The following is a 922,746-nucleotide window of genomic DNA, read 5'->3' as shown; positions in this document are numbered from 1 at the left end:
CGCCCGCTCCCGTGAAATTGAGGCGGACGCTGCCTCGGAAGTCCGGTCGTGAGGTCCGCCAGGCAGAGGGCCTCCCCCACGCCGAGGCGGTGGCCGAGTTCTGCGGCAGGTGTGCTGCCGTGAGTGCTCCGGTCAGTTCGGTTCCAGCACGGCCGCCGGTGACGAGCACGGCCGTGGCAGCCAGCTGACGGTCGAGATCGCCGGGTGCGTGTGCCAGCTGGTCCTCGCCGAGGCGGTCGATGAGTGAGGTATCGAGGTTGCCCGAGACCACCTCGTCGAGGCCCATCAGGGTGCGCAGGAAATCGATGTTCGTCACGATCCCGGGTACAGCCGAAGCCGCAAGTGCGGCATCGAGACGAGCGATCGCCGCGGCACGGTCGGGAGCATGGACGATGAGCTTGGCGATCATCGGGTCGTAGTCCGAGGCGATCGTCTGACCGGCTTCGAGTCCGGCGTCGATGCGGATGCCCTCGCCTTCCGGGAAGACGACGTCAAGTGCCCGGCCGCCGGTGGGCAGGAATCCGCGAGAGGGGTCCTCCGCGTAGATGCGGGCCTCGATCGAGTGCCCGGTCATCGTGATGTCGTCCTGGCTCAGCGGCAGTTCCTCGCCGGCGCCGACGCGCAGCTGGAGTTCGACGAGGTCGATGCCGGTGACCTCCTCGGTCACCGGGTGTTCGACCTGGAGCCGGGTGTTCATCTCCATGAAGAAGAACTCGTCGGGGCGGTCGGCGCCGACGATGAATTCGACGGTGCCGGCACCGCGGTAGCCCACGGACTTCGCGGTCTCGCAGGCGGCCTGGCCGATACGCGCCCTGGTCGCCTCATCGAGCAGCGCCGAGGGTGCTTCCTCGATGACCTTCTGGTGGCGGCGCTGCAGGGAGCACTCTCGTTCGCCGAGGTGGATGACATTTCCGTGTGCGTCGGCCATGACCTGGACCTCGATGTGACGCGGGGTCGCGACGAGGCGTTCGAGGAACAGCGTGTCGTCACCGAAGGAGCTCGCGGCCTCACGGCGGGCCGTGTCCAGAGCAGTGGCCAGCTCAGAGGGTTCGAAGACCGCGTGCATGCCCTTGCCGCCGCCACCGGCAGAGGGTTTGATGAGCACCGGGAAGCCGATGTCATCGGCCGCGGTGACCAGCGATTCGTTCGACATGGCCGCGTCCTTGGTGCCGGGTACCAAAGGCACTCCACGCTGGGAGACGGCATTCTTGGCCGTGATCTTGTCGCCCATGGTCCGGATCGCTTCGGCGCCGGGGCCGAGGAAGACGATGCCAGCTTCTTCACACGCGTCGGAGAAGTCGGCATTCTCGGACAGGAATCCGTAGCCGGGGTGGATCGCCTCGGCGCCGGTGGTCTTGGCTGCGGCGATGACCTTGTCGATGCGCAGGTAGGACTCGGAGGCTTGGGCCGGTCCCAGGTGCACGGCGGTGTCGGCGGCCTTGACGTGTGCGGCCTGGGCGTCGGCATCGGAGTAGACGGCGACTGTTCTGATGCCCAGTCGACGGCAGGTGCGGATGACGCGGAGTGCGATTTCGCCGCGATTGGCGATGAGTACTGTGTTGAACATGGATGAGCTCACATTCTGAAAACGCCGTAGCCGCTGGCATTCAGCGGGCGTTCCATCGGTCCGAAACGGGCGAGTTCGAGTGCCAGGGACAGCACCTGGCGGGTGTCGGTGGGTTCGATGATTCCGTCGTCCCAGAGCCTGGCCGTCGAGTAGTAGGGGTTGCCCTGAGCTTCGTACTGGTCGCGGACGGGCTGTTTGAAAGTGTCTTCCTCTTCGGCGCTCCAGGTCTCGCCGCGGCCTTCGATCTGGTCGCGCTTGACCGTCGAGAGGACGCTGGCTGCCTGTTCGCCGCCCATGACTGAGATGCGGGCGTTGGGCCACATCCACAGGAAGCGGGGCGAGTAGGCGCGGCCGCACATGGAGTAGTTGCCGGCGCCGAAGGAGCCGCCGATGACGACGGTGAATTTGGGAACGCGGGCGGTGGCGACGGCGTTGACCATCTTCGCTCCGTGCTTGGCGATGCCGCCTGCTTCGTAGTCGCGTCCGACCATGAAGCCGGAGATGTTCTGCAGGAAGACCAGCGGCACGCTGCGCTGGTCGCAGAGTTCGATGAAGTGGGCGCCCTTCTGCGCGGATTCGCCGAAGAGGATGCCGTTGTTCGCAACGATCCCCACCGGGTGTCCGTCGAGGTGGGCGAAGCCGGTGATGAGGCTGGTGCCGTATTCGGCCTTGAATTCGTGGAATTCCGAACCATCGACGAGGCGGGCGATGACTTCGTGGACATCGTAGGGCGTGCGTGAGTCGACGGGCACGACCGAGGTGAGTTCCTCCGGCGAGTGCAGCGGCTCCCGAGTTTCGACGACGTCCCAGTTGGGCTGGGGTTTGGGCCCGAGAGTGGAGACGATGTCGCGCATGATCTCCAGGGCATGGGAGTCATTGGCCGCGAGGTGGTCGGTGACGCCGGAGACGCGTGAGTGGAGTGCTCCACCGCCGAGATCCTCTGCGCTGACTTCCTCACCAGTAGCGGCCTTGACCAGGGGTGGGCCGCCGAGGAAGATTGTGCCCTGTTCGCTGACGATGATCGATTCGTCGGCCATTGCCGGCACGTAGGCACCGCCCGCGGTGCAGGAGCCGAGCACGGCTGCGAGCTGCGGGATGCCTGCGGCCGAGAGTGTGGCCTGGTTGTAGAAGATCCGGCCGAAGTGCTCGCGGTCGGGGAAGACGTCGTCCTGGTTGGGCAGGTTGGCGCCGCCCGAGTCAACGAGGTAGATGCAGGGAAGGCTGTTCTCCTTCGCCACTTCCTGGGCGCGCAGGTGCTTCTTGACCGTCACCGGGTAGTAGGTTCCACCCTTGGCAGTGGCGTCGTTGGCCACGATGACGCATTCGCGTCCGTTGACGCGGCCGATGCCGGTGATGATTCCTGCTCCCGGGCTGGCATCGTCGTACATATCGTTGGCGGCCAGCGGAGATAGCTCGAGGAAGGCCGTACCAGGGTCCAGGAGGTGTTCGACGCGTTCGCGTGGCAGCAGCTTGCCCCGGTCGATGTGGCGCTGCCTGGACTTCTCGGGTCCACCCAGGGCCGTGACCTGGATCCGTTCCCGGAGTTCAGCGATGAGTTCGGCATGGGCCTCGGCGTTCGCCTGCCCCGTTGCCGGACTGACCGCAGTTCCCACTGCTCTCATTCCACTCCCCATTTCAGTTAATATTGGTTAACTGACTGCTATGATACTGCTCAAAGCCCAATGTGACAATGCGCACGATGGAACGGACTTCGAGCCGGGTGCGAGCCAAGGAGATGAGGTGACGGAGATGGAGCCGAAGGCGCCTGCGCGCTCAACGACGGCTGATTCGGGAACCGCCGGGACCACCCGCGCTGCGGCGAAGGCAGCACGTCGCGAACAGCTGCTGTCGGTGGCGAAGAACCTCTATGCCCGACACGGATTCCATGGTGTTCGCCTCGATGACTTAGGCAAGGGCGCCGGGATCTCCGCACCGGCGGTCTATCGACATTTCGAGTCCAAGGAAGCCGTCCTCGAAGAGCTCCTCGTCGGAATCTCTGAGTATCTGAACTCGGGCGGGGACGCGATCATCACGCGCCACGAGGACGACAGGGCCACCTCGGCGCTCATCGAGCTCATCGACTTCCATGTCGCCTTCGCCATGAGTGAGCCCGAGCTGATTCGGATTCAGGATCGGGACCTTGCGGCACTGCCCGAGGCATCGAGGCGCACTGTGCGTCGCCTGCAGAGAAGCTATGTCAGTCACTGGGCCGAGGTCGTGGCGCAGGCCAATCCGGACTGGTCGCTGGATGCGGCGACGGTGCGTGTGCACGCGGTCTTCGGCATGATCAATTCGACCCTGTACCAGGCCAGGCACTCAAGCGCCGAGGTGGTCGGGGTCGAATTGCGTGCCGCCGCTCGGGCAGCACTGGGGATCGGCTGACGCTTCAGCCAGCCGCACGAAACATCAGGGGACGATGATGAGCTTTCCTCGTGTGTGTCCTGTTGCGCTGGTGTTGAAGGCCTCGGGCACCTCGTCGAGGCTGAAGGTGCGCGCCACCTCGACGGTGAGCTCACCTGAATCGACGAGCTCGGCCACTCGCGCGGTCTGCGAACCGTAGGGGCGCACCCAGATGTAGCGGCCACCGTGCTCGGCCACCGAAGGATCTGCGACCGAGGCATGTGTCCCGCCGTCCCCCAGCACCGCAAGAGTCGTGTCGAGCACCTCTCCGACGAAGTCGACGACGCCATCGACCGGGCCGCCCACGACCTCGAGGACGCGGTCGGCCAGTCCTTCGCCATAGGTCACAGGCTCTGCTCCAAGGCCGCGCAGGTATTCGTGGTTGGCCTCCGAGGCGGTGCCGATGACCCGGGCTCCGAAGGACTTCGCGATCTGCACCGCGAAGCTGCCCACTCCCCCGGATGCTCCGTGGACGAGTACGGTTTTGCCGTTGATGTCGCCCAGTGCCTCGAGGGTGCGCAGCGCGGTGCCACCTGCCAGAGGCAGTCCACCCGCCTGCTCCCAGCTCAGACTCTTAGGCTTCGCGGTCACCGAGTGGACGGGCACGGCCACCTTCTGCGCGAACGTGCCGGCGCCGAGGACGTCTTTGCGGGCGTAGGCGATGACCTCGTCGCCGATCTGGAATTCCGGGGCGTCCGCGCCGAGGCCGATGACGACTCCGGCCACGTCCCAGCCTGGGGTGACGGGGAACTGAACGGGCATGATCGCATCGAGGTGACCGCCCACAAGCTTCCAGTCGACCGGGTTCACTCCGGCGGCACGGACCTCGATGAGAACCGATGCCGGCGGGACCTTCGGATCGTCGACCTCGCGAACGGTGATGTCACCGAAGTCGTCGGTGTACTGGTCATAGACTGCTGCACGCATAACGGCGGCCTTCCGGTAGTCATCAGTGGATAGCTGATGAACACCGAAAGACCGCCGAGCTATTCCTGCGGGCAGGTCCTATTCGTAGGTGTTGTTCCTATTCGTAGGTGTTGTTCGACTTCGCCCGCTCAACGAGTGAGGCCGGCGGAGTGAACCGGTCACCGTAGGTTGCGGCGAGTTCCTTGGCACGTTCGACGAAGCTGGCCAGGCCGCCTTCGTACTGGTTGACGTACTGGAGCACGCCACCGGTCCACGCTGGGAAGCCGATGCCGAAGATCGATCCGATGTTGGCATCCGGCACCGAGGTGAGCACACCCTCGTCGAGGCATTTGATCGTCTCGATCGCCTCGGCGAAGAGCATCCGCTCCTGCAGGTCGGTGAAGGGCTGGGTGGCGGAGCCGGAGTTGTACTTCTCCCGCAGGCCGGGCCACAGCTTGCCGCGTTTGCCGTCCTCGTCGTATTCGTAGAATCCGGCGCCGTCCTTGCGGCCGGTGCGCTTAGCCTCCTCGACCATCCAGTCGAAGACCGCGTCGGAGGGGTGGCTCTCGCGCTGTCCTCCTGCGGCTTCGATGGCCTCTTCGGTTTCCTTCCGGATCTTCTGCGACAGAGTCAGCGTCAGCTCATCGAGCAGCTGCAGTGCACCGGTCGGGTAACCGGCCTGCAGTGCTGCCTGCTCCACGGTTGCCGGCTCCACTCCCTCGCCGACTGCGGCGACCGCCTCGGCGATGAAGGTTCCGATCACACGGGAGGTGAAGAATCCGCGGGAGTCGGTGACGACGATCGGGGTCTTCTTGATCTGCTGGACGAGGTCGAAGGTGCGCGCCAGAGTCTCATCTGAGGTGTTGTCACCACGGATGATCTCGACCAGGGGCATCTTGTCCGCGGGCGAGAAGAAGTGGACGCCGATGAAGTCGGAATCGCGCTTGACCCCGGTGGCCAGGTCGGTGATCGGCAGGGTCGAGGTGTTGGAGCCGAGCACTGCGTCGGAGTCGACGACATCCTGGATCTCCTGGAACACCTGCTGCTTCAGCGGCACCGATTCGAAGACGGCTTCGATGACGAAGTCGACTCCGGCGAAGTCATCAGCCGAAGCACTCGGGGTGATCCGGTCGAGGACGGCCTTGCTCTTCTCAGCCGTCGTCTTGCCCTTGGCCAGGGCTGATTCCTCACGCTTGCGCGCATAGGCCTTGCCCTTGGCCAGGGCTGATTCCTCACGCTTGCGCGCATAGGCCTTGCCCTTGTCCGCGGCTTCGATCTTGACGTCCTTGAGGACGACGTCGATGCCGGCTTTGGCTGCGGTGTAGGCGATCGCGGCGCCCATCATTCCGGCACCGAGGACGCCGAGCTTCTTCACCTGACGCGGTTCGATGCCATCGGGTCGCGAGCCGCCGGAGTTGATGTGTCCGAGGTCGAAGAAGAACGCCTTGATCATGTTCTTCGCCACCGGAGTGTGGGTGAGGTGGACGAAGTAGCGGGTTTCGACTGCCAGTGCTGTGTCGATGTCGACGTAGGCACCCTCGACGGCGGCAGCGATCGCCGCGCGCGGAGCGGGCATCGGTGCACCCTTGGTCTGACGACGCAGGAGCGCCGGCAGCGCGGGCAGCATCGCGCCCAGTGACGGTGAGGTGGGTGATCCGCCTGGGATCTTGAAGCCTTTGACGTCCCAGGGCTGAGTCGCCTCGGGGTTGGCCTTGATCCAGTCCTTGGCACGATCTTCGAGCTCGGCCACGGGGGCGAGTTCGTCGATGAGGCCGAGCTTGAGAGCCTCGGCTGCCTTGAACTTCGTCGACGGCAGGATGGCCTTCTGCAGTGCATTCTGGATGCCCATGAGGCGTACAGCTCTGGCGACACCGCCACCGCCGGGCAGGAGGCCCAAGGAGACTTCGGGGAATCCGACCCGCAGGCTGGAGACGTCCTCCGCTGCAATGCGGTGATGTGCGACGAGTGCAACCTCGAGGCCACCTCCGAGTGCGGCGCCGTTGATGGCTGCGACGACGGGCTTGCCCAGCGTCTCGAGGCGGCGCATGACCGCCTTTATGTGGTTGGTCAGTGCGGCTTCGGCTTCCGAGTTCTCAGGGTCGGCTGCGCGCAGCTTGTTGAGGTCTCCGCCTGCGAAGAAGGTCTTCTTCGCCGAGGTGAGCACAACGCCGGTGATGTCATCGACGTTTGCTTCGAGCCAGTCCACGATGCCTTCGAAGGCATCCTTGAAATGGTCGTTCATCGTGTTGACTTTGGAATCCGGGTCGTCGAGGACGACGGTGACGATTCCGTCCGAGTCAGTGGACTTGGAGTAAGTCGTTTCAGAGTTCGTCATGTCAGACCCTTTCGATGATCGTCGCAATACCCATTCCGCCGCCGATGCACAACGTGACGAGGCCACGCTTGAGATCGCGACGTTCGAGTTCGTCGAGGACGGTGCCGAGGATCATGGCACCGGTGGCACCCAGGGGGTGGCCCATGGCGATGGCTCCGCCGTTGACGTTGACCTTGTCATGCGGGATGTTGAGGTCCTTCATCCATTTCAGGACCACTGCACCGAAGGCTTCGTTGAGTTCGAACAGGTCGATGTCCTCGACGGTCAGTCCGGCCTTGTCCAGCGCCTTCTGCGTCGCGGGTGTGGGACCGGTGAGCATGATGGTCGGCTCGGATCCTGTGACGGCAGTGGAGACGATGCGAGCGCGCGGCTTCATATTCATCGTCTGACCCACCTCGGCGTCGCCGATGATGACGAGGCTGGCCCCGTCGACGATTCCCGAGGAGTTCGCTGCGGTGTGAACGTGGTCGATCTCCTCGACCCAGTGGTACTTCTGGAGAGCAACCTCGTCGAAGCCTGCCTGCGCTGCGACCTTGGTGAAGGCCGGGGACAGCTTCGCCAGCGACTCGACGGTCGAACCGGGACGCATGTGCTCATCGGTGTCGAGCAGGGTCACACCGTTGATGTCTTTGACGGGGACGATCGACTTCTCGAAGTAGCCGTTCTCCCAGGCGTTGGCGGCGCGCTTCTGCGACTCCTCGGCGAATTCGTCGATATCGGTGCGGCTGAATCCCTCGGTGGTCGCGATGAGATCGGCGCTGATGCCCTGGGGCACGAAGTAGGTGTCGAAGTTCGTCGTCGGGTCCTGTGCCCATGCGCCTCCGTCGGAGCCGAGGGGAACGCGCGACATCGATTCGACGCCGCCGGCCAGGACGAGGTTCTCGAATCCGCTGCCAACCTTCTGTGCGGCGATGTTGACCGCTTCGAGTCCGGAGGCGCAGAAACGGTTGACCTGAACGCCGGCGACGGATTCGTCGAGTCCGGCCACGAGGGCTGCGGTGCGGGCGATGTCGCCGCCCTGTTCGCCCACGGGTGAGACGACGCCGAGGACGAGGTCGTCGATCGCTTTGTCGTCGAGATCGGGATTGCGCTCGCGCAGGGCATCGATGAGCCCTGTCACGAGATCGATTGGCTTGACGCTGTGCAGGGCACCACCGCGGTTCTTCCCGCGCGGTGTGCGCACTGCGTCGTAGATGTACGCTTCGCTCATCTGTTCCTCACAGTCCTAGGGAGCGGCCGACGATCACCCTGGTGACCTCGGCCGTGGCTACGTCAATGACGACCGTTCAACCTCGGCGGCTGATCGATCGTTCAGTAACATTCGCACTCCCATTCAATACCAGTTGCGTGTGATGGTCAACACGGAAACACGCTGCAGTGACTGTGACGGAGCACTCACGGGGCGTGACTATTCTGTGACCTTTAAAGGCTCTTCACTATAGATCTTGTGGACTAGTTAGTCTGACTTCTCGAAGGATGTGGCGGTCTCTACCAAACGGATCGATGATGGTCTTGTGGTCGGGTCTGACTCATGGCTCTTCTGACACCCCGCTGTCTGGGGGTTGTCCTGTTTACGACGTGTCGACTGGCTCGGCTCACTGTAATAAGTGCAGCCCAGCAGGCCGTCATGTCCTGATAGGAGTCTGGCGTGTCCCCGATAGTGAACTGACTGACGCCGGCTGAGCTGCGCACCCGAGAACTCGAAAAGAAGGGGCGCAGTTCCCATGATGAACGATAAGCAGGTTAAGGTCTACGGCGGGATCGACACGCACGCGGACACACATCACCTCGCGGTGATCGACCAAGCCGGGCGCCGACTGGCTGATGCCCAAATACCGACTACCGCGACTGGGTACCAGGCAGCATTGCGGTTTTTGGGTTCCTGGCCTGGATTGGTCAGCGTGGGCATCGAGTGCACCGGCTCCTATGGAGCCGCGGTCACCCGAGCTGTGCGGGAGGCAGGCATCACAGTGTTCGAGGTGAATCGACCCAACCGGTTCGACCGGCGACTCCACGGCAAGAGCGATCCCTTCGATGCTTATTCCGCCGCTGAGGCTGTGCTGGGTGGCAGAGCCAGCGCGGCGCCCAAGGGCGGGGACGGGCTGGTGGAGTCGCTGCGAGTACTGCGGACCTCAAGGTCCTCGGCGCTGCAGGCTCGGACTGCGACGATCAATCAGATTAAGGGGATGCTGATCACAGCCCCAGAGGATCTGCGTACACGTTACAAGGGCCTGTCAACTCCCAAACTGATTGCAGCACTGGCGGCATCGCGACCAACAGCGACACCGGTCACCGCCGCCGAGGCCACGGCCTACAGCCTGCGGCTGCTGGCCAGGCGCTGGCAAGCACTGACCGGGCAGATAGAGGACTTGGCTGGGCACCTGCAGCGACTACTGGACGACCACGCTCCCGACCTGATGAGGGTCTTCGGCTGCGGCCGAGACACCGTCGCGCAACTGTTGATCACCGCCGGGGACAACCCTGATCGGCTACGTTCAGAAGCCGCGTTCGCAGCACTGGCCGGGGTCTGCCCAATCCCGGCATCGTCGGGTAAGACTAAACGCCACCGACTCAACCGCGCTGGGGACCGGCAGGCAAACTCCGCGCTTTATCACATCGTGATGGTGCGGCTGCGTTACAACCAGGAGACCCGCGACTACGTGGCGCGGCGAACTGCTGAAGGCAAGACCAAGATGGAAATCATCCGCTGCCTGAAGCGTTACCTCGTCCGCCAGCTCTATCCCCTCATCGTCGAGACTCTTCATCCCAGAAAAGAGGTGGCCGTCGCTTGACGAAACACTATAGGAGTGTCGTAATTGAGAGTGTAGATCGGTGATTCCAGAACACGGCGCGTCGCTGCCCGGATAGACGTCGAGGTCTTCCGATGATGGAAGTTCTCACACAGTCCATCCGAAAGACCTCGACATGGCCAAGCCTACTTTCTCGACCCCTGACCTCACGACATTCTGCCGACTCGACACCCTCGACCTCGCCTGCATCGGCCAGCACATCACCGGGCACAAGGCCATCCTGGAATGCCAGCCCAACACTGCTGATGACTGGTGCCGTCGGTGCGGTGGCCACGGGATCATTCGCGACACCGTCGTCCGCCAGCTGGCCCACGAACCCTTCGGCCACCGGCCGACCACGCTTCATATTCGCCTCCGCCGTTACAAATGCATCGAGTGCGGCCGCGTATGGCGTCAAGACACCACAGCTGCGGCACCACCACGAGCGAAGATCTCTCGAACCGGCCTCGACTGGGCGCTGCGTGCCCTCGTGATCGATCACGACACCGTGTCCGTGATCGCCTCCAAGCTCGCCGTGTCTTGGCACACCGCGAACTCCGCGATCCTCGCGCAGGGACATCGACTGCTGATCGACGACCCGACCCGGTTCGACGGGGTCAGCGTCATTGGTGTCGACGAACACGTATGGCGGCACACCCGGCGCGGTGACAAGTACGTCACCGTCATCATCGACCTCACTCCCATCAGCCAGGCAACAGGCCCGGCACGTTTGCTCGACATGGTGCCCGGACGTTCGAAACAGGTGTTCAAGCAATGGTTGAAAGCCCGTCCGAAGGACTGGCGTGATGGCATCGACGTCGTCGCGATGGACGGATTCTCCGGCTTCAAAACAGCCTCAGTTGAGGAACTGCCCGACGCTGTCGAAGTCATGGACCCCTTCCACGTCGTCAAACTCGCCGGTGATGCCCCCGACGAGGTACGCCGTCGCATTCAGCAGGAGACCACCGGGCATCGCGGACGAGCGACGGACCCGTTGTATCGAGCGAGGAGGACTCTCCACACCGGTGCTGATCTGCTCACGGCCAAGCAGCAGGAGAGGATCGTAGGCCTCTTCGCCGACGCCAACTTCACCGCCGTCGAAGTCACCTGGGCCGTCTATCAAGACATTGTGAGCGCCTACCGAACCAACGACGGCAACGAGGGCAAGAAGCTCTTACAATCGGTCATCGACGATCTGACGACGAATCTGCCGACAGGACTGGTCGAGCTCAAGCGGTTGGGAAGGACTCTGAAGCGTCGAGCTGCTGATGTCCTCGCGTTCTTCACCCGACCGGGAACGTCGAACGGGCCTACTGAAGCGATCAATGGCAGGCTCGAACATCTACGGGGGTCAGCGCTGGGGTTCCGCAACCTCACGCATTACATCGCGAGATGTCTGCTCGAGTCCGGTGGCTTCAGACCGGTTCTACACTCTCAATTACGATGAGCCCCTTTAAACCACGGGCGAAGTGCTTATACTAATGAAACCTAACACTCTTAGTTTCCTGGAGAACCATGACCGAGATCATTCCTGCCCGATTCACATCGGCTTCAACTGCGCCTACTTCTGCCCGTCCTGCGCGCTCGCGGATGGGATCTAAATTCCTCGCGCTGACATTGGCTGTCGGACTGCTCGCGGGCCCAATTGTGCTCGATGCCCCTCCCGCCGAGGCTGCCACGAAGAAGTGTGCGGCGAAGATGTCGATCGCGAAACCGCGGCAGTACTCAAATACCGTGATCAAGGTTTCCAAGGTTGGCGCGAAGGCCAAGGTCACCACGACCGCGCACTACAAGACGACGAAGACCAAGAAGAAGGCGACTGCTTCGAAGAAGGGTGCCGCGAACCTCAAGTACTACATTTCGGGAGCGACTCCAGGCAAAAAGGTGTCGGTGACTGTAGTGGCGAAGAAGGGCAAGACGACTTGGAAATGCTCCACCTCGTTCAAGCCCAAGAAGAAGTAGGCCGCCTGCGGGCGTAGAACAATCGCCGGTCGGTGGGAAGATGAAGCATGCGCCGATTCTTCGCAGTGACCTCGATTCTGTCCCGGGGACAGACAGGCTGGATGTATTTCTGGCCGATCATGGCCTCGCTTTGCGTGTATGTCATAGCGCTGTCCGCCCTCATTCCTCTCTTCGGCGCCATCGAACGGGCGGGGGCCGAAGAGAAGGGCCAGACGCCGGCCCCTGCTCCGACCACAGCGGAACAGCAACCAAGCTCGCCTCCGAATTTCTCGATCGCAGTCGGCACAGACGACGAACCGCGGGAGATGCCGGCGATCCAGAGCGCAATGACGGACTACCTCTCGTTCTCCGATGAGTTCTTCACCAGGCTCGAGCAGGGCGCGGTCGCTCCCGATTTCTCTACGGCTGAACGCGAGCTTTCGCCTAAGGCCGCCCGGGCTCAGGTGGAGGATGGGGCTTCGGTGCTCGCAGTTGTGCTGCCGAAGGACCTCACCCCGCAGGTCATCGATGGCATCAGAGCGTATTACCGCGGTGACATCGAGGCCCCGCGCTATACGATCACCATCCTGGCAAGTCCGCAGGCACTGAACGAAGACAAGTTCATCCTCGACCAGTACCGGGACCAGGTCATCCGCCAAGCGGAGGAGCATGTCTCCGAGCAGATTCGCATCGTCGCCCAGAAGTTCGGATGCGAGACCGGGGAGCAGGCCTGCCCACGTACTTCGAAACAGGCCCAACGCGCCTTCGAGCGCCCCTTCGACATCAAGATTGAGAAAGTCAGCGGACCACCGGCCGTCGACTACTTCAGCGAAGGATCTGATGGGGAGAGCCCTCAGCCAGGTTCGCAGTCCTCGGCGCCAGTCGCGGCAGCTTCCTCGCCTTCTGGTCCCGCCGACACGTCCTCCGACACAGATGCCACATCATCCCAATCGCACGCTCCACAGTCGTCGATCAGCGCCGGAGTCTCCGCGATCTTCGGTGCACTCATTCTCGCCGCGGTCACTTTGGCCATGCTGTCATCGGCGACCGTCAATCGGGCGGCGGGACTGCAGGTCGCGATCATCGGGCCATGGCGATCACTGTCACCTCAGAGACCATTCCCCAGAAGAACGCTGCTGAGCCAGAAATTCGGGCTGGCCGCCGCCGGGACACTCGCGCTGACAACGGCTGCCACCGTGAGTGCTGTATTGCCGGGGAGAAGCATCGTCGACAGCCTCGGCGCCTACCCGAGTCTGCGGCTGATCGCGATCATCGGGCTACTCTGTCTCGTCTGTCTGACCATGGCTATTGTCATTCTCGCCGTGACTGACACTTTGGGGGTGCTGGCCGGAGTCGTAATCGCTGTCGGCGCTGTTGTCTGGGGAACTGTCTGGAACACAGCGGCGAATCTGCTCGACCCGAGCCACCCGGGCCCGTCGTCCAGTGTCACGATATTCATCAGTGGGAACAGACACTTGGTGGGCGAACTGGTGCCGACGCTGCTGGTTCTGCTGGTCATCCTTGTCGCGGCATTGATTGGAAGCTTCGCCGTGACCAGTGCCTTCGACCGGAGATTCAGCACTCAGATCAAGCGGTCATAGATACCCCGTGGCCGAATCCAGTCGATACTCATGGCAATCTCGCCCCTACGCCGGAACCGTTCCGCGAGGCAAACTCACGCAATAGACTGACGGAATGGGTGACGAGCGCTATGTCGAGAACTGCACTGATAAAGAGCTTTTGGAAACTTTCGTGAAGCCGACGATCGAACGAATCTTCAAGCCCGGAGAAATCGACGACGCACGGCTGGTCCGCTCTGACCGAGACTTGATCTACCGGATCACCGTAGGTGGCGACGTGTTCTACCCCATCGTTCGGCCGCATGGGAATGGATTCAGTGTCGAGAGCGTCGGTCAACAGTTCTTCGATGATGTCCAGGACGATGTTGCTGAGTCCTACTTCGCGTGGGGTGAGCTGCGAGGCGAGTGACAGGAACTCGCGCCACTACAAAGTAGCGATCCCGGTGCTGTGGTTGATTTGATGCCCCCTGGAGCTTTCGATAGATGGTCGTTGCTGCGCGGGCATCCTTGGAGCCTCCGCTGTGGCGCAGACACACTCGTAGGCCGCGGACAGGGTAGTTCTTGCACTGGTCGCCGCGCTTCTTTGACGTGGCTTGGCATTTGTCGGGATCCCACCCGGTTTTGTCGACGGTGCTCATAGCCCGTTCACCGCGACAGTCTGTTCGACGTACACGGTCGCACCATTGGGGACAAGGGACTGATGCAGGGTTAGGTGACATCTGATCTGGCTTGTTCATAGGCAAGCCTGGAAGGATAGACATCATGCCACAGCCCTCCCCGAAAGAATTCCGCGACGACGTCATCCGCGTCGTCCAGACCAGGGATTCCAAGACGACGATCGGACAGATCGCCAAGGACTTCGGAGTCCACGAAGGCACCATCAACAAATGGCTCCGCCAAGCAGAAATCGATGCCGGCAACAAACCCGGCAACACCAGCGACGAGTCCGCCGAACTACGAGAGATGCGTCGGCGCAATCGTCTGCTTGAGCAGGAGAACGAGGTCCTGCGCCGTGCTGCCGCGTATTTGTCGCAGGCGAATCCTGCTGATCAATTGTGCTCTACCCGCTCGTGAGAGAGCTCGCCGTCGACGGGATCCCCGTGGCGGTGTCGTGCCGGGTCTTGAAGCTTTCCCGCCAGCCCTACTACCGGTGGCTGGCCGCACCTGTCCCTGATACCGATCTCGTTGAGGCATACCGGGCCAATGCGCTCTTCGATGCCCACCGCGATGATCCCGAGTTCGGGTACCGATACCTCGCCGACGAAGCCGAAGCGTCCGGCCAGCCCATGGCGGCACGCACTGCGTGGCGGTTGTGTTCGTCCAATGACTGGTTCTCCGCCTTCGGTAAGGGCCGGGCGAAGAACGGGAAGAAGCCGGGACCACCGGTCCACGACGATCTATGCGCGGTTGTCGATGCCGACGGGAAGACCCGGCACGAGTTTCGAGCTGATGGCCCGAACCAGCTGTGGTTGACCGACGTTTCGGAGCACCATACGAATGAGGGCAAGCTGTACCTCTGCGCGGTCAAGGACGCCTACTCCTCGCGCATCGTCGGCTATTCGATCAGTTCGAGGATGAAGGCCCGGTTGGCTGTCGATGCCCTCGAGATGGCTGTGACCAGGCGTGGTGACGTTGGCGGATGCGTGACGCACAGCGACCGCGGCAGCCAATTCAGATCGAAGAAATTCACTCGGGCTTTGGCCCGTCATGGCATCATCGGGTCGATGGGACGAGTCGGCGCGGCTGGCGATAACGCAGCGATGGAGAGCTTCTTCGCGCTGTTGCAGAAGAACGTGCTCGACCGCCACCGATGGGCGACCAGAGACCAGTTGAGGATCGCGATCGTGACGTGGATCGAGCGGACGTATCACCGCCGCCGACGACAAGCCCGGTTGGGTCGTTTGACACCGATTGAGTACGAAGCAATCATAGAGCGAGCTGCCTTGGCAGCATGACACTCACACTGACACCTCTCCTTGCATCAGTCCCCCCTGAGCGCACCGTTTCCAGCGTTTCTACATGCAAACAATCTCTTCGACAAAATCATCATTCTGAACACAAAAAGTCCCCGCCAACGCTGATACTTGGCGGGGACTCCTGCGCAATTGATCACTTAGACATTTCCAGGTGACCTTCGCGCAAGATATTTTGCTTTTCTAGATCTCTTGGTAGCCGAAAGAGCGATGGAACAAATTGCCAGTGCCAACAGGAATGGGAATGTGACAATCCAGCTGAATACGGCCCACGCTGACTTAGCTACCCATCCCTCTTCTCCGACAAGTGACCAGATTGACACTCCCAGACTATAGAGGACGAGTGCTCCCGTAACACAGAGCAGTGTTACAAAAATGACTTTCGCAGACTTAGTGTAGGGAATCAATTGTTTTTACCCTTTCCTTCATAGGTTCTCCAGCCACCCGCGCGAACTCCTGCGTAATATACATTCGCAACCTTCTTGCAGGTCTTCATGTCTTTCCGAAAACCGCACACATTGTACATCGAGGACCTGAAGTCCTTGTCGCATGTTTTACGATCTTTACTCGAATTTTTTGAATAGCATTTATCGTGGCTATTACAGACGCTCTTGAAAACTTTGTTCCACTTCTTGGCAGCCTTATCAAGTGATTTAGGAGTGGAGCATCCGTTCGGCTTGCCATATGCGACCAGGCCACCTCTGCTGTACTCGTCCGTGAGGGCCTCCTCGGAAATGTCACCTTCGACTGAATCAGGATCTACCTTTTTGAGATCCTCCAGTGCCAAATGCAGATCCTCAATTGACGCTTGATTTGGACCGCGAGCTTCAACCGCTGATGACGGTATAGCGCCCATACCGACCATCATCGACAACGCGCACAGTCCTGAGACCACGAAGGTTGATGCTCTCATTGCTGTTCTCATGCGGGATACGTCCTTCCAGGTCATAGGGTGTGCTTCAGCTCCAGTCTTACATACTCTTGACAAGCTGTCTTCATACTTATGAGGTAGATTTCAATAAAACTCACCCGCTTCACAAGGAGACAGTGGTCATGAATTAGATCGTATTTCAAGAACATAGCCTTCCCGCCTTGTCCCACTTCTCAATCAAGACTTCAGCAATATGCCCACGATCAGCAACCTTCTCACCCTGCGCTTGAAGCAATGCCCGACACTAGCCACTTGTTCAGGAGACTGGCCCGAATCTGTTGCACTATCGACATATGGCGGAGGGCGACGAACTCTGCTATCTGTGGGGAACGCTAGACCGGAAAGCCACAACACAACGGTCGAGACTCAGACTTCACCCCAGACCGCAGAAGGTACGACTGTTCAGTGAGCGAATCGAGGCGGAATCAGTTCCATCCGCACTGGTGACGCAAAGGACGCTTGTGGGACGCGAATGCATGAGATTGCGGTGTAAGGGCGACCAGGCGCCTGATGTCCTCGAGGCTAGCTGAACGTCTTTTCACCTATGAGGAGCGGTGGAAAGAACATTTCGACCCTTTAGCCCTGATCCGCCGATGATTGGGGCGGTATTGGCAACCAGATAAAATGGAAATGCCCCTTCTGACGTGGGAAAATAGTGATGTCTTAAGTCCTAAATACCCACGAGGAAGGAGCACCTCGCTGGTGCTATTCAATCACACTCCCACCGGCCTGTCCCACACCTTCGACGATGAACGCCTCATCGCCGACACTGTGCTGATCCCGTTGGTGAAACTCGCCCAAGACACAGGCCTGCCAAGGGCTGTGGCCGACCGCGTGCATATCCCCACTGACAAGGGAGCCAATCCGGGTGGGAAAGTCATGTCCCTGGTAGCCGGGATGCTCGCCGGGGCCGACAGCATCGATGATATGAACCGCAACCGCACCGGCGGTATGAAGCTGTTCATCTCCGTTGGTCTCGACGTTGAGTCTGAGTCTTCCACCATGCCGCAGGGGTGGAGCGACCAGATGAATAACAACTCGACAACGGGTTCCCATGTCGTCACACGCTTCATTGATCGAAGCGGCGAAGTCTCACCAGTTCCGCACCTGCCTCCCCGACGACACGCAGTCCTGCCGGCGTCCCTGCGCGTGCGCTGCGTTGCTCCCCTGATCGCACGTATCGTCCGCTGTCGAGTAGCCAACGTCGGTGTGCGATGCCCCACCAGTGGCGGTTCGGGCCGGGCCCGTAGCGGCGAGTGATGTAGTCGAGGACGTTCAAGTATTCATTCATGGTCGTGACTCCTCTCCGACAAGTGCTTTGATTGCGGCACGGGCGTACTTCTCGGCATGGCGGCGCTGCACGTCCGTAGTGGGCGGGAGTCGCCTGTCCTGTGCTTCTATGACTTCCGCGAAGGTGGCGAGTATCCCCTGCGCCATCCGCTCGACTGCCTCGTCGGTCCGGAGTTGATCGCGCTGCCACTTCGCACCCTCGACGAACACCTTGTGGATCCGCATGTTCTCGCCGTACCCAAGGTGCTCATAGGTGTGGTGAGCGCTGGCGTGATCTTCGGCCTTCCCGACCCAGCTCATAGCTTCTCCTCTACGACGACTTCGGCTATAGTTCGGAAAACGGTAGACACGGAGGTCACCTCATGTGGGAAATAGTCGGCATCCTTTTCGGCATTGCCCTCATATGCTGGTTGGTGGCGAAATTCCTCAAGACATCGAGTCTTCAACAGCCTGTCGACGCCGCCGCACTGGATACCTCCGATCTGACCAAAAGCAGCGCTTCGGCTACCAGCGACACGTGGCTTTCGAAAGAAGAAGCTGATTCCGAACTGGTTCATGACTCCGCTAAAACGCTCGCCTTCCGAGTTGAGCGCCGCGACGGTGAGTTCCGATTCGTGAGTGAAGAGTCCGGTAAGCAGCCCTCCCCCGGCAACCTGGCGCTGGCAAGATTGGGCATCTTGTACCTGAACGTTCGAGGGTGGAAGAACTATCCAGCCGCACGATTGAAGGTTGGCGATCGCATTCACCTTCGCAGGGAGCCCGGGAACAAGTCCGATCCCAACGCAATAGCTGTTGCTCATCCCGGCTCGAAACACATCTACGGCTACGTCAACAAAGGATTCGCCCGGCGTCTCGCGAAGCCCCTCGATGCCGGCGAAGAGTTCGTCGGGGTGGTCATGGGCAGAGAAGGAATTACAATCGCGATCCTGCCGGTCGACGTCGCTGAGGAGCTGGATCTGTAGCAACCGTCGATGCTCCGCTGCGATCGCGTTTCGCCCTCGACTATATATCTCTTTCATGGTTGTAGCTTGTCCTCACCTACGGGACTTTTCTCAGTCCTGACACGTGGTTGGTGAGGTTCCGTTTCAGCCCAAGCGTTTGGTGAGGTTGAAGCGCTGTGCGCCCGTTCTAGGCGCTTTCGGGTCGCCCATGACACCCATAATGTTATTCAAGGAGGATTGCGTGAATATTCGGCTTCTTGGGCGCCACTGCGCTCGTCTTTGAGCGCCACCTGTCTTGGGTGTCGACCGGCGTCGTGAGCGCCCCCGAATATTCGACTTCAGCGCCACCTGTTTCTAGGCTCCTTCTACTGCGTGGCCACTCACGCGGTAGAAGGAGCAAAACGAATGGTACGCAAAATCAAAGCGAAGTTGGTGCTTCGCCTCCGATCTGAAGGACTCTCTCGCCGCCAGATCGCCGCTCAGGGCATGTCGAGACATTCCGTCGACGCCGTCATCGCCGCCGCTGACGCCGTGGGGCTGTCCTACGACGAGGTAGCCGGGATGCCGGATGCCGATGTCTACGCTCGACTGTTTCCGGGCCGTGGCCAGCATGAGAGTGTCTACGCCCAACCTGATTGGAGTGAAGTCCACCGCGAACTCGCTCGCGTCGGGGTGACCTTGAAACTATTGCATAGCGAGTACCGTGACGCCTGCGCCACCACAGACTCGCCGGCGATGGGCTATGACCGGTACTGTAAAAACTACCAACGCCATGTCCTCGTTTCCGGCCTGGCCTCTCGAGTCGGACACAAGGCCGGCCAAAGCGTCGAAGTCGACTGGTCGGGCAAAACGATGACGCTTGCCGACCCGCTCGCGGGCACACAGACGAAAGTCTTTCTCTTCGTCGGTTGCCTGCCGTTCTCGCGCTACGCGTTTGTTGAACCGGCCCTGGATATGAAACAGGCCACCTGGCTGCGGGCGCATATAGCGATGTTCGACTGGTTCGGCGGCAGCGTGCCCCGAATCGTGCCCGACAATCTCAAGACCGGCGTGATCTCCCATCCTCGGGAAGGAGAGATCATCCTCAATGATGCCTATCGTGAGCTGGCTGCACACTATTCGGCAGCCGTCCTGCCGGGCCGAGTCAGGAAACCCAAGGACAAGGCCAGTGTTGAAAACACGGTCGGCAATATCGCCACCCAGGTCATCGCGGCACTGCGCGGACAGACCTTTCGAACACTGCCTCAGCTACGTGAGGCGATCTATGAACGAATGCGGGCCTATAACGCCCAGCCGTTTCAGAAACGCCCCGGATCACGAGCATCGATCTTCGACGCCGAGGAACGGCCACTGCTGCGACCGCTGCCGGCGGTTGCTTATGAGATCAGCCGCTGGATCTATGGGAGGAAAGTCCGCAAAGACGGACACGTGGTGTTCGAGAAGAACTTCTACTCCGTGCCCTATGCGCATGTCGGCTCCAGCGTCGACTTACGGATCACGGAAACGACAGTCGAGATCTTCGACGGGCACACGCGGCTTTCGAGTCACCTGCTTCCGCCGGCAGGAGTCATCAACACCCATCACACCCACGATGGCGACCTGTCCCATGGTGAGAGGTATCAACAATGGGACGGGCCTCGCGTGCGGGAATGGGCAGCTCGTATCGGACAAGACACGACGACGGTGATCAACCGGATCTTCGAGTCCGTGCCCGTTGAGGAACAGGGACTGAACGCGGCACTGGCAGTGCTGCGCCTGTCTCGCCGATTCTCTCCTAAGCGAGTCGAAGCAGCCGCTGGCATCGCGTTATCGGGTCGGATTCGATCACCACGGTATGCGCATTTGCGGCCGATTCTCGACAGTGGGCAAGACATGCCGGCCAGCAAGCGCAGACGAAGTCCTGAACCGTCCGGGCTGCCCGCTGCTGGACCAACGTCCACGGTCGGTTTCGTTCGTGGAGCAGACTACTACGCAGGAGGACAACGATGACTCGTCTCGATGACGAAACGAAACGGAAACTGCGTGAAATGGGGTCAGCAAGCCTGCTGAGCGCATTCGATGCCCAAGACGACGCTCTCACCCTGGGGATGCCATTCGAAGAGCGCATCCAGCTCGCTGTCGATGACGCTCATGCCACCTTCACCCATGCGAAAGTCGAGGGGCTCATCCGCCGGGCTGGACTGCGATATCCCGATGCGGATCTGCGTCGGATCGCGTTGATCGACCAGCGCGGCCTCGACCGTGACGTCATCGCCCAACTCGGAACCGCCTCGTTCATCACCCGGCAGCAAAATGTCGTGTTCCAGGGGTTCACCGGGTCTGGCAAGTCGTATCTGGGGTCGGCGCTGGCGAAGCAGGCCTGTCAGCATCGCTACCGTGCCTACTACATTCGCATGCCCGATCTTGAAGAATCGTGGGCCACTGCGCAGGATAAGCCGGGCGGTCGGGAAAAATGGTTGCGCAAATACTCGGCGTTCACGCTATTAGTCATCGATGAATGGTTGCTCGACGAACCCGATGACGATGTCCGTTCGATGCTGCTCGAGCTCCTTGAACGTCGTTACGATACGACATCGACGGTGTTCTGCACCCAGTATGCGAAGAAGGACTGGCATCAACTGCTCGGGTCCGGTGTCCACGCGGATGCGATCATGGATCGTATCGTTCACAACACGATCTGGATCACGACTGGGGAGATGAACATGCGCGAGCACGTCGGTTCGATCACGGGCTGACCCTGTCGGTGAGTGTCGGTGTCCGGCTGGCGCTCACCGCCACGACCCGGTGGCGCTGAAAGGCAATATCGGGTGGCGCTCAACCGCAATAGTCAGTGGCGCTCACACCATCGAATACTCAATTGCGGCCCGGACAGCGGCAGGCACGACGGCTACGGTGATGATGAGCGCAATCATGATGCTTTCCTGTTCTCCTAACGGAGTTCCGGCGGGCAGGGCACGCGCTGCGGATTCGACTCAAGCTGGGGTCGGCGTGTACCTGTGCGTCGGTCGCGGATCCTTTTTGTTTCGGCGAGGATGTCGCCGGGCCGGGCATGGGCGGCACCTTCGCCGGCATAGTGCTTGGAGATCGCTACTCTCCAGTCGTCGGCGAGGATTATGGGGATCTCGTCGACTGGGTACACCCATGCGTCGAGGTCGTCTTCGTTGAGTGTGCGGCCGTCGTGGTCGGCAATGAATCGCAGTAGGTCCATGGTTAAGCTCCGAGCTGTCTTTGCCCTGGGTCGTCTCCCCTTTTCTTCAGCTTTGATTCGTGACCGGAGTGCGAGGTTCTGGTCTCGTGCCGCAATTGGTCGAATGTGCGGGGCTCTACCCGCCCCGTTGGTCGTGCCCGATCTGATGGTGAGTCGTTGATCCACACGTCGGCGTTGACCCATATTGCCGTGTTCTTTGTGTACGTGTCTTCCCGGTTGGGCTCGTCGCGGTAGTCCTCGGCTCAAGAGCCGATGGGCTCTGGGTCTGCTCGCTTGCTCGCGGTCTCCCATGTTTCATGTTCTCGGCGTTTGTCGATGTTCTTGGGGTAGATGGTCCAGAAGGTCTCGAAGTCTTCGGGGTAGGCAGTGTGCGCATTTTTGCGCAGAGCATGGAGATGGGAGCCGGAGTTAGTAGCTGGAGTAGGCGAAGTTTGATTTGGGCCCAGTTTGAGTTCGGCGTGCAAAGTTCGGCTGGATGACGCCGAGGACGATCAGAAACACCATCGGTACGACCTTTTTCACGCCAGCCGGACTAGCGCTGGCGTCGGCCCAACTGGGACATTCGGAGGTCGGCACGACCACGAAACTATACGCGCTGCACCACAATTTCGGCACTGAGTCCGTCGTGGCATGCTCGACGAATGGTCTCAAAGCGCCTCGTAACCGCATTCCTGACCGGCTTCAGGCAAGTAAAATCCCCTCCCCCAGACCGTCAAGCCTGGCGGGAGGGGATGTGCTGAGCCGCCTGGGAGAATCGAACTCCCGACCTATTCATTACGAGTGAATCGCTCTACCGACTGAGCTAAGGCGGCAACCGACCTAACTTTAGCCAAAACCAGGACTCCTGGTCAAAAGGAGAATGACTGAGACTTCAGTACGTAACGCAACTCACATATGCTGGGCTTCTCCGCTCATTCATTTCGCACTTCAGGAGTAACATGAGCACCGCACAGATGGCCGTTCCAACGGCCGCAGAACTTCCCAGCATCGGCGCCGTGCTCGACAGCTGGCAGACCGACGACGGACCGCTCCATCTTCACACAGGCGACCTCGGCTGGTATTCGCTGAGAGACTCCGAAGCTACAGCTCAAGCAATGCGGATCTGGCGGTGCGACGACAAGGTCCTGGCAATCGGACTGCTGGACGGGGAAGACCTTCTGCGCCTGGCCGTGGACCCGGACTTCAGCCATGACGACTCTTTGGCACAACAGATCGAATCCGACATCGACCCGTCAGACAGCGCTGTCCCTCCCCTAGACAACGCCGTCTTCGGGAAAGGATCGGCAATCGTCGAGGCTCGAGGAGCAACCTGCCTCGTTGCTCGGTTGGCAGAACGCGGATGGGAGGCAGACGAGCCGTGGACGCCTCTGAATCGTGACCTGAATCTGCCAGTTGAGGAACCCGACCTCCGGGTGGAGGTTGCCGGGCCGGATAGCGCTGAGGCATGGACTGCCGTTCATTGGTCAGCATTCCGCGGTATGCCCTACACCGTGGACGACAAACAGCGATTCGTCCAACGGTGGCACACGATGATGTCTGGCCCTTTCTCCTCGTGGGCACAGAGTCTGCTGGGGTATGACGACTCAGACCAGCCGGTTGCAGTGACGACGGTGTGGTCCGCAGGTCCGAACCGGCCAGGGCTGCTCGAGCCGTTGGCTGTGCACCGTGACCACCAGGGTCACGGCTACGGGAAGGCCATGGCGATCGCTGCGGCAAGAGCCCTGCAACAGTTGGGATCTTCGTCAGCAGCGGTGGGCACGGAGAGTTCGAATGTGGCCGCTGTCGCCGCGTACTCATCCGCTGGCTTCGCTCCCCGCACCGAGGTGAGGGATCTTCGACGAAACAGGTGAAGCACCGTGCACTGACGTTTCAGGGACACCGCACCCGTTAACCTGGTGGAGACAGACATTCGAAGAGAGAAAAGGGTGACGCACGTGGTCGAGTTCGACTCGAAGGACTTCATGAGTGATTTCCAGACGCTCATCGAATGTGAGTCGTTCTCCCAGGACCCCGAATCACTGGCCCGCAGTGCTCAGCTGGTTTCGCGGATCGGCACTGGTCTTCTCGGGGCAGCTCCTCACCTCATCGAAACCGATTCTCACCCGCACGTGCTGTGGCGCTTCGGCACCAGACCTCGCAAGGTTGTGCTCATCGGTCACCATGACACCGTATGGCCGACAGGCACTCTCGCCGATTTTCCCTATTCGGTTGCGGACGGTGTCGTACGTGGACCAGGCGCTGACGACATGAAGGGCGGCCTGCTCATCGCTCTCTATGCCATGGCGCGACTACGCCAACAGCGCGGGAGTCTCGATGGCGTCAGCATCCTCATGACCGGCGACGAAGAGCTCGGCTCCCCCGGTTCACGTCAGATCATTGAGGACGAAGCCCGTGGAGCCAAGGCGGCACTGGTCTTCGAAAGCGGCGCACCCGACGGGGCAGTGAAGATCGCTCGCAAGGGCGTTGCCATCTATTCCCTCGAAGTCACCGGTCTCGCCGCCCATGCCGGGGTCGAACCGGAGAAGGGCATCAACGCCACAATCGAAGTGGCCAATCAGGTCGTCAAGATCGCTGAGCTGCATGATCCGTCCGTGGGCACATCGGTTGTACCGACCGTCATGCACAGCGGTTCGACGACGAACACTGTGCCGGCCAAGGCTGTTGTCGGCGTCGACTCCCGCGCTGCCTCGGTGGCGGAACAGGAGCGTATCGACGGCATTCTCAGCTCCCTCTCCCCTACTGTGGCCGGAGCCAAGGTCGATGTCAGAGGCGGAATCAACCGGGCCCCGCTGGAGGAGAAGATGGCACTGGGTCTCTACGCCCGAGCCCAACGGCTGAGCGCCCACTTGGGGCACCCGCCATTGCGGTCCGTTGCCGTCGGCGGTGGGTCGGACGGTAATTTCACAGCCGGTGTCGGAACTCCGACCATTGACGGACTCGGCACAGTGGGCGGCGGGTCGCACGCAAGGACAGAGCACGCCCTGCAGGTGTGGATTCCTCGCCGAGTCGAGCTCACCACCGCATTGGTCGGCGAGCTCCTCGACGAGGACTGAACCTCAGAGTGCCCCTGTGCGGTCCTCGAGCAGCCAGGGGTTCGACAGCAGCACGAACGCTGATTCGACGATGAGCACAGGCGACATGTTCGTCTGCAATCGTCGTCTCGCCTCGGTGATAGCGTCGATGCGCAGCAGAGTCGTGTCAGGTCCGTCCCTATTCGCCTGTTCGGAGATGAGGTCGCCTTCGCCAGCGTTGATCCACCCGTCGCGGATCCCCAACTGGTGCATGAGGATGTCCCGGTAGAGGCTCATGAGTTCGAGGAAGATCCGGTCGAGTTCGTCGTTGCGGGCGCGGACTGATCGGCGTTTCTGCTCTTCCTCAAGCTTCCTGATCTGGGATCTTGCCGAGGGTGGGATGGACTTCTCCGATTCGATGCCCAGAGTCGCCATCAGATCGGTTCGTTCCGTGGCATTGCGTTCCTCGACCCGAGACTTCGCGGTCTCCGCGGCTTCATCGACGATGCGTCCCGCCAAGCGGATAGTCGCCCCGACAGAGGTCAGCTTCCCTGGGATCGCGAGGATCTGTTTGCGCTCCTCACCGGCGGATTCATTGAGCGCCATGTACTTGGCCCGACCGATGTGGTTCTGCGCGACTGCGGCCGCCCACTTAGCCCTGTCCTCATCGATGTGATCACGTTCGATGAGGAGCTTGGCCACGGCATCCCGAGAGGGAATGCGCAGGCGGACGGGCCGGCACCGAGAACGGATCGTGGTGAGAACATCGATGGGGCTGGGCGCGCACAGCAGCCACACTGTGGCTGGAGGCGGTTCCTCGATGGCCTTGAGTAAGACGTTGGCCGTACGTTCGCTCATCCGATCTGCGTCTTCGATGATGACGACTCGCCACGGGGAATTGACCGGAGCAGACTGTGCTTTCGTCACCAGTTCTCGCACTTCGTCAATGGTGATCACCGATTTCTGAGTCGACATGATCGTCAGCGATTCGTGATGGCCTTTGAGTACGCGTGCGGTGACGTCATTGGGTTCTTCACCGCCTGAGATCAGTGCCGCGGCGAAGGCTCGAGCCGCATTGGAACGACCCGACCCCGGAGGGCCGGTGAACAGCCAGGCGTGGGTCATCGCGCCCGGCGAGTGCAGTGCATACTCGAGCTGGGTGATGACGTCGTCCTGGCCGACGAGCTCATTGAAGACGCTCACTCAGTGACCTTCCGGGTTGTTGAAGCGCTGGTGGTTGCGTTCGCGCTGCTTACGCAGGCGCTCACGTGCCTGACGTTCGATCTCCGCCTGGGCCTGCAGTCGCTCTCGACTCATCTGTCGGGCGGTGCGCACGGGCAGAACTGTTGTCGCGGCGTCTTCATCCCCCGCATCGGTCCCGCCTGCTGGCTGAGAATCGGTCCTCGGCGGTGTCCCGTCCTCGTTACCACGGTCGACCTGACTGACCACCCGGGTTTCTGCTTCCTCGGAATCGGGCCGTGCGATCTCATTCGTCGGCACAGCGTCCTCATCACCATCGTCATCGTCATCGTCATCGTCATCGTCATCGGCCAAGGGTGCACTCGGTGTGATTCCGCGGGCTGGCAGCACAGTAGTGGCCGCATCCTCGTCGGATTCGGTTTCGGACTCGGGTTCGGCTTCGGCTGCAACTTCGGACTCGAACCGAGGTGCGACCTCGGACTCGGGTTCGGCTTCGAACTCGGGTTTGCTTGCGTGAGCCGGAAGCACCGTCGTGGCTGCTTCGTCATCACCCTGCACATCTGGGGCTCGCAGGTCAGCGCCGAGGTCGACTCTTTCCGTTTCGACCCCGTCATTGCGTTCTTCGGATTCGCGACGGTCAGCGGCCTGCGGGAAGAACCGTTCGTTCGAGGCCGGAACGAATCGGGCTCCGGGCTCGGGCGCGACCGCCTCGTCGGCGGTAGTCGATGCTCCGTCTTCCGATTCCTCGGCCGGGCCGCCGACGGCTGCCTGGGACGGATGGCTTCCGGCCACCTCGGCGCCGGTGGACTTACCGGTGGCAGCGCCTGCCTCGGATTCGGACACACTGCTTACCTTGCGCGGCAGGCGGGTCCGGATGGCGGTGAGGATTTCGGCAGTCAGTTCGTCTTCGGACACCGAGGCGTCGAGGACGACGTAGCGAGCGGGTTCCTTGTGTGCACGGGTCAGGTAGGTCTGACGCACTCGCTGGTGGAACTGCTGGTCTTCCTCGTCGAGGTAGTTGCTCTCACCGCGTTTGCCCATCCGGGCCGCGGCAGTCTCGGGGTCGATGTCGAGGACGATCGTCAGGTGCGGGACGAGTCCCTGAGTCGCCCACTTGCTCAGCGCCAGGATTGTCTTCGGATCGAAGTTGCGACCAGCGGCCTGGTAGGCGATCGTCGAATCGATGTACCTGTCGGTGATGACGATGCTGCCGGCGTCGAGGCTCGGATCCACCAATGAGGCCACATGGTGGGCACGGTCGGCGGCGAAGAGCAGAGCCTCGGTGCGGGAGCTCGGAGGTTCGGAGTCGAAGAGCACCGAACGGATCTGTCGTCCCAGTTCTGTCCCACCTGGTTCGCGGGTCGCTTCGACATTGTGGCCCTCATCGGCCAGCGTCTGTGAAATCCGTTTGATCTGTGTGCTCTTGCCCGAACCGTCCCCGCCCTCAATGGCGATGAAGAATCCGGCTCCCAGACGTTCCGCGGAGTTTCCGATGCCGTCGTTGGCACCGTTCTCAGCGGCGCTGGGCGGACGGAATCCGTGAACGATATCGACGGACAGTCCTTGGAGACCATGGGGGTCGAAGATGAAGAGACCGATGACTCCGGCGACCAGAGTTGCCAGTCCCATGATTCCGAACGCCACGTCGCTGGGTGCCAGCATCCATTCCATGGCCGAGCCGACCGGGATGGTGACGCCGAAGTCAACAGCATTGAGGATGAGCGCGACGACAGCACCACCGACGGCTCCGATCCGGCGAGAGAAGTCATAGGGCTGTGAGCGCACGCCGATTCCGACGAGGAAGGCGATGACGGCGGTGAGGACGAACTTGCCGGAAAGCTCGTTGATGGCGCCCGTGGCGATCAAGAGGATCCCCGATACGGTCAGGGCGAACGCGGACACGCGCGGCCTCGACATTCCGGGCGCGAAGGTGGGACCCATTTCGAAGCCGATGGCCCAACCCACGAGGCAGGACGCAATCATGAGGGCGAAGCCGGCTTGGCCGAAGCTGTGTTGGACGGCGGTCGGCTGCGCCAGAATGACTGTGGTTCCCAGCACCGCGAAGAGGGCGATGCACACCCACGGCATCGCGATATTCGCGGCCGGTCTGGCCACGCGGGCCTTGATCGAAGGGAATGCGCCCGTCGTCGCCGATTCCGCGTGGAGGGCTCGCTCGGGGGTGAGGAAGATGATGACGGCACCGACAGCCATGGCGATGCCCACCAGGAGGCTCGTCCAGCCCAGCGCTTGTGTGCCTGCGGCAGAGCCGCCGATGATCTGGAAAGAGAAGGAGACGAAGACGAGGAGTGCCGCGGGAATGCCGACCCGACGCCATGGCTTCTCGTTGGTGAAGGGGTTGATGCTCATCAGCAGGCCGACGACGGCACCCAGGAACAGAGCGGTAACCCAGGTCAGCCAGGCGCTCGGGGCAAGGCTGAGGACGATGAGCAGTCCGGCCTCAACGACAGCGGCGATGCTGAGGGCGAGTTTGCGGACGGCTGGCCCTTTGCTCGCCAAGATCTTCTGCGGGATGAAGAGTCCGGCTCCGGCGAGGACGAAGACGATGAGAAGAGACAGGCTTCCCAGCTGGTTGTCGAAGCCTCCCGCAGCCAGGCTGTCGGCCATCGCGGTGAAGGCTCGCCCGCCGATCGTGGCGAAGAAACCGCTGGTGCCCGCCACGACATAGCTGATCGCCACGAGTACGATCAATGCGCCCCAGGCTGCGGTCTCGGCAACCAACCGGCCAGGGGCTCCGGGAAGTCGATGTCCTGTAGTCGTCAACATACTCACAGACCTACAATATCTGCCGCGACTGACATATCTCTTGGAACAGACCGGATCTCTTCTCACCGATGTCTGATCCTCTACTCTTGATTGCGTGCACATAACGCGAACATCGATGTCAGCAGTAGCAACGACCGGCTTGGGTCCGATCGAGGAACTTGCCTTTGCCAGGGTCCTCCTCGACTCGGTCAAGCACGGCACCCGAGGAGCAACGCTGCGGATGTACAGGCCAGCACCGACGTTGGCCTTCGGGGCCAGAGATCGGTTCCTTCCCGGGTTCCCCGCAGCAATCGAAGCGGCGAAGGATCACGGTTTCACGCCAGCTCTGCGCAGCCTCGGCGGGCGAGCTGCCGCCTATCATCGGGGATCGCTGGTCATCGATCACATCGAACCCAGTGATGCGTTCATCAAAGACACCACGGCGAGGTTCTCCGCCTTTGGGCAGGACTACGTCGAGGTTCTGCGTGGCATCGGAGTCGACGCCCGCCTCGGCGAGATTCCTGGGGAGTACTGCCCCGGTGAGCACAGCGTGAATGTGGCCGGTCGGATCAAGGCGATCGGAACCGCACAGCGAGTGGTCTCGGGCGCGTGGCTGTTCTCCTCATCCGTGATCGTCGAGGATCCCGATCCCATCCGTTCCGTCCTCACCGACGTCGAGGCGGCCCTGGGCATCGAGTGGGATCCGGCCACTGGTGGGTCGATCAGAGAAGTCCACCCCGAGGTCACGATCGACACCGTCGCCGAGGCGTTCGCCTCCTACTATGCCCACGCCGATCCGCACACGCCCGGTGAGCCCACAGCCGCCGAACTCGCAGCGCTGCCCGACAAGATCGGCACCCACGTGCTGTGACGGCACCTACTCCATGACGACCCCTGCACTGCGACCCTGTACTGCGACACCGAAGCAATTGGAGACGATGACCCGATGAATGTGCGCGAGGCGACGAAGGACGATCTGCCCGACATCCTCCGGCTGGTCCAAGCCCTGGCCGTGTATGAGAAGGAGCCCGATGCGGTCGAGGCCACCGAAGACGATTTCGCTGCGGTGATGTTTCCCGCCGATGGGCATCCGAGCACCTATGGCCTCGTCGCCGAGGTGGACGGACAGATCATCGGCATCGCGATCTGGTTCCACTCGTTCTCCACCTGGACTGGGAAGAATGGGATCTGGCTCGAAGACTTATTCGTCGATCCCGATCACCGCGGAAATGGGGCGGGCAAGGCGCTGCTGGGTCACTTGGCCCAGATCTGCCAGGAACGGGGTCTGACTCGACTCGAGTGGTGCGTTCTCAAATGGAACGAGCCCTCAATCGGCTTCTACCGTTCGCTGGGTGCAAAGGCTCAGGACGAATGGGAGACCTTCCGTCTCGATGGTGAGGCGCTGCGCTCGTTCGCAGCAGAGTCGGCGGGACAGTAGACGGTAGGCAGTCCCGACTGTGTCTGAGCCTCACGCGTCGAGGTTGAGTTCGACCTCTTCGATCCGCTCGACTGGGCGGAATCCCAGTCTCTGGTTGATCGCAAGCATGTGCTCGTTCTCTTCTGCGTTGTAGGTGATGATCGCTCGGGCCTCCAGGCCCGACTGTGAGAACTCGTGCGCGGCGGCAGCTTTGACTGCTGCCCCGAGCCGATGACCCCGATACTGGTCGCGGACAAGGGTCCCCCACTGGTAGACCATGGCTTCGACCGACGAATGGACCAGCTGCGTGTAGGCTGCGATGTCTCCGGAAGAGTCGAGAGCGATCGCTGCGAAGCTTGTCCGCCCCTGCATTGCGAAGATGGCCTCCTGTTCGCGGATGTCTGCCGCCGAGGTGGCTTCGGGTTCAACGTCGCGCACTCCCGTGGGCGCCTCAGTTTCGATGAGACCCTCCATAAGAGCCCATTGCTCGACGAACTCCTCCGGCACATCTCCGGACCAGGAGTGGAACTCGAAACCCTCGTGGAATGGTCGTGCTTCCCTGGCGATCGTGCGAACGAGGGCGGAGTCCACTGGCAGAGGACACTCACTGCGGAGGTCTCCGATGGCGAAGGTGAATCCATGGTGTTCGGCAAACGCGATCCCGGGCGCCGTGGTCTCGACATCTTCAGACCTGGAGTCTGCTTCGCTGGTCCTGAACGGTCGGAATACTTCCGAAGAGATCACCCGACGATCCAACTCCTTGGTGCGTGAACGAACGAATTCGAGCATCGCGGAGCCGACACCTCGGCGACGGGATCCGGGGTCGACGTAGAGTCCGGCGTCGACTCTGTGCCGGTTGTCGCTGAGCGGCATCGTCAGCGCGATTGCTCCGATCGCTGAATCGGCCTCCGTCGCACTGCGCACGAGGTAGAGCTCCGTCATCGACGAGGTTCGCTGCGTGCGCAGTTCGGCACTGAGCTCAGCTTCGGGCCACACCGGAGCGTCAGGTCCTCGATCGTGGGAACTCGCCGCAGCGAACACCTCGTGCCACGCATGGAACGCATCGTCGTCAGCAGGGTCGTTGAGGCGGATCGAGATCGCTGGTGCAGGTGCCATTGGGTCGGACTCCGTTGTCTGAGATCGGCTGGGTAGATTCGAGGTACCGCTTCAGTGGACGGTGTATGTGCGTCTTAGGCGGACGATTTGAGCTGAATTCACGCTCTGGCACCAGCCTAAAACGTCCACCCAGCGTGACCCGTGCCGGTAGAAGACTGAACATTGCGAGTCGAAGAAGAAAAGGGCCGATCCTCCGTAGAGGAATCGACCCAGAACTTCCGGAGCTCAGAGCACCGAAACTAACTATAGCACCGGCCTCAGGGAGTCTTCGGCTTCGCAGTCGTGGACTTCTTGGCCGCGGTTGTCGACTTAGCAGTCGTCTTCTTCGCCGTCGTCGACTTCGCAGCAGTCGACTTGGCAGCGGTCTTAGCCGGAGCCTTCGCCGTGGTCTTCTTCGCTGTGCTTGTCTTGGCTGCGGTCGACTTCTTCGCAGGAGCCTTCTTAGCCGCAGTCTTCTTAGCCGCAGTCTTCTTAGCCGGCGCCTTCTTCTTTGCCGGTCCCTTTGCACGCTTCTCCGCGAGGAGCTCGGCGGCACGGCTGATGTCCATCGACTCGACCGAATCGTCCTTGCGCAGGGTTGCGTTGAACTCGCCATCGGTGACGTAGGGGCCGAAGCGACCGTCCTTGACCACGACCGGCTTCTTCGAAATGGGGTCCTCGCCCAGTTCCTTCAGCGGTGCCGCTGCCTGACGCCCACCACGCTGCTTCGGCTGGGCGTAGATCTTCAGCGCCTCGTCGAGGGTGATGTTGAAGATCTGATCTTCCTCGGTCAGCGACCGTGAGTCGGTGCCCTTCTTCAGATACGGACCATAGCGGCCGTTCTGAGCGGTGATGTCGGTGCCCTCTTCGTCCTGGCCGACGACGCGAGGCAGGCTGAGCAGAGTCAGCGCAGTCTCGAGGTCGATCGAGTTCAGGTCCATGGACTTGAACAGGGAGCCGGTGCGTGGCTTCGGCTTCTTGGCCCCACGCTTGGGCTTCTCTTCAGGCTCAGGCAGAACCTCGGAGACGTACGGGCCGAAACGCCCGTTCTTCGCCACAATCGTGTGTCCGCTCTCAGGATCGACTCCCAGTTCACGGTCACCGTCGCCCTGGGATTCGATGAGTTCAGCGGCCTTGGCCGCAGTCAACTCGTCCGGGGCCAAGTCCTCAGGCACAGATACGCGCTTCGGGTCTGCACCCTCTTCGGAGGCCGGGACTTCGAGGTATGGACCGTAGCGGCCGACGCGCAGGTTCACGCCTTCACTGATGCGAACGGTGTTGACCTCGCGGGCATCGATGTCGCCGAGGTCATCGACGACTTCCTTGAGCCCATCGCGATCTTGAGACTTGTCGCCGAAGTAGAAGCGGGCCAGCCAGGCCTTGCGATCTTCTTCGCCCATGGCGATCCGGTCAAGTTCGGATTCCAGATCGGCGGTGAAGGCGTAGTCGACGAGACCGGTGAAGTGCTCCTCGAGGAGTCGCACGACGGAGAACGCCAACCAGCTGGGCACCAGGGCGTTGCCGCGGGAGGTGACGTAGCCGCGGTCCTGGATGACGGAGATCGTGGCAGCGTAGGTCGAAGGACGGCCGATGCCGAGCTCTTCGAGCTGCTTGACCAGGCTGGCTTCCGTGAAGCGCGGTGGTGGGGCTGTCGTGTGACCGTCGGCTTCGGCCTTGACCACCGACAGCGACTGTCCTTCGTCGACCTGCGGCAGGCGTGATTCGCCGGACTTCGTGTCGTAGCGTCCGGCGTCGGTGCCCTCTTCGTAGGCGGCGAGGAATCCGCGGAAGGTGATGACGGTGCCGCTGGCGCTGAAGCCGGCTTCGTGGCCGTCGGCGAGGTCGGCACGGACCTTGATGGTTGCGGTCTTGCCCTTGGCGTCGGCCATCTGGCTGGCGACTGTGCGCTTCCAGATCAGGTCATAGAGACGGAACTCGTCGCCGCTGAGTGACTTCGAGACCTGGGCCGGGGTGCGGAAGGAGTCACCGGAGGGACGGATCGCCTCGTGGGCCTCCTGCGCCGACTTCTGCTTGCCCGAGTAGGTGCGAGGCGACTGCGGAACGAATTCGGGACCGTAGAGTTCGGTCACCTGCTTCCGTGCCGCGGAGATCGCCTGGCCCGACAGCGCCGAGGAGTCGGTACGCATATAGGTGATGTAACCGTGTTCGTACAGCGACTGGGCAGTGCGCATGGCCTGACGCGCACTCATGCGCAGCTTACGGCCGGCTTCCTGCTGCAGGGTCGAGGTAGTGAACGGTGCCGCAGGCTTGCGCGAATAGGGCTTCGACTCGACGGCAGTGACCGTCAGCGCGTCCTTCGCGGTGCCGTTGAGCTCTGTGGCCAATGCTTCAGCCCTGGCCTGGTCGACGACGGTGGCCGATGAGTTCTTCAGCTCACCCTTGTCGTTGAAGTCACGGCCGGAGGCCACGCGAGCACCGTCAAGGGTCGCAAGGTTCGCTGCGAACGGGCTGGTGCCGTCGGGCAGCCCCAGGTCGACATCGAGGTCCCAGTAGTCGGCGGAGACGAAGGCCATGCGTTCGCGTTCGCGTTCGACGACGAGGCGGGTTGCCACAGACTGGACACGTCCGGCGGAGAGGCCGGCGCGGATCTTGCGCCACAGGACGGGCGAGATCTCGTAGCCGTAGAGGCGGTCGAGGATGCGGCGGGTCTCCTGTGCGTCGACGAGAGCGGTGTCGATCTCACGAGTGTTCTCCAGAGCCCGTTCGATGGCCTCGGGAGTGATCTCGTGGAAGACCATGCGCTTGACGGGGATCTTCGGCTTGAGAACCTCGAGAAGGTGCCAGGCGATGGCCTCACCTTCGCGGTCCTCATCTGTTGCGAGATAGAGTTCGTCGGCGTCCTTGAGGAGGCGCTTGAGTTCGGTGACCTTCTTCTTCTTGCCAGGGTCGACCCGGTAGTAGGGATCGAAGTCGTTGTCGACGTCGACGGCGAATTTGCCGTACGGTCCCTTCTTCATGTCTGCCGGGAGCTCGGACGGGGTGGGAAGGTCGCGGATGTGGCCGACCGACGCCTCAACGTCGTAACCCTCTCCGAGGTACCCAACGATCGTTCGCGCCTTCGTCGGAGACTCGACGATGACGAGACGGCGGGGCTGCTTCTCGGTTGTGGTCACGCTTTCACATTCCTCTCACGGCGCCGGTTGATCGAATAAACGGACGATCCGGCCCAATGTAACACTGATGTTCGTGCTCGACCTGCATCGGGTTGATGCAGTGAACCTCAACGGCAACGGTTTTCGATACTACCGTTATTCCAGGTTTCCACCGTTCACGGGCAGCAGCGCACCGGCGGCGACGAGCTGCCTCACCTGGGCGATGAGCTGGTCTTCGAGCGCGGTCGGATTGACGTCGAGCAGCTGGGCCAGAGCCACCGCGGTCTGCCTCAGGCTCAGGCTGCCGTCGGCGACGGAGACGAATCCTGCCAGGGCGGTGTCGAGGTCGAAGACCTGCCCGAATCCGATCCCCTGCTCCAAGGTGATCGAGCTCGGATCCGATTCTCCGGGCACATGGTGGCGGTGCTCGACGAGGTCCGGGGAACGGGTGAATACGGTGTTTGCGATCTCCTCGGCCCCGGCGGTTGCCAGCCATGACCTCAGCGCGAACGTGGTGGCGACGAACTGTCCGAGCCCGTGCGGGTTGTTCGCAATCGCCGAGGTGGTCCTGACCGTGGTCTTGAACGTTGAGGACGACGGTGAAGAGTCACCGGCACCCGCGTGGTCGGCAATCGTTGGGACATCGTTACCTGTCGCCTGCGCAGCTTCGTCGCCGTGATCGTCCTCAGCCGAGGCCGACTGCTTGTGCATGATGACATAGCCGAAGACGACCTCGCTCACATCTCGGGATGCGAAGTCGTCCATCCATGCTGCGGTCGCAGCGTTCCATTCCTCGCTGGCACGTGGGATGCCCCCATCGCGGATCCATGTCTCCGCGTAGGCGATGGGGTCAAGTCCCTCCCGTTCGATGACGAGCACCGAGGTGTCCGGGTCCGTGACCCAGGATTCTGGCCCTGCTTCCCTCGCCGAGGTGGTCTCCCAGTTCCCGAGGCATACTGAGCGTCCGCCCGGTTTGAGAGAGTCGGGAATCGCAGTGAATAGAGACCGAACGAGCCGGTCGCCGGTCATCCCTGCGTCTCTGTATTCGAAGGTGGTGACGTTCGTACGAGGGGTGATGACGAAGGGCGGGTTGGATACGAGCAGATCCACTTGTTCGTGCAGTGGTTCGAGCATGGATCCCGCCCGGAGTTCGATGTTGCCCACCCCGTTGAGTTCTGCGCTGAGCCCCGTCAGGTGCAGGGCCCGTTCCGAGATGTCGGTGGCGATGACGCGGTCGCTGTGGCGGGCCAGAAGCAGAGCCTGGATCCCGCACCCGGTGCCGATGTCGGCGGAGACACTGACCTGCTCGCGAGGTGTCAGTGATACGAGGGTGCGTCCTGCCCCACCGAGTCCGAGTACGAAGTCGCCGTCGAGGACATCGGGATTGATGAGAGTCCCGTGGTCGCTGACCAGATAGAGATTCTCGTCACCGGGGCGAAAGCCGCGCGGAACTCCGACCGGCAGATCATAGGGAGTGATCGCAAACGGCGCGGACACGGATCCTTCAGCCCCCACCTCGGCGGCGTCATATTTGCCGGCGGCGTCATTCGCGCCATCCACGAGCAGTCCCCGGTCGACGGCGACGTCGAACGCATCGTCGCCGAGAGCGGCACGGGCAGTTTCGGTGCTGACGTCACGATGGAAGTGGAAGAGCAGGGCCAGGGCCGCCAGATTCTGGTCGAATGGCTCCTGCGCCTGCGCAGAGTTGAGAATCTTCTCGCAGCAGTGGATCGCCGGTGCCGCATTGTTGCGCACCACTGCCGAGGCGATGGGCTCGCCCCACAATTGGCGCAGTCGGGGCACGGTGTATCCGGCCCGATAGAGACGGTCTGCCACGAGGGTCATGTCTAGTTCACTCACACCCAAATCCTAACGACTGCACCCCGATGACCCCGACTGCGCCATAATTGAGGCCATGGCCTCTTCTGCTCTTCTCGACATCGTCACCGGATTCGGTGCCAGGGATGAACGGATCGTCCACGTGCGCGATATTCCACAGCGCTTCGAACATGAGTCGGCCTGGCCGGACTGGATCGACGAGGAACTCAAACATGCCTGCCACGCCATCGGCGTGGATCAGCTGTGGGATCACCAGCTCGAAGCCGCACAGGCCGCGCGCGAGGGCTCCGACGTCGTCATCGCCACTCCGACCGCGTCGGGGAAGTCCCTGGGATTCTGGTTGCCGGTCCTCGAATCCATTCAGGCCACCCGGGCGAAGCTGCGCACCTCCTCGGCGATCTACATCGCGCCGACCAAGGCTTTGGCGGCAGACCAGTTGGCGAATCTGGAGAAGCTCATCGTCCAAGGCATGCGCCCGGCCACCTATGACGGGGATACTTCGCAGGAGTCGAAGGACTGGGCCAGGCGGCATGCGAACATCATCTTCACCAATCCGGACATGCTTCATCGCGGGATCCTGCCGCAGCACGAACGCTTCTCCCGGCTCTTCAAATCGCTGCGCTACATCGTCATCGACGAAGCTCATCGCTACCGCGGAGTCTTCGGATCCCACGTCGCACTGATCCTGCGCCGCCTGCTGCGCATCGCCGCCCACTATGGGGCTCATCCCGTGGTCATCGGGGCCTCCGCGACGATGGCGAACCCCGATCAGGCGTTCTCCAAACTCACCGGACGCAGCGTCCACGCGGTGAGCCAGGATTCCTCTCCGCGAGCTTCGGGCAGCTTCGCACTGTGGGAGCCTCCGGTCTCCCCCGGAGGCGAGCGCCGCAGCGGTTTGGTCGAAGCCGCTGACATCCTCACCGACGCCATGTGCGCCGGGTACCGGTCGATCGCATTCATCGCCTCCCGCCGTGGCACCGAGGCTCTGGCATCAACAGTCCGAGACCAGGTGGGCCAGGTCGATGACTCGCTGAAGGACAAGGTTGCGGCCTATCGCGGCGGCTACCTCGCCGAGGAGCGCAGGCTGCTCGAGTCCGCACTGCGCTCAGGTCGACTGTTGGCGGTGGCGTCGACGAATGCACTGGAGCTCGGGATCGACATCTCCGGCCTCGACCTCGTCATCATCTCCGGGTGGCCAGGAACCCTGGCATCGCTGTGGCAGCAGGCTGGTCGGGCCGGGCGTGCGGGACAGCGGTGGATGGCGGTATTCATCGCCCGTGACGACCCGCTGGACACCTACGTCGTCAACCATCCCGAGGTCATCTTCGATGCTCCCGTCGATGCGGGAGTCATCCATCCCGGCAATCCGCACGTGCTGAGCGGGCACCTGTGCGCCGCGGCCGCGGAAGTTCCGTTGCAGCAATCGGATCTCGTCCACTTCCCCGAGAACTCCACCGAGGTTCTCGCAGACCTGGTCGAACGCAAGCTTCTGCGAGCCCGGCCCACCGGGTGGTTCTGGGCGAAGGACTCGTCCGCGGCGGACATGTCCGATATCCGTGGCAGCGGGGGCGGTCAGTTCCGTCTCGTCGAGGCCAGCACCGGTGCACTGCTGGGAACCGTTGACGAGTCCGGGGCCTTCACCGGCGCTCACCCAGGGGCCGTCTATACACATCAGGGCGCGGACTTCACTGTCCTTGAGCTTGATCTCGAGGATCATGTTGCGCTCGTCGAGCGGACCGACGTCGACTACACGACGCAGGCCAGGTCGCAGACCGAGATCGACATTGTTGACACCGATCAGCAGCGGACTCTGTCTTCTGGGGTGACTGTGTGCAGCGGAACCGTCGACGTCAAGGACCACGTCATCGCCTACCGGATGCGAGCCAAGCGCGGTGGTGCGATCATCGCCGAGCACGAGCTCGATCTGCCCGAACGCACTCTGCAGACGAAGGCTGTGTGGTGGACGATTCCGCAGACGCTGCTGGACGAGGCTGAGATCATCCACGCCGATCTGCCCGGTGCCGTTCACGCGGCCGAGCATGCCTCGATCGGTCTCCTGCCGCTGTTCGCCGGCTGTGACCGGTGGGACATCGGCGGTGTCTCCACCGCATTGCACGCTGATACCGGCATGGCCACCGTCTTCGTCTACGACGGCCTGGCCGGTGGGGCTGGATTCGCCGAGCGCGGATATGAGGTCATCGAGGGGTGGCTGTCAGCGACCCGTGATGCGATCGCCGCGTGCGAATGTGTCGACGGCTGTCCCTCGTGCGTGCAGTCACCGAAGTGCGGCAACGGCAATGAACCCCTGGAGAAGGATGCGGCCCTGCGACTGCTGAGAGCAGTCCTGGGCTGAGGCTCTCCCTCGGAGCTGACGGCCCGTTCTACTTCCCGGCCACGGCCTTCTCCTTCACTTTCGGCAGCGGTCCTGGGATCTCAACCTCGACCTGAACATAGGCGCTCTGTTCTGACATTGATGCTCGGCAGTCGCTGACGACTGCACCATTGCGCCGAGCGACCTGCTTGGCGATGTCGCAGGGTTCGCCCGTGGCAAGTCCGCGAACCGCGTCGGCTGCCGCGAGCACCGCAAGGTCGGCCGCACTCTGCGCGGTGCTGTGGGCGGCGAAGGCTTGGCTGAGTCCGCCGATGGCGGTGACGAGGACCAGGATCATTGAACACAGGCCGACAACGATGTTCGTCACGACAGGGCTCCTGCTGCAGGCAGGCGCTGAGCCTCACTGGTGGAGGAGCGGTCTCCCTCTGTTCGCGCCGTTGCAGCCGCCTCGACCTCGTTGAGGAAGATGATCGCTGCGGGAAGTTCGATGGTCACGGTCACCGTCGAGTATCCGCCCTCGGAGCGCACCAACACCTCGGAGGCTTGCCCGGCGTGCTTCTTGGCTTCGGTGACGACCGCTGCCTGTGGTTCCCCGCGGGCGATCTCCCTGGCCGCAGATCTGGCTGCGTCGAAGGCTCTCAGCTGTGAGAAGCCGACGGCGGCTGCCCCTGCAAGCACGACGATGAGAAGCACGATGGCGGGCATGACAACGGCGAACTCTGCGGTGGCCGTTCCCGCGTCCCGGTGCCGCTTCGATCGTCGCGGTTCACAGGAGCATCCGGTCGTCATGTCAGGCTCCGAGGCCGAGGGCCGTCTGGATCACGCCGGTGACGAGTTCCTTGATCGGTTCCGACTTCAAGATGACGACCAACAGTGCGGCGAACCCGCAGGCGGCAAGCGTGGTGATCGCATACTCTGCGGTCGTCGCTCCCGCATCTGGGCCCCACTGTTCCGGAGTCCCGTCGCCGCGCAACGGTTCTTCAGCATTGCTGTCAACCGCACCAGTATCGGAATCCGAGTCGATGTCCTTGGTGTCGACGCGGCGTGCCTCACCCCATTGCGGGTAGGGCGGACCGTCGCAGTCCTTCGTCGTTGTTCCTATGCTCATAGTCTCCTCCTCATTGAAGCCCCCATTCGCGGTCTGCGAAGGGAGTTTCAGTGTTGGATGAGACGCACACCCACGTCGAGAGTCGACAATCGGGCTGTGGATAGACAGTGACCGTCCACAGCTCAAACGCACTCGAGTGGTGCCGAAATCAACAGGCTTGCGCACTCGAGTCGGCTCTCGGCTCGGCACGGCTCACGAAGCAGCCTGCTCGGCCCATGAGACCGCGAGCGTGTGGGTCAGAGCGTCAGCCTCGCCCGGCCCACTCCTCCTTGAGGATCGCCATGATGACCTCGTCGTGACGGCGGCCGTTGAAGAAGACAGCCTCACGACGGCGTCCTTCTTCGACGAATCCGGCCTTGGTGTAGGAGGCGATGCCTCGGGTGTTGAATGCCCAGGTCTGCAGCTCGATACGATTGAGTCCCAGCTGCAGGAAACCGTACTTGATGCCCAGCCTCACAGCATCGGAGCCGTAGCCGCGACCGTGGAATTCCGGGCCGAGGACGATTGCCAGGGTGGCAGACTGGTTGACCGAGCTCCGCGCGAAGAGTGTCACGTGGCCGACGAACTCCTCGGTTTCGAGCAGCTCGATGCTGAAGCCGACCGCGTCGGTGTCCTTGTTTGCGCTCCACAGTGAGAACTGTTCGGAGACGCCGCCTTCGGGACGTGGAAGGACAGTGTGATTCTGCAGGACCACGATCGAGGGGTCGAACCACCACTGTTCAAGGTAGGGAAGATCGTCTTCCTGCAGTGGACGGAGCCGTACGTGTCGACCTGTGAAGAGGTTTTCGGCGTATTCTTCGGCTTGTTCGACGTTGGACAGTTGATTGAAGGGCGTAACCGGTGCCATTCCTCGACTTTACCAAGGCCGGCTGAACGCTCAGTCAGCAAATGCCTGAGTCGACCGGAACGCAGGGCGGGATCGGTCAGAAGAACACAGTCGTCAGGTCCGACAGCAGTGATATGACCACGGGAACGACAGAGAGCAGCAGAAAGGCCGGAAGGATGCAGACTCCGAGCGGCACGACGAGTTTCACGCCCAGAGCCGCAGCCGCTTCCTGCCTGCGTCGACGGGAGGAATCCCGCAGCTCCTTCGCGACGGACTCGATGAGTGGGGCGGGCCCGACTCCGGTGTGCTCGGAGAATTCGAAGACCTCGAGGACGGGCAGGAGTCGGTCATCATCTGAGAGCTCCTGACCTCCGATCGTCATGGACCGTGCGGCCCGGCCCAGGCCCGACCGGTCCCCTGTCGCCTCTGCGGTCAACGCCAGGGCGACCGGGATCGGCAGTCCGGAGGTGAGGCAGATAGCCACAAGATCAAGGTCGAAGGCGAGCAGGTCATCAACCACCCGCGGCGAGGCGCCAGATTCTCTCTGCAGTTCCGCCTTGGACAGTTCAACACCATGTCGCCGACGCTGTCCCGGCACGTCCAACAGACGCCGCAGCCGACCATCGGATCTGCCCGACCACAGCAGAACTCCGAATGCGATGAGGACTCCCACGAGGAGTGCAACCATGCCGATCAGGCCTCCGCTCGTACCATCATCCGTCTCATCCACCAGCGTCCAAGGAGGTAGAGAACGATGCCGCCGCCGATGCTCAGCTGGCCGGGCAGTCCTGAGAACAGCTCTGCTGGTTTGACGCCTATGAGCAGACCGAGACCGACGCCGATCAGCGGCAGCCAACTGAGGACTCGGACTGTCGCCTTGGGCCCGGCCATCGCAATGTGTCTCTCCCGATCGGCGTCCAGAGCGCTGCGCTGTGCCCGCGCATAGCGCAGAATCATGTCGGCGGCGGGTGCCCCGGATCGTTCAGACACGGTCCACACGGATGACATGCCGGCGAACACCTCGGCGGCTGCGCCCGGCAGTTCGGCTCCTCTGGTGGCGATGGCTCGGCCGGGTTCCTCGCCCAGTGAGATCGCTCGCGAAATCGGTGCCAGCTGCGCGTTCTGCCTGCTCAGGGTCGCCATCACTGCCTGCGGAGTCATTCCCACCTTGAGCAGATGTGCACAGTTCTCCACCGCAGAGATGGCCCACAGCTTCTCCTGCTCAGGATCTTCCTTGGCACGCCGCCCAGCTCGGCGGGGCTCGTTGCTGGTGGTGCGGGTGCGGAGCAGATCCTGGAGTCGCGAAGCCGGGTCCAGCGGTGCGCTGAGAATGACGCTCAACGCCACGAGCACTGCGATGACGGTGACCATCAGGCGGCTTTCTGCTCGAGCACGGCTTCGAACCGACTCAAGGCCCGACGGTTGAAAGTCCCCTCGGACAGCGGAGATGGTCGACCCCACACAGGCTCCATCGTCACTCCGCTGCTGCTCTCCCGGGTGGGAATCGCCAATTCCGTGATTCCTCGGTCCGCGCCGACCCGTCGCAAGTGGATGACTAGGTCTATGGCGGTCGAGAACTGTGAGAACACGGCCTGTGGGCTCATGTTCGCCAGTGCTCCCAGCGCCGCGAGACGGCTGGGAACAGCTTCAGCGGTGTTCGCGTGGATCGTGGCGCTGCCACCCTCGTGACCGGTGTTCAGCGCCGTGAGCATGTCCCTGACCTCGGCACCTCGACACTCCCCCACGACGAGGCGGTCCGGCCGCATCCGCAGGGCGTTGCGCACGAGGTCGGTCAGTGTCACCTCGCCTCCGCCTTCGACATTGGCCTGGCGGGCGGCGAGCTGGACGACGTGGGAGTGTCCGACGATGAGTTCACGGGAGTCTTCGACGATGACGATGCGATGATCCGAATCGACAAGACCCAGAAGCGCGCCGAGGAGGACCGTCTTCCCGGTTCCTGTACCGCCGGAGATGAGGATGTTGGCACGGGATCGTACCGCTGTGCTGAGAATTTCGTGGACGTCGTCAGGGATGAACCCGCCAGTGCGCAGCTGTTCGAAGGTGAAGCCGGCGTGGCGGGGAACGCGGAAGGAGATCGTCGTGTGGTCTCCGGAGATGGGCGGCACGATCGCATTCATGCGTACTCCGTCGGGCAGTCTGACATCGACGAACGGACTCGAATCGTCGAGACGCCGACCGCCCAGTGCCGCCAGACGCACGGCCAGCGAGCGCACTTCGTCTTCCGAGCCCAGGGACAGGTCGAGCAGCCTGGGCCCTGTGCCGACGTCGGCGAAGATCTCTCGCGGACCGTTGACGAAGACGTCAGTGGTGTCAGCAACTTCGAGCACGGATTGGAGGGGTCCAGCTCCGGACAGCTGCGCGGACAACCTGTTCACGAGTTCGAGGAGGGCGCTGGAACCGAGCACCCGACCGGTACGTTGGACCGCCTCGGCGACGGCTGCCGTCGTCACGGGCCCAGGATTGTCGAGCAGAGTCTTGCGGACCTCAGCCACGAGCGAGGCGTCGAGCCATTCGCTCATTCCACCCACTCCCCCAGAAGCCGGTCGACGAGCTTGCCCAGTCGTGCCCCGCCGGGGATGCCTTCTCCTCGATCGACTGCTGCGGACAGGCCGCGATCGTCGCGGATGCTGCCAGCAAGATCGAGTCCGATGGAATCGGCAAGCAGCTCGGCGTCGAGGCCTCCGGCGCCGGTATCGCGCACGACGAGACGAACGTCGGGGTGAGATTGGGACAGACGTTTGGCGACTTGGGATGCTGCGACTGCGGAGCGGACCCGTGCCGGGGAGACGAGGAGGACGTGATGGCAGCGGCGCGTCCACTGAGGTGGGGCGTGTCGTGGCAGGTCGACGATGACGAGGTCGAAGGCCTGTCCGGCGGCGGCGAGGAAGTCGTCGAAGACATCGGGATCGAGCTCGAGGATGTCATCGCGCCCCCATGACAGGATCGCCAGGCCCTCGTGGCGAGGCAGTGCCTGGCTCAGCGTCGAGGGACGAAGTTGACCGCGTGAGGCGCTGAGATCGGCCCAGCGCGGTCCGGGAACCTGCTCGGCGCCCAACACCAGATCGAGTCCTCCGCCCAGCGGATCGGCATCGACGAGGACCGTGCTCACATCTGGTCCTGCGCGGCGAGCGAGTGCGCAGGAGAGCACCGAGGCACCGGCCCCTCCACATCCGGCGACGACTCCGACGGTGACACCGGGTGCCACCGGGGGTTCGACGGCTGCGATCATGCGGCCGCTCAGCCATTCCGCTGCGGAGGGCAGGACTGCCAACTGTTCGACGCCGAGGTGGGCCGCTCGTTTCCATGCCGAGCTGGGTTCATCCCCGTCAAGGACGACGAGAATGCGATCAGCATGGTCCGTGGCCGGAGCTTCGCGGACATCCTCGCCCAGGAGAATGAGAGACGCGTTCTGCCAGCCGCCCGAGTCGGGAGGCAGGACCTTGAGGGAGATGCCGATGCTTTCGGCGACTCGTGCGCATTCGTCGGTGATGGCGCCGAGGTCGGTGATGATTGCTACCTGCATGATGACAGCCTGGACATCCGGCCCGGGATGAGGACAGTGCCGGAGGGGAACCTGTGGACAGAATGCAAAAGGGGCGGCTCCTGTGCACTTAAGTCACAGGAGCCGCCCCTTTTCGGTCGGCGTGAGCGTCTCCCCTGTTCAAAACCCTTGCGGGCTCAGGCTGAGGGAATCAGCTCAGCTGGTCGGACGGCGTGCGCTCGGAGTGTTGTCCACAGCCCGAGCGCACGAGTCGACCGTTGTGGGTTCAGCCTCGCTGGACGCCTTCGGTGTTGCGCAGGAGTCCTTCGCGACCGTCGGAGTCGCGGACCTTGAACCACGAACCGTTGTCTTCGAGGCCGAGGAACCAGTCACCGGGGTAGATCGTGAACACCGGCATACCGGTGGTCGCGTCAACGGCTTCGCGCGGTTCGGGAACGGCGAACCAGAACGCCTGGATGACACTCTGGCCCGAGCCGCGGTCGGAGCCATCCTGACCGGAGTCGTTCTGATTCTCATCCCGGCGATCCGAACGTTCGTCCGGGCTGCCGCCCGGCTGAACCGCGCTCTGGACGACGGTCTCATCTTCATCAACCGCGGAGTCGTTCGACACAGCATTCGATGAGGCGTTGCCGCCTCCGAACTGAGGGGCCGAAGGTGCGTTCCGTGCGTTGTCTCCGCCGCGGCCTTCCGCCTGCTCAGGCGCCGAGTCCCTGTTGCCGTAGCTGGCCACAGGCACATACTGCGTCGGCTCGTCGGCTTCCGGGTGAGCAGTTCTTTCCGACCCGGACTCAGCAGCGCCTGCTGCAGCGGGACCGTTGACGACAGTGGCGTCGTCATCGGTTGCCCCGGGGCGGGAGCCATCAACGCGGGAGTCGTTTCGGCGAACGTCATCGGCATCCGAGCGTGCCTCGGACCGATCATCGTGCGCAGAGTCGGCTGGGCTGGCCGAGTTGGCCGAAACTTCGGAGTCAGCCGAGTCATCGTCAGGCTTGAGCGCAACTCCGTCAGAGGCACGAACATTGGTGTCCGAGTCATGAGCGTTGACCTTCGAGGCGAACGAGCTGGACTCTGCAGGAGTCACGGAATCGTCACCGGTCAGCGCCGAGGAGTCATCTTGGTCTGAAGTCACAGCTGCACCTGAATCGTTGTGTGCACGATCGCCACGGCCGACGGTGTCCTCACGGTCAGCATTCACCGTGCGGTCTGAGCCGCCCGCTGTTCGGTCGGCCCCGCTGGCAATCGGTCCGCCTTCCGACTCGGGGTCGGTGTCCGCGTTGGGCGCGGCGTGGCGTCCACGACGACGTTCTGAATCCGAGATCAATGCCGAATCCGATCCACGATCGGATTCCGAACCGCGATCGGTGTCGGAAACTCGGTCGGAACCTGAACCTCGGTCAGATTCCGATCCCTTGTCAGAATCCGAGTGGGCTGAGGCGACTCCGGCAGCGGCTGCCCCGATGCCGACAGCACCCGCACCAGCAACGGCTGCGGCCGTGCCTGCATTCGAAGAATCGTCATTGCCGCTCTCGACCTTCGACTCGGTGGCACTCGAGCTGTCTGCATTTGAGCTGTTGACATTTGAACTGTCTGCGCTCGCATCACTTGGGTCGCTCGAGATACGAGCATCGCTGGAGCCCGAGCTGTCAGCAGGCACAGGAGCCTGCACTGCAGTCTCACCGTCATTGCTCCACGGGGATTCTTCACGATGAGCGCCGAAGCCGAATGTCTGCGTCGGTTCACTCTGCGTATGCTTCGGGTCCTGTGAGTGCTGAGCGCCCAGGTAGGTCTGACCTGACCCGGTGCTCTGCACTGCCTGATCCGCCGATTCACCTGCACCCGGTGCGGATTCGAACGACGATCCCTGTGCCTGTTCCTCTGGTGGAGCATAAGGGCTGTTCTGCTCAGACCCGATGGGCTGGCCGAACTGGTCCTGGCCATCAGGCTGGCCATTCTGGCCGAATTCGTCGACCTGGCCCGGTCCACCGGGCTGACCTGCTCCGTCAAACTGACCGGCGCTGCCGACCTGGTTGTGCTGGTTGAACTGATCTGCTGGCCCCGAGCCTCCGGAAGCACCGAACTGTCCCGGCTGACCCTGCTGGCCTGGCTGTCCGAACTGATCCGGTCCACCTGGCTGACCGAACTGGCTCTGTCCACCGAACTGGCCCGGGCCACCTGGCTGACCTGGATGCGCAGGCGCTCCTGGCTGGCCCTGCGAACCGAAAGCCCCATTGGGCTGGCTTCCGTTGGGCTGGCTGCCATAAGGGGCGCCGAATCCGCCTGGGCCGTTGTGTCCGCCGGGCATGTTCGCCACAGGAGCGGGATGCTGTACGTGCTTGGTCACAGGGCGCGCCTTCGGGTGCGCGGCAACCTCATCACGAATCGCGAATTCCTTGTTGAAGAAGGGAAGCATCGTGAATACGCCTGCGAAGAAGGCGATCAGGGCTGCAAAGAAGGCGAGGTATGCCCCGACGTGCCAGAACTGGACCGAGGTCAACAGGTGGACGAAAGCGAAGGTGAATGCGGCGCCAGACAGGACCGAGATCGCCTGATCAAGACTCAGCGAACCCACTTTGAGTCCGCCATTGCCGAATTTGCTGACGAATACCGCCGCCACGATCAACCAGATACCGAACACGTCGAATGTCAGAGTGCCCATTGAGTCGACGGTCCAATGCCACAGCGACCACGAAAGGAATCCGTCTGACTTGAACGGCACAAAGAGGACGACCAACGAGAGAAGCCCGGCGAAGAGCAGAAACAGATCACGCAGCGTCAGCGGCCCGAGCAGTCCCGGACCGGTACGAGGACTCTTCTGTGCTGCCGGACCCGCGGAGCCGAACTGACCCGGTGCTGAACCATAGGGACCTGGGGCCCCCGAACCGTATTGTCCCGGTGCCGAGCCATAAGGTCCGGGACCCGGGGCTGAACCGTATTGTCCCGGTCCTGAGTTCTGTGGGCCGGGGCCCGAACCGTATGGTCCTGGTCCTGAGTTCTGCGGACCAGGGCCCGAACCGTAAGGTCCTGGTCCTCCCGAACCAACAGGTCCGCCACCGTACCCGCCGGGTCCGGATGAATGCTGATCAGGTCCTGCACCGAATGCGGGGCCCGATCCGTATGCCGGCCCCTGACCGAAGGGTGGTTGGTTGCTCGGCCCGGGATTCTGCGAGTGCGGATCATGCCACTGCTGTGGACCTGATCCAGTTGGGTGCTGCGGCGAACTCATCGCTTACTCCAGTCGCGTTTGGGGACAGGGTCGTCAAATTCCATGTGTCAGTCTAGTTTCCATCCTGACAGACTCCGACCCCATCCTTGCAGAACAGGACCCCCTGCGCACTCCTTCTGTGCTGCCTGTCAGATAAGAGTGAATCACCGAAAACGCCTCCCCCTGTTCTGGGTCGATGCATAGAGTGTGTTCTGTAGCACACCCGCAGAGTGATTGCTACCCCCGAACACCACCGTTCATCGAACGGACGACGGTGACCTGAGCCCCTGGCTCGGGTATACAGTGCAACTAGAATTTTCGATCCATCAAAGAAGCCGGAGGGAAAAATGACCGACAACACAGCAGAAACCGAATCCTTTGCCCCGCCTGAAGAGTTCGTTGCTGCCGCCAACGTCAAGGCCGACGAATACGACCGTGCCGATGCCGACTACCTGAGCTTCTGGGCCGAGCAGTCTCGAGACCTCGTCGACTGGAAGGAAGACTTCGGCGAAGTGCTCGACTGGACCAACCCGCCCTTCGCGAAGTGGTTCATCGGCGGCAAACTCAATGTGGCCTACAACTGCCTCGACCGCCATGTTCTCGCCGGCAATGGTGATCGCGTTGCCATCAACTTCGAAGGGGAGCCCGGCGACTCCCGGTCCTTCACCTACGCGGAGCTTCTCGCCGAGGTGTCCAAGGCAGCCAACACGCTCACCGACCTCGGAATCAAGGCCGGAGACCGTGTGGCGATCTATCTGCCCATGATCCCGGAAGCGATGATTTCGATGTTGGCCTGCGCCCGCCTCGGCGCCGCCCACTCTGTCGTCTTCGGCGGCTTCTCCGCCGATGCACTGCGCTCACGCATCATCGATGCCGACGCACGAGTGGTCATCACTGCAGATGGCAGCTACCGCCGCACCAAGGCCACCAGCCTCAAGCCCGCCGTCGACGAGGCCCTGTCGCATGGAGACACTCCCGTCGAAACCGTGCTCGTCGTCCGCCGCACCGGTCAGGACGTCGAGATGGTCGAGGGCCGTGATCAGTGGTGGCATGAGACCGTCGATAAGGCGAGCCCCGAGCACGAATGTGAATTCTTCGATTCCGAGAATCCGCTGTTCGTCCTCTACACCTCGGGAACGACAGGTAAGCCGAAGGGCATTCTGCATACCTCGGGCGGCTACCTCACCCAGGTTCTGTATTCGATGAAGGCCGTCTTCGACATCAAGCCCGAGTCCGACGTCTTCTGGTGCACCGCCGACGTCGGCTGGGTCACCGGACACTCCTACGTCACGTACGGCCCGCTGGCCGCCGGCGTCACTCAGATTGTCTATGAGGGCACGCCTGACACGCCGCACCAGGGCCGCTGGTGGGAGATCATCGAGAAGTACAAGGCCACGATCCTCTACGCCGCACCGACGGCGATCCGCACGTTCATGAAGTGGGGCGAGGAGATTCCGGCCAAATACGATCTCTCCAGCCTGCGTCTGCTCGGCAGCGTCGGCGAACCGATCAACCCCGAGGCCTGGCGCTGGTACCACCGCGTCGTCGGCGGCGAGCGCTGCCCCATCGTCGACACCTGGTGGCAGACCGAGACCGGCGCACACATGATCGCTCCGCTTCCCGGCGTCATGTCGACGAAGCCCGGCTCTTCGCAGCGTCCGATCCCCGGCATCTCCGTCGACGTCGTCGACGATGAGGGAAACAGCCCAGCGGGACCCGAAGGCGGACTCCTCGTCATTCGCCAACCATGGCCGTCCATGCTGCGCGGTATCTGGAACGATCCGGAGCGCTTCAAGGAAACGTACTGGTCACGGTTCGAGAACACCTACTTCGCAGGGGATGGTGCCAGGCGCGATGAGGATGGCGACATCTGGTTCCTCGGCCGGGTCGATGACGTGATGAACGTGTCCGGGCACCGTCTGTCGACGGCCGAGATCGAGTCGTCCTTGGTTGCCCACCCCTATGTCGCCGAGGCGGCTGTCGTCGGCGCCGCCGACGATACGTCCGGTCAGGCCGTCGTTGCGTTCGTCATCGTGGGCCACGATGTCGAAGACTCTCCTGAGACGTCTGAGCTGCTGCGTCAGCACGTCGGCAAGGACATCGGACCGATCGCGAAGCCGAAGAAGGTCCACATCGTGTCCGAACTGCCGAAGACCCGATCAGGCAAGATCATGCGTCGTCTGCTCAAGGACGTTGCTGAGCACCGCAAGGTGGGTGACTCCTCAACCCTGGCCGACGCTTCGGTCATGGACCAGATCGAGGAATCGGTGGCGAAGTCCTGATCCTGCGCTGAGACGAACCCGCCGGTGAGAACGGATGCTCCAAGTGAGCCGTTCGGGATTCATCTGGCGGGTTTTTCTCATTTTACTGACCGTATCTCTTTGGTCACCAGGCACGTTCAGACTACTCTTAAGAAAGATTGTCCAAGTTTTTGTCGATAAGGAGCACTCATGGCTGAGAGGTCGATCAGCGAACTGATCAAAGGCATCGGCGACGATTCCAAAGCGATCGCCGAGGAAGAAATTGCGCTGGCCAAGGCAGAGGCGACCGCTGGTGCGAAGAACTTGGGCATCGGTTCGGCGCTTGCCGTCGTCGCCCTGTTCTTCTTGTTCTTGTCATCGTTCATGGTGATTTTCGCCGGGGCCGCAGCATTCCACGAAGGACTGGGTTGGCCGTGGTGGGGAAGCTTCCTCATTGTCTTCGGCATCCTCGCGGTGCTTGCCATCATCCTCGTTCTGATTGCCCTGCCCCTGTTCAAGAAGGGCAACCCGGTTCCGGGCACAGCGATCGGTTCGGCCAAGTCTCTGGTCGCTTCGGTCAAGCGCGCGGTGAAGAACCCTTCAGGTCCTCGGTACTGACAGATCTCGCAACCAAGCGCAGCAGCATAGCTCCAAACTTCGGTGGCGTCGGGCTCAGCCCGGCGCCACCGGTGTATTCACCGTCAGCGCCGTTTGGCAGCCCGTTCCTTGGCCTCGCGAAGAGTCTGACGTTCGCGCTTTCGCGCCTCTGCGAGGACTTTCTGTGCCTGCTTAACCGCCTTCTGCGCGTCGCGATACTTCTTGTCGGCCATGTCAGTCGGGTCGCCGTCGGGAATATCCTCCGACCCCTCAGCCGCGACTCTCTCAGACCCCGACGCCTCACCAGCAGAGCCTGACGCCCCACCAGCAGAACCTACCGCCTCGGTGTCTTCATGAGTATCGGTCGCCTCCCCAGCGCGCTCACGCCCGACTAGCTCGATGTAGTCGGCAAGCCCGTCCAGTCCTCGCTCGAAGCCGAAGACGAATGGGTCAGATTCCGAGGTGAACACTCCAGCGTCAATAGCCCGACGTAGGAACGGGTAGCCATCTTCTGTGATGACCGTGTCGAACAGTCGAGATTCCTGCTCAGACACCTCGGCGTCGTTCAAGCCCTTCGCACGTCCCTGCTGCTGATATCCGGCAAGAATGGATCCCCTCCAGCGTGCGGCCCCGGTCACCAGCAGAGACGCGGCCATCTTCTCATCCTCGGTCAGTGACGTCGCATCCAGCGCTTCGAGACTGGCCTCGAGCCATGCGGAACTGTTGGGAGTGATCGGACTGCCGGTGATCGGCATTGTCAGCAACCATGACTTGCGGCGATAGACCTCCGTCTGTGCCTCGTAGAGTTCCTCAAGTCTGGCTCGCCATGCAGGTTCCTCAGCACTGATCTCGGGTGGCAGGCCTGTGGCCTCCTCTTGCATGAGCAGCAGCAGGTCGTCTTTAGCGCTGACATAGCGGTAGAGCGACATCGGTGTGTATCCGAGACGTTTGGCCACAGCAGACATCGAGACTGCGGTGATGCCTTCCTGGTCAGCGATCTCGATTGCAGCATCGACGATTCTCTCAACGCTCATCTCCCGCTTGGGCCCGCGCTGCGGCGTTGCTGCCACTCCCCAGGCCAAAGCGATTCCGCGCGGAAGCTGCTCAATCGGTTCTTCACTGTCCATCTCTTCATCTTATATTGTGTATGGCATATATTGCGTGTTACTGTCATATACAGTTTAAGTGCTACACAGTATGTTCTACACGTCGAAAGGCAGACCTCATGGACTCCACAGGCTCAGGATCGACCTCGGCTCCAGCTTCGACTCCGGGACTCGGATCAGTGTCCGCTGAGGCGAAGGTCGGCGGCGCAGCTGAAGCAATCACGTTCGCCGGGGTGACGAAGTCATTCGGGCACAAGACCGTTCTCCAGGAGTTCGACCTCTCCGTACACAGAGGTGAGGTCTTCGCCCTGCTCGGCGCCAATGGCGCTGGCAAAACCACGGTCATCAACATTCTCACGACGCTCGAGAACACGGATTCCGGAGCAGTGCACGTCATGGGAGTCGATGTGCGCACCGATCCCGCCGAGGCGAAGCGTCGCTTCGCCGTCACCGGGCAGTCCGCGGCTGTCGACACCTACCTTTCGACCGCAGAGAACCTCGTCCTTCTCGGTCGGCTCTCCGGTCTTTCCCGACGCGCAGCGAAGGCGCGGAGTGAAGAGCTCGCCTTAAGCCTGAGCTTGAACTCATTCATGGATCGTCGGGTGGGATCGCTCTCGGGAGGAATGCGACGCAGACTCGACCTCGCTCTCAGTCTCGTCGTGCCCGTCGACGTGCTCATCCTTGACGAGCCGACCACGGGGCTCGACACCCGCTCACGCCGTGAGCTGTGGGCCGAAATTGAACGGCTGTCTGCCGAAGGCACCACGGTGTTCCTGACAACACAGTATTTGGAAGAGGCCGATGCCTTAGCCGATCGGATCGGACTGCTCGATCGAGGGCGGCTGACGGGGCTGGGAACGCCGTCACAGCTGAAGGCACGAGTCGGAGAGGACACCGTCGCCGTTCACGACGAGGAGGGTTCGACGGTGGCAGAGGAACCGACAGACGGAACCGTACGTGGGATCGCGGCAGTGCTCACTCCGCTCCTCGACGCCTCCCCCGGGGCCTCCGTCTCACTCCGCACCCCGAGCCTCGACGACGTCTTTCTGGCCTTCACCTCAACCGATGACAATCCCAACCGCTGATTCCCGCACCCGATCACTGACTCCCCCACCCATCACAGGGCTTCACCTCCCATCGACCCACAACTGAGATTGGACCATCATGACCGACCACCGGACCATCGCTGCGAACGATGAAGCCTCTCCAGCTCCTTCTTCGGCCCCTATCCAGCCGCACCGAGTCAGAACCCGCAGCCGAGCGCCGGGGGCCAGCGCAGAAGTCGCCCTCATCGGGCGCAGCCTGCGCCACGCAGTCCGCGATGTCGAATCAATGCTCATGGCGATTGCACTGCCAGTTCTCCTGATGCTTATGTTCACGTTCGTGTTCGGTGGTGCGCTCGATCCTGGCGGTGACTACGTCAACTATGTGGTCCCCGGAATCGTACTCACCTGCGCCGGCTTCGGTGCAGCCTCGACCTCGCTGTCGGTGGCGAACGACATGACCTCTGGATTCGTCGATCGATTGCGCGCGATGCCGATGAGGGCGTCAGCGGTCATCACAGGACACGTGGTGGCGAGCCTACTGAAGAATCTGTTCGCCACAGGAGTCGTCATCGCCGTGGCGGTGCTCATCGGCTTCCGACCAACGGCAGATCTGGGTCAATGGCTGGCGACGATAGCTCTCATTGCGCTCTACATCCTGGCTATCACCTACCTCTTCGCTGCCATCGGACTGGCGTCGAAGTCCGCCGAGTCGGCCAATGGGTACGGCTTCATCCTGCTGTTCCTGCCATACGTATCCAGCGCCTTTGTGCCGGTCGAGACGATGCCGGGATGGCTGACGGTCTTTGCCGACAACCAGCCGATCACGCCGATCATCGATGCATTGCGCAGCCTGCTCATCGGCACCGAGATGGGCAACTCCGGCGTGCTCGCGGTCGGGTGGTGCGCGGTGATTCTGGGACTCGCAGCTATCTGGGCCTCACGGCTGTTCACCGCCAAGGTCGGTCGCCGTTAAACTCCCGCTACGACACATCGCGCCATGGCCCCGATAGATTCTTCGAGGCGAAGTCATTGAGCCGAATTCGTGGAGAGGAACGTGCGGAACCGCGCACCGAACAGATATTCGACGGTGCTTGCCCCGCGATCGGGTATCACCTTGCCGGTCTTTCGTCTCGGCTGCGGCGGACCATGGGCTTTGTCGATTCCTTGGAATCGCCGGCGCGGCTTCACTGCACTCTCGTCTATGGTGTCGGCGTCAGTGTGGGTTGCGGCAGCATCTTCGAATTTGCCAACACCTGCCCGGGAGTCGATCGGCTTGGTCCTCGTCTCGTAGCGGTGGCCCGTCGGGGTCTTCACGATCAGTTTCTCGGGAGACGATACGTGCTTCCAGCCGTTGAGCTCCTTGGCGAAATTGCAGGCGGCGCACAGGCCCGAGGCATTGTCCCAATCGGTGTCGCCACCAGCGGCGAAGGCCGTGGCATGGTCAGCGTGTTTGATCTGCGCATCGCACCATGGTGAGCGGCAGACGTCGTCACGGATGACGATCATGCGTCGCAGCAGTCCCGAGAACTCCCGGCGGCGGGAGTCCATGCGCACCAGCTGGCCGTCGTCCGGGCGGGTGTAGAGCCTGCGCAGGAATACACTCGCCTCGTTCTCGGCAACGAACTTCCGTGCCGCTCCGGCAGGGAGTGGTCCGACGCCGGGCAGCCACGCCGGAGTGTCTCCGGGCCCGACCAGGCTGTCATCGTTCATCACGAGGTGGATCTCCGTGGGCACCGCCTCGGCGCACTCCTGGCCTGTGGTCCGTTCGACGAGCAGGTCAGCCATGACCTGAGACTGTGTGCGTCTGCCCGATTCCCCGGTCCCGATGAGCGAAGCCGCGGATTTCTTCAGGTTCGCGTAGACGGCCACTGCCTGAGGCATGGGCAGCAACGCGCTGAGGTATGCCATGTTGCCGGGTGCCGGACGAACCGAGACTGCCCGTTCTTCGATGCATTTCTCAAGGTGTGCCACGGCCGCCTGCTGATCGACCTGCTGTGCCAGGGCGCGAACTTCGTTGCCAAGTCGACCGACCCCCACCTCGGCGAGGCGATCAGCCATGCGTTCGTCGACCTGTCGCCGCTTGTCCCTAGGAAGCCAGTCGGTTTCCTTCGCAACGGCTCGAGCCTTCTCTTCGGAGATGCTGCCGGTCCTCAACGCCGAATAGGTGTGGGGCAGATCGATGAGCAGGGAACGCGAGAATTTCAGGAGCGTGCTCCCCCGGGCCCGAGACACCTTGCGAGCCAGTGCGATCTCCGCTCCGACACCCTTGCCCTGCTTTCTGCTCGTCATGCCTTCTTCGGCTTCACGATTGCGTCGACGCATGTCGAAGGTCAGGGTTTCCCTGGCTTGGGCCGCAGCAGCGGCAGATGTCAGTTCCTCGAGCGCAGTGATCCTGTCGATGGCATCGACCTCGCTGAGGGCCGGAGGCAGATTCGACAGCACCTCGTGCCACCGATGTATCTCGGTGATCACCTCGGGAACCGACTGTGCTTTCATACCCATCAGGCTAGCTTTCGCCACTGACACGACATTCTTCGCCGGTGTTGCTCCTGGTCAGAAGTCGATGTCGATGTGTGCGTCGCGGTCCCAGTCGCCGGCCCAGCCGAGATGGTCGAGAGCGAAGTCGAGGATGCCTGCGGTGAAGCCCCAGACCTTGAGCACGCCGACGTCGAAGGCCGGTGTGGTGATCTTCAGGTCCGGTCGGGAGAACGTGCCCCGATTGGCTGGTGCCACCAGGTCAGCGACAGAAACCCGGTAGACGGAGTACGACTCCGATTTGTCCATCACCCGCACTGCCCCGGGCTGGGCCCAATAGCCGATGACCGGAGTGACCTGAAACTTGCTGACGGGGATGTAGAGCGGATCCATCTGCCCGAGTACGTCGACCGTCGCGGGCACGATCCCGGCCTCTTCCTGCGCCTCGCGCAGGGCTGCGGCGACCAGGGAGTCGTCTTCCGGGTCCCGACCGCCGCCGGGAAATGCCACTTGACCTGGGTGATTGCGCAGCGTGCTCGCCCGCTGCAGCAAGACGATGTCAACGTCGACACCGAAGTCTGCCAGGCGTGATGACTCGCCTCGACCGGCGTCTGTGCGCGGCTGGCCTCCCCTGCCGAAGAGCATGAGAACCGCAGCATCACGCACCGAATGATCGTCCGGTGCCGGCGTTCGTCGCAGCCACTCTGGTGAACCATTCGATGCCGCCAGATTCTCCAGCTGAGTCCGCAGCGTCTGGTCATGGACGACGTCACGGACGTCTGCGGCCTGAACTGTGTCCTGATCGCTCGGGTTGGGACCTACCTGCCGATGTTCACTCGCGTTGGCGCTCATGCCTGGGGCGCCATTTCGAAACGCAACATTGCCCGCGCCTTCTCCGGATCGAGTTCCCCGACCCCGAACGAGGGACACAGAGCCATCAATGGGCAGGCTCCACAGGCGGGCCTGCGCGAGTGGCAGATACGTCGTCCGTGGAAGATGACCCGGTGGGAGAGCAGAGTGAGATCCTTCTTCGGGAACAGGGCCGCGATCTCATGCTCGGCCTTGACCGGGTCGTCCTCCTCGGTCCATCCGAGTCTGCGTGCCAGGCGTCCCATGTGTGTGTCCACGGTCAGTCCTGGGGTGTCGAAGGCGTTTCCGAGCACCACGTTGGCTGTCTTGCGGCCGACTCCGGCGAGCTTGACGAGCCTGTCCAAGGAATTGGGGACCTCGCCGTCGTAGGTGTCGACGAGTTCGTTCGCGAGTTTGACGATGTTGCGGGCCTTCGCCCGGTAGAAGCCCGTCGAGTGGATGAGCTCCTCGACCTCGATGAGGTTGGCCACCGCGAGGCTGTGCGCGTCGGGGAAGACGGAGAACAGTCCCGGCGTCACCGCATTGACCCGGATGTCTGTGGTCTGTGCCGACAGGACGGTCGCGATGAGGAGCTGGAACGGGGTCTCGAAGTCGAGCTCGCACTTCGCGTTCGGATACACCTCGGCGAGGATTCGATGAATCTTCCTCGCCCGTCGGGTCTTGCCCAATGAGGTTTCCTTCGCGAACTTCCGCGCGCTCTTCTCTGCCACCGTCAACACGACTCACCATCCTAATCTGTGCCCCGGCTTTGCGCAGTTGCGTCCCTCACATCGCCGAGGTGGGGCTGCCCTTTCCCGGCGAACGGGATCGTCCATACGCAACCGTGGCCCACCTCGGCGAGGGTGGAGGAAACGCAAACAAAACCCCTTGTTTTGCACTAATGCCGCAAACTCCGGGGCCTTTGCTGGTATCAGCACCGTTGACCAGGTAGATTTATCTGTGATTACCACGACAAGGAGGACACAGTGGATATTGAAGTTGTGCGGGGCGCCACGCTCTTCGCAGGTTTGGACGATGAGGCCACAAGCGCATTGATGAAGTTCATGAACCCGCGGAGTCTCCGTCGGGGAACCGTGCTTTTCCACGAGGGCGATGCCGGTGACGAACTCTATATCGTCTCCAGCGGCAAGCTCAAGATCGGCCGCGAGTCCTCCGACGGCCGCGAAAATCTGCTCTCGGTCATCGGACCGGGCGAGATCATCGGTGAGCTCAGCCTCTTCGATCCGGGCCCACGTTCGACCTCTGTCACCGCTGTCTCTCAGTCCGAGCTGCTCAGCCTCAAGCATGAGGACCTCACGACCTGGCTCGATGAGCGCCCACGTGCGGCGATGAACCTGCTCAAGGCTCTGGCTCAGCGTCTGCGTCGGACCAATGAGACCGTTGGTGACCTCGTGTTCTCCGATGTTCCCGGTCGCGTTGCCAAGGCGCTGCTGGACCTTGCCTCTCGCTTCTCGAAGCCGGCACCGGACGGCGTCCTCGTTGCTCACGACCTGACGCAGGAAGAGCTCGCGCAGCTCGTCGGCGCCTCGCGTGAGACCGTGAACAAGGCTCTGGCCGACTTCGCAGCTCGTGGCTTCATCCGTCTCGAAGCTCGTTCCGTCGTCATCCTCGACATGGAGCGCATGCGCAACCGCGCCCGCTGATCCACTGCGCAGCGCGGCTGAGATCTGCCGCGGTCGCACAACAAGGAACTCCCCAGCTTGATGGCTGGGGAGTTCCTTGTTTCATGAGTGGACCCTCGCCGAGGTGGGCCGGCGTAGCCCTCGGCCCGGACGCGAGGATTTCGCTTCAGTCGGAGAGAAGGCGAGAGGTTGTTGCCCGCCTGAAAAGGACAATGACACTGATCAGTGCGATGATCCCGGCGACTGACAGGATCGTGAAGTCGACAGGCAGCACAGTGAATCGTTCGTCGGACCATCCCGTTTCCTTCGCACCGACGCTGCACCTGATCCCAGGCGGGAAGAAACTCGTTTCATAGCCGAAACCGTGCTCTAGAGGTATGCCCTCAGGAGTGGCGGGACACCATGGCTGGTCAGGGTTGCCGCGGTTGCGCAGCGAGTATCCGACACCCCACGTGTGGAAGAGCGTGACCATGATGGCAGGCACGCTGATCGCTAAATAGAGCCACGGGCTGAGCCAGAATCGCTGCCCTGGCCGGTGTTTCGTCCGACCGCGGCTCATTCATCCTCGGGCGTGAGCGCGCCGAGGTAGTTCAGCTGGGCCCGCACGATCTGCTCGGCGGCTCCGCGAACACTCGGGTCGACGTCGTGGTAGACGATGTCGCAGACATCGGTGGCGCTCGCAGCTCCCTGTGCCAGGGCAGCTCTGACCTGCTCGATGCGTTCGAGGCGATGGCTGCGGTAGTACTCGAGCACCTGGGCAGGGGATTCGATGCTGGGACCGTGTGCCGGCTCGATGCTGGAATAGCGTCCCTCGTCGAGCAGACGCAGCAGCCGGTCCAGTGACTCCAGATAGTCGCGCAGAGAGCCTTCCGGGTGGGTGACGATCGTCGTCCCTTCCCCCAGGACCGTGTCGCCACTGTAGAGCACGTGATCGTGGATGAGACTGATGCTGTCCATCGTGTGACCCGGCGTTGCTACGACTTCTAAGACATCGGTGGTGTCAGTGCCGAATGCGATCCTGTCACCATCGGCCACAGGAGGTGTCAGACGGCTGAATTTCTCCAGCACCGCGTACACGGGCACGTCCGGGGCCCACTGCTCCACGCTGCCCAGCATCTCGGAGTGATCGGCATGCTGATGGGTGAGGACGATTGCGGTGAGCCTGCGATCACCGATCTCGGCCAGGAAGTTGTCCCGATGCTCGGCCAATTCAGGGCCCGGATCGATGAGCACCGATGACGTGTCATCAGCCGAATTGATGACGTAAGTGTTGGTGCCCGTCAGTGTCATCGGGGACGGATTGTTCGCGCGGATCCTCATGAGTCCTCGGTCTCCTCCTCGCCGGTTTCGGCGTTGTCGTCATCGTCGCTCAGGGACAGGAACCCTGGGCTCTGGTCATTCTCGTCGTCACCGACGGCCACCGCATGGTCACGCAGGGTGCCTTTGCGGTAGAGGTCGCGTCCGGGATGGATGACGACTCGCCATTCGCCGTCGTCGTTGGTCACCTCGGGCCGCAGCGGGTGCAGGTCACGCACCTGGGCCATGGCCGCTCCGACGCTGGGCACCTCGACCAGGCTCTCCGCGATCAGCCGTGTGCTAGCGCTGATCCTGTCGGGGTCCCCGCCGGAGTAGGCGAGAATCTCCTGTGGTCGTTTCCAACCGCCGGATGTCTCGTTCGGGGACAGGAAGTCGATCTCTTGCCCAAATGGCACTGTGGCCAGGAAGAATGTGGTGTCGAAGCGGTGCAGCTGGGTCGCTGTGTTGATCCACCGCAGCCAGGGTTTGCACAGGTCCGGGCGCAGCCTGAGATCACGTTCGCGCAGGATCTGGGACCAGGAGATCTCGCTGGAGAACAGTCGTGCCCGTGTTCCGCGCCAATCCGTCTGTGGTGTGGCCACAATGTCTCGATCGACATCCTCGGCCAACAGGACGCCGGCAGCGGCGAATGAGATGCGAGCCGCGGCCGAGAAGTGGTGCAGCGCCCGTGACTTGTTGTCGATGCTCAGTGTCCGCGCACAGCGGGCCGAATTCCATCCGGCCAGAGGCAGGTTGCGCAGGTCGCCGGGACGCAGGTTGCTGACCGGGTAGGCGAGCCGGTTGCGATCCTCGATTCCCCTGGCGTCAAGCTGCCGAGTGATGAAGGTTTCCACACCTTCCAGTGAGTCCCTGATCAACACGATCGCCGAGGCGGGTCGTGGAGCTTCGGGGACCGGGAACCGCCCGTCGGACTGCCATTGGTCCAAAAGCCAACGCAGCTCCGACGAGACGGGCAGGGTGCGTCCGCTAAGCGGCATCGTCCTCAACCTCGACGACGACCTCGACCTCGACGGGCGTGCCGAGAGGAAGAGTGTTCACACCCACGGCGCTGCGCGTGTGCTGGCCGCGGTCGCCGAAGATCTCACCGTAGAGTTCGGAGACGCCATTGATGACGGCCGGCTGCTGGGTGAAGTCATCAGCGGAGTTGACGAATCCGGTGACCTTGACGACGCGCACGATCTTGTCGAGATCGCCGATGACGCCGGCGATTGCGGCGAGAGCGTTGAGCCCTGCAGTTCGCGCCAGGTCGTAGCCGGTCTCGAGATCGACATCCGAGCCGATGTGGCCCGTCGCCGGCAGCTTTCCGTCGACGACGGGCAGCTGGCCGGACGTGTAGACATAGTTGCCGGTACGCAGCGCTGGGACGTAGACGCCAGCAGGTGCGGCGACATCGGGCAGGGTGAGACCGAGTTCAGCAATGCGGTCTAAGGTCTTCGACATGTTTGTTCCTTCGACGGGGGTGTTTTCAGGTCAGTCTGATGGCCAGACTCTGGTGGTCAGACTCTGGTGCTCAGTCCGTGCTGCTTCAGGCTTTGGGGCGCTTGAGGTAGGCCACGAGGCCGTTGTTGTCGGGGCCCGGAACAACCTGGACGAGTTCGTAGCCGTCTTCGCCCCACTGGTCGAGGATCTGCTTCGTCGCGTGGACGATGAGCGGCACGGTGACGTATTCCCACTTGGTCATGATTCTCCTTGAGTCTGTGTCCGCCCGAGTCTCCCGATGCGTCATCGGAACGAGCGTCTGCATGGACCGAATGCCGATGGTTCTTTGGATGCGCGACCGGCAATCATTGTCGTTCCCAACACTAGCCGAGAACCCTCACGCCCACAGCCACCCATGCCACAGTGTGAAAGGCGTTGACCGACGAGAGCGGGGTGGGACGATCGTCATGATCGTCCCACCCCGCTGATTCTCAGGATGTCCGGTGCTCAGTTGCCGCCGAGGCCCGGAGCTTCATCTCCGCCTCCGCCGCCACCGTCGCCGCCTCCGGTACCGCCGCCGCCATTGCCGCCGCCGGTGCCTCCACCGCCGCCGTTGCCACCGCCGTTGTTACTGCCGCCGCCTCCCCCGCCGGTGCCTCCACCGCCGCCGTTCTGGCTGCCGCCACCGCCGGTGCCGCCTCCGCCACCGCCGCCGGAGCCACCGCCGCCGGAGCCTCCGGTGCTGCCGCCGCCGCCCATGTACTTGCTGCTCGGCTTGGGGAATCCGGTGTTGCCCTTCGTCTCCTTGACCGCCTGGCTCATATAGGACTGCCAGGTCTTACCGGAGATCGTGGCACCGTAGACGTGTCCGCGGACAGCGCCCTGGCTGTTGTTTCGCCAATCGCGCGTTCCAGCCGGGTCACCTGTCCAGACCGCAGTCGCCAGCGTCTTCGTGAACCCAAGCAACCAGGTGTGGCCGACGTCGAAGTTCGTCGTACCGGTCTTTGCACCTGCTGGCACACCGATCTTCAACTGGGTGGTCGTACCGCCGTTGAACGTCTGTGACAGCGCATACGCGACGCCCTTGGCCACCTCTTTGTCGAGGACTCGCTTACAGCCTTCTCCCGGCACATCGAGCTTCTTGCCTGAACGGTCCTTGATGGACAGGATCGGCTTCGGGCCGCAGAACTCGCCTTCGTTTGCGAAAGCGGCGAATGCTGCCGCCATCGCGATCGGAGTGGTCTCAGTCGTACCCAGGATCGAGGACGGGGACAGCGCCTGGATGAATCCAGCTTCGTTCTTGAAGTCCAGCTTCTCGCCGCTGCCGTAGCGAATTCCCAGGTCCATGGCTGTGTCCATGACCTTGCACATGTTGAGCTGGTTGCCCATGGCAGCGTAGCCGGTGTTCACGGACTTCTTCGTGGCTTCCAGCGCGGTCATCGAGCCTTTGCCCTCACCGTCTCCGGCGTTGTTCGGGTCCCAGTCACCGCCCATGTTGGGACAGCCCTCGTACTTCCAGGAACTTGCCGGGAAGTTGCGCTTCGTAGCGTTGACCGTGGTGTTGAGGCCGCGGCCGGATTTCAGCCACGTTGCCAGCACGAAGGGCTTCCACGTCGAACCGACCTGGAAACCGCCACCGCCGTTGTGTTTCCGGTCCACCGTGTAGTTGATGCTGGTCTTCTTGTTCTTTTCGTTCTTCTTGACCTCACCAACCGTGTATTCGCGGTTCTCAGCCATGGCGATGACCTCACCCGTGCCCGGTTCGATCGTGACCAAGGCGTGTCCGGCGCCCGAGGGGTCGCCCACAGGAACACGATTCTTGACCTCTTTGTCAGCGATCTTCTGAATGTCCGGGTTGAGGCTGGTTTTGATCGTCAGCCCGCCTCGCTGCAGGAACGCGATGCGTTCGTCGACGGTGTCGCCGAAGGTCTCGTCGTTCTTGATGACGTTCTCAACGTAGTCGCAGAAGAATTCCGCCTGGCTCTTCGCGGCGGAACAGCCGTTCGGAGTCTCATGCAGGTCGAGGTCGAGGTCGGTCTTGACCGCCTTGTCGTATTCCTTCTGGGTGATGTGGTCGTACTTGAGCATCTGCCCCAGCACAGTGTTGCGGCGCTTCTTCACCTGGTCGGGGATCCGCTGCGGGTTGAAGGCCGAAGGGTTCTGCACAATGCCGGCGAGCATCGCCGACTGCTCAATATTCAGGTCCTTGGCGTCGATGCCCCAGTATTTGTGGGCGGCCGCCTGCACTCCGTAGGCATTGGGCGAACCGGAGTAGTTGTTGATGTTCATGTAGCGGTTGAGAATGTCCTTCTTGTCGTACTTCTTCTCAACTGCCACAGCGAGTTTGGCTTCGCGCAGCTTACGCGCATAGCCGGCTGTGCCCTTCGACTCCTTGGCTGCCGACACACCCTCTTTGTCCGCTTCGGCGTGGGCGTTCTCCGCGAGCACGTTCTTCACATACTGCTGAGTCAGCGTTGATCCGCCCTGTGTCGTCGAGGACACCATGTTGTGCACCGCCGCACGCGCGATGCCCTCGATGTCGACGCCGCCGTGTTCGAAGTACCTGTAGTCCTCGACTGCGATCGTCGCGTCCTGCATGTGGTCTGAGATCTCATCGAGGGGCACCTCGACTCGGTTCTGCCAGTAGAACTCTGCGATCTCCGATCCGTCGGAGGCAAGCATCGTCGACTTCTCCCCCAGATCCTGGATCTCGAGGGTGGCGGGAAGCGAATTGAAGATCTCGACGGCACTGTTTGCGCTGGCAGTAGCGACACCGACCCCGGGGATGGCAAGACCGGCGGCGACGATTCCCGCCACCGCGCTCACGGCGACGAATTGGAGGAACGCACCCGTCTTGGTCGGATTCGGATTTGACTCAGGAGACACCATGACAACAAGTCTAGCTAATACGAGTTGTGCAAATTCTCAAAAACCGTTGAGAACGTCAGCCTCTGGGAACCAAGGTCAGGAGGCTGACCTCGGGACGGCAGGCGAAACGCACCGGTGAGAAGGGCGAGAAGCCCAACCCGGCAGAGATCTCGACAAGAGATTTTCGATACGGAAAGACACCTCTCGCGCGTGTCCGATCCAGGTCGCAGTTCGTCACCGGCGCACCCCAGAAGGGGACCCGAATCTGTCCCCCGTGGGTGTGTCCGGTCATGATGAGATCGGCCCCCGCCGAGGTGAACGCCTCCAGGGTGCGCGAATACGGCGCGTGCGTAACGCCCACTTTCACCCCAGAAGCAGGATCGAACCGTGGGTAGTCGTACGCGTTCGGACCGCTCCCCTGACCCTGGTTCAGCTGGATTCGGTCGCGGTCGATGTGGGAATCCCCGAGACCGCAGAAATCGATCCTGGTCCCCCGGATCGTCAGACTCGCCTCGGCGTTGTCGAGGAAATGCCATCCACGGGTCACGGCGGGCGTGTCTCTGGCCTCGAACCCACGGATCAGGGCCTTGACGTCGAGGTCGGGCTGCGTACGGTGCTTCACCTCTGAAGGTGAGCGCAGGTACTTCGCGGGGTTCTTCGCTGTGGGTGAGAAGAAGTCATTGGATCCAAGGACGAAGACCCCGGGAACGTCGAGGAGCCCATCGAAGACATCGAGGACGGCGGGCACGATGTCGGCAGAGAGATTGTCGCCGGTATTGACGACCACGTCGGGCTCCAACCGGGTCAGCGCCTTGACCCATGCGGCTCTGTGTTTCTGCCACGGAGCCAGATGCAGATCCGAGACGTGCAGCATTCTGATGCTCTTCGCCCCGGCGGGCAGTATCGGCAGTGTGTGGCGCCGGACCGTGAAGAGGTGCGGTTCGATGACCGCTCCCCAGATTCCGGCCGCCGCGGGGACTGCAAGGGCGCCGGCGAATAGTGCACGTTTCTTCATTCGTCCAACTCTAGTCGGCGATCCTGCCCGTTCTCCCACCGACTGCCTCCCCCAAGGACCGCCTGACGGCGCCTCAGGTGACGGTCGCGACGGGGTTCTCATGTTCGTCTGCGGCACGGGCCGTGCGGCGACGATGCAGATGCTTCATCCGCCGCCGCCCCACGAGGCGGCAGACGAGGTAGATGAGGAAGGAGATCGTGGTGACGAACGGGCTGATCGGCACCACCGGTGAGCCGAGCGCGATGAGGATGCCGCCGACTGATGATGTGACCGCGAAGATGACGCTGAGCACCGGAACCCACACCGGGGAGGCCGAGAGCTGGGTGGCAGCCGCCGCCGGAGTGATGAGCAGAGCCAACACGAGGAGCACGCCCACCACCTGCACGCTCAATGCCACGGCCAGGCCGAGGACGAGCATGAACACGATCGTCAGCCCGGACACCGGCACCCCTTTGGCGCGGGCGACCTCGGGGTCGAGGCTGGCGAACATGAGCGGGCGCCAGATCACGGCGAGCACCAGAAGCACGATCAGCGAACTCACCACCAGGGTCATGATCTGGCTCGGGGTGATGGCCACGATCTGACCGGTCAGCAGCCCGAACTTGCTGGCGGCCCGACCGTCGTAGAGGGCGAGGAACAGGATCGCCAGGCCCAGGCCGAAGGGCATGAGCACGCCGATGATGGCATTCTTCTCCGAGGCCTTGGCCCCGCCCACGCCGATGATGAGAGCGGCGATGATGGAGCCGATGATGGAACCGCCCACCACGTCGAACCCGATGAGCAGGGCGAAGGCGGCACCGGCGAACGAGAGCTCGGAGATTCCGTGGACTGCGAAGGGGATGTCGCGGGCCATGACGAAGACGCTGATGAGTCCGCCGACGACGCCGAGCAGCCCGGCCGCGATGAGCGAGTTGAACAGCAGCGCCACCAGCTCGCCGTAGTCTTCGAAGGTGAAGAGGCTGCCGAAGATCTCCTGAGCCGTCATCGGATCGCACCTCGTTCTCTGGTCATGTCACCGTCGTGGACGTGGTGGTCAACGCATTCGGCCTCGCCGCCGACGACGATGAGCCGACCGCCCACTCGCACCACTTCGACTGGGGAGCCGTAGAGCCGGGACAGCGATTCGGTGGTCATCACCTCGGCGGGGGTGCCGACGAGGAAATGACCGCCCACGATATAGAGGACACGGTCGACGTAGGGCAGGATCGGGTTGATCTCATGGGTGACGAAGAGGACTGCAGTGTTGCGTTTGACCCGCTGCTCATGGAGCAGACTGGCCACGACTTTCTGATGGTGGATGTCCAGGGACAGGAGTGGTTCGTCGCACAGCAGCACCGACGGGTCGTTGGCCAGGGCCTGGGCCACGCGCAGTCGTTGGAGCTCGCCACCGGACAGTGTCCCGGCTGGCGCATCGGCATAGTCGCGGGCGCCGACGGAGTTCAGCAGCTCGTCGACCTGATGACGACGTCGCTTCAGGAAGCGGCCCGGTCCCCAGCGGTGCCCGTCGATGCCCATCCGGACCAGATCGAGACCGCGCATCGGGGTGTGCTGGTCGATTCCTCGCTGCTGGGGGATGTAGCCGATTGCCGAGTTGCCCGCATGAACATTCCTGCCGTCGATCTGGGCTGAGCCCGTCGACAGCGAATGCTGGCCCAGCAGCACCTTGAGCAGCGATGTCTTTCCGGTTCCATTGGGTCCCAGCACCGCCACGAACTCCCCCGGTGCAACGTCGAGGTCGAGGTCATGCCAGAGCACACGTTCCCCGAAACGCAGTTCGGCGTCGCGCAGACTGATCACCGGGGTGTGGCCGGTGGCCGTGGTCTGCTCTGGAGAAACGTTGGAATCAGGGGCCATTCTCAGTGTTTGTGTCCTTCGAGCGCGGTGGAGATTTCAGTGATGTATTCGCCCATCCAATCCGCGTAGTGCGTATCGGCCGGCATCGTCTCGCCGAGGTCGACGACCGGCACATCGGACTTCTCAGCCGTGGATTTCAACTGCTCTGCCTGTGGACCTGCCGCTTGAGTATTGTACCCAAGCAGCACCGCATCACCCGACGAGATCTGTTCCTCGGCCTTCTTCAGCACCAGCGGCGGCACATCGTTGCCCTCTTCCACTGCTTCGAGGAACTCATCGGAGGTGATGTTCTTCAGCCCCATGTCCGCAAACAGCCACAGCGGTACGGGCTCAGTGGCCGCGACCTCGTCACCCTCGTGCTCAGCCTTGGCGTCATCGATCTGCGACTGCAGCTTCTCCAGCGTCTTCTTGTACTCATCGGCATTGGCCGTGAAGTCATCTTTGTGTTCGGGCTCGGCCTCGCCGAGGTGGGTCGCAACCTCGTCGACGAGCTTCGTCATCGTGGGCAACGAGTACCAGAGATGTTCGTTGAACTCCCCGTGGGCGTGCTCGTGACCGTCTTCTTCGCCGTGGTCGTGACCTTCTTCTTCGCCGTGCTCATGGACGTGGCCGCCGCCCTTGGCTTCCTCATCACCGTGATCATGGGGTTCATTGCCGAGGTCCTCGGATCCTGGCAGGCCCGAGATGGAGACCGTGTCGATGGTGTCGATGTCGACGTCGGAGGCCTCGAGCATCGTGGTCATGAACGAGTCGTAGCCGCCGCCGTTCTGGATGACCAGGTCGGCCTTCGACAGCTTCAGGCGGTCCTGTGTCGTGGCTTCATAGGAGTGCGGGTCCTGGTTGGGGTCATCGATGACCGCGCTGACCTTCGCGAAGTCTCCTGCCACCTGGGACACGATGTCGGCGTACACATTGGTCGAGGCGACGACCGAGAGCTCGGTGGATCCAGAGGCCTGTCCCCCGCACCCGCTCAGGGCCGCAACAGTGGTCACAGCGATTGCCCCGGACATGATGCCGAGTCGGGAAGAGCGCATGGTGTGCCTTTCAGAGCGTAAGAGAGGACCGGTGTGTCAACGACGTTCACCCTACTCAGCTTGAAGGCTCACCACTAATATAAATATTTATATATAGCAACTTGTTTATGTGTGGAAACAGGAGAGCCGCCCGAGACCAACGGTCTTCGGACGGCTCCCATTCAGCTCAGCTCGAGCGTGTTTGGGCTCTGTGCTCAGGCGGCCTGTGACTCGACCTTCTTCGCCAGCAGTGCCGCGATCTGCACTGTGTTCAGGGCAGCACCCTTGCGCAGGTTGTCGTTGGCCACGAACAGGACGAGACCCTTGCCCGCAGGGGCAGACTGGTCGGCACGGATGCGGCCGACGAAGCTCGCGTCCTTGCCCGCTGCCTTCAACGGTGTCGGGACGTCCTCCAGTTCGACACCCGGTGCTTCGGCGAGCACCTCGGTGGCCTTGGCTGGGGTGATCTCGGAGCCGAACTCCGCGTGGATGCTCAGGCTGTGTCCCGTGAACACGGGAACGCGAACGCAGGTTCCTGCCACGAGGAGATCGGGCTTACCGAGAATCTTGCGGCTCTCGTTGCGCAGCTTCTTCTCTTCGTCGGTCTCGAGTTCACCGTCGTCGACGATGGATCCGGCCATGGGCAGGACGTTGAACGCAATGGGCTCGACGTAGTTGTCCGGGGCGGGCAGGCTGACCGCGCTGCCATCGCGGGCCAGCTTGCGTGAGTCGGCGACACCGGCTTCGAGCTGGCTGGCGAGTTCCTCAACTCCGCTCACGCCGGAACCGGACACTGCCTGGTAGGTGCTGACGATGAGTCGCTGGAGGCCAGCGGCGGAATCGAGCGCTTTGAGGACCGGCATCGCGGCCATCGTGGTGCAGTTCGGGTTGGCGATGATGCCCTTGGGCAGTGTGTCCAGAGCCTCTGGGTTGACCTCGCTGACGACCAGGGGGACGTCAGGATCCGAGCGCCACGCCGAGGAATTGTCGACCACGATGGCTCCGGCCGCGGCGAAACGTTCTGCCTGGGCACGGGAAGTGGCCCCACCGGCGGAGAACAATGCGATATCGAGCCCGCTGGGGTCCGCCTCGGCGGCATCTTCGACGGTGATGGACTCACCGTTGAACTCGACGACCTTGCCAGCCGACCTCGCCGAGGCGAAGAGTCGCAGGCTGTTGATCTCGAATCCGGGATTGTCTGCCAGCAGGTCTAGCATGACGCCGCCCACCTGACCGGTTGCTCCGACTACTCCGATATTGACGCTCATCGTCCGGTACCTCCGTAAACCACTGCTTCGTCGTCTTCACTGTCGAGTCCGTACGCGGCATGTGCGGCACGGACGGCGTCGTCGAGGATGTCTGCTCGTGTGACGACGCTGATGCGGATCTCCGAGGTGGAGATCATGTCGATGTTGACCTGGGCGTTGCTCAGGGCCTCGAACAGGATGGCGGTCACGCCTGGGTGAGAGCGCATCCCTGCGCCCACGACCGAGAGCTTGCCGATCTGGTCGTCGTAGCGGACCTGGTCGAAGCCGATCGAGGTCTTCACCGCATCGAGGGCTTCGAGCGCCTTGGCGCCGTCATCCATCGGCAGAGTGAAGGAGATGTCGGTCTTGCCGGGTTCGCGGGTGGAGATGTTCTGGACGATCATGTCGATGTTGATCTCCGTCGCGGCCATGGTGTTGAAGATTTCGGCAGCCTTGCCGGGAACGTCGGGAACGCCGACGATCGTGACCTTGGCCTCCGAGCGATCATGGGCGACTCCGGAAATGATTGCCTGTTCCATGTTGGACTCCGTTTCTGATTCCGCTATTGCCGGGGCCTTCGATCCCTGCTTCGGCCGGAAGGCTTCAGGAATGGGTGAGTCGGTCACCCAGGTGCCTTGATTACGTGAGAATGAGGACCGCACGTGCACGGGCACGTTGTACCGGCGGGCGTACTCGACGCACCGGAGCATGAGGACCTTGGCGCCCGAGGCCGCCATCTCCATCATCTCCTCGTAGCCGATCTCATCGATCTTGTGTGCTGTCGGCACGATGCGGGGGTCGGCGGTGAAGACACCATCGACGTCGGTGTAGATCTCGCAGACATCGGCATCCAATGCCGCTGCGAGGGCAACCGCGGTCGTATCTGATCCGCCGCGCCCCAATGTGGTGATGTTCTTCGCTGTTTGGCTGACTCCCTGGAATCCGGCCACAATAGCCACATATCCCTGGTCGAGTGCCGAGCGGATGCGACCTGGCGTGACGTCGATGATGCGCGCCTTGCCGAACTGCTCGTCGGTGATCACACCGGCCTGTGAGCCGGTGAACGACTGTGCTTCCTCGCCGAGGTTGGCAATCGCCATGGCAAGAACTGCCATGGAGATGCGCTCACCTGCAGTCAGGAGCATGTCGAGTTCACGGGCTGGGGGCATCGGAGAAACCTGTTGGGCCAAGTCGATGAGATCGTCGGTGCTGTCTCCCATGGCCGACACCACGACAACTACTTCGTGACCGGCCTGACGGTTTTCGACAATTCGCTTGGCCACCCGCTTCACCGATTCCGCATCGGCTACCGAGGACCCGCCAAACTTCTGGACGACTATGCTCACTGCAGTCTCTTCCTTATCGCTGATAAGTTCCGTGCCGGGCGATCGATTCCATGGTTCCAAACATGGTGGTCTCGTGCTTGCTTCGATCAGGATTTCAGCCGTGTCGGCTCTCCGGCACCTCGACCATTATATGAGGTCAGCCATTTCACTTCACCTTCGCCCGTCATTCAGACACTGCTCAGGGACGCCGTTTTCGCGGCGACAGTCCGCCGAGATCCCCGCGCTGTTCACGATCTCGAGTACTCGAGCGACGATGTGATCTGCTTGTCTCAGACGACGCGATGTGCTCGTCTCGGTCGGGGCGATGTGCTCATCTCAGTCGGGGCGGACATTGACGGTGAACAGGTCCCCGGGCTGGCAGTCCAGAACCTGGCACAGTGCGATGAGTGTTGAGTATCTGATGGCTTTGGCGCGGTTGTTCTTCAGCACCGAGAGGTTGGCCAGGGACACATCGACGAGTTTCGAGAGTTCAGTCAGGCTCAGACCTCGCTGGGTCAGCAGAGAGTCCAGATGGCAGACGACGTGGAGTGATTCGAATTCCTCAACCATCAGACGAGGCCCTCGAGTTCTTCCGAAGCCCTCTGCCCCGAAGTGAAGCAGCGCCGCAGCAGCTCGATTCCACCGACGACACCCAGCAAGACGAACGCCTGGACCGTCGTCACGCCCGGACCTACCTCATCGGCGATGTCGAGATCACGCGAGACCATGTTGCTGCCCAGCACCATCGCGGCGAAATAGACCAGCCATCCCACGGCGATGAAGCTCTCGAGCACTCCGAGCGCCATGATCGAACGGCTGGTGAACGGGTCACCTTTGGCAATATCCCTGATGACGGGAACGATCGCGACTGCAGCGACTATGAAGGTGAGGATCAGCGCGATCTTCGCAATGAGGAGCAGGACCATCGTCGCGGTGGCCAGGTCGGTTGTGGACACCGTGATCTGAGTCAGTCCGCTCAGAGTCGCTTCTCCCCCTGGGAAGCCAAGTGTCGCCACAGCATCGGACTCGAATTCGAGCGGCAGCCTGATCTTTGCATGCACGAGGTCAGTGACCAGCTCGGTCACTGCATAGATCACGTAGAACCCAAGTGCCAGTCCCACCCAGAGTTCGTACCCCGTGCCGAACGCCTTCCGCTTGGCCGCACCGTCACCGCGCTTCACCCCACCCTTGGGCTTCCCGATGACGGCGTCGTCTGGCTCTTCGGGCAGTTCGCTCTGCCCATTCTCCTGTGCCATGATCCTGCCTTCCTGCTTCGGCGAGTCCTCCTGGGTCGTCAAAGCGTCGACCCCGAATTCATCGCCTAGATTCACCACTTCATATCGTTAGTCGATATATCGATAATCAACATACTTCACGATAATCGATATGGAGTCAAGAGGGCGGAGCGAAAGTTCACGGACATCCGCGAACACTGAGCAGAGGTGGATCAGTCCATTTCGCGACGGCCGGAAAAGGCCCGACCAAGGGTGACTTCATCGGCGTATTCGAGGTCTCCGCCGACAGGCAGTCCCGAAGCCAGCCTCGTCACAGTCACTCCCAGGGAGTTGAGCAGACGCACGAGGTAGGTGGCGGTGGCTTCACCCTCGAGGTTGGGGTCGGTGGCGATGACGCATTCCTTGACTTCGCCGTTCTGCAGGCGCGGCATCAGTTCCTTGATGCGCAGATTGTCCGGCCCGACTCCGGCCATCGGATCGATCGCACCGCCGAGCACGTGATAGAGGCCCCGGTACTCGCGAGTCCGCTCGATGGCCACGACGTCCTTGGGTTCCTCGACGACGCAGATCATCGAGCGATCGCGACGCGGGTCCTGGCACACTGTGCACTCTGCCTCTTCAGAGACGTTGCCGCAGATGTCGCAGAAGCGCACACGCTTCTTCACCTCTGTCAGGGCCTGAGCCAGTGAGCTGACGTCGGCGGATTCAGATTGGAGAATATGGAACGCCAACCGCTGCGCGGACTTCGGGCCGATGCCCGGAAGCTTGCCGAATTCCTCGACCAGGTCCTGCAGGGCACCTTCGTAAACCGCGCTCATACTTCTCTTTCATCAATGATCTCGCCGCCGAGGACCCGTGCGATCACGGCCACCCCGATCTGCGGGGCGTCCGAGATGTCGAGGTCCGTCTCCGGATCATACTCGTCCTCATCAGCCCCGGAGCTCTGAGGCCGAGCATCAGCGTGGGCATCATTCGCTGAAGTTCCGGGCATCGTGGAGTTCCCGTTCTGCGAGTACCCGTTCTCTCCGCTCTGGGCCGGTGGCTGCGGGGTGCTGCCACCATGCTTTTCAGCAAGAGCGGCGAAACGGGACTTGAACGGCTTCGCCGCTCCATGCCCCTGTGGTCGTGAGGACTGGGCAGGTGGCTGAGAGGTAGTCTCCGGCAGTCCAGTACCACCATCGGCGTAGTCACCGAGGAAATCAAGGTCGTCGTCTTCCGGCGGAGGGACGACAAGTGCTCCGACTTCCACAGCGCCCGAGCCTGCACTCGTGAACTCCTCGCCCGCAGCTGCAGGCTGGGTCTCTCCGTCTGAGGAGTCGCCGAGGTTCGGGGCCTCTTCGTCGGGTCCGTCGTGCCAGGTCGGCTCCTCCCACCGTGGCTGCACATACTCCATCGGTGCATCCTCCGGTGCCGACTGCGCCTCCGGTGCTGCGGCATGTGGCGCGGGATCCGCCCGGTGATCCACCTCCGACTGCTCAGGGGCAGTGTTGTCCGAGGGATCGCTGAAGAAGTCCTCATCGGAGAGGTCAGGTACGACAATGTCCGAGTCCGCCAGGGACTCGTCCGAGGCAGGCTGTTCGAACGTCGACTGCTCAGAGGCCTGCTGTTCGGGGCTCTGACCTGCCGACGCCGCCATTTCGGCAGGTGCCTGCTCCTCGACAGGTGCCGACTGACCGCCTGAATCCTGCGCGTCGTCCGCCGTGTTCTGGTCGGTCGGAACGTTCTCTTCCCGCGAAGCAGGTTCGTCGGTGGGGCCAGAGTGGGCGCTTGGTCCGTCTCCGGCATCGTTGGAAGCGTCTGCAGATGGTGAGTCGGAGGTGGCATCGGAATCTGGGCCAGAGTCTGAGCCGGATTGAGAATCAGTCGGTGGCTGAGGTGCTTCGTGTGACGCCGGCTGTTCCCCCTCCTCGTCGTCATCGGACCATGGGCCCTGCGGAGAGCCGCTGGTCTCCCAGAACTTCTCATGATCGACCTGCGGTTTGTCGACCTCGCGTGTGCCGACGACCGCGGCCACTTCCTGCGGACTGGGTCGTCTTTGGGCGGGTGCCGGACCCCGATTTCCTGGAGCCTCGCTCGGCGCCGGCGCCGAGGCTCCCTTGCCGCCTGTCCCGCGTCCGGCATCTGCCTGGCCCGAGTTCCCGCCGATACGACCGACATCACCGATGTCGATACGTGCCTGAATGCCGAGGACATCATTGATCGCCATCGCCAGCTTGGCCGCATGGTCTCTCTGCTGGAAGCCCTGAACGGAACCGGCATTGTTGAATCCGAGGTAGACGACTCCAGCGGAATATGACTGCGGGATCGCATTCGCCGCAATGATCGCTCTGGTCAGGCGACTGCGTTTTTCGACTGCGGCAAGGATGCTCGGCCAGGCCCGTCGAATCGCTTCGATTTCACCGCCGATGTGACCGGCGCCGGCCACGGCATCGCCCTCCGGCGCAGAGTTATCCGCCGAGGCTGAGCCCCGAGGCTGCGCACCGGCCTTCTGCTCGCTACGGACCTGGGGAACTGGGTCGGACTGGGCTGAGTCGGACTGGGCTGAGTCAGCCGGAGCGTGGTCATAATGACCTGGGCCAGCCGCATCTGAGTCAGCCGGCGCCTGAGCCTGCGAGACCTGGCCCTGCGAGGCCTGAGCCTGCGAAGCCCGGTCAGGCTGCTCCTGGGACGAAGGCATGGCGCCAGGCTGCTGAGCACGTGAGGCATCTGAGCTCGACGGTGAATCACCGTGCTGAGCATCGCGACCGGATGGCCGATCATCCGCGACGGCCTCCGCAGCCTGCGCGGAGTCTTCGGGAAGTGACGACCGATCTTCCTGTGGACTATCGGCTGGAGTCGAGGCTGGTGGCTCGTTGAGCATGGACTCGGCGGCCGCGGCCATCTCGGCGAGCTCGTCGAAATCATCTCGTGGCGCCTGGCTCGGCGGCGGTGCCTGATTCGAGGACTGCGCTGCGGGAGCCGGCGAAGGCTGCGACTGTCCCGAAGCGCCTTGTGACTGTCCCTGCGCCGGCGGTGTGGAACTCGATTGCCCGCCGTCTCCGGACGGGGCAACCGCCTCCGGCTGAGCAGGTGGAATGTTCGCGGCTGTGCCCGAGGCGGACATGCCGATGCGGCGTTCCATCCGTTCGACACGGCTGAGCACGGCGTCTCGACTGCGACCCGAGCCGGGCAGAAGAATGCGCGCACAGATCAGCTCGAGCTGCAGCCTCGGCGAGGTTGCTCCTGACATTTCGGTCAGGCCCTGGTTGAGCAGGTCCGCCGATCGAGAGAGCTCACCCTGTCCGAAGCCTCTGGCCTGCAGAGTCAGTCGCTCGAGGCGGTCCGGAGGGACTTCCGGCAAGAAGGCATGAGCCGCCTCGGGGGCAGCATTGATGACGATGAGATCGCGCATGCGCTCGAGCAGATCCTCAACGAAGCGACGCGGGTCCTGCCCCGACTCGATGACCCGCTCGACGGCACGGTAGACCCCGCCGCCATCGCCGGCGGAGAAGGCGTCGACGATGTCGCTGAGCAGGGAGTCAGGGGTGTATCCCAGGAGCGCGATGGCTCCTGCATAGTCGACGCCATCGGGACCCGAACCGGCGATGAGCTGGTCGAGCACGGACAGGGTGTCACGCACGGATCCGCCGCCGGCGCGCACGACGAGCGGAAGCACACCCTTGGCAACCTGCACACCTTCGCGGTTGCACAGGTCTTCCATGTAGTTACCCAAAGCTTCGGGCGGGACCAGGCGGAACGGGTAGTGATGGGTCCGCGAGCGGATTGTGCCGATGACCTTCTCAGGCTCGGTCGTCGCGAAGATGAACTTGATGTGAGGCGGCGGCTCCTCGACGATCTTGAGCAGCGCGTTGAAGCCCTGCGAGGTCACCATATGGGCCTCATCGAGGATGAAGACCTTGTACCGATCACGGGCCGGGGCATAGACCGCGCGCTCACGCAGGTCGCGGGCATCGTCGACGCCGTTGTGGCTGGCCGCGTCGATCTCCACGACATCGAGCGAACCCGAGCCGCCATTGGCCAGGTCCTCACAGCTCGGGCACTCACCGCAGGGCACAGGAGTCGGCCCCTTGGCACAGTTGAGACACCTCGCCAGGATCCGTGCCGAGGTGGTCTTGCCACACCCTCGGGGGCCGGAGAACAGATAGGCATGGTTGATGCGGCCACGTTCGATCGCGGCCTTGAGCGGATCGGTCACATGCTCTTGACCGATGACCTCATCGAAGGTCTCTGGGCGGTATCTTCTGTACAGTGCGGTGGACACATGCTTAGCCTAATGCCAACGGCTGACACGACACACGCACCCGCTCCTCGTCGCCATCGTGAGCTTGCGCCCACTGTCGTTGTGGACAAGCGCGTGAATCGGGCACGATAGAGATCATGAGCAACTCCTCCTCCCATTTCCCTGACGACGATCATGCCGAAAACGATCCGGCGAAGACCTACCGCATCGGGCACAAAGAGCGTGACGAAGCGATCGAAGTCCTGCGCGAAGCCGCCGGCGACGGTCGCATCACGGTGGAGGAGCTCGACGAACGCATGGAGAAGGTCCACGCTGCCCGCTTCCCGGTTGACCTCGACGAGGTCCTCTCCGACCTCACCATCCAACTGCCCTCTGATCGATTCCGTCCCGGTAGCGCTGTCGCCCGATCGACTCCTGCGGGCCGGGCCATCGACTCAGGCAAGCCGTTGGTCATCAAGGCCGGCTGGGAGAGCGACCTCCGCCGCGGGCGGTGGCAGGTCCCGCCCTACATCAGGTGCGAGCCGTCGATGTCGAACGTGGAACTGAACTTCCTCGAGGTCGAGACCGACCTTGAGGTCATCAATGTCGAAGTCGTCGCTGGAATGGGGTCGGTCATCGTCGTCGTCCCCGATGACTGGGCCGTCAACGTCGACGACCTGTCCAAGTCCTGGGGCTCGGTGAAGTCCGTGGTCAACGCTGTTCCAGAGGGCCGCAAGCCGATCATCGAAGTCACCGGCTCGATCGGCATGGGTTCCTTCCGGGCCCGCTTCGCGAATTTCCTCGACCGTCGTCGGATGGCCAAGTGATGGAGCCGGGTCTCGGCGCCGTCATCTTCCTCATCCTGACCATCATCGTGGTCTTCAGCGTGGGTGCCTTCCTCGTCTACCGGGTGATGAATCGTCCCAACGCACACATCGGCTCCCGCCTGCCCACAGAGGATCCCAACGCCGAGGTGGGACCTGAGGACGGATCGGACCCTCCCTCGAATCCTTGAAATCCGGGTCGAAGCGTGGTCGACTCAAGTCATGGTCGATGTCCAGATCGCCCGCATCGAGCCCGACGACGTCGACGGGCTCACGCAATGGCGTGCGCTCATGTGTGAGGCCTACACCGTCGGCCGCACCGCCGCCTGGTGGCAGAGCCTCGAGTCGACCCTCACCCAATTCGCACAGCCGCGCTCCGACAAGGCCGACATCGCACTCGTGGCCCACCTCGGCGAAGTACCCGTCGGCGGCGCCGAGATCAACATCGTCACCGACGCCCCTGCCGATGTCGAAATCGGGATCCTGCCCGCGCACCGACGACAGGGTTACGGCACGTCGATCGCCGGAGCCGTCGCGGATCTGCTGCGTGGACGCACGGAGCTCGTCCAGACCGAAACCTACTGCCCGGAGGGGGTGGCCTTCGCACAGGCACAGGGACTGATCATCGGCAATGAGGAACAGCGGCTGCTGCTGGACCTGCCGGCCTACCTGCGTGATGATGCCAACCGCTACAGGGACCCGGCTGTGAAGTCACGGCTGGCGATAGACCCCGATCCGAATGTGTCCATCACCTCGTGGATCGGTGGCTGCCCGGACGAAGCAGTCGAGGACTGGGCACGGCTGCGTCAGCAGATGGACGAGGACGTCCCGGTCGGTGACCTCACGCGCACGCTCAAGCATGCCGGTGCCGACGCGATCCGCACCCATGAGGAGCGGATGGCCGACCAGGGCTGGATTCTGGTCAGCTCGATCGCCCACGTCGACGACCACACCGCCGAGGTCGACGACAATGCCGCTGACGGGCCGGTTGCTGTCGGGTACACGGAGATCATGGTCTCCCGCCACGAGACGGACATCGTCGTCCAGGAGGACACCTTCGTCGAGGGAGCGTATCGCGGTCGTGGCATCGGACGCGGGCTCAAGGTCGCGAACATGCGCCAGCTCCACGAGATCCCGGAAGTCGCCCAGGCCGACTGGATCCAGACCTACACAGCCACGGGCAATGGGCCGATGCACGCGCTCAACCGGGATCTCGGCTTCTTCCCTGCGGATTCCATGACCGCGCTCGAGGGACGTTTCGACTACAGTTGAGTGTGAAAGTTCCGGCTATCTGATCGAAGCAGGCACCCGTGTCATCGAATATCCTCATCACCGTCTTGGTGTTCATCATCGTCGTTCTCATCACGGTGATCGTCATCCGCAGGCGTGCTGCCAGCCGCCGCAAGTTCGAAGAGAATGCGGCCGCACCCCGCCGACCACAGGATCCGTTCGCGCCGGAGCAGAACGCAGGCGGGGATCCGGAGACGATCAAGGCCGGTGACCTGCTCGAATTCGGCAATGAGAAGTTCTTCGTCCGCGGCACCCTGCGCATCTCAGAGGGCGGCTACGACTGGGCCGAGCACTTCTTCCAGGCCGACCAGTCCGCTACCCGCCTGTGGCTGACCGTCGAGAATGATCCCGATCTGCAGGTCTCCCGGTGGAGTGATCGCCCCGAGCTCGACATCGAGCCCAAGGCCAAGACCATCACGATCGAGGGCACCGAGTACAAACTCGTCGAGCACGGCACCGCCTCCTATCGCTCCGAGGGCACCACCGGCCTCAATGAGAAGGGCGGCGTCGACTACGTCGACTACGAGTCCGATGACCACAAGCTGCTCGCCTTCGAACGCTTCGACCACGGTCGTTGGGAAGTGAGCACCGGCGAATCGATCCCGGTCGGTTCCTTCACCATCTATTCGGGCAGCTGATGACACTCACTCCCCCATTGGCACACCCGGTGCCGGCCCAGCACCTGAGCGTCGACGTGGCCTTCGCCGATACGTCTGCCCAGGCGCTGACCTTCAGCCTCGACCATGGCCGCATCACCCCTCTGGCCTCCGACTTCATCGACCTGCCGTCGTCGAATGGGCAGGATCGTTTGCAGCTCGAGCTCCACGTCATCGGCTCCTCCCACCAAGTGATCCTGAGCGACAACAACACTGACGCGTTCATCGAAACCTTCGCCTGCCTCGGCGAGGATGAGCGTCCCGGCTGGGACACGACCCGCACCACCGCTGGAACCTGGTCGGGATTCACCCGACATCAGTTCCGCTGCGAGCTCACAGATGTTCCCGGCAGCTTCAGTGATGCCGCCGCCGAGGTGGTGGCCCGTTCGAGTGCCCACCACCGTCACCTCGTCGTTGACTTCCCCGGTGAACCAGGTGCGCTGACGGCGCTGGCCCTGACCGACTGCAGTTCCGAGCAACTCTCCTGGCGGAGCTGGCACTGCTATCCACAGCACCGACAGATCGTGCACAGCCACAGCGAACTGAGGAGGAGATCATGAGCCGCGATCCCAATGTCTCCATGGGCGGAGGCTCCTTCAACTTCGACGCCGAGAACGGGCGCGGCTCCGGCGGCGGAGACCGCGGCTCCGGACCCTCGAACAACAATTCCGGCGGCCCGAAGAAACGCTCCGGCTGCGGCACCGTCATCGCACTGGTAGTCATCGTCCTGATCCTCGGCAACATCATGAATGGCTGCACGGATGACTCGGACGGCTCGGGTGGCGGTGGCGGCGGATTCTTCTTCCTGCCCTTCTTCGGCGGCGGCTCCAGCAGCGTCGGATCGAACTACGGCGACGGCTCGGGATTCCGCGGCGGCGGACCCGGCACCGGCAAATGACAGCGTTCGCGGCAAATGACAGCACCGACAGCACTCTGAAAGGCAATCATGTTGGCAGAACTCTTCTTTGAGATCGGGATCGTCCTCTCCTACGCCGTGAGCGGCCTCGCGCTCATGCTCATCGGCTACTTCGTCGTCGACCTCCTCACCCCGGGAAAGCTGCACGTCATCCTCTGGCAGCAGAAGTCGAAGAATGCCGTGATCCTCGTCGCGTCCGACCTCCTCGGTGTGGCGATCATCGTCATCGCCGCGATCCGTGCCAGCGCGGATGACTTCGTCTTCGGCATCATCTCCACCCTGGTCTTCGGCATCGTCGGCATCATCCTCATGGCCCTGAGCTTCCTGCTCATCGACGCCTTCACCCCCGGCAAGCTCGGCGACATGATCAAACCCGATGCGTTTCACCCTGAAGTGTGGGTCAATGCCTCCGCTCATGTGGGCATCGCGGGCATCATGGCCGCAGCGCTCCTTTGAGTTCACCGACAGAATCCGCTGACGCCGATAGCACCGGCGGCAGCAAACCGATCACGCTGCCGCTGAAGCCAGGACCCGCCCGCTTCTTCGTGCTCCTGGCCGTCTTCATCTGCGCCAGCTGCGGCATGGTCTACGAGCTCGCGCTCGTCGCACTCGGCTCCTACCTCCTCGGCGACACCATCGTTCAGGCCTCGATCGTCCTTTCGGTCATGGTATTCGCGATGGGCATCGGGTCCCTGGCCACGAAGCGCCTGACCGAGTTCGCCGCAGTCGCCTTCGCCCTCATCGAGGCCGCGCTGGGCATCATCGGCGGCCTCTCGGTCATCCTGCTCTACCTCGCCTTCGCCTTCGCCGACATCTACACAGTCGCGATGGTCGCCCTCGCCTTCGTCATCGGCGCGCTCATCGGCGCGGAGATCCCCCTGCTCATGGAGCTCGTCCAACGCATCCGGGCGCAGAAGGCCTCCAGCGCCGTCGCCGATCTCTTCGCCGCGGACTACGTCGGCGGGCTGGTCGGCGGGCTCGCCTTCCCCTTCATCCTGCTCCCGATCTTCGGTCTGCCCAGAGGCGCTCTGGCGGTGGGGATCACGAATGCCGTCGTCGGCATCCTCATCGTGCTCTGGCTCTTCCGCACCGAGATCCGCACCCGCACACAGGTGATCCTGGCTGGCCTGCTCGTCCTCATCGTCGGCGGACTCACCGTGGTCTGGGTGTTCACCGACGACATCGAGATGACGACCCGGCAGCGCCTCTACCGGGATCCGATCGTCTATTCCCAGCGCACGGACTACCAGGAGATCGTGCTCACCGAGTCACAGAAGACCGGGGACACGCGGCTCTACCTCAATGGAGATCTGCAGTTCGCTTCGGCCGACGAATATCGCTATCACGAGTCCCTGGTCCATCCGCTCATGGATGGGCCCAAGCGCAATGTCCTCGTCCTCGGCGGCGGGGACGGTCTGGCTGTGCGGGAGATCCTCAAATATCCCGATGTCGAATCGGTGACACTCGTCGACCTCGACCCCCGCGTCCTCGAACTCGCCAAGACATCGGACCACTTCACTGACTTCAACGAAGACTCCCTCGATGATCCCCGAGTGAAGACCATCGCCGCCGATGCGTTCACCTGGCTGCGCGAAGCCGAGCACACCGCCTACGATGCGGTCATCGCCGATCTGCCGGATCCGGACGATGTCGCCACCTCGAAGCTCTACAGCATCGAGTTCTACGGACTGATCAAACAGGTCATGTCCCCCGAGGCCAGGCTCGTCGTCCAGGCTGGCTCCCCGTACTTCGCTCCGGAGGCCTATTGGGGCATCGGGGAGGCCGTCGCCGAGGCGGGCCTGGCCACCACGCCCTATCACGTCGATGTCCCCAGCTTCGGTGACTGGGGCTATTTCCTGGCCGATGCCTCCGAAGGCAGTGGAGCCGAGGAGCAGGGTCCGAACGTGACAATCCCCCGGGATGCTCCCGAGGGATTGAAATTCGCGACGGCTGAAGTGCTCGCGTCCTCCACCACGTTCGCGCCCGACCGTGATCGGGCTTCCGTCGGTGATGTTGAGGCCTCGACCCTGCTCCACCCTCGCGTGCTCGACCAGGAGCGCGGAGCCTGGGTCGGGTACTAGGCCCCGAGGAGTCCTGCCAGTCCGGCGAATCCTGCGATGGACAGGCCGAGCAGTCCGCCCAGCACCGCCACTGAGATGAAGACGATGCCGAGGATGAAGCCCCATTTGCCCATCTCGTTGTCGCCGAAACCCGCGCTTCGTGAGTTCTTGCGCGCCATATGGCCGGTGATGATGCCGACGATGGGGCCGAGGAAGTTGAAGCCCAGGAAGGTCGAGAGGGTCGCGACGAGGGAGATGATTCCCAGGACCTTGCCCGGATCTTCCTCTGCCCGGGCGCGGTAGGACTGCGGTGGCTGTGCGCCGGTGGTGTAGCCCTGATTCGCTTCCAGGTAGCCCTGGCCACCAGTGGTCGAGGAGTATCCGGAGTTCGAGGGGTAGTTGGTCTCTGCTGTGTAGTCGGAGTTGGGGGTGGGGGTGGGGTTCATCTTTCTGCCTCTGCTTGTGCGGCTGCTGTTGGTATCAGCTTAGGAACTTGCACTTGGCAGGGGAATGATACAAACCGTTCAGCTGTTCGGGGGTTTTCCCCCGCCTCGCCCAACGATGCGGTCCCTCACTTCACATCGACGAGGGCATGGTCCTCTCGGCCCATGAGGTAGAGCAGGATCTCCACGGGTTCACCGGTGATGGTGAGCCCCTGGGCACCGCCCTTACTCCCGCCGGATTTTCTGCCCGTGCTGTGCTGGCCGAATCCGGGGCTGACGATCGTGACGCGGCCCTCGGCCTTGGCAGCGAAGGGTAGGAGCGCGGTTCGGCACGCTGTCCACACGGCACGGTTCTCCGGCAGGGACAGCCTGCGTGGGATCCATTCGATCTCCGCGCGTCGGATGTCCTCGTGGTGGACGATGTATTCGGCGGTGTTCATCACGGATTCGACGCCGGGCCACCGACCCGGGGTCCACCTCGGCGGGGATGCCACGAGACCCAGCAGACTCGAATACGGCATCGCGGCATACACACGTTCCTGCTCCTCGCGCTTGCCTTCGAGCTTCGGCATGAAGATGCCGAGGGCGGCCACGGGGTGGCGTTCGCGGATGACGAGGTGGGTGGCAAGGTCACGTGTCGTCCAGCCCTCGCACAGCGTCGGGGCGTCTTCACCGGCCCTGTTGGCTGTATCGACGAGGCGGAGGCGTTCGGTTCGGGCAAGATTGCTCATGCCTGAAGCTTGTCATCATCGCCTTGGATTCCTCTGAGTGCCCACCCCTTGACGAAGTCGCCGACGCGGGAGATCGAGCGGTAGTCAGCAAGCTCATCTCCCCTGGTGGGACCGTCTGTGACGATGACCACCGGCTTCCCGGCCTTCGCCGCCGCCCGCACGAAACGCAGCCCCGACAACACCGCGAGCGAGGATCCGAGCACGACGATTCCACTCGCCTCAGCGCAGATGCGATTCGCCTCCTGCAGCCTCGCCGGAGGCACGGAGTCACCGAAGTACACGACATCGGGTTTGAGGATTCCACCGCAGCGGGGGCAGTCGGTGACCACGAAGTCCGCCGTCTCCTCCAGATCCACGTCACCGTCGGGGGCCGTCTCGACATCGATCGGATCGATTCCCACGAGTTTCGCGAACTCGGGGTTGAGCTCGCTCAACTGGATCTGGACCCAGTCTCGGTCGAACATGTGCCCTTCCTTGAGGCAGATGACACGATCCAGGCTGCCATGCAGATCGATGACCGGACTGCGACTGCCCTCCTCCCGTGCCGCGGCCTGGTGGAGTCCGTCGACATTCTGCGTGACGATGCCGGCGACGGGCAGCTGAGCGAGCCCCAGATGTGCCGCATTAGGCCGGGCAGAGCGCATCCGCGGCCAGCCCACCCAGGAACGCGCCCAGTAGCGGGCTCGCTGGTCGGGATGGGATAGGAAGGTCTGGATCGTCATCGGCTGGCGGGGAACGGCGTCGGGTCCCCGATAGTCGGGGACTCCCGAATCCGTGCTCATCCCGGCCCCGGTCAGCACCGCCCACCCGGAGGTGTCGATTCCCACGGCCCCGGCAGTGCCGGTGAGCACGTCGATGATCTCATCATCGCTGTGGCTGGGCTCGGGTCGTGTCCGCCCGCGGAGCGGATCAAAGATGACTGCCACGAATCCTCCCTCGTCGAAATGCTGCAGGGTTAGTCTGGTCCCATGGTCAGCATATTGCTCGTTCATCATTCCCCGTCACAGGCAACGACTGAAATCGCCGAGGCGGCCCTGTCCGGACTGCGCATGCCGGAGCTGGGTGACGTCGACGTCATAGTCCGTCCCGCCTTGGAGGCGACGGCCGAGGACGTGCTCGCCGCCGATGGGTTCGTCCTCGGCACGACGGCGAACTTCGGCTACATCTCCGGAGCCCTCAAGCACTTCTTCGACACCACGTACGACGCGGTCAGGGAGCCGACCGCCGGTCGCCCGTTCTCCTATTGGATCCACGGCGGCTACGACACGACCGGAGCGGAGACCGCGATGAAGCAGATCACGACGGGTCTGGGCTGGAGGCTCGCCTTCGACCCGCTCATCGTCACCGGCGAGGTCACCGCCGACCACCTCGGCGCGACCACCGAGCTTGCAGCCACAGTGGCTGCTGCGGCTTCTGCCTGAGCCCTGCTGCGAGAACAACTTCGCGAAAGCACTTTCCATTATGGAAAGTACTTGCTAAGCTGTAATTACTTCCATCAGGAAGTCACCGTTTCTCGGTGAAGACAGCAACGAAGGAGTTGTCATGACCACGCCCACCCCGCAGCAGGCCAAGGACCTTCTCTCGCAGGTCGAGTCGAATCAGGCCCACGCCCGATCCAGCGATGCCTGGCCGCTGGTCACGATGCTCTTCGTCTACAGTGCGGCCATCTCCGTGGGGATCCTCGCCGTCGGACTCATCGAGGACAACACGACCCAGCTGATCATCCTCGGCGCCGGCGGCGCCTGGCTGGTGCCGGCCCTCATCGTCTATTCCGTGAAGGCCCTGAGCTGGAGTCGCCGGTCAACCGTCCTGCTCTGCACCTGGCTGCCGCTGACCTTCGTCGCCCTGTTCACAGCGATCATCGTCGACTCGTTCACTCCCACGTCGTGGGTGCCGTTCGCCGCTGCCGGCTTCATCTGGGTCCTCTCCCCCATCATGGCCCTTGTCGGACTGCGCCGCTGAGAAAGGACGAGGCACGATCATGAATCCCTACATCAGCACCGACGACGAATCCGATGACACGATGGACAACCTCGGCGAGTCCTTGACTCGGATCGAATCAGATCTGAACAATCCCACTCGACTCGGCATCGTGGCGAGTCTGAAGAATCGGGACCGCGCGGAATTCAAACTCCTGCGCGACTCCCTCGGCGTCTCCGACTCCGTGCTCTCCCGCCACATCTCCGCCCTCGAGAAGGCGGGGCTGGTCGAGGTCCGAAAGGGCTATGTCGGCAAACGCCCCCGCACATGGGTCGCCATCAGCACAGACGGGAGCGCCCGACTCGACGCTCATGTCCAGGCCCTGCGGGAGCTCGCCGGGGGCGGCGCTGACCAGCAGTGACGTTCTGAGATTTCCCGGTTAGCATGGGGACAACCGATGCAAGGAGGCGTCCATGGCCAGCAGCACAACCACCTCGGCGAACAGCGGACTCGAGTTCCGTGAGCTGCACGAGGTCTCGGAACTCATCAGATCCGGGCGGCTGAGCTCCAGGGCAGCCACCGAGGCCATGTTCGACCGGATCGACGAACTCGACCCTCACCTCCTGTCCTTCGTCACCCTGATGCGCGAATCGGCCTTGGCCGCCGCCGACGACCTCGATGAACGTCTGGCGCGCGGGGACTGGCTGGGTCCGCTGCACGGTGTGCCGCTGGCGATCAAAGACCTGGCCTACACCCATGACGCGCCGACAGGTGCGGGCACCACGATCCACGCCGACTTCCAGCCCGACTTCGACGCCACCGTCGTGGCTCGCCTGCGGGCGGCCGGGGCGGTGATCCTGGGAAAGCTGCGGCTCACCGAGGGTGCGTTCACCGGACATCATCCCGACCTGCCGACCCCGGTCAACCCTTGGGAGCCCAACACCTGGTCAGGGGTCTCCTCGAGCGGTTCGGGCGTCGCGACCGCAGCCGGCCTCTGCTACGGCTCGTTGGGCTCGGACACCGGAGGTTCGATCCGACTGCCGTCCTCGGCCAATGGGGTCACCGGACTCAAATCCACCTGGGGCCGGGTCTCACGCAACGGCATCTTTCCCTTGGCGCCGAGCCTTGACCACATCGGACCGATGACGCGCAGCGCACGCGATGCCGCCATCATCCTCGAGGCCATCGCCGGCCATGACCCGAACGACCCGACGTCGGCGCTTGAACCGGTGCCCCGCTACAGCCTGCAGCTCAGGCTCGAGACCACCCCGGTCGTCGGATTCGACCGCGAACTGGCAGCCGAACATTTCGATGACGTCACCAACGAGATGCTCGAATCCACCATCGAGGTGCTCCTCGACCTCGGTTGGCGCGTCCTCGACGTGCGCACCCCCGGATTCGCCGAAGCGGCACAGGAATGGACTGCCCTGTGCGGAATCGAGACCGCGGGCGTTCACGCAGAGAACTACCCGTCGAGGTCGGCCGAGTACGGTCCCGACCTCGCCGGCCTCATCGAGATCGGGCGCGGCCTCAGCGCCATCGACTACCACGAGCTGCTCGAATCCCGGCGAGCATTCACCGGTCGCATGCGCGCTCTCATGTCCGACATCGACCTGCTGCTGCTTCCAGGCATCGGAGCCGCCTCACCGACGATTTCACAGATGGAGAATCTCGGCTCCGACGCCGAGCTGTTCGCCGGAGTCACGATTCCGACGGCACCGATCGACAACTGTGGCATGCCCTCGATCACTCTGCCCGCCGGCTTCACCGAGCGCGGCACCCCGCTGGCTGCTCAGTTCGTCGCCGGTGACTTCAAGGAGGGCCTGCTGCTGGCCGCTGGGCATACCTTCCAGCAGGCCACCGATTTCCACCGACAGCACCCTCACATCGTGGCCGTCTAGTCGAGGCTCACTGCGCCTGCCCAGGTCGGGGGCGCAGATCGCGGTCGGCTGCGCCTATCCTGGTGAGGTGCCCACGATCAGACCCTTCCGCTCCAAGACCGCACGCGTGGCGACGGCCTCCGAACGGACGCTGCCGAGCTACACCGCAGGTCAGGTGGAGATGCCGCTGCGGATCATCGGCTCCCAGGAGGCGATGGAGCACGAGACCTACTGGTCCGAACATTCGCATCCGACACATGAGCTGCTCTGGCGCGAGGCCGGGGTCGGCACGGTCACGATCGATCAGCGCACGTGGACGATCACCCCGCCCTTAGGGATGTGGATTCCCGCAGGAGTACGGCACTCCGGATGGACGCCCGCCGGCGTCGTCGTCTACGCCGCGCAGTTCAGCCTCGACAACCCGCTTGTCAGCGATCGGCCCACTGCCATCGCCATCACCCCTCTGCTCCGGCTCCTTCTCGATCGACTTCAGCACACCGATCCGGGGACTTCCTCCTACTCACTCACCGAGGCGATGATCCTCGACGTCATGACGCCAGCGGACAACGAGCTTCTGCTTCACATGCCGAGCAATCCGCTCATCGCTCCGATCGCCAACGCGATCATCGAGGGCCCGGCGGATGCCTCGAGTCTCCAGGACTGGGCGAGGAAACTGGGGATCAGCGGCCGCACCATCACCCGCGCCTTCGAGGCAGAGACGGGTCTCGGCTTCGGGCGCTGGGCGACGACGGCACGGGTCCAGCACGCGGTGAGCATGATCAGCCTCGGCGGAGAGGTCGACGAAGCGGCCGCCGGCGTCGGCTATCGCTCGGTCAGTGCATTCACGACTGCATTCAAGCGCATCACGGGCACCACACCGGGACAGTTCCGCCCCAGCGCGAACTGAGGAGCACGCGAGCTGAAGATCACTCGTGTCCGTTTCGCGAAATCATCTGTCGTAAATACTCCATTGCGCGCAGGCGATTCCTCCGATAGTTTGTTTAGGCACACCTAACTCAATCTCGCTTCTGGGGTGTGCTGAGAAGCACCTCCGAAAGGAAGAGATGTCCCGTCCGCTTCGCGCAATGACCGTTGCAGCAGCCATGTCCACCGCACTCGTGCTCACCGCCTGCTCATCTACCGAGACCCCCGCAGATGCGAAGGGCGGCGACGAGTCCTGGACACCGGTGACTATCGAGCACGCACTCGGCACCACCACGATCGAGGAGAAGCCCGAAAGGGTGGCCACCGTCAACTGGGCCAACCACGAGGTGCCGTTGGCACTGGGCGTCGTCCCGGTGGGCATGGCCAGTGCCGACTTCGGCGACGATGACGGCAACGGCGTCCTCCCCTGGGTCGAAGACAAGCTCGAGGAGCTGGATGCAGAGACTCCGGCTCTCTTCGACGAGACCGACGGCATCGACTTCGAGGCTGTCGCCGATACCCAGCCCGACGTCATCCTCGCCGGGTATTCCGGTCTCACCCAGGAGGACTACGACACCCTCAGCGAGATCGCGCCCGTCGTCGCCTACCCGGAGACCGCTTGGGGAACTCCCTGGCGAGAGATGATCGAGATCAACGGCAAGGCGATCGGTCTGGCAGAGGAAGGCGAGGAGCTCGTCAAGGACCTCGAGACCGAGATCGACTCGGCGGTCGCCGACCACCCTGCGATCAAGGACATGTCGACGATGTTCCTGACCCACGTGGATCCCTCGGACCTGTCCGAGGTGAACTTCTACACCACGCATGACACCCGCGCCATGTTCTTCGAGGACCTGGGCATGCAGGCACCCGCCAGCATCCAGAAGGCCTCCGACGAGACCGATCAATTCTCCTCGACCGTCAGCGCCGAACAGGCCGACGTCTTCGACGATGTCGACATCATCGTCACCTACGGCGGCGACGACCTGGTCACGACGCTCGAAGACGACGAGCTGCTGTCTCAGATGCCCGCGGTCAAGAACAAGTCGATCGTCAACCTGCCCGGTGATGCCCCGCTCGGCACTGCTGCGAACCCCACACCGCTGTCCATCTCCTTCGTTCTCGATGACTACCTCGACGAACTCGACAAGGCCGCCACGGCAGCGAAGTAGAAGCGGACACTTCACACGATGACGTCACAATCGACAGTCGAGTCGACCGCCGCCAAGCTGCGGCGGTCGACTCATGTCCGCCTCGCATGGATGCTGGCCGCTCTTGCAGTGGTTGCCGTCCTCATGATCCTGTCCACGATGATCGGCTCCCGCAACGTCGGCCTCGACGACGTTCTTGCCGCCTACGGCGGGTCGGCCGCGGGATTCGATCAGGCCGCGGTCGCCAAACGCATTCCGCGGACCCTGCTCGCCGTGTGCGTGGGAGCGGCTCTGGGCATCTCCGGGGCTGTGATGCAGGGCGTGACGAGGAATCCTCTGGCCGACCCAGGCATCCTCGGTGTCAACACCGGCGCGTCCCTGGCCGTGGTCATCGGCATCGCCTTCTTCGGACTGTCAACGGCCGACGGCTACATCTGGTTCGCCATCGTCGGCGCCACTCTCACCGCGGTGTTCGTCTATGCGGTCGGGTCACTCGGGAGGCAGGGTGCGACCCCGCTCAAGCTGGCCCTGGCCGGGGCGGCCACCGCCGCTGCACTGTCGTCGTTCATCAGCGCCGTGGTCCTCCCCCGCGGAGACATCGCGGATCTGGCACGCGATTGGCAGATCGGCGGGGTCGGGGGTGTGACGTTCGATTCGGTCACACTCATCCTTCCCTTCCTCATCGTCGGCTTGCTCATCAGCGTCTATTCGGCGCCTGGCCTCAATGCCCTGGCCCTCGGCGATGAGCTCGCCGCCGGGCTGGGACAGCACGTCGGCACCACCAGAATGGTCTCCGCTGCAGGTGCGGTCCTCCTCTGCGGGGCAGCCACCGCCGTCGCTGGACCGATCGGCTTCGTCGGGCTCGTCATCCCCCATGCCTGCCGTCTGCTCATCGGCATCGATCACCGCTGGCTGATCCCGTTCTCGGCAGTCACCGGAGCCGCACTGCTCACAGCCTCGGACATCCTCGGTCGCATCATCGCTCGACCGGCCGAACTCGACGTGGGCATCCTCACCGCGCTGATCGGCGCCCCGTTCTTCATCGCCATCGTCCGCAGACAGAAGGTCCGTTCGCTGTGACCCCACCGAACCCCGCGAACCCACTCCTCGCGCCGACCAGCACGGCAGAATCGACATCGACGATCGCTGCCGTGGCACAGCTGCGGAGACGACGCTCCGCCCGTTGGACCGGCTTCGTCCTCATCTTCAGCGGGCTGGTGCTGCTTACTTTCCTGCTCAGCCTCATGGTCGGTCAGACCTTCTATTCCTTCGACAAGGTCCTTCGCGTCATCGGCGGCGATCAGGTCCCCGGCGCCACCTTCACGGTCGGGCGCCTGAGACTCCCCCGAGCCGTTCTCGCGCTCCTCGTGGGTCTGAGCTTCGGCCTCGGCGGGGTGACGTTCCAGACCATGCTGCGCAATCCCCTGGCCAGCCCCGACATCATCGGGATCAGCTCCGGAGCTTCGGCCGCGGCTGTGTTCGCGATCGTGACTCTGGGCCTGGGCAGCACGGGAGTCTCGGTCATGGCCATCGTCGCCGGTCTTGCGGTGGCGTTGGTCATCTACATGTTGTCCTACCGGAATGGCGCGGCCGGTATCCGGTTGATTCTGGTGGGCATCGGCGTCTCCTCAATGCTCAATGCGCTCATCAACTGGGAGCTGACCCGGGCCGCGCAGTGGGATCTGCAGGAGGCGCTGCGGTGGCTGGCCGGAAGCCTCAACGGGGCGAGCTGGGACAAGGTCGTGCCGCTGCTGTGCGCGCTCATCGTGCTGGTTCCCATTCTCTTGGGGCAGTCGAGGAACCTCTCCATCACGCAGCTCGGGGACGAGACCGCGGAAGCGTTGGGAGTGCGTGTGTCGAGGACCAGGCTTCTCGTCATCGTCGCCGCTGTCGGCCTCATCTCCTTCGCCACCGCCGCTGCCGGACCGGTCGCCTTCGTCGCCTTCCTCTCGGGCCCGATCGCCTCTCGACTCATCGGGCCGGGACCCTCGCCGCTCATCCCCGCCGCACTCGTCGGAGCCCTGCTCGTGCTCGTCGCCGACCTCGTCGGACAGTTCGGCCTCGGCACCCGTTACCCGGTCGGAGTCGTCACGGGCATCCTCGGTGCCCCCTACCTCATCTATCTCATCATCAGGATCAATCGTTCGGGAGGTTCCCTGTGACCAAGGACCATTCGCTTGCCGCCCAGGACCTGCATCTGGCCTACGGTGACACAGAGATCATCAAGGGACTTGATCTGACCCTGCCGCCCGGCCAGATCACGGGCATCGTCGGGGCCAACGCCTGCGGCAAGTCCACGCTGCTCAAATCGATGTCCCGACTGCTGACGCCCAGATCCGGCACTGTCATCCTCGACGGCAGACAGGTACACACGATGCCGGCGAAGCAGCTCGCGCGGGCCCTGGGACTCCTCCCACAGACACCGATCGCTCCCGAGGGCATCACGGTCGCCGATCTCGTCGGACGCGGTCGCCATCCCCACCAGGGGGCCTTCTCACGATGGAATGCCCAGGACGATCTCGCTGTCGCCCAGGCTCTGGATACCACCGGAACCGCGGACCTGGCCGACCGTCCCGTCGACGAACTCTCCGGCGGCCAACGGCAACGAGTGTGGATCGCAATGGCCCTCGCCCAGCAGACCGACATCCTCCTGCTCGATGAACCGACCACCTTCCTCGACGTCAACCATCAGGTGGAGGTCCTCGATCTGCTCACCGAACTCAACCAGGGTTCAGGCGTGACTATCGTGATGGTCCTGCATGATCTCAATCTGGCCGCACGGTACTGTGATCGGCTCGTCATGATCGCCGACGGCGGGATCCATGCCTCCGGGGCTCCCGCCGAGGTGCTCACCGAAGACAATGTCCGCAACGTGTTCGGTCTCGAGAACAGGGTCATCGAGGATCCTGTCTCCGGTCAGCCGCTGATGCTCCCGATCGGCCGTCACCGCACTCTGAGCTGATTCCTGTGCGTCAGACTTCTGATCTGACTCAGGCCCCTGCTCTGCGGGCCACGATCTCCGTGATCCAGGTCGGGGCGAAGGGCGACGTGCAGTTCGGCGGGGTCGGATAGTCCTTGAGGACGCCGAGGCGGTTGCCGATGTCGATGGCCCGTGGCCGCAGGTCCTCGTTCTCGATGCCGATGTAGGACAGGGTTTCGTTCATCGCCCACTGCAGGCGCTCATCGGCGCCGAGCATCTGCGCCTCGATGGTGTCGAGGAGACCGGACAGGTCAAGGCCCTCGGGTGACTTGTTCACACGCTCGCTGGTCAGTGCCCAGCCTGCCGACGCCACGATCGGATCAGGGTCGTCCATCCAGTCCAGGCGCAGCGATTCGGCATGCTTCGACTTCTTGACGATGTAGTTGACCAGCCAGCCGTGGACCTTCGGCACACGCGCCTCGCGCAGCATGGCATCGAGATGCTGTGCGTCATAGCTGCGGGGACGCATGATGAGGATCGCGACGAGGCGCGCCGCGGTATCGCCGGTGTTCCACAGTTCGACGGCGAGCTCGTCGTTCTTCTTCAGCTCCTTGGCCACGGCCCGCAGCTTGCTCAGATTCACACCGTGATCATCACCGTGCTTCTCATTGACGGCACGAGCCTTGGGATCCTCCATCGCCGCCAATGTCTCCATGACGCTGTCCACGTTCGCTTCGACCATGCGCTCAGATTACCGCGAGTTCAGGCGAGCTGCCTGACGCATGAGGTGGTCGCGTTCGGCGAGGTTGCTCGCCTTGGCCGCGGCTTCGACGTAGAGCTTCGCCGCCGCCTCGTCTTCTCCTGCCCGTTCTCGCAGGTGGGCCTCGACGGCGAAGTAGCGCGGCAGCGTCTCATCGAGTCTGCCCAGTTCGGCCAGTCCGGCCACCGGTCCGTCGGCTTCACCGATCGCAACGGCACGGTTGAGGGACGCGATCGGGCTCTCGTTCAGCTTGAGGAGTTCGTCGTACCACTCCACGACCTGCACCCAGTCGGTGTCCTCGACCGTCTGCGCATCGGCGTGGAGTGCCGCGATGGCGGCCTGTGCCTGATACTGGCCGAGTTCGTCCCGACCAAGGGCTGCCTGCAGGATCTCGATGCCCTCGACGATGAGCCGTTGATCCCACAGGGTGCGGTCCTGATCGGCCAGCGAGATGAGGCGACCGTCGGCGCCGAAGCGGGCATCGCGGCGGGCGTGGTGGAGGAGCATGAGGGCGAGCAGTCCGTCCACCTCGGCGGAGTCGATCATCGACGCAAGCGTGCGGGTCAGTCGGATCGCCTCGGCGACGAGGTCGACCTCGCCCGAGTGCCCTTCGTTGAACACGAGGTAGAGGGTGGTGAGCACCGAGGACAGGCCGCCGGGTCGGTTGAGCCGGGACCCTGCGATCGTGGATTTGGCTCGGCTGATGCGTTGAGCCATCGTCGACTCGGGCACCATATAGGCTGCGGCGATCTGCTTCGTCGTCAGTCCGCCGACCGCCCTCAGGGTCAGGGCCACCGCCGAGGCGGGGCTGAGGTCGGGATGGGCGCAGAGGAAGTAGAGGTCGAGGGTGTCATCGGCGTTCGGGACGCCGTCCGTCCCGGGTTCGGACGAGGTTTCGGGCTCGGCGAGAGTGGCGGCCATGACCCGTTCCTCGCGTTTCATCCGCGATCCTTCAGATCGCACGATGTCGAGGAACTTCCGCCATGCCACCGTCACGAGCCAGCCCCGCCGGTCACGGGGCGGGTCGGACGGCCACGATCGCAGGGCTTCGATGAGCGCGTCCTGAACGGCATCCTCGGCGGTCGCGAAGTCTGCTCCACGACTGACGAGGATGCCGATCACGGCGGGGACGAGCTCACGCAGCTCCGCCTCGGCGAGGGGATCCCGATCGATCATCGCGAACTCCGTTCGCGTCCCTGATCATTCGTCCACGCTGGGTGCGTGGTCGAGGAAGGGGCGCAGTTCGAGCCATTCGTTGATCGGCTCTCCTCCCTTGCCCGGTGCGGCGGACAGCTCACCGGCGAGTTCGAGAGCGCGGTCGTAGTTCTCGACGTCGATGACCATCCACCCGGCGATGAGGTCCTTCGTCTCGGGGAAGGGACCGTCGGTGACCGGAGGCTTGCCCGGTCCGCCGGATCGGACGAAGGTGCCCTCGGGCGAGAGTGCCTGGGAGTCGACGAATTCGCCGGAGTCCTTGAGCCTGTCGGCGAAGGCGTTCATGTACGCCACATGCGCGTCGACCTCGTCGGGACTCCACTGATCCATCGGGGTGTAATCCATATACTGCTCCGGCATCCGATAGTGCTTGAGCATGAGGTACTTGGCCATGATGGTCTCCTTGTCTCGTGCCGCTCGCACGGGATGTGCTCGCTGACATGTCTGGGACGCAGCCGGACTCGTGTTCTCGACATCGGCGGCGAAGTTTTCTCGTTTCTCTTCGGCTCCGGTCATCGAACACAGTCCCAGAATAGGCCGATGTGTCCGTCCTGGAACATGCGTCACCGGATCCGAACACGAATCGGCCCAGGTCACGGCTCCGCGCTGAGAGGCTTGTCTTGTACGAAACACCGACCGCTTTTTGCACACGAGACCAGGAGCAGATCATGAAGGCACAGACACTTCTCAAAACCATCACCGTTGCCGGAGCTCTCGCCGCGACCCTGACACTCTCGGCCTGCGATATGAACATCACCTTCGGCCCAGAAGGCCAGGGGCAGGAACAGGGCCAGGAGCAGGACGGCCAGCAGGCGCAGCAGACCGGGGACACCGAGACGACCGCCGAAGAACCGGCATCGGATTCGGGCTCCACCTCGGACTCCGCCGGTTCGGGTTCGTCCGGCACGAGCGATAGCGGCACGACGGACAACGGCACCACCGGCAGCGGCGGATCCACCGATTCGTCCAGCGCCTCCTCGGCGAGTGGCTCCTCCACCTCGAACGGCTCGTCGTCGACCGGATCGTCGTCCTCGAGCGACTCCACCTCGAGCGGATCATCGTCGTCGAGCGGCACGACCGACAACGGCTACCAGGGCCCGCGGATCGGCGAAGACGGAGTCGAACTCGACGCCGACGGCAACGGCAAGATCCCCGCCGACGTTCTCGAGGCGGACATCAAGAACGCCTACGCCAAGCAGGGCACCACGGTCGACACCGTCGACTGCTATTCCGACCTGCGGATCTTCTCCCACAGCGGATCGCAGAACTGCACCGTCACCGCTGCCGGCAAGAATCACTACGGCACTGTGAAGATCACCTCGGCGTCGCAGTCCGGCATCGGCTACAGCCTCGAGTTCCCGAACATCTGAGCCGTCCGCCGAGCCCGCGAAACGTACCCCTCGAGCGTCTCGCATCCCCGAATCGCATTCCCCTGGTCATCCCGACCAGGGGAATCCGTTCGTCGCGATCTGGAACAACTCTGCACTTTCCGTTGTTGTGTCCAATGTGGACGTCGGCCCAGCTGCACGTCGGCCTCGAGGTTTCGGCCAGCCGAGCCCATGTCAGATTCGACAATCTCACCAATCACAACCGACAAGGAGCACCTTCATGGCACTCTCTGACAAGAAGATCGCATTCCTCCTCACCAGCGGCGTCGAGCAGGTCGAACTGACCAGCCCCCGCACAGCCCTCGACGAGGCCGGAGCGACGACCGTCATCGTCTCCCCCTCAGAGGGGACTCTGCAGGCGATGGAAGGCGATTGGGAGCACGCGAAGACCTTCGACGTCGACGTTCCCGTCGCCGAGGCCTCGGTCGATGACTTCGACGCCCTCGTCCTGCCCGGCGGCACCCTCAACGCCGACGCCCTGCGCCTGAATGAGGACGCCGTCAACCTCGTCAAAGCGTTCTTCGCCGCCGATAAGCCGGTCGCGGCCATCTGCCATGCGCCATGGATCCTCGCCGAGGCGGGTGTGGCGAAGGGACGGAAGCTGACGTCCTTCATCTCGACGAAGACCGACCTCATCAACGCCGGAGCCGACTGGGCCGACACCGAGGTGGTCGTCGACGGCAACCTCATCACCTCTCGCAACCCCGGCGACCTCGATGCCTTCAACAAGGCGATCGCCGAAAAGCTGAGCTGAGCTGGAACGATGCCTCTTTCGCCGAGGCGGAACCACCTCGGCGAAGAACTCCCCGGGGAGTTCGTCTGTTCGTCACCTGGGGTCTTGACAGCCGCGCTTGTGATCTACTCATGCCAGCTTCCCCGTCCGTCAAGGCGACGACTCCTACCCTCGCGGCACTGCTCATCGGGTTCCTTCTCGTTCTCTGCTCCACACAGCCTCCGGCACATGCCGCCTATGCGACCTCGGGTCCGATCGGGGCGATGCACAAGTCGCTCGGCGGAAATACGGGCAAGCTCGGTCCTGCGACCGGCCCCAAGCGGTGCACGCTGATCCAGAAGGGCTGCTATCAGTCGTTCAAGCACGGCAGCATCCATTGGACGAAGGCCACCGGCGCCCATGCGACTCTGGGCGCGATCCGCACAGCATGGAAGAAGTCCGGGTGGGAACGCGGTCCGCTCGGCTATCCGACGAGCAACGAATACCGCTCAGGTTCGGAGACCCGGCAGAAGTTCCAGAACGGCATGATCGTGTGGACGGCGAAATCCGGGGCGAAGGTGACGCTGACGAAGGCGCCGTCGTCGTTCACGATCAAGGGGTCGGGGTTCGGCCATGGGGTCGGGATGAGCCAGTACGGAGCGCGCGGAATGGCGACAGCCGGAAAGTCGTCGACGCAGATCCTGCAACACTACTACACGGGTGCCAAGGTCACGACGATGTCGAAGAACGCCGACGCCAGTCTCAAGGTGCAGCTGCTGACCGGTAAGAAGTCCGTGACGGTCACTCCGCGGTCCGGCCGTCTGCGGGTCAAGGTCGGGTCGAAGACCATCGAATCGGGCTCGAAGGTCACGATCGAACGGACGTCATCCGGTTCGGTCAAGGCGACCGTCGGGTCGAAGAGCTATTCGGGGTCGAAGCTCACCCTCGAATGGCAGAGCACCCGATATTGGAAGAGTTCGTCGGCGACGACGGTGTCGGTCAGCGGTGCCCAGAACGGGGCGACCGGCACCTACCGACACGGACGGCTCGAGATCGGTCAGCTGAAGAGCTCGCTCAACGTCATCAACGTGGTGGGTCTCAACAAGGAATATCTGCCGGGCATCGCCGAGATGCCGGCGTCGTGGCAGTCCGAGGTCCTGCGCAGTCAGGCCATCGCTTCGCGCACCTACGCCTACCGCAATCTCGGTGCGGTGAAGCCGGCCTGCGGGTGCAACGTCTATGACGAGGTGGCCTCGCAGCGTTTCCTCGGGTGGACTCATGAGAATGCAGGCGATTCCGGTCCATGGCGCAAGGCCGTGGCCGCGACACAGACCACGAGCGGGTCGACGGTGAGGTCGGCGCGCCTCATCACCTACAAGGGCGGGCTCATCGATGCTGTCTACTCGTCGTCGGCCGGGTCGAAGACGCATTCGGCTGCCGAGGTGTGGGGGTCGGCCGTGCCGTACCTGGTCTCGGTCGATGACTCTCCGTCGAAGTATGCCTCTGCGCAGAACCCGAACGCCTCGTGGTCGGTGACGGCCAAGCAGTCCGACATGGCACGGGCCTTCGGGCTGGCAGACGTCCGGTCTGTGGCGGTGGCGAAGACCGGCTCAGGTCTGGTGAAGACGGTGAAAGCCACCTCGGTGAAGGGGAAGACCGCGAGCCTCACCGGCGATCAGCTGCGAACGAAGCTGAAGCTCAAGTCCGCGTCATTCAGCGTGGCCTGAGGGAAACCGACTGGCTGACTCAGACTCCGGCAGGGGTGAGCAGTCCCCTGTTGACGAGTTCGGCTTCCTTCTCGCGCACGATCGGGATGACGGTCTTGCCGAACGCTTCAAGTTCCTCCTGGAAGTGGAGGAAGCCGGTGAGGATGAGGTCGACGCCGATCTTCTTGTATTCGATGATGCGGTCGGCGACCTGTTCGGGGGTTCCGATGAGCTGGGTACGGAAGCCGTCGTTGTACTGCACGAGGTCTTCGAAGCTCGAATCCGCCCACATGCCTTTCTTATCCGAGGTCGCGGCTCCGGCGGTCTGCACGGACTCGCGGAATCCTTCGACCGCCTCGGCGTCGGCGTGTGCGATGATCTCGCACAGCTGGTCGCGGGCTTCGGCTTCGGTGTCGCGGACGATCACGAACCCGTTGAGTCCGAAACGGACTTTCCGATTGTGGGCGCGGGCCACCTCCGAGTGCTGTGTGCGGGCGAGCTGTGCCAGATTACTGAGACACAGACCACACACGGCGAGCAGATTTCGCGGGCCGCCGCGCACCGTCACAATGAGGCATTCCGCCACGGGGCGTCATGCGATTTGCGCCTCGGGCAGCGGTCCTGCGCTGCGGCCCACTCAGCATCCCTCACCCTCACCGGCGCACCACCCCGTTGCACCGGTGCGTAGTGCTGCGAATGGTGAGGGATGCGGAGGCACCAGTAGGAAATGCCACGGCCAATCCGGATTGCCACGAACGGTGAGGGATGCCCGAAAGGCGACTGCGAGGCCCGCGCTCGGCTCGAAACCGGGTGAATCGACGAAGTCCCGGCCCGCAGAAACTGCGAGACCGGGACTCCCGTGGCGGAGGATAGGGGATTCGAACCCCTGAGGGCGTTAACCCAACCCGCGTTCCAGGCGAGCGCCATAGGCCACTAGGCGAATCCTCCGCGAGCCAGCCTATATGAGTCGTGTCGACAATGCGAAATCAAGATGGCCAAGTGTGAACCATCACACTAATCACAGATAGAATCCCCTTCAGTCCCCGCCGCACCGGGCCTGACTTCGGACCTCGTTTTGTGCCTCGAGGATGCTCTCGACTACACTGATCGATGGCTCCCCGTGCGGCGTCATCTTGTGAACTCCCCCAGGGCCGGAAGGCAGCAAGGGTAAGCGAGCTCTGGCGGGTGCACGGGGAGTCCTTCGTTTCTCAAGGTTACAATTCCACAACTCCCCCTCCCTTATGTCAGTCCAGGTCAGGGCCCATCTCAACGACGAGAAATGGCCTTTTCCCGAGGAATTCAGCCACTGCTTTAATACTTTCGTGATTTGGCTTCACTAGCATGGTCTGCAGCTCTCATCCCTTTGCTCGAACGAGGATCCCTGTTTTGTCACCCAAGAAGATTCACGGGGCGGTTGCTGCCCTTTCAGCACTCGCTCTACTCACGGCCTGCACCCCGGCAGACTCTGACCCCGACGCGACTCGCGATGGTGCGAAGACGGCCGAAGCCGAGGCCGCAGCCGAGCCGGTGTTCCGAATAGGGAGCGTCTCCGAAGCCGAGGCAGCCCAGGCGACGGAACAGGGCTCGTCGGCGAAGGCTTCGAACTCCACCGCCTCGGCTACGCCCACCAGCACACAGACTTCTGCTCCCCAGCAGACCGGCGAAGTGGTCGAACCCGGTGCAGAGACAACAGCTGCCCCCGGCGAGCGCATCAGCCTCAGCGTCGAGAACGCGGCGCTGAGCGACATCTCCATCACCGAATCCGACCACCCGCGCATCAAGACCGATCCCGGAGTCTTCTTCGACACCGCCGGGAGCGAACTCGAAGCAGCAGACAGCACCGAAGACGCGAAGGCGGGATCTTCGACTCCAAGCGAATCAGCCTCAGAAGACTCAGACGCGATCACCGCCCCCGACGACGCCGCGGCCTGGATGTCTGCCTACGACCTCGTCGCCGACAGCACATACGAGCTCTCGGCCACAGCCACCTCGGCGGATGGAGAGGAACACGATTTCACCTCCACGGTCACGGTTTCGGCCGGCGACGCCTCGCCGATGGCGGTGCGCACGATCCTCTCCGATGACCAGACCGTGGGCGTCGGAGCTCCGATCATCCTCACCTTCGGATCCACGGTGGCCAAGAAGTACCGTGACGACGTCGAGCACCGCTTGTCGGTCAAGGTCACGGACAACGATGGGAAGGAGCGCAAAGTCGAAGGCTCATGGGCCTGGCTGCCTGATGACCCGCAGTCGCGACTGCACTTCCGTCCCAAGGAATTCTGGCCCGCGCATTCGAAGGTCTCCGTCGACGTGCCGCTGAAGAACGTTCCCACGACCGATGACACCGTCGGCCAGAACGATCTCACACTCGATTTCGACATCGGCCGCCAGCAGGTCGTCAAGGCCGACGCCAAGACCCACCGCATGGTCGTCACGCGCGACGGCAAAGAGGTCATGAACTTCCCGGCCTCATTGGGTGCTGCGAAGTCCCCGTCCTACAACGGAACCCATGTGGTGATGTCCAAGGCCTCGGACTACACGATGACCTCCGAGCAGTGGGACTACGAAACCGATGTGCGCTGGGCCGTGCGCATCCACAACAACGGAGAGTTCATCCATGCCGCGCCCTGGTCGACCGGGGTTCAGGGGTCGGCGAATGTCTCTCATGGCTGCATCAACCTCTCGACCGCACGTGCCAAGCAGTACTACGACTCGGCGATCTTCGGCGACCCGGTCGAGATCACCGGCTCGAACGCCACCCTGTCGACTGCGGCCAGCGATATATCCGACTGGGTCTACGAGTGGGATGAGTGGCAGAAGATGAGCGCACTGCCTACTTCTTGACGTTCTCTGCGGCCTTGTCGATCATCGGTACATAGCGCTCCAGCGTCCACGGGACGGTGAGCGGGTTGATGATCGATGAGGCGGTGACGAACGGCTGGTCTTCGGGCGCGACGACCGCGCCGGACTTGATCGCCGGAATGTTTGCGTACACGCTCTGTGCCTTGATCTCCTTCTTGCTCTTCTCATCGGAGTAGAACGTGAAGATGAGGTCGGAGTCGTCGAGTTTGTCCGCGTTCTCCAGCCCGATGAGCGCGGAATCCGTACCCGGGGCGTCATAGTTCTTCTTGAGTTCGTCGACGACGGGGTCAGGAGTCAGGCCCAGTGCCGAGACCATCGCCACTCGCTGCTCATTGGGGTAGAAGACGCCGAGGGTGCCGGGTCCGTCGTTGTAGATGTAGGAGAACGTCAGTCCCTCGTATTCGGGCCGCTTGGCCTCGGAGAGCTGCGTCTTGATGTCATTGACGAGCCCCTCGGACTCCTTCTCCTGCCCCAGAGCCTTGCCGATGGTCGTGATCTGCTCATCCCATTCGATCGTCCACGGCTGTTTGGGGTAGGCGACCGTAGGGGCGATGGCGTCGAGCTGCTTGTACTGATCGGCGGTGACGCCGGACCATGGTGCGAGGATGACATCAGGTTCGAGCTCGGCGATGGCTTCGACATCGAGCTCGGTATCTCCCTGGAACTGCTTCGGCAGCTCCTCGCCCTTCTCTGTCACGGCTTCATGGATCCACGGCATATAGCCGGTGTCATCGCTGCCCCAGGCGTACTCCTCCATGCCGACAGGTGTCTTGCCCAGCGCGATGGCGGTCTCGGTCGACCCCTGCCCGAGGGTCACGACGCGCTTGGGCTCGGCCTCGATGACGGCCTTGCCCAGTGCGTGTTCGATCGTGACGGTCTGGAAGTCGTCGGAGGCTGACTTCGCAGAATCCGCCGAGTCCTGGCTGCAGGCGCTCGCGCTGAAGGCGAGTGTGACGATGGTGCCTATGGCCATGGCCCGGCGAGTGAGATGAGCTGACATTCCTGCCCTTTCGTCTGTGAGGGTCGTGGTCGACCTCTCCACTTTAACAAAGGACAGCCTAACTTAACTTCGCGGCCTGGGTGCAACTCGACCGCGCCCTGATCCCCCTCGAGCGCATGACGGGGCAGCCGGTATTCGTCTGCTCAGAGCAGAAATCCGCGTGAGCGACGGCGATTCCTCCTAGGATCGCATCATGGATGCACTTCACGTCACAGATGCGTACGCCGACCGGACTCCGGCGCTGCTGTGGCGCGAGATGCTCGGGAGGGTGCTGCGGCTGCGCCGCACCGAGCTGGGCCTGACCCTGGCTCAGGTCTCACGCCGCTCGGGAGTCTCGACCCAATACCTGTCCGAGGTCGAACGCGGCCTCAAGGATCCCTCTTCGGAGGTCATCGAGGCAATCGCCATAGTCCTCGGCCTCGCACTCCCCCAGGTACTCGTCCTCGCCGCCGGCTCAACGCCGACAGCCGCGCCCGCGACGGTGCCCGCATTCGGGCTCACCGGACGGGCGCAGCTGTCCCTCGTGGCCTAGTCACACCGGCCGGGTGCCTCAGCTTGTACCCGAATCGAGGCGATTGGCCCTGAGAACCTCGAGTCTGCCTCGGTACTCGGCCTCGTCGATGTCACCTTGGGCGAAGCGCTCGGACAGAGTCGCCTCCGCGCTCTTCGTCGACCCGAACCGGCCCTGACCATCTGCCCAGGGCGGTCCGCCGGCCTGACGCCAGCGTCGCCGGTTGAGCGTGATGATGAGAGTGACGACCAGTCCGATGATGAGCACCCAGAAGATCGGGATGAGGAAGAAGAACGGCCAGGCCGCGGGTCCGTGTTCCATGTTCATAATGCCTCCTTGTCAGGAATCCACGTCGCTCGTGGATATGACATCAATCCAACTCCTGCAGCCGCCTCGGCGAATCCCCCGCTGGGAGTCACTTCGGGTACTCGCTGAGGATGAGCTCCTACTGTTCGCGCAGCCAGCCCGGGGAGACCAGCCCGGACTCATAGGCGAGCACGACGAGGTGGACCCTGTCGCGTGCGGCGACCTTGCTCATGATGCGCGAGACATGGGTCTTCGCCGTCAGCGGTGAGAGCACCAGCTGCGCCGCGATCTCGTCGTTCGACAGTCCCTGCCCGACGAGGGCGAGCACCTCTCGTTCACGTTGTGTCAGCACGTCGAGATGCTTCGCCGGCTCCGCCCGCAGTCCCAGGGACATCCTCGACAGGAGGTATCGGGTCACCTCCGGTGAGAGCAGCGCCTCCCCCTCGGCGACGACGCGCACCGCTCGGATCAGGTCGACCGGTTCGGTGTCCTTGAGCAGGAATCCGCTGGCACCCGCCCTGACCGCGCGCACGATGTACTCGTCGAGGCCGAAGGTCGTCACCAGCACCACCCGAACGTGCCCGAGGTCGGGATCGGCTGCGATCGCCTCGGTGGCCCACAGTCCGTCACCGTCGGGCATCCGAATGTCCATGAGCACGACGTCGACCGGCGTCGCTGCCAGTTTCTCCAACAGCTCTTCCCCGCCGGAGGCCTGCACACTCACGCTGATGCCCGGTTCCGCATCCAACAGCGAAGCGAAGCCGGCGCGAACCAGCTGGTGATCATCGGCAATCGCCACCGAGATATCGTTCATGCCTGAGCCTGCCGATCTGTTCGTCCGTGTCCGCTGGTCCAGGGCAGCCGGACGCTGATGTGCGTGCCGTCCCCGCTCGCCGAGGTGATCGCGAAGGTTCCGTGGAGAAGTTTCGTCCGCTCCCGCATCCCGATGATTCCGGTGCCTTCGTCTCGCCCGTGCATCGCGTTCTCTGTTCCCTGGCCATCGTCACTGATCTCGAGGTGCAGGAACTCGCCTTCACGGAAGACTCTGACGTTCGCCTGGCTGGCGGCAGCGTGGCGGACCATATTCGTCAGCGCCTCCTGCACGATCCGGTAGGCGGCCGCATCCGCGGCACTGCCGGGATTCTCTCGAGTACCGTCGGCTCGGAGCTCGCGCCGGTCATCGAGGTGGATGGCTGGTCGCCCGGTCATTGCGGCGATGAGTGCCGGCAGCTCGTCGAGGCCCGGCACTGGGGCCAGCGGCTCGGCTGCGCCTGCGTCGGCACTGGCCGCGTCAGTGCCGGCCGCGTCGGAGTCGAGATCGCTTGGGCCGGCAGCATCCGAGCGCATCGTGTGGAGCACTGAACGGACCTCGTTGAGTCCCGTTCGACTCAGCTCCTTGATGGCGGCGAGCGCCCGTCTGGCCTGCTCGGGGTCCCGGTCGATGAGGTGTTCGCCCACACCGGCCTGCACGTTGATCTGGGACAGGGAATGGCCCAGCACATCGTGGAGGTCCCTGGCGATGCGCAGCCTTTCGGCCGCAATCACCTCCTGGTGCCGGGCCTGCGCCTCCTCGGCCGCGAGCCTCCTGCCTTCGCGCCTGCGCCGAGCGAAGGCTCCGATGCTCAGGGTCATCAGCAGACCGATCGTCGCAGAGGCCACACGCCCCACCGACCAGTCGACACCGAGGAAGGGACCGAGCAGCAGGGCACCCAACCAGACACCGGCCGCCGAGGCGATGGCCCAGATCTGATGACCGCGGACCATGGCCACGACGAGAGCGAAGAGGAACGCCGCATAGAACGGTGTCATCTCAGGTCCGGTGAGCCCCTGCGCCCACATTCCGCCCGGACCCTCCCCAGACCAGGGACGATTACTTGGACCGTGGCTCCACGCACCGGACAGGCTGGATCCCGCCAGTGCGGCCCAGACGACGAAGTCAACCAGCGTCAGCCCGGCGATGATCGCGACTCTCGGGCCCGGCCATCGTGCACAGAGTAAGAAGATCATCGGGGACAGCAGGGCCACGGCGATGCGCACGCCCCCGGCCAGGGCATCGACACCATCGTGGGTGGCCATGAACACGGCGAAGGGCAGCTGCAGGAGCAGGGCCAGGACGCTCAGGGCAACCAGGAGCAGCCGAGGTCGACGACGGACGCGACGATCAGCATCGGGATCGCTCGCCTCGGCGGCGGCACGCCAGGATCGGCTCATCCTCCGATCGTAGTCACTGACACCGGATTCAACGTCGTACCACGGGAGTATCCGACCGGACTTCCCGCGGAGTACCGCGGCCCGGGAGCAACTCAGAGGATCTGATCGACGAGGCCGAAGTCCCGGGCCGCCTGCGCATTGAGCACGAGATCCCGGTCGAGGTCGGCATGGATCTGGTCCACACTGCGCCCGGTGCCCTTCGCCAGCATCGCCTCAACATCTCGGCGCTGCCGGGCGATCTCGTCGGCGGCGACGATGAGATCGGGGATTGCCCCGCGAGCACCCTCGGCATGGGGTTGGCGCAGCACCGCTCGAGCGTGTTCGAGCATCGAACGCTGACCAGGTTCGCCAGCTGCCAGGAGCACCGCGGCATCAGCGGCCGCCTGCCCCACGCAGATGGTCGCCACGGGCGCACCGATGTGGTGCATCGCGTCGTAGATGGCGGTCATGGCCGTCAGCGATCCGCCCGGTGAGTTGATGTACAGCTGGATCGGGAGTTCTCGGCTGCTCGCCTCGAGGTGGAGCAGCTGGGCGATGATCGTATTCGCCACCCCGTCATCGATCGGCACTCCGAGGTAGATGATGCGGTTGCCCAGCAGGTGGGAATACACGTCGACGATCTTCTCCCCGCCACCCGAGCGGTCAACGACATTCGGAATCGTGTACTGGCTCATGGCGCACCGATCCCGCCGCGCAGATCGGCCGGGGACTCGACGATGCGGTCGATGAGCCCGTAGTCCAGTGCCTGTTCGACCGTGAACCACCGATCGCGCAGGGAGTCCTCGAAGACACGCTCATAGGTCTTTCCCGTCGCCTCGGCGATGCGATGCAGGACCGTGTCCCGGACGGTGCGCAGGTCCCCGGACTGCAGCTCGATGTCAGCGGCCGCTCCCCCGATGCCCGATGATCCCTGGTGCAGCAGGATCCGGGCGTGGGGCAGGGCGAGTCGTTTGCCGGGGGTGCCCATCATGAGCACGAACTGCCCCGCCGAGGCGGCCCACCCGAACGCCACCGTGACCGCATCGTTGGGCAGAGTCTCGATCACATCGGCGATCGCGTGCATCATCGGCACCGATCCGCCCGGTGAGTTGATCCACAGGTGGATGTCACTGTGGGAGTCTTCGGCGGAGAGGAGGATGAGTCGCGAGATGATCTCCATGCCGTTCTCATCGCGCAGCTCCCCGTTGAAGACCACCGAACGGTAGGCGTAGAGCATTCTCTGGGACTCGGGGATGCGGGTCGTCGTCGTGGACTCGTCACCGTCGGCGAACCTCGGCGATGGTGAGGTGGGTCGGTTGTGAGCATTCTGATGTGCGATTCGTGTGTTCATGCCTCCACACTGGAGCTGGCGGTGCCGAGTCGGAAGTCTTTTCCGCCTTGAGCAGGAGGGTGCCGCTGTGAGCGGACGGCGTGCCTGTGCGCCCGGTGTGATGGTGCTGCCGTGATAAAATCGAGCGAGAAACCCCGACTGTGTCAAGGGAAGGCCGAGACGGAATGATGCTGAATCTGTGGATGACAGTTCAGTTCATCGTGGTGCTTCTCAGCGCCGATGCCGATACGGTCATTCCTCAGTCGTCGATGCATCTGATCGTCCTCGTGCTGCTCGGTGCGGCACTGCTGTCGCCGGTCGCACCGTGGTTGGCAAGGGCTCTCTTCAGGTTCCTTCCTCAGTCTCCTCGCGGTCTTTGGGGACGGGGAGAGCGAACCGAGGTTCGCGAATTCCGCATGCCCGAGGAACCCGGCACTCCGGGCACCGCTCAAGCCAGAGCCCCCTCCTTCGTCGTCCGCTCCTTCGCCTGACCGACGACGTGATCTCCGTGCTCCTCAAGCACGGTCGCTGACGCCACTCCTGTCTGTTTCCCTAACGGATCCCGCCTGTGGTGTCGCCCTGCGTCGTTCGGTCGTTGAACGTCCATGACGACATCACCACTGCTGCTCAACGCTGCACGGCCGAATTGCCTGCATCGGCAGCGCCCAGGAGGGCCATCACCATGAACATCTACGAATTTCCACCCATCGAACTGCTCGTCAACGCCGCCTATTGGGTCGTCACCTGGCTGACGACTCTGCTCGAACCATTGGCTGGCACCGCAAGTGCTGCGCTGGCGATCGTGGTGCTCACGATCATCGTCCGCGCCGTGCTCATCCCCGTCGGGCTCTCACAGGTCAGAGCCGGCATCACTCGCAAACGCCTCGCACCGAAGATCACCGAGCTGCAGACCCGGTACAAGAAGACCCCCGAGCTTATGCAGCAGAAGATGATGGAGCTCTACAAGGAGGAAAAGGCCTCCCCGATGGCCGGCTGCCTGCCCGTGCTGGCCCAGATGCCGGTGCTCATGGCCGTCTATGGAATCTTCATCCAATCCACGATCGGCGGGCACGCCAATGACCTTCTCAACCATTCCCTGCTGGGCGTCCCCCTCAACGCCGGCTTCGTGGGTCTCCTGACCGGAGGGAACCTGAGCGTGGTCTCGGCCGCAGTCTTCGGCGTCATCGTGATCATCATCGCCGTCGTCGCTGCCCTCTCGCGGCATCTGCTCACCCCCGATATGCCGCAGACCCCGCCCGTCCGGGCGTCTGGCAGCCAGAACTCCACCACCGAGGGACCCGCCATGCCGGACCTCTCAGGCGTGACCAGGGTGCTGAGCTTCATGCCCTTCATGACCGCGGTCATCGCACTGTTTGTGCCTCTAGCTGCCACGCTCTACCTGATGACGACGACAGCCTGGACCCTGACAGAGCGCCTCGTGCTCAACCGTGTCCTCAAGGTTCACGAGCAGGAAGAGGCAGTTCCTGCCGCATGAATGAAGCGGGGCCGGACCGGAAGACATCGCTTCCGATCCGGCCCCGTGCCGTGCAGGTGATCACCCTGCACAGGCGGCTCTGCCTCAGACTGCCACAGGAACCTCGGGTGATTCCGCGACCACTCGCAGTATTCCGTCGTCAACCGTGGCGCTGACCCTTCCGCCTTCGGACACTGTCTCGTTGACGAGGAGGTCCGCAATGCGGTCATCGAGCTCACGCTGGATCACGCGGCGCAGCGGACGGGCACCGAACTCGGGTTCGTACCCGGTATCGGAAAGCCACTCCACAGCATCCTCGGACACGGTCAGGCCGATGCCCTGGTGCGCCAGACGCTCGACCGAACGCTCCAGCTGAAGACGGACGATGACGCGCAGCTGCTCACGATCGAGCCGCGAGAACATCACGGTCTCGTCGATCCGGTTGAGGAACTCGGGACGCATGAACTCCTTGAGCTTGCCCATCACCTTTGCACTCAGGTCCTTCTCGGTGACCTTCGCATCGGTGGAGCTGAAGCCCAGCGGGGTGCTGCCGGACATGAACTCGGAGCCCAGGTTGCTCGTCATGATGATGACGGTGTTCCGGAAGTCCACGGTCCGGCCCTGACCGTCGGTGAGACGACCGTCGTCGAGGACCTGGAGCAGCAGGTTGAAGGCGTCCGGGTGAGCCTTCTCGACCTCGTCGAGGAGGATCACCGAGTACGGCTTGCGCCGAACCTGTTCGGTCAGCTGTCCCGCTTCGTCGTAGCCGACGTAGCCGGGAGGCGAACCCACCAGGCGTGAGACGGTGTGGCGTTCCCCGAACTCGCTCATGTCGAATCGGATCATCGCCGACTCGTCATCGAACAGGGTCGCGGCCAGAGATTTCGCCAGCTCGGTTTTGCCCACGCCGGTGGGTCCGAGGAAGAGGAAGCTGCCAATGGGACGGTTCGGATCTCCCATTCCCATCTGGGACCGGCGCACGGCCTTCGACACTGCCGTCACCGCGTTGTCCTGACCGATGACGCGACCGTGGAGGATCTCTTCGAGCTTGGCCAGCTTGGCCTTCTGACCCTGGGTCATGCTCGCCGCCGGGATTCCGGTGGCACGGGAGACGACCTGTGCGATCTGGTCAGCATCGACGATGCTCGGCTTGGCGTCAGCCTCAGCCCGCTGCGCGCCGTCGTCCGGGTTCTCGGCTGCATGCAGCTTCTCCCCGAGACTCATGACCTCGTCGCGAAGTTCCCCGGCACGCTCATAGTTCTCTTCGCTGATCGCGGTGTTCTTCTCGGTCTCGAGTCGTTCGATCTCCGTGCGCAGGGCCTGGGTGTCGACCTTGGGCCCACGACGCAGAGACAGTCGAGCACCGGCCTGGTCGATGAGGTCGATCGCCTTGTCCGGCAGGAACCTGTCGTTGATGTAGCGATCGGAGAGCTCGACCGACGCGCGAATCGCCTCGGGCGTGTAGGTCACATTGTGGTGCTCGGCGTAGCGGTCCTTGAGTCCGTCGAGGATTGCCACGGCATCTTCGATGTTCGGCTCCCCCACGCGCACCGGCTGGAACCGACGTTCGAGGGCCGAGTCCTTCTCGATCGTGCGGTATTCCTTGAGCGTGGTTGCACCCAACAGGTGCAGATCACCACGGGCCAGCCGGGGCTTGAGGATGTTGCCGGCGTCCATCGAGTTGGATTCGCCGTTGCCGCCGGCACCGACGAGGGTGTGGAGCTCATCGATGAAGACGATCATCTCGCCGTCCTCGGCGACTTCGTCGAGGGTCCCGGTCAGGCGTTCCTCGAAGTCACCGCGGTAGCGTGTGCCTGCCAGCATGCCCGGCAGGTCGAGTGCGACGACTCGCTTACCCGAGAGCTGTGCTGGGATCTCGCCGCTGTGGATGGCCTGAGCCAGTCCCTCGGCGATCGCGGTCTTGCCGACGCCGGCCTCACCGAGCAGCACCGGGTTGTTCTTGGTGCGGCGAGCCAGGATCTCGATCGTCTCCTGGATCTCCTCGGCGCGTCCGATCACCGGGTCGAGTTCACCGTCGGCTGCCAGTGCCGTGAGGTCCGTGCCGAAACGCTCGAGCATGGTCTCCTCCGGCTGGCCCGCTCCGGGACCGCCCTGCGGGTCGCCTGCCTCGGCGGCTTCGGCTCCGGCCTGCAGCCGTTCCTGTGTCACGCCCGCCTGGGCGAGGATGCGGCCTGCTGGCATCTCGTGGTTGAGCACGAAGGCGAAGAACAGGTGCTCCGGGTCGACGTAGGTCGAACCGAACGCCCGTGCCACCTGGTAGGCGTCGAGGAGCGCGCGCTGACCGGAACCGGTAAGGGTCAGTGCCCCTTCGGGCTTGGTGTCTGAGGATGCGGGCAGACGGTCTTCGACGGCGCGGGCGACCTGCTCCGGGTCAGCTCCGGCCTGACGGATCGCCGAGACTCCGGGCTCGGTCTCTGCCATGGTGCGCAGAATGTGCAGGGCATCGACCTCCGCCTGACCGTGCTCTCTGGCATAGTCAGCGGCGTTGTCGATGACCTCGTGGCTGCGCTTGCTCAGCAGCTTGTTGATGTCGACGCTGCGCCCCTGGCGCGCGCCCTGCTGTCCCTGCAGAAAACGGGCAAGGAACTCGTCGAATGAATCTCCGCCAGAACCGGCGGATCCGAAGAACGTAGCCAATCTGATCTCCTGTCGAAAGTTGAGCCTATACGACTCAATCAACGACGAAGGAGGTGGTCTTATTCCCGAGTGCCGTCCCGATTTCCCGACTAGCCCTTCGAAGGCCAGCCGTTGGGCTCGCAGCCCTGCAGGCCTTTGGTCTGCTGCTGCATGAGCGGGGCCGTCTCGCCGGGCCCCGGGCACGATTCATGGCTGTGGCCAAGTGCGTGACCGACCTCGTGGTTGATGAGGTACTGACGGTATTGGGTGATGTCGTCGAACTCATCGGTGGCAGACACCCAGCGCTTGGCATTGAGGATGACGTTGTTGCCGTTGCGGCACGAGAGTTTGCCCAGGGTGCGCAGCGGCAGGCACATCGAGTCCACGGTGTCGGGGCTGGCGATGGAGATCATCGCATCCTCACCCTCGTCGACCATTTTGATCGACACATCGTCCAAGTCCTGCCAGCCGCGCTTGTCCTGCAGCGTCTTGATGATGAAGGCGCCCGCCTCATCGACGTCGATGGGCAGATTGTCCTCGACTCGCAGTGCGACCTTGAACGTTGAGCCCTCGTCCCGGTTCGGTCCGGTCTCCTTCTTCGGTCGGTCCCACTCGCCACTGCCCTGCATATCGATGTCGTCTTCACTGACACCGGCGGCACCGGCGGATTCCACGTCCGGCTCAGCAGACTTGCTGGGTGCCGGGGACTTCGTCGGCGACGCCGACTCACTCGGCTGGGCAGAGGCGGAACCCTCGCCGGACGCGACCGTCTCGTTCGAGGACGGTGCCGGCCTGGTCTCCTGATCCGAGTCGGTTGCGCAGGCGCTGAGTCCGATGAGCAGGGATGCAGCAACCACCGCCGAGGCTGACCTCAGCCGCTGCGAGGAGCCCAGCAACGATCGACTTGAGTGCAGTGGACCTTGTGAAATGCGAGGAGTTGGCGACACTCTGTCGAGTCTAGCGTTTCACAACCGCTCCACTGAGAACTTTCGCTCAGAACTCGAGGACACCGCCGGGACCACGCAGGCGTGCATGCAGCCGATGCTCCGTGCCTTCGACGACCTGGGTATCACCGGCACCGAGCACATCGAGGGCACGGCGGCTCTCCTCGGCGTCCGGGGATTCGATGGAGAATTCGAGGAGTTCGACCGACGGCAGGGCAGCCTCGGCGGGGTGGGTCGACTCGCCCCAGTCGATGAGGAAGGGCTGCGTTCCCTTGCTCGGCAGCGGAGACCGCGAGGTCAGACGCCATTCGAGCAGCTCCCCCTCGGCAGTTTCGCGGGACATGTCGCGGACCTCGCCGAAGTCGATTCCTTCGGTGTTCGCTCCGGCGACCTTCGCGAGGAAGGCGTGCGGGTGGATGGCCCAGGTCTGGAGGGTCAGGCCCTGCGCCAGATGGGCATCCAACGGCAGGGTGCCATCGGCTGGCGCTTCCTGCTGCGGGTCGGGACCCAGGATCTCGAGGTAAGTGTGAGCACCTTCGGGCCAGCCAGCAGGGATGAGACCTATCAGGTAGTTCGCGGTTCCTCGGCCCGGGTGTCGTCCCCCGGCCACTGCTTTGACTCCGGTGAGGCGCTCGAATTCGGCGACCCCGGCTTCGAGCTCGGGCACCGTGATGATGAGGTGGTCAAGATTGGCGGGAATCGTACTCAGATCGTCCATGATCCACCAGGACCTTTCAGTGTGGCGTGCAGGGTTTCTGTGACTCCTGCCTCAACCTCGATGGTAGCCCCCAAGGATCGCAGAACTCTGGATGTTGTGTCTACATCTGGGCTCAACGCCCAGAACCGTTCGAGGTGAACCGAGGGCATCGCCTGGCGCGCAGGATGCGGAGAGTCCTGCCAATCGATGAGGAAGGGTTGGATTCCGCCCAGCGCCAGCGGTGTCCGCCTCGTCAGCCTCCACTCCAGAAGAGTGCCCGCAGGGGTGCGGCGGGTCATGACATGAACCTCGCCGAGGTCGACGGGCGGTTCGCTCGCTCGTGCGGCTGAGGTGACGAGACCGTCGAAGTCGTCCGGGTGGATGGCCCAGCGCTGCACCGTGGGCCGGGTGATACCGGCCAGGCGAGCGACTGCCAGCTCGGGATCCTGCTCCGGGTCGGGTCCGAGGATCTCCAAATAGATGTCGCGGTGCTCATCGCCAGACTCGTCGCCGAACTCAAGGCCCAGCAGCGCATTGGCCGTCCCCAGCCCCGGATGGGCACCACCGGGAATAGGCTCCACGCCGAGAATGTTGTGATATTGCTCAACACTTTCGGCGAGATTCGGCACGGCAATGACGAGATGATCGAAATTCCAAGGCAGCAACATGACTCAATGTTAAGCGATCGAATTGACGCCCTGCATGCCGATGCGCTTAACTCAAAGCATGCAGACACAACCAGAGGGCCGAATGCTGTGGCGTCGGCTCCACATCGATCTCAAGAGGCTCACCAGCTCCAATTGTTGAGCTATATCAACAATTGGTTGAGCACCCGACCCACCCCCGATCTCGGTTTCATCTGCACAAAGGACCACATTCCATGACGGACCTCCGTCCCTCCACCTCGGCGAGCCCCGGCCGGACCTACGGCCGACGCAATTTCCTCAGCCTCGGGCTGGGACTGGGCACTCTCATCACGCTCAGCGCCTGCACGCCGAGTGATGATGCTCCGCTGCCCGAGGGCGGCGACCCGGTCCAGGGCGGGGTGCTCACGTACTTCGAGCCTCAGACGTGGACGCTGCTCTACCCGCCCTCGGTCGGGTTCTATCCCAACGGCGGCATCATGAACAACATCTCCGCCCGCCTGCTGTGGCAGGATCCGAAGACCCTCGACCTCTACCCCTGGCTGGCCACCGAACTGCCTGAGATCAACGCCGATGCCACCAAGTTCACCTTCACGATCCGCGACGGTGTCACCTACTCCGACGGTTCACCGCTGACGGCGAAGAACGTAGCGGCGAACTTCGATCTCTTCGGACGAGGCGATGAGGCTCGCACCCTGCCGGTCTCCGAGCAGATCTCGAACTACGAGCGCAGCGAAGTCCTCGACGACAAACGCGTCCGCTTCCACTTCAGCGCCCCCTCCCCCGGCTTCGCGCAGGCGACGTCGACGATGAACGCGGGTCTCCTCGCCGATTCGACATTGGCTCTGGACGCCGAGGGCTTCGGCCCCGGCGGTGCCACCGGCATCCACACCTGCGGTCCCTTCCACATCACCGACGAGACGATCGGGACGAAACTCTCCGTCCGGGTCCGTGAGGACTACGACTGGGCCCCACCACACCTGAAGCACCAGGGCCGGGCCCACCTCGACGGCATCGACTACCTGGCCAACAACGAGTATTCGGTGCGCATCGGCGCCGTGCTCTCCGGGCAGGCCGATGGCGTCCGCGACGTCCAGGCTCCCGACGAATCGCGCGTGAGCGAGCAGGGTCTGCGCCTCTATGCGAAGGCCACGAACGGCATCAACAACAGCGTCAACTTCCGGTTCCGGCACGAACTACTGGAAGATCTCAAGGTCAGGCAGGCCATCATCGCCGCCGTTGACCGGCAGGAGATCGTCGACAAGCTCTTCACCCCCAACTACCCGCTGGCCACCGGCCTGCTGGCCAAGGGCGCCATGGGCTACAAGGACCAGTCCGGGTCCTGGGTCCACGATCCCGAGGAAGCCAACCGACTCCTCGACGAGGCGGGCTGGTCCGAGCGCAACTCCGCCGGGTTCCGCACCAAGGACGGCCAGGTCCTGGCACTGAGCGTCAACATCGCCTTGCCGCAGCCACGCTCGAACGAGGTGCAGACCCTCATCCAGCAGCAGCTGCGTCACGTGGGCGTGCGTCTGTCCATCAACCCCGGTGACCAGTCCAAGCAGACCCTCGATGCCCTCGAACTCGACACGGTCCAGATCTACCATTCGATGGTCGCGCGCGCGGACTTCGACAATCTGCGTTCCAACTACTCCTCGGTCAACCGCGACGTCTTCCTCAACGGCAAGGACCGCGACGATGCGAAGGACGGAAGCATCGACCCCGAGATCGACCGCCTGCTGGATGAACTCGCCTCGGAGCCCGAGACGAAGAACCGGCAGAAGGCCGCCGAGAAAGTTCAGGACTACCTCGTCGAGAACGCCTATGTGCTGCCGTTCTTCGAAGAGCCGCAGGTCTTCGCCTTCCGCCGCCGCGTCAACGGCTTCACGACCGAACCGGTGGGCCGTCCCGACTTCTACAGCACATGGTTGGCAGGGCAGAAATGATCCTCGACATCCGCTACCTCTTCCTGCGCCTGGGCCAGGCACTGCTCGTGCTGCTGCTCGCGTTCACCGCGGCCTTCATCCTGCTCAGCCTCATTCCCGGCGACGGTGTCACCGCCAGATTCGCCGACCCTGCACTGGGTCTCTCTCCCGACCAGATCGCGCAGATCCGCACCGAGACCGGGGCCGATGAGTCGTGGATCAGCCGCTACTTCCTCAGCCTCGGAGGGTTCCTCACCGGCAACTTCGGCTTCTCCGTCCAGACCGGTGCCGCGGTGTCGACGATCATCGCCGCGGCCCTGCCCTCGACCGCGGTGCTCGCCCTGTCCGGGTTCGTCTCCGCCCTGGTCCTGGCCGTTGTCATCGCGGTGCTGGCAACCTACGGGCCCTTCGCCTGGCTGCGGAAGCTGCTCGACTCGGTGCCCAGCCTCTTCATCTCGATTCCCGTCTTCTGGTTGGGGATCCTGCTCATCCAGATCTTCTCCTTCCAGCTCGGGTTCGTCTCCGTGGTCTCACCCGGCCCCGCCGAGGCGCTCGTCCTCCCAACCCTGACCGTGGCGGTGCCGCTCTCGGCCCCCATCGCGCAGGTCCTCATCCGCTCCATCACCGACGTCAAGGCCTCCGGATTCGTCAAGGTCACCTCGGCGAAGGGTGCCGGTGAGCTGTGGATCCTCGTCCACACCGTCGCCCGCAACGCCGTCCTGCCGGGCCTGACGATCATCGGCCTCGTCTTCGGTGAACTGGTCGCCGGCGCCGTGGTCACCGAGACCGTGTTCGGGCGCAACGGAATCGGCCAGATCACCGCCCAGGCCGTGACCCACCGCGACAACCCGATCCTCCTGGCCGTCGTCGTCATCGCGACCCTGGCCTACGTGACCATCAACCTCATCGTCGACCTCCTCTACCCCGTCATCGACGTCCGGCTGCGCACACAGCCAGGGGCCGCCTCGGCGGGGAAGAAGCCTGCCGATGAACCCACTCGCCGGGCGCTGTCGACGACCGCGGCCAGCGTCGGGGTCGACCTCGACTGGGACGACAAGGACACCCAATCATGAGCCTCATCAGCAGTCTTGCCCCCACCTCGGGCACCGGCAAGCCGGGCTCGGCGGCGAAGCGACGCAGCCGCACCCGCGCGAACATCGGCCCCGCCACCATCGTCTCGGCCCTGGTCCTGCTCATCGCCATCATGTGGGCGCTCTTCCCCGGACTCTTCACCCAGCATGACCCCAACGACGGCGGCACCACTCCGGCGCTGCTTGGCCCCAGCCTCGACCACTGGTTCGGCACCGACCAGACCGGACGTGATGCCTACGCCCGCGTCGTCTACGGCGCGTCACAGTCATTGCTCGCAGCACTCGTGGCTGTCGGTGTCGGACTCATCGTGGGCACGGCCATCGGGCTCATCGCCGGCACCCGCCGCGGCTGGGTCGACGATGTGCTCATGCGCTTGATCGACGTGCTGCTCTCGATCCCGGCGATCCTGCTCAGCCTCTCGATCGTCGTCGTCTTGGGCTTCGGCACCATCAACGCGGCCATCGCCGTCGGCGTCACGGCCATCGCCCAGTTCGCACGACTGTCGAGGTCAGAGGCGGTGCGCATCAACACCAGCGACTTCGTGGCCGCGGCCTACGGTTCGGGCGGCACCTTCTTCTCCGTCCTCGTCCGCCATATCCTGCCCAACTCGATCTCGCCCGTGCTGTCCCTGGCCGTCCTCCAGATCGGATCCGCGATCCTCCAGATCTCGACGCTGGGCTTCCTGGGCTACGGGACTCCCCCGCCGACACCGGAATGGGGCCTCATCATCGCCGAGGGCCGCAACTTCGTCGCCACCGCATGGTGGCTGACCGTGCTGCCCGGCTTCGTCGTCATGGCCATCGTCCTGGCCACCCACCAAATCGGCAACACCCTGAGAAAGGTGACATCATGACCGAGTCCGCACCCCTGCTGTCCGTGCAGGATCTCAGTGTCGCCTACTCCCAGTCCTCGGCCCCGGCCGTCGACGGCGTGACCTTCGCCGTGCGCGCCGGGTCGATGACCGCGGTCGTCGGCGAGTCCGGGTCCGGCAAGTCCACGACCGCGAATGCCGCCATCGGCCTCCTCCCGGAGTCCGCGCAGATCACGAGCGGGCACATCCACTTAGGTGAAGTCGATCTCGGTGGCTTGGGAACCAGCGGCTGGCGTGGGATCCGCGGCAGTCAGATCGGCTACGTCCCCCAGGACCCCGGCAGTTCACTCAATCCGCTGCAGACCATCGGCAAATCCGTCGCCGAGGCGCTGCGGATCCACAAGCGCGCCGATCGGAAGTCTGCCCGTGCCCAGGTCATCGAACTGCTGACCAGAGTCGGCATCGATCGGCCACAGATGCGCGCCGATCAGTTCCCGCATGAGCTCTCCGGGGGAATGCGCCAGCGAGTCCTCATCGCCTCCGCGATCGCACTGCGCCCACGACTGCTCATCGCCGACGAGCCGACCTCGGCCCTCGACGTGACCGTGCAGAAGCAGGTCCTCGATCTCCTCGATGAGCTGCGCGCAGAGACCGAGATGGGCGTCCTCTTCATCACCCACGACCTCGCCGTCGCCGGTGAACGCGCCGATGAGGTCGTCGTCATGCAGTCCGGACGCGTCGTCGAGGCCGGACCGGCGGCTCAGATCTTCTCCCGGCCTGCCACCGACTACACCTCGCGGCTGCTTGCCGACGCCCCGGCGCTGAAGACGAAGACCCACCGACAGGCCACATCCACCGCCGCACTCGCCGAGGCGCAGGCCCCCTTCGTCTCGGTCGAGGGCCTGACTCAGGTCTATGCCCGCAACGATGATCAGGTCATCGGCATCGACGACGTGTCACTGCACGTCGAACGCGGCACCACCCACGGCATCGTGGGCGAATCCGGTTCAGGGAAGACGACGACGGGCAAGGCCCTGGCCGGGTTCCTCACCCCACAGTCCGGTCGCATCCGCGTCGGCAATTTCGACACCGATGACTCTTTGCGCGGTCGTGCGGAGCGGGCCCGCCTGCGCGACTTCCGCCGCACGGTCCAGCTCGTGCACCAGAACCCGTACTCGGCACTGGATCCCAAGCACACCATCGGCCAGATACTCACCGAACCGCTGCGCAACTTCCGCATCGGTTCCCGGAATTCGCGACCGACCCTCGTCGCCGAGGCCCTGGAGAGGGTTGCCCTGCCTACCGAGTTCGGCGAGCGCCGACCGGCCGAGCTCTCCGGCGGTCAGCTGCAGCGGGTGGCGATCGCGCGGGCCCTCATCGCCGGCCCTGAGCTCGTCGTCTTCGATGAGGCCGTCTCGGCCCTCGACGTGACCGTGCAGGCCCAGATTCTGACCCTCCTCGACGATCTCCAATCTGACCTGGGACTGACCTATGTCTTCATCTCCCACGATCTCGCTGTCGTGCGACAGATCGCTGATACCGTGTCGGTGATGTCGCAGGGACGACTGGTGGAGAACGGACCGACGGAGGACCTCTTCGCTCGCCCGCAGACTCAGTACACGCGCACCCTCCTCGATGCGATCCCCCGCCCCGTGATGCTCCACGGCAACGGAGACAGCGCCGCTTCGACACCCACATTGCTCACCGCAGCAGAAAGTTGAGACTGACACGATGACGAACAGTTCCACCGGTCCCCGGCTCGGATTCTTCACCCGCCTGCTCGAGGACGCCCCGGCAGCTCAGCGCTACCGGTTCGCACTCGAACAGATCCAGGCGGCCGAGGCCCACGGCTTCGACTCCGCGTGGGTGGCCCAGCACCACTTCTCTGCGACCGAGGGCGGCCTGCCCTCCCCACTCGTGTTCCTCGCCCATGCGGCAGCCCAGACCTCGCGGATCCGCTTGGGCACGGCGATCATCACCCTGCCCATGGAGAACGGCGTGCGTGTGGCCGAAGACGCTGCGGTCACCGACGTGCTCTCCGGGGGACGCCTGGAGATCGGGCTCGGTTCGGGCGGAAACCCGAAGTCCTTCCCCGCCTTCGGCACCAGCTTCGATCAACGACGTGAGGTCTTCGCCGACAACCTCGCGGCACTGAAGACTCTGCTGGCAGGTCAGTCCCTGGAGACCGGGCATGCGCTCTATCCGGAACCGACCCGGCTCTCCGAGCGCCTCTGGCAGGCCACCTTCTCCTCCGGCGGATCCGGAGCTGCCGGTGCCGCCGGTGATGGCCTCATGCTCTCGCGCACCCAACCCCGCTCCCAGGACAAGCCCGAAGCAACCCTCGACGAGGTGCAGCTGCCGGTCATCGACACCTACCTGGCGAACCTTCCCTCCGGTGTGGAGCCCCGAATCCTGGCATCGCGCACGGCCGTCGTCGCCGATGCCGCAGCGCTGCCCGAACTCCGCGCCCGGACCGAACCGGCGCTGCGGGCCGAGGCAGATCGCCTCGTCGGCTATGACACCTCGGGGCTGAGCCTGGACGAGCTGCTCATCGCCACCGACACCTACCTCGGCACCCCCGAGCAGGTCATCGAACGCCTGGCGACAGACCGTGTGCTGAACCGGGCCACCGACGTCAGCTTCCAGGTACACTCGGTGCCGGCGACGAATGAGACGACGCTGCGGTCCATCGAACTCCTGGCCACCGAGGTGGCCCCGGCCCTGGGACTGACGCTCACGACGGAACAGGCGGCCTGACATGACCGACATCATCAACACCCTCGCCGGAATCGCCGCACAGGACCCCCTCGACAAGCTGCGCGATCACCGTGCACAGGCCAAGGACAACGCCCAGCTCAGCTTCGAAGCGCTGCTCGAACCAGCTGAGACCGGTGGGTTCTCCCACCGTGACCGCTATGCCGTCGCCGCATTCACGGCCGGCCTCCTCGGCGCGCCCGCGGCCGAGGAGTTCTACCGTGACCTCCTCCGTGACGAAGACGAGGTCGCCTCCTGGGAGATCGCCGAACTCCTCGATGAGGTGCTGCTCGAACTCGACTCCCGTTCGACCGTGCGCGGCCCCTACGGAACCTTCGAATCGGCTGCCCTGGCGGCCGAGAACGTCCCGGGACCCTGGCTGAGTGTGGAGAAGAAGTCGAGCGAGGTGCTGGGCGCACAGCTGGCCGCCGGCCTCGAATTCGCCCATCTCCTAGTTCTGCATCCCCGCGACTCACGTCCCGAACACATGGCGCTGCTCCTCGACGCCGGCTGGGACGAAGACTCGATCGTCACGCTCGCGCAGCTCGTGTCATTCCTCAACTTCCAGATCCGCATCAGCACCGGACTCACTGCCCTGGTCCACGCACCGGCGACGACCCTGCCCCCGGTCTCGGACGAACCGCCCGAAGCGGGCGACGGTGACGGCGAGGCCACCTCTGCGAGGGACTCTGCCGCTTCGTCGAAGGGCAGCGAGGCTCTGGCCCGGGTCGGCGAGCGCGTCAGCACCTATCCCGGGCTCACCCGTCCGGAGCTGTTCCAGCAGTCCGGGCTGGGCTGGGTGCCCTGGATCTCCCCCGTCGCCGAGGCGGACCTGACCGATGTCCAGCGCGAGGCACTCATCGAGGCGGGGCGGGCGAAGAACCCCTACTTCCGGCTCCTGGCCAGGGATCCGGCTGCCCTGCGAGCACGAACACTGACCGACCTCGACATCTTCTTCAACACCACCGACGGGCTCGGCCGGGCCGAACGTGAGCTGGCCGCGACCGTGGCCTCACGTCTCAACGGGTGCCTGTTCTGCGCCTCGATCCACTCGGACCGGGCCACGGAGGAGTCGGGTCGCCGGGACCTGGTGCAGACGCTGCTCGACACGGGTGTGGAAACGCCGTCGAACCTCGGCGATGCTGTCTGGGACGCTGTCGTCGACGCTTCCGCGGCTCTCACGCTGACCCCGCAGGCGTTCGGTCCTGCGCATGTCAATGCACTGCGCGAGGCCGGCCTCGACGATGGCGACATCATCGACGTACTCAACTGCGCAGCCTTCTTCAACTGGGCCAACCGCCTCATGCTCTCCCTCGGCGAACCCGAGGTGCTCGCACCCGGGATTCCTCGGCGGTGACGACGGTCCAGACGACTCGATCGAGACGCTCAGTGATCGAGTCGGCAGTCGCTGAGGCTACTGCCGGCGGGTGAGAATCGCCGTGAGAGTCGCCATGGCCGTGGTGGAGGTGGCCGACGATGAGGAGTGTTCCCCCGGGTGCCACCCAATCCGCGATGCGCCCGTAGAAGTCCAGCTGAGGCATTGCCGGATGCGCGTAGTGGGTGGTGACCAGGTCGTACTGCGTCTCCGGCGCCCAGCTGGAGAGATCGGCCTGGATCCAGCGCACCCGGTCACTGACTCCGGCGACCGCAGCGCGGTCCTTCGCGTGGTCAAGTGCTGCATACGCAACGTCGGCTCCGGTGACATCCCAGCCCTGAGCTGCCAGCCAGATGGCCTCTGCTCCGGCACCGCAGCCGGCGTCGAGTGCGGTTCCGGATTCGAGTCCGCTGACCTCCTTGATCAGGTGAGGGTTCGGATCGCCTGAGCTCATCGCTGGGGCGCGTTCACCGGTCCAGGTCTGATCCCAGTAGGTCTTGTCGAATGAGTGTGTCATCAGCTTGCCTCCTGTGCCTGCTCGGTCTCGTGCTGCGCCACTGCGCGATCGAGGTCGGTGAAGATGAGGTCGGTGTTGAGGTGCTGTGCGGCGAGCGCACCGGCCGCTGCCGCACCACTGACCTGCGCTCCGATGTCGGTAGCATTGCCGGCCACCCAGACGCCGGGGACCGCGGTCTGCCCGAAGGCTTCGGTTTCGATGAAAGCCCCAGCAGGACGGGCCGTGGGCTCGAGCCCGATCCCTGCGAAGAGTTCGGTGCGGGCAACCATCGGCGTAGCGACGACTGCAGCATCCACGGCAATGACCTGTCCATCACCCAGACGCACACCCGTGAGCGTGTCATCGGTGATCTCCAGGCTGTCGATGTCCCCGTCGATGACTGGGATGTCGAGCGCGCGAAGTTTGACCTGATCTTCCTCGCTCAGCTGTTGGTCTCCGGAGAAGAGCATCACATGAGGGCTCCACTGCTTGAACAGAAAGGCCTTGTGGATGGCCATCGGACTGGTGGCGAGGATGCCGATGCGACTGTCGCGGACCTCCCATCCGTGGCAGTAGGGGCAGTGAAGGACGCCACGACCCCACTGTTCGCGCACGCCCGGGATCTCGGGCAGTTCGTCGACGAGGCCGGTCGCCATGAGCAGCCGTCTGCCGACGATCTCTTCGCCGTTGTCCACGGTGATTGTGAACCTGTCGACTTCGCCGCTGATTTCGGTGACCTGGCCGTCGATGATCTCGCCGCCGTAGCTCTGCACTTCGTCTCGGCCTCGGGTCAACAGCTCTGCGGGGCTGATGCCTTCGAGTCCGAGGAGCCCATGGACTCCGTCGGCCGGAGCATTGCGCGGGTGGCCGGCATCGATGACTGTCACCCTCCGGCGTGCGCGGGCCAGGGTCAGGCCAGCGCTGAGTCCGGCCGCACCGGCTCCGACGATCACGACGTCTCGAATCGCGCTCTGCTTCTCTGCCATGTCCTGGTCCTCTCAAAGTATGTGGAGTCGCCGCTGCGGCGCTCCGATACTTCGATGGTGACAACCCATTCGCGGTATTGCAAACAGGTTTGCCGAATGGCAAAATGAGGGGCATGGATGAACTCATGGACCGCACACTCGACGCCGTCGGGCCACGGCTGAAGCAGCTACGGCAGCGCCGCGACATCACTCTCACCGACCTGTCCGAAGAGACCGGCATCTCGATCAGCACGCTCTCGCGCCTCGAGGCCGGGCACCGCCGTCCCAGCCTCGAACAGCTCCTGCCCTTGGCACGAGCATTCGGGGCCACTCTCGACGAACTCGTCGACGCGCCCCCGACCGGGGATCCGCGCATCAATCTGCGGCCCCTGCCCACTCGCGACGGCCGGACGATCCTGCCGCTGACCCGTCGGGCAGGGGGCATCCAGGCCTATAAATTCGTGCTGCCGACAGGCTCGGATGAGGCCACGCCAGAGCTGCGCAGCCATGAGGGCTACGACTGGGTCTTCGTCCTCAACGGCAGCCTTCGCCTCGTCCTCGGCGAGCACGATCTCATCATGGAACCCGGCGAGGCAGCCGAGTTCGACACCCGCACCCCGCACTGGTTCGGCGCCACCAGTGCAGGGCCCGTCGAGTTCCTCAGCCTCGTCGGCAAGCAGGGCGAGAGAGCCCACGTCCGTGCGGCACCGAAGCGCCACCTCGGCGAGGGTTAGCGGTATCTCAGCCGACGTCCATGAGGGTGGACCGGATGATGAAGCGGTTGCCTGTCGGGGACTCGACGCTGAAGCCGCTGCCACGTCCAGGAACCACATCGATCGTGAGATGGGTGTGCTTCCAGTACTCGAACTGCTCGACCGACATCCAGAAGTCGAGGCCCGCCTTCTCTGCGTCATCGACGGGCAGTTCGAAGTGGCCGAGGAGAACGTCGGCCTCCGAGGTCAGGAAGTCGCCTTCGGGGAAGCACATCGGCGAGGACCCGTCGCAGCAGCCACCCGACTGGTGGAACATCAGTTGGCCGTGCTTGGCGACCAGATCGCCGAGGAGGTCGACAGCGGCCTGTGTCATGGCCACCCTCGACTTCTCCTCCCCGTCGATGGTCGGCGCTGATTCCAGCGCCGCGGTCTGTGTAGATTCACTCATCAGAAAAATCCTTTCGCGTTCTCCGAGTAGCTGACCAGCAGGTTCTTCGTCTGCTGGTAGTGGTCGAGCATCATCAGGTGGTTCTCTCGGCCGATTCCCGATGACTTGTATCCGCCGAAGGCAGCGTGTGCCGGATAGGCGTGGTAATTGTTGACCCAGACGCGACCGGCCTGGATGTCTCGGCCTGCCCGGTAGGCGGTGTTGCCGGTCCGGGCCCAGACGCCGGCGCCGAGTCCGTAGAGCGTGTCATTGGCCGTGGTGATGGCGTCGTCGTAGTCCTTGAACGAGGTCAGGGCGACGACGGGGCCGAAGATCTCCTCCTGGAAGATCCGCATATTGTTCGAGCCCTTGAAGATGGTGGGCTGGACGTAGAAGCCTCCGGAGAGGTCGCCCTCGAGTTCGGCCTTGTCGCCGCCGATGAGCACCTCGGCGCCTTCGTCCTTGCCGATCTGCAGGTAGGACATGATCTTCTCGTACTGATCATTCGAGGCCTGCGCGCCGACCTGGGTATCGGTGTCGAGTGGATTGCCCTGCTTGATCGCTCGCACACGCTCGACACCGGACGCGACGAAGTCATCGAAGATCGACTCCTGGACGAGAGCGCGAGACGGACAGGTGCAGACCTCACCCTGATTGAGTGCGAACATCGCGAAGCCTTCGAGCGCCTTGTCGCGGTAGCTGTCGTCGGCGGCGAGGACGTCTTCGAAGAAGATGTTCGGTGACTTGCCGCCGAGTTCCAGGGTGACCGGGATGATGTTCTGCGAGGCGTACTGCATGATGAGTCGGCCGGTCGTCGTCTCGCCGGTGAAGGCGATCTTCTTGATCCGCTTGTTCGAGGCCAGGGGCTTGCCCGCTTCGACTCCGAAGCCGTTGACGATGTTGAGCACACCGGCTGGCAGCAGATCGCCGACGAGTTCGGCGAGGATGAGGATCGATGCCGGGGTCTGCTCGGCGGGTTTGAGGACGACGCAGTTGCCTGCCGCCAGTGCCGGTGCCAGCTTCCACGTGGCCATGAGAATGGGGAAGTTCCACGGAATGATCTGTCCGACGACGCCGAGCGGCTCGTGGAAGTGATAGGCGACCGTATCGTCGTCGATCTGGGAGAGTCCGCCTTCCTGAGCCCGTATCGCCGAGGCGAAATAGCGGAAGTGGTCGATGGCCAGTGGAATGTCGGCGGCCAGTGGTTCGCGGATGCCCTTGCCGTTGTCCCAGGTCTCGGCGACCGCGATCATCTCAAGATTGGCCTCCATGCGATCAGCGATCTTGAGCAGGATGTTCGAGCGCTCGGTCACCGAGGTCTTTCCCCAGGCCGGTGCTGCTGCCCAGGCCGCGTCGAGGGCGGTTTCGATATCTTCGGCGGTGGAGCTGGGAATCTCGGTGAAGGCCTGACCTGTGACGGGAGTGATGTTGTCGAAGTAGTTGCCGTTCTTCGGCGGCACCCACTCTCCTCCGATGTAGTTCTCGTAGCGTGGCTTGAACGTGACGAGGGAACCTTCGGTACCGGGTGCTGAGTAGACTGCCATGACACTCCTTCGTGTGAGTCCATCCGCTCGCCTCGCACGCACTGTTTCGCGTGCTGCGCATGTTCGTGGTCGACTGCGCGAAGCGGATGTGTCCGTGTCCTCTCACCATAGGTCTCAGAGTGCGAGGGGACAATAGGTGTCATGGGTTCGCCGCGGTGCTCGACCCAAAGTTCAGCGGCTGTCGAGAACGTTTCGCCGCAGGAGTTCCAGGCTGAAGTCCCACCCGTCAGAGAAGAAGTCGCGTGCCTCGCCTCGGCGGTCGATGGGAATGTCCTCGAAGGTGTGCGTGATAGTCACCTTCGTGTCCCTGCCATGAGGCTCCAGAGTGATCGCAACGCGGTCGGTTGGGCCGAAGCGTCCGTTCGTCCGACGACGGATCACGAGGCCGCGCATTTCATCGACGGCAGTGATCCCACCGGTGAGCACATACTCGTAGGAGTCGTCTTCGTAGCGCTCCTCGTAGGGGCTGCCGACTCGTGGTTCGAAATCGATCTGCACCGTCGGAGGTGGACACCACCACCTGCTCAGTCGAGCCGGGTCAGCCACGTGCTCCCACACCTCGGCGATCACCGCTTTGATCACCAGCGATCTGGCGAAGCTCCAAACCAATTCCGCACGGTCAGCACTCATACCGTAACGATTCCCCTGTTGGAAGGCATCGCGCCGTTGAAGGTTATTGGCACGGCAGCCGCATTATCAATGTCGACACTGTCGATCGCTTGGACATGCACATGCGGTTCGGTGCTGTTGCCGGAGTTTCCGCACAGCCCGATTTCTTCGCCGATCTCAACGTGCTGTCCCACCCGAACCCGTGTGCTCCGACGCTGGAGGTGGCAGAGCACGACCACGCCACCATCGCACCGGATCATGACGTGGTTGCCGGCGAGCGCAAGCCAACCTGCCTCGGCCCGACGCTTCTGTGTGAGCGTGTACCCAATCGACGACATCCCGCGGTACGAGAGATGGTCACGCTCGGTGTCATGAGACGCCACGACAGTTCCAGCGACCGGAGAGAGCACCGAACGGCCGAAGCCGACGAAATTTTCCGGCGGTTCCGGGCGCAGCAAAGAACCGAAAGTGAACGGAGCCGAGCGTCCCGAATCATCGACCGGCACGAAGTCGATTGCATATGAGGTCGCGAAGAGTCTCGTGCCGTGGCTCGGCACCCGATTGGCAGGACTGTTCTGGACCAGCCATCTGCCGGTGAAGGGGTAGTCCATATCGAGCACGTCGGCCATCGTTCGTCACCCCGTGAAGTGCCCAGGCCGCACCGAAGCAAACAGGACCATGTCCCGCCGCTCACCGCCGACCTTGCGATGTCTGTCCTGGAGGCTCTCTTCACGAACATAACCGGCGCGTTCGGCGGTGCGAATCGATCCGTCATTCCAGGGTTCGATAAAGAGTTCAACGCGGCGCAGGTCGGGTACCGTCCATGCGAACTCCGTCAGGGCCGCGAGCGCCTCGGCTGCATAGCCGCGCCCACGCTCGGAGGGTGCAACCGCATAACCAGCACTCGCTCGCCCCTCGTCGAGATCCTTCAGCCAGAGACCACAATGGCCGATTGCGACATCATCTGACCGGCGCGCAATGGTGAACGAGAATCCCGCCCCTTCAGCATGCCGTTTCTGCTGTCGCCCCACCCAAGCCAAGGCCTCCTGCACAGTGGCGCCTCCCGGCAGTGAACCCGTCTGCGGCACATAAGGATCGGTCGACAGGGATTGCGCCATCGCTGCGTCTCGCGCCTCCACCGCCCGCAGCAGAACCTGCCCATGAGCCGGAGCCTCCGCAGGCCAGGGTGGCAGTGTCATCCGCCCTCGGTGATGGGAACTTCGGCAGCCTTCGGGAACAGCAGGTTATAGGTGAGTCCGGCCACGGCGGCACCAGCGAGCGGTGCGAGGAAGAACACCCACACCTGACCGAGCGCGTCTCCACCGGCGAACACCGCAACCCCGAAGGAGCGGGCCGGGTTGACGGAGGTGTTGGACACCGGGATGGCGACGAGGTGGATGAGCGTGAGTGAGAGACCGATCGCCAGAGGGGCCATTCCGACCGGGGACCTGTCATCGGTCGCCCCGAGGATCACGTAGAGGAAGATGGCGGTGAGGACGAACTCGGCGATGAGCACGCTGAGCAAGGAGAATCCGTTCGGGGAGAATTCTCCATAGCCGTTCGTCGCCAGCCCATCCTTCGCTAGCGAATAGTCCGGGTTGCCCGAGGCGATGAGGAGCACGACTCCACCGGCGACGATGCCGGCGACCAACTGCGTGATCCAGTAGGGCACGGCGTCTTTCACTGGGGTCCTGCCCGCAAGCACGCAGCCCAGTGTCACTGCTGGATTGAAGTGTCCGCCGGAGACATGTCCGACGGCGTAGGCCATGACGACGACGGTGAGGCCGAAGGCCAGTGCGACACCGAGGAATCCGATGCCCATGTTGAGGCCGTCATCACCGACGACCTTCGCGGCGAATACGGCCGCGCCGCAACCGCCGAAGACGAGGACGAAGGTGCCGAGGAATTCGGCGAAGATCTTTGAGACTAGTGTGGGTTTCTGCTGGAGAGCCATGACGAATCATCCGATCTGTGATGTGTGTCACATACCATGTCGATTCCCATACTACAGTCACGTCTCAGCAGATGAACCCAAGCTGTGCTGTCGTTTCCTCCCAGTGGGTACGACGAGGCTTCAGACCAGCGGCATGACCATGATCAGGCAGGGCGTCTGCTCATCCCAGAGGTCGGTCTCCTCGAGCGGGAGAAATCCCATCTTCTGATAGAAGTGTCGAGTCCGGTCGTAGTTGGGATCGGGGCTCGAGGCTCCCAGGGTCTTGACCTGCAACAGTGCCGCTCCCCGTGCCCTCACATCACTTGCGACCGCACGCATCATCGCCGTGCCGACTCCCGTTCCATGCACGGATCTGTCGACGACCGTGAAATGCACCTCGGCGGAGTGGTCGAAATGCCACGACACCAAGGTGACGCCGACGACCTCTCCAGCATCGTCTCGCACCGTCCACGTCTCCATGGTCCGTGCATCATCGACGAACTCAGCGTTGGATTCCGGTCTGCCGAACCACTCGGGGACGGTCAGCAGAAGACGGTCCACATCCTCGGGCACCTGGTCATCTCGGACTGCACTCCATCGTGTCTGTGTCATCCCACCCATCCTAACGACCGTCCGGAACGGTCACAGCCACCTCGGCGCTGGTCGACGGTCTTGGTACGCTGACGAACATGAGTGAAGTCGACAGCCCGGTCCTGCGCCTGATCCCGTTTCTCGCGGCATTCACGGTCGCGGTGTTCCTCGGCCTGCCCGCGATGGGCAACGGAGATCTGCTGGCGGCCGTCGTCGTCGCCGCCGTCGCCTACTTCGTGACCTACTACCTGGTCAGGTACATCATCGGACTCATCGTCCGCAACCGCCGCAACAGCACCGACGACCAGGACTAGCAGCTACCTCTCGTCCTGCGCAGGCACGACGACTTTGCGGATGATGATCATTCCCGAGGCGGCCACGGGCACAGCGACCACGGCCCCGAGGACTCCGCCCAGGGTGCCGCCGGCGATGGCCGCGATGATGACGAGCGCACCGGGCACATTGACCGCGGTCTTCATGATGCGGGGGCTGAGCAGGTACGCCTCCACCTGCATGTACACGAGGTAGTAGATGCCGACGGCGATCCCCAGCCCCGGAGAGACCATGAGGCAGGATCCGGTGATGATGATCGCACCGGTGATCGGGCCGACGAGTGGGATGAGTGAGGCGAGGAACGCGATGAACGCCAACAGCGCCGGCAGCGGGGCACCGATGATGGTGAGGAAGATCGCCGAGCACACGCCGTTGACGATGCCCAAGGACACCTGACCCAGAACGTAGCGTCCGATGGATCGGGTGACTTCCTCGGTGACGGATTCGACGGTCGGTCGGGAGCTCGCAGCGACGAGGGAGAGCATGGCCGACTTGATCGTCGGCATCGTCACGGCGAAGTAGATGGTGAGGATGACGACGATGACGACGCCGGCGAGGAAGCTGATAATGCCGGCTCCGATGGACACGACCCCGCCGCCCAGCGACACCACGTTCTTCGGGTCGGATGCCCACTCGCCGAGGTTGGCGAAGATCTTGTCGAGATCGACCGCTCCGGTGAATCTCTGTTCGAGGTCGGCGACCCACCCTGTGGCCGCCAGGCTCGCGACGATGTCCGGAAGATCACCGATGAACTGCTGGATCTGGCTGATGACGGCAGGGGCGATGAGCAGCACAGCACCCGCGACGATGGCGAGGAAGGCCAGAACGACGAGGACGACCGACAGGGACCGGGGCAGCCTGCGCTCGACCAGCCACAGCACGATCGGTTCGAGTCCGAGCGCGAGGAACAGGGCCAGACCGATGTAGATGATGACGGTCGCCACGGACTGCAGGGCCGTGATCAGCCCGAAGGCGAGTCCCACACCGAGCGTTCCGGTGAAGCCGACCCGGAATGCGCTGTTGAGAGTCAGCGATTTTCCCTGCCCTTTGCCCATGGTGACAAGTGTAACCAGCGACCATGCGCTTCAGCGTGTTCACGCGTTAGGATCGAGGGCGAGACCTGGCACAATCCTTCAACCGTGTAGAAAGTGGTACGTCGACGATGAGCTCCGATCCGAACAGCATCGATGTCTGGGAGGCCTTCCTCGACCCACAGGGCGAATTCTCACTGCCCGATTTCTCCGCGGTCACTCCGGCATCACTGATCACTGCGGTCAGGGCGGCCACCGACTTCGCGCGATCCGAGGTCGAAGACATCATCGGTGATGAGAACGAGCCGACGTTCGTGTCGACAACCGTGCGCTTCGAATCCGCGACCATTCCCATGGCCCGCATCTCGGCCGTGGTGAGCGCCGTGGAGTCGAATCATCTCCGTCCCGAATTCGCCGATGCCGTCGCCGAGGTGTGGGATCGTCTGTCCGCGGCACGGACCCGGATCTTCCTCGACGTCGATCTCTTCCACCGCATCGAACAGGTACCATCGACCGATCTCAACCCCGAGGACAAGCGTCAGCAGGAGCTCACCGTCGAGGAGTTCGTGCGTGCCGGAGCCCGCCTCGGTGCGGAAGAGCGCGACCAGATGTCCACCATCGCGGCCGAGCTCACGACCCTAGGAACCTCCTTCTCCCGTGCCCTGCAGAAGGACACCAGGGAGCTTGCCGTCCATCTCGACGATAAGGCGCAGCTGGCCGGACTCAGCGAGGACCAGGTCGCGGCCGCGGCCAATCGGGCCGCCGAGCGAGGCACCGACGGGTACCTGCTGCCGCTGAACAACTTCACCCAGCAGCTTGTCCTCGAATCCCTGGAATCGGCTGCGACCCGCAAACAAGTCTTGGACAATTCGACCTCCCGCGGTGCCCGCGGCGGTGAGGGCGACACCCGGACTCAGGTCGCCGACACCACGGCGCTGCGAGCACTGCAGGCGAAGCTGCTGGGATACCCGTCCTATTCGTCGTTTGCCATCGACAATCAGACCGCCGGTGGCCCGGATGCGGCCGCAGACATCGTGTCCTCGCTCATCGCGCCGGCCAATGCACAGTTGGCCGAGGAGCTGGCACAGGTCAAGGACCATTACGGCCTCACTGATGTCGCACCCGAGGACGTCAAGCATCGTCTGGCGCAGTACCGGGCCGAGAAATTCGACATCGACGCCGATGAGGTCGCCAAGTACTTCGAGTTCGACACCGTCCTCAATGAAGGCGTCTTCCGCGCGGCCACGGGTCTCTACGGAGTCACCTTCGCCCCACGCGAGACTGTCTCCGCCTGGCACGAGGATGTGCGGACCTTCGAGGTCACCGACGCCAATGAACGCACCCTGGGACTCATCCTCCTCGACCCCTACTCCCGGGACACGAAGCGCGGCGGCGCATGGATGGGTGAGCTGGTGACAAGTTCACGGCTGACCGGGCACCTGCCCGTGGTCACACTCTCGCTCAATCTGGCCAAGCCGGGCGAAGGTCGACCGACGCTGCTCAACCCCACCGAGCTCAACACCCTCTTCCACGAATTCGGCCACGTCCTTCACGGCCTGTTCGCGAACTCGACCTACCCGTCGACAGCCGGGACAGCTGTGCCTCGCGACTACGTGGAATTCCCGTCCCAGCTCAATGAGATGTGGCGCTTCCACCCGCAGGTCCTCCCCCACTACGCCAAGCACGTGGAGACGGGCGAGCCGATGCCCGAATCCCTGGTCACCGCTCTCATCGACAGTGAGAAGTTCGGCCAAGGCTTCGACACGACCGAGTATCTGGCCGCGGCCATGCTCGACCTCTCCTGGCATTCGCTGGAGGCCGGTGAGCACATCACCGACGTCCTGTCCTTCGAATCCGAGGTACTCGCCGCAGCCGGGTTCACCGACCTGGTTCCGCCCCGCTACCGCACCACGTACTTCGGCCACATCTTCGCCTCCGGCTATGCCGCCGGTTACTACTCCTACCTCTACTCGGAGGTCATCGCAGCCTGGGTCAGCGAATGGTTCGAGGCCCAGGGCGGACTCAACCGGGAAGCCGGCGATGCCTTCCGTGAGGCCATCCTGGCCCCCGGCTACTCGATCGACCCGATGAGTGCGATCGAACGCTTCTTCGGCACCCGCCCCGATGTCGCACCCCTGCTGCGCAGGCGCGGACTGGCCGAGCCGGTGGAAGAATCGGCGCCCGCCGAGGAACCGGCCGAAGAGCCCACCGAGGTCGATGCCGCCGAGCCGAAGGGGCACCGCAACCATGCGGCGGTCTCCCAGGTCCTCGAAGCCAATGGAATCGAACCACAGATCAGACTCTTCACCGATGCCACCCCTACCGCAGCCTCGGCGGCGGAGAAGGTCGGCGTGGAGGTCGGAGCGATTGCGAACAGCCTGATCTTCTCCGCTGAGGGCGAACCGGTGCTCATCATGACCTCCGGTCGCCACCGCGTGGACACGGACTTCGTGGCCGGACTCATCGGGCTGAGCTCCCTCGATCGGGCCGATAAGGATCTGGTGCGCACCGCGACGGGGCAGGTCATCGGCGGGGTCGCCCCATGCGGGCATCCGCAGCCGATCCCCACGTATGTCGACGTGGCGCTGAAGGACTATCCTGTTCTCTGGGCTGCGGCCGGCACACCGAACTCGATGATGCCGCTGACGTATGAGCAGCTGCTGGCGATCACCGGAGGGAAGGAAATCACTGTTGTCGAAGAAGGTGCCGAAGCCTGAGGGCTCGGACGAGCCGAGCACTGGAGGCCCGGAGGCGCTGAGCGCTGCGGGCAGATTGGCGGCCTTCGCCTCCTCCCGAGGACGCTACTATGCGGTGATTCTGGCCGTGTTCTCTGCGGTGCTCATCATCTCCAACATCTCCGCGACGAAGGTCATCGGCTTCGGACCCATCGTCACCGACGGCGGTGCATTCCTGTTTCCCATCGCCTACATCCTCGGCGATGTGATCAGCGAGGTCTACGGTTTCAAAGCCGCCCGCAAGGCCGTCATCACCGGTTTCGGACTCCAGATCCTGGCGACTCTCGTGTTCTGGCTCGTCCTCATCTCACCCCCGGGACCCGGCTATGAGAACCAGGACGCCTTCGCCGCCGTCCTCGGCTTCTACCCGCGCATCGTCGCCGCGTCCTTAGTCGGCTACTTCTTCGGCCAGCTGCTGAACTCGTATGTGCTCGTGGCTGTGAAGAAGCGCATGGGCGAACAGAAGCTGTGGGTCCGCCTGCTCACCTCTACCGGGGTCGGAGAGTTCGTCGACACTCTGCTGTTCTGCGTCATCGCCTTCGCCGGGGTCATCCCCGGACTCGATTTCATCAACTACATCGTCTTCGGCTTCGTCTACAAGGTCGCCGTCGAAGTCATCCTCATGCCCGTGACCTATCGGGTGATCAAGCTCGTGAAGAAGCACGAACCCAGCTACGAGCTGCCCGACGGCAGCACGACCGCCTAGCCGCGCTCAGGCCTTCTTGGCGTAGTAGCGGCCCAGCACCTCGGCTTCGAGTTCGGCGAAGCGACCGTCGATCATCGACTGTCGGATCTCGGCGACGAGGTTGACGACGAAGTACTCGTTGTGGACGGTGCACAGGGTGGAGAAGAGCATCTCCTTGGCCTTGTACAGGTGCCGCAGGTAGGCCCGCGAGTAGTTCTGGCACGTGTAGCAGGCACAGTCGGGATCCAGCGGCCCGAAGTCCCTGCGGTACTTCGCCCCGGTCAGGTTATAGCGGCCGTCGCGGGTGTAGATCGCGGCGTTGCGGGCCACTCGTGAGGGCGAGACGCAGTCGAAGGTGTCCGCACCGGTCTTGATCGCCTCGAACAGGTCATCGGGTTCCGAGATGCCCAGCAGGTGGCGGGGCTTGTTCTCCGGCAGCTCCTCGCACACCCAGCGGATGATGGTGCCGAGGTTCTCCTTCTCCAGGGCGCCGCCAATGCCGAAGCCGTCGAAGTCCATCCCACCCAGATCGCGTGCTGCCTTGCGCCGCAGGTCCTCGTACTGTGCACCCTGGAGCACGCCGAAGAGTGCCTGGTAGGGCCGGTGGGTGCGGGCGGCGGTCTGGCGCTGGTGCTCCTCGATGCAGCGAAGAGCCCACTGCCGGGTGCGTTCGAGCGACTCGACCTGGTAGCCGCGCGTGTTGACCAGGGTCGTCAGCTCGTCGAAGGCGAACATGATGTCCGCGCCGAGTTCGTGCTGGACCCGCATGGAGACCTCGGGGGTGAAACGATGCATGGTCCCGTCCAGGTGGGACTTGAAGGTCACCCCGTCGTCGTCGACGTTCGACATGCGTTCCTTGCCGACGGCAACGAGATCATCGTTCTGTTCGCCGGTCGACTCCATCGAGATGACCTTTTTGAACCCCGAGCCCAAGCTCATCACCTGGAATCCGCCGGAGTCCGTAAACGTTGGGCCGGGCCAGTTCATGAACTTGCCCAGTCCTCCGGCCTCGTCGATGAGGTCAGAGCCGGGCTGCAGGTAGAGGTGGTAGGCGTTGGCGAGCACCGCCTGGCCGCCGAGTTCGGCCACCTCGTCGGGGCGTACGGCCTTGACCGTGGCCTTCGTGCCGACCGGGATGAACGCGGGCGTTGCGATGTCCCCGTGCGGGGTGTGGATGACGCCGGTGCGACCCCCCTGGTCGAGGCGGGTGCCGACCTCGAACCCGAACCGGGAGCGGTCGTTGATGGGCGCTGTCTCAGATTCTGCGGAGGATTCGATTCGGGTCACGCGACCAGTTTAACTGGGAGCATGAGTCAGACCTTCATCCACCTGCTCCAGGCTGCTGTGCGCTCGGGCGACCCTCTCGTCATCGACGGCGGCCTGGGTACCGCGCTCGAGTCCCGCGGCATCGATCTGAGCCACGAGCTGTGGTCGGCGGCTCTGCTCCGGGACTCCCCCGAAACCCTCGCCGAGGTGCACGCCGACTTCATCCGCGCCGGTGCCCAGATCGTCACGACCGCCAGCTACCAGGCGACCCCCTTGGGGTTCGAGCGGGCATCGATCCCCGCCGAGGAGGGTCTGCGTCTCATCGCACGTAGCGTCGAGATCGCGGCTGGGGCCGGTGATGCCCTCGTCGCCGGGTCCGTCGGACCCTACGGCGCGGCATTGGGCAACGGCGCCGAGTACACCGGCGACTATCACCTCAGCGACGAGGAGTTCGCCGCCTTCCACCGTCCCCGAATCGAGGCTCTGGTCAACGCCGGTGCCGACCTGCTGGCCATCGAGACACAGCCTTCGTTGCCGGAGATCACAGTGCTCGCAGGCCTGGCCGATGAGTACGGGATTCCCGCGTGGCTGAGCGTGACCCTGGCTGACCAGGGGGACCTCGCCGATGGTTCTCACATGGCCGACCGGACACCCTTGAGCGACCTCGCCGAGGCGGTTGCTGACTCGAGAATGATCCGCGCCGTCGGCGTCAACTGCGTCCGGCCGTCACTCGTGGCCCCCGCGCTGGCGGCCTTGGCGAGCGCCACGGACCTCCCGCTCATCGCTTACCCGAATTCGGGTGAGACCTACGATGCGGCCACGATGGAATGGCGCGAGGACTCTGCCTTCGACACGAGCCCGTCGACCCTGGCACCGTGGGTGTCGGCCGGTGTTCGCATCATCGGCGGCTGCTGCCGGACGACACCGGCCGACATCGCCGGTCTCGCCGACTCGGTGCCGCAGCTCTGAGCATCTCAGTTCGCGATGTGCTGCGCGTAGTATTTCTCAGCGACGTTCGGGTGTGAGCGCAGACGCGACATGAACGCATTCTGCCCATAGACCGCGTGCAGCGCGTCGAGTTCATCGACAGAAACTCCACGCGCCTCGGCGGCAAGCTCCGGCGGGAGTTCAACCGGCGGCAGATGACTGCTCAGAGCAGGGTTGTAGAAGAAGGGTATCGAGATCCGGTCTTCGCCTGGTTTGGTCGGCAGCACCCGATGGACCGTCGCCTTAAGATACCCGTTCGTCGCGACCTCGAGGAGCTTGCCGATATTGACGATGAAGGCATTGTCGATCGGATCCGCATCGATATAGCCGTCATCTGTCAGCACCTGCAGGCCAGTGGTGCCCGGCTGCGGGTAGAGCAGAGTGAGAGTACCGCCGTCACGATGTTCGCCCACCCCTTGGGTCACGTCCTCGTTCTCGGCTGCCGGATAGCGGACGATCTTGATGAATGATTCCGGGTCGCGGTCGAAGGCAGCGAAGAAGTGATCGGCCTCCTGGCCCAGGCTCAGCGCCCATTGAGCCAGCAGCCTATTGCCGACCTCCGTGAGCTGGGCGTGCCAGGCGTCAGTGACCTCCCGCAGCTGCGGCAATGACTGCGGATACTGATTGGGGCCGGTGAGATTGTCATAGTCGTGTTCAGGTTCCGTCACCGGTTCGCGTTCGGGCCCGATGTCGATCTGCTCACGCCAGTCGACGCGGCCGCGTGTGCGTTCGCCACCCGTGCGCGTATAACCGCGGAAATGCGGGGAGTTGATGTTCTCTATCGCCAGCTTCTCATCCTCGGGGAGAGCGAAGAACTTCTGTGCTGTTTCGATGATTGCGCTGAAGTCCTCGTTGGGGACACCGTGGCCGACGAGGTAGAAGAATCCGATCTCATGCGTGATTCTGCGCAGGTCTGCTCGAAACGTCTCGGCGGTCGCGGGATCCTCAGACAGGCTGAGGTCGAGGATGGGGAGTTGGCGAAGCGTCATTGCTGAGTCCTTTCCTAGGTGCTCAGAACCCTAGTGCGAACTCCTGCCGCCACACCGTGACGAAGTCATCAGCGGTCACGAAGCGTCACACGCCGAACATTTTCCCCGGATTGAGGATCCCCAGCGGGTCAAGGGCGTTCTTGATCTGGGTGTGCATCAGCCTGGCTCCGGCATCGAGTTCGCGTCCGAGCCACTCGCGCTTGAGGAATCCGACACCGTGTTCCCCCGTGATCGTCCCACCCAGATCGAGGCCCAGCTGCATGATCGCAGCGAACGCCTCCTGCGCTTGGCTGACCTGAGCCTCGTCCCCGGCGTCGAAGACCACCGAAGGATGCATGTTTCCGTCACCGGCGTGACCGGCCGTGGCGACCTCGACGTCGAAGCGGGCATCGATGAGCGCCAGGCGTTCGAAGAACTCCCCGAGAGCGGAGCGCGGCACGCACACATCATCGACGAGCTCTCCCCCACCACGAGTGTGGGCGTACTTCTCCATCGCCGGGGCCACCGCTCGGCGGGCTGCGACGAGCATCTGCGAATCGGCAGGATCGTCGGAGACGAAGACCTCGGAGCCGCCGTTGGACTCCGCGACCCGGCGGAAGGCTTCGAGCTCCTCCATCGCCCCGGCGCCCTTGGCATCGGACTGCACGAGCAGCAGTGCACCGACATCGTCCGGCAGACCGAAGTCGCCGTAGGCATTGATCATCGCCACGCTGGGACCGTCGATGAACTCCAGCATCGACGGATTCGCCCCCGACCCCATGTACTCGGTGACGGTGCGTCCGGCCGATGCGGTGTCGGGGAAGATTCCCACTGCGGTGATCGGCTGCGTCAGTGCCGGTTTCAGGGCCAGAGTCACCTCGACGATGGTGCCCAAGGTGCCTTCGGACCCGACGAACAGGGCCGCCAGGTCGAGACCGGCGACACCCTTGGCAGTCGGACGGCCCAGCTTCGTCACGGTTCCGTCGGCGAGCACCACGGTCATGGCCCGCACATAGTCCTTGGTCACGCCGTACTTCACGCAGCACATGCCACCGGCGTTCGTGGCGACATTGCCGCCGATCGTCGAGATCGCCACCGACCCTGGATCGGGCGGGTAGGCCAGTCCGTGTTCGGCCAGCGCCGTCTTCAGGTCTTGGTTGATGACGCCGGGCTGGACGCGGCAGGTCTGATTCACCTCGTCGATCTCGAGGACCTGATCCATCGCTGCGACATTGAGCAGGAGGCCGCCGTCGACGGCGTTCGCGGCACCGGACAGGCCGGTCCGTGCGCCCTGGGTGACGACGGGGATGTGGTGCTGCGTGGCGAAGGACATCACTGCCACGACGTCATCGACCGTGCGTGCCCGCACCAGGGCCAGGGCCTGGCCCGCCGGGCAGAACAGGGCCTTGTCGGAGGCGTAGCTGTCGATGACGTCCCTGTCGGTGACCAGCGCGCCGGGGCTCAGCCGAGCCTCCAGGTCCTGGGTCGGAATCTCGGCTGTCACACTCATGCGGTCCGCGAGGCTGCGAACTTCGTGGCCACTTCGCGCACCCGGTCGAGAGCTTCATCGGGTCCGATGCTGATGCGCACCCCGCCGCTGAGCTTCCGCACGGCCACGGCCTGGGCTGCGCAGGCAGCTTCGAAGTCTTGTGCGTCATCGTCGGGCAGGCTGACCCACACATAGTTGCCCTGCGAGTCGGTGACGGTGAGTCCCGCATTCCGCAGATCCTGTGCGAACTGGTCACGAGTGGCCGCGACGTCCTTGGCCCGGACGAGGACCTCGTCGTTGCGCGACAGTGATTCTACGGCCGCGACCTGAGCCGTCGAGGTGACGCTGAAGGGTGCGATGACCTGGCGCAGTGCGGTCGCGATCGTCGGATCGGCGACGCCGAAGCCCACCCGCAGGCCAGCCAGGCCATGGGCCTTGGAGAAGGTGCGTGCCAACACCAGATTCGGGAACTTCCGGTAGGCGGCCATCCCATCGACCACCTCGGCGTCGGTGGCGAACTCGAAGTACGCCTCGTCGAGGACGACGATGACCTCGGCAGGGACCTCGGCCATGAAGCCGTCGAGCTCGGCCGTCGAGATCGACAGGCCGGTCGGATTGTTGGGCGAGCAGAGCAGGATGAGGCGGGTCGTTTCGTCGATGGCGGCGACGAGGCCCGGGAAGTCGTGCCGGCCGTCTTCGAGCAGCGGCACGGGGCGCTTCTCGGCACCGCGCGCCGAGGCGAGGATCGGGTACATCTCGAAGGAGGGCCAGGGGTAGACCACCGAGGTGCCTGCTTCGAGGGTGATGTTCGTCAGCGCGGAGAGGATCTCCGAGGCCCCGGCACCGGGCACGATCTCGGAGGCATCGACGTCGAGGTGGGCCGCAATATCGGCGACCAGCTTCGTCGACTTCGGATCGGGATAGTTCGCGGGCACCTGCCCGGGGTCGGTGATCGACTTGAGGACGACCGGCAGCGGTGCCAGGTGGTTCTCGTTCGAGGACAGTTTGTACGGTTTCAGACCCGGTGTGGTGGTCGGGGGTTTGCCCGGCACATACGGCGGGAATTCGGCCAGGGCATCACGAAGCAGGAAGCGATTCGACATGTGCCCATATTTGCACATCCTGTGGCGGGCGACACAAGGCGTCCACGCGCTAAACGTCCGAATGGTCGGAAAATGCGTGTGACTGCGGACGATCACCGGCTGTGAGGTTGCTCGCACGGGACTCCTGTACGCAGGGGCGGGTTACTGGTTCGCGTGTGGCGAAGAGTAGTCTGTGAGTCGAATACATGTAGTCAGTGACGAAGGATGAGAGTCGAAATGCCCTCAACGCAGGAAAAGGTTGACGTTGTCTTGATCGGCGGCGGCATCATGAGCTCCACTCTTGGTGCCATGCTGACCGAACTTCAGCCCGAATGGGATATCCGGGTCTACGAGAAGCTCGACTATGTCGCCGAGGAGAGCTCCGATCCCTGGAACAACGCAGGCACCGGCCACGCCGCCCTGTGCGAACTCAACTACACTCCTGAGGACGAGAACGGCCACGTCGATCTCGCGAAGGCCTCGCAGATCAACGAGCAGTTCCATCACTCCCGCCAGTACTGGTCGCACCTCGTCGACAACGGCGTCCTGGCAGAGCCGAAGTCCTTCATCAACCAGGTCCCTCACATCAGCTACGGCCGTGGTGAGAAGGGACGCGACTACATCAAGAACCGCTACGAGCAGATGGTGCGCAATCCGCTCTTCTCCGAGATGGAGTACACCGACGACCCGGCCACCCAGGCCGAGTGGCTGCCGCTGATGTTCGAAGGCCGCGGACCCGGTCAGGTCAACGGCATCTCGCGCACGAAGATCGGCACGGACGTCGACTTCGGTTCGCTCTCGCACCAGCTGCTCAACTACGTCGGCGACAAGGGTGCCACGATCCGCACCAGCCACCAGGTCACCGACCTGGAACGCTCCTCCGACGGCTGGGTCGTCACCGTCAAGGACCTGCTCTCCCACGAGACCCATAAGATCAATGCGAAGTTCGTCTTCAACGGCGCTGGCGGCGGTGCTCTGCCGCTGCTGCAGAAGTCGGGCATCCCCGAGGGCCGCGGCTACGGCGGATTCCCCGTCTCCGGCATCTTCCTGCGGACCTCGAACCCCGATCTCGTCGCCCGTCACCAGGCCAAGGTCTACGGCCAGGCTTCCTTCGGTGCTCCTGCCATGTCGGTGCCTCACCTCGACACCCGTGTCGTCGACGGCAAGGATTACCTGCTCTTCGGCCCTTACGCCGGCTTCTCTCCGAAGTTCCTCAAGGGCGGACGCTTCACCGATCTGCCCTTCTCGGTGCGCGGAAACAACCTGCCCACAATGCTCAACGTGGCCAAGGACAACACCGACCTCGTCACCTACCTCGTCTCCGAGCTGGCCTCGTCGAAGAAGGCCCGCTTCGAGTCGATGCACGAGTTCATCCCGAACATCGACCCCAGCGACTGGGAGTTCATCCAGGCCGGTCAGCGCGTGCAGGTGATGAAGAAGGATCCCAAGAAGGGCGGAGTGCTCAGCTTCGGCACCGAGCTCATCTCCTCGGCCGACGGCTCGATCGCTACTCTCCTCGGCGCCTCCCCCGGTGCATCGACGGCAGTGTCGATCATGCTCAACCTGCTCAAGACCTGCTTCCCCCGCCAGTACAGCAGCTGGGAGCCTGCGATCAAGGACATGGTTCCCTCGCTGGGCCGCAGCCTCGCCGATGACGAGACACTGCTCAAGGAGCTCTCCGAGTACACGGCTCGCACCCTCAAGCTGATCTGATCGGCTGACGACTGGTAGCTGACAACAGCTGGATACAGAAAGAACGGCGGACCCTGCGGTCCGCCGTTCTTCGTGTGTCAGCGTCTATGAGTGAGTCAGTGCCTCACAGCTCGACCTGGCGGTTGACGTCCTTGTAGAGCAGGTAGCGGAAGCGGCCCGGTCCGCCGGCGTAGCAGGCCTGCGGGCAGAAGGCGCGCATCGAGATGAAGTCACCTTCCTGCACCTCCACCCAGTCGCCGTTGAGACGGTAGACGGCCTTGCCTTCGAGCACGTAGAGACCATGCTCCATCTCATGGGTCTCGGCGAAGGGGATCACGGCACCGGGTTCGAAGGTCACGATGTTCACGTGCATGTCGTAGGCCAGGTTGTCCGGATCCAGGGGACGCGTCGTGCGCCACCGGTTGTCGGTGCCCGGCATCGAGGCGGGCTCGACGTCAGCTTCCTGACCGAACTTGGCCTCCGGGGTCAGCCCGGCCACGGGCTGGTAGCGCTTGCGCACCCAATGGAAACGTGCCGCCTCGGCGCCGGTGGACTTCACGCTCCACGTCGAACCGGCAGGCAGGAATCCGTAGCCGCCGGCGGTCAGGGTGTGGGCCTGGCCCTCGTGGGTGATCTCGAGCGTTCCCGCCATGAGGAAGATGAACCCCTCGACCCCGGCCTGCGGTTCTGGCTTCTCCGAGCCGCCGCCGGGAGCGACCTCGAGGATGGTCTGGGAGAACGTCACCGCTCCCCCGGCCACCGGCTTGCTCAGCACCCACGACCTGGTCCCCGTCCATTCGGGCAGATTCGAGGTCACGATGTCGCGCATGACGCCGCGCGGGATCACGGTGTACGCCTCGGTGACGATCGCGCGGTCAGTCAGAAGGTCCGTCTGCGGCGGGTGCCCGCCGGTGGGCGCGAAGTAGGTGTAGGGGTCGGTCGTCGTCATGGGTGTGGTGTCTCCTTGAGATCGGGGCTGGTCAGGTCACTCGGCCGCGCCGGTGGCGGCGATGTGGTTGAGTGTTTCGATCGACATCTTCGTCCGGCCGGTCACGAATTCCTCGGTGTGGGCGCCGCACGAGAGCCCGCGGCCCAGGTAGCGGGCCAGTGCCCGTGCCGTCGCCGGCTCGTCGAGGACGGCCGAGTCCTCCTGGAACACGTAGTTGCGCAGCCTGGTCGCCGCCCGCTCCGCGCCTTCGCGGTAGAAGCGGAAGGTGGCGAGGAAGCGGGTGGGCAGCTGATGCGGGTGCATGTCCCAACCCTGGTAGATGCCGCGCTTGAGGTGCCTGCGGACCAGTCCGGCGTGCAGGCTCCAGGCGCGATGAATCTCCTCGGGCTCGCCGAGGGGCATGATGTTCGTGGACCCGTCGGAGAGGTGGACGCCGGTGCCGGCGACCGCGAGCATCATCTGGTTCTTCGCGAAATCGGCCACGGGGTGATCCATCGCCTGGTAGGCGGCGGCGACGCCCATCGAAGCCGAGTAGTCGTAGGTGCCGTAGTGCAGGGAGGTGATGCGCCCGGCTCCCGCGTCGAGGACCGGAGCCAGCGGCACGGTGCCGTCGGCGCCGAGGATGAGCTGTGGGGTCTCGACCTGCACCTCGAAGGTGATCGAGCCCTCGGCGAGACCGTGCTGGGCCTCAAGCGCTCGGCAGGCGAGGACCATGGCGGACACCTGAGCGACAGTGCTCACCTTCGGCAGCGTGAGCACCAACTGCGTCGGCAGGGATCCGTGGGCGGCGATCACCTCGGCGAGGAAGAGGTCAAGGGTGCGCAGACCGCGCGCCCGGGTCTCGGCCTCCATGCATTTGAACCGGATGCCGAAGAACGCCGGTGCACCCGTCTCGTCCAGGCCCGCGATCACATTGCGTGCGGCCTGGCGGACGCAGTCGTCCTCGGTCGCGTCGCCCCGGTTGCCGAACCCGTCTTCGAAGTCCAGCCGCAGGTCTTCGATCGGTTCGGTGGCCAGCTTTGTGGTGACCGCCTCGGCGAGCATCTCTGCTTCCCGGGCGACCTGGTGCAGATTGGGCATTGTCTGGCTGTCGGGTGCCACCGTCTCCTTACGGGAGGCGATGATGACGCGTTCGGCCAGCTGGACCATCCCGCCGTTGGCTTCGACGCAGTCGAGCGCCTGCGCACCCCACTCACGGGGCAGCGACGGGCTCGACAGATGCCCGGGGACGTAGACGGTGTGCACGGGCTGCCGGACGTCACGGTCGCCGGGATAGCGAGTGCTCAGCAGCTCGTCAGTGTCCGCCAGGAGTGAATCGATGTCGGTCAACGTTGATTGATCCAATTTCACATTCTCTTTCGTAGCATCGTTGCGCGGGAGGACTGGTCTCTCCACATTGTCTCTCATAAAACGTCGACCGGCCTCCCGTTTCAGGAGACCGGTCCATGTTCAGGAGGAGACTGCCGCAACCGCTGCCGCCACCTTCGTCGCCACCTCTGGGTCGAAGACCGAGGGCACCACATAGCCGGGGTGGAGTTCCTCCTCCGGGATGCACGAGGCGATCGCGTCGGCTGCGGCGACCATGATGTTCTCGTCGATGTCGGTGGCCTCGGCGTCGAGGAGTCCGCGGAAGATGCCGGGGAAGGCCAGCACATTGTTGATCTGGTTCGGGTAGTCGCTACGTCCCGTGGCCACGACGGCCGCGTACTTGAGCGCCTCGGCGGGGTCGACCTCGGGATCCGGGTTGGCCATGGCGAAGACGAGGGCGTCCTTGTTCATCGCCTGGATGTCGGCGCCGTCGAGCACGTTCGGGGCCGAGACGCCGATGAACACGTCAGAGCCCGCGACGGCCTCCTTGAGCGTGCCCTCGAAGCCCTCAGGGTTCGTGTTGGCCTGCAGCCACACCTTGTGCTCGGTGTCGACGGTCGAGTTCGGTCCGATCGCACCGTTGCGTCCGCAGGCGATGATGTTCTTGGCACCGGCGACCTGGAGCAGGCGGATGATCGCGTTGCCGGCGGCACCGACGCCGGAGACGACGATGCGCTGATCCTCGAGCTTGCGGCCCACGACCTTGAGAGCGTTCTTCAGCGCGGCCAGCGTGACGATGCCGGTGCCGTGCTGATCGTCGTGGAAGACGGGAATGTCGAGCTCTTCACGGAGCCTGGCCTCGATCTCGAAGCAGCGCGGTGCCGAGATGTCCTCGAGGTTGATGCCGCCGTAGGCCGGGGCGATGGCCTTGCAGATCGAGATGATCTCCTCGGTGTCCTTCGTATCCAGGGCCACGGGCCAGGCGTCGACACCGGCGAACTGCTTGAACAGGACGGCCTTGCCTTCCATCACGGGCATCGCGGCTTCGGGGCCGATGTCGCCGAGGCCGAGGACCGCGGTGCCGTCGGTGACGACGGCGACGGTGTTGCGCTTGATCGTGAGCCTGCGGGCATCGGCCTTGTTCTCCGCGATGGCCATGCACACACGCGCCACACCCGGGGTGTAGGCGCGGGAGAGGTCGTCACGGTTGCGCAGCGGCACCTTGGGGGTGGATTCGAGCTTGCCGCCGAGGTGGAGCAGGAAGGTGCGGTCGGAGACCTTGTGGACCTCGACGCCGTCGAGCGCGCCGAGCGCGGCCGCCACCTCGTCGGAGTGGGCGACATCGCGGGTATCGGCGCTGACGTCGATCATCACCGTATGCGGGGTGGACTCGACGACGTCGAGGGCGGTGATCGCGGCACCGGTTGCAGCGGCGGAGGCCACGAGATCGGACGTCGATGTCCGACCGACTGCGGTCTCCACGCGAAGAGTGATTGAGTATCCGGGGCTTGGAACAGCCATGGGAGTTATCCTCTCTGATAAGTCTTTTCCGTATTACGGATAATATCTTCTGTATAGTGGAAAATCTAGCCAGAATGCTCTGTAGCGGAAACTTTCTTCCATTTCAGGTCTAGACTGAGTGACAGTTTCGCTGAGCGATCCCTTGCTCAGCGATCAGCGCTTTCAGCCGGCGGCACTCAGCGTCGAGCCTGTCCGGCATATCCGCGAACACGAATTTCTATGGACGAGGAAGAGGAACTGGGATGACCAGCAATGACACGAAGGCCCCTGCGATCCGCCAGACGAAGGGCGGCGTCCAATCCGTCGAGCGCGCCTTCGGACTCCTCGAATGCATCGCGAATTCCTCGGGGTCGGCAACCCTGAGCCACATCGCCGCCGAGGTCAGCCTCCCCCTGCCGACGATCCACCGCCTGCTCAACACTCTGGTCAACCTCGGCGTGGTGCGTCAGCTGCCCAACCGCGGCTATGCGCTGGGACCGGGCCTCATTCGCCTCGGCAACCTCGCCGGCGCCCAGCTGGGTGCCATCGCCCGTCCCTACCTGCGGACCCTCGTGGACGAACTCGGCGAGTCCGCGAACGTCGCGACCATCGACGGCGACATGGTCGTCTACGTCGACCAGGTGGCCTCGCAGCACCAGATGCGCATGTTCACCGAGGTGGGCCGCCGTGCCCATATGCACGACACCGGAGTGGGCAAGGCGATGCTCGCAGGCCTCGATTCCGAGCAGGTGCGTCACATCGTGACGACCGCGGGCATGCCCACCCCCACGCAGTACAGCATCGGCACCGTCGACGACCTCGAAACCGAGCTCGAGCGCATCCGCGACCGCGGCTACTCCATCGATGAGCAGGAACAGGAGCTGGGTGTGCGCTGCTTCGCAATGTCGATCCCCGAGGCGCCCGCTCCCCTGGCCATCTCCGTGTCCGGACCCATCAGCCGCGTCGACAAGGCCTTCTCAGATCGCGCCATCCCGCTGCTGCGCTCAGCCGCCGAGGCGATCTCGGACGACATGCGCCGTGGCGCCTGAGCCAGACTCTCCAGCCGCGGAATGCACTGGGCCACCCCTTCCGCCCTCGCGACAACGCCGGAGCTCCGAGCCCCCTGTGCACACACAGTCGGCTCGGAGCTCCGGCGTTGTCTCGCCTCATTCAGGCTGAGCAGCCCAGGCTGATCAGCCAACAAGTGAGCTGCTTTCTCAGGAATCGCCTCCGGCGGTTCCTGAGGTTCCTGCGTTGACCTCGTTCAGGCGGTACTTCTTCGCCGCCTCAACTGGCACCGTGCGGGCGATCTCGCCGCGGTCGGCCAGCAGCTGCAGGGTGCGCACGACCATCGAGTGGGCGTCGATCTTGAAGTGGCGCCTCGCTGCTGCACGCGTGTCGGAGAACCCGAATCCGTCAGCACCCAGGGTTGCGAAGTCCTGCTTGAGGAACGGCCGGATGAGGTCCGGCTGCGTGGAGTCGAAGTCACTCGTTGCCACAATCGGCCCGGCCTCGGAGCCCAGGCGCTCACGCACATAGGGCGTACGCGGCTCGGCCTCGAAGTTCTCGAGCTTCTCGGCCTCGCATTTCAGAGCGTCGCGGCGCAGCTCGGCCCATGAGGTGACCGACCAGACAGCCGCGTCCACTCCCCATTCCTGGGCCAGCAGACCACGGGCCTCAAGGGCCCACGGGACTGCGACTCCGGACGCGAGCAGCTGAGCTTGCGGGCGATCCCCTGCCCCAGCCTCGGCGCCGGTGCCGGCTTCTGCCACGCGATGGATCCCGCGCAGGATCCCATCGACGTCGACATCCTCCGGCTCGGCCGGCTGGAGCATCGGCTCGTTGTACACGGTCAGGTAGTACATGACGTTGCGGGCGTCGTCGCCGAGGTCGTGCTCGCCGTACATACGGTGCAGGCCATCGCGCATGATGTGCCCGATTTCGTAGCCGAAGGCCGGGTCGTAGATCCGCACAGCCGGGTTGGTCGCGGCCAGCACCGGCGAGTGGCCGTCGGCGTGCTGGAGTCCCTCACCGGTCAGCGTGGTGCGTCCGGCGGTGGCGCCGATGATGAACCCGCGGGTCATCTGGTCACCGGCGGCCCAGAAGGCATCGCCGGTGCGCTGGAAGCCGAACATCGAGTAGAAGACGTAGATCGGGATCATCGGCTCGCCGTGCGTCGAGTACGCGGTGCCGGCGGCCGTGAAGCCTGCCGCAGCACCGGCCTCGTTGATGCCGACGTGGAGCAGCTGACCCGAGGTCGCTTCCTTGTAGGACAGGAACAGCTCGCGGTCGACGGCGAGGTAGTTCTGCCCGTTCGGGTTGTAGATCTTCGCGGTCGGGAAGAACGCGTCGATACCGAAGGTGCGCGCCTCATCAGGGATGATGGGCACGATCCGATTGCCGATGCCCTTCTCCCGCATGAGGTCCTTGAGCAGGCGGACGAAGGCCATGGTGGTCGCGGCCTGCTGGTGGCCCGAGCCCTTCTTCGTCTGCGAGAAGGCCTTGTCGGAGACCGCGGGCAGGGTCTTCTTGCTGTTCTCGGGCTTCCGGTTGGGCAGGAACCCGCCCAGTGACTTCCGCTTTTCGAGCATGTACTGAATCTCTTCAGCGTCGTTGCCCGGGTGGTAGTAGGGCACCGCGTAGGGGTCTTCGTCGATGACCTTGTCGGTGATCGGGATGTCCATCCGGTCGCGGAAGGCTTTGACGTCTGCGGCGGTGAACTTCTTCATCTGGTGGGTGGCGTTGCGCGACTCGAAGGTCGTGCCCAGGCCGTAGCCCTTGACCGTCTGGACAAGGATGACGGTCGGCTTGCCGGTCGTGTTCACTGCCTGCTGGTAGGCGGCGAAGACCTTGTGGTAGTCGTGGCCGCCGCGCTTGAGGTTCCAGATGTCGTCGTCGCTCAGGTGCTCGACGAGGCCCTTCGTCTCCGGTGAACGACCGAAGAAGTTGTCGCGGATGAACCCGCCGGACTCGGCCTTGAAGGTCTGGTAGTCACCGTCGAGCGTCTCGTTCATGATCCGCACCAGCGAGCCGGTGTGGTCGGCGTCGAGCAGGGCGTCCCATTCGCGACCCCACAGCACCTTGATGACGTTCCAGCCGGCGCCGGTGAAGACCGCTTCGAGTTCCTGCACGATCTTGCCGTTGCCGCGCACGGGTCCGTCGAGGCGCTGCAGGTTGCAGTTGATGACGTAGGTGAGGTTGTCCAGGCCCTCGTTGGCGGCCAGCTGGAGTGCACCGCGTGATTCCGGTTCGTCCATCTCGCCGTCGCCGAGGAAGGCCCAGACGCGCTGGTCGGAGGTGTCCTTGATGCCGCGATTGTGCAGATAGCGGTTCATCTGCGCCTGGTAGATCGAGTTGATCGGGCCCAGCCCCATCGACACGGTCGGGAACTGCCAGAAGTCGGGCATCAGGCGTGGGTGCGGGTAGGAGCTCATGCCGTTGGGTGCCTTCGAGGCCTCCTGTCGGAAGCCGTCGAGCTGCTTGTCGCTCAGGCGGTTCTCGAGGTAGGCCCGGGCGTACATGCCGGGTGAGGCGTGGCCCTGGAAGAAGACCTGGTCGCCGCCGCCGGGGTGGTTCTGGCCGCGGAAGAAGTTGTTGAACCCGATCTCGTAGAGGGTCGCGGCACCGGCGTAGGTCGAGATGTGTCCGCCGACGGAGATCTCGGGACGCTGGGCCCGGTGGACGAGCATCGCGGCGTTCCAGCGCAGCCATTTGCGGTACTTGCGCTCGAGGCGCTCATCGCCCGGGTAGGCAGGTTCCTGATCGGCCGGGATCGTGTTCACGTAGTCCGTGGTCGTGACCTTCGGCTGGGCCACCGAGTTCGATGCGGCACGGCGGCGCAGGGCCTCCATGATCTCGGCCGCACGCAGGGTTCCACGCTGGTTGACAAGCCCCTCCCAGGACTCGAGCCACTCGTCGATCTCTTCGTCACCGGTTCCCCTCGGGATCGCCGAGGTTGTGTCCTGGGTCATAGTTCTCCCTCTCAAACACGTCAGGCCCACGGGAAGGTGCTTCCCGTGGACCCGACTATGGAAATTATCAGCAGAAGCCGGCGATCTGCGCCCAGGCGTCCTTGTTCTCCTCCACCCCGTCACGGGTGAAGGTGGCCTCGATCAACCCGTACGGGCGATCAGCGACGATGAGCACTTCGTTCGGGTTCTCCAGTCCGAAGCGCTCGATGTCGTAGAGGAAATGGTGCTTGTTCGGGCAGGAGAAACGAATCTCGTCGATCTCCGGCACAGCATCGATGACCTTCTCACCCATCTGGTACAGGGTGTGCTGCAGGGCATGCGAGTAGTGGTCGGTGAACGAGTCGAGGATGATCTCCTTGACCTTCGTGTACACGCCTTCGAAGTCGAGATCCGTGGTGTTGTAGATCCAACGGGTCGCGATGTCGGTGGCGAGGATGCGGTCGTCGGTCTCCGGCAGGGTCGTGTACTTGTCCTTCGGGTAGCCGACGAATCCTGATTCCGTGGTCTTGAGCACAGTGAGTCCGTAGAAGCCGGAGATCAGGGTGCTGGCGTCGCCGTCGCGGGTCAGGACCGCGGTGCGGGTCTCGGGCGCCGACTTGTAGAACGAGTGGTTGTGGTCGTTGATGCGCGACCAGCCGTACTCTTCGGCCGCCCAGCGTCCGCCGGTGACCCAGTCGAAGCTGGAGGTGAAGTGCTCACCGAGGCCGAGGAGGAACTGTTCGGGTGAGGTCACTCCGAGTTCCTTGGCCTTGGCGAAGACCGTGTTCTTCTGGGTGTCGGTGGCGACGACGTGTTCGTTGTTGCCCTCGGTGTGTGCGGTCTCGAAGTCGCCCCACAACTGGGAGGTGACGTTGAGGTCGCGGATCTCGTGACGTTCGGAGTCACGGTAGACCCTCATCAAACGGTTCTCCGCCTTGCCGTACTGATTCGTTGTCAGTTTCACCTTGCTCATCTTCTTGCTCCTGTTGCTATGCCAGCAACCGCGCCGGCCTCGTCACCGAGTCCGACATGGCCGCTGTGACCAATTGATTTGCGAGGTTGCCGGGCGTCGAACCCAGCGAACTTCGGCGGTTTGTTGAGGATCATGATCCTGCAGGGGGCCTGCTTCCCCTGATGTCTTATGGGTGGTGCTGCCCGCTCAGCTGCTCAGCTGCCGCGGTAGGTGCTGTACGCGAACGGACTCAGCAACAATGGTATGTGATAGTGCGCCTCGCCCGCCTTGACCGTGAAGTCGATCGTGACCTGGGGGTGGAAATGATCCTGCCTCTGAGCCTCGAAGTAGGCACCGGTACCGAATACGATCCGATAATCACCGGCGCCGAGGTGGTCCGGTCCGAATTCCGAGACACGACCGTTTCCGTCGGTGCGGGCATTGGCGAGCACCTCGGTGCCGGAGTAGAGCGTGACCTCGAGGTCGGCGGCAGGGGTGCCGAGTGTGGAGTCGAGGGCGTGGGCGGAGATGAAGCTCATGCGAGGATTCCTTCGAGTCTGAGTGCGGCGATCTGGATCAGCTGCTCGCCGACCTCGGCGAGTTCGTCGGTGTCGGTGTTGGCCATGCGGCGCTGCAGCTCGGCGAGGATCTCCTCGGGGCTGCGACCGGCTGCGCGGATGAGGAAGACGCGGTCGAAGCGCTCTTCGTAGGCGGCGTTGCCTGCAGCGAGTCGTTCCTGGACGTCACCGTCAAGGGCTCCCAGGCCCGCCTGCTCACGGGAGGAATGGGCCGCCTCGGCGGAAGAGCCTTCGGCCTTCTCGCCGATTCGGGGATGGTGGGACATGGCCTGATTGATCTCGTCATCGGTCAGCGGAGCGGCGCTGGTGCGGGCGGCCTCGAGGGCGGCTTCCACAGTGGAGAACGGACGTGCGGCGACGACCCCGTCGATCCACCGGTCGACGTCCAGGCACGGGCGCAGACTCGCGCGGGCATCGTCGGTCGACAGCTGATTGAACTCGCTTAGGTCCACATTGACCTCCTGAGAAAATCGAGATGCTCAAGCACTGAGAATGTGTTTCACATCACGGAAGATTATTTCCATTTAACTGCTTCGAGTTTGACCCCAGGTTCGCGCTAAGTCAAATTCCTGGCGTTGTCGCTGAAGGCACTTTCCTGTTGAATTTGGAAAAGTTATTCCACAAAGCGGATAATGGTGGAAGAGTCCCACGCGCAGTCCGCGTTCTGGGCACTTGGCCATCGTTTTCTCGACAATGAGGTTGAATGACGTCATGAGTATGGAAGCACCCACGATCGTCTGCGCGCCCGATTCCTTCAAGGGTTCGGCCAGCGCCCCCGCCGCGGCCGCCGCCTTGGCTCGCGGTGCCCGCCAAGTGTTCCCCGACTCGCAGATCACCGACCTGCCCTTCGCCGACGGCGGCGAGGGAACCCTCGACGCGCTGCTCGCCGTGTGGGGCACCCCGGCCCGTTCCGTCGAGGTCGTCGACGCCCTGGGCCGGCCGACGAGCGCCCTGTTCGGCATCTCCGCCGATGGAAAGACCGCGGTCATCGAGGCCGCTCAGGCCAACGGCCTCCCCCAGGTCTCCGACGTCGCCCTCGCACCCGAGCGCGCCGACACCTACGGCGTGGGCCTCATCGCCCGCCACGTCCTGGACCAGGGGGTCGAAGAGATCCTGCTGTGCATCGGGGGCTCGGCGAGCACCGATGGCGGCGTCGGCATCGCCATGGCCCTGGGCGCAGCCTTCACTGACTCCTCCGGTGCCCCCATCGCTCCCGGTGGCGGTGGGCTGTCGGCCCTGGCCGCCGTCGATGCCTCAGCGCTGGATCCGCGTGCCCTTCAGGTCCGCTGGCGCATCGCCGTCGACGTCGACAATCCGCTCACCGGCCCCCGTGGAGCTGCCGCGGTCTTCGGTCCGCAGAAGGGCGCCGATGCCGCGTCCGTTGCCGTCCTCGACTCCGGCCTGGCCCACCTCGCCGAGGTGCTCGCCGACTCGCCAGCGGAAGCGTCGTCGCTTGCGGCGACACCGGGCTTCGGTGCCGCCGGTGGCATCCCGCTGGCTCTGACGAGCCTAGTAGGCGCCGAGGTGGTGCCCGGGTCGACGATGGTCGCCGAGGCTGTGGGGCTGACCGAGGCCCTGGCCGCCGCCGATATCGTGCTCACGGGCGAAGGATCCTTCGACTCCCAGTCCCTGGGTGGGAAGGTCGTCGCGGCCGTACGCGACTATGCCCCCGCCTCGGCGAGGATCATCGTCGTCGCAGGCCGCGTCGCCCTCAGCCCCGCCGAATGCCGCGAGGCCGGCATCACCGCGGCCTTGGCGATCGCGCAGGGCCCGGCCGACCTTGCCGAGCTCTCCGGCCGCGCCGAGGAGCTCATCGAAGCCACGGCGGCTCACGCGTGCGCGCTCGTGGGCGCAGGTACGCGCGCAGGCGTCGCGGGCGCGCAACAGTACTGACCATCACCATCACAAGCAGTCATCTACGAAAGGACGCATCATCATGGCGACACAGCTCGAAGTCGGACAGACCGCACCGGATTTCTCCCTGGCCGATGCCAGCGGAAAGACCTACTCGAAGGCGGACTTCGCCGGGCAGAAGGTCATCCTCTACTTCTACCCGAAGGCCGCAACACCCGGCTGCACGACAGAGGCCTGCGACTTCCGCGACAACTTCTCGTCCCTGGCCGCTGCAGGATTCCAGGTGCTCGGGGTCTCCCCCGACGACGCTGAGGCACTGCAGGCGTTCACGGACGACCAGCAGCTGACCTTCCCACTGCTCTCTGACCCGGGTGCAGAACTCGCGCAGACCTACGGATCGTTTGGTGAGAAGACGATCAACGGCAACACCTTCGAAGGCACGCTGCGCTCTACTTTCGTCATCGCCGAAGACGGCACCCTCTCCGACGTCGAATACAACGTCGACGCCGACGGCCACGTCGCCCGCCTCCGCGAAAAGCTCGGCGCCTGACGCCAGCTCTTCTTGCACGGCTGAGCAACCTTCCCGGCGCTTGGCAACCTTTAGCGAGGTTGCTACGCGCCCGAAAGGTTGCTCAGTTCGACGAGAGCCGCGTGGCAGTTGCATTGAGGATGTGATGGAAGAGCTCTGATCGGTAGAGCTGCCTCCAGGTCAACCGGATCACCAGATAGCCCGCGGCGCTGAGGGCCGACTCCCGCAGCTTCTCCTTCTCGATCTCCTTCTTCGGATCCCCGGAGCCGAGTCCGTACTTACCCATTCCGTCGACCTCGACGATGATCTTGGCCTTCTCATGGCAGAAGTCGACTCGTCCCAACCAGTTCCGGGCAGTGTCGAAGATGTTCACCTGTGGGAGGAATCCGACAATTCCGAACTCGTAGAATCGCACAGCACAGACCGATTCGGCGACGGATTCCCGACGACCGTCGGCTAGCTCAAGAGCGTTCTCCACATTTCGCGAACCCTCTATCTCAACGCAGGCAGAGACAACCGTCCTCACATCGTCGAGATCTGCAGAGCCACAGCGCAAAGCATGGTCGAGCATCGGCACTGAGACGCTCAGCGGATAGTCACGCGCTACGTCGATGAGCGACCGCTCCAGTGAGGTCACTGCATATATGCCGATCTTGACCATCTGGGTTTGAGGTATCAAACGACGCCGGACCCGCAGATTGGTATAAGTGCGGCTGACCTTTGGCCGTACAACTTCCACCCGATGCTCGCTGAGGGAGCTCACGGGCAGTTCATGGATGAGCGCTGCGGACAGGTGGCTGAAGATTTCTCCTCCACGTGGAGTACTCCGACTGAGCAGACCCTCCTGAAGATGCTCTGCTCGAGCCCGGATAAGTACCTTGAGTCTCTCGACCTGGTCCCGGATATCCCCGAATTGGACGAACTCACTGCTGGAACCGCTCTTGATCGATTCCCAAAGCTCGCTATGAGCTGCATCAGCGCAGACGAACTCGGTGACATATCGGCCTCGCGCCACCCTGCGCAGGCAGCAGCGCAGCGCTCGCCGGATTTCCTCTCGAGAGAATCCCAAGCGAACCAGACGTGCGGCGGTGATGTGCGCATACATAACAACTAAATTGCATCATTCAACAGCAAACAGCAACATATTCCGCGATTCTGTGGATAAACCTGTGCACAGAGGTGGTCGTATCGTCAGCAACAACTTCGTACCTCAGCAACCCGAATGCTTCGCGTCATCAAACTGAGCAACCTTCCGGGCGCTGAGCAACCCCGCTAAAGGTTGCTCAGCGCCCGGAAGGTTGCTGTAACGATGAAGCCCCTTGCGAGGCGCGCCTCAGCGGGCGCGGAGGAGGTGGCCCTGGGGCTCGTCGAAGTTCACGGGGGCGCCGCGGAGGATCGTCTGCTTGACGGCGCCGCGGACGGTGCGGGCGTCGTAGGCGCTGATCTGGTTGCGGTGGTAGAGCTCGGCGGCTGCGACCGTCCACTCCTCGTCGGGAGCGAAGACTGCGAAGTCCGCGTCGTTGCCGAGTGCGATCGCGCCCTTGTTCTCCACTCCAGCGACGGAGGCGGGGGCACTGGACATCCAGGCCACCACCTCGGCAAGGTCGATGCCGCGCTTGGCGGCCTCGGTCCATACAAGGGAGAGACCCAGCTGCAGCGAGGAGATTCCGCCCCAGGCTGCCCCGAAGTCGCCGGTGTCGAGCAGTTTGAGTTCGGCCGTCGAGGGCGAATGGTCGGAGACGATGCAGTCGATCGTGCCGTCGACCAGGCCCTGCCACAGGGCCTCGCGGTTGGATTCCTCACGGATCGGCGGGCAGCACTTGTGCGTCGTCGCTCCGTCCGGGATCTCCTCGGCGGTGAACACGAGGTAGTGGGGGCAGGTCTCAACGGTGAGCTTCACGCCCTCGGCCTTGGCCGCGGCGATCTGCGGCAGCGCATCTGCCGATGACAGGTGCAGGATGTGGGCGCGGGCACCGGTCTCGCGGGCGGCCTCGATGACCCGTGCGATCGCGACGTTCTCGGCCTCGCGCGGGCGGGAGGCGAGGAAGTCGCTGAACTTGCGGCCCGAGTTCTTCGGGGCCTCGGCCATGACCGAGTGGTCCTCGGCGTGGACGATGAGCAGGCCGTCGTACTTCGCGAGCTCGGCCAGATCGGCGCGCAGCTCATCTGGCTCCAGCGGTGGGAACTCATCGACTCCCGAGTCTTCGAGGAAGCACTTGAAACCGTAGACGCCCGCGTCGAAGAGGGGCTTGAGGTCACCGGTATTGCCGGGGATCGCCCCGCCCCAGAAGCCGACATCGATGAATGCCTTGGATGCGGCTACTTCGCGCTTGATGTCGAGGGATTCGACGTTGACGGTCGGCGGCAGGGAGTTCAGCGGCATGTCGACGATCGTCGTCACCCCGCCGGCGGCTGCGGCGCGGGTGGCGCTGGCGAAGCCTTCCCATTCGCTGCGGCCCGGGTCATTGACATGCACGTGCGAATCGACGAGCCCGGGCAGGAGAACCTGCGACTCATCGACGTCGACAACCTTCGCATCCGCCGAGGCGGCACCGCTGAGCACCGCTCCCCCGGTGGCGACCTCGACGATCTTGCCCGCACGAACGCCGATCTCGGCCGCGCTCACGCCCTCGGGCAGAACTGCCCGCTGTGCCCGAATGATCAGGTCGAAGTCCTGGTCAGGACCCTGTGTACCGGCGTCATCGACGTTCATGCATCCTCCTCGTTTCACCGGCCCGCAGGCCAAGTTCTCTGCTCGGCATCGATCCCGGTCGTTTCCACGGCATCGATGCCCGATGTCTGCTGCGACGTGTCTCGCCAAGCATGTCAGACAAGTCCCGGGAGTGTCGGAACCAACCCTCCGACGCTCCCGGGACTATGGTATACCAATTGTGATGCAGCCGACATCTGGCGCGGCTACTGAACCGCGCCGCGCCGGCCGCGCCCCAACTACTTCGCCGCGGCCAGTTCACCCATCGGCGTCAGCGCGGTGGGCGCATCTGCCGGAGTCTGGGCGAGGACGTCGAACTCGTTGATCGCGTCGAGGGCGGCCCCCATCGAGATGTTCGTGACGCGCTCGAGGATGACCTCGAGTACCACTGGCACCTGGTGCTCACTCATGAGCTCTTTCGCCACCCGCAGCCCCTCGCCGATGAGCTCGGGGTCTTCGACGCGCAGCGCCTTGCAGCCCAAGCCTTGTGCGACGGCCACATGGTCGACGCCGTAGCTCGCGGCCTCACCCGAGGAGTTGATGTTCTCGAAGGCCAACGACACCTCGTAGTCCATGTCGAAGCCGCGCTGTGACTGACGGATCAGGCCTAGGTAGGAGTTGTTGACGACGACATGCAGGTACGGGATCTTGTGCTGCGCACCGACGGCGAGCTCCTCGATCATGAACTGGAAGTCGTAGTCACCGGAGAGCGCGACCACGGTCTCATCCGGCTTGGCCTTCGCCACACCCAGCGCGGCCGGTCCGGTCCAGCCCAAGGGTCCGGCCTGACCCGCGTTGATCCAGTGGCGCGGCTTGTACACGTGGAGCATCTGCGCCCCGGCGATCTGGCTCAGGCCGATCGTCGACACATAGGTCACGTCCTCATCGAAGGCAGCGTTCATCTCCTGGTAGACGCGCTGCGGCTTGATCGGCATGTCCGTGTAGTTGGTCTTGCGGTGCTCGGTGGACTTCCGATCCGTGCACTCGCCGGCCCAGCCGGTGAAGTCCGGCAGGCTCGCGCCGCCGCTGCGACCGCGTGCGGCCGTGAGCAGAGCATCGAGGGCGGCTCCGGCATCGGAGACGACACCGTAGTCGGGTGAGAACACGCGCCCGATCTGGGTCGGCTCGATGTCGATATGGACGAACTTCCGGCCCTTGCGATAGACCCTCAGGTCACCGGTGTGACGGTTGGCCCAGCGGTTGCCGATGCCGATGACCAGGTCGGATTCCAGGAACGAGGCATTGCCGTAGCGCACGTGGGTCTGGATGCCGACCATGCCTGCCTGCAGCGGGTGGTCGTCCGGAATCGCGCCCCAGCCCATCAGGGTCGGCGAGACCGGGATCGAGGTCGCCTCGGCGAATTCGACGAGCTTGTCCGCGGCATCGGCGTTGAAGATGCCGCCGCCGGCGATAATGAGCGGGTGCTTCGCCGCTGCGATGAGGTCGAGGACCTTCTCCGCCTGCGCAGAGGTTGCCGCCGGCTTCGATGGCACCAACGGTTCGTAGGTGTCGATGTCGAAATCGATCTCGGTCTGCTGGACATCGATCGGCAGGTCGATGAGCACCGGTCCGGGACGGGCCGAGCGCATCAGCTGGAAGGCCGACTGGAAGACCCCGGGGACCTGACCGGCCTCGAGCACGGTCTTGGCCATCTTGGTCACGGGCTTCGCGATGGAGGCGATGTCCACGGCCTGGAAGTCCTCCTTGTCGAGGACCGCGACGGGAGCCTGTCCGGTGATGCACAGGATGGGCTGCGAGTCCGCGGCTGCGGCGTAGAGTCCGGTGATCATGTCGGTGCCGGCCGGTCCCGAGGTGCCGAGGCAGATGCCGATGTTCCCGGCCGCTGCCCGTGTGTACCCGTCGGCCATGTGGGAGGCCCCTTCGACGTGGCGGGCCAGTGTGTGGCGATTTCCGCCGTGGGCCTTCATCGCCGAGTACAGCGGGTTGATGGCCGCGCCCGGCAGGCCGAATGTTTCCGTGGCGCCTTCCTTTTCGAGGATGAGCACCACTGCGTCAACTGCGCGCATACGTGTCATTGTTCTTCCTTCGTTTCAGTGGCCCAGTCAAGGACCGAAGTTCAGTGGACCGGCGACGACGCTGTCGCCGGTCCGGATAGTGGTGGGGATTATTTCTTGCCCGAGAGCTGCTCGACGACGGTGAACAGACCCGAGTGGTCGAGTCCCCCGTTGCCCTGCTGGACGGTCGAGGCCACAAGCTGGGCGACGGCCGATCCGAGTGGGATCGCGACGCCGGCTTCGCGGGCAGCTGCGGTGACGATGCCCATGTCCTTGTGGTGCAGGGCGAGTCGGAACCCGGGGTCGAAGGAGCGGTCGAGCATCTTCTGCCCCTTCTGCTCGAGAACCTTCGATCCGGCCAGTCCCCCGCCGAGGACCTGCAGCGCCGAGGTGGTCTCGACTCCGTAGGCCTCGAGGAAGACGACAGCCTCGGCGAGGAGTTCGATGTTTCCGGCGACGATGAGCTGGTTCGCGGCCTTCACGGTCTGGCCCGAGCCCGAGGGCCCAACGAGGACGACGGTCTTGCCGACGGCATCGAAGACATCGACCACGGCGTCGAAGTCGGCTTGGTCTCCGCCGACCATGATCGACAGCGCACCGCTGACCGCGCCAGCTTCGCCACCGGAGACCGGTGCGTCGAGAGGCTTGAGCCCCTTCTCAGCTGCCTGAGCGGAGAGGCTCTTGGCGACGTCGGGGCGGATGGTCGAGTTGTCGATCCAGTACGCGCCGGACTTGGCGTGGGCGAGGATGCCGTCCTCACGGGTGAGGACGTCTTCGACGTCGGGCGAGTCCGGGACCATGGTGATGATGACATCGGCACCGTCGACCGCCTCGGCGATGGTGCCTGCGGCCTGGCCGCCCGCTTTCGCGAGTTCAGTGGCCTTCTCGGGTGAGCGGTTGTAGCCGCGGACGGTGAAGCCGGCACTGACGAGGTTCTTGGCCATCGGCAGGCCCATGATTCCGAGTCCGATGAATGCGATTGTCTTGCTCATGTTCGTGTCCTATCTGGTGCAGAGTGCTGGAAGTGGAGGCAGATTCAGTTCGCGAGCCATTCGAATGCTGTGGCGCGGTCCTGCTTGTATTCGAGGGCGATGGAGCCGGTGTAGCCGAGTTCGTAGGAACGGTTGATCCAGTCCTGCAGGGGCAGCTCACCCGTGCCTGGTGCTCCGCGGCCGGCGGCGTCGGCGATCTGGATGTGTCCGAACTTCGCGGCGTCGGCTTCGATGACTGCGGCCACATCGTCGCCGTTGATCGACATGTGGAAGAAGTCGGCGAGGACGGCGATGTTGGCAACGCCCTGAGCACGGACCCGATCGACCACCTCGGCGGCGTCGGAGGCGCGCTTGAGCGGGTAGCCATCTGCTCCGGAGACGGGCTCGACGAGGACTGTTCCCTCGATGGCGGCCACGGCGTCGGCGGCGAGCTTGAGGTTGGCCACGGCCACCTCGTCCTGCTCTTCGGGCGTCTGGCCTTCGGTGCGCAGACCGTAGAGGGCGTTGAAGGCGCGGCAGCCGGTGCGACGGCCGATCTCGACGACGATGTCGACGTTGGCCGCGAAGTCGGCCTCGGCGCCCTTGATCGAGACCATGCCGCGGTCGCCGCCAGCCATGTTCCCGGCCCAGAAGTTCAGGCCTTTGAGTTCGACGCCCGCGTTGTTAAGCGAGGCGATGAACTCATCGACCTCCGCCGAGGTGGGCCTCGGGTTGCCGTCGAAGGGCCACCAGAACTCGACCTGGCTGAAGCCGGCATCCTTGGCCGCCTGCGCCCGCTCCATCACGGGCAGCTCGGTGAGCAGGGTGGAGCAGTTGAGGATGTAGCTGTCGGCATTGGTGAAATCGAATGTCGTCATGGGATTCTCCTTCGCGTCGCTGCGAGTGTGGATTCATGTTTTCCGTATTGTGGAAACTTATTTCCGTTTGATGAAATCAAGCATAGGCAGGCAACTGAGACGGAGTCAACCCGCCGAGGCGGATTAGTCGGAAATTCTCGACAGCTGCGGAGTGCCGACAACTTGCCCCGAATGTCGAGATCAGCTACCCGAATCCCCTATCTGACTTCGCAGAAAAAGAGGCAGAACGTAGTGGAGATCACACTTTGTGGAAGATCGAATCCACGATACGGAAGAGTAATGAGGCTTACTCCGGAAGGCTGAGATATGACCGAGAAATCGACGACGAAGTCCCTCCCGCCCGGGTCCAAGCGACCCGAAGACGCGTGGCTCCCTGTGCCCAAGCTCTTCGCATACGGGCTCCAGCATGTCCTCACGATGTACGGCGGCATCATCGCGGTGCCCCTCATCATCGGCAAGGCAGCCGGAGTCGATGGCGATCAGCTCGTCGCGCTGGTCACCGCCAGCCTCTTCGTCGGCGGCATCGCCACACTCATCCAGAGCATCGGCTTCCCCCTCGTCGGATCGAAGCTGCCGCTCATCCAGGGCGTCTCCTTTGCCGGAGTCGCGACGATGCTCGCCATTCTCACCGGCGGCGGCAGTCTCAGCGACATCTTCGGCGCGGTCATCGTCGCCAGCGTCATCGGCTTCGTCGTCGCCCCGTTCTTCGCGCGGATCATCCGCTTCTTCCCACCCGTGGTCACCGGGGTGGTCATCACTGCCATCGGACTCACGCTCATCCCGACGGCCGCCAATTGGGCCATGGGCGGCGATGAGGCCGCTGCGGACTACGGCTCAGTGCAGAACATCGCCCTGGCCTTCATCACCTTCGCCGTCATCCTGCTGCTGAGCAAGGTCGGCTCGGCCGCCATCTCGCGGCTGTCGATTCTGCTCGGTCTCATCATCGGCACGGGCATCGGTGCCGCCATGGGCATGACCGACTTCTCCGAGGTCGGGCAGGGTGCCCCCGTGGCGATCCCGGGTCTGCTGCCCTTCGGCGCACCGACCTTCGACCTCGCAGCGATCGGGTCGATGCTCATCGTCATCCTCGTCATCAAGACCGAGACCGCGGCCGATGTGCTGGCCGTCGGCGAGATCATCGGCACCCCGGTCGACAAGAAGCGGGTCGCGGCCGGCCTGCGCGCCGACATGGCCTCCTCGGTCATCGCACCCTTCTTCGGCTCCTTCACCCAATCGGCCTTCGCGCAGAACGTGGGCCTCGTGGCGCTGACAGGAGTCCGCTCCCGCTTCGTCGTCTCCGCGGGCGGCGTCATCCTCATCCTCCTGGGGCTCATGCCCGTGCTCGGTCAGGTCGTCGCTGCGGTGCCGATGCCCGTCCTCGGCGGCGCCGGCTTCATCCTCTTCGGAACCGTGTCGGGATCAGGCATCCGCAACCTCAAGGAGGTGAAGTTCGAGGGCAATATGAACCTCATCATCGTCTCCGCGTCCCTCGCCTTCGCCCTCGTCCCCGTGGTCAAGCCCGACTTCTACGAGCACTTCCCGTCCTGGGTGCAGACGATCTTCCACTCGGGAATCTCCTCGGCCGCGATCATGGCGGTGCTGCTCAACCTCCTGTTCAACGAGCTGCGCTTCGGCAACTCGACCAACGCTTCCGTCTACGCCGCGAAGCCGGCACGCTTCCTCACGCCCTCGAACCTCAAGGATCTGCGCGAGGGCGACAAATTCATCGATGGGAAGTTCGTCGACTGCGACGGCGAGGAGATCCCACTCGTCCCCGATGAGAAAGCCGAGGAGATCCAGGCCGCGATCGACTGCGGAGACATCGTCGACACCGCCAGCGTGAAACAGGTGGTCACCAGCGATTCAGACAACCACCGCTGACCCTCAGCCCTTCACGAGCCGACCGTCGACCCACACCTGGGCGATGTCGGCCGGGGTTCCCATGGCGAAGATCTTCGCCAGGGCATCGTCATCGCTGCTGGCGTGCTCAAGCCCCACGGCCAGCGGCTGGCCAGCGGTCGGCTGGATGTAGGCGGCATCGAAGCGCTTGCCCTCGGACAGGTCCCCGACCTGGTCGCTCAGTTCCAGTGCCTCGGCGCCGGCCGCAGTGGCCAGGTGCAGCAGGTGTGCCGAGCCCAGCGGCAGACCGCCGGAGGGATCGAGCTGCTGCATGAAGTAGGCCTGGACACCCTCCTTGAACAGGGAGAATCCGGTTCCCGCGCCCACGTCGGAGCCCAGTGCCACACGGACCCCGGCCTCGATATGTCGACGCAGCGGGAAGAAGCCGCTGGCCAGGTTCGAGTTCGAGGTCGGGCAGTGCGCCGAGGCGGCCCCCACTTCAGCCATCCGTGCCAGTTCGCGGTCGCTCGGGTGGACGTTGTGGGCCAGGATCGTTTGCCGATTGAGCAGGCCGGCCCGATCGTAGGTGTCGAGGTAGTCGAGTGCCTCGGGGAACTTCTCGGCGACACCGGCGATCTCGTCGCGGTTCTCGTTGAGGTGCGAGGTCACCCAGATGCCCGGGTTGTCGGCCACCAGCTGCCCGCCGGCCGCCAGCAGCTCCTGACCGGCGGAGAACGAGAAGCGCGGAGTCACCGCGTACCGAAGGTGGCCCTTCCCATGCCAACGATCGATGAGGTCCTGGCTCTCGGACACGGATCTCTCCACGCTCGTCAGCAGCGGTTCCGGGAGGATCGTGTCGCTGGTGACCAGTCCCGATGTGATCCGCAGACCCACCTCGGCGGCCTGGGTGAAGAAGGTGTCCATCGCGGTGGCGAAGTGCGAACCGAAGACCATCGCCGAGGTGGTCCCCGCCGAGGTCAGTCCGGTGAGGAACTCGCCGGCCAGGGCCGAGGCATAGTCGTGATCGCCCAGCTTCGCCTCTTCGGGCAGGGCGCAGTGGTCGAGCCAGTCGAGCAGGGGTTTGCCGAGGTAGCCGATGGCACGGATCTGCGGGTAGTGGACGTGGGTGTCGATGAGTCCGGGGATGAGGACACCAGCACGGAGGTCGACCACCTCGGCGTCGGGATGGTCCGCGGTCGCACTCGCGAAATCGGTGCGGGCGATGATCAGTCCGTCATCGACGACGAGTGCGACGTCTGACTCAGAGCGCAGGCTTCCCCCGCTGAAGGGGTCGGTCGGTGTGTCGAAGACACGGGCGCGGTAGATGAACATAGGGGTACTCCTTGAAAGGTGAAAAAGTCGGTCTGTCGAGAGGCTCAGCCCATGCGGCGCAGGAGGTCGGCGGCGACGCTGAGCGCGATCGTCGCTGGCTGCTTGCCGGGCAGGTCTGGGAGGCCGATGGGGCAGTCGATGGTGTCGACGGTCTCGGGTGTGTGGCCCTCGGCAACGAGATTCTTCCGAAAGCGCTGCCATTTGGCGCTCGACCCGATGAGGCCGATGGAGCCGAGGTCGCCGCGGGTCAGTGCGGCATCGCAGAGGTGGAGATCCTCGGCGTGGTCGTGGGTCATGATGAGCACGTGGGTGCCCGCGGGCAGCCCGACGAGCACCTCCTCGCCGACGACGGCGAACTCGCGGTGGATCTGCGCCACTGACGGCTCCAGTCGGTCGAGCTCCTCAAGGTGCTCGGGACGGGAGTCGCTGACGTGGACGTCGATGTCGTGGCGGGCCAGGATCCGGGTGAGTTCGAGTCCGATGTTGCCGGCACCGAAGATCGCCACCGAGGCGGGAACGGGCAGCGGTTCGAGCAGAACGCTGACCTCTCCCCCGCAGCACTGACGTCCGTACTTGGCCGGTGCCTTGTCGTTGAGCCGCAGCGTGAGCATCTCCGGTTCGGAGTCCGACTCGGCCGTGAGGATCTCGCGGGCTCGAGTAACGGCCGTCATCTCGAGATTGCCGCCGCCGATGGTCCCATGCAGATCATCGGCGGTGACGATCAGCTTCGCGCCGGCCTCACGCGGGGCATGCCCGCGGACCGAGGCGAGAGTGACGAGGACGGCCGGCACTCGAGCCCTGCGAAGCTCGGCTGCTGTGTCCATCCAGGTCATGACGGGACACTGATGCCTTCTGGGCTCCCCTGCGCAGCATCACCAGGCACGGAAGCATCGCTGGCGACTGGCGAGCGCACCGATTCGATGGCCCAGAACACGGATTCGGGTGTGGCCGGCGAGTTCAGCTCCACGGATCGGCCTGGCTCGCCGAAGGCGGCCACGGCATCGCGCAGTGCCTCGCGGACGGAGAAGGCGAGCATGAGCGGGGGTTCGCCCACGGCTTTCGAACCGTAGACCGCGCCCTCTTCGTGGGCCTTGTCCAGCAGCGAGACGTTAAAGACCTCGGGTGCCTCGGAGAAGCTCGGGATCTTGTACGTGCTCGCGGCCTGGGTCGCCAGGCGTCCCCGGCTGGGCTTGTCAGATTCGTCCCAGCGCAGGTCCTCCAAGGTCAGCCACCCGGCGCCCTGAACGAAGCCGCCCTCGATCTGGCCCAAGTCGATGAGCGGCGAGAGCGAGTCGCCGACATCATGGACGATGTCGACGCGGCGCAGCCGGTAGGAGCCGTCGAAGCGGTTGACCTCGACCTCGCTCGCGGCAGCGCCGTAGGCGAAGTACTTGAAGGGCTCACCGGTCATCAGCGACAGGTCCCAGTGCAGTCCCTCGGTCCGGTAGAACCCGGAGGCCGAGAGCTGGATCCGCTGGAAGTAGGCGGCGTTGATGAGCTCTTCCCAGGTCACCGTCTTCTTCGATGACAGGGCGCTGACGATGCCGCGGCTGACGCTGACCTCGTGTGCCGGAGCCCCGAGGATCCCGGCGGCGACCTGAGTCAGACGGCCCAGAATCTGCTCGCAGGCGTCCTTGACCGCACCGCCGTTGAGGTCGGTGCCGGAGCTCGCCGCCGTCGCCGAGGTGTTGGGAACCTTGTCCGTGCGCGTGGGCGCAAGCCTCACCGTGGACAGGGGCACACCGAGGGTGGTGGCCGCGACCTGCAGCATCTTCATGTGCAGGCCCTGCCCCATTTCGGTGCCGCCGTGGGTGACGAGGACGGAACCGTCCTTGTACACGAGCACGAGGGCCCCACCCTGGTTGAAGGCGGTGAGGTTGAACGAGATCCCGAACTTCACCGGGGTCAGAGCGAGCCCGCGTTTGACGTTCTCGTTCCGGGCATTGAATTCGGCGATCTCAGCTTCCCGAGTCTCCACCTCGGCGGAGGTCAGGAGCTGGTCCCAGGCGGCTTCCATCCGTTCGGGATGGCGCACGGGCTGGTAGTAGGGGGTGTCCTGGCCGGCGGAGTAGAAGTTGCGGCGGCGCAGTTCGCGGACACTGAGTCCCAGTTTCGGGGCGACTCGGCCGAGGATGTCCTCCATCACGAGCATGCCCTGGGGTCCGCCGAATCCGCGGAAGGCCGTCTGTGAAGTCTTGTTGCACTTCGCGATGCGTCCGGCCACCCGGATGTTGGGCACCCAGTAGGCGTTGTCGATATGGCACATGGCGCGGGTGAGCACGGGCTCGGACAGGTCGAGGCTCCACCCGCCGTCAGCGGTCAGCGTCGCGTCGAGGGCGAGGATCTTGCCCTCGTCGGTGAAGCCGATCTTCCACGAGGAGTGGAAGCCGTGGCGCTTGCCGGTCATGGTGATGTCGAGCGTGCGGTTGAGTCGCAGGCGCACCGGGCGACCGGTGAGCTTCGCGCCGAGGGCCGCGAGTGCGGCGTAGCCGTGGGGCTGCATTTCCTTGCCGCCGAAGCCGCCGCCCATGCGCAGGCACTGCACGGTCACTTCGTGGGCGGGAACTCCGAGGACGTGGGAGACGATGTCCTGGGTCTCGGTGGGGTGCTGCGTCGAGCACTGGACGAAGACCTGTCCGCTCTCGTCGACGTGGGCCAGTGAGGCCTGGGTCTCGAGGTAGAAGTGCTCCTGTCCGGCGAACTCGAACTCGCCTTCGAAGACGTGCGCGGCATCGGCGAAGGCGCCGTCCGCGTCACCCTTGTCGATGACGGGCTGGACACCGTGGAAGCTCTGCGCATCGATCGCCTCACGCACAGTGACCAGCGAGGGCAGTGGCTCGTAGTCCACGACCACTGTCGCGGCTCCGGCCTTCGCCGCCTCCAAGTCGGTGCCGAGGACCCAGGCGATGGGCTGGCCGAAGAACATCACTTCATCGACGGGCAGCATCGGCTCATCGTGTTTGACGCCCTGGTCGTTGACGCCGGGGACGTCTGCCGCGGTGATGACGCGGACGACTCCGGGCACCTGATAGGCCGGCTCGATGTCGACCTTGCCCAGTTTCGCGTGCGCCTGGGTGGACTGAACCGGGTAGGCGTGGAGGACTCCGGCGAGGCGTCCCACGAGGTCATCGGTGTAGAGGGCCGCTCCGGTGACGTGACCGAAGGCGCTTTCGTGGTGATGGGACTCACCGACGATGGGGTCGGTGGGTCGCTGTGAGAGCTGGCTCATCGTCCTGCCTCCTGTTCGGCATAGAAGCGTTCCAAGGAGGACCGCAGCATCGCGGTCCGATATTTCGCACTCGCCCGGTGATCATCCATCGGGGTGCCTTCGGCGGCCAGTGTCTCTGCCGCTGCATGGACGGTTTCGAGGCTCCAGGGTGCGCCTTCGAGCTGGGCCTCGGTGGCAGTGGCGCGCAGCGGGGTGGCTGCGACTCCCCCGAGTCCCAGTCTGGCCTTGGTCACGATCCCGCCTTCGACGGTGACCGCGTAGCCGATGGCGACCGAGGAGATGTCGTCGAAGCGGCGCTTCGCGATCTTCTGGAATGAGGTCATGGGTGCCAGCGGCAGCGGAATGCGGATGGCGGTGATGAGTTCACCGGCCTCGCGCACGGTCTGCCGGTAGCCGGTGAAGTACTCAGCCAGCTCCACGACCCGAGATCCCATCGCCGAGGTGAGCACGAGCTGCGCGTCCAGGGCCAGGAGTGCCGGCGGGGTGTCGCCGATGGGTGAGCCCGTGCCGAGATTGCCGCCGATGGTGGCCGCGTTGCGGATGAGGCGGGAGGCGAACTGCGGGATCAACTTGCCCAGCAGCGGGATCGAACCGGCGAGCTCGCGTTCGAGTTCACTCAGGGTGTGAGCGGCACCGAGTTCGATGTACTCGGGAGTGCGGCGGATGCCGCGCAGCTCGGGCAGACGGTCAATGGCGAGCATCGACTTCGCCCGTGCCCCCTTGATGTTGACCTCCACACCCCAGTCGGTGGCGCCGGCGACCACGAGAACCTCGGGTTCGCTCGCCAAGATATCCAGCGCCTCGGCGAGGGTCGAGGGGCGACGGAAACGTCCGGTCTCACCTGTTGCCGTGTCCGCGCGATGGATGTCGGTGCTCGCCGAGGCGGGGGCCGGATTCTGCCGACGCTGGGCGATCGTGTCCCCGGGTTCGGGCTGGCCGAGTGCGTAGGCGGCGTCGCGGATCGGGCGGTAGCCGGTGCAGCGGCAGAGGTTGCCGGACAGGGAATGGATGTCGAAGCCGTTGGGACCGCAGTGATGATCTGCGTCAGCGGTGGCCTCTGCGGCGTCGTCGGCGCGTTCGGGGCGGTAGTATTCGGCGGCCATCGAGCAGATGAAGCCGGGGGTGCAGTATCCGCATTGGGATCCGCCGCGCACGGCCATCTCTTCCTGGACGGGGTGGACGGACTCACCGTCGGCGAGGCCTTCTGCCGTGATGACTTCCTGGCCGTCGAGTGCGGCGGCAGGCAGCAGGCACGAGTTGATCGATGTCCAGCGGGTTGAGCCATCAGCATCGGGGCGGGCGACCATGATCGCGCAGGCCCCGCATTCGCCTTCGGCGCAGCCTTCTTTGGCTGCAGTGAGGCCGACTCCGCGGAGGAAGTCGAGAGCATTTGTATGTGGTGGCCCGTCGAATTCGTGAACGTCTGAGTTCACTGAAACCTGGGCGGTGGAACGTTGAGTTGCCGGAGCAGACATCGCACTTACCTCCTGCGCCTCGTCTATGCGGCGCACAGTGCATGGTTAGAACAATTGCTTCGTTCTTCGAGCTTCTGGTTATCCATGCGAACAGCAGCGAAGAACGTGGTGTCGCGGCACGGGTCTGGCACCCGCGGCCGTCGACTCAATCGTTCTCAGCACCCGTGTGCGATCTGGCCTTTCGACCAAGCTGTGATCTCAGACATATTCGTCATCCTCCCAAGATAGCCGAAATCGGTCCGCGAACGAAGTACAGCACGAATCCGGCGGAGACGACCCAGAGAAGCCAGTGCACGTCCCGGCCGCGCTTGCTCATCGCGTGGATGAGTGCCCAGGAGATGAATCCGACGCCGATTCCGTTGGCGATCGAATAGGTCAGCGGCATGGTGACCATGGTCAGGAACACCGGCAGCGAGGTCCTGAAGTCACTCATGTCGATCTCGCGGATCTGTGTGACCATCATGGCGCCGACGACGACGAGCGCCGCGGCGCCGGCCTCCATCGGAATGACGCCGATGAGCGGTGCGAAGAACATCGACACCAGGAACAGCACGCCCGTGATGCAGGCGGCGAGTCCCGTTCGGGCACCTTCGGCGATGCCGGCTGCCGCGTCGACGAACACAGTGTTCGACGAGGCGGAGGCTCCACCACCGGCGACGGCACCGATGCCTTCGACGATGAATGCACCGCGGATGCGGGGGAACATTCCGTCCTTCGTCTGCAGACCGGCGCTGCGGGCCAGACCGGTCATCGTGCCCATGGCGTCGAAGAAGTTCGTGAACACCAGGGTGAAGACGAGCATTGTGGCCGCGAGGACACCGATGCGCTCGAAGGCTCCGAACAGGTCGAAGGCTCCGACGAGGGAGAAGTCGGGCAAGGCGACGACCTGGGCGGGAATCTCAGGCGCGGCGAGGTTCCAGCCCTTCGGATCCGGACTGACCGGGTCACCCACGGTGCCCAGCTTCGCAAATGCTTGGATGATCATGGCCAGGATCGTAGCCACGATGATGCCGATGAGGATTCCGCCCGGAATGTTGCGTGCGACGAGGATGCCGATGAGGATCAGCGCCACGACGAACACCAGAGTCGGCAGCGATGCGATCGACCCGTCCTGTCCCAGCTGGACGGGGGGCCCTGCCGGGGTGCGGGTGACGAAGCCGGAGTTGACGAAGCCGATGAACGCGATGAATAGGCCGATGCCGACCGTGATCGCCACCTTCAGCGCGTGCGGCACAGCATTGAAGATCGCGGTCCGGATGCCGGTGGCCCCGAGGACGACGATGATGATGCCGTTGATGATGACGAGCCCCATGGCCTCGACCCAGGTGACTTCCTGGACCACGGAGACTGCCAGGAAGCTGTTCATGCCCAGGCCCGCGGCGAGCGCGAAGGGGAGCTTCGCGACGACGCCGAAGAGGATCGTGATGACGCCGGCGACGAGGCCGGTGACGGCGGTCAGTTGGGCGAAGTCGAGTGAGTTGCCGGCGACGTCCTGTGATCCGCCCAGGATGAGCGGGTTGAGGACGACGATGTAGGCCATGGCCACGAAGGCGACGATGCCTCCGCGGATCTCCTGTTTGATCGAGGACCCACGTGATGTGATTTCGAAGAATCTGTCGAGCAGACCGGGACTCCCGCTGCTGTTGTCAGCGGTCTTCGTGTCCCGCTGTTGGTCGTTGTCAGCCATTTTCATGGACCACCTCAAGTTGTTCGATTTGATCAGTCACCGACATCATCGTCAGCGACCATGCGCCTTGAACATGCGCAGAGAAACGGAGCCTGCTCTCACAATAGAAAATTCTTTTCGCATCATGGAAAGACACTTCCGTTCCGACTGACCAGTTAAGTCTGTTTTGCATAATGTGTCAACGATCACAATCTGATCACGGCACTCGACCGGGGACAGCTCATGCGTTTCGACCACACGCAATCATCGCAAACGACGTAGTCATTGACGTCACCGGGGTGGGAAACAGCAAAGACCCCGAACACCCTATCTGATCAGGACGTTCGGGGCCTTGCACTGTGGCGGTGGCGGTGGGATTTGAACCCACGGTAGGGGGTTACCCTACACAACATTTCGAGTGTTGCACCTTCGGCCGCTCGGACACGCCACCGCGGACAACATTACATTCGGCCCTACGTCGCGTCCAAATCGAGTGACCGTGACTTGAACCACGCCACTCGCTCGTACCCGTGGGGCTCACTTTCAACCGGGAGGGCGTTCCCGCTTCGCGGCGAAGAACTCGCTGAGCAGCTCACGGCATCTGCTCGCGGCAACTCCGGAGTAGACCTCTGGGTGGTGGAGCGCGGCGCGATCTCGCAGCAGATCCCAGACCGAACCGGCGGCTCCGGCCTTCTCATCGAAGGCCCCATAGACGACTCGCGCAATCCGCGACCCGACCACAGCCCCTGCACACATTGCACAGGGCTCGAGGGTGACGACAAGGGTGGCATCGTCGAGGCGCCACCGTCCGGTCACCTCGGCGGCATTGCGCATGGCCATGAGCTCGGCGTGCCCGAGTGGATCCTGATCGACTTCGCGACGATTGTGACCGCGCCCGATCACCGCTCCGTTGCCGTCGATGACAACGGCACCGACGGGAACGTCGTCATGCTCGCTGGCCAGGGCCGCCTCGGCGAGGGCGAGTGCCATCCACTCCTGAAATTGCAGGTGCCCGCCGAAGCCGAGCTCCGCGCCCTGCTCAGACGAAGCCTCCTCCGGTGAGCTCAGCGGGCGGCCTGGAGCTGATCGGCGAATCCCACGGTCTCACCGACGTGGGCGACGACGCGGGCAGGATCCGAACGGTACTTCTCCACCTGTTCGATGAGGTCGGCGGCAAGGACCCCGCGGTCGGCGTAGATTTCGGCGTCGCCGCCCCATTCGGCATCGGCGTCGAACTCGAGCATCTCGACTTCTTCGTCCTCGTCTTCGTCGTCGCCAGCAGGTTCCTCTTCGAGACCGAATTCCTCTTCGGGTTCGGCTTCATAGGCATCGGGCTGAGAGTCGAGGAAATCGGCGAAGATCTCCGCGAATGGGCTGAGCTCGACGGCTCGCAGGTCGGAGAGGAAGACGCGGATCTCGTTGTTCGTGCAGACTCGCACGAGGCCGAACCATTCGTCCTCGTGTTCGATGACCGCGACCGATTCGCCGTCTTCGGACCCGGCAGCCTGCATCATCTCGACAAGGCTGTCGAGGTCAGACGCATCCCGAACATCGACATCGAGCGCACGAAAACCATCGCTGGTTTCGGCAAGGATCTCAGTGAAGTAGGACATGCCTCCATTGTGACGCTTCGGGCGACCTTTCACCACAGTTCCACGCGCGAAGATGAAAAGTTCCGTACCATTTCACATATGCGCCTTCATGTAGCCGATCACCCGCTCATCGCCCACAAACTCAGCGTCCTGCGTGACCAGAACACCGACTCCGCCCGCTTCCGCCAGCTCACCGAAGAGCTCGTGATGCTCCTCGCCTACGAGGCCACCCGTTCGGTGGCGATCGAGGAGAAGGAGATCACGACGCCGGTCACAACATTCACCGGCACGCGCCTAGCCGAACCGCGCCCGGTCGTCGTCCCGATTCTGCGCGCAGGTCTGGGCATGCTCGATGGAATGCTGCGCATCCTTCCCACCGCCGAGGTGGGCTTCCTGGGAATGGTCCGCGATGAGGAGACCTTTGAGCCCAGCGCCTACGCAGATCGACTGCCCGATGACCTCAGCGGTCGGCAGATCTTCGTCGTCGATCCGATGCTGGCCACGGGCGGAACCCTGGCCATGGCCATCGACTTCCTCCTCGCCCGAGGTGCCCGGGACGTCACCGCAGTCTGCCTCGTCAGTGCACCGGAAGGTGTGGAGCGAATCGAGAAGGACTACGCACAGTCCGCGAACGTCGAGATCTACACGGCGGCGCTGGATGAGAAGCTCAACGAGAAGGGCTACATCGTCCCGGGACTCGGTGACGCCGGTGACCGGATGTACGGAATCGTCGACTGAGTCTCGTCATATTTCGTCACACTCGTCTCATTTAGTGGCGATCCTTTGCAACCGACGAGTTTTGTGACAAATAATGAAGCTATGACTTCTACGACTCACTCGACGCGAATGTGCCCCGCAGGCATGTGTATGCCCTGCGTTCGTTGTCGGTGACCGTCTCTCCGCTGTCCGGCCTCGAACGAGTACACGCAGACTCCGCAGCGGACTCATTCAGTCACAACGGCCCTTCGGGTCGAAGCAAAGGACAGCCATGTCGAATCCAGAACCAGCGTACGCACATCCACGCAGCGCAGCTGCCATCCGTCGCGCAGGAGCCCGGTTGAGTGCAGTAGATCCGCAGAACCCGCCCCACACCTTCGGTCCCGCCGGTGTCGTGCCCTCACCGAAGGCAGCGCGCGGAATCATCGTCTACATCGGTCTCGATGAATCCAAGGCAGCCGCCGATGGCACGAATCTCTCCGCCATCGCAGGTGAGCTGCAGGCCTACGCCAAGGAATTGGCCTCCCAGGCTGAGACCCAGGCGGTCATCGCGCTGGCTCCTGAAGGCCGCGGCAACGACATCGACGCCGTTCGTGCCGTAGCCAACGGCTCCCCCGCAGCCACAGGCACCCCGGCGGGAACTCACGGTCCTGTGCGCTCACGTATCCCCAACCGCGTCCATCCTCCGGCCCTGCGCCGCGAGGCTGAGTCGGGTGTCGGCGAGGCCGCACCCACTGGTGGATTCGGCTCCCGATTCGATGGGAACTTCCAGAACAGGACTGCCGAGCGCCTGCGCATCGACATCCCTCGACGCGAGGTTCGCATCGACGGCGATCTCATCGATGTCACCACCAAGGAGTTCGACCTCCTGGCGACTCTCGTCTCCCATGCCGACTCCACGCTGCCTCGCGAGGAACTCATCACAGCCGTCTGGTCGGGCGGCGAAGTTCCTGATGAGAGGACTGTCGATGTGCATATCCGACGCCTGCGCAGGCGTTTGGGTGAGTACTCCTCGGTGATTCGCACGATGCGGGGCTCCGGCTACCGCTACGACACACACCCAGATGTCACCGTGTGGTCGGCCACGGCCCACCGGTGAACGTCGTTTTCGGGTGCAAGTGAGACACGTCGCATGATGTACCCAGCATGAGAACAGACTCAGCGGTTAAGATTCTTAATCGATGAACCAGGAATATCCTCACCCCAGAAAAACGCATAGCCCGGCCAAGGGGATCACTGCGCTGATCTTCGGCGTAGCCTATGCGGCGTTTCTCCTGCTCCACCACCTGCTGCCCGCCAGGATGGGTATTGCGCTGCTCATCGAGAGCATCCTGCCGTGGACGGGAGTCTTCCTGGCCCTCGTGCTGCTCATGTTCCTCATCCGCTTCTCGGTGCTCTCAGCGATCGGCTTCCTGGTGCCGACAGTGGTCTGGGCCTCGATGTTCGGATCCGCGGTGATTCCTGCCGGAGACAGCGGCGGAGCTGATCTCACTGTCGCCACACACAATGTGGGTGCCAGACTGCCTGAACCCACAGCGGCGGCGCAGAGCCTCGTCGATGCCGACCCGGACATCGTCACGATCCAGGAGCTGGAGTCACTGTCGGGCAAGATCATCCACAAGGAACTCGATTCCTCGTTCGAGCATTCGCGGGTCGTCGACACGATCGGGGTGTGGTCGAAATGGCCGATGTCCGAGCCCGAAGAGGTGGACCTGGGACTGCAGTGGCCGCGCGCCTTCGCCACCACAGTGTCCACAGACCATGGCGACATCAGGTTCTACTCCGTGCACATGCCTTCGGTGCGCCCCGGCCATGAGGCCATGCGCAATGCGGCGATCCGCCGATTGGCCACAGAAGTCGAAACCGATGAGGCCGAGCACGTCATCGTCGCCGGTGACTTCAACACCGCCACGACGGACACCAACTTCTCGACCCTCTCTCCCCCACTGGAGGACACTCGGGTCGAAGCCGGCGGTGGATTCGGCTTCACCTGGCCTGCTCGTTTCCCCGTCACCCGGCTCGACCATGTCCTCTACCGCGGGTTCGAAACCGCCTCAGATGAAGTTCTCAGCCGCGGCTCAAGCGACCACCGTGCAGTCGTGGCCGGGCTCGACCTGAAGTAGCCGGCTCAGCCGGTGCACTGCCTCAACCGGTGCACTGGCCCGTCGGCTGCGGGGTTTGGCTCTGGGCACCCGCCTGCAGTTCATCGCTGATCTCCGCGCGGGTGAGGGCATATCCGGTCTCGTCATCGGTGGCGGACCGGGCGAAGACCATCCCGACGACGTCTCCATTGTCATCAAGCAGCGGACCGCCCGAGTTTCCTTCGCGAACGATGCCGCGGACCGAATACACCTCGCGCACCACGGAATTCGAATCGTAGATGTCGAGGCCGCGGGCGTCGATCTTCTCGCGCACTCGCGAGGGAGAAATCGTGTAGGGCCCATTCTGCGGGAAGCCGGCGACCACGGAGTCATCTCCTGGTCCCAGCGCATTGCCGAAGTCCAGGGCCGGAGCGTCGAGGTCTGGAACCCGCAGGACGGCCACGTCGGCTTCGGGATCGAATTCCACCACCTCGGCGGAGTAGGGCCGGCCCTTGCCGCCGACTTGGACGGCGAGCTCAGTCGAACCGGCCACGACGTGAGCATTGGTGGCGATGAGCCCGTCGCTGTAGACGAATCCTGAACCTTCGGATCCTGCCGGGCAGGTAGTCGCGGCGGTCGTGATCTTGACGACCGATTCCTCGACGCCGCGGCCGACGTCGACCATCGCGGAGTCGGGTTCGCCGACTCCACGGATCTGTTCCGCCTGACCGGCGAAGACCTGCGGGAACCCTGTGGCTTTGAGACCCTTGGAGATATCGCCCAGCGCGTTCTGTGAAGAGTACGGGATCGTCTGGTCGAAGGCTGCGATGACCGATGAGTCGGCAACCCACCGGTTCGGTTCGACCCACGGAGTGGTGCGGATGAAACCTGCCGCCAGCCAGATGACGAGGACATAGACAACGCCGGCGGTGACCGTGCCGCCGATCGAGTCGATGCCCTGCCCGAGTTCTGAGTCCATGGATCGTTTGATCCACGCGCCGACCCCGTTGCCGGAGAAGGCGAACAGGACGCTGAGAACGAGCGGCATCGATGCGAGAAGAATGACGACGCCCGGGTTCTCCATGGCCTGGGTGCCTTCGCTCAGGCTCTCGACCAGCGGCGAGAGCAGCCGACCGACGATCCAGCCGACCACGAAGCCGGCGGCTGTGCCGAGGCCGATGATGAACCCCTGGCGGAACCCGGAGAAGAGCGCAGCGATCCCCAGGACGATGATGATGACGTCGACGAGTGCCACGGGAGTCAGCGGACCACGCTTCTCGAGGCGGCGAGAAGACGATCGCGGGCGGAGGAGAACTTCTTCAGCTGAAAGCTCTCGATATCGCGTTCCTTCTGGCCGCCGACTCCGGCCAGAAGTCGCATCCGAGTCGTCGAGAGATCTCCAGACGTACGGATCATGGTGCGCATCTCCTCCTTGCCGCCGGGGAAGCTGTCGGCCCAGCGCTTGCCGAACTTACGACCCTTCCACGTGGCCAGCATGTCGACCTCGGAATGGGTGAGCCATCCTGTGTTCGCGTAGTCACCGAGCATGTTCTGCGTGTGCAGGCGTTCGCTGCTGCGCAGGAGCAGCCCGAGGACAATCCACAAGGTCGTGAGAATGGTGCTGAGGATGATGAGACCGACGATCGACACGATCGCAGGGAAATGGCTGAGCGCGGTCATGGTGCCGTTCCACAACGCGTGCAGAAGCATTCCGACCAACAGACCGGGAAGCCACATCAGGATGATCGCCCACCACTGCCACTTGCGGGCGGCGAAGCCGATCGTCACGCCAGCACAGGTGGAGAACGTCGTGTGCAGCAGTGGTGAGAGTACGCAACGCATGACGAATGTCTGCAGAAGATTCTCGCCGCTCTGTTCCCAGGCTCCGCCGAGGTAGAGGACGTTTTCGGTGAAGGCGAAGCCCGCGCCGATGAGGGCACCGTAGACGAGTCCGTCGAGAGGGCCTTCGAAGTGGCGGCGAGCGGCGAGAACGATGACGACGAGCAGCACAGTCTTCGTCGTCTCCTCCACGACCGGAGCCTCGACGACGGCACCGTAGGCATCGGGCAGAGCACCGACACCCGCGAATAAGAGTGCGACCTTGCCGACGACGGAGAACACGAGTGTGAGGATGACGGCAGCGACGGCACCCCAGAGGAGGCACAGGCCGAGGATGATCTTCGGCTGGGGCTTCCAGCGATCGAGCCAGAGCACGTAGGCGATGATTCCGATCAGTGGAAGCGCCGAGAGCGCGACCAAGGCGAAGAGCCTGACGCCGAAGCTCAGTCCCCCGATGAGGGCAAGGATCAAGAGACCGACGAACAGGCCGACCACCGCGAGGATGGCGATGACCAGACGGATGATGTTGGCGGTCGACCCGGGCTCTTCCTCCGGCTGAGATTGGCGCACAGCCCCGGTCCACGGAGTCTCCGAGACCACCTGCTGAGGCGCCTGCATATGTGCCCGGACGCGCATCTCCTGAGTCACGGTCGGCGCGAACCGCGCCTGCTCGTAGACGCGTCGCTGCATCGGCGGCTGGCCGTGCATCGGTGGCTGGCTCATCGGTGGCTGATTCACTGGGCCGCCGAGGTGGGGGTTGCCCTGGCCTCGGGAGGCAGGGTTCATCCCCGGCTGAGGAATCTGCCGAGGCTGCTGCTGCGGTCCGGGGCCCTGTGTTCCGGGTCCGGGCCCCTGTGTCCCTGGACCAGGCTGCTGCGGACGAGGCCGAAATCGGTCGTTGTTCGGGCGCTGTGGCGGCGGGCCCTGTTGCGGCGGAGGACCCTGCATTGGAGGACCCTGCTGCGGTGGACGCTGCTGCATCGGGGGTCCCTGCTGCATGGGAGGACGCTGCTGCGGCATCTGCCCCTGCCCCTGTGGCGGCATCTGCCCCTGCTGCGTCGGGGGCCCTTGGGGCGGCATTCCCTGCTGAGGCGAAACAGCAGGGTTCCGGGGGTCGGCGACCCGAGGCGGTTGCGCGCGCGGAGGCATGGGATTGCCCGAGTGCGCGTTCTGCTGCGAGTCGGGGCCGCTTCCGGGGCCCGCCTGATCCGACATATATCGTCCTTCTTCGTGTGGAGTACACCGCTGTGCCAAGTTTACGGTCCAATGCTGACGCCAGACCCAGAATGGTGTTGCCGTACCGCAACAGTCTCTGACTTTCGACGGCCGACTCACGTTCGCCGCCCTGTGGACGAATCACCACTCGCAGGACCACCTCGGCGAGGGACATCAGCGAGAACATCGGTCGGCACCCGATCGATCACAACGATACCTGCCGTGAACTGGGACGATGCAAACCAGCTGACTCGACTGTCTGTCCACAGCCACACTGCAGTCGACATCGACTGATGTTCGTTTCCCTGTGGACGGGCCGGGGTGAATTCACAGGCAGATTTTCTGCCCTGGTCAGGCTCGACCCCCTCGCCGTGGAATCAGGGTATGACTACTCGCAGACGCTTCACACTCCGCTCAGCTCTCCTCTTCATGGTCCTGGCTCTGGCCTCACTCATCGGATTCGGGCCGGCCATGGCTCAGGGGCCGCCCGCCTCGCTCGGCGAAGTGCCGATGCTCAAGGCCAGCGAGGCCTATGGTCCCGGCATCTGGCATCACGCGCCGCAGGGCAAGACCTGGTACGGCTCCTACCGAACGTTCAAGGGCACGCAGGCGTACTGCATCGATGCCGGCAAACAGTCGCCCCTGCCCAAATACTTCACGGGTGCAAAACCGGAGAAGATCACCACGGCGCAGACGGCATGGGCGCTGCACGAGTACTCCGGGTCCAAATCGGCCGATGTGCAAGCCGCCTTGAGTGCGCTGGCGCGACTGGATGAGACGATCCCACACGATCACAAGGTACCGCCGCAGAAGCCAGGTGATCTGGGGAAGAAGTTCAAGGGGGCAGCGAAGCAGTTCTCGAAGATCAGCGCCGAGTCGAAGAAGCTCGCGGGCCCGTATACCCTCGACGTCACCCTGACCCCAGTCCTGGACATGCCGGTGCTCGAGCCGTACGGCAAGGATGCCCCCGGCGACGGTGATTTCGCACGAGTCGACGACGACAAGGATGAGAATAAGAAGGCCCAGCTCCCCACAACTGGTGACCTCTCGCTCTCGGTGTCCCTGACCAGCGCCTCCGGCAACGCGGTGCCCGGCGTTCCCATCAAGCTCGACGTCAGCGGATCCACGGACGCACCGACAAGCCTGAACAGCGAGGCCGAACCTGTCGTCACCGTTCTCAAGCCTGAGGCACCCGGCACTGTCACAGCCAAGGCTTCGGCCAGCCTCGCACCAGAGACCGTCCTGCTCTATGAGCCCCAGAAGACCAAGCGGGTGCAGCGAGTGATCACTCCGGACGAACCAGTCGAGGTCTCTGCCAAGGCGAAGATCGATCTGGTCTCTCAGCCTCGTGTGTCCACCGAAATCTCCGATCAGACTCCCGAGCCCGGCGATTCCATCACGGACACGTTCACGGTCTCCGGCTTAGTCGGTGACCACACGGTCACCGTCGAGCACGAGCTGTGGCAGACGGGCTCGACACCCGAGCTCGGGAAGAAGAACGACGACGCCGAGGTGATCGCCGAGGTGACCTCGGAGAACGTCGGCAACGGTACGCACCATTCAGAAGCGATCACAGTCCCTGAGGACTTTCACGGGTGGATGTACTTCACCGAAACGATTGCCGGCGACAAGTCCACGAAGGAATGGAAGGGCCGTCACGGTCAGCCTCGAGAAACCGGCTTTGTCCCGTGGGCTCCCAGCGCCGAGACGGAGGCAGTCCTCGATGTCACCTCCGTCCACGACGAAGTCACGGTCAACGGTCTGCGCCCGGGTGGTGAGGCAGTGATCACGATGACGGCCTATCACACGGAGTCCGAACCCGAACAGTCGAAGGACATCAGCGGGGAAGAGATCCACTCCCAGGACATCACCGTCATCGGGGACGAGAACGGCACCGCGACAGTGACTTCAGAGACCATCGACATGCCCGTCGGCTGGGTCACCTATGTGACCACGATCCAGGGCAATGACGATCACCTGACGTGGACGAGCGAATGGGGTATTCCCGCCGAAACCGTGCACAGGCCACCCGAGGAACCTTCCACTCCCCCGGCACCGCCAGAACCGACGCCACCGGAGCAGCCCTCGACCCCACCTGAAGAGCCCACCACGCCGCCAGCGCCGCCAGCACCACCGGAGGCACCAGAGCCCCCGGTCGAACCGGTCGCTGACACACCTGCGGCCCCTGCGCCACCGGCCCAGCTGCCGCGGACAGGAACCACGGGCAACGGAATGCTCATCGGAGCCGGAATCTTCCTCATCGGCCTCGGAGCCACGGCTCTGATCATCACCGGCAGCCGTCGAAACGGAGAGTGAGGAGAGTCAGCAACTGAAAAGGATCAGCGGTGGCCCAGGTCGACCAAGTCGGCCAGGACGCTTCCGGCCCGGAACAGGGCCAGCGTCCGCCGGGCCACCGCCTCCAGCCGTTCGTCAAGAGCCGCCAGAGATCGGCTCGCATCACCGAGGTCGTGCAGTGCCCCGATCGCTTCCACGACCTCGGGTATCCGATAACCGCCTGCCCGCAGCGCCGCTGTGATCCTGGCGTCCCGTATGGCCGTTGCCCGATAGACCCGGGCAGTCTGGGATCGAGCTTCCACTCGATCGGGACTCACCAGCCCCTCCTTCTCCCAGAACCGCAGGGTCGAAGGCGGCACGCCGAGGGCCTGCGAGAGCTCGGTGATGGTCATCGACTCGCGTGCAGACGATCCTCGTTCCGCAACGGCGATCTCGGTCTCAGTCTCTTTGCGAATCGAGGTCAATACCGTCTTAGCTGCGACTACCTGTCTGCGTTCTTCTTCGAGGGAATACCCGAGTCCGCTGATGAGTGCCGCTGACTCGATGAGAGGCAGATGCTGGACCTTGGACATCACATCTCGAGCAAGCACCGGTCCCACTGCACTGGCAAGCTCACGGTAGGCGAGAAGCGCACTGAGGTGAAGTGACGAGAAGCACCGATATCCGTTGGGCAGCCGTGTGGCGGCGGGAATCACTCTGAGGCTTTCCAACTGACGGATCTGCTGCACGGAATACCCGCTGGTCTCCGCCAACTTCGAGGTTCTCATCGTCTCTCGCTCTCAATCACCTGCCCGAAGGACCACTAACCCGACATAAGCACTTCAGGTTCATACTTCAAGCATGAGTATGCATGACTATCTTGGGAGAGTCCGAGCATTCGAAGGTGTGTTGGAGTTGGATCCAGAGGAGGGCGGTCCGTTTCCAGAGATCGCTTGGGGTGACCACTTCTTCTACTACGCCCCAGATGGCCAGACTCCCCAACAAGGCCAGCCCTTCGCCACCTTTGTTACGAAGGACTACCCGGACGATGCGCTCTCCGAACTGGATCGGGCGGGTCGCTGGCGTCTGAACATCCATGTCGGCCGGCACCGATTCGTCTCACTCACCGGTGAGGAGCCGCGCCTGAGCCGCGACGTTTCGGGCACCGGCACTGCTTCCGGCAGCGTCTGGGACTTCGCTGCCACCGATACGGTGATTCCGCATCCGGTGTATCGGGCACAGGGGTGGATCGCCGTCGTCACCCCGAGTCGGGACTCACTGGCAGTTATCGTCAGCCTGCTCGAGCAAGCTCATGCAGATGCAAAACGGCGCTGGCACCGTATTAAGTAGGTGCCAGCGCCGTGCTGTTAAGCAGCAGCTCAGCCGTCGATCAGTCCTGCACCCACGTCTTCGCCCAGGCGCGGGCACCGTTCATCATCAGGCCGACGTCGGCACCGACGAGGACGAACGAGGCACCTGCGTCGAGGTACTTCCGGGCCTGGTCCGGGTCGAAGGCATTGACGCCGACGAGCTTGCCGGCAGCCTTGACCGCGTCGAAGGTCCGCAGCACCGCATCGGTGACGTCCGGGTGCGTCTGCTGCCCGAGGAGACCCATCGATGCCGCCAGGTCGGAGGGCCCGACGAAGACCGCGTCGACACCGTCGACCGCAGCGATCTCCGCTGCATTGTCGACTGCGGTGGCCGACTCGATCTGCACGGTCAGAGACACAAATTCTTCGGCCCGAGCCAGGTAGTTCGGCACTGCGTTCCACCGGGAGGCCCGTGCCAGGGCCGATCCCACCCCGCGCACACCGCGCGGTGGGTAGTAGACGGAACGCACGGCCGCCTCGGCGTCGGCAGGGGTATCGATCATCGGCACGAGCAGGTTCTGCGCGCCGAGGTCGAGGTACTGCTTGATGAGCACCTGGTCGTTGACGGGCACCCGCACGACAGGGGTCGCGGGGTATCCGTTCATCGCCTGGAGCAGGCTGGTCGTGATCTGCAGGTCGATGGGCGAATGCTCGGCGTCGATGAGCACCCACTGCATCCCCGAGGCCGCGGCGATCTCCGCGGCCACGGGCGAGCCGGAGCAGACCCACATTCCGGCCAGATATTCTCCGTCACCCAGCTCGGTCACGCGCTGGGTGAAGGTCTGCGGCAGTTCTATTCGAAACGACATGTGATGACTCCCAAATCTCCGTAGTCGGCGTGGACTGTATCGCCCGGGCTGACCCACATGGGGCGGGTGAAGGACCCAGCCAGAACGGTTTCGCCTGCCTGGAGGACATCGCCGTGTTCGGCCAGTTTGTTCGCCAGCCACACGATGCCGCGGGCCGGGTGATCGAGGACGGCGGCGGCGAGGCCGGAGTCCTCCACCGACTCATTGCGGTACAGCAGTGCGCCGACCCGGCGCAGATCAACCGCGTCGACGACCACCGGATTGCCACCGAGGACCATGGCCCCCAGCGCAGCGTTGTCCGAGATCGTATCGACGATGGTGCGGCCCTCCATCTCAATCCGTGAGGACAGCACCTCGAGTGCCGGCACCACGTACTCGGTGGCGCGCAGGACGTCGATGAGGCTGATGTCGGGCCCGCGCAGCTCGTCCTTGAGCACGAAGGCGAGTTCGACCTCGACGCGCACGCCCGAATACTGCGAGTGGTCGATGACCGAACCGGTGTCATAGACCTGATCGGCGAAGATCGCCCCGTAGTCGGGCTCGCTGATCCCCGTCGCCTGCTGCATCGGCTTCGAGGTCAGGCCGATCTTATGACCGATCAGCCTGCGACCCGATGCCTCACCTCGGCGCCGCCATTCGTTCTGCACCGCGTAGGAGTCCTCGACGGTCATATCGGGGTACTTAGCGGTGAGCAGACCGATCTTCGACCGGTTCTTCTCCGCATTCGCCAGATCGTCGGCGATGGCCGCGATCGTTGTCTCATCGAGCATGTGCACGTCTCCTCAGAGCTGGTGGCCCAGTTTGAACTCGTCTTCTCCGTCGTCAGCACCCGAATGTGCCCCGAAGTCGCTTTCGGCGTCCTCACGGCGAGTGTAGGAGAACCCGTCGGCGCCGATCGTGACGTCCATTTCGGAGTCGTCGGTGCGCTGCGTCAGCGACACCGGGTTGCCCTCGAGGTCGAGGACCGTGGAAGCGTCGGTGTACCAGGACGGAACGACCGGGTTGCCCCACCAGTCACGACGCTGGTTGTCGTGGACATCCCAGGTCACGCGTGGGTTGTCGGGGTCGCCGGTGTAGTAGTCCTGCGTGTAGATCTCGATCCGGTGACCGTCGGGGTCGCGCAGATAGAGGTAGAAGGCGTTCGAGACACCGTGGCGGCCCGGTCCGCGTTCGATCGCGTCGGAGAGGCGCAGCGCACCGAGCTTGTCGCAGATGGCGAGGATGTTGTGCTTCTCGTGCGTGGCGAAGGCGACGTGGTGCATGCGTGGTCCGTCGCCACCGGTCATCGCCGTGTCATGCACGGTGGGCTTGCGGCGCATCCACGCCGCGTAGACGGTGCCTTCGTCGTCCTGGATGTCCTCGGTGACGCGGAAGCCCAGGTTCTCCATGTAGTTCACGGCCTTCGGCACGTCCGGGGTGACCTGGTTGAAGTGGTCGATGCGCACAAGCGCGCCCGGGGAGTAGAGGTCGTAGCGCCAGGCCAGACGTTCGACATGGTCAACCTCGTAGAAGAACTCATAGGGGAAGCCGAGGGGATCCTGGACGCGCACCGAATCACCGATGCCGGCGACGAATCCCTCCTTCTTCCGCACCACCGGGCAGCCGAGCTCACGGTAGTACGCCTCGGCGGCGTCGACGTCTTCAGGGCTGCGCACGCGGTAGGAGAATGCGGCCACCGCGGCAACCGGGCCCTGGCGGAGGATCAGGTTGTGGTGGATGAACTCCTCCATCGACCGCAGGTAGACGGTGTTCTCGTCTTCCTCCGTGACCTGGAGGTCGAGCACATCAACGTAGAAGTCGCGCGACTTCTTCAGATCGGTGACGACGAGCTCCATGTAGGCGCACCGCAGAATGTCCGGGGCTGGAACTGATGGGACTGGGATTGTTTGGGACATGTGTTTTCCTCTCACTGCTTCCCGAAGACTGGGTTGTGGACCTCGCCGAGGTTGATGTGCACGGACTGCTGCTCCGTGTAAAAGTCGATCGACCGGTAGCCGCCCTCGTGACCGAGGCCCGATGCCTTGACACCGCCGAAGGGAGTGCGCAGGTCACGGACGTTGTTCGAGTTCAGCCACACCATTCCGGATTCGACGGCCTGCGAGAAGTTGTGCGCCCGCTTGAGGTCTGAGGTCCAGATGTAGGCGGCCAGACCGTACTTCGTGTTGTTGGCCAGCTGCAGCGCCTCTTCGTCTGATTTGAAGGGTGTGATCGCGACGACGGGGCCGAAGATCTCCTCCTGGAAGATCCGCGCATCCGGTGCGACGTCGGCGAAGACGGTCGGTTCCACGAAGTTGCCGGTGTCGAAGCCTTCGGGGCGGCCGCCGCCAGCGACGAGGCGAGCCTCTTCCTTGCCGATTTCGACGTAGGACATGACCTTCTCGTAGTGCTCGGGGTGAACCAGTGCGGCCACCTCGGTGCTGGGATCCGAAGGCAGACCCACCTTCACGCGCTTGGCCTGAGCGGCGTAGCGTTCGACGAACTCGTCGTAGACGGACTCTTCGACGAGGATGCGCGAACCGGCGGTGCAGCGTTCGCCGTTGAGGGAGAAGACGCCGAAGACCGTGGCGTTGATCGCCGCGTCGAGGTCGGCATCGGCGAAGACGACGGCAGGTGACTTGCCGCCGAGCTCCATCGACAGGCCCTTGAGCCAGGGTGCGGCGTTGGCGAAGATCGTCTGACCGGTCGTCGACTCACCGGTGAAGGAGATCAGCGGGACGTCGGGGTGCTTGACCAGGGAGTCTCCGGCGAAGCCCTCCTCGCCGTAGCCGTTGACCATGTTGAACACGCCCTTGGGCAGTCCGGCCTCTTCGAAGATGCCCGGCCACAGTGACGCTGAGAGCGGGGTGAACTCGGCAGGTTTGAGCACGACGGCGTTGCCGGTCGCGATCGCCGGAGCCAGCTTCCACGATTCGAGCATGAACGGGGTGTTCCACGGGGTGATGAGTCCGGCGACGCCGATGGGCTTGCGGTTGACGTAGTTGGCCTGGCGACCGGGAACCTTGAACGCGTCATCGACCTGGGCGACGATGAGGTCGGCGAAGAAGCGGAAGTTCTCCGCGGCACGGTTGGCCTGGCCCTTCGCCTGGGTGATCGGCAGACCGGAGTCGAAGGACTCCATCTCGGCCAGTTCCTGGCTGCGGGTTTCGGCGATGTCGGCGATCTTGTTGAGCACGCGGGCACGTTCACGTGGGAGCATCGTGGGCCATGGGCCTTCGTCGAAGGCCTGCTTCGCCGAGGCGACGGCGGCGTCGATGTCGGCCTTCTTACCCGAGGCGGCCTTGATGTAGGGCTCGTTGGTCACCGGGTTGATGACGTCGAACTCCTCACCGTCGATCGAATCGACGAATTCGCCGTTGATGTAGTGACGGATCTTCTCCGGCAGGTTCGCTGGAGCTGCAGTGGACTCGGTCATGACTTGTCCTCTTCTCTGTCGATGTTTCCTGTGCTTGCAGGGGTCTCGGTGGTTTTGGCTTGGGCTTCTTGGTAGCTGGCCAGCGTCGTTGAGCGGTGATTCCTCACGACCCGTTCGATCTCCTCCGCCGAGGCGCGGGCTCGGATGAGTGCGACGATCCTGGCGTGCTCGTCGACCGATCCGCGTGCCCGTTCGGGCACGAAGGAGAAGGTCGAGTTGCGCAGGTGAGCCAGTCGGTCCCATTCGACGGCGACCAAGGAGTGCAGTCGTTCGTTCGGGCACCGGCGGAACAGTGCCGCGTGGAATTCGTGGTTGAGCCGGGTGAACTCGGTGGGGTCGAAGTCGGTGAGCAGGTCACGCATGCGCTCATTGATCTCATCCGCCTCGGCGAGGTCATGCTCTCCCAGGAATTCAAGAGCCTGCGCGGTCGCGGCTCCCTCGAGGATCGCCACGGCCTCCATCGACTGCGCGTAGGAGCTCTGGTCGACCATGGCCACGCGGGCCCCGACATTGCGTTCGAAGGTCACGAGCCCGTCTGCTTCGAGGCGACGGATGGCCTCCCTGACCGGGACGACTGAGGTGTCGAGCTCGAGCGCGATCTGAGCCAACACCAGTTTGTGTCCGGGCTCGAAGGTCTGATCCGCGATGCACTTTCGGATCCAGCGGTAAGCCGTCTCCGCCTTGCTCAGCGAATTCGGCTCCATCGGTGCGTCAACTGTTCCAGCCGAGGTCATCGCGCGGCTTTCCAGGCTTCGAACTTCTCTTTCCATTCGCCCTTTGGTGGGAACAGCGACTCGATCGGGTTGCCGGCAGCGACCTGTTCGGCCACCCAGCCGTCTTCGATCTCCTTGGCCAGCGCCGCGTCGACGACTTCCTCGACGAGGTCACGTGGGATGACGATGACTCCATCGTCATCTCCGACGATCACGTCACCGGGCAGAACAGTCGCGTTTCCGCAGGCCACGGCCACGTCTGATTCCCATGGGACATGCTTGCGGCCGAGTACGGCAGGGTTCTTCGCCGTCGCGAACACGGGAAGGATGCCGGCCACCTCGGCGGAGTCGCGGACTCCCCCATCAGTGATGACGCCGGTCGCGCCCTGGGACTTGGCCCGCAGTGCGAGCACGTCGCCCAGCGTTCCCGAACCGGCTTCGCCGCGTGCTTCGATGACGACGACCTCACCGGAGCGCAGGGTGTCGAATGCCCGCTTCTGGGCGTTGTACCCGCCGCCGTGGGACTTGAACAGGTCCTCACGGTTGGGCACGAAGCGCAGTGTCTTCGCCGTGCCGACGACCTTCGAGCCGGGCACGAGGGGTGAGACGCCTTCGATGACGATGTTGTTGAGTCCGCGCCCGCGCAGCTGCGCGGAGAGACCAGCTGTCGGAGCCTCGGTGAGCTTGGCCCGCAGGTCTTCACTCAACGGGTTGGCGGCCGATTCCTCCGGTGCCAGACCGGCTTCCTCCCGCGATCCCCAGGCATCGGCCTGCAGTGCTTCGGTCACGGCCGGTGTGCTGCCCAGCTTCGGATCGAATTCGCCCGCGCCCTCGACGACGTTTGTGACGAGGCGACCCGAGCTCAGTTCTGCTCCGGTGCTCGCCGAGGTGGCGCTGACCTCGACCTCGACCGTGTCCCCGGGAGCGACGACGCTCGATCCCGCGGGGGTGCCGGTGAGGATGACATCACCGGGTTCTAGGGTCATGTGCTGGCTGAGATCGGCGACGATCTGGGTCAGGGGGAAGATCAGCTGCGCGGCACTCGTGCCGTCGTCCTGCTTGACCTCGCCGTTGACCCAGGTGCGGATGCGCAGTGACTGGGGGTCCGCCTCGGCGGCGGGGATGATGTTGGGACCCATCGGCGTGTAGCCGTCGCGGCTCTTCGAGCGCAGATTCGACCCCTTGTCGGGGGCCTTGATGTCGTAGAGGCCGAAGTCGTTGGATGCGGTCACGCCTTCGACATATGACCAGGCCTCGTCGGCGCTGACCCAGCGGGCCGCAGTGCCGATGACGATGGCGATCTCGCCTTCGAAGGCGAGCAGCGAGGTTCCGGCCGGACGCTCGATCGCATCTCCCGGTGCGGCCAGGGAACTGGTGGCCTTGAGGAAGTAGGACGGCTGGGCCGGCCGTTTGCCGCGCTGAGCAGAACGCGACTCGTAGGCCACATGGACGGCAATGATCTTGCCCGGACGGGCTGGAAGACCAGCTGGAGTCGACATCGATCTCACACCTCATTTCGATTAGCTTTCACCCAGATCGTATATGATACGGTTCCGGAGAACAAGTAGTCCGCGTCACATGATTGAGGTCACGTCAGCGTTCCTGCGCTGCGATCTCTGACCCATGTGACGACAGCACTAACGCAGCAGTCTCAATGCGACACAGGAGTCATAGTGAGTAAACAGCACACCCAAGGCAGGGTGGCATTCGCGACCGTCGTCGGCACCAGCATCGAGTGGTATGACTACTTCCTCTATGCGGCGGCCTCGGGGCTGATCTTCAACCAGCTCTTCTTCGGCCCCCTGGGTTCGACGCTGTCGACCATGGTCGCCTTCGCCACCGTGGGCATCAGCTTCCTGTTTCGCCCCCTGGGCGCTTTCCTCGCCGGCCACTACGGCGACAAGCTGGGGCGCCGAGTCGTCCTCATCATCACCCTCATCGCAATGGGCGCAGCCACAGCCCTGATCGGCTTCCTGCCGACCTACGAGTCGATCGGAATCGCAGCACCTCTCCTCCTCATCCTCCTGCGCATCATCCAGGGCATCTCGGCCGGCGGCGAATGGGGCGGAGCCGTCCTCTTAGCCGTCGAACACGCGGAGGTCAAGCACCGCGGACTGCGTGGATCCTTCCCGCAGATCGGCGTCTCCATCGGCCTCATCCTCTCCTCCGGCGTGCTCGCCCTGATGACGGCGATCGCTCCCGGCGACGCCTTCCTCGAGTGGGGCTGGCGAGTGCCGTTCTTCCTCTCGATCCTGCTCGTCGCGGTCGGATACTGGATTCGCCGCGGAGTCGAGGAGTCCCCCGTCTTCCACGAGATCGCCGAGCGCAAGGAGCAGGTTGCCAACCCGCTGGGCAAGCTCTTCAAGAGCCACTGGCTCCTCGTCATCCTGGCCTCGCTGGTCTTCGTGGGCAACAACGCCGCCGGCTACATGACCACCGGCGGCTACATCCAGAACTACGCCACGGACCCTGCCGGCCCGATCGGACTCGAGCGCGGTCCGGTGCTCTGGGCGGTCTCCGCCTCCGCGGTGTCATGGCTGATCTTCACGATCGTCGCCGGTGCGGTGTCGGACAAGATCGGGCGGAAGAATACTTACCTGCTGGGCTGGATGCTGCTGCTCATCGGCATCTTCTCCCTCTTCCCCCTGGTCAACACCGGCAGCATCTGGATGCTCTTCCTCGGCCTCGTCATTCTGACTGTCGGGCTCGGGTTCACCTACGGGCAGCAGCCGTCGATGTATGCCGAGATCTTCCCCTCCAGCGTGCGCTTCTCGGGGGTTTCGGTGTCCTACGCGATCGGGTCGATCCTCGGCGGTGCCTTCGCACCGACGATCGCGAAGGCCCTGGTGTCGGCCACCGGCACGACCACCTCGGTGGCCATCTACCTGGCGCTCGTCACCCTCGTCTCGTTGGCCGCCACACTGGCCCTGCGCGACCGTTCAGGCATCCCTCTCGGACCCGCTCACGAGGAAGAACAGTCTGTGAGCCCGATCATAGGCGTGCGGTCATGATGACCTGAGTAACACTAGATCGTATATGAACTGCTAATATTGAGAAGTCACGAAGACGTGTGATGAACCGGAGGTTGACATGCATTTTCACCAGCACGGCTATGTGTCCGCAGACCCGCGGATCGAAGCTGCAGCAGGTTATGGAATCGATCGTCCCGCTGATCTGCCCGATGAGGTCGATGTCCTCATCGTCGGCAGCGGACCGGCAGGGATGGTCGCCGCAGCTCAGCTGTCACAGTACCCAGGGGTGAACACCCGACTCATCGAGAAGCGGGACTCGCGCCTGGTCATCGGACAGGCCGATGGCATTCAGGCACGCTCGGTCGAGACGTTCCAGGCGTTCGGATTCGCCGAGGAGATCATCCGCGAGGGTTATCACATCATCGACATGTCCTTCTGGAACCCGGACCCGGAGAACCCCGAGCACATCATCCGCACGGGACGGCCGAAGGATGACGAGACCGGAATCAGCGAGTTCCCACACCTCATCGTCAACCAGGCTCGTGTCCTCGACTACTTCGCTCAGTTCGCCAAGCAGTCCCCCGGGCGCATCGAGCCCGACTACGGCATCGAGTTCGTCGATCTGAGGGTCGACGAGGACTCTGCGTCGAAGCACCCAGTCAGCGTCACCGTCCGCTATACCGCAGGAGCGCGCGCAGGCGAAGAACGCACCATCCGCGCCGGATATGTCATCGGCTGCGACGGTGCCCGTTCGGGCGTGCGCAAGTCGATCGGTCGCACGATGACCGGTGACCAGGCCAATCACGCCTGGGGCGTCATGGACGTGCTCGCAAACTCCGACTTCCCCGATATCCGCAACAAGTGTGCCATCTCCTCCAAACACGGCAACATCCTTCACATCCCCCGCGAGGGCGGGCACCTGTTCCGCATGTACGTCGACCTCGGCGAGGTACCGGAGGACGACGCACGCAAGGTGCGGCAGACGAGCGTCGACGAGATCATCGATCGCGCGAATGCCATCATCAAGCCCTACAGCATCGATGTGAAGAACGTCGCCTGGCACAGCGTCTACGAGGTCGGGCACCGCCTCACCGACGCCTTCGACGACACCGATGACACCACTCCCGGATCACCATGCCCACGCGTGTTCATCACCGGCGACGCCTGCCACACGCACTCGGCGAAGGCCGGTCAGGGCATGAACGTGTCGATGCAGGACGGGTTCAACATCTCGTGGAAGCTCGGTCAGGTGCTGTCCGGACGATCCTCGCAGGAGCTGCTGCGGACCTACTCCGCAGAGCGGCAGGTCACGGCGAAGAACCTCATCGACTTCGACAAGGAATGGTCGACGCTGATGGCCACTCCGCAGGAGGAGTTGCCGGACGAGACCTATCTGCAGGACTTCTACGTCAAGACAGCTGAGTTCCCCGCCGGGTTCATGACTGAGTACACCGAGTCGATGATCACTGCATCCACCGCACACCAGGAGCTGGCCACCGGCTTCCCCGTGGGCAAACGGTTCAAGTCGGCCAGGGTTCAGCGCAACTGCGACGCCAACTACATCCACCTCGGCCATCGGGCGCGAGCGGACGGCCGCTGGCGCGTCTATGTCTTCGCCGATGCTCCGACACCAACCGATGCCACCTCGTCAAAGGTCGCCGAACTGGCCGACTGGCTCAATGCCGATCCGGCCTCGCCGTTGGTCAAGTACCGCCGTGCAGGCGAGGACCTCGACAGTCTCCTCGAGCTCAGCGTCATCTACCAACAGGGTCACACCGAGTTCTCCTTCCCCGATGTGCCGACAGTCTTCCGCCCGCACGTCGGCGAGTTCGACCTTGAGTATGTGGAGAAGATCTACGCGACGCTGCCCGATGAAGACATCTTCGACGTGCGCGGCATCAGCCGTGACGGTGCCGTGGTCGTGGTCCGTCCCGATCAGTACGTCTCGGGCATCTTCCCCTTGGATGCCCATGACGAGATCGGCAGCTTCTTCGACGGAGTGTTCGTCTCCGAACAGTGACTCGTAGGTTCTAGTCACTGGTCTGTTCTAGTGACGAGTCGGTTCCGTTGACGCCGACGTCTCAGCAGTGTGTGAATGCCTCACCTGAAGAGACGTCGGCGTTGTCGTTGGGCGATGAGTCCACTGATGCCGGCGACGATCAGTGTGATGCTCCCCAACGCCCAAAAGCTCACTCCCGCCGCCGGGAAGCCGACGATGTTGGCGCTGATCGATTCTCCGGACGCCGTTTCGCCTCTCCACCGGACGGTCGGCGGATACGCCAGGATTCCGTACAGCATAAAGTACAGGCTCACGCCGAACGCTACGACGATTGCTGACCACCACGTTGGTGGATCCATGCTCAGCCCGACTGCCGCGCTGAGGATGACAAAAGTCCACGCAAACAGGACACCGGGGCTCATATCGACCAGGCCGGTTGTGTTGAGTCCCAAGGATGTGAGTGTGACACCCTCTTCATCCGTCGCCTGGTTGTCCATGATGGGCACCCAGATCATCACGATCCACGAAGCCAAACTCATCAGCGGCAGCAGCCGCGCAGCGCCGTCGGCCAGAGTTCGGTGCTGGCGAGCGACGAGCCGGCTGTGGGCGTCTTGGCGGAAACGATCAGGCGACTGCTGACGTTCACCGATGAGGCCGCAGATCCCCGCAACGATCAGAGCCATACTCCCGATTGCCCACAATGCAGCCCCCGCCGCGGGAGAGGCCACTTCCATTCCGCCGATCCACCTCCCGCTCTCGTCCTGACCGTCCCACATCAGCGACGGAGGCTCGGCCACCATGTTGATCAGCGACGCTAGGACAGCGATGCCGAGACAGACCGTGGCCCAGGCCCACATCAGCAAACGGTCGACGAGCCATGCCGAGATCACACAGGCGAGCAGGCAGCTCCAGATGACGACGAATTTGGGATCGAGGTCGCTGAGGTCGCGGGGAACATCACCCAACGAGGTGACGACGATCCTCGTGGACTCTTTGGTGTGCAGACTGTTGAGCGAGCTGTCGAGGACCGGTACCCAAAGCGTGACCACCCACGCGCACAACGCCAGAATCGGCAACAGCCTCGCAACGATTCGGGCCTTCCGCCCATCTGGTCGTTGGCGTGGGCGACTCTTTGCAGTCTTGCGCGCACTCACGGCTGTCGCCTCGGACGAGATCTGTCAGCAGACCATCCGGCGCTCCCCGCTGCGCCAAGCGCCAAAGCTCCCACCAAACTTATGAAGAAGCCGAAGTCAGGGAGCGCGACTTCCATGCCACCCGTCGGCATCCCATCAGGAGTCTGACCGTCCCACAACAGAGACGGCGGGTTGAGCGCGGCGAAGACGAGAACGATGATGAGGAGTGCGGCGATGACCATCGCCGCACCGGACCACCAACGCGAGATCCCGAAGAGCAGAGGCAGGATCGAGAAGACGACCACTAACAGCCAGACTGCGAAGAATCCTGGAACAGCGGTCGCCGGTTCGAACGGGTCCTCCCCCAGCGACGTGATCCTGATCCTCGGCCCGTCATTGTTGCCGCTGTCGAGGATGGGCACGAAGATCGTGATCACCCACGCGGCGACAGTGGCCAGCGGCAGGAGACTCGCGATCCGGCGCAGGTGCCTTGTTCGGTCGGAAGGTCCATGAGAGCTGCCATCGTCAACGTTCATACTCAGAATCTTGAGGCAGATCGTGGTGTCAGCCGTGTCGGATTTGTTGCAGTCTCAGCACGTCACCCGGCGTCGAGCATTCCCTCGCGCAGACCTTCCTCGACTGCGCTGCCCGTCGAAGCCGCTGGCACACGCCGTCGGCCGGAGGACAGAGATCGGCCAGGTCTACGCGACCGGGGACGGTAGCGAACACCTACCGTCGGCGGAATGAGCAGAGGATCGACCACCTCGGCGATCTCGCACTCGAGGCTCTCCCCTGCAGGCGCCGACTCGGGCTCGGCCGCCGGCTCCGCTACAGGATCTTCTTCCGGCTTCGCGTCCACGAACTTCCTGGCCTCCGATGCCGAGATCGGAAGGTACGGCAGCTCTATCTCACGGCCGTCGACGTCGCCCGATTCCGAATCGGAATCAGAATCAGAATCAGCCTCAGGTGGGTCTCTCTGCGGTTCGAGGAGCCCGGCGAGCTGCAGCCGCCAATCGTCGGCGGCGTTCGCATCCGGTGGTGCAGTACCGGGTCGCGGGTATTTCATTCGTCTGACGAACGGAGGTGTTGCCGTTTCGTAGTCGAGGCCGCTCGGCGTGGTGACCTTCAGGCCCTGGGCCGTGGCTTCGTGCGTCCACCCCGGGTGTTCCTTGGCATAGTTGCAGGCTGCGCACAGTCCCGAGCCGTTCTCCCACGAGGTCGCGCCCCCGGATGCATATCCCTCGGCGTGGTCGGCGTGCTTGATCCTGGCATCGCACCACGGCGTCCGGCACACGTCATCACGGTAGACGACCATCTGCCTGAGCCGTCCGGTAAAGGTCCGGGAGCGTGATTCCATGCCCACCAGCTGACCGTCGGTGACCTGGGTGAACATGCGGCGGATGAAGATCTCCGCCTCGTTTGCGGCGATGAAGCTGCGGGCTGTCTTGGCAGGCAGGGGGCCGAATCCGGGCAGCCATGCGGGAACCATGCCATCGGAGAACAGGGATTCCGCCTCGATGACCAGGTGGACTTCGGTCGGAACCGCCTCGGCGTCTGCCTGACCGGTGAGTCGCTCGACCAGGGTGTCGGCCATGAGCTGACTGTACCTGCGCCCCTTCGCCGTCCCGGCCGCCAGCACGGAATCCGCTGCCTCTCGCAGTCCTTCGTAGACCGCGACTGCCTGCTGGATGGGCAGAATCGCAGACACGCGTCCCACCCCGTCGTCGAGCGGGGTCATCGTCACACGCCGATTGGCCGTTGCCTTCTTCACTCGTTCGGCAGCTGCTTCGTCGTTCATCTCTTCTGCCAGGGCTCGCGCTTCGGTCCGCAGACTCCGCAGACCGGACGGCTCCAGGCTCGATTTCATTCGAGAGTCGACCTTGCGGCGGTCGGCGGTCGGCAGGCATGCGGTCTCGTCGACCATGATGCGGGCTTTGTCTTCGGAGATGTCTCCCGAGGACAGAGCCTTGAAGGTGTTGGGCAGTTCGCCGACGATTGCTCGCGAAGTGGAGAGGAACTTCCGGCCGGTTCCCGGTGAGACTTTCTTCGCCAAGGCGATCTCCTCGGCGGCGTGAGTGCCGCAGTCGCGGTCCGGGACCTGGTTGAGCGCATCGCGACGCCGGCGCGCCGCCTCGAAGGCCACAGCCTCGGTCGACTGCACGGAGGCGATCGTTGCCTTAAGGGACTCGAGGGCGCCGATGCGAGCGAGCGCAGCGGACTCGGTCACCGCAGTAGCGGTGCCGCGCAGCATGGAAGCGAAGCGGTCGATCTCGGCGATGAGATCATGATCCGCCGGTGGAGCCTCCGGAACGGGTATCGCGTCCATACCAACACACTACGAGTCGCCACTGACACGAGATTTCCCGACCACGCGGGATACTAGCCGACGTCCCTCTGAATCCGGTTGAGGACCATGTCCATGGCCACGATATTGTGCCCGCCATCAGGGATGATGATGTCTGCGTTGCGCTTCGAGGGCTCGACATAGAGTTCATGCATCGGCTTGACGGTGCCGATGTACTGGTCCTCGACCGACTGCAGCGTGCGTCCCCGCTCGACCACGTCACGCTTGATCCGTCGCAGCAGACGAACGTCGGCGTCCGTGTCGACGAAGAGCTTGATGTCGAGCAGCTCGCAGATCCGAGGTTCTGCGAAGATGAGGATACCCTCGACGATGATCACCGGTGAAGGCTCGACGAGGGTCGTGCGATCGCTGCGGTTGTGGATCGAGAAGTCGTAGACGGGACTCTCCACCGCCTGCGAAGACCGCAGAGCACTGAGGTGTTCGACGAAGAGGTCGTTGTCGAAGGCATCGAGGTCGTCGTAGTTGACCTTCTCCCGCTCCTCGTACGTCAGCTCGTCCCGGCGCCGATAGTAGTTGTCGTGGAACAGTACTGATGGCGGGCCCGCGCACTTGTCCAGCAGCGCCTGCGTCAGGGTCGTCTTTCCGCTGCCGGTGCCCCCGGCCACGCCTACAATCAAGGTCTCCACGGTTCAACTATCCCTTTCGACTCTGCGAACTCCAGCACTGACTTTCCCCAAATTTATACCAGTCACCCTCGCCGAGGTTGTCCGGCGGGTGTGTTCATCCGCTCCGTGTCAGCTGTGCCCAGAGGTCCTGGTCGAACCGGCGGCGAGCAAAGAGTCCGGCCATGTGCCTGACCGCGTTGTCGACTTTGCCCCGCCAGGCGCTCACAGCGGTGTCGGCGTCCCCCAGCGACAGCGCCTTGAAGATCGCACGGTCATCGATGAGAATACGATCGCTGGCTGGTGAGTAGTCGAGCTGCAGGACCGAGATGAACAGGCGCAGACGCAGAGTCAGGGCTTCGAAGGAGCGGGTGCTCTGCCGCAGTCCGGAGGCTCGGGCCAGTTCCTGCTGGAAGTGGAGGTCCGCGTCTTCGACGTCGATTCCGCTCTTCGTGGCCGCCGATGCCTCCACCTGCCGCAGCGCCAGCTGCACGGGCACGAAGTAGCGCTTGGGCCGCAGTGCCAGGGACCGCAGGAGCACCTCGCCCACTGCCATGCGTCCGGCGTAGAGGTCGAGGACGTCGAGGGTGGTGATCAGCGGAATCCGCGTTCCGCCACGGGAACCGTCGAGGAGTTTGTCATCGACCATGCGCCGCAGTGCGGCATCCACCGACGACCGAGGCACCTGCATCCGTCGTGACAGGAGACGCGGATTGATTCGGTCTCCAGGCTCGTATCCGGAGTCGATGATCTCCTCACGCAGGGCGATCGCCAGGTGCTCGGTGATGGATCGCGTCTCCTTCGGCAACCACGAAGAGATCTCCATTGAGTCAGAACTAATGGAACTTCTCTGAGCATCGTTGTGGCTCGCCTCCTTCCACATGACCCCCTCGAAACCGTGGCGCACTCGGGCGGCGAGCATGTCGAGCAGGGAACCGGGTACGTCGCGGCACGTAGCAAGAGCAGATTTGGCGGCGTCGAGGAATTCCGCGAAGTCGCGATGGACTGCGATGGCCGCGCTCTCTGCCGTGTCTTGACTCTCAGCCACCCCTCCGCTTGTCTCCTTGTGAGGATCGAAGACGAGGAAGCGCTCCCGCTGACCTCCAGCCTGAAGCAGCTCGAGCATCGCCGAGGCATCGGTCTGGCGGTGCTCACTGTCGAAGCGCTGCGGCCAGTGTTGAACCCCGGCCGAACGCAGGGCGGCCACGATGCCGGCGATGCGGCGCTGAACTCGTCGTGCTGAGACTGCGCTCGAGCCTCCACCCCCGTCGCCACCACTGCCAGCGCTATCATCGCCGCCTCGCTGATCGGCAGCGCGAATGCCGATGATGACCAGGGGGAATCCTCCTGCCACAACGGTGATCTCGTCGCCGCCGCGCACCTGATCCCGCGGCACCGTCATTCCCCTCATCGCGCGAGATACGATGCTCTGGCTCAGGCCGGTGGCCTCGGCCAGCGCCCGGGTCGAATAGTCCTTCCCCGAGATCCTCGCCCCTGCCGTGCTCACCAAGGCCTCGACGACCTGATCTGCCGTGCTCTGGATCTGCGGGCGGCCGCTGCGCGGGCGATCCTCGAGATCGGATCGCAACATCCACCGACGCAGACTCGACGGTGAGACGCCGAACTGCGCAGCCACCTCGGCGATGGAGGATGAGGCCGTCCCGGCGACAGCGGCACGGCGCATCTCTGAGGAATACATCACTCTATTCTATTACTTCTGACTCAACAATGTCTGCGATGAGTCGCGAACCCTTCACTCCGCATTTGCTCCGGCGCATACTGATCTCAACGATCCCGTCAAAGGTCAACGACGACGCGGGAACACTCGGCACAGAGCCCAGCCAGACTCACCCAGAGTTCGTCCAACAGAAAAGGAACGAGCAGTTGTTGCACACAGATTCTGATCTCGATCAGCTCACCAGTCGCTCCATCGACACCGTCCGCAAATGGCTGCGCGTGGCAACGAGCAAGACCACTGCGAAGAACCCTGCTGCCGAACGCCTCTCGGCGGTGCTCTCGGACCCCAACGGACTCGACTTCACCGTCGGATTCGTCGATCGGGTCGTGCGCACCGATGACGTGCACGCCGCCGCCGATGCCCTGGCCGAGGTCGGCAAACTCGCTCCCGAGACGATGTCCGCACTCGACCGTGCCCAGATCAAGGCCGGTGCGGCATTGGCCAAGATCGCGCCGCAGGTCGTCGTCCCCGCTGCTCGCACCCGCCTGCGCCAGATGGTCGGGCACATGGTCGTCGATGCCCGCGACAAGCAGTTCGGCAAGGCCGTCTCCACGTTGACCGCCGACGGGCACCGGCTCAACATCAATCTCCTCGGCGAGGCTGTCCTCGGTGATGGCGAAGCCGATCATCACCTCGAAGAGACCCACCGCCTGCTGGCGCGCGAGGACGTCGACTACGTCTCCGTCAAGGTCTCCTCCGTCGCTTCTCAGATCTCGATGTGGGCCTTCGACGACACCGTCGACTACGTCGTCGAACGCCTGCGCCCGCTCTACCAGCAGGCGGCGAAGGCACCGACCGGGTCCAAGTTCGTCAACCTCGACATGGAGGAGTACCGGGACCTCGAGCTCACGATCGCGGTCTTCACTCGCCTGCTCGCCGAACCCGAGTTCAAGAACCTCGAGGCCGGAATCGTGATCCAGGGCTACCAGCCCGATGCCCTGGGGGCCGTGCAGCGCCTGAGCGAATTCGCCAACGAACGCGTCGCCGATGGCGGGGTCGGAATCAAGGTTCGCCTCGTCAAGGGCGCGAACCTGGCGATGGAGACCGTCCACGCGGAGATCGCCGGCTGGCCCGCCACCACGTGCGACTCGAAGCAGTCCACCGACGCGAACTACAAGCGCGTCCTCCATTGGCTCTTCACGCCCGAGCGGATGAAGGGGCTGCGCATCGGCGTGGCCGGCCACAACCTCTTCGACATCGCCTTCGCCCACCACCTGTCCGTCGACCGTGAGGTCACGAACCGGGTGGAGTTCGAGATGCTGCAGGGCATGGCCTCGGAACAGGCCGCCGCAGTGACGGAGGACGTCGGAGACCTTCTCCTCTATGTCCCGGCCGTGCACCCGAAGGAATTCGACGTCGCCATCTCCTACCTCGTGCGCAGGCTCGAGGAGAATTCCTCGTCCGAGAACTTCATGTCGGGCATCTTCGACCTGGCCAACGGCAACGACGTCTTCGTCCGCGAGGCCAACCGCTTCGAGGACTCCGTCCGGCAGCTCGAAGACATTCTCGCGACAGACGGCGATTCCGCTCCCATGCCCAACCGTGGGCAGAACCGTGCGGCCGAACGCGATGTCCCGGGCACGGCACCGACCGAATTCTTCAATGAGCCCGACACCGATCCCTCGCTGCCCGCGAACCAGAAGTGGGTCAAGGCCATCATCGCCGAGGCGACCGCTCCCGGATACCTCGACGACCGCCCGAAGACGCCGAAGGTCGATTCGGCAGCGCAGCTCGATGAGATGATCGCCGGCGGTCGTAAGGCGGCGAAGGCCTGGCGCGAGCTCGGTGCTGCCGGACGTGGCGAGATCCTCCACCGTGCGGCCGAGATCTTCGCCGCACGCCGCGGTGAGTTCATCGCCGTCGAGGCCGCCGAGGTGGGCAAGATGCCCTCGCAGTCCGATCCGGAGATCTCCGAAGCCATCGACTTCATCCGCTACTACGCTCTCAACGCCGCGGAGCTGGAGACCCTCGAGGGGGCGAGCTTCGTCCCCGATGAGATGGTCGTCGTCACCCCGCCGTGGAACTTCCCCATCGCCATCCCCACCGGTGGCACCGTGGCAGCTTTGGCCGCAGGTTCGGCCGTGATCCACAAGCCCTCGAAACCCACCCAGCACTGCTCGGCACTCATCATCGACTGCCTGTGGCAAGCCGGCGTTCCGAAGGACGTGCTGCAGCTGTGCACCCCGTCCGACCGTGACCTCAGCCGTCACCTCGTCGCCCATCCGGATGTCGACCGTGTCATCCTCACGGGTGCCTCCGAGACGGCCGCTCTGTTCAAGTCCTTCCGTCCTGACCTGCACGTCAATGCCGAGACCTCCGGCAAGAACGCCCTGCTCATCACTCCTGCGGCGGACCGGGACCTGGCTGTTGCCGACCTCGTGTACTCCGCTTTCGGCCATGCCGGTCAGAAGTGCTCGGCCGCCTCGCTGGGCATCATGGTGGGCTCAACCTATGATTCGGAGCGCTACCGGCGCCAGCTCATCGATGCCGCCTCGTCGATGGTCGTCGACTGGCCTGCGAACATGTCGGCAACCATGGGACCGCTGACCGAGGATCCCGCCGACAAGCTCGAACGGGCCCTGACCTCCCTCGAACCGGGTGAGTCCTGGCTGCTCGAGCCTCAGCAGCTCGATGACACGGGTCGCCTGTGGAGTCCGGGAATCAAGGACGGCGTCAAGCCGGGGTCCTTCTTCCACCTCACCGAGGTGTTCGGACCCGTGCTCGGACTCATGCACGCCCGTGACCTCGACGAAGCCATCGAGTTCCAGAACGCGGTGGACTTCGGTCTCACCGGCGGCATCCACTCCCTCGATCCCGAAGAGGTGCGCACCTGGCTCGACGAAGTCCAGGTCGGCAACGCCTACGTCAACCGCGGCATCACCGGTGCAATCGTGCGGCGTCAGTCCTTCGGCGGCTGGAAGCAGTCCTCCGTCGGGCTCGGCTCGAAGGCCGGTGGCCCGAACTACCTCATGCTCTTCGGCCATTACACCGACGATCCCTCCACTTTGCCAGGGGCCACTGACTCGAGGCAGAGCCTCGAACTGGCGAAGGCCGATGATGAGCGGTGGCTGGCACGTGAGTTCGGCGCGGCGAAGGACCACACGGGACTTCACTCGGAGGCCAACATCTTCCGCTACCGGCCCCGTCCGGTCACACTGCGGGTGATCTCGACGACTACGGTGTTCGACCTGGAGCGCTCGCTGCATGCGGCGAAATCCGTCGGATCAACGGTGCAGCTGTCCATCGCCGAGGACGTCGCCTCCGAGGTGAAGATTGCGGCGACGAACGCCGGGGTTGCGGCTCGCACCGAGTCCGCCACGGTCTTTGCCGACATGGTCGCCCAAGGCCGCTACGACGATTCCGTCGGTGCCCGCATCCGCGTGCTCGGACCGCAGGAGCCCGAGCTGCTGGCGGCCACCGCACCACGTCCCGAGGTTGCCGTCATCGACGAGCCGGTGACCTCCTCGGCGAGGGTGGAGATGCGCTATTACGTGCAGGAGCAGGCCGTGTCGATGACTCTGCACCGCTTCGGCAACCCCAGCCGCGACTTCCACGAGCTGGCGGCCGAACTGAAGGCCTGAGCGGCTCGAGCGGCCGAGAGCCGAAGAGCGCCCCGGAACGACCTGTCACCAGGTTGTTCCGGGGCGCTTTCGACGTTTTGCGCTGCTGCCGCTGGTCCTTCCACCGGATAGGGGAAGGCAGCCTCAGAACCAGTCCTGCTCGTCGGCAGTGAGCCAGCTGATGGGATTGACATTGCGACCGTTGGACATCGCCACCGACAGAAAATTGGCGAGATAGCGGTCTTCGGAGATCTCCAGCGGGCTCCCCGCGCCATCGCGACTGCGACGCAGGTGGCGCAGCAGCGGCCGCCCCCTGGAGACCTCGAGCAGAGCCGCATCCTGCTGACTGCAGACCGTCGCGGAGAAGACGTGGTCGGCACCGGCGAAGACGATTCCGTGCTCCTGCTCAAGCCAGCGACTGACAGATGCTGCGTCGCCGGGGACCTTCTCGACCAGCTCGCCGAGCTGCTCCGGGTAGCTGGTCCGCTCGACCATGACCTTCTCACCGTCAAGCAGGCGAACACGCAGCACACGCAGCACCCGTGCACGCGGGTCGACATTGAGCGCAGCGGCATTCTCCTTGCCTGCGATGTGCCAACCCTGTTCGATGACGTGGCCGCCGGGGGTGCGCCCATGCGCGCTGGCCCACTGCGCAAAGCTGCGGAACTCCTCGGCCACGGCGGCCGGCCGCGGCGTACGCAGCACTGTCTTCCGGGCACCGCGGCGACCGCCCAAGGTGCCTTCGCTGACGAGCAGGCGCAGGGCTTCCCGCACGGTGCCGGGGGCGACTGCGTACTCAGCGGCCAGCGCCGCCTCGGATTCGAGACTCTGCCCCGCCTGCCGCACACCGCTGCGAATAGAATCGCGGATCTGCTCCGCAATCTGCTCATACCGTGCCTCGCTCACTCCTGCGATCCCCTCATGGTCGTCCTTCCAATCCAGTCTGTCCTCTCACCACCGCATACAGTCACGTGCATCTACGCTACCGCACGCAATGAAGCGCGGTTGACAGCGATCTCTCGGGCAGCAGCGGGCGTGGAGAGTCAACCACGCTTGCCAAAGAATTCACGACTTCACTAGTGAAGTTATATTCAATATTGAAACCTCACTAGTAATCTGGTTTGGCATTATCCATTCGGTTCTCTATCGTGGACGTAGCTTGAACCAATCCAAGAGCCATTGCAGAACCCATGCGCACAGATCTGCGCACAAGTCCGAAAGGCGATTACACCGATGTTCAGACATACGAAGAAGCTCACTGCCGCCCTCACACTGGGCACCCTGGCAGTCCTGTCCGGTTGCAGCGGAGCAGGGGAGTCCGAGTCATCTGCCGACTGGCGTGCAGCAACCTCGGCCGAAGACGGCGGAGGCATGGACGCCCTGATCGAAGCTGCTCAGGCCGAAGGCAGCCTCAATGTCATGGGGCTCTTCCCCGACTGGGCGAACTACGGCGGACTGCTCAAGGCGTTCTCGGACAAATACGACATCGAAGTCAACAACGACACTTCGACGGGCGCCAGCCAGGATCTCATCAACGCCGTCAAGAACAGGCAGGGGCAGGAGAGCTCGCTCGACTACCTCGACACCGGTGAGTCCTTCGCCGTCGATGCCTCAGAGCAGGGCCTGCTCGCGAAGTACCGCCCGGCCACGGCCGACGATCTTCCCGAGAACATGCAGTCCGAGGACGGCACCTGGTTCAACCACCTCGGTGGGACCATGGCCATCGGCTGCGACACCGAAGCAGTGAAGACATGCCCGACGACCTTCGGAGAGCTCCTCGATTCCGAGTACAAGGGCAAGATCGCCATTCGCGGCAATCCGACGACGGGCGAGGCCGGCTTCATGACGGTCATGGCCGCATCCCTGGCCAATGACGGTACGCTCGACGACATCCAGCCGGGAATCGACTACTTCGCACAACTCTCCGACAAGGGCAACCTCGTGCCCACGGAGGCCGAAGCCGGCACCATCGAGACCGGAGAGACCCCGATCGTCATCAACTGGGACTACCTGTTGCTGCAGTGGGCCGATGATCTGGCCGACAGCGGCGTCGATATGTCGATCGAGATCCCCTCTGACGGGACCGTCGCCTCCTACTACGCCGCATCGGTCAACGACGATGCACCGCATCCGGCCGTCGCCCGCCTCTGGCAGGAGTTCGTCTTCAGCGATGAAGGCCAGAACCTTCTGCTCGAGGGCTATGTGCTCCCCGGTCGCCTCGACAGCATGGTCGAAGACGGCACCGTCGATGAGAAGGCGCTCTCGAAGCTGCTCGACGATGCAGTGGACAACGAAGCACCTCAGCCCACACAGGAGCAGCGCGACTCGCAGGCCGAGGTTCTCGCCGACAACTGGGCGAAAGCTGTCGGATGATTTCTGCTCCAACCGATACCCGACGCAGAGCGAGCCTGTCGCCGGCGTGGGCCGCACTGGCCCCGCTGACCATCGTCCTCGCGCTCTTCTTCGTCGTCCCGATCGGCGGAATGGTCGTGACCTCCCTGCTCGTCACCGGCAGTTCACCAGGGACCTCGACCTTCAGCGCAGACAACTTCACCGCCCTGGGGTCCGGCTCCCGGTCCATGGCGCTGAAGAACAGTCTGCTCCTGTCGTTCACGGCTGCGAGCGTCGCAGCCGTGTTCGGCGGCATCTGCGCATGGGCGATCTCAACAGTGAAATCGAAGGTCGTCGACTCGTTGACGGCAGTGATCTCCAGCGTTCTGGCCAATGACGGAGGGGTCCCGCTGGCGTTCTCCTTCATCGTGGCCGTCGGCAACACCGGCTATTTCACGGCGCTGATCACCGCAGTCGATTCCACCTTCACGCTCTACAGCGTCAAGGGCCTCATCCTCATGTACCAGTACTTCCTCATCCCGACGATGATCCTGCTGACACTGCCCAGCTTCGTCGCGCTCAAACAGCAGTGGCGCGAGGCCAACACCTCGCTGGGAGGAAGCAGCTGGACCTTCTGGCGCCGGGTCGGCCTGCCCGTGATCACTCCAGCACTGCTCGGCGCCTGGCTCCTGATGTTCGGCTCGGCCTTCGGCACCCACGCCTCGGCCGCCGTCCTCATCGGCACCGGAGCCTTCCCCCTCATCCCGCTCGAAATCGCCGGCCAGCTCGCCGGCTCGGCTGCCACCGGTGGCGAGGGCGTGGCGATGGCTCTGGGCGTGACCACCGGAGTGATCGCGGTGATCGTGCTCATCGCCTTCAACGCACTGACGAAGAGGAGCGCAAAGTGGCTCAACAGCTGAACTCCGACACCCGTGAGCGTCCCGGGGTGACGAAATTCCTCGCCTGGCTGCCGATCGTCGCCTTGCTGATCTTCATCCTCACTCCGCTGCTGAGCTCGCTGACGTACTCGTTCTTCCGCTCCGACGGCAGCTTCACCACCTCGGGGCTGACCGGTCTCGCGGACTCCGGACGGATCGTCGCTCCTCTGACGCGCAGCCTCATCGTGTCCGTGCTCGCGGCCGTCGTCCTCATCGCCACGGTCGTACCCGCGGTGGTCGCGGTCCATCTCTGGGCTCCGAAGATGCGCTCCGTGCTCAGTATCCTCTGCACTCTGCCGCTCGTGGTTCCCGCGATTGCGATCGTGGCCGGGCTCTCGGCGGTGCTGCGCAACCTGGCCTCCCATGGCCGAGGCAGCCTGGGCATGGAGCTGAATGCGATTCTGCAGTCACAGGACCTCCCTCTCGTGCTCGTGGGCACATATGTCGTGTTGTGTCTGCCCTTCACCTACCGGTCGATCGACGCGGGTCTGTCAACACTGCCGCTGCGCACGCTCTACGAGTCGTCCTCCATCCTCGGCGCGCGTATGGGCACAACACTGTGGCAGGTGGTGATGCCGAACATCCGCGGTCCGATCATGTTCTCCGCGTTCTTCACGTTCGCTCTCTCGATCGCCGAATACACCGTGGCCGCGACCCTGTCGATCAATACGCTCCCGGTGTTCCTCAACACCCTCTCCAGCACGAACTTCCGTGGCTCGATCACGCTGTCCGTGCTTCTCAACCTCACGACGTGGCTGCTGCTGGCCTCAGCGACTCTGAGCGCATCGCGCTTCGGACACCGCTCCGCCGCAGAGCCCGAAGCGACCGTGGCGAACGAGCCTCGAAAGGAAGCCGAAATCTCATGAGCACAGCAGCGAAGAGTCCCCCGATCCAGGCAGCAGCCGAAAGTCGGGATGAGTCGATGTCAGTCCGCTTCGACCGGGTCAGCAAATCCTATGGCGACACCGAGGTGCTGCGTGATTTCAGCATCGACATCGCTGCAGGCAGCATGGTCAGCTTCCTCGGCCCCTCAGGCTGCGGGAAGACGACGACCCTGCGCATACTCGCCGGATTCGAGCCCGTCAACAGCGGTGACGTCATCGTTGGCGGCGATTCCGTTCTGCAGCTGCCACCGAACCAGCGCAGCATGGGAATGGTGTTCCAGAGCTACAGTCTGTTCCCCAATCTCAGCGTCTTCGACAACATCGAGTACGGGCTGCGCATTCGCAAGGTCGACGGCGGTGCCCGGCGCCGACGCTCCGAGGAGCTGCTCGAGATCTGCGGACTCACCGAGATGGGCTCGCGCTACCCGCATCAGCTCTCCGGCGGCCAGCAGCAGCGTGTGGCTCTGGCCCGTGCCCTGGCCACACAGCCGAGGGTACTCCTGCTCGATGAGCCGCTGTCAGCTCTCGACGCCTCGGTGCGCTCATCTCTGCGAGACGAGATTCGTCGAGTGCAGCAGACCCTGGGCACCACCACGGTCTTCATCACCCACGATCAGGGCGAGGCCTTGGCCATCGCCGACAGGGTGGCCGTGATGAACGCAGGCAGGATCGAACAGTACTCGGCACCGCACGAGATCTATTCCCAGCCCGCCACGGCATTCGTCGCCCGCTTCGTCGGTTCGATCAACGAATTCGCCGTACCCGCAGACTGGGCGACCGGTGACCGCCTGCCGATCGCCTCGGGCGCCGATGACGTCATCTTCGTTCGCCCCGAGAATCTCAGCATCGCTGCCAGAGACGACGGTTTCCTCCAGGTCAAGCGCCAGACCTACACCGGTGAGCGGACCATGCTCCACCTCGGCCGACCCGGCAGCGAGAGTGCCGAATGGTCCGCGTCCATCTCCTCTGCCGATGCCGGTGCCCTGCAGACGGGCACCCGGGTTGAGGCCGCAGTGACGGCCGACGCCGCGCTGCGCCTGCCTCGCCACGAAGCCGAAGGAGCCAGCGCATGATCGTCTCCGACCTCGAAGGTGCGATCTTCGACTGCGATGGAATCCTCGTTGACTCCGAACAGCCGTGGATCGATCTCATGACGTCCTACCTGCGCAACATCGGAGCCTCTCACATCCCGGCCGAACAGCTGCGCGGGCTCACCGCAGCCGAGGCAGTCACCTCGCTGGTCGAGATCCATCGCAGTCTCGGCTCCCCCGCGGATGCTGCCCCGCCTGCAGCCGCCGAGGTGGACGCCGCCTACAGCGATGCGCTCGCGGACCTGAGCGCCCCTATGCCAGGGGCGCGGGAGTTCGTCGCGTCGATGTCGGGAGCCATTCCGGTCGCGGTGGCCAGCAACGGGAGAGCCGAGGACGTTCGGGGGCTGCTCGAACGCGCCGGGATGCTCCATCTCTTCGACGTCATCGTCACCATCGACGATGTCGAGCACGGCAAGCCCGACCCCGCCCCCTACCTCCTTGCCGCACAGCGCCTCGGCCTGGCCGCCTCGGCGGTGGCTGCGTTCGAGGACTCCCCCGTCGGGTCCCAAGCCGCCGCAGACGCTGGCTGCACTGTGGTCGGCATCAACGATGATCCAGACGTCGAGCTGGCCGGGCAGGTGCGTCTGACAGACTTCGGGCAGCTGCACTTCGACCGCGCTGCACGCTCACTTCATCTGCTCCGATGAGCAGTCGACCGAAACAGGAGACCACCATGTCCACATTCACACTGCAGACCTGGAACCTCTGGTACGGGGGCCGAGAGGTCGACTTCGGCCAAGAGAAGCAGTACGCGATCGCCGCGCAGTTCCCCGCGGACGTGCTCGCACTCCAGGAATGCTGGGGAAGCGCCGCGGAGAATCTGGCTCCGAAGATCAATGCTGCCTGCGCACAGTCCGGCTTCGACAACGCCGTGCTCAGCACCGGTGAGCTCAGTGTGGTGAACACGGACACGATGCCCTACGCTCAGGCCGCCGTGATCCGCCCCGTCCCCGGCTCCGCCCCGATCCTGGTGTGGTCGGTGCACCTGGCGCCCTACCCCTATGCCGTCTACCGTGCGCTGCAGGGCGAGGGTCAGGCGGTCGCCGATGAGGAGGAAGCTCCACGAGTGAGGCAGATCGAGCAGATCCTTGCCGAGACCGACCGCATCTGCACCGAACTGGGGAACCAGGAGCTGCCCGTCGTGATCTGCGGGGACTTCAACACACCCGCCACGGGTGACTGGGCAGAACGGGCGGATCGGCCCGACATCGCATGGGGCTCACCGGATGCACTGCTGGAAGCCGGCTTCGTCGACTCCTTCCGTCAGGTCCATCCCGATCCGTCCGTTGTCCGGGCCGACACCTGGTCACCGATCGAACCCCTCACCCATGCCGGACACGCAGAGAAGCCGGAACCCGGACGCACCGACGGCGCCGAACCGCGCGATCGCCTCGACTTCATCTTCTCCCGGGGGCTGAACATCGTCGACAGTGTGATCCGCGGGTGCAGCCCCGAAGGTCTCGACGAACCCGGGTTCGTCGATGTCGGCGGCCGCTGCGAACACATTCCCAATCAGCGTCACAACCGGTTCCCCTCCGACCACCAGCTGGTCGAGACCGTCTTCGCCTGCCCGGAGGACTGAGCCGGGCCGCCGCGTCTCGACTTCGTGTCCGGACCGTGTAGTAGCCTCGAGTCCACTGGCGCACCCAGTGTTCATTCGCAGTGTTCACATCTGGTTCACATGTCTGTCATCGAAGTCGGCCTGTGGCTGAGTAGGGTGCATGCGTCTGCACCGTGGCCTCCCACGGTGCTCGAGAACCCGAAAGGCTCCTATGACAGTCTCCAAGACGGCTTCATCCTGCGCAGCACTCAGCCTCGTCGCAGCGATCGGCCTCGCCCTGCCCCCAGACCCAGCCGCTGCCGTTGCCGTTGCTGCCGAGGATCCGCAGATCAGCGAGATCGGCTACACCCTCGACACTGATTTCATCGAGATCGCCGCCGCCCCGGGACCGATGTCTCAGGGTGGACCGTCGGCTCCGTCACCCGTGGCGGCAGCGTCCATGCGGCCGAGAATACGCTGACCGTCCCGGCTGGCACCACAGTCGGCAGTTCCGGTGCGCTGGCCGTCGACGTTCCGATCACGAACTCCGTGAAGTCCGGAAGTGCCGCCGACGGCAGCTACGGGTCCTCCGCCTACCTCGTCGATGACGAGGGCGCACTCCTCGGCTTCGAGCAGATCGGCGGAGTCACCGGCGGCAGGGGCGTGATGGGATCCTCGGGGGCCTTCACACCCGAGGCAGTCGTCGGAGAGGAGGCCGCACCCACAGGTGCCACTGCCTCCGGCGGTCAGTCCATCCAACTCGTCGACGGGGTCTGGACGGCCGCACCGGCCACTCCGGATGCGCTGCCGGGAGACGACGGCGGCGATGACGGACCCGGCACGCCTGTTCCCGAGGACGTCACTCCGATCGCAGCCATCCAGGGCCCCGGTGATGAGAGTCCGATGCAGGGTGAGACCGTCAAGACCCGCGGGGTCGTCACTGCGTCCTACCCGAGCGGCGGCCTGAACGGCTACTACGTGCAGACGCCGGGCACAGGCGGCGCCGAGGATGAGACTCCCGGGGCATCGGACGGCGTCTTCGTCTATTCCCCCGGCACGGTCGCCGACATCAGCATCGGAGACCACCTCGAACTGACCGGTGTGGTATCCGAGCACTACGGGCAGACCCAGATCTCTGTCAGCACCGCGGGAGTGACATCTCTCGATGAGGCCGCCGAGGCCGTCAAACCCGTCGAGGATGTCTTCCCCGACGATGCCGCCGCCCGCGAAGCTCTCGAAGGCATGCTCCTGCAGCCGGGAGGTGAGCTGACCGTGGCTGACAACTACAGCACGAACACCTACGGCGAAGTCGTCCTGGCCACCGGCGACGGGACGCTGTCCCAGCCCACCGATGTCGCCCGTCCGGGGAGCGCGGAGGCCGGGGCGCTGGAGGCTGAGAATCTCAGGCGAGAGGTCGTCCTCGATGACGGTGCAAGCGTGAACTACCTCGAAAACGACAAAGACGTCCCTCTCCCCTACGTGTCCAACGACGCACCCGTGCGAGTCGGCGCCCAGGCCTCGATCACCTCACCAGTAGTGCTCGGCTTCGACCATGAGAAGTGGCGCTTCCAGCCCACCACCCGCCTGACCGGGGACAACGCCGAGGCGATCCAGCCTGCCAGCTTCTCTGACACTCGCACCGAGGCACCCGAGGACATCGGCGGTCAGGTCAGCCTGGCCAGTTTCAACGTCCTCAACTACTTCACCACCACCGGCGATCAGCTCTCCGGCTGCAGCTACTACGATGACCGCGACGGCAACCCCATCACGGTTCGCAGCGGCTGCCAAGCCCGAGGTGCGGCCAACGCGGAGAGCCTGGAACGCCAGGAGGCGAAGATCGTCACCGCCATCAACAAGCTCGACGCCTCAGTCGTCTCACTCATGGAGATCGAGAACTCGTCCGTCTTCGGCGAGGATCGCGATGCCGCGCTGGGAACTCTGGTCAAACGCCTCAATGGGGCCGCCGGAACACAGAAATGGGACTTCGTCTCCTCCCCCGCTGAGGTTCCCGCAGAGGAAGACGTCATCCGCACCGCGTTGATCTATCAGCCCGCCGAGGTGGCTCCGCAGGGAGATTCCACGATCCTTGGCGATCAGGACGCGTTCTCGAACGCACGTGAGCCCCTGTCGCAGGCCTTCGCGCCGAAGGACGAGTCCGGCGAGGCCGAAGCAGACAAAACCTTCGTCACGATCTCGAACCATTTCAAGTCCAAGGGCTCCGGCGACGGACCCGGCAACGTGGACAACGGTGATGGTCAGGGCAACTCGAACGCCGACCGTGTGAAGCAGGCGAAGTCCCTGGTGGAGTTCGCGGGCGAACAGCAGAAGACCGCCGACAGCGACTTCGTGTACATGCTCGGCGACTTCAACTCCTACACCCAGGAAGACCCGATGCAGGTCTTCTACGAGGCCGGGTTCAAGGACGTCGCTTCCGAGAAGACGGACAAGTCGACGTATGTCTACCAGTCCCGCACCGGCAGCCTCGACCACGTACTGGCGTTGGATGATTCTGCTTCGAATGGGGTGGACGGGGCAAGCGCCTTCGATGCCATCACCGGCGCCGATATCTGGAACATCAACTCGGTCGAGGCCTTGGCGCTCGAATACAGTCGCTTCAACTACAACGTCAGCGACCTCTACGCTCCGGATCAGTTCCGCGCCTCGGACCACGACCCCGTGGTTGTCGGCCTCTTCGAACCGGAAGATGGCGGCAGCGATGAGGCGAGCGGCTCGGATGATGCGGCAGGTTCGAACGATGCTGGTGCAAGCGCTGATGGCTCGGATTCATCCGGTGATTCGGATGGGGCAGGGGCCGGCGGCGGCGGCACGGCTGCGAGCGCCGATGGCGCGTCTTCTGCCTCGAGCGACGGCGGCACTGCCTCGAGCAACGGCGGCACCGGCAGCGATGCTGGCGGACACCTGCCACGCACCGGTGCCGATCCGACGTTGATCATGACGATCGCCGCTGGCCTCATCGCCCTCGGCGCGGCGACCGTACTCGTCGTCCGTCGTCGCCGCTTGGGCTGAGTCGGCCTGAGTCCGGCTGAGCCACCAGCGCATTAGGTGGACGTTTTGGGCTGATTTCCTTCAGGTGGATCAGTCCAAAACGTCCACTGAGCCCTCAGCGCTGCTGCGAACGAATGCGAGCCTCACCGTCCGGCGGCGGAGACGACCTTCGGCACGATCGCCATGGCTGCGAATCCGAAGACCGCGACGACGGCGAAGAGGTAGAAGCCCCACGGGTAGGCGATGCCTGCCGTGACGAGGGTGCCGGTGATGAACGGGCCCACGATGGCACCGATGCGCCCGACTGCCGAGGCCATGCCGATCGCCGTGCCTCGTGCGGTGGGTGGGTAGACCGCTGACACGAATGCGTAGACGAGGACCTGGGCGGAGAACACGAACACACCGGTGATGAAGACCGCGATGTTGAGCAGAATCTGACTCGTCATCGGGATGCTCAGCGCGGCCAGGAACACGGCGGCGAGCAGGAACCACATCAGCACGATCGGTTTGGTTCCGTGCCTGTCTGCCAGCCAGCCGGCGATGACGAGGCCGACGACTGCTCCGACATTCATCACGAACAGCATGACGAGTGAGTCTGAGACTTCGTAGCCGGCATCGGCCATGATCTTCGGCAGCCAGGTGTTGAGGCCGTAGACGAGCAGCAGGCCCATGAAGCTCGCTGCCCAGACGCCGATCGTGACCAGTTTGAACCGGCCCGCGAAGAGCCCGGCCATCCCCGTCTTCGGTACGGTTGCACCGGCATCGCGAAGGTGCCCAGTCGACGCCGGTCGGGTCTTCGCGACCTGAGCGTCGACGAATTGCTGAGACTCTGGCAGCTTCCACCACAGCAGTGGGACGAGCACGAGTCCGGCGACGCCGCCGGCGATGAAGAGCAGGTGCCAGTTGTGGGAGTAGAAGACGGCGAGCAGGGAGATCGCCACGGCACCGGCGTGGTAGCCGGTCATCGTCAGTGTCGTCGCCTTGCCGGTCTTGCCTGACTTGTTGTGCTCGCTGATGTAGGCCAGGCAGCCGGGCATCACGGCGCCCAGAGCCAATCCGGCGATGAACCGGAAGGTGGTGAACAGGGCGACGTTGGGAGAGAACGCAACGAGAATCGTGAAGATGGAGAAGAAGAGCACGCAGAAGATGATCGTGTAGCGGCGACCGAAGCGATCGGCGATCGGCCCCACTGCCGCAGCACCGAGGCCCACACCCACCAGGCTCAGAGTCGCGACAAGGGTCGCGGCCTCGGGGGTGAAGCCGATGGCGTTGGTCGCCAGGAGCTCGGGGATCACGGCCCCGAGCACGACGAGGTCGAAGCCCTCGAGGGCGACGGCCAGCCAGCACAGGATCGCGGGCCAACGAGTATCGGTCGCGCGAGCTGTGGTGGCAGCCCCAGTCGATGCGGCAGGTGTGGACATCAGTGTCTCCGGTCGTTCAGGTGTTCGAGTAGTCGGTAGGTAGAGGAATCAGAAGGGGTATGGGGCGATCTGCGAGCGCATCGTGACCCACTGGGTTTCGGTGAAGGCCTCGATATTGGCCTCTGCCCCACCGAAGCGGGATCCGTTGCCGGAGTCCTTCGTGCCGCCGAAGGGCACGTTCGCCTCATCGGAGACGGTCTGCTCATTGATGTGGACCTTGCCCGAATCGACGAGATCGGCCAATTCGATGGCCATGCCCACATCGCCGAGGATGCCCACGGACAGCCCGTATTCGCTGGCGTTGACCAGTTCCGCGGCCTCCTCGAGAGTCGAGAAGCGGCTCACGGGCGCCACCGGTCCGAAGATCTCCTGCGTCCAGGCCGGGTTCGACGGGCTCAGATCCGCGAGCACCGTCGGCGGCACGAAGGCGCCCTCGCCGGTGCCCCCGGCAACGAGTCGTGCCCCATCGGCTTGGGACTTGTCGATGATGTCGCGGATGTTCGTCCGCTGTTTGTCGTCGATGATCGGCCCCAGCGCGACCTCCTCGGTGGCGGGATTGCCCACAGGCAGGTTCCGGGCACGTTCGGCCAGCTGTTCGACGTACTCGTCGTAGATGGAATCGTGGACGAGGTGGCGGCCGGTGGTCATGCAGATCTGTCCCTGGTGCATGAAGGAACCGAATGCCCCCGCCGAGGTGGCCGGGCCGACCTCTGCCCCCGGAAGGACGACGAGTGCATTGTTTCCACCCAGTTCCAGGTGGCAGCGCTTGAGGAGGCGTCCGGCGGCTTCGCCGACCTTGCGCCCGGCGGCAGTTGATCCGGTGAAGGAGATGACGGAGACCTCGGGCGCTGCGACGACTGCTTCGCCGGCTTCCCGGCCACCGGGCAGCACCTGCAGGAGTCCCTCGGGCAGGCCAGCCTCGGCGAAGATGCGGGCCAGGCTCACACCGCCGCAGACCGCGGTGCGTGGGTCCGGCTTGAGCAGGACCGCATTGCCCAGGGCCAGCGCGGGGCGACCGAACGGATGGAGAGGATGAGGGGGAAGTTGAACGGTGCGATGACGGAGACGACTCCGGCTGGCACTCGGCGGGCGAACGACCAGCGAGGCTCGTTCGAGGTCAGGACCTGCCCCTTGGGGTGGCTGGGCAGGGCGGAGGATTCGTAGCAGATCTGCTCTGCGGAGCTGACTTCGAGACCTGCCTTGGCGGGGATGCCACCGGATTCGCGAACGATCCAGTCGGAGAGCTCCTCGGCGTGCTCGGCCCACAGCGCACCGGCCCGGCGGAGGACGGCGGCGCGTTCGGCAGGTGGCGTCTTCGCCCATTCCTTCTGCGCGGCGGCAGCACGAGTGGCGGCCGTATTCACATCTTCGGCGTTCGCAGCGCCCATGCGGCCCAGGGTCTCCCCCGTTGCCGGTTCGATGACGTCATAGGACTCGTCGGCGCCGTTCGTCCAGGTGCCGGTGAAGATCTTCTCGTGCCACTGGGTGCCGAGGAAACTGTTCTCGCTCATGTCGTTCGTCCCTGTTCCTTCGCTGGTCGGGTTGTGACTGTGGTCGTCTCGTCCCGCGCTCACCGGCCGCTGGCTGCCGCTCCCTTGAGGTCGACCGATTCGGGCACAGCTGATGCACGGCGATGTCACGCCTATCGGCCACAATAGTGATGCGGACCACGAGGAGCCATCGCGGGTCCATTCATTGAGAATTCGAGTCGCCCGGGGCTACGATTGCGGTTATGGCGAACTCTCAATCGGGCGATTCCATGATCGATCGGCTGGTCCGGGTCCTCGGCTCCTTCGACCCCGATCATCAGAGCCTGAGCACCGAGGAGCTCTCCGAGCGAGCAGCCTTGCCGAAGTCCACGGCCTACCGGCTGATCAACGACATGATGCGGCACAATCTGCTGCAGCGTGACCCCAATGGGCGGCTGCGCATCGGCGTAGGAATGTGGGAGCTGTCGAATCGCGCCTCCGACGCCGTCGACCTGGCCACCCTCGCCCGACCTCATATGATGGCCGTCCACGATTTCGTCGGCGAGAACACCCAGCTGGGGATCCTGCGCGAACGCGAGGTCCTCATCATCGAGAGGATGTCGAAGCCGACCGCCGTCGTCCACCGTTCGAAGACGGCCGGGAGACTTCCCGCCCATGCCTCCTCATGTGGGCTGGTGCTCCTCGCTCACGCTCCGAAACATGTGCGCGAGGCCTATCTGCGCGGCCCGCTGGCCGCGATCACCGAGAAGACGACGACCGATCCGGCCGTGCTGCGCAAGATACTCGCCACGATCCGGACCTACCACTACGCGGAGCTCGTCGGCCATATCGATGACGGCACCACGGGAATCGCGGTGCCCGTCTTCGACGGCACCGGACTGACGATCGCGGGCCTCGGAGTCGTCGTCGACTCCGAACACCATGTGGGTGGGCCGGCGATCATGCAGGCCCTGCGCACCGCCTCGGCGGGGATCACGAAGGACCTCGAGGCGCAGGGGAAATCAGTGATGGATTGATCGGGCCGGGCTCCTCACGTGTCAGGCTCCCCGTTCGTCAGACGGCGATGCCGATGAGCAGAGACACGACCGCCAGCAGAGGCAGCAGGCCCTGCTTGATCGCCGAGGAGGCAAGGTCGGGTGACGAAGCCACGAGCACGAGTGCCGCTGCGAGCATCGATCCGACTCCGGTGAAGACGAGCGTGAGGCCGACCGTCGGTGCACCGGCGAGGCAGACGATGATGCCGATGAAGACCGCGAGGGCGAGGAAGAGATTGTAGAAGCCCTGATTGAAAGCCATGGACTTCGTGGCAGCAGCATCCTCTTCGCTGGTTCCGAATGTCGCACGAGCACGCGGGCCCGTCCAGGCAATCGACTCCAGATAGAAGATGAAGACGTGCAGGGCCGCTGCCAGCCCGGCGAGGATGAGCCCGAGGATCGTCATGCACGGGCCTCATATCTGGCTCGTCGCTTCTCAGCCTCGACCTCACGGTTCTTCGGTGGTGCCGTGGTCACCAAGGCGTCGAGGAGATGCTGAGTCGTGTGGGCGATCTCCTCAACGGCTGCCTCGAATGCGGCGGCATTGGCTTGGGAGGGCTTCGTTGTGCCCGCGATCTTGCGCACGTACTGCAGCGCTGCGGCGTGCACTTCGTCCGAGGTCGCGAGGGGTTCGAAGTTATGAAGGGTTCTGATGTTCCTGCACATGGTCTTACGGTACGCCGAGGCACTGACACACGGTAGGGCGCGACGAGACTCATAGATAGTCCCCGCGTAGCCAAGGGTCGTGCCTCACATAAATTTCCCCGCCAGACTCTTCACCCGGGGACATAGACACGACGACGATGGGGTCATGGTCGACAAGGACGTTTCCATGAACACCAGAATCGAGATCACGAAGAAATACGCCACCGCGTATGCCAAGGCCGGCAGGCAACAAAAGTCGGCCATCCTCGATGCCGTCACCGACATCACTGGCTGGAACCGCGACCACGCTCGCCAACAGCTCATGCGTCGGACTCGCCAGCCCAAGGGCAGAGCCAACGCCACCGTGGCCGTGATCGATCGACGCAAGACTAAGGCCCGTAAGTACTCCTACGACGCGATCAAGATCCTGCAGTATGTGTGGTCAGTTGCCGGTGGAATCTGCGGCAAATACCTCGCCCAAGCTATGGTCGATCTCCTCAACTCCCTCGAAGCCCACAACCACCTCGTGCCTGGCCAGGGCCTCTACAGCACGAACGTACGCGACGAGCTGGTGTCGATGAGTCCAGCCACGATCGACCGATACCTGGCACCAGCCCGGGCTAGAGACACCCTGCGTGGGAAGTCGGCAACGAAGCCTGGCACACTGTTGCGCAACTCGATCCAGGTTCGTAAGGCCGGTGATGAAGTCGAAGCCGAACCCGGATTCTTCGAAGTCGATACCGTTGCCCACTGCGGACCGACGTTGAAGGGCGAGTTCATCCGCTCGGTCAATTACACCGATATGCACACCGGGTGGGTCTACACCCGAGCAGTCAAGAACAATGCTGCCGTACACATTGTTGCCGCGTGCACTCATTTCGTTGAAGCGGTGCCCTATCTCGTGACCGGGCTCGACTTCGACAACGGTTCAGAGTTCATCAATCACGACCTCATCGACTGGGCGGCCCAGCGGAAGATCTTCTTCACTCGCGGCAGGCCTTATACGAAGAATGACCAGGCCACGATCGAGTCAAAGAACAACCATCTCGTGCGTCGGTACGGGTTCTACTACCGCTACGACACGACAACCGAACTCGGACTCATGACGACGCTCTGGGCACTGGTCAATGACCGGTTGAACTACTTCACTCCGACGAAGAAACCCACCGGGTATTCCACTGATTCGGTGGGTCGTCGCAAACGTGTTTATGACACCCCGCGGACCCCGTTCGTGCGTCTGCTGGATTCCGGGATCCTCAACAGAAAGCAAGTCGCTGAGCTCAGGGCTTACAAGGCTGGTCTTGACCCGGTCCATATCGCGGCCGAGATCGATCGGATCCAGCAGAGGCTGATCAAGCTCGCTGCCGGGAAGACCGCGCGTATGGAACGTGAGATCGAGGCCAAGCAGGCATTGCCCGATTCCTCGGGTATTCGGGTCAGGCCGAGTCGGGTGGGGTGAGAGTTGTTCCCGGGGATAATTTGTGTGAGGCACGACCCTCATTAGCCGGGGGTATTGACATGAGGCACTCCGGGGCGAGCGCCGCGGGGACGGGCCGGGACGGGCGGGGATAAACTTGCAGGGCACCGCCCACGCCACTCACGGAGGATCATGAGCCGACACCAGCACCCCTCGAGCTTGGCGCTGTCCCCTGGCCAGGTGGCAAGCGTGCGCGCCCTGCGGCAGGATTTCTCTCAGCTGATCATGGAGCACCGCTTCGTCATCAACGAGCTGCTGACCAAGATCTCCATTCTGCGTGAGGAGTCCGAGCACGCTCACAGTTACAACCCGATCGAGCACATCACCTCACGGGTGAAGTCGCCGCGGAGTCTGCTCGAGAAGGTCAATCGGCGAGGGCTCCCGCTCGACATCGAGGTCATCCGCGCGAACATCACCGACATCGCGGGCATCCGCATCACCTGCAGCTTCATCGCAGACACCTACCAGGTCCTGGAGATGCTGACTGCGCAGGACGATGTTCGGGTCGTGGAGATCAAGGACTACATCGCCGATCCGAAGCCCAACGGATACAAGAGCCTGCACGCGATCCTCGAGGTGCCCGTCTTCCTCAGCCAGGGACGGACCCCGGTCATCTGTGAGGTTCAGATACGCACCATCGCCATGGACTTCTGGGCCAGCCTGGAACACAAGATCCACTACAAGTTCGCAGGTGAAGTTCCCGATCGGCTGGTTGATGAACTCACTCAGGCCGCCGAGGTGGCCGGCCAGCTCGATCGCAAGATGGAGCAGCTGCACGCCGAGGTCCACGACAGCGAGCCCAACACCGCCAGCGAAGACTTCGATGACGAGGCGCTGCGCATCCTCTGGGAGCTGAGCAACCAGTCCGAGTGAGCCTTATGGCGTGAGATCCTGCTGGCGGCGCGGACGAAACCTGCGGAACCAGGCACCCATGTTCGCCTCGTCAGCCTCAGCCAGCTCCCAATAGACGCGCCTGCCACCGGGCACGTCGAAGACCCTCGTGCCGTCACCGAGGAAGATGGGTGCGACGAAGACCTGCATCTCGTCGATGAGATCGACCTCGAGCGCCTGCCGACCGATGTCGGCGCTGATGATCTGGATGTCACGATCACCGGCGATGGCCCGGGCCCGATCGACCACCTCGGCGATGGAGCAGTTCACGGCAGTGATCGTCGTGTCCTCGGCGAGCTCCTCGGGGCGGTGGGTGAGGATGAACTCGGTGCCTTCCCACGCCCCGCCGTAGGCCTCGGAGGTCAGTTCGTCGCGCTCGGCTGCCTGTGCCTTCGCTGCGTCATAGCCGCGACGCCCGGAGATGATGACGGCGACCTGGGAGGCGAGATCCTCCACGGTCCCATCGGCGAGTGACCCGAGACCGGACATCCAGGACATATCGTGATTCGGGCCGGTGATGAACCCGTCGAGTGACGCTGTGAAACCCCATGTGACTCTTGCCATCGCTCCTCCTTGAGCACAAGTGATTGCGTTTGGCAATCACTTTCTACCCATTCAACCACCGGAGGACGGCAGTGACAAGGGACGGAGCAGGCGACGGTAGCTACACGGCGGTGTGAGGTTCTAACCTCGCCGTCAGCCACGATTGGAAGCGGTGGGCGAGGACGACCGGGTCGACGAGGAGCTTGGGGATATCGGCGGCATTGCCTGCCTCGATGCTCACATGCAGCAGCGTCGGCCCGGTCGTCGTCAACAGGCGATCGAACTCGCCGCGCAGCTGAGCTGCGTCCTCGGCTCGGCCGACCGTCCAGCCCGCGGCTTCGGCGAGCTTGCCCAGATCGACGCGTGAGGAATAGGTCGGCAGGCCCGCTGTCGATCCGTACACCTGATTGTCGAGGACGATGAGGAACAGTTTCTCGGCTCCCAGGAATCCTCCGGTGGGCAGCACGTTCGGGTTCATCAGCAGGGACCCGTCGCCTTCAAGCCCGATGACTTTGGGCAGGTCCGAGTCCTTGGCCGCCAGGGCGAGGCCCGTGGTGATGGAGCCGACGAGGCCCATCGAGTCGAGGACGTAGAAATGGTTGTCCCTGTTCTCCACGGACGCCAGCTCGCGGCTGGTCGCGGCACAGGTCACGACGACGGGCAGTTCTGCGGTCAGTTCGTTGAGGACGTCGAGTGCTTCGATGCGTTTCATCTCAGGCCACCTTCCCATCGGTGCTCCAGAATGAGCCGAGGACGACGACCGGCCGGTAGGTCATACGGGCGTGAACACCCGCCTCGGCGACGGTCTGCTCCCAGTCATCAGCCGAAGATCGCCGGTCGAGCTCGAGAACCTGGAGTCCTGCCGTGCGCAGAATCCTCGGCATGGGCTGGCTGATCGAGTGGATCATCGAGTTGTACTCACCCGGGCCGCCACGGGTATTGGCGAAGATGAGCAGCGGCAGGTGATAGGACATCGAGAATGTCGTCAGCGCCGTGAGGCTGTTGCCGAAGCCGTTGTCCTGCATGATGACGGCCCCGAACTTCCCTGCCAGCGGCAGCGCACCGAGGACTCCGATTGCCTCCTCTTCACGGGAGAGCGGCTTCACTCGCTCCGCGCGTCCAGCGGTCCCGCCGTCAGCGGTGACCAGATGCTCGATGACAGGAGCGATGGTGACGGAGGGAATGTAGCCGATGAGGTCGGCACCTGCGCCCCAGATCCCGTCGGCGACGGCCTGCGTATATGACTTCGTTGTCACGGTTTTCCTCATTCCCTGTCTTCGGTGACTCGGTGTTGGGTGATGTTGATGACGTTGCCGTCAGGATCGCGGACGAAGAAGCGTGTCACGCCCCATTCCTCGGTGGTGAGCGGATGGACGATGTCGAGGCCACGATCAACCGCCTCGGCGAAGGCGGCTTCGATGTCATCGACCTTGAGCGAAAGCACCGGGGTGATGGGAGCGGTGGCGTCCTTCGTGACGAGCTGGACGTGAGCTCCGGTCTCCGCCGAGGTGAACCGGGCCACCCAGCCGAGGTTGAACTCTTCGGTGCCCAGACCGAGGAAGTCCTCGTAGAACCCTCGGGCGGCGTCGATGTCGGATACCGGAATGTCGGGGATGACGTCGTGGACCTTCATTGGATCTTCCTCACCATTGGTCGTGGTCGAATACCTGGCAGAACACGCTCGTCATCGAGTCGCTGAAGAGGACGAAGACCACCTCGGCGATGGACTCCCAGCGCCCGCGTTCGCGGCCGTCGACGATGACGGCGTGGGCCGCCTCGGCAACGCCCCTGGCAGACCAGCCGTAGACTCCCCCACCAATGGCGGGGAAGGCCACCGAGGTGGCGCCGAGGTCCTCGGCTGCGTTGAGGCTGGATTCGAAACAAGACTCAAGCACCTCGGGGTCGGCCTCGCCCTGGTTCCGGTTGGGACCGACTGTGTGGATGACCCACTTGGCCTTGAGCGCACCAGCGGTCGTGGCGACGGCCTGACCTGCGGGAAGTCCGCGCGGGTGGCTGGTTCGGCGTACCTCCCGGCAGGCCTCGAGCAGTTCGGGTCCGGCGGCACTGTGGATGGCGCCGTCGACGCCGCCTCCGCCGAGCAGACTTGAGTTGGCGGCATTGACGATCGCGTCCACGGACGCCTCGGTGATGTCTCCCTCGAGTACCGTGATCTTCATGGTTGGAGTCTAGTCATAGCCCTCCTCTTCGTGCGCCGTCAGCGAATGCGTCGAGAACGCTCAGTACGCCGGGCTGCCGCCAGATGCGATTCCTTCTACGTCCGGTCGCCTCGCGCAGAATGCCACGATCGACCAACGTGTCGACCGCACGCATCGCCGTCATCTGATTGGTGCCGAGGGCAACGGCGACGAAACTGAGATTCACTGCTGGTTGCGCAATCAGCATGGGCAGCAAAGTCCATGCTGACGAGTCGCGCCTCACCCCTGCCAGCGCGTGCTCCATCTCATTGAGCACGGTGAGCAACTCGTCCATGAGCTGCCTGCCCGAATGGCTGGCGAAACGAGCGGCACGAGTGAACTGAAGAATGATGGGTCCGGCATCACCCGAGCGAAATGCACCGAGGGCGGCGAAGTACGCTCCGATGTCGGTGAGCAACCCTGCCGAAATCGGTATTACCGAGGTGGTGACAAGGCCCTTCTCCTTGAGAATTGCGTGGATCAGAGCGCGACCAGTCCTGCCGTTCCCGTCGGCGAACGGGTGTATGGTCTCGAACTGCGCGTGTGCGACGGCGGCTTGAACCAACACGGGAAGATCCTCCCGCGCGATGAATGCGACGAGATCGTCCATCGCTGGAGGAACTCGGTGGTGCGCCGGCGGTACAAAATCAGCGAGCAACGGCCCACTTCCTCCCGGCCCGATCCATACCTGCTGCTCGCGGAGCGCTCCGGCCTCGGAAGCCATCATTCGATCGCCTTCCAGCAGAGCACGGTGCATGTCGAGAATCGACTCGAGGGACATCTGACCCGACATCCCGATCGCGGTCTCCATGGCATGCACGTTGCCCAGAACTGTTGTGGCGTTGGCCTTCGCCGTCTCATCTATGGACGCCAGCGCCAACTGCAGAGCAGATGTTGTCAGCTGTTCAATCTGTGAGCTTGATGCACTCTCGGTCCGCAGCAGTATGGTCGGCATCGGACCGCCCATACGAGCGTTCGGGCCGAGTCGTCCGGACGCGAACCCGTCGACCCGAGCCAAAGCGCCGGTGGCATCGTCGACGTCAGCATGTACTTCAGCCGGCAGACGTCCCTCCCACTGCGCGATCTCCGGCACCAGGGCGGCACGATAGGCCCCCGTCTGGCGCTGAACCTCCCGACGGCTGAGCATGTCCGGATTGACCGGTGACCAGTTCAGTTCCTCACTGCCCATCGACGATATCGGTACCTTGAGATCCGTCATGACGCGAACTCCTTATTAACACTTAAACGTGTATCCGTTAATTAGAGTCTAACTCATTCACACTTGTCAGTCGATAGATCCACCGGCGTAGGCGGACACGACACAGCCGCCTCGGCGAGGCAGACGGCCTCCTGCGGAAGGAAACGACGAACCATGTGCAGACTTCTCGGCTACATCTCCCCCACTCCGGCGAGCGCAGCGGATCTCATCGGTGCCGAGGAATGTCGTCAGTGGCAGAACTTGGGCCGACTCCATGTCGATGGCTGGGGCACCGCGTGGATCTGACCGGAATCTGATTCAGCCGAATCGGCCCGTCCGCAGGGAACCACCTCGGGCACCTTCGACCCCGGCTCCGACGTGCAGGACACCGTGTCTCGGGGAGGACGTCTTGAAAGGTATCGCACCCCGCACGAGGGAGCAGACGACCCTCATCTCACGGAAGTCCTCACCGTCCGTCCGACGGTCGCGCGGATCACTCACTTGCGCATGGCCACGCACTGGACTGTCGACCTCACCGAGAATTCGCACCCGTTCCTCGCCGACAATATCGCCCTGGCGCACAACGGGTCCATCCATCCGATCGAACGCCTACGCGAATACGTCACGACTGCCGAGGCCGAGCGCATCGACGGAACTACGGACACTGCAATCATGTTCGCCCTCATTTTGCGACGCGTGGGCCAGGGCGACACCCTGTTCGACGCCACCATCGCGACCGTCCGGATGCTGCGGGCAGACTTCGACCATCCGGGGATCAATCTGCTCGTCCTCAATGCCGAGGAGATGATCGTCGTCCATGCGACTTCGGGAACACCGATTCCATATAAGAACTTCGACACTTCCGGCACCGGTGGTGAACTGTCGCTCGATCACAAGGATCACTACTACCGGATGAGCTGGCTGCGCTTCGACCACGGAGCGATGATCGTGTCGTCCTCGGGCCTTGACCATAGGGGCTGGAGCCTCGTTGAGCAGAACACGGCGATGCGGCTGACCGTGGCGGATGGTTCGGAGACTGTGGTGGGGGTTTAGGCCGTAAGGTTGCGGCAGGTGCCGCCCAGACCTGCGAGGAGTCCCGCGTTGCTGGCAACCGCAGCAGGTTGAGAACGCCAACCACTTGCGTGCTTGGCGAAGAACGCGATCTCCAGTTCGCTCCCGAGGCCCAGCAGTCCGCCGAGGAGATTGACGGGGACGTCTGTCGTATACGTCCCGCCGCCGGTGGAAGTGGTATTCCCGGTGAGACTGAACCCTGTAATCGGAGCCAGAACTGATCCCAAGCCGCTAGTGGAGGCTTCGACGACGACGTCACTGAGTTGGTAGCCCGCTGGCAGCTTCCAATAGACTTCGATCTTGGCCCCGAGACCCAGAACACCGGGGCTGTACTCGCAGGACTTCGTTAAGGTCGGAGGAGGAACCTTCGCGGCCGTAAACGACCCGTTGGCCCTCTCCGAATCGGTCCAAGCGGCCATCGTCGAACGCACACCAGACAAACCGAGGACGAGCATGACCAAGGCAAGCGCGGCGATGAGAGCTTGGACTCGGCGGTTCCGGAATAGCGATTGCCTGCGGTTGCTCACAGTCTCCTCCTGCTGCGTGTTCTGTGCACAACTGCTGAACCTGTTGCGATGAGCACCCCGGCAGCAAGGAGGATCCAGAGCCATCCTTCGATGCCGGTGCGCGGGAGGTCGCCGGGGTTGACTGGGTTGTCGGAGTCGCCGGGGTCAGGCTTGCCTGGTGGCCCGGGTTCACCCGGGTCTCCGGGGCCGAGCGAGACTTCTTCTCCTTGGCCGATGGCGGTCAGGCGCACTCCACTGCGGTGACCTGCCACCGCCTCGGCGTCGGCGTTCTTGTTCATGGTGACTGTCACCTGAACTCGGCGCTTCTCATCACTGGGCATTTCGAGCAGTCGCCGGTCATAGTCGGGCGCGGCACCGAGGTCGGTCAGTGCCACGCCGCTGACCGGCTCTGCCGCGCCGCCGGGGCACTCATCCATCGGCACGATCTGGGAACATGTGCGAACGTCAACGAGTAGTTGTGACGCGAGGGCCTCCGACAACTGGCCGGAGCCGATCTCCAGTTCCACTTTTCCAGGGTCGGGAGCATCGGCCCACACGTCGACCGTCCAATCAGCCGAATCACCGGGACTGAGGCTGAGCATTGTCGATTCGTCTCCGGTTGCCCGAATTCGCAGGTACTGTCCGTGCACCTCGGCGGGGGTAGTGGTCTCCGCACCGGAAGCAGCCGATGCCGGCTCAGGGGCTGGGATTGCGGCGAGTTCCTGCGGTAAGGGCCCGAACATTCCTGTTCCGGCGGCGACGATGGCCGCGACGGCGGGAAGCGCCACTGCATGCTTGGGTGATCGGGTTACGGCTGACTGCGGTTCGGAGTGCGTGGCCGACCTTGCGGGTGCCTCGACGACGTCAACGCGGTCGGCAGCGTCGTCCTCGTCCTCGCGTCGAGGCCAGAACGCCCAGACGACGAGCAGGGACGCTGCGATCGTGATGCCGCCAAGAGCATAGGGATTGCGCAGCTTCTGGATCGCCGGTGCGATCCCCGGGATCGAGAACATGACCTTGCGGACGGTGTCCGCAGTGTACGGCTCGGGGTCCTTCGCCTCGTTGGCGTCGCCCTTCATCTCGAACGTGACGGTGCCGGATGTGGATTCCGTCTCTAGGATCGACGTCACGCGGTGGGTCACGGGCAGGACCTTCTCACCACGGTCGGCGGTGACGATGTCTCCAACTTCCATCTCCTCGGCGGGGATCTCGTGGACGAACGCGATAGATCCAGCGGTGATCGTTGGACTCATCGACCCGGTCTTGAACATCATGATCGACACGTTGAAGACGAAGCTGAGAATGACGAGGACGATGCACACGACACCCAGTGCGGCGAGGACGTTGAGCAGTGCTCCGCCGAGCCACGATGACGAGCTCCTTCTCCGGGAACGGTCGTGAGAATGTGTCACGACGGAGTCTTCGAATTGGCAGTGAATGTCCAAGTATTCGACGCGCTCGTGCCCTGGGCAACGCTCGGAGTGTCCGTCGGAAGGGTGACCTCGAAGCAGTAGGCTCGCACCGAACTGCTGGCTTTTCCGACCAACTGCGAGCCTGCACCTTGGCGGTCTTTCTCTGACAGATTCGTCGTAGCTGAAGTGCCGCCGTAGACATAGTCCGCCGATGCTGTGAATGTCGAGGCACTGCACGTGTACCCACCTGTTGAATAGGAGGACGTCACTGCACGATAGACCAGTGCCCCGGCGATGCCGCTGGTGCTGCCAGTTCCTCCGCTCAAGATCTTCAGCTCACCGTCAATAGTCGTGTCCGGTGTAGTGCGGATGAACACCGGGGCGTAGACCTTCGATCCGGGGTACATCCCGGTGGCGTTGAAGGTCATCGTCGACGTGTTGTTCCAGTTCGAGGCGTCGACCGACAAATCAATGCTGAACGTGCCCGCTTTGAACGACCCGGTCGCTTCCTCGGTGTCGGTCCACGCCGCCAATGTCGCTGCCGCACCGATGCCGAAGACCAATCCTCCGGCGAGGACCGCCTTGATCCGGCGGTTGTACAGTCGGCGTCGGATCTGCTCACGCTCCCGTTTCCGGCGTCGACTCTCTGAGCGGGTCTCGTTCGAGACCCGCTCAGACGGGGTCGGATCGCCAGAGGCATCCGTCGGAAACTGCACGAATTCCGCTGGAGTTATTCAGCAGAAGTTGCGGTGAACTGCCACTGGGCGCTGGCAGCGTCACCCTCGGTCAGGTCGTCGCCGGCAGTGACCTGGAAGCACAGAGCGACGGGAGCGCCTGCCGTGCTGCCTGCACCTGCCGTCAAGTCAAACCCTTGGGCGCCAGTGGTCGCATCCAAGGCTGTACCGGCCGGAACGACCGTGGTGCCCGTTGCACCTTCAGTACACGACGCGGCATCGTCGACCGCGACGATCCCGTAGCTCAGGTTCGCTTCGTTAGCACCGCTGCCCGCAGCGGACTCGAGGACAACGCTAGCGTTGTATGTCGTCGCATCATCGAGACGGAGAACGAACGGAGCTGCCACGGTGTCCCCGGGAGTGAGATTATCGCCGCCGTCGAGGTCGAAGGTGAGATCCGCGGCGCCCGCTGCGCTCTCGTGATCGGTGAAGTCGGTTCCGTTGGTACTTCCCTGCACGTTGAACGAACCGGCACCGAAGGTCCCTTCGGCCCATTCGTTGTCCGTCCAGGCGGCCAGCGTCACCGCAGCTCCGACACCCAGAACGATGCCACCCGCGAGGATGGCCTTGAACTTGCGAGAACGCGTCGTGGACTGCGTCATTCTGACTCCTTGAAAAAGCACATATGTGCACAAAACACCAGAAGTGGTGACTTGACTATTATCGTATAGTTACTTTCCAATTATAGCCATTTATCACATCTGTGCTTTCCAGCACAGAAGGCAGAGACGCTGCGGCATCTGTAGGGTTAAGAGAAATCCAAACTACGCAGAAGCAGAGGCGGCCCTGCGAATTTCGCAGAGCCGCCTCGACAGTGGGGATGGTCGTGTGACCGAGAAGAGATCTGTGGCCGGTCAGGCCTTCTGCACGGTGATCGTCCAACTGGCGTCGCCGGTGCGATCGAAGTGGGTCACGGGGTAGCCTTTCTCGGCCGCCCACTGAGGAATCGCCTCGGTGGCCTGAGTGCAGTCGAAGTTGATGACGAGCTCATCTCCGTTGTCCATTCCACCGATTGCATCCTTGGCCTCAACCAAGGGGAAGGGGCAGACAAGACCGTTTGTCTCCAATACCTGTTTCATACGCTCCTGCTCTCTACGGGCTGCGCGGCACCTGTCCGCGCTCCTGATCTGATGGTGAATTTCGCGGCGACTCCAGCGCCGACGATCATGAAGAAGGTCGCGACCCAGCCCTGATATTCAAACTGTGCGGTCGAGACCATGGCGTTGCCGACGGTGCAGCCGCCGGCGATCGCGGCGCCGACGCCCATCCCGATTCCGCCGAGGATGGACTTGACCACGGTCGACTGATCGGGAACGCGAATCCGGAACTCTCCCGAGGCCTTCGCCGCGATGAACGATCCGAGGAGGATGCCGATGACGAGCATGACGCCCCAGTCGACGAGCGAGGAGTCGCCCGTGCCCAGGAATGTCGTGAGATTCGCCGAGGGGGTCGTGATTCCCAGACCCGAGTTGCGTCCGGTCGCAGCCGAGAGCGGCCAGGCGATCGTGGCGATGACGCCGATGACGACGGCCGTGACGAACGGGTTCCAGCGCTTCTCCGTGAGGATATGAGCCAGACCCTTCTTCAGTGGCGGCAGGGTCGCGACGGGCGTGGAGGTCTTCCTGTTGTGGTGCACGGTGACGGCAATGGCCACGGCGGAGATGATCGCAACGAAGACCCACGGACTCAGCCCCGTCGATGCCTGGAGCGTGCCGCTTTCGATCGTGATCGAGCGCAGCCCCTCCGTCACCGAGGCGAGCGGACCGTTCTTCATCACTGCGGAGACGAGCGCATAGAAGATCAGTGCGAACCAGCTGCCGACGAGACCTTCACCGGCCCGGTAATAGGTGCCGGTGGCACATCCGCCGGCCAGCACCATGGCGAAGCCGAAGATGAGGCCGCCGATGATCGACGCCAACCAGGGGAACGGCGAGGCCGCCAAGGTGATGACGCCAAGCGCGTTGAGCAGGAACAACCCGATCGAGTGCACGGCGATGAGGAGGATGAGCGCCGAGAACCATCGCGTGTTTCCCGTCAGCGTGAGATCGCGGAAGGCTCCGGTCACACAGAAACGTCCCCGCTGGAGGACGAACCCGAGTGCCAGGCCGACGATCAGTCCGGTGATGATCATTCATGAGCTTTCTGCTCGTCGGCAGCTGGCTGCCGTGACGATACATGCATGTGTTGAGCTATCTGCCGACGAGGCTGGCTGAGAAAAACGCTCAGACCTCACCTCGTGAACACAACGCCCTCAATTCTGCTCAACAATCTGAGCATTCGTCAACATCACAGCCCGAATCCCCGCCGATACTGGAGTCGGCACAGGTATTCTTCTCATTCATTGAAAACTTCCTCGCCTTGTGTCAGTGACTGGGCGCACACTGAGAGGACGAATAAGGCAAGGAGGCCCAGGTGCCAGAATTTCAGACCGACGTCGCGATCGTCGGAGCAGGTCCGGCCGGGCTGCTGCTCGCCCACACCCTGCACAACGCAGGAATCGATTCCGTCGTCATCGACAATCGCAGCCGCGACGACATCGCCCACACTCATCGGGCAGGCATCCTCGAAGCCGGTTCCGTGCGCATGCTCGAGGCCGAGGGCATCGAGTCCCGCGTGCATACTGCCGGCCACCGCCACGACGGCATCGACATCCGCGTCGACGGCGTCAGCCACTCCTTCGACTTCCCGAGCCTCATCGGCGAATCCGTGTGGCTCTACCCGCAGAACGAGATCTTCGTCGATCTCTCAGCGGCCCGCGAACGCACCGGACGCCCCACCTTCTACTCGGTCACCGACACCGCACTCGGCGATATCGAGACCGAGCAGCCGTGGGTGAGTGCGACGACCGAAGACGGCGAGGAACTGACGATCAATGCGCGTTACGTCATCGGCGCCGACGGCTCCCGCGGGCCCTGCCGGGCGATGATCCCAGCAGACACCAAGCAGCGCTTCTTCCACGAATACCCCTTCGCCTGGTTCGGGATCCTCTGCGAGGCACCGGCCAGCCACGAGGTCCTCATCTACTCCCGCTCCGAACGCGGCTTCGCACTGATCTCCCAGCGCAGCGAGAACGTCCAGCGCATGTACTTCCAAACCTCCCCCGACACCGAGGTGGCCGATTGGTCCGATGACCGCATCTGGTCAGAGCTGCAGGCTCGGGTCGATGGACCCGACGGTTTCGCGCTCAAGACCGGTGCGATCATCGACAAGAACATCCTGCCCTTCCGCTCGGCCGTGACCGAGCCGATGCAGCACGGCTCCCTGTTCCTCGCCGGCGACAGCGCCCACACCGTTCCCCCGACCGGGGCGAAGGGCCTCAACCTCGCGTTCGCCGACGTGTCCGTGCTGGCCCCGGCGCTGATCTCGGCACTCAAGGACTCCGACGCCGAGGCGCTGGCCGGGTATTCGCGCACCGCAACCAAACGTGTGTGGAAGGCGCAGAACTTCTCCTACCAGATGACCCGGATGCTCCACTCCGACCCCAGCCAGGATGCGTTCGAAACGAAGCGCAGCCTCGGCGAGCTCAATTCGATCCTCGAATCCGAGCACGGCAGGCGCTACCTCGCCGAGTGCTACACGGGTTGGCCCAAGGGCTGATCCGCTCACTGAACGAATCAGAAGCACCACAACGACATTGCAGCACCGAGAAGAAAGGTTCGACCATGGGTGCACAGAAACTCTCCGGCCCTGATGATGCGGCCGAGTCACAGCAGGCCCTGTCTGCCGAGATCGAGACGATCGAAAACGAACACAAGGAAGCAGTCGCGGCCGGGACACCGCCCGAGACGCAGCCGCGCCTGGACTACCGCCCGTACCGGTCATCGATCCTGCGGCACCCGACGAAGGACCCCCGCCACACGGACCCGGAGACGATCGAACTCTTCTCCCCCGCATTCGGCCACCGCGATCTGGCGAACCTCGAATCCGACCTCACCATCCAGGCCGGCGGGGAACCGATCGGCGAACGCATCAAGGTCACCGGCCGCGTCCTCGACGGCGACGGACGTCCGGTGCGCAATCAGCTCGTCGAGATCTGGCAGGCCAACTCCGCCGGACGCTACATCCACAAGCGCGATCAGCACCCGGCCCCGATCGACCCGAACTTCACCGGCGTCGGCCGCACCCTGACCGGCGACGACGGCTCCTACTCGTTCACCACGATCAAGCCGGGCCCCTACCCATGGAAGAACCACCACAACGCGTGGCGGCCGGCCCACATCCACTTCTCGCTCTTCGGCACCGAGTTCACCCAGCGCATGATCACCCAGATGTACTTCCCCAGTGATCCGCTGTTCGCCCTCGACCCGATCTACCAGTCGATCACGGACCAGAAGGCCCGCGACCGCCTCGTCGCCACCTACGATCACAACGTCACCGAGCACGAATTCCTCATGGGCTACAACTGGGACATCGTGCTCACCGGAGCCAACCGCACCTGGATGGAAGAAGAGGACGATGACTGACCAGAAGCTCACCGCAACACCCGGCCAGACCGTCGGACCCTTCTACGGCTATGCCATGCCGTGGCCCGGCGACAACGAACTCGTTCCCCCAGCCAAGGACGGAGCAGTCCAGCTCCACGGCTACGTCTACGACGGGGCAGGCGCTCCCGTACCCGATGCGATCCTCGAGATCTGGCAGCCCGATGGCAACGGCGACGTCTCCCGCAATTCGGGATCGCTGCGCCGCGACGGCTTCACCTTCACCGGCTTCGGCCGTAACGCCGTGGATCCAGAGGGACGCTTCGTCTTCTCCACGCTCAATCCTGGCCCCACGGAGGCCGGCAAGGCTCCGTTCATCAGTGTTGTCGTCTTCGCCCGCGGGCTGCTCAACAGGCTCTTCACCAGGATCTATCTCCCCGAGGACACCGCAGCGCTGACGGCCGATCCGCTGCTGTCTTCCCTCGATGAAGCCGACAGGAATCGTCTCATCGCCACCCGTGAGGCTGACGGATCGCTGCGTTTCGACATACGGTTGCAGGGTGAGGACGAGACCCCGTTCCTGCGGTTCCCCAGTCACGAAGACTGAGGAGGGTCGCACTGGCTACTCAACCGCGACCGCTGCGGCTGGAGAGGACACACAATGACTGACACCGTTGCCCATACGCGCCTCCTGTTCGCCCCGGGCGATCTGCGAGGCGCCGAGGCCATCGACGATGTCGCCCTCGTGTCCGCACTCGGCGATGTGGAGACGGCATGGATCAACGCTCAGGCTCATGCCGGGCTGATCTCCGCCGACGCCCGCGCCGAGGCGGTGGAGGCAATCGCAGCCACCACCAGGTCGCTCTTGGCTGACTCTGCCGAACTGGAGACGTTGGCCGCTGACGCCGAATCCGGCGGCAACCCGGTCATTCCCTTCCTCAAAGCCGTGCGTTCACCACTCGGTGAGGATGCATCCCGTGCCCTGCACAAGGGCCTGACCAGTCAGGACGTCATGGACTCGGCCCTCGGGCTGCTCATGGCCCGCGTCGCCCGTCAGACTCATGCACGCCTCGACGTCATCGCCGAGCTGCTCGTCGGCCTCTCCGAGGCCCATGCCGACACTGTGTGCCTGGCCCGCACCCTGACTCAGCCCGCGCTGCCGACGACTTTCGGGCTCAAAATCGCGTCCTGGGCCGCCGAAGTTCACGAGGTCCAGAGCCTGACCCCGCGCATAGACTACGTTCAGGTCGGTGGAGCTGCCGGGACCAGGGCCGCAATCCGCGAGTTCGCCGGGACTCAGACCGAGACGCTGCTCCGTGAGTTCCATGTGCAGCTGCGCGGGCCCGATGCCGCGCTGACCAGCATTCCCGTGCCCTGGCACACCGACCGCGTCCGGGTCCTCAACTGGGCCTCCCACCTCACCCAATGCGTGACGGTCGGGGCCTCGATCGCCCGCGATGTGCTCATCGGCACCCGCCCTGAGGTCGGCGAACTGGCCCTGGCCGCAACCGGCGGGTCCTCGGCGATGCCGCAGAAGCTCAACCCCACTTCGGCGGTGCTGCTCCACCGCAACGGCATGCGCGCTCCCGGGCTCATGGCCACATTGACCTCGACCGCCGCGGAGGCGATCGAGGAGCGCTCCGACGGAGCCTGGCACGCCGAATGGCCTGCCTTGTCCGAGCTCATGGGCCTGGCGGTCTCGTCTCTCATCATGCTGCAGACGATGGTCGAGGGCCTGAGCGTCAACCCCGAGGCGATGCGGAAGAACGTGGACGCAGCCAGCCCAGGCATCTTTGCCGAACGCCTCAACATCGCCTTCGGCGACCGACTGTCGAAGGCCGAGGTTCAGGAGATCATCAACCCTGGTGGTGTCCCTGTTGCCGCACTCACAGCGGCCTTGGAGAAGCACCCGACTGAGGACGAGGAGACACTCGACCTGGCTGGCTTCTTCTCTCCCGAGAACTACCTCGGCGACGCCGAGGACATTCGACAGTCCATCATCGCCACCATCAACGGACCCGAGCCCGTCTCCCCGGGCCTCCTCCCCTTCGCCTCGAGAAAGTGACCTGACGTGGAACTCACCGCAACAATCCTTGCAGCACCAACTGCACCTGCCGCCGCAAACCCGCGCGTCCTCATCGTCCTGCCCTCGCTGGGCACCTCGGTGGGTGCACTGTGGCAGTCCGCTGCCACCCACCTCGGCGAGGTGGACCCGGCGACGACGATCATCGGCATCGACCTGCCGGGCCACGGCCGTTCGGCACCGGTCGACGTCTCTGCGGGGACGTCGGAGTATCCGCAGCTGACGATGAGCGACCTCGCCGAGGCGGTCCTGGCCACCATCGACCGGGTCCTGCCCGACGTGGCCGGTTCCGCTGACGCGAGCGCCGCCAGCATCAGCGTGGCCGGTGACTCGATCGGTGGTGCGATCGCACTGCAGCTGGCCCTTGACCACGGTGATCGCTTCGACCGCGCCGCCGTGTTCTGCACCGGCGCGAAGATCGGAGAACCCCGCGGCTGGCTCGAACGCGCTGAGGTCGTCGCCACGTCGGGCACGCCCACGCAGGTCACCGGTTCGGCCCAGCGCTGGTTCGGTGAGGGCTTCATGGATCGCGAACCAGAGGCCTCGGCCGCTCTGCTGCATTCCCTGCAGGACGCGGACCGCTTCTCCTACGCCGCGCTCTGCCACGCTCTGGCCTCCTACGACGTCCGCTCTCGCCTGGCCGAGATCACCCTGCCGGTGCTCGCTGTGGCCGGGTCCGAGGATCAGCCGACTCCGCCGACCAAGCTCGCAGAGATCGCCAACGGCGTCTCCGGTGCCCTCCTCGAGGTCATCGAGGGTGCGGCCCACCTCGTGCCTGCCGAAGCACCGGCCGTCGCCGCGGGACTGCTCCACGAATTCCTGAATCCCGACGCTGCAGGGGCCACCGGCACCGGTGAGCAGAACTCGGCAACACTGCCGACGGCCTCCGGTCCCCGCGAAGCCAGCCGGGACGAGGTTCGTGAGGCGGGAATGACCGTGCGCCGTCAGGTCCTCTCCGATGCCCACGTCGATCGCGCGAATGCGAAGGTCGATGACTTCACCGCCGACTTCCAGGACCTCATCACCCGCTACGCCTGGGGTGAGATCTGGACCCGTCCGGGCCTGGAGAAGCGCATGCGATCAGCCATCACGCTCACGGCCATGATCGCCGGCGGCCACGAGGCCGAGCTCGCGATGCACGTCAAGGCAGCGGTGCGCAACGGTCTTACCCGCGACGAGATCAAGGAAGTCCTGCTCCAGTCGGCCATCTACTGCTCGGTGCCGAGTGCGAACACCGCGTTCTCCGTGGCTTCGCAGGCGCTGGCTGAGATGGACGACGAGGGCTGAAACTTCAGCGTCTGAGCTGATGCTGTTCGGAAGGTCACATTATGTCTCTGGGGCTATCGGTGGTCAGCGCTGGGCAATAGGCTTGTTCGGTTGCGGTGATTCGCTCGGTTGCGTCTGCGACCGCGCGAGCCGCAGCTGATCACACCACTCACTTCGCCCGAAGGGACTTCATGAGCGACGCCCCAGTGTCCCGCCGAGTCTACAAATTCGCCGTCTTCGCGCTTGCGATCGGCGCTTTTGCCATCGGTGTGACCGAGTTCGCCACGATGGGTCTGCTGCCCCACATCGCCCGCGAACTCGGCATCACCGTGCCCCAGGCGGGCCATGCCGTGTCGTTCTATGCCATCGGCGTCGTCGTGGGCGCACCGCTGATCACCACGATCGCCGCGCACATGGACCGCAAGCTCCTGCTGCTGTGCCTCATGGGACTCTTCGCCCTCGGCAATCTCGCCTCGATGCTCGCCCCCGACGCGACCCTGTTCAACATCGCCCGCTTCTTCAGCGGTCTCCCCCACGGCGCCTACCTGGGCGTCGGCGCCATCGTCGCGTCCTCGCTCGTGGCACCCCACCGTCGCGGCCGAGCCATGGCCCGCGTCATGCTGGGCCTGACGATCGCGAATATCGTCGGCGTGCCGATCGCCACGGCACTGGGCAACATGTTCGGCTGGCGCAGCGCCTACGCACTCGTCGCAGCGCTCGGCGTCCTCACCGTCATCATGGTCGCCGTCGCTGTGCCGAAGGTGAAGCTTGCCGGGGTGCCCTCGGCTCGCGGTGAGATGAAGGCCCTGGGCCGCCAGCAGATCATCCTCACCCTCGTCGCCGGGTCTGTCGGCTTCGGCGGCATGTTCGCCGTCTACACCTACGTCACTCCGACCATGACCGATGTCGCCGGGGTTCCCCAGGTCGCGATCCCCTGGGTCCTGGCCGTCTACGGCCTGGGTATGACCGCCGGCTCCCTCATCGCCGGCCCCCTCGTCGACAAGTCCATCGAACGCTCGGGCATCGGCGGCATGATCCTCTCCGCGATCGTGCTCGCCGCCTTCGGCGCCTTCACCCACATCGCCGCGATCGCGATCATCGCGCTCTTCCTCATCGGCATCGCCGGCTCCATGATCACCACGGCCCTGCAGATGCGCCTGCTGCGCGACTCCCACGACGCCCCGAGCCTGTCCGCGGCCATGAACCACGCCGCGTTCAACCTCGCCAACGCCCTCGGCGCCTGGCTCGGCGGCATCGTCATCACCGCGGGCCTGGGCTACCGCGCCCCGGCATGGGTGGGCGTGGGCCTGTGCCTGCTCGGACTCATCGTCCTCATCATCGCCATCGCCCTGCGCCGAGGTGACGCCTCCAACCGCTCGACCGTCGAGGTCTGAGGTCTGAGGCCTGCCCAGGTCGGGCAAACGAGTTGTGCAGATCACTCGGACATACAAGTAATCTCAGCTTCTGAAACCTGCGGGTCGCACCTGATGAGACAGGAGTAGTGTCGAGCAGTCGTCGTTCACCCCTGTGTCCGGCGACCTTCATCTGACACGAGCACCATCCGCCCGTGCCTTCGTATCTCGACAACAGCGGAGCACAAAAGAAATGTCCACCGATACCCAGCCGGGCTCCCCGAACATGCAGCCCGGACCCGAGTCCGAGTCCGATGTCATCGCGGCGACTCGGAAGAACAACACCCGAGGCAAGGTTCTCACCGCCTCGATGGTCGGCACCACGATCGAATTCTTCGACTTCTACGCCTATGCGACAGCCTCGTCACTGGTGTTCCCGGCCCTCTTCTTCCCCAACCAGACATCGACGACCCAGCTGCTGAGCTCGTTCGCGATCTTCGGCGTCGCCTTCGTCGCCCGCCCCCTGGGCTCCATCATCTTCGGCCACTTCGGCGACCGCATCGGACGCAAGAAGACACTCATCGCCTCCCTGCTCATCATGGGCATCGGCACCTTCCTCATCGGCCTCCTCCCGACTGCGAGCACTCCGGGCTGGGTCGTACTCGCCCCGCTGCTCCTCGTCCTCCTGCGCTTCTGCCAAGGCGTCGGCCTCGGCGGCGAATGGTCAGGTGCGGCACTGCTGGCCACCGAGAACGCCCCGAAGGGCAAACGCGCCATCTGGGGAACCTTCCCACAGCTGGGCGCCCCGGTCGGCTTCATCATCGCCAACCTGCTCTTCGTCGGACTCAACAAGTGGACCTCCCCCGAGGCGTTCCTCGCCTGGGGCTGGCGCATTCCGTTCCTGCTCTCGGCGCTCCTCGTCGCCGTCGGCCTCTACGTTCGCATGTCCCTGATGGAGACTCCCGCCTTCCAGCTGGTTTCCCAGAAGCAGCAGATCTCCAAGGCCCCGCTCGCCACTGTCTTCAAGACGAGCTGGAAGCCGCTGATCCTCGGCACCTTCATCATGTTCGCGACCTACGTGATCTTCTACTTCATGACCGCGTTCACCCTCACCTACGGCACCTCACCGGCGACCACGGATCAGGCGAAGACCGCCGCCGAGGCGGCCGGCACGAGCTTCGATCCCGCCGGGTTCGTCGCAGGGCTGGGGTACACGAAGAGTGAGTTCCTCACCTACCTCATCATCGGCGTCGTGTTCTTCGGCATCTTCACCGTGGTCTCCGGACCACTGGCCGAGAAGCTGGGCCGTCGAAAGATGCTCATGGGAGTTACGGTTCTCATCGCCGCCTATGGTCTCGTCGTCAATGTGCTGTTCAATGCCGGAACCCCAGGCGTCATCATCGCCCTGATCGTCGGCTTCATCCTCATGGGGCTGACCTTCGGGCCGATGGCCGCGTACCTGCCGGAGCTGTTCCCCGCCAATGTCCGCTATACGGGCTCGGCGATCTCCTACAACATGTCCAGCGTCATCGGTGCAGGTCCGGCGCCGTTCGTCATGGTGGCCCTGTGGCAGGCCGAAGGTGGAACGATCTTCTACTGCGGTCTCTACATCATCGCCGCGGCGATCGTCACGATCATCGCACTGTGGCTGGCCAAGGACACCTCTGACCTCGACATGGAGGATCAGCTCAGCTGAGCCGAACTCAGACCACCGCCCGAGGGCCCGACCAACGACTTCGCTGGTCGGGCTTCTCTGCATTCATGGCCACGATGTTGACTACGATTTCGTCACAACCGCCTCGGCGATCATCGAAGCGACATGAATGTGACTCAGTTCACGGTAGGATTCCTCTCAGACATTGCCCAGATACGGATGTCCGGGCAATCCGTTTGCGTGACGACACGGTCACCGATCCCCTGGAGGAACCATGAAACGACGCTCGAGCCTGGCCATTGTGGCCGCCGGCGCCATGCTCGCCCTGTCCGCCTGCGGCGGCGGAGGCGATTCCGAGGCGAAGAGCGACAGCGGCGTGCCGCTCGTCGAGGACGGGAAGCTCACTGTCTGCTCGGACATCCCCTACGAGCCGTTCGAGTTCGTCGACGGCGGAGAGAACGTCGGCTTCGACATGGACTTGGCGCAGGCCACCGCCGAAGACCTCAAGGTCGAGCTCAACGTCATCACCACAGCCTTCGAAGCCATCCAGTCCGGTTCCGCCCTCGATACCGCACAGTGCGATATTGCACTGTCAGGTATGTCGATCACCGACGATCGCAAGACGAAGATGGACTTCTCGGAGCCCTACCTCAAGGACAACCTCGGCCTGATGGTCACGAAGAAATCCGGAATCAAGGGAATCGACGACGTCAAGGGGCAGAAGGTCGGCGTGCAGCAGGCGACGACCGGTGAGACCTATGCCAAGGACCACGGTGCGACTCCAGTGCAATTCGAGGACTCGGGCCTCATGACGCAGGCGATCCAGACCGGCCAGGTGGATTCAGTGATTGGCAACATTTCGATCATTTCGACGGCTGTCGAGTCCGATGACAAGCTCGAGTTCGTCGAGGAGTACGACACGGGTGAGGTGCTCGGCGCCGGCGTGAAGAAGGGCAACAAGGAGTTGCTCGATGCCTTCGCATCGACTATGAAGCGCCTGTACGAAGACGGCGGCTACGACAAGTCGGTCGACAAGTGGTTCGGCGACGTTGCCGATGCCGCCCGCATCCCCGAAGCCGACCGCAGCTGATACGCGACTCCATCAGCAGATACTGATTGCATTTGCCCGCTTCCGGAGCCCCAGTGAGGGCTCCGGAACCGGGCCATAACTCTGGAGGCATCTTGGCTCTCAGCGTGCGTCAACGCCAACGTACGTCGCAAGGAATTCAATACGGAATTCTCATCGTCGCCGTTCTCGTCGCCGTGATCTTCGCGGACTGGAAGACGATCTACCTCAAATTCTTCAACCCTGATGTGATCGCCGCTCAGTTCCCTGAGATCATCACCACCGCACTCTTCAACACGATCATCTACACGGCGCTCGGCTTCGTCCTGGCGTTGTCCCTGGGCATCCTGCTGGCACTGATGAAGATCTCCTCGGTCGCCCCGTATCGATGGATTGCCACTGGTTATATTGAACTGTTCCGCGGGTTGCCGGCACTCATAGTCTTCCTCGCTTTCGGCTACGCGGTCCCTTATGCCTTCGGCATTCGGATGGACACGTATGTCACGGTCATGCTGGCCCTCGGCATCGTCGAGTCTGCCTATATCGCAGAGACCCTGCGCGCTGGCCTTCAGGCCGTGCCCAAGGGCCAGTTTGAGGCGGCACGATCATTGGGCATGTCCCATTCGCGCGCAATGATCACCATCGTCATCCCACAGGCGTTCCGTATCATCCTTCCGCCTCTGACCAACGAGATCATCCTCATGACCAAGGATTCGTCCTTGATCTACATCCTCGGCCTCACCGCCGCGCAGTATGAGCTCACGAAGTTCGGCCGCGAAGCGATTTCCAATCCGGAAGCCGGACTCACCCCACTGGTCGTCGCCGGCGTCTGCTACCTGATCATCACCATCCCTCTGGGCATGCTCGCCCGTCGGTTCGAATCCCGCACAGCCAAGATCAAGAAGTAGGTAGACATGTCGATCACATCAAGTCCTGTCGGCGAGATCCATGCCGAAGGCTGCACGATCACAGACCTCCACAAGTCCTATGGCTCGGTCGAGGTCCTCAAGGGAATCAACCTGAAGGTGGAACCAGGGAAAGTCGTCTGTCTGATCGGACCGTCCGGGTCCGGCAAGTCGACCCTGCTGCGCTGCGTCAATCTGCTCGAACAGCCGAACTCGGGCACGATCACCGTCGCAGGATACAAAGCCACGGACCCGGATGTCGAGGTCAACAGACTGCGCCGCCACGTCGGAATGGTCTTCCAGTCGTTCAATCTCTTCCCTCACCTCACGGTCGTGGACAACTGCACGATCTCACAACAGCGCGTGCTCAAACGCGACACCGCGGCAGCGCAGAAGATCGCCCTCGACCGCCTCGACCAAGTAGGGCTGGCGTCGTTCGCCGACCGTTACCCTGATCAGCTCTCCGGCGGTCAGCAGCAGCGTGTGGCGATTGCGAGGGCACTTTCGATGGACCCGAGCCTCATGCTCTTCGACGAGCCGACATCGGCACTCGACCCGGAGACCGTCGGAGACGTTCTGCAGGTCATGCGCAAGCTCGCCGAGGCGGGGATGACGATGGTCGTCGTCACCCACGAGATGGAGTTCGCCCGGCAGGTCGCTGACCGTGTAGTCTTCATGGACGGCGGAGTCGTCGTCGAGGAGGGCCCTGCCAAAGACGTCATCGGCAATCCACAGGAGCAGCGGACGAAGGACTTCCTCTTCCGCGTCCTCCATCCCGGCCAGCCAAGCTAAGACGCTGGGACCACGCATCACAAGATACCGAGTCACGAAATCTGCAGAACCTCACCGAGGTGATGAACTAGACATACTCCCGCATCAACTTGGCACGTTAAATACACTCACTGCCAACGGCGCCTGAAGGCGGGCAGAGCTTCTCGCGCGATCGGGAACTGCATATTAAAGGGGCCCGCGCCTGGAGCGCTATTGGCAGTCTTCGGTTGCCCCGAGTTCATTAGCTCACCCTTCCGGCAAAATTGCCCGGGCGACGCGTCACCCGTTCCCAACACAAAGGAATGCGATGAACTGACGTGGCGCATGCAACTTCGGAAACGATAACTGTTCAGTTCACCATAGAATCAAGCTAGAGAATGGCATCCAACAAGATCGACTTCACAGCCTCGCTCCAGACAGGAATACACATTGCTACATCCAGCAACCGAACAAGCTATCTACATAGTGAGATAGGTAAGTATATAACGCTTCACCTGCGCCGATTTCCCCTAACCGCTGGGATGGTTCACCCGCATCATGCAACTCGAATCAGCGACCGTCAGAGCATGTTCTCGGGCAGTGAAATTGGCACCAGAAGAACCGCTTGAAATTGACCGCACCCCCCTTGCATCGGCGACTGCTATCGGTTAGAGTTCCTAAACATACCGAATGTGATTGACATCACATTATCGAATCCACTAGGGTTTAAGATGAAGCGAATTGCAGTCGCCATAACCACAGCTGCGCTTGTAGCTGGCATCGGTATTGCCATACCGGCAACGCCCGCAACTGCGGCAAGCTGGCATACAAGCCATTTAATGCGCAGCAAAGCTGAGTGCGAACGGTCTCGAATTGCACATGTAAACAGGGGTGACAAAACCCGACCGTGTCGTGGGGGATACGCTGGCGTTGACCTCTGGTTCTTTCAGTACTATAGCTAAGGGCGACTCCCAGCCGGCAGGGCCTGCATATGGTATTGAGACATTGAACCTCTTCAGGAGTATAGATATTCACCAATGCTTTCAGTTGAAAGAATCTGTAGACACAACAGCAAGATGATTCAATATCTTCCTACAGAATGAGGATAGTTGGACCTTAACCGAGTGTCATCAGTTCAAATCTACCCTCCCAACAAATTCAGTTAATCGCGGGTGGGTGGGATACAGAAGTCTGTATCCCACCCACCCACATCAGCGTCTCCCCAAAATCTGAAGTCGGACCTCCCAAGAAGAGGGTCAAACCTGGTTGTCTCTCCGACAGTCAGAATCCGCGAGTCTCGATTGCTCAATCTCTGAGTTCAGTCGCGAACACCATGGTCTTCATGTACGGCGGAGTCATCGTCGAAGCCGGACCGGCCAAGGACGTCATCGGTAACCCGCAGGAACAGCGGACGAAGGACTTCCTCTCCCGCGTCCTCCACCCCGGCCAGCTGGGATAGCCGCGGGCCGCAGGCTCAGAGTGTGAAGCCGGCGGGGAACGGGTCGCTGGGGTCGAGCATGAACTGCGAGGTCGCAATCAGCCAGGCGCTGCCGGTGATCGTCGGCACCACAGCCACATGCTCGCCGACTCTCGTCTCCTCTATCAGCCGTCCGGTGAACGAGGTGCCGATGAAGCACTCGTTGACGAAATCCGTGTTCAGGCCCAGCTGTCCGCGGGCGTGCCGGACGGCCATGAGTGCGCTCGTGCCTGTGCCGCCGGGCGACCGGTCGAGCCAGCCGGGATGGTTGATGAGCACATGGCGGGCATCCGGCGCTTCGCCATCGGGTCCGGGCTCCGTCGGCGGCGTCAGGAACACGACGTGCTCGCAGCCGCGGTACCCAGTCTCCGGATGCACGGGGTCGAGCTACTCATTGACGGCAGCCATGATCTCGCGACCGGCGGCGATGAAGTCCTCAGCCCGGTCACGCTCGAAGGGGATCCCGACTTCGGCGGCGGAGACGAAGGCGTAGAAGTTCCCGCCGAAGCCGATGTCGCAGGCGATCGCCCCTCGCCCGGGCACCTCGACGGACTGGTCGAGGGCATGCGCATACGAGGGAACGTTGACGATGGTCACCGCCTCGGCGCGACCTTCCCGGACGACCACCGCGGCGGTGATGAGCCCGATCGGGGCGTCGAGACGCACGGTCGTGACGGGTTCGACGACGGGCACCATGCCCGTCTCGACGAGGATGGTCGCCACTGCGATCGTGCCGGCGCCGCACATCGGGAGCACGCCGGTGACCTCGATGAAGAGCACTCCCCAGTCCGCGTCGGCACGAGTCGGCGGCTGCAGGATCGCTCCCGAGAGCCGCCCGTGGCCGCGGGGTTCACACATGAGAAAGGTCCGCAGATCGTCGGAGTTCTCGATGAACCACTCCCGGCGTTCGGCCATGGACTCACCGGGGAATGGTCCCACTCCCCCGGTGACGACGCGGACGGGCAGCCCCTCGGTGTGGGCTTCGACGGTCTGGATGAGACGGTTGGTCTGCACGGCCGATCTCGCTCAGCTCTCCAGGACCTCTTTGAGGATCACGCGGTAACCCAGACGGGAGTCATAGCCGTGGATCTCACGGGTGTCGAGAGCCGACATGAAGTCGAGCACCTCGGCGGTGATGACCTGACCGGGCACAAGCACCGGGAACCCTGGTGGGTAGGGCGTGACGAATCCGGCCGAGACCGGCTTCTCCCCGCCTTCGACGCGACGACGCAGCTCATGTGGGAGCACATACTCGATGTTCTGCCGGCGCAGACCCGCATAGTATGCGGTGCGCAGGTCGCCATCGGGCAGCTGCTTCGACGGGTCGTCGGCAGGCACTTCGGCAGCGTAGTCGGGAGCGAAGGCGCTGAAGTCCGGCAGCGGCGGCATCACTGCCGCCGGCTCGGTCAGCGCATCCTCGTTGCGCAGCTCATGCGGGTCGTTGAACATTCCTGCGAGCTTGACGAGCACTTCGATGAGGTAGGCGACAGCCGAACGTGAGGTGCCGATGTTCGTCATGAACAGCACGGTGTTCCGGCTCGTCTTGTTCACCTGGATGCCGTACCTGTCCATGAGGTGCTCATGCTTGAACGTATCCCCGTCGACTCCCGTGCCGGAGATCTCCACGGTGATGCGGCTGGGATCGACCACGAACTCATCCCGGGCCCAGGCGTCCCACATCGTCGACAGCCCATCACGCAAGGGCATCGTCCGATCGGTGACCCGGTACTCCTCAGGGATGAGATCGGCGGCGGTGAGCACCTTGAAGGTCTTCTTCAGCAGCGGGTGCCGTGCAATCGCCGACGACAGGCTCATCGCCAGGTCGAGCTGCTTCTGCACGAGGGCGAAGCCCTCCATCTCGACCTGCCGGCGACCGAGATCCAAGGACGCGAGGATCTGGTAGTTCGGCGACGTCGAGGTGTGGGTCATGTACGCCTCGTGGAAGGCCTCCTCGGCGCCGGAGGAGAACTCCTGATCGTAGACGTGGATCATCGAACCCTGACGCAGCGCGGTCAGCGTCTTATGCGTCGACTGAGTCGCGTACACGCGGATCGTCGCATCCGGCGGCGGCAGCAGGTCCTCCTCCAGCCACACTTCATCGGGTGCCGGGGCACCGGTCTCGGGATCGTACAGGCGCTTCTGCTGTTCCCGGTACGCCGAGGCGTGGGCGTCGGTTGCCAGAGTGTCTTCGAGCCGCTCGGCTGCGACCATGGCGGTGCGTTTGCGGGTGACCGGGTGGAACCGGGCGAAGGCGAACCACGCCTCGTCCCACAGGAAGACGAGGTCGGGCTTGATCGCCAGGCACTCGGCCATGACCTTCTCCGGGTCGTAGACGATCCCGTCGAAGGTGCAGTTGGTCAGGGTGATCATCCGGACCTCGTCGAGGCGTCCAGCGGCCCGGTAGTCGAGCAGGAGCTGCTTGATCCGGTTCAGCGGCACCGCGCCGTAGAAGGCGACATCGTTGAGCGGGTAGGCCTCGAGGTAGGCGGTCCTGGCACCCGTGAGCATGAGCGCATGATGGTGCGATTTGTGGCAGTTGCGGTCGACCATGACGACCTCGTCGGGTGAGACGATGGCCTGGTGGACGATCTTGTTCGCCGTCGAGGTCCCGTTCGTCACGAAGTAGGTCCGCTTCGCACCGAAGGCCCTGGCCGCCAGGGACTGCGCCTTCTTGATCGTGCCGACCGGAGCGAGCAGGGAGTCCAGCTCACCCGAGGTGGCGCTGGTCTCTGCCAGCAGCAGGTTGAGGCCGTAGAAGTCGACGAAGTCACTGATCCACTTCGAGCCCACAACCGAGCCGCCGCGAGAGACAGGCAAGGCGTGGAAGACACCGGCCGGGCGGCGTGCGTGCTCCCGGATCGCGGTGAAGAACGGCGTGTCATAGAGGTGCTGGACACGGCGCAGCAGTGACAGGTGGAGCTCGAACTGGTCCTCACGACGGAAGACGCGGCGGAACCTGTGTGTCAGGGCTCCGGCCAGGCTCTCGATGTGGGCACCGGCCATGAGATAGAGGTCGAGCTCGGGGCGCAGACCGGCCAGAGTGTCGGCCAGACGCAGCACTCGACGGACCGAGTTGAGCGGACTCATCGGCATCGTCGGTGAGTCGGTCGTGCCCTGGTGGGCGAGTTCGACGGCGCTGCGCAGATCGCGGCTGAGCACCTGTCGGGTTCGGTCGGTGAAGCCGGGGCGGATGACGCAGGCGAGCAGGTTCGGGTTCGTCAGCGCCGCAGCCACGGCATCGTCGGCGGTGGGGACGATGACGTAGTCGTAGATGAACTGGTCGGAGGCGTGGCGGAGCTTGAGCAGGTCGGTGTGCAGCTCATCGCGGCCGCCCTCCGTGGTCTCATCGACGATGAGGACCTCGAAGCGAGGGCGCGAATCCTGGCGGTCCTTGTGCTCGGCGCGCTCATCCTCGGTGAGGTGGTCATCCTCGGTGACATCGGGGACCGTTGTCCCACGCAGGCGGTTGACGGCACGCGTGATCATGTCGTGGGCCTTGTCGAACTCACCGTTGGAGAGCAGCTCGGCGATGTCCTCGACATAGCGCTGCCCGAAGCCGCCCCAGTACAGTTCGATCGTCTTCAGCGACCGCAGCGACCGCCAGACCTCACCGTCGGCGGCGATCATCGAGAAGTCCCCGCCGCTGATGGCCAGACGCTTGATCGCGAACTTCAGGTACTCCCACGCGTCCGAGCGCAGACGCCAGGTGCTTGCAGGCATGCCCGGGTCGCGTTCGAGCTGCGACTTCTTCGGCCGAGACCGGAATCCCGTCTCCGCGGATCCCCCAGACGAGTCGGAGTCCAACCGCTTCCGGGGCGTCCCTCCGGCCGCTGCCGGTCCAGGCACGAATGATGCCTGTCCCGAGTGTTCGTCGGAGTCGATGCCGGTCATACTTGAGCCTCCTGGCGATGAAGTATCTCGATGTCGAGCGATTCCCTGCGGAATCCGTTGTGCCAAGATCATACGGCGTTGTGCGACCGAATGTTCAAGAGTCTGCCCACATGAGACAAAAGAATGATAAGCATGAAGCCATGGACAACTCCGCGCCTCTTTCCGCCGGTCATCTCCTCGTCAAGGAGCTCGAAGCCCACGGCGTCCAGCGTTCCTACCTGGTCCCCGGCGAGTCCTACCTCGATGTGCTCGATGGCCTCCACGATTCGACCATCACCCCCATCGTCTGCCGCCAAGAGGGCGGAGCCGGCTACATGGCCGTGGCCGAGGGCCGCATGACCGGCATCGCCGGGATCGCCATGGTCACCCGCGGTCCCGGTGCCTCGAACGTCATGGTCTCCGTCCACACCGCCCACCAGGACGCTACGCCGCTCGTCGTGTTCGTCGGCCTCATCCCCACCGCCCAGCGAGGTCGCGAGTCCTTCCAGGAATTCGACCTGAACGGCTGGTTCTCGACGACGACCAAGAAGGTCCTCACTCTCGATGACCCCGATAAGGCCGCCGAGGTGGTCGCCGATGCCATGCACACCGCCGTGACCGGCCGGCCGGGTCCCGTGATCGTGGGCCTGCCCGAGGAGATCCTGGTCAAGGCCAGCGCGGGGACGGTGCTGCCGCCGCGCACGCATGGTTCTGCTGCCCCCTATGCCGGTGACGTCACCGAGCTGCGAGCCCGCATCCTCCAGGCCGATCGTCCCGTCCTCATCATCGGCGGCGAGGACTGGTCCCCGGCGACCTCGCGCAGGATCGCGCAGTGGTCACGCGACCGCGGCCTCGGCGTCATCGGCACCTTCCGCGCCTACGACGGCATCGACCACGACTCCCCCAATTTCCTCGGCATGCTCGGCTTCGGTGCCTCCGCGGTCGCGAAGAGAACCTTCGCCGAGGCTGACCTGCACATCTTCCTCGGCTGTGTCCGCACCGATGTGGCAACCGATTCCTTCACCATCGGCACCGACGCCAAGACTGTCGTCATCGGCCCCGACCCCGATGCGCACGGGCATTTCGGCAGCCTCGACCAGCACATCGTCACCCCGGTCAACCGCTTCGCCCAGGCCCTGTTCACCGAAGACGGTGCCCGCGCCTACTCGGTGTCCTCCGACGGGTCAATCGATGAGCCTGCTGTCGGAGATGAGCACCTGAGCGGCAACGACGAACCGGTGCCGCTGCCCGAATGGATCCGCCAGGCTCGGGCAGAACTCGAGGAATGGCGGGTGCCGGTAGCCATCTCGGCGAGCTCTGCTTCTGCCGGCGAGGACTTCGTCGACATGGATGAGGCCTTCGTCCATGTCCGGGAGCTGTTGCCGGACAACGCGATCATCACCTACGGGGCCGGGAACTTCTCCGGCTGGGCCACCAGGTTCCTGCCCACCCACGGATTCCCCTCGGCGCTGGGACCGCGCAACGGATCGATGGGCTTCGGGCTCCCCGCCGCCGTTGCCGCCGGGCTCGTTCATCCCGAGCGTCCCGTGTTCTGCATCGCCGGCGACGGGGACTTCCTGATGAACGGCCAGGAGCTCGCCACCGCCGCACAGTACGGTGTCAACCTCACCGTGGTCGTCAACGACAACTCTGTCTACGGCACGATTCGCGGCCACCAGGATCGCGAGTATCCGGGCCGCGCAACAGGCACGTCCCTGTCCAGTCCCGATTTCGCGGCCCTGGCCACGGCCTTCGGCGGTATGGGGTTGACAGTCGAACGCACGGAGGACTTCCGGGATGCCTTCGAGAAGGCCCTGGCTCATGAGGGTCCGGCCCTCGTCCGCTGTCTCACCGACCCCGCGATCCGCGGAGCCCGGGTGTGAGCGGGCCGATGCGCTCCCTCCTACCGGCTGCACAGCCACGGACCCAACGGTTGGTGACTTCTGGTCGAAAATTCGCTTCGGATCGACCAGGAGTTACCAACTGTTGGGCGCTGGGACCGCGTTCCGTGCTCTCCGACGCCGCGGCGGCCTCGGTCGCCGCGCAATCCGCGCTCTCTCGCTGTAACTGATTCCTACGCTGTAACTGATTCTGACGCTGCAAAGGTGACTGACATGAACATCGACGCGATCTTCACCGATCTCGATGCCCACACGCTCGACCCGGCACGTCCGCGGGCGAAGAAGATCGGCGTCTTCGCCGGGCGCATCATCGGCTTCGATGAGGAGCTCGACGGCGTCACTGCGGATCGGGTCGAATCGCTGGGCGGGGCCACCGTGCTGCCGGGCTTCAACGACGTCCACTGCCACACCGCATGGTTCGGACTCACCCTGGCATCCATCGACGTCACAGCCCTGCCCGGCGGTCTGCCCGATGTCTACGCCGCCCTCGAGAAGGCAGCCGCAACAACACCTGCCGGAGAATGGATCAACGCTACCGGCTACGCCCACCGCGACTATGACGGGCAGTACCCGGAGCTCTCCCGCCTCGACGAGATCACCGGCGACCGACCTCTATTCATGCGACAGACCTCCGGGCATGCCGCCATCGTCAACACCGAGGCGATGAAGCGAGCAGGGATCCTCGACCCCGGCTTCAGCGACCCAGTCGGCGGCAAGGTCGTCACCGATGCGGCGGGCCACCCCACAGGCCTGGTCGAAGAGACCGCACAGGGCCTCGTCCAGGACCTCATCCGTCCCTACTCACTCGACACGATCGTCGAGGCCATCGACCTTGCGACCGCGTACTACGCGAAGGAAGGCATCACCTCCTTCGGTGACTGCGGCGTTGCCTACGGGTGGATCGGCCACTCCCCCATCGAGGTCTCTGCCTATTTGCGTGCCCGGGAAGAGGGCAAGCTGCGCGCCCGGGCCCAGCTGTTGCCGCAGGCCGATGGTCTCCACGAGATCGCAGCGAACTCCGCAGACGGCTTCGGAATCGGCCTCGACGCGGGAGTGCGCACCGGCCTCGGCGATGACCTCGTTTCCCTGGGACCGGTCAAGTTCTTCATGGACGGGGCGCTGAGCGGGGAGACCGCTGCTCTGCGGGAGAACTACGAGGGCAAGGACCATCCCGGCTACCTGCAGGCCGACGCCGAGGTGCTGCGCAAGCAGATCCTGGACACCTACGCCTCCGGGTGGTCCGTCGCGGTCCATGCGATCGGCGATGCGGCCGTGGATGCTGCGGTGGCCAACATCGTCGACGCCCAGGCCAAGTACGGTCGTCGAGCCGTTCCCAACCGGATCGAACACGCTGCCCTCGTCCATGATGAGCACCTGGCCACCTTGGCCGACAACGGCATCGTCGTGACCCCGCAGTCCGCGTTCGCCGAAGGCATCGGCGATGGAATGAACGCCTCGCTGGGGCCCGCGCGCCGCTCACTGATCTACCGCGCGAAGTCCTTCATCGACGCCGGTGTGCTGCTGGCCGGCAGCTCGGATCGCCCCTGCGCCGACGGCAATGCGCTGCGCGGCATCGAAGCCTTTGTGACGAGGAAGACCCGCGACGGCGACATCATGGGCTCGGCCGAGGAATGCCTGAGCACCGATGAGGCGATCGCCGCCTACACCTCGGTCGCCGCCGAGGCCTCCGGGCACGGCGCGGACAAGGGAACACTGTCACGCGGGAAGCTCGCGGACTTCGTGGCCCTCGACGCCCACCCCGCAGACGTGGCTCCTGAGCAGATCTCACAGATCCCCGTCCGCGCCACCGTCCTCGGCGGCGATTTCACCCACGACGCCCGCTAGAGCTCAGCGGGAGAAGTCGAGGTCGGTGAGGACCTTCTCGAAGACGCCCAGGCCCGTTTCGAGGTCCTCTTCGCTGATGTTGATCGGCGGGACGACGTGGAGGCGGTGATAGTTGTTGAAGGGCACCACACCGTGTTCCTTGAGTGCAGCAACCACCGAGGCGACCTCGGGTGAGCCTCCGCCGTAGGGTGCCAGCGGCTCCCGGGACTCCTTGTCCCAGACGAGTTCGATCGCCCAGAAGGCGCCGACTCCGCGGACTTCGCCGACGTGCTTCGAGTTCTCCGCGATCTGGCGCAGCCTGGGCCCGATGATCTCCTCACCGATGCGTTCGGCATGTTCGATCATGCCTTCCTCGTCCATCGCCTTGAGCGTCGCGACGACCGCGGCACAGGCCAGCGGGTGGCCGGAGTAGGTGAGCCCGCCGGGGTAGGCCTTCTGTGCGAACGAACCGTAGATCGCATCATCCATGATCACCCCGCCCAGAGGCACGTAGCCGGAGTTCACGCCCTTGGCGAAGGTGATGATGTCGGGCACCACGTCGAAGTGCTCGAAGGCGAACCATTTGCCGGCCCGCCCGAATCCGGCCATCACCTCGTCGGCGATGTAGATGATGTCGTGTTTGTCGCACAGGGCTCGCACGCCCTGCATGTACTCGCTGCCAGGCAGCATGATGCCGGCCGTGCCGGGGATGGACTCGAGGATGATCGCGGCGATCGTCGACGGACCCTCGAGTTCGATGGTGCGCTCGAGGTGGCGCAGAGTCCTCTCGGTCTCCTCCGCCTCGGTGGTGGCCGAGAATTCGGACCGGTAGAGGAAGGGCCCGAAGAAGTGGACGACACCGGAGTCGCCACGGTCATTGGACCAGCGGCGCGGGTCGCCGGTGACGTTGACGGCGGTCTCGGTGCCGCCGTGATACGAGCGGTATCGGGAGAGGATCTTGTGTTTGCCGGTGTGCAGCCGGGCCATGCGGATCGCATGCTCGTTGGCATCGGCGCCGCCGTTGGTGAAGAACACGTGGTCCAGACCGGCAGGGGTGCGTTCGGTGATGAGGCGGGCGGCTTCGGACCGGGCGGCGTTGACGTGGGCGGGACTGATCGTGCACAGCAGGTCCGCCTGGTCCTTGATGGCCTGGACGACCTTCGGATGCTGGTGGCCGATGTTGGTGTTGACGAGCTGTGAGGAGAAGTCGAGGAACGACTGTCCCTGACCGTCGACGATGGTCGACCCCTGCGCGCGGGAGACGGTCATCGGGTCGATGAGCTCCTGGGCTGACCAGGAGTGGAAGACATGCGCTCGATCGAGTTCGTAGGCTCTGGCGGATTCGTCCTTGATCGCCGAGATTTCAGCTTCGCTGAGCTGCTGCACAACGCATCACCCTTTCACCATTGTTCAGGTTCGTCCGCTCATCGTAGATCAGATTCCGGCGAAACGGTCCCGGCCCGTGCTGCCGGGATCCGCGTCAGTGGTCTTCGGTAGAGTGATCGGCATGCCCTACCGCACGATCGCCGCCCCCGTTGAGACCGAGATCGAGATCAAGAAGTCACGCTTCATCGGCTTCCTCGCGCCGGTCGCCGACGAGGCAGAGGCTCGGGAGGTCATCGCCGAGCGCCGCAGCGCCCACCCGAAGGCGCGCCATCATTGCACCGCGTTCGTCCTCGATCCCGATTCGCGCACACAGCGCTTCAGCGATGACGGGGAACCAGCAGGAACGGCCGGGGCGCCGATCCTCGACGTCGTCTCCGGCCACGGTCTGACCTTCGTCGTTGCGGTCGTGACCAGGTACTTCGGGGGTACTCTGCTGGGTGCGGGAGGACTCGTCCGCGCTTACGGCCAGGCCACCTCGGCGGCCTTGGAGACGGCACGCATCGTGACGAAGCATGAGCTGGTGCCGGTGCGAGCCGAGGTGGACTACGCCCAGGCCAATGCCCTGGATCGGGCGGCCGGGAACCGGGGCTGGACGACACGGTCACAGTACGGTGCCGCCGTGCATCTGGACATGATGGTCCCCGTCGCCGAGGTGGACGCGGCCCTGGCGATATACGCAGACGTCACCGCCGGTCAGGCAGAGCCCGCCGTCGGTGACGTCGAATGGGTGTGATCAGGTCTGGGTGTCGATCAGTGCTGAACTGATCAGTCCAGAGCTGCGATCTTCCCGACCTGTGCGTTGGTGAGCATGACGAGGTCCTCGGGACGGATCTCGATCTCGAGGCCACGGCGGCCTGCGGAGACGAAGACCGAGGAGTGCTCGAGTGCGGTGCGGTCGATGACGACCGGCACAGCATGACGCTGCCCGAACGGAGAGACTCCGCCGACCGGGTAGCCGGTGCGGCGCTCGGTCTCGGCCACGCCTGCCAGCTGAGCCTTCTTCGCTCCGCGTGCCGACGCGAGACCCTTGAGGTCGAGCTGCCCGGACACGGGGACCAGGGCGGTGACGGGTGCGCCGTCGACCTGGATCATCAGGGTCTTGAACACCTGGTCGGAGCCGACGCCGAGCTTATCGGCTGCTTCGGACCCGTAACGGCGGGTGCTGGGGTCGTGATCGAAGCTGTGCAGGGTGTATTCGATGCCTGCCAGGTTGAGTACACGGACGGCCGGGGTAGCCGCGCTTGTCGGTTTGGATGCCACTGTCATAAAGGGGTCGTGCCTCCTGCCCGTAAATCTGCGGGGACACGCGGAGCATTTCTGCCCGGGGCTTTCGCCCCTGTGTTCCCGCGTCGATACGGACGGAATGTTGTATCGAATGCTGATGGGTACCCGCCCACAATAAGCGAAGTCCAGGCTCAAGCGCCAATCAATGACGGGTGATGAAGAGTGAGAAACCACCTACGACCTGGGGTGACGCTGGACTTCACCGTCGCTTGGGGGACTGCGGAGGGGCGTCTGGGTTCAGCCCCAGCCGATCTCGTGGAGGCGTTCGTCGTCGATTCCGTAGAAGTGGGCGATCTCGTGGACGATGGTGATGACGATCTCGCTGCGCAGGTGATCGCGGTCCTCGGCAAAGGAGATGAGGTTGTCGCGGTAGAGGAAGATGTTGTCCGGCAGTTCGAGGCCGGAGATTCCCCGCTCCCCCACCGGCGTTCCGTCATAGAGGCCCAGCAGGTGCGTGTTCCCATCCTCGGGTCGGTCCTCGACGAAGAGGGCGACATTGTCGAGTTCGTCGGTCACGCCCGCGGGAAGCTGGTCGATTGCCTCATCAAGGATCGTTTCGAACTCTTCATCACTGAGGTCTTCCATGTCCCCAGCCTAATGGGAGGGTCTCCGAAGCGGCTGTGGACTGCCCTCTCGATCACCGGTTCGCTGGCGTTCGAAACAGTGTGACCGAGGACACGGGTTGCCGGTTTGCGCTCAGCAAAAAGGTTGGGATAAGCTTAACGTCGTTGCCCCGGGGGAATCCGAGGACAACCTGGGCCCCCATCGTCTAGAGGCCTAGGACACCGCCCTTTCACGGCGGCGACACGGGTTCGAATCCCGTTGGGGGTACGGTGTAGGATTGGAAAGTCCGCCACCACAACGGATACACTAGTTACACCAGTTAGGCCCTGTAGCGCAGTTGGTTAGCGCGCCGCCCTGTCACGGCGGAGGTCGCCGGTTCGAGTCCGGTCAGGGTCGCGGAGCACAAGGCTCTTCTTCGGAAGGGCCTTTGTTTCTCTCAGCATACTTCGGTATGTTGACGGCCTGGCTCTGTAGCTCAGTTGGTAGAGCGTTCGACTGAAAATCGAAAGGTCACCGGATCGACGCCGGTCGGAGCCACAAACAGGAAGCCCCGCTTCCCCTTGAAACTAAAGGGAGAGCGGGGCTTCTTCGCGTCCAGGCTTGACGAGATCACCCGGATATGCAGGTCGATCTATAGACACTTCTGCCGAAACTGATAGTCACTTTTTGGACGCTTTTCCGGAAGGCCCTACGCGGTCACTCCGGCCTCGCCAGAGCCGAGGCCAGCACCCGCCCCGCCTCCACCTTCGCGTCATCCCAGACACCCGCGTATGTGTTCAGAGTCGTCCCCGCGTCGGCGTGGCCGAGCTGAGACTGGACCGTCTTCACGTCCGTCCCCTGCCGAATCAGGTGAGACGCTGCCGTGTGGCGCATGTCATGAGGAGTCGGCTTCTTGAAATCGACATCGTCAGGTTTGAGAACCTGGAAGCCGCCGCCATCGCTAGTAGCGATGACCTTAACCGCGTGATCGAACTGTGGTTCGATCCACTCCCCCGGCGTTCGGAGAACGTCCTGCAATGACTGAGACTGGCTCCGCTCCTTCAGAGCCTTCGCAGTCTTAGGACCAAAGAAGGCGACACCCTTCTTTCGCTCCGAGACCCCCAGCTCTGACTGCAGGTCCGCGATGGCGCTGCAAGCCCTAGACGCAGCCTTCCCGAACTTCCGATCAGCCCAGTTATCCCGGTTAAGGTCACGGCCCTGCTCCGTGGTGAAGATGCGATCACGATCTCCTCGGCCCTCGACAGCCTCAGCAATGAGAGCCCGGACCCAATCGTCGATGTAGACGGAACGGTCTTCGTGAGACTTCGTGCGCGTCTCGTAGACCTTGCCGTGGTCAAGGGCGAGCGCCTTGTTCACCACGATCTCGCCGGTGTCAGGGTCGAAGTCCTCGACCCGAAGCGCGGCCACCTCGCCGAACCGAAGGCCCGTCGAGGCCATGACGAGGATGATATTCCGCGTCGTTGCGTCCGGCGCGAACGCCGCCAGCCTCCACACCTGCCGTGTGGAGAGGTAGACGTGAGGCTTCTTCTTCCGTCGCCAAGGCCACCGATGAACTGGCATCAGCCAGAGACCAGCTCGCCGGGGCACTGGCACTCATCGCAGAGCTTGACGCTCAGCTCGACAGCCCCGAGCCCTTGGCCAAAGGTCACGGTGCGAAGGTAGCCGACGCCCAGGCCCAGGCACAGCAGTTGCAGCGACTCGTCAAACGGAGAGAGGACAGTCTCACAGACGCCAGGGCGATCCTCGCCCAGGCTGAAGAAGAGGTTTGGACCGCCAAGGTCAACACCCTCGCGGAGCAGGTTGCCGCGTTCGACCACGAGCAGTTCACCGCCGAGTTTGTCGCCAAGGTCCAGCCAATCCTCGACAAGCACCTCGAACAGGTATACGAGATCAAGGCCGCCGAGACCGAACTTCGTTCCCTCGCCGGCAAGGAACGGCACCCCAGCGACCGAGTGTCGTTCACTCCCGATATGCACCGTGACCTGATCGTCGACGGGGACAAGGTTTACCCTCTGGCACCTCAGCATCTCGTCAAGGATCTCGGGTCCAAGCTCACCGATACTCGTTACGATTCCAGCGTCGCCGAAGCACTTGCAGAACAGCGAGCTGCCCAGGCAGAAGAGCGTGCGGAGCGAGAAGCCCAGTACGCCGAGAACCGTCGCCTTACGGACGCAGCGCGAGGACCAGCACCAGCAGGTGCACGCGTCAGCCGGGACCGTGAAGGCAAGGAAATCTGGATGCGCCCAGCCACCGTGCACAAGGCAGGACACGGCAACCGCTGAGTCTGACTGAGTAGCTTCACCATCAGCCCGTCAGGGCCGGGATTCGTTCCTGGTCTTGACGGGCTTTTTTCGTACCCGGAAGTCTGATCGACTTCCCCGACGTTCTGAAAATTTTGAGATGACTCATGCATGAGTCATTTGACCGGGGCCGTCCGTCAAGGCCCCCCGTCCTAGTTGCTCTTCACCATCCACCAGCAAGGACACCTTGCCCATACAGACACTGAGCAGTCCATTGCTGCATGGATATCTGAAGGTAGGCCGTGCACTCCTGCTATGACAACCGGTGCTTACACACTGGGCGGGAGGGGCCCTCCGCCCCTCTTAAGTACGGGATGCTCGGGCGCGTACTCTGCCAGCGTTTGCTCGAGTTCGGCTATCCGGGCTAGATAGCTTTGTCTCGCCATCATCTCGGCAATGTTCTCCGCGTGAGTTGTCAGTTCCAAATGATCTGGATTGAGGCACGAAGTGTTTGCGCACTTATGGTGCGCAAACAGCCCGTCAATCGGATGCCCTAGGTGGGCTTCGAGTGACAGTCTGTGTGCAAGGAACTGGCCAGCCTTGTTGAACCCAAGGCGGCCATAGCCGCGTGAGTCAATTGTGCCTTCCCATATCCAGCAGCCGGACGGATCCTTCGTCGTCCTCTTCTCAAGCTCTTCGGCTACAACAGGGTAATTGCTCTCAGTGAGAGCAATGCGCATTCGGCCCCAATTTTGCTTCTCTCGGGCGGGACAGGTGGGCGAGCAGTATTTGGTTCCGCGACTCTTCGTCGTGAAGGACTTGCCGCAAGCCGTGCAATTCCGGTTGTAGACCTTTGGGCTTCGACTCTTACGTGAAGCCTCGTTGAGTTCCAGGTGCCTAAGTCTCCGGCATTCGGAGTCATCACAAACCCAGGAATTCTTTCGCTTCGGTGTGAACCGCTTTCCGCATTGAGAACAGGACCGATCTTCGAGGACCGCACCGAGCGTCCCGCGTTTGAGCTGCGTATAGTGCCTGTCACAGAGCCCCCTTGAGACGGTCTCGCCATCGCACAACTCGACCTTGCAGGAGGGCTTGGAGATTACAGGGCGCTCCCATAGCGGGTCGCCGTGTTTGTGCCATTTGTCGTAGTGAGGGTGGCACCAGCCACGCGAATACGACTCGCGGTCGCATCCGTCGATTGAGCACGATTTGTCGGTTGCCATGCCTAGATATTACAGGTGGAGTCGGAAGCAAGAGAATGTCCAAAGAAGTACACCTACTCAGACAAGTTCAGACGGTTTCGAGAACCGCCAGAACTAGATCTGTGGAGTTGATCGGTGAATGGCGTGCTTCTGGTGGCGTTAGCTGGTGATGAGGGTGCTGGCGGCTGCTTCGATGACGTCGTCGGTGATGGTGTCGAGTTGGTTGATCTTCAGGACGCGTCCGATTTGGGGGAAGAGGCGTTCGAGGAGGCGGAAGTTGCCTCTGGTGATGCGTTCGATCGCGGCGATGGCTTGGGCGTCGGTGAAGTCGTCGGGGTCGAGGGTGCGGCCGAGGCGTTTCCAGTGGCGGGTCAGGACGAAAAGTAGTTCTTCGCGTGCGAGGGCGCGGTAGCGGTGGGAGAACCCGAGGCGACTGTAGAGCTGGGGGTAGTGGCGGAAGCGTTGGTCGATGCCGGGCATCCCGATGAACATGAGGGCGACGTGGTGGCGGTCGTGGAGGTCTCGGAGGAGTTCGAGTGAGGTCGGCGTGAGTCGTTCGGCCTCGTCGATGATGATCAGTTCGGTGAAGTCGATGGTGCGGGGAACGTCGGTGGTCGTGATCTTCCCGATCGCGCAGAGGTGCTCGTAGATCAGGACTCCGACCTTCCCGCGGTAGAACTCGATATCGCGCATGAGATCGCGGTGCTTGGCGAGGACCTCGGGGGTGTAGAACACGGTGCGGGAGCGGTGGGCGGCGGCGTAGTGCTTTAGGTCGGCCTCGCTGCGTGGCCCCCAGGCCTGGATGAAGGGTTCGAGGGTGTCCCAGTGGGCGTACCGGCGGGCGGACTGCGTCTTGCCGACGCCGGCCTCGCCGTGGCAGATGCCGATGGTGACGTCCTTGCGGATGGCGCCGGCGAACTCGGTGAAGCGGCGGTGTTCCTTGGTGACGATGAAGTCGCGGTTCATCTACTCGTCCTCTTCGTAGGTCTTCAGGCGCTTCCTGGGCCGTCGCGCGGGAGCGGGCGGCGTGGGCGCATCGTAAGGGGGGCGTGGAGTCGTGGGGATGCGGTCGTTGATGTCCTTGCGTAGCTGCCGGCGGCGGGCTCGTCGGGCGGTTTCGATGTCGTGGAGGCTGTAGCGCTGGTTGGGGTGGGCTTCGTCGATCGCTGTGCACACGAAGGTGTCGTGGTCGTGGACACGGATCTCGGACAGGTCCCGGGGGTCGTAGCGGATGGTGACCGTGCGTCCGACGAACGAGGCGAGCGTGGGCGAGAGGTAGCGCTGGCCTTGGAAGTGGATCCCGTCGCGCTGGACGGTGCGATGCTTGGAGACCCGCAGAAGCAGCCCGTCGAGCTCCTCGAGACTCTCGGGTAGTCGCGGCAGCCATCCCTCAGCGATCCAGGCCGCCTTTGGGCTCGTGCGGATCGCGGTGTGCGTGCGCTGGTTGTACTGGCCGACGAACTCCCCGACGGCCCGGTCGAGACCAGGAAGGACCAGCACCGGCACTGGATGTGGGTTTCCAGGGGTGAGGCGCCCGGGCAGGGTCGCGAGCAGTTCGGTGTTGACGGTGTGGAAGAACCGCTCGATCTTTCCTCTTCCCTGGGGGCGGGCGACCGTGGAGTGGATGATTCGGATCTTCAACGCGATCGCGGTGTACTCGAGGTGATGGCTGGTGAAGTCGCTGCCGTGGTCGACGTAGAGGACGTCTGGGATGCCGCACATCGGCCAGGCGGGGTCACTCTTGGGCCAGATCGCTTGGCGCAACGCCAGCGCGGTGTTCATCGCCGAGGGCGCGCCCTCGAAGACCATGTACCCGCAGATCGCCCGCGAGTAGTCATCCATGACCGTGGTCAGCCACGGCCTGGATGGTCTCCCGCTGGGGTCCTTGATGAGGATGTCGAGCTCGGTGTGGTCGACCTGCCACAGGGCATTGGGACGCTCAGCGCGGTGGCGGAAGACGAGCTCATGGCGGTCCCGGTAGGATGCTGGCCCCTCGAGAGCGAGCGTCACCATCCCGGGATCCAGTGCCTGCACGATCGACCGCACCGTCGCGTAGCTCGGCGTACTCACGCTTCTTCGTGCGGCCTCGGCTGCGGTCAGGCGGTGCAGTGTCGCGATGCTGGGGCGGGGCTTGGTCAGAGCCAGGTGCTCCACGAAAGCCACCAGCTCAGGCGCGGTGCGCCGCACGCCAGCATCGGCGCGCTGTGCCCGCTCAAGAGCCGAGATGCCACCAGCCCGGTAGAGGCTGTGCCAACGCGAGAGCGTTCGCTCTCCCACCCCGGCCTCCCGCGCGAGACTCGCCAGCGGGATGCCGTCTTCGACGTGGAGCCGCAGAATCTTCCACTTCTGCGACCCGTCCATGTCACGCCTGCGCGATGCTCTCGCGAGCGGCAGCGTCCCGCTGGTGGCGGTACAGCGTCGCCCGAGACCACCCCACCAGGCGCGCCGCCCCCTCAGCGGTGCAACCCTTCGCTCTCTCTTCGGCAGCGATCGCCAGTTTGCGATCCACGACCTCGGGATTCACGGGCGGCCGGCCGAACTTCGTGCCCTGAGCGCGGGCTGCTGCGATCCCCGCGTTGACACGCTCGGTGATCAGCTCGCGTTCGTACTCCGCTAGCGTTGCCAGCATACCGAGCATGAGCCGACCCGACGACGTCTCAGGATCGATCCCGTCGGAGACCGACCGGATCTTCACGCCGCGATCCCGGAGCAGGTTCACGGTGTTGAGCACATCGATGAGCGACCGGCCCAGTCGATCGATCCGCCAGACCACCACCGTGTCCTCAGGCTCCGCATAGGCCAGGAGCTTCTTCATGCCCGGACGCTCCGCCGCGCTCTTCGCCCCGGACGTTACGTCCGAGAACACATCCCGCTTCTGCACCCCTGCCGCAAGAAGAGCGTCAAGCTGCAGCGCCGGGTCCTGCCCCGCCGTCGACACCCGCGTGTACCCCAGAAGTCTCATGACGACATCATGCCTCATAAAGCACATTCACCGGAAGGTCTGAGACAGAACGCGGTGCGACGACTTTACGAGACACCATGGGCCTCCCGTCGACCCAGCTCGTGCCGGCGCCGTAGTCACCAAACGCGGCGTCGCGTAAAGCTGTAGATTCTTGAGGCGCCACCAGCTTGCCACCTTGTGGAAGGGCGGCGATTGCTTGGCGCGAAGCGCTTTCGCCTTGAACTATCCGCGTCGACGTAATCTGGGGCCGACTCTGAGCGCGACTGTGACGTAGCGGTAGAGTTGGTGCCTGCTTGCCGGGCGGCAGAACGCGGGCGCCTGCGTTCAGGCGTCATGGCGAGCAAGGGCTAGTGGAAGGGTGAAGCAGTGGGGCAAGCGCAGGAGCAAGACATGGACACGATGCAGATCGGTGAGGTCGCCGAACGCACCGGGCTGTCGATGCGCACTATCCGCCACTACGACAATGTAGGGCTGGCGCCGCCCTCGGCCCGCAGTGAGGGCGGATTTCGGCTCTACACCCAGGCCGACGTCGAGCGGCTCAACTACGTCCGGCGGATCACTCCGCTGGGATTCAGCCTGGAGGAGACCGCCGAGATCCTCGCCATTCTGGAGGCCAAGGAACCGGTCGAGGCCACTGCCGCGTACTTGGAAAGGGTCCGGGTGGCCCGGGAGAAGATGGCCCGCAAACTGCGCCAAGCCGACGAGCTCATCGACGCCCTGCAGGACCGCGTCCACGACTAAACCTGCCCCCCCCCCCGCTGGCGGAGCGAGGTGGGCCAGCAGCCAGACTCTACCCTCACGTTAGGGTAGAGTTAGTGTCGAAACTTTTCCCGGTGACTACCTGATGCCCCGCCCCTTGGGCGGCCGGGCTGCCTCGTAAGGCCGGGGTCCTTCTTGTTCACGACCTGATGGGAGACCTGCGTGTCCACCACAATCCACACCGCCCCGCCGGCGAATGCCACCCCCGAAGAACGCCAATCCGTCCTGGCGACCCTGAAGCGCCCGCGCTGGCTGAAGACCGAGGTGCTGGCCGGCCTGATCGTCGCGCTGGCGTTGATCCCTGAGGCCATCGCGTTCTCGCTGATCGCCGGGGTGGACCCGCAGGTGGGTCTGTTCGCTGCCGCCACGATGGCCATGTCCATCGCCTTCCTGGGTGGGCGGCCGGCGATGATTTCTGCGGCCACCGCGGCCACCGCTCTGGTGATCGCCCCGCTGATGGCCTCGCACGGGCTGGACTACTTCCTCGTCGCGGTCATCCTTGCCGGTGTCTTCCAGGTGATCCTCGGGGTGCTCGGGGTGGGCAAGCTGATGCGCTTCATCCCCCGGTCGGTGATGGTCGGCTTCGTCAACGCCTTGGGCATCTTGATCTTCACCTCCCAGCTACCAGACCTGATCGGCGTCCCGTGGCTGGTCTACCCGCTCACCGCCGCCGGCCTGGCGATCATCTACCTGCTGCCACGGATCACCACGGTCGTCCCAGCCCCGCTGATCTCGATCATCGTTGTCACCGCTCTGGCCCTGGTCTTCGCACTCAACGTGCCCACCGTCGGGGACAAGGGTCAGCTGCCCGACGCCCTGCCCACCCTGTTCCTGCCTGACGTGCCCTTCACCCTGGAGACCTTCCAGATCGTCGCCCCCTACGCACTGGGCATGGCCCTCGTCGGGCTGCTGGAATCCCTGATGACGGCCAAGCTGGTCGATGACATCACCGACACCCGCTCGAACAAGGTCCGCGAGTCCTGGGGCCAGGGCGCGGCGAACATCATCAGCGGCTTCTTCGGCGGAATGGGCGGCTGCGCGATGGTCGGGCAGACCATGATCAACGTCAAGGCCTCCGGGGCCCGCACCCGGATTTCCACCTTCCTGGCCGGCGTCTTAGTCCTGGTGTTGGCCGTGTCCCTCGGGGAGGTAGTGGCGCTGATCCCGATGGCCGCCCTGGTCGCGGTGATGATCTTCGTGTCGATCGCCACCTTCGACTGGCACTCCGTCCGTCCCTCAACGCTGAAAATGATGCCCAAGTCCGAGACCATCGTCATGGTAGTCACCGTCATCGCGACCGTCGCCACCCACAACCTAGCCGTCGGCGTCGGGCTCGGGGTGCTCACCGCGATGGTGCTCTTCGCCCGCAGGGTCGCGCACTTCGCCACCGTCACGCGCACCGTCAAGGGCGAGGGCGAGCAGGCCGTAGCTCGGTACACCGTGGACGGGGAACTGTTCTGGGCCTCCTCCAACGACCTCTACACCCAGTTCGAGTACGCCGAGGACCCTCAGCGCATCGTCATCGACCTGACGACCTCACACCTGTGGGATGCCTCGACCATCGCCGCACTAGATTCCGTGGAGGACAAGTACCGCCACTACGGCAAGAACGTCGAGGTCATCGGCCTCAACGAGGCCAGCCAAAACATGCGCAACCGCATGTCCGGCAAGCTCGGCGCCGGACACTAAACCACCACGCACCCTCCCCGCGCCCGAGGCTCACACGCTGGACCAGTATTCGCACGTGTCAGCGCGGGGCCCCGCTGTGGCCGGGAGTGCGCCACCGAGCGATCACAGAACGCCGCCATTCATCGCCAAACTTCACATCTCCGATTCCCGCAGGGGCGAACGGAGATAATCATGAACACCATTATGGCGACCCTCATTATTGTCTTTGGCCTCGGCACTGGGATGTCATTCGGGCTGAGCCTGTACTCATTACAGGGTGAAGCTGAGATCCCTTCCGCCTTCCCGCCGATCATGACGATCTGCCTAGTATCGCTCTTTGGTCTCAACTTCGGCATCGGGCTCGGTGGCTTCTTTGCCGGGGATCCGCACGACTACGCAAGAGCGAAGGCCTTCGAGAGTGACCCGCCTGAACCCGCAGCAGCCGCGATGGATGATTGCGCCAACCCAACACCGCTCCAATCCAGTCAGCCTTCGCCCGAGACGCACCGCGACTACTACCGCCTCTAACACCGCCACTCTGCAAGCCACGACACCAATACAACGAGTAGATTAGTCACTTATTAGACACTTTCTCTGATACTTCCCTTTGTTGGTAAGGTCATACATCGAAACTGAAAATCGAAAGGTCACCGGATCGACGCCGGTCGGAGCCACCACACAATGAAAACCCTCGCTTCGGCGAGGGTTTTCGTGTATCCGCAGCCGGCCCACAGCCGCCCAGGCTCAGTCAGCCCTCGCTGAGCGCGGGCAGGGATGCTTCGGGAACCTGCCGCCGATTGCGCGGTGGGAGGATCGTGCCGCGTCGATGAGCCATCCAGACGAAGACGGCCCCTGCGAGAATGCAGATTGCAATGGAGAGCACACTGCCCTCGGGGCCGAAGTCTCCGCCGGTCAGAAGCACCGGGCCCGACATCGTCGCATCCAGCAGCCCCTGCGGAGTATCGGCCCCGGAGACTTCGGTGCTGAAGACTCCGCCAGCAGCGATGTTCCATCCGAAATGCAGACCGATCGGAACCCACAGTCGTCTTGTCGCCATATAGGCAGCGGTGAGCATAAAGCCGGCCTCGACCGCGATGGCGATCGCACCGAAGAGTGAAGCGTTGGGGTTCAGCAGGTGCATGAGGCCGAACGCCAGTCCGGTGACCACCATGGCGATCCATGACCCGGTCCGCTCTTCGACGACTCGGAACAGGACACCCCGGAAGATCACTTCCTCGGTGACCGCGGCTGCTGCCATGAGACCGAGCAGCCCCAACAGTGCTCCCGGAGATCCGAGTCCATCAACCGTGTACCCGCCGAGGAGCGCAATGGCAGCGATCGAAAGACAGAACAGGCCGATGCCGATGAGCGCTCCGAGGCTGAGCGCCCGGAGAGCACCTGCCGATGACACCTCGACGACCGGGCGATGTTCAGTGCGCCGCACGACAGCGCGGTAGACGATGAGCGTGAGGGTGGCAGTGATCAGCCCTGCCAGGAGAGCAAACACACCGTTTCCTCCCACGATATTTGCCGCGACTCCTCCGAGCGCGGTGACTGCCACAACGGCGACAAGCTGTTTGATGAGACGCACGACATTGACTCCATTCATAGGATGACCGGAAGCGTTCGCCCCGTCCATCCGCGACGATAGGGGGCACGTGTCTGGGCCGACATCACTCTGGAGAGTGAAAAGAGAAGAGACCAACTGGTTACGAATCGGTAACTATGGCATGTATTGTGATGTCGGTAACAGCGCCCCCAATCGAACCATGCGCTGAAACTCGAGCTGCAAAGGAGCAAACATATGACCCGCGGTACCCCAATCGAAGGTGCACGAGTACTGATCACCGGCGCCGGCAGCGGCATCGGCCGTCTGATGGCACTCGACGCCGCAGCGCGTGGAGCAGCGGAAGTTCTCATCTGGGATCTCTCAACTGAGAGCGGACAGCGCGTTGCCGACGAGATCGCGGCAACCGGCACCAACGCCCGGTCCTTCACCGTCAACGTGGGCAACTCCAAACAGGTCACAGCAATCGCCGAAGACACCGGACCCGTGGACGTCCTCATCAACTGCGCCGGAATCGTCACCGGCACGAAGCTGCTCGAGGCCGATGAGGCCGCGATCCGCCGAGTCTACGATGTCAACACCCTCGCCCTGTACTGGGTCACCCGTGCCTTCCTGCCCGGAATGCTCGAGCGCGACCGGGGCACGGTGGTCACCATCTCAAGTGCTGCAGGAATGGTCGGCGTAGCCAGGCAGACCGACTACTCGGCGAGCAAGTACGCCGCGGTGGGCTTCACCGAATCACTGCGTGCCGAACTGCGCGCCGATGGTCACAACGTCAACACCCTCGTCGTCTGCCCGTTCTACATCAACACCGGCATGTTCGAAGGCGTCAAGACCAAGTTCCCACGTCTTCTGCCCATCCTCGAAGAGAACAACGTCGCCAACGACGTCCTGGACTCCGTCGAATCGGGTCGTGAGCAGCTGGTCATGCCGTCGTTGGTCCGCATCCTGCCCGGGGCGCGACTGCTGCCAACACGGGTCTTCGACAAGGTGATGGACTTCCTCGGCGTCAACAAGACCATGGATCACTTCACCGGCCGCCGCCCCGTGATCGCAGAACAGAACACTGCATCACCGGCCGCCGAGCTCAATGATGCCGACCCTGTCTCGGCACCCGCATCGCGCTGAGCAGCAACACGGCCCACTCCTCTCATTGTCCCCGCCCCTGCTGGTAGACAATGAGAGGAGTCCCGTCGGCACGAGGGTCGCCGGGATACCGAGGTCTCTGAGGAGGAGTGCGTCATGGCCGTCACCGATCTGGTCCTCGAAGGCGGGGGCGCCAAACTCCCGGGACTCGTCGGCGCGGTCAATGCGCTGAGCTCGGCGAACTATTCCTTCAACCGCATCGCGGGAACCTCGGCCGGCGCGATCGTGGGCGCTCTGACTGCCGCAGGATTCCCTCCGGAACGACTCATCGAAACGATTCTGGGCAAGGACTTCACCGACTTCGAGGACCTCAGCCCGGCCTTCCGTCTCGCGCCGTGGCTGGGGAAGATTCAGGGGCTCGTGTTCCATAAGGGGATGTATCTCGGCTCGGCCCTCTATGACTTCCTTGACGAGCTCCTCGCCGCGCAGGGCATCCGAACCTGGGGCGACCTGCGCCTGCACGATGCCAACAGTGCACTTCCGCCGGAACGCCAGTACCGCCTCGTCGTCATCGTCTCCGATGTCTCACGTGGTCGCATGCTCCGTCTGCCCTGGGACTACCGCGAGGCACTGGGCGTCGACCCGGATTCGCAATCGGTCGCCGAGGCGGTCTGTGCTTCCGCGGCAACTCCGTTCTTCTTCCGGCCCCGCTCCCTGCAGGCAGACCCGCATACCGCCGGCGGTGCCTCGGTGCTCGCGGCCGATGGTGGCCTGCTCTCGAACTTCCCCGTCGACATCTTCGATCGCAGAGACAGCCAGCCTGCACGCTGGCCCACCCTGGGGGTGATGCTCTCGGCCAAGACCACGGCCGAAGCCGAATGGCGGCCCAATGCGAACACCTACCAATATGCGCTCTCGCTGCTGTCGACGATGATCAATGCCCACGACCGGCGCCATATCGATGAGCCCTCGGTCACCGATCGCACGATCTTCGTCGACACCGGTGCACAGAGCAGCACCGACTTCGATCTGACGATGGCGGACAAGATGGAGCTCATCGGGTCAGGTGAGGCCGCGGCCGAAGAGTTCCTCAGCGCCTGGGACTGGCAGGCATGGAAGGAACGCTACGACCGCAGGTGATCGCACCACCTGCGCACCGCCCGCTGCTCGTGCAACAATGTGAGCGTCGACAGACACGACCACCACCGAAGGAGCGATCATGAGCGACAATCCCAACGATCCGACACAGTGGCAGGACGAACCCGAGATGGGTGCACCGCTGATGGATGACCCCACCCTCGACGAACCCACGGCCGATGAGCTCGATGATCCGGAGCTCAATGCCGCCGAGGCGGAAGCCGATGACGTCGATCCGGAACTCGATGTCGAACCCATCGACGCCGAACCCGGTGCCGATGGCCCCGAGGGCACAGGCATCGAAGGTGCCGATGATGCCCTGCTCGAGGACTCGGGTGAGGGCGACGAACTCGATGCCCCGGACATCTCCGGTGAGTTCTCCACGGATTCAGCCACCGCGGCCGATCTGGGGAATCGTCCCGGTGATGAGATGCTGACCGAAGACGAGGACTGAACCGAGAACTGACCTGTGGTTAGTCGCCCAGCTGCGAGACCGTCCGGTAGGTCAGCACATTCGCTGTCTGCGCCGGGCGGTCTTCTCTCAGCCCACTCAGTGACTGCGCTGCCGCCGAGATCGCGGCCCGGTAGAGCAACGAACCGGTGCTGATCCTGGCCACCCCCACCTCGGCGAACTGCCCACGTGAGTACCGCGGACTGGCGAGAACGTTGACCGGCAGCGGACTCGCGTCCACGATCGGCTTAACGACTGCCAGATCTAGGTCACCGGGAACGAAGATCCCATCTGCCCCGGCATCGACATAGCGGCGCATCCGCTCGAGGGTATCGCCGAGGCTGTCCTGACCGGTGCAGTACGTGTCGATCCGCGCGTTGACGAAGAGATCCGGGAATCCCTCCTTGATCGCGGAGACCTTGCCCACCAGGGCCAAAGGTTCGACGAGGCGCCCGCGAGCGGAATCCTCGATGTTGATTCCGTCGATCCTCAGGTCGGCGCCCTCTCCTGCGAAGGCACCTCGCAGAGTTTCAACGACTGTGGCCGGGTCGTCACCGTAGCCGTCTTCGAAATCGCAGGTGAGCAGGGCATCGGGCAGTGACCGTCTGATGTTTTCCAGCAGGTCCGCCATCGCCCTGAGCGTTTCACGATCCTCATCGGCGGCGCCGATTCCGGCGGCCACACCCAGACTGGTGGTGCCTACGGCAGGGTGACCCGCCTCGGCGAACAATCGCGCACTTGCCACATCCCAGGCACAGGGCAGGATGAACGGGTTTCCGGGTATGTGAAGGCTGTGGAAGGTCCGGTGCGGGTCGGTAGTTGTGCTGGTCATAGCTGTGTCACCTCGGTGGTGAGAATCCAGTCGAGTTCGTCCCGACCGGTCGGTGTGAGTGTGAGTGCGCGAGAGCTGCGACGGCGGACGATCCATTCCCGGTCGAGGAATTGTGCGCAGATGGCATCTCCCAGCCACCCGCCGAGGTGGGTGCGTCGTTCCGTCCAATCGAGGCAGGCACGTGTCAGCGGGCGAGAGATTGAGGCCGCGGTGGGGACATCGATTCCCCATTCTTCTGCCAGGCCAGAAATTCCCGGCTCGGTCACGGTCGCGGTGTCATCGGCCCATCCTCTCGCGGTGACTGCCGCCCAGATCTGGACTCCCAGATGTCCGGCGATGTGCCGGTAGCAGGTTCGTGCCTCAAGGAGGTGCCGGTCGCGGGTCTTGGCCGCCAGGCTCGGGGCCGATTCGATCCGCTCCCCCGCCAGCGCACCCGTGTGTTCGAGCCAGTCGGCGATGTCTCTCGAGGCCAGCTGCACATAGCGGTGCCGACCCTGCCGACGTTCGGCCAGTACGCCGCGAGCGATGAGGATGCTGACGTGTTCGGACGTCGATGACATCGGCACCTGCAGGGCACGTGAGAGCTCCGTGAGCGTCCATGCTCTGCCGTCGAGGAGGCTCGTGCAGATCATGACGCGGGTGGGGTCGGCGAGCGCCGAGGCCAACGCGGCGATGTCCGGTGCCGATTCCGGGTGGCTCCTGGTCATAGCTCGATGGTATGCCCCTGAATGTTCGGGCTCGGCCGAACTGTGTTAGAACGAGAGAGGAAAGGAGGCGCTCTTGTCGTCATCGCCCTATCCCCATCGACAGCAGTTCGACTTGCCGCATGCCGGTTCTGGTCGTCCTGTTCACCGCCTCGGCATCATCGCCACTGTTGCGACCTTCGGCGGTCTCCTCTTCGGCTATGACACCGGAGTTGTCAACGGCGCTCTTGAGCCGCTGAGCGAGGACTTCAACCTCACCGCCCTCTCCGAGGGCCTCGTCGTCGCCAGCCTCATGGTCGGTGCCGCTTTCGGTGCCGTCTTCGGCGGTCGCGTCGCCGATGCCTATGGCCGCCGGCACACGATTCTGCTGCTCGCCGGTGTCTTCATCATCGGCACGCTGGGCTGTGTGCTGGCCCCGGGCGCGGAGTTCCTCATCGGTGCTCGCTTCGTCCTGGGCATCGCCGTCGGCGGGGCCTCTGCCACCGTGCCTGTGTATCTGGGCGAGATCGCCCCCTCAGAGAAACGCGGCTCCTTCGTCACCCGCAATGAGCTGATGATCGTGGCGGGGCAGCTCGCAGCGTTCATCATCAACGCAGTGATCTTCAACGTCTGGGGCCATGTCGACTCCATCTGGCGCTGGATGCTCCTCGTCGCCCTCCTGCCCGCGATCGCCCTGCTCGTGGGCATGATCTTCCAACCCGAGAGTCCTCGCTGGCTGATCTCGAAGGGCCGCACGGAGGAGGCTCTCGAGGTGCTCAGACAGGTCCGCTCCCCCGAACGCGCCGAGGCGGAGGTCGCCGAGGTCACCCACCTCGCATCCGAGGACGCCAAGCAGGCCACCGGTGGACTCTCCGATCTCGGAACCCGTTGGGTCCTGCGCCTGGTCATCATCGGTGCGGGCCTCGGCTTCTTCCAGCAGCTCACCGGCATCAACTCGGTCATGTACTACGGCACGCAGCTGCTCACCAACGCCGGACTCGACTCCGGGGTCGCCATCATCGGCAACATCGCCAACGGCGTCTTCTCCCTGGCCGGCATCTCGGTGGGCATGTTCCTGCTCAACAGGCTGCCGCGTCGAGTCATGTTCCTCACCGGCTACGCGCTCATCGCGTTCTTCCACATCCTCATCGCGCTCACCGCGGTCGTCATTCCACCGGGACCGGCCCAAGCCTGGACAGTCCTCGTCTTCCTCGTCCTCTTCGTCTTCTCCATGCAGGGCACGGTGGGACCGCTGACCTGGCTGATGCTCTCAGAGATCTTCCCCATGAAGATCCGCAGCTTCGCCATGGGCATCTGCGTTTTCGTGCTGTGGATCATGAACGCCGTCGTCGCCCAATTCTTCCCACCGCTCATCGAGGCGATGGGCATGACCGCGACCTTCAGCATGTTCGCCGGCTGCGCCGTCATCGCCTTCATCTTCCTCTACACGCTCCTGCCCGAGACGAAGGACAAGGACCTCGCCGAGTTCGAGCGCGAGTTCAAGGCGAAGTACGGCAGAAAGTAAGGAGTCACCATGTCAGTTGCGGTTGCAGTCACCGACAGCCCCGAAGGCCGCACGGCCTTGGACAGTGCCGTCGCCGAGGCCCGAGCCCTGGATACCGGTCTGCTGCTCATCAACCTCACCCTCCACGATTTCACCGACGACGAGATCCCTGCCGATCTCGATGTCACGCTCATCAACCGCTCCGGACGCGGTGACCGTGATCCGGTCACGGCCGTCCTCGATGAGCTGTCCGACCACGCCGAGGTGGATCGACTCGTCCTCGGTGTGCGCAGTCGGTCCCGGGTGGGCAAGGTTCTGCTGGGTTCCGTCGCCCAGCGCCTCATCCTCCGCTCCCCCGTGCCCGTGCTCACCGTCCGGGTGCCGGAGGCTGCCCGGCGTTGAAGCGGAAGCTCAGCCGGCCGAGAGTGTTCGCTTGACCCCGAGGATCGTCGCGGTCGCCAGGCCGAGGATGCCGGCGAGGAAGAATGGGGCGCCGTAGCCGCCCCAGACAGAGATGGCGGTGCCGACGTAGACGATGAACAGGGCCGCCGAGACCCACACCATCATCCGTTCTGACTCCCGGAAGACGGACTGCGCGTTCTCTGCGGTCACGACGACCGGGAAGTTGAGCATCTGCGGCCGGGTGGACAACCATGAGGTTGCGGCGATGAGCACACAGAGCAGACCGACGAGGACGAACAGAGTCCAGCTCGGACCGTAGCTGTCGGCCCTGCCCGCAAGGTCGAAGTGGGTGGGAATCAGATCGGGCAGAAACGGGTAGCCGGCCAGCAGAACCGCGGAGAGCACTCCAGTGGCAAGCAGCGTCGAGCGTCGGATCCACTTGGTGAGAGTCCCGGTCACATAGTTCGTCGCGTAGTTGTCGTGCCCCACCATATGACGATCGTACCCGTCACCAGCGGGCCGCTTTGGGCCCGGCGTCTCACGGTGACATAGGCTGGACTGCGATCACCCGGGCCGCGGACGCTAAGGAGCAGTCATGACTGATATGACGGTGGAGAACTCGGCGGCCGACCGCCTCGAATCCGCGCTGTCGGGACGCATCGACCGGGCCGCGATGGACGAGATCGCCGAACTTGCCCACCAGGTTCCCCTCCCCGAGCTGACCCGCCTCGTCCACACGAGCACACCCCTGCAGTCGGCGGTCCTTTTCCGCATCCTGGATAAGGATGAAGCTCTTGCCGTCTTCGAGAACCTTCCTCCGGGTTACCAGGCGGAACTGATCCAGAGCCTGCGGGAACCGGAGGTCGCCCACATCGTCGAGGGCCTCGACCCCGACGACCGTGCCGAACTCTTCGGCGAACTTCCCGCCAACGTCGCCCGCAGGCTGATGAGCGGACTCGATGCCGAAGAACGCGAGATGACCACCGCGGTCCTCGGCTACCCGAAGAAGGCGATCGGCCGGTACATGTCACCCGAGGTGCTCAGCCTCCACGAGGACTGGACCGCCGCCGAGGCGATGGAGGTCGTCCGTGCCCGCATCGACGGTCCTGAGACCGTCTACCTCCTGCCCGTCGTCGGGGTCGGTCGTGTCCTCTTGGGCGTGGTGTCACTGCGTAACCTCATCGCCGCCGAGGCCGAGGCTCCCGTCGGGGACCTGGTGCGCGAATCCATCAGCACGCAGGCGCTGACCGACCGTGAGGTCGCCTCCCGCCAGTTCCTCTCCCACCGGCTCATTGCGATGCCGGTCGTGGACCAGGAGGACCGCCTCGTCGGGATCCTGACCATGGACGATGTCCTCGACATCGTCGACGAGGAGGATGCCGAGGACATCGCCCGCTCCAGCGGCTCCGAACCCCTCGACCGCTCCTACCTCTCGAGCACAATCTTCCGGCTGGTCAAGAGCCGCATCGTGTGGCTGCTGGTCCTCGCCGTCTCCGCAATCCTCACCGTGCAGGTCCTCGAGGTCTATGAGGATCGGCTCGACCAGGTCGTCATCCTCGCCCTCTTCATCCCGCTGCTCACCGGCACGGGCGGCAACACCGGCAACCAGGCTGCAACGACCGTGACCAGGGCGCTGGCCGTGGGCGAAGTGAGAATCCGCGACCTCGGGAAGGTCATCTGGCGCGAGCTGCGGGTCGGTGCCCTGCTGGGCGCCGTGCTCGGCACCTTGGGCTTCATCGTCGCCGGTCTGGTCTATGGGTGGCCGATCGGTCTGGTCATCGGACTGACTCTGCTGTCAGTGTGCATGATGGCCGCGACCGTGGGCGGACTGATGCCGATCATCGCGAAGCGCGTCGGGGCGGATCCGGCGGTGTTCTCCAACCCGTTCATCTCCACGTTCTGCGACGCCACCGGCCTGATCATCTACTTCACCATTGCCACGACGATTCTGGGGCTCAGCTGATCGCAGTTCGTCTCGGCCGGTGAAAGATCCAATCACCAAGTCTTGTCAAGGTTTTGTTGACACACCAGGAGTGTCAACTTAACCTTGACGCATGACTTCATTCAATTTCTTTGCAATCACCGAAGACCGCCCCTCGACCCGCTGGCAGTCACTGTTCGATGCCGTCTGGCCCGGCTACCGGGCGTGGTACCTCCGCGACGGGGATCTCGCTCGGCCCAGTCTGGCCACAGCCGAGGCCAAACTGCGCGAACACATGCCCGAACTCGTCCCCACCTGGCAGCGCCTGGTCGAACTCGCACGCGGGGACGAGACCGCGGCACGCATGCTCACCCTGTGGAACCCGCCGCGTTTCCTCCCCGGCTGTTCACAGGTTGCCTTGCAATCACCTGAGCCGGCGCTGGTGCGCAACTATGACTACGGGTTGGAGCTGTTCGAACAGGTCCACGCCTCGACTCGCTTCGGCTCACGCCGGGTGATCGGGACCTCCGACTGCCTATGGGGTCTCCTCGATGGGATGAACGAGGACGGACTCGCCGTCTCCTTGGCCTTCGGTGGGCGTCCAGGCGACGGTGACGGCTTCGCCGCTCCGCTGGTCGTGCGCTTCCTGCTGGAGGTCGCCGACTCCGTGCCGGAGGCCCTGCGCCGACTCGAGACGATACCGGTGTCCATGTTCTACAACCTGACCATGATCGATGCCGACGGCACAGCAGTGACGGCCTACGTCGGTCCCGGGATGGCCCCGGAGGTCATCGATGATCCGGTGGCGACGAACCATCGCGGTCGCCACCCGGAGTTCCCCGAACATGCACGACGATTCCGCAGCCTCGAGCGACAGGACTTGCTCACCGAGGCAGTGGAACAGGGGTGCGATGTGCAGGAGCTGGCCGAGAGAATGCTCAGCCCCGGAGTCTTCAGCGACGACTACGACAACGCCTTCGGCACCCTGTACACTGCCGTCTATCTGCCGCTGCGAGGCGAGGTCGAATATCATTGGCACGACCGCACCTGGACCCGCAGCCTGAACTCTACCGAGGAGATGATCATCGTGACCCTCGATGAAGACAGCCCCGAACCGATACCTGTCGACGGGCAGCCCGAGAACCAGCCGATCACGGACCCGGTCAGGGAATTCGCGGGCTCCGCTGTGGCCGATCTGCTCGACACAGCACGGCAGGCCGTCCACGATCTGTCCCATTCGCCGGACCCCGAGGCGTTTTCGGCTCTGCTCAGCCTCTCCGCCGAGGTCGGTGAGGCTCTGGGGACCAGTGCTCGCACGATGGCCGAGCACAATTCCTGGGCCCGGGTGGCCGAGATGGCCGACGTCAGCCGTCAGGCAGCCTGGCAGCGCTGGCGCTGAGCGTCCACGCGCCCCGGCCGCAACATCACGCCGACCACGCCGACCACAGTTGGGCGTAACGGCCACCTGCCGCGACCAACTCCTCGTGCGGGCCCTCTTCGACGACCCGTCCGTGCTCCATGACGAGAACCCGGTCAGCGGTCTCGGCCTGGCTGAGGCGGTGAGCGACAACGAGGGCACCACGTCCGGCGAGGGCGGCACGGGCAGATGCTTCGAGCACGTGAGCACCGGCGGATCCGGCCTCCGCGGTCGCCTCGTCGAGGATCGCGAAGTCGGGGTCGGCAAGCACCAGCCTGGCCAGGGCGATCGACTGGTCCTCAACGGCGCTGAGGCGTGTGCCGCCGTCACCGACCTCGGTGTCCAGCCCGTGCGGCAGTGCGGTGGCCCAGCTGGCGCCAACCGTATCCAATGCCGCGATGATCTGCTCGTCCGAGGCCTCCGGGACCGGCAGCGCCACGTTCTCACGCAGGGTCCCGGTGAACGTGTGCACCTCTTGGGCGACCATCGTGATGTGCCCGCGCAGTCTGTCGTCGGGCAGCTCGGTCAGTGACACCGACCGTTCCGTCTCCCCCGCCGAGGTGGTTGTGCCCCTGGCGAGTTCAGCTCGGCCTCGGGTGGGTGCGGAGAGTCCCGCCGCGATCCGGGCCAGCGTCGATTTTCCGGCCCCGGTGGTGCCGACGACGGCGACGACCTCGCCGGGGTTCAGGCGCAGACTCACACCCTTGAGGACATGGTTGCTCGATTCGGGATCCTCATCGTAGGAAAACCATAGGTCCTCCAGCACCAGGGACGGACGGTCGATGCTGATGTCGTTCGTCCGCCTCGGCGAACTTGCTGCTTCATCGATGACGCCGACCATGCGGGTCAGTGAGGCACCTGCGGATTGGACCTGGTCGAAGAGGCCGACCAGGGCGCCGATCGGGTTGAACAGGCGGTGGAAGACCAGGGCCGCGGTGGTCACGGCACCAGCGGTCGTCTCCCCGAAGTAGACGAGGGCGAATCCGGCGATGAGGAGCAGAGAGAGCACAACAGCCTCGGCGCGGTTATTGCGTGAGAAGGCGCGGGTGAGGAAGCTGAATACGCCGATCGAGAGGTCCCGGGCCTGCCCTGAGGCGGCGTCGATGCGGGAGAGCTCCCCGGACTCCGCACGGTAGGCACGCAGGGTTCGGGCACCGGTGAGTCCACCGAGGAGACGTCCGGCGCGACGCCCGAAGGCAGCGCGCTCCTCCTTGTAGAGCGGTTCCGACCTGGGCAGATACCAGCGCAGGGTGAGCCAGTACATCGGCAGGGCGACGAGGCCGACGATGCCCAGGCGCCAATCGATCGCGGCCAGACCGACAGCGGAGACGATGACGATGAGGAGTGATTCGACGACGAGTGGCAGCACCTGCGCTGCGGCCTCACTGATCTTGCGGGAATCGTCGGCGACCCTCGAGACCAGGTCACCCGTTCCCGTCGATTCGATGCGCTGTGCTTCGAGGGTGAGCGCGGAGTCGACGACCTGTGTGCGCAGGTCTGCGACGACAGGCATCGCGATATGGGCCAGCGCCCACGCGCCGATCCAGGTGCCCAAGGCCATGACCACGCCGGCGATGGCTACGGCGATCGCGCACGTGAAGACGACATCCGAGCCGGCTCCGGCAGGGAGTTCGTCGACGAGGCGGCCGATCGCCCACGGTCCCACGAGTCCGGCACCGGCGTTGGCGATTCCGGCGAGGATGAGGACGATGAGCCAGTTCCAGCGGGCGCGCAGCAGCGGAGCCAGATGGGCGAATGAGCGACGCCGAGAGGCGATCGCCAGTGTGGTCTGAGGAGACTGTTCACTCATCGGGTCACCGCGTTTCGGTAGGCTGCGGCGGCGAGGAGCTCGGCGTGCTTGCCCACGAGGCTGGGGCCGGTGGTGGGCACGAACACGACCGAGTCGGCGGCCGCGAGGAAGGCCGGTGAGCTGGTGAAGATGAGCGTGGCGGCACCACCGCGTGAGCTGCGCAGGTCCTGAAGGCCGGAGGCTATGCGTGCTTCGGTGACGGCGTCGACCGCGGTCGTGGGTTCGTGGAGGATAAGGACCTGCGGGTCGGCGTGCAGGGCCCTGGCCAGGGCCACCCTTTGGCGCTGACCACCGGAGAGGTTGCCGCCGAGTTCCTGGATGCGGTGGTCGAGTCCATTCTCGACGAGACCAAGGAGTTCGTCGACACCCGAGGCGGCCAGCACCTCGGCGCTCACAGGGGCCTCGCCGGCACCCGGGATCATGGTGATGTTGGAGCGGATCGTGCCCTCGAACAGGTCAACTGTGTGCGGTGAGACGAGCATCTGGCCCACCGTGGTACCGCGGGCGTGGGTGCTCAGGGCGGCGAGAAGCGCCGACTCCGGTGCGGGGTCCTCTGTGACGATGCAGGTCAGGGTGCCGAAGTTGGTGGTGACGTCGACCGTGCGCTCCTCCCCCACGGACCAATCGCGGATGCTGATCGCCTCGTCGTCGATATCGACGGTCGGTGCTGGTGCGTCCGACGGTGCTGTTATCGACTCGGAATCGTCGATGTCGGTCAGCAGCTGGGTGATCCGCTGGGCGGCTCCGTGGGATTGGGCGAAGAGGCCGACGATCTCGGCCAGCGCGCGCATCGGTTCGGTGAGGAACGCGGTCATGCCGAGGATGCCGATGAGTGCGCCGACGCTCATCTGTCCGTCAATGAGGCGCAGGCCGGCGACGATGAGGACGATGGCGAGCACGACCGACATGACGAGTGCTCCGAGGCCGGCGAGGCGGCCGGTCCTCTCACCGGTGGCGATGCCGGCGGTCGCGGCCTCGTCCGAGGTGTGACGGTAGCGGTCCACGGCCCAGGTTTCTCCGCCCATTGCCTTGATCACGCGCAGCCCGTGCATGAGGTCGGAGGCCGACCGGCCGGCTCGCGCCACGGCCTCGAGCTGTGCGTTGGCCTTGGTGGACACGGATCGTCCGGGCAGGGCAACGATGAGCAGCCCGATGGGCACTGCAATGAGGACGACGAGTCCGGTCACGGGGTCAGCGATGAGGAGGAAGACGGCGGCCGTGATCATGCCCAGCACCGAGGCGATTCCTCGTCCCAGCTGGGCGAAGGACTGGGCTGCCGTGTCCGCGTCTGCCGAGGCGATCGAGAGGACCTCACCGGAGGCGCGGTCGGGTGGAAGGTTCGCCGAGGTGAGAGCTGCGTGGGTGATTTCCACGCGCAGGGCGTGCGCCTCATGTTCGCGGGCAGAGTTGCACAATCGTGCACCGAATCTGTAGCCGAGGCTGAGCACGGTGAAGAGCAGGGCGATGCCGAGGATCGAGACGAGGAGCATCGGGAGGGAGAGCGGGATGATCGCGACGTCGACGACGATGCCGATGGCCACGGGGACGAGTGCCTCACAGACCTGCCACAGCGACATAGTGATGACGCCGGGAAGCAGGAAACCGAGCCGCCGGCGGACGGCTCTGCGGAGAAGCATCGAACCTGATGAGGGAGTCTGCGGCACGAAGGCTACCCTAACATTTTGCGAGGAGTCATGAACGTCTCACTTGGGCTTACGATGGCCTTATGGGCAATAGGCTCGATGGCAACATCGCATCAGCGGCTGACCGCACCATCGTCATCACCGGTGGCAACAGCGGAATCGGCCGAGGCACAGCGTCCATGCTTGCGGGCATGGATGCACATGTCGTGCTGGCGGTGCGCAACCTGGACAAGGGACGGGCCGCGGCGAAGTCGATGCGCGGACCTGTCGATGTGCGAGAACTCGACCTCGCCGATCTCGCTTCGGTGCGTGCCTTCGCCGAGGAATTTTCCGACCCGATCGACATCCTCATCAACAATGCGGGGATCATGGCCCCGCCCCTGGGGCGCACTGCTGACGGGTTCGAATCCCAGTTCGGCACGAACCATCTGGGCCATTTCGCCCTGACAAACCTGCTTTTTCCCCAGATCCGAGATCGGGTGGTCACCGTGTCCTCGATCGGACATCGAATGGGGACCATCGACTTCGATGACCTCAATTGGGAACGCAGGCCGTATAAGCCGATGCCGGCCTACGGGCAGTCAAAGCTGGCGAACCTCCTCTTCACCTCCGAACTCCAGCGACGGCTCACCAAGGTGGGCTCGTCCGTCATCGCGGTCGCGGCCCATCCGGGACTGGCGGCGACGAACCTCTACCGGCTGCAGGGCAACCGCCTACTCGCGTCTGTCACCGAGGCTGTGATCGGTCTGATCTCGCAAGACGAACAGCAAGGAGCTGTGCCGACACTGTGCGCAGCCACAGCAGACATCCCGGGCAACAGCTATGTCGGGCCGCGCCGTTTCAAGGAGACTTTCGGACAGCCGAAGCTCGTCGGCCGCTCTCGCGAGGCGCAAGACGCCGAGGTGGCACGGCGCCTTTGGGCTGTGTCGGAGGAGCTGACTGGGGTGGAGTTCCCCGAGCTCTGAGGCGGGCCACACCCTGATGATGAACTTGTCGCGCTCAGCCCAGCCGGCTCATGCGCTTTGCAAGATCATTCATCTGAGTAGCGATGGATCGTGCTGTTTCACTCAGATCGGTCGCATCAGCCGCACCGTTTTGCGGAAGTGAAGTCTGCTTCGGCGTCGATAAAAGTCGGCTTCCGGGGGGATCTGAAATCGCCTCAACGTCGAAGACCACACGATCAGCGCGATGCCAGGTGCAGAAGTACTCGATGGCATTGCCTTGGTCGTCACAACTGGTGCCTTCGAGCACCAGGAGCGGCGCGGCCAGCGGCACCGCGAGCGACGCGGACAATTCTGCCGACGCCGATACAGCCCGGACTTGACGATGGCCTGCTGTCACAGGGATTCCGAATCGCGCGCGCAGGGTCTCATGAAGAGACGAGTCCACCAGATCTTTCGCTTCGAGTCCTGGCACAAGGCTGAGCGGAAGCCAAGTATGAATAATGGCAATCGACTCGCCATCGACACTGCGGCGGCGGTTGAGCGCGAGCAGTTCTGAAGTGCCCAGCGCCTTTTGGGCACGTGGATCAGCTGCACGTTCGAGCGAGATGATCTCCGTCGTGACGGAATCGCCAGAGTTCGAGAATTGAGCGGAGAGGCCAGACATCTTCTGCACGGCCCGGTGGTGTTCATGCTGCGGAGCAACGACGCTGCCACGACCACGTCCGCGCTGGATGAGGTTGTCATTGGTCAATGCCGCCATCGCTTGTCGAACGACGGATCGTGAGATTCCGAACTTACCCTGGAAGTCTGCTTCCGTCGGCAGCCGCGTGCCCGGAGGAAGCGCACCTTCCGCTATGCCTTGCCGAATCACTTCGCTCAGCTGCCGGTGAAGAGGCTCGTCCTGCGAAGAATCGAGCACGCCCGAAGGTAGGCCATCGATCCACATTGTCGTTCCTCTCCATGCGCGCAGACTCAGCGTAACAACAGTCTCACATTGCTTGAGCCGCGTCCCAGACGACGCCCCATTCAGGTGCCAGAGTCGCAGCACGCTCGATCGACAGAACGAGGCTGGCCTCGCGGGCGATGCCCTCTCCGGCAATGTCGAATGCGGTGCCGTGGTCGACTGAGACTCGCACAACCGGCAGACCGACGGTGATGTTGACTCCGTCATCACCATAGACGGCTTTGAAGGGGGCGTGTCCCTGATCGTGATAGCAAACGACCACGAGATTGTAGTTGCCACGCACAGCGGCCGGGATGAGTGCGTCTCCTGGCAGCGGGCCGACGACATTGAGTCCGTGTTCCTGTGCGGCCTCGACTGCGGGAGTCAGCACATCAGCGTCCTCATCACCGAACAGGCGGTTCTCACCTGCATGCGGGTTGAGGCCCGCGAGCCCGATGCGCTCTTCGGGTGTACCCATTGACTCTGCGAAGGCACCGGCCAGCTTGAGGACGCTCAAGGTGCGGTCGAAGGTGATGTTCTCAATCGCCTGCTTCATTGAAACGTGAGTAGTGAGGTGGAAGAAATAGAGATCGCCGGCTGAAAGTACGAGCGAATAGTCTTTGACGCCGAACTCATGTGCAAGAAGTTCAGTGTGACCGGGGAAGTTATGGCCTCCTGCGTGCATGGCTGCCTTATTCAGCGGTGCGGTGACGATTCCATCGACTTCACCTTCTCTGGCGAGGCGGCAGGCCTCAACGACGAAACGGTAGGAACCGTCTCCTGCTGCTGCACTGAGTTCACCGACACCAACCTCCGCGAGAGAAGGGCCCACCTGGATAACCTCGATGGTCCCGGGAATGTTCTTCGCCTCCCCCGGGGCGCTGATCTCACGCACTGCTTCAACGTCACCGCCGACGAATGCGACACCGCGCTTGACCGAGGCGATGTCACCGATGACAACCGGAGTGCACTTTGTGCGCAGATCATCATGGCCGAGAAGTGACTTCGCGGTGATCTCCGGTCCGATGCCTGCGACATCGCCGAGTGTGATTGCCAATACGGGGAGAGTCATTGCGTTGATCCTTCGTTGTTGTGCAGAAGCTCTGCTGCGATTTCTAAGACGTCTGATCGGCGGCCAAAGCCTCCGGCTTTTGTGATGACAGTTGCGCCATGGGCCCTGCCGCCCTCAATGGCCCCGATTGGCATACCTTCGCGCACCGTTGAGTGGATGTGCAGGCTCACGGCGCCGAGGCGGTTGAGCACGGCGCGTGCTCCTTCCCCGCCCAGCAGCATAAGACTTGTGGGAACGGAATCGCGCATCAGCGTTGCGGCCGCTCCGGCAAGCAGGTCGGCGACGAGGTCCGTGGAACTCGTCCTCTCCTCCGGGGCATCGACGATGACGATAGGGGTCGATGCTGTGGATGACACGGTCTCCAGCCAAGCAGACCGAGCCGCCTCGTCAGAGAGTGCGGTCAGATCGGGAGTCAGGACTGTAACCTCGGTGGCCTGAACTTCAGGGGGCTCGACGTCGACGAGGGCCTGCACCTGTTCTCGAGTGACAGTATGGAGTGAACTGGCGACGATGATGACTCGCTCGCATGTGCGGTCTGATTCGGCCGGGGCAACGAGGCCTGTCCCCCATTTGACAGCCAACGCGGCCGCGAGACCTGCCGACCCGACGGGGACGACGTCGTCACCGAATTCGACAGCCGCCTCGGCGATGACATCAAGATCTGCCGATTCACCGGCATCGATGATGATGATCGGCGAGGATGCCCGTGCAGTTCGGATCGATGCCACCAAAGCCGCAACCGTGAACGTTTCACCGTGCGGCTTTGTCACGGTGGCAGAACCGGGGAGAAGCTCGGAAAGAGAACTCGTCGACACTGGCGTGACGGGATCACGGCCAATCACAGTGTCCTGCACCGGCGTCCCGTTGACCAGCAGCTGTCCGTCGCTGACGGTGCGCCCCATGGCAGGGTAGGCCGGACAAACGAGGGCAAATGCTCCTGGATGATCTTGTTGCCAGGCTTCGAGAGCGCCATCTATTTGCGATGAGATCGTGCCTCTCATGGTTGAGTCGATCTTCAGGTAGAGGCGAGTCGCAGCATCGTGTCCTGACAACACGGCGGCACGTGTGCGATTCTGCGCCTCGGCTCGGGTGAGAGCTCGCGCATCGGTCACCAGTGCGCTGACGGCGCCAGGTTCCCGGTGCGTCACGCTGTCCTCAGACAGCAGGAGCTGTGTCTTCCACCCAGCGTAAGCGAACTGGACGGAAGAGTCCGTGGCTCCGGTGAGGTCATCGGCCACAACCACCACAGAAGGCGCATCGGGCGACTGAGGCTTAAGTTCTTGGGTCACAGTCCTTCAGACCTCAGGGGTGACGTGTCCTCGGCTCCCGATTCGGTGTCTTGTTTCTTGATTCCTCCCTGGCGCTTGAGCACCCAGGCTGCCAGCAGTGGAGCCAGGATTGCTGAGACGAGAACGGCGGAGGCGACCTGAGCAGTGGCAACTTCCATGTAGGGCTCGAAGGCCGGATCGGCCCCGGCAATAATGGCTGGCGTTGCGATCGCGTTGCCTGCGGTCGTTGCCGAGGCGATGCCGATGCCCGACTGGTTGCCACGGCGAAGAATCCAGCGGTATCCGAAGTAGGCAAGGGTACCGGTGATGACCGTGGCGATCGCGCCGACGACGAGACCGGAGAGTCCACCGGTGACGACATTGCCGAGGTCGATTCCGGTGCCGAGCGCGAAGGCGAAGAACGGAATGACCATGTTCGGGATCGGTCGCATGATCTCGGTCCACTTCGCGTCAAGGTTTCCGACGATGATGCCGATGATCAGAGGGATGACAGCCGCGAGCAGAAGGGTGTAGGGAATGTCGGCCAGACCGGCTGCTCCCAGGAAGAGCATCGAGAAGAACGGTCCGTCATTGATCGCCGACGCCATGTAAGCGCCGCGGTCGCGTGCGTCTCCATAGCGACCGGTGAAGGCAAGCCATAGTCCACCATTGCTGTTGTCCATCATGACGATGAGCGCCAAGATTGAGACGCCCAGAATTCCCTCGATGCCGACGAACTGGCCCAACAACACGACGAGGCCAGCTGGGATGATCGACTTCGTCAACAGGATCGTGCCGGTGGTCGCAAGCACGGGGCCCGAGGTTTTCAGGGTGATCTGCATGCCCGTTGCGAAGATGAGTATGCCGATGAGAGGCAATGCACTGTCGCGGAACAGCGCCGAGGTGAAGTTTCCCAGTTCGAGGAAGCCAGGGAAGAATGTTCCGACGATGGATCCCAGGATGAGCGGAATCAGCATGATGCCGCCAGGAATTCTGTTCATCCCGTCGAAAAGCGGAACGCGACTGGTGATCTGTGATTCGGCAGCCATGACGAATCCCCTTTGTGTGAGCAGTTGTGAGCACATAGTCGTCTATGTAGGTACTTAGTGTACGTACATATTTACGAAGCGGCAAGAGTCTCCTGCCGTGGCATGAGGTGCACGAGGCGAGTTGCGTCATCTCGTCTGTGCCCCTACGCAACTGCGATTGCTATCAGAACTGCTGTCGATCAGTGGGTGCGATCGCTGATCACCCGCGCCACCTCGCGCAGTACACTGGAAGTAAGCGCGAGGGGGCGATGATCATGGTCAGCGGGTGCCAATGGAGTTCGATCCGCAGCATGGAGAGCGCACAGCTGTTCGTGGACGAGGCTCGTATGCAGACGGAGCTGCGTGACGAGCGAGCACAGCGCCGGCGTGAGGCTTTCGACTATTGGTGGTCGCGTTTCCGAAGCCTCATCTGCAGATCCGCCTGATGCGACTCTGCCGCGCGTGGAAAGCTCGCCCTACCGGAACGCCTGCTCACCCGTGATGTGACGACCCAGAATCAGAGTGTGCACCTCATCGGTTCCCTCGTAGGTGCGCACCGATTCGAGGTTGTTTGCATGCCGCAGCGGTGAGTATTCGAGGGTGATGCCGTTGCCGCCGAGCATCGTCCGGGCTTCCCGGCAGATAGCGATGGCCTCTCTGCAGTTGTTGAGTTTGCCGACCGAGATCTGGACAGGGTCGAGCGTCCCGGCGTCCTTGAGGCGACCGGTCTGCAGTGCCACAAGAATCCCCTTCTGGATCTCGAGGACCATGTTCACCAGCTTCTGCTGGGTGATCTGATAGCCGGAGAGCGGCTTGTCGAACTGCATTCTCTCCTGCGCATACTTCAGGGCCACCTCGTAGGAGTCGCGAGCGGCGCCCATTGCGCCCCACATGATTCCGTAGCGGGCCTCATTGAGGCAGGAGAACGGCCCCTTGAGTCCACGCACATCGGGCAGGACAGCCTCGGCGGGCAGTTGGACATCGGCGATGTCGATATCGCACTGGATGGAGGCGCGCATCGACAGCTTCTGTTCGATCGGGGTCGCGGTGAAGCCTGCGGTGTCGGTGGGGACGAGGAACCCGCGGATGCCTTCGTCGGTCGCGGCCCAGATGACGGCGATATCGGCGATGGAAGCCAGGCCGATCCAGCGCTTGGCTCCGTTGAGGGCCCACGAACCGTCGTCATTGCGTGTTGCTGTGGTCGCCATCGATCCCGGGTCGGATCCGGCGGTGGGCTCGGTCAGGCCGAAGCAGCCGATGATCTCGCCCTTGGCCATGCCCGGCAGGTACCGGTTCTTCTGCTCTTCGGAACCGAACTTGTGGATCGCGGACATCGCCAGCGATCCCTGGACGGAGACGAAGGTGCGTAGGCCTGAGTCACCGGCTTCGAGCTCCATGGCTGCGAGGCCGTATTCGACGGCGGATCGTCCCGGGCAGCCGTAGCCGTGCAGGTGCATGCCTAACAGCCCGAGGTCACCCATTTCGCGCACGATCTCGACGGGGAAGTGCGCGTTTTCATACCAGTCGGCGATGCTCGGACGGAAACGCTCATCGACGAAGGCTCGCACCTTGTCGCGAAGTTGGATCTCGACCTCGCTGAGGAGGCCTTCGAGGTTGAGGAGGTCGGACTTGTCGAGGTCGGCGGCGTCCTGCGCAGTGGCGGTCGTAGTCATTTCAGGCTCCTGTGGTGGCTGGGTGTGGGTGGTCGGTGGCGCCGAGGATGTCGTGAGTATCGGCTCCGAGCTCCGGTGGCGCGGAGCGCACGGGTGGGCGGACTCCGTTGAAGTTGACGGGGAATGCCACCTGCCGTATTGGTCCGGCGGAGGGATGGTCGACCGTCTGGACCATCCCGAGGGCTTCGGTCTGCGGATCGGCATAGACCTCGTCGAGGTGTTTGATCGGTGCTGCGGGGATCTCGGTGGTCGAGAACCTCTCGCACCAGTGCTCGACGGTGTTCGTGCGCAGGGTGCGGGAGAGCTCTTCGTTGAGGTATTCGCGGTTCTCGACTCGACCGCGGTTGGCCGACAGGCGTTCGTCGCCGCCGAGGTCGGGTCGCTCGATGGCGGTGCACAGGCGCTGCCACAGGGAGTCGTTGCCGATGGCGATGACGAAGTAGTCATCGGCGGCCGGATAAGCCTGGTAAGGAACGAGGTTGGGGTGCCCGGATCCCAGCGCATGTGGGCGTTTGCCGTCGGCGAAGTAGTTCGTCGCCCAGTTGACGTGCAGGGCCAGCTGTCCTTCGTAGAGCGAGGTCGTCAGGTATTGGCCCTTGCCGGTCCGGCTGCGTTCGAAGAGTGCGGAGACGACTCCGATGATTCCGAACAGTCCTGCACCCAGGTCGCCCATGGCGAACCCGGCCTTCATCGGCGGTCCCCCTGCCTCACCGGTCAGAGACATGAGCCCACCGCGAGCCTGGGCGACCATGTCATAACCGGGTTCGTCGCGCATCGGCCCGTGGTCTCCGTAGGCGGAGATGTGGAGGATGACGAGGTGCGGGAACTTCGCTGCCAGTTCCTTGTAGTCGAAGATCGTCTGCAGTGAGCTGCCGGGCCGGAAATTCTCGACGAGAACATCGGCGTCGGCCAACAGTTCGTGGACCTGGGCCTGTCCTCGTTCGGATTTGAGGTCGATCGTCACGGACTTCTTGCTGTGGTTCGCTGCGTGGAAGTACGTGGCATCGGCACCGACCATGGGTGGACCCCAGGCACGAGTCGGGTCTCCCCCGTCGGGGTGTTCGACCTTGATGACCTCGGCGCCGAGGTCGGCCAGTGACATCGTGGCATAAGGTCCGGCGAGGATCTTCGAGAGGTCGATGACGCGCACGCCGGCGAGAGGGCCTGCGAAGGACCCACCTGCCGCGGTGCTCGTATCGGGTGTGGATTCTGTTTCTGTGGTTCTCACGACTTACTCCGGTGTTCTGTGACTTCAGGCCACGGGTGCGGGTGTGGGGACGACCCCGGTTGATACAGCACTGCGGGGCACCGCCTGCCCATCAACGATGTTCTCGAAATGACTGAGTGTGTCGACCACGGCATTCTCATCGGCGGTGATGTTGCTGCCGATGAAGGTCCTGGCGACGAGCAGCTTGCGGAAGTTGTCGTCACGGCTGACCTCGGCGTCAGCCTGCTCGAGCAGCAGGGTAGCCATGATCAGCTGCGCCAGATCATCGGCATAGCCGCCGATGAGCGCCTCAGCAGCATCCGGCTCGGCGCTCAGGATCACGTCACCGCGGTCGACGATCGCCGTCCATCTGGTCAGAAGCTCACGGGTCTCAGGGCCCGCCTCGGCGAGGGTGATGGTGTTCAGTTTCTGCGTCATCGTCTCGGCCAGGAGCTGGTGCGTGTTCTGTTTGCGGATGCAGCGCAGGACGTCGAGGGCGATGACGTTGCTTGAGCCCTCCCAGATCGAGCCGAGGTGGGAGTCGCGGACGAGGCGGGCGTCGGGGAATTCTTCGATGTAGCCGCGACCGCCACGGACCTCCATCGCCTCACCGGTGACGAAGCGAGCGCGTTTGCAGATGTAATGCTTGGCCAGCGGGGTGAGGACGCGGATCTGCGCGGCAGCGGAAGCATCACCGGCATCGGCCTTCTGGAGCATGTCACCGGCGTAGAAGACGAGCCCGAGCGCTGCCTCGGCTTCGGCCTGCAGCGGCAGCAGAGTCATGCGCATCAGGGGTGCCTCGATGAGGGCCTTGCCGAAGACGACGCGCTGGCGGGCGTGGGCGAGCGCCTCGTTGATCGAGCGGCGCATGAGGGCGGTGGCGCGCATCGCGTTGGACAGTCGGGAGGTGTTGACCATCTCCGCCATCTGCCGGAATCCGCGCTCGAGCGCCCCTACCTGGACGGCATAGGCACCGTTGAGGGTGACTTCGCCGCTGGGCATGGACCGGGTGCCGAGCTTGTCCTTGAGCCGGTCGATGACATAGGAGTTCTTCGTCCCGTCCGGGCGGTGTTTGGGCAGCATGAACAGTCCGACTCCGCGTGTGGTGTCATCGCCGCCGGGGAATCTGGCGAGGGTGAGGATGATGTCGGCGTCCGGGTTCGAGGCGAACCATTTGCGCCCGGACAGTGCCCAGTTCTCACCGTCGCGTTCGGCCACCGTCGAGGTCTGGGCGATGTCGGTGCCGGCGTGGATCTCGGTCATGAACATCGCTCCGGTGAACCGATGGTCGGAATCGGTCGAGATCAATCGGTCGATCGCCTCGGCGATCTGCTCGCCGTCGCCGAACTTCCGCAGGGTCCTCGCAGCAGCATCGGTCATCGACACCGGGCAGGCCAGACCGAACTCGGCCTGGACGAAGACGTAGGAGAGGATGTACTTCACCAGGTGCGGTGGCACGTCGTCCCAGCCATGGAGTCCGCGGTGCGAGAGTGCGGAGAGTCCGTACTCCTCGTAGGCGGCCTTCTGCAGCTCCTGGTAGCTGTGGTGGTAGTCGATGGTGTCGACCCGGTCGCCTTCGCGGTTGAACTGCTCGAGCCTCGGCGGGTTTTTGTCCGCGACGTCGGACAAAGGGGCGAGGCGCTGCGCGGCGTCGGCCCCGAGCGCAGTGAGCACCGGGGCGAGCAGCTCTCGATCTGCCGATTCAAGGTAGGACTCGATCAGCGGCTGCAGGGCGGGGTCGAGGTCGACGTAGTTCATGGTTCCTTACTGTTCCACTTGTATTACGCGGTGTCCAAGACGTAATATCATGGTTATTATTTGCAATTCATTATCAATGCTTGGCTGACAGTGGATAGAGCCGGTCAACGACGAAAGCGAGCACCATGGAGCTGCGGCACTTCTCGGCGTTCCTCGCCGTCGCGCAGGAGCTGCATTTCGGGCGGGCCGCGGAGACCCTGCACATCGCCCAACCGGCATTGAGCCAGATGATCCGCTCGCTTGAGAAGGACCTCGACGTGCAGCTGTTCGAACGGACCACGCGTCGGGTGCGACTGACATCCTCGGGTGAGGCGCTGATCGAGCCCGCTCGGTCGATCCAAGCGCAGGTCGAGGGTGCACGTCGCATCGCTCGTGCTGCGAAGGAGGGTGTGGTCGGCCGGGTGCGGATCGGGTTCGGCGGCACGAGCGGCTACTCGATCCTGTCCCTGCTCGCCAGGGAGGTCGCCCACCGACAACCTGGCATCAGCCTGGAGTTGCACCCGCAAACCTACTCCGGGGAATCGGCCCTGGCCGTTCGCGACGGGACGATGGACATGGGAATCATCTCCCCGCCGGCACCTGCGGGCATCGCCGTCCACGTCATCCGGCAGGAACGGGTCATGGTCGCGGTCCCCACCAGCCATGAGCTCGCCGAGGCAGAGAGCGTGTCGATGGCGGACCTGAAGGAGCAGCCGTTCATCACATATGCGCCGTCGCACGGTTCGCAGGTGCGGGAGGCGATGATGCGTCTGGCCGATCAGGCGGGCTATCTTCCTCATATCGCGCAGGAGGCACCGGATCCCTACAGTCTGCTCGCTCTCGTGGGTGCGCAGGTCGGAATCGCGATCGTCGTCGAGTCCTCGAATCACATCCGCATCGACGGGGTCACCTATGTTCGCCTCGCCGAGGGTGGGGATGCGTTCACATTGGCGCTCGGTTGGCGCCGCAACAATCCCTCTAAGGCCCTGGCCCGGGTCGTCGAGATCGTGCAGGAGATCCTGCCCGAGGCGAGTGAGAGCTGATTTGCGCCGACGTCACTAAAACTCCCCGGCGCCACGTGAAAATAGTGACGTCGAGGAGTTTCAGGGAAATGGACCAGCTGCCGGCCTGCGAGCGGCCGTGCCGGGAGAGCAGCTGTTACCAGCTGATCACGTGGGGAACGCTGACGTGCTTGAGGCCTTCGATCCCGAACTCGAGTCCGAAGCCGGACTTCTTCACACCGCCGAAGGGGATGCGCGGATCCACGGCACCGTGCTTGTTGATCCACGTCGATCCTGCCTGCAGGCGAGCAGCGACCTTCTTGCACTCCTCGAGATCACTGCCCCAGACCGAGGAGCCCAGGCCGACCTCGAGCTCGTTGGCCCAGCCGATGGCCTGTTCGAGGTCGGTGTACTTGATGATCGGCAGGGCGGGGCCGAACTGCTCCTCGGCGACCAACGGGTTGTCGTTGTCGATGTCGGCCACCAGCGTGGTCGGGTAGAAGTAGCCCGGCTGGTCTGCAGCGGGGTCGCCGCCGGTGAGGACACGGGCGCCGGAGTCTTTGGCGGCCTGCACGAGTTTGGCGACGATGTCGTATTGCTGCTTGTTCTGCAGCGGTCCGAGTCCGTTCTCCTCTTCCAGGCCCACACCCATCGGTGACTGCTTGGCTACCTCGACGAGGGCTTCGCAGACCTGGTCGTAGAGGGATTCGGGAACGTAGAGGCGCTTCATCGCCGCACAGGTCTGACCGGTGTTGATGAACGCACCCCAGAACAGGTCGCCGGCAATGGCGGCAGGATCGGCGTTCTCGAGCACGATTCCTGCGTCGTTGCCTCCCAGCTCCAGCGTCAGCCTGGCCAGGGTGTCCGCGGCCGAGCGCATGATGGCCTGGCCGGTCTTTGTCGATCCAGTAAACATGATCTTGTCGATGTCGGCGTGGGAGGTCAGGGCCGCACCGACCTCGCCGCTGCCGGGAACGACGGTGAGCACGTCGGCGGGCAGGACCTGATTGATGACTGCGACGAGCGCCTGCACGGACAGAGGCGTGTACTCGGAGGGCTTGAGGACGACGGTGTTGCCCATCTTCAGCGAGGGCGCGAACTGCCAGACCGAGATCATCATCGGCCAGTTCCAGGGACCGACGGCACCGACGACTCCGACGGGCGCGTAGTGGAGTTCGGCGTGGGTCTCCTCATCGTCGACGAGGACCTCTGGCTCGAGTTCGAAGGCGGCGTTGGCGCGCAGCCAAGCGGCGCATGCTCCGACCTCGAAGCGGGCGTTGGGTCCGTTGAGCGGCTTGCCCTGTTCGCGTGAGAGCAGCTCGGCCAGCGCTTCGGCGGAAGCTTCGATTGCGTCGGCGGCCTTGTTCAGCAGGTCGCTGCGTTCGGCAGAGGTCCGCGCTGCCCAGTCGGACTGGACCTTGCGGGCGGCAGCGACAGCGGTGTCGATGTCGGCGGGGCTGCCTTCACGGGTACGACCGACAACCTCGCCGGTGGCGGGGTCGAGCAGTTCGCGGCCATTGGGATCATCGACGGATGACAGCAGTCCGGCGAAGGTGGTGAGGTCGGTGCTCATGATTCTCCTTTTTCGAGGGTGGATCGAGTGATTGCGGGTCGGTTGAGTCGGGGCCTCATCCCAGGCTTCCACCTGTGCCGATGCCTGCATAGACCTGTGGGCGACTCGACCGGAGGACGAGTGCCCAGATGGTCCCGATGATGCCGGGCACGAGCACGATGGCGGGCAGCAGCCAGGACAGCACCGAGGTACCTTCAAGTCCGATGAGGACGTTGAAGTTCACGACGATGGAGATGAAGAGGATGAGCAGTCCGATCGCTGAGAGACCAGGTGCGATTGCTCTGGTCCACAGCGAATATTCGTGTGAGTGAGAGCGCAGGAATCCGACGACGGCCAGCGCAGTCAGAGCCATGAGCAGCACGAGCCCGAAGGCACCCATATTCGTCAGCCAGGTGAAGAGGGTGACGACGGGAAACAGCGGGTCCTCACTGCCGGCACCGGCAATGGCGAAGACGAGGATGACGACGAGTGCCAGCCCTGACTGGGTCAGAGATCCGGCAATCGGGGCACCCGTACGACGCGAGGTCCTGGCGAGAACGCTCGGCAGCACCCGATCACGCCCGAGGGCGAAGAAGTAGCGGGCCACGATGTTGTGGAAGGCCACGAGTGCGGCCAGGAGCGAGGTGAGGAAGAGCAGGTTTGCGAGGTCGACGAACCAGACCGGGGCATGTTCGCCGAGGAAGACGAACATGAGGTCGGGGCCGAACTCCTGCGATCGCCCGACGACGTTCGAGGTTCCTTCGGCCACGGTCATCGCCCAGGCGGAGAATGCGTAGAAGACGGCGATGATGATCACCGCGATGATCGTCGCTCGCCCTGCCGTGCGCTTGGGGTCCTTGACCTCTTCGTTGTAGATCGCACCCGATTCGAAGCCCATGAACGCCGCGATCGAGAACGCCAGCGCCGCTCCGACTCCGGGGGCGAAGAGCTGGTCGGGAAGCATGCCACCAGCCGTGACGCCTTCGGGGCTGTGGCTGAGACCGATGATGTCGTAGATGATGACGACGAGGAATTCGGTGCCGACGATGATTCCGAGGACCTTTGCGGAGAAGTCGACCCGCAGGACACCCATGATCCCCACGATGACCCAGGCAATGAGCGCGCAGACCCACCAGGAGATCTGCAGGCCGAAGATGGAGTCGAGGAAGGACGAGAAGGCGAAGCCGAACATTCCGGCGATGCCGATCTGCATCGAGTTGTAGGCGACGAGCGCGGTGATGGCCGCGCCCATCCCGACCGGCTTGCCCAGGCCTTTGGAGATGTAGGCGAAGAAGGCGCCGGCGTTGTGAACGTGCCGGCTCATCGCCGCGTAGCCGATGGCGAAGAGGACGAGAATGATGCCCAAAACGACAAACGACAGTGGAATGCCCAGGAGACCGGTGACCGCGAAGTTGCTCGGGACTCCGCCGGCGACCACGGTCAGCGGCGCCGAGGCGGCAATGATCATGAAGACGAGAGAGACGGTGCCGATGCGGCGGGAGTCGAGGCCCGTGGTGGTTGGCTGGTCGGATGCGCTGTCAGGTTCGCTTCCAGTGCTGAGATTCACGCCCATGTGATCCCCCTTGCGATAGTGGCTGTATCGTCAGGTTCTCCCATCGCCCCCTGCCGCGTCTTGGCTCTGGGGGCAGGACTCTTGACTTTCGGCGCAGTCAGGTCAGCGAGCTGCGGCGGTACTGGGCCGGTGGCCGGCCGACGCCGCTGCGGAAGAGTCGCGAGAAATGGGCCGGGTCGCCCAAGCCCCAGCGGGCACCGATGGCGGCAACCGGCACCTGCACCTGTGCCGGATCGGCCAGATCCTGCCGGCAGCGAGCGATCCGGCGGCGACGAATCTCGCCCGACACTGTCTCACCGCTGCCTTCGAAGACCTGGTGGAGGGCTCGCACGGACATGAAGTGCGCGGCGGCAATCGTCGACGGTGAGAGCTGCGGATCGGCCAGGTTCGCATCGATATAGGCGGTGATCTGCACCCACAGCCGCTGCCGCTCCCCCGGTACCTCCGCCTCGGCGAGTTCATCGGCCATGACGGTGGTGAGCAGATCCACGACGTTGCCGGCCAAGCGAATGCCGATCGATCGGCTCAGCGTCGGCAGCATGGCTCCCGCTTGCGTGATGATCTGCGTGGCAACGGCGCCGAGCTGATGATCGGCGCCGATCGAGGTGGCCGTGAGCTGACCTACGGTGTCAGTGGGCAGGTTCACCCGCGACTTTGGAAACATCATCACGTAGGAGGAGAAGTCGCAGTCGAAGCTCAGCGTGTACGGCCGCGAGGTGTCATAGATTGCGAGCGAGCCCGGCGCCAGGGACACTTCCCGCCCGTCCTGAATGAGCAGTCCGTGGCCCTTGAGCTGGAGGGAGACCTTGTAGTAGTTATTGGCCGCCGCGGCAGTGCCGTCGGCCAGCCCTGCCGTCTCGCGGGAGATGAGACTCGGTGTGCGCAGCACTGCGTGGGGGTTCGCACTGATGTGGGACATGACGACGGAATCGTAGTCGCGGGCGCTGATGGTCCCTTGGAAACCGCCTCGGCGCTGGGGTTCCGTGTCCAGCGGCACGAATGAGTCCGAGACGAGGGACTTCCACCCGTCGAAATCAGACGCTGTGCTCTCTAGTAACATCTTCGTCCTCTGCAGAAACGACCGATCGTCGACCTCTGCGTCGGCGATCACTTGGCGCTCACTCTATCCCCAACTGAGCAGGGAGTCACGAGCCGGTCTGGAATTACCGACCAATTGGTCACGAGTTCGGAACATTGACCGTCATGCGGTCGATGACATAGTCGAGTTGGGTGCGGAAGCCTGCGAAATCGGTGTTCTCGGCGCCGATCATCGCGGTCGTCTGCGCACCGAGCAGATAGGCCAGGAGGACATCGGTCGCAGGCTCAAGGACCACCTCGGCGGCCAATTCTCCGTCCGCGCGAGCCTGGTCGAGCCACTCCACGATCCACGCTCGCCACTGCGTCATGGTCTTGCGCGTAGTGCGGGCATGATCGGGACTCTGGGCCACCTCGGCGAAGAAGGACAGGACGATCCTGGCCTCGTCGTGGAGTTCGGGTGTGATCGGCAGGACCTCGGAGGCGAAGGCGCGCAGTGCGGCGATGCCGCGCAGGTGCGAGGTCGAGAACTCGACGCGGCGGTTCGTGGCCTCGAAGACGAAGAGGTAGGTGGCCGCGAGCAGGTCGGATTTGGAGGCGAAATACGACTTCATCGCACCGTTGGCGAATCCCGCCTCGGTGGCGATATCGCGCATCGTCGCTCCGGCCAGCCCCTGCCTGAGGATGATCCGCAGGGTCGCCACGACGAGGTCGCGCCGACGCTGGTCGTGATCGACGATCTTGGGCATGCTTCCTCCGGTGCAACACTCTTGACTTTAATTTCTACAAGTGTAGATTATTACGTGAGTCAGCACACATATACCACGTTGCAAAGGTGCACACATGTCCTGCCATTCCACTCCCGCTGAACCATCCTCCCGGACCGAACTCACCCCGTTCTCACTGCCGAGTCAGGACGAGATCGCGAGCGTGACCTCGGTGCTGCGCGAGGCCGGGCACTTCCCCGCCGAGGCGCGCATGGCCTACGTCGGCCTGCTCGATCCCGTGCGCGGTCAGAAGCGCACCACCGCCGAGGTGGACCGTCGTTTCCGTGCCCTCGTCATCGACAAGTCCGCCGGCACATCCCGCGACATCATCGTGTCCGCAACGCATGCCCGGGTCGACTCAGTCGCGGAGGTGGACTCGACGTCCGAGGGCGAGTTCCCGGTCATGGAAGAGGAGTTCGAGATCGTCGAGGAGGTCCTCGCCGCGGACCCGACGTGGCAGTCCATCCTCGCCCGACGTGGCCTGCCCGTCGAGCAGGTCCGTGTCGCTCCCCTGTCGGCCGGCGTCTTCGAATACCCGGAGGAATCGGGCCGACGAATCCTGCGTGGCCTCGCCTTCCTTCAGCCGAACGAGACCGATTCGGCCTGGGCACACCCGATCGACGGCCTCGTTGCGTATGTCGATGTGACCAATCGGAGCGTCGATCAGATCCTCGACCTCGAGGATGTTCCGGTGCCCACCGAGCACGGAAACTACACCGATCCCGAGCTCACCGGTCCGCTGCGCACCACGCAGAAGCCGATTGAGATCACGCAGCCGGAGGGCCCGAGCTTCACGCTGACCGAGGGCAACCACATCGAGTGGGAGAAATGGTCCTTCGACGTCGGCTTCGACATGCGCGAAGGTCTCATCCTGCACAACATCGCCTTCACCGACGGCGAGACCGCCCGCACGATCCTCGACCGGGCCGCGATCGCTGAGATGGTCGTGCCCTACGGCGATCCCTCACCGGTCCGGTCATGGCAGAACTACTTCGACACGGGCGAATACCTCGTCGGCCAGTGGGCGAACTCGCTCGAGTTGGGGTGTGACTGCCTGGGCGACATCACGTACCTGTCTCCGTGGGTGGTGAACAACCTCGGCGAGCCCCGGCAGATCAAGAACGGCATCTGCATGCACGAGGAGGACGCCTCGATCCTGGCCAAGCATTCGGACCTGTGGTCGGGTGTGGACTACACCAGGCGCAACCGTCGGTTCGTCATCTCCTTCTTCACCACTGTCGGCAACTACGACTACGGGTTCTACTGGTACCTCTACCTCGACGGCACAATCGAGTTCGAGGCCAAAGCCACCGGCGTCGTCTTCACATCGGCCCTGCCGAACGGATCAACGGACTTCGCCTCCGAAATCGCACCCGGCTTGGGCGCCCCGTTCCACCAACACCTCTTCGGGGCACGTCTCGACTTCGCTCTCGACGGCGGCAAGTGCCGGGTCGAAGAGGAGGACGTCGTGCGCCTGCCGACCTCGGAGACGAACCCGCGCGGCAATGCCTTCAGCCGCAAACGCACCGTACTCGGTACTGAACTGGCAGCTCAGCGGGATGCGGACCAGTCGAAGGCCCGGACCTGGGTGGTGACGAACCCGGAGTCGACCAACCGCCTCGGAGAACCCGTCGGGTACAAGCTCCATCCCACAGGCCTGCCGACGCTGCTCGCGGCCGAGGACTCCTCGATCCACCGGCGGGCGACGTTTGCGTCGAAGGCGCTGTGGGTCTCGCAGTACCACGAGGACGAACGCTACCCGACGGGTGATTTCCCGAATCAGCATCCCGGGCATTCGGGCCTGCCCGGATGGACCGCGGCGGATCGCAATGTCGACGGCGAGGACATCGTGCTGTGGCACAGCTTCGGCCTCACTCACTTCCCCCGGATCGAGGACTGGCCGATCATGCCCGTGGACACGGTCGGCTTCAAGCTGCGACCCGAAGGATTCTTCGACCGCTCCCCCGTTCTCGATGTTCCCGCGCCGGCCTCGGGCGGACACTGCGGTGACTCCGACGGCGACTGCTGCGAGGGGTGAGTGATGAGCGATCCTGAGCAGCCATGGGCGGAGACCACGGTGCTCAAGACCTATTTCGAGGGAAATCTGGTCTACGAAGCGTGAGCACCAGCCGGGCTGCGGCAGGAGTCCTGATACAACTGGGAGCAGACTGCAATCACCCAGCCTGATCAGGAGCACTGCGATGACGCCCCTTCCCTCTGACATGCACGGACCCGCGTTGTGCTCGCATCTCAGAGCCGATAGCTGATGCCGTCCGTGGGCAGGCTGGGCAGGAGAGGTGCGTTCTGGGCCTCCGCCTCGGTGCTGGCTCTGGTGCTGTGGTCGAGTGGGGCGCCGAGCGTCCTCTACCCGATCTACGCACAGAAGTGGGGGCTGAGCTCGGCGATCGTCACGCTGGTGTTCGCCTCCTACCAGCTTGCGCTGATCGTCGTCCTCCCCCTGTTCGGCAACCTCTCCGATCAGTTCGGCCGCCGTCTTGTGATGATCTGGGGAGTGGGACTGATCGCGGCGTCGGCCATCGCCTTCGCGATCGCCCCGAACGTCTCGTTCCTATTCCTGGGACGTGTGCTCCAGGGCGCCGGTTCAGGATTGGCGATGGGTGCCGCGACAGCGTCCTTGGTCGAGAACAACACGACGGGCAATGCCAGATTCGCCAGTTCTCTGGCGACTGTCTCCACCGCGGCCGGGCTCACCGTGGCACTCGTGCTCAGTGGAGTATTCGCCCGCTTCGCGCCCATGCCTCTGTTCTGGAGCTACATTCTCCTCCTGGCGCTGACCGTCTGTGCTGTGATCGCACTCGTCCTCACCCCGGACGATCGCCCCACCCTGACGCACAAGTGGCGGCCTCGAGCGATGCGCCTTCTCCCCGAACTGCGCCTGAGCTTCTCGCTGGCGACCCTGTCGGTGTCACTGGCCTACTGTGCAGGGGCGATTTTCCTCTCGCTGGGTGCACACACGATCGGACAGTTCGCAGGCACTTCGGACACAGCACTGGTGGGAGCGCTGCTGGGATGCTCATCGGCAACGATCGGACTCACCGGACTGTTCCTCGCCCGAGTTCGACCGCACGTTGCCCTGCTGGTCGGAACACTTCTGACACTCGTCGGCCTGGCGCTGATGGCCGCGGCGGCGGCATTCGGCTCGCTCGGCATGTTCTTTGCTTGGTGCCTCGTCGGCGGAGCCGCCTACTCATTTGCCTTCACGGGCGGCCTGGGCGTGATCAACCAGGCCGCGCCGGTGCGCCATCGTGGTTCGACTCTGTCCCTGCTCTACCTCATCGCCTATATTCTGCAGGCCGCCATCGCAATCGGCATGGGCGCACTCGCCACCGCCAGCACACTGGGAACAGCGGTCGGCGCCGCCGCAGCAGCACTGGCTGGGCTGAGCATTGTCGTCCTGGTGCTCAGCTATATCGATGCGCGGGCTCGACGCCGACCTTGAGTCTGAGCCTGACTCCGAGAATTCTGCGGGAATGCAGCCTCAGAGGCAGATTCAGAGTCAGCCTCAGAGCTGGCGGAAGAAGTCGTCGGTCGTCGCGTTGGGGTGCTTGGCCAGAGGCGTGACCTTGACGTTCATGTAGGCGAACATCGGGAAGCCCTGGAAGGTCGCGTGCAGGAAGTCGAGATCGTCGACATCGTAGATCGAGATATTGGAGTACTCGCCGACGATGCGCCAGATGCCCTTCATGATTCCCCGTTCCTGGAGATCGGCGGAATAGGCCTTCTCCTTGACCTGGAACTCGGCCTTGGTCTCATCGGTCATCGATTCTGGAAATACGACATCCATGCGTGCAACGAACAGCATTTCGCCTCCTGCTCCGTCTGTGTGAGTGTTTCGATGGCCACTATAGGGCCTTGCCGGTATGGACAGTTCGGCAGTCCATTATTGTGTCCGCCTGATTGACCCTCCACGCACCGGCAGTGTCCAAACTTGTCTGTTCGTGCAGAGTTCCGCTCTTCCCCTGTTGCCGCATGAACCCGCTCACTAGCCTGGCGTCATGAACGCCACCACCGCAGACAGCGCAGTCAGCCCGACCGACCTTCCCAACGAGCACTTCGACTATGTCGTCGTCGGTGCCGGATCTGCAGGGTGTGTGATCACCCGCAGGCTCATCGACGCAGGTAAGAAGGTCTGCCTCATCGAGGCTGGCGGGGACGAGACGAACCCGAACATCGATCACCTCAACACCCTGGGCCTGATCTGGCATTCGAAGCAGGACTGGGACTATTACACGACTCCGCAGCCGGCCGCGATGAACCGCAAGATCCACCTGCCTCGCGGCAAGGTCCTCGGCGGCTCGAACGCCCTCAACGCCGTGATCTGGGTCCGCGGAGACGCCTGGGACTACGAGCAGTGGGTCGAGTCCGGCTGCCCCGGCTGGTCCTGGGACGAAGTGCTGCCCGTGTTCAAGGCCATCGAGAACTATGACGGCGAGAGCACCGAGGCCCGCGGAACCGACGGCCCCATGGACGTGCGCATCGACTATCCACGCAACCCCATCCAGGAGGACATGGTCGCCGCCGGGCAGCAGACCGGCCTGGACTACAACCAGGACTACAACTCCGGCAGCGTCGAAGGCATCTCCCGGATCCAACTCAACGTCCGCGACGGCAAACGATTGAACACCTGGCGCGCCTATCTCAAGCCCCGCCTCGGCGATGGGAATCTCACGATCCTCACCTCGACGCATGCTCGTCGGCTTCTCATCGAGGACAAGACCGTCACCGGTCTTGAGGTGGACTTCCGCGGTCGCGTGGGCACGGTCACCGCAGACGAGGTTGTCCTCACCACGGGCGCGCTGGCCTCACCGGAACTGCTCCTGCGTTCGGGCATCGGACCTGCCGAGGAGCTGCGCGAGGTCGAAGTCGATCCCATCCACGACCTGCCGGGTGTAGGCAAGAACCTCCAGGATCACTGGCTCTCCCCCGTCATCTTCACCACCGGATCCGAGCCCGTGCCGATGGGTGAGGTGGCACCCGCCGAGGTGCATCTGTTCTGGAAATCGAACCCCGATCTTCCGGTGCCCGACACCCAGCCCCTGTTCTTCTCCGTGCCGATGTATGCCCAGGATTCCGCACCGAACGTGCAGACCGGACCCGACAACGGCTTCACTCTCCAGGGCGGAATCGTTCGCCCCGAGTCCCGTGGCGAGGTCACGCTCAGCGGCCCGAATCCGCAGGACCCGACCCTGGTCAACCCGAACGTACTGTCCGAACAGGCCGACGTCGACGCCCTCGTGGCCTCGGTGAAGCAGTGCCGGGAGATCGGTCGCGCCGATGCCCTGGCATCGTGGCAGCCCACGGAGATCTTCCCCGGCGCCGAGGTGGCCGATGAGGATCTCGAAGAATATGTCCGGGGATCTGTGGTGACCTACCACCACCAGGTCGGCACCTGCCGGATGGGACAGGACGACACCGCCGTCGTCGACCCGCAGTCGTTCAAGGTCCACGGACTGACCGGCCTGCGCATCGCCGACGCCTCGATCATGCCGCAGGTGCCCACGGGCAACACGAATGCGCCGACGATCATGATCGCCGAGCGCGCGGCAGCCGTGCTCGTCGGCTCCGCCGTCGAGGGGATCACCGCACCAGGGAAATGACGCCAGCCCACCACTGGGCCGCCTGCTGGTAGTCTTCGATCTCGTCGGCCGGACTGCGAACGAGAGGGGTGTGTCAGTGACCGAGAACACCGATTCACCTGCTGCCGCCCAGGAGCTGCTGGTCACCATCGGGGCCGGGCTGCTTGCGGGTGGGATCTCCTCCGTCGACGTCGAGGACGCCCTGACCGGCCTCGCCCGCACCATGGGCATCAGAAAACTCCGCGTCGCCGCCCTCCCCCGCGGCCTGTTCCTCACCTCCGGGTCCGGGGATTCGACGAAGTTCGAACGCATCGGCCCCGACCTGCGCTTCGACCAGACGGCGAAGCTGCTCGACATTGTCGACGCCCTGCGGGCCCGGCGACTCACGATCGAGGCCGCCAAACTAAAGATCGAATTCGAGGTTAACGCGGCACCGCCGCGCTGGCCCGGGTGGCTCTCCCACCTCGGCGCCGTACCCATCGGCATCGGGCTGTGTCTGCTGCTCGAGCCCGGCCTGGTCAACCTGGCCTTCGCGGCCTTCGGCTCACTCATCGTCGCCGGTGTCCTCGCCATCAACGGCCGGTGGCCCAATCTCAATCCGCTGCTGCCGGTGAGCTCGGCGTTCATCGTCTCCGTCATCGTGCTCATCGGCTACCGGCTCGACTGGCTCGAAAGCCCTCTGCGCACGATCGTCGCAACGCTTGCGCTGCTGCTTCCGGGCAGCGCCGTGGTCACCGGGCTGACGGAGATCTCCGCCGGAGCGCTCTCGGCCGGCAGTTCACGGCTCGTCTCGGCCTCGGTGCAGCTGGCGATGTTCATCGCCGGCGTCGCCGGTGCGGCCGCGATCACCGGCACCGGCGCCGAGGCGCTGCGGAACTCCCAGCTCGCCGACTCGGCCTGGCAGCTCTCTGCCCTCGGGGTCCTCTGCGCCACGATCGGATTGATGCTCTACCTCTACACCCCGCTCGAACACACGGTGCCGATCATCGTCACCATCGCGGCCGCCGCGACGGCGCAGCTGGGCATCGGCGCCGAGTTCGGGGCCGCAGTGGGCGGTCTCGCTGGAGCACTGGCCGCCTCGCTTGTGGCCGTCATCCTCTCCCGCCTGCCGCGCGGACCGATCTGGCGAATCAGCTACGTCCCCGCCTTCCTCATCGTCGCCCCCGGTTCATTCGGCCTGCTCAACGCCTCTCAGCTCGAGTTCGGTGACGGCAGCGGAGTCGCGGGCAGCATGCTTGCGGCGGGCGCAACGTTCTTCTCGATCGCCATCGGCACGGTCATCGGCGCAGCCGTCGCCCACACCGTCGAACCCAAGGACGAGATCGTCGCCTGAGACTCCTCACCGCCGAGTTGCGGTGAACGAAGCCTCATAGTCCTGCCGCTGATTCTTGCGCGCCAGCAGCTGGTTAGGCACCATCGCCCCGAAGAGTCGGTCGCGGATCGCCAGCGGCAGCAGATTGGCCACCTTGACGGCCGGGCCGATGAAACCGGGCACGGTGATCTCGAACCGGGGTCGGAGTGCGGATTTGACTACACTGCGGGCCACCTCGGCGGGGGTGAGCAGCTTCGCCGCACCACTCGAGGTCCCTGCCGCCAGTGCCGTATCGACGACCCCGGGCATGATCGAGGTGATCCGCACGCCCTTGCCGCGCAGTTCCGCGCGAATGGCTTTGAGGTAGCCGAGCACGCCGTGCTTCGTGGCCGCATAGGTCGCCTCCCCCGGGGTGGGCAGAATGGAACCCGCCGAGGCCACGGTGATGAGGTGGCCCCCACCACGAGCGACCATGGCCGGTGCTGCGGCTTTGATCCCATTGATCACGCCGAGCAGGTTGACCTCGATCTGTGCCCGGGCCACTGCGTTCGATTCCTCGGCGAAGGGACCGACCCACATGATCCCTGCGTTGCTGACGAAGATGTCGATGGGCCCGAGCTCGTGGGTGACCTCGGTGAGGAACGCGTTGAGGCATTCCGGGTCTGAGACGTCGAGCCGGTGGGCACTCACACCCAATTGCGCGGCTGTCTCCTGGGCTGCGTCGAGGTCGATGTCGCCGATGGCCACCTTTGCCCCGGCGGCTGTGAATTCGGCGGCGATCTCCCGACCGATACCTTTGGCACCGCCGGTGATGGCCACAACCTGTCCGTTCAGGGAACGCTTCTCACTCATGCCGCCACCTTTCCTTTGCGAGGGGCGCGTTGCTGCCCCGTTCGCGTCTCACGATCAAGTTCCCGCAGATAGTGGTCGAAGTCGACCTGCATCGTATGCCGGGGCGAATCGTAGAACTGTCGCTTGTTGCGGCGATCGTCCTCATGCATCCGCCGCACCATCTCCTGCCGGTCCGGCAGCACGTATTCCCCGGTGAGCGACTTGACGGCCAGCCTGGACTGGGCTTCGGCCAGCGGCATCACGGCCCCGACGGGCTGCAGGAGACCGATGAAGAACAGGCCCGGCCGGTCGGGATGGACCATGCGTTTGAACAGCGGCAGATCGTTGCCCTCGGCAGAGATCAGGTCCGGATCGAAGAACGGAAATTTCACCCGGTAGCCGGTGGCCCAGACGATGAGATCTGCCGGAGCCTGGCTCCCGTCGGTGAACACCACCCGGTCCCCGTCGAGTCGTTCGATGCCCGGTTTCACCGTGATCGCACCGGCGCCGAGGCGGTCCCTGATGGCATCCGACTGCACCGGATGCGATTGGCCGGGTGTGTGGGGCGGAGTGGGCAGACCGTATCGGCGCAGTCCCCCGGAGAGCAGTGCGGCGATGCGCAGTCGTGCCGATGTCACCCACCACGGAGCCCAGCCGGGCAGGGCAATCTGGTCGGCGGCGAGACCGAACAGAGTCTTCTTCAGCACCCATTGGCCCCGACGGATCGAGAGGTTGACGGAGCGCGCCCGATGAGAGCCCTCGACGGCGATGTCCATCGCGGAGTTGCCGGCGCCGACGACAACAACATTGCGGCCCTCGAGCTGGTCTCCGCTGCGGTAGTCGTGGGCGTGGATCTGCTCTCCGTCGAACTGGCCCGGGTAGCCGGGGTCGGGCCAACGGGTATCCCAGTGGTGGCCGTTGGCGACCATCACGGCATCGTAATGGCGGGTCTCCGTCACTGCTGACTGGCGCCCGGCGTGGTCGTGGGACGAGCCGGTGGTGGAACGGATGTCGACATCCCAACCGCCGCGCTCACCTCGGCGGACGTGGGTCACTTCGGTGTTGAAGGTGATCGTGTGGCCGAAGCCGAAGTGGTCGACGTAGTCCCGGAAGTAGGCATAGACCTGATCGTGGCTGGCGTAGTGCGGGTATTCCGCGGGCATCGGGAAGTCTGAGAAGGCCATGCGCGGGCAGGAGGTGTTGATCTGCAGGGTCTCGTAGCAGGCGCTGACGCCGTTGGGGTTGTCAAAGAGCCAGTTGCCGCCGAATTCGCTGCCCTTCTCGAAGCAGTCTAAGGGCACACCTGCGGTGTAGAGGGCCTTGGCGGCGGCGAGGCCCGAGGCTCCGGCGCCGATGACGCAGACCCGCGGCAGTGCGGGGTCTGGTCGGATCTCCTCGGTGATCGCTGGGGCTCGATGTTTCTGTCTGGCGTTGTAAGGCATGTCACAATACTGCCATTGAAAATCAGAATTTTCACTATACTGGGGGAATGAATATTCCTGCTCCCGACAATTCCGCCGACACCGACTCGGCGGGATTGTGGCGTGGGACGTCCCGGACAGACCGCGACGGGGCCCGACGCGACAGGCTCCTCGCCGCAGCCCTCGAACTGTATGGAACACGCGGCTTTCGCGCGACGTCGATCCAGGCACTGTGCCAGGAGTCAGGGGTCTCGAGCCGCTCCTTCTACGACCTCTTCCCCGCCCGCAGATCAGACGCCGGGCAGGAGTCGCTGACGGCACAGGAATCGCTGCTCGAAGAGCTCTACATCATCCTCAACGAGGAGATCGGGCAAGCCCTGACGACGCTGACGATTCCGGCCGGGACCAGCCTCCTCGAGGCCACCATCCACATCGTCTCCACCGCCCTGATGCCGATGCTCAGCGACGAGCGCAAGGCCCGCGTCCTCGAGGTCGAGGCCGTCGGAGTCAGTGAGTCCCTCGAAGCCAGACGCAGAGCGACGATGCGCATGCTCGCCGCCGCGGTCGATTCGGCATTCGAAAGCGTGCTGTCCGTCTTCACCCTGCCCGGCTCGACGTCCTCGCTGCGACCAGACGACGGCGGCCTGACCAGTCTCATCATCGTCGGCGGGATCACCGAGGCCCTGGTCCAACGCGTACACACCCCGGTTGCTCAGCGCTCGTCGACTGATGACTTCCTCACCGGCATCGCCAAGGTGGCCATGCGCGCCCATGGGGTGTCCCCCAGCGCTGGCGCATGACACGATTGGCCTGTCAGCGATCTGGAAACGCATCGTCGCGCAGGAGAGACAATGGCTGTCGGTAAGTCGTGGGCGGGACGGGGCACAGGAGCCGCTGTCCTGGCCATCGTCGTGGCACAGTGGTTCGGCACGTCTCTGTGGTTCAGCCCCAGTGGTGCCGTCGACGGCCTCTCTGCCTGGCTCGGTTCGACACCGGCACAGTTCGGTTGGCTGATTGCGGCAACTCAGATCGGCTTCATCGCCGGAACGCTGCTGAGCGCGGCGACCGGGATTGCCGACCGCTTCCCGCCCGAACGCATCTTCATCGTCTCCAGCCTCGTCGGTGCTGCACTGAATTTCGTGTGGACGCTCGGCCCTTCGGACCTCGTTCTCGTCTGGATCTCCCGCTTCGCCGTCGGAATGAGCCTCGCAGGCATCTATCCGATGGGGATGAAGATGATCGTCAAGCGGGCCCAGGCGAAATCCGCGCAGGCTCTGGCCTGGCTCGTGGCCATGCTCACCCTGGGCACCGCGATGCCGCAGTTCCTGTCGGCAGTCGGCGCAGCCCTCCCCTGGCAGTCGATCATCTGGGGTTCATCTGCTCTGGCCGTCCTGGGAGCCGGACTCATCGCAGCGATCTCTCATCGCGGGACAGCGACCTCCGGCCGCGAGAAGAAGCCGGCGGACGCGACTGCGCCGCCACGTCCCGAGTCGACACGTCCCGCGTCGCCAGCTGTCGCCGAGGGCCCGGCCCTGCGCCGACTGTTCAGCGACCGGATGTTTCGCGCCGCCGTCTTCGGATACGTGGGCCATATGTGGGAGCTCTACGCCTTCTGGGCAGTCGCGCCCACACTTGTCATTGCGGCCCTGTCTCACCCAGGCAGCCCCACCGCCCTGGCGACGACGAGCTTCCTCGTCATCGCCTCCGGCGTCCTCGGATGCGTGGCCGGTGGAATCATCAGTCGCCGAACCGGCAGTGCCAAGGTCGCCGCAACAGCACTCGCCGGGTCCGGACTGATGTGTCTGATCTACCCGCTGCTGCCCGAAGTCGGCCCGCTCCTCATCGCGGCCCTGGCACTCTGGGGCCTCCTCGTCATCGCCGACTCTCCGCAGTTCTCGGAACTCGCCGCCCGCCATGCTCCCGCAGAACTGACGGGAACGGGGCTGACGGCGATGAATTCCCTCGGTTTCGCCGTCAGCGTCATCAGCATCGTCATTCTGCAGAGCCTCATCGCAACGATCGGAGTGAGCGCCGTATGGCTGCTGCTGCCGGGGCCGGTCCTCGGTCTGATCGCGATGCGGCCGCTGCTGATCAGGCGAAGGGCGCCGAGGACCGATCCAGACGAGTGACCTCGTCCTCGCTGAGAGTCAGCTCCGGGGCAGCCATCAGGTCATCGAGCTGTTCAGGAGTACGGGCAGATACGATCGGAGCGGTCATCCCCTTGGCCAGCAGCCAGGCGAGCGCCACAGTCGCCGGTGCCACGTCGTGGGCTTCGGCGATAGTGACCATCTCGTCGACGACAGTGAGCCCATCGGCGTTGAAGTAGCCCTGCACCATGCCGCCGCGGCTGGCACCCTCGAGATCGGTCTCGGTGCGGTACTTACCGGTGAGGAATCCTGCGGCAAGGCTGAAGTAGGTGAAGACGCCGAGGTTGTGCTCGCGTGCCAGCGGAGCCAGTTCCGTCTCGTAGTCACGACGGAAGACGAGGCTGTACTGGGGCTGAATCGCCACCGGCTTGGCCAGATTCTCTGCCTCTGCCACGGCTAGCCACTCGGCCAGACGGTCCTTCGAATAGTTGGACACGGCGATGTGTTTGGCCTTACCAGCACGCACGATCTCATCGAAGACCCGGGCCACCTCGGCGATGGGGGTCACCTCATCATCACGGTGGGCGTAGTAGAGGTCGACGTGGTCGGTCTGGAGGCGCTGCAGGGAAGCGTCGATGGCGGTGCGGATATAAGCAGGATCCTGCGTCTGGTGCTCGGGGTGGTCGCCGACCTTCGTGGCGATGACGACCTTGTCGCGGTTGCCTCGGGCAGCGAGCCAGGTGCCGATGATGGTCTCTGACTCCCGGCCGGTGTTGCCGGGCACCCACGCCGGGTAGGACTCGGCGGTGTCGAGGAAGTTGCCGCCGGCGGCGACGAACGCATCGAGGACGGCATGGGATGTGGCCTCGTCGGCGGTCCAGCCGAAGGTGTTGGTGCCCAGGTTGATGGGGAAGATGCTCAGGTCTGTGCCCGGGATCTGAATCTGCTGCGTCATGATGCTCCTGTGTCCTCGAGGTGTCGGTGGGCAATTCACGCGCTGTACCGCGCGTTCTCACTCACCTCGTGCAACGACGGCCCCGGGCGCATAAATTCCCTTGTCCGCACACTCGGTCAAGCACGGAACTGGCTATTTGAGGAGCCGGTCCATGCGGCGATCGCTGAGCTTCCTTCCGCCGGTCTGACAGCCGGGGCAGTACTGCAGCGACTTATCGGAGTAGGAGACCTCTGCGATGGTCGAACCGCACACCGGGCAGGTCTTCCCTGTGCGTCCATGAACGCGGAATCCGCGCTTCTTCGCCGCCTTGACCTTCGCCGGCGGCAGATCGATGAGAGCCTCGCGGGCGTGGCCGAGGACCTCGCGGATCGTGTCGAGAAGGCTCGGCGCATCGACGCCGTTGGCCGTGGCGAAGGGCGAGAGCTGGGCGGTGTGGAGGATCTCGTCGGAGTAGGCATTGCCGATGCCTGAGATGAGCGACTGGTCTTCGAGCACGGTCTTGATCCGTGCAGTCGATCCGGCCAGCGTCGCTGTGAACTCAGCGGCGTCGATGGACAGCGCATCGGGTCCCGCGTTCGCGATGGCCGGCACCTCGCTGCGATCGGCCACGAGGGAGGCCGCGGCGTTCTTCTTCGTGCCCGCTTCGCTGATGTCGAACCCAGCACCGGAAGCCAGGTGGAGGCGCAGAGCCAAGGGACCTTTGCCCATCCTCACCGGGCCCGTGGGCACCAATTCATGCCAGACCAGCCACCCGGCGCGGGCGAAGCGGCACACCAGCTCGAGCCCGTCGAAGGCGACGATGAGGGACTTGCCGACCCTGGAGACTCCGGTGATCTCGAGACCGTTGAGGGCCTCGAGCGGCGGATCTGCGGTCTTGAGGATGCTGAGTTCACCGATGTCGGTTCGGGTGACGAAATCACCGACGATGCGTGGGCGCAGAAATGTCACCAGTGCGTCGACCTCGGGCAGTTCCGGCATAGGACCAGTATGCGCTTCTTGGCACCGGCGGCACACTACTCTTGTCGGGCCGCAGTCCGAGGGCTAACGTGGACAGACCACGTGAGTGCGTGCACTGCCACCACCGCAAGGAGGTTGACGATGGCTGAAAATGTCGCCCAGAAGCTCATCAGTTCCCATCTGGAATCCGGGACGATGACGCCTGGAAACGAGATCGGGGTCCGTATCGATCAGACGCTGACACAGGATGCAACGGGAACTCTTGTCGCTCTCGAGCTCGAAGCCCTGGGGCTGGACCGGATCCGCACGGACACCTCTGTGCAGTACGTCGATCACAACCTGCTCCAGACCGATGAGAAGAACCCGGAGGACCACATGTTCCTCCGCTCTGCCGCGCAGCGCTTCGGCCTCTGGTTCTCCCCTGCCGGCAACGGCGTCTCCCACCCCGTGCACCAGTCACGGTTCGGCAAACCGGGTGCCACTCTCATCGGCTCCGACTCCCATACCTGCGCCGCCGGTGCCTTGGGGATGCTCGCCATCGGCGTCGGCGGGCTCGAAGTCGCCATGGCCATGGCCGGCGATCCTCTCTATATCGCGGCACCGCAGGTCATGGGCGTCGAACTCACCGGCGAGCTTCCGCCCTGGGTCTCGGCCAAGGACGTGATCTTGGAGATGCTGCGCCGCCATGGAGTCAAGGGCGGGGCCGGCAAGATCATCGAATACCACGGCGAGGGGCTGCGGGGTCTGAGTGCCATGGACCGCCATGTCATCGCCAATATGGGTGCCGAACTCGGTGCCACCGCAACCGTCTTTCCTGCCGATGACGCGGTCAGGGAGTTCCTCGAAGCCAGCGATCGAGGTGAGGACTTCACCCGCATCGTCGCCGATGAGGGCGCCGAATACGATCTCACCGACTCGATCGACCTCTCAGCGCTCGAACCCCTCATCGCAGCACCGTCCTCGCCGGGCAATGTCCGTCCCGTGCGCGAGTGCACCGATGAGGAGGTCTTCCAGGTCGTCATCGGCTCCTCGGCGAATCCGGGACTGCGTGACTTCGCCGTCGTCTCCCAGATCCTCGAGGGCCGCCAAGTCCACGGGCAGGTGTCCCTCGATGTCAACCCGACCTCGCGGGAGATCCTCGCCGATCTCATCGCCGGCGGCTGGTTGACCTCGCTCGTCGGATCCGGTGCGCGCATCCACCAGTCCGGCTGCATGGGCTGCATCGGCATGGGCCAGGCCCCGGCTGTGGGTCGCAACAGTCTGCGGACCATGCCCCGGAACTTCCCCGGACGCTCCGGCACCGACGAGGACGCGGTCTGGCTGTGCTCGCCGGAGACAGCGGCGGCTGCGGCTCTGACCGGGCGCATCACCGACCCCCGGGACCTCGACATGGACTACCCACAGGTGCGGCTGCCGGAGAAATTCTCCGCCAACAGGTCCATGCTGGTGCCGCCGCTTCCCGTCGAGGAGGCCCGCGAGGTCGAACTGGTCAAGGGTTCGAACATCTCCTCGCTGCCGGACTTCGAACCACTGCCCGAGGACATCGACCTCGAGATCCTGCTCAAAGTCGGCGACAACGTCTCCACCGACGAGATCATGCCCGCCGGCTCCCGTGTTCTGCCCTATCGCAGCAACATTCCCAAGATCTCCGAGTTCGTCTACATCCAGGTCGACGACACCTATGCCACGCGTGCCGCGGCGCACGATGGCGGTCATGCCATCGTCGGCGGTGAGAACTACGGTCAGGGATCCTCGCGTGAACATGCCGTGATCGCCCCGCGCTACCTGGGTCTGCGCATCGTCATCGCCAAGTCTCTGGCCCGTATCCACTGGCAGAACCTCGCGAACTTCGGTGTCCTGGCACTCGAGTTCGCGACCGAGGACGACTACGAGACCCTGTCCCAGGGCGATGTCCTTGAGTTCCGTGGCCTGCGCGATCAGCTCGGTGCCGGTGAGACGATCAGCGCCGAGGCGGGTGGACGGTCGTTCGAATTCCGCCATACGCTCTCACCCCGGCAGATCGACATGGTCCTCGCCGGTGGCCGCATCGCCCAACGTGCCCAACAGGAGGCAGAGCGGAAGAGCTGAGCTCGCCTCGAGGCTGCCCGTGGTCAGGGTTCGGCGAGGAAGCCGCGCAGCAGTGCGGCCGTGCCGTCGAGATGCTCGGCCATGGCGGTGCGGGCCGCGTCCGCGTCGCCGGCGAGGATCGCATTGTGGATCCGCTGATGCTGCTCGTGGGAATGGACCAGGTTGGGTTCGATCATCGGAATCCGCTCAAGCAGTTTGTTCGCCCGGGTCCGGGTCTCAACCATGGAGCGCACCAGGCTCGGCGACCCCGTGACCTGCGCCCAGGTCAGATGCAGCTGGGAGTCCAGGCGCCGGTATTCGGCCAGACTCGACTGCCGGCTCGTGTCCATCGCCGCAGCCAGCTGACCCCGCTGGGGGGCGGTGAGATCCTGCCCAGCGGCCACCTCGGCGACGCCCATCTCGATGACACGACGCCAGGTCAGGGTGTCCTCGACCTCCATTGCGGAGAATTCGGCACCGATGTTCGCACCGGCGTCGGAGGCGGAGGCAGGAGCCCAGCCGCCTGCGGGAGTGCTGGAGACGAACGTTCCGCCGCCGCGACCTCGGCGAACACTGACCCAGCCGGCGGTCTGGAGTTCCGAGATCGCCTCACGCAGGGTCGCGCGGGAGACCCGCAGCTGCTCGGCGAGTTCGCGTTCGGGTGGGAAGCGCTGACCCGGCGGGATGATCCCGAGGCGGATGATCTGGAGCAGACACTCGATCGTCTCTTCGAAGATGTTGCCCGAGCGGGCAGGAGCGATGGCACGCAGCGCCGTCACCTGGCTGCCGGAGGCCTGCGCTTCATCTGCCTGAGTCACTCGCGTTCCCGTCGTCTCATGTCAATGCTGCATCACTCGACATCATGCTATCCCTGCTCACAGCGGGGTCGTGTAGGCGTTGGTCAGCCCTCCGTCGACGGTGAACGACTGGGCGGTGACGAATGAGGCATCGTCGCTGGCCAGGAAGGCCACGGCCGAAGCCATCTCGGACGCCTCGGCGAAGCGACCCATCGGCACATGCACCAGACGCCTGGCCGCCATCTCCGGGTCCTTGGCGAAGAGTTCGCGCAGCAGCTCGGTGTTCACCGGTCCCGGGCACAGCGCGTTGACGCGGATGCCTTCCTTCGCGAATTCCACGCCGAGTTCCCGTGACATGGCCAGCACCCCGCCCTTCGACGCGGTGTAGGAGATCTGAGAGGTCGCCGAGCCCATGAGCGCGACGAACGAGGCCGTGTTGATGATCGAGCCACGGCCCTGTTTGCGCATGTGTTTGAGCGCTGCCTTCGAGCACAGGTAGACCGAGGTGAGGTTGATGTCCTGGACCTTGCGCCACACGTCGAGGCTGGTCTCCGTGATCGAGGCATCCGACGGTGGGGAGACTCCCGCATTGTTGAAGGCGACGTCCACGCTGCCGTAGGTGTCGAAGGCCGTCTGGAACAGGTTCTCCACCTGGTCCGCGTCGGTGACGTCGGTGGACACGAAGAGGCCCCCGACCGCCTCGGCGGCGGCTGTCCCTGAGTCTGCGTTGGTGTCGGCGATGACGATGTTCGCGCCTTCAGAGGCGAGGCGCTTCGCGGTGGCCAGGCCGATGCCGCTGGCGCCCCCGGTGACGACGGCGGTGCGTCCCGGGAGGCGCCGGCAGATGATCTGGCTGTCGCCGCCTGCTGTGTCGTTCATGGTGTGTCCTTTGCCTGGTGGTGGTGTTCGTGGGGAGGTTGAGACGGCTCAGTCGGTGGCGATGAAGAGGTTCTTCGTCTCCGTGAATGAGTCCATCGCGTGGGGGCCGAGTTCACGGCCGATGCCGGAGCGTTTGAACCCGCCGAACGGGGTCGAGTAGCGCACCGCGGAATGGGAGTTCAGTGACAGGGCTCCGGAGTCGACGCCCCGGGCGACCCGCAGTCCGCGGCCGACATCGCGGGTCCAGATCGAGCCCGAGAGGCCGTAGGGCGAATCGTTGGCCATGGTGATCGCCTCGGCTTCGTCACGAAAGCGTTGGACGGTCACGACGGGTCCGAACACCTCCTCGGTGACGATGCGATCATTCGGTGACTTCGGAAGCACGACCGTCGGCGCCATCCAGTAGCCGGCTCCGCTGGGGGCGCTGCCGGTGAAGGCGATGTCGACGCCGTCGAGGAAGCCGGCCACGCTCTCGTGGTGGCCGGCGGAAATGAGTGGACCCATCTCTGCCTCTTCGCGGCTGGGGTCGGTGACGACGACTCCGGAGACTGCGGGTTCGAGGAGTTCCATGAAGCGGTCGAAGACGGAGTCGTGGACGAGGATGCGCGAGCGCGCGCAGCAGTCCTGGCCGGCGTTGTCGAAGACTCCGTAGGGTGCGGTGGCTGCGGCGAGTTCGAGGTCGGCGTCGTCGAAGACGATGTTCGCGGACTTGCCGCCGAGTTCCAGTGTCGTGCGCTTCATCGTCTTGGCCGCGTCGGCCATGATCTTCTCGCCCACCGCGCTCGATCCGGTGAACACGATCTTCGCGACCCTGGAATCGTCGGTGAACGTCTGTCCGACGACCGAGCCCTTGCCGGGGATGACCTGGAAGACTCCGTCGGGGATTCCGGCCTGCAGGGCCAGTTCGCCGAGGCGGATCGCCGTCAGCGGGGTCAGCTCGGCGGGTTTGAGGACCACGGTGTTGCCCGCGGCGAGTGCCGGTGAGAACCCCCAGCCGGCGATCGGCATCGGGAAGTTCCATGGCACGATGATGCCAACGACTCCGAGTGGTTCGTTGAAGGTGACATTGACGCCCCCGGCCACTGGTATCTGATCGCCGAGGTGGCGTTCTACTCCCCCAGCGAAGTAGTTGAGGACGTCGCGGACGTTGCCGGCCTCGCCCCGGGCGTTGCCGATGGTGTGTCCGGCCTCGGCGACTTCGAGTGCCGCGAGGTTGTCGATATCGGCGTCGACAGCGCGGGCGAAGGCGCGCAGCAGTTCGGCTCGCTCGGCTGGTGCCGTGGTCCGCCACCGGGTGAAGGCGTAGGCGGCCCGGCCGATCGCATCCTTCGTCGCCTCGGCGCTGTGCGATTCGACCGAGGTGATGAGCTCCTCGGTCGCGGGGTTGATCACTTCGGTCATCGGTGGGCCTCCGCCTTCGTCTGTGGTGGTGTGGCGTTCAGTGGTGGTGCGGGTTTCGTCTTCTGTGCGCGTCGTGCCGCGGCCTCGACGAGTCCGGTGAACAGGCGCAGATCTTCGAGTGTCTCTTCAGGGTGCCACTGCACCGCGAGCATCGACCCGTCCGGGGTTTCCAGTGCTTCGATGCACCCGTCGGCGGCGTGTGCGCTGACGATCAGTCCATCGCCGAGGCGGTCGATGGCCTGGTGATGATGGCACCTGACTGTGGCACCGGTTCCGATCAGGCCGGCTACGGCGGTGTCGGGCGCAGTCGTCACGGCCACCTCGGCGAATTCGTCCTTCTTCTCTGCCTCGTGAGCGCCGAAGTCCGCAAGGTCGGGCACGTGCTGGTGCAAGGTTCCGCCGTGGACGGTGTTGACGATCTGGGCGCCGCGGCAGATCGCGAACACCGGCACCTTCGCGGTGCGGGCGTGACGGTACAGGGTGATCTCGAAGGAATCGCGACGCACATTGGGCGCCTGGGTGCGGGCATGGGCCTGAGCATCGTAGAGGGCGGGGTCGACGTCATCGCCTCCGGTGAGGATGATGCCGTCGAGTTCGGCCACCTCGGCAAGCGTCCACGGATCTTCCGGTGGCAGGAGGACGACGCGGCCACCGGCCCTGGTCACGGCGGTGACGTAGACGCTGGGCAGGAACGCCGCGTCCCTGTCCCAGACTCCGAATTGGCCGCGGCCGTAGTAGGTGGGCAGGCCGATGAGTGGGCGGTGGGGCCCCGGGTCAGCGGCTGGGTTCTGATCAGAGTCGTTCGAAGCCACGCCGGACCTCCCAATCGGTGACCGCTGCGTCGAAGGCCGCCATCTCCACTTTGCCGGCGTGGGTGTAGTGGTCCACGACCTCGTCGCCGAAGGCGCTGCGGGCGATGTCGGAGGATCCGAAGGCGGCCACGGAGTCGTGGAGGCGACGCGGAATGCTCCGCACGTCCTGTGTGTAGGCATTGCCCTCGAGGGCCTCGGGCAGTTCGAGTTTGTTCTCGATTCCGTGGATTCCGGCCGCGATGAGAGCCGCAGTCGCGATGTAGGGGTTGGCGTCGGCACCGGGGACGCGCTGTTCGAAGCGCAGTGCCGGGCCGTGGCCGACGATGCGCACGGCACAGGTGCGGTTGTCCCATCCCCAGCCGACGGCGGTGGGGGCGAAGGAGCCGTCGGCGAAGCGTTTGTAGGAGTTGATGTTCGGAGCGTAGAGGTAGGTGAAGTCGTGCTGAGTGGCGACGACGCCGGCAACGAAGTGCTTCATCGTCTCGGACATCTCGGTGCCATGGCCTGCAGGAAAGACCGGTGTTCCGTTGGTGTCGCTGAGGCTCATGTGGATGTGGCAGGAGCTGCCTTCGCGGTCGTTGGGCTTGGCCATGAAGGTCACCGACTTACCCTCCTGGTCCGCGATCTCCTTGGCGCCGAGTTTGTAGACGACGTGGTTGTCGCACGTGGTGAGCATGTCGGTGTAGCGGAAGCCGACCTCGAGCTGACCGAGGTTGCATTCGCCCTTCGCGCTTTCGGTGTAGAGGCCAGCGCCGTCCATCTCATTGCGCAGGCGTCGCAGGTAGCCTTCGACCTGGCCGGTGCCGAAGAGCGAGTAGTCGATGTTGTAGGTGCTGGCGGCTTCGAGGTTCCGGTAGTCGTTGCCCATCGCCTCGCGGTAGCCGGTGTTGTAGAGGGCGAATTCGAGTTCTGTGGCGCCGATGGGTGCGTAGCCGAGCGTCGAGAGGCGCTCCAGCTGAGCCTTGAGCACCTGTCGTGGTGAGACGCTCAGCGGTGATCCGTCGAGGAAGGCCAGGTCGCATTGGACCATCACGGTCGCCGGGTGCCAGGGGATGCGGCGCAGGGTCGAGTAGTCGGGGACGAACTTGAGGTCGCCGTAGCCGCGTTCCCAGGAGGTGAGTTCGTAGCCGTCGACGGTGTTCATCTCCACGTCGGCGGCCATGAGGTAGTTGCAGCCTTCGGTGCCGTTGTCCATCACCTCGTCGATGAAGAACCGTCCGGTGATCCTTTTGCCCTGGAGCCTGCCCTGCATGTCTGTGGCGGCGACGAGCACGGTATCGACGCGGCCGGCGGCGATCTCTGCCTGCAGCTGTTCTAAGGTCAGGTCTGATGAAGTCACGCTCATGGTTCCTCTTTTCGGTAGCACGCCCAGGTGACGCGTGCGCATCTTTGCGACGCTCTGCATTCCTGCGGTGATCACGCTTCGCTGCAGTGGTGGCTTGGGAAGACTCTCACATTTAAGGTATGCCACCGAACCATTGATACGCAATAGTCCCGGATAAATTGAGGACAGTTCTGTTTTTAGGTCTGCGCAAATACCTATTGACAAACCATTTCCGCGGTGAGAAGCTCAACGACAGAACAGAGTTGTGAACTGCGTCACGCACTAATTTCGTGACTTCCGCATGCGCCGGTTTCGGGGCCTGCGCCGACGGCGGGCCTGATCCCGACGATGCCGATCGGTCAGCGACGACCACTTCGGAACCGCGGACCGAGCCCTCTGGAAACAATCATTTCGAGAAGAACGGTGTTCTCCATGAGCAATGAAGCCGCACCACCCAATGACCCGACACCAGGTCCAGCCCTCAGCGCCGATGAGGCCAGTCTTGCCGAGCTCGGGTACAAACAGGAACTCAAGCGCGGGATGTCGGGCTTCGGCAATTTCGCCGTCTCCTTCTCCATCATCTCGATCCTCGCCGGCTGCATCACTTCCTACAGCATCGCACTGGGGTCGGGCGGACCGGCTGCGATCACGATCGGCTGGCCCTTGGTCGGCGTCTTCGTCCTCTGCGTGGCGCTGGCCATGGCCGAGGTCTGCTCGAAGTACCCAACGGCCGGTGGGCTCTATTTCTGGGCCGGTCGCTTAGCCAAACGCAACAAACGGCATTGGGCCTGGTACGTCGGATGGTTCAACTTCCTCGGCGAGGTGGCCGTCACTGCGGCCATCGACTACGGCGCGGCCACGACCATGATGGCCTTCGCGGCACTGACCTTCGGTGTCGTGCCCACAGCACTCAACACCTTCATCCTCTTCCTCGTCATCATCACTCTGCACGGTCTGCTCAACACCTTCGGGGTCAACCTGGTCAACCTGCTCTCGGGCGTCTCTGCCTGGTGGCATATCGTCGGTGTGCTCATCATCGTCGCGGCCCTGTGGATCATGCCGACGAAGCACCAGTCGTTCAGCTGGACCATGACGGCCTGGCACAACGAAACCGGGTTCACGTTCATGCCCTTCGTCTTCCTCATGGGCCTGCTGATGGCCCAATACACATACACCGGCTATGACGCTTCGGCCCACGTGGCCGAGGAGACGAAGAACGCCTCGACCGCAGCGCCTAAGGGCATCGTCATGAGCGTGCTGATCTCGATCATCGGCGGGTGGATCCTGCTGTATTCGATCACTGCCGCCATCCAAGACGGTTCCGAGGCAGGGCTGACCGCGCTCAACGCCACCGCCACGGGACTGCCGCCTGCGCAGGTGTTCCTCGATGCTCTGAACAATCCGACGATGGCGAAGTTCCTGCTCTTCATCGTCTGCGGCGCCCAGTTCTTCTGCGGCATGGCATCGGTGACGGCGAACTCGCGGATGAGCTACGCGTTCTCCCGCGATGACGCGATTCCCGGGTCCAAGTACTGGAAGAAGGTCAACCCACGCACCGGAACTCCCACGAACTCGATCTGGCTGTGCATCGTGCTGTCCTCGGTGCTGACGGTGCCTGCGCTGTTCAATGAGACCGCCTACTTGGCGGTGACGAGCGTGGCGGTGATCGGGCTCTACATCGCCTATGTTGCACCTGTGCTGCTGCGCAGACTCAAAGGCGACTCGTTCAAGCCGGGTCCGTGGAACTTAGGCCGCTGGAGCGCGGTCATCGGGTGGGTCGCAGTCGTCTGGGTGATCCTGATCTGCATCCTGTTCGTCCTGCCGCCCACGCTGCCGATCACCATCTCGACGTTCAACTACTCCCCCATCGCGGTCCTCGCGGTGCTCATCATCAGCGTTGTGCTCTGGTACGCCAGGGGCAAGAAGCACTTCATGCAGCACCTCGACAAGGAGCAGCTGGCCATCGACGAGAAGAAGCTGCTCGACGAGATCGACGACTGAGCTCGCGGGGTCAACACCCCGCCCGCACTGTGCCCACAATGTCAGCAACCCTCCGGGCGCTGAGCAACCTTAAGCGGGGTTGCTCAGCGCCCGGAGGGTTGCTGAGTTGTCAAAGAAGGGCGGGCAACGGCATCAGTGCTGGGCTGATGCCGCTGCCGCCAGCCAGATCACGTGGTTTCGCGACTCACGCGGTCTCGCGACTCACTTAGTCTCGGACTTGTACTTGTCCTCGATGGCGCGGCCGACCTCTTCATCGATGTTGCGCCAGTACTGGAAGACGTTGGAGAGCACGGGCTCTTCCACGCCGTCCTTGAGTGCACCGACGACGGTTTCGATGAGACCCTGACGCTCCTCTTCGGAGTAGACCTCGCGGATCAGTGTGTGTGCCTGACTGAAGTCGTCGTCTTCTGCGTGCAGAGTGGCGGCACTGCGGACCAGCTCACCATCGGATTCCCACCGCGCTTCGACCTGAGTCTCCTCGGCTTGGTACGGACGGCCGTAGGAGTTCGGCGCATAGTTCGGAGCATCACCTGAATGGTGGTACTCCATCTGACCTTCCTTGTCATAGGAATTGGTCTTCGTGATGGGAGCGTTGACCGGCAGCTGGTTGAAGTTGGTGCCGATGCGATTGCGCTGCGCGTCCGGGTAGGAGAAGACACGGCCCATGAGCATCTTGTCGGGCGAGATTCCGGTGCCCGGCACGGTGTTCGAGGGGCTGAATGCGGCCTGCTCGATCTGGGCGAAGTGGTTCGACGGGTTCTTGTTGAGCGTGAACTTGCCGATCTCCATGAGCGGGTAGTCCTTCTTCGACCAGGTCTTGGTGAGGTCGAAGGGGTTGAAGCGGTAGGTCTTGGCCTCTTCGTAGGGCATGATCTGGACGCTGACGGTCCAGGATGGGTAGTCGCCGCGCTCGATCGCATCGAACAGGTCGCGGCGATGGATGTCCGCGTCCTCACCGGCGAGCTTGCCGGCTTCTTCGTTGCTCATGTTCTCCACGCCCTGATCGGTGTGGAAGTGGTACTGAACCCAGAACCGTTCTCCGGCTTGATTGGCCCACATGTAGGTGTGGGAGGAGTAGCCGTTCATGTTCCGCCAGGTCTTGGGCAGACCACGCGGTCCCATCAGGTAGGTGACCTGGTGTGCCGATTCAGGCGAGAGCGACCAGAAGTCCCACTGCATGTTGTTGCTGCGCAGTCCCGAATCGGGTGTGCGCTTCTGGGAGTGGATGAAGTCGGGGAACTTCATGGGATCGCGGACGAAGAACACGGGGGTGTTGTTGCCCACCATGTCGAAGTTGCCGTCTTCGGTGTAGAACTTGAGTGCGAATCCGCGCACGTCGCGCCAGGAGTCGGGTGAGCCGAGCTCACCGGCGACGGTGGAGAATCGTGCGAGCATCGGGGTCTTCTTGCCCTTCTGCAGGAACTTCGCCCGAGTGTACTTGGAGACGTCTGCGGTGATCTCGAGTTCGCCGAAGGCGCCGGAGCCCTTGGCGTGGGGGCTGCGCTCGGGAACGCGTTCGCGGTCGAACCGTGCCAGCTTCTCGACGAGTGCAACGTCGTGGAGGAGGAGAGGGCCATCAGCTCCGACGCTCAGCGAATGCGCGTCGGACTCTCGAGGGGCACCCGATTCGGTCGTCGAGGGCTTCGTGCCGTCGAATCCTGGATGTTCATGATCAGCGTGTTTAGTCATTGCTTCTCCTTCAACCGATTGAGCGACGGGGAGTCATTCTTCCCGGTCCACTTCATCCATCATAGGACGAACATCGCTCGCCTGTATGCGATGAAGCGAAGGCCGATCACGGCTCCCCTGATATCGAGTTCCTGGCAGCGTGCAGAAGACTGGCGCAACCGACTTTCACGCTATCCAGGTTCCTTACTCGGTACAACCAAGGCCACCCTGCTCAATATTCCTGACCCTCAGCCTGCGGCAGTCGCGGCGCTTCCACCGCCTGCAGAGCTCGAGCCGGAACCGCTGCCCACACCGTCACCAGAGCCTCCGCTGGAGCTGGATCCTCCACTCGAGCTGCCGGAGCCAGAGCTTCCTGCTTCACCCTGCGAGCCGGAACTCGAGCTCCCGTCCGTCGAGGTTGCGCCCCCGCCCGAGGTGTCCGCTCCGGCACTGCTGGATCCGCTTGAATCGCTGGCGGCTCCTGCGGTGTCGTCGCCGGTGGTTGTGGATGAACTGGCATCGGTGCCCTGGTCGGTCCCCGTCTGATCTGCAGTCGAGGAGGTGGTGGAGCTGCCCTCGTTCGCCGAGGTGGACTGTCCTTCACTCGTCGACGAGCTCTCGGCTCCGCTGCCCTGATTCGGGTTCTGGCCGGGCTGGGAATCGTCCCCGGAGGAGCTGGATTCGGCAGTGCCGCCGCCGTCTTGCGATGTCTCGGAGTCATCCCCGGTGCCGGAATCTCCGGTCACTGATCGTGAGATCTGTGAGGTGCCGGGCGAGATGTCGGCGTCGGTGAATGATTCGGCCATGACTACGGCACCCAGGCCGATTCCGAATGTCGCCACCCCGATAGCCACCGGGTAGAGGACGCGTTTGCGGCGCAGCTTCTGCCACCACGTCTTCGGTTCCTCGTTGGCCGCCTCGGTGGCATCGGGTGATGGGTGCTGCGCTGACGGAACGTCGACGGTCGTGGCTGCGTCCGCCTCGTCGCTCAGGCTCCCGAAGGTGCTGGTGGCGTGGGATCGCTGAGTCTTGGCACCGAGTGACTTCGCCTTCACTGCCGGAGCGAGCTTCGTGCCGACTTCTCTGATCTTCTCTTTGCCCTTGTCGAGGCTGCTGGTGTAGAGCGTCACCGCGAGTCCGGTGATGATGCTCGCGACCCCTGCACCGACGACCGTTCCGGCCACGCCCAGCTGCCCGCCGATGACCGAGGAGGTGGCTGCTGCTGCGGCACCGGCGACGAGCTGGGTCGCCGAGACCCTGTTGGCGCTCTTCTCCTTCTTTTCCTTCTCAACGACTTCGTCCTTCGCAGTCGATTCGTCGACGGCTGTGGTGTTCTCCTGCATCATCCGAGTCGCCGACTCGGTCGACGTAGTTGGCACCGGCGCTTCTTCGCGTCGGATCGGATTCGGTGGCATCACCGGTGTGGTCACAAGCGAGGTCGCCGTCGGTGCCGACTGGGTGTTTCTGGCATGTGTGGCGGCGAGTTCTTCGGTGATCAGAGGCAGGGTCTGAGACGCCTGCGCGGCCGCTGTGCATTCTTGCTCATTCAGTCTGCCTGACTCATGCTGATTCGACACCAAAATACCTCCGATGACTGGTCTCTGAGTCCAGTATCGGCTGGCTGTTTTCGGGGTTCCTGACCCTCCTCTTCGAAGGCTGGGACAACGCTGTGAGAAGACGGCCACTCTGTGGTCGCTGACCTGCGATGATACCGACCTGTGTGACGCACAGGACAGGCGCTTTGCAGGATATTCGCAGGTCCAAAACGGGCGCCCACGACGCCCCGTTTTTCAGTGCAGAATGGCCACGCCGAGGTGGCCCGGAAGTACGTTCGTCTGCTCGAGTTCCAGCAGCTGGAATTTCGGGTATCCGGGGCCCGATTCCAAGGTGACTGCGAACAGCGCCGAACCGGTGAATTGTGTCGTCATCTGTAGGGCATTTTGTTCCGAGGTGGCCTGGTCATCCGTCTCGACCATGAGGTTGAGCGCGAAGCACGGCTCTTCCAGACTGCTGAGGGAGACGTTCTGCTCCCCACGGAATTTCACCGGCGCTGCCGGCGTCACTGAGTGCACCTGTCCATCGATCTCAAGGGCCACCTCGGCGCCGATGGGGAGGAAGGTCCGCGCCAAGCCCGGCAGCGGCGAGAACGCAGCAGGACGGTCCAATCGCGCAATACTCAGGCGCCAGCGTCGAAGGTTCGGGGTCAGAGCCTGGGACTGGATGAGTGAGACGAGCTCGGTCGCCTCCCCTGCCCCATTGGCCCACGGAACCGGTTCGAGGTCGTCGAAAGAGGTGATCACGTGCATGTGATCACTCTAGTCTCGACTCAGCTCGAGGCTGCTGGTGAGAACGTCAGTTCAGGACGAGACAGAACGGATGGCCTGCCGGGTCGAGGAAGACGCGGAAGGTGTCCCCCGGCTGGTCGACGGCTTTCCCTGCACCGAGTTCGACCACGGCAGCCTCGGCGACGTCGAGGTCATCGACGACGACATCGATGTGCATCTGCTGCGGGTGGGACTGCCCCGGCCAGCTGGGTGCGTGGTAGTCCTCAACCTGCTGGAAGCAGATCGGGGGCCAGGATTCGGATGTGATCTCTGCCCAGGTGCCATCGTCATCGACTCTGACCTGCCAGTCGAGGAGTTTTCCGTAGAATTCCGCGAGTTCACCGGCGTCGGGAGCATCGATGACGATGACGGGCTGCTTTGCGATAGCCATGGTCGTGAGTCTACGCGCCGCCGATGCTAGGCTCGAAACACCACAGGGGAGCGCCAGAAGACTGACGCTGAGAGTGCGCAAGCAGACCCTTCGAACCTGATCCGGTAAGCACCGGCGGAGGAAGTGAGGAGTGACACCGATGAGCGATGTCGACACGAAACACACGATCAGCAGCATTCGGCTGACCCCAGGAGGGCCTGTTGCGGCGCTGAGAGCGGAGGCGTCTTCCGCTTGGGAGGCCGCGGTCGGGCATAGATTCGTCACCGAACTGTTTGCCGGCACGGTCGACGACTCCGTGATGAGGAAGTACCTGATCCAGGATTACCAGTTCTTCGAATCGTTTCTCTCGATGCTCGGCGCATGCGTTGCCTATGGCGATGCCGTAGGGCCGAAGCTGCGGTTTGCCAAACAGCTCGGGTTCCTCGAAGCCGACGAGGATTCGTATTTCCTCACGGCCTTCGCCGAGGTGGGTGTCCCTGCCACCGACTACGCTGACCCCCAGCTGACTGGGCCGACTGAGGGCTTCCGTGACCTCATGTACGAAGCCGTCGACTCGGCGTCCTACGCGGACCTGCTGGTCGTGCTCGTCATCGCCGAATGGCTCTACCTCGATTGGGGCGAGCGCTCGGAACCGATGCCTGTACGCCGAGTCCATTCCGGGTGGATCGAATTGCACCGTGGTGAGGATTTCCGGGCGTGGGTGCAGTTCCTCATCGACGAACTCGAGCGAGTCTTCCCCACTGGCGAGGACGCGGAATCCGCCGCGGTGCGAGACAGGTTGTCGCGCATCTGGCACCGAGCGGTCGAATTGGAGTTGGCCTTCTTCGATGAGGCGTATGTGCAGGGGTGAGATGCCGAACACCAACGGAGACGGCACTCGCGCCGCAGTGCTCTGCCGACTGCTCTCGCAAGTGCGAGAGTCCGCTGCCGGTGGGCGCAGCCTCGTGGCCATTGACGGCCTCGATGGAGCGGACAAGAGCGTCCTCGCCGAGGAATTGGTCCAACTGGCAGCCCAGGACGGGCTTCGCCCGGTTGCGTCGCTGAGCATCGACGGATTCCACCATCCCCGCTCGGTCAGATACACCAATGGTCGTGGGCCCGATTCCTTCTACCGGGACTCTTATGACTACGAAGCCTTCATCCGATCCGTCGTCATTCCGTTCAGACAGGGAGCATCGGTGGTTCCATCGTTCTGGGATGTTGATGCCGACGTGACCGTTTTACCCGCACAGCTCGACCTGCCGCAGAACTGTGTCCTCCTCGTGGATGGGATCTTTCTCCACCGGCCCGAACTTCGCGATCTGTGGGATGCGAGCGTGTGGGTGCAGGTTCCTTTTACGGTCTCAGTACCCCGGGGAAACGAACGAATCCCCGGCACATATGATTCGGACCCCGAGTCACAGTCCAACCACCGTTATGTCGGCGGCCAGCGTCTCTATCTCGCAGAATGCTCGCCGTGGAAGTCGGCAACGTGGATTTTCGACAACGAAGATCTCGAGCTCCCCACCCTGCGGCGACTCTCTGAGGAGTCAGCGGGGAACCCAAGGACCGAGAACACAGTTGCCGAGGACTAGGAGACAGCCAACCAAAGCGTGTCAGTCCCCTCCCCTAGACTGAGCCCATGAGCAATGCTGAGGTAGATGCCGTTGTCGTCGGATCCGGGCCCAATGGCATGGCCGCCGCGGTCACCATGGCTCGGGCGGGCCTGTCCGTGCAGGTGTATGAGGCCCAGTCGACCATCGGCGGCGGCGCCCGCACCCTTGACCTGGGACTGGCCCCCGGCATCACCCATGACATCTGCTCGGCCGTGCACCCGCTGGCGATCTCGAGCCCGTTCTTCGTCGACTTCGACCTGCGCGCCCGGGGCCTCGAGTTCACCACCCCCGAGGTCTCCTACGCTCAACCGCTCGACAATCAGCCAGCCGCGCTGGCCTTCCACGATCTCGAGACCACGGTCGACCACCTCGGCGCGGCCGGTCCCGAATGGCGGCGTTTCTTCGCCCCACTGCTCGAGCGCGTCGATGATGCGATCTGGCTGTCGCTGGGCGACAAGCGCTCCATCCCGGAGACGCTGCGCGACGTTCCCGGTATCGCCAATGTGGTGAAGTTCGGGCTGCGGCTGCTGACCCAGGCCAGCCCGGCCTGGAACATTCCGCTGTCCCATGAGACGTCTCAATCCCTGTTCACCGGTGTCGCCGCCCACGCGATCGGCGGGCTGCCATCCATGGGCACAGCCGCCACGGCCACAATGCTCTCGACCATTGCCCACGCCGGCGGCTGGCCCTCCCCTGTCGGCGGTTCGCAGGCGATCATCGATGCCATGGTCGCCGACCTCGAAGCACACGGCGGTTCGGTGACGACGAATGCGCGCATCGATCACGTCTCCGATATGCCGGCGGCTCGCGCGTACCTCCTCGACACCTCGGCGCTCAATGCCGCACAGATCTTCTCCGGTCTCATCCCGGCCAAGGTCGACAGGTCGCTGCGCAGCTTCAAGCAGGGCAACGCCGCGGCCAAGGTCGACTTCGTCCTAAACGGACCCGTGCCCTGGGCCGATCCCAACATCAACCGGGCCGGCACCATCCACGTCGGTGGTACCCGGGCGCAGATGGCCGCCGCCGAGGCGGACGTGATCGCCGGACGCATGCCCGCTCACCCGGTCAGCCTGGTCTCCGATCCCACTGTGTTCGACCCATCGCGCGAGGTGGGCGGCCTGCGCCCATTGTGGACGTATGCTCATGTCCCCTTCGACTGCCCTCTCGATCCGGCCCAGTACATCATCGATCAGATCGAACGCTTCGCCCCCGGTTTCCGCGACACCATCGTCACGTACAACTCGATTCCCGCATCAGAGATGGCCGGGCACAACCAGAACTACATCGGCGGCGACATCGCCACCGGGCTCGTCTCCTTCTACCGGATGATGGCCCGCCCACGCACCAGCTGGGACAACTACGGCCTCGGCGTCCCCGGTGCCTACCTGTGTTCGGCCGCGACCCCACCCGCACCCGGCGTGCACGGCATGAACGGCTGGTTCGCGGCTCAGCGAGCGCTGAAGACGCAGTTCGGCATCACCGAGGCCCCGAGCCTGGCTCCCTGAGGATCTGCCGTCGGCGGCGCGAATGCCTCCGCCACACACCATTGGCCACAGCGACCGCCACGACGACGAGGCCGGCACCAAGTGCCTGGCCCACGGTGAGCTGCTCGCCGAGGATCAGCGCCGCGAGGACGAGGGCGAGCACGGGTTGGATGAGCAGCAGGCTCGCCGTCATCGACGGCACCAGCCGGACGCTTCCCCGATTGATGAGCAGCCAGGCCACCACCTGCCCCAGCAGGGCCAGAGCGATGAGGTACATCCACGCGCTTGGGCCGATCCCGGTGAGATGGAGGCCGCCGGTGAACTGGGCGATGACCGCCGATGTCACCGCCGCCGAGGCGGTCGCCCAGGCTAGCGGCTGAATCGTCCCCTCGGCCTTGCGCCTCGTCCCTCGTCGGGTGAGGAACATGTACACGCCGTATCCGATCCCGGCGATGAGGGCGAGAACTGTGCCGAGTACGGCGTTGTCCCCCACCTCGGCCAGGGTCACGATCCCGCCCACCAGGCCGACGCCGATGAGCATCAACGGCAGGGAGATGAGGAACCGAACACTCACACGCTCACGATCGACGAGCAGCGCGAGCAATGGCAGGACGATGACCTGGACATTGACGAGCACGGTCGAGACGCCGGCACCCACGAGGTAGATCGACGCCGTCCACGCAATGTAGTCGATGCCCAGCGCAACTCCGGCCGCAATCGCCCAGAGGATGCCCGATCGCGAAAAACCGCCGTGACGCCGACGTTCAAGAAGCGCCAACGGGATGAGTGCAATGACGGCGATCGCGCACCGCAGCACGGCGGTCGTCGCCGCATCCACGCCCGCGAGCTTGACTAGGATCGCTGAGATCGACAGGCACAGCGCACCCGCGAGCACCGCCGAAGCGGCGAGTGCTGTGGGTGCCTCCGGCGCTGGAGCGACCCTGGGTTTGACGGTCATATGCTGACCGTATGCCCGCGGCTGCGATTTGGCACTACCTCAGCCGCGTTTCGTCGGCTACCCGCGTTCGCCCCCGGTCCGGCTCGGTGACGATCGTTGATGATCTCGCTCAGATGTGCTCGCGGAGTATCCCGCCCAGCCGGGTGAGGGCATCGACCATCTCCTCGTCAGACTGACCCGAGTAACTGAACCGGGCATAGTTGCTGCGTTGTTCGGCCGGGAAGAACGATCCTCCGGGCACGTAGGCGACTCCGGCTTCGGGCAGGGCATGTTCGGCCATGAACGCCTCCGCATCGAAGCCTTCGGGGAAGGTCACCCAGGTGAAAAGCCCGCCTTCAGGAGTGGTCACAGCCACCTCGGCGGGGAAATGCTCGGCCATCGACGAGAGCATGAGATCGCGCTTGGCGCGGTAGACGGCACGGGCGCGTTCAATGTGGGCGTCGATGTCGAAGGACTCTAAGAACCTGGTCGTGGCGGTCATGTTCAGGGTCGACGACTGCGTGTCGGCAGCGAGCTTGAGCAGGCCCAGTTTGTCGAGGATCTCCGGTGCCGCGCTCACCCACCCCAGGCGCACGCCTGGGGCGAGGATCTTGGAGAAACTGCCGAGGTGGATGACCCGGTTCTCCGTGTCCAGCGAGCGCAGCGTCGGCAGCTGCTGACCTTCGAACCGGAGTTCGCGGTAGGGCGAATCCTCGAGGATGAGGACGTCGTATTCGTTGGCTAGCTCGATCAGGCGTCGGCGCCGCTCGAGGCTGAGCGTGACTCCCGTCGGATTCTGGAAGTCGGGGATGACGTAGATGAACTTGACGTTCTCCGTTGACCGCAATGTTGCTTCGAGGGCGTCGACGTCCATGCCTTCGGAGTCCATGTCGACGGCGGCGTACTCGGGCTGGCAGGGGTTAAAGGCGATGAGGGCACCGAGGAACGTCGGGTTCTCCGTGACGATGACGTCGCCGGGATTGATGAGGAGTTTCGCCACGAGGTCGAGCCCCTGCTGGGCTCCCTGCAGGACGAGCACGTCGTCGGCATCGGTTGCCGCACCCTGGTTCGACATGCGCTTGGCGATCTGCGCGCGCAGTCCAGGCAGCCCCACAGAGGCGGTGTATTGGAGAGCCGTCGCGCCTTCGTTTGCGAGGACGTCGGCGAAGACCTGCTGGAGTTCTGCGACGGGGAACAGACTCGGATCCGGGTAGCCACCGCCGAATGACGTGATCGCAGGGTCATCACCATATTTCAGCAGCTCACGGATGGCGGACGGCTGGACCCGAGCGATGCGATCGGCGAACTTCGATGACACTTCTTCTCCCTTGAGAACTGACTGCGAGCATCCGGTCGTCGTGATTGGCTCCCGCGACTCACAGGTGGTGGTGAGGTGATCGTAGCGCCGAAACATTCGCACGGTGAACGGTGTCCGTTTGGCGGTTCACCGGTCAGCACGTCCCCGCGGGGACGTCGGGGCTGGGCTCGTCGACGTCGGCCTCGTCTTCGGCGTCTGCAGGAACCACCTCGGCGAGAATCTTCGGTCCCTTCGCAGCCCGCATCCCCGCGCCGAGGACGCCGATGATGACGAGCGCCGCCCCGCACAGCTCACCGAACGACACTGTCTCGCCGAGGAAGAACCAGGCGGCACTCATGCCCACGATCGGCACCAGCATCGAGAACGGAGCAACGACTCCGGCAGGATTGCGCGACATCAACCATGACCAGATGCCGGAACCGAGGATTGTGGCGATGACAACCGTGTAGACGAGGCCAGCGATGCCCAACCAACCGGTCGGGGTCAGCAGCGTCGTCAGAGAGTGGCCGATCGTGCTCGGGCCCTCGACGAAGAGGGAGAGGATGAGCATCGGCACCGGCGGGATGACGGACATCCACATCGTGAATTTCACCGGCTCGACCGAGTGGGCCTGTCGGTTGCAGATGTTGCCGATCGCCCAGCCCAGGCCACCGGCGAGGGTGAGGAGGAACGGTAGGAAGCTCGCGCTCGAATCGAGGCGCTGCCAGCCGACGACACCCAGACCGGCCATGGCCACGATGAGGAATGCCATCTGCGATCCCCGGACCCGCTCGCGCAGGAACGTCATTCCCAGCAGCACCGTGAACGGCCCCGAGGCCTGAAGCACGAGGGAAGCAAGTCCTGCCGGCATACCCGCCGCCATCGCCCAATAGAGGAAGAGGAACTGCAGGAGGCCGAATCCGAGTCCATAGCCTACGATCCACCGGAACTTCACGTCCGGCTTCGGGATGAAGAGCAGAGCGGGTAGCGCGAGCACGGCGAAGCGCAGGGCGACGAGGAAGAAGGGCGGGAACTGATCGAGGGAGAGATCGATTGCGAGGAAATTCAGTCCCCACATGACAGCCACCGAGGCGGCGAGAAGACAGTGCTTGAACGACATGACTCCATTGTTCTGCGCACTGACAGTTAACACAATCGAATTATTCTACACAGACCTTGTAGCTGAACTTCATTCTTGTAGCATGGGCGCATGGATCCCCGGCACCTCGAGCTGCTGCGCCAACTCGACGAACGCGGAAGCGTCACGGCTGTCGCCGAAGCCACGTTTCGCACGCCTTCAGCGGTGTCCCAGCAGCTCAAGCAGGCAACCAGGGAGGTCGGACATCGTCTCGTCGAACCTGCCGGTCGCAGTCTCAAACTCACGCCTGCCGGGCGACTCCTGGCTGCCGGAGGGCAGGACGTGGCCTCGGCACTTGCCCGCGTGGAAGCGGACTGGGAGGACTACCTCGGCGAGGCCTCCGGGGAAGTCCGGATTGCCGGATTGCCCAGCGCACTGACCTACTTGGTGCCCCCTGCGCTCCGGCAGCTGCGAGAGACGAGCCCGAAGATCACCCTGCGCACCGTCGACGTGGACCTGGCCGAACACGAGTTCGCGGGCCTGACCTCCGACGTCGACATCGTCGTCGCCCACAGCCTCATCTCCGAACGACCCGCGGGGACCAACGGGCTGAGCGTCGAGTCCCTGGCGACCGAACCCATCGACGTCGCGGTCGCAGATTCCCACCCACTGGCAGGTCGGGATGAGCTCACGCCTGCTGACCTCGTCGACGTTCAGTGGATCAGTGTGCCCCACGGTTTCCCCTTCGCCACGATTCTGACGTCGATAGAACATGTCACCGGACGCGAGCTCGAGGTCACTCAGCGCATCCGGGACAACCGACTCATCGAGGCGATCATGTCCTCGAGTGACCAAGTCGCCCTGCTGCCGCGATTCACGACCCCGAAGGGCGCCGGGCTCACGCTTCTCCCGTTGAAGGGGGTAGCGACCACGCGGTGGGTTGTGGCGGTCATGGCCCCCGACACCGCCGAACGCGCAGCCGTCAAACGTGTCCTCGACGCCCTGCGGCAAGACACTTAGCGCGTCACTGGGGACCGGTCAGCGAGTCGCTGCGAACCGCTTCGGCACGAGCTTCTCCAGGGGCAGGAACGCCGCCCAGCAGATGACGGTCGGGAGGAAGTGGATGCCCAGGGCGATGTAGGTCATGAGGTGGAAGAGCATGAAGAAGATGACGGCACCGTAGAGCCACTTGCCCTTGAAGAACAGCACGATCGGCGAGAGGAACTCGAAGACGAGAGTTGCCCACTGCCCGGCGATGAGAAGACCCGGCATCTCGAGGAACGGCTTCGACCATTCGGCACCGCGGCGCATCAGCGCCCAGATGATCACAGCCCCGTTGGCCCAGTGGGTGATGTTGCCCGAGGCGATCCACTTCATCACCACCGAGTAGAAGTAGGTGAGGACGACGGAGATCTGCACGACCCGCAGTGCCCACCCTGCCTTCGCCGAGGTGGCTCCCACATCGCGGAACCGTGCGATTCCGACCGTCGGCAGCACCACGACGGCGATGACGAGTGCCATGTGGTCGTGGGCGACGTAGCCGTAGCCCTGCGTGTAGAACATCCACAGCCCGAAGGTGATCGCCACGGCCCAGCCGCTGATGCGTTGGAGGATTCCGGCGGCCGCCAGCAGTGAGAAGACGATGATCGCGGCCAACAGAATCTGTGCGCCGAGGACGCTGACGGGTGGGATGTGGAGGAATCTGGCCAGCCACAGGGGCTGATAGAGCTCGGGAGTCCAGCCGTGCGGGATGACGTCGGCGGAGATGGTGAGCACGTCGATGATGACGAAGATGTAGACGATGACGCGGAATACCGCGACCCGAGCCAGCGGGAGCTGGGGCGTGAACCAGGCGATGACACGGTTGCCGGCTTTCACCTCGGCGGTGGTGGAATTGCTCACTGCACCTCCCAGGTCGCCAGGATCTTGTGTTCGGGTTCGCCGACGCTGCGGCCGTTCTCCAGCTGAGTCACGGTGCGGCAGAGGATCATCTCCTCCGGCTTCGGCTCATTCGGGTGCAGGCGTTCAAAGGAGTCGGCCATGGTCTGCATCAGCTCGGGGTTGGCGATGACCCGGTCGAGCTGGGATTCGATGTCGCCGCGTTCGATCCCGACGGTGTCCGTGTTGAAGCCGAGCCGGCGTGGTTCGTCCTCGCCGGGGAACTGCGCTTCGATACAGGTCGAGTTCACGGTGCCGTTGAGGTCCTTGGCGGTCGCGTACTGGGTGAGTGACCCGAGCGGGAAGAAGTCGTTGGTGTTGAGGAACTGTCCGCAGGTGAGGATGATCAGGGCCACCGCGGTCGCGCCGAGGCGCCAGGTGATCGACCAGGTCGACATCGGCTTCGGCTTCGTGGCGGTCGCTGCCCTGTCTGCAGGCCCTGGCTCGCCGGCCGTGTCCGATGGCGGCTTCCTGTTCGTCAGGAGTCGACGCTTCTTCTCATCCATGCGCTGTGTGGTTCATTCTCTCGACGCCGCGGGTACGCAGACTATCGTAGCGGCCACTCACGTACCGGCGACTCAGGAGTTGAACGGCTCAGCTCAGGAGCTGCGGGCGTAGAGATTGAGCTGCTCCCACATCGCCGCATACTTCTGGAAGGAGGCGACCGCGGTTTCGGGGTCGTCATTGGACAGCGCGGTCACCCACGAATCGACGAGCTCCGGTGCCTCATTGGGCCAGAGCACATCGCTCATCCCACCAAGGTCGAGTTCGAGCACGGAGTTCATATCGAAGCCGTCGACCCACTGCGCCAAGATCGAGGTCTGTTCGACCATGTCCACGACCTTGGACTTGTCGGCCACGGTCTCCGCCGCCCATTCCATCCTCGCCGAGGCGGCCAGAATGTCCGTACGGATGAGGACTCTCAGCCCGGCATCGGTTTCGTTCGTGATGATCTGGTCTTCACTCAGAGAGAAGAACAGCCACCATGACGGCGGCACATCCCAGGCCGAAACCCGAGTGAAGACTCGGGTGTCCTTGGCATCCTGGAGCCACTCAGCGCGACGACTGGCCGCACGCCTGCGCACGGACTTCGGAGCGATGATGTCCAGCGTCGCCTTCGAGGTGTGCTCGCTCAGCGACTCGAGCGCTTCCCACCCGCGAATGTCCTCTTGAGCGGGGCAGTAGCGGTCCACTCCGTCCGAAGTCTGAGACGCCGGAAGGAAGATCGGAGTGTTGCGAAACGATTCGGCTACAGGGCTCGGCGGCAGTGAGATCAAGCGTTGATCCGCGTCGGCAGAGACCAGCTCCTCGACCCGGGCACGGTTGTCTTCCACCTGGTCGTCTTGCAATGCGGAATGAACCACGGTGGGTTCGAAGATTCGCAGAGTGACGACATAATCGCGACTGTAGGACATGCCTTCAGCCTATCCAAGGTCGGGCTTCAAAATGGAACTTCCCACTACGAACAGGTAGGATTTAAGCGCATAGCAGAGATCTAGTCCGGGGCGCTTCGCCCCACATGACGACGGAGGGGGTCACGCCAGTGGGTCGCGGCCGCGCAAAGGCAAAGCAGATCAAGGTTGCCCGGAAGCTGAAATATTACAGCCCGGACACCGACCTGAATAGACTCCAGCAGGAACTGGGTTCCGAGTCGCAGGCGTCCGGTTCGTCAGATCCGTACGACAACGAGCCGGACTATTCGGATTACGCCGACAAGTACAACGTCGACGATGACGACGAAGAAGACGACTATACACAGCGCGAATCTTGACCGATCAGCACTGATGTGATCGACGCTCAGAGAACCTGAGCATCGGATTCGCTCAAGCAAGAAGGCGGAGACTTCGGTCTCCGCCTTCTGCTTTGCCCGAACGCTTTCGTCCGCCAGCCTCAGCCGAGGATGGCGGCTCCGCCGTCGACGCCCTTGGCGCCCTGAACGTAGTCGAGTTCCGAGGCCAGTGCACCGTCGTCGACGCTGACGTCGCCGAGGACCCACGAGCCCGGGCTGGCGGCGAGCACACTGTCGACGGAGTCAGCAGAGGTCACGAGGACCATTCCGACGCCGAGGTTCCAGGTCCGCTCGCGGTCATCCTGCGGGACTCCGCCGAGATCGCCGAGGGTGGAGAAGACAGGCGGGATCTCCCACGAGGAACGCGACATCTTCGCCACGAGGCCCTTGGGCAGCACGCGCGCCACATTGGCCGAGAGTCCCCCGCCGGTGACATGCGAGACCGCGTGCACAGCATCGGGCAGAGCCGAGAACAGGGCGTTGAGCTCACCGGTGTAGACGTGTGTGGGAACGAGGAGTTCCTCACCCAGGGTGCGACCGAATTCGGGCACGTTGCGATCCAGACCCCAGCCCGCCTCGGCGATGATGTGCCTGACCAGGGAGTAGCCGTTGGAATGGATGCCCGAGGAGGGCAGTCCGATGAGCACGTCACCGGCCGAGACCTTCTCCGGCCCCAGCAGCTTGGACGCATCGACGACGCCGGTGGCGGCACCGGCGACATCGTATTCGTCGACGCCGAGCAGGCCCGGGTGCTCCGCGGTCTCTCCTCCGACGAGGGCGACATCGGCACTGGCACACGCCTCGGCGATACCCCGGACGATGTCGGCGATGCGCTCGGCCACGACCTTGCCGCAGGCGATGTAGTCGGTCATGAACAACGGTTTCGCACCGCACACGATGATGTCATCGACGACCATTCCCACCAGGTCGTATCCGATGGTGTCGTGCTTGTCGAGAGCCTGTGCGATGGCCACCTTCGTGCCCACGCCGTCGGTCGACGAGGCCAACAGCGGGCGCTCGTAGTCCTTGAGCACGGAGACGTCGAAGAGTCCGGCGAAACCACCCACCTCTCCGACGACGTTCGCGTTGTGTGTGGCCGCAACCGCGGACTTCATCATTTCGACGGCGCGGTCACCGGCCTCGACGTCGACGCCGGCGGCGGCATAGGTGGTGGACTTAGCTGGATCGGTGCTCAACTCAACATCCTTTTTCGGCGGGGGTGTTGTTGACAGGTATCGGGTATTCGCCCGAGAAGCAGGCGGTGCACAGCTGGCTGCGCTTCTGCTGGGTGGCCTCGACCATCCCGTCGAGGGAGATGTATCCCAGGGAATCGGCGCCGAGGTTGTCGCGGATCTCGTCCATGTTCAGACCGTTGGCGATGAGCTCGGCCCGGGTCGCGAAGTCGATGCCGTAGAAGCAGGGCCACTTGACCGGCGGGGAGGAGATGCGCACGTGGATCTCCTTCGCACCAGCCTCACGCAGCATCCTTACGAGCGCACGCTGGGTGTTGCCGCGCACGATCGAGTCATCGACGACGACGAGGCGTTTGCCCTCGATGTTCTCACGCAGAGGATTGAGTTTGAGGCGGATGCCGCGCTGACGCAGAGTGTCCGAGGGTTGGATGAAGGTGCGACCGACGTAGGCGTTCTTCATCAGCCCCTGCCCGAAGGGGATGCCGGACTGTTCGGCATAGCCGACGGCCGCCGGTGTTCCCGATTCCGGGGTGGCGATGACGAGGTCGGCATCGACGGGGTACTCGTCGGCCAACTGACGGCCCATCTGCGTCCGGGCCGCGTGCACGGTCTTGCCGTTGAGCACGCTGTCGGGCCGCGCCAGGTACACGTATTCGAAGACGCAGCGGGCCTGGTCCTGTTCGGCGAAGCGGAAGGAACGCAGACCGTCCTCGTCGATGGCGATGAGTTCGCCGGGTTCGACATCGCGGACGAAGGAGGCGCCGACGATGTCGAGAGCCGAGGTCTCGGAGGCAACGACCCAGCCATTCTCCATCCGACCCAGCGACAGCGGCCGCACACCGTGACGATCACGGGCGGCATAGAGGGTGTTCTCGTCCATGAAGGCCAGCGAGAACGCACCTTCGACCTTGGGCAGAAGATTGAGAGCAGCCTCGGTGAGGTTCTCACCCTCTTCGGTGGCGAAGAGCTCGGTGACCAAAGAGGTGTCATTGGAGGAGTCACGGAAGGGTCGGGTGCGGCTGACCTTCTTCGTCGCGTCCTTGACGACCTGATCGGCGTCATCACGACGACCATCGGCCATCGCCTCGAGCTCATCGAAGTTCGTCAGGTTGCCGTTGTGCGCCAATGCCACTGTCCCGAACGGGGTGGGTCCCAACGTCGGCTGTGCGTTCTCGAACGAGGGCGAGCCCGTCGTCGAGTAGCGCGTATGCCCGAGCGCGATGTGCCCCTGCAGAAGTTCGAGATCCCGCTCGTGGAAGACCTGCGAGACCAGGCCCATGTCGCGGTAGATCAGGATCTGCTTGCCGTTGCTGGCAGCTATACCCGCGGACTCCTGTCCACGGTGCTGCAGAGCGTAGAGCCCGAAGTAGGTGAGTTTGGCGATTTCCTCGCCTGGCGCCCAGACTCCGAATACTCCGCAAGCATCCTGAGGTCCGCGGTCCAGGGGGTCAATTTCGTGCGTTAGTTGCCCGTCTCCTCTTGCCACGTGAAAGATTGTCTCACATGACTGAGCCCACCTTCACAGGATGTTCAGACTCCGGTACTCGGCGACCCGTTCCGGGGCTCGTCATCGACACTGCCCTCCGCCTCGGCGACGGGATCGGGCGACGTCTCTGCGGTGGTATCGGGTGACGTCTCAGCGCCGGCCTCCGGTGCTGCCTCGGCGCCGGCATCGGGATCCTCACCGTTGGCTTCGGCGATCCGACGACGCGCGGTCTCCTTCGGGTCATCGACCATGTCGATCTGTGCGCCGACGCGGTACTTGCGTGCTTTCCGCCGGCCCGACCAGTCGAGGATCAGTGCCAGCAGTCCGCCGAGGAACAGCCCGCCGACGCCGAGGATGAGCAGCAGCAGCCCGGCTCCCTTGCCCACGGTGTAGCCGGTGGGGATCGCTTCGGGATCGACGAAGAGGGTGAGCGCACCCGCGACGAGAACGCCGAGAATCGCACCGAGTCCCATGAATACCGAATACTTGGGGCTGCGACGAACGGCGACGTCGATCTGGTCCTTCATGATCTCCTCGGGCATCGGTGTCAGTGGCGGGTCAGAGGCGCCCGCATTTCACGTCGCGGACAGTCTAGTCGAGATCACCTCCGTCGATTCCCAGGCAGTTATCCGACCGATCCCATAAGGTAGAGGCAGGCACAGTAGGACTTCTCACATAAGGGTGGACATGTCTCATACGATCATCGTCGGAGTTGACGGCTCCGCCAACAGTCAATGTGCGCTGCAGTGGGCGATCAAGCATGCACAGCTGACCTCCTCCGAGATTCGCCTCGTCGCGGCCTACACCGTTCCCGGCGTCAACATGAGCCAGGCCGACATCGTCTACCCGGCCGATTTCGACGTTGCGATCAAACGATCGGTGCAGCAGCTCGTCGACGACAGCGCCAGAACCGTCACCGATGCCTCGGTGCCGGTCTCGACCGTGGTCTCCCCCGTGGATGCCTCAGGTGCGCTGGTCGACAACTCGAAGAACGCCGACCTCGCCGTCATCGGCGCCCGCGGTCGCGGCGGTTTCGCCGGTCGCCTGCTCGGGTCCGTGGCCTTGGCGATGCCCGCCCACGCACACTGCCCCACCGTGGTCATCCCCAGCACGTGGCCAGAGCGCCCGCTGCCGGAGAGGCCGCTGCCGATCGATCTGCCCGTGCGTTCCTCCTCCGCGCAGACGTCCGCCGCCGAGTCCGGGGACAGGCGCCCGGACTTCACCGGTGAGATCGTCGCCGCGATCGACCCCTTCGAAAGCGACGGCCCTGTCCTGCGAGAGGCGGCAGTGCAGGCTCGGATCTACGGTCTGCCCCTGCACCTGATCGGCATCACCGCCGCCCATGTGCTCTCGCCGGAGTGGATGCCCAGCGAAACACACCTGGAGAAGATGTACGACGAGGCCGTGACCTCGCGTGAAGAGGCGGCGAAATCTCTGGCGGAGGAATTCCCCGAGGTTGAGGTCCGCTGGTCGATCTTCGATGCCCCCGCCACCGAGGTGCTCATCAGTGCCACCTACACCGCCGAGCTCATGATCATCGGCTCCCGGGGCCGCGGCGGCTTCGCGTCCACCATTCTCGGTTCAACCTCGCAGGCAGTCCTCTCACACTCGGCCTGCCCCACCCGAGTCGTGCGCGTGCTCCGCCGAAAGGGTGGGAGAAAGCGCTGACCCTCCACGAGGAGAACTCAGCCGAGGGCGATGAGGCCGATTCCGGCGACGACGACCACGGCACCGGTGAGCTTCATGGCGATGTTCTTCTCCCCGAAGAACCACCAGGCCAGCAGTGTGCCGACGATGATCGAGGTCTCCCGCACAGGGGCGACGAGGGACACCGGTGCCTGCTGCATGGCGAAGAGGACGAGCAGGTACGCCAGCGGGGAGAGGATGGCGACGGTGACCAAGGCTCGTTTGTGGCCGGACACGATCGACCCGAAATCCGCGCGCCGTGACGGACCGCCGGGGATCGTCACGATGCCAAGGGCCATGATGATGGCGACGCAGGCCTCGGAGACGGCGAAGTAGAGCAGCGGTGAGTCGGTGATGTGGTTGACGGAGAAGTCATCCCAGAGCGTGTACGAGGCGATGAAGGTTCCGATCAGCCCGCCCCAGGCCAGACCCCGTCCGATGCCGTGGCTGCTTGTTGCGTGACCTCCACCGATCGCATGACCTCCACCGGCTCCCTTCGGGCGCACGGTCACGACCGCGATTCCGGCGATGACGACGAAGGCGCCGATGGTCTCCGGCGGTGTGGGCCGCTCCCCCAGGAACAGCACGGCGATGATGATCGTGATGATCGGGCCTACCCCACGCGCTGTGGGGTAGACGACGCCCAGGGGTGCATGGTCATAGCCGGACTGCAGGGACACCGAGTAGGCGATGTGGAAGATCGCGCTGAGTGCGGCGGCTCCCAGCAGGCTCGGGCTGAACTCATGTGTCCCTGAGGCGAGCAGCCAGATCGCGATCGGGGCTAGGAGGATCGCTGAGAGTCCGTGATAGGCCAGCACGAAGGCGTAGCCCTTGCCGGAGACGGACTTCGCGGCGATGTTCCACAGGGCATGGGCCACCGAGGCGAAGAGCACCAGCCCGAGGACGGCAGGGGTCATCGAGGACCGTGACCAGACCGCGTCACAGTGTCAGGACCTCACAGCTTCACGACGACGGTCTTCGTCTGAGTGTACTCGTCGAAGGCTTCGATGGACTTCTCACGGCCGTAGCCGGACTTCTTGAACCCGCCGAAGGGCAGTTCGACTCCCCCGCCGGCACCATAGGTGTTGACGAAGATCTGCCCGGCCTCCACCTCGGCGGCGACCCGGTGCGCCCGGGAGATGTTCTGCGTCCACAGCGCCGAGACCAGACCGTAGTCGGTGCCGTTGGCCAGGGAGATCGCCTCTGCTTCATCGCCGAAGGTCATGGCCACGACGACGGGTCCGAAGACCTCTTCCTGTGCGATCTTCGACCCCGGGGACACATTGTCCACGATCGTCGGCCTGATGAAGGCTCCCCCGGCGAGGTCGGCGGCGAGCCCCTCGGGGCGGGTGCCGCCGGTGATGATCTGGGCGCTGCCGATGTCGGAGAGGAACCCTTCGACACGGGCCTGCTGCTTCGTCGAGATCAGGGGCCCTAGCATCGGATCATCGGAGCCGTACCCGATGGTGACCTTCTCCATGGCGGCCGCCATCTTCTCGATCACCTCGGCGTGGATGTCCTGGGCGACGATGAGCCGGGACCCGGCCGAGCAGGTCTGACCGGCGTTCTGGATGATCGAGCGCACCAACGACGGGATGGCAGCGTCGACATCGGCGTCGGAGAAGACGATGTTCGCGGACTTTCCACCGAGTTCGAGCACCGTCGGGATGACCCGATCGGCAGCGGCATGGGCGATCTGCGAACCGGTCTGGGTCGAGCCGACGAAGCCTAAGTGGGCGATGCCCGGATGCGCGGCCAACGCCGCCCCCGCCTCGGCGCCCAGGCCTGTGACCACGTTGAACGCACCGGCGGGGAAGCCCACAGAATGGATGAGTTCGGCCAGGCGGACCGTGGAGCGTGGGGTTTCGTCGGCGGGTTTGGCCACGGCGCAGTTGCCGGTGGCCAGCGAGGTCGCGGCGGCACGGCCGATGAGCTGGAGCGGATAGTTCCAGGCCACGATGTGTCCGGTCACGCCGTAGGGCTCGCGCCGGGTGTAGACGTGCATGTCCTCGGACATGGGGATCGAGTGCCCGTAGTAGGACTCGATGGTGTGACCGTAGAACTCGAAGTAGCGGGCGCAGACGTCGACGTCGGCGTAGGCCTGGGTCAGGGGTTTGCCCGTGTCCTCGGATTCGAGGCTGGCCATCTCATCGCGGTTGGCCCGGATCACTTCGGCGGTGGCGACCAGCAGCTTCGACCGCTGCTCGGTGCTCGAGCGCTTCCATTCCTGCTGTGCCCGGGCCGCGGCCTTGACCGCCCGGTCGACTTCGTCGGCTCCGCCTCGGGAGACATCGCCGAGGTGCTCCCCGGTGGCCGGGTCGATGTTGGCGTAGGTGGTCAGCGAGGGGACGTGGCGTCCACCGATGAATGAGGTGGTCTGGGTGATCTGGGCGTTCATCGCCGGCCTTCCAATTCTGCCGATGTGTACAGCGGGACGAAGTCACTGATGTCCGCGCGGGTGCCCGAGGCGTCAACGGCGCCTTCGGCCAGTGCGGCGGAGAATTCTGTCTTGCCGGTCACGATCTCCAACCACACCTGCGCCGAGGTTTCGACGACGTTGGGCGGTGTCCCGCGGGTGTGGCGGGGGCCGGGAATGCACTGGGTGACGCCGAAGGGTGGGACGCGGACCTCGACGCTGTTGCCCTCCGCCCGTGATGCGAGCTCCTCGAGTGTGAAACGCACCGCGGTGGCCAGGGTCGACCGGTCTGCCGTTGTCGCGTCGGCCTCAGAATGGGCCACCCACATCTCGAGGGCGTTGCGGCCCTCGTCGGGGTCTATTCTTCTGCGAATCGCCATCAGTGACTCTCCCTCTTACCTGATCCTCGCTATATCTTCACCCACGTTGATCTGCCCGACAACTGCCGTCCGCCCCTCGGAATCGATTCCGCCGGTGACGGACTCGGTGATCTCTGCGATGACCTCGCCGAGGAGATCGTCGCTGATGTCTGGAATCGCTCCGGCCTTGCGCAGCAGGGTCAGAGCCACGAGCCCCGTAGCCCGGGAGGACCCGTCGAGGCACTTCAGGGCCACCGAGTACCCGGATTTCGTGGACATGACGATCACGCCTTCGGCCCCGCCCTTGGCGAAGATGCCAAGGCGGTCGATGACCGTGGAATTCGGCCTGCCGTGGCCCTCGATCGCCCAAGGTTCGGCAAAGACGGCACCCATGAGGGTGCGGGCCGCGGGCGTAAAGGAGGCAAAGGGTTCCGTCGCCGAGGTGGTCCCCGGGTCTGCGTCTCCCGTCGGGTCTGCGTCTGCATCGGTGCAGCCCAGGCGCACCACGCGGCCGATCCCCCGAGCCAGGCCGGTGAGGCTGAGGGCGAAGACGGGAGCCCCACAGCCGTCGGTGCCGAGCGCGGCCGGGGTCTCGCCGGCGAAGGCCTCGACCACCTCGGCGATCCTCGCCTGCACCGGATGACCGGGCTCAAGGTAACTGGCGGTCTCGGCCCCGATGGCGGTGGCGGCCATGAGGAACGCCGCATGTTTGCCGGAACAGTTGAAGTACAGGGGCGATGTCGGGTCGCCGGTGCCGGCTTCCTGCAGGCTGCGACGGAAAGCACCGTCGGCGGGATGCGCCGACGGACAGCGGAGGTCATCCACGCTCAGGCCAGCGGATTCGAGCATCCCGGCAACCGCCTCGGCGTGGCCGGCCTCGCATTTGTGGGACGCGGTCGCCAGTGCCGCCCAGGTGCCGGTCACTTGCTCTGCGAGGCTCATCGCGGCAATCGCCTGCAGCGGTTTGAGGCTCGATCGGGTGAACACGGGCGCATCCGGTGCGCCCAGGCTGATCAGGGGCGATCCATCCGGGTCGAGGACGACGGCGGAACCGATGTGGCGGGATTCGACGAACCCGCTGCGCTCGACGAAGGCCAACTCGGCGGCGTCGGCGGAAACGAAAGTGGAACGAGTCACGCACTCAAGCCTACGACCTTATAGTCTGGTGGGGTGAAGGTTCTTGTCATCGGTTCGGGCTCCCGCGAACACGCCCTCGTCCTTGCTCTCAGTCGCGACCCTCAGGTCGACGCCGTCATCGCCGCACCCGGCAACCCGGGAATCGCAGCGATCGCGCACACCGAAGCCGTTGATATGAACGACGCCGCGGCAGTCACCGCTCTGGCGGAGACGCTTGACGTCGACCTCGTCGTCATCGGCCCCGAGGCACCACTGGTCGCCGGGGTCGCCGACGCCCTGCGTGAGTCCTCGTTCCCGGTCTTCGGACCCAGTTCCGAGGCCGCGGTCCTCGAGGGATCGAAGGCGTTTGCGAAGGAGATCATGGAGTCCGCGAACGTGCCCACAGCACGTGCCGTGGTCGCCTACACCCCTGACGAGGCGGCCGCTGCCCTCGACGAATTCGGCGCCCCCTACGTGGTCAAGGCCGATGGCCTGGCAGCGGGCAAGGGCGTCGTCGTGACCTCGGATCGCGCCGAGGCTCTGACCCACGCCAGCTCCTGCCTCGAGGTCTCCGACCGGGTCGTCATCGAGGACTACCTCGACGGTCCCGAGGTCTCCCTCTTCGTCCTCTGCGACGGCCAGCACACGCTGCCGCTGGCTCCGGCCCAGGACTTCAAACGCATCGGCGACGGTGACACCGGACCCAACACCGGCGGCATGGGCGCCTACTCACCGCTGCCGTGGATCCCGGCCGGCACCGTCGACGACATCGTCACCACCGTCGCTCAGCCTGTCGTCGATGAGATGACCCGCCGCGGCACCCCGTTCGTCGGCCTCCTCTACTGCGGACTCGCCCTGACTTCGAAGGGCATGCGAGTCGTGGAGTTCAACGTGCGCTTCGGTGACCCCGAGACCCAGTCCGTGCTCGCCCGCCTGCGCAGCCCGCTGGGACAGACCATGCTCGCCGCCGCCGAGGGTCGCCTCGACGAGGTCGGTGACCTCGACTGGGATCCGCGCACCTCGGTGACCGTGGTCATGGCCGCCGAGAACTACCCGAGCACACCCCGCACGGGCGACATCATCCGCGGCCTCAACACGGCCGACGACCTCGACGACGTGCACATCCTCCATGCCGGGACCGCCCGCGCCACCGATACCGGCGCCGGGTTCGCTCCCGAGGACACTGTCATCTCCGAAGACGTCGCCGAGACCGGAGACATCGTCACCGCAGGTGGCCGCGTGCTCTCCGTCGTCTCGCTCGGCAACGGCCTCGACGAGGCACGGTCCAAGGCCTATGCCGCCGTGGACGAGATCAAATGGGACGGCGAACAGCACCGCACCGACATCGCCGAGGTGGCCGCCCGCAGGCAGATCACCGTGGCCGATATCTACCCGGCCCCCGCAGAGCCAGTGGCAGCCCCCACAGCGACTGGACTCGACTCCCAGGCACCCGAGCTTCCGGGCTGGACGCATGTCTACTCGGGCAAGGTCCGCGACCTCTACATCCCCGATACGGCCGCCGATGCCGCCTCTGCCGAGCAGCTGCTCATGGTCGCCTCGGATCGCATCTCCGCCTATGACTGGGTCCTCGACTCAGAGATCCCCGACAAGGGCAGGGTGCTCACCGGCTTGAGCCTGTGGTGGTTCGACCAGCTCTCCGATGTCATCGGCAACCACGTCATCAGCTCCGATGTCCCCCAGGCCGTAGCCGGTCGCGGCCTCATCGTGAAGAATCTGTCGATGCTGCCCATCGAATGCGTGGCCCGTGGCTACCTCACCGGCTCCGGCATGGCCGACTACAAGGCCACCGGGTCCGTGTGCGGAATCCAGCTGCCGGCAGGTCTCATCGAGGCCGACCGTCTGGAGCCCGCGATCTTCACTCCGGCGACCAAGGCGGAACTCGGCGACCATGACGAGAACGTCAGCTTCGCTCAGATCACAGAGACCATCGGCGCCGAGGCTGCCGAGCAGGCCCGTGACCTGACGATCGAGATCTACCAGCGCGCGGAGGCCATCGCCCGCGAGCGCGGCATCATCCTCGCCGACACGAAGTTCGAGTTCGGGACCCTGCCCGACGGGACGATGGTCCTCGGCGACGAGGTGCTCACCCCGGATTCCTCACGTTTCTGGGATGCCGAGAGCTACGAGGCAGGCCAAGCGCAGGCGAGCTTCGACAAGCAGTTCGTCCGCGACTGGCTGACCAAGGAGTCCGGCTGGGACAAGTCCTCGGACACTCCCCCGCCGGCGCTGCCCGCCGAAGTGGTCGAGAAGACCCGTGCCCGCTACATCGAGGCCTTCGAGAAGCTCACCGGCCAGAAGTTCCCCGCCTGAGGCTGAGCTCAGCCAACTGGCACAGCCACAACAACGCTCATACCGACACAACGCCGCACCGCCGATACACCGCTGCCCACGCAGTGGCTTCGGCGGTGCGGCGTTGTTTCGTAGGCCGGTCTGACCCCAACTCTGCCCCCCGACCCCACTCAACGACATCGCGCGAATATCGCAGACACGACCACTGATTCAGCAGGGAAATATGCTGACTGGTCATTGTTTTCAACTCGAATCCGTCTCATACAACGGAATCGGTGGATTCACCCCACCGGCTCCGCTATTCTGTGTGACCAGGGCCACACGGCCCCACTGAGACAAACGGCCTCACACAGGCCCACACGCAGACGTGCAACACGGTTGGAAGTGACGATATGCATTATTGGAATGGCAGCTATCACGAAGGCAGCGGCAGACCCTTCACCCTCGTCAACCCCGCCACCGGTGAGACCACCGGGGAATACACGCTCGCGAACGCTGCCGACGTCAACGAAGCCGTCGCCTCGGCGAAGGCCGCCTATCCTGCGTTCAAGGCTCTGACTCCAGGCGAACGTGCGGAGCTGATGCTCGGTCTCGCCACCCAGCTCGAGGCTCGCGCGGACGAACTCGCCGAACTCGAGTCCATGCAGACGGGCAAGTCCATCCGCCTGGCCAAGGAGTTCGATGTGCCCGGCTCGATCGACAATGCGAAGTTCTTCGCCGGGGCCGCCCGTCAGCTCACCGGTCTGGCCGCCGGCACTTATTGGGAGAAGTCGACGTCGATGACCCGGCGCGAACCCCTCGGCGTCGTCGGTTCGATCGCCCCCTGGAACTACCCGCTGCAGATGGCCGCGTGGAAGATCTTCCCCGCCGTGGCTGCCGGCAACACGATCGTGCTCAAGACCTCGGAGATGACTCCCGGAACCTCACTCATCCTCGCCGAGGCCGCCACCGCGGCAGGCTTCGCCCCCGGTGTCATCAACGTCATCGCCGGTGACGGGCTCGAAGCCGGAGAAGCGCTCATCACCCACCCCGACGTCGTCATGTCCTCCTTCACCGGGTCGACGAAGGTCGGTCGGCGCATCATGGAACTCGCCGCGGCCAAGGGGTCCCGCGTCCACCTCGAACTCGGCGGCAAGGCTCCGTTCGTGGTCTTCGACGACGCCGACATCGAAGCCGCCGCACGCGGTGCCGTGGCCGGGTCGCTCATCAACTCCGGACAGGACTGCACCGCGGCCACCCGCGCCATCGTCGCCCGCGAGCACTTCACCGCCTTCACCGACCGCGTCACCGAACTCATGACCGGCGTGCGCGTGGGCAACCCGACCGACCCCGCCACCGACATGGGCTCCCTCATCTCCCTGACCCACCGCTCACGGGTCGCCGAGGTCGTCGACCGTGCCCGCGAATCCGGGGCCCGAATCCACTGCGGCGGAGCGATCCCGACGACGAACCACCTCGGCGAGGCCCTGCCCGGTAACACCGAGTCAACGGCCTACTACGCGCCCACGCTCATCAGCGGAATCGACACCGACGCCGAGGTGTGGCGTGAGGAGATCTTCGGTCCCGTCCTCGTCGCTCTCGCCTTCGACACCGACGATGAGGCCATCGAACTGGCCAACGACACCCCCTACGGCTTGGCGGCGAGCGCATGGACGACGACCACAAACCGGACGATGCGTGCCGCGGCCGACATCGAAGCCGGGTGCGTGTGGATCAACGAGCACATTCCGATCGTCTCCGACATGCCACACGGCGGGTACAAGGCCTCCGGATTCGGCAAAGATATGAGCCAGTACTCATTCGATGAGTACACGCAGGTCAAGCACGTGTTCATCGACCAGCACGAGGACCCGCACCACGAATGGCAGGACACGATCTTCACGTCCTGAGCACTGGTGCACATACAATGACAGCCAGGCGGGCGCGTACGGCGCGCCGGCCTCACCTTCGACAAGGAAGTCGGGAGGGATCATGAACCTCGACGTTCTCGACGTCAGCATCTTCGACGGGGACTCCGTCCTGCCTGCGGACCGCATCAGCATCCGCGACGGAATCATCACCGAGATCAGCACCGGAACCGCTGCGGACCCGGCCGACCACACGATCACGGCCACGGGCAAGCTCATCACCCCCGGGTTCGTCGACGCCCACGTGCACACGACCTTCGGCGGGCAGGAGTCCCTGGCCTGTGACCTCAGCGAAGCCCAGGGTCTGCAGGCCTCACTCGACGTCATCCGCAGCTACTTGGCCGCGACGGCCGAGTCTGCCGCGCCCGGCTCCTGGGTCACCGGCGGCGGATGGTCGATGTCCGACTTCCCCGGCGGGGCACCGAGTGCTGCGATCCTTGACGAGCTGAGTCCCGAGCGCCCCATCATCCTCCTCAGCGGCGACCACCATTCGGCCTGGGTGAACTCGAAGGCCATGGACCTCGCCAGACTCGACGCCTCCACTCCCACTCCGCCCGGCGGCGTCATCGAGAAGGACGAATCCGGGACCCCGACCGGGTGCCTGCACGAATCTGCCATGGACCTCGTCTCGGTCCACGTCCCCGACGCCAGCGATGCTGAGATCCGCGCCGGGCTCCTCGCCGGGCAGTCCTCCCTCCATGCCTTCGGCGTCACCGCGTGGATGGACGCCATCGTCGGCGACTACTCCGGGCACCGCTCCCCCTTCGACGCCTACCTCGAAGCAGAGGACACAGGCGAACTGACCGCCGAGGTGGTCGGGAGTCTGTGGTGGCCTCGTGACGTCGAGGACATCGACGCCCAGGTCGCAGCCCTGGTCAGGAATCGGCGAGAACAGGGACAGTTCCGCACCACCTCGGTGAAGTTCATGCTCGACGGCATCGTCGAATCTCGCACGGCCGCCATGAGCAGCGAGTACGCCTGCCCCTGCGGTGGCTTCGGCACCAGCTACTTCACCCGCGAGCACCTGCACGCATCCTTCGCCGCCCTCGACGCGGCCGGCTTCGACATCCACTGCCACGCGATCGGAGACGCGGCCAATAAGGCGGCCCTCGACGCATTCGCCGCCATCGGGACCAGCCCGGACAGCGCCGAGCCTGGGACCAGCGATCGCCGTCACCACATCGCCCATGTCCAGGTCGTCGACCCCGTCGACATTCCCCGCTTCGCCCAGCTCGGGATCACCGCGAACCTGCAGACTCTGTGGGCATGCCACGACCAGCAGCTGCTTGACCTCAATCTTCCCTACCTCGGGGCCGAACGCAGCACCTGGCTCTACCCGTTCAGGTCCTTCGCCGATGCCGGCACCCACCTGGCCATGGGCTCGGACTGGCCGGTGTCGACACCAAATCCCTGGGAGGCGATCCACGTCGCCGTGAACCGCTCGCATCCCGATGCCGGCGACCCGGCCCCGCTCCTTCCCGAGCAGGCCCTCGACTTGACCACCGCGCTGCGTGCCTACACCTCCGGGTCCGCGCACCTGCTGCGCTCGGAGGCCAACGGCCAAATCCGCACCGGCCAGATCGCGAACCTCGCATTGGCCAGCACCGACCCCTTCGACCTTGAGCCGCAGAGACTGGCCGAGGTGCACAACGAAATGACGATCGCAGGCGGCCGCATCGTCCACGACGCCACCACCGCTGAAAGGCAATCATGACCACGACAGCCACTCCCGATGCAACGGCGCCCACACAGCTTCAGCACTTGGAAGTTCAGGGGGTGAAGAAGGTCTTCGGTGACAACACCGCGATCGAACGGCTCGACCTGTCGGTGCGCAAGGGCGAGTTCCTCTCCCTGCTGGGCCCCTCGGGCTGCGGCAAGACGACCCTGCTGCGCATGATCGCCGGTTTCGAGGCTCCCACCGATGGGGCGATCCTGCTCTCGGGCAAGGACATCGTCAGCCTCCCACCGCACAAGCGCCCCGTGAACACGGTGTTCCAGTCCTACCTGCTGTTCCCGCACATGAACGTCGCCGACAACATCGCCTACGGTCTCAAACAGTCCAAGACCCCGAAGTCGGAGATCGCCGACAGGGTCCGTGAGGTTTTGGCCCTGGTGCAGATGGAGGACTTCGCCGGGCGCAAACCCGAACAGCTCTCCGGCGGTCAGCAGCAGCGCATCGCCCTGGCCCGTGCTCTGGTCAACCGTCCCCAGGTTCTCCTCCTCGACGAACCGATGTCGGCTCTGGACCGGAAGCTGCGTGAGGAGATGCAGCTCGAACTCAAACGCCTCCACACCCGCCTGGACACGACCTTCGTCTTCGTCACCCACGACCAGGACGAGGCGCTGGCGATGAGCGATCGCATCGTGGTCATGTACAACGGCGTGATCCAGCAGATCGGGACCGGTGAGGACATCTACGCCAACCCGGCCAACGGCTTCGTGGCCGGGTTCATCGGCAAGCAGAACTTCGTCCCCGCCGAGGTGACCGAGATCCACGGTTCCACCGCGACGTTGAGAACGGCGAACGCTGTCATGGAAACACCCACCCTCGACATCCGCCCCGCCTCGGCGACGGGGACTGCTTCGACGTTGAGCGTCGGGGACAAGGTGCGTGCCGCCATCCGACCCGAACGCATGCGCGTGGCTCCCGCCGGGACCGGGGACTTGGTCGCGAACTCTGCTCGCGGTCGCATCCTGTCGGTGTCCTTCCTCGGCGACGTCATCCAGTACATGCTCGTGGCCGGGGACAACGATGAGCTCCTGGCCCGGGTGCCGGCGGCCGGCAATGAGCTGCTGGCCGCCGACGCCGAGGTGGACCTGAGTTGGAATGCCGACGACGTGGCCGTCTACGACTACGAGGGCGGTGTCTGAGATGGCAGGCAGAATTCCCGACGTGCGCTTCCTGGCACCCCGGGCCGCCTCAGCGAGGCTGAGCAGGCGAGCGCTCCTGGCCGGATTCGGTGTTGTCGGTCTGGGCGCGCTGAGTGCTTGTGGCCGGAACACGACGATGGCGAAGTCACCTCCCACCGACGGCGAGCTCGAGTCGAAGCTCAACATGTACTCCTGGGGCGACTACGACAACCCGGACCTCATCGACGCGTTCAAGAACGAGCACGATGTCCTCGTGCAGGTCGACTCCTTCGGTTCGAACGAGGAGCTCATCGCGAAGCTCTCAACCTCGCGTGGAACGTCGGGCTATGACGTTGTGGTGCCGACCGGATCGAATATTCCGCAGATGCTCAAACACGATCTGCTCCAGGAGATCAACCTCGACATGATCCCCAACTTCGAGCACATGGATCCGAACTTCACGAACCAGTACTTCGATCCCGACAACAAGTACTCGATCTGCAAGGCCTGGGGCACCACCGGATTCGTCTACAACACGAAGAAGATCTCCCGGGACATGAGCAGCTGGCAGGACTTCATCGATGTCGCGCAGAAGGAAGCGGCCGGAACCACCTCGCTGCTCGAGGACCCGTGGGAAGTCTCAGCCATCGCACTCGCTGCGCAGGGCTACAGCCTCAACACCCAGGACGAGAAGGAACTCGAGAAGGCACGCACGATCATCCTCGACCAGCTGGCACCGAACACGAAGGCCTATATCGGCAACGCGGCCACGGGCATGATCCAGGGCAGCTTCTCACTGCTGCAGGCGTTCAACGGTGATGCCAGGCAGGGACTGGGCGAGGTGTCTGATCCCGAGAACTGGAAGTTCGTGTTCCCGACACCGTCTGCGAACCTGTGGACGGACTGCTGGGCCATTGCCACCGGCGCCCCACACCCCGATTCCGCACACGCGTTCATCAACCAGATGATCTCGCCGGAGACCGCGGTCGAACAGCTCGACTACATCGGCTACCCCATCGGTACGAAAGGGTTGGCCGAGCAGGCAAAGGAAGCGGACCTCGATCAGCAGGAGCTCATCTTCCCCGCCCAGAAGGTCCTCGACCGACTCGAACCCAGCAAGCAGACCCCGGCCGATCAGATCCGCACGAAGATCTACGCCGATGCGCAGGCAAGGAGCGGAGCATGAGCACGCAGGCAGCCACACCCAACGAGAAGGATTCGACCACGCAACGGCCGAGTCGAAAAACTCAACGACCGACCAAGCCGGGTGGAATGTCGGCGAAGTTCTTCGGCGCCTCGGCCCTGTCGTTCCCGACCTGGGCGTATGCGCTCTTCTTCTTCATCATTCCCGTCGCTCTCGTCATCTTCTACAGCTTCGGCTACAAACCCGACGAGTTCACGGCCGTGGCCACGGACAAGCTCTCCTTCGGCCGGTATCCCGATGCCATGTCCGCCAGCTTCGTGTCCACGTTCTTCGCGACCCTGCGGATCTCGATCGTCGGCACGATCCTGTGCCTGATCATCGCTCTGCCGTTCGCCTACTGGCTGGCCATCAAGGTCTCACCGGCCAGGCGGTCACTGGCTCTGGCCTTGGTCATGGTGCCGTTCTGGACGAACTTCCTGGTCCGCACCCTGGGGTGGCAGATCATGCTCTCCCCCGACGGTTTCCTGTCCAATTGGATGCAGGGCCTGGGGATGCTCGATGGGCCTCTAGACATTCTCTACACACGCACGGCGGTGCAGATCGGTGTCGTCTACAACTATCTGCCGCTGATGATCCTGCCGCTCTTCGTAGCCATCGACTCCGCAGGTCAGAAGCTGCGAGAAGCCAGCTACGACCTCGGCGCGGGCAAGGTCACAACGTTCCTGCGCGTGACCCTGCCGATGGCGATGCCCGGAGTCGTCTCCGGGTGCCTGCTCGTGTTCATCCCGCTCAACGGTGACTACGTCACGGCCACCGTCCTCGGCGGGGCGAGCGGGTCGATGGTCGGTCAGCTCATCGCCAACCAATTCAATACGGCCCAGAACTGGGCGGTCGGCGCGGCGATGGCGGTGATCCTCATTCTTGCCACCCTGGTGGTCGTCGGGGTCGGCTTCGGTCTGCTCAAGTTGGGGCAGGCGATCGCTGCGAAGCTGGGCAGTGTGCCGCTGAAAGATGGGAGGGCCTGAGATGTCGAAGAAGAATACGTTCGCTCGTCGCACCCCGACGGACATCGGCCTCCACGTGTGGGGAATCCTGGTCTTCGCCTACCTGTTCATCCCGATCGCGGTGATCATCGCGTACTCGTTCAACACCGGCAAGGTGCTGGCGAACTTCCGCGGCTTCGGCCTCGACGCCTACATCTCCGGGATCAACAACGACGTCATCATCTCCTCGGTCGTCACCAGCCTCCAGGCCGCGGTGGGTGCGGCGCTCGTGTCAACGATCTTCGGCACCCTCGGCGGTGTCGCTCTGGCCCGCGCCCCGAAGGGCGCATGGTGGGCCCTGGGTCTGACCGCAATCCTCGGGCTCACCCTGGTCACGCCCGAGATCGTCGACGGCATCGCGTTCCTGCCGTGGTTCGTCACCGTCGGTGTCGATTGGGGCATCACACCGTTGAACAACGGTCTGGTCAGGCTCATCATCTCCCACTCTATGTTCTCCATGGCGATCGTGACGTTCATCGTCCGGGCTCGCCTGGCGGGCATGGACACGCAGCTCGAGGATGCGGCCGCGGACCTGGGGGCCACCCCGTGGAATCGGTTCAAGGACATCACCTTGCCCATCGCTGCTCCCGGCATCCTCGCCGGTGCGCTGATGTCGTTCACCGTCAGCCTCGACAACACGATCCTCTCGAGCTTCGTGCAGCAGCCCGGCTACACCCCGTGGCCGGTCTACATCTTCTCTGCGGTGAAGGTGGCCCTGCGCCCCGAGGTCGCAGCGATCTCGACCCTGATGTTCCTCCTCACCCTTTTGGCCCTGGCCTTCGTCGGCTTCGTGCTGCGCAAGGCGGGTGGAAGTTCGACAGAGATCATCAAGACGATGGCCGGCTGATCCCCGGCACCCTCGCCGAGGTGGGGCCCGGTTCCGCACTCCGGTTCGGTTCGTCTCACTTCACCATCACCCGAATTCTGTGACACGCTCACACTGCGAAGATTGTCGCCTGGCCTGATGAACGCCGCCGGGCAGAAGGAGAAATGACATGGACGTCACCGCCGCATTGGCCGACGCATCCACCGTGCCGTTCTGGCTCGATTCCGATCAGCGTCCCGAGCCCCTCCCGCCGCTGACTCGTGACCTCGAGGCCGACCTCGTCATCGTCGGAGGTGGTTTCACCGGTCTGTGGACGGCGCTGCAGGCGAAGGAACGCGATCCCGGGCGCCACGTCGTCCTGGTGGAGGCGAATTCGATCGGGTGGGCCGCCTCGGGGCGCAATGGAGGGTTCTGCGCCGCCAGCCTCACCCACGGTTATGACAACGGTGAGTCCCATCTTCCCGCTGAGAACGAGCGTCTGGCGGAGCTGGGGTTGGACAACCTCAACGAGATCGAAGCGGCTGTGACCCGGTACGGCATGGACGTCGAGTTCGAACGCACCGGTGAGCTCGACGTCGCCACCGAGGACTACCAGGTTCCCGAGCTGCGAGAGGCTCATGATCCCGAGGCCGGCTTCATCTTCTACGATCAGCAGGAATTGGCGCAGATCGTGAAGTCGCCGACGTACAAGGGTGCACTCTGGGACTCTCGCGAGGTTGCGATGGTCAACCCGGCCAAACTGTGCTGGGAGCTGCTGCGGGTCATCCGGGAACTCGGCGTCGAGGTCTTCGAAGGCACGAAGGTCACCGATGTCAGTGACCGGAAGACGAACGTGCAGATCACAACCCTGGTGACGTCCCAGGCGCTGGAGGACTGTGCAAGCGCTCCGTGCAGCATCATCACCGCCAAGCGGGTGGCCCTGGCGACGAACGTCTTCCCCTCGCTGCTCAAACGCGTCAGCCTGCACACGGTCCCGGTCTACGACTACGCCCTGATGACCGAGCCGCTGAGCGATGAGCAGCTGACATCGATCGGCTGGGACGGCAGGCAGGGCATCGGTGACTGTGCGAACCGATTCCACTACTACCGACTGTCGGCAGACAACCGGATTCTCTTCGGCGGGTGGGACGCTGTCTACCACTACGGGCGGCAGGTGTCGTGGAAGTACGATCAGCGGGCTGAGACCTTCGAGACCTTGGCCGCGCACTTCTACGAGACGTTCCCCCAGCTTCAGTCAGTGAAGTTCACCCACAAATGGGGTGGGCCCATCGACACCTGTTCGCGGTTCTTCTCCTTCTTCACCACGGCCTACGGCAAGAAGGTCGCCATGGCCGCCGGTTTCACCGGACTCGGCGTGGGCGCCTCGCGCTTCGCGGGCACCGTCATGCTCGACCTGCTGTCTGGGCAGGACACCGAGCTGACCCAGTTGGAGATGGTGCGCAAGCTCCCTCTGCCCTTCCCACCTGAGCCGGTGGCCTGGTTGGGCATCCAGATGACGACGAATGCCCTCATCAAGGCCGACGGCAACGAGGGTCGGCGCGGTCCGCTGCTCAAGGCCCTCGACGCAGTGGGCATGGGCTTCGACTCCTGAGACTGCCTGTGGCGTCCGCGGCTCGGACCGAAGGCGGGAGTTCCCTCCGTGCTTGATAGACTTTGAACGAGCGCGGGAGGAACTCCCGAACACTTTCTTGAAGGAGCAGAACACGCATGGCACGTGTCGTCGTTGAGGTGATGCCCAAACCCGAGATTCTTGACCCTCAGGGTAAGGCGATCTCCGGTGGAATGTCCCGACTCGGCTTCACCGGTTTCGGTGAGGTACGACAGGGAAAGCGCTTCGAACTCGAAGTCGAGGGTGAGGTCACCGAGGAGGTTCTCGCACAGGCTCGAGAGGCTGCAGAGAAGCTCCTGTCGAACCCGGTCATCGAGAACGTCGTGGCCGTTCGCGCCGTCGAGGAAGCCTGATGACTGCAGTCGCCACTGACCCCACCGTCGCCGAGGCGGGTGCTGAGTCCGGAGTCTCGATCGGTGTTGTGACGTTCCCCGGGACGCTTGATGATCGTGATGCCGCACGTGCCGTTCGTCTTGCGGGTGCGAAGCCGGTCAATCTCTGGCATGCCGATTCCACGCTTGCCGGTGTCGATGGTGTCATTCTGCCTGGTGGGTTCTCCTACGGGGACTACCTGCGCTGCGGTGCGATCGCGGGCTTCGCTCCGATCATGGAGGCCGTGGTCTCGGCCGCGAACGCCGGAATGCCGGTTCTGGGCATCTGCAACGGATTCCAGATCCTGTGCGAGTCGCACCTGCTGCCTGGTGCCCTCATCCGCAACGACCACCAGCATTTCATCTGCCGTGACCAGGAGCTGGTCGTGGAGAACACGAATACCGCTTGGACCGGTGACTACACGCAGGGTCAGATCATTCGGATTCCGCTGAAGAACGGTGAAGGCGGGTTCGTCGCCACGGACGAGGTCCTCGACGAGCTCGAGGGCACCGGTCGTGTGGTTTTCCGCTACCAGGGGCTCAACCCCAATGGTTCTCTGCGCAACATCGCCGGCATCACGAATGAGGCCGGAAACGTTGTCGGGCTCATGCCTCACCCCGAACACGCTGTCGAGGCCGGTTTCGGCCCCGAAGACGGCGGCGGCATCGACGGTCAGGGATTCTTCTCCTCGGCCGTGCGCACTCTGGTCAAGGGCTGACCTCTCCGCCTGACGGCGGTGACACAAGCACGCTGACGGCACCAGGTCCCGACTCCACGGCAATATTCCGGGCGTCGGGACCTGGTGTCATTTCCATCCTGTTTCCAGCTGATGAGATCACCGCCCCTTAGTTATCGATGTACACCGTCAGCGGCACCGAGTCATCGAGGTCGCCGCATTCTGCAGTGATGACGTACTTGCCCCACAGGTCCTTGCTCGAATCCGCCACAAATCGGACTGATGCGGACTTATCCTTACCGGTAAGTTGGCTCTTTTCCCAGACCTTCGTCTGACCATTTTTGTTCTTCTTGAATGCTCGGAACCGAACGTCATCGTCGGCCGAGCAGTTGACCATGGTGAGATTGATTCCGTCAGTGCTGAGCACCGTGTCGTTCGTCTCCGGCTCCGGATCCACCAACAAAGTGCCATCATTGTATTCGCCCCGGTCACCCTCGATGATTCCGATGTCTGTCTGATATTCGTTCAGCGACTTGCCATCTCGTTCGACATTAACCAAGAAGGAGATGTTTCCCGGCGCCTCGGGTTTCTCGTCCGCCACGACCGATCCGTCGAAAGCTCCGTCTTTCTTCACCGTCACCTCCTCCCTCTCCTCAGCGTTCAGGATCGGAGTGACGACGTCCCCGGCTTTGAGTCCGTCGATTGTGTATTCGATGCCCTTTCCCTGAGTCACTTCCAGCGGTGTCATCACAGCGTATTTCAAAGCCAGAGCATGATCTGTTGATGTCGCACTACCCTCCGAATCATCATCGCCGGCGGCAGAGTGCGCGGACGTCTGGTTCGCCTCCTCGGGCGCGGTGTCAGTGGGAGTGGCTCCGAGTTCAACTGCGGTCGCCGGTCCGGCTCCGAACGCGGTCAGGCCGAGGGCGACAGTGGCTGCGAGTGCAAGCTTCTTCATTGTGATCATCCTTCGTTCGCATCGTTGGGTCAGATCAAGATGTGTTGCCGTATTCGGTTATGCCACCGACGATACGAGCGAAGGACAGGGGTTGTGGAGTTGTGTTCATTGTGGTCATGACAGGGCTGTCATGACGGATCTGTCACTCTGTGATGACAATGAGACTTGCTCATCTTCGAGCTGAGCTGAGGCTGAGTCGAGACTGAGACTGCGGAAGCTGAGCCGGCTGGCCCATGCCCCCGAATCGGAACGTCGCTCCTGCTCAGGGCGTTGCGGCAGCCATGTCTGCGAGAGGGAGCTGCGTTTCTGCGTGGCGATGTCCCTGATCTGGGCACAGGTGGTGCTCAGTTTCGGAGTCACACGCTGATGACTTCGCGCGTCGCGCGCGATCCAATCGTTATGGGCATTTTCGAGCCGCTGCTCCTCTCACGGCACAGGTCCGATGCTGCCCAGGCGGCGTGCCTGCGAGATGCTGCCGTCACAGTTTCGCTGCTTGGTTCGTGGCACGCAGTTCGGCCCCGGTACACCGACTCATCATCAGATTCGATGAGTCGGTGTACCGGGGCCGAATGCCCTTGGGTCAGAATCGATTCGCGCCGACGGGCCGGGAGCGTTCACCAACCCGCCGGGTCATCGATCACCGCCCGGACTGAGCTTTGCGGCGAGCGAAGAGGATCGTCACCGCGCCTCCCAGAATCAGAGCGGCACCCGCAGCGAGTCCGGTGATCTCAGCACCGGTGCGAGGCATCGAGCCGGCATTTCCGGGATCATCGCCTTCGCCGGAATCGCCACCGTTGCCGGCATCGCCACCCGTGCCGGTGACCACGAATTCACCGCTCAGGCCCCGGTCCATACAGTTCGCCTTCACCATGTAGGTACCGACATAGGCTGCGGGGCTGCTCTCGAGGCCGTAGACCTGAACAGAAGCCGCACCGTTCTCGTTGGCTTCGACCGTCCTGTCATAGAGCTTCTCGCTGGGTTCGAATCCCCAGACCTCGAACAGAATGTCGCTGCCGGGCTCGCACTCGGTCACGGTCATCGTCACGCCCTTATCCCGGTTGACGAAATCCTCGCCGGAGATCTCTTTCGGCTCGATGGCGAGCTTGGGGTCGACGACGCTGCCATCATCGGTCACGGTGAACGTGGTCTCCGCGCTCTCATCTCCGCAGGTGGCCATGACGAGGAAGTCGCCGACCCACCCTGTTCCGCCATCACCGTCGGGGACGAAGTTCGCGGACCCTGCGGCATCCTCACCTGCTTCCTGCGATTCTTCCCACACAGTAGTGTCAGGATCACGCTTTGTGCTCACTCGGAAGTTCACCTCGTCGTCAACATGGCAGTTGACGAACGTCAGGTGGACTCCGTTCTCGAGGAACTTCTGCAGCCCCTGAGTCTTGGGTGACACGGTGAGATCCGCGTTCGATTCATCGCCGTCGCCTTCGGTCACGGTGAAGGTCGACTCCGCGCTCTTGTCCCCGCACGAAGCCGTGACCACGAAGTCACCGACCCAGCCGTCACCGCCTGTGCCGGGGATGAAGGTGGTAAATCCGGCCGTATCTTCACCGGCCATCTGCGAGTCCTCCCAGATGGTGGTGTCGGGGTCGCCCTGGCGAGTGATGCGGAAATTGACCTCTTCATCCACCACACAGTTGACGAGGGTGATTTTGACACCATCGTTCATGAAGTCATCCAGGTTCTGAGTCTTCGGCGAGACCGTGAGGTCAGCTTCCGCATCCTCATCATCGGGTGCGACGACGGTGACGCTGCCGCTGAAGGTCTTCGACTCCTCACCGGCGCGGGCGACAGTCACTGTGACATCGAGCGTGTCGCCTGCCTTGAGCTCGGTATTGCCGAGGATCGTTCCGGTGAAGGCACCGTCACTCTCAACGGTCGTCGACGTGGCCTCACCAGGTTCGGCGGTGACAACGTCCCCAGCTTTGAGAGGATCGACGGTGTATCGGATGCCCTGGTTGGGGTCACCGATCTCTTCGGCCGTCATCTCTGTCTTCTCAAGCGAGAAGCCGGCTTCGATAGCCGCGGATTCCTCTGCGCCGTCCTTGGCGCCGTCGTCAGCTGTGCCGTCATCAGTTGCGCCGTCGTCAGCTGCGTTCGGATCGGCTGCCTCGTCCGTAGGTGGGTCGGTGGCCTCAGCGTCACCCTCCGCTTCAGTGGTACCTGTGCCCGGGTCGGCTGCGTCGGCGCCGGTATCGTCGCCTTCACCGGGATCGGCGGGGGCTTCGCTGGGAGCCTCTGCGCCTTCTTGCGCGGCCGAGGCTTGGGTTGTCGTCGTTGTGTTTGCGACCGCCGGACCGACTCCCATAGTGGAGACTGCCAGGGCGATGCTTGCTGCAAGTGCCAGCCGTTTCATGATGTTCCTTCCAGAGAACTGTGTGGCTGCCATGTTCGGTTATGGAAAGGACCATACGTACGTAGTTAGTGGGGTGCGACTTTTGGTCTTTTAGTTCATGACGGAAATGTGATTGAGATATTCCAGAATGTTTATCTCTTTGAGACCTCGCAATATTCCGGTCTGCGGTCGGCCCTGCGTCTTTCGGATCCGGCTCCCCCGCCACCATGTCTTTCACTCCCGAAACAGCGCCGGAGACTGCGCATGAGCGGAGTCGGGTCCATGTCACGGTTGTGCAGAGATGATCGTCTGGGGCCGAAAATCGTTACCTCCGAAGTAAATTGATTTCGGCCCCCACAGCCGAAGCTGCAGGGGCCGAGTCACCAGATGCGATCAATTCATCATTCGCAAAGGGCTCAGGTTTCGGTGGAGGCACCGTCACTATCACCAGTGCCATCAACCTCATCCGTGTCATCAGCATCATCAGTGTCGGTGTGATCGTCGACGACGATTCCGGTGTCGGTCTCGGCAAGCACCTCGGCAGTGAATTGCTCCTCCGCATCTTCGCCTCGGAACTGCGACATGTAGAGGCGGTAGTACGCACCCTCGGCAGCCAGCAGCTCCTCATGATTGCCGTGTTCGACGATGGCTCCGTCCTCCATCACCAGGATGGTGTGGGCGTCGCGGATCGTCGAGAGGCGGTGAGCGATGACGAACGATGTCCGGTCCGTTCGCAGCGCTGCCATGGCCTGCTGGACAAGCACCTCGGTGCGGGTGTCGACCGAGGAGGTCGCCTCATCGAGGATGAGCAGCGACGGGTCGGCGAGGAAGGCACGCGCAATGGTGATGAGCTGGCGTTCACCGGCGGAGACGCTGCCGCCGTCGGAGTCGATGACCGTGTCATAGCCCTCGGGCAGCTGCCGCACGAAGCGATCGACCATGGTGGCCTGGGCCGCGGCCATGACCTCGTCATCGGTGGCGTCGAGCCTGCCGTACCTAATGTTCTCCCGGATGGTGCCCTCGAACAGCCACGCGTCCTGGAGCACCATGCCCACATGGGAACGCAGATCTGCTCGAGTCAGATCCTGGGTATCGATGCCATCGAGGTAGATGTGACCACCGGTGATCTCATAGAAGCGCATCACCAGGTTGACCAGGGTGGTCTTACCTGCCCCTGTCGGCCCGACGATGGCCACCGTGTGACCAGGCTCGGCCGTGAACGAGACCTTCTCGATGAGTGGAGTGTCCTCGGTGTAGCGGAAGCTGACCTCGGAGAACTCGACCCGGCCCGGTGTGCGCTGCGGCAGCGTCTCCTGGGCGTCGTCGGGCTCTTCTTCCTCGGCATCAAGGAGTTCGAAGGTCCGCTCTGCCGAGGCGACGCCGGACTGCAGCATGTTCGCCACGCCTGCCATCTCGGAGATCGGCTGAGAGAACTCACGGGAGTACTGGATGAACGCGGTCGCATCACCCAATGTCATCTGCCCCGAGGCCACCTTCAGACCACCGGCGACAGCGATGAGGACGTAGCTGAGGTAGGACACGAACTGCATCGCGGGCATGATCATGCCCGAGACGAACTGCGCACCCGCCGAGGCTTGGTACAGGGACTCGTTGCGACGGTCGAACTCTTCGAGCATGATCTCGTCGCGACCGAAGGCGCGGACCACGTCAAGGCCGGAGAACGATTCTTCGACGTGTCCGTTGACTTCACCGGTGTGCTTCCACTGCGCCTTGAACATCTTCTGCGACCGGGTGCCGATGACTCCGGCGATGACCGCGGACAGCGGAAGCGCGATGAGTGCCAACAGCGCCAGCTGCCAGGACACGATGAACATCATCACGCCGATTCCCACGATGGTCAGAGCCGATTGGACGAGCTGAGAGAAGGCCTGCTGCAGGGCCTGCTGGATGTTGTCGACGTCGTTGGTCACCCGCGACATCACATCGCCGCGCTGCCTGGTGTCGAAGTATCGCAGCGGGAGCTTGTTGATGGTGCGTTCGATGTCTTCGCGCAGCCGGTAGACGACCCGCATGACGAGGGCGTTGAGGATGTAGCCCTGCGCCCACATGAGCATCGAGGCCACGAGGTACATGAGGAGGACGATGATGATGATCTGGCCCAAGGCATTGAAGTCGATGCCCTGTCCGGGAACGACCTCTGCCGTGGCGAGCATATTGGCGAAGTCGTCTCTGCCTTCGGCGCGAGCACCGGCGATGATGTCGTCGATGTCGGTTCCCGCCGGCAGCTGTGACCCGATGACACCGGAATAGACGATGTCCATGGCCTTGCCCAGCACCTTCGGAGCGATGACGGTGAGGACGACCGAGCCGATGACGAGCGCCACGACATTGATGAGACCGAGCTTCTCCGTGGCCATCAGCCCGAAGAGCCGTTTGACCGAGGGCCAGAAGTGCTTGGCCTTCCGGGCTGGGGGGTCGCTGAACATGTCCCCTTCATCGCCCTGGGGAAGGTACTCCTCTTCGCTGCTCTGCGTCGTATCGGGTTCGACTGTCGCCGCCGAGGTGGATGATGTCGTCGAGGTGGTGGTTTCGTTGTTCGCCATGTCAGTTCACCCCTTCGGTGGCCAGCTGGGATTCGACGATCTCCTGGTAGGTCTCGTTCGCGTCGACGAGTTCCTCATGCGTTCCCCGACCGACGATCTTGCCTTCATCGAGGACGATGATCTGGTCGGCGTCTCGAATCGTTGAGACGCGTTGGGCCACGACCACCACCGTCGAATCACCGGTGGTGTCGTCTAGGGCGCTGCGCAGTCGGGCGTCGGTGGCGACGTCAAGGGCAGAGAACGAGTCGTCGAAGACGAAGATCTTCGGCTTGGCCGCCAGCGCCCTGGCGATGCAGAGCCGCTGCCGCTGTCCGCCGGAGAAGTTCGTGCCGCCCTGGGCGACACCCGCCTCAAGCTGATCGGTCTTGTCGGTCACGAAGTCGTCGGCTTGGGCCGTGGTCAGTGCCTCCCACAGTTCCGAATCATCGGCGAACTCGTTTCCGAACCGGAGGTTGGAGGCGATCGTGCCAGAGAACAGATACGGCTTCTGCGGCACCAGACCGACCAGCTGTGCCAGCTGGTGACGGTTGAATGCGCTGACGGGGACACCATCGATGAGCACCTCGCCTGACTGCGGATCGAGCAGACGAGGAATGAGGTTGACGATGGTGGACTTGCCGGCACCTGTGGCACCGATGATCGCAGTCGTCGTTCCCGGCTGTGCGGTGAAGCTGAGGTTCTCGAGAACGGGAACCTCAGCCCCGGGATAACCGAAGGTGACATTGCGGAACTCGAGCTCACCTCGGCGAGGGAGTTCGTCGACGCCCTTCGGGATGATCATGGACGAGGTGGAATCGAGGACCTCGGAGATGCGCTCAGCGCAGACGACGGCGCGGGGAATCATCATCATCATGAACACACCCATCATGACGGCCACGAGGATCTGCAGGAGGTACTGCAGGAAGGCTGTGAGCGATCCGACTTCCATCTGGCCTGCGTCGACGCGGTGGCCGCCGAACCACAGCACGGCGGCGGTAGCCAAGTGGAGGATCATCATGATCGCGGGGAACATGAGCACGAAGAGGTTGCCGACCTTGACCGAGGTCAGCGTCAGTGCCCGGTTGGCGTCGGCGTAGCGGTCGGCTTCGAAGGGTTCGCGCACGAACGCACGCACGACCCTGATGCCGGTGATCTGTTCACGGAGGACTCCGTTGATGTCATCGACCTGCTCCTGCATCCGCCGGAACAGCGGCATGAGCAGATAGACGAGGATGCCGACGACGATGAACAGCGCCGGCACGGACACCCACACCAGCCAGGACAGTCCCACGTCCTCGCGCAGGGCCATGATGATTCCGCCGATGCACATGATCGGAGTGGAGACCATGAAGTTCAGGGTCATGAGCACCAGCATCTGGACCTGCTGGACGTCGTTGGTGTTGCGGGTGATGAGGGTGGCGCTGCCGAACTTGCCGACCTCCAGCGTCGAGAGTTCATCGACCTTGCTGTAGATGGCGCGGCGCAGGTCTCGCCCCACTCCCATGCCGGTGCGGGCACCGAAGAAGATGGCGGTGACGGCAGTGACGACCTGGACGAGGCAGACGATGATCATCGTCATTCCGGTCGACCAGATGAAGTCGGTATCGCCTTTGGCAACACCCTGGTCGATGATCTGTGCGTTGAGGCTCGGCAGGAACAGGGCTGCGATGGTCGCGGCCAGCTGCAGGACGACGACGAAGACGATGTAGAGCCAATAGGATCGAGCGTATTTCAGGGACAGGCGTAATAGGGCCACGATGGAAGTCCAGTGATATGAGTGGTTCGCGAAAAGGCGTTGAGAATTTCAAAAGCGCAACAGACCATCTTACATGCGCTCCCCTCCCGAGCAATAGATCTGGCCTGCTTCTTCTGTGCTGACAGTTCACCATGCGGCACTGACACGAGCGGGTGAAACCAGGTCCGACCTCACCGGTGGCTGGGCGTGCCTCCTCGCTAATCGCACGGACACCTCTAGTCTTGAAATTATGAGCACAACTTTGCAGGACCTCGTCAATCGCGCCGTCTTCTTCTCCACCGAGATGCAGACGCACTTCGGCGCCCTCATCGCCGATGCCGAATGGGAGGTCGACTTCACCTCTAATCCGCATCTGAACTTCACCTCCGCTGAGGGAACCGTCCTGCGAGGTCGCCCGCATCTGCTCGGCTCGGAGTCAAGCGCGCAGAGCACGTGGCTGTGGGGTTGGGAGAACGTCAACGAGTTCCCCGAGCCCGTCGTCAGTCTCGCCCATGAGGTGCGCAAGTTCGGTGCCGCCGAGGATGTGGCCGAGCTGATCACGGAAGAGCTCCCCCTCGACGAGGAGTTGGCGCTGCGCCTGACTCTGGCGGCGAAGGAAGCCACCGGAAAGTGGGCGCACTATCCGGCCGCAGCAGGTGCCGGCACGACGGTCTGGCTCCTCGTTGATGCTCCGGAGCTGACCTTGCCCGAGCCTCAGGTCAAGACCACTGTGCGTGCCCTCATGCAGGGCCTGACGCAGACAACGGTGACTGATCATCGCGCCGCGCTCGTGGCGTATGTCAGCAAGCGCGGCATTCCCACCGCGGAACTGCCCGAGGGCGGTCTGCGTCTGCTCTTCGCCGACGGGTCGGCCGATCTGACCTTCGACGAGGAACGCCGCATCTCCAATTGCGAGATGGGCGCACCTCTCGAAGGTGAGGCCGCGCAGCAGTACGCGCAGGCCACCGGAAAGTCCACGACAGATTCCGAGGCTGCCGGAACTCCTGTCGGGGAGCCAGCTGCACAGCCGGTTCCTGCAGAGTCGAGCCCGGTCTCTGAACCGGCTGCTGCTGACACGAGCACAGCCGCTTCCACATCGGCGGATGCCGCCTCTGCACCGGCGCCGGCGGAGTCTCCCACCGAAGCGCCTCGTGAGACTGCCCCAACCCCATCGCCTGCCGAGGCGGGTGCCGGTGACGAGCGCGACTCGGCTTCCGCTCGTCCCACACCTGACACCGAATCGGCGCAGCCGACGGCTCCCGAGTCACAGCCTGCCGCCTCCGCTGCAGACGAGGCGCAGGAAGACGATCGCCAGCCACAAGAGGCAGAGACCAAGGCTGAGGAGCCGAAAAAGAAGAAGGGTCTGTTCTCGAAGCTCTTCGGACGTTGATTCGTGGACGGTGGGTGCCCATCAACGGTTGATGGGCACTCGCGGTTCCCAGCTGAAGTCGCAAGACACCCTGTAGACACCAGCGATCTCGCTCGGCTCATCGAGTCGCCCCCAGTCACTCGTCATGCCCAGCGCGCCCCCGGAGCCAGGCAACATTGTGAATACGAGCAGAGGCCCCGTCGATGGTGTGACCGCTCTGAATAAGCAGTGGGTCGATATTCGCCGTGCCAAGGAGGAGCTCGTCGGTTTACCCACGAGGGACCGGAAGAGTCAGAGCACGTTGGGGATGAGAAGGATGCTGCCTACCAACGTCATGACGTCTGAGAGCTGCTTGACGGGCAGGTCGAAGGCCAAGTTGAGCACGAACACGACGGTCATGTCGAGAGCGGCCAGAAGGGTGCACAGCCACGCTCTGCGTCGCAACAGGGAGAAGGCAGCGGCGGCGACTCCGGCAAGGCCTACGAGGACCTGCACGTTCGGAGAGTCAGCGTAGACGGCCCGGCCCACAGGATCCGACCAGTGATCGCTCGTGCCCTCGGTCCATGCATTCGTCTGTGAATACAAGTAAGGGGCCATCCCACCGAAGTGGAATGACCCCTCACCTTAAAGAATATTGCGGCAGTCACCTACTCTCCCACAACCACCAAGTTGCAGTACCATCAGCGCGAATGGGCTTAGCTACCGGGATCGGAACGGTTAACCGGGCGTTTCCCCACCACTATCACCACCGCAAAACCAACAAACCACCACCACCCGAATCAAAAAGACTCAAGGATGTAGTAGCGGTCCAAGAACCGTACAGCGAACGCGAACACCACACATAATGTGACTCGTTAATATCTCGTAAAACCCATAGCGTGAAACACGCACACACCAACCAAACAAATGGGTTGATGAGTGATCGGCGTATTAGTACCAGTCAACTCCACACCTCACAGTGCTTCCATACCCAGCCTATCAAACCCATAATCTATAGGACACCTCACCCCAACTTAATGGGTTGGAAATCTCATCTCGAAGCAGGCTTCCCGCTTAGATGCTTTCAGCGGTTATCCTTCCCGAACGTAGCCAACCAGCCATGCACCTGGCGGTACAACTGGCACACCAGAGGTTCGTCCGTCCCGGTCCTCTCGTACTAAGGACAGGCCTCCACAAATTTCCTACGCACGCAGCGGATAGGGACCGAACTGTCTCACGACGTTCTAAACCCAGCTCGCGTACCGCTTTAATGGGCGAACAGCCCAACCCTTGGGACCGACTACAGCCCCAGGATGCGACGAGCCGACATCGAGGTGCCAAACCATGCCGTCGATATGGACTCTTGGGCAAGATCAGCCTGTTATCCCCGAGGTACCTTTTATCCGTTGAGCGACCACGCTTCCACAAGCCATGGCCGGGTCACTAGTCCCAGCTTTCGCTCCTGCTCGACACGTCCGTCTCACAGTCAAGCTCCCTTGTGCACTTACACTCGACACCTGATTGCCAACCAGGCTGAGGGAACCTTTGGGCGCCTCCGTTACTCTTTAGGAGGCAACCGCCCCAGTTAAACTACCCATCAGGCACTGTCCCTGAACCCGATCAGGGTCCGAAGTTAAGAAATCCAGAATAGTCAGAGTGGTATTTCACTTGACGACTCCACCACCACTAGCGTGATAGTTTCACAGTCTCCCACCTATCCTACACAAACCACACCGAATCCCAATACCAAACTATAGTGAAGGTCTCGGGGTCTTTCCGTCCTGCTGCGCGTAACGAGCATCTTTACTCGTAATGCAATTTCGCCGAGTTCGTGGTTGAGACAGCAGAGAAGTCGTTACGCCATTCGTGCAGGTCGGAACTTACCCGACAAGGAATTTCGCTACCTTAGGATGGTTATAGTTACCACCGCCGTTTACTGGGGCTTAAATTCTCCGCTTCACCCCTAACGGGGTTAACGAGTCCTCTTAACCTTCCAGCACCGGGCAGGCGTCAGTCCGTATACATCGACTTACATCTTCGCACGGACCTGTGTTTTTAATAAACAGTCGCTTCTCTCTGGCCTCTGCGACCACCACCAGCACATCACCAAGCACGTTGGCTTCACCGGGATGGTCCCCCTTCTCCCGAAGTTACGGGGGCATTTTGCCGAGTTCCTTAACCACGATTCTCTCGATCACCTTAGTATTCTCTACCTGACCACCTGTGTCGGTTATAGGGTACGGGCAACACACAACCTCACGCCGATGCTTTTCTCGGCAGCATAGGATCACCAGATCACCCCACCACAAGTGGGGCGCCCATCAGCTCTCACACTCAATGTGGGGACGGATTTACCTACCCCCACGTGCTACGACCTTAGACCACGACTACCATCGCGTGGCCTGGCTACCTTCCTGCGTCACACCTCGCGCTTACCGACTCCACACTCAGGTCCCACAGAATCCTTCAACCAGACACCCGAAGGCATCACGGAAGAACACCGAGGTTAGTATCGTGTGTTTTGGTATTGACGGTTATGCGTCGGTACCAGAATATCAACTGGTTGTCCATCGACTACGCCTGTCGGCCTCGCCTTAGGTCCCGACTTACCCAGGGCGGATTAGCCTAGCCCTGGAACCCTTGGTCATCCGGTGGACGGGTTTCTCACCCGTCTTTCGCTACTCATGCCTGCATTCTCACTCGTACCGGCTCCACCACTCGTTCACACGGCGACTTCACTGCCAGCACGACGCTCCCCTACCCAACACCCCACCATTACGGCTATCAGGGGTGCTGCCACAACTTCGGCGGTGTACTTAGCCCCGCTACATTATCGGCGCTCAATCACTTGACCAGTGAGCTATTACGCACTCTTTCAAGGATGGCTGCTTCTAAGCCAACCTCCTGGTTGTCTTCGCAACTGAACATCCTTTCCCACTTAGCACACGCTTAGGGGCCTTAGTTGATGGTCTGGGCTGTTTCCCTCTCGACAATGAAGCTTATCCCCCACTGTCTCACTGCCACGCTGAACCTTACCGGCATTCGGAGTTTAGTTGACGTCAGTAACCCGGTGGGGCCCATCAGCCATCCAGTAGCTCTACCTCCGGCAAGAACCACGCAACGCTGCACCTAAATGCATTTCGGGGAGAACCAGCTATCACAGAGTTTGATTGGCCTTTCACCCCTAACCACAGGTCATCCCCTCCATTTTCAACTGAAGTGGGTGCGGGCCTCCACGCGCTCTTACACACGCTTCACCCTGCCCATGGCTAGATCACTCCGCTTCGGGTCTAGGACACGCGACTCAAACGCCCTATTCGGACTCGCTTTCGCTACGACTACCCCTCTCGGGTTAACCTCGCCACGCACCGCTAACTCGCAGGCTCATTCTTCAAAAGGCACGCCATCACCCCAACAAAGGAGGCTCTGACGGATTGTAAGCACATGGTTTCAGGTACTATTTCACTCCCCTCCCGGGGTACTTTTCACCATTCCCTCACGGTACTATCCGCTATCGGTCATCAGGAAGTATTTAGCCTTACCAGGTGGTCCTGGCAGATTCACACGACATTCCACGAGTATCGTGCTACTCGGGCAAACACATATCGTCGGGGCCACATGTTTCGTCTACGGGACTCTCACCCACTCCGGTACTGTTTCCCACCAGCTTCGACTACACGCAGCACACATCAACGACTCGGTCATGCTGGACCGAACACGTATTCCCCACAACACCGCATACGCAACACCAGCACGTTTGACACGCACACGGTTTAGGCTGATCCAGTTTCGCTCGCCACTACTCCCGGAATCATGTTTTATTTTCTCTTCCTACGGGTACTGAGATGTTTCACTTCCCCGCGTTCCCTCCACACACCCTATATATTCAGATGCGGGTCACCACACTCTCATGTGGCGGGGTTTCCCCATTCGGACACCCTCGGATCACAGCCCGTTTATCGGCTCCCCGAGGCTTATCGCAGATTTCCACGTCCTTCATCGGCTCCTGATGCCAAGGCATCCACCATGCGCTCTTACACACTCATCACACCCAAAAAATTTGGTTGCAAAATGTGTGTGCGAAAATTTCACACTAAGATTTCACAAGAAAAATCACATTACATAACAACCCAAACAAAGTTCGGGCTGTTGATGCTCGCGTCCACTATACGATTCTCAAACCACTACCAAACACCACCCACACCCACACAACCGAAGGCTGCTGGTCTGGACGGGTTGGTCCTGTTGGTTGAAACCACACCCAACCATTGCTGGTTGGTTTGTGATTCCAGGACCCAATAACGTGTTCGTTCTAGCCCACCATCATCACACCGTCGACAAGGCATGTACCTTAACGACGCTGTGCGGGTTGAGCGAAAATAATGATGTTCCACCCTTGAGCTCCCAACCGGCACCACGTACGGGTGACACGTTGGGGTTCTTATGTGTGCTCCTTAGAAAGGAGGTGATCCAGCCGCACCTTCCGGTACGGCTACCTTGTTACGACTTAGTCCCAATCACCAGTCCCACCTTAGACGGCCCCCTCCACAAGGGTTGGGCCACCGGCTTCGGGTGTTACCGACTTTCGTGACTTGACGGGCGGTGTGTACAAGGCCCGGGAACGTATTCACCGCAGCGTTGCTGATCTGCGATTACTAGCGACTCCGACTTCACGTAGTCGAATTGCAGACTACGATCCGAACTGAGACTGGCTTTAAGGGATTCGCTAAAACCTCGCGGTCTCGCATCTCTCTGTACCAGCCATTGTAGCATGCGTGAAGCCCAAGACATAAAGGGCATGATGATTTGACGTCATCCCCACCTTCCTCCGAGTTGACCCCGGCAGTCTCCTATGAGTTCCCACCATCACGTGCTGGCAACATAGAACGAGGGTTGCGCTCGTTGCGGGACTTAACCCAACATCTCACGACACGAGCTGACGACAACCATGCACCACCTGTACACCAACCCCAAAGGGGAGGAACTGTTTCCAGAACGGTCTGGTGTATGTCAAGCCTTGGTAAGGTTCTTCGCGTTGCATCGAATTAATCCGCATGCTCCGCCGCTTGTGCGGGCCCCCGTCAATTCCTTTGAGTTTTAGCCTTGCGACCGTACTCCCCAGGCGGGGCACTTAATGCGTTAGCTACGGCGCGGAGAACGTGGAATGTCCCCCACACCTAGTGCCCAACGTTTACGGCATGGACTACCAGGGTATCTAATCCTGTTCGCTCCCCATGCTTTCGCTCCTCAGTGTCAGTTACAGCCCAGAGTCCCGCCTTCGCCACCGGTGTTCCTCCTGATATCTGCGCATTTCACCGCTACACCAGGAATTCCAGACTCCCCTACTGCACTCTAGTCAGCCCGTACCCACTGCACGCGCAACGTTAAGCGTTGCGTTTCCACAGCAGACGTGACCAACCACCTACGAGCTCTTTACGCCCAATAATTCCGGACAACGCTTGTACCCTACGTATTACCGCGGCTGCTGGCACGTAGTTAGCCGGTACTTCTTCTGCAGGTACCGTCACCCCGAAAGGCTTCTTCCCTGCTGAAAGCGGTTTACAACCCGAAGGCCGTCATCCCGCACGCTGCGTCGCTGCATCAGGGTTTCCCCCATTGTGCAATATTCCCCACTGCTGCCTCCCGTAGGAGTCTGGGCCGTGTCTCAGTCCCAGTGTGGCCGGTCGCCCTCTCAGGCCGGCTACCCGTCGTCGTCTTGGTGAGCCATTACCTCACCAACAAACTGATAGGCCGCGAGCCCATCCCCAACCGAAAAAACTTTCCACAACCAAAGATGCCTTCGGTCGTCATATCCGGTATTAGACCCAGTTTCCCGGGCTTATCCCGAAGTCGGGGGCAGGTTACTCACGTGTTACTCACCCGTTCGCCACTCATCCACCCCGGTGCAAGCACCAGGGCTTCAGCGTTCGACTTGCATGTGTTAAGCACGCAGCCAGCGTTCGTCCTGAGCCAGGATCAAACTCTCCATAAAAAAATTATGTTACGAATGAATCCCAGCAAGACAGCCAACCAACGATCACGGGGTGACCGAGGCTGACCAATTAATCATGTCCACACATGCTGGCGTGACCACCCGGCGAGGGGAGGCCACAAATGTGTGAACATGTGATTGTCTTACCAGAAAAATAATGTTTCTGGCATCACTATTTGTTCAAACAAACACGCTATTGGATTCTCAAACCACAAACACTCACCCATCACCACAACCCACAATTGGGGCGTGTTCACTGGGGGTGTCAGTTTCAATTGTTGGCTGCCACCAACATTTTCCGTGTGGACCAGACAAACTGTGTTTGTGCTGGTCACACCCGGTGAAAACTGTTCTCGAAGAGTTCGTTTTCTGCGGGGCAACGAGATACAACTCTAGACCAGGCCACGCGTCCCGTGCAACTCGAAACCGGAAATCTGATCGTGACGCCCACCACATGCACCTCACGACCCCCGACTGGGCCCGGCAGAACCCGCGCTATTGCTCGCGTCCGGCGGTGTTACGGTCGCTTTATGACTGCGGAAGAGACCTCCCTCCGACCCACGGCCGTCATCGCCGGCGCCTCCGGCTTCATCGGCACTTCACTCCTTGCGCCCCTTGAGTCCTGGGGCTACCAAGTTCGGACCATCGGCCGGGCTCCAACGTCGGGCGCACATGTCTCATGGGACGATCCGCAGGCGATTGCCGCCGCCATCGATGGTGCCGACCTGCTCATCAACTTCGCCGGCCGCAGCGTGGGCTGCAGGTACACCGATTCCAACCGACGCGACATCTGGGACTCCCGGGTGCTGACCACACGCACGCTCAACGATGCGGTCAGGGCCGCCTCGGCGCCACCTCGGCTGTGGATCAACTCGAGCACGGCCACGATCTACCGCCACGCCATGGACCGACCGCAGACAGAAGACGACGGTGACATCGGTGAGGGCTTCTCCGTTGATGTGGCCAAAGGGTGGGAACACGAATTCTTCCGCGGTGACCTGCCCAGCACCAGACGGGTGGCTTTGCGCATGGCGATCGTGCTCGGCGATGGTGCGGCTCTGAATATGCTCGCCACCGCAGCCAGATTCGGTGCCGGCGGCCCTCAGCTGGAGGGGCGGTGGTTCGGACATACGAGATACCGCGGCATCGGCCCGAACGCCTCAGGCCCTCGCGTGTGGCGCAGACACGAACTCAGCCATGGCAGGCAGCGGTTCAGCTGGGTGCATATCGATGATGTGGTGCGCGCCATCCGGTTCATCGACGACCATGAGGAGATGACCGGGGCACTCAACGTCTCGAGCCCAGGCATCTCGGACAACACCACACTGATGGCGGCCCTGCGACGTGCCGTACGAATGCCGATCGGCATTCCGGCACCGCGCTGGCTGTTGGAGCTGGGAATGATGGTGTTGCGCCAGGAATCGGAACTGGTGCTCAAAAGCAGGTGGGCCTACCCGAAGCGGTTGGAAGAAGCAGGGTTCGAGTTCAGGTGGACCGATATCGGGGCCGCGACGAAGAGCCTGCTGCGCTGATCACCCGACCGACTGCAGTGATCACCCGACCAACTGCACCGGCAGATCAGCCCGCGGTCACCTCGGCGGGGATGCCTGCCTGCACACAGTCGGAGCAGTAGGGCTGACGGTTCTTCTCGGTGCAGTCCTCGCAGCGCAGGTACTGCTGCCGGCAGTCCAGATTCGCGCAGTTGACGAAGTTCGGCGTCGGCTTTTCACACGCGACGCAGTGGCCGATCGATTCAGCACCGTCGCCGAATTCCACATGCATGCGCTTGTCGAAGACGTAGAGGGACCCGTCCCAGTAACCCGTGTTGCCGAAGGTCTCTCCGTAGCGGACGATTCCGCCATCGAGCTGGTAGACCTCTTCGAAGCCGCGGTTCTTCATCAGCACGGACAGGACCTCGCAGCGGATGCCGCCGGTGCAGTAGGTGACGACCGGCTTGCCCTTGAGATCGTCGTACTTGCCTGATTCGATCTCGTCGATGAAGTCTCTGGTGGTGTCCGTCTCCGGCACGATCGCGTCGCGGAACTTCCCGATCTGGGCCTCCATCGCGTTGCGTCCGTCGAAGAAGACGACCTCGTCGCCGCGTTCATCGAGGAGTTTGTGCAGCGCACCGGGTTTGAGGTGCTCACCACCGCCCTCGACTCCGGCTTCGGTCACCGTGATCTCATCATCGGTGCCGAAGGTCACGAGCTCGGGCCTCACCTTGACGCTCAGCCGTGGGAAGTCATCGCCTTCGCCGTTGGACCATTTGATGTCGGCCTTCTTGAACGGCTCGTAGGACCGTGTGGCTCGCACATACTTCTTGACGTCGAAGATGTCTCCGCCGATGGTGGCATTGATGCCGTCCTTCGACACGATCACGCGCCCCTTGAGACCGAGACTCTCGGCCAGCGTGTGCTGCCACAGCTTGACCGCTTCCGGGTCGGCAAGAGGGGTGAATACGTAGAACAGGACGATCTTGGGAGTTGCCATGGCCCATATTCTAATTGGCGAATATGTCCGCGGAGGTCGGCGGTAGGGACGGGCCGAACTCGGCGGTCACGTCCGCCTATGAGACCGGCTTCCGCTCCTCCCCCACAGCACGGCTAAGATTGATGGTGATGCCGTGTCGTATGAAAGGGCCATTAAGAGGACATGTCGAGTAACCTCAACGCTGCGAATTCCACGCAGGTCGAATCCCAGCAGGTCGAAACCGATCAGGCCAATTCCAAAAAGGTGAAGGAAACTGTCGAATTCGCTGCTGCGAATCCCGACGTGGACCAGCCCTACGCCGACCTCGGTTTGAAGGCCGACGAATACGCGCAGATCCGCGAGATCCTGGGCCGTCGCCCCACCTCGGCGGAGTTGGCGATGTACTCGGTCATGTGGTCCGAACACTGCTCCTACAAGTCCTCGAAGGTGCACCTGTCGAAGTTCGGTGACAAGGTCACCGAGGACATGAAGAAGCACCTGCTCGTGGGCATCGGCGAGAACGCCGGCGTCGTCGACATCGGCGCCGGATGGGCCGTGACCTTCAAGGTCGAGTCCCACAACCACCCCAGCTACGTCGAACCCCACCAGGGTGCGGCCACCGGTGTCGGCGGAATCGTGCGCGACATCATCTCGATGGGCGCCCGCCCCGTGGCCGTGATGGACCAGCTGCGCTTCGGTGCCATCGACCACCCCGACACCTCCCGCGTGCTCCACGGAGTCGTCTCCGGAATCAGCAACTACGGCAACTCTCTGGGCCTGCCCAACATCGGCGGCGAGACCGTCTTCGACTCCGTCTACCAGGGAAACCCCCTGGTCAACGCCCTCGCCGTCGGCGTCATGCGCCACGAAGACATCCGCCTGGCCAATGCCTCAGGCAAGGGCAACAAGGTCATCCTCTTCGGTGCCCGCACCGGTGGCGACGGCATCGGAGGAGCCTCGATCCTCGCCTCTGAGTCCTTCGACGACACTAAGCCTTCGAAGCGTCCGGCCGTCCAGGTGGGCGACCCCTTCGCAGAGAAGGTGCTCATCGAATGCTGCCTCGAACTCTTCCATGCTGGAGTCGTCGAAGGCATCCAGGACTTGGGTGCCGCCGGCATCAGCTGTGCGACCTCGGAGCTGGCCTCGAACGGTGACGGTGGCATGCACATCGCCCTCGACGACGTGCTGCTGCGCGATGAGACCCTGACCCCTGAGGAGATCCTCATGTCAGAGTCGCAGGAGCGGATGATGGCCGTGGTCACCCCAGAACGCCTCGACGACTTCCTCGCAATCGTCGGCAAATGGGACGTCGAGACCTCCGTCCTCGGCGAGGTCACCGACTCCGAACGTCTCATCATCGAATGGCACGGAGACGTCATCGTCGATGTGCCACCACGATCGGTCGCCCACGACGGCCCCGTCTACGAACGTCCGATGGTCGAGCCATCATGGACCGCCGAGGTGGCCGCGAACACCGTGGAATCCGCTGGCCTGGTCAAGCCCGAGAGCAATGAGGACCTGCGCTCCACCATGCTGCAGCTCGCCGGGGCACCGAACCTGGCCTCGAAGGGCTGGATCACCTCCCAGTACGACAAGTACGTGCAGGGCAACACCGCTCAGGCGTTCCCCGACGATGCCGGAGTCGTCCGCGTCGACGAGGAGTCCGGACTCGGTGTGGCCATCGCTACGGATGCCAACGGTCGCTACTGCTACCTCGATCCGGCCCGCGGTGCAGCCTTGGCGCTGGCCGAGGCCTACCGCAACGTCACCACTGCCGGGGCCATCCCCCGCGCGGTCACCGACTGCCTCAACTTCGGTTCCCCGGAGGATCCGGAGATCATGTGGCAGTTCGCCGCCGCTGTCGAGGGCCTCGCCGAGGCGTGCCAGGACATGGGCATTCCCGTGACCGGTGGCAACGTCTCCCTGTACAACCAGACCGGTGGCGTGGCCATCCACCCGACCCCGGTCGTCGGTGTCCTGGGCGTCTTCGACGACGTCACCCGGGCCACCCCGAGCGGCTGGAAGGAACCGGGCCAGACCATCTACCTCCTGGGCACGACCGAAGCCGAGCTCGATGGTTCGGCGTGGGCCGATGTGACTGCCGGCCACCTCGGCGGAGTGCCGCCGCAGTACAAGCCGGGCACGGAGAAGGAACTCGGTGAGATCCTCATCAACTCCTCACGTGATGGCATGATCGATGCCGCCCATGACCTGTCCGAGGGCGGTCTGTCGCAGGCACTCGTCGAATCCTGCCTGCGCTTCGGCACCGGTGCCCGCATCTGGCTCGACGAGGTGTGCGAACGCGACGGCGTCGATGTGTTCACCGCGCTGTTCTCCGAGTCCACGGCCCGTGCGATCGTGGCCGTGCCGCGGTCCGAAGAGGTCCGCTTCAAGGACATGTGCACCGCCAGGCACTTCCCGTTCATCCGCATCGGCATGACCGACACCGGCGACGAGGCACCTGTCCTCGAGGTCGTCGATCACTTCGAGGTCGGCCTGGACGAGCTGCGCGAGACACATGAGGGGACGCTGCCGAAGCACTTCGGCTGAGCAGCTCAGAGCGCTTAACGCGCGTATCACCAGTTTGAAGGGACCGCCGGTCCTCGAATCAGCCGTTTGCTCACGGCTCGTTCGAAGGCAGGTGGTCCCTTCTATCATTCACTGTCCGGGCGGAGGGGCCTGGTCGTGCGAAGATCGGCTGCTCCTGCGTGTTCGCAGGCCCTCACGTACCGGACCGAGAACTGCCCATGTGGCTGCGGTGAACACAACCACGATGAGCCAATAGATCAGCCAGAACGAATCAGACCAGCCTGCGACGCCGATGCCGACGAGCAGAAGAGCGACGGTGATAGCCGAGGCCACGAGACAGCGATACCACTCCGCCAAACTCGAGCGTTGGGGCGGCGACGGCACATGATTTCCGGGGCGTTTCGAGTATCGTCGAGCGAATCGGCGGTCAAGGCGGCGAATGATGTCGGGACCGAAGATGACCGAGAAGCCGACGTAGAAGGCCGCAAGTCCGTGACTGAAGTCTGACGAGGGATTGCCTACCAAATCGATGTAGGTAAACGCGATGATGACGACGTCAACGACAGGTGTGGCGATGAGCAGCAGTGTGGAGATGAGTCGTCCCCCGAGGAGATACCGCACTGCGAGTCCACCCAGCAAGAGCACCCAGAAGAGAACCTCACCGCCGATGATGTATGGCATCACTGCGAATCTGTCCCTCCACCTGCGGCGACTCTTTTCTTACGTCCAACTGTACCGAGCCCGTCAATCACGACAAGCTCGTCTGAGATTTCTTGTCTGTGGAGGGTCCACCTGTGGAGGCGGCGGCTGCTGCCTGTCACCGCCTCGGCGGTTGATCATGCGTCGGGTCCTGACCGCTTTGGTCTGGATGTTGAGTCATCGACCGCGACACAGTGGCCCCCACCCGGCACTCCGCCGAGCAGGTGCAGCAGACCAAGTCCGCCGAAGACCGCCGCGAGTGCGAGCAGCTGCGTGAAGACCATTGACGTCGCGAACGAGGAACCGAGCCAGTTCATCGCCCATTCGACGAAGGCGACGACGACTCCCGTGCACAGCGCATAGCCGGCGGCGACGAGGTGCGTCCACCAGGCTCTGTTACGAGCGAGGTTCCAGGCGATGAGCATTCCGGCCAGCACGACGCCGCCGTGGAAGGTCCAGATGATGCTCTGGATGGTCAGCGCCAGTTCGAAGCCGCCGAGGCTGCCGACAACACGATTCACGATGATCGGCAGCAGGTGCGGCAAGGCGAATGCGTAGATGCTGCTGAAGATGAGCAGTCCCATCCCGAACAGCCGCATCGCAATCGGGCTGCCCTTCACGATGAGCAGCGCGACAACGCCGAGGATGAGCTCGAGGACCGCGACCACGACGGTCACGGTCGGATACAGGGTGAAGAATTCGGGGCGCACTCCATCAATCATCATCGGCATCAACACGAATTCCGGCAATGAGCCGACGACTATGGCGGACCAGAACAGGATTCGCGCCGTCCACCCGGGACCGACTGCTCGTTCGTATTCTACCGAGGAAGCCTGCTGACTCATGTCATCACTGTAGGTCTGCACGGGCGAGGACCGCATTCTTTTCAGCAGGTGAAAGCCGCAAGCACGTGACCCAACATGACAGCTCCCTCGCATGCGGGACCGCTTATGTGATTGCCTGAGGGAGAACGCTACGGCTGAACTGCCGCCGAACAATCAGAGGAGTCACCTATGGCCACGATCCGCACCTCGCACGCAGGTTCCTTACCCCGCACCCCCGAACTCATCGAGGCCAACAAGGTCAAGCAGGCTCAGAACCACGCCCGCCTCGCCGGGGAAGCAGTCTCTGACGAGCAGACACGGGAGTTCGACGAGCTCCTCACCGCCAGTGTCACCGACCTCGTCAAGCGTCAGAAGGATCTGGGCATATCGATCCCCAACGACGGGGAGTACGGCCACTCGATGGCCGCAGAATTCGACTACGGCGCCTGGTGGCACTACTCCTTCGCCCGCACCGGTGGACTCGAACTCGACGACGTCGACAAGTGGGACGCCCCGGCAGTCCGCTCAGAACCGGGCAAGACGGTGCTGACCAGCTTCGGCGACCGCCGCGACCGCAACCTCTTCCCCGGTGTCTACGGCGATGCCAACGCCGGCACCGACACCGGTGACCAGCCGCAGTTCCCCAAGGCCACCAGCGCCATCAGCTACGTGGGTCATGATCAGGTCGCCAGCGACATCGCCAACCTCAAGGCCGGTCTCGCAGCCGCCGGCTACGGCGAACGCGACGGCTACATCAACGCTTTGTCACCTGGTTCGGCATCTCGCATCGCCAACGAGTTCTACAAGACTGATGAGGAGTTCATCTGGGCGTGGGCCGATGTGCTGCGCGAGGAATACCTCGCCATCACCGAGGCGGGTCTGACCGTCCAGATCGACGATCCTTCCCTGGCCGAGAATTTCGACCAGATCAACCCGGAACCGTCCTTCGCCGACTACCGGTCGTTCATCCAGGTCCGTATCGACGCACTCAACCATGCTCTGCGCGGCATCGATCCGGCCCAGGTGCGCGTCCACACCTGCTGGGGTTCCTGGCACGGACCGCACGTGACCGATCTGCCGTTCAAAGAGATCGTCGACCAGGTGCTCACGCTCAATGCCGCGGGCATCACCTTCGAAGCGGCCAACGTCCGCCACGAGCATGAATGGCGAATCTGGGAGGACACGAAGCTGCCCGAGGGCAAGTACATCATCCCCGGCATCGTCTCTCACTCCACGAATGTCGTCGAGCATCCCGAACTCGTCGCCGATCGCATCGAGCGCTTCGCGAAGCTCGTCGGCCCCGACAACGTCGTGGCCTCGACCGACTGCGGTCTGGGGGGACGCGTCCACCCAGAGATCGCCGTGGCAAAACTGCAGTCACTGACTGCTGGTGCCGAGATCGCCGGAAAGCGTCTCTGAGCTCAACTCTCGAGGCTCGCAAGCCTCACCCGAGACCTTTCGCCCACTTCACGCTCCGCTGCCGAGTTCTTCCTCGAAGCAGGCGGACAGCGTGGGGTGGGCGAACTGGTATCCGGTCTCCTCGAGCCTTTCCGGGCGCACCTTCTGATCGGCCAGAGCCAGTTCCTTGGCTCCATCGGCTCCGAGTACCAACTCGGTGACGAAGCCGGGTGTCGGGAAGCGTGCCGGTCGATGCAGGTGGGCGGCGAGCGACTCGGCGAATTCCTGTTGCGTCACCATCTCAGGGGCCACCGCGTTGACGGGTCCGCGCACATAGTCGGTGAGTACCGCGTGCACGTATGATCTGGCCAGATCGTCGAGGGAAACCCAGGCCAGGCCCTGTTCACCGCTGCCCAAACGACCTCCGGCACCGGCCAAATACAGAGGCGTCTGAAGTTTGAGGAATCCGCTCAGCGAAGTCAGTGCAATACCCGAGCGGATCGAGACCCGGCGGATGCCCAGCTCCTCAACCCGCGCTGCGGCGGCTTCCCATTCCTGGCAGACTTCGGCGAGGAATCCCTCCCCGGCCGGAGCGGTCTCGTCCACCGGCACCTCGGCGTGGGAACCATAGATTCCGACCGCGGAAGCACAGACGAAGACCTCGGGGCGTTTCGCCTCGGGCAGGGTGCGCATCGTCTCTGCCAACAGGGTCGTCGAATCGATGCGTGAGGAGCGGATCTCCTCTTTCGCCTTCTTCGTGAACCGGGTGGCGATGGTGCGCCCGCCGAGGTGGACGACCGCATCCGCCCAGGCCAGGTCGCGCGGGTTGATGATTCCCAGTTCGGGATTCCAGTGCGATTCGTATTCGACCTTCGGAGTCCGACGTACGAGCAGGCGCACGAAATGGCCCGCTGTGGAGAATAGTGCCGCGACTTGTTGGCCGACGAGTCCGCTGCCGCCGGCGATGAGAATGCGTTTGCCCTTCTTGTGCGTCATCAGGGGTGCGTGCATGCGTTCGAGGAACTCGATGTCCATGAGCATGCGCCGTTGCCTGGCTTCGAAGGTCGCCTCCAAGTTGTGGATGAGGCTGCGGTCGATCGCGTCGAAGCCTGCCGGGGCCATAGAGAACTCGATATGGTCATCGATCTTCGTTCCCCCGGCTACCGAGGAGAATTCGTGGGTGTGCTTCCACTGACTCAGTGGGCCCTTCTTGAGTTCATCGACGAACGAGAAACGGGAAGGACCTTCGGAATGCACCGAGCTGAATGGTCGCCGGACGAGACCGTAGCTGCCGGGCACGCTGGTCTTGACCTGCGCGATCGCGCCGGGTGCGATAGGAGGGTAGCTCTCCTGAACGATCTCCTGCGCCCAATGCGGGGACAGTCGGGTCAGTGCTCCGGGCTGCGCGTGCCAGTGATAGGTGGTCTCGGCAGCAAGTGGGACTTCAGATGTCCACTCGAAATTGGTCATGACATCCCTCCTATTCCAGATGATGCCACCCGAGCCTGAGAGTGTGACCTGCAACTCGCCCAATGCTGAGTGAATTATCCTCGCCGAGGTGGGCGCCGGGTCACGCTGTGCCGCGTTGAGCGCACGCCGCAACGTCGAGAGCCGACCGGAGCGTCGACCGTCCAGCGGAACGGCAAGAGCCGACCGCAGGGACTCACCCTTCGATGATGCGGTCGGCTCTCGACGACTTCGCGGCTAGCCAGCGCAGCCCGCGCCCTCAGGCGGTGGTGTCGGGGATCTTTCCGAACCTGAAAGCGGTCCAGAAGTCTCCGCGAACGTAGCCGTTCTCGGGTTCTGGATCGTAGTCCCAGTGCCGGACCGTGCCGATCTTGAGCGCATCGGCGACGAGCTGCCGACTCGACTGGCTGCCGAGCACATGCTCTTCGAGATGCTCGAGGTCATAGCGCGAGTCGAGCTCTGCGCGCATCGTGGCCACGAGTTCGGCATATGCGGCATCGCCGGCCCGATTGACCAGCTCGTCGGGATCGGATTCGAGGTCGAAGAGCAGCTCGGGATCGCCCGGGCAGATCGTGAGCTTGTACTGTCCGCGGATGAGCGTGACCTGCGGCCGGTACGTGCCTTCGGCGAAGTACTCGATGATGACGTCACGGTCAGCAGGTCCGGTCTCCCCCGCCGCCTCCTGCCGAGCGGACTCGAACAGGGAGACGCCAGTCGCAGCAGGGTCCGAGGTTCCTGCCAGCTCCAACAACGTCGGCATCAGGTCGACGAGGCTCACGGGGTTGGCATACCGACCCGGCGTGACCGCCTCGGCGGGGCCGTTGATGATGATCGGGACACGAGATGACTGCTCGTAGGGGGACATTTTGTACCACAGCCCCTTCTCCCCCAGCATGTCTCCGTGGTCGCTGGTGACGATGATGACCGTGTTGTCCTCGAGCTCGAGTTCACGCAGGCGCTGACGGATCTTGCCGATGTGATCATCGATGTAGCTCACTGCCGCATAGTAGGCCCGACGTGCCCGACGGATGTCCTCGGTGCCCGGCTCCTTCTTGTCCAGTCCGCTCATCGTGCGCAGCCGGTGGCTGTGCGGATCCTCGGCGATGTCGGGAACCTCGGGGTGGGCTGGGTCGGGGATGTCCACCTCGGCGAACCTGTCCCAGTGCTCGCGCGGCGGCTCGTACGGGTCGTGCGGGTGGATGAACGAGGTGACCATGAGGAACGGCTGGTCCTCGCCGGCGGCCTGGTTGGCCCGCACCCGTCCGTTGAGGTGACGCAGGGTCCGGAAGATCACCTCGTCGTCGAAGTCCTGCTGGACGTTGGCCTTCGCGGCACCGGCGGTGAAGACCGGATCGGCCTCGTGGTACCACTGCAGCTTCTGATCCAATGGCCGCTGCCAGTCGGGGACCATGTCGAGGTCGGCCGGGTAGACGTCGGTGGTCAGGCGCTCTTCGAAACCGTGGTGTTGATCGGGGCCGATGAAGTGCATCCGCCCGATGAGCGCGGTGTGGTAGCCGAGCTTGCGCAGACGGTGAGCGAACGTCGGCACCGAGGCGGCGAAGTCATCACCGTTGTCGAGGCAGTCGATGTCGGAGGGCATCCGGCCCGTCATCATCGACGCCCGCGAGGGTGAGCACAGCGGGGTGTTGCAGTAGGCGCGATCGAAGACCGCTCCGTCGGCTGCCAGGGCATCCATGTTCGGGGTGAGTGCTGCGGTGTCTCCGTAGGCTCCCAGTGCCTGAGCGGCCATCTGGTCGGCCTGGATCACTACGATGTTCGGCGGTTGCATATGCTGGTCACGTCCTTTCTCAAAAACGTCAGGTCTGCTCTCTGTGAAAGCATGGTCTGCGAAGTCAACTGCGGTGAAGACCTGCGCAGGTGTGAAGATGGATCAGGTTCGTACGAACCTGTTTCTCAGATGTGGATTGAAGGTGGCGTCGATGGGCTCATGCTGCGGCCCGGCACGGAACTCGCCCATCGGAGCGAGCCAAGAAGAGGCTTCGCCCGCCGAGGTGGGTGTTGAGCGAGAAGAATCCCGCACCGAGGTGCGAATGTCGGGCGGGGAATCGACCGCTGCGTCCGCTGTCCAAAGTCAGCTGCTGGCCGAGCTCGCGGCCCTGGCTCCGCAGGATCTGGCAATGATCGGCCTGTCCGGCGGCAGCTTCCTCATGGGCAGCGAGGATCCGCTGGCCTATCCCGATGGCGGGGAAGGCCCGGTCCGCGAGGTCAGCGTCGACGGCTTCGCGATCGCGGCAACGACGGTCACGGTAGCCCAATTCGCCGCGTTCGTCGCAGCGACAGATCATCGCACCGATGCCGAAACTCATGGTGACTCCTTGGTCTTCACCGGCCTGCTGGCCGAAGGTCTGGCCGAGACCACTCTCTCTGTGCAGGCTACCCCTTGGTGGCGTCCGGTAACAGGGGCCACCTGGCTCCAGCCCTCTGGCCCCGGGTTGAACGGCGTCCCCGGTGTTCCGGGATCGACGCTCGAGGGTGCGAGTCTCAACGACTGGGCCAGGCATCCGGTCACCCACGTCTCCCACGCCGACGCCGAGGCGTATGCGCAGTGGGTGGGTGCCCGGCTGCCGACTGAGACCGAATGGGAGTTCGCCTCCCGCGGCGGTCTCGAACAGCAGCCCTACCCCTGGGGTTCGGTTCGCGAACCCCAGGGTCTGGCCAGAATGAACACCTTCACCGGTGTCTTCCCCGACGCACCGACGATGCCGGTGGGCACCGTTCCCGCCGACGCGTTCGCGCCCAACGGCTTCGGCCTGCACAACACCACCGGCAACGTCTGGGAATGGACGAGCAGTCATTTCAGCGACCACGACCGGCGACCGGTGCTGCGCGGCGGATCGTACATGTGCCATGACTCGTACTGCCGGAGGTATCGAACCTCGGCACGCTCGGCCGCGACACCGGACACATCACTCGGTCACACGGGATTCCGGTTGGCCATCGACCTCTGACCTCGCCGAGGTGGCTTCGGGTTCGTCGTCCCCGTCCGCCTCGGCGTCGGTCGTCTCAGGCGTCCACCCGTCGGCCCATTCGCCGGTCTCGTAGTCATAGCCGACTGGTTCCCCGTCGGCATTCGTGCGTTGGTACCAGCCGGTGTAGTCCTCGTGTTCGGAGTCGATGCCGCCGTTGGCGCCATCACCCGGATCGGTCTGCACAACCTGGAGTGCGAAGTCGTCGCCGTAGCGATCGGCACCGGCGACCACCGCGTTGTCGACGGCATTCTGTGCGTACTCGCGCCGCAGTGCGAGCGGATCGGTGCGCAGCTCCTTGAACCACGCGACGATGATGAAGAGCATGATGATGGCGAACGGCACCGCTGTGACGATGACGAGCTGCTGCAATCCTTCCAAGGCGCTGGCGTTACCGAGGAGGAGCATGACGACGGCGATGCCCGACATCACGAGACCCCAGAAGACCACGACCCATTTCTTGGGTTCCTGGTCGCCGCGGCTTGTCAGCATACCCATCACAACCGACGCGGAGTCCGCAGAGGTGATGAAGAAGATTGCGAGGACGACGATTGCGACGAAGGGCAGCCATTCGACGAAGGGGAGGTTGTCGATGAGGGTGAAGAACACCTCGGGGGCAGCCATGCTGTCGGAGAACCCGGCCGCACCCTCCCGGTACATCCAGATCGAAGTTCCGCCCATGATGCCGTAGGCGACGAAGAGCAGGGTCGAAGGGATGAAGATCGTGCCGAGGATGAACTGGCGGATGCTGCGGCCCCGTGAGATGCGGGCGATGAACGTTCCGACGAATGGGGACCAGGAGATCCACCAGGCCCAGTAGTAGACGGTCCACACGGACTGGAATTCCTGTGTCTCAGCACCCCACGACAGGGACTTGCCCATCATGTCGAAGAGTGAGCCCAGGTACTCCATGAGCGCCGAGGGCAGCAGGTTGAGCAGGAACAGCGTCGGACCCAGGAAGAGGACGAGAGCGACGATGCCGACAGTGAGGATGATGTTGATGCTCGACAGGTAACGGATGCCCTTCGAGACACCGGAGACCGCGGAGATGATGAAGCCGACAGTGAGGACGCAGATGATGACGACGAGCATGTTGTTCGTCATCGGTCCCGCCCCGCTGACGATGCTCACGCCCGTGCCGATCTGCATCGCGGCAATACCCAAGGCGGCAGCGGTTCCGAACAGGGTTGCCACGATCGCGAAGATGTCGACGAGCTTGCCGGCGAAGCCCTCGGACTGGCGTTTGCCGAAGAGGGTCTGGAAGATCGAAGACAGCAGCAGCGAACGTCCGCGCCGGTAGGCGGCATAGGCGATCGCGCCGCCGACCAGGGCATACATCGCCCAAGCGTGGAAGCCCCAGTGGAAGTAGGTCTGAGCCATGGCCCCGTGCAGGGCCTCTGTCGATTCTGGGTCATTCGTCAGCGGTGGTGGGCTGATGAAGTACGTCAGCGGTTCGGACGGGCCGAAGAACAGCACGCCGATGCCGATTCCTGCGGCGAAGAGCATCGCCACCCAGGAGAAAGTGCTGAATTCCGCCTTCTCATCGTCCTTGCCCAGCGGGATCTTGCCATAGGAAGAGAACGCGAGGATGAGGAGGGCGACGAGGATGATGATCGCGACGACGTTGAAGAACCAGCCGACGTTCATCGTTGCCCAGTCATAGGCGGTCTGAGCCACCGAGGCGACGCTTGAGGGGCTGGTGATGCCCCAGATGACGAAGGCCACGGTGAGTGTGCCAGCGACGGCGAAGATGACCTTGTCGAGGGAGTAGCGGCGACGCTGCTCGTCGATCGCGATGCCCGGCACAAGGATCGGGTGGGTGTTGTGCGGGTACTGTGTGTTGTTCTCCGGCTCGTCTTCGCTCGGATGCCGGGGGCGACTGTAGTCGAGCTTGCCCAGGTTCTTGCCGGTCTCGCGGCTCACTCGCCTGGCGTCGGCCTTGAGCTTATCGCGTGAGGCTCGGCGTTCGGGACGCAACGACCCGGAACCGTCCGAGCCGAGAGTCGGTGCGTTGGCACCAGTATCGGAATCTGTTCCGGCGGGTTGGGATGTGTCTGGCGTGGAGTCATCGGACATTGAACGATGGCCCTTTCTCAATCGTCGAGGAAACGGAAGATCAGAAGTTGCCAGCGTGGCCTAAGGCTCTGAACCGCACCACCCGATTGCTGCGCCTTCCCATGAATCATTGGCGTAACCAGCCGTGGGATGGGGTGCTGTGCGCGTGGCAGAAAGGGTCCGGGCACAGAGGTCTGCCCTGAAAATACCCGCCTGTGCCATACTTTCGGACCCTAACAGCTTCCTGTGAGCTTCTCAAAGGAATCCTGGCACTACCCGGCGCAGAAGAGGAAGTTCAGCCGAGCTCGACGAGGATGACTCCGACGACGATGCAGCCGATCCCCAACATCATCCGTCGGGTCAGCGGATCTTTCCAGATCACGCGCCCGAGCAGGCAGACCAGGACGACGCCGATGGCCGACCACAGACCGTAGGCCACGCCGAGAGGCATCCCCGCGGCGAGGGTGAGGCTGAGGAAGAAGAACGCCAGGGCATAGCCCGCGCCCACGGGAATGAGCCACCGCTTCCGGTGCATTCCGACGCTGGCGCGCAGACTCAGGGTGGCACCGACTTCGCAGACGACGGACAGCAGCAGCCAGAACCAGCTCATGCGGTCACCTCCTCGCCCGTTTCACGAGGTTTGTCCTTGGTCGAGGTTTCGATCAGGACGACGCCGACGATGATGATCGCGATCCCGATCATGGCGCCGATGCTCAGAGTGTCACCGAAGACGACCATTCCCAGAACGGCGACGAGAGCAACACCGAAGGCGGCCCAGGTCCCGTAGACCACGCCGATCGGCAGGCCCAGGCGAAGGGTGAACCCAAGGAGAGTGAATGCCAGCGCGTAGGAGATGACGACGAGGGGAATCCAGAGGGGATTCTCGATCGTGGCTCGCAGCATCAGAGTTCCCGCGACTTCGGCGATGACGGCACCAGTCAGCAGCACCCACTTCCTCTTCATGCTTCCATCTCCTGCGCTGTCTTTTCCTGCTCTGTCTCTTCCTGTGCTGCCTCTGCGCTGTCGACGAGTGCCAGCGCGTGACCCCGGACGACTGCGAGGTCATCGGCCAGGAACACTCCGGTGGCCTCTGACATCCAGGCACCGTCGGCGCAGAATCGGGCCGTCGTCAGCAGGCCGCGAGCGCTTGCGCCGAGACCTGAGATGTCGAACCACGGGCTGAGGCAGCGATCCCACGATGCGGCAAGCGTGGGGTGATAGAGCGCATCGGAGAAGATCCAGTAGTCGGCTCGTGACACCTCGGCCGTGGTCGCGACCGAAACGTAGGCGCGATGCCGGTCGAACGCAGACAGCTCGACGGGCTCGCTGCCGGTATGGTCGTGCAGTCGCTGATGCCACTGCTGTGCGGCGTGATCGACGAGGCCGAGCATGAGCGCTTCCTTGTTCGGGAAGTGATACATCAGTCCCGGCTTCGTCAGGCCCGCGGCCTGAGCGACGGACTCGAGCGAGATGGTGACTCCTTGGATGGAGTCATTGCTCTCAGCCAGCGTCTTCGCAGCCTGCAGAATGCGCGCACGTGTGTCATTGACCATGCCTTTACTTTACCTTCCGGTTGGTAAAGTCCGCGAGGGGTGGGCAGGGTGAGACCAGTCACCGCCCGGTGCTGAGCGGCCACGCTCAGCGGGCAAGGCTCAGCCGGCCAGGTAGCGCGCCTCGATCAGCTCCACGATCTCTTCGCTGGCAGCCACAGCATCGAACTTCGGGTCTTCGACAGCCTCGGCGACTACCGCGTCGATGGCTCCGCCGATGATGAGCGCGGCGGTGCGCAGCTCGACTTCATCCGTTGCTCCGCGCGACTTTCGCGCCGCTGCCAGAAGGTCTGCCACCGGCTTCCACCGTGCCGAGCTCTCCGCCCGCTCCCCTCCGTGGATCAGTGCTTCGATGCTCACGCGGGCGTGGCTGGGATACCTGACGAAATGAGCCACCAGGGAACGCACATATGCAGCGGGACGCTCCTCCACCTCGGCGGCCTCAACCGCTCCACCGACCGATTCGACTACCGCGTCGAGCACATGCCGGTACACACTGCTGACCAGATTGGACTTGTCGGTGAAGTGGTAGAGGACGGTCGGCTTTGTCACTCCTGCGCGGTCAGCGATCTGTGACAGCGACACACCTGAATACCCATGATCAGCGAGGAGCTCGATGGTGACGTCGATGATCTGCACGCGCCGGGCACGCCGGGTGAAGGTCAACGCCGGTTCACGTGATCGTGCCTCTGCAGAGTCTTGTGTCATGCAGCGATTCTACCTTACGGTAGAAGTACTGACCGATCGTTAGAGGGGATCTGATGGACTCTGACAATGAACGACGCACCCGACCGTGGCTGCTGCGTCCTCGGGTGCTCGTGCCGATGATCGCTGCCCTGTCGATCGCGGCCCTCTGCGGATACTTCCTCCGGTCCCCATCGCCTGTCGGCCATTGGAACAACGCCGAGGGGGAGGCCGAGTTCTTCACCGCCTACGATCAGGCATTCGAAAGTATGCCGGAGCCGGCGGAGACGATGGACGTTCGCACCAGCTTCGGCGTTGTCCGCGTCTACCGGTTCGCCGGGACCGGAGACGCTTCACCGATGCTGCTGTTGCCGGGAACCGCTTCGTCGACACCGGTCTGGGCGGACAACATGCCGTCTCTGCTCAAGCTCGGCGACGTCTACACACTCGATCTCCTCGGCGAACCAGGCCGCAGCATCCAGGCATCTCCGATTTCCGATGCTGAGGACGAAGCCGAATGGCTCGCCGAGGCGATCGCTGCGCTTCCAGAGGACTCGGTGAACCTGATCGGGCTCTCGTTGGGCGGTTGGACGGCGGCCAATCTCGCCATCCGTCACCCGCAGCACGTGAAGACGCTGACCCTCATCGATCCTGTCCAGACCTTCGACGGCATACCAGTGGAGACGATCCTGCGCGCGATCCCCGCCACCGTGCCGTGGTTTCCCAAGGCCGGACGCGATGCCTTCAATTCGTATACGGCCGGAGGCATCGAGGTCGAGGATGTGCCGGTGGCAGACATGATCGAGGCCGGGATGCACCACTACTCGATGAAGAAGCCCCAACCGACTCGGATCACGGAACCGGAGCTGACCGACCTATCGATGCCCGTCCTCGCGATCATTGCGGGACGCTCGGTCATGCATGACCCGGAAACCGCCACAGCAACGGCACGGCGAGCTTTGGGCACCGAAGCAGTCCAAGTCTATGACGACGCCTCGCATGCCCTCACCGGAGAATATCCCGACGAGATCGCAGCCGACATCGGGGACTTCATCACTCGCCTCTGACTAGCGGCCCCGTCAGTTCAGCAGTGCCCGGTCCCCCAGTGTCGCGCCCTTGAGCTTGGAGAATTCACCCAGCAGAGTCTTCACCGTCAGCGACTTCTTCTCTTCAGCCGAGGCCTGATAGATGATCTCGCCCTCGTGCATCATGATGAGCCTGTTGCCCAGCGCGATCGCCTGTTCCATGTTGTGCGTGACCATGAGCGTGGTCAGCCCGTCATTGGACACGATCTTCTGCGTCAGATCCGTCACGAGTGCCGCACGCTGCGGGTCGAGTGCTGCGGTGTGCTCGTCGAGCAGCAGGATGCGCGGCTGGGTGAACCCGGCCATGAGGAGACTCAGCGCCTGGCGCTGTCCGCCGGAGAGCAGACCCACCTTGGTCTTCAACCTGTTCTCCAGGCCGAGTTCCAACGTGGCCAGCTCATCGCCGAACAGGTCCCGCCTCGCCGAGGTGGTCCCTCGCCCCAGCCCCCGTGTCTTGCCGCGCTTGAGCGCCAGAGACAGGTTCTGTTCGATCGTGAGGTCCGGAGCGGTGCCGGCCATCGGATCCTGGAATACTCGACCCAGATACTTGGCTCGCTTGTACTCGGGCATCCGGGATACCTCGGCGCCGTCGATCGTGATCGATCCGGAGTCGATGGGAAGTCGGCCCGAGATCGTGTTGAGCAGGGTCGACTTTCCCGCGCCGTTGGAGCCGATGACGGTGACGAAGTCGGACTCTTCGAGCTCGAGGGACAGGTTCTGCAGGGCCTTGCGTTCGTTGACGGTGCCGGGGAAGAAGGTCTTCGAGATGGTGTCGATCTTGAGCATGTGTCTCAGTCCTCCTTCGATTCTGAGCCGGCAGCTGTGCCTGCGGCCTTCGCAGACGTCCCCGCGGTGACGCCGGTGGTGCCTTCGGGGACATCGACCGTGCCGGCAGGAACCTGGGCGCCCGCTTCGTTGGCAGGATCGTCGGCGGCCACACCCTTCTCGGGGGCCCGATTGCCACGGGATCTCAACGAGGGTATCCGTTTGAGGAATCCCCATCTGGGCAGCAGGAGCGCAATCACGACGAGCAGCGCGGTCGTCAGCTTCATGTCGTTGGTGTCGAGTCCGGCGCGCAGGGCCAGGAAGATGATGAGACGGTAGATGACCGAACCCATGAGGGCGCCGAGGCTGGCCATGAAGATGTTGCGGCTGCCGAAGACTGCCTGGCCCAGAATGACCGAGGCGAGTCCGACGAGGATGAGGCCGATGCCCATGCTGATGTCGGAGAACCCTTGGTATTGGGCGATGAGGGCGCCGCAGAGTGCGACGAAGCCGTTGGACAGCGCCAGCGTGAGCATCGTCGTGTTGTCGGTGTTGACGCCGAGGCTGCGGATCATCTGTCGGTTGTTGCCGTTGGCCTGGATCGCCAGTCCCAGGTCGGTGGTGAGGAACCAGTCGATGGCGAACTTGAGGATGAGGGTGAAGGCGAGCAGCACGGCGATGGAGACCCAGGTGCCCAGCAGCATGTTCTCCCGCAGTGGGGTGAACACGGTGTCCTCTCGCAGGAGCGGGAGGTTCGCCTTGCCCATGATGCGCAGATTGATCGACCACAGACCGATCATCGTCAGAATTCCGGCGAGCAGTCCGTCGATTCCGCCCTTGGTGTGGAGGAGTCCGGTGATGTAGCCGGCGATGAGTCCTGCGCCGATGGCTGCCAAGGTTGCCAGGAAGGGGTTGACCCCGGCGATGATCAAGGATGCTGCGGTGGCACCACCCGTGGTGAAGCTTCCGTCGACGGTGAGGTCGGGGAAGTTGAGAACCTTGAAGGTCAGGTAGACCCCGAGCGCCATCGCTCCGTAGATGAGCCCGAGTTCCAGTGCTCCGAACATGTGTTTCCGATCAGGTGGTGATGTGAGGCGTGGGTAGGTGTCGCCGGCCGGTCACGGGACCAGGGAGGTCACGAGACTCGGCCGATCACGGAACGCGGCCGGCGACGGGGGACGATCAGTCGATGACCTTGTCGGCTTCGTCGATGATCTTCTTCGGGATCTCAACACCCTGGGCCTTGGCGGCCTTCGGGTTGACGACGAGCTCGAGGTCGGAGCTGGTCTCCACTGGCATGTCGGCTGGCTTCTCACCATCCTGGAGGATCTTCAGTGCCATCTTGCCGGTCTGTTCGCCCAGCTTCGTGTAGTCGATGCCGCGAGTGATCGCCGCACCCTGTTCCACCTGACCTGCTTCAGAACCGACGAGGAGCGCCTTGTTCTTCTCAGCTGCCTGGACCATGGTGGTGACGGCGGAGACGACGTTGTTGTCGGTCGGAACATAGTAGGCGTCGACCTTGCCGAGGGAGTCCACTGCCTGCGCCAGCTCACTGGAGTTGGCGATCGTGGCTTCCTTGATCTCGACGCCCATGTCCTTCGCGGCCTTCTTCGCGAGCTCCACCTGCACCTCCGAGTTGACCTCGCCGGAGCTGTAGACGATGCCGACACTCTTGGCATCAGGCTTGAGATCCTTGACCAGTTGGAGCTGTTCGGCGACCGGGTTGAGGTCGGAGGTGCCGGTGACGTTGGCTCCCGGTGCATCGTCGGACTTCACGAGGCCTGCTTCTTGGGCGTCGGTGACGGCGGTGAAGAGCACGGGAACGTTGGTGATAGCCTGTGCCGCTGCCTGTGCTGCAGGGGTGGCCACTGCGAGGACGAGGTCGAGGTCTTCGTTGGCAAATGTCTGCGCGATCGAGGTCGCGTTGGCCTGCTCGCCCTGAGCATTCTGTTCGTCCCATTCGACGGTGACGTCAGCATCTTCGAAGGACTTCTTGAATCCTGCGCTGGCCGCGTCGAGCGCCGGGTGCTGAACCAGCTGGGAGATGCCGATCGAGTAGGAATCGCCGCCCTCCCCGCCACCACTGGAGCCGTCTCCGCCCGAACATGCTGACACCGCAATAACCGAACTCACCGCCACAATCGCTGTGGCCAGATGCCTGAGACGCATACTTCTCCCCTTTGAAAAAACCGGTCCACCTGCGCAGAACCGGGACGAACCCTGTCATTTGTTCCCGCTCGTACCCATCGGTGGGCCGCACATGGAACGGCAGACGACCCACGCACCGACGCAGCTCAGATCATTCTGATTGCGCAGTCGGTCAGGGGTGCGACTGTGATGACAACCACTCTATTGGGCGCCGCTGACACGACCGACCAAAACAAGGTTTTGGAGACAATCGTCCCAGTATTGTTATCTGTCGCGACAAACGTCCCCTGGCGCCGCACATCCGGCACCCAAGCGTCCCGGTACGGCGTCCCCGCAGGGACGCCGTACCGGAGGATCAGGCATCGATGTCGACGTCCGATCGACCCAGCACATCAAGGATCCACGCGAAGTCGAAGGCAGTTTCCTTCCAGGAGTCATAACGTCCCGACGCGCCCCCGTGACCGGCGACCATTTCAGTCTTGAGCAGCACATCAGCTCCGACCTCACGCAGTCGGGCAACCCATTTGGCGGGTTCGACGTAGAGGACTCGGGTGTCGTTGAGAGAGGTCACGGCCAAGATCTTCGGATGGACCACCTCGGCGACGTTCTCGTAGGGAGAATAGGAGCGCATGTACTCATAGACGTCCTGGTCATGGAGCGGGTCTCCCCACTCCTCCCATTCGATGACAGTCAGCGGAAGTTCGGGCATGAGGATCGACGTCAGTGCGTCGACGAAGGGCACATGGGCGCTGACCCCGGCGAAGAGATCCGGTGCCATGTTCGTCACCGCTCCCATCAGCAGCCCTCCGGCCGATCCCCCGGTCGCGACGAGCCTGTCCGGGCTCGTCCACCCCTCGGCGACGAGGTGGCGTCCGGCGGCGATGAAGTCAGTGAAGGTGTTCTTCTTCGTCGTGGTCTTGCCCTGGTCGTACCAATGGCGGCCCATCTCGCCGCCGCCGCGCACGTGGGCGATGGCGAAGACGACCCCGCGGTCGAGCAGGGAGAGCCGGGACACGGAGAAGTACGGGTCCATGCTCATCTCATAGGAGCCGTACCCGTAGAGCACCAAAGGCGCAGGCTCGACGGGGGCTGCTTCGTGGGCGTCGGTTTCCCTCGCCGAGGTGGTGGTCGCCGAGGTGGTGGTGCCGTCGGCAAGTGCGACGAGGTCAGTGCGATAGACCATGGAGATCGGAACCTGAGTTCCGTCCTCGGCACTGGCCCAAACGAGGGATTCGCTGTAGCGGTCGAGGTCGACCGAGCCGAGGACGGGCTGGCGCTTGAGGACCGTGTCAGTGCCGTCTGCCACGCTGTGCTGATAGATCACAGCGGGTGTGGACATGGAGGTGAAGAGCAGTCGGATGCTCGTTTGTGTGAACTCGGGATTGCCGGCGAATCCCAGGGTTCCGGTCTCTCGCGAGAAAGGCAGTTCCCGCAAAGGGCCGAAGGGCGACGCGGTGTCACCGGACGTGGGCAGCTCATGCGCGCCCAACTCGATGATGCCGACTCTGGCGAATCCGCCGCGGCGATAGCTGACGACGATGAAGTCCGCGAAGGCATCGACATCTTCGATGCGCAGCCCGTCGACGTCAGCGAGCATCGGACGACCGATGGAGGTCGGATCGGCGATGGTGTCCGGTTCGTCGACGGCGTCGACGCTTTCGCGTGCTGTACCGGCTGGATCGGAGACGGGCACGTCGACGATGTCGAAGTCCTCGCGCTCCTGGTTGTGTGTGATGAGGAAGCGATCCTCACCGGCGATGATCGCGTGCTCCACGGAGTATTCGACCCCGTCGACGCGAGGCCAGACGACCTGCGGTGCCGATTCGAGGTCATCGGCTTCAAGCGACCAGAAGCCGGTGGTGGTCTTGGACCCGGTGACGATGAACATGTATTTGCCCGAGCGGGAGAATCCCGAGCCGACGAAGAAGCGCTCGTCGGGTTCGTGGAAGATGCAGACATCGTCACTGCTGTCGGTGCCGACACTGTGACGCCAGACCTTCTCCGGACGCCAAGCCTCGTCGACGGTGGTGTAGAAGACGTAGCGGCCGGTGGGGTCGATCGAGGCCCCGGCGAAAGTGCCGTCGACGGTGTCGGGCAGATCCTCGCCAGTGCTCAGGTCGCGCAGTCTCAGCGTGTACCGCTCGTCCCCGGAGTTGTCCACGCCGAAGAGCAGATACCGGCCGTCGTCGGTCAGCGAGAAGGTGCCCAGTGAGAAGAACTCCTGGCCTTCGGCGGCGACATTCGAGTCGAAGATGACTTCTTCGCCGGGAAGCGTCTCCTCGCCGACCTCGGGCGGAGTCCAGTCATCGACGTCCGCGATGGGCACGCGAACACTGATCCCGTAGTCGAGCCCGGCCTTCGTTCGGGAGAAGTACCAGTAGCTGCCGCGCCTGGTCGGCACCGACATGTCGGTTTCCTTGATGCGGGTCTTGATCTCGGTGAATATCGATTCCCGCAGTGACTCGAGGTGGGAGGTCTGGGACTGCGTCCACTCGTTCTCGGACTCGAGGTGGGCGATGACCTCCGGGGACTCCTTCTCGCGCATCCATTCATAGTCGTCGACGAAGGTGTGGCCGTGATGGGTGCGCTCATGGGGGATCTTCTTGGCCACGGGGGCGCTGGGGGCAGTGTCGTTCATGGTCCCAGCCTAGCTACCTCGATGCCGACGACGCAGTACAGGATGACGAAGCACCTGAAACACCGCTGGGACCGGATGCCCTCGCGACGCTCCAGTACCGGACCGCCGAGTGAGCAGAATGAGCAGAACGCGATCAGTGCGCACAAGCGCGTAATGTGACCTGCATCAATCTAAGCTATGACGAGCCTCACATGCAGTTCACAACAGATATGAAAGTTTGGTCAATGACGAACCAATCCGCCTCAGATCCTGGCGCAGATCCAGGGTCCGCGCCGCCCAATCCGACTCGGCGCATGTTCGGCCGAATCGCCTACGGCGCAATCGCAGTGGCAGCCATCGGGACGGCCACCACTTACTCGGTCAGAGCCGCAACAGCCAAGGGTGATCTCTCCTCCAACCTCACGCTCATCGCACCAGCCGGTGCCGGTGGCGGTTGGGACGGGTTCGCTCGGGAGACCCAGCAGGCCATGCGCGCGAACAAGCTGGCCAACAACGCCCAAGTCGTCAACATCCCCGGAGCCGGTGGCACCATCGGTCTCGGCAAGTTCTCCACCATGGGCGGGCAGGCCGACACCATTCTGGCCACAGGCACCGCGATGGTCGGCGGCATTGCACTCAACAAGTCACCCGTCGGGTTCGATGACACGACCTTGCTCGCCAGGGTCGCGGAGGACTACGACGTGCTCATCGCCGCCGCCGATTCCCCCTACGACACGATCGACGACGTCATCAGCGCCTGGAAGAAGGACCCGGAAGGGTTCGTCTGGACCGGCGGCTCCGCCGGTTCAGTCGATCACCTCACGATCGCCCAGCTGGCGCTGCTGGCCGACATCCCCGCCTCGAGCATCACCTACATTCCCAAATCCGGCGGCGGTGAAGCGATCCAGACTCTGCTCTCGGGCACCACGGACTTCGCCTCCTGTGGCTTCAACGAGGTCTCTGACCAGATCGAGGCCGGCCGCGTCAAAGCAATCGGCGTGGCCGCACCGAAGCGCATCGCCGGTTTCGACGACGTCCCCACGATGACCGAACAGGGCTACAAGGTGACGCTGACCAACTGGCGCGGCTGGCTCGGCGCCCCAGGCATCACCGAGGACGAGGCCTCACAGCTTGTCGACATTCTCAAGCAGACTCGCGACAGCGCGGAATGGGCAGATGCCCTCGACCGCAACAAATGGACGGACGTGTGGCTGACCGGTGATGAGTTCAAAGAATTCATCAAAGAGGACACCTCCCGGATCGAGAAGCTGCTGAAGGAGTTGGGACTGTGAGCGCTCAGACGTCAACGAAGAAGAGAACCAGGACGGCCCACCTCGGCGCCGGGACCTGGTGGCAGGGTCGATCAGGTCTCCTGGTCCCCCTCATCATGGCAGGGTTCTCGACCTACCTGCTCATCGGCATCATCACGATGGACATCGCCGAGGACACCGATCCGCCGGGGCCGCAGTTCTTCCCGATGATCATCATGATCGTCGGCTACGTGCTCACGATCCTGCTGACGATTGCATATATCCGCAATCCCGAACCCGTCGATGTCGATGATGATCTCCCCGCCGAGGTGGAGGAGCAGAAGGCGTTCTCGACACCTGTGACGTCCGCGGTGTCGGCCTCACGTCTCGACCCGCACGAAGAGGATGAGCCGTCCCAGGATCGCAAGGCACTCGCCGAGGCGCGGGCCGCTGATTCGCGCCACCGCACGCACAGCGACTTCGTGTCTCTGGCCTGGGGCGCCGGAGGATTCGCGGCCTTCGCCCTCATCCTCGAGTTCGCCGGGTGGATCCTCGCCGCGGCACTCCTGTTCTGGTGCGTGGCCAGGTCGATGGGCTCAAAGCGACCCCTGTTCGACCTCACTATGGCGCTGACATTCTCATCTCTGGTCTACATCGCGTTCGCGGTGCTGCTGGGGCTCAATCTTCCTTCGGGAATCCTGGGAGGTGGCTTCTGATATGGACGCTCTCATGTCCCTCTTCGAAGGTTTCACACACGCATTGACGCCGATGAACCTGCTGTGGGTCCTCGTCGGCTGCTTCCTCGGCACAGCCGTCGGCGTCCTGCCGGGCCTGGGCTCATCGATGGCCGTGGCTCTGCTGCTGCCGATGACCTTCGCCCTCGACCCGACCGGCGCGTTCATCATGTTCGCCGGCGTCTACTTCGGCGGTCTCTTCGGCGACTCCACCATGGCCATCCTCATGAACACCCCCGGCCAGGCATCGGCGATCGCCTCGACGTTCGAGGGCCACAAGATGGCCCGCAACGGGCGAGCGCCGCAGGCTCTGGCCACGGCCGCGATCGGTGCGTTCATCGGCGGGTTCATCTCCTGCTGCCTGGTCGTCTTCGTTGCGCCAGCTCTGGCAGACTTCTCGACGAACTTCGGTCCCGCCGAGTTCTTCGCACTCGCCCTCTTCGCCTTCGTGGCGACCTCCTCGGTCGTCGCGGACTCCGTGCTCAAGGGCCTCATGGCTCTGGTGCTCGGCATCGGCTTCTCGGTCATCGGCATCGATTCGGTCTCCGGCACCGAACGTTTCACAATGGGCGTTCCCGAACTCTTCGACGGAGTTTCACTGGTCACGGTGACCGTGGCGATGCTGGCTCTGGGCGAGGTCTTCTTCATCGCCTCCCGGATCCGCCGCAAGGTCAACGACAATACGATCAACTCATCGGGTCGCCCCTTCCTCTCCCGCAAGGAGTTCGGTGAGGCGCTGCCCGCGTGGCTGCGCGGCACCGCGATCGGCCTCCCATTCGGCGTGATCCCCGTCGGCGGTGCCGATGTGCCGACGTTCATGTCCTATGGCCTTGAACGCAAACTCGACTCGAAGCGCAAGGATCCGCAGTTCGGCGACAAGGGTGCCATCCGCGGCCTGGCCGGGCCCGAGTCGGCAGGTTCTGCCACGACCGGCATCGCCATGGGCGCCCTGCTGGCACTGGGGCTGCCGATTTCCGCGACGGCTGCGATCATGCTCGCCGCATTCCGTCAGTACGGTCTGCAGCCGGGACCGCTGCTCTTCGACCGGTCCCCGGAACTCGTCTGGGGTCTGCTGGCGAGCTTCTTCATCGCCATGATCGTGCTGCTGATCATCAACCTGCCCTTCGCTCCCCTGTGGGCGAAGCTGCTCAAGATCCCGGATCCCTACCTCTACGGCGGCATCGCCGTGTTCTGCGGGCTGGGCATCTATGCCACCTCGGCGTCGCAGTTCGAGCTCATGATCCTGCTGGGAATCGGCATCATCAGCTTCGTGCTCAAACGCTACGGTGTGCCGCTGGCGCCGCTGATGATCGGCATGGTCCTCGGCCCGCTGGCCGAGTCCAGCCTGCGCGATGCCCTGCTGGCGTCGGGCAACGATGTCTCCGTCCTCGTGTCCTCACCGATCACGATCGTCCTCTACGTCATCCTCATCGGTGCGCTGCTCTACACGGGCATCGGTCGTGTCCTGGCGCGCAGACGGCAGAAGAAGACCGTCGACGCGGCATCGCGCGACAGCGAATCGGTCAGCTCATGATGTGAGGCGACGTGGCGGATGTGACGCCAGACGCGTTCGGTGGCCCGGACCGAAGGAGAATCCCCTTCGGTCCGGGCCACCGGCGCATTCACTGTGGAGAGACGTTCGCATTCCGCCCCACCGGGGGCCCGACCTTCCGGCTGAGGTCTCGAGACCGGCCCGCACCCTTGAGGCCGAAGGACGTGAGGACCGCAGCGATGAGCACCAGCACGACCGCAGCTCCCGCCGCCCATTGGACGCCGAGGTCGAAGGACGCCACAGCCGCCTCGGCGAGCTGGTCACCGAGGTGACCGCCTTGAGCACCCGCGTGCTCGAGTGACGATCCGAGAGTCTCGAACTCTGGCCCACTCGCCTTGGCGCCCAGCGTGGATTGCAGGTGGGAGCCGAAGACCATCGTCGAGAGTCCGCCGAGGACAGCAGTTCCCATGACCGATCCGAATTCGTAGGCCGTCTCAGAGATCGCCGAGGCGGCTCCGGCCTTGTGCGCAGGCACTGCGGACAGGATCAGATCATTCGTGATGACCTCGGCCGTACCTATGCCGATGCCCAGGATGAGGAAGGAGATGAGCATGCCCGCGACCGAATGCTCGGGAGTGAAGGCCACGATTCCGAGGCCGAACGCATTGAGCACAAGCGCGCAGGGAACGACCACGCGCGGCTGCAAGCGCGCCATGATCGGCACCGCCGCATACCCGGAGATGATCGCGGCGATGAGGCCGGGGATGAGGACGAGCGCCGCCTCGACCGGGGACAGCCCGAGGACCAGCTGGAGCAGCTGGGTGCCGAAGTAGAGGAACCCGGCCAGACCCATGACGCTGAGCAGGTTGGACGCCACTGCCGAGGTGAAGACCTTGTTGGTGAAGAGCCTGACATCGAGCAGCGGGCGCGAGGAATACAGCTGGCGCAGGACGAACCCGGTTCCCGCGAGCACGGTCACAGTCATGGTGCCCCAGAACAGCAGGTCTGCTCCGTCTGCCATGACGTGCTTGATGGCGTAGACGAGCGGGGTCAGCATGAGCATGGACAGCACGATCGACAGAGGGTCGATTCGACCCGGGTTCGGGTCACGCGATTCCGGCAGCAACACGATGGCAGCCGGGATGAAGATCGCGATCAGCGGCAGGTTGATGAAGAAGATCGCACTCCAGTGGAAGTGCTCGAGCAGGATGCCGCCGACAATAGGACCGAGTGCGGCGCCGCCTGAGAACATGGCGGACCAGGTGGCGATAGCGACTCGGCGGTCCTTGGCGTTGAGGAAGATGTTGCGGATGAGCGAAAGCGTCGAGGGCATGAGGGTGGCTCCGAAGATTCCCAGCAATGCACGGGAGGCGATGAGCATCTCCGCCGAGGTGGAGAATGCCGCCAGCAACGAGGCCAGCCCGAAGCCGATAGCGCCGATGACGAGCAGTTTGCGGCGGCCGACCCGGTCGCCGATGCTGCCCATAGCCACGAGGAGTCCCGCGAGCATGAGTGCATAGATGTCGACGATCCAGAGGAGCTGGGTGCCGGTGGGATGGAGGCCGGTGCTGATGGCCGGTATCGCGAAACCCAAGACGGTGTTGTCGATCGAGATGAGCAGAACAGGGATCATCAGCACAGCCAGACCAGCCCATTCGCGCCGGCCGGCGCGCACTTGTGGTGCCTGTGTGGTGAACATGAAATCTACTGTACCGTCTGGACGGTACAGTGAGCAAGAAGAGCCGCACACAATGATTGGCCTGCGAGCTTCGACTAGGCTCAGCGCTATGGCACGAAACCCCTCCGACACCAAAGAGAGACTTCTCGACGCCTTCGACATCCTCCTCGACAAGCAGGGCATCTCCGGCGCAACCCTGGATGCGGTCGCGGCGAAGGCCGGCGTGTCCAAGGGAGGCCTGCTTTACCACTACGGTTCGAAGGCGGAGCTGATCAAGGGAAGCCTCGAACGACTCGACCGACTTGTCGACGAGGACGTTGCATCGATGAAGGCTGCCGGTGACCGCCTGCACATGTACTATCTCGAGACATCAGCCGAGACCGGTACGCCCCTGGACCGCAGCCTCATCGCGGCGAGCTGCCTGGCGCAGGAGAATGACGAAGCGAAGGATTCACTGCGGAAGACCAGAGAAGCATGGTTCGACGCACTCAATGAGCATCTCGGTGATCCCGATCTGGCGATGACGGTTCAGCTCATCGGCGATGGCATGTACTTCAATCAGAATTTCAGCCTCTCCCAGGACGAGGCTCTCAAACACGTCAAGAACGTGCTGGCGCGGTTGGGACTGTAGACAACAAACCGGTGCAGCAACCCTGAACCCCGTGGACAGGGGATAGCCTCGGCGAACTTCGTCCGCACATGCGGAGCCTCCACGCGCAGCCATGCGCCTTACGCAGCCATGCGCCTTAGGTGGCCATGCGCCTTAAGTGGCCATGCGCCTTAAGTGGCCATGCGCCTTAGGTGGTCGAAACGGTCAGATTCCGCAGCCCAGAACGTGTCCATTCTGACCACCTAAGGGCCACGCTGAGCAATTTCTACGGCAGCAGGGGCCACCTTCTTGACAGTCACTTGCGCGCAGATTCCTGTGGACAGCCGTTCTCTGTCCACAGGGCATAAAACAGCACTCCCCTTCCGGGCGAGAATGCTGCACGATAGCAATCATGTTCAACGACAGCAGATGGGAGATGCGCGACTATCCACGCTTGTTTGCAGCAAGTGAGGCAGAGGCTCTGGGGATCACCCGCCACTACCTGTTCAGAACACAACGCTGCCCGATCATACTTCCAGGCGTGCGCATGGACCGGGAGACTCTCGAGAGCCGCCGCACACCACGGTGGGCCGATGACCGCTGGGAATGGGACTCCTTACGCCTACGAGCGGCCCGAATGAAGTTCGATCAGGTGCTCGCCGATCATGCGACAGCGGCCCGCATCTACGGCTGGCCGATGCCGGCGAACTTCAGGACAGATCCCCGCCTCAGCCTGTGCACAGATGATTTGGCGTTGCGGGTCCGACTGCCGAACGTCACACTTCGTCGATCCGCGCAGATCACCGCTGCAAGGTGGCTCGATCTTCCTGTACTGGCTCCCGCCGACGTCTTCATCTCCATCGCGCCTGACCTGACGATCCGAGATCTGGTGAAAGTCGGGGATGCGGCTGTCGGCCGGTGGCACGGGCCGCCTCAGCTGACTGTCGACACGTTGACTGATCGAGTGGGGCAGCGCAAAAGGCTGAGGGCGCGTCGTCGCCTGCGTGATGCGATTGATCTGATCCGGCCCGGTGTCGATTCCCCGACTGAGACCGACCTGCGCCTGTGGATCGTCTCCGTCGGACTTCCCGAACCGACTGTTCACCCGAAGATCAGCAGTGACCTGGACAGAGGCGACATAGAGCCCGATCTCGGCTACGAGAATGCACGTCTCGCGCTCGAGTACGAAGGCGATCACCACAGGTCATCTCCAACCCAGTGGGCTCGAGACATCGAACGCGATGAAGCGATGAGGGACGCAGGTTGGACAGTGCTCAAGGTGACCCGCCGGACCGATTATCGCCTGCTCCAGGCCAAGATCCGCCGCCTTCTGGGCTTGACATGATTCGCATTGAGGCAGTCCAAAATGAGACGGCTCGCGATCTCACCCCTCGAGCCAGCCATCAGCAGCGCTCTCGGCCATCAGCAGCACTCTCAGCCCCCGAGTTGAAATGTCACGACAGGGCAGAACTTCTTAGGTGGTCGAAATGGGCTGATTCGGACAATCGGAATCAGCCCATTTCGACCACTTTAGGCAGGCACACAACGAGGTCAGCTCAGGTGGTGCACATCCTGCAACCCGTACACCGGGGTATCCAACCCCTCATAGCGCGCCTTGAGCTGGAGCCCCAAGTACAGCGAGTAGTGCCGTGACTGGTGGAGGTTGCCGCCCATGAACCAGAGGTTCTCCTGCTGAGTGGGTTTCCACATGTTCCGCTCCTCACCCTCCCACGGGCCAGGGTCCTTGGTGGTATCGGAGCCGAGGCCCCAGCATTTGCCCACCTTGTCCGCAGTCTCCTGATCCACGAGATCGGCCACCCAGCCATTCATCGAGCCGTATCCGGTGGCGTAGACGACAAGGTCGGCAGGCAGCTCGGTCCCATCGGCAAGCACCACCGAGCCCTCGGTCAGATGATCGACGTCTCCCTTGGCTAGCTTCACCTTGCCGTCGGCGACGAGTTCTGCCGAGCCGACGTCGATGTAGTAGCCCGAGCCGCGGCGCAGGTATTTGAGGAAGAGCCCGGACTCGTCGTCGCCGAAGTCGAGATCGAAACCGGCGTCTTCCATGCGCTGGTAGAAGTCCTTGTCGCGTTCCTTCATCTGGTCGTAGAGCGGAATCTGGAATTCGTGCATGATCCGATACGGCAAGGAGGCGAAGATGAGGTCGGCCTTCTCGGTCGTCACGCCGTTGGCCAGCGCCTTCTCCGAGTAGAGGTCGCCGAGCCCGATCTCCATGAGGGAGTCGCTTTTAACGATGTGCGTGCTCGAGCGCTGCACCATCGTGACATCGGCACCGTGTTCGTAGAGCGCTCCGCAGATGTCGAAGGCGGAGTTGTTGCTGCCGATGACGACGACGTTCTTACCGGTGTAGGCGTCTGGTCCACGGTGTTCCGAAGAGTGCTGTTGCTCGCCCTTGAAGATATCGGCACCGCGGAACGTTGGGACATTCGGCTTGCCGGACATGCCCGTGGCCATGACGAGCTGTGTCGGGTGCAGAGTGACCTTCTCACCATTGCGCTCGACCTCGACCGTCCACTGCTGCGATTCTTCGTCGTACCTCGCCGAGGTGGCTGCTGTCGAAGACCAGTACGGAATCTCCATCACCTTGGTGTAGAACTCCAACCAATCGGCGATCTTGTCTTTGGGTGCGAAAACCGGCCAGTTGTCGGGGAACTTGAGGTAGGGCAGGTGGTCGTACCAGACCGGGTCGTGCAGGCACAGTGACTTGTACCGTGAACGCCACTGGTCTCCCGGCCTCTCCCACCGGTCGATGACGAGCGCCGGGACTCCCATCTGACGCAGGCGAGCGCCGAGCGCAATGCCGCCCTGTCCCCCGCCGACGACGAGAGTGTACGGCTGTGCGGTGTCTCCCCAGGCTGCGTCCTCCTCCGCGAGTTTCTCCGACCAGCTCTTCCGCTCAGGATCGACGCCATGCTCGGCCCCCTTGACTCGTCGGTCTCCGCGAGGCTCTTCATAGCCTGTCAGTTCCTGCAACGAGGTGAGCATGGTCCATGCCTTGGCCCCGTCCTCGTCGATGAGCCGAACCAGACCCTTGCCGCGGCCGACAGAGGTGGCGAAGGTGAACCAAGCTTCGGTGACTCCGTCGGCGGTGGTGGCGGGATCGCTGAGCTCGAAATCTGATGGTGCGACCCGGTCCGCGTTCACGGTCAGCAGGTCCCTGACCCCGTCATGGTTCTCTACCGTATTGAGGTTCCACGTGAAAGACACGAGATCCCTCCAGTAGCTGGCAGTGGCGAACAGTCCCACTGCGGCTTCGACGTCACGCGCCCGCAGTGCGGACTCGAACTCGTTGAGCCATTCGGTCGCGATGTCATCGGCGGTGAGCTGCGTGCGATCAATTGTCGTTGTCATGTCACTCCTCTTCGTTGAGCTGTGTGTCCTCAAGCTATCCCGCCAAGAACAGCCGCGGAAGAGTTGCATCGAGTTGCATGGTCAGTGCCGACGACCGCACCTATACTCGTCATATGCCTCAGCCGGATCTGGCGCATCTCGCCAGAGATCTGACACGCATTCACGATGCCGTGATCACCGGCGCATCGCCGCCGGAGCAGCCGCGAGCGCTCGTTGCGCGCTCGTGGGATCGAATGCTGCGCTTGGGCCTCGACCCAGCGGGCAGTAATCGCAGAATCTTCGCCGCCGAGGCGGATGTGGAATCCCGAAGGCACCGTTCGAAGCTGCGCCTCATCGTCGAGGAGCTGAAATCCGTGTTGCTGAGGATGCCAGATGCAGGCAGCTTCATCCTTGTCGTCGCCGATGCTGAGGGCGTGATCCTGTGGCGAGATGGCGCCACCGCAGCCAGACGTCAGGCGGATTCGCTGGGATTCGTCGAGGGCGCCCACTGGTCCGAGTCCAGGGTGGGCACGAATGCCATCGGCACTGCTCTGGCCGAGGAGGCCGCGGTCCAGCTGTTCTCCGCGGAGCACTTCGAAACGTCGCAGCATCCCTGGTATTGCAGTGCGGTTCCCATCCACGATCCCATCGATGGCAGCCTGCTCGGCGTCGTCGACATCAGCGGGCCAGCACTCACCCTCCATCCTGCCGTGCAGTCTCTGGTCACAACTGCCGTCCATCTGGCGCAGGCGAGGCTCTCGCTCATCCAGCAGGAGCAGCTGAGCAGCCTGCGCAATCGCATGTCGACAGTCCTCAGCGGCAGTCACGGTCCTGCGCTGGTCGTCGACGACGATGGATGGGTCGCCTATCAGCAGGGTGTGCGCAGCCGCGATCGGATCGAAGTGCCGGCACCTGACCGCACGATCCTCATCCCCGGCGCTGGACTGTGCCTGCCGGAGAAGATCACCGGCGGCTGGCTGCTGAGACCAGCAGACACTGTCGACGATGCAAAAGTCTCGGTCACGCTGCGACAGACAAGCCAACCCGCGGTGCTCGAGATCAACTCCGGCGGTGATCCGCTCACCGTTCCGCTCACGCCACGGCGTGCGCAGATCCTCGCCGCGATCACCTCTGCGGGGCCTTCTGGAATCAGCGCTGCCGATCTCAGTCGCACGCTCTACGGCGATGCCGAGCATCTGGTCACGGTGCGTGCAGAAGTCTCCCGCCTCCGCCGCTCGATCGGCGCGCTTCTTGCGACTCAGCCTTATCGCTGGGCAGAGGGTGTGGTTGCACAGCTCGGGTGACATCGCCCTAGTGTCAACAGGTCCTACATCTGGTCGACGCCGTGCTCGGGCATCACGCCTGACCGTCGTCAGCACCCCGATACGTTCCAAAACTCCACAGCACTCCCTCGGGGTCGGTGACGCTGAAATCGCGTGAGCCGTAGTCCTGTTCGGTCAGCCCCATAACCTCGGTCGCGCCAGCTGCGATCGCACGATGATAGAGCGCTTCGACCTGGTCCGTGGCAATGTAGACCGAGCCGGTGGCGACTCCGGTCTTCGTCATCACGCCACCGTCATCGCGAGTGGAGCCGAGCATGACGCCCCCACCTTCGGGCCAACGCAGTTCGGCGTGATCGACTCGCCGCGGGTCATCGGCGTTCGTGTACTCGGCGACGACTTCGAAGCCGAAGGCGTTCTGCAGGAAGGCGATCGCCGCCTTCGCATCGCGGTAACGGAATGTAGGCCAGATATTGGCTCCGGTTGTCGGTGACATGATGTGCCCTTTCCTCGTCGTATCGGTACACACCATCGTGAACCCCGGGCCACCTCGGCGGCTTGGACATTTGGGAACTGAGGGGACAGCTGAGACTCATGGTGCGGTGACATCTATGGTCGCCGAGGTGGTCCCCCTTGGTCCGGTGGACGTCAGTCCTGGTCCTGCCGCACCACGGGATCCTCACTCAGCCACAGGGTCGGGCTGGTCCCGGTGAGCAGGCGGAAGTCGCGGTTGAGATGGGATTGGTCGGCGTAACCGCAGGTCGCGGCGATATCTGCCAACGTTCGAGTCTGCGTCGAGATCATCCTCCTCGCCCGATCGAATCGAATGACTCGTGCGGCCTCCTTAGGTCCGATGCCGAACTCTGCCCGGAACACTCCATTGAGGTGGCGCCGGCTCCAGCCGATCCGGTCGGCGATGAGCGAGACCGGAAGTCCGCCGTGGCTGCGAGCGATCTGCCTCCACGAGTCCACCACCTCGGGCCGGGGCCGGGTCCCTTCGTGGACGGCGCGCACGAGGACCTCGTCGATGGCATCGAAGCGGGCAGACCAGGTCGTGGCTTCATTGACGCGTTCGTGCAGCTCGGCGGCGATGGGGCGTGAGATTTCGGCGAGATCGTGCGTGCGATGAGCGAGTTCAACGGCAGGGGTGTCGAAGAGGATCCGCGGCGCGAATGGCGTGAAGTTGATCTGGACTCCGGCCATTGTGCCGTTGTGCCTGATGAGCGTGGGCGACAGATGCAGGCCCGCGAGCAGCACGTCGAACGACTCGGTGCGCGAAGTTGCCGCGTCGTATTGGTGCAGCGGTTCGTCGATGGAGACTATGAACGTCAGGGTGCCCGATGGCAGACCGAGATGCGTCCCCGCGGGAACGCCGGCGATGTCGTAGGCGACATAGTCACCGACGTAGGGCCTCAGGCGCGGGTGTGGCCTGCGCTGAAGATCATCCCGAGTCACCGTGGACATGACAGCAGTGTAGACCCGGTTCCTCACGTCTCGGCGGTCGCGCCCCACACCAGGTCCGTGAAATCTCTGTCGAGGTCGAGTCTGAAGTCGGTCGAAAGCACCTCGGCGAATTCCGCGGCATCGGCCAGGGTGCGTTCCTGCCGGTCGGGTCGTGCACCGCCAATCGTCCGGCGCAGTCGGCGGCCCTCAAGGGTGACCCGGCCGCCGTCGGGAAGCGGCAGGGCGAGAATGGGCGGACCGGTGAAGCGTGACCCGGGCTTCGTCGAGGTGAACCAGTTCGCCAGCTCGAGATCCATCTGCTGACGAGGGACCTCACTGAAGGCGTAGACGGTGCGAAATTCCTGGTCATCACGGGTTCGTGATTGGAGCACCCAGTCGCTGTCAGCCCGCAGCTGCGGCGTGAGAGCAGTCCTCACGGGGACCAATCGGTGCTCGCCGTGAGGCGTCATTCTCGCGGCAGCAGATTCGGAGAGTTCGAGCGCGGCTTCCGGTGTGCCCCCGCCGAAGCCTGGATCGATGAGAAGACGACGGCCGTCGAGGTCGACGATGGTCGCCTGGTGAGTCAGTGCTCCCGGGGCAGTCTGCCCATCGCCGAGGTGGACCCGAGCCAGAATCGGATGTGCGCTCAGCCCCAATTCGGTGACGACCCCGCGGATGAGTGCGGCATGTTCGTGGCAGTATCCGCCCCGGCCGTCGGTGAGCAGTTTGTCCGCGGCTCCGTCGACGTCGATCGCGACGGCCTTGAGGTCACCCCTGGCGCGAAAGGCGGTGACATCGAGATTCTCAAAGCAGATCGCGTGCGTGTGCGCGACCAGGATTTCGTCGAGTAGGTCGACAATCTGCGCATACGATCCCTGCGCGCGTCGGCGAAGCTCGGGGACGGAATCACTGAGCACGAGCCGTTTCGCATAACGGCTGAGAAGCGATGCATGAGTCATGTGTCCACCTCCATTGGGGGCTGTGTCGGCCTCACTCCTGCAACGCAGACTCCGCCTGCAGCACGGACTCCAGCAGGCCCGGGAAACGAGCATCGATATCGTCTCGGCGCAACGTCAGGCGACGGTTCCGGCCGTGCAGTTCGCTGATGATGACGCCGGCTTCGCGCAGGACCTTGACCTGATGCGAGCGCGTTGACTTCGGCACATCCGGGCCGAGAGCCGAGCAGTCGACCATGCCCAGCGGTCCGGATCGCAGCTGCTGAACCAGGGCCAGCCTGGCCTCGTCGCTGAGGGCGAAGAGCACTGAGGTCAGCTCGATGTCCTCGCGCTCCGGGTGCGGCAGTTTTCATTGGCAACCATAGTTGGATAATAGTTGAACTGTTTGAGAATGTCGTATAGCCTCCAAGAATGGTTCCAAAAGTTTCGAACACTATGGAGGAGGCTTCTGTCTCCGCAGTTCAGCTGGCACCCACCTATGCCTGGTGGTCGCGCGAGCGCTGGCGTCTGCGCCTGGTCCTGATAGCCACCTCGGCGATGATGGCCGGAGCGAGCGCTCCGTCGCCGTTCTACCCCGTCATCCAGGCCGATTTCGGCTTCGCCCCGGTGATGATCACGGTGGTCTTCGCCGCCTATGCCGTGGCATTGCTGGCAGCGCTGCTGACCGCCGGTGCCCTCTCCGACCACATCGGACGCCGCCCCGTCATCTGCGCGGCGTTCGTCGTACTCGCCATCAGCATGTTTCTGTTCTGGCATGCCGACAGCGCCGCGACACTAATTCTTTCCCGAGTGGTGCAAGGCATCGCCAGCGGAATCCTGCTGTCGACGCTGTCGGCCACGGTCGTCGATTTGGAACTGCCGCACAAACCGGGCTCGGCCTCTTCGTGGAATGCAATCTCGGCAATGGCGGGATTGGCCATCGGCGGACTCTTCGCGGGAGCGACTCTCGCTGTATTCGTCGACGGCAACGGAGCCGCAGTGGTCTTCGGAACTCTCGTAGCAACGTATCTGCTGCTGGCTGGCATCATTTGGATCCTGCCGGAGACCTCGGCCCGACGCCGAGGCGCGTGGGCATCGTTGCTGCCGCGCGCGGCTCTGCCCCGGGAGGTCCGCAAGGCGTTCTTGTTCGCTGTGCCGGCCTTCATCGCCGGCTGGGCCACGGGAGGCCTGTACCTCTCGCTCGGTGCCAACATCATCACCAGCGAGTTCCATTCGAGTTCCCACCTGGTCAGCGGTCGCATCGTCACGATGCTAGCCGGGGCCGGAGGACTGGCCGGATTCTTCATGCGCAATCGATCCGCGCGCACCGTCACCCTCTACGGCACGATCTCACTCGCCGTCGGCAGCACTCTGACTCTGGTGGCTCTGACTCTCACTTCGCCCGAACTGTACTGCCTCGCCGTCATCATCACCGGAACCGGGTTCGGCACCGCCTTCCCGGGTGCGCTGAAGACCATCCAGGCAGTCGTGAAGCCGGAGGCCAACGCCGAGGTGATGGCTGCAGTCTTCGTCGTCTGCTACCTCGCCTTCGGCCTTCCCGTCGTCATCGCCGGGGTCCTCGTCCCCGCCATCGGACTCTTCGCAACCGCGTGCTGGTACGGCGGTTTCGTGGCCCTTCTCGCTCTCTGCGCGGCACTCCTGCGCTGGTTCAGCGGCGGAGGCCGGCATTTCGCCGACACCCAGAGCGCCTAAAATCCTGCCAGAGCGCTGAAGGTCACGCCCAGGTCTGTGGCTTCAGTCCGTGCTGGCCGCGGTAGTTCGGCGACTCGGGTTCGCTCCAATTGCCGAGGAGGTTCTCCGGCAGCGCATAGACCGTGACCTTGAGCGGGTGACAGTTCTCGACCGGGTCCTCGTTGCCCTCGCCGAACATCGGAGCGGAGAGATCTCCACCCGGGCAGGCAGAGAGTGCTGCCAGCAGGTCCTGCTCGGCGAAGAACTCGAAGTAATCCCGGGCGTCGCCGGGCATGTCTTCATGAAGTATTCGTCGTTGTCGTTCAGGCCGGTGCACTGAAAGACGTTGAGCACATCGTGAACGTCGAACTCCGTCAGACCGTACGGCAAGATCGCACGCACCAGGTTCGAGTGGCAGTGGTAGTCGAAGTCGACGCCGTTGAGCATCGTGTTGACGTAGGGATCGCAACGCGTACCCAAGGTGTCATGAAGTCGACCGCCCTCGGCGTCAGTGCCGTAATCGGCCAGGGTGTCACCGACGATCGTCGCCATCGGGCGCAGGAACGGCAGCGTCGACCACAGTCGGTCGAACGTCGAGACGTGCGCGGCCTGCAGCTGACGGGTCCTCGAGGCCCAGAACCGTTCCCTGGGATCATGTCGGTTCCACAGGTTGAGGTCACCGACCTGCGGTCCCTCGACGGTCGAGATCCGGCAGACGTGGCCGGCTGGCACCTCCCAGGCCTGACCTGAACGGATCGGGATGGTGAACTCCTCGACTACGCGACGGTCTTCGACCTGCTGGCCGATGGGACCGTAGTAGTCACGGTCCGCCTCGAGCGCAGGGCCTTGGTAGGCGGCTTCGGTCAATCGCGGATTGTGCGACATGAGCGGTCCTTTCCTGGAATCGTCGGCGTCGGTCAAGCTCTCCGTATGCTCAACTGATGCGAGCCTATCGGGTCACCGACTCGTCGTCGGCATCGCTCTTCGACTTCCCTTGCAGCCGCTTACCCACCATCTGCTTCCACGGCAGTGCGGTCAGCAGAGCCAACACTGCGATGCCGAGGAACAGCAGAACGAGCGGTTGGGAGATCATCGCCCAGAAGTCACCGCCGGTCAGGCCGAGTGCCTGCTGCAGATTGCGTTCGAGCATCTCACCCAGGACGATGCCGATGACCAGTAGCGCCGGCGACATTCCACCAGGCGCATGACGTAGCCCAGTGCACCGAAGGCCAGTGCAATGTAGACGTCGGTGACTGAGTTGTGGATGCTGTAGCAGGAGATGAGGGCGAGCATGAGGATCGTCGGCGCCATGAATGGCATCGGGATGGCGAGGATCTTCGCCAGAAGAGGCGAGGCCCCAATGTTGATGATCATTCCGAAGATTGCGCTGACAAGCAGTGCGCCAATGATCGTCCAGCCAAGAACAGGATTGGCCTCGAAGAAGCCCGGACCCGGGTTGAGCCCGTACATCATGAGGTAGGCGAGCAAGACCGCAGTGGTGCCTGAACCGGGAATGCCCAGTGTCAGAAGAGGGACCATGGAGCCGGAGACCGCCGCGTTGTTCGCCGCCTCCGGCGCGACCAATCCTCTGACAGCGCCCTTGCCCATGCCCGCCGATGCCGGAGCGAGGCGTTTCTCGAGACCGTAGGAGAAGAACGCTGCGATCGTTGTCCCCGCCCCCGGCAGCACACCGGCGATGAAGCCGATGATCGAACCACGCAGCCCGGGAAGTGTGCCCTGCTTGAGCTCGGCACCGGTCGGAAAGAAGCGACCGGTCAGGCTTGAGATGGCACGGGAGTCCTTGCTCATCGTCGTGCTGGCCAGAATCTCGCCGATACCGAAGACACCGATGATTCGCGACGATCGGTTCGATGCCCTCCAACAGGGTGGACGATCCGAAGGTGAACCGCGGCAGGCCAGATTGGAGCTCGATGCCGATGGTGGACATCGCCACGCCAAGGGCGACAGCAGTCAGCCCGAGCATCGGTGCCGATCCGACCAGAGTCGCACTGAGAACGAGCGCCATGACGACGACGGAGAAGTAGACAGCCGGACCGAAAGCGAGCCCCAGCTGCGACATCGGTCCGGCAAGGAACGCCAGACCCAGGAAAGCCAGGATGCTTCCGAGGAACGAGGCCAGCGCGGAGATCGACAGGGCTGTCGCGGCCCTTGCCCTTGAGTGCCATCGGGTGGCCGTCGAGAGTCGTCATGATCGCACCCGGATCGCCGGGAATGTTCAGCAGAATCGCCGAGATCCGCCCGCCGTATTCGGCTCCCAGATAGAGCGAGACCATCAGCGGCAGTGAGAGTTCGGCCGGCAAGGTGATGGCCACTGGCAGGAGCAGAGCCGATCGAAGTGGGAAGGACCGACTCCGGGGAGCAGACCGGCTACGGTTCCCAGGACTACCCCAGGAGGATACAAGCAGCAGGATGGTGATGTTGCGATGGACCGAGCGCTCACGAACAGATCGTTGGAGGGTTTCACAGTCCCAGACCTCCGACACCAGGTACTCCAGCCAGCCGACAGGCAGGAGCACATTCAGACCAAACGTCGAAGATGAGGAACAGGATCATCCCGATGATCAATCCGAGGAAAAGCACCCACACGGCCTTGCGCAGGCTTAAGCGGACTCCGAACACAGTCATCGTCGTGAGCACGGAAAAGATCGCGGCCGCCTCGGCGAACCCGATGAGGAAGATGGAGGCGGTGAACAGAGCAAACAGGACGATGCACCACAGGACGTGGAGGAGCTCACTTCCGGTGACCGGGGCGAACGTCGGCTTTCCCGCGCAGCATCGACACGATGCCCAGCAGCGTGGTGCAGAGCAGGACGATGCCGACGACGAGGGGGAACATCTTCGGCCCGACGCCGTCGTCCCCCTGTTTGAAGCGTCGAGGCCCGCGGTGCCCGATGATCCCCCCCTTCGAACCAGCATCGCCCACTTCAGTCGGTGTCGCCGAGGTGGCTGCGCCTTTCGAGTTCATTTCACCAGGCCCACTTTCTTGAGCACTTCCGTGGATTCCTGTTCTTCGGGACGAATGATTGTATCGAGCCATTTGTCTCCGGGGACATAAGCTGGGTTGATACCCAACGCCTCGGACTGTTTGACGAACTCATCCGATTCGACGCTCTCCTTCAGCGCTCCCTGCCACCAGTCAACGGCCTCATCTGGCATGTCCGCGGGGCCGAAGACTCCGCGCCAATGGTTGATGGTGATGTTCATACCCAGGTCGTGCCAAGTGGGTACACCCCTTGCAGCACCGTCTTTCATGGTCTTGGGTGCAGACACAGCGATGATCTCAACGTCACCGCTTTCGACCAGTTCCACGGCTTCGGACATTCCTGTCGAGGCGACGTCGATGCGACCGCCGAGGAGTTCGTTGTTGAGGTCGCCTCCATCGGAGAAGGCAACCAGGTTCAGGTCGTTGAGATCCTTGACTCCGGACTGACTGGCGGGCGGAGGACATTGAGCTGGTCGTCACTCGGGACGGTGCCAATTCCGAAGTTCACTGCAGCCGGATCGTCTTTGAGGCGGTCTAGAACAGTCTTTGCGGAGTCGAACTCGGATCCGGACTTGACCAGCCACACCTCGTAGTCGGTGGTGAGCTGGGCGATCGGAGTGAAATCGTCCAGGGACATATCAGTGGTGCCAGTGATGTTGGAGAGGAAGATGCGATTGGATTCGAAGACCACTGAAGTGCCGTCGTTCTCGCGTTGCAGGACAGCGGCGCGCGGGGTTCCCACCACCTCCGCCCATGTTCTCGATAGACATGAAGGTGTCGACGCCGGCAGCATCGAGTCCGTCCTTTGTGATGCGAGTGGTGAGGTCGAGACCGCCGCCAGGCGAACCAGCAGCAATCGCAGTCACTCGTGGAGGTGGATATCCCTCACCGCGGTCGATATCCGGCATACAGGCAGTGGTCGTGACCAAGAGCGGCAGGACCATCAGCGCAGCCAGGGGCCTTTGCGGTCGCCGTCGGAGGAACGGCGGGAAGGGTGTTCGCTTCTTTCGCGAACGGCTGAAGAACATAGTTTTTGACGCTACCAGTCACGCCTTCTGTCCCTCAACAGATCTTGCGAAAATGAGATGAGCTTTCTGAGTGCTCAGTCCTCTAGACTCGCTCTTATTCGCAGGCCCTCACTCCTGGTCGGAGTTCGCCAGTTCGATGGTGTCGTCGAGCATGCCCGGAGTGAACGCGTCACCGGCGATCATGGACATCTGGCCCAGCGGCAGAGAGTTGAGCAGAGTCTCCATCGGGACACCGTCGGGCAGGATGCCGGAGAGCTCATCGGCAGCTCCGGACTGGCTCCGAAGCGCATCGCCGGTTTCGACGACGTCCCCACGATGACCGAACAGGGCTACAAGGTGACGCTGACCAACTGGCGCGGCTGGCTCGGCGCCCCAGGCATCACCGAGGACGAGGCCTCACAGCTTGTCGACATTCTCAAGCAGACTCGCGACAGCGCGGAATGGGCAGATGCCCTCGACCGCAACAAATGGACGGACGTGTGGCTGACCGGTGATGAGTTCAAAGAATTCATCAAAGAGGACACCTCCCGGATCGAGAAGCTGCTGAAGGAGTTGGGACTGTGAGCGCTCACGTCAACGAAGAAGAGAACCAGGACGGCCCACCTCGGCGCCGGGACCTGGTGGCAGGTCGATCAGGTCTCCTGGTCCCCCTCATCATGGCAGGGTTCTCGACCTACCTGCTCATCGGCATCATCACGATGGACATCGCCGAGGACACCGATCCGCCGGGGCCGCAGTTCTTCCCGATGATCATCATGATCGTCGGCTACGTGCTCACGATCCTGCTGACGATTGCATATATCCGCAATCCCGAACCCGTCGATGTCGATGATGATCTCCCCGCCGAGGTGGAGGAGCAGAAGGCGTTCTCGACACCTGTGACGTCCGCGGTGTCGGCCTCACGTCTCGACCCGCACGAAGAGGATGAGCCGTCCCAGGATCGCAAGGCACTCGCCGAGGCCGGGCCGCTGATTCGCGCCACCGCACGCACAGCGACTTCGTGTCTCTGCTGGGGCGCCGGAGGATTCGCGGCCTTCGCCCTCATCCTCGAGTTCGCCGGGTGGATCCTCGCCGCGGCACTCCTGTTCTGGTGCGTGCCAGGTCGATGGGCTCAAAGCGACCCCTGTTCGACCTCACTATGGCGCTGACATTCTCATCTCTGGTCTACATCGCGTTCGCGGTGCTGCTGGGCTCAATCTTCCTTCGGGAATCCTGGGAGGTGGCTTCTGATATGGACGCTCTCATGTCCTTTCGAAGGTTTCACACACGCATTGACGCCGATGAACCTGCTTGGGTCCTGTCGGCTGCTTCCTCGGCACAGCCGTCGGCGTCCTGCCGGGCCTGGGCTCATCGATGGCCGTGGCTCTGCTGCTGCCGATGACCTTCGCCCTCGACCCGACGGCGCGTTCATCATGTTCGCCGGCGTCTACTTCGGCGTCTCTTCGGCGACTCCACCATGGCCATCCTCATGAACACCCCGGCCAGGCATCGGCGATCGCCTCGACGTTCGAGGGCCACAAGATGGCCCGCAACGGGCGAGCGCCGCAGGCTCTGGCCACCGGCGCGATCGGTGCGTTCATCGGGGGTTCATCTCCTGCTGCCTGGTCGTCTTCGTTGCGCCAGCTCTGGCAGACTTCTCGACGAACTTCGGTCCCGCCGAGTTCTTCGCACTCGCCCTCTTCGCCTTCGTGGCGACCTCCTCGGTCGTCGGGACTCCGTGCTCAAGGCCTCATGGCTCTGGTGCTCGGCATCGGCTTCTCGGTCATCGGCATCGATTCGGTCTCCGGCACCGAACGTTTCACAATGGGCGTTCCCGAACTCTTCGACGGAGTTTCACTGGTCACGGTGACCGTGGCGATGCTGGCTCTGGGCGAGGTCTTCTTCATCGCCTCCCGATCCGCCGCAAGGTCAACGACAATACGATCAACTCATCGGGTCGCCCCTTCCTCTCCCGCAAGGAGTTCGGTGAGGCGCTGCCCGCGTGGCTGCGCGGCACCGCGATCGGCCTCCCATTCGGCGTGATCCCCGTCGGCGGTGCCGATGTGCCGACGTTCATGTCCTATGGCCTTGAACGCAAACTCGACTCGAAGCGCAAGGATCCGCAGTTCGGCGACAAGGGTGCCATCCGCGGCCTGGCCGGGCCCGAGTCGGCAGGTTCTGCCACGACCGGCATCGCCATGGGCGCCCTGCTGGCACTGGGGCTGCCGATTTCCGCGACGGCTGCGATCATGCTCGCCGCATTCCGTCAGTACGGTCTGCAGCCGGGACCGCTGCTCTTCGACCGGTCCCCGGAACTCGTCTGGGGTCTGCTGGCGAGCTTCTTCATCGCCATGATCGTGCTGCTGATCATCAACCTGCCCTTCGCTCCCCTGTGGGCGAAGCTGCTCAAGATCCCGGATCCCTACCTCTACGCGGCATCGCCGTGTTCTGCGGGCTGGGCATCTATGCCACCTCGGCGTCGCAGTTCGAGCTCATGATCCTGCTGGGAATCGGCATCATCAGCTTCGTGCTCAAACGCTACGGTGTGCCGCTGGCGCCGCTGATGATCGGCATGGTCCTCGGCCCGCTGGCCGAGTCCAGCCTGCGCGATGCCCTGCTGGCGTCGGGCAACGATGTCTCCGTCCTCGTGTCCTCACCGATCACGATCGTCCTCTACGTCATCCTCATCGGTGCGCTGCTCTACACGGGCATCGGTCGTGTCCTGGCGCGCAGACGGCAGAAGAAGACCGTCGACGCGGCATCGCGCGACAGCGAATCGGTCAGCTCATGATGTGAGGCGACGTGGCGGATGTGACGCCAGACGCGTTCGGTGGCCCGGACCGAAGGAGAATCCCTTCGGTCCGGGCCACCGGCGCATTCACTGTGGAGAGACGTTCGCATTCCGCCCCACCGGGGCCCGACCTTCCGGCTGAGGTCTCGAGACCGGCCCGCACCCTTGAGGCCGAAGGACGTGAGGACCGCAGCGATGAGCACCAGCACGACCGCAGCTCCCGCCGCCCATTGGACGCCGAGGTCGAAGGACGCCACAGCCGCCTCGGCGAGCTGGTCACCGAGGTGACCGCCTTGAGCACCCGCGTGCTCGAGTGACGATCCGAGAGTCTCGAACTCTGGCCCACTCGCCTTGGCGCCCAGCGTGGATTGCAGGTGGGAGCCGAAGACCATCGTCGAGAGTCCGCCGAGGACAGCAGTTCCCATGACCGATCCGAATTCGTAGGCCGTCTCAGAGATCGCCGAGGCGGCTCCGGCCTTGTGCGCAGGCACTGCGGACAGGATCAGATCATTCGTGATGACCTCGCCGTACCTATGCCGATGCCCAGGATGAGGAAGGAGATGAGCATGCCCGCGACCGAATGCTCGGGAGTGAAGGCCACGATTCCGAGGCCGAACGCATTGAGCACAAGCGCGCAGGGAACGACCACGCGCGGCTGCAAGCGCGCCATGATCGGCACCGCCGCATACCCGGAGATGATCGCGGCGATGAGGCCGGGGATGAGGACGAGCGCCGCCTCGACCGGGGACAGCCCGAGGACCAGCTGGAGCAGCTGGGTGCCGAAGTAGAGGAACCCGGCCAGACCCATGACGCTGAGCAGGTTGGACGCCACTGCCGAGGTGAAGACCTTGTTGGTGAAGAGCCTGACATCGAGCAGCGGGCGCGAGGAATACAGCTGGCGCAGGACGAACCCGGTTCCCGCGAGCACGGTCACAGTCATGGTGCCCCAGAACAGCAGGTCTGCTCCGTCTGCCATGACGTGCTTGATGGCGTAGACGAGCGGGGTCAGCATGAGCATGGACAGCACGATCGACAGAGGGTCGATTCGACCCGGGTTCGGGTCACGCGATTCCGGCAGCAACACGATGGCAGCCGGGATGAAGATCGCGATCAGCGGCAGGTTGATGAAGAAGATCGCACTCCAGTGGAAGTGCTCGAGCAGGATGCCGCCGACAATAGGACCGAGTGCGGCGCCGCCTGAGAACATGGCGGACCAGGTGGCGATAGCGACTCGGCGGTCCTTGGCGTTGAGGAAGATGTTGCGGATGAGCGAAAGCGTCGAGGGCATGAGGGTGGCTCCGAAGATTCCCAGCAATGCACGGGAGGCGATGAGCATCTCCGCCGAGGTGGAGAATGCCGCCAGCAACGAGGCCAGCCCGAAGCCGATAGCGCCGATGACGAGCAGTTTGCGGCGGCCGACCCGGTCGCCGATGCTGCCCATAGCCACGAGGAGTCCCGCGAGCATGAGTGCATAGATGTCGACGATCCAGAGGAGCTGGGTGCCGGTGGGATGGAGGCCGGTGCTGATGGCCGGTATCGCGAAACCCAAGACGGTGTTGTCGATCGAGATGAGCAGAACAGGGATCATCAGCACAGCCAGACCAGCCCATTCGCGCCGGCCGGCGCGCACTTGTGGTGCCTGTGTGGTGAACATGAAATCTACTGTACCGTCTGGACGGTACAGTGAGCAAGAAGAGCCGCACACAATGATTGGCCTGCGAGCTTCGACTAGGCTCAGCGCTATGGCACGAAACCCCTCCGACACCAAAGAGAGACTTCTCGACGCCTTCGACATCCTCCTCGACAAGCAGGGCATCTCCGGCGCAACCCTGGATGCGGTCGCGGCGAAGGCCGGCGTGTCCAAGGGAGGCCTGCTTTACCACTACGGTTCGAAGGCGGAGCTGATCAAGGGAAGCCTCGAACGACTCGACCGACTTGTCGACGAGGACGTTGCATCGATGAAGGCTGCCGGTGACCGCCTGCACATGTACTATCTCGAGACATCAGCCGAGACCGGTACGCCCCTGGACCGCAGCCTCATCGCGGCGAGCTGCCTGGCGCAGGAGAATGACGAAGCGAAGGATTCACTGCGGAAGACCAGAGAAGCATGGTTCGACGCACTCAATGAGCATCTCGGTGATCCCGATCTGGCGATGACGGTTCAGCTCATCGGCGATGGCATGTACTTCAATCAGAATTTCAGCCTCTCCCAGGACGAGGCTCTCAAACACGTCAAGAACGTGCTGGCGCGGTTGGGACTGTAGACAACAAACCGGTGCAGCAACCCTGAACCCCGTGGACAGGGGATAGCCTCGGCGAACTTCGTCCGCACATGCGGAGCCTCCACGCGCAGCCATGCGCCTTACGCAGCCATGCGCCTTAGGTGGCCATGCGCCTTAAGTGGCCATGCGCCTTAAGTGGCCATGCGCCTTAGGTGGTCGAAACGGTCAGATTCCGCAGCCCAGAACGTGTCCATTCTGACCACCTAAGGGCCACGCTGAGCAATTTCTACGGCAGCAGGGGCCACCTTCTTGACAGTCACTTGCGCGCAGATTCCTGTGGACAGCCGTTCTCTGTCCACAGGGCATAAAACAGCACTCCCCTTCCGGGCGAGAATGCTGCACGATAGCAATCATGTTCAACGACAGCAGATGGGAGATGCGCGACTATCCACGCTTGTTTGCAGCAAGTGAGGCAGAGGCTCTGGGGATCACCCGCCACTACCTGTTCAGAACACAACGCTGCCCGATCATACTTCCAGGCGTGCGCATGGACCGGGAGACTCTCGAGAGCCGCCGCACACCACGGTGGGCCGATGACCGCTGGGAATGGGACTCCTTACGCCTACGAGCGGCCCGAATGAAGTTCGATCAGGTGCTCGCCGATCATGCGACAGCGGCCCGCATCTACGGCTGGCCGATGCCGGCGAACTTCAGGACAGATCCCCGCCTCAGCCTGTGCACAGATGATTTGGCGTTGCGGGTCCGACTGCCGAACGTCACACTTCGTCGATCCGCGCAGATCACCGCTGCAAGGTGGCTCGATCTTCCTGTACTGGCTCCCGCCGACGTCTTCATCTCCATCGCGCCTGACCTGACGATCCGAGATCTGGTGAAAGTCGGGGATGCGGCTGTCGGCCGGTGGCACGGGCCGCCTCAGCTGACTGTCGACACGTTGACTGATCGAGTGGGGCAGCGCAAAAGGCTGAGGGCGCGTCGTCGCCTGCGTGATGCGATTGATCTGATCCGGCCCGGTGTCGATTCCCCGACTGAGACCGACCTGCGCCTGTGGATCGTCTCCGTCGGACTTCCCGAACCGACTGTTCACCCGAAGATCAGCAGTGACCTGGACAGAGGCGACATAGAGCCCGATCTCGGCTACGAGAATGCACGTCTCGCGCTCGAGTACGAAGGCGATCACCACAGGTCATCTCCAACCCAGTGGGCTCGAGACATCGAACGCGATGAAGCGATGAGGGACGCAGGTTGGACAGTGCTCAAGGTGACCCGCCGGACCGATTATCGCCTGCTCCAGGCCAAGATCCGCCGCCTTCTGGGCTTGACATGATTCGCATTGAGGCAGTCCAAAATGAGACGGCTCGCGATCTCACCCCTCGAGCCAGCCATCAGCAGCGCTCTCGGCCATCAGCAGCACTCTCAGCCCCCGAGTTGAAATGTCACGACAGGGCAGAACTTCTTAGGTGGTCGAAATGGGCTGATTCGGACAATCGGAATCAGCCCATTTCGACCACTTTAGGCAGGCACACAACGAGGTCAGCTCAGGTGGTGCACATCCTGCAACCCGTACACCGGGGTATCCAACCCCTCATAGCGCGCCTTGAGCTGGAGCCCCAAGTACAGCGAGTAGTGCCGTGACTGGTGGAGGTTGCCGCCCATGAACCAGAGGTTCTCCTGCTGAGTGGGTTTCCACATGTTCCGCTCCTCACCCTCCCACGGGCCAGGGTCCTTGGTGGTATCGGAGCCGAGGCCCAGCATTTGCCCACCTTGTCCGCAGTCTCCTGATCCACGAGATCGGCCACCCAGCCATTCATCGAGCCGTATCCGGTGGCGTAGACGACAAGGTCGGCAGGCAGCTCGGTCCCATCGGCAAGCACCACCGAGCCCTCGGTCAGATGATCGACGTCTCCCTTGGCTAGCTTCACCTTGCCGTCGGCGACGAGTTCTGCCGAGCCGACGTCGATGTAGTAGCCCGAGCCGCGGCGCAGGTATTTGAGGAAGAGCCCGGACTCGTCGTCGCCGAAGTCGAGATCGAAACCGGCGTCTTCCATGCGCTGGTAGAAGTCCTTGTCGCGTTCCTTCATCTGGTCGTAGAGCGGAATCTGGAATTCGTGCATGATCCGATACGGCAAGGAGGCGAAGATGAGGTCGGCCTTCTCGGTCGTCACGCCGTTGGCCAGCGCCTTCTCCGAGTAGAGGTCGCCGAGCCCGATCTCCATGAGGGAGTCGCTTTTAACGATGTGCGTGCTCGAGCGCTGCACCATCGTGACATCGGCACCGTGTTCGTAGAGCGCTCCGCAGATGTCGAAGGCGGAGTTGTTGCTGCCGATGACGACGACGTTCTTACCGGTGTAGGCGTCTGGTCCACGGTGTTCCGAAGAGTGCTGTTGCTCGCCCTTGAAGATATCGGCACCGCGGAACGTTGGGACATTCGGCTTGCCGGACATGCCCGTGGCCATGACGAGCTGTGTCGGGTGCAGAGTGACCTTCTCACCATTGCGCTCGACCTCGACCGTCCACTGCTGCGATTCTTCGTCGTACCTCGCCGAGGTGGCTGCTGTCGAAGACCAGTACGGAATCTCCATCACCTTGGTGTAGAACTCCAACCAATCGGCGATCTTGTCTTTGGGTGCGAAAACCGGCCAGTTGTCGGGGAACTTGAGGTAGGGCAGGTGGTCGTACCAGACCGGGTCGTGCAGGCACAGTGACTTGTACCGTGAACGCCACTGGTCTCCCGGCCTCTCCCACCGGTCGATGACGAGCGCCGGGACTCCCATCTGACGCAGGCGAGCGCCGAGCGCAATGCCGCCCTGTCCCCGCCGACGACGAGAGTGTACGGCTGTGCGGTGTCTCCCCAGGCTGCGTCCTCCTCCGCGAGTTTCTCCGACCAGCTCTTCCGCTCAGGATCGACGCCATGCTCGGCCCCCTTGACTCGTCGGTCTCCGCGAGGCTCTTCATAGCCTGTCAGTTCCTGCAACGAGGTGAGCATGGTCCATGCCTTGGCCCCGTCCTCGTCGATGAGCCGAACCAGACCCTTGCCGCGGCCGACAGAGGTGGCGAAGGTGAACCAAGCTTCGGTGACTCCGTCGGCGGTGGTGGCGGGATCGCTGAGCTCGAAATCTGATGGTGCGACCCGGTCCGCGTTCACGGTCAGCAGGTCCCTGACCCCGTCATGGTTCTCTACCGTATTGAGGTTCCACGTGAAAGACACGAGATCCCTCCAGTAGCTGGCAGTGGCGAACAGTCCCACTGCGGCTTCGACGTCACGCGCCCGCAGTGCGGACTCGAACTCGTTGAGCCATTCGGTCGCGATGTCATCGGCGGTGAGCTGCGTGCGATCAATTGTCGTTGTCATGTCACTCCTCTTCGTTGAGCTGTGTGTCCTCAAGCTATCCCGCCAAGAACAGCCGCGGAAGAGTTGCATCGAGTTGCATGGTCAGTGCCGACGACCGCACCTATACTCGTCATATGCCTCAGCCGGATCTGGCGCATCTCGCCAGAGATCTGACACGCATTCACGATGCCGTGATCACCGGCGCATCGCCGCCGGAGCAGCCGCGAGCGCTCGTTGCGCGCTCGTGGGATCGAATGCTGCGCTTGGGCCTCGACCCAGCGGGCAGTAATCGCAGAATCTTCGCCGCCGAGGCGGATGTGGAATCCCGAAGGCACCGTTCGAAGCTGCGCCTCATCGTCGAGGAGCTGAAATCCGTGTTGCTGAGGATGCCAGATGCAGGCAGCTTCATCCTTGTCGTCGCCGATGCTGAGGGCGTGATCCTGTGGCGAGATGGCGCCACCGCAGCCAGACGTCAGGCGGATTCGCTGGGATTCGTCGAGGGCGCCCACTGGTCCGAGTCCAGGGTGGGCACGAATGCCATCGGCACTGCTCTGGCCGAGGAGGCCGCGGTCCAGCTGTTCTCCGCGGAGCACTTCGAAACGTCGCAGCATCCCTGGTATTGCAGTGCGGTTCCCATCCACGATCCCATCGATGGCAGCCTGCTCGGCGTCGTCGACATCAGCGGGCCAGCACTCACCCTCCATCCTGCCGTGCAGTCTCTGGTCACAACTGCCGTCCATCTGGCGCAGGCGAGGCTCTCGCTCATCCAGCAGGAGCAGCTGAGCAGCCTGCGCAATCGCATGTCGACAGTCCTCAGCGGCAGTCACGGTCCTGCGCTGGTCGTCGACGACGATGGATGGGTCGCCTATCAGCAGGGTGTGCGCAGCCGCGATCGGATCGAAGTGCCGGCACCTGACCGCACGATCCTCATCCCCGGCGCTGGACTGTGCCTGCCGGAGAAGATCACCGGCGGCTGGCTGCTGAGACCAGCAGACACTGTCGACGATGCAAAAGTCTCGGTCACGCTGCGACAGACAAGCCAACCCGCGGTGCTCGAGATCAACTCCGGCGGTGATCCGCTCACCGTTCCGCTCACGCCACGGCGTGCGCAGATCCTCGCCGCGATCACCTCTGCGGGGCCTTCTGGAATCAGCGCTGCCGATCTCAGTCGCACGCTCTACGGCGATGCCGAGCATCTGGTCACGGTGCGTGCAGAAGTCTCCCGCCTCCGCCGCTCGATCGGCGCGCTTCTTGCGACTCAGCCTTATCGCTGGGCAGAGGGTGTGGTTGCACAGCTCGGGTGACATCGCCCTAGTGTCAACAGGTCCTACATCTGGTCGACGCCGTGCTCGGGCATCACGCCTGACCGTCGTCAGCACCCCGATACGTTCCAAAACTCCACAGCACTCCCTCGGGGTCGGTGACGCTGAAATCGCGTGAGCCGTAGTCCTGTTCGGTCAGCCCCATAACCTCGGTCGCGCCAGCTGCGATCGCACGATGATAGAGCGCTTCGACCTGGTCCGTGGCAATGTAGACCGAGCCGGTGGCGACTCCGGTCTTCGTCATCACGCCACCGTCATCGCGAGTGGAGCCGAGCATGACGCCCCCACCTTCGGGCCAACGCAGTTCGGCGTGATCGACTCGCCGCGGGTCATCGGCGTTCGTGTACTCGGCGACGACTTCGAAGCCGAAGGCGTTCTGCAGGAAGGCGATCGCCGCCTTCGCATCGCGGTAACGGAATGTAGGCCAGATATTGGCTCCGGTTGTCGGTGACATGATGTGCCCTTTCCTCGTCGTATCGGTACACACCATCGTGAACCCCGGGCCACCTCGGCGGCTTGGACATTTGGGAACTGAGGGGACAGCTGAGACTCATGGTGCGGTGACATCTATGGTCGCCGAGGTGGTCCCCCTTGGTCCGGTGGACGTCAGTCCTGGTCCTGCCGCACCACGGGATCCTCACTCAGCCACAGGGTCGGGCTGGTCCCGGTGAGCAGGCGGAAGTCGCGGTTGAGATGGGATTGGTCGGCGTAACCGCAGGTCGCGGCGATATCTGCCAACGTTCGAGTCTGCGTCGAGATCATCCTCCTCGCCCGATCGAATCGAATGACTCGTGCGGCCTCCTTAGGTCCGATGCCGAACTCTGCCCGGAACACTCCATTGAGGTGGCGCCGGCTCCAGCCGATCCGGTCGGCGATGAGCGAGACCGGAAGTCCGCCGTGGCTGCGAGCGATCTGCCTCCACGAGTCCACCACCTCGGGCCGGGGCCGGGTCCCTTCGTGGACGGCGCGCACGAGGACCTCGTCGATGGCATCGAAGCGGGCAGACCAGGTCGTGGCTTCATTGACGCGTTCGTGCAGCTCGGCGGCGATGGGGCGTGAGATTTCGGCGAGATCGTGCGTGCGATGAGCGAGTTCAACGGCAGGGGTGTCGAAGAGGATCCGCGGCGCGAATGGCGTGAAGTTGATCTGGACTCCGGCCATTGTGCCGTTGTGCCTGATGAGCGTGGGCGACAGATGCAGGCCCGCGAGCAGCACGTCGAACGACTCGGTGCGCGAAGTTGCCGCGTCGTATTGGTGCAGCGGTTCGTCGATGGAGACTATGAACGTCAGGGTGCCCGATGGCAGACCGAGATGCGTCCCCGCGGGAACGCCGGCGATGTCGTAGGCGACATAGTCACCGACGTAGGGCCTCAGGCGCGGGTGTGGCCTGCGCTGAAGATCATCCCGAGTCACCGTGGACATGACAGCAGTGTAGACCCGGTTCCTCACGTCTCGGCGGTCGCGCCCCACACCAGGTCCGTGAAATCTCTGTCGAGGTCGAGTCTGAAGTCGGTCGAAAGCACCTCGGCGAATTCCGCGGCATCGGCCAGGGTGCGTTCCTGCCGGTCGGGTCGTGCACCGCCAATCGTCCGGCGCAGTCGGCGGCCCTCAAGGGTGACCCGGCCGCCGTCGGGAAGCGGCAGGGCGAGAATGGGCGGACCGGTGAAGCGTGACCCGGGCTTCGTCGAGGTGAACCAGTTCGCCAGCTCGAGATCCATCTGCTGACGAGGGACCTCACTGAAGGCGTAGACGGTGCGAAATTCCTGGTCATCACGGGTTCGTGATTGGAGCACCCAGTCGCTGTCAGCCCGCAGCTGCGGCGTGAGAGCAGTCCTCACGGGGACCAATCGGTGCTCGCCGTGAGGCGTCATTCTCGCGGCAGCAGATTCGGAGAGTTCGAGCGCGGCTTCCGGTGTGCCCCCGCCGAAGCCTGGATCGATGAGAAGACGACGGCCGTCGAGGTCGACGATGGTCGCCTGGTGAGTCAGTGCTCCCGGGGCAGTCTGCCCATCGCCGAGGTGGACCCGAGCCAGAATCGGATGTGCGCTCAGCCCCAATTCGGTGACGACCCCGCGGATGAGTGCGGCATGTTCGTGGCAGTATCCGCCCCGGCCGTCGGTGAGCAGTTTGTCCGCGGCTCCGTCGACGTCGATCGCGACGGCCTTGAGGTCACCCCTGGCGCGAAAGGCGGTGACATCGAGATTCTCAAAGCAGATCGCGTGCGTGTGCGCGACCAGGATTTCGTCGAGTAGGTCGACAATCTGCGCATACGATCCCTGCGCGCGTCGGCGAAGCTCGGGGACGGAATCACTGAGCACGAGCCGTTTCGCATAACGGCTGAGAAGCGATGCATGAGTCATGTGTCCACCTCCATTGGGGGCTGTGTCGGCCTCACTCCTGCAACGCAGACTCCGCCTGCAGCACGGACTCCAGCAGGCCCGGGAAACGAGCATCGATATCGTCTCGGCGCAACGTCAGGCGACGGTTCCGGCCGTGCAGTTCGCTGATGATGACGCCGGCTTCGCGCAGGACCTTGACCTGATGCGAGCGCGTTGACTTCGGCACATCCGGGCCGAGAGCCGAGCAGTCGACCATGCCCAGCGGTCCGGATCGCAGCTGCTGAACCAGGGCCAGCCTGGCCTCGTCGCTGAGGGCGAAGAGCACTGAGGTCAGCTCGATGTCCTCGCGCTCCGGGTGCGGCAGTTTTTCATTGGCAACCATAGTTGGATAATAGTTGAACTGTTTGAGAATGTCGTATAGCCTCCAAGAATGGTTCCAAAAGTTTCGAACACTATGGAGGAGGCTTCTGTCTCCGCAGTTCAGCTGGCACCCACCTATGCCTGGTGGTCGCGCGAGCGCTGGCGTCTGCGCCTGGTCCTGATAGCCACCTCGGCGATGATGGCCGGAGCGAGCGCTCCGTCGCCGTTCTACCCCGTCATCCAGGCCGATTTCGGCTTCGCCCCGGTGATGATCACGGTGGTCTTCGCCGCCTATGCCGTGGCATTGCTGGCAGCGCTGCTGACCGCCGGTGCCCTCTCCGACCACATCGGACGCCGCCCCGTCATCTGCGCGGCGTTCGTCGTACTCGCCATCAGCATGTTTCTGTTCTGGCATGCCGACAGCGCCGCGACACTAATTCTTTCCCGAGTGGTGCAAGGCATCGCCAGCGGAATCCTGCTGTCGACGCTGTCGGCCACGGTCGTCGATTTGGAACTGCCGCACAAACCGGGCTCGGCCTCTTCGTGGAATGCAATCTCGGCAATGGCGGGATTGGCCATCGGCGGACTCTTCGCGGGAGCGACTCTCGCTGTATTCGTCGACGGCAACGGAGCCGCAGTGGTCTTCGGAACTCTCGTAGCAACGTATCTGCTGCTGGCTGGCATCATTTGGATCCTGCCGGAGACCTCGGCCCGACGCCGAGGCGCGTGGGCATCGTTGCTGCCGCGCGCGGCTCTGCCCCGGGAGGTCCGCAAGGCGTTCTTGTTCGCTGTGCCGGCCTTCATCGCCGGCTGGGCCACGGGAGGCCTGTACCTCTCGCTCGGTGCCAACATCATCACCAGCGAGTTCCATTCGAGTTCCCACCTGGTCAGCGGTCGCATCGTCACGATGCTAGCCGGGGCCGGAGGACTGGCCGGATTCTTCATGCGCAATCGATCCGCGCGCACCGTCACCCTCTACGGCACGATCTCACTCGCCGTCGGCAGCACTCTGACTCTGGTGGCTCTGACTCTCACTTCGCCCGAACTGTACTGCCTCGCCGTCATCATCACCGGAACCGGGTTCGGCACCGCCTTCCCGGGTGCGCTGAAGACCATCCAGGCAGTCGTGAAGCCGGAGGCCAACGCCGAGGTGATGGCTGCAGTCTTCGTCGTCTGCTACCTCGCCTTCGGCCTTCCCGTCGTCATCGCCGGGGTCCTCGTCCCCGCCATCGGACTCTTCGCAACCGCGTGCTGGTACGGCGGTTTCGTGGCCCTTCTCGCTCTCTGCGCGGCACTCCTGCGCTGGTTCAGCGGCGGAGGCCGGCATTTCGCCGACACCCAGAGCGCCTAAAATCCTGCCAGAGCGCTGAAGGTCACGCCCAGGTCTGTGGCTTCAGTCCGTGCTGGCCGCGGTAGTTCGGCGACTCGGGTTCGCTCCAATTGCCGAGGAGGTTCTCCGGCAGCGCATAGACCGTGACCTTGAGCGGGTGACAGTTCTCGACCGGGTCCTCGTTGCCCTCGCCGAACATCGGAGCGGAGAGATCTCCACCCGGGCAGGCAGAGAGTGCTGCCAGCAGGTCCTGCTCGGCGAAGAACTCGAAGTAATCCCCGGGCGTCGCCGGGCATGTCTTCATGAAGTATTCGTCGTTGTCGTTCAGGCCGGTGCACTGAAAGACGTTGAGCACATCGTGAACGTCGAACTCCGTCAGACCGTACGGCAAGATCGCACGCACCAGGTTCGAGTGGCAGTGGTAGTCGAAGTCGACGCCGTTGAGCATCGTGTTGACGTAGGGATCGCAACGCGTACCCAAGGTGTCATGAAGTCGACCGCCCTCGGCGTCAGTGCCGTAATCGGCCAGGGTGTCACCGACGATCGTCGCCATCGGGCGCAGGAACGGCAGCGTCGACCACAGTCGGTCGAACGTCGAGACGTGCGCGGCCTGCAGCTGACGGGTCCTCGAGGCCCAGAACCGTTCCCTGGGATCATGTCGGTTCCACAGGTTGAGGTCACCGACCTGCGGTCCCTCGACGGTCGAGATCCGGCAGACGTGGCCGGCTGGCACCTCCCAGGCCTGACCTGAACGGATCGGGATGGTGAACTCCTCGACTACGCGACGGTCTTCGACCTGCTGGCCGATGGGACCGTAGTAGTCACGGTCCGCCTCGAGCGCAGGGCCTTGGTAGGCGGCTTCGGTCAATCGCGGATTGTGCGACATGAGCGGTCCTTTCCTGGAATCGTCGGCGTCGGTCAAGCTCTCCGTATGCTCAACTGATGCGAGCCTATCGGGTCACCGACTCGTCGTCGGCATCGCTCTTCGACTTCCCTTGCAGCCGCTTACCCACCATCTGCTTCCACGGCAGTGCGGTCAGCAGAGCCAACACTGCGATGCCGAGGAACAGCAGAACGAGCGGTTGGGAGATCATCGCCCAGAAGTCACCGCCGGTCAGGCCGAGTGCCTGCTGCAGATTGCGTTCGAGCATCTCACCCAGGACGATGCCGATGACCAGTAGCGCCGGCGACATTCCCACCAGGCGCATGACGTAGCCCAGTGCACCGAAGGCCAGTGCAATGTAGACGTCGGTGACTGAGTTGTGGATGCTGTAGCAGGAGATGAGGGCGAGCATGAGGATCGTCGGCGCCATGAATGGCATCGGGATGGCGAGGATCTTCGCCAGAAGAGGCGAGGCCCCAATGTTGATGATCATTCCGAAGATTGCGCTGACAAGCAGTGCGCCAATGATCGTCCAGCCAAGAACAGGATTGGCCTCGAAGAAGCCCGGACCCGGGTTGAGCCCGTACATCATGAGGTAGGCGAGCAAGACCGCAGTGGTGCCTGAACCGGGAATGCCCAGTGTCAGAAGAGGGACCATGGAGCCGGAGACCGCCGCGTTGTTCGCCGCCTCCGGCGCGACCAATCCTCTGACAGCGCCCTTGCCCATGCCCGCCGATGCCGGAGCGAGGCGTTTCTCGAGACCGTAGGAGAAGAACGCTGCGATCGTTGTCCCCGCCCCCGGCAGCACACCGGCGATGAAGCCGATGATCGAACCACGCAGCCCGGGAAGTGTGCCCTGCTTGAGCTCGGCACCGGTCGGAAAGAAGCGACCGGTCAGGCTTGAGATGGCACGGGAGTCCTTGCTCATCGTCGTGCTGGCCAGAATCTCGCCGATACCGAAGACACCGATGATCGCGACGATCGGTTCGATGCCCTCCAACAGGGTGGACGATCCGAAGGTGAACCGCGGCAGGCCAGATTGGAGCTCGATGCCGATGGTGGACATCGCCACGCCAAGGGCGACAGCAGTCAGCCCGAGCATCGGTGCCGATCCGACCAGAGTCGCACTGAGAACGAGCGCCATGACGACGACGGAGAAGTAGACAGCCGGACCGAAAGCGAGCCCCAGCTGCGACATCGGTCCGGCAAGGAACGCCAGACCCAGGAAAGCCAGGATGCTTCCGAGGAACGAGGCCAGCGCGGAGATCGACAGGGCTGTCGCGGCCTTGCCCTTGAGTGCCATCGGGTGGCCGTCGAGAGTCGTCATGATCGCACCCGGATCGCCGGGAATGTTCAGCAGAATCGCCGAGATCCGCCCGCCGTATTCGGCTCCCAGATAGAGCGAGACCATCAGCGGCAGTGAGAGTTCGGCCGGCAAGGTGATGGCCACTGGCAGGAGCAGAGCGATCGAAGTGGAAGGACCGACTCCGGGGAGCAGACCGGCTACGGTTCCCAGGACTACCCCCAGGAGGATGACAAGCAGCAGGATTGGTGATGTTGCGATGGAACCGAGCGCTCCGAACAGATCGTTGAGGGTGTTCACAGTCCCAGACCTCCGAACACCAGGTACTCCAGCCAGCCGACAGGCAGGAGCACATTCAGCCAAACGTCGAAGATGAGGAACAGGATCATCCCGATGATCAATCCGAGGAAAAGCACCCACACGGCCTTGCGCAGGCTTAAGCGGACTCCGAACACAGTCATCGTCGTGAGCACGGAAAAGATCGCGGCCGCCTCGGCGAACCCGATGAGGAAGATGGAGGCGGTGAACAGAGCAAACAGGACGATGCACCACAGGACGTGGAGGAGCTCACTTCCGGTGACCGGGCGAACGTCGGCTTTCCCGCGCAGCATCGACACGATGCCCAGCAGCGTGGTGCAGAGCAGGACGATGCCGACGACGAGGGGGAACATCTTCGGCCCGACGCCGTCGTCGGTTTCGGCGTTGGGCAATAGAAGTGCGTTGACGAGGTAGAACACCGCGAGGGCTGCGAGGACGATGGTAGCCACCGTCTTCGATGCCTTGGTGGTTCCAGCATCGCCCACTTCAGTCGGTGTCGCCGAGGTGGCTGCGCCTTTCGAGTTCATTTCACCAGGCCCACTTTCTTGAGCACTTCCGTGGATTCCTGTTCTTCGGGACGAATGATTGTATCGAGCCATTTGTCTCCGGGGACATAAGCTGGGTTGATACCCAACGCCTCGGACTGTTTGACGAACTCATCCGATTCGACGCTCTCCTTCAGCGCTCCCTGCCACCAGTCAACGGCCTCATCTGGCATGTCCGCGGGGCCGAAGACTCCGCGCCAATGGTTGATGGTGATGTTCATACCCAGGTCGTGCCAAGTGGGTACACCCCTTGCAGCACCGTCTTTCATGGTCTTGGGTGCAGACACAGCGATGATCTCAACGTCACCGCTTTCGACCAGTTCCACGGCTTCGGACATTCCTGTCGAGGCGACGTCGATGCGACCGCCGAGGAGTTCGTTGTTGAGGTCGCCTCCATCGGAGAAGGCAACCAGGTTCAGGTCGTTGAGATCCTTGACTCCGGACTGACTGGCGGGGCGGAGGACATTGAGCTGGTCGTCACTCGGGACGGTGCCAATTCCGAAGTTCACTGCAGCCGGATCGTCTTTGAGGCGGTCTAGAACAGTCTTTGCGGAGTCGAACTCGGATCCGGACTTGACCAGCCACACCTCGTAGTCGGTGGTGAGCTGGGCGATCGGAGTGAAATCGTCCAGGGACATATCAGTGGTGCCAGTGATGTTGGAGAGGAAGATGCGATTGGATTCGAAGACCACTGAAGTGCCGTCGTTCTCGCGTTGCAGGACAGCGGCTCGCGCGGGGTTCCCACCACCTCCGCCCATGTTCTCGATAGACATGAAGGTGTCGACGCCGGCAGCATCGAGTCCGTCCTTTGTGATGCGAGTGGTGAGGTCGAGACCGCCGCCAGGCGAACCAGCAGCAATCGCAGTCACTCGTGGAGGTGGATATCCCTCACCGCGGTCGATATCCGGCATACAGGCAGTGGTCGTGACCAAGAGCGGCAGGACCATCAGCGCAGCCAGGGGCCTTTGCGGTCGCCGTCGGAGGAACGGCGGGAAGGGTGTTCGCTTCTTCGCGAACGGGCTGAAGAACATAGTTTTTGACGCTACCAGTCACGCCTTCTGTCCCTCAACAGATCTTGCGAAAATGAGATGAGCTTTCTGAGTGCTCAGTCCTCTAGACTCGCTCTTATTCGCAGGCCCTCACTCCTGGTCGGAGTTCGCCAGTTCGATGGTGTCGTCGAGCATGCCCGGAGTGAACGCGTCACCGGCGATCATGGACATCTGGCCCAGCGGCAGAGAGTTGAGCAGAGTCTCCATCGGGACACCGTCGGGCAGGATGCCGGAGAGCTCATCGGCAGCTCCGGACTGGCTCTCCAACTGCTCGCGCAGGACGGGTCCCGACTTGGGGTTCGCGAGCGCATCCCCCATCGTCGAGTACCGATCGATGGGCAGATGAACCTCATCCCCGTCGACCTGCACCTTCGCGCTGGTGCGCAGATCCCTGCTCGAGGCACCGACGTCGAACGTGTAGTCACCACCTTCGACGCCCCACCGGTATTCTCTGCGCTACGCACTTCCTGGCGAAACACGCTCTCCGGATAACGGAGTCATCGAGGTTCCAGTCTCCGATCCGATTCCGAAGAATGGAATCAGCGCGGCACTACCCACTGGGGTCCGAGCCTCGCACCGAAGCGAGGAAGTCATTCGCTATCTACGTCAGCACTTTGAGCATTGAAAGCACATCGGCGGTGACCTTCGCCAAGAAGATCACCGCCGATGAGACAAAGCCGTTGGAGGCCCGTCAGAAACTCAGTCCAGCAGGTCGTGCCGCACGATCGACTGCTCACGGTCGGGGCCGACGCCGATGACCGACATCCGGCAGCCCGAACGCTCTTCGAGTGCGAGCACGTACTTCTGCGCGTTCTCCGGCAGATCCTCGAACGTGCGAGCCTCGGTGATGTCCTCGGTCCAGCCATCGAAGTACTCGAAGATCGGCTTGGCGTGGTGGAAGTCGGTCTGCGACATCGGCATCTCGTCCTGGCGGACTCCGTCGACCTCGTAGGCCACGCAGACGGGGATGCTCTCAATGCCGGTGAGCACGTCGAGCTTCGTCAGCACATAGTCGGTGAACCCGTTGACGCGTGCGGCATAGCGGGCGATGACCGCGTCGTACCAACCACAGCGGCGCGGGCGTCCGGTGTTGACTCCGAACTCACCGCCGGCCTCCTGCAGGTACTCCCCCATGTCGTCGAAGAGCTCGGTGGGGAACGGTCCGGCACCCACACGTGTGGTGTAGGCCTTGACGATGCCGACGACGCGGTTGATGCGGGTGGGTCCAATGCCTGAGCCGACGCAGGATCCTCCGGCGGTCGGGTTCGAGGAGGTCACGAAAGGGTAGGTGCCGTGGTCGACGTCGAGCATCGTGGCCTGGCCGCCTTCCATGACGATGACCTCGTCACGGTCGAGCGCGTCGTTGAGCAGCTGCTCGGTCTCGGCGACGTAGGGGCGCAGGCGTTCGACGAAGGGCAGGAAGTAGTCGACGATCTCTTCGACGTCGACGGCCCGGCGGTTGTAGACCTTGACGAGGAGTTCGTTCTTCTGGCGCAGCGATCCTTCGATCTTCTGGCGCAGGATCGACTCGTCGAAGATGTCCTGGACGCGGATGCCAAGGCGTCCGATCTTGTCCATGTAGGCCGGTCCGATGCCGCGTCCGGTGGTGCCGATAGCGCGCTTGCCCAGGAACCGTTCGGTCACCTTGTCCAGGGTCTGGTGGTAGGGCGCGACGAGGTGGGCATTGGCCGAGATCCGCAGTTTCGAGGTGTCTGCACCGCGGGATTCCAGAGCCTCGATCTCTTCGAACAGGGCTTCGAGGTTGACGACGACGCCGTTGCCGATGACCGGGGTGACATTCGGGGAGAGGATGCCTGCTGGCAGGAGCTTGAGTTCGTACTTCTCACCGCCGACGACAACCGTGTGGCCTGCGTTGTTCCCACCATTGGGCTTGACCACGTAGTCGACGCTGGTGCCGAGGATATCGGTCGTTTTACCTTTACCTTCGTCGCCCCATTGAGCGCCGACGACAACGATTGCTGGCATGAGAGTTGTTCACCTCAAAGTGAAAAAAGGGGATGTCATTACCCAGATAGTCTACTGGGTCACCATGACATGGCAGCGAGCAGGTTGCACCGAACCGCAGCGGGTTCTACGCCCCAGCTCCCTGAGTCCGCTGCGCAACGACCTGTTCACGCAGGATCTCCGCATGCCCACAATGCTGTGCCAGCTCACGCAGCATGTGAAGGTAGACCCAACGCAGCGGCAGCGGTCCCGACCGGTGCCCGGTGAGCACCGTATCGAGAGTCATACCCTCCACCGCACGATGTGAGCGCTGGGCAGCCTGCCGATAGGCCTCGGTGATGCTGGCCACCGTATCCTCCTCAGCGAGGATGAAGGAATCGCTGGAGTCATTCGGCATCCCGTAGTCGGTTCGATGTCGTCCCGTCACGACCTCGCCGAACCACACGGTCTCGACGAAGATCGCGTGCTTGGCCAAGGACAGCAGAGTCGTCCGACTCGGCACCAGGGACCGCCGGGCCTCGTCCTCACTCATCCCGTCCAGGCACGCCAGGAGCTTGCCGCGATGTTCATCGACGAAGGCAGGCAGCTGCTCATCGATGGGAGCAGTCCTGATGTCACGCTCTTTGGAATCGGCCATGGCCCCAGCATAGGCCTCACCCTCGCCGAGGTGGCCCGCCGTTGACCTGCCGACTCACCCGCCCAGCCGCGCCTCTTGCCCCGCCGAGCTCGTCGTACTTATGCTGAGACCACCAGTAGTTCCGTCGTTCGGGCAAAGTGCTCCTGAACATCGCCGGTGACGTCGACGTCAGGCTTGCAGCCCCGTTGGAGGTCGTCATGTCAATCGCGAGCCAGTCAGCTTCATCCTCAGCGTCAACGCGCGCGCCCCTTCCCTTCGCCAGCCGAGCCGACAGCCTCGTCGGCTCTGTCATCGATTCCTCCGTCGCGATGCTCGCTGCCTACGACCACGACATCGTCAAGTTCGGCATGGGCTCACCCGCCCCCGATATGCTGCCGGCCGAGGATTTCGCTCGAATCGCGAACAGCGTCTTCACTCCGGAGAGCTTCACCTACGGGGAGACGCAGGGCGAGCCTGTCCTCATCGACGCGCTGCTGAACTACCTGCAGGAGACCGGGCAGATCCCTGCCGAGCACTTCGGCAACCGTGAGCGCCTGGTCATCACCACCGGCGGCATGCAGGGAATCGACCTCGGATTCAAACTCTTCGTCAGCCCCGGCGATCTCGTCCTCTGCGAGGCCCCCACGTACACGAACGGCTCGGCCACAGCACTGAGCTATGAAGCGGAGATCGCCGAGGTGCCCGTCGATGATGAGGGCATGCAGGTCGACGCGCTCGACGACATTGTGGCCCGGGCCGGTCGCGCCCCCTCGGTGATCTATACGGTCCCGACGTTCCAGAACCCGGCGGGAGTGACGATGTCCCTGGCCCGGCGCCATAAACTCCTGGAGTTCGCGCACCGCCACAATTCGGTCATCCTCGAGGACAATCCGTACGGCACTCTGCGCTTCTCCGGGGAGGACATCCCCTCACTCAGCCAGCTCAGCCCCAATGATCCGCTGATCTTCGGCGTGCGCACCTTCTCCAAGTTCGTCGCCCCCGGCCTGCGCATCGGCTGGCTCGACATCGATCCCGAGTTGCGCGGTCTCATCATCAACGCCAAGCAGACCATGGACTCGTGCACGAGCCTGCCCACCCAGCACATGGTCGCGAAATGGCTCAACGACGGCAACGCCGAGACCCACGTCGCCCACCTGCGCAGCTCCTACGGCGAGCGCAAGAATGCCATGACGTCCGGGCTGGAACGACTCTTCGGACCCGAGATCCGGTCGACTGATCCCGATGGAGGCTTCTTCCTGTGGGTGACGTTCAACGACGACACCATCAACACCGAGGACCTCATGCCCCTGGCGCTGGAAGAAGGCGTGGCCTACATTCCCGGGACCGCGTTCTCCCAGACCGGTGACTTCACGAACGCGCTGCGACTGTGCTTCGCCTCGGCGGAACCGCAGCGCATCGAAGAAGGTCTGCAGCGTCTGCGCCGTGCCGTCGACAAATACTCGTCGGCACGTTCACACGCCCGTCACTGACCCAGCCCTGACCCCTCACTCTCGCCGAGGCGGCTGATCCATTGGATGAGCAGCTGGGTCTCGGCTGTGCCGAGGATTTCCGGGTGCGCTGCCGCGCGTTCGATCACAGAGTGCCCCAAGCGCTGCCCATTTTCGCTGGCCTGCGCTGTTCCGGTGATCGCTGCGAGCACGCCCTCACGCACTCCTGCTGAGAGATCCGGATCGGCTCGGCCCTGGATGATCAGTCGCAGCGTCACTCCGATGTTCGTCGCCAGGATGTGTGCCGCAGCCTGTTCATAGCAGACCACGAGCCGCCCCTGCTCCTCGGCCCGTCGCGTCAGCGAACGAAGGATCTCGCTCGGCTTCGACTGCGCCTCCGGCGAATAACCGGGCCTGACCTTGCCGTACATGAGCGTATAGAAGCCCGGGTTCTCCAACCCGAATGACACGTGCGCATCCCAGCCCATTCGCAGGTCCTGGATCGGATCGCCACTGGATTCGGAGGCTGACTTCGCCGACAGATACATGTCGAAGCCACGTTCAATCACAGCCTCGATGAGCCCCTGCTTGTTGCCGAAGAAGTGATACAGAGTCGGCATCTTCACACCCACGGCGTCGCAGACCGCCCGCAGCGAGAAGTCCTCCCCGGGGGTCGCCGCAATGAGGTCCGCGGCCGCATTGAGCAGCCGAGTCCGTGTATCGAGCGAAGCTTCTTCTGTCATGTCGCTATATTATCGTGTATTGTCGATATAGCCAGATGTACCACCGATATAACGGAGATGCCATGACCGATCAATCACTCCAGGGCAAGCACATCCTCATCGCCGGCGGCGGCAAGAATCTGGGCGGACTCATCGCCCGGCAGGCCGCCGAGGCGGGTGCCGATATCGCCATCCACTACAACTCCGAGTCCTCCCGCGCCGAGGCCGAGGCCACGCTCGCCGCGGTCGAGTCGAGCGGGGCCAAAGGCGTACTCCTGACCGGAGACCTCACCCGGCCCGCCAACGTCGAGAAGCTGTTTGCCGATGCCACCTCGGCGCTGGGAACGATCGACATCGCAGTGAATACGACGGGCAAGGTGCTGCGTAAGCCGATCTCGGACACCACGGAGGACGAGTACGACTCAATGTTCGACATCAACTCCAAGGCCGCGTACTTCTTCATCAAGGAAGCCGGGAAGCACCTGGCGGACAACGGCAAGATCATCACCATCGTCACGGCACTGCTCGCGGCATTCACTGACGGATATTCGACCTACGCCGGCGGCAAGAGCCCTGTCGAGCACTTCACCAGGGCTGCGGCGAAGGAGTACGGAGATCGCGGAATCTCGGTCACGGCGATTGCCCCGGGGCCGATGGACACTCCGTTCTTCTATGGCCAGGAAACACCCGAACGGGTGGAGTTCCACAAGTCGCAGGGCATGGGCAACCAACTCACGAAGATCGAGGACATCGCGCCGATCGTGCGTTTCCTCGCCACCGAGGGCTGGTGGATCACCGGCCAGACGATCTTCGCCAACGGCGGCTACACCACTCGCTGAGACCAGCAGACAACCGACCAGCAAGGAGCACTCATGTCAGATCTGCAGATTCCCGAACCCATCGCCAGCTTCATCGACACCGTCAACGCTCACGACGATCAGGGCTTCCTCGACGCCTTCGCAGTCGACGGCACCGTCGACGACTGGGGCCGTGAATTCACCGGCCGCGACGCCATCAAGGCATGGAGCGACAAGGAGTTCATCGGCGCGACCGGCGTACTCTCCCCTGAAGAGGTCTCGATCGACGGCAATGAAGTCACCGTCATCGGCGACTGGCGCTCAACACATGCGAACGGTCGATCCTCGTTCACCTTCGTGAGCGCCGGCGACAAACTGAACCGGATGACGATCCGCGAGGGCTGAATCATCTCACCCGCTCACGGGCCGCCGGATGTCAGTCATCCGGCGGCCCGTTCGTCAATCTCCTGAGCGCACGCGCCTCTGTGGCACAATGAAATCGGCGTTTGGCGCGTCACGGCGGTGGGGCTCGCCGTACCCAACCTCGGTTCTCCGACAACAGTCCCTACCTCGACCGGCGTCAGCATGCCCAGAAGGTAGGAGTTCCCATGAGCAGTGCCCCCAGCGGCAACAGACCCGTCCACCTTCGCCTGCCCTACCTGGGGCTGGCGCTCATCGGCGGCACCTTCGGCACTGCGGCCCGTGAAGCGATCACACTGAACTTTCCTTCGACAGACGGCATCCCGTGGGCGATCTTCACCGTCAACGTTCTCGGCGCATTCCTGCTCGGCCTGCTGCTTGAGGCACTGGCTCGGATGGGTCCGGATGCGGGCCGCCGACGCCGGTTGCGGATCCTGCTCGGAACCGGATTCATGGGCGGATTCACCACGTACAGTGCACTGGCCACGGATACGGCGAGCCTCCTCGGCGAGGGTGATGTCGGGGCCGGGATCATCTATGGGCTGGGCACGGTTCTCATCGGCGGTTTGGCCACCTGGGCTGGCATTGTCGCAGCGACCGCCTGGAAGGGCCGCTCCCCCAACGCGCCGGTGCGGCGAACCGACGATGACGTCCGAGGCGGTGGCGGGAAATGACGCCGCTGATCTTCATCGCCCTCGCCCTGGCCGGGGGCATCGGTGCCGTAGCGAGAATGCTGCTCGACGGGATCATCAGATCCTGTGTGAGCAGCGCCATCCCGTGGGGCACGATCACGATCAACGTCTCAGGCTCGCTGGTCTTGGGGCTGCTGACCGGTCTGGCCAGCGCGGCAATCGTGCCCGAGTCCTGGCAGCTGGTCATCGGCACAGGATTCCTCGGCGGGTACACGACGTTCTCAACTGCCAGCTTCGAGACCGTCCGCCTCATCCAGGAACGCCGATGGGCGCTCAGCCTCTTCAGCGGCCTCGGCACGCTGGCGGTGGCGACCGCAGCGGCAGGATTGGGACTGTGGATCGGCGGGCTGATATGACGCCGGTGCGGGCGGAGTCAACTGCTCCGCCCGCACCGGTGCTCACAGTCTCGAACCGATCATCTAACTGATCGACCTACTTGTACGCGCGCAGGTACTGCGTCGGCTTGTAGTCGATCTCGTGACGCAGTGCGGCGGCAGCGCGAATCGGGAAGTTGGGGTCACGCAGGGATTCGCGCCCCAGGAGAACCACATCCGCTTGCCCTGTTGCGAGGATATGCTCGGCCTGGAATGGCTCGGTGATGAGCCCTACTGCGGCCGTGGGGATGTCAGCCTGTTTGCGAATTCCATCGGCGAAGCTCGTCTGGTAGCCGGGGCCAACTGGGATCTTGGCCATGACATTGCCGCCGGTGGAGACATCGACGAGGTCGACGCCGTGCTCCTTCAGCCAACCGGAGAGCTGTGCCGTGTCATCGAGGCTCAGCCCACCGTCGGTCCAGTCCGTGGCGGAGAGGCGCACGAGCACGGGAACGTCCTCGCCCACCTCGGCGCGAGTGGCATCGACGACCTCGAGGAGGAAACGGGCCCGGTTCTCCGGGGTTCCACCGTAGGAGTCGGTGCGGGTGTTGGACAGTGGGGACAGGAACTCGTGGAGCAGGTAGCCATGGGCGCCGTGGATCTCCACGAAGTCGAAGCCAGCCTCCATCGACCTGCGCGCCGAGGCCGCGAAGGCTGCGACAGTCTCGCCGATCTCTGGCTCGGTGAGCTCTCGTGGCGTGTCCAGACCGGGGAAGGGCACTGCAGAGGGCGCGAGGGTCTCCCAGCCGCCTTCACTCTCGGGGAGGCTGCCTTCATTTCCGTTCCCCAGGTCGGGGTAGGTCGAAGCCTTACGTCCGGCATGGGCGAGTTGGATTCCTGCCGCGGCTCTCTGCGAGTGCATGAAGTCAACGATCGGGGCCAGAGCATCACGCTGTTCGTCGTTCCACAACCCCAGGTCCTGCGGAGAGATCCGTGCCTCAGGAGTAACACCGGTGGCTTCGACGATAATGGCGCCCGCGCCGCCGCTGGCCAGAGATCCGTAATGGACGGAGTGCCATGGTGTAGCGACGCCGTCGAGGTTCTCCGCGGAGTACTGGCACACCGGCGGCACCCAGGCACGATTGCGGAAAGTCAGGCCGCGCAGGGTGAGGGGTTCGAACAGCAGATGAGACATAAAGTCCTTTGATCGTCAGCAGTGGGCTCGAGTCGTACGTGCTGGACTCAAGATGAAGTACGAGGTTCCTCGTACTTCGACGTTTACCGTACTACGAGGAAAGACGTACAATCAAAGGACAGCGAAGCAATGTGACACAACAATCACCGAGGCGATCAGACGAGGAGGCGGCACATGAGAACCCTTGAACACCCCGAACGGGATGAGATGCGGCTCGATACCGTGCTCGCCGCGCTTGCCGACCCGATTCGCCGACACATCGCCTGCCGCCTGAACAACACAGACCACAATCATGCCTGCGCCACATTCGAGCTGCCGGTATCGAAGTCAACGTCGACCTACCACTTCAGGACACTGCGCGAGGCCGGCGTGATCCGCCAGGAGTATCAGGGCACCTCGATCATGAACTCGCTGCGCAAGGACGACCTCGACGCCCGCTTCCCCGGTCTGCTCGACGCCGTCTTCACCGCCCAGAACATTGAGGGCGGAGCGGCGGTCGTCTCGAGCTGAGGTCGGGGGTGGCGCCGACCAAAGCCAGCCCATCGCAAAGAACCCTTCAGACAGTTTCATATTTACCCCCTCTATACAGATTCCGGATAGAGGGGGTAAACTTTATTGGTGACGAAGCCGATGAAGTACGGCAAACTCGTGAAGCTGTTGAAATCTGCAGGCTTCGTCAAGAACGAAGGCAAAGGTGACCATGAGAAGTGGACTCACCCTTCTCTTGATAGACCGGTGATCATCACGCAGTCTCGCGAGATCTCACCGGGAGTCACGAGGATTGCGCTTAAGGCAATTGATTCTGCGAAGGGATCAGAGAAATGACTAGCGTCGCCGTCACTGCGCGAAGGTGGACCCGCGGTTGGGAACTTGAGCTAGACGAAGAAAACGTCACTCAGGTTTCCTCGCTGTCTCACGCTCCGCAGCAAGTTCGAGACTACCTGGACACGATCAGGCCAGATATTTCTCACGCGGAGTGGAAGATCAATATCGTCTTCGGGGATTCGGATCTCGCCGAGGAAATCACCACGATGAAAGAGATGACGAGCAAAGCCGCCGAACTCCAAATCGAAGCTGGCAGGAAGTCGCGAGCAGTCGTGCGCGACCTGCGCTCACTTGGTCTGAGCGTTTCCGAAGTTGCCACTGCCCTTGATATTTCGAAAGGGCGAGTCTCCCAACTGGAAAAAGGGCAGAAGCTCGCCAAGTAAGAACGGGGCCACAGGCAACCGCCCGCGGCCCCGCACCGTAGTTTTAGGAACTAGAAGCTACCGCCCCTACTCCCCCGCCGCAATCGCGTCGATGGCGCCCGGGTCGGACGAGCGCAGGAACTCTTCGATCCGCGCTGCTTCTTCACCTTCGCCGATCGCACCGGCGGCACGGCCCAGAGCATTGAGTGCGCGCAGGAATCCGCGGTTGATCTCGTGCTTCCACGGGATCGGACCGGCTCCGCGCCAGCCGGCGGCACGCAGTGCATCGAGACCACGGTGGTAGCCGACGCGGGCGTAGGCGTAGGAGTCGACGAGGCGACCCTCGCTGTGTGCTTCATCGGCCAGGATCGCCCAGGCCAGGGATGAGGCAGGCAGGCCAGCGACGATGTCGATGGGCTCTTCGCCGGCGTCGATGCGCTTCTTCGCCTCCACGTCCGCATGGTCGTCGGGCAGATAGGTCGGCTGAGGGCCGAGCTGTGCGGCGTCGAGGTTACCGATGTGTGATGGGTTGCCGATGGGCTGTGTCATGTCATCTCCTGATCGTTGGTCTAGTGCGGTGTGCGAATGTCGAGTTCAGAATTTCAATTCGACTTCACTTCTGAAGGCTGGATGGAGTACGGGTTGGTGCTCAGGGCTCCGAAGATCCCCGCCTCGGCGAGTTCTTTCAGCCGCTTCTTGTCCTTGACTCCGGTGGCCCAGATGTCGAGATCCGTGCCGGTCCACTTCGAGGCATCTGCCGCATCGACAGCCATCATCGTGTACCCCACCTCGGACAACGACTGCTGCGATGCAGCAGTCGGATCACCGGTGAACATCACGGCCACCTCGGCGTCGGATGCGGCCTTGGCGACCTCGGCATTGGAGGTGCGCACGATCGTCGATTCGGCAATGTCCGCCTCGGCGATCTTCTTCAGCACCGGGTCTGCCACCTGGGGCGATTCGATCAGGGGCATGAGCACGGTGGCTCCGGCCATCTCATCGACCATCTGATCCCAGGTGATGGGCTCACCGGGTGCGGTGTTCTTGCGCGGAGGCTTGATGTCCTGGTCAAGGAACGAATCACGATCCAGCGAGGACAGGTCGTCTTCGAGCTCCATCGCCTTGGGCGCGGACTTCGGATCCGCGGCGACGATGGTGCCATCGCCGAGTTCCGACAGAGTCGGTGCGGGCAGGTAGCCGAACTTCGCGTTCTCGGTGAAGGAGAATTTGGAGTTCGCCGGGTAGACGTCGGAACCGCCGTCGAGCGCGGCGACCACGGGCTTTTCGAGCGCGTCCACAGTCAGGTGGTCCTTGCTGCTGAACATATTGAACCCGAGGACGGCGACGACAGCGATGACGACGATGATGCCGGCCCACAGCGGTGCGTTGAACTTCTTCGGGGTCGGCCGCTCGGGCACCGGAGCCCGTCCACTCTCGATCGACTCTTCGGCAGGCTGCTCGCTTCCGGCCTGTGCACGAGTGTTCTGTTCACGTTCGCTGCGGCCGTACCGACGATTCTTCTTGCTCAACGGCTGCCGTCCTTCGTCGATCCGGCACCGGTGATCAGGCCCCGCAGGAAGCCGGCTCCCCAGCACAGGTGCATGGTGGGCAGGATGAGGCCGAACCAGGCGCGTTCGCGTCGTCCGCAGTCCTTGGCCGCCGAGGCGGTCGCGAGTATTGCCGACACGTATCCCAGGCTGGGCACGTGGACTAAAGAGGTGAAGCGGCGCAGGAATTTCGGCCACGTCTTCGTCCGCCCCGTGAGCTGCAGGAGGGCTTCGATGACGCTGGCTCCCATCCCGAGGACCAGCACCGGTGGCGCGAAGTAACGCAGCGAGTTGGCCGATCCGTAGCGGCGGATGAGTTCGGCGCGCCAGATGCCGGTGGCCCAGAACTGCTGACCGATCTTCGACCAGGAGTCACGCGGCCAGTAGGTGACCTCCATGTCCGGGTTGAACCAGATGCGACCGCCTGCGGTGCGGATGCGCAGGTTCAGTTCCCAGTCCTGTCCGCGTTTGATGCCTTCGTCGAACCCGCCGAGGTGGGCGAAGACCTCACGTCGATACACGCCGAGGTAGGCCGACTCGGCCTCCCCTGCTTCGTCACCGGAATGGTAGGCAGGACCGCCGAGTCCGACCGGGGACATGTAGGCCCGGGCCACGGCCTTCTGGAAAGACGTGCGACCGCGAGCGAGCATGAGCCCGCCACAGTTCGCGGCCTTGGTCTGGCGCAGGGTGTCGATGGCCTGCTCCGTGTAGTCGGTGCGCAGCCCGGAGTGTGCGTCGACGCGAATGATCACCGGGTGATGGGTCGCAGCGATGGCGAGGTTGAGGCCGATCGGCGTAGCAGCCTGCGGATTGTCAACGGTCTGGATCCTCGGGTCCTTGGCCGCCATATCCGCAATGATGCGGTTCGTGTCATCGGTCGACGGCCCGAGAGCGAGGACGATTTCCTTGTCTCCCTCATAGTCCTGGGCCAAGATCGTGGTGATCGCTTTGGCGATGTGCTCAGCCTCATTGAGGACCGGCATGATGAAGGAGACACCGGGGCGTTCGACCAGTGGCGGCAGACCCTCCGGGGTCAGGATCTCAAGAATTTTCGACACGCCTTCAATCTTCCCACATGGCCACGGTCTCGGTCTTGAGGGGTTGCTCAGCTGGGCAGGTCCCTCCACCTCTGCGCCACCGGGTCCCATTGGAGGTGTTCCACGCGTGACGCAAGTGCCGGATCGGCGAAGGCGAAACACGAAGTCAGCAATTCACGGAAGCTCTCCGGGGTGGTGCTCTCCAACCGTTGCCGCTTTCTCCAATTTTCCCATTTGAGCTGCACCAGTTCGGGCATTGCTCCCAGCAAGGACTCAAGCGGTTCAATCTCAACATTCCGATGGCTGGCGACGGCATCAATACCTTGCCGCAGGTCCGACCCTCGAATCCTGCGGGTGCGCGCAATCGCGACAATATCCGTGAAATCGCGCCAACGAGTGTTCAGTTCACCACGTTCGATCGCAGTCACGACTTTTCAGCGAGCACCATGTGGTCTGGGTAACCAGTTAATCGCAGTGTGCCGCCGAGGAGAAGCGGCAGCTCAGTCTCTGTCGGGGCAGGCCAGATCGGGTCACCAAAGTTGATATCAACATGGAGCGCCACCTTGGCAGTTGCCAGTTGTGCAACGACCTTCACACGAACACCTGTGTAATTGGCTTCATCTCGAATCGGCTCGCCGCGCACCGAGTTCGAGTCGAATTCCAGGCCATCCACAATCGTGATCGCGGCAATTTCCCGAATCCGCTGCTCTACTTCAGGCACGTCGTTGGGAAAGCCAGATGCGGCCAGGTCTACGTCGCGTGTGGGTCTGCGAGAGGCAAAGGCCGCCATGAGCACTCCACCTTTGAGTACGAAGTCGGGTGAAAATTCAGAAGCCGCGATGCGCGCGAGGAGGCCTTCCAACGCATACAAAGTGATGTACTCAGCCGGGTCACGCTGATGCCGTTGCGCCAAATTGCGCAGATCGTTGTACGCCCGCCCCGCAGGGCTGTCTCTGGGTGGAACAGGAGGTGTCATAGCAACACGTCCAGTGCGATTCGGAGTTTCGGCAGTGCCTTCGGGAACGATGACGCAGTTTTCAGCAAGGCCGATGGAGTATTGCCACGGCGTCGCAGCCAGCGGCGAAGTGCCTCATGGGCAACATCGTTTCCCTCGATGTGCATGAGACGGAAGCAGTCGATTATGGTGCGCTCTGACGAATAGACCGAAACTGAAAGATCATTGTCGATCGTGATCTGCTCACGCCCAATACTGAAGGTCGATGAATCGAAACTGTGCCATTTCACGTTGGCAATCCCCGAAGGAGGACGGGTGCCGCGAGGCAGAGCAATGGTTGATTCGAACGGTATCGCATCGCTCAGATCGTGGTGAACGAGGGCACTGGTCAGACATAAAGTGGCGGATTCTTGCGCGACCGTCGCTGCTGCGAGGGACGTAAACGCGGGATCAATGACACCAGGGCGCATGTAGACCCCTCGCCCTACTCTCTCGATTTCGCCCTGCTCGAGCAGCGTGTACACATGGTGCTTCTGCACGCCGGCCAGGAGCGCGTCCTTGAGCGTGAAGGTGATAGGGAGTGCTGTATTCGGCATCGTTATTTCCTAACTGCTTACACATATAGCATATCTGTGCACAGTTAGTTTCACAATGAAAAATCAACACGCATGACGCCGCTCCTCCACCCGAGTCTCCCCCAAGGCTTGTGTCCGCGAACACATTCCCGTACATTCGTGACGTAGGACATCATACGTCTTATGTTTCACTCGGGATCTGCATCGACGCGATCCCGTTCGGACTCACGTGAGGATGGAGCATGGACGCTCCGGGACTCGGCGGCCTGAATTGGGCCGTGATCATCATCTATCTGCTGGCTACGCTGGGAATCGGGGTCTGGTTCACCCGCAAGGCGAGCGCCGGAACTGACTCCTTCTTCAAGGCCAACGGTCGTATCCCCGCGTGGGCGGCAGGCTTCAGCATCTATGCGACGACGCTGTCCGCCATCACCTATATGTCCACGCCCGAGCAGGCCTTCCTCACAGACTGGTCCTACGCGGCCGGCAATATCGCCATCTTCGCGATCGTCCCACTGCTCGTCCTGTTCTACATCCCCTTCTTCCGCAAGCTCGACGTCACCACTGCCTATGAGTACCTCGAGGAACGCTTCGGACCCACCATCCGTGTTCTCGGATCACTCCTGTTCGTGCTCTTCCACATCGGACGCGTGGCCATCGTCGTCTATCTGCCCACATTGGCCATCAGCTCGGTGACCAATATCAGCCCCGTGCTCGTCGCCGCCGCGGTCGGCGTTCTCTCCGTCGTCTACACCTTCCTCGGCGGCATCGAAGGCGTCATCTGGTCCGACGTGGTTCAGGGCATCATCCTCCTCGTCGGCGCAGCCGTGATCCTCGTCTTCGGCATCGCCGCTCTCGATGGGGGTCTGGCCACAGTCGCCGCCGATGCAGCAGCAGACGATAAGTTCATCTCCGCCGACAATTGGAAGTTCGGTGGAGCGGCAGCGGCCATCCCGATCGTCTTCCTCGGCTCCGTGTTCAACAACCTTCACCAGTACACCGCCAGCCAGGACGTGGTGCAGCGCTATCAGACGACCGATTCTCCGAAGAGCACGATCCGGTCCCTCATCGTCAACGGGTTCCTCGCCCTGTTGACCATTCCTCTGTTCTACGGAATCGGCACCGTCCTCTACAGCTACTACCAGCACGCCGAGGCTCTGCCTGAAGGTTTCAACACTTCGGCCCTGGTGCCCTACTTCGCCGTCACCGCGCTGCCGGCCGGCATCTCAGGTCTGCTCATCGCCGCGATCTTCGCGGCCGCACAGTCGACGATCTCGTCTAGCCTGAATTCGATCTCCGCCTGCGTCACCGTCGATATCAGGGACCGTTTCTTCCCGCCCAAGAACGGCCTGGCACGCACCGGCGTCGGCTTCTCCCGACTGGTCATCGTCATCGTCGGAGCGCTCTCGGTCGGAGTCGCCCTCTACCTTTCCGCCACCGATCAGGCCCAGACCTGGGATCTCTTCCTGTCCATCACCGGACTCTTCGGGGTTCCCCTCGCCGGTGTCTTCGCGCTCGGCATCTTCACCAAACGGGCCAATAGCGCCGGAGTGCTCAGCGGGCTCGTGCTCGGTGCCGCGGTCGCCTGGTACGTCCAGGATGTCGCGGGCCTGACACCCTTCGCAGTCTCGGCAGTGGCCTTCGTCGGCGCCGTCGTCTTCGGCTACATCATCTCCCTGTTCACCGGCTCGAAGGCCCGTCGCGCCGACCACGACGTGACCGCACTGACGATCTACGGCAAACGTGACCAGTACACACGTCGCATCCCAACCTCCCCGACGACAACCTCGGCGGGGGACAGCAACAACATCAAGCAAGGACAGACCAATGAGTGAATTCCACGGCATCATCCCCCCACTGCTGACTCCGCGCACCGACAGTGGCGAGCTGGACCGCGAGGGCATTTCGGCCCTCGTCGAACATCTCGTTAACGGCGGAGTGCACGGCATCTTCGTTCTCGGCTCCTCAGGTGAGGTCCCCTATCTCACCGCGAGCGAACGCGATCAGGTGCTGACCATCGCGCTCGAAGCCGCCGCTGGTCGGGTCCCGATTCTGGTCGGCATCAGCGAACAGACGACCGGCCGCGTCCTCGACGAGGCCAAGCGCCTGCTCGCGATCGGCGGAGACGCTGCCGTGGTCACCACCCCGTTCTATGCACTGTCCGATTCTGCCGAGATCGAACAGCACTTCCGCACGGTCGCGAAACACCTCGACGTTCCCGTCTTCGCCTACGACGTCCCCGTGCGAACCCACTCCAAACTGCCCCATGACGTCACCGTGCGCCTGGCCCGCGAGGGTGTGCTGGCCGGGGTCAAGGATTCCTCGGCCGACGACGTGTCCTTCCGTCGCCTCCTCATCGAGACGAAGGATCTGCCCGACTTCGCGGTCTTCACCGGCCACGAGGTGGTCGCCGACGGTGCGCTCCTCGGCGGTGCCGCCGGGATCGTCCCAGGCCTGGGCAACGTCGACCCAACCGGATACGTGCGCCTCTTCGACGCCGCCCGAGCCGGTGACTGGACGACGGTCGCGGCCGAGCAGGACCGCCTGGCAAGGTTGTTCCAGATCACCGCCGCACCCACCCCTGGCCGCGTCTCCCCCGGTGCCGCCGGCCTCGGAGCGTTCAAGACGGCCCTGCAGCTCATGGGCGTGATCACCTCCAACCGCATGGCCGAACCGATGCTCGCACTCGATGCAGAGGAGACCGACCGCGTCAGGGAGGTCATCGCCGCCGAGGGGCTCCTGTGACCTCACCCCCAGTCGTCGCCGTCGATGTCGGAGGCACGAAGATCCGTGCCGGTTCCGTCATCGACGGCGTCGTGGACCACCTCCGGGAGGTGCCGACGCCGGCAGCCGCAGGTGCTCGCGCCATTCTCGGCACCATCGCCGAGGTGGCTCGCGGGGTCATCCGCGACACCGAAGTGTCGACTCCAGATGCTTCCACCCCCACCTGGCGCATCGGCATCGGATCCGCCGGGGTCATCGATCCGGACACGGGAACCGTCGTCTCGGCCACAGACTCGATAACCGGTTGGGCGGGGACAGCGTTGACCGCCGAGATCACGGCGCGTCTCGGGGCCGAAACGCGAGCTGTCAACGATGTCCATGCCCATGCTCTCGGGGAGGCTCTTGCCGGTGCCGCTTGCGGAACCCAGAGCTCACTGCTCGTGGCCGCGGGTACGGGCATCGGGGGCGGATTCATCACGGAGAACCGCCTGCTCACGGGCCGCCATGCAGCGGCGGGGCACATCGGTCACCTGCCGGTCGCCGCCGCACAGGGACTGCCCTGCCCTTGTGGCGGCATGGGACATCTGGAAGCGATCGCCTCCGGGCCCGCGGTGCTCTCGGCCTACCACCGAGCAGTTGGGGACCAAGGTCCAGGTGGGCCGCGGGTGTCGACGACACGTGAGCTGGCCGAACTCGCCGACTCCGGCGAGGCACCGGCACAACGTGCGTTCGAGCAGGCAGGCCGAGCATTGGGCTCGGCCTTGGGTGGTGTGGCCAATGTGCTGTCTCCCGAGGTCGTCGTCATCGGAGGCGGACTCTCGGGAGCCGGTGAGCTGTGGTGGGTCCCGCTGCGGGAAGCGTTCGAAACCGAACTCATCCCCGCTGTTCGCGGGCTGTCTCTCCGCCCGGCACAATTGGGACAGGACGCGGCTCTCATCGGCGCGGCGAGCCTGTGGTCGAGCGGCCGGGTATCGACCGACGAGACCACTATGACCAGCAGCGGGGAGTTGCAGTGATGTTGACCAAGCAGGAGATCATCGACTCCCTTCGCGGAGGACTCGTCGTCTCGGCCCAGGCCTACCCGGGTGAACCCATGCGGGATCCTCGGACGATGGCTCAGGTCGCGGCCTCGGCTGTGCGCGGTGGTGCGGCCGCCGTGCGTATCCAAGGCATCAGTGACATCCAGGCCACTCGGTCTGCGGTGGAGACTCCGATCATCGGCCTGTGGAAGGACGGTTCCTCCGGCGTCGTCATCACGCCGACCTTCCAGCACGCACACGCCGTCGCTTCAGCCGGCGCTCATGTGGTGGCACTCGATGGCACCCGTCGGCCACGCCCGGACGGCTTGAGCCTGGCTCAGACCGTCGCGCGTCTGCATGAGGAGACGAACGCCCTGGTCATGGCCGATTGCGGCAGCCTCGAGGATGCGCGATCCGCGGCCGCCGCCGGTGCCGACTTCATCGGCACCACCCTGGCCGGATACTCCGGCGAGCGCCTGCCGACGACCGGTCCTGACCTTGAGCTTGTGCGTGAGATCCGGGAGGCGGCTCTGGGACCGATGCTTGTCGCCGAGGGACGCATCCACTCACCGGCCGACGCGGCAGCAACCATGGCCGCCGGTGCCGAAGCCGTCGTCGTGGGCACAGCGATCACCCACCCGTCGACGATCACATCCTGGTTCGTCGACGCGTGCCAGCCTGACTGACTTCCAGTCTGCAGGGCACAACGAACCCTGCGCTCAGAGCCGCTGTCCCTCGAGCTTGCTCGCGTAGATGTGACGGTAGTAGTCACCCAGCTGCAGCCTCGAGGCGGCCTCCTCGTCGACGAGGATCGTGACGTGAGGATGCATCTGCAGTACGGTCGCCGGCCACATCGAGGAGACCGGACCTTCGACCATCTGGTGCACGGCCTCGGCCTTATGACCGCCGGTGGCGATGAGCATGAGGTGACGGGCCTCGAGAATCGTTCCCAGCCCCTGGGTCAGACAGTGCTGCGGGACTGCGTCGACATCGTCGTCGAAGAAGCGAGCATTGTCGATGCGCGTCTGACGGGCCAAGGTCTTCACCCGCGTCCGTGAGGACAGGGATGATCCGGGCTCATTAAAGGCGAGGTGACCGTCGGCGCCGATACCGAGGATCTGCAGATCGACTCCCCCAGCCTCGGCGATGGCATGGTCATATTCCGCCGAGGCGGCCCTGAGGTCCTCAGCCGTCCCATCCGGGCCCTGCACCGCACCTTTCGCGAAGTCCACGCGGGAGGCGAATTCGGTGTCGATCACGTTGTGATAGGACTGCGGATGCGAGGCCGGCAGTCCCACATATTCGTCGAGCATGAAGGCGCGAACCTTCGCGAACGAGAGTCCGTCCTGTTCGTGACGCTTCGTCAGCTCATCGTAGACGCTGAGCGGGCTCGACCCGGTGGCCAGACCCAGCACGGGTGAGGGGTCCTCGCGAACGAGCCGCTCGATGGCGTCGGCGACCAGCGTCGACAGCTCGGGTTCAGGGGCGATGATGACTTCCATCAGTTCTCTTCTCTCAGTCGACGTCGCGGTCGAGGGCTCGGGCAATCGGATCATAGTGGACTGTGATCGCGGCGTGGAAGGCCTTGACATCTCCGGCCTGAGCCGCCTCGAGCATCTCTCCGTGTGCTTTTGCGGTCTGTTCCAGGTCGGCGGCCACGGCGACGTTGAGCCGGGGCAGCACTGCTGTGTGCACGTCCCAGAAGGCGGCGACGAGCTGGCCGACGAGCGAATTGTCCAGGGCCGACAGCAGCCCCGTGTGGAAGGCACGATCCTGCTGGGGAAACGATCGCCCTTCCTTGGCCATGGCGACCATGTCGTCGACAAGCGCTGAGAGTTCGGGGTTCGTTGTGCCCTGCAGACTCTTCACGATCGCCTCGGACATTCCGAAGTCGAGGGCCTGGCGGACTTCGACGACGTCGCGCAGTGCTCGCAGGTCATCGCCGGGGCTGAGGACACCGCGGAAGACCAGGGCTTCGACGAGCGCGTCGAGTGACATCTCGCCGACGTAGGTTCCGTGCCCGTGTCGGACGTCGACGATGTCGAGCGTCGACAGTTTGCGGATGGCTTCCCTGACGTTCGATCGGGAGACGCCGAGGCGGTCGCAGAGTTCCCCTTCGGTGGGCAGGAGATCTCCGGGGCGAAGTCCGTCTGAGAGGATGAGATCCTTGATCCGATCAGATGTCGTCGTTTTCGCCATCTTCGCCCTCCACAGATCGATCCGTACCTGACCTCCAGTATACGTCTGACATCAGATGTACTTCCAATGTAGAGACTGCGCCACCGGACCTGCTCAGAGAGACTGCTCAGAGCCCGCGGGAGATGAGCTCCTTCATGATCTCGTTTGTGCCGCCGTAGATTTTCTGCACACGGGCATCGGCGTACATACGCGCGATCGGGTATTCCATCATGTAGCCGTAGCCGCCGAAGACCTGCAGGCAGCGGTCGATGACATTGGTCTGCGCGTCCGTGGCCCAGTACTTGCCGGCGGAGGCCTGTTCGGTGGTGAGCTTTCCGTCGATGTGCAGTTGGGTGAGGTGGTCGACGAAGGTCCTGGTGGAGAAGACTTCGGTGGCGCACTCGGCGAGGACGAACTTGGTGTTCTGGAACTTCATGATCGGCTGTCCGAAGGCCTCACGCTCCTTCGCATAGGCCACTGCTTCGCGCACGGCAGCCTCGGCGGTCGTCGCTCCCGCCACGGCGATCGCCATGCGTTCCTGTGGCAGCTGCTGCATGAGCTGGATGAATCCGCGGCCTTCGACTCCGCCGAGGACGTTGTCGACGGGCACGCGCATGTCTTCGAAGAACAGTTCGCGGGTGTCTTGGCCGCGCTGGCCGACCTTGTCGAGTACGCGACCACGGGAGAAACCGGGAAGGTCGGCCACCTCGGCGACGATGAGGGAGACACCCTTGGCACCGGGTTCCTCGCTTGTGCGCGCAACGATGACGAGGATGTCACAGTGCGTGCCGTTGGAGATGAAGGTCTTCGAGCCGTTGACGACGTACTCGTCGCCATCGCGCACGGCCTTCGTCTTCACGCTCTGCAGGTCAGATCCGGTGCCGGGTTCTGTCATGGCGATCGCGGCGACCAGTTCGCCGGTCGCCATGCCGGGCAGCCACCGCTTCTTCTGTTCCTCGGTGCCGAAGGTGTTGATGTAGTGGGCGATGATCGTGGAGTGGACACTGTTGCCCCAGGCCGCGTCGCCGGCGAATCCCTGCTCCTGGAGGATGACTGCCTCATGGGCGAAGGTGCCGCCGCCCCCGCCGTATTCTTCGGGGATGGAGATGCACAGCAGTCCGGCATCTCCGGCTCGGTTCCACAGTTCCCGGTCGACCTGGTGGTTGTCGATGAAGGTGTCCTGGTGGGGCACGATCTCCTTGTTCATGAAGTTGCGCACGAGTTCGCGCAGGTCATCTGTTTCCTGTGTCTCCCAGGTACCGCGGTATCCGTCGAGAATCATGGGTGCTCTCCTTTGAAGTCTGTTTATCCTCGGGTAATTCAGGCGCCGGGTGTCACGGGCAGGGCTGTGCCGGCCGAAGCCGCGGTGACCGGCTCGAAGGGAAGATCGTGGGCTCGGGCCAGCTCCATCCAGTCGCTCGTGGGCTTTGCGGCGAAGGCCGCCTCGAGGCTCGCGTGATCGCTGCCGACATGCTGGGCCAGGGCTTTGGCGAAGACCGGTTCGACGCAGCCGACGGCAATAGTCCCATCAGCGGTGTCATAGGTTCGGTAGAACGGTGATCCCCCACCCAGTGGGCCACTTGGTGAGCTGAGACCGTGCCTGGCTGGTCCTGCCGCCCGGGCTGCGGCTTCATCGAGGACGACGCGGTTGACGATGCCTGTCCTCTTCCCGCCGGTCTGCGAGTCGCGCTTGTGCAGTCCGGCCAGCGCCGCCGTCGCTGCGCTTTCTCCGCCGACGATGTCAGCGACGGGAATCGTCGGGGTCATGCCCGGAACAAGGGTTCCGTGAGCGGCCTGATAGGTGAGGTCGTGTCCGGGGATGTCTTCCCGCTCCCCCGCGAATCCGACGATCTCGACGTAGACGAGCCCGTAGCTCTCGACGATGGAGGGCAGTCCAAGCGACTGTGCCGCTCGCGGCCGCATGGCGGTGATGAGCACATCGGCTTCGGCGGCGAGTTCGTGGAGCCGGGCGATCCCTTCGTCATCTTTGAGGTTGAGCGTGAGGATTTCGTGACCGGCGGTCAGCTCCCGGTAGTACTCGGGGACGATGTGGGCGACCGGGTCGCCCGTCGGGGGTTCGACCTTGATCACCCGCGCCCCGAGGCTGGACAGCCGTGCGGCCGCGTAGGGGCCCGGCAGATTGATCGCGAGATTGATGACCGTGACCCCGGCCAGAAGATCGTGCTCGCTCATTGATGGTCCTCCCGTTGAACCCTGCTGGTGATCCTGCGAAGTTTTCCTCAACTCAAGAAGTACTTCCCTCGTATTGAAAGACCGTATAAGCTATTGAAAGATTGTTCAATAGCCTGGATGCGAGAATTGTCCAGGACACAGCGTCCGCGACAGACCGTGCAGACAGATGATGACCACCGATCACACCGTGAGGAGCGCCATGGCGGAGAACGAGGGCACCGGCCTCCCAGCTGCCGGCCACGACGACCTGACAAGTCGTGCCCGGATTCGCAATGCCGCCCTGCACCAGTTCGCGGTCAAGGGCTTCGCGGGCACCCCGCTGCGCGCCATCGCCACCGAAGCCGGCGTCGCCATTGGGCTCATCGGTCACTATTTCGGGTCGAAGGAGGGCACCAGGGAAGCGGTCGAGACCTGGATCGTGGGACTCTTCGCCTCCGCCCTTGATCGTGCCGATTCCACCTCGGCGGACACGGTCGCTGATGTCACCGTCCGCGACGAGACCGTGGCACAGATGCTCGCGGACAATCCCCTCGTCGTCGACTACCTGCGGCGTCAGGTCCTGGAGATGCCTGCTGACGGCATGCTCATCTCACGTCTGGCCTCTCTGACGATGGAAAGCGTCGAGGCCATGCGCAACGCTGGGCAGGCATCGGCCAACCGTGACCGTGTCGAACAGGTTGTCACCGCCATGGTCCGCCAACTCGGCAGGCTCTTCCTGCAGCCTCTCGTCGATCAGATCGTCGATTCCTTCCCTGAAGACGAACAGCCAGCCACCCATCCGGAACTGCGTGTGGAGATCAAAACCGCACAGTAGATGGTTTCGCAGCAGTCGACCCTCGCGCCGCAGGCTCCGTGACGACTAGAGTGGGTCAGCAACAGATGTTGCAGGAAACAGCGCACCCACCCACGCTCGGAGGAGCCATGGAAATTCTCACCGGAGGCGTCATTGCCGTCGTAGTCGTCGTCCTCATCCTGGCCGTACTGTTGTTCGGCAAGTTGAGGACCAGCATGTTCTTCACGGTCAAGACGCAGGAGAACGTCATCGTCGAGCGCTTCGGCAAGTTCAAAAAGGTCGCCAAGCCGGGCCTGAACTTCAAGATGCCCCTCGTCGAAACGATCAGCAAACCGATCTCCCTGCGTGTTCAGCAGCTCGAGGTCAACATCGAGTCGAAGACGAGCGACAACGTCTTCGTCACAGTCCCCGTCGCCGTGCAGTACGTCGTCGAGGAGGAGAATGTCACCGACGCTTACTACAAGCTGGCGAACTCCGAGGAGCAGATCAGGTCCTATGTCTTCGACACCGTGCGCTCCGCACTCTCGGGCCTGACTCTGGACACGGCGTTTGAGTCGAAGGACGATATCGCTGAAAACGTCGAACGCCGGCTCTCGGAGTCGATGCGCCGCTACGGGTTCAAGATCGTAAGCACCCTGGTCACGGACATCACCCCGGATTCCAAGGTTCGCGATTCCATGAACTCGATCAATGCCGCTCAGCGTGACCGTGTGGCCGCCCAGTCCCTGGCCGAGGCCGACAAGATCAAGCGCGTCACGCAGGCGCAGGCGGAGTCCGAAGCGATGCGTCTGCACGGTGAAGGTGTCGCCGCACAGCGCAAGGCCATTGCCGAAGGCATCGCCGAACAGTACTCGAAGCTGCAGTCGGTGGGCATCGACAGGACGGCCGAACAGCTGCTGATGCTGACCCAGTACTTCGACACCATGCAGAACGTAGCCCAAGAGGGTCGCTCCAACGTGCTGTTCATGCCCTCGAACCCGGGCGGCCTGGGAGAGATGACGCAGGAGATCAGGAACACCCTGTTCGCGGCCAATGCGTCTGAGGATGCGAAGAACACTTCGGGGCTCAAGGGCGCCACCGGGCCCCGGTCCCAGAAGCAGGCCGAGTCGAAAGCAGCGCAGAGTGCACCCGCTGAGACGAAGTCAGCCATGAAGCGCGCAGTCGACGCAGTCAGGCCCCACACCAATCACCAAGATCAGACTCCCGAGGACTCCTGAGGATTCCTGAGCTTGGCTACTAGGCCTGCCCCAAGGGCTGACGCAGTCTGAGACGAACGACAGAATGGGCGCCGGTGCATCAGCACCGGCGCCCATTCATCTGTCTACAACCACCTAGTCGCAGCCAGGAGGTTCAGGAACTCCAGGGAACTTACTCCCGAGCAACACCATCTGCATCGGCGGCAGTCTCAACCGCTGTAGCCACAGCAGGAGCGACGCGTTCGTCGAGTGCGCCGGGCACGATGTAGTCCGGGCGCAGGTCGTCACCGACGAGGTCGGCGATGGCACGCGCGGCGGCGAGCTTCATCGCATCCGTGATGTCGGTGGCTCCCACGTCCAGGGCGCCGCGGAAGATTCCGGGGAACGCGAGGACGTTGTTGATCTGGTTCGGGAAGTCGCTGCGTCCGGTGGCCACGACGGTCGCGTACTTCGCTGCGATGTCGGGCAGAACCTCGGGGTTCGGGTTGGACAGGGCGAAGATGATCGCGTCATCGGCCATCTGCGACAGGTGCTCCTCGGCGATGGTGCCGCCGGAGACGCCGATGAATGCATCGGCACCGTTGAGCGCGGTGTCGATTCCACCGGCAATTCCGCGAGGATTCGTCTCGGAGGCCAGCGCCTGCTTGGTCTCGGTAAGGTCGCTGCGTCCTGCTTCGACGATGCCCTTGGAGTCGAGGACGACCACGTCGCCGACGCCGGCATCACGCAGAATCTTCACCACGGCCACACCGGCAGCACCGGCACCGGAGACGACGACGCGCAGGGACTCGAATGACTTGTCGACCACGCGCAGAGCGTTGGTCAGCGCAGCGAGGACGACGACGGCGGTGCCGTGCTGGTCATCGTGCATGACTGGGATGTCGAGGGCGGCCTTGACCCGGTCCTCGATCTCGAAGCAGCGCGGTGCGGAGATGTCCTCGAGGTTGACGGCACCGAAGGTCGGGGCCATGCGCACGATGGTCTCGACGATCTCATCGGTGTCATTGGTGTCGAGCACGATCGGAATGGCGTTGAGGCCGGAGAAGCTCTTGAACAGCGCGCACTTGCCTTCCATGACCGGAAGTGAGGCCTTGGGGCCGATGTCGCCGAGCCCCAGGACGGCCGAGCCGTCGGAGATGACGGCGACGAGGCGACCGGTCCAGGTGTGGGTGCGTGCCAGTTCCGGCTCGTCCTTGATCGCGGTGCAGACCTTGGCCACGCCTGGCGTGTAGGCGATCGAGAGATCGCGCTGAGTCTCGAGCGGGCTGGTGAGCTCGGCGGAGAGCTTTCCGCCCTCGTGAGCGGCGAAGATCTCCCCATCGGTGATGGCAGGAGCTGAGGTCTGTGCCGACGTTGCGGCGGTTTCGGTCGTAGTCGTCATGATTGATCCTTTTGGTCGTGTGACGGCCGGCGGGATACCAGTGCTGTCATCGAAGTTCGTCAATCGCCGTGCCCGCACCGTGGGGTGCTCGGAACAGCGGTCGGTCAGGACTGAAGGCCACGCGAATGGTGGTGCGGTGACGTCTGCGCTGGTGCGTACTCGAACCCCTTTGTGAAGGAATCGGCGACCATGCGCAGTGCAGAAGCGGCACGCACAAGAGCGAGCTTCGACCTTGTGGGTCGCTTCCGGCAACTTTGCCAGCATAGTCCAACACCGTCACCAGGTCACCCGAAATCGTCACCTTCGCCGAGGTTTCCCGTCATTCCAGCGGCATGTTCATCAGACCTTTGACTGTAGTTTGACCGCCGCTGCGAGTAGCCGTGTCGCCTCCGATATCGAGGGCGACCCCAATCTAGGCAAGCGATGCATAGGACGTCCTCGCCCCATTCGCAGAGCACCCACCTGATTTCACGCAGTACAACCGAAGTCCGTCAAACGCTGTGCCCCCTAGTCACTGGTTTTGACTTCTGGATAAGAACCGATCAATTCCAAAGCTCGAGGTCAGACCAGTCGTCAGGAACGCCTAGCGACGAAAGGTCAAGAATGTCAGACCGCGGAAACGAGTTGAGTAACGCGACCAAGCTGGAAGTCCAGGTCTCGCCTCCCTCGATGCACGTCAGCAGATAGGCCACCACTGCGAGAATGTTGTAGGCACCATAACCACCCTTGAGCTCGAACTCGCGCAAATGGTTGAGCACGGGGATGACATCGGGCTTGGGACGGCCTGGGGAATTCTGAAGCTTCCGGTTGAAGAGTCGAGCATGATGGGCAGCTACATTGCGCGCATAGTTGAGACTTGCCAGCCAGCTGCTCATGAGCCTCTTGGTCGGGACATTGAATGCTTGGGCGATTTCCAGTGAAGATTCGTCGTTGAGGCCCTTATAGAGGCGGGACAGTTGGCCAAGTTCAAGAATCTCTGTCAGCGCCCATATAGGCATCTGGTCGTCATATCTACTTCGAAAGTGTGTAACGAACGCTTCATCTGAACTATCGCGCCGCTCAGCAACCCGCTTCAACCAGACCGCGTGCTGAATGGGCATCTCACTATCAAGGCGGGGCTGGACAAAGTTTGGCTGGAAAGTGGTTGAGTTCAGGTGTGCAAATGGCGAAGTGCGCCCCAAGACGTATCCAACCTGGGTGAGTCCCATAGAGTGGTGGCATTCCCACCAGGGACTTCACCCCCAAAAATGTGAAGAACCATCGTGGGATCCCGCTAGTAGTTCCGCCAAGAACCTCACGAAAGGCATCCCACGATGGCTGACCCCAATTCTGCCGTGTCGACCCTGATCAACCAAGTCCTGACCGACCCTGACCTCGCCCACTCCGACGTGTTTAGGCAAATGCTCCAAGCTGGCCTCCAGGACCTCATCGAAGCCGAAGCCACCGCCACGATCGGTGCCGCCCGCTACGAACGCAGCGAAGACCGTTCAACACGCCGTAACGGGTCGCGGAAGAAGACCCTGGCAACTCCCTCGGGAGAAGTCGACCTGGCGATCCCGAAGCTACGGAAAGGCTCGTTCTTCCCGTCCCTGCTCAATCCCCGTCGGCGGGTCGATAAGGCCCTCTACGCCGTCATCTGCCAGGCCTGGATCGACGGAGTCTCGACGAGGAAGGTCGATGACCTTGTGCGTGCTTTGGGCAACGAGTCCGGGATCTCTCGGTCGACGGTGTCGCGGATCTGTGCCGACATCGACGAGGCAGTGGCCGAGTTCCTGGCCCGTCGACTCGATCACACGTGGTTTCCCTACCTCTTCGTCGACGCCACCTATGTCGATGTCCGCCACCGGGGTCGTGTCGTGTCTCAGGCCGTGGCTGTGGTCACGGGTGTCTCATCACAGGGCAGGCGGGAGATCCTGACCATGAGTGTCGGAGATGCCGAGTCCACGGACTTCTGGACACAGGTCCTGCGTGGGCTGCGTGAGCGGGGGTTGAAGGTGAGCACCGAGACTGATCCCGAAGGGGTCGCGCTGGTGATCTCTGATGCTCATTCGGGGATCAAGGCCGCGGTCAAAGCGATCCTGCCCGGTGCTGGGTGGCAGCGGTGTCGAGTCCACTTCGCTCGTAACGTCACTCAGCGCCTTGGCAGTGCGCACTCGAAGCCGGTCAACGCGTTGATCTCAACGATCTTCGCCCAGACCACAGCCGAGGCCGTCATTGCCCAGTACAAGCAAGTCGCTGAGAGTCTGCGGGCGTCGTTTCCCGACATCGCCGACATGCTCGAGTCCGCCGAGGTCGATTTGACGGCGTTCGTGTCCATGCCCAGGCAGCATTGGCAGAAGATCTGGTCGAATAACCCGATCGAGCGGTTGAACAGGGAGATCAAACGCCGTGCTGATGTCGTTCAGATCTTTCCGAACCGGGAGTCGGTGACTCGGTTGATCGGGGCCGTGTTGCAGGAACAGCACGAGGAATGGCAGTACGGTGAGAGACGCTATTTGTCGGAGATCTCGATGCGCAAACTCGTGACGGTGTTGCATGGGCAGACCGAGGTCGACCCGGTCGGGGTGGTGATGCCGCTGACCGCGTGATTCGTAGCCCGACCCCGCTGCTTAATACCAAGTTAAAGGAACTACCGAAGAACACCACGAAAAGGGACTTGACCGACGGCTAGAGCTGATACGCAAGGTTGTCGACGAAGTAATCGACAACTACCCAGGAAACGCCACTTTCACTGGGAGCGATGAACACGACTATCACATCCACTCGGCGGCACTGGCCTCGCGGGCCAACTTCGTCCTCACCGCCGACTCACCCAAGGGCATCAGTGGGAGCCCCGACCTTGAGCCCTACGAGATCATCTCACCTGATAACTTTTTCCTACTCGTAGCGGACTCCAACCCTGCCTGCATTCCTCCGATCATCAATGCGCAGATCGCCTACTGGAAGAAGTCTGAGGAACGGGTGCAACTCGATGATTACTTAGAAAAATCAGGTTGCCCAAATTTTGCCAAACTTATTCGGCTGGAACTTGAGAAAATAGGCCGAGGCGAGCTCTGACCCCTACCTCACGTTCTCAGGCAGACAAGCCGTTTCTTGTATGCCCAGCGGGTACACGGCTTAGACCCGAAACGTTCGTACAGTGCTAGGCATGGTCAAAACAGTAAGGGACAGTGGGGCTCTAGACAACGAATCAGCAGTCCGCGCAAAACTGAATTTGGTCGAGAAAAGCCTAGTTCTACTTAGCCGCAGTTCCCGACGCATCCACGCTCAAAATAGGGGCGTCGGGACCATAGCCGGCGATTAGCGCGGCGATGCGTTCTCGGTCATAGCTGTTGACTCAGTCCCGGATCTATGAGTTCGTAGCGTGCTCTTCTGGGTCTTCAGACGACGGAGGTGGAGGTGTGCTGGTTGCCTGAGCGGGTGTGCCTGGCGCGATCGGCAACGTTCTCTGCATTGGTGTCGTCTCTAAGGCGCGAGATCTTCTCGTCGACGTCGGCGTGGACGCACAACGGGAAGTCGCACTTGCGAAGGATATGCCTCTGGAGGTTCGTTTCCGGTGATGAGTAGGTAAGCGTATCGGCGGGGTGTAACCCTTTTTGACGGCCGCAGGCGATGGTTCAGTAGCGGCCGTATCCGTCGTTGCTGATGGTGCCTGTCCAGAATCAGCAATCGCCGGGTTTGTTGCCTTTGGCGACGTGTGACCAGAAGCAAGGTGCGTCGGCCACCATAGGATCGGCGGCTCTGCGAAGATGAGGATATCTCGCACCTGTGGGCGAAGCTTGGGCTATGCCTACAAGAGGGCACAGCCGCGTAAGATCCCCCGAGGCTCCCCCGCACCTTTCGGCGAAATTGGGAGCTCGACCGCAAGCACCGGGGGAAGGTACGTGTTTCCCACCTGCGGGAACTGTATCGCCCCTTTAATCGCTGCGGACTGCGTCGGCTGGGCGAATGGTTGCAGTTTTCAATGACGGGTAAATTGAGGCGATGATTCCAGTCAAAGTGCCAGCTATAGGGCCCGCGACGAGGAACCAGAACGGCACAAGAGGATTCCACCCAAGAGCCACGGTTATCCCGATCGCGAAGATGACACCGAATCCCACGCCGCATAGGCCACCTATCGAGCCCAGCAACCCGCCCTCTACAAGGAACTTCACCACGACTTGTTCACGAGAGAAGCCTATCGCGCGCCTCAGGCCGATTTCCGATGTTCTGGCCATAACTGATGACAGTGTTGCGTTGGCAACGATCAAGAGAGTGAGGATCCAAAGAACGATTCCCACGCCCATGAGAAGCCCGTCGACGTCTGTAGCAACTCCCTTACGCAGGTCCCCAAGGGATTCAGCGCCGGACGCAGCGATCTTCGATGCCTGACCTGGAGCTGCAAGGTCTGGAACAAGTGCCGCAACCGAGCTCGAGAATCCCAAATCCGTTCTCACGAGGAGTTCGCTGTGATCGTCGTAGTCCCGAAACTCCTCAGCGACTTGTGGCGGGATAAGTATCGACTGGGCGAGTTTTGGGTCTCGTTCGCTGGAGACGATTCCGATTGCGGTGAACGTTTGGATACCAAACCTGAAGGTCTGATCGTAGCTATGCGCGCCGATTCCGAGCTGCTTGGCGACGGATGCACCGACTAGTGCAATGTTATCGTCAGGTGCCTTGCTCCAGGTCTTTGCAATCGAGGCGGGAATCAGATCGACATCATTGGCTCCGAAGTAGCTTTCGTCCACACCGAGCACGCGCACGTCCTCAACTTCTGGCCCGCCCGGTAAACGAGAAATCGTTCGTTCTCCGGGGCTGATAGGCAGGTATCGTGTTGCGGAGTTGACATGAGAGATAGTTGACACAGCCTCCGCGGATCCTTCGGTAAGTAGGTCCAGACTTGAGGCGGTCGCGCCCGTATCATCCGATGCGGAGCTGTCGTGAACTTGGTAAACACGAACTTCATCTAAGGCTGTAGCCGCGAGCTGCTCATCAATTTGGTTTGCTGCCGTGACTGCGACGACTCGTGACGCAATGAGGCCGGCGATTGATAAGGTGACAACGACAACGATAATGAGGCTTTTCACGCGTCTCGCGTTTGCGTCTCTGACAACATCAAGAAGCAGGTCACGCATGCGTGCTCCGCTGTTGGAGAGATCCGTGTCTTAACTCGTACGAGCGATCGCACTGTTCTGCGAGCCGGTGATCGTGGGTGATTATGACGACGGCAACGCCACGATCTCGTTCAGCGTTGAGCATGTCGATGATGCGCTGCGAATTATCGGGGTCAAGGTTTCCAGTGGGTTCATCAGCCAGAATGATATCTGGGCCCCGCACTATCGCCCTCGCAATAGCCAGTCGTTGACGTTCACCACCGGAGAGAACTCGAGCCGGTTGGTGCAAGCGATGAGAAAGCCCGACCTTCTCGATAGCATCTTCAACAAGCTGGAGGCGATCGTGCCGAGGAGTTCGCGAAGCCCACAACGCTAGCTCAACATTGTCCGAACATGTTCGTACTGGCAGGACGTGTGAGTCCTGAAAAACGAACCCCAGGTGATCAGCGCGGAGCCGGTCAATTGTTCGAGGTGAAGCTTCTTCTGTGCTCACTCCCATCACTGAGGCAACACCAGATGTCGGTCGGTCGAGAAGGCCAATTATGTTCAGAGCCGTTGACTTGCCTGACCCGCTGGGGCCGACAATTGAGACAGTTGCGCCTGGATACACGGTGAGATTGAAACCGGTCAACACCTGAGTAGGTGGATGACCGGCATAGGACTTCGAAATGTCAGTGAACACGGCCATGGGTTCACTCATCAGGGGCCGACGACAATCTTGTCTCCTACGGTGATGCAGTCAGAGGATACTTCTATCCACCCAGATGCCTCTTCTCCAGTGCTGACACGGCACTTCTCGTCGGCTCCCGGCAATAGTACGTAGTTTCCTTCAGGGTCCTCTCGCAACCCGACTAGTGGAATAGCGGTGCTTTTATCGCTATCGTCGCCCGCTAGCGTGATGCTTACGGCTGCAGCGTCTTGAAGTTCGTCGGGGAAGTCGTCTTCAGATTCGAATGTTACATCGTAGCCGGGAGGGATCTTGTCGTCTTCTCCGCTGGCCTCTTTGAAGTCCGATATTTCTTTAACTGTGAATATCTCCTGGCTGACCGTGCTGTCGGTCGTGCTCACGGTGACTTCTGTCCCTGTTTCGAATTTCTCGGCTTGAGACAGATCGACGCGGGCTTTGACCGTGCTCTCACCTGAGCGAACGGTCCCGAGCACGGGTTCTTCAGAATCGATGATCGAGCCTCTTTTGACGATCTTCTCGATATTCGGGCTCCCCGATGGTAGAAAATAAAAGTCGGAGAGTCTGAACTGCACTCCCGCCTTCGCTTTTGCGGAGTCGAGCTGCTCACGAAGCGTTTGGCGTTCTTCGTCGTCAACCTCAGAATCTGACTTCGCCTCGTCGTACGCAGCCTGTGCTTCCTTGACTTCGTCCTGTCCGGATGACGGAGCTTTAAGGTCGTAGCCGGAATACAGTTGGGCGATGCCATCGCGAGTGGACTGGGTAAAGTTCTCAGACCGGGCGGAGGCCTTGCCAAGATTGCTGAGCAGTGAGTTCAGCTCGCGAACATCGTCGCCAGAGTCTCCTAGGTCGAGATTTCGATAGAGTGGAAACTCTGTGCTCACGGCAAAAATTGGGCGCCCAGAGACGATCGCGATCAGTTGGCCTGAGTTGAGCACGTCGCCCTTCGACACCTCGACACGAGTCACCACCTGCTCGCCTTCGCTAGCTTGAAGTGTGATGTCGCTCGTCTTGCCGCGCCTGACATTGCCGCCGATTGTTGTGTCGCTGGTCAGCGCCCTTTCTTCGACTTTGGCGAGTCCTGTAACAGTTTGCTCGTCTGTGTCTTTCAAATCATCAAGCGGAGCGCGGAGAAAATAGCCGAGCATGAAGCCGACGATAGCGAGGACACATCCGACAACGGAGGCCAATCCCAGTGGTGTACTCAACCACCCAAGTGGTCGTGATTTGCCATTAGCCTTCATAGCTCTTGATGACTTGCCTTGCGTCCTCTAGTACTGGAACAGCTCGTGATCGGAACTCCTGATATTCCGAAGCGTGCTTCGTGACATATTGCTTTTGCTCTTCCCAGAGATTGGCAGCCCACGCATCAACAAATTTGGTTGACTCCTTGCAATCGACGTCTTTGAGGGCCGTCTTGATCGCTTCCTCTTCATCCATCGTGGAGACCCCAGACGGGATGAATCCTTCTCCGTCTATCTTGATTCCATTAGAGTCCATGCAGCCAACCCAAGTTTGCCGAATTTCTTCCCGTGCCTCGTCATTAACGACAGTGTTATCGACCAAGGTGGGCTGGATTTCGTTCGCGAACTCGTTCTCAACTTCGGAGAACTGCTTCACGGAAGGATCACTGGTCGCACAGTCCCGGAGAATAGCTATGTCATCTTCGGAGAGTTGCTCACTAGTGACATTGTCTTTGGCTTCTGTATCGGGGAGGGAGTCGTAACCATATTTCGCCGCTAGAGTAGGTGACCAGACGCCGATGTCGGTGTAAGCTTTCTCCGAAATTTCGTTGCGACGATCGTAGGGAGAGTACTCGATCCCTTGTTTATCCGCGCACTTTGAAGACGCAATGCTGTTGGCGTACCCGATTGTCGTCTCTTCGTCCCATGTGAGTGTCAGTTGTCGGCCCGGAGTTTCTATCGATCCGTCTTCGTAGTCGATAGTCGAGGTCATACCCTCCAAGCTGTCGGTCTGTTCGTCGTCTGCGTTATCGCAACCAGCAACACCCGCTGTCAGAAACGCGACGGCCAAAAGGGCAACCGCCCGGCGCACAGCCGAGCGGTTGCGGTTTGAACTAAGTGTCTTCACGAGCACCTTACCCATTTGTGACTACTGATTTTATCCTGGAAGTTTTTCGAGCTAGCGCCTGATGTCTCGCTGTAGCCGCCTCCGTTTTTCAAGTAGGGGTCCGACGTGATTCCGCCACTCGCTGGCCGATTGAACCGAATGCCGGCACCCTTGTGGCTGGTGTTCTGGTAAAAGACTACAGCACACCGACTGCCACGGTTGGCGACTGAATTGGCCTTGTCGTTGGGGTTCCCACTCGCATTGTTCCAGCTGATCGTCTTGTAGTTCTTGACAGTAGCTGATGCTTTCATGTAAGAGCCACCGTATGTGTTGTTGTTCCACACGCAAGCAGTCCCACTGGAGCAGCTGCCAAGCGCCGCATGTGAGGGCGTCGCGGCGGTCAGCGTCATTGCCGCTACTGCGAAGAGGAATGCAGCCAAAGCTGCTGCGGGTTTGATAAAGGGGATGGACTTCATTTGACTTCCCGACTGTTTCGCCAGGCCACTTGACTGGGGTGAGTCCCATAGAGTGGTGGCATTCCCACCAGGGACTTCACCCCCAAAAATGTGAAGAACCATCGTGGGATCCCGCTAGTAGTTCCGCCAAGAACCTCACGAAAGGCATCCCACGATGGCTGACCCCAATTCTGCCGTGTCGACCCTGATCAACCAAGTCCTGACCGACCCTGACCTCGCCCACTCCGACGTGTTTAGGCAAATGCTCCAAGCTGGCCTCCAGGACCTCATCGAAGCCGAAGCCACCGCCACGATCGGTGCCGCCCGCTACGAACGCAGCGAAGACCGTTCAACACGCCGTAACGGGTCGCGGAAGAAGACCCTGGCAACTCCCTCGGGAGAAGTCGACCTGGCGATCCCGAAGCTACGGAAAGGCTCGTTCTTCCCGTCCCTGCTCAATCCCCGTCGGCGGGTCGATAAGGCCCTCTACGCCGTCATCTGCCAGGCCTGGATCGACGGAGTCTCGACGAGGAAGGTCGATGACCTTGTGCGTGCTTTGGGCAACGAGTCCGGGATCTCTCGGTCGACGGTGTCGCGGATCTGTGCCGACATCGACGAGGCAGTGGCCGAGTTCCTGGCCCGTCGACTCGATCACACGTGGTTTCCCTACCTCTTCGTCGACGCCATGATTCGCCCCGGGAATAATGGAGACAGTGAAGCCACGGAAAGGACTTCCCTGTCATGCCCCAAAAGAAGTACCCCCTCGAGCTACGCGAACGAGCAGTCCGCATGGTCCTCGACGCCCTCGAAGCTGACCCTGGTGCCCGCCGCGGCGTCTTCCGCCGGATCGGCGACCAACTCGGTGTGAACCCAGAAACACTGCGGTCCTGGGTCAACCAGGACCAGGTCGATGCCGGCGACCGCCCCGGCACTACCACTGCTGAAGCCCAGCGAATCAAGGACCTCGAGAAGGAGAATCGGGAACTGCGCCGGGCCAACCAAATCCTGAAGTCGGCCTCGGCTTTTTTCGCGGCGGAGCTCGACCGCCCCTCGAAGTAGTCTGCTCGTATATCGACGAGCACAAGGACGAACTCGGAGTCGAGCCGATCTGTGCCACGCTGCGTGCTGCCGGCGTGAAGATCGCTCCGAGTACCTACTATGCCCGCAAACATCGACCAGCCTCGGCTCGACAGAAACGTGACGAGGTATTGAAAGAAGAGATCAGCACTGTGCACGGGAAGAATTACGATGCGTTCGGAGCCAGGAAGATGCATATCGTGCTCAACCGCGAACCTGACTCGCATGGTCGCGGGCATGTGGCCCGTTGCACGATCGAGCGCCTGAAGAAAGACCTCGATCTACACGGGATCAAGAGGGCCAAGGCACCGAACACTACGAGGTCAGCACCGCGGGAGAACTGCCCGGCCGATCTCGTCGATCGGCACTTCGAAGCCTTCGCTCCTGACCGGCTGTGGGTGGCCGATATCACCTATGTGCACACGTTCACAGGGTGGGTCTACGTCGCGTTCGTCACCGACGTGTTCAATCGCGAGATCGTCGGCTGGCAGGTCTCGAGGTCGTTGCATACCGAGTTGGCTCTTGACGCTTTGCAGATGGGGATCTATCAGCGTCGACGTGCCGGTGGCGACCTGTCTGGGCTGGTGCATCACTCGGACCGCGGAGTCCAGTATCGCGCAATCCGCTATGGCGAGGCCCTGGCTGAGCAAGACGCAGTCGCGTCTGTCGGGTCGAGAGGTGATTCATACGATAACGCCCTCGCTGAGGCACTGAACTCACTTTATAAGGCCGAGCTGATCCGGAACAAGGGCCCCTGGAAAGGTATTGATGATGTCGAGATCGCCACGGCTGAGTGGGTGCACTGGTTCAACACGTACCGGCCACACGGAGCGCTCGGTGGGGCGACTCCCGCCGCGTTCCGAGCCGACAATTTCAGTACGCTGCCACGGGTTGCCTAGCTCGTGCACCAGCTGATGAATTCCAAGTAGAAAACTCTCCATCAAACACGGGGCTCGACGCCACCTATGTCGATGTCCGCCACCGGGGTCGTGTCGTGTCTCAGGCCGTGGCTGTGGTCACGGGTGTCTCATCACAGGGCAGGCGGGAGATCCTGACCATGAGTGTCGGAGATGCCGAGTCCACGGACTTCTGGACACAGGTCCTGCGTGGGCTGCGTGAGCGGGGGTTGAAGGTGAGCACCGAGACTGATCCCGAAGGGGTCGCGCTGGTGATCTCTGATGCTCATTCGGGGATCAAGGCCGCGGTCAAAGCGATCCTGCCCGGTGCTGGGTGGCAGCGGTGTCGAGTCCACTTCGCTCGTAACGTCACTCAGCGCCTTGGCAGTGCGCACTCGAAGCCGGTCAACGCGTTGATCTCAACGATCTTCGCCCAGACTGAATATTCGCTTCGGTGGGATCCACCAATCGCGTGTGCGGGAGCCACTTTGTTGATCCCTGGATAGTGCGCGCGGGGACCACCAGTGGTGTGCTTGGGGGCCACCGCGCTTAGGCTCCTTCCACCGCGTGTATACGGCACGCGGTGGAAGGAGACCATTCATGGTACGCAAAATCAGAGCCAAGTTGGTGCTGCAGCTACGCGCAGACGGGCTGTCGGCACGAGCGATCGCGGCGTCACAGGGCATGTCGCGGAAGTCCGTGGCCGCGGTCATCGAGGCCGCCGATGCGGCCAGGCTACGTTGGGACGACGTCAAGGCCGGCACGGATGACGAGGTCTACGAGCTGGTCTTCCCAGGGCGCGGTCAGCATCACAGCGTGTTCGCTCAGCCGGATTGGGAGCAGGTCCACAAAGAGCTCGCTCGTGTCGGGGTCACGTTGAAGCTATTGCACAGCGAGTACGCCGATGACTGCGCGGCTGCGAGAGCGCCGGCAATGGGCTACGACCGTTTCTGCCGGACCTATCAGCGTCATGTCCTCGTCACCGGAGCCGCGTCCAGGGTCGGACACAAGGCGGGGCAGACGATCGAGGTTGACTGGTCCGGGCCTACGATGCAGCTGCATGATCCGGCCACTGGCAGGACGAGGATGGTGTACTTGTTCGTCGGCTGCCTGCCCTTTAGCCGGTACGCGTTCGTCGAGCCTGCCTTGGATATGAAGCAGGACACCTGGCTGCGGGCTCATGTGGCAATGTTCGAAGCCTTTGGCGGGTCGAGCCCACGGATCGTGCCAGATAACCTCAAGACCGGGGTACTCAAGCATCCCCGGGAGGGCGAGATCGTCCTCAACGATGCGTATCGGGAGATGGCGGCCCATTATCGTGCGGCGGTGTTGCCGGGCAGGACCAGGGCACCGAAAGACAAAGCCAGCGTGGAGAACACCGTGTCGCACGTCGCGACCTGGATCATCGCCGGACTACGACAGGCTCGGTTCCAGACCCTGCCGGAACTTCGGGCAGCGATCATCGAGAGAGTGGCCGGCTACAACGCTGAACCGTTCCAGAAGCGGCCCGGCTCCCGAGCCAGTGTGTTCGCCGCGCATGAGCAGTCGTTGCTGACACCTCTGCCGCAGGTGCCCTACGAGATCAGCCATTGGGTCTATGGACGGCGGGTTGCCCGCAACGGGCATGTGAGCTGGCAACGCAATCACTACTCGGTCCCGTTCGCGCATATCGGCACGAAAGTCGATCTGCGCATCACTGACCGGGTACTCGAGGCCTACCGGGGCACCGAGCGGCTGAGCAGCCACCTGCTGCTGGCTGAGGGCGCGGCCAATGAGTATCGGACCAACGATGCTGACCTGCCCACCGGTGAAAGATATCAGCCCTGGGATGGGCCAAGGGTGAGGGAGTGGGCCGAGCGAATCGGGCCTTCGGCCCTCGTGGTCGTCAACAGGATCTTCGAGTCCGTACCGATCGACGTGCAGGGACTCGATGCTGCGCTGGCGGTGCTGCGGCTGTCGCGACGTTTCTCGGCAGAGCGGGTGGAGGCCGCCTGCAGGATCGGCCTGGCTGGCCCGATCCGTTCCCCACGCTATGCCCACCTGCAGCCGATCCTTGCCACTGGACAGGACAGGGCCGAACTGTTGCGGCCACCAAGAGAACAACGCGTCGAGCATGGCGGCTATGTCCGCGGTGCGTCCTACTACGCAGAAGGGGACGCGAAATGAGTCAGATCGATACCGAGACCAAGCGCAAGTTGCGTGAGATGGGCGCGGGCCCGTTGTTAGAAGCCTGGGAGGGCGAAGACGAGGGCCTGGTGTTGGGAATGAGCTTCGAGGACAGGCTGCGGCTGGTCGTCGATGAAGCTCACTCGGCGTTCAATCATGACAAGGTCGAGGGCCTGATCCGGCGGGCCGGACTGCGTTACCCCGGAGCAGATCTGCGCCGCGTGGATCGAGTGGAGGAACGTGGATTGGATCGCCATGTCCTTGCCCAGCTGGGCACGTGTTCGTTTATCGAGCGTCAGCAGAACGTGGTATTCCAGGGCTTCACCGGTTCTGGGAAGTCCTACCTGGGGTGCGCGTTGGCGAAGCAGGCCTGTCAGCATCGGATCCGAGCGCACTACATTCGCATGCCTGATCTTGAAGAGGCGTGGGCGATTGCGAAGGACAAGCCGCAGGGGACGACGAAGTTCCTCCGCAAGTACGCTGCCTTCACGTTGCTGGTCATCGATGAATGGCTGCTCGATCATCCGGATGAGTCGATGCGCGGAATGCTGCTGGAATTGCTCGAGCGTCGTTATGACAGCACGTCGACGGTGTTCTGTACTCAGTATGCCAAGAAGGACTGGCACCAACGACTCGGATCCGGGGTTCACGCTGATGCGATCATGGATCGCATCGTGCACAACACCATCTGGGTTGATACCGGCACTCACAATATGCGAGAACAAGCGATGCTGAACCAGTAAGAAGATAGTCGGTGGGGGCCTGTGGCCCCCACCGACACCACTCCTGGCCCCCACGGTCAATATCGATGGTCCCGGGAGGCAATATCGAGTGGCCTTCACAACTTCAAATACTCACCGCCGTCATTGCCCAGTACAAGCAAGTCGCTGAGAGTCTGCGGGCGTCGTTTCCCGACATCGCCGACATGCTCGAGTCCGCCGAGGTCGATTTGACGGCGTTCGTGTCCATGCCCAGGCAGCATTGGCAGAAGATCTGGTCGAATAACCCGATCGAGCGGTTGAACAGGGAGATCAAACGCCGTGCTGATGTCGTTCAGATCTTTCCGAACCGGGAGTCGGTGACTCGGTTGATCGGGGCCGTGTTGCAGGAACAGCACGAGGAATGGCAGTACGGTGAGAGACGCTATTTGTCGGAGATCTCGATGCGCAAACTCGTGACGGTGTTGCATGGGCAGACCGAGGTCGACCCGGTCGGGGTGGTGATGCCGCTGACCGCGTGATTCGTAGCCCGACCCCGCTGCTTAACCTCGGGGTTTCATGATTAGGCGCGGCCAGATGCTGGACTGACAAGAAGAAAGTGCTCCTGACCAGGGATAATGATGTTTGCGACGACATCAATATTCTCTGGAAAAGGAGCACTCTCAGAGTGAAGCCTACCCGCACCTATCCCCGCCTGCACATCGATACCGCACCCAGCAACGCCCTCGGCCACGCCGGCGGGCTCCTGCTCACCGAAACCGTGCACACCAGCGGACTCGACCACCATCTGAAAACGGCGCTGGCACCGTGGAAGAAGCCCTTCGCCGTTCATGATCCAGCCAAGGTCCTTCTCGATCTCGCGATCACTCTCGCTCTTGGTGGTGACGCCCTGTCGGACTCCACAGCACTCCGCGACGAACCCGACCTTTACGGGCCGGTGGCATCGAATCCGACGATCACCAGGATCATCCAAACCCTTGCCAGCGACGTCGACCGGTCCCTGGCAGCGATCAACCAAGCCCGGGCAGCAGCCCGGACCCGGGTGTGGGAACTGGCTGGCAAACACGCCCCGAACCACGACGCCGATGCTCAGGATCCGTTGATCATCGACATCGATGCTTCTTTGATCACTGCCCACAGTGAGAAGGAGAACGCGAAACCCACCTATAAGAAAGGGTTTGGATTTCATCCCCTGCTCGCCTTCATCGACCACGGGGACTGTGGCACTGGTGAACCTGTGGCCCAGTTGCTGCGTCCTGGAAACGCGGGATCGAACACGGCTGCCGATCACATCAGCCTGGTCAAACTCGTCCTCGATCAGTTGCCCGATCGCAACCCTCGTCCGGGCAAGAGTGTCCTCATTCGCACCGACACTGCCGGTGGCACCCATGACTTCCTCGAGTTCCTCACGAGACGGCGTCTGTCGTACTCGGTGGGCTGGATGCTTCCAGGCAACACTCCCGAGCTGTATCGCCAACTCACGCAACTCAGTGCCTGGGAGTCAGCCTATGACACCAACGGTGAACCCCGCGACGGTGCTGATGTGGCCGAACTGACCGGGGTCCTCGACCTGGCCGGCTGGCCGGAAGGGATGCGGATCATTGTCCGCCGGGAGCGTCCTCATCCGGGTGCCCAGTTGCGCTTTGATGATGTCGACGGATACCGGGTCACCGCGTTCGCGACGAACACGAAGGGCGCTCAGTTAGCGGATCTGGAAGTCCGTCACCGGTCAAGAGCCAGGTGTGAGGATCGGATTCGCATCGCCAAGGACTCCGGGTTACGCAACTTCCCGCTGAAGGGATTCGATCAGAACCAGATCTGGTTAGCTGTCATCGCTTTGGCGGGAGAGATCGAGGCATGGAAGTCGTTGTTGGCGTTCCCGGACCATGAGATCCGCCGGTGGGAACCGAAGAAGCTGCGCATGCACGTCTACGCAGTCCCGGCGACAATCGCGAGAACAGCACGCCGGGCCGTGGTTCATATGAAAGAAACTGCCCGCTGGGCTGGAACCATCGTTGCTGGTCTCGACCGGTTGCGGAGTCTGCCGGGGCCAGCCCCAGGATAGAGCTTGGGTGTCCGTGTTCGTTCGAGTTGGGGAAAGGGCTGGGGTTGGATCCCCGCAGGGCCGTGGCGAAACACGGTGGTCGTGTCATGCCCGAATGGCAGAATCAGTGTCAGTACGCGGCAACGGAGCCGGAATCATAGGCAACCAGCTACCCATGAAAAATCGAGGTTAATACCAAGTTAAAGGAACTACCGAAGAACACCACGAAAAGGGACTTGACCTCCAACCTGCATACGCACAGCTATTTCAATGCGTTCGACCCCCTCCAAAACGAGTAAGCGCAATTTTCTGTCGAAATCGATGATTTCTTGCACATACTCAATTGAGCTCCCTGGGCGATAAGTCTCGAGGACGCGAACACGCGATCGACCGTCCTCATCTCGGTATCTTTCGGCATCGCGAAAGGGGTACAGATACCCAGTGAGTCGGTAGTACCCCGTGGAAGCTAGCAAGGCAAGGGCCTGATCTCGCGGATGTACGTCAACTCCTCGATCAGCGAGGTGGTCCACTTGCTGATCGATAGTGAGCCACGGTTTTTCGTAATCAGCCACTCTGCCTCCAAGAGTGAAGAAAATCGGCTCGCCCGCCCCTCAAGGGGACGAACGAACCGATCATGATGTTGTCGATTTTACTCTGAATTGTTGGCCACGTCGAGCATCAGTACTGGACTGAATCAGAAGCTAGAGAACTCATGGATATTGCGCTCATCCCCTACGGGTTTGCCCAATGTAAAACGATCGTTGTACCGTTGTCATCATGTCCACTACACGCACCGACATCGTCGCCAGCTGTGAGCCCATCTTCGACCGGAACGGCTTCGCGGCAACCGGCATGGATGCTCTCACCAAGGCAGCGAACGTCTCCTCGAGAACCCTGTACAAGCATCTGGGCAGCAAGACCGGGCTCACGATCGCCGTTCTCGAGGCCCGGATGGAACGCTTCTTCAGCACCTGCACAGCGTCGACTTTCGACGAGCTGCTCACCGGCCTTGAACGTTGGATAGAAGCAGAAGGAGCCCGTGGCTGCCTGTTCCTGCGGGCTCAAGGCGAAGCCGATGCGCTTGGCGCCGGTGCTGAGGTCTCCACCGTGATCGCGGAATATCGGCGGCGACTACGAGAGCTGATCGCCCACCTCGTCGTCATCGAGCTCGGTCGTGAAGATGACACTCTGTCCGATGAGCTGCTCATCATCTTCGAGGGTGCAACATCAACAGCCTCATACCTGGGCCTGCGCGCAATCGCTGCGGCCCGCAGTGCGGCGAGCGCCGTGCTGACGAAAGGAGATCCATGCACCTGCTGACCGTCTTCGCCCACCCGATCCGCACGAGCTATCCGGGTGCGGTGATGGATTCCTTCCACGAACCATTCGCAGTTGCAGGTCACTCGATCGATGTCCTCGATCTCCACACCGAGGGTTTCGACCCACGATTCACCGAGGCAGACCACAGCCACTTCTGGGGCGGTCCGATCCCATCCGGCATCGCCGACATGCACCAGCGGGTCGAGGCTGCTGACCGGTTGGCGTTCGTCTTCCCCGTCTACTGGTGGTCGATGCCGGCTATGATGAAGGGCTGGATCGAACGGGTCTTCACCGGCGACTGGGCCTATCAGTATGGCTCGGGTGTTGCCGATAGAGGTAAGGAGCCGCTGAACGGGCTCCTCCCCCGCATGCCCACAGCCCTCATCGGGGTCGGCGGTTCCAAGCAGAGCACCTATGACAAATACGGGTATGCGGACGCGATGCATGCCCAGCTCGACATCGGCATCTTCGCCTACTGCGGCATCTCCGATGTGGAAAGCCACCTCATCTACGACGTCGAGGGCGAGCACAACGCCGACAATCGAAGCGCCGGAATCACCCAAGCACGAGACATCGCCACCGCATTCGCGTCTCCGACCCGCTCGCCCCGAAACGCCAAGGAGGAGCACTTCGCGAGTTCGGCTCAGCGCAGGTAGATGCGGGTGGGGTCGAGATCGTCCCTGAGTACCGCCAGCTCTTCTGCCGTGGGCGCTTGAGTTGTTTCGAGATTGCTCGCGACCTTCAGGTCCCAACCAGTCTGTCGCACAACCTCGGCGGGGTCGACTCCTGGGTGCACTGCGCTCAGCGTGAGTTCCTCGTCCTGGGCGAATCGGGTCATGATTCCCAGGTCCGTGATCACGTGCGTGACTCCCGCGCCGGCAGGCATGGTGCCAACCTCAGACTGTGCCGCCCGGTGAGGGCTGGGTGAGGTGACGAAGTCGAGAGTCTCGACGAATGTGCGCGGGGTATGCCGACGCATGACGAGAAAGATTTCGGCCGCCCCGGCCATGGCTTCGATCGCTCCACCGGAGCCGGGCAGTCGACTGTCGGGGTGTTCCCAGTCCTCACCGATCAGAGTGGAGTTGAGGCTGCCATAGCGGTCTACCTGTGCGGCTCCGAGGAATCCGACATCGATGCGCTGCCCCTGCAGGACGTAGTTGAACAGGTGAGTCATCGGAATCACCGAGGCGGCCCCCGGAACCAGCACCGAGTCGGAGATCGTGCGCGGCAGGTCCGGCGGTCTGGCTCCTGTGACGCCCGATTCGTAGACGATCTCAATCTCCGGGGCCACGGTGCGCTGGGCCAGTGCAGTAGCCAGCGTCGGCAGGCCGTGTCCGGCGAAGACGACGCGGCGGCCGGCGAGTGCTCGGGCCGAATGGATGGTGAGCAGCTCGCTGCTCGTGACATCCCCGTCGTCCTTGTTCGTGTCCGTGTGGTCAGATGTGCCAGCGGTCATTCCCGACCTCCATAGTTGACGGGTGTCGAATAGGCGTCGCGGATGCCCAACTTGTCGAAATGGTCGGCTCCCAGCAGTGCGAGGAATTCCTCATGATCTGCAGTGGCGTGGATGTTGGTCTGCAGCCATTGCTTGACTGCCTCGGCATCACGGGCGAGAGCCGACCAGTCGCGGGAGAACGCATCGTCGCGGTCGTAGCATCCCTGCACGGCATGCGGGTGTGCGCCGCGTGGAACTTCGACGACGGCGTCAACGACATGGGAGGGAACGATTGTGCGGTTTGGGTCGGAGCGGATGATGGACTCGTCGACGATCTCTTCGACGGTCACGATGAGTCGCCGGCCTGCAAACGCGGCCTCGGTCTGGATTCCCAGCATCCCCCAGGCCTGCACATTTCCGGCCGAGTCGGCACGTTGAGCGTGGATGACCGTGAGGTCCGGATTGAGCGCGGGCACGACGTAGATCGGCGGACCGCCGAAGGGGTCTTCCACGGGTCTGATCCGGGGATTCTTCTGGGCGAGATCGCTGCCGCGATAGGACGCGATCGGCTGGAACGGGAGCTTCGAGGCACCGGCCTGATACCTGGCCACCATTCCGCCGTGGCTGTATTCGTCGAACCACAGCGGTTCCGGATCCGAGTGCTCAATTCTCCGGCGCAGTTCGTAGAGCGAGCCCGCCGAACTGTTGGCCACGAAGGCCGCGATCAGACCAGTGAGGCAGTTGGCGCCGAGGAGCTGGTCGACGATGACATCACAGGACATGCGTGCCAGGGTGAGGTTCGAGAATTTCTGTCGGATGATCTCGTGCGCGGCGGCGACCGGCACGAGGTGGCCGAAGCCTTCCAGCGCGACGGTGTCCCCATCGTTGAGATGGGTGCTGATCGCCTCTGACAGGCTCGTCGTCTTGTCCATCGCGTCCTCCTTGAGCATCGATTGACTGTGACCTCGATCATCCTGCCAAAATCATTTATGCCAGTCCAATGTAAATACTGCCCTTCATTCATACAGTTTGAGCATTATTTACACCCGGCATTCGTGTCACGCAATTATTTCGACCGAACGATCGCTTAGCCTCGATCGGCGCCGTAGACTCGAACTCGATAGGCATTTGCGCGCACCGGCTCCAATGGCGGACGGTCGAGATGAGGAGAAGCATGAGTGTTCTGTATCTGGTCAGGCATGGCCAGGCATCATTCGGCACCGATGTCTATGACCGACTGTCCGATCTGGGCAAGGAGCAGAGCCGTATCACCGGCGAGCACCTCGGCGCACAGCACGTCGCGCCGGTTCGCATCGTCCACGGAGAGATGCTGCGCCAGCGACAGACCGCCGAAGGCATCCAGACCGGACTCGGCAGCGCTTTGGAGCCTCAGATCGATTCCGGCTGGAACGAGTACCAGGCCTGGGAACTCACCGGGGCCCTGACCAATCCCGACCCTCGTGCGCAGAAGGATTCGAAAGTCTTCCAGGCCGAACTCGAACGCGGAGCTGCCCGCTGGGCCAGCGGTGAGCACGACGGCGACTATACGGAGACCTTCAAGGAGTTCGCCACCCGCGTCAACACCGCTCTCGATGACGCGTGTGCGGCAATGAGTTCCGGTGAGTCGACGATCGTCGTCTCCAGCGCCGGGGCCATCGCGTGGACGGCAGCCAGACTGCTCGGCGGCGGCTTCGACCAGTGGATGGCGTTCAACCGGGTGACCGTCAACACCGGAATCACGCGCATCATCACCGGCCGCAGCGGCACCAGCCTCGTCTCCTTCAACGAGCACGGCCATCAGGTTCCGGAGAAGGTCACCTACCGCTAGTCGGTGTCTACAGCAGGTACGGAGCCAACGCGGACAAGGCGACGAGGACCAGTCCACCGCCGATGCGTGAGGAGATCGACAGGAACGGCAGCAGGTTCAACCTCTGTGAGGCCTGAAGGACCGCGAGGTCACCGCTGGAACCGAAGTCGGCCAGTCCCAGTCCCGCCGAGATCGCCGATTCGATCCAGTACAGCTTGACCAGCCAGCCGACGAAGCCGGCGACGAGAGCGGCGATGACCACGGTCAGCAGCGTCATTGCCATGTATCCGGGGTCCGAGACCAGCGAGAGAACCTCATCGATATTGATGGCGATCACGCTGATGGCGACGAGGATCGCAGGAATCATCGCATTGGCGACGAAGACGTACCAGAGGTCAACGGACTCCTCCACGTACTGCGGCATCGGGACGAAGATCTTCGCCAGTGCGCAGATGACGATGAGGAATACGTAGGCGTGGAGCACCGGAAACAGATCGCTGAGCAGGTTCGACACGGTGAAGAGTGCACCGGCGATGAAGAAGCCCATCGCAGCCAACTTGACGGCCGCGGTCGGCGATTGGAGCTTCTCGGCAGTCGCCTCGGGCAGGCGGACTCCCTGGGCGAGGACACCCTTGCCGTTGAAGGCCTTGAAGCGGTGCCCATGCCTCTTTCCCGCATTGTTGAGAACAGCGGCAACAATGATGCAGATGATGTTGGCAACTGCGACTGCCGGCACCAGTGACGTCAGGTATTCCGCGGCAGATCCACCGCTGTTCTGAGCGATGATCTCTGAGATCGGAATGGCTCCGGCCGCGACACCGCCGCCCAGCACCGGTCCGGCGACGAAGAAGATCGCATAGCCTGCACCAACGCCGGTGACCTGCCCGATCAGTCCGATGACAGTGAAGCACACAGCGATCGTGACGATGATCGGGATGAGAATTCGGGCGCCGGCCTTGATGAGCAGGCTGCGCGGCATCCCGAGGATGCTGCCGGTGATGAGCGCCGCCACGACGAACTCCCCGAACCCCGAGGTGTCATAGAAGCTGGCCACCAAGCCTTCGATGGAGCCGGGCATCACACCGACGTACTTGAAGATCGCGGGAACGAGGATGCAGAGAATGACCCCGCCGCCGATCACTTTGAAATAGGGGATGGAGTTTCCCACCCACATCAGGATTCCGCCCAAGGAGATGACCACGGCGAAGGCCGCCGTCATTCCGGTCCCCTCGGAGGTGAGGCTCACTGCAACGAGGGCGATGATCGCCATCGGAATGAACGCCAGGACCGGCAGCCCCATGATCGTGCGATCGAAGGACGTGGCACTCTCCTGCACTTGCTCCGCCGGCGCAGAGTCCTCTTTGACATCTCGACTTGTCATGATTGTTCCGGTCCTACCTGGTAGACAAACTTCGTTGATTGCATACAGATCAGTGTATGGTGTTTCTAGAATCAGCTCCATTGCTGGGAACGATTGAAAGCATACCTCAGAATTTCGCATGATTGTATGCAACTTGTTGTTTCAAAGGAGAACCAGTGAACGAAGAGACATCGCGTCCCTCAGGTACAGGACCGCTGAGGGGAATCCGAGTTCTTGAGATGGGACAGCTCATCGCCGGACCGTTCTGCGGACAGCTGCTGGGCGACCTCGGTGCCGAGGTCATCAAGATCGAGGACCCCAAGAACGGTGATCCGATGCGCCAATGGGGACAGGCCACCATCAAGGGCTCATCACTGTGGTGGTCCGTCCTGGCCCGCAACAAGAAATCCGTGACCCTCAACCTGCGCACCCCGGAGGGCCAGGAAGCTGCACGCGCACTGGCCGAGTCTGCCGACATCGTCGTCGAGAACTTCCGCCCGGGCTCGCTCGAGAAATGGGGCCTCAGCCACGAGGAGCTCCAGAAGAACAACCCCGGGCTCATCATGCTGCGCGTCTCCGGGTTCGGCCAGTCGGGCCCCTATGCCAAGCAGGCCGGCTACGGCTCCATCGGCGAAGCCATGGGCGGTCTGCGCTACGTCGTCGGCGACCCGTCCACTCCCCCATCACGGGTCGGGGTGTCGATCGGTGATTCCCTGGCGGCCCTGTTCGGAACCATCGGCGTTCTCGCAGCACTCCAGGAAAGGCACAACAGCGGTCTCGGCCAGGTGGTGGACTCCGCGATCTACGAATCCGTCCTGGCAATGATGGAGTCCATGGTGCCCGAATGGGCCGACGACGGAATCCAACGAGAACGCAGCGGTTCGACCCTGCCCAAGATCGCTCCCAGCAACGTCTACCCCACCGCAGATGGACAATGGCTCATCATCGCCGCCAATCAGGACACGGTCTTCGCACGCTTGGCTGCGGCCATGGGCAATCCCCAACTCGCCGACGATCCTGAGTACTCCACCCATACGGCTCGAGGCGAGCGCCAGGCTGAACTCGACGAGCTGGTCGCCGAATTCTCTTTGCAGTACAAGGCCGATGACCTGGTCGAACTCCTCAACGAGCACTCCGTGCCGGTCGGGAAGATCTTCCGGGTCGAGGACATGCTCAGCGATCCGCAGTACAAGGCCCGCAGGTCCGTCGTCGAGGTCGAGAGCAAGGACTATGGGTCGGTGACGATGCAGAACGCCTTCCCGCGGCTCAGCCGCACCGACACCGCCGTGCGATGGGTCGGACCCGATCTCGGCCAGGACACCGAGGATGTGCTCACAGAGGCCGGCTATAGCCACGATGCTCTCGCAGAGATGAGAGACAAGGGAGTGATCCGCTGATGTGGAATCTGCCAGAGCGTGCTCGCGTCGTCGAGGTGGGGCTCAGAGATGGTCTCCAAGCCATCGAGACGCCGTTGTCCACCGATCGTAAGATTGCCATCGTCTCCGAGATGATCGCCGCCGGGTTCAAAGAGATCGAGGTCGCGTCCTTCGCTCACCCGAAGGTTCTTCCGCAATTGGCCGACGCCGAGGCTGTCCTGGCCGGAATCCCTCGCCCACCTGATGTTCGCTTCCGCGCTCTCGTCCCCAATGCCAGGGGTGCACTTCGGGCCGCGAAGTGTGAGCTCGATGAGCTGACGTTCGTCGTTCCGGCAGAGGACGGCATGGCGCTGAAGAACCAGGGAACGACGACGGACGGTCTGCTGGACCAGTTGGATGAGATCAGAGAGGTCTCAGGAGGGGCGGGACAGCGACTCATCGTCGCCGTCGCCTGCGCCTTCTTCTCCCCCTGCTACGGACCGGTGTCGAAGGATGCGCGCGACAAGGTCGTTCGCAAGGCGATCGAGGTCGGCGCCGATGGCGTCTACCTCGCCACGACGACCGGTGAGGAGACTCCGTTGGAGCTCTTCTCCGGCATCAGCGAGACGAAACACGATTTCCCGGACCTGGAAGTCGGGGCGCATCTGCACAACCGCAACGGCTTCGCCCCGGCGAATGCACTGGCGGCTCTGTCTGCCGGTGCCGACTGGCTCGAATCCTCAGTTGCCGGGCTCGGCGGAGACATGTGGTTCCCCGGCGATCCGAGCGTCCTCGGCAACATGGCAACCGAGGATCTCATCCATCTGCTGGATGGAATGGGCATCTCCACCGGCATAGACTTGAACCGTGTCAGACATATATCTGAAGGTCTCATCGAAGAGACGAAGTTCCCAGTCAGCTCGTTCGTCAGCCGAGGTGGTACTCGTGAGGAACTCGCCAACGCCACGTGGGACTAGTGTCCGATGCCTGTAGACGTTGACACCACACCGCCTCAGTTCGGCGACTCACAGTGGACTGAAGTCAGCTCACGCATCCTCGGCTTGGTGGTCTCTGGGGACCTGCCGCCGGGATCGTGGATACGCGAGAACGACCTTGCCGGTCGCCTCGGCGTGAGCCGGACGCCCATTCGTGAGGCCTTCCGTGAATTGGTGGGCGTCGGTGTCGTCGAGGTTGTGCCGAGGCGTGGGACGCGTGTGCGCAGCTATGACGCTGAAGAGATCGAGCAGATCTACCGCTCACGTGCGGTCATCGAACCCTACGTCATGTCCGAAAGCGTCGGTCGGCTCACCGAGGATGACTTCGCAACTCTGTCCGAGCTGACCGAACAGATGAAGAGCCTGGGGTCGGATCCGAGAACGCGGCACCACATCGCCTCGGTGAACAACGAATTCCACGCCATCTTCATCCGCAACAGCGCGGCTCAGTCCCTCATTTCGACGACGTCCAACCTCATGATTCCCATCGTCGTGGCGAAGCTGTTCGCCTCGTACTCGGACAACGATGTGTCGTCGAGCATGAACCATCACGATGAGCTCATCTCTGCGGCCCGAGCAGAAGACAAGGAATGGGTCGCTGCAGTGAGTAAGGCCCACATCATCAGCGGACTCAACCGGTTCAAGGCCATGCAGATGGAACAGACACCGGGCCAGGATGACTCAGAATAGTCGCCGCTCGCTGCCTTACTGCCCGGCCCGCCCAACCTTGACCTGCGCCTATACTCGCAGGCATGGAGCCTGAGACGAGATCGCCGTACGAGCGGGCCCTCGGCTCCCGATTGTCTGAGCTGCATCCGGTGCTGCAACGCTACTTCGCGGCGATTCCTGCGGGCTCGGTCGGGGTCGGCGAAGGCACCTTCCAACGCTTCGGCACCAAGCACTGGTGGCTGCGACCGGTGCTTGCCTGGGTGGCACGACGTCAGGTGATCGTACCCGGGATGCACCATCAAGTCCCGTTTCGGATCGAGAACCGCACCGTTGACGGCCAGCAGACCGCAGCTCGCACCCTGGAGCTGGAGTCGGGTACCTGGACGATGGTCGACGCGGTCTCACTGTCCGAGTCCGGCCAGGTCGTCGATGTGCTGGGCAGCCCGGCCCTGGTCGAAGCCGCCTTCGAAGTCGCGGCGGATAATGGTGGTTTGAGCCTGAACAGCCGTGGCGTCACCGTGCGGTTGGGGCCAATCCGTTTTCCTGTCCCGAAGGTCATTCGTCCGGTGATCGCCCTAAGCGAGCGCTACGTCGCCGAGGTGGCTCGCCAGTACGTGCGACTCACCGTTGACGTCCCCGTCCTGGGCCGAGTGTATGAGTACCACGGTTCGTTCACCTATCGATTTGAAGAGGAAGCCTGACTCTGCCGCGCAGTGAGTTCGGTGACCATAGTGCGCACGAGCGAACCCAGACGGAACCTCTCGGGGATCAACGGCTCGATTCCGTGCTCCAACAGCGGTGCTGCCGTGACGTTGCCGACCACAGCGGAGAGCACACCGTCCTCGTCGCTGAAAGCTTCGAGGACTTCGGGCAGCAGGCCCTGATCACGAGCGGCGTCCAAGAAGGCAGTGACCCCGGGCGCCGAGGTGAAGGCCACGGCATCACAACGGCGGTTCGCGACGAGTTCGACGGCGGCCACCACGGCGTCTGGATCCGGTGCGGGACCCCACCGGTAGACCACCAACGAGCTGACCTCGGCACCGGCTGCGGAGAAGGCTTCGTCCAGACCATCGGCGCCAGCGCCGTGGTGCTGCACCGCGATCCGAAGGCCACGCACTCCCTGTTCGAGCAGAACCTGCTGGATCTCTGAGTTGGTCTCTGATTCGGCAACCCAGGCCGGTTTCAGGCCCGCGGACTGAATCGCACCGCGGGCCTTGGGACCGCGGGCGATGATCTGGGCTCCGGTGAGCATGGCGTGCCACTGTTCGCTGAGCCCTTCGGCCTCGGCGACTTCAGCCCAGCCATTGAAGCCGACGCCGGTTGTGACTACAACGATGTCGGGGTGGGTGTCGATGAGTGCACGGGTGCGTGCAACGAGTTCGGGGTCATCGACGTTGGGGATGACCGACAGTGTGGGCGCATGAACGATGGCCGCACCGTGCCGTTCGAGGGCGGTCGCGAACTGTTCGGCCTTCCGCTGAGCAGTCAGGACCACGCGACATCCGGACAGCTTGCCGTTCAGGTCACTTCGAGACTCATCCATGGACATATCCTTGCCGCCGCACGACTGTCAGGGCAACTCGTACATCGCGACGACACCCGCTAACCCCGGCTCACCACCTCACCCATGCATCCGCGCACCCTTAACCACCCGATCGACTGCGTTCTTCGGCCCCCGCAGAGCAATCCCCACCAGGTTGAGATCCTCAGCAGCAACCGATGCCACGGCCTCACGGTTGGCCGCGTCGTGTCCGGTCGAGAACAGTTCCTGCGTATAGACCGCCAGAGGAATCCCGCGGCCGAGTGCCTTCTCCCGAGCCTTCGCCAACAGTGCTCCATCGGCCGTCATGACAAGGACAGGCTGGCGCAGCATCGGCAGATAGTCGTTGCCGTCGCCGTCGCGGTAGTTCTCCCCCACCAGCCCCGATTCGCTCGTGGCAATGCCGCTGGTCAGGAACGCCGTGACGTTGAGTTCCTGCCAGGGAAGCAGGTCATCGCGGAGAACCACGACGACCTTAGTATCGAATCGGACCACCTCGGCGCCGGTTGCACCGACCGAATCGGTGGAGCTGCCTGAATCTGTTTCTGCTGTGTTCGTGTTTTCGTGCATGCTCTCACTCTGACCGGTTTCCACAGGTGGGTCTTGTACGTTTGTGACATGGCAGATGTGATCCACGCGTGGCACCCGGATGTGCCCCTGGTGCAGGAGGTTCTCCACGCACAGTTCGAGCATCATGCCTACCCGTCCCACACTTATGATTCGTGGACGGTTCTGCTCGTCGATCAGGGCACCGTCACCTACGATCTGGACCGGCACGAGCACCGGACGACGAACTCGACGGTGACGCTGCTGCCGCCGCAGGTGCCCCACGATGGTCGCTCGGCGACTCCTGATGTTCCGTTCCGCAAACGCGTGCTCTACCTCGAACCCGAATGGCTGTCCCTGAGCGCCGTCGATGCTGCGGCGGAGGCTCCGACGCTCTTCGATCCGAGCGTCACGTCGACTGTCGACCAGATCCATGCCGCACTGAATGATCCAGCCGATGTCCTCGCCGCCGAGTGCGGGGTCCTTGCCCTGCGCGAGCTCGTGCAGCCGCATCTGAAGTCACCGGTCGACATTGCTTCTGACAAGCCCTTGGCCCGTCGTCTGCGTCATCTGCTCGATGATCGCCTGGACGAGACCTTCACCATCGCCGAGGCGGCCGCTGACTTAGGTGCCCACCGCAGTCACCTCGTCCGGGTATTCACCCAGACCTACGGGATCGCCCCGCACCAGTACGTCATCGGCCGTCGCGTGGACCGCGCCCGCCGACTGCTCCTGACCGGCCACTCCCCCGCGGAGGCGGCCGCCCAGTCGGGCTTCCACGACCAGTCCCATCTCACCCGGCACTTCCGCCGGACGTTGGGAACGACACCGGGAGTCTTCGCGGCCTGAAGCTAGGAGCAGACCCACCAGCGAAGTAGAAGTTATTCAAGCCTGGCGTTGACTGAGCCAGACCGCTATCTCCTTAACAGACAGATTGTTGTCGACAACTTCGTCCTCGATGAAGGCAACAAGTGACTGTGTCCCGAGGTTGAGTTCCACGCCGTTGGCCAAGAGGAATAGCTCGCATGAGGCCCACGCACAACGCTTGTTCCCGTCGAGAAAGGCATGAGCGTTGGCGATATGAGATAAGAGGACAGCTGCCTTCTCAAACAGAGTCGGATACGGCACTTGGCCGAAATAGTCGGTCTGTGGCGAGAGGACCGCCGACCCGAGCTTGCCGTACTCAAGTAGAGGAGCCGAGGACTCTCTGTCGTGGATCTTGATAACAAGATCCACGCTTAAATACTCGATCACCTAGATGCGAGGAGGTCCAGGGCTTCTCTCCGCTCGGTGCGGATCTTGCTCAGAAGCTTTTCGAACTTCTCATCACCGATGATGGCAGCATCAAAACTAGGCCTAGTTGGACCCTCGCCCTTCAGCGCCTGCATCGTGTACTCCTTCTTCATATCCGTCGGGGCAATCGCCCTGCCAGCTTCGTGCCCCCCGCTAAGAGAGTTGAACGTCTTCTTCCAAGGCGACTCGCTATGAGTCCGATCCACGAGCTGCGTAGCCGTGAATTGATTGTAATAACCGACTATCGCATCGACGACGCTCTTGAGCTCGGCGGAAATGCCGTCCGATCGAGGCACCGTGGCGGTAAAATTCTTGTACGCGAGTTCTGTGGTCGGCCCGTACTGCCAAGCTACAACTGGATCGGAGAAAGCATCTTGTCCAGTCCATGCCAGTGACCAAGCCTGTGTGTAATAGACCAGCTTCATGGCTTTCGTGACACTAACCTCGGGCAATGCAAACTTGATGTACTGAAGTACATCCACAGAAGTTGTCATTGCGCCCACCACCTCGAACGAGATTTTATTAGTTATCCCTATTCTACGCGAGGGACGAACTGAAGCGAAGCAAATGCTCTGGCTACCGACCATCTCTCGCAGATTGTCGCCGTTGACCCCATGCGACCAGCCGATACCGAGGTGCTGGTCCGTCCAGCGAGTTCGGGCCAGTCGGTCGTTGAGATCATTGAGATCGGATTGGTCGACATTGCTCTGAAAAGGCTGCGTTTCAGACATGGAAACAGCATGGCAGACGGGTATGACACGGGCCGTCTTCGTTCTGCCCGTCAGGCTGCGTCATCTGTTTGATGGTTGCATGGAAGAAACCTCCACCCCACCGATTCAGTCAACGAACGTGCAGGTGACGACTCCCAGATCGTCAAACCTCGCCGACAGGGAATCCCCCGGTTCAACTGGGATGGGTTCGCTGCACGTGCCCGTAGTGATGAAGTCTCCCGCGGCCAGGCCGATATCGACGGCGGAGAGCTCATTGACCAGCCAGGTCAGTGCTGCGACTGGGTCACCGAGAACGTTTCTGCCGACTCCCTCAATGGTTCGGGGCCCTGCTGGGCCGTCGACTTCGGCGGTCATCGACACCTCAGCCAGATCGCGCGAGGTCCAGGTCTCCTTCGCCGCTGGCCCCAGCACAAACCGGTGCCCGCAGGCGTTGTCGGCGATCATCTGCAGAGCACCCGCCGTAGTGACATCGGTGAAGCGAGAACTTGGCAGTTCGATTCCGAAGTGCAGCGCAGCCACCGCCGCCACAACCTCGTCGAGGGTGTAAGGGTTTGGGCGCGGCGGCAGCGTCGTGCCGAGGACGAACACGAACTCCGGCTCGGCCAGACACATCGAATTGCCGCTCAGCGACACGGCCTCCCCATCTACTTGGACGCGATCAGCGAGCACGCGACTGCCCAGCGGGCCCTCGACATTGATGTGCCGTTGCCCGGCCTCACTCGTCGCCGCAATCTTCCATCCGAGGGTGGGCTGACCTTCCAACTCGGCATAGCGGGTCTGCATCGAGTAGGCCTCTGCTCGAGTTCCAGGAACAGCTCCTGCCGGCAGCGCATCAATCGCCGCCCCCTGCAGACCCACCTGGTGCACAGCGGTGGCACCGCGTTCGATCTTCTCCGTCGAAGACATCGCATTCACGTCCGTCATGAGATCAGTGTGGCACGGCGCAAGTCAATCGTGGAGGAGCGACCGGCAATCGGTCACATCGTCAGCACTGTCTTCGGCAGGTGACCCTCGTCCATCTGCCGATGGACCTCCACAACGTCCTCGAGCGGGGCTGTGGCCGGAGCAGGCACATGAAGCTCCCCGTTCTCGATGAGCTCAGCGACGTATTCGAGCGCAACATGATCCGGTTCGACGATGACGTTCGTCCAGCGAACACCTGCCTGCGTGGCCGCCTCGTCGAGGCCCTGCTGCTGTCCCGAGGGCACTCCCACGATGATCCCGTCCTGCTTGGTCAGTGAAACTGCGCGAACTGCGAACTCCCCACCGATGAGGTCGATGACGACGTCGACATCGTGAATCGGACCACCGCCGAGGCTGGGGTCGTCGAATTCCTCGCTCGCATAGTCGATCACCCGGTCCACACCGAGAGACTCCAGACGCTTCAGCTTCTCTCCCGTTGCGTGACCGATGACAGTCGCGCCCAGCTTCTTCGCCATCTGCACAACATAGATACCGACGGTGCCGCCACCGCCGAGGACGAGCACGCTCTGCCCTCTGCGCACATCTGCGGCTTCGTGCACGATCTGGTAAGCCGTCGTGGCAGGTAGAGGAATCGACGCGGCAGTCGCGAAATCCAGAGAATCGGGAATGCGCACGAGGTGGCGAGACGGTGAGGTCACAAATTCGGCATACCCGTCGGCCGGGTAGGGAAAACGGGGCATCCCGAAGACGCGATCACCGACAGCGAAACGATTCACCCCATTGCCCAGGGCGGAGACCTCACCGGCAATATCCCAGCCGACGGTGATGGGGAATGCGCCCATGAGCTTTGCTACGGAAGCTCCGCCACGAGTCTTTCCGTCGACCGGGTTGACCCCCGCGTGGCTGACTCGCACCTGAACCTCAGTGGGAATGGGTTCGGGGATCGGTGCGTCGTGGATCAGGGTGAGAACTTCCGGACCGCCGAATTCGTACTGGACTACCGCACGCATCTTGCTCATGTCTCCTCACGTATGCTTCGCTCTGGCCTGCTGCAGTGACGCATCAAGGGCAGAGGATGGGGTCAGACTGTGAGCATATCCCGCACATCGGCATCAGTGGAGAAGACGTCTCAGCCCTCGTCTCCGCGTGGCAACTGATCACTTGGGGTGCGCGCAGGGCCTGATTTGCGTGTCCACCACCAGATGATCGCCGTGATGACCGCGATCACGAACGCGGGAAGCAGCTGGTAAGGCGTTCCAACCCCGGCGGACCGGTCTCCGATGGCCGCTCCGAAGTCAATCCGCAGATAGAACGCTGCCAGGAAGCTCAGGGTGTTGAGCACAGCGTGGAGGACGATTGCGATCTCAAGCCCACCCGTGCGCCAAGTGATAATCGACAAGCAGCTGAACAGAGTCAGGTACCAGGTGATGATGTACGGATCGGTGGATCCGTGCATGGCGGTGAATGCCGCGCTGGTGACGACGATTCCGATGATCAACCCGAGGCGCCGGCTGTGCGTCCAGCTCCCGAGGATGCGGAAGACCAATCCGCGGAAGCCGTATTCCTCACCCGCCGCCTGCAGCGGAGTCAGGAGGAAGGTGATGATGAACATTGCGATGAGATCCGTGTGCGCCCAAGGGACCTCTTCAACCGGCCCCAGAAAGCCGATGGCGTTGACGAAGAGCCACGCAGGACCGAACACCAGAAGCGATTTGCCGAGCAGGTCGAATCGGAACCGCGAGGACACGGAGTGCAGCGACGCTGCGGGTTTTCCGTAGAGCCGGCGCTGGATGAGCATGCTCCACGGGATGAGAAGGGCAAGGCCGATCATGCTTCCGGCATGCCGGGCCGGCGTGTAGTCGGAAGGACTGTCTCCCAGCCCCGTGTCGATGACGGCGCTGAGCCAGTTGGCGGCGAGGGAGAAGAAGACCAGTCCTGCCAGCAGCAGCACGATCGCAAGGATGCCGCGTCCTATGCGCCGATGGTTGCCGGCGAGGACTCGGTGATATTCCACTCCACTGGGAACTGCAGAGAAGTCCTTTGGTCTCCCCTCAGGGCTGAGAAGCCAGACAGGCCTACTTGACGTCGTCATGAGATTCCTTCCACAGTGACCACCGCAATACCCTCTAGAGCAATACAGTGTATTGGCGACTTGAGGTCACTAGCGTAAACTACTAATACGGCGTATTGGAAGGGGGATGATGGAACTTCAACCACCAGAGGGCATCAGCAGCAGAGAAAAGATCCTGTGGGCCGCCGCGACGATGCTCGGAGAAGAGCCCGGAGCGATGATGAGCGTGCGGGCAGTTGCCAAGCGGGCCGGAGTGAGCACGGGTTCGCTCCAACACCATTTCCCCACCAAACGTGCGCTAATGGATGAGGTGATCGCTCGGGTGTATGACCTGATCATTCCCGTCGACGCAATTCATGACACCTCGATACCTGCACGGGAGAGACTCGTGGCATGTCTGCAACGGCTTCTCGTATCGGCCGGAGCCGATCCACGAGACGCGTGGCGTGAGACCTTCGACCGTTACATCGCAACCGAGCCCTCGGAAGGGGCCAGGGCACAGTACTTGGCCAGCGAACGAGAGCTTCACCGCCGCATCGAATACTGCCTGAATACCCTCGAGGACGAAGGCGCACTGCTGCCAGGTGACAATGCTCGACGAGCCCGTATCCTCTTCACCTTCGTCAACGGGCTTTCGATCGCACAAGCACTGCCCTCTGACGACACGCAGCTGCCCACCGAGGTCGAGACGCTGTATGCGGTCGCCGATTGGGTCTTATCGCAATGACTATTGATCGCCAGCGGCGCGAGCACCGTCGATAGGCACCTGCCCTGCCTGCACTTATGAAGCCGCGTGCTCCCGCACCCGCTCGAGGACGGCACGTGCGATGTCCTCGGGCCGTGATTCCGGGAGCCAGTGCGAGGCGCCCACAAGTGGGACGAAACGGTAAGGGCCCTCGACGTAGCTGGCGCTGAGTTCAGCCGATCCGCGGGTGAAGGCAACATCCTCGCTGCCCCACACGAAGGTCGTGGGAACAGTGATCGGAGTGCTCGCTGTCCGTTCGCGGCCATCAGCGGCCTGATAGTACTTGAGGACTGAGAGCATCGCGTCGGGTTCGCTCAGCCGCTCCACGTAGGAGGCCGCCATGCCGTCGGGGACGTCACCGCCGTAGAGTTCGATGAGGCGCTGACCGTCGTTGCGCAGCAGCGTCCTGGCTACGCCTTCCGGGTGGTCTTGGATCGAACGCATATAGGCCATGCGCTCGTACTGATCCGGGTCCGCTCGCACCTGCTTGGCATGGGCGATCGGGTGCGCAGTCGAGACGACGGTGCTGGTGAGCAGCCGCTCGGGATGGTTGGCCGCATAGTGCCAGGCGACCATCCCACCCCAGTCATGACCGACGAGGTGGAAGCGCTCGAGCCCCACCTCACGTGAGATCACATCGAGATCGGCGACGAGGTGAGCCATCGTGTATTCGTCGACCGATTCGGGGCGCACATCGGGCGAATAGCCCCGCTGGTCGTAGGCAACGATGCTCATCCCCTGCTCAAGAAGGAGCGCAGCCGTGGACTCCCAACAGGATGCGAACTCCGGCCACCCGTGCAGCAGCAGCGCATCGCCGAGGGCCGGGTCAGGGCGGGCAGGAGTGGCCCGGAAGCCGCGGAAATCGCCGCGCTGCGTTCTCACTCTCAGTTCCCGCGCCTCAGCGGTGACCGGCAGCTCGGCCAAGCGCGCTGCCACCGAGCCATTGTCGAAGGGATGACCGATGGGTTCTTCGTGTGACGTCGTTGTCGTTGTCATTGCTGACTCCTAAGTGCGGCGGGAACCGTCGGCAGGGATGCCCAGTGCGTTGAGCCACAGCTTCGTTGCGGTCTCCACCAAGAGCTCATCAGTGCCCCAGCCCGGTTCGTTCAATGCGTACTTGTAGAACGCCATGCGTCCGACCATCAGCGATAGGGCTTTGGCAGACATGTCAGAATCAAGACTCGGATCGGCGAAGCCTTCATCCTGAAGCTTCTTGACCCACTTGCTGTTGCGTTTGGCGAAGGCCTGCCCGCGATTGAGACGCAGCTGCCGGAACTCCGGATCAACCGATGCGACCTGCTCCAGCAGGAGCATGAGCCTGGCATTGCGCTTGTACGCCTCGATGTAGGCCCGATTGCCGGCCTCGAGCGACTCCACGACGGTGCGATTCTCATGATGCTCCTGCGGAGGTCCAGGATGGAGCATGTCCTCCTGGGCCTCCTGCAGGACCGCGGCCAGCGCCTCTTCTTTGCTGTCGAAGTAGGTGTAGAAGGTACCCGTTGAGCACTGGGCTTCCTTCGTGATGTCCGTCAGACGCGAATCGATGAAGCCGTCGCGCTCGAACACGGCACGGGCAGCGGCGACGAGGGAGGCGCGAGTGCGCAGTCCGCGCGCGGTCGTCGGGAGGTCACGCTTCGGTGCCGCACCGCCGTGTGCAGGCGGATTCTCACCGTGTTCTTCGTTCTTCGACATCATCAGCCCATCATACGATCCGCCGTGTCGCCGTCAGCTGGCGTCGAACCCCTCATGATGCCAACCCGTTCTCTCTGGCGACATCCCAGCCGTGGTCGATGAGCGCTTGGATGTTCTCCGGCGTCGGGGTGAAGCCGGCGGCGTTGGCGGGGTTGTCGAGAACCCTGCGATAGACGCCTTCGGCGATGATGGCGACCTTCCAGACGCCGAGCACGTGCCAGAAGCCCAGGCTCTGCCCGCTGCGCCCGGACGCCTGCAGATATTCCGCGGTCATCTCGGCTCGAGTCGGAAAGCCCTCGACCATCGATGCGGCGAACATTCCGCCGGGCATTTCGCCTGCCTGAGTCCAGTAGGCGAGCGCACTGCCGGTGTCCGCCAGCGGATCGCCCAGGGTCGAGAGCTCCCAGTCGAGAACTGCACGGATCTCTCCGCTGCGCTCATCGATGATGACGTTGCGGACGTGGAAGTCACCATGGACCAGCCCGATCTCGTCCGAATCGGGCTGGTGCTCCACGAGAAGCTGGGTGAGGGCGTCGAGATCGGGCCGCTCCTGGGTTCGGCTCTCCTCCAGCTGCCGAGTCCACCGTTTGAGCTGCCTCGGCGCGTAGGGCCTGCGCGAGGCCAGCTCGCCCAGTCCCACAGCATCGATATCGACGGCGTGGACCTTCGCCAGCGTCCGTGCCAGGTCGAGGCCGAGCCTGCGCCGCACCTCTGGACTCAGTGCCCGTGTGGTCTCCTCATCATCGACGACCGTTCCCTCGACATGCTCCATCAGGAAGACAGGGACGTCGGCGACACCACCATCGGTGCACACGCCGATCGTGGTCGGGACCGGAGCTCCTGTTCCCTGCAGCGCCGACATGATCCTGTACTCACGTTCGACGTCATGCGCCGAGGCGAGCAGCCGGCCCAGCGGGGGCCGGCGGGCAATCCAGGAATGTCCCGCCTCGTCATCGATGCGGTAGGTGAGGTTCGACTGCCCTTGACCGACCCTGGTTCCGCTCAGCTCTCCGGTGACCGGTTCGCCGATGTCGCGCATCCAGACGGCGAGCGCAGTCAGGTTGAGCTCGACGCTCATCCGGCTTCCCGAGCATTCTTTCGCCGGCGCAGCTCCCGCCGGGCGATCGAGCGCTTGTGCACCTCGTCGGGTCCGTCGGCCAGTCGCAGGGTGCGCAGGTGGGCATAGAAGCCGGCCAGCGGGAAGTCGTCGGTGACGCCACCGCCGCCGTGGACCTGGATGGCGCGGTCGACGATCTTCAGCGCCATCTCGGGGGCTTTGACCTTGATGGCCGCGATCTCCGTCGCCGCTTCTCTGTTGCCCACGGTGTCCATCATCCATGCCGCCTTGAGCACGAGGAGACGGGTGGCTTCGATCTCGATGCGCGCCTCGGCGATCCATTCTTGGATGTTGGCCCGCTCGGCGACGGGCTGGCCGAAGGTCACCCGCTGCTGGGCCCGGTCGATGAGCAGGTCGAGGGAGCGTTCTGCCATGCCGATCGACCGCATGCAGTGGTGGATGCGGCCGGGGCCCAATCGTGCCTGGCTGATGGCGAAGCCTTCGCCTTCACCGGAGAGCAGTGCGGACTTGGGCACCCGCACGTCCTCGAAGAGGATTTCGGCGTGGCCCTCGCGGTCCATGTACCCGAACACAGGCAGTCCGCGGACGATCGTGATTCCCGGAGTGTCCTTGGGCACGACCAGCATCGACTGCTGGCGGTGGGTCTCGGCGCTCGGGTCGGTCTTGCCCATGACGATGAAGACCTTGCAGTTGGCGTGGAGCGCATTCGAGGCGAACCACTTCCGACCGTTGAGCACGTAGTCGTCACCGTCGGAGGCGATGCTCATTTCGACGTTCGTCGCATCGGAGCTGGCCACGGCTGGCTCCGTCATGCAGAAGGCTGAGGCGATCTCTCCCGCCAACAGCGGCTTGAGCCATTTCTCTTTGTGCTCGTCGGTCCCGAAGAGGGTGAGCACTTCCATGTTTCCCGTATCCGGGGCATTGCAGTTGATGGCTTCGGGCGCGATCTCCGGGCTTCGCCCCGTGATCTCGGCGAGGTGGGCGTACTGCACGTTCGTCAGCCCCGCACCCCATCCCTCGTAGGGCAGGAACAGGTTCCACAGTCCCCGGCTCTTCGCCTCCCGTTTGAGGTCCTCGAGGATCGGCGGGTGGAAGTTCGGATCCCCGGCCTCCGCACGCTGCTGGTGGTAGACCGACTCTGCCGGGTAGACGAATTCGTCCATGAAGGCGTTGAGTTTGTCCTGGTATTCGCGGGTCTTCTCGTCAGGTGCGAAGTCCATGGTTCCTGCTTTCTCATCAGTTCTGATCGGTAGAGCGAAATGTTTCAGTACAGCGAAATTTTTCGGTTCTGCGAAAAATGCTCACCTCGCCGAGGCGGCTGGATCGTGCTCGTCTCCGTTGACGTCGAGGAGCACTTTGCCTCGAACCGAGCGGGAGTCGATGATCTCGAGTGCTTTCCCTGCCTCCTGCATCGGCAGAACAGCGTGGGTGCTCGGGTTGAGGATCCCCGCTGACAGGTGCGGCCACAGCGACTCCCACTGCTGAGCCACCATCTCGGGCCGGCCGGCCAACGCGGCACCCCAGCCCACGCCTGCCACGGAGATGTTGTTCAGCAACAGTCGATTGACCTTCACTTCAGGAATCTGGCCCGCGGTGAAACCGAGCACGAGGAGCGTGCCGAACGTCGTCAGGCACCGCAGGGAATCGGTGAACCGGTCCCCTCCCACGGGGTCTGCGACGAGGTCGACCCCGTGTGGGTAGATCTCTTTGACTTTCGTCTTGAATCCATCGGCGAAGACCACATGCTGAGCGCCGAGGTTGGTCACCGTTTCCGCCTTCTCCTCAGTCGAGACGACGGCGACGACCTCGGCTCCGTAGGCGAGCGCGACCTGGACCAGTGCGCTGCCGAGACCGCCGGCAGCACCGTGGATGAGGACGCTCTGTCCTGCCTCAAGGTTTCCTCGTACACGCAGTGCGAAGTCGGCTGTGAGCAGGTTCATCGGCATTCCCGCCCCGGCTTTTAGGGACACAGTCTCCGGCAGGGGCAGGACGCTCGCGGCGGGGACTGCCATGATCTCGGCGTAGCCTCCGGTGCCGGCGACGCCGAGGACACGGTCTCCGACAGCGAAACCGGTGACTCCTTCTCCCACTTCGCGTACCATTCCGGCGACCTCGGACCCCATTGTGTAGGGCAGGGGCGGCTGCATCTGATATTGCCCGCGGGATTGCAGAAGTTCGGGGAATGTCACGCCTGCGTAGGCGACGTCGATGAGCACCGTGCCCGGCTCGGCCGTGGGTGCTTCGACGTCGGCGAGGGCCAGGGAGCTGGGCCCGTCGGTGGCGTTGAGCTGTACTGCCTTCATAAAATCTGCCCTTTCTTGTTCGCTTCGCCCTAGAGGCCCGTTGATGCGACGACGCCGCCGTCGACGACGATGGTCTCGCCGACCACGTAGTCTCCGGCGCGTGAGGCGAGGTAGGTTGCAGCCCCGGCCATGTCTTCGGGTGTGCCGATGCGTCCTGCGGGGACACGCTTTTGGATTTCGTCACCGTGGTCGCGGGCGTCCTTGTTCATCCGTGAGGGGAAGGCTCCGGGGGCGATTGCGTTAACGATCACCCCGTCTGGGGCGAGTTGAGCGGCAAGCCGCTTGGTCAGGTGGATGACTCCGGCCTTGCTCGCGTGGTAGCTGTACGTCTCGTTCGGGTTCGTGCGGATGCCGTCGATGGAGGCGATGTTGATGACCTTGGCGAGATGGTCGCCACCGGCAGCCGCTGCGCGCAGTTCGGGAGCCAGATTCTGGGTCAGGAAGAACATGGACTTGAGGTTGAGGTCCATGACCTTGTCCCAGCCGTGCTCGGGGAACTCATCGAAGGGTGCACCCCATGCGGCTCCTGCGTTGTTGACGAGGATGTCCAGGCTCGACTCATGCTCCCGCAGTCGCGAGACGACGGCGTCGAGTCCCTCCGGGGTGGAGATGTCGCCGGGGATGGATGTGCAGGTCCCCTTCTCAGACATCTCAGCTGCCGCTGCGTCGCATTCCTCGGCCTTGCGGGCGGTGATGTAGACGCGCACGCCGAGTTGGACGAATCCTTCTGCGATCATTCGGCCGATGCCGCGCGAACCTCCGGTGATGAGAGCGCTGCGTCCGTCGAGGTTGAAGAGTGTTGACATGTTCATGCGGATTCCTTCAGTCGTGTGGGGAGGCTCGGGTGTCAGACTTCTGCGCCGTGCTCGGTGAAGAAGCCGATCGATTCGGCCACGCACACGGGCTTGTCGATGCCTTCGGCTTCGAAGACCTGGGTCGTCGTGATCTGGGCGGAACCGGACTTCTTTCGCTCCACCTCGGTGACGGTGGCATGCATACGAACTCGTGAGCCCACTGGACGGGGATTCGGGAAGCGGACCTTGCCGTAGCCGTAGTTGAGGCTGTGCGCGAAGCCGTCGAAGGCCATGAGTTCCTCCATGAAAGCCGGCCCCAGGGAGAGCGTGAAGAGGCCGTGGCCGATGGTTCCGGCAAACGGTCCTGCCGCCGCCCGTTCCTCGTCGACGTGGATCCACTGGTGATCATTCGTCAGATCGGCGAAGGCATTGATGTCGTCTTGGACCAGCACATGCCAGCCGGTCGGGCCGAGCTCTTGGCCGACAAGCGCCTCAAGATCGGCGATCGAGGTGGGGCGAATGGGAGTTGTCATGGTCTGCCTTTCTGTGGGTGCCAAGCCACACTTGAAATTGAGTTCATATTCGATAACGTAAGAGTAGCCGTGTGAGCCGCATCACTTCAAGTGGCAGTGGCATCTGGTGCACGGTCGAGCCACGTATGCGAAGGAGCAGCACCTATGGCACAAGTGCAGACTGTCACCGGCCCCATCGACAGCAGCAGCCTCGGCAGGACCCTCGTCCACGAGCACATCTTCATCGTCAACGAGGAGATGCGGCAGAACTACGACATGGGGTGGGACGAGGAGGAGAAGATCACCGACGCCGTGGCGAAGCTCAATGATCTCAAGGCCGCAGGCATCGACACGATCTTCGACCCAACCGTCGTCGGACTCGGACGCTACATCCCCCGGGTTCAGAAAGTGGCGGAGCAAATCGATCTCAACATCGTCGTGGCCACGGGACTCTACACATTCAATGATCTGCCGCATAAATTCGATCACCACGGCCCGGGGCTGCTCATCGATGAGCCGGAGCCGCTCGTCGGTCTCTTCGTTACTGATATCGAGACCGGCATCGCAGACACAGGGGTCAAGGCGGCGTTCCTCAAGTGCGCCATCGAAACACCCGGCCTCACCCCTGGAGTCGAACGCACGATGCGCGCCGTCGGTCAGGCGAGCGCGCAGACCGGTGCGCCCATCACGGTCCATACGAACCCGAGCACCGAATCGGGCCTGGTCGCACAGAGAGTCCTCAAGGAGGAGGGCGCAGATCTGAGCAAAGTGGTCATCGGGCACTCTGGGGATTCGACCGATATCGACTACCTGATGACGATCGCGGACAACGGATCCTTCCTGGGGATGGATCGCTTCGGAATCGATGCCTATCTCCCGACCGAGCAACGCGTGGAGACAATCGTCGAACTCGTCCGCCGCGGATATGCCGAGAAGATCACTCTCGCTCATGACGCATCGTGCTATATCGACTACTTCACGCAGGAGGAGAAGGAGACAGCGCAGCCCAACTGGCATTTCCGTCACATCAGCGACGAGGTCATTCCGACTCTGCTCGAACGTGGCGTGAGCGAGGACGACATCGACACAATGCTGGCGAAGAACCCGCGCCGCTATTTCGAGTGACATCACAGCCACGACACACATCACCCACCGAGCAGTCTTCAACGAACAAAGGACGCCACATGCCCCCAAACTCCACCGCGAACCTCAGTCGCAGAGACTCAAAGGTCCACGCCGGAAAGCACGGCCGACTCCGCGCGGCCGGACTCGTCGGCTCATCGATCGAATGGTACGACTTCTTCCTCTACGGCACTGCCGCCGCACTGGTCTTCCCGCACGTGTTCTTTCCCGATGCGGAAGGCATCAACGGCATACTCCTGTCGTTCTCAACCTTTGCCACAGGCTTCATCGCCCGACCGATCGGCGGGCTACTGGCCGGCAACTACGGTGACAAGCTCGGCCGCAAACCCATGGTCGTCATCTCGCTGATGGGAATGGCGATCTTCACGTTCGCCATCGGGTGCCTGCCGTCGACCGGAAGCATCGGCCTCATGGCACCGATCCTGCTCGTGACCTGCCGCTTCCTCCAAGGCATGGCCTGTGGTGCTCAGTGGGGTGGCCTTGCGCTGCTGCTCAGCGAGTCGGCAGGACCCAAACACCGAGCATTCTCCGGTTCCTTCATGCAGGTGGGAGTCCCCTGCGGAGCCTTGCTGGGCAATCTCGTCTTCGTCATCGTCTCCACGTCCATCAGCCATGAGGCTTTCGTCTCCTGGGGTTGGCGAGTCCCCTTCTGGGCCACCGCGCTCCTCGTGCCGGTCGTCATGTACATCCAGCTCAAGATCGAGGACTCCCCCGAGTTCGAAGCGCTCAAACGCGAAGTCTCGGAAGTCTCGGCACACAAACCCGCTGTCGTGCGTGCACCGCTGTGGCAGGCAGTGAAGTCGAACTGGAAGACGATCCTGCTCGCCTCCGGCACACTATCGGCCACCAACTGCGTTTTCTACATCACGATCGCCGGTGCCCTGTCCTACGGCACGACGTACCTGGGTATGGATTACAACAGCATGCTCATTGCGGCCATGCTCTCCACCGTCGTCGCGATCCCGGTGACCCTGCTCGGCGGCAGGTTGGCCGACCGGATCGGACGTCGACCGGTCATCATCATCGGCGGAGTCGGGATCCTCATCTGGGCCTTCCCCTACTTCGCTCTCATCAACGCAGCGAACATGGCCATGTTCACGATCGCGGTCAGCGTGGCAGCCATATTCCAGTCACTCGTCTACGCTCCGGTCGCCTCGTATTTCGGGGAGCTGTTCGCACCGCAGATCCGCTTCTCCTCGGTGTCCTTGGCCTATCAGCTCAATGCGATCATCGTGTCGGGCTCGACACCCATCGTGATGACTTGGCTGATCGCGAAGATGGATGGTTCGACTGTGGGCATCGCGCTCTTCGTCTGTGCCACAGCAGTCATCACCATCGGCTGCGCCATCGCTCTGCGAGAGACCAACCCCAAGGAGGTCAGGCAGTCCCCGACAGCCGTGCCCGGCGAGCACCTCCACGCCAACAGCATCGGAGGCTGAGGCCTCAGACCCAGATTGAGCGGGCAGGGACGACCCCTGCCGCTCAATCATTTCCGCAGTGGCATTCAGCTCATCAGCTCCCCTGCAGCTTCGCCTGGTAGCGGCGCATTCCGCGGATCCAGCGATCGTAATCGGAGCCCTTCATGCGGTACATGTCGAGGACCTCGGGGTGGGGCAGGATGAGGAAGGTCTCAGCTTCAATGGCGGCCATCACGGTCGTGGCGACGTCTGCCGGCTCGAGGACGTTGCCCGCCTCTGCGACTGCTCGCTGCCCGGTGAGCGCCGTGCCGGTGACGGCGTCCGGATGATCGCCCCACAGGATCTTCGTGTTCACCCCCATGGGTGCGAGCACGGACACCCGCAGCCCCTCGTCCCCGTAGGTCACGGACAGCCATTCAGCGAAGGCGAGGGCGGCGTGCTTGGTCACCGAGTATCCGGCCGATCCGATCTGAGTCAGCAGTCCCGCCGCCGAGGCGGTGGCGACGAAATATCCTTCCCCACGTTCCTGCCACTGGGGCACAAGGCGTTCGGCCGCGCGAATGTGGGCACGCAGATTGACGTCGAGGATCCGGTCCCAGTCGCCGTCACCGCCAAGTCCGGTGACTCCGGCGATCCCGGCATTGGCGAAGTAGAGGTCGATCTGACCCAGTTCCCGTTCGGCAGTGTCGATCAGTTCGGCCACGCCGCGCGCAGAGGACACATCCCCCACCCAATGCGGTTGGTTCAGTGCTGCCGCAGTGCTGGCAACCTCATCGGCGAGGTCGGCGAGCAGCACGCGTGCCCCGCGCTCATGCAGAGCCGTTGCCACTGCGGCACCGATTCCTCCTGCCGCACCGGTGACTATGGCGTTGCGTCCTTTGAGCTCCATCGACTCCCCTTCTTCCGCATTTCCCCACCTCATTGTGTGATGGGCCTCACCCATCTATAGTTGAACCCGCACTCAGTTTCAAGTAAAGGAGTCTCATGGACGCGACCCTGCGCACCTCAATCATCGACCTGCTTCTCCCCTGGGCGGAGTCGATCCCCGATTCCATTGCGGTGCGCACTCCCCCAGGCCCGGACCGAGTTTCGCTGACCCAGCGTCGCTTTCTCGGTGAGATCGGTGCTGCGCGTGATCGCTGCCGTGCGGCGGGGCTTGCCCCCGGTGATCGCACGGTGCTCATCGCCCCCTCGTGCCCGGAGTTCCTCATCGAGTTCCTGGGCGCGCATGCGGCCGGGCTGGCGGTCGTCGCCGTCAATCCGCTCTCGACCGCCCGGGAACTGGGTTACATCCTCGAGGATTCAGAGGCCCTGCGACTCGTGGCCCACCCGGCCATGGCAGAGGCAGGACAGATCGCGGCCGATGAGTCCGGCATCGGATTCGAGACTCTGTCGCTGGTCGGCGATGAGGGGCCGAGCATTGCGCTGGGAGATGATGGCGTCGCCGATTTCGATCGAGTCGACTTCGAATGGGATGCACTCGCTGCTCTGCTCTACACATCCGGCACCACGGGAAAGCCGAAGGGGGCCATGTTGTCCCTGGGCAATTTCATCGCCACCACGGACATCGTCAAGGAGATGACTCAGACGACGCCGGAGGACCGCAACGCGACGGGCCTGCCATTGTTCCACGTCTTCGGTCTTGCCGATATGGCGCTGCCCGCGCTCAGCGCCGGCGCGCCTCTCACCCTCTTCCCGCGATGGGACCCGCAGGCCTTCGTTGACACCCTTGCCGAGGACGAAGTCTCGATCATCTCGGGTGTACCCACCATGTGGATGTCGGTGCTGACGAATGCCACTGCAGTTGAGACCCCGCGACTGCGCCTCATCAGTTCCGGCGGTGCGGCGATCGCCGGAGAAGTCATTCGCAAGGTCGAATCACGCTTCTCCGCGCCTGTGGCTGAAGGCTATGGGCTCACGGAGACTGCCGGTCTGGGCACGTTCAATCCGCTGTTCGGGACAAGAAAGATCGGAAGTGTCGGCCTGCCCACTCCCGGTTTCGAGGTCAAGGTCATCGATGTCGACGGCGCAACGCTGTCGGCTGGTGAGGTCGGCGAGGTGGTGCTGCGCGGACCGGCGGTCATGCTCGGGTATTGGAAGAAGCCCGAAGCCACCGCCGAGGTGCTCGATGACGAGGGCTGGTTCCGCACCGGAGATCTCGGCAAGCTCGATGACGACGGGTACTTGTTCATCGTCGACCGGATCAAGGACCTCATCATCCACGGCGGCTACAACGTCTATCCCCGCGAGGTCGAAGAGGTCCTCTACGAGATCCCCGGAGTCGCCCAGGCCAGTGTGGTCGGCACCCCGGATGAGAAATACGGGCAGCAGGTCACCGCCGTCATCGCCCGGACTCCCGGCTCCGATCTCGACGCGGCAGAGGTGGAACGGGTCGCCAGGGAGAATCTGGCTGCTTATAAAATTCCGCGGATCATCGAATTCCTCGACGAGCTTCCCAAGGGACCCAGCGGCAAGATCCTCAAGCGCGAGATCGTGGCCATGTATACGAAGAGTTCGTGACGGCAGGGGCCAAGGGAGCAATGCCGGAAGGCGTGCTGGCAATCACCGCCCATAATCGGGCTTTCACGTTACTGCAGCTGCATTAATGGACGTAATTATCTGCGTAAGCCACTCTCGCGCCGAACCGATATCTGCCAGCACCAGTGAGTCTCCATCGATCTCTGTCTCTTCGCGGGAGAGGTTATATGCGGGCTCCCAATCGTCCATAGGGCGCAACGGCACCGGAGGCCACTCCTGTGCGCGGCGGAAGTTGAATGTGCGCACGCAGAATTCTCGCACGGAGTCCAGCTCAGGCTCAGCGGCCCAAAGCAGCTGCAGATCCACTAGGTCATGGGCGCGGGAGTAGTCGGGATCAGTCAACGCGTGGATCTTCTGCGCAATCTGGTACTCCAGGTCGATCAGCTCGACTGGCTGTAGCGCTCCGAAGCCAAATCGACTACTCAACTCAATGAGCTCGCCGTCGATCTGGCGACGGGTATGAGCATGCGGCTCGATCTCAGGATCGGACACTTCCAGATCGAGACCACCCCATTCCCTGCCAAGGAAGGACAAAGTAACCCGGTAGGGGTACATCACGTACTGAGGCTGAGCAAGCCCGGGGTCGTGCAGCGGCCGAGACTTCAAATCCGCAGTAAACGCCACGCGTCCCGGCGCGTCAGGATCCTGTTTACGTGCACCCTTGGTCGCTGGCACCGTGCCCCAGCCTGGCGCGGGGCAGCATTTGGGACACGATCAGCGTGCAGAGCATTCTACGCACACGAGCCACAGGCACCCCAAGGTCTCGAGCAGCTTCTTCCACACGCGTGTTCAACTGCGCAAAGTTCAAAGGTGGTGTCGCGGTGTTCATGCAGCGTCCTGCGGACCTGTCAGATTCGCCGCGTCGTGGTTGTCGATCAACTCACGCTGACGCGCCTGCTCGACCAGCGCTTTCCACCGCTCCGACGGCATCCTGTCATGCACGTCCACGAGGGCGCGACGAACAGTGGTCGCGGGGATACCTTCGTAGTGCGTCAGATCCTCTTCGGGAACATCCACCCGCGTCTCGAGGTCAACCCACTCGGGAAGGGCTCTGCGCACTCGGCGACGGGTCGCCACCCGGATGCGGTGTGGATTGAACTGTCCCAGGCCAAGCAGATCGAGCACAGTCTCTCGATCAAGGAATGCTCCGTCACCGGCCAGCGCTGCCGCCGCCGCCGGCTCGGTCAGGTCTGTCGTGGGCACACTACGGTGGATATACACGCCTTTGCCATACGCCCGCAGCGCGCCGCGGTGGGCAAGCTTGCGCACCTCAACTGCGGGCACTCCTGCATCCTCAGCTTCGGCAATCGTGACGACACCGTGCTGTTCTGCAGCGATCTCCCACAGATCGTGCCGGTAACTCATGACCCCACCTCTCCCCTTGTGCCAAAAGCGTACCACTTTCGGTACGGTTTTGACAGCCTCGGGGAGTCGAGTCGTCGGGAACATCTGCTTCAGCCCACTTATAGGGGCTTCAACATCACACCCACCGATACTCATACTCAGGCCGCCCCGGCGTCCCGTGCCGTGGCTGCTTGACCGCCTGCTTCGTCTTCACCAGATGCTCCAGATACCGGCGCACCGTCACGCGTGAAAGATCCAATGCCGTTGCAACCTCGGTCGCTGATACCGCCGAGGAAGCATCCCGCACGACACCAGAGATCGCCGTCAGAGTCTCCTCGATCAACCCCTTGGGCAAGCGGCCCGAGGAGACCGAACGCAGGGCGCTGAGCGCGTTGTCCACCGAGGCCTGCGTGGCCAAGGAACCGGCGCCGGCACCGTCGAGGTTGAGGCGGAAGTCCCGCTGGTTCTCCAGCTTCTCGCGGAAGATGGTGAAGGTGAACGGTTTGATCAGATACTGCGTCACCCCGCTCGAGATCGCGGACCGGATGACCTGCAGGTGGCGCACCGCAGTGATCGCGATGATGTCGGCACCGTAGCCTCTAGCGTTCATCCGCTTGGCCACGTCGACCCCGTGCGAATCGGTGAGATTCATGTCCAGCAGCACGATGTCGACCGGATACCCACTCACTCCGAAAGACTCGAACTTCTCGAGCGCATCGTGACCGGACAGGCAGGTGCCGGCGACGACGAATCCGGGCACCCGGCGCACGAAGTCCGCGTGAGCCTCGGCAGTCATCGGGTCGTCTTCGACGATGAGCACACGCAGGTCGCGTTCATCGGCCATCATCGCCTCCCCCTGTTCGTTCCCTGCATCTTTGCTACCCTCGCCGAGGCTATCGGCAGTCAGCGGCAATGTCACCGTGAAGATCGCTCCCCCGTCGGATTCGACCTCGAGATCACCGCCGAGCCTCGTCACAGCCTGGCGCACCAGCACCAATCCGAACCCGCGCCCACCGGATCCAGCCGGCGCGGCCTTCGCAGAGGTGCCGAGATGGAAGATCGCGTCGATCTCCTCCGTGTCGATCCCCGGCCCCGAGTCAGCAACCGTGATGATGAGCTCCCCGTCGGTGGCAACGAAGTCCGCCCACACATGTCGCTCTTCAGAGTCCGCTGCAGCATCGAAGGCATTGTCGAGGAGGTTACCGGCCACGGTGACCAGGTCACGAGCGTCCAGGCTGCTCGGCGGAAGCTCACCGACAGCGGTGACGGTCAGCTCGATCCCGCGCTCGTGAGCCTGGGCGGCCTTGCCGATCATCAGTGCCGTAATAAATGGCTCGTCAAGGGAATCGACGAACGAATCTGTCAGCCGTTGGGACTCCTGCTGATCTCGAACCGCGAAGTCCAAGGCCTCCCGCGAACGCCCCAGTTCAATCAACGTCGCCACAGTATGCAGACGGTTCGAATGTTCATGAGTCTGGGCTCGCAGAGCCTCGGACAGGGTCCGCATCGTCTCGAGTTCACCGGTGAGTTCCTGAATGTCCGTGCGATCGCGCAGGGTCGCCACCGTTCCCCCAGAATCAGACGTTCCCCCGGAGCTTGAACCGAGCCTGCCACGATCCGGCTGGCTCGCCTGCTTCTGGTTGACCACGAGCACCCGGTCACGGGTCAGGTGGATCTCATCGACGGCATCCCGACCCGACGAAAGCAGAGCCTGCACGGACGAGGGCAGGGCCACCTCGGCGAGGGGAATGGGGGTGCGGTCATCGGGCTCGGGCAAACCCAGCAGCTCGGCGGCCTCATCGTTGTAAAGGACCAGTTGCCCATCATCGTCGACGAGGATGAGGCCCTCGCGCAGCGAATGCAGCGCGGAGTCGTAGAAGGCGAAGAGGGATTTGAGCTGCTCGGGCCCGTAGCCCAGCGTCACTCGGCGCAGATAGCGGCTGAGTATCCAGGAGCCCAGCCCACCGAGTCCGATCGCGGCGAGGCCGACGATAATGATCTGCGGCAGTGCGGCAGCCCGGGCCACCGACAGGGTCTTCAGCGTCACCCCGACCGCGACCATGGCCGTGACCTCGCCGGATGAGTCCGTGACGGGCACGATCGCGCGTACGGACTCTCCCAGCGTGCCCTCGTACTCCTCGACCTGGCTCTCACCGGACAGCGCTTGATCGATGCTGCCGATATAGTCCTTGCCCAGCTGCCGGGGGTCCGGGTGCGTGTAGCGGGTGCGGTCGCGGTCCATGATCGTCACGAAGTCGACCTCGGCGGTGTCGATGACGGTCAGCGCATAAGGCTGGAGCTGCGCCGTCGCATCGGCATCCTCCACCGAGGAGATGACGAAGGGGTCATGGGCGAGGGTCTCGGCGATGGAGAGCACCCGTTCCGAGGTCGCCTGCCGTGCAGAGCCCAGCGTCGAGACGTAGCTGGTGATGGACAGTGCGACGCAGACGACGGCGATGAGCGCCAGCTGCATGAAGAAGAGTCTGCGCGCCAATGTGCCGCTGCGCCGCCGGTGCCGGGTACGGCCGAGCGTCCCCGATGCCTTCACTGCCCAACTGCCCCTTCGTCGATGACGATGCCGCCGTCGACTACTTCTTGTTCTTCTTGTTCTTCTTTTTCTTGTCTCCGGTCGTGAACATCAGGGCCAGCCCGATTGCGGCCAGCCAGGTGTCCTTGGCCACGGCAGTGCCGGACTCGGAGGGGCGGATGCCGTCGTCCTGGGTCATGGAGTCGATGGAGAAGTAGTTCGCAACGAGCCCGGCGGAGAACGTCGTCAGCGCGGCTCCGGCGATGCGGGTGGGTACGAAGGGCAGCAGCAGTGCGGCACCGACGGCGATCTCACCGTAGGACAGGAACTTCCCGAACTGGGCGGGAGTCATCTCTTCAACGAACGGGACACCATTGGCAGCCATCTGCTGCAGGCCAGCGGCGGATTCCTCATCGAGGCCGAGTTTGCCGATGCCGGAGTTGAGGATGAACGCACCGGGAACGGCGCGCAGAAGTGCTGTATCGAGTCTCATGAGCATTCCCTTCGTTTCGTGATGTCGTACAGCCCCACAATAGTCGACGATGTGATCGCGGCCATGAACACTATGAACGCAACCGAGACAGCCGTCACAGTCTCTGGAATGCTCATGGAGAAATTCTTCGCGGCCCGATGTCGCGAGCACCACCACTCAAGGAGGAGACATGGCAACGTTGCCATCAGACAACACCGTCGCCGAGGCGGGCCCCACCCCACCGCAGCGCAAGAAGGACCGTACGCACTGGCTCTACATCATGGTCATCATCGCCGTGTTCGCCGGTGCCGCCATCGGTCTCATCGCCCCCGAGGCCGGTAAGGCACTCGAACCGCTGGGCAAGGCGTTCATCGCACTCATCAAGATGATCATCGCCCCGATCATCTTCTGCACCATCGTGCTCGGCGTCGGCTCTGTGGCCAAGGCGGCCACCGTCGGCAAGGTCGGCGGCATCGCCTTGATCTACTTCCTCATCATGGCCACCTTCGCCCTGGTCATCGGCCTCGTCGTCGGCAACCTCATCCACCCCGGCGAGGGCCTGAAGCTTGAACCCTATGAGGCTGCTGCCGGCGGGGAATCCAACGGCACCGTCGACTTCCTCATGAGCCTCATCCCAGGTAGCGTCCCGGTCCTGCCGACCCTGGTGCTCGCTCTCCTCGTCGGCTTCGCGCTGCAGTCGATGGGCAAGGCGGGCGAGCCCGTGCTCACCGGCATCAGGCACATCCAGGCCGTCGTCTTCAAGCTCATGATGATGATCATGTGGGCCGCCCCCGTCGGTGCCTTCGGTGCCATCGCCGCAGTCGTCGGAAAGACCGGTTGGGCCGCAATCGGTGCGATGGCGACCCTCATGGGAGCCTTCTACCTCACCTGCGCTCTGTTCATCGTCATCGTCCTGGGCTCCATCCTCAAGATCGTCACCGGCCTCAACATCTTCCTGCTGCTGAAGTACCTGGCCAGGGAATTCCTGCTCATCTTCTCCACCTCGTCCTCGGAGTCGGCTCTGCCGCGTCTGATCGCGAAGATGGAGCACGCTGGAGTCTCGAAGCCCGTCGTCGGAATCACCGTGCCCACCGGGTATTCGTTCAACCTCGACGGAACCGCCATCTACCTGACCATGGCTTCGCTGTTCGTCTCCACTGCGATGGGCATGCCGATGAGCCTGGGCGAGCAGATCTCGCTGCTGGTGTTCATGATCATCGCTTCGAAGGGTGCCGCCGGAGTCTCCGGTGCGGGACTGGCAACGCTGGCCGCGGGCCTGCAGTCACACCGCCCCGAACTCCTCGACGGCATGGGCGTCATCGTCGGCATCGACAAGTTCATGTCCGAGTGCCGTGCCCTGACGAACTTCACCGGCAACGCCGTGGCCACCCTGCTCATCGGCAAGTGGACCCACGAGATCGACATCGACCAGGCCCGTGCAGCACTCAACGGCTCCAGCCCGTTCGACGAGCTCTCGCTCGAGCCCGATGCCCACGGCGCTCCGGCTCCCGGAGCCTGGGATGAGAGCGGCGAACCTGACGAGAAGGAACGCATCGGCGTCACCGCCTGATCCGCACCCCACAGTAGAGCGGGCGGGTGCCGACAATTGATCGTCGACACCCGCCCGCTTTGTCTTTCCCTCACCGAGGTGGTCGCAACAGTTATGTCAGGGCTGGCGCACTCTGTTTTCCGCATATTGCGAGCTCCACATAGTCGCTCACTGATGACCAACCCGTAGGACTAAGGTCTCCGAAGATTCACCCGCTGAACAAGCATCAACAATCACTCCTACGGCCCGACACTTGATCAACCCAGCTAGCGGCAGTCCTAAGTGTGCCAAGTTCACCCGGGGCTTAATTGCTTGCACGCACACCCAAAGTAGTCATCAGCGAAGCTGAGAGACTATCTTCATGTCAAACGAAAACACGCAGAACGACAAGACTGATACCGCCCATCTGGATGAAGATGAGTCGGAGCTTCAAAAGATCGTCAGTGCCAACTCAAAAGCGTTCCAGCGAGCAGCAAGCCAACACAAGACTTGGGCACGTGCGGTCGGAGCAAATCAGGACCTACTCAAAAAATTAACGCAGACCGCAAATATCTCATCGGGTCTGTTGGGACCCCAAATCCAGGGTCTCATCCGCAATTCGTTGCCCGACTTAGGAATTTCAGCTAGTTCACTCGCACGCCAGAACATTGCTACTGGAATGGGTGTCGTTCCCTCGGCGGCCCGAGTTGCTATGGGACAAAATCTTGACGGTCTAGCACCCCGAATGCGGCTGCTCGAGGCTTTAGCGCCCGCCCCTCCATCCACGCTTTCAAAGCTGTATGAATCCTTGCTGCCCGACTTTGAGCTGATCCAGCAGAGCATAAATGAGTTGAACAGTCCTACTGCGACCGCCGAGACGCAGAGCTTTCTTACGGGAGCGGATGGGCCTCAGTACCGCGGTAATAGATCGGTCTGGCACTACACCAGCGCAGAAGCCCTAAACAATATACTGATCCAACATTGCTTATGGGCGTCGAGTCCACATCACCTAAATGACACTAGCGAGCTGACCCACGGCATCGAAACGATCAAATGCGCAATGGATCGCGCAGCGAAAGACGCAGATTCCTCAGATGATGCAAATCTGCAGACTTTCGCCGAGGTCTTTGACAAAGACTTTGTGGAAAGTGCGATGCATGAAATCTACTACTTGTCCGCCTCCACCGCCGCAGACAGCCTTACTCTTTGGAGAAACTATTCAACAAATTCTGGCTTCGCTATTGGGCTGCGACCGAAAAGCGAAATTAGCCCCGAAGGCGTGATCATTGACGGCCAAGAAGACCACTCGGGCCTTGGGCTGCCGGTTATTGCGAATTGGTATCGTGTCGAGTACATCAAGAGTAGGAAAGATGCCCTTGCAGATACTTTTGTGAAGAGCTCCCTCAAAGACATTGCGGCTGCAGGGAAAGAAGATCACGAACTAGTCATCGCGGAACTGCGCAAACACATGATTGTGCTTGCATCGACCATGAAACATCAGGCGTTCAAAGATGAACACGAAATTCGATGGATTACGACAAACTGGGCACCTGTTGATGTGGTGCATTACGAAGTCACAAACCGCGGTTTTGTGCCTGTTTTACACGTTAAAACTGCAGTTCCAGATGAAAAAGACCCATACCTCCCAATCGTTGCTGTCCGGTGTTCGCCAACAAGTTCGCAAACTACTGTGCGAACAGTTCAGGGATTGCTAAAGCAACGGGGGTACCGGAAAGCTTCAGCAGATGTCGAAAAATCCACTATGCCCTTTCGCGGGTAGGCACCGACGGATATCCAGTTCCGCTGGGCTGAACATTGACCCGTCAACGCCTGAGCCCCGACTCAGCAAGGCCATCCCGACGCGGGTGCCGATACTCCCCAAATGTGGGAGTATCGGCACCCGCGTCGTCTCGTTCCCACCCTCGCCGAGGCGGTCGCCCCGTTTTCGTGACATCATTCCCGAGGACGAGCGAACAGGAGGCATGACCGTGGGACCCAGTACCGGCAACGCTGTGAACCCCACCGCCTTCCGCGGCACGCTCGGCCTCGCGCTGGCGATGGGCATGGGACGGTTCTTCTACACCCCTGTTCTGCCCCTCATGGTCGCTGCCCTGCATTGGTCCACGGCGCCGGGTGCCTGGATCGCGACCGCGAACTATGTCGGATATTTCTTCGGCTGCCTGGTCATTGCCCGGGGCTGGGTGGACCCCGACCGCGTCACCTACCGGGTCGCTCTCGTTGCCTCCACCTTGTGCCTCTTCGCCGTGCCGGTGAGTGAAAGTCTCGCGTGGCAGGGTGTGGTGCGCACTCTCGCGGGCGTCGCCTCAGGTCTCATCTTCGTCTCCATCACCGGGCGCATCCCGTTCGTGGCCCGCCGACCCCTGGATTCCGGAGTCGTCTATGCCGGTGTAGGCACCGGCATTCTCATCTCCGGGGTCATCGTTCTGGCCGCCAGCAGTGTCCTCGATTGGCGCGGACTCTGGCTGGTCTGCGCACTCATCAGCGCCGTGTTCACTCTCATCGCTTGGAACTGGCCTCTGCCTGCCCGCAATAAAGACAAAGGCCAACCCGCACAGACCACTCCCCCACACGCGCAAACAGCAGACCTCGCGGCGAAGCCCAGCCAGCGCCGAGCCTTGGCTTCCCTGACCGCAGGCCACTTCTTCCAGGGGGCTGGCTACATCATCATCGGCACCTACCTCGTCGTTCTGGCCGAACCCGTCTTCGGCGAGAGCGCAGCCGCATCGACCTGGATCGTCGCCGGAGCGGCGACCGCGGTCTCACCTCTGATGTGGTCGAACGTCGCAGCTCGCATCGGCACCCGCCGAGGGCTTGCCCTGTGCTATTCGCTGCAGGTCGGCGGGGCCGTCCTCGCCGTCTTCGCCACCAACCCCATCCTGCTCTTCGTCTCCGCCATCCTCTTCGGCGGAACCTTCATCGGAGTGGTCATGATGGTCATCGGAGTGGGCACGCAGATGGGCATTTCAGCCGCGGCCGCGAAGCTGATGACCTGGTACAGCCTCGGCCAGATCGCCGGCCCCGCACTTGTGGCCATCGCCCTGAGCGAGACCATCATCGGCAGCTTCATCGCCGCCGCGATCCTTCTGGCCCTGGGCATGGGGCTCACGCTGTTCGGTGCGCTGAGCGGCACCACCAAGAAGTGACGCCGAGGAGGCACTGCCCTCCCGTGCCAACCCCAACGACATCTGTTGCCTCGTCCCCGCTATGATTGAAACTGCAGGCTAAGTACTGATCACACCGAGGGAGACGCACCGCGATGGCGAAGCTGAAGAAGATGGTCTCGGCAGTAGGGTCCATCAAGGACCTCAACAGCGCCCGAGCCGAGTTCGACGATGCCTCCCGCGTCTTGGCCGACGAAGCGATCTTCCCACCCGATGACATCCGCCCCGGAACCACCGATGCTCGCACGCTCCTGCTGCGGATCACGCATCCTGGTGAGGCACATGAAACCACCAGCCAGGGTGACACTTTCGCCATCATCCATATCCCTGAAGCCAATGACTTCGCGGCCGTGATGACGCTCAACCCTTCAGCACAGATCGAATCGGGCCTGACCTTCGCCGCCATCGCCGATGAAGGCGGGCTGCAGGTCATCGTCGCCATGGTTGAAGACATCCTCGGCGTACGCATCGATCACGTGGCCGAACTCGAATCGGCAGCGCTGGGCCAGGTCATCACCGAACTCGGCGGCCTTCCCGTCTACAGCCGCACCGCATTTACCGCAGGTGGCACCGACTTCATCGAGGGCACCAACCATCTCAATAACGATACGGCGGGTATCTTCACCACGGCCGACCCGATCGACGACGCCGGCCAGACTCGGACCCGCAATCAGCGCGCCGCGCTGCGCGCCATCATCCAAGCCCTCAAGACGGGCGGCTTGGCTAAGGACCCCAACAAGGGCGCGACAGTCCTCGGCCATTTCGCCACCGGCATCCATCACGATAAGGCCCTGACGACACTGGAGCTGGCCAAGATCGCCAACAGCCTCCGCCAGCTCGAATCAGATGACATCGCCGTCGTCACCATCCCCACGACCTCCCGCCGAGAAGACGACGGCACCGTCATCATCGACTTCGACGCCGAGGCTATGCCTGCGCTCAAGGGCGCGCTGGCTGGCAACGACCTACCCGACTTCTTCCGCTATCTGGTGTCGCTGGGGTACTGACGCTACTTTTTGCGCATGATGAACACGGTCACCGAGCTGCCTGCGATGTCGATGTTGAGCTCGCTGTCGCCAGCATTCGGGCTCGCTGTTGCACTCGCACTACCGGTCTTCTTCGGCCCGCTGTAGGGGATCGTGTCCGGCAGAGGATTGGCCGGAATCACCTTCGTCGCACTCTTCGCATCGTTGGACGGCCCATACACTTGGGAGGCTTTGTCCACTGAGAATCCTGACGGCATCTTCATTGTCACCGGATTGCCACCCACTTCGACAGCGTCGTTGGCGTTGATGATCGTCGTCACGAGTGTCTTCCCGTTGTCCTTCGACACGGTATAGGCACTCATGTTCCCACCACCCTTGACCGAGGTCGTGGTAAACGTTCCACCGATGCTCGGGACGAGCAGCCGCATCGCAACCAGGTGAGGTCGTCCCTGGAATGTGTTCGACGATTGACCGTGGTCTGCCGGATCGCAGACCAGTGACATCGGAGCTCCTCCATTGCAGGCGCCGAGCATTGAATGCATCCCCATGCGTTCCACGCCCAAAGTCGCAGAGTACAGAGTGTAGTCCGCCGCCCAGAGTGCTGATGCGTTGGTCAGTGAGGTGTCGTTTGTACCGGGACAGCTTGTTGGTCCTGTCTCTTCCAACCACAGCGGTAGGCCCGCAGCATCAGCTTTGGATTTGCCGATACCAAGCATTTTCTTTGCAACCTGCTTTGCACCTGGGTCGATTAAGTTCTGTGGCTCGGGACCCCGACCAGGCACCTTTTCAGAACCACATTCGTACAATTGATACCAATGTTGCGAGATTGCGGCCTTCTGCTTCACATCAGAATCAGCGAAGACGTCCATCCAGGTCCCGTCGTAGACATCGGGGCCAACAATAGGCGCATCAGGCCGCTTCTCATGGATCGCTTCTGCGTATGCCTCGAGCTGGTCCACGTACTTCTCTTTGTTCCACCCCTTGCCTCGTACTGCACCGTTAGGGACAGCTTCCGTGGTATAGCCGTTGGGTTCGTTGCCGATAGACAATCCCACTAACGAATCGCCAAGAATATCCACTGCGTGAACGGCCATATCGGTACCGCGTTTTGGGTCAAATTCTCCGAGCGGAATTCCCATCGTGACAGTCGAGCTCGTCGATTCGATCAAACGTTTCAACCGCTTGAGATCATCGGGGGTAATAACGACTTGATTCGAATCGTTTGGCTTCTCGCCGCTGGAGGACCAGAACACAAGGCGGTCAAGTTCATTTCCACCGAATCGCAAAGCAGGCGAACCAAGAGAGTTAAGAATTTCGTCAAGGTTTGATCGGTCAGGATCGAGTCGTTGATCTTTGAGGACGGTGGACTCAAAAGAAACTCCAATATTATCCTCCTGAAACACCAAGCCGCTTTTATCGTGTGAAGCAACAATAGAGGCTGGCTCTCCCTCCGGGTCGGAAACCCGTTCCTGAACGAAAGCAGCAGGCGAGGACGTCGTTTCTGCGCCAGTCGAATCGCTCGGAGAGGGTCCTGTCGTGCAAGCTGCCAACACAGAAGCAACCAGCAACACGCTAGCCGAAATAGTGCCTATCCGAGTCGGCAACATAAATATCCATTTCTTTCCCGAAAAACGACCCAAGTCGAACTCAGGAACCGTCTCACGAATACACTTCGCGCGCCACCAACTCTAACAATGCCAACTTTGGCCAAAGCAAGTAGAAGACTCAACAAACATGAGTACGCACGAATCAAACACCGTATCGGAAATAAGCAGGCGTTCAACAGATAAAAGTCTCAGCACACACCCAAAACCAAGCAATGTTGCACAAACATTACAATCGGACCATAATCAGCGGAAATTGATTAATACAGCGAATCAACGTTCGACTAAACTTACTGCCACACACCCAACAAGCCGTCATCCCAGAAGCGGCAACCCCAGTCCCGCATCAGGCCGGAACATACTGATGCTTATCTAACGGAGGTATGCTCAGGCCCCTAACGCTACGAGCCAGCTCTTGACCAATCGATACCGCCGATAGCCTATCTACACGGAGAAGCTCTTCTTCGTTGGGCCGTTTGATAATTCTGGTTAAAGCCGCCCCCCGGGATACTGCTAATCCAATCCAAGGAAACTCAGGATCGAGACGGCCAACTTCGTCTAGTGCACGAGAAGCAGGAAGCGCTCCTCCCCTCGTGAGGCTAGCTTGGACTGCTAGAGATGGAACATCATCCGCCCGAACGTTTCGGCGAATACATATGCCCGCCAAGACACCTACCGCCTCACCAATTCCGAAGACAGTTGGATGCAGTCGAGCTGCACCGCTTGCGACCCTGGAAATTGAGATGTTCTTCTCCGCTAGTAACAAATTGGGATGGTCAACGTGAACCAGCGAGCCCAACGGTATACCGAATGGTCCCTCCCTCCATTTGGCTGGCTTATCACTTAAATGCTCGTCCAAGTCAGGCTCAAGATCTGACTCGTTTCGCCCCCCGTGAAGGTCAGGAGGATAAGTGCCGACGGCAACCGAATCAATATCCCAGCGAGCCATGCCTCGATTACTCATACGATAGATATCTTTTGCCGTGACGGTATATCGACCGACACCACGCCGTGATTCCCTCACATAGGGTTTCGGAGGAAAATATCTCAAAGTTGAATCAAACTCCCTCAATGAGTCAAATCGCCTCGGCCGGCTTACGCCTGCGTAGCCTTCATCTCGGGCGACACCCCATGGCTCACCACATTCCTGCTGCAAAAAATACAGAAGGGATAGGGTCTTCAAAGTCGCTTGCGAGTCTTCAAACTCACGTCGAATCGAGTCAATGAGGTACGAGGCGTTGACTGCATGATCGTTATGATAGTTGAGCGAAGTTCTGGTAATTTCCTCCCACTCAGATCCAACATATGGGTATGCACCTTCAGTCAGATCCGGCGTGGCCCGGTAACCCGCAAAACCCCTAGGACTATCTCTCTTACCGCTTGGGTCACTGGGAAAGTATTTAGCAAAAACTCTCCGGTATATAGAATAGTTTGGAGGTTCATTCAGTTTGAGTTCTTCCGGAAGACCACCCTCATAATATTGGATACTTGCCACCTGAGTGATGTCCTGAATACCGCAACGGTCAGGATCAACACCAGTGTAATCGCTACCGTCGTAAATCATACGACCCACGCGATGACGCACGCTCAAGGTTTCCAAAAGCGACCCATCTTCCGTGGCATCTACTACGATTTCGCACTCCAGAGGACCCCGTGAAGTTTGCAATACGGAGCCCTCTGACGAAATTTCGCCACTTGAAATGAGGGTACGCCGAAGAATTGACACCCCGGATTCCTTAGCCATTCGTGTTAAAACCAAATCGGTAATCACCGGATTACTGGCTAGCGATTGATCACGATATCGGCACGTATTTGAGTTGAGGCCCCGATTTCGATATTCAGCCTTCAAGCGATCAACAAATTCACCCCACAGGCCATAGTCGTGCAGCAACCTTTCATAACCAAACGTAATGTCAAAAGCGGCAACTCCGGATACTGTTGCCTGGCCACCCAACATGTGAGTCTCTTCCACAGCTATTGTTCGCACACCGCGTCGCGATGCAGCGACGGCTGCGGCAATTCCGGACAGGCCTCCGCCGACTACGACCAATTGGTAACGGCGATATTGATTGGCGGCGCCGTAATCCCAAGCGCCGAGCTGCTCCTTTGTGCAATGTTGCCTAGCGATCGGGTCTACGGGCCACTCAATAGCTACGTTTGTCATCTGATTACCAAAATTTCCACCATGGTCGAGACCTGGTTTCGCTCGAGACATGGTATGTACGATCTTCAACGGGCGGGCTGGGCTGTGCATCTGAGTCAGCTTCAACAATAGCGTCGGGTTCTTTGGTGGGCATCGAACGAACAACAGACTGGCTCGTTTCCGGATCGGAGGTCTCCGCATTTGCCGACAAGCGTTGCGAAGCGGCGTACGGACTCGAAGCTCCCCAGACCAGGTCATCAGACGGAACCCATGGTTGAACTCTTGCAGCTTCAACCGTAATCGCGGTTGCCTTGCCCCAGTTCCAGTTCTCACAATTCCTGAGAGCTTTTAACCTTATGACAAGTTCGAGGTCATCAACCTCGCCTTCAGCTTCCCCCGGCCTACTCGCCGCAATCCAAACGGAATTTCGAGGCTGCCAATCAGTCACATCTTGAACGAAGAGTGACTTTCCATCCGCGAGCACCTCGTAAGCCAGCCGCCCAGCGAACCGATGTTTCTCAGCGTATTTCTGCTTAATCCATAGCTCGACGCGGACACCAGGGTGGTCGCCAAACGGGACCTTGTAATGCCATTCGACGCAGTCCCCGGCCAAAGGCGCACGGACATCAAGCTGGAAGGTTGATCCGGTCATCCCTACCCGATGCAAATGTGGAACCTCTCGTGATTCGTCCAGGGTGTTCTTCGCAATAACGTTCGCAGATCCCAGCGAAAGGCTTTCATTCTCCGGCCAATGTTCTTTTGCTTTTTTAGCCTTCATCTGCCGGGGCGGCTCTTGCACCATAGATCCAACGTCAGGAAGTTTAAGATCAGCGGAGGCTAGATCAGCACACAAAGAGTCGAGAGAAGAATTTGCGATGGCCTCAAGTTCACATATTCGGCGTTCAACTTTGGGACCAACTTCAGGCATGTCGAGCGCGACATTGAGTTTCTCTATCAGAACGGATGCTTCCACGGGCATTGGCACTATCGCGTCACTACGCCCCAATTGAGTAAAATGGCCGAGCAACTTGGGATCGTACGCAATACCTACCGGACTCTTCCCTAGCCTATGGGCGAACAAATTCAAATGAAGTCTCATTGAGACGATCGTCCGCGCATTCCTTAGTGCTGCAATAAACACCTCATACGGAACATTCTGAGGCAGAATCGAAAACGCCGCCCGCGTGTCTCCAACCCACGTGTTCATTGTGGCTTCATCGATCGGTTGCATTGGAACGCCAAGAACATGAAGCCCATTAGCTGATGCAAATTCGAACACCATTTCCCGGATTACCTCGATCGAATGAGAGTCATTCTGAAACGGCCGAACATTTACAACGATGTACGGGTCTTCCGGTAGACCATCGGCGTCGACGTTGTCCGCCATGGACGGTAGCGGAAGCGTATATGCGACGTCCGGAGATAGCTGCGGAGTCGCCGACCACCCTGACGATAGATCTTTCAGGAGACTCACGGATGATTCATCCCGGACTATAACCGAATCAGCCAAACTACCTGTCAGCCGAATGGCCGCTTTGGCTGCCGTATCAACCAGCGGTCCCACACCCATGCCATAGACGTGGAATTGCCCTCCATGCGCCTTTACCATCAATGGCAACTGCGCCAAATGCGAAGGTGACATCGTAGCACCAGTAAAAATCCCGGCGACGCCCCCTGCTGCTTGAATTGTATAATCATGCCAAAGCCCACCGGGTCCTAGAATTAGCCCAGTAGCTTCCGAGGCGTAGCGATCCGATATCCACGGATCCGTACGCTTAAACGCCTGAATTCCTTGCTCCGCTTCCACCACCTGAGCATTGACCGCCGCCGCGATAACGTTCGCATCTGGAATATGATCGCGAATTCTCCTCGAAAGAGCTTCCAAAAGAATGTCATCACCGCGGTTACGGGCACCGTAATAGCCGCTGATAATGACGTTCCGAGGTCGAGAGTGCGAACGTTGGAACATGGCACCAAATCTAGATTTAGCTTCTACATCAAGAACAGTATCATCACCATAGAGAGAATTATCTATACGTTCGAAAAGTGCAAGCCACCGTTGTTCGTAAAGGTGTTCTGAAATCAGTCGCTGGAACCCCTTCCGTCGAACACGCTCCATTTCACTCGGATCGGCTAATAGTTGCTCAATACGGTCGCCCAAATCGTCAGCCGAGCTATATCCTATAATCTCTTCCCCATAGGAGAACAGATCCGCCATTTCATCAAACTGATTGGTAGCAAGAATAGCCCCAGCGCCGATCGTCTCAAATACGCCGCATTTTACGTTGGTGAAACCAGCCCGCGTGGCAGGGAAGTTCACATGAATCGAACCCTCTTTTGCGGCTTGCAACAGACGGTCACCCGCCACCGGTGTCGATCCCACAATGGGCCACCCCGAACCGTATGTTTTGACATTTACTCGTTCCGCCAACGGAACCATAACGGCATGTCTATCCGGGCGGCCTTCAGCGTGCCCGATACATATCGCATCGGCGCGCAATTCAGGTGAAGGCGCAACATCCCGTAAAATAAAACTTCGATCGATCCCAAACGGCATCATCACGGTGTTACTGTGGCCCTCTGCGAGATACCGCTTATACGACAGGGCGGCATTAGTCGTATGAATATCAAAGTTCGAAACATAGTCGATAACGGATTCTTGTACATCGGGGTCAGAAAGCGTTAGCCCGATCGTCATGATGCCGCGCGTCTTAAAATATTCAGACGCCGCCTCGTCGAGGACCATTCCGTTCGCGCAGAACACTATAATTTCCGGCTGGAATGACTCCAATATTTTCTCGATTGCATCGGGGACGAAGAACACTGGCCCGTAGCCGCCCTTCGCCCCGCTTGATCTATCGAGCGTGTTTCTATGAATCGCAGTATCGACCTTGAAGACAGCGTGCCCCAAAGATACTAATGATCTGTGAAGCGACGCGACTATTCCAGTAGCTCCTTGGAAAAAATGCCCGACGAAAACGATACGACGTTTATGCTTCGCCTCCAGCACCGCATTTCTCAATGCAACGCGCTGCTCCTCCACGCTTGGAACACCGTCAAAATCTACGTACATTCTGGAGTTCTCTTTCCGAACATTCATCTCTTATAGAACCTTTCGATTCCGTCACTTATACTGCGCGTCCCCCTAGACCAAGTCCGCACGACAGACGTCAGCTTACTCCTGACCCTTCTAGAGATCATTCGATAACCAGTCCTCCGGCTAGGTCGGACTTCGGATGTAGGCGAAGAACCGCGTGTAGAAGCCGGATCCCGGAGGATTGAAAGAAGCTTACCAGGCAAGTCGTACTCAGAAACATGCAGTTCGAACTGCTCTCGAGCCGACTTCATCAGGTGTGCATCATTCCTATACAGACTCAACTTGATTGATGTCTCGACCGCAGAACCAACTTCGGGAAGAAAATCGAATGGAACGATCCAGGAATCTTCGGAAACGTATCTGACAAATACTACTAGACCGGCCCCGGCATCGAGCGCCTGCCAGAACTTCAGGGGCAAACGCGGCTCACTTCCAGAGAGATCCGGAACAACGACCACGACATCTGGGTCCGTGTCTATATCGCACACGCAAAGTGCCGACTTCCGCAATGCTTCTTCATCACGCAACCAAGGTGAGGCCGTTTCGACGTCTTCCATACGATCGTAGACAATCGCGAGACGCGTTGTTAATGCTTCGGGTTTCCAGCTACCGAGATGTGCCCTTTTCTTGCTAACTGCACCCGGAAAAAGGTGTACGTTTCGATAACCCATTTCGTGCAGAGTTTCGAGAACCGGAAGGTGTGAAACCCCAATTGCGCTGAAGTCCTCGGCCTTTCTGGTCAACCGTCGAGAGACCCTCACAGAGTTGTCTATCAGCCCGAAAACCTTAGTCGAATCATCCACACGAACGCCATAGCCGTCGCCAACAATAACTACTAAATCAGGGGATATAGTCAGACCAAGTGATTCCAGATCAAATATCTTGATATAGTGATTCTGGTAGTCCGGAACCACCGGCAACGATGCATCGTAGGGATTGATATCGATGACTGCTGCGCCCGCCTCCAGCAACATCTCCTTGATTCGGGATAGCAATGTATCTGGCAGGGTCCATCCAGTGCCGACCAGTGCAACCTTGAGATTCCACTCGTGCGGGCCCGTCTGTTTAGCCACAGTTTGAGATGACGAGCCGATTTTGGCATCGGCATCGAAGCCCCCATCGAAACGTGAATCCAGGAAGGCCGTCGCGCGATCTTCTATGGTCCATCTGCTCCAGTTCGTATCGTTAATAAGATCAAGCAGGAAGAGCGCTCGTGACCTGGCCGAGTAGTGACTCTTTTGCCATGACGAGTTGGCGTTCGCAATCTGTGCTCGCTCGGCAACACTCGACTCCGAGCTCAGAGCCAATGCATCCATTGCGCTGCCGGCACAAACGAGATTAGGCAATAAGATTCTTGAATATTTCGTCCAATCTCTGCTGACGACCGGCATCCCCATTGCCATGGATTGGACTATCCGGCTCGGAACAGGGAACTCGGCAACTTGGCGAGTGGCGACTGACTCATACTCAGATCCTGCGTACGTCGCCATTTGCTGTGAAAATGTGAGCGAGAATTTCGACAGCCTGGCAACCGCTGCAAACTCCTCCTGGGTGTTTAAGAAGCCCAAGGACTTGATCAACTTCTCTTCAGGAGCCGTCTTCCCAAATATCGCAACAGAATCCCCCAGCCCGGCTAGGTAAGAGACTCGGTCAACTCTGGCGGCATCATGCATATTACCTAGAAAAAGGAAATCATATAACGGATCTGACGGCATATCCACGCGCGGATGCTCAATCTGATCAGTCCAAAAGGGAAATTCTATGCCGTTGGAGAGACCCAGTTCATCGCGATATACCTGCAGATTTCCGGGCCCTCCGGTGTGCAGAACTATGTCATAGTTGGGTGCACAATCAGAATATACCCCTGAAAAGTACACCGGGTCGTCCGAAAACCAAGCAATCGTCATCTGGCAAACGCTTTTCGCACGGTCCAGCAATGGCCGGGGAACGCTGGCGGGACGAAATGCAACAAATATGTCACTTCCTAGCCGCTCAAGCTTCTCTATTTGCTCCTCACAGCGCCGATATTCTTCAACTTTTAACGGATATTTAATTAGATGCGAAAATTTCCCCGTAGTATACACGTCGTGGCCAAGGTGGGCTAAGGAGCGTGCGAGTGATCGTTGCACGTGACTTTCTGCAATATCGTCATGAAACCAGAACCGCATTATCTTTAACCTCTTCGATATACTTCTCCCTGCGCCGATGCCTCAGTTTAATAATACCAAAACGTAGATCATGCGTCCGGAGTGTTCAGCAAAGTCTCGGGTCTTGCAATCGTATTCTCACTGACCGGACTCAGAAGTCTACAGGTGAATAGTAGCCACTCGCGACCTTTTATCTTTCATCATATGGATGCATCTAATGCGTTTTTTGAATGGATTCTATCCGATCTCTGATATCGGATGCTACAGATAAATAGTCCACGTCTCTATAGTGGAAAGGCTGAGGCCCCCAGCGGTGATTTTCTCCAATTTCTACCTCGCTCCTATCGCGAAATATCGTGTATCCCACGCTTCGGGAAGCAATCGACCGATATCGTTTGTAGCCCTTATTGGCACACTTAGCTCGGTAATAGTGCATCTCGGCGTCAGTTTTCTCAGGCGAGAAAATTCGGCTGAAATAGTCACCAAGCTTAATATCGTGCAATTGAACCCGCTTAAGTTCTCTTAGCCCGCGAAGAGTCTGCCTATACCTGCGTGCCATGCGCGAGATCACTTCGCTATTTGACCGCTTCGATCCCTCCATGTGATCTGCCCACTGAATGTCTAAAAGGATTGTACGTTCGAGTAGATCGCATTTGTGGAGCGCTCTGATAATTTTATTGAACCCCACCATCCAGTGTTTGAAATGCTCGTCGGTTCCAAATTCGACTAGTCGAGCGCCTTCGGCGCGAGCCGTGTTACAACCGCCTGCCGTTTCGACTTCTAAGGAGTTCGTCATGGTTGTCCCATCCGGCCAAAGCCAGAAGCCCCGTCGTTCATCAATAAGATCGATGAGGACTAGATCTAAACTAGCGGCCACGTCTAGTATCCTCGCAAGAGCGTCACCGGAGAGATCTCCTCGGACCATATCGACCTGAAACTTGGAAGCTAGTTCGCTAGTATCAAGCCCTGATGTGCCCCTTGGATTTACTTGGCTAGTCGCAGACTGACGAGCGACGTACACAAGCACTTTTGCATCATCCATGTATTCGCAGGTGTCACGGCTCACGCAGCTCCCGAAAATTGCAATCTTCATTTTCGGGCCTGTTCTTCACTTTGATCTTCACGGCTTCCATGCAATTGCTTTTGAGACTTCAAGCGCCTGTTCGTTAGGTCAGCCGCGGCCGTTGCCGAGTCACGTGGGTCTGCAGGTCGGAGCATTATTCGTTTGCTCCGGGGACTGAATCGTATCGGTGGAGGGTCGTCGTTGCGACGTTTGAAACTCTCCACTTCCCTTGCGGGTTTTGGCAACGAGGGGAACTGCACGTGGCTCTCCTTGGGCTCCAGCGCATCAGACCACTGTTTTAATGCTGCTTCTTCCGCTGCGCTGGGTTCCAGATCATCCTCGACTCGATCGGAGGTTCGGCCTCGAGTTGCGCGCTTTGAAGTAGATTGCAATCGCTTTCCCGGTTTGCGACGTGAAGCGTGACGCGGAATCGGGTTCCTGTGCAACTCCGGTTCCAACACGCTGATGGTGTCGTTGCTAGCACCACGCAATACATCGGCGAGTAACTTATCCGCCACTTCGCTTTCGTTCTTAGCAACATTCCAAGCCCACCAGCGGTACCTTTCAGCGACGGCCTCCGCTGGGCCATCCATTATGAGTTCACCACGGTGCATCCAAACTGCACGCGAACACATCTCTTGGATCACCTTGGCTGCATGGTTGACAAGAAAGACCGTGCCTGCGTCACTCAACATCTCACTCATAGCAGTCGAACTACGCTCGGAGAATGTAGCGTCACCCGTGGAAAGAGCTTCATCAATAAGTAGAATTTTAGGTCGAGCAGCCAGCGCAATGGCAAACCGCAGGCGAGACGACATTCCGGATGAGTATGTCTCCATTGGCCGATATATTGCCGAGCCAAGTGCAGAAAGTCCCACAACAAACTCATGCGCCTCCGCCGCCTCTTCCGGAGTGAGCCCCATCGCGAGACAGCCTAAACGTACATTCTCACTGCCTGACAGCGACTGTTGCAATGAAGCATGTACGCCGAGAAGAACCGGCTGATAGCGAGCCAGAATTCTTCCTCGATCGGGTTGTTCTACACCAGCGACTGTGCGCAAAAATGTGGACTTGCCCGACCCATTTGCGCCAACTATCCCGACCATTTCTCCTTCGTTGACCACGAGATTGACACCCCGTAGGGCCCGGACCGTTGTCCGTCCCTGTCTACCAAGGAACAAGTCACCTAACCGTTGGACACCACGAGAGCGAAATCTCGGATCGTTCGTGCCGACCGTGTATCTGACTTGGATGTTCTCTGCCACCACGTTTGGAACTGAGTATCTACGGTCGACCATAAGTTTCCTCTCCGCGCCAAAAGTAGATGAAACCCACGATCGCCAAACCTAACGACCATATTATTGCGATGTTCCACATGCTTATCGGCGAATCAACTCCGTACAACAGACAATTCCTTGCCAATGTCAGAAAAATGTACATGGGGTTGAACTGCATAATTTCTAACACTAGCGGGTAAGCACTCAATCTGTCATCAATCGAAAAGAATACCCCCGATCCGTACAACCAGAACCTGCTAAGAACCGAAGCCAGGTTAGAGAGATCTGGAATCTTATGACCAATTCTAGCCAGCAAGCAAGCTAGCCCCACGTTAAACACAGTCTGCAACCCTATTACTGGGAGCACAAGAACAACTCTCCAGGTAATTGTTTCTATCGGCGGTATGATTGCCAACATAATTACCATTACAGCCAACGACGGGACGAAGTCCAGAAAGTTTCGAATTACAGTTGAAATAGGAACTGCGGCCCGAGGAAATTGAAAGGCGCGTATCATTGAGGCGTTTGACCTGATCGCCCCCATTCCCCCGGTCATGGACCTGGCCGTAAATTGGAAGAAGAATACCCCGATTACTAGAAAACCTATGAAGTTTTCAACTCCGCGTGACGTTCCTAAAATGAGGCCAAATATCGCGTAAAAGGCCAGGACCGATAAAACCGGGTTCAAGAAGAGCCACGCATGCCCTAGCATATTTGAACGAGTCGAACCGCTCACCTTTGCCTTGGAATCTGCGAGGATGAAGTAGCGGCGCTCCCACAGACGCCTCAAGTAGCTTGGCAGCCTCGTCCGTCGTCCAACTGGTGATAGGCCATCCAATGGTACGGACTGCGCAGTAGTCAGCCCTAGTGGATTCTTCGAGTCATCATTCATTGACGTTGCGCCCCAGCCAGCGTTTTATACAGCTCGTCATATCTGACACCGATGTCCTTCCACTGTCTTTCTCTCAGAACGTACTTCCGACCTTCTTCACCCATGGTTAGCCTCGAATGTTTGTCGTTTCCCAGCTTTGCTAATTCTAAAGCCAAAGACTCGGGATCCTCCGCAGAAGTTGGTATGCCTGCCGACGCAGGGACCAGTTCTCGCAGTGCAGGCAGGTCGGAATATACCACTGGTCGCGCCAAGCCCATCGCCTCAATTGGCTTTATCGGTGTTACTAACCTACATACTGGGCGATCTTTCCGAGGTATAACGATCACATCCAGGCCCAACTGGAAATTGATCGCTTCTGCTTGAGGCTGGCGTCCTACGAATTTGGCGTTCTCACCGAGAGCTTTTGCGCGTTCGCGAAGTTCTGGCATTGCAACACCGTCACCAACGATGAGTAACCGCAGGTCGGAACCTTGAGTTCGAGCAATAGTTACTGCATCTATAAGATCGTCAAGACCTTCGTAACCGACGATAGAAGCGGCGGTTCCAACCCAAATTCCGTTTCTGGGCAATCCCAGCCGAGCTCGCATATCGGCCGCGGCGCATCTGGTATTCGCATTAATTACCGCGTCAGACACCGAGTTCGGTATAACAGTAATCGAGTCTGGCTCGACGCCATTCAAAACGAGATAGTTGCGCATAGTCTCTCCGAGCGTGACGACTGCGTCCGCGCTGTTGGCCACTTCAATTTCCTTGGCGCGCATAAGGGAGAAGCGTTGGCTATCGCGTCTGGCCTGTCTCTCCACTTTGTTGGCTCCAGCTGAGGCCCATGTTTCCTCAAGTACACCGCGAACTTCATAAACCCAGGGAAGGTTGATCGCTCGTGCGGCAGCGCCCGTTGCCAGGCCGTTCACGTAGTGGGTTGTCGTGTGAAGGACCTCGGCACCGTGCTTCTTCGCCTGGGCAGAAATCCAGGAAGCCTGTTCGCTCAATCTAGAGGTCGGCGTGGTCCCGGGAACTGTTGGGATGTGTCGAAGATAGTCGATACCGTCGACAGTCTCGACTTGTTTTAGGCTGAGTCGGCCTATGGTTACTGGATATGAGGGCCTAGTAGCAGCAATGACAGGATGCCCCGCATCCCGTAAAGTCCTGAGAACAAGATGGCTACGATAGGCGTATCCGGATCGCGTATGGGGAAGTGAGTTCGTCAGGACGTGTAACGACGATGTTTGAATACTAACGGTTTTGGATGTCCCCGTCGGTCGGGCGACGATGTGCTTGTCAGGCGTCGGCCACCACCCAGGTGAAAGTAACTCGCGTTCAGCAGCCAGCCGGGAGGCACGCCGGTTTCCCGGCAGTGCATCTATGGCTTCATCGATGTGGCCGGTGGTCCACAAGATTCGTGATCTAAGTGACTGACCTGAGTCGAGTAAATTAGCAATTCGGGACGCACTGTCGAGCATGCCTATGTTGAGCGCGATCTCCCCGAGGAGCCGGGAAGGGCGTTGTGCTTCTGCAGACAGAATGAGTTCTTTAGCTGTAGTCTCTTTCCCCATCAGCCACGCAGCTGCAGCGCCGGTTGAAGCGCCAGGGACTCGACTTAGCATCGAACCGACTGCTAGCGACGCTGGACTCGGTAACCTGCGCGCGAGTTGCATAGCGAAGAATACTCGATCTTCGCGCACGTGGTTAGCTGTAGTGACGATCGCGTTCGCGGCTTGTCTGGCGAGGAATCGTGGGTTCACCGGCTCACCAGCTCGAGAATTCGATCATACTCTCTGCCCATTACGTCAACTGACGCATTTTCGAAGACCCATTGTCGGCCTCGTTCATCGGGACTATCGATGCCCTGGACCAGCGCCTGCATGGAGGTGACTACCGAGTCAACATTGCCAGGTTGTGCGACAAGTCCCGCGCAATTCGACGTAATAATATCTGCAGCTTCACCAGAAACTATGCCCAATATTGGAATCTTTCGAACTAAAAGCGAATAGAGCTTGGAAGGAACAGTCCGGGCATGGGCAGGTACATCACCGAGACTTACAAGACCGGCATCTGCCCAGTCCCAATGTTGGGCAAGCTCAGCTCCGGTGATTTGTTCGAAAAATTCAACCGGCGAACCCAATGAGCTGGCCAGGGCCTGCAAGTTCGGTCGGTCGACCCCATCGCCTACGATGCGGAGCCAGACTCCCGGAACTCTAGCGGCAGCGATCACCGCGGAACTCAGATCTTGGGAACGGCCGACGGTACCGACATAAAGAAGGTTGACCCCATCTGACGCTGATGGCTTATCGTGCGGAGTCTGATCGATCTCCGACCTGCCGACGCCGCTACGGACTACTTCGGCGTTGATGCCCCGTCGTTGCAAGCATTGCCGAAAACTATCGGTCGTTACAACTACAGCACTCGCGCGCCGCTGGGCGCGGGTGAGTAGATTGGGCAATATTTTCTCCTCGAGGAATCCGGTGACGGTCCTGGGAAGATATCGACCCGCCGTGTTTGTCACAACTGACAGATCGCTAATGAGATCGGGCCAAACGTCTCGTACTTCAGCAACATGGGGAACGTTAAGCAGTCGGGCGACCGCGTCACCGGCGAAGAGATACGGCAGTGCGGGTGTCGTCGACACGATCACATCAGGAACAGCAAATCCATTCATGAGTCGCATAACAGCGCTGATCGCTCCAAGCGATGCCACGCTCTGATCAAGCAATTGTCTCGTCATGGTGGGCCCGCTATGTAAGTACGGCACGCGAATGATTCGCTCTCCAAACTCCCCGAAGTCCCAGGACCCTCCGAGCTTAGCTTCGACCCGTCGGCGACGGCGTCCGACCTTCGAGCGGAAAAACTCATCACGCCTCGAATGCGGATAATGCGGATGAGGAGCGGCAACAATAACCTGATGGCCCTGGTCTATGAAGTGTTTGACCAAGGTAGACCAGCGTCTCTGAGGTGCACCGACTTCGGGCCAGTAGTAATGGCTGAGTAGGAGGATTTTCATGCGTGCGACACCTCCTTGGAAGCTCTTCGGTTCAGCCACATCGGCAATAGCGCGTAGACGGCCAGGAGAAGGGCCCAGAACACATGAGACGGATAGGTTGCCGCAGTGTTTCCTGTGAGCAGGGTTGGTACAGCCAGAATAGAGGCGAGGACGCTCAGCGAAGCGTGGAAGAGCGAGACTTTTCCGTGCGACCAGCCGGCCTGTTGGATCCGTTGATAGATGTGCTGGCGGTGAGGAAGGAGGATGTTCTCTCCCTTGAACAGGCGCAGCACCAGGGTGAGCCCGACGTCGAAGAGGATGAAGATCATGGGTGCGATGATGACGACGATCGGCACACCGGTTACGAACATCCATACAGCGATGGCGAAGACCGCAGCACCGATGCCGTAACTTCCCGTATCACCCAAGAATGCCTTTGCGCGACCGAGATTGAATGGCAGGAATCCGGCCGCGGCTCCGGCCAACGCCAAAGACAGAAGCGCGACGTCGTTCTCATCTATGAAGTATCCGACAAAGGCGAACCAGGCACCAGTGACGATCGACCAGGTCGTGACATAGCCGTTGAGTCCGTCGACGAAATTAACCGCGTTGACCAGCGTGACACCGATGACGGCGAAGACGAGAACGTGGGCGATGCCGTGCGTGGAGAACAGCGCGATGCAAGCGCTGAAGACCACAGCGAGTACAGCTTGTCCGAGCAGACGGCCGACCGGCTGCAGCGAATCAAGGTCGTCGCTCATTCCGATTGCGGAATAGCACCAGGTCAGCACTAAAAATCCGATGGGGAGCATCATACTGCCAAGGCCGAATACGCCATGCTCGGTAACATTCCAGACCATCGCCAGTACCGTCGCCACGGTGATCCCGCAGCCGATGGCGACTCCCCCGCCGCGCACGGTTGCCTGTATATGGGATGAGCGGTGGGACGGCACATCGACGACGCCCGCCCGACGCAGCAGCGGAAAGGCGACGAGAGCGCTGACCGACGTGACAACGCCGGCCACGACGAAGATCACCAGCGACTGCAGATCCATCAGCTGGAGGTCCCGACGTCTTTAGCTCTATCACCAGAACCAGTGATCTCCGGATCCTTGCGCTCCAGCGACGGAGCAAGGACACCGGTGAGATCCACTTCGAGTTGTGTTCGCTGAGTGTAGACGCCTGCATCTCGAGAAGCATCGACGAGTCTTCTCAGCGCACCGAGGTCGATTGGGGTGATCGGCACCTGGGTGATGAGCGGATGAGTGGGACGGACGTCTTCTTCGCCTGGAGATAAGAGTGCCTCAGTCAGCTTCTCCCCTGGACGCAATCCGGTGTAGACGATTCGTGCGTCGGAACGCCCGCTGAGTGCGATGACACGTTTGGCAAGATCGCTGATCTTGATCGGTTCGCCCATATCGAGGACGAGCGTCTCACCGGGGCGACCGATGGCCGCCGCTTGAAGAACTAGTTCGCAGGCTTCATCTGCCGTCATGAAGTAGCGGGTGACTTCTGGATCTGTGACAGTGACCGGATCCCCGGCCGCGACCTGAGCGACGAAGGTCTCAAGCACCGATCCACGGGAGCCCAGCACATTGCCGAAACGCACGGACATGTATTTCCGGCCCGAATCCGCTGCCACCGAAGCGACTGCGCGTTCGATCGAGAATTTCGTGCGCCCGAGTACTGAGGTGGCTCCAGCGGCTTTGTCCGTAGATATGTGGACGAAGGATTCGACGTCGTTGGCCACCGCCGCGTCGAGCAGATCGAGGCTGGCACCGACATTGGTACGTACGGCTTGTTCCGGGAAGCGTTCAAGGAACGTTAAGTGCTTGAGCGCCGCTGCGTGGAAGATGATGTCGGGTTTGACCTCAGCTACGAGGGCATCGATGAAGGCGGTGTCCCGCAGGTCACCGAGCACGAGGTCCTCACTGGTCAGCAGTGCCGACCCCTCGAGTCCGAGCTGGGTGGCGTGCAGACCTGACTCGTCCCGGTCGGTCATGACGAGTCGTGCCGGGTCGAACCGGGCAACCTGTTTGCACAGCTGGGAGCCGATCGATCCGCCGGCTCCGGTGACGAGCACGACACGGTCAGTGATCGCAGACGAGATGTCCTCAACATTGGTCGTGATTGGCTGGCGTCCGACGAGGTCCTCAAGACTGACGTCTCGGAAATTGCGATGCCGGAGGTCGGCCACGTCGAGCGAGTCTGGTTCCGGTCGGGTGTAGTCGGAAACCGCGAGCTTCGGCATGATCTTGATTTCGACCGGACGGGAATCGAGGTTAGAGGCGATGCGTTGAAGGTCTTCCGGTGGCAGATCGGAGATCGCTATGATCACGACGCGGGCCCCAGTGCGGTCGACTTGGTCCGCGATGTTAGTTACGGAGCCAAGCACCCTAACGCCGTTGTATCGCAGGTGTCGCTTGATTGGATCGTCATCGAGTATGCCGATCGCTGCAAACTCGTTGCGTGGATCTTCGGCGATCATGTCCAGCGCAAGCATTCCCTGACTGCCCGCGCCAACGATGATCGTTGGCCTCGACGAGCTAGATGTGGAAAGCGTCCGATGACGGAGATTGCGTCTCACCCAGTTCTCCAGGCTCTTGACTACAATCATCATCGCTCCAGCGGCGATGGGTACGCTGGTCGGAATCAGCAGTTGACGAGCGAAAACGAATTCAGCGACCCACATGACTCCGATGCCAAGAGCGACAATTCCGGCAATTGCGGCGAACTGATCCGTCGAACCTCGACGATATCGGCCGCGATAAACGGCGAGGGGACCGCAGACGAGAAAGACGAGAAGCGCAATTCCTGAACACACGAACATGCCAAGGAAATTGACCAGGTCCATGTCAAAGTCGTATCGGACAACTGTCATGGCCACGACTAGGAAGCTAAAGATGATGCCGTCTGCCAGCGAGCGGACGATTGACATGATTCCCTTGGCCCACGGGGTGCGTGAAGGTATGGGCCTGGAGTTGCTTCCCACAATTCTCATTTCACTCGACGCACGCACCAGACTCGGTCCTGAAACCAGCACGTTCCAACTCTCTGATTGTACTATTGGCTCTGACAGGATTCTTACTTACAGCAGACCTGGCAGCATCAAGATTGGATTTCAATCGAAAAAGCATGGGCAACCACACCCGCAATAACGATCTGACCCATTGGAACTAGCTGCCTGTCGTTTTCGACCCTTTTCTAGACGCTACCGAGAGGAACGTAGGCTTGACTAGCTCGCCTTTTCGCACACTGAGGACTGCTCTTTGGCATTTTCGAGACGGCGGTGTCGAACAGGTGAAGATCTGGAACCAGCGGCGGCGATTGCCACAGCAGACTGCCGAATCCCCACATTCACTGGACACTCAGGGACTCTCTTACCCGCAGCTCACTGAGCTGTTCCCCAGAATGCCGGAATCCCACGCGGCGCCGACGTTCAGAGACCATCGAGTTGGAGTTATTCTTGATGATTTCTCTATGGAGAGCTTCAGCTTCGAATGGTCGACGGTAGCGCTCTCGAGATCAGGTTGGCACAATCAGTTGGATTCTCTGGACTTCGTCTTCATCGAGTCTGCTTGGAATGGGAACTCAGGCGAATGGCAGTATCAATTGACGGGCGAGTCTGGCTTGAAGCCTGACATCATCAACCTACTGGCTGAATGTAAGCGCCGCGGCGTCCCCACTGTGTTCTGGAATAAAGAGGACCCTCCGCACTTCGAGGATTTCCTCCCGCTGGCCGAACTTTGCGACGTCGTTTTCACCAGCGATTCGAGACTCGTCTCTCGTTACAAAGATGAACTGGGACATGACAATGTGGGGACGCTTTCATTCGCCGCCCAACCCGTCATCCACTCCCCCGTTCGACCGGCGAAGAACCATGCTGCCAGGGACATCGCGTTTGCCGGGATGTATTTCGCTCACAAGTTCCCCGAGCGCCGCGAGCAGATGAACTTACTGCTTGGAGCCGCCTCAAAAGTATCGGGACGAATGCAACATGGTCTCGAAATTTTCTCTCGCTTCCTCAATAATGACGAACGTTATCAATTTCCAGATGGTCTTGCTGATCACGTTGTGGGCTCTCTGCCGTACCGCAATCTCTTGACGGCATACAAAAACTACAAAGTGTTCCTAAATGTGAACTCGGTTGTCGATTCACCGAGCATGTGCGCTAGACGCATCTTTGAGATCACTGCGGCCGGTACCCCCGTCGTCACCACTCCCAGCGCAGCGACTAGAGAGTTCTTCCCTGTCGACGAAGTACCGCAGCCCGCGACACAGGAGGATGCAGAGTTGACTCTGCGAGCTTTCGTTCGCAGTCCCGAACTTCGCGACCGGACTGTGCACAAGGCACAACGACGTATCTGGCAAGAACACACCTACACACACCGGGCGATGGCGGTCATGGACTCTCTCGACATCGGCTATGTCGATCCGATACCTGCTTCGGTATCTGCAGTCGTCTCTACTAACCGGCCGAATCACCTCGCCGACATCCTCTCGACCCACGCCAAGCAAGTTCATCCCGACCGAGAACTCGTCTTGGTCACTCATGGATTCGATGCCCCTTCTGACATCAAAACACGAGCGAAGAACGAGGGAATCGACAACTTGGTGGTGATAACGGCGCCCAGCGATCTCACCCTGGGGACGTGCTTGAACTGGGGAATCAATGCGGCCAGCGGAGATGTCATTGCCAAGATGGATGACGATGACATCTACGGTGAAAACTATCTGTCAGACCAACTCGCCGCGTTGCGGTACTCGCACACCGATCTTGTAGGCAAACAGGCGCACTATCTTTATCTACGCGGTCGGAATATAGTTATGTGTCGTTTCCCCGAGCGCGAACATCGCTTCACGGAATTGGTCATGGGACCAACACTTATGGGACGTCGCGAGCTCTTCATCGACCACCCTTTTGCTGAACGAACCCTCGGCGAAGATACGGATCTCCAGCAACGTCTTATCGTTGCAGATGCCCGCATCTACTCCGCCGATCGGTTCAACTTCGTACAGGTCCGGGGTCATCACTCACACACGTGGTCAGTCGACGACGATCTACTTCTTGCTAACAGTGATGTGCATTCCTTTGGTTTTACACACGAACACTATTGCTTCTGAGCTATTTCCGAAGGATTCGGTCAGTTCTGAATGCTTAGAAGTTCGTTGAGGATATCGACGCTGCGGCCTGCCGAATGACCGTCGCCATAAGGATTAACAGCATTAGCCATGACACGGTATGCTTTCTCATCATCGAGCAACTTTGACACTTCCGAGACGATTCTCTCCGAGTTTGTGCCAATGAGCTTGACCGTTCCTGCGTCGACTGCTTCAGGACGTTCGGTGTTCTCTCGCAGCACGAGCACCGGCTTACCGAGGCTTGGCGCTTCCTCCTGAATGCCGCCAGAGTCAGTCAGTACGATATGTGAGCTCGCGATGAGGTGCGAGAACTCTCCGTACCCGACTGGCTCGATCGAAATGACGTTGTCTAGGTCTGCGATTTGCGGGGCGATAGACGTGCGAACCTTTGGGTTCTTATGAGCCGGCCACACGATCAGCAGGTCTGGGTATGCGGTGGCGAGCTGGCGCATCGCCTTGCCTATGTTGACCATGTTCTCGCCGAGATTCTCGCGCCTATGCGTCGTCACGAGAAGCACACGCCGTTTGTCGTTCTCGATATCTGCGATCTCAGGAACGGAAGATTCCACCGGACGCGCGACAGCCCAATGCAGAGCATCGATGACTGTGTTTCCAATGACATGAATATTTTCGTGTTTCACCCCATCGGCCAGCAGGTTGTTCCGAGAGACCATCGTCGGAGCTAGATGGACCCTGGCGATCTGGGAGACAATCTTGCGATTAGCTTCATCGGGGAATGGTGAGTTGATATCACCGCTACGAAGACCAGCCTCAAGGTGGACCACTGGAATCTCGCGATTGAAGGCGGCAATCGCGGCACCCATAACCGTGGTTGTATCCCCTTGGACGAGAACTGCATCTGGCTTGTGCTCTTCTAACACCGCGTCGATCTTCGTAATGACATTTCCGGCGATTCCGTTTAAGGTCTGGCCATGAGCCATGAGATTGAAGTCGACATCCGGAACAATATTGAAAACGTTGTTCACTTGATCAAGCATTTCGCGGTGCTGAGCAGTAACAACAACAAGAGGAATGAGCGTATCGTCAGCCTCGAGCGCTTTAACTACAGGAGCGACTTTAATGGCTTCGGGTCGGGTCCCGTAAACAACCATGATTTTTGGCCCCTGCTTCACAACGGGATTGCCCATCAAAACTCCTCAACACAAAGATTCCGCTTCCACGTTTATACTGCCCATGCTATAGCACTTCGGCCCTGGTTAATGCCCATTTGATGCGACTCGGAGGATCGTGCTTTCGTTGACAGATCGCTGCTCTCACTTGGCCCCCGCTGCAATTGTCGAGGGTAGCGTCTTCCAGTCTAGAATCAGCAGGTGTTGAAATATTCCTCAACGACTTGGAGCAGGTAAATATGAGGTCGGTTCGCGAGAATAAGCGTCCATCCGTTGCAGTGATCGGGCTTGGATACATTGGCTTACCCACTGCTACTGTTCTCGCAAGTTCAGGAGCAGACGTGGTGGGCGTGGATACCAACAACGAAACCGTCGCCCTAATCAATAGAGGGCAGGTACCGTTCGTTGAACCAGATTTGGCCACAGCCTTAGCCGGCACCGTCTCACAAGGTTTCTTGCGCGCGACTACTGAGACTCCACATGCAGAACACTACATCGTCGCCGTGCCCACCCCGTTTAAGCTAGGGCACATCCCGGACCTAACTTATATCGAAGCTGCGGCTAAACAGATTGCCCCGTTACTTCGAGGGAACGAAGTCATCGTCCTAGAGTCAACATCCCCTCCAGGAACCACGGAGTTCTTGGCCGATACTGTGCTCGACTCACGACCCGATTTAACACTAGAGCCAAATACAGCAGGATCGATCTATTTCGCCCATTGTCCTGAACGCGTCCTACCTGGCCGCATCATGATCGAGCTACGCACGAATGACCGCACCGTTGGAACACTAAATGGCGACGCCGGCGAACGCGCCCGCGACCTCTACCAGCTCTTCTGCGAGGGCGAGTTCCTCATGACCGATGCTCGCACTGCTGAGCTGTCTAAGCTGACGGAGAACGCCTACCGCGACGTCAATATCGCTTTCGCCAACGAACTGTCGATGATCGCCGATGGCCTCGACATCAACGTGTGGGAGCTCATCGAGCTTGCCAACCACCACCCCCGCGTCAACATTCTGCAGCCTGGCCCCGGAGTCGGCGGACACTGCATCGCTGTTGACCCGTGGTTCATTGTTGCAACCTCGCCCGAGGCCTCACCGCTGATCAGGACAGCTCGTGAAGTCAACGACTCCAAGCCAGGATTCGTCCTCGACAAACTGATCCCCCAGGCTAAGCGGATAAGCGGTGTGAAGATTGCCGCTCTGGGCCTGGCGTTCAAGCCCAACATCGACGACCTGAGGGAAAGCCCCGCACGTCAGATCGTCAACCGTCTCGCAGACGAACTCCCAGAGGCAACGATTCTGGCAGTCGAGCCGAACATTGATGAGCTTCCCTCTGAGCTGGAATCTCGTAGCAACGTCTCTCTCACAGCAACAGGAGAAGCCATCGAGGAAGCCGACATTGTCTTTCTCCTGGTTGACCACAACGAATTCGTCAACCTAGACCAATCGATTTTGGCGCAGAAGATCGTTCACGACACTCGCGGCGTATGGAACTGACAACCTGATCTCACCAGCGAAGCACTGAATGCGGTTGCGCGCCCGGTTCAAACAACCGGGCGCCCAACCGCATTCACACTAACGTCAGTCTTTCTGTGCCTTCGTGAAGGCCTGGTATTCCCTGATGACCTCGAGAGCAGGCCCGTCTGCACGCAGGACACCCTGCTCGATCCACAATGCACGATTGCAGGTGTCTCTGATCGTGCGCATCGAGTGCGAGACGAGGAAGACCGTACCGGCGTTCTCTCTGATCGCACGGATTCGCCCCTCGGACCGGTCGCGGAACTTCTTGTCACCGACGTTGAGCGCCTCATCGACGATGAGGATCTCGTGCTGGACAGAGGTCGCGATGGCGAACTTCAGCCTCTGGGACATGCCTGAGGAGTACGTTCGCATGGGCAGATCGATGAAATCGCGCAGTCCGGTGAACTCGACGATATCGTCGAACTTCTCCTCCACCTCGGCGCGGGTCAGACCAAGAGCCAGGGAACCGAGAACGATGTTGCGCGCACCGGAGAGGTCAGGGATCAACGCTGCTCCGACACCGAGGAGATTCGGCCTCGAGGTCGCGTAGATCGCACCCTCCGAGGTGGGCGTCAGGCCTGTGATCGAACGCATGAGCGTGGATTTACCGGAGCCGTTGCTGCCGATGATTCCGATGGATTCGTTTTTGTGGGCGACGAAGCTGACGCCCTTGAGGGCATGGACTTCTCGGAGCCCGCGCCGCTTCGTCATCACGTCTTTGCTGCCGAGCTTGAGCTTCTTGCCCGTCGCCAAGGTCTTGTAACGGACGTGGACGTCGTCGCAGACCACGACGGGCGGGTTGTTCCTCGTCACGTCAGGAAGACTGCCTGTATCGAACGTTTCCGGTTCTTCCGTCTCACTCATCGCGACCGAACCTTTCCTCGGCCTGCCAGAAGAACACGAAGCCGATGACGAAAATACCGAAAGCCCAGATGGCGAGGTGCCAGAAGTAGTCGTAGGGAATGACTCCGTCCTTCATCAAGATGCCACGAGCGATCGCCAGCACATTGTTCAGCGGCTGCCAGTCAGCGTAGGGCTGCAGCGCGGGATTGATCTTTTCGACCATGACCTTGAGGTCGAAGAAGACACCCGAGGTGTAGAAGATCATGCGCGAAATGAAGGGTGTGACCTGGGAAAGGTCACGGAAGTGGACGGTGGCCCGCGCGAAGATGAACGCTACGCCTTGGTTGAAGATCCAGAACAGGATGACCAGCGGGATGAAAAGGAACCAATCCCAGTCGGGCCGGGCACCGAACAATACGACCAACAGCGCCATGAAGATAAAGGTAGGGATGAAGTTGAGGAGATTCTGAAACACCGTGGCGATGGGCAGCACGATACGCGGGAACGGCAGGGATTGCACAAGGGATGCGTTCGAGATGATCGACTTCGCACCGCCGTTCATCGAGGTGTTGAAGAACTCGAGCACGAAGACGCCGATGACGACGAAGGGAGCGAAATCATCCGGGCGCGCAGTGGCGCCCTGCATGATGACACCGAAAACCGTGCCGTAGATGAGTGCTGAGAACGCCGGTCGCAGCAGCACCCAGAGCATGCCGAGACGGTTGCGTTCGTTCTCACTCTGCATCTTGTACTTAGCGAGAGTGAAGGTGAAGTCGCTGCGAGTGATCAGCTGCTTGATGTACTGGGGCAGTGATGGCCGCCCGCCGACTCTTTCGAGCCCATGCTCCTCAGCTAGCTTAGCCATATCCATGTACAGAAGTTTCTCTCGTCGGCGACTGGGGCGAACATCAGGAAGTCTACGTGATGAGGGTAGCCGATTCTCACAGTCGGCTATGAGCCTTGAAGTCGAAGTCGGGGTCCTCGATCTGAGCCCTCGTCGGAATGTTATTACCCGCTAGTACGCGACGAGCCGCGGCTTGCAGAGGAGGCCAGTTGAGCGTCTCGGCACCAACGAGCTGTGCGTCTGGGGCTGATCCGTCGAAATGGAAGACCTGGAATTTCTTGCCGCTGGGATCGTGCCTGATGAGCGTATCTGTGGCATCGGGGCTGGTCAGACCTGCAGTGAAGACTTTTTCTGGGCCTTGGAAACTCCAGTGCCACGGGATATCCGACCAGGGTTCGCCGGTGCCGCCGTCGTCGGAGCTGAGCAGTTCGGCAAGGTACCTGCCGTGGCTCTCAGCCACGGGCTCACATGCCCACGGGTGGTCGAGGGCGAAGGCTCCGTCGGTGATGAGTGCGCAATCACCCGCAGCCCAGACTCCGGCGTGAGATGTTGCCAATTTCTCATTCACCTCCCACGCCTCGGCGGGTCGAACGCCATCGATGGGAATCAGAGCCGGGCGAGCACCGACGCTGGTGACGAACAGGTTGTGAGTATCTGCCGGGATGTCGTCCGGGCTGCTGGTGTGGGCCACGAACTTCACACCGGCGTCTTTGTGCTTTTCAAACAGTGCCGTGCGCACGTGTGCTGAGAGCTGTTTCCGCAGAGGTTCATCACCGCGCAGATAGACGGTGGCCTCATGTCCGGCAGCGACCGCCGAGGTCGCCACTTCCATGCCTAAGTATCCGGAGCCGAGGACTCCGACGTTCAATGGTCCATCGGATTCGGCAACGAACTTTCGGATCCATTCAGCTTCGGTCAGGTTGTACACGGGCAGGGCGTCCGGGTATCCGGGGATCTCCGGTCGGTTCGCCTCCATGCCTGTGGCGAGAATGCAGTGGGTGAAGTCCAGGGTCTCCCCCGACGCCAGGTGAACGGTGCCGGCCTGCTGGGACTGGTCGGCCACCTCGGCGAGGGTGATCTCTGTGGCCTTGTCACGGACGAAGGTGATGAGGTCACTTGCCTCGAGATGGAAGGGCAGGTGGTACCTGGAGTCGTCGAAGAGGTGCTTCGACAGTGGGGGCCGTTCGCTGGTCTCCCCCGCGGCCGGATCGACGAGTGTGACCGCCTGACCGCGTTCGCTGAGCTCCCGGGCGGCGGTGATTCCGGCCAGCCCTGCACCGATGATGACGATCGTCTTTGCCATGTCTCCATGCTAGACCGCAAGCTGCGAAGTGTGGTGTGAGATGAGACGCGGCAGTGGTCAACACGGCCTGGGCTCAGAGTTCTGTGGTGCTGCTGCCTCCCCCGGTGCGCTGTCCCGTGACCTTGGCCTTGACAATCTGGGCCAAGCCAGCGACCTTGCCGCCCTTGAGACCCCAGTGCTGTGCGGATTCTCCCGTGACCTTGATGAGCCCGAGGTCCGGGTCATTGAGTCCACCGTCGAACCAGGTGGCAGCTTCCTTGTTCCACAACTTCGCCAGCTTGGCCTGATCATCGACGAAGTCGACCCGACCGGCCACCGAGAGCCAGTTGCCCGCCTCGGAGACGGCGATATTGACTTGCGGATTCTGCAGCAGTGCTGTTGCTTGGTCGCCCTGCAGACCGATGAAGAACCACACGTCACCGTCGTCGGTGACCTCTTGGGGCACCATCGGATGGGCGAGCAGCTTGCCGTCATCGAGGGCGGTCGTGAGCATCACATAGCCGCTGTCGCGGAGGATCTTCACGACGTCCTTCTGCTCGAGGGACCCAGTGTCAGCCCCCACACCCGCTTGATGCGTCGTGTTGCCCGTTGCTGCTGGGCTCGCATCGGATTCTCTCTCAGCAGCCTTCACAGCGCTTTCATCAACGGCCGTATGTGAGCCGTCGGGGTTGCGGTGGAGGGTCACACCGATGTCAGCGGCCGTATCCTGGGCGCGGTCTTCGACGTTCTCTTCGGTGTAGCCGACCTGCGTCTGCGAATCGACTTCGGAGGTGCCGCCCAGTGGCTCTGTCGCCTCGTCGAGCTTCGCCGCGGCATCGCGTGCCTTCTTCTCGCCGGTGGATTCGTTGCTTATGTCTCTGCTGCTCATCAACATTCCCTTCACAGACGATTCTTGCCCCAAGTCTCACACGGGGCCGCCGACAACAGAAGAGGGCGTAGAGAAGTTTCCAGGTTTGCCAGGCAACCATCAGACAATGATTCACTCGAGGTCAGATACGTGCGTCCCGTTCTCAATCAGACTGGATGCTGTGCTCGACGAAGCTGTCGACGGTCGCGGGATGCACAGCGAATATGCTCATGCCTAGACTGAGGCCATGGATGAAGAATCAGTCTCCGTGACAGAGATCCCCGAAGGCGCTGCCATCATCGACGTTCGTGAGGACGACGAATGGGAGGCCGGGCACATCGAGGGCGCGCTGCACGTGCCGCTGGGCGAATTGCCGACCCGGCTCGACGATCTCCCCCTCGATGACGACATGTACATCATCTGCCGCACCGGCGGCCGCTCCCACCGCGCCGTGGCCTGGCTGACGAACAACGGCTTCGATGCCATCAACGTCGCCGGCGGTATGGGGTCCTGGAACCTCGACCACGGCAAGCCGATCGTCTCCGAGACCGGCGAGGAACCCTGGGTGAAGTAGGGGCTGCTCACGGCTGAAACCTGCCGGGCGTGAACAGCAACCGTCCACGATGCGGGAACTCCGTGGACACAACTGTGCGGGGTGGCTGGGATTTGGCAAGGTAGAACTATGACTACTCGCGCCGGCCAGCTGGCCCAGGACAGGGATCTCGTCGATATCTCCGCACTGCTTGATTCCTATTACGATCTCGTCCCCGATTCCTCCGTGCCCGCGCAGGCCGTGAGCTTCGGGACTTCGGGGCACCGCGGCTCGAGCTTCAACCGCGCATTCAACGAAGCCCACATCGCAGCGATCACCGCCGCCATCGTCGACTTCCGGAAGAAACAGGGCATCCACGGGCCCATCTTCCTAGGCCGTGACACCCACGCCCTGAGCGAACCCGCGTTCCTCACCGTCCTCGAGGTGCTCGCCGCAGCAGAGGTGCCCGCGCTCATCGATGAGCGTGACGGCTTCACCCCCACGCCGGTGCTCTCCCACGCGATCCTCGGCTTCAATGCGGGCAAGACCGCAACGGATGCGCAGGCCGACGGCATCATCGTGACTCCCAGCCACAACCCGCCCTCCGATGGCGGCATCAAGTACAACCCACCGCACGGTGGCCCGGCTGGGTCGGAGACGACGACGTGGATCGCCGAGCGCGCGAACTCCTATCTCGAAGCAGGGTGGGAGAAGATCCCACGCACCGGCTTCCAGCGGGCCTTCCATCTGGAGAACACCGAGAACTTCGACTTCATCGCCAACTACACCGAGGACCTCGAGTCGGTCATCGACCTCGACGTCATCCGCAGCTCCGACATCCACATCGGTGCCGACCCTCTGGGCGGAGCCAGCGTCGACTACTGGGCCGCCATCGCCGAGGACTTCGACCTCAACCTCACCGTCGTCCACCCAGAGATCGACCCCACCTGGTCATTCATGACCCTGGACTGGGACGAGAACATCCGCATGGACTGCTCCTCGCCCTACGCCATGGCCGGGCTCATCGCCTCCCGCAACGACTTCGACATCGCCACAGGCAATGACGCCGATGCCGACCGCCACGGCATCGTCACCCCCGACGCTGGTCTGATGAACCCCAACCACTATCTGGCGACCACCATCGACTACCTGCTCGACAACCGACCTGAATGGTCCACCAGCGCCGGCATCGGCAAGACGCTGGTCACCTCCTCCATCGTCGACCGCATCGTGTCCGCCCATGGCCGCAAACTGTTCGAGGTTCCCGTCGGCTTCAAGTGGTTCGTCCCCGGACTCCTCGACTCAACCCTTGCCTTCGGCGGCGAGGAATCTGCCGGCGCATCGTTCCTGCGCCGCAACGGCAAAGTCTGGTCCACTGACAAGGATGGCATCATCATGGCCCTGCTGGCCGCGGAGATGACCGCGAAGACCGGGCAGACTCCCTCCCAGCGCTATGCGGGACTGGCCGCGAACTTCGGCACAAGCGCCTACGCCCGCCAGGATGCCCCGGCCACCCGCGCGCAGAAGGCGAAGCTGGGGGCACTCGACGCCTCCCAGGTGAAGGCGACGACCGTCGGCGGTGAATCGGTGACCTCAACACTCACCTCGGCGCCGGGAAACAATGCCCCCATCGGCGGGCTCAAGGTCACGACCGAGAACTCCTGGTTCGCGGTGCGACCCTCCGGCACGGAGGACGTGTACAAAATCTACGCCGAGTCACTGCGCGATGAGGACCATCTGCGGGCCGTCCAGCACGACGCTCGGACATTGGTGGATGGGGTGCTGGAGTAGCCCGAAGCGGCTCCCAGCCACCAGCTGGTTACAGCTCGACGTCCTGATTTTGAGGCGGCAGAGCGGCGATGGCTGGGTGGTCCCGGCCGGTGTTGCCCAGGGCTGCAGCGCCTCCCGGCGAACCGAGCTCGTCGAAGAAGTCCACGTTATAGGTGTAGTAGTCCGCCCATTCCTCCGGGACATCGTCTTCATAGAAGATCGCCTCGACGGGGCAGACCGGTTCGCAGGCACCGCAGTCGATGCATTCGTCGGGATGGATGTAGAGACTGCGTTCACCTTCGTAGATGCAATCGACAGGACATTCGTCGACACACGACTTGTCCTTGACATCGATGCACGGCTGCGCGATCACGTAGGTCATGCGGGCCTCCGCTCTCTGCTCGGATCGTCCACTTCCTCCAAGTGACGAATGGGATGAATCTCAGAGCCCACTCTAGGGCCTCGACCCCAGTCTTCATATGGCCCGGATCACGTCCGACGAGAACGAAGAACCACCTCGGCGAGGTCCGGTCACGATTGGGTTTCACTGTGCAGACGAAAACGTAGCAAACAGCGCTCTGCAACAACCGTGTGTCACAGTCTGGTCGACACCGCCAAGCAGTCGTTCGCACCGCGTCATCAGGCAATATTCGTTGTCGTATGGATCCTATGGATTCCGCGCGCTTGCGCGACCGCCGCAGGATTGCAGACAGCTCGTCTCCAGGCTGTGACCCTCTCCGAGTTTTCTCCCAGGCAGTGTGGTCCTGACTTCAAGTCCGACCGCAATACTGGCAGGCGTCGATGAGGTGTCACCGCTCCGGTGACCACACTCACCGCAGGCATCACACAGCGAAGACGCCCCTCGAAGAAGAAGGATCAACACTATGAAGACCACCATTCGCAATCGCGCAGCAGCTCTGGGAATCGCAGCCGTCGCCGGCCTCGCAGGAATCGGCCTGGCCAGTGGCCCCGCACTGGCGGCACCCGCGCCCGCAGAGGGTACGAGCTCAGCCGCCGACGCCGCACCGCAATCGGTTCACTTTCCCACCGACACCGGCATCTACGCCGATGAGCTAGTCAGAGCCTGGGGTGCAGACAACTCGGAGCGGGTCGAAGCCTTTGCCTCACCGCAGGTCGTCGAGGCTCTGAACGAGCACGGCTCGAAGAATGCAACACATTGGGTGAGGACGGGCGGCGACGGAGCTGCGGGCACCATCTATTCGGATTATGAGAACACCGTGACGGGAGAGACCATGTCCGTCGGTGTCGCCAACGAAGAGGTGTCAAACGGCGGAGAATGGGGCGCACCCCACGGAGTCCACAAGGTCCAGTTCGGCAACTGAGGCGACATCACCCGATACGGGTGCGAAGAACCCCGCCCCTGAGAACTCAGGGGGCGGGGTTCTTCACGTGCACGGGTGGGCGGGGCCACCTCGGCGAGGTATCTGGTCTGACGTTTACAGGTGCGACTCCGGAGCGTTCTGGACGTACTCATCGAGGGTGTCGTTTTTGTACGCGTCCTGGACCTTCTTCAGTTCCTCTTCGTCGACGTTGACGATCGACTGACCGTCACTCGAGGTTCCGACTCCCGCGGTTGGGGAGGTGAAGAACTCGATGTCACCGGGGCGGACGTCGCGCATCGCGAAGGCCGTGGCAGAGATGTACTGCGCGTCGAGACCGGAGTCGACGTACATATACGGAGAGAAGTCCTTGACCATGTTCTGGATCTTCTTCGGGTTCGACAGTGTGTCTGCGGAGATGATCTCGTTGGTCAGTCCCCGGATGAAGGCCTGCTGGTTGCGGGCGCGCTGGAAATCGCCGTCCTGGAAGGACTTGCGTTCGCGCACGAAGGTCAGCGCCTCGTCACCGTCGAGGACGTTCTCTCCCTTGGTGAAGGTGTAGCCGTTCTTCTCAAACGCCTGCTCGGAGTTCACGGTCACTCCGCCGAGGCTGTCGGTCAGTGCCTTGAAGCCCTCGAAGTCGATGATCGCGACGTGGTCGAGTTCCGTGCCGATGAAGTCCGAGATCGTCGACACGGCCAGGGGCAGGCCACCGGTTGAGAGTGCCGAGTTGATCTTGGCCTTGCCATGGCCTTCGATGTCGACCCAGCTGTCACGCGGGATCGACATGACTTGGACATCGGATCCGGACTCCGGGATGTGCATGACCATGATCGTGTCCGAGCGCAGTCCGCGAGAGTCGTTGACGTCGACCTGGTCCATGGGTTCGTCGGAACCCAGCAGCAGGATATTCGTGCCGCCGTCTTCCTTCTGATCGTCAGGACGCTGCGTGCCGAAGATCTGCTCGTCGGTGAGCTTGTTCGCGTTGTTGTCGAAGGTCCGACCCACGTTCCACAGGTAGAGGCCTACACCGAGCACGCCGAGGATGACGATGACGAGCAGGGCGACAAGGATCTTGCGCCACACTTTCTTCTTTTTGCGTTTGGGACGCTGCGGTCGGTCTTCCTGGCTGTCGAACAGATCATCGAAACTGCTGTGGTCTGACATCGGCACTCCGGGTTTCAGTCAATGCGGCGTGGGTGCCGGCGGGAGAGGATTGCAATATCAGCAATTATATAGCTTTTGTTACATTCCCCCGGACACCTTGCCCCGGTGCGCGGGTGTGTCTTGCCTGTGACCTGGGTTGATCGCTCGCCTGCGACTCGAATGACCGTCGCCGAGGTGACTCGACTCACCGGTAACAACGTCGTATCCGTATAGTGGACGCTTCATGCGCTAGGTAGACTTTGCTGGTGTTCAACAACTATCGGGAAATTCTGTCTCTTCCCGGTGCTCTCAAGTTCTCCTTGGCCGGTCTTGTTGCACGTATGCCCATCGCAGTTCTGGGCCTGGGAATCGTTCTGTTCATCCAGGGCGTCAGCGGCTCCTATGGTCTGGCAGGCATCGTCGCCGCCGTGTACATGATCGTCCAAGCTCTTGCCGGCCCCGGGATCGCGCGCCTTGTCGACCGTCGTGGCCAAGCCACCGTCATGGTGCCCATCGTCATCACCCACCTCGTGGCGCTTTCGATGCTCATCGTCTCCGTCTACGCAGACTGGTGGGTGGGCCTCATCTTCGTCTTCGCCGGAATCGGCGGTGCCACTGTCGGCTCCGTCGGGTCGCTGGTGCGTTCGCGCTGGTCACACATCGTGGATTCGCCGAAAAAGCTGCAGACCGCCTTCTCCTGGGAGTCCGTCGCCGATGAGTTGCTCTTCGTCACCGGCCCCGTCGTCGCCACCGTGCTCGCCACTGCCGTGTTCCCCCCGGCAGGCATCATCCTCTCGATGCTCACCGCCGGGATCGGCTCGGCTCTGCTCTACATCCAAAAGTCGACCGAGCCCCCGCCGATCGAACGCACCACAGAGGCTCGCGGGCACGTGTTCTCCAATCCGGGGATCTTCACGATCATCATCGTCAATGTGTTCCTGGGTGTGAACTTCGGCGCCATCGACGTCATCGCCGTGGCCTTCGCCGACGAGCAGGGTGTGAAGTCCCTGGCCGGCATCCTGCTCAGCGCCTTCGCCCTGGGCTCACTCATCGCCGGTGCGCTCTACGGGTCGAGGAACTGGAACTCTGCAACCCATCACCGTTTCGGCGTCACCGTTGCCCTGCTGGCCATCGGCGCGTGTTCGATGATGCTGGCCCAGGGAATGGTCTCCTATACGATCATCCTGTTCATCGTCGGCTTCACGATCGCCCCGAGCCTCATCGGCGCCAACTCCGTCATCGAAGCACTGGCACCGCCGAGGCGTCTGACTGAGGCCTTCGCCTGGCTGGGCACATCCTTGGGCTTCGGTGTCGCCTTCGGATCGGCCCTCGCCGGCAACATCATCGACGCCGCGAATGCGAAGACGGCGATGCTGCTGCCGGCCGGCTGTGCCATCGTCGGTGCTCTCTTGGCGCTGTCGCTGCTCAAACTGCTCAACCCGAAGCGGTCGAGTCACGAGGTGCGGGTCAACCGACCCGGACGGAACGTGTCGCTGAAGGGTTAGAGAGCGAGGGCCGACGGAGTGATCCTTCTGCGCAGACGAGCAGACTGAAGAGCCCGACGGGGCCGGGCCCCACGCTCGAACCGTGGAACCCCGAGCACCAGCCAGTCCAACTCGGCGAGAGGCCCATCGCGCTCGCGGGCGAGCACCACGCACCACGCACCACGCACCACGAGCATCAAAACACCGCGTTGCAACGGGAGGTTGTGCCGTTACCGGTAGTGATGGCCGCCAAATGTCAAAGATTCTTGACGTGGCATGTCAATGATGTTTTACTTTTTATGTAAATAATAGTTGACATCAGGAAACGGGATGGACGTTCAGACTTCGAATCTCAAGCACGTCCGCAAGGCCGCCGGTCTCACGCAGGCCCAACTTGCCCAACGCACCGGCGTCTCGCGTCAGACGATCATCGCCACCGAGCGCGGCGACTACGCACCCAGCGTCTATCTGGCACTGCGCATCGCCCGTTCGCTGGAGACCACAGTGGAAGAAATCTTTTCACTTCAGGAGGAAGCATAATGAACAACAGCAGCGACAGGAAGAACCGCAGCAACGAACTCGCCGACAAGATCGCAGGCTTCAACGACCCGTCGATGGGTGATGAACGCGAGCGCGACGTCATCCTGCGCGCGTATACGCTGGGGGCCGTCGTCTCCACCTACGTGTTCTTCGCGCTCGGACTCATCTTCGCAGTTCTCGGCGCGGGATTGTGGAGTGCATTTATCATCCTCGGCTCCATCGTGACCAGCAGCGCCATTTCGGGGTACTGCAAGCGCGAGAATGTGGACTTCGCGATGTCCATGGCCCGCGTCTCAGCGAAACGGCTGATCGTCGGCAACATCGCCGGCGCGGTGTTCGCCATTGTCTGGGTCAGTGCGATTGTCTTCCACATGAGTGAGGGCCATCCGCTCATCGATGCCGGCATGGGAGCAAGCACCACACTCGGTGCTGCAACCAGCACGTACGCCATCGTCATCGGTGCGACGGTCGGCTTCATCGCTACGATCACCCTCATGACGTTCTCTCGCATACGCAAAATCAAGCAGGCCCGTGCCGAAGCGGCCGCGGCGGCAGATATCGAAGACGAGGACTGACCCACCTCGGCGGTGTGGGCATCTGTTCAACCGACTGCCGGGCCCACGGCGGGCATCACTGCTCTTCTTCGCGGCAACGTCACTTCGCATCACTGCCTGAGCGTCCGTCACCGTTAACGCGAAAACACCCCGGCGCACCGGGGTGTTTTTGCTGTTTGCGGCGACGGACGCACGAGATGCCAAGAATGCGAGCGATGCGCGGAGTGCGCCTCAGGCCCAGTTCTTGTGCGGTGAGGTCTCGCCGACGCCCGGGTTGAAGACATTGCAGGGGTCGAGTTCCTTGAAGTGGGCTTCCATCTCCGGCGGCACCTGGTAGAGGCGACCGTAGTTGTGCTCGGCGGGCACGGCGGCTCCACGTTCCTCGAGCAGCGCCATCATCTGCTTTTTCAACGCCACCGGGTCAACACCCTTCTTCGCCACATGGTCCTGATGGAGGACGTGGCAGAAGAAGTGGCCGTAATAGGAACTGATGTGCAGCTGGTCTGAGATCTCCGTTGGCAGCACCTCGAGCCAATCCTCGTCATCGCGTGTCAGCGCAACGTCGAAGGTGATCATCTCCGAGGACTCGTCACGGTGGAGATTGAAGTAGCGTGTGGCGGCACTGGCGGCACCGAAGCGGTGGAGCATGGCGGACTGAGCTTCATCGGCAGTGCAGATGAAGAAGTCACCGTCATGCCCCACCTCGGCGAAGAAGGTCGTGAGGAACTCCTCGGTCCTCTGCTTCTGGTCGCCGCTGACGACGAGGAGCAGATGGTGTTCAAAGCGATCGCGGTACTCAAGCATGCGGTCCGGCAGCTGCTGCGGCAGCAAGCTGAAGGCACCCTGCGCAATGGAATCGGCAACGGTCTGTCCGAAGAAGGGCAGCTTCGCGAACACCCCGTTCGCCCAGTTCTTCAACGCGAAGAGCTTGATCTGTTCGCGGCTGCCGGCGTGCTTGACGGAGACGAACGTGTCCTTGCCGTACTTCTCGGCAAGGTCGAAGGAGGGCCGTCCCATGTACTCACCGGAGATCGGCAGCGGCATGTCCGAAGTCAGGATCGCCCGGCGCAGGGCCTCGAGCTCGGCGGGGCTGTTGGTGCCCACGTAGAAGGTCGTCGAATCCTTCTGCTTGGGGAAGGTCCGCGTGCGCACGGCGAAGACCATGAGTTTGCCGGCTGACCCTGATGCCTCGTGGAGGAACTTCGGGTTGGCGTTGTAGCGGGCAGGAGAATCGGTGATTTCGCGGACCTGCTCGCTGTATTCGGTATCGAGACTGTCTTCCGGGGGCGGCGTGACATCGGCTTCGTCCCATTCGCCGCGTTGGAGTCTGTCGAGGATATGGGCCGGATCATCGCCGAGGCTGATGCCCAGGTGATTGACAAGTTCGACCTTGCCCTCGTCATCGACCCGGGCGAAGATCGCGTGCTTCGTGAAGGCCGGGCCCTTGCGAATCTGACTGCCGCCGGAGTTGTTCGCGATGCCGCCGACGACCGAAGCACCGATTGAGGACGAACCGATCACCGAGTGGGGTTCACGCCCGTGAAGTGCCAACTTGTCATCGAGTTCGTACAGCGTGGATCCGGCCAGACACACGGCCTCACGAGCATCGTTGATGAGATGGATCTGGTTGATGCGCAGGGTGGAGATGATGATGATCTCACGATCGTAGTCCTGATCGCCGGGACCCGAACCTCCGGTCAGGCCGGTGTTCGCCGACTGTGGGATGACGATGAGATCGTGATCGACGCAGACCTGCAGAGCCCGCCACATATCGACAAGGCTGCCCGGCTTGAGGACCGCGAGCACACTGCCGCCGCCGAAGCGATTGCCTTTGGCGAAGGGCTCCGTCGCCCGGGCGGAGGTGAGCACATGACGACTGCCCATGATGTCGATGAAGGCGCTGACCGCCTGTGATTGGTGCTGACGCTGTCGTCCGAACATTGTTGATAGCTCCTCTTGCATCGATGCGAACGTTGTCCACTCTACAAGCCTGCGGATGGAATGGCGCCTGCGCCCATCCGTTATTTGTTCATGTGTCCCCATCGTCTGACGGGTCATTGTCGGCGCGACCTTCGTGCTGACGTTTTTCAGCACGCATCCGATCCCACTCGGTCAGACGCTTCGCGATGATGTGCTCGTAACCGTTGCTGGTGTGTCGGTACACCTTCTCCGGTTCCATGCCCTCGGGAAAGTAGTTCGCACCGGAAAAGCCCCCCGGCCTGTCCGGGTCATACTCGTAACCCTCCCCGTAGCCGAGGTTCTTCATCAGCTTCGTCGGGGCGTTGAGAATATTTGCTGGAGGCATGAGGGAGCCGGTCTGTTTCGCGAGCTTCTTCGCGGCGTTGAATCCACGGTAGACGGCGATGGACTTCGGTGCGGTTGCAAGGTAGACGACGGCCTGGGCGATCGCGAGTTCACCTTCTGGGGAGCCGAGCCGCTCGAACACATCCCATGCCGCCAGCGCTTGTTGGACGGCTTGCGGGTCGGCAATCGCGATGTCTTCGTTGGCGAATCTGACCAGCCGTCGGGCGATGTAGAGGGGGTCCTCTCCGCCCTCGAGCATTCGTGCCAACCAATACAACGAAGCATCAGGGTCAGACCCGCGCATTGATTTGTGCAGAGCGGAAATGAGGTTGTAATGCCCCTCTTGGGCCTTGTCATAGATGGGTGCGCGCTGTTGAACAAGATCGACTAAGCCGGAGGTGTCGAGAGCACCGCTGACGGTTTGGAGCTGCTCGATGAGGTTGAGCAGGTAGCGACCGTCGCCATCGGCCATTGCCACCAGGCCATGCCGTGCCTGCGCATCAAGAGGCAGTTCTTTGGCGATGGCCTCCTCTGCCCGTGCGATGAGCGTGGTCAGCGCTTCCTCGTCGAGGCGTTTGAGGACGAATACCTGACAGCGGGACAGCAATGCGGAGTTGAGCTCGAAGCTGGGGTTTTCCGTGGTCGCGCCGACGAGCACGATCGTGCCGTCTTCTACATAGGGGAGAAAGGAGTCCTGCTGGGCACGGTTGAAGCGATGGATCTCATCGACGAACAGCATCGTGCCCTGACCGATCTCACGCCGTTTGGCTGCCGATTGGAAGACTTTCCGGAGTTCAGCGACACCGGAGAAAGTGGCTGAGACCGACTCGAAGACGAGGTTGGTGCGTTCGGCCAGCAATCTCGCAATGGTTGTCTTCCCACAACCCGGCGGCCCCCACAGCACCATCGAAACCAGCCTGCGCTCGGCGACCATCCGCCCAATCGGTGCGTCGTCGCCAAGAAGATGATCTTGCCCGATGACATCTTCAAGGGACTCCGGGCGCAGTCGATCAGCCAGCGGGCGGCCCACATCGTCAGGCTCAAACAATGACGGCGGTTCTTGGCTCACACTGTCACCTCCATTCTCATAGCCTAATTGCCGCGGCTGATCGAATGGTGCTCGCGCCGCTGTCTATCGCGAGGGACGCAACGGCGTTACGCGCGAGCCTTCGACGCCAGCGACACCGCGGAGAGGCTGAGCAGACAGATCACTGCGACTGCCCCAAGCGAGATGCTGTAGGGCATGAGCGGCAGCAGCGCCGCGAGCACTGTGGGCAGCAGGAACCCGGAGTACGCCAGCGAGTAGTAGACGCCGGTGATCCCCGCGAGGTCTTTCGGCTCGGCGATGGCCTGGACGATGACCAGACCGGCCACCACGCAGATGCCATACGCGATGCCGAGGACAATGGCGACGACGAAGGCCATGATCGGATCAGCTGCGAGCGCCGCGACGACTGCAAGGCCCATGCCGAAGGTCATGAGCGTGAGCCCGACGACCAGCGCACGTCCGCCCGTCCACCTGTTGATGCGTGGGACGAGGTTCTGCACCAGCGCCCCGGCGCCCAGGGTGACGACGGTCAGCACGGTCGCGTACATGGTCGTCCACTCCCCCAGCTCATCCTGGACCAGAGCGGGCATGACCGCATAGGCAACACCTGCGGCGGCGAAGACCCACGGTGCGGCGGGGATGATGAGGCGCACGAAGGTGCGGTGGCCGACGAGCGGAATCCGCAGGCCTCGCCACCAATGATGGGCCGACCGGCGTTCCTTCGTCAGGGTCTCTGGCGCGGTGAACACGATGAACAGCGCCACGACGGACAGCAGCCCGTGGACCGCGTAGGGAATCGTTTCGGGCATCGGTCCCCACTGCGCCAGGCAGCCGGTGACCGCGGCACCGATGGCGAATCCCACAGTCAGTGTCAATGCCGGGCGGCGAGCGCCGGCGGTGATTCCGGCCTTGTGGTCAAACGGTGGTGACGAGAGTTCCTTGATCCAGCTCGTGCCCACCGACATGGCCACTCCCACGCCGATCCCGGCGAGTACGCGGCCCACGCACAGCAGCCAGAAGAGATCGAAGCCGAGCCCCAGAAGGACGCTGCCAACGATTGCGGCGATCATACCGGCAACGAGGATCGGCTTGCGTCCTCGGCGATCCGAGAGCGCCGAGGCGACCAGGAGTCCCGGTATCAGTCCCCCGACGTACATGCCCAGAAGGAGGTTCGCCTGCCAGACCGCGTAGCCGCCGTCCTCTTCGTACATGTGCACGAGCGGGGTGAAGTGGTTGCCGCCCCAGGCGAGCAGGAACATTGCGGGGACGACGCGAAGCCAAGCTCTGCGTTGGGGCACTGTTGTTGCGGAGTGAGAGATTGTCGTTGCGATCTGGTGGTCTGCTGTTTCAGTTGCGGGTTCTGAAGTCATTGCTGGCGATTCTGGGTTGAGTGCTGCGGTTTCCGATGTCACTGGTTCTCGGGGAAGTGGGAGGACTGAATGTGCTCGCGCACGACCTTTCCGAAATCCTTGGCCTCACCGCGTTCTGCGAGATCGGTGAGCTCGGCATGCTCGTCGAAGAGGGTGTGCAGCGAACTGGGCTGATCGATGACCACTTGGTAGGTCAGGCGGGCCAAGCGCGGGCCCATCGTGGTCAGCATCTCCTCGACAATGCTGTTGCCGCCGCTGCGGATGATGCGGGAGTGGAAGGCGTAGTCGGCACTGGCGAAGTCGAGTGGATGACTGGCATCCAGAGCCTTCTGCTGCCGATCGAGGAGCGTGCGCAGGTCTGCCGCCAGCGGCGCGAAGTCGCTGTCGAGAGTCAGTGCCTGGACGGCGTCGGTTTCGAACATGGCGCGCACCGCAAGCAGGTCGCGGCGCTCCTGCCGGGTCACCGTGGTCACGATCGCGCCCTTCTTCGGCACGAGCCGGACCAGCCTCCAGCGCTCGAGTTGGAGCATCGCCTCCCGAGCCGGTGTGCGACTGGCCCTCTGAGCCTCGGCGAGGTCGGCCTCTGTAAGCAGAGCGCCCGGCTCGTAGCGCTGTTCGATGACTTCACGTGCGGCCCAGGCAGCCATCCGAGCGGCGATCGGAGAGGAGTCGTCGGTGCTTTCCCACGGGAGCGTCAGCAGATTGTTCATACCTCCACGCTAACAGATGCATACATTGATAGATGCATCAGTTACCGAATGACGCACAGACGAGGACAGGAGACTTTGAGGCCTGTTGCGTTTTTGGTGTTTAGCGTAGAATTGAAGCCATGAACGACTACTGGTTGACAACAGGCGAGACGGCGAAGAAACTTGGCGTCTCGCGTCAGCACGTCGTCGATCTGTGCAACCGCAATGAACTCAGCTTCGTAAAAGTCGGCACTCATCGCCGAATTCTCGACTCCTCGGCCCGGGCCCTGATCAAACCGCCCCTCACGCGCGAGCAGGAAAAATCGCTCTGGCTGCACCGCGCACTTTTGGCGCACCTCATGCTTGACCCGCAAAAGGTCCTGAAGGCAGCACTGACGAACATTGAGGACTGGAAGACGAAACACCGCACCGACGGCATGACGACTCAGTACTTGGAGCAATGGGAGCGAGTCATCGACAGCGGCGTCGACAATGTCGCCGGGGTACTTACTGGGACTGACGACACCTCGAAGGAGCTGCGGCAGAACAGCCCATTCGCAGGCGTGCTTTCGGACGGGGAACGCCAAATGGTTCTGCATTCATTTCGTGAACACTGGAACCAAGAACACGACGCCGCATGAATCGCCAAGAGCTCGCGCACATTCTCCGAGCCGCCTGCCGCATCACTGGCGACCAGGACGTCCTGGTCAACAGCAGAGATGTGCACTACTGAGCGACAAGCATTCCAACGTAAAGAAGAGGATCAGCAGCCTCCTCTCGAGCTATTCCGTTTAGTCACCTGCGGCACCGGCTGCGATGTTCAAATGTCAAAGACTCTTGACATAGCAATGTCAAAGATGTTTTACTTTTTATGTAAAGCATCATTGACATTGCGTAATGAACGTCGGGAGGCGAAGTGGAAGTTCAGACCTCGAGCCTCAAGCAGGTCCGCAAATCAGCCGGACTCACACAGGCTCAGCTGGCCCAGCTCACGGGCGTATCCCGCCAGACCATCATCGCGACCGAACGCGGCGACTATGCACCCAGCGTGTACCTTGCCCTGCGGATCGCGAAGGCCCTGGCCACGACAGTCGAAGAGATCTTCTCGCTTCAGGAGGAATCATGAACAGCGCGAACAAGAACCGCAAGACCAACGAGCTGGCCGACAGGTTTGCCGGACTCAACGACCCATCCATCGGAGATGAGCGCGAACGCGATGTCATCTTGCGGGCATACACATTCGGGTCGATTGTCTCGGTCTACGTGTTCTTCACTCTCGGACTGCTCTTCGCCGTGATCGGAGCCGGACTGTGGACGGTGCCCATCGTCCTCGGCTCAGCGGTCATCAGCATCGCAGTATCGAGCTACTGCAAGCGCGAGGGAATCGACTTCACATCCGCCGCAGCACGGGTCGCTCCCAAGCGCCTCATCCTCTCCCAGCTCGTCTCCGCAATAATTGTCATCCTCTGGCTCATCGCCATCGTCTTCCACCAGACCACCGGACATCCGCTCATCGATGTCGGCCTGGGCACGATGCTCGTCAGCTCGAGCAGCACGTCGATCATCATCGGAGCAGCCGTCGGCGGCCTCATTACCATCGTCATCATGACGATCTCCCGTCGACGCAAGATCAGGCAGGCTCAGCTCGAGGCCGTCCGAATCGACGAGATCGAAGACGAGGACTGAGCGACTACGACAACCCAACGGGAGCCGCCGAGGTGCACGACCACCTCGGCGGCTCCCGTTGGGTCCTGGGATTTTCTCTCGCTTATGAAAACTTCTGAGAACTGCTACATTGATGTCTGGCCATTTGGCCATCATGCGCTTCGATGACACGACACGCGAAGACCCTTCTGGGCACTTCTGACACGGCACGGTCGAGCAACAACACCCGCCGACATGTCAGGAGAACTGATGACCTCATCTGTCCAAACCCGCCCGCGATCCACAGGACGCGCAGGCTGGATGATCGCAGTCGCCGCAGCCGCCGCGTTCCTCGCCACCTTCAATGAGACGTTCCTCAACGTCGCGTTCACGCCGATCATGTCCGACTTCGGCATCAACGTGAGCAGCGTCCAGTGGCTGACGACCGGATACCTGCTCGTCGCCGCAGTCTTCGTCCCCGTCGCGAACGTCCTCTACCACCGCTTTCCCACGCGCACGCTGTTCATCAGCGTCGTCGCGATCATGGTCATCGGCTCCGTCATCGGCGCACTCGCCCCGACCTTCGGCGTCCTTCTCATCGGCCGCCTGCTCCAGGCCATCGGCACCGGCCTCCTCACGCCCATCGGCATGAACATCACTCTGGCTGTCTCGCCGCGGGAGAAGCTCGGCATGAACATGGGCATCATGGCCGCCATGACCACGCTCGGGCCCTCGCTGGCCATCGTGCTCTCCGGCGCACTGCTCACCATCGCCCCGTGGACGACCCTGATGTGGGTCTTCGGCGGCCTCTGCGTCGTCGTGCTCATCGCCGGCGCCATCTTCCTGCGCACCGTCGCCGAGCTGGGCCGCCCCGTCCTCGACATTCCATCGTTCCTGCTCGTGGCCCTCGCCCTCGTCGGCATCCTCTACGGCGTCACCGCGGCCTTCGGCGGTTCTGCCCTGATCGCTGGTGGTGCCTTCGTCGTCGGACTCATTGCCCTGTGGCTCTTCATCGTCCGTCAGCGCCGCATCGAACACCCGCTGCTCGACCTGCGCCCCTTCTCCAGCAAGCCCTTCGTGCTCGGCGTGATCATGACGATGCTCGGCCTGCTCTTCGTCTTCGCCATGAATGTCGTCATCCCGCTCTTCCTCCAGGGTGCACGCGGCATGGAACCCATGGGCGCCTCGATTACGCTGGCACCGGGAATCCTGCTGACCGTGATCCTCGGCCCCGTGGCCGGCCGCCTCTTCGATCGCCATGGCGGCAAGTGGTCGATCCCGTTGGGCTTCCTCGTCATGGCCGTCTTCGTCACCCTGGTCGGTGTGGCCGCCGGCGGCACGTCGATCCTGCTGTTCGGCATCCTCTACATCCCGGCCGTGCTGGCCACCGCGTTCGTCATCGGACCGGCACAGACCTTCGCCCTGTCTCATCTCGACCGTGAGACCAGCCCGCACGGCGTCACCGTGGTCTCGACGAGCTTCCGGATCGCCGGCTGCGTGGGCACCTCGCTGGCCGCAGGACTCTACGGCGCGCTCAGCGGTGCTCGCATCGATGCTGGCGCCGACGATCTCGATGCGCTGCTCACCGGGTTCCACGGGTCCGTCGGGCTCGTAGTGCTCACCTCGGCGATCGGCATTGTGCTGGCGATTGTGGCGTACCGGTCGGTGCGTGGCGGGGGCTCGGGTGTGCCGGCGGCGGGGGCTGCTACGCAGCAGGAGGAACTGCCCGCGGTCCAGTAAGCGCCGCTCACCTCGCACCATCAGCGCCAAATCACCCTTTTGCAGTGGGGTGTTTTGGCGCTGACTGTAGGAGCAGCAGAGTCGGTGCCAACGTCCTCATTGCACCTCAAGGCAGCGAAGACAACGCCGGTAATGCCGATAACGCTATCGATACAGCCAACGTCGTCAGTACATAGTGCGACACATTCTTTACTCAATGAACCTTGTCGGTTACTGTAGTTCCCGGCGCTATTCCTGCGCTCAAAGCCGAGCACACTAGCGGAGGAGTTTCCCGGGCACCCACGAATTGGGTATTCGGTGGTGTGATCAACGTGGAATCAGTTATCTGGAGCGCCATCACCCTCAGCTTCATTATCGGAATGCTGTCGAAAGCATTACCTCGAGTTCCGGACGCGGTCGGGGGCACCGCATGGGGAGCCACTGCACTGGCAGTGACCGCAGCTCTCTTCATCAAAGACACCGCCGACACCAACATCGAGATCGTCGGGCTCGGGCTCCTCGCCACCTTCCCGGCCTTCCTCACCGGCTTCACCCTGATCAGCCTGGTCGGAGACTGGAAGCGCGAGCTCACCGCCTGACAGCTCTGGCGGTGAGCTCGCGGACCAAGGAATGCCGCTTCACTCCACGAGCTTGCCGACCTCGCTGATCTCCTCGACTCGCATGAGTTCGGCGACCTCGGGATCGACGACCGGAATGCTCTCCTTCACAACCCCAGTCGAGGGCGACCACACGAGGTTGACCTGCAGGTTCTCATCCTGCTCGGGGTAGTCGCTGCGGTTGTGGCAGCCGCGGGTCTCCCTGCGTTCGAGCGCGCATTCCAGCGTCGCTCGAGCAGCCAGCACCGAAGACTTGAGGTCGAAGGCGTGCGAAAGGTCGGAGAATCCGGCGATGTCGGGGTGGATGCCGACCTCGCTCATGCGTGCTTCGACCGACGCGAGCTTCTCGAGCCCTTCGGCCAAACCGGCCTCATCGCGGACGACTCCGGCATGCTCGGTCATGAGGTTGCGGATCTCGCGCTGCAGAGCTCTGACGTTCTCTGTCCCTTCGGAGGACAGGAGATCATCGATCTCGGCCCGCGCCTCGGCGATGGCAGATTGCGACCGCACCTGCGCCCCCAGCTCAGACGAGTACGCGATGGCGGACTGACCGACGATGCGGCCGAAGACGAGGAGTTCGATGAGCGAATTGCCGCCGAGGCGGTTGGCCCCGTGCAGCCCGGACGAGGCCTCGCCGATGGCCCACAGGCCTTCGACGTCGGTGCTGTGCTCGACCGGGTCGACCCACACCCCGCCCATCGAGTAGTGCGCGGTCGGGGCGATTTCGATGGGGCTGACGGTGATGTCGAGCATCTGCGTCTCCATCATCGTCTGGAACACGCGCGGCAGGCGGTCCATGATGGTCTCGCGCGGCAGGTGGGAGACGTCGAGCCAGACGCCGCCGTTCTCCGTGCCGCGGCCCTCGGCGATCTCGGTGTAGGCGGCCAGGGCCACGCGGTCGCGGGTGGAGAGCTCCATGCGTTCGGGGTCGTAGCGTTCCATGAACCGCTCCCCCAGCGCGTTGCGCAGAATTCCGCCCTCACCGCGTGCAGCCTCGGAGACCAGGGTTCCGGCGGCGTTCTCTGGTTCGATGATGCCGGATGGGTGGAACTGGACGAGCTCGGCGTCGCGCAGGCGGGCTCCGGCCTCGACGGCCAGGCGGAAGGAGTCGCCGGTGTTCTCGTCGCGGCGGGAGGATGTGCGGCGCCAGATCCGGTTGTGGCCACCGGCTGCGAGGATGACCGCGTCGGCATGGATTCGGTAGCGGGAGCCGTCGACGATGTCGAAGCCGAATGCGCCGAAGACGCGACCGTCGGCGACGAGGAGTTTGGTGATGTAGACGCGGTCGAGGATGGGGACGTTCAGGGCCTCGGCACGATGAATGAGGGTGCGCTGGATTTCGAGTCCCGTGTAGTCGCCGGCGAAAGCAGTGCGACGCCAGGTGTGGGCGCCGAAGAAGCGCTGCGAGATCCGACCGTCGTCCTCCTTCGCGAAGTCCATTCCGTATCGCTCCAGGTCAGCGATTCCCTGTTCGGCTCCCTGGGTGACGATTTCGACGGTGCGGGGGTTGGCGAGGTCATAGGATTCCTTGATCGTGTCGGCCGCGTGCTGCTGCCAGGAGTCGTCGGGGTCCATGGTGGCCAGGGCCGCGTTGATGCCGCCGGCGGCCAGCGAGGTGTGGGCGTCGTCCTTGGGTCGCTTGCCGACGGCGAGGACGTCGGTTCCGGATTCGGCGACTTCGATCGCGGCGCGCAGGCCGGATCCGCCGGTTCCGATGACCAGCACCGAGGTGGAGATCGTGTGTTCTTTGGTGCGGGCATTTCCCTGTGTGGTGTTCATGCATTCCACGCTAGGCTCGGACACTTCATGCGTCCAATGTATTGTTTCGCTCAACTCGATAGCGATACGCTATGGGTATGAATTTGGAACAGCTCGCGAGCTTCGTCGAGGTCGCCAACACCGGTCATTTCACGAAGGCCGCCGCCACACTTCACCTGGCACAACCGTCGCTGAGTCGGCAGATTTCGACGCTGGAGAAGGAGCTCGGCTCCGAGCTCTTCCATCGCGCCCATGGACACATCAGTCTCACCGCCGCGGGCGAGACTCTACTGCCGAGCGCCCGACGAATGCTCGCCGACGCCGAGGCGGTCCGCCGTGACATGGATGAGCTCGCCGGACTGCGCAAGGGTCGCATCCGCCTGGGTGCGACCCCGACGCTGTGCGTCAGTCTGGTCGCCGAGGCGATCAGCGGTTTCCATCACGAGCATCCCGGGGTTGAGCTCGAGCTCGTCGAAAAGGGTTCGCGGGAGCTCATTGAGGCCCTAGGCGCCGGTGAGCTGGACCTCGCGCTCATCACGCGGACACTGAGCCCGAGTGCGCAGATGCCGCGGCTGCGGATGCAGGGGGTGCTCAGTGAGGACCTCGTGGTCATCGCCGCGGCAGAATCACCTCGGGGCGGGGCTGCTTTTCTGCCCGGTGACACGGTAACTTTGGCGGACGTTGCCGCACTCCCCCAGGTGCTGTTCCATCACGGATACGATCTGCGCGAGGCCACCTCGGCGGCCTTCGATGCGGCCGGGTTGGCGCCGAACATCGTCGTCGAGGGAGCCGAGATGGACGCAGTGCTGCGCTTCGTCGAACGCGGACTCGGGGTCGCGATCGTCCCGGCCATGGTCCTCGTCGACCGCCCCCGGCTGACCTCGGCACAGCTGCTGGAGCCGAGCCTGTCACGCACGGTCAGCCTCGCCACCCGAGCGGACGTACGGCCGACCAGGGCCGCCTCGGCGATGGAGACAACGATCCTCTCGACCGCGAGGGTACTGGCCGAAGAGGATGCCGGTCTGGCTGCGCATGTGCGGCTGGTGGGGTGAGGCATATGCACCGAAAGTATCTATATGAGATACAATTGGTGTATGTCCAAGATGGTAACTGTAGCGCTGGATCTCGCGTCCGAGCAAGGTGGCATGCTGACAACACAGCAGGCCCTGCGTCGGGGCGTGTCCAGACTGGCGCTCAGTCGTCTCGCCGATCAGGGTGTGATTGAGCGCCTCGCTCATGGTGTGTACGCCACCGCCGAGGGTGCGTTCGGGAAAAATTCAGCACTTAAAGCGGCCTGGCTGTCACTTGACCCCCATCGCTTCGCGTTCGAACGCATGGAGGACGATCCAGCAGGATTCACAGTCACTCATCGGTCTGCCGCAGAACTGTGGGGCATCGGACAGCTCATTCCCGACAAGATTGAATTCGTGTCGACTTCGCGAAAGCGAACGAGGAGGGAAGACGTTCGTCTCCGGCGACGCGCGATCACCAGCGACGACATCACCATAGTTGAGGGTCTGCCGTGCACAACGATAGAGAGAACGATCGCAGATCTCATTGACTCTCACGAAGATCTCTCGCTAGTCGCCGACGCGTTCGGAGACACTACATTCGGCAAGGTCGACTTTGACCGGCTGCGTGCACTCCTCGATCCCCTTGCCCACCGAAATGGCTACGAGAACGGATCAGACTTCGTTCGGTTTCTTATGTCGGACTCCGTCGAGTTCGAACGCAGCGTTGTAGCTTCAATGCTCTCTGGTCCGCTCAAACCGCTGATGGACTCATTCCGCCCGCAACTGCCCCACCTAGTGCTGAATCCGCCATCATCACCAGCCTTCAAAAAAGCGATGGCCGACATTGCGAAACAGGCGAGCCTGGAGGAATTCCGTCCCCTGGCACAGGCACCCCTCGACAATCCGAAGGGTGCCCAACGAGGGGATCGCTGATGGTTGAGACCGCCAGTTTCGAACCGCTTCAGAACCAGGCGTCAGCGAGCAGCTTGAGGGAACGCTCGGCCGTTGCAGGTTCGTAGGCGTAGGTGACGGTGATGAGCTCGTCGGCGCCGGTGCGCTCGACGAACTCCGACAGTTGACGGGTTGCGGTCTCAGGTGAACCGACCGCGCTGATTCGAAGCATCGGGCTCTCACCGCCACCGGCGAGTTCACTCGGGTCGACGGGCGGCTGGAGATGACGGCGGCGACCGCGGCCGATGTCGGCAAACATCTGCTTCACTGTCGTGAACTCGCGCTCAGCCTCTTCGTCTGTCTCGGCCACCAGCACATTGATCCCAGCCATGACGTAGGGCTTGTCGATCTGTGCGGTGGGAGCCTCGGTGGTGAAGGATTCGCGGTAGACGCGGATCGCGGCATCGATCTGGTCGGGTGCGAAGTGTGAGGCCAGCGAGAACGGCAGCCCCAGCTGACCGGCGATCGCGGCACCGTTCGTCGTCGACCCCAGCACCCAGATGGGGACCTCGGTTCCGACAGAAACAGCGGATTCGATCGGCATCGTGTGAGCCTTGCCCTCGGAGCTGAACCAGCCCTGCATGTCATAGATGTTCTGGGCAAACGACTGCGGTTCAGCCGAGGAACGGCTGAGCGCCTGCGCTGTCATTCCATCGGTGCCAGGCGCGCGGCCCAACCCCAGATCGATGCGATCGCCGTGAATGTTGGCCAGTGTTCCGTACTGCTCGGCGACCATGAGCGGTGCATGGTTGGGCAGCATCACTCCGCCTGACCCCACACGGATCTTCTCGGTCACCGACGCGGCTTGGGAGATCAGCAGCGCCGTCGCGCTCGCGGCCAGTCCCATGGTGTTGTGGTGCTCGGCGAACCACAGACGGCTGTAGCCGAGCTCATCGGCCAGGCGTGCGGCCTGCATCGAGGTGTCGATGGCTTCACTGGCGGTAGATCCTTCGCGGATGGGGACGAGGTCGAGAATATTCAGTGGAACGGACAAAGCGATGCGGCCCTTCGTTCGAGAAAGTAGAAAGATCAGTTACCAGGGACAACAGCGGCTCGACGTAGTTCTATTCCGACTCTGCTGTCCCGTTGTAGTCACGTTGCTGGTCCGTGCGGCTTAGCGCTTCCCGTGCCTCTGTGACCGTTCACTCCGGAATAGGCAAGTAGATTGATCAATTTGTTTGTACAATGAGGTAATGCCCGATCCGAACCTTGCTGCCGAGTTCCGCAGCGCGCTCCGTCCACTCATCCGTCGTTTCTACGCGGAACGGACGACCTCCCGCGGGAAGTCCGGCATCCTCATTCACCTGAACGAACGGGGCCCTGCCACGGCATCCGAGCTCTCAGTAGCAGAGCGGATCACTCCGCAGGCGGTCGCCGTGGCACTGCGCGAGCTGGAAGAGCTGTCCTATGTCACCCGGGCACGAGACGACGTCGACCGTCGCAAGGTCCGCGTCCAAATCACCGAGACGGGGCGCAGCGCTCTCGAGAGCGAACATGAGGCCGGTACTCGGTGGTTCGCCGACGCGCTTGTCGAACATCTCGATGCCTCCGAGCGTGCGACACTGTCGGCGGCAGTTCCCGTGCTGCGCAAACTCATGCAGGAGTCCGTGGATGAGTGAGCCTCAACCAGGCGGTCGACTGCTTCCCGCGCTCGTCTATGCGGCACTGTCGACGGCGGTCGTCAGCTCGCTGGGCATGCTCCTCGTACCGACGATCTCGACAGAATTCCATGTCTCGATCAGCGCCGCACAATGAATGCTCACGATCAACCTGCTCGTCGGCGCGATCGTCACCCCGGTGATGGGCCGCCTCAGCGATGGCCCGCATAAGAAGAGACTCCTCGTCGGTGCTCTCACCATCATCCTGGTCGGCTCGGTGGTCGCCGCACTTGCCACCAACTTCGCCGTCTTCCTCATCGGGCGCGCCCTGCAGGGACTGAGCTACGGCATCGTACCGATGACGATCGCCCTTGCCCGCCGGTATCTGCCTGTGGAGAAGAGCACGCGCGGCATCGCCAGCCTGTCGGTGACCGTGTCGACGGGAATGGGCATCGGGTACCCCCTGACGGGACTCATCGCGGGATCGCTGGACTACCAGTTCGCATTCTGGTTCGCAGCACTCTTCGTCGCCACAGCCATGATCGTCGTCATCGTCGCCGTCCCATCGGGACCGGACACCCAGGCACCGCGAGTCCGCTTCGACGTGCCCGGTGCGACAGTGCTCGCCTTCGGACTCGCGGCACTGCTGCTCGGAGTCAGCGAAGGAGAGACCTGGGGGTGGGCGACCCCGGCGACCCTGAGCTGCTTCGCGGTCGCGCTCGTCCTGCTCACGATCTGGGTCCTGCTGGAGTTGAGGGTCAAGCATCCGCTCATCAACCTTCGGGTACTCCGCAGCCCGGACGCACTCGTCGCGAACCTCACGGCCATCACGCTGGGCACAGTGATGTACATGGTGCTGTCGATCGGCAGCATCATCGCGCAGGCGCCGAGCGAAACCGGCTACGGTGTCTCCCTGCCGGTGTTCTCGGCCGGCTTCGTGATGCTTCCGTTCTCTGTCGGCAGCTTCCTCGCCAACCGTCTTGTGCGACATCTGACGAAGCGGATTCAGATGACGACTCTGCTGCCGCTGGGCGCGACTCTGGTCACAGCGTCATCGGTGCTGCTGCTCTTCGCTCACACCGAACTCTGGGAAATCCTGATCGGCATGTTCGTCGTCGGGATGGGCGTCGGCACCACCTATGCCGCGATGCCAGCCCTCATCGCCCGCAGCGTGGCAACTGAGGAATTGGGCAGTGCGGTCAGCTTCAACCAGGTGCTGCGCACCGTCGGCGGCTCCTTCGGCAGCGCGATCTCCGGGGCGGTGCTCGCCGCGCACCTGGGTGCAGATGGTCACCCGAGTGGGGACGGCATCTTCCTGGCCCTCGCGATTTCAGCGATCGGGTGTGTCGCGGTGCTCATCGGCCTGCTCGCCGACCGAGCGCGCGGCAACCGTACAGCCGCCTGACGCACGCGCGGCCAGGCCAGCGCGTCCACGCCGCACTACCAGCACAGAGCGGGGCCCCGGAAGTTCATCACTCCCGGGGCCCCGCTCTGTGGATTACGTGCCCTGCACGCATCACGTCACAAACTCAGTCGCGCTTCGGACCGTCTCCCGAGTCGTCGTTCTTGGTGCCGGGCAGGCCCTGGGCCTTGCGGCGCATGAGGAGGACGACGATGACGATGATGGCCAGGCCACCAACAGCGAGCAGCACGATCATCGGGGTCGACATGCCGGAATCGCTTCCGGTCGATTCGCCGATCTCGCCGCGCTCTTCGGTGTCCTTGCTGGGCTCGTCGACGACGCCGCCGCCGAGTCCGGCCTGCGAGGACTGCTCGACCGAACCGCCAGCGCCCTCGGCGTCAGCGATTGTGAAGTCGAAGTCACCGGAGATCGGGTGACCGTCCGAGGACACCACACGCCAGGTGACCTTGTAGTCGCCGGGCTTGAGGTTGTCGGGCAGGGCCACAGTGAGCTTCTTGCCGTCTACGGCGAGCTCACCAGCGGAAACGTTCTTGCCGTCGATGACGACCTTGACCTCTGAGCCGACCTCCTGGACCTCACCGGAGAAGACCATCTCAATCCATTCCGGCTGCTGGTCGACCTTCGATCCATCCTCGGGATTCGAGGAGACGAGCTGGTCGTGAGCACTGGCCGGGGCAAAAGCAAAGACACTCAAGGCAGCCACGAGCAGGGCGGCGAAGCCGAGCTTGAGGGCGGACCACGTGGTTCGAGTCATGTCAGTTTTCTCCTTCAACAATTACCTTCAGTATCACCGAGTCTGCTCGGCCAAAGAGTGCAGATAGTCTGTGATTCCCGGCACGGACATTTCAATTGTCTCAAGAGTTTCTTCGAATTTCTTCAATTCCCCTGCCCACGGGTCCTCAACGTCCGGCGCCGGGGCATCACCGGTCTCGCCTGGAGTCACCCGGGGATCGAATTCGCGCAGCATACGCAACCGCGGACGCACCTCGGCGGGGAGCTCTGCGATGAGGTTCTGCAGGGCACGGTAATGCCTGCGGGTCATCGCGATGGCCACGTCACGTTCGGACAACCACTCGGACGTGATCTGCCGGGCGACATGATCATCGGTGCGGTAGCCGGCCGTGGCCAGCACCCGCGCCTGGGTGGGGTCGATGGGGTTGCCGGCCTCTTCATCACTGATGCCGGCCGAGTCAACAACAGCCTCGGCGTCGTTGAGCTCCAGATGATGCTGAAGCACACGTTCGGCCGTGACCGAACGACAGATATTGCCCGTGCACACGAACACCACGGATGCCATCTTCATACGATTCTCCTGCTCGATCCGATACCCACAACTGTCGCGGGCCACCAGCGAATCCGCACCGGTGACACCTGGCCATTCTGTCTACTGATCACGATACTGTTGCACCATGACTTCTGAAACATCGAACGCCTCGGCGCGCCCTCAGGACGATCTGTTCCGCCACATCAACGGCGAATGGATCGACACGTTCACCATCCCCGACGACCGTGCCGGCGACGGCGCCATGCGCGAACTCTTCGACACCGCAGAGACCAAGGTCCGCGACATCATCACCTCCGTCTCCGACGCCCCGCAGGAGCCGGGCAGCGAAGGCCAGAAGGTCGCCGACGTGTTCTCCTCGTTCATGGATCTCGACCAGATCAACTCACTCGGAGTCACTCCCCTGGACTCCTCCTTCGCCGCCATCGACGCTGCCGAGGACAAGTCCGAACTGGCCAATCTCCTCGGCCGCCTCGAGGTCGAAGGCATCGGCGGCGTGCTCGGCGGCTACGTCACCGCAGATGCGAAGGACTCCGACATCTACGCCCTCTACCTCGACCAGGCCGGGATCTCCCTGCCCGACGAGGACTACTACTTCAACGACGACCACGCCGAGGTGCGCGTGAAGTTCGTCGAGCACGTGAAGAAGATGTCCGCCCTCGGTGGGATCGGCACCAGGAGCAACATCTCCGACGCCGAGGTGGCCGCCAAGGTGATGGCGTTCGAAACCTCCCTGGCCCGCCACCATTGGGACCGGGTCGCCTGCCGCGACGCGGAGAAGACCTACAACAAGGTCACCCTTGATGAGCTGCGCAAACTGGGTCCAGGCTTCGACTTCGACTCCTGGTTCTCCACCCTGACCGCCGATGCCGACGACGAGCTGACCTACCTGGTCATCGGCCAGCCCTCCTTCGTAACCGGCATGGCCGAGGAGTGGGAGCGCACCGACATCGAGACCATCAAGATCTGGCTGCGCTTCTCGGTCCTCTCCGCCACAGCCTCGCTGCTGACCGATGAGATCGTCGAGGAGAACTTCGACTTCAACGCCCGCACCCTCTCGGGCACCCCTGCCCTGCGGGAGCGCTGGAAGCGCGGTGTCGGACTGGTGCAGGGCCTCCTCGGCGAGGCAGTGGGCAAGCTCTACGTGGCCCAGGAGTTCCCACCGGAGGCCAAGGACGCCATCGACCACCTCGTCGAAATGCTCATCAAGGCCTACGACAAGTCGATCAACGAGCTCGACTGGATGAGTGAGGAGACGAAGCAGAAGGCCCTGGTCAAGCTCTCGAAGTTCACGCCGAAGGTCGGCTACCCCGAGGTGTGGCGCGAGTACCCGGCCGCGATCGACTCCTCCGATCTGGTCGGCAACGTCCGCCGCTGCGCCCGCGCCGAGCATGCGCGTCAGATCAAGCGCATCGGCAAGGAGATCGACCGCACCGAATGGCTGATGACGCCGCAGACCGTCAACGCCTACTACCACCCGGTGATGAACGAGATCGTCTTCCCGGCCGCGATCCTGCAGCCACCGTTCTTCGACGCCGCCGGTGATGTGGCGGCGAACTTCGGTGCCATCGGTGCGGTCATCGGCCACGAGATCGGGCACGGCTTCGACGATCAGGGTTCACGCTATGACGGCGACGGCAACCTCGTCGACTGGTGGACGGCCGAGGATCGGGAGCGTTTCGAGGAGCGCACCAATGCGCTGATCGCCCAGTACGAGGCACTTGTTCCCGCCGGTCTGGACGAAGCGCAGCACGTCAACGGCGCGCTGACCGTGGGTGAGAACATCGGCGACCTGGGCGGACTGTCCATCGGCTGGAAAGCCCTCGAGTTGGAATTGGGACGGGTGCCGTCAGCTGATGAGGCCGCGACGTTCTTCGAAGCCTGGGCCAAGGCCTGGCGGGCGAAGATGCGCACCGAGGAGCGCGTGCGTCGGCTGAGCATCGACCCGCACGCTCCGGAGGAGTTCCGCTGCAACCAGGTAGTGAAGAATATGACCGCCTTCCACGACACCTACGGGGTCACCGAATCCGACGGCATGTACCTCGCCCCCGAAGAGCGCGTCACCATCTGGTGAGATCGGCACGAAGGCGCAGCGTGTAGGCGCAGCGTGTAGGCGGGCTTCATCCCGGCAACCCGAAGGGCGCTGGGCAACCTTTAGCGGGGTTGCTCAGCGCCCTTCGGGTTGCTGAGATTCGGGCTCTCGGCTCATTCGGCTCATTCGGCGTGTGCGTGTGCCGCCGAGTCCTCAGCGGTGCTGGCGGATGAGGCTGACCACGCGGAAGTCGAACTCTTCCCAACTGTTGATCGGGGCATCGGACTCCATCGCGGCTTCGAAGTCCTCGATCTCAGCGAAATTCGACTCCAGCGGAATGTCATAGGGCATCTCGATGTAGAGGAGTCCGCTGGCATCGGTGTGCACGACGTCGAAGCCGGCGTTCTGGGGCGCGAGCTCATTGTTCATCACGATGAGCAGCTTGCCGTCCGTGCCCGCGTACTCCTGCTCGATGCCGTCGACGTACCCTTCGGATTCGCGCAGTTCACGCTGCGCCCGGATGACGAACTCCGCATAGGCGCCGATGCCGATCACCGGGATACGAGAAGTCAGTGCCTCGGTCGCGACCTTGATCAGGCGCGACCGTGCCTTGCGGGACAGTGGGGTGACGTCGGCTCCGGACATGGCGACACCGTCGAAGCCGACCAGCGACAGAGCGCTGTGTTCGTGGTTCGGGTTGAGCAGCGTGATGTCGAGCCCGAACCGGTCATACCACGGCCGGGTCACCTTGGCGCTCTCCTCGTCCCACCACACATAGAACAGGAACGGCACGTTGATGCCGGCTTCAGAGAAGTAGAACGGTGGTGTGCGCTCCCCCGCGGTGACGTCGAACGGAACGACGTTGCCCTCGATCGGGGCCGGGCAGGTGGCGAAGGCGGTGAATGCGAACGGGTAGTTCACGGCCCGGTTGAAGTCGACGACCAGTGAGCCGTCATGGTTCGGGATGCCCAGGTCGAGGGTTCTCCACGCGGGTGTTGAGACGCCGTTCGTGGAGTCGTGGAAGTCCAGCTGCAGACCGCTGGCCGGGTTGCCTGTGGCCAAGAGCGTCACCTCGCCTGCCTCGCTGGTGAAGGTCACGGTTCCGACTGCAGGGGTCTGGACCTGCAGGTCATCCTGCGCGGTGTTGATCGTGTGCACTTCGGGCTTGTCGAAGGGAGTGAACTTGGCGAGGAATACGAAGTTGGGGTTCGGGTCGAAGACGGGAACTTCGAAGAACTTGCCCAGCAGCGGCGATTTGGAATCACGCACCCGGATCCCGATTCGGCCGGCACGGTCGATGAGTTCGTAGAGCACACTGCCGACGGTGAACCACTGGAGGGACCCACCGGTGGGCAGCTTCGCGCTGAATCCGTTCTCTTCCACGCGCACCTCCGGCCCTGAGATCTCTGGGATCTTCGGCAGGACCGTGGTGTCGCTCAGCACCGAAGCCGAGCTGGAAGGAGACGCATCATTGGTGTTCGGGCCCGCCTCGGCGGACTTGCTCATGAGGTCGAAGGTCGCGGCAGCAGGACCGGCTTTGGTCCCGGGTTCAAGGGCCACGCTGACCCAGCCATCGTCATCAATGGTGAAGGTACCGGGAGCCTCGGGCCAGGTCGTCGTCTCTTCGAGCCAGTGCAGACCGGACACGCTGAGCCAGCCGAAGGGAGTCGCCAGTGCCGAGTTCCTAGAATCCCTCCAGGTGTTCCATTCGGTCACGAACTGGTTCACTTCGAACACTCCTTGCATTGCGTTACTTCTCGGCGCTGGTACTCGGGCGATGGACGACGAAGTCCGAGCGGTCGATGGCTCCTGTGACACTGGCCCCTCCCCCGCCGCCGTGTCGACGCGGATTCGAGAACCAATGCCCTTGTGGCCAAAGCTACCGCAAACGATAGGCTGTGGAAATGAGTACATCGCCCGTGAGATCACGTACGAAAACCCAGGTCGCAGCCGATCTGACAGACTTCATCAGTTCTTCTCCCAGCTCCTATCATGCCACCGCGACGGCGGCTGCACGATTGGAGGCCGCAGGTTTCTGCCGACTCAATGAGCGCAAGGTCTGGTCTCTCGAGCCAGGTCAGGGCCACTATGTCATTCGCGACGGTGCGATCATCGCATGGCGGACTCCAGCAGGCAAAGCCGATGCCGCCGAGACTGACGCGAGTGAACAGTCCGATAACTCGGGTGGACGCCTCACCACGATTCCCGGCTTCCGCGTTTTCGGTTCTCACACGGACTCCCCAGCCTTCAAACTCAAGCCCGGCGATGAGTTCACCACCGAGGGAACCCGCCAGATCGGCGTCGAGATCTACGGCGGCCCGCTGCTCAATTCGTGGCTCGACCGGGAACTGGCACTGGCCGGGCAGCTCAGTCTCGCCGACGGCTCCGTCATCCTCGCTCAGACCCCGCCGATCGCGCGCATCCCGCAGCTGGCCATCCACCTCGACCGGCAGGTCAATGACGGTCTGACGTTGGACAAGCAGCGCCACACCACTCCGATCATCGGCCTGGCAGATTTGGCCGAAGCCGATGTCATCGAGATCCTCGCCGCCTCCGCCGAGGTGGATCCTGAGCAGGTCGTGGGACACGACGTCTACACGATCCCCGTCCAGTCCCCAGGGCTCTTCGGTGCCCAGGAAGAGTTCTTCGCCGCGCCGAGGTTGGACAACCTGCTCTCCGTCCACGCCGGAGTCAATGCCCTGGTCGACGTCGATGCTGCGTCCTTGGATTCCATCGCGCTCTTCGCCGGATTCGATCATGAGGAGATCGGGTCGAACTCGCGTTCCGGTGCCTGCGGGCCGCTCCTCGCTGACGTCACCGAACGCATCATCGCCTCCCTGTTCCCGGGCTCGACGCGCAGCGAGTACCTGGCTGCACTGGCCTCGTCGATATGCGTATCCTCGGATGCCGGGCATGCCGCCCACCCGAACTATCCGGAACGCCACGACCCTCATGTCCGCCCCCGCCTCGGCGGTGGTCCGCTGCTCAAGCTCAACGCCCAGCAGCGCTATGCCACGGATGCCGTGGGCACCGCGGCCTGGTCACAGGCCTGCGCGGCGGCCGGGGTCGAGTACCAGAACTTCGTGTCGAACAATGCGATGCCCTGCGGGTCGACGATCGGCCCGCTGACCGCGACCCGCCTGGGCATGACCACCGTCGATGTGGGACCGGCACTGTACTCGATGCACTCGGCGCGCGAAATGGTCGCCATCAGCGACGTCGTGGCCCTCGGGGCCGCAGCGACGACCTTCCTGCAGGGCGCGTAGCCGCGCGGCACACCGGCCACTCAGCGTCGATCGGGGCGCTCCGGCCGCGCATCGTCGATCGGGACGCCTCGGCAGCCGGCCGGCCGCGGGGCGGACGCGGGGTGCCTGAGTTGGGTGCCTGAGTTGGGTGCCTCGGCGGCCCAGCGCTTCGCCCGCCGAGCGCCTCGGCCACCGCTCACTTCGCCAGCCGGCCGGACGCTTCGGCAGTCGGAGCCTCGACAGCCGGACCTTTCGGCGAAACGAGTGGTCGCTTCGTGCGAAGAACTGCTCTCGATCATCGCCGCGGTCGAAAAACTCGTCGCCCTTGACGACTTTTTCGACCGCGGCGATGATCGAGTCGCACCGACCCCTCACCGTCGATCGCGACGCACCGAACACTCAGCGTCGATCGCGACGCACCGGCCGCGCATCGTCGATCGGGGCGCCTCGCCCGCTCACTGACAGCGGATTATTCTTAACTGAATTCCCAGGTCAGCGCCTCAGTTCGAGGTGTCTGCGCGGCACTGCGGGTTTGTCCCGGCGCCGCTGGGCGTGATAGAAGTTGCACGACCCCACGGGAGCCTTCTGAAGAGGCTGAGATCAGGCTGAAACCGCCTGAGACCGTAGAACCTGATCCGGTTGATACCGGCGTAGGAAGTGAGGACTGCAGATGACTGCATTCACCCCTGAAACAACCGACCACACCACCGCTGTCTCCTCGGCCGAGGAGCACCCGGACACGTTCTCCACCGAGGAGCACCCAGACGCCTTCTCCACCGAACAGTACGCGACCCACTCGCAGGCGTGGATCGAGGACGCCGAGCACGGAATCCGCGTGCCTGTCACGCGCATCGAACTCGACGACTCGAACTCTCGGCCAAATGAGCCCGTCCACGTCTACCGCACCTCCGGTCCCGGCAGCATCCCTGAGCAGGGTCTGCCTGCGCTGCGCTTCCCCTGGATCGACTCGCGCGTCGACACCGAAACGTATGAGGCGCGCGGACATCTCATCGCCGATGACGGCCGAGCCGCCGTGCGCCGCGGCGCTCCCTCCCAGCAGTGGCAGGGCCGCAAGCCGGTTCCGCGTCGAGCCAAGGCCGGCCGCACGGTGACTCAGATGCACTACGCCCGGCAGGGAATCATCACCCCGGAGATGCGCTTCGTGGCGCTGCGCGAACAGTGCGATGTCGAACTCGTCCGCTCCGAGCTCGCCGCCGGACGCGCGATCATCCCCAACAACATCAACCATCCCGAATCCGAACCGATGATCATCGGCAAGGCCTTCCTCGTCAAGATCAACGCGAACATCGGCAACTCGGCGGTCACCAGCTCCATCGCCGAGGAGGTCACCAAACTCCAGTGGGCCGCGAAGTGGGGTGCCGACACCCTCATGGACCTCTCCACCGGCAACGACATCCACACCACCCGCGAGTGGATCATCCGCAACTCCCCGATCCCCATCGGCACCGTCCCGATCTACCAGGCACTCGAGAAGGTCGACGGCGATGCGAACGCGCTGACCTGGGAGATCTACCGCGACACCGTCATCGAGCAGTGCGAGCAGGGCGTTGACTACATGACCGTCCACGCGGGAGTGCTCCTGCGCTACGTCCCACTCACTGCCGATCGGGTGACGGGCATGGTCTCGCGCGGTGGTTCGATCATGGCCGGCTGGTGCCTGGCCCACCACAAGGAGAACTTCCTCTACACCCACTTCGACGAGCTCTGCGAGATCTTCGCCCAGTACGATGTCGCCTTCTCCCTGGGCGACGGACTACGCCCAGGCTCCATCGCCGACGCCAACGATGCCGCCCAGTTCGCCGAGCTCGACACCTTGGCCGAGCTGACCGAGCGCGCGTGGACCCACGACGTCCAGGTGATGGTCGAAGGGCCCGGGCACATTCCACTCCACCTCGTGCGGGAGAACGTCGAACGCCAGCAGGAACTGTGTCACGGCGCTCCCTTCTACACCTTGGGTCCGCTGGTGACCGACATTGCGCCGGGATACGACCACATCACCTCGGCGATCGGGGCAACAGAGATCGCACGGTACGGCACAGCAATGCTCTGCTATGTCACGCCGAAGGAGCACCTGGGCCTGCCCGACCTCGACGACGTCAAGACCGGAGTCATCACCTACAAGATCGCGGCCCACGCAGCGGATCTCGCGAAGGGCCACCCCGGGGCCGGCGACCGTGATGATGCGTTGTCGAAGGCGCGCTTCGAGTTCCGCTGGCGCGACCAGTTCGCGCTCGGCTTCGACCCGGAGACCGCCGAGGCGTTTCACGACGAGACGCTGCCCGCCGAACCCGCGAAGACCGCACACTTCTGCTCCATGTGCGGACCGAAGTTCTGCTCCATGCGCATCTCCCAGGACATCCGCGACACCTACGGCAGCGCCGAAACCCAGGCCGCGATCGCCGGAATGCAGGACAAAAGCCGCGAGTTCCTCGCCGCGGGAGGGCAGGTCTACCTCCCCGAACCCACCATGGGCCCACCCCAGGGGTGAGGGGAGGGGGTGCCGGGCTGGGGCGACTGTGCTAACAGCTCGATCTACGGAAAACAGCCCAGCTTTGAAACAGGGCTGTTTTCTGTAGATCGAGCCTAAACGGAGGGCACTGCCCCGCGACCCTCCCCACTCCCCTACTTGTTCAGCTCATCCAGGGCGTTCTGCGAACCGGGGTGGAGCGGGATCGGATCGGGCGCCTCGGCGGTGTCGAGGTTGATCTCATCTGCGGCCGCATGGACCTTCACGAGGTCATCCTTCTTGTCGTAGATGAGCGTCGTCAGGGCGCACGCGGTGCCTTCGTCCATGTCGTTGCGGACCATGAGCACGTTGGGGGTGACGATGGTCTTGACCTCGTCCACGCCCTTGTACGTCTCGCCGGGGATCTCGGCCACCTCGTAGACGGGGTTGATCTCCTTCATCGGATCCTCGAGGTCGGAGATGTCGAGGATCTCCACGTCCTTGCCGTTCGAGGTGAACAGGTCGGTGACACCGGCAGTGGGCAGGCCGCCGGACCACACCATGCCGTCGATCGTGCCGTCCTTGAGACTGTCGACGGTCTTGGCCAGGTCGAGACGCTGCTTCGTCACGTCACCGTCTCCCAGTCCGGCGGATTCGATGAGGCGGTTGGCGATGACCTCGGTGCCCGACTTCGGCGAACCGGTGGAGATCGTCTTGCCCTTGAAGTCCTTGATCGACTTGATGTTCGCCGACTTCCGCACGACCACGTGGGTGTAGTTGTCGTAGATGCGCGTCAGCGCCGAGATGTCCTCGGCCTCCTTGAAGTCCGCGTCACCGGAGACCGCGTCGGCGGCGGTGTCGGCGAGGGAGAACGCGATGTCGAAGTCGCCCTTGGCCAGTTGCTGCAGGTTCTGCACGGAGGCACCGGTCTCGGCCGCGGTGGCCTTGAGGTCAGTGTTGTCGGAGATGATCTGCGCCAGACCGCCGCCGAGGACGTAGTACACGCCCGTCGAGTTACCTGTGGCAACCGTGATCTGCCCTGAGGCCGCGGTGCAGTCGCCACCTCCCTCGCCTGCCGGTTTGGCTTCCTGCTTACCGCCGCATGAGCTCAACGCCAGCACCGCGGCAACGGCTGATGCCGTGATTGTGAACATCCTTGTTCGCTTCATGGACTTCGTCCCTTTCTCAGTTGGACTCGGCCAGAGATCCGGTCGAGCGTGTTTCGGTGGATCCGATATCGCTGGTAGTCGCCGAGGTGGTCTTCGGTTTGCGACGCAGCAGCAGGTGGACGATGACGGCGAGGATGAGAGCGGAGAACCCGATCATCATCGACATGGGCTGGAGGTAGAGCAGGGCTCCTGCGGCGATGAAGCACAGGATGCGCTCGGGCCAGCCCGCACGGCGGATGATCCAGCCACCGGCACCGGCGGCAAGTGCGGCCACGGCGAACGCGGAGACGAGCCCGGTCCACACTGCGCCGATGAACCCGCCCTGGGCCACGAGGCTGGCACCTTCGGGGGTGAAGGTGAAGGCCAGCGGGACGAGGAAGGCAGGGATCGCATACTTGCAGGCCTGCCACATCGTTGCGATGACCCGACCGCCGGTGATCGCTGAGGACGCGACGGCCGCGAGAGCCGTCGGGGGTGAGACCTCGGACAGGACCGCGTAGTAGAAGATGAACATCGCGGCGGCGGCCTCGGGGACACCGAGTGAGATCAGCGCCGGGCCGACGATGACCCAGCTGATGATGAACGAGGCCGTCACAGGCACTGCCAGGCCGAGGATGGTCACGGCAACGGCAGCGAAGATGCAGGTGAAGATGAGGACCGCAGTCGGGTCTGTCGACAGTGCCTGCGCACCTTTGATGAGGATGTCGGAGATGACTTGGCCAAGGCCGGTCTTCGTGATCGTTGAGACGATGATGCCCGCGGCCGCACATACGCTGGTGACCGGCAGGACCGAACGGATGCCGGTCGACAGCGCCCCGTAGAAGACGTCCCAGACCGCTTTGAGGATGGTCTTCGGCTCGCCGAGGCGGGAGAGCACGATCTCGATGATGCCGAAGCCGATCCCGACCAAGGTGGCGTAGACGACGGCCTTGAAGGGTGCCATGCCCATGGAGAGGAAGACGACGATGATGCCCAATGAGATGAAGTGGTAGAACCCCTTCTTGAGGATGGGCCACGCGCGCAGGCCTGGGGGCGGCGTGTAGTCGACCTCGATCTTGCGGGAGTCGATCTCGATGGCGAGGAAGATGCCCAGGTAGTACAGGAGGGTCGGGACCACTGCCCAGAGCAGGACGAGACCGTAGGAGACGTTGAGCAGCTCCGCGATGATGAAGGCTGCGGCGCCGAGGGTTGGGGGTGAGAGGATCGCGCCGATGCCGGAGGCGGCGAGCATTCCGCCTGCGTTCTCCTTCGGATACCCGGCCTTCTTCAGCACCGGCCAGGTCACGGCGCCCAGTGAGACCGCTGTGGCTGTGCCGGAGCCGGAGACCGTACCCAGAAGGAAACCGGAGAGTGCGACGGTGCGCCCGGGTGCGGCCTTCGATTTCTTGAATAGGGAGAAGCTGAGGTCGATGAAGAAGCTGGCTGCCCCGGTCTTGTCGAGGACCGCACCGTAGATCGTGAAGAGGACGATGTAGGTGGCAGCGACGTCGAGGGGGATGCCGTAGAAGCCGGAGGCATCGTTGTAGAGGGCGTTGACGATCTGATCGAAGTTCTGGCCGGCGTGGGAGCCTGGCCAACTGACCGGAATATAGGCCCCGTAGTAGCTGTAGAGGAAGAAGACGAGGCAGAAGATCGGCAGGATCAGGCCCGTGGTTCGCCGTGTTGCCTCGAGAACGAGGAGCAGGAGAACTCCGCCCATCATGACGTCGAGTGAGGTCAGCGAACCCTGCCGGTTGAGGAACTCGTTGAAGCCGCCGGAGAAGAAGGGCAGCACCGGGTAGGCACAGGTGAGGAACGTGAGGGCGACGAGGACCCAATCGATGATCGAGGGGTTGTCGTTCGACCGACGCTTCGCCTTGGTTTGGCCGGCCGTCTTGGGGTTGCCAGCTGTCGTGGCGCTGTCGACCGTGCCGGTGCTATCGACAGCCTCGGCAACCTCCGCTGCTTGGTCTGCGACGTCGGTCTTGCGTCCGAATCCTGGCCGATAGCAGATGAAGACGAGCGGTAGGACGAATGCCAGGAACCACATGAGGTAGTACTGGTTGCCCTGGGCCAACGGGAAGAAGACCTGTTTGAGTACGAACAATGACACGACGAAACACACGATCCCCACACCGAGGTCGAGCCTGCGGGTCAGGGTGCGCTGAGGAAGTTCCTCATCGTATTGCGCGATCAGTTCGTCGACGTTCGTCTGCGGAAGCGGATTCGCAGGCGGCGCCTCGGAAGGTCGTCCGGACATCGTTGTCCTTTCAGATGCTCGGGCCGAAAAGCTCAAGCCAATTTGTTCAGGGCCTGTTGTGAACCACCTCACAATATACCGAGCGTCCGCTCGCCTTCTTCTCTCGCGTCCCGACCTGTGGTCATATTGTCGAGATCGTTACCCGCAGTGCCGATAGGTGGGACTAAGCCTTAGTTCTCACGGCAATGCACCCCATCTCGTCGCAGGGCACCCCGACACAGGCCGGGACTCAGCCATTCGAGTTTCACTCTTGCCGACCGAGTGGCCACCCTTTGAGATGGAACGTAGCTTGCCGGATACGGGGGTAAATTGGGGCCATGAATTCTCCGACTCCGGTCTTCGACGCGCACCTGCACATCATCGATCCCAAACATCCCCTGGTTGAGAACAACGGCTACCTGCCGGATCCGTTCACGGTCGAGGACTACCTGATGCGCATCAGCGGCCTGGGCATCGCAGGTGGAGTCGTCGTCGCCGGATCATTCCAAGGTTTCGACCAGTGTTACCTCGTCGATGCCTTGAGCACTCTTGGGCCCGACTTCGTCGGCGTGACCCAGCTTCCGACCGATACCTGCGACGAACGCATCCTCGAACTCGACCGCGACGGAATCAAGGCGCTGCGCTTCAACGTCGCCCGAGGAGGCTCCGCGGTCTTAGACGACATGGAACACATGGCGCGCCGGGTCCATGACCTCGCCGGATGGCACTCTGAGCTCTACATCGATTCCCGCAGCATCGACGACGACCTGGGCGAGCGCATCGCCGGACTGCCTTCGGTGAGCATCGACCATTTCGGCATGCACCGCGACGGACTGCCTGCGCTTCTGCGCTTGGTTGAACGGGGTGTGAAGGTGAAGGCCACAGGTTTCGGTCGTGTCGAACTCGACCCGGCCACCACGATGCGAGCAATCGTCGACGTCGATCCTTCGGCACTCATGGTGGGCACCGACCTGCCATCGACCAGGGCACCTCGACCGTTCGAGAACGCAGACTTCGACATCATCCGAGACACCCTGTCACCCGACGAGCTCACCGCAGTGTTCTGGGACAACGCCGCCAAGTTCTACCTGGGACGCGCACGCGACTGACCCTGCGGCATGCGTGTAGCCGACCCTGGTGAACGCACCCAGCACGGGCTGACTCTTGGCCTGCGTTGACCTCTATCAAGTAGCATTCCACGGATGAACTCCCCACGATCGAATCTTGCATCCACCCTGCACAACCTCGATGGCCGCAGCTACGGAAACTACAAGCAGATCCGCGGCAGCTACGAGTTCGGGCCGGTCACCGTGTTCATCGATCGAGTCCAGGTCGACCCCTTTGCTTCCCCGTCGAAGGTCCGAATCAGGATCAACCGCGCCGAGGCGGGGTTCCCCACTGACATCACCACCGAACGGGCAGATCGCATCGCCGCCTCTGACTTCCTCTTCCGCGTCGGTGATTCGTTCCTGCACCGCAACGACCGGCGCTCGATCATCCTCGGACGTCCGGGCCAAGAAGTTCTTGAGCGCACCAATGTCGTCATCGACGATGACGGCTTCGAAGCTCGCCTGCTCGTCAATCTCCCTGCTCGCGGCCGGCGCATCCTGGGCCATCAGGCAGCCGACATCCTCACCCGCGATGTGCCCGAGCTCGCTCAGGCCATGTTCGTTCACTCCAATCTGCGCGCTGATGGCCTACACGAGCACGTCCAGCTCCACCGGGATCAATTGGAACTGCAGAACCACCTCGGCGAGGAAGGGCTCCTCGCGTTCATCGGCAACGATTCGATCCTGCCGAGGCGTTCGGGAGACTCGGATCTGCCCATGGACTCTCACGCTGTGGCGTTCACCAGCCCCACCTCACTTGAACACACCGTCACGCTCTCGAGCGGACGCAGCCTCACGGGCATGGCGATCCCGCATGGCGTCACCGTCATCGTCGGCGGCGGGTACCACGGCAAGTCGACGATCCTGCGTGCTCTCGAACGCGGCGTCTACCCGCACATCGCAGGCGACGGACGCGAATGGGTCATCACTGAACCCAGCGCCACCTCCATCCGGGCCGAGGACGGTCGCGCCGTGACCGGCGACGACATCTCGCCCTTCATCAACAATCTCCCATCCGGCACTGACACAGGATCCTTCACCACAACGAATGCGAGCGGCTCGACCTCGCAGGCGGCCAACCTCGTCGAGGCTGTTGAGGTCGGTGCACGTTCACTGCTCATCGACGAAGACACCTCGGCGACGAACTTCATGATCCGCGATGAGCGCATGCGTGCGCTGATCCCGGCCGACCGCGAACCCATCACACCGTTCGTCGACCGCATCCGCCCGCTGTTTTCCGAACGAGGGGTGTCCACGGTCTTAGTCGCCGGTGGATCGAGTGCGTTCTTCGAAGTCGCCGACCACGTCATCGCCCTCGACGCCTACGTACCGCAGGAGGTCACCGAGAAGGCGCATGAGCTCGTCGGTGTGAACCCGGCAGATTTCGCGCGTACGAGCCCAGCCGGCTCAGGCGATGACAAGTCCGACTCAGCCGGTGGCAGCAGCGACACATTTGCAACGCCTCGGCCCCGAATACCGACGGCAAAGGCACTGCGCCCGAGCTCGAAGACGAAGTCAGCGAAGGCGAAGGGCCTCGGCCAGGTCCAGTTCGGCAAGGCATTCATCGACCTCAGCGCCGTGTCTCAGCTCGTCGATGTGCAGCAGACGGCGGGCATCGCCGAGGCGCTGGAGTACATGGCAGAGATCTTCGACAACCGGACCTCACTGACCGAGGCGCTGGCCGAGATCGACGACATGCTCGATGCGCAGGGCGTCGATGGCCTGACCGGCAACCGCGACCATCCGGGACATGTCGCCCGACCGCGAGCCCAGGAGATCGCGGCCGCTCTCAACCGCTTCCGGGGGCTGCAGCTCGTCGAATGACGCTTAAGCGTCGAGCAGCTTTTTCAGATCCTCGGCCGTCGTCACCGGCAATGAGCACTGCGTTCCCTGACAGACGATGGCGGCGCCCTCGGGCACCTCAACCTCGGAACCGTCTTCGGCAGGAACGCCTGTTGCTCCGGTGATGAGCGTGACCGCCGGGTGCTTGGCCGCGATGTCGCTCAGTGTCGCATTGCGCGTTGCGACGCGAACCGGTTTGAGTGCCCGTTCCGATTGCCACAGCGCGTGGCCGCAGCCGCGAGGTGCTCGGCCGGCGAGCGCCCGGTAGACGCCGAGCAGTCGGTCGCGCAGTTCTAGAAGTCCGCCGGCGCTGAGGTCATCGGCAACGTCGTTGCCGGCATGAACACTGCTGCCTGCACTTCCGTCCACGCCGATCTCCGCGAGCAGAAGAGCCACTTCTGCCGCCGCCGAGCGGCCGGAGGGCACCGTATTGTCGACCGGGTCGGAAGCTCTCACATCGAGGATCTCATCACCCATGGAGTCGAAGACCTCGAGCACCTCATCCTCGGCGGTGAAGTTTGCGAACATTGTCGTACCCCATGACTTGAGGTCGTTCACCTGCACCGATGCATCCGGCAGCTGGCGGACCGTGATCCCTGCGGTGATGAACTGGGCCCAGTCGGCGAGGCCCGCCTGACCAGGTCCCGGGGTCTCACCAGTGAAGCTGCGACAAACGTCGAGCAACGTACCGGCACCATGTTCGGAGCCAGCGGCAGTACCGGGACCGCCGAAGCGCGCCACCATTGCATCCCACAAGTGCCCGGCCTGACTCCCCCAGCCCGCCGCTGCATCAGAGGACAGCGCAGCATCCGTGTACAGCGCTGCCTCGGCCAGTGCCGTGATCGCCAGCGAGTTCCATTCGGTGATCGTCTTCTCATCGCGAGCAGGCTGGGACCGCTGGTCCAACAGCTTCCTGAGCCCGTCCCTCTGCGCAGCCGTCGCGGAGGTCTCCCACGGAGTTGGGTGGTCCTCATCGAAGGGCACCTCGTCCATGCCCAACCAGTCGATGATGCGGATCGCAGCCACGACGGAGCCAGACAGCTCCGCGGCGGCGGGGGAATCGACGAGCTGGAGCAGCCCCTCCTCCCCCACCTCGGCGAACTCCTCGGGTGTGACGACGTATGCGGCACCCTCTTCGAGTACCCCGTCGCCGTTGAGGGAGTCCGCGTCGAGGGCTGCGATGAAGCGATCGCCGTCGGACAGGTCCGTGGTGAGGAAGTTCGCGGTGTCGGTGATCTCGCGTTCGGCGAGCGCCAGCCACTTCGAGTCTGGGTTGAGCGCGCGTTCGACCTTCGCCCACTGCACAGCAGCGCGCAGGTAGAGCCCGTTGTCGTAGAGCATCTTCTCGAAGTGCGGCACGAACCACTGCCTGTCGACGCTGTAGCGGGCGATGCCGCCGCGCACCTGGTCACGCATGCCGCCGCTGGCGATCCGCGCGAAGGTGCTGCGCACCGCGATGAGGCAGTCGAGGACGAGTTCACCCTCGAGGTGTCCGTCGGCGCCGACCCTGTCGACCCTTCCCGGAGCAAGTGCTTCCTCCCTCGCCGAGGTGGTTCCGCCCAATCGTACGAACGTGGCCAGGAGCTGCATGAGGTTCATCAGCGGCGGGAACTTTGGGGCCTTGCCGAACCCGCCCCAGGCCGGGTCGTAGGAATCGAGCAGGGATTCGGCGGCCGAGTCGAGTTCCTCGGCGCTCAACAGTTCAGAGGCGGCTTCAGCCGGCAGTGCGTCGGAGACGGCGCTGGCCATGTCGGCCAATCCGCGGTCCATGCGCTGGGTCATCTCAGTCACCTCCTCGCGGCGATCCGTCCAGCTCTGAGACACGGCTGAGAGCACCTGCGTGAACGCGGGCAGATTGCCTCGCGGAGCCGGCGGAAAGTACGTGCCGGCATAGAAGGGACTGCCGGCAGGGGTGGCGAAGATGGTCATCGGCCACCCGCCCTGTCCGCGCATCGCCTGGAGTGCGTTCATGTAATAGGCATCGATGTCCGGCAGCTCTTCACGGTCGATCTTGATCGGCAGGAAGTTCTCGTTGATGATGCGGGCGATGGCTTCGTCTTCGAAGGATTCGTGGGCCATGACGTGGCACCAGTGGCAGGTGGAGTAGCCGATCGAGATGAGCAGGGGCACATCACGACGGGCCGCCTCGGCGAGGTTGTCCTTCGTCCACATCCGCCAGTCGACGGGATTGTCGGCGTGGGCGCGGAGGTACGGGCTGGTGGACGACGCGAGTTCATTGGCCATGCCCCCAGCGTCTCATTGGGCGGCCCGAGTTGAGAAGCTGTGCCTCAGATCCCGAGTTCGTCTTCCAACTCCATGAGGTCTTGAATCGCTCGAGCGCAATCTGCCCGAAGCGAACGCCTGAATTCCACGACGTCTTCACGCCGCAGGCGAGTGTGAGTGCCAACAGAGTGTGAAGTCAGGCGGCCATCGCGGATGTGCTTCATCAGCGTCGGACGCGACATTCCCAGTATCTTCGCCGCCATAGTGGTCGTCAGCACTTCTGGTACTCGCCCGACGGTGATGGCATCACCGTGAGCAACCGACTCAAGCACGGCTTCAATGAGGTCAGCGACGCGGGGAGCCAAATCAGATTTCCGGATGACCCACTCGTTGTCGGTCCTCGTCGTTCGATCCAGCAGTTCTGCAACGGATGCAGACGTCGCTGAGTCAAACGTCATTTCGCGATTTCCAGTCAACTCAACCTCCACCTTTCAGATATAAGTGTAGATCGCTTCCAGATATAAATGAATCTTTAACCGGAAGCCGCCAGTCCAAACTCCCAGCTTCTACATCGACGGACTTCAGGACACCACCACAGCCAGCCCTCCCTATTCCAGCAAGGAAAGTGGCCACAAAATGCGACTCCCATGAGAGGATTCCCCCATGGATGAGCTGACATATTCGCAGGAAGCAGACCGCTTGGCCTCCCCTGACGACGGCCAGAATTCGGCAACCGACGTTGGCCCGTCTCCGATGCGCTTCACGATCGTCGCACTCGCGTTCATCGTTCATTTCGTCGCCTGGGTCGGCTTCTGTGCTCTCATGTACGCGAAGGCTGAGTACTATTCAGCCCAGAGCTTGCCAGCCGGAATTGCCATGTCCGCCCTGGCTTGCCTGGCCGGCGCCGCTGCCATCGTCATCGCACGCGAGCTCTCGCCCATCCCGCGCAGCATCATCACCGTGCTCAGCATCGCCATCTTCGGAATCTCGGCCATCGCCGAGGTCGTCGGAAGCATCGAACGACCGAGGCCGGAAATGTTGGCGCTGACCTTCACAGAATCCGCACTGCTCATCGGCGCGTTCGTGTTCCCGTTCGTCATCGCGGGGGTCCTCGTTACTGTAATGGGCAAGGCTGCGGCGGCAGACCGGGCGACAACCGGCCCGGGACTCGTTCTCCTCGCCTGCGTGGTGATCGTGTTCTGCTGCCACGCGCTGATGTTCCAAACCTTCGAACAGATTGCGCTGCCCTCGTGGTATCGGTCGGAGTGGCCGATCGCCCTGAGCTCTGCAGTCGCCACGGTCGCCGCAGTGTTCCTGCTTTTGCGCGCACAGGTCAACGCCTCGTCACCGGGATGGTCGCTGGCCATCAGAGCTTCCGGCTTCATCACCCTGGTCTGCGGAATGTATCTGTGCAATCTCGCCACAGGCCAGCTGGTGGCTTTCTTACCTCTTGGCGCCCTGATCCCGGTGTTGTGGCAGGGAGCAGTGCTGGGGCTCTTCATCGGCGCAGTGGCTCTGTTCGTCTCTGCGGCAGTGGCGAAGTCTCGGCGATCCTGAGGGCCAGCTGCTCTGAAGCCCGGCTGTTCTGAAGCCCGCCTCAGAGGTCTTCGACGACCTCGAGAAGTCGGTCGGGCCTGTTGGTGATGATGCCGTCGGCGCCGAGGTCGATGGCCTTCTCCATGTCCTCGACACTGTTGACGGTCCACACCAGGCTCGACATTCCCAGCTCGTGGACGTGGCCGAGGAAGGTCGCGTCGGCTGCGGTGTATTGCGGGTTGATCTGATCGACCCAGGTAGCAAAGTCGAGCAGTTCATCGGGGCAGGGCCGACCCAGAACACCGACAGGGATTTCTGGGGCCAAAGCGTGAAACTCGCGAACGAAGGCCCAGTCGCCGGACTGGACGACGAGCATTCCCGCGGCCAAAGCCCGGTCCAGATATTCAGGCACGGCAGTCAGGGACTCAACGAGCACCTCGGCGATTCCGGGATATTGGGCGGGCTTCTTAACCTCGAGGAGCAGCCCGGTGCGGGTCACGTGCACCAGATCCAGCACCTCGGCGAGGTGAGGGACCCTGACGCCGTTGTACACCTGCCCCTTCCACGAGCCCGCATCGAGGGCGGCGATCTCAGCAGTCGTCATGGCGCTCACGCTGGTATCGGCACGGTCGGGGTAGATCGTGCGGACGTTGGTGGTGCGGTCGAGGGTGTCGTCGTGGATGACGATGAGGTCGCCGTCTTTGTTCATGTGGACGTCGATCTCGATCATGTCCGCACCCTGATCGATGCCGGCGACGAAGGCGGGAATCGTATTCTCGGGATGCTGCTCGGATGCTCCTCGGTGAGCGATGACCAGCGGGGGAACACGGGTGTGGGTGACTTCGGCGGTGGATTGGTTCAAGAGAGTGATTGGCATGGCGGGGACTCCTCAGGGGTGGCGGCTCAGAGCGACGGTGAGCGGCCGGTGGCGCAGTTCGTTGCGGATCAGACTAGGCAACCAGAGCAAGGGCAGGATGATGATTGGGTAGACGTGACGTGAACCCTGGCAGAGCAGGCGCTCACAAGTGCGGCCGTGATTCCGTATGCTCGCTCGACTGCCTCGTGGTCGGTAATGAGCCAAACGCCGCCTGCCTGCGCACTGCAGGAGTGGGTTAGTGGCAGACTGAAGGCATACACAGCGGACGTTCAGGCACTCTTCCGCCCGAACCTCTGACCGCATGATTGCCGAAGGAGGCTCAGTTCCATGGAGATGCTGCAGAACGCACTCAACGGGATCGATTCCGTATCGTCCTATGTACTCGTTGCAGTCCTGATTCCCACTGGTCTGTATTTCACCATCCGCACCGGAGTGATCCAAGTGCGAATGCTCCCCGAAATGTTCCGCACGCTCGCCGAGCCGGGTGGACGAGACTCCGAGGGCAATAAGAACATCTCCCCGTTCCGCGCCTTCTCCATCTCTGCTGCCTCGCGAGTGGGCACGGCCAACATCGCCGGCGTGGCCTTGGCCATTTCGCTGGGCGGCCCCGGTGCAGTGTTCTGGATGTGGCTGACAGCCGTCGTCGGCGGTGCCACCGCGTTCGCCGAGTCCGCTCTCGGCCAGGTCTACAAGATGAAGGACGGCCCGAACTTCCGCGGCGGCCCGGCCTACTACATCCGGCACGGAATGAACATGAAATGGCTCGGCCTGGTCTTCGCCGTGATCGTCGCCATCACCTACGGCATCGTGTTCAACACGGTGCAGTCGAACTCGATCGTCGACGCGGTCGGTGCATCGTTCAATGTCGAGGACTCGAACTTCGCATTCTCAGCAATCGCCGGTGTGGTCATCGCCGTCGGCGCCTACCTGATCTTCGTCGGCGGAGCCAAGCGCATCTCGAACATCTCCGCCTACCTCGTGCCGATCATGGCCGGTCTCTACCTGATCGTCGGGATCATCGTCGTGGTGCTCAACCTCGGCGCCGTCCCCGACATGATCCTCACCATCTTCACCGATGCGTTCAGCATGGATTCCATCGCCGGTGGAACGCTCGGCTCGATCATGCTCATCGGCGTTCAGCGCGGCCTGTTCTCCAACGAGGCCGGAATCGGTTCCGTCCCGAATGCTGCAGCCACAGCATCGGCATCTCACCCGGCCAAACAGGGATTCGTGCAGGCACTGGGCGTGTACTTCGACACGATCCTCGTCTGCTCGATCACAGCGTTCATCATCCTGCTGTCGAACCCCGAATACGGCAGCTCTGCCGAAGGAATCCAGCTGACGCAGACGGCGCTGAGCGGGCAGCTGGGCCAGTGGGCAATCCACTTCCTCACCTTCGCGATCTTCCTCTTCGCCTTCTCCTCGATCCTCGGCAACTACTACTACGGCGAAGCCAATATCGAGCATCTGACCACCAGCAAAGTTGCCATGCGGGTGTACCAGGTGATCGTGATGGTGTCGGTCTTCATCGGGGCGATCGCGGCACTGGACATCGTCTGGACCGCGGCGAACATCTTCATGGCGATCATGGCTCTCATCAACCTCTTCGCTCTGCTGATGCTCTCACCGCTGGTGTTCAACCTGCTGAAGAACTACCAGCAGCAGCGTCGACAGGGATTTGAGCCGGTCTTCCACCGTTCCGATCTGCCCACGTTCAAGCGCATCAACACCGACATCGACGCTTGGGACGGCACAGACGAAGTCACCACTGCAAAGTTCTGGCAGGACCGCGGCAAGAAGGTGCGCCCGGACGACGATTGATGCTGTCGGCAGTTTGATCCTGAATGCGTATCGGGCGCCCCTTCCCTGGGGGCGCCCGATGTGGCTTTCACTGTTCTCTACCTAGGAGGAAGGCCCCATGACTGTGGATCGCACAGAGTTGGCCGATTCCCTCGCCGAGGCGACCGGGTGGTCGGTCACGGCCGATGCCCGCCGAGTGACGTTCACCAATGATGATCCACCGCAGGTGGTCATCTGGACGGTCGCCGATGCTGAGATCGGCGAACTCCGTTACAGCCAGAACCTCATGGCCAAGTCGGCCGGAGCCCGTCAGACCGCCGATCTCGGTGTGTTGGGGCTGCCTCTCTGCGAAGCACTAGGTCCGTTCGAAGGGTCTCGCGGATATATGCACGGGACAGACCTGACTATTTCCGAGTGACCGAGGTGTACTGCCCTGGGAGGTCAGCGCTTGGCCGACCTCATTCGCAGATGGTCAGCGCTTGGCCGACTTCGAGGTGGCGCCAGTCGCCCAGCTCGACTGGCCGAAGGTCACGCGGTAGGTCTTCTTGCTCTTCGTCTTGACCTTGTACGTGGCCTTGCCCTTCTTGGCCGCTCTGGCCATGTCTTCATATGCAGGAGATCCTTGGCGACAGCGACAAGCATCAGAGGAGCCTCTTATCGTGCAGGATGTCCGCGTCGAGCACAGGGTCAAGTCCGCTGTAGGAGATCAAATCGATCTCACGACCGAGAACTTTCTCCACTAGCTGCTTGAACTCGACAAAGTCGAACGAAGAGGTGCCCGGAGGCGGTTGCACTAGTAGATCAATATCCGATTCCGCACGAGAGTCCCCTCGAGCCACGGACCCGAAGACTGCCAGCTCGGTGTATCGATAGTTCTCAGCGACGAGCCGCAAAATCGGCGCTGCCGCTTCTAGCAGTTCCGCGGCTGACAAGTTGCCGAAATTAGTGGATGCCGCGACTTGCTGGCTGACGGCTGGCTGGCTTATTCCCAGAGAAGCTGCGATTTCGCGCTGACTCAGCCCAAGCACATTCATCGCGCGCAAGACGATGACCCTGCGCACGCGGGCAACCCCCTCTGCGCGCCGGGCATCGTTGTACTCCGCCACCAGCGTCATAAGGCAACCTTATCACTCACCGGCATCGCGCTCCATACAAAAAGCTGGTGGCCACGGAACTGGGGCAAAACCCGCAGATTGCGGATCTACCTCAGTTCCGTGACCACCAGCTATGGGGTCCGGAGGCCGGACTCAACCTCGGTGATTGATCAACGGATCAGCCACCTCGGCGATGGAGCTTTTCAGCTCAGGAGAGGATCTCAGTCCTCTTCGACGATGAGCGGGTAGACGCCGTTCTCGTCGTGAGTCTCACGACCGGTGACCGGCGGGTTGAAGACGCAGGCCATGCGCAGCTCTTCCTCGGCGACCACGGTGTGCTTCTCGTGTCCGTCGAGCAGGTACATGGTGCCGTCAGAGAGCTCGTAGGTCTCGCCGGTCTCCTGATCGGTCAGAGTGCCCTTGCCCTGCACGCAGTACACGGCTTCGACGTGGTTCTGGTAGTGGAAAGTCGAGGTGGTTCCGGCGTAGATCACGGTGTCGTGAAGCGAGAATCCGACGCGCTCCTTGCCCAGCACCATGCGGCGGCTGCGCCAGGTCTCCGACTTGATATCGCGGTCGGTGTCATTGAGGTCATCGCGGTTGACTACGTACATTCGTGGTCCTTTCAATTGGCATATCAGACGGGTTGCCGATGCATCAGTCGAAATGTCGACCGATCCACCGGCAACGCGTCATTCAAGTTTCATGGTTGAGTCTCAGCGAACCGAAACTCGGCTTTCCAGGCTCTCGCGCTCAGCTGGGAGCAGGCTCAGACCGCCGCAGATTCTGCGTTGGTGGCCGGAGCGAACTTCAGCACAGCAGCCTCGATGATGTCGAGACCCTGTTCCAGATCGTGCGAGGAGATGGTCAGCGGAGGCATGATCTTCGTGACCTCATCCTTGGGACCCGAGGTCTCGAGGAGCAGGCCGTTTTCGAAGGCTTCTGCTGCCACCTTGCCGGCGACCTCGTCATCGGCGAAGTGGAGTCCGGCGAGGAGTCCGCGTCCACGGATGGATGCTCCCTCTGCCTTTTCCACGATCGAGTCGAGGCGCTGGTGCAGTGCGGCGATGGTGTCGGCCAATTCGTTCTGGAAGGTGTTGTCGGCCCAGAAGTTCTTGATCGCGGCGGTCGCCGTGACGAATGCGGGGTTGTTTCCGCGGAAGGTTCCGTTGTGCTCGCCCGGTTCCCAAACATCGAGCTCGGGGCGGAAGAGGGTCAGTGCCATCGGCAGACCCGAACCGGAGATCGACTTCGACAGGCAGACGATGTCTGGCTCGATGCCGGCCTCTTCGAAGCTGAAGAAGGATCCGGTACGGCCACAGCCGGCCTGCACGTCATCGACGATGAGGAGGATGTCGTGCTTCTTGGTCAGCTCGGACAGGGCGCGCAGCCATTCGGCGCGTGCGGCGCGGAGGCCGCCTTCACCCTGCACGGTCTCAACGATGACAGCGGCTGGCTTGTCGACGCCGGAGCCGGAGTCTTCGAGGACCTTCTCGAGCCACAGGAAGTCTGGGATCTCTCCGTCGAAGTAGTCGTCGTAGGGAATCTTCGAGCTGTTGGTCAGCGGGATGCCTGCGCCTTCGCGCTTCATCGAGTTGCCGGTCACCGACAGCGATCCCAGGGTCATGCCGTGGAATGCGTTGGTGAAGGACAGCATGTGCTGACGTCCGGTGACCTTACGAGCCAGCTTGAGGGCAGCCTCGACGGTGTTGGTTCCCGTTGGTCCGGGGAACATCACGGTGTAGTCGAGTCCGCGTGGCTTGAGGATGAGGTCCTGGAAGGTCTCGAGGAACTCACGCTTGGCCGGGGTCTTCATGTCCAGCGAGTGCAGGACTGCACCCGACTGGAGGTACTCGATGAGAGGGTTCATCACGACGGGGTTGTTGTGCCCGTAGTTGAGTGCTCCGGCGCCGGAGAAGAAATCGATGAATTCCTTGCCGTCTTCGCCCCACTGCTTCGCACCCTGTGCCTTGGCAAAGGTGGCGGGCCAGGAGCGCGAGTATCCTCGCACCTCTGATTCGCGGGTTTCAAAGATGTCGGGCTTCGTGGTCTTAGAGTTTTCGGTCATCACTTGAGTCCTTTCGACTTCTGGATTACGCACTTGCCTCGTGAGCAAGCGCCTAGGCGGTGGCCGCGACCGATCAACATCGGGTACGGCTGTCGCCGGTCGGCACCCTCAGACGGAATCAGTTGATCCCTCGGACGCCAGGTGGCACCAGGCTTTTCAGCGGTGCATCACAGTGGTGCGATCTCGTACAGGTATTCTGTGTCGTGACCGTCCGGGTACAGATCCGGAGTGATCAGCGCGCTTCGTTCGCAATTAGCGTCACGCTGCTCAGCGAATGACTGGAACAGACGGTTTGAAGCGTCGTTGTCATCGGTGATCGTCGTCTCCAGGCGGAGCGCATTGGTGCGATCGGCCAGCTCGTTGAGCATGGTCTTCGCCAATCCGTGTCCGCGGAAGTCCGACGAGACTGCGACCTGCCAGATCATCAGCGTGTTAGGCCGATCCGGGCGGGTGTAGCCGGTGACGAACCCGGCGGGCTCTCCGCCGATTCGCGCGATCGTCGAGGTGGCCGAGAAGTCTCGGCACCACAGAATGTAGGAGTACGAGGAGTTCAGGTCGAGAACGGCCGAATCTTTAGCCAGTCTCCACATGTGTTGACCGTCTTCCATAGTTGGAACACGGACATCGGTTTCTGTTTGAGGTTCAGCGACTGCGTTTCTCACGCCTTCAAACCTAACGACCTGAGGATGAGCGTCAACTCGAAAACCGGTGATTCACGCCCCATTCAGTGGTGATTCCCGCGCGTGTTCCCGACGTCACGAACCGGGGTTTCCCCATGGCATCTCTGGGATGCGCCAGGGCGCTCTTCCGCGCTCATTCCGGGGTAGAGCTTCGTTATCGTTTCGTTACATTTCAGCACTTTTGGAACAGCGGTTCCACGGTTGTTCCACGTTTCGACGCCACCTCGGGGCATGACTTCCGGATGACTATTCGGGGTGCCGGAGACAGCCATCCGGCTGGACGGCGGGAAAGGCAGGGAGGGTTGCTGGATAGGGCAATGCATGGATGCGGGTGAGGGCAGCGGGTGTCAGATACCGGCCTCTCACGCAGCTGAAACAGGCAGCAGGAAGCGACTTTTCACCGAGACAGCGCCTGCGTGTCGAAGCCCCTATGCCCACAGCGATGTTTCGACGCGCAGGCGGGGTTTCGACGGCACCGGAGGGTGAAAACCTAGCGCGGCAGCCTCGAGGACGCTGGAAGGGCCGCCCATACGACAGCCCCGCGGGCTACCTCAGCATTCGACGACGTTGACGGCGAGGCCGCCCTGCGCTGTCTCCTTGTACTTCGAGCTCATGTCCGCACCTGTCTGGCGCATTGTCTCAATCACCTCGTCGAGGCTGACCCTGTGCTGGCCGTCGCCCCACAGGGCCATCCGGGAGGCGTTGATGGCCTTGCCTGCCGCGATCGCGTTGCGTTCGATGCAGGGGACCTGCACGAGCCCGGAGATCGGGTCGCAGGTCAGGCCCAGGTTGTGCTCCATGGCGATCTCGGCGGCGTTCTCGATCTGCTCCGGGGTGCCGCCCATGATCGCGGCCAGTCCCCCGGCAGCCATCGAGGAGGCGGATCCGACCTCGCCCTGGCAGCCCACCTCGGCGCCGGAGATGGATGCTCTCTCCTTATAGAGGACACCCACCGCCGCCGAGGTGAGCACGAAGTCCACGATCGCCGCGTGCTTGGCAGCCTCGCCGCCCTTGACCACGGAATCCACGTAGTTGAGCGCATAGTGGAGGACTGCGGGGATGATGCCGGCAGCGCCGTTCGTCGGTGCGGTGACGACGCGTCCGCCCGAGGCGTTCTCCTCATTGACGGCCATGGCGATGAGGTTGACCCACTCCAGGTAGTAGCCAGGGTCGCGGTCGGGGTCCTCGGCCTTGAGCTTGAGGTACCAGTCGTGGGCGCGCCTACGCACCTTGAGTCCGCCCGGCAGGTAGCCCGAGCGGTCCAGGGACGCCGAGGCGCACTCCTCCATCACGGAGTAGATATGGAGGAGACCGTGACGGATCTCGTCCTCATCGCGCATCGACTTCTCGTTGGCGAGCATGATCTCGGCGATCGACATGTCGCTTTCCTTGCAGCGTTGCAGGAGCTCGACGGCCGAGTGGAAGGGGTACGGAAGCTCTTCGCTGTAGGACTGCAGCTCGGCGTCGACGACAGCATCGGCAACGGCGAACTCGCTGGTGTCGTCCTCTCCCGACTCAGCAACAACCTCGGCGGCCTGCTCCTTCTCCAGGAACTCGGTCTCGGAGGTGACGAAGCCACCACCCACAGAATAGTAAGTCTCTTCGGCCAGGGTCTGGCCCTCGGCGTCGAAGGCTGTGATGGTCATGGCGTTCGTGTGGCGAGGCTTGATGGTCAGGGGACGCTTGACCATGTCGTCCTCGGTGAAGGCGATCTCGACGCCGTGCCCGACTGCGTCGCCGAGGAGGATCGTCCCGGTCTCGGACATGCGGGTCCGGCGGGCGGTGAGTTCATTGGCTTCGACGGCGTCGGGCGCACAGCCTTCCAGTCCGATGAGGATGGCGTCGAAGGTGCCGTGTCCGGCACCGGTGGCGGCGAGGGATCCGAAGACATCAACCTTGATGCTTGCGGTGGATCCTCGCTTGTCGCCCAGTAGTGTGAGGAAGCTCGATGCCGCTCGCATCGGGCCGACGGTGTGAGAACTCGACGGGCCGATGCCGACGGTAAAGAGATCGAAGACGCTCAGTGGCATGGAAGATACTCCGATTCTTTTCAGGTGATCGATGGGACCGACCGGGCCGGGTCGTTCCGGCCCAGTCAGGCCGGATGACTCCAGCCGTGGTCGGTCCCATCGGTCGGAGGGTGTGTCAGAGGGAGTTGGCCTCTGCGTAGCCTGCTGCGTCCATCACTTCGCCCAGTTCGGTGACGTTGACTTCGAACAGCCAGCCGTCGCCGTAGGGGTCGGAGTTGAGCACGCCGGGGTTGTCCGTGGCGGCCTCGTTGATGGCGGTGACCTCGCCGGTGACCGGGCAGTAGAGGTCGGAGACCGACTTGGTCGATTCGACCTCGCCACAGGTCTCGCCTGCGGTGACGGTGTCGCCGACCTCTGGCAGGTCCACGTAGACGACCTCGCCGAGGGCGTCAGCGGCGACCGCGGTGATGCCGATCTTCACCGTGTTGCCGACGATGGCGTCGGCTCCGGCGTTGATCCACTCGTGCTCAGCGGAGTAGGTGAAGTTCTGTGGGAGCGGGGGCAATTCAGCCATGATTGTCCTTTTCTGCTTAATTGACAGCTAGTTGGTGAGCAGGTGCCCCCAGTGTACGAGCCACCGGGGGCAACAGCATCAGGATCGACGGATCAGTTCTCGCCGCGCTTGTAGAACGGCAGCTCGGTCACGGAGAACTCATGTGCCTTGCCGCGGATGTCCACGAATACGGGCGTGCCTGGGTCGGCGAGTCCGCGGTCGAGGAACGCCAGAGCGATCGGGTGGCCCAGCGTCGGCGAAGGCTGTCCGGAGGCGACGGTGCCGACGGCGGTGCTGCCCTCGGCGCCGACCTCGTCGGCCGAGGCGAAGACGCTGGCTCCGGACCTGGCGGCGCGACGGCCCTCGGAGGTCAAGCCGACGAGCACGCGTGGTGGCTCGGTCTCCCCCAACTTGGCCAATGCCTCACGAGCGACGAAGTTCTCCTTCGTCTTGAACCCGATCATGCGGCCGAGTCCGACGTCGAACGGCGAGGTCTCGAGGCTGAGTTCGTTGCCGTAGAGCGGCATGCCGGCTTCCAGGCGCAGCGAATCACGCGAGGCCAGGCCGCAGGGCACGAGGCCGTAGTCGGCACCAGCAGTCGTCAGGGTCTCCCACAGACGCGGCGCGGCGATGTTGGGAATGTAGAGCTCGAAGCCGTCTTCGCCGGTGTAGCCGGTGCGCGCCAGCATCATGTCGATGCCCGCGATCGTCAGCGGCATCCACGCGTAGTACTTCAGCTCCCGGACCGCCTCGCCGACGGTGATTCCGGTTGAGTTCACCGAGGAATCATCCGCGGAGCCGTCGACGGCTGCATCGTTAGCCGCAGATCCGTCCGCCGAGGTGGTCGCTGGCCCGAATTCCCCATGTGCACCCTCGTCGAGGGCACGGAGGATGATGGCCTCGGAGTTCGGCCCCTGCACGGCGATGAGGGCAGTGTCTTCGGACTCGTCGAAGAGTTTGGCATCGGCTCCCGGGGACTCGTCGCGCAGGAAGGCCTGCAGCCGTTCCTTCAGGGTCGCGACGACGGTCGGGGTGTTCGAGGCGTTGGGGACGATGAGGAACTCTTCGTCGCCGATCCGGTAGGTGATGAGGTCATCGAGGAGGTAGCCTGCCTCGTTGACGAGCACACCGTATTTCGCCTTGCCGATCTTCATCTTCGAGTACTTCGCCACCAGCGCGTAGTCGAGGAATGCGGCGGCGTCGGAGCCGGTGAGGCGGACTTCGCCCATATGGGAGAGGTCGAAGATGCCTGCGGCTTCGCGCACGGCACGGTGCTCAGCCAGTTCGGACCCGTACTTCAGCGGCATGTCCCAACCGCCGAAGTCGGTGAAGGATGCGCCCAGCTGGGCATGGATATCATGCAGCGGGGTCTCCCGCGGCGAATTCTCAGTACTCATCAGTCGTCTTCTTCCTCATTGTCTTCGAAGGCCTCTGGCGGTGGGCAGCTGCACACCAGGTTGCGGTCGCCGTAGGCACCGTCAATCCGGCTCACCGGTGGGAAGTACTTGGTCTGGCGCAATCCCTTGACCGGGAACACGGCAGTCTCGCGGGAGTACTTGGCGTCCCAGTCATCCATCACCACGGTGGCCGGGTGCGGGGCACCGGCCAGCGGTGACTCTGCATAGGAATAGGTGTCGCCGATGGCGTCGATCTCTGCGCGGATGGTGCGCATGGCTTCGATGAAGCGGTCGAGTTCGGCCTTGTCCTCGGACTCGGTCGGTTCGACCATGAGTGTCCCGGGAACCGGGAAGGCCAGGGTCGGGGCGTGGAAGCCGAAGTCGATGAGGCGCTTGGCCACATCCTCGGCGGTGACGCCGGACTTCGCGGTCAGCTCACGCAGGTCGAGGATCGTCTCATGGCCGACGAGTCCGTGCTCTCCCGAGTAGAGGATGGGGAACACGTCGTGGAGCTTGGCTGCCAGGTAGTTCGCACCCAGGAGTGCGACACGAGAGGCTTCTGTGAGTCCGTCGCCGCCCATGAGCTCGAGGTAGGCGAAGCTGATCGGCAGAACGCCGGCGGAGCCGAACATCGATGCGGAGATCGGCAGCTCGTGCGCGTCCTCTTCCCCGGCCACAAGCTCTGGTGCGGTGGGATCGCCGGGCAGGTACGGCGCGAGGTGTTCGCGCACCGCGACCGGTCCGACTCCGGGTCCGCCACCGCCGTGGGGGATGCAGAAGGTCTTGTGCAGGTTGAGGTGGGAGACGTCTCCGCCGAACTCGCCGGGCTTGGCGAGTCCGACCATGGCGTTGAGGTTCGCACCGTCGACGTAGACCTGGCCGCCGGCAGCGTGGATCTTCTCGCAGACCTCACGGACCTCGGATTCGAAGATCCCGTTGGTCGACGGGTAGGTGATCATGATCGCGGCGAGTTTGTCCGCGTTCTTCTCGATCTTCGCATCGAGGTCGGCGATGTCGACCGATCCGTCTTCGGCGGTCGCGATGACCTGGACCTTGAGTCCGGCCAGGACCGCGGAGGCGGCGTTGGTGCCGTGGGCCGACTGTGGGATGAGGACCACATCGCGGCTGGTGTCACCGTTGGCGACGTGGAAGTTGCGGATCGCGAGCAGACCGGCCAGTTCGCCCTGGGAGCCGGCGTTGGGCTGCAGGGACACGCGGTCGTAGCCGGTGACCTCGACGAGCGAGTTCTCCAGACGGGTGATGAGGTTGCGCCAGCCGTGGGTCTGCTCCTCCGGGGCGAAGGGGTGGATGGAGGCGAACTCCGGCCAGGTGATCGGTTCCATCTCTGCCGCGGCGTTGAGCTTCATCGTGCAGGAGCCCAGGGGGATCATCGTCCGGTCCAAGGCCAGGTCCCGGTCGGCCAGGGTGCGCAGGTAGCGCATCATCGAGGTCTCGGACCCGTAGGAGCTGAAGACCGGGTGGGTGAGGAAGTCGGTGTCGCGGTGGAAGGCGGCGTCGAAGACCGGTGTCGGCACCTGGTTGGCTCCGAATGTTCCCGCCGAGGCGGCTGCGAAGTTCGCTTCATCGACCCGGGCGATGATGCCCAGAGCTTCGAGCAGTCCGTTGGCATCGGCGACCGAGTGGGATTCGCCGAAGGAGACGCCGATGGTGGAGTCGTCGATGACGCGGATGTTGAAGCCGGCACGTTCGGACACGACTCGGGCGGCTTCTGCGTCGGCGACGCGGATGGCCACGGTGTCGAAGAACTCACGGGTGACCACCTCGGCGCCGGGGGCGGTGTCCGCAGCGGTCGCGAAGGCCTGGGCCAGGCGGTGGATGCGGGAGGCGATGCGGGTCAGGCCGACGGGGCCGTGGTAGACGGCGTACATCGATGCGACGTTGGCCAGCAGAGCCTGCGCGGTGCAGATGTTGGACGTGGCCTTCTGGCGGCGGATGTGCTGTTCACGGGTCTGCAGGGCCAGACGGTAACCGGGCTTGCCCTGGGCGTCCTTGGAGACACCGACGAGGCGGCCGGGCAGCTGACGCTGGAGACCGGACTTCACAGCCATGAAGCCGGCGTGGGGTCCGCCGAAGAACAGGGGAACACCGAAGCGCTGGGCCGAGCCCACGGAGATGTCGGCGCCCTGGGAGGCGGGATCCTTGAGCAGGGTCAGGGCCAGCAGGTCGGCGTCGAAGGTGACGAGGGCGCCGCGGTCATGGGCGCCGTCGACGGCTTCGGTGAAGTCGCGGATGACGCCGGTGGTGCCGGGCTGGGCGCAGACGATGCCGAAGATGTCTTCGCCCACGAGGCCTTTGGCCAGGTCAGCGACGGTGACGCGGAAGTCCATGGCCTTCGCGCGGGCACGGACGACGGCGATGGTCTGCGGGTGGAGTTCGGAGTCGAGGACGACGGTTGTCCCCTTCTTCACGGCCCGACGCATCAGCAGGACCGCCTCGGCGACGGCGGTGGCCTCGTCGAGGAGGGAGGCGTTGGCGATGTCGAGGCCGGTGAGATCCTGGACGACCTGCTGGAAGTTGAGCAGAGCCTCGAGGCGACCCTGGGAGATCTCGGGCTGGTACGGGGTGTAGGCGGTGTACCAGGCGGGGTTCTCGACCAGGTTGCGGCGGATGACGGCCGGGGTGATCGTGTCGTAGTAGCCCTGGCCGATCATCTGCGTGCGCATGATGTTCTGACCGGCGATCGCGCGGAGGTCGTCGAGGACCTCGGCTTCGGAGCGACCGGTGGGCAGGTCGAGTCCGTCGATCTGAATGGATTCTGGGACGGCTGCGCTGGAGAGCGCTTCGAGGGAGTCGTAGCCGAGTTCGACCAGCATGGCCTGGGTGTCGTCGGCGCGGGGGCCGATGTGCCGGTCGGAGAAGGGGCGTTCCGTGTCTCCGGTGGGCGCTGTGGTGTGCGCGAGTGAACTTGTGTGGGCGAGTGAACTGGTCATTGCCGTCCTCGGGTCGGTGTCGCGCCCGCCTATGGAGGACGCACTGAGCAGTGGTGGTCCTCCCCGTTCTGTCAGACTGACAGCGCGCGAGCGCGGTGGCGGTCCTTCAGATATGCCTGCAATCGGTGGTACTGGGCCTGAGAGTTTCCCGGGGAGGGAATTGCACCTACGGCGCTGCTTGAAGCAGCTCTCCCACGTCATGTCTTAACGGCAGTATTCAATTGTGTGGTTTCGCTTGTTGCTTGTCAGGTGTTGCGTGTTGCTGGTGTGGCTATGTACTTATGGCGCTAAGTCTAGTGGCTGGGATCACGGCGGACAAACACCGTGATGGGACTCGAATACCAGCAGTCGGAGAGCGCCTTCAGCGCGATTCGCGGATCCGCGGGATCCGGCCTGAAAGCCCCTTATAGCGGAGCAACGGCAATTGATGTGGAGGAATGGTCGTCCGAACACGGTTCCGGCGACCATTCCTCCACAGTCAATTCAGCCAGAGAGGCCAATTCTCCTCAGCGAACGAGGAGAATCAGGCATTGCCTCCGGCGGTGATGACTCCCCCATCGGCGGTGAGAACCTGCGCGGTGATCCAATCCGCGTCGGAGGACGCGAGGTAGGCCACGGCAGCGGCGATGTCTTCGGGAGTTCCGAGGCGCTTGACCGGGTAAGCAGAGGAGACCTCTTCTTCCCTGCCTTCATAGAGCGCGGTGGCAAAGTCCGTCTTCACCACGGCTGGGGCGACGGCGTTGACCCTGATGTCCGGGCCGAGCTCGACGGCCAGCGACTTAGTCAGGTGCGAGACCGCCGCCTTCGAGATGCCGTAGAAGGAGATACCCGGGCTCGGCCGCTCCCCTGCGACGGAGGAGATGCTCACGACGCGTCCCTTGTTCTCACGGAAGTTCAGCTTCTCGTGGTGGACGGCTTCCTGGACCCAGGCGAGCGTGCCGATGACGTTGACGTCGAGGATCTTGCGAGCGGCGTCGAGGTCGAGGTCGATGAGCGGTCCGTAGACGGGGTTGATGCCCACGTTCGTGACCAGCACGTCGAGACGACCGAACTTCTCGGCGATCGTGTCGTAGACCTCCGCGCGGTGTTTGGGGTCGTCGGACTTCCCGGCGATGGCCAGGGCGGTGCCTTCGGGGAACTGCGCGACCGCCTCGGCGAGTGCCTCGGGTTTGCGGGCTGTGAGGATGACCGTCGCCCCTTCGGACTGCAGCCGCTTGGCGATGCCGAGTCCGATTCCACGGCTGGCACCGGTGACGAGTGCGACCTGACCGGTGAATCGCGCGCCGAGGTGGGGCTGAGCTTGAGTGCTGGCGTGTTCTGTCATGCGTGAACTCCATCGTCCGTCGAGTTAACCGAGCGTTCGCTCAGTGCTGTGTTTGTATCGTAGGCAGGAGCGACCGACAATCACAAGGACGAGTTGGCTGGCAGCATCAGGAGATAACGGATGAACCGATTAGAGCAGACCCTCGACCTGGGTCCGGCCGAGCTGCTTCCGCTCGCGCGGGAGGCAGTCCTGACGTGGAAGCTGCAGGAATCTGCCGGTGTGATCGCGCGTCCGGTCCGGCGAGTGCATGTAGGTCAGATCATCGACCTGTGGCTCAATCCGGCCTGGCCGCTGCCTGCAATCCGACTGCGCGGACGTGACCTCACGGTTCCAATCGGCTCCTGCGAAGTCGCCGAGGTCATCGACACGCAACAGGCAGCAGGATTCGTCTACCGCACTCTGCCCAGTCATCTCGAGTCCGGTGAGCAGACCTTCCTCGTGTCCGTCGGTTCGGAGGGTCGCCTCGCCGTCTCCATCACTTCGGAATCCGTTCCCGGGCATCCACTGTTGAAAGCCGCCGCGCCGATGTCGGTTGCGGCACAGAAGATGATGGCTCGGCGATATGCGGCCGGGCTGAAGCGGATGCTGCGGCAGTCGGGCACGCACCCCCGTGCTGCTTAGCCCACGGTCGGCAAGACCTCCTCCGCGAGGGCCAGCACTGCCTCCAGTGACGGTTTGCCGTGGTCGGTTCGGTGCGCCAGGTACAGCGTTGAGGGGGCCTGCTCGACATCGAGTGGCACGGCAACCGTGCCCGCTTCACGCGTATTCGCTGAAACCGAGTCGAAGGTGATCGAGATGCCCAGGCCCGCGGCGACGAGGGCTCCGATCGTCTGCGAGTCCGGGGCCGCCTGGACCAAACGAGGTGAGAAGCCGGCATCGCGGCACAGTCTCATCGTGTTCTCTCGCAGGGTCGAGCTGGGGTGTTCCGGCAGGGTGATGAAGTCTTCGTCGGCAAGGTCCTCGACGCGGAGGGAAGAGTGGGCGGCCAGGCGATGGCCCTCGGGCAGGGCCGCGCACAGGCGTTCAGCCATCACCGGTCGCCCCGTCACTTCCGGTGGCTGCTTGTCCCATCTCACCAGCGCGAGATCAAGGGTTCCGTCGACGAGTCGGGCCAGACCCTCCTCGGCGAAAACATTGGATTCGAGGCTAAAGACGATTCCGGGATTCTGTCTCCGTGAGACCGTCACCAGGCTGGCAGCCAAGGTCCGCGAGGAGGACCGGGCGAATCCGAAGCTGATGCGCCCGGTCTCCCCCGTTGCCGCTCGCTGCACGGAGTCGACCGCAAGGCTCTGGAATTCGATCATCTTCCGCGCCGGCTCAACCAGCGCCTCACCCGCGGATGAGAGCTTCACATTCCGGGTGGTGCGTTGGAACAGTGTGACGCCGAGGTCGTCCTCGAGAGCCCTGATCGTGCGGCTCAGCGGTGGCTGGAGCACACCCAGACGCTCAGCCGCACGGCCGAAATGCAGTTCCTCGGCGACGGCGAGAAAGGCACGCACCTGCTGAATCTCCATCATGTCTCGCTCTCCCGTTCCCCTACGACCACGTCGACTGTTTAAATATCATTTCCGATAACAATCACTTCTCATTATTACTCACTTTGCTATATTGTGGGGTGAAACACTCTGAGGAACTTCAGAGCCGAGCAGAAGTACCGGGAGCGTTCATCGATGAGTGGCGAGAGCACCGCGACCCAGGCACCACCGGATCACGGTCGGGAACCGCAGGGTCCCACCGACAGCGTGACCGATCAGAGCCGCACCATCGACGACTTCCTCCCCCGCGCTGGCAACGGTCCGCTGTCCGGCCAGGTTGTCGTCGATTTCTCCCGCGTCCTCGCCGGCCCCTATTCCACGATGATGCTCGCCGACCTCGGCGCCACGGTCATCAAGGTCGAGGGCCCGGGCGGCGACGACACCAGGAACTGGAGTCCGCCGGTTCGCGATGAGGATGCCACCTACTATCTGTCGATCAATCGGAACAAGTTCGACATCGTCCTCGACTTCTCCGATGCTGAGGATCTGACGGTCGCGCAGAAGCTTGCTGCCAGAGCCGACATCGTCGTCGAGAACTTCAAACCGGGAGGCCTGAAGAAGTTCGGCCTCGACTACGACTCGGTCAAGGACACCAATGCCGAGGTCATCTATGCCTCGGTCACCGGCTTCGGCGCCCACAATCCACTGCCCGGGTACGACCTGCTGGTGCAGGCTATGTCCGGTTTCATGAGCGTCACCGGCAGTCCCGACGGCTCCCCCTATCGTGCCGGCGTCGCGGTCTTCGACGTCATCACCGGTCTGCACACGACGATCGGGATCATGGCAGCGATTCAGCACAAAAATCTCACCGGCGAGGGACAGCTGGTCGAAACCAACCTCATGTCCTCGGCGATGTCGGGCCTGGCGAACCAGTCCGGAGCCTATGCCGCCGCAGGTGTGACACCGACTCGCATGGGCAACGCCCACCCCAGCCTCTACCCGTACCAGCCGATGGCGACAAAGGACGGCGAACTCGTCGTTGCTGCAGCCAACGACGGCCAGTTCGCGGCCCTCGCCAAGGCCCTGGGACGACCGGACTGGGCCGAAGATAACCGCTTTGCCAAGGCCAAGACCCGCAATGCCCACCGTGACGAGCTCGAGCCGGAACTGCTCGAAGCACTCGAAGCCCACACGGCTCAGGAATGGTTTGAGAAGCTCACCGCCGTGGGCCTGCCCTGCGCCCCGATCAACTCGATCTCCCAGGGAGTCGAACGCGCGAAGGACCTCGGCCTCGAGCCGATCGTGGACAGCGGTCGCGGCGAGCGCATCATTCCCACGATCCGCAATCCGATCCGTCTGGCGAAGTCCGAGGTGTCCTACGATCTCGCGCCACCCGAACTCGGGGCCGACTCCGATCAGGTCCGCGCCTGGCTCGACAGCCTCTAGCCCCACCTCGGCGAGGGAACCAGCCACCGCCTCGGCGACCACATCAACCTCACCCCACCACCTCACCACATAAGGAGAACGAAGAATGGATACTTCGGAACTCGATGACGTTCTGTCCATCGTCCGCGAATTCGTCCGCGAGAAGGTCGTGCCTCTCGAACTCGACATCGAGGCCGATGACGCCATCCCGGAGTCGATCATCAAGGAATCCGCTGAGATGGGACTCTTCGGCTGGGCACTGCCCGAGGAGTACGGCGGCCTGGGCATGAACGCCGAGCAGGATGCCCAGCTGGCCATGGAACTCGGTTACACCACCCCGGCGTTTCGTTCCGTGTTCGGCACGAACAACGGCATCGCAGGTCAGGTCCTCGTCAACTACGGCACCGACGAGCAGAAGAGTCAGTGGCTGCCGAAGCTGACCTCTGGTGATGTCGTCGCCTCGTTCGCCCTGACCGAGTCCGAAGCCGGGTCCGACCCCTCGGGCATGCGCACCAGAGCCGTGCGCGAGGGTGACGATTACGTCATCAACGGCAGCAAACGCTTCATCACCAACGCCGAGTCCTCCGATGTCCTCATGGTCTTCGCCCGCACCGACCCGAACGCCAAGGGCTCGAAGGGCATCTCGGTCTTCCTCGTCCCGACGACGACCGAGGGCGTCACAGTCGGATCGCACGATACGAAGATGGGCCAAGCCGGCGCCTGGACCTCGGAGATCTTCTTCGACGACGTCCGCGTGCCCGCCGCGAATCTGATCGGCGGGGAGGAGGAGAAGGGCTTCTACGCCGCGATGGCCTCCCTGAACAAGGGCCGGCTGCACATCGCTGCGATCTGCGTGGGACAGGCCACCCGCATCCTCGACGAATCCGTGAACTATGCCGCCGAGGCGAAACAGGGTGGAGAACCCATCGCCCGGTTCCAGCTCGTCCAGGCCATGCTCGCCGATATCTACACCGAGGTGGCCGCGGCCAAGGCTCTCGTGCTCGCGGCCGCGAAACGCTGGGATGCCGATGAAGACCGGAAGCTGGGACCGAGCTCGGCGAAGCTCTTCGCATCCGAGGCTCTGGGCCGCATCGCCGACAAGGGGGTCCAGATCCAGGGCGGCACCGGCTACATGCGCGAGTCCGCGGTCGAACGCTTCTACCGGCACGCTCGCCTCTTCCGCATCTACGAGGGCACCTCGGAGGTCCAGCGCGTCGTCGTCGCCCGCCAGCTGCTCAAGGGCGCCCACAAACCGCAGTTCAACCTGTAAGCGGTTCACTCCCACCACTCAAGCAACCCGATTCCACAGAAAGAAGGACCCGATGACCGACACAACTGCCGCCCCCGACAGCTCCCCTGCATACGGCATCTCTGAGATCCCCGGCCTGCTCACCAGCAAGGTCGCCGTCATCACCGGCGGCGCTCAGGGGCTCGGCCTGGCCATGGCCCGCAGCCTCGTCAACTCAGGGGCGAAGGTCGTCCTCGGCGACATGAATGAGGAGAGCCTGCAGGCAGCCGTCGCCGAACTCGGCGGTGTCGACTCTGCTGCCGGGGTCGTGTGCAATGTGGCCTCACTGGACAACGTTGAGAAACTCGCCGAGGCGGCCACGACGACCTTCGGTGGCGTCGACATCTGGGTCAACAACGCCGGAATCACCCGCGATGCGACGATCCGGAAGATGACCGAGAAGGAGTTCGACGACGTCATCTCCGTCCACCTGCGCGGAACCTGGAACGGGCTCAAGGTCGCCACCGGTCTCATGCGCGAACAGGACCGCGGCGGCGCGATCGTCAACGTCTCCTCCATCAGCGGCAAGGTCGGCATGCTCGGCCAGTCGAACTACTCGGCAGCGAAGGCCGGCATCGTCGGCATGACGAAGGCCGTGGCCAAGGAGGTCGCATTCAAGGGCATCCGCATCAACGCGATCCAGCCCGGTTTCATCAACACCGCGATGACCGCGGCCATGCCCCAGCACGCCATCGACTCGAAGCTCGCCGAGATCCCCCTGGGCCGTCCCGGTGAGCCCGAAGAGGTCGCCTCGGTAGTGCTGTTCCTGGCCTCCGGCCTCTCCAGCTACCTCACCGGCACCGTCACCGAGATCTCCGGCGGTCGCCACATCTGATCGTCGCGCGTCACTGATCAGCAGATCACCGGCGCCGAGGTGAGCCGACGTCCCCGCGGGGACGTCGGCTCTTCGCTGTGTGGGGTCAACCTCGGCGGGCTGGTGCCGGCTCAGCTTCAGCAGTTGTCGGCTCAACCTCGGCGGGAGAATGTACGTGGGAGTTTGACCACACCGAAGACGAGCATGCCCGCCAACGGCAGCAGCGGCCAGATCCAGGTCACACCGTTGGCGTCGACCATTCCCACGTCTGCCATGATCGCCAGTCCCGCACAGATCGATGCGGCGGCGAGGATCGGCATCCAAATTTTCGGTGCTGGGCGATCATCAGGCTGCGGTGTCTCGAACCGGCCGAAGATCACCACGAGGAGGCCGGTGATCGCGAGCAGCCCCAGGCACCACAGCGGACGGGTCAGCCACCACACACCGGTCAGCGGGGTGGGCAGAAGTGCCTCGGCGTCGAGTGCCAGGAGCACTTGGGCCAGTGCCGTCAGCGCGGTGAGATGCCACAGGAACCAGGTCATGATCCGCTGGTTCACCAGAACGGTGAGCATCCACAGTCCGGGGCTGCGCAGCAGTGCCGCCAGCGGGCGTTGCAGCATGAGCACGATTCCTGCCTGTGCCATTCCGAGGAACGCCATGGTCACCCGGGTCGGGGCCGAGTTGGAGATCGCATCGGTACCGGCGGTGATCATCGAGACCGGGTAGGGGCCGAAGCCGACGAGGAGTCCGAGCCCGATCGCACCGATGGCGAAGAGCAGCAGGCAGCGTTTCAGGCTCGAGAGTCTGCCATCAAGCCACGCGTAGCCGAACTGGTGGAAGCTGGCCCAGACGAGGAGATAGTTGGGGTAGCCGGCCAGGATGCTGCCAGTGGTGATGCTGATGAGGTCGATGATTCCGGCCGCGGCGATGCCGAGGATGATCGACCACCAACCCCACTTCTCCCACAGCATCAGGCAGGGTGGGGCGACGATGGCGACGAGCAGGTAGGCGGCCAGGAACCAAGTGGGCACCAGCGCCATCTGTGAAGCCAACTGCACCGCGGCCGGCTCGGCGCCGGCGCTCAGGGCGATGATGCAGGTGACCAGCCAGACGAGCAGCAGTGGGATCAGCGGCAGTCCCAAACGGCGCAGGCGAGCCCGCAGCCATTCGGCGTAGCCGGTGTTATTCCTCCTGGCCGAACGCCAGGACAGTGCGTTGGAGTAGCCGCCCACGAGGAAGAAGATCGGCATCACCTGGAACACCCATGTCAGCGGGTGAGTCCAGCGGGCTTCATCGAGGAGTCCATGCGGTTCGATGCCTCCGGTGGAGCTGACCGCGATGATCGTCCAGTGTCCCAGCACGACGACGGTGATCGCAGCAGCACGGAGGAAGTCGACCTCGCGGTTGCGGGAAGCGGGGGTGGCGGCATCGATCTTCTGTGCCTGAGCCATGAACGAACGAGGCATGCGTAAGGATCCTTATCGGCAGGACGAGATGAGGGGTGGGCCGTCGCAACGCAACGGTCGGCGGGTGCGCGGCAGGTCAGGCCTGGTACTTCACCTGGCCGCCGACCACGGTCAGTGCGACCGTGGTGTCACGGATCGCCTCGGCGTGGGCGAAGAGCGCTTCCTCGGACTCATAGCCGAGCAGCCCGTCGTGGTCGAGCGTGGTCAGCTCCGTCAGACCCTCGGCGGTGCAGGGGTCGGTGTCGACGACGATGAAGTCAGCGTCCATGCCCGGTGCCAGATAACCTCGGCGATCATCGAGTCCTGCCGCGTACGCGGGGCCGAAGGTGTGCTGCCGAATGGCTTCCGTGGCAGAGAGCCGCCGCCGAGGTTGGAAGCTCGTCGTCGTATCTCCGGAGATGTTGGCCCTGGTCATCGCCGCATAGATCGCGGCGAAGGGATTGGCTGGTTCGACCGGACCGTCGGAGCCGAAGGCCACATGCGCTCCCGCGCTCAGCAGGTCGGGCCAGGCGTAGGCGGCGAGCTGGGCCGATTCGTCGATGAGGTGGAGCAGGTGCAGATCAGAGATGCAGTGGCGTGGCTGCATGGAGGCGATGACGTCGAGTTCGGCGAATCGGGCGACATCGTCCGGTTGGATGAACTGGGCGTGTTCGACCCGGTGACGCAGGGGTCGCTCGAAGCGCTCCTCGGCGTCTTTCGTGGTTTCGCGGAGGCGTTCGAAGACGTTGAGCACGTGGTGGTTGGCCTGGTCGCCGATGGCGTGGATGGCCACCGAGATGCCGGCCTCGGTGGCGAGCCTGGCGTTGTCGAAGAGGTCGTCCTCTGACATCTGGGCGATCCCGTAGTTGGCGTCGACCGCCTCGGTGCTCAGTGCCTCTTCGGGCAGTGATCCGGGGTATGTGTAGTACTCCTGCTCGGATGCTTCTGCGGAGACACCGAGGTCCCCGGATGCGTCGTCCCGCTCACGGTCCGTCGTCTCCACTGCTTCGGCGTCCTGCTCGGCTTCGACGTCCCGCTCGCTGTCGTGTGCGTCATCGTGTGCGTTCGGGTCGGGGAACGGTGAGGACATGTGGCTGGTGTGCGAGCCCAGGGCTCCGTCGGAGAAGAGCTTCAGCCCGCCTCGGTGCAGCCAGTCATCGCCGTCGCCGGTGTGCCATCCGGTTTCGATCGCCCAGGGCACCTCGGGTCCGCGCAGGTATTTCGTGACTCGAATGTGCTGCTGGTCGGCTTCGCGCAGGTCATACCAGCCCAGGGTCGAGGCGATGGAGTCGAAGTCATGGATCCCGGTCAGTCCCTGGGACAGGAACAGCTTCTGGGTGCGGTCGAGTCGTTCGACCTGTTCCTCACGCGTGGGTTCGGGAATGTAGCGGGCCACCAGGTCGGTGGCGTCTTCGCGGACCAGTCCGGTCAGCCATCCCTCGTCGTCGCGCACGAACTCCCCGCCGAACGGATCTGCAGTGAGGTCATCGATGCCGGCGATCTCGAGCCCATGGGCGTTCGTCCAAAGCGTGTGCAGATCGACCGACCACATCGCCACGGGATGGTCGGGCACGGCCTGGTCGAGCAGTTGCCGATCGGGGTATCGCGGGTCATCCCACTTATTGAGGTCCCACCCGGACCCGACCACCCATTCACCGAAGGGCATCTGACTGGCGCGTTCACGGATGGCCTCGACCGCCTCGGCGAGGGATCGGACGTTCGAGAGATCAAGGTCGGTCAGGGAGTCCGCGTAGTGGACGGAGTGCATGTGGGCGTCGACGAGGCCGGGCAGGATGACCTGGCCGGCGCAGTCGATCTCTTCGATCTCGAGGCCTGGAATCACCGTGGTGGCACCGATTCCACCCGCCGAGGCGAGCGCTGCCGTCGTCGAGGATTCTGTGGCGGCGATGTCGAGCAGTTCAGCCCTGGTTCCCACGGCCACGATCTTCTCGCCGTTGACGAGGATCGAGTCGGGTGCGACCGCCGAGGTGGTGTCAGGGGCGGCAGGGTCAAAACTTCGCACGACGGCGTTGGAGAACAGACGCATGAGCACCAGTCTAGAGCGCAGGGACCGCTCTTCCCGGCAGGTGTGCACGGCAGTTCTTCCCCGCCCCGCCGGCCCTGGTGCCGCACTTCCGCACGGCACACTTTCTACCGGGAGTAGAATTCGGGGCATGGCCAATGTTTTCAGCTCTCAGGACACCCGACTCTCCGCTGGTGCCCGCGTCATACTTCCCGCCATCTGGCTCGGTCTCATCATCGGCATCTCGCTGATCGAGGCGCCGCTGAAGTTCACCGCCCCGGGCATCACGATCCCGCTGGGCCTGGGCATCGGCCGACTGGTCTTCACGGCCATGAACTGGGTGGAGATCGGCATCGCCGTGATCCTGCTGTGGTCGGTGCTCAAAGACCATGTGGGCCGGTTGTACCGGTGGTTGGCCTGCGGCATGATCGCCGTCCTCATCATCAAGGTCACCGTCATCCGCCCCCTGCTCAACAACCGCACGGATGCTGTCCTCGCCGGTGTCGACGACGGCGGGTCGAGCTTGCACCTGTTCTACATCGCCGCCGACGGGATCCTCATCCTCGGCCTCGTCACCATGCTCATCGTGGCGGCTCGCCGCTGGGTGTGGGTCCGGCCTGCCGTCGACAACCCGCACTCATAGGTCGACAGCGCTTCAGTAGTAAACAGCCAGCCGGCCGCGGGGCCCGTCGATGACCTCGACCGGGGTGTCGAATACGCGGGAGAGCACCTCGGCGGTCATGATCTCCGCAGGCGTTCCGAACTCCACCACGCTGCCGGTCTTCACAGCACAGATGTGGTCGGCGTAGTGACCGGCGAAGTTGATGTCGTGGAGGACGATGACGATGGTCCGCCCCATTTCGGTGGCGGCCCGACGCAGGTGAGCCATCATCTGCACGGAGTGCTTCATGTCGAGGTTGTTCAGCGGTTCGTCCAGCAGCACGTAGTCGGTGTCCTGGGCCAGGACCATTGCCACGTAGGCACGCTGTCGCTGACCACCGGAGAGTTCGTCGATGAACCGATCTTCGAGTTCGGCCAGTTCGAGGAAGTCGATCGCCTGCGAGATGATCTCCTCATCGGCGGTCGTGAGACGCCCCTTGGAATAGGGGAAGCGGCCGAATCCGACGAGCTGGCGGATCGTGAGCCGGGTGATGAAGTGGTTCTCCTGGCGCAGGATGGACACGATCTTCGCCAGGTCCTTCGACTTTGTGGACGACACGTCGTATCCGGCGACCTCGATCGCCCCGTCGTCGATACCCAGCAGACGCCCGATCATCGTCAGCAGCGTCGACTTTCCGGCACCGTTGGGCCCGACCAGCGCGGTGACTCCCCCGGCGGGGATCTCCACGTCGACGGGTCCGATCTCGACGTCGTTGCCATAGGCCTTGCGGACCTGGTTCAGGGTGATCACAGGCGTCCCTTTCTCATGATGACGATGAGGAATGCGCCGCCGCCGATGACCTCGATGATGATCGACACGACGCCCTCTGCGTAGAACAGGTTCTTCATGACGAAGTACGCCCCGCCCAGGACGACGAACCCGAGGAGGGCCGCCATCGGCAGCACGTATTTGTGGTCATAGGTGTCGGAGAACTGGTAGGCGAGCATTGCGACCAGGAAGCCGAGGAAGATCATCGGCCCGATCATCGACACGGACACCGCCATGAGAATCGAGACGAAGAAGAGGACCTTCATCATTTCGAACTTGTGATTCAGCCCCAGGTTGCTGGTTGTGTCCCGGCCGAGAGCGAGGACGTTGAGTCGCGAGGACATCAAGTAGATCGCAGCGCAGGCGAGCAAGCACAGCGGAATCGAGACCGGCAGATAGCTGGAGTCCGAGTTCGAGACCGAGCCGAAGAGGCGGGCCGCGAGGACGTCGAATTCACTCGGTGTCAGGGTCCGCTGCATGAACGTCGCGATCGATCCGAGCCCGCCGCCGATGACGACGCCGATGAGCAGCATGATCGCAATGTTCCCGTACCTGCCCGAGAGCAGCCACCCGTAGAGCGCCAACGAGAGCCCGACCATGAGCAGCAGCTGCACGGTGAAGGGCACCAGCCCCTTGAGGTCGACGATCGCGGTGACCCCGACGAAGTACATGGCCCCGGTCTGGATGGCCACGTACAGAGATTCGAAGCCCATGATCGAGGGCGTGATGATCCGGTTGTTCGTCACCGTCTGAAACGCCACGGTCGCGAACGCCTGGCACAGGGCGACGATCGCGATGACGACGAGGTTCTTCATCCGCAGCTGCGCGATGAGCCAGAATCCGTCGTCGGTGATCGGCATCGGATTATCCCAGGCCAGGAGGCCCAGAGCGATGGCCGCCGAGGCGATGATGAGGCCGATCATGATCGACCAGTAACGCCACCTGGCCTTGGCAGTCCCCAAAGAGCCGGAAGATCGCCGAGGCTGTTCTCCGGTCGGCGCCAACGCTGACGCGGTCCGTCGCTTCGTCGTCGGCGTGGTCCGTCGCTTCGTCGACGCGGTCCGTCGCTTCGTCGGCGTGGTCCCACGCGTCGCCGTCTTCGACGGGGCGTTCGAGAACGTGGTTGTCTTCCCCTGCTCCGAGCGACTCGTCGTCGGGGAGGTCGTGGATTCTGTCGTCTCTGCGCTCATGGTGCGCCTCAGCCCCGCTTCCGCTGTCGCAGGAGAAGCCCGACGAACACGGCGGCACCGACGACCCCGAGGATGACGGAGACGGGCAGCTCGAAGGGCATAATGATGACTCGGCCGATGAGGTCGCAGATCGTGACGATGGCGATGCCCAGCAGGCACACCCAGGGCAGATTGCTGCGCAGGTCATCGCCGCGGATCATCGACACGATGTTGGGGACGATGAGGCCGAGGAACGGCAGACTGCCGACGACCACCGTGACGACGCCCGTGGCGATGGCCACGAGTATGGTGCCGATGAGGATGACCTGGTTGTAGTTGAGTCCGACGTTCGTCGCGACTTCTTTGCCCAGACCGGCCACGGTGAACCGGTCGGCGGCGATGAAGACCGCGATCACGACGATGACGACGACCCACAGTATCTCGTACTGTCCGCGCAGGATCGAGGTGAAGCTGCCGGCGAACCAGATGCCCAGGCTCTGGAGCATATCGGCCTGGACGGCAACGAAGGTCGAGATCGCCCCGACCACCGCACCGAGCATGATGCCGATGATGGGCACGATGAGCGATGACTTCAGCGAGACCCGGCGCAGGAACAGGAAGAAGACGAGTGTGCCGATGAAGGCGGCGATGATGGCCCCGATCATTCGGGCCAGGATGGAGGCGTCCGGGTAGACGATGACGGTGAGCATGAGGCCCAGCCCGGCCCATTCGGTGGTGCCCGTCGTCGTCGGTTCGACGAATCGGTTCTGCGTCAGCAGCTGCATGACCAGACCGCACATCGCCATCGCCGCCCCGGAGAGGACAAGTGCAATGGTGCGCGGCACACGGGTGATCTGGAACATCTCGGCTCCGCCGTCACCGCCGAAGATGTCGTAGACGCCGGTCAACAGGGAGAGGACGAGCAGCAGCAGGACACCGACGACGCCCGCCGCGAGCTTCCAGCTCAGCAGCGGGCTCTTCACCTCGGCAGAGCCCTTCCTCGCCGAGGTGGCACCACCTCCTGTGGAGACACCGGTATCCGTCGCCGTCGGGCCGACGTCGCCACCGTGAGTGGTGGGGCCGTTGCGTGTACTCGTCATACTCTCGATCTCAATTACAGCTGGGAATCATTACTTCTGCTCTTCGAGCTTGTCTGCGAAGGAGTTGTAGAACTCGGTGTAGGTCTGAATTCCTTCGTTGAGGTAGGTGTCCTGCGGGAAGTAGACGATCTTGTCGTCCTTGATCGCGGGAACGTCCTTGAGCGCTTCGGAGTCCTCGAGGACTTCGGCAGCGGGCGCCGAGCCTTCATCGCGCTCCTCGGGTGCGAATGAGGCATCGCGATCCATGACGACCATGAGATCGGGTTTGGAGTCTGCGATGGCTTCGACCGAGATGTCATCTCCCTGGTGATCTTCGCTGCTCGCCTCGACTTCAAGGGCAGGACTGAGACCGAGGGCGTCGAAGACCGGTCCGACGGTGCGTCCGATCGAGGGTGCGGAATAGCCGATGTCACCCGCCGAGGTGATGAGGCCCATGGCCGTGTCACTGCTGTCATAGGCCGCCTTGGCTCGTTTCACCGAGGCGTCGTAGTCGTCGATGATCTTCTTCGCCTCGTCCTGTTTGCCGAAGACTTCACCCAGGACGGTCGTCTGGCGCTTGAGTTCCGATCCGAAGTCCTCGCCGTCGCGAGGATCGAGCTCGAGCACCGTGGCCTCGGGCGCTAGCTTCGCGAGGTCGTCGTGGAATTGCGCGAATCGCTGGCCATTGATGACGAGGTCCGGCTTGGCCTCGACGATCTTCTCCAGGTCGGGTTCGCGGTGCGAGCCGAGGTCGAGGACCGAGTCGTCCTTCGTGTAGCTGAGGTCCTCGGACATCAGGGAGACCGCGGCGGCGCTGAGTTCGATGTCCCAGGCGTCCAGGGTCTCGAAGGTGCGGTTGTCCGTGGCGACCACCGAGGTGGGAGGACTCACCACGGTCTGCGTTCCGTTGTTGTCTTCGATGTCGATGGTGCTGCTCGAATCGGCGTCGGCGCCGGTGTCCTCGGCGGCAGCTTGGCCACATCCGGCTAGAGCGAGTGCGAACACGCCGGCCAGGGCGCTGAGACGGAGGCGAGACGAAACCATGGTGATCTACTTCCTGCAGATGTCATTGATGTCAGATGAATACGAACCGTGAATTAGCTTAGCCTAAGCTTCACACAATACGTGACAGTACTCTAACATTATTCTTCTCACATTCACGGCGGAAGTAGTCAGCCGTATCGACCTGTCAGATAGGGGCCTGTCAGATCGAGGCGATGAGTCGTCGCGCTTCCTGCTCGGATTCTGCGGCAGCCGTGGGGCCACCGGATCCACCGCGGTGCACAGAAGCGCCGGCCTCGGCGGCAATGACTCCGCCGCCGGCATAGTCATAGATCCCCAGGCCTCGTTCGGCATAGCTGTTGACCTTGCCTTCTGCGAGCATGCACAGGTCAATGGCCGCCGATCCGCAGCGACGAATGTCGTCGTAGCCGTCCATGAGGGTCAGCAGCTTCGCCAGCTGCGGACCGCGATTGTCCCCGGTGTAGGCGAAGCCGGTTGCCAGCAGTCTTCCGGAGAGTCCGGCTGGTGTGCCGTACAGCCGTCGAGCGGGGATGGCCAGCGTCGACCCTCGAGCCTCGGACAGCTGTCCCTCGACGCGGTAGGAGCCCTGACCCTTCGCACCGAGCCACGTGGCATTCAGCCCAGGGGATGCGACGAGTCCGATGAGCCATCCTTCCTCGCCCAGTCCTCGGCCATGGTCTTCGCCTGCCTCACAGACGCCGACGGAGAACGCATAGTGTTCGATGTTGCGCACATAGTTGACGGTGCCGTCGATGGGATCGACGTGCCATTCCAGGGGCTGACCATGGTCGCTCATATCGAGCAGATCATTGCTGCCGGGATCAAAGCAGTTGAGTCGGCTCAGAAGCTGGGTGTCGAAGAAGCCGGTGGGGTCCAGCGCTGGGGCGCCCTCTTCGCCGACCATGATGTCAGCGGGTCGAACCTTCGTCAGGTAGCCGCGGACCAGTGATTCGATCTGCGCATCTGCGAGAGTCACGAGGTCATTGGGTGAGGTCTTCGTGTCCACCACGGAGGCGTCAAGCTGTGCACCGAGGGAACTGCGCCAGGCCACCATCTGCTCCCACGCCATCGTGGCCAGATCCGAGGCGATCCGGATCAGGGGAAGTTCACTGACATCACTGGGCAGAAGGTTTGTCTCGGAGCTCATGGTTCAACTCTAGTCGGCCCTCGCCAACCGCCTCGTGTAACAACACTGCAATACAGATGCGAGTGTGTACTTCTTGTATCTAAGCCGCTCAGGCGCTCTGTCAGGGTCGACTGCCACGGAGAATTCGACCGACTGCGCCTCGTTGCAGGGAACAGAAATCGATGATCCGAAAGCAAACTTTTCGATCACATTCGTTCGCATTCAGAACGAGTCTTCATTACCCGAGTGCAATCGCTCCATTAATGTCGCATGCACGCTCTTCACATGATTTCCACAATAAAGAGGTCTTGTTATCAGATAGTGATAAAACGAATGACTTCACACATGACTCAACGCCCGAGGTGGGCGCCCGCGCTGATCACCTCATTGTGATGCGCGGGCCGCTTGTCCCACCTCGGTCGACCTGCAGCGCTCGGGTGCCTCCACGGCACCCTTTTGGCCTTATTTTGCGGGAGCTGGAACGGACTTGGCGGCATCGGGGCGCTGGACCTGCCCATGCCGACGCACGATCTCCTGCACCGCCTGCGATGAGGTGCCTGCCGCTTCGGCGATGGAACCGAAGGTCGCACCCTCTTCACGGGCACGAAGAATCGCCATCACGTAATCGGTGTTGATTTTTGCTCGTTGACGAGAAACCTTCCGGACTGCACCAACTAAGGCTGTCTGGTCAACTGTTAATTCACGGGCTCGACGCGACATGGTTTCTTCCCTTGCTTACGACTCTGGCTCGATGCCAGCTAATGGTGTAGTTCCATTAAATACCATGCATATGACAATAATCCAATAATTCCCGAATTACAGAAGAGAAGGCACTGTCCCGGTCCTGTTTTATAACAGTTCAATAACATCCCGGCTCCCTCCTGCCCTCTGTACGTCGGTCTGCTCTGTCCGGAGTCGGCACTGTCCCACGCCGAGCGCGGGGAGTACACGGGGCATACGTGAAGTGGCACAATGCGAACATGACGACTTCGGTTCATAGCACTGGTGCACGTCGAACGTCTGCGGAGACAGAGATGTCCCTCGCCGATGTTCTCTCAACCGAGCTGAGGACTGCGGGCGTGCGTGATTTCAGCGTCGATGACACCGATCGTGCCGCCTATACCTCGGATGCGTCCCTGTTCCGCCTGGTTCCGCAGGCCATCGTGTTCCCGCACGACGAAGCAGACGTCTCATCCACACTGGCAGTCGCACGTCGACTGGGTGTTCCCATCACCAGCCGCGGGGCCGGCACCTCGATCGCCGGGAATGCGATCAGCACAGGCATCATCCTCGACTTCTCCCGCCATATGAATGAGGTCCTCTCACTCGACCCCGACGCACAGTCGGCCTGGGTCCAAGCCGGATGCATCCACGCCCACCTGCAGGCGCAGGCACGACCCCACGGACTGCGCTTCGGCCCAGACCCCTCCACCCACACGCGCTGCACGATCGGCGGAATGATCGGCAACAACGCCTGCGGACCACGTGCGCTGGGCTACGGTCGCACCGGCGACAACATCCTCGCCCTGGTCGTCATGCTCGTCGACGGCACCGTCGTCACCCTCGACGACACCGACTCCTCAGAGACGTTCCCGCGCCTGCACGAACTCGTCGCCGGGCAGCTGGGCACCATCCGGACGAATCTGGGCACCTTCTCTCGCCAGGTCTCCGGATATGGACTCGAATCCCTGCTGCCGGAGAACGACTTCGACCTGCGTCTGGCCTTCGCCGGATCCGAAGGCACCTGGGGCATCGTCCTTGCCGCGAAGATGCGTCTGGTCAAAGACCCCGACAACACCGCGGCAGTGGTGCTCGGATATGAGGACATGGTCGCGGCCGCACACGACGCTCCCCTGCTCAAGGGCTTTCCGGTTGCGGCCTGCGAGGGCCTCGACAAGCGCATGCTCGATCGGGTCATCGAGACCAAGGGCGCCGAGGCTGTCCCCCGTCTGCCCGAGGGCGCCGGCTGGCTCGTGGTTGAGCTCACCGGCGAGGACGAAGCCGAGCTGGTGGATGAGACGAAACGACTGATCCGGGAGTCTGCTGCCTTGGACTCTGCCGTGCTGGGTGCCCAGGCCGCCGCCGAGATCTGGGGGATCCGCGCCGATGGCGCCGGTCTCGTGTCGCGGACGCCGGATGGTCGTGACGCCCACGCCGGGTGGGAGGATTCTGCGGTTCCGGTGGACAACCTCGGCGACTACCTGCGTGATCTCATGGAACTGCTCACCGAGCATGGGCTGTGGGGAATTCCCTACGGGCACTTCGGTGACGGGTGCCTGCACATGCGGGTGGACTTTCCGCTCGAGGATCCCGACGGTCCGGAGGTGATGCGGACGTTCATGGTCGCTGCGACGAAGCTTGTGGCCCGCTACGGCGGGTCCGTCTCCGGTGAGCATGGGGATGGTCGGGCTCGGTCCGAGCTGCTGCGTCTCGTCTATCCGCCGGCGGTGCTCGATCTGTTCAAGGAGGTCAAGGAGCTCTTCGACCCGCAGTATCTGCTCAATCCGGGTGTCATCGTCGATCCCGATGCGCTGACCGAGTCGCTGCGACTGACCCAGCTGCCGCTGCGGGAGGAGCTGCCCGGCAGTTTGGCGATGAGCTACGAGGGTGAGTCCGCTGGGTTCGCCTCGGCCGTGCATCGGTGCACCGGTGTCGGCAAATGCCGCGCCGATTCCGCCGACAGCGGTGGCGTCATGTGCCCGTCCTACCAGGCCACCCGCGATGAACGGCATTCCACCCGTGGTCGTGCCAGGGTGCTGCAGGAGATGGTGTCCGGGGATCTCCTCGATTCCTCATGGCAGTCCCCCGAGGTCGCTGACGCCCTCGATCTCTGCCTGTCCTGCAAGGCCTGCGGCACCGAGTGCCCGACGGGGACGGACATGTCCACGTATAAGGCCGAGGTTCTCTACCAGTCCTATAAGGGCAGGCTGCGCCCGATGAAGCACTATTCGCTCGGGTTCCTCCCGCAGCTGGCGCGCGCCATCACTCCCCTGGCGCCGGTGATCAACCGTTTCTCGGGGCTGCCTGGGCTGACGAGCGTGGCCAAGAAGATGGCCGGGATCGATGTCCGCAGGTCCATCCCCCAGTTCGCGGCCACGACCTTCCGCAAGTGGTGGAAGACCTCAGGCTCCACCCCCGCCGAGGTGGGGGCCGGGACGAAGACACGCGAAGTCGTTCTGTTCGCCGATTCGTGGTCGAATCATTTCGCACCGCGCATCCTCGAGGCCGCCGTGGCCGTGCTCGAGCGCGCGGGTGTCACCGTGCGCGTCATCGACCAGACCGTGTGCTGTGGCCTGCCGCTGATCTCAACCGGGCAGCTCGACGCGGCGAAGGCGAATCTGGGTCAGACGATCAGCGCGCTCGATGCCACCGGGGATGTGCCGATCATCGGGGTCGAACCCTCATGCCTGGCGACTCTGAAGGACGATTCGCAGAAGCTCTTGGCGAATGAGGCCTCGGCCCGGGTCGCGGCACGTGTGCAGACCTTCGCCCAATACCTGCTCAGCGTCGGCGCCGAACTTCCGCGCCTGGACGGGGTCGAGGCTCTGGTCCAGCCGCACTGTCATCAGTCGGCGATCTTCGGCAACGCCGCAGACAAGGAACTCCTGGCCAGAACCGGTGCCGCCTCGAAGTTCCTGGGCGGCTGCTGCGGTCTGGCCGGAAACTTCGGCGTCGAAGAGGGCCACTATGAGACCTCGGTCGCCGTGGCCGAAGTGGCTCTGCTGCCGGCGTTGCGCGAGCAGGAGGCACTGCGTGACCGGACCCCGAATGCGGTTGGGGCTGGTGGAGCTGCCGGGACGGGAGCCGTTGAAGGCGATGGTGACCGGACGCGGGTCGTTCTCGCCGATGGCTATTCCTGCCGCACTCAGATCGCCGACCTCAGCAACGCCCAGGGCGTGTCATTGCCGGAGCTGCTCGCCTGGGGTTGGGTCTCGAACCCAGCCGCTAATACAGCGAGGGGCTGAGCTCAGGCCTTGGCAGTGAGGACAGGGACCTCTGCCTCGAGCAGGATCCGCTGTGCCTGTGAGCCGAGGATGAACTTGCCGATCGCCGAGCGTTTGCGCAGTCCGATGACGATGAGCTGGGCGTCGTGCTCTTCGACGAGTTCGTTGAGCGTTCCCGGCAGGTCGTCCTCATGGTCGGGCTGGAGCACCTCAACTTCGACGTCTGAATCCTTGCCGAGAGAGACGATGCGGTCGATGACGTCTTGGTCGATCTCGGTCGGGGTTCCACTGGCTCCGCGTCGTTGGGAGTTGATCACGACAGCATTGCTCGACCGAAGTTTGGCCTCTGCGAAGCCCGCGCGCAGAGCCGCCTCACCCTCAGGAGCAGGAAGATAGCCAATGAGAATCGTCATAACAACAAGTATATTGGCTCGGTCCTGATTCGTTCATTCCCGTATCATCCACAGGACATCCCACGGTCACCGCCGCCGCACCCCGAGACCGGCTGTGCTTCGAATCCGGGCGCACATCACTGCTCGCTCCGTTCGGCTGCCACCATTTCCGTACTGCCGGTTCTGCTCACTTGGGCCGCCCGCTGTCCCAGATCGCGCAGTGCATCCAGCAGTTCCGGTGGCTCGATGACCCGGAAGTCCACGGGAGTCGCTGCCGTGATCACTGCCGCCCACGCCAGGTCCTCGACCCCGAATTCCACGCGGGCACCGTCGCCGGAATTCGTAATCGTCGCTGTCCTTGTCGGGAACCAGGCCTTGGTCTCGGCCACGGTGGCATCGACCTCCAGGATCACCGTGTGGCGGTACGCAGCGGTGGTGACAGCGGAACTCACGGCCACCTCGGCGTCGGGATGGTCCCTGGGGGCGAAGGCGAACGTCGTTTCGTGAATCTCACTCATCCGGTCGAGGCGGAAGACTCGCCAATCGCTGCGGGTGAGATCCCAGCCGTAGAGGTACCAGTGCCCGCCGAGGACGACCATGCGCACCGGCTCCACCCGGCGTTGCGTCGTCTCGGATCTCGTCTCGGATCTGGTGGGGCGTCGTTTCTCATGGGCGAACGTGAGGACGTTTCTCGACGCGATCGCCGAGGTGGTCGTCATCACCGCTGTCATGTCGACTCCGGGTTCGTGACCAGGGAGGACGGACACCGCCGTGCTGATGTCTCCGATCGTCTTGTGCATGACCGGAGGCAGCATTGTGCGCAGCTTCGCGGTGGCCGACTCCACATCAGTCGTGCTCAGCCCGGCTCCGTTGAGCAGGGACAGACCGACGGCCGTGGCCAGCGCTTCACCGGTCTGCAGCTGCAGTGGAGGCAGGACTGTGCGCGAGTGGGCGCGGTATCCGCCGGTCGCTCCGGGGAGGGATTCGATGACATAGCCGAGTTCCCGCAGGCTCGCGATATCGCGACGAACCGAGCGTGGGGTGACACCGAAGTGTGCGCCCAGCTCACCCGCGGTGTAGGTCCGTCCCGCGGCGAGCATCCCCAAGAGGGAGAGCAGGCGAGATTCAACGGTCATAGCGGACATTATATGTCCGCATCGCTGGAGACACTGGTATCAATGATCCGGGGATGACCGGATCGACGACACACGATCAGGAGTTCTCATGGCATTCTTCGCCCCATCAGTCACGACCGAAGCCGACGCGCTGTTCACCTACCTCGAGCAGCAGTGCACGCAGCTCAAGCTCACGGCCCTCGACCTCACCGATGAACAGGCTCGCAGCACTCCGACCACGAGCCCGTTGAGCATCGCGGGTCTGCTGGCCCATGCGGCGCAGGTCCTCAACGGGTGGCTGCTGCAGGTGAAGGAGCCCGAGCGATACATCGATGAAGAGGAGTATCCGACGATCAACGACGGGCTCGGACTCGATGGAATGTTCGATGGTTCAGCGGTTCCCGACCTCGACATCGCCGAGGTGGTGGTGATTTTTGAGAAGAGCATCGCCGAAATCGAGTTGGCTCGTCAGGCTGTCGCAGTCAATGGAACCGATCTGGGCACCGTGGTTCCGATGCCGGGCAATCCCTGGATGCCCAAGGACTTCGTCATGAATGTCCGGTGGATCCTGTGCCATCTCACCACGGAGATCGCTCGTCATGCCGGGCATGCCGACATCATCCGCGAGTCCATCGATGGGGCGATCTCCTACCAGCTCAATGCCCAGGCCGACGGCCAGCCGTGGCCTCCCGCTGAGTGGAGCTGAGCTCTTCCGCTCGAGCTGAGCCAGAACAGAGAAACCCGGATGTCGGACCGCAGCCTGTCGAGTGGCTGTTGTCCGACATCCGGGTAGTCGGTGAGTTCAGATCAGGCCGCGAACACCGCGCCCTTCGACACCCTGTCGACCAGGTGGTCGGAGTAGGCGGGCATCGTGAGGAATTCGGGGAAGTCCTCACCCAGTGCGCTCTTGCGGAAGATCTCAACCGCTTCGGTGTAGTGGTCGGCGGGGTGGCGCTCGATGACTGCGAGCTCCTCGCCCATGTAGCGCTCGACCAGGTCGCGGGTCAGCTGCTTGCCGTTGTCCAAGGTCACCGAGTGGCGGATCCACTGCCAGATCTGGGACCGCGAGATCTCTGCGGTCGAGGCGTCCTCGAGCAGGTTCTCGAGGGCAACGTTGCCGTTGCCGCCCAACCATTCGTTCATGTAGCCGATGGCCACGCGGATGTTGAGGCGAACGCCTTCCTCGGTGACCGTCTTGTCCAGTCCCGACACGTCGAGCATGTGCTCGGCGCAGGCGTGGGCATCGACGCGGCGGTTGTCGAGCTGGTTGGGCTTGTCGCCGAGTGCTGCGTCGAAGACCTCAAGCGCGTCATCGACGAGTCCCGGCTCGGCCACCCAGGTGCCGTCGAAGCCGCGTGAGGCTTCGCGAGCCTTGTCTTCGCGCATCTTCACCATCTCTGAGGCCACGAATTCCTTGTCCGGGTGCGTGGTCATGAGGTTGCTCATGGTGCCGATCGCGTGTGCTCCGCGACGGTGGCAGGTTGAGACGAGACGGTCGGCGAATGCCTGCAGCAGCGGCAGTCCCATGGTCAGGTGCTCACGATCCGGCAGCACCCACTCCGGGGAGTTGCGGAAGTTCTTCACCAGCGAGAACAGGTAGTCCCAGCCGGCCGCGTTGAGTCCTGCACAGTGGTCGCGCAGCTCCCACAGGATCTCTTCCATCTGGAACACAGCGGTGATCGTCTCGATGTGTGCCGTGGCTCGGATGGTTCCCTGCGGCAGACCCATGTAGTCCTGAGCGAAGACGAAGATCTCGTTCCACAGGCGTGCTTCGCGGAAGGATTCGAGCTTCGGCAGGTAGAAGTAGGGTCCCGAGCCGCTGTCGACGAGTCGGCGTGCGTTGTGGAAGAAGTAGAGACCGAAGTCGACCATGGCGCCCGAGGTCTCTGTCTCCCTGCCCTGGCCGTCAACATGGAGCAGGTGCTTCTCGGGCAGGTGCCAGCCGCGGGGGCGCAGTCCGATGGTGGGCTGCTGGCGGTTGTTCACGCCGGGCAGATTGCCGCGGATGGCGTTGAACAGGTTGAGCTGTCCGCCGATGATGTTGGCCCAGGTCGGGCTGGTCGCGTCTTCGAGGTCGGCGAGCCAGACCTTCGCACGGGAGTTCAGTGCCGCAATCACTTCGGGTTCGGAGACGGGGCCGGTCAGCTCAACGCGGCGGTCTTCGAGACCGGGAGCTCCGGTCGAGCCGGCGACCTTCCAGGTGGTGTCGGCCCGGATTCCTGCGGTGTCGGGGGTGAACCTCGGGAACGTGCCGTTCCGGATGCTCTGCGCCTGACGTCCACGGACACCGAGCAGCTTGCCCAAACGGTCGCTGAAGCGATCGTGGAGTGCCGCGATGAAGTTGAGGGCGGACTCCGAGAGGATTGTGTCGAAGCCTGGTTCGATGGGGGCGTTGATTTTGATGTGAGACATGGGGCTTCTCCTCACCCGTCGGAATGTGTGCTGCTGATGTGTGGTGCGATGGCGGTGCTTCGGTACTTCGGTGGTGCGGTGCTTCGGTGGTGCTGCTTGTGTCGCCGAGGTTGTGGTTGGAGCTGTGATGTGTGGTGTGCCGGCGCGGACCAACAGTGCAAACCCCGTGAAAACACTGTCGATCCGCGCCGAGTACTAGGTGACCGGGCCCGGCGAAGCCGGTGTCCGTCCTCGCGTGACCGGTCGGGTCACCGGAGGCTCAGCTGAACTGAGCGGATTCGGTCGAACCGGCCAGAGCTGTCGTCGAGGACTCTGGGTTCAGCGCGGTCGAGACCAGGTCGAAGTATCCGGTTCCGACCTCACGCTGGTGCTTGGTTGCGGTGTAGCCGCGGTCCTCGGCAGCGAACTCGCGTTCCTGCAGCTCGACGTACGAGGTCATCTGGTTGCGGGCGTAGCCGTGAGCCAGATCGAACATCGAGTAGTTGAGCGCGTGGAAGCCGGCCAGGGTGATGAACTGGAACTTGTAGCCCATGGCTCCCAGCTCACGCTGGAACTTCGCGATGGTGGCATCGTCGAGGTGCTTGCGCCAGTTGAACGACGGCGAGCAGTTGTAGGCCAGCATCTGGTCCGGGTACTCCGCGTGGATGGCGTCCGCGAACTTCTTGGCAGCTTCGAGGTCCGGTGTGGAGGTCTCCATCCACAGCATGTCCGCGTAGGGAGCGAAGGACAGTCCGCGGGCGATGCCTGCTTCGATGCCGTTCGTGATCTTGTAGAAGCCTTCGGAGGTGCGCTCACCGGTGACGAAGCGCTGATCGCGCTCGTCGATGTCCGAGGTCATCAGCGTTGCCGCTTCTGCGTCGGTACGGGCGATGACGAGGCTGGGCACGTTCTCGACGTCGGCTGCGAGGCGAGCCGCGTTGAGGGTGCGGATGTGCTGCGAGGTCGGAACGAGAACCTTGCCGCCGAGGTGGCCGCACTTCTTCTCGGAACCGAGCTGATCTTCGAAGTGCACACCGGCTGCGCCGGAGGAGATCATCGAGCGCATGAGCTCGTAGACGTTGATCGAACCGCCGAAGCCTGCTTCTGCGTCGGCCACGATCGGAGCGAACCAGTCGTCGACGTTCTTCTTGCCTTCCGAGGTCTCGATCTGGTCGGCGCGCATCAGAGCGTTGTTGATGCGACGCACGACCTGCGGCACCGAGTTGGCCGGGTAGATCGACTGATCAGGGTAGGTCTGTCCGGCATTGTTCGCATCGGCGGCGACCTGCCAGCCGGAAAGGTAGATGGCGTTGAGGCCGGCCTTGACCTGCTCCACTGCCTGGTTGCCGGTCAGCGCACCGAGTGCGTTGACGTAGTCGCCGGACTTGATGTCGGTGGAGGCCACCTGGTTCCAGAGGCGCTCGGCACCGTGGCGAGCCAGCGTGTGCTCTTCGATCAGCGAACCGCGCAGTTTGACGACATCCTCGGGCTCGTAGTCACGAGCAACTCCCGACCAGCGGGCATTGGTGGCCCAATCGCGGCGGATGGCCTCAGCATCGTGCAAGTTGCTCTGCGTGGTGTTCTCAGTCATTCTCATTCACTCCTCGTCGTTCGGGGTTGGTGAGATCAGTCTGCCGTGACCGCAAGGGGCCCGACAGACATTTCTCCGATGAATAATCGGCAGTTTTCCGGTTTTAGAAATTCCGGCGTTCTGTCATACTGATTTTCAGCGCATGTGAACCACGCCACGATGACGATTGGAGCCGCAATGACAAGCAACGAGACCGATCTGAGGGATGCAGAAGCAGAAGCGGATACCCTGAGCATCGGCAGAAGAATTCGGTTTTTTCGCAAACAGCGCGGACTGACCCTCACCGAGCTGGGCGAGAAGGTGGGGCGTGCAGCCTCCCAGATCTCGACGATTGAGAACGGCAAGCGAGAAACTTCTGTCACCCTGCTCAGCGCCATCGCGAAGGCCCTGCACACCGAGGTTGCCGAGCTCATCGACCCCACCCCCGTCGACGGCAGGCAGGCCCTTGAGCTCGAGGCCGAACGCAACCAGGCCTCCCCCATGTACTCCTCGCTGGGTCTGCCGCAGGTGCGGATCAAATCGCTGCCCCACGATGCGCTCGAAGCGATCGTGGGTCTGCAGAGGCAGCTGGGCCAGGTTCTCGAACGTCGGGCCGCGACACCGGAAGAGGCCCGTCGGGCCAACCGGGAGCTGCGCGAGAGGATGCGCGAGAAGAACAACTACTTCGCCGACCTGGAGGCCCAGGCCGCGGAGCTGCTGCGCTTAGCCGACTACGAGTCCGGCACCGTGTCACAGCGGCAGACGGCGATGATCGCGGAGAAGCTGGGATTCAGCCTCCACTATGTCTCTGACCTGCCGAATTCGACCCGGTCGATCTCCGATACCGCGAACAACCGTCTCTACCTGCCCAACGCCGATGCCGCCGCGGATCCGCGCTCCCATCTCCTCACCAGCCTCGCCGCCCACGTTCTCGGCCATGATTCCCCGAAGGACTTCAGCGAGTTCCTCCAGCAGCGGGTCGAGGCGAACTATCTGGCCGCGGCGGTTCTGCTGCCGCAGAGCGCTGCCGTGCCGATGCTCGTGGAGGAGAAGCGCAAGCGTGAGATCTCGGTCGAGCACCTGCGCGATATGTTCGGAGTCAGCTACGAGATGGCCGCCCACCGGTTCACGAACCTGGCCACCGAGCATCTGGGACTGCCCGTGCACTTCATGAAGGTCCATCGCTCGGGCACGATCCACAAGGCGTACTCGAATGACGGTCTGCCGTATCCGACCGACCCGCTCGGCGCCATCGAAGGGCAGTTCGCGTGCAAACGGTTCACCTCGCGCACGGTATTCCGGGTCGCCGACAGGTTCAGCCCGTACTACCAGTACACGGACACCCCGGAGGGGTCGTTCTGGTGCACCGCACGCGTGCTCCCCGGCGGTGACTTCGCCATCAGCGTGGGCGTTCCGTTCGCCCACGTGAAGTGGTTCGAAGGACGAGAATCACCGATCCGGTCGAAGTCGGCCTGCCCGGATCCCGCCTGCTGCCGGCAGGCGCCGGAGGACCTCGCCGAGAAGTGGGAGAACCAGGCGCTGCCCTCGGCGCAGATGCACGCATCCCTGCTCGCGGCTGTGCCCCCGGGCGCTGTCCCAGGCGTCGATGACACCGAGGTCTACGAGTTCCTCGAACGCCACTCCGGCTGAGTCGTACGTCTCAGTCGTCCGCGTCGGCAGGCCCGTCGAAGACCTGGTTCGCGATGCGTTCGGCCGTCGCCAGCGCCGAGGTGGCCCCTGACTTCGGGAGGCTTCTGACCATGGTGAGCCTGCCGCGCGTGGTCACCCGCAGCTCGTCCACGAGTGTGCCCTCGGCGTCGATGGCCTGTGCGCGGATACCGCGGGAGTCTGCCCGGACGGCCGAGGCGTCGATGGCCGGAACGAACTTCCGGATCTCCTCGACGAAGGCGGAGGTGCTCACGGCCGATTTAGCTCCACGGGCGGCGGTCTTCGCTGTCTGTGCGGCGAACTTCCAGAACCCCTTGAAGCCGACCGTCGATCCCATATCGCCGAGGTCGAAGCCGTGCTTGTCATAGCGTTCGCGCCCCAGGGACACGATGGTGTTCGGCCCCAGGACCAGTCCGTCGTTGATGCCCCTGACCACGGACCTCTCGGAGAACGGGGAACTCGGATCGGGAACCGTGCTGATGATGCCCCGGACCACCTCGGCGGGGGCGTCGACGGCGTAGTAGTCGCTGGTGAACGGGACGATGCGGGGGTCGTCGTCGAAGCCGGAGGCCACCGCCAGCCGGTCGGCTTGGAGGCCGGCGCAGACGATGACGAGGTCGAACACCTCCGTGCCCTCGGCACGATCCGGACGATCACGCTCGCGGGCAGCCGGGCGATCGCGCTCATGGGGAGCCGGACGTTCGCTCCCCGAAGTGGGATTGGTGAATCGGTCGCTGAGACTGCCGATCGTGTCTTCGACCTGTTTGAACCAGTCCTGAGAGCCGAAGCGGCTGCGCAGCTCATCGCGGAAGTCAATGACCGGTCCGGTGGTGTTGTCCCCGCGATACGTTCGCGGAGCCTCGTGCACCTGATCGTCGATATCGCTGCGTTCAGAAGACTCGTCGCGGCTTGAAGATTCGTCACGGCCTTCGGAATCGCTACTGCCGGCGGCATCGTCGCCACCAGCATCGCCATCGTCTTCCACCCCGTCGTGTGACTCCGGTGCTGCCGCGCGCATGCGCAGGCGAACCTCGTTGCTCATCACGTCGAAGCCGGTGACCTCTGTGCCGAAGCGGAACGTGCCGCCGGCAGCGCTGACATCGGAGGCGAGCGCCTCGGTCAGAGCAGTGAAATCGGTGACGGCCGTGTGCGGTGCGTACAGTGCGAGGACGCCCCTGGCGTTAGGTTCGATCTCCCGCATCTCCTTGCGGTCAAGCAGTCGGACTCCCGGGATCGAGTTCGCTTCGGCCCGGGCGAGGATCTCCTCGAGCCGGTCGGCCTCGTCCGTGTTCTGTGCAACGAGCAGCTGACCGCACTCGCGGTAGGGGATGCCGCGTTCGGACACGAACGGGACCAACAGCTCCACACCTCGGTGGGCGAGCTTCGCCTCCGGCGATCCCGGCTGCGCGGCGAGGGCGGGATCCACGACACCCGAGGTGTGCCCGCTCTGATGTGCGGCCACGCGTTCGGCCTTGTCGAAGACGGTGACTTCGGCGTCCGGGAACCGGCTGGTGATCTCGCGGGCGAGCGCCACTCCGACGATTCCGGCACCGACCACGGCCACTCGTGAAATACTCATACAGCAATCTTGGCACCGATCGCGGAGAAGGAGAAGGATGTCGACGGCCCTGAACTGGACTGGCAAGGACGCTGCCTTCGCACTCGGTCGACGGCTGATCTCCACGGATGCTTCCGGCCACCTCGGCGAGGGTCCGCACTTTCTTCGCGAGGGTGACACCTACGTGCCCACGATCGATGAGAACATGCTCGTCGTCGGGGACAATCTGCCGGCGCTGACCAGGCTGCTGGCCACGCATCGGGGGCGGATCAAGGTCGTCTACATCGATCCGCCCTACAACACGGGCAATGCGCTGGCGTATAAGGATCACGGGCACGATCACGCGAGCTGGCTGAACTTCATGACGCCGCGGCTGATGCTCGCACGCGAACTCATGCGCGAGGACGGTGTGATCTTCCTTCACCTCGACGATGGTGAGAGTGCCTGGGCGCAGCTGCTGGGGCACGAGATCTTCGGCGAAGATAATTCGCTGGGCACCCTGATCCATCAGCGTGCGAAGGGCGGAGGCAACTCCCCCTCCTTCGTCCGCGGTCACGACTACGTCCATGTGTGGGCCAAAGTCGCTGATCAGGCGGGTGCGTTCCTGACCGAGAAGAAGGCACCGGCGAAGCTGGAGATCATCGACGGCAAACGCATGCTCGTCGAGACCGATGTGCTGCGCGCCGGCTTCGGCCGCTACGCCCGCGGCCAGGAACGTCGGCTCATGTACGAGGACATCCTCGAGGTCAAGGGCCCAAAGAAGCTCGCCGAGGTGGATGCGAAGCTGGGCACGGGCGAATATGTTCTGCGTCCCTGGGGTCCTGCGGGCAAGCATGCCGTGGTGCGGGTGACGCCGGCAGAGAAGGCGAGCTCCAAGCTCTACTCGATCATCAAGGCCCTGGGCGGACAGAACGATCTCGAGGATCTCGGGCTGGGTGGGATCTTCAGCTATCCGAAGCCCGTCGAACTGGTCAAGACACTTGTGGCCTCACAGACCTTCTTCGACCCCGGGGCGATCGTCCTCGACTTCTTCGCCGGCTCTGGCACAACTGCGCAGGCGGTGATGGCGGCTAACGAACGCGATGCAGGCTCACGCACGTTCATCCTCATCCAGACCCCGGAACCGCTGCAGACGAAGAACGCGCGCAGCCTGGTCGGCGCGGACTCCGAGGACGGTTTCCCCGAGATCAGCCGGCTCACAGCGGAGCGGATCCGACGTGCTGCGAAACGCCACGACCCCGAGCTTCGCTTCACCGAAATCGCGGTGGCCGAGCAGTGAATTCTCGCCAGCACACTTGAGTCTTCCCCGGTGGCGGTGTAGGAATACATCAAGGCTGATCTGTCGGCGCTGATCCGTCGGCAATGATTTCGAGAAGAGTGATCTTGTGCCCACCTACGTCTACCGATGCACGACCTGCGGCGACACCGAACAGGACTTTCCGATGAGCCGGAAACCCGAATCCGTCACGTGCCCCGACTGCCACGGCACTGCCGATTCCGCGTTCACCTCACCCCACCTCGGCGCCGGTTCCGGTACTGCCTTCGGCGTCATCGACACGACGAAGAAGACCGCGGACGAACTGACCCGGTGAGAACTTCAGCGGAGATCCAGAATCGGATCGTAGGCTGAAGACCGACCGGCCATTGCCACTGGTTGCCGGTCGAAACCACAGCTCGACGTCGATCCCAGTCTCCGGACTCGCCTCGGCGTCACGAACCCTCTTCTTTAGGAGCGTCTATGTCAGTCGTCGCCATCAACACCCTCACCGTTCCCGAAGCTGCACGCGGCGAACTCGAGAAGCGCTTCGCTGCGCGCAAGCACTCCGTCGACGGTTCACCCGGCTTCGAAGGCTTCCAGCTGCTGCGTCCGGTCTCCGGCGGTGACCAGTACTTCGTCTACACCCAGTGGGCCACACGCGAAGACTTCGAGAACTGGCGCCAAGGCCGCAAGCCTTCACACGAGACCAGCGGCAAAGAACCGGTCTCGGAACAGGCCAACCTCCTCGAGTTCGAGGTCGTCGACCTCGGCGAGTGACGACCGCCGTCGACGAGGGCATCGGATCGCGCTAGCTGTCGTTGTCCTTGTCGAGTTCGCTGAAGGTCTCCACGTTCCGCGGGGTGCCGGCGATGAGGATCTCATCGTTGGCATAGAGCGTGACGTCACGGTCGGCGATGTCCCATGAGCCGCCGCCATCGCGTTTGAAGGCGACGATCGTGACGCCGTATTCCGTGCGCAGACCCAGCGATGCCAGCGGAACGTCGGCGACTCGCACCGGCGGTGTGGTTCTGGCAAGGACGAAATCCTCGTCGATGGGCAGGAAGTCCGAGATGTGTCCCTTGATGAGGTGGGCCAGGCGTCGACCCATGTCGTTCTCCGGGCTGACCACATTCTTGACCCCCAACTGATGCAGGATCTCGGCGTGGGGTTCGGTGATGGCCTTGGCCCAGATGTGCTGATTGCCCAATTTCAGGATGCGTGAGGTGATGAGGATGCTCGCTTCGAGGTCGCTGCCCACAGCGATGACGACCCGGTCGACCTCCTCGATGCCGATCTGGCGCAGGACCGTCTCATCGGTGGCATCACCGCGGGAGACGTAGGTCAGCACCTCGGCGTGTTCCGACACGACCTCCTCGGAGATATCGATGCCGATGACCTCGACCCCGTGCTTGACGAGCTCCCTCGCCAGGGATCCTCCGAAGCGGCCCAGGCCGATCACGGCCACCGCTCCATGTCGGGCGGCAGGTTTCGGATTTCCGGCGAAGAACACCGCGGGCCGAGACAACCATGACTTCTCATTCATTTCGACGTCCTCTCTGGACTGTCAACGGTACTGTCATCCATCAGCCGATCAGCGGCCTTTCCTTCGGCAGTTCGAATCGTTGCGGGCGCACTCGCAGTGCCAGCACCGAGGCGATTGTCACGGGGCCGAGTCGCCCCAGGGCCATCGTGATGATGATGACCACCTGACTGAGTCCCGGCAGATCTGTCGTGATCCCCGTCGACAGCCCGACGGTGCCGAAGCCTGAGATGACCTCGAAGAGGATCCGATCGAGGCCAAGCGACGGAGCATCGAGCATGATGATCATGGTTGCGGCAACGATGAGAGTCAGGGCCAACACGATGACTGTCGTCGCCTGCCTGTGCACGGACCGGGACACTCGCCGTCCGAGCAGGTTCACTGCTCGACCGCCGGTGAACTCTGTCCAGGTCATGGCCCCGAGCACGAGGACGGTCGTGATCTTCACACCACCGGCGGTACCGGCGGGTCCGCCTCCGATGAACATCAGGATGTCCAGTCCCAGCCAGGTCGCGGGATGCATCTGCGAGATGTCGACCGAGTTGAACCCGGCCGTGCGGGTGATCGTGGACTGGAATGCCGAGGCCTGGATCTTGCCCCAGGCGTCGAGAGTCCCCATGGTGTTCGGGTTGTTCCATTCGATCATCGCGATGTAGATCGTCCCGCCCACGAGCAGCACCGGTGTCATGACGACGACGGCTCGGGTGGTCAGACTCCAGGTCAACGGTGACCGGTAGCGTCTGGCCAATTCGATGACCACGGGATACCCGAGGCCGCCGAGGATGACGGCGCAGCTGATCGGGCCGCAGATGAATGGGTCCGCCACGAAGTCCATGAGGTTGTTGCTGCGCAGACCGAAGCCGGCGTTGTTGAAGGCTGAGACCGCGTGGAAGACCGCGTTCCATATTGCAGCACCCAGCGGTTCGTCGTAGAAGAGGCGCAGGCGCAGGAAGAGTGCCACAGCGACGACGAGCTCTGCCCCCACGGCAAGCGCGACGATGCGCCGCACCATGGGTCCGATTCCTCCGATCGTTGAGCTCCTGGTCTCCGTGGCCACGGACTGGCGAAGCCTCAGACCCGCCTTGCCCGCCACCACGATCGCCAGGAGAGCGGTGAAGAGGAGGACGCCGAGGCCGCCGATCTGGATGAGGACGAGGATGACCGCCTGACCGAAGAAGGTGAAATCTCCTCCGGTGTCGAGAACCGCCAATCCGGTCACACTCAGCGCCGAGGTGGCGGTGAAGAGTCCCGACAGCAGCGAGATGCCGCCCGGTGCCACCGTAGCTGCAGGCGTCATCAGCAGTCCCGTACCGATCACGAGGGCTGTGAGGTATCCGATCACCACACGGGTGATGGCATCACGATGAGTGCTGTGCACAGCGAGAAATCTAGCACCAAGACACCCACCGAAACCGTGGCACGGCAAACTCACAGCACGTGTTCTCGCCGCTTCACATGCGCTGGATGAAAGCCGACTTGCGCTGCGCAATGGCACCCGCGTCCGTTTCGGAGCTGACGTTGAGATTACCGGCCGGAAACTCTCAGAATCCTGCTACTGTGCACAACAGCACAGTAGGTTGAAGAGAGGGATGCGATGTCGCACCAGCAGCAGACAGAGGTCGATGACCGAGGCCACGGTTTCGTCAAGGCGCTTGGCTCAGTCGATGCACTATTCATCGGATTCGGGGCGATGATCGGCTTCGGCTGGGTCGTCCTCACCGGAGAATGGCTCAGCGGTGCCGGCACCCTGGGTGCGATTCTCGCATTCGTCGTCGGCGGCATCATCATGTGCTTCGTCGGCACGGTCTATTCCGAGATGGTCGCGGCCATGCCGCACGCTGGAGGTGAGCACAACTATCTCATCCGGGCGATGGGTCCCAAGGTCTCGCTCTTCGGGTCCTGGGCGATCACCGGCGGCTACATCAGCGTTGTCATGTTCGAAGCAGTCGCAGTGCCGAAGACCGCCCTGTATCTGTTTCCGAATCTCGAACACATCAAGCTGTGGACCATCGCCGATTCCGATGTGTATCTGACCTGGGCGCTTGTCGGCACCGTGACCGCAATCATCATCGCCTGGATCAATATTCGGGGCGTCAAACTCGCCTCGCTGGTGCAGACATTCGTCGTCTCGTTCCTCATCATCGTCGCGTTCCTCCTACTGGCCGGTGGCCTGACCGGCGGCGAAGCTGCCAATGCCGAGCCGCTCTTCACCGGTGGCGGTGCCGGTTTCATCGCCGTCGTCGCCGTTGTGCCCTTCCTGTTCGTCGGCTTCGACGTCATCCCGCAGTCGGCGGAGGAGATCAAGCTCCCGCCGGCCAAGATCGGCAAGCTCGTCGTCGTCTCTGTCTTCATGGCGATCGCGTTCTACGTCATCATCATCTGGATGACATCACTGGCGATGCCGGCCTCCGAGCTGGCCACCCACGACCTCGTCACGGCCGACGCGTTGGCGGCGATGTTCAATTCCGCCTTCTGGGGCAAGCTCGTCATCGCCGGTGGGCTCGCCGGCATCATCACCTCGTGGAACGCATTCCTCATGGGCTCGTCCCGCCTGATGTGGGCCATGGCCGTGGCTGGCATGATCCCTGCCTGGTTCGGCAAGCTGCACCCCAAGTACCGCACCCCCGTCAACTCGATCATCTTCATCGGAATCCTCTCGGCCCTGGCCCCGTTCCTCGGCTCGGCCGCTCTGGGGTGGATCGTCGACGCGGGTTCACCGGCGATCGTCATCGCCTACTTCCTCGTCAGCGTCGGGTTCATCATTCTGCGCAAGCGCGAACCTGCGATGGACCGTCCTCTGCGCATCGGCGGCAAGGGCAATGGCGGCATGATCATCGGCATCATCTCGGCCGTGCTCACCTTGGCGCTCTTCATCCTCTATCTGCCCATCACCCCGTACTCCGCGCAGCTGGCGTGGCAGTCGTGGGCGATGTTCGGACTCTGGCTCGCCGTCGGCATCGTCTTCATGTTCCGTCTGCCCACCGGCGTCAAGGCAGGACCCAATGCGGAAAACGAACTGCTCGCGAAGGTGAAGTCACTGCGCAAGAAGTGACCCGCTGAGGGGCCACCGCGGTGAGGAGCAGCCTGAGACACAGAGACTGATCCGCGGAGGCTGAACCGCAGTGCAGAACGGTTCCAGTTTTATGAGAGTGCGGCCATCGGAGACAACTCCGGTGGCCGCACTTCTTTGCGCGATCGCCGGCGGGCTACCCCTCACCACAAGCAGCAAATCACCCCGCCGCACATGTATGAATTGGCACTTCCGGTGCCTCGAGTGAAACCAGCGGTTGCTATTGGCGCGGGGAGGAATTGGAGTTGCGGGTGTCAGGCAGAGGCGAGCGCGGCCACCGGCTTATCGCACAGTGACCGCGCTCGGATCAGGGGAACGCAATCTCGAGGCAGAGACCGCTCGCTAGACAGTCACTCACCGCTGCGGATCAGACGGCGGCGTCGAGGCCCCGGCCCTTGAGCAGTTCGCGCTGGTTGGGATTGACGCTCGAACGGAACGGCATCTCCACCACCTCGGCGCGGACGGGCTCTCCCGGGTTGTCGGCGAAAGGCTCGGGCAGGTGCACCCAGTACTCTGTGCCCAACGCCGTGGCTCCAGCCGGCACATGGGCCATCGCGATATTGGCCTCAAGCTCCGGCGAATACCACGGTGAGGTCACATAGCCGACCGACTCACCATCTGCACTGGCGCTGACCAGCCAGAAGTCCGGCGCGTAGTCCGTGATCGGTTTGCCGCCGACCAGAAGCCCCACGAGCTGCGTCTTGAACGGTGGAGTTCCGGCAGCGATCTGCTCACGAACAGCTTCGAGCTTGGCCTTGCCGACGTAGTCGGCCTCCTTCTTCCGCGGCACCTGGTAGCTCAGGTTCACCTGGAACGGGTAGGTCTCGAAGTCCATGTCCTGGCCCCACGAGAGGATTCCCGCGGCGATCCTGCGGTGATGGCTGGGGGCAACGACCTTGAGGTTGTAGGGAATGCCGGCGGCAAGCACCGCGTTCCACATGTCCTCGGCGTACTTCGTCGAGTCCTTGAGGTAGATCTCGTAGCCTTTCTCCCCCGTGAACCCGGTCTGGGAGATGATGACGTCGTGCCCGCCGACCTGGGCTTCCATAAGTCCGTAGCTGGGCAGCGTGCGTCCCTCTTCACCGACGAGGTCGGCGATGACGTCGACGGACTTCGGTCCCTGAACCTGCACCGGCGAGACGTCGATCTCGGCGATGGTGACGTCGAATCCCTTGCCGACGTTGACGCCCTGCAGCCAGAGCATGAGATCAGCGTCGGAGAGGCTGAACCAAAATTCGTCGATCGCCACTCGCAGCAGGATCGGGTCGTTGAGGATGCCTCCGGCTTCGTTGCACAGGATCACATAGCGCGCTCGCATGACGGGGATCTTGGTCGCGTCGCGGGTGATGACATAGTTCACGAACGCCTCGGCGTCGGGGCCCTTGACCTGAATCTGACGTTCGACGGCGACGTTCCACAAGGTCACGTCGTTGACGAGGGACTGGTACTCGACCATCATCCCGCCGTCTTCGCGGGGCACATAGCCGCGCGGGTGATACATCCGGTTGTAGATCGAGGCCCGCCAGCAGCCTTCCTGCATGGACAGCTCCCAGTACGGTGACTTTCGCACCCGGGTGTCGATGAGCATCTCGACCGGCGTGGGGCCTGATTGGCGTAGGTTGATGGGGACTAGTCTGTCGCTTTGGTCCACTGATGGAACGTTGTTGTCCATGATGTTCCCTGCCTCAAACAGTTCTATAATATGGAACTGGATTCCCATATTATGGGTACAATTAGTGTAGGATCGAAGTATCGGCGGACGCAAGGGTTTCCGAAGAGAATCATCATTCGTCGACCACTTCCCAGGAGCCTCTCAAGGGAGCCGAGGATGTCACAGGAAGTTCTGGCCTCACTGCTGAAGTCCGCGCGGTACGAAATCCTTCCCACCGCGGGCGTGGTCGACCGTGTCCACGAATATGTCGTACCCGGCCGCGTGATCACCGTGACCGCCTCGACCGGCCTGACTCTCGAGGCGACTCTGTCCACGGCAGAACAGCTGCAGGCGCTCGGCTTCACTGCCGTCCCCCACATCGCGGCACGGATGGTCCAAGGCAGAACCGAACTCGAGGAGATCGTCGACCGCCTGACGCAGGCCGGCATTGATCGGATCTTCGTCCCGGCCGGCGACGCCACCCCTCCAGCGGGTGGCTATGCGGGGGCACTCGACCTCATCATCGACCTCGCGAGCATGGCGGCACCGATCCAGCACCTCGGCGTCGGTGCCTATCCGGAGACGCACCCGCTCATCCCCGACGATGTCACCGTCCAAGCGATGTGGGACAAACGCGACTACGCCACCCACCTCGTGTCGAACCTGTGCTTCGACCCCGGAACCATCGCCACCTGGCTGGCCAGGGTGCGAGCGCGCGGCATCGACCTGCCGCTCATCCTCGGCATCGCAGGCAAGGTAGAACTGGCGAAGCTGGCCCGAGTCGCAACGAAGATCGGGGTCGGCGAATCGACGCGGTTCCTGCGCAAGAACACCGTCACATTCACCAAGATGGCCAAACCCGGCGGCTACAACCCCCGGAAGTTCCTCGACAAACTCTCTCCCGTCCTGGACAACCCGAGCATGGGCGTGGCCGGGCTGCATATCTACACGTTCAATCAGATCAAGGACACGGAAATCTGGCGGCGCAGGCAGCTTGCGGCACTTGGACACAACGACGAGGTCCCAAGCACCTCCTGAGGAGGTAGGTACGGGCCCGGCCCGCGAGACCATGCCCGTGTCTACCGGTGAGTGACCTTGCGTTTAAGGCTGCGGGAGAGCAGACCGGCTTCGTCGACGAGGAGTTTGCCGACGGTCTCGTGGTGGTCGGCGATGCGCATGGTCGGACCCGAGATGCCGACGGCCGCGACGACCCTGCCGTCGAGGCCGAATACTGGTGCGGCCAGAGCATCGAGGCCTTCCTCGAACTCCTCGTGCACGATCGCATACCCACGTTCGCGCACCTCGGCGAGGTTGTCCATGAGCTCTTTCCGCGATCCCAATGTGTAGGGGGTGCGCCGTTCCAAACGGCCCGAGGGTACTGGAATGATCTCGAAGGCGTACATGATCTTGCCCAGTGCCGAGCAGTGCGGCGGCACCTCGACATCGACCCAGTTCGTGGCGCCGAGGACGAAGGTCGAATCGACCTGTGCGATTTGGACGACGCCGGTGGAGCTGGGAACGGCGAGGTTGACCGTCTCACCGGTCTCTTCACTCAGCCGCTGGAGAGTGGGATCGGCGGCGGTCACCAGAGTTTCAACCCGGTCAAAACGCGACGCGTAAGTGGCGAACAGCGACCCGCCGCGATAGAGCCCGTCCCCGTCACGTTCGACGAGCCCGTTACGTTCGAGGGCGGAGAGCAGGCGTGAGACTGTCGAGCGCGCCAACTCCGTCGACTCCACCACCTCTGTGTAGGAGATCGGGTCATCCGCCTTCACCACCAGCGACAATATCTCTGCCGCACGATCGATCGACTGGGTCCCATTGGTCATAGCGCTCAACTCCGTCGGGGAAAGATACGCCGCGGCACCATCGGCACTCCGGCGGCATTCACCCTACATCACCCGTGGTTCGCCCCTGTCCGTGTTGTGTCATGTGAGCTACAGTTTCGAAATGAGCAACAGCGAGACGCACTCCAGCTCCGTGCACTCCGGCTCGGTGCAGTCGGTCGACCGTGCCGTGACGATCCTCGAAGTCATCGCCCGCACCGGGCTCGCAGGCGTCACCGAGATCGCCGCCGAACTCGGCGTGCACAAGTCAACGGCCTCCCGCATCGTCTCTACGCTTGAGGCTCGCGGCCTCGTCGAACAGGACCAGCATCGCGGAAAGTACCGTCTGGGGCTGGGCATCCTCCGCCTTGCCGGAGCCACCACTGCCCGTCTCGACATCGTCCAAGAGGCCCGCCCGATTGCCAAACTTCTGGCCGAGCGCACCGGCGAGACGATCAACGTCGCAGTCCTCTCCGATGGCGCAGCCCTCTACCTCGACCAGGTATCGGGCAACGCCTCGGTCCAGAGCCACAACTGGGTCGGCCAGCGCATCCCTCTGCACGCGACCTCGAACGGCAAGGTCCTGCTGTCCGGCTTGAGCGAAGCCGGGATCCGCACCGTGCTCGAGTCGAAGCTGCCGACCTATACCCCACACACGGTGACCTCGATCCCCCGCCTGCTCACTGAAGTCGCCGAGGTGGTCGCCGCCGGATTCTCGATCGTCATCGATGAGCTCGAGGTCGGCCTCACCGCCGTCTCCGCCCCGGTCCGCAATGCCCACGGCGATGTCATCGCCTCGATCTCGGCTTCGGGTCCGGGCTTCCGCTTCACCGACGAAAAGGTCGGTGCTGCGAAGGACCTGCTGGTGGCTGCGGCGACCGACATCTCCTCACGGTTCGGGTGGCGCGAGGGCTGAGCCTCCAGCACTGAGGATCGACTGCCGAACAAACCCTTGACACACCTCGGCGAGCGGAGGACGATCAAAGCACTCAGTTTCACATGGTGCGTCACGTTGCTTATTACGCAACATGTGCCGTTGAAGGCGAAGATGCCTTCGGAGAGGAGCCTGCCAAGGCTTCCATTCCCACTCAGGCCAGTGTCGTTGTCGTCGGTGCGGGCATCGTCGGCAACAGCCTCGTCCATCATCTGGCCGAACTCGGCTGGAGAGACATGGTCCAGGTCGACAAGGGTCCACTGCCCAATCCGGGTGGCTCGACCGGACATGCCTCGAACTTCATCTTCCCGGTCGATCACTCCCGCGAGATCACCGACCTCACCCTCGACAGCGTGCGTCAGTACAAAGAACTCGGCGTCTTCACACAGTCCGGCGGTTTCGAGGTCGCCCGCACCCAGGAGCGCATGCAGGAGCTGCGGCGCAGGATGGCCTCGGCGAAGGCCTGGGGCATCGAATCCCACTTGGTCACCCCCGAAGAAGTCGTCGAGAAGGTCCCGTTCCTCGACCCGTCCGTCATCGTCGGTGCCTTCTGGACACCGACGGTCGGCGTCGTCGACTCCGTGGGTGCGGGCACCATGATGCGCGAATCCGCGCAGGCCAAGGGAGCACTGACGGTGTCACCGAACACCGAGGTGACCGGCATCGACGTCGAGAATGGGGCGATCGCACGAGTGCACACCACGAAGGGTGTGATCGAGACCGATAAGATCCTCATCGCCTGCGGAGTCTGGAGTCCGCGCATCGCAGCCATGGCCGGTGCCGCAATCCCGCTGACCCCGGCCGTGCACCAGATGATCAGCGTCGGCCCAGTCCCACAGCTGGCCGAGCAGACGGGTGAGATCTCCTTTCCAATCGTGCGCGACATGGACACCTTCTGCTACGAACGCCAACACGGTTCGGACATGGAGATCGGCTCCTACGCCCACCGCGCGATCCTCCACGAACCCGGCGAGATCCCCTCGATCGAAGCAGCGAAGCTCTCCCCCACGGAGATGCCCTTCACCGATGACGACTTCGACCCACAGCTCGAACAGGCCCTGGAACTTATGCCCGATGTCCTCTCCAACCCCGACGTCGAGATCCGCTACGCCATCAACGGCCTCCTCTCCCTGACACCGGACGGTGCCCCCATCCTAGGCGAATCCCCCGAGGTCAAAGGCCTGTGGTCGGCGGCAGCGGTGTGGGTCAAGGAAGGCCCGGGCGTGGGTCGTGCCGTGGCTGAATGGATGACGAACGGCCTGCCCGAGATCGACGTTCAAGGTGCCGACATCGCCCGCTTCCACCCGCACCAACGCACCCGCGAACATGTGAAGGCCCGCACCTCGGAAGCGTTCATCAAGACCTACGGCATCGTCCACCCAGGCGAGCAGTGGACCTCCGATCGCAACGTCCGCCTCTCCCCCATGCATGAGCGCGAGAAGGAACTCGGCGCCGTCTTCTTCGAGGTCGCCGGCTGGGAGCGCCCGCAATGGTACGAATCCAATGCACCCCTGCTCGAAGAATTCGGCGAGCGCGTCATGGATCGCACCGCAGAATGGGACTCACGCTGGTGGTCACCGATCACCAACGCCGAACACCTAGCCATGCGCGAGCGTGCCGGACTCGTCGACCTCTCGAGCTTCGTCATCTTCGACGTGTTCGGCCCTGCCGCCCTCGACGCCGTCCAATCCATCGTCCTGGCACAGATGGATGTGGGCATCGGCCGCGTCGTCTACACCCCCGTCCTCGACGAAGCCGGCGGATTCCGCTCCGACCTGACCATCATGCGGCTGGCCCACGACCGGTTCCGCGTGGTCACGGGAGCCGCCCACGGCATGGTCGACGTCAAATGGTTCACCGACCGGCTCCCGGAGACAGGAGCCCAGATCGCCGACCTCACCTCGTCATGGACGACGATCGGCCTCTGGGGCCCACGAGCACGGGACATCCTCTCCCAGGTCACAAAGGCAGACGTGTCCCACGAAGCCTTCAAGTTCGGTACTGCCCGGACCATCGAGATCGGTTCGCTGACGGTCCTGGCTTCCAGAATCTCCTACGTCGGTGATCTGGGTTGGGAGCTCTACGTCCCCATGGAATCCGGACTCAGACTCTGGGATGTCCTCACCGAGGCGGGCCGTGAGCATGGTCTCGTGCCCGTCGGGCTCGGCGTCTACGGGACCACCGGCCGCATCGAGAAGGGCTACCGCGCCTTCGGCGCCGAACTCGACTCCGAACGCTCCGTCATCGAGGTCGGCATGGCCCGACCGAAGGTGAAGTCGCAGAACTTCGTCGGCCGAGACGCCCACCTGCGCCACCGAGAGGAGGACCCGAAGACGGTCCTCTGCTCACTCACAGTCGACGATCACACGAGCAGCAGCGGGGAGAAACGCTACATGCTCGGCGGGGAACCCATCCTGTCCAAGGACGGTGGGCCGCTCGTCGACGGACATGGACGGCACTCATGGGTCACCTCGGCGGGGTCGGCTCCGAGCTTGGGCAAGCATGTCCTCATGGCTTTCCTTCCTCCCGCCGAGGCGGTCCTGGGCAACCAGCTCACCGTCGTCTACATGGAGGAGGCCTACCCCGTCACGGTGGCCGCGATCGACGCCACTCCCCTCTTCGACCCCGACAACGAGAGCATCCGGAGGTAGGTCATGGACATCCTCGTCTGCATCAAACGCATCCCCGACACCTCGGGCCAGGTCACGCTCGATGCTTCCGGCACGGACATCGACGACTCGAGCCTGGGCCACACCACCTCGGCGCACGAGGAATGTGCGGTGGAGCTGGCCATCCAGACGGCAGCGGCCACCGATGGCACCGTCACGGTCCTGACCGTGGGCCCCGCCGAGGCGGTCGAACAGCTGCGCGCGGCAGTGGCCGTGGGCGCCAACGACGGGATTCTCATCGAAGCTGAAGATCCTGGCGCGTTCGGTCCCGAGGACATCGCCCAGATCATCGGCGATGTCATCCGTGATCGTGCCGAACAGGGACAATCCTTCGACCTCGTACTGCTGGGCAATGATGCCGCCGACACCGGTGACTTCCAGGTCGGCATCCGCCTGGCCTATGGCCTCGAGTATCCGGTGCTGACCGGGATCCAGACGCTGGCCTCCGGCGGAGACAGCGCAGGCAGCGGCGGATCGGGGTCGATCGAGGCACGCGGGATCGGGCCGACGGGGACGGAGGTCTTCGCCCTGGAGCTACCTGCCGTCATTGCCGTGCAGGAAGGCGGCGTCGACCCGCGCTATCCCTCGATCACCGGGCGGATGAAGGCGAAGAAGGCTCGCATCGCCGAATACGTGGCTCCCGAACCGGGTACCGGGAATCCGCGCATCGGCCTCGAGCTGCCGCCGGAGAAGACAAGCGAGGTCACCATCCTCGGCGAGGGCCCCGATGCGGCCGGCGCCCTGGTCGATGTTCTCGAAGAGATCGGAGTGATCAGGTCATGACTCTCGTATTCGTCGAAACAGATGAGACCGGCCAGGTGGTGCTGACCTCCGCCGAGGCGGTCACCTTCGCCCGCACGAACGCGGAGGCACTCACCGCGCTGGCTGCCCCTCTCCCCGCTGAGCAACCTTCCGGTCACTCAGCAACCCAGGGAGAGGTTGCCCAGCGCCCGGAGGGTTGCTCAGATGAAAGCCTCAGGGTGGAGGCTGCCGTGATCGGCGCGCTCACCGAGGCCGCCACCAACCAGCTGGCAGCCCTCGGCGTGGACCGCATCCATCACCTCGAGCACCCTGAGCTTGAGGCCTATTCGGCAGCGGCCTGGGCGCAGGCTCTGGTCGATATCGCGCCGGAGACAGGAACTGTGCTGGCGTCGGGCACCCCTCGCGGGATGGAGCTCATGGCGCATGTGGCGGTGAGGACCGGGGCGCGGATGGCGGCCAATGTCGTGGCCGCCGATGAGGGGGGCCTGCTGCGGCAGGTGCTCGGCGGGACGGCCTTCGAAAGGCTCGTCCTCGACGGTGACCTGCAGGTTCTCACCATCGCCGGTCACGCCTGCACTCCGGAGGAGACCACTGCAACGAGCCCCGAAGTGCTCGACTACGAACTCGACATTGCAGCCGATGACCTGCGCACACGTGTGGTCCGCACCGAGGTCCAAGCTGTCGATGGCAATGACACCTCTGGTCTGACTCAGGCCAGGGCCGTCGTCGGCGCCGGTCGCGGGGTCGGTTCGGAGAACGGATTCGGCGAGGTCCTCGAACTCGTCGACCACCTCGGCGGGGCATTGGGTGTCTCTCGTGTCGTCACCGGTCTGGGATGGCGGCCACATGCGGAGCAGGTCGGGCAGACCGGCAGCCGGATCTCACCGGACGTCTACATTGCCTGCGGAATCTCCGGAGCGATCCAGCACATGGCCGGAATCGAAGGCGCGAAGACGCTCATCGCGATCAACACCGATGAGGAGTCGACGATGGTCCAGCGCGCCGACTACGCGATCATCGGTGACCTCCACGAGGTCGTCGGCGCAGTCAACGAAGAGATCCGGAGCCGCCGCGGCTGAGAACTCCACGACCGAGAACGCCATCGGAATTTCCTTTCGTCGACCAGTCCTGTTTAACTATAGAACGATCGATCAGGACGGTACCGAGGTCGATTTCGGCACCTATCGATAATCTGACACGATGAGTGCCGGTTGCCGAGAGATGAGAGGTCATTTGTGAAGACGTTCGAGTATTCCCCCGAGGTGCGCTGGTCCGATCAGGACATGCTCGGCCATGTGAACAACGCTCGCCTGATCACCCTCATCGAAGAGGGTCGGATCCGATGGATGCATGAGATCAAGGCCGGCCACATCACCGGCGGCGGTCTCCTCGTCGCACACCAGTCCATCGACTATTTGGTGCCCGTGATGTACGGACCAACACTGACGATGAGCGTGTCCGTGACGAAGCTCGGCAACTCTTCGTTCACCATCAACACTCGCGGTGACCAGGACGGACGACAGGTCTTCGACCACAGCGTCGTGCTCGTCCACATCGATCGTGATTCTGCGAAGCCCACGCCTCTGACCCCGCAGCTGCGAGCCGTGTTCGAGGAATACCTCCCCGAAGCCGACTGAGACGGTGCCTTCTGAGGCCCTGCCGCCTTACTGCTCGACGGTTGATCCGTCGGCCGCTTACTCAGTGGACCATCGGTGCGCAGATGCAGGCTCGGTTGCCGTCGGGATCTTCTAGAACCCAGTAGGATGGCGCAGCCTTGTCACTGACGAGCTGGCCACCCGCGGCGAGCGCCGCAGCAATCCTGTTCTCGGCCTCATCATGGCTGACCCAGACATCGAGGTGCCAGCTCTGCGGGACTGCCGACTCCGGCAACGGGAACCGGCTGTTCTCTCGCGGCTCCTGCCACCACAACAGTGAGTTCATCTGACCAGTGGGGTCGACGAGGTCGCCTCCCGAGTGCACACCTGCTGGTTCACTGCCGAGAAGCGCCGCATAGAAGGAAGCTGCCCGATCCCCTGAGCCCGTGTCGAGAGCGAACTCGGCTTGCATCAGGCTCGCAGTATCAGCGGCTAGTCCCGCTTCGGCAGCAAGTTCGCTGATCTTTCTAGCAAGAGCAATATCGTCGTCGATCACCCCGCCGACACCGTGACTGCTCAAAGTGACAGTGACTCCGGTGCTCGTGAGAGCGATGTCCGGGCTATGGTTCGCCTTCTGCGCTGCTTCGCCGATTGCGTTGACGAAGACCAGCCCTTGGGTGAAGTCGTCAGTCGGGAACCGTGCTCTGATTGGTCCGGCCAACTGCCTCCAATCCTCGATACCGGCGTCGAAGATCTGTGAGCTGGTGAGGACTTCGTTGTTTCCCACGTTCCACTCTTCCTGTGCTTCGCAATTGTGCTTAGCTCCATCAGCCACGCTAGCGGAGTCACCTCGGGTCGAGGTCCACAGTGCGGCGCGCAGTCGGGGAATGCGCATCTCCGTATACACGGGGTGCTCGTCCTTCTTCAGTTTCGAGCGGTATTCTTGGAATTCATCGGCCCACCCAGGCCGACGCCGTCTGCTCTCAGACTAGCCGGTACGCGACTCCCCAGGAAGGAACAATGGCAGCTGCATCCCCCTCGCCGACATCAGCACGTCGGCAGGCACGGCATGTCACTGTCTTCCTCGACGTCGACGGGGTCCTCAACTCCTACCCCGTGCCCAAGCTGCGCATCATGGCCGAGGGACGCAAGAAACTCCAGGCCTGGCATTACGAACTCCACTACAAACCCGCGGTCATCGCCTTCTTCGACCACCTCGTCGAGACCCACGAGGTCGACATCGTGTGGCTCTCCACCTGGTCGGAGCGGTGCAAAACGGAGTTGGAGCCGAAGTTCGGTCTGCGCAACTCCTTCGAGGTCATCGAGATGCCCGATGAGACCCATAATCGGTATGCCAACGATCCGCACCTGTGGTGGAAGGCCCGGGCCATGGAGGATTGGCTGGCTGAGCATGAACATGGTCGGGCCGTGTGGATCGATGATGACCTCGCTGCCCCGGCCACGCGCGACTACTTCGTCGAGCACTATTCGTCGAACCGTCTCAAGCTCATTGCTCCGAAGTTCGCACAGGGTCTGACGAAGGCGCACCTGAAGGAGATCAAGGAATTCGCCTACCCGAAAGAGGATTCATGACGCGTATCGGCCTGCTCGATTCCGGACTCGGGCTGCTCGGCACCGCCGATGCCCTCTTCCATCTGGCGCCTCATGCGGATCTGGTTCTCGCCATGGACCCGGATTTCACCCCGTATGGCAGCCTCAGCCCGGAAGCACTCGAAGCCAGGGCCTTGAATTCGGCCGCAGTGCTCGCCGAGTGGGACCCCGATGCCATCGTCATCGCCTGCAACACCGCCTCCGTCCAAGCACTCGAGGCCGTCCGCGCCCGTTATGAACCCGACATTCCCGTCATCGGCACCGTTCCAGCGGTGAAGATGGCGGCCGGGACAGGGCAGGATTTCGCCATCTGGGCGACCCCTGCGACGACCGGCAGCGCCTACCAGCAGAACCTCATCGACACCTTCGCCTCCGAGGTCACCGTGTCAAAGGTGGCCTGCCCGGGCCTCGCCGAGGCGATCAACGACGCTGATCTGCCCACCATCGACGCCGCAATCGACGCCGCACTGAACCAGATGGATCCCGGCATGGAGACCATCGTGCTCGGATGCACCCACTACGGCCTGGTCGCCGAACGGATCATGGCCGCCCGGGCCGGGGCGATCACGCTCTTCGACTCCCCGATTCCGGTGGCGAAGCAGACTCTGCGCAGAATCGGCGTCGAAGCTCACGGCGTGAGCCCGAATCAGCCCGATACCGGCGAGGTCATCGCCACCTATGCCTCGGGGCGGCCCATCAATCTGCCGCAGTCCCTTGCCGCCTACCCCGCAGGCAAGCGCCTGCTGGCTCGGGAACGGGCAACAGCACCGACGCACTGAGGCGCTCACGGCTGTTCTGTCGAACCGCTGAACTGTTCGCGCCCTCCTTGAGTCACGCCCAGGAGTCGGATCGATATTTTCGCCGAGGCGGGTCTTTTCTGCCCATGCAGGCGTAGCGTTGAAAGGACAGTCAATCGTCTGAGGAGGCGGTTCGATGTTCCTCCTAATTCTGATCTTCGGTCTGATCGCGCTCGGTGCCATCGGCCTCGGAAACAGTCTGAAGATCGTCAAACAGTACGAGCGCGGTGTCGTGTTTCGTCTCGGTCGAGTCATTGATGAGCCCAAGCGCCCCGGGATGACGGCCATCGTCCCGTTCGTGGACCGGATGGAGAAGGTCAACCTGCAGATCATCACCATGCCGATCCCTGCCCAGGAAGGCATCACCCGTGACAATGTCACCGTCCGGGTCGACGCGGTCATCTACTTCAAGGTCGTTGATCCCAGACGTGCCATCATCGATGTCGAGAACTATCAGCTCGCCGTCGGACAGGTAGCGCAGACGTCCCTGCGCTCGATCATCGGCCAGAGCGAACTCGACGATCTGCTCACGAATCGGGAGCGGCTGAACCAGGGTCTGGCCATTATGATCGACAGCCCCGCCGTCGATTGGGGTGTCCATATCGACCGGGTCGAGATCAAGGACGTGGCCCTGCCGGAGTCGATGAAGCGATCGATGTCGCGTCAGGCCGAGGCCGAACGTGAGGGCCGTTCACGCGTGATCATCGCCGACGGCGAATTCCAGGCCTCGAACAAGCTCGCCCAGGCCGCAAGTGCGATGGCCGGTACACCCGCAGCCCTGCAGCTGCGTCTCCTCCAGACCATCGTCGAAGTCGCCTCCGAGAAGAACTCGACACTGGTCCTGCCCTTCCCCGTCGAGCTGCTGCGCTTTCTCGAAGGCAACACCCCGAAGGCGACGACCTCAGCCGAGGACGTCCCCGCGGGGACGACGAGCACCGACAGCACCACCTCGGCGGCAACCCCCTCGTTGAGCGCCACCTTCGGAGCCAAGGACACCGGCCATTCGCTGGATGATCTCAGCGGGATGGTCCGTGCTCTCTCCGATTCGATGCGGCTGAACGAGACGATGCACCTGCCCCCGTCGATCAAGCTGCCCGGCGGCGAGAACGACACGACCTCCTCGGCGAGCAGAGCCCCGAAGGACAACCGGGCGCCCGCGTAGCTGGCGGTGTTCAGCGAGCTACCATCCCGAGTGACTACGCTTGAGGCATGGACCTGAAACGCACCAGCAGATCAGTTATCGTCAACGGCGTCATCGCGATTCTCGTCGGGCTCCTGATGATGGTCTGGCCCGGCACCAGCGCCGAGGTGGTCGTGCGCATCTTCGCCATCTGGCTGGCCGTCATCGCCGTTTCCTCCTTCGTCCTGGCACCGAAGGGCACACGTTCGGGAAGCCTGGTGGCTCGCTCGGTGCTGCTGTTTCTGCTGGGGGCGCTCATCTTCTTCTCCCCCATGTTCTTCGCGGCTTTCGTCACCATCTTGACCGGGTTCGCGGTCATCTTCTTCAGCTTCCTCGCTGTGACCGTGTCCCTGTTCATTCGCCGCCTGGGTGTGCGGATGTGGTGGGCACTCACAGCCATCGGCGCCCTCGGCATCGTCCTCGGATTCTTCTTCCTCTTCGCCCCCGACGCCGGCGTCACTGCACTCATCTTCACTCTCGCAGGCTTCATCGTCCTCGTCGGCATCGCGCTGGTCGCACTCGGCTGGCGCTTGCGCAAAACCGCTCAGGCCATTCGGCAGGATCCCCACCGCAGGCCCCCGGAGAACGGCGGCGGCGACGTCATCAGCGGCGAGATCATCGAATAGGTCACGGCCACCTCGGCGAGTTCAGCCACTCGTCCCGGTTTCGGTCGGATTCGGCTCAAACCCTGGAAAAACGGCAAGGTCGCGTGCTAGCTTATTGAGCATGGGAACATTAAATCGCAGCGCAATGACAGCGCTGAGCTTCTACTTTCGTGATCGCCGCGCCTGACGGCGCGCTCGATTCACATTCTGTGATCCACTGACCTCATCGAGGCACCGGCACCAACAGACCACTGACGGATCTGTCGCAGCCGAGCCGATCGAGCAGGATCTGTAGCGGCGCGCTGTCGACCCGGACGATCATCAGCATCCGGGGCGAAGCCGCAATTCACTGACATACGTCACTGCGCATTGCGCTGCCTTGGGTGCCCCCTTCTTCATTTCCGGAGCGCACCCTTGCGAACCCATTCATCATTCGGCGGCCGGCACGAGCTCGGCCAGAATTTCCTGCACTCACGCTCAACTCTGCACACGATCGCGGAGCTGACCCGCGCCACCACCGGCCCCATCCTGGAGATCGGGCCCGGCACCGGCGCGGTGACTGCCCAGCTGTACAAACTCGGCAGGCCGCTCACGCTCGTGGAACTCGACGAGACGAGGATCAGTCACCTTGAACACACATTCCCGCGCGCCCAGGTCAAGCACGCCGATGTCCTGAAATCCCGGCTCGACCAGTCGGTGATCGTCGGCAGCCTGCCCTTCCACCTGACCACGCCCATTCTGCGCAGACTGCTGCGCGCCAGGAAATGGCAGAACGCGATTCTGCTCACCCAATGGGAGGTCGCCCGCAAACGCGCCGGAGTCGGCGGCTCGACCATGATGACCGCCCAATGGGCACCTTGGTACGACTTCCGACTCATCGACCGCGTACCTGCCCACGCCTTCACACCGAAGCCCAGCGTCGACGGTGGACTCCTCACCATCGATCGCCTCACAGCCAGCCTCGTGCCTGAGAGGCACAGGTCGGATTACCAGCAGTTCGTCCGAAACGCCTTCACCGGACGCGGACGTGGAATGAAAGGAATCCTCACCACGATGAACCTCACCGACCGCACCACACTGCAATCGACCATGGACCGCAATGACGTCAGAGGAGACACCTTGCCACGAGACCTTGAACCCCAGCAGTGGGCCGGACTGTATTCGGCGCTGCGCACAACTGAGAACCCATCGGCTGCACAGAAGCAGAGCAGGAAATCACGAGAGAAGGGAAACACCATGCGAAACGACAAAGGAACCGAGAAACCGGTGATCACGGGCGAAATGCCGATCATCGGCGCCGACCAGGCAAACAAGAAGCTCGAGGCGCAGATCCCTGGCCTCGACACCGATGCCACGGCGAAGAGCCATGACAAGGGACATCTGCAGGCCGAGCGCGGCTATATGCCACAGCACGGCAAGCCGTCCCAGCCGCAACCACGGTGGAACCTGCCTCGACGCCAGGGCTGAGGCTGAGGGTCAACCTCGGGGCTTATCCGCACACGCGGGCACGATTCGTTCGTGCCCGCGTGTCCATCATCACAGGTCAATATCTTCCTACTCTCCCGTACCAGACTCACTGCCACCAAACGCTGACCCCATAGCATCTGACCTGGAATTTCACGTGAACACCAGGGAAACTACATCTATTGTGCATCTGATGTTCGTGACCTGCGTGCGGTGTGTTCACCTTCCATTCACCTGCTCCTTAACCTTGCGGACATTTGGAGTGAGAATCATGGGCATCAGCCGGAAACACACCTCATGATCCTCGCAAGGAGACACGCATGCCCCAGGTCCTGGCCCCAGAGACCTTCACGCCGACGCAGACCGTCGGTCGTAGCAATGATCGCCTCTGGCACCTCGCCTTCGGCCTGCTGCTTGCGGGCAGTCTCATCGCCTTCACTCTGTGGTCGTTCGGCTATGTCGGCCAGGGCGCACCGCGCATGGTGCTCATCACGACAGTCATCTTCGGCGCATTCATGGCCTTCAACATCGGCGGCAACGATGTGGCCAACGCCTTCGGCACCTCGGTGGGCGCCGGCACACTGACGATGAAGCAGGCCCTCCTCGTCGCAGCCGTGTTCGAGGTCAGCGGTGCACTGCTGGCCGGTGGCGAGGTCACCGACACCATCAAGAGCGGGATCGTCGACCTCAATGCGGTCTCCCTCAACCCGATGGATTTCGTCTACATCATGATGGCGGCCCTCCTCGGCGCCGCAGTCTGGCTGCTGATCGCCACCCGCATGGGCTGGCCGGTCTCGACCACCCACTCGATCATCGGCGGCATCATCGGCGCCTCCCTGACGATCGGCTTCGTCACCGGCACCGGCGGCTTCGCCATGGTGCAGTGGTCAGAGGTCGGCATGATCGCGATCTCCTGGGTCCTCTCCCCCGCACTCGGCGCCATCGTCGCCTTCCTCATCTACGGGGCGATCAAGAAGTACGTCCTCGGCGATGCCCTGTCACAGACCCTGAAGCCCCACATGCTGTCGTCGACAAGCGGTGACAATCAGGCGGCAGAGGCGGAGATGGGCCTCGAAAGCGACCCGTCAGCGACGACAGCTTCCACGGTCGGTTCACACTCCACGCTGCAGCGCTGGGTTCCGCTCATCGCGGCCGGCGGTGCCATCATCCTCACCGCGATGCTCCTGTTCAAAGGCCTGAAGAATCTTGACGTGACGGTCGGCCCCATCGGCGGCACCCTCCTCATGGCGATGATCGGCCTCGCCGTGTGGATGGCAGTGTTCGTCTTCGCCAAGACCCTGCGCAAGCAGACAGTGCCCCGAGCGACCTTCATCCTCTTCTCCTGGATGCAGGTGTTCACCGCCTCCGCATTCGCTTTCAGCCACGGATCCAACGACATCGCGAACGCCATCGGGCCCTTCGCCGCCGTCCTCGACGTCCTCAAGACCGGCACCATCGACTCCGAAGCGACCGTTCCCTTCGCCGCCATGCTCACCTGCGGCATCGCCCTCGTTGCCGGCCTCTGGTTCATCGGCCGCAAGGTCATCGCCACGGTCGGAACCAAGCTCACGGAGATCCACCCGGCCTCCGGCTTCGCCGCCGAGCTTGCCGCTGCCGGAGTCGTGATGGCTGCCTCGATCAGCGGCCTGCCCGTCTCCTCAACCCACATCCTCATCGGCGCGATCATCGGCGTGGGACTGGTCAACCGCTCGGCGAACTGGAAGCTGATGAGGCCGATCGCCATGGCCTGGATCATCACCCTGCCAGCCGCCGCAAGCATCGGTGCCATCGGCGTTCTCAGTCTGCGCACGTTCTTCAGCTAAGACACATTCGTTCACCTCTTCGGCCCGGACCAGCATCTGATGCATTGGTCCGGGCCGAAGTGCGTTTCGACCGGAACAGACCTCATCGAAGCTCGTGTCAGCCGCTGCGGATAGAATCATTCATACGTTCACGAGTCGTGGCCATCGGTACCTGGCCGGCCACGCGGCAACCCGTCATCGACCGGGTGCCCCAGGGATAGAACGGGTCAGCGCCACACGGCGTTGGCAAGATTCGATCCGGGCGCGCTGCGCCCGAGGAAGTTGGTTTCACCGTGTCCGCATCTTCTGGAAATCACTGGCCGGGATTCACTGACGAAGAGGCCCTCATCTGGGGTCGAGTCCTTCTCCTGCACTCTCCTCATCCGCAGAATGCCACCATCAAGAACTTCATCAACAACACACTCAAGGCCGGGCGAATCGTTAGCTCCGAGAGCTGGGTCAAGGTTGCCACCGCGGCCCGCAACTGCGGTTTCACCCCGGATCTCTACCTAACGGTATTCGACTCCCTTCAGTCGATCGACTCTGATGTACACCCGGCACATCCTGCCCATCGACGGCACACACATCCCAATCATGTGCCCGGAGTCCCCTTCGAACCGGAACTATGGGCGGACGTACCGCGGCTCGTGATCGAAGAGGGATACAGCCCGGCGGCCTCGGCAGAACTCGCTCTCTACTTCGCGGACTCGAGATACGCAGAGCGTTAGGCAGATCTGACTGGCGTTGGGGAGATCCGAGGGCGTTAGTCCGGGTGGTCCGCCTCAGCGCTGAGCCAGATACACCGCCGTGGCGACCGCTCGGTCGATCTCGACTGCTTCGCCGTCGATCGTGACCGTTGCAGTCGAGGGGTCGGCAGCTGGCGCACGACCTTCGTCCACAACTTCAACCTGGGCACCCGGGACCACTCCCACCTCGGCGAGGTGGGCCAGCGCTTCGGGGTCCGCGTCCGAGACCCGGATGACCGTGTAGGACCCAGGGCCCGCCTCGGCGAGGATCAGGGAAGAGGCGTGGGACTCGACCTGCCCATCGGGACCCGGTATCGGATCACCGTGGGGGTCAGTCTTGGGGCGGCCGAGGAAGACGTCGATGCGGTCGACGAGTCGGTCGGAGGCTGCATGCTCGAGGATCTCCGCTTCGTCGTGGACCTCATCCCAGCCGTATCCCAGGGATTCGACGAGGAAGGTCTCGAGCAGGCGATGCCGACGCACCATCGACACGGCGATCGTCTCGCCCTTCGCGGTCAGCACGGGCGGGCGGTAGGGGACGCGGACGATGAGGTCGAGCTCGTCGAGGCGTTTGAGCACCTCGGTGACATTGGCCTTCGTGGTGCCGAAGCGGTTCGCGAGCTCGGTCGCGGTCATCGGTGTTCCGCCCCATTCCTGAGCCGACCAGATCGCTTTGAGGTAGTCCTGGCTGACCTCGGACACTTCACCTGCACGCATGCAGTCAGCGTAGCCGATGGGATCGGAAGCAGTCCTCGTCTACAGTCGAGTCTGAGACCTGAGCAGACCCAGCGGAGCAGACGATCATGACCATGCACCTCGGACGCACCATCACCACCGGTGTGATCACCGCCGGACTGCTCATCGGTCTCTTTGCTGTGATGAATGCCGGACAGCCGCTGAGATCTGACGACAACGCCGACCCGTCGAATGCACCCGGTCTGGCGTTCGGTCTGCTCGGGCTGCTATCGGTGTTCTCCGTCGCGGTCTCGTTCGGGCGCCGGTCCGCGATGCACGAGCGGCAGCAACGTGAAGGGTCGGGACCTACGTTCCAGACCGTGCTCCACGAGTATTCGCTGTCTGGGATTCTGGTGATGGGCCCGGTCCAGGGAGTCTGCTTGTCTCTGGCAATGCTGGTCTGCCGCAGCTTCGCCGTCGACACGGGCACACCGGGTTCCATGTGGGCTGAATTCCTCTCCGGTCCCCTGCCCTGCCTCGCGGTCTTCGCAGCGGCATGGGCGAGTACGAACATCGGGCTCGCGTATTTATCTTTGGCCATGCTCGTCCGAAAGATCGTGGTTCTGTCGATCCTGGGTCTCCTCCTCTTCGTCGCACTCGGCGTCGGCATCATGATGGCGTTCGGATGGCTGGAGGCGGCCAACCCCCTCGCCGGTTTACTCGTCGCCAGCCTCACTCTGCTGGTCACGATTCCTCTGCTCATCGGTGTGCGGAAACTGGCTCTGGTCATGGGCACAGACTGACCACGAGACGAATCTGGAACATCCTTCGACTGCGAGTGCAGTCCAGGCCTGCAAGAATTGTCGGTATGAGGATGAGAACGCATAAATTGAGCACCACGTTGTTGTATGCAGTAGTTCTCGCGCTATTCATGCTGGTCATCTTCGCCCTCACAAACGCCGGGATCGACCCTCGAGCCAACCGTCTTGTCGGAGACTTCGATCCCAAAGGCGCAGCCACGGTGTGCTTCGGTCTGCTCGGTCTCTACCACTCCGTAGCGATCATCTTCTTCGACGAGGATGACTCGCCGAAATCCTCCGAAACCCCGCCCGACCCGAATATCCCCCGACCACCCGATTCGTACACCGGCTTCATTCGCCAGGCCTGGTACAAGGTGCTGTCCGTGGGGCCGATCTTCGCGTTCTTCTGTTCAGCCTCCGTCTTCATCTGGCACTCATTCGCCGAATACCCGGGAACTCCAGGAACGGTCTGGGGCGACTACGCCACTTCGGTGACCCCCGCGCTCACTCTCTTCCTCTTGTGCTGGGCCTGCACCAATATCGGGCTCATGTTCGCCGCCATCGCCGAGGCCTTCAACCGTGACGTTCGAGGCCTCTTCATCGCTGCCATGATCGTGATGTTCCTCGTCGCCATCGGCAACACCTTCGGACTCATATTCCTCGTTGACCAGCCGACGGGCTCGGCACTGATATTGGCCCTCATCATTTTTCCGTTGAGCCTGCTCGCCCTCATCGGTGCCCGCTTATTGGCGATCGTGAGAGTCAATCGCTACGACGCGGCCCATCCACACGGCAGCTCCTCGAAACCACGCCGCTCCCAGAAGCAGCGGCGCCCTCAGGGGCCTCCGCCGCAGGACATGCTCGAGCGCGGTGAGCGGCTGCTCATGCACTTTCGCAGCGACCACACCCCAGAACCGCAGATGCTCATCGCCACGACCACCAGATTCGTCCGCGCCTCGATCATCCGAACCGATCGGACCTTCGTCCTCGAGCAGGCCAGTCCCAGTCAGCTGGTCGGCGCCAGCTCACAGCGCGAGGGGCACGATCTCGTGACCATCGCCCACTTCCGTGATCGTCAGGACATGCGCGTTCTCGGCGGCAATCCCGAACAGTCCCAATCCTTCGCCGAGGCGGTCACCCGCCTTGCACGCACGGGACAGGTCCGCCGCTGACGCGACGAGCTGAGCCGACGGAGCACACCAGCCTGAGCGTGACGAGCTGGGCTGAGCGCGACACAGATCTGGAACATTCCTGCATCGTCTGCGACGACCGCAGCTGTAAGACTGCAGAGCATGAGGTTAAGAACACACAAATTCTTCATGACAGTGGTCTACGGCGTCGTACTCACTGTCCTCGCGCTGATCGCCTTCTCCACGATCAACGCCGGTATCGATCTTCTGATGGTCAACGACGGAAACATCGACCCCAAGTACGCGGCTATCGTGGGGTTCGGAATCCTCGGCCTCGTCCACTCCATTGCCATCTACTTCTTCACCGACGATGATGCTATCGCCGCGGATGGAGGCTGGGCCGAACTCACAATCCCCGATTCGGCCACGGGCTTCATCCGGCAGGCGGGGTATCGGGTGTTCTCTGTGGGACCGGTCTTCGCGGTCTTCGCCGCAACCTCGATCTTCATCTGGCATGCGATCGCCGCCGTCCCGGGAGAGTCAGGAACAGTCTGGGGAGACTACGGATCCTCGCCGTCGCCTGCCCTCATCGTCTTCCTCTCCTGCTGGAGTGCCGTCAACATCGGTTTCACATTTGCCTCCTGCGCCGAGGCATTCCATCGCGACCTGTTCGCACTCTTCGTCACGATCCTCGTCGCCATGGCCTTCGTCGGCCTCGGAATCACAGTCGGCTTCCTGTTCCTTCCGGCGCAATCGACCGGCAGTGCTCTGATCAGCGTTGTCATCGCATTCCCTGTGAGTCTGTTCGCCCTGGTCGGGGCCCGTGCGTGGGCGAAGGTTCGTGTGGCTCGCTGGGACGCAGCCGATCCTCGCCAGCTGCAGCATCTGCAACCTCGGTGGGACGGCATCGATCCCTCGACTCCGGGATCTCCCTACCCCGGTGGGCCACCGTTCGATATGCTCCGCCGCGGAGAAAAGCTGCTCATGCACTTCAAGAGTGAACGCACACCGGAACCCCAGCTCCTCATCGTCACGAACCAGAGGGTCGTCCGCGCCTCGATCCTCGGTTCTGACAGGACCTTCATCCTCGATCAGACCGAGCCCGGGCAACTGTCGGGAGTCACCTCACAACGCGTGGGACACGACCTGATGACGACTGCGCACTTCCACGACCGTTCGGACGTGCAGGTCGTCGGCGGAGACCCCGCACAGTCCCGGGCCTTCGCCGTAGCCGTCGCCCGGCTCGCACGTACCGGCAAGGTCCGCCGCTGACCGCAGCGAACGGTGCGAATCTGGAACACCTTCCGGATGCGGGCGAAGTGCGCACCTGCAAGAATTGCGGCATGAGGCGCAGACGACATGATTTCAGAACGACGGTGGTCTACGCGATCGGGCTCGCGGGCATCGCGACGGCGGTCTTCTTCATGATCAATGCCGGGATCAATCCTCGAGCGCGTCCCCCTGGCCTCGACGACGTCAATCCGAGTACTGCCACTTCGGGGAGCTTCATGGTTCTCGGCGCCTTTCACGTGATCGCGATCCTCTTCTACGTCGAGGACGATACGCCGAAGAAAGCCCGTGCGGACACAGACCCGCACGATTCCAAGAAGCCAGATTCGTTCACCGGCTTCATCCGGCAGCCCTGGTACAAGGTGCTCTCAGTGGGACCGATCTCCGCTGCCTTCTGCGCAGCCTCGATATTCATCTGGCACTCGTTCGCCAAGTTTCCGGGAAGTCCGGGAACGGTGTGGGGCGACTACTCGACGTCGCCAGCGTCTGCCCTCACCGTCTTCCTCCTGTGCTGGGCCAGCACCAATATCGGATTCACATTCGCCTCCATCTGCGAGGCGTTCAATCGTGACCTGTTCGGTCTCACCATCCTGTCGGGGGTCATCATGGCCATCCTCGCCCTCGTAATCGGCCTCGGCTTCACAGACCTCCCGAAACAGCCGACCGAATCGGCATTGACCATGGCCGCAATCGCCCTGCCGTTGACCCTGCTCACCGTCATCGGAGTCCGCGCCTGGGCCGTCGCCCGGGTTGCTCGCATCGACGCGAACCGTCCCAGGCCGAGCACTCAGGAAACACAGCGTTCGACAAAGTCCGGATCCGACCATCATCATCGACCTGCCCCAGGTCAGCCGCCGTTCGACATGCTCCGAGACGGTGAGAGAGTGCTCATGCATTTCAACAGCGAACGAAGCCCGCAATCTCAGCTCCTCATCGCCACAGATCAGAGATTCGTCCGCGCCTCGATCCTCGGATCCGACCGGACCTCGGTCCTCGATCAGGCCAGCCCCAGCCAACTGACGGGAGCCAGTTCGCGACGTGTGGGCCGGGACCTGATGACAACTGCCCACTTCCGTGACCGCCAGGACATGCAGGTCATCGGCGGTGATCCTCGGCTTCTCGATCTGGGCGATGCTCATGCCCGACTTCGCACAGACCACGATGAAGTCGATCGTCGACTGGATCGCGACGAACCTCGGCTGGTACTACGTACTGACGGTCACCGTCGTCATCGCTTTCGTCCTCTGGGTCGCCCTGTCCAAGGAAGGATCCGTGCGTCTGGGACCGGACCATTCCCGCCCCCAGTACAACCTCTTCACCTGGGTCGCGATGCTCTTCGCCGCGGGCGTGGGCATCGACATGCTCTTCTACTCGGTGACCGGTCCGATCACCCAGTTCCTCCAGCCCGTCAACGCCGATCCCGAATCGGCCGCAGCTGCGCAGGACGCCGTCGTGTGGACCATGTTCCACTACGGTATCGCCGGCTGGTCCATGTACTCGCTGCTGGGCATGGCCATGGGTTACTTCGCCTACCGCTGGGGCATGCCCCTGTCGATCCGCGCGGTCCTCTACCCGCTGCTGGGCAAGCGCGTGCGCGGAGCCACCGGTGACGTCATCGACATCTTCGCCCTCGTCGGCACTGTCTTCGGCGTCGCCACCTCAATGGGCATCGGCGTCGTCCTGCTCAACGTCGGCTTCTCCGAACTCTTCGGTCTTCCGCAGGGCCTCGCCCTCCAGATCGCCCTCGTCCTCGTCGCCGTCGTCATGACGATCGCGGCCTGCACCTCGGGTGTGGACAAGGGCATCCGCCTGGTCTCCGAGCTCAACCTCTGGTCCTGTGCGGCGATGATGCTCTACATCCTCATCACCGGCAAGACCGCCTTCCTGCTCAACGCATTGGTCGAGAACATCGGCCGCTTCATCTTCACCCTGCCCGAGCGCACACTGTCCACGTTTGCCTATGTCGACGACGGGTCCGCCTGGATGGGTGCCTGGACTCTGTTCTTCTGGGCGTTCTGGCTGGCCTGGGGTCCCTTCGTCGGACTGTTCTTGGCCCGCATCTCCCGCGGACGCACCCTGCGTGAGTTCGTCATCGCGGCCATCACGGCACCGGTGCTCTGCGACTTCATCATCGTCTCGATCTTCGGCAACTCCGCCCTGTCCGAGGTCTTCAGCGGCAATAGCGACTTCGCACAGCAGGCCATCGACTCTCCCGAGCAGGGGTGGTATGCCCTCCTCGACATGTTCCCGGGCTCAACCTTCCTCATCGGCCTGGCCACGCTTTCAGGTCTGCTCTTCTACCTCACAAGTGCCAACTCCGGCGCGATGGTGATGTCGAACTTCTCGTCGACGATCCCCAACCCCGAAGAAGACGGCGCGAAATGGCTGCGGATCTTCTGGGCAGTCGTCACTGCCGTGCTGACCATCGCCATGCTCGTCGCGGGAGGGGTGACGACGATGGAGTACGCGACCCTGATCTTCGCCTTGCCGGTGACGGTCATCGCCTACCTCGTCATGGCCTCCTTCTCGAAGGTGCTGCGCATGGAGCGAGCCGAACGAGAGGGCCGGACCCGCAAGCGACGGACCACGGCCGCCCACGGTGGCAGGACTCCGGAGAAGACCTGGCGTCAGCGCCTGGCGACTCTGCGCTCCTACCCGTCGAAGAAGTCCGTCGACAGGTTCGTCAACGAAGTGGTCGAACCCGCGCTGGAAGCCGTGGCCGCCGAGTTCCGCGAACTCGATTACACCGTCGAGCTGACTCAGCAGACGGGTCCAGAATCGGGAATCACGGAGTTCACGCTCATTGTCGACATGGACGAACAGCGCAACTTCCACTATCAGGTCGCCGCCGTCGAACACAACGTTCCCTCGTTCGGTGCACGCAATGCCCCACGCGGCGATGACGTGTACTACCGGATCGAGGTCTTCACCCAGACCGGCTCCGAGGGCTATGACCTCATGGGCCTGAGTGGGCAGCAGATCATCGACGACGTCCTCGACCGCTACGAGAACCACCTGTCGTTCCTCGCCTACTCGCACGAGCACTCCTACCAGTCGGTCGTGACCCCGCCGACTCCCCCGGCCACGGATTCGGTTCCGGCCGTACCCGAGTCACCCGATGACGTGGAGGAAGTCGAGCCGGAACCGGCAGACGATCCCCGCTGATGCGCTGAACCGCAGCCGGCTGCGAACATAGCCGAACGTGAACCGAGGCTGTCCCCGAAACCGGGGGCAGCCTCGGCGCATTCATCGCAGTGTTGCGCCACTTCGAGTTTGTGCGCCGCTTCGAGTTTGTGCGCCACTTCGGGGTATTGCGCGATCTCGCTCCGGGCACCATAGTCAGAACAGGGAACGGCGTGGGCCCGAGGAGACTCACGCGGACGCGAGAACCGGGAGGTGATCACCGTGGACATGACCGCGGTGCTGTCATTCTTGGCCGCCGGTGACTACACGATCGCCAGAGAGGTCATCCAACGCGGCTTCGCTGCCCTGTTCTTCATCGCCTTCCTCAGCGCCTGGAACCAGTTTCCCGCTCTCCTCGGTGAGCACGGGCTGACCCCGGCACCACGATTCATCGCGGCCACCACCTCCGCTCAGGCGCCGAGCCTGTTCCGGTGGAAGCGCTTCGCCTACACCGACCGCCGACTGCGCATCGTGTGCGGAGTCGGCATGCTCGCGGCCATGACCGTCGTCATCGGCCTCCCTCAGGCGGGGCCCGCATGGACGACGATCCCCGTGTTCGGACTCATGTGGTGGCTGTACTTCTCGATCTCGAGCATCGGGCAGCGCTTCTACGGCTTCGGCTGGGAATCACTCCTGCTCGAGGCCGGGTTCCTCATCGGATTCCTCGGCTCCCACGAGGTGGCCCCCTCACTGCTGATGATCCTCTTCCTCCGCTGGTTCGTCGTCCGCATCGAGTTCGGGGCGGGCATGATCAAGATGCGTGGGGACAGCTCCTGGCGGGATCTCACCGCCATGGACTACCACCATCAGACCCAGCCGATGCCGGGCCCACTCAGCCGCCGCGCCCACCTCATGCCCGGGTGGTGGCATCGTGGGGAGACGCTGGGCAGCCATGTCGTCCAGCTCATCGCACCGTGGCTGCTCTTCCTCCCTCAGCCCATCGCCTCGTTCGCGGCCGCCGCCATCATCATTACGCAGCTGGCGCTGGTCATCACCGGCAACTATGCCTGGCTGAACTGGGCGACGATCCTGCTCGCCTTCGCCGGGATCAGCGACTCGTTCCTCGCCTGGATCGTCGGTGGGCCCTGGCCCGGATGGGGCTGGCCGATCGGGTCCCTCGCCGAGGTGGCCGGGTCGTCGACGTCGAACGCTGAGTTCGGGTCGGCTAACGTCCTTCCCCTGTGGTGGGCGATCCTCATCGCAGTCTTCGTCATCTGGCAGTGCGTGCTCAACGTCCCCGCCCTGCGCAACCTGTTCTCGTCACGTCAGAAGATGAATGCCAGCTTCAACCGGTGGGGACTCGGCAACGCCTACGGCGCCTTCGGCTCGATGACCGAGTTCCGTGATGAGATCATCATCGAGGGCACCCTCGACCCGAATGCGACCATGGACTCAGGCGAGTGGCGCCCCTATGTGTTCAAGGGCAAGCCCGGGGATGTGCATCGTCGCTCCCCCATTGTTGCGCCTTATCATCTGCGCCTGGACTGGCTGATGTGGTTCGCAGCCCTCGGCGACTACCGGCAGTCCTGGTTCTATGCGCTGCTCGAGCGCATCGGGAACGGGGACTCGCAGATCCGCACGCAGCTGGGCCCCGACCCCTTCGACGGTCAGGCACCGGCCCTCCTCCGGGTACGAGTCTTCACCTACCGCTACGCCACCGGTCAGGAACGACGGAGGGCACGGGAGGAAGGCCAACCTCGGCCGTGGTGGGTGAGGTCGAAGCCTCGAACCATGGTCGAGCCCACGGACCTGCGGGACGGGTGAAACCGACAGGCTCGCCTGCATGCCCGAGTTCAACTGCCTGCGCGGGCTGACCTCAGTCGATGCCGAGTGCCAAGAGCACGATGAGGACGACGTTGAGGGCGATGATGAGCCCCGAGGCCAGGATCGCGACGATCGTGATGATCCGTGAGTTCGCGTACTGACCCATCACGCTCCGGTTCATCGTCAGCCTGACCAGGGGAATCATGGCGAAAGGGATACCGAGGCTGAGCACGACTTGGCTGAGGACGAGCGACCAGGTCGGGTCCACGCCGAGGCTGAGAATGATGAGCGCGGGAATCATCGTCACCGCACGCTGCCACACGATCGGGACGTTGACCCGCAGCAGTCCCTGCATGATCGATGCCCCCGCGTAGGACCCGACAGCACTCGACGCCAGGCCGGAGGCGAGCAGTCCGATACCGAAGAACAGGCCCACGATCTCGCCGAGGTTGGCCGTCACGACCGCGTGCGCACCCTCGATCGTGTCGGTTCCGCTCTGGCCGCGCAGTGAGGCCGCTGCCAGGAGCAGCATCGCGATATTGACCGAGCCGGCGATGACGAGGGAGAGCACCACATCCCAGCGGCTGGCCTTGAGCAGCTGAGGAATCGAGGCTCGCGGGGCGGTGCCGTGACGATCAACGGACAGCGCCGAATGCAGGTAGATCGCGTGGGGCATCACGGTCGCGCCCAGCATACTGGCTGCCAGAACCACCGAGTTCGTGCCTTCGAGTCTGGGCACGATTCCACCTGCCGCTTGTCCCCACTTCACATCGCCGACGAACAGGCCTGCTAGAAAGCCAATGGCGATGATTGCGAGCAGGGTGATGATCACCGTTTCGAAGGGGCGCTGACCGCGGGTGGACTGGATCGAGAGCAGGAACAGGGACACGACGCCGACGATGAGGCCGCCCAATAACAGCGGCAGATCGAAGAGGATCTTCAGAGCGATGGCGCCGCCGATCACCTCGGCGACGTCGGTGGCGATGGCCACGACCTCCGCCTGCGCCCAGTACGCCAGTCGAGACCGACGGCTGAGCCTGTTCCCGAGGAGCCCGGGCAGTGACTGCCCGGAAACGAGTCCGAGCTTCGAGGACAGGTATTGGACGAGCACGGCGATGAGGTTGGCCGCGACGAGGACCCACACGAGCAGATACCCGTACTGGGCGCCGGCGCTGAGGTTCGCGGCGACGTTGCCGGGATCGACGTATGCGATTGCCGCGACGAAGGCCGGCCCCAGCAGGAAGAACGTCGAGACCTTCTTCGGGCGTGCAGCAGTGACGGAGGTGCCGGAGCTGGGCGGATCGACGGTCATAAAGTTAAGGTACATTAACTTTCACTCGCGGGCAACACTGCGCACCCCACTTCAATTGACGAGCAATCTGGGAGACCGCCCTGGTAACTGAACACGGAAAGGCCTATGATCCGACTATGTCCACTGAACATGTTCACTCACGTACCAGTCGTCGCCTGAGAACCGAGGAGAAGATCATCTCCGCCGCCGCCGACCTCTTCCTCGAGCTCGGCTACAAGGCCACGACGGTCAGAGGCATCGCCAAACACGCCGAGGTGTCCGTGGGCAGAGTGATGGCCGCCGGTGACAAGGATGTCCTCCTCGTCCGCTGTTACGACCGATGGATCGGACAGCTCCAATCCGGGACCTACACCCTCCCAGCGCGAGCCCGCGCCATCACCGAGGAGGCACCTCCTGCACGGGGCGGCGCCAAGCCAGCGGCCACCTCGGCGGTGCAGAATCACCTCGTGGGGATCTTCCTGCCCTTCCTCGAATTCTTCGCCGCTCACGAGGACCTATCCCGGGACTATGCGGCCGCGCTGATGCGCGTGGCCGGCAAACCTCAGGTGTTCGAGACCCTGGCAACCGACCTGCAGGACAAGCTGTCCTCGAGTCTGATCTCGATCGGGATCAGCGAAGCATATTCCCAGGCCAGTGCCGTTGCACTCTACGACTCCTATCTGGGCATCCTGTTTCGGTGGGCGGCCAGCGATATGAGTCTGCACGAGGCCACCGATGCGCTCTCGCAGAGCATCGCCTTCCACACCCAGCTGCGCAGGCCCGTATGAGACTGCGCCCCGATTCACGGAGATGATTCACCATGACCCTGCTCCCCGATCCCTGGTGGCCGGTGGCGGTGATGGCTTTCATCGTCGGCGTCGACGGACTCCTGACCTTCTGGCCGCCGAAGGTCATCGCCGACTGTTTGGACGGAGTCGGACTTCCCCGTGACTGGTGGTGGGTGCTGGCGGTGGTGAAGTTCCTCGCCGTGGCGGGACTGATCGCAGGCTTCTGGATTCCAGGAGTCGGCCTGGCCGCGATCGTCGGCCTCATCGTCTACTTCCTCACCGCCGCCGGGGCCCATCTGCGCGCGGGATACATCGGCCGCGACTTCTGGCTCAACTGCCTGGGGATGCTCGTGCTCAACGTCCTCGTCCTCGTGTTCTGCTTCCTCGTCTGAGGTGGCGTCTGGTCCGCGCTGTCGTCCGGAGTATCCGCGCCTGAGCTGTTGCAGTTTCCGATCATTTTCAGCCCTGCGTGCCCGGTTGCTTGTTTTCCCATCCCGGAGATTTCATAGTGGAGTCAGGGCCGAGAGGACGGCACCGTGACGGAAGGATTGGCAGCGTGGCCGAATCTGCAGAGGACCGATACGCCCGATGGCAGTGGATCCACGAGACTGCGGTGATGACCGGGTGGGACTTCGGCGCCCTCGGCTCCCGCCTCGTCGCCGATGATCCGCCCTGGGATTTTGATCTCACGTGCGCCAAGGCGATGGCACGTCTGCAGCCGTGCCTCGACATGGGAACCGGCGGAGGCGAGCGCCTGAGCAGACTCGTCAAAAGCGTCAGCACCGTTGGAGGCTTCATCAGCCGCAGATCCTCGGTTCATGCCACTGAAGGATGGAAGCCGAACCTGGAGTTGGCCACCTCGGCGCTGGAAAAATACGGCATCGAGGTACGTGAGTACGACAGCGAGACCGGACAGCCTATGCCATGGCCCGACGACTACTTCACCCTCGTGATGAACCGGCATGAGAGCTATGACCCGGCGGAGCTCGCCCGTGTCATCGCACCCGACGGGCGCTTCCTCACCCAGCAGGTCGACGGCACGGAAGCCGGCGAATTCCGCCTCTGGTTCGGCGGTCGGCCCGAAGCGCCGGAGAACCAGCTCGGACCCTGCCTCGAGGAACTCGAGGCCCAGGGTTTCACCATCACCGACGCCGATGAGTGGACCGGCATGATGGAATTCGCCGACGTCGAGGCGATCATCGAGTACCTCGCCTATATCCCCTGGGACGTCCCGGGGTTCACGGTGGCCGACAACCTCGTCGCCCTCGATCGGCTCGCGACCCGCAGAACCCCGATCGAGGTGACGCAGAAACGCTTCCGCATCGCCGCCCAACGGTAGCCCTCCAGCCCCAGCAGATGGTCAGGTTTTCCCGACCCCGGGTACAGGGAAGCCGCATGGGCGGGCAGGAGTCGGCGTCGATAGTGTCGAAGACATGACCTCGCCGGACTTCATGTATCCCCAGCCCACCGATGATGAGTTGGCAGCGCAGCAGCCCTCTACCGCAGCGTTGGGACTGGGAAATCACGTGCACGGTGCCAGTCACAGTCACGGCAGCGTCGTCGGCCAAACACCTGCCTCACTCAACACTGAGACCGACCATGACGGGACGTCTCCCGCAGGTACGAACCGACCGCTGCTCGGCAAGCTCGCCCTTGTCCTCACCATCATCGCCGCGGGGCTGTCCCTGCTCGTCTCGATCATTCTCGGCATCACCATCGGCCCGATGGAGAACACAGGCGGCTACTACTTCACCGACGCCCCCAGCTGGTATCAGAACCTCGCGATCGCATTCGCCGGACTGCAGGTTCTGTGTGCCGCACTCGGAATCACAGGCCTCATCATGGGCATTGTCGCAGCTGCTACCAGCCGCGCCAGGACTCAGGGCATCGTTGCCATCGCCATCGCGGTCCTGGCTCCCTTCATCTCCTTCGGGTTCTTCATGATCCTCAGCTTCACCTTCGCCTGACGCCGCGGGGCAGTTCAGGCTCGGCTTCGTCCGACAGACCATCGTTCATGCCTGGACGATAACGATGGTGCCCGAGATGATTGCGAAGCCGAGGACGATATAGCGCAGCACCGGTCCATCGAGTCGATGGTGGACGTACTTGCTGAGAAACGAACCGAGGGCCAAAAAGGGCAACATGGCCGCAGTGAACAGCATCGCCGGCCCATGTACCTGACCGCTGATCGCGAGGACGATGAGGGAGATGACTTCCCCGACGAGGAAGCACACTGCGACCGTCGAGCGCAGCTCCGGGCCCGGGCTGTGCTGGTAGGCCAAGGCGTAGGGTGGTCCGCCGACGCCGGTCGAGGTTTCTGTGACGCCGGTAATGAGACCGACTATGGCCAACACCGGCTTGTTCGGGGTGAACTTCGGGGCGAGGAGTGCGATAACAGCGGCCACCAGAGTCGACCAGCCGATGAGCAAGGCAAGTTGGTGGAGGTTGACGATGACGAGAATCCACAGACCGAAGAAGGTCCCAGCGAAGCGACCCACGCTGATCCATTTCACCCCATACCAGTGGATTTCGGAGCGCTCCCGGGCCGCGATGTAGAAGTTCAGCGGGATCATCAACACGAGCAACATCACGGGGATGAGGCTCGGGTCAATGATGCTCACGACTGGGGCCGCGACCATCGCAAAGCCCATGCCCGTGGAGCCTTGCACGAAAGCAGAGATCAGCACGGTGATGGCGACGATGCTGAAAGTGATGATCGTCATCGTCGATCCTCATCGAGTTGCTTGTCGACGCGAAGCACCGGAGTTAGGAGCGGAGCACGCAGCTGAGCCATCACGTCCTTCCTCATCTCAGGGGCTTCGCCGACCCTGCCGAACTTCAAGGTCAACACTATCGCGCTGTTGTCGCCATTTGCTTTCCGCTGAACCCCGTAAAATGGGGTCATGACATCATTGCCCCTCACCCCCACCTCGGCGGCTCACGGGCACTTGGACTGTCACTATTTCAACGCGGGACTGTGCCGCTCCTGCACGTTCATCGAGACACCCCACCGCGATCAGGTGGCGGACAAGGAAGCCTGGTGCGTCGAGGTGCTGGCCGGCCACTCCCCCGATGCCTGGTTGCCTGCCGCGGTCGGTCTCGACCGCGATTTCCGCAACCGGGCCAAGCTGGCCGTGGGAGGTTCGGCTGGCTCTGTCACCCTGGGAATCCTGGATCAGGACTTCCACGGCGTCGATCTGCGCGAGTGCGGAATCCAAGCCCCGCAGATCCGCGCGGTCATCCCGACGATCGCGCACTTCCTCAACGGCACCGGGCTGGCGCCCTATGACGTAAAGGCTCGCCGAGGTGAGCTGAAGTTCGTCCACATCACCGCGGCTCCCTCGGGTGACCTCATGACCCGGTTCGTCGTCCGCTCCCAGCACGGCCTCGACGTGCTGCGGTCCAGGGGCCAGGAACTCAGGGCGCTGCTCCCGACGGCGACAGTCATCTCGGTGAATCTGCTGCCGGAGCACAAGGCGGTACTCGAAGGCAGTCGGGAAGAGATGCTGCTCGGTGACTCTCTGCGCATGAACCTCGACCGAGTCGACCTGCACCTGCGTCCGCAGTCCTTCTTCCAGACCAACACTGATGTGGCGATCGGTCTCTACAACCAAGTCGCCGCGTGGGTCGACGAGATTGCCCCGTCCTCACTGTGGGATCTGTACTGCGGAGTGGGCGGGTTCGCGCTGTACTGCGCGAAGGAGTCTGGTCAGCAGACTTCGCGCACCATCACCGGCGTCGAGCTGAGCGCACAGGCCATCGAATCCGCAAAGATCAGTGCCGCCGAACTCGGCTTCGACTCCCAGTCCGGCGCCACGGTCGAGTTCATCGCCGACGACGCCACGGAGTTCGCCGAGGCGAACTTGGCCAGCGGTGAACGACCGGATTGCGTGATCGTCAACCCACCTCGGCGAGGAATCGGGGCCAGGCTGTCGACGGCGCTCGAGGATTCCGGGATCGAGCACATTGTGTATTCGAGCTGCAATCCGCTCACCCTGGCCAAGGACCTCGACCGTATGCCCAGCTACACCGTCGAGCGGGCGCGAGTCTTCGACATGTTCCCCCACACGAAGCACCTCGAAGTCGCAGTTGTGTTGCAACGCCGGTGAAATCAGCCGCCATACGCGTACGGCGGTAAAACAGTTGGCATGTTCTGCTCGATCTAGGCGCCTGGATCGAGCAGAACATGCCAACCGTTTTGAGTTTTCCTGGATTTAAGGCACCTCATCGCTGAGGCCAGTTCACCTTCCACAGACGATTCCGCGTACGCATCACACCGCCGCAGTTCCTGCCTCACGCCGCCCGGTAGTCCATACCCATCGCCGCCCTCACCTCGCCAAGGGTGGCATCGGCAATCACGTTTGCTCGTGCGTTCCCTTCTGCCAGAATTTCGTCAATAAACGACTCATCAGCCTCCAGCTGCCGCCGACGATTGCGGTGATCAGCCAGGAATTCGTTGACCGCCTCGGTAACGGTGGACTTGAGAGCGCCAGCCCCACCATCACCGATCTCCTCGGCAACGGCTTCTGGTGTCGTGTCCGTGCAAATCGCGGCCGTCGACAGCAACGCGGACACTCCTGGCCTCTGTTCTGGGTCGAAGGTGATGTGGCGGTTCGAGTCGGTGCGGACCTTGCGGATCAGCTGCATGGTTTCGTCCTCGCTCATCCCCAGCACAATCGAGTTGCCATAGCTCTTCGACATCTTCCGACCGTCAAGACCGGGCACATCTGGAGCGGTCGTCAGCATCGCTTCAGGTTCGGGGAAGACACGTTCATACCGCTCGTTGAACCGCCGAGCGATCGTCCGCGTGATCTCGACGTGCGGCAAATTGTCCTTGCCCACCGGGACCAGGTTGCCCTTGCAGAAAAGGATGTCGGCAGCCTGATGGACGGGATAGGTCAGCAGCAGGCCGCTGAGCGGACGGTCGGAGGCCTCGAGCTCGGACTTGACCGTAGGATTACGGCGCAGCTCGCTGTCGGTGACGAGGCTGAGGAACGGCAGAAGCAACTGGTTGAGGGCAGGCACCGAGGAGTGTGTGAAAATGGTCGTCTTTGCCGGGTCGATCCCGGCCGCCAGATAGTCGAGGATCGCTTCGCGAACGTTGTCCTTCACGTTCGCCGAGGTGTCCCTGTCGGTGATCACCTGATAGTCGGCGAGGATGATGAAGGTTTCAATCCCCTTGTCTTGCAGGCTCACGCGCTCGAGGACCGAACCGAATAGGTGCCCGAGGTGAAGCCTGCCAGTCGGCCGTTCACCGGTGAGCATGCGATAGCTTCCGGGGCTTGCGTTGACATCGGCGCGGAGGCGCGGCATGCGTGCGAGTGTGGCGTCGTAGGAATCCATGAGTTCTCCAATGCGAAAAAGGGCTGCACGGAGAGTTCCCACAGGCGGTGCGGGCTGCCATGCAGCCCGCGGAAATGCGTCAGTCGGCTGCCTGTTGCAGCCACCACCAGTTAATTCGGGAAAAACGCATGCGGTCAGTGTATACCTCTTGGGATGTGGCGATCATGCCGCGCTGCGTTACTGGAACAGCCGAACTATTCCGAAACTCCTTGCGCTCAAGCAGACTGTCGCCCATGACCGGACAGGCTCTCAGCCGCTCACGGATCGGTAACCCGGTCGACAGTTGAGTCGCCGTGGACGGGCCGCCAGATATGTGCAGGATCTTCGATAGGACACCATGTCAGCAACCTTTAGCCACACCATCATCGCCGCGGCAGATTCGGCGAAATCAGCACAGTTCTACGTCGACATCCTCGAGGCCGAGCACACTCAGTCGTGGGGATTCTTCTCCAACATCATGCTCGACGAGGGCGTCATGTTGCAGTTCGCGTCTCCCCCGCCGACATTCGAAATACCACCCGTGCATAAAGCCTTCATCTGCACTGATGAGCACTTTCGTCGGGCGGTCTCGCTGCTCGACGAACGCGGCCTCGACTACTGGGCGGATCCGCAACGGTCACGGTTGCACGAGACGAATACTGAGCACGGCGGCCGCGGTGTCTACTTCCTCGATCCCTCGGGCATGTATTTGGAGCTCATCACGAAGCCGTACCTGTGAGGCTCGGGTGAGCTGGCCAGGCTCGGATCCGCTGCACGGGCTGGTTTGCTGGTCGTACTAAACCGCGCACCAGGCCGCGTAGGATCTGTTGCATGCGGCGAGAAGGATCAATCCTGGTGATCGGAGCAGTGGCCGCAGCCTCGCTCTCAGCTTGCGCATCGAATCCACCCCGAAGCTCTCCCACTGACAGCACGACATCGGCGCATGCGGTGGAGCTTCCGCCCGTCGGGGGCCTCCCCGACTACCAACTCGGTGGCGCGTACGAGCCAGCTGAGGGTGTCAGCATCGTTGCGCGTGACAGGTCGGTCGAACCGCCCCCTGGTCGTTACTCGATCTGCTACGTCAACGGCTTTCAAACGCAGCCGGATGAACTCGGGCTCTGGGACTCTGATCTGCTGCTGTCCAGAGGCAGCGAGCGGCTTGTCGATCCCGAGTGGCCCGACGAGGTTCTGATCGACACGTCGACCAGTGACAAGCGCAAGAGAGTCTTCGACACGGTCAGTCCGTGGATACTCGAGTGCGCAGAAGCAGGCTTCGATGCCGTCGAGTTCGACAATTTCGACTCGTTTACCCGTTCGCAGAATGCACTCGCCACCGAAGACAATGCGGCTCTCGCGAGCTCCTACGTCGAACTCTCTCATCACCATGGCCTAGCCGTAGGACAGAAGAACGCCGCAGAGTTCTCACGTACCCTGCACGAAGAAGTCGGCTTCGATTTTGCCGTCGCCGAAGAGTGCTCTGCATTCCGAGAATGCGAGGAATACAGTCGCGTCTACGGCCAGGCGATCATCGACATCGAATACACCGACAATCTCCTGCGCGACTGGGACGAGATCTGCAAAGATCCCGAGACACCAGGCTCAGTCGTGCTGCGCGATCGCGACCTCACTGTCGCCTGCAGCCCGAATCACATAGCCCGCCACTGCTGATCCCGCTTCGACCATCGAGTGCCCGACTACCGGGTCGTCCTCACAGTCAACGAGCAACGAGCAACGGTTTAGCCGGCCATTTTCTCGAGCTCATCACGAAGCTGCACCTCTGAGAACAAGAGCGACACGCAGAGTCAGCACCAACTTCACCAAACCCTCCGGTCAGTTCTGATACCACTTCGGTATCATCAGTTTATGGCAATGACATTGCGTTTAGACAAGGATGACGAGCAGCTCCTGGCTCGTCTCGCAGAGCAGGACGGGGTAAGCCGCCAAGCCGCCGTCATCAATGCAATCCATGAGGTGGCCGAGAGACGAGGCCACGAGGCACAGGTAGGTGAGGCTTCGAAGCGCGCCCGCGAGCGGTATGGCGATCTGCTCGACCGACTCGGCAAGTGACCGTCTACCTTCGAACCGAAGATCTCCTCGAATTGGTCGCCGATCTCAACGTCGGACCGGTCCGAGACCTCGGTCTGCTTGATTCTGCTGCACATCGGCCTACGACCACTCTTTGGGCGACTGAGGTCTATCCATCCGTAGATGAAAAAGGCGCCGTTCTACTGGAGTCGATCGTTCAGAGTCGTCCTATGGTTGACGGCAACAAGCGGCTAGGCTGGCTCAGCCTTGCGGTCTTCTACGATCTCAATGGCTTCGAATTCGATGCCCCGGATGACGATGCCTTCGATCTCGTCATTTCGGTCGCCAGTGGTGACATTGAAGCCGCCGATATCGCCGCTAAATTGAGAACTTGGCGCGCTTGAGCACTGGGCCGTGGACAGACTCTGCCCCGCCAATCGTGCCGCCAGGATTCTCGCTCAACTTCGCCTTCGGCTGCCCCAGCTCTACGAGAGCAGGCTCTGCCGGAAGCGTTCGGCAACGGCTGGCAAAGGGCCGCGCTTGCGGTGGACCACGACCAGGGTCCGCTCGATCGACGGACTGACCGTGACGCTTTCGATGCCGTCGAGAGCCATGCTCACGCTCGAAATCTGAGGGCAGGCGGACCGCGCGAGATACCTCACACTCTTGGTCAAGGCGCCGAAACGAGGCGAAATCTTCACATAAAAGCGAATACACTCGTCAACTGCAAGGCTCCACGAACACCACAGTTCGCGGAGCCTGTTTCTTGCCATTGCGCACTACCCCCACCGCCCCCTGACGAAGACTCCTGCCCGCCGCCGAGGCGAACTCGAGTTTGGAGACCACGATGACGATGCTGGACAACAACGAACCAGAGTCAGAACCTGCCCCCGCGGCTGACCCTGCCCCGGAGCCTGACCCCACTGCGAACACCACCGCATCCGAAAAGATTGCCGCAGACGCTGCAGCCGCGCAGGAAGCCGATTCCGCTCGTCGCGGCTCGGTCGGCACCGTCTTCTACTGGTCGGTGGCCTTCGTCATCGTCTTCGTGCTCTGGGCCGCGATCTCCCCTGACAGCCTCGGCGACATCATGACCACAGCGATGACCGCGGTGTCATCGAGCTTCGGGTGGATCTACCTCGTCGTGCCCTTCGCCGCGATCGTCATGCTCGTGTGGTTCGCCGCGAGCCGCTTCGGGCGCATCCGACTCGGATCCGCAGACTCACGACCGGAATACACCACCCTCACCTGGCTGGCGATGATCCTCGCCGCGGTCATGGGCATCGGTCTTGTCAGCTACGGCGTCGCCGAACCCATGTCCCACTTCATGGTTCCCCCGCACGGCCTGGCCGAGCCGCAAACCATGGACGCCGCGATCCGGGCCATGCAGTTCTCCTATCTCGACTGGGGCTTCCAGGCCTGGGCCATCTTCGGCGTCTTCGGTCTGGCGATCGGCTATTCGACACACAGGAAGGGCCGCCCAGCGCTGGTCTCAACCATGCTGCGACCGGTGCTCGGCCGGTTCGTCGACGGCTGGGTCGGCAAGTTCATCGACATCCTCACCATCATCGCCACTCTCTTCGGGACGACAACGTCGCTGGGCCTCGGCGCCTCTCAGATCGGTGAAGGACTCAACACTGTCTTCGGCATCGATGCGACCATCGTCTTGCAGATCGTGGTCATCGGTGTGCTGACGCTGCTGTTCACCACTTCGGCATTCAGCGGAGTCAGCCGCGGCATCAAGTACATCTCACAGATCACGCTGACGATGGCGACCATCCTCGGACTCTTCGTCTTCATCACCGGGCCCAGCGGCTTCGTGGCGAATCTGTTCGTGCGCTCAGTCGGCTCCTTCGCCGGGAACTTCCTCGAACTGAGCTTCATGACCCCCTCGAGCGCCGCAGACAGCGAATGGATGCTCTCTTGGACGTACTTCATGATGGCTTGGTGGCTGTCGTGGAGCGCCTTCGTCGGCATCTTCCTGGCCAAGATCTCCAAGGGTCGCACGATCCGCGAGTTCGTCGCCGGTGTTCTGCTCGTCCCCAGCGCAGTGTTCTTCGTGTGGTTCACCATCATGGGAGGGTCCGCGATCAAGCTCGACATCGACGGTGCGAAAATCGGAGAAGCCACTCAGGCCAACCTCGACACAGCGTTCTTCAGCTTGCTCGATCAGCTGCCGCTCTCGCTCCTGGCCTCGGTCTTCACGATCGTCATGGTGACCCTGTTCTTCGTCTCCTCCGCTGACTCGAACACCTTTGTCCTCAGTTCGCTGTCCTCGCGGGGTTCCTTCGAACCTCGCCGACCGGTCATCGCCACGTGGGGATTCCTCACCGGGGCCTGCGCCATCGTGCTGCTCCTCGTCGGAGGACTGCAGGCACTTCAGCAGGCGGCGATGCTCTCCGCAGTACCGTTCACCATCATCGTCATCATCCTCGGCATCGCATTGATCAAGGAGTTGCGCAGCGACCATCAGATCGTTGAGGAAGTCGCCCGCGAGAGGCGCGTTCTGGGACTCTGAGTTCCGGCTGCGCCGAGCAGCCCACTGAACATCGAGCGGACCACTTACCGCCGAGAGGACCAGTTATAGCTGGTCCCCTCAACGGTAAGTGGTCCGCTCAATTGTTCTATCTGAGGGTCACCGCAGCTTGGCGGTCACCTCGGCGGCAACAGAACTCATAAAGCGCCGACGTCATTTTTATGAGCAACTCTTCTAAGTCATAAAAATTGAGGGCATTCGTTATGAGTTTTGAACACCTCCCCACTCGTGACAGCGGTTGTCACCGCAGCTTGGCGGTCACCTCGGCGGCGGCCGCGAGGACCTTGTTCACGAGCGGTTCGGTGTCGGTATCCTCGGTCAGCACATCACCGGCGAGCGAAAGACCGATTGCTGCGATCGGGCGGGAGAGAACGTCGTAGACGGGGGCTGCGATGGTTGAGATCCCGGGGGTGACCTCGCCGTGTTCGATCGCCCATCCGGCCCGCCTGTCCTGGGCCAGGATTGCGTTGAGCGCCTTGACCGTGGTCGGGCCCTGGCCGGTGCGGGTGACGAATCCGGACTCGGATTGGAACATCGCCAGCACCTCTGACTTGGGCAGATGCGCGAGTATCGCCCGCCCGGTCGCCGTCAGGTAACTGGGCATGCGCACTCCGGTGGCGGTGATGACCGCGACCGATTTCAACGACTGCTCTTTGAGCACGTACACGGTTTCCCAGCCGCGGATCACGGCCAGCTGTGCCGTTGCCGAGGTCTCCTCGGCCAGCTGCCGCACGATGGGCTGAGCCAGGCGCTGCAGCGGGTTCGTGCGCAGGTAGGAACTTCCCAGTTCGTGCACGCCGGCGCCCAGCACGTAACCGGATTCGGTGCGCACGACGAGCCCGAGTTCCTCGAGCACGGTGAGCAGCTCGTAGGCACTCGAGCGCGGGATCTCCAGCGCCCGGACCAGGGCACCGGCGGTGATCGGACGATTCGATGAGGCCAGGTGCCTGAGAATCGCGATCGAGCGCCGCAGTGCCGGAACCTCAGCCACGGCTCAGTCCTCCATCCCCAGGGCGGCGAACGCAGCCCGGTAGAGTTCCGAGATCTCGCCGAGTTCGGTGTGCACGCCGTCGCGGACTCGCACATGTGCGCCGCTGACGGTCATTGCCACGTCCGCCGAGGTGGCCGAGAGGATGACCTGCTCCCCCACCGATCCGAAGGTGCGCATGCTGTCGGTTCTCACAGCAATGAAGTCACACGCCTTGCCCACGGCCAGTTCGCCGACGGGCAGGTCGAGGCTGCGTGCCCCGCCCGTGGTCAGGGAGCTGATGAGCTCGGCCGGTGAGAATCGTCCTCGTTGGCCCGAGTGCAGTCGCTCCCCGGCTTCCAGGCCCTGGGTCTCGCGTAGTGCGTCGAGGACGACGTGCTGATCGGAGCCGATCGAGATCGTCGCTCCCGCATCGGCGAGTTCGCGGGCCGGTCCGATGCCGTCGGCCAGGTCGGCCTCCGTGCAGGGGCACATCACGATGTTGGCTTCGGCCCCGCCCAGGCTCGCGATGTCGTCATTGCTGAGGTGCGTGGCGTGGACGGCCGAAAGGTTCGACGCGACCACACCCGAGCGGTCGAGGACCTGCGTGGGTGTCGTGCCGTAGGCGGCTTGGCAGGCTTCGTTCTCCGCTGGCTGCTCGGACAGGTGCACGTGGACTGGTTCGTCAAGTTCGGCGAATCTGGGCAGGTTGGCTGCCGGGACCGCGCGGATCGAGTGGATGGCCGATCCCACGTGGACGAAGCTCTCGCCAGGGGAAATGACCGGGAACTCGGTGGCGAAGGACTCCGATAGCGCGGCATGGCGGTCCATGTAACCGTCGATGGTTCCATCACCGAACCGAGCCTGTTCTGCCGAGAGCTCGGAGTCGATGCCGCCGGTGAGGTAGCAGGTGTCGAGGAGTCGGATCCGCATCCCCGCCGAGGTGGCCGCTCGTGCCAGCGCCCGTTCCATCGCGTGTGCGCGGGTGGAATCGCCGGCACCATACGGTGTCCCGTCGGGTGCGTGGTGGACGTAGTGGAATTCGCCCACCGAGGTGTAGCCGCCGGCGAGCATCTCCGCGAAGACCGCGCGGGCCACGGTTTCGTAGTTCTCCGGGCTCAGCTTCGCGGCCACGGAGTACATGACTTCGCGCCAGGTCCAGAAGGTCCCGCCGTCACCGTGGGTGCGTCCGCGCAGGATGCGGTGGAAGGCGTGGGAGTGGGCGTTGACTCCACCGGGCAGGGTGAAGCCGGGAACCACCTCGGCGATGGTGGGTGGGGTGTCGATCCCGGTCTCGACCGAGGTCAGGGTGCCGGTCTCATCGGCGGTGAGCAGGACGCCGGTGGCGACCTGCCCGTCGACCCAGGCGGTCTCGCACCAGAAGCGCGTGCTCATGATGCGGCCCCCAGTTCCCCTTCGAGGACCTTGACCAGGGCGGAGACTCCGGCGCGCTGGTCATCGACTTCGCAGGCCTCTTCGGGTGCGTGGGAGACTCCGGTCGGGTTGCGTACGTAGAGCATCGCCGAGGGCACGTGTGGGGCCAGGATGCCCGCATCGTGTCCGGCACCCGAGGGCAGCAGCGGTGCGTCTGGCAGCACGGAGGTCAGCCGGGAGTTGAGTTCGGCGGTGAAGTAGGTCGTCGGTGAGTAGGACTCCTGGGAGATCGACACCTCAACGCCGGCACCCTCGGCATGCTCGCGGGCGCGCTTCGAGATCGCCTCGAGGACCTGCTTGACGACAGCGTCGTCGGCGTGACGGATGTCGAGCCAGAAGCTCATGCCCGAGGCGATGACGTTCGTCCCGCCCGGGTGGATGAGGGTGCGTCCCACGGTGGCGACCGCCTGGTCGTGGCTGGCGGCGAGCACCGGGATGTCACCGATGACGCGGCTGCCGGCGACGACCGGATCGGCGCGGTGGCTCATCGGCGTGGTCCCGGCGTGGTTTCCCTGACCGGAGAACGCGAAGTGCCAGCGGCCGTGGCCGATGATCGAGGAGCCGATCGCCACAGGCTGGTCGGTGTTGATGAGACCGATGCCCTGCTCGACGTGGAGTTCGATGAAGGAGCCGACCTTCTCCAGCCGTGCGGTGTCGGTGCCGATGCGGTTCGGGTCGAGACCGTAGCCGCGGGCGACATCGGCAAAGGTGTCGCCGTTGGCATCGGTGAGACGCAGCGCCCGGTCTGAGTCGATGGCGCCGGCGATCAGGCGTGATCCCAGGCAGGCCACACCGAAGCGCGAGCCCTCTTCCTCAGGGAAGACGGCGAGCGCCAGTGGACGCTGGGCGCGTTCGAGTGCACCGGAGGACTTGAGTTCGTCGAAGGCCGCCAGCGCCGAGGCGACACCGAGGGGGCCATCGAAGGCTCCGCCGCCAGGGACGGAGTCCAGGTGGGAGCCGGTGACGACGGCATTGTCACCGGGCGCAGTCGCCCACGCCCAGGTGATGCCGTTGTCATCAATCTCGGTGTCGAGGCCACGACGGGCCGCCTCGGCGAGGAACCAGTCACGCAGTTCGCGTTCGGTGTTCGAGAACCCGGACCGCTGGTAGCCGGGACCGCGAATGTCACGGCCGGTGTCCTCGATCTGGGACAGGAGGGAGACGACATCGCTCATCTCAGTTCGCCTCGCCCGAACCGTTGGAGTCGGCTGCATCCTGGTGAGTCGTTGCCGCATCCGTACCGGAGGCTGCGGCGGCAGCGTCGAGGTTGCCCAGTGCGGTGAACTCGGGGTCGTTGACCGCGGGTGATCCGCCTTCGGGCAGCCAGGTTCCGGCAGCTTCGGTGACGGTGTGCTGCAGCGGTGAGACAGATTCGGCCGCGGCGACCAGGGAGCCGTCCTTGACCTTGGAGATCGTCTCGGCCAGCTCCGGGGACAGGAAGCGGTCCGGGCCGGGGCCGGGCACGGTTTCGCGGATCGCGGAGATCACGGCGCCGGTGACCGGTGCCGGTGACGCTTCGCGCATATCGCAGGCCCGGGAGGCGGCGTAGAACTCGATGCCGACGACGCTGGCGAGGTTGTCGACGACCTTGCGCAGCTTGCGGGCGGCCGACCAGCCCATGGACACGTGGTCTTCCTGCATCGCCGAGGACGGGATCGAGTCCACCGAGGCAGGGCTGGCGTTGCGCTTAGCCTCGGAGACCATCGCGGCCTGGGTGTAGTGGGCGATCATCAGGCCCGAGTCGACGCCGGCGTCATCGGCGAGGAACGGGGTGAGGTTCTGGTTGCGGGTGACGTCCATCATCCGGTCGGTGCGGCGTTCGGACATCGAGGCCACATCGGCGGCGACGATGGCGAGGAAGTCCAGGGCGTGGGCCAGGGGTGCGCCGTGGAAGTTGCCGTTGGAAGAGACCATGCCGTTGGTGAGCACGACGGGGTTGTCGATGGCCGCACGCAGTTCGCGCTCGGCGACCTGCGTGGCGAAGGCCACGGCGTCGCGGGCTGCGCCGTTGACCTGTGGGGCGCAGCGCATCGAGTAGGCGTCCTGGACGAGGTGGGTCGAGTCGCGGTGGCTGGCGGTGATGCCGGAGTCCTTCAGCGAGGTCAGCATGTTCGCGGCTGCCGCGGACTGGCCGTCGTGGGGGCGCAGTGCGTAGTGGAGTTCGGGGGCGAAGACCGCGTCGGTGCCGAAGAGGCCTTCGATGCTCATGGCAGCGGAGACGTCGACGGCGGTGAGCAGGTTCTCCAGGTCGGTCAGGGCCATGATGAGCATGCCGAGCATGCCGTCGGTGCCGTTGACCAGCGCCAGGCCTTCCTTCTCGGCCAGGGTCACCGGGGTGATGCCGGCCGCGGCCAGGATCTCATCGGCGGGTCCGGCGACTCCGTCGGGTCCGGCGGCCACGCCTTCGCCCATGACGACGAGTGCGCAGGCAGACAGTGGAGCGAGGTCACCCGAGCAGCCCAGCGAACCGTATTCGTGGACGACCGGTGTGATGCCGGCGTTGAGGAGATCGACGTAGGTCTGGAGGACCTCGGCGCGGACACCTGCCCGGCCGGTGGCCAGGGTGCGGGCGCGCAGCAGCATGAGGGCGCGCACGACCTCGCGTTCGACGGGTTCGCCGACGCCGGCGGCGTGGGAGCGGATGAGCGATTTCTGCAGCTGGGTGCGCAGTTCGGCGGGGATGTGGCGCTGAGCCAGTGCCCCGAAGCCGGTGGAGACGCCGTAGACGGGCTTCTCGGCCTGGGCGAGGGCGTCGATGGCTTCGCGGTATTTGTTCACGCGTGCCAGGGTGGTCTCACTCAGGGCCACCTTCGCATCGTGGCGGGCGACGTCGACCACCTGGGCGAATGTGAGGGTATCGGGATCGAGATCGATGAAGACTGACATCTGGGACCTTTCGGTTAAGCGGTAAGTGCGTACGTTCGTTAACTGTGTAGTTCAGCTTCGTGGTCGGTTGTCGGCGACGAGTTCGCCGCCGCGGTAGACGCGTTCGACCAGTTGGACGCCGGGCCGGTATGCCAGGTGGCGATAGCTGGGTGCGTCCAGGATGGCCAGATCGGCCCGGGCTCCGGCGCCGAGGTGGCCGACGTCGGTGCGCTGCAAGGCGTTGGCGCCGCCGGCGGTCGCAGCCCAGACGGCCTGTTCGACGGTGAAGTGCATGTCGCGCACACCGATGGCGATGGCAAATGGGACGCTGTTGGAGAATCCCGATCCCGGGTTGCAGTCCGTGGCGATCGCCAGGCGCACCCCGGCCTCGACGTAGCGGCGGGCGTCGGGGTAGGGCTGGCGGGTGGAGAATTCAATGCTCGGCAGCAGCGTGACGACGGTGCCAGCTGTGGCGAGTGCCGCGAGGTCGGAGTCGGAGGCGAAGGTTGCGTGGTCAACCGAGACGCAGCCGAGTTCCGCGCCGAGCTTGAGCGCTCCTCCCTCGGTGAGCTGGTTGGCGTGCAGTCGCGGCTTCATGCCCGCGGCCAGGCCGGCTTCGATGATCCGTCGAGTCTGGTCCTCGGTGAAGGCGCCCTTCTCACAGAACACGTCGATCCACTTCGCCTGGCCGGTCGCGGCCGGGATGATCTCGTCGATGACGAGGTCGACGTAGGCCTCCGGGTTCTCCTTGTGCTCGGGCGGGACCACGTGGGCAGCAATGAGAGTGGATTCCTCGGTATGCCGATTGATGATCTGCAGTGCGCGCAGCTCGTCCTTGACAGTGAGTCCGTAGCCGGACTTGATCTCAAAGCTCGTCGTGCCCTGCCTGGTTGCCTGATCCATAAGATGGACGAGGTTGGCCTCGAGTTCCTCATCGCTGGCCGCGCGGGTGGCGGCGACGGTGGTCGCGATGCCGCCGGCCGAATACTTCTGCCCCGCCATCCGTGCAGCGAATTCCTCGGACCGGTCGCCTGCGAAGATGAGGTGGTTGTGGCTGTCGACGAAGCCCGGGATGACGGCCTTGCCACCGAGGTCGATCGTGTCGACCTCGACGCCGGCACTCGCCGAGGTCAGCGTTCCGTTTTCGATGTCATCGTCGTTGACCACCTCGGCGGGGGTGGGATTCTGATCGCAGAGGTGATCCTGAAGTGCGGTGTCCACCTGAGCGGACGGTCCCGACCACAGGATCCGGCCGTCGTCGACGAGCACTGCAGCGTCTTCGATGACATTGAGTGCGCCGAGCGTGTTGAGGTCGTTGACGACGAGTTCGCTGATCCCGGTGATGATCTGCAAGGGAGAGGTCCTTCACGGTCGAGAGTGATTGCTCTCCCCAGTATGGACCGCCGGGGCGCGCGGCTGAACCGCCATCGTCGAAATTCGTCCGACATTTCGGACAGATCGTGACGGCCGACTCACGCCACTGGCGGCCGGCTCGTCGGCCGTTGTCTCCCCGGTTTCGGTCACCTGCAGTTGATCGTGCCTGTGGCGCAGTCGACGAGGGTCAGGAATCCGTCGTCGTCGAGGAATCCGAGGTCACCGGTGTGCAGCCAGCCATCCTTGAGTGTCTCGGCTGTCACGCCGGGACGGCCGAGGAAGCCGTACATAACGGTCTGCGCGGAGATGACCACCTCGCCGGCCTCTCCTGCCGGCAGGATCCTGCCGGCAGGATCCTGAATGGCCACGGTGATTCCCGGCAGTGCTGTCCCTGCGGTTCCGAGGCGGCGGGTGCCGTCGTTGCGGTTGAGGGTCGCCGCCGCCGAGAATTCCGAGGGACCGTACCCTTCAAGGACGGTCACGCCGAACTTCGATTCGAAACGGGTGGTCGCATCGACCGACATCGGTGCAGCTCCGCTGAGAACGAACCGCAGGGAGGAGGTGTCGACAGTGCGTCTCTTCGTGGCTTCAAGGGCCGAGTAGATCGCCGGCACAGCCGAGAAGTAGGTCGGACGCACCTCCTCGACGACGTCCCAGAAAGTTCTCGGATCGAACTCCGGCAGCACATGGACGCTGCCGCCGAACATGAGTGGTGAGAGTGTACCCGCGAGGAGCCCGCGGCTGCTGAAGAGAGGCATCACCAACAGGCTGCGTGCGTCGTCACCGAAGTCGACCCCGTTGAGAATCGACCACACCATGGCCGAGACGTTGGCGTGGCTGAGCAGGCAGCCCTTCGGCAGACCTGACGTACCCGAGGTGTAGACGATGAGTGATCCGTCGCTGCCCCGAACATTGAGGTCACGGATCGGCTCGGCACCGCCCAGTTCGGCATCGCCCTGTTCGACACCGCTCTGTTCGGCACTGCCGCGGAAGCATTCGTCGGCGGCGGAGAGGAAACCGAGGCCACGGACGTCGGCAACGGCCTCGGCGCGGGAGTCGCCGATGACCAGCACGACACCGGAATCATCAAGTTGGAAGCCCACCTCGTCGTTGGTCAGAGCAGGGTTGATCGGGGTCAGCACCGCACCGAGGGACCAGGTGGCGAACATCGTCGTGATGAACTCGGGGCCGTTGCCCAGCAGCACACCGACCACGGCCCCGAGACCGATCCTGAACTGAGTCCTCATGGCATGCGCGGTCGCCGCCACGGCGGATGCGAATCCGGTGTTGTCGAGTCTGCCGCCGGGCCAGCTCAGGCACGGTCCGTATGGGTCGGAGCCAGCCCGGTTGGCAGGGAGCCCGACCAGATCGGCCACGGGGAAGGCTGAGGTCACTCCCGCCTCGGCGACCCATGCTGGCGTATAGCTCCTGGTCGGGGCGGAAGTGGTAGTCGAAGTCTGCATAGATCAAGCGTATCCAGGCATCGTGGTCAGCACACTGGACCCGCACGTCAAAGCATTTCCCATCATTCGTCCAAAGGTACAAAACAACTTCAGGTACTTTCGACGAAGCCCTCACCACGGATGACAGTTCGCGCTAGTCTTCTCCTATGGTCGCCTCTCCTTCGCGGACGCCCGGCGACGGGCCCGGTCCCACACATGTCACTCCCGAGGTGATGGCGCAGCTCTCCCGGATCTCCGCTGAACTGAGTCCGCGCGTCCCAGAGCTGACCCGGAGCGTCTACGAGTATCTGGCGACGCGGATCGCCGAACTCGGTGAGGAGCCCACGCTCCTTGATCTTCTCAGCGCGAGCATCGCAGGCAATATCGAGACCATCTTCCATGCGCTCCAGCATGGGATCGCTCCGGACAACCTCGAACCGCCTGTTGCCGCCTACGAATACGCCAGACGGCTGGCACAGCGCGGGATCTCAGTGAATGCCTTGGTCAGGGCCTACCGCCTGGGTCAGCAACGGCTGTTGCAGAGCGCCTACGACTTCATCACCGCCAATGACGAGCTCCCGGTCGATCTGGCTCCGGCAGTGTTCCAGCGGCTGGTCGATGAGGTGTCAGAATACATCGACTGGATGTCACAGAAGGTCGCCCTCCTCTACGAACAGGAACGCGAAGCGTGGTTGGCGAACCGCACCACTGCGCGGGAATCCCAGGTCAGAGACATCATCAAAGGCGGGGACGTCGACGCCGCTGCGGCCGCGGCAACACTGGGCTACAGCCTCACCGCCCGACATGTGGCGGTCGTCGCCTGGACACACCATTCGGCACCGGAGACCGTTGATGACCTGGGCAGATTCACCTCCGCCATCAACGCCGCAGGCGCAGCAATGGGTTCCCCACGCTCGAGGCTGATCATCAGTCGCGACCAGGACACCGCCTGGGGATGGATCACGGTGCCCGAGAGCTGGGAGTACGAGGAGTCCCTCGGCGATCGGCTGGATGCCACCGACGCTGTGCACTTGGCGTTCGGTTCCGCTCACACCGGTGCTGAAGGATTCCGGCTCTCTCACCAAGAAGCTATGCGAGTCCAGAACGTCTGCGTGGCCGGACGGTCACCGGCGGCACTGCGCTCCCACGACGACCCCGGAATGGCTCTCGTCTCACTGATGTCCACTGATGTCGAGGCGGCGCAGGACTGGGTGCGCTCCGTGCTCGGCCCGTTGGCGGAGAACTCCGAGGCCAATGCCCGCCACCGCTCGACGTTGCTGACATTTTTGCGTCACGACCTCAGCTACACAGCGACGGCGACCGCGATGACGATGCACAAGAACTCGATCCGGTACCGGGTGGAGATCGCAGTATCGCTCCTCGGCACGGACCTGGGATCGAATCGGCTCAGCATCGAGGCGGCCCTCTATGCCCACAGCTATATCTTTGTGCCGGGAGAACAGATCCCAGGTTGAGCGCCTCACTTCTCGCGGAGGTCGTCCACCACGAGAAAGGGGATCGACCGAAGTTTCAGAGCCCCTCTTTGAAGCTGGGCTGTGAAACGTCGATCGACCCCCTTCGCAGGCGAGTCTGACCACAAGCAAGTCAGACTTCACGCGAGTCAGACCTCAGGCGACTCCGAATTACTGCGCAGCAGACTCCTCGTCGCGCTTGTCGAGCTCCGGGATCATCGGAACGCGCATGCCGCGCTCTTCGGCGACCTCGGAGGCACGGTCGTAGCCGGCGTCGACGTGGCGGATGACGCCCATGCCCGGGTCGTTGGTGAGCAGGCGGGCGAGCTTCTTCGCAGCCAGCTCGGTGCCATCGGCCACGGAGACCTGACCGGCGTGGATGGAGCGGCCGATGCCGACGCCGCCACCGTGGTGGATGGACACCCAGGTCGCACCCGATGAAGTGTTGACCATGGCGTTGAGCAGCGGCCAGTCGGCCACGGCGTCGGTGCCGTCGAGCATCGATTCGGTCTCACGGTAGGGGCTGGCGACCGAACCGGAGTCGAGGTGGTCGCGGCCGATGACGATCGGGGCCGAGATCTTGCCCTCGGCGACGAGCTGGTTGAACAACAGTCCGGCCTGCTGGCGCTCCTTGTAGCCGAGCCAGCAGATGCGGGCCGGGAGACCCTCGAACTCGACGTACTCGTTGGCGGCATCGAGCCAGTTGTGAAGGTGCTCGTTCTCGGGGAAGAGTTCCTTGAGCGCCTTGTCGGTGACCTCGATGTCCTTGGGATCACCGGAGAGTGCGACCCAGCGGAAGGGTCCGAGGCCTTCGCAGAACAGCGGGCGGATGTAGGCCGGGACGAAGCCGGGGAATTCGAAGGCACGTTCGTAGCCGGCCTTGCGCGCTTCGTCGCGGATCGAGTTGCCGTAGTCGAAGACCTCGGCACCGCGGTCCTGGAATTCGACCATGGCCTGCACGTGCTTGGCCATGGACTCCTCGGCGCGGATGGTGAACTTCTCCGCATCCTGCTCCGCTTCCTCGTGCCAGTCGTCGACGCTGACGCCGATGGGCAGGTAGGACAACGGGTCGTGGGCCGAGGTCTGGTCGGTGACGATGTCGACCTCGGCAGCCTCCGGGCGGTCGAGGATCATCGGCAGGACCTCTGCAGCATTGCCGACGAGCCCCACGGACAGTGCCTGCTTGTTCTTCTTGGCCTCGATGACCTTGGCCAGTGCCGTATCGATATCGGTCTCAACCTCGTCGAGGTAGCGCTTGGACTTGCGACGGTCGAGGCGGGTCTTGTCGACGTCGATGATGAGGCAGGCGCCGCCGTTGAGCGTCACCGACAAAGGCTGTGCGCCACCCATGCCGCCACAGCCGCCCGTGATAGTCAGCGTGCCGGCCAGGGTTCCGTTGTAGCGCTTGCGGGCAATGGCACCAAAGGTCTCGTAAGTGCCCTGAAGGATGCCCTGGGTGGCGATATAGATCCAGGATCCGGCGGTCATCTGGCCATACATCATCAGGCCCTCGGACTCGAGCTTGCGGAAATGCTCCCAGTTGGCCCAGTCGCCGACGAGATTGGAGTTGGCGATGAGCACCCGCGGGGCCCATTCGTGGGTGCGCATGACACCGACGGGCTTGCCCGACTGGATGAGGAGGGTCTCGTCGTCCTCGAGATCGTCGAGGGTGCGTACGATCGCGTCGTAGGCCTCCCATGAACGAGCCGCGCGACCGGTGCCGCCGTAGACGACAAGGTCTTCGGGACGTTCGGCGACCTCGGGGTCGAGGTTGTTCATGAGCATGCGCTTGGGCGCTTCAGTCTGCCAGCTCTTGGCGGTGATCTCGGTGCCCCGGTCGGCGCGGATCACGCGAGAAGGGTCGTGCTGGGTGAAAGTCGGCTTGGTGGTCATGTGACTCTCCTTCGTCGTACGGTCATAGGGTCTGTCCTGCCTACACACTCCAATTCTGACGATTCCCCACAGAAGTGGAAGTGGTACGGATCAAGTTATGTCCGACATATCGGACATCATTCATGCCACATACTTCTTAGTCGAGACGAAATCGATTCTGTAAGTAGAGATGTAAAAGGCGAGGGCTAACCATCAACAGCCCTGACAGGGATCTCACCGACCAAGCGCTCATCGATCTCTCCACCACTGCGGTCAACCTGGGCGATTCGTCATCGCAGCACTGTCCTCACCCTTGGTCACCCGGTTCTCGCTCGGCACCCCGGGGGCCTACATTCTGGCTCTGGGCGGAAGTCGCCGTCTGAGTTGAGTGGGCTGACGCATCCCGTCTGAGATACCGGACGAATGTTGTTCACCACTCATTGTCTTCCACGCCTCCCACCTCGAGGATTATCCTCATGAACGCAACGAAACAACTACTCGACGGGGTCAGGGTCGCAGACTTCTCGCGCGTGCTGGCCGGCCCTTATGCCACCGCCATGCTCGCCGATCAGGGCGCCGAGGTCTTCAAGATTGAAATGCCGGGCCACGGTGATGACTCCCGTCACCTGGGTCCTTTCACCGACACGGGATCGACGTACTTCACATCCCTCAACCGGGGCAAACGCTCCATCGAGGCCGATCTCAAGGATCCCGAGCAGCATGCGCAGCTGCTTGACTTCATCCGCACCTGCGATGTGGTCGTCGAGAACTTCCGGCCGGGAGTGGCAGCCAAACTGGGCCTGTCCTTTGAGGACATCAAAGAAGTCAAACCCGACATCGTCTACGCCTCTATCTCCGGCTTCGGACAGACCGGAACACAGGCGAAACGGCCCGCCTACGACACTGTCATCCAAGCCCTGAGCGGACTCATGTCGTCCACCGGCTTCCCCGAGGGATCCCCCACCCGGGTGGGGGAATCCATCGCCGATGTCTCCGCCGGAGTCTTCGCCGCCTTCGGTGTCTCGAGCGCACTCTTCCACCGCCAGACCACCGGGGAGGGTGCCCACATCGACATCCCGATGCTCGACGTCATGCTTGCCATGCAGCCGACGAACACGGCCATCCATGCCGCCGGGTCGACACCGAATCGCGTGGGCAACCGGCACCCGATCTCGGCGCCATTCGACACCTATGCTGCCGCCGACGGTCTCGTCGTCATCGCCGTCGCCAACGACAAACTCTTCGGCGTCCTCACAGCCACGCTCGGCAAACCTGAGCTCCTCATCGACCCGCGTTTCGCCACCGATTCCGACCGTTCGGACAACGATGAGGCCCTGCGCGCCGAGATCGAGGAGTTCACCACCGGCTACACGGTGGACGAGCTGTGCGCGATCTTCGACGCGGCGGGAGTTCCCAACTCCCCCGTCCTCAACTTCACTGAGGCGGTCGACGGTCCGATCACCGACGGTCGAGGTCTCACCGCTACGGACGAGCGGACCGGGCATACCTTCCTGGCCCATCCGATCCTCGTCAACGGCGCCAGGCCCGCGTCTGCACTTCCCGTACCCCACCTCGGCGAGCACAATGCCGCATTCACGACAGAATCTACGAAGGAGTAGGACCATGGCTTTCGACATCAGCACCGACGAGCAGGATCTCGTCGACGCGGTCGCCCAGATCAGCAGGGACGTCCTGGTCCCGCAGGCAGCGGTCGCGGACGCAAACGAGCGCGTCTCAGATGAGACCCTGAAGACCCTCGCCGAGGTGGGGGTGCTCGGTCTCAACCTGCCCGAGGAATTCGGTGGGCCCGGAGTGGGATCCGTGGCGATGAGTCAGATGGTCGCCGCCGTCACCGAGGCGTGCGCCTCGACCGCGTCGATCATCACCGCTCAGTTCCTCGCCACCGATTCGATCCTCCTCGGCGGCACCGATGCCCAACGGGAGGAGTGGCTTCCCCGCGCCGCCGCCGGTGAGGTCATCGGCTCGTTCGGGCTGACCGAACCGGGTGCAGGATCCAATCCTGCTGAGATGTCGACGAACGCGACGAAGGTCGAGGGCGGCTGGCACCTCAAGGGCACGAAGTGCTTCATCACCAATGCCGGATTTGCCGACTTCATCGTTGTCTACGCGAAGACCGACGTCGAGGCCGGGCACAAGGGGATCAGTGCCTTCATCGTGGATACGAAGGCGGCTGGTGACGGGCTGAATTTCAATCCTCCGGAGAAGACGATGGGCCTGCGCGGCAGCCCGGTCTACGAATTCGTCATCGACACCATTGTGCCCACCGACGCTCTCCTCGGCGTCGAGGGTGAAGGCTTCACCACGGCCATGCGCGTCCTCGACCGTGGGCGCATCGAAGTCGCGGCGATGAGCTTGGGCATCGGCAAGGCCGCACTCGACGCGGCCGTGGCCTGGGCCGGCGAGCGCAGGATCAACGGCAAGCCCCTCAACCGCCTGCAGGGCATCGCCTTCAAGCTCGCGGACATGTACACGAAGTACCGCTCGGCCTGGCTGCTGACCATGGATGCCGCGGAGCAGAGGGACGCCGAGGTGGACTTCACCCGGTCCTCGGCGACGGCAAAGCTCGCCGCTTCCGAGGCGGCTGCGTTCATCGCCGATGAGGCCCTGCAGATCCATGGCGGGTACGGCTTCACACGGGACTTCCCGCTCGAACGTTATGTCCGCGACGCGAGAATCTACCGCATCTATGAGGGTTCCTCGGAGATCCAGCGCACGATCATCGCCAGATCGCTGTCGAACTGAATCAGTCGAAACAGAACCGAAACCTGCATCGGAATACGATCAGTTCGGGGTTCAAGGGTGATCGATTCGCCCGTGAACCCCACTATTCATTCCACGACCGCGATGATCCGATATGTCGGACAGTTTGTGTGACTCAGGTCTCGTATCGCTCTGATTTCGGGTGTTGACTGGGTCTGATTCATCATTCTAAGGAGAAACCCATGGCGAGCTCATCCAATTCGGGGATCGAGAAACGATCCATCGAAATGGTGCCTGACAATGAACGTCACGGCACCGCACGTTCCCAGTTCACGCTGTGGTTCGGCGCCAATACCCAGATCACCGCCATCGTCGACGGAGCACTCGCCGTCGTCTTCGGTGCCGATGCGCTGTGGGCCATCATCGGCCTGCTCATCGGCAACATCATCGGCGGAATCGTCATGGCCCTCCACTCCGCGCAGGGCCCACAACTGGGTCTGCCGCAGATGATCTCCTCCAGAGCTCAGTTCGGCATCATCGGGGCAATCATTCCGCTGGTGCTCGTCGTGCTCATGTACATCGGCTTCGCCTCGACCGGTGCAGTACTCTCCGGCCAGGCCGTCAACCTCATCATCGGCGTCGATACGCCGGCAGTGGGCATCGTCATCTTCGGCGCGCTGACCGCTGCGGTCGCCCTGCTGGGCTACAAGTACATCCACGTGCTCGGCCGGATCTCCTCAGTCACGGGCCTGCTCGGGTTCCTCTTCATCACCTACTGCGCGTTCACCAAGGTCGACGTTCCCGGACTGATCTCCAACTCGTCCTTCGCGTTTCCAGCATTCCTGTCAGCGATCGCGCTGTCTGTGGGCTGGCAGCTGACCTACGGCCCTTACGTCGCCGACTACTCGCGCTACCTGCCGCGCTCGACCCCGGCGTCGAAGACCTTCTGGTTCACCTTCGGCGGCTCGGTCATCGGGTCACAGTGGTCCATGACTTTGGGCGCCCTCATCGGCGCTGCCGCAATGACCGAGACCGGAAACTCATTCGTCGAGAACCAGGTCGGCTTCGTCGGTGACATCGTCGGCGGAGGCGTCTACGCGCTCCTCATCTTCATCGTCATCCTGCTGGGCAAGCTCACCGTCAACACGCTCAACGCCTACGGTGCGTTCATGTGCACGCTGACGATCCTCACCTCTTTCGGGGAGAAGACGAACATCCGTCGCTGGACGCGTGCGGTCTTCGTCATCGGCATCGTCACCCTGACCGTGCTTGTGGCGCTGTTGGCGTCGGAGGACTTCCTCGCGAACTTCAAGAACTTCGTCCTCGCCCTGCTCATGGTCTTCACTCCATGGAGCATCATCAACCTCACCGACTTCTACCTGATATCAAAGGACCGCTTCGACATCCCCGCCTTCTACGACCTCAAGGGTCGCTACGGCAAGTGGAACTGGCGAGCCTTGGTGGCCTATGGAGTCGGTGTCGTTGTGCAGATTCCGTTCCTCGCCCAGTCCTTCTACACCGGACCCATGGTCGAGAAGCTCGGCGGCGCAGATATCTCGTGGATCGTCGGCATCGTGGTGACATTCCTCCTCTACTTCTTCATGCTCCGCAACCGCAGCGTTGCCCCTTCGGAGACCATCTACCCGGATGTGGAGGCACTGGACGCCCAGCGCAGCCGAGGCTAAAGCTGGAGTCACCGCAGCAGCGGGAACATCGCGAGTGCATGCGGAAAATGCACATTTCAAGTCAGGCTGAGTAGGTTGCAACCTACTCAGCCTGACTTGAAATGTCTGCCGACAGGTATCACCCGGCGACTGGCCCACCTGCACATTCGCGCTTCTCGATTGACCGATAAGAAATGTTACTGATAAGTTCTACCCTCGAGTAGGATTGTGATGCCTGTCACCATACAGGCCTTGCATCAGAGACGATCGGAAGGACGGGCACACTTGTCCCGTCGGTCGGCGACACCACAACTGTTCGCGCATTCTCAATGCCGAGACACATGACAGAACAGGACCAGACACATATGGGCACGTCCCGTCATAGAACGCTTCCACACGCACGACGCTTCGCAATGCTGAGCGCTGCCACCATCACCGGGCTGACACTCGCACTTGGCACAGTGTCGGCACCCGCCCAGGCACAATCTTTGGTCCCGCAGAGCGAAGACGAAGCCAAGAGCATGATCGAGGACAGGCAGGCCGAAGACTCGGACTCCCTGAACAGAAGCAATGTCCCAGAGAGCGTCAGCGTCGAGGATGCGAAGGCAGCCGTCGACAAGTCGGATGAGATCTCCACTGCTGATGTCGAGTACGCAGCAGCGCTCGAAGACCTTCCCGACTCCGGCGTCCCCGAGGACTTCTACCAGACGCCGGACCAGTTGCCGGAGGAGAACGGCGGCGTGGTCAAGCAGACGCCGTCGAAGTTCTACGTCGATCCCATCAAGCTCATTGAGCACAATGCGAAGTCCACGACGTATATGTACAAGACCACCGACGAAAAGGGCACAGCACGAGCGGCCACTGCCACGCTGCTGACCCCGGAAGGTGCGGAGGGCGACGCGAAAGACGCTGTCGTCATCTCACCTGGCACGCAGGGCATCGCCGATAAATGCGCTCCCAGCCGGCAGATGGCAATGGGCACCGAATACGAGGGCATCTCCGTGACCTCTGCGTTGGCGGCGAAGCGTCCGGTTCTCGTCGTCGACTATGTCGGGCTCGGCACCGAAGGCGCACACAGCTACCTCAACCGCGTGGAGGAAGGTCGATCCGTCCTCGATGCGGCCAAGGCAGTTCAGAACGTCGAAGGCAGCACCATCAATGAAGACACGAAGCTTCAGCTGCGCGGCTACTCGCAGGGCGGACATGCCACGACCGCGGCATTGGAACTCGCGGATGACTGGGCGCCAGACCTCAGCCTCGCCTCCGCCTCGGCGGGTGCCGTTCCGACGGACCTCTACAAGACGGTCTCCGGCCTCTCCAGCATGCAGACAGGACTCCTGCTCTACGGAGTCTCCTCGTTCGCCGATCAGGCAGATGTCGACCTGACTGAATTCCTCAATCAGGAAGGCCTGGACAGAGTCGAAAGCGCCTCCAACCAGTGCACGATCGAAGCAGTCCTGTCGAACGCCTTCCTCGACACGAGCACTCTGACGAAGGACGGAAGTTCATTCCAGGACCTCGTCCAAGAGAAGTTCATGGATGTTGCCGATAAGCAGCGGTTGGGAGATGCCGAGATCCCAGACATCCCGGTCCTCGTCAACCACAGCCGCCTCGATGACGTCGTGCCCTTCGAACTGGGCAAAGAACTGGCCTCGAAATGGTGCGACGCCGGCCACAAGGTTGCGTTCGAGGGCAATCTCGGCCCGACGCACATCGGCGGCTACATCGCCTCGCTGCCTCGCGTCGAGTTGTTTACGAATCGCACCTTCGACGGCAAGGCACCCGTTGACAGCTGCTGGAGATTGTGAGGACAGCACAATGAGCTGACCCTCAAGACCAACACCATGAAGTGCGGTGCCGCCTGTTCACTAAGCAGGCGGCACCGCACTTTTCGTTGTGCGCTGCACTTGTCGGTAGGCACCGCTTCGCCTGACCGCGCCGGTCAGACACTCCTCAGATCTTGAGGTAGGACAGGAACATCGACACCAGCGTCGCCACGACGACCGAGTTGAAGACGAAGGCGACAATGACATTGCTGCGCACCATCTTCCATCCCTCGCGGGTGATTGCTCGCCCTGGCAGAGCTGCCGTCATCGTCGAGGACAGCACCGCGAACGTCAGATAGTCACCGAATGCCCGCTCTTCCGGCATGTCGAACTCGAGTTGCCTGGCGCCGAGGCTTCCCCCTCCGCCGAGGTCGAGTCGCATGAACTCCAGAGCAAACGAGTACACCATGACCGACCACGAAGCGACCACGTTCGCCAGCCCGAGAATCACGGATAGGACGATGCTCCCGTCCGAGCCCATGGTGACGAGGTAGATGTTGAGCACGATCGCGACGTACGCAGCCAAAGTCGCCCATGACACGGCCCCGCCGTTGCTGAAGTATCGCGACCACCAGCGCCGCTTGCGAGCCAGCGCCCAGCGCGAGTGCACTATGAGCTCGGTTTCGTCGAGCTCGTGCAGCCCGGCGTGAGTCCACAGCAGATAGATCAGCGCGAAGATCGGCCATGCGAAGAGGAAAATCGCGATGAGCTTTTCAACGACATCCCCCAGCTGCCCTGCCTCCGCGCCGAGCGGGTTGAAGTCGAGGCCCAGGACGAGCACGAGGCCGACGACCAGGGCTGGCACCATCGCCACGTTCGCCCGCATATCGTCGGTGATCGTGATCATCTGGCTGTGCGTGGGCCTCATGACGGGGCGGCTCCGCTTCGTTCGTGGCTGCTGAATTTGTCTTCAGCGTAGCCGAGACCCGATCAGAGCCTAGAGACGAATTCGAGCAGCTTCTCATCACTGCGCGGTGGGCCGACGATCTGCACCGACTCGGGTTTCGCCTGCTTGGCCGACCCAGGTGAGTTGGCCCCAGCTGCCATGCGGCTCTGGGCCTCCCCCACGGTTGCTCCGATCGGCAACGTCACTGCCGGCCACCCGAGAACGTTGAAAGGCAAGGAGTAGCGCATGAATTTCGCGGCAGACTCCGGTCCGAGCTCATCCCACGCAGCCACTTCACCGTCCATGGCAGGCGTGATGATGAAGTCAACGTCGTCGAAGAACGATTCGGCGGTAGCCCGAAGTTCTTCCAAGGAAGCCACATTGGACTGATACTCGGCCTCGGTGATGTTCTGGCCCGATAGGATCTTCGCCCAGACGCCTGGCTGGTATTGCTCGCCCTGGTCATCCAGGAACTGCTTGTGCAGAACATAGGCTTCATAGCGGCGCACAATGTCATAGAAGTCGATCCCCCGCTCAATGAGCTCCGTCAGATAATCGACGTTCGCCGAGGTGGTCGTTGCCTTCCCCGATCCACTGAGATGTTCGCTCGCCCACGCTCGTACCCCCGCGGCCGATTCGTCTGCCGCGTTGAGTAGGCTCAGGTCGATCCTCGGCGTCTCTGCAGGTGAGGAGACTGCAGGACTTGCATCCGCCCCATTCCCAGAGATCACCCTGAAGGCTGCGGTGAGCAGCGGCAGGTCTCGTGCGAACAGGCCCACCGTGTCGAAGGACGGCGACAGTGGGAAGACCCCTTCGGCCGAGACTGTGCCGAAGGTCGGTTTGAACCCGATGACGCCCTGACAGGCGGCGGGCACTCTCACGGAACCTGCGGTGTCAGTTCCCAGCGCCAACGGCACCACTCCGGCAGCAACGAGAGCTGCCGACCCCGAGCTTGACCCACCGGTGCACAGCGCGGGGTCAACCGGGTTGATGACTCGCCCGAAAGCACTCTCATCACCGAGGATGCCGTAGGAGTACTCCTGACAGTTCGTCTTCACCACCGGCAGCGCACCGGCGCGCTCCAAGAGACTCACCACCGGAGCCGATGCACTCGGGTCGGGTCCACTGCTGACGTTCGACCCCATCGTCGTGGGGAATCCAGCCACATCGATGACGTCCTTGACCGCGAAGGGAATGCCCTCGAGAGCTCGTGCTTCTCCACCGGCAGCGGCACGCTCCGCTGACTTCTTCTCAAGGGTGCGTGCGCGATCGCCCATCACCGAGGTGACGGCATTGAGGTCTCGACCGATTCCTTCGACTGCAGCCAGTGTCTGTTCGAGGCTCTGCATTGAACCCTGCTCCCCTTGCGCTCCGTTGGTTTCGCCCACGCTCCTCATCGTGCCAGAAGGCTGAGCGACGTGTCAGACGACATGCTGCTCAGCCGTGGCAAGCAATCACCCCGGTGCGATCCCCGTCCACGGCACCAGCTGCTCGACTGCAGCGGCGACGTCGAAGGCCGTGCGGTCGTCGAAGGGATGGGCGATGACCTGTAGGCCCGTCGGGATTCCGCAGTCGGCCATGCCGGAGGGCACGTTGACGATCGGCACCCGGTTGCAGATGTTGAAGGGCATCGTCATGTGCGACTGCCAATAGTGCTCGAGCCGCACTCCCCCGCCGTCGCCGCCAGCGCCATTACCAGCACCGACTTCTTCCCGGCCCACACCGTTCGAGTCGATCGTGATCCCGTCGAGGTAGCTGGCATCGGCTTCGAGTCCTGCCACCGCCGAGGTGGGGGCCAGGAGGACATCGAATCTCTCCATTGCGGTCGCAAGTTCCGCCTGGATCTGCGCCTCAGCGGCCAGCCCTTCGTAGAACGTATGACGGCTGGCGACCGCCTCGGCGTCGGCCATGATCTGGAGCGTGTAGTCGGCCAGCGTGTCCTCGTGCCCGCGCGTCGCGGCCCGCATCGCGGGGGCGAGGATATTGCCGAAGTGCGTGAACGCGGTTTCGAAGATCCGCTCCGCCGTCCACGGCAGTTCGACCTCTTCGACAATTGCCCCCGCAGCCTCGAGCGCCGAGGCGACCGCCCGGGTATTGGCGATGATGTCCTCACCGACGGGGAAGTCACCCAGGCGCAGGCAGAGAGCGATCCGCTTCCCCTTCAACCCTTCGACCACCTCGGCGGAGGTGGCATCGAAGCCGTCGAGGAAACCGGGTGAGGTGATGGTGGCGTGGTCGCTGGGATCGACGCCGACCATCACCCGGGCAAGCAGAGCGGTGTCGGCGACGGTGCGCGCCATCGGTCCGTCCCCGCGGTACCAGTCGGCGGCCAAGGGCTGGACGCCGGGAATCCGACCATAGGGTGCCTTGAATCCGACGGTGCCGGTGAACGCGGCGGGCAGCCGGGTCGATCCGGCGATGTCCGAGGCTGTGGCCAGGGGCGCGAAGCCCGCCGCCAGCGCCGCGCCCGAGCCGCCCGAGGACCCGCCGGGTGAGAGTTCAGGGTTCCACGGATTGCGGGTCACGCCCCACATCGGGGAATGGGTGACCGTCGCGCAGCTGAGTTCCGGCGAGGTCGCTCGGGCATGGACGAACCCTCCGGCTGCGCGGATGCGGGCGATGATCGCCCCGTCTGCTCCGGCCACGGTGTCGCGTTCGTGGATGAGCCCCTGGCTCAGCGTCCGCCCGGCGATCGCGTGCTTCTCCTTGGCGATCACGGGCAGGCCGAGCAATGGCCGGGCGGCGGCCGCCTCGGTGAGCTCATCATTCGATGCGTGTGCGTAGAAGCCTTCGGCCTCCCTCGCCGAGGTGACCGCCTCCTCCACGACCTCCGTGACCGCATTGATGCGCTCGTCCTCGGACGTGATCCTTCCGATCTGGGAGGTGAGGTATTCGACCGGGGAGAGTTCCGTCGACCGAAACTTCGTCAGTGCCTCGCTCGCGGACAGTGCCCAGGGTTCGCTGTTGGTCATGCGCGTGCCTCGGCGACGGATTTCCCGACCCACACTTCACCCTCGCGGTCCTCACTGAGTTCACCGTTGACCAACTCCGTGGCGACGTTGGTGAGGACGCCGAGGCCGCGGATCATGTCCTCGTCCGTAGTGAACTCGCGTTCGCAGTGGGAGACGCCGTCGACGCTGGGCACGAACATCATCACGGCGGGCACCCTGTGGTTCATGGCCACAGAGTCGTGGCCGGCCATGGTCTCGAGGCGACGGATCGACAGCCCCTCATTGGCCACGGCCTTCTCAGCCAGCTCGACACCGGTCTCCGGGAAATAGAGCTTGCCGCGGACGTCGAAGTCCTCAACCTTAATCGTGATGTCATGCTCCAGGGCGATGCTCGCGATCTGCTGGTGCAGGGTATCCCGGGCGGCCTTGACGATGTCCGGATCGGAGGACCGGAGGTCGGCGACCATGTGCACGCGGCGGGGGACGACGATGGGTGAGTTGGGTTCGACGACGTGCTGGCCGACCGAGGACACGAGTGCTTCGTCGGCGAACTCGTTGACCACGTCGGCGACGGCGAGGACGATCTTTGCGCCTGCGACGAGGGCGTCGTGGCGATCGGCCATGGCGGTGGCGCCGGTGTGGGACTGTTCGCCGAGGACGTCGATGTCGAGCTTCTGCGTGTACCAGCTGGATTCGACGACGCCGATGTTCGTGGCCTCACGCTCGAGTATGCGGCCCTGTTCGATGTGGATCTCCGCGTAAGAGATCGCCTCGGGTGGGGCGTCGGTGCCGTTGTAGCCGATTGCGGCGAGCGCCTCGGCGACTGACGTGCCTTCGAGGTCTTGGACGGCGAGCATCTCGTCGAGGTCGAAGAGTCCGGCGTAGACGGAGCTGCCCATGATGGACGGGGCGAAGCGTCCGCCTTCCTCGTTGAACCAGTTGACCACGGCGATATTGAATCGGGGCTTCTGCCCGGATTCGGCGACGTTCTCTTTGACCCGCAGGGCTGCGAAGAGGGCTGCGATGACTCCGTAGGCACCGTCGAAGCGACCGCCCAGAGGCTGGGAGTCCAGGTGTGAACCGATGAGGACGTAGGGGGCGTCGGGGACGAGTTCGAGGCAGGCGAACATGTTGCCGATCGCATCCACGCGAACCTCGAAGCCGTTGCCTTCGGCCCAGCCGCGCATCCAGTCACGGCTCTGCTTGTCCTCGAGAGTCAGTGCCTGCCGGTCGACGCCGTCGTTGTCGGTGGCGCCGAATGTGGCGACGTGGTGGAAGTAGGTGAGGAAGGCAGCGTCGCTGGACGCTGCCGCAGACGATGAGGCTGCGGTCGAAGTTCCGGGGGATGCTGTGGTCATGGTGCGTCTCTTTCTCTTGCGAGTCTGGTGCTGAAGTGGGATTCGGATCGCCGAGGTGGCCCGGCGGTCACCCCAGCCGGCCCCGGGTCTCGGGGAGGCGGGTGACGAAGATGAGGACGAGGACGATCACCGCGCAGATGGTCATGTAGAACCCTGGTGCGGTGTTGACGCCGGTGATGTCGACGAGCCAGGTGCCGACGAACGGAGCGGTTCCGCCGAGGATGGCGTAGGAGATGTTGTAGCTGATCGCTGCCGAGGTGAAACGGGTCTTCGTGGAGAAGCGCTCACAGAAGAAGGTGTAGCAGCCTCCGCCGTAGCAGCACAGGGAGATGACGAAGATCGTCTGTCCGAGGAACGCCAGGCCCATGTTGCCGCTGGTGACCAGGCCGAATGCGGGGATCGATGTGATGGCCAGGAGGATGGAGCCGGCGATGAGCATGGGTTTGCGTCCGACTCTGTCGCCGATGGCTCCGGCGATGGGAAGGAAGATCGTGTAACTGGCCATGGCGATGGCATTCGTCAGCAGTGATTGTTCGCGGGTGAGGTCGCCGGTGGTCTGGATGTAGGTGACGAAGTAGGCCGAGAGCATGTAGAAGCCCAGGGCGGTGAGTCCGAGGACGAAGAAGACCTGAAGCATGCCCACCGAGTTCTCGCGGAAGGAGTCGCGGATCGGGCTGAACTCCTTGGGGCGTTCGGCCGCGGTCTTCTTGAACAGATCGGACTCGTCGGTGCGCGAGCGGATCCAGAGACCGACGGCCGAGAGCGGCAGAGCCAAGAGGAAGGGAATGCGCCAGCCCCAGGAGTCGAAGGACGCGTCGCTCATCACAGTCGAGAGCAGCAGGATGAGGCCGCCGGCGAAGACAGAGGGCAGTGCGGTGGCGGCGAGGGTGATGTTGATCCACAGTCCGCGCTTGCCCACCGGTGCGTGTTCGTAGACGAAGGAGGGTCCGCCGACCGATTCGCCGCCGGCGGAGAAGCCCTGGCCCAGTCGGGCGAGGATGAGCAGGATGGGCGCGAACCAGCCGATCTGGTCGAAGCCGGGCAGGATGCCGATGAGAGCGGTGCAGATGCCGACGAGGAAGATCGTGACCGTCAGCGTCTTGCGCCTGCCGACCTTGTCACCGAGGGCACCGAAGAACAGCCCGCCCAGGGGGCGCATGACGAAGGCGACGCCGAAGGTGGCGAAGATGACGAGCAGTCCGGTGACTTTGTCGCCGTCGGGGAAGAAGTATTCGGAGAGGATGACGGCCGAGAGGCCGTAGAGCGTGAAGTCGTAGAACTCGACGAACTGGCCGATGCTGCCGCCGACGAGCACCTTCTTCTGCATACTCGTTGACTTGCCGGTCGGTTCCCGTGACGTCGTCGCCACCGGTTGTGTTGCGGCCATGAGTTCTCCCTCGCCGTATCCGTAAGTGTGGGAACAATTGTTACCTGGACCACGCCATCAGTCCAACAGATACTTTCTAAGCCCGGGATCAATTCAATCTATGAGTGGCTCTTCGCTCTCATTCGAACCGAGGATCTCCCGCGTCAGTTCGCTGAATGCGCGGGCCCGTCTGCTCAGGCGCACGTCTTTGGGCCAGATCATGGCGAGGTCGATGCTGGGGAAGTCATCGAGCAGCGGCACGTCGACGGTCTTCGATCCGATGTAGGTTCCCGAGGACACGGACTGGCTCAGCAGCGAATACCCGTGCCCCATCGCGACGAAGGATCGCACGGTCTCGTAGCCGGCGAAGCTGTGTCGCACGTTCGGAGCGATCCCGGCGATGCGGAAGAGCTCGTCGTAGTACTGCCGTGAGAACGGAAGATCGAGCTGGATGTAGTTCTCCTCTGCCAGCTCGCTCAGATGGATGGGTCGCGGCCCATCAGCTCCCCCGCCGAGGCGGTGCTCCAGGGAGACGAGGGCGTGCGGCCGGACGACGTCGATGAGGTAGGTATCGAAGCGTTCGGTCAGTCCCAGCGTGTAGGTCAGTGCGATATCACATTCCCCGGCGATGACCGCGGTGTGCAGTTCATGGAGGTCGGCTTCGAAGTAATTGACTCTCACGTCGGGGTAGCGTTTCTCGAACTCCGCGTGGATGAGCGGCAGTCGGGTCGGGGCGATGGGCGAGAAGACCCCGACCGTGAGATTGCCGCTCAGCGACTGGGCCAGTCCGTGCGCGGTCTCTCCCAGAGCGTCGGAGGATTCGAGGAATGGATTGACCTCGAAGAGGAAGCGTCTGCCTGCGGGTGAGAGCACCACGGAACGATTCTTCTGGCGGATGAACAGGTCGATGCCCAGGGTCCGCTCGAGCTGGGCCATGGCCGTCGAGATCGCCGACTGGGTGACGTTGAGATGCTTGGCCGCCTCGGTCATGTTCTCCCTGCGGGCAACTTCTTGGAAGTACCGGAGTTGGACGAGAGTGAAGTCGAGGGCCATAGACGCAATCATCCCACTCGACGGCACAGACACCTCTCAATCGGTGCACGGCCAATGGAATGTCTCTTCAGGGGGTCGAGGAAATAGACTTGCATCGTGCTTGCCAACCTTGCGGTCGATGACCTGCCCACGCTGCCCCACGACATTCTGGCCTCCATCCCGAGTCCGAGCGTCTCCAGCTTCCACTTGGGCCCCCTGACGATCCACTTCTACGCGCTGTGCATCCTCGCCGGCATCGTCATCGCCATCGTGCTGACCAACCACCGGCTGGTCAAGCGCGGCGTGCCCGATTGGGAGGTCCTCGACATTGCGACCTTGGCCGTCCCCATGGCCATCGTCGGCGCACGGATCTATCACGTCATCACCCATTACACGGACTACTTCGGCCCTGGGCGCAATCCGTGGAACCCTTTCGAGCCCGGTTCCGTGTGGGCGATCTGGGAGGGCGGAATCGCCATCTTCGGTTCGCTGATCGGCGGCACCCTGGGCGCGCTGATCATGTGTCGCCGGCTCAACATCAGACTCTCAACGCTCCTCGATGCCATCGCCCCCGGGCTGATTCTCGCCCAGGCCTGCGGACGATTCGGCAACTGGTTCAACCAGGAGCTTTTCGGTCAGCCGACGACTCTGCCCTGGGGTCTGGAGATCGATCCGAACAATTCGGCCTTCCCTCCAGGACTGCCCGTCGACACTCTCTTCCACCCCACGTTCCTCTACGAAGTGGTGTGGAACAGCCTGGGCGCGCTGGTCCTGATGTGGCTGGGACGCCACGTGTTCTTCCAGTGGGGACGCCTCTTCGGCATGTATCTCGTCTGGTACGGCGCCGGCCGCATCGTGTGGGAGTCCATCCGTCTCGACCCCAGCTTCGTCGTCCTCGGCCTGCGCACCAACGTATGGGCAGCGATCGGCGCTGTTGCCCTGGGTCTCCTCATCATCGGAGTCCAAAGGCTGCGCCACCCCGAGCCCGAGGAGTCTCCGTTCATCAAGGGCCGGGAAGTTGAGCCGGAACCCGCGGACTGAGCAGATCTCGCAGAACCCGGCCGACGACGGGCCTCGCCCATATCACTGCGTACTGCAGACCCCCGTCATAGTGGACTGCAGACCCCCGTCATAGTGGACTGCAGACCCCCGTCATAGTGGACGCGCGTTCGACCCAAGGCGATTTTTCGCACGCGAGTCCACTATGACGGATTGCGGGAAGGCCCGGGACGCCGTGCGCCGTGCGCACACCCCGTGCACACACGCCGTGCGCCTGCGCTGATGCGCCCGCTGGAGCGCCGGCATTGCTGCACCCGCTGCAGCGCCCGGCTGTTGCGCCTGCGGTGTTGCGCCTCGAGCAGAGACAGGAGCGAGGACTCCTCGCTCCGGCCCTTACCCCTGCGCCAGCCAGTCGCGCAGCTTACCCAGGCCCTCGGTGATGTCGTTCTCGCCGATGCCCGAGTAGGCGAGGCGGATGTAACTCCGGTCTTCCCAGTCCTGCCGTCTGCCGAAGTGCTCGCGGGTGCAGAAGGAGACTCCCGTGTTGTGCAGGGCTTCGGTGGAGAACTCGGACAACGTCGCGATCCCCTTGGCTTCCATCGCCTCGGTGACATCAGGGAATACATAGAACGTCGAGCCGGGAACGGCCACGCTCATGCCTGGGATTGAGTTGATGATCGAGCATGTGGCGTCGCGACGTTTGCGCAGCACCTCGAGCATCCGACCAACTTCGTCCTGCGGTCCCTGCAGAGCGGCGATGCCTGCCCATTGGACGTAGTGAGTGGTGCACGATTCGTCGTTGGTGTTCAGCGTCGAAATCACCTCGGCGATCTCACGCGGGGCGACCGCGCAGCCCAACCGTGACCCGGTCATCGCGAATTTCTTGCTGAATGTGTAGAGGATGACGGTGCGCTCACGCATGCCCTCAAGTGCGGCGATGGACTTCGACCGACCCTTGTAGCGCATCTCGAAATAGGCCTCGTCAGAGAGGACCCAGAGGTCGAACTCCTGTGCGATCGCTGCAATTGCTTCGCGTTCGGCCTCGGTCGATTCCGCCGAGATCGGGTTCTGCAGGTCGTTGTAGATGATGGCTACGGTCTTGTCATCGATGGAGGCCCGCAGGTGGTCGAGGTCGATGGCGAACCCGTCGGCGGTGGGCACATACCGGTAGGGAAGCGCGTTTCCGCCGAGGTACTCGATCTGGGATTCGTAGATTGGGAACCCGGGGCTGGGGTAGAGGACGCCGTCGCCGGGGTCCATGACGACCTGGAGGAATTTCGTGATCACCGGCTTGCCACCGGTCGTGACGACCACCTCGGCGGGGTCGATCGTCACGCCACGTCGTTTCCCGATATCGTCAGCCAGTGCCGCGCGCAGCTCCGGAATTCCGGGGCCGGGGCAGTAGCCGGTCTTGCCGTCCCGGATCGCCTTGTCCATCGCCTCGACGATGTGGGGCGCCATGGGGAAATTGAGATCGCCGAGGTGGAAGGGATAGACCTCATTGCCGCGGGCTTTCCATTCGGCGGCGTCCTGGGCGACCCGGAACGAGGTCTCGGTGCCCAGATTGCCAAGGCGTTGAGCGGTCTTCATTGTCGGCTCCTTCAAACGGGTGGGATGACGGTCCTGGTGAGCGGTGTACTCACACCGCCCGATCTTCGTCTCTTCCCTCACGATAGATCACCGTAACCTCGAATGTCAGCGGCGACCGGACAGTCAGTTCAGGGCCAATCCGCTTCGCCCAACGACCAGGAACCACAGGTCGATGCCGAGGAACGCTTTTGGAAGGCTGCCTAGACTGGCGACCATGAATCTCACAGTTTCCACCTTGGCTCAGCGCCCGGACCTCAAAGACGAGCTCCTCAACCTGGAGAATACGTGGCCGGAATTTATCCGGCACGATCCTCTCGGCAACCTCTACTATCATCGGGACATTCTCGCCCAGTTCGCCGATCACCTAGTCATCGCCCACACCTCGGCGGACGGGATCGTGGGCAAGGCACATGCGATCCCCTTGCTTTTCCAAGGTGAGCGCCTGCCAGAAGACGGATGGGACGGGGCGATCCGACGCGGAATCCAGACGAAGGTCCTAGGTGAGGTGCCGAACATGTTGGCCGCGCTCGAGATCTTCGTACGATCTGACAAACAAGGGCTGGGGTTGTCCGGCAGGATCCTCGACGCGTTACGACAGCATGCAAAGGACCAGGGATTCGCCGAGGTAGTCGTTCCGGTCCGCCCCAATGGCAAGAACGACATCCACGATCCGATGCCTTCCTACGCTTATCGCACGAGGGAGGACGGGCTGCCCGTCGACCCCTGGCTGCGCACCCATATTCGCGCCGGCGGGACGATCGAGGGAATCGCGCACCGCTCGATGGTGATCGCCGGAACTCTTGAGGAATGGCGGAACTGGACCGGTCTGCCTATGGATACCTCGGGACCGGTCGAGGTTTCCGGGGCGCTGACACCTGTGCTCTGCGATATCGAGCACGGCAACGCGGTCTACATCGAGCCGAACGTGTGGGTGCGGCACCGTACCAGAGTGTAAAGGGTTGGTCCCTTGGTTCAGGCTCTCTGCATTCTGACGATCCGATTCTTCGGCGCAGACATCACATACGCAGAGCCGCCAACGAAGAATTTTCGATGGCGGCTCTGCGTCGAATTGTGCGCTCAGCAAGACAGTGCCGATGTGAACCGCGGAACCTGACAACGGACCTGTCTCATTGGAGCTGCACGGAATCAGAGCGCCATAGTCACAGACTTCACCTGTGTATAGAGCTCAATGCTCTCAGGCCCGAGCTCACGTCCCCAACCCGACTGGTGGAACCCGCCGAACGGAAGTGCACTATCGAGTGCATGGTAGGTATTGACCCACACCGAGCCGGCATTCAACCTGCTTGCGACTCGATGTGCCCGGCTGAGGTCTGTGGTCCACAGTCCCGCCGCCAGTCCGTATTCGCTCTTGTTGGCAGCCTTGATCACTTCGCTCTCGTCGGAGAAAGGAATTGAGACAGCAACCGGCCCGAAGATCTCTTCTCGCACGATCGACATGTCTTCGGTCGTGTCCGTGAAGACAGTCGGTTCCACGAAGTAGCCTGAATCGCCGTGGCGATTGCCGCCCACCAACGCGTGCGCTCCCTCTTCCTTACCCGCATTGAGGTAGCCGACAACCCTGTTCAGCTGTTCTTCCGACACCAGCGGAGTGATCGCAGATTCGGGATCGTTGCCCGGGCCTACCTTCAAGGTCCGCACCTGTTCGGCCAGGGCTTGGTTGAACTCGTCATAGATCTTTTCGTGCACATAGACTCGGGTACCGGCTTCACACGCCTGGCCCGAGTTCAGCGTGAAGCCTTGTAGGACCCCACCCACAGCGCTGGGGATGTCCGCGTCTTCGAAGACAATGTTCGGAGATTTGCCTCCGAGCTCGAGCGACACCTTCTTAAGATTGCCTGAAGCTGCGTTGACGATCTTCTTTCCGACCTCGGTCGAGCCGGTGAATGCCATTTTGTCTACATCCTCGTGACCCGACAGTGCAGCTCCTGCGTCCCCGTACCCGGTGACGATGTTGACGACTCCAGCAGGGACACCGGCCTCAACCATGATCTGGCCGAGGAGCAAAGCTGTCAGCGGTGTCTGCTCTGCCGGCTTGAGGACGAGAGTGTTACCAGTGGCGAGCGCGGGAGCGATCTTCCACGCGGCCATGAGCAACGGGAAGTTCCACGGAATGATCTGACCGCAGACCCCAACAGGCTCACGCCGAGTATAGGAATGAAATTCGACTTCGGTCGGAGCCAACAGCATGGAGGGGTTGTTCGTTGCTCCTTGGATCTTCGACGGCCACCCTGCATAGTAGCGGAAGCAGTCTGCGGCGGCGCGCACGTCGAAGGCATGGGCGATGCCGATCGGTTTGCCGTTGTCCAGGGATTCCAATTCCGCGAAATCTTCTACTCGTTCCACGATCGCTTGGGAGATCCGCCACAGCAGATCTTCGCGCAGATTGGGCCGCAGCCGAGCCCAAGAGGTTTCCTCGAAGGCGGTGCGGGCCGCTTTGACCGCATGGTCGATGTCTTCCGGTCCTCCTCGCGGAACCTCAGCGAGGACGTCCCCGGTGGCGGGATCATAGGTGGTGAAGGTTTGCCCGGAAACGGAGTCACACCATTCGCCGTTGATCAGCATCTTCTGAGGCTGCTTGAGGAACTTGCTGATCTGGGGTGACTGGACCGTCGTTCGGGTCTCAATTGTTGGACTCATGATGACCTCTCTCCGACCGGCCCTGCTGGCCAGTCTGTGTTCGTGTAACGTCCGAAAAACACTCTCGATTCGCCTCAGAATGAGGTGATGATGGAGCGGATGACTTCGCCCTTCTTCAGCATCTCGTAGCCTTCATTGATCTCGCTCAGAGAGATCTCGCGGGTGACCAGGCCATCGAGTTCGAATCGACCTTGGACGTACATGTCCGCGTACAGCGCTATATCTCGTTTGACGTTGGTCGAGCCCATCAGCACGGCCTGCAGGCTCCTCTGCGCGAACAGATCAGCCAGAGATGAGTCGAACGAGGTGGTGGCACCGGGAGGGGCGATTCCGATGAGGTAGGCAGTTCCACCCGGACGAGTCATCTCCTGCACCTGTCGCTGAGTGGCACTGATTCCGATGACTTCGAAGGCATGGTCGACGCCCCCAGTCAGCTCTTGGATGGCAGCCACTGCATCCGTCTCAGCCGAATTGATGACATCGGTGGCGCCGAACTTCTTCGCCGCTTCAAGTTTGCTGTCGACGATATCGACTGCGATGACGTTCTTGGCACCGCAGAGCCTGGCACCGCTGATGGCGTTGAGGCCGATTCCGCCGGTCCCGACCACCGCTACTGTGTCGCCGGGTCGGATGTGAGCGGTATTGATCGCAGCACCGGCACCCGTGACCACCGAGCATCCGAGAAGTGCGGCCTGGGGGAATGGAATCTCGTTATTGACAACGGCCAGCTGATTCTCATGCACAAGCACCTGTTCGGCAAAGCCGCCGACGTTGACCGACTGAGCGATCGCAGACCCATCGGCGAAGGAGATCCGGGGACTCTCATCTTCCCCACGAGAGACGGCGCCAGGGTTCAGACACAAGGTGCTGTGGCCAGCCAGGCACTCGGCACAGGCACCGCAGAATGGGATCAGGCAGGCGACGACGTGGTCACCGACTTTCATGCTCGTCACCCCGGATGCGACAGATCTGACCACTCCGGAGATCTCGTGACCGCCGACAGCTGGCAGTGGCATTCCGTAGTCGTGGTCGATGAGGTGGAGGTCAGAGTGGCACAGCCCTGAGGCTTTGACGTCGACGAGCACTTCGCGCCCTCGGGGGTCGTCGATCTGTATATCGTGGGTAGTGAATTTGCCGCCCACCTCGGTGGCCAATGATGCTTTCATCGGAATTTCCCTTCTCGGTTTCTGATGTGGACCATCGACCACTGCGAGCTGCAACGGTGCGATGGCTCTTGTCCAGGCTAGGGTCGAACCGATATGAACAAGCGTCCACATATGAAACACTCTGCATACGTCCGCCTGCTCAGCTGCGCCAGTCCATTTCGGACCTATCATCGGACTGCTTGTGCCGGACACTCTTGTGAGATAGGTTTCAAAAGCACGACGAGATGAAGAAGTCTTATGCCCTTGGAGGTCACGTGCCGCAAGTTACATCGCGCAGAAGCGAAGTGGACTTTGCATGGAAGCGCTCGCAGCTGTGTGGTGTCACCCACGACTCTCTTCCGGAGAACCTCACAGACACGACGAACCTCTTCCCTGCGAAAACCGCGCTGCTTCGCGCCGCAGGCGCCACCTTGAGCGCTGTCGGCGATGAGCTCGCCGGGTTGGATCTGTCTCTGCTGGTGGCAGATCGTTCGGGCCTTCTCGTGCAGACGGTCGGCGGAGCACAGTCCCGGATCGGGGCGCAGGTCGAACAACGCGGGCTGATTGCCGGCGCAGACCTCAGCGAAGAGAAGCTCGGCTTCAACGGCATCGGAACCGCACTGGAGACAGGTCGCGGAATCACCGTCGACGGCGACGAACACTTCGTCGAAGCATTTCGCGATTTCTCCTGCTTCGGCATCCCCATCATCCACCCCGGCAGCAAGAGGCTCGAAGGCGCGCTCAATGTCACCGCTCCGACCGAATCGACTACTTCTCTGCTCGAGGGTTTCGGCCGAACGATGGTGCATCAGATCGAGCAGCAGCTCCTGCAGAACACGTATCACGACGAGTACTCTCTGATGTCCGAATTCCTCCAGGCTTCCCGAGGCACAGATCAGGCGGTCTGTGCCATCGGCGATGAGACCGTGATGAGCAATCAGAAGGCCGAGGGGCTTCTCGAACACATCGACTATGGCGTGCTCCGGAGCACGATTGCCGAGGCACGCCTCGCACGCTCGTCCCAGGCTTCCATCGCAGTCGCCTCCGACCGCCTCGTCGCAGTGGATATCCGTTACATTCGATCCGGCGGAGAAATTCTCACGCTGCACCCTCTGTGGCAGAAGAAGGCGACGATTCCTCGCGGTCGCCCACGCGCGAATATGGCCGGAGAGGTGTGGGGAGGCCGTTTGAAAGCGGTGCAGGGGCGTTCGGGCTCAGTCGCGGTAGTCGGAGAGCCGGGCACCGGCAGAACCAGCGCGGCCCGCGAGGCATCCCGCCCTCTCGAGCCCACCCTCATCGATTGCGTTGACTTACAGACTGCTGGCGCTCAGGTGTGGTCCAAACGTCTGCAGAAGGCAGTGGGCGCCACCACCGGAGCACTCATCATCGACAATATCGATCTTCTGCCGACGGCACAGCTCAGTTTTCTCCGCCAGCTGGTCAGCGACGATGCTTCCAGTGCCCGAATCGTCATCACCGCGGATTCTCACGCTCAAGAGGCAGACGGGCGTCTTCGCTCGGTTCTGTCAATGGCAGATCAATACGTGGAGCTCCCCCCGTTGAGAGAACGAGTAGCCGAGTTTCCGATCCTCATCGAGGCGATGGCGCAGAAGATTGCCAGCAAGAAACGCTTCACATTCTCTGCAACCGCATCACAGGGACTGGCCCGAGCACATTGGCCCGGCAATTTAGTGCAGCTCCGAAAAGTCCTCATGCAGGTGTTGGCCGAGCGAGCCAGCGGGCAGATCACCCTATCCGACCTGCCCGAAATCTATCGACGCGATCAGAATCAGCCTCTCTTCGGATTGGATCGGGCCGAACGCGCGGCGATCGTCGAAGCCATGGCAGCTGCGGAAGGCAACAAGAACCAGGCCGCCCGAGCGCTGGGAATGAGCCGAACGACTCTTTACCGGCGTCTGCGGAGCTTGAAGATCGAGTACTAGTACCGACAAGCCCGCGGCACGGTGTTCTGGGCTTCGGCTCAGCCCTCGCTCGGAGCGATGAACAACTTCCGCAGCGGTGCCTCGTCGACACACCAGCGGGTCTTCATCCCGTCCTCAAGCCGGACCAGCGACCCCGGTCCCAATTCAACCGGAGCCAATGCGGGTTCGTCGAACTCGATCCGGCCGGTGCCGCTGATGACGAGGAAGACTTCCTCACCTTCGACGTCGCGCATCGCCCCGGCGCCCATCTCCCACAGCCCGTATTCGGCTCCGGCAATCGTGCCCAGCTCTGCGAACGCGGTAGTTGCGTCCGGGGCCGTATTTCTTCCCGTCGCCGAGGCAGTCGCATCCGCCCGCTGCCAGTCCTCGATGGGCCCGTGGTCGAGAGAATAGTCGTGGGTGCTGATCGGCTCCATTGCGCTCATGGAATCAGTGTATCCAGCAGCCGGATCGATCGCGCTCCGTGATTTATGAAACCATCCCAGGGCCGCACGGATTCCATATGGCAATACGCCACCCCGCAACCATTTACTTAGCTCCAGCGGTGGGATAGAACTGATTCCATGTCCTACCTCAACGGCGAGGCCTCCCATTGGCTGACCCAGTCACCGCCCGAGACCACCTCTCCCTCCCCACTTCCCACCGCAAAACAGGACCTCACCATCGTCGGCGGCGGCATGACCGGACTGTGGTCGGCCTACTATGCGAGGCAGGCCCACCCCGACTGGCAGATCACCATCGTCGAGGCCAAGCACATCGGCTACGGCGCGTCGGGCCGCAACGGCGGCTGGCTCTCGACATTGCTGCCGGGCAACAGAGCCAAATACGCCGAGGCGGTCGACCGTGCCCGCACTGCTGATCCCACCGGCCCGGTCGGCTCGGCAGGACTGACTGGAGTCGAATCCGTGAGGTCCTTCCAGTCCGCTCTCTTCGACTCGATCGACGAGGTGCTCGAAGTCCTGGAACGGGAGAACATCGACGCCCATCAGGTCCGCGGCGGTCACATCGATATCGCCCAATCCGAGGCCGGAATGTCCAGGCTGCGCGAACTCTTCGACGGCGACGAACAGTACGGGTACGGGCCGGAGGACATGCAGTTCCTCGATGCCGAGGCGACCAAAGCACACATCAACGTCGACAACGCTCGCGGCAGTGTCTTCTTCCCGGGCACCGCGCGCATCGATCCGGCCCTGCTCACACGTGGACTGGCCGACGTCCTCCGGAAGCAGGGTGTCACGATCTGCGAAGACACCTCGGCGGGTCATATCGGCAAGGGCGTCGTCGCCACCGATCGGGGGCCTGTCACCAGTGACACGATCTTCGTCTGCATCGAGGGCTACTCGGACACCGTCACTGGCGACCTGCCCGGGCTGGAAGGACGTCAGGTCATTCCCGTGTTCTCGTCGATGATCGCGACCAACCCGCTGCCGGCTGAAGCGTGGGAGGAGATCGGCTGGGACGGGCGGGAATGCCTGGGCGACACAGCGCACACCTTCATCTACGCTCAGCGTACTGACGATGATCGGATCGCGCTGGGCGGTCGCGGTGCACCCTACGAGTTCGGATCCGGTCTGCCGGGTGACGGCCAAGTCCCCGCCGAGGTGGTCGATGCGTTGAGTGCGCGCCTGTCCTCGCTCTTCCCCGACCTTGAGCTCGAGGTCGCCCATGCGTGGCGCGGCGCCTTGGGCGTGACTCGGGACTGGTGCGCAGGCATCTTCTTCGATACCGACCAGCGCATCGGTGTAGCCCGCGGCTATGCCGGTCATGGGGTGACGGCCACGCATCTGGCGGCGAAGACCCTGCTCGACCGGGCCTCGGGAGCCGCCACGCCGCTGACCGGACTGCCCTGGAACGATCATTTCTCCGGTCAGTGGGAGCCCGAGCCCATCCGCTGGCTGGGCATCCGCTCGATGTACAAGATCTTCAACATCGCCGACGAATGGGAACGCATCACCGGGGCGAAGAAGACGAGCCTCCTCGCCCAGTTCGGCTCCCGCCTGGCCGGGCTCCACGAATAGACCCGGCCCAACCAACGTGGCTCCACACAGAAGTACGAGGAATCAATGACACATGAGTACCGCCGCATCGCCCCGATGGCCCAGACCTACCCAGCCTCGAACATCCGCAAGATGTTCAACCTAGGGCGTGTCTCCTTTATTGACCATTCCAGGACTGGCACGGTGGAGACGTGACTACACAGCAACGACACCGAGTCTTCACTGATGAGCAGTGGGAGAAGATCGAACCACTCCTGCCCTCAAACGTCGGCAAAAGAGCCCGACCGTTTGAGAACAACCGGCGAATCGTCGAAGGAATCGTCTACCGCTACCGCGCTGGCATCGCCTGGCGTGACCTGCCGCGCGAGCATTTCGGGCCGTGGCAGACAGTATGGAAACGTCACCGCCGCTACGCCGCCGACGGCACCTGGGACCGAGTCTTAGCTCGGGTGCTTTCCGATGCTGATGCTGCCGGTGACATCGATTGGAACATCTCCGTCGATGGCACCATCAATCGTGCTCACCAGCACGCGACGAACACGACACGCCTCGATCAGGACACAGGGGGCTACGTCGAATTACAAAAATCTGCCTGATTCGGAATGTGAACCCGCCGGGCACGGCATCGGTCGCTCACGTGGTGGGCTGACGACGAAGATCCATCATGCCGTCGACGGCAAAGGCCGGCCTTTGGCTGTCGTGGTCACCGGCGGACAGCGCCACGACGGGGTGATCCTGCCGCAGGTGCTGGCTGACATTCGAGTACCGCGGGTCGGCGGTGGTCGTCCTCGCACGTGTCCGGACGCTGTTCTGGCGGATCGAGCGTATGGGTCCAGAGCCAACCGCGACTATCTGCGTTCGCGTGGTATTCGGGCGGTGATCCCGGAGAAGAAAGACCAGATCGCGACTCGTAAGAAGCGCGGTAGCAAAGGTGGGCGGCCGCCGGCGTTCGACGCCGGTGTCTACCGGAACCGCAACGTGGTGGAGCGTTCGTTTGCCTACGTCAAGCAATGGCGGGGGTTAGCGACGAGATACGACAAGCTCGCCATCACCTATCGAGCGGCCGTCGTGATCAGCGCGATCCTGACATGGCTCCGCCAATAAAGGAGACATGCCCTAGCCTTGGACTACCCAGAGGCCGTGAAGCTGACGGTCGGCGAGCCGGACTTCAATACTCCCGCGCACATCAAGGCCGCCGGCATCCGCGGGATCGAGAACAATCAGACTCGGTACGTGGCCAACGCCGGCATCCCACCGCTGCGCACGGCGATCGCGGCGAAGTACGCCGGCCGGTGGAATCGCGAGGTCACGGCCAACAATGTCATGGTCTCCTTCGGTGCGATGGAGGCGCTGACTTTCGCCCTCGACGTCACCGTCTCCCCTGGTGAAGAGGTCATCATCCCCGATCCCAGCTTCCCGAACTATGTGGGACAGATCCACCGCCTCGGCGGGGTGGCGGTTCCAGTGCCGGTCACGGAGGACAACGACTTCAAATTCCGCGCCGAGGACGTTCGATCGGCTATCACCGACAAGACCGCGGCGATCATCATCAACAGCCCGTCGAACCCCTTGGGCTCGGTCATGGACCGGGCCGAATTGGAGACGATCGCGGATCTGGCCGAGGAGTTCGGCTTCACGGTCATCTCCGACGAGGTCTATGACCAGATCACCTTCGACGATGCCCAGTTCACCTCCATCGCCGACGTGCGCCCTGGCTTCGATCGGTTCCTCGTTGTCAACAGCTTCTCGAAGACCTACGCGATGACCGGGTGGCGCTGTGGATTCGTCATCGGGTCGGTCGATCTCATCGCGCCGATGGCCTTCCTCCAGGAGGGAATCACCTCGAGCCTTCCCGGGTTCGTGCAGGAAGCGGCACTCGCAGCGATCGAGGGCCCGCAGACCGACGTCGACATGATGGTGCAGTCCTATGCGCAGCGCCGCGACCTCATCACCGAGCGCATTGCGGGCATCGACGGCATCAGCATGCTGCGCCCCGAGGCCACGTTCTATGCCTTTGCCAACATCAAGGACTGGGGACTGACCTCGTGGGAGGCGGCCACCGCTCTTCTGGAGAACCACGGGTTGGCAACGATTCCCGGCTCGGCATTCGGGGCTCAGGGTGAGGGCTACCTGCGACTGACGTTCTCCGTCGCCCCGGAGACCATTGAGACGGCCTGCGATCGGATCGCCGACTTCGCCGCGACGCGGTAATGCCTGCCGACACCTGTGACCCGGTGAAACTCAGACCGAGCTCAAGTGGCGACCCGATTGAGGCAGGAACACGTCAGGCACCGCATCCCTCGCGTAACCGGTCAAGTCTGCGAAGTCGTCGTTGGTCAAACCCGCCGATCTGAACTGAGCGACGAGACCTGACACCAGCCTCGGCGACTCCACTGGGACACGGTCTTCCTCTGGCTCTTCTGTGCGCCACCCTTTGCGGCTGATCTGCCGGTAGAAATTCTGCCGATCGGTTCCGCTCGCCAGACCAAGGCGAAATGCCCTCTCGAAGATGGCCTGCATAGAGACTCCCCACTCGAGCTTGAGAGCCAAGAGATTGGGCAGCTTCAGCGTCTTCAGCTGGTGACGGATCTCCGCCTCCGGCATTAGGAACTCGGCTGCGAACTCATTGGCCTGGGCTTCAACGTCGATCATCTCGTCATCGACATATCCGTCTGCGTGCATGACAAGATGCCCCAGCTCATGAGCCAACGTCAGGCGCTTGCGCGAAGGCGAGGACCAGGAGTTGACGATGACCAGCGGATAGTCGGAGACCCACTGCGAAAGACCATCGATTCGATGAGTGCCCAGGTCGAGTTCACAGACAATCGTTCCCGCTGTCTCCATCAGGTCCACCACAGACCTCACTGGCCCAAGTGGCACGCGCCAAGCTGTACGAACTCGACGAGCAGCCTCCGCCGGTTTTGTGAACTGATAATCGAAGGTCGGCACATGGGTTGCCGTCTGCAAAGGCGCGCGTTCGGTGAGCATCGACATATGCATCCGGAGCTCGTTCAGTTTCGCTTCGGCAGACTTCCACATCGACACCTTGGTCGACGACTGGCGGCGCATATGCGCTGACACTCCGATGGCGGCACGCATGCGAAATTCCTTGACGAGGAACGCCGGGGTGACACCAAGCTCGCCGGCAATCCTGCGGATTTCAGAGTCCTCAGGCGTCCTGGCCCCCGAAATATATCGGGAAACAGTGGCCTGAGCAGCACCGATCGCCAACGCGAGATCAGCCTGAGTCAGGCCTCGTGCGCGCATCAGTGTCTCTATGACTTCGCCTTTCACAGTTCGTCAGTTCCAGTCTCTTCGTCGCTGTCGACGAGGCCACTGAGATCCAGTTCAGGCATAGAAGTCTCGTAGACGTCTTCCACCCGGATCGTCGCCGGGCGCTCAACTTCGCGCTCGAGTGTGACGGCCCACAGGACTCGACTATCAAGTGACTCTCGATAGGAGATGACGGCAGGACCGATTCGCCCATCCATCCACTTGTACCCGACAGCCAGATGCGTCACCTCAAGCCCATCGAGAGGAAGAGTCGGCTCATACCAACGTTTCGCCCCTTCGGTGGGGAATGCAGCGATGACGTCCCCCGCCCGGTGGCGCTTCACGCGAAGTTTGAATGAGTTCATCCATCCGATCTCACGTACCGGCTCGTCGTCAATGATCGTTGACTCAGGGGACGCGTCGATTCGACGAACGAGTTCTGCCCACACTCGCTCGTGGATGAAGCTGCTGATGAATCGCTGCGTGAATGTCGGAAACCAGGCGGGTCTGAAATCCTGGAAGTCACCCAGGTCAATGCGGGCTTGATCGACCGAATCGATCAGGGCAGTCTGAAATTCGTGCCCAACTGCGTCAAGAATCTCGTGTCCATTTTTCGCCGAAATCATACCAGTAAATATACCACCGCATTCGGAATACTGAGCCGACATCCGGACTTACACCAGGGAACCAATAGAACGCACTCCACCATTTGAGAGGCAGACATGTCGACTATCACGATCATCGGCGGCCACGGAAAAGTTGCGATGCTTGCGGCACCGCTGCTCAACAATGCCGGGCACACGGTCCGTTCGGTCATCCGCAAGGAGGAGCAGTCCTCCGAAATCGAGGCGGCGAACGCCACGCCTGTCGTCGCCGATGTCGAAAACCTCGACACCGATGCCATCGCCGAGGTGCTGGCCGGCAGTGACGCGGTTGTCTGGTCCGCCGGTGCTGGCGGATCGGGTGAGGACCACACATGGGCGATGGATCGCGATGCCGCCATCCGCGTGATGGATGCAGCCCAGAAGTCGGGTATCCGCCGCTTCGTGATGGTCTCATACTTCAATTCCCGGCTCGTCGACGGCGAAGTTCCCGGCGTCGAGAAGGGCGACGGAATGTACGCCTACTACAACGCGAAGTCACAGGCCGACGAACATCTGCGCACGAAGACCGACCTCGACTGGACGGTCCTCGGCCCCTCAGTTCTGACCCTCGAACTTGCGACACAGAAGATCACCGTGGACAGCGCCGGCGAGACCCGCGACCTGGACGTGCCCTCGACGTCTCGCGACAACGTCGCACATGTCATCGCCGCAGCCATTGCCGAGCCCGCGAGCTTCGGTAAGACGCTGAACTTCCACGACGGTGACACCCCCATCGCCGAGGCGGTCGCTCAGGGAGTCTGAGATCTGACCGTTCCCCGGTCACCCCGGCAGTAGCTCCCGCAGGTCCTCCCCCGCGGCAATTCGCGCGAGAAGTGCTGGTTCGCCCCAGTCGGAGGCCAGCGCCGCCTGCAGGACCTCATTCCCCGGGCCCGTCGGTGGCAGTACAAGCACTCCCTGCCGGTCACCGAGAACCAGATCACCGGGGCGGACTGTGACGCCGTCGATCTCGCAGTCAAGGACATCATCGCCGAGGCTGCCGGTACGTTTCGTCGTCCGCGCGATCAGTCCGGTGGCGAAGACCGGGAGCCTGTCCTGCACGTTGCGCAGCGCAGCGGCGTCGGTGACGGGTCCGTCGACGACGATGCCTGCGGCACCCTGGGCGATCGCGGCCGCCGCCGTGACCGCCCCGACCGGCGCGTGGAGGCCGCTGGCGACCCGGATGACGAGAACGTCACCCGGCCTCAGTGCGTGCAGTGCGCGGTTGACGGCGAGCGCATCGGGTTCGCGCAGATCGAGGGTTCTGGCCGGGCCGACCATCTGCGGCCCTTCGTTGATCGGCACCATGCGGGGAGTGCAGAATCCGTCTTCGAGGAAGTGACCGAGCGTCGGGAGCTCGACCTCTCTCAGTGAGGCGATCAGTTCCTCGGAGGCCAACTCCTCACAGTCCAGGTCCACCGCCATACCGCTCACGCCCCACCCGCTGCTTCGGAAGAATCGCTGACAACCGCGACACATTCGACCTCAAGCGAGATGTCCCAGATGGAGACGCACACGGTGGTCCGTGCCGGTTTGGCCTCTCCGAAGAAGTCCGCATAGACACGGTTGAATGGTTCCCGTTGTTCCGGCGCGGTCAGATAGGCGTTGACCTTGACGACCTGGTCGATGCCGCTGCCGGCGGTTTCCAGAACCGATCGCAGGTTGCCCAGGCACGTCCTCACCTGGTCTTCGAACGCTTCAGGCGTGATGCCGTCGGCAGCGAACGGAACCTGACCTGTGGTGAAGACGAATCCGTTGGCGACGACGGCCTGCGAGTACGGGCCGATACTCGGGGCCAAACCCGGGGCTGTTTCAATGTGGCGGATCATCGGTTCTCCACCCCCACCTCGGCGGTGGTGTCAGCGTTGACTCCGGCCTCGGCGGTATCGGCACGGTCGATGCTCTGCAGGCGGTTTTCGGTGAGCAGGAACAGGGCGATGAGTGACAGGACCGCGGAGCCGGCGATGTACCAGGCCATCGAGTCGGACTTGCCGGTGACGTCGAGCAGCCACACGGTGATCGCGGGGGTGATTGCCGAGCCCAGCAGGCCCGAGAGCATGTAGGACACGGACAGTCCGGAGTAGCGGATCTTCGCGCCGAAGAGCTCGGCGAGGAAGGTCGCGATCGGTCCGTAGTTCGCGCAGAAGGCGATCATCATCAGCCCGTAGGCGAGGAAGACTGCGGCGGGACTGCCGGTGTTCATGAGCCAGAAGAACGGGAAGGCGAGGATGACTTCGCCGGCGATTCCTGCGGCGATGATCGGGCGCCGTCCGACCTTGTCGGAGAGGCGGCCGAAGACCGGGATGAAGATGAGTCCGATGATGCAGGCGACAAGGACGACCCAGAGCATGAAGTTGCTCGACAGCCCCTTTTCCTGGGTTCCGTAGTTGACGCCGGAGGCAACCATGAGCGTGAATGTTGACCCGGTCGACAGGGTAGCGACGCCGCCGAGGATGACGGGTTTCCAGTAGTGGCGCATGAGGTGGGCGAAGGGCAGTTTGGCCTTCGCACCCTGTTCGCGGACCTGCTGGAAACTCGGGGTCTCTTCGATGTTGAGGCGAATGTAGATGCCGACGGCGACAAGCAGCACGGAGGCGATGAACGGAACCCTCCAGCCCCAGGAGATGAGCGCTTCCTCGGACACGAGACCGGTGACGATGAGGAAGGCGAGGTTGGCCAGCAGCGTACCCACGGGGACTCCCACCTGGACCATCGACCCGTACCAGCCTCGACGCTCCTCGGGTGCGTGTTCGACGGTCATGAGAACCGCTCCGCCCCATTCGCCACCGAGTGCCAGCCCTTGGATGATGCGCAGGGTGAGCAGGATGAACGGTGCGGCGATGCCGATCGTGTTGAAGTCGGGGACCAAGCCGATGGCCAGGGTTGCACCACCCATGACGAGGAGGGAGACGAGCAGCATCGACTTGCGTCCGAGGCGGTCGCCGAAGTGTCCGAACAGGACCGCTCCCACCGTGCGCGCCAGGTAGGCGGCGGCGAAGGTGAGGAACGCGAGGATCGTGCCCAAAGCCGGTGAGAGTTCGGGGAAGAACACCTGGTTGAACACCAGCGCCGAGGCGGTGCCGAAGAGGAACAGGTCGTACCATTCCACGGTGGTGCCGATGACGCTGGCGGTCGCGATCTTGCGCATCTTCGCGCGATCGAGGCGAGCGCTGGCGGCTGTGCCGGTGCCCGAGTTGTCGACGGATCCGTCGTCGGTGCGAGTGGGCGAACTCATGGTGGTGCCTCCAGAAGGGCAGATGAACAGTGAACGAAGTGACTGTCATCACTCTTCCGTGCGGGCACTCCCGCGACAATGACGATTCACACCAGTGTCGTTGCCGAAATTGTGTATTTGCACATTTGCGGTGTTGGGCCGCCCGTGTGCCACCCGCTACCCGAACCTGCAAGACCACTCCACCTGCACCGCGCTTTTGCAGGTTCGGGTAGCCGATGGCGACCGGTGACTCACCCCGCCGAGGCGAGCGCTGCGTTCCAGCTTCCGTAGAACTTCCGTACCGCCGCGGCCGAGGGCACTTCACCCTTGTGTTCGGCGGCGTATTCGCCGTAGGCCTTGTAGGTGGCGCCGAGATCACGGTCGTCGCAATCAGCGACGAACATGGCGATGGCTTTGTCGTAGGCGGCCTCGTCGAAGCGCAGTTGACCGCGAGCTCTGCCACTCGAGCTGGTCGCCAGGCCCGCGGCCTTGAGCGCGTCGTTCCAGGAACCGAATCGCTGGACTGCCGTCTGGCTGGTCGGTGGCCACACGCTCGCGCCCTTGATTGAGGCCACGCCCAGGTGTGCGAGAACTGCAGTGCGCTGCTTTTCGTATTTCGCTGCGGTCAGCGACACCGCCTCGGCCTGACTCCGCACGCACGAAATGGAGTCGGACACCTCGGCGAGGGCCTTCTTCACACCCGGCTCGTCGGACAGCTGATTGCGGAGGGCCACCTCAACCTCGGCGAGGATCTCGCGGTCCTTGGGACCGAGCGCGGACGGAGACGTCGAGCGCAGGTATCCACCCGTGGCAGCGATGAAGAGCAATGCCCCGAGCACGGCAGGCGAGGAGATATGAGTCTTGTCAGCAGCGAAATCAGTCATCCCTGCCATCTTACGCGGCAGATGTAGGAGAAGGATCGGTCGTTCCAAGCTGGTCACACCGCGTGCCGAACCAGGTACATCGATCGTCTCACCTAGACAAGGATCGACTTTAGAGTCAGTCGTATTCCCGGCCGACCGGCTGGGAAAAACTCTGAAGAAGGAGACTGCGATGAGGATGAAAAGAATGCTCGGGATCGGAGTGACCTCGCTCGTTTTGGCCTCGGTGAGCGTGGTCGGCGCCAGTCCAGCGCAAGCGGGCACGAGCAAAACCACCTACGGCTACTACCCGACCCTCGAACGGTGCGAGCAGTGGGTGTTGGGCAGATCCCTCGCCCAAAAGTTCCAGGGCAGGAAGGTGATCAAGAAGCAGTGCTACGTCGTCCGTCCGGGTGAGAAATATATGGGCGTGGTCACCTCCATCGGCTGAGGACCACTGGACGATCGGCGCCTGCCCACCGAAGATGTTCACCCGGCGAAGACAGCGAGTGCTCCGGTGGCGATGAGTGTGGTCAGGGTCGTCCAGGCTGCGATGGCGATCCCTTGCCAGAGCAGGATCCAGGAGGTCTTGACGCCTGCGCTGACCAAGATCGTCGAGGTGATCTGGGTGGGGATGGCCAGGGGGCCGAGCAGGCTCGCGCCCGGGACTCCGAAGCGGTTGAGGAAGCGTTTGAACTTGATGCGGCCCTTCGATTCGGGCTTCTTTTCGACAGGTGGCTGGTCTAGGAACCTCGCTTCACCCTCCGCCGTTGTGCTCGAATCGGCAGGTGTGCTCTCGTCGGCAATGGCTGCTCCGGGCCCTCCGACCCCAACGGGAATGCTCTCCCGAGTTCGGCTCCGGCGAGTGACCACGGCCCTGCGTGCCCGGGCACCGAGCAACACGATGACGGTGACGCAGACGAAGTTGCCGATGGCCCCGGCGAGGCCTGCGACGATCGGGTTGAGTCCGGCCCACACGCCGATGACGGCAGAGATCTCCCCTTCGACGAAGGGCACTGCGCCGGCGAGCGCGATGATGAGCGGTTGCAGGAGGTCGGGGACGTGGGAGGCGAGGTCCTGGAAGAAGGTGATGACGGTGTTCATGATGTCCTCTGGAAGTAGTCCGATTGATTACTACCAGTGGAAACTGTGTTCTCAGAACAGGGTCAAGCCGTGATGGTCGAACACCGGAAATTCACAGCTGAGCGGGCTTTCACACCATCACCTCGGCGGACTTCAGTTGGATTCCTTGGCCGCCTGGGCCTTCACGAACTCGATGAAGTGCTCGCGTTCTTCGTCCGAGATGTCCAAGGTCGGGAAGATCTGGAGGAAGGCTCGTTGGATGACATCGACCTGGGCGCTGTTGTAGAGCTCGGTGATCGAACCGGCGATGGCCGACTGTCCGATGCTGATGTCTCCGCGCATGCCGTGTGCTGGTGCGAGCAGCCAGGGATTCGCCTCGAGATGCGCCTTCATGCTCGGCGCGACGACCTCGGCCAGCCGCGCTCGCGTGGCTTCATCGGCGTCCTCGGCGAGATCGTCGATTTCCCTATCGGCGGGTGAATTCGTGGCCATGATCGACTTGATCTCGGTCATCGTCGTCTCGTCATAGAGCCGCGAATACAGTGACATCAGGTTGCGGTCGGGAGCTGACATCTTCGCCGCGATGTCGATGAAGCCGGCGGCGGTGTCGATCGGGGCGCCGTACTCGAGCAGCTCCGCAATCTGCCCACGCGCCTTCTCCAGCTCGGCGATGGTCTCGCCGAGTTCGACGTCGAGACGTTTGAGCGTCAGCTGCTGCGCTTCATGATCATCTTGAATGGAGCCGATGTCAGTCAGCGGAATTCCGAGGTCGCGCAGCCGCCTGATCTGCAGAAGCCTGAGCACGTGGGCCGCTCCGTACTGCTTGTACCCGTTGCTCATCCGTTCGGGCTGAGCCAGCAGCTCGAGCTTGTGATAGTGCCGGATCGTGTTGACCGTGGTGCCGGTCAACCGCGCCAATTCGCTGGTGCTCCACCCCACTGGCCGTTCCCCTCGCCGCCGCTGCGTCTTTGTCGGACAGTGACTAGTGTATTGGCCCAGCCAGAACGCGAGCGTGTTTAGACTGAACCATGACTGAGTTCAAGATCGGCGACACCGTCCAAGTCACCTCCGGAGCCATGGCCCACAGCGTCGGCACCGTCGTCTACCTCTATGAGGAGACAGGCAAGTACCTCGTACGCACGGGCGTGGGCGCACAGGACTACTATTCCCCGGACGAGATCGAGCTGTTCAAGCCTTGAACTGCCTCCGTGACTCCATGCAGTCACGGATACCGTCGCGCTAAAGTGTATGCATGGTCGTCGAACCACCAGCCGCCGAACGGCGAGAAACGCTGGGCGTCTACTTGATTCCCTTCAGCGTGTGGGCCCTGGCAGCACTTGCTGCCGTCGTTATGTGGGCTGTCGCTCCGGCCCACAACGTCGATGGGTCGTGTGAAGGCATTGGTTTCGGCTAGCTCTCCATCTCCACGCGACACGATCGCGATGCTCGCCATGTTCTTCGGCATTCCCGCGACCATCGGCTGGCTGGGGTTCTGTGCAATCGTCACGGCCCTCCTGAACAAGACGATGCGGGCGAAATGGTGGGTGCGAGGGCTTGCGTCCCTGGCTATCTGCCTCACAGTCAGCGCGATCACCGTCGCTCTCATTCTCCTCGCAGGGTAACGCCACCCCTCGACGGTTCTCAGCGCAGTCGATCCAGCGCATCCTCGGCGCGGGCGAGTCGCTTGTCTGCGCACAGCTGCCACCAGTAGTCGCCCCGTTCGCCGAGTCCGTGCTTGGCGATATTGACCCGATTGCGGGCCGCGCTCACGTCCTCGTCCGTGCCTGTCTTCTTTGCAGTCCGGACAGCGTTGCGCGCTGTGCCGAGGTGGCTTTTCAGTTCTGCGACCATATCCTCAGGCAGTTCCGGATCGGTTCTGCGCCATTTCCGGCCCTTGATGACCATCCATTTCTGCGCATCGGTGTATTCGCACTCCCCCTCGTGGCCCATGATCAACAGTCTGTTCTCCTTCGAAGACTGTGTCCACATCGCGTGTCCACACGATGTTCTGTGGGCGCTGAGAACCGGCATGTCCGCCCTCAATGAGAAGATGGCACGGTGCCCGCCAATGACCATGCTTCGTCCCATCACACCGCCGGGTGGCGTGATGCCTTCGCCTCCCTCGCCGAGGTGGCCCCGCAGGAGTACACGCCCGTGGCCTTGGGATTCGAGCTCGTCGAGGTCGTAGCCCGGACATGGTTCGAACCGAAGCACTCGGTGGTTCTGGAGAAGCAAGCGGTCTCCCCCGGCACTGATCCCAGCCTTGCGATCCGCCCGCTGATCCTCAGCGAATCCGGCAACTGGGTGAAGAAGTCCCTGACCTGGCGCACCATCGATCGCATGGCCAGACAGTTCAACGTCGATCCCCGCCACCAGGAATGGTTCACCCAACTTTCGGGACTGCGCACCCGGGACAAAACCGACTTCACACCCGATGGCGCGCCGTACAACCTCGGCGATTTTCACACTCCGCTGCTGTGGGACATGTTCGCTCAGGCCGCCGAACTTGGGATCGAACTCGTCGGCGTCAATCAGGGCATGGACGTGCACATCGGGCGTGAGTCGAAGGCGATCATCGACGTCAACCGGGTGAAGAACCAGCTGCGGGTGCAGCCACGGGTCACGATCGATCAACGCGAATTCTCACCGGGTCTGACCAAGCCCATCTGGACGCACGGGTTCTTCGGCGTCGATCTGCGCACGGGCTTCACCGTAGCCATGGCACCGGCGGCCAAACCGACCGCACAGTCAGCACTCTCAGTATTCCAATCGCCCGGCCCGATCACGATCCCGGCAAGCGAATCCGAAGAATTCTTCGAGGAGTACTACCCATTGCTGCGTACTTCCGCCGAGGTCGTGAGCACCGACGAGACGGTGAAGTTTCCCCAGTTCAGCCAGCCGCGGCTGGTCCTCTTCATGGTCTACGGTGCAAAGGACCACCTGAGCCTGCAGTGGTACTGGGAGTACTCGGGACCGCGCCGGACCCTGCCCGTGGTGCCCCTGTCGAAACTCGGCACCTCCGCCATCCGCACCACAGCGGGCGCGCGCAGCACCACTCCGACGCCAGACCCACGCGACAACCGCGACCTTGAGCATGAGGGCGCTGTGCTCGACCAAGTCGCGTCCGTCCTCGCCGAGACTCAACCGCCCGGCCACCCCCGCGACATGGAACTCACGGACGCCGACACCGCGGACTTCGTCGTCAACGTCCTGCCTGGGCTTGAGGAGATCGAGCACGTCAAGGTCATCACGCGCGGGAAGAAGCAGCCCTATCGTGAGCTCGGCGGGGAACCGAACATCACGATCACCTCGGTCGAGTCGGAGAAGAACGACTGGTTCGACCTCGGCTTCCAGATCACCATCGACGGCAAGCCCATCCCCTTCGTCAAGCTCTACAAAGCCCTGGCGTCGGGGACGAAGAAGATCAAACTCGTCGACGACACGTTCCTGTCGCTGAACAAACCCGCCTTCGACAAACTCAAGGCACTCCTGGCCGAGGCCGATCTCATCCCCGAGTGGGAACCCGAGTCGCCCAAGATCACGCGCCTGCATGTGGGCCTGTGGTCGGAGTTCGAGGAGCTCGCCGATGAGACTCTGCCCGCCCAGTCCTGGCAGGAATCCGCGCAGGCACTGCTCGACCTCGACCACCTGCCCGCCGTCGAAGTCCCTCACCTGAACGGCGTCACCATGCGGCCCTACCAGGTGCAGGGATTCCGGTGGCTGGCGCTGCTGCACAAGTGCCACCTCGGCGGGATCCTCGCCGACGACATGGGCCTGGGCAAGACCCTGCAGACCCTGGCACTCATCGCCCACGCGAAGCCAGAGCTTCCGTTCCTCGTCGTCGCCCCCACCTCGGTGGTGGACAACTGGGCGAAGGAGGCCGCAAAGTTCACCCCTGACCTCGACGTTCGCGTCGTTTCCGAGTCAACGAAGAAGAGACAGAAGCCCCTCGCCGAGGTGGTCGCCGGTGCCGATCTCATCGTCATGTCCTACGCGATGCTGCGCCTGGACGAGGATCCGATCGCCCGTCTGGACTGGGCCGGTTTCATTCTCGATGAGGCGCAGTTCGTGAAGAACAGCTCCTCGCAGGTCCACCTGGCTGCGAAGTCGGTCAACGCACCCTTCCGTCTGGCGCTGACGGGCACTCCGATGGAGAATTCTCTGCGCGATGTGTGGTCGCTGTTCTCCATCACCGCACCTGGACTCTTCCCCAGCGCGCATCGCTTCGAGAAGGAATACGTGCGGCCCATCGAAGGCGGTGAGGATCCGGGACGAATGGGACGGCTGCAGAAGCGGATTCGACCGTTCATGCTGCGCCGCACGAAGGATCTTGTCGCAGCCGATCTGCCGGAGAAGCAGGAGCAGGTCATCAATGTCGAGCTCAACGCTGCTCACCGCAAGCTCTACGATCGGGTGCTGCAGAAGGAGCGGAAGAAGATCCTCGGCTTCATCGACAGCGAGTATGACAAGCAGCGCTTCATCGTCTTCCGCTCACTGACCCTGCTGCGCATGCTCGCACTCGACCCGCGCATTGTCGACGGCGAACACGAAGGTGTGCACTCGTCCAAGCTCGCCGCCCTCATGGAACGCCTCGAGGATGTCGTGGCGGAGGGCCACCGGTCAATCGTGTTCAGCCAGTTCACCTCCTTCCTCGACAAGGTGGCCGAGGATCTCGATCGCCGAGGTGTCCCCTACGTCGTCCTCGACGGCTCGACTCGCAATCGCGGCCAGGTCGTCGACGAGTTCCGATCCGGCGCGGCTCCCGTGTTCCTCATCAGCCTCAAGGCCGGCGGTTTCGGCCTCAACCTCACCGAGGCCGACTATGTCTTCCTTATGGATCCGTGGTGGAATCCGGCGACGGAGAACCAAGCGATCGACCGAGCGCACCGGATCGGACAGACGAAGAACGTCATGGTCTATCGCTATGTCGCCGAGGGAACGATCGAGGAGAAGGTCCTGGCCCTGCAGAAGAAGAAGGCTGAGCTCTTCGACTCCCTCATGACCGACGGCGGGGCCTTCGAAGGGCGCGGCCCCAACGGTCAGGCATTCAGCCAGACGGTGACGGCCGAGGACATCCGGGGACTGCTCGAGGGGTAGCACAGCGCCAACCAACTATCCTGATAGTGACGATGACTGATGACTCAAAAGCGACCCGGGAGCAACGCTGGCAGGAACGCCTGGCAGTGCCGGTTCTGGTCGCCGCACTCGTCTCGATCCCAGCAATCTTCCTCACCTTCCTCTCTGAGCCGTGGAGCGACGCCGGCAGAGTCATCAATCTCTTGTCCGGCTTGGTCCTCGTAGGTGAGACGCTCATACTCTTCCTCGTTACTCCTGACAAGAAGTCCTGGTTCAAACGGCACCTGTGGCTGATCGTGCTCACAGTTCTCGTGATCATCGGAGTCATCTTCGCCCTCGGCCCCGTGCAGCTGTTTCGCATCATTCGACTCGTCGGCGCATTACGTATTCTGCGTACAGGCAGAATCATCAAGGCCGGGCGACTACTCTCGGGACGCATCAGCGGCAGATGGAATCGTCTCGCAGCCCTGGGTGTCTCAATCCTGGTCGCGATCTTCGTCGCCGCCACGCTGGCCGATCCGACCTCGACGGTGCGCGAGATACTGCGCGGCGTCCTGCCCTTCGATTTCGGCCCCATCGCGGTCATCGCCTCAGGACTGGTCTTGGCCGGAGCCACGTTCATCGTCCTCTTCGATCGCAGCAGCAAAGACGAATTGGACGCAGAGCCTGGCAACGATGGCGGTCAGAGCTAAAGTCACCATCCGCCCGAGAATATTTACTTTAGATTGCCTAAAGTAAATATTGACGGCCACCTCGTGAGCTGAGGTTCGCAGCAAGCTGCACGAGAGGACGGCGCCCAGCGGAATCCGCGATAACTACGTGGCGGTCGCTGAGTCAGCCCTTGAAGTAGTAGCTCGAATGCGCCGCACACCGAGGGTTGAATGCCGCCGCGCACTCGGGACAAGCATCGGTACTCCGGTACGTGTCGATCGTCAGCTGTGACCAGCACATTCCGCAGAGGATGGCCGCCTGTTCCCACTTCTCACGCGGCCATTGCTGGGCGGGATGATCGGTGGTCTCGGCGTGGCAGAGGTGGCACGGATAGTACCGGTCGCAGCACGCGAAGCGAATGGCGATGATGTCGAGCTCGGTCGCATAATGCTCACAACGCGTGTGCTCATCGACCGTCTTGCCATAGACCTGAGGAAACCTCGCCACCCCGCGCCCACCTTCCCCTCATTGAGCCGCTGCCAGTTCTCACTCTAACTGCCAACGCGCCCCGTCCGAGTAGAGTGAAATCCCCGAACCGATGAGGATCCATGCCGCAGTCTGCAGAGTTCGTCACCCCCTTCGCCGAGGTGGCCCTGAGCAACATCACCCGTGACTATCCGTACGCCGCCCACCACGTCGCCGGGTCACCTGCCGACATCGTCGAACCGCGGAAGAAGAATCCGGCCTTCGCGAACTCCTTCGACTGGCACTCCAGCGTGCACATGCACTACCTGCTCGTGACACTGTTGAACAGCGAGACCGCCCAGGCCGCACCCTGGCGTGACGAGGCCATCACAGTCCTCACCTCGAACCTCAGCACAGAGAATCTCGGCGCCGAAGCAAAGTTCCTCCGCGAGCACCCGACCTGGGAGCGTCCCTATGGCTGGGCCTGGGCCGTCGAGCTCGTGTGTGCACTTCGGGCCAGCAATGACCCGCGGTTACGTGGCCTGGCTCCCGGCGCCGAGGTGCTCGCCAACACTGTCTTCGACCTGACCGTGGCATGGCTGCCGCACATGCCCGAACCCGTCCGCCATGGAATCCACCCGAACACCGCCTTCGGTCTGCGACGCATTCTGCTCGGCGCACGAGAACTCGGCCGACACAACGTCGTCGACGCAATCGCGGCATCCGCTCGTCGCTGCTTCGCCGACGATCATTCCTGGAACTTCGTTCAGGAACGCAGCGGCCAGGACTTCCTCTCCCCCGGATTGTGCGAGGCCGACCTCATGGCCGAGATCCTCACCCCCGACGAGCTCGCCGTGTGGCTGCCGGACTTCCTCTCGGAACTGACGCCGGAGTCTCCCGCACTCTCCCCCGTCGAGGTCCTCGATCCGACGGACGGCTATCAGAGCCACCTCTATGGTCTAGGGCTCTCCGTTGCCGCCTCGATCATGCGCTTGGCTCCACGACTGCTTCAGATTACCGAGGACTCAGGCAATCTGGACCCCGCCGACCGCACCAGGGGCTTCCTCACCCGAGTCGACGCACTCATGGCACCGGGACTCGAAGCCGCAGTCTCCGACGAGTACATGGCCTCACACTGGGTTGCGACTTTTGCGTGGGAAGTACTGGAGCTCAAGAAGGATTGAGATGGATAGGTACGGCAGGTGACCTGCGGACCCCAAAAGGCACGGGGGTCGTGTAAGTGTCTGCTCTCCACCCAAACCTGGTGGTCGACTATCGTCCAGAAGTTACTGCCACAGGAGCTTGGTGTTCCAACTCGCAGGGAAGCCCATGTCCAAATCCGGCGTGACTACACGATGTCCATCGGGTGTGATTAGCGGGAGGCTGAAGGACAGGATGTGATCTCGAAACCTGGCAGGCCAATCACTCGGTTCAGAATGTGACCTAAGCATGAAGGCCAAGACGGCGGCATTTATATAGAGCCGCTTGCTCTCAGTTGAAGTGCGAGAATATCCAGGGGTTGAGACGTGGTCCAGCAATGGGCCAGCTGTGTGCCTGGGCGCGATCGACTGCGCGCGCTTGAAGTGTCGGTTGAAAAGCCGCGAGCCATGGGCGCAGTAGTTGCGCAAATCGGCGACTGCCCGGACGACTTTCCCGAACGGGGCGGGATGCATGAAGCCAAAATCATTGGCCACAGCCCGGGCAACAGCGGACTTCATCAGCTCGAAGAGATACGGCAAGCTCCCGAAACTGAGAAGTTCGGTTACGGCCCAGACCGGTAATGGTTGAGAGGGATATTTCGCTAGGTGATGAGCAACAAAGTCCTCTTCCGGCTTCGCACTTCCTATGGCTCTATCGACGGTGCGTTTCCAGGCCTGGAATTTAGTTTGAGGTGGCTGACTCCTGGGGATCAGCGTATTGCACTTCGCGGTGTCAAGGCAGTTTCGGTCTAAGTGCGCAGCCGGATCCAACCTGGCCAAAGCGTGCGCAATCGAAGCACGCAAGCGAATTTCGAAGTCCAAAGTCCCGTCTAGGCAGATGCGGGCCAACTTCATGTCGAACTCTTCAAGAGTTATGACATGATCGATGCTCGCCCCTGTCATGTACGTGGCAGCTCGGTATTCGCGCATTGCGGCATTGATCTGGTCGGCAGGCAGCAGCTCACGGAACACGTAGCGGTATGCTCCAGACCGGTGGTAGCCCACCCGAGTGAGGAAACCGAGGGCGCGTGCGTGATTCGGAATCTTCAGCCCAGCTTCAGCCAAGTCTGTAATCAGATCCTCGCGCTCTTTGAACGCTTTTGTGAAGTGCATGCAGCTCATTATCGCGCAAACCCTACGTGTCAGGCTTGAGCGGTGCCAAGGTGTCAGAGCAAATCAGTCCGACCACGTAGGGCGAGAACTAGGAAACCCAACATAATGTCGAATCTCGTTATGGCCGAAGTAGGCCAAAATGGGTCCATGAGTAGTTCCGGACCGCGTGCCGGTGGACCGTCCCGTCGAAGGTCGTTCACCCCCGCGCAGAAGCTTGAGTTGTTGACCGAATACGAGGACGCCTGCACCCGCAAGGAAGGCGGAGCATACCTGCGCGGACAAGGACTGTATTCCTCACAGATCGCCGAGTGGCGAAAGCTCCGTGATGCCGGTGCTCTCACGGGTAAGAAACCCGGCGAGACCATTGGCAAGCTCTCCGCGGAACAGGTCGAGATCGCGCGTTTGCGCCGCCAGCTGGAGGTGAGTGAGGGCCGGTTAGAACGATCCGAGGCAGCCCTGGACGTCATGGGAAAACTCTCAGCGTTCTTCGAGAACGCCATCGCAGAGTCACCGGACGAGCCGAAGTCCAAGAAGAAATGAAACACGCCTACCGTGAACTCCTCGACATCAAGATTGCCACCCGGGAAGCCGCGAGGCTGGTCGGGCTCTCACGCACCACGATCTATCGCAAACCGCCCTCGCCCGTCGACCAGTCGCCGGTGGTACCGCCGAACAAACTCAGCCCGGACGAACGAGCCGAGGTCCTCTCGGCGTTGAATTCCCCGGAGTTCGTCGATCTTGCGCCCCAGCAGGTTTATACGAAACTCCTCGATGAAGGCATCTATCTCGGGTCGGTGTCGACGTTCTACCGGGTGCTGAAGGACAACGAACAGGTCGCCGAACGCCGCCGGTTGGCCACGCATCCGGCCCGGACCGTTCCCGAACTCGTCGCCACTGCACCAGGTCAGGTGATGTCGTGGGATATTACGAAGCTGGCTGGGCCGGTGAAAGGCAAGTACTTTGACTGCTATGTGATGATCGATATCCATTCGCGATTCATTGTCGGTGCCCATGTCCACGCCACCGAATCCGGGACCCTTGCGGTAGAGATGATGAAGGAGATCTTCGGCATCCACGGCATCCCCGATGTCGTCCACGCCGATCGCGGGACATCGATGACGTCGAAGACCGTTGCTGGGCTGCTGTCGGATCTTGAAGTCACCCGGTCTCATTCCAGGCCCCGCGTGAGCAACGACAACCCGTACAGCGAGGCACTATTTAAATCGTTGAAGTACGGGCCGACGTTTCCCGATCGCTTCGCTTCTCTGGCCGATGCGCGTGCCTTCATCAGCGGATTCGTGGATTGGTACAACCATGATCACCAGCACTCCGGGATCGGGTTCCACACCCCGGCGAACGTGCATTATGGTTTCGCTGACGCGGTGGCCCTGAAGCGTTCGCAGACCCTGGCGGCTGCCCGGGCCAAACACTCAAACCGTTTCACCACCGACACTGATCCCAAGATCCTGGCCCTACCCGGGCCAGCCTGGATCAATGAACCGAAGAAGACGGCCGAAGCGCAAGCAGCTTAACCGTCGCTTCACTCACCTTGGTACCGCTTGACTTGAAAATTTCCGAAATGAAAATCGTCTCCTTGAGTCCGAGGACTCAGAGGGAGACGATGTCTGATGCCCCCAGCTTAGCACTCGGCGAAGGAATATTCACTGCGCTCGTCGGCGCACAGCTCCTGCGATCCCCTGTGCGCCAGCTCCTGGCACCGCCGTTAGCGGCCACCCAGGTAAACGGAAGAATACGACAGCAACAAGGAACCCCTCGTCGAGTTCCGACGCTCCACCGGTTCGCTGACCAGCGCCCCTCTCTCACTCTGGAGATGGCACCACCGGCAGTTCCGAGGTCATCTCGTCACGGGGAACAGCCTCGGCGCTGTCGGCCGTATTCTCGACACCATGGTCGGCGGGCAGACCGGTCAGGCGTTCGGGTTTGAGGATCTCCTCGAGCTGGACTGGGTCGAGCAGACCCTGTGCAACGACGAGGTCAGCGATCGGTTCATTGGTCGCCAGTGCCTGCTTGGCCAGCTGCGCGGCCGGGGCGTAGCCGATGACCGGGGCGAGTGCGGTGATGACGGTGACGGAACGGGCTACGGTGTCCTCGAGCGCTGCCTCGTTGGCGGTGATGCCGTTGACGCAGTTGACGCGGAAGGTCTGGCAGGCACGCTCGAGCCAGGTGATCGACTGGAACAGGGAGTGGGCGATGATCGGTTCGAAGGCGTTGAGCTGGAGCTGGCCGCCCTCGACGGCCATGGACACGGTGACGTCGGCTCCGGCGACCGAGTAGGCGACCTGGGAGACGGCCTCGGGGATGACGGGGTTGACCTTGCCGGGCATGATCGACGAGCCGGCCTGACGGGCAGGCAGGTTGATCTCACCGAAGCCGGCCTGCGGGCCTGAGGACAGCAGACGCAGGTCGTTGGCGATCTTCGACATCTTCAGAGCGCTGCGCTTGAGCGCCCCGGAGAAGGTGATGAAGACGCCGGTGTCGGAGGTGGATTCGACGAGGTCGCCGGCGGTGACGAGCTCGAGTCCGGTGATTGTGCGCAGGTGCTTGATCACCGCTTCCTTGTACCCGACCGGGGCGTTGATCGCCGTTCCGATCGCCGTGGCGCCCATGTTGACCTCACCGAGGAGTGCCACCGCGTCTTCGAGCCGCTGGACGTCCTCATGCAGAGTGGTGGCGAAGGCGGTGAATTCCTGACCCAGGGTCATCGGCACCGCGTCCTGGAGCTGGGTGCGACCGACCTTGATGATGTGGGAGAACTCGCGCCCCTTCGCGGCGAAGGCATCGGCTAGGAGCGTGAGTTCGCCGAGGAGGTTCTGCAGTGAGAAGGCCAGTGCGATCTTGATCGCCGTCGGGTAGGTGTCGTTCGTGGACTGGCTGTGGTTCGTGTGGTCATTGGGATTGATGAACGAATAGTCGCCCTTCGCGTGACCACCGATCTCGAGCGCACGGTTCGTGATCACCTCATTGGCGTTCATGTTCGTCGACGTGCCCGCCCCACCCTGGATCACGCCGACGGTGAACTGGTCGTGGAGGCGCCCGCCCTTGATCTCTTCGCAGGCGGCATCGATGAGGTTCGCTCGCTGTTCGTCAAGGGCACCGATCTCCAGGTTCGCCCGCGCCGCCGCCTGCTTCACACAGGCGAAGGCACGGACGAAGTCGGGGTAGACGGAGACCGGCCGGCGCGCGATCGGGAAGTTCTCCATCGCCCGGGCGGTGTGCACACCCCAATACGCTGATGTCGGGATCTCGAGGCTGCCGATCGAATCGGTCTCTGTGCGGGTGGGTGTGGATGCGCTGTCGGTCACCGCTGGTGCCTTCTTTCGTCGTGAGGACGTCATCATGTCCGCCGAGGTTGTTCCTCGGTTATTACGATACTGCGGCCTCGAGGAGGGCGTTATGATCTGGTTCATAGTCGCGATGATCGTGTTGCAACCCAAGACGAATTGGACTTCGACTTAACTTGCCCATGTGAACAGAGTGAAAATTGACAAGCGAGGATGCAGAATCACTCAATCCAGTAACTCCGGTTTCGTATCCCGACTCATATGACTCGCACCGACCCGTATCACTCAATCAGCAAGCGCCCAAGAAATAAGCTTAGTAGGAACCCCGAAGGACAGCACCATGATCAACCATGCGGTCTAGCACACGCAATAGGCTCTTAGCTTCGTCAATAGACGGTCGACGATCAGGAACGCCCAAAGAACGGATCAGCTTTAGTGTATAGAAGCGGCTTTCGGTAGCGCACGTGGAGTGAAGTGGTATGTCATGTCTCAGGAGTTCGTTTACATCTCTCTCACGGCTTCGTTGACAACCGATTCCATGACTTCGTTAACAGGTAGCAGCCCCGTGAGAATCGGGGAATGTCGAAATCGCTCTCATCTGCCCTTCGCCGCCAGATCATCTCCTACGACCCCGCCGACCCAGCAAGCCCATCGATCTCCGAATTCTGCCGCACACACGGCATCAGCCGACCCTCGTTCTACAAGGTCCGCGACCGCTACGCCGCTGAAGGCAACGCGGCGCTCAACCCTCGCTCACGCGCCCCGAAGAAGCCAGCCCGCACGTTCACTACCGACACCGCCAACATCGTCCTCGACGTCCGGGAGCGTGTGAGCAGTTCGGGCTGGGATGCCGGTCCGAAGACCATCTGGTTCACCGTCGTCGACGAAGCACTCTTCGCCGACGAATGCATTCCATCGGTGTCGACGATCGCCCGGATCCTCAAAGACGCCGGTGTCGTGGCGAAGAACCCGAAGAAGCGTCCCCGAACGTCTTACATTCGGTTCCAGCGCGCAGCCGCGATGGAACTGTGGCAACTCGACGCCTTCGAGTTCAGACTCTTCGACCACGACGATACGGCCCTGCGTACGAAGGTCACGATCTATCAGCTCATCGATGATTCGACCCGTATGGATGTGGGGACCAGCGCGTACGGTCGGCCGGAGAACGGCGACGACGCCGTGACAACAGTGTCGACCGCGCTCGACGCCTACGGGGTGCCTCAGGAACTGTTGTCGGATAATGGGGCGGCGTTCAACCTCTCCCGGCAGGGCGCGGTCACCCAGTTGCAACGTGTTTTGGCTGATCGCGGATGTCTGGCGATCACTGGTCAGTTCCGGTCACCGACGACCCAGGGCAAGGACGAACGGTCACACCAGACTCTGCAGCGGTTCCTCACCGCGCACAAGCCGGTCACATTGGACGCCGTCCAGGATTTGCTCGTCGATTACCGCAAGCACTACAACCATCATCGGCCTCACCAATCGTTGCCGGGGTCGATGAGGCCAGGTCAGGCATGGCAGGCCGCGGAGCATCGTCCCTCGGACGGGACTCCGATTCCGCACACGGACCTCGTTGCGACCGCGCTGGCCTACAAGGCCAAGAACACGAGAACCGCCGCCACCGCTGAGCTTGTCGGCCAGGACCGGCAGCACACAGTGCGCGGGCATCTGCGGCCGTTGCCGGACCAAGTGGTGGTGACGAAGGCGAACCCGCAGATCTATTTGCAGGGGAAGATCATCAAAGTGCCCACTCATCTGGTCGGCACGTATGCCCCGGTGCTCACGGACACGGAGTACATGCTCTTCGATACTCGTGATGGTGGGGAATCGATCGGGTTCCCAATGCCGTTGGACGTCGCGGAGGTCACCGGGCGGATGATTCTTCTGTGGCAGGTGCGGGGCGCGAGGATTCGGGATCCGAAACCGTCGTGGTTGGACAAACAACGCACCTACGCCGCGAAGCATTACGCCTCGCACGATGGTCGAGCCGAGGGCGGAAGTGTCAACGAAGTGATGAACGAGGACCTGTCAGAGAAGTCATGAAACCATCCGTCAGTTATGTGGTGAGACTGGTTGTCAACGAAGTCATGAAAGAGGTTGTAAACAAACCCGGGGGATTCGACATGGAGTGAAGTGGTAGCACGAGTGCGGGAAACCGGTAGCAGTCTTGCTGTGGGCTTCCCGCGCTCGGCGGTGTTGGTCACGACGGATCGGTTACGCGTGGTTCGTGGGTTTCTCGGCGCATATTCGGTCCATCGAGTTGCACGATCTCGCTGACGGAGACCAGCCGGCTGAGGATGGACTCGGCGATGACGGCGTCGTGGAGGGACTTGTACCAGTCTTCGGGGTCGAATTGCGAGGTCACGATCGTTGCACCCCGTCCTTCTCGGCTGGCGAGGATGTTCAGGATCTTTGCCGTCGTGTCCATTGTGATCGGTGTCGTGAGGAAGTCATCGAGGACGAGGACGTCACAGGCCCGGAGACTGTCGAGGAACTTCAGCCCTCCGGGATCCGAGGGCTGGTAGACGGCTAACCGGTTACCCAGATCGTCCAGCCGCCAGTAGGCGACGGTGTAGTCCTTACGGCAGGCGGCATTGACCAGTGCTTGAGCCAGATAGGACTTGCCGACGCTGGTTTTGCCGAGGATGACCACGTTGCTGGCGTCTTCAACCCAGGTGCACGAGGCGAGCCGGTCGACAACATCACGCGACAGGGTTCGGTCGGGAAGGTAGCGGATGTCTTCGACGCACGCTGCTGGATTCGGAGTATGGGAGGCCTTGAGGAGTTTGAATACCCGACGTTCGGCGCGGGCGGCGAGCTCGATGTCGAGCGCGTGGTGGATCTTGTGCGAAAACGTCCAGTCGTCGTAGGTGGAGTCGTTGGCGATGTCGATGATGGTCTGTCCGAACGCTGTCATCCGCAGCTGTGTGAACACGGCCATGTCGTCGGTGGTGAGGTGATGATCTGACATTGGTACAGTCCTTTCACTTATTGGTGCTGGTGAGAGTGTCGAGACGGAATTGGTCGATGCCGGTCAGGTGGGCCCGGCGAGTGTCTCTGGGAGCGGCGGGTGTCGGCGCAGCAGGTTCGTCTGGGGCCGCCGATGGCCGTTGCCTGGCCTGTGCGCGGATGGCGGTGATCTGGTGTTTGATCGCCGTGTAGCTGATCGGACGTGCTTGATCGCTGGTGATGGTGGTGCACGCGGCTTCGAGCAGGGCTCGGTTGCCCCTCTTGCCGAGCGCGAGGATGTTCATGCAGGAGCGAAACCCTTGGGCTTCGATCTTCTTGGCATCAAGGAGCCTCGTCAGTGCGTTGACTGTGTGGGGTCCGACTTTCGTTGCCTGTCGCAGGAAGTAGGCGCGAGTCCACAAACCTGTGGTGTCTCCTTGCGTAGCCGGGGAATGGTCGGGATCGGTGACGTAGGAATGTTTCTTCGTCCCCAGCCGGTGGGTAGCGATGACGTCGCCGCCGGCGAGTACGTCGAGGTGGGTGCCGACGATACGGGCATCAACGATCGTCCCGACGTAGGTGGCGGGGACGGAGTATTTGATCGTAGCGATCTGGATGTGCCAATCCCGCGAGACCTTCGCCTTCTTCCAGGTCACTTCCTGCCAGGGGAGGTCGGGCAGATTAATGAGGTCGGCCGCTTCGTCGTCGGTGAACCAGTCTCGTCGGCTGCGGTTGTGGCCGCGGAAAGGTGTCCGGTCGTTGATCCAGTCAACACGTTCGGCGATGGCTTCGTTGATGTCATCGCCGTCGACGAACGTTCGGTCACCAAGGTAGTGGATGACCCAGTTCGTGACGATTTTGACGCCGGATTCGACGTTGGCTTTCTCTTTGGGTTTGTAGGCCCGGGTCGGCACGGCAGCAGTGGTGTAGTGCTCGAGGAATGCTGCGTAGGACTCGTTGACGTCGCGAGTCTTGTCGTAGCGGCTGATCTGGTTCGAAGCCGTCGAGGCGTTATCGGGGATGATGACCTGAGCGATGCCGCCGAAGTATTCAAAGGCTCGCCGGTGGGCGTCGCACCATGCTGGTAGTTTCTCGTCGAGGCATCCGTAGGCGAAGATCATTCCCGAGTAGGGCAGAGTCGCGACGAAGATGGAGACTTTCGTCGTTGTTCGGGTGATCGGGTCGGTCAGCCACATGGGGGTCCCGGCCCAGTCGACTTGCATCGTGTGTCCGGGGATATGTGTGATGGGGCTGGTCAGGTCGTGGGTACGGACGTGTTCGGCGATGATCTGACAGAACCGTTCGTACCTGTAGTGACGCGTCGACGGAGTCGATGCTGGGATGTTGAGGTAACGGGCCCACAAGACTTTCAGGGGTGGCTTCTTCCGCCCGATGCGTGCTTTGATCACGGCATCAACGTCGATGGGCACGAAGTCCGTGTCGCCGCTCTTGCGGCCATCGGCGAAGAGCTGGTCGAGGGCATCGGCAGACAGTGCCTCGACTTCGGCCTTCGTCGATAGTCCTCGGGTGTCAGCGACTGTGCGTGCTTTGGCGATCGCGCGATGCGAGCAATGGGCCATCGCTTCGATTTCGCGGTAGGAGTAGCCCTGGACGAGCAGGGATAAGATCAGCCGGTAGTCGGCCATGAGAGGGTTCCTTTCACTTGTCACGACTTCGATGTCGTGGGTGAAAGCAATCCTCCATGAATGCTACCGGGTTCTTACATAGGTGCTACCACTTCGTTACATGTCGAATCCCCCGGGTTTGTTTACAACCTCTTTCATGACTTCGTTGACAACCAGTCTCACCACATAACTGACGGATGGTTTCATGACTTCTCTGACAGGTCCTCGTTCATCACTTCGTTGACACTTCCGCCCTCGGCTCGACCATCGTGCGAGGCGTAATGCTTCGCGGCGTAGGTGCGTTGTTTGTCCAACCACGACGGTTTCGGATCCCGAATCCTCGCGCCCCGCACCTGCCACAGAAGAATCATCCGCCCGGTGACCTCCGCGACGTCCAACGGCATTGGGAACCCGATCGATTCCCCACCATCACGAGTATCGAAGAGCATGTACTCCGTGTCCGTGAGCACCGGGGCATACGTGCCGACCAGATGAGTGGGCACTTTGATGATCTTCCCCTGCAAATAGATCTGCGGGTTCGCCTTCGTCACCACCACTTGGTCCGGCAACGGCCGCAGATGCCCGCGCACTGTGTGCTGCCGGTCCTGGCCGACAAGCTCAGCGGTGGCGGCGGTTCTCGTGTTCTTGGCCTTGTAGGCCAGCGCGGTCGCAACGAGGTCCGTGTGCGGAATCGGAGTCCCGTCCGAGGGACGATGCTCCGCGGCCTGCCATGCCTGACCTGGCCTCATCGACCCCGGCAACGATTGGTGAGGCCGATGATGGTTGTAGTGCTTGCGGTAATCGACGAGCAAATCCTGGACGGCGTCCAATGTGACCGGCTTGTGCGCGGTGAGGAACCGCTGCAGAGTCTGGTGTGACCGTTCGTCCTTGCCCTGGGTCGTCGGTGACCGGAACTGACCAGTGATCGCCAGACATCCGCGATCAGCCAAAACACGTTGCAACTGGGTGACCGCGCCCTGCCGGGAGAGGTTGAACGCCGCCCCATTATCCGACAACAGTTCCTGAGGCACCCCGTAGGCGTCGAGCGCGGTCGACACTGTTGTCACGGCGTCGTCGCCGTTCTCCGGCCGACCGTACGCGCTGGTCCCCACATCCATACGGGTCGAATCATCGATGAGCTGATAGATCGTGACCTTCGTACGCAGGGCCGTATCGTCGTGGTCGAAGAGTCTGAACTCGAAGGCGTCGAGTTGCCACAGTTCCATCGCGGCTGCGCGCTGGAACCGAATGTAAGACGTTCGGGGACGCTTCTTCGGGTTCTTCGCCACGACACCGGCGTCTTTGAGGATCCGGGCGATCGTCGACACCGATGGAATGCATTCGTCGGCGAAGAGTGCTTCGTCGACGACGGTGAACCAGATGGTCTTCGGACCGGCATCCCAGCCCGAACTGCTCACACGCTCCCGGACGTCGAGGACGATGTTGGCGGTGTCGGTAGTGAACGTGCGGGCTGGCTTCTTCGGGGCGCGTGAGCGAGGGTTGAGCGCCGCGTTGCCTTCAGCGGCGTAGCGGTCGCGGACCTTGTAGAACGAGGGTCGGCTGATGCCGTGTGTGCGGCAGAATTCGGAGATCGATGGGCTTGCTGGGTCGGCGGGGTCGTAGGAGATGATCTGGCGGCGAAGGGCAGATGAGAGCGATTTCGACATTCCCCGATTCTCACGGGGCTGCTACCTGTTAACGAAGTCATGGAATCGGTTGTCAACGAAGCCGTGAGAGAGATGTAAACGAACTCCTGAGACATGACATACCACTTCGTTACACGTCCGCTACCGGAAGGCCCTTCCTAACAGCTTTAGTTCGGACTTCGTCAATCGTCCATCGTTAACAACTGTCGACCAAATATCATCGGGCACCTGCGACACCCGCGTCGTTGGGCTGGAGCCCAACGATTCCAACGAATAGTCAGCATACGGGTCCACCGACCTGAGTTGCTTCACTTTAGTGCCCCGGTCCGGGCCCGAAGCTTTCGACGCTGCTAATTAGCGGCTCATCACTATAGATCTTGTGGACTAGTTAGTCTGACTTCTCGAAGGATGTGGCGGTCTCTACCAAACGGATCGATGATGGTCTTGTGGTCGGGTCTGACTCATGGCTCTTCTGACACCCCGCTGTCTGGGGGTTGTCCTGTTTACGACGTGTCGACTGGCTCGGCTCACTGTAATAAGTGCAGCCCAGCAGGCCGTCATGTCCTGATAGGAGTCTGGCGTGTCCCCGATAGTGAACTGACTGACGCCGGCTGAGCTGCGCACCCGAGAACTCGAAAAGAAGGGGCGCAGTTCCCATGATGAACGATAAGCAGGTTAAGGTCTACGGCGGGATCGACACGCACGCGGACACACATCACCTCGCGGTGATCGACCAAGCCGGGCGCCGACTGGCTGATGCTCAAATACCGACTACCGCGACTGGGTACCAGGCAGCATTGCGGTTTTTGGGTTCCTGGCCTGGATTGGTCAGCGTGGGCATCGAGTGCACCGGCTCCTATGGAGCCGCGGTCACCCGAGCTGTGCGGGAGGCAGGCATCACGGTGTTCGAGGTGAATCGACCCAACCGGTTCGACCGGCGACTCCACGGCAAGAGCGATCCCTTCGATGCTTATTCCGCCGCTGAGGCTGTGCTGGGTGGCAGAGCCAGCGCGGCGCCCAAGGGCGGGGACGGGCTCGTGGAGTCGCTGCGAGTACTGCGGACCTCAAGGTCCTCGGCGCTGCAGGCTCGGACTGCGACGATCAATCAGATTAAGGGGATGCTGATCACAGCCCCAGAGGATCTGCGTACACGTTACAAGGGCCTGTCAACTCCCAAACTGATTGCAGCACTGGCGGCATCGCGACCAACAGCGACACCGGTCACCGCCGCCGAGGCCACGGCCTACAGCCTGCGGCTGCTGGCAAGGCGCTGGCAAGCACTGACCGGGCAGATAGAGGACTTGGCTGGGCACCTGCAGCGACTACTGGACGACCACGCTCCCGACCTGATGAGGGTCTTCGGCTGCGGCCGAGACACCGTCGCGCAACTGTTGATCACCGCCGGGGACAACCCTGATCGGCTACGTTCAGAAGCCGCGTTCGCAGCACTGGCCGGGGTCTGCCCAATCCCGGCATCGTCGGGTAAGACTAAACGCCACCGACTCAACCGCGCTGGGGACCGGCAGGCAAACTCCGCGCTTTATCACATCGTGATGGTGCGGCTGCGTTACAACCAGGAGACCCGCGACTACGTGGCGCGGCGAACTGCTGAAGGCAAGACCAAGATGGAAATCATCCGCTGCCTGAAGCGTTACCTCGTCCGCCAGCTCTATCCCCTCATCGTCGAGACTCTTCATCCCAGAAAAGAGGTGGCCGTCGCTTGACGAAACACTATAGGAGTGTCGTAAACGAGAGTGTAGGTCGGTGATTCCAGGACACGGCGAGTCGCTGCCTGGATAGACGTCGAGGTCTTCCGATGATGGAAGTTCTCACACAGTCCATCCGAAAGACCTCGACGTGTCCAAGCCTACTTTCTCGACCCCTGACCTCACGACATTTTGCCGACTCGACGCCCTCGACCTGACTTGTATCGGCCAGCATGTCACCGGGCACAAAGCCATTCTGGAATGTCGGCCGAACACAGCAGATGACTGGTGCCGTCGGTGTGGTGGCCGGGTCTGCTTTGGGATTCCGCAACCTCACGCACTACATCGCGAGAAGTCTGCTCGAGTCCGGCGGTTTCAGGCCGACCTTACATTCTCAATCACGATAGGGCTGAAAACGGCAGATGATCAGATGGCATATGCCGATCTGCTTCAGGCAGACTCACTACGGCCCACATTGACGATGACCGGGCCGTCGATCTTACTTGCTCGCGCAGCTTCGAGCATGAAGGCAACAAGCGTCGACGCACTCGCAGCAGACCACTCGGGAACATCGAACACTGCACGTAACACCATCGGTGACGAACGCAACGCCCACCGATCATCGAACGTGGCCCTAGAGTTTTCGTCGGTCAACGTACGGAGCATGATACCGCCGGTATGCGTGGCTTCAAACCAATTTTCGACCGCGGAATCGCGTAATCGCGCCCGGGGAGTCGTAAATAGGTTCACGGTGGCTTTGGTTGGCTCTGTCGCACCGTCGACTGCTGCGAACTGGTCGAGGAGCGTCTGGATCCACACGGGGTCGACCGGCGCAACGTGCCCCGGGATCTGAATGCTGAACGACGATATCGACAGGCTCCCTAACTGGGCGACGGTATCGGCAGCTGCATGAACGAACAGCGGCACAAGCATAGCTGGTGGAACTCCGCCAAGATGTTCGATCTGAAACCATCCAAGCTCCCCCCTCAGCGTTCGCAGAGTCTCTGCGCCGCCGAATGCCCAGAAGCCCTCATGTGCTTCAAACGCCTTGTTGGCGGAGCTCTGCGGGCTCAAAGCCGTGCACAGTCCGAAGAACCGCGCAAACGCGCCCTCTTCGTCGATTTCGCCCGCTTGGATACCTCTGTGGATTGCCTCCGTGACCTCCAATGTACCGTCGACACTGACGATGATTGGGTCAGTCGAACCTTTCACAATGTGCATTTAAGAGTCCTTGCGCTTGTGTGGAGCTTATTGGGGGAATCGAGGTATCCAATGAGATTGACATCCACCCAGCTACGCCATTGTTTTCTAGCCTGCGACCTACACGTCATCCGGGCGTTGGCTCTCTTCGAAGTGCCCGGCCCGATTGTCTTCACCCCAGCCTTGCCCCTTCTGTTCCACGACGAAGTCTTCTTCGGCTTGTACTGCAGCTGCACCGTGACCTTCGCTTTCGTCGCTTTGGCCGTGCCTTTGATCCACCACCCGTGACCTGAAGCCTGACCTCTAGTGACATGGACATAGTCACCCCTCGTGTAGAAGACGGCGACCGCAGCCTGCGCCACAATCGGGTAAACGCTCTTCGGCTCGGGGTCCACGGTCTGCACCAGTCGATTCCCTTCGATGGAATAGTGAGAGTCGACTTCGGCCCCGGAAGCGTCGTGCGAAACCGGTTGTTCGACCACACCGACCAGCACGTCGTCCTTGTACAGCGCCACCGCACCGGTCTTCTGCAGAACAGGTGCAACATCTTCGGTGAAATCGTACTGGGTCGTCTTCGCGGCGTCAGGCCCTGCCAAAAGAACACTGGCGCTAATCGCACCATTGTCGAGGATCTGCATCGCATGGGCTGCCTCGGTCCCGCTTCGATGCATGATGGTGGTGCCATCGGTTGTCACAGACAGATCTTTCGGCGCGGCATGTTCTGTAACCGAGAGTCCAACATCGACTCGATCGTCGACGCTGGTGGAGGCTCGCAAGCTTCCATCTGCGCTCAGAGATGTCACGACGCCATCGCGGCTCCACGTGACCTCTTCGTCGCTGGTATCAAGTGCGGTGGGCATTGCGACCGGCTGTGACTGCGAGTTGTCAAGCGCCACTTGAGCATCGTCTGGTCGTTCAAGAAGGTCTGAAGAGGTCTGTGCCTGGACTGGGGATGTGGTTGGCAGTGCGATAGCAAGGGCTAGGGCGAGCGAACCCGCCTTCACCAATGGATGAATTGTCACTTTGGGGATCTCCATATGTCACAGGGGCTTCGGTGCCATAGTGGGCAGTATCGAAGTTGACCAGGGTGGTCTGAACTCATTCTGGAGAGTCGGACTGCAAATCGGCGCGTACATCGGCGGATTGAGTGGCAATGTGATCTAACTGTGATCTTCAGCATGATGGTCCGATGCGTTGTGCCGCAGCACAGGATCCTGCTTACCTGCGGCAGCCTGCTCGCCAAGCGTCAGTTGAGCGAATTTTCGGTCTTTCGCCGATCCGATGAGTATTTGAAGGTGTGAAGGCCACTCGATATTGCCTCCCGGGACCATCGATATTGACCGTGGGGGCCAGGAGTGGTGTCGGTGGGGGCCACAGGCCCCCACCGACTATCTTCTTACTGGTTCAGCATCGCTTGTTCTCGCATATTGTGAGTGCCGGTATCAACCCAGATGGTGTTGTGCACGATGCGATCCATGATCGCATCAGCGTGAACCCCGGATCCGAGTCGTTGGTGCCAGTCCTTCTTGGCATACTGAGTACAGAACACCGTCGACGTGCTGTCATAACGACGCTCGAGCAATTCCAGCAGCATTCCGCGCATCGACTCATCCGGATGATCGAGCAGCCATTCATCGATGACCAGCAACGTGAAGGCAGCGTACTTGCGGAGGAACTTCGTCGTCCCCTGCGGCTTGTCCTTCGCAATCGCCCACGCCTCTTCAAGATCAGGCATGCGAATGTAGTGCGCTCGGATCCGATGCTGACAGGCCTGCTTCGCCAACGCGCACCCCAGGTAGGACTTCCCAGAACCGGTGAAGCCCTGGAATACCACGTTCTGCTGACGCTCGATAAACGAACACGTGCCCAGCTGGGCAAGGACATGGCGATCCAATCCACGTTCCTCCACTCGATCCACGCGGCGCAGATCTGCTCCGGGGTAACGCAGTCCGGCCCGCCGGATCAGGCCCTCGACCTTGTCATGATTGAACGCCGAGTGAGCTTCATCGACGACCAGCCGCAGCCTGTCCTCGAAGCTCATTCCCAACACCAGGCCCTCGTCTTCGCCCTCCCAGGCTTCTAACAACGGGCCCGCGCCCATCTCACGCAACTTGCGCTTGGTCTCGGTATCGATCTGACTCATTTCGCGTCCCCTTCTGCGTAGTAGGACGCACCGCGGACATAGCCGCCATGCTCGACGCGTTGTTCTCGTGGTGGCCGCAACAGTTCGGCCCTGTCCTGTCCAGTGGCAAGGATCGGCTGCAGGTGGGCATAGCGTGGGGAACGGATCGGGCCAGCCAGGCCGATCCTGCAGGCGGCCTCCACCCGCTCTGCCGAGAAACGTCGCGACAGCCGCAGCACCGCCAGCGCAGCATCGAGTCCCTGCACGTCGATCGGTACGGACTCGAAGATCCTGTTGACGACCACGAGGGCCGAAGGCCCGATTCGCTCGGCCCACTCCCTCACCCTTGGCCCATCCCAGGGCTGATATCTTTCACCGGTGGGCAGGTCAGCATCGTTGGTCCGATACTCATTGGCCGCGCCCTCAGCCAGCAGCAGGTGGCTGCTCAGCCGCTCGGTGCCCCGGTAGGCCTCGAGTACCCGGTCAGTGATGCGCAGATCGACTTTCGTGCCGATATGCGCGAACGGGACCGAGTAGTGATTGCGTTGCCAGCTCACATGCCCGTTGCGGGCAACCCGCCGTCCATAGACCCAATGGCTGATCTCGTAGGGCACCTGCGGCAGAGGTGTCAGCAACGACTGCTCGTGCGCGGCGAACACACTGGCTCGGGAGCCTGGCCGCTTCTGGAACGGTTCAGCGTTGTAGCCGGCCACTCTCTCGATGATCGCTGCCCGAAGTTCCGGCAGGGTCTGGAACCGAGCCTGTCGTAGTCCGGCGATGATCCAGGTCGCGACGTGCGACACGGTGTTCTCCACGCTGGCTTTGTCTTTCGGTGCCCTGATCCTGCCCGGCAACACCGCCGCACGATAATGGGCCGCCATCTCCCGATACGCATCGTTGAGGACGATCTCGCCCTCCCGGGGATGCTTGAGTACCCCGGTCTTGAGGTTATCTGGCACGATCCGTGGGCTCGACCTGCCAAAGGCTTCGAACATTGCCACATGAGCCCGCAGCCAGGTGTCCTGCTTCATATCCAAGGCAGGCTCGACGAACGCGTACCGGCTAAAGGGCAGGCAGCCGACGAACAAGTACACCATCCTCGTCCTGCCAGTGGCCGGATCATGCAGCTGCATCGTAGGCCCGGACCAGTCAACCTCGATCGTCTGCCCCGCCTTGTGTCCGACCCTGGACGCGGCTCCGGTGACGAGGACATGACGCTGATAGGTCCGGCAGAAACGGTCGTAGCCCATTGCCGGCGCTCTCGCAGCCGCGCAGTCATCGGCGTACTCGCTGTGCAATAGCTTCAACGTGACCCCGACACGAGCGAGCTCTTTGTGGACCTGCTCCCAATCCGGCTGAGCGAACACGCTGTGATGCTGACCGCGCCCTGGGAAGACCAGCTCGTAGACCTCGTCATCCGTGCCGGCCTTGACGTCGTCCCAACGTAGCCTGGCCGCATCGGCGGCCTCGATGACCGCGGCCACGGACTTCCGCGACATGCCCTGTGACGCCGCGATCGCTCGTGCCGACAGCCCGTCTGCGCGTAGCTGCAGCACCAACTTGGCTCTGATTTTGCGTACCATGAATGGTCTCCTTCCACCGCGTGCCGTATACACGCGGTGGAAGGAGCCTAAGCGCGGTGGCCCCCAAGCACACCACTGGTGGTCCCCGCGCGCACTATCCAGGGATCAACAAAGTGGCTCCCGCTCACGCGATTGGTGGATCCCACCGAAGCGAATATTCATCCGAAGCCCCCTGCCGAAGTCAACGTCACCTGGAGCGTGTATCAAGACAACGTGATCGCCCGCCGGAGTACCGACCGCCACGAAGGCAGGAGACTTCTGGATGCAGCAATCATCGGAGCTTCCAGCTGGATTGGTGGAGTTAAAACGCTTGGGACGCACGTTGTGGCGGCGAGCGGCCGATGCGTTGGCCTACTGCGCCGGAACGTCGAACCCGCCGACGGAATCGATCAACGGCAGGCTTGAGCATCTGAACGGATCTAACCTGGGGTTCCGCAACCTCACCCATTACATCGCCAAGTGTCTGCTCAAATCAGTTGGATTCAGACCCGTCTTACACTCTCGTTTACGATGAGCCGCTTTAGGCGAGGGGGTCATTGTCAGGTTCCTTTCGAGCGAACTCATTACCAAGACAACCCAACTACCTCAACCTAAGTTGAGGTCAAGTCTGAGGTCAAGCCCGAAGTTTTTACATCGCCAGGGCGAGTCGCGGGTGGGGCCAAATGAAACCGTCATACTGGGGCCACTTCTGGTTGACATAGCCACGTATCACTCAATCAGCAAGCGCCCAAGAAATAAGCTTAGTAGGAACCCCGAAGGACAGCACCATGATCAACCATGCGGTCTAGCACACGCAATAGGCTCTTAGCTTCGTCAATAGACGGTCGACGATCAGGAACGCCCAAAGAACGGATCAGCTTTAGTTCGGACTTCGTCAATCGTCCATCGTTAACAACTGTCGACCAAATATCATCGGGCACCTGCGACACCCGCGTCGTTGGGCTGGAGCCCAACGATTCCAACGAATAGTCAGCATACGGGTCCACCGACTCGCGCCCAACGACCAAATCCTCAGTAATGTCTGCCTGAAATCGATGAAGCTTACCTTTGAAACGGGACCAACATACTTCTTGCTTGGCCCATTGCGTAACATTGGCATTAGGGCGGTCAGCAGAAGTCAGATGCTGTTGAGCCAACTCGGCAAACTCCAGCAACCCGTGTAAGGAAGCCTTTCCAGCCCTACCGTTTTTCCATATGGCATCGAAATCGTAAAATTTGCCTGGATATAATCGTTCCAACTGCAAAGAGAACCCAGCTATGGCATATGCCACGATATTTGCCAGATAACCAGGAGAGTTCGTATACCAGTCTTGCTTCAAGACGTTTGCCCGAAGCTCCTTATATATGACTACCTTAGCGACTCCGCGTCTGAAATAAGCATCATCGAACTGCTCCGAACTCTGCTCCCAATATTTATCAACCGCGGTCGCGAAATCGTTAAATACAGACTGAGCGCCTTTACTCACAATGTGCGGAAGTTGCTGCCAACAGTAAAGGTACTTAGCCCAGTCGGTCTTTGTGATTCGTTGCGCCTTTGGAAACTCCAACTCGAACTTCCGTTGCTCTTCCCTGGACCCTCGAGCGGTGCGGTCATTCTCCCACTGACCGCGCACGCGCTCGTAATACCAGCCCGTGCGGAACTGTTCGCCAATCTTTGCCGGAGCCTTGACGCTTCGGCTAATCTTTTCCAAGCGAATATGGAAATCATGGGTCGAAAACAGGTCCGCACCGCTCACCTTGTTCTGACTATTGGCATATTTTGCAACAGAATTCACGATTTCAGAAGAGTCGCTGGGGTCAACCACGACAAGCTTCATCTGAACAGAGACGCCGTCAACGCTTCGGTCTTTTGATCCACGCAAATAGTGAGCAATGGAAGACGTCGTCTGTCCGCCATTAACGATCTGCAAGCCTTTGATGGACTTAATATACGTTCCACGTCGAAGGTCATCTACGTCCACGCTCAACGCGGTTGTTGTCAACCCGTTATTGTACGCGAGAAAACGATCAGGGGCGTTCTTAAGAGTCTGTTGTATACCACTATTCACTGCCCCTCTCGCGCTTAGAAACGTTCGAACATTTGACTCCAGGAGCAAACTTCCATGTTCTGCGAAAATGTCTGCAAGCACGGAAGCAGGTAGCACTGCTAGATAGCTCGGCAGAGACGAGTCAGATTTACCAGCTAACAGGCAGGGGAGCCCGGACGGCATCCAGCGAGTGAAATCTATATCGATGTCCTCACTCGTAGCAGCGGACTTCTCGAGATCCAGAATCCTTCGCTGATCCCATATTTCATAAGACACGGGCATCCCGGCCAGTTCCCCGGTTTCCAAATAGCGAATACGTTCGCTCACCGTTCCATCAGTGATCAGCAAGACTCTAACTCGCGAGTACTCATCACGTTGAATCTGCTGACCAAAATATTCAGCAAGCTCAGCTTCGCGCGAAGACGGCTCCAGGTTGCTAGCGAGCCATCCCGAAACAGACTCCTCCACAAAGGCGATCGCGCGCCCCATCGGCCTACGAACGTCCGTAAGCTTCAACTCCGCATCACGACCAAAATACTGCGCACACAATATCGCAAGTGTTCCGTCAGAGGAGTCTTCCGCATAGCCGTGGAGTTCGATCTTTCGACCCCGGGGCCCACGGCATTGCAACGCTTCCACGTTCGCGTCAAAGAGAAGCTCGGCATCCTCGAGCCTCTTCATGTAGACGCCAGCAAATGCTTCGACCGCAAAACTAGACGAATCTGCTACGGCAATTCCTATCTCATTCCGAAGCTCATCGCTTAATACTTCAGTCATAACGCTACCTTTAACTCCTCGAAATTGACGGCGAACTCTGTCAATGAATCGAGTTGAATTGAGTAAGCGATCTTAATCAGGCCGGGGGAAAGGCTCTTATCATCAATTACCGGAAATTCATCCCGGACTTCAAATAACTCCCAAGCGCCCACCTCGAAGGTCCAGCGCTCATAATACTCATCCGAAATATCTAGCGAGAGTGCATTCTGCATATCGTCCCACAAACGCGCGACCTCACTGCCGGCCTTCGCTGCAAGCGCTGATACTTTCTGTACAATTTCGACAAACGACACAGTGTCGACGCTGTCGCTGGACACGCGCTCCAGTGGTAGCACTGCCAACTCGAGCCCGTCGCCCGAGGGGCGCAATTGCTGATCAGAGGACACTCGAATCTCTTTTGTTGCGCGGTGCGTAGACTTGATTTCCAAACTCCTACCATCAGGAAATTCGAAATCGCGTAACGAACCGAATGGACCTCCCCACGCTTGAAAAATCGCCCAGGTCCTTGAGTCGTCACCGCTATGCAACCGGAGTACCATCGAGAGTTCGGCCACCAAACCCCGAATCTCATCCTCACTCAAACGACCAGATCGACGCTGAGAGAATGACCTAAACTCTTCAATCGCAGCAGTCATTAGCCGTGCGAACTCATCATGGCTTTTTGCGACCGCTGTCCTCTCAAGCACATAGTCAACCAACTTGAGGAAAATCAACGTAATTCCATGGTCATCCGACACCACCCGGACGAAGCTTTCCCCCTCCTTCTTTTGGGTAGATACAAAGTAGCCTCGACCACCTTCTGGGGTTTGTTCGGGTACAAGCGAAACCCGAGCTACGAGGGCCGGGCGACCGTAGTAATTTTGTACTAGAAATCGTCCACTCGGATGAGGTAGCGAGATCACACGTTCGTTGGCACTTGCGAGCGCCAGTTCGAACGCATCACGAACCGTAGTGTTCATGCCAATTCCTCAACATCTATGTCGTCACCGTCGTCAACATACCCTCGAACGCTGTCCCACCAAACTCGGTTGACCCAGAATTTCTGCAGTTTGCGTGCTTTTACGCGCACTTGGGCAGCCTCGGGCTCAAGCGCAGGAAAGGTGAGGACAACACTTACCAGGGGGTCGTCCTTGGAGATCGTAGGGCCGGAGGACGCTACCGCCCCGTCGCCGGGCGTAGTTGTAATGAAGTAAATGAGTAATGTGGGGCGTGCGAAATAACGAAGAGCCCGCGCCTCGCCAACTTTCGCACCGACTGGCAATGATGCATATAGCTTGTCTCGGTCCTCATTTGTCAAAGCACCGACGAGGTTAGAACCAGTCGCGAGACGCCGGTTCCCCAGTTCGATGGTTGTGCCATGAAGCGTCATCGAATTACGAATGCTACTCCCGATGCTAAGGCCAGGGGTAGCCTCAACACTATCGCCATCACCATGGATCAGCACCACGTCCCAGGCCTCAGCGCCAACTACGCCACCAAGTTTGTCCGCTATCTGCGGATACTCTCTGCCTGGCGCGTATCCAAAGAATGGATCGTGGCTGTCAGCTCGGAATTTGGCAAAGAACTTCTCTATTTCTTCCAGTCCTATACCAGACCAGGCGTGGTATCCCGTGAACGTATCACGTGTTTGCCCCACATCAATCGCTTGGCCAAGTAGTTCAGCCGCCGCTTCTCTGTTCGCACGACGAACGTCAGACGAAACATCAAGATAATAAGATTCGAACTTGTTGCCCTCTAGCAACACATCTCCAGCCACGAGTTCTGCGCTCTGGAGCTTGTTGGCTGCCACAATGCCAAAGGTACCCGGATGTGCTCGCACGCGGAGTCCGAAATCCCTCGGCGTCAGTTCTTTAGCTCGCATCTCCACCAGAAGTTCGCGAAGTTCAGCGGAAGTCTCAGCCGACCACTCAAAATCGGCACGAGTTGAATTTGGCATCCAAATTCTTACCAAATCTGCGTAGCCCGGACGATAGCCAAACCAGCGCCCCATCTGCATCAGAGTATCCATAGTTCGCGGCTCCCGGACAAAGTAGCTGACCAGCAAACCTTCCAATGTCAATCCTCGGGCCAGGACATCACCACCAACAAAAATGGTGGGACGTGAATCTTCATCCGCTTTCTGTTCCCGGGTCAGCATGCGACGATGTTTCGCGCGCGAGATCGCAGTGGCACTATTCACAAGTTCAACCCGGAATCTGTGCGAAATCGATACTAGTTCCGAAAGAACGGAAGAAAACGCTATTGGGGCGGCCGCCTCGACGAAACTATCTGACCACACATCAACAATCCGTTGGCCAAGAGGACTCAGTCTTGTTCCGGATTCCCTTGCGAGCTCGCTCACAATACAGTCATGTACCTCGTCCGCGAACCTAACTATAAGATCCCTAACATTCGCCTGAACATCATTGAATCTAGAAACATTGACCAGCATCGATGACGACGGTAGCGCACTGTCCCGACGACGGGATCTAATAGCTGTGCCAAGGTAAAAACTAATAATAGCGTCACCAAGGCTGTCAGGAAGCGCTGTCATTCTATGTGCTTTTTTATGTTTCACCGGAAGCAACATCATGCAGTCGTCGACGTCGGTTCGAACCGAACTAGACGGGCCATCAAAATAGTGATCGATTCCGTGGTAGTTGCTCGGTGTGTTCATCACTCGAATGTAGTCGGCAGGGAACAGGTCCTGCCCGATTTCGTCGTGCTCGGTAAGATGATCGATAAAGATATTTGCGAATGGAGTCGCGGTGATACCTAGGTAGGAGCTCCGACGCGAAGTGCCAAGTAGGCCTCGAATCGCATGGTTGACTTGGGTAGGATCAGTTTCACTGCCGGTGTTCGGGGTGCCCCAGTCGGATTCATCGTCAATGAGAACTAATGGCAGATCCAGCCGACCGCCATTGGTTTGCTGTCTAATGTAATTGGTTACATTCTGAATCACGCGCGAATTCTTCTTTATCACGACAACCGTTGGTAACGTGTCCTGAATCCAATTCAATCCAGCATCGGCTTTAGCCTTATTAAAATCGCCATCAACCGTTGTCAGGGTATTAGCCCGAATGGATTCATTGAACTTCGCGATTCCAATCGCATCACGTGCGTTAGGACGAACATTTTTGCCAATGCGGCTAGTGTCATAGCCAATCAGGTCTGTGTCGAGCCTGCCTTGAGTTTGGCGCCGCAGATCATTCGTATGCCCACCGATCACGATGATCAGCCGATATCCAAAGTCAATTGCCTTATTCAGAATTCCGATGTAAGTCGCAGTTTTTCCAGACTGAACTTCCCCCAGTAGCAACCCCCTGCGAGCCCAGTCGCTCGGATCCTGAGGATCCCCGAGGAGCTCAACTACCTCTTCGGATTGCTCCTTCAGGTCTTCGATTACATTGACTTCCCAGTCCCGAGATGCCAAAAGCTGCTCGTATGCTGACCACCTATCGTGTGAAATCTGACCACGTCGTTGTCTGATCCATCTTCTAAAGGTGTTTGGGTCGTAGACCGTCCCTCCTCCAGTCAGCACGACCTCTTCTTCTTTTGTCAGCTCCGACACCACGTTCTCAATTTGGTGCGGAGTAAGCATCCTTAGGAAAATGTCACTGAAAGCTACAGCTGAATCCATCAACGAAACATAATCCACTCTTATGTTGTTGTCGATAATTTGCTGTTTCAAAGTGCGTTTAAGACTCAATTGGTTTTCAGTCAGCATCGGAGACTCCTTCTAGCCAGACGGCTTCAATCAGTTGCGTAAGATTGGGTGTCGAGTTGAAAGGCTCAGTGTGAGACAACATCGATGTAGCCTCCTCAGCCGAGAGAGAGAGGGATTGCGAGTTCTTTAACGCAACTAGCGACTGCCTAATTGAATCGGAGCTGCCCTCCGGCTCTGAGATTCTGACATTACCCGCCATCTCGGAATACAAATCGTCAGCGGGGTAGGTAGCCGAAATCATCGCTAGCATAGACTCAAATCGCTTGGTTGAAGCAGGGGACATTTCACTCAGCATGGCCTTGATCAGCGGATGCTCGAGATTAATTTCGTAACGGAGGCCGTCGCGGGCTCGTACTTTGCTCCATAGGTGTTCAGTTTCAGACCGAGCAACTTTTCGACCTCTATAAGTGTGAACTCGTCTTCCTTTTTCAAGCACCCCTTCTAACAGCCTACGGAGTTCCCGCTTGAACGAAGCCGGTGGCTCTGCTCGGGATTTTTTTATATCAAGTTGCCAGAGATGATCAATTGAATTAGGCAAATCTACTTGGATTCGAGTTTGCTTTGAAATTTCGTCCATGCGCGCGAGCCCATACCAATTCCCCCAGGAAATGAGTCGCCTGTTGCGGTAAATATACAGACCCTGCGATTCCCTCATCCGGTCGGTCAAATCACGGCGTTGCAGATCTTTTGGAGACATTCCAGAACGATGAGGCAAAGTGTAAGCCTTGACTCGTACCTCGGCGCCACCAACTCGCACAGTCTGATTCGGTGTTGATTGAGTCTTCGGATTGGATGCGAGGAAGGGGTCGATCGGCGACACGCTATTGCCATTTACCTCTACAGAAACGCGCCCGGCGCGCTCCGACCGTTGGAGGTATCGGTGGAACACGAGGGAGAGTCTTTCGATCAGGCTGGCAGTTTTAGACCGGATGAATTGCCCTCGATCCTCCACGTCGCCAAGTAACAAATCGAGGTTTTGCCACAGTACAAGCGTTCCGGTTTCCTGATTGAGTAGCTTCTCTGTCCAGAAAAGCTCCCCTATCTCTCCTCTATCAAGTCGCAGAAGAGACCAACGCCCAGTCCTCTTAATGTGGTCGATATCCCAGCGTAATGCTGTGACGTCGTGCCGATTTTTAGTTACGACTGTGAGCTTACGAGCCTGTGACAATGAGGCAGTCTTAAGCCCCAACCCAAATCTGCCTAAATCTGTGTTGCTTCGTGTTCCTGAGGAGCCGGCCAACCTCAATGCTTCTATAGCCACGTCCGGAGACATCCCCGACCCGTCGTCCAGGACAGCAACATGCTCGGCCCCTGTGGGTTCAAGGTCGATCTTAATATCTGTTGCCCCAGCAGAAATGCTATTATCGATCAAGTCCGCTACCGCAGCGTCCAGCGAATAGCCAACCGATCGCATTGACTCCAGCAGGCTTACGTCCGGAGCAACTGTCTCCTCATCCACCTTCACGCACCATATCTATATGCCACAACCAAATCGTCGCCACGTTCTCTCGATTTTTTGCCCAAGTGTCTATCGTCCAAAATCGATTGGGTCGATATTCGGCTCAATCCACGGGTAGTCGATATCGGCGAAGGACTTGAAGAGGGCGGTGAATATCGCCTCCGCACCTTTCACAGGAACTGCCATGCCCACCTGCTTTCGCACGCTTCCCTTCAACCCCTTAAACACAAAGCTATCTGGAAACGTTTGAAGTCTCGCCCGTTCTCGATTTGTGAGCGCCCGATTGCTCTCCCAGTGATACATGTGCGATCCGCCTCCGCCCGCACCAGTAACCGTGTAAGCAGGCTTCCCCGCCTCGAGTCTGCGGTATGTGGAGCTAATTGTAGTTCGCGTGTTTATTTGAAGCCTTTTAGGCATTACTGATAAGGCCCTTGGTGAGAAAGCATTTTCGCCTGGACGAATATAACTCAGCCGATCAATCACATTTTCCGATTGCTTGACGAGTTCGTTGTTTGTGATTTTCCAATCAAGTGGCGGCGTGGTCAGCGCAGACTCCGCTGAAACATCATGACTTTCAAAGATTGCCGGCGATGGCACCTTGTATACCGTGTTTAAATCCGATCGAATTCCAATTATGACGATTCTCTGACGCTTTTGAGGGACACCGTAGTTGTCGAACGAATATAGATGCGGAACTAGTCGATACTCAAGCCCCGGGCTGGGCTCTCTAAGATGCGCGAGAATTTGCTTGAAGGCCAGTCCTTCATTGGCGCTACGAAGTCCGGACACATTTTCAGCCACAAACCATTTCGGCTTCTTGGTTGCCAACACTTCTACGCCGTAGGTGTACAGCGGACCGTATTCGCCGGAGAGGCCTTTCCACTCGCCGACAAGACTGTAGTCATTGCACGGAAAGCCAAAGGCAAAACCATCAATATTCGACAATTTGGAAATATCAAGATCATGAACATTCTGATGTACTATTCCACCGCCTTCTGCCGGAAGATCAGCTGAATCGGTCACCACTTTAGCCAAATCGCCGTAATCAGGCTTCAATATATTTGACTTATAGGTTTCACATGTATCTTGATCAAAATCATTTGCCCAAACGTGGCGAACTCTAATCCCTTGAACAGCATCCGCTGCCCGTCTCGCACCGAGCGCCATCCCGCCAGGTCCGCTGAACAGCTCGCCCATACGAAAATCCAGGTCTACCACGCTTGCTCCTTGTGCCTAAACTAGCCTTATACACATCTTAGGGCATTTTCTTCACTGTCCACGCTCGCCATCAAGTCGGTCCGACTCCCGAAAACACCCTATGCCCGGCGGTTGCCCGTGTGCATTGAACACAGTCTGCCAGGAGCCGCTGACATCACCTCGAAAGTTGCAGCTATCGTCCCGTCCGGCTTGCCTGATGCGTCCTGACACGAACGCGGCAATCGCGCGATATGACCGCGTTCAGGCCCTCTGTGGAAGAGTGAACAGGCGACTCTTGCGAAGTGCTGAAGCATGGGGCCCCGGACAGGTTTTTAGTTGGTTCGAAATACCTATTTGTTTCGGCCAGAAGCTACTACACCACTAACTCAGCACCAAGACCAGAGTTTTAAACAGGGCAGCAACATTGGTGCGCAACCACTCTTTTAATCGCATCGACTTGTGCAGTAAACGCGTCCGGCAACACCACGCTGTTCAAAGTGCCTCCTTGCGGTCTCCAGCAACCAAGGCGGCTCGTTGAGCATCTGCTGGCGAGAGCTGTCGAATAAGGTGATCCTTCGGCGCTCAGAGGGATTCGCTGTCAAGGACCATCGCAAGACTTCTCGGAAGAGGGGAATAGTTCGTCAATTGCGTGTCGAAGTTCGATCGCACTTCGTCTGTCTAGCTGAATAGTCTGACTCACCTTGGGTGGCGATACACGATCTGCAGATCCGTATGTGCTCATTTGTAGAAGAACGTCACCGTCGGGGGCTCTAACAGCACGCAACTCGGCGTCGACTGCCGTTGGATGAGGATTTCCGACTGGAGCTCCCCAATACAGTCTGCGAATTTGTGCCATCCACCTACCTCCATCTCCCATAGCTTTGGGCACTTTGGTCTTGATCAAAGGTACCTCGAACCATTTCAACACCGTGAATGACACCAACTAGTCTAAATCAATGACGACTATTGAGGTTCTGTTTCACGCTTCGAAGAAACCAGAGAACCACTAGGTATCTCTTCACGAAGAATGCTCTGCCACTTTCCCAACCACCGCATTGGTATCCGCACCCAGAGCTGGAGCCGGCAATGCATCCGCAACTGGCGACCCCGAGAACGTCAACGGCACCCGCGGCGCAATTACAGTACCGACCCCAGGCTGATTGATCTCGGTGAACAGAGGGTTCTCCAACGAGCACCAAGGATCGTTGTTCACCAGCTCCTCAAATGTTTGGAACTCCCCTTGGAGGACACCTGCCCCGCTCAACACCTCTGCAGCCTCGGCGGCAGTGTGCGCGGCGAACCATGGGCGCACCACAGCGTCGATAGCCTCGCGAGCCTCGAAGCGCCCACCTTCTGTGGACAGATCAACATCCAACAGCGGCCCGATCATTTCCAGCTTCTCGCTCAGCCCCGTCGCGGTACCCAGTCCGCGCCAGTGCTTGTTCGAGATGACGGCAACCATGATCTCGCGTTCATCCGAGGTCTTGAACGACTGCCCGTAGGCGCCATAAAGGCCATTGCCCAGCGGTCCACGAGTCTTACCGGTCGACTGCACCTCGGCGATGTAGCCGAGGTTGCCGACGGTTGCGAGCATCGCATCGGACAGGGCGAGGTTGATCTCCTGCCCCTTGCCCGAGGTCCGGCGATCGAGCTCAGCGGCAGTAATGCCATTGGCAATGTACAGGCCGGCGATGACGTCCCACGCCGGGACGGCATTGTTGACGGGACTCTTGTCATCGCCGGTGATGATCGGGAACCCGCTGGCCGCATTGATCGTGTAGTCCACGGCCGGCTTCCCATCATGGGACCCATTGAGACGCAACATGACCAGATCTTCACGGTGCTGGACGAGATTGTCGTAGCTCAGCCATCCACGAGCGGGCAGATTCGTGACCAGGGTGCCCGCCTCGGCGATAAGGTCGGTCGCGATCTTCTGTCCCTCTTCGGACTTGAGATCCAGGGTGACCGAGCGTTTGCCCTTGTTCAGGCTCGCCCAATAGATCGACGTCCCGTCATCGCTGATCGGCCAGCGGTTGGCGTCGATGTTGCCGCCGATCGGGTCGATGCGGATAACGTCGGCACCCAGTTGTGCCAGGGTCATAGCACCCAGGGGTGCTGCGACGAAGGCAGAGATCTCGACGACTTTCAATCCGGTCAGTGGTGCCGGTCGTGTCTCAGGCATGGGTGCTCCTCAGCTTTCCGTGGTCGTCACTGTTGCCGCGATCGCGGTCTGACCATCGGGTCCGATGGCTTCGAGTTCATGAGTGATTGCTCCGGTGCTGCGACCGACGAGGTGGATCTGTTCGTTCGCGAACAGGGGTGACTTCGCGCGGAAATCGTACGTAGCGACGGTCGCCTCGGGGTGATTCCTCGTGAATGCGTCGAGCAGGAGTGTCGCGGTCAGCGGTCCGTGGGTGACGAGTCCCGGGTAGCCTTCGACGCCCGTCACATACGGGTGGTCGTAGTGGATGCGGTGGGAGTTGAATGTCAGAGCTGAGTAGCGGAAGAGCGTGACCTCGTTGGGTCGCACCGAGCGCACCCAGTCCCACCCTTCGGGTGCCGGGGAATCCGCACGCGCTGGTGCTGCGGAGGATCCCTCCGGCGCCGAGGTGGCTTCCCGGTAGACGATCGTGTGTCGATCCGTTGTCGCGAGGTTTCCATCGGCGGAGACTTCGTGGCGGAGGATGACGAAGCATAGGCGACCACTGCCGCCGGTCTTCTCCGTGATCGATTCGATGGTTGTCGTTCGTGACAGCTTCTGTCCGGCGAGGATGGGTGCGTGGAATTCGAGATTGCTACCGGCCCACATGCGCCGGGGCAGGCCGACCGGTGGCAGCGCAGCGCCGAGCTTCGCGTGTCCGTCTGTTCCGAGCTCGCTCATCGGCACATCGTCCTCGGCGAACTGCAGCCAGTGCCCAACGGGGAACAGGTGCTGCGGTCCGGTGCCGTCTTGCGGCTCCTGCTCGAGCAGCGTGGCCAGCCGGGCGGCATTGACGCCGTCGGCAATGTCTTCTTCGGTGCTGGATCGGCCGACCCAGTCCTGCAGATTGATCTCAGTCATGTCAACGTCCTAACAGTTCATCGGAGATGATGCGCATCTGGATCTCAGACGAGCCCTCGAAGATCTTCGTCAACCGGGCATCACGCCAGTGACGTTCGACCGCAAAGTCCTTCGTGTACCCGGCACCACCATGGATCTGCACGGCCTCCGAGGTGACCTTCTCCGCCATCTCCGCAGCGAGGTACTTGACCATCGCAGCTTCCTTGTCACAGCGTGCACCAGAATCGATCTGCGTGCACACGTGATACATGAGTGCCCGGGACGCCTCGATCTGGGCGGCCATGTCAGCGACCTTGAATCGCAGATGCTGGAAATCAGCCAAGGGGTGGCCGAACTGGACCCGCTGCTTCAAATACGCAATCGAGTCCTCAAGTGCCGCCTGCGCCAAACCAATCGAGCGGGCCGCCGTATGCGCACGACCGACTTCAAGACCTGAGACGGCCTGGTAGAAGCCACGATCTTCTTCCCCCAGCAGAGCCTCTGCCGGCAGGTGGAAGTCATCGAAGGCCAGATCCCAGGTCTTCCATCCGAAGTACCCGATCTTCTTCACCGCAGTCCCCGACATACCCTCAGGGAAGGAACCGCGTTCCTTTTCCACAAGGAACGCCGAGATTCCACGGTGGCGCTTGGCCTCATCGGTCGAGGTGCGCGCGAAGAGAATGATGTAATCGGCCTGGTCGGCGAACGTGCACCACATCTTCGTGCCATTGATGACCCAGCCACCGTCCTCGGCACGAGTGGCCTTGCACCGAATATTGGCGACATCCGATCCGGCTTCAGCCTCGGACAGCGCGAAGGCACCCAAATACTCACCGGTGGCGACCTTCGGCAGCAGGCGTGCTTCCTGTTCGGGTGAGAAGCCACCGCCCATCCCGTTGCCGCGGGCCAACAGCCCACCGACGGACATCCAGGCTCTGGAGAGTTCTTCGGCGACGAGGCAGTACTCGAATACACCCAACCCCAGGCCACCGTATTCTTCGGGGATGAGGATGCCGAAGAACCCCATATCGGCCATCTGCTTGATGAACCAATCGGGGAACTGCCCCTCGATCGGGTCGAGCTCATTGGCCAGCGGGAGGACGACGTCGTGGGCGAACTCGCGGGCGAGCGCCTGGATCTCGAGGCGTTCCTCGGTCATGAAGTGCGGGGTGTTCGGCCTGGGCCTGGGTTTGTGCGTCATGGTGAGTCTCCCTCTCAGGCCTTATTGCGGCCGATGAGCTGCTTGGCGATGACGTTCAACTGAATCTCGTTCGTGCCCTCGCCGACGATCATCAACGGTGCATCACGGTAGTAGCGTTCGACGTCGTATTCGGTGGAGTATCCGTAACCGCCATGGACACGGATCGCGTCAAGGGCCACCTCGGCGGCCATCTCTGAGGCGTAGTACTTGGCCATGCCGGCCTCCATGTCCACGCGCTCACCGGAATCGTAGGTGCGAGCCGCGTGAAGGACGAGCTGCCGGGCGGCCTCGAGCTTCGTCGCCATCTTCGCCAGCTGATTGCCCACGGCCTGGTGACGCCAAATCGGCTTACCCATGGACTCACGCTCCTGCGAGTACTTCACGGCGTCATTGAGTGCAGCCTGGGCCACGCCCAGCGAGCGAGAAGCCACCTGGATGCGGCCGATCTCCAGGCCCTTCATCATCTGCTTGAATCCGACTCCCTCAACCGAGCCGAGCAACTGGGACTGCGGCTGGCGCAGGTTCTCGAACACGAGTTCGCAGGTCTCGACACCCTTGTACCCGAGCTTCGAGAGGTTCTTCGACACCGTGAAACCCTCGCCTTTCTCGACAAGGATGATCGAAATGCCCTTATGCCTGGGCTCGGCACTCGGGTCGGTCTTGCACAGCAGTGCGATGAGATCGGACTTGCGGGCGTTGGTGATCCAGGTCTTCGACCCATTGATGACGTAGTCCTCACCGTCCTTGGCCGCTGAGGTGCGCATGGCCTGCAGGTCAGAGCCACCACCGGGCTCGGTCAGGGCCATGGTCGCGCGCAGCTCACCGGTGGCCATGCGCGGCAGGTACTTGTCCTTCTGCTCGCTTGTGCCGTATTCGGCGATGAGCTTGGCCACGACGGTGTGCCCGCCCATGGCACCGGCTAAGGACATCCACCCGCGGGCCAGCTCCTGCGTGATGAGCGCATACGCCTCGGTCGAGACCTTGCCGTCGCCCCAGGGCTCGTCGATCGCGAGACCGTAGATGCCCATGTCCTTCATCGTCTGGATCCACTTCTCCGGATATTCGTCGGCATGCTCAACCCGGTTGACGTGTGGTTTGACGTCGTGGTCGATGAACTCGGCGACCGTGTCGATCATCATCTGCTCTTCGCTGCTGACTGCCATCTCGAATTCCTTTTCCTCTGCTGCTGAAGTTGTGATTATCTGCCTCGCCGAGGTGGCCCGACGTGGCCGTGTTCGTGGTGGTCCGTGGCCGGTTCAGTCCAGCCGGGCGCCGTCCTTGGCTGTTCTCGTCCGCCCGAGCCCGATCGTGGTATCCGGTCCAGTGTTGTCGAAGAAGTCGTTGCCCTTGTCGTCGGTGATGATGAAGGCTGGGAAGTCCTCAACTGTGATCCGCCAGACTGCTTCCATCCCGAGGTCTTCCATGTCGAGGACCTCGACGGAGGTGATGCAGTCCTGGGCCAGACGTGCCGCGGGTCCGCCGATGGAGCCTAAGTAGAAGCCGCCGAACTCCGCGCAGGAGTCCTTGACCTGTTTGGACCGGTTGCCCTTGGCGAGCATGATCATCGATCCGCCGGCTTCCTGGAACTGCCGGACGTAGGTGTCCATCCGTGAGGCAGTGGTCGGCCCGAACGATCCCGAGGGCATTCCCTCGGGTGTCTTCGCCGGTCCCGCGTAGTAGATCGGGTGGTCTTTGAAGTAGTCGGGAAGTTCGCCGCCGGCATTGAGGCGTTCGCGCAGGTTGGCGTGGACGATGTCTCGGGCGACGATCATCGTGCCGGACAGTGAGAGCCTGTCCCCTACGGCCAGTTGGCTCAGCTGTGACTGGAGTTCGGGCATCGGCCGGTCGAGGTCGACGGCGGTGACGTTGCCGGATTCGATCTCATCGACGCGACCCATCGACGGCAGGAACCGAGCCGGATCGTGTTCGAGTTCTTCGATGAAGACACCGTCTGCGTTGATGCGGGCAATGATCTGCCGGTCGGCCGAGCAGCTGACGGCGATGGCGATCGGCAGGGAGCCGTTGTGGCGTGGGAGCCTGACGACGCGCACGTCGTGGCAGAAGTACTTACCGCCGAACTGGGCGCCGAACCCGAGCGTCTGCGTCAGCTTGAACACGGCGTCCTCGAAGTCCGTGTCGCGGAACCCGTGGCCAGTTTCGTCGCTGGTGGCGGGCAGGTCGTCGAGGTAATGGGCACTGGCGAGCTTCGCGGTCTTAAGCGTGAACTCCGCCGATGGCCCGCCGATGACCACAGCCAGATGATAGGGCGGGCAGGCCGCGGTGCCCAGCGTCGAGATCTTCTCCGCGAGGAAGTCGAGCATCGATGACTCGTTGAGCACGGCCTTCGTCTCCTGGTAGAGGAAGGACTTGTTCGCGCTTCCCCCACCCTTGGCCATGAACAGCAGCTCGTAGTCATCTTTGGGGCTTAAGCTCACCTCGATCTGGGCGGGCAAGTTTGTGCCCGTGTTCTTCTCCTCGAAGAGACTGATCGGAGCCAACTGTGAGTAGCGAAGGTTGAGTTCCTCGTACGCCTTGTGGATTCCGGCCGAGAGATGTTTGGCATCGTCGCCGTCGGTGAGGACGTTGGGTCCGCGTTTGGCGGAGACGATCGCTGTGCCGGTGTCCTGGCACATCGGCAGGACCTCCCCGGCAGACACCGAGGCGTTCTTCAGCAGGTCGAGGGCCACGAAGACGTCGTTGGCGCTGGCTTCCGGATCGTCGATGATCGCGCGCAGGCTGGCCAGGTGGTCGGTGCGCAGGTAGTGGGAGACCTCTTTGAACGCGACCTCGGCGAGGTCGGTCAGCGTCGACGGTGCCACCTGCAGGAAGGACCTCGGCTGGCCAGCCACCTCGGCGTGCACCGTTTCGACTCCGTCGATGTCGAGGCGCCGCATGGCCGGGCCGTCACCGTGAGTGGGCAGCAGCGGAGTGTAGGCGACGGTGGAAGCTGCGGGTGCGGATTGATCGGCCATGGCGTTCAGATGGCTCCTTCACGATGGAGTTCGGCAACCTTCTCCGGGCTGAATCCGAGATCACCGAGGATGGACTCCGTATGGTCGCCCACGTCGGGAATCGGGTCCATCCGAGGAACGACACCGGACATTTCGACCGGGGGCACGAGCATGGAGATCGGTCCCACCGGGGAGCCGACATCCTGCCAACGGTCACGTTCGACCAGCTGCGGGTGATCGGCGATCTCGGTCATGTCGCGCTGTCGCGAGTGTGCGACCTTGGCAGTTTCGAGGAGCTCATCGCACTGCGCACCGGTGAAGTCGGCGAAGACTTCTTCGATGATGGTCTGGAGTTCGTCCCTGTGGGCGTATCGGTGGGCGGCCCGGTCGAAGCGTTCGTCGGTGACCATGTCATCGCGGCTTAGGACCTGGGTGGCGAAGCTCTTCCATTCGCGTTCGTTCTGGATCGCCAGCATGATCTGGGTGCCGTCGCCGCAGGTGAAGGCGCCATAGGGGGCGATGGCAGCGTGCGAAGTTCCGGCCCGAGTGGGGCGAGTGCCGCTGCCGTGGGTGAAGTAGAGGGGGTAGCCCATCCATTCGACGAGGGAGTCGAAGAGGCTGATCTGCAAGGTGGCGCCCTCGCCGGTGCGTTCACGATTGAACAGCGCGGTGAGGATGCCGGAGTATGTGTACATGCCGGCGGAGATGTCCGCCGTTGAGATTCCCGTCTTCGCGGGATGATCCTCGGTCCCTGTCACAGAGACCAAACCTGCTTCGGCCTGCACAAGTGCATCGTATGCCTTGGCATCCTTGTACGGTCCGTCTGGTCCGTATCCGGAGATCGAGGCGTAGATGAGTCGATCGTTCATGCCGCGCAGCTCTTCGGCGCCGAAGCCCAGTCGCTCGGCGGCGCCGGGGGCGAAGTTCTGGATGAACACGTCGGCCTCGGCGACGAGATCCTTGAGGATCGCCTTGCCCTGCGGGTGTTTGAGGTCGAGGCTCAGGCTCTCCTTGTTGCGGTTGAGCCACACGAAGTGGCTCGCCATTCCGTTGACCGTGGTGTCGTAGCCGCGAGCGAAGTCCCCGGTTCCAGGGCGTTCGATCTTGATCACACGAGCGCCCAGATCGGCGAGCTGCCTGGAGGCAAAGGGCGCCGCCACAGCCTGCTCGCAGCTGATGACGGTGATCCCGGACAAGGGAAGTTCGGCGTGCACGGGGCCTCCACAACGAGAATTTATCAGCTTTCCTCCATAGAATACATCATTCGTTAGATCATGCATTATTGATGCAGAAACCGCTTGTGAGGATAAGCTTCGAAGTACAGGAGCAATCAGCAGCACATATCAGGCGGCAACGGAAGGTCGTGAAGTGGATCAGGAATCAGCATCGACGAAGCGGGACAAAATCGTCCTCGGCCTGCGCCGGAAGATCCTCGGTCGCGAACTCGATCGCGGCGAGCGCCTGCGCCAGGACCAGGTCGCCGACTGGTTCAGCGCCTCGATCACCCCTGTGCGCGAGGCATTGCGCATCCTCGAATCCGAAGGCCTCGTCTCCTCCGAAGCCCACCGCGGCGTTCGCGTGGCCGGGGTCGACATCGACCGCCTCAAATCACTCTTCGTCACCCGCAAGCTCACAGAGACCTTCGCCATCGCTCGCGCCACGACAAGGATCTCCCGCCACGAGCTGCGCCAGGCCGAGAAGCTCCTCGAGGCCCTGGATGCCGCCAGTGAAGAAGGCGATGCCATGGGCCGCAACACCCGCAATGAGGAGTTCCACTTCTTCTTCTACGACCGGTGCGGACTGCCGGCCCTGCGTGATGACATCGCGACCAGGTGGCGAGCCTTCCCCTGGGATCTCACGCTCGACAGCTCGGACCGACTCAATCAGGTCCACAGCGAACATCAGTCCATCGTCGATGCCGTGAAACGGATCGATCCCGACGCTGCGGCGACCCACCTCGGCGATCACATCACCAATGGATTCCTGCGCCTGGCCGAATCGACGACGGGTGAGCCGATCGCCGACCCCTTCGACTTCGACGCGGACTGAGCAGCCCCACTCCCCCGATCTCTGCATCCATAGACCGCACGATTCCCACATCTCAAGAAATAATGCATTCTTTGACAGATAATATTGGAAATCGTCAGATTCTCGTCTAAGCTCAAGATCGTTTGGTTCCGAGAGTGACTGCCTGGTCACGTGCACGTTGTCGTGCACAGTGCAGCAGAATGCGTTGTCACTTCGGAGACTGACACGACACTGGTCTCAATTACTGGAGCTGACGATGACGTCGATACGACGACCGAGGTGGAAACCACTGGTTGCCTGCCTGTCGATCTGCCTGCTCGCTCTGAGCGGATGTAATCCCGCGCGAAGCGGCAAGCAGGAGAAGTTCGAACTGCGCTTTGCCCATGTGACGTCGACGGGTACGCCGAAGGGACTAGCCGCCGACTACTTCGCGAAGCAGATCGAGGAGAAATCCGACGGTCGCATCCAGGTCGAGGTGTTCCCGAACTCGGAGCTCTACGGCGACAAGGATGAGATGCAGGCGCTGCAGTCCAATGCCGTGCAGATGCTTGCCCCGGCGAGCGCGAAGTTCACGACGATCGCACCGAGCCTGCAGGTCCTTGACCTGCCATTCATCTTCGACGAACCCGACGAGATCCCGGACATCGTCAGCCCTGAGACAGAAATCGGCAAGGCGATCTACGCCAACCCCGACCTCGAGGCCAACGGGCTCAAGGTTCTCGGCCTGTGGGACTCCGGAATGAAGCAGATCCACTCGAACAACCCAACGCTCTCGCCCAAGGACATGAAGGGCAAGAAGTACCGGATCCAACCCTCCGACGTACTGCGCACCCAGTTCGAGACCTGGGGCGGAATCCCATCTCCCCTGGCATTCGCTGAGGTCTACAACGGTCTTCAGCAGGGTCTCATCGACGGCGGTGAGAACACGTACTCGAACATTGAGTCGCAGAAGATGCATACGGTCCAGAAGTACGTGACCGAACTCAACCACGGCTATATCGGCTACATCCTCACTGTGAACAAGCGCTGGTACGACGAACTGCCGGATGACCTGCAGGCAGTCGTCGACGAATCCGCCGACGAGGCCTCGGCATTCAACCGGCAGGAGTCGCAGAAGGTCAACGCGGAGTCGAAGCGACTCATCGAGGAATCCGGTGGCACGACAATCGTCGTGCCCACGAAGAAGGAGCGCCAGTCGTTCAAGGACATGGTGGTGCCCTCCGAGTACGAGAAGTACCGGGATGTCATCGGCCCCGAGGTCGTTGACGAGCTCCTGCAGCGTGACAAGGAACGGGAGTGACGATGAGAACCTTCGACAAGTATCTGAGCCGGGTGGAGAACTTCCTGGCCGGCGCCAGTCTCATCGGCGCCACAGCACTCGCGGTCTTCGCCGTGCTTCTGCGCAACATCACCGGCGATGTCCTGTTCTGGTCCGAGGAAGCCATCATCTACCTCATCATCTGCTCGACATTCTTCGGGGCAGTCGTGACCCTGCGACACAACGAGCACGTCGCCGTGGACATCATGCCGACGCTGCTCAATGGCAAGAAGAAGAAGTTCTTCGTTGTCCTCGGTGGCCTGGCCACCCTCGTCTACGCGGGGTTCATCGCCTACCTGTCCTGGGCACTCATCAGTGAGCCCTTCTCGCGGACGACGATCACCCCGGCGCTGAAGCTGCCGTTGTGGGTCGTCGAACTCTCGCTTGCTGTGGGAATGACGCTGTTCTTCATCCGTGCGGCCGAGATGCTCATCCGTGCCATCAAGGCCCCGGCAGAAGAACTCGACAAGGACGTATTTGCTGAGGAAGCCGCGGCGGTCGGCATCGACGTCAACGACATCGCCATCGACGACGACACGAAGGAAAGGGATCGCTGATGCTCGAAGCAACATTCGTTCTCATTGCAGTCCTCATTCTGCTGCTCGTCACCTCGGCGCCCATCGCGGTGGCCCTGGGCTTGACCAGCCTCGTCTACTTCTACTACTTCACGCTCATCCCGATGACTCAGGTCTCGGAACGGCTGTTCAGTGCGCTCAATTCATTCCCGCTCATGGCGATCCCATTCTTCATCCTCGCGGCCAACATCATGTCCCGCGGCGGCATCTCCAGGCGGCTGACCGATTTCGGTGCCGCGATGGTCGGGCATCTGCGCGGCGGAATGGCGATCACCACGGTGCTCGCGTGCATGTTCTTCGCCGCGGTCTCCGGCTCGTCGCCTGCCACGGTCGTCGCGGTCGGCGCGCTGATGATCCCTGCCATGATGCGAAACGGCTATCCGAAGGAGTTCTCCACGGGACTCGTGGCCACCTCCGGGTCCTTGGGCATCCTCATTCCCCCGTCGATCCCGCTCATCGTCTTCGGCATCGCGACCGAGCAGAACATCGGTGACCTGTTCCTCGCCGGAATCCTGCCGGGCATCCTCGCCGGCGTCATGCTCCTGGGCATGGCCGTGTTCGTGGCATGGAAGAAGGGCTACGGACACGCGGGAGCCGGCTTCAAACTATCGAACGCCGATAAGCTCAAGGCCTTCCGCGACGCGATCCTGGCCCTGGCGCTGCCGTTCCTCGTCCTCGGCGGAATCTACTCAGGCTGGTTCACCCCCACCGAGGCGGCGGCCGTCGCGGTCGCCTACTCCCTGGTGGTGTCCCTGGTCATCTATCGCGAGATCAAGATCTCGCAGCTCTGGGAAGTCACGCTCTCGTCGGTGAAGACCTCGGCGATGGTCATGTTCATCATCGCCAATGGCATCCTCTTCACCTTCGTGCTGGCCAGTGAGCGGATCCCAGGATCGATCTCGGAGACGATCACCAATTGGGACCTGCAGCCCTGGCAGTTCCTCATCCTCGTCAATATCCTGCTGCTGTTCGTGGGCTGTGTGATGGAGACGTCCTCGGCGATCCTGATCCTGGCACCGATTCTGCTGCCGATCGCGATCGAGCTGGGCATCGACCCGATCCACTTCGGCATCATCGTCGTGATGAACCTGGAGATCGGCATGATCACGCCGCCGCTGGGGCTCAACCTGTTCGTCGCCTCCGGCATGTCGGGTATGAGCGTCATGCGCGTGGCCAAGGCAGCCATCCCGAGCGCACTGGTGCTCCTGACTGCTCTGGCGCTGGTGACGTTCGTTCCGTTCTTCGCCACGGCATTCGTGGGTTCGTAGGGCCCGAGGAAGATCGATTACTTTTGGTGCAGGTGACCAGTTTGCAGACTGGCCACCTGCACCAAAAGTGTTAAGTGGTCATGGAGACGTGGCGAAGGCCATCTCCTCGTCGTAGCGCCTGCCTGCGACTCGTCGGTGTCGAACCCGTCGACGAGGTCGATCAGGGCCACACCTCGGATGACCTGCGGGAGCTGACGATTCCGACCAGCGGGTCGATCCCTTCTTCAGCATCGAGTGGGGAGGTCTGCTCAGCGAAGAGCAGGTAAACGGTCCGACCGCTCATGCCTCGACCACCTCGTCGACGGGCACCGTTGTCCGCTTGCAAAAGATGCTGGCCCCAAAGCCGGTCCCAACCGCGATCAAGACGCCTGCCCCTGCCATTGCTCCACCGAGTGCCACGTTTCGTTTCGCATCGGCACGGCATTCTACGATTGCCTCCGGCAGCTTCAGTCCGTTTGCTTCGGTGATCCGCATCGCGTTGAGGCTCGACGGGCAGGCACACATCCCCTCATCCCCTCATCCCCTGTATAGGTTCCCTGCCCGAGCTGAACAAAGAACCCTCCGGCGATCAGACCAACAGACGCGACACCCAAAACAGTCAGTGGCAACCATCCGCGCTGTCTCCTGACGATCATGATCAGAAACCAGACCGTGACCGCTGCTCCCGCGACGACCCACCCGAGGTACACCCATTCCACCCAGGGGGCCTCTTCCCAATGGTAGAGCTCTACCGATTCATCGGTAGCCATAATCAACATGCGCGCTGAGTCTCCATCGTTCACCGTGATTCTCAATCAATGCCCAGTCGCGACAGTCTCACATTCAATATGCCACACTGGCGCGTATGGTCCCTGGCACCGTGAACGAGCTCTCCGCGCATGACCGCATGATCCTCGACCTGGAGAAGACAGAGCACACGTCAGCTGCTCGCGATGCGCTGTGTCGGCACATAGAACTGCCACTCGATAAGTACACCGTCGTGCTCGAGGGGATTGTTGATACGGATGCGGCCTATAGCTACGCCCCGGACGTCGTGAATCGAGTCAGGCATCTGAGGGCGGAGAGGTTTGCTTTCGAACGACGGCACGGGCGGTGGAAGAGCCGCGCATTTCAGTGAGTGTAAGGAACATAGAAAATAGTAGGCTGACCTGAATCGAGTCCGATCAGAGTTCCTGCGGATTCGCGGTCAGGACTGTGAGCAGAATTTTCCGCTCGGATTGGAAAAAGAATGAGAGAGCACGCACTCGCCGCCAAGCACACAATCGAGGTCGGTGATCAGTGAGAGTGAGTGAATCTGCTCGTCGTTCAGTCCTGCTCACCGGCTTGAGCTACCCGCTCCTGGTTGCGGGAATCATCCTTCTCTTGACCGGGGTGACCGTAGCTGGCGCCGTCCTATTGGCATCAGGCGTCTTTCTGATTGGTGTGAACGAGATCTGCCTTTACATCGCAAGAAGCAACGTGGTGCCACAAGACTCCCAGTCGTAGTCCCTTGCATCACCACTAGAGTCTCTCCCCACCACGGGAGTGACTTCTCGATCAACGTGATCTACTCGGACGTGTGAGGCGTTGGCCCGTCCACGACCCGGTAGGTCGTCTGGACCATCCCGCCGTCGAGGACTGTGGTGCGCACGTGCTCGAGATCCACATCTCCGCCAAGTGATCCGAACAGTGATGGCCCATCGCCGATGAGCACAGGTACTTGGGAGAGCGTGAGCTCGTCGACAAGCTTGGCGGCAAGGAACCACCGGACGGTCGCCCCACCGTCGACGTAGACGCGCTTGCAGCCGCTTAGCTCCGCTGCGTCGATGGCCGCCTCGGGTGAGCGGTGCACGATGATGCGAGGGTCGGCATCTGCGTCGAGGGTCGTACTGATGACGTGGATCGGGCGACCGAGGTAGGGCCACTCCTGGATGGAAGCGATCGCCTCGTACGTCTTCCGGCCCATCATCACCGCGTCAACCGACTCAACGAACGGCGTGAAGCCCGCATCTCCGGCGGCCTCGCCGCGGCTGGTCAGCCACTCCAAGTCCCCGTCCGGCCGCGCAATGCGGCCATCGACACTCAACCCAAGAAAGACAACGGCACGGAGGGACTGCTGCGACGCGGACATAGGGTCAAGTATCCAGCCACTAGCGAGGACAATCAAGGAAAAGCCAACTCAGGCACCGCCACCTGAGGCTAGCGATGAGTTTCTCCCAAACCCCTTGACTTAGAGTGCACTCACAGTCGTAGGTTTGTTTCCATGACCCAGCACACGGCAGACGTCTCACGCCCTTCAGATCTGAGGCAGGCTCTGTCGGTCGATCCCGACAGGGTTCTCTCGATCTCCGAGGTCAGCGAAGTCCTCGGCATCACGGCGCACACCGCCCGCTACTACGAGCGGGCCGGCCTGCTTGAAGTGGCCCGATCCCATTCCGGGCACAGGGTCTACGATTCGGCGACCGTCGAACGCCTGGACTTCCTCGTGCGCATGCGCACCTCCGGCATGGGCATCAGCCAGCTCAAGCGCTATGTTGAACTGGTCCGAGCCGGGGAGGCAACGACACCGCAACGACTGCAGATCATGGTCGACCAACGCGAACACATTCTCGCCCAGATCCACGAACTGGAGCTGGCCCTGACCACCACGGACTACAAGATCGCCAAATACGCAGGCACAGCCGGCGACGACTCAACAACGGCCACTATCCCATCACGTACAACCGCCTCAGTAGGAGATCCATCATGACCACCACACACCTCGGCGACCTCACCGTCTCCCCCATCGGCTTCGGCTGCATGGCCTTGTCCCACGTCTACGGCGGCACCACCGATGAAGCGGCACGGGAAACCCTGAGCACCGCTGTCGACGCTGGTATCACCTTCCTCGACACCTCTGATGTCTACGGCAAACCTCGCGACGGCGCTTCCGGACCGGCCGGAACGAACGAAGAGATGCTCGCACCGTTCTTGGCCAAGCGCCGCGACGAGGTCCAGTTGGCCACGAAGTTCGGAATCACCGCTCCCAGGGACGGGACGGATGCCCCGGCCAAACGCACCGATGGACGCCCGGAATATGCTCGCTCAGCCTGCGATGCTTCGTTGGCCCGCCTCGGCGTGGACACGATCGATCTCTACTACCACCATCGCCCGGATCCCGATGTTCCGATCGAGGAGACCGTCGGCGCCATGGCCGAGCTGGTCGAGGCGGGCAAAATCCGCCACATCGGCCTCTCGGAGGTCACCTCCGAGGAGCTGCGGCGAGCGCACGCGGTCCACCCGATCGCCGCTCTCCAGTCCGAGTGGAGCCTATGGTCTCGCGACGTCGAGGACCGTGTCGTTCCTGCCTGTGCCGAGCTCGGGGTCGGCTTCGTGCCCTACAGCCCCCTGGGCCGCGGCTTCCTCACCGGCACGCTGACCAAGGAGCAGGTCGCCGGCGACTTCCGCGGCGGCACTTCCCGCATGGGCGAGGCGTGGGATGCCAATCAGAAGATCGTCGAGATCGTCGCCGAGGTGGCTCGACGTCACGACGCCACCAACGCTCAGGTCGCACTGGCCTGGCTCCTCCACCGCGCCGCCCAGATGGGAGTCTCCGCCGTTCCGATTCCCGGCTCGCGCAAACCCGAGCGTGCGCTGGAGAACCTTGGGGCCGTGGATCTGCGTCTCGACGCCGATGACATGACTCAGCTCGATTCCATCCGGTCATTGGTCGAGGGCAGCCGTAACATCGTCAACAATCCGACGTGGATCAGCTCCGGGAGGGAGTAGTGCCAGCCTTCAGCCCACAGGCCCGGGAAGTTCGAGGACGTGGGAGTTGCGCAGCCGCCACCTGAGCACGCTGATGCCCAACCGGGTTCTGTTGTACCCGGTGAGCGGGTCGTAGCCGAGCCAGCGAGCGAGCTGCTCGACTCTGCCCTGCACGGTGCTGTGATGGAGACCGAGGTCTCTGGCCGCCTGCCTGATCGTCGGTGCCTCGAGGACAACACGCACCGTCGACTCCGCCCAGGGTGCTTCCATGATCTCGTCGATGCGGGCGGCATCGGGGTCGACAGCGTCGGGCGATTCGGCGAGCAGTTCGACGAGGCCGCCGAAGTTCTCCGCGCGCACGAGGCCCTCCTCGGGAGGACGGCTGAGACGCAGTGCCACCACAGCGGCGCGCAGCGAACGGGGCAGGTCGCCGATCAAGCCGACGGGGCCAAGGCCAGCCGGTGTCACGGCGATGTTCTCAGCTTGGTCGGCGACGATGAGGACCTGCAGGGCGCCGTACTCGCTGGCGACGACATCGGTGGGACCGGCGGGACGTCTGTCGAAGACGGCAAACAACGGAGCGACGAGCACCCGGTACCCGTGTCCGGCCACGAGTCCGAGCCGAACCGCCGCGGCAACCCGCTCCTCGGTGGGCGCGGTGGTGTCCAATGCGAGCGCCACGTCCCGCGGAGTCTCCAGCTGCTGTCGTTCGAATCCGAACCTCACCCCGATGGCCAGGCCGAACCGTTCGAGGATGAGGTCGTCGTTCGGCAGGGCTTGCCCCTCTCTCTCGAGCCAGACCTCGGAGGCATCCGGCAGGACCAGTGCGCTCACCTCGGCGGGGCGGGCACCCGCGCCCGGGCTCCCTGACGGATCGATGCGCAGCTGTCTGCTCCTGTCGCCGTTGCGAAACCCTGCCGGGCAGCCGGCAAGGGCCGCGGCGGCCGCGGCGAGGGCACGGGAATTGACCTCGCCGACCATGAGTTCGTCGAAGCAGGCGATGACGCGCAGGCCAAGACTCGCCTGGGGGTCCAGGTTGGCTATGCGACCCAACAGCTCCTGCACGTCATCGCCTCCTTGCGGGTGTTCGTCTCATCGCGGAGTCGATTCGCACCGCGATGCGAATCAGCCCTTCAGAGCATCGTAGACCGCTGTCTCCATCTCGAGGTAGCCCCCGACCGATGCCGGGTCCGCGAAGGGGAAGATCTGCGTCGCCCAGTAGCCGCCGATGTTGTTCTCCCGATCGATCCAGTAGAAGAGGTTGGCAAGTCCCGCCCAGGCTACGGCTCCTGCCGGACGCCCGGTCGGCGCGTCCTCCTCGTTGATCATGAACGTGTACCCCCACGACTTCGGCATGCCGGGGAAGAACTCCGCATCGTTGGACAGACTCGGGATGACACCGGGCAGCATCTTCACCTTGAGATCGCCGAGGTGGTTCTTGGTGGCCAGGTCCACCGTTTCGGGGCGTAGAACGACGGTGCCATCGTCTGCCTGACCGTCATTGAGCCACATCCTGATGAACGTGAGGTAGTCGTCGACGGTCGAGAAGAGGCCGTGACCTCCCATCTCCACCTCCGGCTCGGGCAGCATGAAGTCGGTGGCGGCCAGCTGACCGTCGGTGCGCTGGTGCATCGTCGCCTGCCGCTGCCGCATCGACGCCGATGTCCGGAAGCTGCTGTCCTTCATCCCCAGCGGGTCGAGGACCCGAGTCTGCATCGCCTGACCCAGGGTGGTTCCGGTGATGCCTTCGATGACCTGACCGACCCAGTCCATGTTCGATCCGTACTCCCATTGGGTGCCTGGGTCGAAGAGCAGCGGCGTCTGCAGGGCCTGCTTGGTGCTGCTGACGATGCTCGGCTGGCCCTGCTCACGGGCAAGGCGCTCATACTTCTCGTTGAAGAAGTCGTAGCCGAATCCCGCCGTGTGCAGCAGCAGCTGCTTGGTCGTCGGTTCGCTTGCCGGAGCCCGCAGAATCGGGGAGCCATCGACGTCGAAGCCCTCGATGACCTGCACATCGGCCAGGCCGGGGGCATATTCGCGGGCCGGTGCGTCGAGGTCGAGGTCGCCCGACTCCACCAGCTGCAGAGCCACCGTGCCGGTCAGCGCCTTAGTCGCGGAGAAGATCATGAACACCGAATCGGTGGTCATCGGCTGCGGATCGTTAAGCGAGCGGACTCCTGCGGAGGTGAGACTGATCGTCTCCTTATCGGTGGTGACTCCGGCGACGACGCCGGGGACCCCGCCGCTCTCGACCTTCTCTGAGACCACACGAGCAACGGCATCATTGACAGCTCGGTTCTGGGACATGGTTGTGCCTTTCGGTCAGTCGGCCAGGACCTTCTCGATCCAGGCCATTCGGGTACTGATCATTCCTTGCGCAAGGTGTGTATGGGCGGCGAAGATGTCGAAGGCGTGGAAGCCTCCGGGCCAGACGTGCAGCTCCGCCTCACTGCCGTCGTTCCACAGCGCCGAGGCGTAGGCAACGGCTTCGTCGCGGAAGATCTCTGCCGAACCGACGTCAATGTAGGCCGGCGGCAGGTCGGAGAGATCGTGGGCGCGTGAGGGCGCGATGTAGGGCAAGACGGCTTCTGTGCGATAGTCATCGCCGAGCATCGCCTGCCAGCCGGTCTCGTTGCTCACCCGGTCCCAGACACCGATGCCGTCGAATTGGTTGGTCGAGGCGGTGATCCCGCGATCATCGAGCATCGGGTAGATGAGCAGCTGACCGCGCAGCTTCGGACCCCCGCGGTCGCGGGCGGCGAGCGCCATCCCTGCGGCCAGTCCCCCACCGGCACTGGCGCCGGCGACGATGAGTCGGTCGAGGTCAACCCCGAGACGCTCGGCATTCTCAGCCGTCCACTCCAGGCTGGCGTACATGTCCTCACGGGCGTAGGGATCCTGGAATTCGGGGGCGAGGCGGTATTCGGGACTGATGAGGATGGCCCCGATGCGCTCGACCCAGTCGAGGTTGAGTCCGAGTGCGCTGAAGCGGTCACCGAACATCAGTCCACCGGAATGGGCGTAGACGATCGTGGGGCGGCGCCCCGTGTCACCCGCGCGCCTGAAGACCGACACGGTGATCGCCTCGCCATGGTGTCCGATCACCTGATGTTCTGAATGTTCGACACTGCGCCCCTTGAGAGTCTCCGCGAGAGGCTCGGACGCATAGGAGATGCGCGTGAAATCGATGAGAGACGGGGTGATGGTCGGCGGGAAGACCCCACCGACGACGGACAGACTCGCGGCAAGTTCCGCGTCGAATCGTGACCGTCGTCGTGTCATGTCTCTAAGTATGCAGACTCCGACTCGGTGCCGCTACCGCCACGACAACGCGATTACCGATCCTTCACCCGCCAATTGTCGGGTTAGGTTTCCCAGCCTCGCCTCAGCCCAGTAGCCCCATCACCGACTCCTTGACCTGGAGGACGGCGAGGAAGCCGAACAGCAGGAAGCAGATCGTCAGCAGCACGTTCGACAACCCCTTGTTCCGCAGCGCGGCCGGTACCGATGACCGGTTGAGGATGACGAGAAGGGCGATCGCGAGCACAGGCAGGATGAAGGCGCTGATCGCGGCGTAGATGAGCACGAGGGTCACCGGTTTACCCAGACTCATGATGACCAGAGCGGCGATGCTGAGGTAGACGATTGCGCCACGGAACTCGACGGACTTCGCCGACATCTCGTGCTCGGGCTTGTCCTGATGCGGGTATCGCCGCAGCACCCGAATGCAGTCGGCGGTGACGTAGGCGATGCCGGAGAATCCGCCGAGCACGCTGGTGTAGACGACGGCGAGGAAGCTGATGAGGAAGACGATCCGTCCTGGTTCGCCGATGCGCGAGACCAGGCTGTCGGCGATGGCGAACAGCGAGTCGTTGTCCGCGATGGTGAAGCCCTGGCCATAGAGGATGAAGGCACCAACGGCACTCATCGCCACGGCGAAGACGAACACCAGTGCGTAGCTGATGAACAGGTCGATGCGCACGACGGGTTTCCATTCGGCGTCGCGCCAGGACTTCTCGCGGATCCAGTATGAGTAGGCCAGTATTCCGGTGGCTCCGCCGACCCCGCCGATGAGTGACATGACGGTGATGATCGACCCGTTCGGGAAGGTCGGGGCCATGGTCTCCACAGCCACCGCCTGAGCTTCCTGCCCCTGGAACACTGAGATCGCCAGCGCAACGATTCCGAAGAACATGATGATGCCGAAGCCGATCATCGCCTTCTCCACCAACCCATAGCGTCCGATGCCGACGAGGATCGCGGCCGAAAGCAGCACGACGACCGCGGTCGGCCAGAACGGCAGCACCGGAAAGAGTGCCTGCAGGATGTTCGTCGTCACCGCGATGACGCCCGCACCGAAGAAGAGACCGACGAGCAGCTCGGCAACGAGGAACAGGGAAGGGAACAGCCGCCCGCCGAATGAGGTCAGGTGCGACTGCAACGATCGGTCGTCGCTCATCTGCAGGCGAGACACCGCTTCGGAGAGCACGAATTTGAGGATGATGCCCACGGTGAAGACCCAGATGAGTGCGAGCCCGTATTCGGCACCCGAGTTCATCGTCGTGATCATGTCCGAGGCACCGACGCTGGCCAGGGCAAGGACGATGCCGGGGCCGATGAGCCGCAGCCGTCCGGTCAATGTTGCCGGCGCCGAGGTGGTGGCGCCCTTCGTCTGCGGTGTGATCTCGGCGGACATAGGCGGGGTGGGGCTCCTTCACGTGTGTTCGTCGACGACGGCACTGGCGTCATTCGCACGGACGTCGTTCGCTCAGGTGAGTATGGCCGATTTGTGAGATTCCCACGGTCTGGTCTCAGTACCCGGGAAGCCACCCTGCAGCAATGTCGGAGATGCCTGCTTGAGTTCATTCTATCGTTTGGGCCTGGGCTCCGTTGGCAGATTCCGTCTGTATATTCGACCCATGACTGACGCACTCGACAATGGACCGTTCTTCCATGGCACCAAGGCGCAGCTGGAGGCCGGTGATCTCCTGACAGCGGGGTTCAATTCGAACTACCACCCCGAGGTCGTCATGAACCACATCTATTTCACTGCCCTGCCCGATGGCGCCGGACTCGCCGCGGAGCTCGTCGCCCTCAATGAGACCCCTCATGTCTACGAGGTTGAGCCGACCGGGGAGTTTGAGAACGACCCCAACGTCACCGACAAGAAGTTCCCGGGAAACCCCACCCGCTCCTACCGAAGCACTGCACCCTTGCGAATTCTTTGTGAGGTCACCGATTGGAAGCGACTGACCCCAGAGGAACTCCAGACCTGGCGCGACAACCTCGCCAAGCTTGCCCAGGACAAGACTGCCGAGATCATCAACTGAACCGAATCCCTCGCCCGACCATCCAGTATTTTGCCGCAACCATCACGGCCGACGGCACAACAGGAAGGAAAACGACGGAATGCCCCAACGCGTCAGCATCAATCCGCCTGGAATCAGTCACGAGAATCCGATACCCGCCGCCAGCCGCATCGGTCCGTTCCTCGCCTCCGGCGCGCTCACCGGCAAAGATCCCGAGACCGGGGACCTGCCAAGCGACCTGGCCGCTCAGGTGGCCAATGTCTTCACCTAGTGTCCTGCGCCGTAAATTCGTGTAAGAAGTTGTAGAATGGCGTATGCCTCGCACCGGTCGTCCGAAAGCCGAACTGATCCTCACCGATGAAGAACACCAGACGTTGACTCGCTGGTCCCGTCGGCGCAAGTCCTCACAAGCCCTTGCTCTGCGCTCACGAATCATCCTCGGCTGCGGGCAGGAACGATCAAACAAGGAAGTCGCCACCAGCCTCGGCTGCACGCCCGCGACTGTGGCCAAATGGCGGAACCGATTCATTGCCGACCGACTCGATGGTCTCGTCGACGAACCACGCCCAGGTAGACCCGCCACGATCACGGCCGAGCAGGTCGAGGACGTCATCACCTCAACCCTGGAACAAACACCGAAAAACGCCACCCACTGGTCACGGGCGCAGATGGCCGAACGCAGCGGACTATCGAAATCGACGATCGGACGGATCTGGAAGGCCTTCGAGCTCAAACCCCACCGCGCCGATGGGTTCAAACTCTCCAACGACCCTCTCTTCGTGGAAAAGGTCTACGACATCGTCGGCCTTTACCTCAATCCACCCGAGTCCGCTGTCGTGCTCAGCGTCGATGAGAAGTCCCAGGTCCAAGCGCTGTCTCGGTCCCAGCCGGCGTTTCCGATGATGCCGGGCATGCCGGAGAAACGTACCCACGATTACGCCCGCCACGGCACGACGAGTCTCTTCGCAGCGCTGAATGTCGCCGATGGAACCGTGATCGCCTCGACACACCGCAAGCACCGCGCGATCGAGTTCAAAAAGTTCTTAACCAAGATCGACAAACACGTTCCAGACCACCTCGACATCCACGTCGTGTGTGACAACTACGGCACGCACAAACACCCGTTGGTGCGGAACTGGCTGGGCAAGCATGAGCGGTTCCATATTCATTTCACGCCCACGTATTCGTCGTGGATCAACCAGGTCGAGAGGCTCTTCGCTGAAGTCACCCGCGAACTCCTCCAGCGCAGTGACCACCGAAGCGTGCAAGCCCTGGAGAAAGACCTTCGCGAGTGGGTTAAGGCGTGGAACGAGGACCCGCAGCCATTCGTGTGGACGAAAACCGCGGAAGAGATACTGGAATCTCTCTCACGACTAATGCAACGAACTACCGGCGCAGGACACTAGGTCCGCGGCGTCATGGACATGGCCGGTGGCAGCACCGACGACATCCTCAAACTCACCGTCCACCTCGTCGACTACCGTGATCGGGCTGCGTTGAACGAGGAATGGGAGGCAATGTTCCCCGATCCTCAGAGTCGGCCGGCTCGTCAGGTGATGGCGGCCCAACTGGATCGCGGTGCCCTGATCCAGGCCGACCTGCTGGCAGTCCTGCAGTAACCAGCAGGCTCTCGCGCTGTTTCTCGCCACGCGAGCAGTCCCGACGGCCTCCTCTGCCCGGAGTACAGTGATCCATCGTGAGTGTTGCCGCTGTTCCACATGGTCCGACGCGTCCCCCGTTTCCCGTCTCCGTGGCGGCGTTCGTCAGCAGCTTCGATCGTTTCGCCATCAGCCCCCTCGTCGTGCTCGTCGCCCACGACCTCGGTGCGACTCTCGCCGAGGCGCTGACGATCGCCAGTGCCTACTTCCTGGCGTACGGCATCAGTCAGCCGGTGTGGGGAGTGCTCTCCGACCGCCTCGGGCGCGTCCGGCTGATGAAGGCAACACTTCTTGCCGCAGCCGTGGCGGGAATGGTCGCGACCTTTGCCCCGAATCTGACGATCCTCGTCATTGCCCGAGCCTTGTCAGGTGCATTCTACGGAGCCGTCGTCCCCACCTCGATGACCTATGTCGGGGACACCGTCGCCGAGGCGCATCGGCAGCCCGCATTGACCGATCTCATGGCAGCGATCGCCGTCGGAACCGCCAGTGCCACAGCTCTGGCCGGAGTACTAGCGCACTTCGCCGACTGGCGAATCGTCTTCGCCATCCCCGCTGTCCTCGCGATCGTCTGCGCCCTCGGACTTCGCCGACTGGCGGAACCACCACGGGAAGAACAGGGCGGAGTCCTCGCGACCATCCGAGCCGCGATTACTCATCGGTGGGTTCTCATCGTCATCACCTTGGCTTTCGTCGAAGGTGCTGTGGTCCTCGGCGTGCTGACACTGCTCGCACCGGCCCTGCAGTCACAGGGCATCGGCGCGGCCATCGCCGGCCTTGCCACCGCTGCTTACGGGGTCGGCGTCATCATCACCACCCGCATGGTCAAGGCCCTCAGTCGCCGTCTGAGCATGCCGCGGCTCATCGCCATCGGCGGTACCGCCACGGTGATCGCCTTCGGACTTCTCACCATCCATCTGTCGACGCTGACGGTCATCATCGCAGCACTGCTGCTGGGAACGACCTGGTCCTTCCAGCATTCCTCGCTGCAGACCTGGGCCACCGGGGTCCTGCCGCAGGCACGCGGAACCGTGGTGTCACTCTTCGCCGGATTCCTCTTCGCCGGCAGCGCACTGGGCACTGCAATCGGCGGATCCCTCGGCGAGGACAATCGCTGGACGCTGCTGTTCGCGATCTCCGGCATCGTAGCGCTCACCCTGACACTGGTCATCGTGTTCAGCCGTCGCGTCTATGACGGTCCGCAGACAGGCTGAAGCGCCCGCGCTCTGACCGCTGAGATCAGCGCCCGAAGAACTCCTTGCACGCCCGCCGGACACGCTCAATCGCCTCGTCGTCGATGTCGAGGTGCGTGACCCAGCGCAGCTTCCCGTGCGCACTGCCGGTGATGATGTCACGGCCGGCGAGGAACGTTGAGAAGGCATCCATGTCGACGCCGTCCGGGGACAGGAAGACCATGTTCGTGCGTGCCTCACCAGCCCCCAGCTCGGGGAAGTCCGCGAAGATCTCAGCCAATCGCTTCGCCCGGTCGTGGTCCTCACGCATGCGGTCCACATTGTGCTCGAGCGCGTAGATGCCGGCCGCGGCGAGGACTCCGGTCTGGCGCATGCCCCCGCCCAGAGTCTTGCGGATGCGCTTGGCCCGCCCGACCAGTTCCTTCGACCCGACGAGCAGCGCGCCCACAGGTGCGCCGAGGCCCTTCGACAGGCACAGCGAGACCGAGTCGAACCGGTCAGCGATCGCCGATGGTTCGCTGCCGGTGGCTACGGCTGCGTTCATGACCCGGGCCCCGTCGAGGTGAGTCGACAGACCGTGGCTGCGCGCCAGCTCGGTCGCGCCCTCAATGTAGTCGGCAGGCAGCGGCAGTCCGTTGAAGGTGTTCTCCAGAGTCAGCAGTCTGGTGATCGGGTTGTGGAAGTCATCGGGTTTGATCGCCGAGGTGATCGCATCGAGATCGATGATCCCATCGGGTTCGTTGGGCAGCGGCTGCGGTTGGACCGATCCCAGCACTGCCGCTCCCCCACCTTCGTCGCGGTAGGCGTGTGCTGTCTGGCCGACGATGTATTCGTCACCGCGCCCGCAGTGTGCCATGATCCCGGCGAGGTTGGCCTGCGTTGCCGAGGGGAAGAAGAGGCCTGCCTCTTTGCCCAGAATTTCGGCAGCCATCGACTCGAGCCGATTGGTCGTCGGATCTTCGTCGTAGACGGCGTCGCCCACCTCGGCGTCGGCCATGGCCTTGCGCATTCCGGCACTGGGTGTGGTGACGGTATCGGAGCGGAAATCGACTCGATTGCTCACAGCGTGGTCCTTTCGATGAGAAACGCGGCGGCCACCTAAATGACCGCCGCGTTCAGTGCTCTGTGCTCAGCTGTCCGCGTTGCGAGGGCGGGCGACCGGGTGGTTGCTGGCGATCGAAATTCGGTTGAAGGCGTTGATCAGCGTCACCGTCCATTCGACGGCCGAGATCTGTTCGGCGGAGAGGTACTCGCCGGCCTCGATGGCGATCTCATTGCGATCGGCCGCCTTGTCGATGACTGTCAGCGTCTCGGCCAAAAGCAGTGCGGCACGTTCCTGACCGTCGAAGACCTCAGCCTCACGCCAGGTCGGCAACAGGTCAAGTTTGAGCTCCTCGACACCTGCCTTCCGGGCTGCCGGGGCGTGGATGCTCAGGCAGGTGCGGCAGCCGTTGATCTGGGAGACCCGCACATTGACCAGTTCGAGAAGTCCATCGCTGAGACCCTCCGCACGTGCGACCTTCCGGGACGCTGCCGCGGCTTGGATCATGGCCTTGTAGACCTCGGGGTGGACCTTGTCGATGTAGGGACGATTGACGTTGACTCCGGACAACTCTCAGGCCTCCCGCTTGACGAAATCGATGTCTGCGCCGGTGGCCCGACGGAACTTTCCGCCTTGGGCAAGGTATTCATCGCCGGATTCACTCAGTTTCCGTACGAACAGTGGGCACACCGGCACCACTGTCACGCCCCGCTCACGGCTGGCTTTGAGCGACTGTGCCACCAGCACCTTCGAGAGTCCGCGTCCACCGAATGCCTCGTCGACCTCGGTGTGGTGGAAGATCCGTTCTCCGTCGGGGGCGGTGAGGAAGAAGGCGCGGCCGGCATCCGTACCGGCGGCGTCCCGGATGACGTAGGCACCGCGGGCCTCGTCGAGTTCGACGGTGACGGTCTCGCCGGTTTTGTCAGTCAGCGCTTCGCTCATTATTTCGTCTCCTTGTTCGGGTGGGTGCTGGGTCAGGATTGGACGTGCGGGGGCGGATTCTTGCGCGCTTTGATGCGAACGTCGGGCAACCTCGGCGCGCGCAGCCTGGACAGGCCATCGGCGTTCTCACCGGGGCCTCCCTTGCCGACATAGCCCTCGACGGCGCCGAAACGATCGCCCTCGGCCTGCCATTCTTCGCGGTACTGGGCGATCTCCTCGTGGGTGCGGCCGATGAAGTTCCACCACATGAGGATCTCTTCGTTAAAGGGTTCACCGCCGATGATGACGAGGCGGGCGTCGGTCTCGGCCGGGTTGCTGATGCGCATTACGGACAGGCCCACACCGGTGTAGCCGAGGGCATTCGTCGGCAGTTCGACGTCTTCGACGGTGATGTCGCCGGAGTCGACGAGGACCCCGTATTCGAACTCCGCGTTGATCGGCAGGTCGATGGTGGCACCGGGACGCAGGCGCACCTCGGCGCCCATGAGCGGGGAATAGGTGGCAACGGGCGAGCGCGTTCCCCACAGCTCGCCGAGGAAGACGAGCATCTCGCCGCCGTCGAAGGGTGTGACCTCGGGAGCGAAGTGCTCGAAGTCCCTGCCCTCGCGGTTGCGCACCGAGTCGGGCAGCGCCAACCAGAGTTGGACGCCGTGCAGGGCTGTGGTGTCCTCGGTCGAGACCTCGGAGTGGCAGATGCCGCGGCCAGAGGTCATGAGGTTGACCTCGCCGGGCAGGACCATACCTTGGTTGCCGCCGGAGTCGATGTGTTCGATAGCGCCTTCGAAGAGCCAGCTCACGGTCTGCAGGCCGGTGTGCGGGTGCGGGGCGACGTCCATACCGCCGGAGGTCGAGACGTCGTCGGGGCCGTAGTGGTCGACGAAGCACCAGGGTCCGATGAGGGAGCGTTGGCGCTGCGGCAGTGTCCGGCGCACGCCCATGGCACGTGGTCCGCCCAGTGGGACGTCGCGGGCGGTGAGGATCTCAACCGGGGCTCGGCCCTCCTGCGCGCAGTCGGGGCCGGGCAGTCCGCCGGTCTTGCACACGACCTCGTCGGGTTTCGGCTCCACATTGCTCATATCGGTCCCACTTTCGCATTCACGATCAGACACCCGCCGAGGCGGTGCGTCCCAGCTCAGACACCGTCAGTCTTCCACATTGTGCGGGGAAATCCAGTGGGGGCTGGGTGGCATGAACCGTGAGAGTTCGGCTCCGCCAAAGGCGGTCACGGCCTGGCTTGGTCGCAATCCTCAGCCGGTAGTGGATCACGCCTGGCAAACTGTCCCGGTCTGCGCCCCTCGCCCGCTGGACCGGCGAATGCCTGCGCGATCTCCATCCACTGTGCTGCCGTCGCACCGACGGTTTGCAGGGACGTGTCAGCGATGTGCCGCCGCTGGGTGACGACGAGGCAGAAGTCTTCGATCGGACCGGACACCACATCCTCGGCGTCCTCCGGCCCTGCTGTCCATTCGTGCCCGTCTGGGGTGTCGAGCACGACCCGGACGGGTTGATCCGGAACGTCCAGGCCTCGCGCCGTGAAGCTGTTCGGAAATGTCAGCGCACCGATGCGTGCGACGTGGGGAAGGCGTGGTGACGGCTCTGCGATGACTTCGAGTGCGTCTCGAACATCCTGGCCGTGGGCCCAGGTCTCCATGATCCGCGCCGTGATCTTCGACGGCAGGCTCATCGCCGGTCCGAACCATGGCACTCGAACATTCGGGTCTGCCGCAGAGATCGCTTCGTGAAGCTTCTCTGATTCCTGCGCCCACCATCTGCGCATGTCCTCGCTGGTCCGCGAGAGGTTCGCCGGCCCGATGTGGTCGACGTATGTCTGGAGGTCCGTCATCGTACCCCGGACGTCGATGAACCGCTCCGGTTGGGAAATTGCCAGGCGGGTGACGAAGTCGAAGTGGGCGAGATGGGCGATCTGGTCCTGGGTCGTCCAGTTCTTCGCCGGGGTGGGGCGCGACCATTCGGCTTCTGTGATGCTGGCGAGCACTCGGCGAAGCGATTGCTGCTCTTCGGCGAGATCTGCGCTCAGCGAGCGGACTACGTCGGCCTTGCTCTCCGTGCTTGCCATTTCGGGTTCCTCTTCTCCTCACGGACAGTCTGCGGGCAAATCCTCCACGCGGCTTTCCGCGGTTGCGGCGTGAGCTCTGTCCGCCTCAATTCGCGAGTGGTCAATCATCAGTCGAGTGGGATCCGCTTCCGCCATGGCCACCATACGTTTCGTCCGATGTCGTGGACGAGGGCTGGAACGACGAGCGAGCGCACCAGGATCGCGTCGAGGAGGACGCCGAAGGTGACGATGAACGCCAGTTGGAACAGGAACATGACCGGGATGACGGCGAGCGCTGCGAAGGTCGCGGCGAGCACGATCCCCGCCGAGGTGATGACCCCGCCCGTAGCCACAAGCCCTTCCAGTACTCCCTTGCGGGTGCCTACGCGCAGCGACTCCTCGCGGACACGGGACATGAGGAAGATGTTGTAGTCGATGCCCAACGCGACGAGGAAGACGAATGCGTAGAGCGGCACCGACGGATCGGCACCGGGGAAGCCGATGAGGTGGTTGAACACCAGCGCGGAGACACCCAAAGCGGTGCCGAAGGAGAGAACCGTCAGCGCCACGAGCAGCAGCGGGGCCACGAGTGAGCGCAGCAGGAGGATGAGGACGATGGTGATGACGATGAGGATGAGTGGAATCGCCAGGGTCCGGTCCGCCTCGGCGGTGGTGTTCGTGTCCAGGTCGACCGCGGTCTCCCCGCCCACCAGGGTCTCGGAGTCGACCTTGTGGACAGCGTCGCGGATGTCGGTGACCGTGGACTCTGCGGCCAGGGAGTCCGCGGGGTCGGTCAGTGTCGCTTCGAGGAGAACCTGACCGTCGACCTCGGTAGGTGCCGGGGGTGAAGGTGGAGGCGTCGAGGTCGAGTCGGGTGCGCCCTGGCCCTGCGGTGCTTGACCTTGCGGTGCCTGCAGCTGCCCGTCATCGTCGATGGCGATCGTCCCGCTGGGTGACTCTTCGGCGACGACGGTCATCGATTCGACCCCGCCGAGGCTGCCGACCGCCTTCGCCGCATCCTCGAGCTGGTCTTTCGCCACCACGATCTGTGTGGGTGAGCCGGATCCGCCCGGGAAATGCTCGGACAGCACATCTTGGCCATCACGGGCCTCGGAGTCGCCGAGGACGAAGTCGCTCTGCGCGATGCCCGAGGCCTTGAACTGGGGGAACGCGATGAGCGGGAGGGCAAGGAGGACGACGAGACCGATCCAGATTATGCGCGGACGCTTAGCGACCACCTCGGCGATGCGAGTCCACAGACCTTTCTTCGCTGGTGCGGAGCTGGTTGTGCGCACCTGCGGGCGGAAGGGCCAGAACACGGCCCGGCCGATGACCATCAGAGCCGCGGGCAGGAATGTCAGCGCCGCGAGCATCGCCACCAGAATGCCGATCGCCGCCACCGGGCCGAGCGCACGAGTCGAGGCCAGGTCGGTCAGCAGCAGAACCAGAAGACCGGCGATCACGGTCCCACCAGAGGCCGCGATCGGCTCGACGACGCCCTTGAACGCAGCCAGTCCGGCTCTGACTCGATCCCGTTCGGTCAGCAGCGCATCACGGAAGCGGGCGACCACAAGGAGGGAGTAGTCAGTGGTGGCGCCGACGACCAGGATGAACAGAATGCCCTGAACTTGGCCGTTGATGAGCAGGATTCCCGCATCCGCGAGGTGCCAGATGACGAAGATCGAGGCCGAGAGCGCCGCCACCGAGGTGAACAGAACGATGACCGGCAGCAGAGGCGAACGGTAGACGATGATGAGGATGACGAAGACCGCGATGAGTGCGACGAGCAGGAGAATGCCGTCGATCCCCGCGAACGCCGAGGTCAGGTCCGCAGAGAATCCACCGGGACCGGTGACATACACGTCCGCCGAGGTGGGCACTGAGTCGACGTCGCCGGTGGGACTATCGGCGGCGGTGGCAATCGGGAAGGTCCCGGCGATGATCGAGCGGATCTGCTCCACGTCATCGCCGGTGGTGTCGGTGGAGACCGGGAGGATGAGCTCGAGCGCTTCACCGTCCGCGGAGGGGATGACAGGCGAGGCGGCGGCTGCCAACAGCCCTTCGTCGTCGAGTCTCTCGGCCAGGTCTTCGAGCTCAGTCGTACTGTCCTTGCTCAGCCCGTCCTTGTCTTCGAGTACGACGATAGCCGGGACATAGTCGAGGTCACTGAACTGGTCGATGAGCGCCTGAGCCTTCGTGGACTCGGCCGATTCAGGCAGGAAGGAGGACCGGTCGTTCGTGGCGACCTCGGAGATCTTGCCGAAGTAGGGGCCACCGACTCCCGCGATGGCCACCCACGCGACCAAAAGGACGGCGAAGAGTGCGATGAGAGAGCGGCGGGCGGGAATGGGTCCGCGCTGCTTCGTGGGCTGAGCCGAGTCGACGGGAATTTCGGATTCGGGCCGGTGCGGCTCCGGAGGGGTGCTCGTGAGCAGGTGGCGGGGCATGTTCTCAGAGTACGCCAGTAGTCGACCTCGGAAGTTATTCCGCAGCTCTTCACTTTGGTACTGAACCACTGGTACAGTACCATTATGGACACAACAGCACAGGCACCACAGACAGCCAATGCCCGTTCCCTCCTACTGCCCTATGCCCTGACGCTCATAGCCGCCATGATCATCATCCAGTTCGTCGTCGCACTGACCGGCGGTGCAGTGACAATCCTCGCTGGGGCCCTCACCGCGGTCGTCGCCGTCGGCATTGCGGTATGGATCGTGATCAACCGTCGGAAGCTGCTGCATGTGCGCTTCGGACTCGTGATCGCCCATGTCATCGCCTATGTCGCAGTGACGACATCCTTCAACGCCCACGCCGTCGTCCGTGCAGTCGTCGCCGGCAGCGACAACGATGTTCAAGCAGTGGCGCACTCACTCCTCGGGTCCTCCTGGTTCGGAGCAACCTTGGTGATGAGCGCGGTCTGGGGCATCGGTCTGCTCATTCACCTCCTCGGTTCGGTGCTCGGCCGCGGCTGGGAGGACTGAGGTGGCATCACAGCATGACGACGCGACAGAGCCGCTCACTGAAAGCGAAGAGTGGCTGAGCCATAAGGTCGACAGCTGGGTCGAGACCTACAAGAAGTCAATGCTCACACCGGTCACACTGACCATCGTCGCCGAGCATCAGCCGATCGGAGTCGCCGCCATTGCTGAGAAAGTCACCGCTGCCACCGGCTGGCACGTGACCGAGCGCGGTCTTTACAGGACCCTCAAACGGCTGCAGGATTCTGGGCTCCTGGCCAGTGCCGATACCAGCGCCCCGAGGACGGGAGCGAAACGGAAGGACCTCTCGCTCACGCCTCTCGGGACGCGGTATCTTGCCGGGATCGCGGAGAATCTCGTGGAGTTGCCGGGTGGTGTTCCCGGCAAGGAGTGTACTACCTCGCCTGCCGCCCCCTCGCCCATAGAGCCAGCACCCCATCAACAACAAGGAATCCCAGCACACTGATCCCCACCATCGGCAGGAATACCCCGATCGCCACAGCCGAAAGCACAACCGCAGCCACCGACCACCAATGTGCGTTGGCCAGCGCACCACGAACAGGCGTGACGCCGAAGTTCCGGCTCGGATCGTGCTTCGGTCGGCGCTGCCACCACATCACATAGCCCCACACGACCATCGACGCGATCCCAATTGCTAGGCCGACGAGCACGATCTGGCTGGCCAGACCGAACATCGTTCCCATGTGCAGGTCGACGCCCCACCGCGCCAGCTTCGAGGCAAACCCGTAGTCGGAGAAGTCGACACGATCGGTGATCTCCATGGTCTCGGCATCGATCGCCAGGGCATCGATCTCCGTGGGGAAGCTGCGCTGGATCTCCTGGACCACCCAGGCCGAATCATCATCGGCCGGCGGCAGGATCTCAACGAGGCCAGTGTTGACGTTGATGTCGCGTGCCATAGCCAGGGTCATGTCGAAGTCCGCGGGATCGACTCCGGAAGTATCCGACGCATCCGTGCCACCATGACCCGCGTGGCCTTCGTGCCCGGTGTGCCCCTCATGTCCAGCGTGACCGCCGACGTCCGACTCCCCCGCCGAACCACCGCCGGACTCGGCGGAGCCTCCACCCAGTTCCGTCGAGACCGCTGGCGTCGACCAATCCAGTGCCGCTCGCAGCTTCGTCACATTGTCTCCGCCTAGCTGGGACCAGGTGATGCCGGTTGCTGACAGGAACAGCATCCCGATCGCGGCCCACACCCCCACCGAGGCGTGCCAGGAGAATGTGCGGCGCAGCCCCTTGTGCTTCATCGACGGCCGCAGCAGCGCAGTGGCCTTCCTTGCCCGCCGGGCGCGCATTACCCACAGGCACAGTCCGGCGACCGCGATGATGCCCAGCCAAGACGCGGCGATTTCGCTGTAGTACCGCCCGAAATTGCCGAGGTGGAGGCTGCCGTGCAGCTGATCGACCCAGGTTCGCAAGGGCAGGGATCCCGAGGTTCCGTACACGGTCAGGTCCCCCTTCACCTCGGCGGTGGTGGGGTCGATGAAGATCGCCCGGGATTCGCTCTCGCCCAGGTTCGGGTCATCGAACATCACCCGGGTCGTCGCGCCGGGTTTCGGTGCCGGGCGCACCGCGCTGATGGCCTCCGCTCCCCCGGTGTAGGTCGTGGCGGCCGTGACCTGGTTAGCCAGCGGCAGGGCGGGGCCAGTCGCCGAGGTGGTCAGTTCATCCGCGTAGACGACTTTTTCGATCTGCGGGCTGATTGCGTACAGGGCGCCGCTGAGTGCGGCGATGAGGATGAAGGGACCGACGAAGATCCCTGTGTAGAAGTGGAGTCGGCGCAGGAGTTGGCCGAGCCAACTGGTGCCGCGCGGTCGCGGATGGTCCTGCCGGTTTTCGGGCAGGGATGACAGAGGTGTGGTCATGGTGAAGCTTTCTGTGAAGAGCGCTCGGCGGACCTGAAATTTGGTCAGGCGAGCGCGCGCCAGCGGATTTCCGCCGACGCTGAGGTCAAAGATGGTGGGGTCAGAAAGCTTCCACGGGTGGTCCTCTGGTGAGGACAGGAGAGCGGAGAACACCGAGGTGGCGAGGGAGAATTCGGGCGACGCCGAGGTGGGGCTTCGGTCCGTTCGGAACCGGCATCGGTCGAACCGCAGTGGGCAGGAGCGCGTGGATGACGAGTCGGAGGAAACTGCCGATCTTCGCCGGCAGCGCTTCCGACCAATAGATCATGGCGATTGTGAGGACAGCGGCGACGAGGTGTGCCGACAGCATTCCCGGTGACGCGTGCGTATGCATGCTGGCTCCGGCGTCTGACGCGAAGACGGATCCGGACATGGCCTTCGGACCCGAATGGTGCATCGCATGTCGCTCAAGTGCGTTCGCAGGACTGTGGCTCCCGGTCATCGGAGTGAAGACAGAGAAGAGCAGGTGGAACAGCGACTGGCTGACCAGCACAGACAGGGACAGCCTGGGCAATGACAATCTGCGGTCGGCCAACAGAACGCAGAGCAGCATCGACAGCACCAAGGGCACCACGACACCCATCGCTGAAGGCAGCGCGCCGCCGCCGATCATGTGAGAGGCCAGCGCCACGAACGTGGCGAAGACAGCGGCTGCGATTCCCCGCAGAGAACGCCGGTGCCTCAGTCCGCGCTGGTACTGCGGCGCATGCAGGTCCTCCGGCTCCGAGCTCACAGGGAACATTCTCACACAATCGGCGGGCCCACCTCGGCGATGGAGTACTTATGGGAACTTACCTGAATGCCGGCTCGTTGGCTTCCAACCGGGGAACGGTGACTCCGAGGCGGCGGGCGTCGGCGAGGACATCGCGAGGGTAATCTGCCTGCGCCTTGTAGGTGTTGCGTCCGGTGTTCTGGGCCTGGGTCATGATGAAGGTGAACAGGTTGTCGCCGGTCAGCAGCTTCTGCATTGCGAATCCGAAGATGCTGGCGGGGATGTACTTCGCTGCCGCGGCTCCGAGTCGTGAGGTCCCACCCTTCGCTGTGAGGACGGGGATCATTTCTCGGACGAGACGGACGACTTCTTTCAGTGCAGGGCGCGAGCGGACGAGTGCGTCGAAGCTTCCCATCCGGAGCCATCCGACCATGATTCCGGCGTCGAGGATGAAGTGGAACCAGAGCCAGCTGCGGAAATCTGCGATGTCGGAGATTGAGAATCCGGCCTTCGTGAAGAGTTCACGGACGACGCGGTGCCGGTCGGTGCGGCTCGACCCGTCGATATCGCCGAGGAAGATGCTTTTGGCGAATCCGCCATGCAGGGTGGTGACGTCAAAGCCACCTCCGCCACCAGGGAATCCCCATGCGACCTGCTCACGGGGCAGCCGCGAGATGGCAGCGGCAGGGTCGGCCCAGACGTTGTTGAAGATGAGGATTGTGGCCCCGCCAACTCGGGGTTGGAGGAAGTCGACTGCGCTGTCCAGCTGGTCGTGGTTGACGCTGACGATGATGAGGTCGTAGTCGTGGTCCGGTTCGAGGTCCTCTCGCAGCGTGATGGGCCAATTCTCCTGAACCGGCTTCCCTTTACTAGAGGCACGGCCGTCCCTGATGTCCACGTCGACCGAGGAGCCGAAGTCGGCGGCACGTCCGGGGCGGACATAGAAGTCGACCTCGTTCCCTGCCTTCTCCAGGGCCCATCCGTACAGTGTCGAAATGACTCCGCGGCCGAACATCAGAATCTTCATGTCTGCGTCTCTTCTCTGCGCCGTTCGGCGCTCGTCAACTCTCCACAATATGTGGAAGGTGGTTTCCACTTACATGTAGATTAAGCAGTGATCCCATCGCCGCATTCCGTTTTTCCGGAAGTGAGAGAAGAAATGGCCGAGACGACTCAGATCGAAACTCAACAAGTGCCCGCGCAGAAGCTGCGTGCGGATGCCGCGGACAACAGGGCGCGCATTCTCACGGTGGCGCGGGAGCTCTTCGCCGAACGCGGTATCGATGTGCCCATGACGGCGATTGCCCGCCGAGCAGGAGTGGGCGCGGCAACCCTGTTCCGACGCTTCCCTGACCGCCGGTCCCTGATCACCGAGGTGTTCGCCACCCAACTCACTCATTGCGAAGCGGTCCTCGCCAAGGCTGCGGCCGACCCTGACCCGTGGCGCGGATTCTGCTCGTTCGTCGAAGCTCTCGGCCGGATGCAAATCGAGGACCGTGGGTTCACCGAGGCGTTCCTCTCGGCATTTGCTGAGGGCCAAGGAATCGATGAGAAGCGCATGCATGCGGAAGCCGTCTTCGCAGACCTGGTGGAACGTGCTCAGAAGTCAGGCAAACTCCGACCCGACTTCGACCCCAGCGACCTCATGCTGATCTTCCTCGCCAACGGCGGCGTCAGCGAGGCTCCACCCGAGCATGCACGCGACCTCTCGCGACGACTCATCGCCTACCTGCTCCAGTCATTCGAGACACAGGATTCCCCGACCGCCAGGTCACTACCGACCCCGAGCCGAATGGGGCTGGGCGAAGTGTTCTCAGCGGCACAGTCGCACTAGCGGCAGCACCGGTCACATCTCTTCGTGGGTCAGGGGGTCCCGGCCCTTCATCCGACCGCGCTCAAGACCGGAGATGGCATCCACCTCGGCGGAGGTGAGGCTGAAGCCGAAGATATCGGCGTTGAGCCGCTGCCTCTCAGGATTCGCCGACTTCGGGATCGGCAGGCTGCCGACCTCGAGGTGCCAGCGCAGGACCACCTGAGCCGGCTGAACTCCGTGGGCAGCCGCAGCCTCGGCGATGGGGGCTTCGTCGAACAGACCCTGGTCGCGGTACAGCGGTGACCAGGATTCGGTCTGGACGCCGATCGATCTGTGGAATTCGATGAGCTTGCTCTGCGGGAAGTAGGGGTGGAGTTCGATCTGGTTGACCGCCGGGGTCACGCCGGTTTCGTCGATGAGTTCCTGGAGCATCGCCTCGGTGAAGTTCGAGACTCCGATCGAGGTCACCAGTCCGCGTTCGCGCAGTTCGATGAGGCCGCGCCAGGTGTCGACGTACTTGCCGACGCTCGGGTTGGGCCAGTGGATGAGGTGGAGGTCGAGGCGCTCGAGTTGGAGCCTGGCCAGGGATTCCTCGGTGCTGGCGATCGTTTCGTCGAAGCCGTGGTGACGGCCCGGGACCTTGCTGGTGATGAAGAGTTCGTCCCGGCCCACCTTGGAGTCGATGACGGCCTGGCCGACTTCGCGCTCATTCTTATAGTTGACCGCGGTATCGAGGAGTCGATAGCCGTTGTCGATGCCGGCGATGATCGCTCCGACGCCCTCTGCGTCGTGCATGGCGTAGGTGCCGAGGCCGATCTGCGGGATGCTGGCCCCGTCGTTGAGTTCGAGGGTCGGAATCGCTGAGCTGTGCTCTGAAGTGGACATGCCCCAACCCTATGACCGCCGAGGTGGTTCCGGCCAGAGCTTAGTCAGACGACTGTGCCCTGTGGAGTTTTTCCGTCGAGGATATCGATGATGGCTTGAGCCGCCGCGACCCCGGCGCGTTCGCGTGCCTCCAGCGTCTGCCCGGCGAGGTGGGAGGTGATGACGACGTTGCTCATCGTTCGCAGCGGGTTGTCCTCGACCATGGGTTCGCGTTGCAGAACGTCGAGTCCGGCGCCGGCGATCTCGCCTGTCTTGAGCGCTTCGACGAGAGCAGCTTCGTCAACGAGGGAGCCGCGTGCAGTGTTGATGAGGATTGCCGAGTTCTTCATCGCAGAGAGGCTCGCGGCGTCGATGATCGGGTCACCCTTGCCCGCTCTGCTGTGGAGAGACAGGTAGTCGGCGGCTTTGATTGTCGTGTCGAAATCGGCGAATTCGATGCCCGATGACTGCTCGGAGTCGGGGTGGGCTGTGGAGACGAGGACTCGCATTCCCAGCGCAACACCGAGGGCAGCGATCGCTTTGCCGCTGGGTCCGTATCCGATGACGCCGAGACTCTTGCCCCGCAGTTCGGTTCCGGCCTCGCGTGGCCATCCGCCGTCGTCCACTCCAGCCAGCACGGTGTTGAGTCGGCGAGCGCAGGCGAGCATGAGTGCGAGCGCCAGCTCGGCGACGGCGTGGTGGTTGACCCCTGGTGTGTTGCACACGCGGATGCCGAGCTCGGCCGCCGCATCGATGTCGACGTTGTCATAGCCCACCCCTGCCCGGGCGATGACCTTCAGCATTGGGGAGGTCGCGAGCATGGCACGCGCGACCGGTTCACTCGCAGCGATTGCACCGACGGCTCCTTTGAACAGAGCCAGCTTCTCTTCGTCCGTGCGAGTTCCGCCCGCCGGCGAGTAGACCGGTTCGAGGCCGCGGTCTCGCAGCATCGTGTCGACGGTGTCGCCCGGGCGGAGGTAGTCGGTGGTGATGACGATGCGGTTGTTCATGTGTCCGAGAATATCCGGCCTCTCGCCGGCTGCGTCACAGTACCCCGCTGGCGGACGAGGGGTTGCCTAGTCCTTCGCGGGCATTTCAGTCCTTCGCGGACAATTTGCGGACGACACCGGCAGGTGCGGTATTTCGGTAGGAATCGGTGAGCAGATCACTGAGGTCATTCTCGTCGAGGGTCTCGAGTTCCAAGCCGATCCAACCGGTGGGACCCAGGTACATGGGAACGAAGGCATCGGGTCGCTCCATCAGCACCTCGGCGTCCATCGGATCGGGCAAGATGAGCAGGGCTTGCGGATGCTGCTCCATTCCACCGGTGACGAGCTTCCGCGTGCCTCCGAAGTGCGCGAAGATCTTCTTCGTGAAGAACGCGGGCCGCCCATGCGAGACCTTCTCCTGCGCCTCGGGAAGGCTCAGCGCGGTCTTACGCAGGCGGGCCAGCTGCGGGTCGTCGTCATCGAACATCTGCGGATGCGCCATGAACCCACTTTATTAGCGGTCACGGTCACAGGCTAGGGACGAAGCAGAGCCGAGTGCTCAAGCTTGGCCCTCACTGGTGTACGTGTCTTTGAGGACTGCGTCTGAATCCTCCGATTCATCGACGTAGAAGCGCTCTGCGACATCCTGCTTCTCGTACATATCAAGGTATTCGTCCGCGATGTTGTCGGCTGAGAAATAGGTGCCTTCCTCAATCACTCCGGCAATCGACAGCATGCCCACGTAGACGCCCTGATCCTGCAGCTCATCATGAAGGCAATGAGCGTAACTGCGCAGTCCGGACTTGCCGATGCTCAAAGTGGTCAGGATGGGGGTCACCGTCAGCTCTGAAGCTCCACCACCGGTGAAGAAGATGGTTCCCTGCTTCCGTTCGATCATCTCGGGAATCACCTGCTGCGCGCTGGAGATTCCGCCGATGATATTCACCTGCATGTGCTGGTTCGCGATATCGGCCGTTGTCTCCGCGGCAGATACCGGCGCGATCACCCCGGCGTTGTAGACGAGCACATCGATCTGGCCGAATGTCTCCCGCACCTGAGTGAACGCATCCGCGATCTGCTGTTCGTTCGTCACGTCAGCAGAAAAGCCCGCGCTCTTGATATTCATGTCAGTCAACGAAGCCTGGAGAGTGTCGAGACGATCTTGGTTCCTGGCGATCAAAGCCACATTGAAGTCCTTCTTGCCGAACTTCTCAGCAAGGCTGAGGCCGAGCCCTGGTCCTGCTCCCACAATCACTAAAGTGCTCATCTATCAATCTCTCTACGGGGCGGAATCTGCGGCATGTGCCATTATTCAGCAACCTTGATACTGAGCGGAGTATTCCACTGGTTGCAGCGCCCCTACTTCACAACCCCGAGCACCTCATTGAGTGCCTCCGTCGCCGAGGGGTGGGTGTAGATCGTGTCGCGCAGCTCGGTGGCGGTGACGTTGTGGCGCATCGCCAGGGCCACGGTGTTGATGACCTCCTGCGAGTGCACGTGGACGAGTGCGGCGCCGAGGATGTGGTCCGTTGCCCCGTCGACGACGAACTTCACGATGCCGCGCGGGTCACCTTCGATCTTCGCCCTGGGTGCTGCAGCGATGTCGGCCATCGCCTTCGCTCCGACCTTGACGTCATAGCCCTGCTCGCGGGCGGCGGCCTCGCTCAGCCCCACGCGTGCCACGGGCGGGGTGAGGAACATCGTGTACGGCACTGCGCTGCGGTCCGCGGTCGTCCGCTTGCCGTCGCCGAGCAGCTGATCGGCGAGGATCCGATTGTCGTCGAGAGAGATGTAGGTGAACATCGGTCCGCCATTGACGTCGCCGACGGCAAAGACGCCCTCGGCCGAGGTGCGCAGGTGCTCGTCGACCGTGATGAAGCCGCGCTTGTCGGTCTCGATCCCGGCCTTGCCCAGGCCCAGGCCCTCGGTTGTTGGCGCACGGCCAACGGCCAGGAGGACAGCCTCGGCGTCGACCTGCTTCTCTTCGCCACCAACCTCGTAGGTCACGGTGGCCTGATCGGTTCCATCGGCAACAGCGGTCACGGATGCTTCGTTGATGATCGTGACTCCGTCATCGGCCAGAGCCTGAGCGACCACCTCGGCGACGTCGGCATCCTCATTGGCCAGCGGACGCTCGCCGCGGTCGAGGACGGTGACCTGGGAGCCGAAGTGAGTGAACATCGATGCGAACTCGAGTCCGATGTATCCACCGCCGACGACGACCAGGCGTTTGGGGAACGGGGAGACGTGCTGCAGGGCCTCCGAGTCGTAGATGCGACCGCCGAGCGTCGCTCCGTCGATCGGTGGGATGTTCGCGAGCGAGCCGGTGTTGACGACGACGGTGTCCGCGGTGATCTGCATGGTGTCGTCACCGCCGGTGACGAGGACTTCGCGTTCGCCGGTGAACTCGGCGCGACCGGAGACCAGGAGAACCGAGTCGAGGTCGTCGAGCATGGAGAAGTTCTTCTTCCGCATCGCCCCGGTCAACGTGTCGCGGCGCTTCACGGCCTTCGCGAAGTACTCGTCAGTGTCGTCGTCATCGCGTTTGTTCTCCGCGTCGTGGACCAAGATCTTCGTGGGGATGCAGGCGATGTTGATGCAGGATCCGCCGATCATGGCATCCGACTGCTCGACGACGGCGACGCGCTTGCCGGCTCTGGCCATGGTCCCGGCCAGGGTCTTTCCGCCCTTGCCCCACCCGATGACGAGGAGGTCCACGTGCTCGTGCGAATCGGCGTCGTGGTTGTTCTCGGCCATGATCGGTTCCTTCCAGCAGACGATGCGTTGGTTGACGATGCGTTGGTTGTGAGCCTACCAGCAGACGATGCGTTGGTTGACGATGCGTTGGTTGTGAGCCTACTCCGGAGCGGTGAACCTCAGATGTCGCCGAGGTTGGTCGACGTCAATGCCATCGAGCTGGGGTTTCCCCGGGTGGAGTTCATCGTAAAGCTGGCCTTCCACGGAAGGTAGCGGTCGTCAGAGGACTCGATCAGCGCGCCCGCGCCGGTGAATGCGCGGCGTCGGACTCGCAGCAGGGGTGTGCCGACGGGAACTTCGAGCAGTGTGGCGTCGTCCTCGTTGGCACCGATCGCATCGATGGTTCGCGAGGTTCGGCTGATGTCGACGCCCTGGTCGATGAGTTCCTGGTAGATCGACCCGGAGTCGGTGTCGAAGGCGAGAACGTGGCGCCCGAACTCCAGGGGGTAGTTCAGGCGCTCGACCATGGTGGGCACATCGTCCATGAGGCGGAGCCGGAAGACGGAGACGACCGGGTCACCGTCTGGGATCCGCAGACTTGCGGCCAGCGACTTCTCGGCGGGCCTGCGGGTCACCCATTGGGTGCGCTGGCCTGGGACGATGTCGGCATTGTGGCACCACTGGGAGAAGGAGATGATGTCGTCGAAGGACTGTGTGGGCACATTGTCCAATACGACCGTCCGGCGCCCGCGTCCCGAAGAGATCAGGCCCTCGGTCCGCAGTGTCGACATCGCCTGTCGAACCGGGCCGCGGGAGCTGGTGAACTTCCGGGTCAGTTCCGCTTCCGAGGGCAGTTCGTCGCCGGGCTGGAAATACCCCTCGCGAATCGCAGTTCGCAGATAGTGGGCGATTTCGTCGTACTGCTGTCGTGTGCGCTGCTGAGTCATGTGTGCTGGCCTCGTCGGGGTCGGGGATGGGGACACGTGCTTCCAACTGTGCTGCCGTGGTGCTGTGCTTGCCGTGCGCTGCGCTGCTCGAGGTCGTCGTGTTCTCCGATCGGCGGCGTCTCTTCCTTCCTATTCGGGGCGAATGAACCGGGAGTGCCGGCCGAGAAGCGCAACGTCACGTTCAGGTGAACAATCGCCAAACTTGTACATACATGTGTTCATCGTACGACAACAAGCGACCAAGATGGGGGAATGTCGAAAACTGATCTCATCATCGTAGGTTCCGGAATTCTGGGCCTGGCCACCGCATTCCGCGCACACCGTCAGGGCCGCAGCGTCCGTGTCATCGACCGTTCCGCCCGCCCTGTGGGCTCATCGATCCAGAACTTCGGGCACGCCTGCTTCACTGGGCAGGCCGATGACGCTCAGGATCTGGCGATGGCGTCTCGAGCCGGCTGGCTGGAGGCCGCGGCAGCCACCGGGATCTGGGCGGCAGAGACCGGGTCCTTCATCCCTGCCATGACCGAACCGGAACTGCGCGTCCTCCAGGAGTTCGCCGATCACCGGGGTCCGGATCAGGCGACGATGCTCAGCGCCGAGGAGGTGGCGGCGGCCATCGGGAACCCGAGCCTGGGCGCCATCGGTGGGGCTCACCTGCCCCTGGATATGCGCGTCGACCCACGTGAGGCAGCCCCCGCCCTTGCCGAGTGGCTGGCTGGAGAGGGTGTCGAATTCACGTGGAACACTACCGTCACCGAGGTGGGCGACGGCACCGTGTCCACCAACCGTGGCGATGTCCACGGTGAGCAGGTCGTCGTCTGCCCCGGCTATCAGCTCACCTCCCTGTTCCCGGAGATCGCCGAGGCGCACGGGGTGCGCATCTGCACGCTGGCAATGTCCCTAATCGAGCGACCGCAACGGATCCCGAGCGGGTTCGCCATGCTCACGGGCACCTCATTGGCCCGTTACGACGGGTTCGCCGCCATGCCGGGAGCATCGGCACTGCGTGAGGATCTGACGCAGCGGGAGCCGGAGCTCGTCGATGTCATCGCCAACCTCATGGTCACCGATATCCCCGGCGGACTGCTCATCGGCGACTCCCACGCCTATGATCTCAGCCCCGAGCCCTTCATCGACGCACGCGTCGGGGATCTGCTGCTTGATCGCGCCACCAGCATCCTCGGCATCGATGAACCCGTGGTTCGCCAGCGGTGGCTGGGCCAGTATGCCGACAGCACCGAGACGAATCTGATCCTCGAGCGCCCTGACGCGCGAACGACGGTCGCCGTGGTCACCTCGGGGATCGGGATGACTCTGTCGTTTGGGATCGCGGACCGCATCCTCGGCGGCTACCCGGCCGAGACAGACGCACGGCCCTCCACCTGAGACCGGCACCACATTCGAAGCCCCTCGCCCCAACCGCCGATGAAGTTGTCATGTCCGATCGGTGAACAGGGTCGAATTGTATAGACATGTTGATTCGAGGTGTCGAAGAATGAAGCCAAGCGATCACCCCGACCACTCGAAAGGCAGGCCGCCCATGGCCCTGTTCCCACGCTTCCGCTCCCGCACCGTCCGCTCACTCACGGCCGCAGCGCTCGCACTCCCGCTGCTCGCCGCTTGCGGTTCCTCCGGCGACGACGGCGACACCATCACCTTTGCCGCAGTCCCCGCCGAGTCATCGTCCACGTTGGAATCGACCTTCGAAAACGTCACCGCACTGCTCGAGGAGGAGACCGGCAAGACGGTCGAGTTCCAGAATGCCTCCGATTATGCAGCGGTGATCGAAGGAATGCGGGCCGGCCAGATCGATGCCGCCTCGTTCGGTCCGTTCGCCTATGTCATCGCCAAGGACTCCGGCATCGACATGGAGCCCGCGGCTGCTCCGACGAGCGATCCGAAGAAGGATCCGGCCTACACCTCGCTTGCCTACGTCAAGAAGGGCTCGGACATCAAGGGCCTGAGCGATCTCAAGGGCAAGAAGGTCTGCTTCGTCGACAAGGCCTCCACCTCGGGCTACCTCGTGCCGATGAAGGGGATCATGGATGAAGGTCTCGACATGGAGAAGGACATGGAACAGGTCCTGACCGGCGGTCATGACGCCTCGCTGCTGTCCCTGGACTCCGGCGAATGCGATGCGGCCTTCGCCCACGACACCATGCTCAAGACGCTCGAGGAATCCGACCAGGTCAAGCCCGGCAGCATGGAGCCCGCGTGGGAGTCCGAGCCCATCACCGAGGACCCGATCGCTGTCAACAACGAGTCTATGGACCCTGAGCTGGCCAAGCAGATCACGACCATCCTGCGTGAGAAGGCCAACGTTCCGGCCATGGTCGACGCCGGCATCTGCTCCTCCGAGGACGACTGCGTCCTACCTGAGGAGATCGAATACGGCTACAAGCCCGTCGAGGACTCAGACTTCGATTCCATCCGCGACATCTGCGATGCCACCCAGGCAGATGCCTGCAAGAACGTCGGCTAGGAGACGCACTCATGACCACTGAACTCCAGCGAGAGATCGACGATATCTACTCAGTCCAACTCGACCATGTGACAAAGGACTTCGGCGGCGGAGTCCTCGGACTCGACGACGTCAACGTCGGCTTCCGCACCGGCCGGGTCACCGTTCTGCTCGGCCTGTCCGGATCGGGCAAGTCGACGCTGCTGCGCCACATCAACGGCCTGCACTCCCCCACCTCGGGCACGGTCCGCGTGCTGGGCCAGGACGTGAACTCGGTGGGGAAACGAGGGCTGCGGGAGCTGCGCCGGAACATCGGCGTGATCTTCCAGTCCTTCAACCTCGTCGGCCCCATGTCTGTGTTGGAGAATGTCTGCGCCGGGCAGCTCGGTTCACTCAAGGGACCGCGCATCTCGCTGATGATGTACCCGAAGTCGGTGCGCCGCGAAGCCATCGAGAAGCTCGACCGGGTCGGCTTGGCCGATCGTGCTTATCAGCGTGCGGATACACTCTCCGGCGGTCAGCAGCAGCGCGTGGCCATCGCCCGGGCGCTCATGCAGCACCCGACGGTTTTGCTGGCCGATGAACCGGTGGCCTCGCTCGATCCCGTCTCCGCGCTCGACGTGATCAACCTGCTGCGCCAGATCGCCGAGGAGGACGACCTCACCGTCATCGCCTCGCTCCACCAGGTTCAGCTCGCCATCGAGTTCGCCGATCGGATCATCGGCCTGCGCAACGGCCAGGCGGTCCTCGACCGCACCACGCAGGGCCTCAGTGCTGAAGAGGCTTCGACGATCTATTCGAGTGTCTCCGGCATGGACATCTCCGACGCCGAGGCTGGGGCAGGTTCCGCATCCACGTCCACTTCCGATTCCGATTCCGTCCGCACCCCGATGTCGAGCGGTGTCACCCGCTGATGTCCATGCTCGCCGAGGCCCCACCTGACGTTCGCGAGGTCCCAGTACGTCCGCGTCCGGCCGGGTCCAGCCTCGCCGCCGCGCTCGTCATGATCGCCTTGGTCGTCGGGGGCGTGTGGTCCGTCGGTGCGCTTGGCATCGATATTGCGACGATCGTCGATTCCTTCGACAATGCGGTGAACTTCTTCGCCCGCATGTTCCCCCTCGACTTCCCACCTGTGGCAGAGACCCTCTCCCTGGTGTTCGAGACCTTGGCCATCGTCTTCCTTGCCACGCTCCTCTCGGTCGCACTCTCCGTTCCCGTGGCTCTGGCTGCGGCCAGACCGACTCGGTGGGGTGTCACCTCGCAGTGGGTTGCTCGCGCACTGACGGTGCTGGCTCGGGCAGTCCCCGATTTGGTGCTCGCGATCATCTTCCTGCGCATGTTCGGGCTCGGAGCCACGGCCGGCATCATCGCCATGGGCATCCATTCGGTCGGCATGATCGCCAAACTCTACGCCGACGCGATCGAAGAACTCGACGACGGCCCACGCGAGTCCGTGGAGTCCCTCGGCGGCAGTCGCGCACAGCAGATCATGGCGGCCATCCCCCAGACCCTGATGCCCCAGCTCATCGCAACGGCGCTGCACAGGTTCGACATCAATCTGCGCACCTCGGTGCTGTTGGGTTATGTCGGCGTGGGCGGCATCGGATTGGCGATCGCCGATTCTCTGCGGACGCTGGACTATCAGCGGGGCATGGCTCTGGCGGTGCTCGTCCTGCTGCTGTGCATCGGCCTCGAGCTCGTCTCCGGCGCTATTCGCGCTGCGCTGATGAGATCGGCCGGGCAGAGGATCACCGGCGGCACCTGGGTCGATCGTCTGCTCAACCACGGCCGCGAGTCCGGTGTCAACGATCTCCACCTGACACCACCGTGGAGTTCGGCCCGGATCAGACGCTTCCTCTCAATCGCACTGATCGTGGTCTTCACTGTCGCTGCCCTGTGGCGCGTGGATGTGTCCTGGTCGGCACTCGCGCAGGGGATCCTCGACCTGCCGCAGACCCTGGCACTGTTCTTCCCGCCGTCGGCCGGCGGGTCCATGTCCAACCTCTTCGAACAGCTGCTGGTGACGATCCAGATCTCGCTCGCGGCCACGCTCATCGGTGCTGTTCTCGCACTGCCGATCGGCATCCTCGCCGCTCGCAATGCCGTGGCGAATGCCTATGTGCACCTGACGTTCAGGGTGATCATCGTGATCGTGCGCGGCATTCCCGAGCTCATTCTCGCGATCATCTTCGTTGTCATCTCCGGTCTGGGCGAGGTCGCCGGCACGCTGGCTCTGTCCATCGGGGCGATCGGCCTGCTCTCGAAGCTCATCGCCGATTCGCTTGAGGAGACGGACACTCAGGTGCAGGAGGCGATGCGGGCCACTGGTGCCAGCGAGGCACAGGTGTTCTTCTCGGCCACACTGCGCCAGGCGGCACCGGCCTTCGTCGCCCACACGATGTACCTACTCGACAACAACATCCGCTCGGCCACGCTCCTCGGAGTCGTCGGCGCCGGAGGCATCGGGTTCCTGCTGCTCAATGCCTCGCGCGTCAACCAGTTCGATGTGGTCACCATGGTCCTCATCCTCATGGTTGCCGTCGTCCTGGCCGTCGAAGCGCTGTCGATGTGGCTGCGCAAGGCCGTGCGCTGACGCCCAGCCATTCGCTGGTGCCCAGCCGTCAGCTGGCGCTTCTGCGTTTTCACATACCCCGTTTCACATACCCGACCCAACACACTCTGTCCCAGTTAAGAGGAGAAACAGCATGATTGAACTCGCCATCTTCGACATGGCCGGCACCACCATCGACGACCGTGACGAGGTCTACCGCGTTCTGCGGGAGGCCACGGAACGCGAAGGTGCGAACTACACGGACGAGGTGTTTCAGAAGTGGATGGGCACGGAGAAGAAGTGGGCGATCGAGAATCTGCTCCGCCTCGGCGGTGTCGAGGTCGATGACGAACTCCATGAGAAGACCTGGGAATGGTTTCGGCAGGAACTGCGCCGCACCTACACCGACAATCCGCCGAAGCCGCTGCCCGGGATCGAGGAGGCGCTGGCGACTCTGCGCGAGCAGGGCATCAAGGTCGCTCTGACGACCGGATTCGCTCGGGAGATCGCCGACCTCATCTTCACCTCCATGGGATGGCAGCAGGGCGAGACCTTCGACGCCTCCTCCTGCGGCGACGAGGTCGAGGCCGGACGGCCAGCACCCGACATGATCGAGACGGTCATGAAGGAACTCGGTGTCGAAGACACGGCCGCGGTCGTCAGCGTCGGCGACACCTCGGCGGATGTGCAGTCCGCGCTGCGTGCCGGAGTCACCGCGGTGGGTGTGCTCACCGGCCACCTGAGCCGGAAGGACTTCGCGGCCGAAGGTGCCCACCTGGTGCTCGATTCCGTTGCGGGGCTTCCCGATGCATTGGTCGACCTGCCAGCTTCGGATGCAACCTCGGCCCCGGTGAACCAGTGACGGCGGAGGTTCAAACGCAGGCTCAAGCACAGTCACCGGTTCAGGCTTCCCCGGCCGACACCTCGGCGGATGCTGAGGTCTTCGCGGACACGGTTGAAGCCGTCGTCTGGCTCGGCGGGGATCAGTTCGAGACCCAGTCCTTCGACCGCCCTGAACTGGCCGAGGGCGAGAGCCTCATTCGCCTGACCACCGCCACCGTCTGCGGCTCGGATCGTCACACCGTGCGCGGGCGTCGCCCCGGAGCCTGCCCCGCCGTTCTCGGACACGAGGGCATCGGCGTGGTCGAGGATTCGCGGTCTGGGCTCCCGCTCGGCCAGCGCGTGGTCTTCTCGGTCACCTCGGTATGCGGGAAGTGCGAGAACTGCAGGCGCGGCCTCAGCGCAAAATGTCAGTCGGTGGCCAAGGTCGGGCACGAATCCACCGACAGCGGGTGGGCGCTGTCGGGCACCTACGCCTCCCACATCCACCTGCCGGCCGGCGTGGCAGTCATCCCGGTGCCGGATTCGGTGCCAGACGCCGTGGCCGCCACGGCAGGGTGCGCCGTCGCCACCGTCATGGCGATGCTCGAGGCCGCCGGTGACCTGCGGGGCCGTCGTGTCTTCGTCAACGGACTCGGAATGCTGGGGCTCACCGCGGTGGCCGCCGCGCAGTCCCGCGGTGCCGCCGAGGTGCTCGCCTTCGATCCGACGCCGCAGCGCCAGGACCTAGCCCTGTTCGCCGGGGCGAGCACGATCCTGGAAGAGGAGGTGCCGACAGACGTCGATGTCGCACTCGAACTCTCCGGCACCACCGCGGGTGTGGAGACCTGCGTGGCCAGCCTGGGAATCGGCGGCACCGCAGTTCTCGCGGGAAGCGTGAGTCCTGGACCGAACATCGAGATCAATCCCGAACAGCTCGTGCGAGGGTGGCGCACCATCACCGGTGTGCACAATTTCGAACCACACCACCTGCAGGAAGCCGTGGACTTCCTGGCCGCAGACGGCAAGAACATGCCGTGGGACCGCATCCTCGGCGGCCCGATCGGACTGTCAGACCTGGCGCAGGAATTCGCCGACCCCAGCAAGGGACTGCGGACGGTGGTCGATATCGAGGGGTGACTAGCCTCGCGCCGTCGCCAGATCCTCCCGGAACGCGCGGCCGGCAGCACCGATATCCCCCGCCGAGGTGATGAAGCGGAATCCCTGTTCCTTCCGAACCTTGGCTTCCGTACCGTCACCGCAGTGAATGCCTGGGACGATGCCGGCTTTGTCGGCTGCTGTGCGTATCCGCACGAGCGCCTCGGCGTGGGCGTCATTGGGCTGACCGGGCAGTGCGTCGACGGCGAAGGCGAGGTCGGCGGGACCGACGTACACGCCGTCGATGCCTGGGACTTCGCAGATCTTCTCGACATTGGCCAGACCCTCCTTGTTCTCGATCATCACGAACAAGAGCGGACGCTCGTCTCGGGTGTCCTGGACCGCGTTGTGCATGAGTTCGGCGGTCGGACCCCAGGAGCGGTCACCGCCGCGGCTCGGGTAGTCGAGCGCGGAAACGGCAGCTTCGGCCTCGGCGACGTTGGACACGAGCGGAACGATGACGGCTTCGACGCCAGCGTCGGCGAGCATGCCGATCTCGGTGAAGCGGTTCGCCGAGACCCTTGCCGCGACCAGGGCAGATCCACTGGCCCGGATGGCATCGGTCAGGCGCAGAACGTCGGTCGGGCGCGTGAAACCGTGCTGCATATCAAGGCACACATAGTCATAGCCTGCGGCCGATCCGACCTTCGCCAGCTCCTGGCTCGTCGACATCATCCACAGCCCGTTGTAGATCTCTCCGGCGGCGAGGCGAGCGCGATGCGATTCCAATGCTTGAGTCATATGTGCATCGAATCACACGCGGCTCACCGACGCCAGGGATGCCCGGCATCCGGATGAACCCCGGGCTGCATCAGAATCGGGCCTGACTCACGAGCTCGTCGAGGGCTTCAAGAATGTGGCGATACGGCTTCCCCGTCGCCCGAGTCATCCCGATCTCACACGTTCTGTTCGTCGACGCGTGAATGTCCGCGCCGATCGATTCGACCTCGGCGGCTTCGTCCTTCGTCGCCGAGGCGGTGAGCTCGGGATGGAGCATGCCCCGGTCCCCTGCGAAGGCACAGCAGCCCCAGGAATCGGGCACGCTGACCTCCTCCGCGATGGACCCGGCGAGCGCGCTCAGGTCCTCGTTGATTCCCAGCTGGGTCGACGAGCATGTCGGGTGGAGGGTGATCGAGGGCAGGCGGTGTTCGGTCGAGAGTGCTCCGCGATCCTGCAGCGCAGGGAGCAGAGTCTGCGTGGCGAAGGCCACGGCGTCGATGATCTCGAAATCCTCCGCTGCGTCTTTGTCGGTCGACTCGGTCGCGTCGGTCGAGTCGGTCGCGTCGCCGAGGAGCACACGCAGTCCCTCTGTACAGGAGGACGCATCGCAGACGACGGGGATCCGTCCGCCATCGGTGGCCGCCCACAGCTCTCTGCGCACATACTTGCGCATCGTGGCATATCCCTCGGCCATCCCCTTCGACTTCCACGGGGTGCCGCAGCACAGAGAGGGAATGCCCCGCGGCGTACGCAGCGAGATCCCTGCTCGTTCGCACAGGCGGCGGAAGGCACCGGCAACTCCATCTCCGCTTCCACCGTCTTCTGGTCCGAACATCGTGTTCGTGCAGCTGGAGAACCACACGACGTCCGGATTCGACGCCGAGACAGCCACACGTTTGGAACCCCCGGCCGGCAGATCAGCGGAGTAGCTGGGCACGGTGTCATCGCCCAAGATCTTGCGACCGACACCCGTGGCCGCTGCGGGCAGCTGCGTGGGCATCGCCTTCGCGGAGCTCAATGCCACTCCCCCGACCGAGCTGACCAGACCCCACGCCTTGGCAGCAGTGTTCCAGCCGGCTTCTTCGATCGTGTTCGTGTTCTCCTGGCGCAGCCTGCGCACGAGGTCTCCGGTGTTGATGAAGACCGGGCACGCCGTCTGGCACATGCCATCGACGGCGCAAGTGTCGATCCCGTCGTAGTCGTACTCGCTGCGCAGGGTCCGGGTCAGCTCCTCGTCCCCTGCCGCCTCGGCGCGGGCGATCTCGCGTCGCAGAACGATGCGTTCACGCGGAGTCAGGGTGAGGTCGCGGCTGGGGCACACGGGTTCGCAGTACCCGCATTCGACGCACCGGTCGACCTCCTCCTCGGTGGTCGGTGTGGTCTTGAGATCACGCAGATGCGCCTTCGGATCATCACTGAGCAGGACACCCGGGTTGAGCAGGGACTGCGGATCGGTGAGTTCCTTGACCCGTTTCATCACCGCGTAGAGATCGTCACCGACCTGACGCCTGACGAATGGGGCCATGATCCGGCCCGTACCGTGCTCGGCCTTGAGCGTGCCCCCACGGGAGAGGACGAGGTCGACCATCTTCTCGGTGAATGCTTCGTACCGGTCGAGGTCGAAGTTCTCGCCGTCGGTTCCACTCCCGAATTCCTCGGTGATCATGAAGTGGATGTTGCCGTCCTTCGCATGCCCGAAGATCACGGCATCGGAGTAGTCGTATTGGTCGAACAGCTCGCTCAGAGCAGTGCAGGTCTCGCCGAGGCGGTCGACCGGGACAGCGATGTCCTCGAGCAGTGCGGCGGTCCCCGAGGGACGGTTACCGGCGACCGCAGTGAACAGCCCCTTGCGGGTGTGCCACAGCGCAGATCGCCGTCGCGGATCGGTTGTCAGCTCTGCTGGTCGGCTCAATGAGAATGCTTCGAGGACCGGCAGCGCCTCGGACACGACCTGGTCGAGGCCTTCTTCCGTCTCCTCTTGAAATTCGACGAGCAGAGCGCAGTGGGCGTCCACGTCGAGATCCCGGATCTCCTCCGGGCACTTCTCATCACGTTGGGCGACCCGCAGACTCGTGGCATCGAGGAGTTCGACCGTGGCGGCACCCGTAGCGATGATCTCCGGGAGCACCGAGGTGGCCGTGGGCAGATCGTCGAAGACGAGCAGACCTGTCGAGGCGTGGGCCATCAGCGGTACGGTGCGGAAGGTCGCCTCGGCGACGAAGGCGAGTGTCCCCTCGCTGCCGATGACCAGATGTTCGAGGATGCGCACCGGGTCATCGTGGTCGAGGAACGAGTTGAGGCCGTAGCCCATGGTGTTCTTGATGGAGTGGAGCTGCGTGATCCGCGCGACCGCCTCGGCGTCGGCCCGGATCCGATCTCGGAGTTCGGCCAGACCCGCGTGGATAGCTGGTTCCCGTCTCCGCAGCAGCTCATCAGCGTCTGCCGCCGAGGTGTCGAGAACGGTTCCGCTGGGAAGGACGAGCACGGCCGAGTCAAGCGTCTGATAGGTGTTCGCTTCGATCCCGCAGGCCATGCCGGAGGAGTTGTTGGCGACGACTCCGCCGATGGTGCAAGCGATCTCGCTGGCCGGGTCCGGCCCCAGTTTGCGCCCATGCCGCAGCAGCCGCGCGTTCACAGCCCTGACCACGGCCCCGGGCCCGCAGCGGACCCGGGCACCGTCGTCGAGGACGTCGATGTCCCTGAAATGCCTTCTCGTGTCGACGAGCACCCCGTCCGAGACGGACTGCCCGGACAGGCTGGTCCCACCGGAACGAAAGGTCATCGGCACCCCACTTCGCCGTGAGGCCGAGAAGAGTGCCGCCACCTCCTCGCGGTTGCGCGGCTTCACCACGGCCTGCGGTGTCAGCAGGTAGTGGGAAGCATCATGTGCGGCAGCCAGACGATCGCTGGCACGAGCGCCGACCTCATCGACTGCGGACCGCAGCTGGTCGATGAGTCCGGTGTCGACAGGAGAAAGCAGGGACATGTGGTTCCTTCCTAAAGCTGCTGAGTCCGCAGCTGCTCGGCGATGTATTCCGCCTGCCGAATCGCCAAAGCAACGATGGTCAGAGTCGGATTGGCCGCCGCACTTGAGGTGAAGACCGAACCGTCGGAGATGAAGAGGTTCTTCACATCATGGGAGCGACCCCATTTGTCGACCACACCGTCCTCCGGTCGTTCACTCATTCTCGCAGTGCCCAGATTGTGCGTCGACGGATACGGCGGTGTCCGATGCGAGGTCTGCGCCCCGACCGCCCTGTAGACGCTCTCACCTGCAGCGTATCCGTGTTCACGCATTGCCAGGTCGTTGACGTGATCGTCGTAGTGGACGTTCGGGACGGGCAGACCATGCTGATCCTTGACCGTGGTGTTCAGTGTGATCCGGTTGGACTCCTGCGGCAGGTCCTCACCGACGATCCACATGCCGGCCGTGTTGAGGTAGCGATCCATGAGCGCGGCGAAGTCCGGACCCCAGGCTCCGGGATCGACGAACGCCGACATGAAGGCAGGACCCAAGGAGATCGTCTCCATGTAGTAGCCGCCGGCGAATCCGCGATCGGGATCATGGATCGACTCATCGGCGATGACGCCAGCCATGGTCTCGCCCCGGTACATGCGCACGGGCTTGTCGAAGTGACCCCACACTGTCCCGGTGAGGTGGCGCATGTAGTTTCGCCCCACCTGCCCCGAGGAGTTCGCGAGCCCGTCGGGGAAGCTCGGTGTGCCCGAGAGGAGCAGCAGCCGCGGCGTTTCAATCGAGTTGCCGGCCACGCACACCAGCTTGGCGGCCTGACGCTGCAGATTTCCTTCCCCGTCGAGGTAGAGGACCGCGTCGGCGTTCCCTTCTGAATCATGGGTGATCTGGACAGCCTGCGAATCGGGACGGAGATCGAGCAGTCCCGTCTCCGCTGCTCACGGGATCTCCCTGACCAAGGTCGACCATTTCGACTTGTTCTTGTCTCCCTGAAAGTTGAAGCCATCCTGGATCGAAGCGGGACGCCCATCGTATTCCTCGGCATTGGTGGCATAGGGGCCAGTCGCGTAGTAGCGGTACCCGACCTCTTTCGCACCGTTGGCGAAGACCTTGTAGTTGTTGTTCGCCGGCAGGGGCGGACGTCCGTGGACGTGAGTCGAACCCATCGACTTCTCTGCCCGGTCGTAGTACGGAGCCAGCTCTTCGAGCGTGATCGGCCAGTCGAGGAGATTGGCTCCCTCGATGCGTCCATAGGCGCTGCGGGCACGGAACTCATGATTCTTGAAACGCGGAGTGGCGCCGGACCAGTGGGTCGTCGTGCCTCCGACGGCCTTGACGATCCATGCCGGCAGGTTGGGGAAGTCCTGCGCGATTCGCCATGATCCTGTCGTCGTCCGCGGATCCAGCCAGGCCATCTGGTTGAACGCTTCCCATTCGTTGTTGACGTAATCGTCATGTCCCAGATGGGGACCTGCTTCGAGGACGACGACGGGAATTCCCTTGGCCGTCAGCTCATACGCGAGGGTGCCACCTCCGGCGCCTGACCCGATGATGACGACCGCTTCTTCAGTCTGGTCAATGCTGTAGCCGGTGACACTGCCACCGGACGCTGGTTTCGCTGCCATCATCTCTTCACCTCGCCCATTTCTGCCTGCTCAGCGCTCGGCTGATTCGTCGATTCGTCTGCCACGTTGACCGTCTGCGGTCCCAGGTGCGCACCCGGGCCGAGTTCCGGCAGGTCCTCGCCTTCCGGATAGAGGATGCGCGGTTCGGGCAGCCAGTCCAGATCGTTGAATCCTCGATTGACATAGCCGCCGAGGTCGAACGACGGTCCTTGGTAGCCCAGGATCTCCCACACCTCTTCATCGTCGTAGAGGCTCAGCGCTGCGGTGCGTCGGACGAATCCGAAGAACTCCGTGCCTTCGACGCGGCGCAGCACCCGCAGGGCTTCGTCGTCATTGAGTGAGCAGAAGCTCTTGTCCGAGAGCTGATCAAGTGACTGCAGACCCTGGATCAGTGCCACCCGGAACCAGGTCTCGGCGTCGGCTTCGACGAGGATCTTGTCGGCAGTGCGTTCATAAGGGCTATCGGGAAAATTCTCGTGTGGGAATGCCACGCGCAGCACTCTGACAAGAGTCTGTCGGGCCTCATCGGTCATCTCCATCGCGTTCAGCGACGGAAATTTGGCGGGGAATGCCATGTGGGTGCTCCTTTGCTCCTCTGCTGGTGCCCGGGGGTTCCGGGCACCATTGCCGAACCGGTCATAAGCAACCTATGTGATCTGGACCACCGGGCACTATCCTTATTCTCACGAGACGATAAACATGGGAGAGCGAATGTCGAACAGCACCGTCATCAACAGGGTCTTCTCCGTACTCGAGGCGGTGTCCTCCTCGGGAAGTGTCTCCGCGAAGGCCGTGGCCGACCGTCTCGAGATCCCCCTCCCCACTGTTTATCGCCTGCTCCACGAGCTCGAGGACAGCAGCTACCTCGTCTATCTCAAGGACGAAAAGAGCTTCGAACTCGGACCGAAGTGCTTTGAGCTCGGCCTCTCATTCCAACAGCGCCTCATCGCTCCGCAGCCCATCCGTCAGATCACTGATGAACTGCATCGCAGCCTGGGCACGGCCGCCTATTTTGCGATCTACCGAGGGTCGGACATTCTGCTCACCTACTCCTCCGACTGCGAGAAGCACCCCCGTCTCCGCCCGCTTCGGTTCGGCTTCAACGAGGCCGCACATGCCACCGCCTTCGGCAAGATCCTGCTCTCAGCCATGCCGGAGACGCAGCGCACCGAGTATCTCGACGCCCGCGGAATGCCCGTGCTCACCCCGCACACGATCGTGCGCCGAGACCTGCTCGACACCCACCTCGACGGGGTGGCCACACGCGGCATCGCCTGGGAACACGACGAGTTCCTGCCGCGTCAGACCTGCGCGGCGGTGCCCGTCCACAACGGCACAGGCATGCAGGTCGGAGCCATCGCGATCAGCACCCCTTCGACCAAGGCGACGGGACGAGCGAAGGCATTCGATACCGCGCTGCGTGAGCACGCGGGGCTGTGCTCGCGGTACCTGCGCGGCGGCTCCCGCTGAGAAGCCAAGCCCCACCTCGGCGACTTCAGTTTCTCGCCACATGAGAAGGACCGTATTTTCCTGCCGTCAATCGCGCACAGAATGAGCGTACTCACTCAACGACGAGATATGAAGGAGTACAACCATGAGCACGACCACCAGCGTCGCTGTCGTCACGGGGGATCAGCACGAGGAATCGGACAGGGCATCGCACAGCGCCTCGGCGCCGACGGCCACCACGTCATCGTGGCAGACCTGCCCACAATGCAGGAGGGAGTCCAGGAGACCGTATCGACCATCGAAGCCGCCGGCGGCAAGGCCACCGGAGCCGAAGTCGACGTCACCGATCAGGCCTCGGTTGAGGCACTCGTGGCCACCGCCGTCGAGGTGGGCGGGAAGCTCGACATCTTCGTGGCCAATGCCGGCATCGCTCAGATCGAACCCCTGATCGACTACTCGAAAGAGGACTTCGAGAAGATCCTCAACGTCAACATCACCGGCGTGTTCCTGTCCTACCAGGCCGCTGCCAAGCAGATGATCGCACAGGGCAACGGCGGAAAGATCATCGGAGCCGCTTCGATCGTCGCCTTCCGTCCGTTCGCTCTGCTCTCACCCTATTCGGCCACGAAATGGGCAGTGCGCGGACTGTCTCAGGGCGCGGCCATGGAGTGGGCCAAACACGGGATCACCGTCAACGCCTACGGACCAGGCATCGTGGGAACCTCGATGTGGGACCTCATCGATGAGAAACTCGGAGAACAGGAGGGACTGGCCAAGGGGGAAGCGATCAAGAAGTACGCAGGAGACATTCTCCTCGGACGGGTGTCCGTTCCCGAAGACGTCGCGAACCTCGTGTCGTTCCTGTCCAGCGAGGATTCGGACTACATCACCGGCCAGACCATGCTCGTCGACGGCGGCATGCAGTTCTCCTGAGCAGCGTCCCAATCAGCACCAATGCTGGTGAAGACTCCGCCGACCGAACTAGCTGTTGCGGGACGAAAGGTTGTTGACGCTCAGTTGATGAGGGCTTTGGCGGCGGCCTGAGCGGGGCGGGCGGCCCTCGTGTCTCCGGTGAACGCGGCGGTGACGATCGCGCCTTCAGCCAGGAGGCTCACAGGTTCTGCTGGCACGTTCGCGGCAGCCTCGACCCACGTAGCGATCTGTTCGTGGAAGGCCTGCTTGTGTGCACGGACCTCGACGAGGATCGCAGGTGAGGTGGAGCCCAGTTCGCCGTAGGCGTTGATCCAGGCGCAGCCGCGAAAGTCGGGCTCGGCGAACCATCGCTCAAGCCAGTCGAAGATTGACAACACCCGTTCGCGGGGATCCTCGTGCTGCTCCACGTATTCGGTCAGGCTGGCTCGCCAGCGGCGATCTCGTCGCTGCAGAACCGCAACGACCAGGTCTTCCTTCGTTGAGAACATCCCGTAGATCCGCTTCAAGGGCATCCCTGCGGCGGTGCGGATGGCATCCATGCCGACCGCCTGGATGCCGCGTTCATAGAAGAGCGCTTCGGCGGCGTCCAGGAGTGCGGCGCGGCTGCGGGTCTTCTGTTCTTCGCTGATCGGCGCTGGCATGGGGAGTCCTCCTTGACGTTGAGAACGGGCGTTCCCTACGATAGCTGAACACACGTTGAGAACGTCCGTTCTCAACGAGGAAGGAATCATGAACGAATCACGCCCACCGTTCCCTCCGTTCACAGAGCAAACGGCACTGCAGAAGGTGCAGGCAGCCGAAGACGCCTGGAACACGCGCGACCCGCAGCGGGTCGCCATGGCCTACACGCCCGACTCAGCGTGGCGTAACCGCGACGTGTTCGTCACCGGTCGCGAGGAGATCATCCAGTTCTTGACCAGCAAGTGGGAGCGCGAGTTCGACTACGCCCTGCGCAAGAGCCTGTGGGGATTCCGCGAGAATCGCATCGCCGTCCGTTTCCAGTACGAGTGGCACGACGCGACGGGACAGTCGTGGCGCAGCTACGGCAACGAACTGTGGCAGTTCAGCACCGAAGGCCTGATGGAGCGACGCGAGGCCAGCATCAACGACGCGCGGATCAATGAGGCAGACCGGCGAATCTTCGGCCCACGGCCAGAGAGCGAGCGTGGCGTCGAAATTCCCCTCCAGTAGCCAGTCCACCAGCCTTGCCCCTTGAGGAGGCGAGCCTGGTCGTACGCGGCCGGGCCCCCTCCTCGTTTTACAGAAAGCACGTTATTGCCACACTCCAATTCGCCGCTATCCATCGAGGGGCGTCGACGTCTCGTCGAGCGCTGTCGGAGCCGTCCAATCGCCCACGTCGCCGCCGAGATGGGCATCTCCCGGGCTTGTGCCAGCAAGTGGGTCAACCGATATCGCCGCTACGGCGAGCTCGGGCTGTGCGACCGCCCTTCCACGCCCAGGCGTCAGCCCCACGCCACACCAGGCAACGTGGTGGTGCGGATCGAGCAGATGCGACGCGACCACAAGTGGTCGGCCGGCCGGATCACGTTTGAACTCCACGTAGAGGGTGTACCGATCTGCCGCAGAACAGTGAGCCGCCACCTCGCAGCGCTCGGACTCAACCGTCGGCGGTTCATTGACCCTAGCGGGGACCTGAACCGCGAGCCTCGCAAGATCAATGCTCGATGGCCGGGACACATGGTCCACGTCGATGTGAAGAAGGTCGGCCGGATCCCCGACGGCGGCGGCTGGCGCATCCACGGCCGCGGTACCACCCAGGCCAAGAAAGCCGAGCAGGCAAAGAGGAAGACCAAACGCGGCGGCTACGTATACCTCCACTCAGCAGTCGACGGATACAGCCGCCTGGCGTACACCGAGGCGTTGTCCGACGAGAAAGCTGTCACCGCCATCGCGTTCCTTCACAGGGCCAGGGCGTGGTTTGCAGCCCATGGCATTACCCGCATCAACCGCGTCGTCACCGACAACGGTGCGTGCTACCGCGCCGACGCCTTCGCGAGGGCAATGCTCGGCTCACGACACCAGCGGATCACTCCGTACACGCCCAGGCACAACGGGAAAGTGGAGCGCTACAACCGGATCCTGGCTGAGGAGTTCCTCTACGCCCGCGAGTGGACCTCAGAAGACGAGCGTGCGGCAGCGCTCAACGTGTGGAACATCCACTACAACTACCACCGACCCCACGGCGCATCGCACGGAAGGCCGCCTGCATCACGGCTGCCGGTCGGTGTCACCAACGTGGTGGCCTCATACAACTAGCTAGCGTCACACAGAGAAGAGAGGATCCACATGATTTTCATCGTCGTCAAGTTCCAGGTCAAGCCCGAGAAGGCCGAAGAATGGCCGCAGATCACCAAGGAATTCACCGAGGCGACCCGAGCAGAACCGGGAAACAAATGGTTCGACTGGTCACGCAGTCTCGATGACCCCAATGAGTACGTCCTCGTCGAAGCCTTCGATGACGACGCCGCCGAAGCACACGTGAAGTCCGATCATTTCCAGAAGGCGACGGCAGACGGCGGTCCGATGAACAGCGCCCTCGCATCAACGCCGAGGATCATCTCTCGGCAGATCGACGGAGACGGCTGGGACGAAATGGGAGAGCTGCAGGTCGGCTGACCACCGGTCTCTGCTGTGCACTCGACTGAGAAGCGGATCTCTCGAACATAGGGAGGTCCGCTTCTCAGTCTCGAATATCGCTGACTACGCGGAATAGTCCCCTATTGGTCCTCGGCCAGTGCATCGACCACCTTGTGCCGAGAGACCACAAAAGGTCCTTTCCAATCCACGTCGAGGAGCTCAAGATCGAGTCGGCGCGGAAGCAGTGGGCGCCCTGACCCCAAAGTCACCGGCGCCGTCCAGGTGATGATCTCGTCAAGGAGACCCTCATCGACGAACTGACCGGCCACGCCACCACCGCCCATGATCCACAGGTCGTGGTCTCCCGTGGCCATGCACATCTCCACGTAGTAGTCGGCGACCGATCCTTTGGCGAAACGGATGTCCGGATCCTCAGACACCTCGTCCTTCGACGGCTTCGGCAGATCCCGATGGGTCATCACCCACGTCGGTATGGAATACGGCCACGCACCGTCGTGATTGCGCAGCAGCCATTCATAGGTCGTCGCACCCATCACCGTCGCCCCGATGCCGGCGAAGAAGTTGTCATCCGACTCATCGTTGGGCTGCCTCAGCAGCCACTCGAGGGAATCACTCGGGTCCGCAATGTAGCCGTCAAGGGTGGTTGCGGTGTAGTAGACGGTGCGTGGCAAGGTGGGTCTCCTTCTTCGTCGCCCGAGGATCGGGGATGTCCTCCACCACTTTACGGAAGCTCACCTCGTTGACCAGCGCGAACTCGCCCTAGCCCTCCCGGACCTTCGCACCCAGCGCCAACCGCGCGATATCGCGCAGAACGGCCAGCTCCTCGCTGTCATCGAGCAGCGCCTTCAGCTCGACCGCGGCCTGGCTCAGCACGGTTCGGTAGGCTCCCGCAACGTTGTCCGGCTCCCGGGTCAGCGGGTAGGACACGCAGAGTGCGAGGATGGCTCCCCCGACGGTGAAGGCCACGCTCGCCGAGGCGGTTCCCTTCACTCGTGCCTGCTTCGTCGCGTAGAACTCCTGTGGGTTGCCCGGCCCGCACAGTGCCAGTGCACCGGATCCGCCGTCGACGAGTGGAAGGACGGTGCCGACGCTGCGCGAGACACGGAGTTCATGGTCGGCTTCGACGTTGCGCACGCACACTCGATCCTCGCCGACACGGACCCACAGCTGCACCGATTCACTCGTCAGGGTCCGCAGATGCTCGAGCACCGAGTTCGTCGTCGCGATGCTTCGTCTGCCGGGGAACGGCCCCAAGCGCAGCAGTCCGTTGTTGTCACGGACGATGAAACGGTGCGTGCGCAGATCCGCCAGCAAGCGGTAGGTCGTGGACTTGGAATACCCCAGACGACGGCACACCTCGGCGGCCGTCAACGGAGTGTCCTGCAGCGCGGTGAGGATCGCGGCGCTGCGATCGATGACGCCGATCTCCTTCGCCGAGGCAGTGCCACCAGACGAGGCAGACGCACCGGAAGTGCCTGAGGTGTCCGTCGTTTCAGTCATGTGGTTCTCTTTCATGCCACGCTCACATCGGCGAGCAGCTGGCGGCGACGCACCCACCAGCGGAAGATGATCGGTCCGACGATACCCAGGACCATGAGCACGATGATCGACAACGACACGGGTCGAGTCAGCAGCGGCATGAATGATCCGCCCGAGATCTGGAGCATGCGCCGGAAGTTGTCCTCCAGCAGCGGCACCAGGACGAGGGCCAGAATGGACGGTGCCAGCGGGATTCCGCCCTTGTCCATGAGATAGCCGATGACTCCGAAGATGCCGAGGAGCATGAGTCCGAAGAGGCTGAACTCGATCGCGTAGGCACCGATGGCCACCAGGACGAGGATTGAGGAGAACAGGATCTCCTTGGGCATCTTCAGCAGCTTGACGAAGACGCCCACAAGCGGCAGGTTGAGGATGATCAGGGCCACGTTGCCGATGTACATGCTGGCGATGATCGTCCAGATCAGGCCCGACTCGTCGCGGAAGATCAGCGGTCCCGGCTGCAGGCCGTACATGGTGAAGACGAAGAGCAGCAGGGCCGTGGTCGCCGATCCAGGAATGCCGAGGCTGAAGAGTGGAATCATGGCACCGCCGACTCCGGCGTTGTTCGCGGCCTCGGGTCCGGCGACGCCTTCGATGGCCCCCTTGCCGAACTCGGACTTCCGCTTCGAGATCCGCTTCTCCATGATGTAGGACATGAACGAGGCCAGGGACGGGCCGACTCCGGGCAGGATGCCGATGATGAAGCCGAGCACCGAGCCGCGGGCCCAGGGCATGGCCGAGCGCTGCCAGTCCTGTTTCGTCATCCACGTGTCGTCCCCGAAGCTCTGGATCACATCTTTGGCTCCGCGCCCCAGCGCAAGGTTGCGGATCGCCTCTGGGATCGCGAAGAGCGCCATGGCGAAGATCGTGAAGTCGATGCCGTCAGAGAGCAGGCTCATGCCGAAGGTCTGGCGCGGCAGGCCCGTCTGGAAGTCGAGACCGACGAGACCGACAGCCAGGCCGATGAAGATCGAGATGAGGGCCTTCGCCCGTGAGCCCGATGACATGGTCGAGGCCAGCAAGAGTGCTGTGGCCATGAGCAGGAAGTATTCGGTGGAGCCGAAGACATTCGCCAGTTGCACCAGCACAGGCGAGAGGAACGTCAGCCCGATGATCGCCAGGGTGCCGGCGAGGAAGGACCCGAGCGCCGCAGTCGCGAGCGCGGCCTTGCCCCGTCCTCGGCGAGCCATTTCGTAGCCTTCGATGGCGGTTACTGCACTGGCGACCTCACCAGGGGTTTTGATGAGTGTGGCGGTGATCGAGCCGCCGTACATCGACCCGTAGTAGATGCCGCAGAGCAGGATGAGGCCATGCACCGGCTCCATCCCGAAGGACACCGGGATGAGGATTGCGATCGCGGAGATCGGGCCGATGCCCGGCAGCACGCCGACGACGGTGCCCAGCAGGACGCCGAGGAGAGCGAAGGCGAGGCTTAGGGGTTCGAGCGCCGAGGCGAAGCCGCCGCCCAGATCGATGAGAGTGTCCATGCTCGGCCCCTAGCCCAGGATTCCGACGGGCAGGTACACGGCCAGCCCGTAGACGAACGCGACGTAGATGATGACGGAGAAGAGCACCGAGAAGATGAGGTTGCGAATCCACCGGTGCGGGGCATAGATGCTGGTCATTGTCATCAGGAAGGCTGCCGTGGAGAGCAGGAAACCGACCGGGATGAGGATTCCGAGGTAAATGAAGAAGAGCGCGAACTGCAGCACGACCTGCTTCGACTTCGGCTCCTCAGGAGCATCTAGTACGACCCCCGCGGGCTCGTCCTCCACACCGCTATCCGCCGCACCGCTGCCCGACGCCACTCCACTGGCACCGCTACTGGCCGAGGCGGCCCCAGCGGGGACCACCTCGGCGAGTTTCCGGCTCCGGTACACGGCCTGACCGATGAGGAAGAGGCCGAGCACGATGAGCGCGATGCCCACGATCGCGGGGAAGGTCCGCGGGGTGACGATGTTCTTCGTCTCCTGGATCCAGAACGTCGCGATGTAGTAGACCGCGCCGACGAGAGTGACGGCGATGCCGGTGATGACATCACCTCTCAGCGCCGGAGTCAGCGTTCTCATTTGCTGTTGCCCAGATCGGTCTCTTTGACGCCCTCCTCAACGGTGGCGGCTGTCTCTTCGGCGTACTTCTTGGCCTCGTCGCCGGTGAGGAACTCGGGAGCCCACTGGTTCTTCTCCAGGGTGTCCTTCCAGGTCTTCGTCTCGCTGACCTCTTCGAGCGTCTTGGCCCAGTAGTCGACGGCCTCCTGCGGCATTTCGGCCGGTCCGTAGACTCCACGCCAGTTGCCCAGGGTCACGTCGTAGCCGGCATCCGCAGCGGTGGGAACCGAGTCGTAGGGAGCCTGCAGCGGTTCCTTTGCGAAGGTCACGAGCGGTTTGATGTCACCGGATTCCAGTACGGAGCGGAATTCGCTCAGCCCGGCGATGGCGACCTTCGCATCACCGTTGAGCATGGCGGTGGTCTGCTCGCCGCCGCCTTCGTAGTTGACGAAGTTGATGTCCGCCGGGTCGACTCCGGCTTCCTTGGCGAAGAGCGCGAAGGGCAGCGTGTCATCGCCGGAGGCTGCCACGGTGACCTTCTGCGGGTCCTTCTTCAGCGCCTTGACCAGGTCTTCGACCGATTTGATGTCGCCCTTGTCGGGGGTGACGACCATGAAGTCCTCGACGTACATGGTGGCGATGAGGGTGGTGTCCTCGGGACCGAATTCGCAGAGTCCGCGAGCCTTCATCGTCTGGCTGGCCAGCGAGGTGATCGCGATCTGGTCGTCCTTGCCCTTCTCCTGCTGCATCATTGACGTCATCCACGTGCAGCCCGTCCCTCCGGGCTTGTTCTGGACCGGCAGCGGGGTGGAGACGATCTCCTCCTTCTGCAGGGCTTCGACGAGGGCACGCGCGGTGGTGTCCCAACCGGAGCCGGGTTCCGATGGGACGTTGACCGTGACCGGGCCCTTCGGGTAGTCGCTGCCCTCCCCCGGAGGCTGAGCCTTGTTGCCGCATCCCGTGGCTACGAGCGCCAGTGTTGCGAGCACCGCACCGACCTTGATGGCCGGTTTCAATGCCTTCCCCTTCTGCCTCGCCGAGGTGGCCCGTCCTTGTCCTGTGATCACCGTTGACCGCATTGCTTCTCCTTCGAATGCAACTGATATCTGCTGTGGTGGATGACTGTGGTGCTGCTGGGACTGCCTGTGCTGCTGGAACTGCCTGTGGTGCTGGGACTGCCTGTGGTGTTACTGGGACTGCGTCTTCGACTCTTCGACATCGGTGTCCGTGGCGAATGGGTCAGTCGTCGCTGTCTGCCCGGGGTCGGAGTCCGCCGCCGAGGTGTCGGCTGGTCCGTCGCGGTACCGGTTGTTGTGCTCGCCGGGGGTGGGCACATCGCTGCGCAGTCCCAGTCGACGACCGCCGAAGGTCAGCGGCAGCAACGGCACGTCGACCTGGTCACCGCTGGGCAGACCGGTGCTGGCCAGGGCCCCGGAGGCGACGAGGTGGGCGTCGGTGGTGAGGTCGGCCGGGGTGTTCACCGGGGCGACCGGCAGTCCGCGGCGGGTGCACTTCTCCTCGATCTCGGCGAGGTCGAGTCGGGACAGTGCCGCCTGCAGTTCGCGGTGGATGCGATCACGCTGGTCGACTCGTCCCTGATTCGTCTCGAGCTCGGGATCACCGGCGAGCTGGCTCAGATCGAACTCGTCGCAGAGGTCATGCCATTGCCCGTCGCTGACGGCGGCGACGAAGATCTGGTCATCGTGCTTGTCTCGGAAGATGTCGTAGACGGCCCAGGTGGCCCGACGGGTGGGCATCGGACGCAGCGGTTCCCCGCTGATCTGGGCCTGAGCCATGTGCGTGCCGACGAGGAAGGCGTTGTTCTCGAACAGGGCGGAGTTGATGACCTGTCCCTCACCGGTGCGTTCGCGCACACGCAGTGCAGAGAGCACGCCGATGACGCCGAACATGCCGCCCATGATGTCGTTGACGCTGGCTCCGGCGCGCAGCGGCTGTCCGGGCGGGCCGGTCATATACGCCAGGCCGCCGAGCATCTGCACGACCTCGTCGAGGGCGGTGCGCTGACCATAGGGGCCGGACAGGAATCCCTTGAGGGAGCAGTAGATGAGGCGCGGATTGCGCTGCGCGAGCTCCTCGTAGCCGTAACCCATGGATTCCATCTTCCCGACGCGGAAGTTCTCGAGGAGAACATCGGCGGAATCGATGAGGGACAGGGCGACGTCACGGTCGGCCGCCTCGGCGATGTCGAGCTGCACGGACTGTTTGTTGCGGTTGAAGGCGGGGAAGAGCCCGGATCCTGAGCCGGGCAGGTAGCGGGTTTTGTCCCCGGCTCCGCGCGGTTCGACCTTGATCACCTCGGCGCCCAGGTCGGCGAGGATCATCCCGCAGCTGGGCCCCATGACCATGTGGGAGAACTCGATGACGCGGATGCCCGCCAGCGGCAGCTCCTCCGCACCGACGGTCGAGGATTCGCCCTGCTCAAGCATGGTAGGCCGCCGGGACGGCGGGGATCGAGGAGAGGCTCGACGTCAGCTCGTGGCCTACTGCAGAGGTCAGAGGCTCCCGGATTGCCGAGAGTGCCTCGACGTCGACTCCGGTGTTCACGCCTTCGCGGTGCAGGAGGTGGACGAGGTCATCGGTGCCGATGTTGCCGGCTGCGCCCGGGGCGAAGGGGCAGCCGCCGAGGCCGCCCATGGCCGCGTCGAAGTTCGAGATTCCGAGGTCGAGTGCGGCGATGACGTTGGCCATTCCGAAGTTGTAGGTGTCGTGCAGGTGCAGGTTGACCGGATTGCCCGGGAAGGCTTCGATGACCGCCGAGGTGTTCCTGGCCACCAGCGATGGGTTGGCATTTCCGATGGTGTCGGCAACCCCGACCCCGTGTGCCCCGGCATCGACGAAGGGACGCAGGACCTCGACGAGGTGGTCGGCATCGGTGATTCCGTCGAAGGGGCAGATGAAGCTGACTGCGGTGGCGATGTCGAAGCGCACCCCGTTGTCTTTGGCGAAGGTCGCGGCTTCGAGGAGTCGTTGCGTGGCCTGGGCGATAGGGGCGTCGGAGTTCGCCTGCGAGTGACCTTCGGAGGCGGAGAGGACGAGCTTGATGTTCTTCGCCCCTGCGTCGACGGCACGCTGAGCACCCTTGAGGTTGAAGACGAGGGTGAAGAAGTCGACGCCTTCGGCCTCGTGGGACTGGAGGCGCTGCAGGACCTCTCCTGTATCGGCCATCTGTGGGACCTTCTTCGGATTGACGAACGATCCGACCTCGATCTCCTTGAGACCTGCGGCGATGAGCTGCTCGCCGAGTGCGACCTTGGCGTCGGTGGGAACGATGGCGTCTTCGATCTGGAGACCGTCGCGCAGCGTTGTGTCGAGAATCGTGACCGATGTGGGCCGAACCATGGTGGGAGCTCCTTCGTTGACCTGCTTCTTTCCCGGACAGCGGGAAGAGATCGGCCTCACGCTCCCTTGCGTGCTGCCGCCTGCAAACAACATAGCTCTTCGCGGGTTCCCCGTGGTGAGCGCGGTCGCGATTTGTTCGCTATGTGAGAAGCAGACGTGAAGTGAAGACGGTCACTCCCGTTTAATGGGACTTATGTGGCTCTTCACTATAGATCTTGTGGACTAGTTAGTCTGACTTCTCGAAGGATGTGGCGGTCTCTACCAAACGGATCGATGATGGTCTTGTGGTCGGGTCTGACTCATGGCTCTTCTGACACCCCGCTGTCTGGGGGTTGTCCTGTTTACGACGTGTCGACTGGCTCGGCTCACTGTAATAAGTGCAGCCCAGCAGGCCGTCATGTCCTGATAGGAGTCTGGCGTGTCCCCGATAGTGAACTGACTGACGCCGGCTGAGCTGCGCACCCGAGAACTCGAAAAGAAGGGGCGCAGTTCCCATGATGAACGATAAGCAGGTTAAGGTCTACGGCGGGATCGACACGCACGCGGACACACATCACCTCGCGGTGATCGACCAAGCCGGGCGCCGACTGGCTGATGCTCAAATACCGACTACCGCGACTGGGTACCAGGCAGCATTGCGGTTTTTGGGTTCCTGGCCTGGATTGGTCAGCGTGGGCATCGAGTGCACCGGCTCCTATGGAGCCGCGGTCACCCGAGCTGTGCGGGAGGCAGGCATCACGGTGTTCGAGGTGAATCGACCCAACCGGTTCGACCGGCGACTCCACGGCAAGAGCGATCCCTTCGATGCTTATTCCGCCGCTGAGGCTGTGCTGGGTGGCAGAGCCAGCGCGGCGCCCAAGGGCGGGGACGGGCTCGTGGAGTCGCTGCGAGTACTGCGGACCTCAAGGTCCTCGGCGCTGCAGGCTCGGACTGCGACGATCAATCAGATTAAGGGGATGCTGATCACAGCCCCAGAGGATCTGCGTACACGTTACAAGGGCCTGTCAACTCCCAAACTGATTGCAGCACTGGCGGCATCGCGACCAACAGCGACACCGGTCACCGCCGCCGAGGCCACGGCCTACAGCCTGCGGCTGCTGGCAAGGCGCTGGCAAGCACTGACCGGGCAGATAGAGGACTTGGCTGGGCACCTGCAGCGACTACTGGACGACCACGCTCCCGACCTGATGAGGGTCTTCGGCTGCGGCCGAGACACCGTCGCGCAACTGTTGATCACCGCCGGGGACAACCCTGATCGGCTACGTTCAGAAGCCGCGTTCGCAGCACTGGCCGGGGTCTGCCCAATCCCGGCATCGTCGGGTAAGACTAAACGCCACCGACTCAACCGCGCTGGGGACCGGCAGGCAAACTCCGCGCTTTATCACATCGTGATGGTGCGGCTGCGTTACAACCAGGAGACCCGCGACTACGTGGCGCGGCGAACTGCTGAAGGCAAGACCAAGATGGAAATCATCCGCTGCCTGAAGCGTTACCTCGTCCGCCAGCTCTATCCCCTCATCGTCGAGACTCTTCATCCCAGAAAAGAGGTGGCCGTCGCTTGACGAAACACTATAGGAGTGTCATAAATAGGGCGGTGCGATAGCCACCCTCAAGCAGCGCAAGAAACGGGACCCTGGGTGCAATGATGTAGGTGTTCAAGACTCCATCACGACCCAAGGTCCCTGATGCACAACTTTACCCCGCCATGCCTCGACACCACACTCAGCCTGACCGAACTCGGCCTCACCGCCATCGGCCAACACCACTCGAAACGACACTTGACTGTGTTGTGCCTGCTCGCTGACGAGCAGTCTGAGCATTATTCACCTAATGCAACAGTCTAGCTTTCACCTGTCGACGCTCCCTCTCAGAGGGCAATGTCACATAGGGTTGAAGGGGCTGATGCAAGGAGAGGTGACAAATCCCGTGCAGGACGTGGTCGAACCCTTCGGCTAGTGCATGGGCACGAACATCCTTTGAGTTTGCGAGCAGACCGGTCCAATTTAAATCACGATTCATTCCGGTGCACTCGAGTGAAGCTGCCAATTCCGATATTCCTCCTGCCTCCTTGCTGGGAGATTCAGCATTTGAGATCTCAACGTCCTGAATTCCTTGTTCCGGCACACTTACCGGACGTCGCTGTCTGCATGAGCACTCCAGTCAGAGGGCAGGGCAACGACGTTGGTCTGCTGGACTGCACAGATCCACCACTTGCCGGCGCACTCGATCAGCGTCCACGTGCCCGAGTTACACCGCACATCACCTTCACCCGCAGTCGTCTCCTGAAGCGTGTGCACAATTGCAATCGTTGGGGCGAGGAAGCCAACGCTCTCCACCTTCAAGGCAACGTGAAGACCGTGCGCGTGCCCTTCCAAGCGTTCTTTGTGATAGCTATGGATCGCGTCCCAACCAGTCATTCTTTGACCTGCGGCAGTGACTTGGACGGCGTCTCGACTGAAATGGGCATCGAAGATGTCGGCGTCTTGCTGATGGAATCCGTCTTCAAGCCGTTTAAATACTGAAGTGATTTCGCTTCTGGCTCGTTTGTCTGAATTGTCGATCAGTCCAGTTGGGCGCACCCTGACTCCTCCGAGATGACGTGTGTCTGCACCTTGTGAAATTCTACGCCTGCGAAGGAGACAGGCACGGTGTCATCAGGGCCCTCGTGCCCTATCCGAAGACGGCTGCTTGTCTCGACGAACCTCGGGTAGACACTGTTCTGTCATTCGTCGGCTCGGCAAAGGCGAGATAGGACGGAAGCTCGCCGAAATAGGTGAGGTACAGTTCGTGCATTGCTCTGGTGCAGGCGATGTAGAGCATGCTTTTGTCGACGTCGGACGTGTACCTGTCAGCGGACACGCCAGGCACAATCACCGTATCGAACTCGAGACCTTTGGCCACGTGAGCCGAAGTGATGACCACTCCGCTTGCGAACTCCTCGCTGTCATAGTCGAGTAAGGTCATGTCAGCACCTGCCTCTCTCAACGCATCATGCAATTCCCTGGCTTGTTCGATTGTTCGGCACACAATGCCCAGCGACTGCTGTGGCCCTGCTGAATGAGAATCGATCAGATTCGTGATCACGGCCACCTCGTCGAGTGTGTCCTCGGTGCGAATGACCTCCGGGGGTCGGCCGTGCCGATCGACCGATTCGAGGCGATCATTGTGTGAGATGCCCTGTGCGAAGGAAATGATCTCAGACGTCGAGCGATAGCTGCGATACATCTCCAAACAGTTGGCCTCGGGGAAGATCTCGCGGATCGTCGACAGGCTCGAGGAGCTGAATGGGTTCACCTTCTGATCAGCATCGCCAAGAATCGTCATGCGACAGGGGAAAAGCGCTTTGACTACGGCGTATTGAGCCGGCGTGTAGTCCTGCATCTCATCGACGAGTAAGTGGCGGATATTCTGATAGGTTTCAAACTCAGTCGTCCTCAGCCGCGTGAGAATAAGCGGAAAGACATCAGCGTATTCGAGTCGATTGCGCCCGGCCATGACAAACAGCCCCTTCTCTTCGCGTGAGGCCAGGAACGCCTTATACATCGACAACGGGTCCTTATAGGGGAACAGTCCGAGAACCTGCTTCCTGACTTCCCGTTCGTCAGCGGTCTTCCACCCGCGACGATCCTTCTTAAAACGCTGTCCCAGAGTGGTCACGGCAATCTTCGCCGCGCGTTCGAGACAAGCGAAGACGGGCAGGAAACTGCATCGTTCGAAGATTTCGGCCATCTCCGCAGCCGAAATCTCCTCCCCACGATGGCTGACCGCACTCGGGGCGAGTGTGGTGGCGATTTCGGTGTGAATCCAGGTTTCGAGATCATCGACGAAATCAGCTCCGGCTTTGTGCCGCATCCGATCGGAAGCCGCGTCGTGAGGATGCTCGAGAACGTGAGAGACCTGCTCATTGAAAGTCTGGAAGCCCAGTTTGGGAGGCAGATATTTCTCTGCCAGGGTCCCGAAATCGATTTCAGCGATCTGTTCCTCACCGAGTTCCGGCAGCACTCCGGAGATGTAGTCGGTGAAGACCTTGTTGGGCGAGAGGATCATGACATTTGACGAGTTGAGGCTCTCTTTGAACCGGTAGAGCAAGAAGGCGACTCGGTGAAGAGCGATCGATGTCTTGCCGGACCCAGCCACGCCTTGCAGGATGAGCACTTCAGCGGCCTCGTTGCGAATGATCGCGTTCTGCTCACGTTGAATGGTCGCGACAATGTTTTGCATTTTGTCATCGGCGGAGCGGCTGAGTTCTCGCTGGAGTATCTCATCGTCGATGTTGAGAGCCGACTCGATGACATATTCCATCTGCCCCTGGGCGATCTTGTATTGCCGTTTGCCAGTGATTTCACCATCAATCTGGCCAGCAGGGGCAGTGAAAGATGCTGGGCCCGACTCGTAGTCATAGAACAGGCTCGATACAGGCGCCCGCCAGTCGTGTACGAGGATGTCCTTGGTACCAGGGCGATAGAAATTGTGGACGCCGATGTAGATCTCCTCAGCAGGAAATTCATCGGAGGCATCCGCCGAGTAACCTGTGCGCTCAGGCTTGTCGCGGGTGAAATCGACACGACCGAAATAAGGAGAATCCTGAAGTTTCTCGATCCTCTTGCGCGTCTTTACCGTGTACTCTCCCAGGCCGACGGCCGTTGAGACCAGTGTGCGGATATTTGCCTTCTCCGCGGCGTCCATATCGCGTTGGTTATTCCAGATGAGTTCCTTCTGCGACTGGATCGTGGCATCACTCGTCGCGATCTGATCGGCGACTCGGACGAGTTCGGTGTCGATGAGGGCAAGAGTCGCCGCCAGCTTCTGTCGCTCCTCAGTTTCCATCTGGGATTCTGTCATGAGTGCTCCGTTCCACAGGGGTATCCACCTATAACTCTACATTTACGTAACTGTAGAGTTGAAGTCGGGCCACCCGGAGGTAACGCGCTCTGGAGTGTGGGGGGTTCTACACGCTTCCAAGTTCGGCGATGAATTCGTCGGCCTTGGCCAGTTGCACCACGAGACGCTCCCGCCGCTGTGCGGCGTCCTGCCGGAAGGCCTCCAGTGCTTCCTCGGCACCAGCGCCGGCTCCAGAGGCGCGCGAATCGATGACCGATAGCAACTCCGACATCTGCTCGAGAGAATAGCCGAGGGGCTTCATGTTCTTAATGAGAACGAGACGCCCGAGGTCGGCGGGAGAATAAAGCCTGAATCCTCCGTCGGTTCGCCCAGAAGGAGCGACCAGGCCGATCTCGTCGTAATGTCGTATCGTCCGCAGTGACAGGCCAGCGCGGTCTGCCACCTCTCCGATGTGCATTACATGGTCATCGGTCACACTACCCACCCACACTTTCGTAATCTCCTGGCGGCGCACACCTTGCCCCGAGTTCATGATTTCGCACCTGTCGATACAGTCTACGAGCATTAGGTCGCGAGACGACCACATTGTCGACTCAACACTCACGTAAGGGTAGAGTTAAGGCCATAGGCAACCGCGCTGCTCACCGACCGCCCTGGCACTGATGAGGGCAACGGCAGCGGTTGACTCCGTATCGCTTTCGCCGTCTACCGGGCGGTGTCTTTGCCGGGACAGCCTGGACCTGTCCCACGACTTAGGAGGTTTTCACTATGGATCCGGTCACTCGTCTCGAACTGGTACGCGCCATATCGTCTGCATTTGGATCGACCTCGGTCTCCTCAACTCAGTTGATTGAGGCCGCCCGCACAGCCCACGCCCGGAAGGAGGTACTCGAGACACTGTCGCAGGTCGATCCGGATGCCTCTTTCCGCACCGTCCGTGACCTCTGGACGGTCTTTCCTGAGATGCCTGTCGACGTCTGACATCACACGCTCATCACACACGTGAAATCTCTACAGAAAGTAGGCCGATTTGCCTGTCAATCCTCGTATCAACGAAACAACTGTCCAAGTACTGTCATCACTGTATGAACACTCACGCAGCTTCGCCTCCGATCATGGGCGTGAAATCGAGGCGATCAACAACAGCAATAGCGTCGAGGTCGCCGAGTTCCTGACCCGCGTCCTCGCCGAAGACGCAGCACGTGCGATCAGATGCCAACACTTGCTCGAGCAGGTCTTCTCCGGCGAAGACGACTTCCTCTCCGGGCTGGCGGAATCAAGCACTCAAGAGACGCAGACACCAACCGTGTCAGGGGACGCCGACGCTAGTCTTTTGCGGCCATGAACGGTTTGCACATTAGATCGGGGTGGGCTCGGCTCACCGATTGCAGGCGCCACTGGTCGCTGAACACCGCGATCAGCTCACCGTCTGCCCGCTCGAGGACCTCCACACCGCGTTCGGCGTTAAGAGTGCCCGCCGATCGCTCATCCGTACGACGCGCCAGCGAATAGTTCAGCATCTCCAAGCGGATCGGAGCACCCAGCTCGCCGCGCAGTCGGTGGTCTGCGACCTCGAATTGCATGGGACCGACAGCGGCGAGGACGGGAGCCTGGTCTCCACGCAGATCTGAGCGAAGCACCTGAACGACACCTTCTGCCTCCAGTTGGGCGATCCCGCGACGAAACTGTTTATAGCGACTGTTGTCCAAAGCCCGGGCCACAGCGAAGTGCTCCGGTGAGAAGGTAGGCATCGGCGGGAACTCAACAGGCGTATGCGTGTAGAGGGTATCGCCAATCGTCAATGCTGAGGCGTTGACGAGACCGACGACATCGCCAGGGAACGCCATATCGACGACGTCGCGAGACTGACCGAACGTCTGCTGAGCATATTTGGTCGCGAATCCGCGGCCCGTGCGGGCAATGGTCACGTTCATGCCGCGTCGGAAGATTCCTGAGCAGATGCGCATATAGGCTAGGCGGTCACGGTGTGCTGAATCCATGCCCGATTGAAGCTTGAAGACGAAGGCACTAAACGGTTCTTCGAGAGCACGAGTCTCGCCGTTGGCGGTGTTTCGAGCTTCAGGTGCTGGGGCGAGGTCAACGAGGATGTCGAGGAGGCGTCGTACCCCGAAATTGCGAACCGCGGCGGCAAAGATCACTGGTGTGGACAGGCCAGCAAGAAAGGTCTCCTGATCGTGATCGTCGCCCGATGCGCTGAGCAGGTCCGCCCCTTCGAGGGCCGTCGTCCAATCCTGGCCGACCCGTGCAGCGGCCTCGTCTGGTGCGAAATGCTCCTCCGGTGCAATCTGTGCACCTCCAGCGGTGGCTGTGAGCTCAACATATTCGCCGGTTTCTCGGTCAAGGAACCCGTGGAAGTCTCCCGATATCCCCACCGGCCAGGTCAAAGGGGTCGGTTCGAGGCCGGTCTTCTCAGTGATTTCGTCCATGAGCTCAAGGGGATCCAGACCTGGGCGATCCCATTTGTTGATGACTGTGATGATGGGAATGCCGCGATGTCTGCACACCTCGAAGAGCTTCATCGTCTGAGTCTCGATGCCCTTGGCTGCATCGATGAGCATGATGGCAGCATCGACTGCTGCCAAGACGCGGTAGGTGTCTTCGGAGAAGTCGGCGTGGCCTGGGGTATCAAGCAGGTTGAGGACGGTATCGCGATACATCAGTTGAAGCGATGCCGAGGTGATGGAGATACCTCGATCTTGTTCCATGTCCATCCAGTCGGAGACGGTGCTTTTGCGACTGGCCTTGCCATGTATGTGACCGGCCTCGCTGATGGCATGAGCGTGGAGGGCAAGTGCCTCAGTGAGGGTCGACTTGCCAGCATCCGGATGACTGATGACGGCAAAGGTGCGGCGGCGAGCCCCCTGCCTGACCGCCTCGACAGCGTCGTCGTGGGTGTGTCCGTTCGTGTGGTTCGTTGTCATCTCGCCTCTCCATCAGTTCCTCGTCATTGACGTTCAGGAGGCTGGTCTAGGCGAAGATGACGACAGCAGTCACCAAAGGGGCCCGCCGATAGGCTCGCACAAGATGGCGTTTGATCGTGGTGGAGATCAAAGCCTCCAGACCGTTCGTGTCGTCAATTTCAGACGTCGCCGGCTTCGCCAAGGCCGAGTCGACCTTCTTTGCCGCTGAGTTGAAGATTGTCTCGTCGTGGATGAATCCGCGAGAGATGAACTCCAGTGGTTCGGCCAAGGTATTGGTATCGGCGTCAACGATCGCGACGACGGTGACCACTCCACCCTCTTGGAGTAGTCGGCGCTCTCCCAGGGTCTTTTCGGTGACTTTGCCAACGGTGTCGCCATCGACATAGACCAATCCAGCCTCGACCTTGCCAGAGATCCGAGCAGCACCGTCAACGAGGTCGACCGTGTAGCCGTCAGCTGCGATGAGGACGTTGTCAGGCGTGATTCCTGTTCGGATCGCCAGATCGGCATTGGCTCGTAAGTGTTTGGATTCTCCGTGCACGGGCATCACGGAGGTCGGTTTGATGAGGTTATAGCAATAGATCAACTCGCCCGCAGAGGCGTGCCCAGAGACGTGGACTTTGGCATTGCCTTTATGCACGACACGCACCCCAAGGTCCGTGAGTTTGTTGATGATGCCGTAGATCGCATTCTCGTTGCCGGGGATCAGGGAGCTGGCCATAAGGACAACGTCGTCGGCATTAAGGCGAATCTGGTGAGTGTCGCTGGCCATGCGCGCCAGGGCCGCCAACGGTTCGCCTTGCGACCCGGTGCACACGATCGTGACCTTCTCATCAGGCATAGTGTGCAGCTTCTTGAAGTCAACGATGAGTCCACGCGGAATCGTGAGATATCCCAGATCCCGGGCGATACCCATGTTCTTGACCATGGATCGACCGACGAAAGCGACCTTGCGTCCATGGGCGTGCGCGGCGTCGAGGACCTGCTGGATGCGATGAACATGACTGGCAAAGCTGGAGACAATGATGCGTTTCGGTGCCGTGGCGAAAACATGATCGATGGCTGGAGTGAGTTCACGCTCGGAGGTGGTGAACCCGGGGACTTCAGCATTGGTCGAGTCTGCCAGGAACAGGTCAACGCCCTCATCGGCAAGTTTGGCGAAATGCCGCAGGTCGGTGATCCTGTCATCGAGCGGGAACTGGTCCATCTTGAAATCACCAGTATGTAGAACAAGGCCGGCCCCGGTGCGAATGGCCACGGCAAGGCCATCAGGGATTGAGTGGTTGACGGCGACGAATTCGAGCCCGAAGGGTTCAGCGTCGTGCCGGTCGCCGGCCTCGACATGAATCAGCTGCGGCGTGATCCGGTGTTCCTTGAGCTTGGATGTGATGAACGCCAGAGTGAGCTCGGAGCCAATGAGGGGAATATCGGGACGTTCTCTCAGCAGGTAGGGAACCCCGCCGATGTGATCTTCGTGGCCGTGAGTGAGTACGATGCCGACAATGTCAGCCAGGCGGTCTCGGATGGAGGTGAAGTCGGGAAGGATGACATCAATGCCTGGTTGGTGCTCTTCCGGGAAGAGGACACCACAATCGACGATGAGCAGTTTTCCGCGGTGTTCGAAGACTGTCATATTGCGCCCGATTTCACCGAGTCCTCCCAATGGTGTGACCCGAAGGCCTCCAGGTTTGAGTGTGGAAGGAGCGGTGAGTGTACGCGTAGAAGAAGCCAAAGAATGGGTCTTTCTTTGTTGAGTGGAACCGCACTATGGCTGGTCCGACTGGTGGTAGTCGATGCCATGGAAACTGGCAGCAACCGAGATCGAATTCCAGTTTAACCTTACGTTACGTGAGAGTTCCACTGGGGCCCGAGGGCAAGGCGACCGGCTCACGTTGCCATCCAGCAAACCTTCCGTTACGGTAGTGTTGCTGAGAAGGTGCTGCACCAATCCAGGCCAGCCCACTCCGCCTTCTGACTGCCCGATCCCTTGAGGAAGCCGACCGCCCTCGGGGGATCGGGCTATCCACGATCTCGAGGATTCTCCGCCCGCACATTCACGTAGCGGTAGAGTTTGCTGTATCAGATTCCCCCTCGACCATTGACTGCACGAAAGGCTCTCCCGACTCATTTCCTCCCTCGACTCTCGCCGTTCAACTCATCGGTCCATCGGCCTGGCCTGGATCGTCACTGTCGTGGCTGGCGGAGTCATCTCTGCAATGACCGCACCTGGACAAACAGCCGGCCTCTCGGTGTTCACTGAGCCGCTTATTGCGAGTGTGGGAATCGACAGAACCGCCCTGTCCTTGTCCTATCTCACCGCCACTCTCATTGGTGCCGCGTTCCAGCCTCTCATCGGTAAGGCCTCGGACCGCTGGAACGCTCGCGTCGTCATGGCTGTCATCGCCATTGGGTTCGCGATCGTGCTGGTGGGGTTGAGTTTTGCCCACGAACTGTTCGGGCTGACCTTCGGCTACATTGGAGTCCGCATGGCCGGGCAAGGGGCACTGAGCCTGACCGTAGTCACCGCAGTCTCCCGGGCCATCGATCACCGTCGGGGCCTGGCGCTGGGAATCGCTTCGGCGATCGGATCGACGGGCATTTCCTTGGCGCCGGTCGCCCTGGAGCGCCTGATCACCGCAGTGGGCCCAGCACAGACCTGGCGGTGGGAGGCCCTCGCTGTCATCGTCGTGGCCATGCCGGCCATTCTGTTCGTCCGATCGACTGGCCGCCGCGAGTACACAACTGGCAACTCATGCGACCCTGACATAGAAGATGACACAGGAACGTCCGTAGACACGGACAGCGCGCAGGTTGCCGATGTGAGGCCCTTAACCGATTGGACACTGTCCCAAGCTCGACGGACCGGAATGTTCTGGGTCCTCGCTGCGGCTGTGGCCAGCTCGTCGATGCTCAGCACCGGCCTGGCCTTCCACCAGATCGCGGTCCTCGGCGGACAAGGACTGAGCCCGGCCGAGGCGGCGGCGAATTTTATTCCTCAGACCATCGCGGCACTGTTGGCGACCCTGCTCATCGGTGCTCTCATCGACTCGATGAATCCCAAGATCTTCATCATCTTCTCCATGGCCACCACCTCAGCCGCACTGCTCATGTTGCCCCTGATCTCTCCCGGATGGACAGCCATCACCTATGGCCTCATCCTCGGTGCCGCAGGCGGGTGCCTGCGCGGCATGGAAGGAGCGACCTTCGCCCGCTATTACGGAGTGACCAACATCGGGGCAATTCGAGGACTAGCCACCGCGATCAGCCTGGGAGCATCCGCCCTGGGCCCCTACGCCATGGCACTGGGCACCGATCTCACCGGCAGCTTCGCACTCCCGGCCGCCCTGCTGGCAGTGATTCCGATCGGCATCGCCACCGTCACCGTTTTCACCTCTCAACCTCGTCATCACGATCCATTGGTGACAGGTTGAGCGCCAAGCACGAGCGCCGCACGATTTTTGACCGTTGGTGCACAGTATTTCGTGTGCCTTTCGCTGGCCCGAACTTTGTCCTTCGTCACATTACAGACAGCGAATTAGCATCGACTCTCACGTCACGGTAGAGTTGGAAATCGTTCGGGTCGTCCAGGCCCCTTCATTCTCAGTTTCCTGATCCGACAGGCACCACGTCACACTGCTGGCAACTTCGCCGTTTGATCACTGTTCGCGCTTCTACACACGAAGCACACTACTGCCCGGAAGGTAGAAGATGACCACTGTCACTGTCGAAACCGACGACACCAAACGGTACAGACCAGAACCCTCGGTGTGGACCGCTCTGCGATCGCCGAAACTCCTCACCCGTGAGGCACTTGCAGGCCTCGTCGTGGCCCTTGCGCTGATTCCCGAGGCGATCTCGTTCTCCATCATCGCTGGCGTCGATCCCCGAGTCGGACTCTTCTCCTCCTTCATCATGGCCGTCTCTATTGCCTTCCTGGGCGGGCGACCTGCCATGATTACTGGCGCTACCGGTGCTATCGCACTCGTCATCGCCCCCATCGCCCACGAGTACGGGCTCGACTATTTCATCGCCACGGTCATTCTGGCCGGTGTTTTCCAGATCGTCCTCGCCCTCTTCGGTGCTGCCAAACTCATGCGATTCGTCCCGCGCAGCGTCATGGTCGGCTTCGTCAATGCCCTGGCCATCCTGATCTTCATCGCTCAGTTGCCACAGCTCATCGGAGTTCCCTGGATGGTCTACCCACTCGTTGCAGTGGGCCTACTCATCATGGTCTTCATGCCCAAGATCACCAAGATCATTCCAGCTCCATTGGTCTCGATCGTCATCGTCACCGCCGCTGTCATCATTGCCGCGATCAACGTGCCGTCCGTTGGAGATCAGGGTGATCTGCCCGATAGTCTGCCGCAGCTGTTCTTCCCCGACGTCCCGATCAGCTTTGAGACCTTCCAGATCATCGCGCCCACCGCCCTGGCGATGGCCCTGGTCGGATTGATGGAATCTCTGATGACTGCGAAGCTCGTTGACGACGTCACCGACACGCACTCGAATAAGACCCGAGAAGGCTGGGGACAGGGAACCGCGAACATTCTGTCGGGATTCTTCGGCGGCATGGGTGGTTGCGCGATGATTGGTCAGACGTTGATCAACATCAAGGCCTCTGGAGCCAGGACTCGGATCTCGACGTTCTTGGCTGGCCTATTCCTCCTCATTCTCGTCGTTGCCTTGGGTGATGTCGTCGCAATCATTCCCATGGCTGCGCTCGTGGCTGTGATGATCATGGTCTCTGTCGGTACCTTCGACTGGCACTCGATCAAGATCTCGACCCTGAAGCGCCTGCCCAAGAGCGAGACCTTCGTCATGCTCGTCACCGTCGTTGTCGTCGTTGCTACCCATAACCTCGCCATCGGTGTCATTGTTGGTGTGTTCGTCGCCTCGGTGATGTTCGTTCGGCGTGTGGCCCACTTCGTCTCTGTCGAACGCGAGCTTGGTGAGTTCAAGGGACGTGCGGAGGCGAAGTACACCGTCACTGGCGAACTCTTCTTCGCCTCGAGTAATGACCTCACGACCTTGTTCGAGTACACGAAAGATCCTGATCACGTGGTCATCGACATGTCCCAGTCACACATCTGGGACGCGTCGACCGTGGCAACACTCGATGCTGTCGAGACGAAGTACGAACAGCAGGGCAAGAGGGTCAAGATTATCGGAATGAATGACTATACCGATGATTTCCATACCCGTCTCACCGGCGGTCTTGGTCAGGGCCACTGACCCCTTGGTCTCCTAATGTGCGGTCGCTGAGATCTCAAGAGTGTAGGCGACGACGGTGCTGAATACTTCAGACGTATGACGGATGAGGAGTTCAGCATCGTCATGTTTCGCCACACCGACTAACCCTTCCCACAACACGGTGAGGTAGTGGCCACCTGCCAACCGGTCCGCCGCTAGGAGAGGACCAGGTCGAGCAAGAGGGGTCTCACTGTCTGTTGGCATTGGAGCAGAAGACGAACACCCATCTGTTCGCAGGTTGTCGATCAGGGTCTGAAACGACAGTCGAGCAGCCTGGCGGAGGTCGACGTCGGCTATCGGAGATGAGTGACTTCCGCTGGCTATAGCTCGTGACATCAAGGTGGCGGTGAGGTCGTCGACGTCGAGGTCGGACAGGAGTTCGTCCCAGCGCTCGTCATCGCCGGGCAGCGGCTGCTCGGCAAGCGATCGGCCGACGGCACTCTCAGGAGAGGGACGATCGTGCCTGTTGTCTCTGCTGACGACATCGTAGGCGCGCCTGCTGGAAGAGGTCACTTTCCCACAATAGATCCGAAGCCCAACTTTTAATATGCAATCCGGAATATTTACCCCTGAGGACCTCAAAGACGAGGCCTCCTCAAGTGAGTTAAAGATCAAGCGGACATCCGAAGACGCCCGCTTGATCGGCCCGGTCAGGGCCTGACAACGTTGCGGCCCGGGCATGTCTCCGAACCTCAACAACCACATTTTACGCCCAGCAAAGCCTGTCAGTAACTGATCCTCGACTTCCAGCCGGAATGAAGCCGGCGCGGGCGACGAATGCCGTGCGCGGCCAGCTAGCTCACGTGCGCAGTAAGAAAAGCCGACCCGTCTCACCCCGGCTCAGCCAAGGTGTCGTGAGTGACGGAGGCCTGGCGGTGTCGGTACAAGGTTGCCCTGGACCAGCCCACCAAGCGTGCTGCATCTTCAGCGGTTCGACCTTTCGCTCGGGCATCCTCGGCAATCGCGAGCTTCTCAGCGATCTCGTCCGGGTCGAGCGGCGGCCGCCCGAACTTGGTGCCGTTGAGCTTGGCTGCGACGATGCCTGCGTTGACACGTTCGGTGATGAGCTCACGTTCATACTCAGCCAGAGTGGCGAGCATTCCTAGCATCATCCGACCCGATGACGTCTCGGGATCAATATTGTCTGAAATAGAACTGATCTTCACACCCCGGTCGCGGAGATGGTTCACGGTTGCCAGAACGTCGAGGAGTGAACGGCCGAGGCGATCGATGCGCCACACGACGACGGTGTCACCATCTTCGGCATATTCGATTAACCGTTTCATTCCCGGTCGTTGTTTCGCCGCCTTACTGCCGGAAGTCACATCAGAGAACACGTCCCGTTTCTGGACTCCCGCACCGACGAGTGCATCGAGCTGGAGCTGCGCATCCTGACCGGCGGTACTGACTCTCGTGTATCCCAGAAGCCTCATACTTCAAGAATGACTCACAAATACCGAAAAGTCACCACGGTAAGACATTCTCCGTCGAGACGGGTTATCGAGACATGTTTTGCCCCTTGAACTCGGACCGCAAAATTTGTGAGTCGCAGCGGTAAATGGCACGTTTCTCGCGGCGTTTAGTGGCCGATGAGGAGAGCCTGCCGAGCTGCCTCTACAACCTCGGGCGTCAACTCGTTGAGGTCGTTCACGGTCTGCACGCGCTCGATCTGGGTGAGTAAACGGTCGACGAGGCGGAAGTTGCCTGCGGTGATCCGGACGATAGTCGCGATCGCGGTTGCGTGGGCGACGCCACCATCGGTTGCCTCGCCCTCAGCTGGAAGTCGTCTGGCCAGGACTGCGGTGAGTTCGTCCGCGCTCAACTGGCGGTACTCGTGAGCGAAGCCGATACGGCTGTAGAGCTGCGGGTAGCGGGCGAGGCGTTTCTCGATGCCCGGCATACCAATGAGGATGACGCCCATATGGTGATGGTCGAAGTAGTCACGGACTTGCTCAAAGCCGGTGGCCTTAAGACGGTCGGCTTCGTCAATGATGAGCAGCTCGGTGCGTCCGCTGGAACGGGACTCGGTATGGACGTAGGGGTCGACGATGCCGTGCTCGGCGAAATCGACGGCGTAGGAGATGCGTTGACATGCTCGTGGCAGGCCCTGGTCTATTTGTTTCGGGGTGGCCACGACCGTGGGAGTGAAAAACGCAGTGCGGGCCTCGAGAACACGTTCCGGCACAGGGCCGAGGGTGTCGGAGAAAAAGGATTCCCATTGTTCCCAGTCATCGACTCCGGAATAGTGCCGGGCGGAGAGTGTCTTGCCGACCCCCGGTGGCCCCCAGCACAGGCCAATATAGCGATGAGTGCGCACCGCGTCAGCGAACTCGGCGAAGCGGCGATGCTCATGAGTCGTCTGGAACGGTGGCAAATCGGGCCGTGGCGGGGCGCTGGAGTTGATCTCCCCGAAATCGCCGAAAAGGAATCGGCTTCCGTCATCGTCCTTGCTGAGGAGACTGTGTTTCGGGTCAGTCGGTGGCATAGAGTCGCAATCCGTGTCGTGGTGGGACTTCGTCGCCGCCGACCGGTTCCGCTTCGGTTGGTTCAGGCGGGACGTAACGGTTGTCAATCGGCAGCGCGTCGGCGAGGCTGCGGCGGTGGCGCAGCTGTCGCTTGAGGTCACGGCGACGTTGCGACCGGGCAGCCTGCAGCTCTCGCAGCGAGACGGACTCGGCGGCGAGCTCGGGAGCGATCGCGCGGCAGAGGTAATCATCATTGAAATAGACGCGGATCTCGCCGACATCGCGCGGGTCGAACCGGATAGTTACCTGTTCACCGACGTAGGCGGCCAGCACCGGGGACACATACCGGGTGGAGGAGAACTGAATCCCGTCGCGTTGGACCTTCCTTGTAGTCGCCGCAGTCAGCAGAAGTAGGTCCAAATCCTCCGGCCGTACTGGGGCTCGCGGTATGAAGCCGGAAGCTGCCCAGCGGTGGACGGGGGCTTGGTGGGTTTCGGAGTGTGGGCGCTGGTTGTATTCGGTGACAATGAATCTTTCCAGGATCGCGTCGAGTTGCTCAAGACTGAGCGCCGGGTCCGTGAGAGGTTCTCCGTTCGTTCCGTGCGGGATATACCCGGGTAGGTGCGGCAAGAGCTCGGTGGTGATGGAGCCATAGAACCGCTCGATCTTCCCTCGCCCCTGCGGAACGCCGATGCGTGAGTGGATGAGCTGTATCTGCGTGTCCAGGCAAACCCGTTCGAGGCGGACGGAGGTGAAGTCCGAGCCGTGATCGGAATAGAGCACATCTGGCAGGCCGCAGACCGGCCAGGCAGGATTCGTCTTCTGATTGACCGCTTGGTGTAGTGCCAGAGCTGTCTGTTCGGCTGATGGGGCACCCAGGAAAAGGGTGTAGCCGGCGACTGCGCGGGAGTAGTCATCCAGCAGCACCGTCAACCACGGCCGAACCGGCACGCCAGCTTGGTCGAGTACTGCAACGTCTAAGAGCGTGTGGTCGGCTTGCCACTGTTCGTTCGGGTTCAATGTGGTGCGGCGGAAAACCAATTCGAACTGGTCCCGGTAGGCGGCATCGCCGTGCTGGGCGAGTGTGCGCAGGCCCGGGTCGATGGCACCAATGATCCCCCGGACGCTGGAGTAGCTTGGCGCGGGCAGTCCCCGATCGGCAGCTATGCCGCTGACTCGGCGATGAACAAACGCGACTGAGGGCTCGGGGCAACGAAGCGCCAGAGCTTCGATCATCTCCACAATCTCGGGCAGTATTCGCCTCGTGCCGTTGTCAGCTCGCCGGAGGCGCTGCAGGCCATTGGACGTCGGGAAAGCACCATACTTCGCGGCCCAGCGTGACAACGTTCGCACCGGTACTCCTGATTCGGCCGCGATCCGTGTCCAAGGGACACCGTCATCGTGCTGGCGCAGCAGAGCCAGCCTCTCCTCTGGGGTCCTCTGCGCCATGACGATCACCGGTCCAGGATTAGGTCTCGGGACCGGGATCGGCGGCAGTCTCCGGCGCGACTGTCACCGCTTCGGGAGGACGCGGTGGCAGGTGCCGATACAGGCTGGTACGGGTAATCCCGGTTTTGGCCACGATCTCGGCGATAGTGTGTCCGGTCGTGCGCAGGTGCTCGGCGTAGGCCAGTTTGTCCGGATCCACCACTGATGGCCGTCCGATGCGTCGGCCCTTCGCGGTCGCTACCGCTCGAGCGTGGGCGGCACGCTCCAGGGTGTATGTGCGTTCCATCTGTCCGAACAACGCCAGTAGCACGACCGATAGCTGCGCCATCGGATCATCCGGGTTCGACGAGTCCACTCTGATCGGGTCGGCGAGGTTGCGCACACCGATGTTGCGTTCGGAGAGGTCATGAATCAGGTTCAGAGTATCGCGCACCGTTCGCCCAAGCCGATCGAGAGTGTGGACGACGATGACGTCACCGTCGCGGGCATATTCCATGACTGCACGCAGCCCGGGGCGGTCGACCGTGGACCCGGACTTTTTGTCCACATAGATCCGTTCGGCCGCGATTCCGGTCTGGGTCAGAGCATCGATCTGTCGATCCAAGTCTTGTTTGACCGTCGAAACCCGCGCGTACCCCAATTCCATGCGCCCAGCGTACCAATCTTCGTGTCTGTACGGAATGTATGGGACGTTGTTCTGGGCCTTACTTATGGGATGGAAAATCAGGTTCTGGCCCGATCGATGAGGTTGCTCGTCTTCGGTGTCCCACTACCAAGGAACTGGGACACCTGGCCCGACATGTTCGTGGCTGTGAGTTTCAGTGACGCATGGCGGTAGTTGTAGAGCCTGAAAAGGCGACTAAATGCGAGAAGGATCTACTGGCCAAGTCTCCTCCCGGGCAGAACGTAGTCGCCGAGACTACGGGGGCGGTAACGACTCATCGCATTGAGTAGCTCATGAGAGACGACCGCGCCTCGAACCGAATGCCGATTAGCGCGAAGATGCGCACGAACTAACCAGGCAGCATCTCGCCTCGGCATTCGTTTAGTCGAGTGATTCGCTGTCGCCTCATGCTCAATGACGACAGGTTCCGGGTAGAGGAGCCCAAAAGACGGGGACCATCACTGCCCACACTGCTATGCAGTAAGGACACAACACTCCGGTGACAGAGAGGCTTTGAACTCTCGGTCCGAGTCTGCGTTCACTCGAACTTCACTATCTGTCTTCGTTATCGTTCTAAGATACTGAAATGGAACCTGTTGAACCCGAGTCTGCGCAACTCGAACACCGTGACTTACTGTCCGGACTCGTACAGATGCACGTCCTTCATCATGCAGCCCAAGAAGAGATCTACGGCACGTGGATGATCGACGAACTAGCGACCCACGGCTATCGACTCTCGCCTGGCACCCTGTATCCGATGCTCCATCGCATGGTCGATAACGGCTACCTCACCGTCCGATCCGAGCGCGATGGCCGCACTGTCCGCAAATTCTACTCAGCCACAGCAAAAGGTCGCGAAGGACTGGCTCTGGCACAAGAACGCGTTCAAATCTTCATCCGGAAGGAGCCTGGAAATGACTGACACCACCCCCACCCACTTGAAAGGACAGGGCTCTGCCTGGGAAGTGTTCCGCATCTTCCTTCGCCTTGGTCTCACATCCTTCGGCGGACCAATCGCACACTTGGGCTATTTCCGCACTGAAGCTGTCGAGCGGCGAAAATGGTTAGACGAACAGGAATATGCCGATCTGGTCACCCTGTGCCAGTTCCTTCCCGGCCCGGCCTCCAGCCAGGTGGGATTCGCAATCGGCATGCACCGCGCCGGGGCCCTGGGGGCATTGGCGGCTTTCCTCGCTTTCACTGTTCCATCTGCTGTGATCATGGTGGTATTCGCCTATGGTGCGGCCCTGTTTACCGGGCCCGTGGGCGAAGGTCTACTCAACGGCCTCAAGATCGTCGCCGTCGCTATCGTCGCCCAAGCTGTCCTCGGCATGGCCAGAAACCTCACTCCGGACAAACAACGCGCATCGATCGCTGCAGTTGCCGCGGCCGCAGCCCTGCTCATCCCCGGGGCATTCGGGCAAATCACTGCCATCGCACTCGGCGCTATTGCCGGTTATCTGCTGTGTCGTAAGAGCAGTGGAGCGACTGGGGGTGTGTTGCACTTCCCAGTCAAACGCCGCGTAGGAATCACCAGCTTAGTAATATTCATGACGCTACTTTTTGGCCTGCCCCTAGTCGTGGCTGCGACGGGATCGTCGAGCCTGGCGGTCTTCGATGCGTTCTACCGAGCCGGCGCGTTGGTCTTCGGTGGAGGACATGTCGTGTTGCCACTGCTCCAGGCCGGTGTCGTCGACACAGGGTGGGTCAGTGACCAGCAGTTCCTCGCCGGATATGGTGTCGCACAGGCCGTTCCCGGTCCATTGTTTACCTTCGCGGCGTACCTGGGGGCGATCTCAGATGTTGGCCCTGGTGGTGTCCTCGGTGCGGGTGTTGCTCTTGCGGCCGTGTTTCTACCGGGGTTTTTGCTGCTGGTTGGTGTGCTGCCGTTCTGGAATGTTCTGCGTCAGCGGGCGTGGTCCCAGGCCGTGATGAGTGGGGCAAATGCTGCGGTGGTTGGGATTCTCGCGGCCGCTCTCTATCAGCCGGTGTTCTCTACGGCAGTGACCGGGCAGGGCCCATTTGCTCTTGGTCTCGTCTGCTTCGTGCTACTCATCGCCTGGAAGCTTCCGCCATGGATGGTTGTCGTTGTTGGGGCTGCTGGTGGAGTTGTCCTCGCACTGCTGACGTAGGAGCCCACATCGCTAGCAAATGAGACTTGATAGTGTCTCCTTGCCGTTGGAGATCCTCGTAGCAATCGTCGCTGACGGCCTCCTGCTCGCTGGTCATCTCTACATCGCACAGCTTTGCTTCGATTACGGAATAATCCTCGAGCGAAGCTGATCGATGAACTCATCCGCTGCAGCAAGTTGCTGAGCGAGCTTTTCCCGTCGTTCGTTCGCGTCGTCGAGAAATTGCGTCATCGCATCTTCTCCATCGGCGCTTGAAGAATCACCACTGCGAACACTCTCCAGTGCCCTCAAAAGATTCCCCATCTGCTCCAGCGAATACCCCAGCGGCTTCATTCGGCGGATGAGCATGAGCTGGTCATGATCGTCCTCGGTATAGAGGCGGAAACCACCTTCCGACCGTCCGGACGGGGTCAACAGGCCGATCTGGTCATAGTGGCGAATTGTTCGCAAAGACAACCCTGTGCGCTCAGCCAATTCTCCAATGTGCATCATCCCTGCCTCAGGCATGGCGGCAGACCCTCCTCAATTCGCATCAACTCTTACGTTACGTTAGAGTCAATTTTAGTGCCCACACAATTGTGCGGTGGCCTCCTGGTTTCCAGGCCCCAGAAAGGGGCCCGCCGGACTCGCGCAGAAATGCGCGCTCAATCTTCGATGGTGTCACACTCGACCCACTCCTAACCTTGGAGACTCATTAAATGACGACTGCAAGTACGACCGCCGACGACCGAAGTCGATACCACCCCGACCCCTCAGTGATAACCGCACTGAAGACCCCACGCATCCTCACTCGGGAAGTCCTCGCGGGACTAGTCGTCGCGCTGGCACTGATTCCGGAGGCGATCTCGTTTTCAATCATCGCCGGCGTCGATCCAAAGGTCGGCCTGTTCTCCTCGTTCATTATGGCCGTCACTATCGCCTTCGTCGGCGGACGCCCCGCGATGATCACCGCCGCCACCGGTGCGATCGCGCTCGTCATCGCACCCGTGGCCCGTGAATACGGATTGGATTACTTCATCGCCACCGTGCTGCTCGCCGGGGTGCTACAGATCGTGCTCGCTGTCTTCGGCGCGGCGAAACACATGCGGTTCATCCCGCGCAGTGTCATGGTTGGCTTCGTCAACGCTCTAGCGATCCTCATCTTCACAGCTCAGCTCCCGCAGCTCATCGGTGTGCCCTGGATGGTTTACCCGCTCGTCGCAGTCGGCTTAGTCATCATGATCTTCATGCCAAAGATCACCAAAGTCGTCCCGGCTCCGCTGGTCTCGATCATCATCGTCACTGTCGCAGTCATAGTCTTCGCAATCAATATCCCCGCTGTCGGCGACCAAGGCGAACTCCCACGGAGCCTGCCCGAACTGTTCGTCCCGAACGTTCCACTGACATGGGAGACGCTGACAATCATCGCCCCTTACTCTCTGGCGATGGCCCTCGTTGGACTCATGGAGTCCCTGATGACGGCCAAGCTTGTCGACGATGTCACCGACTCGCACTCAAACAAGACTCGTGAAGGTTGGGGCCAGGGAGTGGCGAACATTCTCTCGGGATTCTTCGGCGGCATGGGTGGCTGCGCCATGATCGGGCAGACCATGATCAACGTCAAAGCCTCCGGTGCCCGTACCCGCATATCAACATTCCTGGCAGGAATGTTCTTGCTGATCCTCATCGTCGCCTTTGGCGACGTCGTGGCGATCATCCCGATGGCCGCGCTGGTTGCTGTGATGATCATGGTCTCGGTCGGAACCTTCGACTGGCACTCGATCAAGCTCTCCACCCTCAAGAGAATGCCCAAAAGCGAAACCGCTGTCATGGTCATCACCGTCGCTGTGGTCGTCGCGACTCACAACCTCGCCATCGGCGTCGTTGTCGGTGTGTTCGTGGCCTCGGTGATGTTCGTCCGTCGCGTTGCCCACCTCATCGACGTTCGCCGGGAGATCCAGGAACAGGACGGGCTGCAGGTCGCTCACTATACAGTCGAAGGACAGCTACTTTTCGCCTCCAGCAATGACCTGACCACACTGTTTGAATATGCTGCCGATCCGGATCGGGTGATCATCGATCTCACGAAATCTCACATTTGGGACGCGTCAACTGTCGCCGCACTCGATACGATCGAGACGAAATACGCACACCACGGTAAGGCTGTCGAGTTTGTGGGCATGAACGACTACACGACTGCGTTCCACGCTCGACTCACCGGCGGCCTCGGCGGCGGCCACTAGAGAGAATACCGCCTTCTACGCCATTAAGCCGGGGTGCTGGCAAGGCTGACGTTAGTCTTCAGGACTAGTCGAGCAGTCTTGCAGGAGTCTCTACAGTGCGTCTCACAACCTACCCGCCTCAAAAGTCATGGCATGGGAGACTCCTTGCGGCTAGAACTCGAACACGTAGGCAATGAGGTTAGCACCGCCACTGAGTGTTGTCAGAAGACCGCCATTTACTGCTGAAGCTCACACGCAAAATTTGCCACGGCCAAACCGATCGGCAGTCTTACTAAACTAAAGGTTTAAGAGGCGACATAAGTCCGCGACTTGCGGCCATCGTCCGCGCAATGATCAGCGTTGGATCGACGATTTCACCTTTTGTGATCATCGAATCCAGCTCCTCTACACGTAGCCAAACAGCGCTAACCTGCTCCGCCGGATCGTCTCGAGCTGCGGTCCCCTTTATCGTTGCCTCTGACGAAAAGAAGAGGTGCACGGGCCAGCTTGCCCGGCCAGGGTTCAAGAAGAAGGTATGGAGGGACATCAAGCTTGTCGGCACAATCCCCGCTTCTTCCTCAAGTTCGCGACGGGCCGTGTCTATCGGCTCCTCGCCATCTTCGGCTCCACCGGCAGGTAGATCGAAGATCCAGCGATCTATCGGGTAACGATACTGCCGAGTGACCAATACGTGATCGCCGTTAACGACAAGAACCGCGGCCGCGAATGGAACACTCTCGTCGACCTCGTAGTGAGTTTGCGAACCGTCGGGGAGAGTAACGGTGTGCTCGAAAAGCACTACACGCCCTTGGTGAATCTGGCGGCGATCAACAGTCTCCCACTTAGTCTCCTCCTGCGACATCTTCAAACTCCCAGTTGGCATCGGCAGGCAAAGTAGGCACGGTCCAATCGGGGTCCGGCTGAAAGCCCTCGTATCCGGCGTTGAACGGGAATTCCCAGTGCTCGACATCTTTCACGGCTTGCTGTGCCACTTGTCTGATCTGCTCCACCTTGGCTGTCGAGAACACCCCGGCGCGGTGGGCGAGCTCAAGTTCATCTTCGTCTTTGAAAGCGTAGATGCGATCAGGGCTGACGAGAACGTCGAGCACGAGGTCTGAGGTTTCGATGCCGGAATCCGACCGTGTGAATTCTTCTTCGATGTTCACGTAATAGGAGTTACGGATTCCCGCCTTTGTCTCGAAGAACCAGACAGAGTACATGGTGTTTGGCTGGAAGACTGCAAGTATCCCGGAGCCTACCCAGTTTCTGACTGCTTGGGCTCGTGGGGCGGTGAAGCGATCTGTCCCGCTGAGGGAGCGCAGGTCCTGCCCATCAGCACTGACTTGATAGAGCATTCGTGTCCCCGCGGCCATCCACACGGCAAGGTGCTGATCATCATCAGCGATTACAGTTACTGGCCGTTGATCCACGAGTCCGGGAAAGTCTGGGTCGCGGTAAGTCCAGAAAATTCTGTCGCCTCGTTGCCAACGCTGATGCTGCTGATCACTCATGCTCGCAACATACCAGGACATGCCGAGCCCCTAAATCATCTGCATCGCCACTGTGCAATGGAAAAGCACCGCCACTTATCGCTGAACCTCACAGGTTTGGTGTCCGCTTTGTAGCAGAATGGATAGATGACGATTTCGACCCGCGCGGCTACGTACAAGGACGAAGCTTGGTTGTTCCAGCTTCATGAAGACGCTCACAAGGAATTGGTGGAAGCGGCCTATGGTCCGTGGATCGCTGTACAGCAGCAAGAGTTTTTCCGCCCGCTTGTTGAGGAACATGAGGTGTTCGTGCTTGGGTTAGACGGCGTGGACGTCGGCGCGCTGTATCTGGGAAGGCGCGAGGAAGACACGTGGCTAGAGCTCATGGAAGTTGCTCCGGATAGTCAGGGTCAAGGCGTCGGTGCCGCCATCCTCAGTTGGGTGGTTGAACAGTCTGCAAAGGCTGGCCATGGAACGATGCTTCAGGTTCACAAAGTGAATGCCAGAGCAAAGCGATTGTACGAACGTGAAGGCTTCGCTGAGGTCGGGGAAACGGACACTCACCACCTGCTTCGTCACCCATAGTTCCGGGGTTCGCGCTGCTTCAAGCGAAGGCGCTATCGCGATAACGGCCTGACAACTCGTAATAGCGGTATCGCTTGTTGTTCTATGACTGATGAAACCTGCAAAGCATCGTGCGATGCGAGCGGGCGGTGAGAGCACTGCCGCCAAAATACGCTGACAGAACACCGCCATTTACCGCTGAAGCTCACACATTCTTCCGGTCGAGATCTTGAATGTCAAAGGGGTATACTCCTTTGACAGAAATCTTTAGATACTGTGCTCGCGATCGTAAGCGCACGGTTGCTACTACGAAGCATGCTCCTCCTCGCCATCATCGTCGCTTTGGACAGTTGATTTGCGATCGGGCGGAAGGCTTATTGATGTTGTAGTGCTTCCCCAGCGCGAGTTTAGGATCTGCTACGGCCTACGGGCTTCCATCGTAGCTACTCTAGTTTTCCCGTACCTGTGGAGCAACAAGGTGATATTTGCACGTCAACAAGGAAGATTCACAAGCGGGTGACCCTGCATCCAAGATGCTCGCTCAGAATACAAGCAAAGCGGTCGAGAAATTCCTCAGTAACAACCATTTTTGGGAGCTTTCCCGTCGCGATCCGCCTCCAGGTTACGAGTTTTTCTGGGAACCTGCCGACAAAGCTTGGGGAGAAGGCCAGGCGGTTTCGGAGGATGCAGCCGGATCCCTTTGGTCGGAGGCGCACCGTGTCGGTCATTGTAGTCCCGGCTTGCCTGCCGCGCTTCACGTAAGTTGTTGGGTTCTCAGCAACCAGTGTTGTCCATATGACATCGTCGCCTCCACATCCGCACTGCCGATGCGATTCAATCCAACGGTCACCTGCGGTCAATGCTATGTGACCCTCAGGCTTCACTTCAATCGGGTGTGATCCAGCAAGAGCAGTCGGATCGGCGAGAACCCTCCAGACTGCTTCGGGGTCAGCTTCGACGAAGAACTCTTCTGTATGGCTGAAGTATCTGCTTCCCATCGATGTGACCGTCTCCTCATGGTCTCGCGCTCATACCGCAATGATGTTCCGGTACTTCACAAGCGAATGATGACACGTACTTGCATGGTCCGTCATTCCAAGCCGGATCTGGAAAGTCCATTAAACCACGGCAATATGTCGGCTCGGCCACCAGGGAGACACGCTGCAGATGCAGAGTCCGCGGCCTTCGAGTGTCAATCCCGTGCGAACTTCGACAGTTCTGTTCGCACCTAACCCCAATCAGTGGACAGATTCGGTGAGCAGGGATACTCGATTGACATGATCGCACTCATCCGGCCTGCTGGGCCGAAGTTGTCTCGAAATTTCATACTTTCGTGCGAGGCGCCCGCGGCGCCCACACTGTATGCCCGGACCTGCGGCAGGTAACGGTTTGATTGCTTTCACACGAGCGACCCCGGAAGCCAACTCAGGGATTGTTAGGTTTAAGGACGGCTTATCCCCATGAAAGATCGTCCCCACCTTTCTTCACAGACTGCGAGACCATGCGAGAAGACTCCCGGATGGCCCTGGCCCCCGTTTATCCCCGCCGGTGGGTCCAGCGTGCCCTGGTGGCAGTCGTCGTCATCGTTTTCGCCATGGTCGCCATTTTCATCGTTTTCACGCCAGTAGAAACTGTTTCGAAGGTTCGGGTCGCAATCATCGATGGAGGAATTGATCCCACCTACCCAGCATTGAATAAGGCGAAGATCGAGGTTCGTTCGGTGCCGGGCGCCCCGTCGAGAGTGAGCGAACACGGGTCAGCCATGGCCGCGATCATGGTTGAAAGCGCGTCAGCAAAACCATCTACACGATCTCCGACGATCGAGATCGTCGATGTCCCGGCTCTTGATGTTTCTGGTGTCGGGGAAGTTGAAGACTTGGCGACTGGGATCACGACTGCGACGCAACAAGATGTGGATATGATCGTCGCCGCGCTCGGGACCGAAATGGACGTGCCAGAGCTGAAGGAAGCGGTCCGTCAAGCTCAAAACGATGGCGTGACCATCTTTTCCGCTGCCGGGAACGGTATTGGAGATTTCGCCTCATACCCAGCCCAATATGAGGGAGTGATCTCAGTGGGGGCACTGAACAAATCAGGCCGCCGCCTGAGATTCACGAATATTCGAGCCACGAATCTCCTTGCTTCCGGTGAGGAGATCCGCGTTGAGAGCCCGGGAGGTGGGGCCCAGCCGTATTCAGGGACGTCTCCTGCAACAGCGATTGCTGCGGGAAAGATTGCCGCGTGCTGGCCACTGATTGCTCCACACACTCGTGATCAGACCCGCAGGAACACTCCTGTCGATCAAGCGATAGAAGAATCCATTGAAGAACAAGGAAAGGATCCGAGGGAATGCAAGTCTCTTTAAGGAAGAGCGTTGCTGCTGTTGCAGCGGTGACCGCGTTAGCGGTGGGGCTGTCGACGGCAAATATTTCACCGGTCGCGGCCGACGAGCCAACCGAAGTACCAAGCGTCAGCACACATAGTGTCTCTGTTGATCCTGATGAGGCGACCTCAGGTGTTGAGTCGCTTGATGAGGGCGGCGACAACCTAGATACGACTGTAGACGTCGACGCGGTCGGTGGCACAGTCTCCACCTCGGTTGAGGCTGAAGGTATTGATTCGCGTGTGGATGTCGCCACGGATTCCGATGCTCCTCTTGATGAGCTGATCCAGTCGGTGACGGTTGAAGCAGTCGTCGATGGTGAAGACATTGAAAGCGAACTACTCGTCCGTGATTTCACCTATTTAGGTGATGAAGCCTTCGCTGCAACTCTCGAAGATGCTCAGTCAGGAGAAACCATTGAGGTTTCTTCTGCCCAGGTGAATGCGCAGGCATTCCCGATTCTGTGGGTTCTTGGCCTCCTCGCTCGTGTCGGGATTAAAGCAGCGATCAAGCAAATAGGGAAGTCGAAGATCAAGCAGGCTGCGTCGAAGTACTTGTTGAAGCAGAACGCGAACAAGTGGAAGCATATCCGGGCGAAGAGGCACAACTGAGACAAGATTGGTGCCACGTCGCGGGGGAAAATCGCGAATCTCATGTCCCGCGCAATGGCCAACGGCAAACACTCAACATATAAAAAGGGATCAGGCCGCCAAGCGGCTATGCCCTATAAGGGGAAGTACATTGTGGTGACCTGTGCGAAGAAGGGAGGTCAGATTAGTAATGGATGGTGGGGATACCCTCTCAAGTAGGAAGAAGCTGGCCGCAGCGATACTGGAGTCGAAGGACGATGATCTAACGCAGGCATTGGCTATCGCTGAGCGCATGTCGATCACTGACGTGGCCGAGACCTTGTACAATAATAAGCCCGATCTGCAGTTTGATCATTCCGAGCTGTGCGACAGGTTCATCAGCGCATGGCTGGATCGTTTATCAACAGTTGAACGGTTCGTTGCAGCGGAAAGACTCGATGGGCTCTATTCCCTAGGTCTGGTGTGGTTGCCACACGCCCAAGATCGTAGCTGGGAGCGGATGCTCCGGCTCGCGGCGTCGAGTCTTGAAGAGATTGCGGACACCCTCACATACGCAGAGGGCGACGCGAATAGTCCTGATACGAGTTTTAATAGGCGTTACGCGATGAAACTCGTCGAGCTGGCACGAGGACCACTGGCTGAGGTTGCAGGCGAGCTGAGTCGGTGTGCGGATGAACTTGTTGAGTTGCAGTCCCAGGCTGACACTGAGGAAGAATCCGAGGGATAGCCGGATTCTGCACCTGTGGCGGTGCGCTCCAGCCGAGGGCGAGGCCACGCATAGTGTGGCCTCGCCTCTGCGCGTGTGGGTCTCGACGTTTGCGCAGACAGCTACTGAAACCGGCGTCGTAGATAGAGAGGGCCAGTTTCCAGCGTCAAGGCGGTGTCGTCCTTGACGGTTTTGTTCGAACCTTGGCCCAGGCCATAGACAGATTCGGTAAGAGGGTATACCCGATAGACATAGATTCGGGAACTATTTTCGCTAAGTGGGACCCCTAGCGGTCGTCGGGGTCCCGCTCGTCAGAGATGGTTGCCCTGCCTTCGAGTTCGCTAGACAATTCTCGGATAAGGCGGTTGCCCTCATCGATAAACCATTGGTGATTATCTTCGCAGTCCCACCCCGAATCTGGGTAATCGACGACGGGGTTGAAGTGAGAGCTCCAGAACTCCATGTAAGCATGGAGATCGTCGGCCAGGTCCGCTGAAATTGGGAGGTCTGAAGTCCCCACTGCAATGTCGTCGGTGTCATGGCTCCACAGCGGTTCCTTCCGCCCCCAGTCGGGAAAGAATCGAATCTCGATTGGCGAGTTCATAGAACACAACTCTGCGCGCGGCTTCGTCTGATTACGCTGGGACTTTCTCTTTTCAGCTGCCCGAACGAATGAGAGCCCCAAGGACCAACCAAGCGGTACAAGGGCAATCGGAACACAGACCACCGAAACCACGACCGCTGCCGCATAGGCGTTTATCCAACCATCCTCGATCGTGCCTGCCCACAACCATACGAAAATGCAGAAGCCGACAAGGAGTGTAGACACGGACGCTACTGCAATGTAGGCGATCTTCGCGCCTTTGGATTCCGGAATCAAAATTCGTTCTCCTCTCTCAGGTGTGCTGGCGGCATGACCGATGTCTCTGATCACGGGTTTCGTCTGCGGATAATAGTCATTCTTATCGACAAGGGCGGCGCCGTCGTTGTGTGAACTGTCGACTGCCTCCGTCGCTCGTTCGTCGCAGTGTTGTGAGTGTGTGCCACGGATCGTTGAGGCCGGTGTGGCATATTGAGATCAGACTATTACGGCAGGGGTATAAGGGAGGTTCGCGGTGAGCAATGGTGACTCGGTGCACGTGATGATCATAGCCACTGACGAATCGGTAGAGCTGTATCACATGGAAGATGTGCAGTGGGTGGAGTGGGTGCTACTCGGCTGGTTCGTCGTTGGTGCCGCCATCGCGGTCTGGTTCCTGACCATCATCGTGATAAGGCAACACGCGTGGTTGTCGCTCACTCTCCTCGGTGTCGCCTCAGTCGGCCTGATCGCCGGGGGATTCTGGGTCCAGTTGGGCTCCGGAGCTTATAGGGACAGTGAGGCACTGTGGGCCTGCCCTTCGGGTCTCAACGCTATGCGAATCACCGAAGCGAACGGATATCCGTTGTCGGATGGAATCGTTCGATGTCGTGCCGACGCGAAAAGGAACGTGGCAGTCGGCGCAGCGATGGCGGGCGCGGGGGTAATTCTGGCATTCGGTTCACCTCTCGTCGGTCGACATCGAAAGGCAGTAGTGCTCGCATAGCGGGCGAAGTTGCAGGGCGAGTTCGCGTGTCATCGATGGTGCTCTCCCGAATCTATTTGGCTCCCGTCCTCGTATCCCGTCTCAGAGACGTCCCGAGCTTGTGCGGGGTCACTTATTGCGGGACCGGATCTTGATGATTAGGACCATCAGTAGAAAAAGTACGGCGGTGAGGGGGAACATGAACGCGGCGAACACCCACACAAGCGTCCCGCCGATTCCGACCGAGTCGGAGTAAACGGCCTGAGCAACTGAGAGGCTGCTTAACTGGTGGGCGAAGACCAGAGCGAAGAGGCTGAGCGTTGCGAGTGTCGTTGAAACAGTCGTTGACACGGGCGTGGTCGAGAGTCGACGGAGAACGCCAGTGAGGCCGATCGCTCCAACGATCCCGGCTGCTGTCAGCCAGAGGAACTCCGTGTCCCATCCCTCATCACTGATAGGGGCCACGGGAGCGAAGAAAGTGACGATGAGAAACATGGTCACTGCGAGGCCCGTCGCCAGTGTCGAAGCGTAGATGACGAACGCAGTCGTTGCGAACGCGGGATCGCCACGACCTGAACCGATGCGGGTACGCGGCGTTGTTTGATGCTCAATGTTGGGAACTCGTACGGCCCACATGATTACGCCGGAGAGCACGAACGGATAGGCGAGCTCTCCGATGAATGGCAGAACTGCCAGCGAGTTAGCCACAATGTCCACAACACCGCTGGGAGGAGTATTCATGGAGTAAAATACCAGCCCGACTATTTCGCTGACCCCTGACCCAATCAGAACGATGAGACTGATGATCATGAACCAGGGCCTGAAAGAGCGGGGGAGAGCCCGTCCGATGATGACTGCGCAGAATGTTGCAACCACTGTCAGTAAGAAGCCTGAGAGGCTTATCATCCAGGGCTGAGGCAAGTAGAAGCTCTCGTCGGAGATATGCATCGCCACGTAGCCAGTCCAGGCAATGAGATGCCCGGCGAAGGCAACAATGAGCGTATTGAAACCGATCGAACGGGTGCTATTCGTTGCCGGTAGCGATAGCAAAGAGGAATCTGGTTTGGAACCATTCATATGCCGATCTTGGCACACTCGTCGTAGAGTCAGGGCCGTGACGGGAATTGTCGCGATCACGATTGAACGCTCGCGGCGGAAAGTGACCGCCCGCAGGACACTTTGTGCAGGTGAAGGCAAGAAATACGTGTTCCCGAAGGGGCCTGCGTCCGCTTTCGACGGTTTCGAAAGCGGATTGACTGCCCGGCGTTGCGCCACTGAATCTCGGCAATGCACCTCTTCTATCGTGCCTATACGATGTTTGCGCAGACTATAGAATGGGCCTTATCGCTTTCAACTAATGAGGCAGAGCCCGCAGATGCGCCGAAAGGATCGAGCATATGGAAGACTTTGGATTCGTTGAATCGAGCTTTGGCGTCCTTGGCATGCTGATGACACTTCTGCCCGTGTTTGTCTTTCTCGTCATCGTAGCGGGCATCGTAGTTGCGACTGTCTGGATCACCAAGTACCTCAAGCGGCAGGAAGCTGACCGCAAAGAGATGCTCGATCTCATGCGCAGGCAGGTTTCCAGAAAGCAAGATTCGTGAGTAGCGACCGTTTATCCGTCGTGCTGATCATTGCGGGCCTGTGCACGCTGTTAGCTGGCTTCGTGGCAGGCCTTGCTGCCTTCTCAACCATGTGGACTCTTTTCGGTTTCGGAGTCGCTCTCACAATCATCGCCACGAGTTTCATTATCTCGGTCTTGAACCAACGGCCTTGGCCGGCCAGAGGCCGTGACCAGCTGCGCCAGCTAAACACCATAGGGACGGCCCTGCTACTCGCGGCGCTCACATGTGCCGCTGTGGTCGGTATCGCTATCTCGGGGTTCATCGCTCTCGTTGATGGTACAACTCTGCAAATCAGTCCTGCGCAGGATGCATTGGTGGGGGTTGGTGTCATTGCGACGGTCCTGGGTGTAGTTGGGTTTGTCGGCGCCGCGGTGGTGAAGTTCGGTATTCGCCTCACCCGCACACCAAATGGTAGGTCTCCTGACTTGCACAGTTGGGGACGAGTTTCGGGTTTCGACTGGCGTTTATGCTGGTGACCGTGCCGTCAGTTCCTGATTCGGGACACTAAATGGGTCCGTAGAATAGGTACATGAGCCTGCGACTAAGGAAAGTCCCGACCGCGTCCGGGGCAACCGCGGTCCAGATCGTGACGAAACGCCACGGCAAACTCACCGTCATCGAACACCTCGGCTCCGCCCACACCCCAGCCCAACTCGCAGCACTTGAAGAAGCCGGCCGCGAGAAAATCAACGAGTCCACCGGGCAGCTGGCACTCGACCTCGACACCGGCAGCAACGTCTCGACAACATCGCGTAGGCGGGTAAAGGGATCGACATCACGTCTGCTCATCGACACGATCCACACCGCCTACAACCGACTCGGATTCGATGTCGTCGATGACAATGCGTTCTTCCAGCTCGTCCTCGCCAGACTTGTCGAACCTACATCGAAATCCGACAGCATCCGCGTCCTGAACGAGCTCGGTGCTGAAACGAAACACCGCAACACGTTCTCTGCCTGCCTCAAACGCGTCATCGATGACGACTACCGATCCATGATTGCCGGCAAATGTTTCGACTACTCAGTCGCCACGACAGGGATCTCATTGATTCTCTACGATGTCACCACCCTGTACTTCGAAGCAGAGAAGGAAGACAGCCTGCGCAAGGTCGGGTACTCGAAAGAACGCCGAGTCGACCCGCAGATCGTTGTTGGCCTCCTCGTCGATCGGACCGGGTTCCCGTTAGAGATCGGGTGCTTCGAAGGCAACAAAGCAGAAACGTTCACGATGATCCCGATCGTCAAGGGTTTCCAAGACCGCCACGGGGTCACCGATATGGTCATCGTCGCTGATGCCGGAATGCTCTCAGCTGCGAACCTGAAAGCCATTGATGATGCCGGGCTGCGGTTCATCGTCGGGTCGCGGCAGACGAAGGCACCGAATGATCTGGCGACGTTCTTCACCTGGAACGGGACAAACACTGATGATGGGCAGCTCGTCGATACGCTGACGCCAAGGACCACAGTCGGGTTGGACAAGAACCGGACGCTGACTCGTGCTGAGCCCGTGTGGTCACCGGTTAAGCATCCGAAGGCGTGGCGGGCAGTGTGGCAATACCGGCGCAAACGCGCCGTGCGGGACAGAGAGACACTGAATCTACAACGGAATCGGGCGATGAGGATCATCGACGGGGAATCGAAACCGAAGGCCGCACGGTTCGTGAAAATCAAGGGATCGCAGAAGGTCTTCGACGAGTCCAGCTACGACAAAGCGGTGGGCCTGGCCGGGTGGAAAGGCTACGTCACCAACATCGAAAGAAGAGTCATGACCGCCCGCGAGGTTGTCGGTTCCTATCACGATCTATGGCATGTCGAGCAGTCTTTTCGGATGTCGAAGACAGCTCTCCGGGCCCGCCCGATCTTCCATCGCACGCGAGACGCGATCGAGGCGCACCTGACGGTGGTGTTCACTGCTTTGGCGGTCGCGAGGTTCATGCAGGAAGCGACAGGGTTGTCGTTGCAGAAGATCATTACCACGTTGCGGCCGTTGCGTGAGTTCGTGGGCGAGATCGATGGGCACGAACTCGTGTTCCCACCGGATGTCCCTCCGCAAGCCGCAGAGCTCGTCAGCAATGTCGAAAACTCTGGGCCTGGGGCGGGACACTAAAACTGTGCAAGTCAGGTCACATGTGCCGCTGTGGTCGGTATCGCTATCTCGGGGTTCATCGCTCTCGTTGATGGTACAACTCTGCAAATCAGTCCTGCGCAGGATGCATTGGTGGGGGTTGGTGTCATTGCGACGGTCCTGGGTGTAGTTGGGTTTGTCGGCGCCGCGGTGGTGAAGTTCGGTATTCGCCTCACCCGCACACCAAATGGTAGGTCTTAGTAGTACTAGGCAAGAGTCAAAGCGGTGCTGGGCTGGACAGATCTGTCAGCGAACGCAGCCAACCGTTTAGCAGATTTGTGAGCTCGCATACCCGATAGACATCCATCGTTAGCTGCTTCGTCCTTGTTGGCGGCCCCCTCCGCATCGTCGACACGGACGGGATGTTTATAGACTCGTGCTCACTTGCGAGTTGCGGTAGAGACTTCACCGAGTAGAGCATCGGATGCATTAAACATGCCGTAAGCGCCGTCTACGAGCGTGTACTGCTCTCCCTGCATACCGAGGAAATATACGAATTCTTCCTTGTCCTCGGGGGGTGCGGTGAGAAAGTCCGTTGGGCTTCCGCAAGCGTTGTCCCACGAGAAAGTGATCGTGTCACCTGGGTTTATCGTTCCCTTGAAAACATCCTTTACGTGAGTTTCTGCCGAACTCTCACCGGCCTCATTGAGGTCCCCGACGATGACTGCAACTGACTCATCGATTAAAGCTTCAACATCAGGATCTTGTGCATATGCCCCGCACGAAACCACCTGGCCTCCCTCCGGCTCAGAGCTGCAGGCAACCGTGAAGCCTAGTGTCAGTACCGCAGAGAGAACCACCGCAGTTCGAGTAAAAACATGCTTCACAGGTGCTCCTAGTAGATGAGATTGATTCCAGCTACATCACCCTTGCCAAGGGTGCGCTGCGAAGTTTCACATGTATTCGATTGAGGCTTCATTACCTGTTTAGTCGACATCGCAACGTGGCCGAGGCCGAAGGTATGTCCGAACTCATGGGTGGCGACTCCGCGAACGTCAAACTTGCTGCCCGAGCATTTGCTCGCTGCCGACCATGCCTTTTTCGTGGAGTAGCGTTGGTCAGATTCAAGTGCATCACCGAAATTGTTTGACCACGTGCAGGTCGTTGCGAGATTACTGGAAGTCGCCGAACCCCAACCGACAACGTTTCTCGAGTCACGCTTTCCGCAGCCGTTCTTTGCCGTCACCGCCGGCGTTTTCGACGTTCCGTCAACATATGACTGTTTCGCACCTGAGTTGATCGTCTTCCCGCAGCGCTTGATGGTCCCCGTCCACGTCTTCGCGCCAGCCTTAAACGCTGCAAGGCTCGATGCTTTGGCATTCTTTGAGTTGTAGTACCAATTGAAGGTAGCTGGCTGCCTCCACCCGTTGAGCTTATATGCGCTGCTCGAGCAGCTAGCCTGGATACTCACACCGTCTGGTGCGATGGTTTCAGCTTTTTCCGCTTCGATTTGCTTCTGCATGGTCACGGCCGCTCGATTACCGGACCATTCGCCGCCGATGTCGACCACGATTCCCTTGGTGTTGTTCGAGACTGAGGCATCAGGTGTCTCCGGTTCGCCTTCGACTGAAACCACGCTGGACTCGACAGTTTCTCCCAGCGCTGGAATTGTCATCTCTCGGCCATCGTCAAGGAGCAGGACGTCTCCTTCTTGCGCGCAAGTTGAGTCAGCGAGTTCTGCTGCATCGATCGCGCCTGTGCAATCGTCGGCAGGATCCGCCTGTGCGGCCTGAGGGATCGCGGTTGCAAGCAGAAGCGTGGAGAGCGTCAAGACGGATGTTGCTATTACACGACTAGGGCGTGTCTCCTTTATTGACCATTCCAGGACTGGCACGGTGGAGACGTGACTACACAGCAACGACACCGAGTCTTCACTGATGAGCAGTGGGAGAAGATCGAACCACTCCTGCCCTCAAACGTCGGCAAAAGAGCCCGACCGTTTGAGAACAACCGGCGAATCGTCGAAGGAATCGTCTACCGCTACCGCGCTGGCATCGCCTGGCGTGACCTGCCGCGCGAGCATTTCGGGCCGTGGCAGACAGTATGGAAACGTCACCGCCGCTACGCCGCCGACGGCACCTGGGACCGAGTCTTAGCTCGGGTGCTTTCCGATGCTGATGCTGCCGGTGACATCGATTGGAACATCTCCGTCGATGGCACCATCAATCGTGCTCACCAGCACGCGACGAACACGACACGCCTCGATCAGGACACAGGGGGCTACGTCGAATTACAAAAATCTGCCTGATTCGGAATGTGAACCCGCCGGGCACGGCATCGGTCGCTCACGTGGTGGGCTGACGACGAAGATCCATCATGCCGTCGACGGCAAAGGCCGGCCTTTGGCTGTCGTGGTCACCGGCGGACAGCGCCACGACGGGGTGATCCTGCCGCAGGTGCTGGCTGACATTCGAGTACCGCGGGTCGGCGGTGGTCGTCCTCGCACGTGTCCGGACGCTGTTCTGGCGGATCGAGCGTATGGGTCCAGAGCCAACCGCGACTATCTGCGTTCGCGTGGTATTCGGGCGGTGATCCCGGAGAAGAAAGACCAGATCGCGACTCGTAAGAAGCGCGGTAGCAAAGGTGGGCGGCCGCCGGCGTTCGACGCCGGTGTCTACCGGAACCGCAACGTGGTGGAGCGTTCGTTTGCCTACGTCAAGCAATGGCGGGGGTTAGCGACGAGATACGACAAGCTCGCCATCACCTATCGAGCGGCCGTCGTGATCAGCGCGATCCTGACATGGCTCCGCCAATAAAGGAGACATGCCCTAGCTCAGGCGCGTGCCTTCGGTTGCGAGACCGTCGATGTGTCCAAGGGTGACCCGAAGGATCAGATCGAGCAGATCCTCGGCACTCCCGAGGTCGACTGCGGCATCGACGCGGTGGGCTTCGAGGCCCGCGGCCACGGTAAGGATGCGGCTACGGAAGCCCCGGCGACCGTGCTCAACTCGCTCATGGACATCACCCGTGCAGGCGGCAGCCTGGGCATCCCGGGCCTCTACGTCACCGGCGACCCAGGTGCGGCCGACGAAGCGGCTCAGCAGGGATCACTGTCGATGCGCTTCGGGCTCGGCTTCGCAAAGTCACATGTCTTCGTCACCGGCCAATGCCCGGTCATGAAGTACAACCGTGGCCTGATGCACGCGATCCTCAACGACAAGGTCACGATCGCCAAGAACGTCAACGCCACCCCGATCGCCCTCGACGATGCCCCGCAGGGCTACGCCGACTTCGACTCAGGTGTGGCCAAGAAGTTCGTCCTCGATCCCCACGGGATGATCAGCGACTAACTTCGCAGGTACGACGCCACCAGTCTCCGTCGAGCTGGGCCCGCTGCACCAGCAGCGGGCCCAACGTCATCCTCAGCCCAGCTCATCCACCAACCGCGCGAACGCCAGGTAGGCCAGGGCTGCGGCCTGATCACCAAGCAGCCCATCGTCGAAAACGACCCGGGGCGAATGGTTCGTCTCCGCGTTCGGGTCCACGCCCTCTGGAGTGGCTCCGAGGAACACGAACGTGCCCGGCACGTTCTGAAGCACATAGGAGAAGTCTTCGGATCCCATCCGCGGCGCGGCCATCTCCTCGACGTGCTCGGCTCCGAAGACCTCGCTGAGGCGGTCGATGACCGTGCTTGTCTCGGCGGGGTTATTCACGGTCACAGGGAAGCCGATCCGGAAGTCCACCTCGGCGGTGCACCGGTGTGCCCGGGCGATGCTCTCGGCAATCTCAGGCACACGCTCCTGCAGCAGAGCGATCGAGTCGGCCGAGAGGTAGCGGACAGAGGCGGTGAGCTTCGCGGTGTCAGGAATGATGTTGCTGGCCTGCGAGCCTTCCAACTGCGTCACGGAGACGACGACCGGATCGAAGATGTCGAATGACCGGGACACCATCGTGTTCAGGGCGAGCGCGATCTCAGCGACGGCGGGCACGGGGTCGCGGGTGGCCTGCGGCTGGGAGCTGTGGCCCCCGGCGCCGTGGACCTTCAGGTTGAGGTCGGCGAACCCAGCCATGAGCGGCCCGCCCTTGGTGGTGAACCGTCCTCGCTCGTCGGCTTCGACGTGGATTCCGTACGCAGCGACAAGGGGCACGCCTGCCGCCTCGAGGAGGCCCTCGGCGATCATCGGCTCGGCGCCTCCTTCGACTTCCTCGGCCGGCTGGAACATGAACACGATGGACCCGGGCAGCTCGTCACGGTGCGCGGCGAGCAGACGAGCGGCACCGACGAGGCCAGCAGTGTGCATGTCATGGCCACAAGCGTGCATGTTGCCGTTCGTCGAGGCGTAGTCGAGTCCGGTGTCCTCAGCGACGGGCAGGGCATCCATGTCCCCCCGCAGCAGCACCGCAGGTCCGGGACGTCCGCCCTTGAGCACGGCGACGATCGAGGTCAGCGACTCTCCGGTGGTGATTTCGAGGCCCAGGTCGGCGAGTTCTTCGAGGACGGTCTTCTGGGTGAAGGGCAGTTGGTAGCCGAGCTCTGGGTTGGCGTGCAGGGCGCGACGCAGTGTCACAAGATCGTCTTGCAGATCCTGAGCCTCGGTGCGGAAATCGGGGACAGCTGAGGATGATGAGGCAGATGATGCGGACATGGACGCGGTTCTCCTTCGGGCCGAATGAACTGTGAGTCCGACTCTACTGAGAAAGCCGCGGTCGTGCGCGAGGAAGCCATCGACTCGCTCATCGAGACCTCGGAGCATGCCGAGGCCACAGCCTGGCCATGGACGGCGGGGCTCGCCGTGCGTACCGTGGTCGGTGACGCCACCACTCGACGAGGAGCCCTCCGTGCGCATCATCATCACCCAGAACATGACTCTCGACGGCCGAGCCGAGATCCTCGATGACTGGTTCGACCCGCAGGCTCAGGACGAGGAGCTGTCCGCCGAGCTGATGCGGAAGTCTGCCAATGAGGATGTGCTGCTGCTCGGGCGGCAGACCTTCGAGGATTTCCGCGGCTACTGGCCGTTTCAGACCGATGACGTCACCGGGGTCGCCGATCATCTCAATCAGGTCGACAAGCGCGTCGTCTCAACCACGCTGACCGGCGACCCGGGGTGGGAGAACACGAGCATCATCAGCGGCGACCCCGTCGAAGCCGTCGTCGCTCTGCGCGATGAGCCCGGGCGCGATGTCATCGTCACCGGCAGCATCACCTTGGCACATGCGCTCATCACCGCCGAGGTGGTCGATGAGTTCCGAATGTTCACCTATCCCGTGTGGCAGGGTCGCGGACGGCCCTTCTTCCCTGATGACGCCCGGCCGCAACTGCAGCTCCTCGACTCGAGGCCCTTCCCCAGCGGAGTCGTCTACTCGGCCTACGCGCCGAAGGGCTGAGCCCAGCCTCCTCGACCCTCGGGCACCGTTCAGGCAGTGCCGAACATGACCTTCCGACCGTCGGGGTCTTGAACGGTGACGACAACGTCATCAACGTCGACCAGCGGTGCGCCGAGGCTTCTGACATCCTCGAGGAAGGCCTGCTGATCCTCGATGCGGAAATACAGATGAGTGAGGTTCGACTCGCTGTTCGGTGGAAAGCTGTAGTCGGCGAAGGCTTGAGCATCGTGGAGGGCGATCTGGATTCCGTCAATCTCGAGCACATAGTAGGTGCACTCGTCGTTGCCTGCCTCCTCAAGCGGCACACCGGCCAGATCTCGGTAGAATGCCGCAGTTCTCACGCTGTCCTGACAGGTCAGGAAGACTCCTCTGAATCGTGCAGTCATGATCGGGCTCCTTCGCCCCTCGAGTCCTCCCAGTGTCCCCGTCTTGCCAAGCGACGGTCAAGGTCCACTCAGGCTCCGAGGACGTCAACCTGTTAGCCTGGCGGGCTGATGCCGAAAGCAGGAGTGAGTGTGCAGAAGAGCAAATGGCTATTGGGCCTCGTCGTCGCGACAGCAGTGGGATCACTGGCTGCCTGCGGCTCAGCCGAAGAAGAGCCGACGGCCCAGGAGACATCCGCCTCGGCGAAGCAGGAGGCTGGCAGCGACGCGTCCGGCCAGGGCCAGGACCAGAGCGGAAAGCCGAACACCGATGGCATCCCCAAGGTCGTCGCCGAGGTCAATGGGGAGAAGATCACGAAGGATGACTTCGTCCCCCTCTACGAGACCCAGTATCAGCAGATGCAGATGCAGTCACAGCAGTCGGGTCAGCAGGTCGATGAGAAGCAGCTCAAGACGCAGACCGCTGAGAACCTGGTGAGCACCGAGCTTCTCAGCCAGGAAGCCGAAAAACGCGACATCAAGGTCTCGGACAAGGACGTCGACAAGGGTCTCGAAGAGTCCGCGAAGTCCAGCCAGATGGGTAAGAAGGACTTCCTCGCCGCCATGAAGAAGCAGGGCATGGACGAGAAGAAGGTCCATGCTGAGCTGAAGACCCAGCTGGCGATCGAAGGACTCATCAAGGATGAGTACGGCGAGTTCAAGGCCAGCGGCGAAGACATCGGACAGGCCTACCAGCAGGCGAAGACTCAGCAGGAGCAGATGGCCCAGCAGAGTGGTCAGCAGGCCCAGGAAGTTCCTTCACTTGAGGAGATGCGCCCGCAGCTCGAGGAGCAGGTGAAGAGCCAGAAGTCGACCGAGGCGACCCAGGAGTTCGCCAAGAAGCTTCGCAAGCAGGGCGACGTCACGATCAACCTCTGAGTGCTGGCCGTCAACCTCTGAGAGGTGACGGCCCGCCCCGAGTCCCAAACTTGGGGAATTTCTGAGAATTTCTCGCGAAATCCTTGCGTGCGCTCTAATCTGTAGAAGAACAGAAACGTGTCGTTCTGACACGCTCGTCCTCACAGCACGTCCGGCCGTTGATGGCCGCACGCAGAGCACACCAATCGAAGGATCCCTCCATGGCTTCCGTCCTCACGCGTTCGGCGATCGTCGCGCCGAAGAACTTCAATCGGTGGCTGATTCCACCGGCAGCGCTGGCGATCCACCTGTGCATCGGGCAGGTCTACGCGTTCAGCGTCTTCAAGATCCCCTTCATGTCGCACTTCGATGCCGGTGAGGTCTCGATCGGCTGGATCTTCTCGATCGCCATTCTCATGCTCGGCATCTCCTCTGCCATCTTCGGCCCCTGGGTGGAGAAGAACGGCCCTCGCGCCTCGATGGTCGCTGCCGGAACCTGTTGGGTCGTCGGCTTCTTCATCGCCTCATTGGGCATCGTGGCCGGTCAGCTGTGGTTGGTCTACCTCGGTTACGGAGTCATCGGCGGAATCGGTCTGGGCATCGGCTACATCTCCCCGGTCTCGACGCTGATGAAATGGTTCCCGGACCGTCCGGGCCTGGCAACAGGGCTGGCCATCATGGGCTTCGGCGGCGGCGCACTCATCGCCAGCCCAATGTCGAACCAGCTGATGAGCCTCTACGGCGGCGGTGCCGAACCGGAGCACCTCGTCGCCGGACTGACCCCGACCTTCGTCACCCTCGGCATCGTCTACACCGTGGTCATCGCCGCCGGCGCCTTCGTCATCCGCGTCCCCCACCCCGAGTGGACCCCGAAGGGCTTCGACCCGTCGAAGGTGGAGGCCAAGCCGATGCAGACGAAGGGCAACGTCTCCGTGCGCAACGCCATTCGCACTCCGCAGTTCTGGCTGCTGTGGGGCGTCCTGTTCCTCAATGTCACCGCGGGCATCGGCATTCTCGAGAACGCCGCCCCGATGATCCAGTCCTATTTCGGCATCACCGCCGCCGCGGCAGCCGGCTTCGTCGGTCTGCTCTCGATCGGCAACATGGGCGGACGCTTCATCTGGTCGACGACGTCGGACTACCTGGGGCGGAAGAACAACTACATGATGTACCTCGGCGTCGGTGCGATCCTCTACCTACTCGTCGCGCTCTTCGGCGGCGGGTCGATCATCCTCTTCGTGCTCGCCACCCTCATCATCATCTCCTTCTACGGCGGCGGATTCTCCACCGTTCCCGCATACCTCAAGGACCTCTTCGGCGTCTACCAGGTCGGCGCCATCCACGGTGCGCTGCTCACCGCTTGGTCGGCAGCCGGCGTGGCCGGTCCGCTCATCGTCAACTCCGTCGTCGAGGCCGGCAAGACGGGGCCTGAACTCTACACGCCGGGGATGTACATCATGGTCGGCGCGCTGGTCGTCGGCTTCATCGCCAACGTCCTGGTCCGCCCGGTCAGCGAACGATTCTTCGAACGCGAGGACGTCAAGGCCAAGCAGGCCGCCGCCCTCTAAGACGACAACTGAAAGCAGGGAAGGACATCATGAGCAATTCCACACCCACAGCACACGTCCCGCCCGAGGGCTCCCCTCAGTCACCTGTCGGCGGCGCCTACAAGGCAGTTGGTTCAACCCTGACCGTCGTCGTAGTCGGCGGCCTCCTCTGGGGCCTGTCGCTGACCGTGATCAAGGCCGTCGCGATCTTCACCGGTTAAGGATCCTGGAACCGGGCTAATCTCAGACCATGAGCCTCAACGACCCTGCCCTCGGATTCTTCCACCAGAAATCCAAGGTCAGGGTCGTTTCCATTGCCTTATGGTGTCTAGTCGTCTTCTTCGCGTTCCTCACCGGGTGGGCAGCAGTCGACGCGGGGTCGGGCACAGGTGGAAGTGCTGCAGACCGCGTCCCGGCTCTGCCCATTCTCCAAGCCAGCACATTCGTCCTCGGTTTCGGCACAATGCTCATCGACTTCGCCACTGCAAAAGTACGCGGGGATTTGGCTGGCTGGGCCTTCCTTCGCCTCGTCGGGACCCTGTGCCTCGGCCTGGCCGCAGGTTGGTCCGCCTCGTTGATTGCTCTGCGGGAATTCCCCATCTGGTGGCTGCTGATGATGGTCCTCAGCATCGCCATCCTGTGCATTCCGGCGGGAATCTCCCGATTGCTGCGCCACCGTGAACGTGAACAGTTGCGGGTCCGTTCCACCTTTCGCCCGGTGCCGGCAACTGTGACGAACGTTCAGCTCGTCAAAGAGATGGACATGCTCAAACACAAGGTCACCGTGTCATTCATCGATGACGCAGGACGTCGACGCTGGCACATTGTCAGAACACAACATTCGGGCACACCAGTGAAAGTAGGCGATGCCTGTCGCGTGCAATTCGATCCGGCTCGGCTACGCAGGCACAGCTCAATCGTCGTCAGTTTCGCCTGAGCACTCTGATCAGAACCATCCCAATCGGAGCCGGTCTCCTACCGGTCATGGCGTAGGTGAGTCCGCAATATGGGGCGCCTCCTCGGTGATCTGCTTCAACGCCTCCGCGATCGACTCGACCACCGTCGACACCGGCAGCCTGAGGCCAGCGGCGTGTGCTCGATGCGCTGTCTGAGCTTGTGGGGAAGTAGGATCGAGTCATGCCGAACGACGAGAACCCCGCACTGAACCCGGGCTCTCACGGCACATCCAAGGTGCCCTGGGGATCGATCCTGCGCAATGTGGCATTGGCGCTGGCGGTGCTCGCCGGATTGTGGCTGGTCTTCAACGTGCACCTGCCCTCACTCGACGGCATTCAGAAGCAGATCGCCGATGCCGGCTTCTGGGGATTCGGCATCTTCATCATCCTCTATGCGCTCGTCGCGGCCACGCCGATCCCGGTGACCATCATGGCCGTGGCCGGTGGTCTTGCCTTCGGCCTCATCTTCGGCACGATCCTGTCGATGATCGGAGTCGTGGCCGGCTGCGTCGGCGGCTACTGGGTCGCACGCGGACTAGGCCGCGACACCGTGATGAAGCTCTTGGGCAATCACGCAGCGGCGATCGAATCACGACTGACCAACGGCGGGTTCTATGCGGTGTGCATCCTTCGCCTCATGCCGGGCTTTCCCTACTGGCCGGTGAACTACGGCAGCGGGGCAATGGGGATCAAGAGCCGCACATTCCTCATCGCCACTGTGATCTCGGCCCTGCCGGGTCAGCTGTCCCTAGTCGCGGTCGGCGCCTTCATCGGCAATCCCGGCATCGTCACGGGCACCGCCGTCGGCATCTCGTGGGCCCTGGTCATCGTGCTGACGATCCTCACCTTCCGCCGCTGGAAGTCAGAGCAGAAAGACTCGACGACACCAGAGACCGAAGATGGATACCAGGTTAAAGGTCAGAAGACCGAGGTCGAGCAGCGCCCCGAGATCGAGAGCAAGCCTGAGGAAAAGCCCGAGAGCTGATCAGGCCCTGGTCTCCAGGGCTTCACATCAGGAGAGCCGCAGGTCGGTGATGCAGGTCGCGGCGTCTTCTGCAGTCGAGAAGCCAACAGAACCGAACTTCCCCTCGTGAGTGATGTCGATAGTTCCTTCGAAGTCGCTCGGAACCCAGAAGCCAGCGAAGCCATTGTCGAACGTGGTCACCTGGTCGTCGATGACACGATCACCGGTGGCGCTGTCAGTGATCTGCACGTCAAGCTTCTCGTTGGCCAGCTCCCCACGACAGGTTGTCAGACTGTGATAGAAGCAGTCGTGGGTGGTACTCACATACGGAGCAATCGACACGTACGACTTCTCCTCCGGCAGATCTAAAGTCACCTCTTGCGCTTCACCGGCCAGCACCACCTCGTCGGGGTAGACCGATGCCATGAGATCACTCGGGCGATCATCCACCGCCTGCTGGTCGAGGTGGTCGATGACTTCAACGGCGTCCATGCCACCCAAGCCGTGCTCGGAGAGGAACTCCTCCGTCGACATCGGATCACTCCCCGACCCGGAGCTCGATTCCGCGGCTCCACAGCCCGCCAACACCAAGGTCAGAGCCGCTATGGCGACCCCTCGCCTCAGGTTCACTACGCCCTTCGTCTCTGTACCAATCACGTTGACAACTATACCCCCTCTAGGTATAGCGTCGGCATCGGGTGCCTTCGCGCAGCCCGCGATCGGACCGCCAGTGCCACGGATACCCCGGGAGAGATATGAAGACGTCCAAATCTTTGACGACCATCGCCGCGGTTGCCGCCGCATCAGCGCTGCTGCTGTCGGGATGCGCCAGCTCCGAAGGCGACGAGGCCACTCAGCACTCACAGCATGAGACACCGTCCGAGACGGCATCGAGTGAAGACCACAGCGAGAACCATGAGCACGCCGCGGACGGCGGCCAGCCGCCCACAGGCATCGAAGAGGCATCCGACCCCACATACGCCGTCGGAGACGAGGTCACTCTCACCGCTGACCATATGCCCGGAATGAAAGGGGCGAAGGCGACGATCTCGGGCGCCTTCGAGACCACGACGTATTCGGTCAGCTACACGCCCACCGATGGCAGCGCTCCGGTCAAGGACCACAAGTGGGTCGTCCACGAAGAACTGGAGAGCCCCGGCAAGGCTCCCCTCAAGGACGGAACGAAGGTGACTCTCAACGCAGACCACATGCCCGGAATGAAAGGCGCCGAAGCAACGATCGACAGCTCGACCGAGGACACCGTCTACATGGTCGATCTCGACATGGATGGAATGACAATGACAAACCACAAATGGGTCGTCGAGGACGAGGTCCAGCCCGCCGAGTGATCACAGCGTTCGGTGCAGAGCCCAAACGCAGGAACAGCCCCGACGCCTGATCAGCCGAAGTTCGGTGCTCGTCGCTCCTGGAAGGCTGTGAACCCTTCGGCATAGTCCGGGGTCTGACGCGCGGTCTCCTGGAGATTGGCCTCCTCGGCAAGCACCTGCGCCAGGGTCGGGCGATCATCGGCGAGCTTCTGCACGAAGCCCTTCTCCATCGCGAATGCCTCGGCCGGCCCGGTCACGATCTTCGCCAGCTTCGACTCGACGAAGTCGGACAGTTCCTCAGCTGGGACCGCGCGGGACACGATGCCCGCCGCTGCCGCCTCGGCGCCGGTCATGAAGTCACCGGTGATGATGAGATCCATTGTCCGGTGGTATCCCACCCGGTCGAGGAAGACGTGGTGGGCACCGGAATCGAGCATCGCCCCGATCGCGGCGAACGGCGACCCGAACTTCGCGTTGTCAGCGGCGAAGATGATGTCCGCGGCTGCCGCGACCCCGAAGCCCAAGCCCAGCGCAGCCCCCTGGACCTGCGAGATCACGGGGATCGGCAGGGCGCGGATGGCCTGGAATACAGGCGTGAAGACCTCGGCGAGGAAGGCGTGGGCGTCATCGGTCTCGACGTCGACGGCCGAGATGTCACGACCGGAGCTGAAGACCTTGCCCTCTCCCCTGATCAGCAGGGCACGGACGTTCGGGACCGCCTCGGCGACCTTGGCCACCGCCGCCGCTAGGTCACGGAGGTTATCCGCGTCGAGGGCATTGCGGGAATCGGGGCCGTCGAGGACGATCTCGGCGATGTTTCCCCGGTTGGACAGTCGGATCTCGGTCACGTGTGCTCCCTTGCAGATGACGGTGTTGCAGCTGACAGTACGACAAGCAGGCTTGATGCCTGCCTGGTCACCAAGTATAGAATCCCTGGCCGGATTTGCGACCCAATTGGCCCGCAGCGACCTTGTCCTTCAGCAGCTGAGGCGGCGCGAAGCTGGGCCCCAGCTCTGCCTCGAGATGTTCGGCGATGCCGAGGCGGACGTCGAGGCCGACGATGTCCGTGGTCTTCAGCGGTCCGGCTGGGTGGCGGTAGCCCAGGGTCATCGCATTGTCGATGTCCTCGGCGCTGGCCACCTCCTCCTCGACCATCCGCATGGCTTCCAGGGCCAGGGCCACGCCGAGGCGGCTGGAGGCGAATCCGGGTGAGTCCTTGACCGTGATCGCCGTCTTCCCCAGACCTGCGACCCAGGACTTCGCCACATCGACAAGCGCAGGCTGGGTGTGGGTGCCGACGACGACCTCGACGAGGGCTGAGACCGGGACCGGGTTGAAGAAGTGGAGTCCGATGAGGGCCTGGGGCCTGGGCAGTGCAACCGCGAGCTCATCGATGGACAGGGCCGAGGTGTTCGTGGCGATGCTCGCAGCCGGCGCGTACTTCGCAATGGCGGCCAGGATCTCCTGCTTGAGTTCGACGATCTCCGGGACTGCTTCGACGACGAGCAGTGCCTGATCGAGCAGCGTGGGGTCGCGCACGACTTCGACGCTTCCTCTGACCTCGAGGCCCTTGGACTTCGACTTCTCGATCGAGGCGTCGACGCGTTCCTTGGCTGCGGCCACGGTCTCATCGGTGTTCTCGATGATGATGACGCGGGCTCCGGCGCTGGCGAATGCGTGGGCGATGCCGGCACCCATCCGTCCGCCGCCGTAGACGCCGACGGTCTCCGGGACCTTGGCTGCGTTGTCTGAGTCCGTTGCCGAGTTCGGGGTGTGTACGGCGTCGGGTTCGTGTGCTGTCTGCTCGCTCATTCTGCGGTGCCTTCCTGTTCAGCCTTCTTCCGCTTCTTGGCTTCTCGTTTGGCGAGGAACGCATCCATGCGGGTGTACTTCTCCTCGGTCTCGAAGAGCACGGCCTGAGCGAGGTTGTCGATGAGCGGGTGAGCCTCGCGGGGTGCGTGGAATGCGGACTTGCTCAGTCTCACGGCCAATGGGGCGAAGCTGGCGATTCGGTCGGCCAGTGCCTCGCCGGCAAGTTCGAGGTCGTCGGGGTCGACGACGTCGTTGAGCAGTCCGATCGACTTCGCCTCGTCGGCCTGGAGGGTGCGGCCGGCCAGGAGAATCTCCTTGGCTCGTGGTTCTCCGACGAGTTCGCGCAGACGCCAGGCGGCTCCGGCAGCGGCGAGGATGCCGAGTCCGGCCTCTGGGTTGCCGATCTTCGTCGTCGGTGTCCCGATGCGGAAGTCACAGGCGAAGGCGAGCTCCGCTCCTCCACCCAGGGCAAAGCCTTCGACCAGGGCGATGGTGGGCATCGGCAGTTCTTGGATACGGGTGAAGACCTTCGAGTTGATGCCGGCCAAGGCTTCCTCACGGCCGCGATTGCGCAGCTGCCCGATATCGGCTCCGGCGGCGAAGACGCCGTTCGAACCGGTGAGGATGGCGACCTTCGGATCGGCTTCGAGTTCGGCACACACCTCGTGGAGGGCATCGGCCATGTTCTGGTCGATGGCGTTGCGAACCTCGGGCCGGTTCAGTCGGATGATGACCCGATCGGTGTGGCGCTCGATGAGCAGTGGGGAGTTCGACGCTGCGGTCTCGGCGCTGCTCGCTGCGCCCTCGGCGCCGCCGGCGCTCATGCTCGCTCCAGCAGGAGTGCCGAGCCTTGGCCGACGCCGACGCACATCGTCGCCAGTCCGCGTTTGGCATCGGCCTGTTCGAGGCGGTTGAGCAGTGTCAGGGTGATGCGTGCGCCCGAGCAGCCCAGCGGGTGGCCCAACGCGATCGCGCCGCCGAAGCCGTTGACGGTCTCCGGGTCCAGGCCCAGGTCGCCGATGCAGGCCAGGGACTGGGAGGCGAAGGCCTCGTTGAGTTCGACGGCGTCGAGCTGATCGACGGACCAGCCGACACGGTCCAGTGCCTTGCGGGTGGCAGGGACCGGGCCGATGCCCATGATCTCCGGGGCGACGCCGGCACTGGCACCGGTGACGACGCGTGCTCGGGGGCTCAGTCCGTGCTTCTCGGCGTAGCGTTCGCTGACGAGAATCGTCACCGCGGCACCGTCGTTGAGGGAAGAGGAGTTGCCGGCGGTGATGACGCCGCCGGGGCCGTGGATCGCGCGCAGCTTGGCGAGCTTCTCCACGGTGGTGTCCGCGCGTGGTCCCTCATCGGCGCTGACGTCGCCGATGGGCAGGATCTCGGGATCGAACTTGCCTGCTTCCTGCGCTGCGAGTGCCTTCTGGTGTGAGGCGTAGGCGAAGGCGTCGAGCTCTTCGCGGCCCAGCTTCCATTTCTCGGCCACGCGTTCGGCGGTCTGGGGCATCGACAGGGTCGTGTCCTCGCCGAAGGCGGGGTTGGTGAAGCGCCAGCCGATCGAGGTGTCCCAGGACTTACCCGGCTTCGCCCACGGACGCTGCGGCTTCTCGGTCACCCAGGGGGCGCGGGTCATCGACTCGACGCCACCGGCGACAACCACATCGGCGTCACCAGCTGCGATCATCTGCCGAGCCGTCGTGATCGCGGTCAGCCCGGAGGCACACAGGCGGTTGACGGTGAAGCCAGGAACGGACTCGGGCAGACCCGCCAGCAGCACGGCCATGCGGGCGACGTTGCGGTTGTCCTCACCGGCCTGATTCGCCGAGCCGAGGATCACCTCGTCGATGTCGGACGGGTCGATTCCCGACCGTTCGACAACGGCCTTGAGCGTGGTCGCAACCAGGTCATCGGGGCGCTGATCTGCGAGGACTCCCCCGTAGCGGCCGATGGGTGTGCGCAGTCCGTCCAGGATGAAAGCCTCGGGCATGGGTCTCCTCAGGTGTGATGTGTGGTGCAGCGTCGGCGCTTCTCAAGCCTAGCGACCGAAAGCGCCAGACGCTCGGAAGTCTCGACGATCACGAGTCGCATTCGACCGTGACTATGAGTCGTAGTCGACCGTGACCTCGTCGCTGACGGGGAAGGTCTGGCAGGTGAGGACGAAGTTCGCCTCCACCTCGGCGTCTTCGAGGGCGTAGTTGCGCACCATGTCGACTTCGCCGCCGCAGATCTTGGCGCGGCAGGTCCCGCAGACGCCGCCCTTGCAGGCGAAGGGCAGGTCGGTCCGCGATTCCTGTGCTGAGTCGAGGATCGTCTTGCCCTGCGACATCGCCGAGGTGGTCCGTCGTCCGTCGAGGACGATCGTAACGTCGCTGGTGGCACCTTCGAGCACCTTGTCGGCGTGGACGACCTCCGGTGGCGGTTCGTCGACGTAGAAGAGTTCGAAGTGGACCTTGTCCTTGGGCACGTCGAATTCGTCGAGGACCTTGCGGGCGTCGTTGAGCATGCCGAAGGGCCCGCACAGCCACACATGATCCATGTCGCCGATGGGCACCAGGTTCGACAGAAGCTGGCGCAGCTTGTCCTCGTCGAGTCGGCCGGAGAAGAGTTCGACTTCGCGGGGTTCGCGGGAGAGGACGTGGATGAGGTCGAGCTGCTGGTTGCGGGCGTCCTTGAGGTCCGCGAGCTCCTCGGCGAACATCACGGTGTTCGTGTTCCGGTTGCCGTAGAGCAGAGTGACTGAGGCATCCGGGTTGGACAGCACGGTTGTCGCGATCGAGAGCATCGGGGTGATGCCGGAGCCTGCGGCGATGCACAGGTGCCGTCCGCCGACGTCCGGATCGGCCTGGAAGCTGCCACTGGGCGGTTGAACCTCGATGGTCTCACCAGCGCGGACATCATGCACGAGCCACTGGGAGAAGAGCCCCTCGGGGATCTCGCGGACGCCGATGCGCGGATCGGTTCCTGCCGGGGAGCAGATGGAGTAGGAGCGGCGGTGCTCTGCCCCGTCGATCATCCGACGCAGAGTCAGGGACTGCCCGGCGGCGAAGTCGAAGAGCTCGGCGTACTCGTCCGGGACGTCGAAGGTCACTGCCGCCGAGTCGTCGGTGAGGTGGTCGACAGACTTCACGGTCAGCGGGTAGAAGCTCGACCGGGAGGCGCCCTCGCCCTTGACGGCCGGGTCGGTCGGCTGGGTGCCGTCGGTCGGCTGGGTCGGGGAAGCCGCCTCGGCGCTCTGATTGATCGTCTCGGTCATCTCAGATCTCCTTCACGTGTTCGAACGGTTCGAGGCAGTCGTTGCACTGGTACATGGCCTTGCACGCAGTCGGCCCGAATTCCGAGGACAGCTTCACATTCGCCGATCCGCACAGGGTGCAGACCAGTGCCCGCTTCGTGGGCATCAGGGTCAGTGCCACTGGCCCCGTGTGCCGGGGTGCCTGCCCGGGTGGGGAGATGCCGGCGCCCTTGAGTGCCTGCCGCCCTTCCTCGGTGATCCAGTCACTGGTCCAGGCCGGCGTCAGGGACACCCGCACCTCGGCGTCGGGGAAGCCAGCGTCCTGGAGTTCGCGCTGCAGGTCATCGCGCATCGTCGCCATCGCCGGGCATCCCGAGTAGGTGGGTGTGATGGTCGTGACGACGTGGTCGTCCTCAATCGTGACACCACGAAGCACGCCGAGGTCGACGAGCGTGAGCATCGGCATCTCCGGGTCGGTTACGCGAGCTGCGGCTGCGCGAGCACGATCGAGCGCCTCGGCGTCGGTGGTGTTCTGGGTGGCGGACATCCGGGTCTCGAGTGTTGCGGTCACCATTGTCCTTTCGGGTACTGGCGGGCGACGACCTGCATGTCGGCGAGCATCTTCGACAGTGCTTCGGTGTGCAGTCCGTCGCGGCCCTTCTGTCCTCGCACTCCGGCCAGCGTGCCCCGTTCGGGGCGGTCGATGCCGGCGGCGGCGAAGACCTGGTCGAGGATGACTCCGGCCTCATCGGCCACCTCGGCGGGATCGACACCGATTCCGGCGGCCGCCACCGAGGCTTCGATCGGGTGGGTCTCGAAGAGTTCGTTCCACAGTGGCCAGAGTCCATCAAGTGCCTTCAGGAGGCGAGCCTTCGACTCTTCCGTTCCGCGGGCCAGGGTGAGGACCCAGCGGCCTGCGAAGTCGCGGTGATAGGACATCTCCTTGACGCCCTTGACCGCGATGGCCGAGAGCACGGAGTCGCGGCTGGCCTGGAGGCGTTCGAAGATCGCCAGGCGCCAGGTGGAGTAGATGAGGATCTTCGCGACCGCCTCGGCGAAGTCACCGTTGGGCACCTCGGCGAGGCGGACGTTGCGGAACTGCAGGTCCTCGCGGAAGTACGCGAGGCGGTCCTCATCGGGAACCGGGGAGCCTTCGGGCAGCTCGGGCACGAGACTCGGATCGGCTGCCGCCGTGCGGGCGAGCAGGAGCCGGGACTGGCCGAGCAGGTCGAGGGCGATGTTGGCCAGCGCGATGTCCTCTTCGAGGTCAGGCGCGTTGGAGCACCATTCGGAGATCCGCTGGGAGAAGACGAGGGCGTCGTCGCCGAGCATGAGGCAGTAGGCGGCGAGGTCCTTCGGGTCGACACCCTCGGGCACGGTGGTGTCGACGCCGGCCAGGGGGTCTTCGAAGTCGGTGCCGAAGGCCCAGTGCGCGTCGTTGACGAGCAGGCCCGAATAGGCGTTTTCGTGGTCGCCGTGTTCGATGTTGGCACCGGCCTCGTCGTGGTCGACGTTGATGGAAGGTTCGTTGGTCATCGTCAGACCCTCCTCACATGTGGGGGACATCGTCGGGGATGTCGTAGAAGGTCGGGTGGCGGTAGACCTTGTCGCCTGCGGGGGCGAACATGGGGTCCTTCTCATCGGGGCTCGAGGCCGTGATCGACGAGGAGCGCACGACCCACAGGCTCACGCCTTCGTTGCGGCGGGTGTACACGTCGCGGGCGTGGCGCAGGGCCATCTGGTCATCGGGAGCGTGCAGCGATCCGACGTGGACGTGGTTGAGTCCGCGCTTGCCGCGCACGAAGACCTCATAGAGGGGCCATTCGCCGCGGACGCTCGGGGTTCCTGCGGTGCCGGAGTTGGTGTCTGCGCTCATTTGGCGGCCTCCTCGGAGGTGGTGTTTGTGGTGTTCTCGGCGAAGGCGAGCGCGGCTTCACGCACCCATGCTCCTTCGTCCCAGGCGCGCTTGCGGTGGGCCACACGCTGTTCGTTGCAGGGGCCATTGCCCTTGACGACGGCCCAGAACTCGTCCCAGTCAGGGGTCGAGAAGTCGTAGTGGCCGCGTTCTTCGTTCCACTTCAGGCCCTCGTCGGGGAAGGTCACGCCCAGGGCTTCGGCCTGCGGGACGGACATGTCGACGAATTTCTGGCGCAGCTCGTCGTTGGTGTGGGTCTTGATGCCCCATTCCATCGACTGCTCGGTGTTGGGTGAGTCATCATCGGGTGGGCCGAACATCATCAGCGAGGGCCACCAGAAACGATTGACCGATTCCTGGACCGAGGCGCGCTGCTCTTCGGTGCCGCGCATCATGGTCATCAGCAGTTCGTAACCCTGGCGCTGGTGGAAGGACTCTTCCTTGCAGACGCGGATCATGGCGCGACCATAGGGGCCGAACGAGGTCCGGCACAGCGGCACCTGGTTGCAGATCGCCGCACCGTCGACGAGCCAGCCGATCGTGCCGACGTCGGTGTAGGACAGCGTCGGGTAGTTGAAGATCGAGGAGTACTTCTGCTTGCCAGCGATGAGCTTCTCGGTGAGCTCGTTGCGGGTTGCGCCGAGGGTCTCGGCGGCGGAGTAGAGGTAGAGGCCGTGACCGGCCTCGTCCTGAACCTTGGCCAGCAGGATCGCCTTGCGGCGCAGCGAGGGCGCGCGGGAGATCCAGTTACCCTCGGGCTGCATGCCGATGATCTCCGAGTGCGCGTGCTGGGCCACCTGCCGCACGAGAGTCTTGCGGTAGTTCTCCGGCATCCAGTCGCGCGGTTCGATCCGGTCTTTGGCTTTGATCGTCACCTCGAACTGAGCCTCGAGCTCTTCGGCGTCGAACTGGTTCTCATTGATCTGCGTTGTCATGACCACTCCACCCTTGGACGTGCCCTTCCGGCTTCTGCGTTCGGTCCGCCCATCGTAAGTCCGACGCACCGGCGAAACCATTTACTGACCATTTGTTCTGTATTGTTCACTATCAGTGTGGCACACCGCACGCCAAGGTGCAACGCACTGAGCGGCAACAGCGACGCTTGCGGCATCTCCCTCGACACACCGGCGTCGCTCCGAGGCAACGACGCAGGCACAGTGGCCTCGGCGCTCCGTCGATGTCTCGAGCTTCAGGCCCGCCCACCTCAGGGTTCCAATCCGCCAGTTTTGGCGAGAACTGGCCGTCCGACTTGACAGAGACGCCGATCACAACCATATTTATTGACCAGATGGTCGTTTATTCTTCGAAGGTGCCACGACCGGGAACTTCGGACTGCTGACAGCCATCGTCCACATAAGGTCACCACTGCCCAGCGAGTGATCACCACAGCAATCAGCGACTCGAAGGGGAGCCTGACATGGGAGAGCCCAGTCCCGAGGCAACGACAACCGCTCGCACGGCGACGTCTGCCGACAGTACGAGCGCCGAATCGGGCACGGACAGCGAGCAGCTGACCGGTGCTGCGGCGATGTTCGCCAACGATCGCGCATCTCAGCACCTGGGCATCACCGTCGATGACCACGGCCCCGGCTGGGCGCAGTGTTCGATGACGATCACCGACATCATGGCCAACGGGCACGAGATCACCCACGGCGGCTACATCTTCCTCTTCGCCGACACCACCTTCGCGATGGCCTGCAACTACCCCGGCTCGATCACCGTCGCCTCGGGCGGCGACATCGACTTCCTCAAGCCCACATACGTCGGCGACAAACTCATCGCCCGCGGCAAAGAGATCGTCAAACAGGGCCGCTCAGGCATCTACGACATCGAAGTCACTCGCGGCGACGAGATCGTTGCCACCTATCGCGGCCGCTCCCGCACCCTGCCCCCACCGAAGCCCGCGACACCTTCGACCTGACCCCTCCCCTCACCCGGCACTCCCCCGAAACGGCGCCCCACCTCGGCGCCCCACGAATTGCGAAGCACAACAGGATTGACCAAGGAGACAACGATGACTGACACCGAACTCGACGCCGGACAGCGCATGAGCCTCGACGAGCTGCGCGCCGACCAGCTCGCGAACCTCAAATCCACGGTCACGAAGGTCTATGAGAAGGTCCCGTTCTACAAAAAGGCCTTCGACGACCTCGGCGTGACTCCCGCGGACATCACCAGTCTCGACGACATCTCCAAACTGCCGTTCACGAACAAGCAGGATCTGCGCGACAACTACCCGTTCGGGATGTTCGCCGTTCCGCGCGAAGAAGTCGCCCGTGTCCATGCCTCCTCGGGCACGACCGGACTGCCGACCGTCGTCGGCTACACACTGGGTGACCTCGACAAATGGGGCAGCCTCATCGCCCGTTCGATCCTCGGCGCCGGCGGCAAGCGCGGCCAGATGATGCACAATGCCTACGGCTACGGCCTGTTCACCGGCGGACTGGGCGTCCACGGCGCCGAGCGCCACGGCTTCACCGTCATCCCGATCTCCGGCGGCCAGACTCAGCGCCAGGTGCAGCTGATCCAGGACTTCAAGCCCGACATCATCACGGCCACGCCGACCTACCTGCTCACGATCCTCGACGAATTCCACAAGCAGGGCATCGACCCGACCACGACGAGCCTGAAGACCGCGATCTGCGGCGCCGAACCGTGGACCGACGAGATGCGCAAGGAGATCGAGAAGTCCTTCAACATCAACGCCGTCGACATCTACGGACTCTCCGAGGTCATGGGCCCCGGCGTGGCCTGCGAATCCGCAGTCACGAAGGACGGACCGACCATCTGGGAAGACCACTTCTACCCGGAGATCGTCGACCCCTACACCGGCGAGGTTCTGCCCGACGGCGAAGAGGGCGAACTCGTCTTCACCTCGCTGACGAAGGAAGCCCTGCCGATCATCCGCTACCGCACCCACGACCTGGCGAGCCTGCTGCCAGGCACCGCGAACCCGAACTTCCGTCGCATCTCACGCATCACCGGCCGCTCCGATGACCTCATCATCATCCGCGGCGTCAACGTCTACCCGGCCAACGTCGAGTCCGTGCTCTTCGAGTTCGCCCACCTCAGCCCCCACTTCCAGCTCGTCCTCACCCGCCCCGGCCGAATGGACGAGGTCACCGTCGAGGTCGAGTGCCGCGAAGGAGTCGGCGCCGCCGAACTCGACGGCCTGGGCGGATTGGTCGCCGCTCGGATCAAGGAGCGCCTCGGCGTCTCGTCGACCGTGTCGGTGCTCCAGCCCGGCGAGCTGCCCCGCTCGGTCGGCAAGCTCAAGCGCATCATCGATCGCCGCGAGGGCCTGCGATGAGCTGCCAGGTACAGGCTGGTTAGACTGGTGCGCATGCCGAAAACGACTTCACCTGCGCCGACACCTGACATCGAGTCGGGTGTCGATGCTTCCGTGGACGCTGCACCCAAGCGCAATCGTCGCGGACGGCCCGGCTATGACCGGGAGACGCTGATCAACAAGGCCACCGAGGTCTTCGTCACGCGCGGCTATGACGGCACATCGATGGACACCGTGGCCCGCGAGCTCGGCATCACGAAGTCTGCAATCTACCATCACGTGAAGTCGAAGGAAGAGCTGCTGCATCTGGCGATCAACCGCGGCATTCGCGCCCTCGACTCAGCAGTTGAGGCCGAGAGTCAGCGCCCAGGGCTGGACGCCCTCGAGCGCCTGCGTGCCGCCGTTCATGCCAGCGTTGTCATCCTCATCGAGTACCACCACTCCGTGACTCTGCTGCTGCGAGTGCGCGGGAACTCCGCCGTCGAGGTCGAAGCTCTCGAGCAGCGACGCAAGATCGACGACAAGATTCGCGTCCTCGTCGCCGCAGCGATCGAGGAGGGCGGGCTGCGCTCGGACTTCACACCCGGCCTGATCACACGTCTGCTCTTCGGCATGGTCAACTCCATCACCGAGTGGTATCGCCCCAGCTACCCCGTCGACCCCGAGAGGATCGCCGACGCCGTCACCTCGATGGCGTTCAACGGCCTCGAGGTCTGAGAGTCGGCCGACTGAGAATCGGCCAGCTGACAAACGGCCAGCTGGGAGCTGACCGTAACTCCTACCCTGCGAACTCGCGCAGCGGCAGTCCGGCCACCCCCACCTCGGCGACGAACAGGGCACCCGCCAGTGGATCTGCCGCTGTGTCCACATTCTCCTGCGAGGTGGTGATGAAGAGCCGATCGAGGTTCTCTCCGCCGAACGTGCAGGCAGTGACCTTGCCGGCGCCGACGTCGACGATTCCGTCCAGGGTGCCGTCGGGTCGGTAGCGGTGAACCGCTCCCCCGTTGACCACGGCCGTCCACACACAGCCTTCGCTGTCGACGGTGAGCCCATCGGGACGACCGCCGTCGGGGAGTTCGACGAGGATCCGACGGTTGCGCAGTCCCTCTTCGGGGTCGAAGTCGAAGACGGCAACCTGGCCCGTAGGTGTGTCGTTGTAGTAGGCGAGTGAACCGTCGGGACTCCATTCGAGGCCGTTGGATACGGTCACGCCCTCGAGCATGATGTCGACTCGGCCTTCGGGACTGAGACGATAAAGCGATGCCGCGCCGGGGCTCTGGTCGTAGGCCATCGATCCGCACCAGAAGTTCCCCTGCGGATCGCAGCCGCCCTCGTTCATGCGGATGCCCGGCGAAGTCCACACTTCGGGCAGGGGGTCGATCTGCCCGTCGGGACTTTCGAGGGCGAAACCGCGCTCGATTCCGATGACCGCGCCACCGCCTCGGCGAGGGCGGACTGCCGCGGCGACCTCGGCGACGTGCTGGCGTTCGATCCGGTCATCACGCAGCGTCAGGAAGTCGCCGGCGAGCATGTCGACCCAGCGCAGGCCGCCCCAGGACGGCGACCACGCAGGGCCTTCGCCGTGATAGGCGATCGGATCGGTGATCTGCTCGGCTCTCATGGCTGCTCCCCTGCGCCCGGCTGAGGCTGCGGTCCTGGCGGTGGCTCCGAATCCGGGCCCGAGCTGCCCGCGGGATAGTCCTCCATCGGCACGGACCCATCTGCCCAGGCTTCGAGGACCGGGGTGAGGATCTGCCAGGCCAGTGTCGATTCCTCCGGTCCGGCGGCCAGGTCAGACTCTCCATCGAGGATGTTCTTGAGCACATGTCCGTACGGGGAGAGCTCCGGTTTCGGCTGCTCACCGATCAGACTCATCGGGGTCAATCTGTCTCGGGAGCTGCTCGAATTGAGAGCGAGCTCGATGTCGAAGGGTCCGTCGAGGCCGATCCACAAGCGCGCACCCTGCTGTGCAGCACCGACGGGGCGGAAGAGGATTTCGATGCCCTTGCGTGTGCAGTCGATAGCCTTTCCCGTGCGCAGACGGAACCGGGTACCTGCCCAGCGGGGAGAGTCGATCTGCAGGACAACCTCGGCGAAGGTCTCGGTGTCGCGGTTCCCATCGACACCGTCTTCGTCGATGTAGTCAGGCACCATCTTCCCCGCGGCCTCCGGTTCGTCGGCGAGCGTCCCGGCGGTGTAGCGGGCGCGACGGGTGGAGGTCAGAACGTCAGCGGGCGACAACGGTCGAACGGCGGACAGGAGTTCGACTTTGCGGGCGTGCAGTTCTGCCGCGCTCGGCCACCCCGATTCGATTCCCTCGGGCCGCTCCATGGCACTCATCGTCAGCACCTGCATCAGGTGGTTCTGCAGGACGTCCTTGAGGGCGCCCGTGCTGTCGTAGAACCGGGCTCGCCCCTCGAGCGCGATGGCCTCATCCCACAGCAGCCGGAACTCCTCGATGTGTTCACCGTTCCAGACCGCCTCGGGCAGGGGGTTGGCGAATCGCAGTGCCAGCATCGCCTGCAGCGGAGCCATCCCGAGGGCATGGTCGACGTTGAAGACGATCGTGGCAGCTTCATCAGCGAAGAGCTCGCCGAGGAGGTCGTCCAGTTCCTCGGCACCGCTGAGGTCATCGCCGAAGGGCTTCTCCATCGCGATCCGACTGCCTGCGGGAAGGTCCGCTGCCGCCACGGCTCGCAGCGCATCGGGCATGAGACCGGTGGGCAGTGCGAGATAGACGGTCACCGGAGAATCCTGTGCATTGCCGGTTGCTGCGGACGCGTTGCCGGTCGCTGCAATGAGGTCGGCCATATCGGTCGGGTCGGTGACATCGGCGGGGATAATAGAGGCAGGGAGATTGGAAGAAGGAGATTCTCTCATGCCAGTGAAGTACACCGACGAGCTCAAGGCTCGTGCCGTCGAGCTCGTCATCCATGCTCAAGCGGATCCGAACACCGCAAACGGAGCGATTGCCCGTGTAGCCAAAGAGCTCGGGGTGAGCAAGGAAGCGCTGCGGGTGTGGGTGCGTAAGCACAAAGACTCGGGCACAGCGACGCCGGCGGACTCCGTTGATCTTGAGGCTGAGAACCGTAGGTTGCGGGCTGAGTTGGCTGAATCGAAACGGGCAAACGAGATTCTTCGCCGTGCCTCGGCTTTCTTCGCGGCGGAGCTCGACCGCCCATCAAAGTAATCGTCACCTTCATCGACGATCATCGCGACGAGTTCGGAGTCGAGCCAATCGTGCGCGCCCTGAAGAGGACGGCGGCACGGATTGCTGTGAGCTCGTATTACGCGTTCAAGAAGCGTCAGCCATCGGCTAGGGCCCGTCGGGATCAGGCGCTGATGGTGGTGATCCAGGACGTCTATGAGGCGAACTACTCCTGCTACGGGGTGCGGAAGATGTGGAAGGCGATCAACCGCGAGTACACCGATCGGTTCGGGCATGTTGCTCGGTGCACGGTGGAGCGGTTGATGCGCCAGTTGGGCATCGACGGGATCCGGCGGAAGCGGAAGCGTCCGAAGACGGCTTCGGCTAGGGCTGAGGAGTGTCCGGATGATCTTGTCGAGCGTGAGTTCGCAGCACCGGCACCCAATTGTCTATGGGTCGCTGACATCACCTATGTTCCGACGTCTGCTGGGTGGGTGTACACGACGTTCATCCTTGATGTGTTCCACCGGGAGATCGTCGGCTGGCAGGTGACGAACCATATGCGGGAGTCTCTGGCCAGGGACGCTCTGACGATGGCTCTGGCGGCGAAATATAGGGGTGGTGAAGATGTCTCCGGGCTTGTCCACCACAGCGACCGCGGCGTTCAATTCCGATCGATTCGCTACGGCGAGACCCTGGCGGAATCCGAGGTCGTGGCGTCGGTGGGGTCACGTGGAGACTCGTACGACAATGCCATGGCCGAGGCTCTGAACTCGGTCTACAAGGCAGAGTTGATTGACCGGAAGGTGTGGTCGGGGTTGATCGAGGTGATGGCGGAGACGTCGAAGTGGGTGGCCTGGTACAACCAGACACGGTTGCATTCAGCGATTGACTACCGCCCGCCGTTCGAGGTCCATTCGGAATGGATCAACCAGCCCGCGATTGAACCCGCGGCTGCTTAGGAAACCAAGAAAAGGAGCCTCTACGAAACCCGGTGCTTGACACACCGTCTACGGCCCCTTTGACACCGACACGGTCCTGACTGATGAACTGGTGGTTGATGACGCTCCGGTGTTGACGGTGCTCACGACTCCGGCACGCAACGGCACCTACCAGCTGGGCTATACCGATGCAGATCAGATTCGCCCCACCGAGCCGGGCTACTACGTGATTGTCTCAGATTTTGCAGGCGATGACCGGGTGCAACCGTTCCGCTCCTCACCGGCGGACATTCTGGAACGCTTCTACGTACCCCAACCGCCCGCACCGGGTGTGGAGGTGACGGTGACGACGAAGGCGACCCCGGAAGCGTTCGTCGGCGACCCGATCAGCGACACCGCGATCGTCGAAGGGCATGTGCCCGACGGCGCATATCTCGTGTTCCGCGCCTACGGCCCATACTCCGAGCAGCCGATGATGGGTGAAGAGGGGGAACCGTTCTTCATCTCCGACGAAATCCCGGTGGATGGGGCTGGCGAGTATGAATCCGGGGTCACGAGCGTGGATACGGCGGGGCTCGTGTTCTGGGTCGAAACGCTCCACGCCCCAGATGGTGCCGTGCTCGCGGAGGGCTTCATCGGAGCGCCCGGTGAAACGACCATCGTGCACGAACGTCCCACCGACGTCACCGTGACGACGAAAGCGGTCCCCGAGGTGACGCTCGGCGATCCAGCTCACGACGTCGCTATTGTCACCGGCGATGTGCCAGAGGGTGCGATGCTCGTGTTCCAGGCCTACCGCCAAACCGGCGCTGAGGCGGTGTGTGACGTCGAGAACCTGGTGTTCGACACGCACGACGAACTCATCCCGGTCACTGGGGCAGGCGAATATGTGTCGGCCGAAGTGGTGTTCGAGGAAGTGGGCACGTACTTCTGGATCGAAACGCTCTACGACCGGGACGGTGAGATGCTGCACCGCGGTGAGTGCGGAGCAGCAGGTGAGACCACGAAGGTGGTCGAGAAACCGGTGACCCCGTCTGGACCTCCGTCGCTTGCGGTCACTGGAGCCGGATGGTCCTGGGCAGGGATTATCGCCGCGCTGATGCTGACCGCGACTGGCGGGATCCTCTGGTTCGGGAGGAAGCTCGCCCTGTATCGGGAGCGCACCGGGTACGTTCGCGACGAGGATCTCGCCGCGGAACTCGAGGAACTCACGCAGGAGTAGCCCAGGGCAGAAATGATGAGTGAGGGGCTGCGCCACTGGATGGTGCAGCCCCTCACTCATCTGTCTATTCGTTATTGGAGTGTTCGTGCCAGGTGTCGGCGATGAACTGTGCCACGGCGACTGTGGAGTTGAACACAAGGCGGGCATGTCTCGGGGAGGCTGGGCTCAAATCGCTGGCACCGTGTCCGTTACCGATGGAGTTTCGCGATTCGGCGATGGACTGCACCGTAGTGGTGAGCGCGCGCATAGCCTTTCGCAAGGCATCGCTGCCGCGTGAGTCACCTTCGACCGCATTCGCATTGATGTTGAGGCTTGATGAGACCTTCGCGAACAACCCGGGAAGCTCATCTCGCTCAGAGAACTCGACGCCGAGGTCAGTAAGGACGATCTTGCACTGGCTCTCGATCAAGTTCTTGCACGAGGAGATAGCGGTAGCAGGGTCATCGTTCAGATCGCGGTCGATCATGTCCAGGTGTCGCCGGAGAACCGCATTCTCAGTGAGATCTGGTGTCTGGGTCAGAGTCAGCGTTGCGGGCGCGTGATAGGCAGCGATGTGTCGTGACGCATAGATGACGCGGTCGCCGAAGTTATCCGCCGGATAGAGTTCGAATCCGTCGCGGCGGAGCGTGTCGTTGTAAGCGGTCACCATCGCCGCAGCCGCTTCAGGATCGTCCCGCACAACTGGGTGCACCGTTTCGACAAGGAAGTTCAGAAGGTTCTCGTCGGTGCCGTCTCGGAGCTGGAATCGGTCGTCGCTGAAGACCCAATCGTCTTCCCAATCCCAGTTGTTGACGGTGTGCTGGTAAATGTCGCCAGTGGCGGTGTTATATCGAGAATCCGTGCTGGGCAGCAGCTCTAGTTTGTAGAGGCGCGCTAGGAATTCGGGGTGCTCCAACCGTCCGGACCAGCGGTATTCGGATAGGGCGAGCCAGTCGAGCAGATTGTTCCGGGTACTGCGGTTGATCCGCCTCCCGCTCACAGAAGTCATACATTGAGTTTATCGAGGCAACTTCTGGGCTCATCGGAGGGTTCGACCACTCTGATCACGGATGGTCGCTGCGCCAGATGTCTGGTCAGTGTGCTCTGACTCACGGATACGGGTGCGGGCGCGTTGGTAGTCGATACGTTGCGCATCATCCGCCGGGACTGGCCCGAGCGGGCTTGTCGAGGTGATGCCCCACCGATCCCGATACGCGACAACCGCCCGCACCGTGCTCTGCCGCACCGCCGGGTCAGCAATGTCGAGCGCCGTGACCCAGGGCTCAGCGTGTTCGAGCACCGCCTGGGTGAGGATGTTGAGCCGCGCCTGCATGAGCTGCTCCCGTTCCTCAAGGGCTTGCCGCATGGCAGGGTCGGTGATGCCCGTGGCCCGGGGCACCAGACCGATGATCAGGCCGGGAGCCTGGCGCGACGAAGCGGGGTAGGTCGCCGTGACTTTCTGGATCCGGAACCGCAGCAGCGATCCGAGATCTTCAACGTCTTCGAGGTTTCCTGCGCGGATGACGCGTGAGAGGAGGTCGTCGATGTTGTGCCCCTCGGCTTCGAGGCGACGAAGCTCCGTGGTGAGGATCCCAAACGAGTCCGTCTCCACAAGATCGTCAACGACGGCGGTGCCGAGGCCTGCTGTTTCGAGGAGGGTGACCCACCGGGATTGTTGGGCTTCCGTGGCGATGGTCTCGTATTCGGCGGCCAGCTGCGCGAGCGACCCCCACATGTCTTGTTCTGCGGTGATGGTGTCATGTGCGGACTGTTCGGCACCGACATGTTGGAGGATGCCATAGAGAATGCTTCGTGCGCTCAGTTCCAGGTCGTCTCGGTGTTGATGTTCTTCCAGATGATGCTGGTCGGTGGCGACATAGACGCGGTTGGATTCTCGGCCGCGGGTCATCGCGACGTAGAGCGACTCACGGGTGACTTCCGGTGAGTGGACGATCGCGTGAGCGGTATCGACGGTGGAGCCCTGTGCCCTGTGCGCGGTGATCGCGTATCCGAGGTCGACCTGGTCAGCAACGTAGGCTGCGGGCAGAATGATCGTGGTCCGCCACCGAGAGTGTGCCCGGCGGACCGTGAGGGATCCGTCGTCGTGTGCGTGGGTGACGTGCCAACGGTCTCCGTTCTTCACCCAGCCGCGTCCAAGGGAGAGGCGGCGGTCGTTTCGCCTGGTGATGACCAAGTCGCCGCGGGAGGCTTCGTTCCCGTCGTGCAACTTCACCCCATCCAGGGCGACATCTCCAGCGAGGATTCGGTCGGTGCGGGCACGCGTATTCAGCTCGGATACAGTGTCGAGGGTCTCCGCGATCAGCACCGACGTCTTGCCCGCGGCTTGGTCGCTGACCCAGGCTTGGTAGGCGGCGTCGAGGATGTCTTCGTAGGTTCCCGGGGTGACGCGGTCATGCTTGAGGTAGGTGTCGATGACGTCGGTGTCGCCGAGGCGTAGCTGCAGGGAGGCGTGTTTCTCCCAGTCGTTGCGGAAGCGGCGTACGTCCAGCAGCTCCGGTGCGTCGCCTCGATCTCGGACGAGCATCCCGAATGCTCCACCCGCGTCGACCGCGGCCAGCTGCGCCCAATCACCCACCAGCAGTACCTTCGCGCCCGCGTCGGCGGCGTGGGCGGTGATCGTGTCCAATGCGAGGGTTCCCGCGAGGGACGCTTCGTCGATGATCACCAGTTGACCAGCGGTGAGGTTCCAGGTGCCGCGGCGGTGCTCGTGCAACCATTTCGCGGTGTTCTCGGTGCTGATGCCGAGGTCCTGGGCGAGGACATCCGCTGCGGCTGCGGACGGGGCCAAGCCGACCACGGACCCGGCACCGTGGTTCTTCTCCCACGCCCTGCGGAGGGCGCTCATGGTCGTCGTTTTCCCTGTACCTGCGGGGCCGACCAGGACATCGAGAGTGCGACCGGAGATGCCGATCTTCGCGATCGCCTGCTCCTGATCCACCGACAGCACAAGCCCAGCAGCACTCTTCGACCGCGCAGCATGTTCAATCCACGCCAACGGCACCGTCGGAGCCATCCGTGACTCTGAAGCGGCAAGGAGTCGGTCTTCCGCGGCAAGCACACGCTCGGAGGAGAACACGGTCGATGCCTTCGGCCGGAACACGCTCTGTCCGTCGTGTTGTTGGAAGATGGGTGGGCTGGAGGCGAGCTCCGGCGGCGTCAACCGCAACGACGCTTTCTCCGCGGCATCGACGATTTGCCCGGTGATCAGGTCACGGTCGGTCGCAGAGGCGAACCGGAGGCCCATGGTTTGTCGGACGGCTTCGGCGTGCAAATTCCATCGTTTCCACGTCGCCCGCCGGTCACCCACCTGCGCCACCACACTCTCAGCGACCGTGCGCAGGTCATCGAGCGGGATATCATCCGCGCGCAGCAACGGCTCCCGCACACTCCCCACTACGAGGGCGCTTGCCCACGTCGGAGCATCTTCACCGAGCACGCGGGTGGCGCGCTCCCGCCACGCAGTGGTGAGGTCGCTGAGTGAATGATTCTGCTTTGGCGGACGAGTCTCCAGCGTCGCCCGCTGTCGGAATTGCCACAGCAGTTTCGAGGATGGTTGCCGCCCATGCTTGGCAACATATTCGGCCACGAGCCGGTCTTTAACCTGTTCGATGCCGCGCGTGCGGGAGGAGAACTCGTTCATCAGCGACTGTGGGACACCGGTGATCTCCCACGCCGTCGATCTGCCCGTCCCGCGGTCGCGCGCCTCCCACCCGACACCCAGGATCGCGGCGAGGTGATCAGAGAGAACCGCGTTGTAATGCTCCGACAGCCCCGTCACCGCCGTATGCAGGGCACGGGAATCCAAGGTGCGCCACTTCCCATCCCGTGCTCCTTGAACGCGATTCGCCACGACTACGTGAGTGTGCAGTTGCGGGTCCGAGGATCGAGAGTCGTAATGATCGTAGGCGGCGGCGATCACACCGCGCACATCAGTTTGCGCGACCGCGCCACGCGGGCCCTTCACTCCCACACGCGTCATCGCGACATCGCGTTCCAACAGCTCCAGGACGTCTTGAATTGCGGCGTGGTGCGCTTGCGCGATCAGGGTCTGCGTTCCACCATCGGCCACCGCCCACAGCGTCGACACTGACTTCGGAACGGAGAAAGTCAGGTCGAACCCTGCAACTGGGGCACCGGTTGGTTTGCTTGCTTCCTCTGCTTCGATGAGCGCCGTCTGTGTGGAGAGTGCGGCCGGAGTGAGGTTCTCGGGTAAGCGTGTGAGGCGCCGCTGCACACGGTCGCTTGCGGTCGCGAATTTGCGGTAAGGGCGGCCCAGTTGCTCCTCCGTGGTTGGGTTCTGGCCGTAACCCATGAGGCGTCGTAGCTGCTCTTCAGACACCGCACCACCGGGAAGAATGTCATCAGAGAGTCCCGCGATGCCGGAGCCGATCCATGTGCCAGGCGGTGTGCCCGATTCGAGGTAATACCGTGTCAGGACGGATGCCGCGTCGCGGTCACCGTCACCGGCGACCACAGAGTTCAGCAGGTACCGGTAGCCGTCACCGGCGGTCATCACACGGATCGAAACTGTCACGTCAACCGCCCCGCACATCGCCCGATACGGCTGGAATCAGGGACGCTCGACCCCGCCACGCTTCGGCGACTCAGCAGCTGTCGGCCGTGACTCGGCGTCCGGGTCGAGCTGACGTTCCCGCTGCTCGAGGAACCGTCGATAGTTGAGAAGCTCCTCTGCAGCGAGCGGATCATGCTCTGGCCACACCAAAGACGACGACTCCGCACTGACTCCCATCAGCGTGTTCCGCAAACTCAGCACCTGGTCCGAAGCCGCCGTCAACAGACCGCCATCGAACATCGCTCGCGCCGAGCCACGCGCTTGATCCCCGAATGTTGTGACCGCGGTCGCACCATGCTCCTGGAACGCAGTGCCGGCAGCATCGATCACTCGATCTATCGACAACAGCATGCCCACAAGAGGATCCACGACATCGGCAACCTGCTCCGGATGCTCACGTAACGCACCCCTCGCCCGGTCCAGCTTCTCGGCCTGTTCAGCGATCGCACGCGCAATTTCGGCAAGATCCGTAGCTGTAGACATCATCGACTCCTTCCATAAGAAACACCGGCTCACTTGGAAGGTGCGCTCACTCTTCAAAACTCAGACCTGCATCCACGCCGCAATTGACGGGGTCTCACCGAGGACTCACTCCTTGGCCAAAATTACGCGTTCAGAGGTGCGTATAGACCGCCGATTTCATCACCGCCGTTGTCTCGGGCAGTGATCCAGGCGTCATGCAACCACATTGCTGTGTTGCGGCGCGAGTGTCCGCTGTTCCACTCGATATCGCGTTCGTAAGTGACGATCTGGTTACCGGCACCAACAATGACCCAGGTATAGAGGCCTAAGCTATGACGGGTTTTGACCTTCATCCCAGAGACAAGTGTTGGCGCTTCGTCTTCGCCTCTTATGGTTTCGTCATGTCGGTCGATCCACTGCACAGTGAGTCCTTCAGTGAAGCCTGAATCGATGCTGCGCAGGAATTCGAATGCCGTGTGGTGGGCTTCTCCAGTTGTCGGGATCGCGTCAGGTTCGAAACCGCTGATTTGGCGGGTGTAGCCGTAGAGGATGCGGTCGTCTCCAAAGACGGTGGTTACGTGTTCGCCCCCGTACTTCGGGTCAGTGCCTGGATGGTGGCGGGTTACGGTGACCGGGGTTGTGCCTTGGTGTTCTTGCCGAGTCGTGACCTCGGTGAACGTTTCAGGGATTCTGAGGGTAGGGAGAAGATGTTCTGACATGGTGTTCCTTTCAGGGATTTATTGAGGCTGCTGTGGGGTTCGAGACCCGAAAATCGTGAATGTGAGGGCGAGTAAGAAAATGGGGATTGCGATGAGTGCCGTGACCTGCACGAGCCCAGTAGTTGATACTTGGGCCAATGTTGCAAGCACCGGGATTGGCAGAGCTGCAAGGCTGGCGCCGAGGAAGAGTGCGAAGGTGTAGAGCGCTGTGACACTGCCGTAATGTTCTGGGGACATGCCGGTGAGGGTTTGGATTGTTGCCGGGGCGAGCACCGACACGCAGGTGGCAAGGAGGAGCATGCCGAATCCTGCGCCCAGGACGCTGTGCCCGGTGAAAACAAGCAGGGTGCTTGCAAGCGCTGCGCCGGTAAATGCGGTAATCATGCGTGTACTTGGGCGGATTCGAGTAAGCCAGGGTGAAGCGGCTCCAGCCCAGATCAGAGCGGGCAGTGCACTGAGGCGCAGCATCAGGAGCTCGCTGTCCGGGTAGTGACCGGTGTGCCCGAGGGCTGCGTAGAGCGCGATGAATGGGCCAAGGATCGCCAGCGTTGCGATTAACAGTAAGACAATGCGCAACCTGCCCAAAAGGCCTGCAAGTATCCTCGTGGCGTTCTGACCAGTTTCTGCGCTGCCGGGAGTAGGCCGCAGACCACGCATGGCAAGCACCAGCCCTAAAGTCAGGGTGATCGCGCTGAGGATGAAGAACCAGCGCCATGAGCCCGCTAACACGACGAGCTGCGCGAGGACCTGCGCAAGCACCGCGGCAGCAAGAAAAGAACTGGTCAGTACGGTCACGGCGATTAAGCGGACAGCGGTCGGCAGGCGTGCACCGAAGTATGCGAAAACCGATGGGGCGAAGCTTGCCGCGGCGGCACCTTGCACGATCCTGCCACCGAGAAGCCAAGACATGCTCGGGGCACAAGCCACGAAGACAGTGGCTGCAAGCAGTACGGTCAGGCCGATCAGAAAGCACCTTGTCGCACCATAACGATCGACCGCTGGCCCCCAGACGAGGAAACCAATCGCATAGGCAACCCCGAATAGGGACTGCACCAATTCCGAGGTGCCCGGATCAGCACCGAGGTCGAGGGCCGAAGCCGGACCGAGCACGAGCGCACCGTAGAGCTGTGAGAGCACCACCAGGGCAAGTACTACAAAGAACGTGATCGAGAGAGGCGCTCGATCCAAAATTTTTGGTCGGGTGGCAGGCATGGGTGGCGCGTCAGAAATGATTGGTCGGGAGGTGGGCATACACATCACGCTACAACCAACTGGTTAGTTGGGCAACTATCTGGTTGGTTGCTTCTCAGTGGTGGAGCTTCTACGCTGGGGACATGGCTGGACCAGAAAACACCAAACGAGCGCTCCTTGAGGCGGGCCGTGAGGAGTTCGCGAAGCACGGACTTGCCGGAGCTCGTACGGATAGAATCGCCGCGAATTCCGGTGTGAATAAGCAACGTATCTACGCATATTTCGGCAGCAAACAAGGCATGTTCCATGCCGTGTTATCTGACGCACTGGATTCTCTGCTCGGAATTGTCCCGTATCCCAAAGGAGACTTGCCGCCAGGAGAGTTCCTCTCCGCGTATCTACAAGCAGTCAATGCTTACCATGCCAAGCATCCGGACCTGTTGCGCCTGTTGCAATGGGAAGCACTCGAACCCGACACCGTCGAACCGGAGAGTGATTCCAGATCGGTGTACTACCAGGATAAAGTCACTTCCTTGGCACAACGTCTGAACATCGAGACGAAGGAAGCCGCACCGATCCTGTTTGGAATAATCGGGCTCGCAGCCTGGCCACACATCGTCCCGCAACTGGCCGCTCTCATCATGGACGACTCTCCCAAGCGTGCTCAGAAACAGGCTTTACAGTGGGCAATAAACAGTGTCGCTTCACTCACTGTGAGGTGATGACCTGAAAGATCCTCGGCCGCAGATCTCGGTGCATGAAACCGTGCAGTAGGCAGCGTCTTAGGCTTTCTTGCGGAAATGTTGTCAGGGGTAAGGTGCGCACAGTTTGGGGTGGTCCTACTCCATGGCGCGGGTCGGCTGGGCATCACCAAAGTCGTTCCGGTGACGGTTCTAGCGGATGATCAGGGGCTCATCAGTGTGTTGCCAACCATTGCGTTGATATTCACGCGGGGACATGTCGTGGGCTCGGGTGAAGACCGTGGTAAATGCTGATGGATGTGCGTAGCCAAGCCGACGAGCCGCCTGCGCCACACCAACCCCTTCTTCAAGATAGCGGCGTGCTTCGGTCATGCGTACCTCCGATCGCCAGGCCACATAACTCTGCCCTGTGGTCGCGAGGAAAGCGCGGCCGAGGTCTCTTGCGTCGGCATTGAGTACTTGCGCCCATCGTGTGAGAGTTCGTCGATCCGCTGGATTGTTGCGCACCGCGCGGATGATCTTGTAAACGGGCGTAAATCCCGCCAAGTCTTCGGCTGCTCCGGCTCGCGTCCTCGTGGCATGCTTGAGAAATGAGTGCGTGATCCGGTTCGGGTCGTGCGACGTAGGGCGAACAAGGCTGTAATTGGCGACGAAAGTGTGCAGCAGGTAGAGCTCAGCCTCATCTGGAAATCGCTGGACGAGGTTGCGAGGAAGTCGCGTTTCCGGTGTGCCGTGGCGTGATCCGAGAGGGAGTAGCAGCGAGCCGCGCGAAAGTGTAATGCTGTTGCGAACGCCTGCGGGAAGCCAGATAGCGTCGCCGCGTCGGAGTCGTCGAGTGCGCTCACCGACCATTACTCGCGCGGCACCGCGGTAGAGCCATACCAGGACGTGGAAATCGTTGATCCGATTCCAGGTCTGCGTTGCCGGGACGGACGGCGGTGAAGCCTCAGGTGGAGCCGCCTCAGGTTGCAGTTGAGGCAGCATCAGTTCGCTGAAGTCGGTGGCAAGGGTGTCATCGTGACGGGGAATGACAGGCCGCGCCTTCTTGTACTGGCGGGGGGTCATTCCAGTTTGTGTGTGGAATGCTCTCGTGAATCCAGCGGGAGTGGAGAAGCCGACCTGCCTGCCTGCTTGGCCGATCTCGTGGCCAGCATCCATCAGGGCGGCTGAGGCCGCAACACGTACAGCAGTGCGCCACCGTATGAATGGAAGTCCTGTCTCTTGCAGAAACTGCAGTTGCAAAGTCCGAACGCTGATATTGACCGCTCGTGCGTGGTCTGTCGTCTCGGAGGGATCATCGGGTCCCTGGAGCAGCGAGTGCGCGACCGTCAGGGCTTCAGGTGAGCGGGGCATCGGAGGCAGTGGCACCTGCTCTATAGGCCGCGCTTCTTCCTTAGGTGTCGCGTAGCGAGACCCGGCAACCAGATCGAGGAGGCTGGTGTCGGAGGTTGCGCCCCGAAGGTAGCCGATACTCCGCGCGAACTGGTAGATGAGCCACTCGGACCAGCTGTTTGAGAGATTGATGCGCTGGGGTCGGTCGAGGTTCGGCGCGCGGGTTCCTGCGGCTGGGAAGATCGGGAATGCGACTGAGTCAGCGCCCACCTCCACGGTGTAGGGGATACCGGCAGGCAACCATATGCCCTGCCCGGAGGAGAGTAGGTACTCCTGTTGCGCTGCGCGAACCTCTGCGGTTCCCGCGTGCACCCATAAGAGGGAGGGGTCACGTGTGTTGTGCACAGACACTGCTTGGGAGGTAGGCACCGGTGGTGGGTCGAACAGCACGAGCATGATCCTTTGTTCACTAGTCAGGCATCAGCATCAGAGTATGCGAACTCTGCGCTTACGGATAAATCATCCGACCTAAGTAAGGGTACACTTACTTAGTGAGCCCATGTGTGCCGATGCTTGTGGGGGTGGTCCGTTCTGTCGCTGTAAGGAGATTGTCTATGAGTGTGTCTGCACGTACGTTGCGCTTGGTTCCAGTAGCGCTGCGTGAACTTGCTGTAGGCCGCGTTGTGGACGTGACTTCGGGGATGAAGCGGATCACGCTGACGGGGAGCCAGTTGGGTGAGTTCACCTCGCCAGGGGGAGATCTGCAACCAGCTTTCACCTCACCGGGGTTCGATGACGATATTCGTTTGCTGTTTCCCTATCCAGGTGAGAGTGAGCCGGTCTTGCCTGTGATCGAAAATGGCCGCGTAACGTTCGCGGAAGGGAGGCGCCCCATCGCACGGGCGTACTCGGTGCGACGTTACGACTCGGAATCGCGTGAGCTGGATGTTGATTTCGTGCTGCATGGGCACGGGGTTGCGGCCGATTGGGCTCGGCGGGCACGACCTGGTGACCCGATCCATATCGCGGGTCCGGGCAAGACGCAGAGCCTGCCTGCCGGTTGCGACTGGTTCCTTGTGGCAGGTGACGATACAGCGATTCCCGCTATTGCACGGCTCCTCGAAGAACTACCGTGCGATGCGCGCGGTCAGGTTCTCATCGATGTTGCGGAAGACGATCACCGACAAGAACTCACTGCCCCTGAGGGAATCGAGATCTCCTGGATTCCTCGCCACACTGGCACGCGGCACCCGCTGCTCAACGCGATACGAGGCGTGAACTGGCACGACAATGAGCCGTTTGCTTGGCTCGCTGGCGAACAGGCCGAAGTGCAAAAGATGCGCCGCTTCTTGGTCAAAGAACGCGGTGTCCCAAAGTCCGACATCGATTTCACGGGCTACTGGAAGCGGGGCGCGGCCGGACTCGTCGGCCAGTGAGGCGAAGGGAACATGCATCCCTCACCCACGACCTATCCCACCCGCTCAGTGGTTCTCGGGCACACCAGCAATAAAGAAAGGCAGTCAATGTCAACCACCCTCGCGGCACGCCGCTTGGCGCTTTGTGCATTGTTTCTATTGCCGGGTCTGGCAATGTCGTCCTGGGTCACGCGCACACCAGCGATTCGCGATTTGCTCGGAGCCTCAACCGCGCAGATGGGTATCGTGATCTTTGGTCTATCACTAGGGGCGATGGCGGGGATTCTCTGTTCAGGGCCGCTGTTGGCTCGACTTGGCGCAAAGCCACTGATCGCATTCGGCACGTTGGGTGTAGCCGTGAGCGTGCCCCTCATAGGTCTTGGCGCGGCAGCCCAGATCGACGGATTCGTCATCGCGGCATTGGCGTTGTTCGGTCTGAGCATGGGCGGTAGCGAGATTGCACTGAACGTTGAGGGCGCAGATGTCGAAGCCATCTCTGGCAGACCGTTCCTGCCAGCGTTACATGGTTCGTTTAGCTTGGGCACCCTTATCGGTGCGGCACTCGGAATTGTGGCTACCGCCGCGGATTTCTCAGTTGTCACGCATCTGATGACGATCGGACTGTCCGGCATTGTGATCCTGCTAGTTTGCATACGCTTCTTACCGCCCGCAACCGGTCGCCGACAGAAACCAAATACACCGGCCTATCGTTCTGAGCGAGCAGTATGGCGCGACTCCTCTCTTTGGCTCATCGGAGTCATCGTTCTCGCAATGGCGTTCGCGGAGGGCACGGCGAACGACTGGCTTCCCCTGATCATGGTCGATGGGCATGGTCTGAATCCAGCACTCAGTTCGACGGGCTTCGCGGTCTTCGCCGCGGCGATGACGCTAGGACGGTTCTTGGGAGGACCGGTTGTTCAACGATTCGGGCGTGCCTGGGTGCTCGGAGCGAGCGCTCTGAGTGCCGTTGTTGGAATCTCGCTTGTTGCTTTCGTTGACAATTCAGTCGTGGCGGGGGTTGCAGTTGTGTTGTGGGGTCTGGGCGCGTCTCTGGGGTTCCCTGTAGCGATCTCCTCGGCTGGGGCATCGGGAGAGAACTCGGCAACGCGTGTTGCTTTCGTGACCGTCATTGGATATATCGCGTTCCTGGTTGCTCCACCCCTTCTCGGATTTGTCGGCGAACGTGCCGGACTGCGTGGCGCGCTCGTCATTCCCCTCCTCGTTCTCTTCGTTTCGATCTTCCTCAGCCCGGTCGCCCGGACGCAGCGATCCTCAATTCAGATAGGGAAACCATGAGCCGTTCGCAAGCTAAGCCTTCTCGCATCCTCAGCAGCATCTGTGTTGTTCTCACCATTTCCTTGTTCGCTGCAAGCTGCTCGGCAAAGCCCGAATCCGATAATGCAACAAGACACCCTGAGCAAGCATCTTTACTGCCAGCGGCCGAGCAGACTACAAGCTATCCGCTGACGCTCGAATCACCGTTCGGTGAGACTGTTCTTCCGGAACGGCCTGAACGCATTGCAGCGGTCGCCCCGACAGCGATCGACACTGAGCTGCTTCTCGCCCTCGGCGTGACCCCCATTCTCACGTCAAGTCTCGTGAGTGAAGGCGGTTATCTCGACGATCATGGGGCAGCAGAAATTGAAACCTACGAGTTCGTGTCCGGTGAAGACCTTCCGATAGAAACCATCGCCGCCAGCCACCCTGACCTCATCGTGGCGGTGGGATGGACAGACGGGTTGAGTGGCGTCAACCTTGGCGACTACTACGACCGATTGACGTCAATCGCCCCAGTACTGACCAGTCCCGACACGTCGTCGCAACAGCTCATCCCTTGGCAAGACTCTATTCGCCTCCTTGGATCGACGCTCGACCTCGAAGACGCAGCAACACAAGTTATCGCACATCACCAAGAACATTTCGCCGAGATACGAAAGGAACACCCGGAATTTGCGGGTCTCACCACTAGCTGGGTTCTCCACTTCGGGGCCGCAAATAGCCTCCGCTATATGTCTCCATCGGGATCGGGGACAGAACTCTTTCTCAGCGAGCTTGGGTTCATTCCGAATCCGAAGGCTAATCAGTTCGTAGGCGACCCGTGGGTCAGCAGTGAACTGCTGACCCAAATCGATGCGGATGTTCTCTTGCTGGGCCAGACCGTGAACGCGAGCGATGAAGAAATGCACGAGCTTGTCACCGAAAACACCCTCTTCATGAATCTGGGCGCTGTCACGTCTAGGCATCTCGTCCGGTTGGCTCCGAAGACCGAAGACGACCGAGATCTGCTCTGGACGGTCACGGTAGGCGGACCAATCGGGCAGGAATGGGCCGCAGATTATCTCGTTCCTCTCATCGCCGATGTCCTAACGAAGACTTCATGACCATCCCTCTCATCAATGAACAATCTGAACTATAGAAAGGCAAACACGAATGAAGAAGACCAGACGCTCCCGCGTCGCTGCCAGTATCGGGGCGAGCCTCGCGACAATACTGCTCATCGCGGGCTGCTCCACGAGCCCGGACTCCAACGACAGTCCTGAAGAGCCCGGCGCAAGCGAATCAAGCCTGCTCCCTGCCGCTGAAGGCAAGACCAGTTACCCTCTGACGCTCGAATCACCGTACGGAGAGACGATCCTCGAGGAGCGCCCTGAGCGGATCGCAGCGATCGTCCCGAACGCGATCGACACCGAGTTGCTGCTTTCCTTAGGGGTCACGCCTGTGTTGACCTCGAACTTCGTAAGCGAGGGCGGCTACCTCGAAGAGCATGGGTCAGCCGAGCTGGACACCTACGAGTTCATGATGGGCGAAGACATCCCCATCGAGGCCATCGCAGCGAGCAACCCCGACCTCATCGTCACCGTAGGCTGGGTGCCCGGTTACGGCGAACTGCGTGACTACTACCAGCAACTCTCCAAGATAGCCCCGGTGGTGACAAGCCCGGAATCGTCTCAACGCACCATTCCCTGGCAGGACTCGATCCGCGTCCTAGGTGAGACGCTAGACCTTAGCGGCGCGGCCGAAGCTGTCATTGCGGAACACGATGAACGCTTCGCGCAAGTGCGTGCAGATCATCCCGAGTTCGACGGGCTCACCGCGACCTGGGCGATCTACTACGGCCCAACAAACGGACTGCAGTACTTCTCACAGCCTGGCTCCGCGCCCGCTGCATTCCTGGCCGACCTCGGTTTCAGCGAGAACCCGAACGCCACGGAATTCGTGACGGATACCAAGGTTAGTGATGAACTTCTATCGAAGATTGACGCCGACGTCCTCATCCTTGGACAGAGCGCAGCCGCGAGCGAAGCCGAAATGCAGGAGTTGACAGGTCGCGACCTGTTCCAAAACCTGGGAGCGGTATCGTCCGGTCAGTTTGTCCAGCTGCCGCCGAAAACTGACGACGGCGGCGATCTCTTGTGGGCAATCACCAGCGGCGGACCCATCGGCAATGCTTGGGCGGTCGAACGCGTCGTTCCCCAGATTGCGGACGTGTTCTAACTCGGGTCACGGACTATCGCGGCACCACGGGTCTAGCAGTCCGTGGTGCCGCGATAGCTGAACAACACGAAAGATCGGTCATGACTGTTTCGTTAGTAGGTGCGCGCGAGGCGTGCAGTGCGCTGGGAGAAGGGCACCTCCCAACAAGCAACCGTCGAATATCGGGTGTGTTTGTGCTGCTCGCGTTGCTTGTGGTGGTTCTGGCAGCAAGCCTGTCATTCGGCGCGAACCCGTTACCCATCAGCGAGATCTGGCGGGTCGTACTCTCCCCAGATAGCTCCGAGGCAAGCTCCATTGTCTGGACATTACGAGTACCTCGCACGGTTGTGGGGATTGCTGCTGGTGTGGCATTCGGTGTTTCGGGCGCGCTCATCCAGGCGATCACACGCAACCCGCTTGCCGATCCCGGTATTCTCGGCGTAAATGCCGGAGCGGGGTTCGCCATTGTCGTTGGCGTGACGTTGTTCGGAGTCGGAGGAATCACCGGGTACATCTGGTTTTCGTTCATCGGTGCGATCCTTGCCACGGTGCTCGTCTACCTGATCGGGTCAGCGGGACGAGGCGCCTCATCTCCCGTCACACTCGTGCTCGCAGGCATCGCACTTGCCGCTGTCCTCTCAGCTTTCTCAACGTTTCTGACACTGATGGATCAGGAGACGTTCCGTTCCTTCCGGGCTTGGGGGTTGGGTTCCCTCTCGCGCGCCTCACTCGATGACACCGCTTCGGTTGCCCCGTTTCTGGCGGTAGGAATCCTGTTAGCCGCACTGATCAGCAGCTCCTTGAACGCGGTCGCGCTGGGAGACGACCAAGCGACCGCACTCGGAGCAAGCGTCACCCGCACTCGTATTTTGGGGATCATTGCCGTGACGCTCCTCGCAGGTGGCGGAACAGCGCTCACCGGAGGTATCACGTTCGTAGGTCTCATGGTCCCGCACATCGTGCGCTGGTTCACCGGACCCGACCAGCGATGGATCATCGCCTACACCGCCCTCGCGGCACCCTCCATCGTGCTCATCGCAGACGTGCTGGGACGAGTGATCACCCGCCCCGGCGAGATCGAGGCCGGCGTGCTCACCGCACTCATCGGTGCCCCCGTCCTCATCGCACTTGTGCGCCGGCGAAAGGCATCCGGGCTATGAAATCCACTATTCAAATCCCACGACAGATCGATTTCGGTTACCGGAACCGCACAATCCGTACTCAGCGCGCCGTCGCGCTGAGATTCAGCGCACGGAGCATTGCGATCAACTCGATCCTCGCCGTAGTTGCGGTGACCGTTGCGGTGATGTCCCTCGGAATCGGTGACTATCCACTGACAACTGCCCAGGTTGTCCAGTCGCTCTTCGGCCAGGGCGATGACTTCCATCGCCTGATCGTGACGGAATGGCGTCTGCCCATCGCGATCGCGGCAATCCTGTTCGGAGCGCTACTGGGGATCGGCGGTGCAATCTTCCAATCGCTGACCCGCAACCCCCTGGGATCTCCGGATGTAATCGGCTTCGACGCAGGATCGTACACGGCCGTGGTGCTCACAATCCTTGTCATCGGCGCGAATCAGTACTGGTACATCGCCGCAGCAGCTCTGGTCGGCGGGCTGCTCACCGCAATCGTGGTGTATCTGCTCTCCTATCGAGGAGGCGTGCAGGGTTTCCGCCTCATCATCGTCGGCATCGGAGTTTCCGCGATGCTGGGATCGATCAACGCGTACCTCATCACTCGCGCCGAGATCACCGATGCGATGAGCGTCGGTTTCTGGGCGGCCGGGTCGCTCAGTCGCGTCGGATGGGACTCGCTTGTCCCCGTCATCATCGGGGGCCTGATTGTCTTCATCGGAGTGACGATGTTGGCTCCCGCTCTGCGACAACTGGAACTTGGTGACGACGCGGCACTCGCTCAGGGGGTGAACGCTTCCGTTGCTCGCCCGCTGCTGCTGATCCTGGGAGTTGCGACGACCGCGTTGGTGACAGCTGCTGCCGGTCCGATCGGGTTCGTCGCACTGTCCGCGCCACAGCTCGCGAGGCGATTGACACGGACACCCGGGGTAACCGTGGCTGCGTCCGCGTTCATGGGAGCCGCGCTCTTGTCTCTCGCGCAGTTGCTGTCGCTCGTGATCGCGCAGGTCTACCGGCCTGTTCCGGTTGGCCTCATCACCGTGAGCCTGGGTGGTCTCTACCTAATCTGGCTCCTTATTCGTGAAACAAGGAGAAGCATATGACACGAGTGGACACTCACCCCCTCGCCACTGCTAACACCGCCGAGTTGACCGTACCGACAAGTCGACTGTGGACGGTGAATGCCACGATCGGCTATGACAAGCGCGTCATCAACGAGAACCTGTCGGTGTCGATTCCCGATGAGTCTTTCACCGTGATCGTCGGGCCGAATGCATGCGGCAAGTCGACCCTTCTGCGCGGGCTATCCAGGCTCCTGAAACCAGGATCAGGGCGGGTGGTACTTGACGGACAAGACATCCATTCCTACAAGGCCAAAGAGGTTGCGCGCAAGTTGGGACTGCTACCGCAGACCTCGCTCGCTCCCGATGGGATCAGAGTCGCTGATCTGGTCGCTCGCGGCCGGTATCCGTACCAGAAACTGATCCGACAGTGGACACCGGACGATGAGCAGGCGGTCTCTACCGCGATGGCAGCAACTGGCATCCATGAACTCTCAGACCGGCTCGTCGACGAACTCTCCGGCGGGCAACGACAGCGAGTCTGGGTCGCGATGGCGCTGGCACAGCAGACCGAAATCCTGTTGCTGGACGAGCCGACGACGTTCCTTGACCTGACCCATCAGATCGAGCTGATGGAACTATTCACCGACCTCCACCTTGCCGGGCACACCCTTGTCGCCGTTCTTCACGACCTCAACCAGGCTGCCCGCTACGCAACGCATCTCGTCGCGATGAAGGACGGAGGTGTCGTCGCCGAGGGCCCACCGGCTGAGGTACTGACCTCCGACCTGGTCGAGCAGGTGTTCGGTCTGCGCTGTCTCGTCGTTCCTGATCCCGTCGCAGGAACCCCGCAGGTGGTGCCGCTCGGACGAGACCGGCATCGGAACAAGGAAACTCCGATCAAGGAAGGAGGCACCGAATAGTGCCCGCACTCAACAATGACCCTGCGGCCGCACCGGCCTCACCCATTGCGGCCGCACTGCGCCCCGCGATCCCTGTGCTTACAGCAGCGGTTACCGCCGCCGCGCTTGGTGGCCTCACGATGGTCGGAGCCTTATGGTTCACCGTGCAGGTCGTCGCTGCGGTGACACTGACGCATGCGATTTCGGCGTGTGTCTGCTGGCTCATTGGAGGCCTGCTCCTGTCCGTCTCGTCGTGGCTCGCACATCACGGGGAGGCAAGATTCTCCGCACGGCTACGGCGCGATACCGCTCGCCATCTCGCGCACATGCCGATGAGCACGGTCTCACGGTATGGCGCTGACGCGCTGCGTCGTCTGGTAGGCGAAGACATTGCCGCGCTACACCACACCGTCGCACATCTGCCCGCGGAAATCGCGACCCTTGCGGTGGTGCCCCTCGCGACAGTAACTCTGCTGGTCGCAGTGGCGGGTCCCCTTACCCTGATTGCGCTGATCCCTGGCCTGCTGGCCGCAGCCTACTATCTGTTCATCGTGCCGCGAAGCTCAGCGAAACACGGAACCGAAACGGTCCGTGTGATGACGGACATCAGGACCGCTGTCGACGACTACGCACGCGGCATTCGCGTGTCCCGCATTTACAGCGCACAGGCCGGGGCAACCGCCAACTATGCCGACGCAGCACGCCGGTTCACCGAGAACATGGTCGCCTGGGTGCGACGGGTCGCGACACTCTCTTCCGTAGCGGTGGCGCTGCTCCAGGCCGTCGCAACCTATGCGATCGCCTACGCCATCGGCTACGACCAAGAGCCGGCAGTGCTCGCCGCCATGCTGCTGTTCGGGCTCGCCGTGGTCACCCCGGCGCTGCGCCTTGGGCATGGCCTGGACTATGTACGAGCGGGCAGCGCCGCGGCCGAACGCATCGCAGCGGTACTCCGCGAACCGACCGTCACGGGATCAACCGATCACAGTGACGACCCTGGACTTGAACTCGTCGACGTGCGGATCGGTCAGGACGACCGCACACTCATCCACAGTCTTTCCCACACATTCTCACCAGGATTAGTCACCGCGATAACCGGCCCCAGTGGCAGCGGCAAGACCACGCTGCTACGTACTATTGCCGGGCTGGAAACGCTCGAAAGCGGCGTGATCCGGTACCCCCACAGGGAGACGAACAGCGAGAAGACGTCACCCGACTCGGTGTTACTCATTCCACAAGGTGGGGATGTGCTCTCCGGGACGATCCGCGAAAATATCGCGCTCTCGACCCCAGAGGCCACCGATGATGAGATCAGCACCGCGCTTCGACGTGCGCAACTCGACCTCCCCCTGGATACCGCGACGACCACCCTGTCGGGCGGTGAACGTCAACGAGTCGGACTCGCCCGCGCGTTCCTCACCGATGCCCGTGTGATCCTGCTCGATGAACCCACCAGCGCGCTGGATAAGGACACGAGCGGGCGGCTCGTCAGCGAGCTACACACATTCGTCATGGAGGAATCGAAGACGCTCTTGATTGTCACCCACGATCATGGACTGGCCGAGGGCGCCACAGCACAGCTCAAGCTCACCGGCAACTCGGTCACGGTAGCCGGAGGAACCCGATGAACACGCAGCACACCCAGACCCTTCCTGCAGCGGCTCGCCGCAGACTGGTACTCATATCACTTGGCTGGGCACTCGTCGCGCTGGCCGAGGCGACGGCCTACACTGTGCTCGCCCTTGCGATCGCAAAGCACCAGCCACCGGGAATGGTGATCGCGACTGCGGCCGTCGCCCTGTTTATCACCGTGCTCGTCTCGCGCAGCGGCTACCTCACCGGGGCAAGGCTGGCCGGAGATCTCTTCCAAGGAGTTGGCGCGGCCTTCTCCCACGCCAAACTCTCGTGGTTCACCGAGAAGAACCGAACTCTTGTCGGCACGGTCGCCGGACAATCAATCCCCGCCCTGATGAGCGTTCCCGCCCATCAGCTGCAGACGTTCATTCTCTCGCCGCTCATCCCGCTTCTCTTGCTTGTCGGTATCGCGATCGTCGCTGGCCCCCTCACCATGCTTCTGGTGGCCGGGCTTGTCATCATCGCGTTCCTCGCACAACTACTCGCTCAACGAGCCCTCAGCCGTGCAGACGCAGGCCGAAACACTGTCGAGCAGGCCACCACCGAGGCATCCCTGGAATTCATCGATCACCTCGAACTGCTGCGGACCGCCGCAGGGCCAGACCGAGCCGTGGCGCGCCTGGAAGACAGATGGGACTCGGAAGAGGCTGCGCTCGCGCGTACGAACCGTGTATCGACTCCCGCGACCTTCGTTTCTAGTCTCGCGAGCATTCTGCCGCTTGCTGGTGTCCTCCTCTTCATCGCGTCGACAGCCATTGATGACCCGGCTACGGCACTGGCGCTCATCATCCTCACCGCCCGTGCATCTGCACCTTTGGATGCTCTCGCCCTGGCGGGGGTCTCGATCAACGAATTGCGTACCACGATCAACCGGTATCGCGCGGTGCTCTCGGCCCCGGTCTTACCCGAGCCGACCAAATCTGTCCAGAGCGTCGGCCATGCGATGACAGTGAATGATGTCTCGCACATCACCGTGCTGAAAGGGATCTCTACCGAGGTGCCCGAGGGCTCTACGACGATCATCACTGGTCCGACCGGAAGCGGCAAGAGCACCCTGCTTTCCCTGCTGATGCGGTTCGACGATCCTGACAATGGGCGTATCGAACTCGGCGGGGTCGACCTCACAGACATGCGATACGAAGACCTCGCGCAACGGATCGGCTATGTGCCGCAGGATCCTGTCGTGTTCGACGGAACACTGGCCGACAACATCCGTCTCGGCGACCCATCGGCCACCGATGAAGAGATCATCCATGCGGCAAAACAAGCCGCACTCGGTCAAGTCATCGAGCAATCACCGCTCGGGATTCAGCAATCAGTAGGCCACCACGGAAACGCACTGTCAGGCGGTGAACGCCAACGAGTCGCGATCGCCCGAGCCCTCCTTAAACAGGCACCGATCCTCATCCTCGACGAGGCGACCTCCGCCCTCGATACCGCCACGGAAGCGAAGATCGCCGAAACGATCCGCGCGCTCCCATGCACGAAGATCGTCGTCACTCACCGCGACGCGGACACAACCTGGCAGCCGACAGGTCACATTGCGCTCGGAGCACCAAGTGGTCGGAACACCAACGACCTCTGGTGAAAATGAAGTGAATTTGTTTGGGTCAGGCGGGCTGCCAGTGTTAGTGCGGGATCAGACAGCGCAGGTTCCGTCCGGCCCGTTGCGTGTGGCTGCGGTGAAGGTCGTGTTCGTGCTCTCAGGATGGGGACGCCTGCACACTCCAACAGGTGAGGAGCTATTGGGCGCGGGCAGTATTTTGACGATTCCAAATGGTATTGAGTGTCGCGGGTTTCCAGCAGAACATATGCGAACAGTGACTTTCTACATTCATCCCGGATTTCTAGCCGATCAGGTGCGGTGGCTGTCTGCAGCACACCCTCTGGTACACCATCTGCACCGTGCTCTCCACAAGAATTCTGAGCTCGGAACGTTGCGACTCTCGCCGGGAGCGTTGCTTGAACTCACTCCCAGCCTGCTCCGCCTCGCACACAAACCTGAGACTACTACGAGCGACTTTACCGTGCTCGCAGGAGCCTCGGAGGTGTTCGATGCGGTAGGAAAACTGACCGGCGTTGCCTCAGGCAGCACCGATCGTATCGGGGCGTTCCCAAGACGAGAAGTGACCATGGCAGTCGCCCTGCTACAGGCAAATCTGAATCACCCCTGGCGCGTCGATGAACTCGCTCGGGAGATTGCCCTGTCATCGTCACAGTTGACCCGGCTTTTCCGCTCGCATGTGGGTGTCGCTCCCGGGACTTTTCTTCGTCAGCTTCGGGCGGATCGGCTGGCTGAGCTTCTTGCCACGACGGACCTTTCGGTGAGCGAGGCTGCGGCACGCGCAGGCTGGGGTGCCAGTACGCTTGCCTCCCGGTCGTTTAAGCAGCGGTACGGGGTCTCGCCGAGCATCTACGCGCGCTTCCATCGTGGCGAGAAGAACACACTCCTCACGCTGAGCGATCAGACTTCGTGAACCGATGCCAGCAAAGCTTGGGATGTCCTTTTCCGCACAAAGAGGGCTAGTTAGCTGCCTGATAGTATGGCACTTAATGAATAAGGGTGTGGTCGTCAAACACGACTTTTTGCTGGCTCACGTTGATCACGATGAGTCTGCTCAAGTCGTGATGGCGGTGCTGTCTGCGGCGCGGCGCATCGATGACGCATGCGCCCACCTGCTGGCGCGGCATGGGCTTTCCGAGGGAAGGTTCGCAGTGTTGCTCGCGGTCAGCGAGCGTGATGACGCGAGTCCCGGGTGGATCGCCGAGCGGCTTGGGGTGACTCGCGCAACGGTCACTGGTCTTCTTGAAGGGCTGGTCAAAAGTGACTTTGTCGTGCGCATGGCCGCGCCAGGAGACCGCCGTTCGCACAACATCAAGCTCACGGAGGCTGGGGTCGCTGTTGTGAAAGAACTCGTACCCGTATACAAGGAGTGGTTGCGCCAGATCGCGGACAAGGTTGCGACGCCGCAAGACATTATCTCGAGTCTGGAACAGCTACGGCACAACCTGAGATCAGGAGCACCAACGAAGGGGGGTCATGAGTCGTCCTAGAACGGTTGCAGGGTTTGTGCCCGAACGGTTGCAGCAGTTACAGGCTGGGAGTATTGCAACGAGCACGCCCACCGAAGCATTAGCGATCGATCAGGGGTGTTGCTGCGCAATGTGCTCCCTGACGCTCCTGAACGTTTGCATGACGCTGCACGTGCGACGCAAAGCCAGGGAATTTTGGCGAGGATGCAACCCATCGGCGAGGCACTGCACAATCATCTTGGTACTGCAGACCCGGATCGCTGAGCTACGCACCGCTCAGACACGGTGCGTGGGTGGGCATGTTTCGCGGTTGCTGCTGGCCCGATCTTCCAAACCGCCGAAACCTTGCTGCCAGTGTTACGGCCAGCAGCCGATGATCAGCATTTCGCGGTTCGGGAATGGGCGTGGATGACGGCCAGGCCCACGCTCACAGCGCACCTCATCGAGAGCATCACGGTGCTTTCTGTTTGGACAGGTACAGATTCAGAACGCATCCGCCGGTTCACGAGCGAAGCGCTATGCCCGCGAGGAGTGTGGGCCAAACATATCGCCGCCCTCAAACACGACCCTGAGCTGGGGTTACAGATCCTCGAACCCTTACGCAGTGACACGTCACGCTATGTGCAAGACTCTGTCGCGAACTGGATCAATGATGCCTCGAAAACCCAGCCCGAATGGGTCGGGCAGTTCGCTGATCGGTGGCTTCAAGAAAGCCCCACCCCCGAAACCACGCGCATCGTGTCCCGCGGCCTCAGGTCGATACGAGACTGAGCGATGCAAACCGAGGAAGTACTGGAGACGGAGTTCGCGCGCAGCACGACGATCCCACACGTCGAGGCGAGACGCTCCTCTCAGGAGAATTCCTGCTACCGCCCACACACGCATGACACGTTCTCGATCGGGCTCATCGATTCGGGTACCTCGGTGTTCGCTGGCCCGCTCGGCGGCAGCGTACACCTGCGCCCGGGTGATGTGATTGTCATCGCAGCCGACCAGGTGCATCAGTGCAACCCTTATGGTGGTCGGTGGGTCTATCAAATGATCCACATGGATCAGGGCTGGGCAACAGACCTCGCGCCCGACGGATCTGCACAGGCACTATTTTCTAGCATCACCGTCCTGCGCCACCCGAACCTGCACGCGAGGCTCAGCGCATGGAACAGCCGCATCTTCGAGGACGAGAGCCGAGAACGTCTCGAAACTGATTTTCGTATGCTGTTGCGTGACCTCTCAGCTGCAGCACCGGACCATGTGGTGACCAGCGACGCTGACCCCGACCTTCGTGAGCGTCTACACCCGGTGATGGAGCGCCTACGATATGACGAATCCAACCCGAGCCTCGACAACCTGGCGGCTCTGGTTGGGATGTCGCGGCACCAGCTGATCCGCTCGGTGAAACGCGCTACCGGGTTGGCACCGTTGGCGTGGAGACAAAACGCCCGCATTATCGAAGCGCGGCACATGCTCCGTGACGGGCATGCTCTCGCCGATACCGCCCACACTCTGGGCTTCACCGACCAGAGCCATTTTCACCGCGTGTTTCGTGCCCACGTCGCCGCCCCACCGGGCCAATACCGTTCCGCAACGTAAGCCGCAGCCGCACGAACGTACAAGACACCACCCCTCACCGTCGCCGAGACTTGACGAGTTCACCGTCAAGATCGGAGGGGAAGTATGGAGCAGTTTGCCGCAGTGGCTCTCGCACACTTTCTGGCGCTGCTCATTCCCGGGGTAGATTTCTTTCTCATCGCCCGCACCGCAATGACCAGCGGTTGGCGAAACGCCACCGGCGCGTGCCTGGGCATCGCCGCCGCGAACGGGATCTTCATCGCGGCAGCATTCTCAGGGATCTCGATCATCTCGCACCCGACCGTGCTCGTCGTGATTCAACTGGCTGGCGGTGCCTTTCTGGTGTTCATCGGAATCGCGTTTATGAGATCAACGCCCCGGCTCAGTCACGATGACGACATGACTATCGAGCAGGCCACTTGGGTGAAGAACTTCGGTCTCGGGATCGCTTCTGGCCTGCTCAACCCCAAGAACGCGCTCTTCTATCTCAGCCTCGCCACTGCGCTCGCTGGGGCAGCACCACTCACACTCGTTGCATACGGGACCTGGATGTTCACCATTGTGCTCGTCTGGGATGTCATCATTGCGGTCGCCCTCGGATCCCGCAGAGCCCTCGCCCGGTTGGCACGCGTCGTGCCCTGGCTCACGAAGATAGCTGGAGGCTTCCTCATCCTTTTCGGCATTGCCCTGATCGTGGCTGTCGTGCAATAACGCAACGATTCGCCAAGCCGAGGTAAGTTCGTGCTTCCACTGCGGTAAAAGGCCGCAAAAACTCAGCGAGCTACTCCATTTCGCTGGTCGAATGCCCGCGACGCAACTGCAGGATCAGTCCATCCCACCGCCGCCACAGCCTCTGCAACCTCAAGTCTTGTGGTTGCGAGAACCTGCGCGAAGCTGGCGAAGCAACGCCGCCGCTGAGACGCCGATCTGGGTACGAAACAAACGCGTCAACTGAGAGCTTGACAACGCCGCAGCACTGGCCAGATCAGCAATCTGCCATCCACGGTCTAGGGTTGCGTTCAATAAGGAAATCGCGGCGACAATCTCGCGGCTTGGCGAGACTCCAGGATATACGGTGTACTCACAACGTTCTGTGGCTTGACCGCTCATCCGACCCGCCCCGTCGAATACCTCCGCTGAGAGAGCATGAATCAGCCGAGAATCGAACTGCGAAGGCATAACGCGCAGACTGTCAAGGGCCAGTTCCAGGTCCCCAGTTTTGGCCAAGTAGAAGTCCCCACCCTCTGTCATGGTTGATCAGTGGGGTAGGTGTTCACCTCCTTGTCGGGCTCGGGCTTGTCGCATGAGGTAGGACTGGCCGCTGGTGACCACGGTGGTGGCGTGGTGCAGTAGCCGGTCGAGCATGGACACGGCGGTGGTGTGTTCGGGCAAGAACCGTCCCCAGTCTTCGAAGGAGTGGTGGGAGGCGATGCCCAGGGAGCGGCGTTCGTAAGCGGCGGCCACGAACCGGAAGAGCAACTGGGCCCCGGTGTCGTCCAACGGGGCGAATCCGATCTCATCGACCAGCACCAGGTCGTTGCGTAGCAGCGTCTCGATGGCCTTGCCAACGGTGTTGTCGGCCAGGTGTCGGTAGAGGGTATCGACCAGGTCAGCGGCGGTGACGTAGCGCACCCGGTGCCCGGCGACCACGGCCGCGTGCCCCAGTGCGATGAGGGTGTGGGACTTACCTGTGCCGGCCGGTCCGATCAGCGCTAAGTTCTCCTTGGCCCCCACCCACTCCAGGCTGCTCAGGTAGGCCCACGTCGGTGCCGGGATCGCCGAGGCGCCCAGGTCGAACTCCTCGATCGTCTGGAGCACCGGGAAGGCGGCGGCCTTGCGCCGGGCTCGCTCGTTGGAGGCATCGCGGGCGGCGACCTCAGCCTCCACCAGGGCTCGCAGCACCTCCTCGGGGCTCCACCGCTGGGTCTTGGCGGTGATGAGCAACTCAGGGGCGAGTTGGCGCATCGCGGCCAGTTTCAGCCGGCGTAGCCCGGCGGTCAGGTCCGCCGCCAATACCGGAGCAGTGGCGGGGCTCATGAGGACACCCTCCCTGCGGTGGTGGGGGCGTGCTCCGCCAGCGACCGCCCGGTGGCCGTGGGCAGGTCGATCACCGGCGGCATTCCTTCGTCAACTCCGCGCCGACCGGATGGCTGAACTTCTCGCGACCACCAGCCTCACGGTAGGCGAGATCGGTGCGGCCGTGGGTTGGCGCGATGCGGCGGTCGCGCCGCGATCTTTCAAGCAGCGGTACGGAGTAGCTCCACGCATCTACGCAAGCTCATGCCGGAGATATGCTGCCAAGTCTGCAACTCCGCTACAGCCAGTTCCATGAGGGCCTGTTCGAGGATCGACGACCCGACAAGGGTGTTAGTGGCGGGTCAGCACTATTCATGGCGGGATTCGTTCTGCTCTCACGTCTCTAAAGACTCGCTCGATATGCTGGTTGAATACAGCGAGCCGAAGGAGCATCGTGGGCCGAAAAGAGCGGTTGGCGTCACGCGAGCGCCTTCAGCGAATTCGACTTCTGAGTTCTGAACTCGACACGCTCCGTAACGCAGCGATCGAACGCACTCGGTCAATCGACACGAAGTCCTCGTTTGTCGTTGTCGCCGCCGGAGTGCTTGCGGGGGCAACCTTCACAGGCTTAGTCGATGCCCGATCGTGGTACCTCGGGTTAGTGCCGTTCGCGCTCACTGTCGCAACGATCATTGCCGCGGCGGTCTCGCTCTGGCCGTCGACGATTGACTCGCCTTCCGGCCGATTCCTTGTCACTCGATGGGTTAATGCTTCTGAGCGTATGGAAGCGATGGAGGACTACATCCTCGAAGTGAAGGTACGCGAAATCGAGAAACGAAACTCGAAGAATGAGAAACGCGCAAAGGCAACCAAGTCGGCGTTCGTGCTCTTGGTAAGTGGCGTAGTGACTGCGCTGCTTGTCGCTGGTATCAATGCATCTGTCCTGAGAGGAGACCCAACCAATGGCCAGACCAACCCCGTCCACACCCCCTCCGCCCCCGGAACGCCCTGACGTCGAAGAAGCCTTTGAGACACTGACTCACGGTGACGATTCTGTGGAGAAGAAAAATGGCTGACGACAAGAATCCAACACCGCGGCCCGACGTCGAGGAAGCCTTCACGGAACTGACCGAGGCCGCGAAGCCGAGGCCGACACCTCCGTCCAAGCCTAAGGACTGAGTTTGCCTCTGTCGTTTCTCTCGCGGATATAGCCGCCCCAGTCTCGAGCCGCGAGGCCTGCCCATGCTCGTGCGGCGGTCTGAGAGATTCCGAGTGTTTGGGCGAGGATCATGTGCGGCACCTCAGCTGAGAGGCCAAACATGGCTGCATGCCGGGCTTGGTGGGGTGGGATGCCGAGTTCGACAAGCTGGCCTCGGATGTTCTCGGTGGCTATCGGACGGCCGGGGATTCCGCCTGGGAAGAGCCAGCCGTTGTCGAGAGAAGCGTAGGAGGCGTTGACTCGGTGTGTGAGCTGTTGTCGGATGAGCATGCCCAAGGGTTCGGGCATCTCGACCGGGGTTTCGCGGAATGTGACGAGCACAGGGCCTCGTTGTGGCGCGGTTACTTGCTCGGTGCGGAGGTCGTAGGCTCGGGTGAGGGGCTGCGCGAAGAGCAGGATGAAGAGGCCGATGATGCGGGTGTAAAGCCGGATCGAGTCGTCGCGCAGGAGGGTGCCGATATGACGCCAGCGGTCGGCATCTCCCATCGTGACATGCGCTTGGCTGGGGTTCGGGTTCTTCACGGAGATACGGTTGTTGATCCCAGTGCGGTTTATCCAAGTGATGAACGGGTGCAGCATCATCGACATTGACATCACTTGGGTGGAGAGGTAGAGCTCGAGTCGGTGCTGAGTAACCTCAAGGATCGTCGTCTGTTTGTGCTCGAGCCATGCCAACAGGTCGATCGAGCGGTTCAGGCGTTGCCGCGCGCCCTCGGCCATCGCTTTGGTGAGCCTGCCCTGGTCGGCGGCTGTGCGCAATCGACGGAGAATAACCCAGCGTGCGAACTGGTCGATGGTCTGTCGGTGCATCGCGCTGATGCCCGCGACACGGTCGATAAGCCAAGGCCCAATGCGCTCGATCAGTGGTTCGTAGGGTTCGAGGACCTCAAGCGCGACAAGGAGATCGCGCAGGTAGTTGTGTGCGCGATCCATCGGCCGTCGGGCGAAGGTGTCGTGGGAGATGTTCACTTCGCCAGAGGCCATCTGACGGAGAAGGGTAGGGCCGTGACCGGGCGGTCGTTGCAACCAGGTAATCGCGTTCTGCGGCCGATGCGACCCCACGAGCGCGTCGAAGACTGGCCGAAGACGTTCGTGGATCTCTCCGGTGCGGGGATCAAGCAGCAGCACATGGAGGCGTTCGCTCAGAACGCAGGAAGCGCAACGACGAACCCCATAGGGCTGATCTTGACGACCACACTTCTCACAGACGAACACGGGCGGCTTCCCCGCGCAGTCGGCACAAATCAACTGTGCAGGTGCGGTCACTGAGAGGTAGGGCAAGGGGCGAAACTGGCTGCAGCCTGGGCAGCGGGCGGGGTGATAAGCGAGGTAGCGACAGCAGTTCTGACAGATCTTTCCCTCTGGTAACTCGAATGATCCGGTCAGTCGCTCGCATCGGATGCAGACCGGTGCCCGGCGTGCATTCACTCGTCGACGCCGTCGGGCCTGCGGATCACCGCCCGGATCGGACGGATGGATCCGATCTTCGGGCCGCCCTCGTTGTGCGTGCCGGTGCGGGCCGCCCGCTGCTCGGCGACGACCGGCACGATGAGATCGTTCGGGGTGCAGCCCAATGCGTCGCAGAGCGCGACGAGTACCTCGGTGTTCAGGCGCTGCGGGGTCTTCGTCACGAGCCGGTAGACGTGCTCTCGGGTCAGGTGAATGCCGCGTTCTTCCAATAGCGGCATCAGTTCGCTGGTCTGGAACATGCCACGGTCGGCCATGACCTGCCGCAGATTCCACTGCATCTGGATCGTCCTCATGATGGGCTCGCCTCCTCTTCGGTTCGGTAGACCCTGGCAAGAGCGGCCTGCAGGGTCTTGTTCTTGAAGTCGTTGGACACCGAGGTGTAAATCGCGGTCGTCGACCCCCAACGGTGCCCGACCTGTTCGGTGACGAAGTGCTCCGGGTAGCCGAACTCGATCAGATGGGTCACATACGAGTGCCGCAGGCAATGCAGGGTCAAGTGCTCTTCAAGGCCGATCTCGCTGCGTGTGTCGGCGAAGAGTTCATCGACGTGGCGGACACTGACCCGGCTGCGCCGCTCGGTCAGCCAGAGTGCGGCCTGGTTGCCCGCCTCGAACAGGGGCAGCCCCTCTTCGACCCATTGCCGCAGACCATTGACGGCCCAATCGAACTCGGGAACAGCGAGAACCGTGCGGCGCCTCGGCAATGAGCCTTTCATCGCTTTCCCGAACCGCACATGGATCGACCCATAGGTGCCCCAAGCTCGCATGTGCGGGTTCGGACGCAGATCGGGCAAGTCCAGGCGCACGAGCTCGTTGCGCCTGAGCCCGAACCCATAGGTCGTCTTGATCATCGTCGCGTCGCGCCACGCGGCAAGCGACCCTTTCCGGCCGAGGCGCACGATCTGCTCGATCCGTGTATCGAGCCAGTCGAAGAGATCCTGCAACTCCCGATACGTCAGAGGGCGACGTTGCGGTCTGCCCTCGTACTCGTTCAGGTGCGCGACCGTGTTCCATTCATTGCACACCTGCACCGGGAATGTGCCGAAGCGATCCTGACATTGTACGGGCCATTCGTAGCGTGCATCGGTGACGTAGTCGCAGAACATGCGCAACGTGAGGTGGTAGCCGCGAATCGTCGATACGGCGAGTCGATCCGCGCCGCACGTCAGCGACACCGTAAAGTCCTCCATATCGCCCGGTGTCCACTCCCACGGATACTGCTCGGTGAAGTCCTGAAAGCGCCGGATGAGCCGCTCACGATCCCGCAAGGTCGATTGGCCGAGCTGACGCGAGAGCTGCTGCCGGGTCCAGCCTGCGACCATTGCCTCGAACACGGCCGCTCGCTCGTTCAGATGCGCCACCCCGGGTACCAGCATCAGCCGCGCTGAACCAGGGAACTCGCCGACCATGCACCACCCCCGGTCGTTACCTAAATCTCACGATGTGACTTTTACGGTAAAAAAACCGAAGAGGTGCAATCGGCGCAAGGGTTGTCGATCGAGTCGATCGACAACGTCGCGGTCAACACTGGTCTGGGATGTGACTTCTGATGCAATAAATCCCGCTCAACCGTTGATTGCCGATCGTGTGTGGGAGATCTTGAGCACTGGGAATCAGGGAAACTCGGCGGGCTCCTCAAATGGCACGAAGCGGTGAAATCGGCAGACTCTGCTCGCATCGACACGAGGCTCGTGTGGGCACGCGGTTCTGCGGATGGCCCCGTACCTGCTGGGTGATCCTGTTCGTCGCACACGGCGGCGAACAGACCCCGAACAGCAGGGAGCCCCCGTCATGCCAGACCCCACACCGCCGCCCGCCGAGCGCCTGACCGAACTACCCGCGCCCGTGTTCGCCGATGACCGGGCGACGCTCTACCTCGGGGACGCAGTCGAACTCCTCCCGCTCCTACCCACGGCCAGTATTGACGCGCTCGTGACCGACCCTCCGTACGGGTTGAGCTTCAACGGGCAGTCCTGTGAATCGCCCCGGGGATAATAGAGGCAGGGAGATTGGAAGAAGGAGATTCTCTCATGCCAGTGAAATACACCGACGAACTCAAGGCTCGCGCCGTCGAACTCGTCATCCATGCTCAAGCTGACCCCGAGACAGCGAACGGGGCAATCACCCGCGTCGCGAACGAGCTCGGGCTCAGCAAGGAAACCCTGCGAGTCTGGGTGCGCAAGCACAAGGACTCCGGGAAGGCTACGCCGACGGAGTCTGTCGACCTAGAGGCTGAGAACCGCCGGCTACGTGCCGAGCTGACTGAAGCCAGACGGGCGAACGAGATCCTGAAGAAGGCCTCGGCTTTCTTCGCGGCGGAGCTCGACCGCCCATCAAAGTAATCGTTGCCTTCATCGACGAGAACAAACACGAGTTTGGAGTCGAGCCAATCGTGCGCGCCCTGAAAGGGACTGCTGCACGGATTGCTGTGAGCTCGTATTACGCGTACAAGTTGCGTGAACCCTCAGCCCGGGCCCTGCGGGACCGGGAACTGTTGGTCGTCATCAAAGACGTCTATGAGGCGAACTACTCGTGTTACGGGGTACGCAAGATGTGGAAGGCGGTCAACCGTGAGTACGGTGACCGGTTCGGCAACATCGCCCGGTGCACCATCGAGCGGTTGATGCGCCAGCTGGGCATTGATGGGATCCGTCGGAGGCGGAAGCGTCCGAAGACGGCCTCGGCCAGGGCCGAGGAATGCCCGGACGATCTCGTTGAACGCGAGTTCGAAGCGGACGGGCCGAACTGTCTCTGGGTCGCTGACATTACATATGTTCCGACGCGGTCTGGGTGGGTGTATACGACGTTCATTCTGGATGTATTCCATCGTGAGATTGTGGGTTGGCAGGTGACGAACCATATGCGCGAGTCCTTGGCCAGGGATGCGTTGACGATGGCTTTGGCTGCGAAGTTCCGTGCTGGCGAAGATGTATCGGGGCTTGTCCACCACTCGGATCGTGGCGTTCAATTCCGATCGATTCGCTATGGCGAGACCCTTGCCGAATCGGAGGTCGTGGCTTCGGTGGGGTCCCGTGGGGACTCGTATGACAATGCCATGGCTGAGGCACTGAATTCGGTTTATAAGGCTGAATTGATTGATCGTCGTGAGTGGTCAGGGTTGATTGAGGTCATGGCCGAGACGTCGAAGTGGGTGTCTTGGTACAACCAGGACCGGCTGCATTCAGCCATTGCTTATCGGCCGCCGGTCGAAGTTCATTCTGAATGGATCAACCAGAGTGATACCGAGTCGGTGGCTGCTTAGATAACCAGGAAAATAGCCCTCTATGAAACCCGGGGCTTGACAGACCTGCGCACAGAGATGCCGCCCGAACGCTGGCGGTCGCTGGTCGAAGAGGCGAACCGACGTGAGTTGATTGGCGCCCGCGAGGCCCGACTATTAGACATGGCACAGCGTGCACGATGAGCACACCACCCAGCCGCTCGATGTCACATTGAACTCATCGGCCATGTTCGCCCTGTTTCACGCACTCACAGCGCAAACGGTTGGTAAGTTCGCCTCGACCGCTTGCAAAATTTCGAGACGAATCTACCAACCGTTGGCCTCCGCGCGCGAAACCGGGCGCCCGCGGCCTCACTGCGGGTGCGTGTCGCTCCTACTCCTTCGCAACCAGGGTGAGCACGTCGTACTTCGCCACGGGTTCGTCGTTCTGATTGACGACTTCGGCATCCCAGCGGACCTCGCCGTACTCATCGGTCTCACGCGGGGTGATGCGCTTGGCGGTCAGCGTGACCTTGAGCGAATCCCCTGGTGAGACCGGTGTGATGAATGTCAGTCCCTCGAGGCCGTAGTTCGCGAGGACCGGGCCGGGGTCCGGCTGGACGAAGAGACCGGCGGCGAAGGACACGATGAGGTAGCCGTGCGCCACGCGTCCGGGGAAGAACGGGTTCGCGGCCGCAGCCTCCTCGTCGGTGTGGGCGTAGAAGGTATCTCCCGTGAACTCCGCGAAATGCGAGATGTCCTCGAGCGTGACGGTCCGGCGCTCGGATTCGAGGGCGTCTCCGACGCGCAGATCGGCCAGAGTCTTCGTGAACGGATGCTGCCCCGTCCGGCGCTGCGCTCCGGCGACCCATTCGCCGCCGATCGCGGTGAGCATGTCGGGCGAGGCCTGGATCGCGGTGCGCTGCATGAAGTGCTCGACGCCGCGCAGTCCGCCCATCTCCTCGCCGCCGCCGGCGCGTCCGGGGCCGCCGTGGATGAGGTTGGGCAGCGGCGAACCGTGCCCGGTCGACTCTTCGGCATCATCGCGGTCGAGGACGAGGATGCGCCCGTGCCAGGGGGCGACCTGGCGAACGAATTCGGTGGCGAACTCGGCATCGTGGGTGACGACCGAGCCGACCAGGGAACCGCGCCCGCGAGCGGCGAGACGCACAGCCTCGGCGGTGGAGGAATAAGTAATCAGCGAGGTCACCGGACCGAAGGCCTCGACGTCGTGGACGGCATCGACCCAGGGATCGTCGGCCTGGAGTACGGTGGCTGCGACATAGGCCCCGCCGAGGTTCTGCGCCAGTTCGTCGGAGGCCTCGCGACCGCCGGTGAGGACGTGGGCCCCCGCCGAGGTGATCTCATCGATGGCATCGAGAACGTCGTTGCGCTGCTTGTCAGACACGACCGGTCCCAGCCGTGTCGACTTCTCACGTGGATCGCCGACACCTTGGGTCTCCAGCTTCGCGAGGAGTGCCTCGGCGACGGCTTCTTTGTGCTGTTCGGGCACGAAGGTGCGGCGGATCGCGGTGCACTTCTGGCCGGCCTTGATGGTCATCTCGGCGACGACGCCGGAGATGAAGAGGTCGAATTCCTCGGTGCCGGGGGCGGCATCGGGTCCGAGCAGGGAAAAGTTCAGGGAGTCCGCCTCGGCGAAGAAGCGGGTGCCGCGATCGCGCACGCAGTCCAGGCCGCCGAGGTGCTTGGCCGTATTCGCAGAACCGGTGAAGGCGATGGCGTCCTGTTCGGCCAGATGGTCGAAGAGCGGAGTGACGTCACCGGCGATGAGCTGGATGGCACCATCAGGCAGCAGACCGGACTCGACCATGTCGGCCACGACGGCGCGGGTCAGGTGGGCAGTGTCGGTGGCGGGTTTGACGATGACGGGGACACCGGCGACGAACATGGGGCCGAACTTCTCGAGCATGCCCCAGACGGGGAAGTTGAAGGCGTTGATCTGGAGTGCCAGACCCTGCCGGGAGGTGAGGATATGGCGGCCGACGAAGGTGCCGTTCTTCGACAGGCGCTCGATTCCTCCGTCGAGGTGGACCGTGGAGTTGGGCATCTGCCGACGTGCCACGCCGGAGTAGGTGAAGAGGGTGCCGATGCCGCCTTCGATGTCGACGAATCCGTCACGCTTGGTCGTGCCGGTGGTGAACGAGATCTCGTGGTAGTCCTTGGCCCGCTCCATGAGGTAGGCGCCGAGCTTCTTCAAGATCACGCCGCGCTGGTGGAAGGTCAGCTTCTGCAGTTCCGCGACGCCGGTGGTCCGCGCGTACTCGTCGACGGCGGCGAAGTCGATGCCGGACGAGGAGACGTGGTGGGTCAGCTGCCCGTTCGTCGCGTCGTGGACGGCTCGGGCGCCTTCGGGGCTCCCGCTGGGGGCGTGCCAGTCGCCTGCCACATACGAACTGAGGATCTCGGTCATATCGTCTCTCCCTGGTCGAACTGTGTCTCCCGGTGCACGGCGGCCATTATCGGCCCCGCTGCCGCTTCCTGACAGCAATACTAACCAATCGGTCGGTTATTGTCATTGCCCGGCCCGGCAGGTGACACCGATCACCATGTGCACTATGCTCGAAGACAATTACTGACCATTCAGTCACCTGCCCGAACGCGCCGGCGATCACTCAGAGTCGAGGACCACCGCGTACGCCGCACCGTGTCGCACCACATCACCCCCCGGGAGAGATCTCTCATGTCCACAGCTTCGCCCGCAACGGCAGCCCCCGCCTCGATCACCCGCGAGGAACGCCGGGTCCTGGCCGGAACCCTCGTCGGCACCACCATCGAGTGGTACGACTTCTTCATCTACGCACAGGCCGCCGGCCTCATCCTCTCCGTCCAGTACTTCGGCCCGCTGGCTTCGGACAACCCGGCCCTCGGACAGATCATGGCCTGGGCCTCGCTGGGAATCTCCTTCCTGTTCAGGCCACTGGGCGCGATCATCGCCGGCCACCTCGGCGACCGCATCGGACGCAAGAAGATGCTCGTCCTCACGCTCATCCTCATGGGCCTGGCCACCTCACTCATCGGGCTCCTGCCCAACTATGCGGCCATCGGAATCGGCGCACCCATCCTGCTCACGCTGCTGCGGATCCTGCAGGGCTTCTCCGCCGGCGGCGAATGGGGCGGTGCTGCACTACTCTCCGTCGAACACGCACCGGTGAACAAACGCGGGCTCTTCGGCGCCTATCCGCAGATCGGCGTGCCCGTGGGCATGATCCTCGCCACCGGCGTGATCTGGATCCTGACCACGGTTCTCACCACCGAACAGTTCGCGAGCTTCGGCTGGAGGATCCCGTTCCTGTTCTCCGTCGTCCTCGTCATCGTCGGCTATTACATTCGCCGCCAGGTCGAAGAAAGCCCGATCTTCGCCGAGCTGGCCGAACGTAAGGCCGAGTCCTCAGCACCGCTGTCGACGCTGTTCAAGAAGAACACCAAGGAGGTCGTCCTCTCCGCTCTCATCTTCATCGGCAATAACGCCGTGGGCTACATGATCATCGCGTTCTTCGCCGCCTACGCCTCGAGGCCCCTCGATCAGGGCGGCTCCGTCGGCCTCGACCGGGCACCCGTGCTTCTGGCCACGACCTTGGCGAGCTTCGGCTGGCTGGTCTTCACGATGTGGGGCGGTGCGCTCTCGGACAAGTTGGGACGCGTGCGCACCTTCCAGATCGGCTATATTCTCCTCATCCTGTGGCTGGTCCCGACGTTCCTCATGATCGATCAGGCCAACATCTGGATGTACGGCATCGGCATCTTCGTCCTCACCGTCGGCATGGGCCTGTCCTACGGTCCGATGTCTGCGATGTACGCGGAGATGTTCCCACCCCAGGTCCGTTACTCCGGCGTCTCGATCGGCTATGCCCTGGGTGCGATCCTCGGTGGTGCCTTCGCGCCGACGATCGCCGAGACCCTGCTGGCTCGGACCGGCTCCTCACTGTCGATCGCGGCCTACATGATCGTCGTCTGCATCATCTCGCTCATCGCCGTCAGCCTGGTCAAGGAGACCAAGGGCGCGTCCCTGGGCATCGTCAAGCACACAAGCTGAACGCGCATAGCCCGTAGGGTGGCATGCCCGTAGGGTGGGGGTCGGAACCGATCACTTTTGGTGCAGCAGGCCAGTCTGCAGACTGGCTCGTTGCATCAAAAGTGATCAGCCTGTCCATTCTCACCAACTGAGGAGGCTCCAGTGACGCAGTTGTCCTACCCCGATATCGAAGCAGCGGCCGCCCGGATCGCCGGTCGAGTGCGTCCGGTGACGGTGGCCTCCGCCCAGCCCGGCCAGGCACCCGCTGCGCCGACGCCGACGGCCGCGACGTGGAGTGCCCCGCCAAGCAGCGACCCGGCTGGTTCGGGAGTCCACTTCGCTCTCGAATTCATGCAGTACACGGGATCGTTCAAGGCCCGCGGAGCGCAGAACTTCATCCAGACCCACTTGGCTGAAGGCACTCTCCCCGATGCCGGTGTCACGATCGCCTCGGGCGGGAACGCGGGACTGGCCTGCGCGTGGGCAGCTCGCGATGCCGGGGTTCCGGCGACCGTGTTCCTGCCCGAGAATGCGCCCGCCGTCAAGGTCGAGCGGCTGCGCGGCTATGGCGCCGAAGTGCGTCTGATCGGTTCCGAATTCGCCGAGGCTGACCTGGCCTGCGAGGAATTCGTCAAGTCTTCAGGGGCGCTGGCTTCACACGCGTACGACAATCCGCTCATCGCCGCCGGTGCTGGGACGATGATGACCGAGATCCTCTCTCAGATCCCTGACCTCGATACGATCGTCGTCTCCGTCGGCGGTGGGGGTCTGTTCGCGGGCGTGGCCACGGCTGCGACGTTCCATGGGGTGCGCACTGTCGCCGTCGAACCGCGGAACTGTCGGGCGTTCAATGCTGCTTTGGAGGCGGGCGAACCCGTGGACGTGCCGGTCGATTCGGTGGCCGCGGACTCTTTGGGTGCCCGGAGAGCCACTCCCCTGGCGGTGGCTGCCGCGCAGAGTGACCTGGTCACCTCGGTGCTCGTCGACGATGAGCAGATCGTCAGCGCCCGGCGTCACCTGTGGAGTGAGCACCGTCTGGCGCTTGAACATGCGGCGGCGACGGCGCTGGCGGGAATCCACGGCTCTGAGGACTCAGGCGTCTACGTGCCGGGACCGGACGAAAAGGTCTGCGTCGTCCTATGCGGGGCGAACACCAGCCTCGGCGATCTCTGAAGAACGCAGAGTTCGGCGCTAGCTGCGCTGCTTGTCCTTCGACCTGAAAGCCTGTTTGATCAGGGCGAAGATGGCGACCGCGACGACGAGGGCGATGATCGCCTTGACGAGGAACCAGGCGATCGAGAACGCGACGTTGACGACCCACCACGCGATGATGATGGCGATGATCGCGCCAACGATGCTCCATACGGTACTCATCTTCATGCTTCAAGACTAAGCCGCGTGGTCTGAGCGCGCAATGACGCGCGTCACGGCTGCCCCGGAACATGAGCCTCTACACAGCCACAGCCCGTTGCCTAATCGCCCGGGCAGACCACCGTTCATCGGCGAAGCCGACTTCGATCGGATGCTCGAAGGCCGCACTGACCTTGTCAGTCGTGAGGACCTCGGCGATTTCGCCTGACGCGGTGAGGCGACCGTGGGAGATGAGCATCGCGTGCGACGTGGACTCCGGGATCTCCTCGAGATGGTGGGTGACCAGGAGCGTCGTCAGCTGCGGTGAGGTCACGGAGAGCGAGTCGATGGTCTCGAGCAGCTGCTCGCGGGCGGCGACGTCGAGGCCGGTGGTCGGCTCGTCGAAGAGCAGGAGCTGCGGATCGGCGATGAGCGCCCGAGCCACGAGCGCACGTCCTCGCTCCCCCTGGGATAGGACCTTCCAGCCGGCGTCCGCACGGGAGGTCAGCCCCACCTCGGCGATGAGATCATCGGCCTTCGCGATCTGCTCGGCACTTGCCTCCCAGCGGAAGGGGCGCTCGACCGTGCCGGTCAGCCCGGTCAGGACGACGTCGCGCACGGACAGATTCGAGCGCAGCGGATGGCGCGGATTCACGTGACCGATGTGGCGACGCAGAGCCTGAAGCTCGACGCGGCCCATCCTCTCGCCGAGGATGCCGACCGTGCCGGACGTCGGGAACACCTGCGCCGAGGCGAAGCTGAGGATCGTCGACTTCCCGGCTCCGTTCGGCCCGATGAGGACCCAGTGCTCGCCCTGACCGATCGCCAGATCGATGCCGTGGAGGATCTTCGTCTCCCCACGTCGGAACGTCACATCGTCCAACTTCAGGACCGTCTTTGCCACGTCGTCCACACTCTCTTCCCACATCGAGATCGCTCGGCTCCGCTCGGGAGCCGGCTCCGTCAGGGAGCCGTTGTCGATTCTAGATCCGGGCCTCGCCGAGGTGGTCCTCCCCGGACACACCCATGTTCCACATCCTGGATCGCTGAGTTGGGGACCGGGGCTGCCGCGCAGCCACACTGCCCTGGCCAGCGCGGAAGAACTCAGTGCAGGGTCGGCCGGTAAACGAGTTCCTGGGTTCTTCCGTCGAGCAGAGTGGAGTCGAGAAGTTCGAGATCGAAGTCCTGCGTCCCCGCGAAGATGGGCTGGGCGCCCGTGCGCCCGGTGATGACCGGGTAGATCGTGACCTGCAGCCGGTCGACGAGCCCTGCCTCCATAAGCGCCCGGTTCATCGACAGGCTGCCATGCGAGCGGATCGGGACGTCGGATTCCTCCTTCATCTCCTCCACCACGTCAACCGCGTCACCTGCGGCGACGACTGCGTTGGGCCAATCGAGCGGCTCGCTCAAAGTCTGTGAGATGACGGTTGCCGGGCAATTGCGCATGGCGGTGACCCAGGGGTCGAGCACGTCGGTGTAGATGTCGGATTCCGCGAGCATGCCGACGAAATCACGGAATGTCTGGGCCCCGAAGACCATTCGAGTGTCCGCGTTGTAGAGCTCCAGCCGATGGTCGAGGAGCTCCGGGCCCTGCTTGCCCCAGTACCCTCCCCAGTCGCCGTCGGGACTGACCGAGGCGAACCCATCGAGGCTCGAGAACACGTCGAACGTATATGTGGCACTCATGACTGCTCCTCACAGAGCGTAGACAATGAATTCAGTGTGCGCTCCCCTGGCAGCGATGACCAGACCCACCTCCAGCAGACGAAGCCGCGCGGGACCATAATGGAGGCATGCACAACGGCGGCGACCCTCAAGACGAACACCGGATGAAGATGCGCGGGAAGATCCTGCGCCGCTCCGCATCGTTCAACGTCGCCCACGCCGTCGACGACCTCGAACCCGGCACCGGGGCCCAGAGCATCCAGCGAGCCCTGACCCTGCTCAACCTCGTCGGCCTCATTGCTGGCGAGCGCAGCAACGGTGCCAGCCTGTCCGAGGTCGCCTCCATCAGCGGCCGCCCCAAGGCCAGCGTCCACCGCATGCTCCAGGCGCTCATCGCCATGGGCTACGTCGAACGCCTCGACGAGGGCGGCTACCGCCTCGGCGTGCAGTCTCAGATTCTCGGTCAGCTCGCCCAGAAATCGGTCGACCCCCTGGTCACCGAGTCGGAGTCGAGCCTGCTGCGCCTGGCCGAACTGAGCCAGGACACGGCCTTCCTGACCCTGCGCACCGGCAGCTATTCGATCTGCGCCCGTCGCGAGGAGGGCTTCGGCGAGATCCTCAACAATGCTCTGTCCGTGGGTGATCGCCATCCGCTGGGCATCGGCGCCGGCAGCCTCGCGATCCTCTCCGAGCTCTCTCCCGCCGAGGTGGACGCTCAGTTCGAGGCCAACGCGCAGATCTTCGCCGAGCGGTACCCCAAGGTGTCCATCGCAGCGCTGCGCGACATCATCGACCGCGCCCGCGTCGACGGCTTCGTGCACAATCCGGGCCTCTTCGCCCAAGGCTCATGGGCCGTGGGCGTGCCGCTGAAGGTCCGCGGCAGCCGATCTCGCGCAGCCCTGTCGATCGCCAGCGTCCCCGACCGCGTCACCGGCGCCCGCGTCGAACGACTCGTCGCCCTGCTCCGCCGCGAGGCCAAGACGATCGCCGAGGCGCTCAGCGACCACGCAGATCCCTGACCAACTCGCCATCCCCCGCCGCACCGCGCTCAGGCTCGGATGGAGGAACTTTTGGTGTGGCATCGACAGCTGATCTCACACCAAAAATTCCTCGATTGCCGCCAGCCCGCTCACTCCGACGAGGCGGCCCCCAGTCGCGCGGCCACCGCACCGAGGATCTCCCCCAGCCACCCCACCGCGGCCGGGTTCGGCCCGGGCCTGGTCACGAAGGAGACCCGACGCTGGCCCAAGTCCTGCTTGGCCGGCCTGAGAACGACGTCGAAGTCGGTGTCCACGGCCACCTCGGTGGTCAGAGCGCAGCCGAGACCCTCGGCCACGAGCCCGTGGATCATGTAGAGGTCGTCGCTGCGCATGAGTTCGCGCAGTTCGTATCCCAGTCCCCGGGAGATGCGCCGCAGCACCCGCACCGAGGCCTCCGCTTCGTTGTGGCTGAGCACCCAGTCGACGTCGCTCATCGTTGCGAAGTCGAGAACCTCGTGGGCTGCGAGCTCCCCATCGCGGGAGACCATCACCCGGTAGGGTTCGTCCAGCAGGGTCCGCAGCCGCAGCTCGGGGCCCGCGAATTCGGGCAGTTCGGGGATGTCGTAGATGAGCCCGGCGTGGACCTCGCCGCTGTGGAGCATCCGCACCACCTCGCTGGGTTCGGCCTCGACGACCTCGACGCGCACGGAGGTCCGCTGCTGGAGTTCGGCAATCGCGGCGGGCAGCAGCCGTGAGCCGATCGAGGAGAAGGAACCGACGCGCAGGGACACGACACCGGCATCACGCTGGGCCGTGACAAGCTGCTCGGCCCGGTCGATGCGGGCAAGGACCGATTCGATCTCCTCGGCGAAGGACTCCCCGAGCGGTGTCAGCCTCGTCCCGTTGCGGGAGCGATCGACGAGCTTGATCCGCAGATGGGATTCGAGGGTGCGCAGATGATGGGTCACGGTCGGCACCCCATGGTCGAGCACCTCGGCGGCCCGATTGAGACTTCCCTCGTCCCGAATGGCCAGGAGAACACGGAACTGCTGCAGATTCATCATGATATAGACACTATGACACTGTGGACGATTTCTTGCTATATCCTAGGCGACCAATGATCCCTAGTGTGGGACACATGCTCGCTGACACACATCTGCACCCAGACTCCGCGACCCGCACCGCGACAACCCCCGCGCCCACGCAAGCGAACACCGCCATCGACCCCCGCCAACACACCGCACCCTATGCCGAAGCCCTGCGGTCCCTGGCCGCCGAGGACTGGCAGCGTCTGCACGTGCCCGCTCATCAGGGCAGTCCTGATCATGCCCCGGGCCTGGCCGAGGTCGTCGGGGAGGCCGGCATGAGCATCGACTTCCCCATGCTCTTCAGCGGCGTCGACCAGGACAACTGGCGCATGATCAACCATGATCGCGTGACTCCGATCATGGCCGCCCAGCAGCTCGCCGCCGAGGCCTGGGGTGCTTCGCGGACCTGGTTCATCACCAACGGAGCATCGGGCGGCAATCACATCGCCACGACCGTCGTGCGGGGCCTGGGCCGCGAGTTCGTCCTCCAGCGCAGCGTCCATTCCTCCGTCATCGACGGCGTCACCCATGCCGAACTGCGCCCTCATTTCGTCCACGGCCGCGTCGATCCCGGGCTCGGCTCCTCCCACGGCGTCACCCCGGCCGAGGTCGACTTCGCCCTGCGTGAGCACCCGAACTCCGCCGCCGTCTACCTCGTCTCCCCCAGCTACTTCGGTGCTGTCGCCGACATCGCCGCCATCGCCGAGGTGGCCCACCGCCACGATGTTCCCCTCATCGTCGATGAGGCCTGGGGCTCCCACTTCGGCATGCACCCGAAGCTGCCGGTCAACGCAGTGCGCCTGGGCGCCGACCTCGTCATATCCAGCACTCACAAGGGTGCAGGCTCCCTCGCACAGTCGGCGATGGTCCATCTCGGGCACGGACCGCAGGCCAAGCGCATCGAGACGCTCGTCGATCGGGTCGTGAAGTCCTATCAGTCGACCTCCTCGAGTGCGATCCTACTGTCCTCCCTCGACGAGGCACGTCGTCATCTCGTCACCCACCCGGAGGCGATCGAGACGGCCCTGGACACGGCCGAGGAGATCCGCACCCGGGTCAAGAACGACACCCGGTTCCGCGATGCGACTCCCGACATCCTCGGCGGTCATGATGCGATCGACAACGATCCGTTCAAGGTCGTCATCGACACCCGCGGTGCCGGAATCACCGGGTCCGAGGCCCAGTATCAGCTCATCCGGGACCATCGGATCTACTGTGAGCTGGCCACTCCCTCGGCGCTGCTGCTGCTCATCGGCGCGACCTCGCCCGTCGACGTGGATCGCTTCTGGACGGCTCTGCAGGAGCTGCCGCGCCCGGAGGCCGAGCCGGAGCGTCCCATCGTGCTGCCCGGCAGCTGCCAGAAGCGTCTGGACATCAGCGATGCCTACTTCGCCGAGTCCCAGACGGTCCCCTTCGCCGAGGCGGTCGGCCGGGTTTCCGCGGATTCTCTGGCCGCGTACCCGCCCGGTGTGCCCAATGTCCTGCCTGGTGAGGTGCTCAGCGCTGAGGTCGTCGACTTCCTCCGTGCGACCGCGGCGGCGCCCTCGGGCTATGTCCGTGGCGCCCAGGATTCGCGCATGGACACTTTCGCCGTCGTGGCTGAGCCGAGCTCAACTGACCTCAACTGACCTCAGCTGAGCCGAGCTGAACTGACCCGAGCCGAGCTGAGCCGACCCTTGGGCGGCAGTCCCACCAGCGAATACGCGCGTGGCACTGCGGTACCGTGGAGAATATGCCCGCCTCCGACGATTCGCCCACCGTTTCCCTGCCCGCGACCGAGCTTGAGCGCCTCTGCACCTCGACGATTCTTGCCGCCGGAAGCTCGGAGAAACTGGCGAGGTCACTGGCAGCTGCCACGGTCGCGGCGGATCGGCGCGGCAAGATCCAGGTCGGCACGGCGCACCTCTTCGACTACCTCGACGGGCTCGAGGCCGGTCGGATCAACGGTGCTGCCGTTCCGCACTCGGTCAACAGATTGCCGGCGGCCCACCTCGTCGACGCCGACGGCGGCATCGTCCAGCTCGCCTTCGACGAGGTGTTCGATCGCTTCGCTCAGTCGGCGACGGATCTGGGCATCTCGATCCTCAACATCATGAACGCGTTTCCTGCCGGCGAGCTCGGCTACTACACGATGCGCTTGGCCCGTCGTGGACTCATCGCCCTTGCCGGAGGGAACTCCCCGGCGCTGATGTCGCTCTTCGGCAGCCGCGACACGGTCACCGGGACGAACCCGCTGTCCTTCGCGCTCCCTCACCCGCAGGGGCCGCGCATGTTTGATCAGGCCAGCAGCGCGACGGCCTGGGTCAACATCCGTGATGCGGCCGACCGTGGCGAGTCGATCCCCGAAGGGTGGTCGCAGGCACCAGATGGGACTGCGACGACGGACCCCGAGGCGGGCCTTGCCGGCTCACTGCTTCCCTTCGGTGGGGTCAAGGGCAGCAATCTCGCGCTCATGATCGAACTCCTCGCCGCCCACGGGGGCGCGAACTTCTCGGTGGATGCACCACCCATCGATGAGGGTACGACGACTCCCGGGACCGGTCTCTTCGTCATCGCCATCAGCGCTGATGCCTTCGACCCGGAGTACACACTCCGGGTCGAAGAGCACCTGGCCAGACTCGATCGCGAGTTCGGAATCGACTTCGGACGCAAGCGCGATGACGCAGTCATCGACCTGCCCGGGGACCTCCACACCGCGCTGCTCGAGCGCGCCGCTCGCTAGATCCGCAGCCTCACCGCAGGACGACAGTCCTCTTCCCGGCGAGGAACACGCGGCCGTCGCAGTGCCACTTCACGGCGTTGGACAGGGCCTTGCACTCGGCGTCACGGCCAGCGGCCACGAGGTCCTTGGGGCCGAAGGAGTGGTCGACCTCGACGAGCTGCTGGGCGATGATCGGGCCCTCGTCGAGTTCGCTGTCGACGAAGTGTGCGGTCGCCCCGACGGTCTTGACTCCCCGCTCCCATGCCTGGTGATAGGGCTTGGCGCCCTTGAACGAGGGCAGGAACGAGTGGTGGATGTTGATGGCCTTGCCTGTCAGCTCCCGTGCCAGGTCGTCGGAGAGGACCTGCATGTAGCGGGCGAGGACGACGAGGTCGATTTCGAAGCGGTCGACGAGTTCGAGCAGCTTCGCCTCCGCCTCCGGCTTCGTCTCCTTGGTCACCGGGATGCGGAAGAACGGGATGTGGTGCCATTCGACGAGTTCACGGTGGTCGGGGTGATTGGACACCACGGCCGCGATCTCGATGGGCAGCTCACCGACCTGGGCGCGGAAGAGCAGATCGTTGAGGCAGTGCTCGAACTTCGAGACCATGATGAGGACCCGACGCTTCTCCCCCTCCGGCCACAGCTTCCACGACGCCTCGAAATCGGTGCCGATGCCTTCGAAGTCCGCGCGCAGTGCCTCGATCGCGCCCTGCGACTCGTCCTGGAGACTGAAGTCGATCCTGAGGAACAGACGCTCGGTGTACTGATCGTCGAACTGCTTGAGCTCCTTGATGTCACCGCCGTGAGTGAGGAGGGCTCCGGTCACGGCGTGGGTGATTCCCGGCCGTTCGTCGCATTCCAGGGTGAAGACGTAATCCTGCATATCCACTGCTTCCTTGCTCGATGGGTGTACTCAATCATTGGTTGAGAGGCTCACATTGGTCACCTTCAACCGCCCGTCACCTTCAACCGCCCGTCACCGTCAGCCGTTGCTGAGGAACTCCGCCATGCCGTCGAGCAGCCACCGGACCGCGAAGTCTGCGAAGCTCGCCCGCGGGTAGACCCGGTACTCGAGTTCAGCCGAGTGATGGAGGATGACCGGCACCGGCCCCATCTGAGTCGAGATCGCCTGGCCGACGCCGAAGGCACGCGGGTGCAGATCCGCGCGCACGCTCTTCTCCAGCACCTCACGGGCCTTCACGCCGGTGAGTTCGAGGATCGTGCGGTTGGCCGAGAGATCCACGGCCTGCCCGGGCAGTCCCTCAAGGGCCGCCTCGGCGACGAGGGTCTCCCCCGGTCGCTGCCGCCGGGAGACGTCGACGGTGAGGAATTCGTCGGGGCTCAGCCACAGGGTGTGCAGGCCGGCCTCGTCCCCGGTGACCTCGCCGACCCGACCAGGCAGGGTGATCCCAAGAGCAGATTCGAGCGCCTCCGCCGAGGCTGTTCCCGGGGTGGCGCGCAATCCGAGCTGGACAGCGAAGCTGCGTTCCCGCAGGCCAACGGCCTGCCCGCCGAGTTCGGTGGCGCGGGCCATGTCCTCGCCGAGGTGGGCCGCCGGTGAGGTACGCAAGCTATCGAGCACCTCGGCGTCGGTCTCGAAGCTGTGCTGCGCAGTGGAGGACTGGGTCTGACTCTGCTGGGTCGTCTGTGTGGTGTCAGCCATCGCGGCGGTTCCCTTCTGGATCGTAGAAGACGGGTGAGGTGATCTCGACGTCGACGAGTGTCCCGCCGACCGGGGACTGGATGATCTCGCCGGTCCGGTTCCGGCCGTTCTCGACCATCGCCAGGCCAAAGGGCCTGTCCATGCTCGGTGAGATGTAGGACGAGGTGACGTGCCCGATCATCGGGACCGGGCCCGCCTCTGGGGTGATCGGTGTGCCCGAGGTGATGAGCTGAGCACCTTCGGCCAGACGGGTCGTGCCGTCGACGGGTAGGACCCCGACGAGGTGCTTGCGGTCCTCGCGTGCCGTGTCGATGCGCGAGTAGGAGCGTTTGCCGATGAAGTCCTTGAGCTTCGAGACGATCCACTCCATGCCGGCATCCTGTGGGGTCACGGTGCCGTCGGTGTCCTGACCGACGATGATGAAGCCCTTCTCCGCGCGGAGGACGTGCATGGTCTCGGTGCCGTACGGGGTGATGTCGAACTCAGCACCCGCCTCGGCGACGGCCTCCCACACGGCCAGACCATAGAAGTTCTCCACATTGATCTCGAAAGCGAGCTCACCGGAGAACGAGATGCGGCAGATGCGGGCCGGAATCCCGCCCGCCAGGGTCGTCTCCCGAAAGCCCATGAACTCGAAGGCCTCGTTGGACACATCCAGGTGCGGGGCGAGCTTGGCGATGACCTCGCGGGATTTGGGTCCGGCGACCGCGACGGTCGACCATTCTTCCGTCACCGAGGTGAAGACGACGTCGAGCACGGGCCATTCGGTCTGGTGCCATTCCTCCAGCCATTCGAGGACGGTGGCCGCGCCTCCTGTCGTCGTGGTCATGTAGTAGCGGTCGTCTGCCACGCGCAGGGTGACGCCGTCGTCGAAGACCATGCCGTCGGGTTTGCACATGAGTCCGTAGCGGCCCTTGCCGACCTTGAGCTTGGCGAAGCCGTTGGTGTAGATCTGGCCGAGGAACGCACCGGCGTCGGTGCCGCGGATCTCGATCTTGCCCAGTGTCGACGCGTCCTGAAAGCCGACGGATTCGCGCACGGCCTTGCATTCGCGCAGCACCGCCGCGTCCATGTCCTCCCCGTCCTGCGGGTAGTACCAGGGTCGCTTCCACTGGCCGACGTCTTCGAATTCGGCACCGTGGTCGACATGCCAAGGGTGGATCGAGGTGATCCGGGCCGGGTCGAAGAGCTCGCCCTTGCGTCGTCCGGCCAGTGCCGCGAAGGGCACTGGGGCAAACGGTGCGCGGAAGGTCGTGTGCCCGACTGCGCCGAGATCCGACTCCCCCAGCACCGTCGCAATGGCACCGATGGCGTTGACCGCGCTCGTCTTGCCCTGATCGCCACTCGTCGAGATCGAGGTATAGCGCTTGATGTGCTCGACCGAGCGCATGCCCGCGTCCATCGCCCGCTGCACGTCGGCCACGGACTGGTCGCGCTGAAAGTCGATGAAGTGCGTGGTCAGCGCCGTGTGATCATCATCCGCCGAGGTGACCAGCCACAGTGGGCGAGCCGGCGCGTAGGTCATCGGCTCGGCCGCGGGAATGTCGAGCGGACCGGCGAAACCGGTGCGCTTCGCGGCCGCATGCCCGGCCTCGGCGCCCTGTTTGAGAGCTGCCTCGAGCGAGTAGTCGCCGTTGACTGCGCCGACCGTGAACTGATCGCGCACGGGCCTGCTCGGGACGAAGGCAGCGATGTCTTTCCGCCACTCGATCGGCCCCTTGCGCTGTCCGTGCAGGTGGATCACGGGTGAGAATCCGCCGGCCACGGCCAGCAGGTCCACGTCGATGACCTCGGGTTCACCGGTGGCCACACCGTCGACGTCGAGCCCCGAGACGGTGACCTGGCTGATGCGTCCGGCAGGCCCCTCACCTGCGGTGCCGCTGACCGCGGAGCCGAGGATGAGCCGGGTTCCCGTGTCCTGGGAGACCCGTTCTGCCATCGCCGAGGCGGTGGTGCGGGAGTCGATGATCGCCGGCACCTCGATTCCTGCCGCGTGTAGATCAGCCAGCAGTTCATAGGCAGAGTCGTTCGTCGCGGCGATCGCGACGGACTTCCCGGCGGCGACGCCGAAGCGGTTGAGGTAGGTGCGCACGGCTGAGGCGAGGATGATGCCCGGACGGTCGTTGTCGGCGAAGACGATCGGTCGTTCGTGGGCTCCGGTGGCCAGCACGACCTGCTGGGCTCGGATGTGCCAGACCCGTTGGCGTGTGCCGGGGCGGGACCTGGTGCTGCCCTGCGCACTCTCTCCTCCGTTTTCGACGAGCTCAAGGGTGCGGTCCTCGAGGGCGACGAAGTAGTTCGAGTCGTAGCTGCCGAACACGGTCGTGTTCGCTCGGTACGTGAGTTCCTCCGCCTCGGCGAAGGAGGCAACGGTGGACGCGATCCACTCGCTCGCGGGCACACCGTCGATGGTCTCTGACGAACTCGACAGCAGCGATCCACCGGGGGCGGCTCTGTCATCGAGCAGCAGCGTCCGGGCCCCGGTCTTTCCGGCCTCGCGGGCGGCGGCCAGACCGGCGGGTCCGGCACCGATGACGAGCACGTCGGTGTGCACGTGCTTGTGCTCGTAGACGAGTCCATCCTGACCTGGGTCGAGAATGCCCAGCCCTGCCAGGTAGTCGGCTTCGAGGCCTTCGGTGATGGGCACACGGGTGGCCGGCAGCATGGATTCGCTGACGTCGCCGGGGATGCGACCCTTGACGCGGACCAGGGCGTTGGACTCTTCGATTCCGGCGCTGAGGACGCCGCGCGCCCGGCCCAAATAGGTCGAGTTGCCGCAGTCGATGCGTCCGGCGGCGATGAGGGCGCTGGCGATCGTGTCCCCGGCGAAGCCCGAGTACTGCGTTCCTTCCACGCGGAAGCTGACGGGTCGCGTGCGGTCGATGCCGGTGGCGTGATCGAAGCGGGGCGAACCGGACGGATGGGTGGAGTGCGTCATCGGACTCCTCCTGCAGAATCGGCGGTGGACGGGGACTGTGGAGCAGCCTCGGCGAGGGTGTCGGGTCGGGGCTGGCCCATGGGGTAGATGGTGGTGAAGTCGTAGGTGACGGTGTCGCGGATGGCGTTGAACCATTTGCGGCAGCCGAGGCTGTGGCTCCATCGTTCGGCATAGGCGCCGCGGTCGTTGTCGCGGTAGAAGAGGAATTCGGCCCACTCTCTGTCACTGAGTGCGTGAGGGTCGGCCGGGTAGGGCACGTGTGCCTGGCCGCCGTAGTGGAATTCGGTTTCGTCGCGTGGCCCGCAGTTCGGGCAGCTGATGAGGAGCATGGCTGATCCTTTGGTCTCGGGTTCGCTCAGTGCGCCACGGCTGCGGCGCCGTGCTCGTCGATGAGGTGACCGGTTTCGAACCGGTCGAGGGCGTAGGGGGCATTGAGCGGGTGGGGTTCGTCATTGGCGATGGTGTGGGCGAAGGTCAGTCCGGCCGCGGGTGTGCCCTTGAAGCCGCCCGTGCCCCAACCGCAGTTAGCGTAGAGACCCTGGACCTCGGTCTTCGACACGATCGGTGAGGCATCGAGGGTGACGTCGACGATGCCGCCCCAGGTGCGCAGCACATGGGCACGGGCGAAGATCGGGAACAGTTCGACAGCGGCGGCCAGCTGTTCTTCGATGACGTGGAAGCCGCCTCGTTGGCCGTAGCCGTTGTAGGAGTCGACGCCGGCGCCCATGACGAGTTCGCCCTTGTGCGCCTGGGAGACGTAGACGTGGACGTGGTTGGACATGACGACGGTCGGGTGCACGGGTTCGAAGAGCTCGGACACGAGTGCCTGGAGTGGGTGGGACTGGATCGGCAGGCGGATGCCGGCCATGTCTGCCAGCACCGAGGAGTCTCCGGCCACGCACATGGCGACCTTCTCGGTGGCGATGCTGCCGCGGGTGGTTTCGACGCCGATGACCTTGTCGCCGATGCGTTCGATCCCGGTGACCTCGCAGTTCTGGATGATGTCGACGCCCATCTCATCGCACTTGCGGGCGAAGGCCCAGGCGACGTGATCGTGCTTGGCGATGCCGGCTCGCGGCTGATAGGTCGCGCCCATCACCGGGTAGCGCAGGTCGTCGCCGATGTTGATGATCGGGCAGACTTCCTTGACCTGTTTGGGGTCGAGCCATTCGGCGTCGATGCCGTTGAGGGCATTCGCGTTGACGCGGCGTTGGGATTCGCGCACGTCCTGGAGTGTGTGGGCGAGGTTGAGGACCCCGCGCTGGGAGAACAGGAAGTCGTAGTCGAGTTCTTCCGGCAGCTGCTCCCAGAGTTTGAGCGACTTCTCGTAGATCGCCGCGGACTCGTCCCAGAGGTAGTTCGACCGGATGATGGTCGTGTTGCGGGCCATGTTCCCGCCGGCCAGCCAACCGCGCTCGAGGATGGCGATGTTGGTCATGCCATGGTTCTTGGCCAGGTAGTACGCGGTGGCGAGTCCGTGTCCGCCGCCACCGATAATGACGGCTTCGTAGGACTTCTTCGGCTCCGGATTGCGCCACAGGAAGTCGGGATGCTCGGGGAGCTGGTCGGCCATGCGATCTCCTTCGACCGTTTGATCATCAACTAATATATCAGGTGTGTTCCTGTAGTCTATGACGAGGAAAAGCAAATGCGCAATAGGAATTCTCGGGAGTGTGGAAATGGATTCGACGGCTGACGCAGTGTCGCAGAAGATGTCCCTGGCCGCGCGTGCCTACGAGATCCTGCGCCACCGCCTCATCATGCTCGACATCGCTCCCGGCGACCCCATCAACGAGGCAGCTCTGAGCGCCGAGCTCGACGTCGGACGGACGCCTATCAGGGAGGCGCTCAAGCGCCTGGAGAGCGACCACCTCGTCGTCTCCTACCCGCGCCGGGGCACGTTCGCGAGCAACGTCGATCTCAAGGATCTATCCACGATCTCCGAGATGCGTGAGGTTCTCGAGCCCATCGCCGCCCGCAAGGCCGCCCGCAACATCACCCCCGAGCGCCGACGAGCCTTCGAAGCCACGATCGCCGACCTGCGGGAGCTGAAGGAGACCGACGAACCGCGCGCTCTCATGGAGCGCGACCTCGAGGTCCACCGCCTCATCTACTCCTCGGTGGACAACCCCCACCTCATGGAGACTCTCGTGCGCCTCGACGATCTGGCGACTCGGATCTGGTGCCTCGTCATCCCCCGCATTCCCGACCTCATCGGCCATATCCGCGAGCACATCGATCTGCTCGAAGCGATCCTCGAAGGCAAGGAGTCAGCGGTCGAGGCACACGCGGCCGAACACGTCCGCGACTTCGACACGACCCTGCGCGCCGCCCTGCGCTGAGGGGGCTCGCACCGCAGAAGGACACGACGAAGCCCCCGCAGAATCAGTTGATTCTGCGGGGGCTTCGTTAATTAGGCAACGGCACCAGCTTCGGACTCGAGGCCCAGCGGCCAGGCGCCGACGAGTTGAGGCCTAGCGGCTCGACACCCGTCCGAACGCGTTCGCGATCGGGGCCAGCAGCAGCGGCCTGGCGGCGAACCAACCGGCCACGACCACGACCATCGCGATGAGGAACCAGACGAGTCCGGCCCAACCGAGCATCTCGGTACCCGCGAACATGTAGCCGAGGTTGTGCCGCAGTCCGGTCGTGAACACGAGGAACACGTGGACGAGGATGAAGAACACGAAGAACAGCATCGTCGGGAAGTGGATCGCCCGCGCCAGCGGCGCCGGGTAGATCTTGTTCAGCGTCGTGGCGTTCTTCGGCCACCATTCGCTCATCCGCACACCCGTGATCGCGGCCAGCGGGGCGGCGATGAACACGATGATGAAGTACATCAGCTGCTGGAGAGCGTTGTAGTTGACCCATGCATCTTCCATCGGCCATTCCATCGTTCCGTACTGCAGCGCCGCCGACAGCGCGTTGGGGAACACTTCCCAACTGGTCGGCACGATGCGCGCCCAGTGCCCGGAGACGAAGAGCAGCACGACGAAGACCACACCATTGGCCAGCCACAGCAGATCGAGGCTCGTGTGCAGCCAGAGGTTGATGCTGATCTTCTTCCCACCCTTCTTCGGGGTGTAGAACGCCGGCGGCTTCTGCTGGTGACGCACCTGCAGACCCGAACGGATGATGAGCACCATGAAGAAGATGTTGAGGAAGTGCGTCCACCGCACCCAGCCCGGGAAACCGGGATCGACGAATTCCGGGATGTGGTATTCGCCCGGGTAGCGCTCGAGGAACTCCGGCACACCCGGCAGTGTCGTGACACCACGAGCGGCGAGGATGAGGATCCCGGCCACGACGATGAGTCCGCCGAGTCCCAGCCCGACGAGTTTGGACCACTGTCCCAGCGACTTCGAACCGATCATGACCGGTTCCTTCTTCACTGCGGGCTTCGCCGAGGCAGTGCTGCCCGAACCGGACGATGTGGCCTTCGCAGCCGGTGCCGTCTTCGCAGCCGGCTTGTCCGCGGTGCGTGCGGCAGCCTTGTCGTCGGCCTTCGCGGCGGGCTTGGCCATCGGTTTGCGCTGAGCGGGCTTGTCCGCCGCCTTCGCCGCAGGCTTGGCCATCGGCTTGCGCTGAGCGGGCTTCTTCTCGGCTCCGTCGGAGGACTTGTCCGACGCCGCGGCGGCTCCCGCTGCCACAGCACCTGCACCGGCAGCGGCTCCCGCACCGGCGGCTCCCGCACCGGCACCGACACCACCGATTCCGGCGCGTCGACCCTGGGGCTTCTTCTCACCGGATCCGTCAGCGGCGGCCGGCGTCGCACTCTGCTTCGCCTCGGCCGTCGATTGTGCATCCTCGGCAGGATTGCCGGCCTCGGCAGATGCGGCATCGGTCGACGTGGTCTCAGCGGCCTTGTCCTCGGTCGGAGCCGAAACGGCAGCCGAGCCTGCGGCAGGTTTCGCAGCGTGTGCAGGTGCGAACCCTTCCGGCGGCCAGGGGTCTCCCCCGGCAGTGCGGGGAAGTCCGCGACGCAGCGGAACATCGGAAAGCTCTCCGGAGCCCGAGCGGCCAGCAGCAGCTGCGGCCACACCGGCACCGGCAGCACCCGTGCCAGCAGCACCCGCGCCAGCAGCGGCGGCCGCGGGAGCAGCGGATGTCGATTCAGACGTGGAATCGGCTGACGTATCAGTCGAGGCGGCTTCGGCGGAATCGGGCTGAGCCGCAGATTCGTCCGCTGTGCTCTCGACAGGAGCGGATACAGCCGCTGCCGGAGCAGCACCGGCGGCCGAGCCACCTGCAGCCTTGACCCCGGCGGGCGCGAAGCCTTCCGGCGGCCAGGGGTCTCCGCCCTCAACGCGCGGCAGACCACGGCGCAACGGAACCTCGTCGGAGGGAGCAGATTCAGGGGCGGCAACGGCAGCGCCAGCCGCAGCTCCGACACCGGCCGTTGCAGCGGCGGCAGCCGGGGCAGCCGAGGACTCTTCGTCCGACTCGACGGACGCCGCGTCCTCGGTCGAATCCTCGACAGGAGCGTCGTCTTCGACCGCAGGCTCTGCGGAAGCAGGCGCTTCGGCTGACGCGGCGGGCGCGGCAGACGCACCGGTGGCCTTCACCCCGGCAGGAGCGAGACCTTCCGGGGGCCAGGGTTCTCCACCTTCGACGCGCGGCAGTCCCCGGCGCAGCGGAACTTCGGCCGCAGGAGCGGCTTCAGCAGGAGAGACATCGGCTGCATCGTCGTCATCGCCCGCCGTCGCAGCAGCGGCCGCACCGCCAGCAATTCCGGCAGCGCCGGTGCCCGCCGCAACAGCAGCACCGGTCGACGAATCCTCGGCGGATTCCTCGACCGAGTCATCGACGGTCCCCGTCGATTCCTCAGCCTCGGTCACATCGGACTCGGCCGCCTCGGCGGGGGAACCTTCATCCAGTTCCTCCGTCTCGGCAGTCTTCGGCAGCCATGACGCGCCCTCTTCCAAGGGTTCACCGATGGTGCCCTCCGGGGGCCAGGGGTCTCCGCCTTCGACCCGTGGCAGACCCGAGCGCAGCGAACTGGAATAGGTTGCCATATCAGGACTTGTTCTCGTTCAGTGATTCGATGGCCTGGGGAACGACCTTGAACAGGTCGCCGACGACGCCGAAATCGGCGATGTCGAAGATCGGGGCTTCGGCGTCCTTGTTGACCGCGACGATGGTCTTCGAGGTCTGCATGCCGGCCTTGTGCTGAATCGCGCCGGAGATGCCGAGAGCCACATAGAGCTGCGGGGACACCGACACACCGGTCTGGCCGACCTGGTGCGACTGGGCGATGTAACCGGCGTCAACGGCCGCACGGGAGGCACCGACGGCAGCGCCGAGGGTGTCGGCGAATTCGCCGACGAGCTCGAAGGACTCCTCCGAACCGACGCCGCGACCACCGGAGACGACCTTCTGCGCGCCGCGCAGCTCGGGACGCGAGGAGGTTTCGACAACAGCTTCGAACGAATCGATCGCAGCCGAGCGCTTACCGGAATCGGCAACCTCGAGGGCCTGCGTGTTCGCGGCCTGTGCCTCGGCGCGGGCTTCGATCGAGCCCAGACGCACGGTGACGATGGGCGCGCCGAAGGTCGGGGCCGACGAGGCGGTGTAGCCGCCGCCGTAAACGGAGTGGTTGGCCACAATGCCCTCGGAGTCGCGTTCGAGTCCGGTGGCGTCGACGGACACGGACGATCCGCTGCGCACAGCGTAGCGACCGGCGATGTCGCGACCGTCGAGAGTGTTGGGCACGAGCACGACGTCGGGAGCGGTGAGCTCCGCGGCTGCGGCGACGGCGTCGACGGCCGCGGTGCCGAGGTTGCCCTCGGCGGCTGCGGCGGTCAGGGTTGCCACGGCGCCGAGTTCGGCGGCCTTCTCGGCAGCGGCGTCGGCGCTGCCGGCGGCGAGCACGAGGGCGACGGGCGAGCCGATCTCAGCGGCTCCGCCGAGCAGTTCGGCGGCCGGCTTCTCCAGCTGGCCTTCGGCATCGGCGGTGAGGACGACGAGAATGGAGTCCTGCGGGAATTCTGACATGACGATTCTCCTTAGGCCAGACGGTTCTTGGTGAGGTATTCGGCGAGTTCGGCTCCGCCATTGCCTTCGTCGACGACCTTCTCGCCGGCTTCGCGCGGCGGCTTCTCGGCGACGGTGACCATGATCGAGCGGGCCACGGACAGGTCCTCGGCATCGATGTCGAGATCGGACAGGCTGATGACCTCGAAGGGCTTCTTCTTCGCCGCCATGATGCCCTTGAAGTTCGGGAATCGGGCTTCGGGAAGCGCCTCGGTGATGGAGATGACGGCGGGCAGTTCGGCCGAGACCTGCTGCTTGCCGCTTTCGACCGCGCGGGTGCCGGAGACCTTGCCGTCGCCCAGTTCGACGGTCGTCAGGCCGGTCACGTGCGGGTAGTCGAGGTGCTCGGCGAGCATCGCCGGCATCATGCCGCCGTTGCCGTCGGTGGAGACGTTGCCGGTCACGACGAGGTCGAACTCACCGCGGCGCAGAGCGGCGGCGAGCACCTCGGCGGTCAGGCCCAGATCCGCACCGGCCAAGCCTTCATCGGCCACGTGCACGGCATTGTCGGCACCCATGGCCAGACCCTTGCGGATCGTCGCAGTCGCGGTATCGGGCGCCATGGAGATGACGGTCACCTCGGTGTCGCCGTCGGAGTCCTTCTGCGTCAGGGCGACCTCGAGGGCACGCTCACCGATCTCATCGAGGACGGCTTCCGAGGCGCCGCGATCGGCGAGCCCGGTTTCCAAGTTCAACTTGCGGTCGCCGTACGTATCCGGGACCTCTTTGACCAACACCGCGATCTTCAAGGATGACTCCTTAGGTTCGTGAAGCAGTTCCAGCTGCGTGAGACTTTCGTCTCATAATCTACAGGTGGCTGATTTCCGTCCGTTGACCGGGTCCGGGTTGGAACCGATCATGTCCATCACCCATGGTACGTGGTAAGCACCACAGATATCTCCGTAACTGTACGAACGATCGACAGAATTTGTCCAGTGCGCCGGACTCCGCAACCATGCGGACTTTCCTCGCCGAGGCGGTCCCCCTGTCATCGACGACGGGACCTCGACGCAGGGCCATCCCCTCGCCGAGGCGGGGCCCTAGAATGGGAAGGAGACCGACCATTCCTCCCGGTGCCCATCGCCGCCTCTCCGCGCGTGTGCATCAGGGCAGGTTGAACGCAGAGGTCGCAGGCAAGACGCAGACATCAACGGTGAAGGAGCGCCCCGTGGCATTCGACCTCGACGACATCGACCGCAGCATCATCGCCGCCCTCGTCGAGGACTCGCGCCTGAGCGTGCGCCAGCTGGCCGAACGTGTCCACATCTCCCGCTCCGCCGCACATAAGCGCTTCACCACCCTCATCGAATCGGGTGCGATCAGAAAATTCACCGCCGAGGTGGACCGCGAGGCTCTCGGCATGACCGTGACCGCGGTCGTCGTCGTCAAGATCGGCGAGCGCCCCTGGCCGCAGGTCCGCGATGACCTGGCAGCCCTTCCCTTCGTCGAGAAGGTCCAAGCCGTCAGCGGGGACATTGACGCCCTGGTGACGGTCAATGCCCCGGATAACACTGCGCTGTCGCAGGTAATCCTGCGCCGCATCCACGAAGTCCCGGGCGTCGTGTCCTCCCGCTCGCTCCTCATCCTCGATGAGGCCGAGGGCCACAGGCCGGGCGCCGGCTGAGTAGTGCGGCTCAGTCCTTCTGGTATTCGGTGATGGCTTTCTCGGCAAGGTCGAGACCGTAATCCGCGTCGGCGTATCCGGCGATTGTGGCTTTGCCGATCGGATAGACGTGTCCGGCCCGGACAGCCGGGAGGTCTTTGAACACAGCGGAGTCCATGAGCGCCTTCGTCAACGAGTCATAGTCGCCGCGCAGGTCCGAGTTGACGAAGATGATGTCGGCATCGGACAGACTGCGGTCGAGGACTTCCAGCGAGATCTGAGCTTCGGGCTCGACGGTCCCTGACTTATTGCCTCCCTGTTCGGCCTTGCCGTACTTCTTCACCATGGCGTCCTCGTCGGCCGACCAATCGAACCCGAGTGGGAACAGAATCGTGCCGAGCATGTTCTCACTGCCCCACAGATATGCCGAGTTCTCCTCGAAGGAGGACACCACTCCGATCGTGGTGCCCTCGGTGACCTCGGAATGCTTTTCGCCGAGCTGCTTCTGCCGAGCCGTGAATTCTCTGTCGAGTTCGTCGAGCTGATCGGTCTTGTTGACGGCGTCTGCGACTTCCCCAACACGCTGCTGCCAATTCGCGCGGTCTCCGCCGCGCAGGGTGAACTGGTAGACGGGTGCGATCTCCTCGAGCTGCTCGATCATCTCCGGTTCGAAGATGTTCGGGGACAGGATGAGGTCGGGTTCGGCCTCGGCGAGCTTCTCGAGGTCCGGCTCCTGCTGACTGACTGTGGGGATCCCCTCGAGTTCATCGAGCCACACCTCGGGCACGGCCGGATCCTGGTACTCGCCCTGCGCCACGGGAGGCGCGTCAAGATCCATGAGGGTCTCGGTGGCGGCGTAGTGCAGTGTCGCGACGGCCTTCGGAGCCGCGGGCACTTCGACCTCCGCGCCGGTCGCATCGGTGACGGTGCGCGTCTCGGAGGCAGTGCCCGGGTTCGCTTCCTCACTGCCGCCTGCGCATCCGGCGAGGAGAGCGAGGCCGGTGGCTCCGGCGATGGCAGCAGCGGTCAGGCGCGTCAATGTCATACGTTTGTCCTTATTCTTCTTTGATCTGGTGAACGTCCGGGTGAGGCGGCCGGGCCCCGGAGAGGCAGTTCAGGAGCGTGCGGCGATCACGGCCGATCGGAACCGGCCGAACCCCCATCCGATGTCTCTCACCTGCACGTGCGCGGCTCCGAGCCTGTGCAGATCCGTGACGAGCTCGCCGCTGGTCAGCGACGGATTCCCGGTGGTGGCCAGGACCGTGATGAGCTCTTCGGCCTGATGGTCATCGGTCTCGGCATCGTCGGTGAAGGGTTCGACGATCACTACTGTCCGGCTCGCGGCGAACATCCGGTCCAACAACGAGGTCACCTCTGTCCGCGATCGCCCCGTCAATCCGGCGATCACGAGGGTGCAGTCGACGTCCGGCCAGGGTCGTCGACCGGACAGGCCCTGTGCGCCGGGAGTGTGGATCGTCCGCCCCGAATGCGAGGCCTTCCTCGTCAAGGCGGCGGCCGCCTCGGCGTCGACATCACCGACGACGGCGAGGCTCTCGGCCGATGCCACGGGTTCGAGGTCGAGGATGAGATCGAGGACATACTGCAGGTGGTCGAGGCTGCGTCGCCGGTGGGCGGAGTCGAGTTCGGAATCGGCGTCGCGCTGGGCATGCCAGGTGGGAGCCTGAATCGTCGAGGCGCGGGAGGAGCGGGAGGCGAACCCGCCTCTGAGCACATCGATGAGGTCGACGAGGGAGAAAAGGTCGAGCAGCGCCGCATCGCTCAGGTCAAGTCCGTCGGAGGCACCGTCGCCTGTGAGGACCGCTCCGGTCGGGGTGTTGCGGTAGTTCTCCTCCTCACGCGCAAGGAGCCCGAGGGAGCACATAGCCGTCAGCACCGGGCGCACACGGTCGGTGTCGAGGCCGAGTTCGGCGGCGATCGCCTCGGCGGTGGCGACTCCGCCAGCGATGAGGTCGTTGATGCCGAGGGTGACGGCCGTCCGGGTGATGATCGCGGGGAGCAGTTCGGTCATTTCGTGGACCTGGTGGAGGACCTCGAGAGTTCCGTCCGGTTCGGCGCTGCCCTCGCTGCCGGCTGCTGCAGAAGGGGCCGAATCATCGGCCGGGGCGTACTCGGCCCCAGACCCCTCGAGCGTGGCCTCGGGCGTGGAGGCGACTGCCGCACTGGGCGCGGCGGGACGAGTCGGCATCTTCCGCCAGTAGCCGACGACCTCGACGTCCTCTTTGGGAAGGCCGATCTCCCGGCGCAGGTAGCGGCGGATGGGGGCGATGGTCAGCGTCTCGCCCGCGCACCAGGCGAAAGTGCGTCCTTCGGGCAGATCGAGATTCTTCACAGCGTCGAACATCAGGCGCGATTCGCCCGGTGCGGTGGATCCGCGGATGAGCCAGTCGATTTCGACATCGGCTTCGGTGGGGATGTCTTGAATGTCGTCGGAGGTGGGTACTTCGATGATGATGTGACCGCGGGTGCCAACAGGTGCCTCTTCGAGCCAGCGCCCGACAGCGGGCAGCGCCGTCTCGTCGGCAACGAGGAGGTGGAAATCGATGTCGTCGGCCAGCCCGGCGCAGGTCTTCGGTCCGGCGAAGCTGATCCGATCACCGACCGCGACGCCGAAAGCCCAGTCAGAGGCCAGTCCGGAGTCATGGCGCACGATGTCGATGCTGAAGGAGTTCGTCTCGTGGTCGACGCTGCGAACAGTGTAGTCGCGGGCACGGTTGAGCGCTTCCCGATTCCAGTTGAAGCGGAACTCCTCCTGCTCGCCGATATCGAGGGATGAGCCGTCGGGCGGGGGAATGACGAGTTTCACGTGATCGTCGAAACCCTCGGAGCGGAATGCAGGCCGTGCAGCCTCGCCGACCCCACCGGCCGCCAATTGATCGCCTGCCACTGTCAGGCGTCGCATGTTCGGGGTGATGTCGACGATGCCGGTGACTTCCACTTCTCGCAGGATGATCGGCAACACCTGCAGAGGCCTGGAAGTACGCGGCATGTATTCAGCTCCGAGGGTTCTTGACGTATGAAACAGCGAGAAACAGAGAAGCCGGACCCACAACTTCAAGCAGGTGTGTCAACTGCCTTAGGCAAGACCGATGTTCCCTATATCTCATAGGTGAGCCTAACCTGGGATCGCAGCAGGTGCAACCACTTATTTTCAACACCGACCAGAGACCGCCACCTCAGTTCGCTCCGACACCCCTGGTCTCGCCTCGTCTTATTCGCGCGGTCCCGACAGCAGCATGAGCGCGGCACCGGCGACGATGCGCTTGTACACCGGCTCGACAGACAGCGTGTCTCCGCCGGCTGTGAGGAGCCCGAACTCGGTGAGTTCCTGCAGCTCGTCTGCCAAGAGCGTGGAGAGTCGCTCGGCGCGCACCTCGCCGAGGTCGAGGTCGGGGCGTTCGGGTGCCGAGTCAGGAGTGAGGATCTCGATGAGGCGTTGGGCGATCGTGATCGCCGGGGCGCCGTAGTCCTCTCCGGGAACGAGGTTGATCACGTCGAGCAGCCGCTCGTAGATGAAGGCGCCGATGACCGGCAGTGCGGTATCCGCGCTCACCTCACCCTTCTTCCACTCGTCGGCGGCGCTTCCCGGGCGGACCTTGGTGCCGGTGATCTCGGTGATCTCAGCACTCTGCATCACGGCCCACATTGCTTCGAGGACGGGCACCTCATCGGCGCTGCGCGCATAGTTCACGCCGTCTTCGTACCGGGCGTTCGACGCAACCCCGACGGCGTCGATGCCGAACTTTTCGGCCGCCTCGGCGATATCGGCCCGCTTCACCCGTCCCGTACCGGTCAACGGGAGGGAGTCGCCGATCCATTCGAGAATGCCGGCCACACCTGAAACGAGGCGGTTGTCCGACAACGGCTGCGCGAGCTGCTCCTCACTCAGGGCATTGGCTTCGACTGCGGCCATCAGGGCCGAGGGCAGCGGGTCGGTGCGCATGCTCGCGGCCTCGGCTCGGGCGCGGGCGGCGTTCCAGCGTTCGGGGTTCTCGTCGGTGTCCATGCGGAAGCGGAGATAGTTGTCGAGAGCTTCGAGGCTGTCGAGGAAGATCACCGTCGACGGCGATTCGCCATCGGTCTTCTCGGCCTCCTCCTGTCCGTCGACTGCGAAGCTTTCAAGGACGTCGAGGAGGTCGTCGATTCCCTCCGGTTCGTCGATATCTGCGCGGGAGGACACGGCGATGCAGAACAGGAGGTGGGCGATGTCGAAGACCTCTGAGTCCTCGTCGACGTCGTCGTAGGTCTCGGCCAGCCAGTCGCGGAAGCGCTGATAGAGCGGCATCTCGTAGACGGTCTTCTCGACCGCGTCCATTCGTTCGTCGACGCTCTGCGGGTCGGCGTGGGGATTCGCCTGTGCGCTCGCCTCGGCGCTCGATCCGCCGAGCCACTCAGGCAGGTCCTGTTCTGCGGCAGGGCCGTCCTGGACGTCCTGGTCGTCCTGGTCGTCCTGGAACACTCGGTCGGTGGAACCGTAGGTGCCCGCAACCGGTTCCGGATAGCCGTCGAGCGGCATGAGCTCGTCGACGAATTGCTGCTCCGAGACCTTGTTTCGTTTGGCCAACCGCGCGACCGCGGCGGCTACGGCGAGCATGGAGCCCTCGAGGACTGGACGTCCGCTGTTGCTGGCGATGAGGCGATCGAGGCTGTCGACGACGCGGCCCTTATGTGCCAGGGCCAGGATGTCGCGGGCCACGGCACGGGACTTCTTCGCCGACCACTTCGGTGCCATCACTCCGCCGAGCTTCGGTCCGTGCACGTCGTCGGTGAACCATTCGTCGAGGAGGTCCATCGCTGCCCCGGTCACCTGCGCGACGCTCGGGTTGAAGTCCTGGGGGTCAGAGGGCAGGGAGGCCACAACAGCCTCGGCGGTTTTGATGTCGCCTTCGGCAAAGGTCACGGAGAACGACCGCAGCTTCCCCAGAGCCAGTCCGCGGTGGGCACCGACCGGGGTGAACAGGCGGCGGTTGTATTCCTCCTGCGCCTTCTCCATGGCTGCGTGGAATTCGGCCTCGGTGAAGTCCGCATTCGGATCGTCGATGTCGACGCCTTCGGCCTTGAGGAACGGTGCCAGCTCCCGCATCATCCCGTCGCCCATGCCGGGGCTATGGCTGATACTGCCGCCCGTTGCCATTCCGTGGAATTCGGGACCGTCGAAGAAAGTAGACACGCATTGCTCCTGCCGAGGATGAACTGAAGCAATAACGGTAACAAGTCCAGACTCGTCCGCCATACAACTGCCCCGGCATGGCCCCGCGGCTTCGCCGAGATCACATTTCGGGAGTCGGCGGTACCGCACACAGCTCTGTGGGCCCGGCCGGTTCTCAAGCCCTGGTCAGCGCTCAGCCCCTGACGAGGCGAGGGTCTTCCGCACCGCCCTGATGGTCAGCTCGAGAGACTGGGCGCGCGCGGTCGGATCGTCGACGCCGACGCTCACGCTGTAGAGGTGTCCGGAGCCGATGGTGAGGTAGACGAACGCCGCCGCCCATCCGATGGGCACGCCTTCATCGATGGAACCGTCCGCCTGCCCTTTCGCGATGACGGCCTCGAGGGGATCATCCTCGGCATCCGCAGATTCAGCGCACGTGCTGGACTCAGCGCCTGACCGGGACTCGGCGGCCGCCTCGGCGAAGGATTCATCGGTGATGATCGGGTTGTCGGCGAAGAGCAGGGTGAGCACATCGGGCAGAGTGAACAGCTCCGCACAGATCCGCTCGAGCGCAGCCAGCCCGGTCCCTTCGCCGGGACGGGCCTTCATGACCGCCTCACCGAATCGCCGGGCACCGAGCAGGGCCGCCGCACCGACGAGCGCCTCCCGATCACCGAAATGTCGGTAAAGAGTGGTGCGACCGACGCCGATCGACTGTGAAAGTTCGATCATCGACGCCTGCGGGTTCGCGGCAAGGTGGGTCAGTGCCTCGCTGACCAGCGCCTCTCGGCCCAATCGACGCATTCCCTGCACCGGCACAACCCCTCCCTGACTCTGCGAACGATACAGAGCAGTCTACTTGTGGAACAGCGTTGTTCCACTTTGGTATCATTGAGTACCGACAATGCCTTCGAGGATCGAGCACGTGATGGATCAGCCCCAGCAGAAGATCGACTTCGCAACCCAGCAGCCCCACGCCCCCGCGACGTTCGCGCTCAGTCGGAGCGACGTCGTCGTCATCGGCCTCGTCTGCATCGGCATCGGGGTGGCGCTCGGCTTCTTCCTTCCAGCCCTCGGCTCGATTGCCGCGACTTTCCCCATCCCTTTCGGTGACGTCATCGAGAAGCTCAGCCGCTTCGACCAGGCGTGGGTCGTCATCGCCCGACCGATCATCGGCGGGTTGCTCGGACTCATCGCCGCCTTCTTCATCGCCGCATCGACGACTCCCCTGGTTGTCGATGAACACGGAATCACCATCGGCCGAGACGACGACCACCCGCTGCGCATCTCCCGCGCCTCGTTCTCGACCGCGTACTTCACCGACGGCAAGCTCGTCGTCGTCACCGAGGGCGGGCACCAGGCCTTCAAAGGAGATGTCGAAGGCAAAAAGACCGCGATTGCCGAGGCCTTCACCTCCCGCGGATATCGCTGGGGCGAGATCTGAGGGCCGCGGCGCCGAAGGTGGGGACGGCGTACATCGCCCCGCTCGGAGAGGACTTCTCACCGAGAGCTGATGCGATCGACGGGAGGAAGTAATCCAGAAGTGACGAGCTGGCGAGGGCGATATCGATAAGGCTTTTCAACGTCCTCGATGCCAACCCTGCGGTCGTCGTCCACAACCGCGACAACGAAGAATGCCGAGCCAAGCCGACACCGCCGCTCTCTCGTCGGCACGAATGAGAATCGGCCCCGAAATATAGTTCTCCGAGGCCGATTAACAATGTGGGAACGCAGGCAACCACGCGGCAAAAACGCAATCTCTCATACGCGTCCACATGCTTGCTAGACGCAACGTCCCGGTTTCAGACTTATCCGGCTCATCCCAATCGGGGGTGTAGGAGTTGGGGTCTGAAGCCGCCGGTCTCGAGCAGGCTTCGGGCGATGTAGTTGGTCAGGTTGCGGAACCCGAGTGCGGAGCCGCGCAGGTGTTCGAGCCGTCCGTTGAGCGCCTCGGTCGGCCCGTTGCTGGTGCCGGGTCGTTCGAAGTAGGCGAGCACGTCAGTGGCTCGCTTCTTCAGGGTCCGGCCCAGGGCGGTGAGCTCGGTGAGCACCTTGGGGACGCCGGCGCTGAGGTCGGTGATCAGCTTCTCCATGAGCTCGCGGCCACGTTGCCGGTCCTCGTGGCGATAGGCGGCGATCATGCGCTGGTAGACACCCCAGGTCGCCTCGACCTCGACGTGAGCGTCATCAACGAACAGCGCGCGTAGCCTGTCGCTCTGCTTGTCGGTGAGCAGGTCCGCGCCGGTATGCAGCGTGCGCCGCGACTTGTAGAGCGGGTCGTCCCTGAACCCACGGTGCCCGTGGATCGCGAGTTGGACCCGGCGCCGGCACCTGTCGAGGGCGTCACCGGCCAGGCGCACGACGTGGAAGGGATCCATCACCGTGACTGCGTCCGGGATCTCCTCTGCAGCGGCGGTCTTGAACCCGGTGAAGCCGTCCATCGCCACCACCTCGACCGCGTCACGGAAGGCGTCGTCGCGGTCGGCGAGCCAGGTCTTGAACGCCGCCTTCGACCGGCCCTCGACCATGTCCAGCAGCCTTGCTGGGCCGGCGCCATCGCGGACCGGGTGAGGTCGATGATCACGGTGACGTACTTGTCGCCACGCCTGGTGTGGCGCCAGACGTGCTCATCGACGCCAATGACCTTCACGCCCTCAAACCGCGTGGGGTCGTTGATCAGCAGCCGCTTGCCTTCAGCCAGGACCGCGTTGGTGGCGGTGTCCCACGCGACCCCGAGTCCCTCGGCGACACGGGCGACGGTGAGGTGTGCGACCACGATCCCTTCCAGCGCCCACCGCAGACCGGTGCGCGAGAGCTTCGCGCGTGGCTCCGCCGCGGCGCTGGTGTCTCGGCGCCACACGTGTCCACAGTCGGCACAGCGGTAGCGGCGCACTACAACTTCCAGCACGGTCGGTCGCCAGCCCAGCGGCTCGTGGGCCAACCGCCGGATCACGGTGTCACGAGCAGCGCCTTCGCTGCCGCACCGTCGGCACCACTGATCTGGTTCCACCACGCGGCACGCGAGGACCGCACGATCCGGTTCAAGTCGTTGTCCGGTCACGCTCAGACCGAGGCCGTCGAGTCGAGCGAAGGCGGTCAGGTCAAGGCGGCCGAAGCCGGCCGGCGGGGTAGCGTCGGACACGTCGAGGTCTTTCGGATGGATGGCGTAGGAACCTCCGTCGTCGCGAGACCTCGACGTCTATCTGCGGACCGCCGCGCCCGGCCGACCTACACCCTCATCTGAGAAGCCCCCTGAAACGTCTTCGACGACGACGGGACCGGCGAGGAGGAGGGCGCGGTGAGCTAAAGGAATGGAGCTTGCTCGGCTTCGACGCCGCCGCAAGCTCCGGTGAAACGATCGGTACTGGTCGGTCGTCGTCGGTCACCACCGGATGGCGGCGTCCCCCACGCTCGGCGTTTGCGCAGGTCAGCGGTTCGTTCGCCCAGTGGGCGCATCAAGCGATAGACGCAAAGCCGACGTGATTAGGTCGTCGGTTCGATTCCGACAGGCGGCTCCGGCGAACAGCCCCTGACCTGCGGAAACGCAGGGCAGGGGCTGTTCGGTTCTGGTGGTCGCGCGATGCGCTGGCCTCACAGCTCTGCCCGACACCGACGTCGCTCTCCTCTGCGACGGACCCTCGCCGGCTGAGCGCTCGCGGCCGGCATCCTGTCCGTGTGCCGATAGGCCTCGCGCCGCTCGGCAACGCAGCGTGGCGTTGCGTCGCGACCTGGCGACGGATCGGCGGGGCGCGATCGTCTCGTGCGTTGGCGGACTACGGGAGCTTGGACGCGAGGACGTCGGCCGCCAGGATCTCGGGTGCTGCGCCGAGGAGGTGCTGGTTGGCCATCAGGGCTGCGACGATGGCGCCGTTGGCGTGGGCGTCGCGAGCGGCCTCGTCGTGGAATGCATCGAAGATCCAGAAGGTGTCGGCGTGGGTCCTGACCGCGAACCAGACAATCGTTCCTACTTCTTCGTTGGCGAGTGCGACAGCGCCGGCGAGCAGATCGGCGACCGCGTCGTGCTGTCCATCGGCCGCGACGATCTTGGCGACGAAGGCATACGGAAGTGATGCGGGTGTTGACATGAGGGACTCTCCTTGAAGTCGTGATTCTTCGTGTGACGAGTTCAGCATATGACGAGCGAGGGCCGGTGGGTAGTGGCGTATACGGCAGTATTGCTATTGTTTACGTCATGCGTATCGGACTGATCGCGATCGACGGCTGCTTCGGTTCGGCTATCGCGTCGATCATCGACATCGTGCGGGTAGCCGACGGAGCCCGCGGTGATGTCGACCCGCGGATCGACCCGATCGAACTCGCCATCCTCGGACCGAAACGGCGAGTGACCACGACGGCATCGATGACCCTGTCGGTGGACCACCCGCTGTCGGAGTCCGCAGAGTTCGACGTGGTCGTCGTCCCTGCGCTTGGAACCCTTACGGCCGCCGCTACCCACGACGCCCTCCAGAGCCGAGATGCTCGTTCGGTCATCGCCTCACTCGGGCGCCTCGACGAGGCGACCACCCGGATCGCCGCGGCGTGCACCGGCGTGTTCGCTGTCGCCGAGACCGGACGGATGCATCATCGGCGGGCGACGACCAGCTGGTTCCTGGGGCCGGAGTTCCTGAAGCGCTATCCGACAGTCGCCCTCGATCTCGACACCATGGTCGTGGTCGACGGGAACCTCGTCACCGCCGGCGCCGCGTTCGCCCACATCGACCTCGCGCTCTCACTCGTGCGATCGATCAGCCCCGACCTGGCCCAACACGTCGCCAAGCTCCTCATCATCGACGAGCGCCCGTCGCAGGCGGCCTTCGTCGCCTACGAACATCTCCGGCACGAGGACCCGATCGTCGTCGAGTTCGAACGCTTCGTGCGCGCCCGCCTGGACGAACCGTTCAACGTCGCCTTCGTCGCGCAGTCGCTCGGCACCAGCCGGCGCACCCTCGAACGACGAGTCCGTGCGGCGCTCAACCTCACTCCGCTCGGCTTCGTCCAACGGCTTCGCATCGAGCGAGCTCGGCACCTCTCAGCAACCACGGACCTCACCTCCGCCGAGATCGCGCTACGGGTCGGCTACGCGAACGCCGAGACTCTGCGCTCCCTCCTGCGTAGGGAGCGACGCCGTTCCTGACCTATCGCCATGCCTGTAGCCGGTGTGCTAGTACTCGACTGGAACCAGCTCTCAGCACGTCGCGTCGACGCTCCTGCGTCGCCCCTGGACGACCCACTCGACACGCCCGCAGCATAGGCCATGTGACGTGTCCCGGCTTCCCGGACGGTCGGGGTTGGGTGGCTGTGATGTCGCTGCGTTCTCGTCGAGAGGATCAGCAGACCCGATCAGAGTCGATTGGGATAAGACGCGAAGGCGGTCAGGTCAGGGCGGCCGAAGCCGGCCGGCGGGGTAGCGTCGGACACGTCGAGGTCTTTCGGATGGATGGCGTAGGAACCTCCGTCGTCGCGAGACCTCGACGTCTATCTGCGGACCGCCGCGCCCGGCCGACCTACACCCTCATCTGAGAAGAGCCACTTATCCGCGAACCAGGGCAGAGACCCCGAAAGCATCTAGCGCTGAGGACGTTCCCAAATACAACGCGCATAATTCGATGCCGAAAGCTGAATAGTCCATGGCTTCAGCTGTGTTTAGTGTGACAGTTGCGTTTCTTTCTTTTACTGCCGTTTTAGCCCAGTCACTGTAACGGCTTTCGTCAGTTGCACGGCCCGGTTCTTCGGGTGCCAGCCCTGCCACTTTCCTCCATATCGAACTGCACCCTGCTTATTGCCGGTGTGGAACCACTTGATGCTCTTCCACTTCCCGGACAGAGAGCCAGTTCCTTTGAACCCGTAGTAATTAGAGCCCCTCATACAGAAATATCCGCTCGCCGCCGAACACCCAGGGCCGACAATTGATATCTTGTGGGCCGAGATTGTGGTTTCCAGTTTTGCTGCGACGATCTTCCCGTTGTCAGGATCGACCACTACAGTTGCCGGAGCTCCCGACTCGTCAATCTCTTTGACCTTGTCAGGGTCGGTGGTCGCACCGGGTACAAGCTCCAGCGGGTCTGCTTCGGCACCGTCTTCCAGTAGCGAATCAACTCGAGCGTCTTCATCTGCAGGCGAAGACTCTACCGGCTGGATGTCTTCACTCAACACTGCCGATGCTGGTCCCGCGGCGAACGTTGAACCGGCGACCAGGGCAAGCCCACCAACAATTGAGACAAGCTTCTTCATAATTATCCGTTCTATCCAGTGTGGCCGGAGTCCAATCATCGTATTCGACTCGACCCATCTATGTTCGTTCCCTATCTGCGTGTCTGAAGTATTGACACTTGGGGCATAGTCAGCTCTGCAGCTGGCCTTGATCCCCTTTTTGTTTAGTCTTCCGAATCTGGCTCGCTACCAGTCTTCCCACCAGCATTCCCACTACAATCCCGACCCATCCGATTACGACCGTCGCTGAGTTGA

At 62.7% G+C, this 922,746-nt stretch carries 824 protein-coding genes, 6 tRNA genes, 3 rRNA genes, 1 other RNA gene, 23 pseudogenes, 4 riboswitches and 3 other annotated features (1 of these 864 cut by a window edge); of the genes and pseudogenes, 376 read left to right on the top strand and 481 right to left on the bottom strand.

All coding sequences use genetic code 11. The features are described 5' to 3' along the window. Both CXR25_RS04715 and CXR25_RS04710 read right to left on the bottom strand, forming a co-directional pair. On the bottom strand, positions 1 to 1,567 hold the 5' portion of the coding sequence (locus tag CXR25_RS04715; RefSeq protein ID WP_125178009.1) for an acetyl-CoA carboxylase biotin carboxylase subunit. The gene continues 524 nt to the left of window position 1, outside the view; 1,567 of the gene's 2,091 nt are visible here — the first part of the coding sequence; its start codon is at positions 1,565 to 1,567; its stop codon lies beyond the left edge, outside the window. 8 nt (positions 1,568 to 1,575) lie between these two features. Beyond that, entirely contained in the window at positions 1,576 to 3,189 is a 1,614-nt protein-coding gene (locus CXR25_RS04710) for a carboxyl transferase domain-containing protein (protein ID WP_029417066.1), read from the bottom strand. A 127-nt stretch (positions 3,190 to 3,316) separates the two neighbouring features. Here CXR25_RS04710 and CXR25_RS04705 point away from each other — a divergent pair, with 127 nt between their 5' ends. After that, on the top strand, positions 3,317 to 3,949 hold the full coding sequence (locus tag CXR25_RS04705; protein ID WP_125178544.1) for a TetR/AcrR family transcriptional regulator: 633 nt from the start codon (positions 3,317 to 3,319) through the stop codon (positions 3,947 to 3,949). Between the two features lie 24 nt (positions 3,950 to 3,973). Here the strand turns inward: CXR25_RS04705 and CXR25_RS04700 are convergent, their stop codons facing one another. The 3 genes from CXR25_RS04700 to CXR25_RS04690 form a co-directional block, all read right to left on the bottom strand. Further along, positions 3,974 to 4,894: an NADP-dependent oxidoreductase gene (locus tag CXR25_RS04700; RefSeq protein ID WP_125178008.1), complete on the bottom strand. Its 921-nt coding sequence runs from the start codon at positions 4,892 to 4,894 to the stop codon at positions 3,974 to 3,976. 97 nt (positions 4,895 to 4,991) lie between these two features. Continuing rightward, positions 4,992 to 7,208 (bottom strand): 3-hydroxyacyl-CoA dehydrogenase NAD-binding domain-containing protein, encoded by a 2,217-nt coding sequence (locus CXR25_RS04695; RefSeq protein ID WP_125240452.1) that lies wholly within the window; start codon positions 7,206 to 7,208, stop codon positions 4,992 to 4,994. Between the two features lies 1 nt (position 7,209). Next, positions 7,210 to 8,418 carry an acetyl-CoA C-acetyltransferase gene (locus tag CXR25_RS04690; protein WP_069599665.1) on the bottom strand — a complete coding sequence of 403 codons (1,209 nt, stop codon included), beginning with the start codon at positions 8,416 to 8,418 and terminating at the stop codon, positions 7,210 to 7,212. Positions 8,419 to 8,932: 514 nt separating this feature from the next. Here CXR25_RS04690 and CXR25_RS04685 point away from each other — a divergent pair. From CXR25_RS04685 to CXR25_RS04660, 6 genes are all read left to right on the top strand, one after another. Continuing rightward, the gene (locus CXR25_RS04685; RefSeq protein WP_083248759.1) at positions 8,933 to 10,000 is read left to right on the top strand and encodes an IS110 family RNA-guided transposase; all 1,068 of its coding nucleotides are present in this window, start codon (positions 8,933 to 8,935) and stop codon (positions 9,998 to 10,000) included. A gap of 133 nt (positions 10,001 to 10,133) precedes the next feature. Further along, positions 10,134 to 11,444 (top strand): ISL3 family transposase, encoded by a 1,311-nt coding sequence (locus CXR25_RS04680; protein WP_125178005.1) that lies wholly within the window; start codon positions 10,134 to 10,136, stop codon positions 11,442 to 11,444. A 143-nt stretch (positions 11,445 to 11,587) separates the two neighbouring features. Next, positions 11,588 to 11,959 carry a hypothetical protein gene (locus CXR25_RS04675; RefSeq protein WP_101570929.1) on the top strand — a complete coding sequence of 124 codons (372 nt, stop codon included), beginning with the start codon at positions 11,588 to 11,590 and terminating at the stop codon, positions 11,957 to 11,959. Positions 11,960 to 12,006: 47 nt separating this feature from the next. After that, complete coding sequence (locus CXR25_RS04670) at positions 12,007 to 13,539, top strand: hypothetical protein (RefSeq protein WP_101570664.1); 1,533 nt, start codon at positions 12,007 to 12,009, stop codon at positions 13,537 to 13,539. A 94-nt stretch (positions 13,540 to 13,633) separates the two neighbouring features. Then, complete coding sequence (locus CXR25_RS04665) at positions 13,634 to 13,927, top strand: hypothetical protein (protein ID WP_101570666.1); 294 nt, start codon at positions 13,634 to 13,636, stop codon at positions 13,925 to 13,927. A 353-nt stretch (positions 13,928 to 14,280) separates the two neighbouring features. After that, positions 14,281 to 15,473, top strand: a protein-coding gene (locus tag CXR25_RS04660) for an IS3 family transposase (RefSeq protein ID WP_125178004.1) whose coding sequence is annotated in 2 segments (ribosomal slippage) — positions 14,281 to 14,572 and positions 14,572 to 15,473 — 1,194 coding nt in all. Because the reading frame shifts where the segments join, the coding sequence is not laid out codon by codon here. 421 nt (positions 15,474 to 15,894) lie between these two features. On the opposite strand, the gene CXR25_RS04655 is transcribed toward CXR25_RS04660, so the two are convergent. After that, positions 15,895 to 16,416: a phospholipase A2 gene (locus CXR25_RS04655; protein WP_164513796.1), complete on the bottom strand. Its 522-nt coding sequence runs from the start codon at positions 16,414 to 16,416 to the stop codon at positions 15,895 to 15,897. Positions 16,417 to 17,151: 735 nt separating this feature from the next. Between CXR25_RS04655 and CXR25_RS18940 the strand changes: the two are divergent. After that, positions 17,152 to 17,379: pseudogene (locus CXR25_RS18940) on the top strand (IS1380 family transposase); the annotation flags it as partial. A 330-nt stretch (positions 17,380 to 17,709) separates the two neighbouring features. Here the strand turns inward: CXR25_RS18940 and CXR25_RS04645 are convergent. Beyond that, positions 17,710 to 18,012 (bottom strand): hypothetical protein, encoded by a 303-nt coding sequence (locus CXR25_RS04645; protein WP_101570673.1) that lies wholly within the window; start codon positions 18,010 to 18,012, stop codon positions 17,710 to 17,712. A 62-nt stretch (positions 18,013 to 18,074) separates the two neighbouring features. Between CXR25_RS04645 and CXR25_RS04640 the strand changes: the two genes are divergently transcribed. The 3 genes from CXR25_RS04640 (at position 18,075) to CXR25_RS04630 (ending at position 21,388) form a co-directional block, all read left to right on the top strand. After that, complete coding sequence (locus CXR25_RS04640) at positions 18,075 to 18,674, top strand: HIRAN domain-containing protein (RefSeq protein ID WP_101638789.1); 600 nt, start codon at positions 18,075 to 18,077, stop codon at positions 18,672 to 18,674. Between the two features lie 384 nt (positions 18,675 to 19,058). Further along, complete coding sequence (gene istA / locus CXR25_RS04635) at positions 19,059 to 20,642, top strand: IS21 family transposase (protein WP_101638788.1); 1,584 nt, start codon at positions 19,059 to 19,061, stop codon at positions 20,640 to 20,642. Then, the gene (locus CXR25_RS04630; RefSeq protein ID WP_101570679.1) at positions 20,639 to 21,388 is read left to right on the top strand and encodes an ATP-binding protein; all 750 of its coding nucleotides are present in this window, start codon (positions 20,639 to 20,641) and stop codon (positions 21,386 to 21,388) included. Before istA (CXR25_RS04635) ends, CXR25_RS04630 begins: the two co-directional genes overlap by 4 nt. Positions 21,389 to 21,582: 194 nt before the next feature. Here the strand turns inward: CXR25_RS04630 and CXR25_RS04625 are convergent, their stop codons facing one another. Both CXR25_RS04625 and CXR25_RS04620 read right to left on the bottom strand, forming a co-directional pair. After that, a complete protein-coding gene (locus CXR25_RS04625) occupies positions 21,583 to 21,861 on the bottom strand; it encodes a hypothetical protein (protein WP_101570681.1) in 279 nt (92 codons plus the stop codon). A 739-nt stretch (positions 21,862 to 22,600) separates the two neighbouring features. After that, positions 22,601 to 22,673: transfer RNA gene (locus tag CXR25_RS04620), tRNA-Thr, on the bottom strand. A gap of 126 nt (positions 22,674 to 22,799) precedes the next feature. Here CXR25_RS04620 and CXR25_RS04615 point away from each other — a divergent pair. Both CXR25_RS04615 and CXR25_RS04610 read left to right on the top strand, forming a co-directional pair. Beyond that, positions 22,800 to 23,711, top strand: coding sequence for a GNAT family N-acetyltransferase (locus tag CXR25_RS04615; RefSeq protein ID WP_101638787.1), 912 nt, complete (start codon positions 22,800 to 22,802; stop codon positions 23,709 to 23,711). A 111-nt stretch (positions 23,712 to 23,822) separates the two neighbouring features. Continuing rightward, positions 23,823 to 24,914, top strand: coding sequence for a M20/M25/M40 family metallo-hydrolase (locus tag CXR25_RS04610; RefSeq protein WP_226823730.1), 1,092 nt, complete (start codon positions 23,823 to 23,825; stop codon positions 24,912 to 24,914). Positions 24,915 to 24,917: 3 nt separating this feature from the next. Here the strand turns inward: CXR25_RS04610 and CXR25_RS04605 are convergent, their stop codons facing one another. Together CXR25_RS04605 and tmk are read right to left on the bottom strand one after the other, a co-directional pair. Beyond that, on the bottom strand, positions 24,918 to 26,075 hold the full coding sequence (locus CXR25_RS04605; protein WP_101638786.1) for a DNA polymerase III subunit delta': 1,158 nt from the start codon (positions 26,073 to 26,075) through the stop codon (positions 24,918 to 24,920). Next, complete coding sequence (gene tmk / locus CXR25_RS04600; protein WP_241211571.1) at positions 26,076 to 28,856, bottom strand: dTMP kinase; 2,781 nt, start codon at positions 28,854 to 28,856, stop codon at positions 26,076 to 26,078. Positions 28,857 to 28,971: 115 nt separating this feature from the next. On the opposite strand from tmk, the gene CXR25_RS04595 reads away from it, so the two are divergent. Both CXR25_RS04595 and CXR25_RS04590 read left to right on the top strand, forming a co-directional pair. Further along, entirely contained in the window at positions 28,972 to 29,706 is a 735-nt protein-coding gene (locus CXR25_RS04595) for a lipoate--protein ligase family protein (protein ID WP_226823732.1), read from the top strand. A 75-nt stretch (positions 29,707 to 29,781) separates the two neighbouring features. Next, positions 29,782 to 30,273, top strand: a complete 492-nt coding sequence (locus tag CXR25_RS04590) for a GNAT family N-acetyltransferase (RefSeq protein WP_096158381.1) — start codon at positions 29,782 to 29,784, stop codon at positions 30,271 to 30,273. A gap of 30 nt (positions 30,274 to 30,303) precedes the next feature. Here the strand turns inward: CXR25_RS04590 and CXR25_RS04585 are convergent, their stop codons facing one another. The 3 genes from CXR25_RS04585 to CXR25_RS04575 form a co-directional block, all read right to left on the bottom strand. Continuing rightward, on the bottom strand, positions 30,304 to 31,368 hold the full coding sequence (locus CXR25_RS04585; RefSeq protein ID WP_009883365.1) for a GNAT family N-acetyltransferase: 1,065 nt from the start codon (positions 31,366 to 31,368) through the stop codon (positions 30,304 to 30,306). Between the two features lie 257 nt (positions 31,369 to 31,625). After that, positions 31,626 to 34,481: a type I DNA topoisomerase gene (gene topA, locus CXR25_RS04580; protein ID WP_096158378.1), complete on the bottom strand. Its 2,856-nt coding sequence runs from the start codon at positions 34,479 to 34,481 to the stop codon at positions 31,626 to 31,628. Positions 34,482 to 34,616: 135 nt separating this feature from the next. Beyond that, entirely contained in the window at positions 34,617 to 36,320 is a 1,704-nt protein-coding gene (locus CXR25_RS04575; RefSeq protein ID WP_240516276.1) for a DUF7059 domain-containing protein, read from the bottom strand. 55 nt (positions 36,321 to 36,375) lie between these two features. Between CXR25_RS04575 and CXR25_RS04570 the strand changes: the two genes are divergently transcribed. Then, on the top strand, positions 36,376 to 38,652 hold the full coding sequence (locus CXR25_RS04570; RefSeq protein WP_009883362.1) for a DEAD/DEAH box helicase: 2,277 nt from the start codon (positions 36,376 to 36,378) through the stop codon (positions 38,650 to 38,652). Between the two features lie 28 nt (positions 38,653 to 38,680). Here CXR25_RS04570 and CXR25_RS04565 read toward each other — a convergent pair whose 3' ends face one another. The 9 genes from CXR25_RS04565 to CXR25_RS04525 all read right to left on the bottom strand — a co-directional run bounded on the left by CXR25_RS04565 (position 38,681) and on the right by CXR25_RS04525 (position 46,744). Then, positions 38,681 to 38,998: an Rv3654c family TadE-like protein gene (locus CXR25_RS04565; protein WP_009883361.1), complete on the bottom strand. Its 318-nt coding sequence runs from the start codon at positions 38,996 to 38,998 to the stop codon at positions 38,681 to 38,683. Continuing rightward, positions 38,995 to 39,420, bottom strand: a complete 426-nt coding sequence (locus CXR25_RS04560) for a TadE family protein (RefSeq protein WP_096158375.1) — start codon at positions 39,418 to 39,420, stop codon at positions 38,995 to 38,997. Before CXR25_RS04560 ends, CXR25_RS04565 begins: the two co-directional genes overlap by 4 nt. 1 nt (position 39,421) lies before the next feature. Then, positions 39,422 to 39,739, bottom strand: a complete 318-nt coding sequence (locus CXR25_RS04555; RefSeq protein WP_009883359.1) for a DUF4244 domain-containing protein — start codon at positions 39,737 to 39,739, stop codon at positions 39,422 to 39,424. Positions 39,740 to 39,983: 244 nt separating this feature from the next. Continuing rightward, positions 39,984 to 40,586: a GNAT family N-acetyltransferase gene (locus CXR25_RS04550; RefSeq protein WP_096146620.1), complete on the bottom strand. Its 603-nt coding sequence runs from the start codon at positions 40,584 to 40,586 to the stop codon at positions 39,984 to 39,986. 76 nt (positions 40,587 to 40,662) lie between these two features. Next, entirely contained in the window at positions 40,663 to 41,253 is a 591-nt protein-coding gene (locus CXR25_RS04545) for a type II secretion system F family protein (RefSeq protein ID WP_096146619.1), read from the bottom strand. A 5-nt stretch (positions 41,254 to 41,258) separates the two neighbouring features. Further along, positions 41,259 to 41,936: a type II secretion system F family protein gene (locus CXR25_RS04540; RefSeq protein ID WP_069599644.1), complete on the bottom strand. Its 678-nt coding sequence runs from the start codon at positions 41,934 to 41,936 to the stop codon at positions 41,259 to 41,261. Beyond that, complete coding sequence (locus CXR25_RS04535) at positions 41,936 to 43,105, bottom strand: TadA family conjugal transfer-associated ATPase (RefSeq protein ID WP_009883355.1); 1,170 nt, start codon at positions 43,103 to 43,105, stop codon at positions 41,936 to 41,938. Before CXR25_RS04535 ends, CXR25_RS04540 begins: the two co-directional genes overlap by 1 nt. Beyond that, on the bottom strand, positions 43,102 to 44,109 hold the full coding sequence (gene ssd, locus CXR25_RS04530) for a septum site-determining protein Ssd (protein ID WP_096158374.1): 1,008 nt from the start codon (positions 44,107 to 44,109) through the stop codon (positions 43,102 to 43,104). The genes CXR25_RS04535 and ssd overlap by 4 nt, the downstream gene beginning before the upstream one ends. A gap of 244 nt (positions 44,110 to 44,353) precedes the next feature. Next, positions 44,354 to 46,744, bottom strand: a complete 2,391-nt coding sequence (locus CXR25_RS04525) for a hypothetical protein (RefSeq protein WP_125240451.1) — start codon at positions 46,742 to 46,744, stop codon at positions 44,354 to 44,356. 893 nt (positions 46,745 to 47,637) lie between these two features. On the opposite strand from CXR25_RS04525, the gene acs reads away from it, so the two are divergent. Continuing rightward, positions 47,638 to 49,572, top strand: a complete 1,935-nt coding sequence (acs, locus tag CXR25_RS04520) for an acetate--CoA ligase (protein WP_101598196.1) — start codon at positions 47,638 to 47,640, stop codon at positions 49,570 to 49,572. Positions 49,573 to 49,740: 168 nt separating this feature from the next. After that, positions 49,741 to 50,148 (top strand): phage holin family protein, encoded by a 408-nt coding sequence (locus CXR25_RS04515; RefSeq protein WP_009883350.1) that lies wholly within the window; start codon positions 49,741 to 49,743, stop codon positions 50,146 to 50,148. Positions 50,149 to 50,231: 83 nt separating this feature from the next. Here CXR25_RS04515 and CXR25_RS04510 read toward each other — a convergent pair whose 3' ends face one another. Further along, positions 50,232 to 51,254, bottom strand: a complete 1,023-nt coding sequence (locus CXR25_RS04510; protein WP_125240450.1) for a TetR family transcriptional regulator — start codon at positions 51,252 to 51,254, stop codon at positions 50,232 to 50,234. Between the two features lie 98 nt (positions 51,255 to 51,352). On the opposite strand from CXR25_RS04510, the gene CXR25_RS04505 reads away from it, so the two are divergent. Together CXR25_RS04505 and CXR25_RS04500 are read left to right on the top strand one after the other, a co-directional pair. After that, positions 51,353 to 52,318, top strand: a complete 966-nt coding sequence (locus tag CXR25_RS04505; protein ID WP_096160259.1) for an ABC transporter ATP-binding protein — start codon at positions 51,353 to 51,355, stop codon at positions 52,316 to 52,318. 79 nt (positions 52,319 to 52,397) lie between these two features. After that, positions 52,398 to 53,252, top strand: a complete 855-nt coding sequence (locus tag CXR25_RS04500) for an ABC transporter permease (protein WP_009883347.1) — start codon at positions 52,398 to 52,400, stop codon at positions 53,250 to 53,252. A 53-nt stretch (positions 53,253 to 53,305) separates the two neighbouring features. Here CXR25_RS04500 and CXR25_RS04495 read toward each other — a convergent pair whose 3' ends face one another. The 3 genes from CXR25_RS04495 to nth are packed head-to-tail and all read right to left on the bottom strand — an operon-like array spanning position 53,306 to position 56,343. Beyond that, positions 53,306 to 54,775: an HNH endonuclease gene (locus CXR25_RS04495; protein WP_096158371.1), complete on the bottom strand. Its 1,470-nt coding sequence runs from the start codon at positions 54,773 to 54,775 to the stop codon at positions 53,306 to 53,308. A 57-nt stretch (positions 54,776 to 54,832) separates the two neighbouring features. Then, positions 54,833 to 55,606 (bottom strand): NUDIX hydrolase, encoded by a 774-nt coding sequence (locus tag CXR25_RS04490; RefSeq protein WP_125240449.1) that lies wholly within the window; start codon positions 55,604 to 55,606, stop codon positions 54,833 to 54,835. Continuing rightward, entirely contained in the window at positions 55,603 to 56,343 is a 741-nt protein-coding gene (gene nth / locus CXR25_RS04485; RefSeq protein WP_009883344.1) for an endonuclease III, read from the bottom strand. Before nth ends, CXR25_RS04490 begins: the two co-directional genes overlap by 4 nt. Positions 56,344 to 56,589: 246 nt before the next feature. Between nth and CXR25_RS04480 the strand changes: the two genes are divergently transcribed. Then, positions 56,590 to 57,267 (top strand): Crp/Fnr family transcriptional regulator, encoded by a 678-nt coding sequence (locus CXR25_RS04480; protein ID WP_069599638.1) that lies wholly within the window; start codon positions 56,590 to 56,592, stop codon positions 57,265 to 57,267. A 145-nt stretch (positions 57,268 to 57,412) separates the two neighbouring features. Here the strand turns inward: CXR25_RS04480 and CXR25_RS04475 are convergent, their stop codons facing one another. The 16 genes from CXR25_RS04475 to CXR25_RS04405 all read right to left on the bottom strand — a co-directional run bounded on the left by CXR25_RS04475 (position 57,413) and on the right by CXR25_RS04405 (position 74,800). After that, on the bottom strand, positions 57,413 to 57,805 hold the full coding sequence (locus CXR25_RS04475; RefSeq protein WP_096158369.1) for a hypothetical protein: 393 nt from the start codon (positions 57,803 to 57,805) through the stop codon (positions 57,413 to 57,415). Next, the gene (locus CXR25_RS04470; protein WP_069599636.1) at positions 57,802 to 58,566 is read right to left on the bottom strand and encodes an MBL fold metallo-hydrolase; all 765 of its coding nucleotides are present in this window, start codon (positions 58,564 to 58,566) and stop codon (positions 57,802 to 57,804) included. The genes CXR25_RS04475 and CXR25_RS04470 overlap by 4 nt, the downstream gene beginning before the upstream one ends. Continuing rightward, positions 58,563 to 59,540: an NUDIX hydrolase gene (locus CXR25_RS04465; protein ID WP_096160262.1), complete on the bottom strand. Its 978-nt coding sequence runs from the start codon at positions 59,538 to 59,540 to the stop codon at positions 58,563 to 58,565. Before CXR25_RS04465 ends, CXR25_RS04470 begins: the two co-directional genes overlap by 4 nt. Beyond that, complete coding sequence (locus CXR25_RS04460; RefSeq protein WP_096158367.1) at positions 59,530 to 60,003, bottom strand: RidA family protein; 474 nt, start codon at positions 60,001 to 60,003, stop codon at positions 59,530 to 59,532. The genes CXR25_RS04465 and CXR25_RS04460 overlap by 11 nt, the downstream gene beginning before the upstream one ends. Before the next feature lie 85 nt (positions 60,004 to 60,088). After that, positions 60,089 to 60,244 (bottom strand): Sp36 family protein, encoded by a 156-nt coding sequence (locus tag CXR25_RS18605; RefSeq protein WP_096158366.1) that lies wholly within the window; start codon positions 60,242 to 60,244, stop codon positions 60,089 to 60,091. A gap of 245 nt (positions 60,245 to 60,489) precedes the next feature. After that, positions 60,490 to 62,871, bottom strand: coding sequence for a transglycosylase domain-containing protein (locus tag CXR25_RS04455; protein ID WP_125240448.1), 2,382 nt, complete (start codon positions 62,869 to 62,871; stop codon positions 60,490 to 60,492). Positions 62,872 to 62,926: 55 nt separating this feature from the next. Then, positions 62,927 to 63,865: a metallophosphoesterase gene (locus tag CXR25_RS04450; protein WP_009883335.1), complete on the bottom strand. Its 939-nt coding sequence runs from the start codon at positions 63,863 to 63,865 to the stop codon at positions 62,927 to 62,929. 73 nt (positions 63,866 to 63,938) lie between these two features. Further along, positions 63,939 to 64,850, bottom strand: coding sequence for a metal ABC transporter permease (locus CXR25_RS04445; protein ID WP_096158363.1), 912 nt, complete (start codon positions 64,848 to 64,850; stop codon positions 63,939 to 63,941). Next, positions 64,847 to 65,719, bottom strand: coding sequence for a metal ABC transporter ATP-binding protein (locus tag CXR25_RS04440; RefSeq protein ID WP_096158362.1), 873 nt, complete (start codon positions 65,717 to 65,719; stop codon positions 64,847 to 64,849). The genes CXR25_RS04445 and CXR25_RS04440 overlap by 4 nt, the downstream gene beginning before the upstream one ends. Positions 65,720 to 65,721: 2 nt before the next feature. Then, positions 65,722 to 66,753 (bottom strand): metal ABC transporter solute-binding protein, Zn/Mn family, encoded by a 1,032-nt coding sequence (locus tag CXR25_RS04435; RefSeq protein WP_125240447.1) that lies wholly within the window; start codon positions 66,751 to 66,753, stop codon positions 65,722 to 65,724. Between the two features lie 194 nt (positions 66,754 to 66,947). Next, complete coding sequence (locus tag CXR25_RS04430; RefSeq protein WP_009883331.1) at positions 66,948 to 68,000, bottom strand: aspartate-semialdehyde dehydrogenase; 1,053 nt, start codon at positions 67,998 to 68,000, stop codon at positions 66,948 to 66,950. Continuing rightward, positions 67,997 to 69,325: an aspartate kinase gene (locus CXR25_RS04425; RefSeq protein WP_069599629.1), complete on the bottom strand. Its 1,329-nt coding sequence runs from the start codon at positions 69,323 to 69,325 to the stop codon at positions 67,997 to 67,999. Before CXR25_RS04425 ends, CXR25_RS04430 begins: the two co-directional genes overlap by 4 nt. Positions 69,326 to 69,640: 315 nt before the next feature. Beyond that, complete coding sequence (locus CXR25_RS04420; RefSeq protein ID WP_009883155.1) at positions 69,641 to 69,874, bottom strand: helix-turn-helix domain-containing protein; 234 nt, start codon at positions 69,872 to 69,874, stop codon at positions 69,641 to 69,643. After that, positions 69,874 to 70,635, bottom strand: coding sequence for a DUF2975 domain-containing protein (locus CXR25_RS04415; protein ID WP_096146611.1), 762 nt, complete (start codon positions 70,633 to 70,635; stop codon positions 69,874 to 69,876). The genes CXR25_RS04420 and CXR25_RS04415 overlap by 1 nt, the downstream gene beginning before the upstream one ends. 116 nt (positions 70,636 to 70,751) lie before the next feature. Continuing rightward, entirely contained in the window at positions 70,752 to 71,357 is a 606-nt protein-coding gene (gene recR / locus CXR25_RS04410; RefSeq protein WP_009883158.1) for a recombination mediator RecR, read from the bottom strand. Continuing rightward, positions 71,354 to 74,800 (bottom strand): DNA polymerase III subunit gamma and tau, encoded by a 3,447-nt coding sequence (locus CXR25_RS04405; RefSeq protein ID WP_125240446.1) that lies wholly within the window; start codon positions 74,798 to 74,800, stop codon positions 71,354 to 71,356. Before CXR25_RS04405 ends, recR begins: the two co-directional genes overlap by 4 nt. 116 nt (positions 74,801 to 74,916) lie before the next feature. On the opposite strand from CXR25_RS04405, the gene CXR25_RS04400 reads away from it, so the two are divergent. The 8 genes from CXR25_RS04400 to CXR25_RS04365 are packed head-to-tail and all read left to right on the top strand — an operon-like array spanning position 74,917 to position 80,525. Continuing rightward, positions 74,917 to 75,585 (top strand): DUF1707 SHOCT-like domain-containing protein, encoded by a 669-nt coding sequence (locus CXR25_RS04400; RefSeq protein ID WP_125240445.1) that lies wholly within the window; start codon positions 74,917 to 74,919, stop codon positions 75,583 to 75,585. After that, on the top strand, positions 75,582 to 75,773 hold the full coding sequence (locus tag CXR25_RS04395; RefSeq protein WP_125177998.1) for a hypothetical protein: 192 nt from the start codon (positions 75,582 to 75,584) through the stop codon (positions 75,771 to 75,773). Before CXR25_RS04400 ends, CXR25_RS04395 begins: the two co-directional genes overlap by 4 nt. Before the next feature lie 31 nt (positions 75,774 to 75,804). Continuing rightward, positions 75,805 to 76,854 carry a GNAT family N-acetyltransferase gene (locus CXR25_RS04390; RefSeq protein ID WP_125240444.1) on the top strand — a complete coding sequence of 350 codons (1,050 nt, stop codon included), beginning with the start codon at positions 75,805 to 75,807 and terminating at the stop codon, positions 76,852 to 76,854. A gap of 38 nt (positions 76,855 to 76,892) precedes the next feature. Beyond that, positions 76,893 to 77,510: a DUF4178 domain-containing protein gene (locus CXR25_RS04385; RefSeq protein WP_009883165.1), complete on the top strand. Its 618-nt coding sequence runs from the start codon at positions 76,893 to 76,895 to the stop codon at positions 77,508 to 77,510. After that, entirely contained in the window at positions 77,510 to 78,088 is a 579-nt protein-coding gene (locus CXR25_RS04380; RefSeq protein WP_101557409.1) for a DUF2617 family protein, read from the top strand. The genes CXR25_RS04385 and CXR25_RS04380 overlap by 1 nt, the downstream gene beginning before the upstream one ends. Further along, entirely contained in the window at positions 78,085 to 78,426 is a 342-nt protein-coding gene (locus tag CXR25_RS04375) for a hypothetical protein (protein ID WP_009883168.1), read from the top strand. The genes CXR25_RS04380 and CXR25_RS04375 overlap by 4 nt, the downstream gene beginning before the upstream one ends. A gap of 48 nt (positions 78,427 to 78,474) precedes the next feature. Then, the gene (locus tag CXR25_RS04370) at positions 78,475 to 78,900 is read left to right on the top strand and encodes a DUF350 domain-containing protein (RefSeq protein WP_069599623.1); all 426 of its coding nucleotides are present in this window, start codon (positions 78,475 to 78,477) and stop codon (positions 78,898 to 78,900) included. Next, positions 78,897 to 80,525 carry a polyamine aminopropyltransferase gene (locus CXR25_RS04365; protein WP_125240443.1) on the top strand — a complete coding sequence of 543 codons (1,629 nt, stop codon included), beginning with the start codon at positions 78,897 to 78,899 and terminating at the stop codon, positions 80,523 to 80,525. Before CXR25_RS04370 ends, CXR25_RS04365 begins: the two co-directional genes overlap by 4 nt. Here CXR25_RS04365 and CXR25_RS04360 read toward each other — a convergent pair. The 3 genes from CXR25_RS04360 to CXR25_RS04350 form a co-directional block, all read right to left on the bottom strand. Beyond that, positions 80,522 to 80,950, bottom strand: a complete 429-nt coding sequence (locus tag CXR25_RS04360) for a DUF4190 domain-containing protein (protein WP_096158353.1) — start codon at positions 80,948 to 80,950, stop codon at positions 80,522 to 80,524. The two genes, CXR25_RS04365 and CXR25_RS04360, sit on opposite strands and share 4 nt — an antisense overlap. A 125-nt stretch (positions 80,951 to 81,075) precedes the next feature. After that, complete coding sequence (locus CXR25_RS04355) at positions 81,076 to 81,678, bottom strand: TIGR03085 family metal-binding protein (RefSeq protein ID WP_009883174.1); 603 nt, start codon at positions 81,676 to 81,678, stop codon at positions 81,076 to 81,078. Beyond that, on the bottom strand, positions 81,675 to 82,604 hold the full coding sequence (locus CXR25_RS04350) for a Sir2 family NAD-dependent protein deacetylase (RefSeq protein ID WP_096158352.1): 930 nt from the start codon (positions 82,602 to 82,604) through the stop codon (positions 81,675 to 81,677). Before CXR25_RS04350 ends, CXR25_RS04355 begins: the two co-directional genes overlap by 4 nt. Before the next feature lie 42 nt (positions 82,605 to 82,646). Here CXR25_RS04350 and CXR25_RS04345 point away from each other — a divergent pair, with 42 nt between their 5' ends. From CXR25_RS04345 to CXR25_RS04305, 9 genes are all read left to right on the top strand, one after another. Next, a complete protein-coding gene (locus CXR25_RS04345; protein ID WP_009883176.1) occupies positions 82,647 to 83,099 on the top strand; it encodes a flavodoxin family protein in 453 nt (150 codons plus the stop codon). Between the two features lie 121 nt (positions 83,100 to 83,220). After that, positions 83,221 to 83,640 carry a hypothetical protein gene (locus tag CXR25_RS04340; RefSeq protein ID WP_009883177.1) on the top strand — a complete coding sequence of 140 codons (420 nt, stop codon included), beginning with the start codon at positions 83,221 to 83,223 and terminating at the stop codon, positions 83,638 to 83,640. A gap of 19 nt (positions 83,641 to 83,659) precedes the next feature. Beyond that, complete coding sequence (locus tag CXR25_RS04335) at positions 83,660 to 84,019, top strand: winged helix-turn-helix domain-containing protein (RefSeq protein ID WP_009883178.1); 360 nt, start codon at positions 83,660 to 83,662, stop codon at positions 84,017 to 84,019. 52 nt (positions 84,020 to 84,071) lie between these two features. Next, positions 84,072 to 85,499 carry an amidase gene (locus CXR25_RS04330; RefSeq protein ID WP_096158351.1) on the top strand — a complete coding sequence of 476 codons (1,428 nt, stop codon included), beginning with the start codon at positions 84,072 to 84,074 and terminating at the stop codon, positions 85,497 to 85,499. A gap of 67 nt (positions 85,500 to 85,566) precedes the next feature. Then, entirely contained in the window at positions 85,567 to 86,385 is an 819-nt protein-coding gene (locus CXR25_RS04325; protein WP_009883180.1) for a helix-turn-helix domain-containing protein, read from the top strand. Between the two features lie 178 nt (positions 86,386 to 86,563). Then, entirely contained in the window at positions 86,564 to 87,571 is a 1,008-nt protein-coding gene (locus tag CXR25_RS04320) for an iron-siderophore ABC transporter substrate-binding protein (protein WP_240518539.1), read from the top strand. Between the two features lie 18 nt (positions 87,572 to 87,589). Continuing rightward, positions 87,590 to 88,630: a FecCD family ABC transporter permease gene (locus CXR25_RS04315; protein ID WP_009883182.1), complete on the top strand. Its 1,041-nt coding sequence runs from the start codon at positions 87,590 to 87,592 to the stop codon at positions 88,628 to 88,630. Continuing rightward, entirely contained in the window at positions 88,627 to 89,712 is a 1,086-nt protein-coding gene (locus tag CXR25_RS04310; protein WP_069599617.1) for a FecCD family ABC transporter permease, read from the top strand. Before CXR25_RS04315 ends, CXR25_RS04310 begins: the two co-directional genes overlap by 4 nt. After that, a complete protein-coding gene (locus CXR25_RS04305) occupies positions 89,709 to 90,512 on the top strand; it encodes an ABC transporter ATP-binding protein (protein WP_009883184.1) in 804 nt (267 codons plus the stop codon). Before CXR25_RS04310 ends, CXR25_RS04305 begins: the two co-directional genes overlap by 4 nt. A gap of 28 nt (positions 90,513 to 90,540) precedes the next feature. Here CXR25_RS04305 and CXR25_RS04300 read toward each other — a convergent pair whose 3' ends face one another. From CXR25_RS04300 to CXR25_RS04290, 3 genes are read right to left on the bottom strand one after another with little or no spacing between them, the layout of a single operon-like run. Continuing rightward, the gene (locus CXR25_RS04300) at positions 90,541 to 91,212 is read right to left on the bottom strand and encodes a DNA alkylation repair protein (protein WP_009883185.1); all 672 of its coding nucleotides are present in this window, start codon (positions 91,210 to 91,212) and stop codon (positions 90,541 to 90,543) included. 9 nt (positions 91,213 to 91,221) lie between these two features. Continuing rightward, positions 91,222 to 92,406, bottom strand: a complete 1,185-nt coding sequence (locus CXR25_RS04295) for an RNA polymerase sigma factor (RefSeq protein ID WP_096146597.1) — start codon at positions 92,404 to 92,406, stop codon at positions 91,222 to 91,224. 24 nt (positions 92,407 to 92,430) lie between these two features. Next, positions 92,431 to 92,838 (bottom strand): YciI family protein, encoded by a 408-nt coding sequence (locus tag CXR25_RS04290; RefSeq protein ID WP_009883187.1) that lies wholly within the window; start codon positions 92,836 to 92,838, stop codon positions 92,431 to 92,433. 275 nt (positions 92,839 to 93,113) lie between these two features. Between CXR25_RS04290 and CXR25_RS04285 the strand changes: the two genes are divergently transcribed. The 3 genes from CXR25_RS04285 (at position 93,114) to CXR25_RS04275 (ending at position 96,272) form a co-directional block, all read left to right on the top strand. Then, entirely contained in the window at positions 93,114 to 93,815 is a 702-nt protein-coding gene (locus CXR25_RS04285; RefSeq protein WP_096160278.1) for a hypothetical protein, read from the top strand. 238 nt (positions 93,816 to 94,053) lie between these two features. Next, positions 94,054 to 94,587: a type 1 glutamine amidotransferase domain-containing protein gene (locus tag CXR25_RS04280; protein ID WP_096146595.1), complete on the top strand. Its 534-nt coding sequence runs from the start codon at positions 94,054 to 94,056 to the stop codon at positions 94,585 to 94,587. Positions 94,588 to 94,697: 110 nt separating this feature from the next. Next, complete coding sequence (locus CXR25_RS04275; protein WP_096146594.1) at positions 94,698 to 96,272, top strand: SpoIID/LytB domain-containing protein; 1,575 nt, start codon at positions 94,698 to 94,700, stop codon at positions 96,270 to 96,272. A 19-nt stretch (positions 96,273 to 96,291) separates the two neighbouring features. On the opposite strand, the pseudogene CXR25_RS04270 reads toward CXR25_RS04275, so the two are convergent. Beyond that, positions 96,292 to 96,720 (bottom strand): annotated as a pseudogene (locus tag CXR25_RS04270) (LLM class flavin-dependent oxidoreductase); the annotation flags it as partial. Positions 96,721 to 97,111: 391 nt separating this feature from the next. Further along, positions 97,112 to 97,199 (bottom strand) — tRNA-Ser (locus CXR25_RS04265). Positions 97,200 to 97,360: 161 nt separating this feature from the next. Here CXR25_RS04265 and ffs point away from each other — a divergent pair. Together ffs and CXR25_RS04255 are read left to right on the top strand one after the other, a co-directional pair. Beyond that, positions 97,361 to 97,456: signal recognition particle sRNA small type (gene ffs, locus CXR25_RS04260), an RNA gene on the top strand. Between the two features lie 181 nt (positions 97,457 to 97,637). Further along, positions 97,638 to 99,095: an Ig-like domain-containing protein gene (locus tag CXR25_RS04255; RefSeq protein ID WP_125240442.1), complete on the top strand. Its 1,458-nt coding sequence runs from the start codon at positions 97,638 to 97,640 to the stop codon at positions 99,093 to 99,095. Here the strand turns inward: CXR25_RS04255 and CXR25_RS04250 are convergent. Next, positions 99,085 to 100,113 (bottom strand): iron-siderophore ABC transporter substrate-binding protein, encoded by a 1,029-nt coding sequence (locus CXR25_RS04250; protein ID WP_096162184.1) that lies wholly within the window; start codon positions 100,111 to 100,113, stop codon positions 99,085 to 99,087. The two genes, CXR25_RS04255 and CXR25_RS04250, sit on opposite strands and share 11 nt — an antisense overlap. A gap of 193 nt (positions 100,114 to 100,306) precedes the next feature. Here CXR25_RS04250 and CXR25_RS18935 point away from each other — a divergent pair, with 193 nt between their 5' ends. After that, positions 100,307 to 100,645 carry a helix-turn-helix domain-containing protein gene (locus tag CXR25_RS18935; RefSeq protein ID WP_009883194.1) on the top strand — a complete coding sequence of 113 codons (339 nt, stop codon included), beginning with the start codon at positions 100,307 to 100,309 and terminating at the stop codon, positions 100,643 to 100,645. A gap of 18 nt (positions 100,646 to 100,663) precedes the next feature. Here the strand turns inward: CXR25_RS18935 and CXR25_RS04240 are convergent, their stop codons facing one another. From CXR25_RS04240 to CXR25_RS04220, 5 genes are all read right to left on the bottom strand, one after another. Then, the gene (locus CXR25_RS04240) at positions 100,664 to 100,951 is read right to left on the bottom strand and encodes an SHOCT domain-containing protein (protein WP_125240441.1); all 288 of its coding nucleotides are present in this window, start codon (positions 100,949 to 100,951) and stop codon (positions 100,664 to 100,666) included. Between the two features lie 118 nt (positions 100,952 to 101,069). Continuing rightward, entirely contained in the window at positions 101,070 to 101,744 is a 675-nt protein-coding gene (locus CXR25_RS04235) for a response regulator transcription factor (RefSeq protein ID WP_009883196.1), read from the bottom strand. Further along, a complete protein-coding gene (locus tag CXR25_RS04230) occupies positions 101,741 to 103,141 on the bottom strand; it encodes a sensor histidine kinase (RefSeq protein WP_096162185.1) in 1,401 nt (466 codons plus the stop codon). The genes CXR25_RS04235 and CXR25_RS04230 overlap by 4 nt, the downstream gene beginning before the upstream one ends. A gap of 92 nt (positions 103,142 to 103,233) precedes the next feature. Continuing rightward, positions 103,234 to 103,815 carry a ClpP family protease gene (locus CXR25_RS04225; RefSeq protein ID WP_069599611.1) on the bottom strand — a complete coding sequence of 194 codons (582 nt, stop codon included), beginning with the start codon at positions 103,813 to 103,815 and terminating at the stop codon, positions 103,234 to 103,236. Then, the gene (locus CXR25_RS04220; RefSeq protein ID WP_125240440.1) at positions 103,812 to 104,471 is read right to left on the bottom strand and encodes a ClpP family protease; all 660 of its coding nucleotides are present in this window, start codon (positions 104,469 to 104,471) and stop codon (positions 103,812 to 103,814) included. Before CXR25_RS04220 ends, CXR25_RS04225 begins: the two co-directional genes overlap by 4 nt. Before the next feature lie 182 nt (positions 104,472 to 104,653). Here CXR25_RS04220 and CXR25_RS04215 point away from each other — a divergent pair, with 182 nt between their 5' ends. Both CXR25_RS04215 and CXR25_RS04210 read left to right on the top strand, forming a co-directional pair. Continuing rightward, positions 104,654 to 104,941, top strand: coding sequence for a hypothetical protein (locus tag CXR25_RS04215; RefSeq protein WP_226823736.1), 288 nt, complete (start codon positions 104,654 to 104,656; stop codon positions 104,939 to 104,941). A gap of 191 nt (positions 104,942 to 105,132) precedes the next feature. Further along, the gene (locus CXR25_RS04210) at positions 105,133 to 105,945 is read left to right on the top strand and encodes a YidC/Oxa1 family membrane protein insertase (RefSeq protein WP_009883201.1); all 813 of its coding nucleotides are present in this window, start codon (positions 105,133 to 105,135) and stop codon (positions 105,943 to 105,945) included. Positions 105,946 to 106,029: 84 nt separating this feature from the next. Here the strand turns inward: CXR25_RS04210 and CXR25_RS04205 are convergent, their stop codons facing one another. The 4 genes from CXR25_RS04205 to CXR25_RS04190 form a co-directional block, all read right to left on the bottom strand. After that, complete coding sequence (locus CXR25_RS04205) at positions 106,030 to 108,582, bottom strand: ATP-dependent Clp protease ATP-binding subunit (protein WP_101557417.1); 2,553 nt, start codon at positions 108,580 to 108,582, stop codon at positions 106,030 to 106,032. Between the two features lie 89 nt (positions 108,583 to 108,671). Beyond that, positions 108,672 to 109,418: a DUF3152 domain-containing protein gene (locus tag CXR25_RS04200; RefSeq protein WP_096146589.1), complete on the bottom strand. Its 747-nt coding sequence runs from the start codon at positions 109,416 to 109,418 to the stop codon at positions 108,672 to 108,674. A 136-nt stretch (positions 109,419 to 109,554) separates the two neighbouring features. After that, positions 109,555 to 110,223 carry a VOC family protein gene (locus tag CXR25_RS04195; RefSeq protein WP_069599609.1) on the bottom strand — a complete coding sequence of 223 codons (669 nt, stop codon included), beginning with the start codon at positions 110,221 to 110,223 and terminating at the stop codon, positions 109,555 to 109,557. Next, positions 110,211 to 110,870: a VOC family protein gene (locus tag CXR25_RS04190; RefSeq protein ID WP_069599608.1), complete on the bottom strand. Its 660-nt coding sequence runs from the start codon at positions 110,868 to 110,870 to the stop codon at positions 110,211 to 110,213. The genes CXR25_RS04195 and CXR25_RS04190 overlap by 13 nt, the downstream gene beginning before the upstream one ends. 34 nt (positions 110,871 to 110,904) lie before the next feature. Between CXR25_RS04190 and CXR25_RS19325 the strand changes: the two genes are divergently transcribed. The 7 genes from CXR25_RS19325 (at position 110,905) to CXR25_RS04160 (ending at position 118,785) form a co-directional block, all read left to right on the top strand. Further along, entirely contained in the window at positions 110,905 to 111,009 is a 105-nt protein-coding gene (locus tag CXR25_RS19325) for a putative leader peptide (protein ID WP_350270659.1), read from the top strand. Positions 111,010 to 111,082: 73 nt separating this feature from the next. Continuing rightward, positions 111,083 to 112,792 carry a TIGR04028 family ABC transporter substrate-binding protein gene (locus CXR25_RS04185; RefSeq protein WP_009883206.1) on the top strand — a complete coding sequence of 570 codons (1,710 nt, stop codon included), beginning with the start codon at positions 111,083 to 111,085 and terminating at the stop codon, positions 112,790 to 112,792. Continuing rightward, a complete protein-coding gene (locus tag CXR25_RS04180) occupies positions 112,789 to 113,844 on the top strand; it encodes an ABC transporter permease (RefSeq protein ID WP_101642173.1) in 1,056 nt (351 codons plus the stop codon). Before CXR25_RS04185 ends, CXR25_RS04180 begins: the two co-directional genes overlap by 4 nt. Then, the gene (locus CXR25_RS04175) at positions 113,841 to 114,716 is read left to right on the top strand and encodes an ABC transporter permease (RefSeq protein ID WP_096158334.1); all 876 of its coding nucleotides are present in this window, start codon (positions 113,841 to 113,843) and stop codon (positions 114,714 to 114,716) included. Before CXR25_RS04180 ends, CXR25_RS04175 begins: the two co-directional genes overlap by 4 nt. Then, complete coding sequence (locus tag CXR25_RS04170) at positions 114,713 to 116,395, top strand: dipeptide ABC transporter ATP-binding protein (protein WP_101583290.1); 1,683 nt, start codon at positions 114,713 to 114,715, stop codon at positions 116,393 to 116,395. Before CXR25_RS04175 ends, CXR25_RS04170 begins: the two co-directional genes overlap by 4 nt. Positions 116,396 to 116,405: 10 nt before the next feature. After that, the gene (locus CXR25_RS04165; protein WP_009883210.1) at positions 116,406 to 117,431 is read left to right on the top strand and encodes a putative FMN-dependent luciferase-like monooxygenase; all 1,026 of its coding nucleotides are present in this window, start codon (positions 116,406 to 116,408) and stop codon (positions 117,429 to 117,431) included. Between the two features lies 1 nt (position 117,432). Then, positions 117,433 to 118,785, top strand: a complete 1,353-nt coding sequence (locus tag CXR25_RS04160) for an alkylhydroperoxidase domain protein (RefSeq protein WP_125240439.1) — start codon at positions 117,433 to 117,435, stop codon at positions 118,783 to 118,785. On the opposite strand, the gene CXR25_RS04155 is transcribed toward CXR25_RS04160, so the two are convergent. Next, complete coding sequence (locus CXR25_RS04155; protein WP_125240438.1) at positions 118,730 to 119,320, bottom strand: SAM-dependent methyltransferase; 591 nt, start codon at positions 119,318 to 119,320, stop codon at positions 118,730 to 118,732. The two genes, CXR25_RS04160 and CXR25_RS04155, sit on opposite strands and share 56 nt — an antisense overlap. Then, positions 119,320 to 120,285 carry an NAD(P)/FAD-dependent oxidoreductase gene (locus CXR25_RS04150; protein ID WP_069599605.1) on the bottom strand — a complete coding sequence of 322 codons (966 nt, stop codon included), beginning with the start codon at positions 120,283 to 120,285 and terminating at the stop codon, positions 119,320 to 119,322. Before CXR25_RS04150 ends, CXR25_RS04155 begins: the two co-directional genes overlap by 1 nt. A 113-nt stretch (positions 120,286 to 120,398) precedes the next feature. On the opposite strand from CXR25_RS04150, the gene CXR25_RS04145 reads away from it, so the two are divergent. Beyond that, complete coding sequence (locus tag CXR25_RS04145) at positions 120,399 to 120,998, top strand: helix-turn-helix domain-containing protein (protein WP_096146582.1); 600 nt, start codon at positions 120,399 to 120,401, stop codon at positions 120,996 to 120,998. Positions 120,999 to 121,005: 7 nt separating this feature from the next. Here the strand turns inward: CXR25_RS04145 and CXR25_RS04140 are convergent, their stop codons facing one another. The 7 genes from CXR25_RS04140 to CXR25_RS04110 all read right to left on the bottom strand — a co-directional run bounded on the left by CXR25_RS04140 (position 121,006) and on the right by CXR25_RS04110 (position 126,102). Beyond that, the gene (locus CXR25_RS04140; RefSeq protein WP_009883215.1) at positions 121,006 to 121,425 is read right to left on the bottom strand and encodes a DUF779 domain-containing protein; all 420 of its coding nucleotides are present in this window, start codon (positions 121,423 to 121,425) and stop codon (positions 121,006 to 121,008) included. Continuing rightward, on the bottom strand, positions 121,425 to 122,948 hold the full coding sequence (gene exaC, locus CXR25_RS04135; RefSeq protein ID WP_125240437.1) for an acetaldehyde dehydrogenase ExaC: 1,524 nt from the start codon (positions 122,946 to 122,948) through the stop codon (positions 121,425 to 121,427). Before exaC ends, CXR25_RS04140 begins: the two co-directional genes overlap by 1 nt. 171 nt (positions 122,949 to 123,119) lie before the next feature. Continuing rightward, a complete protein-coding gene (locus CXR25_RS04130; RefSeq protein WP_009883217.1) occupies positions 123,120 to 123,578 on the bottom strand; it encodes an SRPBCC family protein in 459 nt (152 codons plus the stop codon). Further along, complete coding sequence (locus CXR25_RS04125; protein WP_009883218.1) at positions 123,575 to 124,186, bottom strand: M23 family metallopeptidase; 612 nt, start codon at positions 124,184 to 124,186, stop codon at positions 123,575 to 123,577. Before CXR25_RS04125 ends, CXR25_RS04130 begins: the two co-directional genes overlap by 4 nt. Before the next feature lie 6 nt (positions 124,187 to 124,192). Beyond that, positions 124,193 to 124,756 carry a GNAT family N-acetyltransferase gene (locus tag CXR25_RS04120; protein ID WP_009883219.1) on the bottom strand — a complete coding sequence of 188 codons (564 nt, stop codon included), beginning with the start codon at positions 124,754 to 124,756 and terminating at the stop codon, positions 124,193 to 124,195. Beyond that, entirely contained in the window at positions 124,753 to 125,511 is a 759-nt protein-coding gene (gene aqpZ / locus CXR25_RS04115) for an aquaporin Z (protein WP_009883220.1), read from the bottom strand. The genes CXR25_RS04120 and aqpZ overlap by 4 nt, the downstream gene beginning before the upstream one ends. A 120-nt stretch (positions 125,512 to 125,631) precedes the next feature. After that, a complete protein-coding gene (locus CXR25_RS04110) occupies positions 125,632 to 126,102 on the bottom strand; it encodes a GNAT family N-acetyltransferase (protein ID WP_101598180.1) in 471 nt (156 codons plus the stop codon). 77 nt (positions 126,103 to 126,179) lie between these two features. On the opposite strand from CXR25_RS04110, the gene CXR25_RS04105 reads away from it, so the two are divergent. Further along, the gene (locus CXR25_RS04105) at positions 126,180 to 126,395 is read left to right on the top strand and encodes a hypothetical protein (RefSeq protein ID WP_125240436.1); all 216 of its coding nucleotides are present in this window, start codon (positions 126,180 to 126,182) and stop codon (positions 126,393 to 126,395) included. Positions 126,396 to 126,398: 3 nt separating this feature from the next. Here CXR25_RS04105 and CXR25_RS04100 read toward each other — a convergent pair whose 3' ends face one another. After that, complete coding sequence (locus CXR25_RS04100; protein ID WP_092103486.1) at positions 126,399 to 127,469, bottom strand: AI-2E family transporter; 1,071 nt, start codon at positions 127,467 to 127,469, stop codon at positions 126,399 to 126,401. A 107-nt stretch (positions 127,470 to 127,576) separates the two neighbouring features. On the opposite strand from CXR25_RS04100, the gene CXR25_RS04095 reads away from it, so the two are divergent. After that, positions 127,577 to 130,162: a M3 family metallopeptidase gene (locus CXR25_RS04095; protein ID WP_009883225.1), complete on the top strand. Its 2,586-nt coding sequence runs from the start codon at positions 127,577 to 127,579 to the stop codon at positions 130,160 to 130,162. Next, complete coding sequence (locus CXR25_RS04090) at positions 130,137 to 130,886, top strand: queuosine precursor transporter (protein ID WP_009883226.1); 750 nt, start codon at positions 130,137 to 130,139, stop codon at positions 130,884 to 130,886. The genes CXR25_RS04095 and CXR25_RS04090 overlap by 26 nt, the downstream gene beginning before the upstream one ends. Before the next feature lie 6 nt (positions 130,887 to 130,892). On the opposite strand, the gene tgt is transcribed toward CXR25_RS04090, so the two are convergent. Continuing rightward, a complete protein-coding gene (tgt, locus tag CXR25_RS04085; RefSeq protein WP_180957291.1) occupies positions 130,893 to 132,152 on the bottom strand; it encodes a tRNA guanosine(34) transglycosylase Tgt in 1,260 nt (419 codons plus the stop codon). Between the two features lie 21 nt (positions 132,153 to 132,173). On the opposite strand from tgt, the gene mmuM reads away from it, so the two are divergent. Continuing rightward, positions 132,174 to 133,100, top strand: a complete 927-nt coding sequence (gene mmuM / locus CXR25_RS04080; protein ID WP_069599597.1) for a homocysteine S-methyltransferase — start codon at positions 132,174 to 132,176, stop codon at positions 133,098 to 133,100. A 5-nt stretch (positions 133,101 to 133,105) separates the two neighbouring features. On the opposite strand, the gene CXR25_RS04075 is transcribed toward mmuM, so the two are convergent. From CXR25_RS04075 to CXR25_RS04065, 3 genes are all read right to left on the bottom strand, one after another. Continuing rightward, positions 133,106 to 134,107: an isopenicillin N synthase family dioxygenase gene (locus CXR25_RS04075; protein WP_009883229.1), complete on the bottom strand. Its 1,002-nt coding sequence runs from the start codon at positions 134,105 to 134,107 to the stop codon at positions 133,106 to 133,108. 85 nt (positions 134,108 to 134,192) lie between these two features. Beyond that, positions 134,193 to 135,596: an FAD-binding oxidoreductase gene (locus CXR25_RS04070; RefSeq protein WP_069599595.1), complete on the bottom strand. Its 1,404-nt coding sequence runs from the start codon at positions 135,594 to 135,596 to the stop codon at positions 134,193 to 134,195. Beyond that, positions 135,593 to 136,678 (bottom strand): aminotransferase class I/II-fold pyridoxal phosphate-dependent enzyme, encoded by a 1,086-nt coding sequence (locus tag CXR25_RS04065; protein ID WP_096168438.1) that lies wholly within the window; start codon positions 136,676 to 136,678, stop codon positions 135,593 to 135,595. The genes CXR25_RS04070 and CXR25_RS04065 overlap by 4 nt, the downstream gene beginning before the upstream one ends. Positions 136,679 to 136,894: 216 nt before the next feature. Between CXR25_RS04065 and CXR25_RS04060 the strand changes: the two genes are divergently transcribed. After that, complete coding sequence (locus CXR25_RS04060; protein ID WP_096168439.1) at positions 136,895 to 138,370, top strand: malate:quinone oxidoreductase; 1,476 nt, start codon at positions 136,895 to 136,897, stop codon at positions 138,368 to 138,370. Between the two features lie 103 nt (positions 138,371 to 138,473). Here CXR25_RS04060 and CXR25_RS04055 read toward each other — a convergent pair whose 3' ends face one another. The 3 genes from CXR25_RS04055 to CXR25_RS04045 form a co-directional block, all read right to left on the bottom strand. Then, positions 138,474 to 139,298: a bifunctional allantoicase/(S)-ureidoglycine aminohydrolase gene (locus CXR25_RS04055; RefSeq protein ID WP_125240435.1), complete on the bottom strand. Its 825-nt coding sequence runs from the start codon at positions 139,296 to 139,298 to the stop codon at positions 138,474 to 138,476. A 36-nt stretch (positions 139,299 to 139,334) separates the two neighbouring features. Further along, positions 139,335 to 140,642, bottom strand: coding sequence for a DUF6986 family protein (locus CXR25_RS04050; protein WP_009883234.1), 1,308 nt, complete (start codon positions 140,640 to 140,642; stop codon positions 139,335 to 139,337). A 105-nt stretch (positions 140,643 to 140,747) separates the two neighbouring features. After that, the gene (locus CXR25_RS04045; protein ID WP_125240434.1) at positions 140,748 to 142,127 is read right to left on the bottom strand and encodes an NAD-dependent malic enzyme; all 1,380 of its coding nucleotides are present in this window, start codon (positions 142,125 to 142,127) and stop codon (positions 140,748 to 140,750) included. 242 nt (positions 142,128 to 142,369) lie between these two features. On the opposite strand from CXR25_RS04045, the gene CXR25_RS04040 reads away from it, so the two are divergent. Next, positions 142,370 to 143,155 (top strand): IclR family transcriptional regulator, encoded by a 786-nt coding sequence (locus CXR25_RS04040; protein WP_009883236.1) that lies wholly within the window; start codon positions 142,370 to 142,372, stop codon positions 143,153 to 143,155. Between the two features lie 168 nt (positions 143,156 to 143,323). On the opposite strand, the gene aceE is transcribed toward CXR25_RS04040, so the two are convergent. The 4 genes from aceE to uraD form a co-directional block, all read right to left on the bottom strand. Then, positions 143,324 to 146,077, bottom strand: a complete 2,754-nt coding sequence (gene aceE / locus CXR25_RS04035) for a pyruvate dehydrogenase (acetyl-transferring), homodimeric type (protein ID WP_009883237.1) — start codon at positions 146,075 to 146,077, stop codon at positions 143,324 to 143,326. 67 nt (positions 146,078 to 146,144) lie between these two features. Next, positions 146,145 to 147,029, bottom strand: a complete 885-nt coding sequence (gene pucL, locus CXR25_RS04030; protein ID WP_125240433.1) for a factor-independent urate hydroxylase — start codon at positions 147,027 to 147,029, stop codon at positions 146,145 to 146,147. A gap of 194 nt (positions 147,030 to 147,223) precedes the next feature. Next, entirely contained in the window at positions 147,224 to 147,547 is a 324-nt protein-coding gene (uraH, locus tag CXR25_RS04025; RefSeq protein WP_009883239.1) for a hydroxyisourate hydrolase, read from the bottom strand. Next, entirely contained in the window at positions 147,544 to 148,038 is a 495-nt protein-coding gene (uraD, locus tag CXR25_RS04020) for a 2-oxo-4-hydroxy-4-carboxy-5-ureidoimidazoline decarboxylase (protein WP_009883240.1), read from the bottom strand. The genes uraH and uraD overlap by 4 nt, the downstream gene beginning before the upstream one ends. Before the next feature lie 265 nt (positions 148,039 to 148,303). Here uraD and CXR25_RS04015 point away from each other — a divergent pair, with 265 nt between their 5' ends. After that, entirely contained in the window at positions 148,304 to 149,479 is a 1,176-nt protein-coding gene (locus CXR25_RS04015) for a glycerate kinase (protein WP_125178541.1), read from the top strand. A 43-nt stretch (positions 149,480 to 149,522) separates the two neighbouring features. Further along, the gene (gene bcp / locus CXR25_RS04010) at positions 149,523 to 149,990 is read left to right on the top strand and encodes a thioredoxin-dependent thiol peroxidase (RefSeq protein WP_009883242.1); all 468 of its coding nucleotides are present in this window, start codon (positions 149,523 to 149,525) and stop codon (positions 149,988 to 149,990) included. An 82-nt stretch (positions 149,991 to 150,072) separates the two neighbouring features. Here bcp and CXR25_RS18600 read toward each other — a convergent pair whose 3' ends face one another. The 5 genes from CXR25_RS18600 to CXR25_RS03985 form a co-directional block, all read right to left on the bottom strand. Next, positions 150,073 to 150,606: a DUF559 domain-containing protein gene (locus CXR25_RS18600; RefSeq protein WP_162619313.1), complete on the bottom strand. Its 534-nt coding sequence runs from the start codon at positions 150,604 to 150,606 to the stop codon at positions 150,073 to 150,075. A 696-nt stretch (positions 150,607 to 151,302) separates the two neighbouring features. Beyond that, complete coding sequence (allB, locus tag CXR25_RS04000; protein WP_009883245.1) at positions 151,303 to 152,682, bottom strand: allantoinase AllB; 1,380 nt, start codon at positions 152,680 to 152,682, stop codon at positions 151,303 to 151,305. 236 nt (positions 152,683 to 152,918) lie between these two features. Next, complete coding sequence (gene gcl / locus CXR25_RS03995) at positions 152,919 to 154,715, bottom strand: glyoxylate carboligase (RefSeq protein WP_125187795.1); 1,797 nt, start codon at positions 154,713 to 154,715, stop codon at positions 152,919 to 152,921. Positions 154,716 to 154,804: 89 nt separating this feature from the next. Then, on the bottom strand, positions 154,805 to 155,686 hold the full coding sequence (locus CXR25_RS03990) for a 2-hydroxy-3-oxopropionate reductase (protein ID WP_101598174.1): 882 nt from the start codon (positions 155,684 to 155,686) through the stop codon (positions 154,805 to 154,807). A gap of 44 nt (positions 155,687 to 155,730) precedes the next feature. Continuing rightward, the gene (locus tag CXR25_RS03985) at positions 155,731 to 156,543 is read right to left on the bottom strand and encodes a hydroxypyruvate isomerase family protein (RefSeq protein WP_125177981.1); all 813 of its coding nucleotides are present in this window, start codon (positions 156,541 to 156,543) and stop codon (positions 155,731 to 155,733) included. A 306-nt stretch (positions 156,544 to 156,849) separates the two neighbouring features. Between CXR25_RS03985 and CXR25_RS03980 the strand changes: the two genes are divergently transcribed. Then, entirely contained in the window at positions 156,850 to 158,424 is a 1,575-nt protein-coding gene (locus tag CXR25_RS03980; protein WP_125240432.1) for a nucleobase:cation symporter-2 family protein, read from the top strand. Between the two features lie 3 nt (positions 158,425 to 158,427). On the opposite strand, the gene guaD is transcribed toward CXR25_RS03980, so the two are convergent. From guaD to CXR25_RS03940, 8 genes are all read right to left on the bottom strand, one after another. Further along, the gene (guaD, locus tag CXR25_RS03975; protein WP_096146565.1) at positions 158,428 to 159,714 is read right to left on the bottom strand and encodes a guanine deaminase; all 1,287 of its coding nucleotides are present in this window, start codon (positions 159,712 to 159,714) and stop codon (positions 158,428 to 158,430) included. A 44-nt stretch (positions 159,715 to 159,758) separates the two neighbouring features. Next, positions 159,759 to 160,547: a xanthine dehydrogenase accessory protein XdhC gene (xdhC, locus tag CXR25_RS03970; protein ID WP_164513944.1), complete on the bottom strand. Its 789-nt coding sequence runs from the start codon at positions 160,545 to 160,547 to the stop codon at positions 159,759 to 159,761. Beyond that, the gene (gene xdhB, locus CXR25_RS03965) at positions 160,544 to 162,943 is read right to left on the bottom strand and encodes a xanthine dehydrogenase molybdopterin binding subunit (protein WP_114319561.1); all 2,400 of its coding nucleotides are present in this window, start codon (positions 162,941 to 162,943) and stop codon (positions 160,544 to 160,546) included. Before xdhB ends, xdhC begins: the two co-directional genes overlap by 4 nt. After that, positions 162,940 to 164,418: a xanthine dehydrogenase small subunit gene (locus tag CXR25_RS03960; protein ID WP_096146562.1), complete on the bottom strand. Its 1,479-nt coding sequence runs from the start codon at positions 164,416 to 164,418 to the stop codon at positions 162,940 to 162,942. Before CXR25_RS03960 ends, xdhB begins: the two co-directional genes overlap by 4 nt. 211 nt (positions 164,419 to 164,629) lie before the next feature. Continuing rightward, positions 164,630 to 166,105: an NCS2 family permease gene (locus tag CXR25_RS03955; RefSeq protein WP_069599583.1), complete on the bottom strand. Its 1,476-nt coding sequence runs from the start codon at positions 166,103 to 166,105 to the stop codon at positions 164,630 to 164,632. 339 nt (positions 166,106 to 166,444) lie between these two features. After that, positions 166,445 to 166,535, bottom strand: a tRNA-Ser gene (locus CXR25_RS03950). Between the two features lie 92 nt (positions 166,536 to 166,627). Beyond that, on the bottom strand, positions 166,628 to 167,074 hold the full coding sequence (gene tadA / locus CXR25_RS03945) for a tRNA adenosine(34) deaminase TadA (protein ID WP_009883968.1): 447 nt from the start codon (positions 167,072 to 167,074) through the stop codon (positions 166,628 to 166,630). Between the two features lie 74 nt (positions 167,075 to 167,148). Further along, positions 167,149 to 167,697: a tRNA adenosine deaminase-associated protein gene (locus tag CXR25_RS03940; RefSeq protein WP_069599582.1), complete on the bottom strand. Its 549-nt coding sequence runs from the start codon at positions 167,695 to 167,697 to the stop codon at positions 167,149 to 167,151. Positions 167,698 to 167,775: 78 nt separating this feature from the next. Here CXR25_RS03940 and upp point away from each other — a divergent pair, with 78 nt between their 5' ends. The 3 genes from upp to CXR25_RS03925 all read left to right on the top strand — a co-directional run bounded on the left by upp (position 167,776) and on the right by CXR25_RS03925 (position 170,516). Further along, positions 167,776 to 168,414 carry a uracil phosphoribosyltransferase gene (gene upp, locus CXR25_RS03935; protein ID WP_069599581.1) on the top strand — a complete coding sequence of 213 codons (639 nt, stop codon included), beginning with the start codon at positions 167,776 to 167,778 and terminating at the stop codon, positions 168,412 to 168,414. A gap of 250 nt (positions 168,415 to 168,664) precedes the next feature. Further along, a complete protein-coding gene (locus CXR25_RS03930; protein ID WP_009883965.1) occupies positions 168,665 to 169,492 on the top strand; it encodes a winged helix-turn-helix transcriptional regulator in 828 nt (275 codons plus the stop codon). An 82-nt stretch (positions 169,493 to 169,574) separates the two neighbouring features. Further along, the gene (locus tag CXR25_RS03925; RefSeq protein ID WP_114384546.1) at positions 169,575 to 170,516 is read left to right on the top strand and encodes an endonuclease/exonuclease/phosphatase family protein; all 942 of its coding nucleotides are present in this window, start codon (positions 169,575 to 169,577) and stop codon (positions 170,514 to 170,516) included. Between the two features lie 22 nt (positions 170,517 to 170,538). On the opposite strand, the gene CXR25_RS03920 is transcribed toward CXR25_RS03925, so the two are convergent. Together CXR25_RS03920 and CXR25_RS03915 are read right to left on the bottom strand one after the other, a co-directional pair. Next, positions 170,539 to 171,729: a MarP family serine protease gene (locus CXR25_RS03920; protein WP_009883963.1), complete on the bottom strand. Its 1,191-nt coding sequence runs from the start codon at positions 171,727 to 171,729 to the stop codon at positions 170,539 to 170,541. 5 nt (positions 171,730 to 171,734) lie between these two features. Continuing rightward, positions 171,735 to 173,036 (bottom strand): PrsW family intramembrane metalloprotease, encoded by a 1,302-nt coding sequence (locus CXR25_RS03915; RefSeq protein ID WP_240516275.1) that lies wholly within the window; start codon positions 173,034 to 173,036, stop codon positions 171,735 to 171,737. Positions 173,037 to 173,912: 876 nt separating this feature from the next. Here CXR25_RS03915 and CXR25_RS03910 point away from each other — a divergent pair. Continuing rightward, positions 173,913 to 175,844: a hypothetical protein gene (locus CXR25_RS03910; RefSeq protein WP_114384545.1), complete on the top strand. Its 1,932-nt coding sequence runs from the start codon at positions 173,913 to 173,915 to the stop codon at positions 175,842 to 175,844. A 23-nt stretch (positions 175,845 to 175,867) separates the two neighbouring features. On the opposite strand, the gene CXR25_RS03905 is transcribed toward CXR25_RS03910, so the two are convergent. Then, a complete protein-coding gene (locus tag CXR25_RS03905; protein WP_114384544.1) occupies positions 175,868 to 176,590 on the bottom strand; it encodes a TioE family transcriptional regulator in 723 nt (240 codons plus the stop codon). A gap of 73 nt (positions 176,591 to 176,663) precedes the next feature. On the opposite strand from CXR25_RS03905, the gene CXR25_RS03900 reads away from it, so the two are divergent. Then, a complete protein-coding gene (locus tag CXR25_RS03900; protein WP_114384543.1) occupies positions 176,664 to 177,152 on the top strand; it encodes a DUF6194 family protein in 489 nt (162 codons plus the stop codon). A 40-nt stretch (positions 177,153 to 177,192) separates the two neighbouring features. On the opposite strand, the gene CXR25_RS03895 is transcribed toward CXR25_RS03900, so the two are convergent. The 6 genes from CXR25_RS03895 to CXR25_RS03870 are packed head-to-tail and all read right to left on the bottom strand — an operon-like array spanning position 177,193 to position 183,605. Further along, positions 177,193 to 177,981 carry an HpcH/HpaI aldolase family protein gene (locus tag CXR25_RS03895; protein WP_069599576.1) on the bottom strand — a complete coding sequence of 263 codons (789 nt, stop codon included), beginning with the start codon at positions 177,979 to 177,981 and terminating at the stop codon, positions 177,193 to 177,195. Beyond that, positions 177,966 to 178,751 carry a fumarylacetoacetate hydrolase family protein gene (locus tag CXR25_RS03890; RefSeq protein ID WP_114384542.1) on the bottom strand — a complete coding sequence of 262 codons (786 nt, stop codon included), beginning with the start codon at positions 178,749 to 178,751 and terminating at the stop codon, positions 177,966 to 177,968. The genes CXR25_RS03895 and CXR25_RS03890 overlap by 16 nt, the downstream gene beginning before the upstream one ends. 12 nt (positions 178,752 to 178,763) lie before the next feature. After that, positions 178,764 to 179,876 (bottom strand): 3,4-dihydroxyphenylacetate 2,3-dioxygenase, encoded by a 1,113-nt coding sequence (gene hpaD / locus CXR25_RS03885; RefSeq protein WP_096160306.1) that lies wholly within the window; start codon positions 179,874 to 179,876, stop codon positions 178,764 to 178,766. An 11-nt stretch (positions 179,877 to 179,887) separates the two neighbouring features. After that, positions 179,888 to 181,393 (bottom strand): 5-carboxymethyl-2-hydroxymuconate semialdehyde dehydrogenase, encoded by a 1,506-nt coding sequence (hpaE, locus tag CXR25_RS03880; RefSeq protein ID WP_009883955.1) that lies wholly within the window; start codon positions 181,391 to 181,393, stop codon positions 179,888 to 179,890. Further along, a complete protein-coding gene (locus CXR25_RS03875) occupies positions 181,390 to 182,097 on the bottom strand; it encodes a GntR family transcriptional regulator (protein ID WP_241212390.1) in 708 nt (235 codons plus the stop codon). The genes hpaE and CXR25_RS03875 overlap by 4 nt, the downstream gene beginning before the upstream one ends. A gap of 26 nt (positions 182,098 to 182,123) precedes the next feature. Continuing rightward, on the bottom strand, positions 182,124 to 183,605 hold the full coding sequence (locus CXR25_RS03870) for a fumarylacetoacetate hydrolase family protein (protein ID WP_114384541.1): 1,482 nt from the start codon (positions 183,603 to 183,605) through the stop codon (positions 182,124 to 182,126). 174 nt (positions 183,606 to 183,779) lie between these two features. Here CXR25_RS03870 and CXR25_RS03865 point away from each other — a divergent pair, with 174 nt between their 5' ends. Both CXR25_RS03865 and CXR25_RS03860 read left to right on the top strand, forming a co-directional pair. Continuing rightward, positions 183,780 to 185,117, top strand: a complete 1,338-nt coding sequence (locus CXR25_RS03865) for an MFS transporter (RefSeq protein ID WP_240513760.1) — start codon at positions 183,780 to 183,782, stop codon at positions 185,115 to 185,117. A 79-nt stretch (positions 185,118 to 185,196) separates the two neighbouring features. Continuing rightward, a complete protein-coding gene (locus tag CXR25_RS03860) occupies positions 185,197 to 187,098 on the top strand; it encodes an FAD-binding monooxygenase (protein WP_114384540.1) in 1,902 nt (633 codons plus the stop codon). An 80-nt stretch (positions 187,099 to 187,178) separates the two neighbouring features. On the opposite strand, the gene CXR25_RS03855 is transcribed toward CXR25_RS03860, so the two are convergent. The 5 genes from CXR25_RS03855 to CXR25_RS03835 form a co-directional block, all read right to left on the bottom strand. After that, a complete protein-coding gene (locus CXR25_RS03855; protein WP_125177970.1) occupies positions 187,179 to 188,126 on the bottom strand; it encodes a hypothetical protein in 948 nt (315 codons plus the stop codon). Between the two features lie 101 nt (positions 188,127 to 188,227). Beyond that, positions 188,228 to 188,746, bottom strand: coding sequence for a hypothetical protein (locus CXR25_RS03850; RefSeq protein ID WP_114384538.1), 519 nt, complete (start codon positions 188,744 to 188,746; stop codon positions 188,228 to 188,230). A gap of 62 nt (positions 188,747 to 188,808) precedes the next feature. Further along, positions 188,809 to 190,536, bottom strand: coding sequence for an HNH endonuclease (locus CXR25_RS03845; protein ID WP_125177969.1), 1,728 nt, complete (start codon positions 190,534 to 190,536; stop codon positions 188,809 to 188,811). 53 nt (positions 190,537 to 190,589) lie between these two features. Next, the gene (gene udk, locus CXR25_RS03840; protein ID WP_029417298.1) at positions 190,590 to 191,201 is read right to left on the bottom strand and encodes a uridine kinase; all 612 of its coding nucleotides are present in this window, start codon (positions 191,199 to 191,201) and stop codon (positions 190,590 to 190,592) included. Positions 191,202 to 191,295: 94 nt separating this feature from the next. Continuing rightward, on the bottom strand, positions 191,296 to 192,876 hold the full coding sequence (locus CXR25_RS03835) for an FCD domain-containing protein (RefSeq protein WP_114384536.1): 1,581 nt from the start codon (positions 192,874 to 192,876) through the stop codon (positions 191,296 to 191,298). Between the two features lie 38 nt (positions 192,877 to 192,914). On the opposite strand from CXR25_RS03835, the gene CXR25_RS03830 reads away from it, so the two are divergent. Then, positions 192,915 to 196,496 carry a bifunctional proline dehydrogenase/L-glutamate gamma-semialdehyde dehydrogenase gene (locus CXR25_RS03830; RefSeq protein WP_114384548.1) on the top strand — a complete coding sequence of 1,194 codons (3,582 nt, stop codon included), beginning with the start codon at positions 192,915 to 192,917 and terminating at the stop codon, positions 196,494 to 196,496. Positions 196,497 to 196,619: 123 nt separating this feature from the next. Here the strand turns inward: CXR25_RS03830 and CXR25_RS03825 are convergent, their stop codons facing one another. Further along, positions 196,620 to 197,381, bottom strand: coding sequence for a GntR family transcriptional regulator (locus CXR25_RS03825; RefSeq protein WP_096146552.1), 762 nt, complete (start codon positions 197,379 to 197,381; stop codon positions 196,620 to 196,622). A 327-nt stretch (positions 197,382 to 197,708) separates the two neighbouring features. On the opposite strand from CXR25_RS03825, the gene CXR25_RS03820 reads away from it, so the two are divergent. From CXR25_RS03820 to CXR25_RS03790, 8 genes are all read left to right on the top strand, one after another. Further along, on the top strand, positions 197,709 to 198,848 hold the full coding sequence (locus tag CXR25_RS03820) for an ABC transporter substrate-binding protein (protein ID WP_096146551.1): 1,140 nt from the start codon (positions 197,709 to 197,711) through the stop codon (positions 198,846 to 198,848). Beyond that, positions 198,845 to 199,726: an ABC transporter permease gene (locus CXR25_RS03815; protein WP_096146550.1), complete on the top strand. Its 882-nt coding sequence runs from the start codon at positions 198,845 to 198,847 to the stop codon at positions 199,724 to 199,726. Before CXR25_RS03820 ends, CXR25_RS03815 begins: the two co-directional genes overlap by 4 nt. Beyond that, on the top strand, positions 199,711 to 200,610 hold the full coding sequence (locus CXR25_RS03810) for an ABC transporter permease (protein WP_205677683.1): 900 nt from the start codon (positions 199,711 to 199,713) through the stop codon (positions 200,608 to 200,610). The genes CXR25_RS03815 and CXR25_RS03810 overlap by 16 nt, the downstream gene beginning before the upstream one ends. After that, positions 200,607 to 201,701, top strand: coding sequence for an ABC transporter ATP-binding protein (locus tag CXR25_RS03805; RefSeq protein WP_096146549.1), 1,095 nt, complete (start codon positions 200,607 to 200,609; stop codon positions 201,699 to 201,701). Before CXR25_RS03810 ends, CXR25_RS03805 begins: the two co-directional genes overlap by 4 nt. Then, positions 201,698 to 202,366, top strand: a complete 669-nt coding sequence (locus tag CXR25_RS03800) for an HAD family hydrolase (RefSeq protein WP_096146548.1) — start codon at positions 201,698 to 201,700, stop codon at positions 202,364 to 202,366. Before CXR25_RS03805 ends, CXR25_RS03800 begins: the two co-directional genes overlap by 4 nt. Positions 202,367 to 202,392: 26 nt before the next feature. Further along, the gene (locus CXR25_RS03795; RefSeq protein WP_164513791.1) at positions 202,393 to 203,301 is read left to right on the top strand and encodes an endonuclease/exonuclease/phosphatase family protein; all 909 of its coding nucleotides are present in this window, start codon (positions 202,393 to 202,395) and stop codon (positions 203,299 to 203,301) included. A 190-nt stretch (positions 203,302 to 203,491) separates the two neighbouring features. Continuing rightward, positions 203,492 to 203,740 carry a hypothetical protein gene (locus CXR25_RS18930; RefSeq protein WP_226823738.1) on the top strand — a complete coding sequence of 83 codons (249 nt, stop codon included), beginning with the start codon at positions 203,492 to 203,494 and terminating at the stop codon, positions 203,738 to 203,740. A gap of 68 nt (positions 203,741 to 203,808) precedes the next feature. Beyond that, positions 203,809 to 206,286: an ExeM/NucH family extracellular endonuclease gene (locus CXR25_RS03790; RefSeq protein WP_241211569.1), complete on the top strand. Its 2,478-nt coding sequence runs from the start codon at positions 203,809 to 203,811 to the stop codon at positions 206,284 to 206,286. A gap of 122 nt (positions 206,287 to 206,408) precedes the next feature. Here the strand turns inward: CXR25_RS03790 and CXR25_RS03785 are convergent, their stop codons facing one another. Continuing rightward, positions 206,409 to 207,686, bottom strand: coding sequence for an MFS transporter (locus CXR25_RS03785; RefSeq protein WP_114384535.1), 1,278 nt, complete (start codon positions 207,684 to 207,686; stop codon positions 206,409 to 206,411). A 48-nt stretch (positions 207,687 to 207,734) separates the two neighbouring features. Beyond that, positions 207,735 to 209,197: pseudogene (locus tag CXR25_RS03780) on the bottom strand (benzaldehyde dehydrogenase). A gap of 221 nt (positions 209,198 to 209,418) precedes the next feature. Between CXR25_RS03780 and CXR25_RS03775 the strand changes: the two are divergent. Further along, positions 209,419 to 210,192, top strand: a complete 774-nt coding sequence (locus CXR25_RS03775; RefSeq protein ID WP_096160321.1) for an IclR family transcriptional regulator — start codon at positions 209,419 to 209,421, stop codon at positions 210,190 to 210,192. A gap of 37 nt (positions 210,193 to 210,229) precedes the next feature. Here CXR25_RS03775 and CXR25_RS03770 read toward each other — a convergent pair whose 3' ends face one another. After that, positions 210,230 to 210,616, bottom strand: a complete 387-nt coding sequence (locus CXR25_RS03770; protein WP_069599562.1) for a DUF1304 domain-containing protein — start codon at positions 210,614 to 210,616, stop codon at positions 210,230 to 210,232. Beyond that, positions 210,613 to 210,876, bottom strand: coding sequence for a DUF2277 domain-containing protein (locus tag CXR25_RS03765; RefSeq protein WP_096160322.1), 264 nt, complete (start codon positions 210,874 to 210,876; stop codon positions 210,613 to 210,615). The genes CXR25_RS03770 and CXR25_RS03765 overlap by 4 nt, the downstream gene beginning before the upstream one ends. A 166-nt stretch (positions 210,877 to 211,042) precedes the next feature. Between CXR25_RS03765 and CXR25_RS03760 the strand changes: the two genes are divergently transcribed. After that, positions 211,043 to 212,314: an integrase catalytic domain-containing protein gene (locus tag CXR25_RS03760; protein WP_181871717.1), complete on the top strand. Its 1,272-nt coding sequence runs from the start codon at positions 211,043 to 211,045 to the stop codon at positions 212,312 to 212,314. 150 nt (positions 212,315 to 212,464) lie between these two features. Further along, complete coding sequence (locus tag CXR25_RS03755) at positions 212,465 to 213,205, top strand: GTP pyrophosphokinase (RefSeq protein ID WP_069599560.1); 741 nt, start codon at positions 212,465 to 212,467, stop codon at positions 213,203 to 213,205. Positions 213,206 to 213,208: 3 nt separating this feature from the next. Here the strand turns inward: CXR25_RS03755 and CXR25_RS03750 are convergent, their stop codons facing one another. From CXR25_RS03750 to CXR25_RS03725, 6 genes are all read right to left on the bottom strand, one after another. Continuing rightward, entirely contained in the window at positions 213,209 to 213,787 is a 579-nt protein-coding gene (locus CXR25_RS03750) for a dihydrofolate reductase family protein (protein WP_096160323.1), read from the bottom strand. Positions 213,788 to 213,887: 100 nt separating this feature from the next. After that, positions 213,888 to 214,478 (bottom strand): thiamine pyrophosphate-dependent enzyme, encoded by a 591-nt coding sequence (locus tag CXR25_RS03745; RefSeq protein ID WP_114384533.1) that lies wholly within the window; start codon positions 214,476 to 214,478, stop codon positions 213,888 to 213,890. 1 nt (position 214,479) lies between these two features. Next, a complete protein-coding gene (locus CXR25_RS03740) occupies positions 214,480 to 215,022 on the bottom strand; it encodes a thiamine pyrophosphate-binding protein (protein ID WP_114384532.1) in 543 nt (180 codons plus the stop codon). A gap of 8 nt (positions 215,023 to 215,030) precedes the next feature. Then, a complete protein-coding gene (locus tag CXR25_RS03735; protein ID WP_114384531.1) occupies positions 215,031 to 215,399 on the bottom strand; it encodes a VOC family protein in 369 nt (122 codons plus the stop codon). Between the two features lie 10 nt (positions 215,400 to 215,409). Next, on the bottom strand, positions 215,410 to 215,943 hold the full coding sequence (locus CXR25_RS03730; RefSeq protein ID WP_114384530.1) for an O-acetyl-ADP-ribose deacetylase: 534 nt from the start codon (positions 215,941 to 215,943) through the stop codon (positions 215,410 to 215,412). A 13-nt stretch (positions 215,944 to 215,956) separates the two neighbouring features. Then, a complete protein-coding gene (locus tag CXR25_RS03725) occupies positions 215,957 to 217,180 on the bottom strand; it encodes a Fic family protein (RefSeq protein WP_114384529.1) in 1,224 nt (407 codons plus the stop codon). Between the two features lie 153 nt (positions 217,181 to 217,333). Here CXR25_RS03725 and CXR25_RS19125 point away from each other — a divergent pair, with 153 nt between their 5' ends. Both CXR25_RS19125 and CXR25_RS03720 read left to right on the top strand, forming a co-directional pair. Continuing rightward, positions 217,334 to 217,465, top strand: coding sequence for a hypothetical protein (locus CXR25_RS19125; RefSeq protein ID WP_258771912.1), 132 nt, complete (start codon positions 217,334 to 217,336; stop codon positions 217,463 to 217,465). Positions 217,466 to 217,537: 72 nt separating this feature from the next. Beyond that, on the top strand, positions 217,538 to 218,212 hold the full coding sequence (locus CXR25_RS03720) for a class II glutamine amidotransferase (protein WP_338027633.1): 675 nt from the start codon (positions 217,538 to 217,540) through the stop codon (positions 218,210 to 218,212). On the opposite strand, the gene CXR25_RS03715 is transcribed toward CXR25_RS03720, so the two are convergent. The 6 genes from CXR25_RS03715 to CXR25_RS03690 all read right to left on the bottom strand — a co-directional run bounded on the left by CXR25_RS03715 (position 218,209) and on the right by CXR25_RS03690 (position 223,013). Next, on the bottom strand, positions 218,209 to 218,757 hold the full coding sequence (locus tag CXR25_RS03715) for a SipW-dependent-type signal peptide-containing protein (protein ID WP_164513942.1): 549 nt from the start codon (positions 218,755 to 218,757) through the stop codon (positions 218,209 to 218,211). The two genes, CXR25_RS03720 and CXR25_RS03715, sit on opposite strands and share 4 nt — an antisense overlap. Beyond that, complete coding sequence (locus CXR25_RS03710) at positions 218,754 to 220,148, bottom strand: signal peptidase I (RefSeq protein ID WP_114384526.1); 1,395 nt, start codon at positions 220,146 to 220,148, stop codon at positions 218,754 to 218,756. The genes CXR25_RS03715 and CXR25_RS03710 overlap by 4 nt, the downstream gene beginning before the upstream one ends. Continuing rightward, positions 220,145 to 220,864, bottom strand: a complete 720-nt coding sequence (locus tag CXR25_RS03705) for a SipW-dependent-type signal peptide-containing protein (protein ID WP_164513941.1) — start codon at positions 220,862 to 220,864, stop codon at positions 220,145 to 220,147. Before CXR25_RS03705 ends, CXR25_RS03710 begins: the two co-directional genes overlap by 4 nt. Before the next feature lie 14 nt (positions 220,865 to 220,878). Next, a complete protein-coding gene (locus CXR25_RS03700; RefSeq protein ID WP_114384524.1) occupies positions 220,879 to 221,484 on the bottom strand; it encodes a SipW-dependent-type signal peptide-containing protein in 606 nt (201 codons plus the stop codon). Positions 221,485 to 221,736: 252 nt separating this feature from the next. Further along, positions 221,737 to 221,961, bottom strand: a complete 225-nt coding sequence (locus tag CXR25_RS03695; protein ID WP_114384523.1) for a sulfurtransferase TusA family protein — start codon at positions 221,959 to 221,961, stop codon at positions 221,737 to 221,739. Then, complete coding sequence (locus CXR25_RS03690) at positions 221,958 to 223,013, bottom strand: YeeE/YedE family protein (RefSeq protein WP_114384522.1); 1,056 nt, start codon at positions 223,011 to 223,013, stop codon at positions 221,958 to 221,960. The genes CXR25_RS03695 and CXR25_RS03690 overlap by 4 nt, the downstream gene beginning before the upstream one ends. Positions 223,014 to 223,294: 281 nt before the next feature. Here CXR25_RS03690 and CXR25_RS03685 point away from each other — a divergent pair, with 281 nt between their 5' ends. From CXR25_RS03685 to CXR25_RS03635, 11 genes are all read left to right on the top strand, one after another. After that, positions 223,295 to 224,479, top strand: a complete 1,185-nt coding sequence (locus CXR25_RS03685; protein WP_114384521.1) for a 4-hydroxybenzoate 3-monooxygenase — start codon at positions 223,295 to 223,297, stop codon at positions 224,477 to 224,479. 65 nt (positions 224,480 to 224,544) lie between these two features. Beyond that, on the top strand, positions 224,545 to 225,345 hold the full coding sequence (gene pcaH, locus CXR25_RS03680) for a protocatechuate 3,4-dioxygenase subunit beta (RefSeq protein ID WP_009881623.1): 801 nt from the start codon (positions 224,545 to 224,547) through the stop codon (positions 225,343 to 225,345). Continuing rightward, complete coding sequence (gene pcaG / locus CXR25_RS03675; protein WP_009881622.1) at positions 225,338 to 225,910, top strand: protocatechuate 3,4-dioxygenase subunit alpha; 573 nt, start codon at positions 225,338 to 225,340, stop codon at positions 225,908 to 225,910. Before pcaH ends, pcaG begins: the two co-directional genes overlap by 8 nt. Positions 225,911 to 225,964: 54 nt before the next feature. Next, the gene (locus tag CXR25_RS03670) at positions 225,965 to 227,368 is read left to right on the top strand and encodes a lyase family protein (RefSeq protein WP_009881621.1); all 1,404 of its coding nucleotides are present in this window, start codon (positions 225,965 to 225,967) and stop codon (positions 227,366 to 227,368) included. 6 nt (positions 227,369 to 227,374) lie between these two features. Further along, entirely contained in the window at positions 227,375 to 228,673 is a 1,299-nt protein-coding gene (gene pcaDC / locus CXR25_RS19430; RefSeq protein WP_096146526.1) for a bifunctional 3-oxoadipate enol-lactonase/4-carboxymuconolactone decarboxylase PcaDC, read from the top strand. A gap of 170 nt (positions 228,674 to 228,843) precedes the next feature. Continuing rightward, entirely contained in the window at positions 228,844 to 230,046 is a 1,203-nt protein-coding gene (locus CXR25_RS03660) for an MFS transporter (protein WP_069599550.1), read from the top strand. A 244-nt stretch (positions 230,047 to 230,290) separates the two neighbouring features. Continuing rightward, the gene (locus tag CXR25_RS03655; RefSeq protein WP_164514014.1) at positions 230,291 to 231,700 is read left to right on the top strand and encodes an MFS transporter; all 1,410 of its coding nucleotides are present in this window, start codon (positions 230,291 to 230,293) and stop codon (positions 231,698 to 231,700) included. A 232-nt stretch (positions 231,701 to 231,932) separates the two neighbouring features. Next, positions 231,933 to 232,748, top strand: a complete 816-nt coding sequence (locus CXR25_RS03650; RefSeq protein ID WP_009881617.1) for an ABC transporter substrate-binding protein — start codon at positions 231,933 to 231,935, stop codon at positions 232,746 to 232,748. Between the two features lie 92 nt (positions 232,749 to 232,840). Then, positions 232,841 to 233,632 carry an amino acid ABC transporter permease gene (locus CXR25_RS03645; protein ID WP_009881616.1) on the top strand — a complete coding sequence of 264 codons (792 nt, stop codon included), beginning with the start codon at positions 232,841 to 232,843 and terminating at the stop codon, positions 233,630 to 233,632. A 6-nt stretch (positions 233,633 to 233,638) separates the two neighbouring features. Continuing rightward, the gene (locus tag CXR25_RS03640; RefSeq protein WP_009881615.1) at positions 233,639 to 234,421 is read left to right on the top strand and encodes an amino acid ABC transporter ATP-binding protein; all 783 of its coding nucleotides are present in this window, start codon (positions 233,639 to 233,641) and stop codon (positions 234,419 to 234,421) included. 1,291 nt (positions 234,422 to 235,712) lie between these two features. Further along, a complete protein-coding gene (locus CXR25_RS03635; RefSeq protein ID WP_009881613.1) occupies positions 235,713 to 235,838 on the top strand; it encodes a hypothetical protein in 126 nt (41 codons plus the stop codon). 15 nt (positions 235,839 to 235,853) lie between these two features. Here CXR25_RS03635 and CXR25_RS03630 read toward each other — a convergent pair. Both CXR25_RS03630 and CXR25_RS03625 read right to left on the bottom strand, forming a co-directional pair. Continuing rightward, positions 235,854 to 236,870 (bottom strand): annotated as a pseudogene (locus CXR25_RS03630) (proline racemase family protein). 12 nt (positions 236,871 to 236,882) lie between these two features. Then, complete coding sequence (locus tag CXR25_RS03625; RefSeq protein ID WP_114384520.1) at positions 236,883 to 239,747, bottom strand: aminotransferase class I/II-fold pyridoxal phosphate-dependent enzyme; 2,865 nt, start codon at positions 239,745 to 239,747, stop codon at positions 236,883 to 236,885. A 110-nt stretch (positions 239,748 to 239,857) separates the two neighbouring features. Here CXR25_RS03625 and CXR25_RS03620 point away from each other — a divergent pair, with 110 nt between their 5' ends. Then, positions 239,858 to 241,609, top strand: coding sequence for a thiamine pyrophosphate-dependent enzyme (locus CXR25_RS03620; protein WP_241212389.1), 1,752 nt, complete (start codon positions 239,858 to 239,860; stop codon positions 241,607 to 241,609). A gap of 231 nt (positions 241,610 to 241,840) precedes the next feature. After that, positions 241,841 to 243,472: an amidohydrolase gene (locus tag CXR25_RS03615; protein WP_069599547.1), complete on the top strand. Its 1,632-nt coding sequence runs from the start codon at positions 241,841 to 241,843 to the stop codon at positions 243,470 to 243,472. Positions 243,473 to 243,475: 3 nt separating this feature from the next. On the opposite strand, the gene CXR25_RS03610 is transcribed toward CXR25_RS03615, so the two are convergent. After that, positions 243,476 to 244,837 carry an aspartate aminotransferase family protein gene (locus CXR25_RS03610; RefSeq protein ID WP_114384518.1) on the bottom strand — a complete coding sequence of 454 codons (1,362 nt, stop codon included), beginning with the start codon at positions 244,835 to 244,837 and terminating at the stop codon, positions 243,476 to 243,478. A 121-nt stretch (positions 244,838 to 244,958) separates the two neighbouring features. On the opposite strand from CXR25_RS03610, the gene CXR25_RS03605 reads away from it, so the two are divergent. Further along, complete coding sequence (locus tag CXR25_RS03605) at positions 244,959 to 245,570, top strand: YigZ family protein (RefSeq protein WP_096160408.1); 612 nt, start codon at positions 244,959 to 244,961, stop codon at positions 245,568 to 245,570. 32 nt (positions 245,571 to 245,602) lie between these two features. Here CXR25_RS03605 and ybaK read toward each other — a convergent pair whose 3' ends face one another. Both ybaK and CXR25_RS03595 read right to left on the bottom strand, forming a co-directional pair. Continuing rightward, positions 245,603 to 246,103: a Cys-tRNA(Pro) deacylase gene (gene ybaK / locus CXR25_RS03600; protein WP_009881607.1), complete on the bottom strand. Its 501-nt coding sequence runs from the start codon at positions 246,101 to 246,103 to the stop codon at positions 245,603 to 245,605. A gap of 255 nt (positions 246,104 to 246,358) precedes the next feature. Then, complete coding sequence (locus CXR25_RS03595; protein ID WP_009881606.1) at positions 246,359 to 246,706, bottom strand: metallopeptidase family protein; 348 nt, start codon at positions 246,704 to 246,706, stop codon at positions 246,359 to 246,361. A 173-nt stretch (positions 246,707 to 246,879) separates the two neighbouring features. Here CXR25_RS03595 and CXR25_RS03590 point away from each other — a divergent pair. The 3 genes from CXR25_RS03590 (at position 246,880) to CXR25_RS03580 (ending at position 247,222) form a co-directional block, all read left to right on the top strand. Further along, positions 246,880 to 246,952: transfer RNA gene (locus tag CXR25_RS03590), tRNA-Glu, on the top strand. Between the two features lie 55 nt (positions 246,953 to 247,007). Further along, a tRNA-Asp gene (locus CXR25_RS03585) sits at positions 247,008 to 247,081 on the top strand. A gap of 68 nt (positions 247,082 to 247,149) precedes the next feature. Then, positions 247,150 to 247,222 (top strand) — tRNA-Phe (locus tag CXR25_RS03580). A 159-nt stretch (positions 247,223 to 247,381) separates the two neighbouring features. On the opposite strand, the gene CXR25_RS03575 is transcribed toward CXR25_RS03580, so the two are convergent. Beyond that, on the bottom strand, positions 247,382 to 248,179 hold the full coding sequence (locus CXR25_RS03575; protein WP_164513940.1) for a tyrosine-type recombinase/integrase: 798 nt from the start codon (positions 248,177 to 248,179) through the stop codon (positions 247,382 to 247,384). Between the two features lie 5 nt (positions 248,180 to 248,184). Between CXR25_RS03575 and CXR25_RS03570 the strand changes: the two genes are divergently transcribed. Further along, a complete protein-coding gene (locus CXR25_RS03570; protein ID WP_125240428.1) occupies positions 248,185 to 248,967 on the top strand; it encodes a hypothetical protein in 783 nt (260 codons plus the stop codon). A gap of 287 nt (positions 248,968 to 249,254) precedes the next feature. On the opposite strand, the gene CXR25_RS19320 is transcribed toward CXR25_RS03570, so the two are convergent. The 4 genes from CXR25_RS19320 to CXR25_RS03550 form a co-directional block, all read right to left on the bottom strand. Further along, positions 249,255 to 249,665 carry an HNH endonuclease signature motif containing protein gene (locus CXR25_RS19320; RefSeq protein ID WP_164513939.1) on the bottom strand — a complete coding sequence of 137 codons (411 nt, stop codon included), beginning with the start codon at positions 249,663 to 249,665 and terminating at the stop codon, positions 249,255 to 249,257. Positions 249,666 to 250,286: 621 nt separating this feature from the next. Then, positions 250,287 to 251,093, bottom strand: coding sequence for an AAA family ATPase (locus tag CXR25_RS03560; RefSeq protein ID WP_114384514.1), 807 nt, complete (start codon positions 251,091 to 251,093; stop codon positions 250,287 to 250,289). Further along, positions 251,094 to 252,488: a Mu transposase C-terminal domain-containing protein gene (locus CXR25_RS03555; RefSeq protein WP_114384513.1), complete on the bottom strand. Its 1,395-nt coding sequence runs from the start codon at positions 252,486 to 252,488 to the stop codon at positions 251,094 to 251,096. It lies immediately after the preceding gene. Between the two features lies 1 nt (position 252,489). Beyond that, on the bottom strand, positions 252,490 to 253,089 hold the full coding sequence (locus tag CXR25_RS03550; RefSeq protein WP_114384512.1) for a recombinase family protein: 600 nt from the start codon (positions 253,087 to 253,089) through the stop codon (positions 252,490 to 252,492). Between the two features lie 390 nt (positions 253,090 to 253,479). On the opposite strand from CXR25_RS03550, the gene CXR25_RS03545 reads away from it, so the two are divergent. The 3 genes from CXR25_RS03545 to CXR25_RS03535 all read left to right on the top strand — a co-directional run bounded on the left by CXR25_RS03545 (position 253,480) and on the right by CXR25_RS03535 (position 256,044). Beyond that, positions 253,480 to 253,830: a MerR family transcriptional regulator gene (locus CXR25_RS03545; RefSeq protein WP_019160177.1), complete on the top strand. Its 351-nt coding sequence runs from the start codon at positions 253,480 to 253,482 to the stop codon at positions 253,828 to 253,830. Positions 253,831 to 254,010: 180 nt separating this feature from the next. Beyond that, positions 254,011 to 255,537 carry a SulP family inorganic anion transporter gene (locus CXR25_RS03540; RefSeq protein ID WP_055085098.1) on the top strand — a complete coding sequence of 509 codons (1,527 nt, stop codon included), beginning with the start codon at positions 254,011 to 254,013 and terminating at the stop codon, positions 255,535 to 255,537. A gap of 171 nt (positions 255,538 to 255,708) precedes the next feature. Further along, complete coding sequence (locus CXR25_RS03535; protein WP_114384511.1) at positions 255,709 to 256,044, top strand: hypothetical protein; 336 nt, start codon at positions 255,709 to 255,711, stop codon at positions 256,042 to 256,044. A 220-nt stretch (positions 256,045 to 256,264) separates the two neighbouring features. Here CXR25_RS03535 and CXR25_RS03530 read toward each other — a convergent pair whose 3' ends face one another. Continuing rightward, on the bottom strand, positions 256,265 to 257,125 hold the full coding sequence (locus CXR25_RS03530; RefSeq protein ID WP_226823743.1) for a CPBP family intramembrane glutamic endopeptidase: 861 nt from the start codon (positions 257,123 to 257,125) through the stop codon (positions 256,265 to 256,267). Between the two features lie 195 nt (positions 257,126 to 257,320). Between CXR25_RS03530 and CXR25_RS03525 the strand changes: the two genes are divergently transcribed. From CXR25_RS03525 to CXR25_RS03515, 3 genes are all read left to right on the top strand, one after another. Further along, entirely contained in the window at positions 257,321 to 258,211 is an 891-nt protein-coding gene (locus CXR25_RS03525) for an SDR family oxidoreductase (protein WP_009881603.1), read from the top strand. 114 nt (positions 258,212 to 258,325) lie between these two features. Next, the gene (locus tag CXR25_RS03520; RefSeq protein WP_069599545.1) at positions 258,326 to 259,309 is read left to right on the top strand and encodes a patatin-like phospholipase family protein; all 984 of its coding nucleotides are present in this window, start codon (positions 258,326 to 258,328) and stop codon (positions 259,307 to 259,309) included. Positions 259,310 to 259,388: 79 nt separating this feature from the next. After that, the gene (locus CXR25_RS03515; protein WP_009881601.1) at positions 259,389 to 259,760 is read left to right on the top strand and encodes a hypothetical protein; all 372 of its coding nucleotides are present in this window, start codon (positions 259,389 to 259,391) and stop codon (positions 259,758 to 259,760) included. A gap of 19 nt (positions 259,761 to 259,779) precedes the next feature. On the opposite strand, the gene CXR25_RS03510 is transcribed toward CXR25_RS03515, so the two are convergent. Both CXR25_RS03510 and CXR25_RS03505 read right to left on the bottom strand, forming a co-directional pair. Next, entirely contained in the window at positions 259,780 to 260,589 is an 810-nt protein-coding gene (locus CXR25_RS03510; RefSeq protein WP_164513938.1) for an isocitrate lyase/PEP mutase family protein, read from the bottom strand. Continuing rightward, entirely contained in the window at positions 260,586 to 261,296 is a 711-nt protein-coding gene (locus tag CXR25_RS03505; protein WP_069599542.1) for an ArsR/SmtB family transcription factor, read from the bottom strand. Before CXR25_RS03505 ends, CXR25_RS03510 begins: the two co-directional genes overlap by 4 nt. 73 nt (positions 261,297 to 261,369) lie before the next feature. Between CXR25_RS03505 and CXR25_RS03500 the strand changes: the two genes are divergently transcribed. Together CXR25_RS03500 and CXR25_RS03495 are read left to right on the top strand one after the other, a co-directional pair. After that, on the top strand, positions 261,370 to 262,797 hold the full coding sequence (locus tag CXR25_RS03500) for a sugar porter family MFS transporter (RefSeq protein ID WP_114384509.1): 1,428 nt from the start codon (positions 261,370 to 261,372) through the stop codon (positions 262,795 to 262,797). 9 nt (positions 262,798 to 262,806) lie between these two features. Beyond that, positions 262,807 to 263,178: a universal stress protein gene (locus CXR25_RS03495; protein WP_009881595.1), complete on the top strand. Its 372-nt coding sequence runs from the start codon at positions 262,807 to 262,809 to the stop codon at positions 263,176 to 263,178. Between the two features lie 9 nt (positions 263,179 to 263,187). Here the strand turns inward: CXR25_RS03495 and CXR25_RS03490 are convergent, their stop codons facing one another. Continuing rightward, on the bottom strand, positions 263,188 to 263,670 hold the full coding sequence (locus CXR25_RS03490; RefSeq protein ID WP_114384508.1) for a DUF1648 domain-containing protein: 483 nt from the start codon (positions 263,668 to 263,670) through the stop codon (positions 263,188 to 263,190). Between the two features lie 103 nt (positions 263,671 to 263,773). Between CXR25_RS03490 and mgtE the strand changes: the two genes are divergently transcribed. Together mgtE and CXR25_RS03480 are read left to right on the top strand one after the other, a co-directional pair. Beyond that, positions 263,774 to 265,141 (top strand): magnesium transporter, encoded by a 1,368-nt coding sequence (gene mgtE, locus CXR25_RS03485; protein ID WP_009881593.1) that lies wholly within the window; start codon positions 263,774 to 263,776, stop codon positions 265,139 to 265,141. A 91-nt stretch (positions 265,142 to 265,232) separates the two neighbouring features. Beyond that, entirely contained in the window at positions 265,233 to 266,498 is a 1,266-nt protein-coding gene (locus CXR25_RS03480; protein ID WP_114384507.1) for a C45 family autoproteolytic acyltransferase/hydrolase, read from the top strand. Positions 266,499 to 266,523: 25 nt separating this feature from the next. Here the strand turns inward: CXR25_RS03480 and CXR25_RS03475 are convergent, their stop codons facing one another. Then, positions 266,524 to 268,326, bottom strand: coding sequence for an ABC transporter ATP-binding protein (locus tag CXR25_RS03475; RefSeq protein ID WP_114384506.1), 1,803 nt, complete (start codon positions 268,324 to 268,326; stop codon positions 266,524 to 266,526). Further along, the gene (locus CXR25_RS03470) at positions 268,323 to 269,990 is read right to left on the bottom strand and encodes an ABC transporter transmembrane domain-containing protein (RefSeq protein WP_241212388.1); all 1,668 of its coding nucleotides are present in this window, start codon (positions 269,988 to 269,990) and stop codon (positions 268,323 to 268,325) included. The genes CXR25_RS03475 and CXR25_RS03470 overlap by 4 nt, the downstream gene beginning before the upstream one ends. A gap of 62 nt (positions 269,991 to 270,052) precedes the next feature. On the opposite strand from CXR25_RS03470, the gene CXR25_RS03465 reads away from it, so the two are divergent. Beyond that, the gene (locus tag CXR25_RS03465) at positions 270,053 to 270,934 is read left to right on the top strand and encodes an oxidoreductase (protein ID WP_114384505.1); all 882 of its coding nucleotides are present in this window, start codon (positions 270,053 to 270,055) and stop codon (positions 270,932 to 270,934) included. A gap of 34 nt (positions 270,935 to 270,968) precedes the next feature. Here the strand turns inward: CXR25_RS03465 and CXR25_RS03460 are convergent, their stop codons facing one another. The 7 genes from CXR25_RS03460 to CXR25_RS03430 all read right to left on the bottom strand — a co-directional run bounded on the left by CXR25_RS03460 (position 270,969) and on the right by CXR25_RS03430 (position 279,862). Continuing rightward, positions 270,969 to 271,859 carry a GntR family transcriptional regulator gene (locus tag CXR25_RS03460; protein ID WP_114319541.1) on the bottom strand — a complete coding sequence of 297 codons (891 nt, stop codon included), beginning with the start codon at positions 271,857 to 271,859 and terminating at the stop codon, positions 270,969 to 270,971. Between the two features lie 43 nt (positions 271,860 to 271,902). Next, entirely contained in the window at positions 271,903 to 272,928 is a 1,026-nt protein-coding gene (gene pdxA / locus CXR25_RS03455; RefSeq protein ID WP_009881587.1) for a 4-hydroxythreonine-4-phosphate dehydrogenase PdxA, read from the bottom strand. Beyond that, on the bottom strand, positions 272,925 to 274,217 hold the full coding sequence (locus CXR25_RS03450; RefSeq protein ID WP_035278071.1) for a four-carbon acid sugar kinase family protein: 1,293 nt from the start codon (positions 274,215 to 274,217) through the stop codon (positions 272,925 to 272,927). Before CXR25_RS03450 ends, pdxA begins: the two co-directional genes overlap by 4 nt. Then, the gene (locus CXR25_RS03445; RefSeq protein ID WP_009881585.1) at positions 274,214 to 275,245 is read right to left on the bottom strand and encodes a 2-keto-3-deoxygluconate permease; all 1,032 of its coding nucleotides are present in this window, start codon (positions 275,243 to 275,245) and stop codon (positions 274,214 to 274,216) included. Before CXR25_RS03445 ends, CXR25_RS03450 begins: the two co-directional genes overlap by 4 nt. 455 nt (positions 275,246 to 275,700) lie before the next feature. Further along, on the bottom strand, positions 275,701 to 276,897 hold the full coding sequence (locus CXR25_RS03440; RefSeq protein ID WP_125240426.1) for an acyl-CoA dehydrogenase family protein: 1,197 nt from the start codon (positions 276,895 to 276,897) through the stop codon (positions 275,701 to 275,703). A 1-nt stretch (position 276,898) separates the two neighbouring features. Then, positions 276,899 to 278,125 carry a CaiB/BaiF CoA transferase family protein gene (locus CXR25_RS03435; RefSeq protein WP_206426728.1) on the bottom strand — a complete coding sequence of 409 codons (1,227 nt, stop codon included), beginning with the start codon at positions 278,123 to 278,125 and terminating at the stop codon, positions 276,899 to 276,901. Positions 278,126 to 278,149: 24 nt separating this feature from the next. After that, positions 278,150 to 279,862 carry an acyl-CoA dehydrogenase family protein gene (locus CXR25_RS03430; protein WP_125240425.1) on the bottom strand — a complete coding sequence of 571 codons (1,713 nt, stop codon included), beginning with the start codon at positions 279,860 to 279,862 and terminating at the stop codon, positions 278,150 to 278,152. Positions 279,863 to 279,987: 125 nt separating this feature from the next. Between CXR25_RS03430 and CXR25_RS03425 the strand changes: the two genes are divergently transcribed. Beyond that, positions 279,988 to 280,884, top strand: a complete 897-nt coding sequence (locus tag CXR25_RS03425; protein WP_125187763.1) for a LysR family transcriptional regulator — start codon at positions 279,988 to 279,990, stop codon at positions 280,882 to 280,884. A gap of 115 nt (positions 280,885 to 280,999) precedes the next feature. Here the strand turns inward: CXR25_RS03425 and CXR25_RS03420 are convergent, their stop codons facing one another. From CXR25_RS03420 to CXR25_RS03405, 4 genes are all read right to left on the bottom strand, one after another. Beyond that, positions 281,000 to 282,415, bottom strand: coding sequence for an aldehyde dehydrogenase family protein (locus tag CXR25_RS03420; RefSeq protein WP_125240424.1), 1,416 nt, complete (start codon positions 282,413 to 282,415; stop codon positions 281,000 to 281,002). A 55-nt stretch (positions 282,416 to 282,470) separates the two neighbouring features. Further along, a complete protein-coding gene (locus CXR25_RS03415) occupies positions 282,471 to 283,967 on the bottom strand; it encodes an APC family permease (RefSeq protein WP_125240423.1) in 1,497 nt (498 codons plus the stop codon). A gap of 97 nt (positions 283,968 to 284,064) precedes the next feature. Continuing rightward, positions 284,065 to 285,027, bottom strand: a complete 963-nt coding sequence (locus CXR25_RS03410) for an AraC-like ligand-binding domain-containing protein (protein ID WP_226823771.1) — start codon at positions 285,025 to 285,027, stop codon at positions 284,065 to 284,067. Between the two features lie 118 nt (positions 285,028 to 285,145). Continuing rightward, positions 285,146 to 285,751 (bottom strand): TetR/AcrR family transcriptional regulator, encoded by a 606-nt coding sequence (locus CXR25_RS03405; RefSeq protein WP_125240422.1) that lies wholly within the window; start codon positions 285,749 to 285,751, stop codon positions 285,146 to 285,148. A gap of 94 nt (positions 285,752 to 285,845) precedes the next feature. On the opposite strand from CXR25_RS03405, the gene CXR25_RS03400 reads away from it, so the two are divergent. Both CXR25_RS03400 and CXR25_RS03395 read left to right on the top strand, forming a co-directional pair. After that, a complete protein-coding gene (locus CXR25_RS03400; RefSeq protein WP_096160359.1) occupies positions 285,846 to 287,807 on the top strand; it encodes a primary-amine oxidase in 1,962 nt (653 codons plus the stop codon). Positions 287,808 to 288,035: 228 nt separating this feature from the next. Continuing rightward, entirely contained in the window at positions 288,036 to 289,229 is a 1,194-nt protein-coding gene (locus CXR25_RS03395) for an MFS transporter (RefSeq protein ID WP_114319535.1), read from the top strand. 63 nt (positions 289,230 to 289,292) lie between these two features. Here the strand turns inward: CXR25_RS03395 and CXR25_RS03390 are convergent, their stop codons facing one another. Beyond that, positions 289,293 to 289,592 carry a muconolactone Delta-isomerase gene (locus CXR25_RS03390; protein ID WP_009881572.1) on the bottom strand — a complete coding sequence of 100 codons (300 nt, stop codon included), beginning with the start codon at positions 289,590 to 289,592 and terminating at the stop codon, positions 289,293 to 289,295. A 193-nt stretch (positions 289,593 to 289,785) separates the two neighbouring features. On the opposite strand from CXR25_RS03390, the gene CXR25_RS03385 reads away from it, so the two are divergent. Together CXR25_RS03385 and CXR25_RS03380 are read left to right on the top strand one after the other, a co-directional pair. Beyond that, positions 289,786 to 291,387 carry a GMC family oxidoreductase gene (locus CXR25_RS03385; RefSeq protein WP_101598453.1) on the top strand — a complete coding sequence of 534 codons (1,602 nt, stop codon included), beginning with the start codon at positions 289,786 to 289,788 and terminating at the stop codon, positions 291,385 to 291,387. A gap of 76 nt (positions 291,388 to 291,463) precedes the next feature. After that, positions 291,464 to 292,699 carry a threonine/serine exporter family protein gene (locus CXR25_RS03380; RefSeq protein ID WP_164513937.1) on the top strand — a complete coding sequence of 412 codons (1,236 nt, stop codon included), beginning with the start codon at positions 291,464 to 291,466 and terminating at the stop codon, positions 292,697 to 292,699. Positions 292,700 to 292,705: 6 nt separating this feature from the next. Here the strand turns inward: CXR25_RS03380 and CXR25_RS03375 are convergent, their stop codons facing one another. Both CXR25_RS03375 and CXR25_RS03370 read right to left on the bottom strand, forming a co-directional pair. Further along, positions 292,706 to 293,530, bottom strand: coding sequence for an SDR family oxidoreductase (locus tag CXR25_RS03375; RefSeq protein WP_125187760.1), 825 nt, complete (start codon positions 293,528 to 293,530; stop codon positions 292,706 to 292,708). Further along, complete coding sequence (locus CXR25_RS03370; RefSeq protein WP_125240421.1) at positions 293,527 to 294,951, bottom strand: flavin-containing monooxygenase; 1,425 nt, start codon at positions 294,949 to 294,951, stop codon at positions 293,527 to 293,529. Before CXR25_RS03370 ends, CXR25_RS03375 begins: the two co-directional genes overlap by 4 nt. Before the next feature lie 47 nt (positions 294,952 to 294,998). On the opposite strand from CXR25_RS03370, the gene CXR25_RS03365 reads away from it, so the two are divergent. Both CXR25_RS03365 and CXR25_RS03360 read left to right on the top strand, forming a co-directional pair. Then, positions 294,999 to 295,730 (top strand): TetR/AcrR family transcriptional regulator, encoded by a 732-nt coding sequence (locus tag CXR25_RS03365; RefSeq protein ID WP_009881567.1) that lies wholly within the window; start codon positions 294,999 to 295,001, stop codon positions 295,728 to 295,730. A 51-nt stretch (positions 295,731 to 295,781) separates the two neighbouring features. Next, positions 295,782 to 297,059 (top strand): MFS transporter, encoded by a 1,278-nt coding sequence (locus CXR25_RS03360; protein ID WP_125240420.1) that lies wholly within the window; start codon positions 295,782 to 295,784, stop codon positions 297,057 to 297,059. On the opposite strand, the gene CXR25_RS03355 is transcribed toward CXR25_RS03360, so the two are convergent. Further along, on the bottom strand, positions 297,022 to 297,972 hold the full coding sequence (locus CXR25_RS03355) for an aldo/keto reductase (RefSeq protein ID WP_069599517.1): 951 nt from the start codon (positions 297,970 to 297,972) through the stop codon (positions 297,022 to 297,024). The genes CXR25_RS03360 and CXR25_RS03355 overlap by 38 nt on opposite strands. Before the next feature lie 132 nt (positions 297,973 to 298,104). After that, complete coding sequence (locus CXR25_RS03350; protein ID WP_069599516.1) at positions 298,105 to 298,950, bottom strand: DNA-formamidopyrimidine glycosylase family protein; 846 nt, start codon at positions 298,948 to 298,950, stop codon at positions 298,105 to 298,107. Positions 298,951 to 299,070: 120 nt separating this feature from the next. On the opposite strand from CXR25_RS03350, the gene CXR25_RS03345 reads away from it, so the two are divergent. Next, on the top strand, positions 299,071 to 301,017 hold the full coding sequence (locus CXR25_RS03345; RefSeq protein WP_096146512.1) for an aconitate hydratase: 1,947 nt from the start codon (positions 299,071 to 299,073) through the stop codon (positions 301,015 to 301,017). A gap of 23 nt (positions 301,018 to 301,040) precedes the next feature. Here CXR25_RS03345 and CXR25_RS03340 read toward each other — a convergent pair whose 3' ends face one another. Genes CXR25_RS03340 through CXR25_RS18915 form a run of 5 tightly spaced genes read right to left on the bottom strand, consistent with a single transcriptional unit; the run spans position 301,041 to position 306,230 of the window. Beyond that, a complete protein-coding gene (locus CXR25_RS03340) occupies positions 301,041 to 301,814 on the bottom strand; it encodes a FadR/GntR family transcriptional regulator (RefSeq protein ID WP_096162261.1) in 774 nt (257 codons plus the stop codon). Between the two features lie 57 nt (positions 301,815 to 301,871). Then, positions 301,872 to 302,672: a 3-oxoacyl-ACP reductase gene (locus tag CXR25_RS03335; RefSeq protein ID WP_125187758.1), complete on the bottom strand. Its 801-nt coding sequence runs from the start codon at positions 302,670 to 302,672 to the stop codon at positions 301,872 to 301,874. A 48-nt stretch (positions 302,673 to 302,720) separates the two neighbouring features. Continuing rightward, a complete protein-coding gene (locus CXR25_RS03330) occupies positions 302,721 to 304,073 on the bottom strand; it encodes an aldehyde dehydrogenase family protein (protein ID WP_101557058.1) in 1,353 nt (450 codons plus the stop codon). Further along, positions 304,070 to 304,885 (bottom strand): gamma-glutamyl-gamma-aminobutyrate hydrolase family protein, encoded by an 816-nt coding sequence (locus CXR25_RS03325; protein WP_125240419.1) that lies wholly within the window; start codon positions 304,883 to 304,885, stop codon positions 304,070 to 304,072. The genes CXR25_RS03330 and CXR25_RS03325 overlap by 4 nt, the downstream gene beginning before the upstream one ends. After that, on the bottom strand, positions 304,866 to 306,230 hold the full coding sequence (locus CXR25_RS18915; protein WP_096162264.1) for a glutamine synthetase family protein: 1,365 nt from the start codon (positions 306,228 to 306,230) through the stop codon (positions 304,866 to 304,868). The genes CXR25_RS03325 and CXR25_RS18915 overlap by 20 nt, the downstream gene beginning before the upstream one ends. A 411-nt stretch (positions 306,231 to 306,641) precedes the next feature. Here CXR25_RS18915 and CXR25_RS03315 point away from each other — a divergent pair, with 411 nt between their 5' ends. Then, positions 306,642 to 308,210 (top strand): amino acid permease, encoded by a 1,569-nt coding sequence (locus CXR25_RS03315; RefSeq protein WP_096146507.1) that lies wholly within the window; start codon positions 306,642 to 306,644, stop codon positions 308,208 to 308,210. A 201-nt stretch (positions 308,211 to 308,411) separates the two neighbouring features. Here CXR25_RS03315 and CXR25_RS03310 read toward each other — a convergent pair whose 3' ends face one another. From CXR25_RS03310 to CXR25_RS03295, 4 genes are all read right to left on the bottom strand, one after another. Next, positions 308,412 to 309,899, bottom strand: coding sequence for a catalase (locus tag CXR25_RS03310; RefSeq protein WP_101557060.1), 1,488 nt, complete (start codon positions 309,897 to 309,899; stop codon positions 308,412 to 308,414). A gap of 227 nt (positions 309,900 to 310,126) precedes the next feature. Next, the gene (locus CXR25_RS03305; protein ID WP_096168562.1) at positions 310,127 to 311,455 is read right to left on the bottom strand and encodes a hypothetical protein; all 1,329 of its coding nucleotides are present in this window, start codon (positions 311,453 to 311,455) and stop codon (positions 310,127 to 310,129) included. 213 nt (positions 311,456 to 311,668) lie between these two features. Further along, the gene (locus CXR25_RS03300) at positions 311,669 to 312,184 is read right to left on the bottom strand and encodes a HutD family protein (RefSeq protein WP_096168563.1); all 516 of its coding nucleotides are present in this window, start codon (positions 312,182 to 312,184) and stop codon (positions 311,669 to 311,671) included. A 46-nt stretch (positions 312,185 to 312,230) separates the two neighbouring features. Then, complete coding sequence (locus CXR25_RS03295) at positions 312,231 to 312,593, bottom strand: VOC family protein (RefSeq protein ID WP_009881553.1); 363 nt, start codon at positions 312,591 to 312,593, stop codon at positions 312,231 to 312,233. A gap of 34 nt (positions 312,594 to 312,627) precedes the next feature. After that, a riboswitch (TPP riboswitch) is annotated at positions 312,628 to 312,733 on the top strand. Here CXR25_RS03295 and CXR25_RS03290 point away from each other — a divergent pair. The 3 genes from CXR25_RS03290 (at position 312,733) to CXR25_RS03280 (ending at position 315,693) form a co-directional block, all read left to right on the top strand. After that, the gene (locus CXR25_RS03290; RefSeq protein ID WP_009881552.1) at positions 312,733 to 313,443 is read left to right on the top strand and encodes a TenA family protein; all 711 of its coding nucleotides are present in this window, start codon (positions 312,733 to 312,735) and stop codon (positions 313,441 to 313,443) included. It overlaps the preceding riboswitch by 1 nt. A gap of 1 nt (position 313,444) precedes the next feature. Next, positions 313,445 to 314,167, top strand: a complete 723-nt coding sequence (locus CXR25_RS03285) for a nucleoside/nucleotide kinase family protein (protein WP_241212387.1) — start codon at positions 313,445 to 313,447, stop codon at positions 314,165 to 314,167. Positions 314,168 to 314,214: 47 nt separating this feature from the next. After that, positions 314,215 to 315,693: a phytoene desaturase family protein gene (locus tag CXR25_RS03280; RefSeq protein ID WP_009881549.1), complete on the top strand. Its 1,479-nt coding sequence runs from the start codon at positions 314,215 to 314,217 to the stop codon at positions 315,691 to 315,693. On the opposite strand, the gene CXR25_RS03275 is transcribed toward CXR25_RS03280, so the two are convergent. From CXR25_RS03275 to CXR25_RS03265, 3 genes are all read right to left on the bottom strand, one after another. After that, a complete protein-coding gene (locus CXR25_RS03275; RefSeq protein WP_125240417.1) occupies positions 315,665 to 316,630 on the bottom strand; it encodes a DMT family transporter in 966 nt (321 codons plus the stop codon). The genes CXR25_RS03280 and CXR25_RS03275 overlap by 29 nt on opposite strands. 109 nt (positions 316,631 to 316,739) lie before the next feature. After that, complete coding sequence (locus tag CXR25_RS03270; RefSeq protein ID WP_029416536.1) at positions 316,740 to 317,927, bottom strand: aminotransferase-like domain-containing protein; 1,188 nt, start codon at positions 317,925 to 317,927, stop codon at positions 316,740 to 316,742. 133 nt (positions 317,928 to 318,060) lie between these two features. Continuing rightward, the gene (locus tag CXR25_RS03265; RefSeq protein ID WP_009881545.1) at positions 318,061 to 319,026 is read right to left on the bottom strand and encodes an EamA family transporter; all 966 of its coding nucleotides are present in this window, start codon (positions 319,024 to 319,026) and stop codon (positions 318,061 to 318,063) included. A gap of 90 nt (positions 319,027 to 319,116) precedes the next feature. On the opposite strand from CXR25_RS03265, the gene CXR25_RS03260 reads away from it, so the two are divergent. After that, entirely contained in the window at positions 319,117 to 320,004 is an 888-nt protein-coding gene (locus CXR25_RS03260) for a LysR family transcriptional regulator (RefSeq protein WP_125240416.1), read from the top strand. Between the two features lie 18 nt (positions 320,005 to 320,022). Here the strand turns inward: CXR25_RS03260 and CXR25_RS03255 are convergent, their stop codons facing one another. From CXR25_RS03255 to CXR25_RS03245, 3 genes are all read right to left on the bottom strand, one after another. Beyond that, positions 320,023 to 320,886 carry a hypothetical protein gene (locus tag CXR25_RS03255; RefSeq protein ID WP_009881543.1) on the bottom strand — a complete coding sequence of 288 codons (864 nt, stop codon included), beginning with the start codon at positions 320,884 to 320,886 and terminating at the stop codon, positions 320,023 to 320,025. After that, the gene (locus tag CXR25_RS03250; RefSeq protein WP_009881542.1) at positions 320,883 to 321,428 is read right to left on the bottom strand and encodes a hypothetical protein; all 546 of its coding nucleotides are present in this window, start codon (positions 321,426 to 321,428) and stop codon (positions 320,883 to 320,885) included. Before CXR25_RS03250 ends, CXR25_RS03255 begins: the two co-directional genes overlap by 4 nt. A 93-nt stretch (positions 321,429 to 321,521) precedes the next feature. After that, a complete protein-coding gene (locus tag CXR25_RS03245) occupies positions 321,522 to 322,337 on the bottom strand; it encodes a DUF8083 family protein (RefSeq protein ID WP_009881541.1) in 816 nt (271 codons plus the stop codon). Positions 322,338 to 322,465: 128 nt separating this feature from the next. Here CXR25_RS03245 and CXR25_RS03240 point away from each other — a divergent pair, with 128 nt between their 5' ends. Further along, on the top strand, positions 322,466 to 322,693 hold the full coding sequence (locus CXR25_RS03240) for a DUF3073 domain-containing protein (protein ID WP_009881540.1): 228 nt from the start codon (positions 322,466 to 322,468) through the stop codon (positions 322,691 to 322,693). Between the two features lie 119 nt (positions 322,694 to 322,812). On the opposite strand, the gene purM is transcribed toward CXR25_RS03240, so the two are convergent. The 3 genes from purM to CXR25_RS03225 are packed head-to-tail and all read right to left on the bottom strand — an operon-like array spanning position 322,813 to position 325,917. Next, positions 322,813 to 323,907 (bottom strand): phosphoribosylformylglycinamidine cyclo-ligase, encoded by a 1,095-nt coding sequence (gene purM / locus CXR25_RS03235; protein WP_069599501.1) that lies wholly within the window; start codon positions 323,905 to 323,907, stop codon positions 322,813 to 322,815. Between the two features lies 1 nt (position 323,908). Further along, positions 323,909 to 325,390, bottom strand: coding sequence for an amidophosphoribosyltransferase (gene purF, locus CXR25_RS03230; protein WP_096178807.1), 1,482 nt, complete (start codon positions 325,388 to 325,390; stop codon positions 323,909 to 323,911). A 44-nt stretch (positions 325,391 to 325,434) separates the two neighbouring features. Continuing rightward, positions 325,435 to 325,917 carry a hypothetical protein gene (locus CXR25_RS03225; RefSeq protein WP_226823747.1) on the bottom strand — a complete coding sequence of 161 codons (483 nt, stop codon included), beginning with the start codon at positions 325,915 to 325,917 and terminating at the stop codon, positions 325,435 to 325,437. Between the two features lie 160 nt (positions 325,918 to 326,077). Here CXR25_RS03225 and CXR25_RS03220 point away from each other — a divergent pair, with 160 nt between their 5' ends. After that, the gene (locus CXR25_RS03220) at positions 326,078 to 327,058 is read left to right on the top strand and encodes a universal stress protein (RefSeq protein ID WP_114320289.1); all 981 of its coding nucleotides are present in this window, start codon (positions 326,078 to 326,080) and stop codon (positions 327,056 to 327,058) included. 17 nt (positions 327,059 to 327,075) lie between these two features. Here CXR25_RS03220 and CXR25_RS03215 read toward each other — a convergent pair whose 3' ends face one another. Genes CXR25_RS03215 through CXR25_RS03200 form a run of 4 tightly spaced genes read right to left on the bottom strand, consistent with a single transcriptional unit; the run spans position 327,076 to position 330,988 of the window. Further along, positions 327,076 to 327,993 (bottom strand): DMT family transporter, encoded by a 918-nt coding sequence (locus CXR25_RS03215; protein ID WP_125240415.1) that lies wholly within the window; start codon positions 327,991 to 327,993, stop codon positions 327,076 to 327,078. A 38-nt stretch (positions 327,994 to 328,031) separates the two neighbouring features. Beyond that, complete coding sequence (locus CXR25_RS03210; protein WP_096158230.1) at positions 328,032 to 329,474, bottom strand: aldehyde dehydrogenase family protein; 1,443 nt, start codon at positions 329,472 to 329,474, stop codon at positions 328,032 to 328,034. Next, complete coding sequence (locus tag CXR25_RS03205; protein WP_009881530.1) at positions 329,471 to 329,872, bottom strand: sterol carrier family protein; 402 nt, start codon at positions 329,870 to 329,872, stop codon at positions 329,471 to 329,473. Before CXR25_RS03205 ends, CXR25_RS03210 begins: the two co-directional genes overlap by 4 nt. Before the next feature lie 15 nt (positions 329,873 to 329,887). After that, positions 329,888 to 330,988: an asparaginase gene (locus tag CXR25_RS03200; RefSeq protein WP_125240414.1), complete on the bottom strand. Its 1,101-nt coding sequence runs from the start codon at positions 330,986 to 330,988 to the stop codon at positions 329,888 to 329,890. 33 nt (positions 330,989 to 331,021) lie between these two features. On the opposite strand from CXR25_RS03200, the gene purD reads away from it, so the two are divergent. From purD to purQ, 10 genes are all read left to right on the top strand, one after another. Continuing rightward, on the top strand, positions 331,022 to 333,298 hold the full coding sequence (purD, locus tag CXR25_RS03195) for a phosphoribosylamine--glycine ligase (RefSeq protein ID WP_125240413.1): 2,277 nt from the start codon (positions 331,022 to 331,024) through the stop codon (positions 333,296 to 333,298). Positions 333,299 to 333,669: 371 nt separating this feature from the next. Beyond that, entirely contained in the window at positions 333,670 to 335,166 is a 1,497-nt protein-coding gene (locus CXR25_RS03190) for an aminobutyraldehyde dehydrogenase (RefSeq protein ID WP_009881527.1), read from the top strand. Between the two features lie 82 nt (positions 335,167 to 335,248). After that, positions 335,249 to 336,898: an amidohydrolase gene (locus tag CXR25_RS03185; RefSeq protein WP_125240412.1), complete on the top strand. Its 1,650-nt coding sequence runs from the start codon at positions 335,249 to 335,251 to the stop codon at positions 336,896 to 336,898. After that, on the top strand, positions 336,895 to 338,055 hold the full coding sequence (locus CXR25_RS03180; protein WP_125240411.1) for an ABC transporter ATP-binding protein: 1,161 nt from the start codon (positions 336,895 to 336,897) through the stop codon (positions 338,053 to 338,055). Before CXR25_RS03185 ends, CXR25_RS03180 begins: the two co-directional genes overlap by 4 nt. Position 338,056: 1 nt before the next feature. Beyond that, on the top strand, positions 338,057 to 339,220 hold the full coding sequence (locus tag CXR25_RS03175) for a polyamine ABC transporter substrate-binding protein (protein ID WP_029416528.1): 1,164 nt from the start codon (positions 338,057 to 338,059) through the stop codon (positions 339,218 to 339,220). After that, positions 339,217 to 340,203 carry an ABC transporter permease gene (locus CXR25_RS03170; RefSeq protein WP_009881523.1) on the top strand — a complete coding sequence of 329 codons (987 nt, stop codon included), beginning with the start codon at positions 339,217 to 339,219 and terminating at the stop codon, positions 340,201 to 340,203. The genes CXR25_RS03175 and CXR25_RS03170 overlap by 4 nt, the downstream gene beginning before the upstream one ends. A gap of 1 nt (position 340,204) precedes the next feature. Beyond that, positions 340,205 to 341,068 (top strand): ABC transporter permease, encoded by an 864-nt coding sequence (locus CXR25_RS03165; RefSeq protein ID WP_009881522.1) that lies wholly within the window; start codon positions 340,205 to 340,207, stop codon positions 341,066 to 341,068. Between the two features lie 148 nt (positions 341,069 to 341,216). Continuing rightward, the gene (locus CXR25_RS03160) at positions 341,217 to 342,638 is read left to right on the top strand and encodes an NAD(P)/FAD-dependent oxidoreductase (protein ID WP_125240410.1); all 1,422 of its coding nucleotides are present in this window, start codon (positions 341,217 to 341,219) and stop codon (positions 342,636 to 342,638) included. A gap of 116 nt (positions 342,639 to 342,754) precedes the next feature. Next, positions 342,755 to 343,009, top strand: coding sequence for a phosphoribosylformylglycinamidine synthase subunit PurS (gene purS, locus CXR25_RS03155; protein ID WP_009881520.1), 255 nt, complete (start codon positions 342,755 to 342,757; stop codon positions 343,007 to 343,009). Then, on the top strand, positions 343,009 to 343,746 hold the full coding sequence (purQ, locus tag CXR25_RS03150) for a phosphoribosylformylglycinamidine synthase subunit PurQ (RefSeq protein ID WP_096162279.1): 738 nt from the start codon (positions 343,009 to 343,011) through the stop codon (positions 343,744 to 343,746). The genes purS and purQ overlap by 1 nt, the downstream gene beginning before the upstream one ends. Positions 343,747 to 343,873: 127 nt before the next feature. Here purQ and CXR25_RS03145 read toward each other — a convergent pair whose 3' ends face one another. The 4 genes from CXR25_RS03145 to CXR25_RS03130 form a co-directional block, all read right to left on the bottom strand. Then, the gene (locus CXR25_RS03145) at positions 343,874 to 344,662 is read right to left on the bottom strand and encodes a CBM20 domain-containing protein (RefSeq protein ID WP_096160392.1); all 789 of its coding nucleotides are present in this window, start codon (positions 344,660 to 344,662) and stop codon (positions 343,874 to 343,876) included. Positions 344,663 to 345,299: 637 nt separating this feature from the next. Beyond that, positions 345,300 to 347,030, bottom strand: a complete 1,731-nt coding sequence (locus CXR25_RS03140) for an ICP22 family protein (RefSeq protein WP_125177934.1) — start codon at positions 347,028 to 347,030, stop codon at positions 345,300 to 345,302. A gap of 395 nt (positions 347,031 to 347,425) precedes the next feature. Further along, positions 347,426 to 349,573 carry an ABC transporter ATP-binding protein gene (locus tag CXR25_RS03135; protein ID WP_125177933.1) on the bottom strand — a complete coding sequence of 716 codons (2,148 nt, stop codon included), beginning with the start codon at positions 349,571 to 349,573 and terminating at the stop codon, positions 347,426 to 347,428. A 1-nt stretch (position 349,574) separates the two neighbouring features. Next, entirely contained in the window at positions 349,575 to 351,308 is a 1,734-nt protein-coding gene (locus CXR25_RS03130; protein ID WP_009881515.1) for an ABC transporter ATP-binding protein, read from the bottom strand. Between the two features lie 229 nt (positions 351,309 to 351,537). On the opposite strand from CXR25_RS03130, the gene CXR25_RS03125 reads away from it, so the two are divergent. Continuing rightward, a complete protein-coding gene (locus CXR25_RS03125; protein ID WP_240513743.1) occupies positions 351,538 to 352,677 on the top strand; it encodes a DUF6882 domain-containing protein in 1,140 nt (379 codons plus the stop codon). Positions 352,678 to 352,947: 270 nt separating this feature from the next. On the opposite strand, the gene CXR25_RS03120 is transcribed toward CXR25_RS03125, so the two are convergent. The 4 genes from CXR25_RS03120 to CXR25_RS03105 all read right to left on the bottom strand — a co-directional run bounded on the left by CXR25_RS03120 (position 352,948) and on the right by CXR25_RS03105 (position 358,627). After that, the gene (locus CXR25_RS03120) at positions 352,948 to 353,253 is read right to left on the bottom strand and encodes a hypothetical protein (protein ID WP_125177932.1); all 306 of its coding nucleotides are present in this window, start codon (positions 353,251 to 353,253) and stop codon (positions 352,948 to 352,950) included. Positions 353,254 to 353,290: 37 nt separating this feature from the next. After that, a 5S ribosomal RNA gene (rrf, locus tag CXR25_RS03115) occupies positions 353,291 to 353,409 on the bottom strand. A 157-nt stretch (positions 353,410 to 353,566) separates the two neighbouring features. After that, a 23S ribosomal RNA gene (locus CXR25_RS03110) occupies positions 353,567 to 356,683 on the bottom strand. Between the two features lie 410 nt (positions 356,684 to 357,093). Then, a 16S ribosomal RNA gene (locus CXR25_RS03105) occupies positions 357,094 to 358,627 on the bottom strand. Together the 16S, 23S and 5S rRNA genes form the textbook arrangement of a ribosomal RNA operon. A gap of 530 nt (positions 358,628 to 359,157) precedes the next feature. Here CXR25_RS03105 and CXR25_RS03100 point away from each other — a divergent pair. Beyond that, positions 359,158 to 360,159: an epimerase gene (locus CXR25_RS03100; protein WP_125177931.1), complete on the top strand. Its 1,002-nt coding sequence runs from the start codon at positions 359,158 to 359,160 to the stop codon at positions 360,157 to 360,159. A 46-nt stretch (positions 360,160 to 360,205) separates the two neighbouring features. Here CXR25_RS03100 and trhO read toward each other — a convergent pair whose 3' ends face one another. Continuing rightward, positions 360,206 to 361,117 (bottom strand): oxygen-dependent tRNA uridine(34) hydroxylase TrhO, encoded by a 912-nt coding sequence (gene trhO, locus CXR25_RS03095; protein WP_009884372.1) that lies wholly within the window; start codon positions 361,115 to 361,117, stop codon positions 360,206 to 360,208. A 162-nt stretch (positions 361,118 to 361,279) separates the two neighbouring features. Here trhO and purL point away from each other — a divergent pair, with 162 nt between their 5' ends. Then, entirely contained in the window at positions 361,280 to 363,646 is a 2,367-nt protein-coding gene (gene purL, locus CXR25_RS03090; protein WP_125177930.1) for a phosphoribosylformylglycinamidine synthase subunit PurL, read from the top strand. 108 nt (positions 363,647 to 363,754) lie between these two features. On the opposite strand, the gene CXR25_RS03085 is transcribed toward purL, so the two are convergent. Both CXR25_RS03085 and CXR25_RS03080 read right to left on the bottom strand, forming a co-directional pair. Further along, positions 363,755 to 364,306 (bottom strand): hypothetical protein, encoded by a 552-nt coding sequence (locus tag CXR25_RS03085; RefSeq protein ID WP_009884370.1) that lies wholly within the window; start codon positions 364,304 to 364,306, stop codon positions 363,755 to 363,757. Positions 364,307 to 364,461: 155 nt separating this feature from the next. Next, positions 364,462 to 365,169, bottom strand: coding sequence for a hypothetical protein (locus CXR25_RS03080; RefSeq protein ID WP_125177929.1), 708 nt, complete (start codon positions 365,167 to 365,169; stop codon positions 364,462 to 364,464). A gap of 168 nt (positions 365,170 to 365,337) precedes the next feature. Between CXR25_RS03080 and CXR25_RS03075 the strand changes: the two genes are divergently transcribed. Continuing rightward, positions 365,338 to 366,567 carry a cobalamin-independent methionine synthase II family protein gene (locus CXR25_RS03075; protein ID WP_009884368.1) on the top strand — a complete coding sequence of 410 codons (1,230 nt, stop codon included), beginning with the start codon at positions 365,338 to 365,340 and terminating at the stop codon, positions 366,565 to 366,567. Between the two features lie 48 nt (positions 366,568 to 366,615). On the opposite strand, the gene CXR25_RS03070 is transcribed toward CXR25_RS03075, so the two are convergent. Further along, complete coding sequence (locus tag CXR25_RS03070; RefSeq protein ID WP_009884367.1) at positions 366,616 to 368,016, bottom strand: TIGR01777 family oxidoreductase; 1,401 nt, start codon at positions 368,014 to 368,016, stop codon at positions 366,616 to 366,618. Positions 368,017 to 368,272: 256 nt separating this feature from the next. After that, positions 368,273 to 369,802 carry a choline-sulfatase gene (gene betC / locus CXR25_RS03065; RefSeq protein ID WP_125240409.1) on the bottom strand — a complete coding sequence of 510 codons (1,530 nt, stop codon included), beginning with the start codon at positions 369,800 to 369,802 and terminating at the stop codon, positions 368,273 to 368,275. Positions 369,803 to 369,953: 151 nt separating this feature from the next. Between betC and CXR25_RS03060 the strand changes: the two genes are divergently transcribed. Further along, positions 369,954 to 370,982: an SUMF1/EgtB/PvdO family nonheme iron enzyme gene (locus CXR25_RS03060; protein WP_125240408.1), complete on the top strand. Its 1,029-nt coding sequence runs from the start codon at positions 369,954 to 369,956 to the stop codon at positions 370,980 to 370,982. On the opposite strand, the gene CXR25_RS03055 is transcribed toward CXR25_RS03060, so the two are convergent. The 5 genes from CXR25_RS03055 to CXR25_RS03035 form a co-directional block, all read right to left on the bottom strand. Continuing rightward, complete coding sequence (locus tag CXR25_RS03055) at positions 370,941 to 373,076, bottom strand: BCCT family transporter (RefSeq protein ID WP_114319943.1); 2,136 nt, start codon at positions 373,074 to 373,076, stop codon at positions 370,941 to 370,943. The two genes, CXR25_RS03060 and CXR25_RS03055, sit on opposite strands and share 42 nt — an antisense overlap. 274 nt (positions 373,077 to 373,350) lie before the next feature. Next, positions 373,351 to 373,665 (bottom strand): DMT family transporter, encoded by a 315-nt coding sequence (locus CXR25_RS03050; RefSeq protein WP_069599474.1) that lies wholly within the window; start codon positions 373,663 to 373,665, stop codon positions 373,351 to 373,353. Next, entirely contained in the window at positions 373,662 to 374,018 is a 357-nt protein-coding gene (locus CXR25_RS03045) for a DMT family transporter (RefSeq protein ID WP_069599473.1), read from the bottom strand. The genes CXR25_RS03050 and CXR25_RS03045 overlap by 4 nt, the downstream gene beginning before the upstream one ends. After that, positions 374,015 to 374,608, bottom strand: coding sequence for a TetR/AcrR family transcriptional regulator (locus CXR25_RS03040; protein WP_009884361.1), 594 nt, complete (start codon positions 374,606 to 374,608; stop codon positions 374,015 to 374,017). The genes CXR25_RS03045 and CXR25_RS03040 overlap by 4 nt, the downstream gene beginning before the upstream one ends. Before the next feature lie 99 nt (positions 374,609 to 374,707). Further along, positions 374,708 to 375,313 (bottom strand): TetR/AcrR family transcriptional regulator, encoded by a 606-nt coding sequence (locus CXR25_RS03035; protein ID WP_009884360.1) that lies wholly within the window; start codon positions 375,311 to 375,313, stop codon positions 374,708 to 374,710. 53 nt (positions 375,314 to 375,366) lie between these two features. Between CXR25_RS03035 and CXR25_RS03030 the strand changes: the two genes are divergently transcribed. Beyond that, a complete protein-coding gene (locus tag CXR25_RS03030; RefSeq protein ID WP_125240407.1) occupies positions 375,367 to 376,356 on the top strand; it encodes an alpha/beta fold hydrolase in 990 nt (329 codons plus the stop codon). A gap of 12 nt (positions 376,357 to 376,368) precedes the next feature. Here CXR25_RS03030 and CXR25_RS03025 read toward each other — a convergent pair whose 3' ends face one another. From CXR25_RS03025 to CXR25_RS03010, 4 genes are all read right to left on the bottom strand, one after another. Beyond that, positions 376,369 to 377,160, bottom strand: coding sequence for an ABC transporter ATP-binding protein (locus tag CXR25_RS03025; protein ID WP_009884358.1), 792 nt, complete (start codon positions 377,158 to 377,160; stop codon positions 376,369 to 376,371). A 5-nt stretch (positions 377,161 to 377,165) separates the two neighbouring features. Continuing rightward, positions 377,166 to 378,206, bottom strand: coding sequence for an ABC transporter permease (locus CXR25_RS03020; RefSeq protein WP_125240406.1), 1,041 nt, complete (start codon positions 378,204 to 378,206; stop codon positions 377,166 to 377,168). A 115-nt stretch (positions 378,207 to 378,321) separates the two neighbouring features. Next, positions 378,322 to 379,308, bottom strand: a complete 987-nt coding sequence (locus CXR25_RS03015) for an ABC transporter substrate-binding protein (protein WP_125240405.1) — start codon at positions 379,306 to 379,308, stop codon at positions 378,322 to 378,324. Between the two features lie 334 nt (positions 379,309 to 379,642). Then, entirely contained in the window at positions 379,643 to 381,925 is a 2,283-nt protein-coding gene (locus CXR25_RS03010) for a S9 family peptidase (protein ID WP_125240404.1), read from the bottom strand. Between the two features lie 224 nt (positions 381,926 to 382,149). Between CXR25_RS03010 and CXR25_RS03005 the strand changes: the two genes are divergently transcribed. Genes CXR25_RS03005 through CXR25_RS02995 form a run of 3 tightly spaced genes read left to right on the top strand, consistent with a single transcriptional unit; the run spans position 382,150 to position 385,422 of the window. Then, entirely contained in the window at positions 382,150 to 383,196 is a 1,047-nt protein-coding gene (locus CXR25_RS03005) for a Bug family tripartite tricarboxylate transporter substrate binding protein (protein ID WP_125240403.1), read from the top strand. Continuing rightward, complete coding sequence (locus CXR25_RS03000; RefSeq protein ID WP_096168639.1) at positions 383,193 to 383,870, top strand: tripartite tricarboxylate transporter TctB family protein; 678 nt, start codon at positions 383,193 to 383,195, stop codon at positions 383,868 to 383,870. The genes CXR25_RS03005 and CXR25_RS03000 overlap by 4 nt, the downstream gene beginning before the upstream one ends. 1 nt (position 383,871) lies before the next feature. Further along, positions 383,872 to 385,422, top strand: coding sequence for a tripartite tricarboxylate transporter permease (locus CXR25_RS02995; RefSeq protein WP_096168638.1), 1,551 nt, complete (start codon positions 383,872 to 383,874; stop codon positions 385,420 to 385,422). Between the two features lie 88 nt (positions 385,423 to 385,510). Here the strand turns inward: CXR25_RS02995 and CXR25_RS02990 are convergent, their stop codons facing one another. Beyond that, a complete protein-coding gene (locus tag CXR25_RS02990; protein WP_101598772.1) occupies positions 385,511 to 387,079 on the bottom strand; it encodes an MFS transporter in 1,569 nt (522 codons plus the stop codon). An 88-nt stretch (positions 387,080 to 387,167) separates the two neighbouring features. On the opposite strand from CXR25_RS02990, the gene CXR25_RS02985 reads away from it, so the two are divergent. Together CXR25_RS02985 and CXR25_RS18910 are read left to right on the top strand one after the other, a co-directional pair. Then, complete coding sequence (locus CXR25_RS02985; protein WP_009884350.1) at positions 387,168 to 387,689, top strand: TetR/AcrR family transcriptional regulator; 522 nt, start codon at positions 387,168 to 387,170, stop codon at positions 387,687 to 387,689. A gap of 370 nt (positions 387,690 to 388,059) precedes the next feature. Further along, positions 388,060 to 388,992 carry a hypothetical protein gene (locus tag CXR25_RS18910; protein ID WP_226830423.1) on the top strand — a complete coding sequence of 311 codons (933 nt, stop codon included), beginning with the start codon at positions 388,060 to 388,062 and terminating at the stop codon, positions 388,990 to 388,992. Between the two features lie 206 nt (positions 388,993 to 389,198). On the opposite strand, the gene CXR25_RS02975 is transcribed toward CXR25_RS18910, so the two are convergent. Continuing rightward, positions 389,199 to 391,019, bottom strand: a complete 1,821-nt coding sequence (locus CXR25_RS02975) for a flavin-containing monooxygenase (protein ID WP_009884348.1) — start codon at positions 391,017 to 391,019, stop codon at positions 389,199 to 389,201. 113 nt (positions 391,020 to 391,132) lie between these two features. On the opposite strand from CXR25_RS02975, the gene CXR25_RS02970 reads away from it, so the two are divergent. Further along, the gene (locus tag CXR25_RS02970; RefSeq protein WP_164513934.1) at positions 391,133 to 392,302 is read left to right on the top strand and encodes a GAF domain-containing protein; all 1,170 of its coding nucleotides are present in this window, start codon (positions 391,133 to 391,135) and stop codon (positions 392,300 to 392,302) included. A 52-nt stretch (positions 392,303 to 392,354) separates the two neighbouring features. On the opposite strand, the gene CXR25_RS02965 is transcribed toward CXR25_RS02970, so the two are convergent. The 4 genes from CXR25_RS02965 to CXR25_RS02950 form a co-directional block, all read right to left on the bottom strand. Beyond that, on the bottom strand, positions 392,355 to 392,774 hold the full coding sequence (locus CXR25_RS02965; protein WP_096158196.1) for a VOC family protein: 420 nt from the start codon (positions 392,772 to 392,774) through the stop codon (positions 392,355 to 392,357). A 152-nt stretch (positions 392,775 to 392,926) separates the two neighbouring features. After that, the gene (locus tag CXR25_RS02960; protein WP_096158195.1) at positions 392,927 to 393,742 is read right to left on the bottom strand and encodes a helix-turn-helix transcriptional regulator; all 816 of its coding nucleotides are present in this window, start codon (positions 393,740 to 393,742) and stop codon (positions 392,927 to 392,929) included. 23 nt (positions 393,743 to 393,765) lie between these two features. Continuing rightward, positions 393,766 to 394,680 (bottom strand): arylamine N-acetyltransferase family protein, encoded by a 915-nt coding sequence (locus tag CXR25_RS02955; RefSeq protein WP_164513789.1) that lies wholly within the window; start codon positions 394,678 to 394,680, stop codon positions 393,766 to 393,768. Positions 394,681 to 394,711: 31 nt separating this feature from the next. Beyond that, complete coding sequence (locus CXR25_RS02950) at positions 394,712 to 394,984, bottom strand: ArsR/SmtB family transcription factor (protein ID WP_241212386.1); 273 nt, start codon at positions 394,982 to 394,984, stop codon at positions 394,712 to 394,714. Between the two features lie 104 nt (positions 394,985 to 395,088). On the opposite strand from CXR25_RS02950, the gene CXR25_RS02945 reads away from it, so the two are divergent. Next, positions 395,089 to 396,369, top strand: coding sequence for an MFS transporter (locus CXR25_RS02945; RefSeq protein WP_241212380.1), 1,281 nt, complete (start codon positions 395,089 to 395,091; stop codon positions 396,367 to 396,369). Positions 396,370 to 396,411: 42 nt separating this feature from the next. Here the strand turns inward: CXR25_RS02945 and CXR25_RS02940 are convergent, their stop codons facing one another. The 8 genes and pseudogenes from CXR25_RS02940 to CXR25_RS02910 form a co-directional block, all read right to left on the bottom strand. Beyond that, positions 396,412 to 397,233, bottom strand: coding sequence for an urea carboxylase-associated family protein (locus tag CXR25_RS02940; protein ID WP_241212385.1), 822 nt, complete (start codon positions 397,231 to 397,233; stop codon positions 396,412 to 396,414). A gap of 64 nt (positions 397,234 to 397,297) precedes the next feature. After that, entirely contained in the window at positions 397,298 to 397,498 is a 201-nt protein-coding gene (locus CXR25_RS02935) for a hypothetical protein (protein WP_125240401.1), read from the bottom strand. After that, a complete protein-coding gene (locus CXR25_RS18905) occupies positions 397,462 to 398,307 on the bottom strand; it encodes a tripartite tricarboxylate transporter permease (protein ID WP_164513936.1) in 846 nt (281 codons plus the stop codon). The genes CXR25_RS02935 and CXR25_RS18905 overlap by 37 nt, the downstream gene beginning before the upstream one ends. After that, positions 398,219 to 398,512 (bottom strand): annotated as a pseudogene (locus CXR25_RS19315) (tripartite tricarboxylate transporter permease); the annotation flags it as partial. The gene CXR25_RS18905 and the pseudogene CXR25_RS19315, both read right to left, overlap by 89 nt. A gap of 25 nt (positions 398,513 to 398,537) precedes the next feature. Further along, a pseudogene (locus tag CXR25_RS19310) lies at positions 398,538 to 398,852 on the bottom strand (tripartite tricarboxylate transporter permease); the annotation flags it as partial. 248 nt (positions 398,853 to 399,100) lie between these two features. Continuing rightward, positions 399,101 to 399,334, bottom strand: coding sequence for a tripartite tricarboxylate transporter TctB family protein (locus CXR25_RS02920; protein ID WP_125240399.1), 234 nt, complete (start codon positions 399,332 to 399,334; stop codon positions 399,101 to 399,103). After that, positions 399,331 to 399,765 (bottom strand): Bug family tripartite tricarboxylate transporter substrate binding protein, encoded by a 435-nt coding sequence (locus CXR25_RS02915; protein WP_276330402.1) that lies wholly within the window; start codon positions 399,763 to 399,765, stop codon positions 399,331 to 399,333. Before CXR25_RS02915 ends, CXR25_RS02920 begins: the two co-directional genes overlap by 4 nt. Positions 399,766 to 399,767: 2 nt before the next feature. After that, a complete protein-coding gene (locus tag CXR25_RS02910; protein WP_125240397.1) occupies positions 399,768 to 400,094 on the bottom strand; it encodes a type 2 periplasmic-binding domain-containing protein in 327 nt (108 codons plus the stop codon). 343 nt (positions 400,095 to 400,437) lie between these two features. Here CXR25_RS02910 and CXR25_RS18900 point away from each other — a divergent pair, with 343 nt between their 5' ends. The 6 genes and pseudogenes from CXR25_RS18900 (at position 400,438) to CXR25_RS19290 (ending at position 403,150) form a co-directional block, all read left to right on the top strand. Continuing rightward, entirely contained in the window at positions 400,438 to 400,944 is a 507-nt protein-coding gene (locus CXR25_RS18900; protein ID WP_241212383.1) for a tripartite tricarboxylate transporter substrate-binding protein, read from the top strand. Then, entirely contained in the window at positions 400,941 to 401,528 is a 588-nt protein-coding gene (locus CXR25_RS02900; protein WP_125240396.1) for a tripartite tricarboxylate transporter TctB family protein, read from the top strand. Before CXR25_RS18900 ends, CXR25_RS02900 begins: the two co-directional genes overlap by 4 nt. Positions 401,529 to 401,733: 205 nt before the next feature. Further along, positions 401,734 to 402,032 (top strand): annotated as a pseudogene (locus CXR25_RS19305) (tripartite tricarboxylate transporter permease); the annotation flags it as partial. 79 nt (positions 402,033 to 402,111) lie between these two features. Beyond that, complete coding sequence (locus CXR25_RS19300; protein ID WP_420836563.1) at positions 402,112 to 402,402, top strand: tripartite tricarboxylate transporter permease; 291 nt, start codon at positions 402,112 to 402,114, stop codon at positions 402,400 to 402,402. Further along, complete coding sequence (locus CXR25_RS19295; RefSeq protein WP_241212411.1) at positions 402,303 to 402,857, top strand: tripartite tricarboxylate transporter permease; 555 nt, start codon at positions 402,303 to 402,305, stop codon at positions 402,855 to 402,857. The genes CXR25_RS19300 and CXR25_RS19295 overlap by 100 nt, the downstream gene beginning before the upstream one ends. Beyond that, entirely contained in the window at positions 402,803 to 403,150 is a 348-nt protein-coding gene (locus tag CXR25_RS19290; protein ID WP_241212381.1) for a hypothetical protein, read from the top strand. The genes CXR25_RS19295 and CXR25_RS19290 overlap by 55 nt, the downstream gene beginning before the upstream one ends. Here the strand turns inward: CXR25_RS19290 and CXR25_RS19200 are convergent. Both CXR25_RS19200 and CXR25_RS02890 read right to left on the bottom strand, forming a co-directional pair. After that, on the bottom strand, positions 403,060 to 403,641 hold the full coding sequence (locus tag CXR25_RS19200) for an MFS transporter (RefSeq protein ID WP_338027632.1): 582 nt from the start codon (positions 403,639 to 403,641) through the stop codon (positions 403,060 to 403,062). The two genes, CXR25_RS19290 and CXR25_RS19200, sit on opposite strands and share 91 nt — an antisense overlap. Positions 403,642 to 403,652: 11 nt before the next feature. Further along, the gene (locus CXR25_RS02890) at positions 403,653 to 404,804 is read right to left on the bottom strand and encodes an MFS transporter (RefSeq protein WP_338027631.1); all 1,152 of its coding nucleotides are present in this window, start codon (positions 404,802 to 404,804) and stop codon (positions 403,653 to 403,655) included. Positions 404,805 to 404,892: 88 nt separating this feature from the next. Between CXR25_RS02890 and CXR25_RS02885 the strand changes: the two genes are divergently transcribed. Then, positions 404,893 to 405,414 (top strand): TetR/AcrR family transcriptional regulator, encoded by a 522-nt coding sequence (locus CXR25_RS02885; protein WP_009884350.1) that lies wholly within the window; start codon positions 404,893 to 404,895, stop codon positions 405,412 to 405,414. Between the two features lie 370 nt (positions 405,415 to 405,784). Next, on the top strand, positions 405,785 to 406,717 hold the full coding sequence (locus tag CXR25_RS18880) for a hypothetical protein (protein WP_226830423.1): 933 nt from the start codon (positions 405,785 to 405,787) through the stop codon (positions 406,715 to 406,717). Between the two features lie 206 nt (positions 406,718 to 406,923). Here CXR25_RS18880 and CXR25_RS02875 read toward each other — a convergent pair. After that, positions 406,924 to 408,742 (bottom strand): annotated as a pseudogene (locus tag CXR25_RS02875) (flavin-containing monooxygenase). 113 nt (positions 408,743 to 408,855) lie between these two features. On the opposite strand from CXR25_RS02875, the gene CXR25_RS02870 reads away from it, so the two are divergent. Continuing rightward, complete coding sequence (locus CXR25_RS02870) at positions 408,856 to 410,025, top strand: GAF domain-containing protein (RefSeq protein WP_164513934.1); 1,170 nt, start codon at positions 408,856 to 408,858, stop codon at positions 410,023 to 410,025. Between the two features lie 52 nt (positions 410,026 to 410,077). Here the strand turns inward: CXR25_RS02870 and CXR25_RS02865 are convergent, their stop codons facing one another. From CXR25_RS02865 to CXR25_RS02850, 4 genes are all read right to left on the bottom strand, one after another. Beyond that, complete coding sequence (locus CXR25_RS02865; RefSeq protein ID WP_096158196.1) at positions 410,078 to 410,497, bottom strand: VOC family protein; 420 nt, start codon at positions 410,495 to 410,497, stop codon at positions 410,078 to 410,080. Between the two features lie 152 nt (positions 410,498 to 410,649). Continuing rightward, positions 410,650 to 411,465, bottom strand: a complete 816-nt coding sequence (locus CXR25_RS02860; RefSeq protein WP_096158195.1) for a helix-turn-helix transcriptional regulator — start codon at positions 411,463 to 411,465, stop codon at positions 410,650 to 410,652. A gap of 23 nt (positions 411,466 to 411,488) precedes the next feature. Continuing rightward, the gene (locus CXR25_RS02855; RefSeq protein WP_164513789.1) at positions 411,489 to 412,403 is read right to left on the bottom strand and encodes an arylamine N-acetyltransferase family protein; all 915 of its coding nucleotides are present in this window, start codon (positions 412,401 to 412,403) and stop codon (positions 411,489 to 411,491) included. Positions 412,404 to 412,434: 31 nt separating this feature from the next. Next, positions 412,435 to 412,764 carry an ArsR/SmtB family transcription factor gene (locus CXR25_RS02850; protein ID WP_096158193.1) on the bottom strand — a complete coding sequence of 110 codons (330 nt, stop codon included), beginning with the start codon at positions 412,762 to 412,764 and terminating at the stop codon, positions 412,435 to 412,437. Positions 412,765 to 412,812: 48 nt separating this feature from the next. Between CXR25_RS02850 and CXR25_RS02845 the strand changes: the two genes are divergently transcribed. Next, positions 412,813 to 414,093 carry an MFS transporter gene (locus tag CXR25_RS02845; protein ID WP_241212380.1) on the top strand — a complete coding sequence of 427 codons (1,281 nt, stop codon included), beginning with the start codon at positions 412,813 to 412,815 and terminating at the stop codon, positions 414,091 to 414,093. A gap of 22 nt (positions 414,094 to 414,115) precedes the next feature. Here CXR25_RS02845 and CXR25_RS02840 read toward each other — a convergent pair whose 3' ends face one another. The 7 genes from CXR25_RS02840 to CXR25_RS02810 form a co-directional block, all read right to left on the bottom strand. Next, positions 414,116 to 414,958 carry an urea carboxylase-associated family protein gene (locus CXR25_RS02840; protein ID WP_009884338.1) on the bottom strand — a complete coding sequence of 281 codons (843 nt, stop codon included), beginning with the start codon at positions 414,956 to 414,958 and terminating at the stop codon, positions 414,116 to 414,118. Between the two features lie 64 nt (positions 414,959 to 415,022). Beyond that, positions 415,023 to 416,558 (bottom strand): tripartite tricarboxylate transporter permease, encoded by a 1,536-nt coding sequence (locus tag CXR25_RS02835; RefSeq protein WP_009884337.1) that lies wholly within the window; start codon positions 416,556 to 416,558, stop codon positions 415,023 to 415,025. Next, positions 416,555 to 417,103 (bottom strand): tripartite tricarboxylate transporter TctB family protein, encoded by a 549-nt coding sequence (locus tag CXR25_RS02830; protein WP_009884336.1) that lies wholly within the window; start codon positions 417,101 to 417,103, stop codon positions 416,555 to 416,557. Before CXR25_RS02830 ends, CXR25_RS02835 begins: the two co-directional genes overlap by 4 nt. After that, a complete protein-coding gene (locus CXR25_RS02825; RefSeq protein ID WP_162619310.1) occupies positions 417,100 to 418,032 on the bottom strand; it encodes a Bug family tripartite tricarboxylate transporter substrate binding protein in 933 nt (310 codons plus the stop codon). The genes CXR25_RS02830 and CXR25_RS02825 overlap by 4 nt, the downstream gene beginning before the upstream one ends. 228 nt (positions 418,033 to 418,260) lie before the next feature. Further along, positions 418,261 to 418,539 carry a hypothetical protein gene (locus tag CXR25_RS02820; protein ID WP_009884334.1) on the bottom strand — a complete coding sequence of 93 codons (279 nt, stop codon included), beginning with the start codon at positions 418,537 to 418,539 and terminating at the stop codon, positions 418,261 to 418,263. Positions 418,540 to 418,869: 330 nt separating this feature from the next. Further along, a complete protein-coding gene (locus CXR25_RS02815) occupies positions 418,870 to 420,156 on the bottom strand; it encodes an adenylosuccinate synthase (protein WP_125240393.1) in 1,287 nt (428 codons plus the stop codon). Positions 420,157 to 420,262: 106 nt separating this feature from the next. After that, positions 420,263 to 420,772, bottom strand: a complete 510-nt coding sequence (locus CXR25_RS02810; RefSeq protein ID WP_096178992.1) for a DinB family protein — start codon at positions 420,770 to 420,772, stop codon at positions 420,263 to 420,265. Between the two features lie 197 nt (positions 420,773 to 420,969). On the opposite strand from CXR25_RS02810, the gene CXR25_RS02805 reads away from it, so the two are divergent. Next, positions 420,970 to 422,241 carry an aminotransferase-like domain-containing protein gene (locus CXR25_RS02805; RefSeq protein WP_029417451.1) on the top strand — a complete coding sequence of 424 codons (1,272 nt, stop codon included), beginning with the start codon at positions 420,970 to 420,972 and terminating at the stop codon, positions 422,239 to 422,241. Here CXR25_RS02805 and CXR25_RS02800 read toward each other — a convergent pair. Then, entirely contained in the window at positions 422,235 to 422,942 is a 708-nt protein-coding gene (locus CXR25_RS02800) for a TetR/AcrR family transcriptional regulator (RefSeq protein ID WP_009884330.1), read from the bottom strand. The genes CXR25_RS02805 and CXR25_RS02800 overlap by 7 nt on opposite strands. A gap of 62 nt (positions 422,943 to 423,004) precedes the next feature. Here CXR25_RS02800 and CXR25_RS02795 point away from each other — a divergent pair, with 62 nt between their 5' ends. The 4 genes from CXR25_RS02795 to crcB all read left to right on the top strand — a co-directional run bounded on the left by CXR25_RS02795 (position 423,005) and on the right by crcB (position 425,186). Then, positions 423,005 to 423,760, top strand: a complete 756-nt coding sequence (locus CXR25_RS02795; protein WP_125240392.1) for an SDR family oxidoreductase — start codon at positions 423,005 to 423,007, stop codon at positions 423,758 to 423,760. A 33-nt stretch (positions 423,761 to 423,793) separates the two neighbouring features. After that, the gene (locus CXR25_RS02790; protein WP_096147040.1) at positions 423,794 to 424,123 is read left to right on the top strand and encodes a nuclear transport factor 2 family protein; all 330 of its coding nucleotides are present in this window, start codon (positions 423,794 to 423,796) and stop codon (positions 424,121 to 424,123) included. 203 nt (positions 424,124 to 424,326) lie between these two features. Beyond that, positions 424,327 to 424,812, top strand: a complete 486-nt coding sequence (locus CXR25_RS02785) for a fluoride efflux transporter FluC (RefSeq protein WP_125240391.1) — start codon at positions 424,327 to 424,329, stop codon at positions 424,810 to 424,812. Beyond that, on the top strand, positions 424,809 to 425,186 hold the full coding sequence (gene crcB / locus CXR25_RS02780) for a fluoride efflux transporter CrcB (RefSeq protein ID WP_125240390.1): 378 nt from the start codon (positions 424,809 to 424,811) through the stop codon (positions 425,184 to 425,186). The genes CXR25_RS02785 and crcB overlap by 4 nt, the downstream gene beginning before the upstream one ends. A gap of 76 nt (positions 425,187 to 425,262) precedes the next feature. On the opposite strand, the gene CXR25_RS02775 is transcribed toward crcB, so the two are convergent. Next, the gene (locus tag CXR25_RS02775) at positions 425,263 to 426,339 is read right to left on the bottom strand and encodes an NADH:flavin oxidoreductase/NADH oxidase (RefSeq protein ID WP_125240389.1); all 1,077 of its coding nucleotides are present in this window, start codon (positions 426,337 to 426,339) and stop codon (positions 425,263 to 425,265) included. Between the two features lie 174 nt (positions 426,340 to 426,513). On the opposite strand from CXR25_RS02775, the gene CXR25_RS02770 reads away from it, so the two are divergent. From CXR25_RS02770 to CXR25_RS18775, 3 genes are all read left to right on the top strand, one after another. Further along, a complete protein-coding gene (locus tag CXR25_RS02770; RefSeq protein WP_096147035.1) occupies positions 426,514 to 426,849 on the top strand; it encodes an ArsR/SmtB family transcription factor in 336 nt (111 codons plus the stop codon). 108 nt (positions 426,850 to 426,957) lie between these two features. Beyond that, positions 426,958 to 427,164: a type II toxin-antitoxin system HicA family toxin gene (locus CXR25_RS02765; RefSeq protein WP_096147034.1), complete on the top strand. Its 207-nt coding sequence runs from the start codon at positions 426,958 to 426,960 to the stop codon at positions 427,162 to 427,164. Beyond that, entirely contained in the window at positions 427,161 to 427,547 is a 387-nt protein-coding gene (locus CXR25_RS18775; protein ID WP_180957525.1) for an antitoxin HicB, read from the top strand. Before CXR25_RS02765 ends, CXR25_RS18775 begins: the two co-directional genes overlap by 4 nt. Before the next feature lie 66 nt (positions 427,548 to 427,613). On the opposite strand, the gene CXR25_RS02755 is transcribed toward CXR25_RS18775, so the two are convergent. The 5 genes and pseudogenes from CXR25_RS02755 to CXR25_RS02735 form a co-directional block, all read right to left on the bottom strand. Further along, entirely contained in the window at positions 427,614 to 428,075 is a 462-nt protein-coding gene (locus CXR25_RS02755) for a DUF3151 domain-containing protein (RefSeq protein WP_125240388.1), read from the bottom strand. Between the two features lie 53 nt (positions 428,076 to 428,128). Further along, entirely contained in the window at positions 428,129 to 429,055 is a 927-nt protein-coding gene (locus tag CXR25_RS02750) for a hypothetical protein (RefSeq protein ID WP_125240387.1), read from the bottom strand. Continuing rightward, complete coding sequence (locus CXR25_RS02745) at positions 429,052 to 430,131, bottom strand: glycosyltransferase family 2 protein (protein ID WP_009885168.1); 1,080 nt, start codon at positions 430,129 to 430,131, stop codon at positions 429,052 to 429,054. The genes CXR25_RS02750 and CXR25_RS02745 overlap by 4 nt, the downstream gene beginning before the upstream one ends. 47 nt (positions 430,132 to 430,178) lie before the next feature. Then, positions 430,179 to 431,086, bottom strand: a pseudogene (locus CXR25_RS19195) (nucleotidyl transferase AbiEii/AbiGii toxin family protein). Further along, positions 431,083 to 431,661 (bottom strand): type IV toxin-antitoxin system AbiEi family antitoxin domain-containing protein, encoded by a 579-nt coding sequence (locus CXR25_RS02735; RefSeq protein WP_009885170.1) that lies wholly within the window; start codon positions 431,659 to 431,661, stop codon positions 431,083 to 431,085. The pseudogene CXR25_RS19195 and the gene CXR25_RS02735 overlap by 4 nt, the downstream one beginning before the upstream one ends. A 221-nt stretch (positions 431,662 to 431,882) precedes the next feature. Between CXR25_RS02735 and CXR25_RS02730 the strand changes: the two genes are divergently transcribed. The 4 genes from CXR25_RS02730 to CXR25_RS02715 are packed head-to-tail and all read left to right on the top strand — an operon-like array spanning position 431,883 to position 436,069. Beyond that, positions 431,883 to 433,475, top strand: a complete 1,593-nt coding sequence (locus tag CXR25_RS02730) for a sodium:solute symporter family protein (RefSeq protein ID WP_096147032.1) — start codon at positions 431,883 to 431,885, stop codon at positions 433,473 to 433,475. Next, a complete protein-coding gene (locus CXR25_RS02725; RefSeq protein ID WP_069599451.1) occupies positions 433,468 to 434,385 on the top strand; it encodes a dihydrodipicolinate synthase family protein in 918 nt (305 codons plus the stop codon). The genes CXR25_RS02730 and CXR25_RS02725 overlap by 8 nt, the downstream gene beginning before the upstream one ends. Beyond that, positions 434,382 to 435,380: an ROK family protein gene (locus tag CXR25_RS02720; RefSeq protein WP_009885173.1), complete on the top strand. Its 999-nt coding sequence runs from the start codon at positions 434,382 to 434,384 to the stop codon at positions 435,378 to 435,380. Before CXR25_RS02725 ends, CXR25_RS02720 begins: the two co-directional genes overlap by 4 nt. Then, a complete protein-coding gene (locus CXR25_RS02715; RefSeq protein ID WP_125240386.1) occupies positions 435,380 to 436,069 on the top strand; it encodes an N-acetylmannosamine-6-phosphate 2-epimerase in 690 nt (229 codons plus the stop codon). The genes CXR25_RS02720 and CXR25_RS02715 overlap by 1 nt, the downstream gene beginning before the upstream one ends. A gap of 33 nt (positions 436,070 to 436,102) precedes the next feature. Here the strand turns inward: CXR25_RS02715 and nagB are convergent, their stop codons facing one another. The 4 genes from nagB to CXR25_RS02695 all read right to left on the bottom strand — a co-directional run bounded on the left by nagB (position 436,103) and on the right by CXR25_RS02695 (position 439,754). Further along, a complete protein-coding gene (gene nagB / locus CXR25_RS02710; RefSeq protein WP_125240385.1) occupies positions 436,103 to 436,885 on the bottom strand; it encodes a glucosamine-6-phosphate deaminase in 783 nt (260 codons plus the stop codon). Positions 436,886 to 436,898: 13 nt separating this feature from the next. Beyond that, positions 436,899 to 437,582: a FadR/GntR family transcriptional regulator gene (locus tag CXR25_RS02705; protein WP_069599448.1), complete on the bottom strand. Its 684-nt coding sequence runs from the start codon at positions 437,580 to 437,582 to the stop codon at positions 436,899 to 436,901. Positions 437,583 to 437,688: 106 nt separating this feature from the next. Further along, a complete protein-coding gene (locus tag CXR25_RS02700) occupies positions 437,689 to 438,843 on the bottom strand; it encodes an acyl-CoA dehydrogenase family protein (RefSeq protein ID WP_009885177.1) in 1,155 nt (384 codons plus the stop codon). Positions 438,844 to 438,881: 38 nt separating this feature from the next. Beyond that, on the bottom strand, positions 438,882 to 439,754 hold the full coding sequence (locus tag CXR25_RS02695; protein WP_125240384.1) for a CoA transferase: 873 nt from the start codon (positions 439,752 to 439,754) through the stop codon (positions 438,882 to 438,884). Between the two features lie 199 nt (positions 439,755 to 439,953). On the opposite strand from CXR25_RS02695, the gene CXR25_RS02690 reads away from it, so the two are divergent. Further along, positions 439,954 to 440,568 carry a TetR/AcrR family transcriptional regulator gene (locus CXR25_RS02690; protein WP_096168229.1) on the top strand — a complete coding sequence of 205 codons (615 nt, stop codon included), beginning with the start codon at positions 439,954 to 439,956 and terminating at the stop codon, positions 440,566 to 440,568. A 107-nt stretch (positions 440,569 to 440,675) separates the two neighbouring features. Continuing rightward, positions 440,676 to 441,764, top strand: a complete 1,089-nt coding sequence (locus tag CXR25_RS02685; protein WP_009885181.1) for an SPFH domain-containing protein — start codon at positions 440,676 to 440,678, stop codon at positions 441,762 to 441,764. Between the two features lie 151 nt (positions 441,765 to 441,915). Here the strand turns inward: CXR25_RS02685 and CXR25_RS02680 are convergent, their stop codons facing one another. Then, positions 441,916 to 443,124, bottom strand: coding sequence for an NAD(P)-dependent malic enzyme (locus tag CXR25_RS02680; protein ID WP_069599444.1), 1,209 nt, complete (start codon positions 443,122 to 443,124; stop codon positions 441,916 to 441,918). Positions 443,125 to 443,666: 542 nt separating this feature from the next. After that, entirely contained in the window at positions 443,667 to 444,332 is a 666-nt protein-coding gene (locus tag CXR25_RS02675; protein WP_125240383.1) for an Abi family protein, read from the bottom strand. A gap of 105 nt (positions 444,333 to 444,437) precedes the next feature. Between CXR25_RS02675 and CXR25_RS02670 the strand changes: the two genes are divergently transcribed. Next, the gene (locus CXR25_RS02670) at positions 444,438 to 445,712 is read left to right on the top strand and encodes an IS256-like element ISBli2 family transposase (protein WP_009882371.1); all 1,275 of its coding nucleotides are present in this window, start codon (positions 444,438 to 444,440) and stop codon (positions 445,710 to 445,712) included. 1,329 nt (positions 445,713 to 447,041) lie between these two features. Here the strand turns inward: CXR25_RS02670 and CXR25_RS02665 are convergent. The 5 genes from CXR25_RS02665 to CXR25_RS02645 are packed head-to-tail and all read right to left on the bottom strand — an operon-like array spanning position 447,042 to position 451,448. After that, positions 447,042 to 448,238 (bottom strand): ABC transporter permease, encoded by a 1,197-nt coding sequence (locus CXR25_RS02665; RefSeq protein ID WP_069599443.1) that lies wholly within the window; start codon positions 448,236 to 448,238, stop codon positions 447,042 to 447,044. Beyond that, on the bottom strand, positions 448,231 to 448,905 hold the full coding sequence (locus tag CXR25_RS19285) for an ABC transporter ATP-binding protein (RefSeq protein WP_081448687.1): 675 nt from the start codon (positions 448,903 to 448,905) through the stop codon (positions 448,231 to 448,233). The genes CXR25_RS02665 and CXR25_RS19285 overlap by 8 nt, the downstream gene beginning before the upstream one ends. Before the next feature lie 11 nt (positions 448,906 to 448,916). Next, on the bottom strand, positions 448,917 to 450,092 hold the full coding sequence (locus CXR25_RS02655; protein ID WP_069601261.1) for an efflux RND transporter periplasmic adaptor subunit: 1,176 nt from the start codon (positions 450,090 to 450,092) through the stop codon (positions 448,917 to 448,919). Between the two features lie 43 nt (positions 450,093 to 450,135). Continuing rightward, positions 450,136 to 450,993 (bottom strand): hypothetical protein, encoded by an 858-nt coding sequence (locus CXR25_RS02650; RefSeq protein ID WP_125187709.1) that lies wholly within the window; start codon positions 450,991 to 450,993, stop codon positions 450,136 to 450,138. Next, positions 450,990 to 451,448, bottom strand: a complete 459-nt coding sequence (locus CXR25_RS02645; protein WP_096147176.1) for a peptidase inhibitor family I36 protein — start codon at positions 451,446 to 451,448, stop codon at positions 450,990 to 450,992. Before CXR25_RS02645 ends, CXR25_RS02650 begins: the two co-directional genes overlap by 4 nt. 154 nt (positions 451,449 to 451,602) lie before the next feature. On the opposite strand from CXR25_RS02645, the pseudogene CXR25_RS02640 reads away from it, so the two are divergent. The 7 genes and pseudogenes from CXR25_RS02640 to CXR25_RS02605 form a co-directional block, all read left to right on the top strand. Next, positions 451,603 to 452,112, top strand: a pseudogene (locus tag CXR25_RS02640) (IS256-like element ISBli2 family transposase); the annotation flags it as partial. Between the two features lie 56 nt (positions 452,113 to 452,168). Continuing rightward, a protein-coding gene (locus CXR25_RS02630) for an IS3 family transposase (protein ID WP_420836561.1) occupies positions 452,169 to 453,403 on the top strand; the annotation gives its coding sequence in 2 pieces (ribosomal slippage) (positions 452,169 to 452,454 and positions 452,454 to 453,403; 1,236 coding nt in all). Next, positions 452,447 to 452,575: a sequence feature (AL1L pseudoknot), on the top strand. It overlaps the preceding gene by 129 nt. 53 nt (positions 453,404 to 453,456) lie before the next feature. Further along, positions 453,457 to 453,840 (top strand): annotated as a pseudogene (locus tag CXR25_RS02625) (transposase); the annotation flags it as partial. Positions 453,841 to 454,000: 160 nt separating this feature from the next. After that, a complete protein-coding gene (gene istA / locus CXR25_RS02620; RefSeq protein WP_069599442.1) occupies positions 454,001 to 455,566 on the top strand; it encodes an IS21 family transposase in 1,566 nt (521 codons plus the stop codon). After that, positions 455,563 to 456,309 (top strand): ATP-binding protein, encoded by a 747-nt coding sequence (locus CXR25_RS02615; RefSeq protein WP_009885417.1) that lies wholly within the window; start codon positions 455,563 to 455,565, stop codon positions 456,307 to 456,309. Before istA (CXR25_RS02620) ends, CXR25_RS02615 begins: the two co-directional genes overlap by 4 nt. Before the next feature lie 116 nt (positions 456,310 to 456,425). Further along, positions 456,426 to 456,806: pseudogene (locus tag CXR25_RS02610) on the top strand (transposase); the annotation flags it as partial. 146 nt (positions 456,807 to 456,952) lie between these two features. Next, a complete protein-coding gene (locus tag CXR25_RS02605) occupies positions 456,953 to 458,350 on the top strand; it encodes an IS1380-like element ISBli5 family transposase (RefSeq protein ID WP_009884204.1) in 1,398 nt (465 codons plus the stop codon). A gap of 188 nt (positions 458,351 to 458,538) precedes the next feature. Here CXR25_RS02605 and CXR25_RS19280 read toward each other — a convergent pair whose 3' ends face one another. After that, positions 458,539 to 458,859 (bottom strand): Abi family protein, encoded by a 321-nt coding sequence (locus tag CXR25_RS19280; protein WP_373270387.1) that lies wholly within the window; start codon positions 458,857 to 458,859, stop codon positions 458,539 to 458,541. 247 nt (positions 458,860 to 459,106) lie between these two features. Between CXR25_RS19280 and CXR25_RS02595 the strand changes: the two genes are divergently transcribed. Both CXR25_RS02595 and CXR25_RS02590 read left to right on the top strand, forming a co-directional pair. Next, positions 459,107 to 459,649 carry a TetR/AcrR family transcriptional regulator gene (locus CXR25_RS02595; protein ID WP_096168228.1) on the top strand — a complete coding sequence of 181 codons (543 nt, stop codon included), beginning with the start codon at positions 459,107 to 459,109 and terminating at the stop codon, positions 459,647 to 459,649. Beyond that, positions 459,637 to 460,305, top strand: coding sequence for an NAD(P)H-dependent oxidoreductase (locus CXR25_RS02590; protein WP_096168227.1), 669 nt, complete (start codon positions 459,637 to 459,639; stop codon positions 460,303 to 460,305). The genes CXR25_RS02595 and CXR25_RS02590 overlap by 13 nt, the downstream gene beginning before the upstream one ends. On the opposite strand, the gene CXR25_RS02585 is transcribed toward CXR25_RS02590, so the two are convergent. Together CXR25_RS02585 and CXR25_RS02580 are read right to left on the bottom strand one after the other, a co-directional pair. Continuing rightward, positions 460,293 to 461,105 carry a CoA-transferase subunit beta gene (locus tag CXR25_RS02585; RefSeq protein ID WP_096158173.1) on the bottom strand — a complete coding sequence of 271 codons (813 nt, stop codon included), beginning with the start codon at positions 461,103 to 461,105 and terminating at the stop codon, positions 460,293 to 460,295. The genes CXR25_RS02590 and CXR25_RS02585 overlap by 13 nt on opposite strands. Then, positions 461,102 to 462,034: a CoA transferase subunit A gene (locus tag CXR25_RS02580; protein ID WP_226824082.1), complete on the bottom strand. Its 933-nt coding sequence runs from the start codon at positions 462,032 to 462,034 to the stop codon at positions 461,102 to 461,104. Before CXR25_RS02580 ends, CXR25_RS02585 begins: the two co-directional genes overlap by 4 nt. Before the next feature lie 224 nt (positions 462,035 to 462,258). Between CXR25_RS02580 and CXR25_RS02575 the strand changes: the two genes are divergently transcribed. Next, a complete protein-coding gene (locus CXR25_RS02575; RefSeq protein ID WP_009881649.1) occupies positions 462,259 to 462,912 on the top strand; it encodes a histidine phosphatase family protein in 654 nt (217 codons plus the stop codon). Between the two features lie 7 nt (positions 462,913 to 462,919). Here the strand turns inward: CXR25_RS02575 and CXR25_RS02570 are convergent, their stop codons facing one another. Next, complete coding sequence (locus CXR25_RS02570; RefSeq protein WP_081448504.1) at positions 462,920 to 464,272, bottom strand: 2-hydroxycarboxylate transporter family protein; 1,353 nt, start codon at positions 464,270 to 464,272, stop codon at positions 462,920 to 462,922. Between the two features lie 155 nt (positions 464,273 to 464,427). On the opposite strand from CXR25_RS02570, the gene CXR25_RS02565 reads away from it, so the two are divergent. The 4 genes from CXR25_RS02565 to CXR25_RS02550 all read left to right on the top strand — a co-directional run bounded on the left by CXR25_RS02565 (position 464,428) and on the right by CXR25_RS02550 (position 467,971). Beyond that, positions 464,428 to 465,648 (top strand): CaiB/BaiF CoA transferase family protein, encoded by a 1,221-nt coding sequence (locus CXR25_RS02565; protein ID WP_114385150.1) that lies wholly within the window; start codon positions 464,428 to 464,430, stop codon positions 465,646 to 465,648. Next, positions 465,648 to 466,583 (top strand): hydroxymethylglutaryl-CoA lyase, encoded by a 936-nt coding sequence (locus CXR25_RS02560; protein ID WP_069599434.1) that lies wholly within the window; start codon positions 465,648 to 465,650, stop codon positions 466,581 to 466,583. Before CXR25_RS02565 ends, CXR25_RS02560 begins: the two co-directional genes overlap by 1 nt. 6 nt (positions 466,584 to 466,589) lie before the next feature. Then, positions 466,590 to 467,291: a GntR family transcriptional regulator gene (locus CXR25_RS02555; RefSeq protein ID WP_101598714.1), complete on the top strand. Its 702-nt coding sequence runs from the start codon at positions 466,590 to 466,592 to the stop codon at positions 467,289 to 467,291. Positions 467,292 to 467,353: 62 nt separating this feature from the next. Then, positions 467,354 to 467,971: a DUF4166 domain-containing protein gene (locus tag CXR25_RS02550; protein WP_096161056.1), complete on the top strand. Its 618-nt coding sequence runs from the start codon at positions 467,354 to 467,356 to the stop codon at positions 467,969 to 467,971. Here the strand turns inward: CXR25_RS02550 and CXR25_RS02545 are convergent. Together CXR25_RS02545 and CXR25_RS02540 are read right to left on the bottom strand one after the other, a co-directional pair. Beyond that, on the bottom strand, positions 467,947 to 468,813 hold the full coding sequence (locus tag CXR25_RS02545; protein WP_096162573.1) for a uroporphyrinogen-III synthase: 867 nt from the start codon (positions 468,811 to 468,813) through the stop codon (positions 467,947 to 467,949). The two genes, CXR25_RS02550 and CXR25_RS02545, sit on opposite strands and share 25 nt — an antisense overlap. A 78-nt stretch (positions 468,814 to 468,891) precedes the next feature. Beyond that, positions 468,892 to 469,380 (bottom strand): DUF2000 family protein, encoded by a 489-nt coding sequence (locus CXR25_RS02540; protein ID WP_050773333.1) that lies wholly within the window; start codon positions 469,378 to 469,380, stop codon positions 468,892 to 468,894. Positions 469,381 to 469,428: 48 nt separating this feature from the next. Between CXR25_RS02540 and CXR25_RS02535 the strand changes: the two genes are divergently transcribed. Then, positions 469,429 to 470,205, top strand: a complete 777-nt coding sequence (locus CXR25_RS02535; RefSeq protein ID WP_125240382.1) for a helix-turn-helix transcriptional regulator — start codon at positions 469,429 to 469,431, stop codon at positions 470,203 to 470,205. A gap of 36 nt (positions 470,206 to 470,241) precedes the next feature. Here CXR25_RS02535 and CXR25_RS02530 read toward each other — a convergent pair whose 3' ends face one another. The 5 genes from CXR25_RS02530 to CXR25_RS02510 form a co-directional block, all read right to left on the bottom strand. Continuing rightward, positions 470,242 to 470,592 carry a type II toxin-antitoxin system death-on-curing family toxin gene (locus tag CXR25_RS02530; RefSeq protein ID WP_164513932.1) on the bottom strand — a complete coding sequence of 117 codons (351 nt, stop codon included), beginning with the start codon at positions 470,590 to 470,592 and terminating at the stop codon, positions 470,242 to 470,244. A 14-nt stretch (positions 470,593 to 470,606) separates the two neighbouring features. Further along, positions 470,607 to 471,380, bottom strand: coding sequence for a type II toxin-antitoxin system antitoxin SocA domain-containing protein (locus tag CXR25_RS02525; protein ID WP_009881659.1), 774 nt, complete (start codon positions 471,378 to 471,380; stop codon positions 470,607 to 470,609). A gap of 105 nt (positions 471,381 to 471,485) precedes the next feature. Continuing rightward, positions 471,486 to 472,304 (bottom strand): 2-keto-4-pentenoate hydratase, encoded by an 819-nt coding sequence (locus CXR25_RS02520; RefSeq protein ID WP_205683615.1) that lies wholly within the window; start codon positions 472,302 to 472,304, stop codon positions 471,486 to 471,488. A 53-nt stretch (positions 472,305 to 472,357) separates the two neighbouring features. After that, positions 472,358 to 473,323: an NADP-dependent oxidoreductase gene (locus tag CXR25_RS02515; RefSeq protein WP_125240381.1), complete on the bottom strand. Its 966-nt coding sequence runs from the start codon at positions 473,321 to 473,323 to the stop codon at positions 472,358 to 472,360. A gap of 110 nt (positions 473,324 to 473,433) precedes the next feature. Continuing rightward, on the bottom strand, positions 473,434 to 474,318 hold the full coding sequence (locus tag CXR25_RS02510) for a CPBP family intramembrane glutamic endopeptidase (RefSeq protein WP_206430645.1): 885 nt from the start codon (positions 474,316 to 474,318) through the stop codon (positions 473,434 to 473,436). Positions 474,319 to 474,502: 184 nt separating this feature from the next. On the opposite strand from CXR25_RS02510, the gene CXR25_RS02505 reads away from it, so the two are divergent. Next, complete coding sequence (locus CXR25_RS02505) at positions 474,503 to 475,102, top strand: TetR/AcrR family transcriptional regulator (protein ID WP_226838945.1); 600 nt, start codon at positions 474,503 to 474,505, stop codon at positions 475,100 to 475,102. Between the two features lie 54 nt (positions 475,103 to 475,156). Here the strand turns inward: CXR25_RS02505 and CXR25_RS02500 are convergent, their stop codons facing one another. From CXR25_RS02500 to CXR25_RS02470, 7 genes are all read right to left on the bottom strand, one after another. Beyond that, entirely contained in the window at positions 475,157 to 476,116 is a 960-nt protein-coding gene (locus tag CXR25_RS02500) for an alpha/beta fold hydrolase (protein WP_009881664.1), read from the bottom strand. 9 nt (positions 476,117 to 476,125) lie between these two features. After that, positions 476,126 to 476,815: a TetR/AcrR family transcriptional regulator gene (locus tag CXR25_RS02495; RefSeq protein ID WP_125240380.1), complete on the bottom strand. Its 690-nt coding sequence runs from the start codon at positions 476,813 to 476,815 to the stop codon at positions 476,126 to 476,128. A 49-nt stretch (positions 476,816 to 476,864) separates the two neighbouring features. Beyond that, on the bottom strand, positions 476,865 to 477,890 hold the full coding sequence (locus tag CXR25_RS02490) for a phosphotransferase family protein (protein ID WP_096161059.1): 1,026 nt from the start codon (positions 477,888 to 477,890) through the stop codon (positions 476,865 to 476,867). Then, positions 477,887 to 479,110 (bottom strand): acyl-CoA dehydrogenase family protein, encoded by a 1,224-nt coding sequence (locus CXR25_RS02485; protein ID WP_125240379.1) that lies wholly within the window; start codon positions 479,108 to 479,110, stop codon positions 477,887 to 477,889. The genes CXR25_RS02490 and CXR25_RS02485 overlap by 4 nt, the downstream gene beginning before the upstream one ends. 81 nt (positions 479,111 to 479,191) lie before the next feature. Continuing rightward, positions 479,192 to 480,193 (bottom strand): NADPH:quinone oxidoreductase family protein, encoded by a 1,002-nt coding sequence (locus tag CXR25_RS02480; RefSeq protein ID WP_125240378.1) that lies wholly within the window; start codon positions 480,191 to 480,193, stop codon positions 479,192 to 479,194. 29 nt (positions 480,194 to 480,222) lie between these two features. Then, on the bottom strand, positions 480,223 to 481,005 hold the full coding sequence (locus CXR25_RS02475; RefSeq protein WP_125240377.1) for a glucose 1-dehydrogenase: 783 nt from the start codon (positions 481,003 to 481,005) through the stop codon (positions 480,223 to 480,225). A gap of 35 nt (positions 481,006 to 481,040) precedes the next feature. Then, positions 481,041 to 481,520 (bottom strand): MaoC family dehydratase, encoded by a 480-nt coding sequence (locus CXR25_RS02470; protein WP_125240376.1) that lies wholly within the window; start codon positions 481,518 to 481,520, stop codon positions 481,041 to 481,043. A gap of 144 nt (positions 481,521 to 481,664) precedes the next feature. On the opposite strand from CXR25_RS02470, the gene CXR25_RS02465 reads away from it, so the two are divergent. Together CXR25_RS02465 and CXR25_RS02460 are read left to right on the top strand one after the other, a co-directional pair. Next, positions 481,665 to 482,624, top strand: a complete 960-nt coding sequence (locus CXR25_RS02465; protein WP_096158161.1) for a phosphotriesterase family protein — start codon at positions 481,665 to 481,667, stop codon at positions 482,622 to 482,624. A gap of 59 nt (positions 482,625 to 482,683) precedes the next feature. Beyond that, positions 482,684 to 484,081 carry an MFS transporter gene (locus CXR25_RS02460; protein WP_114385141.1) on the top strand — a complete coding sequence of 466 codons (1,398 nt, stop codon included), beginning with the start codon at positions 482,684 to 482,686 and terminating at the stop codon, positions 484,079 to 484,081. Positions 484,082 to 484,154: 73 nt separating this feature from the next. On the opposite strand, the gene CXR25_RS02455 is transcribed toward CXR25_RS02460, so the two are convergent. Continuing rightward, a complete protein-coding gene (locus tag CXR25_RS02455) occupies positions 484,155 to 484,949 on the bottom strand; it encodes an SDR family oxidoreductase (protein WP_101598703.1) in 795 nt (264 codons plus the stop codon). Between the two features lie 95 nt (positions 484,950 to 485,044). Between CXR25_RS02455 and CXR25_RS02450 the strand changes: the two genes are divergently transcribed. Further along, the gene (locus tag CXR25_RS02450; RefSeq protein WP_125240375.1) at positions 485,045 to 486,580 is read left to right on the top strand and encodes a class I adenylate-forming enzyme family protein; all 1,536 of its coding nucleotides are present in this window, start codon (positions 485,045 to 485,047) and stop codon (positions 486,578 to 486,580) included. A 63-nt stretch (positions 486,581 to 486,643) separates the two neighbouring features. Here the strand turns inward: CXR25_RS02450 and CXR25_RS02445 are convergent, their stop codons facing one another. The 4 genes from CXR25_RS02445 to CXR25_RS02430 form a co-directional block, all read right to left on the bottom strand. Continuing rightward, positions 486,644 to 487,153: a nucleotidyl transferase AbiEii/AbiGii toxin family protein gene (locus tag CXR25_RS02445; RefSeq protein WP_241212410.1), complete on the bottom strand. Its 510-nt coding sequence runs from the start codon at positions 487,151 to 487,153 to the stop codon at positions 486,644 to 486,646. Between the two features lie 270 nt (positions 487,154 to 487,423). Beyond that, a complete protein-coding gene (locus CXR25_RS02440) occupies positions 487,424 to 487,963 on the bottom strand; it encodes a type IV toxin-antitoxin system AbiEi family antitoxin domain-containing protein (RefSeq protein WP_125240374.1) in 540 nt (179 codons plus the stop codon). A gap of 115 nt (positions 487,964 to 488,078) precedes the next feature. Further along, entirely contained in the window at positions 488,079 to 490,490 is a 2,412-nt protein-coding gene (locus CXR25_RS19190; RefSeq protein ID WP_338027630.1) for an ATP-binding protein, read from the bottom strand. A gap of 40 nt (positions 490,491 to 490,530) precedes the next feature. Further along, positions 490,531 to 490,968: a hypothetical protein gene (locus CXR25_RS02430; RefSeq protein ID WP_009881680.1), complete on the bottom strand. Its 438-nt coding sequence runs from the start codon at positions 490,966 to 490,968 to the stop codon at positions 490,531 to 490,533. Between the two features lie 163 nt (positions 490,969 to 491,131). Here CXR25_RS02430 and CXR25_RS02425 point away from each other — a divergent pair, with 163 nt between their 5' ends. From CXR25_RS02425 to CXR25_RS02410, 4 genes are all read left to right on the top strand, one after another. After that, positions 491,132 to 492,511, top strand: a complete 1,380-nt coding sequence (locus tag CXR25_RS02425; protein WP_125240373.1) for a cation:dicarboxylate symporter family transporter — start codon at positions 491,132 to 491,134, stop codon at positions 492,509 to 492,511. 340 nt (positions 492,512 to 492,851) lie between these two features. Continuing rightward, positions 492,852 to 494,249, top strand: coding sequence for a DUF2971 domain-containing protein (locus CXR25_RS02420; protein ID WP_125240372.1), 1,398 nt, complete (start codon positions 492,852 to 492,854; stop codon positions 494,247 to 494,249). A 202-nt stretch (positions 494,250 to 494,451) separates the two neighbouring features. Beyond that, complete coding sequence (locus tag CXR25_RS02415) at positions 494,452 to 495,633, top strand: YbfB/YjiJ family MFS transporter (protein WP_125240371.1); 1,182 nt, start codon at positions 494,452 to 494,454, stop codon at positions 495,631 to 495,633. Positions 495,634 to 495,746: 113 nt separating this feature from the next. Then, entirely contained in the window at positions 495,747 to 496,658 is a 912-nt protein-coding gene (locus CXR25_RS02410; RefSeq protein ID WP_125240370.1) for an LCP family protein, read from the top strand. Between the two features lie 2 nt (positions 496,659 to 496,660). Here the strand turns inward: CXR25_RS02410 and CXR25_RS02405 are convergent, their stop codons facing one another. From CXR25_RS02405 to CXR25_RS19270, 12 genes and pseudogenes are all read right to left on the bottom strand, one after another. Beyond that, entirely contained in the window at positions 496,661 to 498,208 is a 1,548-nt protein-coding gene (locus tag CXR25_RS02405; protein WP_241212379.1) for a hypothetical protein, read from the bottom strand. 379 nt (positions 498,209 to 498,587) lie between these two features. Next, entirely contained in the window at positions 498,588 to 500,456 is a 1,869-nt protein-coding gene (locus CXR25_RS02400) for an FAD-dependent oxidoreductase (protein WP_164513931.1), read from the bottom strand. Beyond that, positions 500,410 to 503,457 carry a polysaccharide pyruvyl transferase family protein gene (locus CXR25_RS02395; RefSeq protein ID WP_164513930.1) on the bottom strand — a complete coding sequence of 1,016 codons (3,048 nt, stop codon included), beginning with the start codon at positions 503,455 to 503,457 and terminating at the stop codon, positions 500,410 to 500,412. The genes CXR25_RS02400 and CXR25_RS02395 overlap by 47 nt, the downstream gene beginning before the upstream one ends. Positions 503,458 to 503,480: 23 nt before the next feature. Further along, positions 503,481 to 505,649, bottom strand: coding sequence for a hypothetical protein (locus CXR25_RS02390; RefSeq protein ID WP_125240367.1), 2,169 nt, complete (start codon positions 505,647 to 505,649; stop codon positions 503,481 to 503,483). Between the two features lie 193 nt (positions 505,650 to 505,842). Then, on the bottom strand, positions 505,843 to 506,721 hold the full coding sequence (locus CXR25_RS02385; RefSeq protein ID WP_125240366.1) for a DUF6270 domain-containing protein: 879 nt from the start codon (positions 506,719 to 506,721) through the stop codon (positions 505,843 to 505,845). Beyond that, on the bottom strand, positions 506,718 to 507,989 hold the full coding sequence (locus CXR25_RS02380; protein ID WP_125240365.1) for an ABC transporter ATP-binding protein: 1,272 nt from the start codon (positions 507,987 to 507,989) through the stop codon (positions 506,718 to 506,720). The genes CXR25_RS02385 and CXR25_RS02380 overlap by 4 nt, the downstream gene beginning before the upstream one ends. Continuing rightward, positions 507,976 to 508,680, bottom strand: coding sequence for an ABC transporter permease (locus tag CXR25_RS19275; protein ID WP_420836562.1), 705 nt, complete (start codon positions 508,678 to 508,680; stop codon positions 507,976 to 507,978). The genes CXR25_RS02380 and CXR25_RS19275 overlap by 14 nt, the downstream gene beginning before the upstream one ends. A gap of 176 nt (positions 508,681 to 508,856) precedes the next feature. Beyond that, complete coding sequence (locus CXR25_RS02370) at positions 508,857 to 510,320, bottom strand: glycosyltransferase family 4 protein (RefSeq protein ID WP_241212408.1); 1,464 nt, start codon at positions 510,318 to 510,320, stop codon at positions 508,857 to 508,859. Positions 510,321 to 510,598: 278 nt separating this feature from the next. Continuing rightward, positions 510,599 to 511,858 (bottom strand): glycosyltransferase family 4 protein, encoded by a 1,260-nt coding sequence (locus CXR25_RS02365; protein ID WP_164513927.1) that lies wholly within the window; start codon positions 511,856 to 511,858, stop codon positions 510,599 to 510,601. Further along, entirely contained in the window at positions 511,855 to 512,892 is a 1,038-nt protein-coding gene (locus CXR25_RS02360; protein ID WP_125240361.1) for an MraY family glycosyltransferase, read from the bottom strand. Before CXR25_RS02360 ends, CXR25_RS02365 begins: the two co-directional genes overlap by 4 nt. Further along, on the bottom strand, positions 512,892 to 514,088 hold the full coding sequence (locus CXR25_RS02355) for a polysaccharide biosynthesis protein (protein WP_241212378.1): 1,197 nt from the start codon (positions 514,086 to 514,088) through the stop codon (positions 512,892 to 512,894). The genes CXR25_RS02360 and CXR25_RS02355 overlap by 1 nt, the downstream gene beginning before the upstream one ends. 54 nt (positions 514,089 to 514,142) lie before the next feature. Beyond that, positions 514,143 to 514,529, bottom strand: a pseudogene (locus tag CXR25_RS19270) (nucleoside-diphosphate sugar epimerase/dehydratase); the annotation flags it as partial. 788 nt (positions 514,530 to 515,317) lie between these two features. On the opposite strand from CXR25_RS19270, the gene CXR25_RS02350 reads away from it, so the two are divergent. After that, complete coding sequence (locus CXR25_RS02350; RefSeq protein ID WP_241212376.1) at positions 515,318 to 516,961, top strand: glycosyltransferase family protein; 1,644 nt, start codon at positions 515,318 to 515,320, stop codon at positions 516,959 to 516,961. 20 nt (positions 516,962 to 516,981) lie between these two features. On the opposite strand, the gene wecB is transcribed toward CXR25_RS02350, so the two are convergent. Then, the gene (gene wecB, locus CXR25_RS02345) at positions 516,982 to 518,127 is read right to left on the bottom strand and encodes a non-hydrolyzing UDP-N-acetylglucosamine 2-epimerase (protein WP_241212375.1); all 1,146 of its coding nucleotides are present in this window, start codon (positions 518,125 to 518,127) and stop codon (positions 516,982 to 516,984) included. A gap of 221 nt (positions 518,128 to 518,348) precedes the next feature. Here wecB and wecC point away from each other — a divergent pair, with 221 nt between their 5' ends. Further along, positions 518,349 to 519,608 (top strand): UDP-N-acetyl-D-mannosamine dehydrogenase, encoded by a 1,260-nt coding sequence (gene wecC / locus CXR25_RS02340; protein ID WP_125240358.1) that lies wholly within the window; start codon positions 518,349 to 518,351, stop codon positions 519,606 to 519,608. 84 nt (positions 519,609 to 519,692) lie between these two features. Here wecC and CXR25_RS02335 read toward each other — a convergent pair whose 3' ends face one another. The 4 genes from CXR25_RS02335 to CXR25_RS19185 form a co-directional block, all read right to left on the bottom strand. Then, positions 519,693 to 520,496: an ABC transporter ATP-binding protein gene (locus CXR25_RS02335; protein WP_125240357.1), complete on the bottom strand. Its 804-nt coding sequence runs from the start codon at positions 520,494 to 520,496 to the stop codon at positions 519,693 to 519,695. Beyond that, positions 520,489 to 521,346: an ABC transporter permease gene (locus CXR25_RS02330; RefSeq protein WP_125240356.1), complete on the bottom strand. Its 858-nt coding sequence runs from the start codon at positions 521,344 to 521,346 to the stop codon at positions 520,489 to 520,491. Before CXR25_RS02330 ends, CXR25_RS02335 begins: the two co-directional genes overlap by 8 nt. A gap of 70 nt (positions 521,347 to 521,416) precedes the next feature. Next, a complete protein-coding gene (locus CXR25_RS02325; protein ID WP_125240355.1) occupies positions 521,417 to 522,622 on the bottom strand; it encodes an FAD-dependent oxidoreductase in 1,206 nt (401 codons plus the stop codon). A gap of 73 nt (positions 522,623 to 522,695) precedes the next feature. Beyond that, positions 522,696 to 523,490, bottom strand: coding sequence for a pyridoxamine 5'-phosphate oxidase family protein (locus CXR25_RS19185; RefSeq protein ID WP_338027629.1), 795 nt, complete (start codon positions 523,488 to 523,490; stop codon positions 522,696 to 522,698). A gap of 226 nt (positions 523,491 to 523,716) precedes the next feature. Here CXR25_RS19185 and CXR25_RS02315 point away from each other — a divergent pair, with 226 nt between their 5' ends. Both CXR25_RS02315 and pgm read left to right on the top strand, forming a co-directional pair. After that, positions 523,717 to 524,043 (top strand): rhodanese-like domain-containing protein, encoded by a 327-nt coding sequence (locus CXR25_RS02315; protein WP_125240353.1) that lies wholly within the window; start codon positions 523,717 to 523,719, stop codon positions 524,041 to 524,043. Positions 524,044 to 524,151: 108 nt separating this feature from the next. Then, the gene (pgm, locus tag CXR25_RS02310; protein WP_125240352.1) at positions 524,152 to 525,792 is read left to right on the top strand and encodes a phosphoglucomutase (alpha-D-glucose-1,6-bisphosphate-dependent); all 1,641 of its coding nucleotides are present in this window, start codon (positions 524,152 to 524,154) and stop codon (positions 525,790 to 525,792) included. A 28-nt stretch (positions 525,793 to 525,820) separates the two neighbouring features. Here the strand turns inward: pgm and fdxA are convergent, their stop codons facing one another. Further along, entirely contained in the window at positions 525,821 to 526,153 is a 333-nt protein-coding gene (gene fdxA / locus CXR25_RS02305) for a ferredoxin (RefSeq protein ID WP_009884581.1), read from the bottom strand. 502 nt (positions 526,154 to 526,655) lie between these two features. Between fdxA and CXR25_RS02300 the strand changes: the two genes are divergently transcribed. Next, positions 526,656 to 527,114: a hypothetical protein gene (locus tag CXR25_RS02300; protein ID WP_069599376.1), complete on the top strand. Its 459-nt coding sequence runs from the start codon at positions 526,656 to 526,658 to the stop codon at positions 527,112 to 527,114. Positions 527,115 to 527,228: 114 nt separating this feature from the next. On the opposite strand, the gene CXR25_RS02295 is transcribed toward CXR25_RS02300, so the two are convergent. Then, positions 527,229 to 528,278: an LCP family protein gene (locus CXR25_RS02295; protein ID WP_125187678.1), complete on the bottom strand. Its 1,050-nt coding sequence runs from the start codon at positions 528,276 to 528,278 to the stop codon at positions 527,229 to 527,231. Positions 528,279 to 528,523: 245 nt separating this feature from the next. On the opposite strand from CXR25_RS02295, the gene CXR25_RS02290 reads away from it, so the two are divergent. From CXR25_RS02290 to CXR25_RS02280, 3 genes are all read left to right on the top strand, one after another. Beyond that, a complete protein-coding gene (locus CXR25_RS02290) occupies positions 528,524 to 529,762 on the top strand; it encodes an MFS transporter (protein ID WP_009884584.1) in 1,239 nt (412 codons plus the stop codon). A 309-nt stretch (positions 529,763 to 530,071) separates the two neighbouring features. Next, on the top strand, positions 530,072 to 530,281 hold the full coding sequence (locus CXR25_RS02285) for a helix-turn-helix transcriptional regulator (RefSeq protein ID WP_009884585.1): 210 nt from the start codon (positions 530,072 to 530,074) through the stop codon (positions 530,279 to 530,281). Beyond that, entirely contained in the window at positions 530,281 to 530,856 is a 576-nt protein-coding gene (locus tag CXR25_RS02280) for a hypothetical protein (RefSeq protein ID WP_009884586.1), read from the top strand. Before CXR25_RS02285 ends, CXR25_RS02280 begins: the two co-directional genes overlap by 1 nt. A gap of 210 nt (positions 530,857 to 531,066) precedes the next feature. Here the strand turns inward: CXR25_RS02280 and dld are convergent, their stop codons facing one another. The 4 genes from dld to CXR25_RS02260 form a co-directional block, all read right to left on the bottom strand. Further along, entirely contained in the window at positions 531,067 to 532,776 is a 1,710-nt protein-coding gene (gene dld / locus CXR25_RS02275; RefSeq protein ID WP_114319494.1) for a D-lactate dehydrogenase, read from the bottom strand. A gap of 88 nt (positions 532,777 to 532,864) precedes the next feature. Next, on the bottom strand, positions 532,865 to 534,208 hold the full coding sequence (locus tag CXR25_RS02270) for a replication-associated recombination protein A (protein WP_164513925.1): 1,344 nt from the start codon (positions 534,206 to 534,208) through the stop codon (positions 532,865 to 532,867). Between the two features lie 86 nt (positions 534,209 to 534,294). Further along, a complete protein-coding gene (locus CXR25_RS02265; protein ID WP_240516255.1) occupies positions 534,295 to 535,557 on the bottom strand; it encodes an MFS transporter in 1,263 nt (420 codons plus the stop codon). 38 nt (positions 535,558 to 535,595) lie between these two features. Continuing rightward, positions 535,596 to 536,267, bottom strand: a complete 672-nt coding sequence (locus CXR25_RS02260) for a GntR family transcriptional regulator (RefSeq protein ID WP_125240351.1) — start codon at positions 536,265 to 536,267, stop codon at positions 535,596 to 535,598. A gap of 119 nt (positions 536,268 to 536,386) precedes the next feature. Between CXR25_RS02260 and CXR25_RS02255 the strand changes: the two genes are divergently transcribed. From CXR25_RS02255 to CXR25_RS18585, 5 genes are all read left to right on the top strand, one after another. Beyond that, positions 536,387 to 536,887, top strand: a complete 501-nt coding sequence (locus CXR25_RS02255; protein ID WP_009884593.1) for a helix-turn-helix domain-containing protein — start codon at positions 536,387 to 536,389, stop codon at positions 536,885 to 536,887. Positions 536,888 to 537,162: 275 nt separating this feature from the next. Next, positions 537,163 to 537,372, top strand: a complete 210-nt coding sequence (locus CXR25_RS02250) for a helix-turn-helix transcriptional regulator (RefSeq protein ID WP_009884595.1) — start codon at positions 537,163 to 537,165, stop codon at positions 537,370 to 537,372. Beyond that, positions 537,369 to 537,932, top strand: coding sequence for a hypothetical protein (locus tag CXR25_RS02245; protein ID WP_009884596.1), 564 nt, complete (start codon positions 537,369 to 537,371; stop codon positions 537,930 to 537,932). The genes CXR25_RS02250 and CXR25_RS02245 overlap by 4 nt, the downstream gene beginning before the upstream one ends. A gap of 228 nt (positions 537,933 to 538,160) precedes the next feature. After that, the gene (locus CXR25_RS02240) at positions 538,161 to 539,630 is read left to right on the top strand and encodes an MFS transporter (protein ID WP_241212374.1); all 1,470 of its coding nucleotides are present in this window, start codon (positions 538,161 to 538,163) and stop codon (positions 539,628 to 539,630) included. 431 nt (positions 539,631 to 540,061) lie between these two features. Beyond that, positions 540,062 to 540,208 (top strand): hypothetical protein, encoded by a 147-nt coding sequence (locus CXR25_RS18585; RefSeq protein WP_164513924.1) that lies wholly within the window; start codon positions 540,062 to 540,064, stop codon positions 540,206 to 540,208. Positions 540,209 to 540,247: 39 nt separating this feature from the next. Here the strand turns inward: CXR25_RS18585 and CXR25_RS02235 are convergent, their stop codons facing one another. Further along, on the bottom strand, positions 540,248 to 542,005 hold the full coding sequence (locus CXR25_RS02235) for an FAD-dependent oxidoreductase (RefSeq protein WP_125177848.1): 1,758 nt from the start codon (positions 542,003 to 542,005) through the stop codon (positions 540,248 to 540,250). 77 nt (positions 542,006 to 542,082) lie between these two features. Between CXR25_RS02235 and CXR25_RS02230 the strand changes: the two genes are divergently transcribed. Next, positions 542,083 to 543,036, top strand: coding sequence for a LysR family transcriptional regulator (locus CXR25_RS02230; RefSeq protein ID WP_125177847.1), 954 nt, complete (start codon positions 542,083 to 542,085; stop codon positions 543,034 to 543,036). A 24-nt stretch (positions 543,037 to 543,060) separates the two neighbouring features. Next, positions 543,061 to 543,930, top strand: coding sequence for a type IV toxin-antitoxin system AbiEi family antitoxin domain-containing protein (locus CXR25_RS02225; RefSeq protein WP_125177846.1), 870 nt, complete (start codon positions 543,061 to 543,063; stop codon positions 543,928 to 543,930). A gap of 28 nt (positions 543,931 to 543,958) precedes the next feature. On the opposite strand, the gene CXR25_RS02220 is transcribed toward CXR25_RS02225, so the two are convergent. Then, on the bottom strand, positions 543,959 to 544,942 hold the full coding sequence (locus CXR25_RS02220) for an LLM class flavin-dependent oxidoreductase (RefSeq protein WP_069599368.1): 984 nt from the start codon (positions 544,940 to 544,942) through the stop codon (positions 543,959 to 543,961). Positions 544,943 to 545,141: 199 nt separating this feature from the next. Between CXR25_RS02220 and CXR25_RS02215 the strand changes: the two genes are divergently transcribed. From CXR25_RS02215 to CXR25_RS02210, 3 genes are read left to right on the top strand one after another with little or no spacing between them, the layout of a single operon-like run. Beyond that, the gene (locus tag CXR25_RS02215; protein WP_125177845.1) at positions 545,142 to 545,567 is read left to right on the top strand and encodes a MarR family winged helix-turn-helix transcriptional regulator; all 426 of its coding nucleotides are present in this window, start codon (positions 545,142 to 545,144) and stop codon (positions 545,565 to 545,567) included. Continuing rightward, on the top strand, positions 545,560 to 545,703 hold the full coding sequence (locus CXR25_RS18755; protein ID WP_205677131.1) for a hypothetical protein: 144 nt from the start codon (positions 545,560 to 545,562) through the stop codon (positions 545,701 to 545,703). The genes CXR25_RS02215 and CXR25_RS18755 overlap by 8 nt, the downstream gene beginning before the upstream one ends. After that, complete coding sequence (locus tag CXR25_RS02210) at positions 545,704 to 546,951, top strand: MFS transporter (protein ID WP_206427421.1); 1,248 nt, start codon at positions 545,704 to 545,706, stop codon at positions 546,949 to 546,951. A gap of 124 nt (positions 546,952 to 547,075) precedes the next feature. Here the strand turns inward: CXR25_RS02210 and CXR25_RS02205 are convergent, their stop codons facing one another. Then, positions 547,076 to 547,723, bottom strand: coding sequence for a copper resistance CopC family protein (locus CXR25_RS02205; RefSeq protein WP_009884605.1), 648 nt, complete (start codon positions 547,721 to 547,723; stop codon positions 547,076 to 547,078). Between the two features lie 33 nt (positions 547,724 to 547,756). Next, complete coding sequence (locus tag CXR25_RS02200) at positions 547,757 to 548,272, bottom strand: low molecular weight protein-tyrosine-phosphatase (RefSeq protein WP_009884606.1); 516 nt, start codon at positions 548,270 to 548,272, stop codon at positions 547,757 to 547,759. A gap of 106 nt (positions 548,273 to 548,378) precedes the next feature. On the opposite strand from CXR25_RS02200, the gene CXR25_RS02195 reads away from it, so the two are divergent. Further along, positions 548,379 to 550,325: a M13 family metallopeptidase gene (locus CXR25_RS02195; protein WP_069599367.1), complete on the top strand. Its 1,947-nt coding sequence runs from the start codon at positions 548,379 to 548,381 to the stop codon at positions 550,323 to 550,325. A gap of 171 nt (positions 550,326 to 550,496) precedes the next feature. Here CXR25_RS02195 and CXR25_RS02190 read toward each other — a convergent pair whose 3' ends face one another. Then, complete coding sequence (locus CXR25_RS02190; protein ID WP_241212373.1) at positions 550,497 to 552,011, bottom strand: DUF1684 domain-containing protein; 1,515 nt, start codon at positions 552,009 to 552,011, stop codon at positions 550,497 to 550,499. Between the two features lie 176 nt (positions 552,012 to 552,187). Between CXR25_RS02190 and CXR25_RS02185 the strand changes: the two genes are divergently transcribed. The 3 genes from CXR25_RS02185 (at position 552,188) to thiC (ending at position 556,037) form a co-directional block, all read left to right on the top strand. Next, the gene (locus tag CXR25_RS02185) at positions 552,188 to 553,549 is read left to right on the top strand and encodes a M18 family aminopeptidase (protein ID WP_029417549.1); all 1,362 of its coding nucleotides are present in this window, start codon (positions 552,188 to 552,190) and stop codon (positions 553,547 to 553,549) included. A 243-nt stretch (positions 553,550 to 553,792) separates the two neighbouring features. Then, the gene (locus tag CXR25_RS18750) at positions 553,793 to 553,990 is read left to right on the top strand and encodes a hypothetical protein (protein ID WP_009884610.1); all 198 of its coding nucleotides are present in this window, start codon (positions 553,793 to 553,795) and stop codon (positions 553,988 to 553,990) included. 103 nt (positions 553,991 to 554,093) lie between these two features. Then, positions 554,094 to 554,203: riboswitch (TPP riboswitch) on the top strand. Beyond that, positions 554,199 to 556,037, top strand: coding sequence for a phosphomethylpyrimidine synthase ThiC (gene thiC / locus CXR25_RS02175; RefSeq protein WP_009884611.1), 1,839 nt, complete (start codon positions 554,199 to 554,201; stop codon positions 556,035 to 556,037). Its footprint overlaps the riboswitch before it by 5 nt. Positions 556,038 to 556,171: 134 nt before the next feature. On the opposite strand, the gene CXR25_RS02170 is transcribed toward thiC, so the two are convergent. Together CXR25_RS02170 and CXR25_RS02165 are read right to left on the bottom strand one after the other, a co-directional pair. Next, the gene (locus CXR25_RS02170; RefSeq protein ID WP_101598383.1) at positions 556,172 to 557,164 is read right to left on the bottom strand and encodes a TAXI family TRAP transporter solute-binding subunit; all 993 of its coding nucleotides are present in this window, start codon (positions 557,162 to 557,164) and stop codon (positions 556,172 to 556,174) included. A gap of 16 nt (positions 557,165 to 557,180) precedes the next feature. Next, on the bottom strand, positions 557,181 to 559,403 hold the full coding sequence (locus CXR25_RS02165) for a TRAP transporter permease (protein WP_241212372.1): 2,223 nt from the start codon (positions 559,401 to 559,403) through the stop codon (positions 557,181 to 557,183). A 317-nt stretch (positions 559,404 to 559,720) separates the two neighbouring features. Here CXR25_RS02165 and CXR25_RS02160 point away from each other — a divergent pair, with 317 nt between their 5' ends. Then, complete coding sequence (locus CXR25_RS02160) at positions 559,721 to 560,491, top strand: amidohydrolase family protein (protein ID WP_101557125.1); 771 nt, start codon at positions 559,721 to 559,723, stop codon at positions 560,489 to 560,491. Positions 560,492 to 560,584: 93 nt separating this feature from the next. Continuing rightward, positions 560,585 to 562,315: an ABC-ATPase domain-containing protein gene (locus CXR25_RS02155; RefSeq protein ID WP_125240349.1), complete on the top strand. Its 1,731-nt coding sequence runs from the start codon at positions 560,585 to 560,587 to the stop codon at positions 562,313 to 562,315. Positions 562,316 to 562,318: 3 nt separating this feature from the next. Here the strand turns inward: CXR25_RS02155 and CXR25_RS02150 are convergent, their stop codons facing one another. Together CXR25_RS02150 and CXR25_RS02145 are read right to left on the bottom strand one after the other, a co-directional pair. Beyond that, positions 562,319 to 564,577, bottom strand: coding sequence for a thioredoxin domain-containing protein (locus CXR25_RS02150; RefSeq protein ID WP_125240348.1), 2,259 nt, complete (start codon positions 564,575 to 564,577; stop codon positions 562,319 to 562,321). Positions 564,578 to 564,621: 44 nt separating this feature from the next. Continuing rightward, positions 564,622 to 565,014 carry a helix-turn-helix domain-containing protein gene (locus CXR25_RS02145; RefSeq protein WP_009883409.1) on the bottom strand — a complete coding sequence of 131 codons (393 nt, stop codon included), beginning with the start codon at positions 565,012 to 565,014 and terminating at the stop codon, positions 564,622 to 564,624. A 205-nt stretch (positions 565,015 to 565,219) separates the two neighbouring features. Between CXR25_RS02145 and CXR25_RS02140 the strand changes: the two genes are divergently transcribed. Next, complete coding sequence (locus CXR25_RS02140) at positions 565,220 to 566,113, top strand: hypothetical protein (protein ID WP_009883410.1); 894 nt, start codon at positions 565,220 to 565,222, stop codon at positions 566,111 to 566,113. A gap of 40 nt (positions 566,114 to 566,153) precedes the next feature. Here CXR25_RS02140 and CXR25_RS02135 read toward each other — a convergent pair whose 3' ends face one another. Continuing rightward, on the bottom strand, positions 566,154 to 566,969 hold the full coding sequence (locus CXR25_RS02135; RefSeq protein WP_096162441.1) for a glycerophosphodiester phosphodiesterase: 816 nt from the start codon (positions 566,967 to 566,969) through the stop codon (positions 566,154 to 566,156). A gap of 327 nt (positions 566,970 to 567,296) precedes the next feature. On the opposite strand from CXR25_RS02135, the gene CXR25_RS02130 reads away from it, so the two are divergent. Next, entirely contained in the window at positions 567,297 to 568,790 is a 1,494-nt protein-coding gene (locus CXR25_RS02130; RefSeq protein ID WP_125240347.1) for an alanine/glycine:cation symporter family protein, read from the top strand. A gap of 97 nt (positions 568,791 to 568,887) precedes the next feature. Further along, positions 568,888 to 569,187, top strand: coding sequence for a hypothetical protein (locus tag CXR25_RS02125; RefSeq protein WP_114385203.1), 300 nt, complete (start codon positions 568,888 to 568,890; stop codon positions 569,185 to 569,187). Between the two features lie 54 nt (positions 569,188 to 569,241). Here CXR25_RS02125 and CXR25_RS19120 read toward each other — a convergent pair whose 3' ends face one another. From CXR25_RS19120 to CXR25_RS02080, 10 genes are all read right to left on the bottom strand, one after another. Further along, positions 569,242 to 569,370 carry a hypothetical protein gene (locus CXR25_RS19120; protein ID WP_009883414.1) on the bottom strand — a complete coding sequence of 43 codons (129 nt, stop codon included), beginning with the start codon at positions 569,368 to 569,370 and terminating at the stop codon, positions 569,242 to 569,244. 40 nt (positions 569,371 to 569,410) lie between these two features. After that, complete coding sequence (locus tag CXR25_RS02120; RefSeq protein WP_083248631.1) at positions 569,411 to 569,884, bottom strand: nucleotidyltransferase domain-containing protein; 474 nt, start codon at positions 569,882 to 569,884, stop codon at positions 569,411 to 569,413. A gap of 200 nt (positions 569,885 to 570,084) precedes the next feature. Continuing rightward, a complete protein-coding gene (locus CXR25_RS02115) occupies positions 570,085 to 570,477 on the bottom strand; it encodes an ectoine synthase (protein WP_069599358.1) in 393 nt (130 codons plus the stop codon). Between the two features lie 155 nt (positions 570,478 to 570,632). Then, positions 570,633 to 571,931: a diaminobutyrate--2-oxoglutarate transaminase gene (gene ectB / locus CXR25_RS02110; RefSeq protein ID WP_069599357.1), complete on the bottom strand. Its 1,299-nt coding sequence runs from the start codon at positions 571,929 to 571,931 to the stop codon at positions 570,633 to 570,635. 167 nt (positions 571,932 to 572,098) lie between these two features. Beyond that, positions 572,099 to 572,521: a diaminobutyrate acetyltransferase gene (gene ectA / locus CXR25_RS02105; protein WP_009883418.1), complete on the bottom strand. Its 423-nt coding sequence runs from the start codon at positions 572,519 to 572,521 to the stop codon at positions 572,099 to 572,101. Positions 572,522 to 573,162: 641 nt separating this feature from the next. After that, the gene (locus CXR25_RS02100) at positions 573,163 to 574,641 is read right to left on the bottom strand and encodes an L-serine ammonia-lyase (RefSeq protein ID WP_125240346.1); all 1,479 of its coding nucleotides are present in this window, start codon (positions 574,639 to 574,641) and stop codon (positions 573,163 to 573,165) included. Positions 574,642 to 574,756: 115 nt separating this feature from the next. Continuing rightward, the gene (gene gcvH, locus CXR25_RS02095) at positions 574,757 to 575,155 is read right to left on the bottom strand and encodes a glycine cleavage system protein GcvH (protein ID WP_009883420.1); all 399 of its coding nucleotides are present in this window, start codon (positions 575,153 to 575,155) and stop codon (positions 574,757 to 574,759) included. Between the two features lie 92 nt (positions 575,156 to 575,247). Further along, positions 575,248 to 576,531: an aminomethyl transferase family protein gene (locus CXR25_RS02090; protein WP_125240345.1), complete on the bottom strand. Its 1,284-nt coding sequence runs from the start codon at positions 576,529 to 576,531 to the stop codon at positions 575,248 to 575,250. Next, positions 576,531 to 579,482: an aminomethyl-transferring glycine dehydrogenase gene (gene gcvP / locus CXR25_RS02085; protein ID WP_125240344.1), complete on the bottom strand. Its 2,952-nt coding sequence runs from the start codon at positions 579,480 to 579,482 to the stop codon at positions 576,531 to 576,533. The genes CXR25_RS02090 and gcvP overlap by 1 nt, the downstream gene beginning before the upstream one ends. A gap of 116 nt (positions 579,483 to 579,598) precedes the next feature. Further along, a riboswitch (glycine riboswitch) is annotated at positions 579,599 to 579,687 on the bottom strand. A 318-nt stretch (positions 579,688 to 580,005) separates the two neighbouring features. Continuing rightward, positions 580,006 to 580,806, bottom strand: a complete 801-nt coding sequence (locus CXR25_RS02080; protein WP_125240343.1) for an SDR family oxidoreductase — start codon at positions 580,804 to 580,806, stop codon at positions 580,006 to 580,008. A gap of 120 nt (positions 580,807 to 580,926) precedes the next feature. Between CXR25_RS02080 and CXR25_RS02075 the strand changes: the two genes are divergently transcribed. Further along, positions 580,927 to 581,427: a DUF1990 family protein gene (locus CXR25_RS02075; protein WP_096167882.1), complete on the top strand. Its 501-nt coding sequence runs from the start codon at positions 580,927 to 580,929 to the stop codon at positions 581,425 to 581,427. On the opposite strand, the gene CXR25_RS02070 is transcribed toward CXR25_RS02075, so the two are convergent. Then, on the bottom strand, positions 581,424 to 582,323 hold the full coding sequence (locus tag CXR25_RS02070; protein ID WP_096158101.1) for a LysR substrate-binding domain-containing protein: 900 nt from the start codon (positions 582,321 to 582,323) through the stop codon (positions 581,424 to 581,426). The genes CXR25_RS02075 and CXR25_RS02070 overlap by 4 nt on opposite strands. A gap of 153 nt (positions 582,324 to 582,476) precedes the next feature. Here CXR25_RS02070 and CXR25_RS02065 point away from each other — a divergent pair, with 153 nt between their 5' ends. From CXR25_RS02065 to fabG, 3 genes are all read left to right on the top strand, one after another. Beyond that, positions 582,477 to 583,727 carry a CaiB/BaiF CoA transferase family protein gene (locus CXR25_RS02065; RefSeq protein WP_125240342.1) on the top strand — a complete coding sequence of 417 codons (1,251 nt, stop codon included), beginning with the start codon at positions 582,477 to 582,479 and terminating at the stop codon, positions 583,725 to 583,727. Positions 583,728 to 583,812: 85 nt separating this feature from the next. Further along, a complete protein-coding gene (locus tag CXR25_RS02060; protein WP_125240341.1) occupies positions 583,813 to 584,976 on the top strand; it encodes an acyl-CoA dehydrogenase family protein in 1,164 nt (387 codons plus the stop codon). A gap of 52 nt (positions 584,977 to 585,028) precedes the next feature. Continuing rightward, complete coding sequence (gene fabG, locus CXR25_RS02055) at positions 585,029 to 585,829, top strand: 3-oxoacyl-ACP reductase FabG (protein ID WP_193069933.1); 801 nt, start codon at positions 585,029 to 585,031, stop codon at positions 585,827 to 585,829. 131 nt (positions 585,830 to 585,960) lie between these two features. Here the strand turns inward: fabG and CXR25_RS02050 are convergent, their stop codons facing one another. Together CXR25_RS02050 and CXR25_RS02045 are read right to left on the bottom strand one after the other, a co-directional pair. After that, complete coding sequence (locus CXR25_RS02050; protein WP_009883430.1) at positions 585,961 to 587,274, bottom strand: acyltransferase family protein; 1,314 nt, start codon at positions 587,272 to 587,274, stop codon at positions 585,961 to 585,963. A gap of 76 nt (positions 587,275 to 587,350) precedes the next feature. After that, entirely contained in the window at positions 587,351 to 589,300 is a 1,950-nt protein-coding gene (locus CXR25_RS02045) for an amidohydrolase (protein WP_164513923.1), read from the bottom strand. Positions 589,301 to 589,427: 127 nt separating this feature from the next. Here CXR25_RS02045 and CXR25_RS02040 point away from each other — a divergent pair, with 127 nt between their 5' ends. Continuing rightward, a complete protein-coding gene (locus tag CXR25_RS02040) occupies positions 589,428 to 589,919 on the top strand; it encodes a hypothetical protein (protein ID WP_009883432.1) in 492 nt (163 codons plus the stop codon). A 12-nt stretch (positions 589,920 to 589,931) separates the two neighbouring features. On the opposite strand, the gene CXR25_RS02035 is transcribed toward CXR25_RS02040, so the two are convergent. The 6 genes from CXR25_RS02035 to CXR25_RS18580 form a co-directional block, all read right to left on the bottom strand. Next, positions 589,932 to 590,687, bottom strand: coding sequence for an iron ABC transporter ATP-binding protein (locus CXR25_RS02035; protein WP_096162449.1), 756 nt, complete (start codon positions 590,685 to 590,687; stop codon positions 589,932 to 589,934). Then, positions 590,684 to 591,895 carry an iron chelate uptake ABC transporter family permease subunit gene (locus CXR25_RS02030; protein WP_226823964.1) on the bottom strand — a complete coding sequence of 404 codons (1,212 nt, stop codon included), beginning with the start codon at positions 591,893 to 591,895 and terminating at the stop codon, positions 590,684 to 590,686. Before CXR25_RS02030 ends, CXR25_RS02035 begins: the two co-directional genes overlap by 4 nt. Before the next feature lie 8 nt (positions 591,896 to 591,903). Further along, entirely contained in the window at positions 591,904 to 592,974 is a 1,071-nt protein-coding gene (locus CXR25_RS02025) for an ABC transporter permease (RefSeq protein WP_226823965.1), read from the bottom strand. Positions 592,975 to 593,004: 30 nt separating this feature from the next. Next, positions 593,005 to 593,997: a siderophore ABC transporter substrate-binding protein gene (locus tag CXR25_RS02020; RefSeq protein ID WP_125240339.1), complete on the bottom strand. Its 993-nt coding sequence runs from the start codon at positions 593,995 to 593,997 to the stop codon at positions 593,005 to 593,007. Between the two features lie 160 nt (positions 593,998 to 594,157). Further along, positions 594,158 to 595,123 (bottom strand): inositol monophosphatase family protein, encoded by a 966-nt coding sequence (locus CXR25_RS02015; protein ID WP_096146948.1) that lies wholly within the window; start codon positions 595,121 to 595,123, stop codon positions 594,158 to 594,160. Between the two features lie 441 nt (positions 595,124 to 595,564). Continuing rightward, positions 595,565 to 595,720, bottom strand: coding sequence for a hypothetical protein (locus CXR25_RS18580; RefSeq protein ID WP_009883438.1), 156 nt, complete (start codon positions 595,718 to 595,720; stop codon positions 595,565 to 595,567). 416 nt (positions 595,721 to 596,136) lie between these two features. Between CXR25_RS18580 and CXR25_RS02010 the strand changes: the two genes are divergently transcribed. Continuing rightward, a complete protein-coding gene (locus CXR25_RS02010) occupies positions 596,137 to 599,067 on the top strand; it encodes an FAD-binding and (Fe-S)-binding domain-containing protein (protein ID WP_125240883.1) in 2,931 nt (976 codons plus the stop codon). A 2-nt stretch (positions 599,068 to 599,069) separates the two neighbouring features. Here CXR25_RS02010 and CXR25_RS02005 read toward each other — a convergent pair whose 3' ends face one another. Continuing rightward, positions 599,070 to 599,459: a universal stress protein gene (locus CXR25_RS02005; RefSeq protein ID WP_009883440.1), complete on the bottom strand. Its 390-nt coding sequence runs from the start codon at positions 599,457 to 599,459 to the stop codon at positions 599,070 to 599,072. Positions 599,460 to 599,575: 116 nt separating this feature from the next. Beyond that, a complete protein-coding gene (locus CXR25_RS02000) occupies positions 599,576 to 600,574 on the bottom strand; it encodes a helix-turn-helix transcriptional regulator (RefSeq protein ID WP_009883441.1) in 999 nt (332 codons plus the stop codon). A gap of 88 nt (positions 600,575 to 600,662) precedes the next feature. Here CXR25_RS02000 and CXR25_RS01995 point away from each other — a divergent pair, with 88 nt between their 5' ends. After that, the gene (locus CXR25_RS01995; RefSeq protein WP_069599348.1) at positions 600,663 to 601,259 is read left to right on the top strand and encodes a mycothiol transferase; all 597 of its coding nucleotides are present in this window, start codon (positions 600,663 to 600,665) and stop codon (positions 601,257 to 601,259) included. 101 nt (positions 601,260 to 601,360) lie between these two features. Here CXR25_RS01995 and aceB read toward each other — a convergent pair whose 3' ends face one another. Then, positions 601,361 to 602,965: a malate synthase A gene (gene aceB, locus CXR25_RS01990; protein ID WP_096158094.1), complete on the bottom strand. Its 1,605-nt coding sequence runs from the start codon at positions 602,963 to 602,965 to the stop codon at positions 601,361 to 601,363. A gap of 259 nt (positions 602,966 to 603,224) precedes the next feature. Next, entirely contained in the window at positions 603,225 to 604,535 is a 1,311-nt protein-coding gene (gene aceA, locus CXR25_RS01985) for an isocitrate lyase (protein WP_069599346.1), read from the bottom strand. Positions 604,536 to 604,712: 177 nt separating this feature from the next. Here aceA and CXR25_RS01980 point away from each other — a divergent pair, with 177 nt between their 5' ends. Beyond that, complete coding sequence (locus CXR25_RS01980; RefSeq protein WP_069599345.1) at positions 604,713 to 606,164, top strand: helix-turn-helix transcriptional regulator; 1,452 nt, start codon at positions 604,713 to 604,715, stop codon at positions 606,162 to 606,164. A gap of 10 nt (positions 606,165 to 606,174) precedes the next feature. On the opposite strand, the gene CXR25_RS01975 is transcribed toward CXR25_RS01980, so the two are convergent. Next, positions 606,175 to 607,761 (bottom strand): FAD-dependent oxidoreductase, encoded by a 1,587-nt coding sequence (locus CXR25_RS01975; protein ID WP_241212370.1) that lies wholly within the window; start codon positions 607,759 to 607,761, stop codon positions 606,175 to 606,177. A 37-nt stretch (positions 607,762 to 607,798) separates the two neighbouring features. Here CXR25_RS01975 and CXR25_RS01970 point away from each other — a divergent pair, with 37 nt between their 5' ends. The 3 genes from CXR25_RS01970 to CXR25_RS01960 all read left to right on the top strand — a co-directional run bounded on the left by CXR25_RS01970 (position 607,799) and on the right by CXR25_RS01960 (position 609,775). Continuing rightward, complete coding sequence (locus CXR25_RS01970; protein ID WP_096162453.1) at positions 607,799 to 609,019, top strand: site-specific DNA-methyltransferase; 1,221 nt, start codon at positions 607,799 to 607,801, stop codon at positions 609,017 to 609,019. Between the two features lie 106 nt (positions 609,020 to 609,125). Next, a complete protein-coding gene (locus CXR25_RS01965; protein ID WP_009883448.1) occupies positions 609,126 to 609,332 on the top strand; it encodes an FmdB family zinc ribbon protein in 207 nt (68 codons plus the stop codon). 146 nt (positions 609,333 to 609,478) lie between these two features. Beyond that, positions 609,479 to 609,775 (top strand): antibiotic biosynthesis monooxygenase family protein, encoded by a 297-nt coding sequence (locus tag CXR25_RS01960; protein ID WP_009883449.1) that lies wholly within the window; start codon positions 609,479 to 609,481, stop codon positions 609,773 to 609,775. Positions 609,776 to 609,806: 31 nt separating this feature from the next. On the opposite strand, the gene CXR25_RS01955 is transcribed toward CXR25_RS01960, so the two are convergent. Together CXR25_RS01955 and CXR25_RS01950 are read right to left on the bottom strand one after the other, a co-directional pair. Then, positions 609,807 to 610,541, bottom strand: coding sequence for a potassium channel family protein (locus CXR25_RS01955; protein ID WP_083248628.1), 735 nt, complete (start codon positions 610,539 to 610,541; stop codon positions 609,807 to 609,809). A gap of 40 nt (positions 610,542 to 610,581) precedes the next feature. Then, a complete protein-coding gene (locus tag CXR25_RS01950) occupies positions 610,582 to 611,916 on the bottom strand; it encodes a TrkH family potassium uptake protein (protein ID WP_096146944.1) in 1,335 nt (444 codons plus the stop codon). A 216-nt stretch (positions 611,917 to 612,132) separates the two neighbouring features. On the opposite strand from CXR25_RS01950, the gene CXR25_RS01945 reads away from it, so the two are divergent. Further along, positions 612,133 to 613,590 (top strand): APC family permease, encoded by a 1,458-nt coding sequence (locus CXR25_RS01945; RefSeq protein ID WP_125240338.1) that lies wholly within the window; start codon positions 612,133 to 612,135, stop codon positions 613,588 to 613,590. 385 nt (positions 613,591 to 613,975) lie between these two features. On the opposite strand, the gene CXR25_RS01940 is transcribed toward CXR25_RS01945, so the two are convergent. Next, positions 613,976 to 615,280, bottom strand: a complete 1,305-nt coding sequence (locus tag CXR25_RS01940) for an aminomethyl transferase family protein (RefSeq protein ID WP_241212369.1) — start codon at positions 615,278 to 615,280, stop codon at positions 613,976 to 613,978. Positions 615,281 to 615,436: 156 nt separating this feature from the next. On the opposite strand from CXR25_RS01940, the gene CXR25_RS01935 reads away from it, so the two are divergent. Further along, positions 615,437 to 616,297, top strand: coding sequence for a methylenetetrahydrofolate reductase (locus CXR25_RS01935; protein WP_101557109.1), 861 nt, complete (start codon positions 615,437 to 615,439; stop codon positions 616,295 to 616,297). A gap of 41 nt (positions 616,298 to 616,338) precedes the next feature. Here the strand turns inward: CXR25_RS01935 and CXR25_RS01930 are convergent, their stop codons facing one another. Beyond that, positions 616,339 to 617,088, bottom strand: a complete 750-nt coding sequence (locus CXR25_RS01930) for an IclR family transcriptional regulator (protein ID WP_009883455.1) — start codon at positions 617,086 to 617,088, stop codon at positions 616,339 to 616,341. A 121-nt stretch (positions 617,089 to 617,209) separates the two neighbouring features. On the opposite strand from CXR25_RS01930, the gene CXR25_RS01925 reads away from it, so the two are divergent. From CXR25_RS01925 to CXR25_RS01905, 5 genes are all read left to right on the top strand, one after another. Then, positions 617,210 to 618,001, top strand: coding sequence for an IclR family transcriptional regulator (locus CXR25_RS01925; RefSeq protein ID WP_009883456.1), 792 nt, complete (start codon positions 617,210 to 617,212; stop codon positions 617,999 to 618,001). Between the two features lie 83 nt (positions 618,002 to 618,084). Beyond that, the gene (locus CXR25_RS01920; protein ID WP_241212368.1) at positions 618,085 to 620,670 is read left to right on the top strand and encodes a GcvT family protein; all 2,586 of its coding nucleotides are present in this window, start codon (positions 618,085 to 618,087) and stop codon (positions 620,668 to 620,670) included. Positions 620,671 to 620,673: 3 nt separating this feature from the next. After that, positions 620,674 to 621,471, top strand: a complete 798-nt coding sequence (locus tag CXR25_RS01915; protein ID WP_125240337.1) for an electron transfer flavoprotein subunit beta/FixA family protein — start codon at positions 620,674 to 620,676, stop codon at positions 621,469 to 621,471. Further along, positions 621,468 to 622,529 (top strand): electron transfer flavoprotein subunit alpha/FixB family protein, encoded by a 1,062-nt coding sequence (locus CXR25_RS01910; RefSeq protein ID WP_125240336.1) that lies wholly within the window; start codon positions 621,468 to 621,470, stop codon positions 622,527 to 622,529. The genes CXR25_RS01915 and CXR25_RS01910 overlap by 4 nt, the downstream gene beginning before the upstream one ends. Before the next feature lie 156 nt (positions 622,530 to 622,685). Further along, positions 622,686 to 623,087 carry an acyl-CoA thioesterase gene (locus CXR25_RS01905; RefSeq protein WP_069599337.1) on the top strand — a complete coding sequence of 134 codons (402 nt, stop codon included), beginning with the start codon at positions 622,686 to 622,688 and terminating at the stop codon, positions 623,085 to 623,087. Positions 623,088 to 623,148: 61 nt separating this feature from the next. Here the strand turns inward: CXR25_RS01905 and CXR25_RS01900 are convergent, their stop codons facing one another. Then, positions 623,149 to 623,952, bottom strand: a complete 804-nt coding sequence (locus CXR25_RS01900; protein WP_241212367.1) for a 4a-hydroxytetrahydrobiopterin dehydratase — start codon at positions 623,950 to 623,952, stop codon at positions 623,149 to 623,151. Positions 623,953 to 624,065: 113 nt separating this feature from the next. On the opposite strand from CXR25_RS01900, the gene CXR25_RS01895 reads away from it, so the two are divergent. The 7 genes and pseudogenes from CXR25_RS01895 (at position 624,066) to CXR25_RS01865 (ending at position 631,232) form a co-directional block, all read left to right on the top strand. Then, positions 624,066 to 624,638, top strand: coding sequence for an HAD domain-containing protein (locus CXR25_RS01895; RefSeq protein WP_096167904.1), 573 nt, complete (start codon positions 624,066 to 624,068; stop codon positions 624,636 to 624,638). Further along, the gene (locus CXR25_RS01890; RefSeq protein WP_125240335.1) at positions 624,635 to 625,435 is read left to right on the top strand and encodes a glutamate racemase; all 801 of its coding nucleotides are present in this window, start codon (positions 624,635 to 624,637) and stop codon (positions 625,433 to 625,435) included. Before CXR25_RS01895 ends, CXR25_RS01890 begins: the two co-directional genes overlap by 4 nt. 154 nt (positions 625,436 to 625,589) lie before the next feature. Then, positions 625,590 to 626,615: a slipin family protein gene (locus CXR25_RS01885; RefSeq protein ID WP_114385216.1), complete on the top strand. Its 1,026-nt coding sequence runs from the start codon at positions 625,590 to 625,592 to the stop codon at positions 626,613 to 626,615. Positions 626,616 to 626,662: 47 nt separating this feature from the next. Next, a complete protein-coding gene (locus CXR25_RS01880; protein WP_096162461.1) occupies positions 626,663 to 627,259 on the top strand; it encodes an HdeD family acid-resistance protein in 597 nt (198 codons plus the stop codon). A 393-nt stretch (positions 627,260 to 627,652) separates the two neighbouring features. Next, positions 627,653 to 628,405, top strand: a pseudogene (gene erm / locus CXR25_RS01875) (23S ribosomal RNA methyltransferase Erm); the annotation flags it as partial. Positions 628,406 to 629,022: 617 nt separating this feature from the next. Next, the gene (locus CXR25_RS01870) at positions 629,023 to 630,525 is read left to right on the top strand and encodes an inorganic phosphate transporter (RefSeq protein ID WP_096162463.1); all 1,503 of its coding nucleotides are present in this window, start codon (positions 629,023 to 629,025) and stop codon (positions 630,523 to 630,525) included. 126 nt (positions 630,526 to 630,651) lie between these two features. Then, a riboswitch (SAM riboswitch) is annotated at positions 630,652 to 630,763 on the top strand. Positions 630,764 to 630,797: 34 nt separating this feature from the next. Continuing rightward, complete coding sequence (locus tag CXR25_RS01865) at positions 630,798 to 631,232, top strand: hypothetical protein (RefSeq protein ID WP_096162464.1); 435 nt, start codon at positions 630,798 to 630,800, stop codon at positions 631,230 to 631,232. A 54-nt stretch (positions 631,233 to 631,286) separates the two neighbouring features. On the opposite strand, the gene CXR25_RS01860 is transcribed toward CXR25_RS01865, so the two are convergent. Further along, a complete protein-coding gene (locus CXR25_RS01860) occupies positions 631,287 to 631,967 on the bottom strand; it encodes a metal-dependent transcriptional regulator (RefSeq protein WP_096162465.1) in 681 nt (226 codons plus the stop codon). Positions 631,968 to 632,053: 86 nt separating this feature from the next. On the opposite strand from CXR25_RS01860, the gene CXR25_RS01855 reads away from it, so the two are divergent. The 5 genes from CXR25_RS01855 to CXR25_RS01835 all read left to right on the top strand — a co-directional run bounded on the left by CXR25_RS01855 (position 632,054) and on the right by CXR25_RS01835 (position 640,092). Beyond that, on the top strand, positions 632,054 to 632,728 hold the full coding sequence (locus tag CXR25_RS01855; RefSeq protein ID WP_096162466.1) for a hypothetical protein: 675 nt from the start codon (positions 632,054 to 632,056) through the stop codon (positions 632,726 to 632,728). An 86-nt stretch (positions 632,729 to 632,814) separates the two neighbouring features. Next, complete coding sequence (locus tag CXR25_RS01850; RefSeq protein WP_125240334.1) at positions 632,815 to 633,897, top strand: hypothetical protein; 1,083 nt, start codon at positions 632,815 to 632,817, stop codon at positions 633,895 to 633,897. A gap of 147 nt (positions 633,898 to 634,044) precedes the next feature. Continuing rightward, on the top strand, positions 634,045 to 635,127 hold the full coding sequence (locus tag CXR25_RS01845; protein WP_125240333.1) for a DUF4229 domain-containing protein: 1,083 nt from the start codon (positions 634,045 to 634,047) through the stop codon (positions 635,125 to 635,127). 1,149 nt (positions 635,128 to 636,276) lie between these two features. Continuing rightward, positions 636,277 to 638,310: a choline BCCT transporter BetT gene (gene betT / locus CXR25_RS01840; protein WP_240518451.1), complete on the top strand. Its 2,034-nt coding sequence runs from the start codon at positions 636,277 to 636,279 to the stop codon at positions 638,308 to 638,310. Between the two features lie 246 nt (positions 638,311 to 638,556). Next, positions 638,557 to 640,092, top strand: coding sequence for a lipase maturation factor family protein (locus tag CXR25_RS01835; RefSeq protein ID WP_257944438.1), 1,536 nt, complete (start codon positions 638,557 to 638,559; stop codon positions 640,090 to 640,092). A gap of 52 nt (positions 640,093 to 640,144) precedes the next feature. On the opposite strand, the gene CXR25_RS01830 is transcribed toward CXR25_RS01835, so the two are convergent. Further along, the gene (locus CXR25_RS01830) at positions 640,145 to 641,404 is read right to left on the bottom strand and encodes an Nramp family divalent metal transporter (RefSeq protein WP_009883542.1); all 1,260 of its coding nucleotides are present in this window, start codon (positions 641,402 to 641,404) and stop codon (positions 640,145 to 640,147) included. A gap of 116 nt (positions 641,405 to 641,520) precedes the next feature. Between CXR25_RS01830 and CXR25_RS01825 the strand changes: the two genes are divergently transcribed. The 4 genes from CXR25_RS01825 to CXR25_RS01810 all read left to right on the top strand — a co-directional run bounded on the left by CXR25_RS01825 (position 641,521) and on the right by CXR25_RS01810 (position 644,138). After that, positions 641,521 to 642,171 (top strand): TetR/AcrR family transcriptional regulator, encoded by a 651-nt coding sequence (locus tag CXR25_RS01825; protein ID WP_009883541.1) that lies wholly within the window; start codon positions 641,521 to 641,523, stop codon positions 642,169 to 642,171. A gap of 32 nt (positions 642,172 to 642,203) precedes the next feature. Then, entirely contained in the window at positions 642,204 to 642,563 is a 360-nt protein-coding gene (locus CXR25_RS01820; RefSeq protein ID WP_009883540.1) for a DoxX family protein, read from the top strand. Positions 642,564 to 642,727: 164 nt separating this feature from the next. Further along, positions 642,728 to 643,510, top strand: coding sequence for a class I SAM-dependent methyltransferase (locus CXR25_RS01815; protein WP_009883539.1), 783 nt, complete (start codon positions 642,728 to 642,730; stop codon positions 643,508 to 643,510). Positions 643,511 to 643,604: 94 nt separating this feature from the next. Beyond that, positions 643,605 to 644,138 (top strand): hypothetical protein, encoded by a 534-nt coding sequence (locus tag CXR25_RS01810; RefSeq protein WP_009883538.1) that lies wholly within the window; start codon positions 643,605 to 643,607, stop codon positions 644,136 to 644,138. Between the two features lie 45 nt (positions 644,139 to 644,183). Here the strand turns inward: CXR25_RS01810 and CXR25_RS01805 are convergent, their stop codons facing one another. Next, complete coding sequence (locus CXR25_RS01805) at positions 644,184 to 644,894, bottom strand: sulfite exporter TauE/SafE family protein (protein WP_009883537.1); 711 nt, start codon at positions 644,892 to 644,894, stop codon at positions 644,184 to 644,186. A gap of 180 nt (positions 644,895 to 645,074) precedes the next feature. Here CXR25_RS01805 and CXR25_RS01800 point away from each other — a divergent pair, with 180 nt between their 5' ends. Next, positions 645,075 to 646,280: a methyltransferase domain-containing protein gene (locus CXR25_RS01800; protein WP_101598358.1), complete on the top strand. Its 1,206-nt coding sequence runs from the start codon at positions 645,075 to 645,077 to the stop codon at positions 646,278 to 646,280. Between the two features lie 184 nt (positions 646,281 to 646,464). Here CXR25_RS01800 and trpS read toward each other — a convergent pair whose 3' ends face one another. Further along, a complete protein-coding gene (gene trpS / locus CXR25_RS01795; protein WP_069599308.1) occupies positions 646,465 to 647,514 on the bottom strand; it encodes a tryptophan--tRNA ligase in 1,050 nt (349 codons plus the stop codon). A gap of 337 nt (positions 647,515 to 647,851) precedes the next feature. On the opposite strand from trpS, the gene CXR25_RS01790 reads away from it, so the two are divergent. The 4 genes from CXR25_RS01790 (at position 647,852) to CXR25_RS01775 (ending at position 649,922) form a co-directional block, all read left to right on the top strand. Continuing rightward, positions 647,852 to 648,232 carry a VOC family protein gene (locus tag CXR25_RS01790; RefSeq protein ID WP_009883534.1) on the top strand — a complete coding sequence of 127 codons (381 nt, stop codon included), beginning with the start codon at positions 647,852 to 647,854 and terminating at the stop codon, positions 648,230 to 648,232. A 116-nt stretch (positions 648,233 to 648,348) separates the two neighbouring features. Continuing rightward, positions 648,349 to 649,161 (top strand): endo alpha-1,4 polygalactosaminidase, encoded by an 813-nt coding sequence (locus CXR25_RS01785; protein WP_009883533.1) that lies wholly within the window; start codon positions 648,349 to 648,351, stop codon positions 649,159 to 649,161. A gap of 195 nt (positions 649,162 to 649,356) precedes the next feature. After that, the gene (locus CXR25_RS01780) at positions 649,357 to 649,560 is read left to right on the top strand and encodes a CopG family transcriptional regulator (protein ID WP_029417131.1); all 204 of its coding nucleotides are present in this window, start codon (positions 649,357 to 649,359) and stop codon (positions 649,558 to 649,560) included. Further along, entirely contained in the window at positions 649,557 to 649,922 is a 366-nt protein-coding gene (locus CXR25_RS01775; protein WP_009883531.1) for a type II toxin-antitoxin system death-on-curing family toxin, read from the top strand. Before CXR25_RS01780 ends, CXR25_RS01775 begins: the two co-directional genes overlap by 4 nt. An 81-nt stretch (positions 649,923 to 650,003) precedes the next feature. On the opposite strand, the gene CXR25_RS19115 is transcribed toward CXR25_RS01775, so the two are convergent. After that, on the bottom strand, positions 650,004 to 650,138 hold the full coding sequence (locus CXR25_RS19115) for a hypothetical protein (protein ID WP_257785002.1): 135 nt from the start codon (positions 650,136 to 650,138) through the stop codon (positions 650,004 to 650,006). A 227-nt stretch (positions 650,139 to 650,365) separates the two neighbouring features. On the opposite strand from CXR25_RS19115, the gene CXR25_RS01770 reads away from it, so the two are divergent. Further along, the gene (locus CXR25_RS01770) at positions 650,366 to 652,036 is read left to right on the top strand and encodes a BCCT family transporter (RefSeq protein WP_069599307.1); all 1,671 of its coding nucleotides are present in this window, start codon (positions 650,366 to 650,368) and stop codon (positions 652,034 to 652,036) included. A 259-nt stretch (positions 652,037 to 652,295) separates the two neighbouring features. Here CXR25_RS01770 and CXR25_RS01765 read toward each other — a convergent pair whose 3' ends face one another. The 6 genes from CXR25_RS01765 to CXR25_RS01740 form a co-directional block, all read right to left on the bottom strand. Then, positions 652,296 to 653,045, bottom strand: coding sequence for an IclR family transcriptional regulator (locus tag CXR25_RS01765; RefSeq protein ID WP_009883528.1), 750 nt, complete (start codon positions 653,043 to 653,045; stop codon positions 652,296 to 652,298). A 3-nt stretch (positions 653,046 to 653,048) separates the two neighbouring features. Continuing rightward, entirely contained in the window at positions 653,049 to 654,416 is a 1,368-nt protein-coding gene (locus CXR25_RS01760) for a formimidoylglutamate deiminase (protein ID WP_009883527.1), read from the bottom strand. Next, entirely contained in the window at positions 654,413 to 655,630 is a 1,218-nt protein-coding gene (locus CXR25_RS01755) for an allantoate amidohydrolase (protein ID WP_009883526.1), read from the bottom strand. The genes CXR25_RS01760 and CXR25_RS01755 overlap by 4 nt, the downstream gene beginning before the upstream one ends. 1 nt (position 655,631) lies before the next feature. Continuing rightward, entirely contained in the window at positions 655,632 to 657,341 is a 1,710-nt protein-coding gene (gene hutH, locus CXR25_RS01750; RefSeq protein ID WP_009883525.1) for a histidine ammonia-lyase, read from the bottom strand. A gap of 51 nt (positions 657,342 to 657,392) precedes the next feature. Further along, on the bottom strand, positions 657,393 to 658,673 hold the full coding sequence (gene hutI / locus CXR25_RS01745) for an imidazolonepropionase (protein ID WP_101584179.1): 1,281 nt from the start codon (positions 658,671 to 658,673) through the stop codon (positions 657,393 to 657,395). 167 nt (positions 658,674 to 658,840) lie between these two features. Next, on the bottom strand, positions 658,841 to 660,157 hold the full coding sequence (locus CXR25_RS01740; RefSeq protein ID WP_081448570.1) for a class I adenylate-forming enzyme family protein: 1,317 nt from the start codon (positions 660,155 to 660,157) through the stop codon (positions 658,841 to 658,843). A 146-nt stretch (positions 660,158 to 660,303) separates the two neighbouring features. Here CXR25_RS01740 and CXR25_RS01735 point away from each other — a divergent pair, with 146 nt between their 5' ends. After that, entirely contained in the window at positions 660,304 to 661,611 is a 1,308-nt protein-coding gene (locus tag CXR25_RS01735; RefSeq protein WP_009883522.1) for a PucR family transcriptional regulator, read from the top strand. Positions 661,612 to 661,779: 168 nt separating this feature from the next. Here the strand turns inward: CXR25_RS01735 and hutU are convergent, their stop codons facing one another. After that, positions 661,780 to 663,501: a urocanate hydratase gene (gene hutU / locus CXR25_RS01730; RefSeq protein ID WP_069599301.1), complete on the bottom strand. Its 1,722-nt coding sequence runs from the start codon at positions 663,499 to 663,501 to the stop codon at positions 661,780 to 661,782. Between the two features lie 455 nt (positions 663,502 to 663,956). Between hutU and CXR25_RS01725 the strand changes: the two genes are divergently transcribed. The 4 genes from CXR25_RS01725 (at position 663,957) to CXR25_RS01710 (ending at position 669,673) form a co-directional block, all read left to right on the top strand. Further along, positions 663,957 to 665,099 (top strand): CaiB/BaiF CoA transferase family protein, encoded by a 1,143-nt coding sequence (locus CXR25_RS01725; RefSeq protein WP_101584181.1) that lies wholly within the window; start codon positions 663,957 to 663,959, stop codon positions 665,097 to 665,099. A gap of 4 nt (positions 665,100 to 665,103) precedes the next feature. Further along, positions 665,104 to 666,243, top strand: a complete 1,140-nt coding sequence (locus tag CXR25_RS01720) for an acyl-CoA dehydrogenase family protein (RefSeq protein WP_101598356.1) — start codon at positions 665,104 to 665,106, stop codon at positions 666,241 to 666,243. A gap of 200 nt (positions 666,244 to 666,443) precedes the next feature. Further along, positions 666,444 to 667,886, top strand: coding sequence for a purine-cytosine permease family protein (locus CXR25_RS01715; RefSeq protein ID WP_125240332.1), 1,443 nt, complete (start codon positions 666,444 to 666,446; stop codon positions 667,884 to 667,886). Between the two features lie 320 nt (positions 667,887 to 668,206). Continuing rightward, the gene (locus CXR25_RS01710; protein WP_164513922.1) at positions 668,207 to 669,673 is read left to right on the top strand and encodes a lipase family protein; all 1,467 of its coding nucleotides are present in this window, start codon (positions 668,207 to 668,209) and stop codon (positions 669,671 to 669,673) included. 145 nt (positions 669,674 to 669,818) lie between these two features. Here CXR25_RS01710 and CXR25_RS01705 read toward each other — a convergent pair whose 3' ends face one another. The 6 genes from CXR25_RS01705 to CXR25_RS01680 form a co-directional block, all read right to left on the bottom strand. After that, positions 669,819 to 670,559 (bottom strand): DUF1345 domain-containing protein, encoded by a 741-nt coding sequence (locus CXR25_RS01705; RefSeq protein ID WP_226823967.1) that lies wholly within the window; start codon positions 670,557 to 670,559, stop codon positions 669,819 to 669,821. A gap of 62 nt (positions 670,560 to 670,621) precedes the next feature. After that, positions 670,622 to 671,965: an amidase gene (locus CXR25_RS01700; RefSeq protein WP_164513921.1), complete on the bottom strand. Its 1,344-nt coding sequence runs from the start codon at positions 671,963 to 671,965 to the stop codon at positions 670,622 to 670,624. Between the two features lie 66 nt (positions 671,966 to 672,031). After that, entirely contained in the window at positions 672,032 to 673,549 is a 1,518-nt protein-coding gene (locus CXR25_RS01695; RefSeq protein WP_125240331.1) for an amidase, read from the bottom strand. Then, positions 673,546 to 674,886: a M20 family metallo-hydrolase gene (locus CXR25_RS01690; protein WP_069599294.1), complete on the bottom strand. Its 1,341-nt coding sequence runs from the start codon at positions 674,884 to 674,886 to the stop codon at positions 673,546 to 673,548. The genes CXR25_RS01695 and CXR25_RS01690 overlap by 4 nt, the downstream gene beginning before the upstream one ends. A 67-nt stretch (positions 674,887 to 674,953) precedes the next feature. After that, positions 674,954 to 676,273: an MFS transporter gene (locus tag CXR25_RS01685; protein WP_069599293.1), complete on the bottom strand. Its 1,320-nt coding sequence runs from the start codon at positions 676,271 to 676,273 to the stop codon at positions 674,954 to 674,956. Between the two features lie 93 nt (positions 676,274 to 676,366). Further along, positions 676,367 to 677,305, bottom strand: a complete 939-nt coding sequence (locus CXR25_RS01680; protein WP_009883511.1) for a LysR family transcriptional regulator — start codon at positions 677,303 to 677,305, stop codon at positions 676,367 to 676,369. 96 nt (positions 677,306 to 677,401) lie between these two features. Here CXR25_RS01680 and lgt point away from each other — a divergent pair, with 96 nt between their 5' ends. Further along, complete coding sequence (lgt, locus tag CXR25_RS01675) at positions 677,402 to 678,325, top strand: prolipoprotein diacylglyceryl transferase (protein WP_009883510.1); 924 nt, start codon at positions 677,402 to 677,404, stop codon at positions 678,323 to 678,325. 351 nt (positions 678,326 to 678,676) lie between these two features. Here the strand turns inward: lgt and CXR25_RS01670 are convergent, their stop codons facing one another. Beyond that, entirely contained in the window at positions 678,677 to 679,873 is a 1,197-nt protein-coding gene (locus CXR25_RS01670) for a pyridoxal phosphate-dependent aminotransferase (protein ID WP_009883509.1), read from the bottom strand. Positions 679,874 to 680,087: 214 nt separating this feature from the next. Here CXR25_RS01670 and CXR25_RS01665 point away from each other — a divergent pair, with 214 nt between their 5' ends. Further along, positions 680,088 to 680,828, top strand: a complete 741-nt coding sequence (locus CXR25_RS01665; RefSeq protein WP_029417128.1) for an N-acetyltransferase — start codon at positions 680,088 to 680,090, stop codon at positions 680,826 to 680,828. A gap of 191 nt (positions 680,829 to 681,019) precedes the next feature. On the opposite strand, the gene CXR25_RS01660 is transcribed toward CXR25_RS01665, so the two are convergent. Then, a complete protein-coding gene (locus CXR25_RS01660) occupies positions 681,020 to 682,531 on the bottom strand; it encodes an aldehyde dehydrogenase family protein (RefSeq protein WP_009883507.1) in 1,512 nt (503 codons plus the stop codon). Positions 682,532 to 682,605: 74 nt separating this feature from the next. After that, complete coding sequence (locus tag CXR25_RS01655) at positions 682,606 to 683,697, bottom strand: zinc-binding dehydrogenase (RefSeq protein ID WP_101557100.1); 1,092 nt, start codon at positions 683,695 to 683,697, stop codon at positions 682,606 to 682,608. 254 nt (positions 683,698 to 683,951) lie between these two features. Between CXR25_RS01655 and CXR25_RS01650 the strand changes: the two genes are divergently transcribed. Then, entirely contained in the window at positions 683,952 to 685,619 is a 1,668-nt protein-coding gene (locus CXR25_RS01650; protein WP_162619305.1) for a sigma-54-dependent Fis family transcriptional regulator, read from the top strand. 38 nt (positions 685,620 to 685,657) lie between these two features. Here the strand turns inward: CXR25_RS01650 and CXR25_RS01645 are convergent, their stop codons facing one another. Next, positions 685,658 to 686,044: a cupin domain-containing protein gene (locus CXR25_RS01645; protein WP_029417126.1), complete on the bottom strand. Its 387-nt coding sequence runs from the start codon at positions 686,042 to 686,044 to the stop codon at positions 685,658 to 685,660. 138 nt (positions 686,045 to 686,182) lie between these two features. On the opposite strand from CXR25_RS01645, the gene CXR25_RS01640 reads away from it, so the two are divergent. The 4 genes from CXR25_RS01640 to CXR25_RS01630 all read left to right on the top strand — a co-directional run bounded on the left by CXR25_RS01640 (position 686,183) and on the right by CXR25_RS01630 (position 689,827). Next, the gene (locus CXR25_RS01640) at positions 686,183 to 687,637 is read left to right on the top strand and encodes an NAD(P)/FAD-dependent oxidoreductase (RefSeq protein ID WP_096158043.1); all 1,455 of its coding nucleotides are present in this window, start codon (positions 686,183 to 686,185) and stop codon (positions 687,635 to 687,637) included. A gap of 45 nt (positions 687,638 to 687,682) precedes the next feature. Next, a complete protein-coding gene (locus tag CXR25_RS19110) occupies positions 687,683 to 687,811 on the top strand; it encodes a hypothetical protein (protein ID WP_276330398.1) in 129 nt (42 codons plus the stop codon). Then, positions 687,808 to 688,720, top strand: a protein-coding gene (locus CXR25_RS01635; protein ID WP_236850497.1) for an IS5 family transposase whose coding sequence is annotated in 2 segments (ribosomal slippage) — positions 687,808 to 688,179 and positions 688,181 to 688,720 — 912 coding nt in all. Because the reading frame shifts where the segments join, the coding sequence is not laid out codon by codon here. The genes CXR25_RS19110 and CXR25_RS01635 overlap by 4 nt, the downstream gene beginning before the upstream one ends. An 18-nt stretch (positions 688,721 to 688,738) precedes the next feature. After that, positions 688,739 to 689,827: a pyridoxal phosphate-dependent aminotransferase gene (locus CXR25_RS01630; protein WP_125240330.1), complete on the top strand. Its 1,089-nt coding sequence runs from the start codon at positions 688,739 to 688,741 to the stop codon at positions 689,825 to 689,827. A gap of 30 nt (positions 689,828 to 689,857) precedes the next feature. Here CXR25_RS01630 and CXR25_RS01625 read toward each other — a convergent pair whose 3' ends face one another. Together CXR25_RS01625 and CXR25_RS01620 are read right to left on the bottom strand one after the other, a co-directional pair. Beyond that, positions 689,858 to 690,910 (bottom strand): XRE family transcriptional regulator, encoded by a 1,053-nt coding sequence (locus tag CXR25_RS01625; RefSeq protein ID WP_096146919.1) that lies wholly within the window; start codon positions 690,908 to 690,910, stop codon positions 689,858 to 689,860. After that, on the bottom strand, positions 690,907 to 691,557 hold the full coding sequence (locus CXR25_RS01620) for a hypothetical protein (protein ID WP_125240329.1): 651 nt from the start codon (positions 691,555 to 691,557) through the stop codon (positions 690,907 to 690,909). Before CXR25_RS01620 ends, CXR25_RS01625 begins: the two co-directional genes overlap by 4 nt. Positions 691,558 to 691,611: 54 nt before the next feature. Here CXR25_RS01620 and CXR25_RS01615 point away from each other — a divergent pair, with 54 nt between their 5' ends. Beyond that, positions 691,612 to 692,295, top strand: a complete 684-nt coding sequence (locus CXR25_RS01615) for an NAD(P)H-binding protein (protein ID WP_096159466.1) — start codon at positions 691,612 to 691,614, stop codon at positions 692,293 to 692,295. 18 nt (positions 692,296 to 692,313) lie between these two features. Here the strand turns inward: CXR25_RS01615 and CXR25_RS01610 are convergent, their stop codons facing one another. The 4 genes from CXR25_RS01610 to CXR25_RS01595 all read right to left on the bottom strand — a co-directional run bounded on the left by CXR25_RS01610 (position 692,314) and on the right by CXR25_RS01595 (position 695,628). Next, complete coding sequence (locus CXR25_RS01610; protein WP_125178524.1) at positions 692,314 to 692,955, bottom strand: RraA family protein; 642 nt, start codon at positions 692,953 to 692,955, stop codon at positions 692,314 to 692,316. Positions 692,956 to 692,960: 5 nt separating this feature from the next. Continuing rightward, on the bottom strand, positions 692,961 to 693,359 hold the full coding sequence (locus CXR25_RS01605; protein WP_125177792.1) for a RidA family protein: 399 nt from the start codon (positions 693,357 to 693,359) through the stop codon (positions 692,961 to 692,963). Then, positions 693,356 to 694,765 (bottom strand): MFS transporter, encoded by a 1,410-nt coding sequence (locus tag CXR25_RS01600; RefSeq protein WP_233429385.1) that lies wholly within the window; start codon positions 694,763 to 694,765, stop codon positions 693,356 to 693,358. The genes CXR25_RS01605 and CXR25_RS01600 overlap by 4 nt, the downstream gene beginning before the upstream one ends. Positions 694,766 to 694,995: 230 nt before the next feature. After that, positions 694,996 to 695,628 carry a homing endonuclease associated repeat-containing protein gene (locus CXR25_RS01595; protein ID WP_241212366.1) on the bottom strand — a complete coding sequence of 211 codons (633 nt, stop codon included), beginning with the start codon at positions 695,626 to 695,628 and terminating at the stop codon, positions 694,996 to 694,998. Between the two features lie 169 nt (positions 695,629 to 695,797). On the opposite strand from CXR25_RS01595, the gene CXR25_RS01590 reads away from it, so the two are divergent. After that, positions 695,798 to 696,055, top strand: a complete 258-nt coding sequence (locus CXR25_RS01590; RefSeq protein ID WP_125240327.1) for a hypothetical protein — start codon at positions 695,798 to 695,800, stop codon at positions 696,053 to 696,055. Between the two features lie 38 nt (positions 696,056 to 696,093). On the opposite strand, the gene CXR25_RS01585 is transcribed toward CXR25_RS01590, so the two are convergent. Together CXR25_RS01585 and CXR25_RS01580 are read right to left on the bottom strand one after the other, a co-directional pair. Next, positions 696,094 to 696,708 (bottom strand): small multidrug efflux protein, encoded by a 615-nt coding sequence (locus CXR25_RS01585; protein WP_125240326.1) that lies wholly within the window; start codon positions 696,706 to 696,708, stop codon positions 696,094 to 696,096. 132 nt (positions 696,709 to 696,840) lie between these two features. Next, the gene (locus CXR25_RS01580) at positions 696,841 to 697,605 is read right to left on the bottom strand and encodes a MerR family transcriptional regulator (RefSeq protein WP_164513776.1); all 765 of its coding nucleotides are present in this window, start codon (positions 697,603 to 697,605) and stop codon (positions 696,841 to 696,843) included. Positions 697,606 to 697,715: 110 nt separating this feature from the next. Here CXR25_RS01580 and CXR25_RS18575 point away from each other — a divergent pair, with 110 nt between their 5' ends. Genes CXR25_RS18575 through CXR25_RS01575 form a run of 3 tightly spaced genes read left to right on the top strand, consistent with a single transcriptional unit; the run spans position 697,716 to position 698,309 of the window. Then, the gene (locus CXR25_RS18575; protein WP_009883491.1) at positions 697,716 to 697,886 is read left to right on the top strand and encodes a KOW domain-containing RNA-binding protein; all 171 of its coding nucleotides are present in this window, start codon (positions 697,716 to 697,718) and stop codon (positions 697,884 to 697,886) included. Positions 697,887 to 697,939: 53 nt separating this feature from the next. After that, a complete protein-coding gene (locus tag CXR25_RS18570) occupies positions 697,940 to 698,101 on the top strand; it encodes a hypothetical protein (protein WP_164513920.1) in 162 nt (53 codons plus the stop codon). Continuing rightward, positions 698,079 to 698,309 carry a hypothetical protein gene (locus CXR25_RS01575; protein ID WP_164513919.1) on the top strand — a complete coding sequence of 77 codons (231 nt, stop codon included), beginning with the start codon at positions 698,079 to 698,081 and terminating at the stop codon, positions 698,307 to 698,309. Before CXR25_RS18570 ends, CXR25_RS01575 begins: the two co-directional genes overlap by 23 nt. A 19-nt stretch (positions 698,310 to 698,328) precedes the next feature. Here the strand turns inward: CXR25_RS01575 and CXR25_RS01570 are convergent, their stop codons facing one another. Next, positions 698,329 to 698,676, bottom strand: coding sequence for a biopolymer transporter Tol (locus CXR25_RS01570; protein ID WP_233429384.1), 348 nt, complete (start codon positions 698,674 to 698,676; stop codon positions 698,329 to 698,331). A 69-nt stretch (positions 698,677 to 698,745) separates the two neighbouring features. On the opposite strand from CXR25_RS01570, the gene CXR25_RS01565 reads away from it, so the two are divergent. Both CXR25_RS01565 and CXR25_RS01560 read left to right on the top strand, forming a co-directional pair. Then, a complete protein-coding gene (locus tag CXR25_RS01565) occupies positions 698,746 to 701,784 on the top strand; it encodes a DEAD/DEAH box helicase (RefSeq protein ID WP_125240324.1) in 3,039 nt (1,012 codons plus the stop codon). Between the two features lie 32 nt (positions 701,785 to 701,816). Then, the gene (locus tag CXR25_RS01560; RefSeq protein WP_125240323.1) at positions 701,817 to 702,455 is read left to right on the top strand and encodes a hypothetical protein; all 639 of its coding nucleotides are present in this window, start codon (positions 701,817 to 701,819) and stop codon (positions 702,453 to 702,455) included. Positions 702,456 to 702,597: 142 nt separating this feature from the next. On the opposite strand, the gene CXR25_RS01555 is transcribed toward CXR25_RS01560, so the two are convergent. Next, a complete protein-coding gene (locus tag CXR25_RS01555; RefSeq protein ID WP_125240322.1) occupies positions 702,598 to 702,921 on the bottom strand; it encodes a CHY zinc finger protein in 324 nt (107 codons plus the stop codon). 101 nt (positions 702,922 to 703,022) lie between these two features. Between CXR25_RS01555 and CXR25_RS01550 the strand changes: the two genes are divergently transcribed. Further along, positions 703,023 to 704,063 (top strand): DUF2891 family protein, encoded by a 1,041-nt coding sequence (locus CXR25_RS01550; protein ID WP_125240321.1) that lies wholly within the window; start codon positions 703,023 to 703,025, stop codon positions 704,061 to 704,063. Positions 704,064 to 704,165: 102 nt separating this feature from the next. On the opposite strand, the gene CXR25_RS01545 is transcribed toward CXR25_RS01550, so the two are convergent. Beyond that, positions 704,166 to 705,191 (bottom strand): Abi family protein, encoded by a 1,026-nt coding sequence (locus tag CXR25_RS01545; protein WP_164513918.1) that lies wholly within the window; start codon positions 705,189 to 705,191, stop codon positions 704,166 to 704,168. A 147-nt stretch (positions 705,192 to 705,338) separates the two neighbouring features. Between CXR25_RS01545 and CXR25_RS01540 the strand changes: the two genes are divergently transcribed. Further along, positions 705,339 to 706,723 (top strand): IS3 family transposase gene (locus CXR25_RS01540; protein ID WP_125177787.1). Its coding sequence is split into 2 segments (ribosomal slippage): positions 705,339 to 705,657 and positions 705,657 to 706,723, totalling 1,386 coding nucleotides; the frame shifts between segments, so codons are not numbered across the junction. 288 nt (positions 706,724 to 707,011) lie between these two features. On the opposite strand, the gene CXR25_RS01535 is transcribed toward CXR25_RS01540, so the two are convergent. Then, the gene (locus CXR25_RS01535; RefSeq protein WP_125178523.1) at positions 707,012 to 708,547 is read right to left on the bottom strand and encodes an aspartate ammonia-lyase; all 1,536 of its coding nucleotides are present in this window, start codon (positions 708,545 to 708,547) and stop codon (positions 707,012 to 707,014) included. Between the two features lie 525 nt (positions 708,548 to 709,072). Between CXR25_RS01535 and CXR25_RS01530 the strand changes: the two genes are divergently transcribed. Further along, complete coding sequence (locus CXR25_RS01530; protein WP_241211545.1) at positions 709,073 to 710,536, top strand: integrase core domain-containing protein; 1,464 nt, start codon at positions 709,073 to 709,075, stop codon at positions 710,534 to 710,536. Between the two features lie 157 nt (positions 710,537 to 710,693). Here the strand turns inward: CXR25_RS01530 and CXR25_RS01525 are convergent, their stop codons facing one another. From CXR25_RS01525 to CXR25_RS01515, 3 genes are all read right to left on the bottom strand, one after another. Then, complete coding sequence (locus tag CXR25_RS01525) at positions 710,694 to 711,464, bottom strand: ATP-binding protein (protein WP_125177786.1); 771 nt, start codon at positions 711,462 to 711,464, stop codon at positions 710,694 to 710,696. Positions 711,465 to 711,477: 13 nt separating this feature from the next. Continuing rightward, positions 711,478 to 713,088: an IS21 family transposase gene (istA, locus tag CXR25_RS01520; protein WP_125177785.1), complete on the bottom strand. Its 1,611-nt coding sequence runs from the start codon at positions 713,086 to 713,088 to the stop codon at positions 711,478 to 711,480. A gap of 182 nt (positions 713,089 to 713,270) precedes the next feature. Further along, positions 713,271 to 714,734 (bottom strand): integrase core domain-containing protein, encoded by a 1,464-nt coding sequence (locus tag CXR25_RS01515; RefSeq protein WP_241211545.1) that lies wholly within the window; start codon positions 714,732 to 714,734, stop codon positions 713,271 to 713,273. Between the two features lie 635 nt (positions 714,735 to 715,369). Between CXR25_RS01515 and CXR25_RS01510 the strand changes: the two genes are divergently transcribed. Both CXR25_RS01510 and CXR25_RS01505 read left to right on the top strand, forming a co-directional pair. Further along, positions 715,370 to 716,437: an IS110 family RNA-guided transposase gene (locus CXR25_RS01510; protein ID WP_083248759.1), complete on the top strand. Its 1,068-nt coding sequence runs from the start codon at positions 715,370 to 715,372 to the stop codon at positions 716,435 to 716,437. Positions 716,438 to 716,570: 133 nt separating this feature from the next. Then, a pseudogene (locus tag CXR25_RS01505) lies at positions 716,571 to 716,726 on the top strand (ISL3 family transposase); the annotation flags it as partial. A gap of 143 nt (positions 716,727 to 716,869) precedes the next feature. On the opposite strand, the gene CXR25_RS18565 reads toward CXR25_RS01505, so the two are convergent. The 4 genes from CXR25_RS18565 to istA (CXR25_RS01490) form a co-directional block, all read right to left on the bottom strand. After that, the gene (locus CXR25_RS18565; RefSeq protein WP_164513761.1) at positions 716,870 to 717,640 is read right to left on the bottom strand and encodes a thioredoxin domain-containing protein; all 771 of its coding nucleotides are present in this window, start codon (positions 717,638 to 717,640) and stop codon (positions 716,870 to 716,872) included. Further along, entirely contained in the window at positions 717,628 to 718,641 is a 1,014-nt protein-coding gene (locus CXR25_RS01500) for a hypothetical protein (protein WP_241212365.1), read from the bottom strand. The genes CXR25_RS18565 and CXR25_RS01500 overlap by 13 nt, the downstream gene beginning before the upstream one ends. 374 nt (positions 718,642 to 719,015) lie before the next feature. Continuing rightward, positions 719,016 to 719,762 (bottom strand): ATP-binding protein, encoded by a 747-nt coding sequence (locus tag CXR25_RS01495; RefSeq protein ID WP_009885417.1) that lies wholly within the window; start codon positions 719,760 to 719,762, stop codon positions 719,016 to 719,018. Beyond that, positions 719,759 to 721,324, bottom strand: coding sequence for an IS21 family transposase (gene istA, locus CXR25_RS01490; RefSeq protein ID WP_125177783.1), 1,566 nt, complete (start codon positions 721,322 to 721,324; stop codon positions 719,759 to 719,761). Before istA (CXR25_RS01490) ends, CXR25_RS01495 begins: the two co-directional genes overlap by 4 nt. Positions 721,325 to 721,501: 177 nt before the next feature. Here istA (CXR25_RS01490) and CXR25_RS01485 point away from each other — a divergent pair. Continuing rightward, positions 721,502 to 721,838 (top strand): annotated as a pseudogene (locus CXR25_RS01485) (transposase); the annotation flags it as partial. 226 nt (positions 721,839 to 722,064) lie between these two features. Here CXR25_RS01485 and CXR25_RS01480 read toward each other — a convergent pair. The 11 genes from CXR25_RS01480 to CXR25_RS01425 all read right to left on the bottom strand — a co-directional run bounded on the left by CXR25_RS01480 (position 722,065) and on the right by CXR25_RS01425 (position 738,896). Further along, positions 722,065 to 724,128 (bottom strand): AIPR family protein, encoded by a 2,064-nt coding sequence (locus tag CXR25_RS01480; protein ID WP_125177782.1) that lies wholly within the window; start codon positions 724,126 to 724,128, stop codon positions 722,065 to 722,067. After that, complete coding sequence (locus tag CXR25_RS01475) at positions 724,125 to 725,087, bottom strand: PD-(D/E)XK motif protein (RefSeq protein WP_125240319.1); 963 nt, start codon at positions 725,085 to 725,087, stop codon at positions 724,125 to 724,127. The genes CXR25_RS01480 and CXR25_RS01475 overlap by 4 nt, the downstream gene beginning before the upstream one ends. Continuing rightward, positions 725,084 to 727,834, bottom strand: a complete 2,751-nt coding sequence (locus CXR25_RS01470) for a Z1 domain-containing protein (RefSeq protein ID WP_125177780.1) — start codon at positions 727,832 to 727,834, stop codon at positions 725,084 to 725,086. Before CXR25_RS01470 ends, CXR25_RS01475 begins: the two co-directional genes overlap by 4 nt. Next, on the bottom strand, positions 727,824 to 729,299 hold the full coding sequence (locus CXR25_RS01465; protein WP_241211543.1) for an ATP-binding protein: 1,476 nt from the start codon (positions 729,297 to 729,299) through the stop codon (positions 727,824 to 727,826). Before CXR25_RS01465 ends, CXR25_RS01470 begins: the two co-directional genes overlap by 11 nt. A gap of 63 nt (positions 729,300 to 729,362) precedes the next feature. Next, complete coding sequence (locus CXR25_RS01460; RefSeq protein ID WP_206427416.1) at positions 729,363 to 730,511, bottom strand: DNA cytosine methyltransferase; 1,149 nt, start codon at positions 730,509 to 730,511, stop codon at positions 729,363 to 729,365. A 997-nt stretch (positions 730,512 to 731,508) separates the two neighbouring features. Then, the gene (locus CXR25_RS01450) at positions 731,509 to 732,672 is read right to left on the bottom strand and encodes a CoA transferase (protein ID WP_125177777.1); all 1,164 of its coding nucleotides are present in this window, start codon (positions 732,670 to 732,672) and stop codon (positions 731,509 to 731,511) included. Between the two features lie 9 nt (positions 732,673 to 732,681). Further along, entirely contained in the window at positions 732,682 to 733,551 is an 870-nt protein-coding gene (locus CXR25_RS01445; RefSeq protein WP_125177776.1) for an HTD2 family dehydratase, read from the bottom strand. 1 nt (position 733,552) lies between these two features. Beyond that, complete coding sequence (locus tag CXR25_RS01440; RefSeq protein WP_096160020.1) at positions 733,553 to 734,731, bottom strand: acyl-CoA dehydrogenase family protein; 1,179 nt, start codon at positions 734,729 to 734,731, stop codon at positions 733,553 to 733,555. A gap of 14 nt (positions 734,732 to 734,745) precedes the next feature. Then, positions 734,746 to 735,894 carry an acyl-CoA dehydrogenase family protein gene (locus CXR25_RS01435; protein WP_096160021.1) on the bottom strand — a complete coding sequence of 383 codons (1,149 nt, stop codon included), beginning with the start codon at positions 735,892 to 735,894 and terminating at the stop codon, positions 734,746 to 734,748. A gap of 93 nt (positions 735,895 to 735,987) precedes the next feature. After that, positions 735,988 to 737,703 (bottom strand): FumA C-terminus/TtdB family hydratase beta subunit, encoded by a 1,716-nt coding sequence (locus CXR25_RS01430; protein ID WP_125240318.1) that lies wholly within the window; start codon positions 737,701 to 737,703, stop codon positions 735,988 to 735,990. A gap of 5 nt (positions 737,704 to 737,708) precedes the next feature. After that, positions 737,709 to 738,896 carry a CaiB/BaiF CoA transferase family protein gene (locus CXR25_RS01425; RefSeq protein WP_114319436.1) on the bottom strand — a complete coding sequence of 396 codons (1,188 nt, stop codon included), beginning with the start codon at positions 738,894 to 738,896 and terminating at the stop codon, positions 737,709 to 737,711. 154 nt (positions 738,897 to 739,050) lie between these two features. On the opposite strand from CXR25_RS01425, the gene CXR25_RS01420 reads away from it, so the two are divergent. The 4 genes from CXR25_RS01420 to CXR25_RS01405 all read left to right on the top strand — a co-directional run bounded on the left by CXR25_RS01420 (position 739,051) and on the right by CXR25_RS01405 (position 742,871). Next, positions 739,051 to 739,731, top strand: a complete 681-nt coding sequence (locus tag CXR25_RS01420) for a GntR family transcriptional regulator (protein WP_009882190.1) — start codon at positions 739,051 to 739,053, stop codon at positions 739,729 to 739,731. Positions 739,732 to 739,966: 235 nt separating this feature from the next. Beyond that, positions 739,967 to 741,010 (top strand): TRAP transporter substrate-binding protein, encoded by a 1,044-nt coding sequence (locus CXR25_RS01415; protein WP_009882189.1) that lies wholly within the window; start codon positions 739,967 to 739,969, stop codon positions 741,008 to 741,010. A gap of 2 nt (positions 741,011 to 741,012) precedes the next feature. Further along, on the top strand, positions 741,013 to 741,585 hold the full coding sequence (locus CXR25_RS01410; RefSeq protein ID WP_035278325.1) for a TRAP transporter small permease: 573 nt from the start codon (positions 741,013 to 741,015) through the stop codon (positions 741,583 to 741,585). Further along, positions 741,585 to 742,871 (top strand): TRAP transporter large permease, encoded by a 1,287-nt coding sequence (locus CXR25_RS01405; protein ID WP_125177773.1) that lies wholly within the window; start codon positions 741,585 to 741,587, stop codon positions 742,869 to 742,871. Before CXR25_RS01410 ends, CXR25_RS01405 begins: the two co-directional genes overlap by 1 nt. 160 nt (positions 742,872 to 743,031) lie before the next feature. On the opposite strand, the gene CXR25_RS19105 is transcribed toward CXR25_RS01405, so the two are convergent. Continuing rightward, on the bottom strand, positions 743,032 to 743,154 hold the full coding sequence (locus tag CXR25_RS19105) for a hypothetical protein (protein WP_009882186.1): 123 nt from the start codon (positions 743,152 to 743,154) through the stop codon (positions 743,032 to 743,034). A gap of 576 nt (positions 743,155 to 743,730) precedes the next feature. Between CXR25_RS19105 and CXR25_RS01400 the strand changes: the two genes are divergently transcribed. Then, a complete protein-coding gene (locus tag CXR25_RS01400) occupies positions 743,731 to 743,988 on the top strand; it encodes a DUF3263 domain-containing protein (RefSeq protein ID WP_236850603.1) in 258 nt (85 codons plus the stop codon). A gap of 429 nt (positions 743,989 to 744,417) precedes the next feature. Here CXR25_RS01400 and CXR25_RS01395 read toward each other — a convergent pair whose 3' ends face one another. Next, positions 744,418 to 744,981 (bottom strand): dihydrofolate reductase family protein, encoded by a 564-nt coding sequence (locus CXR25_RS01395; protein ID WP_009882182.1) that lies wholly within the window; start codon positions 744,979 to 744,981, stop codon positions 744,418 to 744,420. Positions 744,982 to 745,113: 132 nt separating this feature from the next. Here CXR25_RS01395 and CXR25_RS01390 point away from each other — a divergent pair, with 132 nt between their 5' ends. Continuing rightward, a complete protein-coding gene (locus CXR25_RS01390) occupies positions 745,114 to 745,599 on the top strand; it encodes a MerR family transcriptional regulator (RefSeq protein ID WP_009882181.1) in 486 nt (161 codons plus the stop codon). Further along, entirely contained in the window at positions 745,596 to 746,618 is a 1,023-nt protein-coding gene (locus CXR25_RS01385; RefSeq protein ID WP_125240317.1) for an aldo/keto reductase, read from the top strand. The genes CXR25_RS01390 and CXR25_RS01385 overlap by 4 nt, the downstream gene beginning before the upstream one ends. Before the next feature lie 9 nt (positions 746,619 to 746,627). Here the strand turns inward: CXR25_RS01385 and CXR25_RS01380 are convergent, their stop codons facing one another. The 4 genes from CXR25_RS01380 to CXR25_RS01365 all read right to left on the bottom strand — a co-directional run bounded on the left by CXR25_RS01380 (position 746,628) and on the right by CXR25_RS01365 (position 751,293). Next, positions 746,628 to 747,662, bottom strand: a complete 1,035-nt coding sequence (locus CXR25_RS01380; RefSeq protein ID WP_125240316.1) for a helix-turn-helix domain-containing protein — start codon at positions 747,660 to 747,662, stop codon at positions 746,628 to 746,630. 60 nt (positions 747,663 to 747,722) lie between these two features. Further along, the gene (acmB, locus tag CXR25_RS01375) at positions 747,723 to 748,904 is read right to left on the bottom strand and encodes a methyl acetate hydrolase AcmB (RefSeq protein ID WP_125240315.1); all 1,182 of its coding nucleotides are present in this window, start codon (positions 748,902 to 748,904) and stop codon (positions 747,723 to 747,725) included. Between the two features lie 15 nt (positions 748,905 to 748,919). After that, complete coding sequence (locus CXR25_RS01370; RefSeq protein ID WP_125240314.1) at positions 748,920 to 749,879, bottom strand: alpha/beta hydrolase fold domain-containing protein; 960 nt, start codon at positions 749,877 to 749,879, stop codon at positions 748,920 to 748,922. A 103-nt stretch (positions 749,880 to 749,982) separates the two neighbouring features. Continuing rightward, a complete protein-coding gene (locus CXR25_RS01365) occupies positions 749,983 to 751,293 on the bottom strand; it encodes an Nramp family divalent metal transporter (protein ID WP_125240313.1) in 1,311 nt (436 codons plus the stop codon). A gap of 223 nt (positions 751,294 to 751,516) precedes the next feature. Here CXR25_RS01365 and arr point away from each other — a divergent pair, with 223 nt between their 5' ends. The 5 genes from arr to CXR25_RS01345 all read left to right on the top strand — a co-directional run bounded on the left by arr (position 751,517) and on the right by CXR25_RS01345 (position 754,778). Continuing rightward, positions 751,517 to 751,927, top strand: coding sequence for an NAD(+)--rifampin ADP-ribosyltransferase (gene arr / locus CXR25_RS01360; RefSeq protein WP_125240312.1), 411 nt, complete (start codon positions 751,517 to 751,519; stop codon positions 751,925 to 751,927). A 79-nt stretch (positions 751,928 to 752,006) separates the two neighbouring features. Next, positions 752,007 to 752,177: a hypothetical protein gene (locus CXR25_RS18560; RefSeq protein ID WP_164513917.1), complete on the top strand. Its 171-nt coding sequence runs from the start codon at positions 752,007 to 752,009 to the stop codon at positions 752,175 to 752,177. A 43-nt stretch (positions 752,178 to 752,220) separates the two neighbouring features. Continuing rightward, positions 752,221 to 753,312 (top strand): IS630 family transposase, encoded by a 1,092-nt coding sequence (locus CXR25_RS01355; protein WP_009881631.1) that lies wholly within the window; start codon positions 752,221 to 752,223, stop codon positions 753,310 to 753,312. Between the two features lie 12 nt (positions 753,313 to 753,324). Then, positions 753,325 to 753,525, top strand: a complete 201-nt coding sequence (locus CXR25_RS01350) for a RidA family protein (RefSeq protein ID WP_009882173.1) — start codon at positions 753,325 to 753,327, stop codon at positions 753,523 to 753,525. Between the two features lie 77 nt (positions 753,526 to 753,602). Further along, complete coding sequence (locus CXR25_RS01345) at positions 753,603 to 754,778, top strand: MFS transporter (protein ID WP_241212364.1); 1,176 nt, start codon at positions 753,603 to 753,605, stop codon at positions 754,776 to 754,778. A gap of 25 nt (positions 754,779 to 754,803) precedes the next feature. Here the strand turns inward: CXR25_RS01345 and ltaE are convergent, their stop codons facing one another. The 6 genes from ltaE to CXR25_RS01315 all read right to left on the bottom strand — a co-directional run bounded on the left by ltaE (position 754,804) and on the right by CXR25_RS01315 (position 761,244). After that, positions 754,804 to 755,820 carry a low-specificity L-threonine aldolase gene (gene ltaE / locus CXR25_RS01340; protein ID WP_125240311.1) on the bottom strand — a complete coding sequence of 339 codons (1,017 nt, stop codon included), beginning with the start codon at positions 755,818 to 755,820 and terminating at the stop codon, positions 754,804 to 754,806. 66 nt (positions 755,821 to 755,886) lie between these two features. Further along, positions 755,887 to 756,369: a carboxymuconolactone decarboxylase family protein gene (locus CXR25_RS01335; RefSeq protein WP_096177633.1), complete on the bottom strand. Its 483-nt coding sequence runs from the start codon at positions 756,367 to 756,369 to the stop codon at positions 755,887 to 755,889. Positions 756,370 to 756,372: 3 nt separating this feature from the next. Next, on the bottom strand, positions 756,373 to 756,741 hold the full coding sequence (locus CXR25_RS01330; protein WP_125240310.1) for a GNAT family N-acetyltransferase: 369 nt from the start codon (positions 756,739 to 756,741) through the stop codon (positions 756,373 to 756,375). A 32-nt stretch (positions 756,742 to 756,773) separates the two neighbouring features. Continuing rightward, positions 756,774 to 757,817, bottom strand: a complete 1,044-nt coding sequence (locus CXR25_RS01325) for a pirin family protein (protein WP_125240309.1) — start codon at positions 757,815 to 757,817, stop codon at positions 756,774 to 756,776. Between the two features lie 146 nt (positions 757,818 to 757,963). Next, entirely contained in the window at positions 757,964 to 758,818 is an 855-nt protein-coding gene (locus CXR25_RS01320; RefSeq protein WP_125240308.1) for a TIGR03084 family metal-binding protein, read from the bottom strand. Positions 758,819 to 758,925: 107 nt separating this feature from the next. Further along, positions 758,926 to 761,244 carry an MMPL family transporter gene (locus CXR25_RS01315; RefSeq protein ID WP_009882164.1) on the bottom strand — a complete coding sequence of 773 codons (2,319 nt, stop codon included), beginning with the start codon at positions 761,242 to 761,244 and terminating at the stop codon, positions 758,926 to 758,928. 84 nt (positions 761,245 to 761,328) lie between these two features. Between CXR25_RS01315 and CXR25_RS01310 the strand changes: the two genes are divergently transcribed. Continuing rightward, positions 761,329 to 761,778, top strand: coding sequence for a hypothetical protein (locus CXR25_RS01310; protein WP_101584073.1), 450 nt, complete (start codon positions 761,329 to 761,331; stop codon positions 761,776 to 761,778). Between the two features lies 1 nt (position 761,779). Further along, a complete protein-coding gene (locus CXR25_RS01305) occupies positions 761,780 to 762,241 on the top strand; it encodes a PadR family transcriptional regulator (protein WP_236850601.1) in 462 nt (153 codons plus the stop codon). Here the strand turns inward: CXR25_RS01305 and CXR25_RS01300 are convergent. From CXR25_RS01300 to CXR25_RS01290, 3 genes are all read right to left on the bottom strand, one after another. Next, positions 762,171 to 763,661, bottom strand: a complete 1,491-nt coding sequence (locus CXR25_RS01300) for a PepSY-associated TM helix domain-containing protein (protein ID WP_092104719.1) — start codon at positions 763,659 to 763,661, stop codon at positions 762,171 to 762,173. The two genes, CXR25_RS01305 and CXR25_RS01300, sit on opposite strands and share 71 nt — an antisense overlap. A 100-nt stretch (positions 763,662 to 763,761) precedes the next feature. Next, positions 763,762 to 764,442 (bottom strand): hypothetical protein, encoded by a 681-nt coding sequence (locus tag CXR25_RS01295; RefSeq protein WP_241212363.1) that lies wholly within the window; start codon positions 764,440 to 764,442, stop codon positions 763,762 to 763,764. Between the two features lie 49 nt (positions 764,443 to 764,491). Further along, a complete protein-coding gene (locus CXR25_RS01290; protein ID WP_125240306.1) occupies positions 764,492 to 765,439 on the bottom strand; it encodes a ketopantoate reductase family protein in 948 nt (315 codons plus the stop codon). A gap of 132 nt (positions 765,440 to 765,571) precedes the next feature. Between CXR25_RS01290 and CXR25_RS01285 the strand changes: the two genes are divergently transcribed. Next, a complete protein-coding gene (locus CXR25_RS01285; protein WP_009882155.1) occupies positions 765,572 to 766,246 on the top strand; it encodes a TetR/AcrR family transcriptional regulator in 675 nt (224 codons plus the stop codon). 12 nt (positions 766,247 to 766,258) lie between these two features. Here the strand turns inward: CXR25_RS01285 and CXR25_RS01280 are convergent, their stop codons facing one another. The 6 genes from CXR25_RS01280 to CXR25_RS01255 form a co-directional block, all read right to left on the bottom strand. Then, positions 766,259 to 767,110: an aldo/keto reductase gene (locus CXR25_RS01280; RefSeq protein WP_096145744.1), complete on the bottom strand. Its 852-nt coding sequence runs from the start codon at positions 767,108 to 767,110 to the stop codon at positions 766,259 to 766,261. Positions 767,111 to 767,154: 44 nt separating this feature from the next. After that, entirely contained in the window at positions 767,155 to 768,099 is a 945-nt protein-coding gene (locus CXR25_RS01275) for an NAD(P)-dependent oxidoreductase (protein ID WP_096145745.1), read from the bottom strand. Between the two features lie 85 nt (positions 768,100 to 768,184). Continuing rightward, positions 768,185 to 768,580, bottom strand: coding sequence for an MmcQ/YjbR family DNA-binding protein (locus CXR25_RS01270; protein WP_096145746.1), 396 nt, complete (start codon positions 768,578 to 768,580; stop codon positions 768,185 to 768,187). A 57-nt stretch (positions 768,581 to 768,637) separates the two neighbouring features. Beyond that, positions 768,638 to 769,345 carry an SDR family NAD(P)-dependent oxidoreductase gene (locus CXR25_RS01265; RefSeq protein ID WP_029416699.1) on the bottom strand — a complete coding sequence of 236 codons (708 nt, stop codon included), beginning with the start codon at positions 769,343 to 769,345 and terminating at the stop codon, positions 768,638 to 768,640. Between the two features lie 92 nt (positions 769,346 to 769,437). Further along, positions 769,438 to 770,835, bottom strand: coding sequence for an FAD-dependent oxidoreductase (locus CXR25_RS01260; protein ID WP_101584061.1), 1,398 nt, complete (start codon positions 770,833 to 770,835; stop codon positions 769,438 to 769,440). Positions 770,836 to 770,954: 119 nt separating this feature from the next. Next, positions 770,955 to 771,722: a GntR family transcriptional regulator gene (locus CXR25_RS01255; RefSeq protein WP_069599245.1), complete on the bottom strand. Its 768-nt coding sequence runs from the start codon at positions 771,720 to 771,722 to the stop codon at positions 770,955 to 770,957. A gap of 252 nt (positions 771,723 to 771,974) precedes the next feature. Between CXR25_RS01255 and CXR25_RS01250 the strand changes: the two genes are divergently transcribed. The 6 genes from CXR25_RS01250 to CXR25_RS01225 all read left to right on the top strand — a co-directional run bounded on the left by CXR25_RS01250 (position 771,975) and on the right by CXR25_RS01225 (position 778,693). Continuing rightward, positions 771,975 to 773,108 carry a TIGR03364 family FAD-dependent oxidoreductase gene (locus CXR25_RS01250; protein WP_069599244.1) on the top strand — a complete coding sequence of 378 codons (1,134 nt, stop codon included), beginning with the start codon at positions 771,975 to 771,977 and terminating at the stop codon, positions 773,106 to 773,108. Positions 773,109 to 773,217: 109 nt separating this feature from the next. Continuing rightward, the gene (locus CXR25_RS01245) at positions 773,218 to 774,204 is read left to right on the top strand and encodes a phosphate/phosphite/phosphonate ABC transporter substrate-binding protein (protein WP_241212362.1); all 987 of its coding nucleotides are present in this window, start codon (positions 773,218 to 773,220) and stop codon (positions 774,202 to 774,204) included. Between the two features lie 11 nt (positions 774,205 to 774,215). Beyond that, the gene (gene phnC, locus CXR25_RS01240) at positions 774,216 to 775,097 is read left to right on the top strand and encodes a phosphonate ABC transporter ATP-binding protein (protein WP_009882142.1); all 882 of its coding nucleotides are present in this window, start codon (positions 774,216 to 774,218) and stop codon (positions 775,095 to 775,097) included. Beyond that, the gene (phnE, locus tag CXR25_RS01235; RefSeq protein ID WP_125240305.1) at positions 775,097 to 776,776 is read left to right on the top strand and encodes a phosphonate ABC transporter, permease protein PhnE; all 1,680 of its coding nucleotides are present in this window, start codon (positions 775,097 to 775,099) and stop codon (positions 776,774 to 776,776) included. Before phnC ends, phnE begins: the two co-directional genes overlap by 1 nt. A gap of 112 nt (positions 776,777 to 776,888) precedes the next feature. Beyond that, positions 776,889 to 777,596 (top strand): phosphonatase-like hydrolase, encoded by a 708-nt coding sequence (locus tag CXR25_RS01230; RefSeq protein ID WP_114319427.1) that lies wholly within the window; start codon positions 776,889 to 776,891, stop codon positions 777,594 to 777,596. After that, positions 777,593 to 778,693: an alcohol dehydrogenase catalytic domain-containing protein gene (locus CXR25_RS01225; protein WP_125240304.1), complete on the top strand. Its 1,101-nt coding sequence runs from the start codon at positions 777,593 to 777,595 to the stop codon at positions 778,691 to 778,693. Before CXR25_RS01230 ends, CXR25_RS01225 begins: the two co-directional genes overlap by 4 nt. On the opposite strand, the gene CXR25_RS01220 is transcribed toward CXR25_RS01225, so the two are convergent. The 4 genes and pseudogenes from CXR25_RS01220 to CXR25_RS01205 all read right to left on the bottom strand — a co-directional run bounded on the left by CXR25_RS01220 (position 778,694) and on the right by CXR25_RS01205 (position 784,605). Then, positions 778,694 to 779,452 (bottom strand): HpcH/HpaI aldolase family protein, encoded by a 759-nt coding sequence (locus tag CXR25_RS01220; RefSeq protein WP_164513916.1) that lies wholly within the window; start codon positions 779,450 to 779,452, stop codon positions 778,694 to 778,696. Positions 779,453 to 779,522: 70 nt separating this feature from the next. Next, on the bottom strand, positions 779,523 to 782,417 hold the full coding sequence (locus CXR25_RS01215; RefSeq protein ID WP_125240303.1) for an FAD-binding and (Fe-S)-binding domain-containing protein: 2,895 nt from the start codon (positions 782,415 to 782,417) through the stop codon (positions 779,523 to 779,525). A gap of 11 nt (positions 782,418 to 782,428) precedes the next feature. After that, a pseudogene (locus CXR25_RS01210) lies at positions 782,429 to 784,030 on the bottom strand (GMC family oxidoreductase). Then, positions 784,030 to 784,605, bottom strand: coding sequence for a hypothetical protein (locus tag CXR25_RS01205; protein WP_069599237.1), 576 nt, complete (start codon positions 784,603 to 784,605; stop codon positions 784,030 to 784,032). The pseudogene CXR25_RS01210 and the gene CXR25_RS01205 overlap by 1 nt, the downstream one beginning before the upstream one ends. A gap of 136 nt (positions 784,606 to 784,741) precedes the next feature. On the opposite strand from CXR25_RS01205, the gene CXR25_RS01200 reads away from it, so the two are divergent. Together CXR25_RS01200 and CXR25_RS01195 are read left to right on the top strand one after the other, a co-directional pair. Then, positions 784,742 to 785,500: an IclR family transcriptional regulator gene (locus CXR25_RS01200; protein ID WP_162619300.1), complete on the top strand. Its 759-nt coding sequence runs from the start codon at positions 784,742 to 784,744 to the stop codon at positions 785,498 to 785,500. A gap of 81 nt (positions 785,501 to 785,581) precedes the next feature. Continuing rightward, a complete protein-coding gene (locus CXR25_RS01195) occupies positions 785,582 to 786,412 on the top strand; it encodes an SDR family oxidoreductase (RefSeq protein WP_205677650.1) in 831 nt (276 codons plus the stop codon). 80 nt (positions 786,413 to 786,492) lie between these two features. On the opposite strand, the gene CXR25_RS01190 is transcribed toward CXR25_RS01195, so the two are convergent. Then, positions 786,493 to 787,053: a TetR/AcrR family transcriptional regulator gene (locus CXR25_RS01190; RefSeq protein ID WP_069599234.1), complete on the bottom strand. Its 561-nt coding sequence runs from the start codon at positions 787,051 to 787,053 to the stop codon at positions 786,493 to 786,495. An 88-nt stretch (positions 787,054 to 787,141) separates the two neighbouring features. Here CXR25_RS01190 and CXR25_RS01185 point away from each other — a divergent pair, with 88 nt between their 5' ends. The 3 genes from CXR25_RS01185 to CXR25_RS01175 all read left to right on the top strand — a co-directional run bounded on the left by CXR25_RS01185 (position 787,142) and on the right by CXR25_RS01175 (position 789,049). Continuing rightward, positions 787,142 to 787,603, top strand: a complete 462-nt coding sequence (locus tag CXR25_RS01185; RefSeq protein ID WP_069599233.1) for a nuclear transport factor 2 family protein — start codon at positions 787,142 to 787,144, stop codon at positions 787,601 to 787,603. 84 nt (positions 787,604 to 787,687) lie between these two features. Further along, positions 787,688 to 788,689: an IS481 family transposase gene (locus CXR25_RS01180; RefSeq protein ID WP_096145750.1), complete on the top strand. Its 1,002-nt coding sequence runs from the start codon at positions 787,688 to 787,690 to the stop codon at positions 788,687 to 788,689. A 30-nt stretch (positions 788,690 to 788,719) separates the two neighbouring features. Further along, positions 788,720 to 789,049 carry a putative quinol monooxygenase gene (locus CXR25_RS01175; RefSeq protein WP_096145751.1) on the top strand — a complete coding sequence of 110 codons (330 nt, stop codon included), beginning with the start codon at positions 788,720 to 788,722 and terminating at the stop codon, positions 789,047 to 789,049. Positions 789,050 to 789,150: 101 nt separating this feature from the next. Here CXR25_RS01175 and CXR25_RS01170 read toward each other — a convergent pair whose 3' ends face one another. The 7 genes from CXR25_RS01170 to CXR25_RS01140 form a co-directional block, all read right to left on the bottom strand. Continuing rightward, the gene (locus tag CXR25_RS01170) at positions 789,151 to 789,702 is read right to left on the bottom strand and encodes a dihydrofolate reductase family protein (RefSeq protein WP_069599230.1); all 552 of its coding nucleotides are present in this window, start codon (positions 789,700 to 789,702) and stop codon (positions 789,151 to 789,153) included. A gap of 88 nt (positions 789,703 to 789,790) precedes the next feature. Continuing rightward, on the bottom strand, positions 789,791 to 790,531 hold the full coding sequence (locus tag CXR25_RS01165; protein WP_236850593.1) for a helix-turn-helix domain-containing protein: 741 nt from the start codon (positions 790,529 to 790,531) through the stop codon (positions 789,791 to 789,793). An 11-nt stretch (positions 790,532 to 790,542) separates the two neighbouring features. Next, on the bottom strand, positions 790,543 to 792,057 hold the full coding sequence (locus CXR25_RS01160; RefSeq protein WP_009882125.1) for a tripartite tricarboxylate transporter permease: 1,515 nt from the start codon (positions 792,055 to 792,057) through the stop codon (positions 790,543 to 790,545). Positions 792,058 to 792,066: 9 nt separating this feature from the next. Beyond that, positions 792,067 to 792,639 carry a tripartite tricarboxylate transporter TctB family protein gene (locus tag CXR25_RS01155; protein ID WP_069599228.1) on the bottom strand — a complete coding sequence of 191 codons (573 nt, stop codon included), beginning with the start codon at positions 792,637 to 792,639 and terminating at the stop codon, positions 792,067 to 792,069. Further along, entirely contained in the window at positions 792,636 to 793,697 is a 1,062-nt protein-coding gene (locus CXR25_RS01150) for a Bug family tripartite tricarboxylate transporter substrate binding protein (protein ID WP_083248611.1), read from the bottom strand. Before CXR25_RS01150 ends, CXR25_RS01155 begins: the two co-directional genes overlap by 4 nt. A gap of 108 nt (positions 793,698 to 793,805) precedes the next feature. Beyond that, on the bottom strand, positions 793,806 to 795,065 hold the full coding sequence (locus tag CXR25_RS01145; RefSeq protein WP_101584055.1) for a CaiB/BaiF CoA transferase family protein: 1,260 nt from the start codon (positions 795,063 to 795,065) through the stop codon (positions 793,806 to 793,808). Next, positions 795,058 to 795,978, bottom strand: coding sequence for a hydroxymethylglutaryl-CoA lyase (locus tag CXR25_RS01140; RefSeq protein ID WP_009882120.1), 921 nt, complete (start codon positions 795,976 to 795,978; stop codon positions 795,058 to 795,060). Before CXR25_RS01140 ends, CXR25_RS01145 begins: the two co-directional genes overlap by 8 nt. Before the next feature lie 494 nt (positions 795,979 to 796,472). Between CXR25_RS01140 and CXR25_RS01135 the strand changes: the two genes are divergently transcribed. Continuing rightward, positions 796,473 to 797,540 (top strand): IS110 family RNA-guided transposase, encoded by a 1,068-nt coding sequence (locus CXR25_RS01135; RefSeq protein WP_083248759.1) that lies wholly within the window; start codon positions 796,473 to 796,475, stop codon positions 797,538 to 797,540. Positions 797,541 to 797,663: 123 nt separating this feature from the next. Beyond that, a pseudogene (locus CXR25_RS19265) lies at positions 797,664 to 797,795 on the top strand (ISL3 family transposase); the annotation flags it as partial. Positions 797,796 to 798,104: 309 nt separating this feature from the next. Here the strand turns inward: CXR25_RS19265 and CXR25_RS19260 are convergent. The 3 genes from CXR25_RS19260 to CXR25_RS01120 all read right to left on the bottom strand — a co-directional run bounded on the left by CXR25_RS19260 (position 798,105) and on the right by CXR25_RS01120 (position 801,277). Then, the gene (locus CXR25_RS19260) at positions 798,105 to 798,557 is read right to left on the bottom strand and encodes an SgcJ/EcaC family oxidoreductase (RefSeq protein WP_164513915.1); all 453 of its coding nucleotides are present in this window, start codon (positions 798,555 to 798,557) and stop codon (positions 798,105 to 798,107) included. A gap of 91 nt (positions 798,558 to 798,648) precedes the next feature. Continuing rightward, entirely contained in the window at positions 798,649 to 800,820 is a 2,172-nt protein-coding gene (locus tag CXR25_RS01125) for a HelD family protein (RefSeq protein WP_125240302.1), read from the bottom strand. Positions 800,821 to 800,926: 106 nt separating this feature from the next. Next, positions 800,927 to 801,277: a MerR family transcriptional regulator gene (locus tag CXR25_RS01120; protein ID WP_125240875.1), complete on the bottom strand. Its 351-nt coding sequence runs from the start codon at positions 801,275 to 801,277 to the stop codon at positions 800,927 to 800,929. A gap of 311 nt (positions 801,278 to 801,588) precedes the next feature. Between CXR25_RS01120 and CXR25_RS01115 the strand changes: the two genes are divergently transcribed. Continuing rightward, positions 801,589 to 801,801 carry a DUF2795 domain-containing protein gene (locus tag CXR25_RS01115; RefSeq protein WP_009883793.1) on the top strand — a complete coding sequence of 71 codons (213 nt, stop codon included), beginning with the start codon at positions 801,589 to 801,591 and terminating at the stop codon, positions 801,799 to 801,801. A 344-nt stretch (positions 801,802 to 802,145) separates the two neighbouring features. Here CXR25_RS01115 and CXR25_RS01110 read toward each other — a convergent pair whose 3' ends face one another. Both CXR25_RS01110 and CXR25_RS01105 read right to left on the bottom strand, forming a co-directional pair. After that, positions 802,146 to 803,762, bottom strand: a complete 1,617-nt coding sequence (locus tag CXR25_RS01110; RefSeq protein WP_125240301.1) for a peptide chain release factor 3 — start codon at positions 803,760 to 803,762, stop codon at positions 802,146 to 802,148. Between the two features lie 46 nt (positions 803,763 to 803,808). Beyond that, positions 803,809 to 805,395, bottom strand: a complete 1,587-nt coding sequence (locus CXR25_RS01105) for a ribonuclease J (protein ID WP_125240300.1) — start codon at positions 805,393 to 805,395, stop codon at positions 803,809 to 803,811. A gap of 583 nt (positions 805,396 to 805,978) precedes the next feature. Between CXR25_RS01105 and CXR25_RS01100 the strand changes: the two genes are divergently transcribed. Further along, positions 805,979 to 807,193 (top strand): MFS transporter, encoded by a 1,215-nt coding sequence (locus CXR25_RS01100; protein WP_125240299.1) that lies wholly within the window; start codon positions 805,979 to 805,981, stop codon positions 807,191 to 807,193. 277 nt (positions 807,194 to 807,470) lie between these two features. Next, a complete protein-coding gene (locus CXR25_RS01095; RefSeq protein ID WP_125240298.1) occupies positions 807,471 to 808,994 on the top strand; it encodes a SulP family inorganic anion transporter in 1,524 nt (507 codons plus the stop codon). A 12-nt stretch (positions 808,995 to 809,006) separates the two neighbouring features. Here the strand turns inward: CXR25_RS01095 and CXR25_RS01090 are convergent, their stop codons facing one another. The 5 genes from CXR25_RS01090 to CXR25_RS01070 all read right to left on the bottom strand — a co-directional run bounded on the left by CXR25_RS01090 (position 809,007) and on the right by CXR25_RS01070 (position 813,572). Beyond that, positions 809,007 to 809,525: a hypothetical protein gene (locus CXR25_RS01090; protein ID WP_125240297.1), complete on the bottom strand. Its 519-nt coding sequence runs from the start codon at positions 809,523 to 809,525 to the stop codon at positions 809,007 to 809,009. Between the two features lie 317 nt (positions 809,526 to 809,842). Continuing rightward, positions 809,843 to 810,445, bottom strand: coding sequence for a recombinase family protein (locus CXR25_RS01085; RefSeq protein WP_125240296.1), 603 nt, complete (start codon positions 810,443 to 810,445; stop codon positions 809,843 to 809,845). 146 nt (positions 810,446 to 810,591) lie between these two features. After that, the gene (locus tag CXR25_RS01080; RefSeq protein WP_009883806.1) at positions 810,592 to 811,497 is read right to left on the bottom strand and encodes an AAA family ATPase; all 906 of its coding nucleotides are present in this window, start codon (positions 811,495 to 811,497) and stop codon (positions 810,592 to 810,594) included. After that, positions 811,484 to 812,926 (bottom strand): Mu transposase C-terminal domain-containing protein, encoded by a 1,443-nt coding sequence (locus CXR25_RS01075; RefSeq protein ID WP_050773396.1) that lies wholly within the window; start codon positions 812,924 to 812,926, stop codon positions 811,484 to 811,486. Before CXR25_RS01075 ends, CXR25_RS01080 begins: the two co-directional genes overlap by 14 nt. A 19-nt stretch (positions 812,927 to 812,945) precedes the next feature. Beyond that, entirely contained in the window at positions 812,946 to 813,572 is a 627-nt protein-coding gene (locus CXR25_RS01070) for a recombinase family protein (RefSeq protein WP_009883804.1), read from the bottom strand. 604 nt (positions 813,573 to 814,176) lie between these two features. On the opposite strand from CXR25_RS01070, the gene CXR25_RS01065 reads away from it, so the two are divergent. Together CXR25_RS01065 and chrA are read left to right on the top strand one after the other, a co-directional pair. Then, positions 814,177 to 814,512 (top strand): PadR family transcriptional regulator, encoded by a 336-nt coding sequence (locus CXR25_RS01065; protein ID WP_009883803.1) that lies wholly within the window; start codon positions 814,177 to 814,179, stop codon positions 814,510 to 814,512. Beyond that, positions 814,505 to 815,722, top strand: coding sequence for a chromate efflux transporter (chrA, locus tag CXR25_RS01060; protein ID WP_009883802.1), 1,218 nt, complete (start codon positions 814,505 to 814,507; stop codon positions 815,720 to 815,722). Before CXR25_RS01065 ends, chrA begins: the two co-directional genes overlap by 8 nt. Positions 815,723 to 815,845: 123 nt before the next feature. Here chrA and CXR25_RS01055 read toward each other — a convergent pair whose 3' ends face one another. Beyond that, on the bottom strand, positions 815,846 to 816,229 hold the full coding sequence (locus CXR25_RS01055) for a MerR family transcriptional regulator (RefSeq protein ID WP_009883801.1): 384 nt from the start codon (positions 816,227 to 816,229) through the stop codon (positions 815,846 to 815,848). A 191-nt stretch (positions 816,230 to 816,420) separates the two neighbouring features. Here CXR25_RS01055 and CXR25_RS01050 point away from each other — a divergent pair, with 191 nt between their 5' ends. Then, complete coding sequence (locus CXR25_RS01050; protein ID WP_125240295.1) at positions 816,421 to 817,944, top strand: SulP family inorganic anion transporter; 1,524 nt, start codon at positions 816,421 to 816,423, stop codon at positions 817,942 to 817,944. Between the two features lie 271 nt (positions 817,945 to 818,215). Here CXR25_RS01050 and CXR25_RS01045 read toward each other — a convergent pair whose 3' ends face one another. Further along, positions 818,216 to 818,785, bottom strand: coding sequence for an NUDIX hydrolase (locus CXR25_RS01045; RefSeq protein ID WP_125240294.1), 570 nt, complete (start codon positions 818,783 to 818,785; stop codon positions 818,216 to 818,218). After that, complete coding sequence (locus CXR25_RS01040; RefSeq protein WP_069601218.1) at positions 818,766 to 819,434, bottom strand: ribonuclease FAU-1 family protein; 669 nt, start codon at positions 819,432 to 819,434, stop codon at positions 818,766 to 818,768. Before CXR25_RS01040 ends, CXR25_RS01045 begins: the two co-directional genes overlap by 20 nt. Before the next feature lie 126 nt (positions 819,435 to 819,560). Here CXR25_RS01040 and CXR25_RS01035 point away from each other — a divergent pair, with 126 nt between their 5' ends. Continuing rightward, complete coding sequence (locus tag CXR25_RS01035) at positions 819,561 to 819,998, top strand: GNAT family N-acetyltransferase (protein ID WP_069599205.1); 438 nt, start codon at positions 819,561 to 819,563, stop codon at positions 819,996 to 819,998. Positions 819,999 to 820,483: 485 nt separating this feature from the next. Here CXR25_RS01035 and CXR25_RS01030 read toward each other — a convergent pair whose 3' ends face one another. Beyond that, the gene (locus tag CXR25_RS01030) at positions 820,484 to 820,975 is read right to left on the bottom strand and encodes an SRPBCC family protein (protein ID WP_083248606.1); all 492 of its coding nucleotides are present in this window, start codon (positions 820,973 to 820,975) and stop codon (positions 820,484 to 820,486) included. Between the two features lie 569 nt (positions 820,976 to 821,544). Between CXR25_RS01030 and CXR25_RS01025 the strand changes: the two genes are divergently transcribed. The 3 genes from CXR25_RS01025 (at position 821,545) to CXR25_RS01010 (ending at position 823,677) form a co-directional block, all read left to right on the top strand. Then, the gene (locus tag CXR25_RS01025; RefSeq protein WP_164513914.1) at positions 821,545 to 822,342 is read left to right on the top strand and encodes a S8 family serine peptidase; all 798 of its coding nucleotides are present in this window, start codon (positions 821,545 to 821,547) and stop codon (positions 822,340 to 822,342) included. After that, on the top strand, positions 822,327 to 822,971 hold the full coding sequence (locus tag CXR25_RS01020) for an SAR2788 family putative toxin (RefSeq protein WP_069599203.1): 645 nt from the start codon (positions 822,327 to 822,329) through the stop codon (positions 822,969 to 822,971). Before CXR25_RS01025 ends, CXR25_RS01020 begins: the two co-directional genes overlap by 16 nt. A gap of 169 nt (positions 822,972 to 823,140) precedes the next feature. Beyond that, positions 823,141 to 823,677 carry a hypothetical protein gene (locus CXR25_RS01010; protein WP_069599202.1) on the top strand — a complete coding sequence of 179 codons (537 nt, stop codon included), beginning with the start codon at positions 823,141 to 823,143 and terminating at the stop codon, positions 823,675 to 823,677. 265 nt (positions 823,678 to 823,942) lie between these two features. Here CXR25_RS01010 and CXR25_RS01005 read toward each other — a convergent pair whose 3' ends face one another. Further along, the gene (locus CXR25_RS01005; protein WP_125240291.1) at positions 823,943 to 824,590 is read right to left on the bottom strand and encodes a hypothetical protein; all 648 of its coding nucleotides are present in this window, start codon (positions 824,588 to 824,590) and stop codon (positions 823,943 to 823,945) included. A 181-nt stretch (positions 824,591 to 824,771) separates the two neighbouring features. On the opposite strand from CXR25_RS01005, the gene CXR25_RS01000 reads away from it, so the two are divergent. Next, a complete protein-coding gene (locus tag CXR25_RS01000; protein WP_069599200.1) occupies positions 824,772 to 825,242 on the top strand; it encodes a hypothetical protein in 471 nt (156 codons plus the stop codon). 108 nt (positions 825,243 to 825,350) lie between these two features. On the opposite strand, the gene CXR25_RS00995 is transcribed toward CXR25_RS01000, so the two are convergent. After that, positions 825,351 to 826,175, bottom strand: coding sequence for a hypothetical protein (locus CXR25_RS00995; protein WP_125240290.1), 825 nt, complete (start codon positions 826,173 to 826,175; stop codon positions 825,351 to 825,353). A gap of 443 nt (positions 826,176 to 826,618) precedes the next feature. On the opposite strand from CXR25_RS00995, the gene CXR25_RS00990 reads away from it, so the two are divergent. The 3 genes from CXR25_RS00990 to CXR25_RS00980 are packed head-to-tail and all read left to right on the top strand — an operon-like array spanning position 826,619 to position 828,953. Further along, on the top strand, positions 826,619 to 826,825 hold the full coding sequence (locus CXR25_RS00990; RefSeq protein WP_069599198.1) for a hypothetical protein: 207 nt from the start codon (positions 826,619 to 826,621) through the stop codon (positions 826,823 to 826,825). Next, positions 826,822 to 827,322, top strand: coding sequence for a hypothetical protein (locus tag CXR25_RS00985; protein WP_069599197.1), 501 nt, complete (start codon positions 826,822 to 826,824; stop codon positions 827,320 to 827,322). Before CXR25_RS00990 ends, CXR25_RS00985 begins: the two co-directional genes overlap by 4 nt. A 53-nt stretch (positions 827,323 to 827,375) precedes the next feature. Then, positions 827,376 to 828,953 carry an IS1634 family transposase gene (locus CXR25_RS00980; RefSeq protein WP_069599196.1) on the top strand — a complete coding sequence of 526 codons (1,578 nt, stop codon included), beginning with the start codon at positions 827,376 to 827,378 and terminating at the stop codon, positions 828,951 to 828,953. 398 nt (positions 828,954 to 829,351) lie between these two features. Here the strand turns inward: CXR25_RS00980 and CXR25_RS00970 are convergent, their stop codons facing one another. Together CXR25_RS00970 and CXR25_RS00965 are read right to left on the bottom strand one after the other, a co-directional pair. Beyond that, positions 829,352 to 829,798, bottom strand: a complete 447-nt coding sequence (locus CXR25_RS00970) for a hypothetical protein (RefSeq protein ID WP_114355012.1) — start codon at positions 829,796 to 829,798, stop codon at positions 829,352 to 829,354. An 8-nt stretch (positions 829,799 to 829,806) separates the two neighbouring features. After that, positions 829,807 to 830,742: a matrixin family metalloprotease gene (locus CXR25_RS00965; protein ID WP_101556112.1), complete on the bottom strand. Its 936-nt coding sequence runs from the start codon at positions 830,740 to 830,742 to the stop codon at positions 829,807 to 829,809. Positions 830,743 to 830,814: 72 nt separating this feature from the next. On the opposite strand from CXR25_RS00965, the gene CXR25_RS00960 reads away from it, so the two are divergent. Together CXR25_RS00960 and CXR25_RS00955 are read left to right on the top strand one after the other, a co-directional pair. Continuing rightward, positions 830,815 to 831,727 (top strand): IS5 family transposase gene (locus tag CXR25_RS00960; protein ID WP_236850497.1). Its coding sequence is split into 2 segments (ribosomal slippage): positions 830,815 to 831,186 and positions 831,188 to 831,727, totalling 912 coding nucleotides; the frame shifts between segments, so codons are not numbered across the junction. A gap of 12 nt (positions 831,728 to 831,739) precedes the next feature. Then, a pseudogene (locus CXR25_RS00955) lies at positions 831,740 to 832,261 on the top strand (MDR/zinc-dependent alcohol dehydrogenase-like family protein); the annotation flags it as partial. A gap of 72 nt (positions 832,262 to 832,333) precedes the next feature. On the opposite strand, the gene CXR25_RS00950 reads toward CXR25_RS00955, so the two are convergent. Beyond that, positions 832,334 to 833,557, bottom strand: a complete 1,224-nt coding sequence (locus tag CXR25_RS00950; RefSeq protein WP_009882081.1) for a M20 metallopeptidase family protein — start codon at positions 833,555 to 833,557, stop codon at positions 832,334 to 832,336. Positions 833,558 to 833,750: 193 nt separating this feature from the next. Between CXR25_RS00950 and CXR25_RS00945 the strand changes: the two genes are divergently transcribed. After that, the gene (locus CXR25_RS00945) at positions 833,751 to 834,299 is read left to right on the top strand and encodes a dihydrofolate reductase family protein (protein WP_096145776.1); all 549 of its coding nucleotides are present in this window, start codon (positions 833,751 to 833,753) and stop codon (positions 834,297 to 834,299) included. A 29-nt stretch (positions 834,300 to 834,328) separates the two neighbouring features. Here CXR25_RS00945 and CXR25_RS00940 read toward each other — a convergent pair whose 3' ends face one another. Then, positions 834,329 to 834,685 (bottom strand): VOC family protein, encoded by a 357-nt coding sequence (locus tag CXR25_RS00940; RefSeq protein WP_125240289.1) that lies wholly within the window; start codon positions 834,683 to 834,685, stop codon positions 834,329 to 834,331. A 108-nt stretch (positions 834,686 to 834,793) separates the two neighbouring features. Between CXR25_RS00940 and CXR25_RS00935 the strand changes: the two genes are divergently transcribed. From CXR25_RS00935 to CXR25_RS00920, 5 genes and pseudogenes are all read left to right on the top strand, one after another. Then, entirely contained in the window at positions 834,794 to 835,600 is an 807-nt protein-coding gene (locus tag CXR25_RS00935; protein ID WP_241212360.1) for a SurA N-terminal domain-containing protein, read from the top strand. Between the two features lie 200 nt (positions 835,601 to 835,800). Then, positions 835,801 to 837,126: pseudogene (locus CXR25_RS00930) on the top strand (L-lactate MFS transporter); the annotation flags it as partial. Between the two features lie 50 nt (positions 837,127 to 837,176). Then, on the top strand, positions 837,177 to 837,347 hold the full coding sequence (locus CXR25_RS18555) for a hypothetical protein (RefSeq protein WP_009882076.1): 171 nt from the start codon (positions 837,177 to 837,179) through the stop codon (positions 837,345 to 837,347). A 29-nt stretch (positions 837,348 to 837,376) separates the two neighbouring features. Further along, positions 837,377 to 838,063, top strand: a complete 687-nt coding sequence (locus tag CXR25_RS00925) for a hypothetical protein (protein WP_009882075.1) — start codon at positions 837,377 to 837,379, stop codon at positions 838,061 to 838,063. Positions 838,064 to 838,263: 200 nt separating this feature from the next. Beyond that, positions 838,264 to 839,067, top strand: coding sequence for a TVP38/TMEM64 family protein (locus CXR25_RS00920; protein ID WP_009882074.1), 804 nt, complete (start codon positions 838,264 to 838,266; stop codon positions 839,065 to 839,067). A gap of 27 nt (positions 839,068 to 839,094) precedes the next feature. Here CXR25_RS00920 and CXR25_RS00915 read toward each other — a convergent pair whose 3' ends face one another. After that, positions 839,095 to 839,580, bottom strand: coding sequence for a CueP family metal-binding protein (locus CXR25_RS00915; protein ID WP_125187591.1), 486 nt, complete (start codon positions 839,578 to 839,580; stop codon positions 839,095 to 839,097). A 221-nt stretch (positions 839,581 to 839,801) separates the two neighbouring features. Here CXR25_RS00915 and CXR25_RS00910 point away from each other — a divergent pair, with 221 nt between their 5' ends. Beyond that, entirely contained in the window at positions 839,802 to 840,395 is a 594-nt protein-coding gene (locus tag CXR25_RS00910) for a YdhK family protein (protein ID WP_125240287.1), read from the top strand. Positions 840,396 to 840,445: 50 nt separating this feature from the next. On the opposite strand, the gene CXR25_RS00905 is transcribed toward CXR25_RS00910, so the two are convergent. The 9 genes from CXR25_RS00905 to paaA all read right to left on the bottom strand — a co-directional run bounded on the left by CXR25_RS00905 (position 840,446) and on the right by paaA (position 848,268). Beyond that, positions 840,446 to 841,222 (bottom strand): enoyl-CoA hydratase/isomerase family protein, encoded by a 777-nt coding sequence (locus CXR25_RS00905; RefSeq protein WP_009882071.1) that lies wholly within the window; start codon positions 841,220 to 841,222, stop codon positions 840,446 to 840,448. 67 nt (positions 841,223 to 841,289) lie between these two features. Then, a complete protein-coding gene (locus CXR25_RS00900) occupies positions 841,290 to 842,186 on the bottom strand; it encodes a 3-hydroxyacyl-CoA dehydrogenase family protein (RefSeq protein ID WP_096157953.1) in 897 nt (298 codons plus the stop codon). Next, a complete protein-coding gene (locus tag CXR25_RS00895) occupies positions 842,183 to 843,010 on the bottom strand; it encodes an enoyl-CoA hydratase/isomerase family protein (RefSeq protein ID WP_069599191.1) in 828 nt (275 codons plus the stop codon). Before CXR25_RS00895 ends, CXR25_RS00900 begins: the two co-directional genes overlap by 4 nt. Then, a complete protein-coding gene (locus CXR25_RS00890) occupies positions 843,007 to 844,173 on the bottom strand; it encodes a thiolase family protein (protein WP_009882068.1) in 1,167 nt (388 codons plus the stop codon). Before CXR25_RS00890 ends, CXR25_RS00895 begins: the two co-directional genes overlap by 4 nt. 111 nt (positions 844,174 to 844,284) lie before the next feature. Next, the gene (gene paaE, locus CXR25_RS00885) at positions 844,285 to 845,439 is read right to left on the bottom strand and encodes a 1,2-phenylacetyl-CoA epoxidase subunit PaaE (RefSeq protein WP_205676731.1); all 1,155 of its coding nucleotides are present in this window, start codon (positions 845,437 to 845,439) and stop codon (positions 844,285 to 844,287) included. Position 845,440: 1 nt separating this feature from the next. Then, positions 845,441 to 845,992, bottom strand: a complete 552-nt coding sequence (paaD, locus tag CXR25_RS00880) for a 1,2-phenylacetyl-CoA epoxidase subunit PaaD (protein WP_236850584.1) — start codon at positions 845,990 to 845,992, stop codon at positions 845,441 to 845,443. Then, the gene (paaC, locus tag CXR25_RS00875) at positions 845,986 to 846,954 is read right to left on the bottom strand and encodes a 1,2-phenylacetyl-CoA epoxidase subunit PaaC (protein WP_009882065.1); all 969 of its coding nucleotides are present in this window, start codon (positions 846,952 to 846,954) and stop codon (positions 845,986 to 845,988) included. Before paaC ends, paaD begins: the two co-directional genes overlap by 7 nt. A 13-nt stretch (positions 846,955 to 846,967) precedes the next feature. Beyond that, positions 846,968 to 847,294 carry a 1,2-phenylacetyl-CoA epoxidase subunit PaaB gene (gene paaB / locus CXR25_RS00870; protein WP_009882064.1) on the bottom strand — a complete coding sequence of 109 codons (327 nt, stop codon included), beginning with the start codon at positions 847,292 to 847,294 and terminating at the stop codon, positions 846,968 to 846,970. Continuing rightward, on the bottom strand, positions 847,291 to 848,268 hold the full coding sequence (gene paaA / locus CXR25_RS00865; protein WP_009882063.1) for a 1,2-phenylacetyl-CoA epoxidase subunit PaaA: 978 nt from the start codon (positions 848,266 to 848,268) through the stop codon (positions 847,291 to 847,293). The genes paaB and paaA overlap by 4 nt, the downstream gene beginning before the upstream one ends. Before the next feature lie 482 nt (positions 848,269 to 848,750). Between paaA and paaI the strand changes: the two genes are divergently transcribed. From paaI to CXR25_RS00850, 3 genes are all read left to right on the top strand, one after another. After that, on the top strand, positions 848,751 to 849,254 hold the full coding sequence (gene paaI, locus CXR25_RS00860) for a hydroxyphenylacetyl-CoA thioesterase PaaI (protein WP_009882062.1): 504 nt from the start codon (positions 848,751 to 848,753) through the stop codon (positions 849,252 to 849,254). Between the two features lie 93 nt (positions 849,255 to 849,347). Continuing rightward, on the top strand, positions 849,348 to 850,643 hold the full coding sequence (paaK, locus tag CXR25_RS00855; protein WP_069599190.1) for a phenylacetate--CoA ligase PaaK: 1,296 nt from the start codon (positions 849,348 to 849,350) through the stop codon (positions 850,641 to 850,643). A gap of 33 nt (positions 850,644 to 850,676) precedes the next feature. Further along, positions 850,677 to 851,339: a TetR/AcrR family transcriptional regulator gene (locus tag CXR25_RS00850; protein ID WP_096145783.1), complete on the top strand. Its 663-nt coding sequence runs from the start codon at positions 850,677 to 850,679 to the stop codon at positions 851,337 to 851,339. Between the two features lie 61 nt (positions 851,340 to 851,400). On the opposite strand, the gene CXR25_RS00845 is transcribed toward CXR25_RS00850, so the two are convergent. Together CXR25_RS00845 and CXR25_RS00840 are read right to left on the bottom strand one after the other, a co-directional pair. After that, entirely contained in the window at positions 851,401 to 852,243 is an 843-nt protein-coding gene (locus tag CXR25_RS00845; RefSeq protein ID WP_125240286.1) for an SMP-30/gluconolactonase/LRE family protein, read from the bottom strand. Then, the gene (locus CXR25_RS00840) at positions 852,240 to 853,502 is read right to left on the bottom strand and encodes a glucose-6-phosphate dehydrogenase (RefSeq protein ID WP_164513912.1); all 1,263 of its coding nucleotides are present in this window, start codon (positions 853,500 to 853,502) and stop codon (positions 852,240 to 852,242) included. Before CXR25_RS00840 ends, CXR25_RS00845 begins: the two co-directional genes overlap by 4 nt. Here CXR25_RS00840 and CXR25_RS19425 point away from each other — a divergent pair. The 3 genes and pseudogenes from CXR25_RS19425 to CXR25_RS18745 form a co-directional block, all read left to right on the top strand. Then, a pseudogene (locus tag CXR25_RS19425) lies at positions 853,420 to 853,674 on the top strand (transposase); the annotation flags it as partial. The gene CXR25_RS00840 and the pseudogene CXR25_RS19425 overlap by 83 nt on opposite strands. Positions 853,675 to 853,695: 21 nt before the next feature. Further along, positions 853,696 to 854,732 (top strand): annotated as a pseudogene (locus CXR25_RS00830) (IS3 family transposase); the annotation flags it as partial. After that, positions 853,773 to 853,901, top strand: a sequence feature (AL1L pseudoknot). (Overlaps the previous pseudogene by 129 nt.) Positions 854,733 to 854,823: 91 nt before the next feature. Next, positions 854,824 to 855,933: a hypothetical protein gene (locus CXR25_RS18745; protein ID WP_180959278.1), complete on the top strand. Its 1,110-nt coding sequence runs from the start codon at positions 854,824 to 854,826 to the stop codon at positions 855,931 to 855,933. A 64-nt stretch (positions 855,934 to 855,997) separates the two neighbouring features. Here the strand turns inward: CXR25_RS18745 and CXR25_RS00820 are convergent, their stop codons facing one another. The 5 genes from CXR25_RS00820 to CXR25_RS00800 all read right to left on the bottom strand — a co-directional run bounded on the left by CXR25_RS00820 (position 855,998) and on the right by CXR25_RS00800 (position 862,938). Then, entirely contained in the window at positions 855,998 to 856,921 is a 924-nt protein-coding gene (locus CXR25_RS00820; protein WP_096157934.1) for an abortive infection family protein, read from the bottom strand. Between the two features lie 30 nt (positions 856,922 to 856,951). Beyond that, entirely contained in the window at positions 856,952 to 860,467 is a 3,516-nt protein-coding gene (gene mobF / locus CXR25_RS00815) for a MobF family relaxase (RefSeq protein ID WP_101584780.1), read from the bottom strand. Positions 860,468 to 860,503: 36 nt separating this feature from the next. Beyond that, positions 860,504 to 860,992: a hypothetical protein gene (locus CXR25_RS00810; RefSeq protein ID WP_096157933.1), complete on the bottom strand. Its 489-nt coding sequence runs from the start codon at positions 860,990 to 860,992 to the stop codon at positions 860,504 to 860,506. Positions 860,993 to 861,111: 119 nt separating this feature from the next. Then, positions 861,112 to 861,687, bottom strand: coding sequence for a hypothetical protein (locus CXR25_RS00805; RefSeq protein ID WP_006822417.1), 576 nt, complete (start codon positions 861,685 to 861,687; stop codon positions 861,112 to 861,114). Between the two features lie 18 nt (positions 861,688 to 861,705). Continuing rightward, positions 861,706 to 862,938, bottom strand: coding sequence for an MFS transporter (locus CXR25_RS00800; RefSeq protein WP_006822418.1), 1,233 nt, complete (start codon positions 862,936 to 862,938; stop codon positions 861,706 to 861,708). An 83-nt stretch (positions 862,939 to 863,021) separates the two neighbouring features. Between CXR25_RS00800 and CXR25_RS00795 the strand changes: the two genes are divergently transcribed. Beyond that, the gene (locus CXR25_RS00795; protein WP_087053563.1) at positions 863,022 to 863,600 is read left to right on the top strand and encodes a TetR/AcrR family transcriptional regulator; all 579 of its coding nucleotides are present in this window, start codon (positions 863,022 to 863,024) and stop codon (positions 863,598 to 863,600) included. Positions 863,601 to 863,771: 171 nt separating this feature from the next. Here the strand turns inward: CXR25_RS00795 and CXR25_RS00790 are convergent, their stop codons facing one another. Next, the gene (locus CXR25_RS00790) at positions 863,772 to 865,367 is read right to left on the bottom strand and encodes a helix-turn-helix domain-containing protein (protein ID WP_180959280.1); all 1,596 of its coding nucleotides are present in this window, start codon (positions 865,365 to 865,367) and stop codon (positions 863,772 to 863,774) included. A 158-nt stretch (positions 865,368 to 865,525) separates the two neighbouring features. Here CXR25_RS00790 and CXR25_RS00785 point away from each other — a divergent pair, with 158 nt between their 5' ends. The 14 genes from CXR25_RS00785 (at position 865,526) to CXR25_RS00720 (ending at position 879,844) form a co-directional block, all read left to right on the top strand. Further along, positions 865,526 to 866,347, top strand: coding sequence for a siderophore-interacting protein (locus tag CXR25_RS00785; RefSeq protein WP_006822421.1), 822 nt, complete (start codon positions 865,526 to 865,528; stop codon positions 866,345 to 866,347). 87 nt (positions 866,348 to 866,434) lie between these two features. Then, a complete protein-coding gene (locus CXR25_RS00780; protein WP_101584775.1) occupies positions 866,435 to 867,622 on the top strand; it encodes an MFS transporter in 1,188 nt (395 codons plus the stop codon). Beyond that, on the top strand, positions 867,619 to 868,707 hold the full coding sequence (locus CXR25_RS00775; RefSeq protein ID WP_006822423.1) for an ABC transporter substrate-binding protein: 1,089 nt from the start codon (positions 867,619 to 867,621) through the stop codon (positions 868,705 to 868,707). Before CXR25_RS00780 ends, CXR25_RS00775 begins: the two co-directional genes overlap by 4 nt. A gap of 49 nt (positions 868,708 to 868,756) precedes the next feature. Next, a complete protein-coding gene (locus CXR25_RS00770) occupies positions 868,757 to 869,821 on the top strand; it encodes an ABC transporter substrate-binding protein (RefSeq protein WP_006822424.1) in 1,065 nt (354 codons plus the stop codon). Positions 869,822 to 869,988: 167 nt separating this feature from the next. Beyond that, complete coding sequence (locus tag CXR25_RS00765) at positions 869,989 to 870,960, top strand: FecCD family ABC transporter permease (RefSeq protein WP_338027627.1); 972 nt, start codon at positions 869,989 to 869,991, stop codon at positions 870,958 to 870,960. Then, positions 870,957 to 872,036, top strand: coding sequence for a FecCD family ABC transporter permease (locus CXR25_RS00760; protein ID WP_125240282.1), 1,080 nt, complete (start codon positions 870,957 to 870,959; stop codon positions 872,034 to 872,036). The genes CXR25_RS00765 and CXR25_RS00760 overlap by 4 nt, the downstream gene beginning before the upstream one ends. Then, positions 872,033 to 872,917 (top strand): ABC transporter ATP-binding protein, encoded by an 885-nt coding sequence (locus tag CXR25_RS00755; protein ID WP_006822427.1) that lies wholly within the window; start codon positions 872,033 to 872,035, stop codon positions 872,915 to 872,917. Before CXR25_RS00760 ends, CXR25_RS00755 begins: the two co-directional genes overlap by 4 nt. Then, positions 872,917 to 874,524: an ATP-binding cassette domain-containing protein gene (locus CXR25_RS00750; RefSeq protein WP_006822428.1), complete on the top strand. Its 1,608-nt coding sequence runs from the start codon at positions 872,917 to 872,919 to the stop codon at positions 874,522 to 874,524. Before CXR25_RS00755 ends, CXR25_RS00750 begins: the two co-directional genes overlap by 1 nt. Continuing rightward, positions 874,521 to 876,119 carry an ABC transporter ATP-binding protein gene (locus CXR25_RS00745; protein ID WP_087053560.1) on the top strand — a complete coding sequence of 533 codons (1,599 nt, stop codon included), beginning with the start codon at positions 874,521 to 874,523 and terminating at the stop codon, positions 876,117 to 876,119. The genes CXR25_RS00750 and CXR25_RS00745 overlap by 4 nt, the downstream gene beginning before the upstream one ends. After that, complete coding sequence (locus CXR25_RS00740) at positions 876,091 to 877,008, top strand: AraC family transcriptional regulator (protein WP_006822430.1); 918 nt, start codon at positions 876,091 to 876,093, stop codon at positions 877,006 to 877,008. The genes CXR25_RS00745 and CXR25_RS00740 overlap by 29 nt, the downstream gene beginning before the upstream one ends. Positions 877,009 to 877,084: 76 nt before the next feature. Continuing rightward, positions 877,085 to 877,585, top strand: coding sequence for a MarR family winged helix-turn-helix transcriptional regulator (locus CXR25_RS00735; RefSeq protein WP_164513769.1), 501 nt, complete (start codon positions 877,085 to 877,087; stop codon positions 877,583 to 877,585). A 387-nt stretch (positions 877,586 to 877,972) separates the two neighbouring features. Next, complete coding sequence (locus CXR25_RS19255; protein WP_205676911.1) at positions 877,973 to 878,335, top strand: DNA alkylation repair protein; 363 nt, start codon at positions 877,973 to 877,975, stop codon at positions 878,333 to 878,335. Positions 878,336 to 878,338: 3 nt separating this feature from the next. Next, complete coding sequence (locus CXR25_RS00725) at positions 878,339 to 879,154, top strand: AraC family transcriptional regulator (protein ID WP_087053556.1); 816 nt, start codon at positions 878,339 to 878,341, stop codon at positions 879,152 to 879,154. An 84-nt stretch (positions 879,155 to 879,238) separates the two neighbouring features. After that, positions 879,239 to 879,844 (top strand): LysE family translocator, encoded by a 606-nt coding sequence (locus CXR25_RS00720; RefSeq protein ID WP_087053555.1) that lies wholly within the window; start codon positions 879,239 to 879,241, stop codon positions 879,842 to 879,844. A 150-nt stretch (positions 879,845 to 879,994) separates the two neighbouring features. On the opposite strand, the gene CXR25_RS19250 is transcribed toward CXR25_RS00720, so the two are convergent. Next, entirely contained in the window at positions 879,995 to 880,243 is a 249-nt protein-coding gene (locus CXR25_RS19250) for an AraC family transcriptional regulator (protein ID WP_170934011.1), read from the bottom strand. A gap of 147 nt (positions 880,244 to 880,390) precedes the next feature. Then, a complete protein-coding gene (istB, locus tag CXR25_RS00710) occupies positions 880,391 to 881,170 on the bottom strand; it encodes an IS21-like element helper ATPase IstB (RefSeq protein WP_096157928.1) in 780 nt (259 codons plus the stop codon). Here istB and CXR25_RS19245 point away from each other — a divergent pair. Then, a complete protein-coding gene (locus CXR25_RS19245; protein ID WP_096157927.1) occupies positions 881,070 to 881,465 on the top strand; it encodes a helix-turn-helix domain-containing protein in 396 nt (131 codons plus the stop codon). The two genes, istB and CXR25_RS19245, sit on opposite strands and share 101 nt — an antisense overlap. 138 nt (positions 881,466 to 881,603) lie before the next feature. Then, positions 881,604 to 882,161, top strand: a complete 558-nt coding sequence (locus tag CXR25_RS00700; protein ID WP_096157926.1) for a hypothetical protein — start codon at positions 881,604 to 881,606, stop codon at positions 882,159 to 882,161. A 156-nt stretch (positions 882,162 to 882,317) separates the two neighbouring features. Here the strand turns inward: CXR25_RS00700 and CXR25_RS00695 are convergent, their stop codons facing one another. The 3 genes from CXR25_RS00695 to CXR25_RS00685 form a co-directional block, all read right to left on the bottom strand. Beyond that, positions 882,318 to 883,352, bottom strand: coding sequence for a hypothetical protein (locus tag CXR25_RS00695; protein WP_087053552.1), 1,035 nt, complete (start codon positions 883,350 to 883,352; stop codon positions 882,318 to 882,320). A 440-nt stretch (positions 883,353 to 883,792) separates the two neighbouring features. Then, complete coding sequence (locus CXR25_RS00690) at positions 883,793 to 884,131, bottom strand: helix-turn-helix domain-containing protein (protein WP_170934010.1); 339 nt, start codon at positions 884,129 to 884,131, stop codon at positions 883,793 to 883,795. Continuing rightward, the gene (locus tag CXR25_RS00685; RefSeq protein WP_087053551.1) at positions 884,128 to 885,246 is read right to left on the bottom strand and encodes a tyrosine-type recombinase/integrase; all 1,119 of its coding nucleotides are present in this window, start codon (positions 885,244 to 885,246) and stop codon (positions 884,128 to 884,130) included. The genes CXR25_RS00690 and CXR25_RS00685 overlap by 4 nt, the downstream gene beginning before the upstream one ends. 621 nt (positions 885,247 to 885,867) lie before the next feature. Here CXR25_RS00685 and CXR25_RS00680 point away from each other — a divergent pair. After that, on the top strand, positions 885,868 to 886,179 hold the full coding sequence (locus CXR25_RS00680) for a transposase (RefSeq protein WP_125240281.1): 312 nt from the start codon (positions 885,868 to 885,870) through the stop codon (positions 886,177 to 886,179). Continuing rightward, positions 886,140 to 886,256 (top strand) — a sequence feature (AL1L pseudoknot). (Overlaps the previous gene by 40 nt.) Beyond that, entirely contained in the window at positions 886,170 to 887,099 is a 930-nt protein-coding gene (locus CXR25_RS00675; protein WP_114385263.1) for an IS3 family transposase, read from the top strand. Its footprint overlaps the feature before it by 87 nt. Before CXR25_RS00680 ends, CXR25_RS00675 begins: the two co-directional genes overlap by 10 nt. A 352-nt stretch (positions 887,100 to 887,451) precedes the next feature. Here CXR25_RS00675 and paaZ read toward each other — a convergent pair whose 3' ends face one another. Beyond that, a complete protein-coding gene (paaZ, locus tag CXR25_RS00670) occupies positions 887,452 to 889,488 on the bottom strand; it encodes a phenylacetic acid degradation bifunctional protein PaaZ (protein ID WP_009882050.1) in 2,037 nt (678 codons plus the stop codon). Between the two features lie 270 nt (positions 889,489 to 889,758). Between paaZ and CXR25_RS00665 the strand changes: the two genes are divergently transcribed. Together CXR25_RS00665 and CXR25_RS00660 are read left to right on the top strand one after the other, a co-directional pair. Continuing rightward, complete coding sequence (locus tag CXR25_RS00665) at positions 889,759 to 891,111, top strand: MFS transporter (protein WP_069599183.1); 1,353 nt, start codon at positions 889,759 to 889,761, stop codon at positions 891,109 to 891,111. A gap of 141 nt (positions 891,112 to 891,252) precedes the next feature. Beyond that, positions 891,253 to 892,263, top strand: coding sequence for a threonine/serine dehydratase (locus CXR25_RS00660; RefSeq protein WP_069599182.1), 1,011 nt, complete (start codon positions 891,253 to 891,255; stop codon positions 892,261 to 892,263). 18 nt (positions 892,264 to 892,281) lie between these two features. On the opposite strand, the gene CXR25_RS00655 is transcribed toward CXR25_RS00660, so the two are convergent. The 3 genes from CXR25_RS00655 to CXR25_RS00645 all read right to left on the bottom strand — a co-directional run bounded on the left by CXR25_RS00655 (position 892,282) and on the right by CXR25_RS00645 (position 894,126). Further along, a complete protein-coding gene (locus CXR25_RS00655) occupies positions 892,282 to 892,470 on the bottom strand; it encodes a hypothetical protein (RefSeq protein WP_009882047.1) in 189 nt (62 codons plus the stop codon). A gap of 70 nt (positions 892,471 to 892,540) precedes the next feature. Further along, positions 892,541 to 893,344, bottom strand: a complete 804-nt coding sequence (locus tag CXR25_RS00650; protein WP_241212359.1) for an ABC transporter ATP-binding protein — start codon at positions 893,342 to 893,344, stop codon at positions 892,541 to 892,543. A 200-nt stretch (positions 893,345 to 893,544) separates the two neighbouring features. Continuing rightward, positions 893,545 to 894,126 carry a dihydrofolate reductase family protein gene (locus CXR25_RS00645; protein ID WP_125240280.1) on the bottom strand — a complete coding sequence of 194 codons (582 nt, stop codon included), beginning with the start codon at positions 894,124 to 894,126 and terminating at the stop codon, positions 893,545 to 893,547. Between the two features lie 107 nt (positions 894,127 to 894,233). On the opposite strand from CXR25_RS00645, the gene CXR25_RS00640 reads away from it, so the two are divergent. Continuing rightward, the gene (locus CXR25_RS00640; RefSeq protein ID WP_096157896.1) at positions 894,234 to 895,124 is read left to right on the top strand and encodes an IclR family transcriptional regulator; all 891 of its coding nucleotides are present in this window, start codon (positions 894,234 to 894,236) and stop codon (positions 895,122 to 895,124) included. A gap of 110 nt (positions 895,125 to 895,234) precedes the next feature. Here CXR25_RS00640 and CXR25_RS00635 read toward each other — a convergent pair whose 3' ends face one another. Further along, the gene (locus CXR25_RS00635) at positions 895,235 to 896,149 is read right to left on the bottom strand and encodes a LysR family transcriptional regulator (RefSeq protein ID WP_125240279.1); all 915 of its coding nucleotides are present in this window, start codon (positions 896,147 to 896,149) and stop codon (positions 895,235 to 895,237) included. 74 nt (positions 896,150 to 896,223) lie between these two features. Here CXR25_RS00635 and CXR25_RS00630 point away from each other — a divergent pair, with 74 nt between their 5' ends. Next, positions 896,224 to 897,801, top strand: a complete 1,578-nt coding sequence (locus CXR25_RS00630) for an aminotransferase class I/II-fold pyridoxal phosphate-dependent enzyme (RefSeq protein WP_241212358.1) — start codon at positions 896,224 to 896,226, stop codon at positions 897,799 to 897,801. A gap of 104 nt (positions 897,802 to 897,905) precedes the next feature. Then, on the top strand, positions 897,906 to 898,895 hold the full coding sequence (locus CXR25_RS00625) for an Ldh family oxidoreductase (RefSeq protein ID WP_125240277.1): 990 nt from the start codon (positions 897,906 to 897,908) through the stop codon (positions 898,893 to 898,895). A 10-nt stretch (positions 898,896 to 898,905) separates the two neighbouring features. On the opposite strand, the gene purU is transcribed toward CXR25_RS00625, so the two are convergent. From purU to CXR25_RS00600, 5 genes are all read right to left on the bottom strand, one after another. Further along, the gene (gene purU, locus CXR25_RS00620; protein WP_009883823.1) at positions 898,906 to 899,760 is read right to left on the bottom strand and encodes a formyltetrahydrofolate deformylase; all 855 of its coding nucleotides are present in this window, start codon (positions 899,758 to 899,760) and stop codon (positions 898,906 to 898,908) included. A 99-nt stretch (positions 899,761 to 899,859) separates the two neighbouring features. Continuing rightward, positions 899,860 to 900,540, bottom strand: a complete 681-nt coding sequence (locus tag CXR25_RS00615; protein WP_009883822.1) for a sarcosine oxidase subunit gamma — start codon at positions 900,538 to 900,540, stop codon at positions 899,860 to 899,862. Beyond that, complete coding sequence (locus tag CXR25_RS00610; RefSeq protein WP_125240276.1) at positions 900,533 to 903,478, bottom strand: glycine cleavage T C-terminal barrel domain-containing protein; 2,946 nt, start codon at positions 903,476 to 903,478, stop codon at positions 900,533 to 900,535. Before CXR25_RS00610 ends, CXR25_RS00615 begins: the two co-directional genes overlap by 8 nt. Next, positions 903,475 to 903,807 (bottom strand): sarcosine oxidase subunit delta, encoded by a 333-nt coding sequence (locus CXR25_RS00605; RefSeq protein WP_009883820.1) that lies wholly within the window; start codon positions 903,805 to 903,807, stop codon positions 903,475 to 903,477. Before CXR25_RS00605 ends, CXR25_RS00610 begins: the two co-directional genes overlap by 4 nt. A 26-nt stretch (positions 903,808 to 903,833) precedes the next feature. After that, positions 903,834 to 905,051 (bottom strand): sarcosine oxidase subunit beta family protein, encoded by a 1,218-nt coding sequence (locus tag CXR25_RS00600; RefSeq protein ID WP_069599173.1) that lies wholly within the window; start codon positions 905,049 to 905,051, stop codon positions 903,834 to 903,836. 106 nt (positions 905,052 to 905,157) lie between these two features. On the opposite strand from CXR25_RS00600, the gene CXR25_RS00595 reads away from it, so the two are divergent. After that, positions 905,158 to 905,820 (top strand): GntR family transcriptional regulator, encoded by a 663-nt coding sequence (locus CXR25_RS00595; protein WP_009883818.1) that lies wholly within the window; start codon positions 905,158 to 905,160, stop codon positions 905,818 to 905,820. Positions 905,821 to 905,952: 132 nt separating this feature from the next. Here CXR25_RS00595 and CXR25_RS19100 read toward each other — a convergent pair whose 3' ends face one another. From CXR25_RS19100 to CXR25_RS00580, 3 genes are read right to left on the bottom strand one after another with little or no spacing between them, the layout of a single operon-like run. Beyond that, a complete protein-coding gene (locus tag CXR25_RS19100) occupies positions 905,953 to 908,493 on the bottom strand; it encodes a cytochrome b/b6 domain-containing protein (RefSeq protein ID WP_101582810.1) in 2,541 nt (846 codons plus the stop codon). Between the two features lies 1 nt (position 908,494). Further along, on the bottom strand, positions 908,495 to 909,472 hold the full coding sequence (locus tag CXR25_RS00585) for an electron transfer flavoprotein subunit alpha/FixB family protein (RefSeq protein ID WP_101582812.1): 978 nt from the start codon (positions 909,470 to 909,472) through the stop codon (positions 908,495 to 908,497). Positions 909,473 to 909,483: 11 nt separating this feature from the next. After that, positions 909,484 to 910,260: an electron transfer flavoprotein subunit beta/FixA family protein gene (locus tag CXR25_RS00580; protein WP_101639318.1), complete on the bottom strand. Its 777-nt coding sequence runs from the start codon at positions 910,258 to 910,260 to the stop codon at positions 909,484 to 909,486. 296 nt (positions 910,261 to 910,556) lie between these two features. Here CXR25_RS00580 and CXR25_RS00575 point away from each other — a divergent pair, with 296 nt between their 5' ends. Next, a complete protein-coding gene (locus tag CXR25_RS00575; RefSeq protein ID WP_226829549.1) occupies positions 910,557 to 911,135 on the top strand; it encodes an Lrp/AsnC family transcriptional regulator in 579 nt (192 codons plus the stop codon). 10 nt (positions 911,136 to 911,145) lie between these two features. On the opposite strand, the gene CXR25_RS00570 is transcribed toward CXR25_RS00575, so the two are convergent. The 4 genes from CXR25_RS00570 to CXR25_RS00555 all read right to left on the bottom strand — a co-directional run bounded on the left by CXR25_RS00570 (position 911,146) and on the right by CXR25_RS00555 (position 917,100). Further along, a complete protein-coding gene (locus CXR25_RS00570) occupies positions 911,146 to 912,159 on the bottom strand; it encodes an ABC transporter substrate-binding protein (protein ID WP_069599171.1) in 1,014 nt (337 codons plus the stop codon). A gap of 69 nt (positions 912,160 to 912,228) precedes the next feature. After that, positions 912,229 to 914,121, bottom strand: coding sequence for a siderophore-interacting protein (locus CXR25_RS00565; RefSeq protein WP_069599170.1), 1,893 nt, complete (start codon positions 914,119 to 914,121; stop codon positions 912,229 to 912,231). A 222-nt stretch (positions 914,122 to 914,343) separates the two neighbouring features. Next, positions 914,344 to 916,302 carry a hypothetical protein gene (locus tag CXR25_RS00560; protein ID WP_125240275.1) on the bottom strand — a complete coding sequence of 653 codons (1,959 nt, stop codon included), beginning with the start codon at positions 916,300 to 916,302 and terminating at the stop codon, positions 914,344 to 914,346. A 165-nt stretch (positions 916,303 to 916,467) separates the two neighbouring features. Next, a complete protein-coding gene (locus CXR25_RS00555; RefSeq protein ID WP_240513582.1) occupies positions 916,468 to 917,100 on the bottom strand; it encodes a TetR/AcrR family transcriptional regulator in 633 nt (210 codons plus the stop codon). 109 nt (positions 917,101 to 917,209) lie between these two features. Between CXR25_RS00555 and CXR25_RS00550 the strand changes: the two genes are divergently transcribed. Next, the gene (locus CXR25_RS00550) at positions 917,210 to 917,725 is read left to right on the top strand and encodes a YqeB family protein (RefSeq protein WP_114385045.1); all 516 of its coding nucleotides are present in this window, start codon (positions 917,210 to 917,212) and stop codon (positions 917,723 to 917,725) included. A 373-nt stretch (positions 917,726 to 918,098) separates the two neighbouring features. Here the strand turns inward: CXR25_RS00550 and CXR25_RS00545 are convergent. After that, positions 918,099 to 919,423, bottom strand: a pseudogene (locus CXR25_RS00545) (ISL3-like element ISPfr2 family transposase). Positions 919,424 to 920,054: 631 nt separating this feature from the next. Beyond that, on the bottom strand, positions 920,055 to 920,366 hold the full coding sequence (locus CXR25_RS00540; protein ID WP_114385024.1) for a putative quinol monooxygenase: 312 nt from the start codon (positions 920,364 to 920,366) through the stop codon (positions 920,055 to 920,057). A 107-nt stretch (positions 920,367 to 920,473) separates the two neighbouring features. Here CXR25_RS00540 and CXR25_RS00535 point away from each other — a divergent pair, with 107 nt between their 5' ends. After that, positions 920,474 to 921,415: a GlxA family transcriptional regulator gene (locus CXR25_RS00535; protein ID WP_114385025.1), complete on the top strand. Its 942-nt coding sequence runs from the start codon at positions 920,474 to 920,476 to the stop codon at positions 921,413 to 921,415. A gap of 536 nt (positions 921,416 to 921,951) precedes the next feature. Here CXR25_RS00535 and CXR25_RS00525 read toward each other — a convergent pair. Further along, a complete protein-coding gene (locus CXR25_RS00525) occupies positions 921,952 to 922,512 on the bottom strand; it encodes a hypothetical protein (RefSeq protein WP_114385027.1) in 561 nt (186 codons plus the stop codon). Positions 922,513 to 922,746: the final 234 nt, after the last annotated feature.

The organism is Brevibacterium aurantiacum (genome assembly GCF_003932995.1).
In the GTDB taxonomy this organism is placed as follows: Bacteria; Actinomycetota; Actinomycetes; order Actinomycetales; family Brevibacteriaceae; genus Brevibacterium; species Brevibacterium aurantiacum.
This window is presented reverse-complemented; position numbering and strand designations above follow the sequence as displayed.

Coding starts and splice junctions, on each gene's coding strand:
- CXR25_RS02805 (WP_029417451.1), top strand. CDS start 420,970: ATGTCAATCGCGAGCCAGTCAGCTTCATCCTCAGCGTCAACGCGCGCG.
- CXR25_RS03280 (WP_009881549.1), top strand. CDS start 314,215: ATGAGCAATGCTGAGGTAGATGCCGTTGTCGTCGGATCCGGGCCCAAT.
- CXR25_RS02590 (WP_096168227.1), top strand. CDS start 459,637: ATGCACCTGCTGACCGTCTTCGCCCACCCGATCCGCACGAGCTATCCG.
- CXR25_RS19255 (WP_205676911.1), top strand. CDS start 877,973: ATGACGGCCAGGCCCACGCTCACAGCGCACCTCATCGAGAGCATCACG.
- CXR25_RS04060 (WP_096168439.1), top strand. CDS start 136,895: ATGCCCTCAACGCAGGAAAAGGTTGACGTTGTCTTGATCGGCGGCGGC.
- CXR25_RS01935 (WP_101557109.1), top strand. CDS start 615,437: ATGTCACAGGAAGTTCTGGCCTCACTGCTGAAGTCCGCGCGGTACGAA.
- CXR25_RS04475 (WP_096158369.1), bottom strand. CDS start 57,805: ATGAGCCGCGGTCGGACGAAACACCGGCCAGGGCAGCGATTCTGGCTC.
- CXR25_RS19275 (WP_420836562.1), bottom strand. CDS start 508,680: ATGCTAGGGCATGCGTGGCTCTTCTTGAACCCGGTTTTATCGGTCCTG.
- CXR25_RS02335 (WP_125240357.1), bottom strand. CDS start 520,496: ATGAGTGAGACGGAAGAACCGGAAACGTTCGATACAGGCAGTCTTCCT.
- purQ (WP_096162279.1), top strand. CDS start 343,009: ATGACTGCAGTCGCCACTGACCCCACCGTCGCCGAGGCGGGTGCTGAG.
- CXR25_RS03535 (WP_114384511.1), top strand. CDS start 255,709: ATGAACACCATTATGGCGACCCTCATTATTGTCTTTGGCCTCGGCACT.
- CXR25_RS03755 (WP_069599560.1), top strand. CDS start 212,465: ATGAGCCGACACCAGCACCCCTCGAGCTTGGCGCTGTCCCCTGGCCAG.
- CXR25_RS03225 (WP_226823747.1), bottom strand. CDS start 325,917: ATGAAGGACCAGATCGACGTCGCCGTTCGTCGCAGCCCCAAGTATTCG.
- CXR25_RS00685 (WP_087053551.1), bottom strand. CDS start 885,246: ATGGTCGGCGAGTTCCCTGGTTCAGCGCGGCTGATGCTGGTACCCGGG.
- pgm (WP_125240352.1), top strand. CDS start 524,152: ATGACTACTCGCGCCGGCCAGCTGGCCCAGGACAGGGATCTCGTCGAT.
- CXR25_RS04295 (WP_096146597.1), bottom strand. CDS start 92,406: ATGATCGATCGGGATCCCCTCGCCGAGGCGGAGCTGCGTGAGCTCGTC.
- betT (WP_240518451.1), top strand. CDS start 636,277: ATGCTCATGCCCGACTTCGCACAGACCACGATGAAGTCGATCGTCGAC.
- CXR25_RS01135 (WP_083248759.1), top strand. CDS start 796,473: ATGATGAACGATAAGCAGGTTAAGGTCTACGGCGGGATCGACACGCAC.
- CXR25_RS18930 (WP_226823738.1), top strand. CDS start 203,492: ATGACAGTCTCCAAGACGGCTTCATCCTGCGCAGCACTCAGCCTCGTC.
- CXR25_RS02430 (WP_009881680.1), bottom strand. CDS start 490,968: ATGCTCATGAGACTCGATACAGCACTTCTGCGCGCCGTTCCCGGTGCG.
- CXR25_RS01495 (WP_009885417.1), bottom strand. CDS start 719,762: ATGAGTCAGATCGATACCGAGACCAAGCGCAAGTTGCGTGAGATGGGC.
- CXR25_RS04610 (WP_226823730.1), top strand. CDS start 23,823: ATGAGTGATTTCCAGACGCTCATCGAATGTGAGTCGTTCTCCCAGGAC.
- CXR25_RS01800 (WP_101598358.1), top strand. CDS start 645,075: ATGACATCATTGCCCCTCACCCCCACCTCGGCGGCTCACGGGCACTTG.
- CXR25_RS01110 (WP_125240301.1), bottom strand. CDS start 803,762: ATGACAACGAACCACACGAACGGACACACCCACGACGACGCTGTCGAG.
- CXR25_RS04055 (WP_125240435.1), bottom strand. CDS start 139,298: ATGACGACGACCGACCCCTACACCTACTTCGCGCCCACCGGCGGGCAC.
- CXR25_RS03925 (WP_114384546.1), top strand. CDS start 169,575: ATGAACCAGGAATATCCTCACCCCAGAAAAACGCATAGCCCGGCCAAG.
- CXR25_RS04150 (WP_069599605.1), bottom strand. CDS start 120,285: ATGGCAGAGAAGCAGAGCGCGATTCGAGACGTCGTGATCGTCGGAGCC.
- CXR25_RS00745 (WP_087053560.1), top strand. CDS start 874,521: ATGAACACGCAGCACACCCAGACCCTTCCTGCAGCGGCTCGCCGCAGA.
- CXR25_RS01690 (WP_069599294.1), bottom strand. CDS start 674,886: ATGACCACAGCATCCCCCGGAACTTCGACCGCAGCCTCATCGTCTGCG.
- CXR25_RS01510 (WP_083248759.1), top strand. CDS start 715,370: ATGATGAACGATAAGCAGGTTAAGGTCTACGGCGGGATCGACACGCAC.
- CXR25_RS01590 (WP_125240327.1), top strand. CDS start 695,798: ATGAGGATGAAAAGAATGCTCGGGATCGGAGTGACCTCGCTCGTTTTG.
- CXR25_RS03860 (WP_114384540.1), top strand. CDS start 185,197: ATGCATTTTCACCAGCACGGCTATGTGTCCGCAGACCCGCGGATCGAA.
- CXR25_RS02695 (WP_125240384.1), bottom strand. CDS start 439,754: ATGAGCGAGCACGATCTTCTGGCCGGGGTCACGGTCATCAATCTCGCG.
- CXR25_RS01845 (WP_125240333.1), top strand. CDS start 634,045: ATGACAGTGGTCTACGGCGTCGTACTCACTGTCCTCGCGCTGATCGCC.
- paaZ (WP_009882050.1), bottom strand. CDS start 889,488: ATGACCGAGATCCTCAGTTCGTATGTGGCAGGCGACTGGCACGCCCCC.
- paaB (WP_009882064.1), bottom strand. CDS start 847,294: ATGAGCGCAGACACCAACTCCGGCACCGCAGGAACCCCGAGCGTCCGC.
- CXR25_RS03475 (WP_114384506.1), bottom strand. CDS start 268,326: ATGAGTGAACAGTCTCCTCAGACCACACTGGCGATCGCCTCTCGGCGT.
- CXR25_RS03910 (WP_114384545.1), top strand. CDS start 173,913: ATGACTACTCGCAGACGCTTCACACTCCGCTCAGCTCTCCTCTTCATG.
- CXR25_RS01820 (WP_009883540.1), top strand. CDS start 642,204: ATGACCCTGCTCCCCGATCCCTGGTGGCCGGTGGCGGTGATGGCTTTC.
- CXR25_RS00820 (WP_096157934.1), bottom strand. CDS start 856,921: ATGACTTCTGTGAGCGGGAGGCGGATCAACCGCAGTACCCGGAACAAT.
- CXR25_RS02815 (WP_125240393.1), bottom strand. CDS start 420,156: ATGCCAGCAATCGTTGTCGTCGGCGCTCAATGGGGCGACGAAGGTAAA.
- mmuM (WP_069599597.1), top strand. CDS start 132,174: ATGAGTCAGACCTTCATCCACCTGCTCCAGGCTGCTGTGCGCTCGGGC.
- CXR25_RS02325 (WP_125240355.1), bottom strand. CDS start 522,622: ATGGCAAAGACGATCGTCATCATCGGTGCAGGGCTGGCCGGAATCACC.
- CXR25_RS02370 (WP_241212408.1), bottom strand. CDS start 510,320: ATGCTCGACAGTGCGTCCCGAATTGCTAATTTACTCGACTCAGGTCAG.
- recR (WP_009883158.1), bottom strand. CDS start 71,357: ATGAGCGCGGTTTACGAAGGTGCCCTGCAGGACCTGGTCGAGGAATTC.
- CXR25_RS01295 (WP_241212363.1), bottom strand. CDS start 764,442: ATGTTCCCTGTGAGCTCGGAGCCGGAGGACCTGCATGCGCCGCAGTAC.
- CXR25_RS03250 (WP_009881542.1), bottom strand. CDS start 321,428: ATGGATGAGAAGAAGCGTCGACTCCTGACGAACAGGAAGCCGCCATCG.
- CXR25_RS01280 (WP_096145744.1), bottom strand. CDS start 767,110: ATGTCCACTTCAGAGCACAGCTCAGCGATTCCGACCCTCGAACTCAAC.
- CXR25_RS01855 (WP_096162466.1), top strand. CDS start 632,054: ATGACCATGCACCTCGGACGCACCATCACCACCGGTGTGATCACCGCC.
- CXR25_RS01285 (WP_009882155.1), top strand. CDS start 765,572: ATGGCCGAGACGACTCAGATCGAAACTCAACAAGTGCCCGCGCAGAAG.
- CXR25_RS02785 (WP_125240391.1), top strand. CDS start 424,327: ATGAGCAGTGCCCCCAGCGGCAACAGACCCGTCCACCTTCGCCTGCCC.
- CXR25_RS03020 (WP_125240406.1), bottom strand. CDS start 378,206: ATGTTCGGAGCACTGGAACTCGGGCTCATCTACGGAGCGATGGCGCTC.
- CXR25_RS02360 (WP_125240361.1), bottom strand. CDS start 512,892: ATGGATCTGCAGTCGCTGGTGATCTTCGTCGTGGCCGGCGTTGTCACG.
- CXR25_RS02215 (WP_125177845.1), top strand. CDS start 545,142: ATGCCCGATCCGAACCTTGCTGCCGAGTTCCGCAGCGCGCTCCGTCCA.
- CXR25_RS03695 (WP_114384523.1), bottom strand. CDS start 221,961: ATGAAACAGGTATTGGAGACAAACGGTCTTGTCTGCCCCTTCCCCTTG.
- CXR25_RS01300 (WP_092104719.1), bottom strand. CDS start 763,661: ATGACCACACCTCTGTCATCCCTGCCCGAAAACCGGCAGGACCATCCG.
- thiC (WP_009884611.1), top strand. CDS start 554,199: ATGACTGCATTCACCCCTGAAACAACCGACCACACCACCGCTGTCTCC.
- CXR25_RS03385 (WP_101598453.1), top strand. CDS start 289,786: ATGAACGCCACCACCGCAGACAGCGCAGTCAGCCCGACCGACCTTCCC.
- CXR25_RS03005 (WP_125240403.1), top strand. CDS start 382,150: ATGACGAACCAATCCGCCTCAGATCCTGGCGCAGATCCAGGGTCCGCG.
- CXR25_RS03490 (WP_114384508.1), bottom strand. CDS start 263,670: ATGGTGGGGCACGACAACTACGCGACGAACTATGTGACCGGGACTCTC.
- CXR25_RS04680 (WP_125178005.1), top strand. CDS start 10,134: ATGGCCAAGCCTACTTTCTCGACCCCTGACCTCACGACATTCTGCCGA.
- fdxA (WP_009884581.1), bottom strand. CDS start 526,153: ATGACCTACGTGATCGCGCAGCCGTGCATCGATGTCAAGGACAAGTCG.
- CXR25_RS19100 (WP_101582810.1), bottom strand. CDS start 908,493: ATGGCAACCTATTCCAGTTCGCTGCGCTCGGGTCTGCCACGGGTCGAA.
- CXR25_RS02050 (WP_009883430.1), bottom strand. CDS start 587,274: ATGCCTCGTTCGTTCATGGCTCAGGCACAGAAGATCGATGCCGCCACC.
- phnC (WP_009882142.1), top strand. CDS start 774,216: ATGACCACTGAACTCCAGCGAGAGATCGACGATATCTACTCAGTCCAA.
- purU (WP_009883823.1), bottom strand. CDS start 899,760: ATGCAGGATTACGTCTTCACCCTGGAATGCGACGAACGGCCGGGAATC.
- CXR25_RS01470 (WP_125177780.1), bottom strand. CDS start 727,834: ATGCTGACTGAAAACCAATTGAGTCTTAAACGCACTTTGAAACAGCAA.
- CXR25_RS00600 (WP_069599173.1), bottom strand. CDS start 905,051: ATGGCCGACCAGCTCCCCGAGCATCCCGACTTCCTGTGGCGCAATCCG.
- CXR25_RS04250 (WP_096162184.1), bottom strand. CDS start 100,113: ATGTCAGCTCATCTCACTCGCCGGGCCATGGCCATAGGCACCATCGTC.
- CXR25_RS01205 (WP_069599237.1), bottom strand. CDS start 784,605: ATGGCATTCCCCGCCAAATTTCCGTCGCTGAACGCGATGGAGATGACC.
- CXR25_RS02770 (WP_096147035.1), top strand. CDS start 426,514: ATGAGAACCCTTGAACACCCCGAACGGGATGAGATGCGGCTCGATACC.
- CXR25_RS03905 (WP_114384544.1), bottom strand. CDS start 176,590: ATGAGAACCTCGAAGTTGGCGGAGACCAGCGGGTATTCCGTGCAGCAG.
- CXR25_RS01045 (WP_125240294.1), bottom strand. CDS start 818,785: ATGTCGCAGGAGGAGACTAAGTGGGAGACTGTTGATCGCCGCCAGATT.
- CXR25_RS00935 (WP_241212360.1), top strand. CDS start 834,794: ATGCCGAAAGCAGGAGTGAGTGTGCAGAAGAGCAAATGGCTATTGGGC.
- CXR25_RS02995 (WP_096168638.1), top strand. CDS start 383,872: ATGGACGCTCTCATGTCCCTCTTCGAAGGTTTCACACACGCATTGACG.
- CXR25_RS01075 (WP_050773396.1), bottom strand. CDS start 812,926: ATGGCGCAGAGGACCCCAGAGGAGAGGCTGGCTCTGCTGCGCCAGCAC.
- CXR25_RS03060 (WP_125240408.1), top strand. CDS start 369,954: ATGGGCTCATGCTGCGGCCCGGCACGGAACTCGCCCATCGGAGCGAGC.
- CXR25_RS04345 (WP_009883176.1), top strand. CDS start 82,647: ATGGTCAGCATATTGCTCGTTCATCATTCCCCGTCACAGGCAACGACT.
- CXR25_RS03035 (WP_009884360.1), bottom strand. CDS start 375,313: ATGACACAAGACTCTGCAGAGGCACGATCACGTGAACCGGCGTTGACC.
- CXR25_RS01395 (WP_009882182.1), bottom strand. CDS start 744,981: ATGTCCGCGTCGCAGCAGTCCCTCCGTGCCGTTGTCTTTCTTGGGTTG.
- CXR25_RS04550 (WP_096146620.1), bottom strand. CDS start 40,586: ATGGCACCGGTTACGCCCTTCAATCAACTGTCCAACGTCGAACAAGCC.
- CXR25_RS02970 (WP_164513934.1), top strand. CDS start 391,133: ATGCCTCAGCCGGATCTGGCGCATCTCGCCAGAGATCTGACACGCATT.
- CXR25_RS01040 (WP_069601218.1), bottom strand. CDS start 819,434: ATGAGTGATCAGCAGCATCAGCGTTGGCAACGAGGCGACAGAATTTTC.
- CXR25_RS04510 (WP_125240450.1), bottom strand. CDS start 51,254: ATGGACAGTGAAGAACCGATTGAGCAGCTTCCGCGCGGAATCGCTTTG.
- CXR25_RS02615 (WP_009885417.1), top strand. CDS start 455,563: ATGAGTCAGATCGATACCGAGACCAAGCGCAAGTTGCGTGAGATGGGC.
- CXR25_RS04330 (WP_096158351.1), top strand. CDS start 84,072: ATGGCCAGCAGCACAACCACCTCGGCGAACAGCGGACTCGAGTTCCGT.
- CXR25_RS02350 (WP_241212376.1), top strand. CDS start 515,318: ATGGAGAGCTTCAGCTTCGAATGGTCGACGGTAGCGCTCTCGAGATCA.
- istB (WP_096157928.1), bottom strand. CDS start 881,170: ATGAGCCCCGCCACTGCTCCGGTATTGGCGGCGGACCTGACCGCCGGG.
- CXR25_RS01605 (WP_125177792.1), bottom strand. CDS start 693,359: ATGATCCGCCACATTGAAACAGCCCCGGGTTTGGCCCCGAGTATCGGC.
- CXR25_RS01810 (WP_009883538.1), top strand. CDS start 643,605: ATGACCTCGCCGGACTTCATGTATCCCCAGCCCACCGATGATGAGTTG.
- CXR25_RS19105 (WP_009882186.1), bottom strand. CDS start 743,154: ATGAGCGGTCGGACCGTTTACCTGCTCTTCGCTGAGCAGACCTCCCCA.
- CXR25_RS02315 (WP_125240353.1), top strand. CDS start 523,717: ATGGATGAAGAATCAGTCTCCGTGACAGAGATCCCCGAAGGCGCTGCC.
- CXR25_RS01685 (WP_069599293.1), bottom strand. CDS start 676,273: ATGGCCGCAACACAACCGGTGGCGACGACGTCACGGGAACCGACCGGC.
- betC (WP_125240409.1), bottom strand. CDS start 369,802: ATGCAACCGCCGAACATCGTAGTGATCCAGGCCGACCAGATGGCCGCT.
- CXR25_RS02680 (WP_069599444.1), bottom strand. CDS start 443,124: ATGACGACTACGACCGAAACCGCCGCAACGTCGGCACAGACCTCAGCT.
- CXR25_RS01290 (WP_125240306.1), bottom strand. CDS start 765,439: ATGAAGATTCTGATGTTCGGCCGCGGAGTCATTTCGACACTGTACGGA.
- CXR25_RS00890 (WP_009882068.1), bottom strand. CDS start 844,173: ATGCCCGAGGCTTTCATCCTGGACGGACTGCGCACACCCATCGGCCGC.
- CXR25_RS03345 (WP_096146512.1), top strand. CDS start 299,071: ATGGCTGAAAATGTCGCCCAGAAGCTCATCAGTTCCCATCTGGAATCC.
- CXR25_RS03670 (WP_009881621.1), top strand. CDS start 225,965: ATGACTGACACCGTTGCCCATACGCGCCTCCTGTTCGCCCCGGGCGAT.
- pcaH (WP_009881623.1), top strand. CDS start 224,545: ATGGGTGCACAGAAACTCTCCGGCCCTGATGATGCGGCCGAGTCACAG.
- CXR25_RS03700 (WP_114384524.1), bottom strand. CDS start 221,484: ATGACGCAGTCCACGACGCGTTCTCGCAAGTTCAAGGCCATCCTCGCG.
- CXR25_RS04525 (WP_125240451.1), bottom strand. CDS start 46,744: ATGGGCACTCTGACATTCGACGTGTTCGGTATCTGGTTGATCGTGGCG.
- CXR25_RS00625 (WP_125240277.1), top strand. CDS start 897,906: ATGCCCGCCTCCGACGATTCGCCCACCGTTTCCCTGCCCGCGACCGAG.
- CXR25_RS00920 (WP_009882074.1), top strand. CDS start 838,264: ATGCCGAACGACGAGAACCCCGCACTGAACCCGGGCTCTCACGGCACA.
- pdxA (WP_009881587.1), bottom strand. CDS start 272,928: ATGACTCTCCCCGTATTGGCAATCACACTCGGCGATGTCGCAGGCATC.
- CXR25_RS04625 (WP_101570681.1), bottom strand. CDS start 21,861: ATGGACCTACTGCGATTCATTGCCGACCACGACGGCCGCACACTCAAC.
- CXR25_RS01055 (WP_009883801.1), bottom strand. CDS start 816,229: ATGCCTGAGGCAGGGATGATGCACATTGGAGAATTGGCTGAGCGCACA.
- CXR25_RS02385 (WP_125240366.1), bottom strand. CDS start 506,721: ATGAAGATTGCAATTTTCGGGAGCTGCGTGAGCCGTGACACCTGCGAA.
- CXR25_RS04105 (WP_125240436.1), top strand. CDS start 126,180: ATGAGTGAAGTCGACAGCCCGGTCCTGCGCCTGATCCCGTTTCTCGCG.
- CXR25_RS03550 (WP_114384512.1), bottom strand. CDS start 253,089: ATGAGACTTCTGGGGTACACGCGGGTGTCGACGGCGGGGCAGGACCCG.
- CXR25_RS03990 (WP_101598174.1), bottom strand. CDS start 155,686: ATGAGCAAGACAATCGCATTCATCGGACTCGGAATCATGGGCCTGCCG.
- CXR25_RS01920 (WP_241212368.1), top strand. CDS start 618,085: ATGGTGCGTCACGTTGCTTATTACGCAACATGTGCCGTTGAAGGCGAA.
- CXR25_RS02990 (WP_101598772.1), bottom strand. CDS start 387,079: ATGTTCACCACACAGGCACCACAAGTGCGCGCCGGCCGGCGCGAATGG.
- CXR25_RS03050 (WP_069599474.1), bottom strand. CDS start 373,665: ATGAGCTGGTTCTGGCTGCTGCTGTCCGTCGTCTGCGAAGTCGGTGCC.
- CXR25_RS01325 (WP_125240309.1), bottom strand. CDS start 757,817: ATGAGCAATGTGGAGCCGAAACCCGACGAGGTCGTGTGCAAGACCGGC.
- CXR25_RS03295 (WP_009881553.1), bottom strand. CDS start 312,593: ATGGCTATCGCAAAGCAGCCCGTCATCGTCATCGATGCTCCCGACGCC.
- CXR25_RS04505 (WP_096160259.1), top strand. CDS start 51,353: ATGGACTCCACAGGCTCAGGATCGACCTCGGCTCCAGCTTCGACTCCG.
- CXR25_RS00910 (WP_125240287.1), top strand. CDS start 839,802: ATGAAGACGTCCAAATCTTTGACGACCATCGCCGCGGTTGCCGCCGCA.
- acmB (WP_125240315.1), bottom strand. CDS start 748,904: ATGTCCCAGAACCGAGCTGTCAATGATGCCGTTGCTCGTGTGGTCTCA.
- CXR25_RS03605 (WP_096160408.1), top strand. CDS start 244,959: ATGCCCTACCGCACGATCGCCGCCCCCGTTGAGACCGAGATCGAGATC.
- CXR25_RS01365 (WP_125240313.1), bottom strand. CDS start 751,293: ATGTCCGCCGAGATCACACCGCAGACGAAGGGCGCCACCACCTCGGCG.
- CXR25_RS00725 (WP_087053556.1), top strand. CDS start 878,339: ATGCAAACCGAGGAAGTACTGGAGACGGAGTTCGCGCGCAGCACGACG.
- CXR25_RS03365 (WP_009881567.1), top strand. CDS start 294,999: ATGAATATTCCTGCTCCCGACAATTCCGCCGACACCGACTCGGCGGGA.
- CXR25_RS02205 (WP_009884605.1), bottom strand. CDS start 547,723: ATGACTCGAACCACGTGGTCCGCCCTCAAGCTCGGCTTCGCCGCCCTG.
- purS (WP_009881520.1), top strand. CDS start 342,755: ATGGCACGTGTCGTCGTTGAGGTGATGCCCAAACCCGAGATTCTTGAC.
- istA (WP_101638788.1), top strand. CDS start 19,059: ATGGTACGCAAAATCAAAGCGAAGTTGGTGCTTCGCCTCCGATCTGAA.
- CXR25_RS00565 (WP_069599170.1), bottom strand. CDS start 914,121: ATGCCGCGTACTTCCAGGCCTCTGCAGGTGTTGCCGATCATCCTGCGA.
- CXR25_RS02800 (WP_009884330.1), bottom strand. CDS start 422,942: ATGACAGAAGAAGCTTCGCTCGATACACGGACTCGGCTGCTCAATGCG.
- CXR25_RS03010 (WP_125240404.1), bottom strand. CDS start 381,925: ATGAACGACACTGCCCCCAGCGCCCCCGTGGCCAAGAAGATCCCCCAT.
- CXR25_RS04220 (WP_125240440.1), bottom strand. CDS start 104,471: ATGAACACACGAATCGCACATCAGAATGCTCACAACCGACCCACCTCA.
- CXR25_RS03870 (WP_114384541.1), bottom strand. CDS start 183,605: ATGTCGACTCCAGCTGGTCTTCCAGCCCGTCCGGGCAAGATCATTGCC.
- CXR25_RS02390 (WP_125240367.1), bottom strand. CDS start 505,649: ATGCGGTTCTGGTTTCATGACGATATTGCAGAAAGTCACGTGCAACGA.
- CXR25_RS03725 (WP_114384529.1), bottom strand. CDS start 217,180: ATGACGGATCTCAAGGTACCGATATCGTCGATGGGCAGTGAGGAACTG.
- CXR25_RS02535 (WP_125240382.1), top strand. CDS start 469,429: ATGGCAGATGTGATCCACGCGTGGCACCCGGATGTGCCCCTGGTGCAG.
- CXR25_RS02550 (WP_096161056.1), top strand. CDS start 467,354: ATGGAGCCTGAGACGAGATCGCCGTACGAGCGGGCCCTCGGCTCCCGA.
- CXR25_RS19250 (WP_170934011.1), bottom strand. CDS start 880,243: ATGAGCGGTCAAGCCACAGAACGTTGTGAGTACACCGTATATCCTGGA.
- wecB (WP_241212375.1), bottom strand. CDS start 518,127: ATGGGCAATCCCGTTGTGAAGCAGGGGCCAAAAATCATGGTTGTTTAC.
- CXR25_RS03140 (WP_125177934.1), bottom strand. CDS start 347,030: ATGAAACGGCTGGCACTTGCAGCAAGCATCGCCCTGGCAGTCTCCACT.
- CXR25_RS02380 (WP_125240365.1), bottom strand. CDS start 507,989: ATGGTCGACCGTAGATACTCAGTTCCAAACGTGGTGGCAGAGAACATC.
- CXR25_RS02280 (WP_009884586.1), top strand. CDS start 530,281: ATGAACAACAGCAGCGACAGGAAGAACCGCAGCAACGAACTCGCCGAC.
- CXR25_RS18910 (WP_226830423.1), top strand. CDS start 388,060: ATGTTCAACGACAGCAGATGGGAGATGCGCGACTATCCACGCTTGTTT.
- CXR25_RS03505 (WP_069599542.1), bottom strand. CDS start 261,296: ATGACCAGGAGCCACCCGGAATCGGCACCGGACATCGCCGCGTTGGCC.
- CXR25_RS02260 (WP_125240351.1), bottom strand. CDS start 536,267: ATGAACAATCTGCTGACGCTCCCGTGGGAAAGCACCGACGACTCCTCT.
- CXR25_RS00790 (WP_180959280.1), bottom strand. CDS start 865,367: ATGCTCGTGCTGTTCGACCCACCACCGGTGCCTACCTCCCAAGCAGTG.
- CXR25_RS02115 (WP_069599358.1), bottom strand. CDS start 570,477: ATGTACGTAGTCAACCGCGATGACCTCAATGACACCGACCGCGATATC.
- CXR25_RS01955 (WP_083248628.1), bottom strand. CDS start 610,541: ATGAATGAGAAGTCATGGTTGTCTCGGCCCGCGGTGTTCTTCGCCGGA.
- CXR25_RS02120 (WP_083248631.1), bottom strand. CDS start 569,884: ATGACGCTGGTGGCGGAGTACAACGATGCCCGGCGCGCAGAGGGGGTT.
- CXR25_RS01155 (WP_069599228.1), bottom strand. CDS start 792,639: ATGAGAACGCTGACTCCGGCGCTGAGAGGTGATGTCATCACCGGCATC.
- CXR25_RS00635 (WP_125240279.1), bottom strand. CDS start 896,149: ATGATGAATCTGCAGCAGTTCCGTGTTCTCCTGGCCATTCGGGACGAG.
- CXR25_RS04420 (WP_009883155.1), bottom strand. CDS start 69,874: ATGGTTGAGGAATTCGAATCACTCCACGTCGTCTGCCATCTGGACTCT.
- CXR25_RS01610 (WP_125178524.1), bottom strand. CDS start 692,955: ATGGCGGTGGACCTGGACTGTGAGGAGTTGGCCTCCGAGGAACTGATC.
- CXR25_RS04300 (WP_009883185.1), bottom strand. CDS start 91,212: ATGGTCGAAGCGAACGTGGACAGCGTCATGGAGACATTGGCGGCGATG.
- CXR25_RS02675 (WP_125240383.1), bottom strand. CDS start 444,332: ATGGGACTCACCCAGGTTGGATACGTCTTGGGGCGCACTTCGCCATTT.
- CXR25_RS03085 (WP_009884370.1), bottom strand. CDS start 364,306: ATGCCATACATCATCGGCGGTGAGGTTCTCTTCTGGGTGCTCTTGCTG.
- CXR25_RS02525 (WP_009881659.1), bottom strand. CDS start 471,380: ATGTCTGAAACGCAGCCTTTTCAGAGCAATGTCGACCAATCCGATCTC.
- CXR25_RS00655 (WP_009882047.1), bottom strand. CDS start 892,470: ATGAAGATGAGTACCGTATGGAGCATCGTTGGCGCGATCATCGCCATC.
- CXR25_RS01310 (WP_101584073.1), top strand. CDS start 761,329: ATGGACACAACAGCACAGGCACCACAGACAGCCAATGCCCGTTCCCTC.
- CXR25_RS02755 (WP_125240388.1), bottom strand. CDS start 428,075: ATGACACAGCCCATCGGCAACCCATCACACATCGGTAACCTCGACGCC.
- CXR25_RS01660 (WP_009883507.1), bottom strand. CDS start 682,531: ATGAGTCCAACAATTGAGACCCGAACGACGGTCCAGTCACCCCAGATC.
- CXR25_RS03145 (WP_096160392.1), bottom strand. CDS start 344,662: ATGAAGAAGCTTGCACTCGCAGCCACTGTCGCCCTCGGCCTGACCGCG.
- CXR25_RS00605 (WP_009883820.1), bottom strand. CDS start 903,807: ATGCTCCTCATCAGCTGCCCGAACTGCGGGCCACGCGACGAAACCGAA.
- paaI (WP_009882062.1), top strand. CDS start 848,751: ATGGGAGAGCCCAGTCCCGAGGCAACGACAACCGCTCGCACGGCGACG.
- CXR25_RS00615 (WP_009883822.1), bottom strand. CDS start 900,540: ATGGCTGACACCACACAGACGACCCAGCAGAGTCAGACCCAGTCCTCC.
- CXR25_RS02470 (WP_125240376.1), bottom strand. CDS start 481,520: ATGACAACTCCCATTCGCCCCACCTCGATCGCCGATCTTGAGGCGCTT.
- CXR25_RS03400 (WP_096160359.1), top strand. CDS start 285,846: ATGTCCTGCCATTCCACTCCCGCTGAACCATCCTCCCGGACCGAACTC.
- CXR25_RS03520 (WP_069599545.1), top strand. CDS start 258,326: ATGGCCGTCACCGATCTGGTCCTCGAAGGCGGGGGCGCCAAACTCCCG.
- gcvH (WP_009883420.1), bottom strand. CDS start 575,155: ATGGCTGAATTGCCCCCGCTCCCACAGAACTTCACCTACTCCGCTGAG.
- CXR25_RS03635 (WP_009881613.1), top strand. CDS start 235,713: ATGGTCTTCATGTACGGCGGAGTCATCGTCGAAGCCGGACCGGCCAAG.
- CXR25_RS04230 (WP_096162185.1), bottom strand. CDS start 103,141: ATGAGCCGATCCTGGCGTGCCGCCGCCGAGGCGAGCGATCCCGATGCT.
- CXR25_RS03465 (WP_114384505.1), top strand. CDS start 270,053: ATGGGCAATAGGCTCGATGGCAACATCGCATCAGCGGCTGACCGCACC.
- CXR25_RS03845 (WP_125177969.1), bottom strand. CDS start 190,536: ATGGACGCGATACCCGTTCCGGAGGCTCCACCGGCGGATCATGATCTC.
- CXR25_RS01960 (WP_009883449.1), top strand. CDS start 609,479: ATGTCAGTCGTCGCCATCAACACCCTCACCGTTCCCGAAGCTGCACGC.
- CXR25_RS02165 (WP_241212372.1), bottom strand. CDS start 559,403: ATGTCCGGACGACCTTCCGAGGCGCCGCCTGCGAATCCGCTTCCGCAG.
- CXR25_RS01830 (WP_009883542.1), bottom strand. CDS start 641,404: ATGACCGTCGATCCGCCCAGCTCCGGCACCTCCGTCACTGCTGCACGC.
- CXR25_RS04370 (WP_069599623.1), top strand. CDS start 78,475: ATGTTGGCAGAACTCTTCTTTGAGATCGGGATCGTCCTCTCCTACGCC.
- CXR25_RS01410 (WP_035278325.1), top strand. CDS start 741,013: ATGAGAACCTTCGACAAGTATCTGAGCCGGGTGGAGAACTTCCTGGCC.
- CXR25_RS00525 (WP_114385027.1), bottom strand. CDS start 922,512: ATGAAGAAGCTTGTCTCAATTGTTGGTGGGCTTGCCCTGGTCGCCGGT.
- CXR25_RS04500 (WP_009883347.1), top strand. CDS start 52,398: ATGACCGACCACCGGACCATCGCTGCGAACGATGAAGCCTCTCCAGCT.
- CXR25_RS03795 (WP_164513791.1), top strand. CDS start 202,393: ATGTCCACATTCACACTGCAGACCTGGAACCTCTGGTACGGGGGCCGA.
- CXR25_RS03420 (WP_125240424.1), bottom strand. CDS start 282,415: ATGAGCACCGACCTCACCACCTTCGCCGGACTGCTGTCATCCGTCGAT.
- CXR25_RS18580 (WP_009883438.1), bottom strand. CDS start 595,720: ATGGCGATTCTTCGTGCCCGTGAAGAGGGTGCGACCTTCGGTTCCATC.
- CXR25_RS04340 (WP_009883177.1), top strand. CDS start 83,221: ATGACCACGCCCACCCCGCAGCAGGCCAAGGACCTTCTCTCGCAGGTC.
- pucL (WP_125240433.1), bottom strand. CDS start 147,029: ATGAGCAAGGTGAAACTGACAACGAATCAGTACGGCAAGGCGGAGAAC.
- CXR25_RS03375 (WP_125187760.1), bottom strand. CDS start 293,530: ATGAGTGAGAAGCGTTCCCTGAACGGACAGGTTGTGGCCATCACCGGC.
- istA (WP_069599442.1), top strand. CDS start 454,001: ATGGTACGCAAAATCAGAGCCAAGTTGGTGCTGCAGCTACGCGCAGAC.
- wecC (WP_125240358.1), top strand. CDS start 518,349: ATGAGGTCGGTTCGCGAGAATAAGCGTCCATCCGTTGCAGTGATCGGG.
- CXR25_RS03245 (WP_009881541.1), bottom strand. CDS start 322,337: ATGTCCTACAGTCGCGATTATGTCGTCACTCTGCGAATCTTCGAACCC.
- CXR25_RS02985 (WP_009884350.1), top strand. CDS start 387,168: ATGGCACGAAACCCCTCCGACACCAAAGAGAGACTTCTCGACGCCTTC.
- CXR25_RS01910 (WP_125240336.1), top strand. CDS start 621,468: ATGACTCTCGTATTCGTCGAAACAGATGAGACCGGCCAGGTGGTGCTG.
- CXR25_RS03985 (WP_125177981.1), bottom strand. CDS start 156,543: ATGACGACATTCGATTTCACCAATGCCGACAGCTACATCCTCAACTGC.
- CXR25_RS01970 (WP_096162453.1), top strand. CDS start 607,799: ATGTCGACGGCCCTGAACTGGACTGGCAAGGACGCTGCCTTCGCACTC.
- CXR25_RS01230 (WP_114319427.1), top strand. CDS start 776,889: ATGATTGAACTCGCCATCTTCGACATGGCCGGCACCACCATCGACGAC.
- CXR25_RS03430 (WP_125240425.1), bottom strand. CDS start 279,862: ATGAACTACGTCGACCTCGACCCCGCCCTGCAGCCGCTGATCGAGTCC.
- CXR25_RS02685 (WP_009885181.1), top strand. CDS start 440,676: ATGGAAATTCTCACCGGAGGCGTCATTGCCGTCGTAGTCGTCGTCCTC.
- CXR25_RS01880 (WP_096162461.1), top strand. CDS start 626,663: ATGGACCTGAAACGCACCAGCAGATCAGTTATCGTCAACGGCGTCATC.
- ybaK (WP_009881607.1), bottom strand. CDS start 246,103: ATGACAGTGGCATCCAAACCGACAAGCGCGGCTACCCCGGCCGTCCGT.
- CXR25_RS02490 (WP_096161059.1), bottom strand. CDS start 477,890: ATGAGCGTCGAGCTCAACCTGACTGCGCTCGCCGTCTGGATGCGCGAC.
- CXR25_RS04430 (WP_009883331.1), bottom strand. CDS start 68,000: ATGAGCGTCAATATCGGAGTAGTCGGAGCAACCGGTCAGGTGGGCGGC.
- CXR25_RS03460 (WP_114319541.1), bottom strand. CDS start 271,859: ATGTGGATCGATGGCCTACCTTCGGGCGTGCTCGATTCTTCGCAGGAC.
- CXR25_RS02245 (WP_009884596.1), top strand. CDS start 537,369: ATGAACAGCGCGAACAAGAACCGCAAGACCAACGAGCTGGCCGACAGG.
- CXR25_RS00595 (WP_009883818.1), top strand. CDS start 905,158: ATGGATTCGACGGCTGACGCAGTGTCGCAGAAGATGTCCCTGGCCGCG.
- CXR25_RS00535 (WP_114385025.1), top strand. CDS start 920,474: ATGCGTATCGGACTGATCGCGATCGACGGCTGCTTCGGTTCGGCTATC.
- CXR25_RS02520 (WP_205683615.1), bottom strand. CDS start 472,304: ATGACGGACGTGAATGCGATGTCTTCGACGGAGAAGATCGAACGCGGT.
- CXR25_RS04320 (WP_240518539.1), top strand. CDS start 86,564: ATGACCGTTGCAGCAGCCATGTCCACCGCACTCGTGCTCACCGCCTGC.
- CXR25_RS01480 (WP_125177782.1), bottom strand. CDS start 724,128: ATGACTGAAGTATTAAGCGATGAGCTTCGGAATGAGATAGGAATTGCC.
- hutH (WP_009883525.1), bottom strand. CDS start 657,341: ATGTCAGTCTTCATCGATCTCGATCCCGATACCCTCACATTCGCCCAG.
- CXR25_RS04095 (WP_009883225.1), top strand. CDS start 127,577: ATGAGCTCCGATCCGAACAGCATCGATGTCTGGGAGGCCTTCCTCGAC.
- paaD (WP_236850584.1), bottom strand. CDS start 845,992: ATGGTGACCGCAACACTCGAGACCCGGATGTCCGCCACCCAGAACACC.
- CXR25_RS02160 (WP_101557125.1), top strand. CDS start 559,721: ATGAATTCTCCGACTCCGGTCTTCGACGCGCACCTGCACATCATCGAT.
- ectB (WP_069599357.1), bottom strand. CDS start 571,931: ATGACCGAAAACTCTAAGACCACGAAGCCCGACATCTTTGAAACCCGC.
- CXR25_RS02965 (WP_096158196.1), bottom strand. CDS start 392,774: ATGTCACCGACAACCGGAGCCAATATCTGGCCTACATTCCGTTACCGC.
- CXR25_RS04175 (WP_096158334.1), top strand. CDS start 113,841: ATGAGCCTCATCAGCAGTCTTGCCCCCACCTCGGGCACCGGCAAGCCG.
- ssd (WP_096158374.1), bottom strand. CDS start 44,109: ATGCAGGTAGCAATCATCACCGACCTCGGCGCCATCACCGACGAATGC.
- CXR25_RS03955 (WP_069599583.1), bottom strand. CDS start 166,105: ATGGCTGACAACGACCAACAGCGGGACACGAAGACCGCTGACAACAGC.
- CXR25_RS03515 (WP_009881601.1), top strand. CDS start 259,389: ATGAGCGACAATCCCAACGATCCGACACAGTGGCAGGACGAACCCGAG.
- CXR25_RS02400 (WP_164513931.1), bottom strand. CDS start 500,456: ATGTCTCGAGCGAAACCAGGTCTCGACCATGGTGGAAATTTTGGTAAT.
- CXR25_RS02330 (WP_125240356.1), bottom strand. CDS start 521,346: ATGGATATGGCTAAGCTAGCTGAGGAGCATGGGCTCGAAAGAGTCGGC.
- CXR25_RS03190 (WP_009881527.1), top strand. CDS start 333,670: ATGCATTATTGGAATGGCAGCTATCACGAAGGCAGCGGCAGACCCTTC.
- CXR25_RS02465 (WP_096158161.1), top strand. CDS start 481,665: ATGGCACAAGTGCAGACTGTCACCGGCCCCATCGACAGCAGCAGCCTC.
- istA (WP_125177785.1), bottom strand. CDS start 713,088: ATGGCCGACTACCGGCTGATCTTATCCCTGCTCGTCCAGGGCTACTCC.
- CXR25_RS03735 (WP_114384531.1), bottom strand. CDS start 215,399: ATGAAGGTCCACGACGTCATCCCCGACATTCCGGTATCCGACATCGAC.
- CXR25_RS01355 (WP_009881631.1), top strand. CDS start 752,221: ATGCCTCGCACCGGTCGTCCGAAAGCCGAACTGATCCTCACCGATGAA.
- upp (WP_069599581.1), top strand. CDS start 167,776: ATGCGCCTTCATGTAGCCGATCACCCGCTCATCGCCCACAAACTCAGC.
- CXR25_RS01585 (WP_125240326.1), bottom strand. CDS start 696,708: ATGAACACCGTCATCACCTTCTTCCAGGACCTCGCCTCCCACGTCCCC.
- CXR25_RS03495 (WP_009881595.1), top strand. CDS start 262,807: ATGTCAGTTGCGGTTGCAGTCACCGACAGCCCCGAAGGCCGCACGGCC.
- CXR25_RS04545 (WP_096146619.1), bottom strand. CDS start 41,253: ATGGTTGCACTCCTCGTGGGAGTCCTCATCGCATTCGGAGTTCTGCTG.
- CXR25_RS02865 (WP_096158196.1), bottom strand. CDS start 410,497: ATGTCACCGACAACCGGAGCCAATATCTGGCCTACATTCCGTTACCGC.
- CXR25_RS04590 (WP_096158381.1), top strand. CDS start 29,782: ATGAATGTGCGCGAGGCGACGAAGGACGATCTGCCCGACATCCTCCGG.
- trhO (WP_009884372.1), bottom strand. CDS start 361,117: ATGGCAACTCCCAAGATCGTCCTGTTCTACGTATTCACCCCTCTTGCC.
- fabG (WP_193069933.1), top strand. CDS start 585,029: ATGACCGACACAACTGCCGCCCCCGACAGCTCCCCTGCATACGGCATC.
- CXR25_RS02185 (WP_029417549.1), top strand. CDS start 552,188: ATGAGTACATCGCCCGTGAGATCACGTACGAAAACCCAGGTCGCAGCC.
- CXR25_RS00925 (WP_009882075.1), top strand. CDS start 837,377: ATGAGCCTCAACGACCCTGCCCTCGGATTCTTCCACCAGAAATCCAAG.
- CXR25_RS03415 (WP_125240423.1), bottom strand. CDS start 283,967: ATGGGCGTGAATCTCAGCACTGGAAGCGAACCTGACAGCGCATCCGAC.
- CXR25_RS00690 (WP_170934010.1), bottom strand. CDS start 884,131: ATGAGGACGATCCAGATGCAGTGGAATCTGCGGCAGGTCATGGCCGAC.
- CXR25_RS01315 (WP_009882164.1), bottom strand. CDS start 761,244: ATGCCCCGCCACCTGCTCACGAGCACCCCTCCGGAGCCGCACCGGCCC.
- CXR25_RS02125 (WP_114385203.1), top strand. CDS start 568,888: ATGACTGTGGATCGCACAGAGTTGGCCGATTCCCTCGCCGAGGCGACC.
- CXR25_RS02020 (WP_125240339.1), bottom strand. CDS start 593,997: ATGGTTTCGTCTCGCCTCCGTCTCAGCGCCCTGGCCGGCGTGTTCGCA.
- CXR25_RS04470 (WP_069599636.1), bottom strand. CDS start 58,566: ATGAGGATCCGCGCGAACAATCCGTCCCCGATGACACTGACGGGCACC.
- CXR25_RS01430 (WP_125240318.1), bottom strand. CDS start 737,703: ATGGCCGATCAATCCGCACCCGCAGCTTCCACCGTCGCCTACACTCCG.
- CXR25_RS02395 (WP_164513930.1), bottom strand. CDS start 503,457: ATGTACGTAGATTTTGACGGTGTTCCAAGCGTGGAGGAGCAGCGCGTT.
- CXR25_RS18915 (WP_096162264.1), bottom strand. CDS start 306,230: ATGAGCGTGACTTCATCAGACCTGACCTTAGAACAGCTGCAGGCAGAG.
- CXR25_RS03395 (WP_114319535.1), top strand. CDS start 288,036: ATGCCGTCCGTGGGCAGGCTGGGCAGGAGAGGTGCGTTCTGGGCCTCC.
- CXR25_RS01825 (WP_009883541.1), top strand. CDS start 641,521: ATGTCCACTGAACATGTTCACTCACGTACCAGTCGTCGCCTGAGAACC.
- CXR25_RS01670 (WP_009883509.1), bottom strand. CDS start 679,873: ATGAAGACCGCTCAACGCCTTGGCAATCTGGGCACCGAGACCTCGTTC.
- CXR25_RS04280 (WP_096146595.1), top strand. CDS start 94,054: ATGGCACTCTCTGACAAGAAGATCGCATTCCTCCTCACCAGCGGCGTC.
- CXR25_RS01255 (WP_069599245.1), bottom strand. CDS start 771,722: ATGACTCAGCAGCGCACACGACAGCAGTACGACGAAATCGCCCACTAT.
- CXR25_RS03830 (WP_114384548.1), top strand. CDS start 192,915: ATGAGTCGCGAACCCTTCACTCCGCATTTGCTCCGGCGCATACTGATC.
- CXR25_RS04640 (WP_101638789.1), top strand. CDS start 18,075: ATGTGGGAAATAGTCGGCATCCTTTTCGGCATTGCCCTCATATGCTGG.
- CXR25_RS19120 (WP_009883414.1), bottom strand. CDS start 569,370: ATGGCCAGAGCGGCCAAGAAGGGCAAGGCCACGTACAAGGTCAAGACG.
- CXR25_RS04555 (WP_009883359.1), bottom strand. CDS start 39,739: ATGAGCATAGGAACAACGACGAAGGACTGCGACGGTCCGCCCTACCCG.
- CXR25_RS01940 (WP_241212369.1), bottom strand. CDS start 615,280: ATGGACAACAACGTTCCATCAGTGGACCAAAGCGACAGACTAGTCCCC.
- CXR25_RS03390 (WP_009881572.1), bottom strand. CDS start 289,592: ATGCTGTTCGTTGCACGCATGGATGTCGTATTTCCAGAATCGATGACC.
- CXR25_RS02860 (WP_096158195.1), bottom strand. CDS start 411,465: ATGTCCACGGTGACTCGGGATGATCTTCAGCGCAGGCCACACCCGCGC.
- CXR25_RS01415 (WP_009882189.1), top strand. CDS start 739,967: ATGACGTCGATACGACGACCGAGGTGGAAACCACTGGTTGCCTGCCTG.
- CXR25_RS04495 (WP_096158371.1), bottom strand. CDS start 54,775: ATGAAAGCACAGTCGGTTCCCGAGGTGATCACCGAGATACATCGGTGG.
- CXR25_RS03125 (WP_240513743.1), top strand. CDS start 351,538: ATGAGCACAACTTTGCAGGACCTCGTCAATCGCGCCGTCTTCTTCTCC.
- CXR25_RS01165 (WP_236850593.1), bottom strand. CDS start 790,531: ATGACTGAAACGACGGACACCTCAGGCACTTCCGGTGCGTCTGCCTCG.
- CXR25_RS04585 (WP_009883365.1), bottom strand. CDS start 31,368: ATGGCACCTGCACCAGCGATCTCGATCCGCCTCAACGACCCTGCTGAC.
- CXR25_RS04065 (WP_096168438.1), bottom strand. CDS start 136,678: ATGTCGAATCGCTTCCTGCTTCGTGATGCCCTGGCCGAATTCCCGCCG.
- CXR25_RS02705 (WP_069599448.1), bottom strand. CDS start 437,582: ATGGCGAAAACGACGACATCTGATCGGATCAAGGATCTCATCCTCTCA.
- CXR25_RS04665 (WP_101570666.1), top strand. CDS start 13,634: ATGGGTGACGAGCGCTATGTCGAGAACTGCACTGATAAAGAGCTTTTG.
- CXR25_RS03480 (WP_114384507.1), top strand. CDS start 265,233: ATGACTTCATTCAATTTCTTTGCAATCACCGAAGACCGCCCCTCGACC.
- CXR25_RS02475 (WP_125240377.1), bottom strand. CDS start 481,005: ATGAACATGTCAACACTCTTCAACCTCGACGGACGCAGCGCTCTCATC.
- CXR25_RS02445 (WP_241212410.1), bottom strand. CDS start 487,153: ATGTACCCCTACCGGGTTACTTTGTCCTTCCTTGGCAGGGAATGGGGT.
- CXR25_RS01995 (WP_069599348.1), top strand. CDS start 600,663: ATGGCATTCTTCGCCCCATCAGTCACGACCGAAGCCGACGCGCTGTTC.
- CXR25_RS04355 (WP_009883174.1), bottom strand. CDS start 81,678: ATGAGCAATCTTGCCCGAACCGAACGCCTCCGCCTCGTCGATACAGCC.
- CXR25_RS01655 (WP_101557100.1), bottom strand. CDS start 683,697: ATGAAAGCATCATTGGCCACCGAGGTGGGCGGCAAATTCACTACCCAC.
- CXR25_RS01680 (WP_009883511.1), bottom strand. CDS start 677,305: ATGGCCCTCGACTTCACTCTCGTCCAACTCCGGTACTTCCAAGAAGTT.
- CXR25_RS04450 (WP_009883335.1), bottom strand. CDS start 63,865: ATGAAGAAACGTGCACTATTCGCCGGCGCCCTTGCAGTCCCCGCGGCG.
- CXR25_RS04700 (WP_125178008.1), bottom strand. CDS start 4,894: ATGCGTGCAGCAGTCTATGACCAGTACACCGACGACTTCGGTGACATC.
- nagB (WP_125240385.1), bottom strand. CDS start 436,885: ATGGAAGTCATCATCGCCCCTGAACCCGAGCTGTCGACGCTGGTCGCC.
- CXR25_RS04490 (WP_125240449.1), bottom strand. CDS start 55,606: ATGAGCGCCAACGCGAGTGAACATCGGCAGGTAGGTCCCAACCCGAGC.
- CXR25_RS02080 (WP_125240343.1), bottom strand. CDS start 580,806: ATGACAGAACACGCCAGCACTCAAGCTCAGCCCCACCTCGGCGCGCGA.
- CXR25_RS00895 (WP_069599191.1), bottom strand. CDS start 843,010: ATGAGCGCCGGCGGCGCCGAGGGCGCAGCGAGCAGCGCCGAGACCGCA.
- CXR25_RS03595 (WP_009881606.1), bottom strand. CDS start 246,706: ATGGAAGACCTCAGTGATGAAGAGTTCGAAACGATCCTTGATGAGGCA.
- xdhC (WP_164513944.1), bottom strand. CDS start 160,547: ATGACCTGGATGGACACAGCAGCCGAGCTTCGCAGGGCTCGAGTGCCG.
- CXR25_RS03800 (WP_096146548.1), top strand. CDS start 201,698: ATGATCGTCTCCGACCTCGAAGGTGCGATCTTCGACTGCGATGGAATC.
- CXR25_RS01945 (WP_125240338.1), top strand. CDS start 612,133: ATGTCGCACCAGCAGCAGACAGAGGTCGATGACCGAGGCCACGGTTTC.
- CXR25_RS04560 (WP_096158375.1), bottom strand. CDS start 39,420: ATGACGACCGGATGCTCCTGTGAACCGCGACGATCGAAGCGGCACCGG.
- CXR25_RS04125 (WP_009883218.1), bottom strand. CDS start 124,186: ATGGCCGACGTGCTCGATATGGACTACCCCTTCACCGGCAGATGGCTG.
- CXR25_RS04180 (WP_101642173.1), top strand. CDS start 112,789: ATGATCCTCGACATCCGCTACCTCTTCCTGCGCCTGGGCCAGGCACTG.
- CXR25_RS02210 (WP_206427421.1), top strand. CDS start 545,704: ATGCTCACGATCAACCTGCTCGTCGGCGCGATCGTCACCCCGGTGATG.
- CXR25_RS18570 (WP_164513920.1), top strand. CDS start 697,940: ATGGTCGTCGAACCACCAGCCGCCGAACGGCGAGAAACGCTGGGCGTC.
- CXR25_RS02070 (WP_096158101.1), bottom strand. CDS start 582,323: ATGATGGAGATTCAGCAGGTGCGTGCCTTTCTCGCCGTCGCCGAGGAA.
- CXR25_RS18560 (WP_164513917.1), top strand. CDS start 752,007: ATGCCCCAACGCGTCAGCATCAATCCGCCTGGAATCAGTCACGAGAAT.
- CXR25_RS03260 (WP_125240416.1), top strand. CDS start 319,117: ATGGATCCCCGGCACCTCGAGCTGCTGCGCCAACTCGACGAACGCGGA.
- CXR25_RS04390 (WP_125240444.1), top strand. CDS start 75,805: ATGGTCGATGTCCAGATCGCCCGCATCGAGCCCGACGACGTCGACGGG.
- CXR25_RS03080 (WP_125177929.1), bottom strand. CDS start 365,169: ATGAGTCAGCAGGCTTCCTCGGTAGAATACGAACGAGCAGTCGGTCCC.
- CXR25_RS01735 (WP_009883522.1), top strand. CDS start 660,304: ATGGTCGCCTCTCCTTCGCGGACGCCCGGCGACGGGCCCGGTCCCACA.
- CXR25_RS04215 (WP_226823736.1), top strand. CDS start 104,654: ATGACAGTTCAGTTCATCGTGGTGCTTCTCAGCGCCGATGCCGATACG.
- CXR25_RS18935 (WP_009883194.1), top strand. CDS start 100,307: ATGGATGCACTTCACGTCACAGATGCGTACGCCGACCGGACTCCGGCG.
- CXR25_RS03135 (WP_125177933.1), bottom strand. CDS start 349,573: ATGGCGAACAACGAAACCACCACCTCGACGACATCATCCACCTCGGCG.
- CXR25_RS02140 (WP_009883410.1), top strand. CDS start 565,220: ATGGATGAGCTGACATATTCGCAGGAAGCAGACCGCTTGGCCTCCCCT.
- CXR25_RS02830 (WP_009884336.1), bottom strand. CDS start 417,103: ATGAACTCGAAAGGCGCAGCCACCTCGGCGACACCGACTGAAGTGGGC.
- CXR25_RS01100 (WP_125240299.1), top strand. CDS start 805,979: ATGACCGCACCTGGACAAACAGCCGGCCTCTCGGTGTTCACTGAGCCG.
- CXR25_RS00775 (WP_006822423.1), top strand. CDS start 867,619: ATGAGCCGTTCGCAAGCTAAGCCTTCTCGCATCCTCAGCAGCATCTGT.
- CXR25_RS04440 (WP_096158362.1), bottom strand. CDS start 65,719: ATGGCCCCTGATTCCAACGTTTCTCCAGAGCAGACCACGGCCACCGGC.
- CXR25_RS01215 (WP_125240303.1), bottom strand. CDS start 782,417: ATGTCCCTGCTTTCTCCTGTCGACACCGGACTCATCGACCAGCTGCGG.
- phnE (WP_125240305.1), top strand. CDS start 775,097: ATGTCCATGCTCGCCGAGGCCCCACCTGACGTTCGCGAGGTCCCAGTA.
- CXR25_RS03620 (WP_241212389.1), top strand. CDS start 239,858: ATGAGACAAAAGAATGATAAGCATGAAGCCATGGACAACTCCGCGCCT.
- CXR25_RS04400 (WP_125240445.1), top strand. CDS start 74,917: ATGAGCAACTCCTCCTCCCATTTCCCTGACGACGATCATGCCGAAAAC.
- CXR25_RS01120 (WP_125240875.1), bottom strand. CDS start 801,277: ATGCACATCGGAGAGGTGGCAGACCGCGCTGGCCTGTCACTGCGGACG.
- CXR25_RS03775 (WP_096160321.1), top strand. CDS start 209,419: ATGGCGAACTCTCAATCGGGCGATTCCATGATCGATCGGCTGGTCCGG.
- CXR25_RS03335 (WP_125187758.1), bottom strand. CDS start 302,672: ATGAACGACACAGCAGGCGGCGACAGCCAGATCATCTGCCGGCGCCTC.
- CXR25_RS03045 (WP_069599473.1), bottom strand. CDS start 374,018: ATGAAGAGGAAGTGGGTGCTGCTGACTGGTGCCGTCATCGCCGAAGTC.
- CXR25_RS01115 (WP_009883793.1), top strand. CDS start 801,589: ATGGATCCGGTCACTCGTCTCGAACTGGTACGCGCCATATCGTCTGCA.
- CXR25_RS03890 (WP_114384542.1), bottom strand. CDS start 178,751: ATGCTCGATGAGACAACGATCGCGGCCATCGCCGACGATCTGGCGAAT.
- CXR25_RS01780 (WP_029417131.1), top strand. CDS start 649,357: ATGGCAATGACATTGCGTTTAGACAAGGATGACGAGCAGCTCCTGGCT.
- CXR25_RS02690 (WP_096168229.1), top strand. CDS start 439,954: ATGGCGGAGAACGAGGGCACCGGCCTCCCAGCTGCCGGCCACGACGAC.
- paaC (WP_009882065.1), bottom strand. CDS start 846,954: ATGACCAACGAACCTTCCATCAACGTCGACCACGACGAGGCCGGTGCC.
- CXR25_RS03275 (WP_125240417.1), bottom strand. CDS start 316,630: ATGACCGTCAAACCCAGGGTCGCTCCAGCGCCGGAGGCACCCACAGCA.
- CXR25_RS01250 (WP_069599244.1), top strand. CDS start 771,975: ATGTCGAAAACTGATCTCATCATCGTAGGTTCCGGAATTCTGGGCCTG.
- CXR25_RS19185 (WP_338027629.1), bottom strand. CDS start 523,490: ATGAGCAGCAGAGACATAAGCAACGAATCCACCGGCGAGAAGAAGGCA.
- CXR25_RS02570 (WP_081448504.1), bottom strand. CDS start 464,272: ATGACAAGTCGAGATGTCAAAGAGGACTCTGCGCCGGCGGAGCAAGTG.
- CXR25_RS03445 (WP_009881585.1), bottom strand. CDS start 275,245: ATGGCTGCCGAATCACAGATCACCAGTCGCGTTCCGCTTTTCGACGGG.
- CXR25_RS03745 (WP_114384533.1), bottom strand. CDS start 214,478: ATGAAACGCATCGAAGCACTCGACGTCCTCAACGAACTGACCGCAGAA.
- CXR25_RS02845 (WP_241212380.1), top strand. CDS start 412,813: ATGGTTCCAAAAGTTTCGAACACTATGGAGGAGGCTTCTGTCTCCGCA.
- CXR25_RS02870 (WP_164513934.1), top strand. CDS start 408,856: ATGCCTCAGCCGGATCTGGCGCATCTCGCCAGAGATCTGACACGCATT.
- CXR25_RS02555 (WP_101598714.1), top strand. CDS start 466,590: ATGCCTGTAGACGTTGACACCACACCGCCTCAGTTCGGCGACTCACAG.
- CXR25_RS03930 (WP_009883965.1), top strand. CDS start 168,665: ATGTCGAATCCAGAACCAGCGTACGCACATCCACGCAGCGCAGCTGCC.
- CXR25_RS18755 (WP_205677131.1), top strand. CDS start 545,560: ATGAGTGAGCCTCAACCAGGCGGTCGACTGCTTCCCGCGCTCGTCTAT.
- CXR25_RS02195 (WP_069599367.1), top strand. CDS start 548,379: ATGACTTCTGAAACATCGAACGCCTCGGCGCGCCCTCAGGACGATCTG.
- CXR25_RS18775 (WP_180957525.1), top strand. CDS start 427,161: ATGACTAGCGTCGCCGTCACTGCGCGAAGGTGGACCCGCGGTTGGGAA.
- exaC (WP_125240437.1), bottom strand. CDS start 122,948: ATGGCAGTCTACTCAGCACCCGGTACCGAAGGTTCCCTCGTCACGTTC.
- CXR25_RS02065 (WP_125240342.1), top strand. CDS start 582,477: ATGAGTGGCGAGAGCACCGCGACCCAGGCACCACCGGATCACGGTCGG.
- CXR25_RS01445 (WP_125177776.1), bottom strand. CDS start 733,551: ATGACTGAGATCAATCTGCAGGACTGGGTCGGCCGATCCAGCACCGAA.
- acs (WP_101598196.1), top strand. CDS start 47,638: ATGACCGACAACACAGCAGAAACCGAATCCTTTGCCCCGCCTGAAGAG.
- CXR25_RS03025 (WP_009884358.1), bottom strand. CDS start 377,160: ATGCTCAAGATCGACACCATCTCGAAGACCTTCTTCCCCGGCACCGTC.
- CXR25_RS04120 (WP_009883219.1), bottom strand. CDS start 124,756: ATGACACTGCCACCCTGGCCTGCGGAGGCTCCGGCTCATGGGCAGGTT.
- CXR25_RS03360 (WP_125240420.1), top strand. CDS start 295,782: ATGGCTGTCGGTAAGTCGTGGGCGGGACGGGGCACAGGAGCCGCTGTC.
- CXR25_RS01930 (WP_009883455.1), bottom strand. CDS start 617,088: ATGACCAATGGGACCCAGTCGATCGATCGTGCGGCAGAGATATTGTCG.
- CXR25_RS02505 (WP_226838945.1), top strand. CDS start 474,503: ATGATGGAACTTCAACCACCAGAGGGCATCAGCAGCAGAGAAAAGATC.
- CXR25_RS01550 (WP_125240321.1), top strand. CDS start 703,023: ATGCCGCAGTCTGCAGAGTTCGTCACCCCCTTCGCCGAGGTGGCCCTG.
- CXR25_RS02235 (WP_125177848.1), bottom strand. CDS start 542,005: ATGAACACCACACAGGGAAATGCCCGCACCAAAGAACACACGATCTCC.
- CXR25_RS00850 (WP_096145783.1), top strand. CDS start 850,677: ATGCCGAAAACGACTTCACCTGCGCCGACACCTGACATCGAGTCGGGT.
- CXR25_RS02365 (WP_164513927.1), bottom strand. CDS start 511,858: ATGAAAATCCTCCTACTCAGCCATTACTACTGGCCCGAAGTCGGTGCA.
- CXR25_RS00540 (WP_114385024.1), bottom strand. CDS start 920,366: ATGTCAACACCCGCATCACTTCCGTATGCCTTCGTCGCCAAGATCGTC.
- CXR25_RS01925 (WP_009883456.1), top strand. CDS start 617,210: ATGAGCAACAGCGAGACGCACTCCAGCTCCGTGCACTCCGGCTCGGTG.
- CXR25_RS01260 (WP_101584061.1), bottom strand. CDS start 770,835: ATGGCCGAGAACAACCACGACGCCGATTCGCACGAGCACGTGGACCTC.
- CXR25_RS04455 (WP_125240448.1), bottom strand. CDS start 62,871: ATGGTGTCTCCTGAGTCAAATCCGAATCCGACCAAGACGGGTGCGTTC.
- CXR25_RS02355 (WP_241212378.1), bottom strand. CDS start 514,088: ATGCCGAAGCTCGCGGTTTCCGACTACACCCGACCGGAACCAGACTCG.
- CXR25_RS01615 (WP_096159466.1), top strand. CDS start 691,612: ATGTCGACTATCACGATCATCGGCGGCCACGGAAAAGTTGCGATGCTT.
- CXR25_RS00640 (WP_096157896.1), top strand. CDS start 894,234: ATGCACAACGGCGGCGACCCTCAAGACGAACACCGGATGAAGATGCGC.
- CXR25_RS02670 (WP_009882371.1), top strand. CDS start 444,438: ATGGCTGACCCCAATTCTGCCGTGTCGACCCTGATCAACCAAGTCCTG.
- CXR25_RS00720 (WP_087053555.1), top strand. CDS start 879,239: ATGGAGCAGTTTGCCGCAGTGGCTCTCGCACACTTTCTGGCGCTGCTC.
- CXR25_RS01885 (WP_114385216.1), top strand. CDS start 625,590: ATGTTCCTCCTAATTCTGATCTTCGGTCTGATCGCGCTCGGTGCCATC.
- CXR25_RS02790 (WP_096147040.1), top strand. CDS start 423,794: ATGTCAGATCTGCAGATTCCCGAACCCATCGCCAGCTTCATCGACACC.
- CXR25_RS01890 (WP_125240335.1), top strand. CDS start 624,635: ATGACGCGTATCGGCCTGCTCGATTCCGGACTCGGGCTGCTCGGCACC.
- CXR25_RS03315 (WP_096146507.1), top strand. CDS start 306,642: ATGAGCAATGAAGCCGCACCACCCAATGACCCGACACCAGGTCCAGCC.
- CXR25_RS03300 (WP_096168563.1), bottom strand. CDS start 312,184: ATGCACGTGATCACCTCTTTCGACGACCTCGAACCGGTTCCGTGGGCC.
- CXR25_RS01515 (WP_241211545.1), bottom strand. CDS start 714,734: ATGTCGAAATCGCTCTCATCTGCCCTTCGCCGCCAGATCATCTCCTAC.
- guaD (WP_096146565.1), bottom strand. CDS start 159,714: ATGTTCATCTACCGCGCCCGTGTCTTCGACACACCGACCGACCCCTTC.
- CXR25_RS01105 (WP_125240300.1), bottom strand. CDS start 805,395: ATGACAGTCTTCGAACACCGCGGAAAACTGCTCATCGTCGATTGTGGT.
- CXR25_RS03915 (WP_240516275.1), bottom strand. CDS start 173,036: ATGAGCCAGCCACCGATGCACGGCCAGCCGCCGATGCAGCGACGCGTC.
- CXR25_RS00980 (WP_069599196.1), top strand. CDS start 827,376: ATGAGCCTGCGACTAAGGAAAGTCCCGACCGCGTCCGGGGCAACCGCG.
- CXR25_RS00770 (WP_006822424.1), top strand. CDS start 868,757: ATGAAGAAGACCAGACGCTCCCGCGTCGCTGCCAGTATCGGGGCGAGC.
- CXR25_RS01195 (WP_205677650.1), top strand. CDS start 785,582: ATGAGCGTACTCACTCAACGACGAGATATGAAGGAGTACAACCATGAG.
- CXR25_RS03980 (WP_125240432.1), top strand. CDS start 156,850: ATGACCGAGAAATCGACGACGAAGTCCCTCCCGCCCGGGTCCAAGCGA.
- CXR25_RS19125 (WP_258771912.1), top strand. CDS start 217,334: ATGTGCAGACTTCTCGGCTACATCTCCCCCACTCCGGCGAGCGCAGCG.
- CXR25_RS00990 (WP_069599198.1), top strand. CDS start 826,619: ATGGAAGACTTTGGATTCGTTGAATCGAGCTTTGGCGTCCTTGGCATG.
- CXR25_RS03410 (WP_226823771.1), bottom strand. CDS start 285,027: ATGTTACTAGAGAGCACAGCGTCTGATTTCGACGGGTGGAAGTCCCTC.
- CXR25_RS04375 (WP_009883168.1), top strand. CDS start 78,085: ATGAGCCGCGATCCCAATGTCTCCATGGGCGGAGGCTCCTTCAACTTC.
- CXR25_RS01770 (WP_069599307.1), top strand. CDS start 650,366: ATGACGATGCTGGACAACAACGAACCAGAGTCAGAACCTGCCCCCGCG.
- CXR25_RS01200 (WP_162619300.1), top strand. CDS start 784,742: ATGTCGAACAGCACCGTCATCAACAGGGTCTTCTCCGTACTCGAGGCG.
- CXR25_RS04130 (WP_009883217.1), bottom strand. CDS start 123,578: ATGAGTGCTGACCGTGCGGAATTGGTTTGGAGCTTCGCCAGATCGCTG.
- CXR25_RS03770 (WP_069599562.1), bottom strand. CDS start 210,616: ATGACGATCCTCGGGCTCATCCTCGCCGGGCTGGCAGCGGCCCTGCAC.
- CXR25_RS02030 (WP_226823964.1), bottom strand. CDS start 591,895: ATGAGCGCAGAGACGACAGAATCCACGACCTCCCCGACGACGAGTCGC.
- CXR25_RS02955 (WP_164513789.1), bottom strand. CDS start 394,680: ATGACTCATGCATCGCTTCTCAGCCGTTATGCGAAACGGCTCGTGCTC.
- CXR25_RS02940 (WP_241212385.1), bottom strand. CDS start 397,233: ATGTCGCACAATCCGCGATTGACCGAAGCCGCCTACCAAGGCCCTGCG.
- CXR25_RS00805 (WP_006822417.1), bottom strand. CDS start 861,687: ATGTCAGAACATCTTCTCCCTACCCTCAGAATCCCTGAAACGTTCACC.
- CXR25_RS01020 (WP_069599203.1), top strand. CDS start 822,327: ATGCAAGTCTCTTTAAGGAAGAGCGTTGCTGCTGTTGCAGCGGTGACC.
- CXR25_RS19110 (WP_276330398.1), top strand. CDS start 687,683: ATGACACATGAGTACCGCCGCATCGCCCCGATGGCCCAGACCTACCCA.
- CXR25_RS03760 (WP_181871717.1), top strand. CDS start 211,043: ATGAACACCAGAATCGAGATCACGAAGAAATACGCCACCGCGTATGCC.
- CXR25_RS03170 (WP_009881523.1), top strand. CDS start 339,217: ATGAGCACGCAGGCAGCCACACCCAACGAGAAGGATTCGACCACGCAA.
- CXR25_RS03040 (WP_009884361.1), bottom strand. CDS start 374,608: ATGGTCAATGACACACGTGCGCGCATTCTGCAGGCTGCGAAGACGCTG.
- CXR25_RS01755 (WP_009883526.1), bottom strand. CDS start 655,630: ATGAGCGATGTCGTCTCCCTCCTGTCCCAGATCGAGGACACCGGCCGT.
- CXR25_RS19320 (WP_164513939.1), bottom strand. CDS start 249,665: ATGCGCATTGCTCTCACTGAGAGCAATTACCCTGTTGTAGCCGAAGAG.
- CXR25_RS01070 (WP_009883804.1), bottom strand. CDS start 813,572: ATGGAATTGGGGTACGCGCGGGTTTCGACGGTCAAACAAGACTTGGAT.
- aqpZ (WP_009883220.1), bottom strand. CDS start 125,511: ATGGCTCTCCAGCAGAAACCCACACTAGTCTCAAAGATCTTCGCCGAA.
- CXR25_RS00950 (WP_009882081.1), bottom strand. CDS start 833,557: ATGTCCGCATCATCTGCCTCATCATCCTCAGCTGTCCCCGATTTCCGC.
- pcaG (WP_009881622.1), top strand. CDS start 225,338: ATGACTGACCAGAAGCTCACCGCAACACCCGGCCAGACCGTCGGACCC.
- chrA (WP_009883802.1), top strand. CDS start 814,505: ATGACTGACACCACCCCCACCCACTTGAAAGGACAGGGCTCTGCCTGG.
- CXR25_RS03055 (WP_114319943.1), bottom strand. CDS start 373,076: ATGTCCGATGACTCCACGCCAGACACATCCCAACCCGCCGGAACAGAT.
- CXR25_RS02890 (WP_338027631.1), bottom strand. CDS start 404,804: ATGTTCACCACACAGGCACCACAAGTGCGCGCCGGCCGGCGCGAATGG.
- CXR25_RS02515 (WP_125240381.1), bottom strand. CDS start 473,323: ATGAGCAAGATGCGTGCGGTAGTCCAGTACGAATTCGGCGGTCCGGAA.
- CXR25_RS02935 (WP_125240401.1), bottom strand. CDS start 397,498: ATGCTCGAACGCAATCTGCAGCAGGCACTCGGCCTGACCGGCGGTGAC.
- CXR25_RS02855 (WP_164513789.1), bottom strand. CDS start 412,403: ATGACTCATGCATCGCTTCTCAGCCGTTATGCGAAACGGCTCGTGCTC.
- allB (WP_009883245.1), bottom strand. CDS start 152,682: ATGAACGTCGATGACGCCGGTACACAGGGTCCTGACCAGGACTTCGAC.
- CXR25_RS04655 (WP_164513796.1), bottom strand. CDS start 16,416: ATGAGAACAGCAATGAGAGCATCAACCTTCGTGGTCTCAGGACTGTGC.
- CXR25_RS02100 (WP_125240346.1), bottom strand. CDS start 574,641: ATGCCACTGAGCGTCTTCGATCTCTTTACCGTCGGCATCGGCCCGTCG.
- CXR25_RS01370 (WP_125240314.1), bottom strand. CDS start 749,879: ATGACACGACGACGGTCACGATTCGACGCGGAACTTGCCGCGAGTCTG.
- CXR25_RS02265 (WP_240516255.1), bottom strand. CDS start 535,557: ATGACTTCAGAACCCGCAACTGAAACAGCAGACCACCAGATCGCAACG.
- CXR25_RS04225 (WP_069599611.1), bottom strand. CDS start 103,815: ATGAGCCAGTACACGATTCCGAATGTCGTTGACCGCTCGGGTGGCGGG.
- CXR25_RS02420 (WP_125240372.1), top strand. CDS start 492,852: ATGTCAAACGAAAACACGCAGAACGACAAGACTGATACCGCCCATCTG.
- CXR25_RS01525 (WP_125177786.1), bottom strand. CDS start 711,464: ATGTCAGATCATCACCTCACCACCGACGACATGGCCGTGTTCACACAG.
- CXR25_RS04695 (WP_125240452.1), bottom strand. CDS start 7,208: ATGACGAACTCTGAAACGACTTACTCCAAGTCCACTGACTCGGACGGA.
- CXR25_RS01870 (WP_096162463.1), top strand. CDS start 629,023: ATGCCCCAGGTCCTGGCCCCAGAGACCTTCACGCCGACGCAGACCGTC.
- CXR25_RS01560 (WP_125240323.1), top strand. CDS start 701,817: ATGACTGATGACTCAAAAGCGACCCGGGAGCAACGCTGGCAGGAACGC.
- CXR25_RS00840 (WP_164513912.1), bottom strand. CDS start 853,502: ATGAGAGAATCTCCTTCTTCCAATCTCCCTGCCTCTATTATCCCCGCC.
- CXR25_RS00800 (WP_006822418.1), bottom strand. CDS start 862,938: ATGCCCACCTCCCGACCAATCATTTCTGACGCGCCACCCATGCCTGCC.
- CXR25_RS01725 (WP_101584181.1), top strand. CDS start 663,957: ATGAACGCAACGAAACAACTACTCGACGGGGTCAGGGTCGCAGACTTC.
- CXR25_RS03545 (WP_019160177.1), top strand. CDS start 253,480: ATGGACACGATGCAGATCGGTGAGGTCGCCGAACGCACCGGGCTGTCG.
- CXR25_RS02715 (WP_125240386.1), top strand. CDS start 435,380: ATGTTGACCAAGCAGGAGATCATCGACTCCCTTCGCGGAGGACTCGTC.
- CXR25_RS04615 (WP_101638787.1), top strand. CDS start 22,800: ATGAGCACCGCACAGATGGCCGTTCCAACGGCCGCAGAACTTCCCAGC.
- CXR25_RS03660 (WP_069599550.1), top strand. CDS start 228,844: ATGAGCGACGCCCCAGTGTCCCGCCGAGTCTACAAATTCGCCGTCTTC.
- CXR25_RS04335 (WP_009883178.1), top strand. CDS start 83,660: ATGAATCCCTACATCAGCACCGACGACGAATCCGATGACACGATGGAC.
- CXR25_RS04170 (WP_101583290.1), top strand. CDS start 114,713: ATGACCGAGTCCGCACCCCTGCTGTCCGTGCAGGATCTCAGTGTCGCC.
- CXR25_RS04445 (WP_096158363.1), bottom strand. CDS start 64,850: ATGACGGCTCAGGAGATCTTCGGCAGCCTCTTCACCTTCGAAGACTAC.
- CXR25_RS03425 (WP_125187763.1), top strand. CDS start 279,988: ATGGAGCTGCGGCACTTCTCGGCGTTCCTCGCCGTCGCGCAGGAGCTG.
- CXR25_RS01695 (WP_125240331.1), bottom strand. CDS start 673,549: ATGACCAACAGCGAACCCTGGGCACTGTCCGCGAGCGAGGCACTGACG.
- CXR25_RS04195 (WP_069599609.1), bottom strand. CDS start 110,223: ATGGACGATCTGAGTACGATTCCCGCCAATCTTGACCACCTCATCATC.
- CXR25_RS03070 (WP_009884367.1), bottom strand. CDS start 368,016: ATGACCAATTTCGAGTGGACATCTGAAGTCCCACTTGCTGCCGAGACC.
- CXR25_RS03120 (WP_125177932.1), bottom strand. CDS start 353,253: ATGGCCCCTTACTTGTATTCACAGACGAATGCATGGACCGAGGGCACG.
- CXR25_RS01160 (WP_009882125.1), bottom strand. CDS start 792,057: ATGGACACTCTCATCGATCTGGGCGGCGGCTTCGCCTCGGCGCTCGAA.
- CXR25_RS03160 (WP_125240410.1), top strand. CDS start 341,217: ATGGACGTCACCGCCGCATTGGCCGACGCATCCACCGTGCCGTTCTGG.
- CXR25_RS04075 (WP_009883229.1), bottom strand. CDS start 134,107: ATGACGCTTCGCCAACTCCCCATCCTCGACCTCAGCCTGTCTGAGGAT.
- CXR25_RS00645 (WP_125240280.1), bottom strand. CDS start 894,126: ATGAGTGCCACATATACGTTCGACGTGTTCTCGAGCCTCGATGGGTTC.
- CXR25_RS03960 (WP_096146562.1), bottom strand. CDS start 164,418: ATGTCTGCTCCGGCAACTCAACGTTCCACCGCCCAGGTTTCAGTGAAC.
- CXR25_RS03205 (WP_009881530.1), bottom strand. CDS start 329,872: ATGGCGATTCGCAGAAGAATAGACCCCGACGAGGGCCGCAACGCCCTC.
- CXR25_RS04710 (WP_029417066.1), bottom strand. CDS start 3,189: ATGAGAGCAGTGGGAACTGCGGTCAGTCCGGCAACGGGGCAGGCGAAC.
- CXR25_RS01475 (WP_125240319.1), bottom strand. CDS start 725,087: ATGAACACTACGGTTCGTGATGCGTTCGAACTGGCGCTCGCAAGTGCC.
- CXR25_RS01145 (WP_101584055.1), bottom strand. CDS start 795,065: ATGCTTGAGCAGGGCGAATCCTCGACCGTCGGTGCGGAGGAGCTGCCG.
- CXR25_RS04535 (WP_009883355.1), bottom strand. CDS start 43,105: ATGAGCGAATGGCTCGACGCCTCGCTCGTGGCTGAGGTCCGCAAGACT.
- CXR25_RS01740 (WP_081448570.1), bottom strand. CDS start 660,157: ATGCAGACTTCGACTACCACTTCCGCCCCGACCAGGAGCTATACGCCA.
- CXR25_RS02840 (WP_009884338.1), bottom strand. CDS start 414,958: ATGTCGCACAATCCGCGATTGACCGAAGCCGCCTACCAAGGCCCTGCG.
- CXR25_RS01080 (WP_009883806.1), bottom strand. CDS start 811,497: ATGCCACCGACTGACCCGAAACACAGTCTCCTCAGCAAGGACGATGAC.
- bcp (WP_009883242.1), top strand. CDS start 149,523: ATGGCGACACAGCTCGAAGTCGGACAGACCGCACCGGATTTCTCCCTG.
- CXR25_RS02920 (WP_125240399.1), bottom strand. CDS start 399,334: ATGAACTCGAAAGGCGCAGCCACCTCGGCGACACCGACTGAAGTGGGC.
- CXR25_RS02010 (WP_125240883.1), top strand. CDS start 596,137: ATGTCCCTCGCCGATGTTCTCTCAACCGAGCTGAGGACTGCGGGCGTG.
- CXR25_RS01245 (WP_241212362.1), top strand. CDS start 773,218: ATGAAGCCAAGCGATCACCCCGACCACTCGAAAGGCAGGCCGCCCATG.
- CXR25_RS01595 (WP_241212366.1), bottom strand. CDS start 695,628: ATGACTGATTTCGCTGCTGACAAGACTCATATCTCCTCGCCTGCCGTG.
- CXR25_RS01600 (WP_233429385.1), bottom strand. CDS start 694,765: ATGAGTTCGCCCACTCGCACCGACGACGGATCCGTCGACAACTCGGGC.
- CXR25_RS03640 (WP_009881615.1), top strand. CDS start 233,639: ATGTCGATCACATCAAGTCCTGTCGGCGAGATCCATGCCGAAGGCTGC.
- CXR25_RS01050 (WP_125240295.1), top strand. CDS start 816,421: ATGACGACTGCAAGTACGACCGCCGACGACCGAAGTCGATACCACCCC.
- CXR25_RS04460 (WP_096158367.1), bottom strand. CDS start 60,003: ATGTCGAAGACCTTAGACCGCATTGCTGAACTCGGTCTCACCCTGCCC.
- CXR25_RS03330 (WP_101557058.1), bottom strand. CDS start 304,073: ATGACCGAAGTGATCAACCCCGCGACCGAGGAGCTCATCACCTCGGTC.
- CXR25_RS01010 (WP_069599202.1), top strand. CDS start 823,141: ATGGATGGTGGGGATACCCTCTCAAGTAGGAAGAAGCTGGCCGCAGCG.
- CXR25_RS03650 (WP_009881617.1), top strand. CDS start 231,933: ATGAAACGACGCTCGAGCCTGGCCATTGTGGCCGCCGGCGCCATGCTC.
- CXR25_RS03850 (WP_114384538.1), bottom strand. CDS start 188,746: ATGAACGTTGACGATGGCAGCTCTCATGGACCTTCCGACCGAACAAGG.
- CXR25_RS01545 (WP_164513918.1), bottom strand. CDS start 705,191: ATGCACTTCACAAAAGCGTTCAAAGAGCGCGAGGATCTGATTACAGAC.
- CXR25_RS03730 (WP_114384530.1), bottom strand. CDS start 215,943: ATGAAGATCACGGTACTCGAGGGAGACATCACCGAGGCGTCCGTGGAC.
- dld (WP_114319494.1), bottom strand. CDS start 532,776: ATGTTCGGACGACAGCGTCAGCACCAATCACAGGCGGTCAGCGCCTTC.
- CXR25_RS01125 (WP_125240302.1), bottom strand. CDS start 800,820: ATGACAGAATCCCAGATGGAAACTGAGGAGCGACAGAAGCTGGCGGCG.
- CXR25_RS04685 (WP_083248759.1), top strand. CDS start 8,933: ATGATGAACGATAAGCAGGTTAAGGTCTACGGCGGGATCGACACGCAC.
- CXR25_RS02540 (WP_050773333.1), bottom strand. CDS start 469,380: ATGCACGAAAACACGAACACAGCAGAAACAGATTCAGGCAGCTCCACC.
- CXR25_RS04285 (WP_096160278.1), top strand. CDS start 93,114: ATGAAGGCACAGACACTTCTCAAAACCATCACCGTTGCCGGAGCTCTC.
- CXR25_RS00610 (WP_125240276.1), bottom strand. CDS start 903,478: ATGACGCACTCCACCCATCCGTCCGGTTCGCCCCGCTTCGATCACGCC.
- CXR25_RS04160 (WP_125240439.1), top strand. CDS start 117,433: ATGACCGACATCATCAACACCCTCGCCGGAATCGCCGCACAGGACCCC.
- CXR25_RS02885 (WP_009884350.1), top strand. CDS start 404,893: ATGGCACGAAACCCCTCCGACACCAAAGAGAGACTTCTCGACGCCTTC.
- gcl (WP_125187795.1), bottom strand. CDS start 154,715: ATGACACGTATGCGCGCAGTTGACGCAGTGGTGCTCATCCTCGAAAAG.
- CXR25_RS01805 (WP_009883537.1), bottom strand. CDS start 644,894: ATGACGATCATCACTTTCAGCATCGTCGCCATCACCGTGCTGATCTCT.
- CXR25_RS01975 (WP_241212370.1), bottom strand. CDS start 607,761: ATGAGTATTTCACGAGTGGCCGTGGTCGGTGCCGGAATCGTCGGAGTG.
- CXR25_RS03625 (WP_114384520.1), bottom strand. CDS start 239,747: ATGACCGGCATCGACTCCGACGAACACTCGGGACAGGCATCATTCGTG.
- hpaE (WP_009883955.1), bottom strand. CDS start 181,393: ATGACCGAGTCCACTGCAGCTCCAGCGAACCTGCCGGAGAAGATCCGT.
- CXR25_RS02460 (WP_114385141.1), top strand. CDS start 482,684: ATGCCCCCAAACTCCACCGCGAACCTCAGTCGCAGAGACTCAAAGGTC.
- CXR25_RS02075 (WP_096167882.1), top strand. CDS start 580,927: ATGAACCGATTAGAGCAGACCCTCGACCTGGGTCCGGCCGAGCTGCTT.
- CXR25_RS02295 (WP_125187678.1), bottom strand. CDS start 528,278: ATGTCAGACCACAGCAGTTTCGATGATCTGTTCGACAGCCAGGAAGAC.
- CXR25_RS01220 (WP_164513916.1), bottom strand. CDS start 779,452: ATGACTCAAGCATTGGAATCGCATCGCGCTCGCCTCGCCGCCGGAGAG.
- CXR25_RS02645 (WP_096147176.1), bottom strand. CDS start 451,448: ATGAAGTCCATCCCCTTTATCAAACCCGCAGCAGCTTTGGCTGCATTC.
- CXR25_RS03555 (WP_114384513.1), bottom strand. CDS start 252,488: ATGGACGGGTCGCAGAAGTGGAAGATTCTGCGGCTCCACGTCGAAGAC.
- CXR25_RS02240 (WP_241212374.1), top strand. CDS start 538,161: ATGACCTCATCTGTCCAAACCCGCCCGCGATCCACAGGACGCGCAGGC.
- ectA (WP_009883418.1), bottom strand. CDS start 572,521: ATGTGGAGACTGGCTAAAGATTCGGCCGTTCTCGACCTGAACTCCTCG.
- CXR25_RS01385 (WP_125240317.1), top strand. CDS start 745,596: ATGACCACCACACACCTCGGCGACCTCACCGTCTCCCCCATCGGCTTC.
- CXR25_RS02300 (WP_069599376.1), top strand. CDS start 526,656: ATGAAGACCACCATTCGCAATCGCGCAGCAGCTCTGGGAATCGCAGCC.
- istA (WP_125177783.1), bottom strand. CDS start 721,324: ATGGTACGCAAAATCAGAGCCAAGTTGGTGCTGCAGCTACGCGCAGAC.
- paaE (WP_205676731.1), bottom strand. CDS start 845,439: ATGACCGAGACGATCAATCAGAGCGCCGAGGCGGCTTCCCCGACCCAG.
- CXR25_RS04290 (WP_009883187.1), bottom strand. CDS start 92,838: ATGGCCAAGTACCTCATGCTCAAGCACTATCGGATGCCGGAGCAGTAT.
- CXR25_RS01860 (WP_096162465.1), bottom strand. CDS start 631,967: ATGCGTGCAGGTGAAGTGTCCGAGGTCAGCCAGGACTACCTCAAAGCG.
- CXR25_RS02495 (WP_125240380.1), bottom strand. CDS start 476,815: ATGATGTCGAAGAACGAAGAACACGGTGAGAATCCGCCTGCACACGGC.
- CXR25_RS03900 (WP_114384543.1), top strand. CDS start 176,664: ATGAGTATGCATGACTATCTTGGGAGAGTCCGAGCATTCGAAGGTGTG.
- arr (WP_125240312.1), top strand. CDS start 751,517: ATGACTGACGCACTCGACAATGGACCGTTCTTCCATGGCACCAAGGCG.
- CXR25_RS00915 (WP_125187591.1), bottom strand. CDS start 839,580: ATGTCGACGGAGGAGTTCCTCTCCGAGCACGGCTTGGGTGGCATGGAC.
- CXR25_RS02665 (WP_069599443.1), bottom strand. CDS start 448,238: ATGCGTGACCTGCTTCTTGATGTTGTCAGAGACGCAAACGCGAGACGC.
- CXR25_RS02000 (WP_009883441.1), bottom strand. CDS start 600,574: ATGACCGTTGAATCTCGCCTGCTCTCCCTCTTGGGGATGCTCGCCGCG.
- CXR25_RS03075 (WP_009884368.1), top strand. CDS start 365,338: ATGGCCACGATCCGCACCTCGCACGCAGGTTCCTTACCCCGCACCCCC.
- CXR25_RS18555 (WP_009882076.1), top strand. CDS start 837,177: ATGAGCAATTCCACACCCACAGCACACGTCCCGCCCGAGGGCTCCCCT.
- CXR25_RS00755 (WP_006822427.1), top strand. CDS start 872,033: ATGACACGAGTGGACACTCACCCCCTCGCCACTGCTAACACCGCCGAG.
- CXR25_RS01190 (WP_069599234.1), bottom strand. CDS start 787,053: ATGCCAGCGCCGATCAGCGAAGAACAGAAGACCCGCAGCCGCGCCGCA.
- CXR25_RS00845 (WP_125240286.1), bottom strand. CDS start 852,243: ATGAGAGCCGAGCAGATCACCGATCCGATCGCCTATCACGGCGAAGGC.
- CXR25_RS02455 (WP_101598703.1), bottom strand. CDS start 484,949: ATGGAGCTCAAAGGACGCAACGCCATAGTCACCGGTGCGGCAGGAGGA.
- CXR25_RS04045 (WP_125240434.1), bottom strand. CDS start 142,127: ATGGCTGTTCCAAGCCCCGGATACTCAATCACTCTTCGCGTGGAGACC.
- CXR25_RS02200 (WP_009884606.1), bottom strand. CDS start 548,272: ATGAAGATGGCATCCGTGGTGTTCGTGTGCACGGGCAATATCTGTCGT.
- mgtE (WP_009881593.1), top strand. CDS start 263,774: ATGACTGATATGACGGTGGAGAACTCGGCGGCCGACCGCCTCGAATCC.
- CXR25_RS01980 (WP_069599345.1), top strand. CDS start 604,713: ATGACAAGCAACGAGACCGATCTGAGGGATGCAGAAGCAGAAGCGGAT.
- CXR25_RS01760 (WP_009883527.1), bottom strand. CDS start 654,416: ATGAGCACGCGCTTCTGGTGCGAGACCGCCTGGGTCGACGGGCAGGTC.
- CXR25_RS03785 (WP_114384535.1), bottom strand. CDS start 207,686: ATGTCCACACCTGCCGCATCGACTGGGGCTGCCACCACAGCTCGCGCG.
- CXR25_RS03185 (WP_125240412.1), top strand. CDS start 335,249: ATGAACCTCGACGTTCTCGACGTCAGCATCTTCGACGGGGACTCCGTC.
- CXR25_RS19300 (WP_420836563.1), top strand. CDS start 402,112: ATGGCTCTGGTGCTCGGCATCGGCTTCTCGGTCATCGGCATCGATTCG.
- CXR25_RS02150 (WP_125240348.1), bottom strand. CDS start 564,577: ATGGCCAATGAACTCGCGTCGTCCACCAGCCCGTACCTCCGCGCCCAC.
- aceA (WP_069599346.1), bottom strand. CDS start 604,535: ATGACTGAGAACACCACGCAGAGCAACTTGCACGATGCTGAGGCCATC.
- CXR25_RS00695 (WP_087053552.1), bottom strand. CDS start 883,352: ATGGCCTCTGGCGAAGTGAACATCTCCCACGACACCTTCGCCCGACGG.
- CXR25_RS00665 (WP_069599183.1), top strand. CDS start 889,759: ATGTCCACAGCTTCGCCCGCAACGGCAGCCCCCGCCTCGATCACCCGC.
- CXR25_RS01275 (WP_096145745.1), bottom strand. CDS start 768,099: ATGAACAACCGCATCGTCATCACCACCGACTACCTCCGCCCGGGCGAC.
- CXR25_RS04380 (WP_101557409.1), top strand. CDS start 77,510: ATGACACTCACTCCCCCATTGGCACACCCGGTGCCGGCCCAGCACCTG.
- CXR25_RS04315 (WP_009883182.1), top strand. CDS start 87,590: ATGACGTCACAATCGACAGTCGAGTCGACCGCCGCCAAGCTGCGGCGG.
- CXR25_RS01530 (WP_241211545.1), top strand. CDS start 709,073: ATGTCGAAATCGCTCTCATCTGCCCTTCGCCGCCAGATCATCTCCTAC.
- CXR25_RS00680 (WP_125240281.1), top strand. CDS start 885,868: ATGCCAGTGAAATACACCGACGAACTCAAGGCTCGCGCCGTCGAACTC.
- CXR25_RS04190 (WP_069599608.1), bottom strand. CDS start 110,870: ATGTTGCTGCCTTGGAATTTCGATCATCTCGTCATTGCCGTGCCGAAT.
- CXR25_RS02585 (WP_096158173.1), bottom strand. CDS start 461,105: ATGACCGCTGGCACATCTGACCACACGGACACGAACAAGGACGACGGG.
- xdhB (WP_114319561.1), bottom strand. CDS start 162,943: ATGAGCCAGCTCTCACAGCGACCCACCGACCCCATCGTCGGTGAGTCC.
- CXR25_RS01835 (WP_257944438.1), top strand. CDS start 638,557: ATGACCGCGGTGCTGTCATTCTTGGCCGCCGGTGACTACACGATCGCC.
- CXR25_RS02285 (WP_009884585.1), top strand. CDS start 530,072: ATGGACGTTCAGACTTCGAATCTCAAGCACGTCCGCAAGGCCGCCGGT.
- CXR25_RS03815 (WP_096146550.1), top strand. CDS start 198,845: ATGATTTCTGCTCCAACCGATACCCGACGCAGAGCGAGCCTGTCGCCG.
- CXR25_RS01645 (WP_029417126.1), bottom strand. CDS start 686,044: ATGAGCGCAATGGAGCCGATCAGCACCCACGACTATTCTCTCGACCAC.
- trpS (WP_069599308.1), bottom strand. CDS start 647,514: ATGGATTCCTACGACGCCACACTCGCACGCATGCCGCGCCTCCGCGCC.
- CXR25_RS04595 (WP_226823732.1), top strand. CDS start 28,972: ATGTCAGCAGTAGCAACGACCGGCTTGGGTCCGATCGAGGAACTTGCC.
- CXR25_RS01665 (WP_029417128.1), top strand. CDS start 680,088: ATGAATCTCACAGTTTCCACCTTGGCTCAGCGCCCGGACCTCAAAGAC.
- CXR25_RS04670 (WP_101570664.1), top strand. CDS start 12,007: ATGCGCCGATTCTTCGCAGTGACCTCGATTCTGTCCCGGGGACAGACA.
- CXR25_RS02735 (WP_009885170.1), bottom strand. CDS start 431,661: ATGCCGAATACAGCACTCCCTATCACCTTCACGCTCAAGGACGCGCTC.
- CXR25_RS01895 (WP_096167904.1), top strand. CDS start 624,066: ATGGCAGCTGCATCCCCCTCGCCGACATCAGCACGTCGGCAGGCACGG.
- CXR25_RS02580 (WP_226824082.1), bottom strand. CDS start 462,034: ATGCTCAAGGAGGACGCGATGGACAAGACGACGAGCCTGTCAGAGGCG.
- CXR25_RS02025 (WP_226823965.1), bottom strand. CDS start 592,974: ATGACGAGTACACGCAACGGCCCCACCACTCACGGTGGCGACGTCGGC.
- CXR25_RS04165 (WP_009883210.1), top strand. CDS start 116,406: ATGACGAACAGTTCCACCGGTCCCCGGCTCGGATTCTTCACCCGCCTG.
- CXR25_RS02795 (WP_125240392.1), top strand. CDS start 423,005: ATGACCGATCAATCACTCCAGGGCAAGCACATCCTCATCGCCGGCGGC.
- CXR25_RS02145 (WP_009883409.1), bottom strand. CDS start 565,014: ATGACGTTTGACTCAGCGACGTCTGCATCCGTTGCAGAACTGCTGGAT.
- CXR25_RS03215 (WP_125240415.1), bottom strand. CDS start 327,993: ATGACCCCTGCCGTCCTCGGGCTGGTGCTCTTCGCCTCGGTGGCCCAT.
- CXR25_RS02560 (WP_069599434.1), top strand. CDS start 465,648: ATGTGGAATCTGCCAGAGCGTGCTCGCGTCGTCGAGGTGGGGCTCAGA.
- CXR25_RS04070 (WP_069599595.1), bottom strand. CDS start 135,596: ATGAGTGTGACAGCCGAGATTCCGACCCAGGACCTGGAGGCTCGGCTG.
- CXR25_RS00900 (WP_096157953.1), bottom strand. CDS start 842,186: ATGAGCGAGCAGACAGCACACGAACCCGACGCCGTACACACCCCGAAC.
- CXR25_RS00550 (WP_114385045.1), top strand. CDS start 917,210: ATGGATCAGCCCCAGCAGAAGATCGACTTCGCAACCCAGCAGCCCCAC.
- CXR25_RS01270 (WP_096145746.1), bottom strand. CDS start 768,580: ATGGCGCATCCGCAGATGTTCGATGACGACGACCCGCAGCTGGCCCGC.
- CXR25_RS02230 (WP_125177847.1), top strand. CDS start 542,083: ATGAATTTGGAACAGCTCGCGAGCTTCGTCGAGGTCGCCAACACCGGT.
- CXR25_RS02045 (WP_164513923.1), bottom strand. CDS start 589,300: ATGCGTCTGTTCTCCAACGCCGTCGTGCGAAGTTTTGACCCTGCCGCC.
- CXR25_RS03805 (WP_096146549.1), top strand. CDS start 200,607: ATGAGCACAGCAGCGAAGAGTCCCCCGATCCAGGCAGCAGCCGAAAGT.
- CXR25_RS04040 (WP_009883236.1), top strand. CDS start 142,370: ATGACCAGCAATGACACGAAGGCCCCTGCGATCCGCCAGACGAAGGGC.
- paaA (WP_009882063.1), bottom strand. CDS start 848,268: ATGACAACGCAGATCAATGAGAACCAGTTCGACGCCGAAGAGCTCGAG.
- CXR25_RS04540 (WP_069599644.1), bottom strand. CDS start 41,936: ATGGTCACCGTCATCGCAGTGCTCGTGGCGTTGAGCGTCATTCTCAGC.
- CXR25_RS03655 (WP_164514014.1), top strand. CDS start 230,291: ATGCAGCCCGGACCCGAGTCCGAGTCCGATGTCATCGCGGCGACTCGG.
- CXR25_RS01705 (WP_226823967.1), bottom strand. CDS start 670,559: ATGAGGCCCACGCACAGCCAGATGATCACGATCACCGACGATATGCGG.
- CXR25_RS04155 (WP_125240438.1), bottom strand. CDS start 119,320: ATGACACACTCATTCGACAAGACCTACTGGGATCAGACCTGGACCGGT.
- CXR25_RS01095 (WP_125240298.1), top strand. CDS start 807,471: ATGACCACTGTCACTGTCGAAACCGACGACACCAAACGGTACAGACCA.
- CXR25_RS01065 (WP_009883803.1), top strand. CDS start 814,177: ATGGAACCTGTTGAACCCGAGTCTGCGCAACTCGAACACCGTGACTTA.
- CXR25_RS00570 (WP_069599171.1), bottom strand. CDS start 912,159: ATGACATTGACGCGCCTGACCGCTGCTGCCATCGCCGGAGCCACCGGC.
- CXR25_RS03015 (WP_125240405.1), bottom strand. CDS start 379,308: ATGCGTCTCAGGCATCTGGCCACAGCGATTGTGGCGGTGAGTTCGGTT.
- CXR25_RS04435 (WP_125240447.1), bottom strand. CDS start 66,753: ATGCGCTCTTCCCGACTCGGCATCATGTCCGGGGCAATCGCTGTGACC.
- uraH (WP_009883239.1), bottom strand. CDS start 147,547: ATGAGCTTCATCTCCGCCCACGCCCTCGACTCCACACTCGGCACCCCT.
- gcvP (WP_125240344.1), bottom strand. CDS start 579,482: ATGACCAGTTCACTCGCCCACACAAGTTCACTCGCGCACACCACAGCG.
- CXR25_RS18880 (WP_226830423.1), top strand. CDS start 405,785: ATGTTCAACGACAGCAGATGGGAGATGCGCGACTATCCACGCTTGTTT.
- CXR25_RS02255 (WP_009884593.1), top strand. CDS start 536,387: ATGAACGACTACTGGTTGACAACAGGCGAGACGGCGAAGAAACTTGGC.
- CXR25_RS02415 (WP_125240371.1), top strand. CDS start 494,452: ATGACCGTGGGACCCAGTACCGGCAACGCTGTGAACCCCACCGCCTTC.
- CXR25_RS02810 (WP_096178992.1), bottom strand. CDS start 420,772: ATGGCCGATTCCAAAGAGCGTGACATCAGGACTGCTCCCATCGATGAG.
- CXR25_RS02960 (WP_096158195.1), bottom strand. CDS start 393,742: ATGTCCACGGTGACTCGGGATGATCTTCAGCGCAGGCCACACCCGCGC.
- CXR25_RS01440 (WP_096160020.1), bottom strand. CDS start 734,731: ATGACGCACAAACCCAGGCCCAGGCCGAACACCCCGCACTTCATGACC.
- CXR25_RS01390 (WP_009882181.1), top strand. CDS start 745,114: ATGACCCAGCACACGGCAGACGTCTCACGCCCTTCAGATCTGAGGCAG.
- CXR25_RS18575 (WP_009883491.1), top strand. CDS start 697,716: ATGACTGAGTTCAAGATCGGCGACACCGTCCAAGTCACCTCCGGAGCC.
- paaK (WP_069599190.1), top strand. CDS start 849,348: ATGACTGACACCGAACTCGACGCCGGACAGCGCATGAGCCTCGACGAG.
- CXR25_RS03820 (WP_096146551.1), top strand. CDS start 197,709: ATGTTCAGACATACGAAGAAGCTCACTGCCGCCCTCACACTGGGCACC.
- CXR25_RS00780 (WP_101584775.1), top strand. CDS start 866,435: ATGTCAACCACCCTCGCGGCACGCCGCTTGGCGCTTTGTGCATTGTTT.
- CXR25_RS04185 (WP_009883206.1), top strand. CDS start 111,083: ATGACGGACCTCCGTCCCTCCACCTCGGCGAGCCCCGGCCGGACCTAC.
- CXR25_RS04515 (WP_009883350.1), top strand. CDS start 49,741: ATGGCTGAGAGGTCGATCAGCGAACTGATCAAAGGCATCGGCGACGAT.
- CXR25_RS03165 (WP_009881522.1), top strand. CDS start 340,205: ATGTCGAAGAAGAATACGTTCGCTCGTCGCACCCCGACGGACATCGGC.
- CXR25_RS03525 (WP_009881603.1), top strand. CDS start 257,321: ATGACCCGCGGTACCCCAATCGAAGGTGCACGAGTACTGATCACCGGC.
- CXR25_RS02170 (WP_101598383.1), bottom strand. CDS start 557,164: ATGAAGCGAACAAGGATGTTCACAATCACGGCATCAGCCGTTGCCGCG.
- CXR25_RS02500 (WP_009881664.1), bottom strand. CDS start 476,116: ATGACAACGACAACGACGTCACACGAAGAACCCATCGGTCATCCCTTC.
- CXR25_RS02225 (WP_125177846.1), top strand. CDS start 543,061: ATGAGATACAATTGGTGTATGTCCAAGATGGTAACTGTAGCGCTGGAT.
- CXR25_RS03615 (WP_069599547.1), top strand. CDS start 241,841: ATGAACATCGACGCGATCTTCACCGATCTCGATGCCCACACGCTCGAC.
- CXR25_RS02485 (WP_125240379.1), bottom strand. CDS start 479,110: ATGGACTTCGCACCTGACGAGAAGACCCGCGAATACCAGGACAAACTC.
- CXR25_RS01535 (WP_125178523.1), bottom strand. CDS start 708,547: ATGACGTCCTCACGACGAAAGAAGGCACCAGCGGTGACCGACAGCGCA.
- CXR25_RS01710 (WP_164513922.1), top strand. CDS start 668,207: ATGACAGAACAGGACCAGACACATATGGGCACGTCCCGTCATAGAACG.
- tadA (WP_009883968.1), bottom strand. CDS start 167,074: ATGGCACTCGCCCTCGCCGAGGCGGCCCTGGCCAGCGAGCATGACGAC.
- CXR25_RS02945 (WP_241212380.1), top strand. CDS start 395,089: ATGGTTCCAAAAGTTTCGAACACTATGGAGGAGGCTTCTGTCTCCGCA.
- CXR25_RS00810 (WP_096157933.1), bottom strand. CDS start 860,992: ATGATGTCTACAGCTACGGATCTTGCCGAAATTGCGCGTGCGATCGCT.
- CXR25_RS04240 (WP_125240441.1), bottom strand. CDS start 100,951: ATGAACATGGAACACGGACCCGCGGCCTGGCCGTTCTTCTTCCTCATC.
- CXR25_RS00760 (WP_125240282.1), top strand. CDS start 870,957: ATGAAATCCACTATTCAAATCCCACGACAGATCGATTTCGGTTACCGG.
- CXR25_RS18900 (WP_241212383.1), top strand. CDS start 400,438: ATGAGCTTTCTGAGTGCTCAGTCCTCTAGACTCGCTCTTATTCGCAGG.
- CXR25_RS01405 (WP_125177773.1), top strand. CDS start 741,585: ATGCTCGAAGCAACATTCGTTCTCATTGCAGTCCTCATTCTGCTGCTC.
- CXR25_RS03560 (WP_114384514.1), bottom strand. CDS start 251,093: ATGAACCGCGACTTCATCGTCACCAAGGAACACCGCCGCTTCACCGAG.
- CXR25_RS04570 (WP_009883362.1), top strand. CDS start 36,376: ATGGCCTCTTCTGCTCTTCTCGACATCGTCACCGGATTCGGTGCCAGG.
- CXR25_RS02135 (WP_096162441.1), bottom strand. CDS start 566,969: ATGCCAATCACTCTCTTGAACCAATCCACCGCCGAAGTCACCCACACC.
- CXR25_RS00735 (WP_164513769.1), top strand. CDS start 877,085: ATGAATAAGGGTGTGGTCGTCAAACACGACTTTTTGCTGGCTCACGTT.
- CXR25_RS01320 (WP_125240308.1), bottom strand. CDS start 758,818: ATGGCAAGCACGGAGAGCAAGGCCGACGTAGTCCGCTCGCTGAGCGCA.
- CXR25_RS04705 (WP_125178544.1), top strand. CDS start 3,317: ATGGAGCCGAAGGCGCCTGCGCGCTCAACGACGGCTGATTCGGGAACC.
- CXR25_RS03350 (WP_069599516.1), bottom strand. CDS start 298,950: ATGCCGGAACTGCCCGAGGTCGACGCACTGGTGACATTTCTGCGCCCA.
- CXR25_RS04100 (WP_092103486.1), bottom strand. CDS start 127,469: ATGGGCAAAGGGCAGGGAAAATCGCTGACTCTCAACAGCGCATTCCGG.
- CXR25_RS04360 (WP_096158353.1), bottom strand. CDS start 80,950: ATGAACCCCACCCCCACCCCCAACTCCGACTACACAGCAGAGACCAAC.
- CXR25_RS00795 (WP_087053563.1), top strand. CDS start 863,022: ATGGCTGGACCAGAAAACACCAAACGAGCGCTCCTTGAGGCGGGCCGT.
- CXR25_RS18565 (WP_164513761.1), bottom strand. CDS start 717,640: ATGCACATTGTGAAAGGTTCGACTGACCCAATCATCGTCAGTGTCGAC.
- CXR25_RS04630 (WP_101570679.1), top strand. CDS start 20,639: ATGACTCGTCTCGATGACGAAACGAAACGGAAACTGCGTGAAATGGGG.
- CXR25_RS19285 (WP_081448687.1), bottom strand. CDS start 448,905: ATGGCCGTGTTCACTGACATTTCGAAGTCCTATGCCGGTCATCCACCT.
- CXR25_RS02730 (WP_096147032.1), top strand. CDS start 431,883: ATGGACGCTCCGGGACTCGGCGGCCTGAATTGGGCCGTGATCATCATC.
- CXR25_RS02575 (WP_009881649.1), top strand. CDS start 462,259: ATGAGTGTTCTGTATCTGGTCAGGCATGGCCAGGCATCATTCGGCACC.
- CXR25_RS01150 (WP_083248611.1), bottom strand. CDS start 793,697: ATGCGGTCAACGGTGATCACAGGACAAGGACGGGCCACCTCGGCGAGG.
- CXR25_RS02005 (WP_009883440.1), bottom strand. CDS start 599,459: ATGACGATTCTCATTGGCTATCTTCCTGCTCCTGAGGGTGAGGCGGCT.
- CXR25_RS03370 (WP_125240421.1), bottom strand. CDS start 294,951: ATGCCTTACAACGCCAGACAGAAACATCGAGCCCCAGCGATCACCGAG.
- CXR25_RS02060 (WP_125240341.1), top strand. CDS start 583,813: ATGGATACTTCGGAACTCGATGACGTTCTGTCCATCGTCCGCGAATTC.
- hutU (WP_069599301.1), bottom strand. CDS start 663,501: ATGACCACCAAGCCGACTTTCACCCAGCACGACCCTTCTCGCGTGATC.
- crcB (WP_125240390.1), top strand. CDS start 424,809: ATGACGCCGCTGATCTTCATCGCCCTCGCCCTGGCCGGGGGCATCGGT.
- CXR25_RS02975 (WP_009884348.1), bottom strand. CDS start 391,019: ATGACAACGACAATTGATCGCACGCAGCTCACCGCCGATGACATCGCG.
- purL (WP_125177930.1), top strand. CDS start 361,280: ATGTCGAGTAACCTCAACGCTGCGAATTCCACGCAGGTCGAATCCCAG.
- aceB (WP_096158094.1), bottom strand. CDS start 602,965: ATGTCTCACATCAAAATCAACGCCCCCATCGAACCAGGCTTCGACACA.
- CXR25_RS02850 (WP_096158193.1), bottom strand. CDS start 412,764: ATGGTTGCCAATGAAAAACTGCCGCACCCGGAGCGCGAGGACATCGAG.
- CXR25_RS02725 (WP_069599451.1), top strand. CDS start 433,468: ATGAGTGAATTCCACGGCATCATCCCCCCACTGCTGACTCCGCGCACC.
- CXR25_RS00940 (WP_125240289.1), bottom strand. CDS start 834,685: ATGACTGCACGATTCAGAGGAGTCTTCCTGACCTGTCAGGACAGCGTG.
- CXR25_RS04145 (WP_096146582.1), top strand. CDS start 120,399: ATGGATGAACTCATGGACCGCACACTCGACGCCGTCGGGCCACGGCTG.
- CXR25_RS03180 (WP_125240411.1), top strand. CDS start 336,895: ATGACCACGACAGCCACTCCCGATGCAACGGCGCCCACACAGCTTCAG.
- CXR25_RS01035 (WP_069599205.1), top strand. CDS start 819,561: ATGACGATTTCGACCCGCGCGGCTACGTACAAGGACGAAGCTTGGTTG.
- CXR25_RS03835 (WP_114384536.1), bottom strand. CDS start 192,876: ATGTATTCCTCAGAGATGCGCCGTGCCGCTGTCGCCGGGACGGCCTCA.
- CXR25_RS04210 (WP_009883201.1), top strand. CDS start 105,133: ATGAACATCTACGAATTTCCACCCATCGAACTGCTCGTCAACGCCGCC.
- CXR25_RS01720 (WP_101598356.1), top strand. CDS start 665,104: ATGGCTTTCGACATCAGCACCGACGAGCAGGATCTCGTCGACGCGGTC.
- CXR25_RS02775 (WP_125240389.1), bottom strand. CDS start 426,339: ATGTCTCATCTGCTGTTCGAACCCCTCACCCTGCGCGGCCTGACTTTC.
- CXR25_RS02480 (WP_125240378.1), bottom strand. CDS start 480,193: ATGAAGGCAGTACAGCTCAACGCCACCGACGGGCCCAGCTCCCTGGCC.
- CXR25_RS01175 (WP_096145751.1), top strand. CDS start 788,720: ATGATTTTCATCGTCGTCAAGTTCCAGGTCAAGCCCGAGAAGGCCGAA.
- CXR25_RS01640 (WP_096158043.1), top strand. CDS start 686,183: ATGTCCTACCTCAACGGCGAGGCCTCCCATTGGCTGACCCAGTCACCG.
- CXR25_RS02015 (WP_096146948.1), bottom strand. CDS start 595,123: ATGAGCTCCGAGACAAACCTTCTGCCCAGTGATGTCAGTGAACTTCCC.
- CXR25_RS02440 (WP_125240374.1), bottom strand. CDS start 487,963: ATGAGTTACCGGCACGATCTGTGGGAGATCGCTGCAGAACAGCACGGT.
- CXR25_RS01140 (WP_009882120.1), bottom strand. CDS start 795,978: ATGGTTCGGCCCACATCGGTCACGATTCTCGACACAACGCTGCGCGAC.
- CXR25_RS02090 (WP_125240345.1), bottom strand. CDS start 576,531: ATGAGTACTGAGAATTCGCCGCGGGAGACCCCGCTGCATGATATCCAT.
- CXR25_RS04645 (WP_101570673.1), bottom strand. CDS start 18,012: ATGAGCTGGGTCGGGAAGGCCGAAGATCACGCCAGCGCTCACCACACC.
- CXR25_RS01915 (WP_125240337.1), top strand. CDS start 620,674: ATGGACATCCTCGTCTGCATCAAACGCATCCCCGACACCTCGGGCCAG.
- CXR25_RS02825 (WP_162619310.1), bottom strand. CDS start 418,032: ATGCCGGATATCGACCGCGGTGAGGGATATCCACCTCCACGAGTGACT.
- CXR25_RS02450 (WP_125240375.1), top strand. CDS start 485,045: ATGGACGCGACCCTGCGCACCTCAATCATCGACCTGCTTCTCCCCTGG.
- hpaD (WP_096160306.1), bottom strand. CDS start 179,876: ATGTCCCAAACAATCCCAGTCCCATCAGTTCCAGCCCCGGACATTCTG.
- CXR25_RS01715 (WP_125240332.1), top strand. CDS start 666,444: ATGGCGAGCTCATCCAATTCGGGGATCGAGAAACGATCCATCGAAATG.
- CXR25_RS03440 (WP_125240426.1), bottom strand. CDS start 276,897: ATGACTACGACCGCCACTGCGCAGGACGCCGCCGACCTCGACAAGTCC.
- CXR25_RS01790 (WP_009883534.1), top strand. CDS start 647,852: ATGTCAGCAACCTTTAGCCACACCATCATCGCCGCGGCAGATTCGGCG.
- CXR25_RS02595 (WP_096168228.1), top strand. CDS start 459,107: ATGTCCACTACACGCACCGACATCGTCGCCAGCTGTGAGCCCATCTTC.
- CXR25_RS03895 (WP_069599576.1), bottom strand. CDS start 177,981: ATGTCGTTTCGAATAGAACTGCCGCAGACCTTCACCCAGCGCGTGACC.
- CXR25_RS04690 (WP_069599665.1), bottom strand. CDS start 8,418: ATGAGCGAAGCGTACATCTACGACGCAGTGCGCACACCGCGCGGGAAG.
- CXR25_RS04235 (WP_009883196.1), bottom strand. CDS start 101,744: ATGAACGATATCTCGGTGGCGATTGCCGATGATCACCAGCTGGTTCGC.
- CXR25_RS03875 (WP_241212390.1), bottom strand. CDS start 182,097: ATGGAGCCGAATTCGCTGAGCAAGGCGGAGACGGCTTACCGCTGGATC.
- CXR25_RS04140 (WP_009883215.1), bottom strand. CDS start 121,425: ATGAGTGAATCTACACAGACCGCGGCGCTGGAATCAGCGCCGACCATC.
- CXR25_RS03210 (WP_096158230.1), bottom strand. CDS start 329,474: ATGAACGCCCAGATCACCCAGACCACCTCATTCATCGGTGGACGCCAC.
- CXR25_RS01330 (WP_125240310.1), bottom strand. CDS start 756,741: ATGAGCGAAGCGCTGACTGACAAAACCGGCGAGACCGTCACCGTCGAA.
- CXR25_RS02425 (WP_125240373.1), top strand. CDS start 491,132: ATGGCAACGTTGCCATCAGACAACACCGTCGCCGAGGCGGGCCCCACC.
- CXR25_RS00585 (WP_101582812.1), bottom strand. CDS start 909,472: ATGTCAGAATTCCCGCAGGACTCCATTCTCGTCGTCCTCACCGCCGAT.
- CXR25_RS03310 (WP_101557060.1), bottom strand. CDS start 309,899: ATGACTAAACACGCTGATCATGAACATCCAGGATTCGACGGCACGAAG.
- CXR25_RS02410 (WP_125240370.1), top strand. CDS start 495,747: ATGGCGAAGCTGAAGAAGATGGTCTCGGCAGTAGGGTCCATCAAGGAC.
- CXR25_RS01265 (WP_029416699.1), bottom strand. CDS start 769,345: ATGAGCACTTTAGTGATTGTGGGAGCAGGACCAGGGCTCGGCCTCAGC.
- CXR25_RS04275 (WP_096146594.1), top strand. CDS start 94,698: ATGCCAGCTTCCCCGTCCGTCAAGGCGACGACTCCTACCCTCGCGGCA.
- CXR25_RS01350 (WP_009882173.1), top strand. CDS start 753,325: ATGGACATGGCCGGTGGCAGCACCGACGACATCCTCAAACTCACCGTC.
- CXR25_RS03355 (WP_069599517.1), bottom strand. CDS start 297,972: ATGACGCAGCAGATTCAGATCCCGGGCACAGACCTGAGCATCTTCCCC.
- CXR25_RS03750 (WP_096160323.1), bottom strand. CDS start 213,787: ATGGCAAGAGTCACATGGGGTTTCACAGCGTCACTCGACGGGTTCATC.
- CXR25_RS04675 (WP_101570929.1), top strand. CDS start 11,588: ATGGGATCTAAATTCCTCGCGCTGACATTGGCTGTCGGACTGCTCGCG.
- CXR25_RS02130 (WP_125240347.1), top strand. CDS start 567,297: ATGGAGATGCTGCAGAACGCACTCAACGGGATCGATTCCGTATCGTCC.
- tmk (WP_241211571.1), bottom strand. CDS start 28,856: ATGTTGACGACTACAGGACATCGACTTCCCGGAGCCCCTGGCCGGTTG.
- CXR25_RS01030 (WP_083248606.1), bottom strand. CDS start 820,975: ATGGGAAGCAGATACTTCAGCCATACAGAAGAGTTCTTCGTCGAAGCT.
- CXR25_RS04110 (WP_101598180.1), bottom strand. CDS start 126,102: ATGACACAGACACGATGGAGTGCAGTCCGAGATGACCAGGTGCCCGAG.
- aceE (WP_009883237.1), bottom strand. CDS start 146,077: ATGACCCAGGACACAACCTCGGCGATCCCGAGGGGAACCGGTGACGAA.
- CXR25_RS03765 (WP_096160322.1), bottom strand. CDS start 210,876: ATGTGCAGGAACATCAGAACCCTTCATAACTTCGAACCCCTCGCGACC.
- CXR25_RS01620 (WP_125240329.1), bottom strand. CDS start 691,557: ATGTCGGCTCAGTATTCCGAATGCGGTGGTATATTTACTGGTATGATT.
- CXR25_RS03530 (WP_226823743.1), bottom strand. CDS start 257,125: ATGAATGGAGTCAATGTCGTGCGTCTCATCAAACAGCTTGTCGCCGTT.
- CXR25_RS01185 (WP_069599233.1), top strand. CDS start 787,142: ATGAACGAATCACGCCCACCGTTCCCTCCGTTCACAGAGCAAACGGCA.
- CXR25_RS01435 (WP_096160021.1), bottom strand. CDS start 735,894: ATGGCAGTCAGCAGCGAAGAGCAGATGATGATCGACACGGTCGCCGAG.
- CXR25_RS00630 (WP_241212358.1), top strand. CDS start 896,224: ATGCTCGCTGACACACATCTGCACCCAGACTCCGCGACCCGCACCGCG.
- CXR25_RS19245 (WP_096157927.1), top strand. CDS start 881,070: ATGAGCAACTCAGGGGCGAGTTGGCGCATCGCGGCCAGTTTCAGCCGG.
- CXR25_RS03690 (WP_114384522.1), bottom strand. CDS start 223,013: ATGATCATCACCGGACTGATCGTCGGCCTGGCACTCGGGTTCGTCCTC.
- CXR25_RS03220 (WP_114320289.1), top strand. CDS start 326,078: ATGTCTCATACGATCATCGTCGGAGTTGACGGCTCCGCCAACAGTCAA.
- CXR25_RS03030 (WP_125240407.1), top strand. CDS start 375,367: ATGGACTCTGACAATGAACGACGCACCCGACCGTGGCTGCTGCGTCCT.
- CXR25_RS01085 (WP_125240296.1), bottom strand. CDS start 810,445: ATGAGGCTTCTGGGATACACGAGAGTCAGTACCGCCGGTCAGGATGCG.
- CXR25_RS18605 (WP_096158366.1), bottom strand. CDS start 60,244: ATGACCAAGTGGGAATACGTCACCGTGCCGCTCATCGTCCACGCGACG.
- CXR25_RS02155 (WP_125240349.1), top strand. CDS start 560,585: ATGAACTCCCCACGATCGAATCTTGCATCCACCCTGCACAACCTCGAT.
- CXR25_RS02700 (WP_009885177.1), bottom strand. CDS start 438,843: ATGATTCTCGACGGATACCGCGGTACCTGGGAGACACAGGAAACAGAT.
- CXR25_RS02040 (WP_009883432.1), top strand. CDS start 589,428: ATGGCCAATGTTTTCAGCTCTCAGGACACCCGACTCTCCGCTGGTGCC.
- CXR25_RS00785 (WP_006822421.1), top strand. CDS start 865,526: ATGAGTGTGTCTGCACGTACGTTGCGCTTGGTTCCAGTAGCGCTGCGT.
- CXR25_RS00575 (WP_226829549.1), top strand. CDS start 910,557: ATGGGAAGGAGACCGACCATTCCTCCCGGTGCCCATCGCCGCCTCTCC.
- CXR25_RS01570 (WP_233429384.1), bottom strand. CDS start 698,676: ATGTGGACACAGTCTTCGAAGGAGAACAGACTGTTGATCATGGGCCAC.
- CXR25_RS03290 (WP_009881552.1), top strand. CDS start 312,733: ATGAGCGATGTCGACACGAAACACACGATCAGCAGCATTCGGCTGACC.
- CXR25_RS03285 (WP_241212387.1), top strand. CDS start 313,445: ATGCCGAACACCAACGGAGACGGCACTCGCGCCGCAGTGCTCTGCCGA.
- CXR25_RS01450 (WP_125177777.1), bottom strand. CDS start 732,672: ATGCCTGAGACACGACCGGCACCACTGACCGGATTGAAAGTCGTCGAG.
- CXR25_RS03940 (WP_069599582.1), bottom strand. CDS start 167,697: ATGTCCTACTTCACTGAGATCCTTGCCGAAACCAGCGATGGTTTTCGT.
- CXR25_RS03175 (WP_029416528.1), top strand. CDS start 338,057: ATGGCAGGCAGAATTCCCGACGTGCGCTTCCTGGCACCCCGGGCCGCC.
- CXR25_RS03265 (WP_009881545.1), bottom strand. CDS start 319,026: ATGTCGTTCAAGCACTGTCTTCTCGCCGCCTCGGTGGCTGTCATGTGG.
- CXR25_RS03510 (WP_164513938.1), bottom strand. CDS start 260,589: ATGACCAGCACAACTACCGACCCGCACCGGACCTTCCACAGCCTTCAC.
- CXR25_RS04465 (WP_096160262.1), bottom strand. CDS start 59,540: ATGCCGCTTAGCGGACGCACCCTGCCCGTCTCGTCGGAGCTGCGTTGG.
- CXR25_RS04015 (WP_125178541.1), top strand. CDS start 148,304: ATGGAAGCACCCACGATCGTCTGCGCGCCCGATTCCTTCAAGGGTTCG.
- CXR25_RS03100 (WP_125177931.1), top strand. CDS start 359,158: ATGACTGCGGAAGAGACCTCCCTCCGACCCACGGCCGTCATCGCCGGC.
- CXR25_RS19325 (WP_350270659.1), top strand. CDS start 110,905: ATGCCGATGCGCTTAACTCAAAGCATGCAGACACAACCAGAGGGCCGA.
- CXR25_RS03405 (WP_125240422.1), bottom strand. CDS start 285,751: ATGCCCAAGATCGTCGATCACGACCAGCGTCGGCGCGACCTCGTCGTG.
- CXR25_RS02545 (WP_096162573.1), bottom strand. CDS start 468,813: ATGGATGAGTCTCGAAGTGACCTGAACGGCAAGCTGTCCGGATGTCGC.